The sequence below is a fragment of the Pseudomonas baetica genome (assembly GCF_002813455.1).
In the GTDB taxonomy this organism is placed as follows: Bacteria; Pseudomonadota; Gammaproteobacteria; order Pseudomonadales; family Pseudomonadaceae; genus Aquipseudomonas; species Aquipseudomonas baetica.
Map to the genome: position 1 here is coordinate 2,526,188 of NZ_PHHE01000001.1, position 743,813 is coordinate 3,270,000.

606 protein-coding genes, 7 tRNA genes, 6 rRNA genes, 13 pseudogenes and 1 riboswitch (2 of these 633 running past the window's edge) are annotated in these 743,813 nt (G+C 59.8%); of the genes and pseudogenes, 293 read left to right on the plus strand and 339 right to left on the minus strand.

Translation table 11 applies throughout. The annotated features are described in order from the left end of the window. The 3 genes in view from ATI02_RS11540 to ATI02_RS11550 are tightly spaced (at most 8 nt apart) and all read right to left on the minus strand, a layout consistent with a single transcriptional unit that may run on beyond the window. Positions 1-976, minus strand: the 5' portion of a protein-coding gene (locus ATI02_RS11540) for a beta-ketoacyl-[acyl-carrier-protein] synthase family protein (protein WP_100846324.1). It extends 83 nt beyond the left edge of the window; the window shows 976 of its 1,059 coding nt (coding positions 1-976); it begins with the start codon at positions 974-976; its stop codon lies beyond the left edge, outside the window. A 1-nt stretch (position 977) separates the two neighbouring features. After that, positions 978-2,252, minus strand: coding sequence for a beta-ketoacyl-[acyl-carrier-protein] synthase family protein (locus tag ATI02_RS11545; protein WP_100846325.1), 1,275 nt, complete (start codon positions 2,250-2,252; stop codon positions 978-980). An 8-nt stretch (positions 2,253-2,260) separates the two neighbouring features. Next, positions 2,261-2,830: an acyl carrier protein gene (locus ATI02_RS11550; RefSeq protein ID WP_100846326.1), complete on the minus strand. Its 570-nt coding sequence runs from the start codon at positions 2,828-2,830 to the stop codon at positions 2,261-2,263. A 513-nt stretch (positions 2,831-3,343) separates the two neighbouring features. Between ATI02_RS11550 and ATI02_RS11555 the strand changes: the two genes are divergently transcribed. Beyond that, positions 3,344-3,688, plus strand: a complete 345-nt coding sequence (locus ATI02_RS11555; RefSeq protein WP_003177747.1) for a cupin domain-containing protein — start codon at positions 3,344-3,346, stop codon at positions 3,686-3,688. 163 nt (positions 3,689-3,851) lie between these two features. On the opposite strand, the gene mmsB is transcribed toward ATI02_RS11555, so the two are convergent. Next, entirely contained in the window at positions 3,852-4,754 is a 903-nt protein-coding gene (gene mmsB, locus ATI02_RS11560) for a 3-hydroxyisobutyrate dehydrogenase (protein ID WP_100846327.1), read from the minus strand. Between the two features lie 9 nt (positions 4,755-4,763). Continuing rightward, positions 4,764-6,290: a CoA-acylating methylmalonate-semialdehyde dehydrogenase gene (locus ATI02_RS11565; protein ID WP_100846328.1), complete on the minus strand. Its 1,527-nt coding sequence runs from the start codon at positions 6,288-6,290 to the stop codon at positions 4,764-4,766. A gap of 149 nt (positions 6,291-6,439) precedes the next feature. Between ATI02_RS11565 and ATI02_RS11570 the strand changes: the two genes are divergently transcribed. From ATI02_RS11570 to ATI02_RS11590, 5 genes are all read left to right on the plus strand, one after another. Next, positions 6,440-7,387 carry a LysR family transcriptional regulator gene (locus ATI02_RS11570; RefSeq protein ID WP_100846329.1) on the plus strand — a complete coding sequence of 316 codons (948 nt, stop codon included), beginning with the start codon at positions 6,440-6,442 and terminating at the stop codon, positions 7,385-7,387. 372 nt (positions 7,388-7,759) lie between these two features. Next, positions 7,760-8,878: a colicin E3/pyocin S6 family cytotoxin gene (locus ATI02_RS11575; RefSeq protein ID WP_100846330.1), complete on the plus strand. Its 1,119-nt coding sequence runs from the start codon at positions 7,760-7,762 to the stop codon at positions 8,876-8,878. 14 nt (positions 8,879-8,892) lie between these two features. Beyond that, positions 8,893-9,132, plus strand: coding sequence for a pyocin S6 family toxin immunity protein (locus tag ATI02_RS11580; RefSeq protein ID WP_100846331.1), 240 nt, complete (start codon positions 8,893-8,895; stop codon positions 9,130-9,132). A gap of 191 nt (positions 9,133-9,323) precedes the next feature. Continuing rightward, positions 9,324-9,701, plus strand: coding sequence for a DUF6572 domain-containing protein (locus tag ATI02_RS11585; RefSeq protein WP_100846332.1), 378 nt, complete (start codon positions 9,324-9,326; stop codon positions 9,699-9,701). 22 nt (positions 9,702-9,723) lie between these two features. Next, entirely contained in the window at positions 9,724-10,200 is a 477-nt protein-coding gene (locus ATI02_RS11590) for a bacteriocin immunity protein (protein ID WP_100846333.1), read from the plus strand. A gap of 129 nt (positions 10,201-10,329) precedes the next feature. Here the strand turns inward: ATI02_RS11590 and yfiB are convergent, their stop codons facing one another. The 13 genes and pseudogenes from yfiB to aptA form a co-directional block, all read right to left on the minus strand. Then, complete coding sequence (gene yfiB / locus ATI02_RS11595; RefSeq protein ID WP_100846334.1) at positions 10,330-10,824, minus strand: outer membrane lipoprotein YfiB; 495 nt, start codon at positions 10,822-10,824, stop codon at positions 10,330-10,332. A 5-nt stretch (positions 10,825-10,829) separates the two neighbouring features. Continuing rightward, positions 10,830-12,097: pseudogene (gene dgcN, locus ATI02_RS11600) on the minus strand (diguanylate cyclase DgcN/YfiN). Next, positions 12,094-12,669, minus strand: a complete 576-nt coding sequence (yfiR, locus tag ATI02_RS11605; protein WP_100846335.1) for a regulatory sequestration protein YfiR — start codon at positions 12,667-12,669, stop codon at positions 12,094-12,096. The pseudogene dgcN and the gene yfiR overlap by 4 nt, the downstream one beginning before the upstream one ends. A gap of 122 nt (positions 12,670-12,791) precedes the next feature. Continuing rightward, positions 12,792-14,897 (minus strand): exodeoxyribonuclease V subunit alpha, encoded by a 2,106-nt coding sequence (gene recD, locus ATI02_RS11610; protein WP_100846336.1) that lies wholly within the window; start codon positions 14,895-14,897, stop codon positions 12,792-12,794. Further along, a complete protein-coding gene (gene recB, locus ATI02_RS11615) occupies positions 14,894-18,583 on the minus strand; it encodes an exodeoxyribonuclease V subunit beta (RefSeq protein WP_100846337.1) in 3,690 nt (1,229 codons plus the stop codon). The genes recD and recB overlap by 4 nt, the downstream gene beginning before the upstream one ends. Further along, positions 18,583-22,032, minus strand: a complete 3,450-nt coding sequence (recC, locus tag ATI02_RS11620; protein WP_100846338.1) for an exodeoxyribonuclease V subunit gamma — start codon at positions 22,030-22,032, stop codon at positions 18,583-18,585. The genes recB and recC overlap by 1 nt, the downstream gene beginning before the upstream one ends. Positions 22,033-22,187: 155 nt before the next feature. Continuing rightward, positions 22,188-22,303 (minus strand): 5S ribosomal RNA (rrf, locus tag ATI02_RS11625). A 157-nt stretch (positions 22,304-22,460) separates the two neighbouring features. Next, positions 22,461-25,354 (minus strand): 23S ribosomal RNA (locus ATI02_RS11630). A 246-nt stretch (positions 25,355-25,600) separates the two neighbouring features. After that, a tRNA-Ala gene (locus ATI02_RS11635) sits at positions 25,601-25,676 on the minus strand. 30 nt (positions 25,677-25,706) lie between these two features. Then, positions 25,707-25,783, minus strand: a tRNA-Ile gene (locus ATI02_RS11640). 162 nt (positions 25,784-25,945) lie between these two features. Beyond that, positions 25,946-27,482: ribosomal RNA gene (locus ATI02_RS11645) — 16S ribosomal RNA — on the minus strand. Together the 16S, 23S and 5S rRNA genes with 2 tRNA genes alongside form the textbook arrangement of a ribosomal RNA operon. A 629-nt stretch (positions 27,483-28,111) precedes the next feature. Beyond that, on the minus strand, positions 28,112-29,605 hold the full coding sequence (locus tag ATI02_RS11655; protein WP_095188123.1) for a CoA-acylating methylmalonate-semialdehyde dehydrogenase: 1,494 nt from the start codon (positions 29,603-29,605) through the stop codon (positions 28,112-28,114). A gap of 75 nt (positions 29,606-29,680) precedes the next feature. After that, positions 29,681-31,030 (minus strand): omega-aminotransferase AptA, encoded by a 1,350-nt coding sequence (gene aptA, locus ATI02_RS11660; RefSeq protein WP_100846339.1) that lies wholly within the window; start codon positions 31,028-31,030, stop codon positions 29,681-29,683. Positions 31,031-31,168: 138 nt separating this feature from the next. On the opposite strand from aptA, the gene ATI02_RS11665 reads away from it, so the two are divergent. The 7 genes from ATI02_RS11665 (at position 31,169) to ATI02_RS11695 (ending at position 39,182) form a co-directional block, all read left to right on the plus strand. After that, positions 31,169-32,089, plus strand: a complete 921-nt coding sequence (locus ATI02_RS11665; protein ID WP_095188127.1) for a LysR family transcriptional regulator — start codon at positions 31,169-31,171, stop codon at positions 32,087-32,089. A 164-nt stretch (positions 32,090-32,253) separates the two neighbouring features. Next, positions 32,254-33,642 carry a uracil-xanthine permease family protein gene (locus ATI02_RS11670; protein ID WP_100846340.1) on the plus strand — a complete coding sequence of 463 codons (1,389 nt, stop codon included), beginning with the start codon at positions 32,254-32,256 and terminating at the stop codon, positions 33,640-33,642. An 88-nt stretch (positions 33,643-33,730) separates the two neighbouring features. Beyond that, the gene (locus ATI02_RS11675) at positions 33,731-34,381 is read left to right on the plus strand and encodes a TetR/AcrR family transcriptional regulator (protein ID WP_095188131.1); all 651 of its coding nucleotides are present in this window, start codon (positions 33,731-33,733) and stop codon (positions 34,379-34,381) included. 7 nt (positions 34,382-34,388) lie between these two features. Beyond that, positions 34,389-34,970, plus strand: a complete 582-nt coding sequence (locus ATI02_RS11680) for an IMPACT family protein (protein WP_100846341.1) — start codon at positions 34,389-34,391, stop codon at positions 34,968-34,970. Between the two features lie 618 nt (positions 34,971-35,588). Then, complete coding sequence (locus tag ATI02_RS11685) at positions 35,589-37,136, plus strand: ABC transporter ATP-binding protein (protein ID WP_100846342.1); 1,548 nt, start codon at positions 35,589-35,591, stop codon at positions 37,134-37,136. Between the two features lie 13 nt (positions 37,137-37,149). Continuing rightward, positions 37,150-38,256 (plus strand): ABC transporter permease, encoded by a 1,107-nt coding sequence (locus ATI02_RS11690; RefSeq protein ID WP_095188137.1) that lies wholly within the window; start codon positions 37,150-37,152, stop codon positions 38,254-38,256. Continuing rightward, entirely contained in the window at positions 38,256-39,182 is a 927-nt protein-coding gene (locus tag ATI02_RS11695; RefSeq protein WP_003221385.1) for an ABC transporter permease, read from the plus strand. The genes ATI02_RS11690 and ATI02_RS11695 overlap by 1 nt, the downstream gene beginning before the upstream one ends. Here the strand turns inward: ATI02_RS11695 and ATI02_RS11700 are convergent. Then, complete coding sequence (locus tag ATI02_RS11700) at positions 39,179-39,649, minus strand: hypothetical protein (protein WP_095188139.1); 471 nt, start codon at positions 39,647-39,649, stop codon at positions 39,179-39,181. The genes ATI02_RS11695 and ATI02_RS11700 overlap by 4 nt on opposite strands. Positions 39,650-39,732: 83 nt before the next feature. Here ATI02_RS11700 and ATI02_RS11705 point away from each other — a divergent pair, with 83 nt between their 5' ends. The 3 genes from ATI02_RS11705 (at position 39,733) to ATI02_RS11720 (ending at position 42,410) form a co-directional block, all read left to right on the plus strand. Beyond that, positions 39,733-40,089, plus strand: a complete 357-nt coding sequence (locus ATI02_RS11705; protein ID WP_095188141.1) for a MerR family transcriptional regulator — start codon at positions 39,733-39,735, stop codon at positions 40,087-40,089. A gap of 18 nt (positions 40,090-40,107) precedes the next feature. Then, a complete protein-coding gene (locus ATI02_RS11710; RefSeq protein ID WP_100846343.1) occupies positions 40,108-40,794 on the plus strand; it encodes an SDR family oxidoreductase in 687 nt (228 codons plus the stop codon). A 257-nt stretch (positions 40,795-41,051) separates the two neighbouring features. Next, positions 41,052-42,410, plus strand: coding sequence for an 8-oxoguanine deaminase (locus ATI02_RS11720; RefSeq protein WP_100846345.1), 1,359 nt, complete (start codon positions 41,052-41,054; stop codon positions 42,408-42,410). A gap of 135 nt (positions 42,411-42,545) precedes the next feature. Here the strand turns inward: ATI02_RS11720 and ATI02_RS11725 are convergent, their stop codons facing one another. Continuing rightward, positions 42,546-43,637 (minus strand): calcium:cation antiporter, encoded by a 1,092-nt coding sequence (locus ATI02_RS11725; RefSeq protein WP_100846346.1) that lies wholly within the window; start codon positions 43,635-43,637, stop codon positions 42,546-42,548. Between the two features lie 273 nt (positions 43,638-43,910). Between ATI02_RS11725 and ATI02_RS11730 the strand changes: the two genes are divergently transcribed. From ATI02_RS11730 to ATI02_RS11740, 3 genes are all read left to right on the plus strand, one after another. Continuing rightward, complete coding sequence (locus tag ATI02_RS11730; RefSeq protein ID WP_095188148.1) at positions 43,911-44,984, plus strand: BMP family ABC transporter substrate-binding protein; 1,074 nt, start codon at positions 43,911-43,913, stop codon at positions 44,982-44,984. A 146-nt stretch (positions 44,985-45,130) separates the two neighbouring features. Further along, on the plus strand, positions 45,131-46,096 hold the full coding sequence (locus ATI02_RS11735; RefSeq protein ID WP_100846347.1) for a 2-oxoglutarate and iron-dependent oxygenase domain-containing protein: 966 nt from the start codon (positions 45,131-45,133) through the stop codon (positions 46,094-46,096). A gap of 80 nt (positions 46,097-46,176) precedes the next feature. Next, complete coding sequence (locus tag ATI02_RS11740; RefSeq protein WP_100846348.1) at positions 46,177-47,130, plus strand: adenosine deaminase; 954 nt, start codon at positions 46,177-46,179, stop codon at positions 47,128-47,130. A 120-nt stretch (positions 47,131-47,250) separates the two neighbouring features. Here ATI02_RS11740 and ATI02_RS11745 read toward each other — a convergent pair whose 3' ends face one another. From ATI02_RS11745 to ATI02_RS11755, 3 genes are all read right to left on the minus strand, one after another. Further along, entirely contained in the window at positions 47,251-48,633 is a 1,383-nt protein-coding gene (locus ATI02_RS11745) for an MFS transporter (RefSeq protein WP_095188154.1), read from the minus strand. A gap of 127 nt (positions 48,634-48,760) precedes the next feature. Continuing rightward, positions 48,761-49,495 (minus strand): ArsR/SmtB family transcription factor, encoded by a 735-nt coding sequence (locus ATI02_RS11750; protein ID WP_095188156.1) that lies wholly within the window; start codon positions 49,493-49,495, stop codon positions 48,761-48,763. 317 nt (positions 49,496-49,812) lie between these two features. Beyond that, positions 49,813-50,742 (minus strand): transcription regulator VimR, encoded by a 930-nt coding sequence (locus ATI02_RS11755; protein ID WP_100846349.1) that lies wholly within the window; start codon positions 50,740-50,742, stop codon positions 49,813-49,815. A 131-nt stretch (positions 50,743-50,873) separates the two neighbouring features. On the opposite strand from ATI02_RS11755, the gene ATI02_RS11760 reads away from it, so the two are divergent. Together ATI02_RS11760 and ATI02_RS32280 are read left to right on the plus strand one after the other, a co-directional pair. Then, positions 50,874-51,887: a zinc-binding alcohol dehydrogenase family protein gene (locus ATI02_RS11760; protein ID WP_095188170.1), complete on the plus strand. Its 1,014-nt coding sequence runs from the start codon at positions 50,874-50,876 to the stop codon at positions 51,885-51,887. 162 nt (positions 51,888-52,049) lie between these two features. Continuing rightward, on the plus strand, positions 52,050-52,223 hold the full coding sequence (locus ATI02_RS32280) for a hypothetical protein (RefSeq protein WP_167394872.1): 174 nt from the start codon (positions 52,050-52,052) through the stop codon (positions 52,221-52,223). An 18-nt stretch (positions 52,224-52,241) separates the two neighbouring features. Here the strand turns inward: ATI02_RS32280 and ATI02_RS11765 are convergent, their stop codons facing one another. After that, complete coding sequence (locus ATI02_RS11765) at positions 52,242-53,438, minus strand: multidrug effflux MFS transporter (protein WP_095188172.1); 1,197 nt, start codon at positions 53,436-53,438, stop codon at positions 52,242-52,244. Positions 53,439-53,528: 90 nt separating this feature from the next. After that, on the minus strand, positions 53,529-53,726 hold the full coding sequence (locus ATI02_RS11770) for a heavy-metal-associated domain-containing protein (protein ID WP_100846350.1): 198 nt from the start codon (positions 53,724-53,726) through the stop codon (positions 53,529-53,531). A gap of 148 nt (positions 53,727-53,874) precedes the next feature. Between ATI02_RS11770 and ATI02_RS11775 the strand changes: the two genes are divergently transcribed. The 3 genes from ATI02_RS11775 (at position 53,875) to cueR (ending at position 57,253) form a co-directional block, all read left to right on the plus strand. Further along, a complete protein-coding gene (locus tag ATI02_RS11775) occupies positions 53,875-54,258 on the plus strand; it encodes a hypothetical protein (RefSeq protein ID WP_100846351.1) in 384 nt (127 codons plus the stop codon). A gap of 191 nt (positions 54,259-54,449) precedes the next feature. Beyond that, the gene (gene cueA, locus ATI02_RS11780) at positions 54,450-56,843 is read left to right on the plus strand and encodes a copper resistance metal-translocating P1-type ATPase CueA (RefSeq protein ID WP_100846352.1); all 2,394 of its coding nucleotides are present in this window, start codon (positions 54,450-54,452) and stop codon (positions 56,841-56,843) included. Continuing rightward, the gene (gene cueR / locus ATI02_RS11785) at positions 56,840-57,253 is read left to right on the plus strand and encodes a Cu(I)-responsive transcriptional regulator (protein ID WP_095188180.1); all 414 of its coding nucleotides are present in this window, start codon (positions 56,840-56,842) and stop codon (positions 57,251-57,253) included. Before cueA ends, cueR begins: the two co-directional genes overlap by 4 nt. Here cueR and ATI02_RS11790 read toward each other — a convergent pair. The 3 genes from ATI02_RS11790 to ATI02_RS11805 all read right to left on the minus strand — a co-directional run bounded on the left by ATI02_RS11790 (position 57,207) and on the right by ATI02_RS11805 (position 61,147). Beyond that, positions 57,207-58,454, minus strand: a complete 1,248-nt coding sequence (locus ATI02_RS11790; RefSeq protein ID WP_272948223.1) for an MFS transporter — start codon at positions 58,452-58,454, stop codon at positions 57,207-57,209. The genes cueR and ATI02_RS11790 overlap by 47 nt on opposite strands. Before the next feature lie 176 nt (positions 58,455-58,630). Then, on the minus strand, positions 58,631-59,527 hold the full coding sequence (locus ATI02_RS11795; RefSeq protein ID WP_095188184.1) for a PA4780 family RIO1-like protein kinase: 897 nt from the start codon (positions 59,525-59,527) through the stop codon (positions 58,631-58,633). Between the two features lie 342 nt (positions 59,528-59,869). Beyond that, positions 59,870-61,147 carry an acetyl-CoA C-acetyltransferase gene (locus tag ATI02_RS11805; protein WP_100846354.1) on the minus strand — a complete coding sequence of 426 codons (1,278 nt, stop codon included), beginning with the start codon at positions 61,145-61,147 and terminating at the stop codon, positions 59,870-59,872. A 256-nt stretch (positions 61,148-61,403) separates the two neighbouring features. Here ATI02_RS11805 and ATI02_RS11810 point away from each other — a divergent pair, with 256 nt between their 5' ends. From ATI02_RS11810 to ATI02_RS11825, 4 genes are all read left to right on the plus strand, one after another. Further along, positions 61,404-62,756 carry a 3-oxoacyl-ACP reductase gene (locus ATI02_RS11810; protein ID WP_100846355.1) on the plus strand — a complete coding sequence of 451 codons (1,353 nt, stop codon included), beginning with the start codon at positions 61,404-61,406 and terminating at the stop codon, positions 62,754-62,756. A 2-nt stretch (positions 62,757-62,758) separates the two neighbouring features. Next, positions 62,759-63,613 carry a MaoC family dehydratase gene (locus tag ATI02_RS11815; RefSeq protein ID WP_100846356.1) on the plus strand — a complete coding sequence of 285 codons (855 nt, stop codon included), beginning with the start codon at positions 62,759-62,761 and terminating at the stop codon, positions 63,611-63,613. Positions 63,614-63,914: 301 nt separating this feature from the next. After that, a complete protein-coding gene (locus tag ATI02_RS11820; RefSeq protein WP_100846357.1) occupies positions 63,915-65,462 on the plus strand; it encodes a collagen-like triple helix repeat-containing protein in 1,548 nt (515 codons plus the stop codon). 134 nt (positions 65,463-65,596) lie between these two features. Continuing rightward, positions 65,597-67,267, plus strand: a complete 1,671-nt coding sequence (locus tag ATI02_RS11825; RefSeq protein ID WP_095188193.1) for a ShlB/FhaC/HecB family hemolysin secretion/activation protein — start codon at positions 65,597-65,599, stop codon at positions 67,265-67,267. A gap of 118 nt (positions 67,268-67,385) precedes the next feature. Here ATI02_RS11825 and ATI02_RS11830 read toward each other — a convergent pair whose 3' ends face one another. From ATI02_RS11830 to cpaB, 10 genes are all read right to left on the minus strand, one after another. Continuing rightward, positions 67,386-69,767 carry an autotransporter family protein gene (locus tag ATI02_RS11830; protein WP_100846358.1) on the minus strand — a complete coding sequence of 794 codons (2,382 nt, stop codon included), beginning with the start codon at positions 69,765-69,767 and terminating at the stop codon, positions 67,386-67,388. A 289-nt stretch (positions 69,768-70,056) separates the two neighbouring features. Further along, complete coding sequence (locus tag ATI02_RS11835; protein ID WP_100846359.1) at positions 70,057-70,419, minus strand: DUF6124 family protein; 363 nt, start codon at positions 70,417-70,419, stop codon at positions 70,057-70,059. Positions 70,420-71,030: 611 nt separating this feature from the next. Beyond that, a complete protein-coding gene (locus ATI02_RS11840) occupies positions 71,031-71,309 on the minus strand; it encodes a DUF3613 domain-containing protein (RefSeq protein ID WP_095188199.1) in 279 nt (92 codons plus the stop codon). Between the two features lie 11 nt (positions 71,310-71,320). After that, positions 71,321-72,010, minus strand: coding sequence for a tetratricopeptide repeat protein (locus ATI02_RS11845; RefSeq protein ID WP_100846360.1), 690 nt, complete (start codon positions 72,008-72,010; stop codon positions 71,321-71,323). Between the two features lie 10 nt (positions 72,011-72,020). Continuing rightward, positions 72,021-72,911, minus strand: coding sequence for a type II secretion system F family protein (locus ATI02_RS11850; RefSeq protein WP_095188202.1), 891 nt, complete (start codon positions 72,909-72,911; stop codon positions 72,021-72,023). Further along, entirely contained in the window at positions 72,908-73,792 is an 885-nt protein-coding gene (locus tag ATI02_RS11855) for a type II secretion system F family protein (protein WP_100846361.1), read from the minus strand. The genes ATI02_RS11850 and ATI02_RS11855 overlap by 4 nt, the downstream gene beginning before the upstream one ends. Positions 73,793-73,803: 11 nt before the next feature. Then, positions 73,804-75,075 carry a TadA family conjugal transfer-associated ATPase gene (locus tag ATI02_RS11860; RefSeq protein ID WP_095188206.1) on the minus strand — a complete coding sequence of 424 codons (1,272 nt, stop codon included), beginning with the start codon at positions 75,073-75,075 and terminating at the stop codon, positions 73,804-73,806. Further along, positions 75,072-76,262 (minus strand): CpaE/TadZ family protein, encoded by a 1,191-nt coding sequence (locus ATI02_RS11865; RefSeq protein WP_095188208.1) that lies wholly within the window; start codon positions 76,260-76,262, stop codon positions 75,072-75,074. The genes ATI02_RS11860 and ATI02_RS11865 overlap by 4 nt, the downstream gene beginning before the upstream one ends. Beyond that, positions 76,259-77,509 (minus strand): type II and III secretion system protein family protein, encoded by a 1,251-nt coding sequence (locus tag ATI02_RS11870; protein WP_100846362.1) that lies wholly within the window; start codon positions 77,507-77,509, stop codon positions 76,259-76,261. The genes ATI02_RS11865 and ATI02_RS11870 overlap by 4 nt, the downstream gene beginning before the upstream one ends. Positions 77,510-77,530: 21 nt before the next feature. Next, positions 77,531-78,481 (minus strand): Flp pilus assembly protein CpaB, encoded by a 951-nt coding sequence (gene cpaB / locus ATI02_RS11875; protein WP_100846363.1) that lies wholly within the window; start codon positions 78,479-78,481, stop codon positions 77,531-77,533. A gap of 336 nt (positions 78,482-78,817) precedes the next feature. Between cpaB and ATI02_RS11880 the strand changes: the two genes are divergently transcribed. Together ATI02_RS11880 and ATI02_RS11885 are read left to right on the plus strand one after the other, a co-directional pair. Then, the gene (locus ATI02_RS11880) at positions 78,818-79,018 is read left to right on the plus strand and encodes a Flp family type IVb pilin (RefSeq protein WP_100846364.1); all 201 of its coding nucleotides are present in this window, start codon (positions 78,818-78,820) and stop codon (positions 79,016-79,018) included. Between the two features lie 71 nt (positions 79,019-79,089). After that, entirely contained in the window at positions 79,090-79,497 is a 408-nt protein-coding gene (locus ATI02_RS11885) for a response regulator (RefSeq protein ID WP_095188215.1), read from the plus strand. 38 nt (positions 79,498-79,535) lie between these two features. Here the strand turns inward: ATI02_RS11885 and ATI02_RS11890 are convergent, their stop codons facing one another. Next, positions 79,536-80,315, minus strand: coding sequence for a response regulator transcription factor (locus tag ATI02_RS11890; protein WP_095188313.1), 780 nt, complete (start codon positions 80,313-80,315; stop codon positions 79,536-79,538). Between the two features lie 124 nt (positions 80,316-80,439). Then, entirely contained in the window at positions 80,440-80,910 is a 471-nt protein-coding gene (locus ATI02_RS11895; protein ID WP_100846365.1) for a prepilin peptidase, read from the minus strand. A 75-nt stretch (positions 80,911-80,985) separates the two neighbouring features. Between ATI02_RS11895 and ATI02_RS11900 the strand changes: the two genes are divergently transcribed. Further along, on the plus strand, positions 80,986-81,426 hold the full coding sequence (locus ATI02_RS11900; RefSeq protein ID WP_100846366.1) for a TadE/TadG family type IV pilus assembly protein: 441 nt from the start codon (positions 80,986-80,988) through the stop codon (positions 81,424-81,426). After that, positions 81,423-84,158 (plus strand): PAS domain-containing sensor histidine kinase, encoded by a 2,736-nt coding sequence (locus ATI02_RS11905; RefSeq protein WP_100846367.1) that lies wholly within the window; start codon positions 81,423-81,425, stop codon positions 84,156-84,158. Before ATI02_RS11900 ends, ATI02_RS11905 begins: the two co-directional genes overlap by 4 nt. On the opposite strand, the gene ATI02_RS11910 is transcribed toward ATI02_RS11905, so the two are convergent. The 5 genes from ATI02_RS11910 to ATI02_RS11930 form a co-directional block, all read right to left on the minus strand. Further along, positions 84,155-86,143 carry a TadG family pilus assembly protein gene (locus ATI02_RS11910; protein ID WP_100846368.1) on the minus strand — a complete coding sequence of 663 codons (1,989 nt, stop codon included), beginning with the start codon at positions 86,141-86,143 and terminating at the stop codon, positions 84,155-84,157. The genes ATI02_RS11905 and ATI02_RS11910 overlap by 4 nt on opposite strands. Before the next feature lie 236 nt (positions 86,144-86,379). Beyond that, entirely contained in the window at positions 86,380-86,937 is a 558-nt protein-coding gene (locus tag ATI02_RS11915; RefSeq protein ID WP_100846369.1) for a DUF4136 domain-containing protein, read from the minus strand. Positions 86,938-86,990: 53 nt separating this feature from the next. Continuing rightward, positions 86,991-87,599 (minus strand): DUF4136 domain-containing protein, encoded by a 609-nt coding sequence (locus tag ATI02_RS11920; RefSeq protein WP_100846370.1) that lies wholly within the window; start codon positions 87,597-87,599, stop codon positions 86,991-86,993. Between the two features lie 12 nt (positions 87,600-87,611). Next, positions 87,612-88,361, minus strand: a complete 750-nt coding sequence (locus ATI02_RS11925; protein WP_100846371.1) for a methyltransferase — start codon at positions 88,359-88,361, stop codon at positions 87,612-87,614. Next, complete coding sequence (locus ATI02_RS11930) at positions 88,361-88,663, minus strand: MazG-like family protein (protein WP_007951009.1); 303 nt, start codon at positions 88,661-88,663, stop codon at positions 88,361-88,363. The genes ATI02_RS11925 and ATI02_RS11930 overlap by 1 nt, the downstream gene beginning before the upstream one ends. A 242-nt stretch (positions 88,664-88,905) precedes the next feature. Between ATI02_RS11930 and ATI02_RS11935 the strand changes: the two genes are divergently transcribed. Both ATI02_RS11935 and ATI02_RS11940 read left to right on the plus strand, forming a co-directional pair. Continuing rightward, on the plus strand, positions 88,906-89,199 hold the full coding sequence (locus ATI02_RS11935; protein WP_007914623.1) for a hypothetical protein: 294 nt from the start codon (positions 88,906-88,908) through the stop codon (positions 89,197-89,199). A 162-nt stretch (positions 89,200-89,361) separates the two neighbouring features. After that, complete coding sequence (locus ATI02_RS11940) at positions 89,362-90,711, plus strand: MATE family efflux transporter (protein WP_100846372.1); 1,350 nt, start codon at positions 89,362-89,364, stop codon at positions 90,709-90,711. Here ATI02_RS11940 and ATI02_RS11945 read toward each other — a convergent pair. From ATI02_RS11945 to ATI02_RS11975, 7 genes are all read right to left on the minus strand, one after another. After that, positions 90,705-91,580 carry an alpha/beta hydrolase gene (locus ATI02_RS11945; RefSeq protein ID WP_100846373.1) on the minus strand — a complete coding sequence of 292 codons (876 nt, stop codon included), beginning with the start codon at positions 91,578-91,580 and terminating at the stop codon, positions 90,705-90,707. The genes ATI02_RS11940 and ATI02_RS11945 overlap by 7 nt on opposite strands. Positions 91,581-91,592: 12 nt before the next feature. After that, positions 91,593-92,387 carry a DUF4123 domain-containing protein gene (locus ATI02_RS11950; protein WP_100846374.1) on the minus strand — a complete coding sequence of 265 codons (795 nt, stop codon included), beginning with the start codon at positions 92,385-92,387 and terminating at the stop codon, positions 91,593-91,595. After that, positions 92,384-93,721: a type VI secretion system Vgr family protein gene (locus tag ATI02_RS11955; RefSeq protein WP_100846375.1), complete on the minus strand. Its 1,338-nt coding sequence runs from the start codon at positions 93,719-93,721 to the stop codon at positions 92,384-92,386. Before ATI02_RS11955 ends, ATI02_RS11950 begins: the two co-directional genes overlap by 4 nt. A 233-nt stretch (positions 93,722-93,954) precedes the next feature. After that, complete coding sequence (gene speA / locus ATI02_RS11960; RefSeq protein WP_095188239.1) at positions 93,955-95,868, minus strand: arginine decarboxylase; 1,914 nt, start codon at positions 95,866-95,868, stop codon at positions 93,955-93,957. Positions 95,869-96,088: 220 nt separating this feature from the next. Then, positions 96,089-96,460 (minus strand): translation initiation factor Sui1, encoded by a 372-nt coding sequence (locus ATI02_RS11965; protein WP_007914613.1) that lies wholly within the window; start codon positions 96,458-96,460, stop codon positions 96,089-96,091. Between the two features lie 187 nt (positions 96,461-96,647). Further along, the gene (locus ATI02_RS11970; protein ID WP_095188241.1) at positions 96,648-97,205 is read right to left on the minus strand and encodes an NUDIX hydrolase; all 558 of its coding nucleotides are present in this window, start codon (positions 97,203-97,205) and stop codon (positions 96,648-96,650) included. A 3-nt stretch (positions 97,206-97,208) separates the two neighbouring features. Further along, the gene (locus ATI02_RS11975) at positions 97,209-98,276 is read right to left on the minus strand and encodes a DUF2333 family protein (protein ID WP_095188243.1); all 1,068 of its coding nucleotides are present in this window, start codon (positions 98,274-98,276) and stop codon (positions 97,209-97,211) included. A 434-nt stretch (positions 98,277-98,710) separates the two neighbouring features. On the opposite strand from ATI02_RS11975, the gene gcbA reads away from it, so the two are divergent. The 13 genes from gcbA (at position 98,711) to ATI02_RS12040 (ending at position 115,576) form a co-directional block, all read left to right on the plus strand. After that, the gene (gene gcbA / locus ATI02_RS11980) at positions 98,711-100,381 is read left to right on the plus strand and encodes a diguanylate cyclase GcbA (protein ID WP_100846376.1); all 1,671 of its coding nucleotides are present in this window, start codon (positions 98,711-98,713) and stop codon (positions 100,379-100,381) included. A gap of 954 nt (positions 100,382-101,335) precedes the next feature. After that, complete coding sequence (locus ATI02_RS33275) at positions 101,336-102,379, plus strand: methyl-accepting chemotaxis protein (protein ID WP_425273627.1); 1,044 nt, start codon at positions 101,336-101,338, stop codon at positions 102,377-102,379. A 240-nt stretch (positions 102,380-102,619) separates the two neighbouring features. Beyond that, positions 102,620-103,075 (plus strand): type II 3-dehydroquinate dehydratase, encoded by a 456-nt coding sequence (gene aroQ / locus ATI02_RS11990; protein ID WP_100846378.1) that lies wholly within the window; start codon positions 102,620-102,622, stop codon positions 103,073-103,075. Between the two features lie 24 nt (positions 103,076-103,099). Next, the gene (gene accB / locus ATI02_RS11995; protein WP_007914603.1) at positions 103,100-103,561 is read left to right on the plus strand and encodes an acetyl-CoA carboxylase biotin carboxyl carrier protein; all 462 of its coding nucleotides are present in this window, start codon (positions 103,100-103,102) and stop codon (positions 103,559-103,561) included. A 17-nt stretch (positions 103,562-103,578) separates the two neighbouring features. Next, a complete protein-coding gene (gene accC / locus ATI02_RS12000; protein WP_100846379.1) occupies positions 103,579-104,937 on the plus strand; it encodes an acetyl-CoA carboxylase biotin carboxylase subunit in 1,359 nt (452 codons plus the stop codon). Between the two features lie 282 nt (positions 104,938-105,219). After that, a complete protein-coding gene (gene prmA / locus ATI02_RS12005; protein ID WP_100846380.1) occupies positions 105,220-106,098 on the plus strand; it encodes a 50S ribosomal protein L11 methyltransferase in 879 nt (292 codons plus the stop codon). 30 nt (positions 106,099-106,128) lie between these two features. Further along, positions 106,129-107,391 carry a DUF3426 domain-containing protein gene (locus ATI02_RS12010; RefSeq protein WP_100846381.1) on the plus strand — a complete coding sequence of 421 codons (1,263 nt, stop codon included), beginning with the start codon at positions 106,129-106,131 and terminating at the stop codon, positions 107,389-107,391. Between the two features lie 185 nt (positions 107,392-107,576). Then, positions 107,577-108,587, plus strand: coding sequence for a tRNA dihydrouridine synthase DusB (dusB, locus tag ATI02_RS12015; RefSeq protein ID WP_095188253.1), 1,011 nt, complete (start codon positions 107,577-107,579; stop codon positions 108,585-108,587). After that, complete coding sequence (gene fis / locus ATI02_RS12020; RefSeq protein WP_003221275.1) at positions 108,584-108,904, plus strand: DNA-binding transcriptional regulator Fis; 321 nt, start codon at positions 108,584-108,586, stop codon at positions 108,902-108,904. The genes dusB and fis overlap by 4 nt, the downstream gene beginning before the upstream one ends. An 82-nt stretch (positions 108,905-108,986) precedes the next feature. Beyond that, positions 108,987-110,594, plus strand: a complete 1,608-nt coding sequence (purH, locus tag ATI02_RS12025) for a bifunctional phosphoribosylaminoimidazolecarboxamide formyltransferase/IMP cyclohydrolase (protein WP_095188254.1) — start codon at positions 108,987-108,989, stop codon at positions 110,592-110,594. Between the two features lie 149 nt (positions 110,595-110,743). Then, the gene (purD, locus tag ATI02_RS12030; RefSeq protein WP_100846382.1) at positions 110,744-112,039 is read left to right on the plus strand and encodes a phosphoribosylamine--glycine ligase; all 1,296 of its coding nucleotides are present in this window, start codon (positions 110,744-110,746) and stop codon (positions 112,037-112,039) included. Positions 112,040-112,138: 99 nt separating this feature from the next. Next, on the plus strand, positions 112,139-114,916 hold the full coding sequence (locus tag ATI02_RS12035) for a hybrid sensor histidine kinase/response regulator (RefSeq protein ID WP_100846383.1): 2,778 nt from the start codon (positions 112,139-112,141) through the stop codon (positions 114,914-114,916). 63 nt (positions 114,917-114,979) lie between these two features. Next, positions 114,980-115,576, plus strand: coding sequence for a type III secretion system genes modulator TspR (locus ATI02_RS12040; protein WP_064593220.1), 597 nt, complete (start codon positions 114,980-114,982; stop codon positions 115,574-115,576). Between the two features lie 66 nt (positions 115,577-115,642). On the opposite strand, the gene ATI02_RS12045 is transcribed toward ATI02_RS12040, so the two are convergent. The 9 genes from ATI02_RS12045 to ATI02_RS12080 form a co-directional block, all read right to left on the minus strand. Next, positions 115,643-122,473 carry a TcdA/TcdB pore-forming domain-containing protein gene (locus ATI02_RS12045; RefSeq protein WP_167394873.1) on the minus strand — a complete coding sequence of 2,277 codons (6,831 nt, stop codon included), beginning with the start codon at positions 122,471-122,473 and terminating at the stop codon, positions 115,643-115,645. A 123-nt stretch (positions 122,474-122,596) separates the two neighbouring features. Next, positions 122,597-122,731 carry a hypothetical protein gene (locus ATI02_RS33080; protein WP_272948222.1) on the minus strand — a complete coding sequence of 45 codons (135 nt, stop codon included), beginning with the start codon at positions 122,729-122,731 and terminating at the stop codon, positions 122,597-122,599. Positions 122,732-123,255: 524 nt separating this feature from the next. Next, the gene (cobJ, locus tag ATI02_RS12050; protein WP_100846385.1) at positions 123,256-124,944 is read right to left on the minus strand and encodes a precorrin-3B C(17)-methyltransferase; all 1,689 of its coding nucleotides are present in this window, start codon (positions 124,942-124,944) and stop codon (positions 123,256-123,258) included. Next, positions 124,944-125,678, minus strand: a complete 735-nt coding sequence (locus ATI02_RS12055) for a precorrin-2 C(20)-methyltransferase (protein ID WP_371857616.1) — start codon at positions 125,676-125,678, stop codon at positions 124,944-124,946. The genes cobJ and ATI02_RS12055 overlap by 1 nt, the downstream gene beginning before the upstream one ends. Continuing rightward, positions 125,675-126,301, minus strand: coding sequence for a precorrin-8X methylmutase (locus ATI02_RS12060; protein ID WP_100846386.1), 627 nt, complete (start codon positions 126,299-126,301; stop codon positions 125,675-125,677). Before ATI02_RS12060 ends, ATI02_RS12055 begins: the two co-directional genes overlap by 4 nt. After that, positions 126,294-127,592, minus strand: coding sequence for a precorrin-3B synthase (gene cobG / locus ATI02_RS12065; protein WP_100846387.1), 1,299 nt, complete (start codon positions 127,590-127,592; stop codon positions 126,294-126,296). The genes ATI02_RS12060 and cobG overlap by 8 nt, the downstream gene beginning before the upstream one ends. A gap of 150 nt (positions 127,593-127,742) precedes the next feature. After that, positions 127,743-128,405, minus strand: a complete 663-nt coding sequence (locus tag ATI02_RS12070; RefSeq protein WP_100846388.1) for a hypothetical protein — start codon at positions 128,403-128,405, stop codon at positions 127,743-127,745. A gap of 49 nt (positions 128,406-128,454) precedes the next feature. Next, the gene (locus ATI02_RS12075; protein WP_095188261.1) at positions 128,455-129,270 is read right to left on the minus strand and encodes a hypothetical protein; all 816 of its coding nucleotides are present in this window, start codon (positions 129,268-129,270) and stop codon (positions 128,455-128,457) included. A gap of 142 nt (positions 129,271-129,412) precedes the next feature. Continuing rightward, positions 129,413-130,084 (minus strand): hypothetical protein, encoded by a 672-nt coding sequence (locus ATI02_RS12080; protein ID WP_141233086.1) that lies wholly within the window; start codon positions 130,082-130,084, stop codon positions 129,413-129,415. Between the two features lie 243 nt (positions 130,085-130,327). On the opposite strand from ATI02_RS12080, the gene cbiE reads away from it, so the two are divergent. The 25 genes from cbiE (at position 130,328) to ureC (ending at position 155,109) form a co-directional block, all read left to right on the plus strand. Then, entirely contained in the window at positions 130,328-131,539 is a 1,212-nt protein-coding gene (cbiE, locus tag ATI02_RS12085; protein ID WP_095188263.1) for a precorrin-6y C5,15-methyltransferase (decarboxylating) subunit CbiE, read from the plus strand. After that, complete coding sequence (locus ATI02_RS12090) at positions 131,532-132,629, plus strand: cobalt-precorrin-5B (C(1))-methyltransferase (protein ID WP_100846389.1); 1,098 nt, start codon at positions 131,532-131,534, stop codon at positions 132,627-132,629. The genes cbiE and ATI02_RS12090 overlap by 8 nt, the downstream gene beginning before the upstream one ends. Then, positions 132,626-133,354 (plus strand): cobalt-precorrin-6A reductase, encoded by a 729-nt coding sequence (locus ATI02_RS12095; RefSeq protein ID WP_100846390.1) that lies wholly within the window; start codon positions 132,626-132,628, stop codon positions 133,352-133,354. The genes ATI02_RS12090 and ATI02_RS12095 overlap by 4 nt, the downstream gene beginning before the upstream one ends. 186 nt (positions 133,355-133,540) lie before the next feature. Next, positions 133,541-133,843: a type II toxin-antitoxin system RelE/ParE family toxin gene (locus tag ATI02_RS12100; protein ID WP_095188266.1), complete on the plus strand. Its 303-nt coding sequence runs from the start codon at positions 133,541-133,543 to the stop codon at positions 133,841-133,843. A 3-nt stretch (positions 133,844-133,846) separates the two neighbouring features. Further along, entirely contained in the window at positions 133,847-134,137 is a 291-nt protein-coding gene (locus ATI02_RS12105; protein ID WP_095188267.1) for an addiction module antidote protein, read from the plus strand. A 97-nt stretch (positions 134,138-134,234) separates the two neighbouring features. Beyond that, entirely contained in the window at positions 134,235-134,633 is a 399-nt protein-coding gene (locus ATI02_RS12110) for a DUF2946 domain-containing protein (RefSeq protein ID WP_100846391.1), read from the plus strand. A 49-nt stretch (positions 134,634-134,682) separates the two neighbouring features. After that, on the plus strand, positions 134,683-135,162 hold the full coding sequence (locus ATI02_RS12115) for a copper chaperone PCu(A)C (protein ID WP_100846392.1): 480 nt from the start codon (positions 134,683-134,685) through the stop codon (positions 135,160-135,162). A gap of 21 nt (positions 135,163-135,183) precedes the next feature. Next, positions 135,184-135,630: a DUF2946 domain-containing protein gene (locus ATI02_RS12120; RefSeq protein WP_100846393.1), complete on the plus strand. Its 447-nt coding sequence runs from the start codon at positions 135,184-135,186 to the stop codon at positions 135,628-135,630. Positions 135,631-135,714: 84 nt separating this feature from the next. Beyond that, on the plus strand, positions 135,715-137,835 hold the full coding sequence (locus tag ATI02_RS12125; protein ID WP_100846394.1) for a TonB-dependent copper receptor: 2,121 nt from the start codon (positions 135,715-135,717) through the stop codon (positions 137,833-137,835). A 163-nt stretch (positions 137,836-137,998) separates the two neighbouring features. Further along, the gene (locus tag ATI02_RS12130) at positions 137,999-139,378 is read left to right on the plus strand and encodes a PepSY-associated TM helix domain-containing protein (RefSeq protein WP_100846395.1); all 1,380 of its coding nucleotides are present in this window, start codon (positions 137,999-138,001) and stop codon (positions 139,376-139,378) included. Between the two features lie 150 nt (positions 139,379-139,528). Continuing rightward, a complete protein-coding gene (locus tag ATI02_RS12135; protein ID WP_100846396.1) occupies positions 139,529-141,652 on the plus strand; it encodes a TonB-dependent receptor in 2,124 nt (707 codons plus the stop codon). A 113-nt stretch (positions 141,653-141,765) separates the two neighbouring features. After that, on the plus strand, positions 141,766-142,554 hold the full coding sequence (locus ATI02_RS12140; protein WP_100846397.1) for an ABC transporter ATP-binding protein: 789 nt from the start codon (positions 141,766-141,768) through the stop codon (positions 142,552-142,554). Continuing rightward, positions 142,551-143,498 (plus strand): ABC transporter substrate-binding protein, encoded by a 948-nt coding sequence (locus ATI02_RS12145; RefSeq protein ID WP_100846398.1) that lies wholly within the window; start codon positions 142,551-142,553, stop codon positions 143,496-143,498. The genes ATI02_RS12140 and ATI02_RS12145 overlap by 4 nt, the downstream gene beginning before the upstream one ends. Further along, positions 143,495-144,505: a FecCD family ABC transporter permease gene (locus tag ATI02_RS12150; protein ID WP_095188276.1), complete on the plus strand. Its 1,011-nt coding sequence runs from the start codon at positions 143,495-143,497 to the stop codon at positions 144,503-144,505. The genes ATI02_RS12145 and ATI02_RS12150 overlap by 4 nt, the downstream gene beginning before the upstream one ends. 327 nt (positions 144,506-144,832) lie before the next feature. Continuing rightward, complete coding sequence (gene urtA, locus ATI02_RS12160) at positions 144,833-146,098, plus strand: urea ABC transporter substrate-binding protein (RefSeq protein WP_095188277.1); 1,266 nt, start codon at positions 144,833-144,835, stop codon at positions 146,096-146,098. A gap of 164 nt (positions 146,099-146,262) precedes the next feature. Next, positions 146,263-147,765 (plus strand): urea ABC transporter permease subunit UrtB, encoded by a 1,503-nt coding sequence (gene urtB / locus ATI02_RS12170; RefSeq protein ID WP_100846399.1) that lies wholly within the window; start codon positions 146,263-146,265, stop codon positions 147,763-147,765. Continuing rightward, positions 147,765-148,844, plus strand: coding sequence for an urea ABC transporter permease subunit UrtC (gene urtC / locus ATI02_RS12175; RefSeq protein ID WP_095188279.1), 1,080 nt, complete (start codon positions 147,765-147,767; stop codon positions 148,842-148,844). The genes urtB and urtC overlap by 1 nt, the downstream gene beginning before the upstream one ends. Continuing rightward, positions 148,841-149,710 carry an urea ABC transporter ATP-binding protein UrtD gene (gene urtD, locus ATI02_RS12180; RefSeq protein ID WP_008078129.1) on the plus strand — a complete coding sequence of 290 codons (870 nt, stop codon included), beginning with the start codon at positions 148,841-148,843 and terminating at the stop codon, positions 149,708-149,710. Before urtC ends, urtD begins: the two co-directional genes overlap by 4 nt. A 132-nt stretch (positions 149,711-149,842) precedes the next feature. After that, on the plus strand, positions 149,843-150,541 hold the full coding sequence (urtE, locus tag ATI02_RS12190) for an urea ABC transporter ATP-binding subunit UrtE (RefSeq protein WP_008031204.1): 699 nt from the start codon (positions 149,843-149,845) through the stop codon (positions 150,539-150,541). A gap of 30 nt (positions 150,542-150,571) precedes the next feature. Continuing rightward, the gene (locus tag ATI02_RS12195; protein ID WP_100846400.1) at positions 150,572-151,411 is read left to right on the plus strand and encodes an urease accessory protein UreD; all 840 of its coding nucleotides are present in this window, start codon (positions 150,572-150,574) and stop codon (positions 151,409-151,411) included. Positions 151,412-151,558: 147 nt separating this feature from the next. Then, entirely contained in the window at positions 151,559-151,861 is a 303-nt protein-coding gene (gene ureA, locus ATI02_RS12200; protein ID WP_100846401.1) for an urease subunit gamma, read from the plus strand. Between the two features lie 9 nt (positions 151,862-151,870). Next, positions 151,871-152,404, plus strand: a complete 534-nt coding sequence (locus tag ATI02_RS12205; protein WP_095188282.1) for a GNAT family N-acetyltransferase — start codon at positions 151,871-151,873, stop codon at positions 152,402-152,404. 5 nt (positions 152,405-152,409) lie between these two features. Next, positions 152,410-152,943, plus strand: coding sequence for a GNAT family N-acetyltransferase (locus ATI02_RS12210; RefSeq protein ID WP_095188283.1), 534 nt, complete (start codon positions 152,410-152,412; stop codon positions 152,941-152,943). Continuing rightward, positions 152,943-153,248, plus strand: a complete 306-nt coding sequence (locus ATI02_RS12215; RefSeq protein ID WP_007915947.1) for an urease subunit beta — start codon at positions 152,943-152,945, stop codon at positions 153,246-153,248. The genes ATI02_RS12210 and ATI02_RS12215 overlap by 1 nt, the downstream gene beginning before the upstream one ends. A gap of 160 nt (positions 153,249-153,408) precedes the next feature. After that, positions 153,409-155,109 (plus strand): urease subunit alpha, encoded by a 1,701-nt coding sequence (gene ureC / locus ATI02_RS12220; protein WP_100846402.1) that lies wholly within the window; start codon positions 153,409-153,411, stop codon positions 155,107-155,109. Positions 155,110-155,200: 91 nt separating this feature from the next. Here the strand turns inward: ureC and ATI02_RS12225 are convergent, their stop codons facing one another. Both ATI02_RS12225 and ATI02_RS12230 read right to left on the minus strand, forming a co-directional pair. Further along, on the minus strand, positions 155,201-161,218 hold the full coding sequence (locus tag ATI02_RS12225; RefSeq protein ID WP_100846403.1) for an NEL-type E3 ubiquitin ligase domain-containing protein: 6,018 nt from the start codon (positions 161,216-161,218) through the stop codon (positions 155,201-155,203). A gap of 51 nt (positions 161,219-161,269) precedes the next feature. Beyond that, entirely contained in the window at positions 161,270-166,162 is a 4,893-nt protein-coding gene (locus tag ATI02_RS12230; RefSeq protein WP_238156173.1) for an NEL-type E3 ubiquitin ligase domain-containing protein, read from the minus strand. 459 nt (positions 166,163-166,621) lie between these two features. Here ATI02_RS12230 and ATI02_RS12235 point away from each other — a divergent pair, with 459 nt between their 5' ends. Beyond that, positions 166,622-167,746, plus strand: a complete 1,125-nt coding sequence (locus tag ATI02_RS12235) for a sensor histidine kinase (RefSeq protein ID WP_100846405.1) — start codon at positions 166,622-166,624, stop codon at positions 167,744-167,746. A 348-nt stretch (positions 167,747-168,094) separates the two neighbouring features. On the opposite strand, the gene ATI02_RS12240 is transcribed toward ATI02_RS12235, so the two are convergent. The 3 genes from ATI02_RS12240 to ATI02_RS12250 form a co-directional block, all read right to left on the minus strand. Beyond that, positions 168,095-169,135 carry an IS110 family RNA-guided transposase gene (locus tag ATI02_RS12240; RefSeq protein ID WP_100848419.1) on the minus strand — a complete coding sequence of 347 codons (1,041 nt, stop codon included), beginning with the start codon at positions 169,133-169,135 and terminating at the stop codon, positions 168,095-168,097. A 218-nt stretch (positions 169,136-169,353) separates the two neighbouring features. Continuing rightward, entirely contained in the window at positions 169,354-169,659 is a 306-nt protein-coding gene (locus ATI02_RS12245) for a chaperone modulator CbpM (RefSeq protein WP_095188288.1), read from the minus strand. A 23-nt stretch (positions 169,660-169,682) separates the two neighbouring features. Continuing rightward, positions 169,683-170,633, minus strand: coding sequence for a DnaJ C-terminal domain-containing protein (locus tag ATI02_RS12250; protein WP_100846406.1), 951 nt, complete (start codon positions 170,631-170,633; stop codon positions 169,683-169,685). 292 nt (positions 170,634-170,925) lie between these two features. On the opposite strand from ATI02_RS12250, the gene ATI02_RS12255 reads away from it, so the two are divergent. Continuing rightward, the gene (locus ATI02_RS12255; protein WP_095188289.1) at positions 170,926-172,200 is read left to right on the plus strand and encodes an Hsp70 family protein; all 1,275 of its coding nucleotides are present in this window, start codon (positions 170,926-170,928) and stop codon (positions 172,198-172,200) included. Positions 172,201-172,334: 134 nt separating this feature from the next. Here the strand turns inward: ATI02_RS12255 and ATI02_RS12260 are convergent, their stop codons facing one another. The 4 genes from ATI02_RS12260 to ATI02_RS12275 all read right to left on the minus strand — a co-directional run bounded on the left by ATI02_RS12260 (position 172,335) and on the right by ATI02_RS12275 (position 176,710). After that, the gene (locus ATI02_RS12260) at positions 172,335-173,348 is read right to left on the minus strand and encodes an AI-2E family transporter (protein WP_100846407.1); all 1,014 of its coding nucleotides are present in this window, start codon (positions 173,346-173,348) and stop codon (positions 172,335-172,337) included. A gap of 204 nt (positions 173,349-173,552) precedes the next feature. Continuing rightward, on the minus strand, positions 173,553-173,858 hold the full coding sequence (locus ATI02_RS12265; protein WP_095188291.1) for a PsiF family protein: 306 nt from the start codon (positions 173,856-173,858) through the stop codon (positions 173,553-173,555). 123 nt (positions 173,859-173,981) lie between these two features. Beyond that, positions 173,982-175,571 carry a hypothetical protein gene (locus tag ATI02_RS12270; protein WP_146166064.1) on the minus strand — a complete coding sequence of 530 codons (1,590 nt, stop codon included), beginning with the start codon at positions 175,569-175,571 and terminating at the stop codon, positions 173,982-173,984. Positions 175,572-175,927: 356 nt separating this feature from the next. After that, the gene (locus ATI02_RS12275) at positions 175,928-176,710 is read right to left on the minus strand and encodes an AraC family transcriptional regulator (protein WP_100848457.1); all 783 of its coding nucleotides are present in this window, start codon (positions 176,708-176,710) and stop codon (positions 175,928-175,930) included. A 96-nt stretch (positions 176,711-176,806) separates the two neighbouring features. Here ATI02_RS12275 and ATI02_RS12280 point away from each other — a divergent pair, with 96 nt between their 5' ends. Then, a complete protein-coding gene (locus ATI02_RS12280) occupies positions 176,807-177,694 on the plus strand; it encodes a DMT family transporter (RefSeq protein ID WP_100846409.1) in 888 nt (295 codons plus the stop codon). 120 nt (positions 177,695-177,814) lie between these two features. On the opposite strand, the gene ATI02_RS12285 is transcribed toward ATI02_RS12280, so the two are convergent. Continuing rightward, positions 177,815-178,693 (minus strand): esterase/lipase family protein, encoded by an 879-nt coding sequence (locus ATI02_RS12285; RefSeq protein WP_100846410.1) that lies wholly within the window; start codon positions 178,691-178,693, stop codon positions 177,815-177,817. A gap of 235 nt (positions 178,694-178,928) precedes the next feature. Between ATI02_RS12285 and ATI02_RS12290 the strand changes: the two genes are divergently transcribed. Continuing rightward, a complete protein-coding gene (locus ATI02_RS12290) occupies positions 178,929-179,459 on the plus strand; it encodes a ferritin-like domain-containing protein (protein WP_100846411.1) in 531 nt (176 codons plus the stop codon). Positions 179,460-179,601: 142 nt separating this feature from the next. Here ATI02_RS12290 and ATI02_RS12295 read toward each other — a convergent pair whose 3' ends face one another. After that, on the minus strand, positions 179,602-181,677 hold the full coding sequence (locus tag ATI02_RS12295) for an AsmA family protein (RefSeq protein WP_100846412.1): 2,076 nt from the start codon (positions 181,675-181,677) through the stop codon (positions 179,602-179,604). Between the two features lie 385 nt (positions 181,678-182,062). Here ATI02_RS12295 and ATI02_RS12300 point away from each other — a divergent pair, with 385 nt between their 5' ends. The 7 genes from ATI02_RS12300 to ATI02_RS12330 all read left to right on the plus strand — a co-directional run bounded on the left by ATI02_RS12300 (position 182,063) and on the right by ATI02_RS12330 (position 187,496). Then, on the plus strand, positions 182,063-182,479 hold the full coding sequence (locus ATI02_RS12300; RefSeq protein WP_100846413.1) for a hypothetical protein: 417 nt from the start codon (positions 182,063-182,065) through the stop codon (positions 182,477-182,479). Positions 182,480-182,649: 170 nt separating this feature from the next. Next, on the plus strand, positions 182,650-183,282 hold the full coding sequence (locus ATI02_RS12305) for a TetR family transcriptional regulator (protein ID WP_095188299.1): 633 nt from the start codon (positions 182,650-182,652) through the stop codon (positions 183,280-183,282). A 300-nt stretch (positions 183,283-183,582) separates the two neighbouring features. Then, on the plus strand, positions 183,583-184,083 hold the full coding sequence (ureE, locus tag ATI02_RS12310) for an urease accessory protein UreE (RefSeq protein WP_095188300.1): 501 nt from the start codon (positions 183,583-183,585) through the stop codon (positions 184,081-184,083). Beyond that, on the plus strand, positions 184,080-184,754 hold the full coding sequence (locus ATI02_RS12315) for an urease accessory protein UreF (protein WP_095188301.1): 675 nt from the start codon (positions 184,080-184,082) through the stop codon (positions 184,752-184,754). Before ureE ends, ATI02_RS12315 begins: the two co-directional genes overlap by 4 nt. A 23-nt stretch (positions 184,755-184,777) precedes the next feature. After that, complete coding sequence (gene ureG / locus ATI02_RS12320; protein ID WP_100846414.1) at positions 184,778-185,392, plus strand: urease accessory protein UreG; 615 nt, start codon at positions 184,778-184,780, stop codon at positions 185,390-185,392. A gap of 27 nt (positions 185,393-185,419) precedes the next feature. Continuing rightward, complete coding sequence (locus tag ATI02_RS12325) at positions 185,420-185,992, plus strand: HupE/UreJ family protein (protein WP_095188303.1); 573 nt, start codon at positions 185,420-185,422, stop codon at positions 185,990-185,992. Between the two features lie 370 nt (positions 185,993-186,362). Beyond that, positions 186,363-187,496 carry an AGE family epimerase/isomerase gene (locus ATI02_RS12330; RefSeq protein WP_100846415.1) on the plus strand — a complete coding sequence of 378 codons (1,134 nt, stop codon included), beginning with the start codon at positions 186,363-186,365 and terminating at the stop codon, positions 187,494-187,496. Positions 187,497-187,591: 95 nt separating this feature from the next. Here ATI02_RS12330 and ATI02_RS12335 read toward each other — a convergent pair whose 3' ends face one another. The 9 genes from ATI02_RS12335 to amaB form a co-directional block, all read right to left on the minus strand. Continuing rightward, entirely contained in the window at positions 187,592-188,497 is a 906-nt protein-coding gene (locus ATI02_RS12335; protein ID WP_095188305.1) for a cation diffusion facilitator family transporter, read from the minus strand. Between the two features lie 174 nt (positions 188,498-188,671). Continuing rightward, entirely contained in the window at positions 188,672-189,436 is a 765-nt protein-coding gene (locus ATI02_RS12340) for an SDR family oxidoreductase (protein ID WP_100846416.1), read from the minus strand. Positions 189,437-190,275: 839 nt separating this feature from the next. Beyond that, positions 190,276-190,992 carry an ABC transporter ATP-binding protein gene (locus ATI02_RS12355; protein WP_095188307.1) on the minus strand — a complete coding sequence of 239 codons (717 nt, stop codon included), beginning with the start codon at positions 190,990-190,992 and terminating at the stop codon, positions 190,276-190,278. Continuing rightward, on the minus strand, positions 190,989-191,861 hold the full coding sequence (locus tag ATI02_RS12360; RefSeq protein ID WP_100846417.1) for an ABC transporter ATP-binding protein: 873 nt from the start codon (positions 191,859-191,861) through the stop codon (positions 190,989-190,991). The genes ATI02_RS12355 and ATI02_RS12360 overlap by 4 nt, the downstream gene beginning before the upstream one ends. Then, positions 191,858-193,159: a high-affinity branched-chain amino acid ABC transporter permease LivM gene (gene livM, locus ATI02_RS12365; RefSeq protein ID WP_095188309.1), complete on the minus strand. Its 1,302-nt coding sequence runs from the start codon at positions 193,157-193,159 to the stop codon at positions 191,858-191,860. Before livM ends, ATI02_RS12360 begins: the two co-directional genes overlap by 4 nt. A 3-nt stretch (positions 193,160-193,162) precedes the next feature. Then, positions 193,163-194,077, minus strand: coding sequence for an ABC transporter permease subunit (locus ATI02_RS12370; RefSeq protein ID WP_016771918.1), 915 nt, complete (start codon positions 194,075-194,077; stop codon positions 193,163-193,165). Positions 194,078-194,318: 241 nt separating this feature from the next. Beyond that, positions 194,319-195,452: an ABC transporter substrate-binding protein gene (locus tag ATI02_RS12375; protein WP_007915892.1), complete on the minus strand. Its 1,134-nt coding sequence runs from the start codon at positions 195,450-195,452 to the stop codon at positions 194,319-194,321. Between the two features lie 368 nt (positions 195,453-195,820). Next, positions 195,821-197,104 (minus strand): L-pipecolate oxidase, encoded by a 1,284-nt coding sequence (gene amaA, locus ATI02_RS12380; protein ID WP_100846418.1) that lies wholly within the window; start codon positions 197,102-197,104, stop codon positions 195,821-195,823. 156 nt (positions 197,105-197,260) lie between these two features. After that, a complete protein-coding gene (amaB, locus tag ATI02_RS12385; protein WP_100846419.1) occupies positions 197,261-198,751 on the minus strand; it encodes an L-piperidine-6-carboxylate dehydrogenase in 1,491 nt (496 codons plus the stop codon). A 163-nt stretch (positions 198,752-198,914) separates the two neighbouring features. On the opposite strand from amaB, the gene ATI02_RS12390 reads away from it, so the two are divergent. The 3 genes from ATI02_RS12390 to nadE all read left to right on the plus strand — a co-directional run bounded on the left by ATI02_RS12390 (position 198,915) and on the right by nadE (position 202,085). Beyond that, positions 198,915-199,817 (plus strand): LysR family transcriptional regulator, encoded by a 903-nt coding sequence (locus tag ATI02_RS12390; RefSeq protein ID WP_100846420.1) that lies wholly within the window; start codon positions 198,915-198,917, stop codon positions 199,815-199,817. Positions 199,818-200,029: 212 nt separating this feature from the next. Next, a complete protein-coding gene (gene pncB / locus ATI02_RS12395; RefSeq protein ID WP_095187315.1) occupies positions 200,030-201,253 on the plus strand; it encodes a nicotinate phosphoribosyltransferase in 1,224 nt (407 codons plus the stop codon). A gap of 4 nt (positions 201,254-201,257) precedes the next feature. Further along, positions 201,258-202,085: an NAD(+) synthase gene (gene nadE / locus ATI02_RS12400; RefSeq protein ID WP_100846421.1), complete on the plus strand. Its 828-nt coding sequence runs from the start codon at positions 201,258-201,260 to the stop codon at positions 202,083-202,085. A gap of 198 nt (positions 202,086-202,283) precedes the next feature. Here nadE and azu read toward each other — a convergent pair whose 3' ends face one another. Next, positions 202,284-202,727 carry an azurin gene (gene azu, locus ATI02_RS12405; protein ID WP_095187317.1) on the minus strand — a complete coding sequence of 148 codons (444 nt, stop codon included), beginning with the start codon at positions 202,725-202,727 and terminating at the stop codon, positions 202,284-202,286. 341 nt (positions 202,728-203,068) lie between these two features. On the opposite strand from azu, the gene ATI02_RS12410 reads away from it, so the two are divergent. Both ATI02_RS12410 and ATI02_RS12415 read left to right on the plus strand, forming a co-directional pair. Next, positions 203,069-203,656 (plus strand): cytokinin riboside 5'-monophosphate phosphoribohydrolase, encoded by a 588-nt coding sequence (locus ATI02_RS12410; RefSeq protein WP_100846422.1) that lies wholly within the window; start codon positions 203,069-203,071, stop codon positions 203,654-203,656. A gap of 68 nt (positions 203,657-203,724) precedes the next feature. Continuing rightward, positions 203,725-203,922, plus strand: coding sequence for a hypothetical protein (locus ATI02_RS12415; RefSeq protein WP_095187319.1), 198 nt, complete (start codon positions 203,725-203,727; stop codon positions 203,920-203,922). A gap of 210 nt (positions 203,923-204,132) precedes the next feature. Here ATI02_RS12415 and ATI02_RS12420 read toward each other — a convergent pair whose 3' ends face one another. The 11 genes from ATI02_RS12420 to rnr all read right to left on the minus strand — a co-directional run bounded on the left by ATI02_RS12420 (position 204,133) and on the right by rnr (position 221,047). Next, entirely contained in the window at positions 204,133-205,026 is an 894-nt protein-coding gene (locus tag ATI02_RS12420) for a transglutaminase family protein (RefSeq protein ID WP_095187320.1), read from the minus strand. Further along, complete coding sequence (locus ATI02_RS12425; protein ID WP_100846423.1) at positions 205,026-207,512, minus strand: circularly permuted type 2 ATP-grasp protein; 2,487 nt, start codon at positions 207,510-207,512, stop codon at positions 205,026-205,028. Before ATI02_RS12425 ends, ATI02_RS12420 begins: the two co-directional genes overlap by 1 nt. Positions 207,513-207,600: 88 nt before the next feature. Beyond that, a complete protein-coding gene (locus ATI02_RS12430; RefSeq protein ID WP_100846424.1) occupies positions 207,601-210,876 on the minus strand; it encodes a transglutaminase family protein in 3,276 nt (1,091 codons plus the stop codon). Between the two features lie 368 nt (positions 210,877-211,244). Then, a complete protein-coding gene (locus ATI02_RS12435; RefSeq protein ID WP_095187323.1) occupies positions 211,245-213,557 on the minus strand; it encodes a YgiQ family radical SAM protein in 2,313 nt (770 codons plus the stop codon). A gap of 191 nt (positions 213,558-213,748) precedes the next feature. Continuing rightward, the gene (dnaB, locus tag ATI02_RS12440; protein WP_016983781.1) at positions 213,749-215,146 is read right to left on the minus strand and encodes a replicative DNA helicase; all 1,398 of its coding nucleotides are present in this window, start codon (positions 215,144-215,146) and stop codon (positions 213,749-213,751) included. A gap of 121 nt (positions 215,147-215,267) precedes the next feature. Continuing rightward, entirely contained in the window at positions 215,268-215,714 is a 447-nt protein-coding gene (gene rplI / locus ATI02_RS12445) for a 50S ribosomal protein L9 (RefSeq protein ID WP_003186385.1), read from the minus strand. Positions 215,715-215,733: 19 nt separating this feature from the next. Then, complete coding sequence (locus ATI02_RS12450) at positions 215,734-216,627, minus strand: hypothetical protein (RefSeq protein ID WP_095187324.1); 894 nt, start codon at positions 216,625-216,627, stop codon at positions 215,734-215,736. Between the two features lie 36 nt (positions 216,628-216,663). After that, complete coding sequence (rpsR, locus tag ATI02_RS12455; protein WP_002551829.1) at positions 216,664-216,894, minus strand: 30S ribosomal protein S18; 231 nt, start codon at positions 216,892-216,894, stop codon at positions 216,664-216,666. A gap of 28 nt (positions 216,895-216,922) precedes the next feature. Then, on the minus strand, positions 216,923-217,345 hold the full coding sequence (rpsF, locus tag ATI02_RS12460) for a 30S ribosomal protein S6 (protein ID WP_095187325.1): 423 nt from the start codon (positions 217,343-217,345) through the stop codon (positions 216,923-216,925). 307 nt (positions 217,346-217,652) lie between these two features. Further along, positions 217,653-218,420, minus strand: coding sequence for a 23S rRNA (guanosine(2251)-2'-O)-methyltransferase RlmB (gene rlmB, locus ATI02_RS12465; protein WP_095187326.1), 768 nt, complete (start codon positions 218,418-218,420; stop codon positions 217,653-217,655). Then, positions 218,417-221,047 carry a ribonuclease R gene (gene rnr, locus ATI02_RS12470; protein WP_100846425.1) on the minus strand — a complete coding sequence of 877 codons (2,631 nt, stop codon included), beginning with the start codon at positions 221,045-221,047 and terminating at the stop codon, positions 218,417-218,419. The genes rlmB and rnr overlap by 4 nt, the downstream gene beginning before the upstream one ends. Before the next feature lie 225 nt (positions 221,048-221,272). On the opposite strand from rnr, the gene ATI02_RS12475 reads away from it, so the two are divergent. The 4 genes from ATI02_RS12475 (at position 221,273) to ATI02_RS12490 (ending at position 224,389) form a co-directional block, all read left to right on the plus strand. Further along, positions 221,273-221,359 (plus strand) — tRNA-Leu (locus ATI02_RS12475). A gap of 180 nt (positions 221,360-221,539) precedes the next feature. Continuing rightward, positions 221,540-221,626 (plus strand) — tRNA-Leu (locus tag ATI02_RS12480). 187 nt (positions 221,627-221,813) lie between these two features. Beyond that, a complete protein-coding gene (locus ATI02_RS12485) occupies positions 221,814-222,824 on the plus strand; it encodes an iron ABC transporter substrate-binding protein (RefSeq protein WP_095187328.1) in 1,011 nt (336 codons plus the stop codon). Next, positions 222,824-224,389, plus strand: coding sequence for an ABC transporter permease (locus ATI02_RS12490; protein WP_100846426.1), 1,566 nt, complete (start codon positions 222,824-222,826; stop codon positions 224,387-224,389). The genes ATI02_RS12485 and ATI02_RS12490 overlap by 1 nt, the downstream gene beginning before the upstream one ends. A 90-nt stretch (positions 224,390-224,479) precedes the next feature. Here the strand turns inward: ATI02_RS12490 and ATI02_RS12495 are convergent, their stop codons facing one another. The 12 genes from ATI02_RS12495 to ATI02_RS12550 form a co-directional block, all read right to left on the minus strand. After that, positions 224,480-226,414, minus strand: coding sequence for a methyl-accepting chemotaxis protein (locus ATI02_RS12495; protein ID WP_100848458.1), 1,935 nt, complete (start codon positions 226,412-226,414; stop codon positions 224,480-224,482). Between the two features lie 139 nt (positions 226,415-226,553). Then, on the minus strand, positions 226,554-227,843 hold the full coding sequence (locus ATI02_RS12500) for an adenylosuccinate synthase (RefSeq protein ID WP_027921980.1): 1,290 nt from the start codon (positions 227,841-227,843) through the stop codon (positions 226,554-226,556). Between the two features lie 54 nt (positions 227,844-227,897). Beyond that, a complete protein-coding gene (locus tag ATI02_RS12505) occupies positions 227,898-229,085 on the minus strand; it encodes an ATP phosphoribosyltransferase regulatory subunit (protein WP_095187330.1) in 1,188 nt (395 codons plus the stop codon). 313 nt (positions 229,086-229,398) lie between these two features. Next, positions 229,399-230,268 (minus strand): protease modulator HflC, encoded by an 870-nt coding sequence (hflC, locus tag ATI02_RS12510; protein WP_042557389.1) that lies wholly within the window; start codon positions 230,266-230,268, stop codon positions 229,399-229,401. Next, a complete protein-coding gene (gene hflK, locus ATI02_RS12515; protein WP_095187331.1) occupies positions 230,268-231,440 on the minus strand; it encodes an FtsH protease activity modulator HflK in 1,173 nt (390 codons plus the stop codon). The genes hflC and hflK overlap by 1 nt, the downstream gene beginning before the upstream one ends. A gap of 96 nt (positions 231,441-231,536) precedes the next feature. Continuing rightward, positions 231,537-232,838, minus strand: coding sequence for a ribosome rescue GTPase HflX (gene hflX, locus ATI02_RS12520; protein ID WP_100846427.1), 1,302 nt, complete (start codon positions 232,836-232,838; stop codon positions 231,537-231,539). 12 nt (positions 232,839-232,850) lie between these two features. Beyond that, a complete protein-coding gene (hfq, locus tag ATI02_RS12525) occupies positions 232,851-233,111 on the minus strand; it encodes an RNA chaperone Hfq (protein WP_007902656.1) in 261 nt (86 codons plus the stop codon). Positions 233,112-233,206: 95 nt separating this feature from the next. Then, positions 233,207-234,178: a tRNA (adenosine(37)-N6)-dimethylallyltransferase MiaA gene (gene miaA, locus ATI02_RS12530; RefSeq protein ID WP_100846428.1), complete on the minus strand. Its 972-nt coding sequence runs from the start codon at positions 234,176-234,178 to the stop codon at positions 233,207-233,209. After that, positions 234,178-236,079 (minus strand): DNA mismatch repair endonuclease MutL, encoded by a 1,902-nt coding sequence (gene mutL, locus ATI02_RS12535; protein ID WP_192886505.1) that lies wholly within the window; start codon positions 236,077-236,079, stop codon positions 234,178-234,180. The genes miaA and mutL overlap by 1 nt, the downstream gene beginning before the upstream one ends. A gap of 5 nt (positions 236,080-236,084) precedes the next feature. Next, positions 236,085-237,470: an N-acetylmuramoyl-L-alanine amidase gene (locus ATI02_RS12540; RefSeq protein WP_420875210.1), complete on the minus strand. Its 1,386-nt coding sequence runs from the start codon at positions 237,468-237,470 to the stop codon at positions 236,085-236,087. A 51-nt stretch (positions 237,471-237,521) separates the two neighbouring features. Then, a complete protein-coding gene (gene tsaE, locus ATI02_RS12545; protein WP_098966932.1) occupies positions 237,522-237,992 on the minus strand; it encodes a tRNA (adenosine(37)-N6)-threonylcarbamoyltransferase complex ATPase subunit type 1 TsaE in 471 nt (156 codons plus the stop codon). Continuing rightward, complete coding sequence (locus tag ATI02_RS12550) at positions 237,980-239,479, minus strand: NAD(P)H-hydrate dehydratase (RefSeq protein ID WP_100846431.1); 1,500 nt, start codon at positions 239,477-239,479, stop codon at positions 237,980-237,982. The genes tsaE and ATI02_RS12550 overlap by 13 nt, the downstream gene beginning before the upstream one ends. A gap of 63 nt (positions 239,480-239,542) precedes the next feature. On the opposite strand from ATI02_RS12550, the gene queG reads away from it, so the two are divergent. Continuing rightward, on the plus strand, positions 239,543-240,622 hold the full coding sequence (queG, locus tag ATI02_RS12555) for a tRNA epoxyqueuosine(34) reductase QueG (protein WP_095187338.1): 1,080 nt from the start codon (positions 239,543-239,545) through the stop codon (positions 240,620-240,622). On the opposite strand, the gene ATI02_RS12560 is transcribed toward queG, so the two are convergent. Both ATI02_RS12560 and orn read right to left on the minus strand, forming a co-directional pair. Then, positions 240,604-241,215: a trimeric intracellular cation channel family protein gene (locus ATI02_RS12560; RefSeq protein WP_003221099.1), complete on the minus strand. Its 612-nt coding sequence runs from the start codon at positions 241,213-241,215 to the stop codon at positions 240,604-240,606. The two genes, queG and ATI02_RS12560, sit on opposite strands and share 19 nt — an antisense overlap. 204 nt (positions 241,216-241,419) lie before the next feature. Continuing rightward, positions 241,420-241,962 (minus strand): oligoribonuclease, encoded by a 543-nt coding sequence (orn, locus tag ATI02_RS12565; RefSeq protein ID WP_100846432.1) that lies wholly within the window; start codon positions 241,960-241,962, stop codon positions 241,420-241,422. Between the two features lie 107 nt (positions 241,963-242,069). On the opposite strand from orn, the gene rsgA reads away from it, so the two are divergent. The 3 genes and pseudogenes from rsgA to ATI02_RS12575 all read left to right on the plus strand — a co-directional run. Next, entirely contained in the window at positions 242,070-243,101 is a 1,032-nt protein-coding gene (gene rsgA, locus ATI02_RS12570) for a small ribosomal subunit biogenesis GTPase RsgA (protein WP_095187340.1), read from the plus strand. A gap of 212 nt (positions 243,102-243,313) precedes the next feature. Continuing rightward, positions 243,314-243,457 carry a hypothetical protein gene (locus ATI02_RS32285; protein WP_167394874.1) on the plus strand — a complete coding sequence of 48 codons (144 nt, stop codon included), beginning with the start codon at positions 243,314-243,316 and terminating at the stop codon, positions 243,455-243,457. Positions 243,458-243,459: 2 nt separating this feature from the next. Continuing rightward, a pseudogene (locus tag ATI02_RS12575) lies at positions 243,460-244,272 on the plus strand (caspase family protein); the annotation flags it as partial. Here the strand turns inward: ATI02_RS12575 and ATI02_RS12580 are convergent. Continuing rightward, the gene (locus ATI02_RS12580; RefSeq protein ID WP_100848404.1) at positions 244,262-245,563 is read right to left on the minus strand and encodes an IS4 family transposase; all 1,302 of its coding nucleotides are present in this window, start codon (positions 245,561-245,563) and stop codon (positions 244,262-244,264) included. The pseudogene ATI02_RS12575 and the gene ATI02_RS12580 overlap by 11 nt on opposite strands. Positions 245,564-245,676: 113 nt before the next feature. Between ATI02_RS12580 and ATI02_RS12585 the strand changes: the two are divergent. Together ATI02_RS12585 and ATI02_RS12590 are read left to right on the plus strand one after the other, a co-directional pair. After that, positions 245,677-245,850, plus strand: a pseudogene (locus ATI02_RS12585) (caspase family protein); the annotation flags it as partial. Next, on the plus strand, positions 245,850-246,335 hold the full coding sequence (locus ATI02_RS12590) for a toll/interleukin-1 receptor domain-containing protein (protein ID WP_095187342.1): 486 nt from the start codon (positions 245,850-245,852) through the stop codon (positions 246,333-246,335). The pseudogene ATI02_RS12585 and the gene ATI02_RS12590, both read left to right, overlap by 1 nt. A gap of 55 nt (positions 246,336-246,390) precedes the next feature. On the opposite strand, the gene motB is transcribed toward ATI02_RS12590, so the two are convergent. Next, positions 246,391-247,464 (minus strand): flagellar motor protein MotB, encoded by a 1,074-nt coding sequence (gene motB / locus ATI02_RS12595; protein WP_100846433.1) that lies wholly within the window; start codon positions 247,462-247,464, stop codon positions 246,391-246,393. Between the two features lie 3 nt (positions 247,465-247,467). Further along, positions 247,468-248,319, minus strand: coding sequence for a flagellar motor stator protein MotA (gene motA, locus ATI02_RS12600; protein ID WP_095187344.1), 852 nt, complete (start codon positions 248,317-248,319; stop codon positions 247,468-247,470). Between the two features lie 166 nt (positions 248,320-248,485). Between motA and ATI02_RS12605 the strand changes: the two genes are divergently transcribed. The 3 genes from ATI02_RS12605 to asd are packed head-to-tail and all read left to right on the plus strand — an operon-like array spanning position 248,486 to position 251,761. Continuing rightward, a complete protein-coding gene (locus ATI02_RS12605; protein ID WP_100846434.1) occupies positions 248,486-250,024 on the plus strand; it encodes an HDOD domain-containing protein in 1,539 nt (512 codons plus the stop codon). A 42-nt stretch (positions 250,025-250,066) separates the two neighbouring features. Next, complete coding sequence (rhdA, locus tag ATI02_RS12610; protein WP_100846435.1) at positions 250,067-250,882, plus strand: thiosulfate sulfurtransferase; 816 nt, start codon at positions 250,067-250,069, stop codon at positions 250,880-250,882. An 18-nt stretch (positions 250,883-250,900) separates the two neighbouring features. Beyond that, positions 250,901-251,761: an archaetidylserine decarboxylase gene (gene asd / locus ATI02_RS12615; RefSeq protein WP_095187347.1), complete on the plus strand. Its 861-nt coding sequence runs from the start codon at positions 250,901-250,903 to the stop codon at positions 251,759-251,761. Between the two features lie 60 nt (positions 251,762-251,821). Here the strand turns inward: asd and ATI02_RS12620 are convergent, their stop codons facing one another. Further along, positions 251,822-252,223: a lectin OAA family protein gene (locus tag ATI02_RS12620; RefSeq protein ID WP_100846436.1), complete on the minus strand. Its 402-nt coding sequence runs from the start codon at positions 252,221-252,223 to the stop codon at positions 251,822-251,824. A gap of 220 nt (positions 252,224-252,443) precedes the next feature. Here ATI02_RS12620 and ATI02_RS12625 point away from each other — a divergent pair, with 220 nt between their 5' ends. Further along, the gene (locus tag ATI02_RS12625) at positions 252,444-254,198 is read left to right on the plus strand and encodes a cyclic-di-GMP receptor FimW-related protein (RefSeq protein WP_100846437.1); all 1,755 of its coding nucleotides are present in this window, start codon (positions 252,444-252,446) and stop codon (positions 254,196-254,198) included. A gap of 103 nt (positions 254,199-254,301) precedes the next feature. Here the strand turns inward: ATI02_RS12625 and serB are convergent, their stop codons facing one another. After that, on the minus strand, positions 254,302-255,516 hold the full coding sequence (gene serB / locus ATI02_RS12630) for a phosphoserine phosphatase SerB (protein WP_095187350.1): 1,215 nt from the start codon (positions 255,514-255,516) through the stop codon (positions 254,302-254,304). A gap of 133 nt (positions 255,517-255,649) precedes the next feature. Here serB and ATI02_RS12635 point away from each other — a divergent pair, with 133 nt between their 5' ends. Further along, on the plus strand, positions 255,650-257,155 hold the full coding sequence (locus tag ATI02_RS12635) for an AhpA/YtjB family protein (RefSeq protein WP_095187351.1): 1,506 nt from the start codon (positions 255,650-255,652) through the stop codon (positions 257,153-257,155). A 319-nt stretch (positions 257,156-257,474) separates the two neighbouring features. Here the strand turns inward: ATI02_RS12635 and ATI02_RS12640 are convergent, their stop codons facing one another. From ATI02_RS12640 to ATI02_RS12680, 9 genes are all read right to left on the minus strand, one after another. Beyond that, positions 257,475-258,185: a PqiC family protein gene (locus tag ATI02_RS12640; protein WP_100846438.1), complete on the minus strand. Its 711-nt coding sequence runs from the start codon at positions 258,183-258,185 to the stop codon at positions 257,475-257,477. A gap of 176 nt (positions 258,186-258,361) precedes the next feature. Continuing rightward, positions 258,362-260,626 (minus strand): DNA topoisomerase IV subunit A, encoded by a 2,265-nt coding sequence (parC, locus tag ATI02_RS12645; RefSeq protein WP_095187353.1) that lies wholly within the window; start codon positions 260,624-260,626, stop codon positions 258,362-258,364. Positions 260,627-260,633: 7 nt separating this feature from the next. Further along, a complete protein-coding gene (locus ATI02_RS12650; protein ID WP_095187354.1) occupies positions 260,634-261,158 on the minus strand; it encodes a retropepsin-like aspartic protease family protein in 525 nt (174 codons plus the stop codon). Beyond that, positions 261,155-262,144, minus strand: coding sequence for an esterase-like activity of phytase family protein (locus tag ATI02_RS12655; protein WP_095187355.1), 990 nt, complete (start codon positions 262,142-262,144; stop codon positions 261,155-261,157). The genes ATI02_RS12650 and ATI02_RS12655 overlap by 4 nt, the downstream gene beginning before the upstream one ends. After that, entirely contained in the window at positions 262,144-264,051 is a 1,908-nt protein-coding gene (parE, locus tag ATI02_RS12660) for a DNA topoisomerase IV subunit B (protein ID WP_095047278.1), read from the minus strand. The genes ATI02_RS12655 and parE overlap by 1 nt, the downstream gene beginning before the upstream one ends. 41 nt (positions 264,052-264,092) lie before the next feature. Next, positions 264,093-264,701 carry a YqiA/YcfP family alpha/beta fold hydrolase gene (locus ATI02_RS12665; protein ID WP_095187356.1) on the minus strand — a complete coding sequence of 203 codons (609 nt, stop codon included), beginning with the start codon at positions 264,699-264,701 and terminating at the stop codon, positions 264,093-264,095. A gap of 157 nt (positions 264,702-264,858) precedes the next feature. Further along, positions 264,859-265,674, minus strand: a complete 816-nt coding sequence (cpdA, locus tag ATI02_RS12670) for a 3',5'-cyclic-AMP phosphodiesterase (protein ID WP_100848459.1) — start codon at positions 265,672-265,674, stop codon at positions 264,859-264,861. Positions 265,675-265,773: 99 nt separating this feature from the next. Beyond that, positions 265,774-266,226, minus strand: coding sequence for a DUF1249 domain-containing protein (locus ATI02_RS12675; protein ID WP_095187357.1), 453 nt, complete (start codon positions 266,224-266,226; stop codon positions 265,774-265,776). Beyond that, entirely contained in the window at positions 266,217-266,834 is a 618-nt protein-coding gene (locus ATI02_RS12680) for an NUDIX domain-containing protein (protein ID WP_095187479.1), read from the minus strand. Before ATI02_RS12680 ends, ATI02_RS12675 begins: the two co-directional genes overlap by 10 nt. Before the next feature lie 228 nt (positions 266,835-267,062). On the opposite strand from ATI02_RS12680, the gene ATI02_RS12685 reads away from it, so the two are divergent. Then, positions 267,063-267,809, plus strand: a complete 747-nt coding sequence (locus tag ATI02_RS12685) for an RsiV family protein (RefSeq protein ID WP_100846439.1) — start codon at positions 267,063-267,065, stop codon at positions 267,807-267,809. Here ATI02_RS12685 and cytX read toward each other — a convergent pair. Beyond that, on the minus strand, positions 267,778-269,070 hold the full coding sequence (gene cytX, locus ATI02_RS12690) for a putative hydroxymethylpyrimidine transporter CytX (RefSeq protein WP_100846440.1): 1,293 nt from the start codon (positions 269,068-269,070) through the stop codon (positions 267,778-267,780). The two genes, ATI02_RS12685 and cytX, sit on opposite strands and share 32 nt — an antisense overlap. A gap of 178 nt (positions 269,071-269,248) precedes the next feature. Next, entirely contained in the window at positions 269,249-271,141 is a 1,893-nt protein-coding gene (gene thiC / locus ATI02_RS12695) for a phosphomethylpyrimidine synthase ThiC (RefSeq protein WP_100846441.1), read from the minus strand. Between the two features lie 146 nt (positions 271,142-271,287). Next, a riboswitch (TPP riboswitch) is annotated at positions 271,288-271,393 on the minus strand. A gap of 204 nt (positions 271,394-271,597) precedes the next feature. Here thiC and ATI02_RS12700 point away from each other — a divergent pair. Next, positions 271,598-273,031 carry a TolC family outer membrane protein gene (locus ATI02_RS12700; protein ID WP_100846442.1) on the plus strand — a complete coding sequence of 478 codons (1,434 nt, stop codon included), beginning with the start codon at positions 271,598-271,600 and terminating at the stop codon, positions 273,029-273,031. Between the two features lie 84 nt (positions 273,032-273,115). Here ATI02_RS12700 and waaA read toward each other — a convergent pair whose 3' ends face one another. Continuing rightward, positions 273,116-274,390 carry a lipid IV(A) 3-deoxy-D-manno-octulosonic acid transferase gene (gene waaA / locus ATI02_RS12705; protein WP_100846443.1) on the minus strand — a complete coding sequence of 425 codons (1,275 nt, stop codon included), beginning with the start codon at positions 274,388-274,390 and terminating at the stop codon, positions 273,116-273,118. A gap of 11 nt (positions 274,391-274,401) precedes the next feature. Next, on the minus strand, positions 274,402-275,298 hold the full coding sequence (locus tag ATI02_RS12710; protein WP_100846444.1) for a LysR family transcriptional regulator: 897 nt from the start codon (positions 275,296-275,298) through the stop codon (positions 274,402-274,404). 109 nt (positions 275,299-275,407) lie between these two features. On the opposite strand from ATI02_RS12710, the gene ATI02_RS12715 reads away from it, so the two are divergent. The 4 genes from ATI02_RS12715 to ATI02_RS12730 all read left to right on the plus strand — a co-directional run bounded on the left by ATI02_RS12715 (position 275,408) and on the right by ATI02_RS12730 (position 278,925). After that, positions 275,408-275,740: a DMT family transporter gene (locus ATI02_RS12715; protein WP_100846445.1), complete on the plus strand. Its 333-nt coding sequence runs from the start codon at positions 275,408-275,410 to the stop codon at positions 275,738-275,740. Between the two features lie 200 nt (positions 275,741-275,940). After that, entirely contained in the window at positions 275,941-277,116 is a 1,176-nt protein-coding gene (locus ATI02_RS12720; protein ID WP_095187364.1) for an NAD(P)/FAD-dependent oxidoreductase, read from the plus strand. Continuing rightward, positions 277,113-277,925: an aldo/keto reductase gene (locus tag ATI02_RS12725; protein ID WP_100846446.1), complete on the plus strand. Its 813-nt coding sequence runs from the start codon at positions 277,113-277,115 to the stop codon at positions 277,923-277,925. The genes ATI02_RS12720 and ATI02_RS12725 overlap by 4 nt, the downstream gene beginning before the upstream one ends. Positions 277,926-277,956: 31 nt before the next feature. Then, positions 277,957-278,925 (plus strand): metal ABC transporter ATPase, encoded by a 969-nt coding sequence (locus ATI02_RS12730; RefSeq protein WP_095187366.1) that lies wholly within the window; start codon positions 277,957-277,959, stop codon positions 278,923-278,925. An 85-nt stretch (positions 278,926-279,010) separates the two neighbouring features. Here ATI02_RS12730 and hldE read toward each other — a convergent pair whose 3' ends face one another. Both hldE and msbA read right to left on the minus strand, forming a co-directional pair. After that, a complete protein-coding gene (gene hldE / locus ATI02_RS12735) occupies positions 279,011-280,432 on the minus strand; it encodes a bifunctional D-glycero-beta-D-manno-heptose-7-phosphate kinase/D-glycero-beta-D-manno-heptose 1-phosphate adenylyltransferase HldE (RefSeq protein ID WP_095187367.1) in 1,422 nt (473 codons plus the stop codon). 289 nt (positions 280,433-280,721) lie between these two features. Beyond that, complete coding sequence (msbA, locus tag ATI02_RS12740) at positions 280,722-282,524, minus strand: lipid A export permease/ATP-binding protein MsbA (protein ID WP_095187368.1); 1,803 nt, start codon at positions 282,522-282,524, stop codon at positions 280,722-280,724. A 153-nt stretch (positions 282,525-282,677) separates the two neighbouring features. Between msbA and ATI02_RS12745 the strand changes: the two genes are divergently transcribed. Together ATI02_RS12745 and ATI02_RS12750 are read left to right on the plus strand one after the other, a co-directional pair. Then, entirely contained in the window at positions 282,678-284,540 is a 1,863-nt protein-coding gene (locus tag ATI02_RS12745; protein ID WP_100846447.1) for a bifunctional O-antigen ligase/aminoglycoside phosphotransferase family protein, read from the plus strand. Continuing rightward, the gene (locus ATI02_RS12750; RefSeq protein WP_095187370.1) at positions 284,540-285,757 is read left to right on the plus strand and encodes an acyltransferase family protein; all 1,218 of its coding nucleotides are present in this window, start codon (positions 284,540-284,542) and stop codon (positions 285,755-285,757) included. Before ATI02_RS12745 ends, ATI02_RS12750 begins: the two co-directional genes overlap by 1 nt. An 18-nt stretch (positions 285,758-285,775) precedes the next feature. Here the strand turns inward: ATI02_RS12750 and ATI02_RS12755 are convergent, their stop codons facing one another. The 16 genes from ATI02_RS12755 to glnE all read right to left on the minus strand — a co-directional run bounded on the left by ATI02_RS12755 (position 285,776) and on the right by glnE (position 304,736). Further along, positions 285,776-286,660, minus strand: coding sequence for a glycosyltransferase (locus tag ATI02_RS12755; protein WP_095187480.1), 885 nt, complete (start codon positions 286,658-286,660; stop codon positions 285,776-285,778). A 14-nt stretch (positions 286,661-286,674) separates the two neighbouring features. Further along, positions 286,675-287,829, minus strand: coding sequence for a glycosyltransferase family 4 protein (locus ATI02_RS12760; protein WP_095187371.1), 1,155 nt, complete (start codon positions 287,827-287,829; stop codon positions 286,675-286,677). Next, the gene (locus tag ATI02_RS12765; protein ID WP_100846448.1) at positions 287,826-289,262 is read right to left on the minus strand and encodes a PIG-L deacetylase family protein; all 1,437 of its coding nucleotides are present in this window, start codon (positions 289,260-289,262) and stop codon (positions 287,826-287,828) included. Before ATI02_RS12765 ends, ATI02_RS12760 begins: the two co-directional genes overlap by 4 nt. 8 nt (positions 289,263-289,270) lie before the next feature. Further along, a complete protein-coding gene (locus ATI02_RS12770; RefSeq protein WP_100846449.1) occupies positions 289,271-290,167 on the minus strand; it encodes an antimicrobial resistance protein Mig-14 in 897 nt (298 codons plus the stop codon). Beyond that, a complete protein-coding gene (locus tag ATI02_RS12775; protein ID WP_095187373.1) occupies positions 290,167-291,297 on the minus strand; it encodes a glycosyltransferase in 1,131 nt (376 codons plus the stop codon). The genes ATI02_RS12770 and ATI02_RS12775 overlap by 1 nt, the downstream gene beginning before the upstream one ends. Beyond that, the gene (locus ATI02_RS12780; protein ID WP_007967355.1) at positions 291,281-293,038 is read right to left on the minus strand and encodes a carbamoyltransferase family protein; all 1,758 of its coding nucleotides are present in this window, start codon (positions 293,036-293,038) and stop codon (positions 291,281-291,283) included. The genes ATI02_RS12775 and ATI02_RS12780 overlap by 17 nt, the downstream gene beginning before the upstream one ends. 209 nt (positions 293,039-293,247) lie before the next feature. Beyond that, complete coding sequence (locus tag ATI02_RS12785) at positions 293,248-293,970, minus strand: DUF3800 domain-containing protein (protein WP_420875206.1); 723 nt, start codon at positions 293,968-293,970, stop codon at positions 293,248-293,250. Between the two features lie 5 nt (positions 293,971-293,975). Further along, on the minus strand, positions 293,976-294,311 hold the full coding sequence (locus tag ATI02_RS12790) for a YceK/YidQ family lipoprotein (RefSeq protein WP_100846450.1): 336 nt from the start codon (positions 294,309-294,311) through the stop codon (positions 293,976-293,978). A 215-nt stretch (positions 294,312-294,526) separates the two neighbouring features. After that, positions 294,527-295,978, minus strand: a complete 1,452-nt coding sequence (locus ATI02_RS12795; protein WP_100846451.1) for a lipopolysaccharide kinase InaA family protein — start codon at positions 295,976-295,978, stop codon at positions 294,527-294,529. Beyond that, positions 295,978-296,730, minus strand: a complete 753-nt coding sequence (locus ATI02_RS12800; RefSeq protein WP_100846452.1) for a lipopolysaccharide kinase InaA family protein — start codon at positions 296,728-296,730, stop codon at positions 295,978-295,980. Before ATI02_RS12800 ends, ATI02_RS12795 begins: the two co-directional genes overlap by 1 nt. Next, entirely contained in the window at positions 296,727-297,461 is a 735-nt protein-coding gene (locus ATI02_RS12805; protein WP_100846453.1) for a lipopolysaccharide kinase InaA family protein, read from the minus strand. The genes ATI02_RS12800 and ATI02_RS12805 overlap by 4 nt, the downstream gene beginning before the upstream one ends. After that, complete coding sequence (gene rfaP / locus ATI02_RS12810) at positions 297,461-298,267, minus strand: lipopolysaccharide core heptose(I) kinase RfaP (RefSeq protein ID WP_100846454.1); 807 nt, start codon at positions 298,265-298,267, stop codon at positions 297,461-297,463. The genes ATI02_RS12805 and rfaP overlap by 1 nt, the downstream gene beginning before the upstream one ends. Continuing rightward, a complete protein-coding gene (locus tag ATI02_RS12815) occupies positions 298,268-299,389 on the minus strand; it encodes a glycosyltransferase family 4 protein (protein WP_100846455.1) in 1,122 nt (373 codons plus the stop codon). Then, positions 299,389-300,450 carry a lipopolysaccharide heptosyltransferase I gene (waaC, locus tag ATI02_RS12820; protein WP_100846456.1) on the minus strand — a complete coding sequence of 354 codons (1,062 nt, stop codon included), beginning with the start codon at positions 300,448-300,450 and terminating at the stop codon, positions 299,389-299,391. The genes ATI02_RS12815 and waaC overlap by 1 nt, the downstream gene beginning before the upstream one ends. A 1-nt stretch (position 300,451) precedes the next feature. Then, the gene (gene waaF / locus ATI02_RS12825) at positions 300,452-301,486 is read right to left on the minus strand and encodes a lipopolysaccharide heptosyltransferase II (RefSeq protein WP_100846457.1); all 1,035 of its coding nucleotides are present in this window, start codon (positions 301,484-301,486) and stop codon (positions 300,452-300,454) included. A 310-nt stretch (positions 301,487-301,796) separates the two neighbouring features. Further along, entirely contained in the window at positions 301,797-304,736 is a 2,940-nt protein-coding gene (gene glnE, locus ATI02_RS12830; RefSeq protein WP_100846458.1) for a bifunctional [glutamate--ammonia ligase]-adenylyl-L-tyrosine phosphorylase/[glutamate--ammonia-ligase] adenylyltransferase, read from the minus strand. Positions 304,737-305,120: 384 nt separating this feature from the next. On the opposite strand from glnE, the gene aceE reads away from it, so the two are divergent. From aceE to msrA, 5 genes are all read left to right on the plus strand, one after another. Beyond that, complete coding sequence (aceE, locus tag ATI02_RS12835; RefSeq protein ID WP_095187383.1) at positions 305,121-307,766, plus strand: pyruvate dehydrogenase (acetyl-transferring), homodimeric type; 2,646 nt, start codon at positions 305,121-305,123, stop codon at positions 307,764-307,766. A gap of 11 nt (positions 307,767-307,777) precedes the next feature. Then, positions 307,778-309,736 (plus strand): dihydrolipoyllysine-residue acetyltransferase, encoded by a 1,959-nt coding sequence (gene aceF / locus ATI02_RS12840; RefSeq protein ID WP_100846459.1) that lies wholly within the window; start codon positions 307,778-307,780, stop codon positions 309,734-309,736. 281 nt (positions 309,737-310,017) lie between these two features. After that, positions 310,018-311,415 (plus strand): alkaline phosphatase D family protein, encoded by a 1,398-nt coding sequence (locus tag ATI02_RS12845; RefSeq protein WP_095187385.1) that lies wholly within the window; start codon positions 310,018-310,020, stop codon positions 311,413-311,415. A 253-nt stretch (positions 311,416-311,668) separates the two neighbouring features. Beyond that, positions 311,669-314,365: a putative bifunctional diguanylate cyclase/phosphodiesterase gene (locus ATI02_RS12850; protein ID WP_095187386.1), complete on the plus strand. Its 2,697-nt coding sequence runs from the start codon at positions 311,669-311,671 to the stop codon at positions 314,363-314,365. A 209-nt stretch (positions 314,366-314,574) separates the two neighbouring features. Next, positions 314,575-315,240 (plus strand): peptide-methionine (S)-S-oxide reductase MsrA, encoded by a 666-nt coding sequence (gene msrA / locus ATI02_RS12855; protein ID WP_095187387.1) that lies wholly within the window; start codon positions 314,575-314,577, stop codon positions 315,238-315,240. Positions 315,241-315,349: 109 nt separating this feature from the next. On the opposite strand, the gene ATI02_RS12860 is transcribed toward msrA, so the two are convergent. Next, positions 315,350-316,189, minus strand: a complete 840-nt coding sequence (locus ATI02_RS12860) for a 23S rRNA (adenine(2030)-N(6))-methyltransferase RlmJ (protein ID WP_095187388.1) — start codon at positions 316,187-316,189, stop codon at positions 315,350-315,352. Between the two features lie 150 nt (positions 316,190-316,339). Beyond that, positions 316,340-317,587 carry an IS256 family transposase gene (locus tag ATI02_RS12865; RefSeq protein WP_095191982.1) on the minus strand — a complete coding sequence of 416 codons (1,248 nt, stop codon included), beginning with the start codon at positions 317,585-317,587 and terminating at the stop codon, positions 316,340-316,342. Between the two features lie 272 nt (positions 317,588-317,859). On the opposite strand from ATI02_RS12865, the gene ATI02_RS12870 reads away from it, so the two are divergent. The 9 genes from ATI02_RS12870 (at position 317,860) to ATI02_RS12910 (ending at position 328,098) form a co-directional block, all read left to right on the plus strand. Beyond that, a complete protein-coding gene (locus tag ATI02_RS12870; protein WP_095189523.1) occupies positions 317,860-319,542 on the plus strand; it encodes a flavin monoamine oxidase family protein in 1,683 nt (560 codons plus the stop codon). 12 nt (positions 319,543-319,554) lie between these two features. Next, positions 319,555-320,349, plus strand: a complete 795-nt coding sequence (locus ATI02_RS12875) for a carbon-nitrogen hydrolase family protein (protein ID WP_100846460.1) — start codon at positions 319,555-319,557, stop codon at positions 320,347-320,349. A gap of 38 nt (positions 320,350-320,387) precedes the next feature. Then, entirely contained in the window at positions 320,388-322,799 is a 2,412-nt protein-coding gene (gene pqqF, locus ATI02_RS12880) for a pyrroloquinoline quinone biosynthesis protein PqqF (protein ID WP_100846461.1), read from the plus strand. A 156-nt stretch (positions 322,800-322,955) separates the two neighbouring features. Then, positions 322,956-323,030, plus strand: a complete 75-nt coding sequence (pqqA, locus tag ATI02_RS12885) for a pyrroloquinoline quinone precursor peptide PqqA (protein ID WP_003422658.1) — start codon at positions 322,956-322,958, stop codon at positions 323,028-323,030. Between the two features lie 81 nt (positions 323,031-323,111). After that, positions 323,112-324,023, plus strand: coding sequence for a pyrroloquinoline quinone biosynthesis protein PqqB (gene pqqB / locus ATI02_RS12890; protein ID WP_100846462.1), 912 nt, complete (start codon positions 323,112-323,114; stop codon positions 324,021-324,023). 132 nt (positions 324,024-324,155) lie between these two features. Beyond that, positions 324,156-324,908 (plus strand): pyrroloquinoline-quinone synthase PqqC, encoded by a 753-nt coding sequence (gene pqqC / locus ATI02_RS12895; RefSeq protein ID WP_100846463.1) that lies wholly within the window; start codon positions 324,156-324,158, stop codon positions 324,906-324,908. Continuing rightward, entirely contained in the window at positions 324,905-325,180 is a 276-nt protein-coding gene (gene pqqD / locus ATI02_RS12900) for a pyrroloquinoline quinone biosynthesis peptide chaperone PqqD (RefSeq protein ID WP_100846464.1), read from the plus strand. Before pqqC ends, pqqD begins: the two co-directional genes overlap by 4 nt. Before the next feature lie 7 nt (positions 325,181-325,187). Further along, the gene (pqqE, locus tag ATI02_RS12905; protein WP_420875209.1) at positions 325,188-326,324 is read left to right on the plus strand and encodes a pyrroloquinoline quinone biosynthesis protein PqqE; all 1,137 of its coding nucleotides are present in this window, start codon (positions 325,188-325,190) and stop codon (positions 326,322-326,324) included. Continuing rightward, positions 326,290-328,098: a S9 family peptidase gene (locus tag ATI02_RS12910; protein ID WP_100846466.1), complete on the plus strand. Its 1,809-nt coding sequence runs from the start codon at positions 326,290-326,292 to the stop codon at positions 328,096-328,098. Before pqqE ends, ATI02_RS12910 begins: the two co-directional genes overlap by 35 nt. 110 nt (positions 328,099-328,208) lie before the next feature. Here the strand turns inward: ATI02_RS12910 and ATI02_RS12915 are convergent, their stop codons facing one another. Continuing rightward, entirely contained in the window at positions 328,209-328,367 is a 159-nt protein-coding gene (locus ATI02_RS12915) for a YqaE/Pmp3 family membrane protein (RefSeq protein ID WP_003228885.1), read from the minus strand. Between the two features lie 197 nt (positions 328,368-328,564). Further along, entirely contained in the window at positions 328,565-329,848 is a 1,284-nt protein-coding gene (locus ATI02_RS12920) for an aspartate aminotransferase family protein (RefSeq protein ID WP_100846467.1), read from the minus strand. A gap of 169 nt (positions 329,849-330,017) precedes the next feature. Here ATI02_RS12920 and ATI02_RS12925 point away from each other — a divergent pair, with 169 nt between their 5' ends. Further along, positions 330,018-330,947 carry a LysR family transcriptional regulator gene (locus tag ATI02_RS12925; RefSeq protein WP_095189532.1) on the plus strand — a complete coding sequence of 310 codons (930 nt, stop codon included), beginning with the start codon at positions 330,018-330,020 and terminating at the stop codon, positions 330,945-330,947. A gap of 227 nt (positions 330,948-331,174) precedes the next feature. Here the strand turns inward: ATI02_RS12925 and ATI02_RS12930 are convergent, their stop codons facing one another. The 10 genes from ATI02_RS12930 to bioB all read right to left on the minus strand — a co-directional run bounded on the left by ATI02_RS12930 (position 331,175) and on the right by bioB (position 343,650). Beyond that, positions 331,175-332,953, minus strand: a complete 1,779-nt coding sequence (locus ATI02_RS12930) for an acyl-CoA dehydrogenase C-terminal domain-containing protein (RefSeq protein WP_095189533.1) — start codon at positions 332,951-332,953, stop codon at positions 331,175-331,177. 225 nt (positions 332,954-333,178) lie between these two features. After that, positions 333,179-334,975, minus strand: coding sequence for an acyl-CoA dehydrogenase C-terminal domain-containing protein (locus ATI02_RS12935; protein ID WP_100846468.1), 1,797 nt, complete (start codon positions 334,973-334,975; stop codon positions 333,179-333,181). Positions 334,976-335,065: 90 nt separating this feature from the next. Further along, a complete protein-coding gene (locus ATI02_RS12940; protein ID WP_095189563.1) occupies positions 335,066-336,355 on the minus strand; it encodes a GGDEF domain-containing protein in 1,290 nt (429 codons plus the stop codon). A 223-nt stretch (positions 336,356-336,578) separates the two neighbouring features. Beyond that, positions 336,579-338,384: a phenylacyl-CoA dehydrogenase gene (locus tag ATI02_RS12945; RefSeq protein ID WP_095189535.1), complete on the minus strand. Its 1,806-nt coding sequence runs from the start codon at positions 338,382-338,384 to the stop codon at positions 336,579-336,581. A 275-nt stretch (positions 338,385-338,659) separates the two neighbouring features. Next, a complete protein-coding gene (locus ATI02_RS12950) occupies positions 338,660-338,956 on the minus strand; it encodes a pyrroloquinoline quinone biosynthesis protein PqqE (protein WP_095189536.1) in 297 nt (98 codons plus the stop codon). Between the two features lie 108 nt (positions 338,957-339,064). Continuing rightward, a complete protein-coding gene (gene bioD / locus ATI02_RS12955; protein WP_100846469.1) occupies positions 339,065-339,745 on the minus strand; it encodes a dethiobiotin synthase in 681 nt (226 codons plus the stop codon). Continuing rightward, positions 339,742-340,551: a malonyl-ACP O-methyltransferase BioC gene (gene bioC, locus ATI02_RS12960; RefSeq protein WP_100846470.1), complete on the minus strand. Its 810-nt coding sequence runs from the start codon at positions 340,549-340,551 to the stop codon at positions 339,742-339,744. Before bioC ends, bioD begins: the two co-directional genes overlap by 4 nt. Next, a complete protein-coding gene (locus ATI02_RS12965) occupies positions 340,544-341,275 on the minus strand; it encodes an alpha/beta fold hydrolase (protein WP_100846471.1) in 732 nt (243 codons plus the stop codon). The genes bioC and ATI02_RS12965 overlap by 8 nt, the downstream gene beginning before the upstream one ends. After that, the gene (gene bioF / locus ATI02_RS12970) at positions 341,268-342,446 is read right to left on the minus strand and encodes an 8-amino-7-oxononanoate synthase (RefSeq protein ID WP_100848460.1); all 1,179 of its coding nucleotides are present in this window, start codon (positions 342,444-342,446) and stop codon (positions 341,268-341,270) included. The genes ATI02_RS12965 and bioF overlap by 8 nt, the downstream gene beginning before the upstream one ends. Before the next feature lie 148 nt (positions 342,447-342,594). Then, on the minus strand, positions 342,595-343,650 hold the full coding sequence (bioB, locus tag ATI02_RS12975; RefSeq protein ID WP_064388191.1) for a biotin synthase BioB: 1,056 nt from the start codon (positions 343,648-343,650) through the stop codon (positions 342,595-342,597). Positions 343,651-343,740: 90 nt separating this feature from the next. Between bioB and ATI02_RS12980 the strand changes: the two genes are divergently transcribed. The 5 genes from ATI02_RS12980 (at position 343,741) to rarD (ending at position 349,678) form a co-directional block, all read left to right on the plus strand. Next, a complete protein-coding gene (locus ATI02_RS12980; RefSeq protein ID WP_095189540.1) occupies positions 343,741-344,481 on the plus strand; it encodes a ComFC family protein in 741 nt (246 codons plus the stop codon). Between the two features lie 192 nt (positions 344,482-344,673). Next, on the plus strand, positions 344,674-345,438 hold the full coding sequence (locus tag ATI02_RS12985) for a molybdenum-dependent transcriptional regulator ModE (RefSeq protein ID WP_100846472.1): 765 nt from the start codon (positions 344,674-344,676) through the stop codon (positions 345,436-345,438). A gap of 70 nt (positions 345,439-345,508) precedes the next feature. Further along, complete coding sequence (locus ATI02_RS12990) at positions 345,509-347,410, plus strand: PhoX family protein (RefSeq protein WP_100846473.1); 1,902 nt, start codon at positions 345,509-345,511, stop codon at positions 347,408-347,410. 209 nt (positions 347,411-347,619) lie between these two features. Beyond that, positions 347,620-348,594: an SrkA family protein kinase gene (locus ATI02_RS12995; RefSeq protein ID WP_100846474.1), complete on the plus strand. Its 975-nt coding sequence runs from the start codon at positions 347,620-347,622 to the stop codon at positions 348,592-348,594. Positions 348,595-348,790: 196 nt separating this feature from the next. Then, complete coding sequence (rarD, locus tag ATI02_RS13005; protein WP_095189544.1) at positions 348,791-349,678, plus strand: EamA family transporter RarD; 888 nt, start codon at positions 348,791-348,793, stop codon at positions 349,676-349,678. A gap of 222 nt (positions 349,679-349,900) precedes the next feature. Here the strand turns inward: rarD and ATI02_RS13010 are convergent, their stop codons facing one another. Continuing rightward, positions 349,901-350,419, minus strand: a complete 519-nt coding sequence (locus ATI02_RS13010; RefSeq protein WP_095189545.1) for a glycine cleavage system transcriptional repressor — start codon at positions 350,417-350,419, stop codon at positions 349,901-349,903. A gap of 453 nt (positions 350,420-350,872) precedes the next feature. Here ATI02_RS13010 and ATI02_RS13015 point away from each other — a divergent pair, with 453 nt between their 5' ends. Next, a complete protein-coding gene (locus tag ATI02_RS13015) occupies positions 350,873-353,050 on the plus strand; it encodes a malate synthase G (RefSeq protein WP_100846475.1) in 2,178 nt (725 codons plus the stop codon). Positions 353,051-353,202: 152 nt separating this feature from the next. Here the strand turns inward: ATI02_RS13015 and ATI02_RS13020 are convergent, their stop codons facing one another. From ATI02_RS13020 to putP, 4 genes are all read right to left on the minus strand, one after another. Continuing rightward, the gene (locus tag ATI02_RS13020) at positions 353,203-354,450 is read right to left on the minus strand and encodes an IS256 family transposase (protein WP_095191982.1); all 1,248 of its coding nucleotides are present in this window, start codon (positions 354,448-354,450) and stop codon (positions 353,203-353,205) included. A gap of 310 nt (positions 354,451-354,760) precedes the next feature. After that, positions 354,761-355,465: a DUF4123 domain-containing protein gene (locus ATI02_RS13025; protein WP_100848461.1), complete on the minus strand. Its 705-nt coding sequence runs from the start codon at positions 355,463-355,465 to the stop codon at positions 354,761-354,763. Continuing rightward, complete coding sequence (locus ATI02_RS13030) at positions 355,455-357,470, minus strand: type VI secretion system Vgr family protein (protein ID WP_100846476.1); 2,016 nt, start codon at positions 357,468-357,470, stop codon at positions 355,455-355,457. The genes ATI02_RS13025 and ATI02_RS13030 overlap by 11 nt, the downstream gene beginning before the upstream one ends. A gap of 358 nt (positions 357,471-357,828) precedes the next feature. Continuing rightward, positions 357,829-359,313 (minus strand): sodium/proline symporter PutP, encoded by a 1,485-nt coding sequence (gene putP / locus ATI02_RS13035; protein WP_095187393.1) that lies wholly within the window; start codon positions 359,311-359,313, stop codon positions 357,829-357,831. 456 nt (positions 359,314-359,769) lie between these two features. On the opposite strand from putP, the gene putA reads away from it, so the two are divergent. Beyond that, the gene (putA, locus tag ATI02_RS13040) at positions 359,770-363,723 is read left to right on the plus strand and encodes a trifunctional transcriptional regulator/proline dehydrogenase/L-glutamate gamma-semialdehyde dehydrogenase (protein WP_100846477.1); all 3,954 of its coding nucleotides are present in this window, start codon (positions 359,770-359,772) and stop codon (positions 363,721-363,723) included. 260 nt (positions 363,724-363,983) lie between these two features. After that, entirely contained in the window at positions 363,984-365,786 is a 1,803-nt protein-coding gene (locus ATI02_RS13050; RefSeq protein WP_100846479.1) for an acyl-CoA dehydrogenase, read from the plus strand. Positions 365,787-365,933: 147 nt separating this feature from the next. Here the strand turns inward: ATI02_RS13050 and ATI02_RS33280 are convergent, their stop codons facing one another. Further along, complete coding sequence (locus ATI02_RS33280) at positions 365,934-366,779, minus strand: methyl-accepting chemotaxis protein (RefSeq protein ID WP_371857605.1); 846 nt, start codon at positions 366,777-366,779, stop codon at positions 365,934-365,936. A gap of 21 nt (positions 366,780-366,800) precedes the next feature. Beyond that, positions 366,801-367,886, minus strand: a pseudogene (locus ATI02_RS33285) (HAMP domain-containing protein); the annotation flags it as partial. Between the two features lie 210 nt (positions 367,887-368,096). On the opposite strand from ATI02_RS33285, the gene ATI02_RS13060 reads away from it, so the two are divergent. Continuing rightward, positions 368,097-368,453, plus strand: a complete 357-nt coding sequence (locus ATI02_RS13060) for a hypothetical protein (protein ID WP_100846480.1) — start codon at positions 368,097-368,099, stop codon at positions 368,451-368,453. Between the two features lie 104 nt (positions 368,454-368,557). On the opposite strand, the gene ATI02_RS13065 is transcribed toward ATI02_RS13060, so the two are convergent. Both ATI02_RS13065 and ATI02_RS13070 read right to left on the minus strand, forming a co-directional pair. After that, positions 368,558-368,860, minus strand: a complete 303-nt coding sequence (locus tag ATI02_RS13065; RefSeq protein ID WP_095187398.1) for a cell division protein ZapA — start codon at positions 368,858-368,860, stop codon at positions 368,558-368,560. Further along, the gene (locus ATI02_RS13070) at positions 368,857-369,087 is read right to left on the minus strand and encodes a hypothetical protein (protein WP_095187399.1); all 231 of its coding nucleotides are present in this window, start codon (positions 369,085-369,087) and stop codon (positions 368,857-368,859) included. Before ATI02_RS13070 ends, ATI02_RS13065 begins: the two co-directional genes overlap by 4 nt. Before the next feature lie 280 nt (positions 369,088-369,367). On the opposite strand from ATI02_RS13070, the gene ATI02_RS13075 reads away from it, so the two are divergent. The 5 genes from ATI02_RS13075 (at position 369,368) to trxC (ending at position 378,391) form a co-directional block, all read left to right on the plus strand. Then, entirely contained in the window at positions 369,368-370,993 is a 1,626-nt protein-coding gene (locus ATI02_RS13075; RefSeq protein WP_095187400.1) for a methyl-accepting chemotaxis protein, read from the plus strand. Positions 370,994-371,233: 240 nt separating this feature from the next. Further along, positions 371,234-372,976 (plus strand): potassium/proton antiporter, encoded by a 1,743-nt coding sequence (locus ATI02_RS13080; RefSeq protein ID WP_095187401.1) that lies wholly within the window; start codon positions 371,234-371,236, stop codon positions 372,974-372,976. A 34-nt stretch (positions 372,977-373,010) separates the two neighbouring features. Beyond that, complete coding sequence (mscK, locus tag ATI02_RS13085) at positions 373,011-376,364, plus strand: mechanosensitive channel MscK (protein ID WP_100846481.1); 3,354 nt, start codon at positions 373,011-373,013, stop codon at positions 376,362-376,364. A gap of 48 nt (positions 376,365-376,412) precedes the next feature. Continuing rightward, a complete protein-coding gene (selO, locus tag ATI02_RS13090; RefSeq protein ID WP_100846482.1) occupies positions 376,413-377,876 on the plus strand; it encodes a protein adenylyltransferase SelO in 1,464 nt (487 codons plus the stop codon). A gap of 80 nt (positions 377,877-377,956) precedes the next feature. Then, entirely contained in the window at positions 377,957-378,391 is a 435-nt protein-coding gene (trxC, locus tag ATI02_RS13095; protein WP_095187404.1) for a thioredoxin TrxC, read from the plus strand. A 132-nt stretch (positions 378,392-378,523) separates the two neighbouring features. Here the strand turns inward: trxC and ATI02_RS13105 are convergent, their stop codons facing one another. Beyond that, a complete protein-coding gene (locus tag ATI02_RS13105; RefSeq protein WP_095187405.1) occupies positions 378,524-379,294 on the minus strand; it encodes a ParA family protein in 771 nt (256 codons plus the stop codon). A gap of 355 nt (positions 379,295-379,649) precedes the next feature. Here ATI02_RS13105 and ATI02_RS13110 point away from each other — a divergent pair, with 355 nt between their 5' ends. From ATI02_RS13110 to ATI02_RS13215, 22 genes are all read left to right on the plus strand, one after another. Continuing rightward, positions 379,650-380,375: a beta-ketoacyl synthase chain length factor gene (locus ATI02_RS13110; protein ID WP_095187406.1), complete on the plus strand. Its 726-nt coding sequence runs from the start codon at positions 379,650-379,652 to the stop codon at positions 380,373-380,375. Beyond that, on the plus strand, positions 380,351-381,160 hold the full coding sequence (locus ATI02_RS13115) for a lysophospholipid acyltransferase family protein (protein WP_100846484.1): 810 nt from the start codon (positions 380,351-380,353) through the stop codon (positions 381,158-381,160). Before ATI02_RS13110 ends, ATI02_RS13115 begins: the two co-directional genes overlap by 25 nt. Further along, a complete protein-coding gene (locus ATI02_RS13120) occupies positions 381,141-381,401 on the plus strand; it encodes a phosphopantetheine-binding protein (protein WP_100846485.1) in 261 nt (86 codons plus the stop codon). Before ATI02_RS13115 ends, ATI02_RS13120 begins: the two co-directional genes overlap by 20 nt. Positions 381,402-381,410: 9 nt before the next feature. Beyond that, positions 381,411-381,665 carry an acyl carrier protein gene (locus tag ATI02_RS13125; RefSeq protein WP_095187409.1) on the plus strand — a complete coding sequence of 85 codons (255 nt, stop codon included), beginning with the start codon at positions 381,411-381,413 and terminating at the stop codon, positions 381,663-381,665. Next, complete coding sequence (locus ATI02_RS13130; RefSeq protein ID WP_100846486.1) at positions 381,662-382,207, plus strand: COG4648 family protein; 546 nt, start codon at positions 381,662-381,664, stop codon at positions 382,205-382,207. Before ATI02_RS13125 ends, ATI02_RS13130 begins: the two co-directional genes overlap by 4 nt. Next, positions 382,204-383,883 (plus strand): acyl-CoA synthetase family protein, encoded by a 1,680-nt coding sequence (locus tag ATI02_RS13135; protein WP_095187411.1) that lies wholly within the window; start codon positions 382,204-382,206, stop codon positions 383,881-383,883. Before ATI02_RS13130 ends, ATI02_RS13135 begins: the two co-directional genes overlap by 4 nt. Then, entirely contained in the window at positions 383,876-384,610 is a 735-nt protein-coding gene (locus ATI02_RS13140) for a glycosyltransferase family 2 protein (RefSeq protein ID WP_095187412.1), read from the plus strand. The genes ATI02_RS13135 and ATI02_RS13140 overlap by 8 nt, the downstream gene beginning before the upstream one ends. Next, entirely contained in the window at positions 384,607-385,554 is a 948-nt protein-coding gene (locus ATI02_RS13145) for a lysophospholipid acyltransferase family protein (protein WP_095187413.1), read from the plus strand. Before ATI02_RS13140 ends, ATI02_RS13145 begins: the two co-directional genes overlap by 4 nt. Next, the gene (locus tag ATI02_RS13150; RefSeq protein ID WP_100846487.1) at positions 385,535-387,079 is read left to right on the plus strand and encodes an HAL/PAL/TAL family ammonia-lyase; all 1,545 of its coding nucleotides are present in this window, start codon (positions 385,535-385,537) and stop codon (positions 387,077-387,079) included. Before ATI02_RS13145 ends, ATI02_RS13150 begins: the two co-directional genes overlap by 20 nt. Continuing rightward, the gene (locus ATI02_RS13155; RefSeq protein WP_100846488.1) at positions 387,072-387,497 is read left to right on the plus strand and encodes an acyl-CoA thioesterase; all 426 of its coding nucleotides are present in this window, start codon (positions 387,072-387,074) and stop codon (positions 387,495-387,497) included. The genes ATI02_RS13150 and ATI02_RS13155 overlap by 8 nt, the downstream gene beginning before the upstream one ends. Further along, complete coding sequence (locus ATI02_RS13160) at positions 387,494-388,096, plus strand: outer membrane lipoprotein carrier protein LolA (RefSeq protein ID WP_100846489.1); 603 nt, start codon at positions 387,494-387,496, stop codon at positions 388,094-388,096. Before ATI02_RS13155 ends, ATI02_RS13160 begins: the two co-directional genes overlap by 4 nt. Continuing rightward, complete coding sequence (locus ATI02_RS13165) at positions 388,080-390,419, plus strand: MMPL family transporter (protein WP_100846490.1); 2,340 nt, start codon at positions 388,080-388,082, stop codon at positions 390,417-390,419. Before ATI02_RS13160 ends, ATI02_RS13165 begins: the two co-directional genes overlap by 17 nt. Continuing rightward, positions 390,416-391,579, plus strand: a complete 1,164-nt coding sequence (locus ATI02_RS13170) for a cation:proton antiporter (RefSeq protein WP_095187418.1) — start codon at positions 390,416-390,418, stop codon at positions 391,577-391,579. The genes ATI02_RS13165 and ATI02_RS13170 overlap by 4 nt, the downstream gene beginning before the upstream one ends. After that, entirely contained in the window at positions 391,566-392,813 is a 1,248-nt protein-coding gene (locus ATI02_RS13175) for an NAD(P)/FAD-dependent oxidoreductase (RefSeq protein WP_100846491.1), read from the plus strand. The genes ATI02_RS13170 and ATI02_RS13175 overlap by 14 nt, the downstream gene beginning before the upstream one ends. Beyond that, positions 392,810-393,535 carry a class I SAM-dependent methyltransferase gene (locus ATI02_RS13180; RefSeq protein ID WP_100846492.1) on the plus strand — a complete coding sequence of 242 codons (726 nt, stop codon included), beginning with the start codon at positions 392,810-392,812 and terminating at the stop codon, positions 393,533-393,535. The genes ATI02_RS13175 and ATI02_RS13180 overlap by 4 nt, the downstream gene beginning before the upstream one ends. A gap of 140 nt (positions 393,536-393,675) precedes the next feature. After that, positions 393,676-394,143 carry a hypothetical protein gene (locus tag ATI02_RS13185; protein WP_095187421.1) on the plus strand — a complete coding sequence of 156 codons (468 nt, stop codon included), beginning with the start codon at positions 393,676-393,678 and terminating at the stop codon, positions 394,141-394,143. After that, on the plus strand, positions 394,140-395,336 hold the full coding sequence (locus ATI02_RS13190; protein ID WP_100846493.1) for a beta-ketoacyl-[acyl-carrier-protein] synthase family protein: 1,197 nt from the start codon (positions 394,140-394,142) through the stop codon (positions 395,334-395,336). The genes ATI02_RS13185 and ATI02_RS13190 overlap by 4 nt, the downstream gene beginning before the upstream one ends. Beyond that, the gene (locus ATI02_RS13195; RefSeq protein WP_095187423.1) at positions 395,333-395,797 is read left to right on the plus strand and encodes a hotdog family protein; all 465 of its coding nucleotides are present in this window, start codon (positions 395,333-395,335) and stop codon (positions 395,795-395,797) included. The genes ATI02_RS13190 and ATI02_RS13195 overlap by 4 nt, the downstream gene beginning before the upstream one ends. Next, on the plus strand, positions 395,790-396,518 hold the full coding sequence (gene fabG, locus ATI02_RS13200; RefSeq protein ID WP_095187424.1) for a 3-oxoacyl-ACP reductase FabG: 729 nt from the start codon (positions 395,790-395,792) through the stop codon (positions 396,516-396,518). The genes ATI02_RS13195 and fabG overlap by 8 nt, the downstream gene beginning before the upstream one ends. Then, positions 396,518-397,753 (plus strand): beta-ketoacyl-ACP synthase, encoded by a 1,236-nt coding sequence (locus tag ATI02_RS13205; RefSeq protein ID WP_095187425.1) that lies wholly within the window; start codon positions 396,518-396,520, stop codon positions 397,751-397,753. Before fabG ends, ATI02_RS13205 begins: the two co-directional genes overlap by 1 nt. Positions 397,754-397,773: 20 nt before the next feature. Beyond that, entirely contained in the window at positions 397,774-398,217 is a 444-nt protein-coding gene (locus ATI02_RS13210) for an excinuclease (RefSeq protein WP_100846494.1), read from the plus strand. Between the two features lie 148 nt (positions 398,218-398,365). After that, positions 398,366-398,803: an excinuclease gene (locus ATI02_RS13215; RefSeq protein WP_095187427.1), complete on the plus strand. Its 438-nt coding sequence runs from the start codon at positions 398,366-398,368 to the stop codon at positions 398,801-398,803. 142 nt (positions 398,804-398,945) lie between these two features. Here ATI02_RS13215 and ATI02_RS13220 read toward each other — a convergent pair whose 3' ends face one another. Beyond that, positions 398,946-399,848: a LysR family transcriptional regulator gene (locus tag ATI02_RS13220; RefSeq protein WP_095187428.1), complete on the minus strand. Its 903-nt coding sequence runs from the start codon at positions 399,846-399,848 to the stop codon at positions 398,946-398,948. A gap of 120 nt (positions 399,849-399,968) precedes the next feature. Between ATI02_RS13220 and ATI02_RS13225 the strand changes: the two genes are divergently transcribed. Next, positions 399,969-401,243, plus strand: coding sequence for an MFS transporter (locus tag ATI02_RS13225; protein WP_100846495.1), 1,275 nt, complete (start codon positions 399,969-399,971; stop codon positions 401,241-401,243). Between the two features lie 3 nt (positions 401,244-401,246). On the opposite strand, the gene gspM is transcribed toward ATI02_RS13225, so the two are convergent. The 23 genes and pseudogenes from gspM to ATI02_RS13350 all read right to left on the minus strand — a co-directional run bounded on the left by gspM (position 401,247) and on the right by ATI02_RS13350 (position 429,406). Further along, positions 401,247-401,717 carry a type II secretion system protein M gene (gspM, locus tag ATI02_RS13230; RefSeq protein WP_095187430.1) on the minus strand — a complete coding sequence of 157 codons (471 nt, stop codon included), beginning with the start codon at positions 401,715-401,717 and terminating at the stop codon, positions 401,247-401,249. Next, entirely contained in the window at positions 401,718-402,827 is a 1,110-nt protein-coding gene (gspL, locus tag ATI02_RS13235; protein WP_100846496.1) for a type II secretion system protein GspL, read from the minus strand. It lies immediately after the preceding gene. Continuing rightward, positions 402,824-403,693, minus strand: a complete 870-nt coding sequence (locus ATI02_RS13240; RefSeq protein ID WP_095187432.1) for a type II secretion system minor pseudopilin — start codon at positions 403,691-403,693, stop codon at positions 402,824-402,826. Before ATI02_RS13240 ends, gspL begins: the two co-directional genes overlap by 4 nt. Continuing rightward, positions 403,690-404,250, minus strand: a complete 561-nt coding sequence (gene gspJ, locus ATI02_RS13245; protein ID WP_095187433.1) for a type II secretion system minor pseudopilin GspJ — start codon at positions 404,248-404,250, stop codon at positions 403,690-403,692. The genes ATI02_RS13240 and gspJ overlap by 4 nt, the downstream gene beginning before the upstream one ends. Continuing rightward, on the minus strand, positions 404,243-404,608 hold the full coding sequence (gspI, locus tag ATI02_RS13250) for a type II secretion system minor pseudopilin GspI (protein ID WP_100846497.1): 366 nt from the start codon (positions 404,606-404,608) through the stop codon (positions 404,243-404,245). The genes gspJ and gspI overlap by 8 nt, the downstream gene beginning before the upstream one ends. Continuing rightward, entirely contained in the window at positions 404,598-405,068 is a 471-nt protein-coding gene (gene gspH / locus ATI02_RS13255) for a type II secretion system minor pseudopilin GspH (RefSeq protein WP_095187435.1), read from the minus strand. Before gspH ends, gspI begins: the two co-directional genes overlap by 11 nt. A gap of 2 nt (positions 405,069-405,070) precedes the next feature. Next, positions 405,071-405,520, minus strand: coding sequence for a type II secretion system major pseudopilin GspG (gene gspG / locus ATI02_RS13260; protein ID WP_100846498.1), 450 nt, complete (start codon positions 405,518-405,520; stop codon positions 405,071-405,073). Between the two features lie 3 nt (positions 405,521-405,523). After that, positions 405,524-406,735 carry a type II secretion system inner membrane protein GspF gene (gene gspF / locus ATI02_RS13265; protein ID WP_095187437.1) on the minus strand — a complete coding sequence of 404 codons (1,212 nt, stop codon included), beginning with the start codon at positions 406,733-406,735 and terminating at the stop codon, positions 405,524-405,526. A 2-nt stretch (positions 406,736-406,737) separates the two neighbouring features. Next, positions 406,738-408,219 carry a type II secretion system ATPase GspE gene (gene gspE / locus ATI02_RS13270; protein WP_100846499.1) on the minus strand — a complete coding sequence of 494 codons (1,482 nt, stop codon included), beginning with the start codon at positions 408,217-408,219 and terminating at the stop codon, positions 406,738-406,740. Continuing rightward, positions 408,216-410,141: a type II secretion system secretin GspD gene (gene gspD, locus ATI02_RS13275; protein WP_420875205.1), complete on the minus strand. Its 1,926-nt coding sequence runs from the start codon at positions 410,139-410,141 to the stop codon at positions 408,216-408,218. The genes gspE and gspD overlap by 4 nt, the downstream gene beginning before the upstream one ends. Positions 410,142-410,145: 4 nt before the next feature. Beyond that, complete coding sequence (locus tag ATI02_RS13280; protein WP_100846501.1) at positions 410,146-410,676, minus strand: type II secretion system protein N; 531 nt, start codon at positions 410,674-410,676, stop codon at positions 410,146-410,148. A 202-nt stretch (positions 410,677-410,878) separates the two neighbouring features. Next, positions 410,879-412,405 carry an N-acetylglucosamine-binding protein GbpA gene (gene gbpA / locus ATI02_RS13285; protein WP_420875204.1) on the minus strand — a complete coding sequence of 509 codons (1,527 nt, stop codon included), beginning with the start codon at positions 412,403-412,405 and terminating at the stop codon, positions 410,879-410,881. A gap of 916 nt (positions 412,406-413,321) precedes the next feature. Beyond that, positions 413,322-414,389, minus strand: coding sequence for a uroporphyrinogen decarboxylase (gene hemE, locus ATI02_RS13290; RefSeq protein ID WP_100846503.1), 1,068 nt, complete (start codon positions 414,387-414,389; stop codon positions 413,322-413,324). Positions 414,390-414,641: 252 nt separating this feature from the next. Continuing rightward, a complete protein-coding gene (locus tag ATI02_RS13295; protein WP_100846504.1) occupies positions 414,642-416,060 on the minus strand; it encodes a glutamate synthase small subunit GltD family protein in 1,419 nt (472 codons plus the stop codon). Between the two features lie 33 nt (positions 416,061-416,093). Then, positions 416,094-420,539, minus strand: coding sequence for a glutamate synthase large subunit (gene gltB / locus ATI02_RS13300; RefSeq protein ID WP_100846505.1), 4,446 nt, complete (start codon positions 420,537-420,539; stop codon positions 416,094-416,096). Between the two features lie 614 nt (positions 420,540-421,153). Then, complete coding sequence (locus ATI02_RS13315) at positions 421,154-422,746, minus strand: AAA family ATPase (protein ID WP_100846507.1); 1,593 nt, start codon at positions 422,744-422,746, stop codon at positions 421,154-421,156. 10 nt (positions 422,747-422,756) lie between these two features. Next, positions 422,757-423,857 (minus strand): 3-dehydroquinate synthase, encoded by a 1,101-nt coding sequence (gene aroB, locus ATI02_RS13320; protein ID WP_100846508.1) that lies wholly within the window; start codon positions 423,855-423,857, stop codon positions 422,757-422,759. 151 nt (positions 423,858-424,008) lie between these two features. Beyond that, positions 424,009-424,527, minus strand: a complete 519-nt coding sequence (gene aroK, locus ATI02_RS13325; protein ID WP_095187447.1) for a shikimate kinase AroK — start codon at positions 424,525-424,527, stop codon at positions 424,009-424,011. Between the two features lie 4 nt (positions 424,528-424,531). Further along, positions 424,532-426,618, minus strand: a pseudogene (locus ATI02_RS13330) (type IV pilus secretin PilQ). 13 nt (positions 426,619-426,631) lie between these two features. After that, positions 426,632-427,159 (minus strand): pilus assembly protein PilP, encoded by a 528-nt coding sequence (locus ATI02_RS13335; RefSeq protein WP_095187449.1) that lies wholly within the window; start codon positions 427,157-427,159, stop codon positions 426,632-426,634. After that, positions 427,156-427,779 (minus strand): type 4a pilus biogenesis protein PilO, encoded by a 624-nt coding sequence (gene pilO, locus ATI02_RS13340; protein ID WP_095187450.1) that lies wholly within the window; start codon positions 427,777-427,779, stop codon positions 427,156-427,158. The genes ATI02_RS13335 and pilO overlap by 4 nt, the downstream gene beginning before the upstream one ends. Beyond that, positions 427,776-428,342, minus strand: a complete 567-nt coding sequence (locus tag ATI02_RS13345; protein ID WP_095187451.1) for a PilN domain-containing protein — start codon at positions 428,340-428,342, stop codon at positions 427,776-427,778. The genes pilO and ATI02_RS13345 overlap by 4 nt, the downstream gene beginning before the upstream one ends. Beyond that, positions 428,342-429,406 (minus strand): pilus assembly protein PilM, encoded by a 1,065-nt coding sequence (locus ATI02_RS13350; RefSeq protein WP_100846509.1) that lies wholly within the window; start codon positions 429,404-429,406, stop codon positions 428,342-428,344. Before ATI02_RS13350 ends, ATI02_RS13345 begins: the two co-directional genes overlap by 1 nt. A gap of 218 nt (positions 429,407-429,624) precedes the next feature. Between ATI02_RS13350 and ATI02_RS13355 the strand changes: the two genes are divergently transcribed. Next, complete coding sequence (locus tag ATI02_RS13355; protein WP_420875208.1) at positions 429,625-432,069, plus strand: penicillin-binding protein 1A; 2,445 nt, start codon at positions 429,625-429,627, stop codon at positions 432,067-432,069. Positions 432,070-432,128: 59 nt separating this feature from the next. On the opposite strand, the gene ATI02_RS13360 is transcribed toward ATI02_RS13355, so the two are convergent. Next, positions 432,129-433,280 carry an ISL3 family transposase gene (locus ATI02_RS13360; RefSeq protein ID WP_244196560.1) on the minus strand — a complete coding sequence of 384 codons (1,152 nt, stop codon included), beginning with the start codon at positions 433,278-433,280 and terminating at the stop codon, positions 432,129-432,131. Here ATI02_RS13360 and ATI02_RS32670 point away from each other — a divergent pair. Then, positions 433,203-433,424 carry a hypothetical protein gene (locus ATI02_RS32670; protein WP_238156161.1) on the plus strand — a complete coding sequence of 74 codons (222 nt, stop codon included), beginning with the start codon at positions 433,203-433,205 and terminating at the stop codon, positions 433,422-433,424. The genes ATI02_RS13360 and ATI02_RS32670 overlap by 78 nt on opposite strands. Positions 433,425-433,624: 200 nt before the next feature. On the opposite strand, the gene ATI02_RS13365 is transcribed toward ATI02_RS32670, so the two are convergent. The 3 genes from ATI02_RS13365 to rpmE form a co-directional block, all read right to left on the minus strand. Next, positions 433,625-434,893 (minus strand): malic enzyme-like NAD(P)-binding protein, encoded by a 1,269-nt coding sequence (locus ATI02_RS13365; protein WP_095187454.1) that lies wholly within the window; start codon positions 434,891-434,893, stop codon positions 433,625-433,627. 183 nt (positions 434,894-435,076) lie between these two features. Beyond that, positions 435,077-435,877, minus strand: a complete 801-nt coding sequence (locus tag ATI02_RS13370) for a thermonuclease family protein (RefSeq protein WP_095187482.1) — start codon at positions 435,875-435,877, stop codon at positions 435,077-435,079. Between the two features lie 14 nt (positions 435,878-435,891). Next, positions 435,892-436,119, minus strand: a complete 228-nt coding sequence (rpmE, locus tag ATI02_RS13375; protein ID WP_016984589.1) for a 50S ribosomal protein L31 — start codon at positions 436,117-436,119, stop codon at positions 435,892-435,894. A 282-nt stretch (positions 436,120-436,401) separates the two neighbouring features. Between rpmE and ATI02_RS13385 the strand changes: the two genes are divergently transcribed. The 10 genes from ATI02_RS13385 to ATI02_RS13435 all read left to right on the plus strand — a co-directional run bounded on the left by ATI02_RS13385 (position 436,402) and on the right by ATI02_RS13435 (position 449,391). After that, positions 436,402-438,621 carry a primosomal protein N' gene (locus tag ATI02_RS13385; protein WP_100846512.1) on the plus strand — a complete coding sequence of 740 codons (2,220 nt, stop codon included), beginning with the start codon at positions 436,402-436,404 and terminating at the stop codon, positions 438,619-438,621. Positions 438,622-438,860: 239 nt separating this feature from the next. Continuing rightward, positions 438,861-440,597, plus strand: a complete 1,737-nt coding sequence (gene argS, locus ATI02_RS13390) for an arginine--tRNA ligase (protein WP_100846513.1) — start codon at positions 438,861-438,863, stop codon at positions 440,595-440,597. Position 440,598: 1 nt separating this feature from the next. Continuing rightward, complete coding sequence (locus tag ATI02_RS13395; protein ID WP_095187458.1) at positions 440,599-441,300, plus strand: SPOR domain-containing protein; 702 nt, start codon at positions 440,599-440,601, stop codon at positions 441,298-441,300. Between the two features lie 234 nt (positions 441,301-441,534). Beyond that, positions 441,535-442,071 carry an ATP-dependent protease subunit HslV gene (hslV, locus tag ATI02_RS13400; protein WP_100846514.1) on the plus strand — a complete coding sequence of 179 codons (537 nt, stop codon included), beginning with the start codon at positions 441,535-441,537 and terminating at the stop codon, positions 442,069-442,071. Positions 442,072-442,119: 48 nt separating this feature from the next. Next, entirely contained in the window at positions 442,120-443,457 is a 1,338-nt protein-coding gene (hslU, locus tag ATI02_RS13405; protein ID WP_095187459.1) for an ATP-dependent protease ATPase subunit HslU, read from the plus strand. 140 nt (positions 443,458-443,597) lie between these two features. Continuing rightward, positions 443,598-443,972, plus strand: coding sequence for a gamma-butyrobetaine hydroxylase family protein (locus tag ATI02_RS13410; protein ID WP_167394910.1), 375 nt, complete (start codon positions 443,598-443,600; stop codon positions 443,970-443,972). A gap of 258 nt (positions 443,973-444,230) precedes the next feature. After that, a complete protein-coding gene (gene phaC / locus ATI02_RS13415) occupies positions 444,231-445,910 on the plus strand; it encodes a class II poly(R)-hydroxyalkanoic acid synthase (RefSeq protein WP_095187460.1) in 1,680 nt (559 codons plus the stop codon). Positions 445,911-446,064: 154 nt separating this feature from the next. Then, positions 446,065-446,919 (plus strand): poly(3-hydroxyalkanoate) depolymerase, encoded by an 855-nt coding sequence (gene phaZ, locus ATI02_RS13425; RefSeq protein ID WP_100846515.1) that lies wholly within the window; start codon positions 446,065-446,067, stop codon positions 446,917-446,919. Positions 446,920-447,057: 138 nt separating this feature from the next. After that, on the plus strand, positions 447,058-448,740 hold the full coding sequence (phaC, locus tag ATI02_RS13430; RefSeq protein ID WP_100846516.1) for a class II poly(R)-hydroxyalkanoic acid synthase: 1,683 nt from the start codon (positions 447,058-447,060) through the stop codon (positions 448,738-448,740). A 30-nt stretch (positions 448,741-448,770) separates the two neighbouring features. Next, entirely contained in the window at positions 448,771-449,391 is a 621-nt protein-coding gene (locus tag ATI02_RS13435) for a TetR/AcrR family transcriptional regulator (protein ID WP_095187463.1), read from the plus strand. Between the two features lie 119 nt (positions 449,392-449,510). Here ATI02_RS13435 and ATI02_RS13440 read toward each other — a convergent pair whose 3' ends face one another. From ATI02_RS13440 to ATI02_RS13450, 3 genes are all read right to left on the minus strand, one after another. Next, positions 449,511-450,344 carry a phasin family protein gene (locus tag ATI02_RS13440; RefSeq protein WP_100846517.1) on the minus strand — a complete coding sequence of 278 codons (834 nt, stop codon included), beginning with the start codon at positions 450,342-450,344 and terminating at the stop codon, positions 449,511-449,513. A gap of 10 nt (positions 450,345-450,354) precedes the next feature. Further along, positions 450,355-450,777, minus strand: coding sequence for a phasin family protein (locus ATI02_RS13445; RefSeq protein WP_095187465.1), 423 nt, complete (start codon positions 450,775-450,777; stop codon positions 450,355-450,357). Between the two features lie 258 nt (positions 450,778-451,035). After that, positions 451,036-451,311 (minus strand): polyhydroxyalkanoic acid system family protein, encoded by a 276-nt coding sequence (locus ATI02_RS13450; protein ID WP_095187466.1) that lies wholly within the window; start codon positions 451,309-451,311, stop codon positions 451,036-451,038. 154 nt (positions 451,312-451,465) lie between these two features. On the opposite strand from ATI02_RS13450, the gene ubiE reads away from it, so the two are divergent. The 11 genes and pseudogenes from ubiE to ATI02_RS33295 all read left to right on the plus strand — a co-directional run bounded on the left by ubiE (position 451,466) and on the right by ATI02_RS33295 (position 459,535). Continuing rightward, on the plus strand, positions 451,466-452,236 hold the full coding sequence (ubiE, locus tag ATI02_RS13455) for a bifunctional demethylmenaquinone methyltransferase/2-methoxy-6-polyprenyl-1,4-benzoquinol methylase UbiE (RefSeq protein ID WP_008080626.1): 771 nt from the start codon (positions 451,466-451,468) through the stop codon (positions 452,234-452,236). Beyond that, the gene (locus ATI02_RS13460) at positions 452,236-452,859 is read left to right on the plus strand and encodes a ubiquinone biosynthesis accessory factor UbiJ (protein WP_100846518.1); all 624 of its coding nucleotides are present in this window, start codon (positions 452,236-452,238) and stop codon (positions 452,857-452,859) included. The genes ubiE and ATI02_RS13460 overlap by 1 nt, the downstream gene beginning before the upstream one ends. After that, on the plus strand, positions 452,856-454,460 hold the full coding sequence (gene ubiB, locus ATI02_RS13465) for a ubiquinone biosynthesis regulatory protein kinase UbiB (RefSeq protein ID WP_100846519.1): 1,605 nt from the start codon (positions 452,856-452,858) through the stop codon (positions 454,458-454,460). Before ATI02_RS13460 ends, ubiB begins: the two co-directional genes overlap by 4 nt. An 81-nt stretch (positions 454,461-454,541) precedes the next feature. Beyond that, a complete protein-coding gene (gene hisI / locus ATI02_RS13470) occupies positions 454,542-454,943 on the plus strand; it encodes a phosphoribosyl-AMP cyclohydrolase (RefSeq protein ID WP_100846520.1) in 402 nt (133 codons plus the stop codon). Then, positions 454,936-455,268 carry a phosphoribosyl-ATP diphosphatase gene (locus ATI02_RS13475; protein WP_003220849.1) on the plus strand — a complete coding sequence of 111 codons (333 nt, stop codon included), beginning with the start codon at positions 454,936-454,938 and terminating at the stop codon, positions 455,266-455,268. The genes hisI and ATI02_RS13475 overlap by 8 nt, the downstream gene beginning before the upstream one ends. Positions 455,269-455,293: 25 nt before the next feature. Further along, positions 455,294-455,575 carry a twin-arginine translocase TatA/TatE family subunit gene (locus tag ATI02_RS13480; protein ID WP_095187470.1) on the plus strand — a complete coding sequence of 94 codons (282 nt, stop codon included), beginning with the start codon at positions 455,294-455,296 and terminating at the stop codon, positions 455,573-455,575. Positions 455,576-455,585: 10 nt separating this feature from the next. Next, positions 455,586-456,044, plus strand: a complete 459-nt coding sequence (gene tatB / locus ATI02_RS13485; protein ID WP_100846521.1) for a Sec-independent protein translocase protein TatB — start codon at positions 455,586-455,588, stop codon at positions 456,042-456,044. Continuing rightward, entirely contained in the window at positions 456,041-456,832 is a 792-nt protein-coding gene (tatC, locus tag ATI02_RS13490; protein WP_100846522.1) for a twin-arginine translocase subunit TatC, read from the plus strand. Before tatB ends, tatC begins: the two co-directional genes overlap by 4 nt. Then, the gene (locus tag ATI02_RS13495) at positions 456,829-457,536 is read left to right on the plus strand and encodes a 16S rRNA (uracil(1498)-N(3))-methyltransferase (protein WP_100846523.1); all 708 of its coding nucleotides are present in this window, start codon (positions 456,829-456,831) and stop codon (positions 457,534-457,536) included. The genes tatC and ATI02_RS13495 overlap by 4 nt, the downstream gene beginning before the upstream one ends. 199 nt (positions 457,537-457,735) lie before the next feature. Next, a pseudogene (locus ATI02_RS33290) lies at positions 457,736-458,680 on the plus strand (methyl-accepting chemotaxis protein); the annotation flags it as partial. Positions 458,681-458,821: 141 nt separating this feature from the next. Continuing rightward, entirely contained in the window at positions 458,822-459,535 is a 714-nt protein-coding gene (locus ATI02_RS33295) for a methyl-accepting chemotaxis protein (RefSeq protein ID WP_371857607.1), read from the plus strand. Positions 459,536-459,682: 147 nt separating this feature from the next. On the opposite strand, the pseudogene ATI02_RS13505 reads toward ATI02_RS33295, so the two are convergent. From ATI02_RS13505 to hutC, 18 genes and pseudogenes are all read right to left on the minus strand, one after another. Next, positions 459,683-460,416, minus strand: a pseudogene (locus tag ATI02_RS13505) (amino acid ABC transporter ATP-binding protein). After that, a complete protein-coding gene (locus ATI02_RS13510; protein ID WP_100846525.1) occupies positions 460,409-461,368 on the minus strand; it encodes an amino acid ABC transporter permease in 960 nt (319 codons plus the stop codon). Before ATI02_RS13510 ends, ATI02_RS13505 begins: the two are co-directional and overlap by 8 nt. Before the next feature lie 130 nt (positions 461,369-461,498). Continuing rightward, on the minus strand, positions 461,499-462,296 hold the full coding sequence (locus tag ATI02_RS13515; protein WP_100848463.1) for a transporter substrate-binding domain-containing protein: 798 nt from the start codon (positions 462,294-462,296) through the stop codon (positions 461,499-461,501). Between the two features lie 189 nt (positions 462,297-462,485). Further along, positions 462,486-465,056: a glucans biosynthesis glucosyltransferase MdoH gene (mdoH, locus tag ATI02_RS13520; RefSeq protein WP_095191808.1), complete on the minus strand. Its 2,571-nt coding sequence runs from the start codon at positions 465,054-465,056 to the stop codon at positions 462,486-462,488. Next, positions 465,049-466,833 carry a glucan biosynthesis protein G gene (locus ATI02_RS13525; RefSeq protein WP_420875203.1) on the minus strand — a complete coding sequence of 595 codons (1,785 nt, stop codon included), beginning with the start codon at positions 466,831-466,833 and terminating at the stop codon, positions 465,049-465,051. Before ATI02_RS13525 ends, mdoH begins: the two co-directional genes overlap by 8 nt. Before the next feature lie 462 nt (positions 466,834-467,295). Continuing rightward, on the minus strand, positions 467,296-467,733 hold the full coding sequence (dtd, locus tag ATI02_RS13530; protein ID WP_100846526.1) for a D-aminoacyl-tRNA deacylase: 438 nt from the start codon (positions 467,731-467,733) through the stop codon (positions 467,296-467,298). Beyond that, positions 467,730-468,701, minus strand: coding sequence for a prolyl aminopeptidase (gene pip, locus ATI02_RS13535; RefSeq protein WP_095191806.1), 972 nt, complete (start codon positions 468,699-468,701; stop codon positions 467,730-467,732). Before pip ends, dtd begins: the two co-directional genes overlap by 4 nt. Before the next feature lie 227 nt (positions 468,702-468,928). Then, a complete protein-coding gene (gene hutG, locus ATI02_RS13545) occupies positions 468,929-469,732 on the minus strand; it encodes an N-formylglutamate deformylase (RefSeq protein WP_100846527.1) in 804 nt (267 codons plus the stop codon). Positions 469,733-469,742: 10 nt separating this feature from the next. Further along, positions 469,743-470,948 carry an imidazolonepropionase gene (gene hutI, locus ATI02_RS13550; RefSeq protein ID WP_100846528.1) on the minus strand — a complete coding sequence of 402 codons (1,206 nt, stop codon included), beginning with the start codon at positions 470,946-470,948 and terminating at the stop codon, positions 469,743-469,745. Positions 470,949-471,048: 100 nt separating this feature from the next. After that, positions 471,049-472,581, minus strand: coding sequence for a histidine ammonia-lyase (gene hutH / locus ATI02_RS13555; RefSeq protein WP_100846529.1), 1,533 nt, complete (start codon positions 472,579-472,581; stop codon positions 471,049-471,051). A gap of 118 nt (positions 472,582-472,699) precedes the next feature. After that, positions 472,700-474,223, minus strand: coding sequence for an HAL/PAL/TAL family ammonia-lyase (locus tag ATI02_RS13560; protein WP_100846530.1), 1,524 nt, complete (start codon positions 474,221-474,223; stop codon positions 472,700-472,702). 136 nt (positions 474,224-474,359) lie between these two features. Next, positions 474,360-475,190, minus strand: a complete 831-nt coding sequence (locus ATI02_RS13565; protein WP_095191801.1) for a quaternary amine ABC transporter ATP-binding protein — start codon at positions 475,188-475,190, stop codon at positions 474,360-474,362. Further along, the gene (locus tag ATI02_RS13570; protein WP_007949591.1) at positions 475,187-476,038 is read right to left on the minus strand and encodes an ABC transporter permease; all 852 of its coding nucleotides are present in this window, start codon (positions 476,036-476,038) and stop codon (positions 475,187-475,189) included. Before ATI02_RS13570 ends, ATI02_RS13565 begins: the two co-directional genes overlap by 4 nt. 70 nt (positions 476,039-476,108) lie before the next feature. After that, a complete protein-coding gene (locus tag ATI02_RS13575; RefSeq protein WP_100846531.1) occupies positions 476,109-477,077 on the minus strand; it encodes an ABC transporter substrate-binding protein in 969 nt (322 codons plus the stop codon). A gap of 69 nt (positions 477,078-477,146) precedes the next feature. Next, positions 477,147-478,619, minus strand: coding sequence for a purine-cytosine permease family protein (locus ATI02_RS13580; RefSeq protein WP_100846532.1), 1,473 nt, complete (start codon positions 478,617-478,619; stop codon positions 477,147-477,149). A 174-nt stretch (positions 478,620-478,793) separates the two neighbouring features. After that, entirely contained in the window at positions 478,794-480,479 is a 1,686-nt protein-coding gene (hutU, locus tag ATI02_RS13585) for a urocanate hydratase (protein WP_095191809.1), read from the minus strand. 497 nt (positions 480,480-480,976) lie between these two features. Beyond that, a complete protein-coding gene (locus ATI02_RS13595) occupies positions 480,977-481,546 on the minus strand; it encodes a HutD/Ves family protein (protein ID WP_100846534.1) in 570 nt (189 codons plus the stop codon). A 9-nt stretch (positions 481,547-481,555) separates the two neighbouring features. Further along, complete coding sequence (gene hutC, locus ATI02_RS13600) at positions 481,556-482,266, minus strand: histidine utilization transcriptional repressor HutC (RefSeq protein WP_192886501.1); 711 nt, start codon at positions 482,264-482,266, stop codon at positions 481,556-481,558. Positions 482,267-482,411: 145 nt separating this feature from the next. Here hutC and ATI02_RS13605 point away from each other — a divergent pair, with 145 nt between their 5' ends. Continuing rightward, positions 482,412-483,776 carry a formimidoylglutamate deiminase gene (locus ATI02_RS13605; RefSeq protein ID WP_100846536.1) on the plus strand — a complete coding sequence of 455 codons (1,365 nt, stop codon included), beginning with the start codon at positions 482,412-482,414 and terminating at the stop codon, positions 483,774-483,776. A 119-nt stretch (positions 483,777-483,895) separates the two neighbouring features. Here the strand turns inward: ATI02_RS13605 and ATI02_RS13610 are convergent, their stop codons facing one another. Beyond that, positions 483,896-484,465 carry a lipocalin family protein gene (locus ATI02_RS13610; protein ID WP_100846537.1) on the minus strand — a complete coding sequence of 190 codons (570 nt, stop codon included), beginning with the start codon at positions 484,463-484,465 and terminating at the stop codon, positions 483,896-483,898. Positions 484,466-484,495: 30 nt separating this feature from the next. Further along, positions 484,496-484,750: a hypothetical protein gene (locus tag ATI02_RS13615; protein ID WP_003220802.1), complete on the minus strand. Its 255-nt coding sequence runs from the start codon at positions 484,748-484,750 to the stop codon at positions 484,496-484,498. 293 nt (positions 484,751-485,043) lie between these two features. Between ATI02_RS13615 and ATI02_RS33300 the strand changes: the two are divergent. The 4 genes and pseudogenes from ATI02_RS33300 to ATI02_RS13630 form a co-directional block, all read left to right on the plus strand. After that, positions 485,044-486,066 (plus strand): annotated as a pseudogene (locus ATI02_RS33300) (HAMP domain-containing protein); the annotation flags it as partial. 93 nt (positions 486,067-486,159) lie between these two features. Beyond that, positions 486,160-486,924: a methyl-accepting chemotaxis protein gene (locus ATI02_RS33305; protein ID WP_371857639.1), complete on the plus strand. Its 765-nt coding sequence runs from the start codon at positions 486,160-486,162 to the stop codon at positions 486,922-486,924. Positions 486,925-487,147: 223 nt separating this feature from the next. Further along, positions 487,148-487,420, plus strand: coding sequence for a type II toxin-antitoxin system Phd/YefM family antitoxin (locus tag ATI02_RS13625; RefSeq protein ID WP_095190102.1), 273 nt, complete (start codon positions 487,148-487,150; stop codon positions 487,418-487,420). Beyond that, entirely contained in the window at positions 487,417-487,749 is a 333-nt protein-coding gene (locus ATI02_RS13630) for a type II toxin-antitoxin system RelE/ParE family toxin (protein ID WP_095190101.1), read from the plus strand. Before ATI02_RS13625 ends, ATI02_RS13630 begins: the two co-directional genes overlap by 4 nt. A gap of 1 nt (position 487,750) precedes the next feature. Here the strand turns inward: ATI02_RS13630 and ATI02_RS13635 are convergent, their stop codons facing one another. The 5 genes from ATI02_RS13635 to ATI02_RS13665 all read right to left on the minus strand — a co-directional run bounded on the left by ATI02_RS13635 (position 487,751) and on the right by ATI02_RS13665 (position 497,349). Continuing rightward, positions 487,751-488,353 (minus strand): DUF924 family protein, encoded by a 603-nt coding sequence (locus ATI02_RS13635; protein WP_100846539.1) that lies wholly within the window; start codon positions 488,351-488,353, stop codon positions 487,751-487,753. 3 nt (positions 488,354-488,356) lie between these two features. Next, on the minus strand, positions 488,357-489,367 hold the full coding sequence (locus tag ATI02_RS13640) for a class 1 fructose-bisphosphatase (protein ID WP_095190099.1): 1,011 nt from the start codon (positions 489,365-489,367) through the stop codon (positions 488,357-488,359). A 322-nt stretch (positions 489,368-489,689) separates the two neighbouring features. Further along, positions 489,690-491,054 (minus strand): DUF3999 domain-containing protein, encoded by a 1,365-nt coding sequence (locus tag ATI02_RS13650; RefSeq protein WP_100846541.1) that lies wholly within the window; start codon positions 491,052-491,054, stop codon positions 489,690-489,692. After that, positions 491,051-494,641: a DUF2339 domain-containing protein gene (locus ATI02_RS13655; protein ID WP_100846542.1), complete on the minus strand. Its 3,591-nt coding sequence runs from the start codon at positions 494,639-494,641 to the stop codon at positions 491,051-491,053. The genes ATI02_RS13650 and ATI02_RS13655 overlap by 4 nt, the downstream gene beginning before the upstream one ends. 257 nt (positions 494,642-494,898) lie before the next feature. After that, complete coding sequence (locus ATI02_RS13665) at positions 494,899-497,349, minus strand: glycogen/starch/alpha-glucan phosphorylase (protein WP_100846543.1); 2,451 nt, start codon at positions 497,347-497,349, stop codon at positions 494,899-494,901. Between the two features lie 260 nt (positions 497,350-497,609). Here ATI02_RS13665 and ATI02_RS13670 point away from each other — a divergent pair, with 260 nt between their 5' ends. Continuing rightward, positions 497,610-498,047, plus strand: a complete 438-nt coding sequence (locus ATI02_RS13670) for a YkgJ family cysteine cluster protein (protein ID WP_065615414.1) — start codon at positions 497,610-497,612, stop codon at positions 498,045-498,047. Positions 498,048-498,281: 234 nt separating this feature from the next. Here the strand turns inward: ATI02_RS13670 and typA are convergent, their stop codons facing one another. Both typA and thiI read right to left on the minus strand, forming a co-directional pair. Further along, positions 498,282-500,102, minus strand: coding sequence for a translational GTPase TypA (gene typA / locus ATI02_RS13675; protein WP_064117050.1), 1,821 nt, complete (start codon positions 500,100-500,102; stop codon positions 498,282-498,284). A gap of 139 nt (positions 500,103-500,241) precedes the next feature. Continuing rightward, positions 500,242-501,696 carry a tRNA uracil 4-sulfurtransferase ThiI gene (gene thiI / locus ATI02_RS13680; RefSeq protein WP_095190094.1) on the minus strand — a complete coding sequence of 485 codons (1,455 nt, stop codon included), beginning with the start codon at positions 501,694-501,696 and terminating at the stop codon, positions 500,242-500,244. Between the two features lie 328 nt (positions 501,697-502,024). Between thiI and glnA the strand changes: the two genes are divergently transcribed. The 6 genes from glnA to ntrC all read left to right on the plus strand — a co-directional run bounded on the left by glnA (position 502,025) and on the right by ntrC (position 509,035). Then, a complete protein-coding gene (glnA, locus tag ATI02_RS13690) occupies positions 502,025-503,431 on the plus strand; it encodes a glutamate--ammonia ligase (protein ID WP_064117048.1) in 1,407 nt (468 codons plus the stop codon). A gap of 134 nt (positions 503,432-503,565) precedes the next feature. Continuing rightward, positions 503,566-504,897: an IS4 family transposase gene (locus tag ATI02_RS13695; RefSeq protein WP_100845361.1), complete on the plus strand. Its 1,332-nt coding sequence runs from the start codon at positions 503,566-503,568 to the stop codon at positions 504,895-504,897. A gap of 256 nt (positions 504,898-505,153) precedes the next feature. Next, positions 505,154-505,666: a DUF4124 domain-containing protein gene (locus tag ATI02_RS13700; protein WP_100848465.1), complete on the plus strand. Its 513-nt coding sequence runs from the start codon at positions 505,154-505,156 to the stop codon at positions 505,664-505,666. Further along, positions 505,663-506,286 (plus strand): DUF4124 domain-containing protein, encoded by a 624-nt coding sequence (locus tag ATI02_RS13705; RefSeq protein ID WP_095190091.1) that lies wholly within the window; start codon positions 505,663-505,665, stop codon positions 506,284-506,286. The genes ATI02_RS13700 and ATI02_RS13705 overlap by 4 nt, the downstream gene beginning before the upstream one ends. A gap of 230 nt (positions 506,287-506,516) precedes the next feature. After that, positions 506,517-507,602, plus strand: a complete 1,086-nt coding sequence (gene glnL / locus ATI02_RS13710; RefSeq protein ID WP_095190090.1) for a nitrogen regulation protein NR(II) — start codon at positions 506,517-506,519, stop codon at positions 507,600-507,602. Continuing rightward, on the plus strand, positions 507,599-509,035 hold the full coding sequence (gene ntrC / locus ATI02_RS13715) for a nitrogen regulation protein NR(I) (RefSeq protein WP_100846544.1): 1,437 nt from the start codon (positions 507,599-507,601) through the stop codon (positions 509,033-509,035). The genes glnL and ntrC overlap by 4 nt, the downstream gene beginning before the upstream one ends. 455 nt (positions 509,036-509,490) lie before the next feature. On the opposite strand, the gene ATI02_RS13720 is transcribed toward ntrC, so the two are convergent. Further along, positions 509,491-509,931, minus strand: a complete 441-nt coding sequence (locus tag ATI02_RS13720; RefSeq protein ID WP_100846545.1) for a hypothetical protein — start codon at positions 509,929-509,931, stop codon at positions 509,491-509,493. Here ATI02_RS13720 and trmL point away from each other — a divergent pair. Then, a complete protein-coding gene (gene trmL / locus ATI02_RS13725; RefSeq protein ID WP_100846546.1) occupies positions 509,930-510,385 on the plus strand; it encodes a tRNA (uridine(34)/cytosine(34)/5-carboxymethylaminomethyluridine(34)-2'-O)-methyltransferase TrmL in 456 nt (151 codons plus the stop codon). The genes ATI02_RS13720 and trmL overlap by 2 nt on opposite strands. Before the next feature lie 123 nt (positions 510,386-510,508). Here the strand turns inward: trmL and secB are convergent, their stop codons facing one another. From secB to ATI02_RS13740, 3 genes are read right to left on the minus strand one after another with little or no spacing between them, the layout of a single operon-like run. Further along, complete coding sequence (secB, locus tag ATI02_RS13730; RefSeq protein ID WP_095190086.1) at positions 510,509-510,994, minus strand: protein-export chaperone SecB; 486 nt, start codon at positions 510,992-510,994, stop codon at positions 510,509-510,511. A gap of 56 nt (positions 510,995-511,050) precedes the next feature. Then, entirely contained in the window at positions 511,051-511,305 is a 255-nt protein-coding gene (grxC, locus tag ATI02_RS13735; RefSeq protein WP_038359971.1) for a glutaredoxin 3, read from the minus strand. Position 511,306: 1 nt separating this feature from the next. Continuing rightward, the gene (locus ATI02_RS13740) at positions 511,307-511,720 is read right to left on the minus strand and encodes a rhodanese-like domain-containing protein (protein ID WP_095190085.1); all 414 of its coding nucleotides are present in this window, start codon (positions 511,718-511,720) and stop codon (positions 511,307-511,309) included. Positions 511,721-511,873: 153 nt separating this feature from the next. On the opposite strand from ATI02_RS13740, the gene gpmI reads away from it, so the two are divergent. The 4 genes from gpmI (at position 511,874) to ATI02_RS13760 (ending at position 517,072) form a co-directional block, all read left to right on the plus strand. Further along, positions 511,874-513,403: a 2,3-bisphosphoglycerate-independent phosphoglycerate mutase gene (gene gpmI / locus ATI02_RS13745; RefSeq protein ID WP_100846547.1), complete on the plus strand. Its 1,530-nt coding sequence runs from the start codon at positions 511,874-511,876 to the stop codon at positions 513,401-513,403. A gap of 252 nt (positions 513,404-513,655) precedes the next feature. Further along, positions 513,656-514,942 carry a murein hydrolase activator EnvC family protein gene (locus ATI02_RS13750; protein ID WP_100846548.1) on the plus strand — a complete coding sequence of 429 codons (1,287 nt, stop codon included), beginning with the start codon at positions 513,656-513,658 and terminating at the stop codon, positions 514,940-514,942. A 31-nt stretch (positions 514,943-514,973) separates the two neighbouring features. Then, a complete protein-coding gene (locus tag ATI02_RS13755; RefSeq protein ID WP_095190082.1) occupies positions 514,974-516,293 on the plus strand; it encodes a S41 family peptidase in 1,320 nt (439 codons plus the stop codon). Positions 516,294-516,295: 2 nt separating this feature from the next. Next, positions 516,296-517,072 (plus strand): divergent polysaccharide deacetylase family protein, encoded by a 777-nt coding sequence (locus ATI02_RS13760; protein WP_100846549.1) that lies wholly within the window; start codon positions 516,296-516,298, stop codon positions 517,070-517,072. A 134-nt stretch (positions 517,073-517,206) separates the two neighbouring features. Here ATI02_RS13760 and ATI02_RS13765 read toward each other — a convergent pair whose 3' ends face one another. The 7 genes from ATI02_RS13765 to ATI02_RS13795 form a co-directional block, all read right to left on the minus strand. After that, positions 517,207-517,962, minus strand: a complete 756-nt coding sequence (locus ATI02_RS13765) for a substrate-binding periplasmic protein (RefSeq protein WP_100846550.1) — start codon at positions 517,960-517,962, stop codon at positions 517,207-517,209. A gap of 73 nt (positions 517,963-518,035) precedes the next feature. Next, positions 518,036-518,806 carry an imidazole glycerol phosphate synthase subunit HisF gene (gene hisF / locus ATI02_RS13770; RefSeq protein ID WP_095190079.1) on the minus strand — a complete coding sequence of 257 codons (771 nt, stop codon included), beginning with the start codon at positions 518,804-518,806 and terminating at the stop codon, positions 518,036-518,038. Positions 518,807-518,815: 9 nt separating this feature from the next. After that, positions 518,816-519,553, minus strand: a complete 738-nt coding sequence (gene hisA, locus ATI02_RS13775; RefSeq protein WP_003220753.1) for a 1-(5-phosphoribosyl)-5-[(5-phosphoribosylamino)methylideneamino]imidazole-4-carboxamide isomerase — start codon at positions 519,551-519,553, stop codon at positions 518,816-518,818. Between the two features lie 42 nt (positions 519,554-519,595). Next, a complete protein-coding gene (locus tag ATI02_RS13780) occupies positions 519,596-519,856 on the minus strand; it encodes a DUF2164 domain-containing protein (protein ID WP_095190078.1) in 261 nt (86 codons plus the stop codon). Continuing rightward, complete coding sequence (gene hisH, locus ATI02_RS13785) at positions 519,857-520,495, minus strand: imidazole glycerol phosphate synthase subunit HisH (protein WP_025110934.1); 639 nt, start codon at positions 520,493-520,495, stop codon at positions 519,857-519,859. Continuing rightward, positions 520,495-521,088, minus strand: a complete 594-nt coding sequence (gene hisB / locus ATI02_RS13790; protein ID WP_007909204.1) for an imidazoleglycerol-phosphate dehydratase HisB — start codon at positions 521,086-521,088, stop codon at positions 520,495-520,497. The genes hisH and hisB overlap by 1 nt, the downstream gene beginning before the upstream one ends. A gap of 270 nt (positions 521,089-521,358) precedes the next feature. After that, a complete protein-coding gene (locus ATI02_RS13795; protein WP_100846551.1) occupies positions 521,359-523,023 on the minus strand; it encodes an OFA family MFS transporter in 1,665 nt (554 codons plus the stop codon). Positions 523,024-523,330: 307 nt separating this feature from the next. Here ATI02_RS13795 and ATI02_RS13800 point away from each other — a divergent pair. From ATI02_RS13800 to ATI02_RS13840, 8 genes and pseudogenes are all read left to right on the plus strand, one after another. Beyond that, positions 523,331-523,725, plus strand: a pseudogene (locus tag ATI02_RS13800) (acetyl-CoA sensor PanZ family protein). A 78-nt stretch (positions 523,726-523,803) separates the two neighbouring features. Next, positions 523,804-526,029, plus strand: a complete 2,226-nt coding sequence (locus ATI02_RS13805; protein ID WP_100846552.1) for an AsmA family protein — start codon at positions 523,804-523,806, stop codon at positions 526,027-526,029. Next, complete coding sequence (gene mutY, locus ATI02_RS13810; RefSeq protein ID WP_100846553.1) at positions 526,026-527,093, plus strand: A/G-specific adenine glycosylase; 1,068 nt, start codon at positions 526,026-526,028, stop codon at positions 527,091-527,093. The genes ATI02_RS13805 and mutY overlap by 4 nt, the downstream gene beginning before the upstream one ends. After that, positions 527,090-527,362 (plus strand): oxidative damage protection protein, encoded by a 273-nt coding sequence (locus ATI02_RS13815; RefSeq protein ID WP_100846554.1) that lies wholly within the window; start codon positions 527,090-527,092, stop codon positions 527,360-527,362. Before mutY ends, ATI02_RS13815 begins: the two co-directional genes overlap by 4 nt. Positions 527,363-527,464: 102 nt before the next feature. Further along, positions 527,465-527,540 (plus strand) — tRNA-Phe (locus ATI02_RS13820). A 269-nt stretch (positions 527,541-527,809) separates the two neighbouring features. Further along, positions 527,810-529,234 (plus strand): L-lactate permease, encoded by a 1,425-nt coding sequence (locus tag ATI02_RS13830; RefSeq protein WP_100846556.1) that lies wholly within the window; start codon positions 527,810-527,812, stop codon positions 529,232-529,234. Positions 529,235-529,261: 27 nt separating this feature from the next. Beyond that, positions 529,262-530,740 carry an aminotransferase-like domain-containing protein gene (locus ATI02_RS13835; RefSeq protein WP_100846557.1) on the plus strand — a complete coding sequence of 493 codons (1,479 nt, stop codon included), beginning with the start codon at positions 529,262-529,264 and terminating at the stop codon, positions 530,738-530,740. A gap of 30 nt (positions 530,741-530,770) precedes the next feature. After that, positions 530,771-531,118 (plus strand): hypothetical protein, encoded by a 348-nt coding sequence (locus ATI02_RS13840; protein ID WP_095190068.1) that lies wholly within the window; start codon positions 530,771-530,773, stop codon positions 531,116-531,118. 13 nt (positions 531,119-531,131) lie between these two features. Here the strand turns inward: ATI02_RS13840 and ATI02_RS13845 are convergent, their stop codons facing one another. Next, entirely contained in the window at positions 531,132-531,347 is a 216-nt protein-coding gene (locus ATI02_RS13845) for a YceK/YidQ family lipoprotein (RefSeq protein ID WP_238156160.1), read from the minus strand. A gap of 309 nt (positions 531,348-531,656) precedes the next feature. Here ATI02_RS13845 and ATI02_RS13850 point away from each other — a divergent pair, with 309 nt between their 5' ends. The 5 genes from ATI02_RS13850 to vapC all read left to right on the plus strand — a co-directional run bounded on the left by ATI02_RS13850 (position 531,657) and on the right by vapC (position 534,300). Further along, positions 531,657-532,607 (plus strand): alpha/beta hydrolase family protein, encoded by a 951-nt coding sequence (locus ATI02_RS13850; protein ID WP_100846559.1) that lies wholly within the window; start codon positions 531,657-531,659, stop codon positions 532,605-532,607. A 28-nt stretch (positions 532,608-532,635) separates the two neighbouring features. Continuing rightward, entirely contained in the window at positions 532,636-533,049 is a 414-nt protein-coding gene (locus ATI02_RS13855; protein WP_100846560.1) for a hypothetical protein, read from the plus strand. Positions 533,050-533,055: 6 nt separating this feature from the next. Continuing rightward, positions 533,056-533,499 (plus strand): hypothetical protein, encoded by a 444-nt coding sequence (locus ATI02_RS13860; RefSeq protein ID WP_095190064.1) that lies wholly within the window; start codon positions 533,056-533,058, stop codon positions 533,497-533,499. Between the two features lie 163 nt (positions 533,500-533,662). Further along, a complete protein-coding gene (gene vapB / locus ATI02_RS13865) occupies positions 533,663-533,893 on the plus strand; it encodes a type II toxin-antitoxin system VapB family antitoxin (RefSeq protein WP_095190063.1) in 231 nt (76 codons plus the stop codon). Next, positions 533,893-534,300: a type II toxin-antitoxin system tRNA(fMet)-specific endonuclease VapC gene (vapC, locus tag ATI02_RS13870; protein WP_095190062.1), complete on the plus strand. Its 408-nt coding sequence runs from the start codon at positions 533,893-533,895 to the stop codon at positions 534,298-534,300. The genes vapB and vapC overlap by 1 nt, the downstream gene beginning before the upstream one ends. Before the next feature lie 77 nt (positions 534,301-534,377). On the opposite strand, the gene gabP is transcribed toward vapC, so the two are convergent. Continuing rightward, complete coding sequence (gene gabP / locus ATI02_RS13875) at positions 534,378-535,769, minus strand: GABA permease (RefSeq protein WP_095190061.1); 1,392 nt, start codon at positions 535,767-535,769, stop codon at positions 534,378-534,380. A gap of 553 nt (positions 535,770-536,322) precedes the next feature. Here gabP and ATI02_RS13880 point away from each other — a divergent pair. The 7 genes from ATI02_RS13880 to ATI02_RS13910 all read left to right on the plus strand — a co-directional run bounded on the left by ATI02_RS13880 (position 536,323) and on the right by ATI02_RS13910 (position 542,435). Continuing rightward, entirely contained in the window at positions 536,323-537,096 is a 774-nt protein-coding gene (locus ATI02_RS13880) for an ABC transporter ATP-binding protein (RefSeq protein WP_007909167.1), read from the plus strand. Positions 537,097-537,109: 13 nt separating this feature from the next. After that, positions 537,110-537,859 (plus strand): ABC transporter substrate-binding protein, encoded by a 750-nt coding sequence (locus tag ATI02_RS13885; RefSeq protein WP_008080539.1) that lies wholly within the window; start codon positions 537,110-537,112, stop codon positions 537,857-537,859. Positions 537,860-537,937: 78 nt separating this feature from the next. Continuing rightward, entirely contained in the window at positions 537,938-538,630 is a 693-nt protein-coding gene (locus ATI02_RS13890; protein ID WP_007909165.1) for an ABC transporter permease, read from the plus strand. Then, positions 538,630-539,319, plus strand: a complete 690-nt coding sequence (locus ATI02_RS13895; protein ID WP_007909164.1) for an ABC transporter permease — start codon at positions 538,630-538,632, stop codon at positions 539,317-539,319. The genes ATI02_RS13890 and ATI02_RS13895 overlap by 1 nt, the downstream gene beginning before the upstream one ends. Continuing rightward, on the plus strand, positions 539,300-540,535 hold the full coding sequence (locus ATI02_RS13900) for a methyltransferase (protein ID WP_100846561.1): 1,236 nt from the start codon (positions 539,300-539,302) through the stop codon (positions 540,533-540,535). The genes ATI02_RS13895 and ATI02_RS13900 overlap by 20 nt, the downstream gene beginning before the upstream one ends. 429 nt (positions 540,536-540,964) lie before the next feature. Beyond that, positions 540,965-541,040, plus strand: a tRNA-Thr gene (locus ATI02_RS13905). A 237-nt stretch (positions 541,041-541,277) separates the two neighbouring features. Then, positions 541,278-542,435 carry an AAA family ATPase gene (locus ATI02_RS13910; RefSeq protein ID WP_100846562.1) on the plus strand — a complete coding sequence of 386 codons (1,158 nt, stop codon included), beginning with the start codon at positions 541,278-541,280 and terminating at the stop codon, positions 542,433-542,435. 861 nt (positions 542,436-543,296) lie between these two features. On the opposite strand, the gene ATI02_RS13925 is transcribed toward ATI02_RS13910, so the two are convergent. Then, positions 543,297-544,516 (minus strand): IS3 family transposase gene (locus tag ATI02_RS13925; protein WP_425273613.1). Its coding sequence is split into 2 segments (ribosomal slippage): positions 543,297-544,171 and positions 544,171-544,516, totalling 1,221 coding nucleotides; the frame shifts between segments, so codons are not numbered across the junction. A gap of 317 nt (positions 544,517-544,833) precedes the next feature. Here ATI02_RS13925 and ATI02_RS32005 point away from each other — a divergent pair. The 4 genes from ATI02_RS32005 to ATI02_RS13945 are packed head-to-tail and all read left to right on the plus strand — an operon-like array spanning position 544,834 to position 548,185. Then, positions 544,834-545,181 carry a hypothetical protein gene (locus ATI02_RS32005; protein WP_107647000.1) on the plus strand — a complete coding sequence of 116 codons (348 nt, stop codon included), beginning with the start codon at positions 544,834-544,836 and terminating at the stop codon, positions 545,179-545,181. Beyond that, positions 545,165-545,785, plus strand: coding sequence for an ABC-three component system protein (locus tag ATI02_RS13935; protein WP_202864005.1), 621 nt, complete (start codon positions 545,165-545,167; stop codon positions 545,783-545,785). Before ATI02_RS32005 ends, ATI02_RS13935 begins: the two co-directional genes overlap by 17 nt. Beyond that, positions 545,785-546,276 carry an ABC-three component system middle component 5 gene (locus ATI02_RS13940; RefSeq protein ID WP_100846566.1) on the plus strand — a complete coding sequence of 164 codons (492 nt, stop codon included), beginning with the start codon at positions 545,785-545,787 and terminating at the stop codon, positions 546,274-546,276. The genes ATI02_RS13935 and ATI02_RS13940 overlap by 1 nt, the downstream gene beginning before the upstream one ends. Beyond that, positions 546,269-548,185, plus strand: a complete 1,917-nt coding sequence (locus ATI02_RS13945; protein ID WP_100846567.1) for a P-loop NTPase family protein — start codon at positions 546,269-546,271, stop codon at positions 548,183-548,185. Before ATI02_RS13940 ends, ATI02_RS13945 begins: the two co-directional genes overlap by 8 nt. A gap of 265 nt (positions 548,186-548,450) precedes the next feature. On the opposite strand, the gene ATI02_RS13950 is transcribed toward ATI02_RS13945, so the two are convergent. Next, positions 548,451-548,876 carry a type II toxin-antitoxin system HicB family antitoxin gene (locus ATI02_RS13950; protein WP_100846568.1) on the minus strand — a complete coding sequence of 142 codons (426 nt, stop codon included), beginning with the start codon at positions 548,874-548,876 and terminating at the stop codon, positions 548,451-548,453. Positions 548,877-548,907: 31 nt separating this feature from the next. Then, on the minus strand, positions 548,908-549,090 hold the full coding sequence (locus ATI02_RS13955) for a type II toxin-antitoxin system HicA family toxin (RefSeq protein ID WP_095190108.1): 183 nt from the start codon (positions 549,088-549,090) through the stop codon (positions 548,908-548,910). Between the two features lie 454 nt (positions 549,091-549,544). Between ATI02_RS13955 and ATI02_RS13960 the strand changes: the two genes are divergently transcribed. Then, complete coding sequence (locus ATI02_RS13960) at positions 549,545-549,826, plus strand: DUF3077 domain-containing protein (RefSeq protein ID WP_100846569.1); 282 nt, start codon at positions 549,545-549,547, stop codon at positions 549,824-549,826. Between the two features lie 42 nt (positions 549,827-549,868). Here ATI02_RS13960 and ATI02_RS13965 read toward each other — a convergent pair. The 4 genes and pseudogenes from ATI02_RS13965 to ATI02_RS13980 all read right to left on the minus strand — a co-directional run bounded on the left by ATI02_RS13965 (position 549,869) and on the right by ATI02_RS13980 (position 551,660). Continuing rightward, a pseudogene (locus tag ATI02_RS13965) lies at positions 549,869-550,534 on the minus strand (RES family NAD+ phosphorylase). Positions 550,535-550,545: 11 nt separating this feature from the next. Next, complete coding sequence (locus tag ATI02_RS13970; protein ID WP_100846570.1) at positions 550,546-550,953, minus strand: MbcA/ParS/Xre antitoxin family protein; 408 nt, start codon at positions 550,951-550,953, stop codon at positions 550,546-550,548. 136 nt (positions 550,954-551,089) lie between these two features. After that, complete coding sequence (locus ATI02_RS13975; protein WP_100846571.1) at positions 551,090-551,404, minus strand: type II toxin-antitoxin system YafQ family toxin; 315 nt, start codon at positions 551,402-551,404, stop codon at positions 551,090-551,092. Continuing rightward, complete coding sequence (locus tag ATI02_RS13980) at positions 551,370-551,660, minus strand: type II toxin-antitoxin system RelB/DinJ family antitoxin (RefSeq protein ID WP_100846572.1); 291 nt, start codon at positions 551,658-551,660, stop codon at positions 551,370-551,372. Before ATI02_RS13980 ends, ATI02_RS13975 begins: the two co-directional genes overlap by 35 nt. Before the next feature lie 469 nt (positions 551,661-552,129). Here ATI02_RS13980 and ATI02_RS13985 point away from each other — a divergent pair, with 469 nt between their 5' ends. Further along, positions 552,130-553,056, plus strand: a complete 927-nt coding sequence (locus ATI02_RS13985) for a LysR family transcriptional regulator (RefSeq protein ID WP_100846573.1) — start codon at positions 552,130-552,132, stop codon at positions 553,054-553,056. Here the strand turns inward: ATI02_RS13985 and ATI02_RS13990 are convergent. From ATI02_RS13990 to ATI02_RS14015, 6 genes are all read right to left on the minus strand, one after another. Continuing rightward, positions 552,973-553,290 carry a branched-chain amino acid transport AzlD family protein gene (locus ATI02_RS13990; protein ID WP_007909127.1) on the minus strand — a complete coding sequence of 106 codons (318 nt, stop codon included), beginning with the start codon at positions 553,288-553,290 and terminating at the stop codon, positions 552,973-552,975. The two genes, ATI02_RS13985 and ATI02_RS13990, sit on opposite strands and share 84 nt — an antisense overlap. Next, the gene (locus ATI02_RS13995; protein WP_100846574.1) at positions 553,269-553,985 is read right to left on the minus strand and encodes an AzlC family ABC transporter permease; all 717 of its coding nucleotides are present in this window, start codon (positions 553,983-553,985) and stop codon (positions 553,269-553,271) included. The genes ATI02_RS13990 and ATI02_RS13995 overlap by 22 nt, the downstream gene beginning before the upstream one ends. Next, positions 553,982-554,359 carry a GNAT family N-acetyltransferase gene (locus ATI02_RS14000; protein ID WP_008080517.1) on the minus strand — a complete coding sequence of 126 codons (378 nt, stop codon included), beginning with the start codon at positions 554,357-554,359 and terminating at the stop codon, positions 553,982-553,984. Before ATI02_RS14000 ends, ATI02_RS13995 begins: the two co-directional genes overlap by 4 nt. A gap of 79 nt (positions 554,360-554,438) precedes the next feature. After that, complete coding sequence (locus tag ATI02_RS14005; protein WP_100846575.1) at positions 554,439-555,185, minus strand: 2OG-Fe dioxygenase family protein; 747 nt, start codon at positions 555,183-555,185, stop codon at positions 554,439-554,441. Positions 555,186-555,416: 231 nt separating this feature from the next. Beyond that, positions 555,417-556,703: an OprD family porin gene (locus tag ATI02_RS14010; RefSeq protein WP_095190042.1), complete on the minus strand. Its 1,287-nt coding sequence runs from the start codon at positions 556,701-556,703 to the stop codon at positions 555,417-555,419. A gap of 296 nt (positions 556,704-556,999) precedes the next feature. After that, on the minus strand, positions 557,000-557,668 hold the full coding sequence (locus ATI02_RS14015) for a DsbA family protein (RefSeq protein WP_100846576.1): 669 nt from the start codon (positions 557,666-557,668) through the stop codon (positions 557,000-557,002). 256 nt (positions 557,669-557,924) lie between these two features. Between ATI02_RS14015 and ATI02_RS14020 the strand changes: the two genes are divergently transcribed. Further along, positions 557,925-560,018, plus strand: coding sequence for a TonB-dependent receptor (locus tag ATI02_RS14020; protein ID WP_100846577.1), 2,094 nt, complete (start codon positions 557,925-557,927; stop codon positions 560,016-560,018). 189 nt (positions 560,019-560,207) lie between these two features. Here ATI02_RS14020 and ATI02_RS14025 read toward each other — a convergent pair whose 3' ends face one another. From ATI02_RS14025 to ATI02_RS14035, 3 genes are all read right to left on the minus strand, one after another. Next, positions 560,208-560,420, minus strand: a complete 213-nt coding sequence (locus tag ATI02_RS14025) for a hypothetical protein (protein ID WP_100846578.1) — start codon at positions 560,418-560,420, stop codon at positions 560,208-560,210. A 245-nt stretch (positions 560,421-560,665) separates the two neighbouring features. Then, positions 560,666-561,772, minus strand: coding sequence for an agmatine deiminase (aguA, locus tag ATI02_RS14030; protein WP_095190038.1), 1,107 nt, complete (start codon positions 561,770-561,772; stop codon positions 560,666-560,668). A gap of 163 nt (positions 561,773-561,935) precedes the next feature. Beyond that, on the minus strand, positions 561,936-564,848 hold the full coding sequence (locus tag ATI02_RS14035; protein WP_100846579.1) for an aminotransferase: 2,913 nt from the start codon (positions 564,846-564,848) through the stop codon (positions 561,936-561,938). Positions 564,849-564,995: 147 nt separating this feature from the next. Here ATI02_RS14035 and rfbC point away from each other — a divergent pair, with 147 nt between their 5' ends. The 4 genes from rfbC to ATI02_RS14055 are packed head-to-tail and all read left to right on the plus strand — an operon-like array spanning position 564,996 to position 569,223. Next, the gene (gene rfbC / locus ATI02_RS14040) at positions 564,996-565,541 is read left to right on the plus strand and encodes a dTDP-4-dehydrorhamnose 3,5-epimerase (RefSeq protein WP_095190036.1); all 546 of its coding nucleotides are present in this window, start codon (positions 564,996-564,998) and stop codon (positions 565,539-565,541) included. Between the two features lie 42 nt (positions 565,542-565,583). Further along, the gene (locus tag ATI02_RS14045) at positions 565,584-567,392 is read left to right on the plus strand and encodes a sensor histidine kinase (protein ID WP_100846580.1); all 1,809 of its coding nucleotides are present in this window, start codon (positions 565,584-565,586) and stop codon (positions 567,390-567,392) included. Next, a complete protein-coding gene (locus tag ATI02_RS14050) occupies positions 567,389-568,771 on the plus strand; it encodes a sigma-54-dependent transcriptional regulator (RefSeq protein WP_095190034.1) in 1,383 nt (460 codons plus the stop codon). The genes ATI02_RS14045 and ATI02_RS14050 overlap by 4 nt, the downstream gene beginning before the upstream one ends. Then, positions 568,768-569,223: a YiiD C-terminal domain-containing protein gene (locus ATI02_RS14055; protein WP_095190033.1), complete on the plus strand. Its 456-nt coding sequence runs from the start codon at positions 568,768-568,770 to the stop codon at positions 569,221-569,223. The genes ATI02_RS14050 and ATI02_RS14055 overlap by 4 nt, the downstream gene beginning before the upstream one ends. 76 nt (positions 569,224-569,299) lie before the next feature. Here the strand turns inward: ATI02_RS14055 and cysQ are convergent, their stop codons facing one another. Beyond that, positions 569,300-570,127: a 3'(2'),5'-bisphosphate nucleotidase CysQ gene (gene cysQ / locus ATI02_RS14060; protein WP_100846581.1), complete on the minus strand. Its 828-nt coding sequence runs from the start codon at positions 570,125-570,127 to the stop codon at positions 569,300-569,302. A 7-nt stretch (positions 570,128-570,134) separates the two neighbouring features. Next, on the minus strand, positions 570,135-570,704 hold the full coding sequence (gene nudE, locus ATI02_RS14065; RefSeq protein WP_095190590.1) for an ADP compounds hydrolase NudE: 570 nt from the start codon (positions 570,702-570,704) through the stop codon (positions 570,135-570,137). An 88-nt stretch (positions 570,705-570,792) separates the two neighbouring features. Here nudE and yrfG point away from each other — a divergent pair, with 88 nt between their 5' ends. Continuing rightward, on the plus strand, positions 570,793-571,455 hold the full coding sequence (gene yrfG, locus ATI02_RS14070; protein WP_095190589.1) for a GMP/IMP nucleotidase: 663 nt from the start codon (positions 570,793-570,795) through the stop codon (positions 571,453-571,455). Between the two features lie 107 nt (positions 571,456-571,562). Here yrfG and lysM read toward each other — a convergent pair whose 3' ends face one another. Then, positions 571,563-572,003 carry a peptidoglycan-binding protein LysM gene (gene lysM / locus ATI02_RS14075; RefSeq protein WP_095190588.1) on the minus strand — a complete coding sequence of 147 codons (441 nt, stop codon included), beginning with the start codon at positions 572,001-572,003 and terminating at the stop codon, positions 571,563-571,565. 139 nt (positions 572,004-572,142) lie between these two features. On the opposite strand from lysM, the gene ATI02_RS14080 reads away from it, so the two are divergent. The 3 genes from ATI02_RS14080 to ATI02_RS14090 all read left to right on the plus strand — a co-directional run bounded on the left by ATI02_RS14080 (position 572,143) and on the right by ATI02_RS14090 (position 576,307). Next, positions 572,143-573,030 (plus strand): LysR family transcriptional regulator, encoded by an 888-nt coding sequence (locus tag ATI02_RS14080; protein WP_095190587.1) that lies wholly within the window; start codon positions 572,143-572,145, stop codon positions 573,028-573,030. Between the two features lie 92 nt (positions 573,031-573,122). Then, the gene (fdhD, locus tag ATI02_RS14085) at positions 573,123-573,962 is read left to right on the plus strand and encodes a formate dehydrogenase accessory sulfurtransferase FdhD (RefSeq protein ID WP_100846582.1); all 840 of its coding nucleotides are present in this window, start codon (positions 573,123-573,125) and stop codon (positions 573,960-573,962) included. After that, on the plus strand, positions 573,959-576,307 hold the full coding sequence (locus tag ATI02_RS14090) for an FdhF/YdeP family oxidoreductase (protein ID WP_095190585.1): 2,349 nt from the start codon (positions 573,959-573,961) through the stop codon (positions 576,305-576,307). Before fdhD ends, ATI02_RS14090 begins: the two co-directional genes overlap by 4 nt. Before the next feature lie 111 nt (positions 576,308-576,418). Here ATI02_RS14090 and ATI02_RS14095 read toward each other — a convergent pair whose 3' ends face one another. Next, on the minus strand, positions 576,419-577,360 hold the full coding sequence (locus ATI02_RS14095; RefSeq protein WP_100846149.1) for an IS110 family transposase: 942 nt from the start codon (positions 577,358-577,360) through the stop codon (positions 576,419-576,421). 468 nt (positions 577,361-577,828) lie between these two features. Between ATI02_RS14095 and ATI02_RS14100 the strand changes: the two genes are divergently transcribed. Further along, positions 577,829-578,305: a glycine zipper domain-containing protein gene (locus ATI02_RS14100; RefSeq protein WP_095190584.1), complete on the plus strand. Its 477-nt coding sequence runs from the start codon at positions 577,829-577,831 to the stop codon at positions 578,303-578,305. Between the two features lie 69 nt (positions 578,306-578,374). Here ATI02_RS14100 and ATI02_RS14105 read toward each other — a convergent pair whose 3' ends face one another. The 4 genes from ATI02_RS14105 to ATI02_RS14120 all read right to left on the minus strand — a co-directional run bounded on the left by ATI02_RS14105 (position 578,375) and on the right by ATI02_RS14120 (position 582,993). Continuing rightward, on the minus strand, positions 578,375-578,806 hold the full coding sequence (locus ATI02_RS14105; protein ID WP_095190583.1) for an acyl-CoA thioesterase: 432 nt from the start codon (positions 578,804-578,806) through the stop codon (positions 578,375-578,377). Positions 578,807-578,951: 145 nt separating this feature from the next. Next, positions 578,952-580,175, minus strand: coding sequence for a 3-hydroxyacyl-CoA dehydrogenase (locus ATI02_RS14110; protein WP_095190582.1), 1,224 nt, complete (start codon positions 580,173-580,175; stop codon positions 578,952-578,954). A 204-nt stretch (positions 580,176-580,379) separates the two neighbouring features. Further along, entirely contained in the window at positions 580,380-582,308 is a 1,929-nt protein-coding gene (locus ATI02_RS14115) for a RecQ family ATP-dependent DNA helicase (RefSeq protein WP_100846583.1), read from the minus strand. Between the two features lie 181 nt (positions 582,309-582,489). Beyond that, positions 582,490-582,993 carry a polysaccharide deacetylase gene (locus ATI02_RS14120; protein WP_095190580.1) on the minus strand — a complete coding sequence of 168 codons (504 nt, stop codon included), beginning with the start codon at positions 582,991-582,993 and terminating at the stop codon, positions 582,490-582,492. Positions 582,994-583,284: 291 nt separating this feature from the next. Between ATI02_RS14120 and ATI02_RS14125 the strand changes: the two genes are divergently transcribed. The 8 genes from ATI02_RS14125 (at position 583,285) to ATI02_RS14155 (ending at position 590,662) form a co-directional block, all read left to right on the plus strand. Then, positions 583,285-583,572 carry a hypothetical protein gene (locus ATI02_RS14125; RefSeq protein ID WP_095190579.1) on the plus strand — a complete coding sequence of 96 codons (288 nt, stop codon included), beginning with the start codon at positions 583,285-583,287 and terminating at the stop codon, positions 583,570-583,572. Between the two features lie 97 nt (positions 583,573-583,669). Continuing rightward, positions 583,670-584,812, plus strand: a complete 1,143-nt coding sequence (locus ATI02_RS14130) for a hypothetical protein (protein ID WP_100846584.1) — start codon at positions 583,670-583,672, stop codon at positions 584,810-584,812. Positions 584,813-585,174: 362 nt separating this feature from the next. Next, on the plus strand, positions 585,175-585,474 hold the full coding sequence (locus tag ATI02_RS14135; RefSeq protein ID WP_095190577.1) for a hypothetical protein: 300 nt from the start codon (positions 585,175-585,177) through the stop codon (positions 585,472-585,474). A 177-nt stretch (positions 585,475-585,651) separates the two neighbouring features. Continuing rightward, positions 585,652-585,813 (plus strand): YhfG family protein, encoded by a 162-nt coding sequence (locus tag ATI02_RS14140; RefSeq protein WP_225919987.1) that lies wholly within the window; start codon positions 585,652-585,654, stop codon positions 585,811-585,813. 171 nt (positions 585,814-585,984) lie between these two features. Continuing rightward, the gene (locus tag ATI02_RS14145; protein ID WP_100846585.1) at positions 585,985-586,479 is read left to right on the plus strand and encodes a helix-turn-helix domain-containing protein; all 495 of its coding nucleotides are present in this window, start codon (positions 585,985-585,987) and stop codon (positions 586,477-586,479) included. Then, a complete protein-coding gene (locus tag ATI02_RS14150; RefSeq protein WP_100846586.1) occupies positions 586,476-587,735 on the plus strand; it encodes a type II toxin-antitoxin system HipA family toxin in 1,260 nt (419 codons plus the stop codon). The genes ATI02_RS14145 and ATI02_RS14150 overlap by 4 nt, the downstream gene beginning before the upstream one ends. A 323-nt stretch (positions 587,736-588,058) precedes the next feature. After that, complete coding sequence (locus tag ATI02_RS32010) at positions 588,059-588,613, plus strand: AAA family ATPase (RefSeq protein ID WP_107646999.1); 555 nt, start codon at positions 588,059-588,061, stop codon at positions 588,611-588,613. Positions 588,614-588,691: 78 nt separating this feature from the next. After that, entirely contained in the window at positions 588,692-590,662 is a 1,971-nt protein-coding gene (locus ATI02_RS14155) for an AAA family ATPase (protein ID WP_100846587.1), read from the plus strand. Between the two features lie 70 nt (positions 590,663-590,732). Here ATI02_RS14155 and ATI02_RS14160 read toward each other — a convergent pair whose 3' ends face one another. Next, complete coding sequence (locus tag ATI02_RS14160; RefSeq protein ID WP_100846588.1) at positions 590,733-592,274, minus strand: phosphoenolpyruvate carboxykinase; 1,542 nt, start codon at positions 592,272-592,274, stop codon at positions 590,733-590,735. Between the two features lie 181 nt (positions 592,275-592,455). Next, a complete protein-coding gene (gene hslO / locus ATI02_RS14165; protein ID WP_095190573.1) occupies positions 592,456-593,358 on the minus strand; it encodes an Hsp33 family molecular chaperone HslO in 903 nt (300 codons plus the stop codon). A 105-nt stretch (positions 593,359-593,463) separates the two neighbouring features. On the opposite strand from hslO, the gene ATI02_RS14170 reads away from it, so the two are divergent. Further along, a complete protein-coding gene (locus tag ATI02_RS14170; protein WP_100846589.1) occupies positions 593,464-594,264 on the plus strand; it encodes a phosphatase PAP2 family protein in 801 nt (266 codons plus the stop codon). Between the two features lie 147 nt (positions 594,265-594,411). On the opposite strand, the gene ATI02_RS14175 is transcribed toward ATI02_RS14170, so the two are convergent. Then, on the minus strand, positions 594,412-594,819 hold the full coding sequence (locus tag ATI02_RS14175; protein ID WP_095190571.1) for an Hsp15 family ribosome-associated heat shock protein: 408 nt from the start codon (positions 594,817-594,819) through the stop codon (positions 594,412-594,414). A 216-nt stretch (positions 594,820-595,035) separates the two neighbouring features. Between ATI02_RS14175 and rimB the strand changes: the two genes are divergently transcribed. Together rimB and rimK are read left to right on the plus strand one after the other, a co-directional pair. Continuing rightward, entirely contained in the window at positions 595,036-595,515 is a 480-nt protein-coding gene (gene rimB / locus ATI02_RS14180) for a retropepsin-like aspartic endopeptidase RimB (RefSeq protein ID WP_095190570.1), read from the plus strand. Then, positions 595,512-596,417 (plus strand): 30S ribosomal protein S6--L-glutamate ligase, encoded by a 906-nt coding sequence (rimK, locus tag ATI02_RS14185; RefSeq protein ID WP_007952690.1) that lies wholly within the window; start codon positions 595,512-595,514, stop codon positions 596,415-596,417. The genes rimB and rimK overlap by 4 nt, the downstream gene beginning before the upstream one ends. A 137-nt stretch (positions 596,418-596,554) precedes the next feature. On the opposite strand, the gene ATI02_RS14190 is transcribed toward rimK, so the two are convergent. Both ATI02_RS14190 and ompR read right to left on the minus strand, forming a co-directional pair. Next, complete coding sequence (locus ATI02_RS14190) at positions 596,555-597,868, minus strand: ATP-binding protein (protein ID WP_095190569.1); 1,314 nt, start codon at positions 597,866-597,868, stop codon at positions 596,555-596,557. 114 nt (positions 597,869-597,982) lie between these two features. Continuing rightward, positions 597,983-598,723 (minus strand): osmolarity response regulator transcription factor OmpR, encoded by a 741-nt coding sequence (gene ompR, locus ATI02_RS14195; protein ID WP_095190568.1) that lies wholly within the window; start codon positions 598,721-598,723, stop codon positions 597,983-597,985. Positions 598,724-599,081: 358 nt separating this feature from the next. Here ompR and ATI02_RS14200 point away from each other — a divergent pair, with 358 nt between their 5' ends. The 7 genes from ATI02_RS14200 (at position 599,082) to tauD (ending at position 607,508) form a co-directional block, all read left to right on the plus strand. Continuing rightward, entirely contained in the window at positions 599,082-601,406 is a 2,325-nt protein-coding gene (locus ATI02_RS14200; protein ID WP_100846590.1) for a Tex family protein, read from the plus strand. Continuing rightward, positions 601,406-601,789: a PaaI family thioesterase gene (locus ATI02_RS14205; protein ID WP_095190566.1), complete on the plus strand. Its 384-nt coding sequence runs from the start codon at positions 601,406-601,408 to the stop codon at positions 601,787-601,789. Before ATI02_RS14200 ends, ATI02_RS14205 begins: the two co-directional genes overlap by 1 nt. Before the next feature lie 317 nt (positions 601,790-602,106). Further along, entirely contained in the window at positions 602,107-603,690 is a 1,584-nt protein-coding gene (gene gshA / locus ATI02_RS14210; RefSeq protein ID WP_100846591.1) for a glutamate--cysteine ligase, read from the plus strand. Between the two features lie 213 nt (positions 603,691-603,903). Then, positions 603,904-604,881, plus strand: coding sequence for a taurine ABC transporter substrate-binding protein (gene tauA / locus ATI02_RS14215; RefSeq protein WP_095190564.1), 978 nt, complete (start codon positions 603,904-603,906; stop codon positions 604,879-604,881). Positions 604,882-604,897: 16 nt separating this feature from the next. Continuing rightward, positions 604,898-605,692, plus strand: a complete 795-nt coding sequence (gene tauB, locus ATI02_RS14220; protein ID WP_100846592.1) for a taurine ABC transporter ATP-binding subunit — start codon at positions 604,898-604,900, stop codon at positions 605,690-605,692. Then, entirely contained in the window at positions 605,689-606,522 is an 834-nt protein-coding gene (gene tauC / locus ATI02_RS14225; protein ID WP_095190562.1) for a taurine ABC transporter permease TauC, read from the plus strand. Before tauB ends, tauC begins: the two co-directional genes overlap by 4 nt. 143 nt (positions 606,523-606,665) lie before the next feature. Then, positions 606,666-607,508: a taurine dioxygenase gene (gene tauD / locus ATI02_RS14235; protein WP_100846593.1), complete on the plus strand. Its 843-nt coding sequence runs from the start codon at positions 606,666-606,668 to the stop codon at positions 607,506-607,508. Positions 607,509-607,623: 115 nt separating this feature from the next. Here the strand turns inward: tauD and mgrA are convergent, their stop codons facing one another. Together mgrA and ATI02_RS14245 are read right to left on the minus strand one after the other, a co-directional pair. Further along, the gene (mgrA, locus tag ATI02_RS14240; RefSeq protein ID WP_100846594.1) at positions 607,624-608,661 is read right to left on the minus strand and encodes an L-glyceraldehyde 3-phosphate reductase; all 1,038 of its coding nucleotides are present in this window, start codon (positions 608,659-608,661) and stop codon (positions 607,624-607,626) included. Positions 608,662-608,714: 53 nt separating this feature from the next. Beyond that, a pseudogene (locus ATI02_RS14245) lies at positions 608,715-609,302 on the minus strand (LLM class flavin-dependent oxidoreductase); the annotation flags it as partial. Positions 609,303-609,546: 244 nt separating this feature from the next. On the opposite strand from ATI02_RS14245, the gene ATI02_RS14250 reads away from it, so the two are divergent. Beyond that, the gene (locus tag ATI02_RS14250; protein WP_095190559.1) at positions 609,547-609,807 is read left to right on the plus strand and encodes a hypothetical protein; all 261 of its coding nucleotides are present in this window, start codon (positions 609,547-609,549) and stop codon (positions 609,805-609,807) included. Positions 609,808-609,831: 24 nt separating this feature from the next. Here the strand turns inward: ATI02_RS14250 and betT are convergent, their stop codons facing one another. Then, a complete protein-coding gene (gene betT / locus ATI02_RS14255; RefSeq protein WP_167394911.1) occupies positions 609,832-611,793 on the minus strand; it encodes a choline transporter BetT in 1,962 nt (653 codons plus the stop codon). Between the two features lie 399 nt (positions 611,794-612,192). Beyond that, on the minus strand, positions 612,193-613,119 hold the full coding sequence (gene epsC, locus ATI02_RS14260) for a serine O-acetyltransferase EpsC (RefSeq protein ID WP_016983653.1): 927 nt from the start codon (positions 613,117-613,119) through the stop codon (positions 612,193-612,195). A gap of 190 nt (positions 613,120-613,309) precedes the next feature. Here epsC and ATI02_RS14265 point away from each other — a divergent pair, with 190 nt between their 5' ends. The 12 genes from ATI02_RS14265 to ATI02_RS14320 all read left to right on the plus strand — a co-directional run bounded on the left by ATI02_RS14265 (position 613,310) and on the right by ATI02_RS14320 (position 625,613). Next, positions 613,310-614,302, plus strand: a complete 993-nt coding sequence (locus ATI02_RS14265; protein ID WP_100846595.1) for a D-cysteine desulfhydrase — start codon at positions 613,310-613,312, stop codon at positions 614,300-614,302. 283 nt (positions 614,303-614,585) lie between these two features. Then, complete coding sequence (tcyJ, locus tag ATI02_RS14270; protein ID WP_095190556.1) at positions 614,586-615,386, plus strand: cystine ABC transporter substrate-binding protein; 801 nt, start codon at positions 614,586-614,588, stop codon at positions 615,384-615,386. Further along, positions 615,386-616,051, plus strand: a complete 666-nt coding sequence (tcyL, locus tag ATI02_RS14275; protein WP_095190555.1) for a cystine ABC transporter permease — start codon at positions 615,386-615,388, stop codon at positions 616,049-616,051. The genes tcyJ and tcyL overlap by 1 nt, the downstream gene beginning before the upstream one ends. Positions 616,052-616,055: 4 nt before the next feature. After that, positions 616,056-616,805, plus strand: a complete 750-nt coding sequence (gene tcyN / locus ATI02_RS14280; protein WP_095190554.1) for an L-cystine ABC transporter ATP-binding protein TcyN — start codon at positions 616,056-616,058, stop codon at positions 616,803-616,805. A 462-nt stretch (positions 616,806-617,267) separates the two neighbouring features. After that, positions 617,268-618,032, plus strand: coding sequence for a hypothetical protein (locus ATI02_RS14285; RefSeq protein ID WP_100846596.1), 765 nt, complete (start codon positions 617,268-617,270; stop codon positions 618,030-618,032). 265 nt (positions 618,033-618,297) lie between these two features. Next, complete coding sequence (locus tag ATI02_RS14290) at positions 618,298-619,539, plus strand: SfnB family sulfur acquisition oxidoreductase (protein WP_100846597.1); 1,242 nt, start codon at positions 618,298-618,300, stop codon at positions 619,537-619,539. A 36-nt stretch (positions 619,540-619,575) separates the two neighbouring features. Further along, entirely contained in the window at positions 619,576-620,769 is a 1,194-nt protein-coding gene (locus ATI02_RS14295) for an SfnB family sulfur acquisition oxidoreductase (RefSeq protein ID WP_100846598.1), read from the plus strand. Continuing rightward, positions 620,769-622,127, plus strand: coding sequence for an LLM class flavin-dependent oxidoreductase (locus tag ATI02_RS14300; protein WP_100846599.1), 1,359 nt, complete (start codon positions 620,769-620,771; stop codon positions 622,125-622,127). The genes ATI02_RS14295 and ATI02_RS14300 overlap by 1 nt, the downstream gene beginning before the upstream one ends. 118 nt (positions 622,128-622,245) lie before the next feature. Then, a complete protein-coding gene (locus ATI02_RS14305; protein WP_100846600.1) occupies positions 622,246-623,055 on the plus strand; it encodes a MetQ/NlpA family ABC transporter substrate-binding protein in 810 nt (269 codons plus the stop codon). Next, a complete protein-coding gene (locus ATI02_RS14310; RefSeq protein WP_100846601.1) occupies positions 623,056-624,177 on the plus strand; it encodes a methionine ABC transporter ATP-binding protein in 1,122 nt (373 codons plus the stop codon). Then, positions 624,167-624,811: a methionine ABC transporter permease gene (locus tag ATI02_RS14315; RefSeq protein WP_095190547.1), complete on the plus strand. Its 645-nt coding sequence runs from the start codon at positions 624,167-624,169 to the stop codon at positions 624,809-624,811. Before ATI02_RS14310 ends, ATI02_RS14315 begins: the two co-directional genes overlap by 11 nt. 172 nt (positions 624,812-624,983) lie before the next feature. Then, positions 624,984-625,613, plus strand: a complete 630-nt coding sequence (locus ATI02_RS14320; protein ID WP_095190546.1) for a class I SAM-dependent methyltransferase — start codon at positions 624,984-624,986, stop codon at positions 625,611-625,613. A gap of 123 nt (positions 625,614-625,736) precedes the next feature. Here ATI02_RS14320 and ATI02_RS14325 read toward each other — a convergent pair whose 3' ends face one another. The 3 genes from ATI02_RS14325 to ATI02_RS14335 are packed head-to-tail and all read right to left on the minus strand — an operon-like array spanning position 625,737 to position 630,951. Further along, a complete protein-coding gene (locus ATI02_RS14325) occupies positions 625,737-628,790 on the minus strand; it encodes an efflux RND transporter permease subunit (RefSeq protein ID WP_100846602.1) in 3,054 nt (1,017 codons plus the stop codon). Then, complete coding sequence (locus tag ATI02_RS14330; protein WP_100846603.1) at positions 628,787-629,851, minus strand: efflux RND transporter periplasmic adaptor subunit; 1,065 nt, start codon at positions 629,849-629,851, stop codon at positions 628,787-628,789. Before ATI02_RS14330 ends, ATI02_RS14325 begins: the two co-directional genes overlap by 4 nt. Then, positions 629,848-630,951, minus strand: a complete 1,104-nt coding sequence (locus ATI02_RS14335) for an efflux RND transporter periplasmic adaptor subunit (protein WP_095190543.1) — start codon at positions 630,949-630,951, stop codon at positions 629,848-629,850. Before ATI02_RS14335 ends, ATI02_RS14330 begins: the two co-directional genes overlap by 4 nt. A 225-nt stretch (positions 630,952-631,176) precedes the next feature. On the opposite strand from ATI02_RS14335, the gene ATI02_RS14340 reads away from it, so the two are divergent. Further along, the gene (locus ATI02_RS14340; RefSeq protein ID WP_095190542.1) at positions 631,177-632,337 is read left to right on the plus strand and encodes an AAA family ATPase; all 1,161 of its coding nucleotides are present in this window, start codon (positions 631,177-631,179) and stop codon (positions 632,335-632,337) included. A 116-nt stretch (positions 632,338-632,453) separates the two neighbouring features. Here ATI02_RS14340 and ATI02_RS14345 read toward each other — a convergent pair whose 3' ends face one another. From ATI02_RS14345 to ATI02_RS14395, 11 genes are all read right to left on the minus strand, one after another. Then, the gene (locus ATI02_RS14345) at positions 632,454-633,326 is read right to left on the minus strand and encodes a transporter substrate-binding domain-containing protein (RefSeq protein WP_100846604.1); all 873 of its coding nucleotides are present in this window, start codon (positions 633,324-633,326) and stop codon (positions 632,454-632,456) included. Continuing rightward, the gene (locus ATI02_RS14350; protein WP_100846605.1) at positions 633,323-634,105 is read right to left on the minus strand and encodes an amino acid ABC transporter ATP-binding protein; all 783 of its coding nucleotides are present in this window, start codon (positions 634,103-634,105) and stop codon (positions 633,323-633,325) included. Before ATI02_RS14350 ends, ATI02_RS14345 begins: the two co-directional genes overlap by 4 nt. Continuing rightward, entirely contained in the window at positions 634,102-634,761 is a 660-nt protein-coding gene (locus tag ATI02_RS14355) for an amino acid ABC transporter permease (RefSeq protein WP_095190539.1), read from the minus strand. Before ATI02_RS14355 ends, ATI02_RS14350 begins: the two co-directional genes overlap by 4 nt. Next, positions 634,742-635,407 (minus strand): amino acid ABC transporter permease, encoded by a 666-nt coding sequence (locus tag ATI02_RS14360; RefSeq protein ID WP_100846606.1) that lies wholly within the window; start codon positions 635,405-635,407, stop codon positions 634,742-634,744. The genes ATI02_RS14355 and ATI02_RS14360 overlap by 20 nt, the downstream gene beginning before the upstream one ends. Positions 635,408-635,984: 577 nt before the next feature. Continuing rightward, positions 635,985-636,782 carry a MetQ/NlpA family ABC transporter substrate-binding protein gene (locus tag ATI02_RS14365; RefSeq protein ID WP_095191797.1) on the minus strand — a complete coding sequence of 266 codons (798 nt, stop codon included), beginning with the start codon at positions 636,780-636,782 and terminating at the stop codon, positions 635,985-635,987. Positions 636,783-636,949: 167 nt separating this feature from the next. Beyond that, a complete protein-coding gene (locus ATI02_RS14370; protein ID WP_100846607.1) occupies positions 636,950-637,882 on the minus strand; it encodes a sigma 54-interacting transcriptional regulator in 933 nt (310 codons plus the stop codon). Positions 637,883-637,937: 55 nt separating this feature from the next. Then, positions 637,938-638,519 carry an alpha/beta hydrolase gene (locus tag ATI02_RS14375; RefSeq protein ID WP_100846608.1) on the minus strand — a complete coding sequence of 194 codons (582 nt, stop codon included), beginning with the start codon at positions 638,517-638,519 and terminating at the stop codon, positions 637,938-637,940. 288 nt (positions 638,520-638,807) lie between these two features. After that, positions 638,808-639,209 carry an ExbD/TolR family protein gene (locus tag ATI02_RS14380; protein WP_003220570.1) on the minus strand — a complete coding sequence of 134 codons (402 nt, stop codon included), beginning with the start codon at positions 639,207-639,209 and terminating at the stop codon, positions 638,808-638,810. Between the two features lies 1 nt (position 639,210). After that, positions 639,211-639,936, minus strand: coding sequence for a MotA/TolQ/ExbB proton channel family protein (locus ATI02_RS14385; protein WP_100846609.1), 726 nt, complete (start codon positions 639,934-639,936; stop codon positions 639,211-639,213). A gap of 45 nt (positions 639,937-639,981) precedes the next feature. Beyond that, positions 639,982-640,794 carry an energy transducer TonB gene (locus ATI02_RS14390; RefSeq protein ID WP_100846610.1) on the minus strand — a complete coding sequence of 271 codons (813 nt, stop codon included), beginning with the start codon at positions 640,792-640,794 and terminating at the stop codon, positions 639,982-639,984. A 304-nt stretch (positions 640,795-641,098) separates the two neighbouring features. Further along, the gene (locus tag ATI02_RS14395) at positions 641,099-643,459 is read right to left on the minus strand and encodes a TonB-dependent receptor (RefSeq protein WP_100846611.1); all 2,361 of its coding nucleotides are present in this window, start codon (positions 643,457-643,459) and stop codon (positions 641,099-641,101) included. A gap of 165 nt (positions 643,460-643,624) precedes the next feature. Here ATI02_RS14395 and ATI02_RS14400 point away from each other — a divergent pair, with 165 nt between their 5' ends. Together ATI02_RS14400 and ATI02_RS14405 are read left to right on the plus strand one after the other, a co-directional pair. Further along, positions 643,625-644,569 (plus strand): LysR family transcriptional regulator, encoded by a 945-nt coding sequence (locus ATI02_RS14400; protein WP_100846612.1) that lies wholly within the window; start codon positions 643,625-643,627, stop codon positions 644,567-644,569. A gap of 190 nt (positions 644,570-644,759) precedes the next feature. Then, positions 644,760-646,376 carry an alkaline phosphatase family protein gene (locus ATI02_RS14405; protein ID WP_095191790.1) on the plus strand — a complete coding sequence of 539 codons (1,617 nt, stop codon included), beginning with the start codon at positions 644,760-644,762 and terminating at the stop codon, positions 646,374-646,376. Positions 646,377-646,459: 83 nt separating this feature from the next. On the opposite strand, the gene ATI02_RS14410 is transcribed toward ATI02_RS14405, so the two are convergent. Then, a complete protein-coding gene (locus ATI02_RS14410; protein WP_095191789.1) occupies positions 646,460-647,380 on the minus strand; it encodes a TauD/TfdA dioxygenase family protein in 921 nt (306 codons plus the stop codon). Positions 647,381-647,561: 181 nt separating this feature from the next. On the opposite strand from ATI02_RS14410, the gene ATI02_RS14415 reads away from it, so the two are divergent. Continuing rightward, on the plus strand, positions 647,562-648,482 hold the full coding sequence (locus ATI02_RS14415; protein WP_100846613.1) for a LysR family transcriptional regulator: 921 nt from the start codon (positions 647,562-647,564) through the stop codon (positions 648,480-648,482). A 122-nt stretch (positions 648,483-648,604) separates the two neighbouring features. Here ATI02_RS14415 and ATI02_RS14420 read toward each other — a convergent pair whose 3' ends face one another. Next, positions 648,605-649,618, minus strand: coding sequence for an ABC transporter substrate-binding protein (locus ATI02_RS14420; RefSeq protein ID WP_095191787.1), 1,014 nt, complete (start codon positions 649,616-649,618; stop codon positions 648,605-648,607). 408 nt (positions 649,619-650,026) lie between these two features. Here ATI02_RS14420 and ATI02_RS14425 point away from each other — a divergent pair, with 408 nt between their 5' ends. From ATI02_RS14425 to ATI02_RS14435, 3 genes are read left to right on the plus strand one after another with little or no spacing between them, the layout of a single operon-like run. After that, positions 650,027-651,625, plus strand: a complete 1,599-nt coding sequence (locus ATI02_RS14425) for an ABC transporter permease (protein ID WP_100846614.1) — start codon at positions 650,027-650,029, stop codon at positions 651,623-651,625. Continuing rightward, positions 651,622-652,437 (plus strand): ABC transporter ATP-binding protein, encoded by an 816-nt coding sequence (locus ATI02_RS14430; protein ID WP_100846615.1) that lies wholly within the window; start codon positions 651,622-651,624, stop codon positions 652,435-652,437. Before ATI02_RS14425 ends, ATI02_RS14430 begins: the two co-directional genes overlap by 4 nt. A 13-nt stretch (positions 652,438-652,450) precedes the next feature. Beyond that, positions 652,451-654,061, plus strand: a complete 1,611-nt coding sequence (locus tag ATI02_RS14435) for an arylsulfatase (RefSeq protein ID WP_100846616.1) — start codon at positions 652,451-652,453, stop codon at positions 654,059-654,061. A gap of 113 nt (positions 654,062-654,174) precedes the next feature. On the opposite strand, the gene ATI02_RS14440 is transcribed toward ATI02_RS14435, so the two are convergent. Beyond that, positions 654,175-655,248 carry a fatty acid desaturase gene (locus ATI02_RS14440; protein WP_100846617.1) on the minus strand — a complete coding sequence of 358 codons (1,074 nt, stop codon included), beginning with the start codon at positions 655,246-655,248 and terminating at the stop codon, positions 654,175-654,177. A gap of 100 nt (positions 655,249-655,348) precedes the next feature. Here ATI02_RS14440 and ATI02_RS14445 point away from each other — a divergent pair, with 100 nt between their 5' ends. Then, positions 655,349-656,353, plus strand: a complete 1,005-nt coding sequence (locus tag ATI02_RS14445; protein ID WP_100846618.1) for an AraC family transcriptional regulator — start codon at positions 655,349-655,351, stop codon at positions 656,351-656,353. 99 nt (positions 656,354-656,452) lie between these two features. Here the strand turns inward: ATI02_RS14445 and ATI02_RS14450 are convergent, their stop codons facing one another. The 3 genes from ATI02_RS14450 to ATI02_RS14460 all read right to left on the minus strand — a co-directional run bounded on the left by ATI02_RS14450 (position 656,453) and on the right by ATI02_RS14460 (position 659,032). Then, a complete protein-coding gene (locus tag ATI02_RS14450) occupies positions 656,453-656,800 on the minus strand; it encodes a hypothetical protein (RefSeq protein ID WP_100846619.1) in 348 nt (115 codons plus the stop codon). 176 nt (positions 656,801-656,976) lie between these two features. Further along, positions 656,977-658,362 carry a heavy metal sensor histidine kinase gene (locus tag ATI02_RS14455; RefSeq protein ID WP_100846620.1) on the minus strand — a complete coding sequence of 462 codons (1,386 nt, stop codon included), beginning with the start codon at positions 658,360-658,362 and terminating at the stop codon, positions 656,977-656,979. Further along, positions 658,352-659,032, minus strand: a complete 681-nt coding sequence (locus ATI02_RS14460; protein WP_095191643.1) for a heavy metal response regulator transcription factor — start codon at positions 659,030-659,032, stop codon at positions 658,352-658,354. Before ATI02_RS14460 ends, ATI02_RS14455 begins: the two co-directional genes overlap by 11 nt. A gap of 137 nt (positions 659,033-659,169) precedes the next feature. Here ATI02_RS14460 and ATI02_RS14465 point away from each other — a divergent pair, with 137 nt between their 5' ends. Further along, the gene (locus tag ATI02_RS14465) at positions 659,170-659,655 is read left to right on the plus strand and encodes a GlcG/HbpS family heme-binding protein (RefSeq protein ID WP_100846621.1); all 486 of its coding nucleotides are present in this window, start codon (positions 659,170-659,172) and stop codon (positions 659,653-659,655) included. Between the two features lie 11 nt (positions 659,656-659,666). Further along, a complete protein-coding gene (uraH, locus tag ATI02_RS14470) occupies positions 659,667-660,077 on the plus strand; it encodes a hydroxyisourate hydrolase (RefSeq protein WP_100846622.1) in 411 nt (136 codons plus the stop codon). A 126-nt stretch (positions 660,078-660,203) separates the two neighbouring features. Here the strand turns inward: uraH and ATI02_RS14480 are convergent, their stop codons facing one another. Next, on the minus strand, positions 660,204-660,881 hold the full coding sequence (locus ATI02_RS14480) for a Crp/Fnr family transcriptional regulator (protein ID WP_100846623.1): 678 nt from the start codon (positions 660,879-660,881) through the stop codon (positions 660,204-660,206). Positions 660,882-660,963: 82 nt separating this feature from the next. Between ATI02_RS14480 and ATI02_RS14485 the strand changes: the two genes are divergently transcribed. Further along, entirely contained in the window at positions 660,964-661,488 is a 525-nt protein-coding gene (locus ATI02_RS14485; protein WP_095191639.1) for an Mpo1 family 2-hydroxy fatty acid dioxygenase, read from the plus strand. A gap of 91 nt (positions 661,489-661,579) precedes the next feature. Here ATI02_RS14485 and ATI02_RS14490 read toward each other — a convergent pair whose 3' ends face one another. The 6 genes from ATI02_RS14490 to dibA all read right to left on the minus strand — a co-directional run bounded on the left by ATI02_RS14490 (position 661,580) and on the right by dibA (position 667,944). Further along, positions 661,580-662,569, minus strand: coding sequence for a sulfate/molybdate ABC transporter ATP-binding protein (locus tag ATI02_RS14490; RefSeq protein ID WP_095191638.1), 990 nt, complete (start codon positions 662,567-662,569; stop codon positions 661,580-661,582). A 3-nt stretch (positions 662,570-662,572) separates the two neighbouring features. Continuing rightward, positions 662,573-663,445: a sulfate ABC transporter permease subunit CysW gene (gene cysW, locus ATI02_RS14495; RefSeq protein WP_095191637.1), complete on the minus strand. Its 873-nt coding sequence runs from the start codon at positions 663,443-663,445 to the stop codon at positions 662,573-662,575. A 12-nt stretch (positions 663,446-663,457) separates the two neighbouring features. Further along, positions 663,458-664,276: a sulfate ABC transporter permease subunit CysT gene (cysT, locus tag ATI02_RS14500; RefSeq protein WP_100846624.1), complete on the minus strand. Its 819-nt coding sequence runs from the start codon at positions 664,274-664,276 to the stop codon at positions 663,458-663,460. A 155-nt stretch (positions 664,277-664,431) separates the two neighbouring features. Next, positions 664,432-665,445: a sulfate ABC transporter substrate-binding protein gene (locus tag ATI02_RS14505; RefSeq protein ID WP_034151823.1), complete on the minus strand. Its 1,014-nt coding sequence runs from the start codon at positions 665,443-665,445 to the stop codon at positions 664,432-664,434. A gap of 145 nt (positions 665,446-665,590) precedes the next feature. Further along, positions 665,591-665,773 (minus strand): sulfur starvation response protein OscA, encoded by a 183-nt coding sequence (gene oscA / locus ATI02_RS14510; protein WP_003220508.1) that lies wholly within the window; start codon positions 665,771-665,773, stop codon positions 665,591-665,593. 251 nt (positions 665,774-666,024) lie between these two features. After that, complete coding sequence (dibA, locus tag ATI02_RS14515; RefSeq protein ID WP_100846625.1) at positions 666,025-667,944, minus strand: phosphodiesterase DibA; 1,920 nt, start codon at positions 667,942-667,944, stop codon at positions 666,025-666,027. A gap of 146 nt (positions 667,945-668,090) precedes the next feature. On the opposite strand from dibA, the gene desA reads away from it, so the two are divergent. Further along, complete coding sequence (gene desA / locus ATI02_RS14520) at positions 668,091-669,275, plus strand: delta-9 fatty acid desaturase DesA (protein ID WP_095191634.1); 1,185 nt, start codon at positions 668,091-668,093, stop codon at positions 669,273-669,275. 144 nt (positions 669,276-669,419) lie between these two features. Then, on the plus strand, positions 669,420-670,409 hold the full coding sequence (locus ATI02_RS14525) for a GGDEF domain-containing protein (protein WP_095191633.1): 990 nt from the start codon (positions 669,420-669,422) through the stop codon (positions 670,407-670,409). A 138-nt stretch (positions 670,410-670,547) separates the two neighbouring features. Here ATI02_RS14525 and ATI02_RS14530 read toward each other — a convergent pair whose 3' ends face one another. From ATI02_RS14530 to gabD, 3 genes are all read right to left on the minus strand, one after another. Further along, positions 670,548-671,759: a response regulator gene (locus ATI02_RS14530; RefSeq protein ID WP_100846626.1), complete on the minus strand. Its 1,212-nt coding sequence runs from the start codon at positions 671,757-671,759 to the stop codon at positions 670,548-670,550. 141 nt (positions 671,760-671,900) lie between these two features. Beyond that, entirely contained in the window at positions 671,901-673,178 is a 1,278-nt protein-coding gene (gene gabT, locus ATI02_RS14535; protein ID WP_100846627.1) for a 4-aminobutyrate--2-oxoglutarate transaminase, read from the minus strand. 185 nt (positions 673,179-673,363) lie between these two features. Then, the gene (gene gabD / locus ATI02_RS14540) at positions 673,364-674,806 is read right to left on the minus strand and encodes an NADP-dependent succinate-semialdehyde dehydrogenase (RefSeq protein WP_095191630.1); all 1,443 of its coding nucleotides are present in this window, start codon (positions 674,804-674,806) and stop codon (positions 673,364-673,366) included. A gap of 444 nt (positions 674,807-675,250) precedes the next feature. On the opposite strand from gabD, the gene ATI02_RS14545 reads away from it, so the two are divergent. Beyond that, positions 675,251-675,327, plus strand: a tRNA-Arg gene (locus ATI02_RS14545). 287 nt (positions 675,328-675,614) lie between these two features. Continuing rightward, entirely contained in the window at positions 675,615-676,616 is a 1,002-nt protein-coding gene (locus tag ATI02_RS14550) for a restriction endonuclease (RefSeq protein ID WP_095190397.1), read from the plus strand. A 251-nt stretch (positions 676,617-676,867) separates the two neighbouring features. On the opposite strand, the gene ATI02_RS14555 is transcribed toward ATI02_RS14550, so the two are convergent. From ATI02_RS14555 to ATI02_RS14710, 31 genes are all read right to left on the minus strand, one after another. Beyond that, complete coding sequence (locus ATI02_RS14555) at positions 676,868-677,146, minus strand: hypothetical protein (protein WP_192886495.1); 279 nt, start codon at positions 677,144-677,146, stop codon at positions 676,868-676,870. A 20-nt stretch (positions 677,147-677,166) separates the two neighbouring features. Further along, on the minus strand, positions 677,167-677,757 hold the full coding sequence (locus tag ATI02_RS14560) for a hypothetical protein (RefSeq protein ID WP_095190395.1): 591 nt from the start codon (positions 677,755-677,757) through the stop codon (positions 677,167-677,169). Beyond that, positions 677,754-678,335, minus strand: a complete 582-nt coding sequence (locus ATI02_RS14565) for an RNA polymerase sigma factor (RefSeq protein ID WP_238156163.1) — start codon at positions 678,333-678,335, stop codon at positions 677,754-677,756. Before ATI02_RS14565 ends, ATI02_RS14560 begins: the two co-directional genes overlap by 4 nt. Before the next feature lie 29 nt (positions 678,336-678,364). After that, positions 678,365-680,044 carry a vWA domain-containing protein gene (locus tag ATI02_RS14570; RefSeq protein ID WP_100846629.1) on the minus strand — a complete coding sequence of 560 codons (1,680 nt, stop codon included), beginning with the start codon at positions 680,042-680,044 and terminating at the stop codon, positions 678,365-678,367. A gap of 86 nt (positions 680,045-680,130) precedes the next feature. Next, positions 680,131-680,691: a YbhB/YbcL family Raf kinase inhibitor-like protein gene (locus ATI02_RS14575; RefSeq protein ID WP_100846630.1), complete on the minus strand. Its 561-nt coding sequence runs from the start codon at positions 680,689-680,691 to the stop codon at positions 680,131-680,133. Positions 680,692-681,095: 404 nt separating this feature from the next. Next, entirely contained in the window at positions 681,096-681,623 is a 528-nt protein-coding gene (gene pgaD, locus ATI02_RS14580) for a poly-beta-1,6-N-acetyl-D-glucosamine biosynthesis protein PgaD (protein WP_100846631.1), read from the minus strand. Next, positions 681,620-682,975: a poly-beta-1,6-N-acetyl-D-glucosamine synthase gene (gene pgaC, locus ATI02_RS14585; RefSeq protein ID WP_095190390.1), complete on the minus strand. Its 1,356-nt coding sequence runs from the start codon at positions 682,973-682,975 to the stop codon at positions 681,620-681,622. The genes pgaD and pgaC overlap by 4 nt, the downstream gene beginning before the upstream one ends. A gap of 1 nt (position 682,976) precedes the next feature. Then, positions 682,977-684,974, minus strand: coding sequence for a poly-beta-1,6-N-acetyl-D-glucosamine N-deacetylase PgaB (gene pgaB / locus ATI02_RS14590; protein WP_100846632.1), 1,998 nt, complete (start codon positions 684,972-684,974; stop codon positions 682,977-682,979). A gap of 12 nt (positions 684,975-684,986) precedes the next feature. Beyond that, positions 684,987-687,467, minus strand: a complete 2,481-nt coding sequence (gene pgaA, locus ATI02_RS14595) for a poly-beta-1,6 N-acetyl-D-glucosamine export porin PgaA (RefSeq protein ID WP_100846633.1) — start codon at positions 687,465-687,467, stop codon at positions 684,987-684,989. 254 nt (positions 687,468-687,721) lie between these two features. Further along, positions 687,722-689,227 carry a YdgA family protein gene (locus tag ATI02_RS14600; protein WP_100846634.1) on the minus strand — a complete coding sequence of 502 codons (1,506 nt, stop codon included), beginning with the start codon at positions 689,225-689,227 and terminating at the stop codon, positions 687,722-687,724. Positions 689,228-689,519: 292 nt separating this feature from the next. Further along, entirely contained in the window at positions 689,520-690,155 is a 636-nt protein-coding gene (locus tag ATI02_RS14605; RefSeq protein WP_095190386.1) for an NADH:ubiquinone oxidoreductase subunit N, read from the minus strand. A 93-nt stretch (positions 690,156-690,248) separates the two neighbouring features. Beyond that, a complete protein-coding gene (locus ATI02_RS14610) occupies positions 690,249-691,691 on the minus strand; it encodes an efflux transporter outer membrane subunit (protein WP_100846635.1) in 1,443 nt (480 codons plus the stop codon). Next, complete coding sequence (locus ATI02_RS14615) at positions 691,688-692,575, minus strand: efflux RND transporter periplasmic adaptor subunit (RefSeq protein ID WP_095190384.1); 888 nt, start codon at positions 692,573-692,575, stop codon at positions 691,688-691,690. Before ATI02_RS14615 ends, ATI02_RS14610 begins: the two co-directional genes overlap by 4 nt. After that, complete coding sequence (locus ATI02_RS14620) at positions 692,572-692,781, minus strand: DUF1656 domain-containing protein (protein ID WP_027611129.1); 210 nt, start codon at positions 692,779-692,781, stop codon at positions 692,572-692,574. The genes ATI02_RS14615 and ATI02_RS14620 overlap by 4 nt, the downstream gene beginning before the upstream one ends. Beyond that, positions 692,778-694,841 carry an FUSC family protein gene (locus tag ATI02_RS14625; RefSeq protein ID WP_100846636.1) on the minus strand — a complete coding sequence of 688 codons (2,064 nt, stop codon included), beginning with the start codon at positions 694,839-694,841 and terminating at the stop codon, positions 692,778-692,780. Before ATI02_RS14625 ends, ATI02_RS14620 begins: the two co-directional genes overlap by 4 nt. Further along, positions 694,838-695,266 (minus strand): MarR family winged helix-turn-helix transcriptional regulator, encoded by a 429-nt coding sequence (locus ATI02_RS14630; protein WP_095190382.1) that lies wholly within the window; start codon positions 695,264-695,266, stop codon positions 694,838-694,840. The genes ATI02_RS14625 and ATI02_RS14630 overlap by 4 nt, the downstream gene beginning before the upstream one ends. Before the next feature lie 143 nt (positions 695,267-695,409). After that, the gene (locus ATI02_RS14635; RefSeq protein WP_095190381.1) at positions 695,410-695,691 is read right to left on the minus strand and encodes a type II toxin-antitoxin system RelE family toxin; all 282 of its coding nucleotides are present in this window, start codon (positions 695,689-695,691) and stop codon (positions 695,410-695,412) included. Beyond that, positions 695,681-695,926, minus strand: a complete 246-nt coding sequence (locus ATI02_RS14640) for a type II toxin-antitoxin system Phd/YefM family antitoxin (protein ID WP_100846637.1) — start codon at positions 695,924-695,926, stop codon at positions 695,681-695,683. The genes ATI02_RS14635 and ATI02_RS14640 overlap by 11 nt, the downstream gene beginning before the upstream one ends. A gap of 90 nt (positions 695,927-696,016) precedes the next feature. After that, complete coding sequence (locus ATI02_RS14645; protein ID WP_100846638.1) at positions 696,017-696,262, minus strand: DUF2789 domain-containing protein; 246 nt, start codon at positions 696,260-696,262, stop codon at positions 696,017-696,019. A 126-nt stretch (positions 696,263-696,388) separates the two neighbouring features. Beyond that, complete coding sequence (locus ATI02_RS14650; RefSeq protein WP_100846639.1) at positions 696,389-696,850, minus strand: aminoacyl-tRNA deacylase; 462 nt, start codon at positions 696,848-696,850, stop codon at positions 696,389-696,391. A gap of 160 nt (positions 696,851-697,010) precedes the next feature. Further along, a complete protein-coding gene (locus ATI02_RS14655) occupies positions 697,011-698,564 on the minus strand; it encodes an efflux transporter outer membrane subunit (protein ID WP_192886493.1) in 1,554 nt (517 codons plus the stop codon). Continuing rightward, complete coding sequence (locus tag ATI02_RS14660; protein ID WP_100846641.1) at positions 698,561-699,631, minus strand: HlyD family secretion protein; 1,071 nt, start codon at positions 699,629-699,631, stop codon at positions 698,561-698,563. The genes ATI02_RS14655 and ATI02_RS14660 overlap by 4 nt, the downstream gene beginning before the upstream one ends. A gap of 27 nt (positions 699,632-699,658) precedes the next feature. Next, entirely contained in the window at positions 699,659-701,197 is a 1,539-nt protein-coding gene (locus tag ATI02_RS14665) for an MFS transporter (protein ID WP_100846642.1), read from the minus strand. Positions 701,198-701,416: 219 nt separating this feature from the next. After that, the gene (locus tag ATI02_RS14670) at positions 701,417-702,334 is read right to left on the minus strand and encodes a LysR family transcriptional regulator (RefSeq protein WP_095190375.1); all 918 of its coding nucleotides are present in this window, start codon (positions 702,332-702,334) and stop codon (positions 701,417-701,419) included. A 173-nt stretch (positions 702,335-702,507) separates the two neighbouring features. After that, positions 702,508-703,374, minus strand: coding sequence for an ABC transporter permease (locus tag ATI02_RS14675; protein WP_100846643.1), 867 nt, complete (start codon positions 703,372-703,374; stop codon positions 702,508-702,510). A 20-nt stretch (positions 703,375-703,394) separates the two neighbouring features. Beyond that, positions 703,395-704,255, minus strand: coding sequence for an ABC transporter ATP-binding protein (locus ATI02_RS14680; RefSeq protein WP_100846644.1), 861 nt, complete (start codon positions 704,253-704,255; stop codon positions 703,395-703,397). Between the two features lie 5 nt (positions 704,256-704,260). Continuing rightward, on the minus strand, positions 704,261-705,286 hold the full coding sequence (locus ATI02_RS14685; protein WP_095190372.1) for an ABC transporter substrate-binding protein: 1,026 nt from the start codon (positions 705,284-705,286) through the stop codon (positions 704,261-704,263). 18 nt (positions 705,287-705,304) lie between these two features. After that, positions 705,305-706,201: a TauD/TfdA dioxygenase family protein gene (locus tag ATI02_RS14690; protein WP_100846645.1), complete on the minus strand. Its 897-nt coding sequence runs from the start codon at positions 706,199-706,201 to the stop codon at positions 705,305-705,307. A gap of 373 nt (positions 706,202-706,574) precedes the next feature. Then, positions 706,575-707,942 (minus strand): HlyD family type I secretion periplasmic adaptor subunit, encoded by a 1,368-nt coding sequence (locus tag ATI02_RS14700; protein ID WP_095190370.1) that lies wholly within the window; start codon positions 707,940-707,942, stop codon positions 706,575-706,577. Beyond that, positions 707,932-710,088, minus strand: a complete 2,157-nt coding sequence (locus ATI02_RS14705; RefSeq protein ID WP_095190369.1) for a type I secretion system permease/ATPase — start codon at positions 710,086-710,088, stop codon at positions 707,932-707,934. Before ATI02_RS14705 ends, ATI02_RS14700 begins: the two co-directional genes overlap by 11 nt. Before the next feature lie 34 nt (positions 710,089-710,122). Beyond that, entirely contained in the window at positions 710,123-711,475 is a 1,353-nt protein-coding gene (locus ATI02_RS14710; protein ID WP_095190368.1) for a TolC family outer membrane protein, read from the minus strand. 358 nt (positions 711,476-711,833) lie between these two features. On the opposite strand from ATI02_RS14710, the gene ATI02_RS14715 reads away from it, so the two are divergent. Continuing rightward, positions 711,834-727,169 carry a LapA family giant adhesin gene (locus tag ATI02_RS14715; RefSeq protein WP_100846647.1) on the plus strand — a complete coding sequence of 5,112 codons (15,336 nt, stop codon included), beginning with the start codon at positions 711,834-711,836 and terminating at the stop codon, positions 727,167-727,169. Positions 727,170-727,313: 144 nt separating this feature from the next. Then, positions 727,314-727,652, plus strand: coding sequence for a hypothetical protein (locus ATI02_RS14720; protein WP_038369138.1), 339 nt, complete (start codon positions 727,314-727,316; stop codon positions 727,650-727,652). 127 nt (positions 727,653-727,779) lie between these two features. On the opposite strand, the gene lapD is transcribed toward ATI02_RS14720, so the two are convergent. Both lapD and lapG read right to left on the minus strand, forming a co-directional pair. Next, positions 727,780-729,726, minus strand: a complete 1,947-nt coding sequence (gene lapD, locus ATI02_RS14725; protein WP_100846648.1) for a cyclic di-GMP receptor LapD — start codon at positions 729,724-729,726, stop codon at positions 727,780-727,782. 14 nt (positions 729,727-729,740) lie between these two features. Continuing rightward, positions 729,741-730,433 (minus strand): cysteine protease LapG, encoded by a 693-nt coding sequence (gene lapG, locus ATI02_RS14730; RefSeq protein ID WP_095190366.1) that lies wholly within the window; start codon positions 730,431-730,433, stop codon positions 729,741-729,743. A gap of 196 nt (positions 730,434-730,629) precedes the next feature. Here lapG and ATI02_RS14735 point away from each other — a divergent pair, with 196 nt between their 5' ends. The 5 genes from ATI02_RS14735 to ATI02_RS14755 all read left to right on the plus strand — a co-directional run bounded on the left by ATI02_RS14735 (position 730,630) and on the right by ATI02_RS14755 (position 737,704). Beyond that, positions 730,630-731,340, plus strand: a complete 711-nt coding sequence (locus tag ATI02_RS14735; RefSeq protein ID WP_100846649.1) for a GntR family transcriptional regulator — start codon at positions 730,630-730,632, stop codon at positions 731,338-731,340. 765 nt (positions 731,341-732,105) lie between these two features. After that, positions 732,106-732,882, plus strand: coding sequence for a DUF3050 domain-containing protein (locus ATI02_RS14740; RefSeq protein ID WP_100846650.1), 777 nt, complete (start codon positions 732,106-732,108; stop codon positions 732,880-732,882). Beyond that, a complete protein-coding gene (locus tag ATI02_RS14745; protein ID WP_100846651.1) occupies positions 732,879-733,808 on the plus strand; it encodes a diiron oxygenase in 930 nt (309 codons plus the stop codon). Before ATI02_RS14740 ends, ATI02_RS14745 begins: the two co-directional genes overlap by 4 nt. A 10-nt stretch (positions 733,809-733,818) precedes the next feature. After that, on the plus strand, positions 733,819-737,214 hold the full coding sequence (locus ATI02_RS14750; protein WP_100846652.1) for an amino acid adenylation domain-containing protein: 3,396 nt from the start codon (positions 733,819-733,821) through the stop codon (positions 737,212-737,214). Between the two features lie 22 nt (positions 737,215-737,236). Beyond that, the gene (locus tag ATI02_RS14755; RefSeq protein WP_095190361.1) at positions 737,237-737,704 is read left to right on the plus strand and encodes an SRPBCC family protein; all 468 of its coding nucleotides are present in this window, start codon (positions 737,237-737,239) and stop codon (positions 737,702-737,704) included. Positions 737,705-737,839: 135 nt separating this feature from the next. Here ATI02_RS14755 and ATI02_RS33310 read toward each other — a convergent pair whose 3' ends face one another. After that, a complete protein-coding gene (locus tag ATI02_RS33310) occupies positions 737,840-738,625 on the minus strand; it encodes a methyl-accepting chemotaxis protein (protein WP_371857642.1) in 786 nt (261 codons plus the stop codon). A 69-nt stretch (positions 738,626-738,694) separates the two neighbouring features. Then, positions 738,695-739,774: pseudogene (locus ATI02_RS33315) on the minus strand (HAMP domain-containing protein); the annotation flags it as partial. A gap of 350 nt (positions 739,775-740,124) precedes the next feature. Between ATI02_RS33315 and ATI02_RS32685 the strand changes: the two are divergent. Continuing rightward, positions 740,125-740,595: pseudogene (locus tag ATI02_RS32685) on the plus strand (TonB-dependent receptor domain-containing protein); the annotation flags it as partial. Between the two features lie 263 nt (positions 740,596-740,858). Here the strand turns inward: ATI02_RS32685 and rrf (ATI02_RS14775) are convergent. The 3 genes from rrf (ATI02_RS14775) to ATI02_RS14785 form a co-directional block, all read right to left on the minus strand. Beyond that, positions 740,859-740,974: ribosomal RNA gene (gene rrf, locus ATI02_RS14775) — 5S ribosomal RNA — on the minus strand. A gap of 106 nt (positions 740,975-741,080) precedes the next feature. Continuing rightward, positions 741,081-741,196, minus strand: a 5S ribosomal RNA gene (gene rrf / locus ATI02_RS14780). Between the two features lie 152 nt (positions 741,197-741,348). Beyond that, a 23S ribosomal RNA gene (locus ATI02_RS14785) occupies positions 741,349-743,813 on the minus strand; it runs 429 nt beyond the window's last position.

A 743,813-nucleotide genomic window follows, 5' to 3' on the forward strand; every position in this document is an offset into this window, starting at 1 on the left:
AGCCCGGCGTCGCCGCGACTTCACGGCTGAGGTGCAAGGTCAGTGCGACCTCTGTCAGCAAGGCGCTGGCGCCCAGTTCACCGGTCATGGCGCGAGTGCTGCGAATCTCGCGCGGGAAAGCTTCGAGCAACTTCATCACTTGCCCGTCAGCGCAATTGCCGACGATATGCTCGACGTCGCCGACCCGCAGTTTCTCGACACTCAGGACCTGGTCGATCACGCGCCGACCCACCGCCACAGACCGCTGTGGATCGGTGCTGTAACCACGGGCAAACCCGGCAATGCGCACGGCGTGTGCCGCACCCGGCGGGGGTGTCGACGCCAGCAGCAGCGCGGCGGCGCCCTCACCGAAAATCGGTTCTCTCGCCTGATCGGGCTCGCGCAGGTACAGGGCAGGGGTCAGGTTCGGACTGCTGCTGACCACCAACGCGGCGTCGGCATGCCGCTCGCCGATCTGCTGGCAGGCCTCGATCAGCGCATCCAGCCCGGCATTGTCCTGGGAACAAAATCCGCCCATTGGCCCATGGCATTCGAGCGCTTCAGCCACATACGCCATCACGCTGCTGTTGAGCAGGGTCAGCGCATGCAGGGGCGGCGTGTTGGCCAACAATTGGCTGAGTTGTTTGTGGGGCTGTTCGATGATCGCCTGCACCGCATCCCAGCAAGGACTCGGCGCATCGACTTCGGGAATGGCCGCTGTCAGGGCAATGCGTGACGCAGGCAATTGCAGCGCCGCCAGTGCCGGCGCCAGCCGTGCGGCGCAATGCAACAGGCGCAAGCCCTGCGGTTCGACGCTGCGCTGGATCTTGCGATCAAACAGGTCACTGGCCAGTCGCGGCGTCGGCAATGCAAATGCCTGACGCTGTGCGTCAAAGGCCAGCGGTTGCGCCGCGCAGGGCGTGCCGAGCAAGTCAGCGCAATCACTGCCCGCCACATTCAGCACCGCAGCGGCATTCAGGTAGATGGCTCGGTTCATGTCATGCCCTCCCCAAAACCAGCGAGCTGTTGATGCCGCCGAAGCCGAACGAGTTGGACATCACCACGCTGATCGGCTGTCGCACCGGCTCGCTCAAGAACTTCAGCGAAGGGTATTCGGCACGCTCGGGGTCGTAATTCAGGGTCGGCAACAGCACACCGTCACGCAGGCTCATCAGCGACAGCACTGCTTCGATCGCGCCACTGCCCGCCAGCGAATGGCCGATGGCGGACTTGTTGGCGGTGAAGGTCATGAAATCCTGGCAGCCGTCGAACAGACGCTGCAGCGCCAACGCTTCACAACTGTCATTGGCCTGCGTGGAGGTACCGTGGGTGTTGACGTGTTGCACGGCGCTGCGCAACAGCCCGGCATCTTCGATTGCTGCTTCCATGCATTCCTCGTATTTACTGCCATCGCGGCTGCTGGAGGTCATTTTCTGCGCCTCGCAGACATTCGCGTAACCCAACACCCGGCCCAGTAGCGCAGCCTTGCGCCGTTGTGCGTGTTCAGCGGATTCGAGAATGACCATCGCCGAGCCTTCGCTGAGGACAAAACCGCTACGGTCCGGCATGAACGGGCGGCTTTGTTCGCTCGCCGGCAAGTCGGCCTGACAGAGCGCGCCAAGGCTGTTGAACATGTAATAAGGCAGTTCGTTGGCCATCAGTTCGACGGCGCCGCAGATAGCCAGATCGATCTCTCCGCGCTCGATCGCCCGGTAAGCGCTGCCGATGGCCATGGTGCCGGCGGCACAGGCATCGGAATGGGTCGAGATGTGATCGCGGATGCCGAGCCAATCGGCCAGGTGTTGTGTCTGTTGATCGACCCGCCGGGTGAAAGTCGCGCTGGACGGTGCCGGACTGTCCAGCAGACGATCGAGGTCGACGCGTCCGGCCTCATCCATGCAACGGCTGATCCGCTGCAGATCGTGGCTGTCGGCACAGTACTTGTTGGCGCCCAGAAACAGACCGCTGCGACTGTGAGCAAAGTCTGCCGGCGTCAAGCCGGCGTGCTCCAGCGCCTGCCGGGCAACGTACTCGGCCAGCACACTTTGCCGTGGGTGCAGCGCCGCGTTGCCGCCGAAACCGGCCTCGATCCGCTGCCACTGCGTATCGTCGATAAATCCGGCTGCGCTGTTGTTGAATCCCAGCGCCTTGAATCGAGGATGTTCGCGGACACAGGATTGCTTCCGGCAAATCCGCTCGAACAACGTGGCAGCGTCCAGCGCCATGGGCGCCACCAGACCGAACCCGCTCACATAGACTTCTCGTGCCCGCATGAGAACTCCTACACCGCTTCTTTGGCGTGAGTGGTAACAAACTGCTCAACCAATTGACGGGACACTTCATCGCCATCCGCCGGCACCAGGCGCGCACTGCACGCGCCACAGACCACTTGTTGGCGCTCGTTCAGCACCGCCTGGTGAGCATTGCAATCCGGGCAGGTCGCCGGCAGGTAGTTGAAGAGATCGCGGCACTGGTTGGCCCAGTTACGCACGGTGGTCGCGGCGAACACCTGAGCCGGTTGCATGCCCGCCTTCAGTTGATCCGGGGTGTAGGCGCTCAGGCTTTGCTCAAGCAGGCGCTTGCCGCTTTCGGTAATACGACCGTTGGCGAGAAACTCGCTGGCATCACCGCAAACCGTCAACGCATGATCAAGCACGCTGGTTTTCGGCAGTGTGCAGCCATATTGGCGGCCCAGCTGGAAGCTCAGGTCAACGATGTCCAGCGAGTCGGCACCGAGGTCTTCGACAATGCTGCTGTTTTCTTCGATGTCATTCGCATCCATCACCAACAGCTGTGCGAGGATTTCGCGAGTGCTGGCAACGACATGTTCCAAGTCCAATGGATTGTTCATTTCTATCTCCCTATATGTCGTGACTACTTCATGAATTCGACTTATGAAAAGTAACTTTTCCCACAGCAACTTCTCACGCGGCGGGAATCTAAACTCTGCCCTTAAGGGGAGAGTCAACGAACTATTCAAGGTTTTTTTACAACTCGAAAAAAGTCTGCAAAACCCCACAGACACCGCACCTCCTTGGTGCGGCGAACGACTTATTTACTTAACAAAGACGGGGTATGGTGGGGCGCCCGCGCTATCGGCAAGGCTGACTATCGAAAGCAACTAAGGACGCAACGGAACCGACGTACTAAAAGCAAAAACCAGACAAGTAAAATAGTTATAACTTCATAACCTTTGTTGTAGATCAGTACTGCCGTTAATTGATTTTGCTGGAAGGTTTACGCCTCCATCCGAAAAACGCTGGCAGCGTTTATGGATATCTAAATGTCGAGCACAGACATCTGGGCCAAGGCTCGGCGCTATAGGGTGCAGCTTCCGTTTGATCGCCTTGTCTGGAGCCGACACATGACTGCCCCTATCACCGTTCTGCGCGACACCCATCCGCTGCCGGTACTCGATGCCTGCAAATGGGAAAAACTCGAAGGCGACCCGCACACCGTCAACCTCAACGCCTACACCAGCGAAGACGGCAGCAAGATCATGGGCACGTGGATCTGCACACCGGGCAAGTGGCGCGTCGATTATGTGAAGTGGGAGTACTGCCATTTCCAGGAAGGCTACTGCGTGATCACCCCGGACGGCATGGCGCCGATTCACCTGCGCGCCGGTGACATTTTCGTGGTTGAACCGGGGATGAAAGGCACGTGGGAAGTGGTCGAGACCGTGCGCAAATATTTCGTGTTTGCCTGATGCAAAAAAGCCGGGAAATCACCCGACGTGATTTCCCGGCAAACAATATCAGATACACGCAATGCCCTTGTGGGAGCGAGCCTGCTCGCGAAAGCGGACGGTCAGTCACTTCCTTGTTGAAGCGACCGCCGTCATCGCGAGCAGGCTCGCTCCCACAGTTTGTTCAGCGCTGCCCTTCAATTGCAGGCTTGCGATAGCTGTTGATGATCGCCGAGAAGTCTTTCCCGCCGTCCCCGCGCAGGCTCATCGCCTGATACAACTGTTGCGCCACCGCGCCGAGCACCACCGGTTGGTGCGCCTGCCGCGCCGCTTCCGTGGCCAGCCCCAGATCCTTGAGCATCAACTCCGCCCCGAAACCACCGGTATAACCACGCGAGGCCGGCGCCGTTTCGACGATGCCCGGCCACGGGTTATACATCTCCGAACTCCAGCAGCGACCGGTCGAGCTGTTGATGATGCCGGCCAGCACCGAGGTATCAATCCCCAGTGCATCGCCCAGCGCCATCGCTTCACTGACGCCAACCATCGAAATCGCCAGCAGCAAGTTGTTGCAGATCTTGGCGATCTGCCCGGTGCCGACTTCGCCGCAATGCACGATGTTACGGCCCATCTGCGCCAGCACCGGTTGCAGGGTGGCGAACAGTTGCGGGGTGGCGCCGACCATAAAGGTCAGCGTGCCAGCGGTCGCACCACCAGTGCCACCGGACACTGGTGCATCGGCCATGGCCACGCCTTGTTTGGCCGCAGCGGCCGCTACGTCACGGGCAGTCTGCGGATCAATGGTGCTGCAATCCACCGCTGGCACACCTTGGCGAATGCCAGCCAGAACACCGTCCTCACCGAGCCAGACGCTGCGCACATGCACGGCGGCCGGCAGCATGGTGATCACCAGTTCAGCATCCTCGGCCGCCTCACGCGCCGAAGCGCGAATAGTGCCGCCCAGTTGTTCCAGTTCCGCCAGCACGGTTTTGTTCAGGTCGACCAGGTTCAGCGAATGGCCGGCCTTGATCAGGTTGCGCGCCATCGGCGCGCCCATGTTACCCAGACCGATAAATGCGATTTTCATGGCAGTTCCTCAGCGCAGGTTGATAGTGGTGTTCACGCCGTCGTTGACGCTGTCGTCATCGAACCAGCGCGCCGTGACCGTTTTGGTCTGCGTGTAGAACTGCACCACTTGCTTGCCGTACGGGCCGAGGTCGCCGAGTTTCGAACCGCGCGAACCGGTGAAGCTGAAGAACGGCACCGGCACTGGAATCGGGATGTTGATACCGACCTGACCGACGTCGATTTCCGTCTGGAATTTACGCGCAGCCGCGCCGCTCTGGGTGAACAGGCCGGTGCCGTTGCCGAACGGGTTGGCGTTGACCAGGGCGATGGCTTGATCAAGGGTGTCGACTTCCAGCACCACCAGCACCGGGCCAAAGATTTCCTGGGTGTAGATCTGCATGTCGGTGGTCACCCCGGAGAACAGGGTCGGGCCGACGAAGTTGCCTTGCTCGTAACCCGGCACGCTGATGTCGCGACCGTCCAGCTCAAGCTTGGCGCCTTCCTTGATGCCGCTTTCGATCAGATCGAGAATCCGTGCCTTGGCTTTCTTCGAGATCACCGGGCCGACATCGGTGCCCGGCTCGCTGCCGGCGTTGACCTTGAGTTTCTGCGCCAGCGCTTTCAGGTCAGGCAGCCATTGTTTCGCCGCGCCCACCAGCACCACCACCGAAGTGGCCATGCAACGTTGCCCGGCCGCACCAAAACCGGCGCCAACCAGCGCATTCAGCGCTTGCTCGCGATTGGCGTCCGCCAGCACCACGGCGTGGTTCTTCGCACCCATCATCGATTGCACGCGTTTGCCATGCTTGCCGGCCAAGTCATAAACGTGGGTGCCGACAGCGGTCGAACCGACGAACGAAATCGCCTTGATGTCCTCGTGCGTGCACAGGCCATCAACCACATCTTTACCGCCATGCACCACGTTGAGCACGCCTGCCGGAACGCCCGCCTCGATGGCCAGTTCCACCAGAAGCAGGGTCGACAGCGGATCCTGTTCGGAAGGCTTCAATACAAAAGTGTTGCCGCAGGCGATGGCCATCGGGAACATCCACAGCGGAATCATCGCCGGGAAGTTGAACGGGGTGATGCCGGCGCACACACCGATCGGCTGGCGCAGGGTATAGGTGTCAACGCCGCCGGCGACATTCTCGGCGAACTCGCCCATTTGCAGGCTGCCGATGGAGCAGGCGTGCTCGACCACTTCCAGGCCACGGAAAATGTCGCCCTCGGCGTCGGCAATGGTTTTGCCCTGCTCAGCGCTCAGCACCACGGCGATGCGTTTGGAATGCTCGCGGATCAGCGCTTGCAGCTTGAGCATGATGCGCATGCGCGCGCCGATCGGGGTCAGTTTCCAGGTCTGAAAGGCGCGCTGCGCGGCGCTGACGGCGGCATCGACTTCAGCGGCGGTGGCGAATGGGACTTTGGCCAGCACTTGCTGGGTCGCCGGATTGACGATGTCGTGCCACTCGGTGGTCTGCGACTCGACCCACTCGCCGTTGATCAGCAGCTTGACCTTCTGGACCGTGGTTTCGTTGGGCGTAAGCGATGCGTTCATGCTGGTCTCCGAAATTTGTTTTTATCGTAGGAGCCAAGGCGAAAGGTTCGCCTTGAGATGAGGCGTGTGTCACGAATTGGTTGTCGGACTGTTTTTGGAGTATAGATGTGCAAACTTCTAATAAGAACGCACATATAAGCCCGTCCATCATGCAAAAAAACATCACCTCTCTCGGTTCGCTGAACTGGGACGACCTCAAGTTTTTCCTTGAAGTCGCCCGCACCCGCAAGGCCAGCACCGCCGCCAAACGGCTCGCGGTCGACTACACCACGGTGTCGCGGCGCATCAGTTCGCTGGAAGCGGCGCTGGGCACATTGCTGTTCGAGAAGTCACGCACCAGCGGCTTCGTCTTGACCACCGAAGGCCAGCGCTTGCTGGGTTATGCCGAGTCGATTGAAAGCACGTTGCACATGGCGTGCGAACAGGTGTCAGGCTCCGGCGTGGCGTTATCGGGCCATGTGCGCATGGGCTGCACCGAAGGGTTCGGCAGCTTTTTCATCACGCCGCAATTGAGCCATTTCGTCGACGCCTACCCGGCAATCTCGGTGGACATCCTGCCGCTGCCGCACTTCATCAGCCTGTCCAAGCGCGAGGCCGATATCGTCATCGCTCTGGAGCGCCCGGAGCACGGGCCATACGTGTGCTGCAAACTCTGCGACTACCGCTTGCAGCTGTACGCAACCCAGGACTACCTCGACAAACACCCACCGATCCGCCGCCCGGCGGATTTGAGCAAGCATCAATTCATCAGCTATGTGGATGACCTGGCGTTCAGCTCGGAGCTGCTGTACCTGGCGAACGTGCTGCCTGGCGCCAACGCGCATTTGCGCAGCACCAGCGTCATCGCGCAATTCGTCGCGGCGCAGCAAGGGCGCTCACTGGCGATTCTGCCGTGCTTCCTCGCCGCACAAGACCCGCGCCTGCTGCCGGTGTTGCCGGAGGACATCGACATCACCCGGCAGTTCTGGATGTACTGCCGGGAGGATCTGCGCAAGTTGAAGCGGATTACCCTGTTGTGGGATTACATCCGCGAGGTGACCGAGCGCAATCAGGGTCTGTTGATGGGGCAGACCCGTGAGATGCAGTTTGCTGACTGATGATCTTCAAGGAATCAGGTGGCCGGATCGTAGCGAGGTCAGCACGCCCTTTTCAACCGTTTTGTAACAGGGATTGGTACACGACTTGTAACTTTGAAAGCGCATCGAAGCCAATATCTTGATTGTTCGAATTTAACGCTGTCATGGCGGCTGCATTGTCGAAGATTGCGATGAAAGCGCTACGACAAACTGCCACCATTCAAAGTCCGTCCCCAACCATTTATCCTCCGCACCTCCAGCAATTGACATGGAACACAGGGAACTTTCAGTACGGCTTTTGGGATTTGTCCTACAGCCATTGCATGAGCTTCCCGCTAACGTCGATGCTGCCCAGCTACAGGTTGGAACTCCCCAAGGACGAAAGGAAGCGGCATGTCTGGCTATGTACCCAACCCGCCAAAGGGCTACCGCTACAGCGGTGTTGAGCCTGTCGATATCCATGCCCAGCGTTGGGCAGAATACAAAGACCTATCACCAAAACCAGAAGACAAGCCCGACACAATGGGCTGTGTGTTTGCCAAGAGCTGCAACCTCCCTGATGGTGTGATCGACCACAAGAACCAATCCGGGTTTGTGCCTGTTGAGAAACTGGCCGACTACGGACTGTGGGCTGTGCTTGGAACCGGGGCAGCGATTACCGCCCAAGGCACCCCACTCCAACTGGTGGGCGGGTCTGCTACTGGCAGTGCAATTGCTAAACGTCTTGGCGGGTCGCTATCACTGGGCCAGCTGAAAGGATCAGGCGTTGTTGCTGCTGGTTTTGTAACAGGTACTGTTGGGATGCTGATCCCGAACACCAGCATTTCACCTGATAGCGCCTTCTACAAGAACGATCAATACGCAACGCTTGAAACTGGCCGCACCCGTGTACGCGTCAACGTGAAGACTTTGCCGGATGGCTCCGTTAACGCCTACGGCTTCTACACGGGCGGTAAAACGGATTGGGAGAATGTCCCTGTCATCAAGGGCGATAAAGTCGGTGAGACATATGTTGCTGACATCGGCAACGGGATTGGGCTCACTTGGACGCCAGCGGCAAACCCTGATGGCGTACTGGGCATTCCTGCACTGGAAGGTGCTCCGCAATTGCCACCAGTGTGGGTTTATCCGCCGACCGAACAGGCCAATAAGATATTGGTCAATCCGGTGCATCCACCAGACTACCAAGATGCAATCATCACATTTCCTAACGCCGATATTCAGCCGATTTACATTTCGCTGAGCGTATCAGGTGATCATAGCTATCACCCGGCGCCTAAAGGACTGACGGCATTTCCTGATGCTGCGAGGGATAAATCAAAAAGCAGCGTTCAAGGTGGTGGTAAAAAACGTACCCGCTGGAAAGACTCTAAAGGGCGGATTTACGAGTGGGACAGTCAACACGGGGCTGTTGAAATGTATGATAAACAAGGCAAGCATTTGGGGGAGTACAACCCAGAGACAGGCGAGCAAACCAAGCCCGCAAAACCGGGAAGAACCACTCCTAAATAGATTGAGAGATAGTTATGTACTTATGCATCACAGGATTTTTGCCTGACAGCTTTGAAGATAGCTCGTTGAAGTACGAACTGGACGTGGCGCCAGAGTTTGAACAAAGAGTAATGGATATTCTTGGTTGGAAGAGCCTTGAAGCTGAGGCCGATGGGGAGTTACCACTAACCCGTGAACAGGTTAGCCAGATCGCCGATGTCGTCGAGGAATCTCTGCCCGACAACCTTGATATGTTTATTGGAGTTGTTGCGTAGCGACAGAGCACATCACAGCCAGCAATCAGAATACAGATGAAGCTCGCCCACACCAAAGGACTGTCATCCTGCATGGAGATAAAACTGAAGGTGTGAGCGAGCGGCGGGAATTGTACCAGTAACCCGGTATTACCGTGGATTTGCCAGAGTCGTAATTCCTCGACCTGATTCACCTTTCTGAGGGAGCAGACATGTCCATCGTAGAAACGAAAGTCGTCGATATTATTGCGGTGCCCGAGTGGGAGCCTGAAAACGTAATTTTGGTAATCACTGACCACCTTGAGTGGGGTGATAAAGCGCAACAAAGCGAACACCTGCTACTGCTTCAAGAAAAGGTCAACAGCTACGTTGCTTTCATTGAGAGCGGAGAGCTGCTGGAAAGCTACCCGCCAGCGAAAGACAAGCTACCAATCATCCGAGTTAACGGTTTGTATGAGCTGCCAGCACAAGGCGAAACCTTTGTAGACCGAGTCACTGACCTGCTGAAAGGTGCAGGTATCGGCTTTGAGTTCGTGCTGAAAGAAAGCGAGAAAATTCGCAATATGTTACTACCCGTGTCCAAAGGCTAGCGGATTGCTCAAGGAGAAAACTATGAAGCTTCGCCCTGACTTAATGCCACCGATGCTGGATGAACCCTTGGTTGCTCGATTGACGATGCTTGCAGAAGAAATTGATTGCGGGCACGAAGAACAAACCCAGAGTCAGGTGGCAGCATTCAACCGGGAAGCAATGACCGCACTTGAGTTCATCGACTTTCAGGGAATCTATGGTGGGCAATCTCACGACACATGGGTTCGAAAAGTCTTAGCAACACCCTATGAGCGGCGCCTGACGGATGTAACCAAGCAAGAGTTGGTTGAGTTGGCTCGAAGGGTCATGGAGGGTGTTGGCGCTGACCATGAAGTCGAGTTCTGGTTGAGCATGTTGGCAATCAACATACCCAATGAACGCATATCCGATCTGATCTTCTGGCCAGACGAATACTTCGATGAAGCAGATTATCCACAGCAACTATCCCCAGAGCAGGTGATAGAAATCGCGTTGAAAGACAAAGATGTAGTGCTGTAATCAAGACCCGCCCACACCAAAGGACTGTCATCCTGCACGCGGTAATAATCTCAAATTGTGTGTCCGCGAGGTAATCGAGCGCAATCAGGGTCTGTTGATGGGGCAGACCCGTGAAATGCAGTTCGCCGATTAGTCGGCGCTGACCACAATCGACACCCGGCGGTTTTCCGTTCGGCCCGCAGCGGTGTCGTTGGACGCCACAGGTTCGCTGCTGCCCAAGCCTCGCAGCTGAATGTTCTCTTGGTTCATGCCAACCGTGCCCAGCACTTTGGCGACACTCTCGGCGCGGCGCAGCGAGAGTTGCTGGTTGTAACTTTCCTTGCCTGAGGCATCGGTGTGGCCATCGACGCGCACGCGCTCGATGCCGACACCCAGCAACGCCTTACCGATACGCTCGACGATCTCGGTGCTTTGGTTGTTCAGGCTCTCGACATCGCTGCCAAACAGTACTTTGCCAGACAGGCCAAATTCCCAGCCTTCGTCGGTCGGCTCAAAGCCTTGCTGTTTGAGCACGGCGACTTGCGCCGGGGTCAGACCTTTTTGCGGGGCGGTCTGGCAACCGGCAAGGGTCAGCGTGACCATCAACAGCACGACGGAAAAAAATCGAATGGGCAGTGTGAACACGGGAATCAGCTCCTGGTTTGAACGGGTTCGACCGGGTGCTCCGACCCAGCCGTGAATTGGGCGCCACGCGACAGGCGCTTGGCTTGATACATCGCCGCATCGGCGGCATCGAGCAAGGCTCCCGGTGTAGCGCCATGATCGGGGTAAACCGCGATGCCGATACTGAGCGAGGTCACAACGCTGGTGTCACCCGGCAGCGCGATGGGCATGTCCATGCTGGCGAGGATCTTGTCGGCAATGCGTTCGGCGTCTTCGATCTTGTGCAGGGGCGTGAGCAGTACGGCGAATTCGTCGCCGCCCAGCCGCGCGACCAGATCCTCTTCGCGCAACTGTGCGCGTATGCGATTGGCAACGGCCACCAGCACCGCGTCACCGGCCGCATGCCCAAAGCGATCGTTGATGCCTTTGAAGCGGTCGCTGTCGAGAAACAACACCGCTACGCGCTCATGGAGTTTGCTGGCGTTGCGCAGGGCACGGATCAGTCGACCCTCGAAAAAAGCGCGGTTCGGCAGACCGGTCAGACTGTCGTGACTGGCTTGGTGGGCCAGCGTTTCGTTTTCGTTTTGCAGATGGGTTTGCCAAGACTCCAACTCGTCGAGCAAGGCATTGAAGTCGTTGCCGAGGTTGTCGAGTTCGGCGATCTGCGCGGGTGGCACGCGTCGATCCAGCGCGCGTTCGCTGCGAGCGGCGTGGGCCACGGCAGCGAGACTGCGCAGCGGGCCGGTAATGCCGCGCAACTGTCGACGCGCCAGATAGAGTGCAACCCAGGCACTGATCGCGTACAGAGAATAATTCCCACCAGACCGCTGAGCAGAAAACGCATCAGGCTGCCGCCGTGGCCGGTGAGCAGGACGCGGCCGACTTCGCGATCTTGATGCAAGATCGGCAGGCTGATCGGTTTCTCCAGAAGGGCGCGGGTAATCTGCATTTCCAGCTCGGAGAACAAGCCGTTCTCCGACCGCTGCCAACGTGCAAGCAACTGGCCCTGCGCATCGAGCACCTGAGCCTGCGCCACCTCCTCGGTGGAAGCAATCAGCGCCAAGGCTTCAGTGGCAGCAGGCTTGTCGTTAAACACCACCGCCGCTTCCACGGTGTAGCTGATCGAGCGGGCAATCAGTTGCAGGTTGTGATCGGCGTAAACCCGCAGCGCCAGAACGCCCAGCAAGGTCAACGAGACACTGGCCATCGCCACGGCCACCAGCGCCACAATCAAATGCCCGCGACCGATGACCGAGCCCAGCGTGGGGCGAATTTTGGAATTGAACAAACTCATGGCACCGCCGCTTTGCGACGCGATAACTGCAGCACGCTTGGATGAATGCGCACGCCACTGCGGGCGACGGAGTCAAGATTGACTTCGAAGGACACCTGCTCGTCACCCACTCGCAGGCAGAACAGACTGCCGACGGTGCATTGATCGCCACCTTCGCTGATGCTCAGCACCGGGTGACCGGTCAATGAGGCGAACAGCCGACTGCGTTCATCAGCCGTGAGTTTGCCGATGTACACCGCATCGCACTCGCTGATGATGGCCGGGTTATCGGCCAGCAGTCGGCGCACGGCCACTGGCCGGCCGGTCGCTTGAGTGGTGCCTTTGACCAGGTCATCGGTGTATTCGGTCGGGCCGACGATACACAGGCGCAGTTGCGCAGGTTCCACCGGCCAGCGTGCGTAACTGAGGATGCCAAGAACGACTTGGGTAACAGATTTTGCCCGTTGCTCGGCCATGCCCACCGGCGCTTGGGATTGCGCGACGGCTACGCCTGTCAACAACCAGAGCAGAGCGACAAGCACTGCGTGCTTGCAGCGAAACACGCGCTCCGTCGCCCAGACAGTCACCTTCATGCAGGGATTCTCTTGGATCTTAACGAAATGATGCCGCAACGATAGCACAGCGCTGAATCACCAGCGATACAGCGAGTCCTGACTGGTTAGTCAGGACTCGCCGCGAACTGCAGCGTTCATCATCACTGAACCTCAGCGCCCTCTTCCAGTTCCAGCATGAGTCCGCTAAGACGTTTTACCTTGCGCTGCACCGCCTCTTCAAAGACCCCCGCGCGGGGCTCGATCAGAGTAAACCAGTGCTTGGCTCGGGTAATGCCAGTGTAGATCAGCTCCTTGGTCAATACAGGGTTCAAGGCATCAGGCAGGATCAACGCGGTGTGGGCAAACTCAGACCCCTGGGATTTGTGCACGGTCATGGCGTACACGGTTTCGACGTCGTTAAGCCGACTCGGCAAAACGAAGCGCACGCCGCCCTGACCATCATTGCGCGGAAAGGCTACACGCAACACCGGTTTGCCGGCGTCGGGGCCTTCTCGCTCGGGGAGTTTCAAGGCAATGCCGATATCGCCGTTCATCAAACCCAGTCCGTAGTCATTACGGGTCATCAACACCGGACGACCTTCGTACCATTGCTGGTCATTTTCGATCAGACGGGCCTTGAGCAATGCAGCCGTGATGCGCTGGTTCAAACCCTCAACGCCCCATGGCCCTTTGCGCACCGCACACAACAACTGGAAGCTGTCGAACGCCTGCAAGACTTCACGGGCCCAGTCGATCCAGTCCGGATGTTCGAGCGGCCTGCCGAGCGCCGGGCGCTGATTGCGCAGCACGCTCAGATAATGCCGGTAACCTTGCGGGCCATCGCCATGGCCCTCTAGCAACAGTCGCTCCAGTTTGTGATCGTGCTCGCCTTTTAGCGGCAGCGAATACACATCGTCGTAGTGCCCCGCCGCCAGCAACTGCCGCGCTTCATCCGGAAGTTGCTGATTGACCCGCCGCGCGAGTTGGCCGATGCCGCTGCCTTCGCCGAATCGCCGTGAGTGGCGCAACATCACTACCTGTTGCGCCAGCGGATGGGAACCGTCGACGTCTTCGTGCAAACCACTGTCCTGCAAGGATTCACCGCTAACCGACTCAAGCCACTGCCGGGTCTGCGGGCTGTACCAACCGCTTTCGGCATCGCGACACAGGTCCCCCAACACCGCTCCCGCCTCTACGGACGCCAATTGATCCTTGTCGCCCAGCAACACCAGTCGCGCGTGGGCCGGCAAAGCGTCGAGCAGGTTGGCCATCATTTCCAGGTCGATCATCGACGCTTCATCGACCACCAGCACGTCCAGTGGCAAGCGGTTGCCCGCGTGGTGACGAAAGTGACGAGTGCCGGGACGGCTGCCAAGCAAACGGTGCACCGTGGTTACGTCGCAGGGGATTTTGGCCCGCACGTCTTCCGCGACTTTCAGTGATTGCACTTGCTGACTGATGGACTCGGTCAACCGCGCCGCCGCTTTGCCAGTCGGCGCCGCCAGACGAATTCTCAATGGGTGGCCCGCCTCCACCGCTGGCGCCTGGAGCAATGCCAGCAAACGCACTACCGTGGTGGTTTTACCCGTGCCAGGACCACCCGTGACGATGCTAAAGGCTCCACGTGTGGCAATGGCGCAGGCGAGTTTCTGCCAGTCGATCACATCGTCGGTTTTGACCGCCCCGAACAATTCATTCAGCCGCTGCGGCAGATCATCCGGCGTCGCCTCGCCCTGGGCCAGACGTTGGCGCAAAGCCGTATCGATGCGGCGCTCATAGGCCCAATAACGCCTGAGATAGAGGCGCTTCCCGGACAACACCAGTGGACGTTGCTGCGCCGAACCACTGCCATCGGCCGACAGCGCCACAAGAGGACTGTCTGCCAGCACCTTGCACCAGTGAGCACCGTCGAGTGCCTCCAGCAATTGCGACGGCAGCAACAGCACCCCGCCTTGTACATCGCCTTCGGGCGGAAGCGACAGGGCGAAATCCGGCGCTTTGAGAGTTTCGAACAGGTCAAGGCACACATGGCCATGACCGAGTTGATGGCTGGTCAGTGCGGCAGCGAGCAATACCAGTGGATCAGTATCCGGCTCAAGCTCGTGCAGAAATGCGACGAATGCTTTGTCCAGCGCACGCAGCCAGCCTCGCTCGACCCAACGGGTAAGCAGCAACAGCAAATCATCGGCGCTGGTCAGAGGCGAGAGTGAAGACAGGCTGTCCGCTGTCAGCGGCGTCGGCAACAGATCGTCGAAGGTGCGGCTCATAGCAAGACTCCCTGTTCCCATGCGGGTTCGGCCTTGGGTTCGGGTTTGCCCTGGAACATTCGATCAAGACGCTCGATGAGCTCACGGGGGGGACGCGCAAAGTAAACACCGCGACTGTCCGCCCGAGTACCGCGCAGAAACAGGTACAGCGCGCCACCAACATGCCGGTCGTAATCGTAGTCGGGCAATCGTGCCTTGAGCTGGCGATGCAACGCCAGCAGGTACAACACGTATTGCAGGTCGTAGCGGTTGTCGAGGATCGACTGTTCCATGGCCTGCTCGGTGTAGGCCAGGTCATCGACACCCAGCCAGTTGGACTTGTAGTCGGCCACGTAATAGCGACCATCGAGCTCGAAGGTCAGGTCAATGAAGCCTTTGAACATGCCATTGAGCTGCACCGGTTCCGCCGCGACCCGCGCCACGCCTTTATGGGTGTACTGGCGCACCAGTTCGTCGAGTTTGAGCACGTCGACTTTATGGCTGGCGAACCAGAACTCCATTTCCACCCGGTACTGCTTGAGTTGCTCAAGAATGACCGGAGGTTGTCCGCCAGCAATCGGCAGCGGAGATTTGAGCAGGTGCTGCAGCCAGTCACTCAGCGTGATGATCCAGCCCTCCCAGCCGCGCAGATTACAGCGCCGGGCAATTGCATCCTCCAACGCCCCACGGGTCACGGCGAAACCATCGTCACCCGCCCATTCCAGCAAACCATGGAGAAACGTTCCCGGATTGGGCCCCCGGGGGAAGCGATGGATATCGGCGCCACCGGCGATGATTTCCCGTGGTGCATCGGGATCGAGGCGTTCGTCATCAAACAGCTTCTGTGCTTGCGGGCTGTCCGGTGCCTCATCGCTGCCGACACTCAATACGTCACTGATGCGCAATGCGCTGTAGGACGCAATCCACCAGTTCTCGCTGGCCTTGCGCTTGGGTAGCAGGGTGGCACTAAGGACGGCCTCATTGCGCGGTGGCTGGTAATGCTCGTCGGTGGATTGCGGCATTTCACCAATGCTGATGGCCGCACAGTCTTGTTGCAGATCTTGCAGCCATCGGTCCAGTCCCGTGGACTCCTTCAATGATTCGCCACCGCCAAGCAAGTAGCCCAAAGCAGAAAGATTCAGGACCGAGCTATTGTTATTACCCCGTTTGAGATCTGTCACGCCCAGCCAGCAGGCATGTTGCGCGCGAGTCAGGGCGACATAAAGCAGGCGCAAGTCTTCGGCCAGACGCTCATCGTCCGCTTGCGCAATCAGCTCGGGGGTTGGCTTCAAGCTCACTTGAGCCTTGCCCGAAGCGTCGTGGTAATGCAGCGGCAAACGGCTGCCGTCTACCGGTTTCGCCGAACAGATGAAGGGCAAAAACACCAACGGATATTCGAGGCCTTTGGACTTGTGGATGGTCACGACCTTGACCAGTTGCTCATCACTTTCCAGACGCAGAATCTGTTCTTCACCGGCTTGCCCGGACAATGCCAGAAGCTCCGCCAGATGACGGATCAGCGCTTGTTCACCGTCCAGTTCGGCGGCGGCTTGCTGCATCAGCTCCGACAGGTGCAACAGGTTAGTCAGCACTCGCTCGCCATCGCTGCGGGCGATCAGGGTTTGCGGCAAGTGGAAGTCGTGCAACAGGCGCCGCAACATCGGCAGCACACCTTGCTTGCGCCAGAGCTCTCGATAACCGCGGAACTGCATGACGCGGGTTTCCCAGACCAGTTCGTCCTGATTCAGCCGCTCCAGTTCAGCCAATGGCAGATTCAAGGTGACGCAAGCCAGCGCGGCTTTCAGGGAGCGCTCGACATCCGGCTCGGCGCAGGCCTTGAGCCAGGAAAGCAGATCGTGGGCTTCCTGCGCGGCGAAAACCGAATCCTTGTCCGACAGATAAACACTGCGCACGCCGCGGGTCGCGAGTTCACCACGTACCGCCTGGGCCTCTTTGCCGTCACGGACGAGAATCGCAATATCGGACGGTTGCAAGCCTTTGAAGTCCTTGCCGTCCTGAGTAAATCCGGCGCTACCGGTTTGCCCGCCGTTGAGCAGTGCCGTGATTTCGCTGGCGCATGCTGCCGCCAACTGCTGCCGATAGACCACGCCTGACAGCGGCTGATCAGTAGACAAGTTCCAGACATTCAGTGCCGCGACGTCTTGTCCGGCAATCTGCAGTTTCTCTTTACGGCCCTGCGATTCGACGGGGTGAAACGGTACCGGGTTGTCACCATTTTTCTCCCGGAACAAAAACGCGCCGCGTCCCTGCTCTCTGGACTCGGCGCGTTCGAACACGTGATTGACCGCTTTGACCATGCCATGGCTGGAACGGAAGTTGGTACCTAACGTATGCAGTCGGCCAGTGGTGGCTTGGCGAGCGCGCAAATAGGTGTAGATATCTGCGCCTCGGAAGGCGTAAATCGCCTGTTTGGGATCACCGATCAAAAACAGGCCGGTATCCGGATTGTTGTCTTCGATGCGGTAGATGCTTTCGAAGATTCGGTATTGCACCGGATCGGTGTCCTGAAACTCGTCGATCAGGGCTACCGGAAATTGTTCGCGGATCAGCGTCGCCAGACGTTCGCCGCCCTCCGATTGCAGCGCGGCATCCAGGCGCAACAGCATGTCGTCGAAGCCCATTTCGGCGCGGCGACGTTTCTCTTCTTCGAAGCGCGCACCGACCCATTTGGCGGCGTGCTGCAACACCGCGGCATCTGGGGTCGGCAAAGAATCCAGACTCGACTTGAGTCCGGGCATGGCATCGAGTCCCGGATGGCTCGGAGCTTGACCTTTCCAGGCTTCGGCCATTCCGTCAGGCGTCAGTCGGGTGAAACCTGTGCCAATGTCGAGTTGTTCAAGGGACTCGTCTTCGGCCCAGGTTTTGAGCTTGTCGAACCACGGTTCGAAGTACCGTGCCTGCATCTTTCGACCGTCGACGGTTTTGCTTTCAACGCCCTGATGACAAATAGCGAGCAACTCATCGGCCCATTGCCGCCAAGGCATCTTCAGTTCGATCAACGCTGCGCGGCGCTCTTGCAAGCACTCTTCGATCAGCTGCGCAGGGCTCTTGCCTTCGTCGCTGCCCTGCTCACTGGCAAACAAGCCACGCACACGAGGTAACAGCGCTGCGGGCCCACCCCAGTTACTGCGAACCCAGTTCAAGGCGTCACCCTGCATCGGGTAACAGAAAAGACGCCAGTAATCGCGCAGCACTTCGCCAAGTAGATCGCTGTGATCGGTTTCCAGCGATTGGGTAAACAAACTGCCGCTGTCGAAGGCATGCTCACGCAGCATGCGCTGGCACCAACTGTGGATGGTGGAAACAGCGGCTTCGTCCATCCATTGCGCGGCGATATCGAGGCGATTGGCGCAACCGGGCCATTGCTGAGGGTCGAATTGATCGCGCAGTTCTGCGATCAGGGCATCTGGCGCTGGTGTTTCGTCACGGAAGAATCGCGCGGCCTCGGCTAGCCGTGTGCGAATCCGCTCACGCAGTTCTTTGGTCGCAGCATCGGTAAATGTCACCACGAGAATCTGGGGGGGCAGCAATTCGCGAGAGAAACCGTGCGACTCGCCGCCATGGCCAAGGATGAGCCGCAAATAAAGCGCTGAAATGGTGAAGGTTTTGCCGGTACCGGCACTGGCTTCGATCAACTGGCTGCCACGCAGGGGAAACGCCAGAGCCAGTGGTGTCTTCGAACTCATCAGCGCGCCCCTTCACTGGACAACGAACGCCATGGCGCTTCATACAGAGGGCGGTACAAGGCGTCGCACCAACCGGAGAATGTCTCGTCGGCGAGTAATGCGTCGAAACGGGCAAATTGTCGGGACAGCGCAGGACTTTCGCGGCGCTCGCCTTCACTGGTCTGGCCATCACCTTCGTAGGCTTTGCGGGCAGCGGCTTCGGCTTTGAGCGGATCGGTCTGGGACAGCCAGGCAAAAGCAGTCTTCACCGCAATCGGTAAAGGCTGGCGCATGCCGGCCTGCCAGGCAAGCAGAAGATCCCCAAGGAAACGCATGGCTCTGTCCTGCGCCATCGGTTCAAGCAGCAACGTGTCGTCGCTGGCCACCAATGCCGTGGTCAATGAAAGACCGCTGGCGCAGGCGACGAGATGATTGACCCATGGCTTGGTCAACCGATGCCATTTGCGGCTTTTGATCGAGCCGATGCTGTTAGGAATAGTCGTGACCGACAGCACGCCAGCGTCTGCACGCTGATGCAAACCCGAGAGCCAACCTTCAAGCCGCAAACCCTGTAAATCGAGACTGATCGGGATCGCACTGGTCACCGGCGTCGGCCAAAGCGTCAGAAGTTGCCGATAGCGTTGCAGCAGGTCCGGTAGCGGTTCGATCAACTCCCGCTGCAGGCACTCGCCGAACCCGGCCATTGGCAGTAATCCACTGTTTTGCAGACGTCGAGCGTGAGTCTCGAGCGCCTGCTCGACGTTGTCCGGTTGCCCGAGTGCGGCTTCGAGCAGGCTATCGCTGAGCGTATACCGCTGCAGAGCGTCGAGTACGAATGGCTCTTCGTCGGCCAGCGGTGCTTCGGCTGCCTCGAAGTACACTTTGAGCCTCTGGGTGAAAAAGTGTCTGACCGGGTTGCGCAAAAAGTCCTGCAACAGCGCCAGACTCAGCGGTTCGTCTTGAACATGGGGCGCGAGCAACTCGGCCTCGTTTTGCGCCTCGTGGCTTTGATGCAGAACCTGCCACTCGCTGGCATAGCTGAACAACTGATCACCTTCATGGAAATAGCGCGCGCTGAAGGGTTGCAATGGATGTTCTTGCGTCACGGCGCTTAACAGATCCTGACCCTCGTCAATCAATCGCCAGCCGCTGGCAAGGTGGTCACGCAACTGGCCAATAAGTACAGAGGCAGGCCGCTCGCTGTTGTCACGAATGCTGCGTCCGACCCAACTGATGTAGAGCTGATTGCGGGCAGAGAGGAGCGCCTCAAGCAAAAGATAGCGATCATCCTCGCGCCTGGAACGATCGCCCGGCCGGTAGTCGCTACCCATCAGATCGAAGTCGAGCGGTGGTTGTGCGCGGGGGTAATCGCCATCGTTCATCCCCAGCAAACACACCAGTTTGAAAGGAATGGCACGCATGGGCATAAGCGTGCAAAAGTTCACCGCGCCGGCAAGAAAACGCTGAGACAGACGCCCTTGATCCAGCCCGGCAAGCCAGGCTTCTCGAACCACGGTCAGTGGCAGCTCGTCCTCAAGACCCACTGCCTCGCAGGTCTCCAGCCAGGTTTCACGCAGCTCTTCAAGCTGGGTCAACAAATAATCGTCATGCTCATTGCTGGCTTTGAAGAACAGTTGCATCAGCGCTTGCAGCCGATGCCCCCACTCTTTGGGTTGAGCCGGTTGCGTGAGTTCCTGATGGGCAAGTTCCAGTGCATCGAGCAATGCCACCAACGGCCCGATCAAAGCAGCATCCAGTCCACCGATTTCATCGTAGGGCTCGATACCCGCGCAGCCAGTGGAACTGCCCACTGCGTAACCCAGAAGCATGCGGCGCAGGCCGAAATGCCAGCTGTTCTGCTCCAGTTCGTCTGGCAAGCCTAACCCGGCCCGCTGCTCGGCATTCATTCCCCAGCGCACGCCTGCGCCTTCGATCCAGCGGTGCAGCGTCGGTAAGTCGCGCTCCTCGACGCCGAAACGAGCGCGCAATGCGGGAACGTCAAGCAGGTCGAGGATTTCGCTGACGGGGAAACGACTGTCCGGAAGCTTGAGCAAGTGCTCGACCGCAATCAGCAAGGGATCACGACCGCGCTGGCCCTGATCCGCCAAAGTGAACGGAATGAAGCGCAGGTCATAGCGATCAAGCTGACCAAACACAGCGCGGATATGCGGAGCATAGCTGTCGATATCCGGCACCATCACGATCACGTCGCGAGGGCGCAGATCCGGATTGGCGCTGAAGCGTGCCAGTAGTTGGTCATGGAGAATTTCAACTTCGCGTTGAGCACTGTGGGCAACGTGAAAACGGATCGACTTGTCGTGTGCCAGATCCACTGCAGGCCAATGCTCGCGTGTCTCATCGAGTGGACGCAGTTCCAGGATATCGTCCTGAAGTTGATTGAGCAGATTATGTGGCTGACTTTCGCTGAACAGGTCGATGCGTCCGTCGCGAAAGGCTGCGCGATAACTGTTGGGGTCGTCGTAGCTATCGAGCAGGTTAATGTAATCGCGACCTTGTTTGCCCCACGCTGCCAGCAGAGGATGGGCGTGTTGATGCATTGTCTCGGGATCAAGTACGACAGGCATGCCGCTCTTGCGCGATTGCCGTTTGTACTGATGACGCAGCAAATCCTTGTCGGCGACGATATCGGCCCAGTGGTGACGACATGGGTTGTGTACGCACAGTAAAACCTGACTGAAACGCGCGAGCCCGGCCAACGCTTCAAGCACTTGGGCTGGCAGTGAAGAAATGCCGAAAACGATGACTCGTGAAGGCAGGCCAGCAGGCGCTTCTGCAAGATGACTTATGCGCTCGATAAAGCGCTGATGAACACCGGCACGGCTTTGAGCCATACCTTGAGCACCCACATCGTCCAACAGCGCACGCCAGAGTTCAGCCTGCCAGCAACTTGTCGGCGCTAGTGGCTTTACTTCGCCTCTGACATTACGCAATTGATGCCGACCTTCGGCCCAATCCTCAAGCCAGTCAGCCCGGTACACCTGGTATTGATCGAAGAGATCCGCCAGACGCTCGGATAATTGGTAGCGCTTGCGCAGGTCGGTGTCGTGGGTAAGGAAGCGTTGCAACGGTTCGAAATACGGACGGTCGATGACCTGAGGTAGCAGGCGCATGAGACGCCAGGTCAGTGGGGCCTTATCGAGCAGGGATTTGGCTGGAATTTCATCTCGCCCCAATACCATGCGATAGAGCTGCCACATGAAACTGCCCGGCAATTGCACATCAATTGCCGCGGCAATACCACAACCGCCGAGATCGCCTTCTTCTGGGTCCTCCGCCAGAGCCAATTTAAGCCACTGGGCGATGCCATTGCTCTGCACCAAGGCAATTTCGTTCTCCAGGGGAGCCAGCGGATAGCGCCGCATAATGCTGACCACCAGGCTGCGCAGTTCGTCCAGGCTATTACTCTGAACCACCATGAATGCAGCGTTGAGGGACTGGGCGTCCGGCATAAGACTTCCTTGGAGAAAAGTACAAAAGCTAGGCCAGAACCTTAGCATTGTCGGCAGGTGATAACAGCCGGACGGCGTCTGTGAGTGCTGTACGAACTTTCCTTCGGGCAAAACAAAACCCCAACTGCTTTCGCAATTGGGGTTTCGGAATTTAATCTTGACGATGACCTACTCTCACATGGGGAAACCCCACACTACCATCGGCGATGCATCGTTTCACTGCTGAGTTCGGGATGGGATCAGGTGGTTCCAACGCTCTATGGTCGTCAAGAAATTCGGGTACTGAGTCGCGACCTGATGGCCTCGCTTCAGCAAATTGGGTATGTGACAGCTGTCGGTGTTTTGTGAACATCGAACTTTCGGTTCGTTTCGTCTTCACACACCGCAATCTGATGCTCTCTCGAGTAGTCAAATTGCTTGGGTGTTATATGGTCAAGCCTCACGGGCAATTAGTATTGGTTAGCTCAACGCCTCACAGCGCTTACACACCCAACCTATCAACGTCGTAGTCTTCGACGGCCCTTCAGGGAACTCAAGGTTCCAGTGAGATCTCATCTTGAGGCAAGTTTCCCGATTAGATGCTTTCAGCGGTTATCTTTCCCGAACATAGCTACCCGGCAATGCCACTGGCGTGACAACCGGAACACCAGAGGTTCGTCCACTCCGGTCCTCTCGTACTAGGAGCAGCCCCTCTCAAATCTCAAACGTCCACGGCAGATAGGGACCGAACTGTCTCACGACGTTCTAAACCCAGCTCGCGTACCACTTTAAATGGCGAACAGCCATACCCTTGGGACCGGCTTCAGCCCCAGGATGTGATGAGCCGACATCGAGGTGCCAAACACCGCCGTCGATATGAACTCTTGGGCGGTATCAGCCTGTTATCCCCGGAGTACCTTTTATCCGTTGAGCGATGGCCCTTCCATACAGAACCACCGGATCACTAAGACCTACTTTCGTACCTGCTCGACGTGTCTGTCTCGCAGTCAAGCGCGCTTTTGCCTTTATACTCTACGACCGATTTCCGACCGGTCTGAGCGCACCTTCGTACTCCTCCGTTACTCTTTAGGAGGAGACCGCCCCAGTCAAACTACCCACCATACACTGTCCTCGATCCGGATAACGGACCTGAGTTAGAACCTCAAAGTTGCCAGGGTGGTATTTCAAGGATGGCTCCACGCGAACTGGCGTCCACGCTTCAAAGCCTCCCACCTATCCTACACAAGCAAATTCAAAGTCCAGTGCAAAGCTATAGTAAAGGTTCACGGGGTCTTTCCGTCTAGCCGCGGATACACTGCATCTTCACAGCGATTTCAATTTCACTGAGTCTCGGGTGGAGACAGCGCCGCCATCGTTACGCCATTCGTGCAGGTCGGAACTTACCCGACAAGGAATTTCGCTACCTTAGGACCGTTATAGTTACGGCCGCCGTTTACCGGGGCTTCGATCAAGAGCTTCGCGTTAGCTAACCCCATCAATTAACCTTCCGGCACCGGGCAGGCGTCACACCCTATACGTCCACTTTCGTGTTTGCAGAGTGCTGTGTTTTTAATAAACAGTCGCAGCGGCCTGGTATCTTCGACCGGCATGAGCTTACGGAGCAAGTCCTTCACCCTCACCGGCGCACCTTCTCCCGAAGTTACGGTGCCATTTTGCCTAGTTCCTTCACCCGAGTTCTCTCAAGCGCCTTGGTATTCTCTACCCAACCACCTGTGTCGGTTTGGGGTACGGTTCCTGGTTACCTGAAGCTTAGAAGCTTTTCTTGGAAGCATGGCATCAACCACTTCGTGTTCTAAAAGAACACTCGTCATCAGCTCTCGGCCTTAAGATCCCGGATTTACCTAAGATCTCAGCCTACCACCTTAAACTTGGACAACCAACGCCAAGCTGGCCTAGCCTTCTCCGTCCCTCCATCGCAATAACCAGAAGTACAGGAATATTAACCTGTTTTCCATCGACTACGCTTTTCAGCCTCGCCTTAGGGACCGACTAACCCTGCGTCGATTAACGTTGCGCAGGAAACCTTGGTCTTTCGGCGTGGGTGTTTTTCACACCCATTGTCGTTACTCATGTCAGCATTCGCACTTCTGATACCTCCAGCAAGCTTCTCAACTCACCTTCACAGGCTTACAGAACGCTCCTCTACCGCATCATCCGAAGATGATACCCGTAGCTTCGGTGTATGGTTTGAGCCCCGTTACATCTTCCGCGCAGGCCGACTCGACTAGTGAGCTATTACGCTTTCTTTAAAGGGTGGCTGCTTCTAAGCCAACCTCCTAGCTGTCTAAGCCTTCCCACATCGTTTCCCACTTAACCATAACTTTGGGACCTTAGCTGACGGTCTGGGTTGTTTCCCTTTTCACGACGGACGTTAGCACCCGCCGTGTGTCTCCCATGCTCGGCACTTGTAGGTATTCGGAGTTTGCATCGGTTTGGTAAGTCGGGATGACCCCCTAGCCGAAACAGTGCTCTACCCCCTACAGTGATACATGAGGCGCTACCTAAATAGCTTTCGAGGAGAACCAGCTATCTCCGAGCTTGATTAGCCTTTCACTCCGATCCACAGGTCATCCGCTAACTTTTCAACGGTAGTCGGTTCGGTCCTCCAGTTAGTGTTACCCAACCTTCAACCTGCCCATGGATAGATCGCCCGGTTTCGGGTCTATTCCCAGCGACTAGACGCCCTATTAAGACTCGCTTTCGCTACGCCTCCCCTATTCGGTTAAGCTCGCCACTGAAAATAAGTCGCTGACCCATTATACAAAAGGTACGCAGTCACCCAACAAAGTGGGCTCCCACTGCTTGTACGCATACGGTTTCAGGATCTATTTCACTCCCCTCTCCGGGGTTCTTTTCGCCTTTCCCTCACGGTACTAGTTCACTATCGGTCAGTCAGTAGTATTTAGCCTTGGAGGATGGTCCCCCCATATTCAGACAAAGTTTCTCGTGCTCCGTCCTACTCGATTTCATGACTAAGAGATTTTCGCGTACAGGGCTATCACCCACTATGGCCGCACTTTCCAGAGCGTTCCGCTAATCTCAAAGCCACTTAAGGGCTAGTCCCCGTTCGCTCGCCACTACTAAGGGAATCTCGGTTGATTTCTTTTCCTCAGGGTACTTAGATGTTTCAGTTCCCCTGGTTCGCCTCTTGCACCTATGTATTCAGTACAAGATAACCATCTTATGATGGCTGGGTTCCCCCATTCAGACATCTCCGGATCAAAGTCTGTTTGCCGACTCCCCGAAGCTTTTCGCAGGCTACCACGTCTTTCATCGCCTCTGACTGCCAAGGCATCCACCGTATGCGCTTCTTCACTTGACCATATAACCCCAAGCAATCTGGTTATACTGTGAAGACGACATTCGCCGAAAATTCGAATTTCTCAATTAAGAGAACTCACAAATTTTACCTTAGCCTGATCCGTTACCAGTGAAAGTAACGTTCAGTCTATCTTTCTATCACATACCCAAATTTTTAAAGAACGAACTAGTCAAAGACTAGAAATCAACATTCACCATCGAATCGATGGAATGCTCATTTCTAAGCTTTATACTTCAGAAGCAGTAGTGGTGGAGCCAAGCGGGATCGAACCGCTGACCTCCTGCGTGCAAGGCAGGCGCTCTCCCAGCTGAGCTATGGCCCCGCATTTCTACAGGCGTTTCCCACACAAAATTGGTGGGTCTGGGCAGATTCGAACTGCCGACCTCACCCTTATCAGGGGTGCGCTCTAACCAACTGAGCTACAGACCCAATTTCGAGCTACTAAGGCCGACCTTACCCTGCTCTCAACCACAAAGCATGGGGTACGCTCTAACCAACTCAGCTACAAACCGATACAGGCTGCTTCTTTCGTCTTCTTCAATGAATCAAGCAATTCGTGTGGGAGCTCATGCAGCAGCTGATGTCATCGATTAAGGAGGTGATCCAGCCGCAGGTTCCCCTACGGCTACCTTGTTACGACTTCACCCCAGTCATGAATCACACCGTGGTAACCGTCCTCCCGAAGGTTAGACTAGCTACTTCTGGTGCAACCCACTCCCATGGTGTGACGGGCGGTGTGTACAAGGCCCGGGAACGTATTCACCGCGACATTCTGATTCGCGATTACTAGCGATTCCGACTTCACGCAGTCGAGTTGCAGACTGCGATCCGGACTACGATCGGTTTTATGGGATTAGCTCCACCTCGCGGCTTGGCAACCCTTTGTACCGACCATTGTAGCACGTGTGTAGCCCAGGCCGTAAGGGCCATGATGACTTGACGTCATCCCCACCTTCCTCCGGTTTGTCACCGGCAGTCTCCTTAGAGTGCCCACCATAACGTGCTGGTAACTAAGGACAAGGGTTGCGCTCGTTACGGGACTTAACCCAACATCTCACGACACGAGCTGACGACAGCCATGCAGCACCTGTCTCAATGTTCCCGAAGGCACCAATCCATCTCTGGAAAGTTCATTGGATGTCAAGGCCTGGTAAGGTTCTTCGCGTTGCTTCGAATTAAACCACATGCTCCACCGCTTGTGCGGGCCCCCGTCAATTCATTTGAGTTTTAACCTTGCGGCCGTACTCCCCAGGCGGTCAACTTAATGCGTTAGCTGCGCCACTAAGAGCTCAAGGCTCCCAACGGCTAGTTGACATCGTTTACGGCGTGGACTACCAGGGTATCTAATCCTGTTTGCTCCCCACGCTTTCGCACCTCAGTGTCAGTATCAGTCCAGGTGGTCGCCTTCGCCACTGGTGTTCCTTCCTATATCTACGCATTTCACCGCTACACAGGAAATTCCACCACCCTCTACCATACTCTAGCTTGTCAGTTTTGAATGCAGTTCCCAGGTTGAGCCCGGGGATTTCACATCCAACTTAACAAACCACCTACGCGCGCTTTACGCCCAGTAATTCCGATTAACGCTTGCACCCTCTGTATTACCGCGGCTGCTGGCACAGAGTTAGCCGGTGCTTATTCTGTCGGTAACGTCAAAACAGCAAAGTATTAATTTACTGCCCTTCCTCCCAACTTAAAGTGCTTTACAATCCGAAGACCTTCTTCACACACGCGGCATGGCTGGATCAGGCTTTCGCCCATTGTCCAATATTCCCCACTGCTGCCTCCCGTAGGAGTCTGGACCGTGTCTCAGTTCCAGTGTGACTGATCATCCTCTCAGACCAGTTACGGATCGTCGCCTTGGTGAGCCATTACCTCACCAACTAGCTAATCCGACCTAGGCTCATCTGATAGCGCAAGGCCCGAAGGTCCCCTGCTTTCTCCCGTAGGACGTATGCGGTATTAGCGCTCCTTTCGAAACGTTGTCCCCCACTACCAGGCAGATTCCTAGGCATTACTCACCCGTCCGCCGCTGAATCCAGGAGCAAGCTCCTTTCATCCGCTCGACTTGCATGTGTTAGGCCTGCCGCCAGCGTTCAATCTGAGCCATGATCAAACTCTTCAGTTCAAACATCTTTGGGTTTTTAAGAAACCCTAAACTTGGCTCAGCAATCGTTGGTTACATCTTTGATTTCTCGCGGAGTAACTTGTGATGCTGATAATCTTGTTGACTATCAGTCTGACTCCACAAGCACCCACACGAATTGCTTGATTCAGTTGTTAAAGAGCGGTTGGTTAAGATCTTTCGTCTCAACCGAGGCGCGCATTCTACAGCAGCCTCATTTGCTGTCAAGTGATTATTTTCAGAAGTTTTCGAAGAATTCTTCAACAACTTCAACCACTTGCGCTTCCGATCTCTCGTTAGCGGGAGGCGAATTCTACAGCGTTACACGCTGCTGTCAACACCTCTTTTTCTCCGCTTTCGACCGAGAAGATCGAACCGTTAAAAGAGCCAAACATCACCGCTCTTTCAACTCCTTCCAGGCTTCGATGAACTGAAGCAACCCGCTATCGAAAACCGTATAACTCATTGAATCTCAAGGAGTTTTCCGTTTCGACTGCGCCGGAATTGGGGCGAATTATAGACGTCTGGAATTCGCCGTCAACCACTATTTTCATAATTCTGTCATATCGGTCAAAAAAACCCGAAAACACGAAGGCCGACCTCTAGAGGTCGGCCTTCTTCATCCCTTCTACTTACAAGCTAGGGAACGCGAATTGCGACGCCTCATGGCTTGCACGCTGCGGCCAGCGCTGAGTGATCGCCTTGCGACGGGTGTAGAAGCGCACACCATCCGGACCATAGGCATGCAGATCGCCGAACAGCGAACGCTTCCAGCCGCCGAAGCTGTGATAAGCCACAGGTACCGGCAGCGGCACGTTGACGCCAACCATGCCGACTTCGATCTCGTCACAGAACAGACGCGCCGCTTCACCGTCGCGGGTAAAGATGCAGGTGCCGTTGCCGTATTCGTGATCGTTGATGAGCTTCATCGCCTCTTCCAGGCTGTTGACGCGAACAACACACAGCACCGGCCCGAAGATCTCTTCTTTATAGATGCGCATCTCGTGGGTGACATTGTCGAACAGGCAGCCGCCGAGGAAGAAGCCTTCTTCATGCCCCGCCACGCTCAAGCCGCGACCATCGACCACCAGAGTCGCGCCCGCCGCTACGCCGTCATCAACATAACCGCTGACCTTGTCGCGCGCCTGACCGGTCACCAGCGGCCCCATATCCAGGCCGCACGAAGTGCCAGCACCGATTTTCAGCGCTTTGATCTGTGGAACCAGTTTGGCCACCAACGCATCAGCCACCTGGTCACCCACGCACACGGCAACCGAGATCGCCATGCAACGCTCGCCGCAGGAACCGTAAGCCGCGCCCATCAGTGCGCTGACCGCGTTATCCAGATCCGCGTCCGGCATCAGCACCGCGTGGTTCTTCGCGCCGCCCAGTGCCTGAACGCGTTTACCGCGCTTGGTGCCTTCGGCGTAGATGTATTCGGCAATCGGTGTCGAACCGACGAAGCTCAGTGCTTTGACTTCCGGTGCTTCGATCAGCGCGTCGACTGCAGTCTTGTCGCCATGCACCACGTTCATCACGCCTTTCGGCAGTCCGGCCTCCAGCAACAGTTGAGCAATCAGCAGCGTCGAACTCGGATCACGCTCGGAAGGCTTGAGGATGAAGCAGTTGCCGCAGACGATCGCCAGTGGGTACATCCACAGCGGCACCATGGCCGGGAAGTTGAATGGAGTGATACCAGCCACCACGCCCAGCGGCTGGAAGTCCGACCATGCATCGATGTTCGGGCCGACGTTACGGCTGTACTCGCCCTTGAGGATTTCTGGAGCTGCGCAGGCGAACTCGACGTTCTCAATACCGCGCTTCAGTTCACCGGCGGCGTCTTCCAGAGTCTTGCCGTGTTCTTCGCTGATCAATTGCGAGATGCGTGCCTCGTTCTGCTCCAGCAGTTGCTTGAAGCGGAACATCACTTGGGCACGTTTGGCCGGTGGTGTGTTGCGCCACGCCGGGAATGCGGCCTTGGCGGCATCGATGGCTTTTTGAATGGTCGCCTGGCTGGCCAGTGGCAGCTTGTGGATCGCCTGACCGGTAGACGGGTTGAACACATCGACCGCACGACCGTTCTCGGTCACCAGTTCGCCATTGATCAAATGCGGGATAACGCTCATCGAAAACTCCTGAATTCTTGTCCACGGATGCCCACGAGGGGCACCCGTAGTTTGTAGGTATATATAGAAGGAAAATCAGTCGAGCTTGTTCAGCACTTCGCCGACCGCGTCGAACAGACGATCAAGGTCTTGCGGCTTGCTGTTGAAGGTTGGGCCGAACTGCAGGGTGTCGCCGCCGAAGCGCACGTAGAACCCGGCTTTCCACAGCGCCATACCCGCTTCGAACGGACGCACGATGGCGTCGCCGTCACGATGGGCAATCTGGATCGCACCGGCCAGGCCGTAGTTACGGATGTCGATGACGTTCTTCGAACCTTTCAGGCCATGCAGCGCATTTTCGAAATGCGGTGCGACTTCGGCCACGCTCTGCACCAGGTTTTCCTTTTGCAGCAGGTCGAGTGCGGCCAAGCCAGCGGCGCAAGCCACCGGGTGCGCCGAATAGGTGTAACCGTGGGGGAATTCCACAGCGTATTCCGGCGTCGGCTGGTTCATGAAGGTCTGGTAGATCTCGGAGCTGGCAATGACTGCGCCCATCGGGATCGCGCCGTTGGTGATTTGCTTGGCGATGCACATCAGATCCGGGGTGACGCCAAAGCTGTCGGCGCCGAACATCGAGCCGGTGCGACCGAAACCGGTGATCACTTCGTCGAACACCAGCAGGATGTTGTGCTGATCGCAGATTTCACGCAGACGCTTCAGGTAACCCTGCGGCGGCACCAACACGCCAGCGGAACCGGCCATGGGTTCAACGAACACGGCGGCGATATTCGACGCATCGTGCAATTCGATCAGCTTCAGCAGCTCATCGGCCAGGGCAATACCGCCCTGCTCCGGCATGCCACGGGAGAACGCATTGCTCGCCAGCAACGTGTGCGGCAGGTGATCGACGTCCATCATCGCCTGACCGAACATTTTGCGGTTGCCGTTGACGCCACCGAGGCTGGTGCCGGCGATGTTCACGCCGTGGTAGCCACGGGCACGGCCGATCATTTTGGTTTTGGTCGCCTGACCCTTCAGGCGCCAGTAGGCACGAACCATTTTCACCGCGGTATCGGCGCACTCGGAGCCAGAGTCGGTGAAGAACACGTGGTTCAGATTGCCCGGGGTCAGGTCGGTGATTTTCTCGGCCAACTGGAACGACAGCGGATGGCCGTACTGGAAGGCCGGCGAATAATCGAGGGTGCCCAACTGTTTGGAGACGGCTTCCTGGATTTCCTTGCGGGTATGCCCGGCGCCACAGGTCCACAGACCGGACAGCGAATCGTAGATCTTGCGGCCCTTGTCATCGAACAGCCAGCTGCCTTCGGCCCCGACGATCAGACGCGGATCGCGCTGGAAGTTGCGGTTGGCGGTGTACGGCATCCAGTGCGCGTCCAGCTTCAGTTGGCTGGCCAGTGGCGACGGCGCGTGTTCAGGCATGTTCATCGGGCAAAACCTCGCAGGGCATAAGCGTCAGGGAGATAGAAAGCGTTGTTGCAGCTAAATTGCCACGGCGATAAAGTCGGTGAAATCCAACTCTTCTAACCTTCAGTTAGATCATTACTAAACTTTGAGCATTCACACATGAGCAGCCGCCGCCCCGATCCGCTGGCCCAGGTCAGTGACTTTGATATTCGCCTGCTGCGAATCTTCCGCAGCGTGGTCGAAAGTGGCGGCTTTTCGGCGGCGGAGACCGTGCTCGGTATCGGGCGCTCGGCGATCAGCCAGCAAATGAGCGATCTGGAACAACGCCTCGGCTTGCGTTTATGCCAACGCGGGCGCGCCGGATTCTCGCTGACTGAAGAAGGTCGCGAGGTCTATCAATCCGCCCTGCAACTGTTAAGCGCGCTGGAAAGTTTCCGCACCGAGGTCAACGGCCTGCACCAGCACCTGCGCGGTGAACTGATCATTGGCCTGACTGATAACCTCGTTACCCTGCCCCACATGCGCATCACCCACGCCCTCGCCCAGTTGAAGGAACGCGGGCCGGACGTGCAGATCCAGATCCGCATGATCGCGCCCAATGAAGTCGAACAAGGCGTGCTCGACGGTCGGCTGCATGTCGGCGTGGTGCCGCAGGCCAGTGCGCTTTCCGGCCTGGAATACCAGCCGCTGTACAGCGAGCGCTCGCTGCTCTATTGCGCGGTTGGGCATCCGCTGTTTTATGTCGATGACAAGCAACTGGACGACGAGCGTCTGAACAGTCAGGACGCGATTGCGCCGACGTTCCGTTTGCCGGCGGAGATCCAGGCGCATTACCAGGCCCTCAATTGCACCGCCAGTGCCTCCGACCGCGAAGGCATGGCGTTTCTGATTCTGACCGGGCGCTATATCGGTTATCTGCCGGATCACTACGCCAGCCTTTGGGTACAACAGGGCCGCTTGCGCGCACTCAAGGCGCAGATGCGTTTTTACGACCTGAGCCTCGCATCGGTCACGCGCAAGGGCCGGCGCCCTCATTTGGTGCTGGAAAGCTTTCTTGAGAGTCTGGCGGCGACGCGTTGAAAAATAATTTGAGCGGCTGCGGACAGGAGGGCAACCCCCGAAGATCAAAGGGTCGCAGCCTGCGGCAGCTCCTACCTTCGAGCTGATGCGCGACCTTAAAGCTGAGCAAGTGGACAGGTTTTTGCAGAGAGGGATTAACTTGATCCTTAACAGAAGCCAAATCCATGCAGCCAGATTCTGAATCGTCCAGCGACCTGATCTACGGCCTCGACGACCGCCCCAAACCGCCCGCCGCGATCCTCGCCGCCCTGCAACACGTGCTCGCCAGTTTCGTCGGCATCATTACCCCGCCGCTGGTGATCGGTTCGGCGCTCGGCTTGACCGCGCATTTGCCGTACCTGATCAGCATGGCGCTGATGGTGTCCGGTGTCGGCACGTTTATTCAGGCGCGGCGGCCGTTCGGCATTGGTGCCGGGATGATTTGTTTGCAAGGCACCAGTTTCGCCTTTCTCGGCGCGGTGCTGTCGGCGGGGTTTCTGGTCAAGCAGCGTGGCGGCAGCCCGGAAGACATTCTGGCGATGATCTTCGGTGTGTGCTTTTTCGGCGCGATCGTGCAGATCGTCCTCAGCCGCTTCATTGGTCAATTACGCCGAGTCGTTACACCACTGGTAACCGGGATCGTCATCACGCTGATCGGCATCAGCCTGATCAAGGTCGGCATCACTGATCTGGGCGGCGGCTTCAACGCGCCGGACTTCGGTGCGCCGGGCAATCTGGCGTTGGGCGTGTTCGTGCTGCTGACGATCATCCTGCTCAACCGCTCGAACACGCCGTGGGTGCGGCTGTCGGCGATCATCATCGGCCTGCTGCTCGGCAGTCTGGCAGCGTGGTTCAGTGGGAAACTGCTGCCACAGCCATTGCCTGACCTGCCGCTGGTGAGCCTTCCTACACCGTTCAAGTTCGGTTTCAGCTTCGACTGGACGGCTTTCCTGCCGGTCGCGCTGATTTATCTGATCAGCACCATCGAAACCGTCGGCGACCTCACCGCCAATTGCATGCTCGCCCGTCAACCGATCAGTGGCCCTTCTTATATAAGCCGCCTGCGCGGTGGCGTACTCGGTGACGGCGTGAGCTGCATGATCGCCGCCACCTTCAGCGCCTTCCCCAACACCACGTTCGCGCAGAACAACGGCGTGATCCAGTTGACCGGCGTGGCCAGCCGCTATGTAGGGTTGTACATCGGCGCGATTCTTTTTTGTCTCGGTCTGTTTCCAATGATCGGCGCGGTGCTGCAGCAGATTCCGAAACCGGTACTGGGCGGCGCGACCCTGGTGATGTTCGGTGCCGTCGCGGCGGCCGGTGTGCGCATCCTCGCGCAGTCGCCGCTGGATCGGCGCAGCATGTTGATCATCGCCACTTCGTTCGGCGTCGGCCTGGGCATTGCTGCGCAACCGAACCTGCTGCACTTGTTGCCGAAACTTGTGCAGAACCTGTTCGACTCGGCAATTACCAGCGGCGGGCTCACGGCGATCATCCTTTGCCTGCTTTTGCCGGAAGCAAAAACAGAAAAAACCGAGGCGCATGCAACGCTGAACAAGATCGAACAGGCATAACGATTTATCGTTTCGGGACTTGTCGGATGTCTGCGGGTGCGCTATCAACGCAACTGGTTGCACCCACAGACAAAACCCGGAAGTGCCTATGACCTTTGAAGTCCCCGCTCACGGCGGCAAGCCCGCCAGCCGCATTCGTCAAAAGAACGAAGAGACCATTCTCAAAGCCGCCGAAGACGAGTTCGCCCGTCACGGGTACAAAGGCACCAGCATGAACACCATCGCCCTGAATGCCGGGTTGCCCAAGGCGAACCTGCATTACTACTTCACCAACAAGCTTGGGTTGTACGTGGCGGTGCTGAGCAACATCATCGAGTTGTGGGACAGCACCTTCAACACCCTCACGGCCGAGGACGATCCGGCCGAAGCGCTGACCCGTTATATCCGCGCCAAGATGGAATTCTCCCGACGCCAGCCACAAGCCTCGCGCATCTTCGCGATGGAAGTGATCAGCGGTGGCGAATGCCTGACCGAGTATTTCAACCAGGATTACCGCGCCTGGTTCACCGGTCGGGCGGCGGTGTTCCAGGCGTGGATCGATGCGGGCAAAATGGACCCTGTCGATCCGGTGCACTTGATCTTCCTGCTATGGGGCAGCACCCAGCATTACGCCGACTTCGCCACGCAGATCTGCCGAGTCAGTGGTCGGACCAAGTTGACCAAACAAGACATGGAAGACGCCGGCAACAACCTGATCCGCATCATTCTCAAAGGCTGCGGCCTCACTCCTTCTATATAAGACGTCTATGCCTTTCACCCTCAGCGGTCTTTGCGAGTACCGCGAAGAGATTCGCAAAAGCCGCTTCATCACCTTCGCCGCGCCGATCGGCAGCCCCGCCGAGGCGCAGGCGTTCTTCGAACAGCACAGCGACTTGAACGCCTCGCACAACTGCTGGGCGTGGAAACTCGGCGATCAATACCGCAGCAATGACGACGGCGAGCCGGGCGGCACGGCCGGGCGACCGATTCTGGCGGCGATTGAAGCGCAGGATTGCGATCAGGTCGCGGTGTTGGTGATCCGTTGGTACGGCGGCATTCAACTCGGCACTGGCGGTTTGGCCCGGGCTTATGGCGGTGGCACGAACAAGTGCCTGCAAACAGCGGCGAAGGTCGAGTTGATCAGCCGCGTGCCGCTCCGCTGCGCCTGTGGCTTTGCCGAGTTGGCGCTGGTGAAGTTGCGGGTTGCGGACTTGGGTGGATTGGTTGTCGAAGAAAACTTCACGGCAAACGGCGTTGAGTTGAAGTTGGCTGTCGGGGAAGCGCAGATCGAGGTCTTGCAAACGCAGCTAGCCGATTTGAGTCGTGGGCGGATTTTGCTTCAACGATAAAAGATCAAAAGATCGTCCGATCGCGGCCCGAGCGTTCCGCAGCTCCTACACTTGAAATGCGTTCCCCTGTAGGAGCTGCCGAAGGCTGCGATCTTTTAGGGCATCACCCTTTTCCGTTATTCCCCGCACTTGCCCACATCTGCTGTGCACCCGACTGTGGATAACCTGAGTACATTCTGCTGTAACCCTTCTGTCACGTGGCTTTGCGAGTTTTGCTCACTTTTCGTTCAATCCCCCCGACGAACTGTAATTTTCAAAGAGAAACAATCAGTTAGCGCGGTTTAGCACTATTAGAAGAAAGCATCCTGGTGCTTATGCCCGGGTTTACAGCTTGCGCACAATAACTGTGGAACAACCTGTGGATAACCCGTTCATGGCTGGCGCAGTCGCAGATTCTGCATAGGCCCCACGCGTTTGCTCGTTTTTTGATCAGTTGCCCAAGGGCAAAACTGGAGCCTGATCAACGGCCTTGCTCTCAATTGGTGCCGGTCAACAACACGATTGGGGTCGGGATGCTCTGTAACCGGTGCGCTGGCACAGCCGTTGCGAGAGTTCCTGACTCAATGGCCAGGAAATTGCTTTATCCACAGGCACAACTCCAAGCCAGTCGAGCCTGTCATGCCCATCGCTCCGCCAACCCCGCGCCTGCACCTGCGCCAAATCAGCAAACGCTATCCCGGTTGCCTGGCCAACGACGCCATCGACCTGAACATCGCGCCGGGGGAAATCCACGCGCTGCTCGGTGAAAACGGCGCGGGCAAAAGTACGTTGATGAAGATCATCTACGGCGTCACCCAAGCCGATTCGGGCGAGATGCTCTGGCAAGGGCAGCGAGTGAATATCCGCAACCCGGCGCAGGCACGGCAGTTGGGGATCGGCATGGTGTTCCAGCATTTCTCGCTGTTCGAAACCCTCAGCGTGGCGCAGAACATTGCCCTGGCCATGGGGGCCAAGGCAGGCACGCCGAAACAGCTTGAACCGAAGATTCGCGAAGTCTCGCGTCGTTACGGCATGGCGCTGCAACCGGAACGACTTGTCCACAGCCTGTCGATTGGCGAACGGCAACGGGTGGAGATCATTCGCTGCCTGATGCAGGACATTCGCCTGTTGATCCTTGACGAACCGACCTCGGTGCTGACGCCGCAAGAGGCCGACGAACTGTTCATCACTTTGCGTCGGCTCGCCGCCGAGGGCTGCAGCATTCTGTTTATTAGCCACAAACTCGGTGAAGTGCGCGCGTTGTGCCACAGCGCCACGGTTTTGCGCGGTGGGCGTGTGGCCGGGCATTGTGTGCCGGCCGAATGCTCGGATCAACAACTGGCGCAATTGATGGTCGGCGAAGCGGCGGCGTTGATCGGTGACTATCCAAAGGTCAGCGGCGGCGCGGCGTTTTTGCAGGTCCGTGGTTTGAGCTGGCATAACCCCGATCCATTCGGCTGCTCACTGAGCGACATCGATTTGCAGGTGCGTAGCGGTGAAATCGTCGGCATCGCCGGGGTCGCGGGCAATGGTCAGGATGAGTTGCTCGCCCTGCTCAGCGGCGAACAAACCCTGCCGCGCGCCGAGGCGGCGACGATTCGCTTCGGTGAACAATCTGTCGCTGATTTGCGCCCTGATGCAAGGCGCAAACTCGGTCTGGCATTCGTCCCCGCTGAACGCCTCGGCCATGGCGCGGTGCCGGAGTTGAGTCTGGCGGACAACGCCCTGCTCACGGCCTTCCAACAAGGATTGGTCAGTAACGGGCTGATCCAGCGCGGCAAGGTCGAAGCCCTCGCGCAACAAATCATTCAACGCTTCGGCGTGAAAACCCCGGACACGCAAACCGCCGCGCGCAGTCTGTCCGGCGGCAATTTGCAGAAATTCATCCTCGGCCGGGAAATCCTCCAGCAACCGAAACTACTGATCGCCGCGCATCCGACCTGGGGCGTGGACGTCGGTGCTGCCGCCACCATCCACCGCGCGTTGATCGCGTTACGCGATGCCGGCGCGGCGATTCTGGTGATATCCGAAGACCTCGACGAACTGTTCCAGATCAGCGATCGCCTCGGCGCGTTGTGCGGCGGGAAGCTGTCCGCTTTGCACAACACGGCGGACACCCTGCTGAGCGATGTCGGCGGCTGGATGGCCGGCCAGTTCGATGCCCCTCAACAACACGCCACGGTTTAACGGAGTTTTCAACATGCTGCTTTCCCTCGAACCCCGTGGCCAGCAATCGCGCCTGATGCTCTGGTGCTCGCCGTTACTGGCGGCGGCGCTGACCCTCGGTTGCGGCTCACTACTGTTTATCGCCCTCGGCCATGATCCGCTGCAAACCTTGCACACCTTGCTGATCGCGCCGGTCAGTGACTTGTATGGCGTGTCTGAGTTACTGGTCAAAGCCCTGCCGATTCTGCTCTGCGCGCTGGGGCTGGCAGTGGCGTATCAGGCGCGGATCTGGAACATCGGCGCCGAAGGTCAATTGCTGCTCGGCGCATTGGCCGGCAGTGCCTTGGCGGTGAATATCATCGACATGCAAAGCCGTTGGGCACTGGTGCTGATTCTGCTCACCGGTACCCTGGCCGGCGCCGCGTGGGCCGGGTTGACGGCGTGGTTGCGCACGCGCTTCAACGCCAACGAAATCCTCACCAGCATCATGCTCAATTACATCGCGCTGAACCTGCTGTTGTTCTGCGTGCACGGACCGTTGAAGGACCCGGCGGGGTTCAACTTTCCCGAGTCGGCGATGTTTGGCGACGCCAGCCGTTTGCCGCTGTTACTGGAGGATGGCCGCGTGCATGCCGGGGTGTATTTCGCCCTGCTCGCACTGGTTGCGGTGTGGGTGTTGCTGCACAAAAGCTTTGTCGGGTTCCAGATCAAAGTGCTCGGGCTGGACAAGCGTGCGGCGGGGTTTGTCGGCTTTCGCGAGAAGCGTTTAATCTGGCTGGCGCTGTTGATCAGCGGTGGTTTGGCGGGGCTCGCCGGAGTCTGCGAAGTCACCGGGCCGATCGGTCAATTGGTGCCACAGGTTTCGCCGGGGTATGGCTATGCGGCAATTACCGTGGCGTTTCTCGGGCGGCTCAATCCGATCGGGATTCTGTTCTCCAGTCTGTTGATGGCACTGCTGTACATCGGTGGCGAGAGCGCGCAAATGAGCCTGAATCTGCCGCAAGCGATTACCCAACTGTTCCAGGGAATGATGCTGTTTTTCCTGCTGGCCTGTGACGTGCTGATTCTCTATCGGCCACGGCTGAAACTGCGCTGGACACGGCGCGCCTCGACCACCGTCGTAACCGCCGGAGCGCTGTGATGGATATCGATCTGCTGAGCAATATTTTTTACGCCATGGTGCGGTGCGGTACGCCGCTGTTGTTGGTGGCGCTGGGTGAACTGATCTGCGAGAAGAGCGGCGTGCTCAACCTCGGGCAGGAAGGGATGATGCTGTTCGGCGCGGTGATCGGTTTTATCGTCGCACTGAACAGCGGCAACCTGTGGCTCGGCGTGCTGCTGGCAATGCTCGCGGGGATGCTGTTGTCGTCGCTGTTTGCCTTGGTGGCGCTGGTGTTCAACGCCAATCAGGTGGCGACCGGTCTGGCGCTGACGATTTTTGGCGTGGGGTTGTCGACGTTTGTTGGCGCCGCGTGGGTGGGTAAACCACTGGCGGGTTTTGAGCCATTGGCGATTCCGTATTTGAGTGAAATCCCGCTGATCGGGCGGATGCTGTTTGCCCAGGATCTGCTGGTTTATCTGTCGTTCGCGCTGTTTGCGCTGGTGGCGTGGGTGATCATCAAAAGCCGTGTTGGGTTGATCATTCAGGCGGTCGGTGAAAACCCCGATGCGGCCAGTGCGATGGGTTTGCCGGTGTTGACCGTGCGCACGCTGGCGGTGCTGTTTGGCGGGGCGATGGCGGGATTGGCCGGGGCTTATCTGTCGTTGGCGTACACGCCGATGTGGGCCGAGAACATGACCGCCGGGCGCGGCTGGATTGCGCTGGCGCTGGTGGTGTTTGCCAGTTGGCGCGTGTGGCGGTTGTTGCTTGGGGCGTATCTGTTCGGGCTCGCCAGCATCCTGCATCTGGTGGCGCAGGGATTGGGGCTGGCGATTCCGTCGAGTTTGCTGGCGATGCTGCCGTATGTGGCGACGATTGTGGTGCTGGTGTTGTTGTCGCGCGATGCGGTGAGGACACGGTTGTATGCACCGGTGTCGCTGGGGCAGCCGTGGCAGGCAGGGCATTAATTGTTTTCTGAGCGGGCCTCTTCGCGAGCAGGCTCGCTCCCACAGTAAACCGCATTCCCCTGTGGGAGCGAGCCTGCTCGCGAAAGCGTCCTGACAGGCAGCACCTGAGCAATGCCCCACGCCAGTTCGAAGACCAGAAAAACAATCAAAATCGAACTGGCGCCCTGCAGCAAGGCATAGCCCTGCCAAACCGCAAACAGAAACCGCGCCACCGCGTCATACCGTCCATAAACCCGCTGCGGATCACGAATCCGCAGCACCGCCCACACACAAACCACCGAACCCAACAGATTCGCCATCAACATATGCACAGGTTGGAATGCCGGCAGTTCGCCGGGAACATCCAGCGCGGTTAACAGCCCATGTACAACAGCAAAACTCCACGGCGTGGCAAACGCCGCCGTGACGATCAAGTCATACCAGGCACTGCCGCGCACCACGTTGCGATATTGCGTTGAAGTCCACATCGACCTTGCTCCAGAAATTTGAGGAGCAACCACGGTAAAGCCTGGAGTATGCTCCAGGGTCAAGCCCTATTGAGAGCAGCACCATGCGCATCGGTGAATTAGCCGTGGCCAGCGCCGTCAGCCGTGACACGTTGCGGTTCTACGAGCAGCGCGGATTGATCGCGGCGCAACGCAGTGCCAATGGTTATCGCGACTATCCGCCGGAGATGGTGCAACTGGTGCTCTATATCAAGACTGCGCAACGGCTGGGCTTTACCCTCGGCGAAATCGGCAACAGCGTGGCCGCGTTGTGGAACGCGCCTGATCCGGAAAACGCCGTGGCGCAACTGTTGCGCGACAAACTGCAACTGATTGAAACCCGCATGAGTGAACTGGATGCACTAAGGCATGAGTTGCAACTCCGGCTCGGCCAGGCGTGTCCATTGAATCCTGAACGTTAACTTTTCAAGGAACCCATCATGTCCCAGGCAAAAAACGCACTGATCATCGGTGCCTCCCGTGGCTTGGGCCTCGGGCTGGTGAAAACCCTGCTGGCCGATGGCTGGCAAGTGACGGCCACCGTGCGCAATCCGCAAAAAGCCGAGGCGCTGCAAGCGCTGGGCACGGTGCGCATCGAGAAGCTCGACATGGACGATCAGCAAGCGGTGATCGCCCTGAGTCAGCAACTCAAGGGTGAAACCTTCGATTTGCTGTTCGTCAACGCCGGGGTCAAAGGCCCGGATGTGCAAACCCCGGGTGGCGCGACGCTGGCCGAAGTCGGCCAATTGTTTTTTACCAATGCCGTGGCACCGATCAACCTGGCCCAGCGTTTTGTCGGGCAGATCCGCGATGGCAGCGGTGTGCTGGCGTTCATGAGTTCGGTGCTCGGTAGCGTGACCATGCCGGATGCACCAGAACTGGCGCTCTATAAAGCGAGCAAGGCTGCGCTGAACTCGATGACCAACAGCTTCGTGACGCAATTGGGCGAGCAGAAACTCACGGTGCTGTCGCTGCATCCGGGTTGGGTGAAGACCGACATGGGCGGCGATGGTGCCGACATCGATGTCGATACCAGCACCCGCGGGTTGGTTGATCAGGTGAATGCATATACCGGCAAGGGCGGGCATCATTTTGTGAATTACAAGGGTGAAACCATTCCCTGGTAAACCCTGAAGATCCCAATGTGGGAGCGAGCCTGCTCGCGAATACCGTGTGTCAGGCAACTCAAGTATCGACTGATATGACGCCTTCGCGAGCAGGCTCGCTCCCACAGGGGATGCTGGTGTCCGGTCGGGTGGGGGTTGCCCATAAAGCGGTTTTGTTTGAAACTCCGCACCTCGTCCTTCGCGGCGACCCTGGATCAGCAGACAGGGCAACACTGAGCTGGCAACCCTGAACCCCATTTTCAGAGGAGCCGGCCACAATGCCTGCCATCCGTACCTGGTTAAAAAACCCCCTCGCCATTTTTACGGCCAACGCGCTCGATGCCCGTGGCGGTCTGGTGCTGCAAGACGGTGTGATCGTCGAAGTCCTCGCTGCCGGTCAGCAACCGTCGGCGCCGTGCAATGAAGTGTTCGATGCCCGCGAGCATGTGATCCTGCCAGGCCTGATCAACACCCATCACCACTTTTACCAAACCCTGACTCGCGCCTGGGCGCCAGTGGTCAATCAGCCGTTGTTCCCGTGGCTGAAAACCCTGTACCCGGTGTGGGCGCGCCTGACCCCGGAAAAACTCGCCCTCGCGACCAAAGTGGCTTTGGCTGAATTGCTGCTGTCGGGTTGCACCACCGCCGCCGACCACCACTACCTGTTCCCGGACGGTCTGGAAAACGCCATCGACGTGCAAGTCGACACCGTGCGTGAACTGGGCATGCGCGCCATGCTCACCCGTGGTTCGATGAGCCTCGGCGAGAAGGACGGCGGCCTGCCGCCGCAACAGACCGTGCAGGAAGGTCAGGTGATTCTCGACGACAGTCAGCGCCTGATTCACGAGTACCACGAGCGTGGCGACGGCGCGCAGATCCAGATCGCTCTGGCGCCGTGCTCACCGTTCTCGGTGACCCCGGAAATCATGTCGGCCAGCGCCGAACTGGCGAACAAGCTCGACGTGCGCCTGCACACGCACTTGGCTGAAACCCTCGATGAAGAAGACTTCTGCCTGCAACGTTTCGGCCTGCGCACCGTCGACTATCTGGACAGCGTCGGCTGGCTTGGCCCGCGCACCTGGCTGGCCCACGGCATCCACTTCAACCCGGACGAAATCGCCCGCCTCGGCCAGGCCGGCACCGGTATCTGCCACTGCCCGAGTTCGAACATGCGTCTGGCCTCCGGCATTTGCCCGAGTATCGATCTGACCGACGCTGGCGCGCTGTTTGGTCTGGGCGTCGACGGTTCGGCGTCCAACGATGCGTCGAACATGATTCTGGAAGCGCGTCAGGCGTTGTACATCCAGCGCCTGCGCTATGGCGCCGAGAAGATCACCCCGGAGCGTGTTTTGGGCTGGGCCACCAAGGGTTCGGCGAGCCTGTTGGGTCGCACTGACATCGGCGAACTGGCGGTGGGCAAGCAGGCGGACCTGGCGTTGTTCAAGCTTGATGAACTGCGCTTCTCCGGCAGCCATGATCCGATTTCGGCGTTGCTGTTGTGTGGTGCGGATCGGGCGGATCGGGTGATGATTGGCGGCAAGTGGCGTGTGGTGGATGGTCAGGTCGAAGGGCTGGATCTCAAAGGCCTGATTGCCGATCACAGCCAGGCGGCGCGTCAGTTGATCGCTGGTACCTGATACAACACCGTTAAAAACTGCCTGATCGTTCCCACGCTCTGCGTGGGAATGCATCTCGGGACGCTCCGCGTCCCAGCAGCGGACGCAGAGCGTCCATGGCGGCATTCCCACGCGGAGCGTGGGAACGATCAATCATCAAAGGCCGAGCAGGGACAGCATGATAAACGTCGCAAACAACACAAAGTGCGTCATGCCCTCGATGGCATTGGTCTCGCCGTCATTGAGGTTGATCGCGCTGACGATCAGTGTCAGGAAAATCATCACCGTCTGCACCGGCGTCATCGCCATCTGAAACGGCTGGCCGGTATACAGCGCCATCGCCTCCATCACCGGTACGGTCAGGATCACCGTCGACAGTGACGCGCCCATCGCGATGTTGACCACCGACTGCATGCGATTGGCCAGTGCCGCGCGCAAGGCTGTGAGAATCTCCGGCGCCGCCGAAATGGCCGCCACCAGAATCGCCGTGATCACCGGCGGTGCGCCCGTACCTTCCAGGCCCAGATCGAGGGTCTTGGACATCACCTCGGCCAGTGCGCCGATCACCACCACACCTGCGACCAGAATACCGATCGACAGCGCCAGGCTGACCGGTTTCGGTTCCTGTTCCGCCGGCTCTTTCTTGCGGCGTTTGTCCGGGTAGCTGTAACTGAAAAAGTAGCTGTGCGGGCCGACCTGCATGCGCAGGAACAAGGCATACAGCACCACCATCGCGCCGATGGTGAACGCCGAGTAAATCTTCCAGTTGGCCTCGGGAATGAACTCCGGCACCACCATCGACACGCCCATGGCGGTGAGGATCATCACGCTGTAACTGCGCGCCGAATCGTCGTTGTAGGACTGCTCGCCATGCTTGATGCCGCCCATCAGCGCGGCGAGGCCGAGGATGCCGTTGATGTCGAGCATCACCGCCGAATAGATCGTGTCGCGCACCAAAGTGGCCGAGGCTTCGTTGCTCATCATGATCGCCAGAATCACCACTTCCACCAACACGGCGGCCAGAGTGAGGATCATCGTGCCGTAGGGGTCGCCAACTTTTTCCGCGAGCAGTTCGGCCTGATGGGCGACGCGCATTGAGGCGGCGACGATGAAGGCGATCAGCACCAGGCCGCAGATCAGCGCGACGATCTGGCCGCTGTGCAGCATCCAGTGTTCCAGTGGATAGGCGACAAGTGCGGCGAGCAGGGCCAGCACCAGAAAGCTTTCTTGCTTGAGGATTGAGAGCATGGCGGGCCTTTTTGCCAAGAGAGTCGAATGAGCTACTGACTGCGGGGCGGCGCTAACGTTTCGTTACACATTAGCGCACCAGCCGATGGCAGCTGGTTTCATCCATGCACTTTTATCGTTCCTGCCGGCCTCTTCGCGAGCAAGCCCGCTCCCACATTGAGATGCATTCCCCTGCTCGCGAAGGCCGTTATGCGGTTTCGAGACGTTTGTTGTCCTGTTGGTCAGCAATTTGCATTGGCCCTGACCACACACAACAAAATGGAGCTCCAATTCATGCAAATACGTCCGCTGCACAAACTGCTGTGCGCCGCCATCGGTCTGGGGATCAGCCTGAGCGCCAGCGCTGCCGATCCGCTGAAGGTCGGTTTCGTCTACATCGGCCCGATCGGCGACCACGGCTGGACGTATCAGCATGAACAGGGGCGCAAGGCGCTGGCGGAGAAGCTCGGCTCACAGATCACCACCAACTACGTGGAAAACGTCGCCGAAGGCGCCGATGCCGAGCGGGTGATCCGCAACATGGCCAAGGACAAGTACGACCTGATCTTCACCACGTCCTTCGGCTACATGAACCCGACGCTGAAAGTTGCCAAGCAATTTCCCAAAGTGACCTTCGAACACGCCACCGGTTACAAGCAGGACAAGAACCTCGGCACCTATCTGGCGCGCACTTACGAGGGCCGCTACGTCGGTGGTTTCCTCGCGGCGAAGATGACCAAGACCAAGAAGATCGGCTATGTCGCCTCGTTCCCGATTCCGGAAGTGATCCGCGACATCAACGCCATCCAACTGGCCCTGAACAAGTACAACCCCGGCACCGAGATCAAAGTGGTGTGGGTCAACTCGTGGTTCGACCCGGGCAAGGAAGCCGATGCGGCCAACGCGCTGATCGATCAGGGCGTCGACGTGGTGTTCCAGCACACCGACAGCCCGGCGCCGATTCAAGCGGCCGAACGCCGTGGCGTGTATGCGGTGGGGTATGCCTCGGACATGGCGCACTTCGGCCCGAAAGCGGTGCTGACTTCGATCGTCAATGATTGGGCCCCGCACTATATTCAGGCGACGCAAAGCGTCATCGACCACACCTGGAAGTCGCAGGATTACTGGGGCGGGCTGAAGGAAGGCACGGTTGAACTGCCGATCAGCGATCTGGTGCCGGCGCCGGTGAAAGCCGAGGCCGAACAGATCATTGCCGACATCAAGAGTGGCGCGTTGCAGCCGTTTACCGGGCCGATCAAGGATCAGGCCGGCGTGGAGAAAATCCCGGCAGGTGTGAGTGCAACGAATGCAGAACTGGCGTCGATGAACTATTACGTGGAAGGCATGAAGGCCGAGATGCCGAAGTAAATATTTACTAATCACACAAAACCCCTGTGGGAGCGGGCTTGCTCGCGAAAGCGGTGTATCAGGCAACTCATGTTTCAACTGATACGAAGCCTTCGCGAGCAAGCCCGCTCCCACAGTTGGATCTTCAGCGTAGTCAAGGATTGTCTATGGATCAGCTTCCCATCATCGACATCAGCCCGCTCTACACCGACAACGAAAACGCCTGGCCCGCCGTCGCCGCGCAAATCGACCACGCCTGCCGCGAGTGGGGTTTCTTCTACATCAAGGGTCATCCGATTTCGCCGCAGCGCATCGCGGCTTTGCTGGATCACGCACAACGTTTTTTCGCCCTGCCCGCCGCCGAAAAACTCCAGATCGACATCACCCAGACCCGTCACCATCGCGGCTACGGCGCCATCGCCACCGAACAACTCGACCCGAGTAAACCCAGCGACCTCAAGGAAACCTTCGACATGGGCCTGCACCTGCCGGCCAACCATGCCGAGGTGCTGGCGGAAAAACCCTTGCGCGGACCGAACCGCCATCCCGCGCAACCGGGTTGGGAAGCGCTGATGGAACAGCACTACCTCGATATGCAGGCCCTCGCGCAGACGTTGCTGCGCGCCATGACGATTGCCTTGAACATTGAGCGCGACTTCTTCGACAGCCGCTTCGTTGATCCCGTCTCCGTGCTGCGCATGATCCACTACCCGCCACGCCACACCGCCAGCTCCGCCGAACAGCAAGGCGCCGGCGCGCATACCGATTACGGCTGTATCACCCTGCTCTATCAGGACAGCGCCGGCGGCTTGCAAGTGAAAAACGTCAACGGTGAATGGATCGACGCACCGCCGATTGACGGCACCTTTGTGGTCAACCTCGGCGACATGATGGCGCGCTGGAGTAACGACCGTTATCGCTCGACACCGCACCGGGTGATCAGCCCGCTTGGCGTGGATCGCTACTCGATGCCGTTCTTCGCCGAACCGCATCCGGACACTCGCATCGAATGCCTGCCCGGCTGTCAGGACGCACAGCACCCGGCGAAATATCCGACCACCACTTGCGCCGAATTCCTCCTGTCGCGCTTCGCCGATACCTACGCCTATCGTCGCGAGCAAGAAGCGGTTTGATCGATCGCTTGGTCAGGTTTTGCCAATTGTTTCGGCGTGCATCTGTAGAATGCCGCCATTGCACCTGATGAGAAAAGAATATGTACGATTGGCTCAACGCCCTGCCCAAGGCTGAACTGCACCTGCATCTGGAAGGCTCGCTGGAGCCCGAGCTGCTGTTCGCCCTGGCCGAACGCAACAAGATCGCCCTGCCGTGGAATGACGTCGAAACCCTGCGCAAGGCTTACGCCTTCAACAATTTGCAGGAATTCCTCGACCTGTATTACCAGGGCGCCGACGTGCTGCGCACTTCCCAGGATTTCTACGACCTGACCTGGGCTTACCTGCTGCGCTGCAAACAACAGAACGTGATTCACACCGAACCGTTCTTCGACCCGCAGACTCACACCGACCGTGGCATCCCGTTCGAAGTGGTGCTCAACGGCATCGCTGCGGCATTGAAAGATGGCGAGCAGCAACTGGGCATCACCAGCGGTTTGATCCTCAGCTTCCTGCGCCATCTGAGCGAAGACGAAGCGCAGAAAACCCTCGACCAGGCGCTGCCGTTCCGTGACGCGTTTGTCGCTGTCGGTCTGGACAGTTCCGAGATGGGCCATCCGCCGAGCAAGTTCCAGCGCGTGTTCGACCGTGCCCGTCACGAAGGCTTCCTGACCGTCGCCCACGCCGGTGAAGAAGGTCCGCCGGAATACATCTGGGAAGCCATCGACCTGCTGAAAATCCAGCGCATCGACCATGGCGTGCGCGCCATCGAAGACGAGCGCCTGATGCAGCGGATCATCGACGAGCAAATCCCGCTGACCGTGTGCCCACTGTCCAACACCAAGCTCTGCGTGTTCGATCACATGTCCCAGCACAACATCCTCGACATGCTCGAACGTGGCGTGAAGGTGACGGTGAACTCCGATGACCCGGCGTACTTCGGCGGTTACGTGACCGAGAACTTCCATGCACTGCACGAGCACTTGGGCATGACCCAGGATCAGGCCAAGCGCCTGGCGCAGAACAGCCTGGATGCACGCCTGGTGAAACCTTAACAACACAGGTGATCAACGGTGGGAGCGGGCTTGCTCGCGAAGGCGTCGTGTCAGTCGACATAAATGTTTGATGACACACCGCTTTCGCGAGCAAGCCCGCTCCCACATTTGGGTCTGTGTTCAGCCAGCAATCTCTGCTTCAGTCAGCTCCTCAAGGGTCTTGCCCCGCGTCTCCATCCCGAACAGCCACACCACCCCCGCCGCAATCGCAAAGCACAGCGCGCCCAGCGCAAACACCCCGCCCTGCCCGGTAATCGGGAACACCAGCCCGGTCACCAATGGCCCGAGCAGCGAACCCACCCGTCCAATCGCCGAAGCAAACCCCGAGCCTGTCGCACGGGCCGAGGTTGGATACAGCTCCGGCGTGTAGGTGTAGAGCACCGCCCACATGCCGAACAGAAAGAACTGCATCAGCAGCCCCGTGCTGATCAACAACGCGACGTTGCCGCCAAACACCGCGCTCTGGCCGTAGAGAAACGCCATCACCCCGCCGCCGAGCAACGTGACGATGCACACCGGTTTGCGTCCCCAGCGCTCCACTAGCCATGCGGCCATCAGAAACCCGGGAATTCCGCCGAGGGAAATCAGCACGGTGTAGTAAACCGACTGGGTCACGGCGAAGCCCGACTGTTGCAGCAATGCACTGAGCCACGAGGTCAGCCCGTAAAAACCCAGCAGCGCGAAGAACCACAGGCTCCAGATCATTGTGGTGCGCTGACGGTATTGCGGCGACCAGATCTGCTTGAGCGCCGAGAAAAACGTGCCCGGTGGCGTCACCGTTCGCGGCAGGCGCAGCGGTTCCGGCAAAGCAGCACCACCCAGCGAGGCGCGCACCCGGTTTTCAATGCCGTTCAGGACTTTATCCGCTGCTTCATGCCGCCCGGCCTGTTCCAGCCAGCGCGGTGACTCGGGAATGAAAAAGCGGATCGCCAGCACAAACACCGCTGGCACCGCCAACACCAGAAAGATGTCGCGCCAGCCAATCAGCGGCAGCAGGAAATACGAAAGTACCCCGGCCGCGACGAAACCCAATGGCCAGAAACCATCCATCAACGCGATGTAGCGGCCGCGCCGTTGCGCCGGAATCAGCTCCGAGAGCATCGACTGTGCAATGGGAAACTCCATACCCATGCCGATCCCCAGCAGGATGCGGAACAGCGTCAGCGCTTCGACCGTTTGCGCCGTCGAGCACAGATAGCTGGCCACGCCCCACAGGACGATGCTCCATTGAAACACCGGTTTGCGCCCGAACCGATCGGCGAGCATGCCGGACAGCGACGCCCCCAGCACCATGCCGAAGAAGCTCGAACTGGCGAGCAGCCCGGCCTCGGCGCTGCTCAGGCCGAACTCGGCTTTGATCGAGCCGAGCAGGAACGTCATCATCGCCAGATCCATGGAGTCGAAGAAAAACGCCAGGGCAATGATGATGAAAATGATTCGGTGATAACCGCTCAGTGGCAAGCGTTCCAGTCGTTCTGCCGCGCTGTAGCGCTGAGTTTCCATGTCGCATTCCCCCGTCCGAAAATTCACCGGATCGAGTGTGCGCGATGGTGATTCAGAGGTCGTACTGGATGCGACGTGCTCACAGTCGTAGACGACGCCGCCGGTCCCGGCGGCGACCACGAACGCTCTAAAGCGCCATTTCCAGCTCGGTTTCCTTGGCAAAGCGATGGATTTCCCGTTGCCCCGTGGCTGTCAGTTGCAGCGCCCGGGAATCGTTGGGCAAGGTCAGCCAGCCGGACTGCATGAACAACTGCAGCAACGCCGCCCCGAGCGAACCGCCCATGTGCGGGCGCCGCTCGCTCCAGTCCGGACAGGCGCAGGCCACCTGCACATTGCGATGGGCCAGCGCCTGGATGAACACTCCGCGCTTGGCCAACTGCGTGGCGCCCTTGTGAGTGACCACCACCCGCTGCTCGAACTGTTCGATCCAGCCGGCATCAAGCAGTCGCTGGTACAAATCAGCGGCGAGCGTACCGCCGAGGTGGTCATCGCAGAAGCGTGCACGCAACAGCGACGATGGAGCAGCCTGAGGTCTGGCAATCGGTGTCGTGCGTTTGAACGCTGTCGGGATTTCCCGGGGGGCGCTGGCAATGGTGGCACTGGCCAGTGCCTCGATGGCGGCACCGACTTCCGGCGCGGAAAGGCGAAAAAAGCGTTTGCGACCACGGACTTCGACTTTCAACAGACCGCCAGCGGACAGTCGCCCAAGGTGTGCACTGGCCGACGACGGCGACAGCCCTGCCAGCAACGCCAGCTCTTCGGTTTGCCTGGCCGAGCCATCCATCAGCGCCCACATCATCGCGCTGCGCTTGGGGTCGGCCAGTAGCGTGGCGATCTGGCTGATGCAAGGTGCATGTTCCATGTATTCACTCCCTGTTGAATCGTATCGTCTACTGCTCGCAGACATCTTGACCAGTATTGAGTCGTCGGCCAAGACGCGGAAAACGCCGTGAACCGGGGCAAGGCAGGCCACCGACGCGGCCTGCTCCGCCGTGCAATCGGCAGCCATTGTGCGCCCGGTACTTAAACCCGACCGCCCTGCACTGCGGGTGTCCGCACCTGGGTGTCGGCGCAGGCATGAGGCGGGCGCTAGTATAAGCGGGTTACACGCCGCGTCCCGCGCCACTCCCTGTCCGGGTGGTGATTGTTGCTGACAGAAATTTCTCTATTTCACTGCGACTAATGATCATCTTTCGGGAAAGCGGGAAATTGACTACTCACTTCAGCGCAACGGCTGGCAAGCATCTCCCTCAACAGGTTCACCGGCTTACTCAATTGTGCGCGATGAGCGCACAGCAAATTCAGCGGAGCGCGCTCACACATCAGCTCCGGCAACAGCACTTTCAGACGCCCGGCGAGGACATCGGCGGCCACATCGAGCCAGGATTTATAGGCGATTCCCGCCCCTGCCACCGCCCACAGGCGCACGACATCGGCATCGTCGCTGAAGCGGTCACCGCTGACGGTCAGACTGACCTCACGCTTGCCGTCATGAAAACTCCAATGGTCATGTACCCGACTGCCGAGCATGTACAGCAGGCAATTGTGCTGGGCCAGTTGTTCGAGCTGACGTGGCTCGCCATGTCGGGCCAGATAGGCCGGCGACGCGCAGAGGACCCGGCGGTTGTGCGAGGCAATGGGCAAGGCCACCAGGCTGGAGTCTTCCGGCTCGCCATAGCGCAAGGCGACGTCCACCGGCTGCCGGAACAGGTCGGCGATTCGGTCACCGAGCAGCAGGCGCACGGTCAATTTCGGGTGCTGACGCTGAAACTCGTCAAGCCATGGCAGCAACAGGTTGCGACCAAAATCCGAGGGCGCCGACAACTGCAGGATCCCGCTGACCTGATCCTGCCCGCTGGTCAGCAGACGCCGCCCCTCATCGAGATGGCTCAACGCCGCCCGAGCGTATTCGAGAAACCCTTCACCTTCAGCGGTCAGACGCAGACTGCGGGTCGAACGTGCCAGCAAGCGGGCGCCGAGTTGCTGCTCGATACGTTTGAGCGCGGCACTGGCGACGGCAGCCGACATGTCCATCACTCGCGCTGCCGCCGACAGACTGCCCAGATCCGCGGCCCGCACAAATAACTGCAAATCGTCGAAACGCAACATCCTCGGCCTCTATTATCAAAAAAAAGTTGAAAGAGACTGCTCTTTTAGCCGGTTTTATCTCGCAGAGAAATAGCCAATCATCTGGCCCATCGAATTCATCCCAGCGCTTCATATTTATGCCGGAGTCCTCCATGAAAGCCATTGCCTATTACGCCTCCCTGCCGATCAGCGATGCACACTCGCTGCAAGACATCGAACTGCCGGAGCCGGTTGCCGGCCCGCGAGACTTGTTGGTGGAAGTCAAAGCCATCTCGGTCAATCCGGTCGACACCAAGGTGCGGCAGAACGTGGCACCCGAAGGCGGCGCGGCGAAAGTGCTGGGTTGGGACGTGGCCGGCGTGGTCAAGGCTGTCGGCAGCGACGTCACGCTGTTCAAGGCTGGCGACAAAGTGTTCTACGCCGGCTCCATTGCTCGCGCGGGCGGCAACAGCGAGTTGCACGTGGTCGATGAGCGGATTGTCGGGCATATGCCCAAATCCCTTGGGTTTGCCGAAGCTGCCGCCCTGCCTCTGACCGCAATCACCGCGTGGGAGCTGCTGTTTGAGCGTTTGCAGATCCGCGAAGGCAAAGCCGATGAAGGTCAGAGCCTGTTGATTGTCGGGGCTGCCGGCGGCGTTGGCTCAATCCTCACGCAATTGGCCAGTCAGTTGACCGGGCTGCTGGTGATCGGCACCGCTTCGCGCACTCAGACCCGCGACTGGGTCAGCAACCTGGGCGCGGATCTGGTGATCAACCATAACAAGCCACTGGCCGAAGAACTGAAACAAGCCGGGGTCAAAAATGTATCCCACGTCGCCAGCCTGACCCAGACCGATGAACATCTGGACCAACTCATCGAGGCCCTGGCGCCGCAAGGCAAACTGGCACTGATCGACGATCCGAAGTCGCTGGACGTAACCAAGCTCAAGCGCAAGAGCCTGTCGCTGCACTGGGAGTTCATGTACACCCGTTCGCTGTTCGAAACTGCAGACATGATCGAACAGCACAAACTGCTCAATCGGGTGGCCGAGCTGATTGACGCCGGAACGTTGAAGACCACCGTCGGCGAGCACTTCGGCACAATCAATGCCGCCAATCTGCGCCGGGCGCATGAGTTGCTCGAAAGCGGCAAGGCCAAGGGAAAAATTGTTTTAGAAGGTTTCTAAAAGTAAAAAAACGCAGCCTTCGGCAGCTTCTATAAAAGGCTGGCGCGGGCTGCGCGCTTTTTTGCCGTCAGTCAGATGCTTGACCACTGTCACAATTGCGATCGTATTCAGGTCTACAATCGAAACCTCTGCGATACATCTTTTACGTAAGGGAGGTCAGCAATGAAGATCCTGATAAAAGAAGTGGCGAAGTCTCAATGGCAGGTTCGACTCGACCAGCACGCCGTGACATTCCGCAGTGAAGCCGAAGCGTTGGCTTTCACCCGCACCCTCGAAGCGCGAATCTGCGCGCCCCACCCGTTTCCCGACCGCAGCCAGCAGCGCGCGGCTGGCTGACTGCCTTTATCTAGCGGCTCACGCCGCGGCTTGCGCCTCTGCCTGGGCATTCTGCAAACGCCGGGTGAGCATCGCGACGCTGACCACCAGCACACCGCACAGGCTGATGACCATGGCCATCGGCATGGCGCTGCCGTCGTGCAGGAATGCCACCAGCGAAGCAGCACCCGAAGCAACGCTGAACTGCAAGCAGCCCATCAGCGCGGACGCGCTGCCAGCCCGCGCACCCTGACCGTTCATCGCGCAGGCCGCGGCGTTGGGCAAGATGCAGCCAAGGCTGGCGATGCAGATGAATAACGGAATCAACAGCGGCCACAACGCTTGGGTGTGAAGCGCGCTGACCGCCAGCAACGCCACGCCCGCCAACAGGTACACCCACACGGCACGCGCCAGCAGAAAGGCCGGACCACGCTTGGCCAACAGCCGCGCATTGACCTGCGCCACCAGAATGAAACCTGCCGCGTTGGTGCCGAACAGCCAGCCGAAATGCTCGGCCGGCACACCATAGAGTTTGATGAAAACGAACGGCGAACCGGCGATGTAGGAAAACATCCCGGCGACGGCGATCCCCCCGGTCAAGGCGTGGCCAAGAAAGACCCGATCCTTGAACAACCGCCCATATTGGCGCAGCGCGCCGGACAACGGCTGGCGCGGCACATGGTCAGGCAGACTTTCCGGCAGGCCGAGGGCCACGGCCAGACCGGCCAGGGCGCTGAACCCGGTCAACACCAGAAAGATCGACTGCCAGCCCGTGGTGTTAACCAGCAGACCACCGAGCATCGGCGCCAGAATCGGCGCCAGGCCCATCACCAGCATCAGTTGTGAAAAGACTTTCGCTGAACCCACCGCATCGCATTTGTCGCTGACCACCGCCCGGGCAATCACCATACCCGCGCAACCACCCAATGCCTGTACGAAACGCGCACCGATCAGCCACTCCAGATTCGGCGCGTAGGCACAGGCCAGCGACGCGACGGTGAACAACCCGACACCGGTGAGCAGCGGAATGCGCCGGCCAAAACGGTCGGCGACCGGGCCGTATAACAGCTGACCGATGGACAGGCCGAGGAAATACGCCGCCAAGGTCAGCTGGACGTGTTGTTCATCGGTGCCAAACGCCAACGCCATGGACGGGAACGCGGGCAGATAAAAGTCGATGGCCAATGGGCCAAAGGCGCTCAAGGCACCGAGAATCAGAATGGTACGGAGGTTCATCAGGCGTCCAGATTGGAAAGTCAGCAGCCCGACAGTCTAGCCGTGCATGGACGCCTTGAACATTCCGATAGCTCGCTAACTATAAAAACATCAGGCCAGTTTTGCCGGGTAGCCTTCTTCGCTGATGATCTCGATGACCTGATCTGCGCTCAGCGCGCTTTCGACGCCGACTTCTTTGGCTGCCAGATCGACGCGCACACTGGCCGTCGGATCTTTGGCCTGCACGGCTTGCGTGACGGCTTTGACGCAGTGACCGCAGGACATGCCTTGAACATTGAATACTTGCATGCAATGACTCCTTTGAGTGAGGTTGCCGGCAGTCTTGAGCTTGCCACCATGGCAAGGTCAAGTTCTTCAATAAACTGCCGGGCTGGCAATCCGCGCCGTGCTCGGCCAAGCTGCGTGCATCTATGACATAAATTCAGGAGATTCAGCCATGCGCTGGTCAGCTTTCAGCCTGTTTGGCTTCCTCAGTCTCTTTGCCGCCATCCCTTCGGTACAAGCCGTCGGTGAGGATTACGCGGTGCTGATCATTTCTCGCGAGCGTCTGGAAGTGGCGACCTCCTGCGAGATCGGCGTGTATATCCAGGATCAGCTGTCGGCGCGGTTGTTCCAGGAACAAAGCACCTCGTTCAACCTGCCGCCGGGCAGCGTATCGCTGCGCCTCAAATTGCTGCCGGGGCAGGCGCCAGGTTGCAATCCCGGCTTGCTCGCACCGGGTTCGCAAGACATCAAACTTCAGGCCGGTGATGTGCAGAAGTACCGGATCGCGATGACGCAGGAAGGGATGTACCTCAAGCGCGCCGATCTCGGCTACTAAGCAAATCCCAATGTGGGAGCGGGCTTGCTCGCGAAAGCGGTGTGTCAGGCGATTCAATGATTGACTGACACGGCGCCTTCGCGAGCAAGCCCGCTCCCACATTTGATTTAGGGCGCCCCAAAGATTGGCGCTTGACCTTGCCCGCATGGCAAGGTTGATCCTGTAGGCATCTTCTACAGGGAGCGTGACCGATGTCCGAATCGATTACTTTCGATCTGCCGATTGCCGGCATGACCTGCGCCAGTTGCGCCGGACGTGTCGAGCGGGCCTTAAGCAAAGTCAGCGGCGCCAGTGCCGTGAGCGTTAACCTCGCCACCGAACAGGCCCGGGTGCAGGCGCCCGGCGACAGCTTGCCGGCGTTGATGGACGCGGTTGAGCGTGCCGGTTACAGCGTGCCGCAACAAACCATCGAGTTAAGCATCGACGGCATGACCTGCGCCTCCTGCGTCGGTCGCGTCGAGCGCGCTCTGAACAAAGTCCCCGGCGTTAAACGTGTCAGCGTCAATCTGGCTAACGAACGTGCGCACCTCGAATTGCTCGGTCAGCTCGATACGCAAACCCTGCTCGACGCCGTGAACAAGGCCGGTTACTCCGCCAGCGTCTGGCAAGCCGAACATCCGCAAACCGATAACCAGCAACAGCGCCTGAAGCATGAGCGCTTGGCGCTGATCTGTGCGATTGCCTTGGCCTTGCCGCTGGTGCTGCCGATGTTGCTGCAACCGTTTGGCATTCATTGGATGCTGCCGGCCTGGGCGCAATTCGCTCTAGCCACCCCGGTGCAATTCATCTTCGGCGCACGGTTTTACGTCGCCGCATGGAAAGCCGTGCGCGCCGGGGCCGGCAATATGGACTTGCTCGTGGCCTTGGGCACCAGCGCCGGTTATGGCTTGAGCCTGTACGAATGGGCGACCGCCGCCGGGCGCATGCCGCATCTGTATTTCGAGGCCTCGGCGGTGGTCATCGCCCTCGTATTGCTCGGCAAATACCTGGAAAGCCGTGCCAAGCGCCAGACCGCCAGCGCCATCCGCGCTCTGGAAGCCTTGCGCCCGGAACGGGCGATCCAGGTGATCGACGGCCGCGAACAGGACGTCGCCATCAGCGCCCTGCGCCTCAATGACCGGGTGTTGGTCAAACCCGGTGAGCGTTTCCCGGTCGACGGCGAAGTGCTGGAAGGCCAGAGCCACGCCGACGAAGCCTTGATCAGCGGCGAAAGCCTGCCGGTACCGAAACAGCCGGGGGATAAAGTCACCGGCGGCGCCATCAACGGTGAAGGCCGCTTGCTGGTGCGCACCACCGCCCTCGGCGCGGAAAGCGTATTGGCGCGGATCATTCGTCTGGTCGAAGACGCGCAAGCGGCCAAAGCACCGATTCAGAAACTGGTGGATAAAGTCAGTCAGGTGTTTGTGCCGACCGTGCTGGTGCTGGCTCTGGCAACGCTGATCGGCTGGTGGCTGTACGGTGCGCCATTGGAAACGGCGCTGATCAACGCCGTTGCCGTGTTGGTGATCGCCTGCCCCTGCGCCCTCGGCCTCGCCACACCGACCGCGATCATGGCTGGCACTGGCGTTGCGGCGCGCCACGGCATTCTGATCAAGGATGCCGAAGCCCTGGAGCGTGCCCATGAAGTCAGCAGCGTGGTCTTCGACAAAACCGGCACGCTGACCTCCGGCACGCCGCGCATCGCGCATTTGAGTGCGGTCGATGGCGACGAAAACACCCTGCTGAAACTGGCCGGTGCCCTGCAACGCGGCAGTGAACACCCGTTGGCCAAAGCCGTGCTGGATGCGGCGGCCGAACGTGATCTGGATGTACCCGACGTCAGCGACAGCCAATCGCTGACCGGCCGTGGCATCGCCGGCAGTCTTGATGGTCGGCGTCTGGCCCTGGGCAACCGGAGGATGCTGGAAGAAAGCGGTTTGAGCGCTGGCAACCTCAGCGAATCCGCCACGAGCTGGGAAGCCGAAGGCCGCACCCTTTCGTGGCTGATCGAACAAAGCCCCGAACCGCGCGTGCTCGGGCTGTTCGCTTTCGGCGACACCTTGAAGCCCGGGGCACTGCAAGCCGTGCAACAACTGGCCGCGCGCGGTATCCACAGCCATTTGCTCACCGGCGACAACCGCGGCAGCGCGCGGGTGGTGGCCCAAGCACTGGGCATTAAAGACGTTCACGCCGAAGTACTGCCGGCCGACAAAGCCGCCACCGTCGCCGAACTGAAGAAAACCGGCGTCGTCGCCATGGTTGGTGACGGCATCAACGACGCCCCGGCACTCGCGGCGGCGGACATCGGCATCGCCATGGGCGGCGGCACCGACGTGGCCATGCATGCGGCCGGTATCACCCTGATGCGCGGTGATCCACGGCTGGTGCCGGCGGCGCTGGAGATCAGCCGCAAGACCTACGCGAAGATCCGCCAGAACCTGTTCTGGGCCTTTGTCTACAACCTGATCGGCATTCCGTTGGCCGCGTTCGGCTTCCTCAACCCGGTGTTGGCTGGCGCCGCGATGGCGCTGTCGAGCGTCAGCGTGGTGAGCAATGCGCTACTGTTGAAAACCTGGAAACCCAAGGATCTGGAGGAGCACCGATGAACATCGGCCAAGCAGCTAAACAAAGCGGCCTGAGCGCGAAGATGATCCGTTATTACGAGTCGATCGGTCTGCTCAAAGCGGCCCACCGAACTGAAAGCGGTTATCGGGTCTACGGCGATGATGACCTGCACACGTTGGCGTTCATCAAGCGTTCGCGGGACCTGGGGTTCTCGCTGGAAGAGGTCGGCAAGCTGCTGACGCTCTGGCAGGATCGCCAGCGCGCCAGCGCCGATGTGAAGGCGTTGGCCCGTCAACACATCGACGAGTTGAACCAGAAGATCCGCGAACTGGGCGAGCTGCGCGACACCCTGCAAGACCTGGTCGAGCACTGTCAGGGCGACCATCGTCCCGACTGCCCGATCCTCAAGGAACTGGCGTCGGGCTGCTGCGCAAAACCCGCCCGCGCCTGAGCGTAAACACTTTCACCGTCAGCAAGGTGCCGAGGGGAATGCCGTGGAACAGCATGACCACGGCACCCGGCGTCCACCATTCGTAGAATGGCGCGGCGATCAACATGCCGACGCCGAACCCGGTCATTTGCAGCAGCGTCAGGAAACTGAAGATCGGCAGACGCAAATGCTCGGGCTCGCGTTGCAGACGCGACATCAGCCCGACTTCGGAAAAACCGTCGCCCAACCCCGCCGGCAATGAAAACAGCAGCAATCCGTAGAGGCTGTGCTGCTGGAACATCAGGATAAAGCCGCAAGACATCAGCGCCACACCGAAGAAAAACCGCCGCTCCAGATGGACATTGTCCGAGCCTTTCATTCGGCTGGCGATCCGTGCGCCGAGCAGCTTGCCGCAGGCCCACACCGCCAGCATCAGGCCCAGCGTGGTACTCGCTGACTCCGGTGACAGCAACTTTGAAATGATCGGAAAACCGACGTTGTGCGCGGCGCTGCCCAAAGTATCGGCCATTGTGACCGCGAGCATCGCGGCAATCACCGGCGCACTGCGCAGGCCTTGCTTGAGGGCCGACCATTCGCCGCGTTCGGGGCGTTCATGGAGCGTCGGTGCGTCGAAACGCAGCGGCATGATCAGTACCGCCGCCAGCAGATAGGTCAGCGCGTTCAACGCGAACACCGTTTCGAAACCGAACCCCGCCACCAGCAACCCCGAGACCAGACTGCCGCCGACCATCGCCGCCGACGAAGCCGAGGTGATCCAGGCGTTGGTCTTGAGTAACTGCGCTGCGGGGATCAAACGCGGCAACTGACTGTTGAGGCCGATGGCGAACATCGAATTGCCCAGGCCCAGGCCGAACGCGATAAACGGCAACAACAGCGCTTGTTGAGAGACCGGCACGATCAGCAGCAAACCGAGTACGCCAGCACGCAGCAGGTCGAATGCGATCAGCGGCAGACGGCCGCTGAAGCGTCGGTAAAACCGCGTACCGATCAGACTGGCGAAAACTCCGCCGCCGACGCGGCTGGCGAGGAAGATCCCCACGCTGATTGCGCTGTTGCTGAGCAGGTAAACGTAAGTGGCCAGCGCGACCATGTTGAGAAAGGCGCCGAAATCGGAAATCAGCCGGGCAGTGATGATCAGGCGGGCGTTCACATTCAATCCTTGAGTGTGCGGAGGCGGACAAGAGTCCCACACAACTTTCATTAACACCATCTCACCCTGTGGGAGCTGGCTTGCCAGCGATAGCGGTGGTTCAGCATTAAGAGGTGTATTGGATGTACAGGCCCTTTCGCTGGCAAGCCAGCTCCCACAATGATTTGTGGTGCTGTCGAAATCCGGGCACAAAAAACCCGGCCGAAGCCGGGTTTCTGTTCAAGCGATCATTGCATCCACGGTGGCGGTGGTGGCTCCTCTGACTTGCCTTTCGGCTCGTCATCCGCCGCACGAATCGCTTGTTTGCGTTCTTCGTCCAGACGGGCGGCTTCGATTTCGCGCAGCACCCCGCCGACATCGGCCAGATCTTCCGGTTCGTCGAATTCGCCGGTCAGCACGCTGGCCGGGTGCAAGGTACCGGCTTCGTACAGCGCCCACATTTCCTTGGCGTACTTGGTCTTCTTCAACTCCGGTGCAAAGCGACCGAAGTACGAAGCCATGTTACCAACGTCACGCTCGAGCATGCTGAACGCGTGGTTATTGCCCGCCGCGTCGACCGCTTGCGGCAGGTCGATGATCACCGGCCCGGTCGGTGTCAGCAGCACGTTGAACTCGGAGAGGTCACCGTGCACCAGACCGGTACACAACATCAGCACGATCTGCGAAATCAGGAACGCGTGATACTCGCGCGCCTGATCCGGCTCCAGCACCACGTCGTTCAGGCGCGGCGCGGCATCGCCGAATTCGTCGGCCACCAGTTCCATCAACAGCACGCCGTCGAGGAAGTCATAAGGTTTTGGCACCCGAACACCGGCACCGGCCAGACGGAACAGCGCCGCCACTTCGGCGTTCTGCCAGGCGTCCTCGGTCTCTTTGCGACCGAACTTGGAGCCCTTGGCCATTGCGCGAGCCTGTCGGCTGTTGCGCACCTTGCGGCCTTCCTGATACTCGGCCGCCTGGCGGAAACTGCGTTTGTTCGCCTCCTTGTAGACCTTTGCGCAACGTAACTGATTGCCGCAGCGCACCACATATACAGCTGCTTCTTTACCACTCATCAGTGGGCGCAGCACTTCGTCGACCAGACCGTCTTCGATCAGGGGTTCAATGCGTTTTGGAGTCTTCATCAGCTTTTATTGTGGGTCCTTTATTACCAAACACGCGAATGTCACTCGTTATACGGCAATCCTCGCTTTACGGGGAGGGGGTACCGACCTGTGAACCTTGTGAATGCACACACTGTGCCGAAAAAATTGACCGCTGCGAATCATAGCCGAGGCGGTCGTGAATGTTGGCAAATGGTGTTGAGGGCATTTGCGACAGAATCTGACATTGGCCTGTAAGCGTCCTTGAACATGCCCGCATAAACCTGTGGGAGCTGGCTTGCCAGCGATGGCGATATCCCAGTCAATAAAAATATTGAATCTGATGGCCTCATCGCGGGCAAGCCCGCTCCCACAGGATCCGATTTATCTTTCAATGATCGCGGTGACGCCTTGGCCGCCGGCGGCGCAGATCGAGATCAGCCCGCGCCCCTTGCCCGCCGCATCCAGCAGTTTGGCCAGGTTCGCGACAATCCGCCCACCCGTCGCGGCAAACGGATGCCCCGCCGCCAGCGAACTGCCTTTGACATTAAGCCGGCTGCGGTCGATCGAACCCAGTGGCGCCTCCAGCCCCAGTCGGGTTTTGCAGTAATCCGGATCTTCCCAGGCCTTGAGCGTGCATAAAACCTGCGCCGCGAACGCCTCGTGAATTTCGTAATAGTCGAAATCCTGCAAGGTCAGGCCGTTGCGCGCCAACAATCTCGGTACCGCATACACCGGCGCCATCAGCAGGCCTTCGGCGCCGTTGACGAAATCCACCGCCGCCGCTTCGCCATCGCGCAGGTAGGCGAGGATCGGCAAGCCACGCTCTTTCGCCCATTCCTCACTGCCGAGCAGCACCACGGAGGCACCGTCGGTCAGGGGCGTGGAGTTGCCCGCGGTCAGCGTGCCTTTGGCGCTTTTTTCGAATGCCGGTTTCAGCGAGACGAGTTTTTCCAGCGTCAGATCCGGGCGCAGGTTGTTGTCGCGGGTCAGCCCAAGGAACGGCGTCATCAGATCGCTGTGCCAGCCTTCGCTATAGGACGCAGCGAGTTTGTGATGGCTTTCCAGGGCCAATTGATCCTGATCTTCGCGAGGAATATTCCAGGTCTGCGCCATCAACTCGCAGTGCTGGCCCATCGACAGGCCCGTGCGCGCTTCGCCGTTGCGCGGAAAATCCGGGATCAGGTGTTGCGGGCGCAGTTGCAGAAAAGTCTTGAGCTTTTCACCGGTGGTCTTGGCGCGGTTGGCTTGCAGGAGGATTTTGCGCAGGCCTTCGCTGACGCCGATCGGCGCGTCGGAGGTGGTGTCGACGCCGCCAGCGATGCCGCAATCGATCTGGCCAAGGGCGATTTTGTTGGCCACCAGCAACGCGGCTTCCAGCCCGGTGCCACAGGCTTGCTGGATGTCATAGGCCGGGGTGGCCGGTGACAGGCGTGAGCCGAGCACGCATTCGCGGGCCAGGTTCATATCCCGTGACAATTTAAGCACCGCGCCCGCCACCACTTCGCCAATGCGCTGGCCGTGCAGGTTGTAGCGTTCGATCAGGCCTTCGAGGGCTGCGGTGAGCATCGCCTGATTGCTGGCCGCGGCGTAAGGGCCATTGGAACGGGCGAAAGGGATACGGTTACCGCCGATGATCGCGACGCGGCGCAGCTGACTCATGAAAAACTCCTTGTGAAATGTCTGACCTGAAACCTTTCCCTGTGGGAGCGGGCTTGCTCGCGAATTCGGTGTGTCAGTCGCCGGATTTGTTGGCTGGCATACCGCATTCGCGAGCAAGCCCGCTCCCACAAGGTCCGCATTTATCTGCAAGACCTGCTAAACCTCAGTGTTCTAGCGTAGGCCTTATTGCGTGGATCGAACGATTGTTTGCCGTTGGCAGTCCACACTTTGAACCCCAACTTTTGGAGAGCGTTCCATGTCTGACCGCTATATCGACTTCGCCAATTCGTCCATCGGCCATCGTCTGGTCGGGGCACTGGGCCTGCCGTCGCCGGTGCGACTGGAGCGCTGGCAGGCCGGGCGCCTGCGGCCGGTGGAAGGTGCGCTGCTGATCGGTGGGGGGCCGCTGGCCGAACGCGTCAGTGTTTTCGCCAACCGTTTGACCGACGGCATTTACCGCTACGGCGAGCAACCGGCGACGGCCACCGAATGGATTCCCGGCCTCGGCCCGAAACTCAAAGCGGTGGTATTCGACGCCAGTGACTTGCAGCACACCGACCAGCTCAAACAACTGCGCGAGTTCTTCCAGCCGTTGATGAAGAATCTTGAGCACAGTGCCCACTTGGTGATTCTCGGCCGTGCGCCGGAAACCCTGCGCGATCCCTTCGCGGCGAGTGCACAACGGGCGCTGGAAGGTTTCTCCCGGTCGCTGGCCAAGGAATTGCGCAGCGGCGGCACACTGCAACTGATCTATGTCGGCGAAGGCGCCGAAGATCAACTCGAAGGCCCGCTGCGGTTTTTCCTCTCGCCGAAAAGTGCCTTCGTGTCCGGGCAAGTGATTCGCCTCACTGCGTGTGCGACACCCGTGACCGACTGGACCCGACCACTGGCCGGACGCAAGGCGCTGGTCACCGGCGCGGCGCGTGGTATCGGCGCATCAATTGCCGAAACGCTGGCGCGCGATGGCGCCGAGGTGATTCTGCTCGACGTGCCACCGGCCAAGACCGATCTCGAAGCCCTCGCTGCACGTCTTGGCGGGCGCAGCATCACCCTCGATATCTGCGCCGAAGACGCCGCCGCGCAACTGATCGAGCAGCTGCCGGACGGCCTCGACATTCTCGTGCACAACGCCGGGATCACCCGCGACAAGACCCTGGCCAACATGACTCCGGAATTCTGGGACGCGGTGCTGGCGGTCAACCTCAATGCCCCGCAAGTGCTGACCAAAGCGCTACTCGATAGCGGCACCTTGCACGACAACGCGCGGGTAATTCTGCTGGCGTCGATCAGCGGCATCGCCGGTAACCGCGGGCAAACCAACTACGCCGCGAGCAAGGCCGGGTTGATCGGCCTGGCCCAAGCCTGGGCGCTGACGCTGCTGGACCGCGGCATCAGCATCAACGCCGTGGCACCGGGGTTCATCGAAACCCAGATGACCGCGCACATTCCGTTTGGCCTGCGTGAAGCCGGGCGGCGCATGAGTTCACTGGGCCAGGGTGGCTTGCCGCAAGACGTCGCCGAAGCCGTCGCGTGGCTGGCGCAACCGGGCACTGGCGCATTCACCGGGCAGGCGCTGCGGGTCTGTGGACAAAGTGTTCTGGGGGCTTAGGCATGAGTATCGAATGGCACATACTGGATCGCCAACCGAGCCTGCCCGGGTTGTATGCGCGGGCGGCCACTCGACGCAAGATCACCGGCACGCAACTGCCCGACAGCGGCTTACGCTGCTGGGTAGATGTCGACGGTAAACGCCTGGCGGAGTATCGCAAGGTCTGCGGTTTTGCCGACGACGGGCTGTTGCCACCGACTTATCCACACATCCTCGCGTTTGCCTTGCAGATGCAATTGCTCACGGCGAAGGATTTTCCGTTCCCGCTGCTGGGGCTGATTCATCTGAGCAACCGCATTCGCGTGCTGCGGCCGATGGGCGGGATCAGCCGGGCGCAAGTCAGCGTGCGCGTGCAAAACCTGCAAGCGCACCCCAAGGGCGCGACGTTCGATCTGCTGACCACCCTCGATGATCAGCTCGGGCCCCTTTGGGAAACCGAAAGTCAGATGCTCTGTCGCGGGGTGAAACTTGACGGCGAGCCAGTCGAGAAAGACTGGCAGCCGAACCAGGCCCTGGTGGAGTTGACCCAGTGGAAAGCCCCGGCAGACATCGGCCGGCAATACGCCAAGGTGTCTGGCGACTACAACCCGATCCACTTGAGTGCGGCCAGCGCCAAGTTGTTCGGCCTTTCCACGGCCATCGCTCACGGTTTATGGAACAAGGCGCGCACGCTCGCGGCGCTGGCGGATCATTTGCCCAAGGCCAATCTGGAGATCACCGTGCACTTTCGCAAGCCGGTGCGGTTGCCAAGCGAGGTGACGTTGTTGGCAAGTGCGGCGGGCTCCAGTGGAGAGTTGCGGCTGGTGGGTGCGGGGGATCTGGAACATATGGTGGGTCGCTGGCAGCCGATCGCCTGACCTCACGGGCCCGGGAAAACTCGTAAATTGTGTATATAACTTAAGCTTTCCCGCCGCCCGCCCCTCTCCTGCACAAAACACCCGGCCTTGATTCTCAAGGCTTTTTTTTGCCCTTCTATACCTTGGGTATTAGTCCTTAGGCACAGCGCAACGCCTTATATAAAGGCGTTAATACCAACTTGAGAATGGCGTGAATGCGCCCCCGGATCGAGATTGACACCACGGACGAGGCATCACCGACAACAGATCGGCGAGCCATCGAAAACGACGAATGTTGTGACAGGTGCAAGGAATCTCGATCATGAAAACTCAAGACGTGTGGTGCAAATCGGCAATCGCTCTGGCATTGATTCTCTCCCTCGGCCTCACCGGTTGCAGCAGCGGCGGTGGCGGTCACAAAAGCAGTTCCGGCAGTTCTTCGCCAACCAGCAGCGCTGGCACCGACGGCACTGGCGGCACTGGCGGAACCGCAGGCACCGGTGGCACTGCAGGTACAGGTGGTACAGGCGGTACCGGCGGCACCGATCCGACCAATCCAACCAATCCGACTGACCCTACAGATCCGACCAACCCAACCAACCCAACCACCCCGGCACTGGTGACTACCACCCTTGTCCAGGATGTCGGTAACACCGTCAGCGGCGTCGGCGATGGCGTTGGTCAGATTGGCGATTCCCTGAGCACCGTGCCTGTGGTCGGTGGCGTGGTGCAGAGCGTGGCCAATACTACCGGCAACGTGGTGACCACTCTGGGCGATGGTGTCGCCGATGGCATCGGCAAGCTGGCAACCGACCCGAAAGGCCTGACCACCACCGTGGCCTCCGTCGGTAGCGTCGTAACGGACGTCGGCGATGGCGTGTCGGACCTCAGCGGCAAACTTTCGACCGCTACCAGCAGCGTTCCAGTGGTCGGCGGCGTAGTCACCAAAGTGGCTCCGGTGCTTGATGGTGTCGGGGAAAAAGTCACCATGCTTGGCGATACCCTCAACACCACCCTCAGCAATGGTCCAACCAGCCAACTGACCAACAAAGTCGGCAGCAGTCTGGTGCCGGTGATCGCCATGGTTGAAAGCACCACCGACAAAATCGGCGATGCCACCGGTCTGGGCGACCCACTCAAAGGCGTGATCCAGAAAGTCGGCAGCACCGTCGACGGTGTCGGCGACAAAGTGACTGACGCCGGTAACGGCAATGCGCTGACCAACACCCTCGGTGGCGCACTGAGCAATACCGGTACGGCGGTCGGCAAGGCGGGTGGGCTGGTGTCCAACGGTACGGGGTCAGGCACTGGCGGTATCGGCGGCGGCCTCGGTGGGGGCTTGGGCGGTACGGGTCTGCTGCAAACCGTCGGCGGCGCAGTGGTCAACGTTGGTTCGGGCTTGAACGCCGGTAACACCAATGGTGTGGTCAGTGCCGGTGGCGTCACTGCAGGTGGGCTTGGCAATACCATCGCGTCACTGAATACCGTTCTGGGTGGTTCGGGCACTCCGATCACCTCCAGCACCACGCCGTTGGCCGCACTCGGCAACAACGTCGGCGGCGCACTGAACCCGGTCACCAGCGCGGTCACCAGCCTGACGCAACAAGTCGGTGCCGCAACGGGCCTGGGCAGTCCTGTGGCCAGCCTCTCCGGCCAGGCCGGTAGCGCGGTGAGCAACCTCGGTGGCGCGATTGCTGCCACCAACAACCCGGTCACTACCGCTGTCGGTGGCCTGGTCACTAACGTCGGCGGCACCGTCGCAGCGGTCGGCGGTCTGGCGAACGGTGGCACCGCAACTGGCGGCGCCACTGGCGGTCTGGGCGGCGTGCTCGGTGGCCTGACCGGCGCCTTGGGAGGCACTCAACGCTAAATTGCACCTGGCCGATTCGACGGCCTTACATACAGCGCCTACGCTTGGTTGAGGGCGGAAGATTCCCACGAGTCTTCCGCTTTTTTCTTAGGAAAAATTCAGCCCTGCGCTTTGATCTGACCATGGAGTGTCCTATGCGCGTTATGGCATCCCTGCTGTGCCTCAGTCTCAGTTCCGCCGCCCTCGCCGACACCCTGCCCAGCTTTCTCAACAGCAACGAAACCATCCGCAACCTGCCCGTGCCCAACCTGCCGGCCGACGCCTATCGCCCGGCTGCGACGCCGCTGCAAGTTCCGGATCCTGGTGCGGCTGCCGCGCAGCCGTTGCTGATGGAGACCAAAGTCAATCTGAAGACCGTGCAGATCGAAGGCGGCACGATCTATCCGCTCAACGAACTGGCCGAAGTCTACAAGCCGTTGATCGGTCGCCAGACCAGCCTCGCCGATCTGATCGAAGCCACGCGCAACATCACCCGTCGCTATCAACAGGACGGCTACCTGCTGTCGTACGCCTTCCTGCCGCAACAGACATTCGATGACGGGGTGGCGCGGGTCGTGCTGGTGGAAGGTTACGTTCGCGACATTCAGATGCAAGGCGACGTCGGCCGGGTCAAAGGCCTGCTCGACAAACTCGCGGCGAAAATCCAGGCCGAGCGACCGCTGACCCGCAAGACGTTCGAGCGCTACACCACGCTGATGACACGCATTCCCGGCGTGACCATCCAGGCGCAGGTACCGCCGCCCGGCACCACCGACGGCGCCACGACATTGGTCGCGCAAGCCAGTCGCAAACCGTTCACCAGCACGCTGAGCACCACCGAAGACAACCGCAACGGCACGCAAGCTTTACTCGGTGTGAGCAGCAACTCGCAGACGTCCATGGGCGAGCAATTGACCCTCAGCGGGCTGTTTCCGCCGGGTGACGACAAAGAACATTACTACCGCCTCGACTACAGCCAGTTCCTCGATAGCGAAGGTACGCAACTGGCCCTGTCCGCCTCCCGCTACCGCGCCGACCCCGGCACCAATGTGTTGCTCGACAATGGCCTGCAACTCAAGCCGCACCGAGAGAACGACCGCTATTCGATCGGCTTCAGCCTGCCGCTGATTGCCGCGTCCAACGAACTGCTGACGGCCGGTTCACGGCTCTACGCGGTCAATGACAAAACGCGCTACAGCGTTATCGGCTACCCATTGAGCGTCGAGGAACGCACCGACATCCGCGCCCTCGCTTTCGAAAGTGACTGGCGCAAGGCCGACGCCCGGCAACTGCGCATCCTCAGCGGCGGCGTGTACCAAGGGCTGGACAGCATGGGGGCGAAGACCAACAACAGCGCCATCGACCTGGACTTCTTCCGTGTGCGGCTGTCCGGCGTGCAAAGCGACAAGTTCTTCGACAACTGGCAAGGCGTACTGTCGGCAGCCTTGTACTGGAGCGACGACACCTTGCCAGAGAGCGAGCGTGCGGTGTTCGGCGGGCAGAATTTCGGTCGCGGTTACCCCGACGATCAGGCGTCCGGCGACAAGGGCTGGGGGGTGGCTTACGAGGTCAACTACAGCTTCAACCGCGACGGCAATTGGGTGCGCATCCTGCAACCGTACGTGGTGCTTGATCGCTCGCGCAGTTGGTTCAATGAATTGCCGGTGCAGGCCAACAATCTGTCTTCGGCCGCGATCGGCCTGCGCTTTGGTGACGCCAAGTACTACAACATTGCGCTGGAGGCGGCGAAGGCGATGTCGGATGAAGCGCTGGACACGTTCAATCGGCGGACGCGGTACAGCATCAGTTTCAGTTATCAGCTCTAGGGATGTCGCAGCCTTACAGACCGCCTTCGCGAGCAGGCTCGCTCCCACATTTGAAATGCACTTCATATGTGGGAGCGAGCCTGCTCGCGAAGAACGATAACGCGGTATCGAGGCAGGATCAGAACGCGTAACGTACCTTCGCCGAGAAGCCATCGGCGTCAAACCCGCTGGCCGTCACGTAGTTGTAGGAGCCGCCCACACTCCAGGCGCCCATGCGGTAGTTGGCGCCCAGGCCCAATTCATAGCTGTCACGCACCGGCGTGGTCCCGCGACTGGTGAACGAATCGCCGCCCAGTACAAACGCAGATTGGGTGGCTACTTTATCGCCGATCACGTCGTGCCAGGCCATCAGCTTCGCCTCGGGCTCAAGACTGCCCACGCCGACTGCAAACGCAGCAGCCAGGCGCGCGCCCATGCCCAACTCACCGACTTCGTAACGCTGGCTGCCGACATTCAACGCCGCCGAACTGCCCTTCTCGCGGTACGATTCCATCCCCACATTGGCGTAGCGCGCGCCGACCTGCGGCTCAAGTACCACATCCGGCATCAAGCGCAGGCTGTAACCGGCCAAGGCACTCACGCCAAACACATCACTGTCGTAATCAGCCTTGGCCCGGGTGCCGGCGATGTAACGCTTGGACTCGCTGTCGTTCCAGCCGTACATCAACGAGGTGTCGACGAACCAGTTGTCATGCGCCCAGTTGCCGTACACGGTCAGCGCGTGGCCAGTCACTTTGGTCTTGCTGCCCAGGTCCGATTTCACATCGGTGTCGAGGTAGCTGTAGGCCAGGCCCACTGCGGTATCGGCGTTCAACTGACCATCGGCACCCACAGCAATCCCGTGGCTGTCGGCGTCATAACCGGCCACCCCACGGCGCTCGTCCTGATTGGCGTCGTTGCTCAAGGCTTGCAGCCACACGCCTTTTTCGGTCGAGCCAGTAGCATTGCGCGCGCGGCTGGAGCGCTCGTTGATCACGCCGGAGACCAGCGTCTGGCTGTTGGTGGCGGCATGCAGCACGCCCCGGCTGACATCCGGACTGAGGGACTCGGACAGACGCGCCAGTTGCGCATCGGTGCTGGCGTTGGCGAAAGCCTGGAACACCGGGTCCTGCTCGTCGATTCGCGACATGACACTGGAGAAGCGCCCAATGGCTGTTGCCGCGTTGTGACTACCGCCGACCGCCAGAGTGTTATTGGCCAGCACCTCACTCGACTTGGCCGTCACCACTGTCGTGATGTCGTTACCCGTGACACCGAAACTCTTCACATCCAGCAGCGCCGAAGAGGACGTCACGGTCAGGTTGTTGCCGCCGATCAAATTACCCGAACTGATCAACGTGTAACGCGTGCCGCCCGGGGTCACGCGAAAATCACTGGAGCGTGCGAGTAACCGCAGTTGCGCGCCCGGTGCAATATCGCTAGTACCGGTGACCTTCAACACTGGCAGCGCCGGGTTGGTGTCGTTGCCCAGGTACATCTCCAGCACCGAGTTGGCTTCCTCCATGTCGAAGTCGCCGATGATCGTGGTGTGAGGCTTCACCAGGGTCAGCGTGCCCTCTTCGATCGTGACGTAACCGGACTTGATGATTGATCCGTCAAACACCGCATCGCCGTCGATTTTCACCCCGGTCAGCCCCAGCAGATCACCCTTCACAGTGCCGCCGAAGAAATCGAAATAGCTTTCGCCGTCATCGATCTGAATGGCTGCTTTCCCCCCCTCGATCAAACCGTTCAGTTGGTAAATGCTCAAAGGACTGCCACCGGCCGCTTGGCCGCTGACGTGCACGCCGATGGACTCGCCGGAAATCGTGCCGCTGTTGCTCAACAACAATTGCCCGGAGCCTGATGGGCTGACACCCTCTAGCACCAGCGCCTCAGCGTTGGTCCCGGTGGCGCGGACAGTGCCGGAGTTGTTTATCCCGCTATTGAGCGTGGCACCGTCGAGAAACAAACCCAGTGCATCGGTGCCACTGGCGCTGATCATGCCACTGTTGCTGACTCCGGAAAGACTGGTTTGCACCAGCATCACACCGGTGGACGTCGCCCCGCTAATGTCGATGCTGCCGGTATTGCTCAGGGAGTTACCCAATTCACTGTTAATCACGGAGATACCCGTTGAGGTTCCCACCCCGGTCAATCCGTGCACAGCAATCGAGCCATCGTTGATCAGCGCGAACTGAATTTTGCTTTTCACAGCCCCCGAGTCACCGAGACTGATACCGACACCGTGGGTGGCGCCATCAATGCGGATGCTGTCGTTGTTACGCAACTGCCGTGCGCTCAACCCATTGAACTGAGCGCCAAACGTCAGCCCCGGCGCCGCCACGGGCGAGGCATTGAGATTGCCGTGCAAATCGACCAGGCCGGTGGTGTTGAGCAGGTTGCTGTCCAATGGTGTGCTGCTGATGTCGTAATCAATATCGGCGACAGCGGTGCCGGTGTGCAAAGCGGCGGCAATGGAAAGCGCCAGCAAGGAGTGGCGCAAGCGAGTGGTATTCAACGTGATTCCCTTCCAAAACATGAAAAACAGTTTCAGCAGGGTTCACATCGTTACTCAGGCATCCCTACCGGCCCACCAGACCATCTGGTTCGGGCGCGGCGAAATCTACACGAGCCATCATTTCGACACCATCAAAAAGTCAATGATATGGCGTCAATTTTCAGGTACCCATGCATGCAGTCTGTGCGAGAAGAGGCGACTGGGCGGGCCTCTTCGCGAGCAGGCTCGCTCCCACATTTGGAATGCAACCTCCTGCTCGCGAAGAACGATGACGCGGTGATCCTGTGAATCAGGTCTGTGGGTCAACCTGATCCAGCGCGCGGTTCACCGCCAGTTCGGCGAGCATGACCATCTGCTGGATCCCCAGCACGGTGCTGCGTTGCGAGCCGCTCAGCTCATTGGCGAAGTTGCTCGCCGCCGTGCCGGCACTGGCCAGGGATTCGCTGGCATGGGCGAGCAGGCTTTCGGTGTCGACACTCGGGTTGACCAGGAACATGGTGCTCGGCTGGCGCGGTTTGACGGGATTGGGACAGAGGTAGAAATCGAGCGCGCGCTTTATGGCTTCGCGATTTTTTGTCTGCTCATCGACGCGAATGGCGTCGGCAAGTGGGGTGGGGGTTTCGAGGGGTGGATCGGGAATCAGCTTGTCCATTAAAACAATTCTCCACAGTTGTCTGCGCCACCCTTTGCCATTCTCACGGGGCTTGGGGTGGCAGCTATATGCGGGGTGAGAATACCGGTTATGGACACCCGGCCAGACCGAGGTCTGCCCGCACACAGCCGCCATGACGCATACCGACAGCGGATAGGCTGGCGGCGATTATGCGTGCACAGATACTGAATGACCATAAGTTGCCGGGTTCTCACACCCCATCGCTGAGATGTCAGCGACCGCCCAAGACTAGTGAGCGCACGTCCGACGGACAACCTGAAAACCTTGTGGGACGGTTCCGGCAATTCCACACACACTTAAACATCTCGAATTGAAATACCCCCCATGCAAGAGCCATGCAGTCCACATAAAACGGGTTGGCTGAGCGGGCCCCTTCGGGAGCAAGCCCCCTCCCACACTGGAATGCATTTCAGTCTGTGTGAGGGACCTTGCTGCCTGGTTGGAGTGCAATCCAGTGGGATTGACTTGGACCTCTGGATGAAATGCATTCCAGTGTGAGATTGAATTGGACCTCTGGATGAAATGCATTCCAGTGTGGGAGGGGGCTTGCTCCCGAAGAACGATGACGCGGTGTGTCTGCTGAAAAATTGTCAGCCCCCGCCCCCCGACCCACTGTCGACCTTGCCGCCCTGATCCTGATCGAAAAACTGCGGGATCTCATGCTGGTAACTTTTCAGCCAGCGCTGCATGGCCAGTTCACGTTCCGTCGGGGTGGCTGTCTGTACTGTCGGCGAGGCAACTTTGTTGCGGCTCTGCAGCAACAGCCAGCCTTCGGTTTCCTGTTGCTGGGCCGAAGCCGGGCCGGCGTCGATGGCGTGGCTGGTCAACGGCAAAGCCAGCAAGCCAAAACAAAAAATGGCAGTTTTCATCGCAGCTCTCCTTACTTGAGCATCGCCGTGACGGCGACGCTGGCGCGGCTCGGCGCCTTGAGTTTTTCCGCGCGGCCCTGCGCTTCGCTAAATTGCGCCGGGCTCAGGCCCAGGCGGCTGACCAGTTCAGCGGCACGGTTCCAGTCGTCCTGATAGAGCAACAGCGTCACCAGATTCAGCGCCGCCAGTTGATCGCTTTGCTTGAGCTCCATGGCGGTGAGGAATTCGAAGCGTGCGTCTTCGATGCGCAGTTGGTTGAGGTAAACCACCCCGAGATCGTTGCGGATTTTTTCGTCGGTCGGTGCCAACCGCGCCGCGCGTTGCAGGTGCGACTGCGCCTGACCGTAATCGGACTTGGCCGCCGCGAGTTGGCCCAGACCATGTTCGGCCTCGGCGGCCAGGCAGCTGCCGAGCAAGCTGCGATACAACGGCTCGGCTTCGCTGCGACCCAGCAAGCGGTAAACCTTGGCCTTGCGCAAACGCACATCGGCGAGGTTGTCCGGCAGGCTTTGCAGGTTGGCCAGGCTGGCGTGGAGCTTGCCGTCTTTGGCCATGTCGTCGGCAAGGTTCAACGACAGTTGTTGATCGGAACTGAGCTTGCCGCAACTGGCGCTGTTGGTCAGCGCCTCCCAAGGGTTCTGCCCGGTGCTGGCACAGCCACCGAGCAACAACAAACATGCACCGGCAATCATTGCTTTCATCACCACTCCTTCAAGCTCCCAACGCCTTGGCCAGGGCGGTGAAGCCCGGGCCGGCAAGGACAATCAATAACGCCGGGAAGAGAAACAACATCATCACGACGGACATTTTCGCGGACATTTTCGAGACGTATTCCTGCAGGCGCGTCAGGCGCCGGTCATCGAGCAGTTGCTTGAGCGACAGCAGCGATTTCATCGCCCCGCCGCCCTGGTGCAGCAACTGCTGAAGGATCACGCAGGTGTCGGTGAACTCATCAACCGCCAGCAACAGCGTGGCTTTGTTGAGTTCTTCGCCCAGTTCAAGGCCAGAGTCGACCCGGCTCAACACCAGCCGCAGCTCCTGGGTCAGCACCGGCAGCAAGGCCTGGCCTTCGTGGCTCAGCACGCGCAATGCCTGCTCCACGGCCATGCCGGATTCGAAGAGGATGCGCAGCAGCGGGATGAACGTGCTGATCTCGTTGGCCAGTTGTTTCTGCCGCCGCGCGACGGCGATCACCAGCAGCCGCTTGGGCAACAGGTAGCCGACGCCAAGGGCGAACAACGGCGCGATCCACTGTTTTTCCACGGTGGGGAAAAACACCGATTGCAGCAGTAACGTCAGGGCCAACAGCAACAACGGCGAACCGATCTGGCAGGCGGCGAACAACGAACGCTGGCGCGCGCTGCGCCAGCCCAGACGGTTAAGCAGGGCCTGGGTTTCGTTGTCGAGCTTGACGCTGTGTTGGCCGACTTTGCTGTCGCCGAGCACTTGCAGCAGATTGCCGAAGCGACCCTGGCGTAGCAGGTCACCTTCCAGTCGACGGCTGATCTGCCGGGTTCGGCGGCGCTGGTCCGCCAGGCTGGCCAGCAGCAACAGCGCGGCGCCCAGCAACAGCAAGGCGCTGATCATCAGGGGGGTCGTCATAGGCTGCGCAACATCCGCCAGAGTAAAAGACTGCCGACCACCTGCATGCCGAACGCCGTGGCCAGCATTCGCTGCCCGGACGGGTCGTGCCACATGGCGACCAGATAAATCGGATTGGCCACCAGGAAATACCCGGCCATGATGATCGGCAGCAAGCCGAGCACCCACGCGGTGAGGCGGGTTTCGCCGGTCATGGCACTCAACTGGCGGGAGGCCTGATCACGCTCGCGGATCATCTTGATCAGGTTTTCCAGCAGCTCACTGGCGTTACCGCCGTAACGATGATTGACCTTGAGGCCGAGGGCGAACAGGCGAAACTCGTCGCGCTCATAAAGCTCGGCCAGATCCGCCACGGCGTCCGGCAGGCTCACGCCCAACTGCACGTTGCGCTGCACCCGGCCCATGGCATCTTTGAGCGGATACTCGCTGGCCTCGATGCCACCGAGCACCGCATCGGCGAGGGTGCGCCCGGACTTCAGGCTGCGCACGGTGTGGTCGAGCAGTTGCGGCAGTTGCTCGATCATCCGTCGCAAACGCCTTTGGTAGCGCCAACTGACGTACAACCGCACGGCCACTGGCGGCAACACGAGCATCACCAGTACACCGATCCATCCGGCGAGCGCCAGACTCAGCACGACGGCGAACAGCCAGAGCAGGATCCATGCGCCAAGACGCTCGGTCGGACGCCCCAGGCCTGCGCGCAAGAAAGCACGTTCAAGGCCCGCCCAGACGGGTTTTGGCGAGACGTCCTGCGGCTGTCCCTGATTCAATCGTTCCATCACTCGGGTGACACCGCTCATACGCCATGCCTTATAGAACAAACGCATGGATTGCCCGAACAAAGCCAGACTGAGCAAGTACAGCAGCAGCGCTTTCAGCATGCCGTTGGCCCTCAGTGCGCGAGCGTTGGTTCGCGGCGCAACTTGTCGCCGGCCGGGTTGATCGCCTCGCGCAGAAAGCCGAAGCCACTGCGCCGATCAAGGCGAAACAGGGTGTTGGTGACATAGACGTCATCGCGCACGCCGACCACTTCCACCACTTCGCTGACGCAGCGGCGCCCGTCGGGCATGCGCGTCAGTTGAATCACCACATCCAGCGCTGCGCAGATCATCTGGCGCAGGGTACGTTCGGCGATGGTGCGGCCAGTCAGGCCGACCAGCGTCTCCAGACGCAGCAAGGCGTCCTGCGCGTTGTTGGCGTGCACGGTGCTCATCGAGCCGTCGTGACCGGTGTTCATGGCGGTGAGTACGTCGACCACTTCAACACCGCGAATCTCACCGAGGATGATCCGGTCCGGGCGCATCCGCAGGGCGTTGCGGATCAAGTCGCTGGCTTTCACCTCGCCGTGGCCCTCGGCATTCGGCGGGCGGGTTTCCAGGCGCACGACGTGGGGATGGCCGAGCTGCAATTCGGCGACGTCTTCGATGGTCACCAGCCGTTCGTGGGGGTTGATCAACTGGCTAAGGATGTTCAGCAACGTGGTTTTGCCGGTGCCGGTGCCGCCACTGATAAGGATGTTGCAGCGCTTGCCCACCGCCTCTTCGATGAAGTCGTAGATCGCCTGGTCGATGGTTTGCATCGCCATCAGGTCGGTGCTCTTGAGCATGTCCTTGCGAAATTTACGGATCGACAGGCAGGGCCCGTCGAGGGCAATCGGCGGGATGATCGCGTTGACCCGGCTGCCATCGGGCAGGCGCGCATCGACCATCGGCGAAGACTCATCGAGTCGCCGCCCCAACGGCGCGAGAATCCGTTGCATGACCCGTTCGACGTGATGCGCATCGATAAAACGCAGGTCGCTCAAGTGCAGCACGCCATCGCGCTCAACGAATACGCGATGCGGGCCGTTGACCAGAATTTCGGTCACGGCGCTGTCGCGCAGCAGCACTTCCAGCGGGCCGAAACCGGTCAGCTCATCGACGATTTCTTCCGCCAGCCGCTCCATTTCATAACGGGAAATCGCCAGGTGCAGGCGCGCGATGTATTCAGCGACCTTGTCGATGACGAATTGCGACAGCACCTGCCGCGAACCTTCCAGCAGGTTTTTCCCGGACTCTTCGATGGCGTCGATGATGTAGCGGTGCAGCACCAGTTTCAGGCCGTCGTGATCGGTGTTGCCGGACGCATGGCGCTGCGGCCCGCCGAACAGTTGCTCGCCGTTCATGAGGTGCCTCGCAAGCGGTCGAACCAGCTGGCTTTGGGTTTGGCCAGGCCTTCGGAGCGTTTTGCCAGGCGTTCGCCGAGGGTGCGCAGGCTTTGGCTGATGGCCTCTCGCGGGGCCAGTTCGAACAGGCTGACACCCTGGTTTTTCGCGTTGAGACGGATCTCCGGGCTGTAGGCGAGCACCGCGATCACTTCCAGGCCGAAGGTCTTGCCGAGGGTGTCGGAGTCCGGTGCAACGTTGCGCAAGTAGCGATCCACCAGCAGCCGGCCATGGTCGAGTTTCATGCCTTTTTCGCGCCACAGATTGAGCACGGCGAGGTTGCGCCGACAGTCGAGCACATTCTGGTCGGTGTACCAGATCAGCTTGTCGCAATGGCTGACGAAGGTGCGCAGCGCTTCACTGTCGGGCTGGCCGGTGAGGTTGACGACGATGTGCTGGAAGTGTTGGCGCAGGGCGCTGAGCAACATGTACAACTCGGCGGCGCTGGTGCGCTCCAGCGGCTCATCGCCCTGGGCGTAAGCAAGAATGCGCAGGCCGGCTTCGGCACTGGTGAAGGCGCTGTCGATCAGCGTCGCGTCGAGCCGGCGCAAGTGGCGCAGCGCATCGCCAAAATGGAACGAGCTCTCGAGCCCGAGCAAGGCCAGACTGTCGCCGCGCGGCAGGCCCAGATCGAGCAACAGGGTTTGCTGGCCGCTCTTCTGCACCACCAGCGCCATGTGGTTGGCGAGCAGCGCACCGTCGGCGTTGCTTTGCACGCCATAGAGCACGGTCAAACCGCCGAGCTGGGCGTTCGGCGTCACGGCCGGCAGACGTTTGCTCAGACGCCGCACCAGCCCGGCGACTTCGCTGGAGCGCGAGCCGTAGGCGACAAAGTCCCGCGCGCCGGCCCGCATGGCGTTGAGTACCAACTGATTGTCCATGCCGTCACCGAGGGCGACGATGGCGAGCATCGGCTTGGCTTCCAGCACCCCCTCGATCAGGGCGCTCTGGGCCACCAGATGATCACGATCCAGGCCAACGAACACCAGGCTGGCGAAGGTCACGTCGACCAGTGCCAGCAATTCGTCGAGGCTGCCGCCCCCGGCACTGACCACCTGCCCGAGTGGCGCCAGCGCGCCTTGCAGCCACTCAAGGTCGGTGTCGTTGCGGGTGATGGCGAGGAAGGTCTGGCTGAGGCTCTGGCTCATTGCGATAACCCGCTGCGTTTATCGAAGTTGCCGTTTTCGAGGAAGTACAGGCGATACCAGTTCGGATCGTAGTTGCGCAGTTTCTCGCCGGGCAACGAAGGCAGCGGCGCGTTGGCGGCCAGTGGCTGCACCAGGTGCGGGGTGACGATCATCAGCAACTCGCGCTCTTCGCGATTGATCGACGAGTTGCGGAAAAATGCGCCGAGGACCGGGATGTCGCCAAGGCCGGGAAACTTGCTCACCTGCGAGGCGTTTTGCGTACTGATCAAACCGCTGATCACGAAGCTCTCGCCATCGGCCAGCGAGATGCTGGTGTCGGTGCGGCGAATGGTGAAGGCCGGCACTTTGGTACCGCCGATGTCCACGCCATTGTTGTAGTCGAGTTCGCTGACTTCCGGCGCCACTTTCAGGGCGATGCGGTCGCGGCTGACCACCGTCGGCGTCAGCGTCAGGCGGATACCGAATTCCTTGTATTCGATGGAGTAGCTGTTGCTGTTGGCGCTCGGTACCGGGATCGGAATTTCACCGCCGGCGAGAAAACTTGCGCTTTGCCCGCTCAACGCCACCAGGCTCGGCCGCGCCAGGGTGTAGGCAAACCCACTGCCCTCCAGCGCATTGACGATACCGAGGAATTTACTGCTGCCGCCGCCCCAGACGATGTTGAACATGTCGTTGGCCAGCGGAATGCTCGGCGCTACGCTCGGCACCACACCGGGCCTGACCCCGCTGCCTGGCACCGTGCCCGGAGCGCCGAACAGAAAGTTGTTCGAACCCTTGCCATAAATCGACGTGCCCGCCTCTTTCAGTTTGGTTCGGCTGACTTCGACGAAACGGATATCGGTCTGCACTTGCGAGGGCAGGTTCGGGTCTTCAGAGGCCGGCAACGCGACCGTGGTCATCGCCGCACTGGCCTTGCCCTGAACGAATATCATGCTCTGGCGCGGCGCGCTGGCGCAGGCACTCCAGATCATCAGCGTGGTGGCGCCGGGGGCGACACCGGTGAGCAGAATGCCCTGATCGCCGGTCACACGCACGTCGGCGATTTTCGGGTCGCCCACTGCCACCCGAGTAATCGCCACGGGTGATTGCAGCGCCTGTTGCAGGCCTTCGCCGACTTCCAGTGTCGCCGGCAACGGACCGAGCGCGGCGCAGTTGCTGGCGGCGGCGACGGCAGTACCGATCGAGGCGACGCTCAGCAGCGAGGCTCGGAGCAAGCCGTTGAACAGGGGCGTAAAGCGTGTGCGCATGTAAAGGCGTCCTTGCTCGAATCAGGGAGTAGGTTGTGCGGTTTCGGCACCGCGGATGACTTCCACGGTGGCCTTGCGTGGGGCGGATTGACCGGCCACGGTCATGGGTTTGGGTGGAGCGCTCAGGGACAGTTGACTGAACTCAATCAAATCGCGGTGAGGCGTATCGAGCCGGCTGGCGACATCGCTTTCGCCGGACCAGTACTTCGCCAGTTGCTGCTCATCGGCACTGCGCACCGCAAGGCGCAGCACACCGGCGCCGGAGGCCAGCATCAAACGGCTGAGCAACGGCTCAGGCACGGCCAGTACCACGCTGCGTGCGGCCATGCGTTGTTGTTCTTGCTTGAGGCGTTCGTCGTCACTGCGGGCGGGGCTGCCTGGCTGGCCGTCGTTGGTCAAACCGATCTGGTTGCCGACCACAAGTACCCGTACTGCCGGCACCACCAATTGCGCCGAGGCCTGTGGGGTGTTTTCGTCCTTGCGCAGAAACAGCAGCACGTCGACGTAATCGCCGGGCGCCAGTTGCCCGCCGGCATTGATCACTTCATCCACCGCCACCGCCAGCGCCCGTTCACCGGGACGGATCATGCGCGCCAGTGCGCTGCCGGATTCAAAGCTCTCCTCACTCAACCAGCTGCCGGCACTCAAGGGCCGCCACGGTGTACGGCCGATCACTTGATCGACGTTGCCCAGGCTGCCGGCGGGCGCGGTGCGCAGTTTTTCCACCGCCACATCGGCGGCAGTGATTTTCACGAAAGGTGCGATATCCCGCAGCAGCACTACAACCGGTTGGCGGGTGGGGTCTTCGACAGGGACCGCGGGCGCAGCGGTCGGGGGTACGACCGCAACAGCAACGGGGGCAGCGGCAGGTTCGGCAGCCGGCTGGCGGCTCAACGTCAGCCCCCAATACCCGGCAATGATGGCGCCCACCAGGAACAACCCGGCCAGACCCAAAGTGACGCGACTGTTCATGACGGCTCTCCCTTTCCCGCTGCGTTGTGTCTTGTGCAATGACCCGTGACTTCCATCGAGACAAATTCGCAATCAGGCAGCTATGAACAAGTAACTATTTCGCTATTTGACGGTAGCGCAGGCCGAACAAAACGCCATTACGAACGCAGAAATATCCAACAAAAGTAGAGGCCTAAAGCGCCAAACGTCGTTTTCTGCCGTTAAACGACGCGCTACTACTAAAGGTTTAATACGTTCTTACAGTTGTAGGCTCGGGATTTGCCGACAATGCTGATGCTGGCACAGGGAAATCATGTTGCGAACGCGCAACACCTGGTGTGCTCAAGGAGAATCCTCATGTCGTATTCCCAAGTCGCTCGGAAAATCAAATCGCAGATTGCTTTCTTCAAAGGCCTGGCCAAAGACACCGAAGGCGCCTCGGCCATCGAATATGCGCTGGTGGTCGGTCTGGTGGCGCTGGTGATTGCTGCGTTCGGTAACGGCATCGGCATACAGGTCACCAGGATCCTGACCGCTATCCAGACCGCCCTCACCTGATCGGACCGATTACTTGTCAATGCGGCCATTGGGTTCTACCGTCAGCACTCAGTCCATTGCAGGTGTTGCCCATGAACTCTTCACAGACTCCGCGCCAGCAGTTGCTCCTCGTCGACGATGAGGAGGACGCACTGCTGGAGCTTGCGGAGTTGCTGGAGGGCGAAGGCTTCACCTGCCATACCGCGACGTCGGTGAAACTCGCGCTTCATCACCTGACCCGCCATCCCGATATCGCTCTGGTGATCACTGATCTGCGCATGCCGGAAGAAAGCGGCATGTCGCTGATCAAGCGTCTGCGTGAACACACCTCGCGCCAGCATCTGCCGGTGATCGTCACGTCGGGGCATGCCGATATGGAGGATGTCAGCGATATGCTGCGCCTGCAGGTGCTGGACCTGTTTCGTAAGCCGATCTATCACGTGCGCTTGCTGGAAACCCTGGACAACCTGTTTCCCAAGGCCAAGGCCAATCTCGGTTGAGGTGTTTGAGCCCGCTAAATGAGCGGGGTCAACAGCGGTCAATGCGCGGTCACCCGTTGACGCAAACCCGAATTGCTCGGCGATAACGCCAGGGCCAATTGCGTGCGGTTGTGCATGTGCGTCAAGCGCAAGACTTGCGAGACATACAGTTTGACCGTGTTCTCGGTGATCCCCAGTTCACAGGCAATCTGATAGTTGGTCTGGCCCTTGCCCACGAGCCGGGCAACGTCCAGTTGACGCGGCGACAACTGATTGAAAATCGCCGGTATTTCCTCCCCCCCTACGGCATCACCTGACGCCTCATCACTCACAGGTGCAGGACCACGGCGGACTTTGTCGAGGTCCTGATAAAGGTCGTCGATCGACTCGGAGAGGTATTGCAGCTTCTGATTCAGATGGCCCAGATGCAGGGTTTTCTGTCGTTCCTGCAAGGCCGCTTCCTGGCGCTGCAAACCTTCGAGCAGTTCGTCCAGATCAATCGGCTTTTGATAGTAGTCGGCAATCCCTGCACGCAAGGCCTTGATCACGTCCTGCTTGTCGGCGCGACCGGTGAGCATGATGGCTTCGAACGCTCGATGCTTGCCCGCCAACCGCTGCAGTTCCTGCACCAGTTCAATGCCGTCCATGTCCGGCATGTGCAGGTCGCAGAGCACCAGGCCGATGGCCGGGTCTTCGATGAATTGCTCGATCGCCTGCTTGCTCGATTCGCAAGGCACGCAACGGTAGCCGCTGCTTTCGATGAATTCGCAGAGTTCCTCGACAATCAGCGGCTGATCGTCGACCACCAGAACCTTCACTGCTGACGTAAGCTTGTTCACTTGCCACTCCATGCCCAGGCCAAAGGCTGACCGTTCCTGTACTTACAGCGCGAAGCTGTACAGCGTTGAATTGAAAGTAGACCTACTTTCCGACTATGTACATAGAACTAGTGGCGTGGGGCGACTAGTGGATCCAACACAAAGTGAGGATTGTGCCAATCAGCACGAACGGCGCAAATGGCAGCTTTTTTGACTTGTCGGGCTGGAGATATCGAAGACGTTCTCTAAGCCCTTGACGCATATGCAGCCAGAGTTTTGGCGCCAGCAGGAGCCAGAGTGCGCTGGAGAGTGCGGCGCCGATAAACGCACCGAGCACAACAGTGCCGTTCGTCGCAAGGGCCAAAGCTGTCATTAATTTCACATCGCCTGCGCCGAATCGTTTCAAGATATAACCGGGAAGGCAGAGCGCCAGCGCCAGCAGCACCGCCCAGCCGGCCTGTGCGGCTTCGGCGCCGAGCCAGGTGTTACCGGTGACCAGCAAATACACCGCTGCCAACCCACCGGCACCCAAGGTCAGGCCATTGCCAATGTGCCGCTGCCGGGCGTCCTGCGCCGCGCATAGCGTCAGCCAGATCAGTAGAACAACGCTGTGCATACGGTAAAAAACATCCGTTTTGGCCGATTGATTCTATGCTGATATTACGTAGTGATTGTCAGGGTAGACGCGCTCATGAAATCCGGCCTCCCCCGCAAGCAAAAAGGCGCTGTCGCCATCGAATTCGCCTTGGTGTTCATTGTGTTTTTCGCCGTGTTTTACGGCTTGGTCAGCTATAGCCTGCCGTTGTTGCTGATGCAGTCGTTCAATCAGTCCACCGCCGAGGCCGTACGCCGCAGCGTGGCGCTGGACCCGGCCTCCGCCAATTATTCAACCGCCCTCACCGCCACTGCCCGAACCGAGCTGACCCGGCAATTGGCCTGGCTGCCCGGCGCGTTGAATTTCGATGCGGCCACCGACAGCACCGTCACCTACGTCGGCGGCGTGCTGACGGTGACCATCAATTACCCCACCTCCAAGCTAAACCAGGCGTTGCCGTTTCTGGTGTTGCCGGGAATCGGTTCGGTACCGCGCCTGCCAGCAACACTGCGCGCCTCGTCGAGCCTGCAATTTTGAGTTCCGGTGACAAGCTGTTCGACCGCCTGCTCAAACGACACCCCGAGACGGTCCAGCCGCTGGACAGTCCTGTGGTGCCCAGCGTCGGGCTGCAGCTGTATCTGGATGGCGATGGCCACGTCAATCATTTGAGCGGGCCGTTGCGTCATGTGCTGGCGCAGCAGAGGCCCAGCCCTCATCCCGCGCTTCTGTTTGAGTATCTGTTCCCCCACAGCGGCCTCACGATCGAGGGCCGTCCCGCCGACTGGCAAGGCCAATTGCTCGACCTGGATTTTTACAGCCTCGCCGGCCCGCCGCTGCACCTGCGTGGCTGGGTACAGGCCCAAGGTGACGGCTGGTTGCTGCAGTTGCTGGACATCGGTGATTTGCTCAGTGATCGGCGCCAGGCGCGCAGCCGCGAGCAATGCCAGTGGCTGGCCACGCAGATTCGCGATCAATTGCGTCTGGTCAGCCTTGCGCGTCTGCCCGAGGTGCTGGGCGAGCAGTTGCAGCGTTTGAGCCAGCATTTGCATGTTCCGTGTCTGGCGATTGCGTTACTTGATGAGCAAGGTCAGGGTTGGCAAATTCATCAGCATTACGCGGCGCTGAATGCGCCGAAGCTGTGGCGCGATCAGCAGCCGCTGGGCACCAGCCTCGACAGCCTCAACGGTGCACTGCCGCAACGTTTGCTGGCGAGCGAACAACCGCGCCTGAGCGCGCTGTTCGGCCCCTATGAAGGCTTCGCCGTGCCCTACTGCGATGCCCAGGGCGTGGCGGCGTGGCTGCTATGCGCCGGCTATAACGCAGCACAACAGGCGCCGGACTTGAGCGATCACGACTGGCTGTTGATCGCCGCTGCAGTGGCCGCGCCCTTGCTGGAGCGCCTGCGCGAGCATCGCCATCATCAGCAACTGGAACGCCTGGAGAGTCTGCAAGCGCTGCTCGGTACCGGTTGGTGGGAAGTCAGCAGCGACAGTGCCGACATGCAACTGGCCCCGTCGCTGGCTCAGAGTCTCGGCTTGCAGACCGAGCGGATTGCGATTGCGCACTGGTTCAGCCACGTGCACCCCGCCGACCGCGATGAACTGCGCAGTGGCCTGCAAGCCTTGCAGGATGACGGCACGCCACTGGCATTGTGCGTGCGCCTGCAACGCAGCGATCAATCGCTGCCCCTTTGGTACCGCCTGCAAGGCCGGTCACTGGGCATCGGCGCCCAACGCCGGCTGGTGGGGTTCATGCTCGACATCAGCGACATCAAAAATCAGCAGCAACAAGCCGCCGCCGCCCACGCCCGACTGGACAATCTGATTGCCAGTTCCCCCGCGGTGATCTACGTGCAGCGCTACGTCGAAGGGGCGTTGCAACCGACATTTTTCAGCGCCAGCCTGCAAGCCTTGCTCGGCTGGAGTCTCGCCGACTGCGACGATGGTCGACTGGTCGAGCACATCCATCCCGAAGACCGCCCACGCTACTTCGAACGCACGCGGCAGCTATTACGCGAAGGCTTAGTGAGCACGCGGTATCGGGTGCTTGATCGCCAGGGCAATACCCACTGGCTGCTCGATGAAGCCAAGTTGCTGCGCGACGACCTCGGTCTGCCAGTGGAAGCCGTGGGGCTGTGGCTGGACGTCACCGAAGCGACCCTGGCCGCCGAGCAGGTCAAGGCCAGCGAGGAGCGTTACCGGATCCTGGTGGAAGACTCGCCAGCGATGATTTGCCGCTACCGCCCCGACCTGACGCTGATCTTCGGCAACCGGCCACTGGCGACTTATCTGGAATGCGCGCCGGAACAATTGCCCGGGGTGAATCTGGGCAGCTGGATGTCCGGCGAACAGCGCCAGGCGTTCGTTGAGCGCCTGGCGCAACTGACCCCGGAGTTGCCGGTGAGCACCGCCGAAATCAATTTGCGCCTGCCCGGTCGCGAACATGCGTGGTGGGTCTGGTCGGATCGCGGGGTGTTTGATGAGCATGGGCAACTGGTCGAGGTACAAGCGGTGGGCCGTGACAACACCGAGGTACGGCGCTCCCAACAGCAACTGACGCAAAGCGCGAAAATGGCCACCCTCGGCGAAATGGCCACGGGCCTCGCCCACGAGATCAATCAGCCGCTGAACGTGATGCGCATGGCCATCGTCAATGTGCTCAAACGCCTGGGCAATGGCGATGTGCAGATCGACTACCTGACCGACAAGCTCAATCGCATCGACGCACAAGTACAACGGGCGGCGCGGGTGGTCGATCACATGCGCGTGTTCGGGCGGCGCTCGGAAATCGAACAGCATCCATTCAACCCCCTTGATGCAATCGAAGGCACGCTGTCGCTGCTGTCTGAAGGCCTGCGCGGCAAAGGCGTCGAGTTACGCATCAAAGAGGCAGGCTTTACGGTTCAGGTGCGCGGTTACGTCGATCAGCTTGAGCAAGTGCTGATCAATCTGATGGTCAACGCCCGCGATGCCTTGCTCGGCAAGCGCGAGGCCGATCGCGATTTCCAGCCGTGGATCGCCGTGTACGCCGAGTGCGACGAGCATGTGGTACGACTGTGGGTCGAGGACAACGGCGGCGGCATTGATCCGCGCCTGCTGGAGCGTATTTTCGAACCGTTCTTCACCACCAAACCGGTCGGCGTCGGTACCGGTCTGGGCCTGTCGGTGAGCTACGGCATCATCGACAACATGGGCGGACGCCTGAGCGTGCGCAATGGCGACGAGGGCGCGCGGTTCTGCATCGAGCTACCGATTGCGCTGAACGACTAGATCACCAGCGACGGTTGGCCGGGCGGTCGACAACTGAGGTTGGCACCGACTTCGACCTTGTTCAGGGTGATGCCGAGGTTGGCGAGCAACCCGTCAAGAATCGGGTCGAGCACCGGGCTGAGCAAGTTACCGATGACCACACCCAGGGTGTTGTTGACGCCGGCCAGCACGTCGGCCGTGGTGGTGAGCAAGCCACCCAGCAGGCTTGAACCGGTAGGTTTGTAGGCCTGCACCTGAACCCCGCTCAAGGTGCCTTTGAGGCTATTGACCACCCCTTGCGTGCCGAAGCTGTAGGGCTGCGGCGTTTGCTTGATTTCCGGCGGCTGATTGTAGGTATGGATGCTCTGCATGCTGGCCACCGAGGTATCAACCCTCACACCGAGGCCACCGCCGTAGAACGGTTTGCGCGAGTTGGGATCGCAGGTTGGCTGGCCCAGGCCCAGCAGTGGAATGGTGCAGGTGATAACGCCGACATCAATCAACGCCAGCGGCTGCACGGTGACATCCGCCACGGATGAAAAAGCGTTGGCGGGGTCGATCTTGCCGACCTTGAGTTTGACCACCGATGAGTTGGTCTGGGTGGTCAGGGTCTTGGTCGCGTCGCTGGTGCAGGTGTAATCGGTGACATGGCTGTCGGCAGCGGCGGCCTCCAGCAGGATGTCGATGGTTGATGTGGGCAGAATCTTCAGGTCGGTGCGCTGGCAGGTGCCACCCAATGCGCAGAACACCGAGTTCAATGCACCAGCAATGTTCAGGTGCAGCACATTGTTCAAGGTATCCGTCAATCCGCCCACCAGCGGTGTACTGACAATGGCACTGGCAAGGCCGGCCACGCCGGACAGCACCGGCAGATTCAGCGAGATCAACGTGCGCACCTGCGCGGTTTTCACATAAATGCGGTTGGCACCCATGGGGTCGGCCTTGGCTAGCGCCGGGTTGCCCACCGCTGATAATTGCGGCGGCTGGATGACTTTGGTTTTGACGGAGCCGTTGACCAGCCCCGGAATGCTCAGCGGCACGGTCGCTACCAGTGCGTTCTGACTGTTGGCCACTTGCACGACGGCTTCGAGCAGCTGGAACACTTGCAGATTGGCATCGAGCGCCGCGGACGTGGCACCGGTCTGCAACTGCAGCAGTTGCCCGAGCGCCACCGAAGTGCTGCCGACCGCCCCCTTCAGTCCGAGCAGGCCGCTGACCGCCACGCTGGTGGTGGTGCCGCCCTTCGTCAGCACGGTGATGGCGGTATCGATCAGTTGGGTGATTTGAATATTCTTGCTCAGCAATTGGGTGTAATTGCCCGCGTCCACATTAACGTCGACCGCCAGTTGATTGAGGTAACTGAGCAGATTCAGCTGGGTCTCGACCAGCCCCTGCCAGCCAGCGACGCTGAGGTTGAGGCTGCCGCCGAGCATTTGCCCGAACAACGTATTCAGAGCGGCCGACTGGCTGGCATCGATGGTCAGCGCCGTGGTACCGATGGTCAATTGGGCCTGCGGCGGCAGGATCGCGGAGGCACCCACCGCCGTGGCCGAGAGTCGCGTGGTCGGGGACACGCTGCCCGGCGAGAACAATGCGTAGAGCCCGGCAGCCACACTGGTGGGTACGACCCGGGTGGCGACCACGCTAATGGCTTCCTTCTTGGTGGCATCCGCCGCGAAGGCGCGCAGGCTATTCGCACCGGTTTGCACAGTCCCGCAGGTTACGGTCAGCGTTGTGCCCTGGCCGACGGAAAAACTGTTACGCGCCGCACTGGCGGTGGCGTACCCGTTTGCACTGGCGCCTGTCAGGCAATCGCCACCGCGCGAGATCGCCTCCAGCGCAGCCACATCGACCACCCGCTGCAAGCTGCGCTGTTCCATGTACAAACGACCGCTGTCGACCACCAGCACCATGCACACCAAGGCGAGGCCGAGGGTCAGCGCCGCCATCAGACCGATCGCCCCGCGCTGGCGGGCCGGGCCATTGAATTGCGAACGAGGTGACATCGCGCACTCCTTTGCCGGCGCACTGCCGAGCGCTGCCTCCGTGGGTGAATTTGAGTGTAGACGGGGATTTCGAACTGATGACCATCCCTGTGGGAGCGGGCTTGCTCGCGAAGGCGTCGTGTCAGTCACTTTAAATGCTGGATGACACAGCGCTTTCGCGAGCAAGCCCGCTCCCACAGGGGATTTGTGTGGGGCAAAAAAAGGCGAGCTCAGTGGCTCCCGTTTTTTATGCACAATCAGCGCGGTGGATAGTTGGCGAGAATGCGCGCCACCGTCTCGCGAATGGCATTGCTGCGATCCGCCGGGTTCGGCGTGCCACTGAGCATCTGCTCATCGCTGCCGCGCCACACCAGTTTGCCGTCCTTGCCGTCGAGCAGATCGATCTGAATCGTCGCGACCTTGTAAGTGATGTTGCGGGTTTCGTTGTACATCGGCGCGCCCCAATAGCCGTTCCACGGGCCACCCCAACCGCCGCCGTAGTTGGTGGTCACTTGTTGCTGACGATCCTCGACGATCAGGTAGCTCTGCACACTCAGGTCACCCTTGGCGCCAGCAGCGGCGGGACGCAATCCGCGCTGATCGAGTTGATCGGTCACGGCCGCACGGATGCGTTGTTCGGTCAGGTCGCTTTTGATCCGTGGATCATCGGGACGATATTGCAGAGCGGGGTCTTTCCAGCTCCAGTTGCGATAGGCGGCAAAGTCGCGGCTGGCGTCGAAGTCGTGATTGACACGGTTGGCGGCACAAGCGCTGAGCAGCATGGCCATGGCCAGTAAAGCGAGACGGCGGAACATGGTTTTTCTCCGGTTGAAGACATGAACCTGCTAGAGCTTTCGATTATCTGCGGCTAACTCGGAGGATACGCCGACATGGCCTTTTCCACAGCCTCGCGAATCGCATCGGTGCGATCGATCTGACTGCCCTTGTCAGCGGTCTCAGCGCTGGCACTCCACACCGGTTGCCCCGTGCCGGCGTCGAACAGATCGACCCGCACCACCACAACCTGCTCCTGATAGGTGCGAACGATCGGCACCGTGTTGTACATGCCGTAACCGCGCCCATAACGATCATAGCCACCGTAACCGCCGTAGCCGTAATCGTCCTGCACCTGACGCAAACGGGTTTCCAGACGCAGGTTGGCCGTGACGAACAGGTCAGCCGGGCGGTTGTCGTGCAGCGGACGCAAGCCGCGTTGATCCAGCGCGTTGCTCACCGCCTCGGCCACCTGCGCCGAATCCGCCCACGCGGTGCCCGGCGGCAGCTGGCCGTTGAGCCAGGCCCAACTGCGGTAGCGCCCGTAATCGCGCGGTGGCGCCGGGTAAGCGCTGCGGTCAAAGGTGTTGGCCGCTTGCGCTGGCGCCGGCGGCAAGGGCCGTGACTGCGCCACGTAGGGGTTGCTGCCCTGGCAGGCGACCAACCCCAGACAGATCAGCAATAACCCCGCTTGTGCTTTCATTTCGCGCTCCGATCAGATCGGCCGGCAGATCCAGTGCAAATAACGCCCAAGCCCGGCGAAGCTTGGGTGGCGACGGTGGGCGAGCTCCATCTCCAGCAAATCCGCCAGTTCGGCGCGGGCCTGGAACTCCACTGGCATGTAGTCGTGGAAAACCCGCACCCCGCTCTGGCTTTCGACCTGCCACAAGCCTTCGAGTTGCGTTGCCAACTCTCGGGGGTCGAGGGGCTGCTGCGGGGTCAGGCTCTGCTTTTCGCCGGCCATGACGTTCTTGCGCATTTTCTTGAAATGGCCCTTGAGCAGATTGCGGTAGATCAGCGCATCGCGATTGTAAAACGCCAGCGACAGCCAGCCACCGGGCTTGGTCAGTTGATGCAGCACCGGCAGGATCGCGTGGGGTTCGCCCAGCCACTCCAGCACCGCGTGGCAGATCACCAGATCGTAAGGCTCGGTAAGTTGCCCGAGCAACTCCTGCCACGGCGCCTGAATGAACGTCGCGGTTTGCCCCGCGTCAGTGAAACGCTGGCGCGCGCCTTCAAGCATTGGCTCGGCGGGTTCGGTAAAGGTCACCTCGTGGCCGCGGTCGGCCAGCCACAGCGACATGTGACCCAGGCCGCCGCCAATGTCCAGAACGCGCAACGGGCGATCCGGCAGCGCTTCGGCCAGGTCAGCCTGCAACACCGCAAGGCGAATCGCGCCTTTGGCACCGCCGTAGATTTTTTCGGCGAAACGGGTCGCCAACTGATCGAAATGACGGTCGCTCATCAGCTGAACCGCCGTTCGCTGTCGGCGAGCTTGCTGCGCACCACTTCATTCATGTCCAGCCCCAACTCGCTGCACAGCAGCAACAGATACAGGACGATATCGCCGACTTCCTGCCCGGCATGGGCGAGTTTGTCCGCCGGCAACTGACGCGACTGGTCTTCGGTCAGCCACTGGAAGATCTCCACCAGTTCGGACATCTCGACGCTGGCGGCCATGGCGAGGTTTTTCGGGCTGTGAAATTGCCGCCAGTCATTGCGGTCGCGGATGGCGTGCAGGCGTTCGGTCAGTTCAACAAGGTTCATCGGGCTCTCCTGAAGGCGTATAGCTTCGGGGGGAAGGCGACTGAACGCAAGCGAACATGCGGTGCTTTTGTGGGAGCGAGCCTGCTCGCGAAAGCGTTAGGTCATCCAACTTTGATTTACCTGACACGACGCCTTCGCGAGCAGGCTTGCTCCCACAGGATCCGTGTAAACATCTATAGTTGCAGGGAACTCGGCCGCCCTCGTCGTGGCCCAAGGCTCAGCTCTTTCATCGGGATGCACACATGCAGGTAGAAAGCTTTTTCGAATGGCTCGGCCAGGCACTCGGCTCGGTCATCCGCTTTATCGTCGATGGCCTCAGCGGTTTGTTCAACATTCTGAGCAACGCTGGCGGCAACTTTGTCGACGGACTGGCCAAGACGCTGGGCATGGACACTTCGATCATCAGCATCATTGCGCTGATTGTCGGGTTGATGCTGCTGTGGTCAGCGATACGCGCATTCATGAATGCGTCGATCATTGCCGGGATTATCTGGTTGTTGCTGGGGTTGTGGCTGTTGAGCTGGATTATTCACTGACACCGTGGCCTCCCGGTGGGAGCGAGCCTGCTCGCGAAAGCGGTGTGTCATTCAGCACAGCTTTGACAGACTTGACGCTTTCGCGAGCAGGCTCGCTCCCACAACGGATCCTGCTCAGGACCGGATGAGTCGCTACAATGCCCGCTCCCCCAAGGAGCCCGCATGTCCAACCTGATTGCCGACTGGCGCGACCGCCCGACTCACCGCAAGGTCTGGGCGCTCGCCGCGCCGATGATCCTCTCCAATATTTCCGTGCCGCTGGTGGCGCTGGTCGACAGCACTGTCATCGGCCACTTGCCCCACGCCCATCAACTGGGCGCGGTAGCGGTCGGCGCCAGCCTGTATACCGTTCTCGCTTGGGCCATGGGTTTTCTGCGCATGGGCACCACCGGGTTTGCTGCGCAGGCTGCCGGGCGCAGCGATGGCGCGGCGTTGCGGCAGATTCTGCTTCAGGGCTTGCTGCTGGCGATGGGGCTGGCGCTGGTGCTCGGCACCCTGGGTGTACCGCTGAGCGGCGTCGCGTTGCACTTCATGCAACCGTCAGCGGAGCTTGATCAGCTGACTCGCGACTTCTTCCACACCCGACTGTTCGGCCTGCCTGCCGCGCTGGCCAGTTATGCGCTGGTCGGCTGGTTCCTCGGCACCCAGAACGCGCGGGCGCCGCTGGCGATTTTGCTGACCACCAACCTGATCAACATCGCCCTCAATTTGTGGTTCGTCATCGGTCTGGACTGGGGCGTGGTCGGCTCGGCCAGGGCCTCGGTGATTGCCGAATGGAGCGGTGCCCTGCTCGGCTTGCTGCTGACCCGCAAGGCGCTGCGGGCCTATCCGGGACACATCGTTTGGGCGGCGCTAAAAGTGTGGCAGAGCTGGCACCCGCTGCTGGCGGTCAACCGCGACATTTTCATCCGCAGCCTGGCGCTGCAATCGGTATTTTTCCTGATCACGGTGCAAGGTGCGCGACTGGGTGATGCGACGGTCGCCGCCAATGCGCTGCTGCTCAACGGCTTGCTGCTGACAGCCCATGCCCTCGACGGTCTGGCCCATGCCGTCGAGGCCTTGTGCGGGCATGCCATCGGCGCCCGTGATCGCCTGGCCTTGCGCCGCTCATTGGTCGTTGCCGGTGGCTGGTCACTGATCGCCAGCCTTGGCTTTGCCCTGTTGTTTCTGCTGGCCGGGCATTTGTTCATCGAGATGCAGACCAACATCCAGAGCGTGCGCGACACCGCGTTCGTCTATCTGCCTTACCTCGCCGTGCTGCCGTTGATTGCGGTCTGGAGCTATCTGCTCGACGGCCTGTTCATTGGCGCCACCCGGGCGCGGGAAATGCGCAATGGCATGCTGCTCACCGTGGTTATGCTGGTGCCGTTCGCCTGGGCACTGCAAAATTTGGGCAATCACGGTCTGTGGATAACGTTCCTGCTGTTCATGGTGCTGCGCAGCCTGACCCTCGGTGCGCAAGCCTGGTGGCTCAAGCGCAACGACGGCTGGTTCGACGGCGATGCTCACTGAATCGGCGTGTGTTCAATGAAGCCGACCACTTGATCGAGCACTGGCGCCAGTCGCCGCAGTGGCCGCGATAACGTCGCGACCAAGGTGATGTGACTGGGCCGCGAATAGTAGAGATCCTGCACCGGCACCCCGACGGCGCGCAGTTTGCGTGCGAGGCCGCCGGTGTTGCGTGTCGGGTTGACCAGATCATCCTTGTTCGCCGCAATCAGCAACGCTGGTGGCGCCCCGCGACTGACATGGTTGATCGGCTGCGATTGCGGCGGCGAGTCCGGCCAGAAAAACACCGGACGCACTTCAGGGTTCTTGATCGGCAGAAAATCATAAGGCCCTGCCAGACCGATCCAGCCGCCAAGATCTTTGCGCGACATGCCCTGCTCGCCCAGCCACTGCGGGTCAAGCGCCAGCATCGCGGCGTTGTACGCGCCAGAACTATGGCCCATCAGATACAGCCGTTTCGGGTTGCCGCCAAACTCGCGGATGTGCGCCCTGGTCCACGCCACGGCTTGCGCGCCGTCTTGCAAAAACAGTGGATAACGCACCTGCGGATACAGCCGATAATCCGCCACCACCGCAACAATGCCGCGCGACGCCAGTGCCTCGCCAACAAACAGGTAATCCTGCCGCGCGCCGCTGTTCCAGCTGCCACCATAGAAAAACACTACGACAGGCGCATCGGGCAACGGCTGATTGGGTATATACACGTCGAGCTGCTGCCGGGGATCGGCGCCATAAGCGATGCCCGCCTTGCGCTCGAACGTGTCGCCAGGTGTCAGGGCATTGAGCACCTTCACCGGCGAACAGGCGCTGAGTAACAGCAGCACCAGCCCGCCAATCACTGTACCGAACCGTTGCCGCAAAGAACCTGCCATAGCTGCTGAACCTCAGGGTTGGTCGTTCTGCCAGCGCTGCCGCAAATACTCGATGCCCTCCTGCTGAGTCAGCCCCGCCGGCAGCGGCAGCAGAACCTCGTGCGGATGCTGCAAGCGTAGCCACAACCAGCTGTCGAGCATCGTCCGATCGCTGAAACCCAGCGCCAGACCTTGTTGGGCATGGGACCACATCAAGGGGTAAGTGACTCCCATCGATTGGCACCAGCGCCAGATGTGCTGTTCCAGCAGACAGGTTTGCAGACGCTCACGCTGACGGCGGCTTAGGGTTTCTTCGACCCCCAGCGGCTGGACCGCCAAGCGCGGATTGCGCAACTGTTGCCAGCCCTCACACCCGATCGCCCGGTCTGCCCAGGTTCCGCCGAACCAACGCAGTTGCTGAATTGGCCCGAGCCAGCGGCTCAGTTCCCGAACATCGCAGGCATCAAAGAAATAGCTGGCCGTCTGCCGATTATAGAAGCCCAGCAACGCGCGCTGGCTCAGGCCGAAAGATACGGTGAGCATGCGTCGCAAATGGCCAAGCAAGGCATCGGCGGGCGCGGCGCTTTCAAGCATCAGGCCACGCCAGGTCTGTGGATCGCGATGGCACAACGCGGACAACGCGGGGCAATTTTCAAGCTCGATCAACACCGGCCCCTGTTCACGCACCGAGGCAAACTCGGTGTCGTCAAACAGCCAGTAACAGCGCACGGTCGCGAAGCCCTGACGCAGCGTCTGCAACGCTTGTGGGGCATCCACGCTATCGAGTAACAGCCACTGCACAATGGGTTCGAGCGCCAGGTCGCTCATCTTGCCCCGCTCCGTTCAAGGGCGGTAATCAGCCGGCAGGTGCATACCGACTGCGCACAATGGGTAAAACTGCCACCCCCCGGAATCAGGCACAACAACAGCAAGGGTTCGGCCGACCGCAACAAACGCTGCAAACCTTCGTCGACGAGTGCTTGCGGCAGCCCCGACGACTCATCCTGATCTTGCGCCGCCGGTACCTGCAACACACCACTGATCATTGGTTGATCCGGATCACCTTCAAAAAAACTCACCACGACTTCAACGCCTTCAGCCAGAGCCGCCAATGGTGCTTCGGCTAGCGTCGGCGCCAGGGGTAACCAGCAATGGCTGGGGGCCGCGCCTTCGCCCTGATACAACCAGTCGAACTGCACTGCCACGGGCCGCTGTCGATCAGGACGCGGCTCGTCGACCGCCACCACCCAGGCCCGTTGCAAGCCATTCATGCGCCGCCTCCGAGGGGCGACCGCCGTTGCTGCCGGTAACCCTTGTTCCAGCGCAAAGATCCGGTTGCTGTAGGCAGGTTCCTGCAGTGCGTCGGCATGATGCTCGACGCGGGCCAGCAACCACTGGCGATTGCACTCGGCAAACGGATGGCCGGTCAACGCGAGCCACTGCCCGCTGCCCAGTTGCGGCAGATCGGTATGGCCTTCGGCCGTGCGCATCGGTTGCGAGTGGCTGGCAAAGGCTGGTTGCGTGTCTTGTATCTGCCATTGGCGAACACCCGGCACATCGTCACCGTCACGGGCAAACGCCGCTGTGCCGATTCTTGGCAACTGCGCCGGATCATCGCCGAACACCAGGCAATGTCCGTCACGCCGGTGCTCGAAGTAATAGTGGACCTGCGCCTTCGCGCACAAACGCTGGAGCAGTTGCAGATCCGATTCGTGATACTGCGTGCAAAACGTCTGGGGCGGATGCTCCCTGCTCCATTCGAAACGCCGCTGGGCAGCGACGATTCCGTGTTCCTTGAGCACCTGATCGAGAATCTGCGGCACCGAACGGCCACTGAAAATTCGTTGGTTGAAACGCAGCGCCAGACGACTCAATTTTGGCTCGAGCCGCACCCGGCATAACCGCGAGCCATTGCCGTGCTCATGCTGGACCAGGCTCTGCAACTGCCCGTGCACACCTTCTTGCGTCGCGCCGAAACAGAGGAGCGCCGAACGGTGCAGTAAACCGCCAAGGTCCAGTTGCGCATCGTCGATCAGCACATCGATCTCGAATGCAAAGGGCTCGCTGAGCGCCTCGTTACCGGTAAAAGCGAGGACTTCGAAGGGGTCGGACAGGCCCGCTACATCGAGACGAAACGACGGCTCGTTGGCTGGATCGAACATGGGCGGATCTCTACAGGAGGGGCGGCCGGGGATTCTCGCCGAGAGCCATGGCCGAGTAGAGTGCCGAAGTACAACTTAGGAAATGACCTACGCGAAAAGCAGACCGGATGACTTTTCTGGCTTGGATAGACGATCTATTCGCGGAAAGTTTAGGAGATGCCCTACCGGGTCATCCGAATTTCCCACAGCTTGTGGAAAAAATTCAGACAACCCGGCGGGATCGTTACCGGGTCTCAGGAAGACAGGTAGGAGGAGCGGGTCAAGCCCAGGCGCAAGGCATCGAGGAACTGCGTGCGCTCGCTGGCACTGATGCGGGCACTGGCGCACTTGTCGCGGTAGTGAGTCATCAGTTCTTCCGGCGACAAGTGCACGTAACGCAGCATGTCTTCGATGGTGTCGTGGGTTTCGATGCCGGCGTGATACACGCTGCCATCGGCGTTCTGATAGATGTTCACCGAGTCGGTGTCACCGAACAGGTTGTGCATGTCGCCGAGAATTTCCTGATAGGCGCCGACCAGGAACACGCCCAGCAGGTAGTCTTCACCTTCGTTCAGACCATGTACCGGCAGGCTGGTCTCGATGCTCTGCTCGTCGACGTACTGGTTGATCTTGCCGTCGGAGTCGCAGGTCAGGTCTTGCAGTACCGCGCGGCGCAGCGGCTCTTCGTCGAGACGGTGCAGCGGGATGATCGGCAGCACCTGATCGATCGCCCAGGTGTCCGGCAGGCTCTGGAATACCGAGAAATTACAGATGTACTTGTCGGCCAGCTTGTCGTTGAGTTCGTCGAGCACCTGACGGTGCGAACGCTGGCGCGCCTTAAGCGAGTTGTGCAGGCGACGGCAGACAGCGAAGTAGCACTGCTCGGCCAGGGCTTTTTCCGCCAGAGTGAGTTTGCCGTCGGCGTACTGTGCGGCCACGTCGCTCATGTAGTGGGTGGCGCGCCAGTAGGTTTCGGTGACCATTTCAATGTCGGTCGGGCCGAGCAGGTCAACCAGCCACTGCACGGTTTCCGGCAGGTTTTCCTTGTTTTCGATCAGCGGGATTTCGTCGTTGTGTTTCTCGACGTCGGTCACCTGCACCACCAGCATGGCGTGGTGCGCGGTCAGCGAGCGGCCGCTCTCGGAGAAGATGTGCGGGTGCGGCAGGCTCTGCGCGTCGCAGAATTCCTTGAGCATGCCGACCACGACACCGGCGTAATCGTCCATGTCGTAGTTGATCGAACTGGCGTTGCGCGAGTGGGTGCCATCGTAGTCGACGCCCAAACCACCGCCAACGTCAATGTGATCGACCGGCAGACCGAGGTTGCGCAACTCGCCGTAGTAACGGATCGCTTCCTTGAAGCCGTGCTGATAGTCGGCAAGGTTGGCGATCTGCGAACCCATGTGGAAGTGCAGCAGGCGAATGCCCTGATCCAGACCGGCGGCGCGGAAGCGCTCGACCACCGACAGCAGTTGCGCCGCCGACAGACCGAACTTGGACTTTTCACCACCGGTGTCCGCCCACTTCGACGACGCCAGCGACGACAGACGTACGCGCAGGCCGACTTGTGGCTTGACCTTCAGCGAGGCGGCTTCTTCGATCACCAGACCGACTTCGGATTCTTTCTCGATCACGATGAACACGTTGTGGCCGAGCTTCTGGCCCATCAGCGCCAGACGGATGAACTCGCGGTCCTTGTAACCGTTGCAGACGATGGTGCCGCCCTTCGGCGCCAGCGCCAGCACCGCCAGCAGCTCAGGCTTGGAGCCGGCTTCCAGACCGATGGAGACGTCCTGGGTGGCGATGATGTTCTCGATCACCGCTTCTTGCTGGTTAACCTTGATCGGGTACAGCGCGGTGTACTTGCTCTGGTATTCCAGACGCTCGATGTTCGAATCGAAAGCGCCGGTCAACTGGCGAACACGGTCTTGCAGGATGTCGGGGAAGCGAACCAGCAACGGCAAGGACAAACCGCTTTTGCGCAGTTGGTCGACTTGCTCGAACAGGTCGATAGGCGAGCTGCTCGGGCCGTTCGGACGAACTTCGACGCGACCGGCTTCATTGATCGCGAAATACCCGGCCCCCCAATGGCGAATCCCGTAAACACTGCGGCTGTCCGCAACTGTCCATTGGCTGCCATCGTCTTTACGTGTGCGTCGTACGGACATCGAAGTCCCCTATAAAGAAGTCATAGTGCGTTACCTGAAATGCAGGCTGGCGCAGTCTAAAGAATGAAAATGACGGTTCGTCAGCGCGGCGGTAGACCGCGCTGACCGCGTGGAGTTTAGAAACCGGTCATGAACAGGCTCTGTGAAAACCATGGAGACGACGCCGGACCCGAAGACATTCAGAACCGGATCAAGCCGCAGGTGGTTTTCACAGAGGCTGCTAGCCGCCGGACTTCTTCGCTTTGAAACCGTGCTTGATCAGTTCAGCCAAGAGTAGCTCGACATGATCGCCCTGGATTTCGATGATCCCGTCTTTCAACGCCCCGCCGGTGCCGCAACGTTTCTTCAACGTCGTCGCCAGCTCCTTGAGTGCGTCTTCGGCCAGCGGCACGCCGGTGATGGTCGTCACCGTCTTGCCGCCACGGCCCTTGCTTTCGCGACGCACGCGGGCAATGCCGTCCCCGGCCGGGATCACGGTTTGTTTGCAGATACAGGCGTCCACCGGCTTACTGCATTCCGGGCAATGACGACCTGCGTCGGTGGAAAATACCAGACCGCCCAGGGCGGCGAAGGATGCGGCTTTTTTGGCCACCGGCAATCCTCTTGGGAGGACAAAGACTGATCGCGACCTTGGGCAAGGTCATCGACCGCGAAGCCCCACTCAGGCAGGGGCAGCGCTACTGCACCGACGCTTCAACAAAAGCAGGCCAGTGCAGCTTGAAAAGGTCGCGCAGTGTAACGGCAAAAAACCCAATTGCTAAGTGCCAATCGGCGCCAATTTATGTGTTCTTTGCGACGTCGCTTTGCTGAGCCTTGAGATAGCGCTTCAATGCCGCCAGAGAGTCCGGGCAATAAGGCTTTCGCTCGATTTCCCGCATGACCTGCTCGACCGGGATAAAGCGCGCTTCGAGCACTTCTTCCGGCTGCAGTTTCAGCGGGCCATCCCACACCGCAGAAAACGCTGAGCACCACAGGCGATTGCCGGTGTCCTCAAAATAGAAATGGTCGTGAGCGGTGAGCTCAACGCCGCTGACGCCCAATTCCTCCTCCAGCTCACGGGCTGCCGACTCGGCATAGGTTTCGTCGGCCTGCACCATACCGCCCGCCGCCACGTCCCAGTAACCCGGGTAGATCGCCTTGCTCAAGGTGCGCCGATGCACGCAAAGCTCACCGGCGGAGTTGAACAGCATGATGTAAGTGCCGCGACCAATCAGCCCGCGTTCGCGCAAATCAGCGCGCACCAGAGCACCGAGCAGGTTGTCCTGCTCGTCGACCCAGGCGATCTGTTCGGCATCCGAGGCGGCGCGATGCGCTGCCTCTTTGGCGTTGTGGCTCATTAATCAGCCCTGATTGAGCAATTGACGCAAGTCGATGACGGCGGCGTTGGCCCGGGAAATATAGTTGGCCATCACCAGCGAGTGGTTGGCGAGCACACCGAAACCGCTGCCGTTGAGAATCATCGGGCTCCAGACCGGCTCTTGCGAAGCTTCCAGCTCACGAATGATCTGACGCACGCTGACGGTGGCGTTCTTCTTCGCCAACACGTCAGCGAAGTCAACTTCGATGGCGCGCAGCAAGTGCGACAGTGCCCATGCCTGGCCGCGTGCTTCGTAGAACACGTTGTCGATTTGCATCCACGGGGTTTCGACGACTTCTTCGTCAACCTGCGGCACTTCGCCCACCGCTGGAACTTCGGTTTTCAGCGCGGTGTTGAGCTTGACGCGGCCGACGCTGGCCGACAGCCGTTGCGACAACGAACCCAGACGGGTGCCGACATCGCCCAGCCAGTTGTTCAGATTGTCGGCGCGGGCGTAGAACAGCGCGTTTTTCTGCGCTGGATCAGACAGGCGCGCCTGGTAGCGGCTCAGGGAATTGATGCCTTCCTGATATTCCGACTCGCTGGACGGCAGGATCCAGCTCTTGTTGTCGAAGTTGAAACGCGGCTCGGCCTTGGCCAGATCGGCGTCTTCCGCCGACTGCGATTGCGAGCGGGCGAAGTCTTTGCGCAAGGCACGGGTCAGGTCGCGAACCTGCACCAGCACGCCGTATTCCCAGCTCGGCGTGTTGTCCATCCACAAGCCCGGCGGGAAACGGTCGTTGGAAATATAGCCGCCCGGCTTGTCGAGCAGGGTGCCGGCGACGGTTTTCAGGGTTTCGACCGTGGTGTAACCGAGCACCATTTGTTTACCTTCTTTTTCGGCGGCCGCCTGGGCGTTTTGCGCCACCGGAAACAGCGCCGGTTCCTGGCTCCAGTACCAGCCCAGGCCGATGGTCACCAGCAGATAAATACCTATGAGCGTGGCCAGCGCCCGGCTGAACAGCAGCCCGCCGACGTAGCTGCGGGTGGCCGACTTGGGCTCGGCGGCACGTTCAGGCGCGCTGCCCGCGCGGTTTTTCCAGTCCAGCATGGCGATATCCTTTCAATCACTTGGGTTCAACGGTTCGACCACAACCATACAACAACGTGCCGAGGCCGGGCACCCGCGAGTATAGATAAGCCGCAAATCGCGCGGGCAGATGTCGCATCTGTCAGAACTAAGGGAATCCCCGATACCACCTTCCCTGAACTGCAGGCTCAGGATGTGGAAAGCCATCGCAAAGCGGATTCACTACGCTTGAGCGCACGACGCAAAAAACTCACCAAAACTCACTCAGCCTCCCGATAAAGCCCCTGCACACAGGCACTTGACCGACGAACAGGCCATAAACAAAACCATTCGGTCAGAAACTGAATGGTGACGCATTGCAGATTATTGACGCGCGACACTCGTCTAAGGGAAAAGAGGTGCTAGCATAGAGCCACCAGTCGATCTCAGCATGCAGCCTAACTAGTAGTCAGGATATGACCGAGCCAGAAGACCCCAGCCGTGAGCGTCTCAAGCACCACTTTGCCCAGCGGGTAATTCATCAGGCACGTCAGATTCTTGAGATATGGCAGCGCCTGCAACGCAGTGAATGGTCCACCGTCGACCTCGCCGAATTAAGCGAGGCCAACCTGCGCCTGCTGCGTTTTGCCGAGCGTTTCGAACAGCCCGAACACACGTATCTCGCACGCCATATCAGTCAGTCACTGGAAGCCGTGGACGCCAATCGCGGACGCCTCAGTAGCGGTCTGATCACCGACCTCAACCGCTTGATGCAGCGCTTGTCGCGCACCGGCCTGCGCCATGGCGACCAACTCGACCAGACCTTCCTGCCGCCACTGCGCAAACCGATCTACGTGATGTTGCAGGACCACGACCGCGCCGAGCGCCTGGCCAAGCAACTGGAATTCTTCGGCCTGAGTGCCCAGGCGCTGGACAGCGTGGCGGCGTTTCGCTCGTCGATGGTCGAGCGCCTGCCCGCCGCCATCGTCATGGACGTGGATTTCAGCGGTGCCGGCGTCGGCCTGAAACTCGCCGCCGAAGCTCAGGTCGGTCTGGAAGAGCCGCTGCCGCTGCTGTTTTTCAGCCTGCACGAAACCGACACGCCGACGCGTCTCGCCGCGGTGCGCGCCGGTAGCCAGGAATTCCTCACCGGCACCCTCGAAGCGTCGAGCCTGCTGGAGAAGATCGAAGTCCTGACCTGCGTCGCCCAGTACGAACCGTATAAAGTGCTGATCATCGATGATTCCCGCGCCCAGGCCTTGCACACTGAACGCCTGCTCAACAGCGCCGGAATCGTCACCCGCACCCTGATCGAACCAATTCAGGCGATGGCCGAGCTGGCGGACTTCCAGCCGGATCTGATCATCCTCGACATGTACATGCCAGCCTGCACCGGCACCGAACTGGCCAAGGTGATCCGCCACAACGACCGCTATGTCAGCGTGCCGATCATTTACCTGTCGGCCGAGGACGATCTGGATAAACAGCTCGACGCCATGAGCGAGGGCGGCGATGACTTCCTGACCAAGCCGATCAAGCCACGGCATCTGATTACAACGGTGCGCAACCGCGCCGCCCGTGCGCGTAACCTGAAGGCACGCATGGTGCGCGACAGCCTCACCGGTTTGTACAACCACACGCACATCCTGCAATTGCTCGAAGACTGCTCATTCCGTGCCCGCCGCGAGAACAAGCCGCTGAGCTTTGCCATGCTCGACATCGACCACTTCAAACGGGTCAACGACAGCCACGGCCACCCGATGGGCGACCGCGTGATCAAGAGCCTCGCGCTGTTTCTCAAGCAGCGTTTGCGCAAGACCGATTTCATTGGTCGATATGGCGGCGAAGAGTTCGCCATCGTCATGCCGGATACCGATATAGAAGCCGCGCATAAAGTACTCGACGAGATCCGCCAGCGCTTCGCCGAAATCCATTACCCGGCGCAGCCGCAGGATTTATGGTGCACCTTCAGCGCCGGTGTGGTGGAGATGCACGACGACTGCGACAGCCTGATGATGGCCAGCCAGGCCGACGAGGCGCTGTACCGCGCCAAGGGTGCCGGACGCAATCGGGTGCAGACCGCACGGGACTCAAAGCAAAGTGCCACTTTTTCATCAGAATCCACCGATTCGGTCATAACCCTGTAACAGAACCGCAATAAATTCAGGCGCTTACCATTTCTGCCGTTGGTAGCCGTCATGCGCCTGAAGTTGCTCACCAATCTCAATACTTTGCTGCTGGTCGCCGTGTGCGTGGCCCTGGGTGCCACGCTGTGGTGGTCGCAAAAAGCCCTCGAACGCCCGTATCTGCTGATGGAGCGTTATCTGGGGCTGTCGCAGCAATTTCAGAACGAGGTGGCGCGTAACGTCGAGGACTACCTCGCCAGTGGCGATGCCCTGCGCCTGAGCAGTGCCAGTCAGGCCATCGCCGGTTTGCAGAACGAACTCGGCGAACTGCCGCCCGCGCTGGCCGAGACCTTGCGCCCGAGCCTTTCAGGGCTTGAAGAATTCAGCAAAACCGACTTGCTCGCCGCCGGCAAGCTGGCCGGTGATCCGCAGGCGTTGCTGTTGCAGGCTGAGCGCGAACTCAGCGCCAGCCTGGAGCAACTCAGCACCTACGCCAATGGCAACGCAACATGGCTCGCGCCACTGCTCACTGCCTCGCAGCACCTGGGCAAACTGTCGCTGGCACGCGACAAACTGGTCAGCAGCGGCCGCAGCGAACTGGCCGCCGACGTCGAGCGCGAAGTCGACAACATCCGCGCTCAGGCGCAGCTGATCGATGCCCTGCCCCTTCTCGGAGTGGTCGCCAGCAATGCATCAAGCAACGATGATTTCGCCGCAATGATGGGCATCGAGAGCACTGAAAAAGCCGTCGCCGAAGATGCCGGTGTCGGCCTCAAGCGCGAACTCAACAGCTTGCTCGGCCGTTATCCGGCGGAACTGCAACGCACCCGCGAGCAAATCCAGAAGCGCACCGATCTGAGCACCGCCACTCACCTGAAAATCGCCGCCGTGCAGCAAGCCATCGCAGGCCTGGAACCGGTGGTGCGCGCGCAGCACGGGCAGATCCAGAGCGAAGTGCGGCTGATGCAAGGCGTGATGATTGGCCTGATTCTGCTGATCGCGCTACTGATCGATACCTTGCAGCGCCGTCTGGCCCGCACCCTGACCAATCTTGCTCCGGCGTTGTCGACCTGGGCCGAAGGCGATTTCAGCCGTGACATTCAACTGGGCAAGACCAACCGCGAATTGCATGACATCGAGGCTTCGCTCAATCGCTTGCGCGCTTATCTGGTGGACTTGGTCGGCACCATTCGCGGTAATGCCGAGCAAGTAGCCGGCAGTAGCCGTACCCTGGCCGAATTGAGCAACGACTTGCACAGCGGCGCCGAGCATCAGGCGGGTGATACCGCTTTGATTCGCGATTCCCTCGGCGAACTGGAGGCAACTATTCAGCAAGTTGCCGGCGATGCGCGACAGGCTGCCGATGCCAGCCGTCATGCCGGGCTGGCCGTCGAACACGGTCAGAGCGTCATTGGCCAGAGCCTTACCGGCCTGCACGCCTTGGTCGGCGAAGTGCAGGGCAACGCGCAAATGATCGAACATCTGGCCGAAGAGTCGGCGACCATCGGCGGCGTGCTGACGGTGATTCGCTCGATTGCCGACCAGACCAACCTGCTGGCATTGAACGCGGCGATTGAAGCCGCGCGCGCGGGGGAAATGGGTCGTGGTTTTGCCGTGGTGGCCGAGGAAGTTCGCTCGCTGGCGCAGCGTACCGCCGGGGCAACCGCCGAGATTCAAACCTTGATTGCCGGCCTGCAAACGGCGGCGCGGCAATCGGTCGAGGGCATGCGCGCGCAGGTCGAACACGCCGAAGCCACGGCCAATCAGGCACAAGCGGCGGACGGTGCGCTGGACAAAATCGTCGGCGCGATCCAGACCATTTCCGAGACAGCGATCCGCATCGCCGATATCACCGCACAGCAGAGCGGCGCGGTCAGTGAGATTCGCGATCACAGTGAGCGGATTCACCAATTGGGTGGGGATAACCTGGTCCGCATCGGTCGTGGGCGCGAACAGGGCGAGAACTTGCTGGTATTGGGCGGACAACTGCATACCGCTGTTCAGACATTTCGCGTCTGATAGACCGCCTTCGCGAGCAGGCTCGCTCCCACAGGGGTACATATTTCAATGTGGGAGCGAGCCTGCTCGCGAAGAGGCCCGCCCCGTCACCGTAAATGACCGGATCTAACCACCCGGTCACAAATTTCGCGCAAACATCGGCCATCGTGCTGGCTATTGCATAGAACTGGACAGTCACAAAGTCTTTGCGGCATAGTCGCCGGGTTCTGACGACTGCTTATTCATAACAAGGACACGCAGATGGCAACCCTACTGGTGCTGCACGGCCCCAACCTGAACCTGCTTGGCACCCGCGAACCGGGCACCTATGGGTCGACGACCCTGGCACAGATCAATCAGGACCTGGAGCGCCGCGCCCGTGAAGCCGGCCATCATCTGCGGCATCTGCAAAGCAATGCCGAGTACGAATTGATCGATCGCATCCACGCCGCTCGCGGCGAAGGTGTGGATTTCATCCTGATCAATCCAGCAGCTTTTACACACACAAGTGTCGCATTACGTGACGCGCTGCTGGGAGTGAGCATCCCATTCATCGAAGTGCATTTGTCCAACGTGCACAAACGCGAACCTTTCCGCCATCACTCTTACTTCTCCGACGTAGCGGTAGGAGTGATCTGCGGCCTTGGCGCCAGCGGTTACCGACTGGCCCTGGAGGCTGCACTAGAGCAGCTTGAACACCAAGCTATACGCCCCTGACCGACCCTTGGGAGTTGATGATTCATGGATATCCGTAAAGTTAAGAAACTGATCGAATTGCTGGAAGAGTCCGGCATCGACGAGCTCGAGATCAAGGAAGGCGAAGAGTCCGTACGTATCAGCCGCCACAGCAAGACCCCGGCTCAGCAGTATTACGCACCTGCGCCGATGCAAGCGCCGGCTGCTGCACCTGTTGCCGCCGCTCCTGTTGCTGCTGCCGCCCCGGCTGCCGCTGCTGCTCCAGCGCTGAACGGCACTGTTGCCCGCTCGCCGATGGTCGGTACTTTCTACCGCAAGTCTTCGCCAACCTCGCCGTCCTTCGTTGAAGTCGGCCAGACCGTGAAGAAAGGCGACACGCTGTGCATCGTTGAAGCCATGAAGATGATGAACCACATCGAAGCTGAAACCAGCGGTGTGATCGAGTCCATCCTCGTTGAAGACGGCCAGCCGGTTGAGTACGACCAACCGCTGTTCACCATCGTTTGAACTGCGGAGAGCCTTTGATGACTGCGAAGTTGGAAAAAGTTCTGATCGCTAACCGCGGTGAGATCGCCCTGCGGATTCTGCGTGCCTGCAAAGAGATGGGCATCAAGACCGTCGCCGTTTACTCCAAGGCCGACAAAGAGCTGATGCACCTGGGTCTGGCAGACGAATCCGTCTGCATCGGCCCGGCGTCTGCCGCTCAGTCTTACCTGCACATCCCGGCCATCATCGCTGCCGCCGAAGTGACTGGCGCTACCGCCATTCACCCGGGTTACGGTTTCCTCGCGGAAAACGCTGACTTCGCCGAGCAGGTCGAGAACTCCGGCTTCGCCTTCATCGGCCCGAAAGCCGACACCATTCGCCTGATGGGCGACAAGGTATCGGCCAAGCACGCGATGATCGAAGCCGGTGTGCCCACTGTTCCAGGCTCCGACGGCCCACTGCCGGAAGACGAAGAAACGGCACTGCGCATCGGTCGTGAAGTCGGCTACCCGGTGATCATCAAAGCCGCTGGCGGCGGTGGTGGTCGCGGCATGCGCGTGGTGCACAAGGAAGAAGACCTGATCGCCTCGGCGAAACTGACCCGCTCCGAAGCAGGCGCGGCGTTCGGCAACCCGATGGTGTATCTGGAAAAATTCCTGACCAACCCGCGTCACGTCGAAGTGCAGGTGCTGTCCGACGGCCAGGGTCACGCCATCCATCTGGGCGACCGCGATTGCTCGCTGCAACGCCGTCACCAGAAGGTTCTCGAAGAAGCGCCGGCACCGGGCATCGACGAGCAGGCGCGCCAGGAAGTTCTGGCTCGCTGCGTCAAGGCGTGCATCGACATCGGTTACCGTGGCGCGGGTACTTTCGAGTTCCTGTACGAGAACGGTCGTTTCTACTTCATCGAAATGAACACCCGTGTTCAGGTGGAGCATCCGGTTTCGGAAATGGTCACCGGTATCGACATCGTCAAGGAGATGCTCAGCATCGCCGCTGGCAACAAGCTGTCGTTCACGCAGGATGACGTGGTTATCCGCGGTCACTCGCTGGAATGCCGGATCAACGCTGAAGACCCGAAAACCTTCATGCCGAGCCCGGGCACGGTCAAGCATTTCCACGCCCCAGGCGGCAACGGCGTTCGCGTCGATTCGCACCTGTACAGCGGTTATGCGGTTCCGCCGAACTACGACTCGCTGATCGGCAAGCTGATCACTTACGGCGCCACCCGCGACGAAGCCATGGCACGCATGCGCAATGCCCTGGACGAAATCGTGGTTGACGGGATCAAGACCAACATCCCGCTGCACCGTGATCTGGTTCGTGACGAAGGCTTCTGCAAAGGGGGCGTGAACATTCACTACCTCGAGCACAAGCTGGCTGGCGAGAAGCACTAAGCTTCAGCCCGCACCAGACAAAGCCGCCTTCGGGCGGCTTTGTTGTTTCTGCAAACTACACAAACCCCTTGTGGGAGCGAGCCTGCTCGCGAAAGCGGTGTATCAGATCCATATGCATCTACTGACACTCCACTTTCGCGAGCAGGCTCGCTCCCACAGATCCCCACCGGTACAACATCTGCGCTACAAATGCCGCTCCCACAAACCCTGCGCGCTCGCGTAAACTTGCGCGCTTCTCGCAGGCCGCTAGGCTGCAATCATATTTTTTCAAAGGTGCCCGCCATGCCTTGGCTGCAAGTACGACTCGCCATCAGCCCGGAACAAGCCGAAACCTACGAAGACGCGTTCCTTGAAGTGGGCGCCGTGTCGGTGACCTTCATGGACGCCGAAGATCAACCGATCTTCGAACCGGAACTCAACACCACCCCGCTGTGGACGCACACGCACCTGCTGGCCTTGTTCGAGGGCGGCACCGAAGCTGCGCCGGTGCTGGCGCATCTGGAGCTGCTGACCGGCAGCCCGCTGCCTGAGCATCACAGCGAAGTCATCGAAGACCAGGATTGGGAGCGCAGCTGGATGGACGGTTTCCAGCCGATGCGTTTCGGCCAGCGCCTGTGGATCGTGCCGAGCTGGCACGCGGCTCCAGAGCCTGACGCGGTGAATCTGCTGCTCGATCCGGGCCTGGCGTTCGGCACCGGCACCCACCCGACCACCGCGTTGTGCCTGGAATGGCTCGACGGCCAGGATCTGAAAGACTGCAATGTGCTCGACTTCGGCTGCGGCTCGGGGATTCTGGCCATCGCCGCCCTGTTGCTCGGTGCCAAGGAAGCAGTCGGTACCGACATCGATGTGCAGGCGCTGGAAGCCTCGCGTGACAACGCCGGGCGCAACAACATTGCCCAAGAGCTGTTCCCGCTGTATCTGCCGCAAGATCTGCCACAGGTCAAAGCCGACGTGCTGGTCGCCAACATTCTGGCCGGCCCGCTGGTTTCGCTGGCCCCGCAACTGTCCAGCCTGGTCAAGTCCGGCGGGCGTCTGGCGCTGTCGGGCATCCTTGCCGAACAAGGTGATGAAGTCGCTGCTGCCTACGCTCAGGACTTCGACCTCGACCCGATCGCCAATCGCGATGGCTGGGTGCGCATCACCGGGCGTCGGCGCTAGAATGGCCGCCTGCATAATCCGGATCGCCGCATGACCGACAGCTTCGTCACCCAGTGCCCGCATTGCCAAACCAGTTTCCGTGTCAGCCATGCTCAATTGAGCGTGGCCCGCGGGGTGGTTCGCTGCGGCTCCTGCCTGCAAGTGTTCAACGCGGCCAAACAGCTGCTTGAGCAACACGCCGGCAAGGACGCGGTGACACCGGTCGCGCCGCCGATCGAAACGCTGCCCAGCGAAGAGCTGCCGGTTGTCGAGCCGCCGGCCAGCGTCGAGCCGCCCGCGCCACGCGCCATCAGCCAAAAGCAGTGGAGCGCCTCGGAGCTGGATCTCGACAGCCTCGATCTGGACGAAGAACTCGCTCGCCTCGAACAACGGGAAATCCAGCCGACCACCGAATTCGGTCGTCCGCGCGAAGACTCCCTGAGCGCCCGCCGTGACAGCCCCGAAGCCGATGAAACGCAGTGGCGCGATAGCCTGTTCAGCGCCCGTAAAGATGAGCACCTGCCCGAAGCCGAACCCGAGATCGTCGAACCCGAACCGGTAAAAACTGCGCGCACCGAACCTTCGCTGTCGCTGGAACCGGTGGATCTGGATGACGAACCGGCGATCCCGCAACTGCGCCTGCACGATCCGATCGATCCGAATGCCCGTCGCGAACGCCTGTCCACCAGTAACGAAGCCGATGACGACGATCTGCCTGCAATCGAGCCGCCGCGCAAAAAACGCGAACGCGCAGAGCCTGGCGTCCGCGCCGAAGTGCTGCAGGACCTGACCGACGACCCGCTGCAACTGGACTGGCAGAAACGCCGCTCGCCGTGGGGCCGACGCCTGCTATGGCTGACGCTGGTGCTGCTGGCCGCCGGTGGCTTGGCCTTCCAGTACATCGCTTATCATTTTGATGAACTGGCACGCCAGGATCAGTACCGCCCATGGTTCCAGCAAGCCTGCCCGCAGATCGGTTGCACCGTGCCGTCGAAGGTCGACATCGCCAGAATCAAGAGCAGCAATCTGGTGGTGCGCAGCCATCCGGAGTTCAGCGGCGCGCTGGTGGTCGACGCGATCATCTATAACCGCGCGACGTTCTCCCAACCGTTCCCACTGCTGGAACTGCGTTTTGCCGACCTCAACGGCCATCTGATCGCCAGTCGTCGCTTCAAACCCGGCGAATACCTCAGTGGCGACCTCGAAGGTCTGGCGGAGATGCCGCCACAAACGCCGATCCACATCGCGCTGGATATTCTCGATCCAGGCCCCAAAGCGGTGAATTACAGCCTGAGTTTTCACTCGCCCGAGTGAATCGCTTCACCGCTTCTTGATTGACGGCAATTTTCTGACTTCGCATTGCGCAACCAAACCGCTGGCGATAACGGAATAACTGTTCAGATTTTGTTCAATTCAGCCTTTATCCAGTCATCGAGAGCGGGTATCATGCCCACCCTTTTTCGAACTCTCATGATCCGGCCCCACTTCAGGGAAGTCCTATGTCGGCGGTACGCATCGGCCCATATACATTGCAGAACGGCTTGATTCTCGCCCCGATGGCGGGCGTCACCGACCAGCCCTTTCGTCAGTTGTGCAAACGCCTGGGCGCGGGGCTTGTAGTCTCGGAAATGGTCACCAGTGACATGAGCCTGTGGAACACCCGCAAGTCGCGCATGCGCATGATCCACGAAGGCGATCCCGAGCCGCGCTCGGTACAGATTGCCGGTGGCGACGCGCAGATGCTGGCGGATGCGGCACGGGCCAACGTCGAACTGGGTGCACAGATTATTGATATCAACATGGGTTGCCCGGCAAAAAAGGTCTGCAACAAGGCCGCCGGCTCCGCGTTGCTGAAGGATGAAGCACTGGTCACCGAGATCCTGCAGGCCGTCGTGGCTGCGGTTGATGTGCCGGTCACCTTGAAGATCCGCACCGGATGGGATCGCGACAACAAGAACGGCCTGACCGTGGCGAAGATCGCCGAGCAGGCCGGGATCACCGCGCTGGCAGTGCATGGCCGCACTCGCGCCGATCTGTATACCGGTGAAGCCGAGTACGACACGATTGCCGCGATCAAGCAGGCGGTGTCGATTCCGGTGTTTGCCAATGGCGATATCGATTCGCCGGAAAAGGCCCGCTACGTGCTCGACGCGACCGGTGCCGATGGCCTGTTGGTAGGCCGTGCCGCCCAAGGGCGGCCATGGATTTTTCGCGAGATCGATCATTACCTGCGTACCGGCGAGAAATTGCCGGCACCGCAACTGATCGAAGTGGAACACATACTGCTAGAGCATCTGGCCGCACTTCACGCTTTCTATGGGGACGTGATGGGCGTGCGCATTGCTCGAAAGCATGTGGGCTGGTATCTCGCAACCTTGCCGGGCGCCAGGGAGTTTCGCGCCCACTTCAATCGTTTGGATGGTACGGAAACACAATGCGCCAACGTTCGGGAGTTCTTCGCCGAGCGTTACAAGAGCCTGACAGGGGACGAAGAAGGGGTGGCCGCATGACGATGATGACCGAGACTTTAGTGAGTGGAACAGCACCCGTGAGCGACAACGTGAATTTGAAACAGCACCTCAATACCCCGAGCGAAGAAGGTCAGACCCTTCGCGGGAGTGTCGAGAAGGCGCTGCACAATTATTTCGCCCACCTTGAGGGCGCGTCCGTCACGGATGTGTACAACCTGGTGCTCTCCGAAGTCGAGGCTCCCCTGCTCGAAAGCGTGATGAACTACGTCAAGGGCAACCAGACCAAGGCCAGTGAACTGCTGGGACTCAACCGCGGCACGCTGCGCAAGAAACTCAAGCAGTACGATCTGCTGTAAGCATTCAATCAAACCAGAAAGGCGCCCGCGTAAAACCGGTCGCCTTTTTTGCTGACTTCCTTTGCTTTTGATGGAAATTGAGATGACCGACCAGACTACCCGCCTGCCGATCCGCCGCGCCTTGATCAGCGTTTCCGACAAGACCGGGATCCTCGAATTCGCCAAGGAGCTTGAAGCGCTGGGCGTCGAGATCCTCTCCACCGGCGGAACGTTCAAGCTGCTGCGCGACAACGGCGTTGCCGCAGTGGAAGTCGCGGATTACACCGGTTTCGCTGAAATGATGGACGGTCGGGTGAAAACCCTGCACCCGAAAATCCACGGCGGCATCCTCGGTCGTCGCGGTACCGACGACGCGATCATGAACGAGCACGGCATCAAGCCGATCGATCTGGTCGCGGTCAACCTGTACCCGTTCGAAGCCACCATCAACAAGCCAGGCTGCGACCTGCCGACCGCGATCGAGAACATCGACATCGGCGGCCCGACCATGGTGCGTTCGGCAGCGAAAAACCATAAAGATGTCGCGATCGTGGTGAATGCCAGCGATTACGCCAACGTCCTCGAAAGCCTCAAGGCCGGCGGCCTGACCTACGCTCAGCGTTTCGACCTGATGCTCAAGGCGTTCGAACACACCGCCGCCTACGACGGCATGATCGCCAACTACATGGGCACCGTGAACCAGGCCGCTGATACCCTCAGCACAGAAGGTCGCAGCGAATTCCCACGCACCTTCAACAGCCAGTTCATCAAGGCTCAGGAAATGCGCTACGGCGAGAACCCGCACCAGAGCGCGGCGTTCTACGTTGAAGCCAAGCCGGCCGAAGTCGGCATCGCCACCGCAACCCAACTGCAAGGCAAAGAGCTGTCGTACAACAACGTGGCCGACACCGACGCCGCGCTGGAGTGCGTAAAAAGCTTCGTCAAGCCAGCCTGTGTGATCGTCAAGCACGCCAACCCGTGCGGCGTGGCGGTGAGCCCGGACGCCGAAGGCGGCATCCGTCAGGCCTACGAACTGGCCTACGCCACCGACACCGAATCGGCGTTCGGCGGCATCATCGCCTTTAACCGCGAACTGGATGCCGAGACCGCCAAGGCGATCGTCGAGCGTCAGTTCGTCGAAGTGATCATTGCCCCAAGCGTGAGCGAAGAAGCCCGTGCCATCGTTGCAGCCAAAGCTAACGTGCGCCTGCTGGCCTGTGGCGAGTGGTCGGCTGACCGCGCTGCGGCCTGGGACTACAAGCGCGTCAACGGTGGTCTGCTGGTACAGAGCCGTGACATCGGCATGATCGGCAGCGAAGACCTGAAAGTCGTGACCAAGCGTGCCCCGACCGAACAGGAAATCAACGACCTGATCTTCGCCTGGAAAGTCGCCAAGTACGTTAAATCCAACGCTATCGTTTACGCGAAAAACCGTCAGACCATCGGTGTCGGCGCCGGCCAGATGAGCCGCGTGAACTCGGCGCGTATCGCCGCGATCAAGGCTGAACACGCCGGCCTGCAAGTCGCCGGTTCGGTGATGGCATCGGACGCGTTCTTCCCGTTCCGCGACGGTCTGGACAACGCAGCCAAGGTGGGGATCACTGCGGTGATCCAGCCAGGCGGCTCGATGCGTGATGCTGAAGTGATTGCTGCGGCTGATGAAGCCGGCATCGCCATGGTCTTTACGGGCATGCGCCACTTCCGTCACTGATTCAACTCGATCCAAATGTGGGAGCGGGCTTGCTCGCGAATGCAATCTGTCAGCGACAACTGTTTTGCCTGACACACCGCTTTCGCGAGCAAGCCCGCTCCCACATAAAGCGCTCCAGCAGCGACTGACAGATTTTTGAGGTTTTTGAAATGAATGTTTTGATCATTGGCAGCGGTGGCCGTGAACACGCCCTGGCCTGGAAAGTGGCTCAGGATCCGCGCGTGCAGAAAGTTTTCGTCGCGCCGGGCAATGCCGGTACCGCGATTGAAGCCAAGTGCGAGAACGTCGCCATTGACGTGCTGGCCCTTGAGCAACTCGCCGACTTCGCCGAGAAAAACGTTTCCCTGACCATCGTCGGCCCGGAAGTGCCGCTGGTGGCTGGTGTCGTCGACCTGTTCCGCTCCCGTGGTCTGGACTGCTTCGGTCCGACCGCCGGTGCCGCGCAACTGGAAGGTTCGAAAGCCTTCACCAAGGACTTCCTCGCGCGCCACAAGATCCCGACCGCCGACTACCAGAACTTCACCGAGATCGAGCCAGCGCTGGCTTATCTGCGTGAAAAAGGCGCACCGATCGTGATCAAGGCCGACGGCCTCGCGGCCGGCAAAGGCGTGATCGTTGCCATGACCCTGGCCGAAGCCGAAGACGCCGTGCGCGACATGCTCGCCGGCAATGCTTTCGGTGACGCCGGTTCGCGCGTGGTCATCGAAGAGTTCCTCGACGGCGAAGAAGCCAGCTTCATCGTCATGGTCGACGGCAAGAACGTCCTGCCGATGGCCACCAGCCAGGACCACAAACGCGTCGGTGACGGCGACAGCGGCCCGAACACTGGCGGCATGGGTGCTTACTCCCCGGCCCCGGTGGTCACTGCCGACGTGCATCAGCGCGTGATGGATCTGGTGATCTGGCCGACCGTGCGCGGTATGGCCGAAGAGGGTAATGTCTACACTGGCTTCCTGTATGCCGGTCTGATGATCGACAAGGCCGGCAACCCGAAAGTCATCGAGTTCAACTGCCGTTTCGGTGATCCGGAAACCCAACCGGTGATGCTGCGTCTGCAGTCGAGCCTGGTGCTGCTGGTTGAAGCCGCACTGGCGCAAGCGCTGGACAAGGTTGAAGCACAGTGGGACCCACGTCCGAGCGTCGGCATCGTGCTGGCGGCTGGCGGCTACCCTGGCGATTACGCCAAAGGCGCGGCGATCAACGGTCTGGACGCGGCGGCAAGCCTGGAAGGCAAAGTCTTCCACGCCGGCACCGCACTGAAAGATGGCCAGGTCGTGACCGCCGGTGGTCGCGTGCTGTGCGCCACCGCAATGGGCGCCAGCGTCAGTGCCGCGCAACAGCAAGCGTACAAGCTGGCTGCGGCGATCGACTGGGAAGGCTGCTTCTATCGCAAGGACATTGGCTACCGCGCCATTGCCCGTGAACGTGGCGAAACCCAGGAATAAGCTGTCGATCAGACCCGGCGCGGGATGCAGTCCCTCGCCAGGCTGTTCCGCCGCCGCGCATCGTTATATTCTGGCATCAACCTATGAAGGGATTTCGCCGTGCGCTGGCTCAGGATTGCCATAAGCTTCACCGTCACGTTGCTGACCTTGCTCTGCATGCTTGCGGCTCAGGCCGCGCAAGGCAGTGGCTGGTCGGTATTGCTTGACGATCAGGGCGATCTGCAACTGAGCGATATCCGCTCCGCTCGCTACACGAATCAATTCAGCCCCATCGACCTTGATCGCCTCACCGCGGCGGCGCCAGAGGGTGCCTTGTGGCTGCGCTTCAAACTGGCGCCGGGCAAGCACGAACAAGTGCTGCGCGTCTTCGCCCCCGATCTGTCCCACCTTGATCTGTACGTGCTGGACGGCGACAAGCTGATCGAGCAACGCAATACTGGCACCAACCAGCCCCAGGCCGAAAGGCCATTGCCGAGCAGCGACTTCATGCTGCCACTGCCACAAAGCGAAAAGACCCTGGACGTCTATCTGCGGATGGTTTCCGACCATCAGTTGCGTCCGTACATCACCCTGCAATCGGCGGTGATGAGCGCGGCCAATCAAAACCAGACCCTGGTCTTCGGCCTGCTGTTCGGTTGCCTTGGCATGCTGTTGCTGCACAACCTTGTGCGCTACGCCTATTCACGCTCGCGCAGCAGTCTGTGGCTGGCGGTCTGCGAAGGTCTGCTGGGGCTCAGCCTGTTGCTGCTGCTTAACCTCGCAGGTCCTTGGTTGCCGAACTGGCACGCGATCCAGACGCCAGGCGCTTACCTGGCCTTGCTCCTGACCGCCCCTGCCGGTTTGATGTTTGCCCTGCGCTTTTTCTCGCCGCTTGGGCCTCATCCCCTGAACAAACTGTTGCTGGGCGACATTCTGTTCATCGTGATCTGCAGCCTGTTGCTGTTGTTCGTCAACACATTGCCCCTGAACATCATCACCTACGCGCTGGTAGCCCTGGCAGGCCTGAGCATGTTGCTGGTCGGCTTCTATCACTGGCAGAAAGGGTATCGCCCGGCGCGCCTGTTCGTGGCGGCGATGGTGGTGTTCAACATCGGTACGCTGATCATTCTTCCGGCGCTGCTGGGCCTGACACTCGTCGCGCCGCAAGGCCTGATCATGACGTTGATGGCGTTCATCTGCATCAGCGGACTGTTGATGAGCATCGCGCTGGGCGAGCGTCAGCGCAGCATCACTGAAAGCCGCTTCAGCATCAGCCGCGACCTCGCCGCCAGCAATGCCGAGATCAACGCCAAGGCCGAATTCCTCGCCAAGATCAGCCACGAGATCCGCACGCCGATGAACGGTGTGCTGGGCATGACCGAACTGCTGCTGGGCACGCCGTTATCGGTCAAGCAGCGCGACTATGTGCAAACCATCCACAGCGCCGGCAACGAACTGCTGACGTTGATCAACGAGATCCTCGACATCTCCAAGCTCGAATCGGGGCAGATCGAACTGGACGACGTGCAGTTCGATCTCAATGCGCTGATCGACGATTGCCTGAGCATCTACCGCGCCAAGGCTGAGCAGCAGAACGTCGAACTGATCAGTTTCATTCAGCCGCAAGTACCGCGCGTGATCAGCGGTGACCCGACCCGCCTGCGACAGACCCTGTTGAGCCTTTTGGAAAACGCCCTGAAGAAAACCGACGAGGGCGAAGTGCTGATCGTTGTCGCCCTTGATGAGCGCAGTAGCAAACCGCGCCTGCGCATCGCCGTGCAGGACAGCGGCGCGCCGATGGAGCAGGAAGAACGCGATGCGTTGATGCACGCTGAACTGCACAGCAAGCATTTCCTCTCGGCCAATCGTCTGGGCGGCAATCTGGGGCTGGTAATCGCCCGCCAGTTGATCCTTTTGATGCAAGGTGAATTCGGTATCAAGAGCGGCGCCAACCAGGGCAGCACCTTGTGGCTGACCCTGCCGCTGGACCCAGATCGGCTCGAACACCCGACCTCTGATCTGGACAGCCCATTGCAAGGCGCGCGGGTGCTGGTGGTCGATGACAACGACACCTGCCGCAAAGTGCTGGTGCAGCAGTGCAGCGCCTGGGGTCTGAACGTCAGCGCCGTGCCATCAGGCAAGGAAGCCCTGGCCCTGCTGCGCACCAAGGCGCACCTGCGTGACTACTTCGATGTGGTGTTGCTCGACCAGAACATGCCCGGCATGACCGGCATGCAACTGGCAGCGAAGATCAAGGAAGACCCGAGCCTGAATCACGACATCCTGCTGATCATGCTCACCGGCATCAGCAACGCGCCGAGCAAGATCATTGCGCGCAACTCGGGGATCAAACGCATCCTCGCCAAACCAGTGGCCGGTTACACGCTCAAGACTACCCTGGCGGATGAGCTCAACCAGCGCAACAAAGGCCAGGTGGTGTTCCAGCCACAAGTGGTCACCGCGGCCACGGCGGCCAAAGTGCCGAGCGACTTCCGCATCCTCGTCGCCGAAGACAATACGATTTCGACCAAAGTGATTCGCGGCATGCTCGGCAAGCTCAACCTGCAACCGGACACAGCCAGCAACGGCGAAGAAGCGCTGCAGGCGATGAAGGCCCAGCGCTACGACCTGGTGTTGATGGACTGCGAAATGCCGATCCTCGACGGTTTCTCCGCGACTCAGCAATTGCGCGCCTGGGAAGTCAGCAATCAACGCATCCGCACACCGATTGTCGCGCTGACCGCGCACATCCTCGCCGAACACAAGGAGCGGGCACGCCAGGCCGGAATGGACGGGCACATGTCCAAACCCGTCGAGTTGTCGCAGTTGCGCGAGTTAATCGAGCATTGGGTCGCTCAGCGTGACCAACAGAACCGGGCTACAACACAACCGTCGTAAGCCGACAGACCTTGTAGTGCCTGATAGACTCCCCACGACTTTCCTTGCCAGTGAGCTTGCACCATGCTCCACGTGTTATTCAGCGTTTACCTGAAGATGCTGGTGCTCTACAGCCCGTTCTTCGTGTTGTCCTGCTTCATCAGCCTGACCCGTGGTTATTCGCGCAAGGAACAGCGGCGCCTGGCCTGGAAAGTGGCGATCGCCACGCTGGTTTCCAGTGTTCTTCTGTATTTGTTCGGACGCGTGATTTTCGATGTGTTCGGCATCACCGTGGATGCCTTCCGGATTGGCGCCGGCAGCGTGCTGTTCATCTCGGCGCTGGGCATGGCGCAAGGCAAGTCTGTGGTGCAAACCGACAACGTGCAGCAGGACGTGACCATCGTGCCGCTGACCATTCCGTTGACCGTCGGCCCCGGCACCATCGGTGCCTTGTTGGTAATGGGCGTCAGCCAGCCGCATTGGGACGACAAGCTCACGGCGATCATGAGCATTGCACTGGCCAGTTTCACCGTGGGGGTGGTGCTTTATCTGTCGAACCGCATCGAGCGGATTCTCGGCGATCAGGGCCTGCAGATTGTCAGTCGCTTGATGGGGCTGTTTGTTTGCGCACTGGCGGCGCAGATCATTTTCACCGGGGTCAAAGGCTACCTTGTACCCTGACCCAAAAGCCCAGACCTACAACTGAGGTGCGACGGAGCCGGACACTATTGCCCGGCCCCGCCCTGTTCACGCGGCTATCTGCGGACTCTGCGCCTGCTCGAGAAACGCTCCCAGACTCTGTCCACCCTCATCACTTTGCCTTGCCGCTAACCTGTCGACCAGATTGTTCACGGCGAACGAGGTCAGGCCTTTCAGGCCAAGAAAAACCTGCGCGCGCAGTTCACTGTCGATGGCGTTGATGCCACGAAAAATCAGACTGTGGCCACTGTCCGGATCAATCAGAATCAAATGCTCACCAAACAGGCTGGGCAACAGCTTTTGCGGTGATTCGAGATCCCAGATCAATTTGCCCGGCACCCATTGCGCCGACTGCGACGACCGTCGGCAGTCAACGATAACGGTATCGAGCCTCTCCCAGGCAGCCTTCGAGAGGTGGCAGGTTATCGCCCCTTGCCCCATGCCCAGAACCAGCGTGGAGACACCGTCAGGCAGCAGTTTCAGTACATCGTCGATGCGTCCTTGTGCGCTGACGCTCAATACGTCCTCATGACGCTGCACGAACATCAACGGCATGCTGGTACTCCCCGCCGGGAAGGTGTGTACGCGTCCATCGTGGCCATCCACCAACAGAACATTGTTTTGCTGGTGCGTACCGAGCAGGTCAAACGGTTCCATCACCTGTTTTCTGGCAACGCTGATCAGTCGATCAGCCTCCGTGACGTACCACTGGAAACTGTCCACCTCGGCCACCGACAGAAATGCCGACGCGTGGTGAGCGCTGACCAATGCTCTGAGGTTTTGCTGCAGATCATCCTTGTGGTGGTTGACCCAATCGGCTTCGACGCCAACGACCATCGCTGGCTGGTTTTCGTGCAACGCCAGGACAACCCCGTCAATCGTGGTCGCCCGCAACCCGGCAACCTCGGCGCGAACCTCCCTGAATGGCCAGTCCGACCAGAAACGCTGCGCCTGGGGCACGGCATCTCGCTGCAACACCTGGTGGCCCTGGGCAAAAATCTCGCGCAAGCGTTCCGGCGCGACAAAGGGTTGCCGATAGACGCCGCCCGCCGTCGGGTCGAATACCCAGGCCGCCTGTTTGTCGTCGGTGACACTCAGCAGACGATACGCCTGGCCATGGCCGGCTTGCGTCAGCAACAGTTGCCCGTCCAGTTGCCACGCGCCGAGCCGGTTATCGCCGGCAAAGTTGCGCACCCCCAAAATCGCAAAATTGGCGACGGCGTACTGCTTGGCCAGCGCCGGCAACTCCAGCCACCAGTCATGGCGCTCCTTGAGCCAGGCATCGGTGACCCCGGCAAGTTGCAGAGTGCCATCGGTTGTCAGGTGCAAAGACAGACCTTCGCTGGTGACCGCCATGAAACCTTGCTCGGTGGCCACCACCTGCGAGACCTCGCGGGGCTCGATGGCCGTCGCCGAAAATTCTCCCGGCCTTGCGATGGCCGGCGCCGTGGCCTCGGTCTGCCGAAACAGACAGCGGGTGCTGTGATCGTAAAAAACAAAAACCGACTGCTCCGTGCCTTCGGCCAGAATCAGACTGAGATGGCGGGACTGTATCCCACCGTTGGGTATATGACCGCTTGGAATCGGCGCGATATCCGGCCGGATAATCAGACCGTCATCGTTACGCACCCACGCGTACTGACTCACAACCCCAGGCGCACGCCAACAGATTGAAACCAGACTGGCAGGTTTGCAATCGACGGTGTTTTTCAAGCTTGAGCGGTACGGTAACGGCGCATAGGGTGCGAGAACGTCGTTCCAGTCTTTCAGGACACTGGCCGCATTGAGTGCGATGTTTACCTGTGGATCGAGGTCACCGGTGATGGAGGTCAGCAAACACTGATCTTCGTGAATCATGTAGGTCAGTTCATCGACCTGGCCGTTGCGATTGAAGATCTGACTCACCTGCACGGCACCGTTCTCCATGACCAGACACCCGGTGATTCTGGAGTTGTCGGCCAGCAGCAGACGATAGCGTCGAACCGGCAGACTGGTTACGGTATCGACTTGCCAGACCATGTAAGCGTCCGAATGATAGAAAAATGCCTGATCGCCGTTTACAGCACCCAGCACCGCTTCATCCACCAAGGGCTCATCAATATCCCTCACGTACATGAAACGCTCGCGCACTGCATCGTAGTAGGCGTTGGTGTAAACCGGCCGATCAATTGGCTCAAACGGGATCTGATAGTTACGCACCAGGGTGTAGGGATGAATCAAGCGATGCTCACGGGACAACGCCGCAAAATGCTCCTTGAGACTGTCAGTACCCGGCACCTCCAGCGCATCCGCTTCTTCGACAAGCAGCAACTGTTGCCGCCAGTCGACACGTAACACCTGATCGTCCTTGAGCCGCAGAAGCACGTCGTGGTGACCACCGGTGAACTGCATACTCACCGTGCCGATGCTCAGTTGGCCATGCGCCTGCATCTTCACCTCTGACTCTCCTGCCCAGGGTGCAACAAGCTCCCAATGCATGCTGCCATTGCCGGCAGCCTCGCACACCAGCGAAACGCCTGGGTTGAGCACTACCGCGCAGCGTCCATGTTCGGCACTGATCTGATAGGTGATCAAACCGTGCCAGAGCTCTGGCACCTGCGGCACGATCAGCGTGCGCTCGACAGCATCAAGTCGCACCGCAATCGTCGTGGCGCGGTAGACCGGATTCATTTTGTAGAGGATGTATTCGCCGGGGAACGACCAGAACGTGAACATGAACTGCCAATTGCCCGCAGCGTTTCTCTGCTCCAGTTTGCGCACAAGGTCGAAGCCCAGATCGTGGCGATTGGTGGCGCCGAACAGGGCTTTGTACTCGTAACCGAAATAGGTGGCCGGCGTGCACGGCAACACCAGTCTGTCGGCAGGCTCAAACGTGAGTGTTGCGTTCGATGGCAAGCCAAGACCGCGGCGGATATCAATGGCGGCGCCGTAGTCAGGTTCAAAATCCGGCACACCGAAATGGTCCCTCAGCGGAAACAGCGCAGGGCTGCCGTAATCGATTTGTCCCGCTTTAAAATCAATTCGTTTGAACACGATCAGCGGTTTTGGCGTCAGCACGCCATCGAGCGCACCGCGTTGATAGCCACCCTCGCGATAAGTTTTTTCGAGCGCGTGAAAATACAGGCCAACGAGCTTGGCTTGCTCGGCGATATCGGAAAAGCCCCTGGCCAGTGCTGCAACACCCACCCCCAGCCCGGCAACGATCACGCCAGCACCGCTCAGAATGGCGCCAGCAGAACTGCCGACCGCCCACCCGGCAACCATCATGGCGCCACCGGTGGCATCAAAAAACAGTTGGGTGCCCACCTGGGCGCGTTCAACATCGCTTTTGGCGTACGCCAGTTGATAGATGTCGAACCCGACATTGATCAGGGCAAGCGCTGCGCCGACACCTTCGGTCGCCACTCGCGCGACGGCTGCACGTGTTGCAGAGACAGCCGTCGCGGCGATCAGGCGCTCCTCGGCCATCCCCTGCTGAACCAGTCTGAGCAGGCCAACGCCATCAAGCACCGTGCCATGGGCCATCTGCGCGTAATTGACATAGCCATGCAGCCGCACCGACATTGCCAGTGGCGCTTCGTTGCCCGCCGATGCGCCCTCTTCATGCCAGTGCAACGCATTGATCAAAGCCTGCAAGGTAAAGCCGGCATTGAGGGTATGCACCGCCGACACATGCTCCACGCCCAGCTCACCCGGGGTTGTTGCTTCGGTGTTCTTGCCGGCCAGACTCCTGAACATTTTCGTCAGGAAGGCCTTGATCCGCGCCAGCCAGCGATTGCTGGTGGTGACACGTTTGATGGTCTGCCGGTCCTTGATGTCAATCAGGCTGATGCTGTAATCGCCTGTCGAATGCTGTTCAAGGGTTTCATAGATCGGCACGTAATCGGCACTCAGGCCATTGCTTTGCTGAAGCTGTCGCGAGACGTCCCTGATTTGCTCCGCCCACCAGTTGCCGTCTAGTTCGAGCAGGCTTTTGCCCAGGCGCGGACTCTCCGACAGTGAGCGCCCCCGGGTACGCCCCAGACGCTCCATCAGTTTGATCAACGGCTCGCCCGGTAACGGCTCCGCCCCCAATAACGTTGAAACATTCATCTCAGGAGACAACGGCCACTGGCTGACCCGTTTTGCGTCGATATCGATCAGATCAAACGCCAGCTGATTATCCTCTGTGAAGGCCGCGTAGAAGTCGGCCATTTTTTCCCCGGTAAAAAATCCTTCGAGCATTTCCTTGAGCTCGGCCGGTTCCTGATAGGTCGAAATGGCAAAGTTCGGGTCGTAAAAGTGGTAGGCATTGCGCCCGTTTTGCCGGGTTCTGGCCAACAACATGGAGTGGTTGTCGGTGTTGAGCATCAGCGTGCGCCAAGGGCTTTCAGACTCCAGTGCCCGTATCGCAGCGTCCAGCGTGACACGGCCCAAGGACTTGCCGACCGCATGCAAAGGAACGTCCTGCAACGCCTCCAGTGATTGCACAAAAGCGCGGGTTTCGATCGAGTCGGGGCTTGCAGCCGCTTCAAAAAAGCGTGTCCAGAGATTGTTGCTGCTGTCTCCTTTGTTGTGCAGTGCTGCAGCCAGCACCAGTACCAGCGGCACACAGCGCCCACCGATGCGCTCGCCATAGCCATTGAGCAATAAGTCCTGCGGGGCGAGCTTGACGCTGCCTCCGAAGTGCCCGAGCACATCGCTCTGCCGGGTCAGTAGCTGATCCCGATATTCGGCGAGTGCCACCTTGCGCAGCCTCGCCACCCGGGCGCCCCATTCACGCAATGTCGCCGCCTGTTGCAGGCTGGCTTTTTTCATCAAAAGTGAACGGTCGGAATACGCCGGGGCGTAAGCGGATTCACTTGCCAGCCCTTCGGCAAACGCAGCCGCATTGTTCTTCAGGAGCAGCCGCTCGATGGCGGCGTAACGATTGGCGACCGACAGATCGGCCATGGCGGCACACTGGACTTTGATGACCGGCCAGTGATCACCGAAACTTTGACTGTCCAGCGAATCACTGCCAAACACGCCGCCCAGAAACATTCGCTGTGCGGGATTGAGTTGCTCCAGGCTGACCTGGTTGTTACCGATGTTGTCCAACAGCTGATCGAACGTCAGCGCCTGTATACGTTTGTCCTCCTGCCATGGCGTCGGCACAAGACTGCTCGGCGCGGCAAGAATCTGCTGGCGCCGATCGAAACTCAATGACAGGTCTTTCCTGAAGGTCACAGCGCCAGTGAGCCCCTGTGCCATCGCTTGGCTAAAGGGTTCGCCCAGGCTGTCTCTCAACTGCTGGAGAATCTCGGTGGACAACACTTGCCGGCCCTCGATCAGTGGCCAGCCGTTTTCGAAGTTGAGGGTGCGAGGATTGAGCAGCTCATTGACGTTGCCGTTGTAGCGGATGGTGTATTGGCCCTCTGCCCAGGATTGCATTTCACGCGCGTACCATTCGGCAACGTCGGTCAACTGTTCCTTCCAACTATGATCCTGTTCCTCTTCAGTGACCGTGTTTACACCCTTTGGATAGGCGACCAAGTCACGCCACGCGCTAGCCCCTTGCGGTGTGAACTGCGCCCCTTCGTAGGCATCCATTCCGGCCCGCATGACGTTAGGCCCGGTCATGAAAATGGCCGCATCTGATTCGGGTTTTATACCGTCGAAGAAATATTCAACTATCGCTTTGGCGTAATGTAAATCCAGCACCCGCTCATTTTCCGATAACGGCAAGCTTTCCAGAACTTGCTCAACGAGCTCCCCGGCCAGGTCAAAGAAATGGTCCGCCTCGGCTTTTCCGATGGCCACTCGCTTACCTGCAAACTGCTGCACTGCAGTGTCCATCATGGCGTACTGCAACCCGATTCGATCAATGATCGCTTTCACGACCGCAGACCGCGGATGAGCCATCAGAAACGCGTTGCTCAGGCTACCCCTCAGAATCGACGTACGAACACCATCGAGCGGGACTCCCAGATTCCCCGGCGCGACAAAGACTTCGTTCAGCGCCGGTTTGCCTGCAGCGTATTGTTCCAGTGCGGCGCGATACTGCGGCGGGACCTGATCGGAGTAATCCCTGTAATGTTCAACGTTTTGCGCCCGCCCGGGCATCCACTGCGGATTGTGTTCCAGCAGCAACTGCAAAACACCCAGTCGGGCATCCGAGCCCAGCGCGTTAACCGCCACCCCTGCAATGTCATCCGCAAAGGGCGGCAGATGATCGACATCGCAGTAAATGCCGCCTTCCAGATACTCCACCGGATAACGCACGGCGTCGGATGCGGCCGCCATGTTCATGCGCAGTGATATTTCACGCTCGTAAATATCCGCCAGCGGTAACGTCTGCTCCTGACTGCTCAGGTCGCGTAAATCCAGCTGTTCGTCCGCCAGTCTGCGAATACTTCGCTCATTGTTTTTCTTCAGTGTCCGCAGTTCATCAAGGTCCTGGCCATACGCTTTGACCAGCAGATCGATTCTCGCCTCATCGGCAGTCTTGCCCGCCGCTCGCCAAGCGGTGATGTGATCGAACATTTGCTGTTTGAGGACGAGCGCCCGACTGACATACAGGTCAGCGAGTTCCTCACCATCAGTGATCGGTGTAGTCATTGACGAAAGTACATCCGCCTTCGCCGCGGCGACGATGATCTGGTTGGTCTTGTACGCCAGCAAGGCGTCCTGATCGAACCACAGGTTGAGGGTGAATCCCTGCGCGGACATGACCGTTTTCCAGACATTGATATAGTCGCGCTGAATATCCCCAAGCCCACCGCCAACCCAGACGAAGTGCATTTTTTTCGGGATCGGCTCTGCCTCCAGAGTCGCGATGGCATCGCTCCTGAGCTTGCGCAAGGCGTATTCGTCCAGCTGACGCCCCATGCTCTCCAAAGCCCCCCGAACCTCGCCCATGCGCGCGCCTTGCCCATCGGTTGAGCGTTGCGAACGTGTCTGCGGCAGCATGCTGCTCAACTGTTCCCGCAGCAGACCGAGGGGCTCCAGTTCGCTGCCAGTGGCAACAGCGCCAAGGCAACCCTAGTAGTAACGCATGGCTGCCGCATATTGCGCAGTGCCCTTGTAAGATTGCAGTGCTGTTTCGAACTCGGCCGGGGTAAACAACTCGGTAAATTTCTTGAAACTGTCTTTGCCAACGGGATGTACTTCTTTCACAACATCACTTCCTTATGTTAATGACGCGACCATGGATTGCACGCAACCCGACCCAAAAGTTCCTGATCCTTATTTGTTTGATCAGTAAAGTTTTGTTCAGGCGACACGAAGCCATGCCCACTGCCGGAACACTCAATACGTCACAATTCGGGTCATACTTTGAAACGCTGCCGTCAACTTCCCGAAGTGACAGGCAGGCAACTGCAGATTAGGCGGTGCAACAGGCTACAAACCGTTGCCAGCGAAGGTTTGATGACAGTGCAACGTGTTCGACAAAACTAGGGCAGCAGCCCGCGTTATTCAAACCCAAGAAAATTCAAACAGTGTCTGAATACATAACCCATAACATTCAAACCGGTGCCTTGAATAATTCAGCGACGCATTAATATCCAGACCGTCAGTCACACAGACGCACAAGGCCGTAAACCCTAAGGTTCACGGCCTTGTCTTCAATTGATTTAAAACATCTCCCTCAGCAAACTTTTGCCACGTTGTTCACGCCAACTAACGTTTGCACATCCCTGTCAGGAAACGGGCTTTTCTCCATACCAGCGAGGCGTGTAGACCCAATCGCCGCCCGCTGCACGGGGAAAGGTGCAGGTGGTGGACGAACCGATCAGCACCATGGTGCGCATGTCCACCTGATCCACCGTCAGCGCCCCGAGCGTCGTGGTCCGCAGGGTCTGTCCCGGTCGACCGATATCCCGTCCCAACACCACCGGGGTTGCAGGCGTGCGGTGCTGCGCGACGATTTCCAGCGCCCGCCCCAGTTGCCACGGCCGGGCGCGGGAGATCGGGTTGTAAAACGCCAGGGCCAGATCCGCTTCGGCGGCCAGGTCCAGACGTTTCTCGATGATCGACCAGGGTTTGAGGTTGTCCGACAGCGACATCACGCAGAAGTCATGACCCAGCGGTGCACCGGCCTGCGCAGCGGTAGCGAGCGAGGCGGACACGCCCGGGAGGATTTCCAGATCGACGCTGTGCCACGCCGGGTCATCGGACTCGTGCAACGCTTCGAGCACCGCCGCTGCCATGGCGAACACGCCCGGATCACCGGACGACACTACGATCACCGAACGGCCCTCGGCCGCCAGCCTGAAGGCGTGACGCGCGCGCTGCATTTCTTCGCGGTTGTCGGTGCAATGCTGCACCTGATCGTCGCGGAACGGGCCGGCCATGCGTACGTAGGTTTCGTAGCCGAGCACGTCGGTGGCGCGGGCCAGTTCAGCTTTTACCGCCGGCACCATCAGTTCGGCAGCGCCGGGGCCGAGGCCGATCACTGCGAGGCGACCGCGTGGGCGACCTATTTGCGCCACGTCCAGCGGCTGTTCGGCGACAGCCAAAGTGATGCCGTGTGCCGATTCAATCATCGACACGCCCGGCAGCGTATCGAGGTCGCCCGTTGCGCCGATAAACCGCAGCGGCACACACAGTTCCAGCGCCGCTTCACGCAGGTTCGCCGAAGCCATTTGAGTGTCGATCGCCACCAGACAGGCCAGTGATTGCACCGCCACGTCCGCCTGATGCAACGCCGCACGCAGAGAATTCGGCAGATCGCTGATGTCGGCGCTGACCATCGCCGCGACACTGCGCGGGTAAATCAGCAACTCATTAGCGTTCGCTTCGCGTTCGGCACTGCCGATATAGATCGAACGCTGCGCCTGTGGATCTTCCGGCAATTGCGCCTGATCCAGCCACGGCGCCGCACCTTCGATGCGCACGCTGTGCCCAGCCAGCAGATCGGAGACAAAACGCTTGCCCAGTTCCAGATCCGCGAGCGCATAACCGCTAGGGGGATTGAGCAGGCAGGTGCCAAAACGCAATTCGCCGCTGGTGGTAATGGCCGCCGCCACTTGCAGCCCGGCCGCGATTTCCCGGGCCATGACATTCACTCCGCCGAGGCCGCCGAGCAGTGGCACCACAGCGCTGCCATCTTCGGCGACGGCGAGCACCGCAGGTTCGGCGCCCTTCTCCAGCAACAGCGGCGCCAGCGTGCGAATGACAATGCCGGCCGCGCACAGGGCAATGATTGGCGTGTCCTGCTGATACAACTGGCGCAGGGTCGCGCCGAATTCCTGATAGCTGCAATCGGCGCCTTCGACCCGACCGGCGAGGCCGTGGATCCGCGCCGCCGGGTACACCTGCTGAATGCGCCGCGCGGTGGCCAGGCTGCCCTGACCGAGAATGACAATGGCGGGAGTCGATTGAGTCATCAGCCTTGCCACCGTTCGCCGGGCACGATGATCAGCGAGAAGTACGGCGACGACATCGGCTCAACCTGATCCATCGGCACAATCTTCTGATTGGCCATGGTCGCGCGTTCGACATACAGCGCCCGCTCGGCGAGGCCGAGTTCTTCGAGCACTTGACGCACTTTGGGGAAGTTGCGCCCCAGCTTCATGATCACCGCCGCGTCGGCATCGGCCAGACGGCGCTTCAGATCTTCATGGGGCAGAACGCCGGAAAGCACCGACAGACTCTGGTTGCGATACACCAACGGCGCACCCAATACCGATGCGCCGCCCAGCATCGAGCACACACCCGGCACCACTTGCGCTTCATAGCGGGTGGCGAGGCGATCATGCAGATACATGTAGGAACCGTAGAAGAACGGATCGCCCTCACAGATCACCGCAACGTCGCGGCCGGCATCCAGATGCGCGGCCACCGTCTCGGCGGCCTCATCGTAGAAATCGCTGATGACTTGCTCATAGGAAAGCGGGGCCGGCAGCGCTTCGGTGGTCACCGGGTACACCAGCGGCAGCAGATTCTGCGCTTCTTGAAGGTGCGCTTCGATGATGCCGAAGGCGTTGCCCTTTTTGCCCTTGGCGACGAAGTACGCCACCACTGGCGATTCGCGCAGCAGGCGCAGAGCCTTGACAGTAATCAGCTCCGGATCACCAGGGCCGACGCCCAGGCCAATCAAACGACCTTTTGCCTGCATCATTCGATCTCCGTGGCGAGGGCATTGACCGCTGCGGCGGCCATGGCGCTGCCGCCGAGCCGACCTTGCATGATCACGAACGGTACGCCACGGCTGTCGGCCGCCAGCGCCGCTTTCGATTCGGCGGCGCCGACGAAGCCCACCGGGAAACCGAGGATCAGCGCCGGTTTTGGTGCGCCGGCGTCGAGCATTTCCAGTAGATAGAACAGCGCGGTCGGCGCGTTGCCGATCACCACCACACTGCCTTCCAGATGCGGCCGCCACAGTTCCAGCGCGGCGGCAGAACGGGTGTTGCCCAGTTCACGGGCCAGCTCCGGCACGCTGTCGTCGCGCAAGGTGCAGATCACTTCGTTGTTGGCCGGCAGGCGCGCGCGGGTCACGCCTTCGGAGACCATCCGCGCATCACACAGAATCGGCGCACCGGCAGCCAGCGCATCGCGCCCGGCCTTGCCCGCACCTTCGGAGAATTGCAGACCGTCGACAGACTCGACCATGCCGCAGGCGTGGATCACCCGCACCGCGAGTTTTTCCAGGTCGGCCGGGATGCGCGCCAGATTGGCTTCGCTGCGAATGATCGCGAAGGAGTTGCGATAGATCTCCTGACCGTCGCGGATGTAATCAAGCATCAAGGGGGCTCCGAGAGCGGACGGCGAGCAAGGTCGCGGCCGCTTCAATAGTAAGGTTGCGTGCGTGCAACGCGCCGAAACCCGGCTGCGCGGCATCGCGAAAATAGAGGTCGTAATGCCCGGCACTGACGGCCAGCAACGTCGCCGGGGCACAGTGGGCGGCGGCGCACGAACGCGTGCAGCCGGACAGATGCACGCTCTGGGCCTGGGGTAACAGGCTCGCCAGAGTACGAGCATCGTGCTTGGTGTCGGCCAGGCCTTTGCCGCAACCAGCGGAGCCGGTGCAGGCGATGAGTGTCGACAGGGGGTCAGCGGCCTCGGTGAGCAGACTCAGTTGCTGGAGACTTCCGAGCACTTGTGCGGCATCGCTCGCGCTCACGTTTGGCAGCAGCAGACTTTGCCACGGCGTGAAGCGCAGGCTGCCATCGCCGAACCGACGAGCCAGTTGCGCGGCACCGCGCAGCATGTCCGGGTCGAGACGGCCAAGTGGCGGCGCCGCGCCGATGTAAACCAGATTGTCGATATCTTGCGGGTGAGCGCCGATGCGCAGATCGTCCGCTGCCGGGGCACGTTGCCAGGCGCTGATCACCTTGATCGGCAGGCGTGTCCTGAGCTGTTCGAGAAACGCCAGCATCGGCAATTCGTCGAGCAGGTGGCGCATCCGCGTTTGCTCTGGCCGCGCCCGCTCAAGGAATAATTCCAGCACCGCCACCACCAGCGCGTGGCCGTTTTCCAGCGCCACGGCGCCGATGGCGCGATCCGTCGGGCAACCCGCCAGACCGAATGCCAGCAGCGTTTCACCGTCACGCTCGAATGCCGACAGCCACAGGTCATGCGGATGTTCGAGCATCGCCAGCGCTTCGCCGCCATCCAGTTGCACGGCGAACTTGGCGCTCAACACGTGGAAGCGTGGATGGCTTTGCAGGGTGTCGAGGATCTGTTCGGCGAGCGCCCGGGTGTCGACGCGCATTTGCCGGTCGATCCCGGCGGTCGGGCTGAGCATCAGGTTGCGCACATCGTCGCCCGCTGCCGTGCGTGGCCCCAGACCTGCGGCGAGCAGACTGTCGATCAGTGCAGCGGATTGCTGACCGATGCCACGTATTTGCAGGTTGGCGCGGTTGGTCGCCTCGATCACACCGCCGGCGAACTGTTCGGCGGCATTGGCCACCGCGTCAGCCTGATCGGCGCTGATCGAGCCACCATTGAGCTTGATCCGACAGATACCGCCGTCCAATGCCTGGACGATACGCAGCAACCCCGGGCAGGCCGAGGGGCGTATGGCGGTGGACATCGGGCGTTCGTTCAAGGGACTGACCGGTTGCGTGGGAAAGGCGCGGTATTATGCCTGCTTTGTCCGGCCGCATGATAAGTCTGCCCGTCGCCTCGTCAGGTCGAGCAGACAATAGAAGCGTCGCGGACACTTGGACGTCGGGGCACACGCTCAGTCCAGAGCGATGATTTGCTTATGACGCCGTTCACCCAACAACGAAATGATCGTGGCACGGGAAAGGTCATAGTCTTCCGGATCGGCCAGCGCCTTGTAACCATCGACATAGAGGTTACCCAGAACCTTTTCAGAATTGAAACGGTGTCGAAGAACGTTATCGACTATGGGTTCATCGAACTCGAAAGCTATCAACACAACCGTGATGGTCAGATCAGGGCAAACGACGCCGAACATGAACCGTACCCATTTATCCTGATGTACCACATGCTGTTGCAGCTCTTCAATTGCGGGCGCTGCGAGTGCCTGCTCAAGCCGTAGCTGCACGTTTGAGTCCATTACCGAAGCAACCGTTTCAGGTATCCATTCCCCCAGCACCTGTCGCGCCAGTCCCAATAAACTGAAACGGCCAGGCATTGACACAGGAAAGTTTGCATCGGGATTGTCCAGCAGCATTGCACCGGTCACCCTCATCGCCATCTTGTTGGCGCGGGTCCAAGTCTCTACCTGTGTTAAATCGGTAATCTTGTTGGTGGCCGCCGCTTGTGAATAAAGCAAGGCATCCAGACTGTCTTGCGTGTCTGATTCCGACAACTCATCCGCCACCAGAATCACAGCACCTGCGCATATGAACGCTTTGAATCCAAGGGTCTTGTGCATCGTCCACTCCTTAAAAGCCAGAGGTCTGCACCCCTGGCTCCCGTTAAATTCAGGCTTTGCCGAATTCAATGCTGAGTGCTTTTTGGCGCTGCTCGGCCAGTGCCTTGACGATCAGCGGTTCGGCGACACCGTAGTCGTCTTCCGAGATAGTCATGGTGGATGCACCGTTGTAGATTTCAACGCTGGAGCTTGTCCATTCAACAAACAGTACTTTGGTCGGCTGAGCCTTGGCGGTGTACTGCACGGCAGCCACGGCCATCGTAATGTCACCGTCAGCGTCTTCAAAAGAACTCGACATGCAGAAGTTACCGCCGTCGGCCTTTTTCGAGTTGTTTTCGAAAAGCTTCAACGCTTCCGGCTCATTCTTCAGCGCCTCCAGGGTGGCATCCGCTACCGTCGACAGCACTTTCAATGCTGCTTGACCTTTACTGACGGCCGCGCCCACCGCGGTGTGAATGATCGACAGTGCAAGGTTGTCCATGGTCAGCTTTTGCGAAGTTGCCTGGTAGCGGTGATAGGGCTCGCCAAAGACAAACCATCCCGCCAGTTTCATCAGACGCATGAATTCGTTATAACGCTGCTCTTTTTGGTTTGCCGCCGGAAACTTGAGCAGCGCACACAGATCGGCATACATATAAGTATTTTTAACAATTCGCTTGCTGCGCTTGGACATACTTGCGTCGAAGCCGGCAATACCCGAACCCATAATGGCCGCGTTCAATTCATCCTTATCGACAGGCAACGTAGCGCCTCCAGCCATCCTCGGCATAATCACCGGGGGTTGCGCTGCGATAAGTGCATTGGTTTCCTGAATCATCGCAACACGTTGCGCTGCGCTCATTACCTGATTGTTTACTTCATTCATAAAATAATCCCTTCTAATTAATTAAAACGCCGCCTTGGCGTAGAGGCAAAGTAACCGCCATAGAAAAACCAGGCAAGTTCCATTCAATTCAATTGATTTCTAAAAAAACAATAACTAAAGATGCTCCGACCTTTCGCACAGATCAGGACTTCAATGAGAGTTCTATTTCCTTGACCCTCATTTCGCGAACGGTCGCAGTCAACAAGTCCCGATACTTATCCATCTCTTTCGGCGTGGTCACGAAACGCCTGGACTGTAGATCAAGTTGAGCGCTGCTGTGCGTTATGTTCCAGAACAGATAAGTGGAAACCCATTCGTTATTAAGTAACCGCACATTACTGATCACGATCTCCAGTTCCTTATGCACGTTGTACTGTGCAGGGGCAAACCGGAAATCGCCCCACTTGCGCGTGCTGTCGGTGAACACTTCGACTCCGGCAGCGTCGTATTCAAGTAACTGGAAGGTTTCCTTCATCCGCTTGATCTTTTCCCTGCTCAACTGTGTCGACAGTGACTTCGCCCACACGTCTAGCACCGCACCGGAAAAATCATTGTCCGCGATAATCACAGGAGCATGTTCCAGCCCCCAACCGACAGACCAGAGCACCCCTGAATAAAACTCAAACCACTGTGCGGGTTCCCGTTTTCGGTTAAAGAGCTTATCAGCCCGGTATTCTGCCAGACGCATACTGTCTTTGATGAACTGCCGATCCTGCCGGGTCACTCCCGAAAGAAAGGACAACACATTACTGCCCATGACGACTGAACTACTTTCCCCAGAGAGTGATTCAATCTGTTGTTGCGTATCGCTCATAATAAACTTCTCCATTTTTCATTTTGCCCTCAGGCACTCATTCATTGATATCACGCGCACTTTTCTCTCAAAAACCAAGCGACGCACCATCCAATAGCAACTTACCAACAAACAAATCACTTCCTTGAGAAACAACATAAACATTTGATGTCTGATTCCACGCTGAAAATAGACAGCAGTCAGTTACCCGCCACCGCGTTATCATGTCGCCCATTAACGGCAAGTACGCGATTGAGGAACGGCATGACCCCTTGGCTCACGGTTGTAGGTATCGCTGAAGACGGCTTTAACGGTCTTGGTAAAAACGCCCGGCGTGCCCTGATGAATGCTTCGCGGATCGTCGGCGGACAGCGCCAGCTGGACCTGTTGCCGGTGTGCATCCGTGGCGTGCGCCAGTTATGGCCAAGTCCTTTCTCGCTGGCACCGGTACTGGACCGACGTGGCGAATCAGTTTGTGTGCTGGCCAGTGGTGACCCGATGTTCTACGGCGTCGGCGCCAGCCTCGCGCGTCAGGTGCCAAGCGACGAGATGCTGATCCTGCCTGCGCCGTCGTCCTGCTCGTTGGCTGCCGCCCGTCTCGGCTGGCCATTACAGGAAGTGGTGACACTGTCGCTGGTGGCCCGACCGCTGGCAGCCCTCAATGCCCAACTGTTCAGCGGCGTGCGCCTGTTGTTGCTGAGCAATGACGGACAGAGTCCGGGGGCGGTCGCGCAATTGCTCCGTGAGCGCGGTTTCGGCCCGAGTCGCATCAGCGTTCTGGAGCATTTGGGCGGCGCTGCCGAACGGCGTATCGACGCCACGGCCAATGCCTGGAACGAATCGCCGATTGCCGACCTCAACGTGATCGCCGTCGAATGCCTGGCCGACGCCCATGCTCCACGCCTTTCGCGCCTCGCCGGCCTCCCCGATTCGGCATTCGAGCATGACGGCCAACTGACCAAACGCGACGTGCGCGCCATCACCCTCGCCCGCCTCGCCCCGACGCCCGGTGAATTGCTGTGGGACGTCGGCGCCGGCAGCGGCTCGATCGGCATTGAATGGATGCGCGCGCACCCCAGTTGCCGGGCGCTGGCCATCGAAGCCGATGACGGCCGCCAGCAATTGATCGAACACAATCGCGATGCTTTGGGCGTGCCCGGCCTGCAATTGATCCGTGGCCGCGCACCGCAGGCGCTCGCAGGGCTGGAACGCCCGGACGCGATCTTCATCGGCGGCGGCGTGACCCGTGAAGGTGTCTTCGAGACTTGCTGGGAACAACTCAAACCCGGTGGCCGGCTGGTCGCCAACGCGGTGACACTGCAAAGTGAGATCAGCCTGATGAACTGGCGCGAACGCCATGGCGGCGAGCTGACGCGCATCCATGTCGCCCAGGCGCAACCGCTTGGCGAGTTCGACACCTGGCGTCAGGCGCTGCCAATTACCCTGCTCGATCTGGTCAAACCCCTCGATGCGTGACGAAACCGCCGAACAACCCGCGCCCCTGCGCAGTGGCCTGACCACCGGCAGCTGCGCCACGGCCACCAGCCTCGCTGCTGCCCGCCTGTTACTCGGTGGCATTGGCGCCGATGCGGTGCAGATTGTCTTGCCCAAAGGCAAGCAAGTGCAGATGCGTCTGGAGTTCTGCCGGTTGACCGACGACGGTGCCGAGGCCGGGACTATCAAAGACGCCGGCGACGACCCGGACGTGACCCACGGCGCCCTGCTCTATTCGCGGGTGCGCTTGATGGCCGAGCCGGGAATTCGTTTCAATGCCGGCGTGGGCGTAGGCACCGTGACCCGACCCGGACTGGTGCTGGGCGTCGGCGAACCGGCGATCAACCCGGTGCCGCGCAAGATGATCAGCGATCACCTGAGTCTGCTCGCCGCCGAGACCGGCTATGCCGGCGGCTTCGACGTCACGGTCAACGTCGAGGGCGGCGAGGCACTGGCGCTGAAAACCATGAACCCGCGCCTGGGCATTCTCGGCGGCTTGTCGATCCTCGGCACTAGCGGCATCGTCCGGCCATTTTCCTGCGCGGCATACATCGCGTCGATCCATCAAGGCATCGACGTCGCCAAAACCAACGGCTACCTGCACATCGCCGCCTGCACCGGCAACGCCAGCGAAGACACCATGCGCCGGGTCTACGACCTGCCGGAAATCGCCCTGATCGAAATGGGCGATTTCGTCGGCGCGGTGCTCAAGCATCTGCGCAAAGTGCCTGTGGATAAACTCAGCCTGTGCGGCGGCTTCGGCAAGATCAGCAAACTGGCGGCCGGGCACATGGATCTGCATTCACGGCATTCGAGTATCGACCTGCCGCAATTGGCGCAATGGGCAGCGGCGATTGGTGCCGATGAGGTTTTGCAGCAGAGCATTCGCGAGGCCAACACCAGTCAGCAGGCCTTGGCCATGGCCAGTGCGGCGGGTGTCGCGCTGGGTGATGAAGTGTGTCGCCATGCGCTGAATTTCGCCCGCAGCGTGGTGCCGGCGCAGGTCCAGGTCGAAGTGTTTGCGATTGATCGTCAGGGCGCGATTGTCGGGCATGCCGGAGGTTTTGCATGAAACGGATTTTGCTGCTGGGCGGTGTGACTGAAGCGCTGGCCATCGCGCGGACATTGGGGCCTTCGCACATTTACAGCCTGGCCGGTGTGGGCCGTGTGCCGACTGACTTGACCTGCCAGGTACGCGTCGGCGGCTACGGCGGCGCCGAAGGTCTGGCGCAGTTCATTCGCGACGAAGGCATCGATCTGCTGTTCGACGCCACGCATCCCTATGCTGCACAGATCAGCCACAACGCCGCCACCGCCGCGCAGTTGGCCGCAATCCCCTGCTGGGCCCTGCGCCGCCCGGCGTGGCAACCGCAGCCCGGTGATGACTGGCGCGAAGTCAGCGACTGGGCTGAGTTGATGACAGCCCTCAAACCGTTTCGCCGACCGCTGTTCACCCTCGGCCGCGAACCACTGCAACACCTCGATGAAATCCCAGCAGACCAGTTCTGGACCCTGCGCGCCCTCGACGTTTACCCCGGCAACGCACGCTGCGAAGTGATCGGCGCGCGCGGGCCGTTTCTGCTGGAGGATGAACGTGCGTTGTTCGAGCGGCGGCAGATCGATGTGCTGATCAGCAAAAACAGCGGCAGCACCGCGACCGAGCCGAAGCTGGAAGTGGCGCGTGAGCGTGGAGTGCCGGTGATTGTGTTGAAGCGGCCGGGGTTGCCGGGGGTTGATCGGGAGTTTGGGTCGACGTCTGAAGTCCTCGCAGCTCTATCCGTGTCAGATAAATCCTGATTTCGAATTTACTCGCGAATTGGCCGGCAATTTTTTAAGACGCGGCCGACTGTACTCTGCTACAGCTTCCCCCCCAATATTTCGATTCCTTTTATCCAAATAGCCGACACGTCAGCAAACTCCCATCAATGTCCTAACGGGAGTTTGTCGCTTGCCATGCTGTATCCCAAGGAATACGATCCAGACATGATCGACTTTGAACGATCCCGCACATTCGCCGATTGGCTCGACTGTTTGAAAGACACCATCGGCAAAGCTCGAATCATCGCCAGACTGCGAGCGGCGGAGCACGGAAACTTTGGTGATTGCGAGTTCGTAGGCGACACCGTTTATGAAATGCGTGTACATGTCGGCCCTGGTTACAGGATGTACTTCACACGCCGAGGCGAGGTGGTTTATTTGCTACTGATCGGGGGCGACAAGTCGACACAAAAACGAGATATCAAACGCGCCATACAGATGGCGCAAAGCATCGGAAATGAGGAGTAAGTCATGACCGAAAAATTCAGCCGTTTCGACGCTGCAGAATTTCTTAAAACACCCGAAGAAATGGCCGCATACCTCGACGCGTGTTTTGACGAAGATGCGGGTGATGGAGTGCTGATACGGGCAGCACTCAATGATATTGCCAGAGCTCAGGGCATGACCCAAGTGGCACGCGATGCTGGCTTGGGCCGGGAAAGTCTTTATAAAGCGCTGAGCAGCACTGGCAATCCCGAATTCGCAACTATCATGAAAGTCATGAAAGCCTTGGGTTTGAGATTGCACGCTGTCGCTCAGTGAGCACTCTGCGACACCAAACCGCACGACGCTTTTTTACTTATCGGCCCTGATCAGGCTAAATAGCCGCGCCTGATCGCCCACCCAACGGATCTGTCCCATGAACCGACACCGGCTAGCCATTGCCTGGATCGCCTGCTTTGCAGTGCTGTTCAATATGCTTGCCATGCCGATGACGGGAGCGATGGCGCAGGTGGCCAATTCACCGGCCGAGCAATTGCTCTGGAGCAGTTTCTGCACCGGCAGCGGGACGAAGATGGTGGCGATCAATATCGGCACCACGGATCAGCAAGCCCCGTCCGACGACAACCATTCCAACATGCAGCATTGCTGGTGTTGCTCGGGGTCAGCGCCGCTGGTGGCGCTGCCGGGGCATTCGCCGCAGCTGTATTTCGCCCGTTTCGAAAGCAATCGCAGCGTGGCGCCCGCCTCTCTGCAAACACCAACACCGCGCCAGCAATGGCCGAGTCTTAATCCCCGCGCTTCCCCTCTGGTTTGATTTGTTCCCGCATTTGACCTGCGTTTTCAAATCGTTCTGGAGAACTGCCATGTTGAACAAATTCATCGTCATCGCTGCGCTGTTGCTGCCGGCGTGCTTCGCCCATGCCCACGAATACAAGGCTGGCGAGCTGGAAATCGCGCACCCGTGGTCGCAGGAACTGCCGCCCAATGCGCCGACTGTCGCCGCTTACTTCGTGATCAACAATCCCGGCAAGACCGACGACCGCTTGCTCAGCGTCGACTCACCGATCTCGGGCAAAGCCGAGCTGCACGAGCACGTCATGCAGGGCGATCTGATGAAGATGCAACAGGTGCCGAACGTGTCGGTGCCCGCCGGCGGCCAAGTGACCTTCGCACCGATGGCCTATCACGTGATGCTGCTGGAGCTCAAAGACCGCAGCCTGCTCAGCGACGGCAAACGCTTCCCGCTGACGATGCACTTCGAGAAGGCCGGTAACGTGACGGTCGAAGTCGCCGTGCAGAAGAAACCACCGCAAACCACGCAGGCCCACGCGCACGCTCAATAACCGCTCCGGTTGACGACGCCCATGCGCCCGTCGCGCGCCAGGCCATCCTTGCAACGCCGTCAGGCTGAACACCTGACTCGCGGCAGCTGGATCGCCCTGTTCGCCATGTTGATGATCTTTATCGGCCCACTGATTTCTCAGTCGATGCCGATGGATCAACACGCCTCGACCTCCATGCCGATGAGCATGGACATGTCGATGGACATGCCCGGCATGGAGCACTCGGGGCACGACGCCAAGCCTTCCGCCGAACACTGCCCGCCGCAATCCTCGCACCATGCCATGTGGGAAAAGTGCGGTTATTGCAGCCTGCTGTTCAATTGCCCGGCGCTGACCGGCGGTGGTTCATTCGCCGCATTCAGCATCGCCCACGCCAACACCATCACCCCGCCCTCCCCACGCTTGGGCCATGCCCGGCAAACCTTCTTCCCCGGCGCCCGCACCCGCGCCCCGCCCGTCGCAGCCTAATCACCCACCGCTGATTACACACGGTTGAGAAGACAGCTTCAGGCTGCCGGCCGTGTCGTTTACGACTGTTTGATGGAAATTGTCATGTCCAGGTTTTCTGCTGTTCCACGTCTGAGCTGCGCTCAGGCGAACTTCGCTTTGAACGAATCGCGCATTCGTTTCAGGCACGCGAGCGCCGTCCTTTGCGGTGTCCTGCTGTCCCCATTGGTGCTGGCCGATGATCACACCGCACACGCGGATGAACTGAGCCCGACGGTGATCACCGCCATTGCGCCCAGTTCGCCACTGACCATCGTCACCAACCCCAAAGACCCACGCCAACCGGTGCCGGCCAGTGATGGCGGCGATTATCTGAAAACCATTCCGGGCTTCGCCCTGGTGCGCAATGGCGGCACCAACGGTGATCCGGTGCTGCGCGGCATGTTCGGTTCGCGCCTCAATATCCTCACCAACGGCAGCATGATGCTCGGCGCCTGCCCCGGCCGCATGGACGCGCCGACCTCGTACATTTCGCCGGAAACCTACGACAAACTCACCGTGATCAAAGGCCCGCAAACCGTGCTGTATGGCCCGGGTGCCTCGGCCGGCACGATTCTGTTCGACCGCGAGCCGGAGAGCTTTGGCGAGCTCGGCACGCGGGTGAACGCGAGCATTCTGGCTGGCTCCCACGGGCGCTTCGACAAGGTCATCGATGCCGCTGCCGGCGGGCCGCTGGGTTACGTGCGGGTAATCGGCAACACCGCGCATTCCGACGATTATCGCGACGGCAACAACGACATCGTCGCCTCGCGCTATGACAAGTGGAACGGCGACGTGGCGCTCGGTTGGACCCCGGACGCCGATACCCTGATCGAGCTGACTGCCGGCAAGGGCGACGGCGAGGCTCGCTACGCCGGGCGCGGCATGGACGGTTCACAGTTCCTGCGCGAGAGCCTCGGCCTGCGCATGGAGAAATCCAACATCACCGACGTACTGGAGACGCTGGAGGCGCATATCTACTACAACTACGCCGACCACGTGATGGACAACTACACCCTGCGCACGCCGTCCGGCACCGGGATGATGGCAGGTCCCATGGCGTCCAACGTCGACCGCCGCACACTCGGCGCGCGTATCAAGGCGACCTGGCGCTGGGCTGACATTCAACTGATCACCGGGCTCGACGCGCAGACCAATGAACACCGCCAGCGCAGCGCAATGGGCATCGACACCTACAAGGACGTACCGCGCAACAAGGACGCCGATTTCCACAACTACGGCGTGTTCAGCGAGATGACCTGGTACGCCGCCGACCGCGACCGGCTGATCACCGGCGCTCGAATCGACCGTGCTTCAGCCAAGGACTACCGGCAAACCAGCGGTTCGCGAATGATGGCTCGCCCAAACCCGACCGCCGACAACACCCGTGCCGACACATTGCCCAGCGGCTTCGTGCGTTACGAGCATGACCTGGCCGACAGCCCGACCACGCTCTACGCCGGCCTCGGCCACGCACAGCGCTTCCCGGATTACTGGGAGCTGTTTTCGCCCAAGTCCGGCCCTGCCGGTTCGGTCAATGCGTTCGACTCGATCAAACCGGAAAAAACCACCCAGCTGGATTTCGGCGTGAACTACAAGAGTGCCGATCTTGAGGCCTGGGCCTCTGGGTACATCGGTGTGGTGCGTGACTACATCCTCTTTGACTACACCCCGACGATGATGGGCATGAGCACTTCGCGCGCCGAGAACATCGACGCGCGAATCATGGGCGGTGAACTCGGTGCGGCTTACAACCTCACCGATAACTGGAAAGCCGATGCGACCCTGGCTTACGCCTGGGGCAAGAACAGCAGCGACGGCTCGGCCCTGCCACAAATGCCGCCGCTCGATGCACGGTTCGGCCTGACCTACAGCGAAAACAACTGGAGCGCCGGCGCACTCTGGAGGGTGGTGGCCAAGCAAAACCGTATCGATCAGAACAAGGGCAACGTGGTCGGCAAGGATTACGACAAGAGTTCGGGCTTCGGCGTGTTCTCGCTCAACGGTGCCTACCGGATCAACAAGAACTGGAAGGTCAGCAGCGGCGTCGACAACCTGTTCGGCAAGGCTTACGCCGAACACCTGAACCTGGCGGGCAACGCCGGTTTCGGCTACCCGGCCAATGACCCGCAAGCCATCAATGAGCCGGGGCGCACGCTCTGGACCAAGGTGGACATGAGTTTCTAACACCCACCCATGTGGGAGCGAGCCTGCTCGCGAAGGCGTCGTGCCAGACGACATCGATGTTGGATGTGACGTCCCCTTCGCGAGCAGGCTCGCTCCCACAGGGAATGCGGTGTAGCAACCTGAATAAACAACTAAAAGATCCAAGCCAAGCGGAGCAAACGTGATGCAAAAGCCCAAACCCAATTTCTACAATCTGGCCTGGCGCTGGCATTTCTATGCCGGTTTATTCGTCGCGCCCTTCATGGTGATGTTGGCCCTGACCGGCATCATTTACCTGTTCAAACCCCAGCTCGATTCGCTGATGTACAGCAGCCTGCTCAACGTTCCGGCCGGCCATCACACGGTTCCGGCCGATGACTTGCTGCAACGGGTGAAAAGCGCTTACCCACGAGGTCAGGTCACGCAGTACCTGCCGCCGCTTAACGCCGAGCGCAGTGCGCAATTCGTGGTGAAAGATGCCGGCCACGAACTCAACGTCTTCGTCGATCCATACCACGGCGACATCCTCGGCGAGCAGGATGCCAAGCAGAATCTGCAAGCCATCGCCCGCGCCATTCACGGCGAATTGATGATCGGCACTGTCGGTGACCGACTCATCGAAATGGCCGCCGGTTGGGGCGTGGTGCTGGTGGTGTCGGGGCTGTTCCTGTGGTGGCCGCGCGGTCAGGCGGCGGGAATTCTGTGGCCACGTCTGAACAGTCGCGGCCGCGTGTTGTGGCGTGACCTGCACGCGGTCACCGGGTTCTGGGGCGCGACCCTGTTGCTGGTGATGCTGCTCAGTGGCATGACCTGGACCGGCTTCTGGGGCAAGCAATACGCCCAGGTGTGGAACGTGTTCCCGGCGGCCATGTGGGACAACGTGCCGACCTCTGACGTCGAGGCGCGCAGCCTCAACAGTGCCACCCGCCAAACCGTGCCATGGGCGATGGAAAACACACCGATGCCGATGTCCGGCGACCACGCCGAACACATGGCCCACGGCAGCGCAAATGCAGGCCCCGCCGCGCCAACCATCAGCCTGCAAGCCGTGCAGGACATCGCCACTCAACGCCAGGTCGAACCCGGCTACAGCATCACCCTGCCGACCACCGCTACCGGTGTATTCACTATCGCCGTATTCGCTGACGACCCGCGCAACGACGCGACCCTGCACGTCGATCAGTACACCGGAAAAGTCCTCGCCGATGTGCGTTTCGAGCAGTACGGCACAGTGGCCCGCGCCACGGAAATCGGCGTGATGCTGCACGAAGGCAAGATGTTCGGCACCTTCAACCAGATTGTCGTGCTGCTGATCTGCCTGATGATCCTGCTCAGCGCCGTCAGTGGTGTGGTGATCTGGTGGAAGCGCCGGCCACAGGGCAAATTCGGCGTTCCGCCGCTGCGTCATGACTTGCCGAAATGGAAAACCGGGGTGGTGATCATGCTGGCGCTGGCGGTGATTTTCCCGTTGGTGGGGGCTTCGCTGGTGGTGGTGTGGTTGCTTGATCGCCTGCTGTTGTCGCGACTTGGTCGGCAAGCTGAATCTGCCTCACCTTCATCATGAATCAGGCGAGATGCGCGTTTTAGGCAGCTCTATAGAATGCCGGGGCTTATAATCCGGTAATTCTTAGTGTTACTGTATAACGCGAATTTGCCATTCTGCCCGCAGCCAAAAGCTGCGGGCTTTCTTTTGAAGAAGTGATTCTCCACCCCGATGAACAAGTACCTCTTGTCCAGCCTCTGTCTGTTCGCCATGAACAGCGCGCATGCCGATAGCCCAGTACTGACCCTGCCTACTGGCAGCATCACTGCGCCGGCAGTTGACGACGAAAGCGTCAGCCTCACCACTGCGACCACAGCCGGCTCGCGCCTGAACCTCAGCGCCATGCAGACCCCGGCCAGTGTCGAGAGCCTGAGCGGCGAGCAGGTCCGCGTCCGGGGTGATCGCAGCGTGCAGGACGCCGTGTCGCGCAGCACCGGCATCAGCCGCACCGGCACGCCGGGCGATGGCGGCACATCGTTACAGGCGCGGGGTTTTGCCGGGCAGAGTTCGGTGATGCAGCTGTATGACGGCAATCGGATGTACAGCGGCATGGGCACGGTGACCTTTCCGGTCGACACCTGGTCGGTGGACCGCGTCGATGTGCTGCGCGGCCCCGCTTCGGTGCTGTACGGCGAAGGCGCGACCGGCGCGGTGGTCAACGTGATCCCGAAAAAGCCGTTCGCAGGCGAAATCGAAAACCATGTGCGCCTCGGCTATGGCTCCTACGACAGCCAGCAACAGGCCTTCGACAGCGGTGGTTCGCTGAGCGATACCCTGAGCTATCGCCTCAATCTCAATCGCCTGCGCAGCAACGGCTGGATCGATCGCGGCGACTCGTCCAGCGACTTCATCAGCGCCGCCCTGCGCTGGCAGGCCACTGATGATCTGACCTTCACCCTCGCCCACGACTACGGCGACCAGCGTCCGCAAAACTACTTCGGCACCCCGCTGATCAACGGCCACTTCAAGGACAGCCTGCGCAACAAGAACTACAACGTGCGCGACGACAAACAGCACTACAACGATCAGTGGACGCGGTTGACCAGCGACTGGCAGATCAATGATGCCGTCAGCGCCAGCAACGAGCTTTACTACCTCAAGGCCCAGCGCCGCTGGCAGAACGCCGAGAACTACAACTTCGACGCGGGCAGCCAACAACTGAGCCGCAGCGGTTACTTCGGCATCGGCCACCAGCAGGAGCAAGTCGGCGATCGTCAGACGTTCACCTTCAAGCATTCGCTGTTCGGCCTCGACAGCCAGACCGTGACCGGCGTCGACTACAACCGCATCCGCTTCCAGCTCGACAGCAACTCGCCGTTCAACGATGTCTTGCCCAATGGCCAACCGCTGGATCTGCATCATCCGCAACCAGGCTATTTCGAGAGCAGCAATCCATACCGCGACCAGTTCGACAGCACCACCAAACAGATGTCGGTGTTCGCCGAAAACCGCACGCAATTGAGTGAGCGCTGGTCGCTGGTGACCGGCGTGCGTCGCGACTATGTACACGTGGATCGCAACAATCTGGTCGACGATAGCCAAAGCGACAAGACCCTGACCGGCAACAACTGGAAGGCCGGGCTGGTGTTTGCGCTGACGCCCGAGACTTCGTTCTATGGCCAGGTCGCGACCAGTACCGATGGCATCGGCGGGCTTGTTTCACTGAGCCCGAGCCAGCAGCAATACGATCTGTCGACGGCCCGGCAGACGGAAATCGGCCTGAAGCAATTGTTCTGGGATCAGCGCGGCGAGTTCACGTTGGCGGCGTATCGCATCGTCAAGAAGAAGCTGCTGACCGATGACCCGGGCAATCCGACGCTCAAGCAGCAGGTCGGCCAGCAATCGTCCAACGGTCTGGAAGCCAGCCTTGATCTGCAATTGCCGCACGCCTGGCAACTGCTGGCCAACGCGGCGATTGTGAAGGCGAAGTACGACGATTTTTCCGAAGTGGTGAACGGGCAGACCCTGTCGTACAACGGCAATCGCCCGGTGGACGTGCCACGACGCACTGCGAATCTGTGGCTGAACAAAGCACTTACCGATGACCTGAAGGCCGGTGCGGGCGTGCGCTATGTCGATGCACGTTACGCTGATATGGCTAATCGCAATGAGCTGCCGAGCTACACCGTGGTGGATGCGACAATGTCGTGGCAGGCCTTGCGTAACACGACCCTGGGGTTGCAGGTGAACAATCTGTTTGACCGCCGGTATGCGCAAAGCCAATACAATGGCGGGCAGCAGTGGATCCTCGGCGAGCCGAGGTCGTTTTTTATCACTGCTGATTACACCTTTTGATTCACCGGCCCCTTCGCGAGCAAGCCCGCTCCCACATTGAAATGCGTTCCACTGTGGGAGCGGGCTTGCTCGCGAAGGCGTCATCAGCAGCACCCGATGTTTCAGAGTAGAAGATGACCTCACTGACAATCGCCAACCTCGCCTGGACACCCCTGGGCCACGGCCACTGCCATCACCAGTTCCAGCTGCGTGACGCCTCGTTGCGCGTGGCCGCCGGTGAGTTTGTAGGTCTGATCGGCCCCAACGGCAGCGGCAAGACCAGTCTGCTGCGGTGCGCCTACCGTTTCAGTCAGCCGGAACACGGTGAGGTAAACCTCGGTCACCACAACGTGTGGAAACAATCCTCACGCTGGTGCGCACAACGCATCGCCGTGGTTTTGCAGGAGTTCCCCGACGCCTTCGGCCTGACCGTCGAAGAAGTGGTCGCCATGGGCCGCACGCCGCACAAAGGCCTGTTCGACGGCGAAACCCTTGAGGATCAAAACCTCGCAACACAGGCGCTCAAATCAGTCGGCCTCGAAGGCTTCGAGGACCACGCCTTCGCCACGCTGTCGGGCGGTGAAAAACAGCGCGTAATCCTCGCCCGCGCCCTGACCCAGCAACCGCAACTGCTGATCCTCGACGAGCCAACCAACCACCTCGACCCGCGCTATCAGCTGGAACTGCTGCAACTGGTCAAACGCTTGCAGATCGGCACCCTCGCCAGCATCCACGATTTGAATCTGGCCGCCGCGTTCTGCGACCGACTGTACGTGATCAATCACGGTCGCATCGTCGCCAGCGGCACACCGCAAGAAGTGCTCACCACTGAACTGCTGCGCGACGTCTTCGGCGTCGACGCCTTGATCGACTCCCACCCCCTTCACGGCTACCCGCGAATCACCTGGATAACCCGACCATGACTGTGCGTTCCCTGCTTTGCGTCGCTCTTTTGTTGTGCAGTGCCCAAGCGCTGGCCGAGGCCACGAAATACCCGCTGACGGTGCAAAGCTGCAACCGTGAAGTCACCTTCACGCAAGCGCCGAAACACGCGGTCAGCCACGACATCAACATGACCCAGATGATGCTCGCCCTCGGCCTGAAATCGCGGATGGCCGGTTACAGCGGCGTCAGTGGCTGGAAGTCGGTCACCCCTGAGATGCAGTCGCTGCTCGACGGCCTGCCGGAGTTGGCCGCGAAGTATCCGTCGGTGGAAACCCTGCTCAACGCCAACGTCGATTTCTTCTTCGCCGGCTGGGATTACGGCATGCGCGTGGGCGGTGATCTCACGCCGCAGACCCTGCAACCGCTGGGCATCAACGTGTATGAGCTGACCGAGTCCTGCGCTTTCGTGATGAAACGCCCGGCCGCCTCGCTTGAAGACACCTACAACGACCTGCGCAACCTCGGCAAAATCTTCGACGTGCAGGATCGCGCCAATGCGCTGATTGCCCGGATGCAGGCGCAAGTCGCCGAAGTGCGCAAAAACCTGCCGGCCGAAAAGCCGCGGGTGTTCCTCTACGACAGCGGTGAAGACCGTGCCATGACCTCCGGCCGCCTCGGCATGCCGCAAGCGCTGATCGACGCGGCCGGTGGGCGCAACATTCTCGATGACGTCGACGCGAGCTGGACGCGGGTCAACTGGGAGACCGTGGTCGAGCACAATCCGCAGGTGATCGTGATCGTCGACTACAGCGAAATCACCGCCGATCAAAAGATTGAATTCCTGCTGAAGAACAAAGCCCTGCAATCGGTGGATGCAATCAAAAACCAACGCTTCATTGTCATCCCTTATGTGCAAGCCACACCGGGCATCGACAATGTGCTGGCCGTTGAAACCCTGGCCAAAGGTTTCCACGGCGAATGATCAACCGTCGCTACGCCCTGTTGCTGATCGCCCTCGGCGCCGTGTTGTTGCTGTCGTGCGTGGTCTCGCTGGGCTTCGGGCCCGCGCGGGTGCCGGTGGATGTGGTGTGGCGGATCCTGCTGCACAAGGCGTTCGGTTTCGGCGAAGTGAGCTGGAGCGCCGGGCAGGAACACATCGTCTGGCTGATCCGCGTGCCGCGCATGTTGCTCGGTGCGCTGGTCGGTGCTGGCCTCGCACTGATCGGCGCGGTGCTGCAAGCGGTGACGCGCAATCCGTTGGCCGATCCGCACCTGCTTGGCGTCACCTCCGGGGCAACGCTGGGCGCGGTGATCGTGGTGCTGCATGTCGGTGAAATCATCGGCCTGCTGACCTTGCCGATTGCGGCGTTTATCGGCGCCTTGCTAAGCATGCTGGTGGTGTTGGCGATCGCCAGTCGCCATGGCCGGCTCGACAGCGACCGCTTGTTGCTCTGCGGTGTGGCGGTGTCGTTCGTGATGATGGCGATCGCCAATCTGCTGCTGTTCATGGGCGACCACCGCGCCAGCTCGGCCGTGATGTTCTGGATGCTCGGCGGCCTCGGTCTGGCGCGCTGGGAGTTGCTTGCAGTGCCAGCGGCCAGTGTGTTGCTCGGGTTGATCTTGCTGCTGGGCATGGCCCGCCCGTTGAACGCGTTGATGGCCGGCGAACAGACCGCCGTCACCCTCGGCCTGAACGCGCGGTCGGTACGTTTGCGGGTGTTTGTCATTGCCTCGCTGATGACCGGGGTGCTGGTGTCGATCAGTGGCTCGATCGGTTTTGTCGGACTGATGGTGCCGCACATTGCCCGGCGTCTGGTCGGTGCCGAACATCGGCGATTGCTACCGGTGTGCGTGCTGCTTGGCAGTGTGTTTCTGATCTGGGTCGACGTCGCCGCCCGCACAATGATCGCTCCCGAAGACTTGCCCATCGGCGTCGCCACGGCCGCAATCGGCGGGCTGTTCTTCATCGGTCTGATGCGCCGTCGCTGACGCTCCACCTTTCAAAACTGTGGGAGCGGGCTTGCTCGCGAAAGCGGTGTGGCAGTCAATGGATAAGGTGACTGACACGACGCCTTCGCGAGCAAGCCCGCTCCCACATTTGATTTTTGTTTACCACCAGATCGCGCCCCAATCTGGCGCGGCCGCCTGCACCAACGCTCCACGAGCGTTCCTTCATGGTGCACCCAACCCACGCGCAAGCGCTCTAAACCGACATTTTCCTGCCCATCCCCGACCGGGCACAGCCCTTGCAAAACACCCTTCAGTCGTCCGCATCTGCCAACCATAAAAAACTTTAACGTTCATGGAGATCGCACAATGAAGCGTCGCAGTTTGATCAAGGCTTTCACACTCACGGCATCCATTGCCGCGATGGGCATGACCTGGACCGTCCAGGCCGCCGAGACCATCAAGGTCGGGATTCTGCATTCGTTGTCCGGCACCATGGCGATCTCCGAAACGTCGCTCAAAGACATGGCGCTGATGACCATCGACGAGATCAACGCCAAGGGCGGCGTGAACGGCAAGATGCTGGAACCGGTGGTGGTCGACCCGGCCTCGAACTGGCCGCTGTTCGCGGAAAAGGGTCGGCAGTTGCTGACCCAGGACAAGGTTGCCGTGGTGTTCGGCTGCTGGACGTCGGTATCGCGTAAATCGGTGCTGCCGGTGTTCGAAGAACTCAATGGCCTGCTGTTCTACCCGGTGCAATACGAAGGCGAAGAGATGTCGCCGAACGTCTTCTACACCGGCGCAGCGCCGAACCAGCAGGCGATCCCGGCGGTTGAATACCTGATGAGCGAAGAAGGCGGCAGCGCCAAGCGCTACTTCCTGCTCGGCACCGACTACGTCTACCCGCGCACCACCAACAAGATCCTGCGTTCGTTCCTGCACTCCAAAGGTGTGGCCGACAAAGACATCGAAGAGGTCTACACCCCGTTCGGTCACAGCGACTATCAAACCATCGTCGCCAACATCAAAAAATTCTCGGCCGGTGGCAAGACTGCCGTTATCTCCACGGTCAACGGCGACTCCAACGTGCCGTTCTATAAAGAACTGGCCAACCAAGGGTTGAAGGCGACTGACGTACCGGTCGTGGCGTTCTCGGTCGGCGAAGAAGAACTGCGCGGCATCGACACCAAACCGCTGGTGGGCAACCTCGCGGCGTGGAACTACTTCGAGTCGGTGGAGAACCCGCAGAACCAGAAATTCGTCGCTGACTGGAAAGCCTACGCGAAGAAACACAACCTGCCCGGCGCTGACAAAGCGGTGACCAACGACCCGATGGAAGCCACTTACGTCGGCATCCACATGTGGGCGCAAGCGGTTGAAAAAGCCAAGTCCACCGACGTCGACAAGGTTCGCGAAGCGCTGGCCGGCCAGACCTTTGCTGCACCGTCGGGCTACACCCTGACCATGGACAAGACCAACCACCACCTGCACAAACCGGTGATGATCGGCGAGATCCAGGCGGACGGTCAGTTCAACGTGGTGTGGCAGACCGAAGGGCCGATCCGCGCCCAGCCGTGGAGCCCGTTCATTCAGGGCAACGACAAGAAGCCGGATTATGCGGTGAAGAGCAACTGAGCCATTGGGTGTCAGCCTTGCGCTTGGCGTGAGGCCGACACAATCCACCTGTGGGAGCGGGCTTGCTCGCGAAAGCGGACTCACATTCAACATGTCAGTCGACTGACCAACCGCTTTCGCGAGCAAGCCCGCTCCCACCATTAGTCCGCGCAAGGCGATTCTTTATGCCGACTACCCTTTACCGCTTCATCCTCGCCATCGCACTGCTGTTGCCGATGGCTGCCTTTGCCGGCGACGCCGAAGACTTCGTCGCGGCCAATCCCGTGCAGCAGGCCAAACTGCTCGAAACCTGGGCCGCGCAGCCCGATCCGACCCGTATCGAACTGATCAACGCCCTGCAAAAAGGCGAACTGACCATCGACGGCCAAGCCAAAACCCTGCGCCTGAACAACCGCCTGCGGGGTCTGATCGACACCGCCATGGCCAGCCACCAATTGCTCGCCGCCGACGCCAAAATCCGTCTGAGCGCCGCGCAGCAATTGCAGAAAAGCGCGAAACCCGCGCAGCTGAAATTCCTCGACCAGCAACTGGCGGGTGAAAAAGATGAAAGCGTCCACGCCGCCCTGAGCCTGGCGTTGGCCAATCTGCAATTGGTCGATACCGATCCGGCGGTGCGTCTGGCGGCCGTGCGCCTGCTTGGCGAAACCGGTGATCCACTGGCGCGCACGCGCCTAGAAGGCTTGCTCGAACCCGGCGTCGAAGCGGATGCCAATGTGCGTACCGCCGCCGAAACCAGCCTCGCTCAGGTCAAACGCAAACTGCTGATCGGCGAAATGCTCGGTCAGGCGTTCAGCGGCATGTCCCTCGGCTCGATTCTGCTGCTGGCTGCACTCGGTCTGGCGATCACCTTCGGCTTGCTCGGGGTGATCAACATGGCCCACGGCGAGATGCTGATGCTCGGCGCCTACTCGACGTATGTGGTGCAGTTGATGTTCCAGCGTTATGCACCGCAGGCCATTGAGTTCTATCCACTGATCGCATTGCCGGTCGCATTTTTCGTCACCGCCGCCATCGGCATGGCGCTGGAGCGCACGGTGATTCGTCACCTCTACGGCCGACCACTGGAAACCCTCCTCGCGACGTGGGGCATCAGCCTGATGCTGATTCAACTGGTGCGCCTGCTGTTCGGCGCACAGAACGTCGAAGTGGCAAACCCGGCGTGGCTGTCCGGCGGCATTCAAGTGCTGCCGAATCTGGTGCTGCCGTACAACCGCATCGTCATCATCGCCTTCGCGCTGTTTGTGGTTGTCCTCACCTGGCTGCTGCTGAACAAGACCCGGTTAGGCCTCAACGTTCGCGCAGTTACCCAGAACCGCAACATGGCCGCCTGCTGCGGTGTGCCGACCGGGCGCGTCGACATGCTCGCCTTCGGCCTCGGTTCGGGCATCGCCGGCCTCGGCGGTGTAGCGCTGAGCCAGATCGGCAATGTCGGCCCGGATCTCGGCCAGAGCTACATCATCGATTCGTTCCTGGTCGTGGTGCTTGGCGGTGTTGGCCAGTTGGCCGGCAGCGTGCTCGCGGCGTTCGGCCTCGGTATCGCCAACAAGATTCTTGAACCGCAGATCGGTGCGGTGCTCGGCAAGATCCTGATCCTCGCGCTGATCATTCTGTTTATCCAGAAACGTCCGCAAGGCCTCTTCGCACTGAAAGGACGGGTGATCGACTGATGAACCAGCCTCTATTAGTCACGGCCACGCAAAAGGCCGGCCCCAAAGTCACGATTGCAGTTGGCGTAGTCATCCTCGCCTTGCTGATCGCATTGCCGCTGCTGTCGCTGTTGTCACCGGACAGCGCGCTGCACGTCTCCGCGTACACCCTGACGTTGGTCGGCAAGATTCTTTGCTACGCCATTGTCGCCCTGGCGCTGGATCTGGTCTGGGGTTACGCCGGTCTGTTGTCCCTCGGCCACGGCTTGTTCTTCGCCCTCGGCGGTTATGCGATGGGCATGTACCTGATGCGTCAGGCCGCCGGTGATGGCTTGCCGGCGTTCATGACCTTCCTGTCGTGGAGCGAATTGCCGTGGTACTGGACCGGCACCAGCAGTTTTGTCTGGGCCATGTGCCTGGTGGTGCTGGCGCCGGGTTTGCTGGCGCTGGTGTTCGGTTTCTTCGCCTTCCGTTCGCGGATCAAGGGCGTGTATTTCTCGATCATGACCCAGGCCTTGACCTTCGCTGGCATGCTCCTGTTTTTCCGCAACGAGACCGGGTTCGGCGGCAACAACGGCTTCACCAATTTCCGCACGATTCTGGGTTTCGGCATCACTGAGCCCGGCACTCGCGCGGTGCTGTTTCTGGCCACGGTGTTGCTGCTGGTGGCGAGTCTGTTCATTGGCTGGCGCCTGGCGCAGAGCAAGTTCGGTCGAGTACTGACAGCATTGCGCGATGCGGAAAACCGTCTGATGTTCTGCGGCTACGATCCGCGTGGTTTCAAGCTGTTCGTCTGGGTGTTGAGTGCGGTGTTGTGCGGTTTGGCCGGGGCGTTGTACGTGCCGCAAGTCGGGATCATCAACCCGAGCGAAATGTCGCCGACCAACTCGATTGAAGCGGCGGTCTGGGTCGCCCTCGGCGGTCGCGGCACCTTGATCGGCCCGTTGCTCGGCGCCGGTGTGGTCAACGGCATGAAGAGCTGGTTCACCGTGGCGTTCCCGGAATACTGGCTGTTTTTCCTCGGCGCGCTGTTCATCGTCGTGACCCTGTACCTGCCTAAAGGCGTGATCGGTCTGCTGAAGAAACGAGGTGAATCATGAGAGTCACGGCGAGCGCTGAATTCATGCTGGAGCCAGCCTTTTTCCCCGTCGAGCCGAACAAGGACGCCGGCACCAGCCGCGATTCCATCGGCCTCGGCCAACGCGTCGGCCCGGGGCTCGATACCCGCCACGGCACGATCCTGACACTTGAAGACATCAGCGTCAGCTTCGACGGCTTCCGCGCATTGAACAATCTCAACCTGTACATCGGCGTCGGCGAGCTGCGCTGCATCATCGGCCCCAACGGCGCCGGTAAAACCACGCTGATGGACGTGATCACCGGCAAGACCCGCCCCAGCCATGGCAAGGCGTGGTTCGGCGAAACCCTCGACCTGACGCAGATGAGCGAAGTGCAGATCGCCCAGGCCGGCATCGGTCGCAAGTTCCAAAAGCCGACGGTGTTTGAAGCGCTGAGTGTGTTTGAAAACCTCGAACTGGCGCAGAAGACCGACAAGTCGGTGTGGGCCAGTTTGCGCGCACGGTTGAGTGGTGAGCAGAAAGACCGCATCAGCGAAGTGCTGGAGACGATTCGCCTGACCACTTCGGTCAATCGCCCGGCGGGGTTGTTGTCTCACGGGCAGAAGCAGTTTCTCGAGATCGGCATGTTGCTGATGCAAGACCCGCAACTGTTGCTGCTCGATGAGCCGGTGGCGGGGATGACCGATGCCGAAACCGAGTTCACCGCCGAGTTGTTCAAGAGTCTGGCCGGCAAGCATTCGCTGATGGTGGTGGAACATGACATGGGCTTTGTCGGCTCGATTGCCGACCATGTGACCGTGTTGCACCAGGGCAGCGTACTGGCCGAAGGATCGCTTGAGCAGGTGCAGGAAAACGAGCGAGTGATCGAGGTTTACCTCGGCCGCTGAAACTGCAAACACCTTTCCAATGTGGGAGCGGGCTTGCTCGCGAATGCGGTGTGTCATTCAACGTTGATGGCGACTGATCCACCGCATTCGCGAGCAAGCCCGCTCCCACAGGGGATTTGAGGAGATCTGGACATGCTGCAAGTCGACAAGCTGCACCAGTACTACGGCGGTAGCCACATCCTGCGCGGCCTCACGTTTGACGTGAAGGTCGGCGAAGTCACCTGCCTGCTGGGCCGTAACGGCGTGGGCAAGACCACCCTGCTCAAATGCCTGATGGGTCTGTTGCCGGCCAAGGAAGGTGCGGTGAATTGGGAAGGCAAGCCAATCACCACGTTCAAGCCGCACCAACGGGTACACGCCGGCATCGCGTACGTGCCTCAGGGCCGGGAGATTTTCGGGCGGCTGACGGTGGAAGAAAACCTGCTGATGGGCCTGTCGCGTTTTCCCGGCTCCGAGGCCAAGGAAGTCCCGGCGTTCATCTACGAGTTGTTCCCGGTGCTGTTGCAAATGAAGCAGCGGCGCGGCGGTGACTTGTCTGGAGGCCAGCAACAACAACTCGCCATTGGTCGCGCACTGGCCAGCCGTCCGCGTTTGCTGATCCTCGACGAACCCACCGAAGGCATCCAGCCGTCGGTGATCAAGGAGATCGGCGCGGTGATCAAAAAACTCGCGGCTCGCGGCGACATGGCGATTCTGCTGGTCGAGCAGTTCTACGATTTCGCCGCCGAACTGGCCGATCAATACCTGGTGATGTCCCGGGGCGAGATCGTCCAGCAGGGCCGTGGAGAAAATATGGAGGCCGAGGGTGTGCGTGGGCTGGTAACCATCTAACCTGTAGCTTCCTAACGATAATTAGAAAATATGAACTCGACTGTCTCACCTGCCCTGTTTACCCCGAGCTGGCACGCCGAGCTGGAACTGGCCTACGCCCGTTTCGGCGACTGCACGCGCCCGGTCATGCGCCGCCACCTCGGCCCGCTGCGGGTGCAAAAGCATCTGTACGCCGAGGGCCCTGAAGTCTGTCAGCACATCATCGTCCATCCACCAGGTGGCATTGCCGGCGGTGATCGGCTCAATATCAGCGCCCGTATCGAACAGGACGCCTGGGCACAGATCACCAGCCCCGGCGCAGCCAAGTGGTATCGCGCGGCGGGGCCCGCTTATCAGAAGCTCGACTTGCAGGTGGCTTGCGGGGCGACGCTGGAATGGTTGCCGCAAGAGACCATCGTTTACAGCGCCGCCCAGGCAGAGCTCACCACGTCGATTGATCTGGAGGGCGACGCCCGACTGTTCTACTGGGACGTGGTGGCGCCGGGTCGACCGGCCAGTGGCGAGCGTTTCGATCTCGGGCACTTTCAATCGCACCTGGATATTCGTCGCGATGGCCGGTTGCTCTGGCATGAACGCCAGCGCATTGTCGGTGGTGACGGTTTGCTTGATTCGCCGATCGGGCTGGACGGGCAACCGGTGTTTGCGACGTTGCTGGTGACTGGCGAAATTGATGCTGAACTGCTTGAGCGTTGTCGTTCGCTGGGGCATGAAGTGCGCGGGGATCTGACGCAGTTGCCGGGGTTGTTGGTGGCTCGTTGTCTGGCCAGTGAGGCATTACTCGCTCGCGCCTGGCTTATTGATCTTTGGCGTTTGCTACGCCCGGTGCTGCTCGGCCGCGAAGCTATGCCGCCCCGAATCTGGAACACCTGAAATGCATTCCAACTGTGGGAGCGGGCTTGCTCGCGAAGGCGGCGTGTCATTCACACAGATGCTGGCTGACCTACCGCTTTCGCGAGCAAGCCCGCTCCCACAGGGGATTTGTGCACATTTTTCAATCTGCTCTGATGGAACCCCACAATGGACCTGACCCCACGCGAAAAAGACAAGCTGCTGATCTTCACCGCCGGCCTCGTCGCCGAGCGCCGACTGGCACGCGGTGTGAAGCTCAACTACCCGGAAGCCATGGCCTACATCTCCGCCGCGCTACTCGAAGGTGCGCGTGACGGCCAGACCGTGGCCGAGCTGATGCACTTCGGCACGACGCTGCTTTCGCGCGAGCAAGTGATGGAAGGCATCCCGGAAATGATCCCGGAGATCCAGGTCGAAGCGACGTTCCCCGATGGCACCAAACTGGTCACCGTCCACCAACCGATCATCTGAGGCCGCGCCATGACTTACAGCATTCGCGATGCCGTCCACGCCGACCTGCCGGCGATTCGCGACATCTACAACGACGCGGTGCTCAACACCACGGCGATCTGGAACGAGTCGGCGGTCGATCTGGGTAACCGTCAGGCGTGGTTCAGCGCGCGTCAGGCCCAGGCCTATCCGATTCTGGTGATCGTCGACGCCGACAACAGCGTGCTCGGCTACGCTTCGTTCGGTGACTGGCGGCCCTTCGACGGTTTCCGCCACACCGTCGAGCATTCGGTTTACGTGCGCAGCGACCAACGCGGCAACGGTCTCGGCCCGCAACTGATGACGGCGTTGATCGCCCGGGCAAAAACCGCCGGCAAGCATGTGATGGTGGCCGCCATCGAAAGTGGCAACGCCGCCTCCATTCGTCTGCATGAGCGTGCCGGTTTCAGCATCACCGGGCAGATGCCGCAAGTGGGCACCAAGTTCGGCCGCTGGCTCGACCTGACCTTCATGCAACTGACCCTCAATCCTGGCGCGGAGCCGCCTGACGCCAACAAGGAGTGACACCGATGAACGCCGCCCAACTGCGCCGCGTCAACGCTGAAAGTTTTGCGCACTATCGTCAGGGTCTGATTGATCTGCTGCTCGATGCGGTGGGTTATGGCGCCAGTGTCGGCTTCATGGCCAACCTCGATGCCGCCCAGGCCCGCGCCTATTTCGATGATGTCCAGGACAACGTCAACAAGGGCAGCGTATTGCTCTGGGTGGTGGTCAAGGACGAGCAGGTGCTGGCCAGCGTGCAGTTGGGTCTGTGCCAGAAGGCCAACGGTCTCAATCGCGCCGAAGTGCAGAAACTGCTGGTACGCGAACACGCCCGTCGGCGCGGGCTCGGCCAGCAATTGATGCAGGCGCTGGAACTGGAAGCGCCCAAGCACAAGCGCGGCATGCTTTTCCTCGACACCGAGGCCGGCTCGCCCGCCGAGGATTTCTACAAGGCTTTGGGTTACACCCGCGCCGGCGAAATCCCCGACTATGCCTGCGACCCGAACGGCACATATCGCCCGACCGCCCTCTACTACAAGATCCTGCAAGGAGCCCACTGATGATTCCCGGTGAATACCAGATCCAGCCCGGCGACATCGAACTCAACGTCGGCCGCCGCACGGTCAGCCTGAAAGTCGCCAACAGCGGCGACCGGCCGATCCAGGTGGGTTCGCACTATCACTTTTTCGAAACCAACGATGCGCTGACGTTTGATCGAGCGGCCAGCCGTGGCATGCGCCTGAACATACCGGCCGGCACGGCAGTGCGCTTCGAGCCGGGGCAGAGCCGCGAGGTGGAACTGGTCGATTACGCCGGGCATCGGCGGGTGTTCGGCTTTGCCGGGCGGGTCATGGGTGATCTTTAACGGATGTGGAGTCCGCTGCGGCCCCTTCGCGAGCAAGCCCGCTCCCACAGTTGATCGCATTTCAACTGAAGGAACGCGAGCGAATGTGGGAGCGGGCTTGCTCGCGAATCTGTGAGCGCAGCGAACAGTCTCAAAACCAATTGAATCTCAAGGCATGCCCATGAAAATCTCCAGACAAGCCTACGCCGACATGTTCGGCCCCACCGTCGGCGACAAGGTGCGCCTGGCCGATACCGAGCTGTGGATCGAGGTCGAGAAAGACTTCACCACCTACGGCGAAGAAGTGAAATTCGGCGGTGGCAAGGTCATCCGCGACGGTCAGGGCCAAAGCCAGTTGCTCGCCGCCGAAGTGGTCGACACCCTGATCACCAACGCGCTGATCATCGATCACTGGGGCATCGTCAAAGCCGACGTCGGCCTCAAGGACGGACGCATCGCCGCGATCGGCAAGGCCGGCAATCCGGATGTGCAGCCGAACGTGAACATCGCCATCGGCGCCAGCACCGAAGTGATCGCCGGCGAAGGCATGATCCTCACCGCTGGCGGCATCGACACGCACATCCACTTCATCTGCCCGCAGCAGATCGAAGAAGCGCTGATGAGCGGCGTCACCACCATGATCGGCGGCGGCACGGGCCCGGCCACCGGCACCAATGCGACCACTTGCACCTCGGGCCCTTGGCACCTGGCACGCATGCTTCAGGCCGCCGATGCCTTCCCGATGAACATCGGCCTGACCGGCAAGGGCAACGCCAGTCTGCCGGAGCCGTTGATCGAACAGGTCAAGGCCGGCGCCATCGGCCTCAAGCTGCACGAAGACTGGGGCACCACCCCGGCGAGCATCGACAACTGCCTGACTGTCGCCGACCAGTTCGACGTGCAGGTGGCGATCCACACCGACACCCTCAACGAATCCGGTTTCGTCGAAACCACCCTCGGCGCATTCAAGGGTCGCACCATCCACACCTATCACACCGAAGGTGCCGGCGGCGGCCACGCGCCGGACATCATCAAGGCCTGCGGCTTCCCCAACGTGCTGCCAAGTTCGACCAACCCGACCCGGCCGTTCACCCGCAACACCATCGACGAACACCTCGACATGCTGATGGTCTGCCACCACCTCGACCCGAGCATTGCCGAAGACGTGGCTTTCGCCGAGAGCCGCATCCGCCGCGAGACGATTGCCGCCGAAGACATCCTCCACGACCTCGGCGCGTTCTCGATGATCAGCTCCGACAGTCAGGCCATGGGCCGCGTCGGCGAAGTCATCACGCGCACCTGGCAGACCGCCGACAAAATGAAAAAACAGCGCGGTCCGCTGCCACAGGACGGCGCAGGCAACGACAACTTCCGCGCCAAACGTTACATCGCCAAGTACACGATCAACCCGGCGATCACCCATGGCATCAGCCATGAAGTCGGCTCGATCGAGGTGGGCAAATGGGCGGATCTGGTGCTCTGGCGTCCGGCGTTTTTTGGCGTCAAACCGACGCTGATTCTCAAGGGCGGCGCCATTGCGGCGAGCCTGATGGGTGATGTAAATGCATCGATCCCGACACCGCAACCGGTGCACTACCGCCCGATGTTCGCCAGCTACGGCGGTTCGCTGCACGCCACCAGCCTGACCTTCATCAGTCAGGCCGCGCAGGAAGCCGGATTGCCCGAAGCCTTGGGCCTGAAGAAAAAAATCGCGGTGGTCAAAGGCTGCCGCGACGTGCAGAAAACCGACCTGATCCACAACGATTACCTGCCGAACATCGACGTCGACCCACAGACCTATCAGGTCAAGGCCGACGGCGTGTTGTTGTGGTGCGAACCTGCAGACGTGCTGCCAATGGCCCAGCGTTACTTTTTGTTTTGAACCGCTGAGCCATGAAAAAGCCCGAAGATCTGATGACCTCCGGGCTTTTTTGCATCACCTCACAGGAGGTGAAACCGGTTTTACAGCGAGCTTAGAACGGATGCCTGAGCAGTTCCTCACGGGTCAACGTCTCAATCAGCACAGCCTCCTCGATCTGCAACTGCACATCCAGGTCCTGGGTCTGTGCCTCGAAATCCGCTTTTGACATGGCCCCCGCTTGATAGCTTTCACGCAGGACGCTCATCTGCTCCTGATAGGGTTCGCGCTGGCGTTCGAATTGCGGTCGGTTGGCATCGGTGTTCACCACATAATCCTTCCAGAAATCTTTCGCCAGCAACGACTGAAGTTCTTCAGCCGAATTATCCAGCGCCACCACCCGGTTGTACGCTTGATCAAGCATCGCCGGCGTAACCCGAGCCAGCCCGGTAAACCGCACTTGCTGCGGCTGTCCCGGCAGGCCGAGACGATCCTTGAGGCCGAAGCGGTAGGCGAGCCTGATTTCGACCTCTTCGAGCAGGGCAATTCGTTCTGCCTTTTGTTCGGACGACAAGCCCGGCGTGTCGTTGATCGCCGTCGTACGTTGGTCGATGTCCGCCAGCGCGATCTTTTCGACCTCTTCCAGTCGAAACAACCCCCTGGACAACTTCAGCAAAGCCGGCGCGTTTTCCCCTTGCACCGCCAGTGCTCTGGCCCGATACACCAGGGTCATGACCTCCATATTGCTGAACGACAACGCTGCACGATCAATACAGGCCGGGCGCCCCGCCCACTCGAACATTTCCTTGCGCAGTGCCTGCGAGGCCGGGGTTGGTTCGGTGATGCTGTCGATCACAGTCCACACGCGCTGCTGCAGGTCAGGGTAAGCCGCCCCTCCCACCTGAAGGTCATTGAGCACTCGAAGGAAGCCGTCAGCGTCAGGTTGACCGGTCAACATCTGCCATTGACGCTGTCTGCCGGCCAACTGATCCGCCGGCAGGTTTGTGCTCCAGCGCTGCAGACCGGTCAAGGGCTCAGGCCCGACTACCCGCCCTGGAGCCTGATAGACGAAAGCCCCCGGCACCCTGCGCTGCCAAAGATCCGGCCGCTCGCGCTCAAGCCGATCCCAATAGGCTTGAACCTGTTGCTGGGCGACTTCAGTTAACGGGTTACCGGTCAGGGTGGTCATGTTGTTCAACCGCGCCACGTGCTCCAGGCGCTCCGCGGTGGGCGCGACGAGTGCCTGCGGAAGGCTGCTGATCTGGTTGTTGCGCAAATGGATGCTGTCGAGCAGCGGTTGTTCGTCCAGCCCGACCGGCCAGGTATCGACCCCTGCCGAGTTGAGGAAAACCGAGCGCATGTCGGTGATCCGGCTGAAATCCGGCAACCGGCCCAGCGGGTTATCCGACAGGTTCAAAGCCCTGAGGGTTGTGCGTTCCGCCAACAAGCTGGCCGTTTCAACGCTCAGTTGAATGCGGTTCTGTTGCAGAAACAAGCGGGTCAGGCCATGCATTTGGGCCAAGGCAGGCGGTATCTCGGTCAGCTGATTGCTCGACATGTCCAGCCAGCGCACCCCTCTGAAACGCGCCAGAAATCCTTCTGGGGAAACACTCAGCCCCATGTTGTTCAGTTTCAGCGAACCGACGTGGCTGAAGTCGGCTTCAAGATCCGGCACGCTGTCGAGCGTCTGCCCGCTCAGGTCCAGCTCATGACCGATCGGGGTACCGTCAACGGCATTGCGCTTGGGCGATTGCCGCCTCCAGCAATTGCGAATACGGTCGGCCGCTTCGTAACGGCTGGCCAGGCCAGTGAAATCCTGACGCTGCCCGGCGCGGACGTAGCGTTGCCGAGCACCACCGCCCGAAAACGCCCAGGCCGACAGCTGCTGGTTCAGCGTCTGGTATTCACTTTCCAGGCGCAGCAGTTGTGCATCGACTTCACTGTCGCCGCCAAGGGTCAGCAGAAACGCCGCGGTCTCTTGCGCGCTGAAGCCGGGATACAACTGCCGGACCCGCGCCGGTAGCGGGTCTTCAAGCATGAACGCGTCGTCCGGCCAGCCCGCCAGCAACGACGGGTGGGCCTGTGCCAGAGCGTTTCGATAATCGATGAGCTGTTGCCGTACCTGGCGTGGGAACGGGTTGGCGTCCAGCAGCGTGCCACGGTTGATGCGGGCAACCACCTCGGCATGATCCGGCTGGGGGGAAAGGTGTTCAAGAGGCACTTCGGTCAGTTGATTGCCGCGCAAATCGAGGTGCTGCAGCCCGGCCAGAGACGCGGTGCCCTTGGGCCACTGCCGGATGCCCGTCGAATACAGATTGATCTTCTTGAGCTGGGGCATCGCACTGAAGTCCGGAGATATCCCCAACGGATTGAGCTGCAGGTCAAGCTCTTCAAGCTGACTCATGGCACCGAGCAGGGCAACGCTGCGCGGATCCAGACGCAGGTCTGATTGGTGAAAACTGAAGTGGGTAAGCCCTTTCATTTCACCGAGGGCCTCAGGTAGAGGACGCAGACCTTGGGTTTGATACAACGTCAGTTTCTTCACCCCGGTAAAACTTCTGAGGAACCCATCGACGTTGTCGACCGCCGACAACTCAAGGGTTTCGACATGCCTGAAGTCTGCGCTCAGTGTCGGCAGTTTTATCTGCGCACTGATGCGCAAGAACGCGCTGCTCTGCCGCCGCCAACACCGTTTGAGCAGACTGGCGGTTTCGTCATAACGCAGCCTCGCGAGCGTGCCATCCAGCGAGGCACGGTCGGTTGCCGAGCGCTGTGTTTGAACCCACGTATCCAGCTCACTTTTGAGTGTCCTGTACTCGACTTCGTAACGCTCCAGGCCGCCACGAACATTCTCCCCCAACGACTGCAAGAAGGTCTCGACCTGCGCCTCGTTGAAGTCGGGGTACAGTTTGAGCACCCGCGCTCGGGGGCTGCGCAAAAAGTTAAGCAAGTGCGGCCCGGTCGGTAGCGGGCCACCGCCCAACAGCTTGACCCCCGGCTCGACCGTTGGCTTGAACACTCGATGAGCCTGCAGCGTTTTTCGAAACAGGTCGCGCGGCAACGGGTTTTGCTGCACCGCCCGGCGCAGCTTGTCGGCATCCTCCAGATTGAACCCGAGAGCCTGCCGCTCAGCCGGCGACAACGCCTGCAGGACCGAAGCATAGAGATTGCGCGAAGACGCCCCGGTGAAGGCGGATTGCTCATCCACCACCAGCGTGGCCCGCAACGGACTCTCAGGGTTGCCAAGGGTGTCGAGCAGACGTCCCGTTACGCCATACTCGCGTAACGCCAGATGCATCTCCTGCGGCCAGCCCGGCAAAGCTTGCAGGCTGTGCAAGGCCAGGCGTTCGCTGTCAGGGCCGGATGACGGGTCGAGGTAGAGGCCTTCGTAGGCGCGTGACAGGCGCTGTTCCTGGAGCGCTTGCTCGGCTTGCTGGTAAAGGCGCCGCGGCAAGGGGCCGGGCTTTTTCAGCAGGGCCAGCTCCTCCTCGGTCGCAGTGGCGAGTAGGCGTTCGACCATAATGGTCGCCAGTTTGGGAAAGACCGCTTTTGCCCGCAATACCGCCGGGGCGGTGCTGGCATCCTGTTCGCCGTACAGCAACTCGAACAGCGACTGTTTACGGCTTCGCACCCTGCGGGCGATCTCCTTGCGCAACTCGACCGCGCGTTGCGCAAGCGTCATCGCGGGCGTACCCGGAACCTCGGCGAGGTCGACATTGTTCACCTTCAGCATCTCCAGTAATGACGGGAGCATGCTGCCCTGCTTCGCCGCTTGATCACTCACGGAAAAAACCAGCCTGCGCGACGTCTCGGACGCTGCGAGCGTGTCCTCCCAGATCAGCGTGCCCCGGCTGTCCACCACCCGCAGGGCTTGCTCGGGCAACAAGGCCTGGGCGCGCATGACTCGAAATTGCAGGGCAATATCGGCTTGTGCGTAAACCCGCAGCTCGTCGCTGCCCATCTGGCGCCCGAAGGTTTCCAGCTCATCGCTGAGGCGGAACCGTGTGAGGGTGTCGGACAGTTGCGCCGTGGGGGGCAACTGGTCGACATGCAGGTGCCGTAACTGATCATGTTCAAGACCGCTGCTGATGCGCACCTGCTCCAGTTGCGTGTCAGTGAATGCCTCAGCCCGATAGCCCAGACGCCGCATCAGTGTTGTGCCTGCCCAGGTCAGCGGCTCTTCGGCCTCATGACGCCAGGCACCGGCACTGTTGTGCCGCAGACGCGGTTGATAGGCATCCGGCCGGCTGGGGTGCTGAATCCGGTACTGGCCGCTGTCGGCCTCCTGCCGGACGACATAGTGGCCGTCGTCCAGCGCCAGAATGTCCTGATGATCGAGGCGATGCAGGCCCAGTTCATTGGGTGTCGAGCCCGCCGGCAAGCGGATACCGGTCCGGTAGGGTTGCAGATCCGGTTTCCACAGGCGCTGTTTACCGTTAGGTAACGTGACCGGCTCCAGGCTGTCGACAACGGGCGGCGGTTTGAGCGCCTTGATTCGCGCGGCACCTTTGCCCACGCCGTGCATCACCGCAATGAGCGCCAGATTCCCGGCAACGTCCGTCAGATGAGCCAGTGCTGCGCGGCGATCCCCCTCGCTCCATTCGATCGAGCCTTCAAACGTTTCATACAGCAGTTGCCCGGCCATCACGCCGATCATCACTTCGCCCAGCACCGGAACGAACATCGATACGCCGTTGAGCACCAGCATGCCGATTTCCAGCAGCCTGGCGATTTTTTCGGCGCGCACCCGGGCATCGACGTCAGCCGTCGGCACCGCGTGATGCCGCGCGTCATCGATGATCTTGTCACGACTCAACTGATACAGATCCAGCCACAGGTCGGGGTTGTCCCCCCAAGGCGCGTTCGGCCCGCCACTGGTGGTTTTCAGGTAGGGATTGTCTTCGGGCTCCAGCCTGGAAGGCGACGCGGGGGGTAAATCGTTTGGCTTGAACAGGGCGCCGAGCGGGGTGACCGGTACCGCAATCTGCGCCAGCGGCGAGCGAATGCCGGCCAGTGGGTCGCCAGGCGAATCGGCCGCCGCACGGGTGAACTGGCTGAAATAGTAGGCGCGGTCCTTGTAGGCAACGAACTGGCTGAAGAAGCGCTGGAACGGCGTCGGTGTGCCGTCTCGCGGCAGCGCCGGATCGCGGGCGGTGAACTGGCGTTTGAGTTCTGCATCCATTTCATCGTAGGTGTAGCGCTTTAACGGATGCTCCGGATCATGCGGGATGTAGAGGATCAGCTCATTGGAATAACGATATTTTTCACTGATGGAAAACAAGACGCAGCCGGTCATTCGCTTTTTCATCAGCCCGAAACGACGGAACCAGACCGGCACCCCGTCCACGGTCGGGTTCAGTTCGCCACCGATCACCGACAGGATCATCGTGTAGTCCTTGGGCTCGATGTCTTTCTTCAACAGGGCGAGTTCGGCCGCGGCACGCAGGGCATCTTTCTGACTGTTGACGAAGCGATGACGCAGCACCGCCTCGGCCACGGGATTGTCCAGCAGGAAACCCTTGAGGTAAGCCTGGTATTGGCCACCGATGTCGAGATCGCGGCACAGGGAAGTGAACTGCGCGACACTCAATGTCGTGTGCAGCTTGCGGTACTGGCCAGGCGAGACGTCTTCGAAAAGAAATCCGGATGATCGATGAAAGGCATTCGGCGTGCATTCTGCGGCTTCGAAGTTGTGCAGCGCCGCTTGCAGCAATGGCAGTTTCAAGGCTTCGAAGTGGCTGACTTCGACGCTGAACACACCCAACTCCACCGGCTTGTTCAGTTGAATGAAGGTTTTGTTCACGTCCAGCTCAACGGCAAACCGATCCTTCAGCGCCTTGCTCAGTAACGGCGCAGCGAAGGCATCAATGGGCTGCAGGTTGGCCATGCGTTGATCAAGCAGATTTTGCGAGGCGACACTGGCCGCAAAACACTGGTTCAGCGTCTGGCGTTGTTGCGCTGAAGCCGCCATATACCAATCAGGAAAAAACCCACCGGCGTTTTCCAGCGCGTCTCGCCGTTGGTCAGTGGCGTTCACCCACCAGTCGGGGATCGACTCGGCAATGAATTGCGCGTGCTCACTCTGTTCGGCCATTGCCGGCGCAACGGCTTTGTCTGTGTTCTGGTTTTGCACGGTACATATCCTTATGTACAAATGATTGAAAGTTGCTGACAACCGGCCCACTCACGTCCCGACGGTAAGGGGCAGCTCCACCCGTTGCAGCCTTGCGCGGTCGATGGCTTGTCGGGTCAAGCTCAACTTGCATTCCTGTATGGCATTAAACCGGGCGTTCTCGTCCTCTATGGGAATTGCGCTTTGCGCCGCCTCGAGTTCCTCGGCGTAGGTATGCTCGAGGAAGTTGTCCCAGAGCGGCTGTTCCATGATCAAAGGCGCGAGCAACTCACCCTCCTCCTGGACCAGCACCAGCTCGCAGGCGTCTTCAATCATCTTCGTTGTCACACCGGCGATTTTGCGGAACAACATCCCGCGTGACTGCCACGGCAGGTCCAGGCGCTCCGCCAGATCGGTCATATAGGCCAGATGAACCTCCACCTCATCGATGGTGCCCGTGACCACGCCTCCCACCTGCCGACGGAACGTTTCTTTCGCCTTTAGACGCTCAGCCACGCGCCGCCGGGCGATCCTTCCCAGTTCATCCAGACGTGATTTGCCTCGAGCGAGCGACACCAGTTCGGCTTCGACCAGATCGGTGCTGGCCAGGGCATACGCTTCGTGTACCAGCACTTCCACGCCCATCGCATTGAAGAACTGGGCACCGGCATCAGCACACTCTGTGGCCCACATCGCCTGAGCAAAGATCTTCTCGCGCAACGCGGTGTTCTCCCTCATGGCAGAGAGCATGCGCCAGACCTTCGCCGTGAGATCCGCTTTATACCGACCGCCATCAAGCTTGAAATCGGCGGAGTCGGTCAGTTTTCGCAGCTCTTTGAAAAATGGTTCGGAGCCGAACTCGTCCTCCACTTCATCCCAGATCGGCTGACGAGCGTTCCATTCGTCCTGGGTCAGCCCTTCATCCCACAATGATGAATCAATGGTGCCCCGTGGCGGGTAGGGACGCTCCGGATCCAGGCCGACCGACTCGATATACAGTCTGAGTTGCTCCAGGTTTGCCTGTGACAACCAGACACGTTCACGACTGATGACGGTCCGGGCTATCACCTCCGCACTCATTGAACCGGGCGCTACCGTCGGCAGTTCACGGATGATGTTGTAGCGCAGGTCGAGGAATATATTGCGCGGGCGCGGGATCGCGAATAGCCCGATCGGCAAGCGCTCGATCCCGGTATTGTCCAGCGTCAATATCAGCAGGTCGCGCATCTGGCTGATGTCTGGAACCCGCCCGAGTGGATTGCCATCGAGCTTCAGCGCTCTTAGCCGAGTCATGGTTCGCAGCCTCGCGACGCTTTCTTCGGTCAACACGAGCTCGTTATCGGTGAGCAGCAGATTGCGCAAGAAACGCATGTCAGTGATCACCTTGGGTAGAAAGCTCAACTGGTTCGAGACCAGATCCAGGCTGCGTAACCCGGTAAAAGAGGCGAGCAAGTGTTGTTGAGCGCTGCGCATCTGTGCCCCGCGCAGGTTCAACTCCGTTACATGATCAAAATTGGCGGTCAGCAAGGGCATGCCGTCAAGGTGCTGATCCATGTCCAACCCCTCCAGCACCAACGCCTGTGGCTGGATAATCCCCGGCACCGCACTGCCCTGAGGCCCGGTCCGCTGCCAGCATTGCCGGATGGCCTTGTAGACCTTGTTTCTGGAAGTCCACTCGGCGACACCGGCCGGGCTGAAACGCATCGCTTTGGTCGGTGAATTCATCCACAGGCGGAACGAACGGTTCAACTGATCGAACTCTCTCTCGAGCATCTTGATGCGTAGAACGGCATTGCCGTGATCCAGCCCCTCAAGCAATGCCTGGGCCTGCGCCTCGCCGAACGAGGGGTACAGCGCACTGACACGCTGCTTCAAAGCATTCCACAGTGAAGGATGCATCGGATAACCCTGCATGCCTCCGCGCAAACGCGTGTTTTGCGGGTCATAGGCAGGCTTGCGCACTGGATGCTCCAGCAGCACGGTTTCCAGTTGCTCGTGGCTCAGGGGTGCCCCTTGTATCGCGGCCTTGAGCTTTGCGCCTTCGAAGATCTCGTACCCGAGGGCTTTGCGCTCCGCGTCCGGCAGTGCGTGCAGCAGTGAACTGTAGAAATCGTCAGCCCCGTGCAGATGCTGATCACGTTCGTCGCGGGTGTTATAGCGGCCCTCCTCGTCAAGGATCAGGACTTTGCGAATGGGCGCGTCCTCGGCGCCGACGCTGGCTTGCAACTGGCCGGAGAACGAGAACTCCCGGATCTCGATACGAACGTTCGGCGACCAGCCGGGCAGGGTCTGCAGCGTGCCCAGTTCCAGTCGGCGGGTATCGGCATTGGTCAGCTTTTCGAGGTAAAGACCTTCATACGCACGGGCCACGCGCACCGTATTGCGTGCCGCACGAATCTGCTCGCGTAGCTTCAGGGGTATACGGTTGTTTTCTTTCAGAAAGCGCAGGTCTTCGGCATCGGCATCGGCCAACAGCTGTTCGGCGATTGCCCGTGGCAGGTCGGCGTATTCGCCTTGCAGCAGGCCGACGCGGGCATCGGCAGCGTATTGCTTACCCTTGTAAATCGACTCGAAAATCTTCGCGGTGCGTTTATTCGCCTGCCTGGCCAGTTGCTCGCGCAGCGCTTCAATGCGTACTTGCTTGTCGGAGGAAATGGCTTTGCCCAGCAAGGCTTCAATGTCCGGTATATCGAGGAACTGCAGGACCCGACGTTCCAGCGCGCCCGCCTTGAGTTCGGACAAGGTCAGCGTCAGCGTGTCTGCGGGCTTCGCGCTGGCATTGCCATAGGTCACCGGGTCACCGCTACCAAGCGGTAACGGGTCACTCAGGCTGATGGCTTTGGACTCGGGCCAGCGCGGCAATTCGCTCATCAGTTCGGGCAGATATCCCGCCAATGACTCCTCAATGCTGCCGGCTAGAATCTGTTGAGCGAGCCTGCCGGCGTCGCCATAGGCCTTGAAACGTTCGAGGGTGTCGCTCAATAAAACCGGCGGCAGTTCGTGCTCGACATGCATTCGACGCAGCAGGTTTTCGTCGACACCGCTGACCCGTTGTATTTGCTCCAGGGCCGTATCGCTGAAGGTGTTGGCCAACGGGTTGAGGCGACGCAAAATGCGCGCCTTGTCCCATTCGCGGGGGCGGTCGAGTTCGGTTTTCCAGGCACCGGCAGCGTTGTGCTCGACCTCGGGCGCGTAGGCCGTGGGCCGGGTTGGATGCTGGAGGCGATGCTGAGCGGTTTGGGGATCTTTCTTGACCACATAGTGCTTGTCTTCAAGACGCAGCACGTCATTGCCATTGTGTGGGTGCAAACCCAATGCATCGGGGCGGGAGTGTTCGGGCAGTGCAATCTTCTGCTCGTAAGGCGTGAGGTCGGGATTCCACAGGCGAGTGGAACCGTCGGGCATCGACACCGGTTGCAGTTTATCGATGAACGTTGAGGGTTTGATCGCTGCGGCACCGGAAGGCAACACATGGCCCGCACTCATCAGCGCCAGTTGGGCAAAGTTGATGATCACGCTGTTGATGTGGGCAGAGGCTTGATCCTTGTCGCCCTGACTCCAGTCCTCAACGCCCTCGGCGAGTTCCGCCAGCAATTGAGCAACCATGACCCCGAGCACGACTTCGCCCATTCCGGGCACCAGCATCACCGCGAAGTTGAAGATGTTCCAGCCGATATCCAGATAGCTGACCAGTCGATTCCAACGGGTTTTGGCATCTTCGTCTCCCGTGGGCACGGCAATCAGCCGTGCATCGGCGATCGCCTTGTCGCGCTTTTCGCGATACAGATACTCCCAGAGGTTCTCCAGGATCGGCACGGTGATGGGTTCGACATGGGGGTTTTCGATCGCGGTCTCCCGCCACCACGGCCCCATGTTCAGCGGTGCACGCTGTTGCCAGGTGATTTCGGACAGCCGTTCGCTGACCCGCTTGAAAAATTTCGGCTTGTCTTTCTGGGCGATAAATCGACTGAAGAATTGCTGATACTGCGGTTCGCGCAGTTGCGTGATCAACTCTCTCAGAAACGCCGTCAGCGACGGATATTCCTTCAAGGGATGTAAGGGATCATCAGGCACATAGGCAATAAGCGGCCCGACCAAACGACTTTGATCATAAAAGTCCGAGCGCCGCGTATATTCTTCCGTGACTGCATCGGGGCCATTGGCAAACACATCACTGAGCAGTTTGTACTTTTCATAAGCACTGTCATTCAGGCCCGGCACGCGCTTGGACCACTCGTATAAAAACAAGGCTTCTTGCGGAAGCAGATTGAACAGGGTTGTTTCGATATCACGCTTTTGCGCAACAGCACTGAACAGCACCACACCGGACAACTTCAAACCCATTATCCTCAGCCGATGGGATAAAAGATTTTGGCCATGGTATTTCAAAGACTGCTTGCCGTTGACCAGATCCTTGATGGCTTCCAGACCCTGCAGGCTGATATCCGAGGCCATCAAGGCCGTCTTCGCCGCCACTTTCATTGCCGACAGTTCAACGGCGACCGCTTGCTTGTGTAACGTTTTTCGTTGCTCGGTGGAAGCCGGCGTGAGGAGTGACTGGAGGTGTTTCTGGTACTGCGCACCAATGTCCAGCGAACGGCAGAGCGCCGTAAATTGCTCAGTGGTAATGGCGTGCAGCTTCGGCGCTCCGGTCTCATCAAGGGTGTAGACGCCTGAGCCGCTGCGATAGAAACCGGATTCGGTTTCTATCGCCTCGAAGTTATGCAGCGCGGCGTCAAGCAATGAGGAGTGCCTGGAACGCGTGGCGCCACGATCGATGCCAAATATGATTTTGTCGGGTACATACAGTTTCAGGGTGGTTGTTTCAACATCCAGATCGACGCTGAATGTTTCTCTGATGCCTTTCTCCAACAACGGCCTGGCAAACGCCTGAATATTTTGCTGGAGGGATTTCAATGTCGAATCCACGTCAGCCTGCAACGTCCAATACTGCAGCAAAAGCACTTTCAACTCCTGTCGCTCGTCCGGCGGCAACAATAGATAACTTTCCGCAACAGCGACACTTTGTTTCAATGACGCCAACCTGTGCGCCGGTGCTTGTTTTATCGCTGCTGGAATAAGTGCTTCAATTCTTTCCTGATGCACGCCTTTGGTATTTTCAACAGCTGCATGGCCTGAGCCCGAAGCCAATACTGAAACAGACATATCCGTACTACCTGATTTTTATAAACAGACCCTCAGGTTACTGATCAGGTTTGAAAACAAAAAATCAAATAGCCGTTAATAAACACGGAAAAAACAGCATAACCATTCCACTATTAAAGAGTTAAAAACATATATATACCGCACCTGCTCACGCCCCCCGTGTGTAGCGCTTTTTCCGCCCGGCGCATTGCGTCTGTGCAAAGGGCTCGGGATGCACCACACTTGCTGACTATCATCACCTCGCCAAGGCATGCATCCATGCGTTTAGCTGAATTTATCGTGCAGCATGTGGATACCATCGTTGATCACTGGGAAGTCTTTGCCAAAGATATCAGCGCCGACCAGGCTCTGGATCGCACGACACTGCGCGATCACGCGAAATCGATCCTGCTGGCCGCAGCAAGCGACATGGGCAAGGCGCAAAGTGCCAGCGAGCAAGCAGCCAAGGCCAAGGGTGAAGGCCCGGAGAAGACCCCGAGTCTGGACGAGGCTGCCGCCAGCCATGGTGAACTGCGCCATACCGTGGGTTTCGATCTGGTGCAAATGACCTCCGAGTTCCGTCACTTGCGCGCCTGTGTGATCGGTCTGTGGGTCGAGAGTCTGCAGTCACCGGACATGCACTACTTTCAGGATCTGATCCGCTTCAATGAAGCCATCGACGAGGCGCTCGCCGAATCGACCGCGGCATATGCCGAACAGGTCGATCGTTCGCGGGACATTTTTCTCGCCATCCTCGGCCACGACCTGCGCGCGCCTCTGCAGGCGGTGAGTCTGTCCAGCGAAATGCTGCTGCGTAAAAGCAAACTCGAAGGCGATGCACTGACCTGTGCCGTGAACATCAAGCAGAGCACGCGGCACATGGCCGCGATGGTGGGTGACTTGTTGGAGCTGGTGCGCAGTCGCCTCGGCAAAAGCCTGCCGATCGAGCCGGCGCCGATGGATCTGGCCGACGCGGCACGCGCAGCGATTGCCGAAGCGTGCGCGGGCAATCCGGAATGCGACCCGACCTTGAAGATCGAAGGCGATACTCGCGGTACCTGGGACGCCGGTCGGCTCGATCAATTGCTGCAGAACCTCATCGGCAATGCCTTGCAGCATGGCAGCGACCTGCGTGAGTTGATCGTTACCCTGCGCGGGGACGCCGACACCGTGCAGCTCAGCGTGCATAACTACGGCACGCCGATTCCCGTTGAAGCGATCGGCACAATTTTCGATCCACTGGTACGCAGCGCCAATGAAACACTCGGGCAACCGTCAACCAGCCTCGGCTTGGGCTTGTTTATCGTCAAGGAAGTGGTGAACGCCCACGGCGGGACGATTAACGTCAGCTCGAGCGAGGCTGACGGCACGCTGTTCAGTGTGGTGCTGCCCAGAAACCTGTAGGAGCTGCCGCAGGCTGCGATCTTTTGACTTGGCTTTTAAAAGATAAGATCAAAAGATCGCAGCCTGCGGCAGCTCCTATGTATGGACTCGCCCCCACTGTCTACCCGTTTTTTGAAAACTGTCGCCCCGTTGCATCTATGTATTAGGCCTATTCGTGGAAGCCGTCTTCGGCCTCTGGCCAAAATTGGAAGAGCTCGTGGCATGCCGATTACAGTCAGGCCTCGAAGGCCAGTAGGAGCTTAGGCATCAATCCACGCCGGTCTTACCTGGGGTCAATTTTTTTCAGCAAAGGGTCGGACAGTCAGTACCTCGGTGGCAGAACTCGGTCGCTCAGTGGCTTATCGTCGCTTACTGACCATTACCAGCATGACGACGATAAGACTGGTCATTCTGTAGAAGCACCCAGACGATTCGTAGGTTGCGGTTGGCTAACCTGATCGCAGCCTCCTTACGGCCCAGTCGGCTCATCCACCGCAACAAGCGGCGGTCATCGGGTTGCAGGGAATCAGGTCGCAGTTGTTGCAGGACCGAATGGGCTCCCTGGATCATCAAGCTGCGTAAATAAACATCACCTCGCTTGGTCATGTCGCCCAGCCGGACCGTCTGCCCGCTGCTGTGCTGGTCAGGCACCATGCCAAAGTACGCGGCAAACTTGCGGGCATTGGGAAACCGCTCAGGGTTGGTTTCCTTGGCCACCAGTGCCGTGGCAATGACTGGGCCAATGCCGCGCACGGTCATCAGTCGCCTCGCTGTCATGTCGGCGTTAGCGGCCACTTCCAGGCGGCCCGTCAACACGCCGATGCGCTCGCCCAAATGGCGCCACTCAGCCAACAGTTCGTCGATCAATTCACGCAGCAGGCCAGGCAGTGGCTGGGTCGCATCTTCCAGTACCCGCGGAATCTTCTGACTGATCGCAACATCGCCCTGCGCCAAGGCCACGCCGTGCTCGAGCAGCAGGCCGCGCATCTGATTGCTGACCGCCGTGCGTCGACGCACATAGCCCTGACGGGCGCGATGCAGCGCTTGCATTGCCAGCGCAGCAACGCTTTTGACCGGTACCGCGCAGATTTTTTCATCGCGACCAGCGCGCAGAATCGCCAGCGCATCGTTGCGATCATTTTTAGGCCCACTGCGGTGTGTGGTCACCAAACCGGCTGGAAGAATCCGCGCCAGATTACCTTTGTCTTGCAACTGCCGGGCCCAGGCTTGAGCTCCCGGACCGGTCTCCATCAAAACCACGACATGAGGCGGCAGCTGTTGGAGAAACTCATAAAACGCCTCACGCGACTTGATCCGCTGTTCATAGCGCACCTGGCCGAGGACATCTTCACCAGCGACCTGAAAGACCTGTTTGGCCAGATCTACCGCCAAAGTTGTGCAGGCCGACAAATCGGAAGAAGACAGGGATTGATCATTCGAACTATGATTTTTCATGGACTCGCCCTCGCTGTCGATGGCTGTTTAGACTGCCACCGTGGCGCATTGACGCCTCGGCTTGGGCGAGTCCATCCAATTACACGTATCGCGTCGAATGCAAAGTTTATGAACGACGCAGAACCCTGTGGGAGCGAGTCTGCTCGCGAAGAGGCTGGATCAGACAAGCAAAACTATTCGACCACCAACCGCCCCAATCGCTGGCGCAGCATGCGGTTCTCCGCGCGCAGTGCCTGCACTTCTTCCAGCAGATTCAACGCCAGCGCGACGCCTTCCCACTCCAGGTCCAGATCGCGCCGCAGCTTGGCGGCGCGTTTGGCCAAGGCCAGTTCGTAATCGGTGAAGCGCCATTCCCGGGGCTGCGCGCCCTGAGGTTCGAGGATGCCGTGTTCGACGATTTCGATCACGTAGACGTCCGACAAATCGGCCGCCTCACAGAATTCTGCCATGTCCAGTTGAACGATCAGGGGGCTGCTCATGATGGGCTACTCCGTCGTCGGGTTCAGAAGTTCTCTCGCGGATTGAAGGCGGCTTTCTTCGCCAGTTCCTGCCACAACGCCTTGACGTCATCGTCTGCGGCCTTCGGCATCACGGCCTTGAGCTGTACGAACAGATAACCGCGCTCGCCGGCCTTGTTTTTCAGACCATGGCCCTTGGCGCGCATGCGCTGACCGTTCTGGCTGCCGGCCGGAACCTTGAGGTTGATCTTGCCGGTCAGGGTCGGCACGGCCACTTCAGCACCCAGCGCCAGTTCCCACGGCGCCAGCGGCAGCGTGATGATCAGGTTTTCGCCTTCGACATCGAATTTCGGATGCGGCGCGAAACGAATCGTCAGGTACAGATCGCCATTGGCACCGCCACCCACGCCCGGAGCGCCCTGGCCTTTGAGGCGGATACGCTCGCCGTCGGTCACGCCCGCCGGGATCTTCACGTTCAGGCTCTTGCTGGTGTTGCTGACGTGCTGGCCGTTGGCGTTGTATTGCGGCACCTGAAAGGTGACCTTCTTCGATTCGTTCGAGAGCGTTTCCTCGAGGAAGATCGGCAGTTCCATTTCCACGTCTTGCCCTCGGCGCCCTGCACTGCGTTGTTGCCGACCTTCGCCGCCACCGAAACCGGGGCCACGATTGCCGAAGATCGAACTGAAGAAGTCCGAGAAGTCGCCGGTGTCGCCACCGCCGCCGCCAAAACCGCCACGGCTCTGCCAGCCCGGTGGCCCCTGGAACGGCTGACCGTGCTGGCCATAGCGGCGCAGCTCGTCGTATTCGGCGCGTTTGTCGGCGCTTTTCAGCGCTTCATAGGCTTCCGAGGCGTCCTTGAACTTGGCCTCGGCGTCTTTTTCCTTGCTGACATCGGGGTGGTATTTGCGCGCCAGCTTGCGATAGGCCGCCTTGATGGCCTTGTCGTCTGCCGTCGGCTCCACACCGAGTATCTTGTAATAGTCTTTGAAGTCCATTGAAGGAATCACCATCCGTTATCGATTTCGCGCCGCTGCCAGCATGCGCCGATTCGCGCGTGCCGGGTTGACCGATCTCAAGTTTGTGACCGGGTGGCGCAGCAGAAGTTTATCGGCAGTGGGCGACGGTTCTTGCGACCGCCGGTATGTCTGCCGGCCCATGCCAGCAAGTTTGGGGCGAAGCGGCGACTTTCAACCCACTCTAGTCGCGAAATAGCTGATGACCGGCCTTCGAATCTGCCGCGCACTGACATACACTGCGCGGCCGTTTTTTGACCGGAACCCGAAAGACATGAATAACGCCTCTCCAGCCCGTGCCTGCGGCATCGACTTCGGCACGTCCAACTCCACCGTCGGCTGGCTGCGCCCCGGCATGGACACGATGATCGCGCTGGAAGACGACAAGATCACCCTGCCGTCGGTGGTCTTCTTCAACATCGAGGAACGCCGCCCGGTCTACGGTCGCCTGGCGCTGCACGAATACCTGGAAGGCTACGAAGGCCGCCTGATGCGCTCGCTCAAGAGCCTGCTCGGTTCCAAGCTGATCAAGCACGACACAAGCGTGCTCGGCACGGCGATGCCGTTCAAGGACTTGCTTGGCCTGTTCATCGGCCAGCTCAAGAGCCGCGCCGAAACGGCTGCCGGTCGGGAGTTCGAGCAAGTGGTGCTGGGCCGTCCGGTGTTCTTCGTCGATGACGATCCGCTGGCCGACCAGGAAGCTGAAGACACGTTGGTGGAAGTGGCACGCAAGATCGGCTTCAAGGACGTGTCGTTCCAGTACGAACCGATTGCCGCGGCATTCGACTACGAGTCGACCATCGAAAAGGAAGAGCTGGTACTGATCGTCGACATCGGCGGTGGTACCTCCGACTTCTCGCTGGTGCGCCTGTCGCCCGAGCGTCGCGGTGTGGATAACCGCCACGACGACATCCTCGCCACCGGCGGCGTGCACATCGGCGGTACCGACTTCGACAAACAACTGAGCCTGCAAGGCCTGATGCCGCTGTTCGGCTACGGCAGTCGCATGAAGAGCGGCGCCTACATGCCGACCAGCCACCACATGAACCTGGCAACCTGGCACACGATCAACTCGGTGTATTCGCAGAAATCCAGCCTGGCGCTGGGCAGCATGCGCTACGACATCGAAGACACCGGCGGCATCGATCGCCTGTTCAAGCTGATCGAACAGCGCGCCGGGCACTGGCTGGCGATGGAAGTGGAAGAAACCAAGATCCAGCTGACCCACGCCGACAGCCGCCACGTGCCGCTGGACCGGATCGAGCCGGGGTTGAGTGTGGAACTCACGCGGGCGTTGTTTGAGTCGGCAATCGATGCGCTGCTGGAACGGGTGCGCGGCAGTGTCACGCAGTTGCTGAACGACGCGAATGTATCGGTGGCGCAGGTGGATACGGTGTTCTTCACCGGCGGTTCCAGCGGCATACCGGCGCTGCGCAACAGCGTTTCGGCGATGTTGCCGAATGCACGACATGTTGAAGGGAATATCTTTGGCAGCATTGGTAGCGGCTTGGCGATTGAAGCCATGAAGCGTTACGGTTCGATGGCCTGATCCAGAATCGGCGGCGCGCCCTTCGCGAGCAGGCTCGCTCCCACACTTTGAGCGCATTCCTTCAGTTGAAATGCGATCCACTGTGGGAGCGAGCCTGCTCGCGAAGAGGCCGCTCAAACACTACAAAATCTGAATCAAACCATCCCGCCCAGCTTCAACTCACTCTTCAGGTACGCATAATAAATCGGCCCCGCCACCACCCCCGGCAGGCCGAATGCGGCCTCGAACACCAGCATCGCCAACAGCAACTCCCACGACTTGGCACTGATCTGCCCGCCGACAATGCGCGCGTTGAGGAAGTATTCGAGCTTGTGGATAAAAATCAGGTAACCCAGCGCCGCCAGCGCCACCCAGATCGACAGCGACAGGCCGACGATCGTGATCAGCGTGTTCGATATCAGGTTGCCGATCACCGGCAACAGGCCGAGCAGGAAGGTCAGCACGATCAGGGTCTTGGTCAGCGGCAGATGAATGCCGAACATCGGCAGGATCACCGCAAGAAAGATCCCGGTGAAGAAGGTGTTGAGCAGGGAAATCTTGATCTGCGCGAAGACAATGTTGCGAAACGCCTGCACCAGCAGGTGCAAACGGTCGAACAGCGCGGCGGCCAGTGGTTTGCGCTTGGTGACATCAGGTATGCGCTGCAAGGCGATGATCGCGCCGAGCACCATGCCGATCAGCAGCGTCACGAACATGTGCGCCGCGTCCTTGCCCACCAGTTGCAGGTCGGCCAGGTGTTTGCTCGCCCACTCGCCAATCGCTACGCGAAACTCCGCAGCGCTGGCCGGCAGGTAGGCATCGACAAACGGCGGCAACTGACCGCGGGCACGGTCGACCACGCCCATGAATTTGTCGAGTGACGCGCCGGGGTTTTCCGCCTCGTGCAAGAGGAAACTGATCGCCCCGGCGAAGATCAGCGCCAGCACACTGACCACCAGCGTGCCCAGCAGCGCCACCGCCAGCCAACGCGCGCGCCGCCCTTCGATCAGCCGTTGCAGTTGCGGGGTGAGCATGTTGACCAGCTCGAACACCAGCAAGCCGGCAAGCAGGCTGGGCAGTAAGCGCAGCGGCAGTACCAGCAGCAAACCGCCGAAAATGATGATGCAGCTGACCCAGAACACAACATGACGCTCAGAAAACGTTGGCATACAGCCTCAAAACGAACGGCGTAAAAGGATGGGCAGTCTGCCAGCGATCCGGGGGGAGCACTAGGAATATGCAGGGGCGGAGAGTGTTGTCGCGCTCAATGGCCCCTTCGCGAGCAGGCTCGCACCCACAAGGGGTACGCCTTTCAATGTGGGAGCGAGCCTGCTCGCGAAGAGGCCGGCCCGTTCACCACAAATACTTACTGATTACTTTTTCTTCAGGCATTCACTCATGAAGGTCTTGCGCGCATCGCCGGCCAGCGCCTTGGTTTTCGCATCGGCGTTGCAGGTTTTCATCTTTTCCTGCTGTGGCGTAAGGGCCTTGGCATCGTTGGCTGCCGGCGCTGCCTTGAGGCAGGTGCTCATGAACGTTTTGCGCTCATCGCCTTTCAGACTCTTGGCGGTTGCATCGGCATTGCACGTCGTCATTTTGTTCTGTTGCGCCGTGGCGGCGAAACCTTGGGAACACAGGAGCAGACCAATCATCAACAAAGGGGCACGCAACATCTTCATGGAGTTTTCTCCTGGTCGCCGCACCGATGGATGCGGCCTCGCTGTGAAGTGTAGACAAAGGCTGTTACACATCACCAGTGGGCCACATCTCAAGAACGCCTCAGGCGTTTCTCCCAGCGAGGATCATGGCGTAGCGTTGTCATCCGGCAGGAAGATTGCCTTGAAACGCTCATATGCAGCGCTTCGCCGCTCGATCACCGACAGTGGCACCTTCTCAAAGGAAACGGGCACCTCGCCCGGCATATGATAAGTGGAGCCCAGCGTACCCAGGGAGATCCACTCGGCGTAGCCGTTTTTGTGCATTTTGCTGACCTTTAGTTCCCGGATCGTACTGTCTTCAACGACGGCTGGAAGCCTGGCAGACCCCGGCGCGGTATCGTTGATGAAGCTGTACTCTGCGACAGCAGGGCCTGGTTCCAGGGTCTCGAGAGGGGGCAACTTGAAATTGAACTTACCGTTGTCAACCGTGTGGGCTGCCGGGAACTCAACCCAGGAATCGGCGACGACCAGGTCGGAGGGTTTTCCGTGAAGATCACCGATCAGCACATACTGGTGGTCAACTTGTGAACCTGCGATTCCAGGCCCTGTCGCCTGGACGATGTGAATCGGGGAGGTTCTCGGTTGACTGGCAAGAATCGAAAACACCACTTTGGAGTTTTCCGAACAGTTGCCACTTTTAATCTCAATGGCTTTTTGCGCATGTTCGGCAATGGTCATATCGGCAGTGAATTCCTGGGTCACCGCATTGAATTTTCGAAGGTTCTTGACCTTCGCAATGCCCGCCCCGCCTTTCTCAAAAATGCTGGGCAACTGATTACCCGACATCGGCAGCAGCTCCCTGGCGCGATAGATAGCACGCTGTGCCTGTTGCAGGCTGGACATCACTTGCGCTGTCACCTCGGTTGGCGCTTGCCGCTGCGGTGGCGCATCGGTGCCGTGCCCCCGAAACGTTTCACGCAGCTCCTGTAATTCTTCCGGAATCGCCCGTGCCTCTCGGGTGGCGAGTTGCAATGAATCGTAGTCGTCGAACCGCCCGGTCTGCTGCAGATTGCGCGCATAAGCGCCCAGGTTCCTTTCGAACTCGGTCAGCGGCACCAGTCGTTCTGCGGTGAACATGCGTTCAGTCAGTGCATCGAACTGCTCGGGCGTCATCAATCTCTGCAGATCCGGCAACGCTTCCACGCTCTTTATCGTCTGTTGGCTGGCGTCCCAGTCTGCGGCCAGGTTGGCCTGCGCCAGGGCATTCCAGAGAAAGTTGTCTTTCGGGTATTCCTCAAGCCATTGCAAACCGCGCAAAAAATCGAATCGTTCAAAATCCGCAGTGTTCGAATCAAATGCCATGTCGACAACATCCTTGTAACGAACGCCGATTTCTTTCAGTTGCGTCGCCTCCCCCACATACGGATACCAAAGCCTGCTATCCGGATCCTGTAAGAGAATCGGGCCGGAGGCGACTGTTTCCCTCAACAACTTGGCACGGTATTGCCCCAGAGCCGGGTCCATGACGACATGAACAATTCCGAGATTTTCGACGTCGACGTACTGTCGGCCATTGAGCGTTCGTAAACCGTCGACATCAGCTGTCGGTAACTTCGCAACCTTGGGAATCTTGTAATCGCTCATAGGACGCGACACGGATGCCGCTGCCGGTTGCCCGCTGCCGAGGTTCAAATCGCCGATCGTCACCGATGATTCAACTGTGGGCACATTCACATCAATGCCCCCGGGAGTGTGGCTCGTCCCCGGCGTCGGTGGCCGGCTCGATCCCGGAAAAACATCGACCGTGATACGGGGCGTTGAGTCGGGTCGTGGTACCGGACTTACAGGGCGCGAACCTGGCGCATGGGCATCGACTCTAACGGTGCCATTGGAGGGGGGTCTGCGAATCATCGGGTTTCATCCTTGTCGTACTGCTGCGGCTACATGCCGGGTGATTTCTCGACGGTTTTACAGCGCCCTCTCAGAAAATTCCCAAACAATGTTATGCAGCACTTTTCGCCGTGCAGACTTCGCACTCGCTGCAACGGCGCAAGTGAAAAAAACCGCTGACTTTTCAAGAAACCAACCAATCAAAACATATTGTTTCGGCGGTAGTGCTCAGGTGTGCACCCGGCCTGACGGGCAAACATCGCGATGAAGGCCGAGCCGCTGCTGTAGCCAAGATCAAAGGCGATCTCCTGCACGCTGCGCGATGTTTCCAGCGCTTCGATCGCGGCGAGATAACGCAGGCGCTGACGCCACTCACCGAAACTCATGCCCAATTCACGCACGAACTGCCGCGCCAACGTGCGCTCGCTCACATGCACCTGCGCCGCCCAGTGCGCCAGCGGCTGGTTATTGCCCGGTTCGGCCTGGAGGGTTTCAAGAATCGCCAGCAATCCCGGGCTGCTCGCATACGGCAGATAACACTCATGCACCGGCGCCTGGCGCAGTTGATCAACCAACACCTGCGCCAGTCTCTGATCGGCGTCGAGTGCAGGAATCTTCACATCGCGCGCGGCGAAGTCTCTGAGAATCGCTTTGAGAATATCGCTGATCGCCAACGTGCAGGCGCGCCCGGGCAACTCGGCGCAGACCTTGGGGTCGAGACACACCGCGCGATAGTTGACCGGTTGATGACTGTAGAAACTGTGCTCGACCTGCGGCGGCACCCACACCGCGTATCGCGGCGGCGACATGAAACGGCTGCCGTCGACGTCCATGTGCAGCACGCCGTGAGCGGCGTACTCCAGCGTGCCCCACGGATGGCGGTGTGGCGCAGCGAATTCGTGGGCGTTGAAGTCGGCGTAGCGAAAGTACACCGCCGACGGCAGTTCGCTGAAATCCAGCAGATCGATGTGTTTACTGTTCATGCTGTCCGGTTTCAAAGGCAGGTTGTCCGGTTCGAAGTATAGGGCTGCATCCAGACAGGGGATAATCACGTTTCATCAACGTACTGGTTTCAACGCATGCAATACGCTTTTCCTCTGCTGGCGATTTTTATCTGGGCCGGCAATACCGTGATCAACAAACTCGCGGTCGGTGCGATCTTCCCGGCCGAGATCGGTTTCTACCGCTGGCTGCTCGCGGGTCTGCTGTTCACGCCGTTCATGCTTAAGCAAGTGATCGCGTACTGGCCGCAGATTCGCCCCAACCTGGGCAAGATTTTTGTCCTCGGCGTGCTCGGCATGGCGGTGTATCAGAGCCTGGCCTACTTCGCCGCGACCCTGACCACGGCGACCAACATGGGCATCATCCTGTCGCTGATGCCATTGATGTCGCTGGCCATGGCGATCATCAGCCTCGGCCAGCGCCTGACGGCCGGTGCGCTGGTTGGCGCGGTATTGTCGTTCGCCGGAGTGTTGGTGGTGGTGTCGTCCGGGAGTCTCGGCGCGCTGCTGCAACACGGGGTGAACCTGGGTGACGCGATGATGCTGATCGCCACTCTGGCCTATGCGATTTACAGCACCCTGCTGAAAAAATGGCAGCTGCGCCTGCCGCCGCTGGTGCTGCTGTACTTGCAGGTGCTGGTGGCGATTGTGGTGCTGTTCCCGCTGTACGCCGCTTCACCGAAAACCGGGCTGACGCTGCAGAACATTCCGCTGGTGCTGTATGCGTGCCTGCTGGCTTCGATGCTCGCGCCCTTGGCGTGGATGCAGGCGGTGCAGCGTTTGGGGCCGAGCCGGACAACGCTGTTCTTTAATTTGCTGCCGTTGATTACCGCGCTGATTGCGGCGGTGGTGCTTAAAGAACAACTGGCGATGTATCACCTGATCGGCGGTTTGCTGACTTTGGGTGGGGTGATTTTGTCTGAGCGCTGGACCACCGTGCTGGGCCGCCGGGCCAGCATTGCCTGATCAGGCCTCATCGCTGGCAAGCCAGCTCCCACAAGGATTGGGTTGTTCGCAAAATCTGTGTTCAACACAAAACCTGTGGGAGCTGGCTTGCCAGCGATGAACGATAACCTGATGGAACTGTTAGACCCCCGCAGCTTTTAGCCGCGCCGCATGCTCGACAAACAGCCGCACCGGATCGGCGCCCTTGCCGACCAGCCCCAGCGACTGGTTGACGATGTCGAAGTGATCCAGCGGATAGTCATCGCCAATCACCGTCCCCAGATGTGAGCTGTAACGCCCGACCATCCCGTCACACTGCCCCGGCTCACGCACGAAAGTCTTGGCAAACAACCGACAACTGCGATTGGTCCCGTCAAACAGATTACCGCCGCGATCAGTCTTGCCCGGCTGCAACGTTCCCGACCACGAGTAGTAGCGCACACCGTTGACCTCCTCCGGCCCGTGCCCGCCCCAAGTCTCGGGCAAGCCCTGTGGATAACGCTGATTGAACAGCGCCACCCCCTCAGTCGTCAGCGATTGGTGCGAAGCGTGGATATCCACCGGCAGTTTCGGTCCGTGGTAACCGGTTTCCAATACCGCCATCAGCCAGCCGATCAGGCGCAGCAGCGCTTCAAGGATTCGGCCCTTGGCGCTGTCGGCCGGGTAGTGTTTTTGCAGATAGTCGGCCAGTTCGGAACCGTGATTGGGCCCCGCCACCGACGTTACCGAGGCCACCAGATCCGGGCGTTTTGCCGCCGCATAACGCGCCGTCAGCGAGCCCTGACTATGGCCAAACAGGTTGACCTTGGCGGCACCGGTCTCGCGCAGGATCTCCTCGATCCGCGCCAGCAATTGCTCGCCCCGCACCTCGCTGGAGTTGAGCGGCGAAACCTGCACCGCAATCACCGTCGCACCACCACGGCGCAAAGCCTTGATAATCCCGTACCAATACGGATAAAGCACAAGCCGGATAAACCCCAGCATTCCCGGCACCAGCACCAGCGGATAACGCGTCGACATGGGCAAACATCCTAGTGGTCGGTGAATGGATGCAAGGCGTGCAAAACGCCCGCCAAGCATCCGCTGCAATGATGACAACTCGACGAGCAGTCTGCCGACAGCCGCTTGACGGGCCGGCGACAGGATGGCGGGAAAATCCCATAAAACTTTTTGCATCGCAAAGGACTCACAACCTGGGTAGGTGATCACGACTGTAGAGCGTGGCGCCAATCGGATTAGCCTCCAGGAGATTGAAATGAGCGACCTGCATTTGTCTGATGTTCAAACCCTGCGTGAACGCGCACGGCAACACGTGGAAAACGGCGCGGTGACCGAAGGTTACAGCGCTAACCGTGAAGAAGTGCTGCGCTTGCTCAACGAATCGCTGGCCACCGAACTGGTCTGCGCATTGCGCTACAAACGTCACTACTTCATGGCCAACGGCGTGAAGGCCCACGTCGCCGCTGAAGAGTTTCTCGAGCACGCGAATCAGGAAGCCGAGCACGCCGACCGTCTGGCCGAGCGTATCGTGCAACTGGGCGGCGAGCCGGAATTCAACCCCGACATGCTGTCGAAAATGTCCCACGCGCAGTACGTGGCCGGCAACACCTTGAAGGAAATGGTCTACGAAGACCTCGTCGCCGAGCGGATCGCCATCGATAGCTACCGCGAGATCATTCAGTACATCGGTGAGAAAGACCCGACTACCCGGCGCATCTTCGAAGACATCCTCGCGCAGGAAGAAGAGCATGCCGATGACATGGCCGACATCCTGAACGACCTCTGATACCTGATGACTGATCGTTCCCACGCTCTGCGTGGGAACGCAGCCCGGCACGCTCTGCGTGCCTTTTTAATGCCGAACGCGGAGCGTCCGTTGAGGCGTTCCCACGCAGAGCGTGGGAACGATCGGGAGGGATGCTAAATGGTTACTTGCTTGGCTTGACGGTCACAGGTGCCTTGCCGGCCTTCATCTGCTCCAGCAGCGGCGCACACTGATTCGGCTCGCCACCGCTTGGCGCCACCAGCGCCAACAAGCCTGCCGCCGGCGCGGCAATCACCCCCAGCGCAACCATCCCCGCCCCGCGCAACAACAACGGCACGGCTTTGACCCCCGCATCCGGCTTGATGAACTTGCCGCGCACATACAGCGGCGAACGCAGCGAGATCAAGCGCCAGCCCTTGGATTCCGGCGTCACCGTCAGGTCCAGTTGCTCGGTGGCCATGTTCGCCGTGCCATCGATGTAGATGATCGCGTTCTCGGTGTCGAAGACAAACAGCCGCGTAGTCGCCAGGCCAGTCTTGATATCGAAATCCGCCGCCGCGCAGTTGATCTTCACTTCCTTGTCGCCAAAGATCTTGCCGACCACGTAGTTGCCGACGTTGAGCCCCGCCAGTTCCATCAATTCACGGCTGATCGCGCCATCGTTGATCAGCATCTTCAGATTGCCATTCGCACCGCCCAGCAGCTTGGCCACCGAGTTACCGCGACCGGTGATATCAGCATCACCATTAAGCTCGCCGAAACTGGTTTTCATCGGCTCGAAGGTCGGGAACAGCTCCTTGAGCTTGAACCTGCGCGCCGTCAACTTCGCCCGGCCTTCCAGCGGTTCGGTGCGACCGTTGAGGCGGATCTGCGCGTCCAGATTGCCGCCAGCCACGCCAAAACGCAGCGGCTCCAGGCTGAGTTCGCCATCGTTGAGTTTCAGATGGGTATAAAGGTCAGTGAACGGCAACTTCTCGCTGTGGACGATGCGTTTGCCGGTGAACTCGACATCGGCGTCCATCGCACGCCAACGGTCAGTCTTGAACTCTTCCACCGGCAGCACTTTGTCCGCCGGTTGCTTGCTCTCGCCGCCGCGGGCCTTTTGCTTGTCGTTGGAGTCGGCGCCGATCAATGGGGCGAGGTCGGCGAACAGCAGTTGATTGGACAGCAGCGCGCCGCTGAGTTTTGGCCGTGGCTGGCTGGCGACGTAGGTCAGGTCACCATGGATGTCGCTGCCGCCGATCTTGCCGTTGAATTTCTCATAGGTGAATTTCGCCCCGGCCTCATCATGCAGCTTGGCGATCAAGTGGCCATCGGTGGAATACGGCGGCGTGTCCGGCAGGGTCACACCGGTCAGCGGGTAAAGGTTGCCGAGGCTGGCGCCGGCCAGTTTCAAACGCAGGTCGAGGGCGCCAAGGTTGAGTGGATCGGTCAAGGTGCCGGCCAGCTCGATGCTGGTGTCGCCGATTTTCGCCTGGGCCTGCAGCGGGAACGGTTTACTCGCGTCCTGCAACGCCAACAGTCCACCGATCTTGCCTTGGCCGGTGAGATTCTGGCCGTGGTACTGACCTTTGACCTTCAAGGCAAAAGCATAGTCCTGCGGTGCGCCACCCTTGTCCTGCGCGGTTTTCGCCGCTTTGTCACCGACGATTTCGCTGAACGGAATCGGCTTGCCCAGCGGATCGATCAGCACATCAAGATTGGTTTTAAGCGTCTGGTCATCAAGGGTGACGTGGCCCTTGTCGAACTTGATGGCGCCGATATCGACCACCCAGCTCGACGGCTCGGCATTCGGATCCTTGGGATCGAACTTGAACGTCCAGTTGGCGCGACCGTCGGCCAGGCGCTGCAACTCGGCGTTGGGTTCGGTCAGGTCGATGCGCGGAATCACTACTCGTTGCGCCAGCAAGGCCAGCGGTGAAATACGCAGTTCAACGCGTTTGAGCGTGACCATCTGCGGTTTCTTCGACCAGTCAGGATTGCCCAGGCGCAAATCCTCGGCGACCACATGCGGCCACGGCACCCAGGCACGCCAGCCGCCCTCATCCGGCTCGCGCTGCCAGATCACTGCGAGGTTGCCGTTGATGGCAAACGGTCGGTGCAGTTCTTGCGAAACTTTGGCATTGAGCGGCGGTTTGATTCGGTTCCAGTCGAAGAACACGATGATCAACACCAGTACCGCCAAGAGCAGTACGAGGATGGCGAAGGTCCAGCTGAAGATTTTCCCGGTGCGCGTCATGCACAAAACTCCTGATCACCACTGCACGCCGAAAACCCGGCGCACAGCTGAAACGGCGGGCCAAAGCGGCCCCTATGAAATCTGTGACTGGCAAAAGGCCCGCAGGTTTAGTCGAAAGGCAGATTCCGCCGCAAAAAATCACGCTAATTCTGACTGATCGGTCGAACAGCGTTACCGCCCCCCGCACTTTTGCGAGGCACGAGTGGGTCGAAAATACCCACTGCGGTGCAAAAGCACATGGCTGAAAGGCCCGGTCTAGAGCCTCCCGCCAGAACAATCAATTCTGTTGATTATTACCATTACGTTTATGAACTTTCATATCGACTTATCGAGAGTAGCATTGCCCTCGTACCCACTTTATCGCCCTCCCAAGGAGCAACCCATCATGAAACGCCAATTACTGCTCAGCCTTACCCTGTCGATGCTAGCCAGCACTGCTTTCGCCCTGCCCGCTGCCGACCAGGCTACTCCGCAAGTAAAAGACAGCCACTCGGTGTTCAGTCAAACCCTCGCCGAAGACGGTTATGACAAAACTCCACAAGGTCAGACCCTGGCTGAAGATGGCTACGACAAGACTCCACAAGGTCAACTTGCCGAAAACGGTCGCAACCGCCTCGAAGAAAAAGGACTGGTTGAAGACGGTTACGACAAGACCCCACTGGGCCAAGCTGTCGCCGAAGGTGGCCGTGATCGCCTCGAAGAAAAAGGTCTGGTCGAAGACGGCTACGACAAAACCCCACAGGGTCAACTCGCCGAAGGTGGTGGTGACCGTGTAATCGAACGCAACAGTGCCTTGAGCTAAGCCCATGGCGGCCCGGAAAAAAGCCCAATCAGCGGATTGGGCTTTTGACTTTTCAGCTGTTGCTATTAATAAGTCGTTATTTCCCCGCTGCATCCCCCGCTGCCGTTCGACGCCGATAAAGCCGATTTGCTAGAGTGCGGCGCTTGTCTTGTCGAAGAACACACCTTGCGATGCTGCCCCGCGCCGAACAGAAGCAACAGACCCGCAACGCCCTGATGGACGCTGCCCGCCACCTGATGGAAAGCGGCCGAGGATTCGGCAGCCTGAGCCTGCGCGAAGTGACGAAAACCGCCGGCATCGTGCCCACCGGTTTCTACCGGCATTTTGCCGATATGGACGAGCTCGGTCTGGTGCTGGTCAGTGAAGTCGGCCAGACCTTCCGCGAAACCATCCGCCTGGTGCGCCATAACGAGTTCGTCATGGGCGGCATCATCGATGCGTCGGTGCGGATCTTTCTCGATGTGGTCAGCGCCAACCGCTCGCAGTTTCTGTTTCTCGCTCGCGAGCAGTACGGCGGTTCGCTGCCGGTTCGCCAGGCGATCGGTCGTTTGCGCGAGAACATCAGCTCCGATCTGGCCGCCGACCTGACGATGATGCCCAAGCTGCAGCATCTGGACGCGGAGGGTCTGAGCGTAGTGGCGGATCTGATCGTCAAATCGGTGTTCGCCACCCTGCCGGACATCATCGACCCGCCGGCCGAAGCCTTGCCGGAACATCTGACGCCACAGGCGAAGATCACCCAGCAACTGCGCTTCATCTTTATCGGGCTCAAGCACTGGCAAGGGCTCGGCAGTACCGAGTAACCCTCCTCCCTCCAAATAGTCATACATCTCCTGTGGGAGGGGGCTTGCTCCCGAATGCAGTGTGCCCGTCGAAACATGCCTGCCTGAGACACCTCTTTCGGGAGCAAGCCCCCTCCCACAATTGGATCAGCGTCACGGCCTCCATTTGGTGCATGTAAAAATCTTCATGCACCAAAACCTCTCAAATCTCCGCAACATTTCGAAACATACACTACGATCCGACAGGGATTTCCTACATCTCGTCCGATTGGCAAGCCCCTTGCTCTAGCCTGAGTATTGTCCACTGCTGGAAGCTTTCCGATGCTGGTGATTCATCGCAGAATCGACCCTCAACCCGTCTGGGCCGCCGAGTTGCACCTGACCTTCGAAGCACGAAGCAAAAGCCGTTTGCGCTGTTTCAGTGCCGAGAACGAAGACGTCGGGTTGTTTTTGGAGCGCGGTCAGCCACCGTTGTATGACGGCGAATACCTACAGGCTGAAGACGGCCGGATCGTCCGCGTCTGCGCCCGCCCCGAGCAACTGCTGCACGTCACCTGTGCCAATGCTTTCGAACTGACCCGCGCCGCCTATCACCTGGGCAATCGCCACGTCGCCCTGCAAGTCGGTGACGGCTGGCTGCGCCTGCTCGACGACTACGTGCTCAAAGCCATGCTCGAACAGCTTGGCGCACAGGTCGAAGCGATTGAAGCCCCGTTTCAGCCGGAACACGGTGCCTACGGCGGCGGCCATCACCATTCGCGGCACGGCGACGAAGACTTCAACTACGCGCCCAAACTCCACCAGTTCGGCGTACGCCTGTGAATCCGGCCTGGGCGCTGCTGCGCCTGGCCAGTCCGCAATTGCCGATTGGCGGCTACAGCTATTCGCAGGGTCTGGAAATGGCGGTGGATAACGGCCGCGTGAACAACCCGGACAGCGCCAGGCGCTGGATCAGCGATCAACTGCTGCTCAACCTCGCCCGCTTCGAGGCGCCGTTGCTGCTTGCCCATTGCCTGGCCGCTGCCGAGGAAAACTGGGGCGAACTGCTGCAGATCTGCGAAACCCACCGCGCCAGCCGCGAGACCCGCGAGCTGCATCTGGAGAGCCGGCAGATGGGTTATTCGTTGCAGCAACTGCTCAACGGCTTGCCTGAACTCGACGCACCGGCACGCCACTTCCTCGATCAATGCGCCGAGCCGCACCTGGCCCTCGGCTGGGCTCTGGCGGCCCGCGCCTGGGGCATCAGCCCGCAGGACGCCCTCGCCGCGTGGCTGTGGAGCTGGCTGGAAAACCAGCTCGCCGTGTTGATGAAAACCCTGCCGCTGGGCCAGCAAGCCGCCCAGCGCCTGACCAGCGAATTGCTGCCGCTGCTGCAACAAGCCCAGCAGGACGCCACCCGAATCAACCCCGAACACATCGGCAGCGCTGCGTTCGGTCTGTCCCTGGCGTGCATGGCCCATGAGCGCCAGTACAGCCGACTGTTCCGTTCCTAGGGCCTGTTATTTTGGAGAAGCATATGAACACACAACCTCTGCGCGTCGGCATCGGCGGCCCGGTCGGTTCCGGCAAAACCGCGTTGACCCTGGCCCTGTGTCTGGCGCTGCGCGAGCGCTACAACCTCGCCGTAGTGACCAACGATATCTACACCCGCGAAGACGCCGATTTTCTGGTGCGCAACGAAGCGCTGGCGCCGGAACGGATCATCGGCGTGGAAACCGGCGGCTGCCCGCACACGGCAATCCGCGAAGACGCCTCGATCAACCTCGAAGCGGTGGATCAACTGAACCGGCGCTTCCCGGGGCTGGATCTGATTCTGGTGGAGTCCGGTGGCGACAACCTCTCGGCAACCTTCAGCCCGGAACTGTCCGACCTGACCATCTACGTGATTGACGTCTCGGCCGGCGACAAGCTGCCGCGCAAGGGCGGGCCCGGTATCTGCAAGTCCGACCTGCTGGTGATCAACAAGATTGACCTCGCGCCGCTGGTAGGCGCCTCGCTGGAAATGATGGACAGCGACACCAAACGCATGCGTAACGGCAAGCCGTTTGTGTTCAGCAACCAGAAAACCGGTCAGGGCCTGGACGACATCATCGCCTTCATCGAACGCCAGGGCCTGCTGAGCGCAGCCTGATTCACTTATCAACAAGGAAGCTTATCCATGACACTCAAACGCATTCTTGGCGCCGTGGCGCTGCTGCTGACCCCGGCGCTGGCCTTTGCTCACCCGGGCCATGGCGACAGCGGTTTGATCGCCGGTATCAGCCACCCGATTGGCGGACTCGACCATTTGCTGGCGATGATTGCCGTCGGTTTGTGGGCGGCTCAGCAACAAGGCGCGGCGCGTTGGGCGCTGCCATGTACGTTTGTCGGCACCATGCTGATAGGCGGCATGCTCGGTTTTGAAGGATTGGAATTGCCGGCACTGGAAAGCGGGATTGCTGCGTCGGTGTTGGCGTTGGGCCTGGCCGTAGCGCTGGCAGCGCGTCCGCCGCTGGTGATGGCGGTGGCGGCGACGGCATTGTTTGCGTTGTTCCATGGGGTGGCGCATGGGCTGGAGTTGCCGGACATGTCCAGTCCTTGGGCGTATGCCGCAGGCTTTGTGGCGGCGACTGCTGCGCTGCATGCTGCCGGTTATGCGGTGGTTCGCTTTCTGCCTCAGGCTGCGGCGCCATTGGTGCGTCTTGCAGGCGCGGCGTCGGCGATGACTGGGGCCTGGTTGCTGGCCGGCTGATTTTTTAGCGCCTGTGCTGGCCTCTTCGCGAGCAAGCCCGCTCCCACATTGGATTTGTGCCGTATACAAAACCTGTGGGAGCAGGCTTGCTCGCGAAGGCGGCCTGACAGACACCGTCTCTCTCTGGCCGTGCTCTCCCACACTGGATTTGTGCCGTATACAAAACCTGTGGGAGCGGGCTTGCTCGCGAAGGCGGCCTGACAGACACCGGGTCTCTCTGGCCGTGCTCTCCCACATTGGATTTGTGCTGTATACAAAACCTGTGGGAGCGGGCTTGCTCGCGAAGGCGGCCTGACAGACACCGGGTCTCTAAAGCCCGCTGCTCTGCTACCATGTCGCGCAATCGCCCCTGCCGTGACGACGTCCGCCAATGCCCCATGCTTCCCGCTCCAACTCCCTGCCTGAATTGACCGCCCTGTTCAGCGACGTGCAGCAGCACTTCGTCAACGTGATCGTGCCCCTCTGGCAAGGCCCGGGCTGGAACGCCGACATGGCGTTGCCTTATGAAGCGCTGGACGCCGCGCATCAACCATTGCCACCGCAACGCTATCGGGCGATGGCCTGCGCGCGGCAGCTGTACCTGTTTTCCAGCCTGATCGGGGTTGTGGATAACGCCGAAGTGCGCGCGGCGGCGCTGTTCCGTTCCCTGCAACGGCATTTCCACGACGCCGAGCACGGCGGCTGGTTCTACAGCATCGATCCACAGGGCAAACCGCTGGATCAGCGCAAGGATCTCTACACCCACGCGTTCATCCTGTTTGCCTGCGCACATTACTGGGAAAAGTCCCGTGAGCCGCTGGTGGAGTCGACGCTGAACGCCGCGCTGGAAGTCATCGGCCGACGCTTTGCCACCGGTGATGGCTTGTATGAGGCTTGCCTTGACCGCGACTGGATCACCCTGGAAACCGGCCCGCTGCAAAATCCGTTGATGCATCTGGCCGAAGCCTTCCTCGCCACCCTCGCCGTGCGTGAAGACGCGGCGACGCAACAGGCTTTGCTCGAGTTATGCACAGCCATGCACAAGCGCTTCGTCGACCCGCAACAGGGCGTGTTGATGGAGAAACCGCTGGGCGCTGTGGATAACTGGTACGAGCCGGGGCATCAGTTCGAGTGGTATTTCCTGCTCGAGTCTTCGCCGTTGTTGCGCGGCTCGAAACTGCATACGGCGCTGGATCGGGCGTTTGCGTTTACTGAACATCACGGGGTGGAACAACCGTCAGGCGCGGTGCGGGCGATGCTCGATCTGCGGCAGGATGGGCAGCCGAAGGATTCGACTCAACGAATCTGGGCGCAGGCGGAATATTTGCGTGCGCTGACCTTGCGTCAGGGCAGCGAGGCGGTGGTATTGCGTCAGTTGCAGGCATTGCAGCAGCGTTTTCTGCATGCCGGTGGCTGGCATGAATGCCGGGATGAGTTGGGTGAGGTGAGTCGCAAGGACATGCCTTCTACTACGCCGTATCACCTTGCGACTTGCTATAGCGGCCTGGCTGAATATTTGCGCTGACCGTTACACCGCTTTCGCGAGCAAGCCCGCTCCCACAGGAGAATGCATTCCAAATGTGGGAGCGGGCTTGCTCGCGAATGGCCGTTACACGATCTCTAGGCAATCCACTTTTTGTCGCCGGTAAAACTGATCGTCAACCAGCGCGCTGCGTCCGGTTTGCCCAGCTTCATCGAAATCTCCTCACGCAACGCGTCCAACTGACCGACGCTGCTCAGCGAATAGTCCGCCGGCAACACCACATGAATCTCGATAAACCGTGCCCGTCCGTGTTTCTGCACATACGACACGTAATCATCGAAACCATGCTCGACCTTCGCCGCCTCCATCACCTGACGTACCTGCTCATCCAGCGTATCCGGGGCGATACCCAAAACATCACGCAACGCCGGACCAAGAATCTTGAACGCCGGTGGCAGCATGGTCAGGGCCAATACGATCAGGATCAGCGGATCGACAAACTTCGCCCACTCGCCATAGCCCTGGGACTTGAGCAGCAGCGCCGCGAGGAAACTGATCAACAGGCCAACCGAGAGCATCGCATCCACCAGCCAACTGATGTTGTCGAACTGGATCAGACTGGATTTGAGCTTGCGATTGCGCCGGCGCACATAGAAGAAGTAGCCGAACTCGACCACGGTAAACACTGCCGCGTAGATGATCACCAGGCCCAGTTCGATCTCGCGGCCACCGTTGATGATGCCGAACACACCGTTGAGAAACGCGTAGATGGCGATCAACAGCAGGAAACTGCCTTCGATCAGCAGCACCATCGGCTCCAGATGCCAGAAGCCGAACTGGAAGCGGTGATTACTTTCCTTGGCGATCAACCTGGCAGTGATCAGCATCAGGACTTTGATGAATGTGGCGATCAGCGAAAAAAAGCCATCGAACAGGATGGATTGGGAGCCGGAAACAAAACCGGTGACGATCCCGGCGATCGCCACGGCGAACATCAGGATGGTCGATTGTTTGAGCAGCGACTGCTCACCTCGGTTACTCACTTTAACTCCTCAAAAAACCTTGAAAACCGCAGGGTGCGGTGGGGTTGTTACGAGAGGAGTTTACCTTATCGCCATGTTTTGACCGTTTTGGCCTCTTCGCGAGCAGGCTCGCTCCCACGTTGAAACGCATTCCAATGTGGGAGCGAGCCTGCTCGCGAATGCCTCAACCCGGTCTTAAGCCTTGTTACGCTCGATGGCAAAACCCGCCCAGGTCTGGCTCACCGGCATCAACTCCAGGCTGTTGATGTTGATGTGCGCTGGCGTATTCATCACCCAGAAAATCGTTTCGGCGATGTCCTGCGGCTGGATCGGCTCGGCACCGGCGTAGGTCGCGTTGTAGCGCTCCTGGTCACCGGCAAAGCGCACCAGCGAGAACTCGCTCTCGCACAGCCCAGGCTCGATGTTGCTGACCCGCACGCCCGTGCCCTGCAAATCGCAGCGCAGGTTCAGCGAGAACTGTTTAACGAACGCCTTGGTCGCGCCATACACGTGGCTGCCCGGGTACGGATAGTTACCGGCGATGGAGCCGAGGTTGATGATGCCGGCGCCACGGCCATGGGCGATCAGGCGCGGCAACAGCAGACGGGTGGCATACATCAGGCCTTTGACATTGGTGTCGACCATGGTGTCCCAGTCATCCAGATCGCATTTCGGCGCAGGATCCACACCCAGCGCCAGCCCGGCGTTGTTGATCAGGCCGCGCAGCTTGGCGAACGATGGCGGCAGGTTGGCAATCGCCTCTTCCATCGCCTTGCGGTCACGCACATCGAGCACCAGGCCATGCACTTCAGTCTGCTTCGACAGTTCGGCGCACAGCGCGTTGAGGCGTTCTTCACGACGGCCGGTCAGCACCAGTTTCCAGCCAGCCTCGGCAAAACGACGGGCACAGGCTTCGCCAAAACCGGACGTCGCGCCGGTGATAAACAGGGTGTTGGACATCGTGTTCTCCTTGCTTCGGCCACCGGAGCAGCCCTTGGAATAGAAAATCAGCGGCCAGCATGCCCGGCCCCGCAATCACCGGCAACTCTTCTAACCTGTATAAAAAACAACCAATCGCGGCAACGCTATGTCTGGCGTGGCCTGTAGCCATGTGCACGCACGTTATCCACAGTCCCTTCCACAGTTTCCGGGGGCAAGTGGAAACGCGCAAAGCCGCGCCACACAAGGCTTTGCGGCGCAAATGGAAAGTTTTTTGCTTGACCCTGAAGTGGCAGATGTGCGGGACATGGCATTTTGCACGACCCGGCAATCCCCTCAGTGATTGCGCGAGGCCAGTAATTACGGCCCTTAGCGCGGTCTTTCCAGAGTTTAATCACAGACTTATCCACAGGCTTGCCTCCCTGCAATTACCTGTTCCGGGGTGACTATAAAAAGGTTGACAACGGTGCGTATCGCTATCGTAAAAACGCTTGATCAAAAAACACCCACCACGCTATAAGCCACGGTTTAAAAGGCCTTCAGCCAGCTACTCCCACGTTATTCACAGCCAGCTCCACAGCAAACGGGGACAAGTCAAAACTGTGGAAAAACAGCCATTTGCAGCGTCTATATGTCGCGCTTTGGCAGGTAGCGGAATTTGTTTTCCACAATTTCAAAATCCGCTTGATGTCATGGCTGGATTCCATGTAAGAGCTGCCGCAGGCTGCGATCTTTTGATCTTGCTTTCAAAGATCAAAAGATCGCAGCCTGCGGCAGTTCCTACAGGGTTTTGCAGGATTTTGGAGATGTAAAAAGCCCCGGGACTTGCGTCGCCGGGGCTGTGTGTATCTGGGGATCAGTCAGTGCCCGCCCAGATAGGCGTTACGCACCTCCTCGTTCACCAGCAACTCCTTGCCGGTGCCGGTCAGGCGAATCTCGCCGTTGACCATCACATAGGCCCGATCCGACAGCTTCAACGCATGGTTGGCGTTCTGCTCGACGAGGAAAATGGTCATACCGGTTTTCGCCAGTTCACGTAGCGTCGCGAAGATCTGCTTCACCACGATCGGCGCCAGGCCCAGGCTCGGCTCATCGAGCAGCAACAACTTCGGCCGACTCATCAATGCGCGGGCGATGGCGAGCATTTGCTGCTCGCCGCCGGACATGGTCATCGCTCGTTGGTTACGCCGCTCTTCCAGCCGCGGGAACAGCTCGAACATCCGTTGCATATCCTCTTTGGCGTACTTGTCGCCAATCGGAATGGTGCCCATCAGCAGGTTTTCCTCGACGGTCATGTCGGGGAACACCCGCCGGCCTTCCGGCGACTGGGCGATACCGTTGGAGGCGATGTAGTGCGAGGACTTGTGGGTAATGTCGACGCCTTGATAAAGGATCTGCCCACTCGCCGCCCGTGGCTGGCCAAAGATCGACATCAGCAACGTCGACTTGCCCGCACCGTTGGAGCCGATCAGGCTGACGGTTTCGCCTTCGTTGATCTGCAGCGAAACGCCCTTGAGGGCCTGGATCGGGCCGTAGAACACGTCCAGGTTTTTCAGTTCGAGGATCGGTTGGCTCATACCAGTTCCTCTTCGTCTGCGCCCAGGTAGGCCGCGATCACTTTCGGATCGTTACGGATGGCTTCAGGCCCGCCTTCGGCGATAACGACGCCGTGGTCCAGCACCACGATGTGGTCGGAAATGCTCATGACCATGCCCATGTCGTGTTCGATCAGCACCACGGTCAGATCATGCTCGTCGCGCAGCAGCCGGATCATCGCGCTCAGCGCTTCGGTTTCCTGAGGGTTGAGGCCGGCGGCCGGTTCGTCGAGGCAGATGATCTGCGGCCGCGTGCACATGGCCCGGGCAATCTCCAGACGGCGTTGCTGGCCGTAAGAGAGTTCACCGGCCAGACGGTTGGCGCAGTCCACCAGATCGACCACTTCCAGCCAGTAGAACGCGCAATCGAGTGCGTCGCTTTCGACCTTGCGATAGCCCTTGGTGTTGAGGATGCCGGCGAGCATGTTGCGGTTGACCCACATGTGTTGGGCCACCAGCAGGTTTTCCAGCACCGACATTTCCTTGAACAGGCGAATGTTCTGGAAAGTCCGCGCCAGGCCTGCACGGTTAACCAGGTGAGTCCCACCGAACATCTTGTAGTACATACGACTGAGGAAGGATTTCGGCGAAACAAAATCGGTCGGCTTGAACGACTCGCCCAACAACTGGATGACGTTGGTCTGCTGGCCACGCACGTTGAGTTCGATCTTGCCGCCAGAGGCCTTGTAGAACCCGGTCAGGCAGTTGAACACCGTGGTCTTGCCGGCGCCGTTGGGGCCGATCAGGGCGAAGATCGAATTGCGTTTGACCTTCAGGCTGACATCGCTCAAGGCCTTGATGCCGCCGAAATGCATCATCAGTTTTTCAACAGAGAGTACGACTTCACTCATGGCGCAGTCCTCTCATAGTGAATGGCACCTTTGCGTGGAGTGACCCCGGTACGGCTGATGCGAATCAGCCCGCGTGGTCGCCAGATCATCATCAACACCATCAGGATGCCGAACAGCAGCACGCGATACTCGGCGAAGCTGCGCAGCAGTTCCGGGGCGACGGTCAACACGAAGGCTGCGATCACCACGCCGATGGTCGAACCCATGCCGCCGAGCACGACGATGGCGAGGATCAGCGCCGATTCGAAGAAGGTGAACGAGGTCGGGTTGACGAAGCCTTGATACGTGGCAAAAAACACCCCGGCCAGACCGGCAGTCGAGGCACCGATGGTGAACGCCGAAAGCTTGACCAGTACGTGGTTAAGGCCCATCGAACGGCAGGCAATCTCGTCTTCACGCAGTGCTTCCCAGGCACGCCCCACAGGCATTTTCACCAGACGATGCTTGATGTACAGCACGGCCAGTACCACCAGGAACAACACCGCGTAGATGAAATAATACTTCACGTCCGGGTTGTAGGCGATGCCGAAGAACTCGTGAAACGGCACCCCGCCATCCTTGGCCCGCTTGCCGAATTCCAGACCGAAGAACGTCGGCAGTGGCGCCGGCATACCGTTCGGGCCACCGGTCAGGGACAGCCAGTTGTTGAGGACCAGGCGAATGATTTCACCGAAGCCCAGGGTCACGATCGCCAGATAGTCGCCGTGCAGGCGCAGTACCGGGAAACCGAGGATGCAGCCGGCCAGCCCCGCCGTGATCGCCGCCAGCGGCAGCACCGTCCAGAAGCCCAGGCCGAGGTACTGGTAACCAAGCGCCAGACCGTAAGCACCGATGGCGTAGAACGCCACGTAACCGAGGTCGAGCAGACCGGCAAGACCGACCACGATATTCAGCCCCAACCCGAGCAGCACGTAGATCAAGCCAAGGATGACCACGCCCAGCAGATAGGAGTTGGAAACGAACGGCACCGCCACAGCAATCACAATCAGCAGCGGGATGATCCAGCGCAGGCTTGATTTGTGATCGGCCGGCAGCACATGCACACCGGAACCGGTGCTCTCGAATCCGTCGAGAATCTTCAGGCCCTTGGGCGTTTGCAAAAACAGGCTGAGGGCAAACCGGCCGACCATGACGATGCCGATAATCCACGCCACGCGGGTCGTCTCGAGGTTGAAGCTGTAACCGTCGAGCACCACGCCGACAATCGGGCCGAATACGATCAGGGCAATCAGGCCGGCCAGAATCGCCTCAACCAGGCTTTTTTTGATATCGATGTTTTTTTGAGTGGTTGAAGACATCGCTTACACCTTCGACACAAGAGGACGGCCCAACAGGCCCTGCGGCCGGAAGACCAGAACAAGTACGAGCAGCGAGAAGCTGAACACGTCTTTGTAGTCGGAGTTGACCAGACCGGAGAACAGCGACTCGGAGATCCCGAGGATGATCCCGCCGAGCATGGCCCCGGGCAGCGAACCGATCCCGCCGAGCACCGCCGCGGTGAACGCCTTGATGCCGATAATGAAGCCGGCATAGAAGTCGAAAGTGCCGTAGTTCATGGTGATCAGCACGCCGGCCAATGCCGCCATGGCCGCACCGATGATGAACACGTAGGAAATCACCCGGTCGGTGTTGATCCCCAGGATCGAGGCCATCTTGCGGTCTTGCTGAGTGGCGCGGCACATGCGGCCGAGCTTGGTGTACTTGATCACGTAGGTCAGCAGGCCCATGCCCACAAACGCCGCGATCAGAATGAACACCTTGGTGTAGGTCAGTTGCACGAAGCCCGTGCCGACTTCGACTCGCCACGCACCGGTCAGCAGGGTTGGCACGCCCTGTTGTTTGGCGCCTTGGGCAATCTGTGCATAGTTTTGCAGGATCAGGGAGATACCGATGGCGCTGATCAGCGGTGCCAGTCGGGTGGAGTTGCGCAGGGGTTTGTAGGCAACACGCTCGATGACCCAGCCATACACCGCCGTGACGACGATGGTGAAGATCAGCGTGCCGAGCATCAGCAGCGGGAAGGATTCGATACCGAAGTACGCCAGCAGCGCCAGACTGATTGCCGCCAGGTAAGCGGAAATCATATAAACCTCGCCATGGGCGAAGTTGATCATGCCGATGATGCCGTAGACCATTGTGTAGCCGATGGCGATCAGGCCATAGACCGACCCGAGGGTCAGGCCGTTGACCAGTTGCTGCAGGAAAATACCATCCATAACGCAATCTCACGCAGTGAGAACCTGCACACCCTGAGGTGTGCGGCTCTTCTAGGAAAAATACAGATTTACGTCGGAGTAATGTCAGCCACGATCCGCCCGTCCCACACCGTTCCTGTGGGAGCGAGCCTGCTCGCGAATGCGGTCGATCATTCAACACATGTGTTGGCAGTCATTCCGTCTTCGCGAGCAGGCTCGCTCCCACATTGGATTGGTGGGGTTCAAACGATCACGTCAGCCCTTACTTCTGTTTTTCCAGCTGGTGATATTTGCCGTCCTTGTCCCACTGGTAAACCACGTAGTCGGAGACTTTCAGGTCGCCCTTGGAGTCCCAGGTCTTCTCGCCCATGACGGTCTTGACCGGGTTTTTCTTCAGCCATGCAGCGGCTTCTTCGCCCTTGTTGGACTTGGCGCCGTTGAAGGCGGCAGCCAGGGTCTGGACCGAGGCGTAGGCGTACAGGGTGTAGCCTTCTGGTTCGGTGCCGGCCTTGCGGAACGCGTCTACCACGGTCTTGCTGTCTGGCAGCAGGCGTGGGTCGGCGCCGAAGGTCATCAGTACGCCATCGACGAATTGTGGGCCGCCAGCGGTGGTGACCAGTTCGTCAGTGACGATGCCGTCATCGGACATGAACTTGACGTCTTTCAGGCCCTGCTCACGCAGTTGGCGCACCAGCGGGCCGGCTTCCGGGTGCAGACCACCGAAGTAGACGACATCGGCGCCAGCGCCACGGATTTTGGTAACGATGGTGCTGAAGTCTTTTTCACCACGGGTCAGGCCTTCATACAGGACCGGAGTGACGCCGCGCTTGACCAGTTGTGCCTTGGTGGCATCCGCCAGACCCTGGCCATAAGTGTCTTTGTCGTGCAGCACGACAACCTTTTTGCCCTTGAGCACGTCGACGATGTAGTCACCGGCGACGATGCCTTGCTGGTCATCACGCCCGCACATACGGAACATGGCGCTCAGGCCACGCTCGGTCACCTGTGGGTTGGTGGAACCCGGGGTGATCGCGATGATGCCGGCTTCGTCGTAGATTTCCGACGCTGGAATGGTCGAAGAGGAGCAGAAGTGGCCGACCACACCGGCAACTTTCTGGTTGGTGAGGTCCTTGGCGACCGTTACGGCCTGCTTCGGTTCGCAGGCGTCATCGCCCTTGACCAGTACGATTTTCTCCCCGTTGACGCCGCCCGCCGCGTTGACTGCGTCCGCCGCTGCCTGTGCACCCTTCATGTACTGCTCGCCAAATGCCGCGTTGGCGCCCGTCATTGGACCCGCTACACCGATTTTCACATCAGCTTGAGCAAACGCAGAAACACCCAACGCAGTAGCCACTGCGAGGGCCAGAAAGCCTTTCTTGTAAAACGTCTGGGACATGAGGTGGTGCTCCAAGGTTTTTTTTAATTGGCACTGCGACTTCACTTCTCTTGATGCTCAGAGCAAGGGCCGTGCCATCGGTTTTTTATTCTTCAAAAAGTCGCTGCTTTCTTGTTATTTCGACTGTTTCGTTCCCATTTTCATTGGGCGTGCAACCGTCTAAACCGCGGAAGGTGAAACCATTTATTTTTTCAGGCGCAACCCGCACGCGCCATCATTGCAACCGCGGCGCCAAACGACGTGCAACCAGCCTGTAACAGCCCGCGTCACCGAACTGCACACTGCTGGTGCGGGACTGCTACAACCCGCACCATTACAGGCTAGTCGCTGCATCGAAAAGCGCTGCTTCCAGCAACATATTTCAACACTCAAATGACGATGCGCAGGCACTGGCCTGCGTGATACAGCGAGAACCCGGCCTCGTACAGACAACTGCGCAAGCCCACACCGCTCAAGGGCTGCATCGGTGCAAAGGGAATCGGCAGGGCCTGCAGATTTGTGTCACACAGGTAGTCGGCGAACGCCTTGCCGACCACGGTGCCGGTGGTCACGCCACGGCCGTTGTAGCCGGTAACCGCCACCAGACCGGGTGCCGGTTCGAACAGCCGCATCAAGTGATCGGGCGTGAACGCAATGCGCCCGGTCCAGGTGCACTCCCACTCGACGGGTTTCAAATTGGGGAAGTAATGCTGCTGCACCCGGTCGGCCCAGGCCTTGAGGAACCAGGTGGGTTTCTGATTGCCGTTGCCGAGGCTGCCAAGCAACAAGCGCCCTTCCTTGTCACGGCGGATGCTGCTCAATACCTGACGGGTGTCCCACGAGCCCTGCCCGCCCGGAAGAATTTCCTGCGCGGCGTCTTCGGTCAGCGGCACCGAGGCGACCTGATAGTAGTAACCGGGGAAGAAGTTGCGCTTGAGCTCGGTCCAGTCGCCTTCGGTGTAGGCGTTGGAGGCGATGACCACCTGCTCGGCCAGTACCGAGCCGTGCTCGGTCTGCACCGACCATTTCTGCCCTACGCGTTCGAGACGGATGACCGGGGAATGATCGAACATCTGCCCGCCCAGTCCGATCACCGCGTTGGCCAGCCCGGTGACATAAGCCATCGGATTGAGCGTCCCGGCACGACGGTCAAGCAGAGCGGCGGCAATCTTTTGCGTGCCGGTGGCTTGCTCGCAGGCCTTGCCAGTCAATAATTCGACCGTTGCGCCGCGGCGCTTCCATTGTTGCTCGCGACTGCGCAGATCCGCTTCGCCCTTGGCGTTGTGTGCCATGTGCAGGGTGCCTTCGCGGCGCAACTGGCAATCAATGTTGTACTTATCCACAAGGCTGAACACCAGCGCCGGTGCCGCACCGAGCATGCGGTTGAGCTGGCTGCCGACCTCCAGGCCGAACCCGGCTTCGATCTCGTCCGGCGGGATCCACATCCCGGCGTTGACCAGCCCGACGTTGCGTCCGGAACCGCCGTGACCGGCGCGATGGGCTTCCAGCACGCAGACCGTCTTGCCCTTTTCCAACAGATGCAGCGCCGCCGACAACCCGGTGAACCCGGCGCCGATCACGCAGACATCGACTTTGACTTCACCCTTGAGCGCCGTGTTATCGGGCCTTTGCGGCGTAAGTTGTTCCCACAGACATTCTTCGCGTAACGGCATTGCCAGACTCCAACAGAAACCTAACAAACACTGCATACCCTGTGGGAGCGAGCCTGCTCGCGAAAGCGGTATATCAGTCAACATCTATGTCGACTGACCCACTGCATTCGCGAGCAGGCTCGCTCCCACAAGGGGATCTCCACCTGACCGAAGGACTCAATCGAAGGTAATGCCCTGCGCCAGTGGCAGCTCCAGCGAATAGTTCACGGTATTGGTCTGGCGGCGCATGTACGCGCGCCATGCATCCGAACCCGACTCACGACCGCCACCGGTCTCTTTCTCGCCACCAAACGCGCCGCCGATTTCCGCGCCGCTCGGGCCGATGTTGACGTTGGCAATGCCGCAGTCGCTGCCGATCGCCGACATGAACTGCTCGGCCTCGCGCACATCGGTGGTGAAGATGCACGACGACAGGCCTTGCGGTACCGCGTTGTTCAGGCGCAGCGCTTCCTGGAAGTCGTTGTAGCCGACCACATACAGAATCGGCGCGAAGGTTTCGCTGCAGACCACATCGCTCTGCTCCGGCATTTCCACAATCGCCGGCGAGACGTAGTACGCGTGCGGGAACTGCTCCTCCAGTTGACGCTTGCCGCCAAACACCCGGCCGCCCTCGCTCAACGCCTGCTCCAGGGCATCCTGCATGTTTTCGAAGCTGTGTTTGTCGATCAGCGGACCGACCAGATTGCCTTCCAGCGGATGGCCGATACGCACTTTGGCGTACGCGGCTTTGAGGCGGCTGACGATTTCTTCTTTCACCGATTCATGGGCGATCAGGCGACGCAGCGTGGTGCAGCGCTGACCGGCGGTGCCGACCGCGCTGAACAGGATGGCGCGCACGGCCATGTCCAGATCGGCGCTCGGGCCGAGGATCATCGCGTTGTTGCCGCCCAATTCAAGGATGCTGCGGGCAAAACGCGCGGCGACTTTCGGCGCGACTTCGCGGCCCATGCGGGTGCTGCCGGTGGCGCTGATCAACGCGACACGCGGGTCATCGACCAGCGCTTCACCAGCGTCACGGCCACCGATGATCACTTGGCACAGGTTTGCCGGGGCATCAGTGAAATTCTTCACCACGCGGTCGAACAGCGCCTGACAGGCTAGCGCCGTCAGCGGGGTTTTCTCCGACGGTTTCCATACCACCGGGTTGCCGCAGACCAGCGCCAGCGTGGTGTTCCACGCCCACACCGCGACCGGGAAGTTGAACGCACTGATCACGCCAACCACGCCCAGCGGATGCCAGGTCTCCCGCATGTGGTGGCCCGGGCGCTCGGAGGCAATGGTCAAACCGTACAACTGGCGCGACAGACCGACGGCGAAGTCACAGATGTCGATCATCTCCTGCACTTCACCCAAACCTTCCTGAGTGATCTTACCGGCCTCCCACGACACCAGCTCGCCAAGATCCGCCTTGTACTCGCGCAGCACTTCACCGAATTGACGCACCAGTTCACCGCGACGCGGGGCCGGCACCTTGCGCCATGCCTCGAACGCATGATCTGCGCGACTGATGTGCTGCTCGACTTCGGCCGGGCCTTCCCAGTTCACGGCGGCGATGCGGCTGCCGTCGATCGGCGAATGCACCGGCACTTTGCCGTTCTGATAAAGGGCCGGGTTCACACCAAGACGATCAAGCAATGCGGCAACCATGGGTCACTCCTCAAGCAAAAAACTGAATGTGTGCGGTCGCCATTTCACGACCGGGCAGGCCTTTAGTTGTAGCGTCAGTACGGCGAGGCAACAAACGACCTTTACGCGAGATATCATTCCGTTTATTCATGCTGCGCATAGAAAGACAAGAAAAGGATCCGCCATGCTGAACAAACGCCACTTGCCATCGATCACCGCGCTGCAGTGCTTCGAGGCCGTGACCCGGCACCTGAGTTTTACCCGGGCTGCCGAGGAACTGAACCTGACCCAGAGCGCAGTCAGTAAACAGGTCGCGCAGCTTGAGGAATTGTTGCAGCACTTGTTGTTCCGTCGGGTACGCCGCCGCTTGCAGATGACCCCGGCCGGGGATTTGTACTTGGTGGAGGTCAGAAAAATCCTTACCCAGGTTGAGATGTCGACGCATTACCTGCGTTCCTACGGCGGTGAGACCGAAGTCCTGCGGGTTTCCACACCCTCGACCTTCGGCGCCCGCTGGCTGGTGCCACGCTTGAAAGGCTGGCGCTTGCGCCATCCGTCAATCCATCTGGATTTGTGCAACGAGCAGGAGGCGGACGATTTGCTCCAAGGGCGCAGCGATCTGGCGTTCTACTACGGCCAGGGTTCGCGCCCCGGCACCGAATGCCTGAAGCTGTTCGGCGAAGAGCTGGTGCCGGTCTGCGCGCCGGGCAGTCTGCCTGATACGCCGTTCACTGATCCGACGCAACTCACCGATCTGGTGCTGCTGCAAAATGCGTCGCGCCCGCAAGCGTGGCACGACTGGTTCGACAGTCAGGGCTACCAGACCGAGCACAGCTACCACGGGCCGCGTTTCGAAACCTTCTATATGTGCATTCGCGCGGCGCAAGTCGGCTGCGGCGTGGCGTTGCTGCCACGGTTTCTGGTGGAAGAGGAATTGGCCGACGGCAAACTGGTCATTCCCTGGCAGCATGCAATGCCCAGCACCGACGCCTATTACCTGGCGTACCCAGAACACGCGGCGGAAGTGCCCAAAGTGCGCGACTTCGTAAAGTGGATGCTGGAGCAGATCGACAATCCGAATGACTGACCCGATTGAAAACTGTGGGAGCGAGCCTGCTCGCGAAGAGGCCGGCACATTCAGTATCAATGTTGACTGAAATGACGCCTTCGCGAGCAGGCTCGCTCCCACAAGGTTCTGCAGTGATCTAAAAAATTACTGGCAATCTTCGTCGCTGATATGCGCCACTAGCGCCATTGATTGAGACCGCGCAACGGCGCGGCGCACCTGGAGACCCCGTTATGAGCGAGAGCGTGTTTGCCGATCGCATCGTGCAGAACCTGCTCGACACCGACTTCTACAAGCTGACGATGATGCAGGCGGTGCTGCACAACTACCCCAACGTCGAAGTCGAATGGGAGTTTCGTTGCCGTAACAGCGAGGATCTGCGCCCGTATCTGGCCGAGATCCGCTATCAGATCGAGCGTCTGGCCGAGTTGAGCCTGAGTGCCGATCAGTTGAGTTTTCTTGAGCGCATCAGCTTCCTCAAACCGGACTTCCTGCGTTTCCTCGGCCTGTTCCGCTTCAACCTGCGCTACCTGCATACGGGCATCGAGAACGGCGAGTTATTCATCCGCCTGCGTGGGCCATGGTTGCACGTGATCCTCTACGAAGTGCCGCTGCTGGCGATCGTCAGCGAGGTGCGCAACCGCTATCGCTACCGCGAAACCGTGCTTGAGCAGGCACGTGAGCAACTCTATCGCAAGTTCGACTGGCTGACCGCTAACGCCTCGGCCGATGAGTTATCGCAATTGCAGGTCGCCGATTTCGGCACCCGCCGCAGGTTTTCCTACCGCGTGCAGGAAGAAGTGGTCAACGTGCTCAAGCACGATTTCCCTGGGCGCTTCGTCGGCACCAGCAACGTGCACTTGTCCCGCGAGCTGGACATGAAACCGCTGGGCACCATGGCCCACGAGTGGATCATGGCGCATCAGCAACTTGGCCCACGGCTGATCGACAGCCAGATCGCCGCACTTGACTGCTGGGTGCGCGAGTACCGGGGTTTGCTGGGCATCGCCCTGACCGACTGCATCACCACCGATGCCTTCCTCGGTGATTTCGACCTGTTCTTCGCCAAGCTTTTCGATGGCTTGCGCCACGATTCCGGTGACCCTGTGGCCTGGGGTGAAAAATGCATCGCCCACTATCACAAGCTCGGCATCGATCCGATGAGCAAGACCCTGGTGTTCTCCGACAGCCTGACCCTGCCCAAGTCGCTGGAAATATTCCGCGCGCTGCACGGTCGGATCAACGTGAGCTTCGGCATCGGCACCAACCTCACTTGTGATATTCCGGGTGTCGAACCGATGAGCATCGTGCTTAAAATGACCGCCTGCAACGGCCAAGCGGTGGCGAAGATCTCCGACGAGCCAGGCAAGACCCACTGCAAAGACCCGAATTTTGTTGCCTATTTGCGACACGTTTTCCAGGTTCCTGCCGATTCCAGTCTATCTAGCAAGGAGTGAATTCATGCAAGCCGTACAGCGTGAGATTGCTGAACAGCTCAAGGTGCAACCGCCGTTTGCCGACTACAAGGCACTCGAAGCGGAAGTCGCCCGACGTATCCGCTTTATTCAGGATTGCCTGGTCAATTCCGGGCTCAAGACGCTGGTGCTCGGTATCAGCGGCGGCGTCGACTCGCTGACCGCAGGCCTGTTGGCCCAGCGCGCGATGCGCGAACTGCGTGATCAAACGGGCGACCAAAGCTACAAGTTCATCGCCGTGCGCCTGCCGTACGAAACCCAGTTTGACGAACACGACGCCCAAGCCTCGGTGGACTTCATCGCCCCGGACGAACGCCACACGGTCAATATCGGCCCGGCGGTGAAATCGCTGGCCGCAGAAGTGGCGGCGTTTGAAGGCAAGCATGCAGTGTCGGTGGATTTCGTGCTCGGCAACACCAAGGCGCGGATGCGTATGGTGGCCCAGTACACCATCGCTGGCGCTGCCCACGGTCTGGTAATTGGTACTGACCATGCGGCAGAAGCGGTGATGGGGTTCTTCACCAAATTCGGTGACGGCGCTTGCGACCTGGCCCCGCTCAGCGGTCTGGTGAAAAACCAGGTTCGCGCAATTGCCCGCAGCTTCGGCGCGCCCGAGTCGCTGGTGGAAAAAGTCCCGACTGCCGACCTTGAGGACCTTTCCCCGGGCAAGCCCGACGAAGCCTCCCACGGCGTGACCTATGCCGAGATTGATGCCTTCCTGCACGGCGAGCCGGTGCGTCAGGAAGCGTTCGACATCATCGTGAACACCTACAACAAAACCCATCACAAGCGCGTCATGCCGTTCGCGCCTTGATTGGCGATGGAATGAAAAAGCCCGCTGAGGAGTGATCCTCAGCGGGCTTTTCTTTGGCCATTGCATTGATTGATGCTGATGGCCCCTTCGCGAGCAGGCTCGCTCCCACAGGTTTTGTGTCGGTCACACATTTTGTGGGCAACCGGGACACGATGGGAGCGAGCCTGCTCGCGAAGAACGATGACGCGGTGAACCTGCTTACTTGACCGTAATGGTGCCTTTCATCATCGAGATGTGGCCCGGGAACGAGCAGAAGAAACCGTAGCCGCCGTCCGCTACCTTGGACACGTCGAAGGTCACCGAGTCGGTTTCCTTGGCGCCGATGATTTTGGTGTGGGCGATGACACGTGCGTCACCTTCCTTCAGGTAGTTCTTGTCGATACCGGCAGCCAGGCCATCGGTGGCGATCGGCTGCATGTCAGCTTCTTTGCTGATCACCAGGTTATGGCCCATGACGTTCTTCGGCAGGCTGCCGGAGTGGGTCAGTTCGACGGTGAAAGTCTTGCAGCTCTTGTCGATCACGATTTCCTTGGTGTTGAAGGACATCTGATCGGTGGAGTCAACGGTGGTTTTGCACTCGGCAGCCATCAATTGGCTGCTGGCCAGCGCCAGCAGGGATACCGCAACAACTTTGGAAAACATGGTGAATCTCCAAGGCAGGGTTAACAAAATCACGAATGGTGGAAAGACTGCCTGAATTCTTCGCAAGTTCCTATGACTTGAGTCAAAAATTGTATACAACTTTCAGGCTATGACACTCATCGACACAATCTAACGGTCAGATCACGCGGCTGAACCTATGATCGAGCCATCCCATTGAGACGGAGTGCCTGTCATGTTCTTTAACGGTCTGTTGTGCAGTTTGCTCGCCGCCTACGCCTGTGGCGCCAGCGGAACCTTTGAATCGCCAGAACGCGAAGTCTAGACCTTGGATCGAGGCCTGCCAGCCGTTACCCTGTGACGGATTGACCCAGGAGGAAGGCATGTCTCTGAAATCCGTTTGTGTATTTTGCGGTGCCAACGCCGGCACTGATCCGGCTTATACCGAAGCCGCCAAAGCCCTTGGCCGGGCCCTGGCCGAGCGCAAGTTGACGCTCGTTTACGGCGGTGGCGCCGTGGGTTTGATGGGCATCGTTGCCGATGCCGCACTGACCGCTGGCGGGGAAGTGATCGGCATCATCCCGCAAAGCCTGATGGACAAGGAAATCGGCCATAAGAGCCTGACGCGCCTGGAAGTGGTCGACGGCATGCACGCCCGCAAGGCGCGGATGGCCGAACTCAGCGATGCGTTTATCGCGTTGCCCGGCGGCCTTGGCACGCTGGAAGAGTTGTTCGAAGTCTGGACCTGGGGCCAGCTCGGCTACCACGGCAAGCCGCTGGGCCTGCTGGAAGTGAACGACTTTTACAGCAAACTCACAGCTTTTCTTGACCATATCGTCGGCGAAGGCTTCGTTCGCGCGCCACACCGTGACATGCTGCAAGTGAGCGAATCACCGCAAACCCTGCTCGAGTCCCTCGATAACTGGAAGCCGACCGTCACGCCAAAGTGGGTCGACCAAAAACCCGGCTAACCGCCGGGCACAGATACAGGGCAGAATACGCGCCGCTCAACCTCACCTTCGACCCAAGAGGATCGCCCATGGCCAAACCCAATTACTCCTTCGCCAAACGTCAACGAGACCTGGAAAAGGAAAAGAAGAAAGAGGAAAAGCTTCAGCGCAAGAAACAAGTAGCTGAAGAAGCGGCACTGAACCCTGACGGTGAAGTGGCGACGCAAGATGATGTTGATGCAACCGATGCGACTGAAACACCGAAAGATCAGGCGCCCGACGCCTGAACCCCACCGGGTTTGATGATCGAATCAGACCCTGCGGATTTGTGACGGGGCTGGCAGTTTCACTGCCGGCCCTCACAGACCTTCCCCCTTCCCAAGCACACCCAAATTCCCATGTGGGAGCGAGCCTGCTCGCGAAGGCGGTGTATTTAGCCACACATGATTTGACTGACCTGACGCTTTCGCGAGCAGGCTCGCTCCCACATTTGATCTCTATTCGTCCAGTGGCATCACCGTGACCCGCACTTCGGGATCATGGCTGCCGCCGCCAAGAATCACCCCGCGCAACGGCGACACATCGGAAAAATCCCGCCCCCACGCCAACGTAATGTGCTCCAGCCCCGGCTGCACATTGTTGGTCGGATCGAAATCCACCCAGCCCAGTACCGGACAAAACACCGACACCCAGGCATGTGACGCATCAGCGCCGATCAGCCGTGGCTGCCCCGGTGGTGGCTGGGTCAGCAGATAACCGCTGACATAACGCGCCGCCAACCCTCGGGAACGCACGCAGGCGAGCATCAAATGCGCGAAGTCCTGACACACTCCACGCCGCCGCTCCAGCACTTCTACCAACGGTGTCGCCACTTGGGTCGCCTCGGCATCGAAGGTGAATTCGCTGAAGATCTTCTGCATCAACGCCTGCACACCCAGCAGTAACGGCCGGCCGGGTGGGAAACAGCTTTGCGAGAACTCGACGAAGCTACGCTTCAAATGCACGTAGGGTGACTGGAATCGATAGCGGCAAGCCTCAAGCAATTCAGCGCCGAGCGGCTGACTGCTGTAGGTCAGCGCATTGCGCGTCAGTTCCCACGCGGGGGACTGGTTGAAATCCAGCTGCGGTCGCGCCAGCACTTCAACAGTGAGTCGGGCGTTGACCTGCAACTCATCATGCGGACGCTCGAACGCAAGTCGGGTCAGCGGATTGCCGAACACATCCAGTTCATCGCGACGCGCCGTTGGCTCCGGGCTGATCAGCAACTGCTGCTCGGTGCAGCGCTGCCAACTGCATTCACGCGGCCACAGATGCGCCAATTGCTGCGCCAGGGAAACCGGGCTGTCGTAGTGGTAACAGGTGTCGTGGAGGATCTGGTAATGCGCGTTCATCAGACGGACACCGTGCGCTGGCTGACATCATCGACGTGGGCGAAATGGCGCAGGGCCAGGCGATCGGACACCTGGCCGCTGGCCTCGGCGATCTCTTGCAGCAGGTCCGCCAGACCATCAAGGGCCGCACGCACGCTGGATTCGCCGAACAACGGGTTCTCCAGACACCCCAGATCGAACCGCGCCAGACGCTCGACCAGATGCGCCAGTCCGGCCTCACGAGGCACGCCGAAATCATCGTTCAAGCGTTTCAACGTGCGCGTGACCAGTTTCAACTGGAACAACACCGCATGCGGGTTCTGCTCATCAAGCAGTAACAGGTCGAGTACCGGAATCAATTGCGCCACCGCCAGATAGCGCGAGCGGTAGGTAATGCTGCTGTTACCCAGTTCCAGCAGCCATTCCAGGCCAGCCTGGTCGAACGCGCCCGCGCCGCGCAGAAACGCCGCAAGACTGCTGCTGAGAAATTGCAGACGCTCGATACGGCGACCGATCATCAGAAAGCGCCAGCCTTCGTCGCGGGTCATGTCGTCCAGGGCAAACCCGGACAGCGCCGCCAGCGACATCACCAGACGGTTGAGAAAATCCAGCAACTCGCCGAAATCCGGCTCATCGGTATCCAGTTCCGTGGCTTCGCGTTGCAACTCCACCAGGGCCTGCCAGTTCTCCCGGGAGAGTTTGCCGCGCACCTGCGAGGCTGCCCACTGCAAGCGTTGCAGGTTGGAGCGCAGGCTGAACGACCAGTCTTCGCCGAGCAGCGCCGCCAGCAGGCGCTCCGGTAGCTCACCCTCGTCCGGCAACAGCGCCAGCCGCTCGCCAAGATCGACAGCCGCCAACAGCGCTTGCGGATCATCACCATCGACATAGCGCGTGAGCATGATCCGCAGCAGCCGCGCGCTGTCGTCGCAACGTTCGCAATAACGACCGAACCAGAACAGGTTTTCCACCACCCGCGAAGGCAGGTAAGGGTCGCGCCGCACCAGATCGTGTACACCGACGTTGCGCTGAGCCTTCCATTGTTCGCCGCTTGGCGGCCGATCGCCCAATACCCAGGTGTCTTTGCTCGCCCCGCCGCGCTGCATCGAGACCACCTCGGCATCGGCTTCGGCGGCCACCCGGGTCAGCCCGCCGGGCAGCACCCGATAGCCGTCACGGCTGGCCACCGCGTACATACGCATACCGATGGCCCGGGGTTGCAGTTGACCGTCCTCGGCCTGCCAGATCGGCGCCTGGGACAGCTGGGCCAATTCTTGCGCGACATACGCATACGGTCGCGCCTGCATGCGCTCGGCAAGCGATTGACGCTGGTTTTCACTCAGATCACGGCCGAATACCGGTGCGAAGCTTTGCGAGGGGAAAGCAGGCTTGATCAACAGTTCAGGCAGTTTTTCCAGTGCTTGTGCCAACACAGGCGCCTCCCCACACCACCAGGTCGCAATGGACGGCAGGATCAGCTCTTCGCCAAACAGAAACTGGTTGATCTTCGGTAAAAAGCCCAGCAAACCGGGTGATTCGAGCACGCCACTGCCGAGTGCGTTGGCCACCAGCACCCGGCCCTGCCGCACCGCCTCGAGCAACCCGGGTACACCGAGTGCGGAATCGGTGCGCAGCTCCAGTGGATCGCAGAAGTCGTCGTCGAGCCGGCGCATGATCGCGTGCACCCGGCGCAGGCCACTGAGGGTTTTCAGATAGACCGTGGCATCGCGCACCGTGAGGTCGCCACCCTCCACCAGCGGATAACCGAGCTGACGGGCGAGATAAAGATGTTCGAAATAGCTTTCGTTGAAGCGCCCCGGCGTCAGCAACACCACCAGCGGCGCGTCGCCATCGCTGGGTGCCTGCCGGGCGAGGGTTTCCTGCAACGTGCGGAAGAAGCCGGCCAGATGCTGCACCTTCAGATCACGGTACAACTCCGGGAAGGCGCGGGACACGATGGTGCGGTTTTCCAGCGCATAACCGGCGCCCGAAGGGGCTTGCGTGCGATCGGCCGTCACCCACCAGCGGCCGTCCGGCGTGCGCGCAAGATCCACCGCGTACAGATGCAGAAACGCCTCTTCCGGCGGAGCGATGCCCTGACAGGGCCAGAGGAAGTTGTTGTGGCCGAAGACTAGTTCTGCCGGCAGCAGGCCTTCTCTGATCAAACGTTGCGGCCCGTACAGATCCGCCAGCACGGCATTGAGCAGGCGCGCACGCTGAGCAATCCCCGCCGACAATTGCTGCCACTCATCTGCTGCAATCACATGCGGCAGCAAGTCCAGCTCCCATGGTCGATCGGCGCCCTTGGGGTCGGCATAGACGTTGTAAGTAACGCCGTTTTCCTGAATCTGCCGGGCCAGCAACGCCTGACGCTGCAGCAGTTGCGCCGGGGTGCTGCGCTGCAGTTGATCGAACAGCCGCCGCCAGTGCGCACGCACTTCGCCGCTGTCGTTGAGCAGTTCGTGATAAGTGCCCGCCGTCAGCGGGTAGCGGTCTAGCAGGTCAGGCATGGAAAGCTCGGCAGACAGCAGTGAACGGTCAGACTAACGCAGGCACATGACGCGCGGATATACGAAAAATCCGCGCGTCGCGCAGGACTTAGAAACGTCGTAAATCGAGTGTCATCGGTAGCTCGTCGGAGATTGTCAGATCGGGTATGGGAAGTTTCCCCGGTGTGTGTCCGATCCGGAAGAAGCGCGCCATGCGCCGGCTCTCCGCTTCGTTAGCGTTGACCGGCAACGTTTGGTAATTACGCCCGCCCGGATGGGCGACGTGGTACTGGCAGCCACCCAGCGAACGCGCCATCCAGGTATCGAGCAGGTCGAATACCAGCGGCGCGTGTACCGGGATGGTCGGTTGCAGACAGTTGGCCGGTTGCCAGGCGCGGTAACGCACACCGGCGACAAACTCGCCGACCCGCCCGGTCGGATGCAACGGCACGGGGATGCCGTTGCAGGTCAGCAGATAACGCTGCGGTGGCAAGCCCTTGAGCTTGACCTGCAAACGCTCCAGCGATGAATCGACGTAACGCACCGCGCCGCCCGCCGCGCCCTCCTCGCCCAGCACATGCCACGGCTCGAGCGCCTGACGCAGCTCCAGTTCGATGCCGTTGACCGCGTAGTCGCCGACCTTGGGGAAACGAAACTCCAGATGCGCCGCAAACCACTCTGCGCGCAACGGATAGCCGGCGTTGTTGAGTTCGACGATGACGTCGGCGAAATCCTGCTCGATAAAGTGCGGCAACAGAAAACGGTCGTGCAGTTCGGTGCCCCAGCGCGCCAGTTTCGGCGGCGCATAAGGCTCGCGCCAAAAACGTGCGACCAGCGCCCGCAGCAACAATTGCTGGGCCAGGCTCATGCGTGCGTGCGGCGGCATTTCAAAGGCGCGCAGTTCCAGCAACCCGAGGCGCCCGGTGGCGCCGTCCGGCGAATACAGTTTGTCGATGCAGAATTCGGCGCGATGGGTGTTGCCGGTGACGTCGATCAGCAAGTTGCGCAGCAGACGATCCACCAGCCACGGTGCGCACTCCTCGCCCGGTTCAGGCATTTGCGCGAAGGCAATTTCCAGCTCATACAAGGCGTCGTTACGCGCCTCGTCGACTCGTGGTGCCTGGGAGGTCGGGCCGATGAACAACCCGGAAAACAGGTACGACAGCGATGGGTGGTTGTGCCAGTAACTGATCAGGCTGCGCAGCAAATCCGGGCGACGCAGGAACGGTGAGTCGGCAGGTGTAGCGCCACCAAGGACGAAATGGTTTCCGCCGCCAGTGCCGGTGTGACGGCCATCGATCATGAATTTCTCGGTGGTCAGGCGAGTCTGGCGTGCCTCTTCATAGAGAAACTCGGTGCGCTCGACCAACTCGTCCCACGTCGCCGAAGGCTGCACGTTGACCTCGATCACGCCGGGGTCCGGGGTAATACGGAAATTGCTCAGGCGCGGATCGCTCGGCGGCTCATAGCCTTCCAGCAACACCGGGCAATGCAATTCTTCGGCAGTGGCCTCAATGGCCGCCACCAGTTCCAGGTAATCCTCGACCCGCTCCAGCGGCGGCATGAACAGATACAAGCGCCCTTCGCGGGCCTCGGCGCAAAACGCGGTGCGGGTCAGCCAGTCGGCGGATTCGTCGATTTTCGGCAGACGCTCGTCAGCCTTGGCCGGCTCGCCGTGACTGTTCAGTTGCGCGGTGTCCGGCAGCGCCGGGAAATCCTGATTCGGGTCCTGCGGATGGATGAACGGATATTCGGCGGCGTTCACCCACGGCTGCGAACCAAGCGGCAAGCGATAGCCCAGCGGCGAGTCACCCGGCACCAGTCGGCAATGCTCGTCGCGCAGATACCAGCGCCCGCTCTGCCATTGATCACCCTTGGCGGTGCGCGCCAGCGGCAGCACCTGACCGATGACTTTATCGAGGCCTTGGCTAAAGACCTTGCGCAGTCGCGCACGCTCCAGCGGTTCCTCTAGACGCGAGTCTTGCGCGCTGACGTTGCTCGGCAACGAACCTTCGCGCCAGAGGTAATAGAAATTGTCCTCGTAGGCTGCAAACACAAAGCGCGCAGGCAGTTTCAGGCGTTCGGCGACGCTGGCCAGGAAACGTCCGGCCAGCTCGCCATTGGCGCCGTAATCCTGCTGCTCGCCGGCGATCAGCGCGTCGTTTTGCCAGATCGGCACGCCATCGCGGCGCCAGTAACAGTTGAGCGACCAGCGCGGCAGTTGCTCGCCCGGATACCACTTGCCCTGACCAAAATGCACCAGCCCTTTTGGCGCGTAATGTTTGCGCATGCGCTGAAACAGTTCGGCGGAGAGCCGGCGCTTGTCTTCGCCAAGGGCCGCGGTGTTCCACTCGGCACCATCCGGGTCATCGATGGAGACGAAGGTCGGCTCGCCGCCCATGGTCAGGCGTACATCGCCCTCCAGCAGGTCGGCATCGATCTGCCGGCCCAATGCCTGAATCGCCAGCCACTGCTCATCGGTGTACGGCTTGGTGACCCGTGGCGCTTCCCAGATTCGCTCAACCGACATTTCGTGGCTGAACTGTGTTTCGCACGGTTCGACCATGCCGCTGATCGGCGCTGCCGAAGAGGGATCAGGACTACACGCCAACGGAATATGCCCTTCACCGGCAAACAGCCCGGAAGTGGCATCGAGACCGATCCAGCCGGCGCCCGGCAGGTACACTTCGCACCAGGCGTGCAGGTCAGTGAAATCAACATCTGTGCCCGAGGGACCGTCGAGGCTTTTCACATCGGCGGTCAGTTGAATCAGGTAACCGGAGACGAACCGCGCTGCCAGCCCAAGGTTGCGCAGCAGTTGCACCAGCAACCACGCCGAGTCACGGCACGAGCCGGAGGCATGTTCAAGGGTGTGCTCAGGGGTTTGTACGCCCGGCTCCATGCGGATCAGGTAACCAATGTCTTCGCTCAGGCGCTGATTGAGCGCCACGAGAAAGTCCACGGCCGGCAGCGGCGTGCGGTCGATGCCGTCCAGGTAGGCCTGAAACTTCGGCGTCAGCGGCAGCGTTTCGAGGTACGGCGCCAGCTCTTTGCGCTCATCGGCGGCGTAGGCGAAGGGGATTTTCTCGGCGTAGGGTTCGAGGAAGAAATCGAACGGATTGAATACAGCCATTTCCGCCAGCAGATCGACTTCGATGCGTAACTCGTCGGTCTTCTCGGGAAAAACCAGCCGCGCCAGGTAATTGCCCTGCGGGTCTTGCTGCCAGTTGATGAAATGCTGCTCGGGCGAGACCTTCAGCGAATACGAGAGAATTCGCGTGCGGCTGTGGGCAGCCGGGCGCAGGCGAACGATCTGCGGGCCGAGTTCGACAGCGCGGTCGTAGCGGTAATGCGTGACGTGATGCAATGCGACATGAATCGACACGGCGTGCCTCCTGCGAGCCCTAAGCGTATTGGAAAGCGCGCAAGACTTATGCCATGCACAGGCTGGGGCGCTTTCCCGGAATGCTCAGGGCAGTACAGCACCAAAATCGGGCGATGCGGGGAAATGGTTGAGCGAAGTTGCGCCTAAATGTGGCGGGCAGTTGTAGGTGGAGTGTCTGAACTGGCCTCTTCGCGAGCAAGCCCGCTCCCACAGGGGGTTCGAGCTAGACACCAATAGGCGAATCACCGCCGATCAAATGTGGGAGCGGGCTTGCTCGCGAAGGCGTCAGTAGCCTCACCACATTTCCTTGAGCCCTGAAATGCAGAACGCCAACCCGAAGGTTGGCGTTCTGTTGAGCTGAAAACGGCTTAGCGTGGCACCACCGGTTTGCGCGCCGGCTTCGGCCCTTTGCCCTTGGCCGCGTCTTTGCGCTCCTTGGCGGCCTGCTGGTTGCGGGCGAACGCTGCTGCCTTGGCCTGCTCACGCTTGTCCCACGGATTACCGCCATCACTGGCACGCGGCGGCAGACCGGTGTGCTGGGTGAGGATCTTGGTGGTCTTCTCTTTGCCTTCTTTCGCCACTTTATGGCTGCCAGCCGGCGTCGAGTTCTTGCGACGGGCGCTCTGGTAGCTGTCGGTGGACGGCTGATGCAGCGGAATCAGTTGATCCTTGCCCGGCCCGATCAGGTCGCCACGGCCCATGCGGATCAACGCTTCACGCAGCATCGGCCAGCCTTTCGGGTCGTGGTAACGCAGGAACGCCTTGTGCAGACGACGCTGCTCCTCGCTCTTGACGATGGTCACGCCGTCACTCTTGTAAGTGACCTTGCGCAGCGGGTTCTTGCCCGAGTGGTACATCGCGGTGGCGGTGGCCATCGGCGACGGGTAGAACGCCTGCACCTGGTCGGCGCGGAAGCCATTGCCCTTGAGCCACAGGGCCAGGTTCATCATGTCTTCGTCGGTGGTGCCCGGGTGCGCGGCGATGAAGTACGGAATCAGGTACTGCTCTTTGCCCGCTTCCTTGGTGTACTTCTCGAACATGCGCTTGAACTTGTCATAGCTGCCAATGCCCGGTTTCATCATCTGGTTGAGCGGACCTTCCTCGGTGTGTTCCGGGGCGATCTTCAGGTAACCGCCAACGTGGTGGGTCACCAGCTCTTTGACGTACTCCGGCGACTCGACCGCGAGGTCGTAACGCAGGCCGGAGGCAATCAGGATTTTCTTCACACCCGGCAATGCACGGGCGCTGCGGTACAGCTGAATCAGCGACGAGTGGTCGGTGTTCAGGTTCGGGCAGATGCCCGGGAATACGCAGGACGGCTTGCGGCACGCGGATTCGATTTCCGGCGTTTTGCAGGCGATGCGGTACATGTTCGCGGTCGGGCCGCCGAGGTCGGAAATGACCCCGGTAAAGCCTGGGACCTTGTCGCGGATCTCTTCGATTTCGCGAATGATCGACTCTTCGGAACGGTTCTGGATGATCCGGCCTTCGTGCTCGGTGATCGAGCAGAAGGTGCAGCCACCGAAGCAGCCACGCATGATGTTCACCGAGAAACGGATCATGTCGTAGGCCGGGATCTTTTCCTTGCCGTACGCAGGATGCGGAACACGTGCGTAAGGCATCCCGAACACGTAGTCCATTTCTTCAGTGGTCATCGGAATCGGCGGCGGGTTGAACCAGACGTCGACTTCGCCATGCTTCTGCACCAGCGCACGGGCGTTGCCCGGGTTGGTTTCCAGGTGCAGCACGCGGTTGGCGTGGGCATACAGAACGGCGTCGCCACGGACCTTTTCAACCGACGGCAGACGAATCACGGTCTTGTCGCGGGTCATGCGCGGGCTGGCCAGGATCTGCACGACCTTGGCTTCCTGCGGATCTTCGACCGGACCCTTTTCCTGCTCGATGGCGCAGGCCTGGGTGTCCTGGGTATTCACGTACGGGTTGATGATCTTGTCGACCTTGCCCGGACGGTCGATACGCGTCGAGTCGACTTCATACCAGTCTTTCGGCGTATCGCGACGAATGAACGCTGTGCCGCGCACGTCGGTGATGTCTTCGATCTTGTGGCCGTAAGACAGACGCTGGGCCACCTCGACAATCGCTCGCTCGGCGTTGCCGTACAGCAGAATGTCAGCGCTGGCGTCGATCAGGATCGAGTTACGTACGCGATCCTGCCAGTAGTCGTAGTGCGCAATGCGGCGCAGGGAGGCTTCGATGCCGCCAAGCACGATCGGCACGTGCTTGTAGGCTTCCTTGCAACGCTGGCTGTAAACCAGGCTCGCGCGATCCGGACGCTTGCCGGCCATGCCGCCGGGCGTGTAGGCGTCGTCGGAACGGATTTTCTTGTCGGCGGTGTAGCGGTTGATCATCGAGTCCATGTTGCCGGCCGCGACGCCGAAAAACAGGTTCGGCTCGCCGAGCTTCATGAAGTCGTCTTTGGACTGCCAGTTTGGCTGGGCAATGATCCCGACGCGGAAGCCCTGGGACTCCAGCAGCCGGCCGATGATCGCCATACCGAACGACGGGTGATCGACGTAGGCATCACCGGTAACGATGATGATGTCGCAGGAATCCCAGCCGAGCTGATCCATCTCCTCCCTGCTCATCGGCAGGAATGGCGCTGGCCCGAAACATTCGGCCCAGTACTTTGGATAGTCAAATAACGGCTTGGCTGCTTGCATGTCGATAACCGGTGTTGGCTTTCATTGAATTTCGCGGGCGCGGAATATAGCACAAATTTTGACCAATTCCGACGGCTATGGTCGGAAATTGCGCCACGCCCATTCGCGAGCAGGCTCGCTCCCACAAAGGAACGCATTCCAGAGTGGGAGCGAGCCTGCTCGCGAAGGCGTCAGCTCAGACGATGAGAAAATTATTCATCGTCGTCGAAGTTGTAACTGCCCGGCGCAAGGTTTTCGAAACGGGTGTACTTGCCGATGAAGGCCAGGCGGATAAAGCCGATCGGGCCGTTCCGCTGCTTGCCGATGATGATTTCGGCGATGCCTTTGTGCTCGGTTTCCGGGTGATACACCTCGTCCCGGTACACGAACATGATGACGTCGGCGTCCTGCTCGATCGCTCCGGATTCGCGCAAGTCGGAGTTCACCGGGCGTTTGTTCGGGCGCTGCTCCAGGGAACGGTTGAGCTGCGACAGGGCAACCACCGGGCAGTTGAATTCCTTGGCCAGGGCTTTCAGGGATCGCGAAATCTCGGAAATTTCGTTAGTGCGGTTGTCACCGCTCGAACCCGGGATCTGCATCAGTTGCAGGTAGTCGATCATGATCAGGCCGACGTCGCCGTGCTCACGCACCAGACGTCGAGTCCGGGCACGCATTTCCGACGGGCTGATGCCCGCTGTATCGTCGATGAACAGCTTGCGGTCGTTGAGCAGGTTGACCGCCGACGTAAGGCGTGGCCAGTCGTCGTCTTCCAGCTGGCCAGAACGCACCTTGGTCTGGTCGATGCGACCCAGCGAGGACAGCATACGCATGATCAGCGATTCGCCTGGCATCTCGAGGGAGTACACCAGCACTGCCTTCTCGCTGCGCAACACAGCGTTCTCCACCAGGTTCATTGCGAAGGTGGTTTTACCCATCGACGGACGGCCGGCGACAATGATCAAGTCGGACGGTTGCAGGCCGCTGGTCTTCTCGTCGAGGTCGGTATAACCGGTGGACAGGCCGGTGATGGCGTTGTCGGTGTTGAACAAGGTATCGATGCGGTCGATGGCTTTGGTCAGCAAATCGTTGACGCCGACCGGGCCGCCGGTTTTAGGCCGGGCCTCGGCAATCTGGAAGATCTGACGTTCCGCTTCGTCGAGAATCTCGGCAGCAGTACGACCTTCCGGATTGAAGGCGCTGTCGGCGATTTCGGTACTAATGCCGATCAGTTGGCGCAGGGTTGCCCGCTCACGGACGATCTGCGCATAGGCCTTGATGTTAGCGACGGACGGCGTGTTTTTCGCCAGTTCGCCGAGATAACCGAGGCCGCCGACCTGGGACGTCTGACCTTCCTTGTCCAATTGCTCGGCAAGGGTCACGACGTCGATCGGCGAGTTCTGATCGGCCAGTTTGGCGATCGCACGGAAAATCAGACGGTGGTCATGTCGATAGAAATCGCCGTCGGAGACTTGATCGAGCACGCGTTCCCAGGCGTTGTTGTCCAGCATCAGACCACCGAGTACAGCCTGTTCGGCCTCGATGGAATGCGGCGGCACCTTCAGGGCGGCGGTTTGCAGATCGTATTGCTCGGGAGCGGAGATATCGTTCATGGCCACTTGTGTTGTTTAGTAAAAGCAGGGATTGCAGAAAGACAAAGGGCACGACCTGTAAACAGGATCGTGCCCGATGTTAACCGTCTGACGGACAAGCCGCCAGCCGATCTGGTGTTGCTTAAGCTGCTACCACGACAACGCGTACGGTGGCTTCAACTTCGGCGTGCAGGTGCACGGCTACGTCGAATTCGCCTACGTTGCGGATGGTGCCGTTCGGCAGACGAACTTCGCTCTTCGCCACTTCAACGCCGGAGGCGGTCAGTGCGTCAGCGATGTCGTGAGTACCGATCGAACCGAACAGCTTGCCTTCGTCGCCAGCGGTGGCAGTGATGGTCACTTCCAGCTCGGCCAGTTGGGCAGCACGGCTTTCAGCCGATGCTTTACGGTCTGCAGCGGCTTTTTCCAGCTCAGCACGACGCTCTTCGAACGCAGCCAGGTTGGCAGCGGTCGCAGCGGTAGCTTTGCCGAAAGGCAGCAGGTAGTTACGGCCGTAACCGGCCTTAACGTTTACTTTGTCGCCCAGGTTGCCCAGGTTGGCGATTTTTTCCAGAAGGATCAGTTGCATGTGGAAATCCTCTTAACTTTTAACCTTCACCGTTCGCGCTGTCGGTGTCTTTCGACACGTGACGACCGCGAAAATCAATCAGGCTGTCGACAATGGCCAGAACCACGAGCAACGGATAGATCAGCTGCATGAACAGCAACAGCGTTACGTACAACCCCACCAGCCAGAAACCGGCCAGTCGCTTCTGCCCGACCAGCCCATGAATCAGGGCCAGTCCGGCGAACACCAGCGGTACACTGCACAACGGCGTCAACATGGCCATCTGTGCACCGAGATTCGGGCCCAGAAGCATCAACGCCAGCAGTAACATCGCCGGCCCCAGCGGGATCCGGATGGCGCGAAACTCGCGACCAAAACCACCCGGGTTGTACAACAACGCCTGCCAATGACGCCCGACAATCAGGCTCAGCACGCTGACGATCTGCAACAAAGCCGCAATCAGTCCGGTCAGGACGGGTGCAATCAGGGACGCGAAACGCGCTTGCTCATCGACCGACAATTGCTTGTAGGTCTCACCGAGAAGCGCGGGCATGACCTTTATAAGGGCCTGCGCGAGCATCTCGATCTGGGCCGCAAACGCCGCCCCGAGCACCACTGAAAACACCACGCCTATTGCTACGCTGACCAGCAGCGTGCGGACCCAGGATTCACTTGCGCGCAAAACCAACGCAAGCCCCGAAGACCCCAGCAGCACCAGAAGTGCCCGTGGGTCATCGGCATACAGCCACCAGATCAATGCCGGCAGCAGCCCCAGGGACAGAACGCCAAGGGCGTCCGTCAATCCGCGCCGCAGAAGCACAAGGCTCCCGGCGGCAGCACCCAACCAATACAGCAACGGCAATGTTGCACATCCGGCCACCACGAGAGTGGCCTGCATACGGCCTCGCATGATGAACTCAGCTAAGGCACGCATGCATTCAATCCTTTGCTACTTGTCGACTGCCCGGTCTCAGCGGCCGTGGCTGTCGGTGTAGGCCAGCAGGGCCAGGAAGCGGGCGCGCTTGATAGCGGTGGCCAGCTGACGCTGATAACGAGCTTTGGTACCAGTGATACGGCTTGGAACGATTTTGCCGGTCTCGGATACGTAGGCTTTCAGAGTGTTGAGATCTTTGTAATCGATCTCTTTCACGTCTTCAGCGGTGAAGCGGCAGAATTTACGACGACGGAAGAAACGTGCCATTTGATAGGCTCCTTAAAAGGTCCGTGGATTACTCGTCAGCGTTATCGCTGTTGTCGCTGTCATCACTATCAGCGCCTTCAGCGCCTTCGTGCTCAGGACGGTCGCGACGCTCACGGCGCTCACTGCGGTTTTCTTCAGCCTTGAGCATCTCGGATTGGCCGGTAACGGCTTCTTCGCGACGGATGACCAGGTTACGGATCACTGCATCGTTGTAGCGGAAGTTGTCTTCCAGCTCGGCCAGGGCCTTGCCAGTGCACTCAACGTTCAGCATCACGTAGTGAGCCTTGTGAACATTGTTGATTGCGTAGGCCAGTTGACGACGGCCCCAATCTTCCAGACGGTGGATTTTGCCGCCGTCTTCTTCGATCAGCTTGGTGTAACGCTCAACCATGCCGCCGACTTGCTCGCTTTGATCCGGGTGGACCAAAAAGATGATTTCGTAATGACGCATGAATGCTCCTTACGGGTTGTAGCCTGCCGCTCAAAAACGGTCAGACAAGGAGTGAATGACACTTATGGACTTGCCGGCGCGGGGCACATGCGTGCCTGCCGTCACAGCAAGGGGCGCAATTGTAGAGAAGGGACTGAAGAGGCGCAAGGCAATTGGTGATTATTTGAACAATCACCAATCTTCGCCTTCCCACAAAACACTGTGGGAGCGGGCTTGCTCGCGAATGCGGTCTGTCAGGCAACATTTACGTCGACTGACACTCCCCTTTCGCGAGCAGGCTCGCTCCCACATTTGCACCGTGTTCGACTCAGGACTTCTTCGCGGCAGCCTTGGCTTTCGCACCGCGCTGACGCTGTGCTTCGAACAGGCACACGCCCGTCGCCACGGACACGTTAAGACTGCTGACACTACCGGCCATCGGCAGGTTCACCAGATAGTCGCAGTGCTCGCGGGTCAGGCGACGCATGCCTTTACCTTCGGCACCCATGATCAGGATGGTCGGGCCAGTCAGGTCCTGGTCATAAATGCTGACCTCGGCCTCACCCGCCGTACCGACAACCCACAGACCGCGCTGCTGAAGCTTTTCCAGGGTGCGCGCAAGGTTGGTCACGGCCACCAGCGGAATCACTTCAGCCGCGCCGCAGGCGACTTTACGTACCACAGGTGTCAGGGTCGCCGACTTGTCCTTCGGCACGATCACCGCCAGCGCACCGGCAGCATCCGCCGAACGCAGGCAGGCGCCGAGGTTATGCGGATCGGTCACGCCGTCGAGCACCAGCAACAGCGGCGCGCCTTCGGTGCGATCAAGCAGCTCGTCGAGCATCGCTTCGCCCCAGACCTGGCTCGGACTCACGTCCGCGACCACGCCCTGGTGCACGCCCTCAACCCAGGCGTCCATTTCACGGCGCTCGGCCTGACCGACCTGGACACGATTCTCGTTGGCCAGCTCGATCAGGGTCTGCACGCGCGGATCGTTGCGGCTTTCAGCCAGCCAGATCTGCTTGACGCGCTTGGGGTGGTGACGCAGCAACGCTTCTACCGCGTGAACGCCGTAGATTTTTTCCAACTGACTCATGACTTCGCCTTCGGTTTACGCGCCCCGCCACTTTTGGCTGGAGCAGAACCCGCTTTCGGCGGGCCTTTACGGTGTTTGCTCGGTTTGGCTGGCTTGCCGCCGGTCGCATTTTCAGGCGCCGACCGCCCGGTCTTTCCCCCGGACGCCGCTTTACCACCGTTTTTTGCGTCGGAAAGCAGCGCTTTCTTCATTTCACGGCTTTTGCGCAGCTCGGCGTTTTTCGCCACGGCATCGCTCGGGCGATAGGCTTCTGCAGCCTTCTCTTTGGCCGGACGACGGCTGGCGGTTTTTGCCGGAGCCTTTTCTTCCGAAGCCTTGGCCGGTGGAGCGGCGGTTTCGGTACCGCGTTTTTTGCGACCGATCGGCGCGCTGATGGTTTTTTCCGCCATCTCGAAGTCAATCTTGCGCTCGTCGAGGTCAACGCGCATGACGCGCACTTCAACGGTATCGCCGAGACGGAAGCTACGACCGGTGCGTTCGCCCGCCAAGCGGTGATGCACGGGATCGAAGTGGTAGTAGTCGCCCGGCAACGCAGTAACGTGCACCAGACCTTCGACGTAGATATCAGTCAGCTCGACGAACAGGCCGAAACCGGTCACGGCGGTGATCACGCCGGGGAACGACTCGCCCACGCGATCTTTCATGAACTCGCACTTGAGCCAGTTCACTACGTCGCGGGTCGCCTCGTCGGCACGACGCTCGCTCATCGAGCACTGCTCGCCGAGCTGCTCCAGGGCCGCTTCGTCGTACGGATAGATGCGCGCCTTCGGAATGGTCATCGCACCGGCACGGCGAACGTGCGGGGTGTCCTGTTTCGAATGGATCACGCTGCGGATAGCGCGGTGCGTGAGCAAGTCCGGGTAACGACGGATCGGCGAAGTGAAGTGGGTATAGGCTTCGTAATTCAGACCGAAGTGGCCATCGTTTTCAGCGCTGTACACCGCCTGGCTCAACGAACGCAGCATCACGGTCTGAATCAGGTGGAAATCCGGACGATCCTTGATGCTTGCCAGCAGGGCCTGATAGTCCTTCGGCGACGGGCCGTCCTTGCCTTTGTGCAGGGACAGGCCGAGCTCGCCAAGGAAGGCACGCAGTTTTTCCAGACGCTCCGGCGGCGGACCGGCGTGAACGCGGTACAGCGCAGGGATTTCGTGTTTTTTCAGGAATTCGGCAGTGGCCACGTTGGCCGCCAGCATGCATTCCTCGATCAGCTTGTGCGCATCGTTACGGATGGTCGGGCGGATTTCGGCAATCTTGCGCTCGGAACCGAAGATAATCCGGGTTTCCTGCGTTTCAAAATCGATCGCGCCACGCACGTGACGAGCGGCCAGCAGCACTTTGTACAGCGAATAAAGCTGCTTGAGATGCGGCACGACGTCGGTGTATTCGCCACGCAGTTTGCGTGCTTCGGCGACCTTCGGCGTCTCCAGCATCGCACTGACCTTGTTGTAGGTCAGACGGGCGTGGGAGTGGATAACCGCTTCATAGAAGCAGTAGTCGGTCATTTCGCCGGACTTGGAGATGGTCATCTCGCAAACCATGGCCAGACGATCAACGTGCGGGTTCAGCGAGCACAGGCCGTTGGACAGTTGCTCAGGCAGCATCGGCACGACGCGCTCAGGGAAGTACACCGAGTTGCCGCGCACTTGGGCTTCGTTGTCCAGCGCCGAACCAATCTTCACGTAGCTGGAAACGTCGGCAATCGCCACGTACAACTTCCAGCCGCCGGAGAACAGGCGCAGCTTGCCCGGCTTGGCTTCGCAATAAACCGCATCGTCGAAGTCGCGGGCATCTTCGCCGTCGATGGTGACGAACGGCAGATGGCGCAGATCGACGCGCTTTTCCTTGTCTTTCTCTTCGACTTCCGGCTTGAGCTTGGCAGCTTCTTTCAGCACGGCTTCAGGCCAGACGTGCGGAATGTCGTAAGTACGCAGCGCGACATCGATTTCCATGCCCGGCGCCATGTAGTTGCCGACCACTTCGACCACGTCGCCTTGCGGCTGGAAGCGCGGTGTCGGCCAGTGGGTGATTTTCACCTCGACGAACTGACCGATCTGGGCGTTGGCGTTGCGGCCCGGAGTGACCAGCACTTCTTGCTGAATCTTCGGGTTATCCGCAACGACGAAGCCGATACCGCCTTCTTCAAAGTAGCGACCGACGATGGTTTCGTGGGCACGGGACACCACTTCAACGATCACGCCTTCACGGCGACCACGACGGTCGAGACCGGAAACTCGGGCCAGCGCACGGTCACCGTCGAACACCAGACGCATTTGCGCCGGGCTCATGAACAGGTCATCGCTGCCGTCGTCCGGCACCAGGAAGCCGAAGCCGTCACGGTGACCGCTGATGCGGCCGAGGATCAGGTCGAGCTTATCCACCGGGGCATATGTACCACGACGGGTGTAGATCAGTTGAGCGTCGCGCTCCATGGCGCGCAGGCGGCGGCGCAGGGCTTCGATCTGGTCTTCAGTGGTCAGACCAAACTCTTCGACCAGTTGCTCACGGGCAGCAGGCGAACCCCGATCGGCGAGATGCGCCAGGATCAGTTCGCGGCTAGGAATAGGGTTTTCGTATTTTTCCGCTTCACGAGCGGCCTCGGGATCGAGGGACTGCCAATCGGCCATTAGAGAGTTTTCACCTTGTCTATATACGGTTAGTTTGGCATAGGCGCCATCAAACGGGAAATTTCAGACTATCAAGGCCCATCTAAAGCCTTGTATCGACGCTTTGCAGGGCTTTTGAACACCGCGGGTAAAAAAAACTCAAAAAAAATCGCAGCAGGGGTTTACAGTTAAAAAGGTGCTCCGTATAGTGCGCGCCATCGACGACGCACAAGCGCTGCCGATACTGCCCAGATGGTGAAATTGGTAGACACGCCAGCTTCAGGTGCTGGTGACCTTACGGTCGTGGAAGTTCGAGTCTTCTTCTGGGCACCAATTTCGAGTTTGAGACTAGATCAGTTTCAAGACTCACACAAAACCCGCGAAAGCGGGTTTTGTGCATTCTAAGGAACGCATTTGTTAAAACCGATTTATTAAAATTAAATCAGGGGTTTACAGATCAAAAAGCGCTCCGTATAGTGCGCCACATCAACAGCGGCAACGCTTGCGATGATTGCCCAGATGGTGAAATTGGTAGACACGCCAGCTTCAGGTGCTGGTGACCTTACGGTCGTGGAAGTTCGAGTCTTCTTCTGGGCACCAATTCAAATGCAAGGTCACGACCTTGTATTTCACAGAAACCCACGAAAGCGGGTTTTTGCGTTTCTGGCATCCGAAAAACATCGACCGCCGTACCAGACCCTGCCTCGCCCCGCAAGGCGCACTTGAGAAACAATATCGTTTATCATTGTTGCAAGTTTTTGCAATGCGACAGTGAGGAACCCTGCGAATGACGTTTCGAAATACCCTGCGCCGAAGCCTGACCTTCACCCTCCTCGGCCTGGCACTCGCCACCCCCCTCACCCAGGCTGCCGATGCGGTTTCCCTGACTCTCTACAACGGCCAACACAAGGAAGTCGGCGACGCGATCGCCAAAGCCTTCGAAGCCAAGACCGGTATTCACGTCAACGTTCGCAAAGGTAGCAGCAATCAGCTCGCCAGCCAGATCGTCGAAGAAGGCGACCGCTCCCCTGCCGACGTGATTTACACCGAAGAATCTCCGCCGCTGAATAAACTCGGCGAACAAGGCCTGCTGGCCAAGGCGGATGACGCCACCCTGGCGGTTCTGCCGAAAAAATACGTGGCAGGTAATGGCACCTGGATCGGCGTCACCGCGCGGGTTCGCGTGGTCGCTTACAACCCGAAACTGATCGATGAAAAAGACCTGCCGAAATCGGTGATGGAGTTCTCCGATCCGCAATGGCAAGGCAAGGTCGGCTTCGTGCCAACCAGCGGCGCGTTCCAGGAGCAGGCCGTGGCGATCATCAAGATGCACGGTCGCGACGCCGCCGAAGAATGGCTGACCGGCCTGCGCGCTTTCGGCAAAACCTACAGCAACAACATGGTTGCGCTCAAAGCCGTGGAAAACGGCGAAGTCGCGACCGTGCTGGTGAACAACTACTACTGGTTCGCCCTGCAGCGCGAAAAAGGCCAACTGGATTCGAAACTGCATTACTTCAGCGGCGGCGACGTCGGCGGCTTGATCACCGTGTCCAGCGCAGCCGTACTTAAATCCAGCAAACACCCTAAAGAAGCCCAGCAATTCCTCGCCTTTATGGCCAGCGAAGAAGGTCAGCGCGTAATCACCCAGACCACCGCCGAATACCCACTGCACAACGGCATGCAATCGGATCGTGGCCTCAAGCCGTTCAGCGAGCTGCAAGCGCCAAACGTCACCCCGGCCGATCTGGGCAATGCTGAAGAAGCGCTGGATCTGGAACGTGAAGTTGGCTTGAACTGATGGCCGCATCGTTAACCGCCCCCGCCGCGCGCGGGGGTTACGTGCCACGACGCAAGCGGCCGTCGATCTGGCTGGTGCTGCCGGTTTTAATGCTGGTGGTCATGAGCCTGTTGCCGCTGGCCTATGTCGGACTGAAGGCCTGGCAGGCCGGCTGGGCCGAGGCGCTGCACTTGCTGTGGCGCCCGTATGTGTTCGGGCTACTGCGTAACACCCTGGCATTGATGGTCGGCGTGACCATCACTTGCGGCGTGATCGGCCTGTCGCTGGCCTGGTTGCTGGAGCGCAGCAATTTGCCCGGCCGACGCCTGTGGGGCGTGATTTTGTGCCTGCCGTTCGCGGTGCCGGCGTTTGTCAGCAGCTTCACCTGGGTTTCATTGAGTGCGCAGTTCGAAGGCCTCGGCGGGGCGATTCTGGTGATGAGCCTGTCAAAATACCCGCTGATCTTTTTGCCGGTTGCGGCGACCCTGCGCAATCTCGACCCTTCCCTGGAAGAGTCTGCCCGTACGCTTGGGCAGAATCGTTGGGGCGTGTTCTTTCGCGTCACCCTGCCGCTGCTCTGGCCGTCACTGCTTGCCGGATCGCTATTGATTGCCCTGCACATGCTGGTCGAGTTCGGCGCACTGTCGATTATTGGCCTGCAAACCTTCACCACGGCGATCTATCAGCAGTTCGAACTGGAGTTTAGCAATGCCAATGCGGCGATGCTCTCTGCGGTGTTGCTGGCGCTATGTCTGGTGCTGTTGTGGCTGGAGCTGCGCGTGCGTGGCAAAGGCCGGCATGTGCGCACCGGGCAAGGTGCGGCGCGCCAGGCTGAACAGGTTCGTCTCGGGCCGTGGGCCACTGCAGGCCAACTGTATTGCCTGATGCTGGCGATTGTCGGCAACGGTATTCCACTGGGCATGCTGGCGTACTGGCTGGCGGTAGGATCGTCAGCGGCGTTCCCGGTTGCAGCGATTACCGAAGCCTTGTTGTCGTCGCTGGCGTTGTCGCTGGGTGGCGCGGCGTTGTGCCTGATACTGGCGGTGCCGGTCGGACTGTTGGTGGTGCGTTACAAAGGCCAACTGGCGATCTGGGCCGAGCGCCTGCCTTACCTGCTGCATGCGCTGCCGGGGCTGGTGATTGCGCTGACGCTGGTGTATTTCGCCCTGCATTACGTACCGGTGCTGTATCAGACGTCCGGGCTGCTGCTGATCGCCTATGCGCTGCTGTTTCTGCCGCTGGCGCAGGCACCGATTCGCACAGCGCTGAACAAGGCTGCGCCGCAGCTGGAAGAGGCTGCACGCACGCTGGGCGCATCGTCGTTCACGGCGTTTTGCCGGGTGACGCTGCCGATCATCTTTCCGGCACTGGGCGCAGCGTTTGCGCTGGTGTTTCTGGATGCGATGAAGGAGCTGACAGCGACGCTGCTGCTGAGTCCGACAGGGCTAAATACCTTGGCGACCGAGGTGTGGGCGCACACGGCGAATGTCGAGTTCGCGGCAGCGGCGCCTTATGCGGCGTTGTTGATTTTGGTATCCGGGCTACCGGTTTATTTGCTGACGACGCGGATGTATCTGAGCCGCTGAAATAGCTTTCGCGAGCAGGCTCGCTCCCACAGGGAAATGCATTCCAATGTGGGAGCGAGCCTGCTCGCGAAGGGGCCTGCTAAAACAACATCAAGCCCGGAACTGCCCCAGACTCGCCTTCAACTGCGCCGCCAAACCATCCAGCACCTTGCCGCTAGCCGTGGTTTCCACCACTGCCTGCGCCGCTTTCTCGGCCTGGGCATGAATCGTTTCAACCCGCCCACGCACCGCCTGCGCACCTTGCGCCTGATGCGCCGCCGCCTGCGTCGCCAGACCAATCGCCGCATGCACCTGCTCGACCGAAGCCTGCACTGACTGCTGCAACCGCGCGCTGTCACGCAGCACCAGCAAACCTTCGCTGGCCTGACGTCCGGCCTGACCGATCGCCTCCACCGCCTCACGCGCACCCTGTTGCAAGGCAACGATATGCGCCTGAATGTCGCCGGTAGAGCTTTGCGTTTTGCTCGCCAGCGCCCGGACCTCATCAGCTACCACTGCGAACCCACGCCCGGTTTCACCGGCCCGCGCCGCCTCGATGGCCGCATTGAGTGCCAGCAGGTTGGTCTGCTCGGCGATCCCGTGAATCACCGTCAACACCACTTCAATCTGCTCGCTTTGCTGCGCCAGCCGCTCGATGACTTTCGCCCCGGTATCGACCTGCCCGGCCAGCGCCTCAATCAAGCTGCCGACCTTGGCCGAGGTACGGGTGTTTTCGTCCGTCGCCTGGCGGATATCCACAACCTGTTTCAACGCCGCTTGCATGGCATGACTTTCTGATTGTGACTCGTCAGCCATTTGCGACAGCGCGCGCAGACTTTCCGCCACCTCATCCCGCTGCATCCCCGCCGCCGCATCGGCGCCAGCGTTGCGCAAGGTCATGGCGCCGATCTCCACGCCGGTACGCTGAGCCACATCACCTGCCTCGCGCACGATCGGCTGCAACTTATCCACAAAGCGATTGACTGCCGCAGCCATGTCGCCGATCTCGTCCTTGCTGTTGATCTGCACGCGCTTGGTCAGATCGCCCTCGCCCGCCGCCAGATCATCCATGGCAGCATTGAGCATCTTCAAACGATTGACCACGCGACGGCCGAGGACAACGGCGAGCAACAGCAGCACGCCGCAGCCGACCAGCGCCAGACCCATGCCGATCCGCCAGCGCAAGGTCGCGGCGGCGTCCTGCACAGTGCTGGCGGTGTTGGCTTTCATTTCGGTGGCGGTGGTTTGCGCCGATTGCAGGCGCGCGCGCATCGCCGTCGCACTGTCGGCTGCGGCGCCTTTGAGGCTGTCGCCGACCAGTTGATCACTGCTGGCGATCAGCGCCGAGAAGCGCTTGTCGAGGGCCGCCAGGTCAGTTTCTACCGAAGCCGTGGAAACGCCCATCAACACTTTGCCGATCTCCACGCCATTCGGGTTGATCGAGGCTTCGAGGTAGTAGACCGATGGATCGTTCTTCGCCGCATCCAGCACTTTATCCAGCGCACGCTCGCCCTGGCCCTTTTCCAGCAAGGCCTTGTTGATCGGATTTTCGCGATTGAGATAGCGCGTCAGGTGCTGGCCGGTGGCGTCGTCGTAGACCACAAACAACACATTGGGATTGCGCTGGGCGCGACGGGCAAATTCCGACAGGGTGGGCACATCGCTGTCCCACATGGCGCGGGGCGCAACGGAGGCGAGCAACTGGGCCATGTCGCTGGCCGAGTCCTTCAGATCCTTTTCCAGCGTCGCGCGCAGTTGCGCCTGCTCGTCCTTCAGTCGCGTGGACAAACCGGCCGTCAGACGCTGGCGGGTGCTGGCGGACAAGGCGTCGAGGCTCGACGTGACTTCACGCCCGGCCTGCTCCAGTTCGCCTGAGAGCTTCTGGCTGTCAGCCCCCAGGCGCACCGCCAAATCGGCTTCCAGCGCGGTGACCGTGCTCCGTGTCAGAGCAACCGCCACCAGCACCTGCACCAAAAGGGCGATACCAAGGGTAACGAACACGGGCCGCAACAAACGGCTTTGTAACAGTGAGAGAACGGCTGACACGATGAATCCCTCTACTTCTGACGCCATTAATTTGATGGCACTCTTGTAGACAGATTCACAGCAAAGGTCATGCCGTCCAACAGGCATAAACGACAAAGGCCCCGATTAAGGGGCCTTTGTTTTTTACATCAACGACTTATCAAGCGAACGGATGACGCAGAACGATAGTTTCGTTGCGATCCGGGCCCGTCGAAATAATGTCGATCGGTGCGCCGATCAACTCTTCAACGCGCTTGATGTAGGCACGAGCATTAGCTGGCAGCTCTTCCAGGGTTTTGGCACCCACGGTCGACTCGGTCCAGCCCGGCACTTCTTCGTACACAGGCTGGAGGCCCACGTAGCTGTCAGCGTCAGTCGGAGCAACGGCGTTGCCTTGCGCATCTTTGTAGCCGACGCAGATGTTGATGGTTTCCAGACCGTCGAGGACGTCCAGCTTGGTCAGGCAGATGCCCGAAATGCTGTTCACATCGATAGCGCGACGCAGGATAACGGCGTCGAACCAGCCGCAACGACGGGCACGGCCGGTGGTAGCGCCGAATTCGTGACCTTGCTTGGCCAGGTGCGCACCCACTTCGTCAAACAGCTCAGTCGGGAATGGACCCGAACCTACGCGAGTGGTGTAAGCCTTGGTGATGCCCAGGATGTAGTCCAGGAACATCGGGCCAACGCCCGAACCGGTCGCCACGCCACCGGCAGTGGTGTTGGAGCTGGTCACGTACGGGTAGGTACCGTGGTCGATGTCGAGCAACGAACCCTGGGCGCCTTCGAACATGATGTCTTTGCCAGCGCGGCGCAGATCATGCAGCTCGGCCGTCACGTCCAGCATCAGCGGCTTGAGCAGCTCAGCGTATTCCTTGCACTCGGCCAGGGTTTTTTCGAACTCGATGGCAGGCTCTTTGTAGTAACCCACCAGCATGAAGTTGTGGTAATCCACCAGTTCACGCAGCTTGTCTTCAAAGCGCGGCATGTTGAGCAGGTCGCCCACACGCAGGCCACGACGTGCAACCTTGTCTTCGTACGCCGGGCCGATGCCGCGACCGGTAGTACCGATCTTCAGCTCGCCACGGGCCTTTTCACGGGCCTGGTCCAGCGCCACGTGGAAGGACAGGATCAGCGGGCAGGACGGGCTGATACGCAGACGCTCGCGCACCGGTACGCCTTTCTCTTCCAGCTTGGTGATCTCACGCAGCAGGGCGTCAGGTGCAACCACCACGCCATTGCCGATCAGGCACTGCACGCCTTCGCGCAGCACGCCCGACGGGATCAGGTGCAAGACGGTTTTTTCGCCGTCGATCACCAGGGTGTGACCAGCGTTGTGGCCACCTTGGTAGCGCACTACGGCGGCAGCATGTTCGGTCAGCAGATCAACGATCTTGCCTTTGCCCTCATCACCCCATTGGGTGCCCAGGACTACGACATTCTTACCCATAACACTTGTCCTCATTCGCGCAAACTTGGTGCCGGCGATGGCCGGCAGGAAAACTCAAGAAGCCAGTGGCGATACTTGCCAAAGCCCGTTCTGCTGAATCAATTGCCGGTCGCAGTCCGCATCACGGGCGGCGGCCAAAGGTTGCCCAGGCAATGCCTGAACGACACGCTGACCCTCACTGCGCAACTGGCAAACCTGCTGCCAGAGTGCCGCATCCGTACTGTCAGGCATCCAGATACCGCCAGACGGTAGCTCGATCTCAGCACGCCCCAGGGTCACCAGGGTTTTCAAATCGGTAGAGAAGCCAGTCGCCGGACGCGCGCGACCGAAGTCGGCGCCGATGTCGTCGTAACGGCCGCCCTGAGCGATGGACTGGCCAACGCCCGGTACGAACACCGCGAACACCACACCGGTGTGGTAGTGGTAACCGCGCAGCTCGCCCAGATCAAAGTACAGCGGCAACTGCGGGAAGCGCGCCGACAGACGCTCGGCGATCGCCAGCAAGTCTTCCAGTGCCGCCAGTACCGGCGCCGGCGCATTGGCCAGACGCTCGCGGGCAGCCGCCAGCACTTCGCGACCGCCACACAGATCGACGAGCGCACGCAGCATGCCGGACAGATCCGCCGGCAAGCCTTCGGTCAAGGTAATGACCTCATCGATGGCCTTGCGTTGCAATGCATCGAACAACTGCTGCTCGACTTCACCGGACAGACCGGCGGCACGCGCCAGACCCCGGTAGATACCAACGTGACCAAGGTCCATGTGCACATCCGGCACATCGGCCAGTTGCAGCATGGCCAGCATCAGGCTGATCACTTCGACGTCGCTGCTCGGGCTGGCATCGCCGTACAACTCGGCACCCAGCTGGATCGGGCTGCGCGAGGACGACAGTGCACGCGGCTGGGCGTGCAGCACGCTGCCGGCGTAACACAGACGGCTCGGACCTTCGCGACGCAGGGTATGCGCATCAATGCGCGCCACTTGCGGCGTGATATCGGCACGGAAACCCATCTGCCGGCCCGACTGCGGGTCAATGACCTTGAAGGTACGCAGATCGAGGTCCGAGCCTGCACCGGTCAGCAGGGATTCCAGGTACTCGATATGGGGAGTCACGACAAACTCGTAACCCCAGCTCTGGAACAGATCCAACACCTGACGACGCGCGACTTCAATGCGCGCCGCTTCCGGTGGCAGTACTTCTTCGATGCCATCTGGCAGCAGCCAGCGGTCTACCGTTGCCATTACGCCATTCCCCTTTGATCCGGGCGGCCAGCACTAGGGCGAGCCTTGAGTGAAGCAGAAAATGACCGGTCCGTTCAAAACGCACGCGCATGAACGACGCAGCGAAAGGCCTGATACCGGCTTCGCCCATCACTTTCCTCGAAAAACTGTTCGAGCCATTGGCCCGATGTCCTGCAGCAAAAACAGCAATCAAACGTGCAGACGCAAAAAAGCCGGGAATTTCCCGGCTGCCGCATCATACACACGTTTTCCCAAAGGATCACCCCGCCCGAGGTTTTAGCCGCCGGGCGGAATGATTCAGGTCAACGTCGTATCAAGGCTTGGACTTTTCCAGATAACGGAAAAAGTCGCTGCTTGGGTCGAGGACCAGGACGTCGGATTTGTTCGCGAAGCTTTCACGGTAGGCGCGCAGGCTACGGTAGAAACCGTAGAACTCCTGATCCTGGCCGTAGGCCTTGGAGTAGATCGCAGCGGCCTGGGCATCACCATCACCACGAACCTCTTCGGATTCACGATAGGCTTCGGCCAGCAACACGCGGCGTTGACGATCGGCGTCGGCACGGATGCCTTCGGCCAGCTCGTTACCCTTGGCGCGGTGCTCGCGAGCTTCACGCTCACGCTCGGTGCTCATACGCTCGAACACACTGCGGTTCACTTCTTTGGGCAGATCGATGGCCTTGACCCGGACATCGACCACTTCGATACCCAGCTCTTTTTCCGCCATTTTGTTCAGCGACGCGGTGATGTCAGCCATCAACGCATCACGCTCACCCGACACGACTTCGTGCAGGGTGCGCTTACCGAACTGGTCACGCAGGCCGGATTCCAGTCGACGGGAAAGACGCTCGTCGGCGATTTGCTTGAGGCCGGAAGTCGCGGTGTAGAAGCGTTCGGCATCTTTCACGCGCCACTTGGCGTAGGCATCAACCATCACGGCTTTCTTTTCCAGGGTCAGGAAGCGCTGCGTCGGTGCATCCAGCGTCAGCAGGCGGGCGTCGAACTTGCGCACCTGGTTGACGTAAGGCACTTTCACATGCAGACCTGGCTGGACATCGGCTTGAACCACACGACCGAATTGCAGCAACACCGCACGCTCGGTCTGAGCCACGATGTAGAAGCAGTTCCAGCCAACCAGTACCACGACAACGCCAACGATCAGGGCGATCAGCGATTTATTGCTCATCAGCGGGTCTCCCTTGTGCGCGACTGCGGCACGTCAGTGACATGCGGCGTGACGTCCGTGTTGCTGCTGGCGGCGGCCGAACCGGTAACCGGTGCGCTGCCCGAACTGTTCTGGATCATTTTGTCCAACGGCAAGTAAAGCAGATTGCTCTGACCATCCTTGTTGCCGGTCACGAGCACCTTGCTGGTGTTGCTGAAGACTTCCTGCATGGTGTCCAGATACAGACGCTGGCGGGTGACTTCAGGCGCCTTGCGATACTCGGCGACCAGTTTGGTAAAGCGGTCAGCTTCACCCTTGGCGCGCGAGACCGTTTCATCGCGGTAACCGTTGGCATCCTCAAGGATGCGCTGCGCCTGACCACGGGCTTCCGGTACTACACCGTTGGCGTAGGTTTCCGCCTGGTTGCGCGAACGCTGCTCGTCTTCACGGGCGCGGATCACGTCGTCAAAGGCTTCCTGCACTTCACGCGGTGCAGCGGCGCTCTGTACGTTGACCTGAGTAACGGTGATACCGGTGCGATAGGTATCGAGGAACCGCTGCAGGCGCTCTTTGATTTCGCTGGCCATCAGTTCACGACCTTCGGTCAGCACCTGATCCATCGCGGTCGAACCTACGACGTGACGCAGCGCACTTTCAGTCGCATGTTGCAGGCTGATTTCCGGCTGATCGACGTTCAGCACGAAATCTTGCAGGTTGCTGATCTTGTACTGCACGGTCAGCGGCACTTCGACGATGTTCTCGTCCTCGGTCAGCATCTGGCCCTGCTTGGTGTAGGCACGCTCACGCGTGACGTTTTCCATGTACTTTTTATCGATCGGCGGGAAGTAGATGTTCAGGCCCGGGCCGACAGTCTCATAGTACTTGCCGAAGCGCAGCACCACGGCCTGCTCCTGCTCGTCGACCACGTAGACCGCGCTGTACAGCCAGACAGCCGCCAGCACAACGAGGCCGATGCCGAGCAGGCCGCCGAAGCCGCCACCACTCCTGCCCGAACCACCGCCGTCATCACCACCGCGTTTCTTACCACCACCGAACAACCCGTTCAGGCTTTCCTGCAGCTTTCGGAAGGCCTCGTCGAGATCCGGTGGCCCCTTGCGGTCGCCATTATTGCGGCGCTTGCCACCCCAAGGATCCTGATTGTTCGAGTTGCCACCCGGCTCATTCCAAGCCATAGCGCTCTCCATCTGATAAAGCAAAGACGCACCCACGGCGCGCCGACCAATGCTACAGAATGCCTGCCGTTGCGGCACAACCGCTTTGTCAGGCTTTTATTGCAAAGTGTGTTGCTCGATGAATTCCATCGGCTGCAATCCTTCGCGGCTTACCAGTCGATTCAACTCGACCCGGGGCAAACGAACGGCCAGCAAACTGATGCCTTCTTCGTCGTGTTCTTCTTTCTGCACCGCACCGAGTTCGAAAAACTGCGCACGCAGTCGAGCGAATCGTTGCGGCAAGCGCAAGGTCCCCACAAACAAATCACTGCCCAGCAACTCGGCGATGGCTTGCTCAAGCAATTCCAGACCGCTGCCATCACGCGCCGATAACCAGACCCGTTGCGGCTTGCCATCGGCATCACGCTGGATCTGTGGCTCGACGCCTTCGAGCAAATCGAGTTTGTTGTATACCTCAAGGATCGGCAAGTCCTGGGCCCCAATCTCGCCCAGCACCACCATCACCTGCTCGATCTGCAACATGCGATCCGGTTCAGCCGCATCGATCACGTGCAACAGCAGATCGGAGTTGCTCGACTCTTCGAGCGTAGACCGAAATGCTTCTACCAGCTTGTGGGGCAAGTGGCGGATGAAACCCACGGTGTCGGCCAGGACAATCGGTCCGAGGTCGTCCAGCTCCAGGCGGCGCAGGGTCGGGTCCAGCGTGGCGAACAACTGATCCGCCGCGTACACGTCGGATTTCGTCACGTTATTGAAGAGTGTGGATTTACCGGCGTTGGTATACCCCACTAGAGACACGGTAGGAATATCGGCACGGGAGCGGCCGCGCCGCGATTGCTCGCGCTGGCTGCGTACTTTTTCCAGTCGGCCCTTGATCTGGCGCAGGCGAACCCGCAGCAAACGACGGTCGGTTTCCAGCTGGGTTTCACCCGGACCGCGCATGCCGATGCCGCCACCCTGACGCTCAAGGTGAGTCCAGCCGCGAACCAGCCGGGTGCTCATGTGGTCAAGCTGAGCCAGTTCTACCTGGAGCTTGCCTTCATGGGTACGGGCGCGCTGGGCGAAAATATCGAGGATCAGGCCGGTACGGTCGATCACGCGACACTCGAAAACTCGTTCGAGGTTACGTTCCTGACTGGGCGTGAGGATGTGATTGAAAATCACCAGATCGGCCTTTTCGGCATGAACCAGGTCGTGCAGCTCCTCGACCTTGCCACTGCCAATCAGGAATTTGGCGGTTGGCCGATGACGCGGAACGTTAAAAAACGCAACGGTCTCGGCGCCCGCCGAATTAGCCAGTTCCTGAAACTCCTGCGGATCTTCGCGCGCCTCAGGGTCCTGTCCATCCAAGTGAACGAGGATGACTCGCTCACCACCACCGTGGCGCTCAAAGAACAAAGGAGACTCCTATCAGGCGTTACCTGGCTCAGCGTCACCAGCTTCGGATTCGGTTGCGCTAGGCAGACGAATTGGACGAACCGGCACCACTGTCGAGATAGCGTGTTTGTAAACCATCTGGCTCACGGTGTTTTTCAGCAGGATCACGAACTGGTCGAACGACTCGATCGTGCCTTGCAGTTTGATACCGTTGACCAGGTAGATGGAAACCCCAACTTTCTCTTTACGTAAAGTATTCAAGTAAGGGTCTTGTAGCGAATGCCCTTTTGACATGTGCCGCACTCCTTTAAGGATTCAATAATAAAAAATAGGTAATTCAGGTGGCTTTAGCCGCCACACCCCCAAGGATAGACGGCAATTGCAAGGACTCAGCTCAATATGGAGATGGTCCCAAGGTATTTCAAGGCGCGTGGCAGATTGTCGCAATCAAGACTGTCCAGCCAGTGTAAATCTTCCCAGCTGCGCAGCCAGGTGAACTGGCGCTTGGCCAATTGGCGCGTGGCGATGACACCGCGCTCCTGCATTTCGGCCAACGTCAGCTTGCCATCCAGGTAATCCCAGACTTGGCGGTAACCTACTGCACGTATAGACGGCAACCCTGAATGCAGGTCACTTCTTTTACGCAGGGCTACGACCTCGTCGATGAATCCCTGTTCCAACATATTTGTGAATCTTTGTTTAATGCGCTCGTGCAGTACCTGACGATTCCCCGGGGCAATGGCCAAGTTCGCGACAGTATAGGGCAATTGTTGCAGTCCCGAAGCGGCTGCTTCAGTACTTTGCGCAGATTGTTGCTGGCGCAGGGCAGTCATGCTCTGACCGCTGACGCGATAAACTTCCAGCGCACGACTCAGACGTTGCGGATCGTTCGGATGAATCCGCGCTGCCGACACCGGGTCGACGAGCGCCAGTTGATCGTGAAGGGCTTGCCAGCCAAGGCGTGCAGCCTCTTCTTCAATCTGCGCGCGCACCTCGGGATCGGCTGCCGGCATATCCGCCAGACCTTCAACCAAAGCCTTGTAATAGAGCATCGTCCCGCCGACCAGCAGCGGAATTTTTCCGCGCGCGGTGATTTCAGCCATGGCTTGCAGGGCATCGCGACGGAAATCCGCAGCCGAATAGGCTTCAGCCGGGTCAAGAATGTCGATCAAACGGTGCGGATATTCAGCCAGCAGCTCTTTGGAAGGCTTGGCAGTGCCGATGTCCATGCCGCGATAGACCAGCGCCGAATCGACACTGATCAGCTCACACGGCAGCACCTTGGTCAGCTCGATGGCCAGATCGGTCTTGCCCGCAGCGGTCGGGCCCATCAGAAAAATCGCTGGAGGGAGCTGGCTCATCAACGACCGCGCAGGAACAGTTTGTCCAGATCGTCCAGGCCCAGTTGGGTCCAGGTCGGTCGGCCATGGTTGCATTGACCGCTGCGCTCGGTGTTTTCCATGTCACGCAGAAGGCCGTTCATTTCCGGCAGGGCCAGGCGCCGATTGGCGCGGATCGCGCCGTGGCAGGCCATGGTGCCGAGCAGTTCGTTCAGGTGTGCCTGAATCCGGTCGCTGGTGCCGTATTCCATCAAGTCCGACAACACGTCGCCGACCAGCCGGTTGGCCTCAGCCTGTTTCAATAGTGCCGGAATTTGTCGGATCGCCAGCGTTTCAGGGCCAAGACGTTGAAGTTCGAAGCCCAGACGCTGGAACCACGCCGCATGTTCTTCCGCGCAATCGGCTTCACGCTGACTGACCGCCAGCGATTCCGGCACCAACAGCGGCTGACCGCTCAGACCTTCGCTAGCCATGGCGATCTTCAGGCGCTCATACATGATCCGCTCGTGGGCAGCATGCATGTCGACCAGCACCAGCCCTTGGGCATTCTCGGACAGAATGTAGATACCCTTAAGCTGCGCGAGCGCGTAGCCGAGCGGCGGAATGTCTTCCTGACCCGCCGGCAGCGCGTTGGCATTGGCCTCCGGCAGCGGCGCAAAAAACTCACGATACGCAGCCTGTGCCTCAGCCGCCGGCGGCATCGCCGATTGCGGACGCGGCGTGTATTGATACTGATAAGCACCGCCCGCGCTGGCACCCGACGACGTATTGAACGCCGGCTGTGCCTGTGGTTGCTCAAGCAACGCATTGGCCGCCAGACGCATTTCACCCTGCGGGCCGAACTCACCGGCATCAAGGCCGGTCGGGCGGACGATGGCGGTAGTGACCGAACCGGCAAGCTGGTCTTCCGGCCGCACATCACCTAAAGCGCGGTGCAGCGTGCCGTAAAGGAAGTCATGCACCATGCGCCCGTCACGGAAGCGTACTTCGTGTTTGGTCGGGTGAACGTTGACGTCTACGGCTGCCGGATCAACCTCGAAAAACAGCGCAAAGGTCGGGTGGCGGCCATTGAACAGCACGTCGCGATAGGCCTGGCGCACCGCATGAGCCACCAGTTTGTCGCGCACCGCACGGCCGTTCACAAAGAAATACTGCAAGTCCGCCTGGCTGCGGTTGAAGGTCGGCAAGCCGACCCAGCCCCACAGGTGCAAGCCGTTTCGCTCGATCTCGATCGGCAGCGCCTGCTCAAGGAATCCCGATCCACAGATGGCCGCCACACGCCGGGCACGAGCCGCGTCATCGTGGGCCTCGTGCAGGCTCAGGATGGTCTTGCCGTTGTGACGCAGATGGAAGGCGACATCGAAACGCGCCAATGCCAGACGCTTGATCACTTCTTGCAGGTGGTCGAATTCGGTTTTTTCAGTCTTGAGGAATTTGCGCCGCGCCGGGGTATTGAAGAACAGGTCGCGGACTTCCACCGAGGTGCCGACCGGATGCGCGGCCGGCTGAACCCGAGGCGCCATGTCGCGACCTTCGGTTTCAACCTGCCAGGCCTGATCGGCATCGCGAGTGCGCGAAGTCAGGGTCAAGCGCGCCACGGAGCTGATCGATGCCAGCGCTTCGCCGCGAAAGCCCAGGCTCATCACCTGTTCGAGGTCTTCCAGATTGCGAATCTTGCTGGTGGCGTGACGGGCCAGCGCCAGCGGCAGATCGTCAGCGGAAATGCCGCTACCGTCGTCGCGCACTCGCAGCAGTTTGACGCCGCCCTGCTCGACATCGACGTCGATGCGTTTGGCACCTGAGTCGAGGCTGTTTTCCAACAGCTCCTTGATCACCGAGGCCGGGCGTTCAACCACCTCACCGGCAGCAATCTGGTTCGCCAGCCGCGGGCTGAGCAGTTCGATGCGAGCAGCGTTCAGCACATCGTTCATTCTTTGGACGCCAGTTCGGTGCCAGGAATGGTCAAGTGTTGGCCGACTTTCAGCTCATCGCTTTTCAGGTTATTCGCGCTGCGCAACGTCGCCGGGGACACTTGATAGCGCACGCCGATCATCGCCAGCGTCTCACCCGGGCCGACGCGGTGATCGCGCGGGCCTTGGGCGATTTTGCCGGAATCACGCAGCCAGGCAATGTAGGTGCCCGGTGGCGGGTTCTGCTGGAAGAACTGGCGCACGCCACTGCTGATCGACCGCGCCAGCGCTTGCTGGTGGCTCGACGCCGAGAGTTTGTTGGCTTCGTTGGCGTTGGAGATGAAGCCGGTTTCGACCAGGATCGACGGGATGTCCGGCGACTTCAGCACCATGAAGCCGGCCTGTTCCACGCGCTGTTTGTGCAACGGCGTGACCCGGCCGATGTTGGTCAGGACTTTCTGGCCGACGTTGAGGCTGGAGGTCAGCGAGGCGGTCATCGACAGGTCGAGCAGTACGCCGGCGAGCATACGGTCCTTGTCATCGAGGCTGACGTTGCCGGCACCACCGATCAGGTCGGAACGGTTTTCGCTGTCGGCCAGCCAACGGGCGGTCTCCGACGTAGCGCCGCGATCAGACAGGGCGAACACCGAAGCCCCGAATGCCGCCGCAGACGGCGCGGCGTCGGCGTGGATCGAGACGAACAGGTCGGCGCCCTTCTTGCGGGCGATTTCGGTACGTCCGCGTAGCGGGATGAAGTAGTCGCCGGTGCGGGTCAACTCGGCGCGGAAGCCTTTCATGCCGTTGACCTGACGTTGCAGCTCACGAGCGATCTGCAATACCACGTCTTTCTCACGCTGGCCGCGCGAGCCGGACGCGCCCGGGTCCTCACCACCGTGGCCGGCGTCGATCACGACAATGATGTCGCGCTTGCCGGCCGGCGCTGGCGGCAGCTTGATCGCAGGTTCGGAAGGTGTGACCGGCACCGCGGGCATGGTCGCAACTTTCGGTGTCGGTGCAGGTGGCGGTGGCGGTGCGGCATCGGCCGGGTTGTCGAACAGGTCAACCACCAGACGATTGCCGTACTGTGCGTTCGGCGCCAGCGAGAAGCTTTTCGGGGTGACGGCTTTTTTCAGGTCGATGACCACACGCAGGTCGGTCGGCGTGCGCTGAGCCGAACGCATCGCCGTGATCGGCGTGTTCGCAGTCTGCACATTCAACGGCGCGCCCAAGGTGGCGCCATTGATGTCGATCACCAGCCGATCCGGCGCGGTCAGGGTGAAGACGCTGTGCTGCACCGGGCCGCTCAGGTCGAAGACCAGTCGCGTGTTGTCCGGTGCGCGCCACAGGCGCACGCTGTTGACCTTCGAATCGGCCACAGCGTTGACGGTTACTGCCATCAACATCAGTCCAGCGGCAGCCACCAACGCGCGAAAGCGCATACCTAACCCCATCATTTAATTGGATTCCAATGCCAAAGCGGCACACCAGGCCTCGCCGCGCGAGCCCTGGGATAAAATTTTCAGCGAACGCCCGCTGTCTTGCGGGCTAATGGTAATGGTCAGGTCAGGCTTTGGCAAAAAGCCTGCACCTTTATCGGGCCATTCGATCAGGCACAGGGCGTCGTCTTCGAAATAGTCGCGGATGCCGAGAAACTCCAGTTCTTCCGGATCGACCAGTCGGTACAGGTCAAAGTGGAAGGCGCGAACATCACCGATCTCGTAGGGCTCGACCAAGGTGAAGGTCGGACTTTTCACCGCGCCGACGTGGCCCAGACCACGAATGATCCCCCGGGAAAGCGTGGTTTTGCCCATGCCCAGGTTGCCTTCGAGAAAAATCAGGCCGTGGCCTTGGGTAATGCGGGCGATCCGTGCGCCAAAGTCGCTCATCGCCTGCTCATCGGCCAGGTACAGGGTTACTTCAGACACGGTGCATGCTCCTCCAACAACTTACGAATGGCTGGAATCAAATCACTGGCCGCCAGCCCACGGCCAAATTTGCCTAGTTGCGCCCCGGCATTGGCGTGCAGCCAGACCGCCAGGCACGCCGCATCGAATCCGTCCATACCTTGCGCCAACAGCGCGCCGGTCAAGCCAGCAAGCACATCGCCGAGCCCAGCGGTGGCCATGGCCGGATGGCCCTGATGACACAGCGCCAGACGTCCGTCGGGATGCGCGATCAGGCTGCCGGCCCCTTTGAGCACCACCACCGCTGTATATTTTTTGCTCAAAGCCAAAGCCGCCGCTGGACGATCGGCTTGAACTTCAGCAGTGCTGATACCCAGCAAACGCGCGGCTTCGCCCGGATGCGGGGTGATCACGCAATCCTTGGGCAAGCTGACAAAACCGCTGGCCAGCAGATTCAAGGCATCGGCGTCCCACACCTGCGGCAACGGCGCATTGGCCGCAGCCGACAACAGCGCCCGCCCCCAACTCGCCTGCCCCAGCCCCGGCCCGACGATCAGCACCGAGACTTTTTCCAGCAGCCCCATCAGTTGGTTGGCCGAGGAAGTGCCCAGCGCCATGACTTCCGGCACTCGGGTCAGCGCCGCCGACACGTGCTCCGGGCGCGTCGCCAGCGAAACCATTCCCGCGCCGCAGCGTATCGCGCTTTCGCTGCCGAGCAGAATCGCCCCGCCAAAACCGTGATCGCCGCCGATCAGCAGTACATGCCCCAAGCATCCCTTGTGGGACGTCGGGGCACGCGGGGCAGGCCGCGGCAGATTGGCCGCATTGAGGCGCCGAGCGCGGACGGAAATGTCGCGACCGGTTTCGGCAGTGACTTGCAACTCGTTGAATACCAGGTCGCCGACGTAATCCGCCGCGTCGCCAGTGAACAGGCCGACTTTCAGTGCAATAAAGGTCACGGTCAGATCGGCATGAACCGCAACTCCCAACACGCGCCCGGTGTCGGCGCACAGTCCGGAAGGGATATCCACCGCCGCCACCGGCAAGGCGCTGGCGTTGATCGCATCGATGGCAGCGGCATAGGGCTCGCGCACATCGCCGCTCAGGCCGGTGCCGAGCAAGGCGTCGAGGATCACACCGCGCAGCTCACTGGCGGCATTCCAGGTCAGGACGACAACTTTTTCCGCCAGCGCCTCGGCATGGGCCAGCGCCGCATCCCCCTGCAAACGCTGCGGATCGCCGACGGCCAAGACGCGCACGGTCCAACCCGCACGCTGCGCCAACGCCGCAACCAGATAACCGTCGCCCGCATTGTTGCCATGCCCGGCGAACACCGTCATTTCATTCGCCGCAGGCCATTGCCGCACCAACGCTCGCCACGTCGCGTGTGCGGCGCGCTGCATCAATTCGAAGCCCGGCGTACCGGCGGCAATCAGCCGCGCGTCGAGCTCACGCACCTGCGCGGCGCCGTACAGCGCGTCGGGTAATTCATCTTTCGTGTGCGGCATGCGTCTTCGGGCTCCGATGTCTGGCAGAATTATACGCACCTCAGCTCCGGTTTCTCTCGCCTCATGTCCGCCATTACCACAGACTTGCCCGCCCTCGCCCAATCGATCAAGGATTGGGGCCGCGAGCTGGGCTTTCAGCAAGTCGGCATCAGCGGCCTCGATCTGGCCGAGCATGAGCAGCACCTGGAGCGCTGGCTCGCCGCCGGCTACCACGGCGAAATGGATTACATGGGCGCCCATGGCAGCAAACGCTCGCATCCGGATGAACTGGTGCCGGGCACGTTGCGCGTGGTTTCCCTGCGCATGGACTACCTGCCGGGCGACACCGAAATGGCCAAACGTCTGGCCGAACCGGAAAAAGCATACGTGTCGCGTTATGCCTTGGGCCGCGATTACCACAAATTGATCCGTAAACGTGTTCAACAATTGGCCGACAGGATTCAAGCCGAGATCGGTCCGTTCGGTTTTCGCGCGTTCGTCGACAGCGCCCCGGTGCTGGAAAAAGCCATCGCCGAACAGGCCGGGCTGGGCTGGATCGGTAAAAACACCCTGGTGTTGAACCGCAAGGCCGGCAGCTACTTCTTCCTGAGTGAACTGTTTGTCGATCTGCCGCTGCCGGTGGACGAGCCGCACAGCACCGAACATTGCGGTCGCTGTACGGCATGCCTGGATATCTGCCCGACCAACGCCTTCGTCGGCCCCTATGTGCTGGACGCGCGGCGCTGCATCTCCTACCTGACCATCGAGCTGAAAAATGCGATTCCCGAAGACCTGCGTCCGCTGATCGGCAACCGAGTATTCGGCTGTGATGACTGCCAGATCGTCTGCCCATGGAACCGCTTCGCCCGGCCGACCGGGGAAAGCGACTTCAAGCCACGGCACAATCTGGACAACGCCGAACTGGCCGAACTGTTCCTGTGGGACGAGGACAAGTTTCTCAGCAGCACCGAAGGTTCCCCGCTGCGCCGCGCCGGTTATGAGCGCTGGTTGCGCAATCTGGCGGTAGGGCTGGGAAATGCGCCGTCGAGCATTCCGGTGCTGGAAGCCTTGAAGGCGCGCCGTGACTACCCTTCAGAGCTGGTACGTGAACATGTCGAGTGGGCGCTGAAACAACATGCCGAGCGTCAAGGCGCGTCGTTATAGACGAACTTGGGCATTTCCCAATGAAACCGGATCGCCAGCAGACGCAATAGAAAGCCGCCGAACAGAGTGATCAAAATCGCCTGCTCACTCGGCACATTGAGATACAGGCACAGCATGTAGCACCACGCCGCCGCGAACGACACGCTGGCGTAGAGCTCACGGCGGAAGATCAGCGGGATGTCGTTGCAGAAGATATCGCGCAGAATGCCGCCGAACACGCCGGTAATCACCCCGCTGACCGAAGCCACCAGCATGCCGTGGCCCATTTCCAGAGCCGTCATGCAGCCGATCAGGGTGAACGCCACCAGGCCGACGGCGTCGAGCACCAGAAACAATGAACGCAAATGCCGCATCCAGCGCGCGGTGAAGACGGTGAGCATTGCCGCCGCCGATGTCAGCACCAGGTATTCAGGGTGTTTGACCCAGGTCAGCGGGTAATGCCCGAGCAACACATCGCGCACCGACCCGCCGCCCAACGCCGTGACGCAGGCGATCAGCACCACGCCAAACCAGTCCATGCCTCGCCGTCCGGCAGACAGGGCGCCAGTCATGGCTTCAGCGGTAATGGCGATCAGATAGAGCATCAGCAGCATGGTGGCGATCCTGGCAGGAAGGCGCGCAGTCTAGCCATTTCAGCGCCGCACCAGAAGGGGGCGCGCTCCGGGATGCATTTCTGACTTGAATCTTACGCGACTCTGACGCCCTCTTCGCGAGCAAGCCCGCTCCCACAGGGGGAACGCATTCCAGATTGTGGGGGCGGGCATGCTCGCGAAGACGTCAGGGCAGACACCCCTCAATCAGAACTTGATGAAATGCTTGCGGTAGTGCTGCAGTTCGGCGATGGATTCGCGAATGTCGTCCAGCGCCAGGTGGGTGCTGCCCTTCTTGAAGCTGTCGCGCACGTCCGGTGCCCAGCGTGCGGCCAGCTCCTTGAGCGTGGAGACGTCAAGGTTGCGGTAGAGGAAGTAGCTTTCCAGCGCTTTCATGTGGGTATAAAGGAAGCGACGATCCTGGCAGATGCTGTTGCCGCAGATCGGCGACTTGCCCTTCGGCACCCACTTTTCCAGGAAGGCGATGGTTTCGGCTTCAGCTTCGGCCATGCTGACACGACTGTCGCGCACGCGCTGGGTCAGGCCGGAGTTGCCGTGGGTGCGGGTGTTCCACTCGTCCATGCGCGCGAGCACTTCGTCGCTGTGGTGGATGGCGATCACCGGGCCTTCGGCCAGAGTATTGAGGTCACTGTCGGTGACGATAGTGGCCATTTCGATGATGACGTCGTTATCCGGATCAAGACCGGTCATTTCCAGGTCGATCCAGATCAAGTTCTGCGGGTTTTGCATATTTGGGCTCCTAGGCAATGCTGCGCAGTTTAGCCTAGGCCGGTGCCGGGGCGTGCTAAACTCGCGGCCGTTTTACCTAATCGCTGCATTCTTCAGACGGAACACCCATGGCCAAACGCCAACTCAATCGTCGTCAAAACTGGCGCATCGAAAAGATTCAAGGCGAGCGCGCCGCACGCGCCGCCAAACGCGAGTCCTCGGCTGTCGAAGCCCTGGAGGGCGGCGACCTCGGCCCTGAGCAACACGGTCTGGTCATCGCTCACTTCGGTGTGCAGGTCGAGGTTGAAGCCAAGGACGGCGAACTCGCCGGCCAAGTGTTCCGCTGTCACTTGCGCGCCAACCTGCCAGCGCTGGTGACCGGTGATCAGGTTGTCTGGCGCGCCGGCAACCAGGGCATCGGTGTGATCGTCGCGCAATTGCCGCGCACCACCGAACTGTGCCGTCCGGACAGCCGCGGCCAGCTCAAGCCTGTGGCCGCCAACGTTGACATGATCGTCATCGTCTTCGCCCCGCTGCCCGAGCCGCATGCCAACCTGATCGACCGCTACCTTGTAGCCGCCGAACACGCCGGCATCCGTCCGCTGTTGCTGCTGAACAAATTCGACCTGATCGACGAGCAGAACGCCCCGGCGCTCAACGCCCTGCTGGCGGTCTACCGCACGCTCGGTTATCCGGTGCTGGAAGTGTCGGCGCACCACGGTGACGGCATGGAGCAACTGCAAAAGCAGCTCGACGGACGCATCAGCGTGTTCGTCGGCCAGTCCGGTGTTGGCAAATCGTCGCTGGTCAACAGCTTGCTGCCTGAGGTTGAAACCCGCGTCGGGCCGTTGTCCGAGCTGTCCGGCCAGGGCACGCACACGACGACGACCGCACGGCTGTTCCACTTCCCCGGCGGCGGTGAGCTGATCGACTCCCCGGGCATTCGCGAATTCGGCCTCGGCCACGTCAGCCGCGCCGACGTCGAAGCCGGTTTCATCGAATTCAACGACCTGCTCGGCACCTGCCGTTTCCGCGACTGCAAGCACGATCGCGAACCAGGTTGCGCACTGCTCAAGGCCCTGGAAGATGGCCGTGTGCAGCAGCAACGGATGAACAGCTACCGCTCGATCATCGCCAGTCTGCCTGAAAACGGCTATTAAACAGCCAAGCCGGCAGCGCCTGTCTCAGGTGCTGCCGGTTGTCGGATCGGCCCTTACAAATCCCCTGTTTTTTTAAACATCAGATTTTTCTGTAAGGCCTGCGCACGCCTGCTTGCAGGACATTTCTCTTTTGCCGCGCACATCTTGTAGGCATCGCGCAGATGCCTACATTCGGTTCCTCCTTCGCACGTTCGCGACCTCCGAGGAACCCCATGCAAACCTATCATTTGTTCATCAGCCATTCGTGGAACTACTCCCACGCCCACGACAATCTGGTGCGCAACGCCGCACATGCCGAGTGTGCGTGGAACACCAACAGCATCGTCAGCGCCATTCGCCTGCATACGGCGGTGTAATCATGCGCAAGGGACTGTTTATCGGGATCAACGACTACAAACACATCTCGCGCTTGAGCGGGTGCAGCAATGACGCCATGGCCATGGCGTCCGTACTGAAAACCGACGCCAATGGCGACCCCAACTTCAAGAACGTGGTGCTGACGTCCGCCGAGGATCACTTGAGCAGGGAGAAACTCGAAGACCAGATTCGCGAACTGTTTTCCGGCGACTGCAACGTCGCGCTGCTGTACTTCGCCGGGCATGGCGGCTTCGACACTGACAATGATGAAGGCATGCTGCTGCCTCAGGATTTCCGTAACCCCAAGGACGGCATCCGCATCAGCGACATCCTCAACTGGGCCGCCAAAGCGACCAAGATAAAGAACAAGGTGATCATCCTCGACTGCTGCCAAAGCGGCGCGGCCGGCGAGGTGCGCGCCTTGCGCAGTGAAAGCAGCGTGGTCGGCGAAGGCATGACAATCCTGACCGCGTGCAAAAAGGAAGAGCCGGCCATGGAGGGCGCGCAACACGGTGTATTCACCGGGCTGCTGTTGCAGGCGTTGCACGGTGGCGCAGCCAATATTCTCGGCAAGATTACCCCCGGCAGTCTTTATTCCTTCGTCGACAACGCACTCGACGCCTGGGAGCAGCGCCCTGTGTTCAAGACCAATGTTTCGCAGTTCATTTCCCTACGCGAAGTCTCGCCGCTGATCCCCAAGGAAATTCTGCGCAAACTGCCGGAATGGTTTGCCGAAGCCGAGTCAACATTCCCGCTCGATCCCAGCTACGAACCCACCGAATCCTCCTTTAACCCCATCCCTTTCAAGGTCTTTTAGTTTTGGCAGCCTTGATTACTCTGTCCGTTGAAACATGCGCATGCACCGCCGTGCCTTGGACCCATGTCTTGGGCTTAGGCACTTTGGGGCCACGGGGGCTTTTCGCAACTTGTTTGGGTTGGATGTTGCTGGCCAGCTCTAGTAAGCGCTGGGCCAGTTTTTCCAGAGGAATGACGGGAAGATATTCCGAAGGCAGCGCAATCTGCATTCCCTCATAACCACTCCTGACCTGAACCGCCAAGTGATAGATCGAGGCTTCCCAGCCGTCAGGCTGGGTATCCCGGTGAGCTTGCTCGACGCTTCGTTTGAGGACGGCCAGGACGTTGTAGGCCAACACCGCAGTGGCGAACCCGAGTAAGGCAGCCTTTGGGCTGCCAAGAGTTTCGATTTCACTTTCCAGGATCGCTTCCAGTCGCTGGAACATGCCTTCAATGCTCCAGCGACGGCGATAGAGTTGCGCGATCTGCTGTGCGCTGACGCTTTGGGGTAGATTGCTCCAGAACATCAAGCTGCTGTCACCCGAGTCTGTTGGCGAATGAAGCGTCAGTTCGACACGCCGACATTGGTAACCGCCTCTGACCTGGATGATCTGCTCACGCACAGTGCCTGTTTCCACAGGCACGGGTTCTTGCCACTCACCCTCTTGAATCAGGCGTGGATGTTTGGCTTGCTGACGAATGACAAAGGATGTCTGGACCTGCTCACAAGCCTCCATGACCGGGAGCGTGCAATAGAGTCGATCAGCCAGCCACACTTGGCCTGGCTCGGCATTGGCCAGTAGAGGCAGCACGCAAACACGCTCGCTTGCGTAGGCATCCTCACACGCCTGAAGGTCGATGACCTGATCGAGATCGGGGTCGTAAACAACCACCGAAAAGCCAGGACGAGCGGCGCCTCGCTCATGGCGTAGAGCGCCCAGACGTTTCTCAGTGGAAGCCAAATGATTGCCGTCCACCACTCGAAGCTGCCAGCCCGGCAACGTTTTGGTGCAGCCCAGCTCCTTGATGGTCGGAGTCAGACGTTGCGCACAACCTGTGACCAGAGCGCGTAACAGCGCAGGTTCAGTACGACTGATCTTGTCGTAGAGGGCAGCCAAACTGACAGGAAGATCTTCCAGTTGCCGCGCGGCGGCGTGCAGGGATGGCTTCAAGCCCAATGAAACAAGGGACATCAGCTTGATGATGGTCGAGAACAGTAGCTCACGAGAATACTGCCGTTGCCGATGCTCTTCGAAGACCTGATCAATCCACTCAGGCGCAATGGCCTGCTCCAGCGCCAATTTGGCCATGACACTGGCAGGTGCTTTTTTCTCGAAACGCGCTAGAACATCGGCCCACATCGTTCGGGTCCTCCTGGCTGAAGTATCAGGGGATTTTACCTAAGACCTTGAAAGGGATGTCCTTTAACCCGGAACACGGCGAAGTCTTCGCTCAACTGCAAAAGTGCAACCGCCACAGCCTGATCGAACCGGTGGACGCCGAACACATGTATTACGCAGCCATCAACTCCACCGGCTGCCGCCTCACCGCCCTCGGCGCCTACTACCGCGAACTCGCTATCAAAGGACACTTCTGATGCCAGTCTTTATCAGCTACCGCCACATGGATCGCGCCCACGCCATGGCCATCAACACCCGCCTGATGCAGGCCAACATCAAGACCTACCTCGACGTGCTGGACCCCGAATCGCAGACCACCGACGACATCACCGGCGTCATCACCCGCAACATCACCGAATGCACGCACCTGCTGGCGGTGGTCTCGGAGAAAACCGCGTTGTCGTGGTGGGTGCCGTTTGAAATCGGTGAGGCGACGATCAGCAATCGACGGATCTGTTCGTTCAAGACCGGGCCGGCGGAGTTGCCGTTGTATCTGGACAAGTGGCCGAAGTTGAGCACGGACAGTGATCTGAATTTCTTCATCGATGCGTATCGTGAGGAGGTGTCGAACAAACGCTCAATGGCGCTGGGTTCGAGTAATGAATCCTTTAGCGGCACTTACAAACGCAACGCCGAGATTTTCCATGAACAACTGAAAAACCGTATTCGGCGCGGGTTCTGAAACTTCGTCAGACATAAAAAAAGCCGCGATCATCTCGCGGCTTTTTTGTGGATCACTACTTCGGCGCGGGGGCCGGGGCAGTGGCCGGAGGAGCTGTCGGCGCCGGCGGCGCACTGCCCGGCGCGGCCGGTTTGGGCACCGCGTCATCGAACAGGTTCAGCCGTTCACGCAGCTCATGTGCCGGTACCGGTTGCTGATCCGCCGGCAGTGCGTTCGGGTCGACCGGCGTTGCCGGCGCAGCACCGTTCTGACTTTCATCGGCCGGCTTCGACGGATCGGCGCCTTGCGAACCTTCGATGGCGGCTTGAGCCTTCTTGGTCAGCACCACAATGTCGATGCGGCGGTTGACCGGGTTGAACGGGTTTTCCTTGTCGAACAGTGCCGACGAGGCGTAACCCACGACCCGCGCCACTTGCGCATCCGGATAGCTGCCGGCAATCAAGGCACGGCGGGCAGCGTTGGCACGGTTGGCCGAAAGCTCCCAGTTACCGTAATCACCGGTGCCGATATAGGGCTTGGCATCGGTGTGGCCGCTGATGCTGATCTTGTTCGGCACCGCTTTGATGGTGTCGGCCATGGCCAGCAGAATGTCTTCGAAGTACGGCTTCAGACGCGCAGAACCGGAGTCGAACATCGGCCGGTTCTCGGCGTCCATGATCTGGATGCGCAAGCCGTTCGGCGTGATTTCGAAGAGGATCTGGTCCTTGAATTTCTGCAGTTGCGGATTCTCGTCGACCTTGTTCTGCAATTCTTGCAGGAGCAGTTCCAGACGTTCCTTCTCGACCTGCTCGGCCATGCCTTCGACCTGTTCGGTGTCGACGGTAACCTTGTCCGGTTGTGGCTGGGATTTCACCTCAGGGTTGAGGGTATTTTCCGGCGCCAGGGTCGGCGTACCGCCCAAGTCGATAATGTACGGCGTGCCGCTTTCGGAGAAGCCGACCGGGTCTTTGAAATAGCCGGCGATGGCGATCTTCTGCTCAGGCGTTGCGGTGGACAGCAGCCACAGCACCAGGAAGAACGCCATCATCGCCGTGGCGAAGTCGGCGAAGGCGATTTTCCACGCCCCGCCGTGATGCCCGCCGGCTATGCGCTTGACGCGCTTGATGATAATCGGCTGATTATTTTCCATGACTTAGCGACCGCGAACGGCTTGTTCCAGCTCGGCAAAGCTTGGACGGTGAGCCGGGTACAGCACTTTGCGACCAAACTCCACCGCCAGCGATGGCGGCATACCGGAAGCCGAAGCCACCAGCGAGGCCTTGATGGCTTCGTAGACGTTCAGCTCTTCTTTGGCATCGTGGGCCAGGGAATGCGCCAATGGGCCGAAGAAACCGTAGGCTGCGAGAATACCAAAGAAGGTACCGACCAGTGCCGCACCGACGTGCAGACCGATGGACTTCTGATCGCCTTCACCCAAGGACGCCATGGTCACCACGATACCCAGTACCGCCGCGACGATACCGAAACCGGGCATGGCGTCGGCAATGCCGTTCACCGCATGGGATGGATGCTCGAGGTCTTCTTTCAGGCTGTACAGCTCCATGTCGAACAAGCCTTCCAGCTCGTGCGGCGCCATGTTGCCGGAGGACATGATGCGCAGGTAATCACAGATAAACGCGGTCATGCGTTCATCTTTAAGCACCGCCGGGTACTTGGCGAAGATCGGGCTCGCGGCGGCATCTTCGATGTCGCCCTCGATGGCCATCATGCCTTCGCGGCGGCTCTTGTTGAGGATCTCGTAGATCAGCCCCAGCACTTCCAGATAGAACGTGTGGCTGAAACGCGAACTGAACATGCTCAGGGATTTCTTGAGCACGTGCATCGTCATATAGCTGGGGTTGGCCTGGAGGAAAGCGCCCAGTGCCGCACCACCGATGATCAACACCTCGAAGGGCTGGATCAGGGCGGCAATCTTGCCGTGAGAGAGCACGTATCCGCCGAGCACGCTCGCGAATACGACGATGATGCCGATAATTTTAGCCATAGGTAGAAAGTACTTATTTAAGTCGGGTTCAAGGTCATATTCGGAAGTTAAAAAATCTCTTCTTCTACTTATCGGCAAAACTGCGCCAGACTATAGCCAGTTCAGGCGAAAAGCCAATTTAGCCCATGCCGGGCGCGTCTACAGTCAGTGAAGATCTCGTCCAGACATGGCTAATGAAACGAGCGTCCCACACGCACAACCGACCACACTCGAGGGCTGGATCAAGCTGCTCGACAGCGTCCGCCTGCCCGTGCCGCAAGAGGCTCACGACAAGGTTTGTCGGGCGATCCGTGACAACCGCAGTTCCCTGCGCGACATCGCCGACCTGATGCAGGACAGCCCGGCGCTGGCCTTGAGCATCATTCGTGAGGCAAATCGTCACACCCACGGCACCATGGCCACGCCGGCCGAGAATCTGGAAGTCGCGATCAACCGCCTGGGCCTGGCCCGCACCGAAGAGCTACTGGCGCGCCTGCCGGCCCAACCGCAGATGCAGATCCCCAAGGCCCTGCGCCAACTGCAAATGATCAGCCAGCACGCCACGCAACAGGCCAACGGTTTTTTCGCCAGTCGCCTGGCGCGGCTGTGGCAGGACATTCATTGGGGCAGTTTGCTGTTTCTTTCGCCGCTGTGGCCGTTGGCGCTGACTTACCCACAACTGCTTGAAGAGTGGGAACTGCGGGTTATCCACAAGGGCGAATCGGCGCGCACCGTCGAAAAGCAATTGTTCGGCGTGCGCCTGCTGAAAATCGCCGAGGCGCTGGTGCAAGTCTGGCACCTGCCGATCTGGGTGCAGCAAGGCTATAAATTGTTGCTCAGCGAGCAGCGTGAACTGGTGAAAGTGCTGCGCATCGCCCGCGACAGCGAACATCCATTGCGCCAGCAAAACCGCCTCGACGATGACCCGACCCTGCGCCGCTGGCTCAATCAGCCGGCCAATACCGTGTTGCTGGCCAATGGGCTGGCGCTGTCGGCGCAACAGGCGTGGGACAGTCCACACAGTGAACGCTGGCAGTACCTGACCAGCCTTTATCTGCAGATTTCCATGGACGAAGTGCAGCAACAGTTGCACCAGCAAGCCGCCAACAGTGCGCGCCAGCATGCGATGCCTGACTTGTGGCACCCGGCGGTTTCATTGCTGTGGCCGTGGGGCACCCATCGTTTACCGGCCGGAATGCTGCCGGCCGCGGCACCGAATGCAGAGGATTTGACCCAGTGGCGCCGGCAGTGCGCCGAACTGCTGGCCGAACCCAGTCGCTTCACCAATGCCATGAGCCTGACCGTTGCCGCCCGCGATGCGCTGGTCGCCAGCGGCCTGCGCCGGGGGATGATTCTGATGGCCGACCGCACGCAGTCCAATCTGCGTGTGCATCAAACTTTTGGTTTAGCGAAAGAAGCGGCGGCGCTGAACTTTGTCGTCAGTCAGAGCAAAGTCCTGCAACGGCTGCTCGCGCAGCAGGCGCAGGTGCGGATCACCCCGGAAAACAACGCGCAATTCTCCGCGCTGCTACCGCCGAGCCTGAGAACGTTGTTCCGTGGCGAGCATCTGTTCCTGCGCTCATTGGTCAACAATGGCCGGGTGATCATGATCGTCGTCGCCGATCAGGGCGGCGGCCCCTTCGCCGACATCACTGTGCAAGCCTTCGGCAAAACCGCGCAGTGCATCGAAAAAGCCCTGCACAGCTTTAGCAGCCGTGGCCGATGAGGCTGCGCTACAATCCCCCCCTTTGTGCTCTGGAGACCTCACATGTCTGACTTCTCTGGCTTGCCGCTCGTTATCGAACCGAGCGACCTGCTCCCTCGGCTCGAGTCCAGCGAACTGATTCTGGTGGACCTGACCAGTACCGCCCGCTATACCGAGGGTCATTTGCCCGGGGCGCGGTTTGTCGACCCCAAGCGCACCCAGCTCGGCCAGCCGCCGGCACCGGGGCTGCTGCCGGCGAAAGCCGATCTGGAAGCGTTGTTCGGGGAACTCGGCCATCGCAAAGACGCGGTCTACGTGGTCTATGACGATGAGGGCGGTGGCTGGGCCGGGCGCTTCATCTGGCTGCTCGACGTGATTGGTCACGACAAGTACCACTATGTCGACGGCGGTCTGCCGGCGTGGCTGGCCGATGGCATGCCGATGTCGATCCAGGTGCCGCCGGCAGTCGGTGGCCCGGTGCCGTTGACGCTGCACGATGAACCGACCGCCACCCGCGAATACCTGCAAAGCCGTCTCGGCGCCGCCGATCTGGCGATCTGGGATGCGCGCGGGCCGCTGGAGTATTGCGCCGAGAAAGTGCTGGCAGCCAAGGGCGGGCATATTCCCGGTGCGGTCAATTTCGAGTGGACGGCGGGCATGGACAAGGCGCGTAACCTGCGCATCCGCACGGACATGCCGCAGATCCTCGAAGACCTCGGGATCACCAAGGACAAAGAAATCATTACCCACTGCCAGACCCATCACCGGTCGGGCTTCACTTATCTGCTGGCCAAATCCCTCGGTTATCCGCGGGTCAAGGGCTACGCTGGTTCCTGGGGCGAGTGGGGCAATCACCCTGACACGCCTGTCGAGATTTAAGGTTTTTAAGGACAACTAATGAAAGAGCGTCTGTTTATCCTCAGCCAGTACCTGCTGCCTCACCACTTGCTGTCGCGCCTGGCCGGCTGCATCGCCGAGTGTCGTGTGCGCTGGTTCAAGAATGCCTTCACCCAGTGGTTCGCCAAGCGTTATCAGGTGGACATGTCGCAAGCGCTGGTTGAAGACCTGACCGCTTACGAGCACTTCAACGCCTTCTTCACCCGCGCCCTGAAAGACGGCGCACGTCCGCTGGACGAAACCCCGGGCGCGATCCTCAGCCCGGCCGACGGTGCGGTCAGCCAGCTCGGCCCGATCGAACACGGTCGCGTGTTCCAGGCCAAGGGGCACAGCTTCAGCGTGCTGGAACTGTTAGGTGGCGACGCGGCGAATGCTGCACCGTTCATGGGTGGCGACTTCGCGACTATTTACCTGTCGCCGAAGGATTACCACCGCGTGCACATGCCGCTGGCCGGTACCCTGCGCGAAATGGTCTACATCCCGGGCCGGATCTTCTCGGTCAACCAGACCACGGCTGAAAACGTTCCGGAACTGTTCGCCCGCAACGAGCGTGTGGCGTGCATTTTCGACACTGAACGCGGCCCGATGGCCGTGGTGCTGGTCGGCGCGATGATCGTCGCTTCGATCGAAACCGTGTGGGCCGGTCTGGTCACGCCGCCGAAGCGCGAACTGAAAACCTTCCGCTACGACGAAGCCGCCCGTGCGCCGATTCATCTGGAAAAAGGCGCGGAGCTGGGTCGCTTCAAGCTGGGTTCGACGGCGATCGTGCTGTTTGGCCCGGATCAAGTGAAGTGGGCGCAAGAACTGGTGGCGGGTTCGCCAGTGCAAATGGGTCAGGCCCTGGCCCTGCCGACTGCCTGAGTCGGCTGATCCGCCCTTTCACACGTCTGTGAAGGGGCGGACACGACCTGGGAGGCGCCGTTACTCTATCTGCCCACGGAAGCCGATCGGCCCTTCGTTGGCGTAGGTATTGGTGCCACTGAGGTTTTTCCCTCCGTCACTGGACGTGACGCTCAACGCGACAACGTTCTGATTGTCCCGACCACCGATCACCCACTTGCCGCCCGGATGCCATGGGGCATCATTGCCACCCCACTGGTTCTCGACGTTGTATTGATTCTGACCGGTGCGCTGCGCCTTGAAGCCAATAGGGCCTTCGCCGGCGTAAGTCATGGTGCCGGTGAAACTTTTGCCGTCATCGCCCGACTTGATCTCGATAGCGACGACATTCTGGTTGTCCCGCCCGCCCAGCACCCAGGTTCCGCCCGGATGCCACGGTGCCGAACTGCCACCCCATTGATTTGCCACTGCATATTTAGACATGAACCTCATCTCCTTGAAGTTTCGGGAGACCTGCCCGAGGTTGACGGCAGGCCGTGCAACCGTGCGTTTCCGATCGCACGAGTGAGAGACTAGCAGGGCTTGTTGAATGGCATCCAGCCAGCAGACCAGCGGTCAAAAAGTCTGACGCCACACGGCGAAACAGACCACAACTGCTAGAGTTCTGGGAGTTGTCTATTTCGCCGCTGGAGCCCGTCACGGCATGAGTGAGTCACGCCCCCAATCCTCCCTGCGTGCGCCGATCCCGACGCAGTCGCGGCTGTCGTTCTGCGAAGCCTCCCCGCGCGACCTCAAACGCTGGATCGCCGGCCTGCCCAAGGCCAACATCGGCGAAACCGCCCGCCAGTTGTACCAAGGCCTGGGCGAGCTCAACCAATTGCTCACCCCCAGCGACAATCGCCTGCAACTGCTGGAGCTGATGCGGCCCGAGGTTTATTTCGTCTGCCAGCATCTGGAGCGGCACTTTCTGCATCAGGCGATCATGCTCGATGAGCGTTCGCGCAAGATCAGTAACTTGTGTCAGGCACTGCAGAGCCATCTGGCCATCGGCTACAAGCAGATCGTCTTGCGGATTGCATCCAAGTACAGCAAGGATCGCGCGACGCTGGTCAGTCAGGCCCTGCAACGCGCGGCCCACGCGCTCAAAGGCCAATTGGTACGCGCCACGCAGTTGTACAGTTCGCCGCCGGAACAGCTGTGGTTCGAGTTGCATCAGCTGTATCGCATCGCTGGTCAATTGCAGCTGCAACAGCGGCGGGTGCGCGACGATCTCGCCAGCCTGACCAACGAGTTGAGCCTTGAACAGACTTACCTCGCAGCCCTGCTGCTGGGCAGTGCCCGCTGCAATCAACTGCGCCAGAACCAGATCGCCCGGCTCGCCGAAGTGCTGGATCCATGGAGCGGATTACTCAAACTCCATCCTGGCAGCACCGACGACGGCTTGTTTGCGATCAGCGCCGAACTCGATGCCGGGCCGCGCTACCGCAACATGTTTCGCAGCGAGCAAAAGGCCGGATTGCTTGGGTTCAATCCGCAGCCATTGGTGAATGTCATCGAAGCGCATTTGCTGCGCAAGGACACCTCCACACAGCTGCCAGTCCCGTCCGGAATGAGCTTCGATACCTTGCAACACTTGCACGCAACTTGGGGCCAAGCCGCCGAGCGCAGCTTTCAGCGCACTGTGGGTCAGGGCCACCTGACCGTGTGCGTGGGCATGAGCGCCCTGCACTTCTATCTCGGTGGCGAACGTAGCTTCAGCGAAATGCTCAAGCACCCCGGTGCGCGCGCGGCGAACTTCAGCAGTGTCGTGGCCAAGGCTGAGAAAGACAGTTGGAGCCAAGCGTTCGATGCCGCGCCGCAGAGCAAGGCCGATGAGTTTCTACCTTACGAAGAAATCCAGTACGACCAATTGATCGAGGACGAAAACAGCACGGACAACACCCCACACTATCCGACTTACGCGTTGCCGGTGATCAATCACAGCCCCGGTGGTTATTGCCTGGGCTGGCCCACAGAGGTGCCCGCCGAGTTGCAGGCCGGCGAAATGCTCGGGATTCAAGACAGTGCAAGTCAGGGCTGGAGCATTGCGGTGATTCGCTGGATTCGTCAGGTGCGTGGCGCCGGCACGCAGATGGGCATCGAACTGGTGGCGCCGCATGCGCAGCCGTGCGGCCTGCAACTGGTGCGTTCGCGAGACGATCACAGTCACTATTTACGCGGATTGCTGCTGCCTGAGATCAGCGCGATCGACTTGCCCGCGACTTTGCTGGCGCCGCGACTGCCGTTTCAGGAAGGCAATAAGGTGCTGATCAACACCCTCGGCGAGGAGCACCGCGCCGGGCTGGATCGGCGGGTGGCGAGTACACACAGTTTCAATCAGTTTGCCTATCGCTCGCTGGAGGCCGCGCAGAATGGCGGGAGCGAGGAGGATTTTGATTCGTTGTGGAAGTCGCTATAGACCGAGGCGCTACCTTCGCGAGCAGGCTCGCTCCCACATTGAAATGCATTTCAAATGTGGGAGCGAGCCTGCTCGCGAAGAGGCCAGTCAGGCGATAAAGATCTCAGAGCTGTCCATCACGATCACGGAAACCCAGCAGATACAGCACGCCATCCAGACCCAACGTGGAAATCGCCTGCTTCGCCGACTGTTTGACCAGCGGCTTGGCGCGGAACGCCACGCCCAGCCCGGCAATCGCCAGCATCGGCAAATCATTCGCACCGTCGCCCACCGCAATGGTCTGCTCCAGACGCAAACCTTCCTTGTGCGCCAGCTCTTTCAACAGATCAGCCTTGCGCTGCGCATCGACAATCGGCTCGATCGCAACGCCAGTGCACTTGCCGTCGACCACTTCCAGCTCGTTGGCGAACACGTAATCAATGCCTAGCCTGGCTTGCAACTGCTTGGCGAAATAAGTGAAGCCGCCGGACAGGATCGCGGTCTTGTAGCCCAGACGCTTGAGTTCAGCGAACAGGGTTTCAGCACCTTCGGTCAAACGCAGCGACGCGCCGATGGAATCAAGCACGCTGACGTCCAGGCCTTTAAGCAGCGCCAGACGTTCCTTGAAAGAGGCCCGGAAATCCAGTTCGCCAGCCATCGCCCGTTCGGTGATCGCCGAAACCTGCTCACCAACGCCGGCAGCCTTGGCCAGTTCATCGATGACTTCAGCCTCGATTAGCGTCGAGTCCATGTCGAACACCGCCAGACGACGGTTGCGCCGGAACAGCGAATCTTCCTGGAAGGCGATGTCGACATTCAGTTCTTGGGCAACGGCGAGGAATTCGGCACGCAGCGCTTGCGGATCAGCCGCTTCGCCACGCACGGAGAACTCGATGCAGCCCTTGCCCTTGTCCGCTGGCGTGTCCAACGGCATGCGACCCGACAGACGGTCGATATGGTCGATGTTCAGGCCGTATTTGGCGGTGATCGAACTGACCGACTGCAACTGGCCGGCCGTTACTTTGCGGGTCAGCAGGGTGACGATATGACGTTTTTTGCCCTGATTGCCCACCCACTGCTGGTAATCCTCTTCGGACACCGGGGTAAAGCGCACCTGCTGATCGAGCTCGTAGCCCTTGAACAGGATGTCCTTGAGCACGGACTTGCCTTGCTCGGAGTCGGGAATTTCCACCAGGATGCCGAACGACAGGGTGTCGTGGATCACCGCTTGCCCGATGTCGAGAATGTTCACACCACCTTGTGCCAGAACGCCGGTAATGGCTGCCGTCAGACCCGGACGGTCGACACCCGTGATGTTAATCAGGACGATTTCGCGCAACGCGCACCCCCGCAACTGGAAAAAAACGCATTCTACCCACTTTCAGTGACCATCGGGCACCGTGAGCGCTTTGCCGGTCTAGGGCCTGTCGCTATACTGCGCGTCAACTTCACGGACAAAAGAGCCGAGCTCAGTGAACCGGCCCACGCCAGTTAAAACCGATAACTTCTTCCTGCTGATCTTCCGTGCACTGCGCCACCGCCGTGTACCGATTGCATTGCGCATTGCCAGCCATAACGTGATCCTGGTCGCTCTGGCCCTGGTGATCTATGCCGGCGTGATGGGCTTGCAATTCAAGCAGGCCATGCACGAGCAGGCCGATGCGCTGGGCGAAAGCCTGACCACGCAGACCGCCACGTCCGCCACGGAACTGTTGGTGTCCAACGACATCCTCAGCCTCAACGTGCTGCTCAACAACCTGACCAAGAACAAACTGGTGGCCCACGCGGCGATCTATAGCGTGGATAACCGCATCCTCGCCGAATCCGGTCAGCGCCCCAAGCACAGCCTGTTGGGCGAGGCCGAGGGCATGTACGAGAGCAAGATCACATTCCAGGACGTGACTGCCGGACAACTGCGCATCAGTCTGGACATGGATCAGTTCCAGCAGCCGATGACCATCAGCCTGCAGAGCATGGGCATTTTGAGTGCGATTCTGTTGGCGCTGTCGCTGGCCTTGAGCCTGCGCATGGGCCGTTACCTGTCGACGCCGCTGCTGCAATTGCGTGTCTGGCTGCGCCGGATTGACGAGCACACACCGGGCATTGAGCGTCAGGATGAAATCGGCGATCTGGCCCGTCAGCTGCACGCCAATTACGCGCCTGAACCTGCGCCTGAACCGGAACCCGAGTTCGAAGACGAGGAAGACGAGCCCGAATTCGAAGTGCGCAACCTGCGTGATCCGAGCTTTGACGAAACCCGCCCAATGGCCGCGCAGAAGCCTGCACCACGCCACCTGGTCAGCACCGTCGAAGACGATGACGACGATGACGCGTTCGCCGATCTGCGCGACGAGTCGCTGAGTGAAACCGCGCAACCGGTGGTTCGCCGAGCCACACCAAGCGTGCCGCAACACACGGCCGTGCTAGCGGTACAGCTGGGTTCGCAGGAGCAACTGCGCCGTCTGCCACGTGCGCGTCTGGAGGAGTTGCAGGAACGCTATCGCGATTGCCTGGATCAGGCCGCTTCGCTGTATCAGGGCGAAATTGAAACCCTGAACGATGGCAGCACGCTGATGCTGTTCCACACCGAAGACTGCGGCGACGACTACCTGACCAACGCGATCTGCTGCGGCGAGCTGCTGCGGGCGCTGGGCCATCAGTTGCAGATTGAAGTCGCCGACAGCGGCATCACCCTGCAATTGCAGCTGGGCCTGACCCTTGGCGATGAGTTGTTCGGCCTGAGCCAGATTGATCTGCTGCTGACCGATTCGGCTCAGGATGCCTTGGCCTTGTCGCAGCACAGCCGCAATCTGCTGCTGGTCGAGCGCAAGATCAGCGATGACGCGCTGATCCGTCAGCGTGCGCGGATCAGGCCGATTGCCAGCCCTGAAGGCGCGTGCTGCGTGGAGCGGTTGATGGAGCCTTATCCATCGATGCTGGAGCGGCAACTGGCGCGGATGCATGAGCGTCGGGCGTAAGCGCTAGCCCAGATGCACAGAAGCCCGCAGACGAGCGATTGTCTGCGGGCTTTTTTGTGGCGTGCTGAAAAGATCGTTGCCTTCGGCAGCTACAGTGAATCGTCGTAACGCCCCTGTATCTTGTGGCGTCTGTTCTGGCCTCTTCGCGGGCAAGCCCGCTCCCACAGGGATTTGAGGTACTCACACGATTCGTGCAGCACTCCATGAACCTGTGGGAGCGGGCTTGCTCGCGAAGGCGCCAGCGCTGGCGACAAGGATCTCCAGCCCCAGACACAACAAAGCCCGCACAAGGCGGGCTTTGTCTTGACTCAAACCAGACTCAGAAGCGGAACACTTCCATATCCGTGCGAATCGGTGAGGCCATCGGGATCTTCGGCTGCTTCTCGGCTTCCACCGCCGGCGCTGCCGGCTTCGGTGCCGCTTTACGCGGCGCTTCGGCGACCGGAGGCTGATTGGCCAACGGCTTGAGCGCTACCGACAGCTGCTCGGCCAGACGCTGCAACAAAATCCCCTGTGCTTTAACCTGCGAAGCCGTACTACCGGCATGCAGCTCCTGCAGATGCACGATGCGGTTATCGCGCACCCGACCACGACGGTCGATCAAGCGCCATTGCGCATCAAGAATCGCCGGCTGTTTTTCGCCAGAGTCCAGACGCGTGATGGTCAGTAATACCTGCACATCCGGGGTAAACCCGCCTGTGGCTGGCGACAGCACGACACGTTGGCTGTCGAGATGACCGGCGACCTGACGCATCAGCAACTGATCGATATCCGACGAAAGGCTGCCCGCCCAACGACCATCGGTCGCCGCTTGCAGGCTACCGTCGGGTTGACGTTGCAGCAAGGTTTCACGTTGCAGGTAATCGGCCAACACAACCGGACCCAACAAAACCGCCATGCCCGCGCTTTGCGCAGGCTGAACCGGACTTCCGCTGTCCAGCTGATACAGCGACACCGGCTGGTGAACGCTGCAACCCGCCAGGCCCAAAACGCCGGCGAGCAGGAAAATAAGGGGGCGCAGAGCAGTCATCATCCCGTCCAAGTGGCCGCCACAAGGCTGACCACAGTGAAAATACTCAATAAATATGAAGAACGCTCGGCCACGCCGGCGCTTGAAAGGCCATATCATCCGTGAATATGCGTTCCGACTCCAGCGCCAAAGCGTCGATCTACGCGTTAAATCGTGGATCGACGCCTCTAGGACGCCTAATTGAGGTTTTCGACGAGCAGCGCATCCACTCTCTGGAAGCCCCTTGGAAGCTTGTTGCCGCGCCGCCCACGCTCACCTTTGTAGTGTTCGAGGTCGTCGGCCTTCAGCGACAAGGTACGTTTCCCGGCCTGCAACACCAGAGTGGCGCCTTCCGGAAGTACGGCGATGTCCGTGACATATTCTTCGCGACTGGCCACACGCTCACCGGAAATACCGATGATCTTGTTGCCTTTGCCCTTCCCTAATTGTGGCAGATCGCTGATTTTGAAGATCAGCAGGCGACCTTCGGTCGTGACCGAGGCCAGCCAGTTCTGCTCACGATCGGCCACTGGACGCGGGGCGATAACCTTGGCGTTGTTCGGCAGGCTCAACAGGGCCTTACCCGCCTTGTTCTTGGCTTGCAGGTCTTCGCCTTTGACCACGAAGCCGTAACCGGCGTCGGAAGCGATCACGTACAACGCGTCGTCTTCCGGCATCAGCACGCATTCGAACGATGCGCCCGGTGGCGGCGTCAGACGGCCGGTCAACGGTTCACCCTGGCCACGCGCCGAGGGCAGCGTATGCGCGGCGACCGAATAGCTGCGGCCGGTGGAGTCAATCACCACGGCAGACTGGTTGGAACGCCCCGCCGCCGAGGTTTTGAAGCCGTCGCCGGCCTTGTACGACAGGCCCGTGGCGTCGATATCGTGCCCTTTGGCGGAACGTATCCAGCCTTTTTCCGACAGTACGACAGTCACTTTTTCGTTCGGCAGCAGATCGTGTTCGGTCAGCGCCTTGGCTTCGGCGCGCTCGACGATTGGCGAGCGGCGGTCGTCGCCATAGGTTTCGGCGTCTTTGATCAGCTCGGTGCGCACCAGTTTCTTCAGCTTGGCTTCGCTACCCAGCAGGGCTTGCAGCTTGGCTTGTTCCTTGAGCAGTTCGTCCTGCTCGTCGCGCAGCTTCATCTCTTCCAGTCGCGCCAACTGACGCAGACGAGTATCGAGAATGTAGTCGGCCTGAATCTCGCTGAGGGCGAAACGCTCGATCAGCTTGGCTTTCGGGTGTTCCTCGGTGCGGATGATGTGGATCACTTCATCGAGGTTGAGGTAGGCGATCAGCAAACCGTCCAACAGGTGCAGGCGACGCTCGACTTTGTCGAGGCGGAATTGCAGGCGCCGACGCACAGTCAGCACGCGGAATTCCAGCCATTCAACGAGCAACGCGCGCAGGTTTTTCAGCTGTGGTTTGCCGTCCAGACCGATGATGTTGACGTTGACCCGGTAAGTCGACTCCAGCTCGGTACTGGCGAACAGGTGCTGCATCAGCGCTTCGTGATCGACGCGGCTGTTGACCGGGATGATCACGATGCGGCATGGGTTTTCGTGGTCGGATTCGTCACGCAGGTCGGCGATCTGCGGGGCTTTCGACGGCTTGGCCTGCATCAGTGCGGCGATCTGCTCCAGCACTTTGGCCCCGGAGACCTGGTGCGGCAGCGCGGTGACGATGATGTCGCCATCCTCGACGTGGTACACGGCGCGCATGCGCACCGAGCCCTTGCCGGTTTCGTACATTTTCAGCAGGTCGGCGCGCGGCGTGATGATTTCCGCTTCGGTCGGATAGTCCGGGCCCTGAATGTGCTCGCAGAGCTGTTCAACGGTGGCCTTCGGCTCATCGAGCAGGCGCACGCAAGCGGTGGCGACTTCGCGCAGGTTGTGCGGCGGTACGTCGGTGGCCATGCCCACGGCGATACCGGTGGTGCCGTTGAGCAGAATGTTCGGCAGGCGCGCCGGCAACACCAGCGGCTCCTGCAGGGTGCCGTCGAAGTTCGGACCCCAGTCGGCCGTGCCCTGGCCCAGTTCGCTGAGCAGCACTTCGGAATAACGCGACAGGCGTGCTTCGGTGTAACGCATGGCGGCGAAGGACTTGGGATCGTCCGGCGCACCCCAGTTACCCTGGCCATCGACCAGCGTGTAGCGATAGCTGAATGGCTGGGCCATCAGCACCATCGCTTCGTAACAGGCCGAATCGCCGTGCGGGTGGAACTTACCGAGCACGTCACCGACGGTACGCGCCGATTTCTTGTGCTTGGAATCAGCGTCCAGCCCTAGTTCGCTCATGGCGTAGACGATACGCCGCTGTACCGGTTTCAGGCCGTCGCCGATATGCGGCAGAGCACGGTCCATGATCACGTACATGGAGTAATTGAGGTAGGCACTTTCGGTGAAGTCAGCCAGCGAGCGGCGTTCTACACCGTCCAGGCTAAGATCAAGGGGGTTGCTCATGCAGGCCTCATCGGTTCGTTGTCTGGCGCAGCAGCATGGTGCCACCGCGCTGAGTAAATTCAAGTTTGTTCAGGGCGCTCATGCCAAGCAGCACCTGATCGCCATGCAACCCCGGCGCCACCAGTGCGCGGACATCCCGCAGCACGATGTCGCCCAGTTGCAGGCGGGCAATTTTTGTCCGGTAGCCCTGGCTCAGGCCATTGGCCGTGCTCAGAGTCACACCGAAACCTTCTTCGAGCTTCAAGCGTTTGGCCAGATCCGCCGGGATCGCCACATCGGTCGCGCCGGTGTCGAGCATGAACTCCACCGGCTCACCGTTGATCTGGCCGCTGGCGACAAAATGCCCCTGGGCATTGCTCGCCAGCTTCACTTCAATAAAGCCTTCGCCCTGTTCCGAACTGACGACGACGTTCGGATTCTGCTGGCGCTGTTCCCACTGGCCGAAAAACCGCGTGGCCAGAAACAGCGCCGCGCACCACGCCACAATCATCAGCACACGCCCGGCGCGTTTGCCCGGCGGGTGCTGGCTCATGGTTTGGCGCTCCATCCACCTTCAGGTGCGGCGAAACGCCAGACGATCGGGCGTTTTTCGCCGTCGGCACGGGCACCGTCGTTGTTGTCGAGGCCGATCCAGGCACCGTCGGCGTCCACCACCAGCGCTTCCGCCAGACCAAAGGCCTGCGAGTAACGTCGCAGCGGCTGCAAGGCTTCCTCGGCGAACGACCAGCAACGCTCGACCTTGGCCGTCACTGCATCGCGGCGGCAGAGTTGGTACGCGTTGCGCTCCAGCGTGAACAGTTTGCCGTTGAACAACGACAGGTCGGCGAAGTCGCGCGTCACCACCCGGGCTTTGGGAAACTGCGGCGGCTGCATCTCCACCCCGGCTTCGCTAAGCAGCACACAGCCGCCATCGCAATCCCAGACCGTTTGCTGGCGCTTGATTTTCAGCAGCCCACGCCGTTCGCGCTCGGCGGCCAGCCATATTTCATCGCCCGCCGGGTTGATCGTCAGGCCTTCGAACAAAGCGTTGAAGTTCAGCAGCATGCCGCTGGCCCGTGCTTCACGAACCAGCATCGGCGAAATTTTCAGCCACGACGCAGTGCCTTCCGGCGACACCTGTAACACGGCTGCATGGGCTTCGCTGACGATGTAGCGATTGCCGGCGTTGTCGCAGGTGATACCTTCGAAATCCAGATCGCCGCCACGAACGAACGATGCCGCCCAGGTGCGCATTCTCAACCCCCAAGGCAATCCGCTGTCTGGCAACGATGGCACGTCGACACGCACGGTTTCAGCCTGCCAGACCTGATCGGCGGTATTGAGACGGTAGATCTGGTCATCGTCCCGGTCAGAGACCGTCCACAAATCCTTACCGCACACCGCCAGCCCAGACAGGTTACCGCCGCGTAGGCCGTCAACCGGATGCTCGGCCAGTAACTTCAGCTCCGGTACAGGCTCCGCCGACACCGTCATCGCACTCAGTAGCAACGCACTCGCCAAGACCCAACCGAACCGCATCAAGCCAGCACCTCGGCGAGGTTGCCTTTGGATTCGAGCCAGGTCTTGCGGTCACCGGCGCGTTTCTTCGCCAGCAACATGTCCATCATTTCCGAGGTCTCGGCAAAATCTTCGCCCAGCGTCAGTTGCACCAGACGCCGGGTGTTCGGGTCCATGGTGGTTTCACGCAGCTGCGGCGGGTTCATTTCACCCAGACCTTTGAATCGGGTGACCTGCGGCTTGCCGCGTTTCTTCTCGGCCACCAGACGATCGAGAATGCCATCGCGCTCGGCTTCGTCGAGGGCGTAGTAAATCTCTTTGCCCAAGTCGATGCGGTACAGCGGCGGCATCGCGACGTAGACGTGACCGGCATCCACCAGCGGGCGGAAATGCTGGACGAACAAGGCGCAGAGCAATGTCGCGATGTGCAGCCCGTCGGAGTCGGCGTCGGCGAGGATGCAGATCTTGCCGTAGCGCAGTTGGCTCATGTCCGCCGCGCCCGGATCGACACCGATGGCCACGGCAATGTTGTGCACTTCCTGGCTGGCCAACACTTCGCTGCCGTCGACTTCCCAGGTGTTGAGGATCTTGCCGCGCAACGGCAGGATCGCCTGGAATTCCTTGTCCCGCGCTTGTTTGGCGGAACCGCCGGCGGAATCACCTTCGACCAGAAACAGTTCGGAACGCATCGGGTCCTGCCCGGCGCAGTCGGCCAGTTTGCCCGGCAGTGCCGGCCCCTGGGTGACGCGTTTGCGCTCGACTTTCTTGCTCGCCTTGAGGCGACGGCCGGCGTTATTGATCGCCAGCTCCGCCAGCGCCAGACCGGTTTCCGGGTTGGCATTGAGCCACAGGCTGAACGCATCCTTGACTACGCCGGAAACGAATGCCGCCGCTTCACGGGACGACAGACGCTCTTTGGTCTGGCCGGAGAATTGCGGCTCCTGCATTTTCATCGACAGGACGAAGGCGATACGTTCCCAGACGTCTTCCGGCGCCAGCTTCACGCCGCGTGGCAGCAGGCTGCGGAATTCGCAGAACTCGCGCATGGCGTCGAGCAAGCCCTGACGCAAGCCGTTGACGTGGGTACCGCCCTGGGCCGTCGGGATGAGGTTGACGTAGCTTTCCTGCACCGCGTCGCCACCTTCCGGCAGCCACAGCAGCGCCCAGTCGACCGCTTCTTTGTTACCGGCGAAAGCACCGCAAAACGGCTCGTCCGGCAGGCGCTCGAATTCGCTGACCGCGTCGACCAGATAAGAGCGCAGGCCGTCTTCGTAATGCCATTCGACTTTCTCGCCGGTGCCTTTGTCTTCGAAACTGACCAGCAGCCCCGGGCACAGCACAGCCTTGGCCTTGAGCACGTGCTTGAGGCGACTGATGGAGAATTTTGGCGAATCGAAATACTTCGGATCCGGCGCGAAATACACGCTGGTGCCGGTGTTGCGCTTGCCGACCGTGCCGACGATTTCCAGCTCAGAGGCTTTAAAGCCGTCGTTGAAGGTCATCTGGTATTCGTTGCCGTCACGCTTTACACGCACCCGGACTTCGGTCGACAAGGCGTTGACCACAGAAATACCCACCCCGTGCAGACCGCCGGAGAACTGGTAGTTCTTGTTGGAAAACTTGCCGCCCGCATGGAGCTTGGTGAGGATCAGCTCGACGCCTGAAACACCCTCTTCCGGGTGGATGTCGACCGGCATGCCACGGCCGTCATCGCTGACTTCCAGGGAATGGTCGGCGTGCAGGATGACCTGCACCGATTTGGCGTGGCCAGCCAAGGCTTCGTCGACACTGTTGTCGATGACTTCCTGGGCCAGGTGGTTCGGCCGACTGGTGTCGGTGTACATGCCGGGGCGTTTGCGCACCGGGTCGAGGCCCGAGAGGACTTCGATGGCGTCGGCGTTATAAGAGCTAGCGCTGGGAGTGGCCATAGGGTCTCGTCGTCAGTCATTCATGAAATAGGGGCAAGACTTCACAGTGCGGTGAAATCGATTGCCTGATACACATCGGCGCCAATGCCGGCAAAACTCAACAACGCCGGCAATTGCCCGGTAAAACCTTGAAAACTGTGGTCGCCGCCGGCCTGAATGCGCAAGGCACAGGCCCGGTAATACTGCTGGGCGAGGCGATAGTCCAGTGTTTCATCGCCGGTCTGCAACCAGACCTGATAACGCTGCGCGTCCTGGGGCGCCGGCACTTCCAGCTCGGCCAAGGCCGTTACGTGGTCGTGGGTCAATTCCCAGGTTTCATCGGTGTACAGGTTTTTCTGCGTGCCCAGATAACCGTCGAACATCCGATGCGGACTGACGGCCGGGTTGACCAGCAGGGCTTTCAGGCCATGGCGGTCGGCCAGGTGAGTCGCATAGTAGCCGCCGAGTGAGCTTCCCACCAGCAGCGGTCGGCCCAGCTCGGCAATCGCCTGCTCCAACTGACCGATGGCTTCACGCGGACGATGATGCAGGGCCGGGACACGCAATTGATCGCTCAAGCCCAGCCGCTCCATCACCGCGACCAGCTGACAGGCCTTTTTCGAGGCCGGGGCGCTGTTGAAACCGTGGATATAGAGGATCGAACCGGACATTTGAGCTCCCTGGGTGTCGGCGAAAGATAGCGGAGTTTACAGGGAGTCAGGGAGATCGTGGGTGTTTGTAAGGACGCCTTCGCGAGCAAGCCCGCTCCCACTTTGGAATGCGTCCCCCTGTGGGAGCGGGCTTGCTCGCGAAGAGGCCCGATGGGGCTCAGTAACCGTCAGAACCGTAATCAACGGTAAAAGCAAAACCGGTAACCCGCTCCACGCCAGTTTCCAACCGCCCATCCGGCAACAGCCGCAACCAGCGATACCCGGGCGCCTGTTCGCCGACCTTGAAGTCTTCACTGTCTGGCTCGAACTGAATGCAGGTCGACGGCGATGCCATCAACCGCACGCCATTGCGTTCGCGATCAATCTCCTGATGCACATGGCCCCACAACACCGCGCGAGCCTGTGGAAAACGATCCAGCACTTCGAAAAACGCTTCTGGATTGCGCAGGCCGATCGGCGCCATCCACCCGCACCCGATCGGCACCGGATGATGGTGAAAGCACACCAGATGATGACGCTCCGGTGCTTCGCTCAGCGAACGCGCCAGCAGTTGCAGTTGATCGTCCTGCAAATACCCCGGCACCGAACCCGGCACCGCCGAGTCGAGCAAGGTCACGCGCCAATTGCCGATATCGACCACTGACTCCAGCAGCGCACTCTGCACCGCCGCTTGCGCCATGATCTGCGGTTCGTCGTGATTGCCGGGAATCCAGCGCGCCGGTGCATCGATCTGCGCGGTCATTTGGCGAAACAGCTGATAAGACTCAAGAGTGCCGTCTTGGGAAATATCGCCGGTAGCCAGAATCAGATCGATCCTCGGTTGTTGCTCCTGCACCCGCTCGATGACTTTTTGCAGGCTCTGGCGGGTGTTCATGCCCAGCAGTGTGCCGTCCGCCTCGGCGAACAAATGGCTGTCGGACAACTGCACCAGCAATGCCGGATCGGCGGTGGTCAACGTGGATACGCTCGGCAAGGCGTTCTCCCAAGGCAAAAGCACGGAATCGTTCAAGTGCCGCAATTATGCTGGGGGATCACTGAAAGGGGAAACCTGCGAACCGGACGCAGTTCACAACTAGCGTACGACTTCGTACTCGTGCCCCAGCGCCAGACAATGACTCAGCCATTCCCCCAGGAACAGATTGAGCTGAGCTTTTTCATCGGGCTGATGCATCGCGGCGTTCGGGTAAGGATAGATGCCACGAAAGCGTCGTGCATGTTCGGCGCTGATCACCTCGGCCATGCGCGCGTCGTGATAGACCTGCACTTCCAGTTGCGGCACCGGCAGCCACGGCAGACTGTGTTCCTGACGCACTTGCAAGGTGGTGGTGTACGGGCAGGTTTGCAGCACTTCGAGGGCCAGCACGCCGAGCATCTGCTCGCCTTGGGTCACGGCGATGCGCCGCGCCTCAGGCTCGTTACGCATGTCCGGCAACAGTCGCATCAGGCGCGCGTAGTTGGCCTCGCAGGCAGCTTGCAGCCCCACGAGGTCGACTCGATAACGATCGCGCAGCTTGTTTACGACCATAGCCCCCTCACTTCGGCGCGGTTAAGCGCCAGCCACTGCAAAGCGATGATGCTTGCCGCATTGGCAATGCGTCCGTCACGGACGGCCTGCAAGGCATCTTCGAAGGCCCAGACCGTAACGCGGATATCTTCGGCCTCTTCTTCAAGGCCATGCAAACCGCCGACGCCATCAGTGCTGCAACGCCCCAGATACAAATGCACGAATTCGTTGCTGCCACCCGGCGACGGGAAATATTTGGTCATCGGCCACAGGGCCTTGATGTCCAGCCCAGCTTCCTCCTGCGCCTCGCGGTGAGCAACTTCTTCCGGCTGCTCATCCTTGTCGATCAGACCGGCGACCAGTTCCACCAGCCACGGGTTATCAGTCTTGCCCATGGCGCCGACGCGAAACTGCTCGATCAGCACCACTTCATCGCGCTGCGGATCGTAGGGCAGCATGCACACCGCGTCGTGGCGCACGAAGACTTCACGGTTGATTTCGCGACTCATGCCGCCGGCGAACAGCTCATGGCGCAGGTGCAGACGGTCGAGCTTGTAAAAGCCCTCGTAGCATCGTTCGCGTCGCACGATCTCGACGGTGGTTGGCGTGGCGTTGGCAAAGTCAGTCATGAGCATCCTCGTTTACTGCAAATCCATTACGAGGTTCCATTGTGTTACTTGCAACCTCGACTTCGCGCCATCCTAACGCGCCCGCACCGTCTGATGCAGCCCCTTTACCGTCAGCGGGATGGACGGTGAAGGCGAAACCCACTCTAATTAGCTTAGTGGCGAACTGACCGCTTCCGCGAGAGTCGAAGCGATATCTTTTTGCCTTCCCCTGTTTCAGAAAGGACGCCCATGTCGCTTTTCAAAATTGCCTCCGTGGCCGCCATCGCCCTGACCCTGGGCGCGTGCGCCAGCCTGTTTCAACCCAACTACCGCACCCCGCTGGAAACCACCCGCGATGCCTCGGAACAGCTGAAACCCGGCTGCTCCAACCCTGACTGCCCACTGGTGAACATCGACACCCTGCGCTTCCCGGCCGAACCTGCCCTGGACGGCATCATCGAAAAACGCCTGCTGCAAATGACCCGCACCGAGCCGAGCGCGCCAGTGGCGCCGACCCTGGCGGCCTATCGCGAGCAGTTTCTGGCGAATGCCGGCCCGCGCAACAGCAGCTATCTGCAAGCCAAAGTACGCGAGCAGCATGACGGCTTGGTGATCATCGAGTTGTCGAGCTACCTCGACACCGGCGGCGCCCATGGCACCCCGGGTCGCGGTTTCATCAATTATTCGCGCCAGCAGCACAAAGTGCTGAACCTGTCGGACATGCTGATGCCGGGTCAGGAAGACGCCTTCTGGAAGGCTGCGCAGGTTGCGCATAACAGCTGGCTGATCAGCACCAAGCTCGATCAGGAAGCGGAATTCGTGTCGAGTTGGCCGTTCAAGAAAACCCCGCACGTGGCACTGACTTACGGCGGCGTGATCCTCAAGTACGAGGTGAGCACCATCGCGCCTTACGCGCTGGGCCACGTCGAACTGAAGATCCCTTATCCGCGTCTGAACGGCATTCTCAAGCCCGAGCTGTTTCCCGGCCGTAACTGAAGGCCCGGCCGAGCACTAGCTGTAACAGCCCTGCCAGCACCAGCGCCGGCAGGGTTGCGCCGACATCCGGATACAGATTCGCCAGCAAGTGATAGGTGCTGATACCCCCCAGCCAGGCCAACAGCGCCGGCCAGCGCAAGGCGGCTGAAGCGACCTGAGCACTGCGCTTGCGCAGGATGAAGTGATCCACCAGCACCACGCCGAACAGCGGCGCAAACACCGAACCGATCAACAGCAGGAAATTCTGATACTGCGCCAATGGCGCCAACAGTGCGATCAGCGTGCAGATCACGCCGATGGCCAAGGCCAGATGCTCGACTTTCAGGCGCAACAGAATCCCGCTGGAGACCGCCGCCGAGTGAATGTCGGCAAAAGCGTTTTCCGACTCATCCAGCAGAATCAACAGCAGCGGAATGCCCAGACCGGCACCGGCCAGTGCCAGCAGCAGCGCATTGACTTCACCGCTCGGCGCGAACGCCAGGGTGTAGGCCACGCCAAGGCTCATGAGCCAGAAGTTGCCGATGAAAAAGCCGATGGCAGTGCCGCCGAAAACATTCTTCGCCCGTTTGCCGAAACGCGAGTAGTCGGCAATCAGCGGCAGCCACGACAGCGGCATCGCAATCGCAATGTCGAAGCCCACGGCGAACGGCATCGAACCGTCACCGGCACGCGACCAGAGATCGGCCAGATCGGCTTTGGCGAACAGGTTCCAGGTCAGCCAGAGGCACGCCGCCAGTAACAGCCAGATGCCCCACTTGCGCAGGATCTGCCGCACGAAGGTCAGCGGCCCACTCACGGCAAGCAAGGTTGCCAATGCGCCGAAAAACAGCGTCCATAAAACTGGATTCGACCACAGCGAACCTTCGCTGAACGCGCGGGTACCGAGCAGGCTGGCCGCATCGCGCATGACGATGATTTCGAACGAGCCCCAACCGATCAGTTGCAGCAAGTTGAGTAGCGCCGGCAGGCTTGCGCCTTTGCTGCCGAGGCTGAGTTTGAGCGCAGCCATCGACGACAGGCCGGTGTCGCTGCCAATCACGCCAACAGCGGCCAGCAGCAGAACGCCGACCAGCGTGCCGAGGAAAATCGCCAGCAGCGAGCCAGACAGGCCGAGACCCGGCGCAAGCAACGCGCCGGTCTGCAGCACCATCAGGCCAATGCCGAGGGAGAACCACAGGGAAAACAGATCGCGACCGCCGAACACACGCTTGTCGGCGGGTACGGCGAGGTCGGGGGAGTAGGTGCCGGGTTGAATGCTCAAGGGTGTTATCTCGGAGGAGTATTTTTGTCATTGAGATTTCTGGTGCCTGTTCTGAAGCCTTCGCGAGCAAGCCCGCTCCCACATTTTGAACCGGTTCCTTCAGGAGGAATGCGATCAAATGTGGGAGCGGGCTTGCTCGCGAAGAGGCCATCACAGGCACCATCAATTTCAGGTCAGATCAAACCTTCTTGTACAGCTGACTGCCTTCCTTCTTGAACCGCTCGGCCTGTTCCGCCAGGCCTTGGGCAACGTCCACGTCGACCGCTTCGATCCGCTGGTTGGCCGCGTATTCGCGGACTTCCTGAGTGATCTTCATCGAGCAGAATTTCGGCCCGCACATCGAACAGAAATGCGCGACCTTGGCCGAGTCCTTCGGCAGGGTTTCATCGTGATACGAACGGGCGGTGTCCGGGTCCAGACCGAGGTTGAACTGGTCTTCCCAGCGGAACTCGAACCGCGCCTTGCTCAAGGCGTTGTCGCGGATCTGTGCGCCCGGATGTCCTTTGGCCAAGTCCGCTGCGTGGGCGGCGATCTTGTAAGTGATGATCCCGGTCTTCACGTCATCCTTGTTCGGCAGGCCCAAGTGTTCCTTCGGCGTCACGTAGCAAAGCATCGCGCAACCGAACCAGCCGATCATCGCCGCACCGATGCCGGAGGTGATGTGGTCATAGCCCGGGGCGATGTCGGTGGTCAGTGGGCCGAGGGTGTAGAACGGCGCCTCGTCGCAGCACTCGAGCTGCTTATCCATGTTCTCTTTGATCAACTGCATCGGCACATGGCCCGGGCCTTCGATCATGCACTGCACATCGTGCTTCCAGGCGATCTTGGTCAGCTCGCCGAGGGTCTCCAGTTCGCCGAATTGCGCTTCGTCGTTGGCGTCGGCAATCGAGCCAGGACGCAGGCCGTCGCCCAGCGAGAAGCTGACGTCGTAGGCCTTCATGATTTCGCAGATTTCGTCGAAGTGGGTGTAGAGGAAGTTCTCTTTGTGGTGCGCCAGGCACCACTTGGCCATGATCGAACCGCCACGGGAAACGATACCGGTCACGCGTTTGGCGGTCAGCGGCACGTAGCGCAACAGCACGCCGGCGTGGATGGTGAAGTAGTCGACGCCCTGCTCCGCCTGCTCGATCAGCGTGTCGCGAAACAGCTCCCAGGTCAGGTCTTCGGCGACACCGTTAACTTTTTCCAGCGCCTGATAGATCGGCACGGTGCCGATCGGTACTGGCGAGTTACGAATGATCCATTCGCGGGTTTCGTGGATGTGTTTACCGGTGGACAAGTCCATCACGGTGTCCGAACCCCAGCGAATGCCCCAGGTCAGTTTCGCCACTTCTTCTTCGATGGACGAACCCAGGGCGCTGTTGCCGATGTTGCCGTTGATCTTCACCAGGAAGTTACGGCCGATGATCATCGGTTCCAGTTCGACGTGGTTGATGTTGGCCGGAATGATCGCGCGACCGCGGGCGATTTCTTCGCGGACGAATTCAGCGGTGATTTCTTTCGGGATGCTCGCGCCGAAGCTGTGGCCGGCGTGTTGCTGCGTCAACAGGCCAGCGGCGCGGGCCTCTTGCAGCTTCATGTTTTCGCGGATGGCGACGTATTCCATCTCGGCGGTGATGATGCCTTGGCGCGCGTAGTGCATCTGGCTGACGTTGGCCCCGGCCTTGGCGCGGCGCGGGTTGTTGACGTGGGCGAAACGCAGTTTGGTCAGCTCTGGATCAGCGAGGCGTTCCTGGCCGAAATTCGAACTCAGGCCCGGCAGGCGCTCGGTGTCGCCACGGTCATCAATCCACGCCGAACGCACATCCCCCAGGCCTTTACGTACGTCGATCACCACGTTCGGATCGGTGTACGGACCCGAGGTGTCGTAGACAGTGACCGGCGCGTTGATTTCGCCGCCGAAGTCGGTCGGGGTCACATCGAGGGTGATTTCGCGCATCGGCACGCGGATGTCCGGGCGCGAGCCCTGAACGTAGACTTTTTGCGAACGGGTGAACGGCTTGACCGATTGCTCATCGACCTTGGCCGAGTCACTCAGGTTGATCGCGTTTTTTGATTTTGTAGTCGTCATCACGGGCTCTCCAGACAGCATCCAGGCAGTGGATTGTCGGAGCAGAACCTGAAAGGCACGGACGCACCAGGACTGGTGCTGTGCATCGTCGTCGAGCGTTCGATTGTCGAACAATTTCCCGGACGAAGCACAAGAGGACTCGCCGGGTGACGAGAAATCTTGTTCCCTACGCAGGCGCTAACCTGATCAGGTTCAACGGGATCCGAAATTATTCGATCTCAGCCTCATAGCAAGGCACCCCGACAAGAACCCGGCCAGTCTAGACACAACCGGCAAAGAACGCCAACACCGCGGCAAACACCATGATGAATGGCGCAATTGGCAGGACTTGCAGGATTGTTGCCGCCCGATTGCCCAACTACACTCGCTACGCCATGCTGCGCCTTGACGCAGCATGGGCCGCGCCTTACCTTTGGCGCCCGGATTATTTCCATAATATTTGCTAGGGATCGCCTCATGCTGCGCAAACTTTCACTGGCTCTTGCCGTGTCTTGTGCGTCCAACGCAATGGCCTGGGCAGCAGAAGCGCCCTTGTCGAGCAAAACCGATCTGGTCAGCGTCTATCAGGAAGCGGTCGACAACAATGCCGATCTGGCCGCCGCCCGCGCGCAGTACGGTGCCCAGAAAGAAGTGGTGCCGCAGGCTCGCGCCGGATTGCTGCCGAACCTGTCTGGCGGCGCCGAAATCGCCGACGTGCGCACCTCGATCGACCAGCCTTCGGCCATCGCCAACCGTAGCGCCCATTCTTATCAAGCGACCCTGGCGCAGCCGTTGTTCCGCGCCGATCGCTGGTTCCAGTACCAGGCCGCCAAGGACGTCAACGAACAGGCAGCGCTGCAACTGTCCGCCACCGAGCAGAACCTGATCCTGCAATCGGCCGAAAGCTACTTCAACGTGCTGCGCAGCCAGGACACCCTGGCCTCGACCAAGGCTGAAGAAGCGGCGTTCAAGCGCCAGCTCGACCAGTCCAACGAGCGCTTTGATGTCGGCCTCTCGGACAAGACCGACGTGCTGCAATCGCAAGCCAGCTACGACACCGCGCGGGCCAACCGGATCGTCGCACAGCGTCAGGTCGATGATGCGTTCGAAGCGCTGATCACCCTGACCAACCGTCAGTACAACTCGATTCAGGGCATCGTCCACACGCTGCCAATCCTGCCGCCAGCGCCAAACGACGCCAAGGCCTGGGTCGACACCGCGGCGAAACAGAACCTCAATCTGCTGGCCAGCAACTACGCCGTCAGTTCGGCCGAACAGACGCTCAAGCAACGCAAGGCCGGCCACCTGCCGACCCTCGACGCCGTCGCGAAGTATGAGAAAGGTGACAACGACGCCCTCGGCTTCGCCAACCCGAACGCCTTCGGCACGCCCTACCGTGGCAACGTCGAACAGAGCACGCTGGGGCTGCAACTGAACATCCCGATCTACAGCGGCGGGCTGACCAGCTCGCAAGTGCGTCAGTCTTATGAGCAACTGAATCAGAGCGAACAGCAGCGCGAATCCCTGCGTCGGCAGATCGTCGAGAGCACCCGCAACCTGCACCGCGCGGTGAACACCGACGTCGAGCAGGTACAGGCGCGCCGTCAGTCGATCATCTCCAACCAGAGCGCGGTGGAAGCCACGGAAATCGGCTATCAGGTGGGCACACGCAACATCGTCGACGTGCTCGACGCACAGCGTCAGCTGTACACCTCGGTGCGCAACTACAACAACACCCGCTACGACTATATCCTCGACAACCTGCGCTTGAAGCAGGCGGCGGGCACGTTGAACCCGGGTGACTTGCAGGACCTGACGCGCTACCTGAAAGCCGACTACAACCCGGACAAGGACTTCTTGCCACCGGATCTGGCCAAGGCTGCCGAAGCGCAACTCAAGGCCCGCCCTTAAAAGCGAAAGATCGCAGCCTTCGGCAGCGCCTACATTGGAATGCATTTCCATGCAGGCGCTGCCGAAGACTGCGATCTTTTTGCTTTATTTGATCAGTCGGCCCAAGCCATCCAGCAAACGCTGCAACGCGCCCTGATTGCGGCGCATCACCGCCAGCCCGGCATCAGCCATACGCTGTGCATCCCGTGGCAATTCGAACAAACGCTGCACTTCCACTGCCAGCCCTTCGGCATCATCCACTTCGGCCAGCGCGCCGGCCTCGCGTAATTGCGCGGCGATGTCGAGGAAGTTGAACAGGTGCGGGCCGCTGATTACCGGTTTCGCCAAGGCTGCCGGCTCCAGCAGGTTGTGCCCGCCGTTCGGCACCAGGCTGCCGCCGACAAAGGCGCTGTCGGCCAGGGCATAAAGAAACAGCAACTCGCCCATGGTGTCGCCGAGCAGTACCGATGTTTCGCCCTCAACGTTAGCCCCGGTCGAACGGCGCACGGTGGCGAAACCTTCACGCTGGCACATTTCGAACACCGAGTTGAACCGCTCCGGGTGACGCGGCACCAGAATCAGCAGCGCGTTGGGATAGTTGGCCAGCAAACGCCGATGAGCGTTCAAGACCACTTCGTCCTCGCCTTCGTGAGTGCTGGCGGCGATCCACACCGGACGTTCCAGCGCTTGCCACTGGCCGCGCAATTGGGCGGCGCGTTGCAGCAGTTGCGGGTCGATGGTCAGGTCGAACTTGATCGAACCAGTGACTTCGACTGTTTCTGGTCGCGCGCCCAAATCGCGGAAACGCTGCGCTTCAGCTTCGGTCTGGACGGCAAAAAAACTCACCTCGGCGAGCATCGGCGCGGTCAGTTTGCTGAAGCGCCCGTAGCCCTTGGCTGAGCGCTCGGACAAACGCCCGTTGGCCAGCGCCACCGGGATTGCGCGCTTGGCGCATTGATGAATATGGTTGGGCCATAGCTCGGTTTCCATGATCACGGCCAATTTCGGTTGCACGCGATCAAGAAAACGCGCCGCTGCACACGGCAAGTCGTACGGCAGGTAGCAATGCTGGATGCGCGGTTCGTTGGCGAACAGTGCCTGAATCCGCTCCGAACCGGTCGGGGTCATGCAGGTCACGGTGATCGGAAGCGTTGGATAACGTTGCAACAAGGCACGAATCATCGGCGCCGCGGCAATGCTTTCGCCCACTGACACCGCGTGCACCCAGATGCCGCCGGGGTGCAACGTCGGCATGCCATAAGTGAAACGTTCGCCAATCCGTTTGGCATACGCCGGCGCCTTGCGCGAGCGCAGCCATAGCCGAATCGCCACCAATGGCAGCCCCAGGTAAAACAGCGCGGTGTAGAGAGTTCTATTCATGGCGGCGGAGTTTATCGACTTTTGCCGTCGATCGCCTGCAAGTGCACGGCAAAACGTTCGGCCAGCCAGCGGGCGGCCGGACCGAGCGGCTCGTCGCGGCGCCAGACCAGTTCCACCACCAGCGCCGGCGGCGTCCATTCGCTGTCCAGTTCGGCCATCAAGCCCTGATACGCCGAATACTGCACCACGTGCCGAGGCAACCACGCCCAGCCAAGATCTCGCACCAGCCATTCGGCCATCACGTAGAAACTGTCGGCGCGCCATACCTGCGGGCTTGCCGGTTCGTTGCCGGGATAAACGCTGGTTTGCGTCGACATCAGCAATTGCCGGTGTTGCGCCAGTTGCTGGCAGGTGACGTAAGACTGCGTCGCCAACGGATGATTGATCCCACAGACCGTAACCATTTCAACGCTGCCCAGCACCCGGCGCTCCAGCGCCTCGGGGATTTCGTCGTGATAGAACAGCAGCCCTAGATCGGCGCGGCGCTCGACCAGTTTGCGTGAAACTTCGCCTTGGGCGGCGCTGGTCAGTTGAACTTCCAGGCTGGGAAACTGCTCGGCCAGCGCGCCGAAACTTTCCACCAGCGCCTGATACGGCATCGCCTCGTCCTGCGCCACGCGCAGTTGTGCTTCCTGGCCGCGCATCATCGCCATCGCCCGTCCGTTCAGGCGCTCGCATTGGCGCAAGACTTCCCGCGCCTCTTCCAGCAGTGCCGCGCCCGCTTCAGTCAGGCTCGGCTGCCGCCCGCTGCTACGCTGGAACAGGCTGACGCCCAGATCGTCTTCGAGCATGGCGATGGCACTGCTGATTGCCGATTGTGCTTTGCGCTGCTGCCGGGCGACGGCGGAAAACGAGCGCTGTTCGGCAACGTCGACGAAGACCCGTAGCTGATCAAGATTCCACTGCATGCTGGCTCATCAACCCATCTTCAAAACAGATAGGTAATGACTTTACCCCATCTGGCGAATCTCTAAAATGCCGTCTCTGCAAGCAACGTTTTACATGAGGATTTGAACCATGAACGCCTACGTCTATCTGGCCATTGCCATTTGCGCCGAAGTGATAGCCACCGTTTCGATGAAAGCGGTCAAAGGCATCAGCACGCCCCTGCCGCTGATCCTGGTGATTGTCGGTTACGCGATTGCGTTCTGGATGCTGACGCTGGTGGTGCGCACGGTGCCGGTGGGTGTCGCCTACGCGGTGTGGGCCGGGATGGGTATCGTGATGGTCAGCGTCGCGGCGCTGTTCATTTACGGGCAGAAGCTGGATGTGCCGGCGATGCTCGGGATGGCCTTGATTGTGCTGGGCGTGGTCGTCATCCAGCTGTTCTCGAAAACCGCTGGCCATTAAAGCCAACCCCACTCCCTGTGGGAGCGAGCCTGCTCGCGAAGAGGGCGTGTCAGTCGACAACAATGTTGCCTGACACACCCTATTCGCGAGCAGGCTCGCTCCCCCATTGGGTTTTGTGTTTGCCCTGTTGATCATCGACAAATCCGCCTCTTTCCCGAGTCTGTATACTGCGCCCTCGTCTTGAACACTGAGGTCGCTGCATGCCATCCGTTATTTCCACCGACGTTCTGATTGTCGGCGCTGGTGTCGCCGGCCTCTGGCTGAATGCGCGTCTGCGCCGCCAGGGTTTTTCGACCGTGCTGGTGGAAAACGCCAGCCTCGGCGGCGGGCAGAGTGTGAAATCCCAAGGCATCATCCACGGCGGCGCCAAGTACGCGTTGCACGGCGCGCTGACCGGCGCCTCGGAAGCCATCGCCGACATGCCACGACGCTGGCGTGAAGCGCTGGCCGGTGATGGCGAGCTGGATCTGAGCGGCGTGCGCCTGCTGTCCGAAGCGCATTACCTGTGGTCGCCGGGCACCCTCGCCGGCAACCTCACCAGTTTCTTCGCCAGCAAAGCCGTACGTGGCCGCGTCGACCAGGTCAAGGGCGACCAATTGCCACCGGCCCTGCAAGACAAACGCTTCAAGGGCAAAGTCTATCGCCTCGCCGAACTGGTAGTAGATGTGCCGAGCCTGATCCAGCGCCTGGCCGACCTGGCGGGCGACGGCTTGCTTGCCGGGCAAACCATCGAGCCTCTGCTGGAGGCTGGCGTGCTGGTCGGCCTGAAGGTCGACGGCCGCGAGATCCGTGCCCAGCGCATCGTTCTCAGCGCCGGTGCCGGCACCGCCGACCTGCTCACCGCCCTCGGCCTGAGCCACCCGGCCATGCAACGCCGGCCACTGCACATGATCCTCGCCAAAGGCCCGGGCCTGAAACCGCTGTATGCCCACTGCCTGGGCGGCGGCACCAAACCGCGCATCACAGTGACAACTCATCCGGCAGCTGATGGCCAGTGGGTCTGGTACATGGGCGGCGACATCGCCGAAAGCGAAGGCGTGAACCGCGAGCCGGCCGAACAGATCGCCACCGCGCAAAAAGAAATCGCGCAGTTGCTGCCTTGGATCGACCTCAGCACCACGCAATGGGCGACGCTGCGCGTCGACCGTGCCGAGCCGCTGCAAACCGGTTTGACGCGCCCGGACAACGCCTTCCTCGCCGAAGAAGGGCGTTTGTTGGTCGGTTGGCCAACCAAACTGGCGCTGGCGCCAGACTTCGCTGATCGCGTGATTGCTTCGCTGCAACGCGACGGCATCCAGCCGCAAGCCAGCGAGCCTTTGCCGGCCCTGCCAAAACCGCCATTGGGCGTACCCGCCTGGGAGGAGCTGCTGCCATGACCATTGCGACCCTGCACGACTTGCACCGCCCATTGGGCAGTACCGGCCTGATGGTTTCGCCGCTAGGCCTGGGCACGGTCAAACTGGGCCGCGACCAGGGCGTGAAATACCCTAACGGCTTTCAGATTCCCGATGACGACGAAGCGCGCATGCTGCTCAGACAGGCGCGCGATCTGGGCATCAACCTGATCGACACCGCGCCGGCCTACGGTCGCAGCGAAGAGCGCCTCGGCCCGCTGCTGCGTGGTCAGCGCAATGACTGGGTGATCGTCAGCAAAGTCGGCGAAGAATTTGCCGACGGCCTGTCGCGCCACGATTTCAGCGCGGCGCACACGCGGATGTCGGTGGAACGCAGCCTGCAACGTCTGGAAACGGATTTCATCGATCTGGTGCTGGTGCACTCCGACGGCAACGACATGGCGATCCTTGAGCACGAAGCGGTCTATGCCACGCTCGCAGCGCTCAAGGCCGAAGGCAAGATTCGCGGCTTCGGCTTTTCCGGCAAAACCGTCGAAGGCGGGCTCAAGGCACTGGAGCAAGGTGACTGCGCGATGGTCACCTACAATCTGAACGAACAAAACGAGAAAGCGGTCATTGACTATGCTGCTGCCCACGGCAAAGCCATTCTGGTGAAAAAAGCCCTGGCCAGCGGTCATGTTTGCCTGAGCCCCGGCGTGGATCCGGTGCGCGCCAGCTTCGAGTTGCTGTTTGCCCAGCCTGGCGTGGCCAGTGCTATTGTCGGGACGATCAATCCGCTGCACCTCGCCCATAACGTCGCGACCGTTGCCCAGGTCCTTCGTGGTCACTGACGCCGCCCCGCGGCCTTAAGCAGGAGCCGATATGCCGCGCACGCTCATCAGAAAGAACCCGAGCAACTTCAAGACCCTGCCGCTGTTCGTCGAAGCTACGCCCGAAGGCCTGACCTATCAGAGCGTCGGCATGCCGCTGAACTTCGCGCAGACCTTGCAACGGCGTAAACCGGTCAGCGTGGCGGACGCCGAGCGCTTCTCGCTGGAACTGGCCAACCTCGGGGTCTCGGTGCGCCTGACCCTGCATTGGCAAAATCGCGATTACTGGGTGTTGGTGCGCCAGCGGCGGCAGGATCGCGGCGATGTCGTGCTCAAGCTGATTTCCGGTTACGTGCCGGCCCACGAACTGAACATCCCGCTGCACACGGCCATTCAGGAAATCGCCGAAGAGTGTTTGCTGGAAACTCCGGAAGGCTGGCTCGGCGGGCGTTTCAACGACACCTGGCTACCGGCGCCCTACGCGTCCGCGCTGCATTACCGTGAAGCCCTGCCGTTTCGCCTGACACCGCTGTCCGGCTCGGCGCGCCCGATTCGTTGCGCCAATCTGCAACTGGTTGAACGGCCGCGCGCCTACGTGCATTTGCCGACCGCCTCACTGCAATTGATCTACGACCTGCGCCTGGACGTGCCCAAGGAAGCCAAATCCTTGAGTCTGTTTCATGTCGATGAACGTCTTGAGGGCGATCAACTGGTCGCGAGACTCGACCGCAAACGTCCGGACCTTTACCTGATGCCGTTGCAGGACGGCGAGCCGCTGGCCGAGCTCTATACGCTGAAAAAAGGCCAGTTGTATCCGGCAGGCACCCGTGGCCTTTATCTGGCCGAGAGCTTCGCCAAACAGGATGGCTGGCTGGTGCGCGAGGAGCGGATTCGCTGGAAGGACTGGCTGCGCCAACAGGGTTTGACGCCGCCGGAAAAGGCCACAGGATTGGCGCGCTTGCGCGGCAAGGCCAGGCAATTGCTGAAGAAGATCGTACCGCGCAAGAAAGTCAGCTCCTGAAAAACAAAAAATCGCAGCCTGCGACAGCGCCTACAAGAATCACTATGCAGGCGCAGCCACAGGCTGCGATCTTTTTTTGCTTCAATCAGTTACCGCGGATTTTTTCCACAATCGCGGTCGTCGAGCTGTTTTCTACCAGCCCAAGCACTTTTACGGTGCCACCGTAGGCCTTGACGATGTCGGCGCCGACCACCTGGTCGATGCCGTAATCACCGCCTTTGACCAACACATCCGGTTTGACCTCGCGCAGCAGGTTCTCCGGGGTGCCCTCAGGGAAGCTGATCACCCAGTCCACCGCACCGAGACCGGCCAGTACGGCCATGCGCCGATCGACACTGTTGATCGGCCGACCCGGACCTTTCAAACGGCTGACGGAGGCATCATCGTTGATCGCCACAATCAGACGATCACCTTGGGCCCGCGCCTGCTCGAGATAGGTCACGTGTCCGGCGTGCAGGATGTCGAAGCAACCATTGGTGAAGACGATGCGCTCGTTATGCGCACGGGCATCGGCTACCGCCAGCACCAGTTGTTCGAGCCCCAGCACTCCACGCTCGGAACCTTCCTCACGCTGAATCGCGCGGCGCAGTTCCGGGGCACTGATAGCCGCCGTACCTAACTTGCCCACCACAATACCGGCAGCCAGGTTAGCCAGTGCCACTGCGTGCGGCAGTTCCTCACCGGCAGCAATCGCCGCTGCCAGGGTGGAAATCACCGTGTCGCCGGCACCGGTCACGTCGAACACTTCACGGGCACGGGCCGGCAGGTGCAGCGCCGGGTGATCCGGACGCAACAGGGTCATGCCGTGTTCGCCACGGGTTACCAGCAGCGCGCCGAGCTCGAGGTCGTGCATCAGGGTCGCGCCCTTGCTCACCAGCTCGTGCTCATCGGCGCAACCACCGACGATGGCTTCGAACTCACTGAGGTTCGGAGTGATCAGACTGGCGCCACGGTAAATCGAGAAATCCTTGCCCTTGGGATCGGCCAACACCGGAATGCCTTTGGCCCGCGCAGCCTGGATCAGCGCCTGATGATTTTTCAGCGCGCCTTTGCCGTAGTCGGACAACACCAGCACTTTGATGCCTTCAAGCAGATCGTCGACCTGCGAAGCGAGGGCCAGCGAATCGGTCGCGAACGGTTCTTCGAAGTCGATACGCAGCAGTTGCTGGTGCCGGCTCATGACCCGCAGCTTGACGATGGTCGGTTGATGCGCAATACGCTGAAACAGCGCTCGCACACCCGCGCCCTTGAGACTGTTGCTCAGGCTGTCGGCAGCTTCGTCATCACCGGTCACTCCGACCAGCGACGCCGGCGCACCCAGCGCGGCAATGTTCAAGGCAACGTTGGCGGCACCGCCGGGACGATCTTCGATTTGCTCGACCTTTACGACCGGGACCGGTGCCTCAGGGGAAATCCGTGAGGTTCCACCATGCCAGTAACGGTCGAGCATGACATCGCCGACCACCAATACTGGGGCTTGATCGAATCGCGGCATGGACAACTTCATGGAGCAACCCACATACAAAATGAACAGGGGCGCGATATTAACACAGGGTTGGCGAAGGCTTGCGCGCAGGCTGCAACAGGATGAAACAGGTGTGCTTTTTGCTCACTTCTTGAGCAGGCAGACGGCTGATCAACCGTTAGACGCAATGGCGCTCGACCCGTTTGGGCATGGCAAAAACAACGGTGGGAGCGAGTCCGCTGGCGATGGTGGTGCATTCGCCGACAGGGTTGTCGGGTCTGCAACTGCAATCGCGAGCAGTCTCGCTCCCACAGGAGGGTCAGCTATCGGTTCAGGCGATGTCTTCGGTCGGGGCATCCAGGCCCATGGCGTTGAGGCGTGCGTAGTAACCTTTCTGCGCCAGCAGCGCATCGTGAGTACCCCGCTCGACAATCCGCCCCTGATCCATGACCAGAATCAGATCGGCCTTCTCGATGGTCGACAGACGGTGCGCAATCACCAGTGTGGTGCGGCCCTTCATCACTTGATCCAGCGCCGCCTGAATGTGCCGCTCGGACTCCGTGTCGAGGGCCGAAGTGGCTTCGTCGAGAATCAGCAACGGCGCGTTCTTGAGCAGCGCCCGGGCAATCGCCAGACGCTGACGCTGACCACCGGAAAGCAATACGCCGTTTTCGCCGACCTGGGTGTCCAGGCCTTCGGGCAGCTGCGAAATGAAGTCCATGGCGTAGGCGTCACGTGCAGCTTTCTCGATGTCTTCACGCGGCGCGCCGGCCAGATCGCCATACGCGATGTTATTGGCGACCGTGTCGCTGAACAGCGTCACATGCTGGGTGACCTGAGCGATGTGGCGACGCAGGTTCAGCAGTTTGTACTGCTCGATTTCCACGCCATCGATGAGGATCTCGCCCTTGTCGTGGTGATAGAAGCGTGGAATCAGGTTGGCCAGCGTCGACTTGCCGCTGCCCGAACGCCCCACCAGGGCGACCATCTGCCCCGGTTCGACCGAGAAGCTGATGTTGTCGAGTACCTGACGCTCGGTGTCCGGATAGGTGAAGCTCAGGTTGCGCACGTCCAGACGACCGCTGACCGAATCGCGCTCGACCGTACCGGTATCGACTTCCGGCGTGACGTCCAGTTGTTCGAAGATGCTTTCAGCACCAGCGACACCTTTCTGGATGGTCGAGCTGACCTCGGACAACTGGCGGATCGGCTTGGGCAACAGACCCGCCAGGGTGATGTAGGCGACCATGTCACCGGCCGAGGCATCACCCCGCAGGTAAAGCACCAGGAACATCAACACCGCCATGGCGCTGTAGATCACCAGTTGCAGCATCGGCGTATAGATCGCACCGGTACGGGTCATGCGCAGTTGTTTGTCGGTGTTGCTCTGACTGGCCTTGAGGAAGCGTTTCTCTTCATAGACCTCGCCGCCGAAGCTGCGAACCACGCGATAACCCTGAATGGTTTCCGAAGCAACGTGGGTGACGTCGCCCATGGCCAGCTGGATCTTCTTGCTCTGTTTGCGGAATTTCTTGCTTGCAGTGCGTACCATCACGGCGATCAGCGGCAGAATCGCAACCATCACCAGCGTCAGCTTCCAGTTCATGTACAGCAGGGAGGCGAACAGGAAGATCACCGTCATGCCTTCACGGATAACGACCTTGATCGCATCGGTTGCCGCCCCCGTGACCATGGTCACGTTGAAGGTGATACGCGAAATCAGGTGACCGGAGTTATGCTTGTCGAAGTAACGGTTGGGCAAAACCAGCAGGTTGTTGAACAACTGCACACGCAGGTCATGAACCAGGCCGAGAGAAACCTTGGCCAGAAAATAGTTACCCAGATAAGATCCCAGTCCCTGCCACGCGGCGATCAGGATGATCAGCAACGGCACTGCCTGCAATAATTGCAGGTCACGCAGGTAGGGGACGGTTGGAAACAGCACTGCTTCGGGGTTCGAAAGGCCATCGACAAAGTACTTGAGGATGTAACCGAGCATCGGCTGGGTCGAAGCAAAAATCAGAAAACCGACGATGCTGATCAGGAACAGACTGATGTACGGCCGGACGTAGCCGAGCAGGCGGAAGTAGATTTTCAAGCTCGAAGGGCTTGCGGCGGGACTGGAATCGGTCATATCACGCGAAAGTCGATAAAAAGGACGCTGACTTTAGCACAGCTTCTTCAGGGTTCTGGCAATCGGCGAAAGGCTGTTATTGTTATGCAGGGTTTCAGCATCAAATAGCCATCATCCGAATGGTTGATCAACTTCAGGATTGAATCTCACAGCATGCAACTTCGCGGCTTCAACAGTACGTCCAATCGAGTTTTCGATTTCATCTGCCTGTGGATTCTTCCCGCAGGCTATCTCTTGCTCTTGTGTGCGCTGTTCTTTTTGCCGGGCCGAAGTCTGCACCACAAACTTTTTTACGGGCTGTTCAGCATTCCGACATTGATCGCCCTGTGTCTGCGGCCGCGCGAGCTCAAGGAGCTGCTGCGCGAGCCAATCTTTATCGCGCTTTTAATGTTCGTCGCCTGGGCACTGCTCAGCCTTTGCTGGAGCCCGGGCGATGAGCCGATCGGCGGGATGTTCAAGCCGCCACTGCATACCGTGCTCTTGTTTGCAGGCAGCTACCTGTTGGTGCGTTATCGCAACGATATCCTGCAACCCTTGCTATTTACCGCCGCGCTGGTCGCCCTGATTGCCACAACGTTCTTTTTGTTCAAGTTCGCCCAGGTTTACCAGCCAGGGATGCGCCTGATCGGCGGCGGTGCTTTTGACAACCCGCTTCTGAGTTCGCACCTGTTCGGTTTCTTCAGCGCGTACTGGCTAGCCGTGACCATGACCTGTAAACGCCGCCAGATGATGTGGCTGAGCGTGCCAGCCATGGCGATCATGTTCATGGCCGTGATCGGCACGGGATCCAGGACCCCCCTGGTGGCACTGACCATGGCCGCTGTCTGGCTCTGCTTCATTTGCTGGAACCGCCGTTCACTGGGGCTGTTGATTGCATTGGCCATCAGCGGTGCGACAGTCCTCAGCCTGTTTGCGCAAATGATCATCGAGCGTGGCGACTCCTACCGTCTGGAAATCTGGCAGCAGGTGCTGCAAAAGATTGCCGACCATCCGTGGGTCGGACATGGCTTCAGCGCCACGCTGTCGGTCGACCCCGGTGTGGGTTACAGCTTCCAGGAGCCCCACAGCTTCGCGCTGGGCGTTCTGTATTACGTCGGGATCTTCGGCCTGCTGCCGTGGCTGTTTTTCCTGCTCTGGGGCTTGTTGAGCAGTTGGCGCCAACGGGTCCAGCCGCTGTTGATCATCGCCTCGAGCTTGCTGGTGTTCGGCATTGGCGCGGGGCTGACCGAAGGTGGCGGGATCATTTCGCGGCCCAAGGAGCACTGGTTCCTGCTGTGGATTCCACTGGCACTGATCGCGGCCGTCAGCATCAATCAGCGCGCTCGCCGCTTGTTGACCCTGCCGGTGCAGAAGCTTTCGGCCACAGGCCTGGAGCAATTGAGCAGCGCGGCACAGATCATCGAAGAAGATGGCCTCGGCCCGAAAGTCCTGCGCCTGGCCGATGGCAGCTTCCTGAAGCTGTTCCGCCGTCGGCGCTGGTACACTTCCGGCAGCTTCAACCCCTACTCCGAGCGCTTCGCGGTCAACAGTGAACAACTGCGGCAGATGGACATTCCTACCCCGCAAGTGTTGCACCTGTATCGCCTCGATGATGGCAGCAGCGCCGTGCATTACGCTCCGCTACCCGGTCACACGCTGCGCCAGGTGCTGCAAAGCATCACCGCCCCGGCCGTGCGTCAGGCGCTGGTGGAGCGCTTCGGCAAATTCATGGCGCAATTGCATGAAAAAGGGGTGTACTTCCGTTCGCTGCACTTGGGCAACGTGCTGGTGCTGGAAGATGGTGAGTTCGGGCTGATTGATCTGGCGGATTTGCGCATCTACCCGAGCGCACTGAGTCATTCGCTGCGTCAGCGCAATTTGCGCCATATGCAACGTTACACCGTCGACAAGCGCTGGCTGTTCGAGGATCACCTCGATGCGCTGCTTCAGGGATACGCCATGACGGCGTCACCCTCCGCTGTGGATAATCTGCACAGGCAAGTGCTGGCCGGAAACCTGACGGCCCGAGTTCATTAATGACCGAAACCGATCCGTTCATCGCGCTGGCAGCTTATCTGCTGGCCATCGTATCCGCCGCCCTGTTAGTGCGCGCGGTTCCGAAAATCAGCCGACATCTGCAGCATTCCGGTGAAAGTCGCTATGCCAGCATCGATGGCCTGCGCGGTTATCTGGCGTTTGGTGTATTCGTACACCACGCGATCATTACCTGGATCTTTCTGCGCACCGGGGTCTTCGCGTTTCCACCGAGCAATTTTTACTCGATGCTCGGCCAGGGCTGCGTCGCACTGTTCTTCATGATCACCGGGTTTCTGTTCTGGAACCGCCTGCTGACCCAGGGCCGCCAGCACGACTGGCTGGCGTTCGGGATTTCGCGACTGTTTCGGCTGTACCCACTCTACCTGCCCCTGATGTTGATCGTGTTCGTGACCGTGTTCCATCTACAGCAGTGGGAACTGAAAGAGCCGGTCACAGAGCTGCTCAAACAGATCCTCGCCTGGCTGACGTTCGATCGGCCCGACATCAATCAATATCACCAGACCGGCATGTTGATTTCCAACGTCACCTGGACCCTGGCCTACGAAGTGTTCTTCTATCTGGCGCTGCCACTGGCGGCGCTGGTGTTCATTTACCGCGGCAGCTGGCTGCAAGTGGTGCTGTGCCTGATTGGCATTTACGCGCTGTATCAGTTGGTCGGCTGGGAACACTCGCTGAAGAAACATTTCCTCGCCAGCTTCCTCGGAGGGATCGCCGCCGCATACTGGATTAGGCGGCCCGCCCTGCTAGCGTGGAGCCAGTCACGTCTGGCCAGCTTCATCGCCCTGCTCGCCCTGGTGATCGCGTTCACCGCCTTCAATCGAGCCTTCAAGATGGCGCCGCTCATGCTGCTGTCGGTGTTCTTCGTGATCGTGGCTTCGGGCAACAACCTGTTCGGTGTTTTGAAACCACGCAGCATCCGCTGGCTGGGCGAGATCAGCTACAGCACTTACCTGCTGCATGGTTTCGTGCTGTGGCTGATGGTGCAGCGTCTGCCGCTGATTGTGCATGTGGATGCACGGGAAACCTGGGTGTATCTGCCGTTGCTGGCGATCTGCACCTGCTTGCTGATTCTGATCAGCAGCGCGACCTTCCTCTACATCGAATTGCCGGGCATGGCCGCCGGCAGGAAGCTTCTGAACTGGTTGCGCCAGCGCCAGAAGGGCGACAAGCGCCTGTCGGAGAAAGTCGCTCGCTGAAAGCGAGCGAGCGCTGCCTCAGTCCTTTTCCAGCGGCGAAAAAAGTAGCCGCCCCAGACCGCGCCAGGTCTTTTTGTTCCATGCCTTGAACGGGATCTGCGCCAGCAGTTCCCGAGCCAGCTTGCGATCACGGTTGGCGGTTTTGAGGAACATCGAATTCAGCGACTTGTAGCGCACTTCGTCGTACAGCGGATGGTCGCTGAACTGCGCGTAGGTGCGCAGGATGTTCTCGATCATGAAGCGATGATTCTTGTACGAGTTGGTGGCGTGCTTGCGGTAGCGCGCCATCACCACATTCAGGCCATCAATGAAGTAACCGGCACGGGTCACCTTCAGCTCGATATAAAGGTCTTCCAGCCGGATCGTCGGATCGAATCCGCCAACCTTGTCCAGTGCTTCACGACGGATCATCAGGGTTGGCGCCGGTGGATACGGCTTGCGCTCCAGAAACATGTCATCGAAATCCAGGCGACGGAACGGTACATCGCGGCGCTGACGCTTCTCCGGGTAGAGGCTGCCGTCGGCGTGCATCAACTCGATGTTGCCGGCGCAGATGCCGACCTCCGGCTTGCCATCCATGTAGGCGACCTGAGTAGCGATACGCTCCGGGCACATGATGTCGTCGGAGCCGAACGGCACAATCAGGCTGCCTTTCGAGCGGGCGATGGCACCGTTCAGCGTATTGGTCAGGCCCTGATTCTGCTGCACGCGAAAATCGAAACCGTGCTGAGCCTGTAACGCCTTGATGCGCTCGGCACTGTCATCCTGCGAACCGTCATCGACCACCAGCAACTCGATGTTTTTGTAGCTCTGGTTGAGGACGCTGAGGATACTTTCCTCAATGTACGGGCCATGGTTGTACGAGGCGATGATGACGGTGACGATGGGTTGCATCGCGCTCATGGCTTTTTCTTCGCTCACGGCTGCTCCTTGCGGGCCTGTTCCAGGCCGGAGTCGATCAGGTCCAGGTACTCCTGACGGAACACCTCGATATCATGTTGTTCCTGCAGATAGCGGTAGGCTTGCTCGCCCTTGGCCTTGAGCTCGTCGTCCGACAGCGCCAGATAGTTATCCAGTGCCGCTACCAGACTCGGCACGTCCTTGGGGGTGATTGCCAGACCGCCAGCCCCTTCGATCAGCGGCAGCATCGCCGGCACGTTCGAGGCGATTACCGGCAGGTGTCCGCTCATGCCTTCGAGCAAGGCCAGGCCGAGGCCTTCGGCCAGCGACGGCATGGTCCAGATATCAAAGGCACGCACGTACTGCAGAGCGTTTTCCTTGAAACCCAACAGGTGCGCACGACCGCTCAGGCCTGATTGCTCGATCTCGGCCGCCAGCGGCGCCTGCAAGCGACCGGCACCGATAATTGCCAGTTGAGTGTTCGGGTATTTGTCTTTCAGCGCGGCAAAGGCCTGGAGCAAATAGGTGTGGCCCTTGACCGAGACCAGTCGCCCCAGCGCGCCAATCAAACGCACATTCGGCTCAATGCCCAATAGCTCGCGGGCTTTTTCGCGGCTGTGCTGCAAGCCTTCGGCCTGCTCGATGTCGATCGCATTGGTGATGGCGTAGGTGTTCTGCTCGGTAAAGCCGCAATCACAGTCCAGCAGATACTGTTTGACCGCCGGCGACACGCCGACGAAACGCCAGTGCCGATCGATCAGGCGCTGGGTCTGACGGCGCCGGTAGAAACGATCGTACTCGCCAAAGCCGTGGGAGATGCCAATACACAGCGGCACCTTCAACCAGCGGTTGAGGGTAAGCATCATGTTCACCGGCTTGAAGCGGTTGCAGATCACCACGTCGAATTTTTCCCGACGGCAGAACTTGTACAACTGCCACATCGCTCGCAGGCGCATGCCCTTGAGCGACTTGTCGGAAAATTCGAAATACACCGAACGGTCGGCGCGACTCACCGGCTCGCCGGGTCCTGGCTTGCCCCGCAGAAACGCTGCGGTCACTTCATAGCGATCCGATGGCAGCGCCTTGACGATCTGCTCGGCCAGGTCGGCGAAATCATTGGCTTTGACGTTGTAGTCAGGTTGCAGCTGCAGAACCTTTGACCGTTGACTCATAACTCTCCCCGGTGGACGCCAGCCTCACCTTGCTTCAGTAACCAGAGCAATTCCTGGCGTCTGACCGCTTTTCGAAAAAACTCGTTTTCGCCATACATCGACGGTGCCCGATCGGCGAGCAGACGCTGGATCAGTCGACGCAAACGGCGCTTGAACGGTACAGGTGGCTGCAGGTCATGCATCATGCCCAGCGCCATGGCTTTGTCGCGTTGCAGCTCGATGGACAACGGCAGGCACAGCGGCTGCATCGGCACCGTCGCATCGAAGGCCGGAGGCAGCGCGATGCCTTGGCCGACGTTACCCATCGGCCAGCGATCGTTGTCATGCAAGTGATTGGCATAACCGAGCAACGTCGGCTGCCAGTCGAGCCCGCTCAAGGCCTGCAGTACAGCTTGCTGAGCGCAGATATGATCGGGATGCGGATCAAGTGTCGGGTGTGGCAACACGATCACGTCCGGACGGGCGCGCAGCAGCACTTCACGCAGATCGGCCAGCAGATTGTTCCAGGTCGGTGCGCCGTCGGCATCGCCCGGCAGAGTGAACGGATTCAACTGACGAAATAGTCGCGTGTCGTTCAGGTCAGCTTCCCGCGAACCCACCGCCTGATTCGGCGCAGCCTGCATAGCTGCCAGTTGCAGGCAGAAATAACCGAGCTGCACACAGTGTTCCTGCGGCACGCCGGCCCATCGCGGCACGGCAAGGCTGTCCCAGGCACGCAGACGGCCCTTGAGCCGCGCCGCCTCGACTTTGTTCATGCCCATCTGTTGATAGTGTTCGGCTTCGATTTCGCCAGCGGTCAGGGTGACAATCCAGGCGTTATCGGCCTGACTGTACAAGCCATAGGCGGCCAGTTCGGCATCGTCGGCGTGCGGTGCAATCACCATCACGCGCTGACGGCGATAGTCCGGTTGCTCCAGCGCCCACAGCACCGGCTCACCGGCCACCCGGCAGAACCGCCCGCGCAGACACAACTGGCCTTGCGACAAGGCTTGCGCCTGACCGCTGAGGTTCAGGTAACGCAGGCCATTGACGCCGCGCTCGAAGGTTTGCGCATCAGGATTTGTCCCACCGACCAGCTCGACGCGCGGATCGAAAAAGCGCCCCAGCCAAGTGCTTTTGACGCGCACCGCCAGTATCAGCGTGGCCTCGTCCAGCAGCATAACGCCCTCGTCCAGACGTAACTGTTCGCCACTGAGATGCACTTTCGGCTGCGGGGTGTACGGAGGGAAGCTGTATTGGTAATCGTCTTTTGGCGAGTAGAACAAGTGATCGGCAAACCACGCTTCGTGGGCGATCCAGCCGACCACGGCGAGTATCAGCGGCAACCACCACGCGACCAGCACGCCGAGCGCAATCAGCACAATCAGGGCGATCAGCAAGGTGATGCGTTTATTGCGACGATGACGCTTGAGCAGTTGCTGTTTGCGGCTCATGGGCTGACTCATACGGTGAACACCGGCACAGGATTGCACCAGCGATCCTTGTATTCACGGTCGGCACGACCAAAGGAGAAACGCAGCGGCTTGTCCAGCGCCCGCGCGTGTTCCCAGGCGCCCTGTGTATTGAGAAAGCTCAGTACGCTGCCGGGGCTGAATTCACGGGTTTCAGGGTCGACGCCGCCGTTGATGTACTCGACGCTGATCCACTCGGGGGCTTCGACGCGGTACACCAGTTGAATGGCAATGGGCGCATCGTTGAGGAAGATCACCGAACCGATCAGCAATTCCCGCAGCAGCTCGATCACCTCGGCCATGCGTGCCGCGCCGGTAGCCGGAAAACCCCAGCGGCGCTGGAACAGATCACAGTAGATCGCGGCCAGCTCAGCGCTGGAAAACTCGCCCACCGGCCGCACCATACCGCCCGCCTCTTCCAGCAGGCGCAGTTCGCGGCGCTGGTTGTAGCGAAACTTCTTCGACAGCTCTTCCGGGGTACGGGCCATGGCCAGTTGTTCGGTCTGCAACTTCATGCCGCTGAAGCGGCTTTCGTTGAGAGCCGACAAGTAGCGCCCGCGATGACGCAATGGCGCTTTAGCGTCCGCGGCGGCCGGCAGAACCAGCTCGGCGTTGCCGAGGTCGAACAGGCCTTTTTTGCCGTGGCGCTTGAGCACATCCTTGGACAGTGCCAGATCGCGGCCCCATGTCGGGATCGCGGCTTTGACTTCGCCGCCCTGCTCCCACGCCAGATAACGGACCGGGATGCCGGCTAGCGCGGCCAGACGTTCGACCACCAGTGGATGGGTCGCGACGCTGCCGCCAAAACGCTGCCAGGCGGTTGCATAGGTGGAGGCGTCGACGGGCGACCAGCCACGTTCGCGCCAGCCTTGAAATCGGTTGAGCATCAGCCCCTCGGTGCCAGATCGGTAACTTGCGGCAGACGCCAGAAGGTGTCGCGCACCGCACGGTCGGAGAAACGCTCACGCAGGCGATCAAGCATCAGCTCGGCACATTGCAGGCGCTGCTGATCATCCATACCCGCCAAATGTTGCAGGCCTTGCGCAAGGTGTTCGGCATCGCCCAGCGGAAACAGAATGCCCACGCCTTCGACCACTTCCTTGGCCCCGCCGCACGCGGTGGCCAGCAAAGGCACGCCAGCGGCCATGGCCTCCAGCAGCACCATGCCGAACGGTTCGTGATCAGAGCTCAGGGCAAACACATCGAAGGCGCGGAAGTAATTACGCGCGTCCGGCACCTGTCCGAGAAACAGCACCCGGTCACCGATACCCAGCTCGCGAGCCAGCTCCTTTAGATCCTGCTCCAGCCGGCCCTTGCCGAGGATCACTAGCTGGCTATTAGCGGGCAAACCCGGCAATGCCGCGGCAAAACCTTGCAGCAGAGTGGCCTGATCCTTGTCCGGGTGCAGCCGCCCGACGTTGCCGACAATCCACGCATCCGCCGCCAGACCGAGAGTCTCGCGGGCTTCACGGGCCGACACCTGATTGAATTGCAGCGCAGCCACGTCAATACGGTTGTAAAGGGTCTGGATGCGCGTGGTCGGCCACTTCGGCAGGCAACGACGCATGTCGTCGCGCACGGCATCAGAGACGCCAAGCAGACTAAGGCGCTTGCGGAAAATATGTGCGAACAGCTTGCGCGTGCCGCGTTTGTAATCGTCAAACGCGTGATGCACGCCAATCACCGGCAGCGAAGTGCCGAGCAAGGCGATATAGATCGGCTTGAAGCGATGGGCGATGCAGAAACTGAAATTACGTGAAGCGGCGATCTTGCGCAGATCGCCGATGGCGCCCAGCTTCAGGCCACGAATGGCCTTGGAGCTGTATTCCATGAACAACACTTCATCGGAAGCACACGCGGCGGCTACCTCGCTGTCGGCGGCCCCGGTCAAAAAGACCGTGGTCACCCGATAACCGGTACCCGCGAACAGGCTGGCGTATTGCCGTGCGCAGTCGAGGAACGGCCCGTCATAGCCGTGACAGAACTGCAACACATGGCGTTCAGCCGAGCGAGTCATAAGCGTTTGCGCCCTCTTTGACCACCAGAATGTCTTCCATGATCAGGTACTGCAGATCAGAGCCGAAGAACATGTTCAGGGCGTCGGTCGGCGAGCAGATCATCGGTTCACCGCGACGGTTCAGCGAGGTGTTCAGCGACACGCCGTTGCCGGTGAGGTTTTCCAGGGCCTTCATCATGTCGTAGTAGCGCGGGTTGTATTCGCGCTTGAGCACCTGGGCACGGGAAGTGCCATCTTCGTGGACGACTTCCGGCACGCGGGTCTTCCACTCTTCAGCCACTTCGAAGGTGAAGGTCATGAACGGCGCCGGGTGATCGATCTTGATCATCTGTGGCGCAACGGTGTCGAGCATCGACGGGCAGAAAGGCCTCCAGCGCTCGCGGAACTTGATCTGGTGGTTGATGCGGTCAGCTACACCGGCCACGCTTGGGCAACCAATGATCGAACGCCCGCCCAGTGCACGCGGACCGAACTCCATGCGCCCCTGGAACCAGGCCACCGGGTTGCCATCGACCATGATTTTGGCGATCTGCTCGGGCATGTTGTCGAGCTTGCGCCAGGTCGGTTTGTTCTCGTGACGGGCGCACGCGGCGATCACATCTTCGTTGCTGTAGGACGGGCCGAGGTAGACGTGTTCCATCTTCTCGACCGGCACGCCACGGGCGTGGGACACATAGGCTGCGGCGCCAACCGCGGTGCCGGCATCGCCGGAAGCAGGCTGTACGAACAGTTCCTTGATGTCATCGCGGGCGATGATTTTCTGGTTGAGCTTGACGTTCAACGCACAGCCACCGGCGAAAGCCAGCTTGCCGGTTTCCTTGAGCACATCGCCCAGGTAGTAGTCGATCATCTGCAACGCCAGTTTCTCGAACAGCGCCTGCATGCTCGCGGCGTAGTGGATGTACGGCTCGTCAGCGATGTCGCCTTCGCGCTTCGGACCCAGCCACTCGATCAGCTTCGGCGAGAAGTAGAAGCCTTTGCCCTTCTCTTTGTAGCGACGCAGGCCGATCACGTTGGCGTAGTCGGTATTGATCACCAGCTCGCCGTTCTCGAACGAGGCCAGACGCGAGAAATCGTATTTGCTGGCGTCGCCGTAAGGCGCCATGCCCATGACCTTGAACTCGCCGTCGAGCATCTCGAAACCAAGGAACTCGGTAATCGCGCCATACAGGCCGCCGAGAGAATCCGGATCGAAGAATTCCTTGATCTTGTGGATCTTGCCGTTCTCGCCATAACCAAAGAAGGTCGTGGCGTATTCGCCCTTGCCATCGATGCCGAGAATCGCGGTTTTCTCTTTGAAACCCGAGCAGTGGTAGGCGCTGGAGGCGTGAGCCAAGTGGTGTTCGACCGGCTCGATCTTGATCTTCTTCGGATCGAAACCCAGTTGCTCCAGGCACCAGACGATCTTGTTGCGATAGCGCTTGTAGCGACGGTTGCCCATCAGGATCGCATCGAGTGCGCGGTCCGGGGCGTACCAGTAGCGCTTGGCGTAGTGCCAGCGGGCCTTGCCGAACAGGCTGATCGGGGCGAACGGAATCGCCACCACGTCAACGTCGGACGGCTTGATGCCAGCCTGTTCGAGGCAGAACTTCGCCGATTCGTAGGGCATGCGGTTCTTTGCATGCTTATCGCGGACGAAGCGCTCTTCTTCAGCCGCCGCCACCAGCTTGCCGTCGATGTACAACGCGGCTGAAGGGTCATGGCTAAGGGCGCCGGACAGGCCAAGAATCGTCAATGCCACAGGGGTCTAGCCTCTTTAGTCTGCATGCAGGCGCGATGCGCCTTGAAAATTGATGTGCCCTCGCACCGGGCGAGAGACAGCTAAAGGGCGGGATTATAGCGTAAAAGCGCCGACAAGCCTCTAGCGGAACTGGCGGGCCTTCGCGTTGACACTCCCGAGCCTCCCAACATAGACTCCCGTGCAAATGGACTGGGGGATCCCGGTCGGCGCTAATGCCTCGGTGAGATCACCGGGGCTTTTCGCTTTCTGGGGGAGGGAAAACCTTCAACCCCCAATTCTCGAAACCTTCTCCAGCGTTGTTCCGCCGCCCACCGCTGCAGTAGAACTTGCGCTTGAGCACATCGAACGCGCGATTTTCCTGACCGGCCCTCAAAAATGGATCTCGCAACAAGATCAGCCAGCTGCAATCCGGTCGAGTTCACTTGTTTTGTCGCGAAGACGATGTCAAATGGCAGTCGAATTCCCAATCGATTTGCACCACCGCACACTCTGCGGAATTCCAGCTCAAGCTCGTTATCTTCGCGCTTGCCTCGCCGCTCGAAAATCACATGCGTTAATGCTTTTTGTTGATGCTTTTCCTGCAAAAACTCATGCAGCGTTTCCAGACAGAAGCCGAGAGCCAGGTGATAGGGGTTGTCAGCAGATGCCTGCTTTTCACGCAGCAAGGCCTTGTCGATGACGCAGCTGATCAGGACGAAATTGCTGGCCTCGATAATGCCGGTCAACTCGTCAGGAAAGGCCTGCTTGTGTGCTCTTGAAGTGAATAGACTGGAGAATGCTCCTTTTTCTTTTCGGATCTCGAGCTCATGCAGCCCGATCAGATCGTGCCCCATATGGTTGAACTTGAATTTCTGGACGGCCGGATACAAGAGCACCGCCGCTTCAACAATCGCTCGCGACTCGCTCTGACTTTCAAACAAAGAAAACTGCAAAACAATTACCCGCGATCCGATCGCCAATAGATACCGATATTGCCATCCACGAGCTGTTGATAAATCGTGTAGGGCAGCGCCACGGTGTCGAACATACCGGACAACGGCAGGTCCAGCAGCACGAACGGCACCAGAAACCCCGTTGGGTCGGGTGGCGCGTTCAGGACGCAGAAGTCGTAGGCCAAACCACTGTAGATCCGCGGAATGGATTGGCAGTAGGTTTTTTGTTTGCGCAGATCGCGGGCGGCGTCAGCGTCGTCCTGCAACAGGGTCAATACGCTGCCGCAACCTGATAAAACCCAGGAAAAAACGCCCAGCGTCACAGCCTTTTTAATCGTCAAGAGGTGCCCTCCGAAGTGGTCAGGGCAAACTAGCATCGGGGCTGGAGCGGGCACAGTTCATGGCTTCTGTAGAAGCTGTAGGAGAAGTCAGTGGAGTTTGTCCACCGTTTCTCCCGGAGGGATGTGCAGTGTTTGAGCGGGCCTCATTGCCAGCAGACTGGCTCCTACAGGGGAATGCATTTCCAATGTGGGAGTCAGCCTGCTGGCGAATGGATTCAGGCAGCGCTGGAAATGTCTTTGGGCAACCGCTGATCAATCACTCGATGCAACGCGCTGCTCTCGGGCCAGTTGCGCATGAACCGCGCTCGATCCCGAGCGTAGGCCGGTGCGAAACTTGCGACAGAACCATGCTGACACATCGAATCCAGATCGATCAGCGCCCAGCGATCCTCGTGCCAGAACAGGTTATGACCCTTGAAGTCGCCATGACTGATGCGCTCGGCAATCAATCGTGCGAACAATTGATCCAGCGCCTGCAACTCGGCTTCCGGCGCCGCGCCGCTTTCGACGTACGGAGCAAAGCGCTCGATGATGTCCGGCCCCGGTAGAAACTCAGTGACCAGGTAGGCACGGCTGCGCAGCCACAAAAAGCGCTCTTCCCGCACTGCCAGCGGTTTGGGTGTAGCAATGCCGAGGAACGCCAGACGATTGCCTTCGCGCCACGAATGCCACGCGCGGCTTGGGCGCCAGAAACGCTTGAGCCAGTGGGCGAAGCCTTTGATGTTGTAGCGTTTGATCACCAATTGCCGCCCGGCCACATCCACCTTGCCGACACTGGCCGCACCGCCAGTCTTGTACAGATGCCCCTGATCCAGCAGCGCATCCGCCTGCTCCAGCACCGGCAGCATCGCCGCTTCTTCCTCGCGGCGAATCGCCCGCAGACCAAACGCCCCGCGCTGTACGCTAAACAGCGTGCATTCACGACCAACCTTGATCAGGTAGTCCCTGAGGCGCCAGGCGCGCACCTTGTCGATCTGCTTCTGCAAGGCTTCCAGTGGCAACGCATGTTCGGCGTTGCTCAGCAGGTAATACACCAGCAATTCTTCGGTGAACGGCTCCAGTGACTTGGGTAACTGGGCAAAAAACACCCCGAGGTTCTCCAACACTTTTTGCCGCGACAACGGCTGACCGGCCGTTTCCACACAGATTCCGGCGCCGTCGATCAAGTACAGCTGACCGTCGTGACGCAGCAAGTTATCGAGATGCAGGTCTTCCTGCCACAGGCCTTTGCCGTGCAAATGGCCAATCGCGCCGAGCGCCTCGGCCAGCACCGTCGATTGTTCATCCGCCAGCACTGGCAGCGATTCCACTTGTTGCCAGGCATCACCCAGGCTTTGGGCATCTTCGAGCAATTCGAACAGCAGCCATCCGCCCTCGCCGTCCTGCAACCCATCGGCCAGTAGCAGCGGCGTGGTCAGGCCTTGGGCGGCGAGCAGTTTGACGCCGGCAAGCTCGCGCTGAAAATGTCGCGCGGCCTTGCTACCGACCAGCAATTTAGCCAGTACCGGCCGGCCACGCCAGACGCCGGCGCCGACGTAGCGCTGACCCGGCAACACCCGCAGCAGACTCAGTAATTGCAAGTCTGCGGGGCCCGCCGCATCCGCCAGAGCAACTGTCAGCGGCAGACTCGGTGTACGTCCGGCGTTTTTCAGGTCGGACAACTGCATCAGCGGGTCTCCTTGCGACTGCGCCGTACCGTCAGGCGCGTGACCCAACTGTCGACCAGCGAACTGTCTGTCGATTGATCGAGATACGCCGCCAGCAACTCACGCAGTTGCGCCTCGCTCCATTGCGGCGCACGGCGCAGCAACGGCTCCAGATCCTTGACCCGATCACGCAGGCCAAACAGCAAAGGCCGGGTCTTTTCCAGGTCGATCAACTGCGCCTGATAGCCGTCGCCATCAGCCTGCAGAAAAATGTGTTTGGGGTAGAAGCAGCCGTGCACCTGGCGCACACCGTGCAGGCGGCGCGCCAGGTGCCCGCAGGCTTTGAGAATCGCCGACTGCTGCCCGGCACTCAACTGGGACCAGCGCTGCAACAGCGAGTCGAGATCATCCCAACCATCGAGCGCGCGAGTCAGCAGAATCGCGTGGACCTCGCCCTTGACCTTGCGCTCACCGAAAAACGCCGCTTGCAGCGCTGGAATGCCGAGTTTGTTGTAGCGACTGATATTGCGGAATTCGCGGGCAAAACTCGGTTCGCCGAACGGCGCGTGCAGGGTGCGGGTCAGGTAGTTGCTCTGGCGCTTGAGGTAATAGCCGTGCCCCTCCAGCTCCAGGCGAAACACGCTACTCCAGCCGCCGCCGTCGGTGTTCGGTTCATCCACCGCTTCGAGCTGTTTGGCCCACAACGCGTCGAAGGTGCCGAGGCCGTGGCGTTCGAGCAGCGCACGGTCTACAGCGGCCAGAAAATCAGTCATTCGCGTCCCTCGAAAAATCTCACCACGTGGCGAATGCGTTTTTTGTCGGCAGCATTGAGCCGGTCACGCCCGCGGTATTGCAGGTAGAAGCGCAGACGCTGGGTGTTCGACAGGTGATATTTGGCAACCTTGTCGAGACACGCCAGATCCTTGGTGATCCGGTACTTGAGCCAAAAGCCGCGCCAGAAATCGCCGTTCGGGCAGTCGATCAGAAACAGCTGCGCCTGATCGTCGATCAGCAGGTTGCGCCACTTCAAATCGTTATGAGTGAAGCGATGATCGTGCATGGTCCGCGTATAGCCGGCCAGTTGGCGGCTGATACCGTCGACCCAGGCGCGATCCTTGAGTTTGGGATCATTGCGTTCGGCCAGTGCCGAGAGGTCTTCGGTGCGCGGCAGTTCACGCGTAATCATTGCGCCACGGGCATAGGCCGCTCCGCGTCGCTCCAACCCCCAGGCCACCACCTCGGCAGTGGGAATGCCCCACTTGGCGAAGCGCTTGAGGTTCTGCCACTCCATCTTCACCCGTGGCTTGCCGAGGTAACGGCGCAAGCCTTTACCGGCGCCGACATAGCGCTTGACGTAATAGTTGACGCCGTTGCGCTGCACGCGAATGACCTCGGACAGCGGGTCGCGGGTCAGGCGCTCGCCTTGCAGTGCAAATACCGCTTCCAGGCTGCCGAAGTCTTCGGCCAGATCGCTGTATTGCGGCTCAAGAGTCCAACCCGCCATCAGAGCGCATCCCCGTATCGCTGTTTACGCGCGTAGAGTTTGTTGGCCTTGCCTTCCAGCCAGTTCAGCAGTGGCGCTTCTTCAGCCAGGATCTGGCGCAGCGGTTGCTGGAAATAGCCTTTGAGAAAACGCAGTTTGTCGCGACGGGTCAGGCCGATGTCCAGCGCCGAAAAATACAGGGCCGCCAGATCCTTGTTGCGCCAGCGCCGGGTGATCTTTGCGCGGGTCTGAGCACGGTGCAGGTCGATCACCGAGAGTTTGAAATCACCCGCTGTCACCGGTTTGTCGGTGTGCAGCAGGAAGTGACAGATGTAGCAGTCGCGGTGGTTGACGCCGGCGCGATGCATCATGCCGGTCATCCGCGCCACTTCAGCGATCAACGCACGCTTGAGCTTTGGCTCGGGCGGCTGCTTGATCCAGTCAATGCTGAAGTCTTCGAGGCTGATCGTCGGCGCCAGCTCTTCAGTGACGATGAACGAGTGCTGATCGGCCGGGTTGCTACCCTTCTCGCCATACGCGACGGCAGTCATGGTCGGCACACCGACTTCCTGCAAACGCTGGATAGCCTGCCACTCCTGACCCGCACCGAGCACCGGCAGCTTGGCGGTGAGCAGGTTCTTGAAAATTTCGCCCCAGCCGATGCCACGGTGAATCTTGACGAAGAAACCGTTGCCGTCGACTTCCGTGCGCAATGTCCGGCGGGCTTCCAGCTCGCGGTAAACCTCGCCCTGCAAGCCCTCGACTTCGGCGAACGGGTCGCGTCCGGCCCAGAGGCTCTTGAACGGTTCAGCCAGCATCAACTTCATTTAAGCGTGCTCCGCCAGAATCACATCCGCCGCGTGCTGCGGCATGCTGTAGAGGTCGGCCGTCTCAGCGAAGGCCAGACCGTTGCGGCTCCAGGCCGCGCGTGCAGCGTCGTCGCTCAACATATCGGTCAGGTACTGCGTCAGTTGCGTCTGATCGAACGGCTCGTCCAGCACTCGCCCGGCATCCGCCTCGGCAATGTAATGGGCGTAGCCGCAGACCGCGCTGACCAGCACCGGCAAACCGGCGACCAGCGCTTCAAGCAGCACCGTGCCGGTGTTTTCGTTGTAGGCCGGGTGAATCAACAGATCGGCACCGAGCAGGAACCGCGGGATATCGCTACGACCCTTGAGGAACGTCACGTTGTCACCGAGCCCCAAAGTGGCGCTCTGCATCTGGAACAATTTGGGGTCATCCTGGCCGATTACAAACAGCCGGGTGCGTTTCTTCAGTTCGGCGGGCAACGCTGCCAAGGCTTTGAGGCTGCGATCGACGCCTTTGGTCTTGAACCCGGAGCCGATCTGTACCAGCAGCAGGTCGTCGTCCTTGAGGTTGAATTCGGCGCGGAAGCCGGCGCGAATCTCGTCGGCATCCGCCGGCCGGCGGCGATCCTGGGCAATGCCCGGCGGCAGCAGGTGGAAGCGCTCAAGCGGGGTGTCGTAATGCTTGATGAACAGCGGCTGCTGCACTTCGGAAATCATCAGCACTTCGGTTTTCGCGTCTTTGGCGAACACCGCGCGCTCGTATTCGGCGAAGTGGCGATAGCGGCCCCAGCGGCGGTACAGCGAATTGCGCAGGTTCTGCGCCTTGTCTTCGAAGCAGCCGTCGGCGGCGTAATAGACGTCCAGACCCGGCATCTTGTTGAAGCCGATCAGGCGGTCCACCGGGCGCCTGGCCAGATCCGCTTCCATCCACGCACTGAGTTTTTCGTTGCGACGGTGATTGAAGAATGCCTTGACCGGCGCCACTAACACTTCGAAACCGGGCGGCACGTCGCCTTCCCAGATCAACGTGTAGACGCGGATCTGGTGGCCGCGCTTCTGGCATTCGAGGGCGATGCGCATGAAGTCGCGCTGCAAACCACCAAACGGGAAATATTTGTACAGGACAAAAGCCAATTGCATCAGCGCAGCTCCTCAGCCATTAACAACGTGCTCAGTCGGCTGGCGACACGCTCGGGATTCAGACGCGTGAAGCACAGAGGCTGCTCGCGTTTCAGGTCAAACTGACGGGCATCCTGCGCGGTCGGTTGATAGGTACATTTCTTTTGCAGGCACGGCGCGCACGGGAAATCGCTGCCCAGGTGAATCTGCAGTTTGCCGTAGGCGCCGGTCAGGCCCGGATTGGTCGGACCGAACAACGAAATCGTCGGCACGTCCAGCGCTGCCGCAAGGTGGCCCAGACCGGTGTCCACCGCCACGCAGGCCTGAGCCCCGGCCAGCACCTTGCCGACACCGGCCAGATTCAGTTTCGGCAGCACTTCAGCGTGTTTGAAGCCGGCGGCGATGCGTTCGGCGCGGGCCTTCTCCAGCGGGTTGCCCCACGGCAGTTTCACGCCGACGCCGAGGTAACCAACCCGCTCGGTCAGCTCGCGCCAGTAGGCTTCGGGCCAGTGCTTGGTGTCCCACGTGGTGCCGTGGAGGAACACCACGAAAGCGTTTTTGCGCGGCAATTCGACCAGACGTTCGACGTTGAGGCCGTAGTCGCCCAGGCCTTTTGGCAAGTCGTAACCCAGAGCAATGGCGAACAACTGACGCACGCGTTCAACCGCGTGCTGGCCACGGGCCACGGCCAATTTACGATCGTAGAAACGCGAAGCCATCGGCTCACGGGCCGAGCCTTTATCGAGGCCGGCCACCGGCGCTTTGACGTAACGGGTCAGCCAGGCACTTTTCAGCAAGCCTTGGGCGTCGATCACCAAGTCGTATTTGTTGGCCCGCACGCTTTGTTTAAAGCGCTTCCACTCGCCGCTGGTGATGGTTTTCCAGAGGTTTTTGCGCCAGCGACGGATCGCCACCGGAATCACTTTGTCGACGGCCGGGTGCCAGGTTGGAATCTCGGCGAAGCCTTCTTCCACCACCCAGTCGAACTTGATCCCGGGGATCGCCCGGGCCACGTCGGTCAGCGCCGGCAACGCGTGAATCACGTCGCCCAGCGACGAAGTCTTGATCAGCAGTACCCGCAACTTAATGAACCTCGATCACGGAGCCCTGCAATTTCTGCAAGGCATCGTTGACCGCGTCCGGCATCAGCTGGCGCAGGCAGTTGTAATGGCCGAAACGGCAGGTACGGTCGAAGCAAGGACTGCATTCGAGGCCCAGACGGACGATTTCGACATGCTCGGCCAGTGGCGGGGTGAAGCCCGGCGAAGTCGAACCGTAGACCGCCACCAGCGGCCGGTTCAGCGCGGCGGCGACGTGCATCAGGCCGGAGTCGTTGGACACCACCGAGTCGGCGCAGGACAGCAGGTCGATGGCCTCAGCCAACGAGGTGTCGCCGCTGAGATTCACCGACTCTTCTCGCAGACCGGGAATCAGCCGCGCGCGGATGTCTTCGCCTACCGCGTGATCGTTTTTCGAGCCGAACAGCCACACCTGCCAGCCTTCACGAATGCGCGCCTCGGCGACTTTCGCGTAATGCTCGGACGGCCAACGCTTGGATTCGCCGAACTCGGCGCCGGGGCACAGGGCCAATACCGGGCGGTCGAGGGTCAGACCGAATTTCGCCAGCGCCGCTTCGCGGGTCACCGGGTCGATTTGCAGGCTTGGGCGCGGATAGGGTTTTGGCAACTCGACGTTCGGCTCGTAGGCCAGGGCCATGAAACGCTCGATCATCAGCGGATAGCGTTCTTTGTCGAGGGTGCGCACGTCGTTGAGCAGGCCGTAGCGGAATTCGCCGCGCCAGCCGGTGCGCTTCTTGATGCCAGCGAAAAACGGCACCAGCGCCGATTTCAGCGAGTTGGGCAGCAGGATCGCCTGGTCATACTGGCCAGCAAGGGATTTGCCGATGCGCCGACGGGTCGCCAGTTCCAGCGCGCCGTGGCCGAGCGGAAAGCTCAAGGCCTTGCGCACTTCGGGCATGCGCTCAAGGATCGGCCGGCTCCACTCGGGGGCCAGCACGTCGATTTCGCATTGCGGGTGGCGTTGTTTGAGACACTGAAACAGTGTCTGCGCCATCACCATGTCACCGACCCAACTGGGCCCAACGATCAGAATATTCATGTGGTTTCCAAAAACGAACCGGGGAGGCATTTACGCCTCCCCGCCTCGAGAATCACTGTGGGAATGTGGCGGCTTGCGATGGGTCATTACCTTCAACATTTCTGTCGACTGTCACTCCACTATCGCGAGCAGGCTCGCTCCTACATGGTAAGTTCGTCTTGCCGTAAATCTGCGATCACCGCAGATCCACTTTGGGAGCGAGCCTGCTCGCGAATAGGCCGGCACATCCAGCATCAATGTCGACTGACACTCCGTTTTCGCGAGCAGGCTCGCTCCCACACTTGAATCTCATTGCACTCACTGGCGCACTTCAGCTTAGCCCCAACTCACGCCAGATCCGCAATACCTGCCGACGCTCGTCGGCAAACTGGTCACCCGTTATCACTCCGGCATCCTTCTGCAAGGCCTGCCGGTGGGCGGCGGAGCGGTAGGCCTTATAGGCTTCGCGCAACAGACTGGCATCTTCGGCAGGCATCAGCCCTTCGTGTTCCAGCTCTTCCAGAATGCGGATGTTATCGGTCCAGCGCAGCAATGGCGGGTGGCTGTGCGACCACGCCAGGGCCGCGTATTGCACCATAAATTCAATATCGACGATACCTCCGGCGTCCTGCTTGAGGTCGAACGGCGCCGCGGCCTCGAAGGCATTTGCCGACGTACCGGCTGCAGTGCTCTTGCTACCGAGGTTGTCGCGCATCTTCGCGCGCATCTCGCTGACTTCCTGCTGCAACTTCGGCAGATCCCGTGTTTTACCCAATACTTGCGCGCGAACTTTCTCGAAAGCCTGGCCGACATCCTGGCTGCCGACCAACACCCGCGCCCGCACCAGCGCCTGATGCTCCCAGGTCCACGCTTCATTTTCCTGATAGCGGGCAAAGGCGCCGAGCGAACTCACCAGCAGTCCGGACGCACCGGACGGCCGCAGGCGCATATCCACTTCATAGAGCTGGCCGGAGTTGGTCTGCGCCGTTAGCAAGTGAATGATCCGCTGCCCCAGACGCGTAAAGAACTGCGCCCCATCAATCGGCTTAGGCCCATCGGTTTCCGCCTGCGGATCGCCGTCATGGATAAACACCAGATCCAGATCGGAACCATGCCCCAATTCAATGCCGCCGACTTTGCCGTACCCGACAATGATGAAGCCGGGATCGCACAGCGTGCCGTCAGTGCGCAGCGGCGTGCCGTATTTGGCCACGGTCTGGCGCCAGGCCAGAGCCAGCACTTGTTCAAGGATCGCCTCGGCCAGCCAGGTCAGATAGTCGCTGACTTTCATCAGCGGCAGGCTGCCGGCGATTTCAGAGGCGGCGACGCGCAAGCGGTGCGCCAGTTTGAAATGGCGCAAGGCTTCCATCTGTTGTTCGAGGTCGTCTTCAGGAATGCGCGTCAGACGCTCGCGCAACTCGGCGGCAAGTTCTGGCGCCAATGGCGGCTTGAACAGCCGGCCCTCGTTGAGCAACTCATCGAGCAGCAGCGGGAAACGGGTGATCTGCTCGGCAATCCACGGGCTCGCCGCGCACAACGTCAGCAACCGCCGCAAGGCGCCAGGGTTTTCCGTGAGCAAGACTAAATAAGCCGAACGTCGGGCGACCGCCTCAACCAGCGGCAGCACGCGTTCGAGGACCAGATCCGGATTGTCATGCTCCACAGCCTGCGCAATCAGGCGCGGAATAAAGGCATCAAGGCGCTCGCGGCCCAGACGCTGCATCGCCCGCAGTTGCGGACTGCCGCGCAAACCGGCCAATGCTTTCAAAGCCTTGGTCGCGTCGGCAAAACCGCCTTCTTCCAACTGGCGGCATGCGGCCTCTTCGTCCTGCGCCTCTTCCCACAACGGCAACCATTCGCCGCCTACCACCACTTCGCTTTCAGTGCCCTCGTCCTCATCGGGATCGGCGATCACTTGCGCGAAGTGCCAGGCCACGCGACCGCGCCAGAACATCAGTTTTTCGTGGAAGGCCTCCCAATCGGCGAAACCGAGCATGAAGGCAATGCGCGCCTGATCCTGCGCGCCGTCCGGCAGCATCTGGGTCTGGCGGTCGGCAATCGCCTGAATCGCGTGTTCGGTGTAACGCAGGAATTCGTAGCCTTCGCGCAACTCGCTGATCACCGCCGGCGGCAGATAGCCCTGCCCTTCCAGTGTGCTCAGCACCTTTAATAGAGGACGCTGTTGCAGACTCAGGTCGCGCCCGCCGTGGATCAACTGAAAGGCCTGGGCGATGAACTCGACTTCGCGGATACCGCCCGAACCCAGCTTGATGTTGTCAGCCATGCCCTTGCGCCGGACTTCCTGCTGGATCAGCTGCTTCATGGTGCGCAGCGCTTCGATCGCCGAGAAGTCCAGATAGCGCCGGTAAACGAACGGCCGCAGCATGTCGAGCAACTGCGCGCCGGCCACCTGATCCCCAGCCACCACCCGCGCCTTGATCATCGCGTAGCGTTCCCAGTCGCGGCCCTGATCCTGGTAATACTGCTCCAGCGCATTGAAGCTCAGCACCAGCGCGCCGGACGAACCGTACGGGCGCAGGCGCATGTCGACGCGGAACACAAAGCCGTCGACAGTCATCGGATCAAGCGCTTTGATCAGGCGCTGGCCGAGGCGGATGAAGAACTCCTGATTATCCAGCGCACGCTTCACGCCGACGGTTTCGCCGCCCTCGGGGTAGGCGAAGATCAGGTCGATGTCCGAAGACAGGTTCAGCTCGACCGCGCCGAGCTTGCCCATGCCGAGGACGACCATCTGCTGTGGCAAACCGCTGCGCCGCCCGGTCGGCGTGCCGAACTGCTGGCAATGGCGGCTGTACAACCATTGATAAGCCTGGTCGATACTGGCGTCGGCCATGTCCGAAAGATCGCGGCAGGTCTGCACCAGATCGGCCTGGCGGGTCAGGTCTCGCCAGATGATCCGCACCTGATGACGAGCGCGCTGGCGGCGCAGTACGCGACCGAGCTCATCCTCGGTCTGCGCGGCATTCGCGGCGGCGGCGATCTGTGCGCACAGTTCACCTGGCGCGAAGGCGCGGTCGAGCTCACCGGACTGCACCAGCGACAGCAACATCAAAGGGTCACGAACGCTCTGTTCAATGACAAACTCGCTGGCGGCGCTGACGCGGGCAAATTGCGCCCAGCGCTCCGGCGTCCAGTTAGAAAAGTCATAATCTTCTTCAAGCGAGGCGACGGCCGTACGGAACGACTGCTCCGATCGGCTGACCAACGGCAGGAGAATGGCAGGCAGTTCGGCAAGCACGGGCAGGGTCATGGTCTATCCTTGATCGGCGTGTAAATGGCCGCTTGTAGTGAATGGTGAAAACCCGCTACGCGAAGGACTGTCGAACAAAAGTTAGAAATAGCTGAAATTTCTTCTTCTTTGGCATTCAGCATCAAACTTTCACCTTTTTCGGATGGTAATCGACCAACCTTAACGATTATTCTCACAACGCAGTCGGAGGCCACAAGCCTTTCATCTGTAGTTTTACTACTCGTCTATACATTCGAAAGGCTGAAATGCCGGAAGATTTGTAGTAAAACTACACGCCGCCGGAACAACCTGTCGGCAATCCAAGAATTTTAAATCGTCTGCCCACAAGGCCAGTCGCAAACTCAGGCAACCGATTCTGGAAGCCTTTCCGCCCTGGAGCAAGCCATGCAAGACCTCGATCCCGTCGAAACCCAGGAATGGCTGGACGCCCTGGAATCGGTTCTCGACAAAGAAGGCGAAGACCGTGCTCACTATCTGATGACCCGTATGGGCGAACTCGCGACCCGCAGCGGCTCGCAGCTCCCTTACGCCATCACCACGCCTTACCGCAACACGATCCCCGTTACCCACGAAGCACGCATGCCTGGCGACCTGTTCATGGAACGCCGCATTCGCTCGCTGGTACGCTGGAACGCGATGGCCATGGTAATGCGTACGAACCTGAAAGATTCTGACCTGGGTGGTCACATCTCCAGCTTCGCTTCCAGTGCGACCCTGTATGACATCGGCTTCAACTACTTCTTCCAGGCCCCGACCGACGAACACGGCGGCGACCTGATCTACTTCCAGGGCCACACCTCGCCAGGCGTTTACGCCCGCGCGTTCATGGAAGGCCGCATCACCGAAGACCAGATGAACAACTTCCGCCAGGAAGTCGACGGTCAGGGCCTGTCGTCCTATCCGCACCCTTGGCTGATGCCTGACTTCTGGCAGTTCCCGACCGTATCGATGGGCCTGGGTCCGATCCAGGCGATCTACCAGGCTCGCTTCATGAAGTACCTGGAACACCGCGGTTTCATCCAGCCAGGCAAACAGAAAGTCTGGTGCTTCCTGGGCGACGGCGAGTGCGACGAGCCGGAATCCCTGGGCGCCATCTCCCTGGCCGGCCGCGAGAAGCTGGACAACCTGATCTTCGTCATCAACTGCAACCTGCAGCGCCTCGACGGCCCGGTTCGCGGCAACGGCAAGATCATCCAGGAACTCGAAGGCGTGTTCCGCGGTGCTCAGTGGAACGTGACCAAAGTCATCTGGGGCCGTTTCTGGGACCCACTGCTGGCCAAAGACGTCGACGGCATCCTGCAACGTCGCATGGACGAAGTCATCGACGGCGAGTACCAGAACTACAAAGCCAAAGACGGCGCGTTCGTTCGCGAACACTTCTTCAACACGCCTGAACTCAAGGCAATGGTTGCAGACCTGTCCGACGACGAGATCTGGAAACTCAACCGTGGCGGCCACGACCCGTACAAGGTCTACGCGGCGTACCACGAAGCGGTCAACCACAAAGAACAACCTACCGTCATCCTGGCCAAGACCATCAAGGGTTATGGCACCGGTGCCGGCGAAGCGAAAAACACCGCGCACAACACCAAGAAGGTTGATGTTGAAAGCCTGAAGCTGTTCCGCGATCGTTTCGACATTCCGGTAAAAGACGAAGAGCTGGAGAACCTGCCGTTCTTCAAGCCAGAGCCAAACAGCGCCGAAGCCCGCTACCTGAGCGAGCGCCGCACTGCACTGGGCGGCTTCGTACCACAGCGCCGCGCGCAGAGCTTCAGCGTACCGACGCCGGATCTGGACACCCTTAAAGCCATCCTCGATGGTTCGGGCGACCGTGAAATTTCCACCACCATGGCGTTCGTGCGGATCCTCGCGCAACTGGTCAAGGACAAGGAAATCGGCCCGCGCATCGTTCCGATCATCCCGGACGAAGCCCGTACCTTCGGTATGGAAGGCATGTTCCGTCAGTTGGGTATCTACTCGTCCGTCGGCCAACTCTACGAGCCAGTCGATAAAGACCAGGTGATGTTCTACAAGGAAGACCAGAAAGGTCAGATCCTTGAAGAAGGCATCAACGAAGCAGGCGCCATGAGCTCGTTCATCGCCGCCGGTACTTCGTACTCCAGCCACAACCAGCCGATGCTGCCGTTCTACATCTTCTACTCGATGTTCGGCTTCCAGCGTATTGGCGACCTGGCCTGGGCCGCTGGCGACAGCCGTACCCGTGGCTTCCTGATCGGCGGCACCGCCGGCCGGACCACCCTGAACGGTGAAGGCCTGCAGCACGAAGACGGTCACAGCCACCTGCTGGCCGCGACCATCCCGAACTGCCGCACCTACGATCCAACCTACGGCTACGAGCTGGCGGTGATCATTCAGGACGGCATGAAGAAGATGACCGAAGAGCAACAGGACATCTTCTACTACATCACCGTGATGAACGAATCGTACCAGCAGCCAGCCATGCCGGCCGGTGCCGAAGAAGGCATCAAGAAAGGCATGTACCTGCTCGAAGAAGACACCCGCGAAGCGGCACACCACGTACAGCTGATGGGCTCCGGCACCATCCTGCGTGAAGTGCGTGAAGCGGCGAAGATCCTGCGTGAAGAGTTCAACGTCGGCGCCGACGTGTGGAGCGTCACCAGCTTCAACGAACTGCGTCGCGACGGCCTGGCCGTAGAGCGCAGCAACCGTCTGAAGCCTGGCCAGAAGCCTAAGCAGAGCTACGTCGAAGAATGCCTGAGCGGTCGTAAAGGTCCGGTCATCGCATCCACCGACTACATGAAGCTGTTCGCCGAGCAGATCCGTCAGTGGGTACCGTCCAAGGAATTCAAAGTCCTGGGCACCGACGGTTTCGGCCGCAGCGACAGCCGCAAGAAACTGCGTCATTTCTTCGAAGTCGACCGTCATTTCGTGGTGTTGGCAGCCCTGGAAGCACTGGCTGACCGTGGTGATATCGAACCTAAGGTCGTGGCTGAAGCCATCACCAAGTTCGGCATCGACCCGGAAAAACGCAACCCACTGGACTGCTGAGGAGAAACTCTGTGAGCGAACTCATTCGCGTACCTGACATCGGCAGCGGTGAAGGTGAAGTAATTGAACTGTTTGTGAAGGTCGGCGACCGTATCGAAGCCGACCAGAGCATCCTGACCCTGGAATCGGACAAGGCCAGCATGGAAGTGCCAGCCCCGAAAGCCGGCGTCATCAAAAGCCTGAAAGTGAAGCTGGGCGACCGCCTGAAAGAAGGCGACGAACTGCTTGAGCTGGAAGTCGAGGGCGCCGCTGAAGCGGCCCCTGCTCCTGCCGCTGCGCCTGCTGCAAAAGCTGAAGCCAAACCGGCTGCTGCTCCTGCTGCCGCCGCACCAGCCGCTGCACCTGCTGCCGCTTCGGTTCAGCAAGTGCACGTGCCGGACATCGGCTCGTCGGGCAAGGCCCAGATCATCGAGATCCAGGTCAAGGTCGGCGACACCGTCGAGGCTGATCAATCGCTGATCACCCTGGAATCCGACAAGGCGAGCATGGAAATCCCGTCGCCTGCCGCGGGCGTGGTCAAGGCCATCAGCGTCAAGCTCAACGACGAAGTCGGCACCGGCGACCTGATTCTGGATCTGGAAGTGGCGGGCGCTGCGGCCCCGGCTGCGGCCGCTCCGGCTCAGGCTGCTGCTCCAGCCGCTGCCGCTGCACCGGCTCCTGCGGCAGCCCCGGCTGCACCGGTAGCCGACAGCGTTCAGGACATCCACGTGCCGGACATCGGTTCGGCCGGCAAGGCCAAGATCATCGAAGTGTTGGTCAAGGCTGGCGACACCGTCGAGGCTGACCAATCGCTGATCACTCTGGAATCCGACAAGGCCAGCATGGAAATTCCATCGCCTGCCGCTGGCGTGGTGGAAAGCGTTTCCATCAAGCTGGACGACGAAGTCGGCACCGGCGACCTGATCCTCAAGCTCAAAGTCAAAGGCGCGGCCCCTGCGGCTGCCCCGGCTCCAGCGGCCGCTGCGCCAAGTGCTCCAGCACCAGCCGCTGCTGCTCCGGCTGCCGCTGCACCTGCTGCCACTCCAGCCGCCGCACCGGCCAAGCCAGGCGCGAAAGTTCACGCCGGCCCTGCCGTGCGTCAACTGGCCCGTGAGTTCGGCGTCGAGCTGAACGCTGTTGGCGCCAGCGGTCCACACGGTCGCATTCTGAAAGAAGACGTGCAGGTTTACGTCAAAGCGATGATGCAGAAGGCCAAGGAAGCACCGGCCGCGGCTGCTGGCGCAACCGGTGGCGCGGGCATCCCGCCGATTCCGGTCGTCGACTTCAGCCGTTTCGGCGATATCGAAGAAGTGCCGATGACTCGCCTGATGCAGATCGGCGCGTCGAGCCTGCACCGCAGCTGGCTGAACATCCCGCACGTGACTCAGTTCGATTCGGCTGATATCACCGAGCTGGAAGCGTTCCGCGTGGCGCAGAAAGCCGTTGCAGAGAAGGCTGGCGTCAAGCTGACCATCCTGCCACTGCTGCTCAAATCCTGCGCACACATGCTCAAGGAGCTGCCGGACTTCAACAGTTCGCTGGCGCCAAGCGGCAAAGCGATCATTCGCAAGAAATACGTCAACATCGGCTTCGCCGTCGACACCCCGGATGGCCTGCTGGTACCGGTCATCAAGAACGTCGACCAGAAGAGCCTGTTGCAGCTTGCTGCTGAAGCTGCTGCGCTGGCTGCCAAAGCCCGCGACAAGAAGCTCACCGCTGACGACATGCAAGGCGCCTGCTTCACCATTTCCAGCCTCGGCCACATTGGCGGTACCGGCTTCACGCCGATCGTCAACGCGCCGGAAGTGGCGATCCTCGGTGTTTCCAAGGCCACCATCCAGCCAGTCTGGGACGGCAAAGCCTTCCAGCCGAAACTGATGCTGCCACTGTCGCTGTCCTACGATCACCGCGTGATCAACGGCGCCGCTGCCGCACGCTTCACCCAGCGTCTGGGCAGCCTGCTGGCGGACATCCGCACCATCCTGCTGTAATCCCAAGCGGCCCTCTGATAACGGAGGGCCGCTTGTGTTTCACGTTTTCGAGCGCCACACGCTCGTACCTCAACCCCGTCAATTGACGGGGTTTTTTTTTGCCTGAAAAAACCAGGCTTTGTTTTTTCCTACAGATTGCGCTGACATCAGCCACAACCCGAGTCGGCTTCACGCCGATCTTTTTTATTCCCGGTGCAACTAACCTTGGCGCGGAATAGTTACCCCCATTGCAACTTATAATCAACACATACCCTTTTAGTAATCATTCGAATGGATTCGACATGTTAAAACCCGTTATCGGCCCAATCATCGGCCACACCACAACTAACCACGCACGGATATTTATTCGTGGCGACAGACGAAACAACGCAAATGTATTTGCTGCAATTCGTTATCGCATCGCTGAAACACAACAATGGTCACCCCCCATTTTTGTCCAATTGAATGAACTTCGAGACATGTCGGAAGTTTTCGCGCTCAACAACTTGAGCGGCGATACCGAATATGAATATCAGGCGGGCTGGTTCAGCCCGATGAATCCGGTGCACACCCTGGACAGTGTGGCGGAGTTACCGCTGCAGTGGCCGAGGGAGATCTACCGGTTTCGCACCCGCTCCAGCAAAGCCTTGCAGGCAAGGGCTTACATCGTCGGTTCTTGCCGCTACTTGCGCATGACCGCCGGCATTGCATCGCTGCCGCTACTGGGTGACCGGATCTTTGCTTCAATCAATCAATTGATTGAAGGTGCACAACCGCCGATCAGCGCAACGTTAATGACCGGCGATCAAATCTATGTCGATGATATGAACTTGATCGCGCCGGATCGTGAATACCACGACATACTTGCAAAATACCGTGCAGCCTTCTCCCAACCGAATATTAAACGGCTGATGTCTGGCATATCGACTTACATGATTCTCGACGATCATGAAATCGAAGATAACTGGCCCGCCAATGCCGGCAAGTCCGATGGCGATTTATATCGCAATGCCATGGCCGCCTATGAGTTGTATCAAGCCAGTCACAGCCCGGTACATCCACTCACCACTGACGGGGTGATCAATCGCTCGATCCTTGAGCATTACTGGTATCAATTCAGCGACGGTGATATCGAATGGTTCGTGACCGACAGCCGCACGCGTCGCAACTTGTCGGCCGATGATCGACGCATCCTTGATGAGGCTCAGGAACAGGCATTACTCAAATGGCTGATCAACAGCCCGGCACGGATCAAGTTCGTGGTCACCAGCGTGATGTTCTACCCCGATCGCAAACTGCATGGCGATGACGCCTGGAAAGCCTTCCCGGAACAGCGCCTGCGCCTGTTGGAAACCATCCGCACGCGGCAGATCAAGAATGTCGTGTTCATCTCTGGCGACGTACATGGCTCGCTGACCGCGCGCCTGACCCACAGCGAAGACCCGGACTTCGAAGTCCACACCATCGTTTCCTCGCCGCTGTGCAACAGCAAACTCTTGCCGTACGCCAAGGCGTCCACGTTCATTCTCGATCAACCGCTGACGCGCACAGCAGCGGGCGATTATCGGCATGAGCTGACCAGCCAAGTGGTGAGTGAGGACAACTTTGCTCATGTGGTGGTTGAGGCTGATCAGATTCTGGTCAATTACCACGATCGGGATGGCAAACAGCTGCAATCGATCGTCATAAAACTGCGTTGATCCCTGAAAAATCGCAGCCTTCGGCAGCGCCTGCATGGGATCGCGGTGCCTGTAGGAGCTGTCGCAGACTGCGATCTTTTGCTGTTTTCCAAGAGGCGCTGGAGAAATGCCCGACGCAGCCGACACATTCTTATAGCACTTGGCCTTCATCACTCTTGTCAGTCAGTGCCGCAATGATGCAACCTTGCCGTAGGCAACAGTAAAAAGGGCGAGAGCCCGGCGCGTTCAGCATATTTCCAAGCGAGTTCCCTTCATGAAGAGCCAACCCGATGCCGCCAGCTGTATGGTGGCCGAGGTAGTGACGCAGTTGCCCGTGCCCTCGCGGCTCGGCATGCTGCGTTTCGAGCGCTTGAATGAAGCCAGCTGGGCGATGCTGTTTCTTGATCCCAACTGCGAACGCCAGTTCGGTCAACCAGCCGTTGAGCTGTGTGCTCTGGTCGGTTCACCCTACGCCAGCCTGATGGAACCGCAAGCACGCTATCAACAGCATGACGCGATCCAGCAGCAACTGCGTGACAGCCCGCATTATCTGGTGCGCTACACGTTGCACACCACCGCAGGCAAGCTGAACATCCTCGAGTTGGGCGAAGCCTACAAACAACACAATCGTCACCTGCTGCGCGGCTATCTGCTGGCGGTCGATGATGTGTTCTACGAAGTGCCGCAGGTGCCCTGCGTCGACCTCGAAACCCAGAATTCGCGCCTGCAAATCGCCCTTGAACTGAACCAGCGCGCCCAGCAGGAACAACTGCAGCACCTGGATCGCGTACGCGCCCAGCAAGACCTGATTCTACTGCTCGCGCGCCAGCGCTACAGCACGCACAACTCGCTGCAAGAAGCCGCCGAACTGATCACCCGCTGCGCCTGCGATATCTACGAAATCGATTGCGCCAGCCTGTGGAACCTCGAAGGCCAGCAACTGGTGCCGATCTCGGCTTACCACCGCGCGACCCAGGAATACATCCTCCCGGACGTGATCGACATCAGTAGCTTCCCCGACTACATGGAAGCGCTGCACAGCAGCCGCGCCATCGATGCGCACAATGCAATGCGCGACCCACGCACCCGTGAGATGGCCGAAGCCCTGCGCCCGCGCGACGTGAATGCCATGCTCGACGCCAGCATCCGCGTCGACGGCCATGTGGTCGGCGTGTTGTGTCTGGCACAGACCGGCGTCACCCGCGCCTGGCAGTCCGACGAGATTGCCTTCGCCGGTGAGCTCGCCGACCAGTTCGCGCAAGTGATCAACAACCATAACCGCCGCACTGCCACCAGCGCCCTGCACCTGTTCCAGCGGGCGGTCGAGCAAAGCGCCAACGCTTTTTTGCTGGTCAACTGCGACGGCGTGGTCGAGTACGTCAACCCGAGCTTCACCGCGATCACCCAGTACACCACCGAGGAAGTCCACGGCCAGCGCCTGTCGGAACTGCCGGCCCTGGAAAACCTCAGCGAACTGCTGTTCGACGCGCCCTCGGCGCTGGCCAAGAGCAACAGTTGGCAGGGCGAATTCAAAAGCCGCCGCAAGAACCTCGAACCTTACTGGGGCCAGTTGTCGATCTCCAAGGTGTATGGCGACAACCGCGAGCTGACCCACTACATCGGCATCTACGAAGACATCACCCAGACCAAACTGGCGCAGCAGCGCATCGAGCGTCTGGCCTACACCGACAACCTGACCAACCTCGGCAACCGCCCGGCGTTTATCCGCAACCTGGACGAACGCTTCGCCCGCGACAGCGATACGCCGATCAGCCTGTTGCTGGTGGACATCGATAATTTCAAGCGGATCAACGACAGCCTCGGCCACCAGACCGGCGACAAACTGTTGATCAGCCTCGCCCGGCGCCTGCGCAACAGCCTGAGCCCGAGCGGCAGCCTTGCGCGGTTCGCCAGTAACGAATTCGCTGTCCTGCTCGACAACACCGACCTTGAGACCGGCCAGCAGATCGCCAGCCAACTGCTGACAACCCTCGACAAGCCAATGTTCGTCGACAATCAGTTGATCAGCGTCACCGGCTCGGTGGGCCTCGCGTGCGCGCCGCTGCATGGCCGCGATCCGCAGACCCTGATGCGCAACGCAGGTTTGGCGCTGCACAAGGCCAAGGCCAACGGCAAACATCAGGTACAAGTCTTCACCGAAGCGCTGAACGCCGAGGCCAGCTACAAGCTGTTCGTCGAGAACAACCTGCGCCGCGCCCTGACCCAGAACGAGCTCGACGTGTTCTACCAGCCCAAGCTGTGCCTGCGCAGCGGTCGCCTGCTGGGCATGGAAGCGCTGCTGCGCTGGAACCACCCGGAGCGCGGGATGATCCGCCCGGATCAGTTCATCAGCGTCGCCGAAGAAACCGGCCTGATCATTCCGATCGGCAAGTGGATCGCCCGTCAGGCCTGCCGCATGAGCAAGGCCCTGACCGCCGCCGGCATGGGCAATCTGCAGGTGGCGATCAACCTGTCACCGAAACAGTTCTCCGACCCGGATCTGGTCGCCTCCATCGCCAAGATCCTCAAGGAAGAAGCGCTGCCGGCCAATCTGCTCGAACTGGAACTGACCGAAGGCCTGCTGCTGGAAGCCACCGAAGACACGCACTTGCAGCTCGATCAGCTCAAGCGTCTGGGCCTGACCCTTGCCATGGACGACTTCGGCACTGGTTATTCATCGCTCAGCTACCTGAAGAAATTCCCGATCGACATCATCAAGATCGATCGCAGCTTCATCCACGAAATCCCCGACAACCAGGACGACATGGAAATCACCTCCGCGGTGATCGCCATGGCCCACAACCTGAAACTCAAGGTTGTGGCAGAAGGCATCGAGACTGCCGAGCAACTGGCGTTCCTGCGTCGTCATCGCTGCGATGTCGGCCAAGGCTACCTGTTCGACCGGCCGATCCCGGGCGCAGAACTCATCCAAGCGTTGAAACGCTACCCGCGCGGGCCGCTCTGCCTCTAAATCCCATCTGTCGAAGCCCCCCTGTGGGAGCGAGCCTACTCGCGAAGGCGTTATAGCCGTCGACATCATCGTCGCCTGACACACCGCTTTCGCGAGCAGGTCGAATCGTCGCACCGTCGCCCCCACATTTGAATAGTGCGAAATCGGGCATCATTGGGCACACTGGCGGTCTGACTTTTTACATCCCATCCTGACTGAGAGGAACGATCATGGTTCTGCGCTCGGAAATTCTGGTGAACAAAAACGTGCTCCCGACGAAAGAACAAGCTCTGCCCGGCCGCGAAACCGCGATGACCCTGCCTGAAAAGCACTTCGTCTTCGAAGAAACCCCACTGCTTGGCCCGTTTTTCCAGGACGTCGACTTTGCGATTTTCGGTCTGGGCTGCTTCTGGGGCGCCGAACGTCGCTTCTGGCAGCGTGAAGGCGTGGTCAGCACCGTGGTCGGTTACGCCGGCGGTTTCACGCCGAACCCGACCTACGAAGAAGTCTGCTCGGGCCTGACCGGCCATGCTGAAGTCGTGCTGGTGGTGTATGACAAGGACAAAGTCAGCTACGAAGAACTGCTGGCGATGTTCTGGGAACTGCACAACCCGACGCAGGGCATGCGTCAGGGCAACGACATCGGCACGCAGTACCGCTCGGTGATCTACGCGACCAGTCCAGAACATCTGGACGCGGCGCTGAAGAGCAAGGCGACCTATCAGGCTGAACTGTCGAAGGCGGGTCTGGGCGAAATCAGCACCGAGATCGAACAGGCACCGACCGTGTACTTCGCCGAGGCGTATCACCAGCAGTATCTGGCGAAAAACCCGGAAGGCTACTGCGGGATTGGCGGCACTGGCGTGTGCATGCCACCGAGCCTGGCGGGTAACTGAAGCTTAGGAGCTTCGCGAGCAAGCCCGCTCCCACATTTGAAATGCATTCCAAAAGTGGGAGCGGGCTTGCTCGCGAAGGCGTCCGATCAGACACCATCAAAGCAACTGATCAACTCTCGGCAATCAACCAATCCATCTGCCAGCCGCCCTGGGTCTGGCCCAATTTCATCGACAACCACGGCAGCAACTCACGCAACTCCTCCTCCAGCCCCCACGGCGGATTGGCAATCGCCATCCCCGAGCCGTTCAGGCTGTTCGGCGTATCCAGCGGATGCACCAGCAACTCCACGCGCAACAACTTCGGCGCACCGGTGCCGGCCAGATCCTGATAGAAACGCCGCAGCGCACGCTGATCCTTCACCGGATACCAGATCGCCGCCACGGTTTGGCGCATCCGGCCGATCGCCTCTTTCATCGACGCCGCGCACCGCTGCATCTCATCGAGCTGTTCGAACGGCGGGTCAATCAACATCACCGCACGCTTCTCCTGCACCGGCAACATCGCCCGCGCCACATGCCAGCCCTCGCCCAGATGAACCTTCACCCGACGATCACCGGCCATGTTGTCTTTGAGCAGCACACCGTCTTCGGGGTGCTTCTCGTTGAGCATCACCCGATCCTGCGGACGGGTCAGGCGCCGCGCCAGCTCCGGTGAGCCCGGGTAATAGCGCAACTGGCCATCCGGGTTCATCTCGTGCAGCACCTTCATGTAGTCGGCGGTCAGCGCTGGCAAGTCAGGCTGATCCCACAAGCGCGCAATGCCTTCCAGGTACTCGCCGGTACGGTTGGCCTGATCGCCCTGCAAGTCATACAGACCAATGCCGGCGTGGCTGTCGAGATAGGCAAACGGCTGCTCCTTGCGCGACATCAGGGCGATGAGGCGGGTCAAGGTCAGGTGTTTGAACACATCGGCGTGATTGCCGGCATGGAAGGCGTGACGATAATTCATGGCTGCTCCTGCGAAGGGCGCAAAGTTTACCTTTTACCGGGCGGCAAGTCAGGGGTTGGCGGCCGAGCGGCCTCTTACATGTTAAGAATCGAGAGTGTCAGATTTTTTGTGTGCGGGCCGGTAATGGCCTGCCGTCAGGCAGGCCGGGTTTTACCAGGTCGGCCTGATAAATCGATCTCCGTACAGAATCGCAAATTGGTTCATCGCACTCTTCCAGTCATGAGCCGCCGAGCCCCAGTTTGCCGTGATGTTACGCAGCCCAAGCCAGATCAGCTTGGTCGCTGCGTCATCCGTCGGGAAGTGGCCCCGGGTCTTGATGATCTTGCGTAGCTGAGCGTTGATGCTTTCGATAGCGTTGGTCGTATAGATCACTTTTCGAATGGCAGGCGGGAAGACAAAAAATGGAATCACTCGATCCCAGGCTCGTCTCCAGGCCGCCACCACCGTTGGGTATTGCTTACCCCAAGGGCCATTTTCAAAGGCATCCAGTGCTTCCTCAGCCGCTTCTGCGTTGATGGCTTGATAGATCGGTTTTAGCGCCTTGGCCAGCTCACGGCGCTTGTCCCACGCCGCGTAATCGAGGCTGTTGCGGATCAAGTGGACGATGCATGTTTGCAGCGTTGTTGCCGGAAATACTGCGCTTAGCGCCTCTGGCATGCCTTTGAGACCGTCAGTCACGGCGATCAGCACGTCCTCTACGCCGCGGGTCTTGAGGTCGTTGAAGACCTTCATCCAGAACTTCGCACCCTCGGTGTTTTCGATCCAGATACCAAGAATATCGCGCGTTCCATCGGGTAAAACACCCAGCGCCAAGTAAATCGCCTTGTTGCGGACAAGGCCTTCTTCTCGGATCTTGACCCGCAGCGCATCGAAGAAAATGACTGGGTACATCGGCTCAAGCGGTCGCTGTTGCCACGCACCAATTTCCTCCATCACCTCGTGCGTGACTGAGCTGATGAAGTCATGGGAAACGTCCGTCCCGTATTGCTCAGAGAGGAAAGCGCGGATTTCTCGAACGGTCATGCCTCGGGCATACATGGCGATGATCTTGTCATCAAAACCGGTGTAACGCCGCTCATGCTTGGGGATCAGAATGGGGGCAAAACTGCCATCCCGATCACGGGGAATCTCCAGCCGCAGCGGGCCATCCCCCGTCAAAATCGTCTTGCCCGTTTTGCCATTGCGCTGGTTGGTTTCATCCTCTGGGCGCTGCGCGCCCGGCGGATACCCCAGGTGGTGACCGAGCTCGGCACTCAATGCTCGCTCAATCAAGGCCTTCTTGAAGGCCGCAGAAGCGTCTTCAATAGCCTCTGCGGTAATCAGCCCCTCACCGAACTCTTCGAGCAGCTCCTTGGGGATTTTTGGTAGGTCACGCAGGGGTTTCTTTTTGGTTGGCATACATGCACCTCTTACTCATGTTATGCCCGAACACAAAATTTCTGACACCCCCTTTGATCAGGCTTCTCGGGTGGATTTCAGGGCCTCTTCGCGAGCAGGCTCGCTCCCACTTTTTGGTCGGTGTGCAGTCGCTGCTCGTCATACTGATCGACAATCTGGCAAAACGACGACACTTTGCGTCTTTTTAACGTGTTCTACGCTCCTTAGAATGGCTGGCATCTTTTCCTATACTCAGACGCGCATCCAGCGTCGGGTCGCCAGCAAGGTCAGCCATGAACAAGAACAATCGCCATCCTGCAGACGGTAAAAAGCCAATCACCATTTTTGGCCCGGACTTTCCATTCGGCTTCGACGACTGGATCGAACACCCGGCCGGTCTCGGCAGCATTCCCGAGCACAACCATGGCGCTGAAGTGGCGATTGTCGGCGCGGGTATTGCCGGGCTGGTCGCGGCTTACGAACTGATGAAGCTTGGCCTGAAGCCGGTGGTTTATGAGGCGTCCAAACTCGGTGGTCGTCTGCGTTCGCAAGCGTTCAATGGCACCGACGGCATCGTTGCCGAACTGGGCGGCATGCGCTTTCCGGTGTCGTCCACCGCGTTCTATCACTACGTCGACAAGCTCGGCCTGGAAACCAAACCTTTCCCGAACCCGCTGACGCCGGCCTCCGGCAGCACCGTGATCGACCTGGAAGGCAAAACCCATTACGCGCAAAGCCTGAAGGATCTTCCTGCGCTGTTCCAGGAAGTGGCTGACGCCTGGGCGGATGCGCTGGAAGCCGGCTCGCAGTTCGCCGATATCCAGCAAGCGATCCGCGACCGCGACGTGCCACGCCTCAAAGAGCTGTGGAACACCTTGGTGCCGCTGTGGGATGACCGTACTTTCTACGATTTCGTCGCCACCTCCGAAGCCTTTGCCAAGCTGTCGTTCCATCACCGCGAAGTGTTCGGCCAGGTGGGTTTCGGCACCGGTGGCTGGGACTCGGACTTCCCCAACTCGATGCTGGAAATCTTCCGCGTGGTCATGACCAACTGCGACGATCATCAGCATCTGGTGGTCGGCGGTGTTGAGCAGGTTCCGCAAGGCATCTGGCGCCATGTGCCGGAGCGCTGTGTCCACTGGCCTGAGGGCACCAGCCTGAAATCCCTACACCGTGGCGCGCCGCGCTCCGGGGTGAAGAAAATCGCCCACGCGCCCGATGGCCGTTTCGCCGTCACTGACAACAACGGTGACACCCGCGAATACGCCGCGGTACTGACCACTTGCCAGAGCTGGCTGCTGACCACACAGATCGAATGCGACGAAAGCCTGTTCTCGCAAAAAATGTGGATGGCCCTCGACCGTACTCGCTACATGCAATCGTCGAAAACTTTCGTGATGGTCGACCGACCGTTCTGGAAGGACAAGGATCCGGAAACGGGCCGCGACCTGATGAGCATGACGCTCACCGATCGCCTGACCCGCGGCACCTATCTGTTCGATAACGGCGACGACAAGCCGGGCGTGATCTGCCTGTCGTACTCGTGGATGAGCGATGCGTTGAAGATGCTGCCGCACCCGGTGGAAAAACGCGTGGAACTGGCGTTGAACGCGTTGAAGAAGATCTACCCGAAGGTCGACATCGCAGCGCGCATCATTGGCGATCCGATCACCGTGTCGTGGGAAGCCGATCCGCACTTCCTCGGCGCGTTCAAGGGCGCCCTGCCCGGCCACTATCGCTACAACCAGCGCATGTATGCACACTTCATGCAGGACGAGATGCCGGCCGAGCAACGCGGGATTTTCATTGCCGGTGATGATGTGTCGTGGACGCCAGCCTGGGTTGAAGGCGCGGTGCAAACTTCGCTCAACGCGGTGTGGGGGATCATGAAACATTTCGGCGGTTCTACACATAAAGAGAACCCGGGCCCGGGTGATGTGTTCAAAGACATCGGCCCTATCGCCCTGCCCGAGTAAGAGGAAGCCCTGATGCGTGTAGCCCTTTACCAATGTCCGCCGCTGCCACTGGACCCCGCCGCCAACCTGCAACGCCTGCATCAACTGGCGATGGAGGCCAAGGGCGCCGACCTGCTGGTGCTGCCGGAAATGTTCATGACCGGCTACAACATCGGCGCCGAGGCGGTCAGCACTTTGGCCGAGGTTTACAACGGTGAATGGGCACAGCAGATCGGCCGGATCGCCAAGGCTGCCGGGCTGGCGATTGTCTACGGATACCCCGAGCGTACTGCTGACGGGCAGATCTACAACGCCGTGCAGTTGATCGATGCGCACGGTGAACGCTTGTGCAATTACCGCAAGACGCACCTGTTCGGCGATCTCGATCGGTCGATGTTCAGCCCCGGCGACGACGCGTTTCCCGTGATTGAACTCAACGGCTGGAAGATCGGTTTCCTGATCTGCTACGACCTGGAATTCCCGGAAAACGCCCGGCGCCTGGCCCTTGCAGGCGCGGAGCTGATTCTGGTGCCGACGGCTAATATGATCCCGTTCGATTTCGTCGCCGACGTTACCGTTCGCTCCCGCGCCTTCGAAAACCAATGCTATGTGGCCTACGCCAACTACTGCGGCCACGAAGGCGATATTCACTATTGCGGGCAGAGCAGCATCGCCGCGCCGGATGGCAGCCGTATTGCTCAGGCCGGTCTGGATGAAGCGTTGATCATCGGCGAGCTCGATCGGCAGTTGCTGGTCGACTCCCGCGCAGCCAATCGCTACCTCAGCGACCGTCGCCCCGAGCTTTACGGCGCGCTGAACCAGCGCTAATCCGCTAGCATTGGCACTTCACTGTTCTGGAAGTGCCCATGCCTGCGCCGACTCACCCCCGCCCCCACACTGAAACCCTGGCCAACGGCTTGCGCGTGACCCTGCGTCATGTGCCCGAGCTCAAGCGCAGCGCCGCCGCATTGCGGGTGGCCGCGGGCAGCCATGACGTGCCGTTGGCGTGGCCGGGGCTGGCGCATTTCCTTGAACATCTGCTGTTTCTCGGTACTGAGCGTTTTCCTGCCAGCGAAGGGCTGATGGCCTACGTGCAACGTCATGGCGGTCAGGTCAATGCCAGCACTCGGGAGCGCGCTACTGACTTTTTCTTTGAGTTGCCGACGCCGTCATTCGCTGCCGGGCTGGAACGCCTGTCAGACATGCTCGCCCAACCGCGTATGAATCCGGACGATCAGTTGCGGGAACGGGAAGTGTTGCAGGCGGAGTTTGTCGCTTGGTCGCAAGATCCGACGGCTAAGCAGCAGTTTGCGTTGTACGAAGGTTTGCCGGCGGATCACCCGTTGCGCGGCTTTCATGCGGGGAACCGCGACACGCTGCAAGTTGAGCAGCCGGCGTTTCAGCAGGCACTGAGAGATTTCCATCAGCAGTTCTACCGCACCGGGCAAATGACCCTGAGTCTGGTTGGGCCGCAGAGTCTGGAACAATTGCAGACTTTGGCTGAGCACTTCGCGGCGGTTTTGCCGGCTGGGGATAACGTTGCCCAAGACACCCTGCCGTTTGGGGTGAAAAGTTATCAACAGGTCGGCGAGCATCGGTGCAATCTGCTGGTTGCTTTTGACGCGCTACCCGACACGTCAGCTGAAGCGTTGGCGTTTCTTTGCCACTGGCTCAACAGTGCCAAACCCGGCGGCCTGCTCGCGCATTTGCAGCAGCAGGGCCTGACTGACGACTTGAAGGCCACGCCGCTGTATCACTTTGCCAGCCAAGCGTTGCTGCAGTTGGAGTTCACGGCCTCAGCGGATTCGCTCAGCGCCAACGGCGAACAGGTGCTGGATTGGCTGAGCTTCTTCGCGCAACAGGATTGGGCGCCGCTGCGCGAGGAATATGCGGCAATGCTTCAACGTCAGCATCAAGTCAGCAGTGCTTTAGAACTGGCGCGGCTCGACAGCAAGCAACTGGACAGTGGCCTGAGCGAATCCGGTGTTGCGGCCCTCAAGCACATCCTTCGTGAAATCGGCACTGTGGATAACTTCAGCAGTCACTGGCAACTGCCGGCCGCCAACCCTTTCTTGCGTTCCAGTGAACCACTGGCCAACGCCGGACTGATCCGCGGACAGACCAGCGCCCACCGTGGCCTGCGCACGTTCGCTCAGGATCGCTCGCGCGGCCGTCGCGAACGCTCGCCCATGCTATTCAGCCAGGCCTTGCCGGATAACGGTGCTGAAGGGGCGATTTATCTGCGCTGGCAGCTAGAGGCAGCGGCCAACGCGGATCTGCAAGCGCAACTGCAACGCAGCCTTCGGCAAACTCAGGAAGACGCCCGAGAGGCCGGGGTCCAGTTGTCGCTGAACACGACCGGCAATCAGTGGCTGCTGAAACTGACCGGTCTGCAAGAGCCGATGCCAACCGTGCTGGAGCACGCGCTGAAATCTCTGACGCAGGCTGACGCCGAATCTGCGCGCGTTGAACCGCAAACGCCGTTGATGCCTATCCGCCAATTACTCAAGGCGCTGGCGGAGCACTGTCCGGTAACAACGACAAAATCCGGCGACGCCACGCACCTGTGGACAACTTCTCACTGGGACGGCCTGGCGGTCGGGCTCAGTCCACAAACCCAATCGGCCATGGGTCTGGCCCTGAGCCGCATTCCCGGCATACCGGACAATCAAATCCCGGCACAACCGGCACGCCACGCTCAACATCTGTGGAGCCATATCGACACCGCATCCAACGAACACGCGTTACTGTTGTTTTGCCCGACTGCCGCTGGCGATATCGCCCAAGAAGCCGCGTGGCGCCTGCTCGCGCACCTGTGCCATACCCCGTTTTATCAACGCCTGCGGGTCGACTTGCAGTTAGGCTACGCCGTGTTCAGCGCCTTGCGGCAGATAAACGGCCAGAGCGGATGGCTGTTCGGCGTGCAATCGCCAACCGTCGCACCTGTGCAATTGCTCGAGCACATTCAACAGTTTCTGGCAGACGTCCCAGCGCTGATTGAACAATTCGATGAAGCCAGTTTCATTGAGCAACGCCAGATACTGGCGGCGCATCTGAACGCCAGCGCCCTGTCCGGCAAGGATGCCGCCGAACTGCTGTGGCAGGCCAAGCTTGCCGGCCACTCGTCGGATTATCTGCCCCAACTGGTCGCCGCGACCGGCCAACTGGATCGCCCGGCATTGCTGGCAGCCGCGCAACGCTTGAATCGCGCCGAAGGCGGCTGGCTCTGCCTCGCCAGCGAATCGATGCCGGGCGCACCCTGGCAAGCAGCAAAATGATCGTTACCAACGCTGCAAGGAGCTTTCTCGAATATTCACGGGCAATCCCGGTGAAATTTTGAGTAACATAGCCGCCTAACTATTTGGAACATCCCTGCGCTGCCGTGGACTATAACTATGGACAGCGCTATCCCACCCACCAGAAGGAGACACCTTATGTCCTGGACAAAACCGGCTTACACCGACCTGCGTATCGGCTTCGAAGTCACCATGTACTTCGCCAGCCGCTGAGTCCTGCTCACGCAGACTTGCAGTGCAACGCCTCGGCTCGCCGGGGCGTTTTATTTTCAGCGTTGAAAGATTGGAGCGTTCATGTTCGTCCAGATTCTGGGTTCGGCCGCCGGTGGCGGTTTTCCGCAGTGGAATTGCAACTGCGTCAATTGCGCCGGTTTTCGCGACGGCAGCCTGAATGCCAAGACCCGCACCCAATCGTCCATCGCCATTTCCGATGACGGCGTGAACTGGGTGCTGTGCAACGCCTCGCCGGACATCCGCGCGCAACTGCAGAGCTTCGCTCCGATGCAACCGGGCCGTGCCCTGCGTGATACCGGCATCAGCGCGATCATCCTGATGGACAGCCAGATCGACCACACCACCGGCCTGCTGAGCCTGCGCGAAGGCTGCCCGCATCAGGTCTGGTGCACAGACATGGTTCACGAAGATCTCAGCACGGGTTTCCCGCTGTTCACCATGCTCAAGCACTGGAACGGCGGGCTGGACTGGAACCGTATCGAACTCGACCAGAGCTTCACCGTTGCCGCGTGCCCGAACCTGCGCTTCACCCCGCTGCCGTTGCGCAGCGCCGCCCCACCGTACTCGCCGCACCGCTTCGATCCGCACCCGGGCGACAACATCGGCCTGATCGTCGAAGACCTGAGTACCGGCGGCAAGCTGTTCTATGCGCCGGGTCTGGGCAAGGTGGACGCGCCACTGCTGGAAATCATGGCCGGCAGCGATTGCGTGCTGGTGGACGGCACAATGTGGGACGACGATGAAATGCAGCGCCGCGGTGTCGGCACTCGCACCGGTCGCGAGATGGGCCATCTGGCGCAAAACGGTCCTGGCGGCATGCTCGAAGTGCTGGAACAGCTTCCCGAGCAACGCAAGGTGCTTATCCACATCAACAACACCAACCCGATCCTCGATGAGGATTCGCCGGAGCGCGCAGAACTGGCGCGGCGTGATGTTGAAGTGGCGTATGACGGCATGAGTATTGTGCTGTAAGCCTTTAAGACCCCCTTCGCGAGCAGGCTCGCTCCCACATTGGAATGCGATCAACCTGTGGGAGCGAGCCTGCTCGCGAAGAGGCCAGTGCAAACAAAAGAGATTTCTAGGGTTGTTCCCCGGAGAACCGCAATGACCGACCAACCGATGTCCCCCGCCGAATTCGAAGCGGCCCTGCGCGCCAAAGGCGCCTACTACCACATCCATCACCCGTATCACGTAGCAATGTACCAGGGCCGCGCCACCCGCGAGCAGATTCAGGGCTGGGTTGCCAACCGCTTCTACTATCAGGTGAACATCCCCCTGAAAGACGCGGCGATTCTCGCCAACTGCCCGGATCGCGAAATTCGTCGCGAGTGGATTCAGCGCCTGCTCGACCACGACGGCGCTCCCGGTGAAGACGGCGGTATCGAAGCCTGGCTGCGCCTCGGTCAAGCGGTCGGCCTCGACCCGGATCAACTGCGTTCCCAGGAGCTGGTTTTGCCCGGCGTGCGTTTTGCCGTCGATGCCTACGTCAACTTCGCCCGCCGTGCCAGTTGGCAGGAAGCCGCCAGCAGCTCGTTGACCGAACTGTTCGCGCCGCAGATCCACCAGTCGCGCCTCGACAGCTGGCCGCAGCATTACCCATGGATCGACCCGGCCGGTTACGAGTATTTCCGCACCCGTCTCGGTCAAGCGCGGCGCGACGTCGAGCATGGCTTGGCGATTACGCTGGAGCACTATAAGACGCGCGAAGGCCAGGAGCGCATGCTGGAAATTCTCCAGTTCAAACTGGACATACTTTGGAGCATGCTCGACGCCATGAGCATGGCCTACGAACTGAACCGCCCGCCGTATCACAGCGTCACTGAGCAACGCGTCTGGCACAAAGGAATCACCCTATGAGTTTCGACCGCAGCAAGACCCCGACCTGGCGTCCCGGCTACCGTTTCCAGTACGAACCGGCGCAAAAAGGCCACGTGCTGCTGTACCCCGAAGGCATGATCAAACTCAACGACAGCGCCGCGCTGATCGGCGGTTTGATCGACGGTGAGCGGAATGTCGCGGCGATCATTGCCGAACTCGACAAGCAATTCCCCGGCGTGCCTGAACTCGGTGACGACATCGAGCAATTCATGGAGGTTGCCCGTGCGCAGCACTGGATCGAACTTGCCTGAGTCTTCAGTGCAAGTGCCGCCACAACCGGAAATCGGCCTGCCGCTGTGGCTGCTCGCCGAGCTCACCTACCGCTGCCCGCTGCAATGCCCGTACTGCTCCAATCCGCTGGATTTCGCCGAGCAGGGCAAAGAGCTGAGCACCGAACAGTGGATCAAGGTCTTTCGTGAAGCGCGGGAGATGGGCGCGGCGCAACTGGGTTTCTCCGGGGGTGAGCCACTGGTGCGCCAGGATCTGGCCGAGTTGATTGCTGAAGCGCGAAAACTGGGCTTCTACACCAACCTGATCACCTCCGGCATCGGCCTCACCGAACAGAAAATCAGCGATTTCAAGAAGGCCGGGCTCGATCACATTCAGATCAGCTTCCAGGCCAGCGACGAGCAGGTGAACAACCTGCTCGCCGGCTCGAAAAAGGCTTTCGCGCAGAAGCTGGAAATGGCCCGTGCGGTGAAAGCCCACGGCTACCCGATGGTGCTGAACTTCGTTACCCATCGGCACAACATCGACAAGATCGACCGCATCATCGAGCTGTGCATCGCGCTCGAAGCGGACTTCGTCGAACTCGCCACCTGCCAGTTCTACGGCTGGGCACAGCTCAATCGTGTTGGCCTGCTGCCGACCAAGGAGCAACTGGTGCGCGCCGAACGCATCACCAACGAATACCGCGCCAAGCTGGAGGCCGAAGGGCATCCGTGCAAGCTGATATTCGTCACCCCGGACTACTACGAAGAGCGCCCGAAAGCCTGCATGAACGGCTGGGGCAGCATTTTTCTGACAGTCACCCCGGACGGCACTGCCCTGCCCTGTCATGGCGCTCGACAGTTGCCGGTGCAATTTCCCAACGTGCGCGACCACAGCATGCAGCACATCTGGTACGACTCGTTCGGCTTCAACCGCTTTCGTGGCTACGACTGGATGCCCGAGCCGTGCCGCTCGTGCGATGAGAAAGAAAAAGACTTCGGCGGCTGCCGCTGCCAAGCGTTCATGCTCACGGGTGATGCGAGCAATGCTGACCCGGTGTGCAGCAAGTCCGAACATCACGGCGTGATTCTCAAAGCCCGCGAAGAAGCCGAGACCGCCACTCAAACCATCGAACAACTGGCCTTCCGCAATGAACGAAACTCACGCCTCATCGCTAAAGGCTGAGCCTTTCAGCGCCGCTCAAGCCGTCGCCGCCGGGATGGACTTCGCCGAACTACAACTCGGCGCCAACGGTTTGTTCTGGAATGAATACCGCCCGGAAGATGCCGCGTGCCGGATCTGGCATTGGCGCGACGGCACGGCGAAATGTCTGACGCCGGCCGGTTTCAGCGTGCGTAGCCGGGTGTACGAATATGGCGGCGGAGCGTTTTGCCTGACACCTGACGGGGTGGTTTTCGTCGGCGAGGCGGATCAGCAGTTGTATCGGCAGGCGCTGGATGGCGAACCTGAGGCACTGACATCGGGCGAATGTCGTTATGGCGATCTGCATTTTGCCGATGGGCAGGTGTTGGCGGTTGAAGAGCAGCACGACACGCATCGGCTGGTGGCGATTGATCTGGCGGATGGCAAACGTCATCTGCTGGCCGAAGGCGCGGACTTTTACGCTGCGCCGACGGTAAGTCCGGATGGCGAGCGGCTGGCGTGGATCGAGTGGAGTCGCCCGCATCAGCCGTGGACGTCGACCCGCTTGATGGTGGCCGACGGTGATTTTTCGACGCCCCGTTGCGTAGCGGGCGAACAGCTTGAGGAATCCATTCAACAGCCGCGTTTCGATGCTGAAGGTCGTTTGTATTGCCTGACCGATCGCGGCGGATTCTGGCAGCCGTGGGCTGAAACCGCCGAGGGCCTGCAGCCTTTGCCCAGCGCTGAGGCCGACCATGCACCTGCGCCGTGGCAGTTGGGCGGTTGCACCTGGTTGCCCGTTGGCGAATCTTATCTGGCCAGTTGGAGCGAGGGCGGTTTCGGCCGCCTCGCGCTGAACGGCAAAGACTTCGCCGGCGACTACAGCCGCTTCCGACATCTGGCGCTGGATGAGCAATTCATCTATTGCATCGCCGCCTCGCCGATCCGTCCTTCGGCGGTGATTGCCATCGATCGGGGGTCCCGTGAAGTGAAAGTGCTGGCTGGCGGTGTTGCACCGTTGCCCGCTGAACGCATCAGCCGCCCGCAGACCCTGCGCTACCCAAGCGGTTCGGGCGAGGCTCACGGATTCTTTTATCCGGCCATGAGCGGTGAGGCGAAACCGCCGCTGGTGGTGTTCATCCACGGCGGCCCGACGTCGGCCTGTTACCCGATGCTCGACCCGCGCATCCAGTACTGGACGCAACGCGGCTTCGCCGTCGCTGACCTCAATTATCGCGGCAGCAGCGGTTATGGCCGGGAGTACCGGCAGGCGTTGTATCTGAGCTGGGGTGAGGTGGATGTCGAGGACGCCTGCGCAGTAGTGGCGTATCTGGCCGAACGCGAAATGATCGACGGTGATAACGCGTTCATTCGGGGCGGCAGCGCAGGCGGTTACACGACGTTGTGTGCCTTGGCGTTTCATCAAGTATTTCGTGCCGGCGCCAGCCTTTATGGCGTCAGCGATCCGCTGACCCTTACCCGGGCGACACACAAGTTCGAAGGCGACTATCTGGACTGGCTGATCGGCGATCCCGAGCAAGACGCCGAACGCTACGCCGCCCGCACGCCGTTACTGCATGCGAGCAATATCCGCGTGCCGGTGATTTTCTTTCAGGGTGAGCTGGATGCTGTTGTTGTGCCGCAACAGACGCGGGACATGGTTACGGCACTGGAGCAGAACAACATCCCGGTCGAGGCGCATTACTATGCCGATGAACGCCACGGCTTCCGCCGCGCGGTGAATCAGGCGCACGCGCTGGAACAGGAGTGGATGTTCTATCGACGGGTGATGGGGCTAACCTTGACGCAGAATTAGCGGTGTCCCGTTCGCGAGCAGGCTCGCTCCCACGGGGGATTTGTGAACGACACAGATCCAGTGTGGGAGCGAGCCTGCTCGCGAAGGCAATCTATCTGGCGCCGCAGAACTCAGCGCTTGGCGATGATGTACACCGCATGCACGATCCCCGGAATGTAGCCGCACAACGTCAGCAGAATGTTCAACCAGAACGCCCCGCCAAACCCGACTTGCAGAAACACACCCAGTGGGGGCAACAGAATGGCAATGATGATTCGAATGAAGTCCATGGGTCAGCTCCTGATTGGGGGTTGGCTCACTTGAGCCATACAAGCTAATCGACATTTGCCGTTCGTCAGGGTTCAGTGCTTTCGCCATTTGTTCGCCACTATCCAGCGCAAAAAAAACGCCCCACGCCAAAAGAATCAGGCGTGGGGCGTGCGTTATACCGCGAGACGGTTCTTCAAATACGGTGGGAAACTTCAGCTCAAACGGCAATCCCTTTGCGGCATTGCAACTGTGCAGTGCGCACACGGGAGAAGGCGCGAGCCAGACGCAGGAGCATTTCGTCGATGTTGGCTTTGCTGACCGTGAGTGCCGGGGTGAAACGCAGGCAGTTGGCTTGTGGGGCGTTGAGTAGCAGGCCCTCTTGCAGCGCGGCTTGGATGACGGCGTCGGCGCAATCCTCCGACAGAGTCAGTCCCCAGAACAGGCCCTGGCCGCGTATTTCACCGTGACCATAGCGATGGCTCAGGCGCGCCAGACCTTCGCGCAAGTGCTGGCCGTTGCCCCGAACCTGCTCGAGGAAGGCACGGTCCTGCACGCTGTCGAGTACCACCAGACCGGCTGCTGTCATCAGCGCGTTGCCATGATGGGTGCCACCCAATTCGCCGGTTTCGAAACAGCACGCCTTGCCCCGCGCCAGCAATGCCGCCAGTGGCACGCCACCGCCGAGACCTTTGCCGAGTACGACGATATCGGCGCGCACGCCATAGGACTCTTCCGCGAGCAAGGTGCCGCAGCGGCCGATGCCGGTCTGCACTTCGTCAAGGATCAGCAGGATGCCCAGATCACGACACAGACGCTCGACGCCTTTGAGATAGTGCTCGGAGGCTGGAATGACGCCGGCGTCGCTCTGAATCGGTTCAAGCATGATCGCGACGGTTTGCGCATCCACCGCCGCATGCAGGGCTGGCAAATCGTTGAACGGCACCAGATCGAAACCGGGCAACAACGGCGCGAATCGGTTGGGCAAATTGGAACTGTCCGACGCCGAGATCGTCGCCAGACTACGGCCGTGGCACCCCTGTTTCGCAACGATGATCCGCGAGGCGCCGCCACGGCGCAGTTGCCCCCACTTGCGCGCCAGTTTGATCGCCGCTTCACAGGCTTCGCTGCCGCTGTTGAGCAGATAGGCCTGATCGCTGGAAGTGCTGGCGCACAGGCGTTGGGCGAGGCTGAGCATGCCGCGATTGTGCAGATTGAAACCGGGATTGATCAGCGCCTGGGCTTGACTGGCGATGGCTTTGACCAGCGCTGAAGGGCTGTGGCCGAGGCTGTTGCCGCCGCCGGCCTGGGAGAAGTCGAGATAAGCGCGGTCGTTGCTGTCCCACAACCAGGAACCCTGGCCACGCACAAAGACCTGTTGCGGCCGCTCGACGCTGGGCATCAGCCGCTCGGCGTTCAGACGGTCACCAGCCGAAGGTTGAGCGGCCTCGAAAGCGAGGTCATCCAGACTCGGCGCCGGGCGGCGCAAACTGAACAGATTCATTCGGAAAAACCTCGTTTGAAGTTTTTTGAACTGCCTATGCAAACACTGTCGAAGCAAACGCTAGTCATCGCGCTCTCTGGCCCTGTAAGCCTTGTGATTGCGGTTAGACTAGGCGCACTGACGGCTCCGGGCCATTTCGATTTCCCAGCATTTTCGATAAGCATTACTTATGGATTTCAAACAACTGCGTTATTTCGTCGCGGTCTACGAAGAAGGTCATGTCGGACGGGCGGCTGAGCGCCTGTCGATCTCGCAACCGGCTCTCTCCCAACAGATTCGCCAGCTCGAACAAAACCTCGATGTCACCCTGTTCGAACGCAGCAGCAAGCGACTTCTGCCGACCCTCGCCGCCCACACCCTGTACAACCACGCGCTGCCATTGCTCGATGGGTTGCAGCGGGCGCGGGAGGCGTTGGGCAACTTCAAGGGCCAGGCACTGCGCACGTTGGCAATCGGTGTACTGCAAACGGTGCACACCAGCCTCGTACCGCAAATGCTTGAGCGGGTGCGCAAGGCCCAGCCGCATCTGGTTGTGCAGATCTATGAATTGACGGGACTGGAGATTGAGCGGCGCCTGCTCAATGGCTCTTTGGACATCGGCATCAGTTACTTGCCGCCACGCCAGCCCGGGCTGCACGGCGTGATGCTCTACGAAGATGAGCTGACGCTGGTCATCCCGGCGGATCATCCGCTGCGTGAGTTCAAGAAAGTCTCGATTCGTCAGGCCGCCGAATTGCCGATGTTGCTATTGGGAGAAGAATTTCAGATCCGTCAGATCTGGCAGGCGCAACTGACCAGCCTCGGACGTCGCCCACAGGTGCAGGCCGAACTGAACAACATGCTGGGGATTCTCGACAGCCTGCCGCACACCAAACTGGCGACGGTGCTGCCGGGGCGTTCGCAAAAGGAGTACGACGAGGACGATCTGCTTTGGAAACCGCTGAGCGAACCACGGGTGCCGCTGAAAGTGGGGCTGGTGTGCCGCGATGTGCAACGTCAACAGGCGTCCCTGGCCTTGCTGCGGACATTGCTGGAAGAAGTGATTGAGCGCGAGGACAAACCGTTGAAAACCACTCAACCATTGGATCCTCTGGCTTGAGCACTTTTCTGCAGGCAAAAGAAAACCCCGCCGAAGCGGGGCTTTGCAGACTGTTTCCCTGACATCCATTTCACTCCGCCACCCTGGCAGAATCCTACGTGTCCGTGTTGTTGCTTTGCGCTTCCTGCGCGACGTCCATGAAATATAGATTAGCCGTGGATCCAATCTCCGCATATGGGAGAACAGCAGCACGTCATGTAAGCGAATGCTTACATGACGTTACATCATCAGAATTGCGCCGCCTCTAGCAGGAACAGCGATTCGCTGCCGGCCTTCACCGACGCGCTCAACGAGTGAATACGCGGAAGCAGGCGGGCGAAATAGAAGCGCGCAGTGCCGAGCTTGCTGGCATAGAAATCTTCCTGCGATTCCTTGCCCAGCGCGGCTTTGGCCATCAGTGCCCACATGTAGGCATAGGCGGTGTAACCAAACGCTTGCAAATATTCGACCGAGGCGGCGCCGATTTCGTTCGGATTGTTTTTCGCCCGATCCAGCAGCCACGAGGTCAGTTCGTCGAGGGTGTCAACGGCGTCGTTCAGCGGTTTGGTGAATTCGCCCAGATCCGCACTGGCGGTGGCGGTGAAGTGACGGATCTCGTCGGCGAACAATTTGTAGAACGCGCCACCGCTGCCGACGATCTTGCGTCCCACCAGATCCAGCGCCTGAATGCCGTTGGTGCCTTCGTAGATCTGGGTGATGCGCACGTCACGCACCAACTGCTCCTGACCCCATTCGCGAATGTAGCCGTGGCCGCCGAAAATCTGCTGGCCGTGAACGGTAGTTTCCAGACCCAGGTCGGTGAGGAATGCCTTGGCCACCGGCGTCAGCAATGCCACCAGATCTTCAGCACGCTTTCGGGTGGTCGCGTCTTCGCTGAACTTGGCAGTGTCGAGTTGCATCGCCACGTAAGTGGAGAAGGCACGGCCACCTTCGTTCGAGGCTTTCATGGTCAGCAACATGCGACGCACGTCCGGGTGGACGATGATCGGGTCGGCGACTTTATCCTTGTTTTGCGCGCCGGTCGGCGAACGGCTTTGCAGACGGTCACGGGCATACTCGACAGCATTCTGATACGAGCGCTCGCCGGTAGCCAGACCTTGAATACCAACGCCCAGACGCTCGTAGTTCATCATGGTGAACATCGCGGCCAGGCCTTTGTTTGGCTCGCCGACCAGATAACCCACGGCTTCGTCGAAGTTCATCACGCAGGTAGCGGAGGCCTGGATACCCATCTTGTGTTCGATCGAACCGCAGTTGGCCGGGTTGCGCGCGCCCAGACTGCCGTCGGCGTTGACCATGAACTTCGGCACCAGGAACAGCGAAATGCCTTTCGGGCCTGCCGGTGCGTCCGGCAGTTTGGCCAGTACCAGGTGGATGATGTTTTCGGTGAGATCGTGCTCGCCACCGGTGATAAAGATCTTGGTGCCGCTGACCTTGTACGAACCGTCGGCCTGAGGGTCGGCCTTGGTGCGGATGATGCCCAGATCCGTGCCGGCGTGCGGCTCGGTCAGGCACATGGAACCGGCCCAGACGCCGGCGTACATGTTCGGCAGGTACGCGGCCTTCAGCTCTTCGCTGGCGTGGGCATTGATCGACAGGCAGGCGCCGGCGGTCAGCATCGGGTACAGACCGAAGGACAGGCTGGCGGAGTTGACCATTTCTTCGACCTGGGCCGACACGGCTTTGGGCATACCCATGCCGCCGTATTGCGGATCACCGCCCACGCCGACCCACCCACCTTCGGCATAAGTCTGATAAGCCTGTGGGAAACCGGCCGGCGTGGTGACGGCTCCATCCGCCCAATGGCAACCTTCTTCGTCAGCGGCACGGCTTAGCGGGGCAATGCTTTTGCTGGTGACCTTGCCAGCCTCTTCGAGAATCGCTTCAACGGTCTCGGCGTCGACGGTCTCGGCCAGTGCCGGCAGTTCGGCCCAGAGTTTGGCGACTTCGAACACTTCATTGAGGACGAAGCGCATATCGCGCAGCGGCGCTTTGTAGTCAGCCATGGCAAACCTCGCAAGATCTAAACAGGTATTCGTGGAAGGGTGTTTTCATTGGGGCCGAGTGTACCCCAACAACTTTTGCGACACATAGGGTCAACCGGTGACCGATTTGTTATTTTTAGTCACCAGAAAAAGATCGCAGCCTTCGTCAACACCTACAGGTAAACGCGATCCCGTGTAGGCGCTGCCGAAGGCTCGGGCCGCGATCGGACGATCTTTTGATCTACCTTAAAGCGCAAACATCTCCGCCGGCAGCTTCATCAAACAATCACTGCCCGCCTCGATCGCCGCACGATGCGCCGCCGTCCGCGGCAACAACCGCTTGAAGTAAAATTCGCACGTCGCCAGTTTGCCCCGACAGAAATCCCCATCACCCTCGCCCGCATCCAGTTGCCCCAGCGCCACCAGCGCCATGCGCAACCACAGATAGCCGAGGATGATGTAGCCGCTGTACATCAAGTAATCCACCGACGCAGCACCGACTTCGTCGGGATTCTTCATCGCCGCCATGCCGACCTTCATGGTCAGGTCGCCCCACTGCTGGTTGAGCTCGTTGAGCTGCGCAACAAAACTGCCCAGTTGCGCATGCCCGGCATTCGCCGCGCAGAACTTGTGGACGATTTTGGTAAAGCCACGCAGCAACTTGCCCTGACTGCCGAGCACTTTGCGCCCAAGCAAATCCAGCGCCTGAATGCCGTTGGTACCCTCATAGATCGGCGCAATCCGGCAGTCACGCACCAACTGCTCCATGCCCCACTCACGAATGAACCCATGGCCACCGAACACCTGCATGCCGTGGTTGGTCACTTCCAGCCCGGTGTCGGTCATGAAGGCCTTGCAGATCGGCGTGAGGAACGCCAACAGATCTTCGGCCTCCTGACGCGCTTCGGCTTCGCTGCTCAGGTGCGCAGCATCAAGCAGTTGCGCGGTGAAGTAAGTCAGCGCGCGATTGCCTTCGTTGAAGGCTTTCATGGTCAGCAGCATGCGCCGTACGTCGGGGTGAACGATGATCGGGTCGGCGGGTTTGTCCGGGGCTTTAGCACCGGTCAGAGAGCGCATCTGCAAGCGGTCGTTGGCGTATTTGATCGCGCCTTGGAAGCTTGCCTCGCCCAGACATAAACCCTGCATGCCGGTGCCGAGCCGAGCATGGTTCATCATGGTGAACATGCAGTTCAGGCCCTTGTTCGGCTCACCAATCAGAAAGCCTTTGGCAGCGTCGAAGTTCAGCACGCACGTGGCTGACGCCTTGATGCCCATTTTGTGTTCGATCGAACCGCAGGAAACGCCGTTGCGCTCACCCGCCTCTCCGCCTGCATCGGGGAGGAACTTAGGCACGATAAACAGCGAAATGCCCTTGGTTCCGGCAGGCGCGTCCGGCAGTTTGGCCAACACCAGATGAATGATGTTGTCGCTCATGTCGTGCTCGCCGGCGGAGATGAAAATCTTGCTGCCGGTGACCGCATAACTGCCGTCGGCCTGCGGCACGGCACGGGTCTTGATGATGCCCAGATCGGTACCGCAATGAGCTTCGGTCAGGCACATGGTGCCGGTCCACTGGCCGGCGGTGAGTTTGCTCAGATAAGTCTGTTTCTGATCTTCGGTGCCATGGGCGTGAATCGCCGACATTGCGCCGTGGGTCAGGCCCGGGTACATGCCCCAGGAGGTGTTGCTGGAGCCGACCATTTCGCTGATCACCAGCCCCAACGAACTCGGCAGGCCCTGGCCGCCATAGGCCGGATCCGCCGCCAGACCATGCCAGCCGCCCTCGACGTATTGTGCGAAGGCTTGCTTGAAGCCTGTAGGCGTTGTCACCACACCGTTGTCGAAATGGCAGCCCTCTTCGTCGCCGCTGCGATTGAGCGGTGCCAGAACGTTCTCACAGAACTTCGCGCCTTCTTCGAGGATCGCGTTGATCATGTCAGGGCTGGCATCGTGGGCGCCGAGGGCGGCGTAGTTGCTGTGAAAGTCGAAGACGTGGTCGATCAGAAAGCGCATGTCGCGCAGGGGAGCTTTGTAGTCGGGCATGGTGGCTTCTCCGTCAGCAGATGTCCCCAACCTACTGCTGGCCACCACGCCCCACAATCACTGTCCAGACGCTGAATGCGCCGTCATCACTCAACCTGCGGCGGTGTCCATGCGCACAGCGCCACGGCGATTTTGTCCGAACGCCACCACACAGTTACGCCCCGCGCCCTTGGCGCTGTAGAGCGCCTCGTCGGCGGACTTGAGGACTTGTTCGGGGTTGCGCTGCTCGACCCGCTCAGCGACACCGATACTCACCGTCACCGACACACTGGAGGCACCAGAGCCCGCGCGACGCTGGCGACCTTGCTGGTCGTCCTGAGGGCGGTTTTCCTGATTGCGCAACTGAATGCTGTAGGACGCAATCGACTCGCGGATTACTTCCAGGTGCGGCATGCATTCCTCAAGGGTTTTGCCTGCGAACACCAGGGCAAATTCCTCACCGCCATAGCGATACGCCCTACCGCCACCGCTGATTTTCGAGAGTTTGCTGGCGACTAATCGCAGCACTTGGTCACCAACATCATGGCCGTGGGTGTCGTTGAATTTCTTGAAGTGGTCGACGTCGCTCATCGCCAGCACGTAGTTGCGGCCCAGGCGTTGCATGCGTTCATTGAGTGCACGACGTCCCGGCAGACCGGTGAGCTCGTCGCGGAAGGCCATTTGATACGCCTCGTGTGCAACGGCGGCGGCAATCATCAACATCACCTGGCTGCACATGATGTTCAGGGTGAACGGCAGGATGAAAGTTTTCGGCAGCATCCAGAACACCCCGAGCAACCCGACCAGTTGCGCGGCGTGTAGCGGGCGCGGGTTGCGCCAGTATTGCCAGGCCAACAACAGAAACGCCGAGATGAATACCGGATAAGACAACTGGATCAGGCTCATCCACGCGCCGTGGAGCGCAGGCCAACGGATCTCCGAGAGCCACATCAGCAGAGCCTGCGGGTAACTTTGCTCAAGCCCGAGCGCCACGCTGCCGAACGCCAGCAGCACGGCAAACCGCGCGACCATGTCCTGAAACAGGTGGGTGCGCTCCTGCCACGCGGCGAACAGGCCGAACAATAACGGTAGCAACAGGCAGACCAGATGAAACACCACCGCAGCATCTTCGCGCACCTTGCCGTTGTCACGGTAATAGTCGGTCTGGGTGTCGAGCAAAAAGTAGGCGATGTACACCGTGAGCATCAGAAACAGTTCACGCTGACGTCGGTAAACCGCGCAATAAGCGCCGCCCAACAGCAGCACCAACGTTGGCAACACGTTGAACAGGGACGTGAAGAACACGTTGAGGTCTTTGACGTACGCAGCCGCCAACCCCGCGAGCAACAACAGCAGTGAAGGTAGGAAATGGCTGAAACATACAGCGGAAGAACGCGGCAAGGGGTAAAACTCCGACCCGGCAAAAGATGGCATTATGCCTGCATTTTGAACAGTTAAGCACATGCGGTGTGACGCGCGTCACATCGAAGCCTCTTTAACGGCAGGTAAACCGCTTTTCTTAGCGTTTTAGTGGGAAATTTTCACCGGTTAAACAATTTTTCATCAGGCATGAAAAAGCCGCTGCCCCCAAGGGGAACAGCGGCTGTGAAAACCGCCCTATGACTTAGTAGCCCAGCGCGAAGTCTTCTTCTTTCATGTCCATCAGGTTGTTGGCACCCGACAACATGGTGGCCACGTGCGTACGGGTACGCGGCAGGATGCGCTGGAAGTAGAAGCGCGCGGTTTGCAGCTTGGCGGTGTAGAACGCTGCGTCGCCGGTGCCTTCTGCCAGCTTCTCGGCTGCCAGACGCGCCATGTCAGCCCAGAAGTAGGCCAGGCAGGCATAACCGGAGTACATCAGGTAGTCCACGGAGGCCGCGCCGACTTCTTCGCGATCTTTCATGGCAGCCATACCGACCTTCATGGTCAGCTCGCCCCATTCCTTGTTCAGTGCAGCCAGCGGAGTAACGAATTCCTGGACGGCTTCGTTGCCTTCGTTGGTCTGGCAGAACTTGTGGACGATCTTGGTGAAGCCTTTCAGTGCCTCGCCTTGCGTCATCAGCACTTTACGGCCCAGCAGGTCGAGCGCCTGGATACCGGTGGTGCCTTCGTACAGCATCGAAATGCGGCTGTCGCGAACGTTCTGCTCCATGCCCCACTCGGCGATGAAGCCGTGGCCGCCGTAGATCTGCACGCCGTGGTTGGCGGCTTCGAAACCGACTTCGGTCATGAACGCCTTGGCGATCGGCGTCATGAAGGCCAGCAGTGCGTCGGCTTTCTTCTTCTCTTCTTCATCGACGCCGTATTTGACGATGTCGACCTGTTTGGCGGTGAAGTACACCATCGCACGGTTGCCTTCGGCGAACGCCTTCATGGTCAACAACATGCGGCGTACATCAGGATGCACGATGATCGGGTCAGCGGCTTTGTCCGGCGCTTTCGGGCCAGTCAGGGAGCGCATTTGCAGACGATCGCGAGCGTATTTCAGGCCGCCCTGGAAACCGATTTCGGCGTGGGCCAGACCTTGCAGCGCGGTACCCAGACGTGCGGTGTTCATAAAGGTGAACATGCAGTTCAGACCTTTGTTCGCCGGACCGATCAGGAAACCGGTCGCGCCGTCAAAGTTCATCACGCAAGTCGCGTTGCCGTGGATGCCCATCTTGTGTTCCAGCGAGCCGCAGGTCACAGCGTTGCGTGCACCAACGGTGCCGTCAGCATTCGGCATGAACTTTGGAACGATGAACAGCGAGATGCCTTTGGTGCCAGCCGGTGCGTCAGGCAGGCGGGCCAGTACGATGTGGACGATGTTGTCGGCCATGTCGTGTTCACCGGCCGAGATGAAGATCTTGGTGCCGGAGACTTTGTAGGAACCGTCGGCCTGAGGTTCGGCCTTGGTGCGCAGCATGCCCAGGTCGGTGCCGCAGTGCGGTTCGGTCAGGCACATGGTGCCGGTCCATTCGCCGGAAACCAGTTTGGTCAGGTAGGCGTCTTGCTGTTCAGGGGTGCCGTGCTCGGAGATGGTGTTCATCGCGCCGTGCGACAGGCCCGGGTACATGCCCCACGACCAGTTGGCTTCGCCAACCATTTCACTGACCGCCAGACCCAGCGACTCAGGCAGGCCCTGACCGCCGTGCTCGACGTCATGGGCCAGGCTTGGCCAGCCGCCTTCGACGAATTGCTTGTAAGCCTCTTTGAAGCCCGTCGGGGTTTTCACACCGGACTCGCTCCAGGTACAACCTTCGATGTCGCCCACGCGGTTCAGCGGCGCCAGTACCTGCTCACAAAACTTGGCGCCTTCTTCGAGAATGGCGTCAACCATGTCCGGAGTCGCGTCTGCGCAAGCCGGAAGGCTCTGATAGTGCGCTTCGTAGCCGAGCAGTTCGTCACGAACGAAGCGAATATCACGCAAGGGGGCCTTGTAGTCAGGCATAGCGATAAACCTCTGCTGATGTAACCGGGAATGAACGACCGTGTTGATTTGTTGTGACGGTCAAACAGTTGTTTGAAACATACGTTTACGCCGAAATCTTGTCAAGCGTCGATCTTTTGCCGTTCGTCATCGCATCTTTCAAACGCCGGACACAGCAAACCGCCATGTGCTCGAACGAGCCACGGGCGCTGAAAAAAGATTAGTTGAGGGAGAAGGACTTACAACGAAAAACGCCGCGACAGGTAGCGGCGTTCAGCGTGCAGACGACAGAAAAGTCAGGCGAACGTATCGATGATCGTACCGAGCACTTCATCGGAAGCCTTGGCGACCTTCACGCCCAGCTCCGCCTGGATCTTGCCCTGAGACATCTCGACCATATTGCTGGCCAGATCTGATTGCTGGGCACGATCAACACCACGCAGACGATCAATCTGCACTTCAGACGACTGGCTGGTCACCGAACGTTCGATAGTATTGTTGGCGATTTGGCTGGCAGCCTGATCGATGCGGTTCTGCCCGCTCTGAATCGAGCTCAGACCTGCGTAAAAAGCTGTGTTACCGGAGATTTCCATAACGGTTCTCATCCTTGGGAAGGATCAATGACTGCCATTGAAGCAGAGGCGCCAGAAAAACACCCGTCAAAAACACTAATGGCACAGTGCCTGCTCATAGGCAAAACCTTAGTCGAGCAAATCCAGTTGCAAATGCTCTGCCACCGCCTCAGCACTCAAAGCCTTCAGTTTCGGCACTCGCCCCAGGCACGGTGCGGGAATACGTTCGGCCAGTGTTGCCAGATTTTCCTCCAGCCGCGAAGTCTTCGGATCGATGATATTGGCCACCCAACCCGCCAATTGCAGGCCATCGCGCGCAATCGCCTCAGCCGTCAGCAACGCATGACTGATGCACCCCAATCGCACCCCCACCACCAGAATCACCGGTAGCTTCAGCGCGATAGCCAAATCCGACAGATTGTCCTGATCCGCCAACGGCACCCGCCAGCCCCCCGCGCCTTCGATCAAAGTGAAATCGGCATTCATCGCCAAAATTTCGCGCATCGGCGCCAGCAACGATTGCACCGTCAGCGCGACACCGGCCTCGCGAGCCGCCAGATGCGGGGCAATCGCCGGTTCGAAAGCCAGCGGATTGACCTGTTGATAACTCAGCGGCAACGAACACTCGGCCAGCAGCGCCAGCGCATCGGCATTGCGCAAACCCTTGGCCGTCACCTCGCACCCGGAAGCGACCGGTTTACCCGCCGCCGTGCTCAGCCCCGCCGAACGCGCTGCGTACAGCAGTCCTGCGGCAACGGTGGTCTTGCCGACGTCGGTGTCCGTTCCAGTGATGAAATAGGCTGCGCTCATACGGGTTTCTCCAACACGGCGTAAACCACTTGATAAGTCGCCGGCAGTCCCTGTGCCTGACGGAATTGCTCATAAGCCTCGACCAGCCCCAGAATCCGCGCCCGTCCGGTCAACCCACCCGGCCGCCCGGGGTTCAGATTGTGCGCACCCAACGCCTTCAATTCATGGGTCAGACTGCGCACATCCGGGTAATGCAGCACATGCGCCTGCCTCTCAAGCTTCACGGCGCGCAAACCACTGGCCGCGCACAACTGCTCATATCGGCCGAACTCGCGGAAGCGGTTGACGTGCACCAGGCCATCGACCTGGCGCCAGCTATCACGCAACTCGTACAACGTCCCGACACAAAGACTAGCAAACGCGAAAACTCCACCCGGTTTCAGCACGCGAAAGGCTTCACTGAGCACCGCATCAAAATTCGCACACCACTGCACCGCGAGGCTGGAGAAGATCAGATCGCAGGTCGAATCCTGCAGCGGCAGACGCTCCGCATCACCGGCGATGAAGTGTTCGGCGCCGCCCAACGGACGCGCGTGATCGAGCACGCCCTCGGCGATATCCAGCGCCAGCCCCTGCCCCTGGGCAAATTGCGAAGCCAACACGCGGGTGAAATAGCCGGTGCCACACCCCAGATCCAGCCAGCGCGACGGCACAAAATCCGTCGGCATGCGCTGCAGCAACTGTGTACCGACATCACGTTGCAACTCGGCGACACTGTCGTAGCTGGCCGCCGCGCGAGAAAAAGACGCCGCGACCTGACGCTTGTCAGGCAAGCCGCCAGGCAGCACTAGAGACAAATCAGTCATCACCGCACTCATGTAAAAAAGCCTGGATCGCACCCGCCAGTCCGTGGGGATCTTCCAGCAGAAACGCATGACTGGCCTGTTCGATCAGACCAATTTCGATATCCGGCAAGAGGGCAAACAATTCGCCGGCCGCCTCGGCGGGCACCAATCCATCCTGGCCGGCGAACAGATGCAACTGCGGGCCGCGAAACGCCTGCAAGGCTTCGCGCGTGTCCAGTTGCGCGAGCAATTCCAGCCCGGCCATCAACGTTGCCGGCGCAGCACTGGGAGCAGCGCCAAGCAACAGCCGTGACAATCCGCGCGGGTCTTGCGCGCCTTGGGCACACAGCAAAGAAAATCGCTTGAGGGTCAGTCGCGGATCGGCATGGCAACCGGCAAGAAACGCATCGAAAGTCTCGCCGGGCATCGCGCTCGGCCACTGCTCATGGGCTACGAAAGAAGGATTACTCGCCAGCGTCAGCAAACCGCAGCAGCGCTCCCCCCGGCGCGCCGCCAGTTCCGAGGCGAGCATGCCGCCCAGCGACCAGCCGCCCAGCCACACGTCTTGAGCAATGCGCTCGTCGAGCTCATCGAGCCAGTCTTGCAGATCGCTGGAATCGAGTTCCGGCAATGGCTCGATCTCGACATGCAGATGCTCATCAAGTCCTTGCAATGCAGCGGCCAAGGGTTCCATCGGCGAAACACCGAGGCCCCAACCGGGCAGCAGAATCAGGCGATCACGCATGGCTAGGCTCCGACGACAGTTGCGCAAAGCAATCGGCCAGTCCCTCTAACAATAGCTGCACCTGCGCTTCGCTGTGGGCGGCGGTCAGGGTTACGCGCAGGCGGGCGCTGCCGGCGGGCACGGTCGGCGGACGGATCGCGGTGACCATCAGCCCACGCTCACGCAACATTTGCGAGAGACGCACCGCGCGACCGGCATCGCCGATCATGATCGGCTGGATCGGCGTGAAGCTGTCCATCAGCTCCAGGCCGATCTGTTCGACGCCGTGGCGGAACTGGCGGATCAACGTCTGCAAATGCTCGCGACGCCAATGTTCGCTGCGCAGCAACTCAAGACTTTTCAGCGTTGCGCAGGCCAGCGCTGGCGGCTGGCTGGTGGTGTAGATGTACGGACGGGCGAACTGGATCAGGCTTTCGATCAGCTCTTCACTGCCGGCGACAAACGCGCCGGCCGTGCCGAAGGCTTTGCCGAGTGTGCCGACCAGCACCGGCACATCGTCCTGACTCAGCCCGAAATGTTCGACGATGCCCGCGCCATTTGCACCCAGCGGTCCGAAACCGTGCGCATCGTCGACCATCAGCCACGCACCTTTGGCTCTGGCTTCCCGGGCCAGCGCGGGCAGATCGGCGAGGTCGCCGTCCATGCTGAACACGCCGTCGGTGACCACCAGCGTATTGCCGGTGGCTTTCTCCAGACGTTTGGCCAGACTGACGGCGTCGTTGTGCAGATAACGATTGAAACGCGCGCCGGACAACAAGCCTGCATCCAGCAACGAGGCGTGATTGAGCCGGTCTTCCAGCACCGTATCGCCCTGCCCGACCAGCGCCGTGACGGCGCCGAGGTTGGCCATGTAGCCGGTGGTGAACAACAGCGCACGCGGCCGGCCGGTAAGATCGGCCAGCGCTTCTTCCAAGGCGTGATGCGGGCCGCTGTGGCCGATCACCAGATGCGAGGCACCACCGCCCACGCCCCAGCGCTCGGCACCGGCACGCCAGGCTTCGATGACTTGCGGATGATTGGCCAGGCCCAGGTAATCGTTATTGCAGAACGCCAGCAACGGCTGACCGTCGACCACCACTTCGGGCCCTTGCGGGGATTGGAGCAGCGGTCGCTGGCGGTAGAGATTTTCGGCACGGCGGGCAGCAAGGCGTGCGGCGAGATCGAAAGACATGCAGGCCTCGACTTTCAAGTGACACAGATTCCCTGTGGGAGCGGGCTTGCTCGCGAAGGCGGTCTGACATTCAACGGTGATGTTGACTGGACTGACGCTTTCGCGAGCAAGCCCGCTCCCACAGGGGTTTTGCATTCCTTCAGAGGTTTTAGACGGCAGCGTTGTAGAACTGCTCGCTGCTCTTCTGTTCCACCAGCGCCTGCTCAATGGCCGCCTGGTGAACCTCGTCGGCATGCTCCTCACGCGCTTCCGGCTGGATGCCCAGACGCGCGAACAACTGCATGTCCTTGTCCGCCTGCGGGTTGGCGGTGGTCAGCAACTTGTCGCCGTAGAAAATCGAGTTGGCGCCGGCGAAGAACGCCAGGGCCTGCATCTGCTCGTTCATCGCTTCGCGGCCGGCGGACAGGCGCACATGGGATTGCGGCATCAGAATGCGCGCCACGGCGAGCATGCGGATGAAGTCGAACGGGTCGATGTCTTCGGCGTTTTCCAGCGGCGTGCCAGCGACTTTCACCAGCATGTTGATCGGCACCGACTCCGGATGCTCCGGCAGGTTGGCCAGTTGAATCAGCAGATTGGCGCGGTCATCCAGCGACTCGCCCATGCCCAGGATGCCGCCGGAGCAGATCTTCATCCCCGATTCACGTACGTAGGCCAGGGTTTGCAGACGCTCGCTGTAAGTGCGGGTGGTGATGATGCTGCCGTAGAACTCAGGCGAGGTGTCGAGGTTGTGGTTGTAGTAATCGAGGCCGGCCTTGGCCAACGCTTCGGTCTGGTCCTGATCGAGACGACCGAGGGTCATGCAGGTTTCCAGGCCCATGGCTTTCACACCTTCGACCATCTTCAGCACGTACGGCATGTCTTTGGCCGACGGATGCTTCCACGCCGCCCCCATGCAGAAACGCGTCGAGCCGATGGCTTTGGCGCGGGCAGCCTCTTCGAGGACTTTCTGCACTTCCATCAGCTTTTCTTTTTCCAGGCCGGTGTTGTAGTGACCGGACTGCGGGCAGTACTTGCAGTCTTCCGGGCAGGCGCCGGTCTTGATCGACAGCAGTGTGGAAACCTGAACGCGGTTGGCGTTGAAATGTGCGCGATGCACCGTTTGCGCCTGGAACAGCAAGTCGTTGAATGGCTGTACGAAGAGTGCTTTGACTTCGGCCAATGACCAGTCGTGACGCAGGGTGGCGGTGGTGCTCGCGCTCATGGGTAGTTCCTTGGTTATGCTTGGCTGGCGCCGGGGAAACGGAATATCCACAGGCGCCACACGGATGTTCGGCATATTTAAGGAAGAGTCATGCGCTGTCAACCACGATACGAATGGCAGGTTTACATCTGTTTAAAAAACGTACAGACCTGTTTGCTGTGCGATGAGCCGGCAGACGCAGAACTGCCAATCTGTGTCCCCTGCGAAACCGAACTGCCCTGGCTTGGCGAACACTGTCAGACCTGCGCCCTGCCACTTGCCGCAGCGGGACTGACTTGTAGCGAGTGCCTGCTAGAGCCGCCAGCGTTCGAACAGGTCGCCGCACCTTGGCTCTACGGCTTCCCGGTGGACAGCCTGATTACACGCTTTAAACACAACGCGAAATGGCCGTTTGGCCACCTGCTCGCCGACGTTCTCGGACAATACCTGCTACATCGCTTCGACGAAGACTTGCCGCGACCGGATGCGTTGTTGCCGGTGCCGCTCGCCAGCAGACGTCTGCGTCAACGCGGCTTCAATCAGGCGGCGATGCTCGCGCGCTGGTTGAGCAGGCAACTGGATCTGCCGTGCGAGGAAAACGTATTGCAACGAATCAAAGACACCAACGCCCAGCAGGAACTCGATGCCAAGGCGCGTAAGAAAAATCTGCGCAGTGCCTTCGACCTGTCGCCCGACGCAGACGTAAAAGGTCGGCACTTGGCGTTGGTTGATGATGTGCTGACCACTGGAGCGACCGCCCAGGCTCTCGCACGAATTCTGATGGATGCGGGCGCGGCAAGGGTCGACGTGTATTGCCTGGCACGCACTCCAAAACCGGGTGATGCCTCCTGACTTAAGAACACTGCAACACCCTGTGGGAGCGAGCCTGCTCGCGAAGAGGTCAGCACATTCACCATTGATGTTGACTGACACTCCGTTTTCGCGAGCAGGCTTGCTCCCACAGGGGGACGGCGTATGGCTTGACTCCGGCGCCGCAAGCGACCAATTTCACTGTCCACCGCCACAGCAAAAAAGCGCCCATTCATGTCCCTGCCCACCCTTTTGTCCCAGCACATCGTCCGTCGTCCGCAGCGCATTGCCCTGCTGCAACACATCGCCGAACAGGGCTCGATCACCCGCGCCGCGAAAAGCGCAGGGCTGAGCTACAAAGCGGCGTGGGACGCTATCGATGAGTTGAACAACCTGGCGCAGAAACCGCTGGTCGAACGTGCGGTCGGCGGCAAGGGCGGCGGTGGCGCCAGACTGTCCAGCGAAGGCGAACGGGTGTTGCGCCTCTATCAAAAGCTGCAGGCCTTGCAGGCCCAAGTACTGGAAGCGGCTGAAGATGCCAGTGACCTCGATCTGCTCGGCCGTTTGATGCTGCGCACCAGCGCGCGCAACCAGTTGCACGGCAAAGTCGTGGCGATCGAAAGCCAGGGCCGTAATGATCTGATCCGTCTGGAGCTGGCCGAAGGTCTGTGCCTCGACGCGCAGATCACCCACGACAGCACCGTGCATCTGGAACTGCAAACCGGCACCGACGTGGTGGCGCTGATCAAGGCCGGCTGGCTCGAATTGCTCGCCAGCGATCAACCGGCAACGTGCGGACACAATCTTCTCAAAGGCACCATCGAAGCGATTCTCGACGCCGAAGACGGCCCCAGCGAAGTGCGTATTTCCCTGGCCAACGGCCACACCCTCTGCGCGCTGGCCGAAGCGTTGGATCTGCGCACTCGCGGGCTGACCGTTGAACAACCGGTTCAGGTGCAGTTTTCGCCGTCCAACGTGCTGCTCGGCACACCGCTTTAATCAAGGCCTGCAACGAAAGCGTCATCGACGAACATTAAGGTAGCTGCCAAAACCTAGCAGGGAGCCTGATGTGAGCCTATTAGAAGAAAACCAATCCACTGATCTGGAAAAAATCGTCGGCCTCAGCCGTCGCGGTTTCATCAGCGCCGGCGCGCTGTGCGGCGCGGCGATGTTTCTCGGTGGCAACCTGCTGACCCGCAGCGCACTGGCTGCCGGTGTCAGCGCCGGCAACAGCCGTTTGCTCGGCTTCGAGAGCATTGCGGCGGCGACCACCGACGTCATCAGCCTGCCCAAGGGCTACAAATCCTCGGTGCTGATCAGTTGGGGCCAGCCGCTGCAAAAGAACGGCCCGGCCTTCGATCCAAGCGGCAATGGCACCGCTGCCGCACAGGAAGTGCAGTTCGGTGACAACAACGACGGCATGAGCCTGTTTGAATTCCCCGATGACAGAAACCGCGCGTTGATGGCCATCAACAACGAATACACCAACTACCGCTACCTCTACCCGCACGGCGGCATGCCGCAATCGGCCGAAGACGTGCGCAAGGCGTTGGCCTGCGAAGGCGTATCGGTGATTGAAGTGCAGCGCAGAAACGGTCAATGGCAGTTCGTCCAGGGCTCGCGCTACAACCGCCGCATCCACGGCAACTCGCCGCTGCGCATCGGTGGCCCGGCCGCTGGCCATGACTTGATGAAAACCAGCGCCGACAAACACGGCAAGAAAGTCCTCGGCACCTTCCAGAACTGCGCCAACGGCAAAACCCCGTGGGGCACCTATCTGACCTGTGAAGAGAACTTCACCGACTGCTTCGGCAGCAGCAACGCCCAGCAGCAGTTCGACCCGGCGCAGAAACGCTACGGCGTCTCGGCCGCCAGCCGCGAGATCAACTGGCACCCGTTTGACCCGCGCTTCGACATGGCGAAGAACCCCAACGAACTCAACCGTCACGGCTGGGTGGTCGAGATCGACCCGTTCGATCCGCAATCGACCCCGGTCAAACGCACCGCGCTGGGCCGCTTCAAACATGAAAACGCCGCCCTGGCCGAAACCGACGATGGCCGCGCCGTGGTGTACATGGGCGACGATGAGCGTGGCGAGTTCATCTACAAATTCGTCAGCCGCGACCGCATCAACCACCGCAATGCCAAAGCCAACCGCGACATCCTCGATCACGGCACGCTGTACGTGGCGAAGTTCGATAACGGCGACAGCAACCCCGATCACCCGAAAGGCCAGGGCCAGTGGATCGAACTGACCCACGGCAAAAACGGCATTGACGCCAGCAGCGGCTTTGCCGATCAGGCCGAAGTGCTGATCCACGCGCGCCTCGCCGCCAGTGTGGTGGGCGCCACGCGCATGGACCGCCCGGAGTGGATCGTGGTCAGCCCGAAGGACGGCCAGGTTTATTGCACCCTGACCAACAACGCCAAACGTGGCGAGGACGGCCAACCGGTGGGCGGGCCGAACCCGCGCGCGAAGAACGTCTACGGGCAAATTCTGCGCTGGCGCACTGACCGCGACGATCATGCGTCGAAGACCTTCTCATGGGACTTGTTCGTGGTCGCCGGCAACCCCGGCGTGCATGCCGGCACGCCGAAAGCTGGTTCGTCGAATATCACCCCGCAGAACATGTTCAACAGCCCCGATGGCCTGGGTTTCGACAAGGCCGGTCGCCTGTGGATTCTCACTGACGGCGATTCAAGCAATGCCGGGGATTTTGCCGGGATGGGTAACAACCAGATGCTTTGCGCCGATCCAAAGACCGGGGAGATTCGCCGGTTCATGGTCGGGCCGATTGGTTGTGAAGTGACCGGGATCAGCTTCTCGCCGGATCAGAAGACCTTGTTTGTCGGGATTCAGCATCCGGGTGAGAACGGCGGTTCGACCTTCCCCGAGCATCTGCCGAATGGCAAGCCGCGCTCTTCGGTGATGGCGATTACCCGTGAGGATGGCGGAATAGTCGGCGCCTGATAAATCGCTTTCGCGAGCAAGCCCGCTCCCACATTGGATCTGTGCCGCATTGAAGATTGCAGGTACACAGAAAATCCACTGTGGGAGGGGGCTTGCTCCCGAAGGGGCCCTTACAGGCAGCCCACCACTCAAGGCAAAACCCTCAACCCCCACAGTCTGCGCTACCATGCTGGGCCGGACGCGGCAGCCTGCTGCGCGCAGGAGTCAGCATGGCCCACCCGTTTGAAACCCTCACACCCGACCTCGTTCTTGATGCCGTTGAAAGCATCGGGTTTCTCAGCGATGCGCGCATTCTGGCGCTCAACAGCTACGAAAACCGCGTCTATCAGGTCGGTATCGAAGACTCCGAACCGCTGATCGCCAAGTTCTACCGTCCGCAGCGCTGGACCAACGAAGCCATCCTCGAAGAACACAAGTTCACCTTCGAACTGGCCGACGTCGAGATCCCGGTAGTGGCGCCGCTGATCCACAACGGCGAAACCCTGCACGAACACGCCGGTTTCCGCTTCACCCTGTTTCCCCGTCGTGGCGGCCGCGCGCCGGAGCCGGGCAATCTTGATCAGCTCTATCGACTCGGCCAGTTGCTGGGGCGCATTCATGCGGTCGGCGCGACCAAGCCTTTCGAACACCGCGAAGCGCTGGGCGTGCAGAACTTCGGCCATGCCTCGCTGGCCACCCTGCTCGAAGGCAATTTCATTCCGAAAAGCCTGCTTCCCGCCTACGAGTCCGTTGCCCGCGATCTGCTCAAGCGCGTGGAAGACGTTTACGCCGCCACGCCGCACCAGAACATCCGTATGCACGGCGACTGCCACCCCGGCAATATGATGTGCCGCGACGAGATGTTCCACATCGTCGACCTCGACGACTGCCGCATGGGCCCGGCGGTGCAGGACATCTGGATGATGCTCGCCGGTGACCGGCAGGAATGCATGGGGCAGTTGTCGGAACTGATGGACGGCTACAACGAGTTCCACGATTTTGATCCGCGCGAACTGGCGCTGATCGAACCCCTGCGCGCCCTGCGGCTGATGCACTACAGCGCCTGGCTGGCACGGCGCTGGGATGATCCGGCGTTCCCGCACAGCTTTCCGTGGTTCGGCACGGAGCGCTATTGGGGCGATCAGGTGCTGGCGTTGCGTGAGCAGCTTTCGGCACTCAATGAAGAACCGCTGAAACTCTTCTGATTCACCACAAACACTGTGGGAGGGGGCTTGCTCCCGAAGACGGTCTGACATTCAACATTAATGTTTGCTGACACACCGCCTTCGGGAGCAAGCCCCCTCCCACAATTTGTTCTGTGCTCACAATTTCAGAACTCATTGACCGACAAATCTCCTTACAATCCCTTCCTTTGATTAGCTGCCTAAGCAAGGATTCTGCATGCAAGCCGCCAACCCGCGTCGCGGGTACATTCTGGGCCTGAGTGCCTACATCATCTGGGGCCTGTTCCCGATCTACTTCAAAGCCATCGCCGAAGTGCCGGCGGTCGAGATCATCATCCATCGGGTGCTGTGGTCGGCGCTGTTCGGCGCCCTGCTGCTGATGGTGTGGAAACACCCGGGCTGGTTACGCGAATTGCTGGATAACCCCAAGCGCCTGGCGATTCTGGCGTTGAGCGGCACGCTGATCGCGGCCAACTGGCTGACTTACGTCTGGTCGGTGAACAACGGGCGCATGCTCGAAGCCAGCCTCGGTTACTACATCAACCCGCTGGTGAACGTGCTGCTGGGGATGCTGATTCTTGGCGAGCGCCTGCGTCGTATGCAGTGGCTTGCGGTGGGTCTGGCGGCAGTTGGTGTGGCGCAGCAGGTGTGGCAGGTCGGCAGTTTGCCGTGGGTGTCGCTGGTGCTGGCGCTGACCTTCGGTTTCTATGGCTTGATCCGCAAGCAGGCGCCGGTCAAGGCGTTGCCGGGGCTGGTGGTGGAAACCTGGATGCTGGTACCCATCGCCATCGCCTGGCTGCTGTTCAATCAGACCGCAACCAGCGCGCAACCCGAGTTCTGGACAACGTCGCAAGCCTGGTGGCTGGTGGCGGCTGGTCCGGTGACGTTGATCCCATTGGTGTGCTTCAACGCCGCCACCCGGCACCTGCCCTACACCACCATTGGCTTCCTGCAATACATCGCGCCGACATTGGTGTTGTTGCAAGCGGTGCTGCTGTTCGGCGAGCACTTGTCGTCGAGCACGCTGATGGCGTTCATGTTTATCTGGGCCGGTCTGGCCGTTTACAGCGTCGATGCTTGGATAAGTTTGCGTCGCCGCACCTGATCAAAAAACGCACAACCCCTCGCAGGCCACGGTGCTCGTGGCCTGCATCGTTCCTTCCCAAGGTTATCCACAACGTGATCCCCGCCGTTTGTGCGCAACGTGTTGAATACTGTCGATTTTTTGATCAGTTCCGGCAAAGCCACGGCGGACGTGGCGTTGCAGGCAGTCTCTACAGGTTATCCACAGGCAGGTGCACGTTTAAACTGGATAACCCGATCAATCCTAAACGTCTGTGCGTAACACCAGTTCCACCATCAAATCATCGGCCAGCGTTTCCAAACGCGATTGCAGCACATCCAGCGACAGGGTCAGCGGCACCGCGAGAATCGCTTCGGCGTGGAACAACGGCTCGCTGCTCATCGGCGCCGGGCGCACGTCGGTCACCAGCCGTTCAAGGTTGACGCCCTGCTCGCTCAGCAGCCGAGTAATGTCACGAACGATACCCGGACGATCATTGCCCACCAGTTCCATGGCGATCGGTTTCCAGGTGCACGATTGCTCGATGCCGCTCTCGGCGATCAACACGCGAATACCATGAGCCGATAGCGCTTGTAGGGAATCGACTAATTCGTCGTAAGCCTCCGCCGGTACCCCCACTCGAAGAATCCCGGCGAATTGCCCGGCCATCCGCGACATGCGGCTTTCCAGCCAGTTACCGCCATGCTCGGCGATGCATTGGGCGATGCGCTCGACCTGTCCGGGCTTGTCCGCAGCGAAAACGGTGAGTACGAGATGGTCCATGGCGCAGCCCTCTTGTCATGACTTTTGTTATAGAAGAGCAAGTATAGGCAAGGGATAGCCAGTCGCCGCAGGCGCTGAAAACAACAAATCGTGTACAAGTTTTTATATTTAACTGGAACAATCCAATGGTTTTTTGAGAACATCCCGTTCCGCGCTGTGACCGCAATGCGTCATGTGGTCGCAGAACGACGTAATTAGTCTGATTTTCACAAGCGCAACTCATCATGTAGTATGCCCCGGCACGCACTACATAACGCTGGATCGATGTCTGCCCAAGGCATGTTCGCAACCCTGAAAGCCCCGTCATCAAGGCCTCAAGCCGTTGATTGGTCCCAGCCCAGCCGCCAGCAATGGCATGTACTGGTCGGAAGGTTTGTGGTTTAAATGGCCAGAGGCTTCATTGTCAAATTGAAGAGCTGAAAAGCGAAATAGCTGAGCAGAGTGAGGCAAGCAATGACTGAACACGTTCAAGTCGGTGGCCTGCAGGTCGCCAAAGTCCTGTTCGACTTCGTGAACAACGAAGCCATTCCCGGTACCGGCCTCACCGCCGACAAATTCTGGGAAGGTGCCGACAAGGTCATTCACGACCTGGCACCGAAGAACAAAGCCCTACTCGCCAAACGCGATGACTTCCAGGCCCATGTCGACGGCTGGCACCAATCCCGTGCCGGTCAGCCACACGACGCCGCGGCCTACAAAGCCTTCCTGCAAGAGATCGGTTATCTGCTGCCAGAAGCGGCTGATTTCCAGGCAACGACGCAAAACGTCGATGACGAAATCGCCCGTACTGCCGGCCCGCAACTGGTTGTGCCGGTGATGAATGCTCGCTTTGCCCTCAACGCCTCGAACGCCCGCTGGGGTTCGCTGTACGACGCCCTCTACGGCACCGACGCGATCAGCGAAGAAGGTGGCGCGGAAAAAGGCAAAGGCTACAACAAGGTGCGCGGCGACAAAGTCATCGCCTTCGCCCGGGCTTTCCTCGACGAAGCTGCGCCACTGGCTGCCGGCTCCCACGTCGACTCCACCGGCTACAAAATCGCTGACGGCAAACTGTTGGTCAACCTCAAGGGCGGCAGCAACAGCGGTCTGCGTGACGACGCTCAACTGATCGGTTTCCAAGGCGATGCCAACGCGCCGATCGCGATCTTGCTGAAACACAACGGTCTGCATTTCGAAATCCAGATCGACGCCAGCACCCCGGTCGGCCAGACCGACGCCGCCGGCGTCAAAGACGTGCTGATGGAAGCGGCGCTGACCACCATCATGGACTGCGAAGACTCCGTGGCCGCCGTCGATGCCGACGACAAAGTGGTGATCTACCGCAACTGGCTCGGCCTGATGAAGGGCGATCTGTCGGAAGAAGTCGCCAAGGGCGGCCAGACCTTCACCCGCACCATGAACCCGGATCGCAGCTACACCACGGTCGATGGCGGCGAAGTGACCTTGCATGGTCGTTCGCTGTTGTTCGTGCGCAACGTCGGTCACCTGATGACCATCGACGCGATCCTCGACAAAGACGGCAACGAAGTGCCGGAAGGCATCCTCGACGGTCTGGTGACGTGCCTGGCTGCAATGCACAACCTCAACGGCAACACCTCGCGCAAGAACACCCGCACCGGCTCGGTCTACATCGTTAAGCCGAAGATGCACGGCCCGGAAGAAGCGGCGTTCACCAACGAGCTGTTCGGCCGCATCGAAGACGTGCTCGGTCTGAAACGCAACACGCTGAAAGTCGGAATCATGGACGAGGAGCGCCGCACCACGGTCAACCTCAAGGCTTGCATCAAGGCTGCCAGCGAGCGCGTGGTGTTCATCAACACCGGTTTCCTCGACCGCACCGGCGATGAAATCCACACATCCATGGAAGCCGGCCCGGTTGTACGCAAGGCTGACATGAAGGCCGAGAAGTGGATCGGCGCCTACGAAAACTGGAACGTCGATATCGGTCTGAGCACCGGCCTGCAAGGTCGTGCGCAAATCGGTAAAGGCATGTGGGCGATGCCCGACCTGATGGCGGCGATGCTCGAACAGAAAATCGCTCACCCACTGGCCGGTGCCAACACCGCCTGGGTGCCATCGCCGACCGCCGCTGCGTTGCACGCGCTGCACTACCACAAGGTCGACGTGTTCGCGCGTCAGGCCGAACTGGCCAAACGTGCCCGCGCCTCGGTGGACGACATTCTGACCATCCCGCTGGCGGTCAACCCGAACTGGACGCCGGAGCAGATCAAGAACGAACTGGACAACAACGCCCAGGGCATTCTCGGTTACGTGGTGCGCTGGATCGACCAAGGCGTGGGTTGCTCGAAAGTGCCGGACATCAACGACGTCGGCCTGATGGAAGACCGTGCGACGCTGCGTATCTCCAGCCAGCACATCGCCAACTGGCTGCGCCACGGTGTGGTCACCGAAGCGCAAGTGATGGAAAGCCTCAAGCGCATGGCGCCGGTGGTTGATCGTCAGAACGCCAATGACGCGCTGTACCGTCCGCTGGCTCCAAACTTCGACAGCAACATCGCCTTCCAGGCGGCGGTCGAACTGGTGATCGAAGGCACCAAACAGCCGAACGGTTACACCGAGCCGGTGCTGCACCGTCGTCGTCGTGAGTTCAAGAAGGCCAACGGCCTGTAATTCTGCGTAGACGCTGGATATGAAAAAGCCCTGATCTTTGGATCAGGGCTTTTTTTGTGAAAGCAGAATCAAAAGATCGCAGCCTTCGGCAGGAGAGTGTCAGATTTTTTGTGTGCGGGCCGGTAATGGCCTGCCGTCAGGCAGGCCGGGTTTTACCAGGTCGGCCTGATAAATCGATCTCCGTACAGAATCGCAAATTGGTTCATCGCACTCTTCCAGTCATGAGCCGCCGAGCCCCAGTTTGCCGTGATGTTACGCAGCCCAAGCCAGATCAGCTTGGTCGCTGCGTCATCCGTCGGGAAGTGGCCCCGGGTCTTGATGATCTTGCGTAGCTGAGCGTTGATGCTTTCGATAGCGTTGGTCGTATAGATCACTTTTCGAATGGCAGGCGGGAAGACAAAAAATGGAATCACTCGATCCCAGGCTCGTCTCCAGGCCGCCACCACCGTTGGGTATTGCTTACCCCAAGGGCCATTTTCAAAGGCATCCAGTGCTTCCTCAGCCGCTTCTGCGTTGATGGCTTGATAGATCGGTTTTAGCGCCTTGGCCAGCTCACGGCGCTTGTCCCACGCCGCGTAATCGAGGCTGTTGCGGATCAAGTGGACGATGCATGTTTGCAGCGTTGTTGCCGGAAATACTGCGCTTAGCGCCTCTGGCATGCCTTTGAGACCGTCAGTCACGGCGATCAGCACGTCCTCTACGCCGCGGGTCTTGAGGTCGTTGAAGACCTTCATCCAGAACTTCGCACCCTCGGTGTTTTCGATCCAGATACCAAGAATATCGCGCGTTCCATCGGGTAAAACACCCAGCGCCAAGTAAATCGCCTTGTTGCGGACAAGGCCTTCTTCTCGGATCTTGACCCGCAGCGCATCGAAGAAAATGACTGGGTACATCGGCTCAAGCGGTCGCTGTTGCCACGCACCAATTTCCTCCATCACCTCGTGCGTGACTGAGCTGATGAAGTCATGGGAAACGTCCGTCCCGTATTGCTCAGAGAGGAAAGCGCGGATTTCTCGAACGGTCATGCCTCGGGCATACATGGCGATGATCTTGTCATCAAAACCGGTGTAACGCCGCTCATGCTTGGGGATCAGAATGGGGGCAAAACTGCCATCCCGATCACGGGGAATCTCCAGCCGCAGCGGGCCATCCCCCGTCAAAATCGTCTTGCCCGTTTTGCCATTGCGCTGGTTGGTTTCATCCTCTGGGCGCTGCGCGCCCGGCGGATACCCCAGGTGGTGACCGAGCTCGGCACTCAATGCTCGCTCAATCAAGGCCTTCTTGAAGGCCGCAGAAGCGTCTTCAATAGCCTCTGCGGTAATCAGCCCCTCACCGAACTCTTCGAGCAGCTCCTTGGGGATTTTTGGTAGGTCACGCAGGGGTTTCTTTTTGGTTGGCATACATGCACCTCTTACTCATGTTATGCCCGAACACAAAATTTCTGACACCCCCGGTAGGAGTACCGAGACCAGAGAACTCGGTCACGCCGAAGCGTGCCCGCGCATAACCGCCGCAAATGATCTTACGGACGCACGTAGACTGCCGCAAATCGGGCAACGACGTTTATGCACTCTTCTAGTCTCAAGGCTCCTACACCCCGTCGCCGCATCTGCGGCGACAATTCAAGACTACCCCTGCAACCCACCGCCCACCAGTTCATGAAAGCCGCCGCGACTCGAAGGAAACGTCCGAGGCCTTCGCCCGGAAATCTCACGCCGACTCTGCCAGCAAATACGCCAATAACGCCGATTGCGACGATTCTTCCGACGCTGCAACCCGAAAAAACTGCCCGACCTTGCAGCGCAAAACCACCTCGGGAAATGCCTCGAACAACACCGGATGCTCCTCGCTCAGCCACTGCACAGTATTGCTGACTTGAACGTCATCACCGCTCGCAGCCAATACCGAAGCCGGCACCTTCCACCAAGGAAACACCTGCCCCGAAACCTGCGCTCTGCCCCCGATATCAACAGCCTGACCATTGATGAGTCCGCGCGCGATCATCGGCAACAACTGCGCCGATTGCACTTCTTCAGACTGCAGGATCGGCAACAGAAACCGCCCATCCCAAAACCGGAAAAACACAGCTTTCCCGTCCGGCATCAACACTTGCGTCAGGCTGCGAAGATGCTCAACCACCACTTCAAGGCTCGCCGAAGACACCGCCAACCAACCCCAGTCGCGAGACTCGGTGGTCGCCACCCAATTCAAAAACTCACTGTCCGCCGTGACAATTCCCACAAAGGGCATCACCGCATCCCACTCGGCGTAAATCGTGGTCGCCCAGATCGGACTCGACGCCACCTGGGGTGGTTTGGCATCACTGGCGTTACTGAACACCGCGAACAATTGCTCGGAAGCACTCAACGGCTCACGCGCCAGCCAATCGGCAGGTAAAAGGAAATCAGGCTGCACAAACACCATCCTTGCAACGCTCACATTCCTCACAGAATGGCGCTTCACCTTTAAAACTCATGATTTGCGCGGCCGTCAGCATTGCTGCCGGGGCCGCCGTCAATTTATCCGGCAACCCCGGCACACTCGGCGCCGCATTCATCGCCGCCATTGGCGCCCCACCCACAACAATCGGCACGCTGCTGAAAATGCCGCCGGGGCCGATGTTGATCCATTGCCCGCCGGCCTGAATCGTCGCGCTGGCGCCGCCGTCAATCACCACTTGCTGACCGGCGCTGACATGGAATTGCGCACTGGCGCTGGTCGCCTGATTACTCACGCGGATATGCCGATCGCCCACCACCGTCAGATGATCGTTCTGTTTCACTTCGGTCTGGCGCTGGCCGTGGGTGATGCGTTGCTCGTCGGCCTTCAACTCATGCCTGGCGATGCCGGTGACGACGATGCTGCGCTGGTTGTCGACCTGCACCTGTTGGTCGTTCAACACATGCTGGGTCCAGTTGCGCTGGGCGCGCAGGTAGATTTCCTCGGCGCCTTTTTTGTCCTCGATGCGCAGTTCGTTGTAGCCCCCGCCACCTGGGGTGCTCTGGCTGCGAAAGATACTGCGGGTTTTGTCGGCGGGAAGATCCAGCGGTACCGGGGTGGCGGCGTTGGGCAGGCAGCCCATTACCAACGGTTTATCGGCATCGGCGTCGATGAAACCAACCAGCACCTCCATACCTACCCGTGGGATCAACACGCTTCCGTAACGATCGTGAGCCCAACCGCTGGCAACTCGCAGCCAGCAACTGGAATGCTCGTTCATCTCGCCGTCGCGGTCCCAGGCCAGTTGCACCTTGACTCGCCCGTGCTCGTCGCAGTGGATTTCGCTGTCCTGCGGCCCGGTGACAACAGCCGGTTGATAGCCGAGCATGCGCGGCTTTTCAGGCCCTAGCGCTGGGCGGAAGAACACGTCCCATGGGGTGGCGAGAAAGGTATTTCGGTAACCCTGGAATCCTTCGCCATCGCTGGTCACCGATTCCTCCAGCACTTGCGGCTGTCGGCCACGGTGTTCGATGGCCGTCAGCAACCACAGATCATTCCAGTCATTGCGCGGATGGTCGCTCAGTTGCAGGAAATGTCCGCAAACCAGCGCAGATTCGTCGCTGATGCCCTCGGCCTGACGGTAGTCGGCGACATGCCTTTCAAGCGCCCGCTGGGCGAGGTGCTTGCCGGTTTCACGATCATTGAACTGGCCAGGGAAGTGATAATCCTCAAGCACCGGGCGCTGTTCGCCGTCGATGCGGCTTTCCAGTTGCAGGCGCGGCTTTACGAAGCTGTAGTCGCGCCGAGTGACCACGCTGGTACGGGTTTCCACGCGAACGTTGAACCGTTTGATCGCCGGCGCGCCACCGGCCATGCCGCTGCCCGGCAGATACAGCGTCGGCTCGGCCAGCCGGGGAAACACAGTCTGGTCATCACCGAACACCACTAGGTGACCTTCCGGACGGTGCTGAAAGTGGTAATGAATGCCGACCTCGGCACACAACCGCTGAATGAACGCCAGATCACTCTCGGCGTACTGCACGCAGTATTCGCGCGGCGGGTACTCACTGCCGAGGCGGAATTCAAAAGCATCGCGCAGAATCGAGTGATCCTTGAGCACCTGCGCGACGATTTGCGGCACCGTCAGATGCTGGAAGATCCGCTGATTGACTCGGTGCCCGAGGTACGTCAGACGTGGGACAAGGCTGAGGTGATAGCGCGTCAGACGTTTCCCGGAGTCGCCCTGCCCGACCTGATAAATCTGACCGTGTACACCGGAACCGCCCGCATCAAAACTCAGAAACGCCTGACAGTGCAGCAGGCTTTCGAGATCCAGATCCGGCCGCTCACTGACCAGTTCCAGCTCGAATCGAAAGGGTTGGCTGATCGCCTCCTTGCCCGTGAACTCAAGGACTTTGAGGTCATGTAGGACGCCCTCGAGGGTCAACGTGAAACGCGGTTGATTGGCAGGCGCGAACATCCGATGTCTCTCTGCAGAATGAAGGGCGGGCGATTCTGCCTGAGGGGCAAGGGGTGTTGAGAGGGTGACGGGGAAATCAGATTTGCCCTACTTTTACTGTCGAATAATCCTCCTGAAATCGGAGCATTCGACTACAGACAACCCTCTCAAACCCACCACCGAACGACTGTGGGAGCGGGCTTGCTCGCGAAGGCGGCGTGTCAGTCGCCAAATTTATTGAATGATCAATTGCATTCGCGAGCAGGCTCGCTCCCACAGGGGGGATCTGCGGTGAGTCAGACAAATATCACAGGCAATAAAAAACGGCCCGCCTCCTGTCGGAGACGGGCCGTTTTTCTGTGAGCCTGTGCTCAATGCATCACTTGTTCAGGTGGAAGTCTTTTTCCGCCGCTTCGAAGCGCTGCACCATGCCTTTGGTTGGCTCGCCCCGCAGGCTGACGATGTAGATCGCCAGGCTGGCGAAGATGAAGCCCGGGATGATTTCGTACAACCCCATCACTTCCCATTGCTTCCACGCCACCACGGTGATCGCGCCGACCAGGATACCGGCCAGTGCGCCGTCGCGGGTCATGCCTTTCCAGACGACCGAGATCAGCACAACCGGACCGAATGCCGCACCGAAGCCGGCCCAGGCGTAGGACACCAGGCCCAGTACCTGGTTTTTCGGGTTGGCTGCCAAAGCAATGGCGACCAATGCAACCAGCAGCACCATGGCACGACCGACCCATACCAGCTCTTTCTGGGAAGCCGCTTTGCGGATGAATGCTTTGTAGAAGTCTTCGGTCAGGGCGCTCGAGCACACCAGCAACTGGCAGCTCAGGGTACTCATGACCGCAGCCAGAATGGCCGACAGCAGAACACCGGCAATCCATGGATTGAACAGCAGTTTGGCCAGTTCGATGAATACGCGCTCGTGGTTCTCGGTCACGGGACCGGCCACTTCCGGGTGTGCCGAGAAATACGCGATACCGAAGAAGCCCACCGCCACGGTGCCGCCCAGGCACAGGATCATCCAGGTCATGGAGATGCGACGGGCGTTGGCAATCGACTTCACCGAGTCCGCAGCCATGAAACGCGCGAGGATGTGCGGCTGGCCGAAGTAGCCCAGGCCCCAGCCCAGCAGCGAGATGATGCCGATGAAGGTGGTGCCCTTGAGCATGTCGAAGTTGCTTGGATCTTGTGCTTCGATCGCCAGGAACGTGGTGTCGACGCCACCCGTGGCCAGCAGGACGATGATCGGCGTCAGGATCAGCGCGAAGATCATCAGCGTGGCTTGTACGGTGTCGGTCCAGCTCACCGCGAGGAAACCGCCCACGAACGTGTAGGCAATGGTCGCGGCAGCACCGGCCCACAGCGCCGTCTCGTAAGTCATGCCGAAGGTGCTTTCGAACAAGCGAGCGCCAGCCACGATGCCGGAAGCGCAATAAATGGTGAAGAACACCAGAATCACGATCGCCGAGATGATCCGCAGCAGGCCGCTTTTGTCTTCAAAACGGCTGGCGAAATAGTCTGGCAGGGTCAAGGCATCGCCGTTGTGTTCGGTCTGCACACGCAGACGGCCGGCGACAAACAGCCAGTTCAGGTAGGCGCCGACGATCAGGCCGATGGCGATCCAGCTTTCGGACAGACCGGACATGTAAATCGCGCCCGGCAGGCCCATCAACAACCAGCCGCTCATGTCGGAAGCACCGGCAGACAAAGCCGTGACGACGCTGCCCAAGCTGCGGCCGCCCAGAATATAGTCAGAAAGGTTGTTGGTGGAGCGATAGGCCATCAAGCCGATCAGCACCATTGCTGCGATGTAGATCACGAACGTGATCAGTGTTGGATTGCTTACGCTCATTGAGTTACGCCCTGGCTTTGTTTTTATGTAGCAGCGGTGATGAACCGCGCGCAAACGATGGTGTTTGGCAGACGATTCCGGATCCCGCGCATTTAGGACTGATGTTTCCCCAGGAAAGCCACCAGCTGGTGCACCGGATATTCCGGTTGCACCTTGGGCGCGAATGCTATGCAACAAATCAAATAAGGTGCAACCAGTTTCGAGCGAATAAGTTGCACCTAGTCGGATTTCCCACTAAATGCACCGTTCTTGCTCCCTTTTAGCGCAGTCCGGAGTCTTTTTCAGAAGCAAAAGCACCAAGCAAGAGCAGTACTTTCGTACCCGAAAATAATTCCTGACGAGCTGCTTATTATTCCGACAAAAAAAGGGTTGCACCCGGTTGCACCTCTTTCAGCGCACGGCTAATCTTGCGGCCAGCTGATGCCACGCAACTGTGGCAACCATGAGGATAAAAATATGGCTACCACCACCCTTGGGGTCAAACTCGATGACCCGACCCGCGAGCGCCTGAAGGCTGCCGCGACCTCGATTGATCGCACACCGCACTGGCTGATCAAGCAGGCAATTTTCAATTACCTGGAAAAACTCGAGGGTGGTGCAACCCTGACCGAGCTGAACGGTTTGACCGCCAAGGACGCCGACGACGCGGGCGAAGTCCACACCGATCACGCTCACCAATGCTTCCTGGAATTTGCCGAAAGCATCTTGCCGCAATCGGTACTGCGCGCATCGATCACCGCCGCTTACCGTCGCCCAGAGCCGGAAGTGGTGCCGATGCTGATCGAGCAGGCTCGCCTGCCAGCACCGATGGCCGAAGCCACCAACAAGCTCGCAGCAAACATCGCGGAAAAACTGCGTAACCAGAAAAGTGCTGGCGGTCGTGCAGGCATTGTTCAGGGTCTGCTGCAGGAGTTTTCCCTGTCGTCCCAGGAAGGCGTAGCCCTGATGTGCCTGGCCGAAGCGCTGCTGCGTATCCCGGACAAAGGCACTCGCGACGCACTGATCCGCGACAAGATCAGCACCGGCAACTGGCACCCGCATTTGGGCAACAGCCCTTCGCTGTTCGTCAACGCCGCCACTTGGGGCCTGCTGCTGACCGGCAAACTGGTGTCGACCCACAACGAAGCCGGCCTGACGTCGTCGCTGAGCCGCATCATCGGCAAGAGCGGCGAGCCGATGATCCGCAAGGGCGTCGACATGGCCATGCGCCTGATGGGCGAGCAGTTCGTGACCGGCGAAACCATCGCCGAAGCACTGGCCAACGCGAGCAAGTTCGAAGCCAAGGGCTTCCGCTACTCCTACGACATGCTCGGCGAAGCGGCACTGACCGAACACGACGCACAGAAGTACCTGGCTTCGTACGAACAAGCGATCCACTCGATCGGCAAAGCCTCCCACGGTCGTGGGATTTATGAAGGCCCGGGCATTTCCATCAAGCTCTCGGCACTGCACCCGCGTTACAGCCGTGCGCAGTACGAACGTGTGATGGATGAGCTGTACCCGCGCCTGTTGTCGCTGACCCTGCTGGCCAAGCAATACGACATCGGCCTGAATATCGACGCCGAAGAAGCCGACCGTCTCGAGCTGTCGCTGGATCTGCTGGAGCGCCTGTGCTTCGAGCCGCAACTGACCGGCTGGAACGGCATCGGTTTCGTCATCCAGGCTTACCAGAAGCGCTGCCCGTACGTGATCGACTACGTGATTGATCTGGCACGTCGCAGCCGTCATCGCCTGATGATCCGCCTGGTAAAAGGCGCCTACTGGGACAGCGAAATCAAGCGCGCCCAGGTCGAAGGCCTGGAAGGCTATCCGGTCTACACCCGCAAGGTGTACACCGACGTTTCCTACATCGCTTGCGCACGCAAACTGCTGTCGGTACCGGAAGTCATCTACCCGCAGTTCGCCACGCATAACGCCCACACCCTGTCGGCCATTTATCACATTGCCGGTCAGAACTATTACCCGGGCCAGTACGAATTCCAGTGCCTGCACGGCATGGGCGAACCGCTCTACGAGCAGGTTGTAGGCAAAGTTTCCGAAGGTAAGCTGAACCGTCCGTGCCGCGTGTACGCCCCGGTCGGTACTCACGAAACCCTGCTGGCTTATCTGGTTCGTCGCCTGCTGGAAAACGGCGCCAACACTTCGTTCGTCAACCGCATTGCCGACCAGTCGATTTCGATTCAGGAACTGGTGGCCGATCCGGTTGCCCAGATCGAGCAGATGGCGACCGTGGAAGGTGGTTTCGGCCTGCCGCACCCGCGCATTCCGCTGCCGCGTGATCTGTACGGCTCTGAGCGCGCCAACTCGAGCGGCATCGACATGGCCAACGAACATCGTCTGGCCTCGCTGTCCTGCGCGCTGCTCGCTACCGCGCACAACAACTGGAAAGCCGCGCCGATGCTCGGTTGCGCTTCCAGCACTGAAGCTGCGGCGCCTGTCCTGAACCCGGCAGATCACCGTGATGTGGTCGGCCACGTTCAAGAAGCCACCGTCGAAGACGTCGACAACGCCATTCAATGCGCGCTGAACGCTGCACCGATCTGGCAGGCCACCCCGCCGGCCGAACGCGCCGCGATTCTGGAGCGTGCCGCTGACTTGATGGAAGGCGAGATCCAGCCGCTGATGGGCCTGCTGGCTCGTGAAGCCGGCAAGACCTTCGCCAACGCCATCGCTGAAGTGCGCGAAGCCGTCGACTTCCTGCGGTATTACGCAGTGCAGGCGCGCAACGATTTCAGCAATGACGCCCACCGCCCACTGGGCCCGGTGGTGTGCATCAGCCCGTGGAACTTCCCGCTGGCGATCTTCAGCGGTCAGGTTGCCGCCGCTCTGGCTGCCGGTAACCCGGTACTGGCCAAACCGGCCGAACAAACGCCGCTGGTCGCTGCTCAAGCCGTGCGTTTGCTGCTCGAAGCCGGGATTCCGGAAGGCGTGCTGCAACTGCTGCCGGGTCGCGGTGAAACCGTCGGCGCCGGCCTGGTCGGTGATGAGCGCGTCAAAGGCGTGATGTTCACCGGCTCCACCGAAGTGGCGCGTCTGCTGCAACGCAACATCGCCGGGCGTCTGGACAACCAGGGCCGTCCGATTCCGCTGATCGCCGAAACCGGCGGCCAGAACGCGATGATCGTCGACTCGTCGGCCCTCACCGAACAAGTGGTGATCGACGTGGTGTCCTCGGCCTTCGACAGCGCCGGTCAGCGCTGCTCGGCACTGCGCGTGCTGTGCTTGCAGGAAGATTCCGCCGATCGCGTCATCGAAATGCTCAAAGGTGCGATGGCTGAAAGCCGTCTCGGCAACCCTGAGCGTCTGTCCGTGGACATTGGCCCGGTGATCGACGCCGAAGCCAAGGCTGGCATCGACAAGCACATCCAGGGCATGCGCGATAAAGGTCGCAACGTGTACCAGGTGGCGATCGCCGATACCGAAGAAGTCAAACGCGGCACCTTCGTCATGCCGACCCTGATCGAGCTGGAAAGCTTCGACGAGCTGCAACGCGAGATCTTCGGCCCGGTGCTGCACGTGGTTCGCTACAAGCGCAAAGAGATCGACCAGTTGATCGGCCAGATCAACGCTTCCGGTTATGGCCTGACACTCGGCGTGCACACGCGCATCGACGAGACCATCGCCAAGGTGATCGACAACGTCAATGCCGGTAACGTCTACGTCAACCGCAACATCGTCGGTGCCGTGGTCGGCGTGCAGCCGTTCGGCGGCGAAGGCTTGTCGGGTACTGGCCCGAAAGCCGGTGGCCCGCTGTATCTGTACCGTTTGCTGTCGACCCGTCCTACGGACGCCATCGAACAATCCTTCGCTCGCGGTGATGCTGCCGTCGCGCCGGACGTTCGTTTGCGCGACGCCATGAGCAAGCCGCTGAACACCCTGAAAGCCTGGGCTGAAAGCAACAAGTACGCAGAACTGAGCACGCTGTGCGCGCAGTACGCCGCACAATCGCAGAGCGGCATTACCCGCGTGCTGGCTGGCCCGACCGGTGAGAAGAACAGCTATGCGATCCTGCCGCGCGAGCACGTGCTGTGCCTGGCGGACGTCGAAGGCGATCTGCTGACGCAACTGGCCGCTGTACTGGCCGTAGGTGGTTCGGCGGTATGGCCGGAGTCCGACATCAGCAAGGCATTGTTCGCGCGCCTGCCGAAAGAAATTCAGGCGCGGATCAAGCTGACTTCCAACTGGAACAAGGACGAAGTGGTGTTTGATGCGGTTCTGCATCACGGCCATTCCGACCAGTTGCGCGGGGTTTGCCAGCAGATCGCCAAGCGTGCTGGCGCGATTGTTGGCGTTCAGGGCTTGTCCCAGGGCGAGACCAACATTGCGCTGGAGCGTCTGGTGATTGAACGGGCATTGAGTGTTAACACCGCTGCGGCAGGTGGTAATGCCAGCCTGATGACCATCGGTTAAACCGCTGTAACTCCAGGCGACCGCAATGGTCGCCTGGCAAGTAATTCCCCTGTGGGAGCGGGCTTGCTCGCGAGTGCGGTAAATCAGTCGACATCAATGTTGCCTGCCCCACCGCTTTCGCGAGCAAGCCCGCTCCCACAGTTGTTATGGGGTGTTGGTTAAGTCGGCGCTCTGGCCCGACATCACGCCCATCAATCATCCTGTTCAGCCTTTATCCGCACGCCTAGACTCGGTCCAACCCCCATTTCAGGTAGGCCGCCATGTCCGAGACGCTGCTCAGTTCCCGCAATCTGGCTTTCGAGCTGTACGAAGTCCTCGATGCCGAGGGCCTGACCCGGCGTGAGCGCTTTGCCGAACACAACCGCGAGACCTTCGACGCTGCCATCGGCACCGCGCGCAGCATCGCCGAGAAGTACTTCGCGCCGCACAACCGCAAAGGCGACGAGCACGAGCCGCGCTATGAGGACGGGCAGGCGATTCTGATTCCCGAGGTGAAACCAGCGGTGGATGCCTTCCTCGAAGCCGGATTCCTCAATGCCGCGCGAAGTTTCGACGCCGGCGGCATGCAACTGCCTACCCTGCTGTCACAAGCCTGCTTCGCGCATTTCCAGTCGGCCAACGCGGCTTCGACGTCGTATCCGTTCCTGACCATGGGCGCGGCCAATCTGATCGAAAGCTTCGGCACCGAAGAGCAGAAACAGCGCTTCCTGCAACCGATGATCGACGGCCGTTTCTTCGGCACCATGGCCCTGACCGAGCCCCACGCCGGTTCGTCCCTGTCGGATATTCGCACCCGCGCAGAACCCGCGTCCGACGGCACGTATCGCCTCAAGGGCAACAAGATCTTCATTTCCGGCGGCGATCACCCGCTGTCGGAAAACATCGTGCACATGGTCCTGGCCAAACTGCCGGACGCCCCGCCGGGGGTGAAAGGCATTTCGCTGTTCATCGTGCCGAAATTCCTGGTCAACGATGACGGCAGCCTCGGCCAACGCAACGACGTGCTGCTGGCCGGGTTGTTCCACAAGATGGGCTGGCGCGGGACAACATCGACCGCACTGAACTTCGGCGATAACGGTGAGTGTGTCGGCTATCTGGTAGGCAAGCCGCATCACGGTTTGAGCTACATGTTTCAGATGATGAACGAGGCGCGGATCGGCGTTGGCATGGGCGCGGTGATGCTCGGTTACGCCGGTTACCTGTATTCGCTGGAATACGCTCGCGAACGTCCGCAAGGCCGGGTACCGGACAGCAAGGACCCGAGCACCGCGCCCGTGGCGATCATTCAGCACGCCGACGTCAGACGCATGCTGCTGACACAAAAGTCCTACGTCGAAGGTGCCTTTGACCTCGGGCTGTACGCCGCACGTTTGTTCGATGACACCACCACGCTTGAAACCGAAGCCGAACGCAAGCAAGCACACGAACTGCTGGACCTGCTCACGCCGATCGTCAAATCCTGGCCGTCGGAGTTTTGCCTGAAAGCCAACGAACTGGCGATCCAGATCCTCGGTGGCCACGGTTACACCCGTGAGTATCCGGTGGAGCAGTATTACCGCGACAACCGTTTGAACCCGATCCACGAAGGCACCCACGGCATTCAGTCGCTGGACCTGCTCGGGCGCAAACTGGCGCAGAACGGTGGCGCCGGATTGAAGCAACTGGTTCGCCTGATCGCCGACACGGCCGAGCGCGCTAGCGCGTACGAATCGTTAACTGCGCTGCGTGAGCCGTTGGAGAAACTGGTCGCACGTCTGCAAGTGGTGACCCTCGGTTTGCTGACCGATCTGGCCCAAGGCAAGGTCAACAGCAGCCTGGCGAACTCGGCGCTGTACCTGAAGGTGTTCGGGCACACGGTGATTGGCTGGCGCTGGCTGGAGCAGGCGATTCGGGCTGAGGAAGGTTTGTTCAAAGGCAATGTGGCGGATGTCGACTTCTATAAGGGCAAGTTGCAGGCGGCGCGGTATTTCCTGACGTGGGAAGTGCCGGGCTGTCACCATGAGCTGGCGTTGCTGGAAGCGCGGGATGAGACGTGTCTGAACATGCAAGATTCGTGGTTCTGATCCAAATGCTGTGTAGCGGCTGATGCCGTCTTCGCGGGCAAGCCCGCTCCCACAGGGTTTTGTGTTGTTCACAGGGTTTGTGGATACACCGGACCCAATGTGGGAGCGAGCCTGCTCACGAAGGCGTCAGTTCAAACAACATACCTTTCAGGACAGCTTGAACCCACCCATCTGCCGCGCCAGATCATCCGCCAACCGCTGCAACATCTGACAATCCTCACGACACGCCCGAACCTCCCCCGCAGTGGCCCTAGCCAGATCGGAAATCCCCTGCACGTTGCGATTGATCTCTTCAGTCACCGCCGATTGCTCTTCCGTCGCCGTCGCCACCTGATGGTTCATGTCACTGATGCGCTCGACCTGCCCGGTAATCGCCGTCAACGACGCCCCGGTGCGCTGGCTCGACTCTACCCCTGTGCCGGTCGCTGCCTGTCCGGTGCGCATCGACGACACAGCGTTTTCGGCGCCTTGCTTGAGGCTGCCGATCATCTGCTGGATCTCGTCGGTGGACGCTTGAGTCCGTCGCGCCAAGGTACGCACTTCGTCCGCCACCACCGCAAATCCTCGGCCCATGTCGCCGGCACGTGCCGCTTCGATGGCAGCGTTCAGCGCCAACAGATTGGTCTGTTCAGAGACACCACGAATCACCGCCAGCACCGAATCGATCGACGCCACCTGATCCGCCAACTCACCCACAGCGCCGGCCGCCAGACCGATCTCATCGGACATGCTTTCTATATGTCGAATCGAACCGCCGACCACTTCCCGCGCCTGCATCGCTTCATCCCGAGCGATTTGCGAAGCGAGCGCCGCGTTGCCGGCGTTCTGGGCGATTTCCTGCACGGTCAGGCCCATTTCGTGGACAGCCGTGGCGACCATGTCAGTCATTTCCTGCTGACGGCCGGAACGTTCGGCGGTGTTTTCAACGACTTTTGCTACCTGGCCAACAGCCGTGCGCAAGCGCTCGCTGGTGGTCAGCACTTCACCGATCATCCCGCGCTGACTGTCGAGGAAGCGGTTGAAGCCACGGGCAAGGTCGCCCAGTTCATCGGCGCGACTGGAATCTAACCGATGGGTCAAATCTCCCCCACCGCTACCGATTGCTACCAGTGCGGCTGTTACCTGACGAATCGGCCGCACCAGACCTTGGGCCAGCCACACGATCAGCGCCAGACACACCAACGCCACCGCCAGACCGATGCCGCCGCTCATCCACATTGCGTTGCGGGCTTCGGCATAGATCTGCGCCTGCGGCACTTCGGCCACCAGTGTCCAGCCTAAATCGCGCAGCGGCAGGCTGAAGGCGAGGAAGTCTTCGCCGTCGCGCTTAAAGCTGCTGGTCACGGCAACTGCCTTTGAGGTGGAGAGCTGCCCCATGACCGACTGCGCCGCATCGGCACCGATCTGCTCGCTCAAGGTGCGTTTGCCGCTCAATTGCGCTTCAGGATGCACCTGAATCAAACCGTCGGAACGCACGAGATAGACCTTGCCGCGCTCGCCAAAGCTGAAGTTGTGGATCAACTCCGAAAGCTCTTTCATGCTCAGACCCAACCCGGCAACACCCACCACTTTGCCGGCCTGCTCGACCTTCAAATCGATGAACAGCGCCAGCTCCCCGGTAGCTCCATCGTTGTCGATATTGAGGGTGCGCGGCTGGTTGCTGTCGAGGAAGGAATAGAACCAGGCATCGGCCGGCTTGGCGCGACTGAGGGTGCGATCCAGGCCTTTTTCGGTGATGTAGTGATTGGATTCGGTGCCGATGATCAAAGCGGTAAATGCCTTGTGTTCGGCGCGGATGCCTTCCAGATACTGCGCGAAGGCCGCCGTTTTGCTGCTGTCTTCACCCGCTGCCAACCAGTCGCGCACCATGGAATTGCTGGCGATGTCTTTAGCGGCGGTGAGGGGTTGGACGAGGATGCGCTCAATGTCGTTGCGCGTCGCTTCAATGCTCGACGGCAGTGCTTGTTCGACCAGATAGCTCTGGGCGAGGCGGTTGACCACCAGGGTATAAATGCCAACCACGATCAGGATACTGACCAGCAGGGCCGTGCCCATGCTGAGAATCAGCTGCCATTGAATACTGCGTCGCCACAACTGCATGGAGCACCCCCAAAGAATAAGTGGCTGAAACAATGCAACAGCCGTGCCGATCGCATACAAAAATCAAAATAATTGTATACAATCAAACAAATACGCGCAGCTGAATCGATACACTGTTATTTCTAACAGTTGTTAGATTTCATGAGAAAGAAAACACTGCCGGTGGATATTCAATGAGTGACCACTCGATAAGTGCACAGGGGAAAACCCATGAAACTGAATGAAGGCGCAAATAAACAACCTGTTACTGAAGCCGAAATGTCCAAGTATCTCAAGCCGGGAGACGAAGTCTCATTTGGAGACGGGAGGGGCAACGCGAGAGTCATCTCAAAAACGCTGATCAGCGAGGGTGATGATTGGAAACTGCAGTTAATACTAATGGATTTAGCTGACGGCAAGCCCCGTCCGGTAGAGACGGCTCCATCAAGCCTGAGCGAAATCGCGAAATATTTAACAAAGGGCGACTTAGTGATCCATCCCTCCGGGACCGGGCGTGTTGCCTTCCTACTGTTCCAAGCGAACGACGAAGGTAAGTTTGATACGATAATTATGCTTGATGAGCAATAAAAGAACTGGGGCAGGATCGCTGATTTTCTGGGGGGAGAAACCCTCCCCCTGATTTCCATTGCGCGTTCGCGCCTCTGCCAGATCAGTTTGTTATCAACGCTTTTTCAACCCTGACCCATTGTTTTGGCAATGACATCTACCGTGGCGCTGACTTGCTCTTGGTAACGGTCGAGTTCTTCCTGATGCTGCTTCTTCATTTCGATCTGCTGCGAGCACAGATTCATTGCCGCCAGCACAAGCAGGCGGTCACCGATCAGCGTCGGGTATTTCCTTTTGGTGTCCGCCAACGCGGCCTTGAGCATCAAAGCGGCGTCCAGCAGGGTCTGTTCTTCCCCGGCCGGTGCCTTGATCGAATAGTCCTCCCCAAGAATGGAGACAACTTTTACCCCTGCTGTGTGGTGGTTCATGCGCTGACAGGACCTGCGTTGACGCGATCAACCAGGGCTTGAATGCGTGCTGCAGTGGCGCCGTGCTTCTCTTCCTGCTCCATCAGGCTCAGTTGCAGGCTTTCGTTTTCATCCTTGGCCTGGGCCAGTTCCGTGGACAGAGTCTGGTTGGTTTGCGCAAGGCTCTGGTTCTGTTGCACCAGATCGCTGACGAGCTGTTCCAATTGGCTGAGGGATGCTTCCAACATTTTTGATCTTCCAAGCGTTTTTCAAAGGGCGCGTACGATAAAGAAAAGTCACCACGGATGCCAGGGTTAAACCGGCGCAAGGCCTTGATTTTCCTGGTGGGCGAACGTTCTCACGAGTTTAAAAGACTGTCATCTGCCGATCTGGTTCCTGCACTTCGTCGCCCCGGGGGCGCTGCGACAAAGACGCACACGCGCTCAAGAGTTAAGCCGTATGACCGATAAGTCATCCATACAGTAGTCTCAGCCCGCATGGATGCGGCCCTTTCTTGGTATCCGCACCATGTCCCTTCGCAATATGAACATCGCCCCCCGGGCGTTTACCGGCTTCGCCCTGATCGGCGGCCTGATGCTGATTCTCGGCGTATTCGCCTTGAACCAGATGAGCAAAATTCGCGGCGCCGCAGAGCTCATCACCACCAGCAGCGTGCCAAGCATCAAGAGCCTTGATGAATTCACTCAGCTGACGTTACGTCTGCGCGTGTTGTCGTATCGTTTGCTGGTCAACCGCGAACCGGACTTGCAACAGAAGACCATCGAGTTGCTGGACATGCGTAATCAGCAGATCAGCGCAGCCCAGAGAGAATACGAGCCGGTGATTGCCAGCCCGCAGGAACGCGCGGAATACGATCAATATGTGCAGTTGCTGGGCCAGTACCGCCAGATCGAAGACCGGATGAAAACCCTGTCGCGCAACAATCAGGTGGATGGACTGCGCAACCTGATCAACACCGAGTTGCTGGACAACTCCGAAGCGATGAATACCGTACTCAATAGCTTGATGCAGCTCAACGGGCGTCAGATCAGCGAAACCAATCAAAAAGCCGCTGAACAGTACTCATCGGCGTTCGACCTGGTGGTCACTCTGCTAGTGATCGCCACCGGCCTGACCTTTCTGTTCGCCTGGCTGCTGACCACCAGCATCACACGGCCGATTGCCAAGGCACTGGATGCCGCTGAAACCATTGCCGAGGGCAACCTGACACAGTCGATCCACGTCGACGGCTCCGACGAAGCCGGGCGCCTGCTGGCGGCCATGGCCAAGATGCAATCGAAGCTGCGCGATACCTTGCAGCGGATCTCCGGTTCGGCCACGCAGCTTGCATCGGCTGCGGAAGAACTCAACAGCGTCACCGACGAAAGCGCCCGTGGCCTGACTCAGCAAAACAACGAAATCGAACAGGCTGCTACCGCCGTCAACGAAATGACCAGCGCGGTGGAAGAAGTGGCGCGCAACGCGGTGAGCACTTCGGAAGCTTCGAAGAACGCCACCACCTCTGCCGGCGACGGCCGTGACCTCGTGCAGGAAACCGTCAGCGCCATTGAACGCATGAGTGCCGATGTGCAGAGCACAGCAAGCCTGATCGGCGATCTGGCCAACGAATCCCGCGACATCGGCAAGGTGCTGGACGTGATCCGTGGTCTGGCTGACCAGACCAACCTGCTGGCCCTGAACGCTGCAATCGAAGCTGCGCGTGCCGGTGAAGCGGGTCGTGGTTTTGCGGTGGTGGCTGACGAAGTTCGTGCCCTAGCGCACCGTACCCAGCAGTCGACCAGCGAAATCGAACGGATGATCGGCAGCATTCAGAGCGGCACTGAACACGCTGTGGATTCGATGCGTAACAGCACCGAGCGCGCCGAATCGACTTTGAACATTGCCCGTGGCGCCGGCATGTCGCTGGACACCATCAACACCGCCATCGTCGAGATCAACGAGCGCAACCTAGTGATCGCCAGCGCCGCCGAAGAACAAGCGCAAGTGGCGCGGGAAGTGGATCGCAATCTGGTGAACATCCGCGATCTGTCGGTGCAGTCGGCGACCGGGGCGAATCAGACCAGTGCGGCGAGCAACGAACTGTCGCGATTGGCGCTGGATCTGAACAATATGGTTGGGCGGTTCAGCCTCTAAACCTGCCTGCTCTGCTGTCGATCGTTCCCATGCTCTGCGTGGGAATGCAGCCGGGGACGCTCCGCGTCCCAAGCGGACGCAGAGCGTCCATTGAGGCATTCCCACGCAGAGCGTGGGAACGATCAACGGCCCCAGCGCAAAAAGCTTTTTGACAGCATCACATTTCAACAGGTTAGAATCGCTGGCACGCAGACTGCATGGTCAGTTTGTGCCCGTCTTTACGCTTCTGGAGTACTGCCTTTGAATGCGACGACCATCAACAGCCTGTTCTTGATCGGCGCGTTGCTGGTAGGCGCAAGCATTCTTGTCAGCTCTCTGTCTTCCCGTCTCGGCATCCCGATTCTGGTCATCATTCTCGCGGTCGGCATGGCGGCCGGGGTCGATGGCGGCGGGATTATTTTCGATAATTACCCGACGGCCTATCTGGTCGGCAACCTCGCCCTGGCGGTGATTCTGCTCGACGGCGGCTTGCGCACGCGGGTTTCCAGTTTCCGCGTGGCGTTGTGGCCGGCGTTGTCGCTGGCCACGGTCGGGGTGTTGATCACCACCGGGCTGACCGGCATGGCGGCGGCGTGGCTGTTCGATCTGAACTTGATTCAAGGTCTGCTGATCGGCGCCATCGTCGGTTCGACCGACGCCGCAGCGGTGTTTTCGCTGCTCGGCGGCAAGGGCCTGAACGAACGGGTGACCGCCACCCTGGAAATCGAATCCGGCAGCAACGATCCGATGGCGGTGTTTCTCACCGTCACCCTGATCGACATGCTCGCCAGCGGCCAGACCGGCCTGCACTGGAGCCTGCTGACCCACTTGATCCGCGAGTTCGGTATCGGTGGCGTCATTGGTCTGGGCGGTGGCTGGCTGATGCTGCAGCTGGTCAACCGGATCAACCTCGCCGCCGGCCTGTATCCGATTCTGGTGATCGCCGGTGGTCTGGTGGTGTTCGCCCTGACCAACGCCTTGCACGGCAGCGGCTTCCTCGCGGTGTACCTTTGCGGTCTGGTGATCGGCAACCGCCCGGTGCGCAGCCGCCACGGCATTCTGCACATGCTCGATGGCATGGCGTGGCTGGCGCAGATCGGCATGTTCCTGGTACTGGGGCTGCTGGTCACGCCGCACGATCTGTTGCCAATCGCCCTGCCAGCCCTCGGCCTTGCGCTGTGGATGATTCTGTTCGCGCGGCCGCTGTCAGTGGTCGTTGGCCTGCTGCCGTTCAAGGCCTTCCATGGTCGCGAGAAAGCCTTTATTTCCTGGGTTGGCCTGCGTGGCGCGGTACCGATCATTCTCGCGGTGTTCCCGTTGATGGCGGGGCTGCCGAATGCGCAGCTGTACTTCAACCTCGCGTTCTTTATCGTGCTGGTGTCTCTGCTGGTGCAGGGCACGAGCCTGCCGTGGGTGGCCAAACTGCTGAAGGTGACGGTACCGCCGGAGCCCGCGCCGATTTCCCGATCCGCACTGGAAGTGCACATCACCAGCGAGTGGGAGCTGTTCGTTTACAAGCTCGGCGCCGAGAAATGGTGCATCGGTTCGCCCCTGCGCGAGCTGAAAATGCCCGAAGGTACACGGATCGCCGCGCTGTTTCGTGGCCAGCAACTGCTCCATCCGTCGGGTAGTACGGTGCTGGAGGTCGATGATTTGCTGTGTGTCATCGGCCATGAACACAACTTGCCGGCTCTCGGGAAACTGTTCAGCCAGGCGCCGCAACGCGGCCTCGATCTGCGTTTCTTCGGCGACTTCGTGCTCGAAGGAGACGCCCAGCTTAAAGCGGTGGCAGCGCTTTATGGCTTGCCGGCCGAAGGCATCGACCCAGACATGACCCTCGGCACCTTCATTGCCCATAAAGTCGGCGGTGCGCCGATCGTCGGTGACCAGGTGGAGTGGAACAACACCCACTGGACAGTTGCAGTCATGGACGGGAACAAGATCGGCAAAGTGGGCGTCAGATTCCCCGAAGGAAGTCGCCCGGGCCCCGGGCTCTTCCTCTAAACTGCGTCCACTATCACTTGCTCGACCGGTCTCTATGCCTACCCTGCGCTCCTTTTTCGCCGCGGCCCTGTTGGGCCTTAGTCTTACTGTCGGCCCGCTTTATGCCGCCGAACCACCGTCCAGCGAAGCCGTGCAGGCCAGTCTGGACAAGCTCGCCGACAGTAAGCTGCCGGACGCTGACAAAAAGACCCTGCAAACCATCCTGCAGAGCACGCTGACTCAACTCAATAATCAGCGTGATTACGAACAGAAGTTGATCGATCTCAAGCAGCAACTGGCCACCGCGCCGAAGCAGACCATCGAAAACACCCGCGAACTGACGCGCCTGAAGGCGACTGCAGTGGTGCCAGTGGCGCAGCGCTTTCCGAAGGAGTCGATCCAGCAACTGGAGCAGATTCTGACGGATCGCTCGACCCAGCAAAGTGATCTGCAAAAGGCCCTGGCCGACGCCAACAGCCTGATCATTACCGCCCAGACCCGGCCCGAGCGCGCCCAGGCGGAAATCTCCACGAGCCAGACGCGCATCCAGCAGATCAACAACATCCTCAAGTCCGGCAAGGACGCGGGAAAAACCATCACCGCCGAGCAACGCGACCAGTTGAACGCGGAACTGTCGGCACTGAATGCGTTGATCCCATTGCGCCGTCAGGAACTGGCCGGCAACAGCCAGTTGCAAGACTTGGGCAACGCCCAGCATGACCTGCTCTCGGAGAAATCCGAGCGCCTCGATCGCGAAATTCAGGAACTGCAAACGCTGATCAACCAGAAGCGTCTGGCACAATCGCAGGAAACCGTCACCCAGCAGTCAATCGAAGCGCAGAAGGCCGGCAGCAGCAGCTTGCTTGCTATCGAAAGCACGGCCAACCTCAAGCTGTCGGACTATCTGCTCAAAAGCACCGACCGCCTCAACGAAGTCACCCAGCAGAATCTGCAAACCAAACAGCAACTCGACACCCTGACCCAAAGCGACTCGGCTCTGGACGAGCAGATCAGCGTGCTCAAGGGCAGCCTGCTGCTGTCGAAGATTCTCTATAAACAGAAACAGGCCCTGCCACGGCTCAAGGTCGACCGCGACCTGGCGGATCAGATCGCCGACATTCGTCTGTGGCAATTTGACGTCAGCCAGCAGCGTGAACAACTGAGCAATCCGGCGGCCTACGTCGACAACCTGCTGTCCGCTCAGCCACCGGAACAAGTCACCCCGCAACTGCGCAAAAGCCTGCTGGATCTGGCCAACACCCGCGCCGACTTGCTGGAGCGTCTGAATCGCGAGTTGAGCGCGATGCTCAACGAATCGATCACCCTGCAACTCAATCAAAAGCAACTGTTGAGCACCGCGCAAAGCCTGCGCGCGACCCTCGATGAGCAGATGTTCTGGATCCCGAGCAACAAGCCGCTGGATCTGGAATGGATGCGCGGCGTGCCGGAGCGTCTCAAACGTCAGGTCGACACCCTGCCATGGGCTTCGAGCCTGAGCGAACTGACCGACGGTTTGACCCAGCGACCGCTGCTGTTCCTGCCGCTGGCACTGCTGATCGGCGCACTGCTGTGGCGGCGTAAAAGTCTCTACGGTCGCCTGAACAAGGTTCACCAGGACATCGGCCATTTCAAACGCGACAGTCAGTGGCACACCCCGCAGGCGATTCTGATCAACATTCTGCTGGCGATGCCGGTGGCGCTCGGTCTGGGCCTGTGTGGTCTGGCCTTGCAGATCGACGCCCGCGGCCAGAACGCCAACATGGGCGCGGCGCTCCTGCAAATGGGGCAGGCGTGGCTGGTGTTCTACACCGCCTACCGGATTCTCGCGCCGGGTGGCGTCGCCGAACTGCATTTCCGCTGGGAAAAACCCCAGGTCGAATTCCTTCAAGGCTGGGTACGCCGACTCGGGCTGGTGGTCATGGCACTGGTCGCCGTAGTGGCGGTCGCCGAACTGCAACCGGCGGCACTCGCCGACGATGTGCTCGGTATGCCGGTGGTGCTGACCTGCTACGCGTTAATGGCGTGGTTGCTCAGTCGCTTGCTGATCAGCAGCCCGGCCCACGAAAACGCTTCACTGTTTCGCAAGGCTGTCGGGGTAATGTTCACCCTGCTGCCCATCGCCCTGTTCGTCGCGGTGTGCTTCGGCTACTACTACACCGCACTGAAACTCAGCGACCGCTTGATCAACACCCTCTACCTGCTGATGTTCTGGCTGGTGATCGAAGCCACCTTCGTGCGTGGCCTGAGCGTGGCGGCGCGGCGTCTGGCCTATCAGCGCGCCCTGGCCAAACGCCAGGCAGCGAAAGAGGCCGGCGACGGCGAAGCGGTGATCGAAGAACCGACCCTGGACATCGAAAAGGTCAACGAACAGTCTCTGCGCCTGATTCGCCTGGCGCTGCTCGGCGGCTTTATCGCGGCGCTGTACTGGGTCTGGTCGGACCTGATTTCGGTGTTTTCGTACCTGGACAACATCACCCTCTACGAATACACCAGCGGCACCGGCGCCAACATGAGCATGGTGCCGATCAGCATCGGCGACATGCTCGGCGCGCTGATCATCATCGGCATCACCTTCGCCCTCGCGCGCAACTTGCCCGGTTTGCTCGAAGTGTTTGTGCTGTCCAAGCTCAATCTCGCTCAGGGCAGTGCTTACGCCACCACGACGCTGCTGTCGTACGTGATCGCCGGCGTCGGCTTCGTCTCGACCCTGTCGACGCTTGGTGTGAGCTGGGACAAGTTGCAGTGGCTGGTGGCAGCGCTGTCGGTTGGTCTCGGTTTCGGCATGCAGGAGATCTTTGCCAACTTCATCTCCGGCATCATGATCCTGTTCGAACGCCCGGTGCGGATCGGTGACACCATCACCATCGGCAACCTGTCCGGCACGGTGAGCAAGATCCGCATCCGCGCCACGACCATCACCGACTTCGACCGCAAGGACATCATTGTCCCGAACAAGACGTTCATCACCGGGCAACTGATCAACTGGTCGCTGACAGATACCATCACCCGAGTCACGCTCAAGCTGGGTGTCGATTACGGCTCCGATCTGGATCTGGTGAAAGAACTGCTGCTCAAGGCTGCCCGGGAAAACCCGCGCGTGCTCAAGGAACCCGAGCCGCACGTGTACTTCCTCAACTTCGGCGAAAGCACCCTCGACCACGAACTGCGTATGCATGTGCGTGACCTCGGTGACCGCAACCCGGTGCTCGACGAGGTCAACCGCTTCATCAACCGCGAGTTCAAGAAGCAGCACATCAACATCTCGTTCCGGCAGATGGAGGTTTATCTGAAGAACCTGCACGGCCAGGAATACAAGATGGTGCCGATCGAGCCGGAAACCAAAACCATCGTCGCGGTGCCCGACGATCAGAAACCGCTGCAAGAGCCGCCGCCGGCCAAACTCGACTAACCGGTCTAATCCCAGCAGAATGCTCGGACATTCTGCTGGAGCAGGCCCTTGAAAGCCCTCGACGAACTGACCTTCGACAATCGCTTCGCCCGCCTGGGCGACGCGTTCTGCGCCCACGTGCTACCCGAGCCGATCGACAATCCGCGTCTGGTCGTCGCCAGTCCGGCGGCCCTGGCCTTGCTGGACCTCGACCTGGCGACCGCTCAAACCGAGGAATTTGCCGAACTGTTTGGCGGCCACAAGCTGTGGGCCGATGCCGAGCCGCGGGCGATGGTCTATTCCGGGCATCAGTTCGGTGGCTACACCCCGCAATTGGGCGATGGCCGGGGCTTGTTGCTGGGCGAGGTTTACAACGAAGCCGGCGAACACTGGGACTTGCACCTCAAGGGCGCCGGACAGACGCCGTTTTCGCGCATGGGCGACGGCCGTGCGGTGCTGCGTTCGTCGATCCGCGAGTTCCTTGCCTCCGAAGCGCTGCATGCGCTGAACATCCCGTCTTCGCGCGCGGCCTGCGTGATCGGTTCCGACACCCCGGTCTGGCGCGAAAAACAGGAACGCGCGGCGATGGTGCTGCGTCTGGCACCGAGCCATATCCGCTTCGGCCACTTCGAATATTTCTACTACACCAAACGGCCCGAGCAGCAGAAGCAGCTCGGCGAACATGTGCTGGCGATGCACTACCCCGAATGCCTGGAACAGCCGGAACCGTATCTGGCGATGTTCCGCGAGATCGTCGAGCGCAATGCCGAACTGATCGCCAAATGGCAGGCCTACGGCTTCTGCCACGGCGTGATGAATACCGACAACATGTCGATCCTCGGCATCACCTTCGACTTCGGCCCGTTCGCCTTTCTTGATGACTTCGACGCCAATTTCATCTGCAACCACTCGGACGATCAGGGCCGCTACTCGTTCAGCAATCAGGTGCCCATCGGCCAATGGAACCTCAGCGCCCTCGCTCAGGCGCTGACGCCATTCATCAGCGTCGAAGCCCTGCGCGAAACGCTGGGTCTGTATTTGCCGCTGTTTCAGGCGCACTACCTCGACCTGATGCGCCGCCGCTTCGGCTTCACCACCGCTGAAGATGACGATCAATTGCTGCTGGAGAACCTGCTGCAACTGATGCAGAGCAGCGGCGTTGATTACACGCTGTTCTTCCGTCGACTCGGTGAACAATCTGCGGAACTGGCCGTTGCGCAATTGCGTGACGACTTCGTCGACATCAAAGGCTTCGATGCCTGGGGCGAACGTTACGTGGCGCGGGTTGCCCGCGATGGTGATGCGGATCAGGCACAGCGCCGAGCCCGGATGCATGCGGTCAATCCGCTGTACATCCTGCGTAATTATCTGGCGCAGAAAGCGATCGATGCCGCCGAGCAAGGCGACTACTCGGAGGTTCGTCGCTTGCATGCTGTGCTTAGCAAGCCGTTCGAGGAACAGCCGGGGATGGAGAGTTATGCAGAGCGGCCGCCGGAGTGGGGCAAGCATTTGGAGATTAGTTGTTCTTCTTAAAGGGCTGAACTCCATCTTGATAAGCGATTCGTGCGTCTCCAGATAAGGCGTACGCATCGTAAAACTTCTCCGAGCCGAACATGACCAACCCACTCCTCATCCCCTGCCCATCCTGCAACGGCCTTAACCGCATTCCAGCCGAGCGCCTCGCCGACCAGCCGAAGTGCGGGCGCTGCAAATCTGCAGTGCTGTTAAGCAAACCGTTCGAACTCAAGCAAGGCGACTACGCCAGCCAGATCAAGGGCGATCTGCCGTTATTGGTGGACGTGTGGGCGGACTGGTGCGGGCCATGCAAGTCGTTTGCGCCGGTGTTCGAGCAGGCGGCTGCGCAATTGGCCGGCAAGTGCCGCTTGGCCAAGCTTGATAGCGAAGCCAATCAGCAGTTGTCAGCGCAGTTGGGGATTCGCTCGATTCCGAGTTTGATTCTGTTCAAGAACGGCCGGGAAGTGGCGCGCCAGAGTGGCGCGTTTCCGTTGCCGCAGTTGATGGCGTGGCTGCGTAGCCAGGGGATCTGACCCAACGCAACTCCAATTGTGGGAGCGAGCCTGCTCGCGAAGGCGTTCGGTAAGTCAACTCAGATGTTGAATCTACCGACCGCTTCGCGAGCAGGCTCGCTCCCACAGGTAGGTTGGGTGCAATCCGGCAAATCAGTGATCTTCAAGCAGGTTGTGCAGCTCAACAAACTGCTGAGTCAGCTTGTGTCGCGGATCGAGGTGGATCAACGGCGTATTGGCTTGGTGCGACTCACGCATCCGTACCGAACTGGTCAGGTACACCGGCAACACCGGCAAACCTTCGGCGATCAACTCATCCAGTATTTGCTGCGGCAGACTCGCCCGGGCCTGGAACTGGTTGACCACGATGCCTTCGACTTCCAGCCCTTCGTTGTGGTCTTCCTTCAATTCTTCGATTTCCGCCAGCAAGCCATACAAGGCCTGGCGCGAAAAGCTGTCGCAATCGAAAGGGATCAGCACGCGATCCGCGGCAATCAGCGCCGATACAGCGTAGAAATTCAGCGCGGGAGGCGTATCGAGGTAGATCCGGTCGTAATCTTCCGATAGCTCATCGAGCAACTTACGCAGCTTGTTGATCTTGTGCTTGGCCTCAAGCTTGGGCTGCAGATCGGCCAGCTCGGCGGTCGCGGTGATGATGTGCAGGTTGTCGAACGGCGTTTCGTAGATGTCCGCCTGATTCTTCTTGGAGAACGGCCCGGAAGACAGTGTCTGCTTGAAGAAGTCGGCAATACCCATCGGGATGTCGTTGCCGGTGAGCCCGGTCAGATACTGAGTGGAGTTGGCCTGGGCATCGAGGTCCACCAACAGCGTGCGATAACCCTCGCTGGCGCTCACCGCTGCGAGATTGCAGGCAATGCTGGACTTGCCTACGCCACCTTTCTGATTGAATACCACGCGCCGCATGACAAAACCTCCGTGTATCAAAGAATGACCGAGTGTAGATGCGCGAGACCTCGCTTCGCTACCTTCACGGAAGCGGACTACAAGGTCTGATGCAAATATCCGAATACCGACAGAGCAGAAAACGTCATTAATCGTCGAGATGCCTGACAGACAAATCCCAATCAATCTGGATAATGGCCAAGTGACAGTTTTTCTGCGAACCACTCGGTACATTTCATTGCGCAAAATGTAACCAGCATTTGCTACAGACTCGTCGCACCGGGATAATGCGCGCCACCCGGCGCCATGCGCCACGTCAAGTCTGCTGCGGCTCTGGCGATTCAACGCGTCAACAAAACCCGCAGGGGCGGGATGAATGTCCGTGATCAACTTCAACATCGCCCAATGGCGCGCGTGGGCCCCTGGGCTCGACAGCGTGGACGCCTGGCAGGCCTGGAGCCGACAGCCGGTCGTGCTCCAGAGCAACGATGCCGCGCCCGATGTGTCGTTTTTACCGGCCATGCAACGCCGCCGCCTCAGCCGTCTGGCCCGAATGGCCTTCAGTGTCGGCTGGCCACTGGCCGATGGTCGGGAAAACCTGCCGTTGGTGTTTGTCTCGCGACACGGCGAAACCCCGCGCACCTACGACATTCTCAGCGACCTTGCCAAAGATGAACCGCTGTCGCCGACTCAGTTCAGCCTGTCGGTGCACAACGCGATCATCGGTCTGTGGTCGATCATGCGCGGCGAAACCAGCGAAATGACCGCCCTCGCCGCCGCGGGCGACGGTCTGGAACACGGCATGCTCGAAGCGGCGGCGCTGCTCAATGAAGGCGCTCCGGCGGTGTTGCTGGTGATCACTGAAGAACAACCGCCCGCCGCCTATTCGCAGTGGATCGACGATGTACCGTTTCCTTACGCGCTGGGACTGCTGCTCACCCCCGGTACCGACTGGCGGCTGACCCTGAACAGCAGCACCGAAGCACTGTCCAAAGCGCATTGGCCCCATGCGCTCAACCTGCTGCGCACCCTGCTTGGCCAGCAATCCCTTTGCCAACATGCCTGGAAAAATCGTGTATGGACCTGGCAACGCAACCCGTGACCGAGAAAAACCGCGACGCCTACTACTGGCGCTTGCTGGCGACCGCAGCAAGCTTTGCTCTGTTCGGGCTCGGCGGGCTGTGCCTGCGTTTGGTGGTTTTTCCACTGCTCGCCTGCCTGCCAGGCGATGCTGTCAGACACCGCCAGCGTGCGCGGCAAACGGTGAGTCGGCTGTTCTGGTTCTTCGTGCAGTTCATGGCCCGCACCGGCGTGTTGACCTATGACATTCAGGGCGCCGAGCGCTTGGGCCGTCCGGGGCAAATGATCATCGCCAACCACCCGTCGCTGATCGATGTGGTTTTCCTCATAGGACTGGTGCGCCATGCCAATTGCGTGGTGAAAAAAAGCCTGTGGGAAAACCCCTTTACCCGTGGCCCGCTACGCCGTACCGAATACATCAGCAACGACGGCAGCATGGACATGCTCGATGCCGCCGCCGAGTCCCTGCAAAACGGCCAGACGCTGATTATTTTTCCCGAAGGCACCCGTACTCAACCGGGCCAGGCACCGGCCTTTCATCGGGGAGCAGCGGCGATTGCCCTGCGTGGTGCGAAGATTCTTACCCCGGTGATCATCAAGGTCAGCCCGACCACTTTGACCAAGGCCGAACCCTGGTATCGGATCCCGCGCCGTCGCGTGCACTTCAGTTTTCGTGTCGGGGCCGATATAGACCCACAGACCTTTGCCGCGATGGGCCCTGCCCCGCAGGCCTCGCGCAAGCTCAACGATTATTTGCACTCTTACTTTATTAAGGAGCTCGCCGAAGATGAGCGATCTGAATCGTGACATCAAACTGCTGATCATCGACGCTCTCGGCCTCGAAGACATCAGCGTCGACGACATTGGCGACGACCAGACGCTATTTGGCGAAGGCCTGGGCCTGGACTCGGTCGACGCGCTGGAACTGGGTCTGGCGATCCAGAAAAAATACGGCATCAAGATCGACGCCGACGCCAAAGACACCCGTAACCACTTCACCAATGTGGCGAGCCTCGCGGCCTTCGTCATGGCAAAACAGGCAGCTTGAGACCGGACCATGCAAACTCGTGACGATATTTTCAACACCCTGCGCGATGCCTTGGTCGAGCTGTTCGAACTGGAGCCTGCGCGCATCAGTCTGGAATCAAACCTGTATCAGGATCTGGAAATCGACAGCATCGACGCGGTCGATCTGATCGATCACATCAAGCGTCAGACCGGCAAGAAAATCGCCGCCGAAGAATTCAAATCGGTGCGCACCGTCGGTGACGTGGTCGAGGCGGTTTTCCGTCTGGTTCAACCGGCCGCATGAGCCGATTGATCGGCCTGGGCCTGCTGCTGGCCGGTCTGCTGTACCCCTTTGCGGTGTATTTCGGCATGGAGCACTTTGCCCCGTGGCAGTTTGGTTTGCTGCTGGGCAGCCTGTGGCTGGCGCGCGCGCTGACCGGCGAACGCAAACCCGGCAGCCTGTGGATGGCCTGCGTGGCCATTGTCTTCTGCCTGCTGCTGGCGATGTTCGACAGCCCGCTGTTGCTGCGCTGGTATCCGGTGCTGATCAGCGGCTTCATGCTGGTGCTGTTCAGCCTGAGTCTGAAATTCGGCCCGCCGATGGTCGAGCGCCTGGCGCGGCTTCGCGAACCGCAGCTGCCAGCCAACGCGATTGCCTACACCCGAAAGGTCACTGTGGCCTGGAGCGTGTTTTTCTTCTGCAACGGTTTGTGCGCCGCCCTCCTCACCCTGTGGGCGCCGCTGCATTGGTGGATGTTGTACACCGGCCTGATCTCCTACGGATTGATCGGCTTGATGTTTGCCATTGAATGGCTGATACGACAACGGGTAAGAGGCCGTACATGAACTGGATAAAACTTGAGCAGTTGTTGCTCAAGACCCTGCCGGCACGGGCCATCAGCCACGCACCGGCACTCGATCACGCGCAACTGTGCGAACAGGCGCTGTGCGTCGCCGCCGGCCTGCAAGCCCAAGGTGTGCAGCGCTTGGCCGTGCATCTGGAAGACGCCGCCGAACTGGCCATCGCCCTGCTCGGCGCCTGGCGTGCAGGCGTCAGCGTGTTGCTGCCCGCGGATCTGCAAGCGCAGACCCGCCAGCGCTGGTCGGGCGAAGTCGATCTGTGGCTGACCGATCAAACCGGTGACAGCTGCCTGGCTGACTTGCATGAGCCTGCAATGCCAGGCGCTGAGCTGAACCTCGATGAGTGCCGCTTGAGCCTGTGCACTTCCGGCTCCAGCGGTGAACCGAAGCGTATCGACAAGACCCTGCGTCAAATGGCCAATGAGGTCCAAGCGCTGGAACAGCTGTGGGGCTCAGACCTCGGTGAAGCCTGCATCATCGGCAGCGTCGCGACCCAACACATTTACGGCTTGCTGTTTCGCGTGCTGTGGCCGCTGTGCGCCGGGCGAACCTTCTTGCGCAAGCAACTGCCCTTCCCCGAGGATTTGCAGCGCGCCAGTCGCGAGCATCCGGCCTTCGCCTGGGTCGCCAGTCCGGCGCTGCTCAAGCGCATGGGCGACAACCTCGACTGGCCGGCCCTGAGCGCCGTGCGCCGGGTGTTTTCCTCCGGCGGCGCGTTGCCGGCCGAAGCCGCGCAGAGCCTGCATCAACGCCTGCAACAGTGGCCGACGGAAATCCTCGGCAGCTCGGAAACCGGCGGCATTGCCTGGCGTCAGGGCGAAACCCTGTGGCAGCCGTTCGCCGCTGTCGAACTGAGTCAGGACGCCGACGGCGCCCTGCTCATCGCCTCGCCTTACCTGCCCGCCGGCCATGTCGAACACACCGCCGACGCTGCGCGCATCGCTGCCGATGGTCGCTTCGAACTGCTGGGGCGGCTGGACCGTATCGTCAAACTTGAAGAAAAACGCATTTCCCTGCCGATGCTCGAGCAAGCGCTGGTCGCCCACGATTGGGTCGCCGAAGCGCGTCTGGGTGTGGTGCAGGAAAATCGTGCCGTCCTCGGCGCATTACTGGTGCTCAGTGCAGACGGCCTGTTTGCGTTACGCGAACACGGCCGCCGCAGCCTGACCGAAACCCTGCGCAAGCACCTGAGCCAGCATTGCGAGGCCCTGGCCCTGCCGCGGCGCTGGCGTCTGGTGCGGCAACTGCCGTTGAACAGCCAAGGCAAGCTGCCGCAGGCCGACATCGAAGCGCTGCTCATCGCTGATCGCCCGAAAGCCCCCGAAGTGCTGGAGCAAGTCGAAACCGACGGCGAATGGAGCCTGCAACTCAGCGTGCCACCGGATCTGGCCTACTTCAGCGGCCACTTCCCCAAGGCCCCGGTATTGCCCGGCGTGGTGCAGGTCGAATGGGCGCTGAACCTCGGTCGCCAGTTGCTGAACCTGAACGCAGCGTTCACCGGCATGGAAGTGCTGAAGTTCCAGCAACTGGTGCGCCCCGGCGATGAAATCCAGTTGCATCTGCGCTTCGACCCCGAGCGCCGCAAGCTTTATTTCGCTTACCGCAATGACACGGCGACCTGCTCCAGCGGGCGGATTTTGCTGGGGGCGGATCATGCATAACCCCTGCGCCGTGATTCCGGTTTACAACCACGAAACCGCCATCGGCACCGTGGTCGACGCTTTGCTCGCGCAAAATCTACCGTGCATCCTGGTCGATGACGCCAGTACGCCATCCTGCGCGCGCGTGCTCGATGGCCTGGCCGAGCGCGATAACGTCTATCTGGTGCGGCTCACCGTCAATCAGGGCAAGGGCGGCGCGGTGATGACCGGTCTGCGTGAAGCCTCACGCCTGGGCTTCAGTCATGCCTTACAGGTTGACGCCGATGGCCAGCACGACCTGCTCGACGTCGCTCGTTTCGTCGAAGAATCCCGCGCCCATCCTGAAGCGATGATCTGCGGTTATCCGCTGTTCGACGAGAGCGTGCCAAAGGGCCGGTTGTACGCGCGTTACCTGACTCACGTGATGGTCTGGATCAACACGCTGTCGTTGCAGATTCGCGATTCGATGTGCGGCTTTCGTGTCTATCCACTGGCGCCGACCCTCGCGCTGATCGATTCGGCAAAAGTCGGCAAGCGCATGGACTTCGACTCGGACATTCTGGTGCGCCTGTCATGGCGCAATCAGCCGATGCGCTGGCTGCAAACCAGCGTGCATTACCCGCTCGATGGCGTGTCGCACTTCCGGCTGCTCCACGACAACGCGCTGATTTCCAGCATGCATACGCGGCTGTTCTTTGGCATGTTGCTGCGCTTGCCGGTCATCCTCTGGCGGCGGTGGCGCACATGAGCCTCGAGACCGACAAAAAGCACTGGGCCGACCGCGAAGAACGCGGCAGTTTCCTGCTGATGAAATTCACCGCACTCGCCGCCAAAGTCCTTGGCCGGCGTCTGCTGAGCCCGTTGCTGTACGGCATCGTTTTGTACTTTTTCCTGTTTGGCCGCACCGCCCGGCGCAGTGCCTGGCAGTACCAGCAGCGTTTGGCTGACTGGAACAAACGCGAAGACTTGCGTCCGAGTCATTGGCGCGTGTTTGGCCAGTTCATGGCGTTCGCCGATTCGATGCTCGACAAGCTCGACGTGTGGAACGGCAAGCTGCGCATCGAGCAGATCGAAATCATCGATCCGGCGCTGCTGCGCAATCAACTGCGCGGCAGTCGCGGGCAACTGCTGGTCGGCGCGCACCTGGGCAATCTCGAAGTGTGCCGGGCGCTGGCGGAGATCGGCGAAAAGGTCACGATGAACGTCCTCGTACACACCAAGCACGCCGAGCAATTCAACCGGTTGCTCGGCGAGGCCGGGGCGACCAATCTGCGCCTGATTCAGGTCAGCGAACTTGACCCGGTGATCATGCTGCAACTGCACGAACGCCTGGAACGCGGCGAGTGGCTGGCGATTGCCGGCGACCGCGTGCCGCTGCATGGCGGGCGCAGCGTTACTGTCGACTTCCTCGGTCATCCCGCGCCCTTCCCGCAAGGCCCGTGGCTGCTGGCCGGTTTGCTCAAGTGCCCGGTCAATCTGCTGATGTGCCTCAAACAACCGGACGGCCACTATCGCCTGACCCTCGAACCCTTCGCTGACGCCGTGGTGTGGAAGCGCAGTGAGCGCGAGCAGGTCATTCATCAGTGGGCCACCCGCTATGCGCAGCGCCTGAGTCACTATTGCCTCGAAGCGCCGCAACAATGGTTCAACTTTTACCCTTTCTGGAAGACCGATGACGACGCCAACCCATGAGCCGGTAACCTTCGGCGAACGCCCTCTGCGCATCGAAGACGTGCTGGCCCTGGCCAACCGTCAGGCGCCCGTGCAGTTGCAGAGCGACGCGGCTTACCGCGAACGCATCGCCAAGGGCGCGCGGCTCCTCGATTCGCTGCTGGACAAGGAAGGCGTGATCTACGGCGTGACCACCGGTTACGGCGATTCCTGCGTGGTTGCGGTGCCGCTGCATCACGTTGAAGCGTTGCCGCGTCACCTCTACACCTTCCACGGCTGCGGCCTCGGCAAACTGCTCGACGCACAGGCCACCCGCGCGGTGCTGGCGGCACGTTTGCAGTCGCTGTGCCACGGCGTATCCGGGGTACGCGTGGAACTGCTGGAGCGTCTGCACGCCTTTCTTGAACACGACATCCTGCCACTGATTCCGGAAGAAGGTTCGGTCGGCGCCAGCGGCGATCTGACGCCGCTGTCGTATGTCGCCGCGACGCTGTCCGGCGAGCGTGAAGTAATGTTCCGCGGCGAGCGTCGTCAGGCAGCCGATGTGCACCGCGAATTGGGCTGGACGCCGTTGGTGCTGCGCCCCAAAGAAGCGTTGGCCTTGATGAACGGCACCGCCGTGATGACTGGCCTCGCCTGCCTCGCCTACGCCCGCGCCGATTACCTGCTGCAACTGGCCACGCGCATCACCGCACTCAATGTGGTGGCGCTGCAAGGCAACCCGGAACACTTCGACGAACGCCTGTTCGCCGCCAAACCGCACCCTGGGCAAATGCAAGTCGCCGCGTGGCTGCGCAAGGATCTGGCGATCGACGCGCCGACTGCGCCGCTACATCGCTTGCAGGATCGCTACTCGCTGCGTTGCGCCCCGCATGTGCTCGGCGTGCTGGCCGACAGCCTGAACTGGCTGCGCGCGTTCATCGAGACCGAGCTCAACAGTGCCAACGACAACCCGATCATCGACGCCGAAGCCGAACGTGTTTTGCACGGTGGGCACTTCTACGGCGGGCACATCGCGTTCGCCATGGACAGCCTGAAAAACCTGGTGGCCAACGTCGCCGACCTGCTTGACCGTCAACTGGCGTTGCTGGTGGACGAGCGTTACAACCACGGTTTGCCGAGCAACCTGTCCGGCGCCAGTGCCGATCGAGCGATGCTCAATCACGGCTTCAAGGCTGTGCAGATCGGCACCAGCGCCTGGACCGCCGAAGCGTTGAAAAACACCATGCCGGCCAGCGTGTTCTCGCGCTCCACCGAGTGCCACAACCAGGACAAGGTGAGCATGGGCACCATCGCCGCCCGCGACGCGATCCGCGTACTGGAGCTGACCGAACAGGTCGCCGCCGCCACGCTGCTCGCCGCCAACCAGGGCGTGTGGCTGCGAGGTCAGGCTGAAGACGCGCGACCGTTGCCACCGTCTCTCGCGGCGATGCACGAAGAACTGGCCAAGGACTTCCCGCCGGTCATCGAAGACCGTGCGCTGGAAGGCGAGCTGCGCCTGTGCCTGCAACGCATCGCCGCGCAACACTGGAGGCTGCATGCGTAGTGCCGGAGTGCTTCACGCCGATACGGAAATCCTCGTGCCGTTTTTTGACGTCGACACCATGCACGTGGTCTGGCACGGCCATTACGTCAAATACCTGGAAGTAGCGCGTTGTGCGCTGCTCGACAAGATCGGCCACAACTACACGTACATGGTCGAGTCCGGTTACGCCTGGCCGATCATCGACCTGCAACTGCGCTACGTGCGTGGCGCGGTGTTCGGCCAGAAGCTCAACGTACGCGCCAGTCTGGTGGAGTGGGAAAACCGCCTGAAGATCAACTACCTGATCACCGACCTGCAAAGCGGCGAGCGCCTGACCCGCGCAAGCTCCGTGCAAGTGGCGGTCGAAGTGAGCAGCCGCGAGATGCAACTGGCCTCACCAAAAGTCTTCACCGATGCCGTGGAAAGGATGCTGCGATGAATGTTTTTGTTAAAGGCTTGAGCGTACTGGCGCTGCTGGCGATGTCGTCTCTGGCTAACGCCTTCGATCTGCAACAGCTCAGTGAACAACTGGCGAAACCGGACGTGATCCACGGCCAGTTCATCCAGGAAAAACACCTGCGCGCCCTGCCCCAGCCGCTGATCAGCAAGGGCAGCTTCGTTCTCGCGAAAAATCACGGCCTGCTCTGGCTGCTGAAATCACCACTGCAACAGGACTACCGCATCAACGCCAAAGGCATTGCCCGGCGTGACGGCAACGGCTGGCAGCTGCTGCCGAACAAGAGCGCTGGCGCCGAGCAGAACCGCTTGTTCCTCGCCGTGCTGCAAGGCGACAGCAGTGGTCTGCAACGGGATTTCGAACTGGCCCTGAGCGGCGATGCGCAGCAGTGGAAACTGACGCTGACGCCGCGTTCATTGCTACTCAAACAAGTCTTCAAGCAGATCAACATCGACGGCGGCGAACTGGTGCAAACCATCGAACTGCTGGAAACCCAAGGCGACAGCACCGTGCTGCGCATGCAGGACAGCAGCGCCGGCCAACCGTTGAGCGACGCGGAGCAACATGACTTTGCTGAGTGAACGCAGACTGCCGTGGCTGTTCCTGATTCTGCTGCTGGCCGTCATCGCGCTGGCCGGTTGGCAGTGGCGCAACGGTGCGCCGCTGTCGGCGAACCTGATGGAACTGGTGCCGGGCACGAACCCCGACGCCCTCGAACTGCGTGCCGAACAGCGCATGCAGGAACCGCTGAATCGCGAAATGCTGGTGCTGGTCGGTCACGCTGATCGCCAGCAAGCGCTGGCCATGGCGCAGACGCTGGGCGAGCAATGGCAGGCCAGCGGACTGTTCGACAAAGTGCAGTGGAACCTGCAAGCCGATCTGCCGGCCCTGCGCACGCAACTGCTGCAAGGGCGGCTGGCGATGCTCTCGGCAGATGATCGGCAACTGCTGATCGAGCACCCCGACGCGTTCATTCAGCAACGGGTGCAGGCGCTGTTTGACCCGTTTACCGGTTTCAGTCTGGTGGCGAGTCAGGATGACTGGCTGGGCCTGACCGGACGCATCCAGAACAGCCAGCCGAAACACGGCGCGGTACAACTGGACATCGGCAGCGGCGCGCTGGTCGCCGACGCTGACGGCAAGAGCTGGGTGCTGCTGCGCGCGCGCACCACCGGTAATGCCTTCGACATGAACCTGCCGCTGCAAGTGGCGGATCTGCTTCAGCACAGTCGTGACCAAGCGGCACAGTCCGACGTGCAATTACTGGCCGCCAGCGGTTTGCTTTACGCCGCCAATGGCCAGCAACAAGCCACACGCGAAATGACCTGGGTCGGCGGTGGCGCCACGCTGGGCATTCTGTTGTTGCTGCTGTTGGCGTTCCGCCGCTGGCGGGTGCTACTGGCTTTAGTGCCAGTGTTGGTCGGCATGCTGTTCGGTGCGGTGGCGTGTGTGGCGCTGTTCGGGCATATGCATGTGATGACACTGGTGCTCGGTTCCAGCCTGATCGGCGTGGCGGTGGATTATCCGCTGCACTATCTATCCAAGAGCTGGAGCCTCAAGCCGTGGCGCAGTTGGCCGGCCTTGCGCCTGACCCTGTCCGGGCTGACGTTGAGCCTGATCACCAGCGCCATCGGTTATCTGGCGCTGGCGTGGACGCCGTTCCCGGCGCTGACGCAAATCGCAGTGTTCTCCGCTGCCGGGTTGCTCGGCGCCTATCTGTCGGCGGTGTGTCTGCTGCCGGCGCTGCTGAAGAATGTCGAACTGCGTCCGGCGCAATGGCCGCTGCATCTGGCCGAGCGGTTAGTCGGTCTGCGGGAAAAACTACTTGAACGCGTGCGCACCCCGGTGTTGCTCGCACTGCTGATCGCGTTTTGCGTAGGCGGTCTGCTGCAACTGCAAAGCAAAAACGACATCCGCCAGTGGGTCGGCGCACCGCAACGCCTGACTGATGAAGCGCAGACCATCGCACGCATCACCGGCTATCAGCCGACCAGCCAGTTCTTTCTGGTGCGCGCCGCCAACCAGCAGGAATTGCTCGAACGTCAGGCGGCGCTGAGCGAGCGTCTGCAGCAACTGGTCAACCTCGACAAGCTGCAAGGCTATCTGGCCCTCGATCAACTGCTCAGCCCGCCGGGTCAGCAACAGCAAGTGCGCGAAGCACTGAACAAACTGCCGCAATTCTGGCAGCCGTTGATCGATCTCGGCGTGCCCGTCGCCGCGCTGCAAACCGAGCTGCAACAGTTGCAGTCGCTGCCCCTTGAGGACATCGACGTTGCACTGGCCGGGCCGCTCGGCGAGCCGTACCGCACGCTGTGGCTCGGTCCGACCGAAGATGGCGTGGCGGCGATGACCAGCCTGCAAGGCCTGAACAATCCGTCGCTGCTGCGCGTGCAGGCGCTGGATCTGCCGGGCGTGGTGCTGGTGGATCGCCTCGGTGATCTGAACAACGTTTTTGCCGCGACGCAGATCAGCGCCGCCGAGTTGAAACTCGCCTCCTGCGTGTTGATCGTCTTGGTGTTGATCCTGCCCTTCGGCTTCGGCGGGGCTTTGCGCATCGTTGCTCTGCCGTTGCTGGCAGCGCTGTGCAGTCTGGCCAGCCTCGGCTGGCTCGGTCAGCCGCTGACCCTGTTCAGCTTGTTCGGCTTGCTGCTGGTGACGGCGATCAGCGTTGACTACGCGATTCTCATGCGTGAGCAGATCGGCGGCGCGGCGGTGAGTCTGCTCGGCACCTTGCTGGCGGCCGTGACCACATGGCTGTCGTTTGGCTTGTTGGCGGTTTCCAGCACACCAGCGGTGAGCAATTTCGGTTTGTCGGTGAGTCTAGGTCTGGCGTTCAGTTTCATGCTCGCGCCTTGGGCCGGGCGTCATGAACACACCGCTAGCGTTTCGGAGCGTGCAGCATGATGGTCATCGGTTTCTGGCTGCTGGCCCTGGCGTTGTTCGTCTTAGCTACTCGCATCGGCCGCCACTTCGGCCTGATCCCGATTGTCAGCCAGTTGCTGCTGGCGAGTTTCGGTTTGCCGCTGCTGATGTATTTCTGGATCGAACCGGGCTGGCAGCTCAGCGGTGCCGAACTGATCGCACCGGTGTGGCTGAAAAACCTCTACAGCCTGAGTTTTGCGCTGTTGCTCGGGCATATCCTCAGCGATGTGATCGATCTGCGCCTGGATCGCCAGAGCGTGAAAATCGCCGTGCCGAGTTTCGCCGTGCCGTTTGCCTGTGGTCTGGCGGCTGCGTACTGGCTGCTGCCCGCGCAACCGTGGCTCAACTCACTGGCCATCGGTCTGGTGTTCGCGATTACCGCGATCCCGGTGCTGTACTTGTATCTGCGCCACATCGATTACCCGCCCTCTGCCACCCGGCGCCTGGTGCAGACAGCGATCCTGATCGATCTGACATGCTGGACGCTGTTCGGCCTCGCTCAGGGCAGTTTGCACCTGAGCGGTCTGTTGCTGCCGCTGGGCCTCGCGTGCGTGCCGTTAGTGCTGTATCTGTCCGGTGTGCGCCGACCACTGACTTACAGTCTCGGTTTCTTCGCGCTGCTGGTCATGGCCGAGCACTACAAACTCAACGCACTGATTTTCGGCATCGGTTATCTGCTGTGCATGGCCGCGCTGAAAGTACCGCTGGTGCTGCCGCTACCGGCGCGCTGGATGAGCCGTTTGCAGACGTGGATCGCGATCCCGCTGATCCTCACCTTCGGCATCGTCCAGATCGATGTGCACGCGGCTCTCGCCAGCCTCGGCGCCGGGCAATGGGCGGCGCTGCTGCTGTTGCCGATTGCCAGTAAACTGCTCGGCAACTGGCTCGGCCTCGGCTGGGCCGGTGCTTCGTTTGCAGGCGCCAGCCGCTGGCGTGAAAGCGTGCTGCTGAACATTCGTGGCCTCAGCGAAATCGTCTTTCTCAACCTGCTGTTGCAACAACACCTCATCACCCCGGCGCTGTACTTCGCGCTGATGCTGATGGGCCTGATCGCCACACTGTTGCCGGCCCTGATTGGCCTGCACCGTGCGCCACTGAATTTGCCTACCTCATTACCCCGGAGCTCACGTGCCAATCGTTGAAATGGAATCCCGTCAGGTCGTGATCATCGGCGCCGGCCCGTCCGGCGCCATCGCCGCCGCACTGCTCAAGCGCAAGGGCCACGACGTGCTGGTCATCGAGCGTCAGCACTTCCCAAGGTTTTCCATCGGCGAAAGCCTGCTCAGTCATTGCCTGGACTTCGTCGAAGAAGCCGGCATGCTCGACGCCGTCAACGCCGCCGGATTCCAGCGCAAGACCGGCGCCGCGTTTGCCTGGGGCGAGCGCTACAGCGCGTTTGATTTTGGCGACACCTTCACCCACGGCAAGCCGACCACGTTCCAGGTGCAGCGCGCCGATTTCGACAAATTGCTGGCCGATCAAGCGGCGCTGCAAGGTGCCGAGATCCGCTATGGCGATGCCATCGTCAGCGTTGATTTCGACCGGACAAAACCACAACTTGATGTGCGTCGTGAAGACGGCAGCGAATACCGCGTCGAGGCCGATTTCGTCCTCGATGCCAGCGGTTACGGTCGCGTGCTCTCGCGCTTGCTGGATCTGGAAGCGCCATCGAACTTCCCGGTGCGCCAAGCCGTGTTCACCCACGTCGAAGATCACATCGACAACCCGGCGTTCGACCGCGAAAAAATCCTCGTCACCACCCACCCGCAGCATCGCGATATCTGGTTCTGGACGATCCCGTTCAGCAACGGTCGTTGCTCGGTGGGCGTGGTTGCCGCAGCGGAGCACTTCGCTGGCCGCGATGACGATCTTGATGCCTGTCTGCGTGGTTTCATCACCGAGACGCCAAGCCTGGCCGGCGTCCTGAACAATGCCGTGTGGGACACGCCAGCGCGCACGCTCGGCGGGTATGCGGCCAACGTCAAAACCCTGCACGGGCCAGGCTTCGCGCTACTGGGCAACGCAGCAGAATTTCTCGACCCGGTGTTCTCCTCCGGCGTGACCATCGCCATGCGTTCGGCGAGCATGGCAGCGGCGGTGCTGCACCGTCAGTTGCAGGGCGAAACCGTCGACTGGCAAAGCGAATTTGCCGAACCGCTGAAACGCGGCGTCGACACTTTCCGCTGCTACGTCGAGGGCTGGTACGCCGGCACCTTTCAAGACGTGATTTTTTATGAAGACAGCCAGGCGGAGATTCGCCGGATGATCTGCTCGATCCTCGCCGGTTACGCCTGGGACGAACGCAACCCGTTCGTCAGCGAGGCGCGCCGCCGGTTGAAGATGATTTCCGAACTTTGCGCAAAGGACGCCCCATGACTTACCTGAGCGACAGCTACGTCGAGGAAACCCGCTTCGGTTTCTGGTTCCTGCGCAGCCACACCTGGCAGCACCATGTGTTGCGCGTGGCGATCAACGATCTGCGCAGGTTGTTCAGCGAGTCGTTGCCGGCAAACCCGGTGTTGCTGGATGCCGGTTGCGGTCAGGGCAAGTCGTTCCGTCACCTGCGCCAGACTTTCGCGCCACAGCGTTTGATCGGCATCGACGCCGATCCGCACAGCCTTGAGTTGAGCGGCGAAGAAGCGGTGCGCCAAGGCCTGGATGTCGAGTTGATCGGCAGCGATTGCGCAACGCTGAACGTGCCGGACGCCAGTGTCGACCTGCTGTTCTGTCATCAGACCTTTCATCATCTGGTCGAGCAGGAAAAGGCCCTCGCCGAGTTTTATCGAGTGCTCAAGCCCGGCGGTTATCTGCTGTTCGCCGAATCCACCGAGGCTTACATCGATACGTGGGTGATCCGCTGGCTGTTCCGCCATCCGATGCATGTGCAAAAGAGCGCTGCGCAGTATCTGCAGATGATTCGCGAGCAGGGTTTCGAGTTTGGCGAGCGCAACGTCTCGTACCCGTATTTGTGGTGGAGCCGCTCGAAGGATTTTGGTTTGCTGGAGCGGTTCGGGGTGCGCAAGCCGAAGCCGTTTGGCGAGCGTGAGGAAACGCTGGTGAACGTCGTCGCGCGCAAGCCATTGGCAGGTGATATCTGATGCAACACTTTCGACCTGTACACCCCAAACCCTGTGGGAGCTGGCTTGCCAGCGATAGCGGTGTATCAGTCAGCCCCAATGTTGAAAGTGCCGACGCCTTCGCGAGCAAGCCCGCTCCCACAGGGTTTGTGGTGTGGCTGATGCTGGCGATGTTTGCCCTGCTAAGCGGTTGCGCCAGCCAGGCGCCGCTGCCAACCGGCAACCCGACGTTGCCGCTGCCCTTGCAACTGCACATCGAACGCCAACAAGCCGAACAACGCCAGGACTGGCTGCTCGTCATTCAGCGCGAAGGCCCAGGCATCCGTTGGTCGATGATGGACCCGCTGGGCATTCCTCAGGCCCGTCAGCAACTGATCGACGGCCACTGGCAGGCCGACGGTCTGCTGCCGCCCAATCCGGAAGCCCGGGAGCTGTTCGCCGCGCTGCTGTTCGCCCTGACGCCGTCTGGCGAACTGATGCGCAATTACCCCTCCGCGCAGCAACAGGGTGGTCAACGTTCATTGTCCGCGCGCTGGAACATTCGTTATGTACAACCGTTGAGCTTTGAATTAGACCTGCCCCAAGGCCCGCACTATCGCGTTTCTCCACTCGGTGAACCGACGCCATGACCGCCTACCTGAATGCCCTCGGCGTCATCTGCGCCCTTGGCCGCGACAAGCAAGAAATCGCGCGCAATCTGTTCGCCGGCGACTGCTCGGGCATGCGCCCCGAGTCGGGCTGGGTGGCGGAGCGTGAGTTGCCGGTGGCCGCCGTACACGGTGAATTGGCGCCGATCCCGCCAGAACTGGCCGGCCAGAGCAGTCGCAATAATCAGTTGTTGCTGGAAGCCGCGCTGCAGATTCGCGCCGACATCGATCACGCGATCCAGACTTACGGCCGCGACCGCATCGGCGTCGTGCTCGGCACCAGCACCTCAGGCATCGATGAAGCCAGCCGAGGCCTGGCGCATTTCCTCCGTGAGCAGCATTTCCCGGCGCAATACGACTACGGACAACAGGAACTCGGCGCTCCGGCAAATTTCCTCGCCGACTGGCTGCAACTGAGCGGCCCGGCCTACGTGATTTCCACGGCCTGCACGTCCAGCGCCCGCGCACTGATGAGCGCGCAACGCCTGCTCGATCTCGGTTTATGCGACGCGGTGCTGTGCGGTGGCGTCGACAGTCTGTGCAAGCTGACCCTCAACGGTTTCTCTTCACTGGAAGCGGTGTCCGACGAGCGCTGCAATCCGTTTTCAGCCAACCGCAACGGCATCAACATCGGCGAAGCGGCAGTGCTGTTCGTGATGACCAAGCGACGTGGCGATGGCCCAGCCATCGCCCTGCTCGGTGCCGGCGCCAGCTCAGATGCGCACCACATCTCAGCGCCAGAGCCGAGCGGACGCGGCGCCCTGCAAGCGATGCAGAAAGCCTTGCGCCGCGCTGATCTGCAAGCGGCGCAAATCAACTATCTGAACCTGCACGGCACCGCGACCCAGCACAACGACGCCATGGAAAGCCTGGCCGTCGCCACACTGTTTCCCGACGGGGTCGCCTGCTCCTCGACCAAACCGATGACCGGCCACACCCTGGGCGCAGCCGGCGCACTGGAAGCCGCGTTCTGCTGGTTGAGCCTGAGCGATGACAACCCGACACACGCCTTGCCGCCGCACGTCTGGGATGGTCAGGCCGATCCAGCCCTGCCGCCGCTCAACTGGGTGACCGCAAGCGAACGCCTGTCGTCCATTGCACCCCGCTACCTGATGAGCAACTCGTTTGCCTTCGGCGGCAATAACGTCAGCCTGATTATCGGAGACGCCCCATGACCGACTGGCCGCTCGCCGAACTGCTGCCCCACGCGGGCGACATGATTCTGATCGAGCAGATTCTCAGCTTCGACGAAGAGCAGATTTACACCCGCCTCACGGTCAAGCCTGACGGCCTGTTCAGCCTGCCCGACGGCAGTTTGCCAGCGTGGGTCGGCATCGAGCTGATGGCGCAGAGCGTCGCCGCGTTCGCCGGCTGCCACGCGCGACGCAAAGGCAATCCGGTGGAGCTGGGCTTTTTGCTTGGCACACGCAAGTTCGAGTGCAACGTCGACGCGTTTCCTGCGGGCTGCGAGTTGACCATCCATGGCATCCGCTCGCTGGAAGACGACAACGGCATGGGCGTTTTCGAGTGTCACATCAACGGCGCAGGCATCGCCGCCAGCGCACGCTTGAACGTGTTCCGCCCGCCACAGCCAACCCAATATCTGCAACAAGCAAAGGAGTCGAACGATGACTGAATCCGTACTGGTCACCGGCTCCAGCCGTGGCATCGGCCGCGCCATTGCCTTGCGTCTGGCGCAAGCCGGACATGACATCGTCCTGCATTGCCGCAGCGGCATTGCCGAGGCACAAGCTGTGCAAGCCGAAGTCCAAGCGCTGGGCCGCAGCGCGCGCATCCTGCAATTCGACGTTGCCGACCGTGAAGCCTGCAAAAGCATTCTTGAAGCCGACGTCGAAACCCACGGCGCCTATTACGGCGTGGTGCTCAACGCCGGTCTGACCCGCGACGGCGCGTTCCCGGCGCTGAGCGATGACGATTGGGACGTGGTGCTGCGCACCAATCTCGACGGTTTCTACAACGTCCTGCACCCGGTGATGATGCCGATGATCCGCCGCCGTGCCGCCGGTCGCATTGTTTGCATCACGTCTGTATCGGGGCTGATCGGCAACCGTGGCCAGGTCAACTACAGCGCCTCCAAGGCCGGCGTTATCGGCGCAGCGAAAGCGTTGGCGATTGAGCTGGGCAAGCGCAAAATCACCGTTAACTGCGTCGCGCCGGGCCTGATCGACACGGCGATGCTCGACGAAAACGTGCCGGTGGAAGAACTGATGAAAATGATCCCCGCGCAACGCATGGGCACCCCCGAAGAGGTGGCCGCTGCAGTAAATTTCCTGATGTCGGCGGAAGCCTCGTACATCACCCGTCAGGTACTGGCGGTCAACGGAGGCCTGTGCTGATGAAGCGCGTCGTCGTCACCGGCATGGCCGGCATCACCTCGCTGGGCAGCGACTGGGACACCATTGCTGGCAACTTCGCAGCCAACCGCAGCGGCATCCGCCGGATGGACGAGTGGGATCGCTTCAGCGAACTCAACACACGCCTGGCCGGGCCCATCGATGATTTCGTGGTGCCCGCGCACTGGACCCGTAAGCAACTGCGCAGCATGGGCCGGGTGTCGCGCCTGGCAGTCGGTGCGGCGGAACAAGCGCTGGCCGACGCCGGTTTGCTCGGCGACGCCTCGATCAAGGACGGGCGCATGGGCGTGGCTTGTGGCTCGTCCACCGGCAGCACCGACGAGATCAAAGCCTTCGGCAACATGCTGCTCAACTCGGTGGCCGAAGGCCTGAACGCCAACTCCTACGTGCGGATGATGCCGCACACCACCGCCGCCAATATCAGCATCTTCTTCGGCCTTACCGGGCGCCTGATCCCGACGTCCAGCGCCTGCACCAGCGGCAGCCAGGGCATCGGCTACGCGTATGAGGCGATCAAGTTCGGTCGCTTGCCGTTGATGCTCGCCGGCGGCGCCGAAGAACTCTGCCCGACCGAAGCCATGGTCTTCGACGCGCTCTACGCCACCAGCCTGAAAAACGATGCGCCGCAAACCAGCCCACGCCCGTATGACAAGGGTCGCGACGGTCTGGTGATCGGCGAAGGTGGCGGCATGCTGGTGCTTGAGGAGCTGGAACACGCGCTCGCTCGCGGCGCACACATCCACGCCGAAATCGTCGGTTTCGGCAGCAACGCCGACGGCCAGCACACCACACGCCCGGAACAAACCACCATGCGCCGTGCGATGGAGCTGGCGCTGGAAGACGCCGGCCTGACGCCGGATGCCATCGGTTATGTCAATGGTCACGGCACGGCTACAGAACAGGGCGACATTGCCGAAACACTGGCGACCAGCAGTTTGTTTGGCGAACGCATGCCGATCAGCTCGCAGAAGAGTTTCCTCGGCCACACCCTCGGGGCCTGCGGCGCGCTGGAGTCCTGGTTCAGCATCGAGATGATGAACCGCGACCTGTACGTGCACACGTTCAACCTCGACGAGGTCGATCCGCACTGCGGCAAGCTCGATTACCTACGCGGCGAATTCCGCCAGATGCACCACGACTACGTGATGAACAACAATTTCGCTTTTGGTGGCGTCAACACCTCGTTGATTTTCCGCCGCTGGCCGCAACCGAATTAATCCAGGTCAAGGAGACCTCCATGCACTTCAAGAAACTCGCTGCCTTCACTCTGCTGCTCTGCGCCTTGCCGGCCGTCAGCCAGGCTCGTGACACAGCGGTTTACCTGCCGTTCGACAAAGCCGTCGCCGAAGCGACCCGTTCGGGCAAAATCGATGGCAGCGTGAAGTTCTATCTGGCCGGCAACACCCCGGCCGGCAAAGTCACCGTGCTCAGCCCAGGTGCCGTGACCAACAAGAAAACCAACGCCTTCAACAAGTCCGACACAGAGGCCTGCGAGTGGGTCGTGCAATCGGCCATCATCAGCCTGCACCAGGCCGCGAAAAGCGCCGGCGCCAACGCAGTGACCAACATCGTCAGCTTCTACAAGAGCAACGAGCGCAAGGATGCGCAGACCTACGAATGCCACGCCGGCGCGATCATGGCGGGGATTGCGTTGAAGGGTGATCTGGCGAAGGTGCAGTAAACGCCAGAAACCACAAAGGGCGCCATTCGGCGCCCTGCTCATTTCAGCATCTACACTCATCCTGACAGGCCATCGCACCGCCTGCCGGAGCGGCGAGCCCAATCCCCCCCTGCACTCGCGCTTCTCTTTCACCGTCAAGGAGATGACCATGCAAGTGAAAGCCCTGATCGCCGCCACGCTCTTCAGCCTGCTGCCCAGCGCCAGCCACGCCACCAATCTGATGTACATGCCCTTCGAAACCGTGCTGTCGGATGCGATTCGCGCCGGGCGGCTGGATGGCAGCGTGAAGTTCTATTTGGTCGGCAATGGCCCGCAGGGCACACAGCAGTTATTACGCCGCGATGTGATCAGTGATCTGAAGACCAACGGTTTCAACAAGAGCGACCACAATTCCTGCGAGTGGGTGTTGCAGTCGAATCTGATCAAGTTGCAGGCCGAGGCCAAGCGGGTAGGGGCGAATGCGGTGGTCAATATCGTCAGCTATTACGACCGGCATGTGCGCAAGGATTTGAATACCTATGAGTGCCGGGCGGGGATTTTTGTCACGCGGGTGGCATTGAAGGGGGATTTGGTGCGGTTGCCTTAGGCATTCTGGAATTTTTTGGCGTAGCGGCCGGCCTCTTCGCAAGCAAGCCCGCTCCCACAATTGATCTTCAGTGAACACATACTGTACGCATGACACAAATCCCCTGTGGGAGCGGGCTTGCTCGCGAAGAGACCAGCAGCCATTACACAATCAAAGGGTCGACCTTGCGCGTGAGCAGTTCGACGAACGCCTTGGCCATCGGTGATTTCTGATCCTTGCGCTGCACCAGCCACACCGCCGAAATCGCTTCAGGATCCAGCAGCGGCCGATACACCACGCCGTCGATGCGCATCCGCTGATAAGAGGCTGGCAAGACAGAGACGCCCAACCCCGCTGCCACCAGACCAATGATGGTCATCGCCTCCCCCGCCTCTTGGGCAAAGTGCGGACTGAAGCCTGCGTCACGCGCCAGGCTGAGCAGTTGTGCGTAAAGACCGCTGCCATAGCTGCGCGGAAAGAACACGAACGGCTCCAGCGCCAGCGCCGAAAGAAACAGGCCCTCCTCGCTGCCCTGGGCCAACGGATGCTTGGCGCTGAGCACAGCCACCAAAGGCTCGCGCATCAATTCCACCACGCTCAAGGAATCGGGCAGGCCCAGCGGACGCATGATGCCGACTTCGATCGACTCGTCCACCAGCGCCTCCGCGACCTGTGTACTGCTCATTTCCCGCAGGTTCAGGTGCACCGCCGGGAAACGCTGACGAAAGGAAAAGATCGCCTGCGGAATCGTCGAGTTGAACGGCGCAGAAGAGGTGAAGCCGATCTTCAGTTCCCCGAGTTCGCCGAGTTGCGCACGACGGGCGACATCCGCCGCTTTGTCGACCTGCGCCAGTACCAAGCGCGCCTCCTCGAGAAACAATCTGCCGGCCTCGCTCAGCTCGACCCGACGATTGGTGCGCTCGAACAGCCGTGCGCCGACCTCTTGCTCCAGCGACTGAATCTGCTGGCTCAATGGCGGCTGAGAAATCCCCAGCACCTGTGCGGCCCGGCCGAAATGCAGTTCTTCGGCAACGGCGATGAAGTAGCGCAGGTGACGCAATTCCATGAAAACTCCATTAGGTCGTTAAAGCTATCAAACAGGTCGAACAATATATTGGATAGAAACATTAGCCAGCTATATGCTTTTTTCCATTGCCTGCCTGGCCGTGCTCTCCCGAGGTCTGATGTGAAAACCGCCGCCGCCCCTCTTGCCCATGAAGTACCACCTGCTGCGGCCGACGATGTCGTCGCCGAGCTGCAAGAGCTCTACATCGAAAAAGGCACACCGATGTTCATGCGCACGGTGCTGGCGCTGTTCAGCGGTGGGTTTGCGACGTTTGCCCTGCTGTATTGCGTGCAACCGATGATGCCGCTGCTGTCCCACGAGTACGGGATCAACGCGGCGCAGAGCAGCCTGATTCTGTCAGTGGCCACCGGCATGCTCGCCATCGGCCTGCTCATTACCGGGCCGATTTCCGATCGGGTCGGGCGTAAACCGGTGATGGTCACCGCGTTGTTCGCAGCGGCGCTGTGCACCATCGCCAGTTCGATGATGCCGAGCTGGGAAGGTGTATTGATCATGCGCGCGCTCATCGGTTTGTCGCTGAGCGGTCTGGCGGCGGTGGCGATGACTTACTTGAGCGAAGAGATTCACCCGCAACACATCGGTCTGGCGATGGGTCTGTACATCGGTGGTAACGCGATTGGCGGGATGAGCGGACGGTTGATCACCGGGGTGCTGATCGACTTCGTCAGCTGGCACACGGCAATGCTGGTGATCGGCGGTCTGGCGATGATTGCGGCGGCGGTGTTCTGGAAGATTCTGCCGGAATCACGCAACTTCCGCTCGCGCTCACTGCACCCGCGTAGCCTGCTCGACGGTTTCACCATGCACTTTCGCGATGCCGGTTTGCCGCTGCTGTTTCTTGAAGCGTTCGTGCTGATGGGCGCGTTCGTGACGCTGTTCAACTACATCGGCTATCGCTTGCTGGCCGCACCGTACAACCTTGATCAGCTGTTCGTCGGTTTGCTCTCGGTGGTGTACCTGTCGGGCATCTACAGCTCGGCGAAGATCGGTTCACTGGCGGACAAACTGGGGCGACGCAAAGTGTTGTGGGCGACGATTGCGCTGATGTTCGTCGGCCTCGCGCTGACGATGCTCACACCATTGCCGCTGGTGATCGTCGGCATGCTGATCTTCACCTTCGGCTTCTTTGGCGCGCACTCGGTGGCGAGTAGCTGGATCGGACGACGGGCGTTGAAGGCCAAGGGGCAGGCGTCGTCGTTGTATCTGTTCAGTTATTACGCAGGGTCGAGCATTGCCGGCACGGCGGGTGGGGTGTTCTGGCACTTGGGGGGATGGAACGGTATTGGCCTGTTTATCGGCGCGCTGTTGCTGATTGCGCTGTTGGTGGCGTTGAAGCTGGCGAAATTGCCAACACTGGGTAGCGCGCCACCCTGACCGTCAGGATGGCTCGGCACGAACCACCAGTTGCGCTTCCAGTAACTGATCTTTTTTATCCAGGCTCAGGGATTCGAATTGAGCACCGTCGCGTTCGACGCCCTCCAGCCATTTCAGTAATGTCTGCGCATTGCCCCGCAAGGTGATGCGCAGGACATTGTCATCGGCCTCGAACTGTTCCAGGTCCAGCCCCTGCGCCAATGCGCTGTCACTGAGCCGGGTGGAGAGCGGCGCGGACACCAGCGGGCGCTGCTGCGACGGCAGTGCGCGCTGCACTTGCAGCGCCAGCGCCAACCGTTGTTGATAAAGTCGTTCAGCGGCAGCCAGACGCTGTTGTGCCGGTTGCCAGAGCCCACTGAACATCAGCACGGCGATCAGGAAAATGCCCAGCCAGACCAGCATTTTCTGATCCCTGCGCGGCAGTTGCTGCCATTTTTCCTGCAAGACTGGCGGTAACTTCAGGTAAGACTTCATTCAGGACGACTCCTCCAGCGTCAATATTGCCCGCACGCGGTTCTGGTCTTTGCTGGCACTGCCGAGCTTGATTGGCATGCCGCTCTGTCTGCCGCGCTCGCGCAACTGCTCAAGTTCGGCAAAACTGTTGGCTGTGAGTTGCACTTTCCAACCCTCGCCGGCGCGATACTCGATGCGTTGTACCTCGACGCTGCTGCCACCGATTACCTGTTCGGCAAGGCTGTGCAAACGCGCCAGGCGGGTTTGCTGATTCGTATCACCCTGCGATTGCAAGGCACGCAATTGCGCAGCCAGGTCAACAATGCGGGTTTCCTGGGGATAGATGGCTCTGAACCGCTCTACGCTGTCGGCGTAAAGAAGCCCGGCTTGTTGTTCAAGAAAATGGCTACGTGCCTGAGTGAACCCCCACAGCATCAGGAACGTCAGACCCACCGCCACCCCCACAAGCGACCAGGGCAAGCGTCGCTGCGACTGAGCATATTCGCCCTGACGCAGGTCTATGGCGTGCCGGGATTGTCTGGCCAGCACAGTGCTGAGCGCTGTCAGCGCAGAGCCCGGTGTGTTCAGCCAATGCACGGGGGATGCCGGGTTTTCCTTCAAGGTTTCACGTCCTTGATCGGTCAGCGCCAGCCTCGCTTGCTGGGTCCCTCCGACGATCCAGCGCCCGAACCACCAGGCGCCACAAGGCTGATCGTCGGGCAGCAGATCGGCATCGACGTAACAGCTTGCCGGCTCGATACCCAAGGACTTCAGCAGGACCAACAACGTTTCCAGCCACTGCCGGTCGATTACCAACAGCGGATAACGTCGCGTAGCGTCTGAGCGCCCGACCGCCACATGAACGCTGTCCAGTTCCTGCGCCAATTGGTCCTCAATCGCATACGTCAGCGCCTGTACGGAAGGCCGTCGTCGGTTAGGCCACGCGTCGGTGAGCCACCAACTACAAACCTCCATTGGCAGTATCAGCATGACGCTGGCACCGGCCAACACGGTCGCGGCGTTGGCCAACGGCATGAGATTCGGCGCCTCGTCGTCACGCCAGAAACAGCATGGCCAATCGGGTGAGGCCTTAGGCAAGCCTTCGGCGGTCAGGTAAAGCCAGGTTTTCATTGGGCAGTTTCACTTTCAGTCGAGGCCACGAAACTTCGTTGTTGCAGTCGTAGCCGGCCATTACTCAAATCACGTTCAAATTGGCTGATCAGGCGCAGACGGCGCTGGCCCAACTCAGCATCCACCGTGACGCGAAACCAGCGGCTGTTCAGGCCCAACCCATGGCTGAGCACACCCAAGCCCTCAATGGCAGGCGCCTGAGTGAAGCTCTGCACACTGGAGTAACCTTCATCAGGACGTTGCGCCACTAACGCTTGGGCGCTGTCGATGGTCATTCCTTCAAGGGTCGCGAGGACCGTTGCCGAGGCGGTGTTGACGTTTAGCGTGGCCTCCTTCGGGAGCACGGCAATCCACGGTTTGATGCGCGCCAGCCAATGCGCATCGACGCCGGGCAGCAACCGTAATCCGGAAACATCGGACAGCAGCCCCGGGCCATCGGGCGGGCGCAAAGCGCTCAAATCCGGGGCATTCAGGTTCAGCGCCTGCAACAGCCGCGACCAGCGCCCGAGCGTGATCTGGTCGACCTGACCGGCCTTGAGCAACTGATTGATATTGAAACGCCCGGCGAGGTCTTCGATGTGGATGTGCACCCGCCCGCCGTCGATGTCGAATGCGCTACGGCGCTGGCCCCACTCTTGCCCCAGCTGAATCGTTTTTGACGCTCGCCATTGTGGGTTCTGCAGATATTGCCGAGCCAGGGTTTCACCGCTCAGCCCCAACTGACGCAACTGCAATTGATGAAGTTGCTGCGCACTGCTTTGCACGGCGAGGCGATGGCTGCGCAGTAAACTCCCGACCAGCAACAGCGCCAGGCTCATCACCAGCAGCACCGTGATCAATGCAACGCCCTGCTGACGGCTCTTCATCGCACAGCCTGCGGCAAAATGAACACGCGGCGGATCTGGCCGAAGCGCGGCGAGGAAAACTGCAGTTCCACAGCCTGGGGCGGCGCCATCGGCATTTTTGCGTCAACGGGCCACTCACTGCGCCAGGCGCTTTTTTCATCAAACAACCGCCAACGCACCTGCGTCACGCCTTCGAGCAACTTCTGCCGTTGCGCCTCGGCCTGGCCAACAGCGCGACTGTAACGCCACAGCGTTTCACCTTCGAAGGTGTAACTGACTTCCTGTAACTCACTGCGCAGCTGATCCAGCGGGTTGCGCCAGTTACCCCGTTGAAAATTCAGCAAACCGCCATCAAGCAGCATCGTGCGCCCCGGGTGCGACTCCACCACCTGCAGCACATCGCGCTCAATCACCGCTACGGCGCGCATCAAGCTGCGCAGAGCCAGTTGATGGTCGACACTGCTGCGCTCGGCGCTGGCAACACCGTCGAACAATCGCCAGCACGCCATCCCCAACACAACGAAAATGGCCATGGCGATCAGCAACTCGATCAAGGTGAAACCCGACTGTCTATTCATCTCGCGCCTGCAACCAGCGCTGGCTGTGGTTCACGATGTCGTCACTGTCGCCACGGCGCACGCTGATTTCGACCGCAAGCAGACGCGAGTCTTCTGCCGCTCGAATGACTTGGCTGAGCACCCACTCTCGCTGGGCGAAGGCGACAACGAATCGTCGACTGCCCAATGGCAGATTGCGTTGCAGGCTCAGTTCGTTCAACTGGTTATCCGCCAGCCATGAGGCAAACAATCGCTCCTCCAGACCGGCACCCTGCTGCAATACATACTGACTGGCCGACAGGGCGGCGGCGGCCAGGGTTGCGAAGATCGCAAGGGCGATCATCACCTCCAGCAAGGTAAATCCGCGCTCAGTTTTCATCGATGACCGGCTCACTCAAACCATCACTGGAAAGACTCAACCAACGTTGACTCTTGCTGGAAAAACTCAAGACAAAGGGGCTGAGTTCGTCACTGCTGAGCAGCAAAATCTGTGGTTGCGCCGACGAGTCGCTCAAGGTCAGCGGTCGACCTTCCTGCTCAAGCGTCATGAACAATCCCGCAGGCAAATGACTTGGCGCGCCGACGGGCTGCCAGGTCGAACGCTCGAAACGCAACAACTGATAACTCTCACGCTCCAGACGCACGCCGTATTCACGCTCTTCCAGCACCGCGCTTTCCCGTGAGGTGTTCAGTAACTGGGCAACGGCCAGGGCTTGCTGCCGCGCCTGACGTGCCGGGCTCTCGCCGGCCACCAGGGTGATCATTCCGATCACCACGCTGATCACCACAATCACCACGAGCATCTCCAGCAACGTGAAACCACGGGCGTTGCGCTTCATCCTCAGTTGTCCCAATTGCCGATTTCAGCCGCGTGCCCTTCCCCACCTTCGACGCCATCCGAACCGAAGGAATAGAGGTCATAACCCGGCCCTTTAACGCCCTGCCCCAGGTACTGATAAGGCGTACCCCACGGGTCGACCGGGAGTTTCTTCAGGTAACCCTGCGGGTTCCAGTTTTTCGCCGTCGGTGTACCTGTCGGGCGTTTGCTGAGCGCTTCGAGTCCTTGTTGAGTCGAGGGATAGTTGTGATTGTCGAGGCGATACATTTCCAGCGCCGTGGCGATCGCCTGAATATCGGTTCTGGCAGCAGTGACCTTGGCCTGATCAGGTCGGCTCATGAACTGCGGGACGACGATCGCGCCGAGAATGCCGATGATCACCACGACCACCATGATTTCGATCAGGGTAAAGCCGCGTTGGGTACGTGCGCCGCTATGTACAAAGGATTTCATGGTTCAGCTCACCAGTTGATTAAGACTCAGAATCGGCATCAGGATGGCCAGGACGATCAGCAACACCACGCCGCCCATCACCACCAGCATGAAAGGTTCAAACAGGCTCACCGCCAGTGCGATGCGCGCTGCCAGGGTTTTTTCCTGTTGCTCGGCGGCTCGCGCCAACATGCTGTCCAGTTCACCGGCGCGCTCGCCACTGGCGATCATGTGCAGCATCATCGGCGGGATATCACCGCTGCGTTCCAGGGCACGAGCCAGCGTGCCGCCCTCACGCACAGAGCGGGCGACATCGCTCATGCGGGCGCGGACGGTCTGGTTGGCAATCACCGCGGCGGCTATTTCCAGAGCATCCACCAGCGGCACGGCGCTCTTGCCGAGAATCGCCAAGGTACTGGCGAACCGTGCCGCTTCAGTCGCGCGCAACACCCCGCCAAGCAGCGGCATGCGCAGCAGCAATGCATGCCAGCGCAAGCGCATGGCGGGCTGACGTAACGCCGCTCGTACACCCGCGACCAAAGTGAAGATCAGCAAAAACAGCCACAGGCCATAACCGCGCAAGCCATCGCTGAGAGCGATGAGTCCGCGAGTCAGCATTGGTAATGGCTGGCCACTGTCGATAAAAATCTTCACCACGTCGGGCACCACGTAGGCCAGCAACAAACCGACAATGGCCAACGATGCGCACATCAGAATCAGTGGATAAACCAGCGCCAGCTGAATGCGCTGGCGCGAAAGCTGACGGGCCTCGGTGTAGTCGGCCAACTGCTCCAGTACCTGCTCCAGATGACCGGAGCGCTCACCCGCAGCGACCGTGGCGCGATACAGTTCGGGGAACACTTTGGGAAATCCGCCCAGTGCCGACGCCAGTGTGTAACCTTCAAGGACACGACTGCGCACCGATAGCAGCAGGCTGCTGACACGTCGTTTTTCACTCTGCGAGGCTACCGCTTGCAAGGCTTCTTCCAGTGGTAACGAGGCCTGAATCAGCGTCGATAGCTGACGTGTGACCAGGGCCAGTTCGCTGGCACTCAAGCGCGCGTTACTGGTGAACCGACCGGCCGGATTTTTTACCCGTCGGGCCTCCCTCAAGTGGGTGGTCATCAGGCCGCGATCACGCAATAACTGACGCGCCTGCCTGGGACTTTCCGCCTCTTGCGAGCCTCTGATCCTGCGACCGTTGCGATCCTGCGCCTGATAATCGAATGCCGGCATGCTCAGTCCTCCTGGGTCACGCGCAACAGTTCATCGAGGCTGGTCGAGCCATCAAGTACCCGCCGCAGCCCATCCTGAAACAGGCTCGGGGAGCTGTTGCGTGCTTCACGCTGAAGCTCCGGCTCGCTGGCCCCGCGATGAATCAATGCCGAGAACGCCGGATTGACGCTGATCAGTTCATAAATGCCGATCCGTCCGCGATACCCCTGCTGGCAATGCTCACAACCCACGGCCCGATAAAGGCGCGGCGCCGCATCGACCGCCAAGCCGAGCCGCAGGCTCTGGGCCGCATCCGCCACATAGGGTGATTTGCATTCGGAGCACAGCGTACGCAATAGACGCTGGGCCAGCACACCGACCAGCGAAGACGCCAACAAGTACGCGTCGACTTCCATGTCCAGCAACCGGGTCACTGCGCCCACCGCGCTGTTGGTGTGCAAGGTCGACAGCACCAGGTGACCGGTCAAGGAAGCCTGCACAGCAATTTCCGCGGTTTCGCGGTCACGAATTTCGCCCACCATCACCACGTCCGGATCCTGACGCAGGATCGCCCGCAAACCCCGGGCGAACGTCATATCGACCTTGGGGTTGACCGGGGTCTGGCCAATGCCCGGCAGGTGATATTCGATCGGATCCTCGACGGTCAGGATATTGCGTGTCTGATCATTTAGATGGGTCAGCGCGGCATACAGGCTAGTGGTCTTGCCCGAGCCCGTCGGACCTGTGACCAGAAAGATCCCGTGGGGTTTGCCAAGCATTTGTTGAAACCGCACCAGCGTCTCGGCCGGCATGCCCAGACGCTGCAGGTCGAGGCGACCGGCCTGCTTGTCGAGCAAACGCAAAACCACTCGCTCGCCATGGGCCGAAGGCAGGGTCGACACCCGCACGTCAACCTCGTGGCCAGCCAGACGCAAGGCGATACGACCGTCCTGAGGAATACGCTTCTCGGCGATATCCAGCCTGGCCATGACCTTGATTCGTGACACCAGAAGATTCGCCAGCTCACGCTTGGGCCGTAGCACTTCACGCAATTGACCGTCGACCCGCATGCGCACCGACAGGTACTGTTCGAACGTTTCCAGGTGCACGTCAGAGGCCTTTTCGCGGACGGCTTCGCTGAGCAACGCGTTGATCAGACGAATGATCGGTGCATCGCCCTCCTGCTCCAGCAAGTCGGCAGTCTGCGGTACCTGATCCGCCAGACTGACCAGATCCAGTTCATCGTCCAGCCCCTGTGCGACTTGCTCGGCGGCGCTTTTTCCGGCGCGATAACACTGCGCCAGACGCAGGGCGAACGTCTGTTCGTCGAGCCGCTGCCAGGGCAGATCCCGGGGACTCAAACGGCGCACTTCGGCCAGCGCAGTCAACGGGGTGTCATCGCGAAACAGTACGCGCAAATCGTCCCCCTCGCCTTCGAGCAACACCCCGAAACGACGGGCAAAGCCGAATGGCAATCTAGCAGGGGACTTCGGCACCGCACTCATGGTGCTCGCACCTTGTCTTTGCGCAGATCAATCAGTTGATTGTCGTTGGAGCCTTCGAACAATTGTTGTGGGTCTCGTGGCAACAACAATGAGTTGTTCTGCCGCGCGCCCGGTTTGCTCAAGTGACGCAGGTCGTTGTAACGATCCACGGTGATCTCGGTGAGGTTCTCTCTGCTGCGGACGATGGTCGGACGCAGGAACACCATGAGATTGGTCTTGGTCACGGTGTCTTTGCTTGAGCGGAACAGCCCGCCGATCAGCGGAATGCGGCCGAGGAACGGCACACTGCTTTCCACCGTCCGCACGCTGTCCTTGATCAAGCCGCCAATCACGATGATCTCGCCGTCATCAGCCAGAATGGTGCTCTTGAGCGAGCGCTTGTTGGTGATCAGGTCTTCGCTGGTGAGGCCGCTGACCGCAGGCGCGATTTCGGAGTTTTCCTGCTCGACTTCCAGCCTGAGTGTCGAGCCCTCGTTGATGTGTGGCTTGATCTTCAGGCTGATGCCGACGTCCTTGCGCTCGACCGTGGTAAAGGGATTATCCGAGCCGCTGCTGGAGGTGGTGTAGGAGCCCGTCTTGAACGGCACGTTCTGCCCCACCAGAATTTCTGCCTGCTGGTTGTCCAGCGTCAGCAGGCTCGGCGTCGACAGCAAATTGTTACGGGCATTGCTAGCCAACGCGGTCACCAGAACGCCGAAACGATCACCGCCGATTTTCAGTGCAGCGCCTTCCGGCAACTTGACGTTGGCTCCCGAACCCAAGAGCCCGGCAATCGTGTTTCCAGCGCCCGGAAAGGTAATGCCGCCCTTGACGTCACCGCCATTCACGCCCCATTGCACGCCGAGCGCTTCATTGATGTCGCCGGAGATTTCGACGATCGCGGCATGAATCAGCACCTGAGCGCGTGGCTGGTCGAGTTGACGGACAATATTCTCGATGGTGCGCACCTGCGCCGGCTCGGCAATGACTACCAGCGCGTTCTGGCTCTCATCGGCCTTGACCACCACAGGGGAGGCCGGCGAATTATCTTTGCCAATGCCCGAACCACCGGCCGCTTTCATTCCCTGACTCATGGAATCAAGCACCTCGGCCAACTGCTTGGCGTCACTGTGACGCAGACGTATGACCCTGGAGTTGTCAGCGCGGGCGTTGGCGGGTGTATCGAGCGCCCGTGCCATATCGATCAACCGCTGCCGGGCGACCTGTGTGCCCAGAATCACCAGACGATTGCTGCGGCCATCAGCGATAACCTGGCTGCCGGACTCCAGGTTCTGTTTGCCGATCGACTGCTCCATGACTTTGGCAATCTCAACGGCCAGGCCATAGCGCAACTCAACAACGGCGTGTGCATTTTTGGCACCGGAATCCAGTTGCCGCACTATCTCGCTGATGCGGCGAACGTTGCCGGCGCTGTCGGTAACGATCAATGCATTGGCCGAAGCGGAGGGTCCGATATAGCCATTGGTGGACACCAACGGACGAATCAACCCGGCGAGATCGGCGGCAACACTGGCGTTCAACTCGATGACTTGAGTGACGAACTCGGTGCTCGACGCCGTGTGGCCGTTTTCGCTTCCAGCGCGCGCCTTGGCTTCGCCCGCCGGAATGATCAGCAAGCGATCACCCTGATCAACAGCGGCGAAACCGTGGGCATCGAGCACGGAGAAGAACAGACGCCGAACACCCTCACGGTCCAGCGGCTGTTTGGAAAGCACTGTGATTCGGCCCTGAACACGCGGATCAAGAATCACCGTGGAGCCGAGTATCGAAGACATCTCCTGCACGACATCGCGCAACTCCGCATCCTTCATGGACAACTGCCATTGCGGCGCTTCCGCCATTACAACGCCTTGAACCAACAACGGTGCGAACGCCAGAAACCGCAAGACGCGGCGTGCAGAAAACCGGAAGAGCATAGTCATGCGATCAATCACTTTGGCCACTGTAGGGCGTGGGTTGGAGATAAAGGTTGGCGCTTGCGCCAGCAACGCCGGGTGAACTGCCTTCGATGGGCAGCAACCAGCGTTTGGCCGACATTTCGATGGGCAAGACTTCTTCGCGGCCATTGCGCCAGAACACCACCTGGCCGACCTCGATGCGGCGCAGCACACTGCCGCCCGGCAAGGTGTCGCCGAGCCGGTAGGTCCGTTCACCTTCAGTGCCGGCCAACAGCGCTCGGGAGTCACCGGTACTGGAAACAAAACTGGCCTTGAGCACTAACGCCTCACTGCTTCGGGCCAGTGACTCTTGCGCTACCAGCCCCAGCAACGAAGCAATCGCCCCCGGATTGAACGGCGCCTGTGCGTCAACTGAGGGAGACGGTTTGATCGCAAGGTTCGCCAGAACGGGAAGCGTGTCGCGCCAGGCGCGCTCCTTCCACAGCAATACACCGCCACACACCAGCGGCAGCAGCAACGTCGAGCCGAGAAACACCGAGATCTTTCTGGAGGGCGCCATCGATAAAAACGTCAAGGGCGGCTCAACTCAAACGATCGAAGTCTGTCGGTGAGCAACTCCTGCGCAGACACGGGTTGCCTTGAGAAAACGGGTTTTCTGTTCATGTCTTCACGTTCCGATCCACACATCCAGGGTATGCCTCGCATCCCCACTGACGACGCCGAACAGCCATGACGGCTGTCCGGCGTCGAACGGCTAGGGATTACCTGGCAATCCAGGCGTCCTGCCAGTTGGAACCAATACCTGGCTCATACTGATTGGCGGAGGGGCTGTAAGACTTGCACCAGCCTTCGAACGGGAACGGCTTGCACTCATAGACCTTGCCGTTTTTTGGCTGCAGCACTTGGGTACCGGCCTTGTAACTGCCAATCCCGGCAGGGAACTCAAAGGCGTGATCGCCACCGCCGGCTGTACCGGTCATTTCAAAACGCTTGGCGTCTTGAAGATTGATCCGGCCATCCTTGCTGCTGCCAACCAGCAATACCTGGTGTGCACCGGGCGAACTGGTTACCTGAACGCTGATCGGCGCAGTGGTGGCATTGACCAGTTGTTTCGCATAGCCCACTTGCTTGTTGTTGGCATCCACCACGGTGGCCTCAACGGTCAGCTCGCGGTTGGTCATGACCGTGAGGTCGACTTTGGCCTTACCTTTGTCCAGCACAAACTCGCTCGCCATGTTGTGGACGTGCATGTAAGCGTCGATATCGCTGACTATTACCGTTTGCAGCTGATAGCTGGTAACACCACTTTCAACCTTGGCGTACAAGCCATTCGTGCCCTTGACCGGGGCAATATTGCCTTCGGCGTCACGTACACCGGCACGTATCAGTTTCTGGGTCGAGTTGACCTTTTCGGCCAGTTTGTAGGACCAGTTCTGCGGCAGGCCTTCTTCTGTTGAATCGATCGTGATCCCGACACTGTATTCAGCGCTTTCAGCTCCGCCTAAGAATGCGCGGGCGTTAACCTTGTCGCCGATGCCCAGGGTTCTGTTCGGGGCGATGTTGCCGACATCATTCCAACTGTCCACAGGACCTGGTCCTGGTCCTGGTCCCGGTCCCGGTCCCGGTCCCGTATTGCCATCGGCAGTGATGTTCACATCAATGACTTTATGGAAAGCCGACTTTGTGTCATCGACAGTCCAGATACCGAGAATGACGTGATGCCCACTGCGATCGGCCGGGATCGTGCATTTGTGCTTTTCTTTTCCTGGGCCAGCGCCGCCCGAAGGCCCGGCAATCGGCGAGCTGCCGTTGGCCTCCACCACGCAAAACGGTGTGGTATCGAACGACGCACGCTTGAGCGGTTCATTCGGGTTCCAGCCGGTTTTGGTGATGAAGTATTCCCAACGAGTGGTTCGATGGGCGGCGGTGTAGTTCCAGGCAAACTCGACATTGCGGTTCTTGATTTCATTCAAATGCCAGCGGGTAGCCGTTTGAATATCCATCTCGGAAAACGAACCGTTTTCGGCACTTGGAATCTTGCCATCGACCGGCCCCGCAGACGGGAAACCTTTAGGCCCCTCACCCACACTGTGTGGCTCATATTGAGCACCACCGCAATTTGTATTGACGCCCAATCGGCAAGAGTAAGCTCGCTCAGGCGGCTCGGTAATATAGCCATGCGCCGCCACTTGCTGAGAAGCCAACAGTGAAGCCAGCAGGGTCAACGAGGATGCACACCCGGCGAGGATCCCCGCTGATGAAATGTTTTTCGTCATCTTGCTCTCCAATTAACACACTTACGACGTTGGTTTTTTGCCGCACGAGTTCCTTCTCCAGAACAAGCCGCTGCCGCGACATGGCTGGTCCTCTGATATTCCATAATCAAACTAACGATCGAGACTTCGCTGACGGCATCAACTGTTATCTCGGCATGCACAGTCACTCTGCGAGAGATATCCAGGCGTGATGCCGTCATCGATGTCGGTGCGATTTTGCTTTGACGAAAATCTTACTCGAGAAACCTGCACGCCTGAAATAGAGGGGTTTCTGGCACTTTTTACGAAATAGCCAACTGCTTTGTGCAAAGAAAAAATTTTTAACTTTATCGCAATCACAGCGCACAGAGGCGAAAAAAAACCGCTCTAAAACAGTGCGCTCAATAGTGGCCCAATGATATCTAGCGAGACAAAACGTAGCGAAAAACCGTCGATATGTTGGATAAAAATATCGATCAGGCAAGAACTTCGCAACCAATACACAGCAAGACCATAACGCTACGAAATATTTTGTTAAATATTTCAAGTGCTAAAAATAACCGACCGAATCAATAGGATTTTTATAAACCTGATAACTGTTACTTCACTACCCACCTGAAAACTGCAAACTTCCTTATTCAAACAAACATTCCAGATAGTGCCGACCAACAACTAAAAACTTACGACTAATAATATTAATGGCCATTAATGTTTTGAGAGATTCATCACACGACGCAAGCACTTTGTTCGCGTCAATGGCGTGCTTTTATTCAGCAGATGAGGAGAAAACCGGCAGACGTCAGACGTCCCGGACGCATACGCACCCGATCAATACTGAGAGAGAGGGAGAGAGAGGGAGAGAGAGGGAAGCGAGGAGGACAACGAAGGAACATTGAATCAATTGCCCTGCCCGATTCCGGGGCAGGGCAAACAACAACCACTGTGTCAGTTACTCGTGATACTGCGCCGACAGCTCATGCACCGCACGCAAGAACGCTCCAGCGTGCTCCGGATCGACTTCAGGCGTGATGCCGTGGCCGAGGTTGAACACGTGGCCGCTGCCCTTGCCGTAGCTGGCCAGAATGCGCCCGACTTCGGTGCGGATCGCTTCCGGTTTGGCGTAGAGCACGGTCGGGTCCATGTTGCCCTGCAGGGCAACCTTGTCACCAACGCGAGCGCGGGCGTTGCCGATGTCGCAGGTCCAGTCCAGGCCCAGTGCGTCGGCGCCAGCCTCGGCGATGCTTTCCAGCCACAGACCGCCGTTCTTGGTGAAGAGGATCACCGGCACTTTGCGACCGTCGTGCTCGCGGATCAGGCCGCTGACGATTTTCTTCATGTAGGCCAGGGAGAACTCCTGGTACGCCGCCGCCGACAGGTTGCCGCCCCAGGTGTCGAAGATCTGCACAGCTTGCGCGCCGGCCATGATCTGGCCGTTGAGGTACGAAGTCACCGACTGCGCGAGTTTATCCAGCAGCAGGTGCATGGCTTGCGGGTTGTCGTAGAGCATCGCCTTGGTCTTGCGGAAGTCTTTCGACGAGCCACCTTCGACCATGTAAGTGGCCAGCGTCCACGGGCTGCCGGAGAAACCGATCAGCGGCACACGACCGTTGAGTTCACGGCGGATGGTGCTGACCGCGTCCATCACGTAGCCAAGGTCTTTGTGCGGATCAGGGATCGGCAGGGCTTCGATGTCGGCCAGGGTGCTGACGACTTTCTTGAAGCGCGGACCTTCACCGGTCTCGAAGTACAGGCCCTGGCCCATGGCATCGGGGATGGTGAGGATGTCGGAAAACAGGATCGCCGCGTCCAGTTGTGGATAACGGTCGAGCGGTTGCATCGTGACTTCGCAAGCGAATTCCGGATTCATGCACAGGCTCATGAAGTCACCGGCGTGGGCACGGCTGGCGCGGTATTCCGGCAGGTAGCGGCCGGCCTGACGCATCATCCACACGGGGGTGACGTCTACGGGTTGCTTGAGCAGGGCGCGGAGGAAACGGTCGTTCTTCAGGGCAGTCATGTCGGCATCCGGAAAAAAAGTGCGGGCATTTTCTCAGAGCGCGACACAAAAGGCACGGATGCAGGTCAGCCTTTTGTCTATCGGGTCAATTTATTGCGTTGGAATGCAGATTTTTGCAGCACGCAAAACAACTGTGGGAGCGAGCCTGCTCGCGAAGAGGCCGGCACATCCAACATTTAAGTTGGCTGACAGACCGCTTTCGCGAGCAGGCTCGCTCCCACAAGTTTATTGCGCTTGGCTCAGGAGCCGGGTTTAGACGCCCAGGTAATCCAGAATCCCTTCAGCCGCATTACGGCCTTCGAAGATCGCCGTCACCACCAGGTCCGAACCGCGCACCATGTCGCCACCAGCAAAGATTTTCGGGTTGCTGGTCTGGTGCTTGTACTGACCTTGCTCAGGCGCAACGACGCGGCCCTGGCTGTCGGTCTGGATCTCGAACTGCTCGAACCACGGCGCCGGGCTCGGGCGGAAACCGAAAGCGATGACCACGGCGTCGGCCGGGATGATCTCTTCGGAACCCGGGATCGGCTCGGGGCTGCGACGGCCACGGGCGTCCGGTTCGCCGAGACGGGTCTCGACGACTTTCACGCCTTCGACCTTGTCTTCACCAACGATGGCGATCGGCTGGCGGTTGTAGAGGAATTTCACGCCTTCTTCCTTGGCGTTCTTCACCTCTTTGCGCGAGCCGGGCATGTTCGCTTCGTCACGACGATAGGCGCAGGTCACCGACTTGGCACCCTGACGGATCGAGGTGCGGTTGCAGTCCATCGCCGTGTCGCCGCCACCGAGAACCACGACCTTCTTGGCTTTCATGTCGACGAAATCTTCCGGCGACTTTTCAAAGCCCAGGTTGCGATTGACGTTGGCGATCAGGAAGTCCAGCGCGTCGTAAACGCCCGGCAGATCCTCACCGGCAAAACCGCCCTTCATGTAGGTGTAGGTGCCCATGCCCATGAACACCGCATCATATTCGGCGAGCAGTTGCTCCATGGTCACGTCTTTACCGACCTCGGTGTTGAGGCGGAACTCGATGCCCATGCCGGTGAAGACTTCGCGGCGATTGCTCAGCACGGTCTTTTCCAGTTTGAACTCGGGGATACCGAAGGTCAGCAGACCACCGATTTCCGGGTTCTTGTCGAACACCACCGGGGTCACGCCGCCGCGCACCAGCACGTCGGCACAACCCAGACCCGCCGGGCCTGCACCGATGATCGCGACACGTTTGCCGGTCGGTTTGACCTTGGACATGTCCGGGCGCCAGCCCATGGCGAACGCGGTGTCGGTGATGTACTTCTCGACCGACCCGATGGTCACCGCGCCGAAGCCGTCGTTAAGGGTGCAGGCACCCTCGCACAGACGATCCTGCGGACACACCCGGCCGCAGACTTCCGGCAGGGTGTTGGTCTGGTGCGACAGCTCGGCGGCCTGGAGGATGTTGCCCTCGGCCACCAGCTTCAACCAGTTGGGAATGAAGTTGTGCACCGGGCACTTCCATTCGCAATACGGGTTGCCGCAACCCAGGCAGCGGTGGGCCTGGTCGGCCGACTGCTGGGGTTTGAACGGTTCGTAGATCTCGACGAACTCTTTCTTGCGTTGACGCAACAGTTTCTTCTTCGGATCTTTGCGCCCGACATCGATGAACTGGAAGTCGTTATTCAGACGTTCAGCCATTGTTAAAACCTCATCAAACTCTTCAGGCGCATATCACTGCGGGTTGGCACGAGTGCTGGAAAGCAACGATTTCAGGTTGGCAGCCTTCGGCTTGACCAGCCAGAAACGGCGCAAGTAGTCATCGAGGTTCTCGGCGAGTTCACGACCCCACTCGCTGTCGGTTTCGGCGACGTACTCGTTCAGCACGTTTTGCAGGTGGCTGCGATAAGCCTCCATCGCTTCGCCGCTGATCCGCTGGATTTCCACCAGTTCGTGGTTGACCCGGTCAACGAAGGTGTTGTCCTGGTCGAGCACGTAGGCGAAACCACCGGTCATGCCAGAGCCGAAGTTGTAACCGGTCTTGCCCAAAACAGCGACAAAACCACCGGTCATGTACTCGCAGCAGTGATCGCCAGTGCCTTCCACAACGGTGTGGGCACCGGAGTTACGCACGGCGAAACGCTCGCCTGCGGTGCCGGCGGCGAACAGCTTGCCACCCGTAGCGCCGTACAGGCAGGTATTGCCGATGATGGCGCTTTCCTGAGTCTTATAAACGCTGCCCTTGGGCGGCACGATGGTCAGCTTGCCACCGGTCATGCCTTTGCCGACGTAGTCGTTGGCATCGCCTTCCAGGTACATGTTCAGACCGCCGGCGTTCCACACGCCGAAGCTCTGCCCGGCAGTGCCCTTGAAGCGGAAGGTGATCGGCGCCTTGGCCATGCCCTGGTTGCCGTGCTTGCGCGCGATTTCGCCGGAGATCCGTGCGCCGATCGAACGGTCGCAGTTGCAGATGTCCAGGTCGAATTCGGCACCGCTCATGTCGTTGATCGCCGACGTCGCCAGATCGACCATTTTCTCGGCCAGCAGGCCCTGGTCGAACGGCGGGTTGCGCTCAACGCCGCAGAACTGAGGTTTGTCCGCCGGGATGTGATCGCTGCCCAACAGCGGCGTCAGATCCAGGTGGTTTTGCTTGGCGGTCTGGCCCTCAAGGATTTCCAGCAGATCGGTACGACCGATCAGCTCTTCGAGGGAACGCACGCCGAGCTTGGCCAGCCACTCACGGGTTTCTTCGGCGACGTAGGTGAAGAAGTTCACCACCATGTCGACGGTGCCGATGTAGTGATCCTTGCGCAGCTTCTCGTTCTGAGTCGCGACGCCAGTGGCGCAGTTGTTCAGGTGGCAGATGCGCAGGTATTTGCAACCCAGCGCGATCATTGGCGCGGTGCCGAAGCCGAAGCTTTCGGCGCCGAGGATCGCTGCCTTGATTACGTCGAGGCCGGTTTTCAGGCCACCGTCGGTCTGCACCCGGACTTTGCCGCGCAGGTCGTTGCCACGCAGGGTCTGGTGGGTTTCGGCGAGGCCGAGCTCCCACGGTGCGCCGGCGTATTTGATCGAGGTCAGCGGCGAAGCGCCGGTGCCACCGTCGTAGCCGGAGATGGTGATCAAGTCCGCGTAGGCCTTGGCCACACCGGCAGCGATGGTGCCGACGCCTGCTTCTGCTACCAGCTTCACCGAAACCAGTGCCTTCGGGTTGACTTGTTTCAGGTCGAAAATCAGCTGCGACAAGTCTTCGATCGAATAGATGTCGTGGTGCGGCGGTGGCGAAATCAGGGTTACGCCCGGCACTGCATAACGCAGCTTGGCGATCAGCCCGTTGACTTTACCGCCCGGCAGTTGCCCACCCTCGCCTGGCTTGGCGCCTTGGGCGACCTTGATCTGCAGCACTTCGGCGTTGACCAGGTATTCCGGCGTCACGCCGAAACGGCCCGTCGCGACCTGCTTGATTTTCGAGCTCTTGAGGGTGCCGTAACGCGCCGGGTCTTCGCCGCCTTCGCCGGAGTTGGAGCGCGCGCCGAGGCGGTTCATGGCTTCGGCCAGGGCTTCGTGAGCTTCCGGCGACAGGGCGCCCAGCGAGATGCCGGCGGAGTCGAAGCGCTTGAGCACCGATTCCAGCGGTTCGATTTCACTGATGTCCAGCGGCGTGTCGAGGGTCTTGACCTTGAACAGGTCGCGGATCATCGACACCGGGCGGTTGTCCACCAGCGAGGTGTATTCCTTGAACTTGGCGTAGTCGCCCTGCTGCACGGCGGCTTGCAGGGTGTTTACCACGTCCGGGTTGTAGGCGTGATATTCGCCACCGTGGACGAATTTCAGCAGACCGCCCTGCTGGATCGGCTTGCGCGGGCTCCAGGCTTCGGTAGCCAGTGCTTTCTGCTCGGCTTCGATGTCGACGAAACGCGCGCCTTTGATGCGGCTCGGCACGCCACGGAAGCTCAGCTCGCAGACTTCTTCGGACAGGCCGATGGCTTCGAACAACTGCGCACCACGATACGAGGCGATGGTCGAGATGCCCATCTTCGACAGGATCTTCAGCAGACCTTTGGTGATGCCCTTACGGTAGTTCTTGAACACCTCGTAGAGGTCGCCCAGCACTTCACCGGTACGGATCAAGTCGCCCAGCACTTCGTAGGCCAGGAACGGATAGACCGCCGAGGCACCGAAACCGATCAACACCGCGAAGTGATGCGGATCGCGCGCGGTAGCGGTTTCAACGAGGATGTTGGAGTCGCAGCGCAGGCCTTTTTCGGTCAGGCGGTGGTGTACCGCACCGGTGGCCAGCGAAGCGTGGATCGGCAGTTTGCCCGGGGCGATATGACGGTCGCTCAGAACGATCTGGGTACGCCCGGCGCGCACGGCTTCTTCAGCCTGATCGGCGACGTTGCGGATGGCCGCTTCGAGGCCGACGCTTTCGTCGTAGTTGAGGTCGATGATCTGCCGCTCGAAACCCGGGCGGTCGAGGTTCATCAGCGAGCGCCACTTGGCCGGGGAAATGACCGGCGAGCTGAGGATCACGCGCGAGGCGTGTTCCGGCGACTCCTGGAAGATGTTGCGCTCGGCACCGAGGCAGATTTCCAGCGACATCACGATCGCTTCACGCAGCGGGTCGATCGGCGGGTTGGTGACCTGCGCGAACTGCTGACGGAAATAGTCGTACGGCGTGCGCACGCGCTGGGACAGCACAGCCATCGGCGTGTCGTCGCCCATCGAACCCACGGCTTCATAGCCTTGTTCGCCCAGCGGACGCAGTACCTGATCACGCTCTTCGAACGTGACCTGATACATCTTCATGTATTGCTTGAGCTGATCGACGTCGTAGAAAGCCGAACCGTGATCGTTGTCTTCCATGGTCGCCTGAATGCGCAGGGCATTCTTGCGCAGCCATTGCTTGTACGGATGACGGGATTTCAGACGGTTGTCGATCGCGTCGGTGTCGAGGACCTGCCCGGTTTCGGTGTCCACGGCAAGGATCTGCCCCGGACCGACACGGCCCTTGGCGATGACGTCTTGCGGCTGGTAGTTCCAGACGCCGATTTCCGACGCAACGGTGATGAAACCGTTGGTGGTGGTGACCCAGCGCGCCGGGCGCAGACCGTTACGGTCGAGCAGGCACACCGCGTAACGACCATCGGTCATGACCACGCCGGCCGGGCCGTCCCACGGCTCCATGTGCATCGAGTTGTACTCGTAGAACGCACGCAGATCCGGGTCCATGGTTTCGACGTTCTGCCACGCAGGCGGAATGATCATCCGCACGCCACGGAACAGGTCGATGCCGCCGGTGACCATCAGCTCCAGCATGTTGTCCATGCTCGAGGAGTCGGAACCGACACGGTTGACCAGCGGGCCGAGCTCTTCAAGATCCATCAGATCGTTGGTGAACTTGGTCCGACGGGCCTGCGCCCAGTTACGGTTACCGGTAATGGTATTGATCTCGCCGTTGTGGGCGAGGAAGCGGAATGGCTGGGCCAGCGGCCATTTCGGCAGGGTGTTGGTGGAGAAGCGCTGGTGGAACACGCAGATCGCGGTTTGCAGGCGCTCGTCACTCAGGTCCGGATAGAACGCGGCCAGGTCGGCCGGCATCATCAGGCCTTTATAGATGATGGTCTTGTGCGAAAAGCTGCAGATGTAGTGGTCGGAGTCGACGGCGTTAGACACCGACGAACGACGACGCGCACTGAACAGCTTGACCGCCATGTCCTGATCGCTCAGGCCTTCGCCGCCGATGTACACCTGTTCGATCTGCGGCAGACGCTCAAGGGCCAGGCGGCCGAGGACGCTGGTGTCGATGGGCACTTTGCGCCAGCCGATCAGTTGCAGGCCTTCAGCGAGGATCTCGCGGTTCATGTTCTCGCGAGCGGCTTCGGCCTTGGCCGGATCCTGGTTGAAGAAGACCATGCCCACAGCGTATTGGTTAGGCAGCTCGACGCTGAAGGCTTCCTGGGCAATCGCACGCAGGAACGCGTCAGGCTTTTGAATCAGCAGACCGCAACCGTCACCGGTCTTGCCGTCGGCGTTAATCCCACCGCGGTGGGTCATGCAGGTCAGGGCCTCAATGGCCGTTTGCAATAGGGTATGACTGGGTTCGCCCTGCATATGGGCTATCAGGCCGAAACCGCAGTTATCCTTGAATTCATCTGGTTGGTACAGACCTGCTTTCATAGACACTTTCTCACCAGGCTGCCTCTTTTCGAGGCAAATTTCTTTTCAATTCAACCACTTGCGATCCGCGCCGAACGTACGCCGGCTTAGCGGGGGCAAAAGGGTGGTCATTGTACACAGCGACACAGACGCTCACAAATTTGACGACGAACTGTCGCAAATCTATGTCGCATTTGTGAAAGGTTTAAAGCGATCTGCTGTGCTAGTCAAAACTTTTTTAATTTTGACCGCAACGACTCAAAGACTACTGTGACGCAGACACCACAAGGCACGCGGCCGCAGGGACGGTTGGCGCTTGCTGGCGAACCGCGTTGCACGCCAACGTGTGCGAGGCAAGGCGCGGGATGCTGCCAATGGTTGTTCCCTTGGCAAATCCCGCAACGCAGCCTCGCACACGTTGGCGCGCAACCCGAAGGGACGCGCCCCATTTTTCGTTGGGCAGCGTTGCTCGGAACTTATTTGGAAAAACCAAACTGCGTTCCTCGCGCCTTGCCCAGCAAAAAATGGGGCGGCGTCGCGGTCGTCAGCAAGCGCCAACCGTCCCTGGAGGCGGCGCGCACTCGTAGAAATTTTGAGGTGCTTGGAGAGGCGGCCTGGGTAAGGCCGCCGAATCTTCAGCGAGTTGTTGCCAGTTCCTGTTGGACGCTAGCGACAGTACGAGGCCAAGGTTTACCAGCCTGAACCTTCGCTGGCAAGGCCTTGATGGCAGAAACAGCCGCATCACGATTGGCGAAGTTGCCGTAGGTGATCACGTAGAGAGGCTTGCCGTTGAGGACTTTCTTGAAATAACGGTACTCGCCGCCCTGCTCCTTGACAAAGCTTTGCGCGGCCGCTTCGGAGCTGGTGCCGAGGATCTGCACCACGTAATTGCTCGTCGGCTGACCGGCGTACCAGCTGCCACCGGCGGCTTTGGCCACGGTAACCGGCTTCTCGGCCGGTTTGGCGGCGGCGACTGGTTTGGCCGGCGCTGGAGCCGGTTTCGCCGCTGGCGCTGCCGGAGCAGGCTTGGCGGTGGCGATTTGCGTCGGCGCAGGCACAGGCTTGGCAGCCGGGACTGGAACCGGCGTCGGTGCAGGACCGGCCGGAACGCCTGCCGGTGGCGCGGAAGTGGTCACGGTTGGCGGCGTATCGCTGGAGCCTTCCAGTGGCACGCCGTCGTCGCCTTCGGTGATTCCGCCAGCGGCTTCAGCCAACGGGCCGCGCATGACCGGTTGCGAATTGCCGACCAGCGGCAACGGCATCGGCTGCGTGTTGCCGGCGAACTCGACGTTCGGCGCGCCGCCATTCGCAGCGCCCTGGCCCAATGGCAGTTGTGCCTGTTCGTTGGCCGGTGCGCCAGTGGTTGGTGCCTTGTTGCGACCCGGCATCAGCCAGGCGGCGGCGACCGCGACCACAACGACGGCGGAAATCGCCAATACGTGTTTCTTCGGCATGTTGAACCCCATACTTGGACGCTTCACCGCAGAGCGGCTGGCAATCATGACTTCGATCAGAGCATCGCGAGCGACCTGGTTGATATTACCGGGCCAACCCTCGGAGCTTTCGTGAATATCAGAGATCTGATCCGCGGTGAAAAGTTCGACACCCCGGCCCGCGCTTTCAAGCCGCTGGTCGAGATACTCGCGGGTCTCTTCTTCAGTGTACGGCTGCAGTTCGATGACGTGGAAACGCTCTTCCTCAAGGTGCAAAGCCTCAAGCTGAGCGATCAGCGACGACTCACCGAACAGGAACACATGGGGGCGACCTTCCGGCGCGCCGGCACCCAGCGCCATCAGCGCCTCGAGGGCGGACTCGTCGAGCTGCTCGGCGTCGTCCACCAGCAGATAGACTTCCTGACCGGTCAGCGCCAACTGCACCACCTGGTCCAGAATCGCGCCAACGTCAGCCTGCGCCACGTTCAGCGCCTGAGCCACCTGACGCAGCACGCCCGCCGCATCGCCGGCACCGCGCGCGGAAACCACCACGCTCTGCACCGATTGCTTGTTGGTGCTGGCCACCAGTGCCTGACGCAGCAAAGTCTTGCCACTGCCCTGTGGGCCGGTCACCACCAGCAACAACTGGCTGTAACGCGCCAGATGATGCAGCTGGCCCAGCACTGGCTTGCGCTGGGCCGGGAAGAATTTGAAGCCCGGCACCCGCGGCGCGAAGGGGTCGTGACTTAACTGGAAATGGCCGAGAAACGCCTCGTCGGCATGCAAACTAGTCATCGGAATCTTATTAACCTTTAAGCTGAGCCAGGGCGCGGTAATCCGCTCCCAGCGTGGCCTGTAGAACCTCTTTCGGATAATCGTCGGTCACTACCGCTTCGCCCATCCGGCGCAGCAGCACCAGGCGCAGACGACCGTCGATCACTTTTTTATCAATAGCCATGTGTTCGAGAAAATCAGCTTCACTCATCTCTGCAGGCGGGATCACCGGCAAACCGGCGCGCTGAAACAGACGAATGCCGCGATCGCGCTCCTGCTCGCTGATCCAGCCCAGACGCGCGGACATTTCCAACGCCATCACGGTGCCAGCGGCGACCGCCTCTCCATGTAGCCAGACACCATAGCCCATGTGGGTCTCGATGGCGTGGCCGAAGGTGTGGCCGAGATTGAGCGTGGCGCGCACGCCGGCTTCCTTCTCATCGGCGCCGACCACCGCTGCCTTGGCTGCGCAGGAACGCTCGATGGCGTACGTCAGGGCTTTTTGATCCAGCGCACGCAGGGCGTCGACATTGTCTTCGAGCCAGGTCATGAACGGCTCGTCGCAGATCAGACCGTACTTGATGACTTCCGCCAGACCCGCCGACAGCTCGCGCTCAGGCAGGGTTTTCAGGGACGCGGTATCGATCAGCACCACGTTCGGCTGGTAGAACGCGCCAACCATGTTCTTGCCCAGCGGGTGGTTGATCCCGGTCTTGCCGCCCACCGACGAATCGACCTGGGACAGCAATGTGGTAGGAATCTGGATGAAATCGACGCCACGCTGATAGCAGGCAGCGGCGAAACCGGCCATGTCGCCGATCACACCGCCGCCCAAGGCGATCACGGTGGTGCGGCGGTCATGACGGGCGGTCAGCAGACCGTCGAAGATCAGTTGCAGGGTTTCCCAGTTCTTGAAGGCTTCGCCGTCCGGCAGCACCACCGAGATCACCGAGAACTGCGCAAGGCTGCGAGTCAGACGTTCGAGATAGAGTGGCGCAACGGTCTCGTTGGAGATGATTGCCACTTGCCGCCCATGGATATGCGGAGCCAGCAGCTCGGGCTGATCCAACAAACCTTCGCCAATATGAATCGGGTAGCTGCGCTCGCCTAGATCGACCTTGAGTGTCTGCATGTGTCCCCACAGTGAAGATGAAGCAGGCGTCCTGCCCTGAATTATTGGTTGTCTGCGGCCTGTAGCGGGTATGACGCCGCTCGCACGCCATCCGCCACAACCTCGACCGGCTGTGACAGGACGCCGAGGATAGCGCATTTCGGGCGATGCTTTAACGGGGTGGAAGCTGCGCCAGGCGGTCGAGAATGTCGAGCACCACCATACGTGGCGGCCGCTCGTCGGTTTCCACCACCAGATCGGCGATTTCCCGATAGAGCGGATCCCGGATGGCGAGCAGGTCGCGCAGGGTTTTCTCGGGATTGGCGGTGCGCAGCAGCGGCCGATTGCGATCGCGAGCCGTGCGGCCGACCTGCTGCTCGACGGAGGCGTGCAAATACACCACGCGCCCGCCCTCATGCAGGGCCTTGCGATTGGCCTCACGCATTACCGCACCACCGCCGGTCGCCAGCACCACGCCGTCGAACGTGCACAGCTCGGCGATCATCGCCTGCTCACGATCACGAAAGCCGGGCTCGCCTTCCTTGTCGAAGATCCACGGGATATTGGCGCCCGTGCGCAGTTCAATTTCCTTGTCGGAATCTTTGAACGGCAGGCGCAGCTCTTTGGCCAGTAATCGGCCGATGGTGCTTTTTCCAGCGCCCATCGGTCCTACAAGAATCAAATTTCGCACAGAATCAACGACTCACAGCAATCGCCTGGTTATTCATGATACGCGGAGTGAGAAATACCAGCAGCTCGGATTTTTTCTCCGAAACCACATCACGCCGGAAAAGGCGGCCAAGATACGGCACATCGCCAAGAAATGGCACCTTATCTACGACCTTGCTTTGAGTATTTGAGAAAACGCCCCCAATCACGATGGTTTCGCCGTCGTTAACCAGCACCTTGGCGTTGACCTCGTTCTTTTTGATCGGCGGTACATCCTGCACTTTGTTCAAGTAGTCGGGTTCGTCCTTGGTGACCTTGACCTCCATGATGATGCGGTTGTCGGGGGTGATCTGCGGCGTCACTTCCAGTGACAGCGACGCCTCCTTGAACGACACCGACGTGGCGCCACTGGAGCTGGCTTCCTGATAGGGAATCTCGGTGCCTTTGAGGATCTTCGCGGTTTCCTTGTCGGAGGTGACCACCTTCGGTTGCGAGACGATTTCGCCGTTGCCGGTCTTCTCCATGGCGGTCAGCTCAAGATCGAGCAAAACGTTATCGGTGATGAAGGCAATGCCGATCCCCGAGGTGTTATTGACGGTGCCCATATCGACGAACGGCGAGTTGGTGCTGGTGCTGCCCGGCGTGCCGATGGTGGTCGATGAGCCATTGCTGACCCCGGAAGTGTTCCAGTTACCCTTGTTCTGCACCGAACCGCCCCAGCGCACACCCAGACTCTTGTCGTAATCGACGTTGGCTTCAACGATCCGTGCCTCGATCATCACCTGACGCACTGGAATATCCAGTTGCGCCACGATCCGCCGCAGCTCGTCGAGACGATCCTGGGTCTGGTAGGCAATGATGTTGTTGGTCCGCTCATCGACGGTGATCGAACCGCGCTCGTCGATTTTTGCCTCGGCACTGGTCACCGACTGGAACAGCTTGGCGATGTCCGCTGCCTTGGCGTAATTCACTTGCAACAGTTCTCGGCGCAATGGCGCCAGCTCGGCGATCTGCTTTTGCGACTCCAGTTCCTGGCGCTCGCGGGCGGCGATTTCATCGGCCGGCGCCACCAGCAGCACATTGCCGATCTTGCGTTTATCCAGCCCTTTGGTTTTCAGCACCAGATCCAGCGCCTGATCCCACGGCACGTTTTGCAGACGCAAAGTGATGCCACCCTGCACCGTGTCGCTCGCCACCAGATTGAGATTGGTGAAGTCGGCGATCAGTTGCAGCACCGAGCGCACGTCGATGTCCTGAAAGTTCAGCGACAGCTTGTCGCCAACATAGGCCTGACGGTCGGCGTTGCGTTTTTGCAGGTCGTCCGCCGTGATCGGCCGGATGCTGACGGTCAGTTTGTTGTCGGTCTGGAAAGTCGAGTAATCGAACGTGCCGCTGGGCTCAACGGTGATGATCGCGCGGTCGCCAGTGGTGGCGGCGTTGACGAACTGCACCGGCGTGGCGAAATCCTTGACGTCGAGGCGTACGCGCAGCTTGTCGGGCAGTTGTGTGCGGGCGAAGCTGAGGATGATCTTGCCGTCATGCTCCTGAATGTCCGGGGCGATGGTCGGGTCGGACAGGTCGATGACCACGTTGCCCTCACCCGCCGTGCCGCGTTGAAAGTCTACGCCGCGAATGGCTTTGGTCTTTGGCACAAACGCCTTGGCGGGCGTCGCTGCCGTGGCCGCGCGAGGCGCCGTAACGGCAGCGGGGCGCGGCGCGGCGCGGCGGCTGGCGCACCCTGCCCCACCACCACGAACAGATTATTGCCTTCAACCCGCGTGTCATAAGGCGCCAACTGCGTGAGGCTGACGATCAGCCGCGTCCGGTCCTTGGCTTCAACAACGGTGGCCGTGCGCGCATTGCCGCTGCCCAGATCGTGATTCTTGTTGGCCAACTGGCTGGCCACACCGGGCAAATCCAGCGCGATCCGTGCCGGCGAATCGGTGGTGTAGCCCTTGGGCTGCGGCGGCGGGCCGTCGAACGACAGCTTCAGTTCGACGCGGTCACCCGGCAACGCCGCCACGCTCAGCGTTTTCAGGTTGGCCGCGAGTACCATCGGCGACAACAGCGCTATCCATAGCGAAAAACCGAGGGTGGAGAAAATCCTGTTCATTATTCGACTTCCACTATGAGTGCTCTTTCAAAGGAATGGTGCGCGGACGCTCCAGCCAGGCGCCATCGCCATCAGGCACGATTTCGACCACATCAACCTGGGTGGCGCTGATGGCAACAATGCGCCCGTCATTACGCCCCAGGTAATCGCCAACCTTCAGGCGATGCACTCCACCCGCTCCACGCAACAGCGCGAAAGAACCGGAGGTGTTGCCAATGGTGCCGACCATCTCGAACTGCTCGATGTTGAAACCCTCGAGGTATTGCTTGACCCGGTTGGGGTCGGGCTTGACGTTGCGCGAGCCCTGTTTCTGCCCGGCCAGATCAACGCGCACCTGGCGCGAGAACGGACTGCGCAGGTTGGCGGCGCTGTAAGTGAATGTCGGGTAAGACCGAAATGTCGGGGTTGGTTCAATTTTCCCTGCCGGACGCAGGCGCACTTCATTCATGTAGGCATCGAGGTCGCTGACGTCATCGCTGCCACCGCAACCGTTTAATGCCAGCAGCGCCAACGACAGGACGAAATAACGAATCGGGGTCATTTTTGCAGCCCCTTGTCGTTATAGCGGTAAGTCTTGGCGAGGATGCTCATTCGCAGTTTCGGCCCGCCCTCCTTACTGGCGGGGGCCAGTTCAAAGTCATGCAGGGTGACGATGCGCGGCAACCCGGCCACACCGCTGACGAAAGTGGCGAGGTCGTGATAGGCACCGGTGACGGTGATCTGGATCGGCAGTTCGATGTAGAACTGCTGAGCAACCTCCGGCAGCAGTTTGATCTCTTCGAACTCCAGACCACTGCCCAGACCGGTACGCGTGATGTCTTCCAGCAAGCCTGGCACTTCGGTGTCGCTGGGCAATTGCCGCAGCAAAACGCCGAACGTGTTCTCCATCTCCTTCATCTGCTGGGTGTACAGCTCCAGATTTGCCGACAGCCGCGCCTTGCTGGCGAACTGCTCCCTGAGTGTGGCCTCCTCCTCGCGTTTGGCGTCGAGCTGGTTTTCCATGTCGCTGATGAAAAAGTTGTAGCCAAGCGCCAACACCAACACCATCAACAACGCTCCGGCGATGGTTTTCACGGCCGCCGGCCAGGAACCGATGTTGCTGGTGTCCAGGTCGTTGAAGTCGATGTTGCGCAGACTATCCAGCCATTCGGACGGCTTCATGGCTCGTCCTCCAGGGCCTTGGGCTGGGTCTGACGAACGGTCAGTTGAAATACGTTGGCTTGCTCCAGTTGATCGGCCGAGGTCGCTTTTACTTCGTTCAGGCTCGGCGCATCGAACCAGTCGGACGCGTCCAGATTGCGCATCAACTCGGAGACACGATTGTTCGATTCCGCCGCCCCGCTGATCGACAGGGTTTTGCCGGTCATTTTCACGTCAGTGAAATACACGCCACCGGGCAACGTACGCGCCAGTTGATCGAAGATCCGCCCGCTGACCTGCCGGTTACCCTGCAAGTCCTGGATGATGCGCATGCGTTCGACCAGTTGCTGACGGTGGGCCTTGAGCTCGCTGATCTGCTTGATCCGCTCGTCGACCACGGCGATCTGCTTGCTGATGTAATCGTTGCGCGCCACTTGCCGGGCGATGGCGTTGCTGATGATCTGATCGGCAATGAATACGGCGCCGACCGACCCGACCACCACCCCGATCAAGGTCAGCAGGAAGCGTTTGCGCCGCTCTTCGCGGCGCTCCTCACGCCAGGGTAAAAGGTTGATCCGCGCCATCAGTCGAAACTCCTGAGCGCGAGCCCGCAAGCAATCATCAGGGCCGGCGCGTCACTGGCCAGAGCCCCGGCGTTGACCTTGCTGCTCAAGGCCATGTCGGAAAACGGATTGGCCACTTGGGTCGGGGTATTCAGGCGTTGCTCGATCAGCCGGTCCAGCCCCGGCACCGACGCCGTGCCGCCGGCCAGCAGAATGTGATCCACCGCGTTGTACTGCCCGGAGGCGAAGAAGAACTGCAACGAACGCGAGACCTGCTGTACCAGCGCCTCGCGAAATGGCTGCAGCACCTCACTGACGTAGTCGTCGGGCAGGCCGCCCTGCTTTTTCGCCAGCCCCGCCTGCTCGATGGTCAAGCCGTAGCGGCGCTGGATTTCCTCGGTGAGTTGCCGGCCGCCAAAGAGTTGCTCGCGGGTGTAGATGATCTTGCCGTTGTGCAGGACGCTGAGGGTGGTCATGGTCGCGCCGATGTCGACCACCGCTACGGTCAGACGCTCTTGGGAAGCGGCCAACTGCATCGCGAGCAAACCGAACGAGCGCTCCAGCGCATACGCCTCGACGTCGACCACGCGAGCGGTGAGCCCGGCCAGTGCGAGCGCGGCTTCGCGGACTTCGACGTTTTCCTTGCGGCAGGCGGCGAGCAGAACATTGACCCGCTCGGGGTTGCGCGGTGAGACGCCCTGGACTTCGAAGTCGATGGCGACCTCGTCCAGCGGATAGGGAATGTATTGGTCGGCTTCAATCTTGAGCTGGTTTTCCAGCTCGTCGTCGGTCAGGCCCGCATCCATTTCGATGAACTTGGTGATAACCGCCGAACCGGCCACCGCCACCGCCACGTTCTTGTTGCCGGTGCGCGCCTTGACCAGCAGCCGGCTGAGGGCCTGACCCACCCCTTCAAGCTCGGCGATATTTTTTTCGACCACGGCGTTCGCTGGCAACGGCTCCACCGCGTATGCCTCAACCCGGTAGCGGTCGCCTTGACGGCTCAATTCCAGCAGCTTCACCGACGTGGAGCTGATGTCGATTCCCAGTAACGTATTGGCTTTTTTGTTGAAGAGTCCTAGCACTACCAATTCCCTATGACTTTCCGTGAGTTACGGACTCTGTAATACGCATTGCGTTCCTTCACCCCGTCTTGACAGAAGCGCCAATGACGCCTCCAGCAGAAAAGTGCTTATAATGCCCAGCGTTTTTTTCCGCTTTTTACTGCCAGCGCGGGCCGTTCTGTGTGTAGCCGCAACCCCGTCGCCAAATTCATTCTTGCCCTGGATGTCCAAACGCCTTGATTCGTTTGCTGAAATTTTTCGGTTGGTCCATCGTCGCCGTTTTCTGCGGACTGCTTTTAGGTCTCAGCGGCGCGTATCTTTACCTTAGTCCGGGTTTGCCATCCGTGGAGGCGCTGAGAAGCATTCAGTTGCAGATTCCACTCCGGGTCTACAGCAGCGATAACAAATTGATCGCAGAGTTTGGCGAAATGCGCCGGACTCCGATCCGTTTCGCCGACATTCCCCCCAATTTCATTAATGCGTTACTAAGTGCTGAAGACGACAACTTCGCCAATCACTATGGCGTCGATCCGAGCAGCCTGATGCGCGCCGCGACCCAACTGGTCAAGAGCGGGCACATTCAATCCGGCGGCAGCACCATCACCATGCAGGTGGCGAAGAACTTCTTCCTGACCAGCGAACGCAGCTTCTCGCGCAAAACCACCGAAATTCTTCTGGCCCTGCAGATCGAGCGACAGCTGACCAAGGACGAGATCCTTGAGCTGTACGTCAACAAGATCTATCTGGGCAACCGCGCCTATGGCATCGAGGCGGCGGCGCAGGTGTATTACGGCAAGTCGATCCGTGACGTCAGCCTGGCGCAGATGGCGATGATCGCCGGCCTGCCGAAAGCGCCGTCGCGCTTCAACCCGCTGGCCAACCCGGCGCGCAGCAAAGAACGTCGCGACTGGATCCTTGGACGCATGTACAAACTCGGCAAGATCAGCGAGGCGGACTACACCGCCGCGATCAACGAGCCGCTGAACGCCAGCTATCACGTGCCGACCCCGGAAGTGAACGCGCCGTACATCGCCGAAATGGCCCGTGCCGAAATGGTTGGTCGCTATGGCAGCGACGCCTACACCGAAGGTTTCCGCGTCACCACCACGGTGCCGAGCAACCTGCAGGAAATGGCCAACACCGCGCTGCATGAAGGCTTGATGACCTACGACCAGCGTCACGGCTACCGTGGCCCAGAGTCACGCCTGCCAGGCAAGACCCGCGAGGCGTGGGCAACCGAACTGACCAAACAGCGCACCATCAGCAGCCTGGAACCGGCGATCGTCACGCAAGTCGACAAGAACGGCCTGCAAGTGCTGACCCGTACCGGTGAAGAACATGTGGCCTGGGATACCATGAAATGGGCGCGGCCGTTCCTCAATACCAACAGCATGGGTGCCAACCCGCGCCAGCCGTCGGATGTGGCACAGGTCGGTGATCTGGTTCGCGTGCAGCGCCAGAAAGACAACTCGCTGAAGTTCAGCCAGATTCCGCAGGCGCAAGGTGCACTGGTATCGCTGGATCCGCAGAACGGCGCGATTCGCTCGCTGGTCGGTGGTTTCGCTTTCGAGCAGAGCAACTACAACCGCGCCATGCAGGCCAAGCGCCAGCCGGGTTCGAGCTTCAAGCCGTTCGTCTATAGCGCCGCGCTGGATAGTGGCTATACCGCCGCCACGCTGGTCAACGACGCACCGATCGTGTTCGTCGACGAGTACCTGGACAAGGTCTGGCGTCCGAAGAACGACACCAACACCTTCCTCGGCCCGATCCGTATGCGAGAGGCGCTGTACAAGTCGCGCAACCTGGTGTCGATCCGCTTGCTGCAGGCGATGGGTGTGGGCAAGACCATCGACTACATCACCCGCTTCGGCTTCAACAAGCAGGACCTGCCGCCGAACCTGTCGCTGGCACTGGGCACCGCGACCCTGACGCCGATGGAGATCGCTACCGGTTGGAGCACGTTCGCCAACGGCGGCTACAAGATCACCCCGCACATCATCGACAAGATCGAAAGCCGTAACGGCGACTCGCTGTTCGTCGCCAACCCGCCGACCGTACCGCAGGGTGGCTCGGCCACCGACGGTATCGCCGCGCCGGCCGAGCAGTCGTTCACCGTCAACGCCGCACCGGTTCCGGGTGAAGCCCCAGGCGCTGCAGCGACGCCACAAGCGCCGGCCGTGGCCGAGCGGATCGTCGATGGGCGCACTACGTACATTCTCAACAGTATGTTGCAGGACGTGATCAAGCTCGGCACCGGCCGCCGCGCGCTGGCTCTTGGCCGTAGTGACATCGCCGGTAAAACCGGTACTACCAACGAATCGAAAGATGCCTGGTTCTCCGGTTACAACGCCGATTACGTGACCACGGTGTGGACTGGCTTCGACCAGCCGGAAAGCCTCGGCCGCCGCGAGTTCGGCGGTACAGTCGCGCTGCCGATCTGGATCAACTACATGGGCGCTGCGCTGAAGGACAAGCCGCCTCACGTCCAGCCTGAGCCGGAAGGGTTGCTGAGCCTGCGCGTGGATCCGGTCAGCGGCCGCGCGGCGACGCCGAGCACGCCTGGGGCGTATTTCGAGCTGTTCAAGGCTGAAGACACGCCGCCTTCGGTGAATGAGCTGGGTAATGGCTCGGCACCGGGCAGCCCGTTGCCGGCGGATGAGCAGGCGCCGATCGATCTGTTTTGATTCTGAAGCAGCAAAAAAGCCCCGCCTTCGTGAGAAGTGCGGGGCTTTTTATTGGTTCTTCACGGATTACCGGGAAAGACGCTCTTGATTTTCATGAAAAAGAATTCGCTATCCCGGTAACCGTACGCCATCCGTTTGATAACCTTTATTCGATTGTTTATGCCTTCCAACTGCCCCGTGTGCATCGGCCAGCGAACCCGGCTGACGATTCCCCGCCAATAACCCTTTAGCCGTTTGGCGAACAGGATCAGAGCCGGTATCGCGCTTTCATCAGCGTGGCGCAGCCATTGCTTCCAGGCTGATCTCCAGCCCCAGGCGGTACTTGGCGTCCAGAGCGTTTTGAGTTCAGCTTTCATCAAGTAGACCGTCATCAACGCTTGGTTGGCCGCCAGCAAATCCTCCAAGCGGACCTGTTGCTCCGGTGTTTTCAGGTTCTGCGGGTTGCGCAGGAGCAGCCAACGCGCTTGCTTGATGATCTTTCGGGCCGGCTTGTCGTGACGCAGTCGATTGGCTTCGTCGACGCGAACCCGATCAATCACCTCTCGGCCATATTTGGCCACCACATGGAAAAGATCGTAGACCACTCGCGCTTTTGGGCAGTGCTGACGAACCTCCAGATCAAAAGCGGTGTTCATGTCCATTGCCACCGCTTCGATTCGGGCGCACCCCTCTGGCCCCAGCTCTTCGAAAAATGGCCTGACCGCCGCCCGGCTGCGGCCTTCGCCGATCCACAGCACCCGTCGCGTATCCGCATCCAGAACAACGCTGGCATAACGATGACCTTTGAACAATGCGAACTCGTCCATCACCAAACGTCGCGGTTGCGCCTTTGGCAAAACGCTCAATGCTGCTTGCAAGGCTCGACGCTCCAGCACCCGAACGGTCTCCCAATGCAGCCCAAACATCTGCGCTACGTGCAACGTGGGAAGGCGTTCACAGGCTTGAATGACCGCCTCTGCCAGACGCCGTGTCATACGGGCATAGCGATCCAGCCAACTGACGGCCTCCATGCGTTTGCCACAGTCGCGGCAACCAACGCGTCGGAGCAAAACGCTCAGGCGTACTGCGCGACCGAGAATGGGTAAATCACGAATGACTCGCTGGCAATACTCATGCGTGGTTGAACAGGGTTTTTGGCACCCACCACAGGAAGGGAATCGGGTGGCGTGGGGTGTAAGATCGATCTGGAGGGCATCACCATCAGGCTTGATCGTGACGACAGAAAAGCCCTCCCAAAAAGGAAGGAAAGTATTAATATCGCGCATAAGAACGCCGGTTTGTTAGATGTGTTTGCTCGCACGAACATCATCAAGCAAATCGGCGTTCTTGTTTCTGTGTTTCCCGGGATTCCGTGAAGAACCTTTTTATTGCCTGCCATCTGAGATATTGGCTGTGCTGACGCCTTCGCGAGCAGGCTCGCTCCCACAGGGGAATGCATTTCAAGGTGGGAGCGAGCCTGCTCGCGAAGAGGCAGTGAGCCACATCACAAAACCGCCAGACATAAAAAAGCCCCGACTCTCACGAGCCGGGGCTTCGGTTGAAGCGCTACAACGACTTAGCCGTTGAACACGTCATCCACGCTTTTCAGCGGGTAGTTCTTCGGATACGGCAGGGTGGCCACGCCGGTCTCGATGGCGGCCTTGGCCACAGCGTCGGAGATCAGGGTGATCAGGCGCTTGTCCATTGGCTTCGGAATGATGTACTCACGACCGAATTCCAGTGGGGCACCGCCGTAGGCGTCGCACACATCCTGTGGTACCGGCAGCTTGGCCAGTTCACGCAGGGCGTTGGCGGCTGCCACTTTCATTTCTTCGTTGATGCGCTTGGCGCGAACGTCCAGGGCACCACGGAAGATGAACGGGAAGCCCAGTACGTTGTTGACCTGGTTCGGGTAGTCCGAACGGCCAGTGGCCATGATCACGTCGTTACGGGTGGCGTGCGCCAGTTCCGGGGAGATTTCCGGGTCCGGGTTCGAGCAGGCGAACACGATCGGGTTGGCAGCCATCGACAGCAGGCCTTCAGCGCTCAGCAGGTTCGGGCCGGACAGACCAACGAACACGTCAGCGCCTTTCAGAGCGTCAGCCAGGCTGCGCTTGTCGGTGGCGTGAGCGAACACGGCTTTGTACTGGTTCAGGTCGTCACGGCCGGAGTGGATCACACCGGTACGGTCAACCATGAAGATGTTTTCAATGCGTGCGCCCATGCTCACCAGCAGTTTCATGCAGGAGATGGCGGCAGCGCCAGCGCCCAGGCAGACGATCTTCGCTTCCGGCAGGGTTTTGCCAGCGATTTCCAGGGCGTTGATCATGCCGGCAGCGGTCACGATAGCGGTGCCGTGCTGGTCATCGTGGAATACCGGAATGTCGCACTGCTCGATCAGAGCGCGTTCGATCTCAAAGCACTCAGGTGCCTTGATGTCTTCCAGGTTGATGCCACCGAAGGTGATAGAGATGCGTTTTACGGTGTCGATGAAGGCTTGCGGGCTTTCGGAGTCGACTTCGATGTCGAAAACATCGATGCCGGCGAAGCGCTTGAACAGCACGCCTTTACCTTCCATGACCGGCTTGGAAGCCAGTGGGCCGAGGTTACCCAGCCCCAGAATCGCGGTGCCATCGGAAATGACTGCAACCAGGTTGCCCTTGCCGGTGTATTTGTAGGCCAGTTCAGGATCGCGAGCGATCTCACGCACTGGTTCAGCTACGCCGGGGCTGTAGGCCAGCGACAGGTCGCGGGCGGTAGCAGTGGCCTTGGTGAGCTCGACACTCAGCTTCCCTGGACGAGGATTGGCATGATATTCGAGAGCGGCAGTTTTCAGATCAGACATTTTGGCATTCCGCTTTTTACTGTTGGACAGACTGGTCAGCGAGGATACGCGCCTCGCAAAGTCCCCACAAGACTGAGCGGTCACCGCTGTCAAGCGCCCTGCCCTACGACTTTGGGCCAAGAGCCACGGCGCACAAGGGCTTGACTGTTCACAATCGATATAAAAAATGTCTACAATTTTTCTTCAGCGCACGGTCTGCAGCATCGAAGGATCGGTCAGTGGCAGTAACCAACGTGACTGACCTGATTGCAAACCGCCGCGCCGCGACCGATCGACCACCCAGCCGCGGGCCTCGATCTGCTTGCCCTTCAGCGCTTGCAAGCGGGCATTGTCGAATTGTCCGACCAGATTGGGAGCAACGCGCAATACAAGCGAGTCCTGCAATTCGATCCAGATTCCGCCACGATTGCGTTGCACCTTGCTCACACGACCACTGACCACAGCAAAACCCGAGCGCTGGATCTGCTCCGCTTTCAGTACAGGTGATTGCCGCCAGAGGCCTCGTCCGGCCTGTCGCGCGCTACGCTCGGCAGCTTGCTGACAGGTAACCAGATCGACATTCGGTGCCACGGCGACCTGAAAACCGAGGCCGTCGGCGAGCATCTGCGCTTCGAGATTGGCGCCGCTGACGCTGTAGAGGTGGGCAAGCGTACGTCCGTAATGGTCTTTCGCTTGCTTGCCGGGGAGCACACCGACGCGTCCGCCGCTGTCAGCCACCAAGGCTTCCAGGCGTTTGCGTGCCATCAGGGCGAACGGCTCGTCGCTGCGGCCCTGCTTGCCGAGTTCAGGCGTATTGAGGCCGATCATGCGCACGCTGCGACCGTCGCTCAGGCGCACAGTGTCGCCATCGACCACGCGCTGTACGGCGACGATTGCAAGCCCCGAAGGCGCCGGGCAGAAAGCTTGAGCGGCTGACAGCCAAATCGCGGACACAAAAAAGGCGCCCGCGAGGGACGCCTTTTTCAGCAGTGAGGAAAAGCCCACCGGGCCTTTCAACCTTACTCTGCAGCAGCAGGTTTCTTGCCGAAAGCACCGAAACGGTCTGCGAAGCGCTGAACGCGGCCGCCAGTGTCCAGAGTCTTTTGCTTACCGGTGTAGAACGGGTGGCATTCGTTGCACACGTCGATTGGCAGAGCTTTGCCGAAAGTCGAACGGGTTTCAAACTTGTTGCCACAGCTGCAGGTAACAGCGATGACTGGGTAATTCGGGTGGATATCAGCTTTCATGGTGTCTTCCTCAGCTAGCGTGCCGCCACCCAACACTATTGTTGAATACCGCACGTAATTAGGCCGCGGATTCTACCAGACAATGTCAATCGCGCAAGCTGTCCCTTAGACCGACCGTCTGCTAGGCTCCCGCCCCTGAACAAACTCCCCTGTGGGAGCGGGCTTACTCGCGAAGAGGGAGTGTCAGTCACCATTTATGTCGTCTGATACACCGCTTTCGCGAGCAAGCCCGCTCCCCCAGGTCGTGCATGACCTTTCTTTCCAGTGTATCGAGACCCCCGCGTGCCCGACGCCATTTTGCGCCTCGCCCTGCCTTCGCCCTTGCGCCGCCTGTTCGACTATCGAGCCCCGGCCGGTGTGCTGCGCGCCCAGCTGCAGCCGGGCATGCGCCTGCGGGTGCCGTTCGGTCGGCGGGAGATGATCGGGATTCTGGTCGAAGTGACCGATACCAGCGAAGTACCGGTGGAAAAACTCAAACCGGCGCTGGCCTTGCTCGATGCCACGCCGCCGCTGCCCCCGGCGCTGTTCAAACTGTGCCTGTGGACGTCGCAGTATTACCAGCACAGCCTCGGCGACACCTTGAGTTGGGCGCTGCCGGTGTTGTTGCGTCAGGGCGAACTGGCCGAGGCCCGCCAGGAACGCTTTTGGTCCGCCGCTCCCGGCGCCAGCCTGGATGATCCGCGCATCGCACGCGCACCACGGCAACGTGAGGCATTGGCGACGCTCGCCCAACACCCGCACGGCGTCGCCCATCAGTTGCTGAGCAAACTGATGTTAAGCAAGGACAGCCTCGACCTGTTGCTGGCGAAGAATCTGGTCCAGGTTGAAATCCGTCGCCACGCACCCGGCGCGCGCCATGAACACTGGCTCGCACAGCCGGAACTGCCGCTTAACGACGAACAGCGCGCCGCGTATGAAGCGATTCGCGCCGGCTTCGACAGTTATCACGCGTTCCTGCTGGCTGGCGTTACCGGCAGCGGCAAGACTGAAGTCTATTTACAGCTGATCCGCGAAACCCTCGAGGCCGGCAAGCAGGCGCTGGTGTTGATTCCGGAGATCAACCTCGGCCCGCAAACCCTGGCGCGGTTCGAGCAGCGCTTCAATGCACGCATCGCCCTGATCCACTCGGCAGTCAACGATCGCGAGCGTCTCGAAGCCTGGCTCGCCGCCCGCGATGGCGAAGCCGACATTATTATCGGCACCCGCTCGGCGCTGTTCACCCCGATGAAAAACCCCGGGCTGATCATCATCGACGAAGAGCACGACGGTTCTTATAAACAGCAGGAAGGTTTGCGTTACCACGCCCGCGATCTGGCCTTGGTGCGCGCGCGGCAGGAAAACATCCCGATCGTCCTCGGCTCCGCCACGCCTTCGCTGGAAAGCCTGCACAACGCTTACACCGGCCGTTATGGCCTGCTGCGCCTCAACGAGCGGGCCGGTGGCGCCAAACAACCACGTTTCCTGCGCCTGGACGTGAAAAGCCGTCCACTGGACAGCGGCATCTCCGGGCCTATGCAGCAAGCGATCGGCCAGACGCTGGCGAACGGCCAACAGGTGTTGGTGTTCCTCAACCGTCGCGGCTTTGCCCCGACGCTGCTGTGTCACGATTGCGGCTGGATGTCCGAGTGCTCGCGTTGCGATGCGCGGATGACCGTACACCAGCGCTACGGCGAGTTGCGCTGCCACCACTGCGGCTACGTCGAACGTACACCGCGCCAGTGTCCGAAGTGCAACAAGGTCGACTTGCGGCCCGTCGGCGCCGGCACAGAGCGTGCTGAAGAACGGCTGGCGATTCTGTTTCCGGACTATCCGGTGCTACGCGTCGACCGAGACAGCACTTCGCGCAAGGACGCAATGAATCAGTTGTTCGCAACGATTCAGAAGGGCCAGCCGTGCATTCTGGTCGGCACGCAGATGTTGGCCAAAGGGCACCACTTTCCACGCGTGACGCTGGTGTCGATACTCGATGCCGACGGCGGACTGTTCTCCGGCGATTTCCGCGCCAGCGAGCGCATGGCGCAGTTGATCGTGCAAGTCGCCGGTCGCGCCGGGCGGGCCGAGGAGCCGGGCAAGGTGATCATCCAGACCCACCTCGCCGACCACCCTTTATTGGTGCAACTGACCGAACAAGGTTACTTCGCCTTTGCCGAGCAGGCCTTGAGCGAGCGCCGCGCTGCCGGGCTGCCGCCGTTCGCACATCTGGCGCTGCTGCGGGCCGAAGCGCACAAGCCGGGGCAGGCCGAAGGCTTTCTCGATGAGGCGTGCAGCGAGGCTGAGCGCTTGCTGACCGAGCAGAGTCTGAGCGGAATCGAATTGCTCGGCCCGGTGCCGGCGCCGATGGAGCGTCGTGCCGGGCGTTATCGCGCGCAGCTTTTGCTTCAGGCGACGGCGCGGGCGCCGTTGCATCGGCTGCTGGCCAGTTGGTTGCTGGTGCTGGAGCAGATGCCGAGTGGGCGGGCGGTGCGCTGGTCTTTAGATGTCGATCCGGTCGATTTGTATTGATCTGAAGATCGCCTTCGCGAGCAGGCTCGCTCCTGCAAGGGATTGATGCCAGACACATAATGTATAAACGCCGCAGATCCAATGTGGGAGCGAGCCTGCTCGCGAAAGCGGTCTATTTGTCACCACATATCCATAAGCTGCCTGCTAAGGTTGGCAAGCCCGTCTTCGCAACGGATAATGCCCAGTTTTTCCACCCGCGCATCGATGCGCCGCCGCGCTTGCGGTCGAAAGAGAAGACCATGAAAGACACCATTCGCCAGCTGATCCAACAAGCCCTCACCCAACTCGTCAACGAAGGTGTGTTGCCTGAAGGCCTGTCGCCGGCGATTCAGGTGGAGAACGCCCGTGACAAGACTCACGGCGACTTCGCCAGCAACATCGCGATGATGCTGGCCAAGCCTGCGGGCATGAAGCCACGCGATCTGGCGGAAAAAATCATCGCCGCGCTGCCGGCCGACGAGAACGTCACCAAGGCCGAAATCGCCGGCCCGGGCTTCATCAACTTTTTCCAGAATACCCAGGCCCTGGCCAACCGCCTCGACGCCTCGCTGGCTGACGCTCACGTTGGCGTGCGCAAGGCCGGCCCGGCGCAGCGCACCGTGGTTGACCTGTCCGCACCCAACCTGGCCAAAGAGATGCACGTCGGCCACTTGCGTTCGACCATCATTGGCGACGGCGTGGCGCGCGTTCTCGAATTCCTTGGCGACGAAGTGATCCGCCAGAACCACGTGGGCGACTGGGGCACGCAGTTCGGCATGCTGATGGCGTATCTGCAAGAAAACCCGATCACCAGCGACGAGCTGTCCGATCTGGAAAACTTTTACCGCGCCGCCAAGCAGCGTTTCGACGAATCCGCGGAGTTCGCCGACCGCGCCCGTGGCCTGGTGGTCAAGTTGCAGGCCGGCGATGCCGAGTGCCTGGCACTGTGGACCAAGTTCAAGGACATCTCGCTGTCGCACTGCCAGAAGATCTACGAACTGCTCAACGTCAAACTGACCATGGCCGACGTGATGGGCGAAAGTGCCTACAACGACGACCTGATCAACGTGGTCAACGACCTCAAGGCTGCAGGCATGCTGGTCGAGAGCAACGGCGCCCAGTGCGTGTTCCTCGACGAGTTCAAGAACGCCGACGGCGATCCGCTGCCGGTGATCATCGTCAAGGCTGACGGCGGTTACCTGTACGCCACCACTGACCTGGCGGCCGTGCGCTACCGCAGCGGCAAACTGAAAGCCGATCGCGCGCTGTACTTCGTCGACCAGCGTCAGGCCCTGCACTTCCAGCAAGTGTTCGCGGTGGCGCGCAAGGCCGGTTTCGTGACCCATCCGATGGAGATGGAACACATGGGCTTCGGCACCATGAACGGTGCCGACGGCCGTCCGTTCAAGACCCGTGATGGCGGCACCGTGAAGCTGATCGACCTGCTGACCGAAGCGCAGGAACGCGCCTACAACCTGGTCAAAGAAAAGAACCCGACACTGGCCGAAGACGAGTTGCGCAACATCGCCAAGGTCGTCGGCATCGGTGCAGTGAAATACGCCGACCTGTCCAAGCACCGCACCAGCGACTACAGCTTCAACTTCGACCTGATGCTGAATTTCGAAGGCAACACCGCACCGTATCTGCTGTATGCCTACACCCGCGTGGCCGGCGTGTTCCGCAAACTGGGCAAGGATTTCAGCGAAGTCGACGGCCCGATCGTCCTCGAAGCGGCGCATGAACAAGAGCTGGCAGCAAAGCTGGCACAGTTCGGCGAAGTGCTGAACAACGTGTCCGACAAAGGCACCCCGCACATCCTCTGCACTTACCTGTACGACGTTGCGGGCCTGTTCTCCAGCTTCTACGAGAACTGCCCGATCCTCGCTGCCGAAACGCCGGCACAGATGCAGAGCCGTCTGCGTCTGGCCGCACTGACCGGTCGCACCCTCAAGCAAGGCCTGGAGCTGTTGGGTCTGGAAACTCTGGAGCGTATGTAAGTTGGCCGCCAAGAAAAAACCTGCACCCAAGCGTGGCGCCAGCCGTTACCAAGCTCCTGCGAAGCAACCGATCCCGGGTTGGCTGTGGATGGCCATCGGCCTGACGGTCGGTGCGTTCATCGTGTTCCTGATGAAGCTGGAACCGGGCAAGGGCAGTGACACGGTCAAGCGTGAGAAGGTCGAACAACAGCAGAAAGCGTCGAAGATCGCCGAGGCCAACAAGACCCCGCCGAGCCCGACGCAGCCGGTGAAGCCGAAGTACGACTTCTACACCCTGCTGCCGGAATCGGAAGTGATCGTGCCGCCGGATGCCGTGCCGGAGAAAACCCTGCCGACGCCGCAAGTGCCGACAACTCCGGTCACTCCGGCGGAAGCAGCAAAAATCGATACCGCGCGGGCCCAGGCGGCACTGGCAGGCATCACGCCGCCGCCAGCGCCACCGGTAGCCAAAGCGGCGCCAGTAACCAAGTTCTTCCTCCAGGCCGGTTCGTTCCGCAAAGAGGCGGATGCGGACAAGGTGCGTGCGCAGATCATTCTGCTTGGCCAGGCGGTTTCGGTTGAGTCGGGCACAGTGAAGGACGAAACCTGGTACCGCGTACTGGTCGGCCCGTTCAGCAACCGCGAACAACTGACCACGGCGCAGAAACAACTGGCGGGCAGCGGTTTTAGCAATCTGTTGTTACAACAACGCCAAAGCCGCTGATTTAGTCAGAACCACCGCGTCATCGTTTTTTCGCGAGCAAGCCCGCTCCCACAGGATATACGCTGCCCCTGTGGGAGCGGGCTTGCTCGCGAAGGCGTCGTGCCTCACGCCGGCGCCCTCTGATCAATCGCCCGCCGTTCGTCCCTCTGCGCCGCCCCCGGTTGAAATCCTCTCCACCACCCCCATATGAATGGGCATAAGGCATTTTCGCCCTGCAGTGTGGAGACTCTTCCCTTGACCACCATCGTTTCAGTCCGCCGCCACGGCAAAGTCGTCATGGGCGGCGACGGCCAGGTTTCTCTCGGCAACACCGTGATGAAAGGCAACGCGAAGAAAGTTCGTCGCCTGTACCACGGTCAGGTCATTGCCGGTTTCGCCGGTGCCACCGCCGACGCCTTTACCCTGTTCGAACGTTTCGAAGGCCAGCTTGAGAAACACCAGGGCCACCTGATCCGCGCCGCTGTCGAACTCGCCAAAGAATGGCGCACCGACCGCTCCCTCAGCCGCCTCGAAGCCATGCTCGCGGTCGCCAACAAGGACGCATCCTTGATCATCACCGGCAACGGTGACGTGGTCGAACCTGAAAATGGCCTGATCGCCATGGGCTCCGGTGGCGGTTACGCCCAGTCTGCGGCCAGCGCACTGCTGAAAAAGACCGACCTGTCGGCCCGTGAAATCGTCGAAACCGCCCTCGGTATCGCCGCTGACATCTGTGTATTCACCAACCACACCCAGACCATTGAGGAGCAGGATCTCGCTGAAGAAGCCTGATAAGGCCCTGTGCCACGGCTTGTTTCTGCTTGAGGACCGCCAACTACTATGTCCATGACTCCCCGCGAAATCGTCCACGAACTCAACCGCCATATCATCGGCCAGGACGATGCCAAGCGCGCCGTCGCGATTGCCCTGCGCAACCGCTGGCGCCGGATGCAGCTGCCTGAAGAGCTGCGCGTTGAAGTGACCCCGAAGAACATTCTGATGATCGGCCCGACCGGTGTCGGTAAAACCGAGATCGCCCGTCGCCTGGCGAAACTGGCCAACGCGCCGTTCATCAAGGTCGAAGCGACCAAGTTCACCGAAGTAGGCTACGTCGGCCGTGACGTCGAGTCGATCATCCGTGATCTGGCCGACGCTGCGATCAAGATGCTGCGCGAGCAGGAGATGACCAAGGTTCGCCACCGCGCCGAAGACGCCGCCGAAGATCGCATCCTCGACGCACTGCTGCCGCCGGCCCGCATGGGCTTCAGCAATGAAGAAGCGCCAAGCTCGGATTCCAACACCCGTCAGCTGTTCCGCAAGCGCCTGCGTGAAGGTCAGCTGGATGATAAGGAAATCGAGATCGAAGTGGCCGAAGTGGCCGGCATCGAGATCGCCACGCCGCCGGGCATGGAAGAAATGACCAACCAGCTGCAGAGCCTGTTTGCCAACATGGGCAAGGGCAAGAAGAAGGCGCGCAAGCTCAAGGTCAAAGAAGCCCTGAAGATGGTGCGCGACGAAGAAGCCGGGCGCCTGGTCAACGAAGAAGAGTTGAAGGCCAAGGCGCTGGAAGCGGTCGAGCAGCACGGCATCGTGTTCATCGACGAAATCGACAAGGTCGCCAAGCGTGGCAACGTCGGCGGCGCTGACGTGTCCCGTGAAGGCGTACAGCGTGACCTGCTGCCGCTGATCGAAGGCTGCACCGTCAACACCAAACTGGGCATGGTCAAGACTGACCACATTCTGTTCATCGCTTCCGGTGCGTTCCACCTGAGCAAGCCGAGCGATCTGGTGCCGGAGCTGCAAGGCCGTCTGCCGATCCGCGTCGAACTCAAGGCCCTGAGCCCGGAAGACTTCGAACGCATCCTCAGCGAACCGCACGCCTCGCTCACCGAGCAGTACTGCGCGCTGCTGAAAACCGAAGGCCTGAACATCCAGTTCCAGCCTGAAGGCATCAAGCGTCTGGCGGAGATCGCCTGGCAGGTCAACGAGAAGACCGAGAACATCGGTGCCCGTCGTCTGCACACGCTGCTTGAGCGTCTGCTCGAAGAGGTGTCGTTCAGTGCCGGCGACCTGGCCAGCGCCCACGATGACAAGCCGATCCTGATCGACGCCGAATACGTCAACAGCCACCTCGGCGAATTGGCGCAGAACGAAGACCTGTCCCGTTATATCCTGTAAGCAACTCTTACAGATGTAATGGAACTGTGGGAGCGAGCCTGCTCGCGAAGACGGCAGTACATTCAACCCTTGTGTTGACTGAACCACCGCTTTCGCGAGCAGGCTCGCTCCCACAAGGTTCCGCACTAGACGGATACCTGATCATGATCCCCACCGACATCAAACTGCACAAAGCCTCGAAAACCCTGACGCTCACCTACGCGTCCGGCGAGGAGTTCACCCTGCCCGCAGAGTTTCTGCGCGTGCATTCCCCCTCCGCCGAGGTCCAGGGCCACGGCAAACCGATTCTGCAATTCGGCAAGCTCAATGTGGGCTTGAGCAAGCTGGAACCGGCCGGTCACTACGCACTGAAACTGACCTTCGATGACGGCCACGACAGCGGCCTGTTCACTTGGGACTATCTCTACGAACTCGGACGACGTCATGACGCACTCTGGGCCGATTATCTGGCTGAACTCAAAGCAGCTGGAAAAACCCGCGATCCGGATCAGTCGATTGTCAAGCTGATGTTCTAATCCGAGCGTCTTGCTCTTTAGAGGGCATTTTCTAAATTCATCTGTTTGAATGCTCCGCTGTATGGCCGAGGATCGGCCTGCTTGCGAAAAAAATTAAACTCGGGTAACCAATGGAGCTGGCAAGTTCCCTGCAGTGCTCTACGACTGTAAAGCAGCTATGCAGAATTAACGGTCACCCGAGCAGTAGTACCTGGCATTGGCTGTGGAACTGCACAGCGCAAAACCGGGTACTCGTCTCAAGACAATGGAGCGTCGTAGATGAGTAACAAGAATAACGATGACCTGAAGTACCAAGCCTCGGAAAACACCCTGGGGCTTAATCCCGTCGTTGGGCTACGCGGAAAGGATCTGCTGGCCTCTGCTCGTATGGTGCTGAAACAGGCCATCCAACAACCGATCCATAGCGTCAAGCACGTCACCCATTTCGGCCTCGAACTGAAGAACGTGCTGTTCGGCAAATCCGAACTGCAACCCGCCGGCGATGACCGTCGCTTCGCCGATCCGGCGTGGAGCCAGAACCCGCTCTACAAACGTTATCTGCAAACTTACCTGGCGTGGCGCAAGGAACTCCACGCCTGGATCGACGACAGCAGCCTGTCACCCAAGGACATTGCCCGCGGCCATTTCGTGATCAACCTGATGACCGAAGCCATGGCCCCGACCAACACGGCGGCCAACCCGGCGGCGGTCAAACGCTTCTTCGAGACCGGCGGCAAAAGCCTGCTCGATGGCCTCTCGCACCTGGCCAAGGATCTGGTACACAACGGTGGCATGCCGAGCCAGGTCAACATGGGTGCGTTCGAGGTTGGCAAGAGCCTGGGCGTGACCGAAGGCTCAGTGGTGTTTCGCAACGATGTGCTGGAGCTGATCCAGTACAAGCCCATCACCGAGCAAGTCCACGAACGGCCACTGCTGGTGGTGCCGCCACAGATCAACAAGTTCTACGTATTCGACCTGAGCCCGGACAAGAGTCTGGTGCGCTTCTGCCTGCGTAATAACGTGCAGACGTTCATCGTCAGCTGGCGCAACCCGACCAAGGCGCAGCGCGAGTGGGGCCTGTCGACTTACATCGATGCGCTGAAAGAAGCGGTCGATGTGGTCACCGCGATCACCGGCAGCAAAGACATCAACATGCTCGGCGCCTGCTCCGGCGGCATCACCTGCACCGCCCTGCTCGGCCACTACGCGGCGCTTGGCCAGAACAAGGTCAACGCCTTGACCCTGCTGGTCAGCGTGCTCGACACCACGCTGGACAGCGACGTCGCGCTATTCATCGATGAGCAGACCCTTGAGACCGCCAAGCGTCACTCCTATCAGGCCGGCGTGCTCGAAGGCAAAGACATGGCCAAGGTCTTCGCATGGATGCGCCCCAACGACCTGATCTGGAACTACTGGGTCAACAACTACCTGCTCGGCAACGAGCCGCCGGTGTTCGACATCCTGTTCTGGAACAACGACACCACGCGGTTGCCGGCCGCGTTCCACGGCGACCTGATCGAGATGTTCAAAAACAACCCGTTGATCCGCCCCAATGCACTGGAAGTGTGCGGCACGCCGATCGACCTGAAACAGGTGACGGCCGACATCTTCTCGCTGGCCGGCACCAACGACCACATCACGCCGTGGAAGTCCTGCTACAAGTCGGCCCAGTTGTTCGGCGGCAAGGTCGAATTCGTGCTGTCGAGCAGCGGTCATATCCAGAGCATTCTCAACCCGCCGGGCAACCCGAAGTCTCGATATATGACCGGTGAGGAAATGGCGGCCAATGCCGATGACTGGCAAGAGAATTCGACCAAGCACACCGATTCCTGGTGGCTGCACTGGCAGGCATGGCAGGCCGAGCGTTCGGGCAACCTGAAAAAGGCCCCGACCAAACTCGGCAACAAGGCGTATGCGCCAGGTGAAGCCTCGCCGGGCACTTACGTACACGAGCGATAACTGACACACCTCATTCCCCCTGTGGGAGCGGGCTTGCTCGCGAAAGCGGTTGATCAGCCAACATCAATGGCGACTGACACGACGCCTTCGCGAGCAAGCCCGCTCCCACAAGGGATTCGGGGTGATATTGAGATCGACCCACAGGGCCTGAAGCATGCAGCAACCGTTCATCTTTCGTACCGTCGACCTGGATGGCCAGACCCTCCGCACGGCGGTACGCCCCGGCAAGCCTCACTTGACGCCCTTGCTGATTTTCAACGGCATCGGCGCCAACCTTGAGCTGGTATTTCCGTTTGTCGCGGCGCTGGACCCGGATCTGGAAGTGATCGCCTTCGACGTGCCCGGTGTTGGCGGTTCTTCGACGCCGAACCGGCCGTATCGCTTTCCCGGCCTCGCCAAGCTGACTGCGCGCATGCTCGATTACCTCGACTACGGTCAGGTCAATGTGATCGGCGTGTCGTGGGGTGGCGCACTGGCGCAGCAATTCGCCTACGACTACCCCGAGCGCTGCAAGAAACTGGTGCTGGCGGCCACCGCTGCCGGTGCGGTGATGGTGCCGGGCAAACCGAAAGTGCTGTGGATGATGGCCAGCCCCCGGCGCTACATCCAGCCGTCCCATGTGATCCGCATCGCGCCGTTGATCTACGGCGGCTCGTTCCGCCGCGATCCGACCCTGGCGGCCAGCCATGCAGCGAAAGTGCGTTCGGCGGGCAAGCTCGGTTATTACTGGCAACTGTTCGCCGGCCTCGGCTGGACCAGCATTCACTGGCTGCACAAGATCCATCAGCCGACGCTGGTGCTGGCCGGCGATGACGACCCGCTGATTCCGTTGATCAACATGCGCATGCTCGCCTGGCGAATTCCCAACGCCCAATTGCACATCATTGATGACGGGCATCTGTTCCTGATTACCCGCGCCGAAGCGGTGGCGCCGATCATCATGAAATTTCTCCAGGAGGAACGTCAGCGTGCAGTGATGCACCCGCACCCGACACCGCTGGGCGGTTAATCGCTGCGGCAGGCTTTATGCAAGGTTTTATACACAGTGCGCGGCAGGACGCCGCGCAGGCAGCAACCCGCAACAGCGTCTATGGTGTTCTGGTTCGGTGAGTTTGTTTTTGGCCTGAAGACGAAGGAGTGTTGAGTCATGCGCGACAAACCAGCGACGGGCGTAGTGCCCAGCCCCGCCGTGTTCATCAATGCACAAAGTGCAATGACCGGCCTGCGTGGCCGGGATTTGCTCTCGACGTTGCGCAGCGTCGCCGCTCATGGGCTGCGCAATCCGATCCACAGTGCAAAACACGCCTTGAAACTCGGCGGCCAACTCGGTCGCGTGTTGCTCGGTGAAACCCTGTACCCGACCAACCCGCAGGATGCACGGTTCGCCGATCCGGCCTGGAGCCTCAATCCATTCTACCGGCGCAGCCTGCAGGGCTATCTGGCCTGGCAAAAACAGGTCAAGAGCTGGATCGATGACAGCAGCATGAGCGACGACGACCGCGCCCGTGCGCACTTCGCCTTCACCCTGCTCAACGATGCCGTGGCGCCCTCCAACACATTGCTCAACCCGTTGGCGCTCAAAGAACTGTTCAACTCTGGCGGCCACAGCCTGGTGCGCGGACTCAGCCATCTGTTCGATGACCTGCTGCACAACGACGGCTTGCCACGCCAGGTCACCAAACAGGCTTTCGAGGTCGGCAAGACCGTCGCCACCACCACCGGCTCGGTGGTTTTTCGCAACGAGATGCTCGAGCTGATCCAGTACAAGCCGATGAGCGAAAAGCAATACGCCAAGCCGCTGCTGGTGGTGCCGCCGCAAATCAACAAGTACTACATTTTCGACCTCAGCCCGCAGAACAGTTTCGTTCAGTACGCGCTGAAAAATGGCTTGCAGACCTTCATGATCAGTTGGCGCAACCCGGACGTGCGCCATCGCGAATGGGGCCTCTCGACCTATGTCGAGGCGGTGGAAGAGGCGATGAACATTTGCCGGGCAATCACCGGCGCCCGCGAAGTCAACCTGATGGGTGCCTGCGCCGGGGGACTGACCATCGCAGCACTACAGGGGCACCTGCAGGCCAAACGGCAATTGCGGCGCATCTCCAGCGCGACCTATCTGGTCAGCTTGCTCGACAGTCAGATCGAGACTCCGACCACCCTGTTCGCCGACGAACAAACCATCGAAGCGGCCAAGCGCCGCTCCTATCAGAAAGGCGTGCTGGACGGCCGAGACATGGCCAAAGTATTCGCCTGGATGCGCCCCAACGATTTGATCTGGAGCTACTTCGTCAACAACTACCTGTTGGGCAAAGAGCCGCCAGCCTTCGACATCCTTTACTGGAACAACGACAACACCCGCCTGCCCGCCACGTTTCACGGCGACTTGCTGGACTTCTTCAAGCACAACCCGCTGACCCACCCCGGCGGTCTGGAAGTCTGCGGCACGCCGATCGACCTGCAGAAAGTCACCGTCGACAGCTTCAGCGTCGCCGGCATGAACGACCACATCACGCCATGGGATGCGGTGTATCGCTCGACCCTGCTGCTGGGGGGGGACAAGCGCTTCGTGCTGTCCAATAGCGGCCACGTGCAAAGCATCCTCAACCCGCCGAGCAACCCGAAAGCCGCTTACGTCGATAACGGCAAAATGAGCAGCGACCCGCGCGCCTGGTACTACGACGGCAAACACGTCGACGGCAGTTGGTGGCCGCAGTGGCTGGAATGGATTCAGCAACGCTCGGGCGCCCAGCACGAAACCCAGATGACCCTCGGCAACCCTAACTATCCACCGATGGAGGCAGCACCCGGTACTTACGTGCGTGTGCGCTGACGCTTAACCGAACTTTTCTAAGAAGACTGGATGAAAACCCGCGACCGGATTCTCGAATGTGCGCTGCAACTGTTCAACGAAAAGGGCGAGCCAAACGTCTCCACCATGGAAGTTGCCAATGAAATGGGGATCAGCCCCGGCAACCTCTACTACCACTTCCACGGCAAGGAGCCGTTGATACTCGGGTTGTTCGAACGCTTCCAGAATGAACTCGCGCCGCTGCTCGATCCGCCTTCGGATGTCGAATTGGCGCCGGAAGATTACTGGCTGTTTTTGCACCTGATCGTCGAGCGGTTAGCGCAGTACCGGTTCCTGTTTCAGGATCTGTCGAACCTGGCCGGACGCTTGCCGAAACTGGCGAAGGGGATTCGGCATTTGCTCAATGCCTTGAAGCGCACACTGGCGTCATTGCTGGCGCGACTGAAGGCGTCAGGGCAACTGGTCAGCGATACCCAGGCGCTGGGGCAACTGGTTGAACAGATCACCATGACGTTGCTGTTTTCGCTGGATTATCAGCGGATTCTGGATCGGGAGGGTGAGGTTCGGTTGGTGGTTTATCAGATCATGATGCTGGTGGCGCCGCATTTGTTGCCGCCGGTGAAAGTGGCGACTGAGCGGATGGCCCTGCAATACCTCGAAGACCACGACTGACGTTGCGACACATTGTTCACCTGTGGGAGCGGGCTTGCTCGTGGTGTTCCGGAGATTATCTGCACAAACAAAAACGCCCGACCTTCACAGGCCGGGCGTTTTGTTTTGCCCTGAAAGAATCAGGACTGACTGGTTGGCGTCGACGGGGTCGATGCAGCAGTCGGAGTTGCCGCCGGAGTCGGTGCAGCGGCGGAGTTCGACGCGCTCACCGGGGCTGCCGGAGTGGCAGGCTTGGCCGCTGGAGATGCCGGTTTCGGCGCAGCGGCTTTCGGTGCGGCCGGTTTTTTCACTGCCGGTTTCTTCGCCGCAGCAGGTTTCGCTGCAGGCTTGGCAGCAGGCTTGGCGGCAGGTTTGGCAACGGTTTTGGCGGCAACCGGTTTGGCGGCTGCTTTGACGGCGGGCTTAGCTGCTGCGGTTTTGGCCGCAGGTTTTGCAGCCGCTTTAGCCAGTGGCTTGGCAGCAGCTTTGGCTGCAGGTTTTGCCGCTGCAGTTTTAGCTGCCGGTTTTGCCGCAGCGGTTTTCGCCGCAACCGGACGGGCCTTCTCGCCAGTGAGTTTTTCGATCTGCTTGGTCAAGGTCTCGACCTTGCTGTGCAGCGCTTTAACTTCGTTGCGACTCGGCACACCCAGACGCGAAATCGCACTGTTCAGGCGCTTGTCAAAAGCCCCTTCCAGTTCGTCCCACTTGCCCAGTGCGCGATCTTTCACGCCGCTGATGCGCGACTTGGCCGAAGAAGCGGAATCCTTGGCGGCATCGACTTTCTTGCCGACTGCCGACTTGGTGAGCTTCTCGGCTTTCTCGCCGTCTTTGACCAATGTATCGAAGAGCTTGCTGCCGTCAGTGTCGATCTTCGAGTACACGCCTAAACCAGCCAGCCAGATTTTGCGGGAGTAGTCTTCGACTTTCCCAATCCACGAGCTGCCTTCTTTATCGGTGTTCTTTTTACCAGCCATCCCGTTCTCCTTAAGATTTACGCGCGACGCGTTCGAGCAATGCCGTCAGCTCATCGAGCTTAGCAGAGAGTGTCTCAACGTCATGTTTAGACGGAATGCCGATACGATTCAAGGCGCTTGCCACGCGGGTGTCGAACGCCTTCTCGACCTTGTCGAGCTGAACTTCGACACGGCCTTTGAAAGAACTGACTTCGTCACGGGCTTCATCGATCTCGGCGTTGGCCGCTTCGAGTTTTTCGGTGACGACTTTTTTGCCTTTCTTTTCAACAGTTTGACCAGCCTTGATCAACTCTTGAAAGTAGTCGCTGCCCTCTTGGCCGACCTTGGCGTAGGCACCCAGGCCTGCCAGCCAGATCTTGCGGGCATAGGATTTGACGTCGCTCAGAGCGGTTGTCGAAGCGTCGATTTTTTTCTTCAAAATGACTTTGGCCATGGTGCACCTCACGCGCAGAAGGTTTGAGGAACTGCCCGCAGGTTTGTCGGGCTCAGGCACAAAGTAGGCAGAAAAATTAGAAACGGCACCCTAACAACTGACATAAACCTCTGGCTTCACACGAAACGAATGTGGGAGCGAGCCTGCTCGCGAAAGCGTTTTATCAGTCGGATTTTCTGTGACTGACACACCGCATTCGCGAGCAAGTCGAATCGTCGCACCGCCGCTCCCACAGGAGGATTTCATTTCAGGCAGAAATCAGACCAGGGCTTTATCCAGCGCCTTCTCGATCTCGGCTTTGATCATCCCGCTCATGGCCGACATCATCAGGCCCAGTTCCACGTCGACCTTGATCGAATCGTCAGCCACATGCACCGCGCCTTTCACGCCCGAGCGCTTGAGGTTAAGGGTATCGCCCGACCATTGCGGCTCCAGGCCATATTGATCGGAGAGTTTCTGCGCCAGCTTGTCGGCCTTCTCGCGGGCGGCTTCCTTGCCCAGACTGTGGGCACGCTCAACACTGATTTTGGCCATTGGATGACTCCTGATTTATGAAGAAGTGTCGGTAAATCTTGACCGCGTCTGCGGCAAATCGTCCCGAAGGTTGCCCATCTTACCTTTAGCCATTCCAAGACAAAGCATGGCTTGGGGATTAGAATGTCGCGCATTCTCTTTTGGTGACAGCGATATGACTGATCAGCGCAAAGGCAGCGATGCCGAACCCACCACTCACTTCGGCTTCAAAAACGTTCCGGAAAGCCAGAAAGCGGAAAAAGTCGCTGAAGTTTTCCACTCCGTAGCCGCCAAGTACGACCTGATGAACGACCTTCTGTCGGGCGGCATGCACCGTCTGTGGAAGCGTTTCGCGATCGAACTGTCGGGCGTGCGCAGCGGTAACCGCGTTCTGGACATCGCCGGTGGCACCGGCGATTTGACCAAAAAGTTCTCGCACCTCGTTGGCCCTACCGGCCAGGTAGTGTTGGCCGACATCAACGAATCCATGCTCAAGGTCGGTCGTGATCGCCTGCTGGATCTGGGTGTGGCCGGCAACGTCGAATTCGTTCAGGCGGACGCGGAAAAACTGCCGTTCCCGGACAACCATTTCGACTGCGTGACCATCGCCTTCGGCCTGCGCAACGTGACGCATAAAGAAGACGCTCTGCGTTCGATGCTGCGCGTGCTCAAGCCCGGCGGTCGCCTGCTGGTGCTGGAATTCTCCAAGCCGACCAACGCGCTGATGTCCAAAGCCTACGACGCCTACTCGTTCGCCTTCATGCCGCTGATGGGCAAGCTGATCACCAACGACTCGGAAAGCTATCGCTACCTGGCCGAATCGATCCGCATGCACCCGAATCAGGAAACCCTGAAGTCGATGATGGTCGACGCCGGTTTCGACCGCGTGACCTATCACAACATGACCGCAGGCATCGTCGCCCTGCACCGCGGCATCAAGCCCTGATGCTGCTCACCGGGCTGCTCGCCAGCGTCGAACTCGGTCTGAACCGGGTGCTGCGTCTCGACAGCACGGCGCTGCCGCGACTGGCGCATCTGACCGGCAAGGTGATTGCCGTCGATTGCCGCAGCCCGGCGCTGCAACTGTTCATTCTGCCCAGCGATGAAGGCTTGATGCTGGCTTCCCATTGGGAAACCGATGTCGACTGCACCCTGCGCGCGCCAGCCTCGAGCCTGGTGAAACTGGCCCTGAGCAAAGACAAGACCGCGGTGCTGCACGCCCCGCAAGTCGAGCTCGATGGCGACAGCGGTGTGCTGCTGGAGCTGGCCGGTGTGCTGCAGGATCTGGAGCTGGACTGGGAGTACGAACTCTCGCGCTGGCTCGGCCCGGTCGCCACGCAACTGGTGGGCGGTCACCTGCGCAGCCGCGCACGCTGGTATCAACAAGGATTTGCCAGCCTCAACCAGAACCTCGCCGAATACCTCGCCGAAGAATCGCGCACCCTCGTCGGGCAGCGCGAAGCCGAAGCACGGTTCAGCGAACTGGACCGGATCAAACTTGATCTGGAACGTCTCGAGGCGCGTTTCGAGCGCCTTTCCCGATCCCTCGACCCAAGCGATAACGCATGAAGCTGCTTGCCGTCCGCCGTCTGTTGCGCATCCAGCGCGTCGTGATCCGCTACCGCCTCGATGATCTGCTGTTCGATCTGCCGCTGCCCTGGTTCCTCCTGGCGTTGCGCTATGCGCTGCCATGGCGCTGGTTTCCGCGCAAGCCGCTGGAGCTGAGCCGGGGCGCGCGCCTGCGTCTGGCGCTGCAGGATCTGGGGCCGATTTTCATCAAGTTCGGGCAGATTCTCTCGACCCGCCGCGACCTGCTGCCGGAAGACATCGCCGATGAGCTGATGCTGTTGCAGGATCGCGTGCCGCCGTTCGATTCGCAGCTGTCGATCAAGCTGATCGAAGAACAGCTGGGCAAGAAAATCAGCGAAGTGTTCAGCCGATTCGATGTTCAACCGCTGGCCTCGGCCTCGGTGGCGCAGGTGCATGCCGCGCAATTGAAAACCGGCGAAGAAGTGGTGGTGAAGGTGATCCGCCCGGGCCTGAAACCGATCATCGCGCAGGATCTGGCGTGGCTGTTCATCCTCGCCCGCGCTGCTGAAAAAGTCTCCGCCGACGCCCGCTTGCTGCACCCGGTAGACGTGGTGCAGGACTACGAAAAAACCATTTACGACGAGCTCGACCTGCTGCGCGAAGCCGCTAACGCCAGCCAGCTGAAGCGCAATTTCGAAGGTTCGCCGCTGCTTTATGTGCCGCAAGTCTATTGGGACTGGTGCCGGCCGAAAGTGCTGGTGATGGAGCGCATCTACGGGATTCAGGTGACGGATCTGGCGACCCTTGCCGATCAGCGCACCGACATGAAAATGCTCGCCGAACGTGGCGTGGAGATCTTCTTTACCCAGGTGTTCCGCGACAGTTTCTTCCACGCCGACATGCACCCGGGCAACATCTTCGTCAGCACCGTCAACCCGTGGAGCCCGCAGTACATCGCGATCGACTGCGGCATCGTCGGCAGCCTGACCCCGGAAGACCAGGATTATCTGGCGCGCAACCTGTTCGCCTTCTTCAAGCGTGACTACCGTCGCGTGGCGCAATTGCACATCGATTCGGGCTGGGTGCCGGCAGAAACCAAGCTCAACGAATTCGAAGCGGCGATCCGCACCGTGTGCGAGCCGATCTTCGAAAAACCGTTAAAAGATATTTCATTTGGCCAGGTGCTGATGCGCCTGTTCCAGACTGCACGCCGCTTCAATATGGAAGTTCAGCCGCAACTTGTGTTGCTGCAAAAGACCCTGCTGAACATCGAAGGCCTCGGTCGTCAGCTTTATCCGGATCTGGATCTGTGGAATACCGCGCAACCGTTCCTTGAGCGCTGGATGCGCGAGCGCGTCAGCCCGAAAGCCTTGCTCGGCAACGTGCAGAGCCAGTTCGAACAGATTCCGCACCTGGCCAACATGGCCCGCGATCTGCTCGAACGCATGTCCCAGCCCCACGCCAACGACCCACCGCCGCCCTGGCATAAACGCAAGGACGACTGGTTCCTGCGCCTGCTCGGCAGTGCCCATCTGGCGGGCGGTACGATCCTCGCCGCCGGTGGCCCACTGAACGAACTGGGGCATTGGCCGGCGGGAATCATGGTGGCCGTCGGCTTGTATCTGGTCGTTCGCCGATAGCCAGTTCCGTGATCGGCTGGCACACTGTTTCAACGCCTGAACCCGACTATTTGAAGTGTGGGTTCGCTGTCGGAGTCGAAGATGAAAAACTGGCTGGACGAGATCAAGTGGGACGCTGATGGCCTGGTGCCGGCGATTGCCCAGGATCACAAGACCGGACGCGTACTGATGATGGCCTGGATGAACCGCGAAGCGCTGGAACTGAGCGCTGCGGAAAACCGTGCAATCTACTGGTCACGTTCCCGTGGCAAGCTGTGGCGCAAGGGCGAAGAGTCCGGCCACGTACAGACCCTGCATGAAATGCGTCTGGACTGTGACGCCGACGTGATCATCCTGATGGTTGAACAGATCGGCGACATCGCTTGCCATACCGGCCGTCAAAGCTGCTTTTACCGCGTCTTCGAAAACGGCGACTGGAAAACGGTCGACCCGGTGCTGAAAGACCCGCATGCCATCTATTGCGCAGGACACAAACATGAGTGACACCCTGACCCGCCTCGCTCAGGTACTTGAAGAGCGCAAGGGCGCAGCGGCCGACAGTTCCTATGTCGCCAGCCTGTATCACAAGGGTCTGAACAAGATTCTGGAGAAAGTCGGCGAAGAGTCGGTCGAAACCATTATTGCCGCCAAGGACGCCGCCATCAGCGGTGACTGCAGCGACGTGATCTACGAGACCGCCGACCTGTGGTTCCACAGCATGGTCATGCTCGCCCAACTGGGGCAGCATCCGCAGGCCGTGCTCGATGAACTGGATCGTCGCTTCGGCCTGTCCGGACACGTCGAGAAAGCCTCGCGTCCGTCCGCCTGAACAACTATTAGAGAGGAACAGCAACATGGGCATTTTTGACTGGAAACACTGGGTCGTCATTCTGGTAGTCGTGGTGCTGGTGTTTGGCACCAAGAAACTGAAAAACCTCGGCACCGACGTTGGCGAATCGATCAAGGGCTTCCGCAAAGCCATGAACGACGACGAGAAGCCGGCAGCCGATCCGACCGTGACGCCTGCGCAGCCGGTGCCACCGGTGCAGCCGCAAGCCACCGCGCAGGCCAACCCGCCGCACACCATCGACGTGCAGGCGCAAAAAGTCGAAGAGCCGATCCGCAAAGACGTGTGAGCACTGACTAATGTTTGGTATCAGCTTCTCTGAACTGCTGCTCGTCGGCCTCGTCGCCCTGCTGGTGCTGGGCCCCGAGCGTCTGCCGGGTGCTGCACGCACCGCCGGCCTGTGGGTCGGACGGCTGAAGCGCAGCTTCAACGCGATCAAACAGGAAGTTGAACGTGAAATCGGTGCCGACGAGATCCGTCGGCAACTGCACAACGAGCACATTCTGTCGCTGGAGCAGGAGGCGCGGAAGATTTTCAATCCGGTTCAGCAAGAGCCGACGCCGGTTGAACATGTGGGTGAGCAGACGATTCATGCGCCTGCCGCAGTTGCCCCGGTGACACCGGCAACCGCAACCGCTGTAGCACCGACAACGCCTGCGCCCGCTGTTGCAGAAAATTCGGTTGAACACATTGCTCCAAGCGCCGCGCCAACCGCGCCGGCCCCTCACGACCCTACATTGCCGCCGCGAGCCCCATGAGCGATCTCCCCGAAAACGACCAGCACATGCCGCTGGTTTCGCACCTCACCGAGTTGCGCACCCGTCTGCTGCGTTGCGTGGCGGCGATTTTCATCATCTTCGCCGGGCTGTTCGCCTTCACCCAGCAGATCTACACCTTCGTCTCGACGCCGCTGCGCCAGTACCTGCCGGTGGGCGCGACGATGATCGCCACCGACGTGTCGTCGCCGTTCCTGACGCCGCTGAAGCTGACGATGATGGTTTCGCTGTTCCTCGCGATCCCGGTGATCCTGCATCAGATCTGGGGCTTCATCGCGCCGGGCCTGTACAAGCATGAGAAGCGCATTGCCGTGCCGCTGCTGGTCTCCAGCATCCTGCTGTTCTATACCGGCATGGCCTTCGCCTATTACTTCGTATTCCCGCTGATCTTCAAGTTCTTCGCTGCCGCCACCCCGGCCGGCGTGGAAATGATGACCGACATCGCCAGCTACCTCGATTTCGTCATGACGCTGTTCTTCGCCTTCGGCGTGGCGTTTGAAATCCCGGTGGCCGTGGTGCTGCTGGTGTGGATCGGCGTGGTCGACGTCAAATACCTGAAAAAGATCCGTCCGTACGTGATCATCGGCTGCTTCGTGGTCGGCATGATCCTCACGCCGCCGGACATCTTCTCGCAGACCCTGTTGGCCGTGCCGATGTGGATGCTGTTTGAAATCGGCATCATCTTCGGTGGCTTGATCAGCAAACGCGAACGCCCGGAAGAAGAACCGGCTGACGACCATAACGACCAGCCGCCAGCGACCCAGCCATGAACCTGCTGCTGCTCGAAGAAGCCGATTTCATTGCGGCCGACCGCGTCGTGCTGCGTGATCGCCGTTTGACGCACATGCAGGAAGTGCATCGCTCGGAAGTCGGCGACAGCCTGCGCGTAGGGCGCATCGATGGGCTGATGGGCTCGGCCGAGCTTTTGCGGCTGGAGGCCGGTGAAGCGGAACTGCGTGTCACCCTCGATCAGCCGCCACCGGCCAAGCTGCCGCTGACATTGGTGCTGGCCCTGCCGCGGCCGAAGATGCTGCGTCGGGTGTTCCAGACCGTAGCGACTATGGGCGTGTCAAAGGTGATTCTGGTCAACAGCTACCGTGTCGAGAAGAGTTTCTGGCAGACGCCGTTTCTGGAGCCGGAAGCGATTCGCGAGAATCTGATCCTTGGCCTCGAACAGGCGCGGGATACGGTGCTGCCGGAAATCGTCATCGAGAAACGCTTCAAGCCGTTTGTCGAAGATCGGCTGCCAGCGATTACCGAAGGCACCCTCGGTCTGGTTGGCCATCCCGGCAACTACCCGCCCTGCCCGCGCGCATTGAGCGAACCGGTGACCCTGGCCATCGGCCCCGAAGGTGGCTGGATTCCCTACGAGATTGATCTGCTGGCCAAATCCGGCCTGCAACCGGTGCAACTCGGCGAGCGCATCCTGCGTGTCGAAACCGCCGTCACCGCCCTGCTCGCGCGCCTGTTCTAGCCCGGACAAATGGCGTTACAGATTGCCATCACTGAGCCGATACAGTCCCCATAAGTCCAATTAGTGGTCGGGGAGTCGTCGCATGTACCGTTGGTTAGCCGAGAGTCTTGGAAACGTCAGCGTCAAACGCAAGCTGGGAATCGGTTTCGGCCTGGTGCTGTTGCTGACGCTGTTGATCACCTTCACCGGTTGGACCGGCATGAGTGGCATCATCAGCCAGGGCGATAAGCTGGGGTTCATCTCCAGCCTCAACGAGCTGACCAAAGACCTGCGCCTGGCGCGTCTGGACTATGAAGCACGCCGTGGCGAGCAAGGTCCGGGCGCGGTCAATGAGCTGCTGAGCAAGCTCGACAGCGGTCTGCAAACCGCCCGCAGCCTGATCGAGCAGCCGTCCGACGCGGCCATGGTCGATCAACAACTGGCCGCCGTCGCCGAATACAAACGCGCCTTCGCCGACATGACTCAGGCCACCGTGCAGCGTGAAGATGCCCACAGCAAACTCGGCGCCAACGCCGACAACGCCGTGGCTAAAGTTTCCGAAGTCGAGAAATCCATGCAGCAGGGCGACAGCGTCGCGCAATTCAACAGCGTGATCGAGCTGAGCAAACTGCTGCAACAGGCGCGCTATCAGGTGCGCGGCTACACCTACAGCGGCAAGACCGAGGCTGAGCAGTCAGCGCTGGACGCCATCGACAATGCCCTGAAAAACCTCGAAAGCCTGCCAGCGAAATTGCCGGAACAGCACATCGCCAACCTGCAACAGGCCACCGATTCGATCAAAGCCTACCGCGCAGCGGTTGCGCAGTTCCGCGACTCGCAGGTCAACAATGCCAAGGCCGCCGCGCGCATGTCGACTCAGGGCGACATCTTGCTCGACGTCAGCAAGAAACTCACCGAGTCCCAGACCATCGTCCGCGACACCGATGCCACGCATGCCAAGAACATGCTGATCATCGCGACCCTTCTGGCCGTGGCCTTCGGCCTGCTGGCCGCCTGGGCGATCACCCGGCAGATCATCATTCCGCTCAACCAGACCCTGAAAGTCGCCGAGCGCGTCGCTGCCGGCGACCTGACCCAAAACCTGGTCTCGTTGCGCCGCGACGAACTCGGTCAGTTGCAGCGTTCGATGCAGAGCATGACCCAAGGCCTGCGCGAGTTGATCGGCGGGATCAGCGACGGCGTCACCCAGATCGCCAGCGCCGCCGAAGAACTGTCGGCCGTAACCGAGCAAACCAGCGCCGGGGTCAACAATCAGAAGATCGAAACTGATCAGGTCGCCACCGCCATGAACGAAATGGCCGCCACCGTGCAGGAAGTTGCGCGCAACGCCGAAGAGGCTTCCGAAGCCGCCGTCGCCGCCGATCAGCAGGCCCGTGAAGGCGACAAGGTGGTGGGCGAAGCGATCGCACAGATCGAGCGTCTGGCGGTTGAAGTCGGCCACTCCACCGAGGCCATGGGCGAGCTCAAGCGCGAAAGCGACAAGATCGGCAGCGTCCTCGACGTGATCAAATCCGTGGCCCAGCAAACCAACCTGCTGGCGCTCAACGCGGCCATCGAAGCGGCGCGTGCCGGTGAAGCCGGGCGTGGTTTCGCCGTGGTCGCCGACGAAGTACGCAGCCTCGCCCAGCGCACGCAGAAGTCCACCGAAGAGATCGAAGAGCTGATCGTCGGCCTGCAAAACGGCACCCAGCAAGTGGCGACGATCATGGACAACAGCCGCACCCTGACCGACAGCAGTGTGGAGCTGACCCGTCGCGCCGGTGGCTCGCTGGAAAGCATCACCCGCACTGTGTCGGCGATTCAGGCGATGAACCAGCAGATTGCTGCGGCGGCTGAACAGCAGAGTGCGGTGGCCGAAGAGATCAACCGTAGCGTGCTGAATGTGCGCGATGTGTCGGATCAGACATCGGCGGCGAGTGAAGAGACGGCGGCATCCAGCGTTGAGCTGGCGCGGCTGGGGACGCATCTGCAGACGCTGGTGGGGCGATTCAAGGTTTGAGGTGACTGATGTGCCTCGGTTCGCTGTGGACCGAGGTGATGCATCTCGCGAGCAAGCCCGCTCCCACAGTTGACCGAGTTGTCCAAGCGGACGCGGTCTAATGTGGGAGCGGGCTTGCTCGCGAAAGCGGTAGGTCAGACGCTGAAATTACAAGACCTGACGCAGAAAGGCCTGAGCACGCGGATCCTTCGGCGCATCAAAGAACTCCGCCGGCGACGCATCTTCCAGCAATTTGCCGTGATCGAAGAACAGCACCCGGTCCGCCACTTCCCGGGCAAAACCCATTTCGTGGGTAACGCAGACCATGGTCATGCCTTCCACGGCCAGGTTCTTCATCACCTCCAGCACTTCGCCGACCATTTCCGGGTCAAGGGCCGAAGTCGGCTCATCGAACAACATCACCTTCGGTTCCATCGCCAGCGCCCGGGCAATCGCTACGCGCTGCTGCTGACCGCCGGAGAGGCGTGACGGAAACTCGTTGGCCTTCTGCGCGATACCAACCTTTTTAACAACTCCATCGCCTTGGCTTCGCGCTCTTTCTTGCCGCGCTTGCGCACGACTTTCTGCGCCAGACAGAGGTTTTCCAGCACGGTCATGTGCGGGAACAGGTTGAAATGCTGGAACACCATGCCGACTTCGCGGCGGTAGGCGTTGACGTCGGTTTTCGGGTCGGCCAGTTGCAGGCCATCAATGCTCACCGAGCCCGAATCGAATTCTTCCAGGCCATTGAGGCAGCGCAGGAAGGTCGACTTGCCGGAACCGGAAGGACCGATCACCACCAGCACTTCGCCCTTGGCGACATTGGTGCTGACGTTATCCACCGCGCGCACCACTTGGCCGCGGGTGTCGAAGACTTTTACCAGATCGCGGACTTCAATCACTTTGCGCGAGCCTCCGCTCTAGACGGCTGGCGATTTTCGACAGCGGCAGGTTGATCAACAGGTACAGGCCGGCAACGCAGAACAGAATCTCGAATGGCGAAAACGAGGTGGTGATGACTTCACGGCCGCTTTTGAGCAGTTCGGTGATGGCGATCACCGACACCAGCGAGGTGTCCTTGACCAGACTGATGAACTGCCCGGCCAGCGGCGGCAACACGCGCTTGAACGCTTGCGGCAGCACCACGTGACGCATCGACTGGCCGGCGCTCAGACCGAGCGAGCGCGCGGCTTCGTTCTGCCCACGGGCAATCGACTGCACGCCGGAACGGATGATCTCGGCCACATAGGCGCCGGTGAACAGCGACAGCGCGGCGATCCCGGCGAACTCCCGGGACAGGTTCATCACCGTGCCGATGAAGAAGTAGAAAATGAAGATCTGTACCAACAGCGGCGTGCCGCGCACCAGTTCGACGTAGATGCTCGACAGGTCGCGCAGGGTCGGGTTACTCGACAAGCGGCACAGCCCGGTGACCAGACCGATCAGCAAACCGAGAACGCCGGAGACCACCGACAGCCAAAGCGTCGTCCACAGCCCCCACAACAGCGGCCCTGCCGCCCAATGCCGAGTGACGCCCACGACATCGCCTTCGGCCACATCGTCGCCCTGAGCGAATTGCAGGCTGTTCTCGTCGACGGTCAGGTGCTGCTCGTCACCGGCATCATTGCGCAGAGTGACTTGCGCGCTGCTGCCCTTGTGCACCAGTTCGGTCACGGTGGAGATGTCGGTGGCGCGCTGGGTTTCTTCGGCCTGATAGGCGAAGTACTGCGGCACGCGATTCCAGCGCCATTCGTAGGACATCAGCGACGTGGCGTAATACAACGCACCGGCTAGGCCGATCAGCACCAGCACGGTCAGAACGTGCCAGGGCCATTGGGCTTTTTTATGTTTCATTGCAGGTTCCGGAATTGGTGTTGCTTACTAGGCCCTCTTCGCGAGCAGGCTCGCTCCCACATTGGAATGCATTTCAAATGTGGGAGCGAGCCTGCTCGCGAAAGGGGCGACGCGGTCTGGCAGACCGGCGTTATTCCATGTCCTTGAGCCACTCGGTGCTCTTGAACCACTTGTCATGGATGCGATCGTAGGTGCCGTCTTCGTGGATCTGGTGCAGGAAGTTGTTGATGAAGTTGAGACTGTCGTAATCACCCTTCTTCAGGCCGAAGGCCAGCGGCTCGTAGGTGAACGGCTTGTCGAGGAACACCAGTTTGCCAGCGCCGACCTTGGTCACCGCTACAACGTTGTACGGGGCGTCGTAGATGAACGCGTCAGCCTTGCCGTTGACCACGTCGAGCACGGCTTCCTGCTCGTTGTCGTAGCCGTGGTACTTGGCTTTGGAGATCAGCTTCTTGGCGACCATTTCACCGGTGGTGCCGAGCTTGGAGGTGATGCGGTAGTCGGCGGTGTTCAGGTCTTTATACGACTTGATGGTGCCTTCCAGCTCCTTGCGGATCAGCAAGGTCTGGCCGACCACAATGAACGGATCGCTGAAGTTCAGGCGCAGGTTGCGCTCTTGAGTCAGGGTCATGCCGCTGCCGATCATGTCGAACTTGTCGGTCATCAGCGCCGGGATGATGCCGTCGTAACCGGTGGAGACCAGCTCCAGCTTGACGCCCATGGCCTTGGACATGGCTTTGAGGATGTCGACTTCGAAACCGATGATCTCGCCACGCTTGTTGGTCATCTCGAACGGCATGTAGGTCGGATCCATGCCGACTTTCAAGGTACCGCGCTTGACCGCGTCATCGATCGCGCCGGCGTGCGCCGCATTGACTGCAACCAGTGCCGTGACGCCGACCAGCAGCATCGACAGATACTTCTTCATCTTCAAGTCCCCAAAACCATTGCGTTTGCGGCGCGAAAACCAACAGCGACGGGCAAAAATGCCCAGGTGCGCCAATTCGGGGACGGATGCTAACGCACTCGTTCGTTTGCACAAGGTTTTTTGATCGATTGCAGATTAGCGCCCGCTGTCGGCAGGGCAAAAAAAACCCCGCTTTCGCGGGGCTTCTTATCAGGCCGGCTGAGCCTGCATGCTCAGCGGTCGCAACGGCAACAGCGGCGCATGCGGATCGGCTTTCACCGAAGCCCGCCATGCATCCAGCCACTCGGCGTGGCCTTCGGCCCACACTTGCTCGTGCAGGCGCGCCAAGGCAACAGGGTCGCTCAGCAGTTGCAGACGATCATGGTTATTCAACCCGGCAGGGCCGACCTTGATCGCATGACGCACACGTTCCTGACGCAGCCATTCAATCGGCTCGGCTTGACCGTGACGCGAGGTCGCCAGCGAGCACGCCAAGGCGTTCTGCTGCGGATCGACCACTGCACGGACAAAGCCGTCATTCAGTGCATGCCAACGGTTCTCGTGGGTGTACTGGTCAGTCGCCAGCAGCGCCTGTGGCGGATTGTATTCCTCAGGGATGAGGAACAGGCTCTCGTCACGGGATTTGAGGCCCAGACCGACACGGCTGGAAATCACCGACACCGGGATCGACAGCATCAGCGAACCGACAATCGGCACCAGCCACCACAGGAAGCTCGGGTTCAGCCAGATCACCAGCAGCGCCCAGCAGAAGCCCAGCAGGGTCTGCGGGCCGTGGCGCTTGACCGCTTCGCTCCATGGTGTGGAGTCGTCGTCACGTTGCGGCGAATTCCAGGTCGCGGCCCAGCCGAGGAACGCGGCCAGTACGAAACGGGTGTGGAAAATCATCCGCACCGGCGCCAGCAGCATGGAGAACAGCATCTCCAGCAGCATCGACAGGGTCACTTTGAACTTGCCGCCGAACTCTTTCGCGCCCTTGGCCCAGATCAGGATGATGCTCAACAGTTTCGGCAGGAACAGCAGCACGATGGTCGTCGAGAACAGCGCGATAGCCTTGTCCGGGTGCCATTGTGGCCACAGCGGATAGAGCTGACGCGGTTCAAGGAAGTACTGCGGCTCCATCAGCGTGTTCACTGCCAGCAGCGCGGTCGACAGCACCAGGAAGAAGAACCACAACGGCGCCGACAAGTAGGACATCACACCAGTCAGGAACACCGCCCGGTGTACCGGGTGCATGCCTTTGACCAGGAACAGGCGGAAGTTCATCAGGTTGCCGTGGCACCAGCGACGGTCACGCTTGAGTTCGTCAAGCAGGTTCGGCGGCAGTTCTTCGTAGCTGCCTGGCAGGTCGTAGGCAATCCACACGCCCCAACCGGCACGACGCATCAGCGCGGCTTCAACGAAGTCGTGAGACAGGATCGCCCCGGAGAATGCACCCTTGCCCGGCAACGGCGCCAAGGCGCAGTGGTCGATGAACGGCTTCATGCGGATGATCGCGTTGTGCCCCCAGTAATGGGATTCACCCAACTGCCAGAAGTGCAGACCGGCGGTAAACAGCGGCCCGTAAACGCGGGTGGCGAACTGCTGCATGCGCGCATACAGAGTGTCCATGCCCGACGCACGCGGCGCGGTCTGGATGATCCCGGCGTCCGGCGTGGCTTCCATCAGGCGCACCAGACTGGTCAGGCACTCACCGCTCATGACCGAGTCAGCGTCGAGGACGACCATGTACTTGTAGTCACCGCCCCAACGACGGCAGAAGTCGTCGAGGTTGCCGCTCTTGCGTTTTACGCGACGACGACGGCGGCGATAGAAGATCTTGCCGAAGCCCTTGGCTTCGCGGCAGACGTCCAGCCAGGCCTGTTGCTCGGCCACGCAGATGTCGGTGTCGTTGCTGTCGCTGAGGACGAAGAAGTCGAAACGATCCAGATCACCGGTGGCGGCAACCGATTCGAAGGTGGCGCGCAGACCGGCAAATACCCGGGGTACGTCTTCGTTGCAGATCGGCATCACCAGCGCGGTACGGGCGTCTTTGGCAATCGGCTCGTTGCCGGCGCTTTTGCCGGAAATACGGTATTTGTCGTGACCGGTGAGCAACTCGAGGAAGCCCATCAGCGCCGTCCAGAAACCGGCCGACACCCAGCAGAACAGAATCCCGAAGAGAATCAGGATGCTGGTTTGCAGCGCATACGGCAGCACTTGCGTGGCGGTTTGCAGCAGCGGCTGGTGCAGGACTTCGTCCAGATCGACGAACGACCAGCCCTGGTACGGCATGATGCCTTTCATGTACCAGCCGGCAACGATGGTCTGGCCGAGCATCAGCACCAACAAAATGTAGCGGCGGATCGAACCGACAGTGCGCCAGCGCGCGGCCGGCAGGACGTTCTCGTCCTTCGGCGGTTGCGGCGGGTTTGTGCGACCAGTCAGACGCCGCCAGCCACGCACCAGAATGTTGGTGCGCCATGGCTCCGGCACGACTTTGGTTCGACGGATCGGCGGTGTCGCTTTGAGACTGACCCGACCGCTGGCGTCGAGCACCAGCATTTCCGCTTCCTCAAGCTCTTCGGCAGTGCTCAGGGTCAGGCGCTTGCCCACCGAAGCCTGGGCGGCTTCGGCAGGGGCGTCGAACGTCGAGGACGACAGGCGTTGATGCAGCTCGCTGAACGACTGACAGCCCGCGAGTTCCGCGCGCTGCTCGTCGGTCATCGGCAGATGCGCCAGATACTCGGACAGAGTCTCTGGCTGTACTTGAGAGTTACTCATCGGCAGGCAACTGATAGCTCCAGGTCTCGGTCAGGACTTCTTCAGTCGGTGCCGATTCCGGTGTGGCTGGGGCCGCGTCCGCAGCAACTGGCTGCTTGGCGTCTTTGTTGGCCTTGTCCTTGGCATCTGCAGCTGGCTTGGCGTCGGCCTGCTTGGCCTCGGCTGCCTTGGCTTCCTTGTCGAGCTTCTCTTGTTGCTTGGCGGCAACCTTGTCGGCCTTGGCGACGGACGAGTTGGACGCCGGCACCGAAGACTTGGCCAGATCAGCGGTCACGACTGGCTGCACCAGTGCGGCACGCATCTCGGTCGACTTGCTCGCATCCTTGATCTTCATGCGCAGAGTCAAGCGCCAGCCCTTGGTGTCCGGGTTGTAACGCACGCTGTTCTCGACCAGTTCGGCGTTGTCGCCGACGCTGACCTGACTGCGAACGTCGGCATCCGGCGCCAGAGCGGCCAGCGATGGGCCCTCGAAGTCGACCAGGTAGGCAACGCTGCCGTCCGGCTGACGGATCAGGTTCGATTGCTTGACGTCACCGGTCGAACGCAGAGTCTGCGCAACCCAGGCGCTGTCCGGCGCGTGAATCGCCGCTTCGTCCATGGTCCAGTGCATGCGGTAGGCGAAGTCCAGCGGCTGGCCTGGCTCCGGCATTTTTTCCGGGCTCCAGAACGCAACGATGTTGTCGTTGGTTTCGTCAGCGGTCGGAATTTCGACCAGATCGACGGTGCCTTTGCCCCAGTCGCCCTTCGGCTCGATCCAGGCGCTTGGGCGCTTGTCGTAGCGGTCGTCGAGGTCTTCGTAGTGGCTGAAGTCACGGCCACGTTGCAGCAGACCGAAACCACGCAGGTTTTCGACGCTGAAGTTGCTCACGGCCAGGTGTTTCGGGTTGTTCAGTGGGCGCCAGATCCACTCGCCGTTGCCGGCATGGATCGACAGACCGCTGGAGTCGTGCAGTTCACGACGATAGTTGAGGACTTTCGACGGCTGGTTGGCGCCGAACAGGAACATGCTGGTCAGTGGCGCGATGCCCAGTTTGCCGACCTTGTCGCGCAGGAACATCTGCGCTTTGACGTCGACAATGGTGTCGCTGCCCGGACGCAGGATCAGACGGTAGGCACCGGTGGCACGCGGCGAATCCAGCAGGGCGAAGATCACCAAATGCTTGTCGCCCGGCTTCGGCTGTTGAATCCAGAACTCACGGAAACGTGGGAATTCTTCACCCGACGGCAGCGCGGTATCGACCGCCAGACCACGGGCCGACAGACCGTAGGTGTGGCCCTTGCCGACGACGCGGAAGTAGCTCGCGCCGAGCATGGTCATGATTTCGTCTTGCTTGTCGGCCTTGTTGATCGGGTACAGCACACGGAAACCGGCATAACCCAGTTGTTCGGTGGCTTTCGGATCGAATTTCAGGTCACCGAAATCGAAGCGCGAAGGATCGTACTTGATCTCTTCGACGGTGTTGGCCGTGATTTCGTTGATTTTCACCGGTGTATCGAAGTGCATACCCTGGTGATAGAAGGACAGTTTGAACGGCGTCTTCTGATCAGCCCACTCAGCCTTTTCGGTGAGGAAGCGGATTTTCTGATAATCCGCGAACTTCATGTCGCGGAATTCGTTCGGCAGGTTGCTGCGCGGGGCTTCGAACTTCTGCCCGGCCAGCTCTTTAGCCTTGGCGGATACATCGTCAAGATTGAACGCCCAAAGCTGACCGGCGCTGAGCAGGCACAGGAGCGCCGAACCCGCTACCAGGGCACTTCGCATGCGTTTGGCAGACATTTTTGCTGCATTACAGGGACTAACGATCACGAGCAACCCTCGCCGAAAACAGATCAAAAAACCAACGGCCAGCAAGCCGTCTGTGTGGCCATTTTTGTCAGCTTATTTCGGTTCCAGGAAGCCAGATACTGCGTTGCTGCTCCTCCCCATAGCAGGCTATGAGTCGTCGCAGCGCCTTGTCTCTGACTCCCTGGCCCTCGAAATAATGCTGGCAAAAATGGCCGTACAGACCGCTCATACCAGGTTGGCGAGCATTGTTCCGACTCCGCTGGGGCAAAATGATTCCCCAATCGGATCCAGACAAGTCTCTACCTAAGTCAAAAATGGACCAACGAACGCTGATCCCCATAGCGCGCGATTATCTAGTAGCCCGCGTGACAACGCATCAGGGGTAACCAAGTATTTATCGCGAAAACACCCTAAAAACAGTCGAAATTTCCTAAAAAGGTGTTTCAGGTGCTTTCAGGTCTGTAACAAAAAGGTAACAGGGCCATCGTTGACCAAATGCACCTGCATATCGGCGCCGAATCTACCTGATGCCACAGTGCCATGCACCTGTTTCGCTTTGCCTAATAGATAGTCGAACAATTCCTCACCCAGCGCCGGAGGGGCGGCGGTCGAGAAGCTCGGGCGCAACCCGCTTTTGGTGTCAGCGGCCAGGGTGAACTGAGAGACCAGCAGCAACCCGCCGCCCACATCTGCCAAGGACAAGTTCATCTTGCCCTCAGCGTCACTGAATACCCGATAGTTAAGCAGCTTCTGCAGAAGTTTGTCGGCACTGGCGCGCGTGTCGTCGGGTTCGACCGCCACCAGCACCAGCAAACCCTGATCTACCGCGCCAACCACCTCTCCCGCCACTTCGACTCGCGCGCCACGCACGCGCTGTAAAAGCCCCTTCATGCTTCTTCGGGCGGCAGGTCGAGCAGACGCCGAGCCATTTGACCGGCGGCACGCACCAACGCATCGGTGATACCCGGTTCGGACGCGGCGTGCCCGGCATCGCGAATGACCTGCAGCTCACTGTTCGGCCAGGCCTGATGCAGTTCCCAGGCGTTATCCAACGGGCAGATCACGTCGTAACGGCCGTGGATGATCACGCCCGGCAAGTGAGCAATCTTGCCCATGTCGCGGATCAGCTGATTCGGTTCAAGGAAGGCGTTATTGGTGAAGTAGTGGCATTCGATCCGCGCAATCGACAAGGCGCGTTGCGGCTCGGAGAAACGATCGACTACCAGCGGGTTTGGTCGCAGGGTCGCGGTGCGCCCTTCCCAGGTCGACCAGGCTTTGGCAGCGTGCATCTGGGCGATCTGATCGTTGCCGGTGAGGCGTTTGTGGAACGCGTTGAGCAGATCGTCGCGCTCGTCCAGTGGGATCGGGGCAATGTAGTCCTGCCAGTAATCGGGGAACAGACGGCTGGCGCCAGCCTGATAGAACCACTCGATTTCCTGCGGACGGCAGAGAAAGATCCCACGCAGGATCAGGCCATGTACGCGCTCCGGATGGGTTTGCGCATAGGCCAGCGCCAGGGTCGAACCCCACGAGCCGCCGAACAACACCCATTTGTCGATACCCAGGTGCTTGCGGATACGCTCGAGGTCGGCGACCAGATCCCAGGTGGTGTTGTTTTCCAGGCTGGCGTGCGGGGTGGAGCGTCCGCAGCCGCGCTGGTCGAAGGTGACAATGCGATACAGGTTCGGATCGAAATAGCGACGGCTTTGCGCATCGCAACCGGCGCCGGGGCCGCCGTGGATGAACACGACCGGCAAGCCTTCCGGTGAGCCGCTTTCGTCGACGTACAGCGTATGCGTGTCATCGACAGCCAGATCGTGCCGGGCGTGGGGTTTGATCTGCGGAAACAAAGTCTGCATTGCGCGCTCCGTAAGGGGTCGAGGTCATCCCTGGGGGGACTTCTATTATTCTGCCGTTGGGCATCATAAACCCGATTTACGTCAATGAGCATGCCTGTGCGCTGTCGCAATTTTTCTGTTGCATACAAAACCTGTGAGAGCGGGCTTGCTCGCGAAAGCGGTGTGTCATTCAACCCATAGGTTGACTGGTGCGACGCCTTCGCGAGCAAGCCCGCTCCCACAGTGGGTTATGCGGTGTAGCGAGATTTGCCCCAGGCCAGATAGCCTTGCAGCAACTCCTTGAGCACCACCCGCGTTGGCTCGGCCAGATCGCTGCGGTAGCGGAACGGTTCGAACTCTTCCATGTAGGTGCTCTGGCACAGTTCCAGTTGCACGGCATGGATGTTCTCGGCCGGGTTGCCGTAATGACGGGTGATGTGACCGCCCTTGAAGCGACCGTTGAGCACATGGCTGTACTCGCCATGACGCGCGCAGATGGCTTCCAGTTGCGTGGCCAGTTGCGGATCGCAGCTCGCGCCGTTGAAGGTGCCGAGGTTGAAGTCCGGCAGTTTGCCGTCGAACAGGTGCGGGATGATCGAGCGGATCGAGTGCGCGTCGAACAGCAACGCGTAACCGAACTCGGCCTTCAGCCGCGCCAGCTCTTCCTGCAAGGTGCGATGGTACGGCGTCCAGATCTGCTCCAGATAAGTCGCGCGCTCATCTTTCGAAGGCTCCAGACCTTCCTTGAACAACGGGATGCCATCGAACAAAGTCGCGGGATATAGCCCGGTGGTGGCGCCGGCGTACAGCGGCTTGTCGTCGGACGGCCGGTTCAGGTCGATGACGAAACGCGAGTACTCGGCAGCCAGAGTGCTGGCACCGAGCTCTTCGGCGAAATCGTAGAGCTGCGGAATATGCCAATCAGTATCCGGCAGGCTTTTCGCATCCGGGATCAGCCCAGCCTCGACCGCAGGCGTCAGGCGCAGACCTGCATGGGGCATGCTGATCAACAGCGGCACGCGCCCTTGTTTGAAGTTCAGAACCTTATCCACAACCGCTCTCCTACAGACTTGATTCAACGCCGTGACGCACGACGCGTTTGTCCAGATCACCGCCGAGCCAATAGGCCAGATCCGCAGGACGATCGATATGCCAAGCGACAAAGTCCGCGACCTTGCCGACTTCCAGCGAACCGTGGGTGTCAGCCATGCCCAGCGCCTGCGCGGCATGAATGGTCGCGCCGGCCAGCGCCTCTTCCGGGGTCATGCGGAAACAGGTGCAGGCCATGTTCAACATCAGCCGCAACGACAAGGCCGGCGAGGTGCCGGGGTTGAGGTCGCTGGCGATGGCGATCTTCACCTTGTGCTTGCGCAGGGCGTCCATGGGCGGCAATTGGGTTTCACGCAGGAAGTAGAACGCCCCCGGCAGCAGCACCGCGACGGTGTCGGATGCGGCCATGGCGATGGCGTCGGATTCGTCCATGAATTCCAGGTGATCGGCGGACAACGCGTGATACCGCGCAGCCAGGCTGGAGCCGTGCAGCGAGGACAATTGCTCGGCATGCAGCTTCACCGGCAGACCTAATTCTTTAGCGGTGATGAACACGCGCTCGACCTGCTCCGGCGAGAATGCCAGGTATTCGCAGAACGCATCCACGGCATCGACCAGACCCTCGGCGGCCAGGGCCGGGAGCATTTCGGCGCAGATGTGATCGATGTAAGCGTCGGCGCGATCCTTGTATTCCGGCGGCAACGCGTGAGCGGCGAGACAGGTGCTGCGCACGCTGATCGGCAGCTCTTTGGCCAGGCGACGGATGACCCGAAGGATTTTGCGTTCGTTGGCCAGATCGAGACCATAGCCGGATTTCATTTCCACCGTGGTCACGCCATCGCGCATCAGGCTTTTCAGACGTTTGGCGGCGCTGGCGAACAGTTCGTCTTCGCTGGCTTCGCGAGTTGCGCGCACGGTGCTGGCGATGCCGCCGCCCTGCGCCGCGATCTCGGCATAGCTGACGCCTTGCAGACGCTTTTCGAATTCGCCGCTGCGGTTGCCGCCGAACACCGTGTGGGTGTGGCAGTCGATCAGGCCCGGGGTGACCCACGCGCCTTGCAGGTCATTGACCGCCGGGTATTCGCCGGACGGCAGTTGATTACGCGGGCCGATCCACTCGACCAGCGCCCCGGACGTCACGATGGCCGCGTCCTCGATGATCGAGTAGACGCCTTGCGCCATGGTTGCGACGTGGCAGTGTTGCCAGAGGGTTTTCATCCCAAGTCCTCGTCTTGTTCAAAATCGATTCGCGAGCAAGCCCGCTCCCACAGGGGGACGCATTCCAACTGTGGGAGCGGGCTTGCTCGCGAAGAGTCCATCACAGGCTAGGCAGCAGGTTCGCCGGAACCAGCTCGGTCAGGCAGCGCGAAGCTAACAACTCGGTCGCTGCATTGATGTCCGGCGCAAAGAACCGGTCCTTCTCATAGAACGGCACTTCCTGACGCAGAATCGCCCGGGCCTTTTCCAGCTTCGCCGAGGTTTTCAGGCCGTTACGCAGATCCAGCCCCTGCACCGCCGCCAGCCACTCCACCGCGAGAATCCCGCGCGTGTTCTCGGCCATTTCCCACAGGCGCTTGCCGGCCGCCGGGGCCATCGACACATGATCTTCCTGGTTGGCCGAAGTCGGCAGGCTGTCCACCGAATGCGGATGGGACAGTGCCTTGTTTTCGCTGGCCAGTGCCGCCGCAGTCACTTGGGCGATCATGAAGCCGGAGTTGACCCCGCCATTAGCCACCAGGAACGGCGGCAGTTGCGACATGTGCTTGTCCATCATCAGCGAGATGCGGCGCTCGCTCAGCGAACCGATTTCGGCGATGGCCAGGGCCATGTTGTCAGCAGCCATGGCCACCGGTTCGGCGTGGAAGTTGCCGCCGGAAATCACATCGCCTTCAGCGGCAAACACCAGCGGATTGTCGGAAACGGCGTTGGCTTCAACCGCCAGCACTTCAGCAGCCTGACGAAACTGCGTCAGGCACGCGCCCATGACTTGCGGCTGGCAACGCAGCGAGTACGGGTCTTGAACCTTCTCGCAGTTCTGGTGCGAATCGGAGACTTCGCTGCGCTCACCAAGCAGGTCACGGTAAGCGGCAGCCGCGTCGATCTGGCCTTTCTGGCCGCGAGCGGCGTGAATACGCGCGTCGAACGGCGAGCGCGAGCCCAATACCGCTTCAACCGTCAGACCACCCAGTGCAATGGCGCCTGCGAACAGATCTTCGCCTTCGAACAGGCCACGCAGCGCGAACGCAGTAGAAACCTGAGTGCCGTTGAGCAGCGCCAGACCTTCTTTGGCCGCGAGCGTCAGCGGCGTCAGACCGGCGACTTTCAGTGCCTCGGTGGCTTCCATCCACTCGCCCTTGTAGCGCGCCTTGCCCTCGCCCAGCAGCACCAACGACATGTGCGCCAGCGGCGCGAGGTCGCCAGAAGCACCCACCGAACCTTTCAGCGGAATGTGCGGGTAGACCTCGGCATTGATCAGCGCGATCAGCGCGTCGATTACCACACGGCGGATGCCGGAGAAACCACGGCTGAGGCTGTTGACCTTAAGCACCATGATCAGCCGCACCAAGTCATCGCTGATCGGCACGCCGACGCCGGCGGCGTGGGACAGCACCAGCGAGCGCTGCAGATTTTCCAGGTCTTCGCTGGCGATGCGGGTCGAGGCCAGCAGGCCGAAACCGGTGTTGATGCCGTAGGCGGTGCGGTTCTCGGCGAGGATCTGCTCGACGCAGGCGACGCTGGCTTCGATCTGCTGCGATGCGCTGTTGTCGAGCGTCAGCTTGACCGGGTTCTGGTAGACGTCACGCAGTTGGGCCAGGCTCAGTTGGCCGGGAATCAGGTTCAGCGCAGTCATTAAAAATGCTCCTTTTGAGAGTTTGTTATTAACTACCAGTCGCTCCGGAGCATTCCGTTATCCGTCGCCTCTCGCCTTCTGAGCGATCCGCGCCTTGGCACGCTGGTATGGGTATTGGTCAGTGCAGATTCGGTAAAACGTTGTACAGCGAATTCGGGTCTTGCAACACGCTCGCGGCGGCGGCGATATCCGGCGCCAGCCAGCGATCCTGGCCGTAGGCCGGGACCTTTTCGCGCAGCAGTCGCCACGACCGGTCAGTGCCCGCGCCAAAGCGCTGTTCCTTGAGGAACTCAAAGGCCTGCGCCGCCAACAGATATTCGATGGCAAGGATCTGCGTGCAGTTTTCCAGCGCGCGATGCAGCTTCAGCGCAGCGCTGGTGCCCATGCTCAGATGGTCTTCCTGCAACCCGGAAGTGACGTAGTTGTCGAGCACCGCCGGTTGCGCCAATTGGCGGTTTTCCGCACACAGCGACGCGGCGACGTATTGCACGATCATCATCCCGGAGTTCACCCCCGGATTGGCCACCAGAAACGCCGGCAGACCGCTGACATGCGGGTTGACCAGACGATCGAGACGACGCTCGGCAATCGAGCCGATTTCCGCCATGGCAATCGCCAACAAATCCGCCGCCATCGCCACCGACTGACCGTGCGGGTTGGCCTGCGACATGACCCGGAAATTATCCGGCGTGCCCAACAGTAGCGGGTTATCGGTGCAGCCATTGAGTTCGGCTTCGACTTGTTTGATTGCATGCTCCAGTTGATCGCGCGCAGCGCCATGCACCTGCGGGATCGAGCGAATGCTCAGCGCATCCTGAGTGCGGATGCCCTTGCTCGAAGCAATCACTTCACTGCCATCGAGCAACGCACGCAGATTGACCCCAACTTGCTGCATGCCCGGATGCGGTTTCAACGCGATGATCTCGGCGTCGAACGCATCGATCTGACCGCGCTGGGCTTCAAAACTCATGGCGCCAATGACATCGGCCCATTGCAGCAGACGTGTGGCATCAGCGATGGCCAGACAGCTGAGGCCGGTCATGCACGGCGTGCCGTTGACCAGGCACAAACCATCCTTCGCGCCGAGTTGCACCGCTTGCAGGCCCTCTTCAGCCAAGGCCTGTTGCGCAGAAACGATCTGCCCGCGATAGCTGACATTACCCACGCCGAGCAGCGCGATGCCGATGTGCGCCATGTGCGTCAGGTAGCCCACCGAGCCTTGCGACGGCACTTGTGGAGTGATGCCGCGATTGAGCAACGCCAGCAGCCCTTCGACAACCCGACGATGGAGGCCGGACTTGCCATGGCTGTAGTTGTGGATCGCGGCGCAGATGATCGCGCGGGTCTGTTCGTCGGGCAGTGCCGGACCGACGCCGCAGGCGTGGCTGAGCAAGGTGTTGCGCGAGAGCTGGCTGAGTTGTTCATCTTTAAGCGAAACGTTGGACAACCCGCCCAGACCGGTATTGACGCCATAGGCGCGCTCGCCGCTGACGACAATGCGCTGGACAATGGCCTGGGCGTTTTCGATGCGCGCCCAGGTGTCGCTCGACAGCTCCAGTTGCGCGCCGTGACGGGCAACGGCGACCACGTACTGCCAACGCAGAGGGCTGCCGGTGATAACGATTTTTTCAGCCTGGGACATCTAAAACCTCAACCGTAATATTGATGCAGCTTCACCGGCGCCTTCGCGAGCAAGCCCGCTCCCACATTTGGAATGCGTACCCCCTGTGGGAGCGAGCCTGCTCGCGAAGGCGCCGGCCCAGCCAACACAAAACTGCCTAAACCACCGCCGCCCGCCGCTGCACGAACCGGTCGACATACTCATCCGCCGGCGAATGCAGGATCTCTCTTGGCGTGCCGACCTGGATCAGGCGGCCGTCCTTGAGAATCGCAATGCGATTGCCGATACGCACGGCCTCGTCGAGGTCGTGGGTGATGAAGACGATGGTCTTGTGCAGGGTCTTTTGCAGCTCCAGCAACTGGTCCTGCATCTCGGCGCGGATCAACGGGTCGAGGGCGCTGAACGCTTCGTCCATGAGGATGATGTCGGTGTCCGCCGCCAATGCACGGGCCAGGCCGACACGCTGACGCATGCCGCCGGACAGCTGATGCGGGTATTTGTTTTCGTAGCCCTTGAGGCCCACGGTGTTGATCCAGTGCAGCGCGCGTTCGTTGCACATCTGCTTGCTCTCGCCGCGCACTTTCAAGCCGTAGGCGACGTTGTCGAGGACGGTCTTGTGCGGCAGCAGGCCGAAGCTCTGGAACACCATACTGATCTTGTGCCGGCGAAATTCGCGCAGGGCGTCCATGTCGTATTGCAGGATGTCCACGCCGTCGACCAGGATCGCGCCGCTGGTCGGGTCGATCAGGCGATTGAAGTGGCGTACCAGCGTCGACTTGCCAGAGCCAGACAGGCCCATGATCACGAAGATCTCGCCGGTGCCGATGCTCAGCGACAAGTCGTTGACCCCGACCACACAACCGGTTTCGTTCAGCACCTGATCCTTGGTCTTGCCCTGGCCAACCATGGCCAAGGCATCCTTGGCGCGGTTGCCGAAAATCTTGAAGACGTTTTTGACTTCGATCTTGCTCACGGTTGCGTTGTTCATTTGCTCACCTCATGCCGTGGCCGACCGTACGCCTGAGTGATGCGGTCGATGACCACTGCGAGAATCACGATCGCCAGACCGGCCTCAAGACCCCGTCCGACGTTGAGGGTCTGAATCCCCACCAGTACGTCTTCACCCAGGCCACGGGCGCCGATCATCGAGGCGATCACCACCATCGACAGGGCCATCATGGTCGTCTGGTTGATCCCGGCCATGATGCTCGGCAGGGCCAGCGGCAGTTGCACGCCGAACAGCTGCTGCCAGCGGTTGGCACCGAAGGCGTTGATCGCTTCCATCACTTCGCCGTCGACCTGGCGAATACCCAGATCTGTCAGGCGGATCAGCGGTGGCGCGGCGTAGATAACCGTGGCGAAAATCGCCGGCACCTTGCCCAGGCCGAACAGCATCAGCACCGGGATCAGGTACACGAAACTCGGCATGGTCTGCATGATGTCGAGCAGCGGCATCAGCACCGAACGCAGGCGATTGCTGCGCGCCGAGAGAATCCCCAGCGGGATGCCGATCAGCACCGAAATGATCGTCGCGACCATCATCAGCGCCAGGGTTTGCATGAGTTTGTCCCACAAGCCAACGGCGCCGACGAGGAACAGCAGACCGACGATGACTGCCGTGGTCACGACTTTGCGCGTGGCGTGCCAGGCAACCACACCAACGATGGCCAGCATCAACCACCACGGCGCCGCACGCAGCAGGCCTTCGAGGTTGACGATGGCCCAGAGCAGGGTGTCGGAAATGTGGCGGAACACATCACCGTAGTTGGTGACCAGCGAATCGACCCAACCGTTGACCCAGTCGGCGATGGAAAAGGTAAAGCTTTCGGGAAACATAAGAGACTCTCAATCAAGGGGTTGCGATCAAGCGTCCGGCTGCCGTGGCCGGCAGCCGGAGAAACTCGACCTACAAGGCCGCGTCGATCTTTTTGGCTGCGTCTTCGCTCACCCATGCGTGCCAGACTTCAGGATGTTCCTTGAGGAAGATTTTCGCCAGTTTTGGCGACTCGATACGTTCCTTGGCCATGCGCCCCAGATTCTGGTTCAGCAGGTCGATCGGCAGGTTGACCTTTTCCAGTACGGCGACCAGCTCCGGGGCCTGCTCGTGGAAGGTCTTGGACAGGCCGACCTTGATCGTCACGGTCTTGTCGACGCCCGGTTTTTCTTCGAGTTTGACCAGATCGACCTGGCCCATCAGCGGGGTTGGCGACCAGTAGTAGAACAGGATCGGCTCGCCACGCTTGTAGCTCGACAATACCGCCGCATCCAGCGCCGGGCCGGTGCCCGGACGGAAGTTGGTGTAGCTGCTTTCCAGGCCGTAGCTTTTGAGCATTTCGCTGTTGTCCAGCTCGCAGGTCCAGCCGGCCGGGCAATTGTAGAAACGACCCTTGGAGGGCTCTTCGGCGTCCTTGAACACGGCAGAGTACTTGGCCAGATCAGCGATGTTTTTCAGATCCGGGGCTTTCGGTTCAAGCTTGCGCTTGGCGTCGCCTTCGATCACGTAACGCGGCACGTACCAGCCTTCAACCGCGCCGACGACCGGAGCGCCGACACCGACGACCTTGCCGGCCTTCTCGGCCTTGTTCCAGACCTCGCTGCGGCCAACCCACTCTTCGGCGAACACTTGAATGTCGTTGCTGCTCAGGGCGTTTTCCATGGTGATGGAGTTGCCCGGCAGGCTGTCGGTCTTGCAGTCATAACCTTTTTCCAGCACCACTTGCAGCACGTCGGTCAGCAACATGCCGCTTTCCCAGTTCAGACCGGCGAATTTCACCGGTTTGCCCGATTCGCACCAGCCGGCGGCTTGAGTTGCGCCAGCGCTGGCCAACAGGCCCATGGACAGCAATGTAGTCAGCAGGGTCTTGTTCGATTTCATTGTTGCGACGCTCCTAATCATGAATTGGCTTACGGCAGTCAAGAGGCATCCAGCCCTGTCCACGTCCAATCAGGCCTGCGCCGCAGCGCGAGTGGCCCCACTTGTTTTAGGTTGTACAACGCTGTCCTGCCCGACCGGCAGAATCAGTTGATCGGGCACTGGGCTGTGCCATTTTTTGGCGCACACGTAATACACGGCGGCGGGCAGCACCAGACCGATGATCCAGGAGATATCCACATCACCGAGGGCCGCTACCAGGGAACCGGTGTAGAACTTGGTGGAGATGAACGGCAACTGCACCAGCACCCCGAAGACATAGACGCTGATACCGAGCATGTTCCAGCGGCCATAGCGACCGTTCGGATTGGCTAGCGCCGGCACGTCATAGCGCTCGCGGGTGATGCAGTAGTAGTCAACCAGATTGATCGCGCTCCACGGTGTGAAGAAGGCGAGCAGGAACAGGATGAAAGACTTGAACGCACCGAGGAACGAGTGCTGGCCGAGCAGCGCGATCAGCGTCGCCGCGCCGACGATCACCAGCACGAAGACCAGACGCTGCATGCGCGAGACCTGCAGATGACCTTTGAAACCGCTGATGATGGTGGCGATGCACATGAAGCTGCCGTAGGAGTTCAGCGTCGAGATGGTCACCTTGCCGAATGCGATGCTGAAGTACAGCAGCGCAGCGGTGGCACCGGTTCCGCCCAGACCGACGATGTAGGCCACTTCGTGGCCGGCGAACTGGCCGTTGGCTGAAGCGGCAGCAAACACACCGAGGATCATCGCCACTTGGGCGCCAATCACCGATCCGGCGCCCGCGGCGAAAAAGGTTTTCAGCGCCGACGTCTTGCTCGGCAGGTAGCGCGAGTAGTCAGCCACGTAAGGGCCGAAAGCGATCTGCCAAGAGGCCGCAAGCGATACCGCCAGCAGGAAGCTGCTCCAGCTGAAATGGCGGATTTGCAGGAGTGCGCCGACGTCGGTCTGGCTCATCAGACGCCAAAACAGGAAAACGAAGGCAATCACGCCAATGACGCTGGCGACGCGGCCAATCCAGTGGATGACCCGATAACCCATCACGGTGACCAGCACGATGACACTGGCGAAAATCAGAATCCCGATGCTGTCGCTGACGCCAAACAACTGGCCCAGCGCCTGGCCGGAAAGCACCGTGCCCGTTGCGGTGAAGCCCAGGTACATCAGGCACACCAACACGATCGGGATGGCTGCGCCATAAACGCCGAACTGCACGCGGCTGGAAATCATCTGCGGCAGACCCAGTTTCGGCCCTTGCGCCGCATGCAGCGCCATCACGCCGCCGCCCAGCAGTTGACCGATCAACAGACCGATCAACGACCAGAACACATCACCGCCCAGCACCACGGCCAATGCCCCGGTGACAATCGCGGTGATTTGCAGGTTGGCACCCATCCACAAGGTGAATTGGCTGAACAGACGACCGTGTCTTTCCGCTTCCGGGATGTAGTCGATCGAACGCCTTTCGATCAACGGTTTGTTGCCTGCACGATCGGGACTGACAGCCATGGTTCAACCTCTGTGGATTGTTATTCGAGTTCACTGAGCGTCTTGCGTGGGTTGCTTTTGGTGGGAGCGGGCTTGCTCGCGAAGTGGTCGGCACATTCGAAACATGTGCTGATTGATCCAGCGCGTTCGTGAGCAAGCCCACTCCCACCCAAAGCATTTCCCACAGAGTTGCGTTTATTTGCCGGTAATCATCGGCAGGTTCAGACCCTGCTCCTTGGCGCAATCGATGGCGATCTGGTAACCGGCATCGGCGTGACGCATGACCCCAGTGGCCGGGTCGTTGTGCAGGACACGGGCGATTCGCTCGGCCGCTTCGTCGGTACCGTCGCACACGATCACCATGCCCGAGTGCTGGGAGAAGCCCATGCCGACGCCGCCGCCGTGGTGCAGGGACACCCAGGTCGCGCCGCTCGCGGTATTGAGCAGAGCGTTGAGCAGTGGCCAGTCGGACACAGCGTCGGACCCGTCCTGCATCGATTCGGTTTCGCGGTTCGGGCTGGCGACCGAGCCGGAGTCGAGGTGGTCACGACCGATCACGATCGGCGCCGACAGCTCGCCGCTGCGGACCATTTCGTTGAATGCCAGACCGAGCTTGGCGCGCAGGCCCAGACCGACCCAGCAGATACGCGCCGGCAGACCCTGGAAGCTGATGCGCTCGCGGGCCATGTCCAGCCAGTTGTGCAGGTGCGCGTCGTCCGGGATCAGTTCTTTGACCTTGGCGTCGGTTTTGTAGATGTCTTGTGGATCACCCGACAGCGCCGCCCAACGGAACGGGCCGATGCCACGGCAGAACAGCGGACGGATATAGGCCGGTACGAAGCCTGGGAAGTCGAATGCGTTTTCGACGCCTTCTTCCTGCGCCATCTGACGGATGTTGTTGCCGTAGTCGAAAGTCGGGATACCTTGCTTCTGGAATTCCAGCATCGCTTTGACGTGCACGGCCATCGACTGCTTGGCAGCCTTGATCACAGCGGCCGGTTCGGTCTTGGCGCGGGCGCGGTATTCGTCCCAGGTCCAGCCGGCCGGCAGGTAGCCGTTGAGTGGGTCGTGGGCGCTGGTCTGGTCGGTGACCATGTCCGGGCGTACGCCGCGCTTGACCAGTTCCGGCAGGATTTCCGCAGCGTTGCCCAGCAACGCGATGGAGATCGCTTTGCCTTCTTTGGTGTACTTGGCGATACGCGCCAGGGCGTCGTCGAGGTCGGTGGCTTGCTCATCGACGTAACGGCTTTTCAGGCGGAAATCGATGCTGACCTGCTGGCATTCGATGTTCAGCGAGCAAGCACCGGCCAGGGTCGCGGCCAGAGGCTGAGCGCCACCCATGCCGCCCAGACCGGCGGTCAGGACCCACTTGCCGGTGAGGTTGTCGTTGTAGTGCTGACGGCCGGCCTCAACGAAGGTTTCGTAGGTGCCCTGGACGATGCCCTGGCTGCCGATGTAGATCCAGCTGCCGGCGGTCATTTGGCCGTACATGGCCAAGCCTTTGGCGTCGAGTTCGTTGAAGTGTTCCCAGCTCGCCCAATGCGGCACCAGATTGGAGTTGGCGATCAGTACGCGCGGGGCGTTGCTGTGGGTCTTGAACACGCCGACCGGCTTGCCGGATTGCACCAGCAGGGTCTCGTCGTCATTCAGGTTGGTCAGGCTCTCGACGATTTTGTCGTAGCACTCCCAGTTACGCGCGGCACGCCCAATACCGCCGTAGACCACCAGCTCTTTCGGGTTCTCGGCGACTTCCGGATCAAGGTTGTTCATCAGCATGCGCAGCGGCGCTTCGGTCAGCCAGCTCTTGGCGGTCAGCTTGTTGCCGCGTGCGGCACGGATTTCGACGTCGCGATGCTTTGTAAATGTAGTAGCAGTGGTCATCTTGTTGTCAGTCACGAAAAAGACTCCTCAGCGATCAATTCAAACCAACCCTGGCAGTGGGCAAGCAGCCTGCGTGCATCAATGCGCGACAAGCGAATCAGTGGACGCTGCGGAGAGTCTCGAGCGACTCATACGCATACGTCTTTACTTGTACATACAAGCATATGCAATCAAGCGGCCAACTTGCAGGAGGGGTGCTCAAGAAAAATCGGATGCAGGGCTGGAGGGCTCCTGAATCAAGGGCTCTGGCGTGGATGAAATTTTTCGCGGAGAGATTTTGTGCGGTCGGGGGCTTGGTTGGGTGAGCGCGGTTTTGCGTCACGCTGGGGCGTTCGGTAACAAGTTGGTGCGAGGATGGAAACAGGACCTGATCGTTCCCACGCTCTGCGTGGTAACGCCGCCATGGACGCTCCGCGTCCGCTTCGATGGAGGTGACGCAGAGCGTCACGGGATGCATTCCTACGCAGAGCGTGGGAACGATCAGTGGGGAGGATTGACTAGCGCGCAGTCAGTTCGATCACGCAGCAAGCGGCATTGATGGAGACTTCGACCAGTCCGTTGTTACCGTCCAGCTGCAGACAATCATGTCGCCCCAACTGCGCAACACTGTCACCCACCTGCACTTGCAGCAGCTCACTGACACTGAACACCAGCACCGTCCCCGCCGAGCTGAAGAATCGCTGTTCACCGTCCAGCCACTGCAAGCGCGCGCTGTAACGCTGCGGCGCGTAGATCAGATTGAAGTCGCGAATCGCACCGCCGAGCAGCGTGCAGGAAACCTGGCTCTCCCCGCTGAAGGCGAAAGGGTCGAGCGGTAACAGCGGCCGCGTGTCGTCGCCATCGACGCACAGGGTCATGCCGTCACCCTGCAACACGGTGATCACCCGCTGGTAACCGGCGAAAGTCGAAAATCCGCCCGACTCAGCGATGTCGGCAATCGACAGGCGCCAGCCGAAACCATCCAGCCCTGCACCGGCATCACGAGTGATTTCCTCAGTGCTGCCACCGCCGTTTTTCCACGGCATGCGCGGGTAACCTTCAGCGCGTAAAACCTTCACTTCACTCATTTATGCTCTCTATTTATGGAACCGACCTTCCAGACGATGACGGGAACCGGGGTGAATCAGGCGCGCAGCGGTCACCGGCTGACGGCCCGACCACGTGCGACGGCGGATCAGCAGGCATGGCTCGCCCTTTTCGATCTGCAGCAACTTGCACTCGGACGCTTCAGCGAGGATCGCTTCGACCACATGCTCGCCCTCAGTCAGCGGCGCCACCTGGTTGAGGTAGGCGTAAGGCGTTTGCAGGGTGAAGTCCTGCTTGAGGTATTCCGGGGCCACCAGCGCGTTGACGAAACGGTCTTCGATTTGCACCGCAATGTCGTTTTCGTAATGCACGATCAGCGAGTGAAAAACCTTTTGCCCTTCGCGCATGTCCAGCGCCAACGCGCGTTCGGAGCCGGCGGCCTCTTCTTCGAGGGTAATGACCTGGCAGGTGTGGCGATGACCGCGCGAGGCGATTTCGTCGGCGATGTTGTGCACCTCGAACAACGCAGACTGGCTCTTCGGCTCGGCGACGAACGTGCCGACGCCTTGCATGCGCACCAGCAGACCGTCGGCAGTCATCTCGCGCAGGGCGCGGTTGATGGTCATGCGGCTGAAACCGAGCTGATTGACCAGTTCACTTTCCGACGGCACGCGGTAGTGCGGCGGCCAGTTACCACTGTCGATCTGCTGGGTGATCATCTGTTTGACGCGGGCGTACAAGGGCGCCGGACTGTCGCCCATGTTCGCGGCCAACGGGGAAACTGGAGGCGGAGTCGGCACGGTGGATCCTTGTTCGTCGGTAGAGGTTGCTAGCTTGCCGGAGTTTACCGGGCAGGCAAACGTCTGTATATGTATATACAAATAACACACGATGGGGTGCTGAACCATGTCCGCCTTCTTTGCCGAACGCGCGCTGCTGCCTAACGGATGGGCCAATAATGTACGTCTTGAGGTCAGCGCCGATGGCCTGCTGACCCAGATCCAGGCCGATTCCACCGCAGATGGCGCCGAACGGCTGAGCGGTCCGTTGCTGCCGGGGATGCCCAATCTGCACTCCCACGCCTTCCAGCGCGCGATGGCCGGGCTGGCCGAAGTGGCTGGCAATCCGAACGACAGTTTCTGGACGTGGCGCGATCTGATGTATCGGCTCGTCGGAAAAATCAGCCCGGATCAACTTGGCGTCATCGCCCGACAGCTGTACATCGAGATGCTCAAGGCTGGTTATACCTCGGTTGCCGAATTCCACTATGTGCATCACGACACTAACGGTCAGCCTTATGCCGATCCGGCTGAACTGGCGTTGCGCATCAGTCAGGCTGCCAGCGAAAGCGGCATCGGTTTGACCCTGCTGCCGGTGCTCTACAGCCACTCTGGTTTCGGCGGGCAGACGCCCAATGATGGCCAGCGCCGTTTTATCAACAGCACCGAAAACTACCTCAATCTGCAATCACGCTTGCAGCCGCTGCTGGCGCAGCAGAAGGCGCAATCGCTGGGCCTGTGTTTCCACTCGTTGCGCGCGGTCACCCCGCAGCAAATCAGCGAAGTACTGGCCGCCAGCGACAAACAATGCCCAGTGCACATTCACATCGCCGAACAGCAGAAGGAAGTCGATGACTGCCTGACCTGGAGCGGTCGTCGGCCGCTGCAATGGCTGTACGAAAACACCGAAGTCGATCAGCGCTGGTGCCTCGTTCACGCCACCCACGCCAACCCGGAAGAAGTCACGCTGATGGCAAAGAGTGGCGCCATCGCCGGCCTGTGCCTGACCACCGAGGCGAACCTCGGCGACGGGATTTTCCCGGCGGTGGATTTCCTCGCTCAGGGCGGACGCATGGGCATCGGTTCCGACAGCCATGTGTCACTCAGTGTGGTGGAAGAATTGCGCTGGCTGGAATACGGCCAGCGCCTGCGCGATCAGCGACGCAACCGTTTGTATGGCGCCGATCAGCCGATGGTCGGGCGCACGCTGTATGACGCGGCGCTGGACGGCGGCGCGCAGGCGTTGGGGCAGCCGATCGGGGCGCTGGAAGTCGGCAAGCGTGCGGACTGGATTGTGCTTGATGGCAACGATCCGTATCTGGCAACGGCCAGCGGCGACGGGATTTTGAATCGCTGGTTGTTTGCCGGCGGCGATCGTCAGGTTCGCGATGTGCTGGTCAATGGCCAGTGGGTGGTGCGTGATGGCCGGCATGCCGGCGAAGAACAAAGCAATCGCGCCTTCACCCAAGTCCTGCGTGAACTTCTGGGCTGACGCATAACCAATGTGGGAGCGGGCTTGCTCGCGAAAGCGGTGTATCAGTCAACACTTCAGTCGACTGACACACCCTCTTCGCGAGCAAGCCCGCTCCCACTTTGGTTTTGCAGTGTTCTTTAATTCGAAGTCTTGGCCATCTGCCGATCCGACGCGCGCCAGATCAACCGCGTGGTGTCGTAACCCTGCTGACGCGCCTTGCTCAGCAGCTCTTCGCGCACCACACCGTTGACAGTCGGTGTACGCGACAGCAGCCACATGTACTTGCGACTCGGGTCGCCGACGATGGCGGTCTTGTAGTCATCGCTGACGTACAACACCCAGTATTCGCCTTTCACCACACCCGGAATCAGCCGTGAGAACCAGGTATCGAACTCGACCCACAGCTTGTCGGTCTTGCCCGGCACCTGTGGATAAGCGGTGCCCTTGGCCTCTTCCCACTCCCAGTCTGTCGTCAGGCAGCGGTTGAACACCGCCATGTTGCCGTCGGGCTGAAGGGTGTAGCGAGCTTCGGATTGCGCGCAATTGCGCTGGAAGTACATCGGCAAGCGCGCCAGTTCATACCAAGTGCCCTGGTAACGCTTGAGATTGACGCTGTTGACGGTTTTCGGCGCCAACGGATCCACGCCGGAACTGGCGCAGCCGGCCAGTACCAGGCCGGCAAAAAGGATTAGCAATAACCGCTTCATTTTTCTTCTCCGTGGGCGCGAAGCCCCGGTTTACTTCAGGCCTTGGCCGGAAAACATCAGCACTTTGTCACCGGCGTATTGCACGCTGATAAAGCTGTTCTTGTCGCCCCAGGTGCAACTGGACATGCCGAGCGCGCCCGAGCAATCGGTGGGCTTGCCGAGCAGAGTCTCGACTTCGGCCTTGGCCATACCAGCCGAGAGCTTCGAATAGTTTTCCTGATTGACCTTGCTGCATGCGGCCAACAGCACGCAAAACGTCAGAAGGGCGATAGATCGCAGCGACATGGTGTAACTCCTGGAACGAGGGGGGATGGCATGGTGCCAACCAGAAGCTTAGAAGAGAAAACCCTCATCTGGTTCCCTGGGCGGATGGCTATTTATTAGCCCGCCCGTCTGGCTTTTGCCTTTAAATCAGACACTTTGTAGGGCTATTGAGCATTTCGTCGCATTTCATCCGACACGCCTAATCTTTGGCGCACGGCGGTCGAAATAAGAGCAGCGCAAAGCCCCACGGTGTGGCAAATTGCCGCCCTTTCTTGACCAGCCCCTTCGCGGTAGTTCATTCGATGACCAGAAACATGAAATTCAGCCACAAAATCTTGTTGGCTGCCGCCCTCGTGGTGGCTGTTGCATTCGCCTGTTTCATTTTTTTCAACGACTATCGACAACGCGAAGCCCTGAGCAGTAGTACCGAAGCCTCGATGCAGGAGCTGGGCAGCCTGACCACCAGCAACATCCAGACCTGGCTGGAAAGCCGCATTCAATTGCTGCAATCGCTGTCCCAGCAGGTAGCCATTGACGGTAACGCCCCGGCCAGCCTGAAACGCATCATCGACCTGCCGGCCTACACCGGTAACTTCCAGCTCAGCTACTTCGGCGGTACGGATGGCGTGATGTTCTCCGTGCCTGCCGGCAATCGCGCGCCGGATTACGACCCGCGGGCCCGCGGCTGGTATAAAGCGGCCAACGGCGCGCAGCAGACCATCGTCACCGAACCGTACATCGCCGCCTCGTCGGGCAAACTGGTCATCACCGTTGCCACCCCGGTACAGCGTCAGGGCCAGATGCTCGGCGTGGCCGGTGCGGACATCGACCTGACCAGCGTCAGCGCGATCATCAACTCGCTGAACTTCGGCGGCCACGGCCACGCGTTCATCGTCAGTGCCGAGGGCAAAATCCTGATCCACCCGGACAGCAAACTGGTACTCAAGACCCTCGCCGAGGCCTATCCGAACGGTGCGCCGAAGGTCAGCCCGGGCCTGAAAGAGGTCGAGTTCGACGGCAAGCCGCAACTGATCTCCTTCACCCACGTCAACGGTGTGCCGTCGGCCGACTGGTACGTGGCGCTGGTGCTGGACAAAGACACCGCGTTCGCCATGCTCAGCGAATTCCGCACCTCGGCGCTGATCGCGATGGTGATTGCCGTGATGATCATCATCACTCTGCTCGGCATGCTCATTAGTGTGCTGATGCAACCGCTGCTGACCATGGGCCGCGCGATGCACGACATCGCCGAAGGCGAAGGTGACCTGACCAAGCGTCTGGTGATACACGGCAACGATGAGTTCGGCGCGTTGGGGACCTCGTTCAACCGTTTCGTCGAACGGATCCACACCTCGATCCGCGAAGTGGCTTCGGCCACCGGTCAGGTCAACGAAGTCGCCCTGCGCGTGGTCGCCGCGTCGAACTCGTCGATGTATAACTCGGATCAACAATCCAGCCGTACCAACAGCGTCGCTGCGGCGATCAACCAACTGGGCGCCGCCGCGCAGGAAATAGCCCAGAACGCCGCCCTCGCCTCGCAGCACTCCAGCGAGGCGCGCAGCCTGGCGGTCGACGGTCAGCAGGTTGTGGATAAAACCATCCACGCGATGCAACAGCTGTCGGCGAAGATCAGCGACTCCTGCGGCAACATCGAAACCCTGAACAGCAACACGGTGAACATCGGCCAGATTCTGGAAGTGATCACCAGCATCTCCCAGCAAACCAACCTGCTCGCGCTCAACGCCGCGATCGAAGCAGCCCGTGCCGGTGAGGCTGGCCGGGGTTTCGCCGTGGTTGCAGATGAGGTGCGCAACCTCGCGCACCGCACCCAGGATTCGGCGCAGCAAGTGCAGAAGATGATCGAAGAACTGCAAGTCGGCGCACGCCAGGCGGTCAGCATCATGACCGAGAGCCAGCGCGAGAGCGAAAGCAGCGTCGGCATCGCCAACCAGGCCGGCGAACGCCTGGGCAGCGTGACCCAGCGCATCGGCGAGATCGACGGGATGAATCAGTCGGTAGCGACCGCGACTGAAGAACAGACCGCTGTGGTCGAGTCGATCAACGTGGATATCAACGAGATCAACACGCTGAATCAGGAAGGTGTGGAGAACTTGCAGGCGACCTTGCGGGCGTGTTCGGATCTGGAGCAGCAGGCGGCGCGGTTGAAGCAGTTGGTGGGTAGTTTCAGAATTTAAGGCGCTGCCACGGGCCTCTTCGCGAGCAAGCCCGCTCCCACAGGGTTTTGTGGTGTAACGCACATTGTGTGAACACCGAAGATCCCTGTGGGAGCGGGCTTGCTCGCGAAAGCGGCATTAGCGACGAAAGAATGTTGAATTGAAACACGCTGGTCAGCTCACACTGACGGTGTGACTGAATTAAGACTAAACTCAGTCCTGTTCAATTTGGCGGGATTCAATCATGAAGCTTTCATCGCAAATAAAACCGATCAGTTACCTGAAAAGCCATACGGCCGAAATCGTCAAATCAATCACAGAAAGCCGCGAGCCGCTGGTAATCACGCAAAACGGTGAAGCCAAGCTAGTGGTTATGGATGTGAAAAGTTTTGAAGAGCAAGAAGGCACGATGGCCTTGCTGAAGCTCTTGGCGATGGGTAATCGGGAGATTGAGGAAGGCAAGTTCAGTGACGCTGAAGACGTCTTTACCGAACTGGACAAGGCCGATCATCAATGAGCTTAAAGGTCGTTATTCTTCAGTCAGCGCAAGCAGATCTCAAAGAACTTCGCACCTACCTCGTCAGACAGTTCTCATCCCAAATTTGGCAAAGCACTTATGCCGATCTCAAGACTGCGATTCTGGGTCTCGCAGATCTGCCTTATTCAGGATCGATGCCCGAAGAAATCGAGAAGCTCAATCTCGGTCAATACCGCCAGATTGTCTTGGGAATGAACCGGATTATTTATGAGGTGCGAGAAAAAACCATTTTCATCCATATCATTGTCGATACGCGAAAAAGTCTGCCAGCACTGTTGATGAAACGGCTTCTACGAGGCAATCCTTGATTTAGAACCGTGACCCAGGCTGACTGAGAAACACCAACTCCTCAGCTGTAGACTCCCGCCCCAACACCGCATTGCGATGCGGAAACCGTCCAAACTGCGCGATCACTTTCTGATGCCGTTCGGCATAATCCAGGTTGTCGGCAAACACCGCGCGCTGCGCTTCCGGCTGCTCAGCCACCAGATCGATAAACCGCGAAACCGCTTCATTCTGCACCGCGAGGTTTTCGCAGTGTTCGAACACCAGATAGATGAACACCCGCTGGATCGGCTTCAACTGCCGATCGAAATCCGCAGCAATGCCTTGCGCGACAAGCTTCTGCGCGCGTAGATCACCGGAAAAGGCTTTGGGAGTATCGCGATAGATCATTCGCGGCAGTTGATCGAGTAACAGCACCACCGCCAGCCAACCTTCGGGACGTTGCGTCCACTCGGTCAATTCGCCGGCCAGGGCCTGATCGACAAAGACCCCGAAACGCGTCTGCGCTTCGAGGTCTTGGCTGTCTCGCTTGCCGAACCACAACTTGCCCTTGTCAGCCGCTATCTCGTCGGGGGATTCGGCATGTCCGAACCACCAATCGAGCAACGGCTGCCAGGGTGCGTTCATGGTTTATTCCTTGTGGTAGGCCGTAGCGCGTGCGACTTCTTCTTTCGAACCGAGGAACACTGCAACACGCTGATGCAGGCCTTCAGGCTGAATGTCGAGGATGCGCTGGTGGCCGTCGGTGGACGCGCCGCCCGCCTGTTCCACCAGGAACGACATCGGGTTGGCTTCGTACATCAGACGCAGTTTGCCAGGCTTGGACGGCTCGCGGCTGTCGCGTGGGTACATGAACAGGCCACCACGGGTCAGGATGCGGTGCACGTCGGCAACCATCGCCGCGACCCAACGCATGTTGTAGTTCTTCTTCAACGGACCTTCTTCACCGGCCAGCAGCTCGCCAACGTAACGTTGTACCGGAGCTTCCCAGTGACGCTGGTTGGACATGTTGATGGCGAATTCCTGGGTCGATTCAGGAATAGTGATGTCTTCGTGGGTCAGCACGAAACTGCCCATCTCGCGGTCCAGGGTGAAGCCTTTGACGCCGTGACCCAAGGTCAGCACCAGCATGGTCTGCGGGCCATAGATCGCGTAGCCGGCAGCAACCTGCTGAGTGCCTGGCTGCAGGAAAGCTTTTTCGTTCAGCGGCTCGTTCTGGGTCAGGTATTCGTTCGGGCAACGCAGTACCGAGAAGATCGTGCCGACCGGGGCATTGATGTCGATGTTAGACGAGCCGTCCAACGGGTCGAATACCAGCAGGTACGCACCTTTCGGGTATTTGCCCGGGATCTGGTAGGCATTGTCCATTTCTTCGGACGCCATGCCGGCCAGGTGACCGCCCCATTCGTTGGCTTCGAGCAGGATCTCGTTGGAGATCACGTCGAGCTTCTTCTGCACTTCGCCTTGTACGTTTTCAGTGCCCATGCTGCCCAGAACACCACCCAGGGCGCCTTTGGACACGGCGTGGCTGATTTCCTTACAGGCACGCGCCACCACTTCGATCAGGAAGCGCAGATCGGCAGGAGTGTTGTTGCTGCGGGTCTGCTCAATCAAATAGCGACTCAAGGTAACGCGGGACATGGACGGCTCCGGTGGAATGGGGGGCTAAAACCCGCGCAGTTTACAGGGAGTCTGAAAACGTAGCGAGCGAAGACGCCCGGTAACGTGCGTTGGGGTGTAATTGCCTGCATGAGACGTGATTCGGCCTGGAGAGTTCAGGTACCGGGTTTAGCGTAGTTGGAAACGGAATGGATGGTAGCTCCGGATTTTTGTCGACCGATCGGCCGCCTTCGCGAGCAGGCTCGCTCCCACAGGGAATTGTGGTGACCACAAAATTGGCGTCCACTGAAGATCCAGTGTGGGAGCGGGCTTGCTCGCGAATGGCGCGCAGCGCCAGCCATTCTCAGGAATTGGTTGGAGGCTTGCGCAACAAGCTAAACGCCATCGCCCCCAAAAACACCACACTCAGCAACAACACCGCCCACAAACCAATCTTCTTCCAGTTGGTCTCCGTTACCGCCGCAGTGGTTGCCGTCGAAGTCTGCGTAGCCATCGCCTCCCCCTGAACCACCGCCTTGCCCAACGTCGCCAGCTTCTGCGGTTTGAAATCCGGAATCAGCGTCGCCAACGGCAGATTCGCCGTTTTCACATTCGGATTACCCAGCGCGAGACTGTAAGGGCCGGCGCCGCGCGCGAGGAAAATCACCTGCGTCGCCCGCACCGCGTACTTCACACTCGGTGCCTGCTCGCCCAGACCACCGCCGCGCTCATCCACCGTCAGCTTCAACTGCTGCACGGTTTGCCCGTAGAGCTGCAATTCGTTCTGCACGACGTCCTGGCCATTTTGCGTCAGGCGATACAGCAAACCACTGCTCAGGGTCTGCCACGGCAAACTGCTCTCGCGTCGGCCTGCCAGCGTCACCGGCGCCAGACTGTTCGGCTGCTTCAACTCAACCTGCACCCGCTCGACATTGAGCCCCATCGGCAACTGCCAGGTGTATTCCCCGGCCTTGGTGCTGCTGCCCGCCAATGACTGCGACCAGACCAATGGCAGGGGCAGGTTGCGTGGGTCGCTGCTTTTCAGTTGCGCCGAGGTCAGGATCGGTGCCGAACTCGGTGAATCCCACAGCAAGCGCACATAGCGCGCCGACTGCCCCGGCAAGTTCACCTCGTGTTGCTCGATGCGCTCATCGGCGAAGGTCAGCCGCGCCACTTGCCCTTCGCCCCACGGCTGCCAGTGCTGCAAGTCGTCACTGGCTTCGATGCTGAAACGCTGGAAGCCGTCGCGCTCGCTGGTCCAGTCGAGGATCAACTGTTGCAACGGCGCCTTGATCGAACTGGCGTCGAGCAGCCAGCCGCGCAGCACTTCTTCACCGGCCTCCAACTGACTGGACGGTTGCACTTCCACCAGCGTGCCCGTGGTGGTCGATTGCACGCGCACGTTCGGCGCACGCTCTGTGGCGTCGGCGGCGTTGTACAGCGGGAACCACTTCACCTCGTGCAATTGACCATCGTCGCGGGTTTGCGCCGATTCGCGGGCCAAGGCGTAAGCCTGAGGTTCGCCGGCAGCGTTGAATACGCGCAAGTCGCTGAGGTCGGTCTGGCGCGCCTGCAATTGCACATTCAGCGGTAGTTCGAGGCGATACCACGGGCCCTCGCCCGTCACCGACAGCGGCACCTGCGTGGCGAAGTCCGCCGGTTTTTCCTGAGCGCCGGCGACCATCACCACACCCAACGCCAACCACCCCAGATTCAGCATGCGACTCACGATGCAACTCCTTCGGTTTCCGGGGCTGGTTTTCCTGCCTCCGGGTCAGCTTCGACGCGTTTGGGTGGCAGCGGCGCGAGGTAGCCCACCACCAACAGCAACACGCCGACGCCGATAAACGAGACGATCCGGGCGAGGCCGCCACGGTTGCTCAATTCGACAAAAATCAGTTTGGCCACCACCAGCGCAATCAGCGCCGCACCGATCAGCCAGACTTCGCGACGATGACGCAGGTGTCCGCCGATCATCAGCCCCAGCGCCATCAGCGTCCAGGCGATGGACAATCCGGCCTGCACCAGCATAGAGGCGAGCAGTTGATCGAGCTCGAACGGAATGCCGGCCCAATGGTGCGCGGCGCGGGTCACCAACGCGGTGCAGAAAGCGAACAGCGAAACCCCGGCGACCAGTTGCGTAGCGTAATCGGCGTAGTCCTGACGGATCGACAGTTGCGACACCGCGCTGCGCGACCACACATAAACGCCGAACAAGGCGAACAGCAGGCCCAACTCCAACGGGTTGAGCAGTGGTACATACGGCAACGGTTCGGCGTTGCCATCGCTGACGCCATTGGCCAGCCAGAACCAGCCGAGCATCAACACCGCCAACGGTGCGGCCGCGTACAAGCGGTACTCGCGCGGGAATGCCAACACCGGCCACGGCCAGTGGCGCGGTGCGGCTGCCAGCAACAGATACAGGCTCGGCAGAATCGCCCAGCCCAGCCAACGCCAGGCGTTGTATTGCTCCGACAACAGCAACAAGCCGTAGCGCAATTCCAGCGCCAGCACACCGATCAGCAGCCAGCAGCCGAGCACATGCGCAGTGCGCAAAGCCCGTGTCGGCAGCATCGGCGCCAGACGCCGCAGGCTGAAGAAATGCACCGCAAACACCACCGCCCATGCCAGCCAGCCGAAATTGGCAGCCGGGTGAAAACGCGAATGCCACGAGACCAGCAACACCAGCCCAGCCACCGGAATCAGCAAGGTGCAGAGCAGAGCGAGCGACGGCCATTTCAGGCGCAATGCCAATACCGTCCACAACGCGACCATGAGCGCGGCGACCAGCAGCAATAGCGTATTTTCCAGATTCATCGGCGCAAAACGCATCACTTCGCTGAACCACGCCAACGCCCACCAGGCGGCGCCCCAGATCAACAACACTTCGGACAGACGTTGCAAGCTCAGCACATCAAACGCCGACGCGTGATTACCCAGTTGCAAACGCCAGGCCCCGATCATCGCCGCCAGACCCAGCACCAGTGGCGTCCAGAATCCACCATGGGCCAGCGGTCGCAGCCCTTCGCTGGACAGCGGCCCGAGCCACTCGGGGCCGGCCAGCAAAAACGCCGCGCCGCCAATCAATTGCAACAGCAGACCGAAAACAAAACTCACCCGCTGCTTGAGGTACAGGCTCAGCCAGATGATCAGCAAACCACTGGCGGCCCACACCGCACTCGCGGTCTGCCATGGCAGCACGAACAACACCGCCAGATTGATCAGCACCAGCCCGGCGAGCAGCACCACCGACAAACCGCGCAGCAGACGCACATCGCCGCGCACCATCTCGTCGCGCGCCGCGAGTAGCATGCCGGCGATCAGCGCCAGACCGATCAGAGACGCACTGAGCAAACCGCTCCAGCCGGCGCTGAACACCGCCGCCGAATCCTCGCCCGCGCCTTGCAGACGCAGCAGGAACAACGCGCCGCCGAGCAGTTGCACAGCGAATGCAGTGAACAGGAAGGTGCGCGATTGCAGGCGCAGACCAACGAACAACGTCGCCAGACCGGCCAGCGCCCAACTGATCGCCGTACCTTGGACAAAGAAGAACAACGGCGCCAGCGAATAGAGGAACGTCAGGCCCAGACACGCCAACACCGGCAGGCCTTGGCGCTCCCACGGCGAGGTCTGCTCCGGCGAGGCCTTGCGCAATTGATAGAAACTGAACAGCAACGCCGCACCGAGCATCAGCGCGCCAAGCGGAGCACCGTCGAGCAGGCTGCTTTCGCCGACATTCAATTGACTGATGAACGCCAGCGCCGCCCCCAGTTGCAGTAGCAAGGCGAAGGCCCGGGCGAACGGTCGATACTGACGCAGGCCCAGCCAGAAAATCCCCGCGCCCTCCACGGCCCATGCGGCCGAGGTCCAACGCGCATCCAGGCCCAGCGGAATCGCCAGACTGGCGAAAATCACCCCCAATGCCAGGCAGGTTTCGCCCAGCAGTACCGCGCGACCGCCCATCAGCACTTTGGCCAGGCCCATGTAAATCATGCCCAGCGCGAGGGCACTGAACGCGGCGGCAAATTCCAGATGCTGGACCAGCGCGAACTGCAGACCGAAGCCGACAATCGGCGGGCCGAACAGCATCGTGCCATCAACGTAATCGCCCTTGCGCGCCGACCATTTCAGCAGCGCTTCACGATCACCATCCGCCGGAGCGTCCGGCATATCCAGCAGTTTTCGCCGGGCAAACAGCAGGCCGATGGCGAGATACATGAGGAAGAACAGAATCAGGAACGGCTCGGTGCTCCACAGCAGTTCCGGCGTGTACGAACGCAGGCCCCAGGCGAAACCGATACCGAAGGTGCCGACGAAGCCGATCAGGTTGAGCAGGCGCCAGGCTTTGAACCAGGCAATGGCGAGAATGCCGGCGTTGAGCAGGGCGAAATAGCTGAACAGCGCGACGTGATTGCCGGCGCCGGTGGACGTCAGGATTGGCGCCGCGAACCCGCCCAGCGCCGCGACACACGCCAGCGCCAGAGAGTCCTGAGTAATCGCCAGGATCGCCGAGAACACCGTCACTGCCACCAGCAAGCCCAGGGCGGCGGACGGATCCAGCAACGGGTGCAGGCGCATCGCCGCAAACACCGTCAGGTACAACACCGCGATGCCGGTGCCTTGCAGCATCAACGCATAGCTGCTGTTGCGGTGCCGCAGCCACCAGCCCAGCGCCAGCAAGCCCAGCGCCGCAGCCGCGACCCCGGCATAACGCAATTCGATAGGCACCACCATGCCTTCGGTGGCGTAGCGCAGCAGAAAGGCCAGACCGAAGAACAACAACACCACGCCGACCCGCAATACGGTGTTGCCGCCGAACAGCCAGTTGCGTGCCGCGCTAATTGCGCGCTCGATGAGGTTCGGGCCACGGGGTTCGGCGGGGCGCTTGGGTTCAGGTTCGGGCGTGACGGCGTCCAGACGCCAGACATCGTCCGGCAACGGTTGGCTGGTTTCGCGAGCGACGGCGGACAGTGGTTCCAGATCGGCCGACAGTTCCCAGACCAGTTCGGGGGCCGGGGCCTTTTCGACGACGTTGACAGGTTCGGCCAATGGCTCGCTAACCGGTGCCGCACTCGGTGGCGGAGCAGCATGAACCGGCGCACCTTCGAGCAGAAACAGGCGCTGTTCAATGCCCTGCAAGGCAACCTTCGCCTGTTCAAGTTGATGCTGCTGTTGCGCAGCCTGCGCGCCCAGCCGCGCGATCCGCAGCGCTTGCCCGATCGCCAACCCCAGCAACGCGCCCAGCAGCGCATCACTGAACGACTCGTCGAGCAGCCAGCCGAGCACCAGCCCGATCAACATGAACATCCATTGCATGGTCGATATCCCTAAGCGGCCCCATGATGGGGCAATCCCGGCAGTTGCTTCAGTCTAGGCACAATCTACTGTGGGAGCGGGCTTGCTCGCGAAGGCGTTGTGTCAGTCGATATTAAAATTGACTGACACACCACCTTCGCGAGCAAGCCCGCTCCCACAAGGGGTCTCGTGACGACTGATACGGCCCGGTAACCGGCGCTCAGTATATCGATCCGGCCCAACAAACGTTGGGCCTTGCGCACATTTGTGGCGAAAAGTTACTCCAGCGCTTTCCAGATATCCGTGGCGTACTCGCGAATCGTCCGGTCGGAGGAGAACCAGCCCATTCGCGAGGTGTTGAGCACTGCCGAACGCCACCAGTTATTGCTGTCGTGCCAATGCGCTTCGACGCGTTTCTGCGCTTCCCAGTACGAATCGAAGTCGGCGCAGACCAGGAAGCGGTCATAGTCCACCAGCGAATCGATCAGCCCGGTGTAGCGCGACGTATCATCCGGCGAGAACACGCCACTGCGGATCGCTTGCAACACATCGTTGAGGCGATGGGACGCAGCGATGTCCGGCGCAGCGCTGAACTCGTGGTTCTGTTTGCGCGCTTCAACCTGCTGGGCGCTGAGGCCGAAGATGAACATATGCTCAGCGCCGATGCGCTCGCACATTTCCACGTTGGCGCCATCCAGCGTGCCGATGGTCAGCGCACCGTTGAGGCCGAACTTCATGTTGCTGGTGCCCGAGGCTTCGAACCCGGCAGTGGAAATCTGCTCGGACAAATCCGCTGCCGGGATGATGCTTTCCGCCAGGCTGACGTTGTAGTTGGGCAGGAACACCACTTTCAGCAGGCCACGCACGGTCGGGTCGTTGTTGACCACCCGGGCGATGTCGTTGGTCAGTTTGATGATCAGTTTGGCTTGGTGATAACTCGCGGCAGCCTTACCGGCAAAGATCTTCACCCGCGGCACCCAGTCGACTTCCGGCTCGGCGCGAATCGCCTGATACAGCGCCACGGTGTGCATCAGGTTGAGCAACTGGCGTTTGTATTCGTGGATGCGTTTGACCTGCACGTCGAACATCGCCGCCGGGTTGACCGCGATTCCCAGCCGTTCGTGAATCAGATAGGCCAGGGCCTTTTTGCTGTGCAGGCGCTGTTCGGCGAAGGCCTTGCGGAACGCGGTTTTCTCGGCGAACGGTTCGAGATCAAGCAGGCGCTCTTCAGGGTTGTCGAGCAAGTCCGGGCCCAGTGCGTCGACCAGCATAGAGGTCAGCTCAGAGTTGGCCTGATACAGCCAGCGGCGGAAGGTGATGCCGTTGGTTTTGTTGTTGATCCGATCCGGATACAACTTGTGCAGCTCGGAAAACACCGTGCTGCGCATCAACTGCGTGTGCAATCCGGACACGCCGTTAACGCTGTGCGAACCGAGGAAGGCGAGGTTACCCATGCGTACGCGGCGGCCGTTGTCTTCCTCGATCAGCGACACGGCACGCAGCACGTCGAAATCGTGGATGCCTTTGGCCCGCAGCGAATCAATGTGCTGGGCGTTGATCAGGTAAATGATCTGCATGTGCCGCGGCAGCATGCGTTCCATCAAGCCCACCGGCCAGGTTTCCAACGCTTCCGGCAGTAGCGTGTGGTTGGTGTAAGACAGCGTGTCGACGGTGACTTGCCACGCCGCATCCCAGGCTACGTCATAGACGTCGACCAGTTGGCGCATCAGTTCGGCGACGGCAATCGAGGGGTGAGTATCGTTGAGTTGGATGGCGGCGTGATCGCCGAGGGTCAGCACCGAGGTGTGCATATTACGGTGACGACGCAGCAGATCCTGCAGCGAGGCGGCGACGAAGAAATATTCCTGACGCAGACGCAGTTCTTGCCCGGCTTCGGTGCTGTCTGCCGGGTAGAGCACGCGGGAGATACTTTCGGCGCGGGCCACTTCGGCGACCGCGCCCAAGTGGTCGCCAGCGTTGAAGCGCTCCAGATGCAAATCTTCCATGGCCCGGGCGCGCCACAGCCGCAAGGTGTTGACGCTCGCCCCGCGCCAGCCGACCACCGGCGTGTCGTAGGCAATCGCCCGCACGATTTCCGCCGGCGACCAGACTTGTCTGGTTTTGCCGCTGGCATCGGTGACGGTTTCAACACTGCCGCCGAAGCCGATGGAGTAAACGACTTCCGGCCGTTCGAACTCCCACGGGTTGCCGAAATCCAGCCAGTGTTCGGTCTGCTCCTGCTGCCAGCCATCGACGATGGCCTGCCGGAACAGGCCGTGCTCGTAGCGGATGCCGTAGCCGTGGCCGGCGATGCCGAGGGTCGACATGCTTTCCATGAAACATGCCGCCAGGCGACCGAGGCCACCGTTGCCGAGCGCCGCGTCGGGCTCCAGTAAACGGATGCGTTCCAGATCGACACCGAGTTCGGTCAAGGCTTCACGGGCAACGTCGAGCAGGCCGAGGTTGCTCAGGCTATCGTAGAGCAGGCGCCCGATGAGGAACTCCAGCGAGAGGTAATAGACGCGTTTCTGGCCTTTGCGGTAGATCTGCCGGGTGTGGTCCATCCAGTGTTCGACCATGTGATCGCGCGCCGCCAGGGCAATGGCTTCGAACCAGTCATGGTCGAAGGCGTGATCAGGGTCTTTGCCCACCGCGTAGGTGAGTTTGGTCAGGACGGCGTCGCGAAATGCGGCCACCTCTGCTTCGCGAACTAGTGGTTCTTGAGTCATCGATAGGACCTCGGGCGAGCGGGGAATTGTCTGAGCCTAGACGGTCTGACCGACGGTAGCGGCGCAGGTTCGGCAGTTTTTCCTGAGACGCTGAGATCGTCCGGCAATCGCTTGGCGAATGCGCTAATGAATGCAGGGGCCGTGCCGAATTCTCCCCCTGATATTGGCCGCCAGGAAAAAATCTGGCGAAAGGTTGTTCAAAAATCCACCAGTCCCGGTATGATCGCGCGCCCTGATGCACACACGCCTGGTAACTCCCGATGATGAAGCCCAACCTGATTGCCGCCGCCGAGATCGATCGTCTCGATACGTGGGCCAAATATTCGGCCCCGATGTGTGGCTCTTGCATGTCCAGCTGCTGCACGCTGCCGGTCGAGGTCAAGATCAAGGATCTGGTGCGCATCGGTGTGGTCGACGAGTTCGAGCTGGGCGACCCGCCGAAGAACATCGCCAAGCGTCTGCAAAAGGAAGGGCTGGTCGAGCGCTTCAATCAGAAGTCGGGCATCTTCACCCTCCAGCGCATGAGCAACAACGATTGCTACTACCTGGATCGTAAGAGCCGCCTGTGCACCATTTATGACAAGCGCCCGGACACTTGCCGTAATCACCCGAAAATCGGCCCGCGTCCGGGGTATTGCGCGTACAAGCCCAAGGAAGTGGTGCGCGAGCAGAATTTCCGCGCGATCGAGAAGTTTTGATCTGACCTGAGATTTTCGGCGGCTTATCGGCCGCCTTCGCGAGCAAGCCCGATCCCACACTAGATCTTTTCAGTGAACACACATTTTGTGTACACCAGAGATCCACTGTGGGAGCGGGCTTGCTCGCGAAGAGGCCAGCAAAAACACCGCACCCGTCTCGGTTAAATCCCGGACAAACAAAAACGCCCCCGGTCTCGCGACCGGGGGCGTTTTCATTCAGCCTGAACTAATGACTCAGTTCTTGGCTTTCTTGGCAGCGCGGGTACGCTCGCTTTCGTCCAGGATCTTCTTGCGAAGACGGATGGACTTAGGCGTCACTTCGCACAGCTCATCTTCCTGGATGTATTCCAGAGCTTGTTCCAGAGTGAACTTCACTGGTGGAACCAGAGCGATGGTTTCGTCTTTACCCGAAGCACGCATGTTGTCGAGCTTCTTGCCTTTGGTCGGGTTCACGCCCAGGTCGTTGTCGCGGCTGTTCTGACCAACGATTTGACCGTTGTAGATCTCTTGGCCGTGTTCTACGAACAGCTTGCCACGAGCCTGCAGGGTTTCCAGCGAGTAGGTCAGTGCCTTGCCGGTTTCAACCGAAACCAGAACGCCGTTCTGACGGCCGGACATGTGGCCGGACTTCACGGTGTCGTAGCGATCGAAGATCGAGGTCAGGATGCCAGCACCGTTGGTCAGGGTCAGGAACTGGTTACGGAAACCGATCAGACCGCGAGCAGGGATGTTGTATTCCAGACGAACACGGCCCTTGCCATCCGGCACCATGTTGCTCAGGTCGCCCTTACGCAGACCCATCTCTTCCATGACCTTGCCCTGAGCTTCTTCAGGGATGTCGATGGTCACGTTTTCGAACGGCTCTTGCTTGACGCCGTCTACTTCACGAATGATCACTTCCGGACGGCCCAGGGCCAGTTCGAAGCCTTCGCGACGCATGGTTTCGATCAGTACCGAGAGGTGCAGCTCACCACGGCCGGAAACCTTGAACTTGTCAGCGGTGTCGCCTTCTTCAACGCGCAGAGCAACGTTGTACAGCAGCTCTTTGTCCAGACGATCCTTGATGTTACGGGACGTCACGAACTTGCCTTCTTTACCGCAGAATGGCGAGTCGTTTACCTGGAAGGTCATGGAAACGGTTGGCTCGTCAACGGTCAGCGGCTTCATCGCCTCGACAGTGTCCGGGTGGCACAGGGTGTCGGAGATGAACAGCGAATCCATACCGCTGATGCAAACGATGTCGCCTGCTGCAGCTTCTTCAACGTCGACGCGGTGCAGACCGTGGTGACCCATCAGCTTCAGGATACGGCCGTTGCGACGCTTGCCGTCAGCACCGATAGCCACAACCGGGGTGTTCGGCTTGACGCGACCACGAGCGATACGGCCAACGCCGATAACACCCAGGAAGCTGTTGTAGTCCAGAGCGGAAATCTGCATCTGGAACGCGCCGTCACGGTCAACAGCCGGAGGCGGAACGTGGTCGACGACCGCTTGGTACAGCGGGGTCATGTCTTCAGCCATGGCGGTGTGATCCAGACCGGCGATGCCGTTCAGGGCCGAGGCGTAAACAACCTGGAAGTCCAGTTGTTCTTCGGTAGCACCGAGGTTGTCGAACAGGTCGAAGATCTGGTCCAGAACCCAGTCCGGACGCGCGCCTGGACGGTCAACCTTGTTGATCACCACGATTGGACGCAGGCCGGCTTCGAAAGCCTTCTTGGTCACGAAACGGGTTTGCGGCATAGGGCCGTCTTGAGCGTCAACCAGCAGCAGAACGGAGTCAACCATCGACATTACGCGTTCAACTTCGCCGCCGAAGTCGGCGTGGCCCGGGGTGTCCACGATGTTGATGTGGTAGCCGTTCCAGTTGATGGCGGTGTTTTTCGCCAGAATGGTAATACCGCGCTCTTTTTCCTGGTCGTTGGAGTCCATCACGCGCTCGTCGTTGAGCTCGTTGCGCTCCAGGGTGCCGGATTGACGCAGGAGTTTGTCTACCAGGGTGGTTTTACCATGGTCAACGTGGGCAATGATGGCGATGTTGCGTAGATTTTCGATCACTTGTGTATCTCGATCAGAGGATTCGGTTTGCTGACAAGTCTTGGCAGCGATTAGCAGTAGTGTCCGGCATGGCCGTTACAGCTTGACGGCGGTGTCGGGGGGCCGGTGACGCAGGCCACAGGCAAACAGCCCCGGGCACTTAGCTCGGTCGATAAACGCGCACATTGGCATGCCCCTCACTGAGCAAATGGTGGGCATGCAGGCGACTCATCACGCCTTTGTCGCAATACAGCAGGTACTGGCGAGTAGGGTCCAGTTCCTTGAAACGTGCGTTCACTGCATAGAACGGCATCGTCTGTACCTCTATGCCGGCAAGCTCCAGCGGTTCGTCTTCAGCGGCATCCGGGTGACGGATGTCGATGACGATCTGACCGGCCAGTGCTTCGCCGACTTCTTCAATTTGCAAATCCTGGCCCAATTCGTCGATGACTCGATCGATCGCCACCAGTTTGGCGTTGGCGAGCGCACGCTCGAGCACCGCCATGTCGAATTCTTTCTCTTCGTGCTCAACGCGGCCACGCTTGGCGGCAGTCTTCGGATTGACCGAGATGACCCCGCAGTATTCCGGCATGTGCCGGGCAAAATCGGCGGTGCCGATCTCGTTGGCCGTGTCGATGATGTCCTGCTTGTGGGCGACGATCAGCGGGCGCAGGACCAGTTTGTCGGTTACGCAATCGATCACCGACAGATTCGGCAGCGTCTGGCTCGACACCTGGGAGATCGCTTCACCGGTGACCAGCGCATCGATATGCAGGCGGTCAGCGATGGCGGAGGACGCGCGCAACATCATACGCTTCAATACGACGCCCATATGACTGTTATCGACTTTGCCGAGAATTTCGCCCAGCACTTCTTCAAATGGAACACTGACAAATAGCACGCGTTGCGAGCTGCCGTACTTCTTCCAGATGAAATGCGCGACTTCCATCACGCCCAATTCGTGGGCCCGCCCGCCGAGATTGAAGAAGCAGAAGTGCGCCATCAGGCCGCGGCGCATGATCTGGTAGGCCGCAACGGTCGAGTCAAAGCCGCCGGACATCAATACCAGCGTCTGCTCCAACGCACCAAGCGGGTAACCGCCGATGCCGTTGTGCTGGCTGTGGATGACAAACAACCGTTTGTCGCGAACTTCGATACGAACTTCGATTTGCGGCGCTTTTAGGTCAATCCCGGCGGCACCGCACTCACGGCGCAGCTTGCTGCCGACGTATTTTTCTACGTCCATCGAGCTGAACGTGTGCTTGCCTGCACGCTTGCAGCGCACCGAGAAAATCTTCCCGGCCAGCGCATCGCCGTAGTGCTGTTTGCACTTTTCGGTGATGTCGTCAAAGTCACCTAACGGGTACTCGTCGATCTGCAAAAAGTGCGCGATGCCCGGCATGCAGGTCAGACGCTCACCCATCTCTTTCAAGGCTTTGGGGTCGGTAACGCGGGTTTCCAGCTCGAGGTTGTCCCACACACCGTTCACCACCACAGCCGGGTCCAGATCGCGGAGCACGGCACGGATGTTCTTGGCCAGCTGGCGGATGAATTTCGTCCGGACAGGTCGGCTTTTGATGGTGATCTCGGGGAAGACTTTTACGATTAGTTTCATGAAAACAGCGCGCGCAGGGCCAGCCGAAAAAGGGGGGCGCGGATTATAGCGGAAATTGCTCAAGGTTTAACCAGTTAATGTGCAGAACGTTTTGCGCGCACCAAAACGGGTCATTTTTCAATTCGCACGCTACATTAGGGGGCGATATTTTCGCCTTCACGGCGCTTTGCACCTTTAGAAGCGTGAATTTGGGGCAAAAAACCCATGCTGGGGCACTGGCATGCAATTTGCTCCCTTGTGAGGCAGGTTGCCTTGGCAGAGTATCTGCGCCGGCATCACCCATATTAAGGGCATCCACTACCAAGCCCTAAGCCACCCGGAGGACACTATGTCGAAGTCGGTTCAACTCATCAAAGATCATGACGTCAAGTGGATTGATCTGCGCTTCACGGACACCAAAGGCACTCAGCACCACGTGACCATGCCGGCTCGCGATGCGCTGGAAGACGACTTCTTCGAAGTCGGCAAGATGTTCGACGGTTCCTCCATCGCGGGCTGGAAAGGCATCGAAGCCTCCGACATGATCCTGCTGCCGGACGACGAAACGGCCGTGCTCGACCCGTTCACCGAAGACGCGACCCTGATTCTGGTCTGCGACATCATCGAACCGTCGACCATGCAAGGTTACGATCGTGACCCGCGCGCCATCGCTCACCGCGCCGAGGAATACCTGAAGACCACCGGTATCGGTGACACTGTGTTCGCCGGTCCAGAACCAGAATTCTTCATCTTCGACGAAGTGAAGTTCAAGTCGGACATCTCCGGCTCGATGTTCAAAATCTACTCCGAACAAGGCTCGTGGATGTCCGACCAGGACATCGAAGGCGGCAACAAAGGTCACCGTCCAGGCGTCAAAGGTGGCTACTTCCCGGTTCCGCCGTTCGACCACGACCACGAAATCCGTACTGCCATGTGCAACGCACTGGAAGAAATGGGCCAGACCGTTGAAGTTCACCACCACGAAGTGGCAACTGCCGGTCAGAACGAGATCGGTGTCAAGTTCAACACCCTGGTGAAGAAAGCTGACGAAGTTCAGACGCTGAAATACGTTGTACACAACGTTGCCGACGCCTACGGCCGCACCGCTACCTTCATGCCGAAGCCGCTGTACGGCGACAACGGTTCGGGTATGCACGTACACATGTCCATCGCCAAAGATGGCAAGAACACCTTCGCTGGCGAAGGCTATGCGGGCCTGTCCGAAACCGCTCTGTACTTCATCGGCGGCATCATCAAGCACGGTAAGGCCCTGAACGGCTTCACCAACCCGGCTACCAACTCCTACAAGCGTCTGGTGCCAGGCTTCGAAGCTCCGGTCATGCTGGCCTACTCGGCCCGCAACCGTTCCGCCTCGATCCGTATTCCTTACGTCAACAGCCCACGCGGCCGTCGTATCGAAGCACGTTTCCCGGATCCGGCTGCCAACCCGTACCTGGCTTTCGCAGCTCTGCTGATGGCCGGCCTGGACGGTATCCAGAACAAGATCCACCCAGGCGATGCCGCTGACAAAAACCTGTACGACCTGCCGCCTGAAGAGGCGAAAGAGATCCCACAAGTTTGCGGCAGCCTGAAAGAAGCCCTGGAAGAGCTGGACAAGGGCCGTGCGTTCCTGACCAAGGGCGGCGTGTTCTCCGACGACTTCATCGACGCTTACATCGCGCTGAAATCCGAAGAAGAAATCAAGGTCCGCACCTTCGTACACCCACTGGAATATGAGCTGTACTACAGCTGCTGATCCGGTAGCGCTGCGCTACGCGGCGTGACAAAAAGAGGCCTCCTTCGGGTAATGCCGATCAGTTAAGCCCTTTTGCTTGACCTTTGGCCGCAAGAAATCAAAATCCGATGCCTGAATAGGCATCGGATTTTTTTATGCGTCTGGCTCGGGCACTGGAACTCACCCACAACTTCGTCTCGACTCCCAACTCCCTCGAAGGGTTGGACTCGTTGCTTGATCCATCTCTGGTCGAACAGGCATTGGAGCAGGCCGGTGTAGCCACTTTGCGCAGGCGACGCTTACCTTTGGAAATGATGCTTTGGTGCGTCATCTCCATGGCGTTTTTTCGACGCATGTCGGCGTGGGATGTGGTCAGTCGCATGAACATCATGCTGCCTGGGCAACGTCCGCTGGTCGCGCCCAGCGCCGTAGTCCAAGCCCGTCAGCGGCTGGGCAGCGAGGCCGTACGACAAGTCTTCGATCTGACTCAGAAAAGCTGGCATGAAGCGGCCAGTCATCCGACCTGGGCCGGGTTGCGCTTGCTGGGTGTCGACGGCGTCGTCTGGCGTACGCCCGATACACCGGAAAACCGTGCGCGTTACGACTCCGCCAGCAACCAGCATGGCGATACTGGTTTTCCTCAGGTGCGCATGGTTTGCCAAATGGAATTGACCAGTCACTTACTGATTGGCAGCGCGTTTGACGGCTATCGCAGCAACGAGATGAAACTGGCGGAGCAACTGATCGAAACCACCCCCGATCACTCGCTGACGCTGTTCGATCGCGGCTTTTATTCCTTGGGGTTGCTGCATCAATGGCAGCAAGCAGGCATCGAGCGACATTGGTTGATGCCGCTGAAAAAAGGCTCGCAGTACGAAGTGCTTCAGCGTTTGGGGCGCCACGATGCTGTGGTCTCGTTGAGTACTTCGCCGCAGGCCCGCAAGCAATGGCCTGGATTGCCGGAGCGCCTGACTGCGCGGCTTCTGAGCAAAACCGTCAAGGGCAAGGTTTGTCAGATACTGACGTCGATGGCCGACTCATTACGCTTCCCGTCCGACGAAATCGTCGATCTCTACAGCCAGCGATGGGAGATCGAGTTAGGGTTTAGAGAAATGAAGCAGACCCTGCTGAACAGCAGCTATACGCTGCGCAGCAAGACGCCCGAAATGATTGAGCAGGAACTGTGGGGCGTGTTGTTGGGCTACAACCTGTTGCGTTATCAGATGGTGGAGATGAGCCGCCATTGTCCAGGCATCCATCCATGCGAACTGAGCTTCACCGCGTGCACTTGGGCGATCTTGGGGTTTATCAACGGCGTTTCTGCGGATCGTTCGGGGAACATCCCCAAATATCTCGCAGAGTTGCATGCCTCAGCCCCGCATTATGTCCTGCCACATCGACGCGAGGAGCGCATTTATCCTCGGGCAATCAGGCTCAAATCGCCGAAGTATCCGATCAAAAACAAAAATGCCAGTCAGCTTAACTGACTGGCATTAGCCTCCTTCGGGAGGCCTTTTTTATTGCCGCAATTTATGAAGTGACGCAAATCCACTGTGGGAGCGAGCCTGCTCGCGAATGCGCTGGGTCATTGACAGAGATGGCGACTGACACGACGTCTTCGCGAGCAGGCTCGCTCCCACAGGGGATTTTGGCGCCTGAATGATCTCTGGATGTGTGCCAGGTTAGGCCAACTGACGCGTCTGTCCTATGCTGCACCCATCGTTTTCAATCCCGGTCGATTTCATGGGTCGCACCTTTCTCTACATTCTGCTGCTGATCGCCCTGCCCGCCGCCGCACAGATCTACAAGTACACCGATGCCAACGGCAACACGGTGTACAGCGATCATTCGCCGGACGGCGTCAAGGCGCAGGCGGTGGAGCTGCCGCCGCTAAACAGCGTCGAATCTCAGCCGCCGAGTGCACCAGTGGCGCCCAGCACCGATAACCGCGAACCACCGCGCAGCGCCTACGCCATTCTCGAACTCGCCGGCCTGCCCACCGAAGAAGCCCTGCGCGCCAACAACGGCACGTTCACGGTCAATGTGCTGATCAAGCCGCGCCTGCAACCGGCGCACCTTTTGCGACTGGTGCTGGACGACCAACCCTACGGCCAGCCGAGCAATGTGCCGATCCTGCAACTGGTTAACGTTGATCGCGGCGATCATCGCCTCGCAGTGCAGGTGATCGACGGCCAATCGATCATCCAGCAGAGCCCGGTGGTGGTGTTTACCGTGCAACGGGTGCACAAGCCATGAGCCGCGCGTGGCTGATCGCTGTGCTGGCCCTGACCGCGCTGCAAGCCTCGGCGGAGGTGTTCACCTACATCGACGCTCAAGGCAATCGCGTCTACACCGACCAGCCACGGGGCAATGCCAAGCGCGTGCCGCTGGCGACCAGCAATCGCATGCCGGCCAACCCCACCGCGGCCGCGCCGATCACAACGGCGAAAAAATCCCCGGAGCAACCGTTGTTCCACTACGACATGCTCCGTGTTCTGGTGCCCGAGCCGGACGCGACCATTCGCAGCAGCGCTGGCGAAGTGATCGTCAGCGTCACCAGCGAGCCGGGTCTGCAAGCAGGTCATCGCTATCGCCTGTTGCTGGACGGCAAGGCCACCGGCGAGCCAGGCCTGAGCCCGGTATTTCCACTGAACAACATAGACCGTGGCAGCCACAGCCTTTCTGTCGAGATTCTCGATGCGCAGGGCCGCACCGTAGAACGCACCGCTAATCAGCCCTTCCACATGCTGCGCATTTCGTTGGCGCAAAAGCGCCAGGTCAAACCCTGCGTCGCCAAAGATTACGGCATACGTGCGGAATGCCCGCTGAAAGATAAACCCGAAGAACCGAAAAATCCTTTCCTGCGTTTCTTCTAACGCCGCTCAGCTTTGCGCACTATATTGGTGCAGCAAGCTCCACGCTTCCCACATACCAACCCATTTTGGTTCGAAAGTACCCGCGAAGGCTGGCGGACTGCCACGCAAACGAGCGTCAAACGCCCGTTTCAGGGGTTGAACGCTTCTTTTCGGAGCCTTGGTTTGGTTTTTGCATTTTCCGTTTCACGACGCTTGCTTCTTGCGCACGCTCCGCCCCAAAAGAGGCCCTGATGACTATAAGTGACGCAATTCATCGTTTACTGCTCGACAACCTGACCACCGCCACCATCCTGCTCGACGCCGAATTGCGCCTCGAGTACATGAACCCGGCGGCGGAAATGCTGCTGGCCATCAGCGGCCAGCGTAGCCATGGGCAGTTCATCAGCGAGTTATTTACCGAGTCCACCGAGGCGCTCAACTCCCTGCGCCAGGCGGTTGAACAGGCGCATCCGTTCACCAAGCGCGAAGCGATGCTCACCGCCCTCACCGGCCAGACCCTGACGGTGGATTACGCGGTGACGCCGATCCTCAGCAACGGCGCGACCCTGCTCCTGCTGGAAGTCCACCCGCGAGATCGCCTGCTGCGGATTACCAAGGAAGAGGCGCAGCTGTCGAAACAGGAAACCAGCAAGATGCTGGTGCGCGGCCTCGCCCATGAAATCAAGAATCCCCTCGGCGGCATCCGTGGCGCGGCGCAACTGCTGGCCCGCGAACTGCCGGAAGACAGCCTGCGCGACTACACCAACGTGATCATTGAAGAGGCCGACCGCCTGCGCAATCTGGTCGACCGCATGCTCGGTTCGAACAAGTTGCCGTCGTTGGCCATGTGCAACGTTCACGAGGTGCTCGAGCGTGTGTGCCAATTGGTCGAAGCCGAAAGCCAGGGTTGCATCACCTTGGTGCGCGATTACGACCCAAGCATTCCCGACGTGTTGATCGACCGCGAGCAAATGATTCAGGCCGTGCTGAATATCGTGCGCAACGCGATGCAGGCGATCAGCAGCCAGAACGAGCTGCGTCTGGGCCGCATCAGCCTGCGTACCCGAACCATGCGTCAATTCACCATTGGCCACGTCCGCCATCGTCTGGTGACCAAGATCGAGATCATCGACAACGGCCCGGGCATCCCGGCGGAACTTCAGGAAACCATCTTCTTTCCCATGGTCAGCGGCCGTCCGGACGGTACCGGGCTGGGCCTGGCCATTACCCAGAACATCATCAGCCAGCACCAGGGCCTGATCGAGTGTGACAGCCACCCAGGCCACACCACGTTCTCGATCTTTCTGCCACTGGAACAAGGAGCCACATCGACATGAGCCGTAGTGAAACCGTGTGGATCGTCGATGACGACCGTTCTATCCGTTGGGTTCTGGAAAAAGCCTTGCAGCAGGAAGGCATGACCACCCAAAGTTTCGACAGCGCCGATGGCGTGATGAGTCGGCTGGCTCGGCAGCAGCCGGATGTGATCATTTCCGACATCCGCATGCCGGGCGCCAGCGGTCTGGACCTGTTGGCGCGGATCCGCGAGCAGCACCCACGCCTGCCGGTCATTATCATGACCGCTCATTCCGATCTGGACAGCGCTGTCGCCTCCTATCAGGGCGGCGCGTTCGAGTACCTGCCAAAGCCTTTTGACGTTGATGAGGCAGTATCGCTGGTCAAGCGCGCCAACCAGCACGCCCAAGAGCAGCAAGGCCTGGAAGTGGTGCCAGCGCTGACCCGCACGCCAGAAATCATCGGCGAAGCGCCGGCGATGCAGGAAGTGTTTCGCGCTATCGGCCGCTTGAGCCACTCCAACATCACCGTGCTGATCAACGGTGAATCCGGTACTGGTAAAGAACTGGTCGCCCACGCCCTGCACCGCCACAGCCCGCGCGCAGCCTCACCGTTCATCGCGCTGAACATGGCGGCGATCCCCAAGGATCTGATGGAATCCGAACTGTTCGGCCATGAGAAAGGCGCGTTCACCGGCGCCGCCAACCTGCGTCGCGGTCGCTTTGAACAGGCAGACGGCGGCACGCTGTTCCTCGATGAAATCGGTGACATGCCGGCTGACACCCAGACGCGTCTGTTGCGCGTATTGGCTGACGGCGAGTTCTATCGTGTTGGCGGTCATGTGCCGGTCAAGGTCGACGTGCGGATCATCGCCGCGACCCACCAGAATCTGGAAACCCTGGTGCATGCCGGGAAATTCCGTGAAGACTTGTTCCACCGTCTCAACGTGATCCGCATCCACATTCCGCGCCTGTCGGATCGTCGTGAAGACATTCCGACCCTGGCCAAGCACTTCCTCAGCCGCGCCGCGCAGGAACTGGCAGTGGAGCCGAAGCTGCTGAAAAGCGAGACCGAGGAATACCTGAAAAACCTGCCGTGGGGCGGCAACGTACGTCAGTTGGAGAACACCTGCCGCTGGATCACCGTGATGGCGTCCGGGCGCGAAGTGCATATCAGCGACTTGCCGCCAGAACTGCTCAACCTGCCGCAGGACTCGGCGCCGGTGACCAATTGGGAGCAGGCGTTGCGCCAGTGGGCGGATCAGGCATTGGCGCGTGGCCAGTCGAGTTTGCTCGATAGCGCGGTGCCGGCGTTTGAGCGGATCATGATCGAGACCGCTTTGAAACATACCGCTGGGCGTCGTCGCGATGCAGCGGTATTGCTCGGTTGGGGGCGCAATACCCTGACGCGCAAGATCAAGGAACTGGGGATGAAGGTTGATGGTGGGGATGATGACGAGGGGGATGAGGCTTAACGCATAATAGGCGAGCACCCGACATCCCCTGTGGGAGCGGGCTTGCTCGCGAATGCGGTGGGTCATTGAAATATAGGGTGACTGACACGACGCCTTCGCGAGCAAGCCCGCTCCCACATTGGGTTCTCCGTGCACCGCATGAATGCACGATGACCTGTGATCGGGCACTGCCAGTCTTTCGAAAGACCACCTCAGAACATTAAAGGCTCACCCTTCAACAATAACGAAAGCCCCGAATCCCGGGGCTTTCGCGTTTCCGTTCAACTTTTTTGTTTCAACAGATTAAAACCTGGCACGCACCCTGCAATACCTCTCACAGGTGATTCGTTTCACCACCCGTTTCGGGGACCTTGGTACAGGCAGGCCGGGGGTTCCCTCTTTACACCGGACTGACGCTGCTAGCGAAGTCCAGCCTTTTGGGAGCCCTGATACAGGCAGGTCAGGGATTCCCGCTTTTATTGCTCCCGGAGATGGATCTCCAGCCGCCAGCGGTCATCGACTTCGCTCCCGGCCCAGTCTCCTTGCAGCGGCCGCGCCGCCAGCACCGTCAGCAACAACCCACCGTCACTTGCTCGCGTACGCCAGTTCACGTCCTTGCCGTTGAGCTTGAGCTGGCCTTTCTGCGCCCGGCCTTCAGCCTGAAAAAGTAGCGCCACAGTGCCATCGATTATTTCACCGTGCAGCTTCGGTTCGTTGTTGAACCACACCACCAGACCGCCATCCGTCACCTCGACCTGCTGCAGCACGCTGGGGTCAGGCGTAGTGAGGCGGCCGATCATTAAACCAATCATCACGCCGACAATCGCTAGCGAGCCGATCACTCGCGGCAATAGTTTCGAACGGTTGTCCACAGGCGGCGTAGAATGCCGCTCATCTTTACCTTCGGAGCCGTGCATGTTTCACGTCATCCTTTTTCAACCAGAAATTCCGCCGAATACCGGCAACGTTATCAGGCTGTGCGCCAACAGCGGCTGCCACCTGCATTTGATCGAACCGCTGGGCTTCGAGATGGACGACAAGCGCTTGCGCCGGGCCGGTCTCGACTACCACGAATATGCCACGCTGCAACGTCATGCCGATCTGGCCAGTTGTCTGGAGAGCCTGGGTAACCCACGCTTGTTCGCGTTCACCACCAAGGGTTCGCGGCCATTCCATGATGCCGCGTTCGTTGCGGGCGATGCGTTCATCTTCGGCCCGGAAAGCCGTGGCCTGCCCCCAGAGGTACTGGACGCCCTGCCCGCCGAGCAGCGCCTGCGCCTGCCGATGCGTGAAGGCTGCCGCAGCCTGAACCTGTCCAACACCGTCGCGGTGGCCGTGTACGAAGCCTGGCGCCAGAACGGCTTCAAGTAACACCACAAAACAAATGTGGGAGCGAGCCTGCTCGCTAAAGCGGTGTATCAGTCGACAAAAACGTCATCTGACACGCCCTCTTCGCGAGCAGGCTCGCTCCCACATGGGTGTTGCTAAACCGTCTTACTGAACGGTTGGCGTCTCGCCGCTTTCCTGCATGCGCTGCAGCTCTTGCGCGTACAGGGCGTCGAAGTTCACCGGAGCCAGCATCAGTGCCGGGAACGAACCACGGGTCACCAGGCTGTCGAGGGTCTCACGTGCGTAAGGGAACAGGATGTTCGGGCAGAACGCACCCAGAGTGTGGCTCATCGAAGCCGGGTCGAGGTTCTTGATCAGGAAGATACCGGCCTGTTGCACTTCAGCGATGAAAGCCACTTCGTCACCGTTTTTCACGGTCACGGACAGGGTCAGTACGACTTCGAAGAAATCGCCTTCCAGTTCTTTCTGGCGCGTGTTCAGATCCAGACCGACGCTCGGATCCCACTGCTGGCGGAAGATCGCCGGGCTTTTCGGGGCTTCGAAGGACAGGTCGCGTACGTAGATGCGCTGCAAGGAGAATTGCGGTGCGGTTTCTTCTTCGCTGGCTGCAGTGTTCTGTTGGTCAGTCATCTCAGATCCTTTCTGATCTTGGGTCTTTAGGGATTGCTGTACGTGGGTGCAGCCGTTCAGGCCTTGAGCAGCGCGTCGAGCTTGCCGGCGCGCTCCAGGGCATACAAATCGTCACAACCGCCGATGTGCTTGCTGCCGATCCAGATCTGCGGCACGGACGTGCGGCCGGCCTTCTGGGTCATTTCGGCGCGCACCTGCGGCTTGCCATCGACCTTGATCTCTTTGAAGGCCACGCCTTTGTTCTCGAGCAGGTATTTGGCTCGCGAGCAGTAAGGGCAGTAATCGCTGGAGTAGACGATGACTTCGCTCATATCACTTCACCAACGGCAGGTTGTCGCCTTTCCAGCTAGAAATCCCGCCGGACAGCTTGGCGGCGGTGAAGCCGGATTTCATCAACTCGCGGGCGTGGGTGCCGGCGGTCTGGCCCAGAGCGTCGACCAGAATGATGGTCTTGGCCTTGTGTTTTTCCAGCTCACCGGTGCGCGCGGCCAGCTTGTCTTGAGGAATGTTGATCGCGCCAACGATGTGGCCGGCAGCGAAATCCTTGGCCGGACGGATGTCCACCACCACGCCAGCATCTTTGTTGACCAGTGCGGTCAGCTCACCGGTGCTCAGGCTTTTACCGCCGCCCTGCATCGTGTGCGCCAGCAGCAGAGCCAGCAGTACGACGAAGATACCGACAAGAATGTAGTGGTTAGTGGCAAATTCAATCAGGTGAGCAACCATCGAAGGAGGTTCCAGGGCGTTAAAATGTCGGCCAGTATACACAGCCACTATGGTGGGCCAAACCCCGTCCGGCGGTGACGTGGATTGAACTTGGCTTTAAACTCCAACTCCCTTTTCCATCGCCCTCTTCTTTATTAGCCACGAGTGGATTCCATGACTACCACGCCTAAACCTTTGGTCCTGATCATTCTCGACGGCTTCGGTCACAGCGACAGCCCCGAATCCAATGCCGTTTTTGCGGCGAAGAAGCCCGTGCTCGATCGCCTGTGGGCCACCGTGCCGAACGGCTTGATCTCGGGCAGCGGCATGGACGTCGGCCTACCGGACGGCCAGATGGGCAACTCCGAAGTCGGCCACATGAACCTCGGCGCCGGTCGCGTGGTGTATCAGGACTTCACTCGTGTGACCAAAGCGATCCGTGACGGCGAGTTCTTCGAGAACCCGACCATCTGCGCCGCTGTGGATAAAGCCGTGGCCGCCGGCAAAGCCGTGCACTTCATGGGCCTGCTCTCGGATGGCGGCGTACACAGCCACCAGGATCACCTGATCGCCATGGCCGAACTGGCCTTCAAGCGCGGCGCCGAAAAAATCTACCTGCACGCCTTCCTTGATGGCCGTGACACCCCACCGAAAAGCGCCGCTTCGTCGATCGAACTGCTCGACGCGACCTTCCAGGCGCTCGGCAAGGGCCGCATCGCCAGCATCGTCGGCCGCTACTTCGCCATGGACCGTGACAACCGCTGGGATCGCGTGGCTCAGGCCTACAACCTGATCGTCGACGGCAACAGCGAATACAACGCTGCCACCGCTCAGGAAGGCCTGGAAGCCGCTTACGCTCGCGGCGAGAGCGACGAATTCGTCAAAGCCACCACCATCGGTGAGCCGGTGAGAGTCGAAGATGGCGACGCCGTGGTGTTCATGAACTTTCGCGCCGACCGTGCCCGCGAGCTGACACGCGTGTTCGTCGAGGACGACTTCAAGGACTTCGAACGCGCGCGCCAGCCAAAACTGGCGGGGTTCGTCATGCTGACCCAATACGCGGCGAGCATTCCGGCACCTTCGGCTTTCGCCGCCGGCAGCCTGGAAAACGTCCTTGGCGACTATCTGGCGAAAAACGGCAAAACCCAGCTGCGCATCGCTGAAACCGAGAAATATGCCCACGTGACCTTCTTCTTCTCCGGCGGTCGTGAAGAACCGTTCCCGGGCGAAGAGCGCATCCTGATCCCGTCGCCGAAAGTCGCCACTTACGACTTGCAGCCGGAAATGAGCGCGCCCGAGGTGACCGACCGCATCGTCGACGCCATCGAAAACCAGCGTTACGACGTGATCGTGGTCAACTACGCCAACGGCGACATGGTCGGCCACAGCGGCGTGTTCGACGCGGCAGTGAAGGCGGTTGAATGCCTCGACGCCTGCGTTGGACGCATCGTCGAAGCGCTGGAGCAGGTTGGCGGCGAAGCACTGATCACCGCTGACCACGGCAACGTCGAGCAAATGGCAGACGAGTCCACCGGGCAAGCACACACCGCACACACCACCGAGCCGGTGCCGTTCATTTACGTCGGCAAGCGTGACCTCAAGGTTCGTGAAGGCGGCGTATTGGCGGACGTGGCGCCGACCATGCTGAAGCTGCTGGGCCTGGAAAAACCGGCGGAAATGACTGGCACGTCTATCCTGGTGTAATCCGCTCGATCACGCACCACAAAACCCTGTGGGAGCTGGCTTGCCAGCGATAGCAATCTGACAGCCAACATCTATGTTGAATGTGCAGACGCCATCGCTGACAAGCCAGCTCCCACAGTGGTTTATGGAGTTTTCGAAATGGAATTCGCTGTATTGCTTGCTCCAGTTATCACACAGCCCCAATTGGGCGTTTTTTTTGCAGCCTCGGGCGGGCATACTAGGCCGTCCCTTACCCTGGTGCCGCCCGCCCCTATGCTTCGCGTCCTGATTGCCCTCGCTCTGACCTGCCTGCTCCAACCGGCCTTCGCTGACGAGCGCGCACAAACCCAACAGCAGTTGGACGCCACGCGTCAGGACATTGCCGAGCTGAAAAAGCTGCTGGGCAAGCTCCAGGAAGAAAAATCCGGCGTGCAGAAAGAGCTCAAGGGCACCGAAACCGAGATGGGCAAGCTGCAGAAGCAGGTCGATGCCCTGCAGAAAGAACTGCAGAAAAGTGAATCCGAGCTGCAACGGCTCGATGCGGAGAAAAAAAAACTCCAGAGCGCGCGCGCTGAACAACAGCGACTGATCGCCATCCAGGCCCGCGCGGCCTACCAGAACGGTCGGCAGGAATACCTCAAGCTGCTGCTCAACCAGCAGAATCCCGAGAAATTCGCCCGCACCCTCACCTATTACGACTACCTGAGCCAGGCCCGCCTGGAGCAGTTGAAGAACTTCAACGAAACCCTGCGCCAACTCGCCAATGTCGAGAAAGACATCGGCTTGCAACAAGCGCAATTGCTCGTCCAGAAAAGCAGCCTCGACACGCAGCGCGAAGAGCTCGACAAGGTTCGCAAGGAACGCCAGCAAGTCCTTGCCAAGCTCAACGACGACGTCAAGGCCCGCGATCAGAAACTCGCCTCTCGCGAGCAGGATCAGGCAGACCTGTCTAAAGTCCTTAAAACCATTGAAGAAACTCTGGCCCGCCAGGCCCGTGAGGCAGAAGAAGCGCGGCAGAAAGCGCTGATCGCCCAGCAGGAAGCGGAAAAAAAGCGCTTGCGTGAGGCGCAGGCTGAAAACAGCGACGCCCCACGAAAACCAGCCAGATCAACACCCGGCGCACTGGTCTCCAGCAGCGGCGAGACCTTCGGTGGCCCTTTTGCTGCAACCCGGGGAAAACTTCCGTGGCCGGTTGATGGTCGACTGTTGGCACGCTTCGGTGAAAGCCGTGGCGATGACGCCCGGACCAAGTGGGATGGCGTGATGATCAGCGCTTCCGCCGGCAGCCAGGTGCATGCCGTACACGGTGGGCGCGTGGTGTTTGCCGATTGGCTGCGGGGCGCCGGGCTGCTGGTGATCCTCGATCACGGCAACGGTTTTCTGAGTCTTTACGGTCACAACCAGACGCTGCTCAAGTCGGCCGGTGACGTGGTAAAAGCCGGTGAGTCCATCTCCACTGTCGGTAACAGTGGCGGTCAGGACACACCAGCACTGTATTTCGCAATTCGTCAGCAGGGTCACCCGAGTGATCCGGCGCAATGGTGCCGCGCGCAAGGATAAGCGCGCCGCCTAATTCAGGAGTTCGTTCGACATGCTGCATTTGTCCCGCCTTACCTCGCTGGCTCTGACGATCGCTCTGGTGATCGGCGCGCCTCTGGCGTTCGCCGCACAACCAGCCCCGGCCGTCGCTCCGGCAGGCACTGCCGCGACCTCCAAGGCGCCGCTGCCGCTGGAAGAGTTGCGCACCTTTGCCGAGGTCATGGACCGGATCAAAGCCGCTTATGTCGAGCCGGTGGACGACAAGACCCTGCTGGAAAACGCGATCAAGGGCATGCTCAGCAACCTTGATCCGCACTCCGCTTACCTGGGCCCGGAAGATTTCACCGAGTTGCAGGAAAGCACCAGCGGCGAATTCGGTGGTCTGGGTATCGAAGTCGGTGCCGAAGACGGCTTCATCAAAGTCGTCTCGCCAATCGATGACACGCCAGCGTCGAAGGCCGGCATTCAGGCCGGTGACTTCATCGTCAAGATCAACGGCGCGCCGACTCGCGGCCAGACCATGACCGAGGCCGTCGACAAGATGCGCGGCAAGATCGGTCAGAAAATCACCCTGACCCTGGTCCGCGACGGCGGCACGCCATTCGACGTGACTTTGGCGCGCGCCGTGATTCAAGTGAAGAGCGTCAAGTCGCAACTGCTTGAGTCGGGCTACGGCTATATCCGTATCACTCAGTTCCAGGTCAAGACCGGCGATGAGGTCTCCAAGGCCTTGGCGAAGATGCGCAAGGACAACGGCAAGAAACTCAACGGCATCATTCTCGACCTGCGCAACAACCCGGGTGGCGTTTTGCAGGCCGCGGTGGAAGTGGTTGACCACTTCATTACCAAAGGTCTGATCGTCTACACCAAAGGCCGCATCGCCAACTCCGAGCTGCGTTTCTCTGCTACCGGAAAAGACGAAAGCGAAGCCGTGCCGATGGTCGTGCTGATCAATGGTGGCAGCGCCTCGGCGTCGGAAATTGTCGCCGGTGCTCTGCAGGACCAGAAACGCGCTGTGGTCATGGGCACCACCAGTTTCGGCAAAGGTTCGGTACAAACCGTGCTGCCGCTGAACAACGACCGCGCGCTGAAGATCACCACCGCGCTGTACTTCACACCCAATGGCCGTTCGATTCAGGCCCAGGGCATCGTCCCGGACATCGAAGTGCGCAAAGCCAAGATCACCAGCGAGGCGGACGGCGAATACTTCAAGGAAGCCGATCTGCAAGGCCATTTGGGCAACGGCAACGGCGGCGCCGACAAACCAAGCGGTTCGGCAGGCAAGGCCAAGGCCATGCCGCAGGATGACGATTACCAACTGGCCCAGGCCCTGAGCCTGCTCAAAGGGCTGAGCATCACATCCGGCCGTTGAGGATGAGTTTGCGTTTCGTCTTCGTTCTGTTGTGCTGTCTGGCGGGTGCTGTTCACGCAGAACCCGTCAGCCCAAAGCCACACAAAGCCTACCTGACACTGATCATCGACGACTTGGGGCAGAACCTGCCCCGGGATCGCCGTGTGCTGGCCCTGCCCGGCCCGGTAACCGCGGCGATCATGCCCGACACCCCGCACGCCACCGAATTCGCCCGCGAAGCCCATCGCGCCGGCAAGATCGTCATCCTGCACATGCCGATGGATCCGGCCACCGGGCCGTTCGCCTGGCACCCCGAACTGCCCATCGAAGAACTCGAAAAACGCCTGAACGCTGCGTTCAAAAGGGTGCCGTTCACGGCCGGTATCAATAACCACATGGGCAGCCGCATGACCGCGCAACCGGTAGCGATGGCCTGGTTGATGGGCGAGTTGCAACGCCGCCACAAGTTCTTCGTCGACAGCCGCACCAGCGCGCAGACAGTGGCCGCACAGCAGGCGCAGAAGATCGATCTGGCCAGCGTTTCACGGGATGTGTTTCTCGACGACGAACGCACCGAGGCGGCGATCTCCACACAGTTGCAGACGGCGATCAGCCTGGCGCGCAAGCAGGGTTCGGCGGTGATGATCGGCCATCCGTATCCGCAGACCCTGGCGGTACTGGAGCGCGAATTGCCGAAGCTGAAGGCTCAGGGGATTGAGTGGATCGATATCCGGCAGATGATCAGTGTGCGCAGTAACAAGGCCACGGCTGCTCATGGCAAGGATGGCGTTTATCGCTGAATCCGCAACGCCCTAAAACAAAATGTGGGGGCGGGCTTGCTCGCGAATGCAATGCTTCAGCCAATATCTGAGTTGCCTGACACGACGCCTTCGCGAGCAAGCCCACACACAATTGAATCGCGGTGACGCTGGGGTTAGAGATACCGCCCCATGATGTCGTCCACCACGCCATCCTTGCGCATCTGATCCAGCGCTGTCTGGAGCTTTTTCACTGTCTCGTCCGGCACATCTTTATTCAGCGCCAGATAGAGTTCAGCGCTGTTGAAGCGCAGCACCGTCTTGAGCCCGGTCACACCATCCTGCCGCGCCAGATAGTGCCCGGCCGGATCGCCAGTGGCCCACAGATCGATCTGACCGTTAACCAGTTTCTTGGCATTGTCCTGATCGCGCAGCACCACCACCGGCTTCAAGCCCTGCTTGGTCAGCGTTTCGGCAATCGCATCGCCCTTGTAGGCACCGATCTTGTATTTGCGCGCATCATTGAGGGTTTCGAGGGTGATCTTGCTGTCGGCCTTGGCCAACAGGATCCAGTCGTCGGGGCCGATCGGGCCCACCCATTTGAAGAGTTTCTCGCGATCCGGCAGCCGCGCCATGACGAAGGCACCGTAACCGGGATTTTCCAGCGCCAGTTTGTACACCCGCTCCCAAGGGAAGCGCAGGGTCAGGCTGTAAGTGAGGCCGGCACGCTGGAACATCTCGCGCACGATATCGGTGGCGATGCCGTTGATGTTCTCGCCCTGGGCGAAGTTCTTGCCATTCTTCGCCATGTTGTACGGCGGGAAGTTTTCGGTGAGGAGCACCAGATCGGTGTCGGGACTGTCCTCGGCACGGGCCGTGTTGACCAGCAACACAGCAGCACTGGCGAGAACGAGAAGCAGGCGTTTGATCATGTCGGGCTACCGGAATCCATGGCGTGCCCAAGAGTGCCTTGGGTACGCCATGCTGTCCACTGGCCTGTACGGTTTAGCGCATCACGATGCCGCGTTTGGCCATATACGCTTTCGCTTCCTGCACCGTGTATTCGCCGAAGTGGAAAATACTCGCCGCCAGCACTGCGCTGGCGTGACCTTCGAGGATGCCGTCGGCCAGATGCTGCAGGTTGCCAACGCCGCCGGAAGCGATCACCGGAATACCCAGCGCATCGCTGATGGCGCGGGTAACACCAAGGTCGAAACCGTTTTTCATACCGTCCTGATCCATGCTGGTCAGCAGGATCTCGCCGGCACCGAGGCCTTCCATTTTCTTCGCCCACTCGACGGCGTCGAGGCCGGTCGGCTTGCGCCCGCCGTGGGTGAAGATTTCCCAGCGCGGGGTTTCGCCCGGCAGCGAGACCTTCTTGGCGTCGATCGCGACGACGATGCACTGCGAGCCGAAATGCTGCGCCGCTTCGCCGACAAATTCCGGGTTGAACACCGCAGCCGTGTTGATCGAGACCTTGTCCGCGCCGGCATTGAGCAGATTGCGGATGTCCTGCACGGTGCGTACGCCACCGCCGACGGTCAGCGGAATGAACACCTGGCTGGCCATGCGCTCGACGGTATGCAGCGTGGTGTCACGGCCATCGACGCTGGCGGTAATGTCGAGAAAGGTAATCTCGTCGGCACCCTGCTCGTCATAGCGACGGGCGATTTCCACCGGGTCGCCGGCATCGCGGATGTTCTCGAACTTCACACCTTTGACGACCCGACCGTTATCCACGTCCAGGCAAGGGATGATGCGTTTGGCCAGCGCCATGGTCAGTCCTCAGCCTTGGTACGAATCGCAGAAAGCTTGCGCTTCAGCGACGTCGAGGGTGCCTTCGTAGATCGCCCGGCCGGTGATTGCGCCGATGATGCCCGGCGCCTTGGCGTCGAGCAGCGACTTGATGTCACCCAGATTGTGGATGCCGCCGGAAGCGATCACCGGGATCTTGGTGGCAGCGGCCAGCGCGGCGGTGAACGGCACGTTGCAGCCCTGCATCATGCCGTCTTTGGCGATGTCGGTATAAACGATCGACGACACGCCGTCGGCTTCGAACTGCTTGGCCAGATCGATGACTTGCACGGTGCTGATTTCAGCCCAGCCGTCGGTAGCGACGAAACCGTCCTTGGCGTCGAGGCCAACGATGATTTTGCCCGGGAACGCGCGGCACGCTTCAGCGACGAACGCCGGATCTTTCACCGCTTTGGTGCCGATGATCACGTAGCTCACGCCCGCCTTGACGTAGTGCTCGATGGTTTCCAGCGAGCGAATGCCGCCGCCGATCTGGATCGGCAGGGTCGGGTAACGCTTGGCGATGGCGGTGACCACTTCGCCGTTGACCGGTTGGCCTTCGAATGCGCCGTTCAGATCGACCAGATGCAGACGACGGCAACCGCCCTCCACCCACTTGGCAGCCATGCTCACCGGGTCATCGGAGAACACTGTGGAATCTTCCATGCGGCCTTGGCGCAGACGTACGCAGGCACCGTCTTTAAGATCGATAGCGGGAATAATCAGCATCTGGCAAACCTTCAAATTCGAATGTTCAGCTTGGCTCGAAAATCAGTTTTTCTCGAGCGCCCACAGGTCGCTTTCGATGCTTTCAAACCGCTCTTTGAGGTGGGTCTGCACATCGAAAATCGCCCTGTTGTAATAGTGCGGAGCAATTTCGCGGGTAAACAACTCAAGAATCTCGGCCGCTTCGAATGACCCCAGGTCAAGTTCGAAGCGATCCTCCATGAAGCGTTTGATCTTGTGATTGGCCTCGCTCTCCTGTTCGGGAGTGAGGGTCAGGATCGGCGGCTTGGATTTCTTGGCGGCCATTTACCAGCGACCGTCCCACGCGGCGAAGTTCTGCAGCAATTGCAGGCCATGGGTATGACTCTTCTCCGGGTGAAACTGCACGGCGAAGCGCGAGCCATCGGCCAGTGCTGCAGCAAAATCGACACCGTAGTGACCGCCGCCCACCACCTGCCGCGCGTTGGCAGCGGCGATGTAGTAGCTGTGCACAAAGTAGAAACGCGCCATGTCCGGAATGTCGTGCCACAGCGGGTGGCTGACTTTCTGCTTCACTTCGTTCCAGCCCATGTGCGGCACTTTCAGGTGTTCGCCGTCTTCGTGCAGATCTTTGCCGAAGAACTTCACCGCGCCCGGGAACAGGCCGATGCAGTCGACGCCGTCGTTTTCTTCACTGGTATCGAGCAAGGCTTGCATGCCGACACAGATGCCGAGGAACGGACGGTCCTGGCTGACTTCACGCACCAGCGAGTCGAAACCGAGGCGACGGATCTCTGCCATGCAATCGCGAATCGCACCGACGCCGGGGAAGACCACGCGGTCAGCTTCGCGGATCACGTCCGCATCGCTGGTGATCAGCACTTTGCCGGCACCCACGTGCTCGAGGGCCTTGGCCACCGAGTGCAGGTTGCCCATGCCGTAATCGATAACTGCAACCGTCTGCATTACAGAACGCCTTTGGTCGATGGCATTTGCCCGGCCATGCGCTCGTCCAGCTCAACAGCCATGCGCAATGCGCGGCCGAAAGCCTTGAACACGGTTTCGATCTGGTGGTGAGTATTGGTGCCGCGCAGATTGTCGATGTGCAGGCTGACCAGCGCGTGGTTGACGAAGCCCTGGAAGAACTCCTGGAACAGATCAACGTCGAAGCCGCCAACGGTGGCGCGGGTGTACGGCACGTGCATCTGCAAGCCTGGACGGCCGGAGAAGTCGATCACCACACGCGACAGCGCTTCATCGAGCGGCACGTAGGCGTGACCGTAGCGACGGATGCCTTTTTTGTCGCCGATGGCTTTGGCAAACGCCTGGCCGAGGGTGATACCGACGTCTTCCACCGTATGGTGGTCGTCGATATGCAGATCGCCCTTGCATTCAATATCCAGGTCGATCAACCCGTGACGGGCGATCTGATCCAGCATGTGCTCAAGAAAAGGAACACCGATATCGAATCGGGCCTTTCCGGTGCCATCAAGGTTGATCGAGGCTTTGATCTGGGTTTCCAGAGTGTCGCGCTCGACAGACGCCTTACGTTCGGCCATCACCAGCTCCGCAAAATCATTGGGCGAAAAAGGCAGCCATTATAGGGGCGCGGGGCCGAAACAGAAACACGAGACGTGATATGGCAGACGGATAGAACCCCCGGCTGTCGCGGGTAGACATGTCCATACAACTCGTTTCGGACACCCTAAAAACAAATGTGGGAGCGAGCCTGCTCGCGAAAGCGGTATATCAGCCAACACTGATGTCGACTGACACTCCGTCTTCGCGAGCAGGCTCGCTCCCACAGGGGTACTGCGTTTACCGTTTACTTAGTGAAACAATACCGCCGTCTTCTGCAGGGTCACCCACACACCCCACGCCAACGGAATACCCACCGCCAGCCACGCAGCGATCGCCAATGGCTTGCTGCCCGGTGCAGCTTTCCACTCCAGAACGGTGTTCGCATCAGCACCTTTGTCGTGACCCAGCGCCTGTTCAGCGGCCAGTTCAGCATCGGTCATGAAGTACTTGTCGGCCACCGGACGCACCAGCAGGTTGCACAGGAAGCCCAACACCAGCAAACCGGCAAGGATGTACAGGGTGATGTCGTACGCGGCAGCGCGTTCAACACCGATGCTCAACTGATACTCACGCAGGTAGTTCACCAGCACCGGACCGAGCACGCCGGCCGCAGCCCAGGCAGTCAGCAGACGACCGTGGATCGCGCCAACCATCTGCGTGCCGAACAGGTCGGCCAGATACGCCGGAACGGTGGCAAAACCGCCGCCGTACATCGACAGAATGATGCAGAACGCCGCCACGAACAGCGCAACGTTACCCAAGTGCCCCATGTTCGGAATCAGCGCGTACAGGGCAAAACCCAGCGCAAAGAACACGAAGTAGGTGTTTTTACGCCCCAAGTAGTCAGAGAACGACGCCCAGAAGAACCGCCCGCCAATGTTGAACAGGCTCAGCAGACCGGTGAAACCGGCAGCAATCGCGGCAATCGAAGCCAGTTGCCCGGCATCCAGTTGACCGAACGGCACATCAACACCGAGCAATTTGCCGCCGAACACTTCCTGCAGCAGTGGCGAAGCCATGCCGAGGATGCCGATACCTGCCGATACGTTCAGGCACAGCACCAGCCACACCAGACGGAATTGCGGGGTTTTCCACGCCACATTCACGTGTACGTGACGGTGGGTGATCATCGAGTTCGAGGCTTTTTTCGCCGGCGCAGTCCAGCCTTCAGGCTTCCAGCCGGTTGGCGGCACGCGGTAGGCCAAGGCGCCACCGATCATGAACACAAAGTAAATCGCAGCCATGGCCACGAAGCTTTGCCACACACCAACACCTTCAGGCGAGGCGAAGTGGCTCATCAGCGCGGTCGCTAGAGGCGCACCGACCATCGCGCCGCCACCAAAGCCCATGATCGCCATGCCGGTGGCCATGCCGCGCTTGTCCGGGAACCACTTGATCAGCGTCGACACCGGCGAGATGTAACCCAGGCCCAGACCGATACCACCGATCACGCCGGAGCCGATCCACATCAGCCAGATCTGGTGGGTATAGATACCCAGCGCCGAGATCAGCAGACCGCCGCACCAGCACAATGCCGACACAACGCCAGCCTTGCGTGGCCCTGCGTGCTCAAGCCAGCCGCCCCAGATGGCCGCCGAGCAGCCAAGGAAGATGAAAAACAGGGTGTAGATCCAGCCGAGCATCGAGATCGGCCAGTCGCATTGCGAAGAGAAAACCTGTGCGATGAAGCTCATGTCCGGTGCGCAAGCCACCGGAGCGGTGACGCCCAACGCCTTGGACAGCGGCAACCAGAACACCGAGAAACCGTAGGCCATGCCAATGCACAAGTGGATGGCCAGAGCGGCCGGTGGCACCAGCCAGCGGTTGAAACCGGGCTTGGCGATGATGCGTTCCTTGGACAGGAACGCGGGCTGGTCGGCGCGAAGGCCGTCCGCCGTGATGCTCGTGCTCATTGTGTATCCCCCAATTATTAGTATGGTTCGCCAGCCACTGTTCACCCCCGGCCTTATGCACGCAGGCATGACCTTTTTTGGGGTGAAGCTCCTTGAAGGCGCGACGTTAAGTCGCAGAAGGACGGACGAACCGGCGAAGGTTACCATTTGCACGTGACAGAAAAACCAAACTGATATCACCTTTTTTGCATCATCTGATCTCCTCCCCTGTAGGAGCTGCGGAACGCTGCGATCTTTTGATCCTGATTTTGAAAAAGATCGCAGCCTTCGGCAGCTCCTACACAGGGCCTCGCACACGGGAAAATCCATGCCAGTTATCGTTCAGATGCTTGAAGACGCCAGCTATCAGGATCAGCAGGATCTGCAAAAGATCTACCTCGATGCGCCGCAATGGTTGTACGCGCCGTTTTCCGGAGGGGCCGACCTGATTGAAAGTGCCTTGGCCGATAGTGCATTGATCGCCGGACGCTTCAACGACCGCTTGCTCGGTGCCGGCCGTCTGCAAAGGCACGACGACGTTTGGTATTTGTCCCATTTATGCGTGCGAAAAGTTACCCGGCGCCGTGGGGTCGCGGAGCGATTGGTGAACCAAGCGCAGAAAATGGCGTCGCAAGCGGGGGCCAAACTGCGCCTGCCGGGCACCTTGCAGCCCGGGCAATCGCCGCGAAGTTGCACGTGCCGCTGGAGGCACTGGCAACATGACTTCACCCCGAACCGGGCCGTTGCAGCGCTATACTCCCCGGCTAAATTACGAATTCGACTAACTACAAGGACTCGCCCATGAAAGCGTTCGGCAAAATCCTGGGTCTGGTACTTCTCGGGCTGTTGCTGATCATTGTGGCGGCAGGCTTTGCCCTGACCCACCTCTTCGATCCCAACGATTACAAAGACGAGATCCGCCAGATAGCCCGCGACAAGGCCCACATCGAGCTGACGCTCAATGGCGACATCGGCTGGAGCCTGTTCCCCTGGCTCGGCCTGGAGTTGCACGAGGCCAGCGTCGCGACCCTGATCAAACCCGCCGAACCGTTCGCCGACTTGCAGATGCTCGGCCTTTCCGTGCGCGTACTGCCACTGCTGCGCCGCGAAGTACAGATGAGCGACGTGCGCGTCGAAGGCCTGAACCTGCGCCTGACCCGCGACAAGAACGGCCATGGCAACTGGGAAGACATCGGCAAATTGCCGACGCCTGCCACCCCTGCCGGCAGCCCGCCGCCTGCCAGCGAACCCGCTGCCGAGGCCACCGCCCAGGCGGAAAAACCGCCGCAGCCGATCCGCCTCGACATCGACAGCCTGACCGTCAACAACGCCCGCGTGCAGTACAACGACGAGCAGACCGGCAAGCAATTGAGCGCTGAAAGCATCCAGTTGAGCACCGGCGCGGTACACGATTCGACCAATATCCCGCTGAAAGCCACCGCATTTCTCAGCACCAATCAGCCTGTGCTGCGGGTACGCACCGAGCTCAATGGCGAGTTACGCATCGAACGCGCCCTGCAACGCTACAAGTTCGAAGACCTGAAGCTGTCCGGCGAATTGACCGGCGACCCGCTGCAAGGCAAGTCCATGACCTTCTCCGCCCAAGGGCAGATGCTACTGGATAAAGCGGCGAACGTCGCCGAATGGACCGGGATAAAGATTTCCGCCAACCAGTTGCGCGCCCTCGGCGAACTGAAAGCCAACGATCTGGATAAGACCCCGCAAATCAGCGGCGGCATCTCGATCGCCCAGTTCGATCTGGCGAAATTCATCGACAGCATCGGCCAAAAGTTACCGGCCATGGCCGAAGGCAGCCTGAGCAAAGTCGAGTTGGTCAGCCGCGTTGCCGCGACGCCGACCAGCGTCGCCTTCGACAACATCAACCTGAAACTCGACGACAGCAGCTTCAGCGGCCGCATCGCCGTCGAAGACTTCGCCAAACAATCGCTGCGGGCAATTCTCAAGGCCGATACGTTCAACGCTGACCGCTACCTGCCGCCGAAATCGGCACAAGCCAACAGCGCCACGCAAGTGCGTCAGGCCGAAGTCGCCAGCACCGAAGCCGATGCCATGGCCGGTGCCGGCTCCACGCCGCTGCCGGACAAACCGAGCAAAACCGCCTGGAGCACCGAGCGCCTGCTACCGGTTGAGCGTCTGGCCAAACTCGACGTCGACGCCGACCTGACTTTTGGCCAACTGACCATCGACAAGTTGCCGATCCAGAACGCCGCACTGAAAGCCACCGGCCAAAGCGGCTTGCTGACCCTGACCAACCTGAGCGGCGAGCTGTACAACGGCGGTTTCGCCGCCAATGGCACCCTAGATGTACGCCCGAGCGCGCCAGTGCTGAACCTGCAGACCAAGCTCAATCGCGTGCCTGTAGAAAAAATCATCGAAAGCCAAGGCAAGAACCCGCCCGTCAAAGGTCTGGTGACCCTCACCAGCAATATCACCGGCAGCGGCAACAGCCAGCAGGCGCTGATCGATACGCTTAACGGCAACGCCAGTTTCGTGATCAACAACGGCGTGCTGCTCAACGCCAACCTTGAACAGCAACTGTGCAAAGGCATCGCCACGCTCAACCGCAAAACCCTCAGCGGCGAGCCACGAGGCAAGGACACGCCATTCCAGGAACTCAAGGGCAACCTGACCTTGCGCAACGGCATCGCCAGCAACCCGGATCTGAAAGTGCGCATTCCGGGCATGACCGTCAACGGTGACGGCGATATCGATCTGCGCGTGCTGGGCATGGATTACCGCGTCGGCATCATCGTCGAAGGCGACACCAGCGCCATGCCGGATCCGGCCTGTCAGGTCGGCGACAAGTTCGTCGGCATTGAGTGGCCGCTGCGCTGCCGTGGGCCGCTGGAACTGGGCGCCAAGGCCTGCCGCGTGGACAACGACCGCCTCGGCCAGGTCGCGACCAAACTGGCGGGCGACAAGCTCAGCGAGAAGATCAACGAGAAACTCGGCGACAAGGTCAGCCCGGAATTGAAGAACGCATTGAAGGGGCTGTTCAAGCGATGAGAGCGGAGCAGTTTTCAGAGGCGGTGCTCGATTGGTTCGACCGCCACGGCCGCCACGATTTGCCATGGCAGCAAGGCATCAACCCGTATCGGGTTTGGGTGTCGGAGATCATGTTGCAGCAGACTCAGGTCAGCACCGTGCTCAATTACTTCGATCGGTTCATGGCTGCGCTGCCGACCGTCGAAGCACTGGCCGAAGCGCCGGAGGACGAAGTGCTGCACCTGTGGACGGGCCTGGGTTACTACACCCGCGCGCGCAATTTGCAGAAGACCGCGAAAATCGTCGTCAGCCAGTACGGCGGCGAGTTTCCGCGCGACGTCGAAAAGCTCACGGACCTGCCGGGCATCGGCCTGTCCACCGCTGGCGCCATCGCCAGTATCAGCATGGGCCTGCGCGCGCCGATCCTCGACGGCAACGTCAAACGCGTGCTGGCGCGCTTTACCGCGCAAGAGGGCTACCCAGGCGAACCAAAGGTCGCCAAACAGCTCTGGGCCAACGCTGAGCGCTTTACGCCGCACGATCGGGTCAACGCCTACACCCAGGCGATGATGGATCTCGGCGCGACGCTGTGCACGCGCAGCAAGCCGAGTTGCCTGCTGTGTCCGCTGGAACGTGGCTGCGAGGCGCACATGCTTGGCCTGGAAACGCGCTACCCGATCCCCAAGCCACGCAAAGCCATTCCGCAGAAGCGCACGCTGATGCCGATGCTCGCCAATGGCGACGGCGCGATTCTGCTTTATCGCCGCCCGTCCAGCGGCCTGTGGGGCGGCTTGTGGAGCTTGCCGGAACTCGACGACCTCGATGACCTGCAACATCTCGCCGCACAGCACTCGCTGGAACTGGGCGAGCAACAGGCACTACCGAGCCTCGTGCACACGTTCAGCCATTTCCAGCTGTCCATCGAACCCTGGCTGGTTCAGGTACAGGAGGCCAGCCATCACGTGGCCGAGGCCGACTGGCTCTGGTATAACCTCGCCACCCCGCCGCGCCTGGGCCTCGCCGCCCCGGTCAAAACCTTGCTCGAACGCGCGGCCGCCGTCTTGAATGCAGGAGAGTCGACATGACCCGCACCGTAATGTGCCGCAAGTACCACGAAGAACTGCCCGCCCTTGAGCGCGCTCCTTTCCCGGGCGCAAAGGGTCAGGATATTTTTGACCACGTCTCGGCCAAGGCCTGGGCCGACTGGCAAAAACACCAGACCTTGCTGATCAACGAAAAACGCCTGAACATGATGAACGCCGAAGATCGCAAATTTCTGCAGGGCGAAATGGACAAGTACTTCTCGGGCGAGGAATACGCTCAGGCCGAAGGCTACGTTCCGCCTGCGGAGTAACCCGTAAAATCGGGGGTCGGATCGTAAGCGACGGAATTAATTTAAGAAATTTTAAAAAAGTCGTTGACGAGAATCCGAAAAACCCTTTTAATGCGCCCCGTTGCCCAGATAGCTCAGTCGGTAGAGCAGGGGATTGAAAATCCCCGTGTCGGCGGTTCGATTCCGTCTCTGGGCACCAAATACCGAAAACCCTGAATCGCAAGATTCAGGGTTTTTTTATGCCTGCGATTTGATCCCCTCCTCCTCGCCCTGCTTCTCTCGGTATTCATCCCTCCCCCCGGGTGTATTGGAAAAAACCCGAAATCTGTATCTCTCCCCGCACAGAAAAACTCGCCAGTATTTCTCCAAGCCTTGGCGATCCCGTGCCTGGCCATACCTCGCGCCCCGCAAACACTCTGGACCGTTCAAGTCGTCAGAGCGCATTACCTGTTTTCTGGAAACCTGTGCATGAGCGCTCTCTTGTTGCAAATGTCCCCCATCGTTCTGGTCATCGCATTAATTCTGGTCGCCCGCCGCCCACCGGTACAAGCCGCGCTGGCGGGCGTGGCACTGGTGCTCGTACTGTGGCTGTCAGGCGCTGCAGGGGCCGTATCCGTCGCGATCACTTCTGCAATCTTTCAGGACACCACGATTCTGTTCCTCAGCACCGCTTGCGTGATCGTACCGGGGCTGGCCTTTGTCATTCTGGTCGAGCGCGGTGGTGCGCCTCAGGCTATCGGCGCCTGGGTCAAAGAGCTCGGCTGGACACCGCCGGCGCAGATCATCTTCATCGTACTGGGGCTGGCGCCGTTGCTTGAAGCGATGACGGGTTTCGGCGTCTCGCTGATCGCCACGGTGCCGCTGTTGATGGGCCTGTTCACGCGACAGTCGGGGATGAAAATCGCGCTCGCCGGGATGGTCATCATGCCGTGGGGCACGCTGGGGCTGGCGACGGTGATCGGCGCGCTGCTAGCGCACTTGCCGGCGGCAACCCTCGGCAGTCATTCGGCGCTGATCAGTGCGCCGGTGTTCCTCTGCCTGGCCGCGATTGCCATGTGGCAGGGCGGCATCCGCAGCGTATCGCCGTGGCTGGGGCTGATCGGGGTGACGACGCTGTTTGTCGCGGTGCTGTTTTCGATCAATCTGTGGATCGGGCCGGAAGTCTCCGGTGTGCTGGCCGGTCTGGCCGTGGCCTGCGTTGGCTTGGGCATCTCGTTCGCGCAACGCAGAAAACGGGTGCACTGGCCGAACGCGGCGTGGCCCTATCTGGCCTTGCTGGGGGTGATCGTTGCGTCGCGAGGATTGTTTGTTCTATCGGGTTGGGATGCGCTGTGGATCGTCAAAGGCGAACACGTTTCATGGAAGCCATTGGCGTCCCCTGGGCTGGCATTGATGATCGTCGCCTTGTGGATGGCGATTCGGCAAAGCGCTGCGGCGGGCTTCCCGTGGCGCGCGCTGTTCAACCGGGCGAAATTTCCGGTCTCGACGATTTTCCTGTTTTTGTTGCTCTCACAGGTGATGGTCAATGCCGGCTTCCTGGTCGAGGCGCAACGCACGCTGCAATCGTTGTCAGGGATTTCCCTGGCGCCGACCATCGCGTTGCTGGCAGGGATTGCCGGTTATGTCACTGGCTCCAACGTCGGCGGCAACACCCTCGTCATGCCGTCCATCGCCGCTCTGACCAGTGAGCACGGCGCGTGGCTGGCCGCGATGGTCAACAGTGCCGCCGGGCATGGCGCGCTGGGGTCGCTGTCAATTCTGTCGCTGATCACCGGGCTGGCCGGCGCCAACCGGCATGAAGAGCACAATCTGATCCGATTCGCCTTCGGCCTGGTTGCGCTCAACATCGTCATAGTTGCTGCAACGGGGGGCGTTTTACTCTACTTTCTCTGAATTGTTTCGAGACACAACAGAGAACTTATGGACAGGTTTGATTTGCCGGACAAGCGCTGGCAGATAGTCAAGGACTGGATTATTCGTCAGATCGACAGCGGTGAGTGGGCAGCCGAAGCAAAGCTGCCCTCGATCCGCACCCTGGCGCGAATGTTTGAAACCAGCATCACCACCGTTCAGCGCGCGTTGGCTGATCTGGAAGCCGATGCCTATATTTCGACCAAACCGCGCGTCGGCTACTTCGTTTCAGCCTCAGGGCAGGCAAAACCTGCCAGTGGGTTTGATTTCTCCAGTGTCACGGTCAACGTCAATCATGCAGTGGTCGCGATGCTCTCCCAAGCCGCCTCGCGCACGACTGCTTCGTTGAATTCAGCGGTGCTGCACAGCGACCTCACACCCGATGTGCTCCTCAACAAGTGCCTTTCGGCGCCGGCCGGCAAAGCTGACAACTCGCTGACCGGACTGGTCGCGCCACCCGGTCTGCCAGCGCTGCGACGACGCATCGCCGGGCTGATGCTGACCCGCGGTGTGGTCTGCGGGCCGGACGATATTCTGGTGACGTCGGGCGACACCAGTGCCCTGGAACTGGCCCTCGAAGCCGTCGCCTCGAAAGGCGCTACGGTCGCCATCGAAACCCCGACCTATTACGGCATTCTGCAGACCATCGAACGCCTGGGCATGCGCGCCTTGCCCATCCGCACGCACGGCAAACTCGGCCTTGACGTCGATCATCTCGAAGAAGCGTTGAAGCTGAAAAAGGTCTCGGTGATCTTTCTCAATCCAACCCTGCAGAATCCTCGTGGTTTCATCATGCCCGATGAAACCCGCGCACGACTTTCGCAGATCGCCCGCGAAGCAGACGTGCCGATCATCGAGGACGACATCTTCTTCGACCTGGTACCGGAAGGCGAACGCCCGCGCGCGATCAAGAGCTACGACAGCAGCGGGCAGACGATTTACTGCTCGTCATTCTCCAAGACCATCGCGCCCGGCTATCGCGTTGGCTGGTGTCTGGCTGGCAAGTACCGCAATGCCATTCTGGCGCAGATATTTTCGCGCAACCTGGCGGTGTCCAGCCTTGCACAAAATGTTCTCAACGAATTTATCGGGCGCGGATACATGGAAGAGCACTGCGCCAGGCTCAGGTCGCAACTGTCTTCGCATGCGAGCTTTGTCGAAGCGCTGGTACGCACGAATTTCCCTGCGGGGACCGTGTATGTGCCACCTCGCGGGGGGTTCATTCACTGGATCGAGTTGCCAGCACACACGGACATGTTGGCGCTGGATCGGTTGGCCAGCGAGCGCGGTTGTTACGTGGCCGGGAGCGGGATTTTTTTTGCCGACGGGCATGCAACCACGGGCGTGCGCATCTGTCTTGGCACAGCGCTGACATCGGATGTGATCGCAATTCTGAAGGTGATTGCCGAGTGCGCGCACCTCGCCGGGCGATCATCAGACGCGTGGCAGATGCTGACTGAACAACATCAAGAAACAGCGGTTTCCTGACCGCGAAGAGGACTTTCGCAGAGCCATCTGATGAACCAGAAAAGAACCCGCATCCCCCTGCCCCATCCGCCGCCGTATCGCCAAAGCCGGGCGACCTTCTGGCTGACCGTACTCGTTGGCGTTCTGATTACCTTCGCTATCGGCGCATCCATCTGGATGCTGTTCGACAGCTGGACCAGCGGTTCCATCACCACAACCAATCGCGGCCCGAAAGACACCTATACCCTGGCCCTGCAACCCCGGCGGTTCTGGATCGAGTTCGTGTCGCAAAGCTTAGGCACCGCGCTCCTGCTGTTTATCGGGGTGTTCGGATTGTGGATTTATCGCAAAGTGCAGGAGCCTGTGAAGAAGCCGAAAGGCAAGCGCACTCGGCGATAAGCGAGGATCGCCCTCAGAGGGTGTTGACGTAGTCGACTGGCAGCAAGACCGTGTCCAGCGCAGCATCTACCGGAAGGGACACAACAGTGATCAACGGACACACGATCATGATGTAACAGATCACAGCCTCTGCCATACCGTCTCCTCCTCTCACGCCGAGCAAGTGCAGGTTGCCATCGACGCCTTTGTAGTAAGGCTCTTCAGAGGCGCCGTTCAAGCGACCAATCATGGTCCCACAACCGGCCATCATCAAAAACAGGCATATTACCGAGCCGAAACGCAAAATCCCTTTCAAAGCCGTACTTCCTTTGCCATCCCAATATGAGGCGCGCGATTGTACTCGCGTCGATCCTTCGCCACTAATCGCTATGGTCGCGAAGTGGGTTGCGCCTTAACGAGGCGATCGATTCGTGACGCACCGCGTCACAGATTCCCGAGATGCAATTAATCTAAACCTGGACCGCAGTGCGCCCCATTCATTGCACTATCACCACGTTGAAGTTCATTCTCGGTTGGATTCCGCCAAGGCCCGGTTCTCATGAGCTCATGCAGCACAGCGTGTTCGCGCGATACAGCAACGGTCAGTCAATCCTTCAAGGAAACAGCCGCCGACGGTTTTGTACTCGGAGGTTTCACCTGGCGTCAGGCCCTGCCCGACAACCAGCGCCCGGTGGTGATCATCAATGCCGCCACTTCGGTGCGCTGCCGTCACTACTCGCGTTTCGCAGCCTATCTGTTCGCCAATGGCTTCGACGTCATCACCTACGATTACCGTGGCATCAGTGAGTCGCGCCCCGGCTCAATCAAAGGCCTCAACGCCTCATGGACCGATTGGGGCGCGCTGGACTTCGAGGCGATGCTCCGGCGCGCGCAGCGGGAATTTCCCGGACAGCCCATCGATGTGGTCGGGCATAGTTTTGGTGGCTGCGCGGCAGGCCTCGGTGAATCCGGACAGATCATCCGACGGCTGGTCACCGTCGGCGCGCAGTTCGCCTACTGGCGCGATTACGCCCCTGAACAGCGCTGGCGCATGTTCGGCAAATGGCATGTACTGATGCCGTTGCTGACGCGGGTCTTCGGCTACTTCCCCGGTAAACGCCTCGGCTGGCTGGAAGACACGCCGGCGGGTGTCGTGCGCGACTGGAGCACGCCTGCCCCGCGCTATGAACGACGTCCAAGCGGCCGGGCGATGCTGGCGAAAACGGGCCGCCTGCCCTTCGCCAACGTCCGCGCAAAAACCCTGGCCATCAGCATCAGCGACGACCCTTACGGCACCATCCCGGCCATCGAACGCCTGCTCGGTTACTTCGAAAACGCTGCAAAAACTCACCTGCGCATCGAGCCGCAGGACATCGGCGAACAACAAGTCGGACATTTCGCCTTTTTTCGCAGCGCATACCAAGCCACACTATGGCCTATCGCTCTGACCTGGCTGCAAACCGGCGCACTGGCCCCCGATACACCCGGGTGGCCAGTGCCACGCAGCTGAACCCTTTCAACGCACGACGGAACACACCATGGCCTCCGCCAACAAGCAGCAAAAACGCGCCGCCCGGGCTAAAACCAAGGCCAAGCAGAACCGCAGCAAACGCGCCGAGGCGCCGGTCGAGCTGGACCCGAACGACGACCGTATCGACTTCGAGTCGGTGGACCTGACTGAACTGTTCAAGAAAATGATCGACGCCGAGAAGGTCAGCCAGCAAGCGATGTGCACCGCATTCCTCGAAGACCCGCTGCTGGAACTGGTCTACGAGCAGGAAGGCGAAGAAGGCGCAATGGATTTCATCCTCGCTGCGCTGATCGAGTATCGCCAGTGGTCGCAGGAAACCGACGAGGCCGGCGCGCTGGCGTGGATCGAATCCCCGGCCTTCCAGGCTGACTATGTGGCAGCGTCCGACGCGATCGCTGCACAAACCCAACAGAAGAACTGAGTTCCCATGGCATCCCTGAACAAACAACAGAAACGCGCCAAACGCGCCAAGGCCAAAGCCAAGCAAATCCGTATGGTCGGCCGTAAGCCGCTGGACCAGGACGAAGACCTCGGCCACCTCGCCGAGCCGATCCCGGAATACACCTTGGCGATGTTCAGCAAAATGCGCGACGCCGAAGCTGTCAGCCGCAACGAGATGCTGCTGACCCTGCTGCGTGAACTGGCGTTCATCATCGTTGACCATCCTGAGTTGCTGGACATGGAAAACGCCGAAAACGAAGGCATGGCCGCCACCCACCTGGCCGCCGACATGCTGATCGACTACCGCATGTGGGCCGACGGCATGGACATCGAAACCGCCCAGGCCTGGCTGAGCGAACCGCAGTTCATCACCGATTTCGGGATTGCGCTGGATACTTACGGCAAGTCGCAGGAAGAGAAGAGCGAGTAACCATCGCTCTCAAACAAAAACGGCCGCTCGTCATCACTGACAGCGGCCGTTTTGTATGGAGATTGGATAACCCTTCGTCTGAGGGTTAGGTATATCCCATTGACATATCCCAGTCTCAACCTATCCTTTGGTCCAGCACAGGCGTAGCCCCTGGAGGACGCATATGGAACAAACCACAATTTTCATGAGCAATAGAAGCCAGGCTGTTCGACTTCCCAAGGCAGTCGCGATGCCCGGCGATGTCAAACGCGTAGAAGTAATCGCCATTGGTAGAACTCGCGTCATCACGCCCGCGGGCGAAAGCTGGGACAGCTGGTTCGATGGCGACAACGTTACATCTGATTTCATGGCTGACCGTGGTCAACCCGCTGATCAGGAGCGCGAGTCGTTCTGATGATCAAATACATGCTGGATACCAACATCTGCATCTTCACCATTAAAAACAAACCACAAATTGTCCGGGAAGCTTTCAATCGACATTCCGGGCAATTGTGCATCAGCGCTATCACGCTCATGGAGCTTATTTACGGTGCTGAAAAGTCCGCGGCCCCAGAAAAGAATCTAGCGGTTGTCGAAGGATTCGTTGCGCGATTGGAAATCTTGCCTTTCGATAATGACGCAGCAGCACAGACCGGGATGATTCGATCTGAACTTGCGAAAGCGGGAACACCCATTGGGCCGTACGACCAAATGATCGCAGGCCACGCGCGGTCACTTGGACTTATCGTGGTCACGAACAATGTGCGGGAATTTGAACGTGTTTCCGGATTACGCATTGAGGACTGGGTTCATCCCGACTGAACAAAGCTCTCAAACAAAAACGGCCGCTCGTCATCACTGACAGCGGCCGTTTTGCGTTACGCGTTACGCGTTACGGATCAGTTCAACACCACCGCGCCGCGTTTTTCCAGCTTGCGACGGCGTGCCACCAGCAGGCCGGCAGCGACTACCAGCAGGCTCAACAGGCCGGTCGCGAGGATTTCCACGCGGTGCGCTTCCTGGAACAGCATGATGGTCAGGGCCGCGACGATGAAGATGATCACCGCGTAGGTCAGGCCCGGAAACAGCCACATGCTGAAGGCGATTTTCTCGCCGCGCGCCATGCGCTGTTTGCGCATACGCAGTTGCGAGAACGCGATCACCAGGTACACCAGCAGCGCGATGGCGCCGGAGCTGGCCAGCAGGAATTCGAACACTGCAGCCGGAGCCACGTAGTTGGCGAATGTGCAGAGGAAAGCGGCGCCGGTGGACAGCATCACCGCCCAGTAAGGCGTACCGCTTTTGTTGACCCGAGTCGACATGGCCGGTGCATCACCGCGTTTGCCCAAGGAGAACAGCATGCGCGAGGAAGTGTAGAGAGCCGAGTTCAGGCAACTGGTTACCGCAACCAGCACCACGATGTCGACGATCATCTTGGCGTTCGGGATGCCCATGCGCTCAAGCACGGTCTGGTAGGAACCGAGGTTGGCCAGGGTCGGATCGTTCCATGGCACCAAGGCCACAACGATGAAGATCGATACGAGGTAAAACAGGCCGATCCGCCAGATCACCGAGTTGGTGGCCTTGGAAATCTGTTTGCCCGGGTCCTTCGATTCCGCGGCCGCAATGGTCACGATTTCAGTACCCATGAACGAGAACATGGTGGTCAGGATCGCACCCAACACCGCACCCATGCCGTTAGGCAGGAAGCCACCGCTGTCGAACAGGTGCGAAACGCCGCTGACCTGGCTGTTTGGCAGGTAGCCGAAGATGGCCGCCAGACCGAGGATGATGAAGCCGATGATCGCCAGCACTTTGATCAGCGCGAACCAGAATTCGAACTCGCCGTAATTCTTCACGCTGAACAGGTTGGTCACGGTCAGCAGCAGGGTGATGACCAGTGCAAACGCCCAGATGCCTACGTCGGGGAACCAGGCGTGCAGAATGGTTGCGGCGGCGTTGGCTTCCAGCGGAATCACCAATACCCAGAACCACCAGTACAACCAGCCGATGGTGAAACCGGCCCAGTGCCCGATGGCACGGTCGGCGTAAGTCGAGAACGAGCCGGTGTCGGGCGAAGCAACCGCCATTTCGCCGAGCATCCGCATCACCAGCACCACCAGGGTACCGGCGGCGGCGTAGGCCAACAGCACGGCGGGGCCTGCGGCAGCGATGGCGTGACCGGAGCCAACGAACAGACCGGCGCCGATAACACCGGCGATCGACAACATGGTCACATGACGCGGTTTGAGCCCCTGTTCGAGGCCATTGGAGCTTGGGGTACTGCTCATCGGAACTACCTTTGCAAGGAAAGCGATTGCGTCCGGCCCGTCTGGTTTTCCCTTCTCGTAAAAAGAATCCAACGGGGCGTTCCTTATTCTGCACGCAAGTTTTGCGCCAAAATGTTTCAAAGTCTTCTGTGCCGCGGCTTTGCGCGGGACCCGACAGTCATCGCAAGTCATTGGATTTAATGGCAATCCGCCAGAGCGTTACCCTGCGACTCACTTTTCAAACGAATCAGCGCACCAGAAACACACTGAAAAAGTGTGGGATGCACAATAAAAGGGCGAATCGGGAACGTTCGGCCGGATAGCGCTTCCAACACCCCGCCAAAGCTGGCAACATCGCGCCTTTTTTTACGCGACACCCTCGGGTTTGCACGATCAAACACCCGTTCGGTTGTTGATGGGGCGACAGTCTGCTGCGCCGATGCGACAACCTGTCACATGCCATCCGTTTACCGCTCCCGGCGCTGTTGGCTGCCATTGAAACGCTATGCTAGCTTGGCCGCCTCACCAGGAAGGCCAACCAACAGCAGGAGTGCAACATATATGAGGAACGCACATGGCTGAGGCCACGCCCGCGCTTGAAATCCGCAACTTGCACAAACGCTACGGACAGCTTGAGGTACTCAAAGGCATCTCGCTGACCGCCCGCGACGGCGATGTGATCTCGATCCTCGGTTCCTCCGGTTCCGGCAAGTCCACGTTCCTGCGCTGCATCAACCTGTTGGAAAACCCGCACCAGGGCCAGATCCTGGTGGCCGGTGAAGAACTCAAGCTCAAGGCCGCCAAAAATGGCGAACTGGTTGCCGCCGATGGCAAGCAGATCAATCGCCTGCGCTCCGAGATTGGTTTTGTATTTCAAAACTTTAATCTGTGGCCGCACATGAGCATCCTCGACAACATCATTGAGGCACCGCGTCGCGTGCTCGGCCAAAGCAAGGCCGAGGCCATCGAAGTCGCCGAAGCGCTGCTGGCCAAGGTCGGCATCGCCGACAAGCGCCATGCTTACCCGGCGCAACTGTCCGGCGGTCAGCAACAGCGTGCGGCGATTGCCCGCACGCTGGCGATGCAGCCGAAGGTGATCCTGTTCGACGAGCCCACCTCGGCACTTGACCCGGAAATGGTTCAGGAAGTACTTAGTGTCATCCGCGCATTGGCCGAAGAAGGCCGCACCATGCTGCTCGTGACCCACGAAATGGGCTTCGCCCGTCAGGTCTCCAGCGAAGTGGTGTTCCTTCATCAAGGCCTTATAGAAGAGCAAGGATCGCCACAGCAGGTGTTCGAAAACCCGCTTTCGGCGCGCTGCAAACAATTCATGTCCAGCAACCGCTAACGGAGCAACATGCATGCAGAATTTTAAAAAGGTCTTCCTGGCCGCCGCCGTCACCCTGGCGTTCAGCGCCGGTGCCATGGCCGAAACCCTGAAGATGGGCATCGAAGCGGCTTACCCGCCGTTCAACAATAAAGACGCCAGTGGCAACGTAGTCGGCTTCGACAAAGACATCGGCGACGCCCTGTGCGCGAAGATGAAAGTCGAATGCACCGTGGTCACGTCCGACTGGGACGGCATCATCCCGGCCCTGAACGCGAAGAAGTTCGACTTCCTGATCTCCTCGCTGTCGATCACCGACGAGCGCAAAGGCGCGGTCGACTTCACCGACCCGTACTACTCGAACAAGCTGCAGTTCATCGCCCCGAAAAACGTCGACTTCAAAACCGACAAGGACTCGCTGAAAGGCAAGACCATCGGTACTCAGCGTGCAACCCTGGCCGGTACCTGGCTGGAAGACACCTACGCCGATGACATCAAAGTCAGCCTCTACGACACCCAGGAAAACGCCTACCTCGACCTGACTTCCGGTCGTGTCGACGCAATTCTCGCCGACAAGTACGCCAACTATGACTGGCTGAAAAGCGACGCTGGCAAGAACTACGAGTTCAAGGGCGACCCGGTTGTAGAAAGCGACAAGATCGGCATCGCTGTGCGCAAGGGTGACCCACTGCGCGAGAAGCTGAACGCCGCGCTGAAGGAAATCGTCGCCGACGGCACTTACAAGAAGATCAACGACAAGTACTTCCCGTTCAGCATCTATTGATCCTGACCTGTGGGACTGGCGCCGTGATTCGACGGCGCCAGCTCCCGACTTTGCCTGCCGCAATTTGAACAGAAACCCATGATTATCGACCTCTACGGATTCGGCCCGGCCCTCGCTGCCGGCGCGCTGATGACCGTCCAACTGGCTCTCACCGCCCTGTGCCTGGGACTGGTGCTCGGCCTGCTCGGCGCCTTGGCCAAGACTTCCCCGTACAAGCCGCTGCAATGGCTTGGCGGCACCTATTCGACCCTGGTGCGCGGCGTCCCGGAATTGCTCTGGGTGCTGTTGATCTACTTCGGTACGGTCAACCTGATGCGCGCCCTCGGTGAGTTCTTCGGCAACCCCGACCTGCAACTCAACGCCTTCGCCGCCGGCGTGATCGCCCTCGGCCTGTGCTTCGGCGCCTACGCCACGGAAGTGTTCCGCGGCGCGATTCTTGCCATTCCCAAAGGCCACCGTGAGGCCGGCCAGGCCCTGGGCCTGTCGAAATGGCGGATCTTCACCCGGTTGATCATGCCGCAGATGTGGCGCATCGCCCTGCCCGGTCTGGGCAATCTGTTCATGATCCTGATGAAAGACACCGCGCTGGTCTCGGTGATCGGTCTGGAAGAAATCATGCGTCACGCGCAAATCGGCGTAACCGTGTCGAAACAACCGTTCACCTTCTATATGGTCGCCGCGATCATGTACCTGGGCCTGACCGTGCTGGCCATGACCGGCATGCACTTCCTGGAAAAACGCGCCGCTCGCGGCTTTGCGAGGAGCGCTTAATGAATTGGGAAGTGATCATCAAGTGGCTGCCGAAACTGGCGCAGGGCGCGACCCTGACCCTGGAACTGGTGGCCATCGCCGTGATTGCCGGTCTGCTGCTGGCAATTCCGCTGGGCATCGCCCGCTCTTCGAAGCTGTGGTACGTGCGCTCGCTGCCTTACGCCTACATCTTCTTTTTCCGTGGCACGCCGTTGCTGGTTCAACTGTTCCTGGTTTATTACGGACTGGCGCAGTTCGACGCGGTGCGTGAAAGCGCGTTGTGGCCGTACCTGCGCGATCCGTTCTGGTGTGCCACGGTGACCATGACACTGCACACGGCGGCGTACATCGCCGAGATCCTGCGCGGGGCGATTCAGGCAATTCCGCCGGGCGAAATCGAAGCGGCGCGGGCCTTGGGCATGTCCAAGCCGAAAGCGATGTTCTACATCATCCTCCCGCGTGCCGCGCGCATCGGCCTGCCGGCCTACAGCAACGAAGTGATCCTGATGCTCAAGGCCAGTGCGCTGGCCAGCACCGTGACTCTGCTGGAACTGACCGGCATGGCACGCACGATCATCGCTCGCACCTATCTGCCGGTGGAGATCTTCTTCGCGGCGGGCGTGTTCTATCTGCTGATGGCTTACGTGCTGGTCCGCGGCTTCAAGCTGCTGGAGCGCTGGCTGCGCGTCGATGCCTGCCAAGGGCGCTGATACTTCCCACGTGCTGGCGGGCGAGGACTTACTCGCCCGTTTCACGGCGCTGGATGCTTTTTTGATTGAGCATCAGGCGCTGTGGAAACCTCGACCGTTCACTCACCTTTCGCTTGCTTGGGAAGCGTCCCACCCGGAACTGGCCTTGTGGCTGCGCGGACGGTCGCTGGAAGACGCGGAAAACGCTCACAACCAACCTGCCGAACTTGTCGATGCGCCGGAGCCATTCGCTTCATTGGCGGCGTTGTCGGCTGAGTTGAGTGCGATTGGCGAGTTGCCGGGACATGCGCTGGGAGCTGCGGGGCATCGGTTGAATGTCGATGTGCCGGGGCGCAAGTGGCAGCAGATCGAAGCGTTTGCCAGTTGTTTGGCTTTTGCCTCGCAGCCGACGCATTGGCTGGATTGGTGTTCGGGCAAGGGGCATTTGGGGCGGCGCTTGCTGGGCTCTGGGCAACAACTGACTTGCGTTGAATACGACCCTCTGTTGGTCGCCAGCGGTCAGGCATTGAGTCAGCGTCATCACTTGCACGCTTTGCATGTGGAACAGGATGTCCTGGCGGCGAATTCCTCTGCCGTGCTGAGCGCGACTCACACACCCGTCGCCCTCCACGCGTGTGGCGATCTACATGTTCGGCTGATGCAACTGGCCAGTGCTGCCGGCTGCCAGCAAATGGCGATCGCGCCCTGCTGCTACAACCGCATCAGTCGTAGCGAATATCATGCATTGTCTTCGGCCGGTTCGAGATCGCTCCTACAGCTCTCGCTGGAAGATCTGGCACTGCCGATGAGCGAAACCGTCACCGCCGGTGCACGCGTCCGACGTCAGCGTGACACCTCGATGGCCCGTCGTCTGGCCTTTGACCTGCTGCAACGGCAAGTGCGCGGCGTCGACGAGTACCTGCCGACGCCCTCGCTGCCCAGCGCCTGGCTGGAAAAACCGTTCGCTGATTACTGTCGAGATCTGGCTGCGCTCAAAGAGTTATCCACAATCGGTGCGCCAGATTGGCCCGCACTCGAAGCAGCTGGTTGGCAGCGGTTGACCGAAGTTCGCAACCTCGAATTGCTTCGCGGATTGTTCCGACGGCCGCTGGAGCTTTGGCTGAATCTGGATCGGGCGCTTTTCCTTGAAGAACAGGGCTACACCGTCCGCCTCGGCACCTTCTGCGACACCCCGCCGACTCCGCGTAATTTGCTGCTACTGGCCGAACGCGTTTAAAACATCACAGCCTGTGGATAACTCTGTTGATGGTTTTCCCATGGATCCAATATCTGCGCCTGTTTCGCTGCGTTAACAGCACTGGTCATTTTTTGTTCACATGAATAAAAAACCTGTAAACCAGGGATTTGCGAACAAAATGAGAATGGCTTCACAAAACCTTATCCAAGCTCACTTTCGCGCCTCTCAGTTGTGCATAAGCTGCCAATCAAAACGACATAACCGCCGAATAATGGGCTCGCCGAGCGAATAATTTTGCCCTCGCGAAAGCCGAAACTCCACTGCCTGTCGTGCAAAACAGCCCTATCGTGCGTAAGGCACGAATGCTGCGCTACGCATTGCGCAGTGCTTAATTTGCCGCGATGCAAAAATAGTCTGAATTCAGGGGTTTACAGGATCTTCCCAATCGCTATAATCGTCGCCCACAACGCCGGTATAGCTCAGTTGGTAGAGCAACTGACTTGTAATCAGTAGGTCCCGGGTTCGACTCCTGGTGCCGGCACCATACAAAACGAAGCCCCTGCAGAAATGCAGGGGCTTTGTTGTTTCTGGGATGTTTATATTCCTGGCAGTTTTACCCTCGGTGAAAATAGCTTCTCCCCTCGCACTTCGCGCGATTAGCCACACTTCCTCTTACACACTTCGAAAGCGCGGACTTTGAACCAACGGTTCACATTTCCATCTTTATGCTAAATTATGAAATAGCAATAATTATGGTGTACACATAAAAAGGTGTAATCGTATGAGCAGCATTTTTCAGCGCCCAGAACTGGCCGAGTCAATGGCTAACCAGCTTCTCAATCCAGGTGTGCTCGACGAAGGTCTGCGCTCAGGTTTATTTCTATCTGGCCTGCGCCGCACAGGCAAAACGACGTTTCTGAGGAACGACCTTATCCCGGCCTTGGAAGAAGCAGGTGCTTTGGTCATCTACGTCGACTTATGGAGCGACACTCTGGCCAACCCGGCAACGCTTGTGCACAACGCCATCCGGGAAACCCTGAAAGATCTGCAAACGCCGGGCTCCTCTGCCTTGGAAACATTCAAGCGAGTCAGCAATGTTGAAATCGGCGCCGCTGGATTCAAGTTCGGCTTCAAACTCGACAGCATTGGCAACGTCGACGGCCCAACACTGGCGCAAGCACTCACCGAAGTCGTAGATCAAGCCAAGACTGATCTGGTGTTGATCATTGACGAGGTGCAGCACGCCATTTCCTCAGACGACGGCAATCAGCTGCTCCTGGCACTCAAAGCCGCTCGCGATGCAATCAACCCTCGTCCGAAAACGCCGGGATACTTTCTATTTATCGGAACAGGTTCGCACAGAGCACAAGTCAGCGAACTGACCGCCAAACGCAACCACGCTTTTTCCGGCGCTACGTCAGCAGCCTATCCATTGCTGAAAGCCGATTACGTTGAATTCCTGCTCAACCGACTCGCAATGACAGTGAAGAAGGACAAGTTGCCGTCCCTCGAAGCCGCTGTCGAAGCGTTCAACACTTTGGGAAATCGCCCTGAAGAAATGCTGAAGGCCCTACGCCAACTCTTACAGCAAGAGGGCGAGCCAGACGTGTTCCTACCGGTAATCGCCAGCACATTGCGCTCGGCAGCGGCGAGCATCGAGCTGGAAAAAGTCGAGCAACTGGGTAGCCTGGCTCAAGCCGTTTTCAACAAGATCGCCTCTACAGAAGGCGATGCTCGCGGAATTTTCTCCACTGACGCAGCGGCTGAGTATTCAAAGTCAGTCGGGCGAGAGGTGCGGGTCGAAGAGATTCAACCGGTGGTGATTGCGCTGGTTGCCGAGAACATCATCATGCGACGCGGGCACGGGATTTACGCGATTACGGATCAGTTTGTTCAAGAGATCTGGCTGGAAGAGCGGGCTTTGATTGAGGGGAGTTAGGCTGCGGGCTGATTTTTATTCAGTGACGGCATTTCTGCCGTGCAGTTAACGCAATCATGTAAGTGAGCCAGTTCGGGGCGAACGTCACTCCTCCATCAAGATGACGAACTATCCACAGACGCAGAAAAGATCGGGCAAAGCGCTGTCGCCGACAGCAACCCAGGTAGCCAGAACCTTTAAGGGTACGCCACACCGTGGTGGTTCTCCCAAAGTGCGATTAGCGTGCGGCGGATCGCACGGTCACAGCGATGTGATGGATGCCACTTTTACCAGTGTGCCCACTGCGTCAACTCATCCCCTTTCATAGCTGCCCTGCAGCCAACCTATCCGCTTGGCCATTCCCGTGCGCCAACCTGCGCCCGTCTCTTTCTCCCGGAAAGAGACGGGCGCTCCTACCACTGCTGCAGCCCACCTCGTACAAGGCTTTGCGGCATTTCCCCTCGCGACAATCGGCGTGACAAACACCGAAGTCACCAGCAACAGCGATGCAGATGATGGTGCCGCAGCCCATGGAATGGACTGCACCTGACTGACAGTCAGGCACGCCCCGGTCATTGCTTCACTGCCTTCACCCGACTCAGGATCTCGCGGCATTGGTCTCGTCAGCCAGTGCAGCCTCCACCCGCCCAATTCTTTGGAAGTGTTCAGGAGGCCAGATCATGAGATGCCCAAGCTCCCGGTCGTAAAGAGCCGCCAGTCCCGCGTTAGTGGACAACCCTCACAGGTCGCAGGGGCCTTGATCCCTGATAACACTCAACATTCGTGGCGGGATGACGTGGGGACAGCTTGATCAGGAGATTATGCAAGGATATGTCGGCTCCCAGTGGACTTGCCCCTACAAAACCGGACACCAACTCCCCGTTAAATTGATGCCACTGCCAAGCGCCTGAACTCCCTCGGTGAGCGATAGTTCAAGGCGCTGTGCGGATGCTGCTCGTTGTAGTGTTCGAAGGCAATTGCCAGGTTACGCAACGCCGTTTCTCGATCCGGCTTGGGCATGTGCGCCACGTAGTCACGCTTGATCGTCTTCACGAAGCTCTCGGCCATGCCATTACTCTGCGGGCTACGCACTGGTGTGGTCACCGGCTGCAAGCCGATCTGCCGAGCAAACAGGCGCGTCTGTTCGGCGGTGTAGGCCGAACCGTTATCGCTGAGCCACTGCACCGGCGTTGCAGGCAGTTGATCACCGAAGCGCTTCTCCACACTTTCCAGCATCAAGTCGCGGATATCATCGCCGCTGTACCCGGTCGGGCTCGCGACCCAGCCGATGGCTTCGCGATCACAGCAGTCCAGGGCGAAGGTCACGCTCAGTTTAGCGCCGTCCTCACAACGGAACTCAAAGCCGTCCGAGCACCAACGCGTATCGCTGGTTTGCACCGCAATACGGCCTTCGTGCCGACGCGGCACGCCGGGTTGTTTGATCCGGCGCTCAAGCAGCAGGTTGTGATCACGCATCACCCGGTAAACTCGCTTCACGTTGATCGCAGGTAGCAGCTGGGTTACACGGGCGCGACGCAGCAATCCCCAGACTCGATGGTAGCCATAGCTGGGCAGCTCGCTGACCTGTTGCTGGATTTCGGCCACCAACTCAGCGTCGTTCACAGGCCTGCTTCGCCGTGTCATGGGCGATACCGATTGCTTGATTCGAACCGTTAATTGCGAGCGCGCCACACCGAGACATTCGCTGACCAGTTTCACTGGTCGTCCCCCGGCAACAAGGGTGAGTGCGCAATCCATTTTCGCGACCGGGCGATCTCCACGGCCTCTTTGAGGATTTCCGCTTCCATCGTTTTCTTGCCCAACATCCGTTGCAGTTCACGGATCTGCTTGAGCGCATCGCTCAGCTCTGAGGCCGGTACCACGGCTTCGCCAGCACTGACCGCCGATAGACTGCCGTCCTGGTACAGCTTGCGCCACAGGAACAACTGGTTGGCATTGATGCCGTTGCGCCGAGCCACGACCGAAACGCTTTGTCCTGGTTCAAGGCTCTCTCGAACCATGGCCAGCTTTTGCTCTGGGCTCCAGCGACGACGCCGCTCCTGGCCCAAAAGCTCACCACTCTTATCGTTGCTATTAGTCATAAACATAACCGTTTGCCTATCCCTTATCGTAAGGGGGAAACGGTGTCCTGTCTTTCATGGGGCTCGTTCACCCAGGCAAAACGCATTCTAACGGTTTGAGAGATGGAAATAGCCCTACATATTGCAACCCAAGGTGGAGACCTCTATTTACTAAAATCATGGCAACCGCTAAATTGTCATAGTGGCAATATGCCAAGCGGGCCGTTTTATGCAAAACGAATCATCCAAACGGATGCAGCCAGCCATTGAAAACGCTGTTATGGGCACGAAAAAGCAAAAAGCTTAACAGCATGATTTTATAAAAGAGAGCAATCATTTTGAACTGGGAAAATTCAATTAAAGTAGGTGGGCCGTCAGTTATAGCTACGTTTGTTTTCCAGCACCTAATTACCACCTATTTAGACAAGTCAGAAATATTTAAAAATAGCCTGACATTAAACTTAGTTCTAATCGCTACAATATTTGCATTCTGCATAGCAATGGGCTGGATTTGGGTAAAATCCGACCAGAAAAAAAGCACCAACAGCAAGTCAATTGCCAAAAACACGATAGAAGAAAACAAAGTAGATGGCAACTTCAAAATCGGAAACTCATCGGACATTACAGATAACAAAATCAATAAAAATAAAGTTAAAGGCGACTTCAGTATTGGCGGCAAAGATTAACAACGCCGTGCGCGAGCAAGGGAGTCGTGAAATGGTGTCAGTTTCTGGAAATGAGATCCATAGCAATGAGATCCAAGGCGATCTTAATATTGGGTCAACCGTAATAAAGATTCCCTCTTTTGACGTTACGGTAGGTGCAGAAGCCTTAAAAAAGCTTATAGCTCAGCACGAATTACTTAAAGAAAGCGACCCTATCTATCAGATGGTATTAGAGGAGCTAGAGAGCAAAATCAAAAGTTCTCCTTCGAGGACTGTCATTGGATTAGAAGCGAAATTAGAGATTGCAGGGCGAGAGGTATATCTCAACCAAGCGCTCATATCTAGCCAGAAAGCTGCGAAGATGATATCTAAGCTTCAACATGTAAAGTCTTATCAGATTATATTTAACCATCTTTTGGGACTCATACTAACAAGATTTAACGCCCACATCCTACCAATGCTTAAAAACGGCCAAGGCGACATCACGATTCGCTCTGCAATTAACGCCACCATCATAGAACCACTCTATCATGAAGTTACGTTGGCTGGCGGCTTTGTAACCAGCGATCTTGTCGAAGGAATGCTTTATTTCTTAACCGAAAAATGTCACGTGGAGTGGACGTGATGGTAATTTATCACCCAGGTTATGATGTAAACCACTGTGTTTATCGAATATTGAATATCTTAAATTCAATAGATAATCATGAAACTCAAAAAGACGTATTACGCCTTATAGATTTTTATTATCTGTATCCTCATCTTTTAAAGTCAGTCAACCTGCCTCGACCGCTCAATCGATACAAAGATATCATTTTTAGCACGCCCGACCCATTTGAAGTAACACCAAACCCCAGAAGCTTATTCTATGAGCTTTCTCGCATTCAAGATTCGGCGATGCTCGCCCTACAACAAAAATCAATCATAAAGCTAACAGCGAGCACCATTACATTACTTTCTAACTCTCTACCCGACGACTTAATAAAGACTTTCAACAACGATTCCTTTTCAAAAAGCGAATTATTTAAAGGCCTGATTTCCGCATTACCGAAAGTCAAGCTCGAAGGAAAAACAGGCTTTAAATTCAAAAGCGGATTAATGGAATATCGCTATGATTAAATCGACACTTTCTATTGAGCGCTTCATAGTAAAAAAATCCGGATTTAGCGTTTATGATGAAAAATTCCACACAGGAATAAATGTTATTCGCGGCGATCACTCTGTCGGAAAAACCACTATTCTTGAATTGATCTTTTATATCTTAGGGGGAGAGATCAAGGATAATCAATGGTTATATCCAGCAGACAAATGTGACTATGTGTGCTGCCAAGTCAATATAAATGGAAATTCTTTTACTATAAAAAGAAATATTGAGAAAGGAAAGATACCTCCAATCTCAATACGCTCTGGCAGTTATGATGAAGAAACTAGTGATGTAGAGGCTTGGGGCAATTACGGCCCACGTCGAAGTGACGAAAAAATGTCCTTCTCTCAGAAATTTTTTGAGCTTCTTGGATGGGGAGGTCACAAGACAGAAGATTACGCCAATCTTACAATGCATCAGATTCTAAGATTTTTGTATGTTGACCAAGAAACTGCTTCTACAAAAATTTTTAGAGCAGAGGACAACCCACGTGCAGACAGCGAAGGTACTCGCTTGGCAATTGCTGAGTTCCTCTTAGGGCTCGACAACTTAGATACACATCAACTACGCCAAGAGCTTTTGATAGCTGAAAGAGAGTACGAACGCGTCGCTTCAGATCTTGCCGCAATGTATAAAATATTGGGGGAGGACTCTGCTGTCACGCTGCAGACACTGCAACTCAATATCGCATCAAATATTGCTGAAATAATTAAATTAAGAAGCACTCCACCAGAAAAGATTGTCAGCTCAAATGTTGATCAAACCAGAATTTTAGAATTTCAACGTATAAAATCTTACATAGACACCTACATTAGACAGCTGCAAAGCTTTCAATCAGATCTATTTTTGGTAAATGGTGAAATTGTAGATTGTCAGCTATTCGAGAAATCGCTCCAATTTAGAAAAAAATCTTTACTAGAGTCCAAGGCAGCATATGACACAGTTGGACTCCTTAAATACTCACAATGCCCATGCTGCCTAAATGAAGTCGTGACATCAGACCTCTCCGAAACCTCTGCAAATTGCCATCTTTGCAAGTCCCTGATTGAAGGAGACAAGCACAACTCTAATTATATGGAACTTCTTAACGAGCTAGACTTCCAACTGCTCAGCAACAAGAAAGTTTTACAGGACCATATCGAACATAAAATTGGCTTGGAATCCTCCATTGAAATTTGTAAATTGAATTTGGCGAATGCACAAAGCAAAATTTCTGAATTCACTGGATTGTTCGACCCTGCGTCTCATGCCGCACTGGAGCGAGCACAAAAAATTGGATTCTTAGAGTCTGAAAATATAAACCATGAGAAAAAAGTTAGAATCATCACTGACTTGGATGCACACAAACTAAAAAAGCTAGACTTAATCGCCGACATATCAAAAATTAAAGAACTTATTCAAAGCGCATCTGCTGCAAATAAAAAAAGGCGCGAAACTGTATACCATGGAATTGCAGAAAACGTCGTAAGCATTCTACAACCTGAGCGCCGGGTCAATGGTGAACCTTATGAGGAGGAATTCGCTGAATCCAGCACTGGAGAGGTGGAGATCGACTTCGCAAAGGACCGAATGCTCATAAATGGAAGGGTGAAATTCTCTGGCAGTTCCAATTACATCAAAAAAAACTCGCTCCACATTTCAGCGCTTTTAGAGTCACTGGACGATCCAAATTATCGACTACCGCGCTTTTTGCTGGTTGATGCAATTGAAAATGGAGGTATGAAAGAATATCGCAGTCACAACTTTCAGCGAGCCCTAATAAACTGCTTCAAGGATCGTTCTGATTTTCAGCTTATTTTTTGCACCTCTATGGTTCTAGATGAACTTAATAATGAAAAATTTGGGGTTGGGCCATTCTATTCCGGAAACGTTCTTAATATATAAACACACTAAAGTCCTGAGATCTGTCTGATCGACATCTAGAAGGTTAGCGAAATGCCCCTAAAAGGATACTTTTAGGGGTAGTCTAAAAATTTCGTATTAGTTCTTGATCTCCACCAGTAGGTTAGCTGTGATTTCGACTCCTGGTGCCGCACCATACAAAACGAAGCTCCTGCAGAAATGCAGGGGCTTTGTTGTTTCTGGTTTTTTTTTCCATCCCAAATGAAAAACCCCCGACAGCAATCGCTGTCGGGGGCTTTCTACAATCCTACGCAGCCTCAACCGAAAGCAAAATCCGACGCCCTAGCTGCTGCAAAGCACGCTCGACATTCTCGATCTTGGAGTGATGCAGGAAATCGACTAACCGATCTACCTGAGGCCGTTGTACACCCAAGCGTCGTGCCAGTTCAGCTTTGCTGACCCCAGACTCCAGAAGCGTATTCCACAACGCAACCTTTGCCGCAGTCAGTGCAGGCAGCCGCAACACCGCGTCACTTTCCTGCTCCCCCGCATCACCTGTCGGAATCAATCGGCGATCATCGACGTATATCGACAGGGCGGTCTCGATGGCATCGATAGCACTGTCGAGCGCCTGTTCAAGGGTGTCGCCAACGGCGTGCATCTCTGGAATTTCTGCGCAGGACAACCAGACACTGCCCGGCTCTTCGTGAACTTCCAACGCATATTCGAACATCACGATTCCTCTCATGGGGTACAGCTGGGCCTCAATCCTTGAGGCCCAGCTGTTTGATTATCGATTTTCTCAACCCTTCGCCCATTTCCTTGGCTCCGTGGTCGGGAAACACAGTTGATTTGCCGTTCAAGGAAACCTTGAAGTGGCTACCCTTGCCGTTTTGGAACTCTACGCCTTGAGCTTTCAACCATCGCCGAAACTCGCTGTACTTCATGTGCATCACTCGCCGTTTCGGTAAAGCGAATGTGCAACATATTTGCTGCATATGCAACATAAGTGTTGCACTGCAAAGAAACACCAGCAGCCACCACCTGGCCACGATTGCGCATCCGTCCTCCGCAAGCTACCGTCAAACCCGTCGCTGCCAATTCAGCGACCGGGCCTGAGAACCCGGGTAAGATGCAGGCGCACCAGCGCCCCAAACCACGATTGCCGACGCTGTTTTAGTGTCCGCATTCACGTGCAATGGCGGCTGTGCGTGGGAGACCTTCGGGTCTGCCGGGCTCCTGTATCTCCGGTTTCTCAGCCTGCGCATAGCTGCCACCTTTTCGCCTGAGAACGAAATGGCAGCTCTCATTTGATACAGGGAGTTCACAAATGAAAAGCATTGATCCGTCAGCACACCGGTCACTTCACGCCCGTCCATCTCGAACGGAAGGTGAAGCGAAATGACCCATTCTCAAGATCTGAAAACCCTCGGCCTCACCCACTTTTCCTTTCAATCCAATCAAGCGATGTTCCGCACCAATCGTGGTGTGCCGGTAATCGCCGCCCTTTCCCACGCCTCACACTTGCTTCACATCTCTCGACTACTCACTGCGGACACTTCAGTCTCGCGCGATCCTGATCTTCACGCTTATGCCTCGCAGTATCTGCAGGAGTTGAGCAAGGCGTTGATCGATGATGTCGTGAAAGTGATGGATGCGCCGTCGGACAAGCCGTTGATGTAAACGCCGGTGTCAGGCCCTCGCCGATGCGAGGGCTTTTGCGGTTCAGACCTGACTGATCTCAAGCACAAACGAAATCTTCTGCTGACTCGCACTCCACACATACCGCAAATGCTTGCCCTACTTGGGGATTGATACGGCTGGCGGGCGAAACGCGGCGACGCATTCATGGCCCGGTAAGCGAACGCTGTTGTAGAGCAGTCCCCACGACTCGGTTTCGCGCAGTTGACGGGCGAATAGCTGAGACGGCCCGTAAGCCTCAGGATCCGGATTGTGCAGCTCGGGGTGATCGTGACGAATGTCGTGTAACGGTTTAACCACCCGATTGACGTAAGTGCGCATGGTCAACTCAAGATCTGCTTCCTGAGTCGCCGCAAGAAATCGTTCCTGGTGATAACAGGTTTCGGAGATGGCCGCAGCCTGACTGCTGGCGGCGTAGTAAACGCCGAAGGTGCCATCGCAGAAACGACTGCGTTTGCCGACGTGGGTAAACGCAGCCATCACCGGAGTCGAACCGGGGCCAGAGAGTCGATCTTCGGGTCTCACGCGGGCGAGAACCCCGGCCTGCTCGATCAGACGATCATTGGTCAGCGCTTCAATTGCGTAGGCAACTTCCAGATCTTCGGGATCGAGCACGTCTTCGAACAGCGCAATCGGCGGGAAGCTGCTGTTGACGATCCGGTAGGCTCGCGGCCATTGCACATCCACCAAATCGGGCACTTTCAACCGCGCACCCCGTCGAGGTAGCGGCGTACATCGGCGATATCGACCACCCTTCCGGCCAGCATGTAATCCAATGCCGTTCGGCCATTGAATGGCGCTGCCGTGTTCGGACTACTAACCCAAGTGTAGGCGCGGTCGCGGCTGTTGCTGAAGATGATGCTCAGCGCCTTGTGAATGCCCATCAGGTAGGAGATGCGCTCAAGGGTGTCGTTAGGCAGACGTATGTTCGGCAGGTGTTTGTATTTATAGAACGTGGTGTTGCCAACGCCGCCGAGTAGTGTGCGTTGCTGCTCGGCGCTGCAGCCCCAGCGCTCCATGAGGTTGAAGAAAAACTTCAGCGCGACGCGGCCGGCTTCGGGGGCGTCTAGTTGTTCGCGTGGGGTGAGGGCTGGAGATGAGGTAGGCATAGACGCCTCCTGATTTTTTGTCTTAGCTGAAGACTAGTACATAACTGTAATTTTTTAGAGTTTTGATACACAAACGAACAATCGTAATGATCAAACGCACAGAAGCCGGAGTCGAGCCGGCTTATGTCTTTCTGCGCTATTTAAACAATTCTGAATGGCTCCCTAAATCCACAAACGTGATCAGGTCTGGGCGTGTGTTCTCGTAAATCATCAGAAAATCGCCACCGATATGACACTCGCGGAATCCAGACCAATCTCCAGTCAGCGCATGATCCAGATATTCTGCCGGTAATTGCTGCCCCAAGAACAACATCGCCATCACATTCCGGACGTCGTTCATGTCTCGCCTTCCGGCACGGTTAAAACGATCCCAAGACTTCTTGAATTCAGAAGTCTGTGCACACTGTTTAGGCCGATCAGCGCGTTTTTGCGTTTTCTCCGGTTTCGCCATCAGCAGTCCTCAGCATGTCGTCTATCGAGTCGAAACGCTGACGGATTTCTCGTGCTTCCATCATCGCGCGGGCCGTTTTCTCTGATGGAATTCGCACCTCGAAGGGAAGCCCTTGAGTGGCAACAACCTGTCGCAGAAAAAGTCGCATGGCGTCGCTAATGCTCAGCCCGCAAGCGTTTAAGACTTCAGTGGCACGCGCTTTCAAATCCTCATCAATGCGGCAGCGCACATCGGTAGTTTTCAGTAGTGCAGCCATTTCAATTACCTCATCGTGATTTTGTAGCTACATCAGCGCTACCTCTGCATTGTGGTCGGAGGGATCTTCGTCGGTCAACGCGAAGTTGATAGGTGGTTGTCTACCGCCATGGCTTGCATGCCAGACATCCATTTCAACTCCTTTGACAGGTAGGTGCTATCAGCTAAATCGGAACTTTGCCTGAGACGTATCTGCGCATGACGCAGGCATAAACCTCGGAAGATGTAAGCTGTTTCTCTTCGAAAAAAATCTCCCCACGCACCAAAACCACGCACTTTTTTTGACCCCCATCACCCCCACGTCACCAAAAACCCCGATCCTGTGTCAGCTTCCAGCCATCGGCGGGGACATCAATTCGCTACTAAACCCGCGACAACTATGCTCAGGTACAGGAATATAGCCGGCATATGGCGCCGGATCGGCAGTCTCGTAAACAACAATACCCAGCCCACTTCAGAGGGCATTACCCATGGATAGCAGAACCTTACGCAACCTCATGCGCATCGTGCAGACCGGCTCGTTGTCGGCCGCAGCCGAGCATTCGTGCCTGACCGTGCAGGCCTTGGCCGCGCAGTTGAACAAGGTCGAAGAACAGTTCGGTTTCCGCTTGTTTCGTCGTTCCAACAAAGGGCTGACGCTGACGCCGCAAGGCACTGAGCTGACGCCGTATATGGACAAAGTGCTGATTGCCACACGACAGCTGGAAGAAAAAGTCGAGGCATTGAAAGTGCCGGGGCAGCGCACGTTGAAAGTGGCGTTGAACAACACGTTGTCGCCCGATTTCAATCGTCGAATGATCGGACGCCTGATCGAGGTGTTTCCCGATTACCAGATGGAATTCAGCTACGCCGAGTCGATGGAAAACCTCAGCAAGCTGAAGAATGAAGACTTTGACCTGGCGGTGCTGATCGGCCCACAGCGTCCGGGTTTGCCGAGTATCGTCCTGCCGGATGTACAGGTGCAGGTGGTCGGTGCCCATTGCGGGCAGGAAAACGATCCACTGACGTTGCTGGGCAACAAGTTTCAGGTACGTCCTGCGGAAGATTGTCCGTATTCCCACAGCTTTTTGCGTTTTCTCGACGCCGGGCTGGGCAATCACGAGAACGGCCAGCGCATGGTCTACTCGTGCAGCGAAACCCTGACCCTGTCGCTGATTACACAGATGGATGCGGTGGGCATGGTCTCGCGCGAGGCCGCGCAGAAGAACGGCCTGACGATTTTCCCCGGGTTCGAGGATTTCCTCGAAGTGCGCCTGGCGGTGAACAACCCGGAGTTGTCGAACCAGGCGTTGAGCGATGTCGTCGATCTGCCGCTACATGAACGAGCCGAGCGCAATGTACGCAGCCGTCCCAACCGCCACACTGAGAAAGAGGTTTTTGCTGAAATACGCACATAACAACGTCGGAATCGCGGCATAGAATTCCGGGCGATCGAGCTGTATGTGCTGATCCTTGATCAATAAGGGTGTCAGGCTGATCGCAGCGACGATCGCCACCGGCAAGTACTCCAGCGCGCGTGCGATAAACGGCGGCCAGTGCTCGGTGTTCACTTGCAGTGGCAAGGCGCGTGGCAAGAAAGTCACTGCCATCATCAGCGCGACCACCAGAATCAGGAACGTTTGGTCAGGCATACACCCACTCCGCAGCCCACAAACGTGGCAATAAACACATTAAACGGCGAGTTGCCGACCAGACTCAGTACGCCCATGCAAATCACCGCGGCCGCTGCTGCAATGAGTTTGTTGCGAGTGTTACACAGCGACACCAGCACGTAGAGCATCATCGCGGTCAGCGCGTAGTCGAGCTGATATTTGATCAGGTGCGCTGCGTACTGCGCGCACACCGCGCCCAGCAGACCGCCGAGCACCCACGCGGTGTGGCAGAACAGGTTGAAGCCGATCAGATAACGCACGTTGACCGGCGCGCCAGTACCGAGTTTCACGCTGTGGAAGGCAAAGGATTCGTCGGTCAGGCCACCGGCGTAACACCAGCGCTCCATACGGCTGAGTCCCAATGCACGCAGGGCCTTGGCCATGTACACCGACATCAGCATGTGCCGCGCGTTGATCAGGAAAGTGGTCAGCACAATGGTGGTCAGCGACGCGCCGCTGGAGATCAACGCCAGCGCGGCGAATTGTGACGCGCCGGCATACACGAATAAACACATCGCGACCGGCAGCCACAATGGCAGCCCGGCGTTGACGGCCATCAAGCCGAACACAAACGCCACCGTGAAGTATCCGGCCACCACCGGGCTGGCTTCGGCAAACGTGCGTGACGGCTGATGGTTGACCATCAGCGGCGCACTGCCGGACGTTTCATTCATAGATCCCTCTCAAATGTCCGCTCGCCATGGGGTTCGCAAAAACCCTGGGCCGTCCAGAATCGCTTGCCCGCGAGATTAGCATCGTCAACGAACAGAAACATCCGCAACACACCGACACGCTTCATGTCGGAAGACGCTGCTTCAACCAGACGTTGACCGACACCCTGGCTGCGATAGCGCGGGCTGACCGCCAAATGATTGATCGTGCCACGACTGCCGAGCATGCCGCCCAACACCGCGCCGACGATTTCGCCGGCAACGTCGAAGGCCAGATAGGCCGTGGTGGTTTTCTGGATCAGCACGCCACGCAGGCATTTGGCGTCCTGCCATTCGCAGAAGGACACTTCGTCGAACTGGCGGAAGAAGCGCTCCATGCGTTGCGCATCCTTGGCCGTGGCGCGACGCAGCACCACTGGCGTCGAGCACTCGACGCCGTCGATTGGGGTGATCTGATTAGCGAACAATGTCGAAAGCGGTCCCGGGCCGCGAGAAGGAGATCGCCAGAATCTGCCGGTACGCCATCGCATGGGTGTGCGTGTTGCGCGCCGGGGTCACGTAGTGGCGCATGTCGCGGTCGAGGAAGTAGGTGGTGTCGAGAATTTCCTGGTAGGTGGTCGACGCCAGTTGATGCTCGTGGATGTCATACAAACGACTCTCCGCACCCTCGACATTGTTGCGCCCCCAGAAGTGCACACCACTGAACGGATAACCGTCGCAGTGAATGCCTTCAGGGGTGATTTCCAGCTGCTTGCCGGGTTTGATTTCGATGCGGATCTGATGGATCTGGCATTGCCAGATCTCATCGTGCAGCTCTTCCGGCAGCACGCTTTTGTACACCTCAAAGTCGGTGTCGATCAGGCTGCGCATCACCGGCGACGAAATCACCTCATCGGAAAAGTCCTGGAAGTGCCGCACCAAGCCGCCGACATAGGCGTTGTTTTCCTTGGACTGCACGTACGCGCGATGTTCGAGCTGCTTCAGTTCGCGCGTCTTGGGGTTGTACTCAAAATCGCTGTAACGACGGAAACGCATGCCGGCTTCGGCCTGACCGTAGTAACTGTCAGGTTCCATGTTTTCCCAACTTTTGGTCAGTCTGACGAAGTCGGCGAAATGACCGTAGAGATTGAAGTCACCACCCTGGACGTTGACGTATTTGTCGCGCCGTAGCGATTCGCCCACTTCTCTGTTCAAAACGATCATTACCAAATTCTCCGCTGCATTGAGCGGCCTAATCTATTAGGTGGAGAATTTGCGTCCATGAGAAAGAATTTCAGGCATTTAAAGCGTCGTTTGAAACGGGGTTTGAAGCGACTGAAAAACAACTTTTACATGACAAAAACACGGGTTTTTTCCGGTTTTCACTAAAAAACCGTCGAAAAAAAACCCCGAACCAGTCGGGGCTTTCTCAGTTTCGTTACACCTGATCGGGCATCAGAAGATGTTGATCGGGTAATCCACGAATACACGCAACTCGTTACCGCTGCTGTTGTAGTCGGCGGATTTCTGCGAAACGCGCAGGATCGAGCTGCGCAGTTTCACGCTCAGGTCTTTGGCCGGACCGCTTTGCACGACGTATTTGACCTGGTTGAAGATCTCGCGCTCGGTACCGCCGCTGCTGGTGTCGGTGGTGATGTTATCGCCACGCACGTAAGCAAAGTTGTAGCTCAGACCCGGTACGCCGAATGCGCCGAAGTCCAGGCCGTAGCCCAGCTGCCAGCTGCGCTCGTCTTCAGCGTTGAAGTCCGACCAGTACGAGTTGGCCAGGTAGATGGTGTTGCCACCGTCACCCTGACGGCGACCGTCATTCTGATAACCGCCGTATGGATAACCCAGGTTGCTGTCACCGGTGCTGCGCTGGTGTGCCACGGTGAACGAATGTGGGCCTGTGGCAAACGTGGCTGCCAGGCTCCAGATTTTGTTGTCCTGACCGCCCGTGTTCTTGATGTCCGCATAGGACTTGTCAAGTTTGGTGCGATAGCCGTTGAAGTCCAGAGTCAGCGACTGATCCTTGTCGATCGGGAACACATAGTTGGCGTTCACGTACTGTTTCTTCATCACGTCTTCGACGTCGGAAGCGTACAGCGCTGCCTTGAACTGTTCGGTGAACTGGTAGCTACCACCCAACACATTGATCGACTTCAAGCCACCGCTGTCACGGCCTTCAGCGCTCTTGCGCGATTCGGCGGTGAAACGACCGGCGTTCAGCTCCAGGCCTTTGATCTCTTTGGAAGTGATCAACGTACCGGTGTAGCTTTCTGGCAGCAGGCGCGAGTTGTCGTAGTTCAGCACCGGCAGCGCCGGCATCTGGTCACCGTAGGTCAGAACGGTATTGGAGACGCGGAATTTGACCGCTGCACCGAATTTGGACAGATCGTCAGCCGCGTTGCCGCTGTCGCCCTGCTTGAAGAAGTCGATGCCGCCAGCGCCGCTGCGCCCCTTGCCACCGTCCAGACGCAGGGCGTACAGACCAAAGGCATCCACACCGACACCGACGGTGCCTTGGGTGAAGCCGGACGAGAACGTACCGATGGCCGCTTGGCCCCACTCGGCTCTGTCCGGGCTACCGTCCTTGTAATCACGATTGATGTAGGCATTGCGCAGCAGCACTTTGAGGCTGCTGTCTTCTTGAAAACCCTTGGACTCGGCCTGGTCGTTAGCCATGGCCGAAGTGGCGCTCAACATCCCCAATGCGATCAGACTGATCCGCTTGTTCAACATTTTGTTTTCCTTATTACGGGTTGAAACGCGCTGTGTCGAACGGCTGAAACGGCGCTAAAGCACTCTTTTTTCACCCCGAAACAAAAAGGCCCGCCCACGACAAAGTCGTGGCGGGCCTTCTTATTATTTTGAGTCATGGCGGTTGGCCACAGGCGTTGGGGCGAATCCTAGCCGTGCCCTGAACATTGTGTCAATTTCAAGAATCGTCTTTAAATAGGCGAAAATCGTCTAAGAAACGTAAATTTTTCGCTGACTCCTTGCACGGAAATGCGCGTAAACAGTGAATCCAGTGCGCTTCAAGCGCAACCGTCGAGACCACAAAACGCAGAGGATTCGCCGGTTGTATTGACTTCAACGGCCTCAGCCAACCAATCGGCGAAGTCTTGCGGCTTGCCCAGCCAGGGACTGATGTCGAGCAGCGTGAATTGACCGTCATGTTCCAGCGCAAACGTGGGAAATCCCTGCCCGCCGAGTTGAGCCAACAGCCCGCGAGTGGCTTTTATATGTGGCTCTGCATCAACGGATTTAAACGCAGCCTGAAAGGTTTCCACGACGTAGTCCATTTGTGTAGCAAACTCCAGAAGGACCGACTCATCGGCAATTCGCCGCCCTCCTACGTAATGCGCCGTCTGCAAACGCCCGAGCATTTCGAGTCCTCGGCCGTCGACTGCCTCAGCTGCCATGACGGCGGTGATCGGCGGTATTGAATCGAAAACGGCGGTGTCATCGCGCAACAAGCCTTCGAAATACGCCTCGCCAAAGGGCTGTCCGGTGTATTCGGCAATACGCCGATCATGGGGCATGACGTAATTGCGCAACTGTGGCGAAACGCGCTGACGGTTGGCGCCGCTCATCATGCCTCCCGCATGAGCGATCACCGGCAGTACTTGCTGTGCCGCCTGCACCAACGGTTTTGCGCCGTAACACCAGCCGCACAGAGGGTCGTAAATGTAGTGAAGGATCATCAGAAAACTCCGGCAGGAATGTGGGAAAAATCGATGCCGGCAGCCTAAGCCTGAAGCCGTTGCGGAAAAACGCCGTAACGGCTTTCAGTCTGTTTCGTGAACCGGGCGAATTGTCCGAACGGTCAGGTTGTGTCCATTTCGACACAAATTGAAACAATCAGACCGGGGAACTTTTCACGAATAATTAAAGGAAGTAAATGCAAAGCATTACCATTCGCATCCTAGAATTCTTCCACCTTTTCGGATGCGCTTTTCAATGCCTGCCCCGTTCCGTCTCACGCCCGTCACCCTTGGGCTTTCTGCCTTTCTGTCGAGTGGTTTTGCTTACTCTGCAACCGAGTTACCCGCGACCGCCATCAGCGCCCAGGCGCAAGAAGAGGCCGATGACCCGCGCGTCAAAGTCAGCAACACCGCGACCCGCACTTCGACCCCGGTGCGCTATGTGCCGCAGGCCATTGATTCGATCAAGACCTCGAACGTTGCCAATTACGGCACCAACGACATCGGCGATGCCTTGAGTGGCATGCCCAACGTCAGCAGCAGCGCCGACACCCGCTTCGACAGCTTGCGCATCCGCGGCTTCGACGCCAGCAATGACTTCTATCTGGACGGCATTCGCGACGACAGCCAGTACAAGCGCGACCTGCACAACATCGAACGCGTCGAAGTGCTCAAAGGTCCGGCCGCCGTGCTGTACGGCCGTGGCAGTCAGGGCGGGATCGTTAACCGCGTGAGCAAAATACCCGAGGCCGGACGTCGCTCGACCATCGAAGCCCAAGGCGGCAGCGAAGATCTGCGCAGCCTGTACGCCGACCTCAGCACCGACCCGAGCGAGAACATCAGCCTGCGCCTGAACATGGGCAACATGGATGAAAACAGCTTCCGCGATGGCGTCAGCGGTAACCGCCAACTGTTCGCGCCGTCAATGAGCTGGCAACTGACACCCGACCTGAACTGGTTGGTGCAGTACGAATACAGCCGCTACAACCGCACGCCGGATCGCGGTATTCCAGGCGTCAACGGTCGCCCGGCGGACGTGGGCCGCGACACGACTTACGGCAACGACCACGATTTTATCGACGACAAGACGCAGTCCCTGCGCTCCAGACTCACCTATGAGCTCAATGACAACTGGCAACTGCGCCAGACCCTCGGCGTGTTCAAGCTCGACAGCGATTTCGACAACACCTATCTGACCGGTTACACCCCGGCGACCAATAAGGTCACGCGCCAGCACTGGCAACAGGATCTGAGCACCCGCAACGTCTACAACAACCTCGAGCTGGAAGGCGGTTTCGATACCTTTGGCCTTGAGCATCGCCTGCTCACCGGTATCGAAACCGGCAGTCAGCGCCGTGACCCGAAGCTGTACAACGCCGCCACCGGCCGAGGTTCCCAGCCGGTGCCGGCATTGGACCTGTTCAACCCCAACCGCGAACTGCGCCATACCGGACGCATGCAGTTGTCCAGCAACAGCCACACCGAAGTCGAAAGCCGCGCGGTCTACGTGCAAGATCAACTGCGGCTGAACGATCAATGGCAATTGTTGGCGGGTCTGCGCTACGACACCTTCGACATCGAGTCGACCAACAAGCTGAGGAACATTACCGAAGATCGTGACAGCCACAGCACCAGCCCGCGCGTGGGTCTGGTCTGGACGCCGCTGCAAAATCACTCGTTCTACGCCTCGTGGTCCAAGACCTTCTCGCCCGTAGGCGGTGGTCTGATCGGCATCACTCCGGGCGCGGCCGGCAACAGCAACGACCTGAGCCCCGAGCTGACCAAGCAGAAAGAAATCGGCGTTAAAAGCGACTGGCTGGATGATCGCCTGAGTACCACGCTGGCGGTCTATGACCTGGAGCTCTACAACCGCCGCACCGTTGATCCCAATGACCCGACCCTGACCGTCATGACCGGTCTGCAACGTTCACGGGGCATTGAACTGACCGCAACCGGCAAACTCGTCGGCAACTGGTACATGCGCGGTGGCGTCGGCGTGCAGGATGCGACCATCGAGAAGGACAACAACGGTCTGGAAGGCAAACGCATCAACAACGTCGCCAAGCACAACGGCAGTCTGTTCCTGACCTGGAAGCCGGAAATGGGCTGGTACGGCGAAACCGGCCTGACCCTGGTCGGCCAACGTTATGCCGATAACGCCAACACCACGGAGCTGCCGGGCTATGGCCGTTGGGATGCGCTGGTCGGGTACCGCTTCAAGGACTGGGATTTGCGTGGGGCGTTGAACAACATCACCGACCGCGAGTACTACGCGTCGGCGACCAGCGCCGCGCAGATCATGCCGGGTGCACCGCGTAGCGTGGTGATGACGGGTACCTACAGCTTCTAAATCAGCGCAAAAACCTGTGGGAGGGGGCTTGCTTCCGAATGCGGTGGGTCAGGAACCATGATGTCTACTGACCCGACGCCTTCGCGAGCAAGCCCCCTCCCACAGGTTCAGTGTTCACATCGGTTTTGTATCGTGCATAAAAAAGCGCCGCCATCCCGGCAGCGCTTTTACCCATCCCTGTTGTACTTCTTATCCTTCCATCACAGCCCACAACGCTTCCAGTTCGGCCTCGCTGAACAGGCCAGCGGGGTAGCGCTCGATCATCATCCGGCGCGGATCAGCTTCCCTGATCTGACGCGTTCCATTGGACTTCAAAAAGTGCGCGACAATCTGGAGCAATTCGCCGTTTACGGCCATGGGATGCAAAGTCCGCTCGCTGACTACGTTCACTTCGGCGTTCATTTCAGCGCTCTCTCCCCGGTCATGAGCGGCTAAGTTATCCAAGGTTTATGACAGAACTGTTGAAGTTCTCCTCCCTCCCTAGTGCGCTTTGTCCGATACAAGAGCTATGCCAAGGTCTGCGGTTTGTCGACAAGCGGATACAAAGAAGCCCGCAGTCCAATCGGGCTGCGGGCTTCTTCAGGTACAGGGCGCGTGAATCGTCGCCCGGCTGATTTATGAATCAACTCGGGCTGTTACGACTCAACTCACTCTTTGCGCGGCGCTGGCTGCTGTTGGGTAAGGCAGTGGATATTGCCGCCGCCCAGTAACAGTTCGCGGCCCGGCACCATCACCACTTCGTGCTGCGGGAACAGGTTTTGCAGAATTTCCCGGGCCGGAACATCCATCGGATCGTCGAAGCTCGGGGCGATGATGCCGCCGTTGACTATCAGGAAGTTCACGTAAGAACCGGCCAGACGCACGCTCGGATTACGCTCCTGCGTACCGTCCACCGGGTCGACCCCGGCGCACTCTTCTTCGGTGGCGAACAGCGGCCCCGGAATCGGCATCTTGTGCACCGTGAATGGGCGCCCTTTGGCGTCGGTGCTGTTTTCCAGCACTTTCATGGCCGCCTGGCAGCGCGGGTAGTTCGGATCCTGCGGATCGTCAGTCCAGGCCAGCAGTACTTCACCGGGACGCACGTAGCAGCAGAAGTTATCCACATGGCCGTCGGTTTCGTCGTTGAACAGACCGTCCGGCAGCCAGATGATTTTATCCACAGCCAGATTGGCGCTCAGCACCGCTTCGATTTCTTCGCGACCCAGATGCGGGTTGCGATTGCGGTTGAGCAGGCATTCTTCGGTGGTGATCAGCGTGCCTTCGCCATCGACGTGGATCGAGCCGCCCTCCAGCACAAAACCTTCGGTGCGATAACGCGGGCTGCGCTCGATTTCAAGGATCTTGCCGCCGACCTGCGAGTCACGGTTCCATGGCGAGTACAGGCCGCCATCGAAACCACCCCAGGCATTGAAATCCCAGTTCACACCACGCACTTCGCCGCTGTTGTTGATGACGAAAGTCGGGCCGCTGTCGCGCACCCAGGCGTCATCGCTGGACATCTCGACCACGCGAATATTCGGTACATCGAGACGCGCACGGGCGTTTTCGTACTGGCCGGCGGAGACCGCAACAGTCACTGGTTCGAAACGGGCGATGGCCTTGGCCACTGCCGCGTGAGCGGCTTGCGCCGGTTTGCCGCCCAGACGCCAGTTATCCGGACGCTCGGGCCAGATCATCCAGGTCTGAGTCTGCGGCGCCCACTCGGCCGGCATGTGGAAACCATCGGCGCGCGGGGTACTTTTCAAAGTGGTCATCGGATCAGGACTCCTGGAAACCATCGAGGGTTAGCAAAGCAATGGCGACTTTATAACCGATAAATATCGGCTTTAAAAGCTTACAAATCACCTTCGATCTGCAAGGCAACATAAATAATCGATATAAATCTGAATTCCGACAGCGCCTCCAAAGGATCGTGGGTCACAGGCCTTCTTCGAGGACCCGGTCCAGCATGTCGACAAAGAAATCCACGCTGCGCCGCGAGGTGACCATCGGCGGTTTGATCTTGAGGATGTTCAGATCATCGCCGGTCGGTTGCATGAAAATGCCCAGCTCGCGCAAGCGGTCGCACAGCAGCGTAGTTTCTTCGGTCGCAGGCTCCAGAGTCTCGCGATTGCGGATCAGTTCCACGCCCAGATAGAACCCGGAACCATGCACCGCCCCTACCAGCGGATGTTTATCGATCAATGCTTCGAGCCGTGCCTTGAAGTGGCCACCGACCACCTGGGCGTTCTCCCAGAGTTTTTCTTCTTCCATGACATCCAGCACGGCCATGCCGATCTGGCAGCTCACCGGACTGCCGCCGGCCGACGAGAAAAAGTAACCCTCGGCCTCCAGCGCCTCGGCGATTTCCCGGCGAGTGATCACCGCGCCGAGTGGCTGGCCGTTGCCCATGCCTTTGGCCATGACGATGATGTCCGGCACCACGCCCTGCTCTTCAAAACCCCAGAAGAAATGGCCCATGCGCCCGTAACCGACCTGCACTTCATCGGCGATGCATACACCGCCCTGCGCACGCACCAACTCATACACCTGCTTCAGATAGCCTGGCGGCAGCGAGATGCCGCCGGCATTGCCGTACACCGGTTCACAGATAAACCCGGCCAGTTGGCGTTTGTGCTCGGCGATTTTCGCCAAGTGATGTTCGACGCTGCGCACGTAATCCGGTGCCGAATCGAGGCCGCGGAATTCGCCGCGATAAATGTTCGGCGCGGTCACCGGATGCACCCAGTCCGGGCGACTTTCGAGGGCTTTCGGGTTATCGGCAATCGAAGTCGATACCGCGTCGGCGCCGATCGTCCAGCCGTGATACGCCTCAAGCACGCTGATCATGTCGCGCCCGCCGCTGTAGGCCCACGCCAGACGAATCGCCAGGTCATTGGCCTCGCTGCCGCTGTTGACCAGAAACACTCGATCCATGCCTTGCGGCGCCAGCTTGAGCAATCGCTCGGAGAACTCGGCCACCGCCGCGTAGTTGAAGCGTGAGTTGGTGTTGAGCAGCGACCACTGGCGGGCAGCGACCGCCGCCATGCGCGGGTGACCGTGCCCGAGCACCGCGACGTTGTTGAGCATGTCGAGATAGGAACGGCCCTGCATGTCAATCAGGTGATTGCGCCAGCCACGTTCGATGCGTGGCGGGTCAACGTAATAGTGCTTTTGCGTGCGGGCGAAACTGGCGTCACGGCGGTCCAGCAGGGTTTTCGCGTCCAGCTCCGGCACGGCATCGCAGGCCAGGCCCAATAAGGCTGCCGGCGACGGACATAATGCCTGCCACGCCGCCGCACGGGATGGCGTGCAGAACAGCGGCGCATTCAGTTGCGCACCGCGACTCAGTTGCACGATCAACGGCTTGCTCACCGAGCCCAGCACTTGGCCTTTGACCAGCGCCGCGCCGCTGTGCAGCGAAGGCGTCACGCCCCACAACCGCACGCTGAGCTGCGGGCCATCGAGTTGCAGCGCACCGTCTGCCGCTTGATGCAGCACGCCGGCAAACGGCGCTTCCACGGTAGTACCGTTCGGCACGCGCAACTCGACATGCAGCGGCAAGGTATCCGGCTCGACGGCACTGTCCGGTTGAGTACGCGACAAACGGTATTGGCCGTAACGACTCGCCGCCAAACCATGGACGGCCGCCGCTTCGGTCAGCAGGCGCTGATCAATACCTTCCTGCTCCCAGTTGCCGGCCTCGAAATGCGGGCTGAGAACGCCGAGATCGATCAATGCGAATTCGCGCCCGACCAAGCCAGGCAACAACGGCGCAAAACCTTCGCCATTGATTTCCGGCAAGGCTTGCCCGACGGCGGTGAGGATCGCTGCCTCCATCAGCGCCAGTGGCACCGAGGTGGCGACGCGGAAGATTTCCCACTCGTGGGTGAGGTTGTCGCGGCTGTAAGCGTTGCCCGGATCGATGCTGACCTGCTGCTCGCCACTGAGCACCAGCACCGCCGCCCGCGCGACGATCAGGGGCCACAGCGCTTGCAGCTCCTCGGGTTGCAGCGGATTGACCGCATGATAAGCCTGCACCGCCGGCAGAATCACAAACGGGTCGCCGCCGGCGTGGTGCAGCAACGCAGCGCAAGTCACCGACAGATCGGTGATGCGCCAGGTGCGGATCAGGTCGCCGAAATCGATCACGCCCTGCAACTGCCAATGGCGCTGGGCGTCGCGCTGCCAGACGGCATTGTCGTCGGTGATGTCCATGTGGATCGCCTGCACCGGCAGTTTGTCCGCCAGCGGCTGCAAGCGGCGCTCAGCCTGTTCGGCGACGCCGGCGATCAATGCGCGTTGTTGGTCGTCCTTGATCACTGGCAGCAAATGGCTGATCAGTGCGCTGGCATGGCGCGCGTCCCACTGCAAAGTGCGCTCAAGGCCCGGATGGTCGAACCCGGCCAGTGCCAGATCCATCTCACCGCAGAGCCGGCCAAACCCGGTCACCACCTCATGGCCCAAGTGATCGAGATGGGTCAGCGACTGGCCTTCGATGTAATCCAGCAGCCGCACATGCACCGGCTCGCCATCGACTTGCAGCGTCAGCAGGTCCTGACCGTTACTGGCGGCAATCACCCGTGGCACGGTCACAGCACAATGTTCGGCCAGATACTTGAGCCCGGCATGCTGGGCCTGCAACTCGACAAGGGCGTAATCGCCCCGGCAGATTTTCAGCACAAACCGCCCGCGTGCGCTGTCGACGCGATAGTTGAGATCCTGCTGGCTGCCAAGGGCCTGCAACGTGCCGCTGAGCCCGTAATGTTCGGTCAGCCATTGCAGGGCCTGTGCCTGTGAAACCTGCGGGCTGGGCAAACTGGCGCGGTGAATCAACATGGCGAGCGGCATGGAACGACCCCTGGAATTTTATCAGGCGCCTATATCGCCATTGCTTCAGAGGATGCGCAACCCCTGAGCGTGGTTATTCGCGCGCTCGCATCCGCCGGCACTTTGCGCAAGAATGTCGGCCATTCACACCTGCCTATGGAAATCCTCATGAATGTCATCACCACTGATTTGCCCGGTGTTCTGATCATCGAACCGAAGGTGTTTGGTGACGAGCGCGGTTTCTTCTACGAAAGTTTTAACGCCAAGGCCTTCCAGCAAGCCACTGGTCTGGACACTCAGTTCGTTCAAGACAACCATTCGCGCTCGCAAAAAGGTGTGCTGCGCGGCCTGCATTACCAACTGGAAAACACCCAAGGCAAACTGGTGCGCGTCACTGTCGGTGAAGTGCTAGATGTGGCCGTGGACATACGCCGCAGCTCGCCGCACTTCGGCAAGTCGGTAGCAGTGCGCCTGTCGGCTGAAAACCATCGTCAACTGTGGGTGCCGGAAGGTTTCGCCCATGGCTTCGTAGTACTGAGTGAGTTCGCCGAATTCCTCTACAAGACCACCAACTACTACGACCCTTCGTCCGAGCGCAGCATTCGCTGGGACGACCCTGCTCTGGGTATCGACTGGCAGCTGGACGAAGCGCCGAAGCTGTCGGCCAAGGATCAGGCTGCCGCGCTGCTCAAGGACGCTGACGTCTTCGCCTGAGCCTAGGCATAATGCGCCTGTCACTACAGGCGCATCCGGCTCATGAAACCATCTATCCCACGCAGACCTCGCTGGCGCAGCCTCGCCCTGCTGGCACTTTGTCTGGCCCCTTTACTGTGGCCGCTGGAGCATCTGGCCGAGCGCTATTACCGCAGCGAACTGGCCGGCCAGAATCGCCAGACCCTCGACCTCTACGTCGCCAACCTGCTGGGCACCCTGCACCGCTATGAAGTGTTGCCGCAGATACTCGGCGACTTGCCGGCGCTACGCGCTGTACTCGGGGCGCCGGACGATGGTGTCACCCAAGGCAATGCCAACCGTCTGCTGAAAAATATCAGTGCGCAGACTGGCGCCGAAGTCATGTACCTGATGGACACCACCGGGAAAACGCTGGCGGCGTCGAACTGGGACAAACACGACAGCTTCGTCGGCCGCAATTTCGCCTTTCGCCCGTATTTCAGCGAAGCCATGGCCGGGCGTCTCGGGCGTTTTTTCGGTCTCGGCACCACGTCGGCCAAGCGCGGTTACTTCTTCGCTGCTGCCGTGCGTAACGGTGAAAAGATCACTGGCGTGCTGGTGATCAAAGTCGATCTCGACCACACCGAAAGCCTATGGGGTAAAACGCCGGAACAACTGCTGGTGACCGACCATAACGGCGTGGTCATCCTCACCTCGCGTCCTGAATGGCGCTTCCGCTCGACCCGCGTCTTGAGCGATACCGAGCGCGCAGCTATCACCGCAATCCAGCCCTACCCGACCCGCGAACCGCGTCCGCTGAATCTCAGCCCCGACGCCTGGCTGACGCAAACCCACGACATCGCCGAAACCGGCTGGAGCGTCAGCATCCTCGCCCCGCGCACGCTGATCGACCGGCCGGTGCGCACGGTGGTGGCGATCGGCGGCGCCACACTGTTGGTGGTGATGCTATTGGTAGGCCTGATGATGCAGCGCCGTCGCCACTATCTGGAACGCATCGCGTTCGAGGCCAAGGCCCGTCGTGAGCTGGAAGGCCGCGTCGCCGAACGCACAAGTGATCTGGAAGGCCTCAACCGCCGTTTGAAGCAGGAAGTACTGGAACGCGAGCAGGCGCAACAGGAACTGGTGCGCGCCCAGGATGATCTGGTGCAGGCCGGCAAACTGTCAGCGCTGGGGACTATGTCAGCGAGCATCAGCCACGAACTCAACCAACCGTTGGCGGCGATCCGCAGTTACGCGGAAAACGCCGAAGTACTGCTCGATCACCAACGTACCGACGAGGCCCGCGGCAACCTCAAACTGATCAGCGAACTGACCGGACGCATGGCCTCGATCATCGCCCACCTGCGCGCTTTCGCCCGCCGCGACCGCCACGCCCCGGAAAGCGTTGCCCTGCAACCGGCGCTGGACGATGCACTGGCGCTGCTGGCCAAACGTCGGCGCAGCATGGAAGTTGAGTTGATCCGCGACCTGCCCGCCGCCACCTTGTGGGTCGAGGCCGGGGAAACGCGCCTGCGCCAAGTGCTCGGCAACCTGCTGGCCAACGCCCTCGACGCCCTCACCGAAAAAGGCCCGCCGCGCAAATTGTGGCTGAGTGCCGAATCCACCGCCGAAGGCGTCAATCTGTACATTCGCGACAACGGCCCGGGGTTCTGCATGGAAGCCCTCGGTCGCGCCAGCGAGCCCTTCTACACCACCAAGACCCGCACTCAAGGCCTTGGCTTGGGGCTGGCCATTTGTGAAACGCTGATGCGCGCCTTTGGCGGTGAACTGTCGTTCGCCAACCACAAGCAAGGTGGCGCCTTGATTACCCTGCGGCTGCGCGCCGGTGCGCCCGGGGTCAGCCTGCAACCGTCCGAGGATCGAAGTGCATGACCATCGACAATCGCATTCAGGTGGTGTTGATCGACGACGATCCGCACCTGCGTCAGGCCCTCGGCCAGACACTGGATCTGGCTGGCTTGAAAATTCTGCCGCTGTCCGAAGCCCAAGGGTTGGCCGGGCAACTGGAACGCGACTGGCCAGGTGTGGTGGTCAGCGACATCCGCATGCCGGGCATGGACGGTCTGGAGTTGCTGAGCGAGTTGCACGCTCAAGACCCTGAGTTACCGGTGCTATTGATCACCGGCCATGGTGACGTGCCGCTGGCCGTGCAGGCCATGCGCGCCGGCGCCTATGATTTCCTCGAAAAACCCTTCGCCAGCGATGCTTTGCTCGACAGCGTACGTCGTGCCTTGGCCCTGCGTCGCCTGGTGCTCGACAACCGCAGCCTGCGTCTGGCCCTGAGCGATCGCAATGAACTAAGCGCGCGTCTGGTCGGCCACTCAACGCCGATGCTGCGCCTGCGCGAGCAGATCGGCGCGCTGGCGGCGACCAAGGCTGACGTGTTGATCCTCGGCGAAACCGGGGCCGGCAAAGAAGTCGTCGCTCGGGCGCTGCATGATCTTTCGAGCCGGCGCAACGGCCCGTTTGTCGCGATCAACGCCGGAGCGCTGGCCGAATCGGTGGTGGAAAGCGAGTTGTTCGGCCATGAACCGGGCGCGTTCACCGGCGCGCAGAAACGCCGCATCGGCAAGTTCGAATTCGCCAATGGCGGCACGCTGTTTCTCGATGAAATCGAAAGCATGAGCATGGACGTGCAGGTGAAGTTGCTGCGCATGCTGCAGGAGCGCGTGGTCGAGCGGCTGGGCGGCAATCAGCTCATCCCGTTGGACATCCGCGTGATCGCCGCAACCAAGGAAGACCTGCGCCAGGCGGCTGATCAGGGCCGCTTCCGTGCCGACTTGTATTACCGCCTCAACGTCGCGCCGCTGCGTATTCCGCCACTGCGCGAGCGTGGCGAAGATGCGTTGGTGCTGTTCCAGCATTACGCCGATGAAGCCAGCGCCCGCCACGGTTTGCCGCCGCATGAACTGCAACCGGCGCAACGCGCCTTGCTGCTGCGCCACACCTGGCCGGGCAACGTGCGCGAATTGCAGAACGCCGCCGAGCGCTTCGCCCTCGGCCTGGAACTGGCGCTGGACAACAGCGGCACCGAAGGCGGCGGCACGGCTGTTGAAGTCAACGCCGGAGGCCTCAGCGAGCAAGTGGAAAACTTCGAGAAATCATTGATTGCCGCCGAACTGGCGCGCTCCCACAGCTCGGTGCGCAGCCTCGCCGAAGCGCTGGGCCTTCCGCGCAAGACCCTGCACGACAAGCTGCGCAAACACGGCCTCAACTTCGGCGACAGCAGCCATGGGGAGGAAAACGAATGAACCCGGACACTCACTATCTGCAATCGGTGCTGCATCACGACATCCCTCTGACCCGGGAAATGGGCCTCAAGGTACTCGACTGGCAGGCACAGCAGTTGAGTCTGCATTTGCCTTTAGAGCCCAACGTCAATCACAAGAGCACCATGTTCGGCGGCAGCCTCTATTGCGGCGCAGTGCTGGCCGGTTGGGGCTGGTTGCACCTGCGCTTGAAGGAAGAGGGGATTGCGGACGGGCACATCGTGATTCAGGAGGGGCAGATCAGTTATCCACTGCCGGTGACGGGGGATGCCACGGCGATTTGCCCGGCGCCGGAGGCGGCGGTGTGGAAGAAGTTTCTGGCGATGTATCAGCGTTATGGGCGGGCGCGGTTGACGTTGAATACGCGGATCGTCAATGCCGGGAGTGATGAGGATGCGGTGACGTTTAGCGGGCAGTACGTTTTGCATCGTTAAAGCAAAGATCGCAGCCTGCGGCCCCTCCTACATGGATAAACCTGTAGGAGCTGCCGCAGGCCGCGATCTTTTGATCTTAACCGCGGGCCAACTCCAACAACCTCGCTCGCCACGCTGCCTTCGCCGGCAGCGCCAAAAAGAACTCGTTCAGCAACGATTCCCGCGCCGGATAACAGAACGCCTCACCGCGCAAATCCAGCACCTCACCGCCCGCGCCTTCCAGCACACCCTGCGCCGCCGCCGTGTCCCACTGCGAAGTCGGCGCCAGTCGCGGATAGCAATCCGCCGCGCCTTCAGCCAGCAGGCAGAACTTCAACGAACTGCCGATATTCGCCAATTGCAGCTCACCAAGGCTCGCACTCAGCCCGGCCAGCAAGCGTTCCTGCTCAGGGCTGGAATGCCGACGGCTGGCCACCACCGTGAACGCCTCACCGGGCGCCGGCACATCACGCACCTGGATCGCAACTGGCGTACCGCCCGTATCACCACGCCAAGCGCCCAGCCCGGCACCGCCAACGTAATAACGACCGTTGGTCGGCATCGACACCACACCAAACACCACCCGGCCGTTTTCGATCAGCGCGATGTTGACGGTGAACTCCTCACTGCCGCTGATGAACTCTTTGGTGCCATCCAGCGGATCCACCAACCACCAGCGCTGCCAGCCGGCGCGCACGCTTTGCGGGATGTCGGCGTCCTCTTCCGACAGCACCGGAATACTCGGATCCAGCGCCGTCAGTCCGGCAACAATCAAATGGTGCGCAGCCAGATCCGCAGCGGTCACCGGTGAATCATCAGACTTGGCCGTGACTTCGACGCCGGAGCGCCAGAACGGCAAAATCACCTCGCCAGCCTGCAATGCCAGCTCAATCACTGGCGCCATCAACGGGTGGGAGAAATTCATCAGGTGCTCACTCATAGCTGAAAACACCGCGCTGGCTCAGCAGGTCACGGGTCAAATAAAGCGCCGCCAATGCGCGCCCTTCGGAAAACTGCGGATTCAGCGCCAACGCCGACAATTCACGCAGGTTGACCTTGTCGACCCGCATCGGCTCGGGCTCGTCGCCCTCCAGACGTTCCTCGTAGAGATCAGTGGCCAGCACCACCTGAATCTTCTGGCTCATGTAACCGGGCGACAGCGACAGCTCGGTCAGATGTTCCAGTTGCCGCGCGCCAAAACCGGCCTCTTCCTTGAGCTCACGCTCAGCGGCCGCCAATACATCTTCACCCGGCTCGATCAAACCTTTAGGCAAGGACAACTCGTATTCGTCTGTGCCACCGCAGTATTCCTCGACCAGCACCGCGTGTTCGGCATCGAGCATCGCCACGATCATCACCGCGCCGTAGCCCGCGCCCTTGCCGACCAGACGCTCATAAGTGCGTTCCACGCCATTGGAAAAACGCAGCTTCAGTTCTTCGACGCAAAACAGACGACTGGTGGCGACGATCTCGCGGGCAAGTACGGTGGGTTTCTGGCGCATGCAAAGCTCCTTGGCGTGAACGCGCTACTATAACGCGGCTTTCCCGATTGTTTACGTCGGATATCTTTCTACCGTTCGAGACGTTGCCATGCCTTCATTACCGTGGTCCGACATCGATACCGTTCTGCTCGACATGGACGGCACGTTGCTGGATCTGCACTTCGACAACCACTTCTGGCTGGAACATCTGCCCCAGCGCTACGCCGAACTGCACGGGATCAGCCGGGCCATGGCCGAGATGGAATTGCAGCCGTTGTTCGAACGCCACGCCGGACAGTTGCAGTGGTATTGCCTGGATTTCTGGAGCGCGGAGCTGAAGTTGTCTGTGCGCGAACTGAAACAGGAAACCGCGCACCTGATCGCCCTGCGCCCGGACGCCGATACCTTTCTTGCGGCGATAAAACGGGCCGGTAAACGGGTGATCATGATCACCAATGCGCACCGTGATTCGCTGTCACTGAAACTGGAACGGATCGAACTGGCGCCCTATTTCGAGCGGCTGATCAGCTCGCACGATTACGGATTTCCGAAGGAAAACCCGCAATTCTGGGATGCCTTGCAGGCGGATATCGGTTTTGATCCGGCGCGCAGTCTGTTTATCGACGACACTTTGCCGATTCTGCGCAGTGCGCGGGATTTCGGTGTGGCGCACTTGTTGGCGGTCAAAGAACCCGACAGCCGAAAAGGTCCGAAGGACACCGCCGAGTTTGCAGCGGTCGAGGATTACCGGGATTTGATCACAGGCCTCTGATACCGAGTCGCCCTATTCGCGAGCAGGCTCGCTCCCACGTTGAAACGCAATCCAATGCGGGAGCGAGCCTGCTCCGGGCGGCGTTCCGACGAAAGCGTTATCCGCAATTACTCAGGAATACGCAGTGTCTGCCCTGGGTAGATTTTGTTCACATCCTTGAGCATCGGTTTGTTGGCCTCAAAGATCTTGTTGTAGTGGTTGGCGTTGCCATAGACAGCCAGAGAAATTGCGCTGAGGGTGTCGCCTTTTTTCACCACGACAAACCGTGCCGCGGCCACCACCGGCCCGGTCACCGTGATCTGATCATCAACGCTGCCCACACCTTCAATGTTGCCCACCGCCAGCAGAATTTTCTCTTTCTCCTCCTGGCTCGCCACCTCACCGGTAACCGTGACCTTGTCGCCGTCCACGGTCGCCTGAACGTTCGGATTGCCCAAGCCAACCTTGCTGATGTGTTCCTTCAACTGCTCGCTGGCATTGGCGTTGCCCGGGGTCAGCAGATCGATCAGTTTTTCACCGGCTTCTTTCACAAAGCTCAAAAGACTCATAGCGCACACTCCTTGATTTGGGTTCCAGACGTCAAAGCCTAGACCACGCCAGACAAACCCGGTTCCAAGCCGACCAATGACCCTGTCACCCCACAAGCGTTAGAATCGCCCACCCCCGCCAACACCCTTCGGAGCGAAGATGGACATCAAGCAGCTGAAATTCCTCATCGCCCTCGACGAAACCCGCCACTTCGGCCAGGCCGCCGCGCGTTGCCACATCACCCAACCGACCCTGTCGATGCGCCTGCGCAGCCTTGAAGAAGAGCTCGACCTGCCGCTGGTCAACCGTGGCCAGCGTTTCGAAGGCTTCACCGCGCCGGGCGAACGGGTGCTGGCGTGGGCGCGCACGGTGCTGGCGGCTTATGACGGTTTGCAGGCGGAAGCGGCGGCGTGTCGCGGCAACCTGATCGGTACGCTGCGCCTGGGCGTGGTACCGCTGTCGAGCTTCGATCCATTGCCGCTGATGCAACGCCTGCACGCCGCGCACCCGGACCTGCGTTTCGAACTGTCGGCGCTGAGTTCCGAGCAAATCCTTGAGCATTTGGCGAACAACCGCATCGATATCGGCGTGTCCTACCTTGATCGGCTGGACAGCGAGCGCTTCGAATCCCTGGCCTTCAGTGAAACCCGCATGGGATTGCTGTATGACCAGCGTTTTTTCTCCTTCGGCGAAGCGCCGTTGAGCTGGGAAGCGCTGATCGAACTGCCACTGGGCATGCTCACCAGCGGCATGCACTTTCGCCAGTCGATCGACCATAATTTCCACAGCCGTGGCCTGACGCCACAAACACTGCTGCAAACCGATGCCGTGCATCAATTATTACAAGCTGTGCATGGCGGGTTCTGTTGCGCTGTGATGCCGCTGGACGGTGGACTGGAAAACCTCACCGATCACCTGCGCCTGCAACCGATTGAAAGCGCCCAAACCCTCGCCCGGTTGGGGTTCATCATGCGCCGGGGCGCACCGCGTTCAGCGCTGGCCGAGGCCTGTTTTGCGCTGTATCAAAAATCGCCAGGCGATACTTGATCGACAGCATCTATCGGTAGATCAACATTTGCGATTAGACGCGACAACTTGCCGCGCCTAGTCTTAACGTTGATCAAACCGTTGGTGATGCCATGAACGCCAAGCGCCCAGCCTGCGCGGCGCCTGCACTTGAAACGCCCGCGCCCGCCGCCAGCCACACCTACAGCTACAGCGATCTACCCCTTGAGGAATCGGCCAGCACCGCGCTGGCCGAGGAAGTCGCGTTGGCGATTGCCTACAACGGCATCAGTCAGGCGGTGATGCTGGTGACGCCGACCGACCTTGAAGACTTCATCGTTGGCTTCAGCCTCGGCAGCGGCATCATCGAAGACGCTACCGACATCTATGACCTGCAACTGACTGGCGCAGGCTCGGCGCAATACGCGCAAGTGACCATCGCCAACCGCGCGTTCTGGAATCTCAAGACCCAGCGTCGGCAACTGGCCGGCACCAGTGGTTGTGGCTTGTGCGGCGTCGAGGCGGTGGAACAGGCGTTGCCCGACCTCAAGGTATTGCCCGGCGCGCCCTTGCCGCCGATTGAGTGGCTCGACGGCCTGCGCCAGCGCATCGGCGCGTTCCAGCCGCTTGGCCAACACTGCGGTGCGGTGCATGCGGCGGTGTTCATGAACGCCAGCGGCGAACTGCTGCTGGGCCGCGAAGACATCGGCCGGCACAACGCCCTCGACAAACTGATCGGCGGGCTGATCCGCCAGAAGATATCCACAGAAGGCGGACTGGCGATTGTCACCAGCCGTTGCAGCCTCGAATTGATCCAGAAAGTGTTGCGCGCCGGCATCCAGACCCTGGTCAGCCTGTCCGCACCCACAGGCCTTGCCGTGCAATGGGCCCGTCGACATAACCTCAATCTCATCCACCTGCCGCAGAAAAGTGCGCCGCGGGTGTATAGCCCCGCGATGGAGAATCAAGCGTGAGCCAACATCATCAAGCCGACCAGAAACCTGTCCCGCGCTACAAGCCTTACAAAGGTGCCGCCGGCGGCTGGGGTGCCCTGATCAGTGTGGCCCAGGCCTGGTTGACCAGCGACAACGCGCTGAAAAACCTGCGCATGATGCTCAAGACCAACCAGAACGGCGGTTTCGACTGCCCGGGTTGCGCGTGGGGCGATTCGCCGGAAAGCGGCATGGTCAAGTTCTGCGAGAACGGCGCCAAAGCGGTGAACTGGGAAGCGACCAAGCGTCGTGTAGACGCCAAGTTTTTCGCCAAGCACAGCGTCACTTCGTTGCTGGAGCAGAGCGATTACTGGCTTGAGTATCAGGGCCGCCTGACCGAGCCGATGGTCTACGACGCCCAGACCGATCGTTACAAACCGATTGCCTGGGACGACGCCTACGCGCTGATCGGCAAACATCTGCAAGGCCTGTCGAGCCCGGATCAGGCCGAGTTCTATACCTCGGGTCGTGCCAGCAACGAAGCGGCGTATCTGTATCAGCTGTTCGTACGCGCTTACGGCACCAACAACTTCCCCGACTGCTCGAACATGTGCCACGAGGCCAGCGGTGTGGCGTTGGCGCAAAGCGTCGGCGTCGGCAAAGGCACCGTGACCTTCGACGATTTCGAACACGCCGATGCGATTTTCGTCTGGGGCCAGAACCCCGGCACCAACCATCCGCGGATGCTTGAACCGCTGCGCGAAGCAGTGAAACGTGGCGCTCAGGTGGTGTGCGTCAACCCACTGAAAGAGCGCGGCCTGGAACGTTTCCAACATCCGCAACACCCGATCGAAATGCTCACCAACGGCGACAAACCGACCAACACCGCGTACTTCCGTCCGGCATTGGGCGGCGACATGGCGCTGCTGCGCGGCATGGCCAAGTTCCTCCTGCATTGGGAACGCGATGCGCAGAAGGCCGGCACACCGGCCGTGTTCGACCATGACTTCCTCAATGCCCACAGTGCCAACGTGCTGGAGTACCTCGGTGTCGTCGATGACACGCCGTGGGAGCAGATCATTGAGCAGTCCGGCCTGACGCTGGTGGAAATCGAACAAGCGGCGCGCATGTACGCCAAAGGCAAGAACGTGATCATGTGCTGGGCGATGGGTATCACCCAGCATCGCCACTCGGTGCCGACCATCCAGGAAATCGCCAACCTGATGCTGCTGCGCGGCAACATCGGCAAGCCAGGCGCTGGTCTGTGCCCGGTGCGCGGCCACAGTAACGTGCAGGGCGACCGCACAATGGGCATCAACGAGCGTCCGCCGGTAGCCTTCCTCGACTCGCTTGAGCGTCGCTTCCAGTTCAAGGTGCCGCGTCACAATGGCCACAACGTGGTCGAGGCAATCCATGCGATGGCCGAAGGTCGCGCCAAAGTCTTTATCGGTCTGGGTGGCAACTTCGCCCAAGCCACGCCGGACAGCCCGCGCACCTTCGCGGCGCTGAGCAATTGCGACCTGACCGTGCAGATCAGCACCAAACTCAACCGCAGCCACCTGGCTCACGGTAAAGACGCGTTGATCCTGCCGTGCCTCGGCCGTACCGACATCGACATCCAGACCGAAGGCCCGCAAGCGGTCACCGTGGAAGACTCGTTCAGCATGGTTCACGCCTCCAACGGCCAGTTGCAGCCACTGTCGAACCAGATGCGCTCGGAACCGTCGATCATCGCCGGCATCGCCGCTGCGACCCTGGGCAGCAAACCGGTGGACTGGAACTGGCTGGTAGCTGATTACGGGCGTATCCGCGAGCTGATCGCCGACACCATTCCGAACTTCAAGGCGTTCAACGAGAAGATCAAAAACCCTGGCGGTTTCTACCTCGGCAACAGCGCCGGCGCACGCAAGTGGAATACCCCGTCGGGCCGCGCCAATTTCCGCGCGAACCTGCTGCCCAAGGATCTGGTACACGAACGCACCCGCGCTACCGGACAGTTGCCGGATCTGATCCTGCAATCGATGCGCTCGCACGATCAATACAACACCACGATTTATGGCCTCGACGACCGCTATCGCGGGGTGAAAGGCCAGCGCGATGTGTTGTTTGCCAACGAGGCTGACATCATTCGTCTGGGCTTCCGGCCAGGGCAGAAGGCTGACATCGTGTCGATCTGGGATGATGGTCGTGAGCGTCGGGTGAAGGGCTTTACGCTATTGGCGTTTGATATTCCTGCCGGTCAGGCTGCTGCGTATTATCCGGAAGTGAACCCGTTGGTGCCGCTGGAAAGTACCGGGGATGGCAGCCATACGCCGACGTCGAAGTTCATTGCAATTCGATTGGAAGCAGCGAGCGAGACTGGGCTGATCATGGCCAAGTCTGCTTAACCGGGCGCTTCAACTGGCCCCTTCGCGAGCAGGCTCGCTCCCACATTGGATCGCGATTCATTGGGATGAACGCGGTCAACTGTGGGAGATTCTATGGTTGAGGGGAAGCCCTCAACTGACTTTTGTCTGATATTCGCTTTGCCCTTTCAGCAAGGCGAATACCACCCGAGCAAGTTTGCGAGCCAGCATCACCAACGCCTGCGTGGTGCTGAAACCCCGTGCTCTCTGGGCTTCGTAAAACCCTTTCCAGGCTATCGTACGGCTAGCCGACATCGCTGCGTTGTGCAAAAGTCGGCGGGCCTCGGGGTCTCCGCGCTTGGTCAAGCTGCGGCGACCGTCCTTTTGCCCTGATTTCGATACCCGTAAATCCATGCCCAGGAAGGCGATAAACGCATCCGCGTTGCTAAATTCTCCCCGCTGAAACGCCGTGAGCAGGCGCGCTCCGGTCAGAAATCCAATGCCCTCAACTTTCAGGCAACGCTTCAATTGGCCGAGCAAACCGGCTTGTTTGAGCTGATCGTTGATCGTCTTTTCGATCATCGTTTCAAGCCGCTGCATGGATTTTATTTGTTCAGCAAAAGCTGCCTTCAACAGCGGCTCATTCGACCAGCTCTGCACCAGGCCGACCCTTGCCTGGACCAAAGCCGCGCGGCGGCGGAAAAGGCTCAGGAGCTGGCGGTACAGCGGTGATGGCGGGGTCCAGGGGTGCAACTCCTCGGCTTCGTTCTTCAGGTAACGGGCCAGCAGCTTGGCGTCCAAGGCGTCGGTTTTGGCGCGGATCTTCACGCCTTCGCGGTAGTGTTTGAGTTCATAGCCGCCCACCATGTAAATCGTGCAACCGGCCGCATAGGCCAAATCAGCGAATTCCAGGTGGTAGATGTTGGTTGCCTCAATGGCAATAGACACGGGGACGAGCAAGGCCTTCAGCCACTGCTTGATGGATGTTTTGGTATTGGGAATCGCTTCAAGCAGATCGCTATCGGCCTGATAAATCACCAGTTCATTTTTGGCGACATCCACGCCAACGATCGGATTTGATAGAGCGACTGGCATTGCCACAGGATTTCCTCCGGGATAAGGTTTGAGCACTTGAAGGGTTCACCCAGAGGCGCAGGCTTGTTCCTATCGTCGGTCTAGCCAGATGCATTCTTTATCGGCGCTTGGGTGAAAGGAGGAGGGGCGAAATCTCCCACGGTCTGTGCTGCGTCAACAGTCAGAATCGAGCCTTGTCCCTCCTCCTCCCTTCAAGTCCTACCATACAAGCGAGCCTGCTCGCGAAAGCGGTAGGGCATTCAATACATCTCTTCGCACTTGCACTTTTCAAACGGGCACAAAAAAGGCCGCTTTTTCACGAAAGCGGCCTGTCCGAAGTAGCTAAAGACCGGCGAAAAACGCGTAAGTTCCGCCCATAAAACAGTAACTTACGTTTTTGTATACAAGTCGTGTTATTCGTCGGATTTCGATTGTCACGCTTGTTACACAGCCTCAGGATCGGCGCCGTCATCCCTTTGAGGCTCCTCTATGAAGTTCTCCTCGATTCTCTTGTTGTCCCTTGGCCTGGTCAGTGGTTTTGCGTCTGCAGGCGGCACCACCGAAGCAGGTGTGGGCGGCGCATTGGGCGGGGTTCTTGGCTCGGTCGTCGGTCAGTCTTTAGGCGGCAATACAGGTTCCACCATCGGCGCAGCCTTGGGCGGCGCGGGTGGTAGTGCGGTCGGCGCAGACAAGCGCAGCCGTGGCGAAGCCGCCATCGGCGGTGCGTTGGGCGCGGCCGGCGGTAACGTCGTGGGCCGCAGCATGGGCGGCACCACCGGCAGCCTGATCGGCTCCGCAGCAGGTGGCGGCGCCGGTGGCGCGCTGGGTAACTACATGGGCAACAAAAGCGATGACGATGATCGTCGCTATGATCGCCGTCACGATGACCGTCGCTACTATCGCGACCGTCACCCGGGTCGCGGCCACGCTTATGGCCACCGCAAACATCACAAGTATCGCGACTGAGGCCTAAACACCTCGTTGGCCGGTAAAGCAAAAATCGCAGCCCTAGGGCTGCGATTTTTTTTACTTTTTTCACACCACCAATCTTTCCAGCGCCCCGCGTAACCCGGCAGGAATCGGCACTGGCTGATTGCTCGCCCGATCGACAAACACGTGCACGAAACGCCCGGCGGCACACGCTTCGCTTTCGCCGACCTTGAATACCGCCAGTTCATACTGCACCGAGCTGTTGCCCAACTTGCCGACCCGCAAACCGATCTCGATCAGATCAGGGAAAGCAATCGAGGCGAAGTAATCGCACGCAGAACTGACCACAAAACCCACCACCTCACCGTCATGGATATCCAGCCCGCCGACCTGAATCAGGTAGGTGTTCACGGCGGTGTCGAAGAAGCTGTAATAGGTGACGTTGTTGACGTGGCCGTAGGCGTCGTTGTCATGCCAGCGGGTGGTGATGGGCTGGAAGTGCGGGTAGTCGCTGCGTTGAGGCATTGGGCTGGACATAGATCAGCGATTCCTGAAGGTATTTTGGCGAGTCTAATTTAAACCGAGGCGTGGCCTTCGCGAGCAGGCTCGCTCCCACTTCGGAATGCGCTCCCCTGTGGGAGCGGGCTTGCCCGCGAAGGCGCCAGCACAGGCGCCACATCAATCAACGGTCAGCAAACCCCTTCCCCTGCGCCGCCAACTCACCAATCAACCGCGCCGGCTTCCACTGATCGCCCTGCCGCGTCTGCAGCGCCAACAAGCGCTGATGAATATCCGCCAGCCCCTGCTGATCTGCCCAGGCCATCGGCCCACCCTTGTCCGCCGGGAAGCCATAGCCGTTCAGATACACCAGATCAATGTCACGGGCCGACTCGGCGATGCCTTCCTGCAGAATCTTCGCACCTTCGTTGACCAGCGCCAGCAGGCAGCGCTCCAGAATTTCTTCCGGGCCAATCTCACGACGCTGAAAACCCAGCCCCTCGCTGACCTGCAACACAAGTGCATCGACCTCTGGATCATGCTCAGCCTGACGACTGCCCGGCTCGTAATGGTAGTAACCATTGCCGGACTTCTGGCCAAACCGGCCCATCTCGCACAAGCGGTTATCCACCTGAACCTGCGGCGCATCCTGACCTTTACCGGCCAGCTCACGCGCACGCCATTCCAGATCAATGCCGACCACGTCGTACATGCGGAACGGCCCCATCGCAAAACCGAAGCCCTGCAACGCTGCATCGACCTGCTGTGGATAAGCGCCTTCGAGCAGCATCTTGCGCGCCTCCAGCACATACGGATGGAGCATGCGGTTGCCGATAAAACCGTGGCAGTTGCCCGACACCACACTGACCTTGCCCATGCGCTTGCCCAACGCCAGCGCGGCTTGCAATGCTGCCGGGGACGTCTGCGCGCCACGGACGATTTCCAGCAGTTTCATGATGTGCGCCGGGCTGAAGAAATGCAGGCCCAGCACTTGCTCAGGTCGCTTGGTGGCCGCAGCAATCGCATCGATATCCAGCGCCGACGTGTTACTCGCCAAAAGTGCCTCAGGCTTGAGCAAGCCATCCAGTTCGCGAAAGATCTTCTGCTTGAGCTCAAGGTTTTCGTACACCGCCTCGATCACCAGATCGACATTGCGGATCGCCGCATAATCCGCCGCCGCGCTGACCCGGGCGAGGCGCGCATCAGCCTCGGCCTGATCGATCCGGCCCTGACGAACGTTGTGTGCATAAGTGTCGGCCACAGCAGCGAGCGCCTGTTCAAGCATCTGTGGATTGTTATCCACCCATTGCACCGTCACACCGGCATTGGCCAGGCACATGACAATGCCACGGCCCATGGTGCCCGCACCGATCACCGCCGCCGTCTTGATATCGTATGTCTGGCTCATGTTGTTCTCTTGTTGGCGATCCAAAGACAGGTCTCACCATAGTCAGCCATCGACGGTTTTTGAAGTTTATTACCGTGATGATCGACATTCAGCGGATGGATTTAACACGCCTTATCCCTGTAGGAGCTGCCGCAGGCTGCGATCTTTTGATCGTTAAAATCTACATCAAAAGATCGCAGCCTGCGGCAGCTCCTACACAGGGGGTCAGAGGTGTAGCTGGGCCCACTGGCGGACTTCGGCGTAGGGGTACTCTTCCAGCGCCGCATACCCGGAAAGCGTCCGCGCCTTGAGCTTGGTGAACAGCGGCACACTGATCCCGCACAGAAACCGCGTCAGCCGCTCCGCCGTCGGCACATTGCCCGTGTGCTGCTCATGCTTGTGGATAAAATCACCGCACAGCGCGGCAAAGTTTTTATCCACAAGCGCCGGCAACTGCGGCGGCGCCGGCAAGCGGGCGACATGCCCATGACACACCGAACAATGCCCGCAGCGCTCAGGCGCCTCGTGATCACCGAAGTATTCGGCCAGTCGATAACCCAGGCAGCGTTCAGTCGCAAAAACCTCAAGCATGGCGTGAATTCGCGCCACTTCAGTCTGCTCGTGCCGGGTGAAGTAGTCGTGCAACTCACCACTCAACACATCGCTGTCAAAATCACTGTGCAGCAAGCTATAGACCTCGGTCATCTGCTTGCTCTCAAGCTCGACCCAGCCCTTTTCCTGAAAGTAATCCAGCGCCTTCACCACACGATCACGCGCAGCCGAATATTGCGTGTATATCGCCTCGAAATTCACCGTGGCCCAGGTACGCGCGCGGGGCGACGTCTGGATGATCGCCGCGACAAAATCTCTGCGCTCACCGTCGAAACGCTCAAGCAGCGCTTCAGGCTCCAGCAAGTATTTGAAGCGATAGTCGGCGTAATACGCATAGCGCGGGGCGATCAAACCGCGCAGCTCCAATTGCACCAGCAAAGTCTTCAGCGGCAACGCGCGGATGTTGCTGTGATCCGCCAGCGGACCGAGCAGAAACTCCCACTGCCCTTGCGGCGCCGAGGCCTTCAGTTCATCGAGTACATAACGGATGCCGGCGCGCTCCGGCGTATCGCCGTAGACGAAGTTTTCCAGCACGTTGAGGCTGTCGCGATTGGCCAGCACCAGACAGTCCGACGGCTGCCCGTCACGCCCGGCACGGCCGATTTCCTGACTGTAGTTTTCGATGGATTTGGGCAGGTCGAAGTGCACCACATTGCGGATGTCACTCTTGTCGATGCCCATGCCGAAGGCGATGGTCGCGACAATGCAATTGGACTGCCCGGCCATGAAGCGTTTCTGGATGCCCTCGCGCTTATCATGGGGCAGCCCGGCGTGATAAGCCTCGGCTTGAATGCCGTTGCGTTCCAGATGTTCGGCGATATGTTCGGCGGTTTTCTGCAAGGTCACGTAGACGATGCCTGGCTGGCCTGGCCGCTCGGCCATCCATTCCACCAGGCGCCGGCGCTTGTCCTGGCCGCGCACCGGCTCCACCAGCAGATTGAGATTGGGCCGATAGAAACCGGTGGTCACCACGTCTGCGGCAGCGATGGCAAATTTGGCCTGCATGTCGGCGATGACTTTCGGCGTTGCGGTGGCCGTCAGCAACAGTGTTTGCGGGATGTTGAACTGCTCTTGATAGTCCGGCAGCTTGAGGTAATCAGGGCGGAAATTGTGCCCCCACTCCGAGATGCAGTGCGCCTCGTCCACCACCAGCAACGAGATCGGCACCTGCTGCAAAAAGTTGCGGAAGCGCTCGTTCTTCAAGCGCTCCACGGAGATCATCAGGATCTTCAATTCGCCCGAACGGGCGCGGGCCATCACGTCATTGGCGTCATCGCGGCTCTGCGCCGAATCGATGCTGCCCGCCGAAATACCGTGGCGCTGCAGAAACGCCAGTTGATCCTGCATCAACGCCAGCAACGGTGAGACCACCAGCGTCAGATGCGGCAGCATCAGCGCCGGCAATTGATAGCAAAGGGACTTGCCGGAACCTGTGGGAAATATCGCTGCTGCCGAGCGCCCGGCGAGGACCGCGCTGATCGCGGTTTCCTGTCCGGGACGAAACTGTGGATAACCAAAAACCTGTTCCAGGGTGTTGTGCATTCGCTGTCACTCCTTTGACCGCTGCCATGCCAACAGCCTAGCGGGCGATCGCAGCGAGTCGAGAAAAGGTCGGGGCCAAATCGATTCGCAATGATACAGCGATTTACTTCAACGCCACGGTCCCTGTGATGGCGAGCCGGCTCGCGAAAAGGCCCGCCAGCACAATACAAAATCCTGCAACTCAGGGCCGCAACACCGCCACCCGCAACTGCTCATTCAACATCTGCTCATGCACACCCAGGCTCTTGCTCGCCCACAATGCATGGGCCGGGCTGATGTCGCCAGTGAACGCCGCCGCCAACTGACGCAAGTCGGCGATACTGCGCGCCTGTGGGCAGAAAGGCTGGTCGGCACAGTCCTGACTGGCGTTGCGATAAGTGCTCAGCAAGTGATCCCACAAGCCCTCGCGCACTTGCCTGATGGACTTGAGCTGCACTTGCGGCACACCCAACCGCTGCTTGAGCCCCGACTCGTCCAGCGCCTCGCTGGCAAGCAAGGCTTTGCCGAACATCAGCACCTCGGCGCGCGAAGCGGTGTCGACATTCGTCTGGTTGGTGAGCGCATCCGGCCAACCGGTGCGATTCAGATGATCAAGCACCAGCGCGTTGCCAACGTCGGCGGCCATTGCCCAACGGCAACCACTGACCCAAAGCACCACAATCGAGGCCATTCGTAGCCACTGCATACCTAATTCCCTTTAAGCGTGTATCGGACGCCTGGAAACGTCCCACAGATTCTGGCGCGCACCATACAGCGGTTTGCTCAGAAGTGCCTGACAAACCCGTAGGAAATTTCCCGTCTAAGGGTTTTGCCCGAAAAGCCCCATGAAAATGCGTAGGGCAAATACCCGAACCCAGTAAAAACCCCTACGAACGCTGTCCATTCCGGCGGGCTTGTTCCTGCGCGCAGCGCCCTCCTATAGTGGCCGGCGCATCTGAATTGCGCCGTGCGACTTATCAAAGGACAGCCCTCTTCCATGAACTCACTGCACCCGCCCAGCCCCCGCTATCGCCGTTTGAAATCCAGCTACAGCGAAAAGCCGGTATTGGTCATCGACACGGACGCCAGCCATGAAGATCTGCTGGATGCCGCCCAACAACGTCTGTGCGCTGCCAACAATTTGCTGGAAACTCTTTACTGCATGTGTTTCCAACAGGCAGACATCAAAGACATCCCAAACATCATCACCGCACTTTATTTATTGACTCAAGACGGTTGCGAACTGCTGGAAGTTGCAAAATTCAAAGCCATACACAACAATTAAAACCAACAAACAACAAACCTGGAAACAACCAACGCATATACCATTTTAAAAAATCGCACTAGGTTAGTTGCTCTTCCATTAAACAAGAGCAACAAGCATGACTGTATTAACTATTTTCTTTTGCGGCACCGGCTCCAACAAGTTTGATGTCACCCATGAAAACTTCTGGAACGGCGAACTGATTTCCACACTCGCTGCAAACCATTCCGGTCGCGAGTTTGCCGAATGGATCGTCGTCGACGGCCCCGGCAGCGGTAACCTGCAAGCCGATGACCTGTTCACCAAAACCAAGGAATACGGGCTCAGCGGCACGTTGTTCGGCAAGGGTTGGGAAGAAAACGTCCAGCACGCACTGAATATCATCAAGGGCAAATGTGACTGGCAACGCGAGCAACTGACCGAAGTCGAATACAACCGCCTCAAAGCCGCTGGCATTCCCATTGACGATGTCAAAGTCGAAGGCTCGTGGATGTGGCGAAAGTACAACTACGGCGACCGTAGCATTACGCAACAGAAGTTACAGGAAGGGATTATCAAGACTTTCCGCAAAGATGGAATTATTCCCACCCACGTCAATCTGGTAGGTTGGAGCCGAGGCGGTATAAGTTGCCACATGCTGGCCAATGCGATGTTAAAGGACAGCCAACTGAAAAATATTCCAGTGAATATCTTTGCGCTGGACCCCGTACCGGGCATCGGTAACTTCCAGGAAGAGCGGGTCAAACTTGGCAGCAACGTCAAAGAGTACGTCGCCTTCTACGCTCGCGATGAACGCTCCAAAGGCTTCAGCTGCGTAATCCCGCAAACCGCCACCGGCACCAAAACCAGCGTCTACCCCATGGCCGGGCGCCACGCGACCATGGCGGGCAACGCCACCGCCGACGGTGGCGTGCCTGCCAGCGCAAGCGACCTGAAAACCTTGGTGGAACCTGGCCGTGTGGTCCGTCACTACGCCGAAACCTGCCTCAAGCGCTGGGGCGTACAACTGAACAAAACCCTCAACCTGACCCCGACCGACCTGCAAAACCTCACCAACGGCATCGTCCGCGATGAAGCCCGGTACAAACGGATGCACAACATCTCCTACACCTACTTCACCGAACTGGATAAAGGCGAACGCTACGTATCGCTGGGCAGCAAAGGCGTACCGTTCTCGGCGGTGAAAGGCCCGATCTACGCCCCGGCGACGGGGCTGACAACCAGCGTGCTGGATGTGGCGGCGTATCGGGTTATTGGTTGAAGATTCTGAGTGTGTGATTGGACGAAAAAACCTACAGCAATGGCCTATCGGGTATTCGTCCCGTTCCTACAAGCTCAGACTCCCTTGCCGCCTATCGCGGCTTGGTAAGTCAAATCTATAGTCGTGACTGTCGCTGCCAAATCAGCGACTCGGGCTTGGTCACCCGATTGGATCGTGTATACGCACGCGCTGTATGCTGCCGGCACCCACTTGCCTGCGGTTTATGGTGACTGTGTTTGGGACACCTTCGGGTGTGCCGGGTATGTGCGCGATCCTCACCGGTTGACCAACCCGAACACAGTCGCCTCCTGTCGCTTGGTCACGATGCGGTGGCTTCTTTCGAAGCAATTGAGGATTAAAAAATGACAACTTGGAATCAATTCACCTCCGATCGCTACCGCCCACTCGAATCCAACCTCACCGACACCAAGCCCCTGATCATCGACACAACGGCCAACCCACAAGACATCCTCGAATGCGCCGTCCAGCGCCTGCGCGCTTCAAGCGACCTGCTAAAAACCCTCTACTGCCTCAGCTTCAAACAAGCCGACGTCGAAGACATCCCCCACATCACCCACGCCCTCTATCTGCTGACGCAGGATGGCTGTGACCTGCTGCAAGTCGCACAGCAGCAGATGCTCAACTGGAAAGCACCAGCCTGAAATTGAATGATCGTATCGCTCTTATGCACTCTGTGAGAGCGATCAAAAAAACGGTAATCAAACATGGGAGCAACCATGAGCAAATTCTTTGATGAGCTGATGGAAAGCGTTATCGAGATGGACGAGATCTTACGCAAAAAGTATCGCGATTCAGACTCGAATGCTGATACGAGCGTTTTGACGTTTCAGCAAAAGCAGGCCCATTACGACAAGGTTCGCCGATCAAACTATTTGGCCAGCCTACGCATTGAAGGTTTTGAAACCACCCCTGCCGATGCTGAAAAGCCACTTTCCTCACGTATGCAGGTTCTCGAAAAGTACCGGCAAAAACCGGGCTGACTAGAGGAAGCGCTAACGTTCAAATGGCAGTATTCTAGCTATATGAACCAAAAACAGATGGAATAATGCCACTTAACTTCGTTTTTCACGGGTCTTACGGCAAACAGCATCCTTCATCTTAAGTGCTATTATTCTGGCAGTTAAGGTTAAAAAATGAAGGAATACTGCCACATGGCCAAGAAAACAGCGCCGCTCTTGCCCTCTACTGCTCGACTTTTGGTCGACCTTGGTGAACGACTGAAGCTGGCTCGCCTACGCCGCAAATTGACGGCCAAGCAGGTCGCCGAAAGATCAGGCATGTCGCTGACAACCTTGCGCCATCTGGAATCCGGAGGCTCAGGCGTAACCATCGGGGCCTACTTGTCGGTCATGCAAGTGCTGGGGCTGGAAAAGGACCTGAACAAACTGGCTGCAGCCGATGAAATGGGTCGCCAATTGCAGGATGCGCAGTTAATGCCTGCAACACGATCCGCAGCGAAAAAGCCCCAGCGAGTACGAGCAGTCAGTGCGGCAAAAAAGGGCGCATCCGAACACGTCGAGACTTCAAACGTTATCGATGCCGCCACTACCACGAAAATTCCGGCTGACTTCCCATTCAACACACACTCACTCTCCAGCCTTTTGAACAAGAAGAAAAAGGCCGGCCCCCCAACAGGTGAAGAATGACGCTGATTGCTGTTTATGCAGACTGGGAATCCTTGAAAGGCGCCAGACGCCTCGGATTTCTACACGCAAGGAAAACACGCAACACCAACGTGTTCGAATTTGAGTACGACCCTAAGGCGTTGGCCGATCCCGAGTTGAGTTCCATAACTCTAGACCCGCGCATCGGCCCCTTCGAAGGCCGCCAATTCCCCGGCGAACATCAGAGCCGCTTTGGCGTCTTTGCAGACTCAAGCCCCGATCGTTGGGGCCAACTGTTGATGAAACGCCGATTAGAAAGGGACATTCGCGACGGCTTGCTCCCCAGCAACAGCAAGTTGTTTGAATCCGATTACCTGCTTGGCGTCCACGACCTGTTCCGTGTCGGCGCCCTTCGCTACAAACTCAATGACGAAGGCAACTTCCTCGACGACCGCGACGGCGTTGCCGCCCCACCCTTTGTCGAGCTACGCGCGTTAGAGCAGGCAAGTCTCGCCCTGGAAAACGATAGGGACAACACAGCCACCGAGGGCCGCGAATGGCTAAGAATGCTCATCGCACCTGGCGGCTCGCTGGGCGGCGCCAGACCGAAAGCCAGCGTCGTCGACGAGTTCGGTCAACTGTGGATCGCCAAATTCCCAAGTACGAGGGATGACTACGATGTTGGTGGTTGGGAATTTGTAGTAAACGCTTTGGCGGTCAACTGTGGTCTACGTGTTGCGACCGGCACAGCCCGACGCTACGCAAGCGATCACCACTGCTTCCTGGTGAAGCGTTTCGACCGAACCGAACGCGGCGGCCGACATCACTTCGCATCAGCCATGACCATGACCAACCGCGTCGACGGCGACGACGCCTCAACCGGCGCCAGCTACCTTGAGTTAGCGGAAGTCATCATGGAACACGGCTCGGAACCCAATACCGACCTCCGTGAACTCTGGTCACGAATCGTCTTCAACATCCTGGTCTCAAACACCGACGACCACCTGCGAAACCACGGTTTTATTCTGGATCCTGGTCGGGGATGGCGCTTGTCGGCAGCGTATGACATGAATCCGGTGGCGAATGCGGATGGGTTGAAGCTGAACATCACTGATTCTGACAATGCGCTGGATTTGGAGTTGGCGAGGGAAGTGGCGGAGTATTTTAGGGTTAGCGGGAGCGAAGCCGAGCAACTCATTGAAAATTACCAAGAAATAGTCCGTCAATGGCCGACGGTCGCAGGGGCATTAGGGCTGTCGAAGCGTGAACAGGACAGCATGGCACCCGCGTTCTGGTAATTAATAAAATCTAAGGTTCACCTATCGCTCTCCGAATATTCTGCACCGACGGGTGTCCGAATTTTTTCTCCTGCCAAACTACCCCCTGCACAATTTAGACTCTACGAGATCTCCGACGAAGGTCGGAGGCCTTTTTGCTATCCAAATACTCGCAATATGACGCTTCTCCGCTAGTCTCGTAAAGAGTGGCAAATACGCGCTCGCCTTAATGAAAACAAAAATAACCGTATGAAAATTTAATTACCGCAAGACGCATTAGCAACGCCTTATACGCAACAAATAAGTCATGCACGACGATAAAAACAAAAAACAGGAGCAAAATAATGACTGCTATAGCAAAGATAGTGGAGTGGGCTAATAAAACTGGTCGACCGATTTGGTGGAAACACACAATTAGACTGCTTATAGAAAAACAAGAGCTTACAGGAGCAAATCAAGAATTAATCTATAAATTGGCTCGAAGAGAATCTGGCTTTCCAGAGTCAATCGAAGATTATGAAAATTATAATTCAAGCATCTCGGCAGAAGGTTTTGAAATAGAGGAAAAGCCAGTAACATTAAGCTCAATTGGACCTACAGAAAATATCTCAGCCTTGGAAAACACCCAAGTTTTAAAGTTCTCAAACATAGGGTTAACCGTTATCTATGGAGATAATGGTTCAGGCAAATCAAGCTACTCTAGGATCTTGAAAAATGCATGTTTGACTCGAGGTGAAAAACCAGCCGTCATAGGAAATGCTTTTACACCCTCAAAACTTAATTCAAATGCAAAAATTTCGTTTAACGAAGGGGGATTGGCTTTTAATGACATTAACTGGACATACAAAGGCGACGAAATAATAGCTCTAAAATCAATTCGCGTATTCGATTCAAAGTAAGCATTTCACTATATAGAAAAAGAAGGGGAGTTAGACTACCGACCTGCAGGCCTTCACATACTAGACGAACTAGTTGACATGTGTAACAAAATACGAACTACAGTCGACGAAAAAATAAAACCTCTTAAAACCCCTATAGTAGTTCCTGCAGCTGAACTCTCTACAAAAGCAGGTAAATTCATAAATTCGCTTTCTGCAAAAACTTCCTCAAGCGAACTTGCTTCATTTTGCATAACTGAGCAAGAACTGCTTGATTTAAACAACATTCAAACAGAGCTTAGAACTCTTAAATCACAATCCGCTGAAGAACTTAAAAAAAACCTAATAAAAATAGTCAACTCTGCCAAACCCCTACTAAATACTTTAAAAAAAGCAAACACATTAATCTCTGAGGAGAGTTTCGCAGGCTTCGCGAAGCTTATCGAAAACCAACGGGAAACCTACGACGCATCAGAAAAACTTAGAACTAGTACGTTCGCAAACCTTCCGATTCAGAAAATTGGAAATGAGGTGTGGAAGACCTTATGGACATCGGCTAAAGCCTTTGTGATGGATGTGTCACCTGTAGGAGGTTTTCCACCGAAGGCTGGTGAGAATTGCCCACTATGCTTACAGCCTATCGGTGATGAAGCAGGCAAAAGGCTGGATAAATTTGAAACCTATATTAAGGACGAAATACAAAAAACAGCAAATAGCGCGAAAACAGCAAAAGATCAGCGAAAAAAAGAATTAGAAACAACAGCTTTCGACCTATCAATATTTGAACAAATAGTTATAGACCTTGAAAACAGAATAGTAGGATTTCGAGAAAAGATATCGACCTACAGCTCAAGCTACTCATCAAGAATAAAAACACTACTAGACGAAGATATCGACATTATAAAGACTAAAGCTAGTGATCTTGATGAAAGCATCGTAGACACGCTTGAAAATCAACTAAACGAAATCAACAAAGAAGTAGCCAGCTTAGTAGATGAAAAAAATATGGCTCTGCTAATCACCTCTAAAGAAACCACAGAAAAAGAATTAATCGCCAAAAAACTCGTAACAGATAACAAAGCTACAATTGAACTCGAAATAAAACGCAGAAAGACACTTGAGATTTACGAGAAGATAAGAGAACAAACCACTACGAGAAAAATCACGACCCTAAGCTCAGAAATTAGTGAAGTCTACTTAACTGCTTCACTGAAGAGCCACTTTACGGATGAGCTACGCCTCCTTGGATTCAAACACTACTCTGTTGAAGCAAATACGAGAAACGCCACTGGATCCCAACTATTTAAAATAGTACTCCCGGAGTCTACAACAGCTAGCGTCCATCAAATTGCTAGTGAAGGAGAACAAAAATGCCTTGCTCTCGCTAGCATTTTTGCAGAGCTGCGGGCAGACAACAGGGCATCGGGCGTAATTTTCGACGACCCCGTAAATTCTTTAGATCATAAGTGGCGTTTAAAAATCGCCAATCGACTCATGAAAGAGTCTCTCGTGAGGCAAGTCATAATATTTACCCACGAGATCGTTTTCCTCAAATTTTTACTTGAGGCAGCAGAATCTGACCCTAGTTACACACTTCAAATTACCAGTCTAGACAGAAACATGACCTCGACTGGGATTGTTAGAAACTCCCCACCATGGGATGCGCTCACCACGGCAAAAAGAATCAAATATCTTAACGTGCTTTATGGTGAGCTAAAAAAATCAGAAGCTAATGATACAGAGTCTGAATACAACAAACTCGCCGGGCAATTCTACGGCTTCTTAAGAGAAGCCTGGGAAAGACTAGTAGAGGAAAAACTGCTAAACAAAGTGGTAGAGCGATTTGGCCGAGGAGTACAAACGCAACGCCTAAATAAACTGAAAGATATTTGCGACGAAGATTTGGACAAAGTAAGCAATGCGATGGCTAAGTGTAGCGGATTATTTAAGGGGCACGACTGCGCACCAGGTGTATATGAATCAATGCCAGCAGCAAATGAAATACTCGAAGACATCAATCTCATTAAAGATTTTGAGCAGGAGTTAACCAATATCAGAAAGAGAAATTAGTATAACTTTTTAAAACCCACAAAAAAGCCGCTCCTAAAGGGCGGCTTTTTCATTCACTACAAACCAACGCTTACAACTTAGGCCCAGCAGCCTTGATCGCGTCGCTCACTTCGAACTTCTTGAAGTTCTCGATGAACAGACCGGCCAATGCCTTGGCAGCCTCGTCGTAAGCAGCCTTGTCAGCCCAGGTGTTGCGCGGGTTGAGCAGGTTGGTTTCAACGCCCGGTACGGCCAGTGGCACGTCGAGGTTGATGGTGTCGAGGTGCTCGGTGGCGGCACCGATCAGCGCGCCGCTCTGGATCGCTGCGATTACCGCACGGGTGGTCGGGATGTTGAAGCGTTTGCCGACGCCGTAGCCACCGCCGGTCCAGCCGGTGTTGACCAGGTAGACCTTGGAGCCGAAGCCGCGGATACGCTTGATCAGCAGCTCTGCGTATTCGCCGGCCGGGCGCGGGAAGAACGGTGCGCCGAAGCAGGTGGAAAAAGTCGACTTGATGCCGCTGCCCGAACCCATTTCAGTCGAGCCCACCAGAGCGGTGTAACCAGACAGGAAGTGGTAGGCCGCTTGTTCTTCGTTGAGGATCGACACTGGCGGCAGGACGCCGGTCAGGTCGCAGGTCAGGAAGATCACAGCGTTCGGCTCGCCACCGAGGTTGTGCTCGGAACGCTTGGCAACGTGTTCCAGCGGGTACGCAGCGCGGCTGTTCTGGGTCAGGCTGACATCGGCATAGTCAGCATGCTTGGCATCGTCAATGACAACGTTTTCCAGCACAGCGCCGTGCTTGATGGCTTTCCAGATGACCGGCTCGTTCTTCTCGGACAAGTCGATGCACTTGGCGTAGCAACCGCCTTCGATGTTGAAGACAACGCCTTCGCCCCAGCCGTGTTCGTCGTCACCGATCAGGTAACGGCTTTCGTCGGCGGACAGGGTGGTCTTGCCGGTGCCGGACAGACCGAAGAACAGGGTCACGTCGCCTTCTTCGCCGATGTTGGCAGCGCAGTGCATTGGCAGCACGTCAGCGGCCGGCAGCAGGAAGTTCTGCACGGAGAACATGGCTTTCTTCATCTCGCCGGCGTAACGCATGCCAGCGATCAGCACTTTTTTCTGTGCGAAGTTAATGATCACGCAGCCGTCGGAGTTGGTGCCGTCACGCTCAGGCACGCACTCGAAATTGGCGACGTTGAGCACTTGCCACTCATCACGGCCAGCCGGGTTGTACTGGGCCGGGTTGATGAACAGGCAACGACCGAACAGATTCTGCCAGGCAGTCTGGGTGGTCATTTTCACGGCCAGGTAGTGATCTTCAGCCGCGCCTACATGCACGTGGGAAACGAAGTGCTCTTGCGCGTTGTTGAAGGCTTCTACGCGAGCCCACAAGGCATCGAACTTGTCGGCCGGGAACTTGCGGTTGATCGGGCCCCAGGCGATAGCGGCCTGGGTGGAAGGCTCTTCAACGATGAAACGGTCGACTGGCGAACGGCCGGTGCGATGACCGGTGCGGACAACCAGAGCGCCGGTATCGGCAAGCTCGCCTTCACCGCGGTTCAGGGCTTCTTTTACCAGATCATCAACACTCAGATCGGTGTACACGGCGTTATTGGCTTGCGTCATGAGGTTCCCCGTCGGCCAGTGGCCGAGTGTGCTCCAAACGTTTTGTAGTAGAAAGTCGTGCACTACTACCGCGAAAAAAGTGGGCCGGATTATGCCAGAAAAGCCCAAAAAGAGTAGGGTCCTCCCGTCGTAACGGCGAAATTCCGTCGTTACGCAGTGAATTTACCTGCGCTGAACCGTTTTAGTGCCGGGTATCTGACGGCGTGTCGACGCCCGCACCAGCGAACAATTGAGCGATATCGGCCGCATCGTAGACGTAACGCTCGTTGCAGAACTGGCAATCGATCTCGATTTTGCCGCCCTGTTCGGCCACCAGCGCCTGCGCATCTTCCAGACCCAGACTGACCAACGCAGTGCCCGAGCGTTCCCGCGAGCAACTGCAATGGAAGTGCAGACGCTGCACATCGAACAGGCGCACTTGCTCTTCATGGTAGAGGCGGTGCAGCACGGTTTCGTTGTCCAGGCTCAACAGCTCATCGGCGGTCAGGGTGCTGGCCAATGCGGTGATGTGCTGCCAACTGGCGGCGCGATCTTCTTCGTCTTTCAGGCGATCGGCCGGCAGTTGTTGCAGCAGCAGGCCACGGGCACGACGACCGTCAGCGAACAACTTGAAGCGGGTACCGACCTGTTGCGACATGACGAAGTAGTTGGTGAAGCAATCGGACAGGGTTTCGCCATCAAGATCGACGATGCCTTGATAGCGCTGGCCGACAGTCGGGTCGACGGTCAGGGCCAGAACCCCGTTGGGCATCAAGTCGCTGAGGGTCGCATCTGCCGCAATCTGATCGGCGTTGTAACGCGCCAGGCCACGGATTTCGCGCTCGCTGGAGCATTCGATCATCAACATCGGGATCGGGCCTTCGGAACGCGCCTGCAGAATCAGCAAGCCGTCGAACTTCAGCGTGCCCACCAGCAAGGAGGCGGCCGCCATCAACTCGCCCAGCAATTGCGCAACCGGCTCCGGGTACGGGTGTTTGGCGAGGACTTCAGCGTAGCTGCGCTCAAGCGCGACCAGTTCGCCGCGGGTGTCGCTGTCATCGAAGATGAAGCGTTGGGTGAAATCGGTATCCGTTAGGTCGGTCATAGGTCTGGGTATCTGAAAGTGATGACAAAATGGTTACAAAACATAAAAATTTGCGCTTCTTGGCACCCTTTTTGGTGCTTGCTGCTTAGCCATGGGAGGCATTTTATGAACAATCCGGGTTTGTTCCAATCAAGGTGGAACCTCGGCCGGCTGGTTCTGTGCAACGTAGTGCCATTAGCGCTACTGGCTTTCTGGTTATGGCCTACGGGCAACTCGCTGTGTGTGATTTTCGACGAGTGGCTGTTCCGCTCGCTCAATGCACCGCTGGCCAGCAACCCGATATGGCTCCACATCTGGGCAATTGCAAGTCTGCGCCCGTTCGACATCGTGGTCGGGCTGATTCTGCTGACGCTGCTGATCAAGGGCGACTGGGTATTCAAGGCCATTGATGTACGCCGGGCGTTTTTCGGTTTCCTGTCGATCCTGTTGTTGATGGTGGTGATCCGCGCGCTGTTTTCCAAGTTCGCCGATTACATGGACTGGCAGCACAGCAGCCCGTCGATGATGCTGCAAGGCGCCGTTCACATGAGCGATTACTTCCCGCATCTGGAAAAGACCTGGGAGCTGAAGGATCGCTCGAGCCAGAGCTTTCCCGGTGACCATGCTTCGGTGCTGTTGATCTGGGCGCTGTTCATGGGCATGCTCAGCCGCACGACCGGGCAGTTCCTGACGATCTGGGGGCTGACCTTGCTGTTCATGCTGCCGCGGCTGGTGGCCGGCGCGCATTGGGGTCAGGACGATTACATCGGTGGTGTATTGCTGGCGGTGTGGGCGTTAGGCTGGGGCTACTACACGCCGTTTGCGTATCACGCAGCAAATTTCTGGCTGAAGGTGACAGCGCCGATTTTCAATCTGCTCGGCAAACTGCCGGTTGTTTCGCGGATGAGTGTGGTGCGTAGCGCCTGATATCGAGTTGTTCAGGGCGAGTGCTGCGGACTCGATTCGCGAGCAAGCTCGCTCCTACAATGACCGCGTAGCGCTAAAGCAACTCGGTCAACTGTGAGAGCGAGCTTGCTCGCGAAAGGGACGGCACAGACACCATTGAACATCGCCCTACTCGGCATTGCTGTTCCCACGAAACTTGAACAAGTCCCGCCGCTGCTTCTTGCTCGGTTTGCCATCGGTGCTCACGCCCAGCGCCCCGGCCTTGCGCATCGCCGCAGCCGCCTCACGCTTTTCAACACTCACTTCGGTCTCGGCATACAACGTCTGTGCCTCAGGCGCGCCACGACGCACGATGGACAACGCCTCGACCCTCACCGTGCGCACTTCGAAACCGGTGCGAATCTCGAATTCATCGCCAATGCGTGGCTCTTTGCCAGGCTTGCAGCGCTCGCCTCGACAATGCACCTTGCCACTCTCGATCGCCGCTTTGGCCAAGGCACGGGTTTTATAAAAACGCGCTGCCCATAGCCACTTATCGAGACGGACCTTGTCGTCCTCTTCGCTTTTTTGTGCCATGGAATGTCCTCATTCTGAAATATGGGTGAACTGTACTACCGTTTCTGTCGTGCCATGAATTGCAGCATCCCGGATTACAATGCACCCATTCTGGTACCTGCTTCAGGGGCTGGTATTGCGGGCTGTAGAAATCTGTCGCCTTTTAACCCTTATTCTGCGTGAATACCGCGAATCCGGCCCCTGCGGGCTGAGCGGTTGTCACGGTTGAGCATTTTTTTGAAGACATTTGACCATTTGACCGTTGTCGGTCTGCGCGAGTGGGTGGCGCTCCCGGATTTGGGAGTCGCGGGCCTGCGGGCAAAAATTGACACCGGCGCCAGCACCTCCAGCTTGCATGCCACCGACATCGAACCGTTCGAACGCGACGGTAAGAAGTGGGTGCGCTTCACCGCGCATCTGGGCACGGTGGTGCAGTTGCGTCACCGGCGCTGTGAAGCGCCGCTGGTGACGCGTAAAACCATTAAAAGCTCCAACGGTCATACCCAGGAACGCTACGTGATCAGCACGACACTGGCCCTGGGTGATCGGGTCTGGCCGATCGAGTTCACCCTCGCCTGCCGCAAGTCCATGCGCTATCGCCTGTTGCTCGGCTCCAAAGCCTTGATCGACGGCCACCTGGTGGTCAATCCGGGCATCAAATATGTACAAGACAAGCCGGTGTTCCCGGTATCTACCTCCTCCACAGGTGTTGCATGAAGATCGCTGTGCTGTCGCGGAACCCGCGTCTGTATTCCACCCGTCGTCTGGTTGAAGCCGGCACCGAACGCGGGCATGAAATGGTCGTGATCGACACCTTGCGCGCCTACATGAACATCGCCAGCCACAAGCCGCAGATCCACTATCGCGGCAAACCGCTGGAAGGCTTCGACGCCGTGATTCCGCGGATCGGGGCGTCGGTGACGTTCTATGGCTGCGCGGTCTTGCGCCAGTTCGAAATGATGGGGGTGTTTCCGCTGAATGAATCGGTGGCCATCGCCCGCTCGCGCGACAAATTGCGTTCGTTGCAGTTGTTGTCGCGCCGCGGCATCGGTTTGCCGGTGACCGGATTTGCCCACTCGCCGGATGATATTCCCGACCTGATCGACATGGTCAACGGCGCGCCACTGGTGATCAAAGTGCTGGAAGGCACCCAGGGTATCGGTGTGGTGCTGTGTGAAACCGCGACCGCCGCCGAGTCGGTGATCGAAGCGTTCATGGGCCTGAAGCAGAACATCATGGTTCAGGAGTACATCAAGGAGGCTGGCGGTGCGGACATTCGCTGCTTCGTGGTCGGCGACAAGGTGATCGCGGCGATGAAGCGTCAGGCCAAACCGGGGGAGTTCCGCTCCAACCTGCATCGCGGCGGCAGCGCCAGCCTGATCAAGATCACCCCGGAAGAACGCATGACGGCGTTGCGTGCGGCGAAAGTCATGGGCCTGTCGGTCGCGGGCGTGGATATCCTGCGATCCAATCACGGGCCGTTGGTGATGGAGGTGAACTCGTCGCCGGGATTGGAGGGGATCGAGACCACCACCGGCAAGAACGTGGCGGGGATCATCATTGAGCATCTTGAGAAGAATGGCGGGCCGAACATGACCCGGACCAAAGGCAAGGGCTAATTCTGCGGCGGCAAGACGGCCGCCATCGCGAGCAGGCTCGCTCCCACAGTTGATCGCATTCCTTCAGGAAGAACACGGTCAATGTGGGAGCGAGCCTGCTCGCGAAGGTGCCATTAGCTTCAACGAAGATTCAGTGTTTAAACAGCATCCCGCGGCAACATCAACCCCAACGGCAACCTTACCCGCGCCTCCAGTCCACCACCGGACCGATTACGCAACTCAACATTGCCGCCATGCATCGAAGCAATCCGCTTCACGATCGCCAATCCCAATCCAGTACCCTTGCCGCCGCGCGCACGGTCGCCACGGGTGAACGGGTTGAAAATCGCCTCAAGCTCCGACGGATCAATCCCTGCGCCACGGTCCATCACACTCAGCACCACATAGGGGGCGCTGGTGTCACCGGACACATAAGCCGCGACTTCAACGCCACTGCCGGCATGATTCAAGGCGTTGCCGATCAGGTTATTCAACAAGCGCTTCATCGAAACCCGACGTAACGGAAACGGCTGGATCGGCTCCAGACGCAAGCGAACTTTCTCTTCGGTCTGGTTGTACGGTGCCGCGACTTCGCGCACCAGGTCGCTGAGATCGACCTCTTCCACCGACTCATCGCGACCATCGCGAATGAACGCGAGGAACTGGTCGAGAATCGCGTCCATGTCTTCGATGTCACGCACCATGTCGTCGGTCAGGTCGTTGCGGTCGCCCATCAATTCCAGTGACAGGCGCAAACGGGTCAAAGGTGTGCGTAAATCATGTGAAACCCCGGCGAGCATCAGTTCACGCTCGCGTCCGGCCTGTTCGACGTCTTCGGCCATCTGATTGAAGGCGCGATACACCTCGGTCATTTCGCTCGGCGTGTCGCTGATCGGCAGGCGCACGCTGCGGCCCTGACCGAGTTGCCGGGCGGCATAGACCAGCCGCTTCAAGGGCTGGTTGAGCTGGCTGACGAAAATCCACGCCGACGCCGTCGACAGCAAACCGATGGCCAGGAACCAACCGAGCACGTTCCAGATTTTCTGGCCGCGCAACGGGTGCGGGTACAGCGGGACTTTCAGCCAGCCATCACCCAGGCTCGGCGCGCGAACCCACAGCGCCGGCGGCGAGTGCATGCGTAAGCGCACTTCGGTGTCCGCGCCCAGCTCCGCCTGCATTTGCCGCTGGTAGATTTCGCTGTACGGCCAGTGCTGTTCGCCTTCCGGCACACCGGCGCCCACCACCCGGATCAGGGTTGCGGCGTCAGCGATCTTCGCGCGATTTTCTTCATCAGCGGCCCAATAGGCGCGCAGCGTCAGGGCGACGCCGTGGCTGTATTGGCGGTCCACTAGCACGTCCTCGTTCATCAACAGATAAACCAGGGTCAGCGCCTTGGAAAACAGCACGACAATGAGCACCAGCCAAAGGGTGCGAGAGAAAAAACTTTGGGGGAACCAGACGGGGGTTTTCATCAATAACCGCTACACACTTGCAGGAGCGAGCAATGCTCGCATATTGCGGATTGCGAGTCTGCGGGGATGGCCGTTCGACCAGCACCCGGCAGACTCGCTCCTACAAATCACCGATCACTTGGTGGCAGTGCCATCCGGAACAAACACGTAGCCCACGCCCCAGACAGTCTGGATGTAGCGCGGTTTCGACGGATCGGGTTCGATCATCCGGCGCAGACGGGAAATCTGCACGTCGATGGAACGCTCAAGAGCATCCCATTCGCGGCCACGGGCCAGGTTCATCAGTTTGTCGCGGGTCAGTGGCTGACGCGCGTTCATGACCAGGGCCTTGAGTACCGCAAACTCACCGGTGGTGAGCATGTGTACTTCGTCGCCGCGTTTCAGTTCACGGGTGGCCAGCGACAGCACGTAATCACCGAAGGTGACGTTTTCGTCTTCGCTGCCCGGCGCGCCCGGTACCGGTGCGGCCTGGCGACGCAGTACCGCTTTGACCCGGGCCATCAGCTCGTCCGGGTTGAACGGTTTGGCCAGGTAATCGTCGGCACCCAGTTCCAGGCCCTTGATGCGGCTCATCTCATCGCCCTTGGCGGTGAGCATGATGATCGGGATCTGGTTGTTCGCCGCCCGCAGACGACGGCAAGCGGTCAGACCGTCTTCGCCGGGCAGCATCAGGTCGAGGACGACCAGATTGAAGACCTCACGCGAGAGCAGACGATCCATTTGCTCGGTGTTCGGTACGGTACGGGCACGGTAGCCCTTGCTGACGAAAAACCGCTCCAGCAGGCTGCTCAGCCCCGGATCGTCGTCAACGATGAGAATTTTTTCGCCTTCAGCAGTTTGTGCAGTGCTGCTCATTAGATGCTCCTTTTAGCTCGGCGCGCATTATGGCGTAGCTGTCGTTATACGCACCGTGTGCATTGTTAGCAGATTTTTCCTTCACTGCCAGAAAACCGGGGTTTAAGCCTACAGACTGTGACACCCCCGAATGACAGAACGCTGGTTATAATGCGCGGCGTTTTGTGCCAGGCAACGTCTGAATCGTTACCGCAGGTGGCCGGGCTTTTTTCCTGGCGACCGCAGTAATTGTTCGATTTCACGGGTCAATGGACTGCCTTTTGACCCAGGCAGCGGCAATTTTCCAGCCGCTCAACCAGACTCCGGGCCTTTATTTCCGTGCCTGCGAGCCTGCTTTCACAATATGTCAGGTGGTTTTATGGACAGCATCAACAGCCGCATCGCCGAGGAACTCGGCGTACGCCCACAACAGGTCGAAGCGGCCGTCGCGCTACTCGATGAAGGCTCTACCGTTCCCTTCATCGCCCGTTACCGGAAAGAAGTCACCGGCAGCCTCGATGACACCCAGTTGCGTCATCTGGAAGAGCGTCTGCGCTACCTGCGAGAACTCGACGAACGGCGCATCAGCATCCTCGCCAGCATCGAAGAGCAAGGCAAACTCACCCCTGCCCTCGAGCGCGACATCAAACTCGCCGACACCAAGACCCGCCTCGAAGACTTGTACCTGCCGTACAAGCAGAAGCGCCGCACCAAGGGCCAGATCGCCCTGGAAGCCGGCCTCGGCGACCTGGCCGACAGCCTGTTCAACGACCCGAACCTGGCCCCGGAAGCCGAAGCCGCACGCTTCGTCGACGCCGAAAAAGGCGTGGCCGATGTGAAGGCAGCGCTCGAAGGCGCCAAATACATCCTGATGGAGCGTTTCGCCGAAGACGCCAGCCTGCTGGAAAAACTGCGTACCTACCTCAAGCAGGAAGCGACCCTCAGTGCCCGCGTGATCGCCGGCAAGGAAGAAGAAGGCGCCAAGTTCCGCGATTACTTCGAACACGACGAACCGCTGAAAAGCATGCCGTCGCACCGCGCCCTGGCGATCTTCCGTGGCCGCAACGAAGGCATTCTCAGCTCCGCGTTGAAAGTCGGCGACGAACTGCCGGGCACCATGCACCCGTGCGAAGGCATGATCGGCCAGCAATTCGGCATCCAGAACCAGAACCGTCCGGCCGACAAATGGCTCGGTGAGGTGGTGCGCTGGACGTGGAAGGTCAAGCTCTACACGCATCTCGAAACCGACCTGCTGGGCGAGTTGCGCGACGGCGCCGAAACCGAGGCGATCAACGTCTTCGCTCACAACCTGCACGACCTGCTGCTGGCTGCTCCGGCCGGTCCGCGCGCAACCCTGGGCCTTGACCCGGGCCTGCGTACCGGTTGCAAGGTGGCGGTGGTCGATTCGACCGGCAAACTGCTCGATCACGCCACGGTTTACCCGCACGTGCCGCACAACAAATGGGATCAGACCATCGCCATTCTGGCGGCCCTGTGCGCCAAGCACTCGGTTGACCTGATTGCCATCGGCAACGGCACCGCCAGCCGCGAAACCGACAAACTGGCGATCGAGCTGATCAAAAAATACCCAGCAATGAAGATGACCAAGGTCATGGTCTCCGAGGCGGGCGCATCGGTGTACTCGGCATCGGAACTGGCAGCCAAGGAATTCCCGGATCTGGACGTGTCGATCCGTGGCGCGGTATCGATTGCCCGTCGCTTGCAGGATCCGCTCGCTGAACTGGTGAAGATCGATCCGAAATCCATCGGTGTCGGCCAGTATCAGCACGACGTGTCGCAACTGAAACTGGCGCGCGGTCTGGACGCTGTGGTCGAGGACTGCGTGAACGCCGTCGGCGTCGACGTGAACACGGCTTCCGTGGCGCTACTGGCACGGATCTCCGGCCTAAACGCAACACTGGCGCAGAACATCGTGGCGCACCGCGACGAGCACGGCGCGTTCAAAACCCGCGCAGCGCTGAAGAAAGTCGCGCGTCTGGGCGAAAAAACCTTCGAACAGGCCGCCGGTTTCTTGCGCGTGATGAACGGCGACAACCCGCTGGATTCCTCGGCGGTTCACCCGGAAGCCTATCCGCTGGTGCAGCGCATTGCCGCTGAAACCGACCGCGACATCCGCTCGCTGATCGGCGATGCCGGGTTCCTCAAGCGTCTGGATCCGAAGAAGTTCACCGACGAGACCTTCGGTCTGCCGACCGTAACCGACATCCTCCAGGAACTGGAAAAACCGGGCCGCGACCCGCGTCCGGAGTTCAAGACTGCCGAGTTCCAGGAAGGCGTCGAAGACCTCAAGGACCTGCAACTGGGGATGATCCTCGAAGGCGTCGTGACCAACGTGACCGCGTTCGGCGCGTTCGTCGACATCGGCGTGCATCAGGACGGTCTGGTACACATCTCGGCGCTGTCGGAGAAGTTCATCAAGGATCCACGTGAAGCGGTGAAGGCCGGTGACGTGGTGAAAGTGAAGGTCATGGAAGTCGACATTCCGCGCAAACGCGTTGGCTTGTCGATGCGCATGGGTGACACCCCGGGCGAGAAGATCGATGGCGCCCGTGGCTCGCGCCCGGGCTCGGCGCAACGCCAGCCTTCGAACAACGCGCCACGCAAGGAAACCACCACCGCCGCGCCGGTGAACAATGCGATGGCTTCGCTGTTCGCCAACGCCAAGCAGTTGAAAAAACGCTGATGGAGATTCCGGCCGGGCTCGTCGAGAGCGCGTTTTTCAAGCTGTTGGGCTGCCGCCTGCACAGCCTGGAAACCGGGGTGGCGCAAGTCGCCCTGGGGCTGGAACCGGAACTGCGCAATCGCGGCGGCAAGTTGCACGGCGGCGCGCTGTTCAGTCTGGTCGACATCGCCATGGGGCTGGCCTGTTCCAGCGTTCATGGCTTCGATCAGCAGAGCGCGACCATCGAGTGCAAGATCAACTACATCCGCGCCGTTTCTGACGGTGAGGTGCTGTGCACGGCACGGGTCATCCACCCGGGCCGCCGCACGTTGGTGGTCGAAGCCGACGTGATGCAGGGCGACAAACTGGTCGCAAAAGCGCAAGGCACGTTCGCTGTCCTGTAGATGTTGTTCATCATTTTGAGTTAATTTCGGCGCTGTGATCGCAGCGTCGAGCTTTTCTGTGGGAGCGGGCTTGCTCGCGAAGGCGGTGTGTCAGGCGAATTGATGTTGACTGACACGCCCTCTTCGCGAGCAAGCCCGCTCCCACAGGGATCGCATAATCTTCGTGTGCATCAGCCAGATTCAGGGAATGAAGTTGGCGTTTCAACGGGGGCTTCCAGGCCCGAAAAACCAGGCGAAAACGCCAGTTTCAACTTCACCCTTGTAGACCGTCCTGCCCACCCCCATATTGGGGCGACTGACGCGTGAAGGAATCCAAATTGAGCGAACTTCTCAACCGCCGCCTGGCTCTGCTCGGTGAGCGCGCCAACCTCTCTCTGCTCGAACAGTGCCTTCACGGTATCGAACGTGAATGCCTGCGCGTGACCAGCGAAGGTCGTCTGGCGCAAACGCCGCACCCGGAAGCCTTGGGTTCCGCGCTGACCAATGAACAAATCACCACCGATTATTCCGAGTCGCTGCTGGAGTTCATCACGCCTGCCCTGCCCGATCCGGCCGACACGCTGGCGAGCCTGGACAAGATTCATCGTTTTGCCTACAGCAAACTCGGCAGCGAGTACCTGTGGAGTCCATCGATGCCGTGCCCGTTGCCGGCCGAGGAAGATATCCCGATCGCCTATTACGGCACCTCCAACATCGGTCAGCTCAAGTATGTCTACCGCAAGGGTCTGGCCCTGCGTTACGGCAAGACCATGCAGTGCATCGCCGGGATTCACTACAACTTCTCCCTGCCGGAAAAACTCTGGCCGCTGCTGAAGGAAGCCGAAGGTTTCGTCGGCACCGACCGCGATTTCCAGTCGTTTTCCTACATCGCGCTGATCCGCAACTTCCGTCGTTACAGCTGGCTGCTGATGTACCTGTTCGGTGCCTCGCCTGCACTGGATGCAGGTTTCCTGCGCGGTCGTTCGCATCAACTGGAACAACTGGACCCGGACACCCTGTATCTGCCGTACGCGACCAGCCTGCGCATGAGCGACCTCGGTTACCAGAGCAACGCCCAGGCTGGCCTGACGCCGTGCTACAACGATCTGGCCAGCTACACCGACAGCCTGCGCAAAGCCGTGGCCACGCCTTACGCGCCTTACGTTGAAGTCGGCACGCACAAGGATGGCGAGTGGGTTCAGTTGAACACCAACATCCTGCAAATCGAAAACGAGTACTACTCCAACATCCGCCCGAAACGTGTGACCTACACCGGCGAGCGGCCGATCCAGGCGCTGGTGGCCCGTGGCATTCAGTACGTCGAAGTGCGTTGCCTGGACATCAACCCGTTCCTGCCGATGGGCATCGATCTGACCGAGTCGCGCTTCCTCGATGCGTTCCTGCTGTATTGCGCACTGAATGACAGCCCGCTGCTGACCAACACCAGTTGCGGCAACGCGACCGCGAACTTCCTCAGCGTGGTCAAGGAAGGTCGCCGTCCGGGCCTGCAATTGCAGCGTGACGGGGAATCGGTCGAGATGAAAACGTGGGCAGCAGAACTGCTGGAGCAAATCGCGCCACTGGCAGCGCTGCTGGATCAAAGCCATGGCGGCGATGCACACAGCAAGGCGCTGGATGCACAACTGGCCAAGGTCAGCGATCCGTCGCTGACGCCTTCGGCGCAGGTGTTGGCGGCGATGGCTGAGCACAAGGAAAGCTTTGCGCAGTTCTCCCTGCGTCAGAGCCAGGCGCATGCCGAGTTTTTCCGTAGTGAGCCATTGGCGGCGGAAGAGCAGGCGAAGTTTGAAGAACTGGCGCGTACTTCGCTGGCGGCACAGGCTGAGCTGGAGCAGAACGAAGTGGGCGATTTCGATGTGTTTGTCGGGTCATATCAGGCGAGCATTTTGGCGATCAGTAACTAAGCGTTGCCTTGCATCGTTCCCACGCTCCGCGTCCAGGTGACGCGGAGCGTCATCGGCTGCATTCCCACGCAGAGCGTGGGAACGATCAATATCCCCCGCGCCTTAGATTTTTCCGCTCATAAGCTCATTCTAAAAAGTTATTTATTTTTAGATTCTTAGATCATTTAGTCTCCTTTCACGCCGACGCTCGGTCGCCTGATATGGAGCTGTTCAATGAAACTGAATTTCCCGCTTCGCCTGCTGGCCGTGGCCTCGTTGGCTGCCGCGAGCTTTCTGGCGCAGGCTGCCGACCTCACCGTCGCCTACCAAACCACCGTTGACCCGGCGAAAGTCGCTCAGGCCGACGGCGCTTATGAAAAAGCCACCAAGGCCGACATCAGCTGGCGCAAATTCGACAACGGCGCGGACATCATCGCGGCCATTGCCTCCGGTGACGTGCAGATCGGCTATCTGGGTTCGAGCCCGCTGACCGCGGCTATCACCCGCAAAGTCCCGGTCGAAACTTTCCTCATCGCCACCCAGATCGGCGCTGCCGAAGCGTTGGTCGCTCGCGACGGCTCCGGGATCAAGACGCCACAGGATCTGGTCGGCAAGAAAATCGCCGTGCCGTTCGTGTCCACCGGTCACTACAGCCTGCTCGCCGCGCTGAAGCACTGGAACATCGATCCTTCCAAAGTCACCGTGCTCAACCTCGCGCCGCCAGCGATCATCGCGGCGTGGAAACGCGGTGATATCGACGCCACTTACGTGTGGGATCCGGCCCTCGGCGTGGCCAAGGAAAACGGCAAAGTGCTGATCACTTCCGGTGAACTCGCCAAGTTCGGCGCGCCGACCTTCGATGCGTGGATCGTGCGCAAAGACTTCGCCGAGAAGCACCCGGAAATCGTCCGGGCATTCGCCAAAGTCACCCTCGACGCCTACGCCGATTACCGCAAAGACCCGAAAGCCTGGCTCGCCGATCAAGCCAACGTCGACAAACTGGTGAAGCTCTCCGGCGCCAAGGCCAGCGACATTCCGTTGCTGCTGCAGGGCAACGTCTACCCGCTGGCAGCGGATCAGGTCAGCGACCTCGGCGCACCGACCACCAAAGCCATCACCGACACCGCCGCGTTCCTCAAGGAGCAAGGCAAGGTCGAAGCGGTTCTGCCCGACTACGCGCCGTACGTCAGCGCCAAATACATCACCAACTGATCGGGAGGTAACCGCGATGGCCTTGCTACAGCTGGAGCGCATCAGCGCACAGTACCCGGGCAGCCCGACACCGGTGCTGGCGGATATTTCTCTGACCCTGGGGCCTCAGCAATTGCTGGTGGCCCTCGGCCCGTCCGGCAGTGGCAAGACTTCTCTGTTGAACCTGATTGCCGGTTTCGTCGAACCGAGCGCCGGGCGCATCACCCTCGATGGCGTGCCGGTCAAAGGCCCAAGCGCAGAGCGCGGCGTGGTGTTCCAGGACGACGCTCTGCTGCCTTGGCAGGACGTGTTGGCCAACGTGGCTTTCGGTCTGGAACTGGCCGGTGTGGCCAGGAACAAACGCGAACAGCGCGCTCGCGAGATGCTCGCGCTGGTCGATCTTGCCGGTTTCGAAAGCCGTCGTATCTGGCAACTGTCCGGCGGCCAGAAACAACGCGTCGGCCTCGCCCGCGCACTCGCTGCCGACCCGCGCGTGTTGCTGATGGACGAACCCTTCGGCGCGCTTGATGCCTTCACCCGCGAACAAATGCAGGAGCTGTTGCTGCAAGTCTGGCAGCGCACCGCCAAACCGGTGTTCCTGATTACCCACGACATTGAAGAAGCGGTGTTCCTCGCCACTGACCTGATTCTGCTCGCGCCGAATCCGGGGCAGATCGTCGAGCGTCTGCATCTGGATTTCGGTCAGCGCTACGCCGCTGGTGAGTCCGCCCGCGCGATCAAGTCCGACCCGCGGTTTATCGAAACCCGCGAGCACGTGCTGAGCAAAGTGTTCTCGCAACGCAGCGCCGTGCAACGGCAGGAGCGTGCATGAGCAGTTACGACGTTTCCGCCCCGGCAGTGAAAACCCCATCAGTGGCGGTTCCGCTGCGCCGCAGTCTCAGCACACGCTGGATCAGCCTGTTGACCTTGTTCGCCTTGCTGGCGGTCTGGTGGGCGGTGACCGCCACTGGATTGATCGAGCCGCTGTTCCTGCCGCCGCCGTCCGCCGTGTTGCAAAAAGGCTGGTTGCTGGCGACTACCGGTTACATGGACTCGACCCTTTGGCAGCATTTGGGCGCGAGCCTGAGCCGCATCGGACTGGGCCTTGGCTTTGCGATTCTGACCGCTGTGCCGGTGGGCATCGCCATTGGCGCCAACCGCATCGCTCGCGGCGTACTGGATCCGTTGATCGAGTTCTACCGCCCTATCCCACCGCTCGCCTACCTGCCGCTGATTGTGATCTGGTGCGGCATTGGCGAGTTGTCGAAAGTGCTGCTGATCTACCTGGCGATTTTCGCGCCGATCGCGATTGCCACTGCGACCGGCGTGCGCACCGTCGACCCGGCGAAATTGCGCGCCGCACAGTCACTGGGTGCGACCCGCGCACAACTGATTCGCCATGTGATTCTGCCGAGCGCGTTACCGGACATTCTCACTGGTGTGCGCATTGGTCTGGGGGTTGGCTGGTCGACACTGGTCGCCGCTGAACTGATTGCCGCCACCAGTGGTTTGGGCTTCATGGTGCAATCGGCCGCGCAATTTCTGGTCACCGACGTGGTGGTGCTGGGGATTCTGGTCATCGCACTGATCGCCTTCGCCATGGAAATGGGCCTGCGCGCTTTGCAACGCAAACTGGTGCCGTGGCACGGCCAGGCGCACTGAATAATTGCTATGTAAAGAACCCTGTGGGAGCGAGCCTGCTCGCGAATGCTGACTTTCTGTCGACATCTTTGCTGCCTGACACTCCGCTTTCGCGAGCAGGCTCGCTCCCACAAAAGCTAAATCCCGAATTCTAGAGAACCACCATGAGCAGCCTCAATATCACCCCGTTAAGCTCGGCCCTCGGCGCACAGATCAGCGGCGTCGACATCAGCCAGCCGTTGAGCCTGGAGTACCGCGACGCCATCGAGCAGGCGCTGCTCAAGTTCCAGGTGCTGTTCTTCCGCAATCAGCCGATCGAGCCTTCGCAACAGGCGCGCTTCGCTAATTACTTTGGCGACCTGCACATTCACCCGATCTACCCGAACGTGCCGGAACAGCCGGAAGTGCTGATTCTGGACACCGCCGTCACCGACGTGCGCGACAACGCGATCTGGCACACCGACGTGACCTTCCTGCCGACGCCGGCGATGGGCGCGGTGCTCAGCGCCAAGTTGTTGCCGGAGTTTGGCGGCGACACCTTGTGGGCCAGCGGGATTGCTGCGTATGAGGCGCTGTCGGCGCCGCTGAAGGCTTTGCTTGAAGGCCTGACCGCCACCCACGATTTCACTCGCTCGTTCCCATTGGAGCGTTACGGCAATACGCCCGAAGCGCTGGCGCAGTGGGAAGAGGCACGGCGCAAAAATCCGCCGTTGTCACACCCGGTGATTCGCACGCATCCGGTCAGCGGACGGCGTTCGTTGTTCGTCAACGAAGGCTTTACGTCGAAGATCAATGAGCTGTCGGAAACCGAAAGCGAGGCGATTCTGAAGTTCCTGTTCGCCCACGCGACGCGGCCAGAGTTCACCATTCGCTGGCGCTGGCAGAAGGACGATATTGCGTTCTGGGATAACCGCGTGACCCAGCATTACGCGGTGGACGATTACCGCCCGGCGCGGCGGGTGATGCAGCGGGCTACGGTGTTGGGGGATATGCCGTTTTTTCGGTAATTACCGACATCTTCATTACCTGAACCGGCTCCTTCGCGAGCAGGCTCGCTCCCACATTGGAACGCATTTCCCTGTGGGAGCGAGCCTGCTCGCGAAAGCTTTTTGAGCTTGAAACTTATTCCGCCGTCGAAGGCTTCTCCCAAAGATTGATCCCGCCCTCTTGGGCAAACCGGTCAATCTCCGCCAGTTCCTCAGCGCTAAAGCTCAAATTCTTCAACGCCCCGACGTTCTCGATAATCTGCTCCGGCCGGCTTGCGCCGATCAATGCCGAGGTCACTCGTGGGTCACGCAGCGTCCAGGCCAGTGCCAGTTGCGCCAGGCTCTGACCGCGACGTTTGGCGATCTCGTTCAACGCACGCACGTGGGCAATGTTGGCTTCGGACAAGTGCGAAGCCTGAAACGATCCACCGCCCGGACGATTGACCCGCGCATCCGCCGGCACGCCGTTGAGGTATTTGTCGGTCAGCAGACCTTGCGCCAACGGCGTGAAGGCGATGACGCCGGTGCCGAGTTCATCGGTGGTATCGAGCAGATCCTTTTCCACCCAGCGATTGAGCAGGTTGTACGCCGGTTGGTGAATCAGCAGCGGCACTTTCCATTCTTTGAGCAGCGCGGCGATCTCGCGGGTTTTCACCCCGGAATACGAGGAGATGCCGATGTACAACGCCTTGCCTTGTTGCACCGCAGTGGCGAGGGCGCTAGCAGTTTCTTCCAGCGGGGTGTCCGGGTCGAAGCGGTGCGAATAGAAGATATCCACATAGTCCAGACCGAGGCGTTGCAGGCTCTGGTCGAGGCTGGCCAGCACGTATTTGCGTGAGCCACCACCCTGGCCGTAAGGGCCGGGCCACATGTCCCAACCGGCCTTGCTGGAGATGATCAACTCGTCGCGGTACTGCTTGAAGTCTTCGCGCAGCAGGCGGCCGAAGTTGGTCTCGGCGCTGCCGTACGGCGGGCCGTAGTTGTTGGCCAGGTCGAAGTGGTTGATCCCCAGGTCGAACGCGGTACGCAGCAAGGCGCGCTGGGTGTCGATCGGCGTGCTGTCACCGAAGTTGTGCCACAGGCCCAGCGACAGCGCCGGCAGCACCAGACCGCTGCGCCCGACGCGGCGGTAAGGGATGGAGTCGTAGCGGTTTTCGGCAGCGGTGTAAGTCATCGAATCCTCTCTTGTCTGTCTTGAAATGGGTGTCGACCTGCTCGCGAAGGGTGTTACACAAATCTATTGCCGGGTCGGGCAAGCCCAACGTTCTGGCGCAACGTCCGACCTTCATACTCAGTTCTGAACAACCCGCGCCGTTGCAGTTCCGGGACCACGCCAGTGGCGAAGTCTTCGAGCCCGCCCGGCAAATGCGGCACCAGCACATTGAAACCGTCGGCCGCGCCCTGTTCGAACCATTCCTGCAAGCGATCAGCGATCTGCTCGGGGGTACCGACCAGGCTGTAATGCCCTCGCCCACCGGCAATCTTGCGACCGAGTTCGGCAAGGCTCAGGTTCTCCCGGCCCGCCAATTCTGTCAGCAGTTTCTGCCGGCTCTGCTGGCCGCTTTCCGTCAGCGGTAGCTCAGGCATCGGCCCGTCCAGCGGGTACTTCGACAAGTCGAAGTTGCCCAGCATACGCCCAAGCAAGGCGACGCCAACCTCGGGTTCGACCAATTGCTGAAACGTTTCAAATTTTTCCTGCGCCTGGGCCTCTGTTTGCCCGACCACGACGAAAACCCCGGGCATGATCTTCAGCGAATCGGCACTGCGCCCGTACTTGGGCAAACGTCCTTTGAGGGCGGCATAAAACGCTTGGGCGCCGGTCCCGTTGTCCTCCCAACTGTCCCAGAGCCCGTTATCGAACGCGAAAGCACCTGACGAATAGGGCGAGGACTGAATTGGCTATGCTCTAAAGGACACCGAGGCGGCCCATTCGCGGGCAAGCCCGCTCCCACAGGTTTCTGCGTTGAACACAAAATCTGTGAACGACGCCAATCCCTGTGGGAGCGGGCTTGCCCGCGAAGGCGGCGGATCAAGCACCACATATCCCGAAGGCAAGTCTATGCACACCGCCATCATCATTTTCTTCGGCCTGGTTCTGCTCGCCCTGATGCTCTACATCGGTGAGCGCATCGGCTTCAGCCGTCAGACCATGGCCTACGGCTTCGCCGCGCTGTGGCTGGCATTGACGGTGATTAATGGCGCGGTGGGGGTGGTGCATGCCGGCCAGTCCGTGGGATCGGAACTGGTGATCGGCAGTGCGGTATATGGCGTGCCGCTGGCGGCGATGGTGTTGTTCATGGTGCTGAGCGCCGAGTCGTAAAACGTCCCGACGCTCAGCTCATGATCAACGCACCAGGTGCAGGAACTGCATGTGGCGCTCGTACTGGTCGAGGATGTCGTTGATGATCTGCTCCTTGGTGTAGCCGACCAGATCGTAGTCCTGACTGCCCTCGCTCAGATGCACTTCGGCGCGGTAATAGCGGCGGTTGTTGAGCTGTTTGGAGCCCATACCGCCACGCGCAAATGATGGCGTGAAGTAGCCGCGCATCTGCACCTGATAAATGAACGGATGCTGCTCGCCGTGGCCGATTTCCAGGCTGACGTTGTCATGCGCCGGATCCGGCTGGGTGACCACGTTCAGGCCTTTCTCGACGAACACCGCGGTCACTTCTTCAATCGCCGGGCGCACGGTGGTGTCCATGAAGCGGTACACCTCATCACGCGACGGGAAGTGCACGGCCTGACTCAAGCGCTGGCGCCAGCCCCCCGTGCCACGTCGCGCACCCGACACCGGCGCCAGCGAATGCAGTTGCGCGATCTGCTTCTGCGATTCGAGATAGAACGCCTTGTGCAGGCCCCACATCATCAGCAGCAGAATCAGCGAGAACGGCAACGAGGTCAGCACTACCGCTGATTTCAGCGCATCGATACTGCCAGAGAACAGCAGCGCGCTGGTGATCAGCGCGGTCATCGCGCCCCAGAATACCCGCAGCCATTTCGGCCCGTCTTCATCCGGGTTGCCGCCCTTGGCCGACAGCGTCGAAAGCACCACGGTGCCGGAGTCGGCGGAGGTGACGAAGAACACGAAGCTGATGAACACCGTCACGGCGATGACGGTTTTGCTCCACGGGTAGGTTTCCAGCAACAGATAAATGCTCATCGACGGGTTGTCGATGGCCGACATGCCAAGTGCGCTCATGCCGTGGTTGAGCACTTGATCAAGGGCGCTGTTGCCGAAAATCGACATCCACGCCAGGGTGAAACCGAGCGGGATCAGCAGCACACCGAAGACGAACTCACGGATGGTGCGGCCACGGGAAATCCGGGCGATGAACAGGCCCACGAACGGCGACCATGCGATCCACCAGGCCCAGTAAAACACGGTCCAGCCACCGAGCCAGTCGCTCGGTTTGTCGTAGGCATAGAGGTCGAAACTCTTCATCGGCAAGGCACCGAGGTAGTCGCCGACGTTCTGGATCAGGGTGTTGAGCAGGTGCTGGGTGGGACCTGCGAACAACACGAACAGCAGCAGCGCACAGGCCAGCAGCATGTTGATGTCAGACATCACCCGCACGCCTTTATCCACACCGGAGACGGCAACGATGATCGCCGCGCCCATCATCAGCGTGATCAGGCCGACCTGAATCCACTGGGTATGAGCGATGCCAAACAGGTAGTCGAGGCCCGAGTTGAGGTGCAACACGCCGAAGCCCATGTCAGCGCCAAGACCAAACACCGTGGCGATGATGCCGAAGCCATCCACTGCATAACCGATGGGGCCGTTGATGCGTTTGCCGATCAGTGGATACAGCGCCGAACGCAGGGCCAGTGGCAGGTTATGCCGATACGCGAAGTACGCCAGCGCCATGCCGACAAAGGCAAAAACGCCCCAGCCGTGCAGGCCCCAGTGCAGAAACAGAACCTGCATCGCCTGACGCGCAGCCTCCGCTGTACCGGCCTCGCCTTGCGGCGGCTGGAGCATGTGGGTCAGCGGTTCGGACACGCAGAAGAAGAACAGCGTGATGCTGATCCCGGCGGCGAAGAGCATGCCGGCCCAGGACAGGTAACTGAATTCGGGCTCGTCGTGGTCGGCACCGAGTTTTATCTTGCCGTAGCCGGATAACGCGGTGACCACCACGAAGACCAGATACAGCGTCATCGCGAGCATGTAGTACCAGCCGACCGTGTTGGCCGCCCAGTTTTGCGCTTCCAGCAGCCAGGCACCGGCCTGTTCGGGCATGGCGATGACCACGAGACCAAACAGCAGAATGACCGTCGCGGCGAAGTAGAACACCGGCGGATTCATGCGCACCAGACCGCTGGCGGGGGTAGACGATGCACTCATGAAGCATGCACCTCGAGGGGTTGAAACGTGGCTGAAATGATCGGACTCAGCAAAGGCAAGCCTCCTGTTGTGAGCGGGCAGCGAACCACCGGTTTAACTTGAATGAACGTTCAAGTTAAACATGGATAGGGCGCTAAGGACTAATCGCACGGCTAAGCGGTAGCTTTCCTACGCTAGCTCAAGGAGGGGTATGACGTGGGTTTGGGGCGATTCGTTCACTGGAGAATTGGCGGAAGGCCATTATCTTGATACAACCTTAAAACATTCGCGAGCAGGCTCGCTCCCACTTTGGAATGCGTTCCACTGTGGGAGCGAGCCTGCTCGCGAAGAGGCCTGATGCAGCAACGCAGATTCAGAAACCTACTTCTGCGTCCCGTCATCATGCTGCAGATTGGCCTGAGTCAAATTGCACCCTGCCGGCACACTGCGGGTCAGCCACACGTTGCCACCAATGGTCGAGCCCTTGCCAATCGTGATCCGCCCAAGAATCGTCGCCCCGGCGTAAATGACCACATCATCCTCGACAATCGGATGGCGTGGATGGCCCTTCTGCAACTGCCCGTCTTCATCGGCCGGGAAGCGCTTGGCGCCCAATGTCACCGCCTGATAAATCCGCACGCGCTCACCAATGATCGCCGTCTCGCCGATCACCACACCCGTGCCGTGATCGATAAAGAAACTGCGGCCGATCTGCGCACCCGGGTGGATATCAATACCAGTGGCCGAGTGCGCAATCTCCGCGCTGATCCGCGCCAGCAACGGCAGCCCCGCGCGATACAAATGGTGGGCCAGACGATGGTGAATCACCGCCAGAATCCCCGGGTAGCACAGCAGCACTTCATCGACACTGCGCGCCGCCGGATCGCCGTGATAGGCCGCCAGCACATCGGTGTCGAGCAACGTGCGCAACCCCGGCAATGCCAGGGCGAAATCCTGAACGATCTGGATCGCCCGGGCTTCGACTTCGGTGTCCGCCTGAGCACTGTGCCGGGCGACATAACGCAATTCCAGGCGTGTCTGCGCCAGCAATGCATTCAACGCCACGTCGAGGGTGTGGCCGACGTAAAAATCTTCACTTTCTTCACGCAGATCGACCGGCCCCAAACGCATCGGGAACAGCGCGCCACACAACGCCTCGAGAATTTCCGCCATCGCCGCCCGCGACGGCAACTCGCGACCGCCCTGCTCGCCGGACGCCCGGCCGTTCTGTGCACGCCACTGATCCCGCGCGCTGCGCAGTTGGCTGACGATGGTCTGCAATTGCCAATGGCTGGAACGCTCGCTCACGGTAAAGACTCCTCTCGGGCGGCCGGACTGTCTGGCCGCGTCAACGGCGACCACTTTACGACATGCTCGCGAGGGCGAATTAAGAACCGATAGTGCTGGACTCAGTCCATTTGGCTATAAGCGATCCACGGTTGCCCATGCAAAATCGACTGCCTATAGTCCTTTCATCTTTCTCCGCCAGTACGGACTCATGATCAAACAACAGCTTGACCGCTTTAGCCGCCTCGACCTGCTCGGCCACCCTACCCCACTGGAAAAACTCGAGCGCCTGTCCACCTGGCTCGGCCGCGACGTGTACATCAAACGCGACGACCTGACGCCACTGGCCATGGGCGGCAACAAGCTGCGCAAACTCGAATACCTCGCCGCCGACGCGCTGGCGCAAGGTGCCGACACCCTGATCACTGCCGGTGCGCTGCAATCGAACCACGTGCGCCAGACCGCCGCACTGGCCGCCAAACTCGGTCTCGGCTGTGTGGCGCTGCTGGAAAATCCGCTGGGCACCGATGACAGCAATTACACCGGCAACGGTAATCGGCTACTGCTGGACCTGTTCGACACCAAAGTCGAGTTGGTCGAAAACCTCGACAACCCCGACGAACAACTGGCCGCACTCGCCGCGCGTTTGCGCAGCAACGGCAAGAAGCCGTATCTGGTGCCGATCGGTGGCTCCAACGCCCTCGGTGCTTTGGGTTATGTGCGCGCAGGCCTGGAACTGGCCGAGCAGATCAAGGACACCGGCCTGGAATTCGCCGCTGTCGTATTGGCCTCCGGCAGCGCCGGGACTCACAGTGGACTGGCGCTGGCCCTGGCCGAAGCCCTGCCGCAATTGCCGGTGATCGGCGTGACCGTGTCGCGCAGCGAAGAAGACCAGCGCCCGAAGGTGCAGGGTCTGGCGGAACGCACGGCGGACCTGCTCGGTATAGCGTTACCGGCAAGCTTCAAGGTCCAATTGTGGGACGAATACTTCGGCCCGCGTTACGGCGAACCGAATGCCGGGACATTGTCGGCGGTGAAATTGCTGGCGAGTCAGGACGCGGTGTTGCTCGATCCGGTTTATACCGGCAAGGCCATGGCCGGGCTGCTCGATGGCATCGGCCGGCAGCGCTTCAATGAAGGCCCGATCATCTTCCTGCATACCGGCGGGGCGCCAGCGTTGTTTGCCTACAAGGATTTCCTGTAACAGAAGATCAAAAGATCGCAGCCTTCCGCAGCTCCAAGAGATCACCATGTAGGAGCTGCGGAGGGCTGCGATCTTTTTCCACAGACAATGCATATTCTAATAAAGAATAACATTTCATATATTAAGTATTTTCAAGTCTAAAGCGGGCACCTTATAGTCTCGCCGCAGGCGAATTTGGCGGGAGACGCTTAAGCTGCTTTAAGGCAGGATAGCGCTGTCGTCCAACTCCCGTATTCGCCAACTTTCCTTAAGCGTCTTCCATAAGAAAACACAGGGGCTTGTCATGAATTTTTCCGCACTACGTCGCAATCTGCTGGTCGGTTCGCTGGGCCTGGCGCTGAGCGCCGGTCTGATTGGCCAGGCAGTGGCCGGTGAGCAGCTGCAACAGATCAAGGACAAAGGCGTTATCAACGTCGGCCTGGAAGGCACTTATCCACCGTTCAGCTTCGTCGATGCCGACGGCAAGCTGTCCGGTTTCGAAGTCGAATTCTCCGAAGCCCTGGCCAAAGAACTGGGCGTGAAGGTCAAGCTGCAGACGACCAAATGGGACGGCATCCTCGCGGCGCTGGAATCCAAGCGTCTGGACGCAGTGATCAACCAGGTGACCATTTCCGAAGAACGCAAGAAGAAGTATGACTTCTCCGAGCCGTACACCGTTTCCGGGATTCAGGCGCTGGTGCTGACCAAGAAAGCCGCCGACCTGAACATCAAATCCGCTGCCGATCTGGGAGGCAAGAAAGTCGGCGTGGGCCTGGGCACCAACTACGAGCAGTGGGTCAAAGCCAACGTGCCGACCGCTGACGTGCGCACCTATGAAGATGATCCGACCAAGTTCCAGGACCTGCGTGTAGGCCGCATCGATGCCATCCTGATCGACCGTCTGGCCGCGCTGGAATATGCCAGGAAAGCCAAGGACACCACAGCCGCCGGCGAAGCGTTCTCCCGTCAAGAGGCCGGCGTTACCTTGCGCAAAGGCGAGCCTGAACTGTTGGCTGCCGTAAACAAGGCCATCGACAAGCTGCGTGCCGACGGCACGCTGGCCAAGCTTTCGGAAAAATACTTCAGCGCTGACGTCACTAAATAATGGAAGCAACATTCCAAATTGTACGGGAGGCCATGCCCTTTTTGCTCAAGGGCATGTACTTCACCGTCATCCTCAGCCTGGGTGGCATGTTCTTCGGCTTCCTGCTCGGCTTCAGTCTGGCGTTGATGCGCCTGTCGCGCTTCAAGATGTTGAGCTTGATTGCCCGCATCTACGTGTCGTTCTTTCGCGGCACGCCGTTGCTGGTACAACTGTTCGTCATCTATTACGGCTTGCCTCAGGTGGGCCTTGAGCTCGATCCGATACCCGCAGCCCTGATCGGCCTTTCGCTGAACATGGCTGCTTATATCTGTGAAATCCTGCGCTCTTCGATCAGTTCGATTGAACGCGGTCAGTGGGAAGCCGCTGCGAGCATCGGCATGACCCGCGCGCAGACTCTGCGTCGGGCCATCCTGCCGCAAGCGATGCGCACAGCGTTGCCGGCGCTGGGCAACAGCTTCATTTCACTGGTCAAGGACACCGCACAGGCCGCCACCATCCAAGTACCCGAGTTGCTACGTCAGGCGCAGTTGATCAGCGCCCGCAACTTCGAAATTTTTACCATGTATCTGTCCGCCGCGCTGCTTTACTGGATTCTGGCCACGGTGCTTTCGCACTTCCAGAACAAGTTGGAAGAGCGGGTCAATCGGCACGACCAGGAGTCCTGACCCCATGATCGTCGTGGAAAAACTGACCAAGCAATTCAAGGGTCAGGTCGTGCTCAACGGCATCGACCTCGAGGTGAAGGAAGGCGAAGTTGTCGCAATCATCGGCCCCAGTGGCTCGGGGAAAACGACGTTCCTGCGCTGCCTGAACTTCCTTGAGGAGCCCACCAGCGGCCGGATCAAGGTCGGCGATATCGAAATCGATACCCGTCGCCCGCTGAACCAGCAGCAAAGCCTGGTGCGCAACCTGCGCCAGCACGTGGGTTTCGTGTTCCAGAACTTCAACCTGTTCCCCCATCGCACCGCCCTGGAAAACGTCATCGAAGGCCCCATCGTGGTCAAGAAGATGCCGCGCGAGCAAGCCATTGCCCTGGGCATGAAGCTGCTGGCCAAGGTCGGTCTCGCCGGTAAAGAGGACGCCTATCCGCGTCGACTGTCCGGTGGTCAGCAACAGCGCGTGGCGATTGCCCGGGCGCTGGCGATGGAGCCGGAAGTGATCCTGTTCGACGAGCCGACCTCGGCCCTCGATCCGGAACTGGTGGGCGAAGTGCTGGCGACCATCCGCGGTCTTGCCGAAGAGAAACGCACCATGGTCATCGTTACCCACGAAATGGGCTTTGCCCGCGACGTGGCCAACCGTGTGGTGTTTTTCGACAAGGGCGTGATCGTTGAGCAAGGCGAAGCCAAGGCGCTGTTTGCCAACCCGAAAGAAGAACGCACTAAACAGTTTCTCAACAAGTTCCTGAATCACGCCTGAGAAACTTCTCCGCACCAATCCAAACTTCCACGGATGGAAGTTACTCTGTTCCACCCCCTCCCAAATATATACAAATAAAACATAACCGATGCGCTACACATATATGTTCTGCAACAGATAAAAACAGCCTGAAACTCGCAGCAACTTAAAAAACCGACCCAAACAGCTTGCGTAGAAATCGATAAAATACCTTGAGCCCTGTGGCTTTATTCCCCTTACCACCTAGGCATAAGGCCTCGGCAGCGTAGGAAACTTCTGATTAACCCGTAATTCAATCATTAACTAACACCGACTATTGACACCCCTTCCTGCACACTCTTATCTAGTCGCCAACCGGCGTCACTTAGTTCAATCAATGCGCATTCAACTTGAACAAAAGTTCAAAGCTTTATTGCCAGTTGATGCACGCCTTTTGTTCTTCCAGAAACGGACTTCGCTGCAAGGCTTCAAGGAGAGAAATCGATGACCCGCACTTCGCATACCCCCGAACTGGCAGCGCCAACCCTGGCGCCAGCACAAAAAAACGGCATCAACCTGGCCGCAGCCGCCCACCTGATGGTCGACGTGCCGCCCTACCCCGCTATGGATTGCGGCGACCTGATCGAGCTGTTCTGGGACAAATGCTATGTCGCCTCAAAGGTGTTGACCGCCGAAGACGTCGGCGCGTCGGTGAGCCTGCGAGTGCCGGAGAGCTTCATGGCCAACGGCACCGCGCGCATCCACTATCGGGTGAGGCAGGTCGGCCAGGGCCCGGTGTTGTCGATATCGACCCGCGTGCAGGTCAAACTCGACTGCCCCGGCGGGCAACCCTCGGCCGTGTGCGGTGACGAGAACCAGCAACTGGTGCCCGTGACGATTCCTGACACCATTCGCCGCCAGGGCGTGAATCCCAATCAGATCAAACGCGGTGTACCACTGACCATCGAGCCCTACCCGAACATGGCCGAGGACGACGCTATCACCCTGCGTTGGGGTGATGTACGCATGGATCTGGCGCCGATCACGGCGGCGGATGTCGGGCTGCCGGTTCAAGTCTGGGTACCGCCAGCGGTCATCGTCGAAGCCGGTGAAGATCTACGCCTGGACGTGACCTATTGCATCCTTGACCGGGTCGGCAACAACTCGCGTTGGGCGCCACCGCGAACGCTGAAGATCGGTTGTGTGAACCCTTACCTGAAGGTGCCATTGAGGCAGGACGTCAAGGCCGCAGAACCGCGCAAAGAGTGAGCACCGCATCTGTGGCAGGAGGGCTTCTGTGGTGAGGGGATTCTTAACCAACCCGACCATCACCCCTTCTATGCATATTCCTAAAAGTTAGTTTATTTAATATTTATACACGCTTAGGGTATATGAACCGGACCACCGGACATTCTTTCGTTCGCCGCACTTTTGCGGCGTTTTTCATGAGATGTGAGGTAGGTAGTATGGTCCGGAACACAATCACCCCAGTGCAGATCGCCAGGGCATTGCGTGCAGCCAAGGAGCGGCACTGATGTCCAGTCTGGCCGATGCAAACGTCCAGTCGGATCTGGACATCGCCCCGTTGTTGTTGCCCGCGCAGGTCTTGCGCAACGACGCCCAAGCCATCAAGGCTGCCCATGAGCTGGCGCAAGTTGCTCGTGTTCAGGCCGCCAAACGCGACCGCCAGCGCAAGCTGCCATGGTCGGAAATCGAACAGTTCACCCGTAGCGGCCTGGGCAGCATTGCCATCCCGCGCGAGTACGGTGGCCCGCAGGTTTCATTCGTCACCCTGGCCGAGGTGTTCGCGATCATTTCCGCGGCCGATCCGGCGTTGGGGCAGATCCCGCAGAACCAGTTCGGCATCATCAATCTGGTGCTCGGCAGCGCCACGCAAGAACAGAAAAAACAACTGTTCCAGAGCGTGCTGGAAGGCTGGCGCATCGGCAATGCCGGCCCTGAGCGCGGCACCATAAACACCCTGGAACTGAAAGCGCGGATCACCGCCGACGGCGATGACTACGTGATCAACGGCCAGAAGTTCTACTCCACCGGTGCGCTCTTCGCGCATTGGGTCGCGGTCAAAGCGCTCAACGATGACGGCAAGCAAGTGCTGGCGTTCGTCCGTCGCGGCTCGCCGGGGCTGCGCATCGTTGATGACTGGTCAGGCTTTGGACAGCGCACTACCGCCAGCGGCACGATTTTGTTGAACAACGTGCGCGTCGAAGCGGGTCTGGTGGTCGATAACTGGAAGATCAACGAAACCCCAAATACCCAAGGTGCGGTGTCGCAACTGATCCAGGCTGCCATCGACGCCGGTATCGCCCGTGGCGCCATCGACGACGCCATCGAATTCGTCAAAACCCGCGCGCGGCCTTGGATCGACGCCAAGGTTGAACGCGCCAGCGATGACCTCTACGTGATCGCCGACATCGGCAAACTGAAAATCGAACTGCACGCCGCCGAAGCGCTGCTGCGCAAGGCCGGGCAAGTGCTCGATCAGGTGCACGCCGCGCCGCTCACCGCCGACTCTGCCGCCCGCGCTTCGATTGCCGTGGCCGAAGCCAAAGTGCTGACCACCGAGATCTCGCTGCTGGCCAGTGAAAAGCTTTTCGAACTGGCCGGCAGCCGCGCGACCCTCGCCGAATTCAACCTCGACCGCCACTGGCGCAACGCCCGGGTGCACACCCTGCACGACCCGGTGCGCTGGAAGTATCACGCGGTCGGCGCCTATCGCCTCAACGGCACTTTGCCGGCTCGCCATTCCTGGATCTGACGACCGCACACTTTCTCAAGAGCCTTGGAGAAACCTATGACTTTTTCCCATCCCGTCGCGGTCATCACCAGCGATGAGCAAGCCCTGATCGTCGCCAGCGACCTGGCCGAAGATTTCAAACGCGACAGCGCCCTGCGCGACCGTGAACGTCGCCTGCCGCTGCCAGAACTCGACGTGTTTTCCCGCTCGGGCCTGTGGGGCATCAGCGTACCCAAGGAGTACGGTGGCGCCGGCGTGTCCAACGTGACCCTGGCCAAAGTCATCGCCCTGATCGCTCAGGCCGACGGCTCTCTCGGGCAGATTCCGCAGAACCATTTCTATGCGCTGGAAGTGCTGCGGGTGAACGGCAGCCATGAGCAGAAACGACGGTTGTACGCCGAGGTTCTGGCCGGTCAGCGTTTCGGCAATGCGCTGGCGGAACTCGGCACCAAAACCGCCCACGACCGTGTCACCAGCCTCAAGCGTGAAGGCGATGGCTATCGCATCAATGGCCGCAAGTTTTATGCGACCGGCGCGATTTACGCGCAGCGCATTCCAACGTCAGTCGTCGATGAAAACGGCGTGCAGCAACTGGCCTTCGTCCCTCGCGACAGCAAAGGCTTGAGCGTGATCGACGACTGGAGCGGCTTTGGCCAGCGCACCACCGGCAGCGGTTCGGTGGTGTTCGAAGACGTGTACGTCGCCGCCGAAGACGTGATCCCGTTCCAGAGCGCCTTCGAACGCCCGACCACCGTCGGCCCGCTCGCGCAGATCCTTCACGCCGCCATCGACACCGGCATCGCTCGCGCCGCTTACGAAGATGCCTTGCACTTCGTCCGTAGCAAAACCCGGCCATGGATCGATTCCGGCAACGACAAAGCCACCGAAGATCCACTGACACTGAAAAGCTTCGGCCACCTGAGCATCCGCCTGCACGCCACCGAGGCGCTGCTCGAACGCTCCGGTGAGTTCCTCGACAAGGCTCAGGCCGAGACCAACGCCGAAACGGTCGCTGCCGCCTCGATTGCCGTCGCCGAAGCACGGGCGATCAGCACGGAAATCTCCCTTGCTGCTGGTAGCACCTTGTTCGAACTGGCCGGCAGCCAGGCCACCCTGATCGAGCACGGCCTCGACCGCCACTGGCGCAACGCTCGCGTGCACACCCTGCACGACCCGGTGCGCTGGAAATATCACGCGGTGGGCAATTACTACCTCAACGATGAAAACCCGCCACTGCGGGGGACCATCTGATGACGGCAGCGAAAAAGAAGATCCTGCTCAATGCGTTCAACATGAACTGCATCGGCCACATCAACCATGGTCTGTGGACGCATCCTCGCGATACCTCAACGCGCTACAACTCCATTGAATACTGGACCGAACTGGCGCAGTTGCTGGAGCGCGGGTTGTTCGACGGCTTGTTCATCGCCGACATCGTCGGTGTCTACGACGTCTACCAGAACTCGGTGGACGTCACCCTGAAAGAGTCGATCCAGTTGCCGGTCAACGATCCGCTGCTGCTGGTTTCAGCGATGGCTGCGGTCACCAAAAACCTCGGCTTTGGCCTGACCGCCAACCTCACTTACGAGCCGCCGTATCTGTTCGCCCGGCGCATGTCGACCCTCGATCATTTGAGCCGTGGTCGTGTCGGCTGGAACATCGTTACCGGTTATCTGGACAGCGCCGCCAAGGCCATGGGCCTCAGCGAACAAGTTGAACATGACCGTCGTTACGATCAGGCCGATGAATACCTGGAAGTGCTCTACAAACTCTGGGAAGGCAGTTGGGAAAACGGTGCAGTGCTCAATGACCGCGAGCAGCGGGTTTATGCCCAACCGGAAAAAGTCCACAAGGTTGAGCACAAGGGCGAGTTCTATCAGGTCGAGGGTTACCACCTCTGCGAGCCGTCGCCGCAGCGCACGCCTGTGCTGTTTCAGGCCGGCAGCTCTGATCGCGGCTTGCTGTTCGCCGGACGCCACGCCGAGTGCGTGTTCATCAGCGGCCAGAACAAACCGTCGACCAAGGTGCAAGTGGACAAGGTGCGCGCCAGCGCCGTCGAGGCCGGGCGCAATCCCGAGGACATCAAGCTGTTCATGGGCCTCAACGTGATCGTTGGCGCGACCGAGCAAGCGGCGTGGGCCAAGCATGCCGAGTACCTGAGCTACGCCAGCGCCGAGGCCGGCGTGGCGCATTTTTCCGCATCCACCGGCATCGACTTTTCTCAGTACGAGATCGACGAACCGATCCAGTACGTGAAGAGCAACGCCATTCAGTCTGCGACTAACAACCTGCAGAACAACGACTGGACCCGGCGCAAATTGCTCGACCAGCACGCCCTCGGTGGCCGCTACATCACCGTGGTCGGTTCGCCAGAGCAAGTAGCGGATGAACTGGAATCGTGGATCGCCGAAACCGGGCTGGACGGCTTCAACCTGACCCGCATCGTCACCCCGGAAAGCTATGTGGATTTCATTGAGCTGGTGATTCCGGAGTTGCAGCGGCGTGGGTCGTACAAGACCGCGTATGACAGCGGCAGCTTGCGCGAAAAGCTGTTTCACGGCGCGGCGCAGTTGCCCGAGCAACACACTGGATCTTCGTACCGCCGCTAAAAACTTCGCGAGCAGGCTCGCTCCCACATTTGGAATGCATTTCCCTGTGGGAGCGGGCTTGCTCGCGAAGAGGCCCGACCGGACACCACCTATTTATGCACTGACTGGAAAAACCACCATGACCAAGAAACGCCTGCCCCACCCAGTCAAAGCACTGGCCCTGGCCCTCGGCCTGTTCAGCTCGGCAGTCTTCGCCGCCGACGCCCCGTTGAAAATCGGCACCACTGCGGCCTTCGCCATTCCGCTGGAAGCGGCCGTGGAAGAAGCCTCCAAACAAGGCCTGCAAGTCGAACTGGTGGAGTTCACCGACTGGATCGCGCCCAACGTCAGCCTCGCTGCCGGCGACATCGACGTGAACTACTTCCAGCACATCCCGTTCCTGGAAAACGCCAAAGCCGCTGCCGGTTTTGATCTGGTGCCCTTCGCCCCGGGGATCATCAACAACGTCGGCCTCTACTCGAAGAAATACAAAAGCTTCGACGAGCTGCCTGAAGGCGCCAGCGTCGCCATCGCCAACGACCCGATCAACAGCGGTCGCGGTCTGCAACTGCTGGCCAAGGCCGGTCTGATCACGCTGAAACCGGGCGTCGGCTACAAAGCCACCGAAGACGATATCGTCGCCAACCCGAAGAAGATCAAGATCCTCCAGGTCGAAGCCGTGCAACTGGTGCGCGCCTATGATGATGCCGATCTGGTGCAGGGCTACCCGGCCTACATTCGACTGGCCAAGACCTTCGATGCCGGCTCAGCGTTGCTGTTCGACGGCCTCGACCACAAAGAATACGTAATCCAGTTCGTGATCCAGCCGAAGAGCAAAACCGATCCGCGCCTGATCAAGTTCGTCGACATCTACCAGCATTCGCCAGCCGTTCGCGCCGCTCTCGACAAGGCCCACGGCAAGCTGTACCAGGCCGGTTGGGAAAGCTGAATGAACGCTGCCATCCAGCGGCGACCGGAAACTGCGGAGCCACATAACGCTGAGCGTACAGAACTGCATCCCGAGCTGAACCGCGCCCACGTGCGCTTCATCGGCCTGGGTAAAACCTACGAAGGCCGACAAGGCCCGGTCGCTGCCCTGCAAGGCATCGATTTGGCGATCCAGCGCGGCGAAGTGTTCGGCATCATCGGCCGTAGCGGCGCCGGCAAGTCGTCGCTGATCCGCACGATCAATCGCCTGGAGCAACCCACGTCGGGGCGAGTGCTGATCGATCAAGTGGACATCGGCGAATTCGACGAAGACCGCTTGGTCGCCCTGCGCCGACGGATCGGCATGATCTTCCAGCACTTCAATCTGATGTCGGCGAAAACCGTCTGGCAAAACGTCGAACTGCCGCTGAAAGTGGCCGGTGTGCCAAAAGAACAACGCGAGAAAAAGGTGCGTGAACTGCTCGAACTGGTCGGCCTGCAAGCCAAGCACAAGGCCTATCCGGCGCAGCTTTCCGGCGGGCAGAAACAGCGTGTCGGCATCGCCCGGTCGCTGGTGCATGACCCGGACATTCTGCTGTGCGATGAGGCCACTTCGGCCCTCGACCCGGAGACCACCCAGTCGATCCTCGGCCTGCTGCGCGAGATCAACAAGCGCCTGGGCCTGACCATCGTCCTGATTACTCACGAGATGGCGGTGATCCGCGAAATCTGCGACCGCGTGGTGGTGCTGGAACACGGGCGCATCGTCGAGCAAGGCCCGGTGTGGGAAGTGTTCGGCAACCCTCAACACGAGGTCAGCCAGACGTTGCTCGCGCCGTTGCAACACGCCTTGCCGGAGGAACTGCAGCGCCGCCTGCACGCGCAACCGCCCTCCTCCGATGCCGCAGTGGTGCTGCGTTTGCAATTCACCGGCAATGCCCGTGATGAGCCGGATCTGGCGGCGTCGTTTGCAGCCCTCGGCGGGCGGGTGAAATTGCTCCAGGGCGGCGTCGAGCGAATTCAGGGGCATGCCCTCGGGCAACTGCTGTTGGCCGTGAGCGGTTCGTCGTTGGCGGCCGAGCAATTGCGTGAACGCGCCGGGCAGTGGGCGCAACGGGTGGAGGTATTGGGTTATGTGGTTTGATCGCTTGCTGCAAGGTTTCATCGACACGTTTTTGATGGTCGGCGTCTCGTCGCTGATCGCGTTGCTGGTGGGCATTCCCATGGCAGTGGTTCTGGTCACCAGCGACAGGGGCGGGATCTACCAGGCACCGGTGCTGAACCGGGCGCTGGGCGCCTTCGTGAACCTGTTTCGTTCGATCCCGTTTCTGATCCTGATGGTCGCGCTGATTCCGTTCACCCGGTTGATCGTCGGCACCACCTATGGCGTGTGGGCCGCGGTGGTGCCGTTGACCATCGCGGCGACGCCGTTCTTTGCGCGGATTGCCGAAGTGAGTCTGCGTGAAGTCGACCACGGCCTGATCGAAGCCGCGCAGGCCATGGGTTGCCGGCGCTGGCACATCGTCTGGCATGTGCTTCTGCCGGAGGCGCTGCCGGGGATAGTCGGCGGTTTCACCATTACGCTGGTGACGATGATCAACTCCTCGGCCATGGCCGGGGCGATTGGTGCCGGCGGGTTGGGCGACATTGCTTATCGCTACGGCTATCAGCGGTTCGATAGCCAGATCATGCTGACGGTGATTGTGTTGCTGGTGGCATTGGTGGCGGTGATTCAGTTGGGGGGGGATCGGTTGGCGCGGGGGTTGAACAAGCGTTGAGCTCATCTGGATTCATGCCACGCCTCTGAAACCGCTTTCGCGAGCAGGCTCGCTCCCACATTTGAAATGCGTTCCCCTGTGGGAGCGAGCTTGCTCGCGAATGGCTGCGCAGCAGCCCCGAACCCGATGGCGTATATTCGGCAAATCTCCTTTGCCCGTGCAGCCCTCGACCATGAAGCAAACCTCCGCCGACCTCGAACAGATCACCGCCACCACCCTCGGCCATTACAACTCAGTGGCCGAAGACTTCCGTGAAGGCACCCGCGATCACGATGTCAGCCAGAACATCGATGCGCTGTTGCGGCACATTCAGGGCACGGCGCCATTCACGATTCTGGATTTCGGCTGCGGCCCAGGACGCGATTTGCAGACATTCACGCGCATGGGGCATGTCGCGGTCGGCCTCGACGGCTCGGAAAAATTTGCGCAGATGGCCCGCGAAGACAGCGGCTGCGAGGTCTGGTGCGAGGACTTCCTGAAACTGGATTTACCGGCCGAACGCTTCGACGGGATCTTCGCCAATGCCGTGTTGTTTCATGTACCACGGCAGGAGTTGCCACGGGTTCTGCGGCAACTGCGCGACACCCTGAAGCCCGGTGGCGTGCTGTTCAGCTCAAATCCGCGCGGGGATAACCAGGAGGGTTGGAACGGGCCGCGTTATGGCTCATACCACGACCTGCAAGCGTGGCGCGATTTGCTGACCGCTGCCGGATTTGTCGAGCTGGAGCACTACTTCCGCCCGGCGGGGCTGCCGCGAGAGCAGCAGCCTTGGTTGGCGAGTGTCTGGCGTAAACCGGTGTAGTCAGACCAGACGCCTTCGCGGGCAAGCCCGCTCCCACAGGTGTTGCGGGTGTTCACAAAATCTGTGTCCACTGAAAACCCTGTGAGAGCGGACTTGCCCGCGATGAGTGCGCAGCACTCGCTTTTAAGCCGCGTCTTTTTTCGGCTCGCGAATCTTGTACCAGGCGACATACAACGCCGGTAAAAACAGCAGCGTCAGCAACGTCGCAATGACAATCCCGCCAATCATCGCGTAAGCCATCGGCCCCCAGAACACTTCCCGGGCAATCGGGATCATGCCCATGCTGGCTGCCGCCGCCGTCAGCAGAATCGGCCGGCGTCGATGCTCGGTCGCTTCCACCACCGCGTCCCACGGGGCCAGGCCCTTCTTCTCGAACTCATCGATCTGCGTCACCAGGATTACCGAGTTACGAATGATGATGCCGATCAGCGCCAGAATCCCGAGGATCGCCACGAAGCCCATTGGCGTACCGGTCGGCACCAGCGCCAGCACCACGCCGATCAGCCCCAGCGGCGCGACACTCGCCACCAGGAACATCTTCTGCACGCTGTGCAACTGGATCATCAGGAAGGTCGCCATCAAAAACAGCATCAACGGCAGAACCTTGGCAATCGGCCCCTGGGCCTTGCCGCTTTCTTCCACCGTACCGCCGGTGGCGACTTTGTAGCCCACCGGCAGTTTGTCGGCGAAGGCATCGATGGACGGTTTGAGCAGTTTCACCAGATCGGTCGGCTGGATCTCGTCGCGCACCGACGCCTTGATGGTGATGGTCGGCAAGCGGTCGCGACGCCACACCAGCGGCTGCTCCAGTTCATAACGCACGGTGGCGAACGCCAGCAGCGGAATCGACGTGCCCCCGGGCGTGACGATTTGCAGGTTTTGCAGGGTTTCCGGGGTGCCGCGCTCGGAATCCACGGCGCGACCGACGACGTTGATCAGGTAGATATCGTCATCGACCTGAGTCAACGGCGAGCCGCTGACGATGCTGTTCATCAGGTTTGCCACGTCTTCGGACGACAACCCTAGCTGACGCGCCTTGTCCTGGGCGATGTCGATGCGCAGGACTTTGCCCGGTTCGTTCCAGTCATAAATGATCTCGCCGATGTGCGAGTTCTTGTCCAGCTCGGTGGCCAGTTCGATCGCATGCTTGCGCACCTGATCGATGTCCTTGCCACTGATCCGGTACTGGATCGGCCGGCCCACCGGCGGGCCCATTTCCAGCGCCTGCACGTAACTGCCGATGCCGACGAAGTCTTTGCGCAGCCGCTCGCGCAGGCGTTCGCTCAAGGCTTCGCGCGCCTCAAAATCCTTGCTGACAATCACCAGTTGCGCGTAGTAGGGGTTTTGCAATTGCTGATCCAGCGGCAGGTAGAAACGGATCGCCCCCTGACCGATGTAGGTACTCCAGCGCACGATGTCCGGATCACCCTTGAGGGTTTCTTCCAGCTTGTCCACGGCTTTGCGGGTTTCGTTGATCGAAGCGTTTTGCGGCAGGTTCAGGTCGACCAGAATTTCCGGGCGATCCGAGGACGGGAAGAACTGGTTTTGCACGAAGCGCATGCAGAACACCGCCAGTACAAAGAGCAGAACCGTGATGCCGATGGCCCACCAGCGGTTGCGCATCGACCACAACAAGCCGTGGTTGAACGCACGCCCGACGCGACCGGGCTCGGCCGCATGGGGTTTCACGTTGGCGCTGAGGATGTGCACGCCGATCACCGGCGCAAAGAACACCGCCACCACCCACGACACCAGCATCGCCACGGCGATGACCGCAAACAGCGTGAACGTGTACTCACCCGCCGAGCTGGCGTTGAGGCCGATGGGCACAAAACCGGCCACCGTCACCAGCGTACCGGTGAGCATCGGGAACGCCGTCGAGGTGTAGGCGAAGGTCGCCGCCTGCTCCCGGGTCTCGCCCATTTCCAGGCGTGTGACCATCATCTCCACGGTGATCATCGCGTCGTCGACCAACAGGCCGAGAGCGATAATCAATGCGCCAAGGGAGATCCGCTGCATGGTGATGCCGCTGTATTCCATGAACACAAACACCATCGCCAGCACCAGCGGAATCGAGCACGCCACCACCAGCCCGGCGCGTACACCGAGGCTGATGAAGCTCACCACCAAGACGATGATCACCGCTTCGAACAAAGCGCTGGTAAAGCCGCCGACGGCTTCTTCCACCACCACGGCCTGATCGGACACGGTGTGCACACCGACGCCCACCGGCAGGTCGGCGGTGAGTTGATCGATGCGCGCGTGCAGGGCCTTACCGAACTCCTGAACGTTGCCGCCGTTCTGCATGGCAATCGCCAGACCGATTGCCGGTTTGCCGTCGAAGCGGAACTCCGGAGTCGCCGGGTCGACGTAACCACGGCTGATGTCGGCGATGTCGGCCAGACGATAGAAGCGATCATTGAGCTTGAGATTGACCTCGGCCAGATCCTTCTCCGAGGCGAACTGTCCGGAAGTGCGCACGGAAATGCGCTCCGGCCCGGCCTCGATCACCCCTGCCGGCGTCACCGCGTTCTGCGATTGCAGGCTCTGCACCACCTGGCGCTGATCGATGCCCAGCGCCGCCAGTTTGCGCGTGGAGAAGTTCAGGTAAATCACTTCGTCCTGCTGGCCGACCATCTCGATCTTGCCCAGCCCCGGCACATTGCGAATCTCGGCGCGGGCCTGTTCCACGTAGTCGCGCAACTGACGCATGCTCAGGCCATCGGCGGTAAATGCGTACACCGAGCCGTAGACGTCACCGAATTCATCATTGAACCCCGGCCCTTGAATGCCCTGGGGAAACTGCCCGCGGATGTCGTCGATCTTCTTGCGCACCTGGTACCAGATCTGCGGGATGTCCTTGGCGCTGGTGGTGTCGCGCAGGTACACATACACTGTCGATTCGCCGGGGCGCGTGTAGCTTTTCACGTAGTCGAGCGAATCCAGTTCTTCGAGTTTTTTCTCGATGCGGTCGGTAACCTGCTTGAGCGTCTCTTCTTGGGTCGCACCCGGCCATTTGGTCTGGATCACCATGGTTTTGATGGTGAACGACGGGTCTTCTTCGCGACCCAGATTGAAGTACGAAAACACCCCCATCAGCAGTGCAACGAACATCAGGTACCAGACGAACGACTGATGCTTGAGGGCCCATTCGGAGAGGTTGAAAGAGCCTTTCATTGACTGTCCTCGTCAAGTTTCACGGATTGTCCGGGTTTGAGGCTGTTGACGCCGGCACTGACCACCTGCTCACCATTCTTCACACCGCCGGCCAGCACCACGCTGTTGTCGGTGCGGCTGATCACGCTGACATCGCGCGGGTTGACAGTTTTGCTTTGGGTGTCGACCACCCAGATCCGCGTTTTGCCGTCGACCTCTTGCAGCGCTGTCGCGGGCAATTCGATGCGTGGCTTGATCGCCGAACTGAGGGTAACGCTGATCGCTGTGCCGAGACGAAATCCGGGCGGTGTATCCGCCAGCGTCAAACGAGCGCGACGGGTGCGCGTAGCGCTTTGCGCCTGCGGTTCGATTTCGCGGATGGTTGCCGTGGTGTTGATGCTTGGGTCGAGTTGCCCGGCCACCAGGAACACCACATCGCTCGGGATCTGATCAACCAGGGTGTCCGGCAGATCGATCACCGCTTCCTTGATGTCCGGTTGCGCCAGGGTCACCACTTGCTGGCCGGCGGTGACCACTTGCCCGGCTTCGGCGTTCCACGCGGTGACCACGGCTTTGTGGTCGGAGCGCAGTTCGGTGTAGCCGAGTTGATCCTTGCTCTGATTGACCGCCGCCTGCGCCTGCTCCAGCGAAGCCTGAGTGGTTTTCAAATCCGTAGTGGCGATGTCCAGTTGCGCTTGCGCACCGACCCCGCGATCAAACAGCGCTTGCTGACGCCGAGCATTGGCCTGAGCGTTGATCAGTTGCGCCCGGATCTTGGCCAGATCGCCTTGGGCTGAGCGCAACTGGTTCTGCTGGTCGGACGGATCGAGGGTGGCGAGCAGCGTGCCCTTGTCGACTTCGGCACCGACATCGACGTTGCGGCTGGCGATGCGCCCGCCGACACGAAAACCGGTGTTGCTCTCATAGCGCGCCTGAATGCTGCCGGCGAAACGCCCAAGGGTTTCCTCGTTCAGTGCCTGAACCTTGATCGACAGCACCGGCCGCACCGGCTCCGGCGGAGGCTCGCTTTTCGAGCAGGCAGCCAACAGCATTGCCATGGACAACAGCCCCAAGTGCTTCATGGCTGGGCTCCCGGTTGCAGATCTTTATAGGTGTTTTCGGCGATCTCGACTTTCATGCCCGGGTGCAATAACTGCCCGCCGGCGACGATGACTTTCTCACCGCCCTTGAGGCCTTCGCTGATGATGACCTTGCCGGTCAGATAACGACCGACCGTGACCGTGTGCAATTGCGCTTCACCTTTGTCGTCGACCATCCAGACTGCCGGATCGCTGACGTTTTTGGTCAGCGCCGACCACGGCAGCTCGACCGCCGATTTGCCGCTGCCTTTGGCCGTGGCGCTGACCACCGAACCGAGCTGCATGCCCGGCGGCAGTTTGTCGAGGGTGACTTTGACTTGCACGGTGCCGGACTGCGCGGACACCGCCGGGGTGATTTCGCGCACGGTGCCGGTGGTTTTGATGTTGGGGTTGTCGAGCAGGCTGACCACAATCGAGCGATCCGACGGCCGCTCGGCGAGCAGCGACTCGTAGACGTTGAACACCGCGTCGCGATCGCCGTCACGGGCCAGTTTGAACATCGGCGCCGTGGCCTGCACCACCTGGCCGACCTCGGCCTGACGCTCGGTGATGATTCCGGGGGCATCGGCAATCAGCGAGGTGTAACTGAGCTGATCCTTGGCGTTGGCCAGTTGCGCCTGCGCGGCGCTCAATGCGCTTTGGCTACTGCGCAACGCCGCCTGGGCGGAATCGTATTCGCTCTGGCTGGTGTAACCTTTGGGTAACAGTTTTTGTTGGCGCACGAATGCCGCAGCGGTCTGCTTGACCCGCGCCTGTTCGGCGACAACCTGGGCTTGAGCCGAGTCGACGTTGGTCTGCAAATCCTTGGGATCGAGTTTGGCCAACACTTGTCTGGCGGTCACGCGGTCACCGACATCGACCATGCGCTGGATGATCTTGCCGCCAACGCGAAACGACAATTCCGTCTCGACGCGCGCCTGCACATCACCGGTGAGGGTCACGGCAGCCGCGTAGTCCGCGGGTTTGACCTCTTGCACGAAGACCCGTGGCAGGTACTCCTGAGGGGCCTTTTTCTCGCCGCAGGCGCTCAGCAATGTGAACAGACTCAGCATGACCGCTGTTTTCAAACCGGGACTCGCCATGCAGACTCCTTCCTGTGTACGAACGTGCAAGTGACGATACGACTGTGAGCTTAGAACAGGGTTCAACGTTCGCTCGCGCGATGATGCATTTACCCCCGTAGGAGCTGCCGCAGGCAGCTATTTTTTGCTGGTAAAGACCACGATCAAATGATCGCAGCCTGCAGCAGCGCCTACAATGCGACCGCTCCCATGCCCCGCGTGGGAGCGAGCCGGAGAAGGATTTTCATGCTCAAGACCCTCGCGGTGGCCAATTACCGCTCGATCAATAAATTGGTGATCCCGCTGGGCCGACTGAACCTGATCACCGGCCCCAACGGCAGCGGCAAGTCCAACCTCTACCGCGCGTTGCGCCTGTTGGCGGAGACGGCGCAGGGCGGTGTGGTCAATGCGCTGGCCCGTGAGGGCGGACTGGACTCGACATTCTGGGCCGGGCCGGAAACCATCAGCCGGAGGATGCGCAATGGCGAGGTGGCGATTGAACCGACAGTGCGCCAAGGCGTGAAGCGCTTGCGTCTGGGCTTTGCCGGGGAAGATTTCAGTTATTCGATTTCTCTCGGGTTGCCGGAGCCGACGCTCTCGTACTTCTCGCTTGATCCGCAAATCAAAAAGGAATGCATCTGGGCCGGGCCGCTCTATCGTCCGGCGAGCCTGCTGGTGGATCGCGACGGGCCGATGATCCGTGCTCGCGCCGAGCGTCAATGGGACGTGCTGGCGCAGCACACGCCGAACTTCGACAGTCTGTTCGATCAGGTCGGCAGCCTGCGCAGCTCGCCGGAAGTGTTCCAGATGCGCGAGTTCATCCGCCGCTGGCGCTTCTACGATCACTTTCGCAGCGACGCCGACGCTCCCGTGCGCCAGCCACAACTCGGCACGCGCACGCCGGTTTTGCATCACGATGGGCGTGATCTGGCGGCGGCGTTGCAGACCATCATTGAAATCGGTGATCCCGAGGCGTTGCAGACCGCAATCAGCGATGCGTTTCCCGGCGCGCGACTAAACATCGAGCCGCTGCCCGGTGGACGCTTTGCCATCGAGTTTTATCAGGAAGGCTTGCTGCGACCGCTGTCGGCAGCGGAGTTGTCGGATGGCACGTTGCGCTATCTGCTGCTGATCGCCGCACTCCTGACGCCACGTCCGCCGTCGCTGATGGTGCTGAACGAACCGGAAACCAGTCTGCACCCGGATCTGTTGCCGGCCTTGGCACGGTTGATCATTCGCGCCTCAGAAGAATGTCAGGTGTGGGTGGTGTCCCATGCGCGGCGGTTGATTTCAGCGCTGCAGGAAGACCCTGAGTGCAATTGCATCGTGCTGGAGAAGACGCTGGGCCAGACCGGGATTGTCGGGCAGCGGGTGCTGGATGAGCCGGCGTGGAACTGGCCGGATTGAGCGGCGCCTGAACGAGCGCTTTCGCGAGCAGGCTCGCTCCCACAGTTGATCGCATTTCAATGTGGGAGCGAGCCTGCTCGCGAAGGCAGTATCAGAGTCGCATCTGAATCAAGGGATCACCCCTGCCACTTGCCGCCTTCAACAATCACGCTCTCAGGCTTGGTGTCATCGCTCAGCTCTTTACGCACATATTGGTCGTATAGCTTGAGCAGATACTTCTCTTCACCCAGCTTGGCCAATTCGCTATTCACCCAGTCACGCAACTCGATGTTGCCCTTCTTCACCGCCGGCGCAATCGGCGCTTCAGCCCCGAGCTTTTCATCCAGCACGCGATAGCCCGGGTTCTGCTTGGCCCAACTGAACAGCACCAGATTGTCCTGCGCATAGGCGTCGCCACGGCCATTGGCCAGGGCTTGCAGCGATTCGGAGTTCTTCTCGAACTTCAGCAGTTTCCAGTCCGGGTGGTTTTGGGTCAGCCAGATATCAGCGGTGGTGCCAGTGGTGACAATAGTGGTGCGAGTTGCGAGGTCATCAAGGCTTTTCACCGAGCTGCTCTGCGGTACCAATGCCTGCACCGCTACCTTGAGGTTCGGATTGGTGAATTCCACCGCTTCCTTGCGCTCCGGGGTCACGGTCATGTTGGCGAGGATCAGGTCGACCTTGTCGCTTTGCAGGAATGGAATGCGGCTCGCTGGCTCTACGGCCACGAACTCGACCTTGTTCTCGTCGCCGAGCAGATCCTTGGCGAATTGGCGGCCGATGTCGGTATCAAAACCGACGTAACGTCCGGCCTCATCGACGAAACCGAACGGTGGCTTATCGGTGAAGACGCCAACGATCAGTTTGTCGCGGGCCTTGATCTTGTCCAGATAACCGGCCGGCGCGGCACTTTCGCTGGCGACTTTCGGCTTTGGCGATTCTTCGGTTTTGCTGCAGCCGGCGAGCAAGGCGAGGCTGAGCAGGGGCAGTAGAAAAGCGGCAGTTTTCATAGCAGTTCCAGTTCCTTTGTCGGATTCGTTTTTGGCAGTGTTGCCACGAAGGAGAACTTCTCCAGGAACTGCTGCGCGCGTGCGGTTTGCGGGTTCGTAAAGAAAATCTCGGGCGGGGTCTGTTCGAGGATGCGTCCGGCATCCATGAACACGATGCGGTCGGCCACCGCGCGGGCGAAGGCCATTTCATGGGTAACGATCAACAGGGTCATGCCTTCGCGGGCCAGCCCCTGAATCACTTGCAGCACTTCCTTGACCATCTCCGGGTCGAGGGCGGCGGTGACCTCGTCAAAGAGCATCACTCGTGGGTTCATGCACAACGAACGGACGATGGCGATGCGTTGCTGCTGGCCGCCGGAAAGCTGCCTTGGATACGCATCGCGCTTGTCCGCCAGACCGACGCGTTCGAGCAAGGCTTCGGCTTGCTGCTGCGCTTCGCGGCGTTGGCGTTTCTGTACTTTGAGCGGGCCCAGCAACAAGTTGTCGAGCACGCTCATGTGCGGGAACAGGTGATAACTCTGGAACACCATGCCGATCTGCTGACGCACTTCGCGCCAGTCGGTGGCCTTGTCCAGCAGCTCGCGGCCGACAAATTTCAGGCTGCCGCTGTGGGCCTCTTCCAGACCATTGAGGCAACGCAGCAGGGTGCTTTTGCCGCAGCCGCTGGGGCCGAGGATGACGATCACTTCGCCGCTCTGCACCTGCAGATCGATGCCGTTGAGCACCTGCTGCTCGCCGTAGAATTTGTTGAAACCGTGAAACTCGATCAATGCGCTCATGCTTGCGTCCAGCGGCGCTCCAGCACACGCGAGGCGGCCGACAGCGGGTAGCAGATGAAAAAGAAAAACAGGAACAGCGCGCCGTAAATCAACACTGATTCGTAGGTGCGCTCGATGATCTGTTGGCCGACCTTGATCACGTCGACCACGCCGATCAGCACTGCCAGCGAACTGGTTTTGATGATTCGCGTGTAGACGTTGATGGTCGGCGGCGTCATGCGTTTCAGCGCTTGCGGCAGCAGCACGTAACCGAACAGCTGCGGGGCGTTCAAGCCAATCGACAGCCCCGCCTCACGCTGCCCGCGTGGCAACGAATGCAACGCGCCGCGCGCCACTTCACCGACTTCACTGGCGCCCCACAACGACAGCACCAGCACCGCACACCAGAAGCTCGGCAGGCTCACGCCAAAGAAAATCGGCAAGCCGAAAAACAGCAGGTACAGCCAGACCAGCACCGGGATCGCCCGGAACAGCTCCAGATAGACACGCAAAATCGCGTTCAGCCAGGTCACGTTGAGCGTGCGCAACACGCCGTAGAGCACGCCGCCGATGGTGCTGATGGCGATGCTCAGGAAGGAGATCGACAGGGTTTGCCCGGCGCCTTTGGCCAGTTGCGGCAACGACACCCAAAGCAGCTCAAGACCCGAACTGGCCATGCTGGAGCCTCCTTTCCAGACGGCTGAGCAGCAGCGACAGCGGCAGGAACAACAGCACGCAAATCAGCGTCAGCACGGCGAGCATTTCGTAGGTTTTGTAGTAGAGCGCGATGTAGCTTTTGGTCGTGTAGAGGATTTCCGGCACCGCCACCGCCGAGACCACGGTGGTTTCCTTGAGCAGGAAAATGAAATTGGCGAACAGCGACGGCAGGCTGAGGATGCCCGCTTGCGGCAGGATCACGTAGCGCAGCAACTGACCGTGGGACAGACCGATGGAGCGCCCCGATTCCAGCTGCGCCTGCGGCACCGCATCGACGCCTGCGCGCAGCACTTCAGTGAGGTAGGCGCCGCCGAGAAAGGTCATGGTGATGATCGCGGCGCTGAAGCCGGAGACTTTGATCCCCAGCGCCGGCAAGGCGAAATAAACGAAGAACAACTGGATCAGCAGCGGCGTGTTGCGTGCCAGCTCGACGTAGAGGCCGACGGCGCGCTGCAAGTAAGGTGTGCGAAACACCAGAATCGTCGCATTGAGCAGCGCCACCAGCAGTGAGGTGCCGATGGCGATCAAACCGACCTGCAGCGTCACGCCTACGGCTTTTAAAAATGCCGGCAGGGTGCTGAGGATAAACGCGTAATCGAATGTCATGAAGCTTCCTGGACGTCGCTCGGTAAGCGACGGTGATGCAGTCCATGGACAGCGGGTGACTGTCCGGCAGGAAGTGACTTTATAGGTATAAAAACAAGAATTTAAATACTGTTAAAGCATATTGATATCACTCAAAAAACTATCCTGTGGGTTTGCCGGGAAGGAATAAGAAGGCTATTTTCCCTTGCGCTGTAGGAAGGATCTTTTTTTCACGAAAGCCCTCCAAGGACGAACAGCTTTTGGCCAAACTCCGCCGGCCGAACCCTCACAAGGAAGAGAAACATGGACGTAAAAGTGCCGCAGCGACTGGATCCGCAGGACATTGTGAAATTGTTGGTGGCGTTGCGCCGCGCGTTGAAAGCGCAAACGGCCTGAGCCGTTACCCTGCTCATTCCCACGCTCTGCGTGGGAATGCAGCCTGGGACGCTCCGCGTCCCACCAAGAGCCGAACGCGGAGCGTCCGATGAGGCATTCCCACGCAGAGCGTGGGAACGATCATCGGGGACACAAAAACGCCGATGACTATCACTAGCCATCGGCGTTTTCACAACTTGAAGGGGTTCACTCAAGCGTCAGATCAGAACGCCGGCAGTACCGCGCCGTTGTACTTCTTCTCGATGAACGCTTTGACTTCCGGGCTGGTCAGGGCAGCGGCCAGTTTCTTGATGGCGTCGCTGTTCTTGTTGTCCTCACGGGCAACGAGGAAGTTCACGTAAGGCGAATCAGCGCCTTCGATCACCAGCGCATCCTTGGTCGGATTCAAACCGGCTTCCAGCGCGTAGTTGGTGTTGATCATGTCCAGATCAACTTCCTTCAGAACGCGTGGTAGCAGGGCCGATTCCAGTTCCTTGAACTTGAAGTTGTGCGGGTTCTTGGCGATGTCTTTCGGCGTGGCCAGGGCGTTCTTCGGGTCTTTCAGTTCGATCAGGCCAGCCTTCTGCAGCAGGATCAGAGCGCGGCCGCTGTTGCTGCCTTCGTTCGGGATGGCGATGGTTGCGCCGTCCGGCAGTTCAGCCAGGGTCTTGTATTTGCTCGAGTAGCCACCGAACGGTTCAACGTGCACGCCTTGCACGGTCACCAGATACTTGGACTTGTCGTCCTTGTATTTGCCCTGGTTGAAGCTGTTCAGGTACGGCAGGGTCTGGAAGTAGTTGGCATCCAGACGCTTCTCGCCAACCTGTACGTTCGGCTGCACGTAGTCAGTGAACACTTTGATTTCCAGATCCACGCCTTCTTTGGCGAGGGTCGGCTTGATCAGCTCAAGAATTTCAGCGTGCGGGACCGGGGTCGCCGCGACGACCAGTTTCTCGCCGGCCTGGGCCAGGGAAGCCGTCAGAGCAGCCGCCAATGCGGTAAACAACAGAACCTTTTTCATGCAGTGTCCTTATCGAAAATCACGGTCGCTGATGGCGACGGCATCTAATACGTGTGCCAGTGAAGTGATATCGCTGGCGTGAGGCGGACAATACCGGGATTTTTTATTCCCGGACAATAACGTTTATTCAGCTTCATATTCCATTTTGTTCATGTTGGACGAGACGGTTACAACCGCTCGCTCAAACTAATCAGCAAGTCTTTCAACGCCTTACGCTCATCGACACTGCCACCGATGTTGATTTGCGTCACCAGCCGCTCGATCTGAACCTGCGGGCCAGACGCGTCGGGCAGGTTCAGGTGCTCCGGCAGAATTTCGTCGCCGGTGCTCACCAGCAAGGCAAAGTGAATGACGTTTTCCAGCTCACGGGTGTTGCCCGGCCAGCTGTGTTGCTCCAACAGATGCTGCGCCGCCTCACTGATCAGCGGCACCGGCAGGTCCAGACGCTGGCTGTAGATGCCGAGGAAATACTCGGCCAGCGACAGGATGTCGCCGATTCGCGCGCGCAGCGCCGGCAACTCCAGTTGCCCTTCGCTGAGGTAATGGTAGAGCCGCTCGTGGAATTTCCCGGCGTCCACCGCTTGCGCCAGATCGATGCTGGTCGCTGCCACCAGCCGCACATCCACCGGGCTCGGCTGAGGCGCACCGACGCGGGTGACTTCGTGGTTTTCCAGCGCCGCGAGCAATTTGATCTGGATCGGCAGCGGCAGGTCGCCGATTTCATCAAGGTATAAGGTGCCGCCATTGGCCGAACCGAACCAGCCCGCACGACTGCTGGCCGAACCGCTGTAACTGCCAGCGGCATAACCGAACAGCTCGGCATCGGCGTAGGTCGGGCTGATCGCCCCGCAATTGACTGAAACAAACAGGCCGCTGCGGTCACTGGCGCGATGGATGTGGCGGGCGAGCAACTCCTTACCGGTGCCGGTCTCACCACGGATCAATACCGAGACCGATCGTGGCGCCAGCTGCTCAAGTTCCTCACGCAACTGACGCGAGCGCGGGTCGACGAACACCAGCGCTTTGGCGCGAATGCTCAGGGGGCTTTTTTCCGCGTCGGGAAAGGTCAGCAACGGCTGACCGAAAGTTTCGAAACTCATGGCAGACTCCCGCCCAGAACCGCCGGCAGACGGGGGCATTTAACAAAATAAAAAATCAGGCGCGACGTCGGGCGTGGTGTTCCATACGGTTTTGCAGGCGATAGAGATAAGCAAAACCTTGCTCCCAACGCTGATGCCCGGACTTCACATTGATGTGTCCGGCGCCCGCAAGAATCCCCGCTTCGGCCCCCCAGTTGCGCGCCAGCTCCAGTGCGCGCGGCGCACTGACGGCGGCGTCGTTGTCGGAGCTGACAACCTGGCTCGGAAACGGCAGCAGGTCGCTCGGAATCGGTGCGAAATTGCGCAGCGCCGGCGCGCAGGCCGGGCGCTCGACATCCGCCGGCGCAACCAGCAAGGCGCCGCGTACCTGACGCAGGTATTGCAGCGGCGCAGTTGCCGCCCAATGGGCGACCGTGATGCAGCCGAGGCTGTGCGCGATGAGGATGACTGGCGTGCTGTCGGCGGCGATGGCCTCGGCCAGCGCCGCGACCCAGTCTTCACGGCGCGGGGTCAGCCAGTCGGCCTGTTCCACCCGCGCGCTGTTTGGCAGGCTGTTCTGCCAGTGGGTTTGCCAATGATCTTCTGGCGATCCTTGCCAGCCCGGCACAATCAGGTAGCGAATTGATTCGTTGCGCATGGGGGAGCTCTCCTGCGTGTCTGTTCCTGAACGAGTATAGGGATGGGATTTATATTCGTTAAGGAATAAGAAGCTATTTATTAAGACCTTAAAAGAATATGACATGTGGAACCGTGGGAGCGAGCCTGCTCGCGAATGCGTCATCAGACTCACCATCCCTTTTGACTGATATACCGCTTTCGCGAGCAGGCTCGCTCCCACAGTGGTTTGAGGGTGAGGCTTGTTTCGCGGGATAAAAAAAGGGCCGCACCCTGCCAAGGAGACGGCCCCGGAAAATCGAAAATGTTGTTACCGCGCGGTGATCACCGACAACTTGGTAATCCCCGCCCGCTCAATCGAGGCCATGGCCCGCGCCACTTCGCCATAATTCACGCCGTCATCCGCCTGCAACTGCACACGCACTTCCGGGTCCTTGGCCTTCGCCGACTTGAGGTTGAATTCCAGCAAGTCCGGCTGAATCTCGTCCTTGTTGATAAACAGTTTGCCGGCACCGTCGATGCTCACCACCAACGGGTCTTTCTGCTCCACCGGCGCGACCGCTTCGGTCTTCGGCAGGTTGATCGGTATCGCGTTGGTCAGCAGTGGCGCGGTGACGATAAACACCACCAGCAGCACCAGCATCACGTCCACCAGTGGCGTCACGTTGATCTCGCTGAGTACCTCATCACTGTCTTGCGTGGAAAAGGCCATATCAGGACGCCTCCTTCACTTTTGCCGCGTTGCCCGGCGCGGCAACCTTGTGCGCGGTCGGGTGGATCAACACGCGGAATGCACTCTTCTGCGCCAGGCTGTAGAAGTCGTGGGCGAAGTCATCCAGATCGGCGGCGGTCAGTTTCAAACGACGCAAAAAGTAGTTGTAAACCAGCACCGCCGGTACCGCGACGGCGATCCCCACACCCGTGGCAACTAGCGCTGCACCGATCGGACCGGCGACCGTTTCCAGACTCGCCGAGCCAGCCGCGCTGATTCCCTTCAACGCTTCCATGATCCCCCACACCGTGCCGAACAAACCAATGAACGGCGACGTACTGCCAATACTCGCGACCACCGCCAGACCGGTCTCCAGCGAACGTCGCTCGCGGACGATCTGCTGACGCAGTGCGCGCTCCAGACGATCCTGATGGTTGATCGCATGGCTCAAATCATTGGCCTGCGGCGCCTCGCCCACCTGAATCGCCGCATAACCGGCCTGTGCCACCCGCGCGGCGGCGCCGGGCTGGGTTTCGCTCAACTCGGCGGCGGCATCCAGGCTCGACGCCGCCCAGAAGCGTTTATGAAATTGGCGGTCCTGCGCTTTCAGGCGACCGAACTGCACAGCCTTGAGCAGAGCCAGTCCCCAAGTGGCGACGGAAAAAACCACCAGCAGCCAGATCACCGCGCTTTCGATGGATTCCAGTGGAGATGCCAGTAACGTCATGATGTGCTCCCTCGTGTAAACGTTTTGCGCGAAATAGGTTTCGGTTTAATGAATCTTGAAATCGATGGGCACGCTGACCCAGCCGTCCTGGGCGACATCACCCTGCTTGGCCGGCACAAAACTCCAACGCTTGACGGCGCTTAACGCCGCATCGTCGAGTTGTTGCCGGCCACTGCTTTTCTGAATCTGGATCTCGCCCGGTTTGCCGCTGGCCAGCACATGCACCCGCAACAACACCGTGCCTTCCCAACCGCGGCGCTGGGCCAGCGACGGATATTCCGGCGCCGGGTTCTTCAGGTACGCGGCATTGGCCGAGGCTGGCGTCACCGGAACGGGCGCCGGTGGTGGTGCAGGAGGCGCGGGCGCGGCAACCGCGGCTGCCGGTTGCGGCGGCGCCGGGGGGTGCTCGACGGCTTTTGGTGCTGGTTTGGGTGGCTGTTTAACCACCGGTTTGGGTTTAGGAATCGGTTTCGGCGGCGGCGGCTTTACCGCCAGTTCGTCTTCCACCGGCGGTGCAGGCTCGACCACCGGTGCTGGCGGTGGCGGCACAACAACCGGCGGCGCGGGCGGTGCCGGGCGCGAGAATTCGATGGTCATCGGCGGAATTTCCGGCGGCACGATCGGCAGCACTGGCGTCGGTTTCTGGCTGATCCAGTAGATCACCGCGCCATGTGCCAGCAACGCCAGCACGCCAAGCAGAATCGCTTCGCGGCGGCTCAGAATACTTTTGGGCGCACGCTGCAGACGCAGTTGCCCCAACGGCACACGATGCGGTCGGCCGAGATCGACCAATTCGCCACTCGGCGTCTGACGCCAGAGCAATTCCCCTGCGCTGGCGGCGGTCTGGACATTGCCCATTGCTTCACTCCCTGCGGTCTTTTTTACGTTCTCTGCAAATACTGCCGACCCACCGCTTGTTGAATCCCCCACGGTGAATCACTGGGTGAATCATTGGACTAGACGCTTATCTCCGAAAGTAATCTTTGACGTTATGCATAGTCGTTTATGGAATATGAGATTTGATCAATTCCGCCGAAGCCACGCGTCACAAGGGCTGCAGCGATGGCCTGAAAAACACATGCTTTCCAGGCATTGAAAGTATTCACACAGCGCATTGATTTCGCCTGTCAGGGCAGCATCACGCAGCCCCTCGAAGGATCGATCAGAAGTCATAGCGACCGGTGACGCCGAGGGTGCGCGGCGTGCCGAGCAGGCCTTCGTAACCGCCGTTGCCGCCGGTCCACAGGGTCGTGTAGTAGGTTTTGTCGAAGGCGTTTTTCAGCCACAGCGAGACGTCCCACTGGCCCTGGTTGAAGTCGCCGCGCAGGCCGGTGGAGAAATTGACCACCGCGTAGCTCGGGATCTGGCCGTAGTCGGAATCCTCGACCGTGCCCACCGCTTTGGAGCGGAACGCATAGCTGGCGGTGACGTAGGGTTCGAAGCCGTTATCCAGATTCCATTTGTATTCGCCGTTGGCGTTGCCGATCCATTTCGAGGCGCCGACCACTTGATGGCCGCTGAGGTCGCAGGACGCCGGAGCCCCCGGCGCCTGGCTGACTTCCGGCGGGCACGGGGCATCTTTGTACGAGAGGTAACTGACGTCGTTGTAGGAGCCGTTGATGTTCAGGGTCAGGCCGCGCAGCGGGATCAGCGTGCTTTCGAATTCGACACCGCGCGAGCGCACGGAACCGGCGTTGGTCAGGTATTGCACGCGGTTGTCGGCGTCGTAGGCGTTGGTCTGATAGGCGTTGACCTGGGTCCAGAACACGTTGGCGTTGAGTTGCAGACGGTGATCCCACAGCGTGCTTTTGAAACCCAATTCGGCGTTATTGGCGCGTTCGGTGCCGATCAGCAGCGAGTCAGCCCCGGCGGCGGGTGCCGAGCCCACCGCAAGGTTGACCCCGCCAGATTTCTCGCCGTGGGACACCGTCGCATAGGTGAGTACGTCACCGGTGATGCGATAGCTGAGGTTGAGCAGCCCGGACGGACTGGAGCGGTACTGGTTCAAGTCGCCGGAATCGTAGGCGCCGGCTCGCCCGCGTCGCGCCGTAGCGGCAGCACCGGCGACGGTTGCGCCACCGAGCGGGGCATTACGTGTGACCCACGCGCTTTTTTCTTCATAGGTGCCGCGCACCCCGGCGGTGAAATCCAGGCGCTCGGTGAGGTGCCAGGTGCCTTGGGCGAACAGGGCAAAACTGTCGGTCTTGATGTGGCCGTTGCCGACACTGGTGACGTTGGCCAGCGCACCGGCCGGCGTGCCGTTCCAGATATCCGCTTGCGGGCCGTAATAGGCGAAGGATTTGTTGTCCAGATTGTTGCCGAAGTAGTACGCACCGACGACGTAATCGAAGAACTCGCCCTTGGGCGAGGCCAGACGAAATTCCTGCGAATACTGTTTGTCTTCCACCGACACCCCGGCGTTGTAGCTCGCCGGCACGTTGAGACCATCATCGTTTTTCGGGGTGAAATTCCAGAAGCGATAGGAACTGATCGAGGTCAGGGTGAAGTCGCTCGGCAGCGTCCAGTTGGCCTCCACCGAGGTGCCGCCCTGATGCACGGTGACATGCTGGTCGTTGTCCAGATTGACCTTGCGGTGCGAGCCGTTGATCAATGTTGCCCCGGCCGCGTTGGCGCGCGCCTGGTAAAGATTGACGCCGTTGATGGTCGGACCGGTGTTGTACAGCACGCGGGTGCCGGCGCTGGAATCCTCTTCGTTGTAGTCGCCGATCCAGCGCAGATTGAAGTCTTCGTTGGGCTTGAACAACAGTTGCGCACGGAAGCCATCACGTGAACCGCCGTTGAGGTCATGGCCGTCGTATTCGTTCTTGATGTCGCCATCGCTGCGAGTGCGATAGGCGGAAAAACGCCCGGCCAATTGATCGTTGAGCGCCCCGGAAATGGTGCCCTTGGTCTGGAAGTAGCCGTCCTCGCCAACCGAGGTTTCGATGCTCCGTTCAGGGGTGAAGGTCGGTGCTCGGGTGCTGATGTTGATCACCCCGGCGGTGGTGTTTTTGCCGAACAGCGTGCCTTGCGGCCCACGCAGAACTTCGAGCTGCTCGATGTCCATCAAGTCGAAGACCGCCATCCCCGGGCGGCCCAGATAGACGTTGTCGATGTACAGACCGACGCTGCCCTCCAGACCATCGCTGGCCGGGTTGTTGCCCAAACCACGGATCGACACGCTGGACTGGCGCGCATGCATGTAGGCGACGTTGACGCTGGGCACCAGTTGCTGCAAATCCTGAATCCGGTAGACCCGTTGCGCCTCCAGATTCTGCCCGCTGACCACGCTCATTGGCGTGGGCACGTCCTGCGAACTTTCTTCGCGACGGCGGGTGGTGACGGTCACCGTTCCCAGCTGCGAACTGTTGGCCGCCGGCTTGCCGGCAGGGGCTGGCGCCGGGGTTTCGGTTTCAGCGGCGTAGCTGTGAGTCCAACTGGCGCTTCCCGCCAGCAGCAGGGCCAGAGGCAGGCGCTTGAGCCGTCGTGGTGTGAGGGGTGACGCAAGGTTCAACGGACTCATGGCGCGGCTCCTGGTCAAAAAACACACAGACATCTTCAGCGCTGCATATTCTTTTAAGTTATTTATTTATATTTTTACAAAGATTTACTGCATAAGAGATTGCCTTTATAAGGAGTCGACCTAATGCATATCCAATGCATTTCCCGGATATTTTTTATGTGAAAAATGCATATCGACTTGCGCCAACTTCGTCACTTCATCGCCCTGGCTGAGCAACGCAGCTTTGTCGCCGGCGCGCAGGCGGTGAACCTGTCGCAGTCGGCGTTCAGCCGCAGCATTCAGGCGCTGGAACACAGCGTCGGCTGTCAGTTGGTCGATCGCGGGCGCAAGGAATTGCCACCAACCAAACAAGGCCAGGTCCTGCTCGAACATGCGCGGCGGCTGGTCAGCGGCGCGCAGCAGATGGCCAACGAGATCAGCCAGTTCAATGGCCTCGAGGCCGGGGAATTGCGCTTCGGTTGCGGCCCGGCCCCAGCCGCTGGCTTGATTCCGCGTGCGATCGGCAGCTTCATCGGGCGTTACCCGAAAGCGCGGGTGCAGTTTCAGGTCGATGACTGGCAGAGCTTGAGCAAGCGCCTGCTGAGTGAGGAGTTCGAATTCTTTGTCGCCGACACCCGCCACTTCGAGGCGGATCCGGATTACCTGACGCATCGGCTGCGCCCGCGCAAATGGCATTTCTGCTGTCGCGCCGGGCATCCGCTGGCTACTTTTGAACGGGTCACCGCCGAACAATTGATGAGCTATCCGCTGGCGGTTAGCATCCGCCCGCCGAACCTGCGCAAGGTCATCGTCGACCTCAGCGGCCGGCCGGATTTCACGCCGAATGTGGAGTGTGAAAACAGTTCGAGTTTGCTCAGCGTGGTGCTGCGTTCGGATGCGATCGGGATTGTCGGCGCGTATTCCGATGCGTTGCATCAGGCCAAGGGTGAGCTGGTGCGTTTGAAGATCGAAGGTCTGGCCGATGATCTGGAAGAGCTGTACACCCGCTATGGGATTGTCAGTCGGGCGGGATATCGGTTGTCGCCGTTGGCTGAGGCGATGATTGAGCAGATCAAGGCGATTGATGCGGTGGATGAGGAGGTGTGTTCACTGGAGAATTTTGCCGTTTGAGCCACCGCCTTCGCGAGCAAGCCCGCTCCCACATTTGGAACGCGTACTCCTGTGGGAGCGGGCTTGCTCGCGAAGGCGTCGCCACAGGCACCGATGCATCCGCTGCATAAAACCCATTCCCCAAATGCACTTGCCGAACACCCCCACCGAAAGCGAAAACCCTCGCCTGTCTCTCTGACCGGTGAACCCCATGTCCCAGCCTGAAAAACCCGTGCGCAACGTGCTCTACATCATGTGCGACCAACTGCGCCGCGATTACCTGTCCTGCTACGGCCACCCGCATTTGCACACGCCGAACATCGATCGCCTGGCCGAAGCCGGCGTGCGTTTCAGCCGCGCCTACACCCAGGGCACCATTTGCGGCCCGTCGCGGATGTCGGCCTACACCGGGCGCTACGTCAGCAGTCATCAAGTGGCGTGGAACGCCGTGCCGCTACCGCTGGAAGAACTGACCCTCGGCGATTACCTGCGCCCCCACGGCATTCGTACCGCACTGGTCGGCAAGACCCACGCCACGGCGAATGTCGACGCATTGCAGCGACTGGCGATCACTCCCGAAAGCGCACAAGCCGAAGTGCTCAACGAAGTCGGCTTCGAACCGTACTTTCGCCACGACGGCATCTTTCCCGATGACCCGTTGTTCGACAACAAACGTGAATCCGCGCCCTACACCCATTACCTGCGCGAACAGGGTTTCGACGGGCGCAATCCCTGGCACGACTGGGCCAACGCCGCCGAAGGCGAGAACGGCGAAATCCTCAGCGGCTGGAAAATGCGTCATGCACATTTGCCAGCACGAATTCCCGAGCAACACTCAGAGACTGTCTACACTACCAATCGAGCCATCGACTTCATCACCGAGCAAGGTGAGAAATCCTGGTGTTTACACCTCTCCTACATCAAACCGCACTGGCCCTATATCGTACCAGCTCCGTACCACGCCTTGTACAGTACGAAATCGATTCTAGAAGCGGTCCGTGCGACGCCCTCCGAAGCCAGCAAACACCCCGTATACACTGCCTTTCGCCAGCATGAGGAAAGCCTCAACTTCTCCCGCGATTCAGTACGATTGACTGTAATCCCCACCTACATGGGCCTGATCAAGCAAGTGGATGATCAACTCGGGCGGCTATTCGATTTTCTGCAGAGCAATGGCCGTTGGGATGACACGCTGATCGTGTTCACCAGCGATCACGGCGACTTTCTGGGCGATCACTGGCTGGGCGAAAAGGAGTTTTTGCTGGAACAAGCGGTGGGGGTGCCGCTGATCGTGCGTGATCCTCGGGCGGCGGCGGATGTCACGCGGGGCACGGTGGATGAGCATCTGGCGGAAACCATCGACGCGTTGCCGACGTTTCTTCAGGCGTTGGGATTGCCGCAAGCCGAACATCGGCTGGAGGGCCGCTCGCTGATACCGCTTTTACATGGAGAGAATCCGGATTGGCGCCGCTATGCAATCAGCGAATACGACTACGCCTTTCAAGCGCCCGCGCGGGAGCGACTGGGCCAGCCGATCGACCGTTGCCGGATGACCATGGTGCGCAGCGAACGCTGGAAATACCTGGCGTACGACGGCTTCAGGCCGCAGCTGTTTGATCTGCTGAATGATCCGCAAGAGTTGCGTGATTTGGGTGAAGACCCGGCTTACGCGGCGGTGCGCGAGGAGCATGCGGGGTATTTGTTCGAGTGGGTGCGCGGCTTGAAGCGGCGCACGACCATCAGTCATCAGGAGATTGATTTGCGCGGACAGCGGTTTCGCTACGGTGAGCCGGAAACCGAGAAACTGGTGCAGATTGGAGTTTGGTGAAGAAAAAGCTTCGCGAGCAGGCTCGCTCCCACATTTGGAATGCAGTCCCCTGTGGGAGCGAGCCTGCTCGCGAAGAGAGCCGATCAGACGCCGCCGATGTCAGGGCCCTTGATGGTCTGACTACGCTGCCCCGAAGCCCCCACCGGCACTTCACCCTTCAACGTCACCCGACGCACCACCCGATCCTGAGTCCCGTAATCATCAATCGCGTAATGCTGCGTCGAACGGTTATCCCAGATCGCCACATCACCCGCCTTCCAGCGCCAGCGCACGGTGTTTTCCTGACGAACCACATGGCTCTGCAACAGCCCGAACAGGTGCGCCGAATCCGCTTGCGAATAACCCTTGATGCGCTTGACGAAGTGCCCCAGCAGCAAGCTCTTCTCGCCGCTGATCGGGTGTACGCGCACCACCGGGTGCTCGGTCTCGTACACGGTCGACGTGAAGACTTTGCGGTAGCGCTCAAGCTTCTCCGCCGACACGTCAGGCTTGGCGCTGGCGTAGTCGTACTCGTTGCTGTGCACGGCGATCAGTTTATCCGCCAGCTCGCGCAGCTCGCTCGGCAGTCCGTTGTAGGCGGTGGCGGTGTTGGCCCACAGCGTGTCGCCACCGAACGCCGGCGCCACGACAGAGCGCAGGATCGAGGCTTTCGGGTAGGCGTCGACGAACGTCACGTCGGTGTGCCACGAGTTGGCGCGCTGGCCTTCGGCACCGTCCAGCTCCAGCAGATAGCGGGTGCCCTCACGCGACGGCACGGTCGGGTGCGCCACCGGCTCGCCGAGCAAATGGGCGAAGGCTTCCTGGCGCTGATCGTCGAGCTGGGTTTGTTCACGGAAGAACACGACCTTGTACTCAACCAGTGCCTGTTGAATGGCTTCGACCGTGGCGGCGTCCAGATCACCGGACAACTGCACGCCACGAATCTCGGCGCCAATACGACCGGCCACCGGATGAATTTCCAGCGCGTGGACAGCGGGTTTTACAGCGAGTGCGGCATTGCTCATGGGTAGACCCTCATCGACTGCTTACGGTTGGGTGGCAGCAAAACATCGCTCTATCTATATTCCATATACATCTAATAGATAGCTACATGCTTCGTTGACGGAATAAGAGCTTGCATTTAAAACCTCAAGCAACCCTCGTCGCAAATGCCTTCGAGCTATTTTTAGGATGCCGGAAAAGCATATGGATCTTCGCCAGTTGCGCTACTTCATCGCCCTCAACGAACACCGCAGTTTTGTCCGTGCGGCGGACGCGATGGGCATCACCCAACCGGCGTTCAGCCGCAGCATTCAAGGGCTGGAGCAAGAGTTCGGTTGCGTGCTGGTGGATCGCGGCAACAAGGATCTGCGCCCAACGCCCGAGGGCCAGGTGGTGCTGCAACACGCCCTGACGCTGGTGCAGGGCGCGGCATTGCTCAGTGCTGAAGTGACGCAAATGACCAAGCTCGATGCCGGCGAAGTGCACTTCGGCTGCGGCCCTGCGCCGGCAGTGAAACTGGTGCCGGACGCGGTCGCGCAATTCATCAACGCGCACCCGAAAGTGCGCACCTGTTTTCAGGTGGATAACTGGGAAAAACTCAGCCGCGCCCTGAACCGGGAAGAGATCGAATTCTTCATTGCCGACATCCGCCATTTCGAGGCCGACCCGAACTTCCAGACCCAGCCACTGACGCCCAAACGCGGGGTGTTTTTCTGCCGGCCGGGGCACCCGCTTTTGGCCAAGGAAAGCCTGTCGACCAACGACATGTTCGACTACCCACTGGCAACCACGCTGATCCCGCCGGGCATACGCAAACTGCTGGCGAACCTCAGCGGGCGCATCGATTTTTCACCGACCATCGAGACCGAGCATTTCCCGGCGCTGGTGAAAGTGGTGCTGCAATCCAATGCAATCGGCATCGGCACGGAAGAGGCGTTTTACGAGGACCTTGCCCAGGGTTCGCTGGCGTTGCTGCACTGGCGTAATTTGCCGCAAAACCTGGAGAGCATGAATGCGCGGTGCGGGATTGTCAGTCGCACCGGGTTTCGCTTGTCGCCGGCAGCAAGAGCAATGATCGAGACACTGGTGGCGGTGGATAAGCAGCAAATCAGCGTCGCTGTTTAGGGCCCTTTCGCGAGCAAGCCCGCTCCCACAGTGATTCGGTGGCGAATGCAGAATTTGTATTCACCCAAGATCCCTGTGGGAGCGAGCCTGCTCGCGAAGAGGCCTGACCGGACACCAGAGTTTTAGAGCTTGGCTGCAGCGAGTTCAGGCACCACCCAGTCATTCACCTTGAACGGCTTGCGAATCAGCCGCTGCTGCGCCGCCAGATCCACCTTGTCCTGCAAGCTGCCAAGGAACACCGGATCCAGTGTCGAGGGGAATATCTCGCTCAACTTCTGATCCTGCAGATCCTGGGTCAGGATCACCGGCGGATAACTTGCCAGGCCCGAGACCAACTGCACGTAGGCGTCCTTGTTGCTGTCCTGAGTCAGCCATTCCACTGCCTGCTGCTGAGCCTTGAGCAGTTTTGCCACCGCTTGCGGGTGTGCATCGACAAACTTGCCGGTACCGATCAATACCGACTGCACGCTACCCGCGCCACCGAGATCCTTGGTGTTCAGCGGCAATTCGGCCAGACCTTTGGCTTGCAGCGCGGCCAAGCCTGAGCTGCCCCACGACGCATCGATCTGCCTGGCCGCCAGCGCCGCCACCGCCGCGCTGAAATCAAGGTTGATGACCTTCAGATCCTTCTCGCTCAGGCCCTGGCTGGCCAGCGCCGCATCGAATGACAGCTGAGTCGCGGTACCGCGAAAGATTGCCACGCGTTTGCCTTTGAGGTCCTGCAAAGTCTTGATCCCCGAACCCGGTACCACGCCCAGATACTGCTTCACCCCACGGGCGCTGGCGCTGAGCAGCCGCGTGTCGAGGCCATTGGACTTGCCGATGATCGCCGCCAGATCGCCCAGATAGGCCAGATCGACCTGACCATTGGCGAAGGCCTCGTTGATCACCGGCCCCGCCCCTTTGAAGAAGCTCCACTGAATCTTGATGCCCTGCTCGGCGAAGGCCTTTTCGAATATCTGCTGATCGCGCAGCACGTCGACTATGCCGCCACCACTGTGCTGAGTGCCGGCACTCAGATCGGGCACGGCGATGCGGATTTCCTTGAGTTCATCGGCGTGGGCGGTAAACGCCAGAAAACCCGCCAGCGCCGGAGCGGCAAACAGGCTGATGACGCGTTTGAAGGGAAGGTTCATAGGTGCAGCTCCTTGATCACGACGGGCGTTGAGGAGCCGAAAGTAGGCCGAACCTGCACCTTGCTTTAAATACTATAAATTCACATTTTTATAGCTTTTAACGCTAAGCAAGCGGTTACGGGGCTTGCAGCGGCGTATGCATTAACAGCATCGAAAATATTCTTCGAATGCATTGGATGCGCGTCTGGCTGGAGGCCTTAAATGGTCTGGCTTATCTCTCAATAGAATTGATTTTAATTTTATTAGACCAATTTTGCATACGCCGCTAGCCCACTGAGGGAGCGGGCTTGTTCGCGAAAAGGCCGTGTCATCCCCCCTCAACGGCGACTGACACTCCGCCTTCGTGAGCAAGCCCACTCCCACACAAGCAAAACGGTTCGCCATGCAACCCGACAACGGAGGTCACCCATGGCCCGTGATTCCCTGCTCAGCCTGCCGCTGCCCGCGCGACCGCTCAAAACTCGCCGCACGGGGCCAAGCCTGACCCAACGTGTGCTGCCCTGGCTGCTGCCGCTCAGTCTGTTTGCCCTGTGGTGGCTGGCGGCGCGCAATCAGTGGATGAGCGAGCAGATCCTGCCGGCGCCATTGCTGGTGTGGCACAGCGCGGTCGAGCTTTCTCAAGGCGAGCTGTGGAGCCATTTGTGGATCAGCCTGCAACGGCTGCTCTGGGGCTTGCTGGCGGGGATCAGCGCAGGAGCAATGCTCGGCGCTGCACTGGGTTTCAGTCAGCGTCTGGAACGCCTGATCTTCCCGACCTTCGCCGGTCTCGCCCAAGTGCCGACACTGGCGTGGATCCCGCTGTTCATGGTGTTTTTCGGCATCGGCGAAGTGCTGAAACTGGTGGTACTGATCAAAGCCATCGTGGTTCCGGTCACCCTGCACACGCTGGTCGGCGTGCGCGATGCGCAACCGAAACTGCGAGAAGCCGCTGCTGTGTTGCGCTTGCCGTCGCATTTGCTGATCCGTCGTCTGGTGCTGCCTGCCGCCCTTCCCGCGTTCATGGCCGGCGTGCGGCTGGCATTGGCCGCCGGCTGGACCTCGCTGCTGGCCGTCGAGCTGCTGGCCTCCAGTGAAGGCATCGGTTATCTGATGGTCTGGGCGCGGCAACTGTTCATGCTCGACATCGTTTTCGTCTGCATCGTGGTCATCGGCTTGATCGGTGTAGCGATGGATCGCGGTATCGGCCTGCTGGACAAAAAACTGCTGCACTGGCCGCACCCGGCCACCGCCGAAATTCGTCGCGGCCCGCGCTATGAAGGCTGGCAGCGGCTGCAACCGTGGCTGCTGCCGCTGGGCTTGTTCGTGCTGTGGCAATTGGCGAGCGATCAGCAGTGGGTCGACGCGAATATTCTGGTGAGCCCGCTGGCCGTGCTGAGCACCACATGGGACGGCTTGCTCGATGGCACGCTGATCAGCGGCATGGCCCTTAGCTTGGGGCGCACCCTCGGTGGTTTGCTGCTGGGCGGTGGGCTCGGTTTTGCTTTGGGCCTGCTGTTGGGCCTGTCGCACCTCAGCGAACGCCTGCTCGGGCCGACGCTTGCGGCGCTCCGTCAGATCGCGATTTTCGCCTGGGTGCCGCTGCTCACCGCGTGGTTCGGTCTGGGCGAATTGGCCAAGTGGGTATTCATCGCCCTCGCTGCGTTTTTTCCGCTGTTTATCGCCACCCAACGCAGCGTCGCCAACCTTTCGCCGCAACTCAACGAAGCCGCACAAGTGCTGCGCCTGAGCCTCGGCCAGCGTCTGCGCCGGCTGGTGCTGCCGGGCGCCGCACCGGGGATTTTCGCCGGGCTCAGATTGAGTCTGATCTATGCCTGGCTCGGCACCATCGGTGCCGAATATTTCATGCCGTCCAACGGCGGCATCGGCAGCCAGATGATCGGCGCCCAACAACTGCTGCGCATGGATCTGATCATGGCCGGCATGCTCCTCGTCGGTCTGACCGGCGCCCTGCTCAACCTTATTGGCCAACGCCTGGAAATTCGCGCGACCCGCTGGAGACACGCATGAACGCACCGATTGTCAGCTTCAACCATGTAGGCAAATCCTTCGACGTCGACGGTTTCGAACTGGAAGCGATTCGTGAATTCAACCTGGACATCGCCGAGGGCGAATTCGTCGCCATCGTCGGTTCCAGCGGCTGTGGCAAATCGACTTTGCTGCGCTTGCTGGTAGGCCTCGATACGCAGTTTCGCGGGCGGATCAGCGTCGACGGCAAAGCGGTCAGCGGCATCGGTGGTGAGCGCGGCATTGTCTTTCAGGAACACCGTTTATTCCCGTGGCTGACCGTGGCCGACAACATCGGCCTGGGCCTGGTCAACGAGCCGCTGAGTGCCGCGCAAAAGCAGCAACGGATCAACGATTTCATCGACATGGTGGGCCTGCGCGACTTCACCCGCGCCTATCCGCACCAGCTCTCCGGCGGCATGGCCCAGCGTGTGGCGATTGCTCGCGGCCTGGTCGCCAGCCCTCGGACTCTGTTGCTCGATGAGCCGTTCGGCGCCCTCGATGCACTGACCCGCCAGCAGATGCAGGACGAACTGCTGGCGATCCGCGACCGGGCCAAAATCACCACGGTCCTCGTCACCCACGACGTCGAAGAAGCAATCTTTCTCGCCGACCGCGTGGTGGTGATGGAGCCGCGTCCGGGACGGATCAAGCAAGTGGTCGACATCGCCCTGCCCCATCCGCGCCAGCGCAGCAGTTTCGACTTCCATCAGTTGCGCGAAGAGCTGCTGCACGAGCTGACCAGCGACGACCATTACCAACCGAGCGTACCGGTGCAGATCCGCGATCTGCCGCTGTCGTTCATTGCTTGCTGAGAGGAGCTTTTCGATGCCGCAACGCCCCAACTTTCTGCTGATTCTGGCCGACGATCTCGGCTTCTCCGACCTCGGTGCATTCGGCGGCGAAATCGCCACGCCGCACCTCGATGCCCTGGCCAGCAACGGCCTGCGCCTGACCGACTTCCACACCGCGCCCACCTGCTCGCCGACCCGTTCGATGCTGCTGACCGGCACCGATCACCACATCGCCGGCATCGGCACCATGGCCGAAGCACTGACGCCGGAACTGATCGGCAAACCGGGTTATGAGGGTTACCTCAACGACCGCGTCGTCGCATTGCCCGAACTGTTGCGCGAGGCCGGTTACCAGACGCTGATGAGCGGCAAATGGCACCTGGGCCTGACCGCTGAACTGGCGCCCCACACACGAGGCTTCGAGCGTTCGTTCTCGCTGTTGCCGGGCGCGGCCAACCATTACGGTTTCGAGCCAACCTACGACGAGCACACGCCGGGGCTGCTGAAATCGACGCCGGCGCTGTACATCGAAGACGACCGGTTCATCGACGAATTGCCCAAGGATTTCTATTCCTCCGATGCCTTCGGCGACAAGCTGCTGCAATACCTCAAGGAGCGCGACCAGACCCGACCGTTCTTTGCGTACTTGCCGTTTTCCGCACCGCACTGGCCGTTGCAGGCGCCAGCCGACATCGTCGAGAAATACCGAGGCCGCTATGACGCCGGCCCGGAGGTCTTGCGTCTCGAACGACTGGAAAAGCTCAAGGCACTGGGGTTGATCGAACCAGACGTCGAGCCGCATCCGCTGATCCAGTTGACCGCGCAGTGGGACGCACTGAGCGACGAGCAAAAGCAGATTTCCGCGCGGGCCATGGAGGTCTACGCGGCGATGGTCGAGCGCATGGACTGGAACATCGGCCGGGTCGTCGATTACCTGCGCCAGCAAGGGCAACTCGACAACACCTTCATCCTGTTCATGTCCGACAACGGTGCCGAAGGCGCGCTGCTGGAAGCGTTTCCGAAATTCGGTCCGGAGTTGATGACTTATCTGAATCAGCATTACGACAATAGCCTGGACAACATCGGCCGGGCCAATTCCTACGTCTGGTACGGGCCGAACTGGGCGCAAGTCGCCACCGCGCCGTCGCGACTGTTCAAGGCGTTCACCACCGAAGGCGGGATTCGCGTGCCGGCGCTGCTGCACTATTCGCAATTGCCAATTAAAGGGCAGATCAGCCATGGCTTCGGCACGGTGATGGACATCACCCCGACCATTCTTGATCTGGCTGGCGTGCGTCACCCGGGCAAGCACTGGCGCGGCAAACCGGTCGCGCCGCTGCGCGGTAAATCGTGGCTGGGATTTCTGTCCGGCGAGACGGCGCAGGTGCATGACGAGCACACGGTGACGGGGTGGGAATTGTTCGGGCGCCGGGCGATTCGGCTGGGGTCGTGGAAAGCGGTGTGGATCCCGGGGCCGGTGGGGCCGGCGACGTGGCAGCTGTATGATCTGGCCAGTGATCCGGGGGAGATTCATGATCTGGCGGTGAGTCGGCCGGAGAAGCTCAACGCCTTGATCGGGCATTGGCAGCAGTATGTGGAGGAGACCGGGGTGATTCTCAGTGCTTCGCCGTTTCAGCCGGATTAGATGTTGCCTGACAGATTGCATTCGCGAGCAGGCTCGCTCCCACATGTGGATTTGTTAACCCGATCCAATGTGGGAGCGAGCCTGCTCGCGAAGAGGACGTTGAAAATCACCCATCAAGCCCGGACTGTACGTACCCCTTCATTCGTAACTTCATCCCGCCGCACAAACCGGTTCGCCCGCCCGAACGTGCCGAAATCATTAAACCGAACCCCCATCTCCCGCATCACCTTGTGCGCCACCGGCACGGTCATCTGGCGAATGTAAAACGGCTCCTTCACCACAAAATGATGAATCCCGTGGCTGCTGCCAAAGTTGAAGCAGAACGCCTGCAACGGCCATAGCCACCAAGGGTTCAGCACCTGACATTGCTGCAACACATTGCCCGGCTCGACATCGCCGTAGTAATGCATGTTCGAACTGATGAAGTGCAGGCAAAACGTACGCAACACATTCGGGCCGATGATCACCACGGCAGCAATATCGATTACCTGCATTACTGACAATGTGGTCGCCGACCATTCAATCGGCGAGCCCATCAGGTACGCGATGCCATTGGCTGCGTGGAAGCCTAAAAACACATACCACGCGCCCCAATGCAGCAGCGCCAGCGGCGCGTAGACCTTGAACACCCGCTTGAGAATGCTCCACTTGTGCGCCCAGGTTGGCGCCCGCAACAAGCGGATGAACGCCGACATCATGTTGTCGCCGACCATCAGCAGACGCGCAAAACCCCACGGTTCGCCGTTGGTGATTGCGCGCTCTTCCATGTCGGTTTCAGTGCCGGACACCTTGTGGTGATTGAGATGCAGATGCCGGCGAATCCACGGGTTGATCGTGCTTGGCCGCGCCAGCCACACCAGGCCCATCATCAGGTTGTGCGGCACGCGTTGCTTGCGGAAATACATGCTGTGGATCAGATCATGTTCGAGCTCATGGGTGAGCGAGGCAAAAAATGCATTGAGCAGCAGGCACACCCACCAGGCCATGTGGCCGCTGATGTACAGCGCTGCCGAACCGATCATCCCGGCCAGGGCAAACGCCAGAATCCCTGCACCCAGCGCATCCTGATGCTTGAGAATCGGGTAGCGCTCGCGCAATTCGACGCCTTTGGCCAGCACCACTTGGCGAATATGCGCTGATCGCTGGGCAGCATTGTGACGCGGGGGACTTGCAGAAGTACCGTCCATGCTTCCATCCTCTGGGTATTGATGTTCGCATCCTGCCTTGCAGGGGTGCGAAACGCGATAGCCGAGAACGCCAACCTGTTGACCGGAAGCGCCAATCAGCATGAAGGAACCGACCTCCCTCGCCAGCTGGACCCGTGCCTTGCGCAAGCAACTCGATGCGCTGGGGCTGGACAGCACTGACCTGTGCCAACAGGCCGGGCTTGATCCACTGCTGATGGACGATCCCAACGCGCGCTATCCGTTGTCCGGCACCACGCGGCTGTGGCAGATCGCCGTGCAGGTCAGCGGCGATCCGGCAATCGGTCTGCGGGTGTCGCGATTTGTCAGCCCGACCACGTTCCATGCACTCGGTTATGCGCTGGTGGCCAGCGGCAGTTTGCGCGAGGTGTTCGAGCGCATCGTGCGTTATCACCCGGTGGTCAGCGATGCGCTGGAACTGGACCTGAGCCGCAGCGATGACCGTTACCTGTTCCGTCTGAACATTCCGTCAGGCAACCCCGCCCCCGCCTTCGAAGCCATCGACGCCTTCGCCGCGATCTACGTGCGTACCTGCCGCAATCGCCTCGGCCGCGATTACGCGCCGCTGGCCGTTTACCTGCGCCGCCCGGAACCGGTCGATGCGCATCAGTGGCACAAAGTCTTCCGCGCGCCGGTGCATTTCGCCTCAGCCGAAGATCGCCTGGAGTTCGCCCTTGCCGACTTCGACAGCCATCTCGACGACGCCAACCCGGAACTGGCCGAACACAACGAAGCGGTGCTCAAACGCACCATGGCCCAGCTCCAGCCATTGACCTGGGAACGCAAGGTGCGCGACGCCATCGAAGAACAACTGCCCGAAGGTGAGCCCAGCGCCGAACGCATCGCCCAAGCCTTGCACCTGAGCCTGCGCAGCCTGCAACGGCATCTGGCGGATGAAGGTTGTCGCTTCGACACGCTGCTCAACGAAAGCCGCGAGAACCTCGCGCTGCTGCACCTGCGCGATCCGCAGTGTTCGTTGAGTGAGGTCAGTTATTTGCTGGGGTTTGCCGACACCAGCAGCTTCAGCCGCGCGTTCAAGCGCTGGACGGGGATGACGCCGGGGCAGTTTCGCGATCAGTTGCGTTGATTGATCCCGAATTGAATCTTGAACTTCATCGCAAGCGAACTGCTTGCTCCAGACGCCAGTGAAGTCTTGAGCCATGCCCCGGGCGCAACCTTGCCCGGTTTATTGCTTGGAACTCTCGGCTTCAATTTCAAAATAGTAAGTTGGTGATCGTGCAGACGTTTCAACGCCTTTTGTTTGCACTACGAAATAAGCATGCTCACCTACGCTGAAACTCATTCGATCGGTCATCCATTTATAATCATGCCCGGGGGGGACTTCCGCGATCAGATCCAAGGTCTCATGCGCATACATCTTGACCGTCCAATCCCGTCGACGAGATCCCATAAAGATTATGCTGTCGGATGTCGTATGGTGGTTCGGGGGATGAAGCACAAGTGGCGCCTCGACCTCAATTTCCCCCTGCTGGGAAGTCAGCTCATTGCCTGCATCTGTCGGGATCTTGCTCATGGTTTCCACTCCTGTGGATAGGGTTTCTTCCGTTCTAACCCGCAGTTCCAACAATCGTCTACTGTCAAACCTGACAGGGGGCCAATGGCCATCAATCTGGTCAAAAGTCCAATTCCCCTCCCCGCCGCAGGCTGTCTTACTCTTGGAAAACGGTATGTGAGTTCTGCTGAGGCCATTTAGATCACTTGAAAGCCCAACTCAAAAACAGTAACCGTCGCATCACTGCTCACCCGCACGTGTCCACCATGCAATTGCATGATCGACTGCACAATCGCCAGCCCCAACCCGCCGGAATCACCCGGCTCGGCGCGGGCCGGATCGACGCGGTAGAAACGGTCGAACAGTTTGCCCAGATGCCCGGCGGCAATGGTCGGGCCGTGGTTGTGTACCTGTAACCAGCAAACGCCCGATTCATCACGGCGGCGCAGGCTGATCACGGTGCCGGAATCGGCATGCCGCACCGCGTTGGCCAGCAAGTTGCCGAGGGCCCGTTGCAGCAGTTGCTGATCGGCGAACAGTTCGCCGTGCAACTGGTTTTCCAGACGCAAATCGCGGTCATCGGCCAGCGCCTCGAAGTAATCGCAGAGTTCGCCACCCACCTCAGGCAGATCCAGCGTCTGCAAGTTGAGCGCCCGCTCCGCCTGCTCCGCACGGGCAAGGAACATCAGGTTTTCCGCCATGCACTTGAGCCGCTCGAACTCTTCCATGTTCGACGCCAGCACTTCCTGGTATTCCGCCGTGCTGCGTGGGTGATTGAGTGCCTGGCCGTTGCTGGCGAGCAGCGTGTGCAGCGGTGTGCGGATCTCGTGGGCGAGGTCGGCGGAGAACTGTGACAGGCGCTGCACGCTCTCCTCCAGGCGCGCCAGCATGGCGTTGAGTGCGTGCACCGGTTCGAGCAATTCGGCGGGTGTGCCCGTGGCGGGCAAACGCTGATCGAGACTGCGCAGATCGATGCCACGCACCGCCTCACTCAACTGGCGCAACGGTTGCAGGCCACGACGCAGCAGCACCAGACCCAAGGCAAACGCCAGCACTGCGCCGAGCCCGATCGCCAGGTACAGGCGCATGCGATAACTGGCGAGCATCTGCTCGCGTTCGCTCAACACTTTGCCGGCGATGACAGTTAGCGATTCGCCGTTCGGCCCTCGGGCTTCGCCAGACACCAAGGCCAGCGCTGCACCGTCCGGCGCTTGCCAGGTCAGGACGTCACGCCGCTGCGGTGTCTGATCACGCGCAATGGCGGCCATTACCGGCAATTCTCGTTGTCGTGGATTGATGCCAATCACGCTGGAGCCGTCGGCGCGGCGCACCAACAACAAGCTATCGAGATTACCGAGCATGTTCTGATACAGCCGCGGCCGCGCCTGCAAGGCGTCGAGGCTGTCGCTGTCGGCGAGCAAGGCGCGTACCTGCTCCAGGCGGCCGAGCAACGCCAGATCGTCACGCCAGGCGATTTCCGAGGCGAGCGAGCGGTAGAGAAATATACCGATCGCGCTCAAGACCAAGGCGCAGACAATCGCGAATGCCAGCGCCAGGCGCCAGGCGATCGACCTAGAGCGCATCGTCAGGCGCTTCCAGCTGATAGCCGACGCCGCGCACGGTGTGGATCAGTTTCGGCATGTACGGATCATCGACCTTGGAGCGCAAACGACGCACTGCGACTTCGACCATGTTGGTGTCGCTGTCGAAATTCAGGTTCCACACCTGCGAGGCAATCAGCGTGCGCGACAGCACTTCGCCCTGCCGACTGGCGAGCAGATGCAGCAGGGCGAATTCCTTGTTGGTCAACGAAATGCGCTGACCGCCACGGCTGACGCGGCGGCGCAGCACGTCGATTTCCAGATCGGCGATGCTGTACGACTCGGCTTCGCGCATCGGCCCGCGTCGCAGCAGCGTGCGCACGCGCGCGAGCAATTCGGCGAAGGCGAAAGGCTTGAGCAAGTAATCGTCGGCACCCAGTTCAAGGCCGCGCACGCGGTCTTCGATGGCGTCCTTGGCGGTGAGAAACAGTACCGGCGTGGCGCCGCGCTGGCGGATCAGTTGCAGTAATTGCCAGCCGTTGAGGCCCGGCAGCATCACGTCGAGGATGATCAGGTCGTATTCCTGCTGCTCGATGAAATAGCGCCCGTCGAGGCCATTGAGCGCCACATCCACGGCAAATCCTGACTCGCCCAGGCCCTTGGCAAGGAAATTGGCGGTTTTGGCTTCATCTTCTACGACCAGCAAACGCATGGCACACCTCGATTGATCAGGCACACAGGCTAGGCGCCTTCGGCGACGTTGCCCATTACAAACTTGTAATCCGACTGACGAGGTTCTGACGAAGACCGGCGGCTAAGGTGGCAGCCTTCGCTTTCGGAGCTTGTTTCATGACCTTCAAGTACCTCGTTTCGAGCCTCGCCATCGGCCTGAGCGCCAGCGTTTTCGCCGCTCCTGAACTGCCGCGCCACGCCGACCTTGATCTGAAGACGGCACGCCTGCTGGCCGATACGGCAATGAGCAACTGCACCGGCACGGTGTCGGTGCTTGACCGTGGCGGCAACCTTTGGGTGACGATGCGTGGCGACGGCGTCGGCCCGCACAACACCGCTGCCAGCCAGCGCAAGGCCTACACCGCGCTGTCGACAAAAACCCCAACCCGCTTGTTCGCCGAGCGCGCTCGCAGCAACCCGGAAACCGCCAACCTCAACACCCTCGACGAATTGTTGCTGCTGGGCGGCGGTATTCCGCTGTTCGCCGGCAATGAACTGGTCGGCGCCATGGGCGTGGCCGGTTCCGGCGGCGGCGAGCAAGACGAAACCTGTGCAACCCGCGCCGCCGACAAGGCCGGCCTGTCCATCACCCGATCCCAATAAGGAGTTTCATCATGAATACCCTGCGCATGACGTTCGCCGCGCTCGGCCTGAGTGCTTTCTCAAGCCTGGCCCTGGCTGCCGGCAACCCGCTGAGCGTGCACGTACTCAATCTGGAAAACGGTTTGCCTTCGCCGGGCGTCAACGTGACGCTGGAAAAGCACGTCGGCCAGAACTGGCAGCCACTGGCCGAAGGCACCACCAATGAACAGGGGCGCATCGCCGAACTGTTCCCGGCCAAGCAGCCTTTTGAAGCGGGCGAATACCGGGTGGTGTTCAAGACCGGTGAATACTTCAAAAAGACCCAGCACGAAACGTTCTTCCCGGAAATTCCGGTGATTTTCGAAGTGAAGCAGACTGACCAGCACTACCACATCCCGTTGCTGCTGAGCCCGTACGGCTTCTCGACCTATCGCGGTTCCTGAAATCAACACAGATCAAAAATGTGGGAGCGGGCTTGCTCGCGAAGGCGCCGGATCAGTCGACAGCTTTGTTGAATGATTCACCGCTTTCGCGAGCAAGCCCGCTCCCACAGGGGTATCCGGTGTTTCTCAGATTGTGGCCAGCGCACGCAATCGCACCGCATCAAGAATTTCGATCTCACCGTAAGCCAAGCCAATAATCCCCTGCCCCTGCAAATCCTTGAGGATCTGATTAGTGGTCTGCCGCGACAGCGACAGCATCGCTGCCAACTGCTCCTGCGGCAGTTGCAGCACCCGACGGGGCGCATCAATCTCGCCGTAGCCCTCGGCGATCATCAGCAAGCGATGCGCCAGTCGCGCCGGGGCCGGTAGCAGGCTCAGCTGTTCGAGATTGATAAACGTCAGACGCAGTTTGTGACTCATCAGCAACGCCAGATGCCGCCAGAACACAGGATGTTCATCGAGCAGTTTCAGCAGGTTGTTCTGCGGAATATTCAGCAGTGTGCACGGCCCGACGGCATAGGCGTCATGAGTACGCGGCTGGCCGTCGAACAGGCAGATCTCGCCGAACCAGTGCGGCGCTTCCACCAGGCTCAGCAACGCTTCCTTGCCCTGTTCACTCACCGCGCCGATACGCACGGCGCCATCGAGCACCGCGTACAAACCGCACGGTGGATCGCCACGCTGGAACAAGCGCTGCCCCGCCGTCAGCCGCCGCTCCCGGGCCGCCGCCAGCAGACTATCCTGAAAGGACGCAGGCAAATGACTGAACCATTGCCCGGTCAGCAGCCGTGAACGCATATCCATGAAAACTCCTGATTGTCGGCTGCCTGACAGAACGAACGCTGAACCCGGGGCATGCTGCAATCACCCTACAGGAGGAACAACAATGAAAAGCCTCGTCGATCACTTGAGTCAATACGCCGCCTACCACCGTGACCCACGCAACATTGCCAGCCACTTTATCGGCATTCCGTTGATTGTGGTGGCAGTGGCAGTTTTGCTGTCGCGGCCGGAATGGTCGCTGGGCGGATTGTGGATTTCACCAGCGGTTTTGCTGGCACTGGCCTCGGCGTGGTTTTACCTGCGCCTGGAAGTGAAGCTCGGGGTGCTGATGACCCTGCTGATGGGGCTTTCGGTGTGGGCCGGGCATGTCTTGGCGCAGCAGAGCACGATGGTCTGGCTGAGCAGCGGTCTGGCGATGTTTGTGATTGGTTGGGTGATCCAGTTTGTCGGGCATCACTACGAAGGGCGCAAACCGGCGTTTGTCGATGATGTGAGCGGGCTGATTGTCGGGCCGTTGTTTGTCGTGGTCGAGTTGGCGTTCCTGCTCGGGATGCGCCAGGAATTGAAAGAGCAGATCGAGGCGCGGGCGGGGGGGGTGCGGGTCAATCCGAATCGGGCCGCTGTGTAGATCGCATTCGCGAGCAGGCTCGCTCCCACAGGGGATTTGTGGCGATCACAGATCCAGTGTGGGAGCCAGCCTGCTGGCGATGCTTTTTGATTTAGAGGTTGCCGACTTTCTGCCAGACCTTGGGCTTGAAGAACAGGGTTTCACCCTTGGCCAGGCCCGTCAGGCTGTCGTGGTCTTTCACCACTTCGGCCTCGATCAGATCCGTCTGCCCTTCCACCTTCAACGTCACCCGCGTGGTCGCACCCAGCGGCCGGATATCGCGGACTTCGGCGGCGTGATGATCCTCCAGTTCATGCCGCGACAGCGACACTTCATGCGGACGGAACAACACGTGTTTGTCACCGCCCAGGTGCAGACGGTTCGAATCACCAAGGAAGTGATAAACGAAATCACTGGCCGGGTTTTCGTAGACGTCACCCGGTGAGCCGATCTGCTCGATCACGCCCTTGTTCATCACCACGATACGGTCGGCCACTTCCATCGCTTCTTCCTGGTCGTGGGTCACGAAGACCGAGGTCAGGTTGATGTCTTCGTGCAGACGCGCGAGCCAGCGGCGCAGCTCTTTACGCACCTTGGCGTCGAGGGCGCCGAAGGGTTCGTCGAGCAACAGCACTTTCGGTTCCACCGCCAGGGCGCGTGCGAGGGCAATCCGCTGGCGCTGACCACCGGACAACTGCTCCGGGTAGCGATCCGACAGCCAGTCCAGTTGCACCATGTTCAGCAGTTCGTGAACCTTGGTCGCGATCTGGCTTTCAGTCGGGCGCTGGTTTTTCGGTTTCATGCGCAGGCCGAACGCGACGTTGTCGAACACCGTCATGTGCCGGAACAAGGCGTAGTGCTGGAACACGAAACCGACGTTGCGATCACGTACGTCGTGGCCGGAAACGTCTTCACCGTGAAAAACGATGTTGCCCTGATCCGGGGTTTCCAGACCGGCAATAATGCGCAGCAAGGTGGTTTTGCCGCAGCCGGACGGACCGAGCAACGCGACCAGTTCACCGCTGTGGATGTCCAGGCTGATGTTGTCCAGCGCCTTGAACGCATTGAAATTCTTGCTGACGTTACGCACTTCGATCGACATGAATTATTCCTCCGCGGCGCTGGCGCGCAGGCGGTTGATACGGTTTTCGCTCCACTGCTTGGCCAGCAGGATGAAGAGCGCCAGGATCAGCAACAGGCTCGCCACGGCGAACGCGGCCACGTGGTTGTATTCGTTGTAGAGGATCTCGACGTGCAGCGGCAAGGTGTTGGTCACCCCGCGAATGTGCCCGGAGACCACCGACACCGCACCGAACTCACCCATGGCCCGCGCGGTACACAGCACCACGCCATAGATCAGGCCCCATTTGATGTTGGGGACGGTGACGTGCCAGAACATCTGCCAGCCATTGGCGCCGAGCAGGCGCGCGGCTTCCTCTTCCTGAGTGCCTTGCTCCTGCATCAGCGGAATCAGCTCGCGGGCCACGAATGGCACGGTGACGAAAATCGTCGCCAGCACGATGCCCGGCAGGGCGAAGACGATCTGAATGTCGTGCTCCTGCAACCACGGCCCGAACAGGCCCTGGGCGCCGAACATCAGCACGTAGACCAGACCGGCGATCACCGGCGACACCGAGAACGGCAGGTCGATCAGCGTCACCAGCATGCTCTTGCCACGGAACGAGTATTTGCTCACGCACCACGCCGCGCTGACGCCGAACACCAGGTTCAGCGGCACGGAAATCAGTACGGCGAACACGGTGAGCTTCAGTGCCGACAGCGCATCCGGTTCGAAGATCGCGGTAAAGAAAGCGCCGAGACCGTTCTTCAAGCCCTGCGATACCACGATGAACAGCGGCAGCAGCAGAAACAGGAAAAAGATCAGCCAGCCGAGACCGATCAGAATGCGCCGCGATGTGGCACTGCCACGCCGCGCAGCGTTGGCCGAGGAAGCGGCCGCAATAGACGATTGGGACATGTTCGCGCCTCCTTATGGGGTTTCGATGCGCCGCTGCAGCAAGTTGATCAGCAGCAACAGGACGAATGAAACCACCAGCATCAGCACGCCGATGGCAGTGGCGCCGGTGTAATCATACTGGTCGAGTTTGACCATGATCAGCAGCGGCAGGATCTCGGTTTTCATCGGCATGTTGCCGGCGATGAAAATCACCGAACCGTACTCGCCAACACCACGGGCAAACGCCAGAGCAAAACCGGTCAGCCACGCAGGCAACAGCGCCGGCACCAGAATGTGGCGGAACACTTGCCACGGATTGGCACCGAGGCAGGCCGCGGCTTCTTCGACTTCACGAGGGATATCGGCCAGCACCGGTTGCACCGTGCGCACCACGAACGGCAGCGTGACGAAGGTCAGCGCCAAGGTGATACCCAGCGGGGTGTAGGCAATCTTGAAGCCCAGGTCGGCGGCAAACTGCCCGACCAGGCCGGCCGGCGCGTACAGCGCGGTCAAGGCGATACCGGCCACCGCCGTCGGCAGGGCGAACGGCAGATCGATCATTGCGTCGATGACCTTGCGCCCCGGGAAGGTGTAGCGCACCAGCACCCAGGCCAGCAGCGTGCCGATGATGCCGTTGATGATCGCGGCACACAGCGCGGTGCCGAAGCTCAGCTTCAGTGCGGCCAATACGCGCGGCGCGGAGATGATCGTCCAGAACTGATCCCAGGTGAGCTGCGAGGCGTGAATGAACATCGCCGCCAGCGGGATTAGCACAATCAGGCTGAGGTACACCAAGGTGTAACCCAGCGTCAGCCCGAAGCCGGGTATGACGGGGGAGATACGACGCGACATAAAAGTCCTTGGTTAAAAACGCATCAATGTGGGAGCGAGCCTGCTCGCGAAGAGGGAGTATCAGTCAACATCCCTGTCGCCTGAAATACCGCCTTCGCGAGCAGGCTCGCTCCCACATGTGGTGTGCCTAAACAGTAGGCTCGTTGTGGGTCAGATTACTGCGCCTGATAGATCTGGTCGAACACGCCACCGTCATTGAAGAATTTCGGCTGCGCGGTTTTCCAGCCGCCGAAGTCCTTGTCGATGGTCACCAGCTCCAGTTTCGGGAACTGCTGGGCATACTTGGCGGCCACGTCCTTGTCACGTGGACGATAGAAGTTTTTCGCGGCGATTTCCTGGCCGGCCGGGCTGTACAGATGCTTGAGATAGGCCTCGGCGATCTGCTCGTTGCCTTTCTTCTCGGCGTTCTTGTCGACCACGGCCACCGGTGGTTCGGCGAGGATCGACAGCGAAGGTACGACGATGTCGAACTTGTCCGCGCCGCCATCTTCTTTCAGCGCCAGGAACGCTTCGTTTTCCCAGGCCAGCAACACGTCACCCTGACCGTTGTTGACGAAGGTGATGGTCGAGCCACGAGCGCCGGTGTCGAGAATAGGCACATGCTTGAAGAGGGTCTGCACGTATTCCTTGGCTTTGGCTTCGTCACCGCCGTTGGCTTTCAGACCGTAGGCCCATGCGGCGAGGAAGTTCCAGCGCGCACCGCCGGAAGTTTTCGGGTTAGGCGTAATCACCGAGACGTCGTTCTTGACCAGATCACCCCAGTCCTTGATGCCTTTCGGGTTGCCCTTGCGCACCAGGAACACGATGGTCGAGGTGTACGGCGTGCTCGCTTCCGGCAGACGCTTCTGCCAGTCGGCCGGCAGGGTCTTGCCGAGTTTGGCAATTTCGTCGATGTCACCGGCCAGGGCCAGAGTCACCACGTCGGCACGCAGGCCGTCGATCACCGCACGACCCTGTTTGCCCGAACCACCATGGGATTGCTGGATTTTCACGGTGTCGCCAGCATGGTCCTTCTGCCAGAACTTGATGAATTCGGCGTTGTAGTCCTGATACAGCTCGCGTGTCGGGTCATACGAGACGTTGAGCAGTTCGTAATCCTTGGCAACCGCGGAACCGGCAAACACAGCACTGGCCAGCGCGGCCAAAGCGTAACGGCGAATCGACGACATGGTGAAAGCTCCTGGAATTCTGGGTGGTGGCTTTTTCTTATGTACTGCTGGAATCGGGTTCCGCTGAAAGATCGCCGCCTTCGCCAGCTCCTGCACACAGCCCCCTGTAGGAGCTGCCGAAGGCTGCGATCTTTTGATCTTCAATTCAGCTCGGCTTGTTGCCAGGCTGCTGCAAACGGAATTTCTCTTTGCGTTCGATCTGGACGACTTGAGCGTTGTGGACAGTGATCTCCACTGCGCCGAACCGCAGATCGCGCAGGGCGCTCTGGATTTCACGCAAGATCGTGGTTTCGTCCTGACCGTCAACGCTGCGAAGGGATGCGCTCATGGTGCTGCTCCTTTGAATGGAATATGCCTGGCAGTGGGCGGCACTGCGTTCGGCGTGGGAGCAATATAAGAGAGGCTTGGATATTCTTAAAAAGACTATTTAAGAATGTTTATATAACTAGAAAACTGATCGTTCCCACGCTTGGCGTGGGAATGCATCCTGCGACGCTCTGCGTTGCGGTTTTGGTGAAGACGCAGAGCGTCCCGGGCGGTATTCCCACGCCGAGCGTGGGAACAGGATTGGCCAGTGGTTTAGCCGATAACGGGCGCGTACGCCCAATCCAGATCCAGCGCCGGCAACGGCCGTCCAAACCAGTAGCCCTGCCCCAGATCGCATTCCTGCTCCAGCAGAAACCTTGCCTGCTCAGCCTGCTCAATCCCCTCGGCATGCACCTGCATGCCCATGCTTCGCGCCAGCGCGATGATCACCCGGACGATCGCCGCGTCATCCTCGTCCCACGGCAACCCGGCGACGAAACCCTGATCGATCTTGAGCTTCTGCACCGGCAAGCGCTTGAGCCGCAGCAACGACGAATAGCCGGTGCCGAAATCGTCGATGGCCAGGCGAATGCCCAACTCACGCAAGCGATGCATCTGTTCCAGCGCCACCTCCGGATCGTCCATCACCGCGCTTTCGGTGACTTCCAGCTCCAGATAGGCCGGATCCAGCCCGGTGTCGCGCAGCACCTGGGCCACTTGCTGATACAACTCGCGCCGGGCGAAAAGCCGCGACGACACATTCACCGCGACAAACGACAGCCCCCTTCCTGCCTGCTGCCACTGGCACATTTGCCGGCAGGCCTGCTGCATTACCCAGGCATCGATTTCGGCGATCAACCCGGTGCGCTCGGCGATTGGAATGAACTCGGCCGGCGACACCAGACCGCGCTGCGGATGCTGCCAGCGCACCAGGGCTTCGACGCCGATCAGGCGACCGGTTTGCAGCTCGTGGACCGGTTGGTAGAAAACCCGCAACTCCTGTTGCTCCAGCGCACGGCGCAATTCGAAAGCAATCTCGACCCGTTGCTGGGCATGCGCGGCAAGTTCTTCGGTGTACAGCGCGTAACCATTGCGCCCGCTGCTCTTGGCCTTGAACAGCGCCGCATCGGCATTGCGCAACAATTGATCGGCGCTCAGTGCATCGCTGGGAAACAGGCTGATGCCGATGCTGGCGTTGATAAACAGCTGATTACTGTCGAAACAGAACGGCTCCTTGAGCGCGTCGAAAATGCGCTGGGCCAGTGCCGCCGCCTGCCCGGGCTGTGGACAACTTTCCGCCAGCACCGCGAACTCGTCGCCGCCAAGCCGCGCCAGCGTGATACCGGCGCCGAACAGCGCCTGCAAGCGCGCCGCCACAGCTTTGAGCAAACGGTCGCCGACGTTATGCCCGAGGCTGTCGTTGATCATCTTGAAGTGATCCAGATCGAGCAGCAGCAGCGCGCAGCCGCGTTTGTGGGCCTGCGCCGAAGCCAGGGCCTGCTCGGCGCGGTCGCTGAACAGCAGGCGATTGGGCAGATCGGTCAGCGGATCGTGGTGGGCGAGGTGCTTGAGCTCGTGCTCGGAATGCTTGATCGCACTGATGTCGGAAAACACCGCCACGTAATGACTGACCTGGCCCTGATCATCGTGGATGACACGGATGGTTTGCCACTGTGGATAAATCTCGCCACTTTTGCGGCGGTTCCAGATCTCGCCGCTCCATTCGCCCTGACTTTCCAGCGTCGCGAACATCGCCTGATAGAAGCCCGGCGGATGATGGCCGGACTTGAACAGGCTGGGTCGCTGACCGAGAACCTCTTCACGCAAATAACCGGTGATCTCGATGAACGCGCGGTTCACATGCACGATCAGGCCCTGACGATCAGTGACCAGCACCCCTTCGCGGGTGCAATCGAACACGGCCGCGGCCTGGCGCAGTCGCTCACGGTCGGCGTGGCGCTCGCGCAGACGCGCACCGATGCCGAGAAACTCGCATAACCGCGCCCGCGCCAAAAAGATCAGTCCGGCGCTGACCGCCGCAATGACATAACCGTTGATCAGTTGCCATCGCGCCACATCGGCGGAGTTATCGAAGAAACTGTTTAATAAATAACCAGTACCTTGCAGCCAGACTGCCGCAAGCACGAGATAGAGCAGCGCTGCACGCAAGGCATCGCGATAAGTGGCAGACATTCGGCCGTCCATGTCCCTACAAAAAGGTTGGAATTATAGGGCAAGAAACATCCAGCGACTCTTATCTGAAAGGGCGACTGGTTTTATCTGTGTGCTTGGTGATAATGCAACGGCTGTTTTTATCTTTATCGAGGGCCCTATAGCCTATGTGGTACGAAGGTTTTCTTGGCTTGTCGGCCTGGTCACTGGTCGCAGTCACCCTGCTGATGACCCACGTGACAATTGTCGCCGTCACGGTCTATCTGCACCGTTACTCGGCCCATCGCTCGCTGGAGCTGCACGCCGGCCTGAAACACTTTTTTCGTTTCTGGCTGTGGCTGACCACGGCGCAGAACACCCGCGAGTGGACGGCCATCCACCGTAAACACCACGCCAAATGCGAAACCGAGGACGACCCGCACAGCCCGGTCATCAAGGGTTTGTCCACGGTCCTGCGCAAAGGCGCCGAACTGTATCGCGCCGAAGCCGAGAACCCGGAAACCCTGCGCATCTACGGCAAAAATTGCCCGGAAGACTGGATCGAGCGCAACCTCTACAGCCGCTACCCTCTGCTGGGCGTGGCGATCATGGGCGTTATCGACCTGCTGCTGTTCGGCACCATCGGCATCACCATCTGGGCGATCCAGATGATGTGGATCCCGGTATGGGCCGCCGGCGTGGTCAACGGCCTGGGGCATGCCGTCGGTTATCGCAACTTCGAATGCCGCGACGCAGCAACCAATCTGGTGCCGTGGGGCATTCTGATCGGTGGCGAAGAACTGCATAACAACCATCACACCTACCCTAACTCGGCCAAACTGTCGGTGAAGAAGTGGGAGTTCGACCTCGGTTGGGCCTGGATCAAAGTCTTCAGCTTCCTGCGTCTGGCCAAGGTGCAGCGTGTAGCGCCGATTGCCCACCGCGTCGAAGGCAAAGGCAATCTGGACATGGACACCGCTATGGCGATTCTCAACAATCGCTTCCAGATCATGGCCCAGTACCGCAAGTTGGTCATCGGCCCGCTGGTCAAGCAGGAGCTGGCCAAGGTCGATCACTCGGTGCGTCACCAGTTCCACCGGGCCAAACGTCTGCTGTCGCGGGAAACCAGCCTGCTGGAAGATCGTCATCACGCACGCATCCAGAGCATGCTCGAACACAGTCAGGCGCTGAAGGTCATTTACGAAAAACGCCTGGCCCTGCAGCAGATCTGGGTCAAGACCAGCTCAAATGGCCACGACATGCTCGCTGCCATCAAGGAATGGATTCACGAGGCTGAGGCCAGCGGCATCCAGTCCCTGCGCGAATTCGCCGACCAGTTGAAAACCTACTCGCTGCGTCCTGCGGCAGTCTGAGACCGTTGATCGGTGTGCCCGGAATGCCGGGCGCACCTTTCGGAACTAAGCACTAAATCCCCTATCTCAAAGACACTTCGCCATCCCGGCGGGCTGTACTGTGGCCGTGGTTGAAATGCGGCACGCCCTTTGAGAACTGTGCCGATGGTCAATAACAACCAAAAAGACTCATCCCTCCCGCAGTGGCCCGAGGCCGCGCAAACCCTGATGGCGCTGATGCACGCCCAAGGCGAAGTCGCACGCCTTAGCGAACGCGAGCAACTGTTCAGCTCGCTTTTGGTCAGCGTCAACGCTGTGCTCTGGGCCTTTAACTGGGAAACCCGTCAGGTGCTGTACGTCAGCCCGGCCTATGAAAGGATTTTCGGACGATCCGCAGGCCTTCTGCTGGCCGACCACAACCAGTGGCGCGACAGCATCTACCCGGACGATCTGGACTACGCCGAACGCAGCCTCGCCGAAGTGCTGCGCAAAGGTGCGGTGGAAGATCGCGAATACCGGATCATCGCCGCCGACGGCCAAGTGCGCTGGCTCAGCGACAAATGCTTCATCAATCGTCAGGACGAACCCGGCCAACCGGTAATCATCGTCGGCATCGCCGAGGACATCACCGACAAAAAGCAGATGGAAACCGAGCTGCAACGCCTGGCCACCACCGATGTGCTGACCCAGAGCAGCAACCGTCGACACTTTTTCGAATGCGCCCACCGCGAATTCGAAGAGGCGCGCCTGCAAGGCGCGCCATTGGCTTTCCTGCTGCTGGATATCGATGACTTCAAAGTGATCAACGACAGCTACGGTCATCCCCAGGGCGACAACGTGCTGCAACAGATCGCCGAGTGCGGCCGCAGCTCGTTACGTCGGGGCGATCTTTTCGGGCGTATTGGCGGCGAGGAATTTGCCGCAGTATTTCCAGGCTGCGCGCCGGACATGGCCATGCAAGTAGCCGAGCGCCTGCAACAACAGATTCAACGCTTGAGCTTCAGCCATGACGGTCAGACTTTCGGCATCACCGTGAGCCAGGGCCTGACCAGCCTCACGGCACAAGACGAAAGCCTCGACAGCCTGTTCGCCCGGGCGGATGCGGCGATGTATGAGGCCAAGCGGCAGGGCAAGAACCGGATTATCTCTGGCTGAATACGGATTTCAGACTCAACAAATGACCCTGTGGGAGCGAGCCTGCTCGCGAAAGCGTCCTGTCAGACAAAACAGTATTGAATGACACACCGCATTCGCGAGCAGGCTCGCTCCCACATTGGAAAATTGCCGACTCTGCTACTTACGCATCCGCATCAACTCCGGCAACCCGATCTTGAGCAGCCGTGCCGTGCGACTCTTCGCCAGTTCCTCAATACCCTCATGCTCGGTCAGGCGCGCCATTTGCGCCGCCATGTTCATCACCAGCGCCTCGCGGGAATACACCCCACCGCCGAGCTGGTAGACCGAGGCAATCAACTCGCGCAGCTCCAGCGGCAAACGCCAGCGAGTGCGCAGCGCCGAACCGTAGGCCGCACCGAATTCGGCTAGCGCGTCGCCGACCTCTTCCCATTCATCCAGCTCACCACCGGCCTGCTTCCACTCCTGCAAGCAACGCAGCAATGCCAGATCACCCAGCCGATGCAACATGCCTGCGCAATAACAGCGCTCCTGATCCAGATCGAGCAGACGCGCCAGGGTGCGCGCGTACTCAGCGGTATGCAGTGACAGCCCCCAATAACGCTCGGCGTAGTCCGCCAGACACGGGTCACTGAGTCTGGCGCTGCGCTTGAGCGCCAACCCCAGAATCAGATTCATGCTCTGCCCGGTACCGAGCCGATGCAGCGCCTGCGCGAGCGTCTGGACTGCCGTGCCATGGTGCTGCGCGGCACTATTGGCGGCGGCGATCAACACGGCGGTGATCTGTGGATCGGTTTTTATCTCATCTTCCAGCAACTTCAGATCCAGCCCGCCGGGATTGAGGCTGCGTTTGACCGCCACCTGCACATCGGTCATCAACGGCGCGCCGTCAGCCTGCTCGCGGCGCCGCTCAAGGAACACCGACAAGGTCATGCCCGGCGCCAGCGCAGGTACTTCACACAACACTTGTTCCCCGGCATTGAGCAGCAACCCCTGCAAGCGCTCGGTCAGGCTTTCCATGTTCAACGGTTTGGTCAGGTACGCCGTCGGCGCCAACGGCAGGGCTTCACGCACACTGGCGCTGTCGTTGCGAGTGCTCATCAGAATGAATGGCAGCGGCGGATTGCGTTTGCGCTGACGCACGCTGCGAAGTACGTTCAGCCCATCGGTGCCGGGCAATTCCCAGTCAACGATCGCCAGGTCATAAGGCACGTCGCGCAGCATGTCCAAGGCCTGCTGGCCATCGACACACAGATCCACACGCGCATCGCAACGCACGTTCAGCAACACTTGTTTGAGCAGGTCTCGAGACCATGGATCAGCCTCGGCAATCAGCACTCGGGGTACGGCGGGTAAATCAACGGCAGTCATGCGCGCTCTCCCTTGCAATGCCTGAACCTTAGCCAATGCTGGCCATTCGATACAGCACTAAACCCAAGGATGTGATTCAAGAGGCGAAAAAAAACCCGCCGAAGCGGGTTTTTTGTCTATCCGATCACACGGTGCCCGGCCTTACAGCTCCGAGAAGCACTCTTCGATGATCGCCAGACCTTTGTCCAGTTGCTCGTCCGGCGAGGTCAGCGGTACGAGTACGCGCAGAACGTTGCCGTAAGTGCCGCAGGACAGCAGGATCAGGCCCTTGTCGCGAGCCTTGGCGACAACGGACGCGACAGCGGCAGCGTTCGGCTTGTGGCTGTCGCCGTTTTCGAACAGCTCGACGGCGATCATTGCACCCAAGGCGCGGACTTCGCCGATGACCGGGTACTTGGCCTGGATGGCTTTGAGGCCAGTGACCAGACGCTCGCCGACAGCCTTGCAGCGATCCAGCAGTTTTTCTTCTTCGAACACTTCCATCACGGCCAGGGCCGCGGCGCAAGCGATCGGGCTACCGGCGTAGGTGCCGCCCAGGCCGCCTGGTGCGATGGCGTCCATGTATTCAGCCTTGCCACACACACCGGCCAGCGGGAAACCGCCCGCAATGGATTTGGCGAAGGTGGTCAGGTCGGCAGCAACGCCCATCTGTTCCATGGCGAAGAAGGTGCCGGTACGGCCAGCGCCGGTCTGCACTTCGTCAGCGATCAGCAGGATGCCGTGCTGGTCGCACAGGGCACGCAGACGCTTCATGAACTCCTTCGGCGCGACGTAGAAACCACCTTCACCCTGAACAGGCTCGATGATGATCGCGGCGATGTCTTTCGGCTCGGCGTCGTTCTTGAAGATGCGTTCGATCGAAGCGATCGAATCATCGATGCTCACACCGTGCAGTTCGTTCGGGTACAGCGCGCGGAAGATGCCGCCTGGCATCAGGCCCATACCGGCCGAATAAGGCACGACTTTACCGGTCAGACCCAAGGTCATCATGGTGCGACCGTGGTAAGCGCCGGTGAAGGCGATCACTCCAGCGCGGCCAGTGGCGGCACGGGCGATTTTCACGGCGTTTTCTACAGCTTCGGAACCGGTGGTGACCAGCAGGGTTTTTTTGTCGAAATTGCCTGGCACCTTGGCGTTGATTTTTTCGCACAGCTCGACGTAAGGCTCGTAAGCCAGCACCTGGAAGCAGGTGTGGGTCAGCTTGTTCAGCTGTTCGGTCACGGCAGCAATGATTTTCGGGTGCACGTGACCGGTGTTCAGCACAGCGATACCGCCGGCGAAGTCGATGAATTCACGACCTTCAACGTCAGTCACGGTCGCGTTCTTCGCGGACTCGGCGAAGATCGGGTGAATCTGGCCAACACCACGGGGTACAGCAGCGGTACGGCGGGCCATCAGTTCAGCGTTAGTCTTGCTCATTACAGTCCTCATTCGCCGCTCATCGGGCGGCGTGGTTCAAGGATTAAGCGGGAGGAAGCGACGGTGGCAGCATGCGATGATCGACTGCCACGGCGTTCCCGGCCGCAGAGAAAATTCCGGTTTGAAACGACGCAAAGGGACAGCGCTCTCGTGCCCTTTGCGTTTGCAGCGATCCCTTTCCCGGCTTAGATGCCCAGGCAGAGGTATTTGATTTCCAGGTAATCTTCGATGCCGTACTTGGAGCCTTCACGGCCCAGGCCCGACGCCTTGATGCCGCCGAACGGCGCGACTTCGTTGGAGATCAGCCCGGTGTTGACGCCAACCATGCCGTATTCCAGGGCTTCCGCCACACGGAACACACGGCCCAGGTCACGAGCGTAGAAGTACGAGGCCAGACCGAACTCGGTGTCGTTGGACATCGCGATCACTTCAGCTTCGTCTTTGAAACGGAACAGTGGGGCCAGCGGGCCAAAGGTTTCTTCCTTGGCCACGGCTGCGTTTTTCGGCACGTTGGTCAGGATGGTCGGCTCAAAGAAGTTACCTTCCATTGCCTTGCCGCCCGCCAGCACAGTGGCGCCTTTGGCCACGGCGTCAGCGATGTGTTCTTGTACCTTGGCCACGGCTTTTTCATCGATCAGCGGGCCCGTGGTGGTGCCGTCTTCCAGACCGTTGCCGATCTTCAACTTGGCCACTGCCACTTTCAGCTTCTCGGCGAATGCGTCATAGACCGAATCCTGAATGTACAGACGGTTGGCGCAGACGCAGGTCTGGCCATTGTTGCGGTACTTGGAAATGATCGCGCCTTCAACGGCCTTATCCAGATCCGCGTCGTCGAACACGATGAACGGCGCGTTGCCGCCCAGTTCCAGCGAGACTTTCTTGATGTCCTTGGCGCATTCGGCCATCAGCTGACGACCGATTTCGGTCGAACCGGTGAAGGACAGCTTGCGCACGATCGGGTTGCTGGTCAGCTCGCTGCCGATGTCGCCGGCGCTGCCGGAAACAACGCTGAACACACCGGCAGGAATGCCGGCACGCTGGGCCAGCTCAGCCAGTGCGAATGCGGAAAATGGCGTTTGCGAAGCAGGCTTGAGCACCATGGTGCAACCGGCAGCCAGCGCCGGGCCGGCCTTACGGGTGATCATCGCCGCCGGGAAGTTCCACGGGGTAATGGCCGCGGTCACACCGATTGGCTGCTTGATCACGATCAGACGCTTGTCCGGCTGGTGGCCCGGAATCACGTCACCGTAAATGCGCTTGGCTTCTTCGGCGAACCACTCGATGAACGAAGCGGCGTAAACGATTTCGCCCTTGGCTTCGGCCAGCGGCTTGCCCTGCTCGAGAGTCATCAGGCGCGCGAGGTCGTCCTGGTTCTCGATCATCAGTTCGAACCAGCGACGCAGCTTGCCGGCACGCTCTTTGGCGGTCAGTGCACGCCAGGCCGGCAGCGCTTTGTCAGCGGCTTCGATGGCACGGCGGGTTTCGGCCGCGCCCATCTTCGGCACGGTGCCGAGGATTTCGCCAGTGGCCGGGTTGTTGACCTTGATCGTCTGACCGTTGTCCGCATCGACCCAAGCGCCATCAATGAAGGCTTGCTGGCGGAACAACTGGGTGTCTTTAAGCTGCATGTCGGCTTTCCTTAACAGCACCGCGGCCTGCGCGGAGCAAATTATGATTGTAGAAAGGCGCCTCGCAAGGCTGCCGTCAGGGAAATCAGTGACCGGGTGAGGCGCATAAGACAGTGCACGACTCGAAACACCTGCGCTTCAACACCCCATCAACGAGCGTTTGAAATCTCAAACGGATCCTAGGAGCAAAGGGGTTAAAGGACAATAGGGCGTTCGAAAAAAAGAACAAAAACGGCGTGTTTGTGGAAATTTTCAGATCAACGAGCAAAAAGCCCCCGCCGCAGGAAAACCGTAGAACAGCCCCGCGAAAGCGCCAAGCGAGGGTTTTGCAGGACGTTACCGTTTTATGGAATGCAGCGGACTTATCCCGACACGCGCACTGACAATACGCCCCAAAACCCAGCATGGACGCCCCGAGCCGACCTAGGTATGATGTCGCCCGCTGCACCAGTAGCTCAGCTGGATAGAGTACTGCCCTCCGAAGGCAGGGGTCGTGGGTTCGAATCCCGCCTGGTGCACCACGAATAGAAATGAAAAAGCCCCGGACTGTGATGGTCCGGGGCTTTTTTGTGGGCGTTGGTTTTTTCTGGCAAATGATTACGCAAGGCTTGGACAGATGGGGCAGTTGTCAACTTAGAGTTGACAACTGCCCCAGTCGACGGATTAAACGTCATCTATGGAATCTTCGGCATTTGCCGCCCATGACTGAAGCTTCTACCTTACTCTGCGATTCTTGCGATTGCGCTACGAGATGCCGGTCGGGAAAAACTAGCAATCGCATACGAAACTCAAAAACCAAGTAGGTGATATGACCAAAATGTGGATGATCCGTGGCGAGTCTGGTCGCCTGTACGATGATTTCCGTGAGCGCGGCGTGGTCGCAATCGGATGGTCACAGCTCGCACCGCTGGCGAAGCCCGGCATGTCGCGCAAGGAAGTCACTCGCCTCTATCAAGACATTGAGCCCAACATCAAACCCGGCACAGCCATATCAGGTGCATCGCAGGTTTGGCGCTTTATCAATGAAATTCAGCCCGGCGATTGGGTCGTTACTTACTCTCCCGCCAACCGCACCTATCTCGTCGGCAAGATCACCGGTGATTTCAAACATAACCCTGATTTGGCCGACCTCGGCATGTCACTGACACGACCAGTGCAGTGGATCGATCAAGAAGTCGACCGCGACAGTCTCACCTCGGCGAGCAAAAACAGTCTCGGCTCAACACTTACGGTATTCGTCGTTCCAGACTTCGCACTGCAAGAACTAAAAGCGATGGCAGCTGGAAACAAGCCTCCTGCGCTACCGCCAGTTGAAGAAGAATATCCGGATAGCGATCCGCTGGCAGGTATGGAAAGTCTGGCGCTTGAACGTATCAAGGATTTGATCAGCGCCCTGCCGTGGGACGATATGCAGGACCTTGTCGCCGGGATTTTGCGAGCGATGGGTTACAAGACACAGGTTTCTCCAGCCGGCCCTGATCGCGGCAAAGACATCATCGCTTCGCCGGATGGTTTCGGATTCGAGAATCCACGAATCATCGTCGAAGTTAAGCACCGCAAAGAGCAGATGGGCAGTCAGCAGATCCGCAGCTTTCTTGGTGGACGGCATAAGGATGATCGGGGGCTCTATGTCAGTACTGGTGGTTTCAGCAAGGACGCTTACTACGAAGCTGAGCGAGCCAACGTGCCGCTGACGCTTTGGACGCTGGATAACCTGGTGCGCGCGTTGATTGAACATTACGGGCAGACGGATTCGGAGACCAAGCGGTTGATACCGCTAAAGATGACGTACCTGCCTGTTGCTGTCTGACACGCTGATGTTCTAACTCTCGAACGATACCCGACCAGAGTTTCCAAACTGGGCAACCATCAAGTAAATCTTGACGGTTCGAGCCTCGTACTTGAGTCGGGTCAGGTAGCTTCTTGGGTAGTTTCTGAGGTGGTTTCTTGGGTAGTTTCTTGGGTAGCCCCAAGAAACTCGACCGTTGTTTTTCTAGCATCACTGTCCGACCACCCCCAGCACTCAGTAGTTTGACGGTGGTGGAGCTCCACGGTTAACCGTCACTCCGTCGTCCAGTCAAACTCGTCATAATCCTCGTCTTCGTCTTCGTCTTCCTCTTCATCCCCAACCTCCTCAAAAACGTCGTCCTCATCTACAACGTCTTCTTCCTGCTGGCTCAGCAGAAACTCCTTACGCGCTTCAGTAATCGCGCGCCGCATGTCCTCACCCTTTTGCGGGCAATTGAGGAGTTGGGCGATGCGGTCGATTTTTGGTGCCACGGTGTTCTCCAGCGATTCAGCTATGGCCCGATAGTGCGCGTTTTTGCGGGGCAATGCCAAATGGCTGGGCGAACAGGCGGTCAGTTCTTCTGGATTTTTTCCAGTAGGGCATCAAGGTCGGCGTTCGGGTAGCGTTTGTGCAGGTTGTTGAACAGTGCATCGGCCGCTTGCGATTGGCCGGACTCGCGCAGACGCAGGACTTCGCGCAGTTGGGCGTCGAGGCCGTTGGCCGGGGCGGCAGCGCGTTGGCTGGATTGGGCTTCGTCGACGAGGATGGCTTTGCTCTGCATTGGCGCGGTCATGTCCACTATCGGCGCGGGGCCGGAAAAGGCGCCAGCAGGAGCAGCGAATGCTTCCGGTGCTTGTTCGCGCGCCATGGGTGCGGCGGGTTTCGCAGCCGGGGCATAGTCGAATTGCGGCTGCGGCTCGGGGGCGCGTTGCACCAGCGAGAGCATCAGTGCGACGCCGACGAGGCTGGCGAAGGCGACTTGCCAGCGCGGTTTGCGGCAGGTGTCGAGCCAGCGTTGCCACAGGCTTGATTTGCGCACATGCGCTTCGCGGTGAGCAGCGTTGAGGATGAACGCATCAAGGTGCGCCGGCGGTTCAGCATTGTGCTGTTCGCGCACATGTTTGATCACAGGATCTTCGGGTGTCTGGCGGGCGTCAGTCATGTCAGTACCTCCTCTGCCAGCAGCCGACGCAGTTTTTGCTGGGCGTAGCGCAAGCGGCTTTTGACGGTTTCCAGCGGCGTGTCGGTAAGGCTGGCGATTTGTGCCAGGTCGAGGTCGCCGTGGGCGCGCAGCAGGAACACTTCGCGCTGGTCGGCGGGCAGGGTTTGCAGGGCGGTTTCCAGGCGCTGACTGTTGCGGCTGAGGCTCAGCAACTGTTCGGGATCGGTCGCCTCGTCGCTGACAGCGTGCGCTTGTTCGTCGTAACTGTCGTGCAGCGGTTGATGGGCGCCGTGCTTGCGCCAGTGGTCGATCAGGCGGTTGCGGGCAATCTGGAACAGCCATGTACGAAAGGTCGCCCGGCCTTGTGGCTGACTGGCGCTGCGGATCAGGCTCAGCCAGGTTTCCTGGAAGACTTCGTCGGCCATTTCCGCTTTGCCGCTCAAACCGAGCAGAAATCGATAAAGGCCCTGACGATGACGGGCGTACAAGGTCTCGAACGCCGCGCCGTCGCCCTCGCGATAACGCGCCAGCAGCGATTCATCGCTGCTGGCGGCCGGGCTGTCGGGCGACGCAAACAGCTGACTGATGAAGCCTTTCAGACGACTCACTATTCAATCCGTCGCTCAGTGGCCAGTGCATTCGATGCGGTTGAGGTGCGCAGGCTCTGCGCCAGTTCGACCAGTTGCACAAACTCGTTACGCAGGCCAAAACGATCATCGCCCCGCGCGCCACGGGCCAGCGCTTCGGTGTCTTTCAAGCTGAAGTCGCCGGTATAGCGAGCGTCCTTGAGTTGCTGGGAAAACGCAGCGACGGCGGCGGCAAAGCGCAAATCCTCGCTGGCCGTTGCGACTTGATTGGCAATCGGCCGCTCGATCAGCAGACTTTTCCCACCTTCGGGCTGTTGATAACGCACACGCAGCATCGCCAATTCCCCGTTCTTTTCGGCAACAGCCGCACTCGATTTGCCGTAGCGCAGCGCTTCCAGCCAGCCCTTCTCGCCTGCCGGAACAATTTCATACAGTGCGGTCACCGTGTGTCCTGCGCCGATTTCGCCGGCATCGACTTTGTCATTGCTGAAGTCCTCACGCTTGAGCGCACGGTTTTCGTAGCCGAGCAGGCGATATTCGCTGACCTGCGCCGGGTTGAATTCCACCTGCAATTTGACGTTTTTCGCCACCACGGTGAGGGTCGAGCCGAGTTGATCGACCAAGACTTTGCGCGCCTCGCGCAGGTTGTCGATGTAGGCGTAATTGCCATCGCCGGCATCGGCCAGTTGTTCCATCAAGTGTTCATTGTAGTTATCCACACCAAAACCCAGGGTGGTCAGGGAAATACCGGTTTTACGTTTATCCACAGCCATTTGTTTAAGGCTGTCGAAGTCGCTGACGCCGACGTTGAAGTCGCCGTCGGTGGCCAGGAGGATACGGTTGATGCCTTTGGGGATAAACGCCTGTTGGGCCATTTGATAGGCCAGTTCGATGCCCGAGGCGCCAGCGGTCGAGCCGCCTGCGGTCAATTGCTCGATGGCGGTACGAATCCTGGCTTTTTCCCGTCCGGAAGTCGGCTCCAGCACCACGCGCGATTCGCCCGCATACGCCACCAGCGACACGCGATCCTGATCACGCAACTGATCAACCAACAACTTCAGTGTGCTTTTGACCATCGGCAGCCCTTCGCGGCGATCCATCGAGCCGGATACGTCCACCAGAAACACCAGATTGGCCGGAGGCAGTTCGGCCACAGCGCGGTCGGAAGCCTTGATGCCGATACGCAGCAGCCGCGTATGCGGGTTCCACGGTGAAACCGCCAGTTCGGTGGTCACGCCAAACGGCGAGCCGTCGCTGGGCAATGCGTAGTCATAGGGGAAGTAATTGACCATTTCCTCCAGCCGCACCGCACCTTCCGGCGGCAGGCGTCCCTGATTCAGCAGGCGGCGGACATTGGCGTAAGCGCCGGTGTCGACGTCGGCGCTGAAGGTCGAAACCGGCGTTTCGGCGACGCTGTGGATGGGGTTGTCGACCAGCGCTTGATATTGCTCGCGCTGCTCGTCGCGATAGCCTTGTGGATAACTTTCACCCGCGGGCATCGCTGCGTAACTGGCAAGCAGAGCCGGGCGAACACTGCGCTTGGCCATCGCACTGTCGGCCAGAACCGCCTCATGTTGAACCGTAGTCTGGGCCGGCGCGGGGACAGCCACGGATTCCGGATTGGACGAAACACCGCAACCGGCGATGGCCAACAGCACGCCGACCGCAGCAGGTCGCAGAAAAGGCAGGGAACGGCACATGGGGGCTGACCTCGGGATGAAATTGATCATTCATCCACTGAGACGGGCAGCCCTTTCAGATCGGGTTAAACGCGCTGAAAAAAATTTCAGCGGTGATAACGTCGCACCGCGCTGCTGTTGCGCAGCACATGGCCTTTGATTTTTTCCATCAGCTCGGCGCGGGTCAGACCGGCCGGCAATGCGTCCGGCGCCAGATCCAGTGCGTAGATCTGGATGATGTAGTGGTGCGCGCTGTCACCCACCGGTGGGCACGGCCCCATGTAATGGGTGTTGCCCTTGCTGTTGGTGCCGCCAATGCCTTCGAAGGCGGATTTGGCGCCGACACCGGCCGCAATCTGGTGAGTCGTGGCTTTGATGCCGTAGTGAATCCAGTGATCGACGCCCAGACCTTTCTGCCCATCCGGGTCGTGCATGACAATTGCGTAGCTCTGGGTACCGGTTGGGCCGGCGTTCCAGCTCAGGGCCGGCGACTGGTTCTTGCCGCCGCAACCGGCCGCATCGCTGGCCGCTGCCGAGGTGAACAGACGGTTATCGGACACGCCAGGAATGCTGAGGGTGAAACGCTCCTGGGCCTGCGCCGGAAACTGCACGCAAAGGGCAACGGCAGCGGCCGCCAGCCAAGGGTTGAGAGAGGTCAATCGGGTCATTCCGGGAGCACCTTGTGCAGTGAGGCCGTCGTCGGCTTGCAAACTATAGCTGTACCGTTCGTGCCTTGGCAGTGGCAATTGGCTGAACCTCGCACTGTTGCGCCAACATCGGTCTGTTTGGCAGAAACGGTGTGGTGGTCGCCGCCGTGGCCTGCGAAGAAGTGCGGGCCATGGCGATACTGGCCGAGCGAATGAAACAGCCGCTACCGATCACAGGGGCCTGACAGTTGATTCGCGAAGTCAGGTCATCCGGTTGACCGGCTCACGGTTACCTGATCGTTCCCACGCTCCTGCGCGGGAACGCAGCCCGTGACGCTTCGCGTCACTGGACGCAGAGCGTCCCTAGAGGCATTCCCACGCGGAGCGTGGGAACGATCGAAAAGCATGCGCGGGCTTCAATCCATTTACCGGGGCATAGGCTCGCGATTCTCATCATCCTCAGCATGCAAAAAGATCACTCGCGGGTGCTCCAGCGGTGCCAGGGGTGGCGGCAATTCACCCTGCTGCACCGGCCAGAAATGCGTCACCACATTACTGATGTCGCCTTCCTGATCGTTGTGAATGGTCATCACCCCCGGGGTGCGTAGCTTCTGCAAGCGGTCATCGCAGAGTTTGAAACTCTTGCTCAGGCCCTCATCATCGACCACCGGCGCCGGCAGTCGGCGCTGGGCGAAGCTGCGGCTTTTGCGGTGCTGGTAACGTGCCCAGGCGATGAGGATCAACGCATTGACCACCGCCACCCACAGATAAATCTGCAAGGTGCCAAGCACATCAAACGCTGCGCGATCGATCCGCGCCACACCCTCAAGGGGTTCGATCAGTGGCCACAAGCCTCGCACCAACAGATACAGCACACCAACCCAGGCGATAACGGTGAAGATCACATCGATCACGACCAGAAACGGCCGTTGGCGAGTCCGGATGATTCTCATTTGATGACCTCCTCTTCGTCGTCCCCGATCGGCTTGATGCCACGGTCAGGGCTGACCCAGCGCGCACGCTTCTGATGTTGGCCAAACAGCACCTTGGGAAAACTGACCAGCGTGGTCAGCAGGCTGACGAACCAGAACGCAATCGGATACCAGACCACCCAGAACATGGTCTTGCCCAACCCCGGCTCGTAGCGCCGGTCAATGATGATGCTGACGGCAAACTGCACCAGGCAGACAAACGCCAGCAACAACCCGGTAAACGCCGGCGGCATCAGGTGATCCACCGCGATGGCTTCCGGCATGACCACAAACTTGCCGACGCCCCAGAAGATCACCGACAACAGGAAAGTGAAGGCCCAACCGGTCGACAGGCAATACTCGAACAGCAGCGGCCACAGGTATCGATGGCGGTACTGCCAGATCCCGCGAATGTTTTTGAACAGCACCTCGGCGCCGCCCTGCGCCCAGCGCAGGCGCTGCTTCCACAGCCCACCGAGGGTTTCCGGCATGAGGATCCAGCACAGCGCGCGCGGCTCGTAGAAGATGCTCCAGTGATCGAGTTGCAGCTTCCAGCTGATGTCGATGTCTTCGGTGATCATGTCCGGGCTCCAATAGCCGACCCGGTGCAGTGCCGTGCGACGGAATGCGACGATCACGCCCGACACCGTGAAGATCCGCCCGAACACCCGTTGCGTGCGTTTGATCAGACCGATGATCGACGAGAACTCACCGACCTGCACCCGCCCGACCAGTGTCGAGCGCGTACGAATCCGTGGGTTGCCGGTCACCGCGCCCAATCGCGCATTGTCGAGCATCGGCGCGACCAGATAGGCCGCGGTGTTCGGCGCCAGCAGCGCATCACCGTCGATACACACCAGATACTCACTGCGTGCCGCGATGGCGCCCATGCGCAGGGCGACTGCCTTGCCCTGGTTTTCCGCCAGGTGCAGCACCCGCAGCCGTGGGTCTTCCTTGGCCAGCCTGTCGAGCACTTCGGCGGTGTTGTCCTTGGAGCCGTCGTTGATCGCGATGACTTCGATGTTCGGGTAATGCTGCGCCAGCGCCGCATGGATAGTGTCGGCAGCGTTGTCGCCCTCGTTGTAGCAAGGGATCAGGATCGAGATCAACGGCTCGCCCGCCAACGGCGGCGGCAGGGTGTCGTCCTTCCATGGCCAGTGGCGTTCCCAGTGCAGCCAGAAATACAGGCCACCGGCAATCCACAACCCGGACATGAACAACGGGTAGAAGAACACGAAGTCCATCAGGAACTGGCCGGTAACGAGGAAAATCAGTCCCAGCGGCACGCCGAGGACGAGCGCCAGAACAAGCAGGGCTAACAGTCTATCCAGCATGTCATGGGTTCCATTTATTGGAGAGCGCAGGCCGAACGGTTTTCAGGTCCGGCAAGTTGTCGAGAAAGTTGTCCGGGTAGTAACCAAAACTGGTCGCGCCCTGACGCTTGAGGCGACCCATCCAGTCGGCCAGATGCGCGCCATCGATGTCGGCCTGATCCTTTTTCGTCCAGTCACGGGCCTGCAATTCGAACACGGTGCGATTCAGGGCTCCGGGGCGTTTGCTGACGGTTTGCACCAGCGTTTCCAGCCATGGACCGGACTGTTCCTGCGTCTGTTTTTCCATCAGTGGCATGGCCATCGGCGCCGTCCAGTCATAGGTGGCGAGGAAGTCGTCGAGGTTCTGTGCGTACCATTCTTCGCTGTGTGGATTGAGCATCGGCTCGGCGAAGATGTTGCGCGCGGTCTGCACCTGCGGGCCACGAATGGCGCGGACTTTGGCAGTGAGCTCGTTGGTGAAATCGATCAGGTAGCGGCTCTTGAACCGCGTCCAGCGCTGCATCGCCGCCGGGTCATCACGCAGTGCCGCGATCGAAGCCGGCATGCCGTTGGCGGCGTATACCTTCAGGGCTTGCGGGCCGGCATCTTCGAAGTCCGAGAGCACTGCATCATCGTGGTAAAGGATGCCGTCGACCGAGGTCAGGCGCGCCACGTCTTCGTAGATTTCGCCGATGATCCGCCGGACTTCCGGATCGAACGGCGACAGCCGTTTGTACTGATCAGGAGCGACCGAGGTGATACCGGTTTCCGGGTCCCAGCGGGTGACGCGCGGCAGCTTCGAGTCGAGGCCGAAACTCAGCACCGGCATCCACGCAAAGACTTTCACATGAGCACGGGTGCGCAGTTGCCAGGCGACGCGGTCGAAAATATCCGCACGGACCGGTAAGTGACGGTTGGGGAAGTACAGCGAGTGCACCAGGCCGTCGCCCTTCGGATCGGCGAAGGCTTGCAGGAATACGGTGTTGGCGCCCATGTCAGCCATGCGCTGCACCAGTTTGCCGAGGTTGATGTCCTGCTGCGCCGGGTCCGGGTCGTAAACATTGTCCAGATCGACATGCACCACGCGCATGGCGAAATCCGCCTGCGCCGACACAATGCTGTTGGCGAAATGCGTGCCGTCAGGATCGGAGGCGACGAGGAAGCGCGGGCTGCTCATCAGGTTGTCGAGGGCATCGAGACCGTCGTCGAGGGTCAGGGCCATTTCGTAGCCCTCCTCGCCCACCACGGTCAGCGAAGTGCCGTCCGCCGCCCCGTACGGCCAGACCCAGACCCGCGGTTTGTAACCGGTGGCTTTGCGGATTTTTTCCGAGATGTTGTTTACGTCGGTGCGAATCCGCGCCTGGAAATCGGCCTCGGATTCATAGCGTTTGCTGACCGGATCGTAACGGCGGGTCGCGGCGGCGGGCTGCAGGTTGCCCTGCGGGTTGGCAAGAATGCCTTTGTGGTTGGCATCGGTGTGGGCGGCGATTTCCACCAGTCCAGACTTGGAGATCTCGCGCACCTGATCCCAGGTCAGGAAGTCGGAGCGCGCACGTGGCGCACCGGCAAAATCCACCGGCTGATTCAGCGGCGTATCGACCCAAGTGCCAACCGGCGCCAGCAGCGCGTGCCAGTTATAAGCGCGCAGCACCGGCAGCACACGGGTGTAGAAACTCGAATAGCCATCGTCGAAGCTGAGCAGAATCGCCTTCGCTGGCAGCTCCGGGCCACCCTTGCGCGCGGCCATGATCTGATCGACCGTCACCGGTTTGTAGCCGTTTTCCCGCAGCCAGGCGAGCTGCTCGATCATGCGCTCGGTGCGCACCGCCACCACGGCCTGATCGGGGTCGCGATCCTCGACATCGTGATAGGCGATGCCCAACACATGGTTTTTCGGCCACGGTTTTTCGCTGGCCGCCACCGGGCGCTCGGACGGAGGGGCGAAGGCTGGGGCTTGCTGGGCGCAGGCGCTGACCAGCAGCGCTCCCAGCAGAAGGATGAAACGCGAAATAAAGGGCATCTTCAAACTCTTCTAGAAGCGGAAAGTGAGGTCGACGAGCAAACGCAGATCGGTCTCCCGATCACCGTCGTAGGGCCGGTTGATCACACTGAGCAAACCGCCCACCTCGAATACGTCGTTCCAGGCATAACGCTGGCCGTAGCCGAGCAACGCCATGCCGCCGGTACCGTGATCACGCTGGCTGTACGTTCCCGCACCGGCCTGGAACTGCTGGCTCCAGGACGTTTCGTAGCGGTGGTAAAGGACGTGATTGACGTTGACCAGTGGCATCACGCTGAAGTCCGACTTCGGATTGAAGTACGGCACGTCATCGGATTTGGAGTTGTGGCTGGTGCCGACTTCCAGCCCCGCGTCGACCTGCACGTTCGGCGCGCTGTAAACGCCCTCGCGACCGGTGAGCAAGGCTTCGACGCGATTGTTGCCGTCACTGAAGTGCGACGGACTCACCGACAGCCGCCACTCGCGGCTTTCGTTGGCGCGCCAGCGGATGAACCCGCTGCCGCCGTTGGCCTTGATGTCGCTGTTGAGCGCACGCAACGGCGTCTCGGCCGACAGGTATTCGAGGCTGCCGCCGTACTGCCAGTGGTCGTTGATGTCGCGGGCGATCGCCAAACGTGCGCCCTGTTTGTCGCCGAAGCCGTAATTGTGATTGGACACTTCGGCTTCAAGCGTCATGTCACGAGTGCGACGCTCCAGACCGACACGCTGAAAACGGTGATGGCCGGTGCCTTCGGCGAAGTCGCCGGTGGCATATCCCGCGCCGGCGAACACGCGCCAGTCTTCATTGATCAGTGGACTGTACAGGGTGGTCTGGATACCGAAATCGCGGCTACCGCTAACCGCTCCGGCGTTACCACTGCCGCCGCCGTTGGCCTTGCCGCCGTAGGCTTCGACGCGCAATTCGGACATGTCATGGACTTCACGTTCGCGGGCCAGACGTTGCACCTGACGGTTGTCCGGATAGCGCGCCACCACGTCGTCGGTCAGCGCGTCCATCTGCCGCCATTCCTGCAGGTCCATGGCGGTGCGCGCCTGAGCGATTTCCAGACCCATGTCGCGCGGCGTCATGCTCTCGGTTTCCTTGAGCTGCATCTCGGCGCGACGCGGCCAGTTGCGAGCCAGGTACAGATCGGCCTGGGCCAGCCGCAAGCCGATGTTGCCCGGCGCCTGATCGACAAGCGTCTGCAAGCGCTCCTCGCCGTGGGGCAGGTCGGAACCGTAGGTGCCGGCCTGCGCCGCGAGTTGTTGCGCGTCCATCCATTCGTCATTGGGGTTGCCGATCGGCAAGCCCTTGAGTTCGATGCGTGGGCGCTGGGACTTGGCTGCGTCTTCGGCAACCTTGCGTGCCTCGTCGGCGCGGTCGCTTTCCAGCAGCGAGTAATACAGTGCAGTGGTGTCTTCGAGGCGATCACCGACATCGGCGTCCGGTGCCGCCAGCACCTGACGGTAGAGGTCAGTGGCGATTTCCGGCTGACGTTGATCGAGATAAGACGCCGCCACCCAACGCAAGGCGTAGGTCGGAATCTTCACGCCTTCGCCTTGCAGCTTCTGGTATTCGCTGATGACGTCGGCGGTGCGCGCGCGGGCCTTAAGCGCGCCCATGCGGTCGATGCGCCAGCGGATCACGTCGTCGTGAGCGCTGGCGTCGGGCGTCCAGGTCGCGAGCAATTTGTCGTAGTCGGCCAACGCGCGGTCGGCGATCACATAACGTTCTTTTTCGCTGCGGGTGGCGAGTTCGGCGAGGCGCACGCGCTCGGCGGCCAAGTCGCCTTCGAGGCGGCGCAAAGTGACCGGATCGATCAGGCCCGGACGCTGATTGGCCAAGCGCAGCGCCGGTTCCGGCAGACGCGCTTTTTGCAGGGCGACCACGTATTCGCGGGCGACTTCAGGTTTGCTCCCGGCGCGGATGAACGCCTGATCGTATTCGAACAGGGCGTCATATTGCTTGCCGGCACGGTTGAGCGCGTAGCCAAGTGCCAGACGACGGGAAGGATCATCGGGTTTGGCCGCCACCAGCGCTTTGGCCCGAGTGACTGCTTCGTCGGGCTTGCCGGCGTCAGCCTGAGTCAGGGCCAGGCCCAGTTGCAGGTCTGCGTTGTCCGGTTCCAGCGCCAAGGCCTTGTTGTAGACCTGGGTCGCCTGATCCCAACGCTTGAGGTTGCGGTACGCGCGAGCAGTGGCGGTCAGGGCCTGAATCGGCAGCACGCGGTCACGGCCCTGGGTTTCATAGACCTGCACCACTTCGGCGTCGAGCCCGGCCCAACTGGCGATTTGCAGGTGATCGCTGATCTGCCCGGTGGTGGCCTGAGCCGGCGGCACCTGGCGCAGCACAGTCAGCGCAGGCGTGGTTTGCCCGGCACGGGCATCCCGCACCATCTGATCGTAGGGTGTGTCGGCAAACGCCAAGGCTGGCCAAAGCAGTTGGCTGCACAGCGCGACTCGAAACAAAGGGCGTAAACCACGATGCAATACGGGAACATCAATACGCGGCATTCGTCAGCATCCTTACATGGCCAGCCGGGTCGCAATGCCCTCCTTGCCCATTCGTAACGGGGCCGAGCCAGGAACGCTCAGCCAAGCTTAGTCAGGCAGTCTTGCATGCAAGCGTGGGCCAGTATCGAGAACACAATAATTGTTCAGAATCGTGGTACCGGCTAAGCCGGGATGCCGAAAAGCCGAACGCCAGACAGCAAAACGCCCGGCGTCTGCGGGTGCAGAGGCCGGGCGTTTCTATTGAGAGCGCAGTATTACTGCACTTGCGTGACGCCCGCGAACTTGCTCATCAGGAAGCCGACGAACTGCTCGACGGTCATCTTCTGGCCGTTGAATTCCACCTGATTGGCGGCGTAATGCAGCTTGGTCACGACGTTGGTGCCTTCCACGGTCGCCAACTGCGAGCCGACAGCCATGCCGGAGAACATATCGGCCGCGCCGGTAGCCCCATCGACGATGGCTTTGGCATCGGTCTGACCATCGAGCTGCGCCTGCACGCTGAGCAGATCAATCAGCATCGGCTTGGACACGGTGATGTTGAGGTCGAGCAACGCGATCAGCTGTTTGCCCAGTTGATCCGGCGGCAGATCCATCGATTGCGGTTTGGTCAGGTCGACCACCAGATTGGCGCGGCTTTCACCGTTGGCGGTTTTCAGCGAGAGATTTTCCAGCGCCACTTGCGGGCCGGCGGCCAGCAGTTTTTGCAGATCGGCTTTGACCTGGGCCGATTCGGCTTCGGTGAGGTTCAGTTCCGGTGCCGGCAGGCCGGCGGCGGTGGCTTCGGCGGCGGCTTTTTCGTACGGCTGCAATTTGGTCTGGTAAATCTGCATCAGCGACATCGTCGACGGAATGTCAAGGTTCTTCAGGCTCATGGCCATGCTGGCCGAACCGATTTTCTTGTCGTTGAGGGTGACTTCACCCACCTGATAGTCAGCACGGCCGGACGCATTGCTGCCGTTCTCTTCGGTGAGGTTCTTCATTTCGAAGTTCTTCACGCCGAGCACCGATTGCTTGGTGCCGAAGGTGGTTTTGCTGTTGGTCAGTTCCAAGGTGTTGCTGCCGGTGTAGTAGCCGTAGCTGCTCTTGGCGAGGTTGCTGGCCACGGTCAGACCGTTGAGTTCGATCTGTACCGGCGCCTGATCTTCAGCCACGGTCACCAGTTTCAGGCTGTCCATGTAGCCGTCAGCCTTGACCTTTTGCGCCTGGGCGCTGGCGGAGATGTTCAGGGTCAGGCCGGAGAATTTCAGGCTCGACTGCTCATCCAGCGCGGTTTCCAGTGGCAGCAAGTCGACGGTGCTGGTGGTGGATTCGTCGTAACCGATGTTGGTCACGCCTTTGAGCGGCGCGGCACCCTTGGTGGCGGCGAACCATTTTTCGGTGGCCGGACTCTTTTCCAGCTCGTAGTTGCTGGTGGCCATGACCGGTAGCCATTTCAGCGACACCAGACGCGAGAAAGGCAGCGGGCCATGCTCGATATGGTCGACAAATAGCAGCTCGACCGGTGCATCGCCGAACATCTCGCCTTCACCTTTGAGGCGATAGTGCGCGGTGCTGGTGAAGGTGTGACGCTCCAGCGACACCAGCTCCAGCGACGCGGTGCCGTTGGAACCGGCCATCGCGGTTTGCAGCTCTTTATTGGCATTGCTGACGGCGTTGTTCAGTACGCCCTCGATCTTGGTCCCGGTGTACCAGGCCCCGCCTGCACTGATCGCGCCGATGGCAACAACAATTCCGAGAAGCACGCCTGCTGATTTATTCATGAATGACCTGATCGATTTCCGTGGCTGAATAGTTGGTCGTCTTCCCTGAACCCGTGACCGGGTTACGGCTCGACTCCGCTGAATTTAGCGGTGGAGATTAGCACCGGGCGCGGGAGACGGCCCAATGTTTAAAGGTGAAAGAGTGTCTATGGGGAGTGTGGACAGTCGACAGGCGGGAAGAGTTTCGGTGTTTTTCAGTCCGCCTTCGCGAGCAGGCTCGCTCCCACAAGGACAACACTGTACCTGTGGGAGCGAGCCTGCTCGCGAAGGGGCCAGATGATTCAGCCAAAAATCAGGAATACTGAACCTCGATCTCATCGAGTTGATGATCAAAGCTCTTCAGCCGCGCCGTCCAGGTATACACCAGCACTTCAAAGTCCCGATCGATCACCGCCCCGCCCGGCCCATCGGCGCGTGGATCGCAGAAATCCAGTTGATAGCGCTCACGGGCCATGGCCGTGGCGACATCGGACAATTCACGGGCATTGTTCAGCCATTGCCAGCTCTCGCTGTCGATTTGCTTGTCGAGTTCCAGGCATTGCTTCTTCAGCGCTTCGAGGCTTTTTTCCAGCGGCGTGCCGGTGAGTTCGCCCATGACTTCGGCGAAGGTGCGGCCGGGTTGCCAGTAGCTGCCCCAGAAATACCGGTCGAACACGGTTTCGACCTTGCGCAGGGCGACTTTGGTGTCCCAGATCAGCACCAGGGTTTTGCCTTGTTCGAGTTGTCGCTTCTTCACCCGCTGAACCTGCAGCGACGCCCAGGCCACCACCACGATTGCCATGACCGCGATCAGCGCGACGGCACTGTCGAGGAACACCATGGCCTTGTCGATCTGGTGGGCCAGCATGATGCCGTAGAAATAGGTGGCCGAGAGCAGCACCAGGGCTACGAGGGCGCACCAGAAGCCGAGAGCGTAAGGGTTTTTCATTATTGGTTTCCCCTAGACCAGCGCTAGCAATGTGCGCTGAAGGGGCGCTTTGCACGGGGCGCCCCTTCAACACTTCAAAGCATAGCTATGGCCTCAGGGTTTGCTCGGGCTTGAGGCTTGCGTTCGTCCGCTTTCCCAACCGCCGCCGAGGGCGAGGAACAAATCGATCTGGCTCATGGCGACTTGCGTGTTGGCGGCGGCCAGTTGCGCGGTGACATCGGTGTAAGTGCGGGTCGCTTGCAGGTCGGCGAGGAACGACTCGCGGCCGGCCTGGAAGAAGCGGTGCGTCTGGTCGGCGGCCAGTTTCGCCGACTGCTCGGCATCGGCCAGTGCATCACGGCGTTGCAGCAATGCGCTGTACTGGGCCAGCCCGGTCTGGGTTTCGCGGATGGCGTTGAGCACCACGCCGTCGAAATGCGCCAATGCGCCCTGGGTCGATGCTTCGGCTTCGCGGATGCGCGCGCGGGCGCCGTTGGTCGGCACTTTCCAGCTCAGCGACGGGCCGAAGCCCCAGCGGTTGGTCGATGGGTCACCCAAGTCATCGATGAGCCCGACGGTGCCGATGGTCGCGCCGATGCTGATGTCCGGGTACAACTCGCCAGTGGCAACGCCGATTCCGGCGGTCGAAGCAGCCAGTCGGCGCTCGGCCTGACGGATATCGGGACGGCGCTTGAGCAGCGCAGCGCCGTCACCGACCGGCACCAATTGGGCGATTTTCGGCAACTCGGCACAGGTCGCGGTGCCGGCCGGTAACTGATCGACCGGTTTGGCCAGCAACATCGACAAACGGAACAGCCCGGCCTGGCGCGCCGCTTCATAACGCGGCAGCTCGGCGCGCAGGGATTTGAATTGGGTTTGCGAGCGGGTGACCTGGGTTTCATCACCACGTCCGGCGTCGCGCAAACGCTGGATCAGCGTGGTGCTTTGCGATTGCAGATCGAGGGAGTGCTGGGTAATTTCCCGTTCTTCATTGGCCGCGCACACCTGGGTGTAGGCGCGAACCACGTCGGCCACCAAAGTGATGCGTGCGGTGTCAGCCGCCGCTTGAGTCGCATCGGCGTTAGCCTTCGCGCCTTCGATACCGCGTTGCAGAGTGCCCCACAAGTCGAACTGATAAGACGCGCTGATGCCAATGTCGCCGACGTTATCCACCGGCACTTTCTCGGGCAGCAAGAACGCCTGACCGGATTCCTGCAAACGCTGCGCGCCCATCTTCACGCCTGCGCTCCAGCCGCCCGCCGCTTCGGCTTCGTCGACTTGCGCGCGAGCGCGCGACAGGTTCGCGGCGGCTACACGCAGATCCGTGTTGGAGGCCATGGCCTGCTGCACCAGTTGATCCAGTCGCGGATCCTTGTACAACCGCCACCAGTCCGCCGGCACCGGCGCCGACACCACCGGTTTGCCGGCCACGGCCAGTTCGCCCTGAAAGTCCTTGCGCTGGATCGCCGCATCATCGGGCACCTGATAATCCGGCCCGACCATCTGACAGGCCGAGAGCAGTGCGCCCAGCCCGGCGATCACCAGGGCCTTGTTCATTGCGCAGGCTCCTGCTTTTGCTCATCAATGATCGACACCGTGGCGGTGCGGCCGGCAATCATGCGGAAGTCTGCCGGTACATCATCGAAAGCGATGCGCACCGGAATCCGCTGCGCCAGCCGTACCCAACTGAATGCCGGGTTGACGTTCGGCAGCAGATTGCTGCCGCTGCTGCGGTCGCGGTCTTCGATGCCGGCGACGATGCTTTCGACGTGCCCGCGCAACTTGGCGCGGTCGCCGATCACGCGGATATCCACCGACTGGCCGACATGAATGCCGTCGAGTTTGGTTTCTTCGAAATAACCATCGATGTGGAACGAGTTGCTGTCGACCACCGACAACACCGGGCGCCCGGCAGTGACGAATTCCTGAGGACGCGGCGCGCGGTCGTTGACGTAGCCGTCCACCGGGCTGCGGATGACCGAGCGGTCGAGGTTGAGTTGGGCGCTGTCCACCGTGACCATGGCTTCGGCCAGCGCCGATTGCGCACGGGCGACTTTCGATTGGCTTTCTTCCAACTGCTCAGCCGGCACCAGATTGCCCAGGCCACGGTTACGCTTGGCTTCGCGCTGCGCCTGGGCGAGGGTTTCTTCACGATCAGCGACGGCAGCCTTGGCTTGACGCAGGGCCAGTTTGAAACGGTCCTGGTCGATGCTGAACAGCACCTGACCACGCTTGATCAACTGGTTGTCCTTCACCTCGACCTGCTGGATCAGCCCGGACACGTCCGGGGCGATCTGGATGATGTCGGCACGAATGTGGCCGTCACGGGTCCACGGCGCGAACATGTAATACATCACCATGCGCCAGACGAGGACAACGGCAAAAGTCACGATCAGCAGGGTCAGTACCACGCGACCGATGGTCAAAAACGGTTTTTTCATGTCATCAGGTATCGACTGAGTGAGTCCACGCCGTACAGCAGCACGGCGTAGAGGGCCACGTTGAACAATGCCCGGTGCCAGACCAGACGGTAAAAGTGCAGACGTGTCAGCACGCCATGCACCAGCAAAAACAGCACATAAGTGATGCCCATCAACACCAGCAGGGTCGGCAGGAAAATGCCGCTGATGTCCAGATCACCGATCATAGGGGCGCTCCATCGGGCAGCGGTTCTTCGGGCTCGGCGCTGGAGACGAATTCGACGCCGGGCAGCAACGCCAGACGCAAGCCGCTCAAGGCGTGCAACAGGTGTAGACGGGTTTCTTCATCGCCATGGCCATTGAGCGCACGGCGGGTGCGGTCCATGGTCATCAACAAACCGCTCGGCGCCGGCAGGCGTTCACCGGCCTTGAGGCAAGCGCGGAAATATTCGCCGACTTCAACGACCACTTGCTGCAGCAGCGTCTTCGGCACGCCGGTCACGCGTGGGGTATAAGCCAGCAAATCGAGCAAGTTCAGGCCCACCCGCACTTCACGCATGGCGATGCCGGTGTCCTGGCCGGTCAGGGCCAATCGCGGCAAATGCTGCATCAGACGATCAAGCAACTGCACGCCCAGCTTGCGGTGTTCGGCGAGGTTGGCCGGTTCGGTCATGTCGACGATGTCCTTCCAACTGAACCGGGTCAGGCGCTTGGCCGCCAGTTCGGCACCGAACGGGCGCGCCACCAGCGTCCAGATGAACGCGAACAACAGCCCCATCGGCCCCGCCAGGTTGGAGTTCACGAAGGCGAAAAAGTCCGCGTCGTAGGCACCCTGAATGCTGATGAACGATGAGGTGTTGACCAGCGTCAGGAGCATGCCGAGGTAGAAGCGCGGCTGCACCGTCAGTGTGCCGACGCAGATAAACGGGATGGCAAACGCCAGAACCAGCATCGGGAAGTCGTGCAGGTTCGGCAGAATCAGAAACAGATAGAGGCTGGCGAACAGCACCGACATACCTGTCCAGAAAAAGAACCGGTAGATCTGCGGCGCCGGGTCGTCCATCGAGGCGAAGAAGCTGCACGCCACCGCCGCCAGAATCACCGCACTGCCGCCATCTGGCCAGCCGAGCAGAATCCACAGCACCGAGGCGACGATGATCGCCAGAATGGTTGAGGCCACCGAATACAGCATCAGCCCACGGTCGATAAACGGCGTCAGGCGACCGAGACGCCAGTGGCGGTAGACCGCGCGCCAGCTGTCCTGGCGTTCGCACAGAATCGCATCCTGCAGACTGCGGCAGTCTTGCCACAGATCGATGAACTCGCCGAGACGGTACAAGGCATTGGAGAACAGCAATTGCTTGCGATCCTCCAGCGCTTGCGCACTCGGTTGCAGGGCTTCGAGCTGATCTTTCAGGGCTTGCCAGCGGTCGAGATCGGCGTCTTTGTGGCCCAGCCATTCACGGGTCGCGGTCAGCAGCGGCGCGAATTTTTCCACCAGTTCCGGCGTGCGTCGTTCGAGGGCGTAGAGCGAATCCTCCAGCGCATCGATCACCGGCAGCAGGTGGATCATCCGTCCGCGCAGCTCCTTGGTATTGCGCACGGTTTGCGGCCGCGAGCCTTCGTGCGGCAACTGGCCAATCATCAATTCGAGGCTGTTGAAACTGGCGACCATGGCCATGCGCAGCGCGGTCACTTCTTCGGGCTGCACGTCGCGGCTGAGGAATTTCAGGCTGTAGCTCGAAGCGTCGGCGAACCATTTGCCCACGGCGTCGTTGAACACCGGCGCCAGGCGTCGCGGCCAGAACATCGCACCGACCACGGCGGCGACGGCGATGCCGAGGAAAATCTCTTCGGTGCGCGCTTCCGCGACGTCCCACACCGCCAGCGGGTTATCCACCACGGGCAAGGCAATCAGCGGCAGCGTGTAGCCGGCGAGCATCAACGCATAGCTGTTGGCGGTACGCAGGTGCAGGGACAGGAACAGCAAAATCCCCGTCCACAAGGCGATAACCACCACCAGCACATACGGGCTCTGGACAAACATCGGCACAAAAAACACCGCCGCCGCCGCACCGAGAAAGGTGCCAATGGCGCGGTACAAGGCTTTGGAGCTGGTCGGCCCGAGAAACGGGCTGGAGACGATGTACACCGTGGCCATCGCCCAATATGGACGCGGCATCTGCATGAGCATGGCGATGTACAGCGCGAGCATCGACGCGGCAAAAGTGCGGACCCCGTAGAACCAGTCCCGGGCCGGCGGAATGCCAGTGAAAAAACCGTTCAAGAATTGACCACCAACGGCGGATTGGCCGCCTCAAAAGCCCGGAGTACGCGAAGCGTAGCCTCCAGATCACTCTGATCTATCCCTTCGAGCACTTCGTGACGCAAGCGCACCAGTTCGATTTCCACCGCTTGCACCAGTTCCCGGCCGGTATCGGTCAGGCTCAGGCATTTGGCGCGACGATCCTGCGCATCTTCAGTGCGGCAGACGTAGCCCGAATGGCACAACTGATCGAGTAGCCGCACCAGCGACGGACTCTCCATCCCGGCCGCCTGCGCCACCTGCACCTGGCGCACGCCCTCGCCCAAGCGGCCGATCATCAACAGCGGCACGGCGCAGGCTTCGGAAATTCCGTAATTGACCAGTGTGGTCTGGCAGATCTTCCGCCAATGCCTGGCGGCCACCACCATGGCACTGCTGATGTTCATCTGGAGAGCGTCGAGGGAATCGGACACGGGAAAATGCACACTGTTAGTTTGCTAACTATCAATATCGCATTGGTGGGGAAATTCAGTCAAGTTTTGAAACAAATTGGCTGTTCGCCGAAAGGAAGGAACACGCCGGGGTGTACTCAGCGCTTTTTTGCATTCGCGTACACACTGCTGCGCTCGCGTTTTCCTACCGCGACTACAGAAACGACGACTCGCACATCGATTACTTGATAGACCAATCTGTAACCAGAGGCCTTGAGTTTGATTTTGTAACAGTCCGGCATGCCATGGAGTGCATCCGCTGACACTCTCGGTAGCGCCAATCTTTCCGCGAGCTTTTTCTTGAATTGATCCCGGAGCGTGTGACCCAGCTTGTTCCACTCTTTATGAGCAGATGGCAGAAATTCCAGCTTATAGGTCATCCAGGCTTACCGAAACGGGCGTTTCATGGCTGCGCGAACGAACAATTTCAGCCAGCTCCAAATCATCAAGCCGCTCCATCATCGCTTCGTAAACATCGGCAGGCACCATGTAGCCCATGACGCGATTATGGTTCAAAACAGCCACAGCTCCGCCATGTGCGCCGCTAAGCACTGCTGTAGGGTTTTTCTTTAACTCGGAAACACTGACGGCCATATCGGCCAGAACACTTTGCATAATAAAGACCTCAATTGAGGTCGCAATACTGGTCCATTTTTAGCGCATCGACAACCGTAAACAGTCAGGCGCCAAGCGGGTGCCTGTTGGCTACCCCGCCCGCCCTTTACGCAACAACACATCCAACTGATCCACAACCTCCGCCCAATCGGCATCATCGAGAATCTCATCGCGCAAAAAATCCGCTTGGCTCTTCGTCCAGAAAAACGCATCGGCCAGATGCAGTTCGGGTTTGAGCGGAGAGTGGGTGGCGATGAATTGGTCGATGCTGGTGGGGTCGCTGTCCAGGCCGAGTTGGTCGAACAGGGATGGCAGACTGTGGGTAGGATTTTCCATTGCGCGATTCCTTGGAAAGAGTGGTGTCTGGAAAATTATTCGCGAGCAGGCTCGCTCCCACAGATTGATGCGATCCCCTGTGGGAGCGAGCCTGCTCGCGATGGCCTCAGTGGCAGCGCCGCAAAATTAATGACTCAACTCACGCACCTCGGCGTGCGGCACCATTTTCAGAAACGCGAGCATGCTCATGTGCAGCAGGTAGCTATGGTTGCCAGCCTCCAGGTAGACATCTTTCTGCCGGGGCAGGAGCGGGTCGATGACCATGTCCAGGCCATAGCAATCCCCCAGCGGCGGCACGGCGCCGCGTTCGCAGTCGTCGAAGATGTGCGCCAGGTTACTTTCGCGGGTCAGTTGCCATTCGCCGCTGCTGCGCACTTTGCTCAAATCCAGGTGCCGACTGGCAGGTAGCACGGCCATCAGGTAATGCCCGTGGTGGTCGTCGAGGATCACCGATTTCGCCACCCGTTCGGCGGGAACCCCCGAAACCCGCGCGGTTTCAAGGCTGCTGGAAGAGTGTCGGTGAGCGACGATGTCATATTCGCAATGCGCCCGGGTCAGGCTGCTTTGCACTTTTTTGGCCATTCGCATGATGCACCTCGGTGTTGCGCTGAACGTTGTTGCCGTGTCTTTGATTCTAGTTCGGCACACCGCTGGCGCAGGGAAATCCGCCCGCTGGACACATCCGCACATTGATCAACATTCAGCCTTGCGTGAGACTCATATGAGTCCACGACAGCGGGGGCCGCAATCAAGCCGGATTATTGGTCACGACTTCTGCCGGATACACCGACTCCCATCCCCCGCCCAGCGCCCGGTACAACCCGACCATCGCCAGCGAAACGCCGGTGGAGCTTTCCACCCACTGTTCCTGCGTCGCCAGCAAGGCGCCTTGCACGGTGAGGACGTTGACGAAATCGACCACGCCTTCGACATATTGCTGTTGCGCGGTGCGCAGGGCGATCTGGTTCTGGCGCACGGCTTCGGCGAGGCTGCCTGCGCGACGTTGGCTGGCGTTGTAGGCCGTCAGTTGATCGTCAATTTCGTGCCAGGCGCGCAGCACCGTTTGCTGGTAGCTGATCGCGGCTTCCTGTTGCTGGGCTTCGCGCAGTTGCAACATGCCGCGCAAGCGTCCGCCGTCAAACAGCGGCAAGCTGAACTGCGGGCCGATACCAAAGGCGCGCGAGCCCCACGAGCCGAAATCACTCAATTGCATGGCTTGCGAACCGAGGTTGCCGGACAGGGTAATACGCGGATAGAAATCACCCTTGGCCACGCCGATGTTGGCGGTGGCGGCGTGCAGTCGCGCCTCGGCCTGACGGATGTCCGGACGGCGTTCGGCCAGTTGTGACGGCAGGCCGATGGCGACTTTGAGCGGCGACTGCGGCACCGCTGCGTCTGTGGATAACGCCTTGGCCAGGGCTTGCGGTGGCTCGCCCATCAACAGGCTGATCGCGTTGATCAGTTGCGATTGGCGTTGTTCCAGCGCCGGCAATCGCGATTCGATGGCCGCAACTTGCGCAGCGGCTTCGGCAACGTCCAGGTCGGTGGCCACACCATCGTTCAGCCGCAGTTGCGAGAGATTCAGGCTGTGGCGAGCGACGTCGAGGTTTTGCTCGGTAACGGCTCGGGTATTCTGCACGCCGCGCAACTGGATGTAGTTCTGTGCGGTGTCGGCGAGGACGGCCAGCAACACGCCGCGACGGTCGTTCTCGGCGACTTCGAGGTTGGCGTCAGCCGCTTCGGTTTCCCGGCGCACACGGCCCCAGAAATCCAGCTCCCACGCGGCAGAAAAACCGGCGTCCCACAGATTGAAAGCGGAGTCACCGTTGTTTCCGGAAGGATCGTTGAGGCCTTCGCCGCTGTTGCGTTTGCGTGCATAGCTGCCGGTAGCGGCGGTGTTCGGGTAACGATCAGCACTGATCACCTGACGCGCCGCGCGGCTTTGTTGCAGGCGGCGGCTGGCCAGTTGCAGGTCGAGGTTGCTCTTCATCGCACGCTGAGTGAGGGCCGAGAGCTGCGGATCGTTAAAGACCTCCCACCAGCGTTCGTTCAGCGGTTCGCTGACGGCTCGGCTGGGGGCGGATTTGGCGGGTTTTGCCCAATCGGCGTTGTGTGTGGTTTCGGGTTTCTGGAAGTCAGGCCCCACTGTGCAGGCGCTGAGACTTACCGCGAGCAGGGCAGCCAAAGCGAGTTGCTGCCAGCGGCCTCTTCGCGAGCAGGCTCGCTCCCACATTTGGGAATGCGTTTCTCCTGTGGGAGCGAGCCTGCTCGCGAAGGCGTCAGTTCGTTCAAAGAAGCTCATCGCTGAGTCACCTCACGCACCGACGTCGCCGAGCTACGCGTATCGATACTCGCCTCCACCGACATCCCCACCCGCAGTCGCTCGGCCAGCGGCTGCCCCGGTGCCAGCACAATCTTCACCGGAATCCGCTGCACCACCTTGGTGAAGTTACCGGTGGCGTTATCCGGTTTCACTGCCGCAAAGGTCACGCCAGTGGCCGGCGCGATGCTTTCGACGCTACCGTTCAGGGCTTCTCCACCGAGACTGTCGACACGCACTTGCACTTGCTGCCCGGGCTGCACATCGGTCAGTTGCGTCTCCTGAAAGTTGGCCACCACATAGGCCTGCTGCAACGGTACCACCGCCAGCAGCTTGCTGCCCGGTGTCACATAGGCGCCGACGCGCACGGCGCGCTCGCCGACCATGCCGTCCTGCGGCGCGGTGATACGCGTGTAGGAGAGTTCGAAACTGGCGATTTCCAGCGCCGCTTGTGCGTGCTTCAACGTGCCTTCGGCGGCATCACGCTGCGCGGTGAGGACTTCGACCTGCTTGCGCTCGGCGGCCAGTTTTGCGCTTGCGGTGTCCAGCCGCGCGGAGGCCTGATCGATACGGGTACGGGCCTGTTGCGCGTTCTGCACGGTGCCGGCGCCGACGCCAGCGAGGTGGTTGTAGCGATTCAATTCCTGCTGGGCGAAGGCCATTTCAGCCTTGGCCGATACCACCGACGCCTGTGCCTGAGCGATCACCGAGGTCTGGCGTTCCAGCGTGGCTTTGGCGTTCTGCAACTGCGCACGGGCGACGAGGGTTTGCGCATCAGCCGCTTCGGCGGCAGCACGCAAATCGCGATCATCGATCAGCGCCAGCAACTGCCCGGCCTTCACCCGCTGGTTGTCTTCCACCAGCACTTCCTTGATGAACCCGGCCACGCGCGGCACCACCAAGGTGAAATCGGCGGAGACGAACGCATCGTTGGTGTTCTGCTGAGTACGTTTGCCAAACAGGCCGGGCACTGCCAGATACAACAGCACGCCTACAGCCAACGCTGCAGCGATAGCCACCGCAAGTTTTTGCTTTGCTTGAGTCGTCATAAAAATTTTCATTGTTCAGTACCGCAATCAGGTCGGTGCGCGCGGCGGGAAAATCCGCGTCGGCAGCCAGAAAATCAGCAGGATCAGCGCTACCGCAACGCCAGCCATGCACACATAGAGATCAGAAGACGTCAGCACCACGGCCTGTTCGTGCAGACGATGGGCAAGGCCCGGATCGCTGCGGTCGGCCAACGGCGAATTGCCGAGGCTGTCGACCAGCATGGTCGAGTGAAAATGCAGACGCGCCGTGGTCAGCGCCTCGAGCATTCCGGTGGCGACCACCGCCGCCAGACCTTTCACAGTGTTGAACCAGGCCGAGGCAAACGGCCCGTCCATTGGCTGGATGCTGCCGGTGGAGAGCATCAGCAGCGGCAGCACCGACATCGGCTGACCAAAGATCTGCAGCCATTGCAGGACGTAGAAATTGTCGCGAATCCACTCCGAAGTCAGCAGCGAGCCACCGAGGCAGGACAGCACCAGCATGCTCAAGCCAATCCCGAGCACCCAGCGGCAATCGACCCAGCGCAGGTTGCACAGCGCCGCCACCAACGGCAGCGCAATCAACTGCGGCAACGCTGCGATGAGCATGATCGGCGCGGTCTGCACCGGGCGATAACCCTGCACTTGCGCCAGATAGCTCGACGGAATCAACACCACCGCTTGCAGCACCACCAACACGCCGGCCAGGGTCATCAGCGCGAACGCCAGGTTGCGGATACCGAGCATCTGTAACTTGAAGAACGGAATCGGCTGCGACCACTCGTTGATCAGAAACGCCACCAGCAGCAGCGATCCGGAGCCGAGCAGCGCGCAGATCAGATTCGACTCGAACCAGTCCAGCCGATTGCCCTGCAACAGGCCGATCACCAGCATGCAGATTGCCGGAAAACCCAGCAGCAGGCCTTTCCAGTTGAACGCCTTGAGGCGCTCAAGGCGCAGCGGATCCTGCGGGATGCCGTAAGCCACCATGAGCATGGCAATCAGGCACGGCCCGATGATTTGCCAGAACGTCCATTGCCAGCCGATGTATTCGGTCCACAAACCGGCCAGCGGCGTACCGAGGCCCGGGCCGAAGGTGGCTGTCAGCGCGTAACCGGCCAGGCCATAAAGCTTGAAATTCGGCGGCAGAAATCGCAGGGCGACGGTCATCAGCATCGGCGGCAACGCGCCGCCAGCCAGACCTTGCAGGGTACGCATCAGCAGCAGGCTTTCGTAGTTCGGGGCGAATGGACTAAGCACACCGAGCAAGGTGAACAGACTGATCGCGCAGAGGGTGAAGCGGCGCAGCGAGAAGGTTACCGAGCACCACGGCGCGAACGCCATGGCTGCGACCGAGGTGGCGGTGTAGCTGGCCACCAGCCAGGTGCCTTCGTCGTAACCGATGTTCAGCGCGCCGCGGATGTCGGCCAGGGCGACCTTGGTCACCATCTCGTTCAGGCCCGATACCAGCACCGCGATCAGCACGCCGACCAGACCGATGATGATCCGTGCCCCGAACGCCGGTGGCGTGGCCGCCGTCGCCGGGCTGGCCGCGACCGTTGGCGCCGGGACCGTCAGGGAGGTCATGAATGCAAACTCCGGAGGGAAAAATACCGGAGCATATTAGTCGGGCTTAGTGCTGACGAAAATTGACTTATTGGCAGGTTATAAGTGCGCCTGACGCAGCAATGAGGATCCCCTGTGGGAGCGGACTTGCTCGCGAAAGCGGTGGGTCATTCAACCTGTGCATTGCCTGACACGACGCCTTCGGGAGCAAGCCCCCTCCCACAAGGATTCGGTGTGGCTTCAGGGTTGCGCGGCAAGCCAGGTCTCATCACAGCAAGTCTTGAGGGTTTCACGCAGCCAGCGGTGCGCCGGATCCTTGTCGAAACGCGGATGCCAGGCCTGAGTCAGCATCAACGTCGGCAGCGGAATCGGCAGATCGAACGAACGCAGTTTCAAGCCCAGTCGCCGCACACTCAGCAGCGCTTCCTTGGGCACCGGCAGGATCAGGTCGGAATCCGGCAAGGCAAACATCGCCGCATGGAAACTCGGCGCAATCACCGCCACCCGCCGCTCCAGACCCAAGGCGTTCAACGCCGTGTCGATGGGCCCGCGGGCGATGCCACGGCGCGACATGCTGATATGGGAGAACCCGGCGTAGCGCTCAGCGGTGATTTCGCCGTCGAGCAGTGGATGATCCTCGCGCACCAGACCAACAAAATGCGTGGAAAACAGGTTCTGGACTTTGACTTCCGGGGTCACCGGGCGGGTGTTGCTGACGCTCAGGTCGATCCGCCCTTCGCGTAGCGCTTCATCGTCGCCATCGCCTTCCGGGACAAAGCGCAGCTCACAGTGCGGTGCCTGCTGGTCGAGCGTGTCGAACAGTTTGCCGCCGTACACACCGATGAAAAAATCGTTGGCGCGGATGCTGAAGCGGCGGCGCAAACTGCTCAACTCCACGGTGTCCGCCGAGCGGAACAAAAGCGCAGCCTGTTCGACCACGTCGCGCACCTGTTCGCGCAATTCCAATGCCTTGGGGGTCGGCACCAGGCCCCGACCGGCGCGCACCAGAATCGGATCACCGATGGCTTCGCGAATCCGCGTCAGGGTCCGACTCATGGCCGCAGGGCTGAGGTTCATCCGCCGCGCCGCGCCAACCACGCTGCCCTCGTCGAGCAAGGCGTCGAGGGCGACCAGAAGGTTCATGTCCGGGAGTTGCATGCTGAGCACTCTTGGTTGATCTGGATTGATCTGCGCGCAATGCTAGCAAACATTCAGCTAATGAGGCGGTGGCCGGACCGACGCTTTCGCGAGCAGGCTCGCTCCCACATGGGAATGCATTTCAAATGTGGGAGCGAGCCTGCTCGCGAAGGGGCCGGTCGGAGCGCCACAAATCAGCGCTGCATACCCCAACGCTTCACCGTCACCCGCTCCAGCGTGTCAAACACCAGATTCTCCACCAGCAAGCCAATCAGAATCACCACCGCCAATCCGGCAAACACCTTGTCGGTATACAGCTCATTGCGATTTTGAAAGATGTACCACCCCAAACCACCCTTGCCACTGGTCGCGCCGAACACCAACTCAGCCGCGATCAACGTGCGCCAGGCAAACGCCCAGCCAATCTTCAAACCGGCAAGAATCGACGGCAACGCCGCAGGAATCAGGATGAACAGCACAAAACGCATGCCCTTGAGCCCATAGTTGCGCCCGGCCATGCGCAGGGTTTCCGACACACCGAGAAAACCGGCATAGGTGTTCAGCGCCAGCGCCCACAGCACCGAATGCACCAGCACGAAAATCAGGCTGTTCTGCCCCAGCCCGAACCACAGCAAGGCCAGCGGCAACAGGGCGATTGCCGGCAGCGGGTTGAACATCGACGTCAGCGTGCTTAACAGATCGCGACCAAACTGGGTCGATACCGCCAGCGTAGTCAGGGCGAAAGCCAGGACGATGCCGATCAGGTAACCCTTGAGCAGCACCACCAGCGATATCCACACCTTGCCCAGCAACTCGCCACTGAGCAGCCCGTCGTACAGCGCATGACTGGTCTGGACAAAACTCGGTAGCAGCAGATCGTTGTTCTGCACCCGGGCAACGATTTCCCACAGCACCGCGAGCAAAATCAGGATCAGGCTTTTGCGCAGCCAGCCCTGTTGCCACAGCCGTTGGCCGAGGGGTAATTCGCGCTCGACCGGCACGCTGGTCAGCGGCTCCAGCACGGTTTCGAATTCTTGTCGTACAGATGATGAATGGCTCATCGGGCAATTCTCCAGGCCGCTCAATAAGCGATGCGAATGTCGTTGAAGTCGTGGTCGCGCTCGGTTTCCGGCGACTGACCTTCATCGAACAACAGCCGATGAATGCGCCGCGCCGATTCCTGAAACGCCACTCCGCCAAGGCTTTGCAGGTTGTATTGATGGCTGTGCACCTCCGCCCTCACCCGCCCCGGATGCGGCGACAGCAACAAGATGCGATTGCCGACCACCAGCGCCTCTTCAATCGAATGCGTAACGAACAACAGGGTGAAGCGCACCTCCTCCCAGAGCAGCAGCAATTCCTCCTGCATCTTGCGCCGGGTCAACGCGTCCAGCGCGGCGAACGGCTCGTCCATCAGGAGGATTTTCGGCTGCATCGCCAGCGCCCGGGCAATCGCCACCCGCGCCTTCATGCCGCCGGAAAGCGTGTGCGGATAGGCATCGGCAAACGCTGCCAGCCCGACCTTTTCCAGATAGTGCAGCGCACGTTCTTCAGCTTCCGTTTTCTTCAGCGTGCGCGAAGCGAGCAGTGGAAACATCACATTCTGTTTGACGGTTTTCCACGGCGGCAGTTGATCGAATTCCTGAAACACCACGATCCGGTCTGGCCCCGGCGCATCGACGCGCCGGCCTTGCAGGCGGATCTCGCCTTCGCAAGGTGCAATGAATCCGGCGACGGCTTTTAACAAGGTCGATTTACCGCAGCCGGACGGACCGAGTAGTACAAAGCGATCCTGCTGATCGACTTCGAAACTGACTTGGTGGGTGGCACGTACCACCCGTTGCGGCGTGCGGTATTCGAGGCTGACTTGATCCACCGCCAGCAGCGCTTGCGTGCTGGCGACCGGGTTGCTGGCCGCGTGGCCTTGCAAAGGGGCGTTCATCTCGATCAGCTCCCTTGCAACGGTTTGGCGTCCTGGAAGAAGTAGTCCTTCCACGATTCAGGCTTGTTCTTGATGGCGCCAACGCGGTAGAGGAATTCCGCCAGTGGGTAGGTATTTTTTGGCGTGACGCTGAATTCGAATTGCGGGTTGTCGATGATTTTCAGCAAGGCGGCGCGGTCGATCTTGGCTTTGGTCACGCGGATGTAAGTGTCGGCTGCCGCACCCTTATCGTTCTGGGCGAATTGCGCGGCTTCGGTCAGTGCTTCGACGAAGGCTTTGTAGGTCTTCGGGTTTTCGTTACGGAATTTCTCGGTGGCGAACAGCACGGTCGGCGAGTTCGGCCCGAGCAGGTCGTAGGTGTTAAGCACGACATGCACGTTCGGATTTTCCAGCGCCTGATCCTGGAACGGTGGATTGGAGAAATGCCCGGTCAACTCGGTGCCGCCAGCGATCAGCGCAGCGGTCGCGTCCGGGTGTGGAACGGCGATGGTGTACTTGTCGAGGCGATTGAACTCCTTGTCGCCCCATTGCTTGGCGGCCGCGTATTGCAGGAAACGCGACTGCACGGAAACACCCACCGCCGGCACCGCGATGCGATCCTTCTCGGTGAAGTCAGCAATGGTTTTGACCTTCGGATTGTTGCTCACCAAGTAGTAAGGAAAGTTGCCCAACGAGGCCACGGCTTTGACGTTCTGTTTGCCGTGGGTACGATCCCAGATGGTCAGCAACGGCCCGACGCCGGCTCCAGCAATGTCGATGGAGCCGGACAACAGCGCATCGTTGACCGCTGCGCCACCGGACAACTGCGTCCAGTCGACCTTGATGTCGAGGCCTTCCTGCTTGCCGTACTTCTCGATCAGGCCCTGATCGCGCACCACGTTGAGCAATAAATAGACAATGCCGAACTGTTCGGCAATGCGGATTTCACCTTCGGCGTGGGCCACGGCCGGCGCTACCAGACTGCCGGCGAGCAGGCTGAAACCCAGGCCAATAGCGGCGGCCAGCGGAGCAAAAGAAAGACGTTTGGACATGATCGAATCTCCGGCAAATCAGAAAGGCGCGTCGCCCTGAATGGTCGTGCGAAACAGCTTGCGGCGCAGGTGCGCGGGGCAACCGGCGGCGAGATGGATCAGCGAGCGGTTGTCCCAGAACACCATGTCGTGGGGCTGCCATTGGTGGCGGTAGATGTTTTGCGGCAAAACGCTGTGGGCGTAGAGCTCGGCGAGCAGCTGTTTGCTCTCGTCTTCGGGCAGGCCAACGATGCGCGTGGTGAAGCCTTCACTGACAAACAAGGCCTTGCGGCCGTTTTCCGGATGGGTGCGCACGATCGGATGGACCACTTCGGCGACCTGAGCCAGTTGCTCGGGGGTCAGGGTCGGGCGCCAGTTGCCTTCGAATTTGGTTTCGCTGTAACGCGCGGTGTAGGAATGCGCGGCGGAGCGACCTTCGACCGCTTTACGCAGCGCTTCAGGCAGGTTGTCCCAGGCCCTGTGCATGTCGGCGAACAGGGTGTCGCCGCCCTCGGACGGCAGTTCCTGCGCATGCAGCATCGAGCCGAGGCTCGGCAGCTCTTTATAGGAAAGGTCGGAGTGCCAGAATTTGCCGGCATCGCCCAGGCCGATGTTCTGGCCGTTTTCGACGATGTTGGAAACGATGAGGATTTCCGGGTGATTGGCCAGCAGGAACTGCTTGAGCACATGGATCTGCAACACGCCGAAGCGGCGGCTGAAATCGATCTGCTGTTGCGGGGTGATGCGCTGGTCGCGGAACACCACGACGTGGTGATCCAGATGCGCGCGGTGGATGCGCGCGAAGTCCTGGTCGTTGACCGGGCGGGTTAGGTCCAGACCAATGATCTCGGCGCCGACGGCACCGCTGAACGGGCGAATCTCGAAGGTTTGCGGCGCGGCGATCGCGGCGCTTGGGGTGGCAGTGGCTGCGGACATCTTTCAATCTCCCACGCACGGCGCGCTCAAGGGCGCGCGCGTCGATCAGAAACTCACGCTGGATTGCGTGTTGGTTCAGGTCGTGCGGCGCGCCGATTGGTCGGCAGGTACGCAGGAGATTGACTTTAAAGCTATAAGAACTGGAAATTAAATACCGTTAATGAATAACGATATGGCGGTTGGTGAGGAATGGACTGGTTGGTGAGTGACGATTTGTGTCACTTACTGACGGAGTTGCGGTTATTTTGCCGACGCCTTCGCGAGCAAGCCCGCTCCCACAGTGGATCCCTGTCGAACACGAAATTCGTGTCCAATGAAGATCAAATGTGGGAGCGGGCTTGCTCGCGAAGAGGCCATCAGCCGCGCTGAAGATCTAGCGCTCGTGCAACGCCTCGGCCCGCGCGCGAATGATCGGCTTGAGCAGATAACTCAACACCGACTTCTTGCCGGTGATGATGTCCACCGACGCGACCATCCCCGGAATGATCAGCAACGGCTTCTCATCGGTGCCCAGGTGGCTGCGCTCGGTGCGCACCTTGATGATGTAGTAGGTGGTTTTCTTGTCTTCGTCGGTGATGGTGTCGGCGCCGATCTGCTCAAGCTGAGCCTTCAGCCCGCCGTAGATGGTGTAGTCATACGCGGTGAATTTCACGATCGCTTCCTGCCCCGGATGCAGGAACGCGATGTCCTGCGGGCGGATCTTGGCTTCGACCAGCAAGGTGTCATCCAGCGGCACGATTTCGACCATGTCGCTGCCCGGCTGGATCACGCCACCGATGGTGTTGACCAGCAGTTTGTTGACGATACCGCGTACTGGCGAGGTGACCAGCGTGCGGCTGACCCGGTCTTCCAGGGCCTTGCCGGTGGCTTGGGCCTTGTTCAGGTCGGTGCGGGCTTCGTTGAGCTGGGTCAGGGCTTCGCTGCGGAATTTGCCGCGGGTCTCGTCGATCTTGCGCTGTACTTCCTTGATCGCCGATTCGGCGCGCGGGATCGCCAAGGTCGTCGCATCAAGCTGGCCGCGGGTTTCCACTTCGGCACGCTTGAGCCGCAAGACTTCCACCGGAGAGACTGCGCCCTGCGCGACCAGCGGCTCGGACATGTTGATTTCCTGGCGTTGCAGCCCGAGTTGCTGGCGGTATTGCGCCTGTTTCGAGGTGAATTCGCGCAACTCCTGCTGACGCTGGATCAACTGCTCCTGCAAGCCGCCGATCTCGTCGTGCAACTGCTGGCGGCGGCTGATGTACAAGGATTCTTCGCTCTTGGCCTGACCCGGTACCGCTTTGACCACGTCTTCCGGGAAATTCAGCGGACGGTCATCGACCTCGGCGCTCAGACGCTCGACCCGCAGCAGCATCGACTGCCGATCAGCTTCGGTTTCGCCGACGTTGGAGGCAAATCGCGTGTCGTCGAGACGAATCAGCGGTGCGCCGGCTTCGACGATCTGACCTTCCTTGACGAACAGTTCGGCGACGATGCCGCCCTCAAGGTTCTGGATTTTCTGGATCTTCGACGAGGGTATTGCCTTGCCATCGCCCTTGGTCACTTCGTCGATCACGGCGAAGTTGGCCCAGAGCATGAGGAAGACGAAGAAGCCGATGATCGCCCAGATCGTCAGGCGCACGACGCGCGGGGCGTCCTCGATCAGCGCCTTGTTGACCTCCGGCAGCGGCTGGCCCTGCAGTGAAGCAGAGCCTTTGAAGTAGCGACGGATCGAATCCTTGAAACCCGACTTAAGCAACACTGATCTGCCCCTTCTTCAACGCTTCCATCACGGCGGCTTTCGGGCCGTCGGCGAGAATCTGCCCGCGATCAATCACCAGCAGACGATCCACTAACGACAGCAGGGATGCCCGGTGCGTCACCAGCACCACGGTCTTGTTTTCAATCACCGCCGCGAGGCGTTGCTTGAGGCGTTCTTCACCGGTGTTGTCCATGGCGCTGGTCGGCTCATCCATCAACAGAATCGGCGGATTGAGCAACAGCGCCCGGGCCAGGGCGACGTTCTGGCGTTGGCCGCCCGACAGGTTTTGCCCGCGCTCGCCCACTTGCAGTTCGTAGCCTTGCGGGTGCAGGCGGGCGAATTCGTGGACACCGGCCAGTTCGGCGGCTTGCAGCACCAGCTCGTCTTCGACATAACGCGCGCCGGAAACCAGGTTGTCACGCAGGGTGCCGGCCAAGAGCTGGATGTCCTGCGGCACGTAGCCGATGTTGTGGCGCAACTCGCTGACGTCGATCTGGCGGATATCAACGCCGTCCACCAGCAACGCGCCGTCGTCCGGCTGATAGAGGCCAACCAGCAGTTTGGCGAGCGAGCTCTTGCCCGAGCCGCTGCGGCCAATGATGCCGATTTTCTCGCCGGGACGAATCACCAGGTTGATGTTCTTCAGCGCCGGGTTCTGTTGCTCCGGGTAGGTGAAATTCAGTTGACGGCATTCGATGGCGCCTTGCAGAACCTTGCGGCTCAGCGGACGCTCTTCGAAATTGCGCTCTTGCGGCAGCTCCATCATCTGGTCGACCGAGGTCATGGTCACCCGCGCCTGCTGATAACGGGTCAGCAGACCGGACAACGATGCCAACGGGCTGAGCGCGCGACCGCTGAGCATGTAGCAGGCAATCAGACCGCCCATGCTCAGGTGGCCATCGATGATCTGGTACACGCCGAAGACGATCATGATCACCCCGGCCAGTTGCTGGATCAGCAGGGTGATGTTCATCGCCAGACCGGAGAGCATTTTCACCCGCAGTTCGAGGCGGCTGAGGGTGCCGATGGTCTGTTCCCACTGGTATTGACGTTCGCTTTCGGCGTTGTTGACCTTGACCGCGTCGAGGCCGGCGAGGGTTTCGATCAGGCTCGACTGGCGCTCGGCGCCGAGGGCCATGGTCCGTTCCATGGTGGCCACCAGCGGCTTCTGCAGCGCGTAACCGATCAGCAGGGCAATCGGAAACGCCAGCACCGGAATCCACACCAGATGCCCGCCGAGAATGGCGATGACGATGAAGATCAGAATGGTGAACGGCAGGTCGATCAGGCTGGTCAGGGTCAGCGAGGCGAGGAAGTCGCGCAGGCTCTGAAACTCGTGGATGTTCTGCGCGAAACTGCCGACACGCGCCGGGCGGTATTTCATGGCCATGCCGACGATGCGCTCAAACAGCGTCGCGGAGATGATCAGGTCGGTTTTCTTCCCGGCCAGATCCAGGCACAGACTGCGCAGGCTCTTGAGGATCAGGTCGAAGATGTAGGCGCCGGTGATGCCCAAGGCGAGCACCCACAGGGTCGCTTCGGCCTGGTTCGGCACCACGCGGTCGTAGACGTTCATCACGAACAGCGGCGCGGCCATGGCGATGATGTTGATCAGGAAACTGGCGGCGATGGCATCGGCGTACAGCCAGCGCGAGCGCTTGAGGGTGTCGCGGAACCACGAACGCGCGCGCGGGATCAGCGTGCCGTGGTTGACGTCGAATTTGTGTTGGGGTTGGGCGAAAAAGACTTTGCCGGTGTAGTCGTCGGCCAGCAGCTCGCGGCCGACCACGGATTCGCCGCCGTCGCTTTCGCTGAGCAGCACCCGTGCTTCGTTTTCACCTTGCCAGCCAAGCAGGATGGCACTGCGGCCGTCCTTGAGCAGCAACAAAGCCGGCATGGCGATTGCCGGAATTTCTTCCAGCTTGCGCTGCAGCACCCGACCTTGCAGGCCGGCGCGAGCCGCCGCGCGGGGCAGCAACTCGACACTCAGACGTTGTTTGGGCAGCGGCAGGCCGGTGGTCAGCATCGCCGCGCTGGCGGGCTTCTGGTGCAGCATGCAAAGGGCGAGCAGACCGTCCAGCAACGGATCGTCGTGCAACGCGCGTGGATCATGACTGAGATGAACTCGACTGACTTCTGATTCCACGCTCGACACTCTTTGGCAATTGAAAAGGGATAACTCAATTCATCCCAGGCAACTGGACCTTGGGCTTCACGTCGTTCTGCACAACGGATGCCAACGGTGCAACCACTCCCTGGCTTCTGAGCAACTCGCCCATGGTCGCCTTGATTCGATACTGAGTAAATAACTGAATGTTTTTGATTTCAGCCAGACGCCGCGAAGCGGTGAACAACTCGTTTTCGCTGTCGAGCAAGTCGAGCAGGGTACGTTCGCCAAGGCTGAACTGACGCTGGTAAGCGGTGCGCACCGAGGTGCTGTGATCGACGTACTGCTGAGCAATCGGCACTTGCGCGTTAGCGTTGTTCAGGGCGTTCCAGGCCAGGCCCAGCTCTTCATTCAACTGACGCAGGGCGTTGTTGCGGATGTCCAGCGCCTGGTTCGACAGGTACGACTTGGATTCCAGATCCGCCTTGTTGCTGCCGCCCGAATACAGGTTGAAGCGCATGCGCAGCATGGCCTGCCATTCGTTGTTGTGACCATTCTGACCGTCGAGATCGTTGTCGGCAGTGCGGCCCAGTTCGGCATCAAAGCGTGGGTAAAAGGTCGACTTGGCGGTTTGGTACTGTTTCTCGGCGGCGGCGATGTCGGATTCGGCCGAACGCAGGATCGGGCTGTTTTCCAGCATTTGCTGACGCGCTTCATTAAGGTTGGCCGGCATCATCGCCATGAAAGGAGCCGGACGCTCCAGCTGATCGGGCATCTGGCCGACAGCGCTGAGGAAGTTGGTTTCGGAGTCAGCCAGATTGGTCTGCTCGGTGATCAGGTTGTTGCGGGCCTGGGCCATCCGCGCTTCGGCCTGATCGAGGTCGGCACCGCTGCCCACGCCGCGCTGGGTGCGCAGCTGGATCTGGTCGTAGATGCGCTGGTGGCTCTTGAGGTTTTCTTCAGCCAGACGCACGAATTCACGGCGGGTCAGCACATCCAGATAAACCTGGGCGACGGTCAGCGCGGTGCGCTCGGAAGTCCCCAGCAGCGAGTAGGCGCGGGAGTTGACGGTGGCTTGTTGACGCCCGACTTCGCTGGACGTCGCAAAACCGTCAAAGACCATTTGCGACAGACGTAAACTTGACTCGCTGCGGTTAAGGGTTTCCCAGTGATTGCCGCCGCCATTGGCCCGGGTGGTCACGCTGTCGGTGCCTTCACGACCATAACCGCCCAGCAGATCGACCTTGGGCAGGTATCCACCTTTAGCTGCCTTTAATTGATAATCCGCAGCCAGACGACTGTTGACCCCTGCCTGGATTTCCGGATGGACATCCAGTGCCTGTTGCATGGCTTCTGGTAAGGATTGTGCTTGGGCAAAAGAGGCGGCGAGTGCGAAGGGTAGAGCCTTGAACAAATGCGAACGCATGGTAACGATTTCCCAGAACTACTTGTCTTGAATCACAGCAAAGAGTGGTGCTGCGGCGGATGATGGCAACCGGAATGACCGTATGTCGGAAAGTTCAAAACAGGAACCGGATCACACGCTAAAGGACAGGTCGCCGCGGAAATATCAATGTGACATTAGTGGGGCGATTGTTTAGGATGGCACCCAGAAGGTCAATAGTTTGGCATAAAGTTAATCGCGAAAGCATCCAGCCAAATTATTGACGAAAAGACGCGTCAAACTTGTTTCGCAAATTTTTAAAGTACGTCCAGACTGAATTGGCATCCATGCCGTCAGGTTTATGGAAGTCAATTGAACGTGACACCCCGGAGAGTCTTCAATGAGCAGTGTTGTTGCCATCGTCAAAAGCATTGTCGGTCAGGTATTCGTGGTGTCCCCAGAGGGCGTACGCCGCGTACTCGTTGAGGGCGATCGCCTGTTTGTCGGCGACCAGATCGACACCGGTCTGTCCGGCGCCGTGTCGCTTGAACTGGCTGATGGCCGCACCCTGGACCTGGGCCGCGAAACCCAGTGGAGCGCCAACGCGCCCGACTCCAGCACTGACCTGGCCGAAGCCACCGCGCAGGCTGCGCCGTCGGTAGCAGAACTGCAGCAAGCCATCGCTGCGGGCGTCGACCCGACCACCGCACTTGAAGCCACCGCTGCCGGCGCAACCGCCGCAGGTACTGGCGGCGCGGCGGGCGGCGGTCACAGCTTCGTGATGCTCGATGCCACGGCTGGCCGCGTTGATCCGACCATTGGCTTCCCGACTGCCGGGATCAACTCCGGTGCGCAAGCCGCACAGAACATCACTGGTGGCCAGACCACCGATACGACCAGCAACGCCCTGCGTGAGTCGACCTTGAGCCTCAGCGCCACGCCGACCATCACCGAAGCAGGCGGCGTGCTGGTGTACACCGCGACCCTGACCCAGGCGCCACTGACTGACCTGACCATCACCCTGTCCAACGGCGCGGTGATCGTGATTCCGGCCGGTTCGACCACCGGCACCGTCAACGTGCCGATGGCCCCCAACGACACCGTTTACAACGACCCGACCCAGATTGACGTGACCGTCACCGGCACCACCGGCGGCAACGGCATCACCGTGACCCCGCCGACCACTCCGGCCACGACCCAGGTCACCGACACCATCGACACCACCACCGTCACTCTGACGGCGGGGCCGAGCGTGACCGAAGGCGGTCAGATCACTTACACCGCGACCCTGACCAGCCCGGCGCAAACGCCGGTCACCGTCACCCTGTCGAACGGCTCGACCATCACCATCGGCGCGGGCCAGACCACCGGCACCGTCAACGTGCCAACCCCGGCCAATGACGTCTATAACAACGGCAGCACCGTCACCACCACCATCACCGGTGCCACCGGCGGCAACTTCGAAAACCTGGTGCCGAACCCGACACCGGCGGTGACCACCATCACCGATTCGATCGATAACACCGGCCTGACCCTGACCGCCACCGGCAGCGTCGTCGAGGGTGAGCAGATCACCTACACCGCGACCCTGACCAACCCGGCGCAAACGCCAGTCACCGTCACCCTGTCGAACGGTTCGACCATCACCATTGAGGCCGGCCAGACCACCGGCACCGTCAACGTGCCGACCGCGCCAAACGACGTCTACAACAATGGCGGCACCGTCAGCACCACGATTACCGGCGCTACCGGTGGCAACTTCGAAAACCTGGTGCCGAACACCACGCCAGCGACCACTACCGTTACCGATTCGATCGACACCACCAGCGTGAGCCTCACCGCCACCGGCACTGTTGTCGAAGGCGGGCAGATCACTTACACCGCGACCCTGACCAACCCGGCGCAAACCCCGGTGACCGTCACCCTGTCGAACGGTTCGACCATCACTATTGAAGCCGGCCAGACCACTGGCACCGTCAACGTGCCGACGGCGGCTAACGACGTCTATAACAACGGCAGCACCGTCAGCACCACGATCACTGACGCTACCGGCGGTAATTTCGAAAACCTGGTGCCAAACCCGACGCCAGCGACCACTACCATTACCGACTCGATCGACACCACCAATTTGTCGCTGAGTGCCACCGGTTCGGTGGCCGAAGGTGGTTCGATCGTTTACACCGCGACCCTGACCAACGCCGCACAAACTCCGGTGACCGTGACCCTGAGCAACGGTTCGGTGATCACCATTGAAGCGGGCAAGACCACGGGCACCGTGACAGTTCCGGCGCCTGCCGATGACGTCTATAAAGACGCCGGCAAAGTCGAAGTCTCCATCACGGACGCCAGCGGCGGTAACTTCGAGAACCTCGTTCCGAGCACCACGCCAGCTGTGACCGAAGTGACCGACACCATCGACACTTCGACCGTGAAACTGAGCGCCGATACGTCGGTGGCTGAAGGTGGCACTGTCACTTACACCGCGACCGTTGGCGCGCCGGTCACCGGTTCGCCTGTCGTGGTAACGCTGGCCAATGGTCAAAACATCACCATCGAAGTGGGTAAAACCACCGGCAGCGTGACCTTCACCGCACCGAACGATGCTTTGACCGGTAACGCACCGCTGACCAACTCGATCACTGGCGTGACTGGCGGCAACTACGAAGATCTCGTGGCCGACAAGACCCCGGTTTCGACTACCGTCACCGATACCGTCGACACCACCAATCTGTCCCTGAGTGCCACGGGTTCCGTGGCTGAAGGCGGTTCGATCGTTTACACCGCGACGCTGACCAATGCTGCCGGTTCGCCGGTGACCGTGACCCTGAGCAACGGCTCGGTGATCACCATCGAAGCCGGCAAAACCACCGGCACCGTAACCGTTCCGGCGCCTGCCGATGACGTCTATAAAGACGCCGGCAAAGTCGAAGTGACCATCAAAGACGCTACCGGCGGCAATTTCGAGAACCTCGTTCCGAGCACCGTCCCAGCCGTTACCGATGTCACTGACACCATTGATACTTCGACCGTGAAACTGACGGCTGATACTTCGGTCGCTGAAGGCGGCACCGTCACCTACACTGCCACCGTTGGCGCGCCAGTGACTGGCTCGCCGGTTGTGGTGACACTGGCCAATGGTCAAAGCATCACCATCGAAGTGGGTAAAACCACCGGCACTGTGACCACCGCTGCGCCGAACGATGCGCTGGTTGGCCAGGCCCCGGTGACCAACTCGATCACCAACGTCAGCGGCGGCAACTACGAGAACCTCGTTGCCGACAAGACGCCCGTCAGCACCACCGTGACTGATACCCCCGACACCACCAACCTGTCGCTTAGCGCGACCGGCTCCGTGGCTGAAGGTGGCCAGATTACCTACACCGCGACGCTGACCAACGCAGCGGGCTCGCCGGTCACCGTGAACCTGAGCAACGGCTCGGTGATCACCATCGAAGCAGGCAAAACCACCGGCACCGTGACGGTTCCGGCACCTGCCGATGACGTCTACAAGGACGCCGGCAAAGTCGAAGTGACCATCAAGGACGCTACCGGCGGCAACTTCGAGAACCTCGTTCCGAGCACCGTCCCAGCAGTGACCGATGTCACTGACACCATCGACACCTCGACGGTGAAACTGACTGCCGACACGTCCGTGGCTGAAGGTGGCACCGTCACCTATACCGCCACTGTTGGCGCGCCAGTGACCGGTTCGCCTGTTGTGGTGACCTTGGCCAACGGCCAAAGCATCACCATCGAAGTGGGTAAAACCACGGGCACCGTGACCTTCACCGCACCGAACGATGCGCTGACCGGTCACGCGCCGTTGAGCAACTCGATCACCGACGTGAGCGGCGGCAATTACGAAAATCTGGTGGCGGACAAGACGCCTGTTTCGACTAACGTCACCGATACCGTCGACACCACCAATCTGTCGCTCAGCGCCACCGGTTCTGTGGCCGAGGGCGGTTCGATTGTTTACACCGCGACGTTGACCAACGCTGCCGGTTCGCCGGTGACCGTGACGCTGAGCAACGGCTCGGTCATCACTATCGAAGCGGGTAAAACCACTGGCACCGTGACTGTTCCGGCACCTGCCGATGACGTCTATAAAGACGCGGGCAAGGTCGAAGCGACCATTTCGACCGCCACGGGCGGCAACTTCGAAAACCTGGTGCCGAGCACGGTCCCGGCAGTGACTGAAGTCTCCGATACCATCGACACCTCGACCGTCAAACTGACCGCCGATACATCTGTAGCCGAAGGTGGCACCGTCACCTATACCGCGACCGTCGGCGCTCCAGTGACAGGTTCGCCTGTCGTGGTGACTCTGGCCAACGGCCAGAACATCACCATCGAAGTCGGTAAAACCACCGGCACCGTGACCTTCACCGCGCCAAACGATGCATTGGTCGGCCAGGCTCCGGTCACCAACTCGATCACCAACGTGACGGGTGGCAACTACGAAAATCTCGTAGCGGACAAAACCCCGGTCAGCACCACCGTGACCGACACCACCGACACCACCAACCTGTCGCTCAGCGCGACCGGCTCCGTGGCCGAGGGTGGCCAGATCACTTACACCGCGACCCTGACCAATGCCGCCGGTTCGCCAGTGACGGTGACCCTGAGCAACGGCTCGGTGATCACCATCGAAGCAGGCAAAACCACCGGCACCGTGACGGTTCCGGCGCCAGCCGATGACGTCTATAAAGACGCGGGCAAAGTCGAAGCAACCATTTCGACTGCCACGGGCGGCAATTTCGAGAACCTCGTTCCAAGCACCGTCCCAGCGGTGACCGATGTCACTGACACCATCGATACTTCCACCGTCAAACTGACGGCTGATACTTCCGTGGCAGAGGGTGGCACTGTCACCTACACCGCCACTGTTGGTGCGCCGGTCACCGGTTCGCCTGTCGTGGTGGCGTTGGCCAACGGTCAGCAGATCACCATCGAAGTGGGCAAAACCACGGGCACCGTGACTTTCACCGCACCGAACGATGCGTTGACCGGGCACGCGCCGTTGAGCAACTCGATCACCGACGTGAGCGGCGGCAATTACGAAAATCTGGTCGCGGACAAGACGCCGGTTTCGACCACCGTTACCGATACCGTCGACACCACCAATCTGTCGCTCAGCGCCACCGGCTCTGTGGCTGAGGGCGGTTCGATCGTTTACACCGCGACCCTGACCAATGCGGCAGGCTCGCCCGTCACCGTAACGCTGAGCAACGGCTCGGTCATCACCATCGAAACGGGTAAAACCACAGGCACCGTGACTGTTCCGGCACCTGCCGATGACGTCTATAAAGACGCGGGCAAGGTCGAAGCAACCATTTCGACTGCCACGGGCGGCAACTTCGAAAACCTGGTGCCGAGCACGGTCCCGGCAGTGACTGAAGTCACCGATACCATCGACACCTCGACCGTCAAACTGACCGCCGATACATCTGTAGCCGAAGGTGGCACTGTCACCTATACCGCCACTGTTGGCGCGCCAGTGACTGGCTCGCCGGTTGTGGTGACTCTGGCCAACGGCCAGAACATCACCATCGAAGTAGGCAAAACCACGGGCACCGTGACCACCACGGCGCCGAACGATGCATTGGTTGGCCAGGCCCCGGTCACCAACTCGATCACCAACGTGACGGGTGGCAACTACGAAAATCTCGTAGCGGACAAAACCCCGGTCAGCACCACTGTGACCGACACCACCGACACCACCAACCTGTCGCTTAGCGCGACTGGCTCCGTGGCCGAGGGTGGGCAGATCACTTACACCGCGACCCTGACCAATGCCGCCGGTTCGCCAGTGACGGTGACCCTGAGCAACGGCTCGGTGATCACCATCGAAGCAGGCAAAACCACCGGCACCGTGACGGTTCCGGCACCTGCCGATGACGTCTACAAGGACGCCGGCAAAGTCGAAGTGACCATCAAGGACGCTACCGGCGGCAACTTCGAGAACCTCGTTCCGAGCACCGTCCCAGCAGTGACCGATGTCACTGACACCATCGACACCTCGACGGTGAAACTGACTGCCGACACGTCCGTGGCTGAAGGTGGCACCGTCACCTATACCGCCACTGTTGGCGCGCCAGTGACCGGTTCGCCTGTTGTGGTGACCTTGGCCAACGGCCAAAGCATCACCATCGAAGTGGGTAAAACCACGGGCACCGTGACCTTCACCGCACCGAACGATGCGCTGACCGGTCACGCGCCGTTGAGCAACTCGATCACCGACGTGAGCGGCGGCAATTACGAAAATCTGGTGGCGGACAAGACGCCTGTTTCGACTAACGTCACCGATACCGTCGACACCACCAATCTGTCGCTCAGCGCCACCGGTTCTGTGGCCGAGGGCGGTTCGATTGTTTACACCGCGACGTTGACCAACGCTGCCGGTTCGCCGGTGACCGTGACGCTGAGCAACGGCTCGGTCATCACTATCGAAGCGGGTAAAACCACTGGCACCGTGACTGTTCCGGCACCTGCCGATGACGTCTATAAAGACGCGGGCAAGGTCGAAGCGACCATTTCGACCGCCACGGGCGGCAACTTCGAAAACCTGGTGCCGAGCACGGTCCCGGCAGTGACTGAAGTCTCCGATACCATCGACACCTCGACCGTCAAACTGACCGCCGATACATCTGTAGCCGAAGGTGGCACCGTCACCTATACCGCGACCGTCGGCGCTCCAGTGACAGGTTCGCCTGTCGTGGTGACTCTGGCCAACGGCCAGAACATCACCATCGAAGTCGGTAAAACCACCGGCACCGTGACCTTCACCGCGCCAAACGATGCATTGGTCGGCCAGGCTCCGGTCACCAACTCGATCACCAACGTGACGGGTGGCAACTACGAAAATCTCGTAGCGGACAAAACCCCGGTCAGCACCACCGTGACCGACACCACCGACACCACCAACCTGTCGCTCAGCGCGACCGGCTCCGTGGCCGAGGGTGGCCAGATCACTTACACCGCGACCCTGACCAATGCCGCCGGTTCGCCAGTGACGGTGACCCTGAGCAACGGCTCGGTGATCACCATCGAAGCAGGCAAAACCACCGGCACCGTGACGGTTCCGGCGCCAGCCGATGACGTCTATAAAGACGCGGGCAAAGTCGAAGCAACCATTTCGACTGCCACGGGCGGCAATTTCGAGAACCTCGTTCCAAGCACCGTCCCAGCGGTGACCGATGTCACTGACACCATCGATACTTCCACCGTCAAACTGACGGCTGATACTTCCGTGGCAGAGGGTGGCACTGTCACCTACACCGCCACTGTTGGTGCGCCGGTCACCGGTTCGCCTGTCGTGGTGGCGTTGGCCAACGGTCAGCAGATCACCATCGAAGTGGGCAAAACCACGGGCACCGTGACTTTCACCGCACCGAACGATGCGTTGACCGGGCACGCGCCGTTGAGCAACTCGATCACCGACGTGAGCGGCGGCAATTACGAAAATCTGGTCGCGGACAAGACGCCGGTTTCGACCACCGTTACCGATACCGTCGACACCACCAATCTGTCGCTCAGCGCCACCGGCTCTGTGGCTGAGGGCGGTTCGATCGTTTACACCGCGACCCTGACCAATGCGGCAGGCTCGCCCGTCACCGTAACGCTGAGCAACGGCTCGGTCATCACCATCGAAACGGGTAAAACCACAGGCACCGTGACTGTTCCGGCACCTGCCGATGACGTCTATAAAGACGCGGGCAAGGTCGAAGCAACCATTTCGACTGCCACGGGCGGCAACTTCGAAAACCTGGTGCCGAGCACGGTCCCGGCAGTGACTGAAGTCACCGATACCATCGACACCTCGACCGTCAAACTGACCGCCGATACATCTGTAGCCGAAGGTGGCACTGTCACCTATACCGCCACTGTTGGCGCGCCAGTGACTGGCTCGCCGGTTGTGGTGACTCTGGCCAACGGCCAGAACATCACCATCGAAGTAGGCAAAACCACGGGCACCGTGACCACCACGGCGCCGAACGATGCATTGGTTGGCCAGGCCCCGGTCACCAACTCGATCACCAACGTGACGGGTGGCAACTACGAAAATCTCGTAGCGGACAAAACCCCGGTCAGCACCACTGTGACCGACACCACCGACACCACCAACCTGTCGCTTAGCGCGACTGGCTCCGTGGCCGAGGGTGGGCAGATCACTTACACCGCGACCCTGACCAATGCCGCCGGTTCGCCAGTGACGGTGACCCTGAGCAACGGCTCGGTGATCACCATCGAAGCAGGCAAAACCACCGGCACCGTGACGGTTCCGGCACCTGCCGATGACGTCTATAAAGACGCGGGCAAAGTCGAAGCAACCATTTCGACTGCCACGGGCGGCAATTTCGAGAACCTCGTTCCAAGCACCGTCCCAGCGGTGACCGATGTCACTGACACCATCGATACTTCCACCGTCAAACTGACGGCTGATACTTCCGTGGCAGAGGGTGGCACTGTCACCTACACCGCCACTGTTGGCGCGCCGGTCACCGGTTCGCCTGTCGTGGTGGCGTTGGCCAACGGTCAGCAGATCACCATCGAAGTGGGCAAAACCACCGGCACCGTGACCACCACTGCACCGAATGATGCGTTGACCGGTCATGCACCGATTACCAACTCGATCACTGATGTCAGCGGCGGTAACTACGAAAACCTCGTGGCCGACAAAACTCCGGTCAGCACCACCGTGACCGATACCACCGACACCACCAACCTGTCGCTCAGCGCCACCGGTGCAGTGAACGAAGGTGGCCAGATCACCTACACCGCGACCCTGACCAACGCTGCCGGCTCGCCGGTGACCGTGACGTTGAGCAACGGCGCGACCATCACCATCGATGCAGGCAAAACCACCGGCACCGTGACAGTCGATGCACCGAAGGACGACGTCTACAAAGACGCCGGCACTGTTGAAGCGACCATCAAAGGCGCGACCGGTGGCAACTTCGAAAACCTCGTCACCAGCGACACCCCGGCGGTGACCACCGTCAACGACACCATCGACACTTCCACCGTGTCGCTGACCGCCACCGCGAACGTCGCCGAAGGCGAAACCGTGGTCTACACCGCGACCGTGACCGCACCGGTGACCGGCTCGCCAGTCGTGGTGACCCTGTCCAACGGCCAGACCATCACCATCGCCGTGGGCGAAACCACCGGCACCGTGAATTTCGTTGCACCGAACAGCCCATTGGCGGGCGGCAGCTCCCTGAGCGTGACCATCGACGGCGCCACCGGCGGCAACTACGAAAAACTGGCGGTCGACGGCAAGCCTGCTGACACCGCCGTGTCGGACACCATTGACACCACCAACCTGAACCTGACCGCGACCGACTCGGTGGCTGAAGGCGGTTCGATCGTTTACACCGCAACCCTGACCAACGCTGCTGGCTCGCCAGTGACCGTGACCCTGTCGAACGGTGCCGTGATCACCATCGATGCCGGTAAAACCTCGGGCACCGTGACCGTTCCAGCACCTGCCGATGACGTCTACAAAGACGCCGGTAAAGTCGAAGCGACCATTTCGACCGCCACGGGTGGCAACTTCGAGAACCTGGTGCCGAGCACCGTTCCGGCCGTGACCAATGTCACCGACACCATCGATACTTCGACGGTCAAACTGACTGCCGATACTTCCGTGGCTGAAGGCGGCACCGTGACTTATACCGCCACTGTTGGCGCGCCAGTCACTGGCTCACCTGTTGTGGTGACCTTAGCCAACGGCCAGAACATCACCATCGAAGTGGGCAAAACCACCGGCACCGTGACTTTCACTGCGCCAAACGATGCGCTGACCGGTCATGCACCACTGACCAACTCGATTACCGACGTGAGCGGCGGCAACTACGAGAACCTCGTGGCCGACAAGACGCCGGTCTCGACCAACGTCACCGACACCGTCGACACTACCAACCTGTCGCTCAGCGCCACCGATTCTGTAGCTGAAGGCGGTTCGATTGTTTACACGGCCACATTGACCAACGCTGCTGGTTCGCCGGTTACCGTGACCCTGTCCAACGGCGCCGTCATTACCATCGACGCTGGCAAAACTACCGGCACTGTGACCGTCCCGGCTCCGGCTGATGACGTTTACAAAGACGCCGGCAAAGTCGAAGCGACTATTTCGACCGCCACGGGTGGCAACTTCGAGAACCTCGTTCCGAGCACCACCCCGGCGGTAACCGAAGTCACCGACACCATCGATACTTCGACGGTCAAACTGACCGCCGATACTTCCGTGGCTGAAGGCGGCACCGTGACTTATACCGCCACTGTTGGCGCGCCAGTCACTGGCTCACCTGTTGTGGTGACCTTGGCCAACGGCCAGAACATCACCATCGAAGTGGGCAAAACCACCGGCACCGTGACCTTCACTGCGCCGAACGATGCGTTGACGGGTCAGGCGCCACTCAGCAACTCGATCACCGGTGTGACTGGCGGTAACTACGAAAACCTCGTGGCCGACAAGACCCCGGTCAGCACAACCGTGACCGACACCGTCGACACCACTAACCTGTCGCTCAGCGCTACCAACTCGGTTGCCGAGGGTGGCTCGATTGTTTACACCGCCACGCTGACCAACGCCGCTGGTTCGCCAGTGACGGTCACACTGTCGAACGGTGCTGTGATCATCATCGAGGCTGGTAAAACCACTGGCACCGTAACCGTCCCGGCCCCGGCTGATGACGTTTACAAAGACGCGGGCAAAGTCGAAGCGACCATTTCGACTGCCACTGGCGGCAACTTCGAAAACCTGGTGCCGAGCACTGTGCCGGCCGTGACCAATGTCACCGACACTATCGACACCACCACAGTCAAACTGACCGCGACTGAGTCAACGGCTGAGGGTGGCACCGTCACTTACACCGCGACTGTTGGCGCGCCAGTGACCGGCTCTCCGGTCACCGTGACCCTGGCCAATGGTCAGAACATCACCATCGAAGTGGGTAAAACCACCGGCACCGTGACCACCACCGCTCCGAACGATGCGCTGACGGGTCAGGCGCCACTCAGCAACTCGATCACCGGTGTGACTGGCGGTAACTACGAAAACCTCGTGGCCGACAAGACCCCGGTCAGCACCACCGTGACCGACACCGTCGACACCACCAATCTGTCGCTCAGCGCTACCCCATCGGTCGCTGAAGGTGGCTCGATTGTTTACACCGCCACGCTGACCAACGCCGCTGGTTCGCCAGTGACCGTGACCCTGAGCAACGGCTCGGTGATCACCATCGAAGCGGGCAAAACCACCGGCACCGTGACCGTTGCAGCGCCAGCCGATGACGTCTACAAAGACGCCGGCACCGTTCAGGCGACGATCAGCAACGCCACCGGTGGCAACTTCGAAAACCTGGTACCAAGCACGACTCCGGCCGTGACCAGCGTGACCGATACCATCGACACTACGACCGTGAAGCTGACCGCAACCGGTACAGCGGCCGAGGGTGGCACTGTCACCTACACCGCCACCGTTGGCGCGCCGGTTACCGGTTCGCCTGTCGTGGTGACCCTGGCCAACGGCCAGAACATCACCATCGAAGTCGGCAAAACCACCGGCACCGTGACTACCACCGCACCGAACGACGTATTGACCGGTCATGCGCCGATTACCAACTCGATCACCAACGTGTCGGGCGGCAACTACGAAAACCTCGTGGCCGACAAAACCCCGGTCAGCACCACCGTGACCGACACTGTCGACACCACCAACCTGTCGCTGTCGGCGACCGGCTCCGTGGCCGAGGGTGGCCAGATCACCTACACCGCGACGCTGACCAACGCCGCGGGCTCGCCGTTGACCGTGACCCTCAGCAACGGTTCGGTAATCACCATCGAAGCGGGCAAAACCACCGGCACCGTGACTGTTCCGGCACCGGCTGACGACGTCTACAAAGACGCCGGCAACGTGCAGGCAACCATCACTGGCACCAGCGGCGGCGGCTTCGAAAACCTGGTGACCAATACCACGCCAGCCGTGACCAGCGTCACGGACACCATCGACACCACCACCGTCAGCATTACCGGTAGCACTTCGGTGACCGAGGGTCAGACCGCCAGCTACACCGTCAGCCTGAACCACCCGGCGCAAACCGAAGTGACCCTGAAAATCGTCTACAGCGGCACCGCCGCCGACGGTTCGGACTTCACCGGCGTGTACACCGTGAAGATCCCGGCAGGCGCCAGCAGCGCGCAGTTCAACGTCGCCACCCTCGATGACAAGATCACCGAAGGCACCGAGAACTTCGTGGTCAAGATCGACTCGGCCACCGGCGGCAACTTCGAGAACCTCGCGGTCAGCAGCACCAATGGCAGCGTCAGTACTTCGATCATCGACAACGATGCGCCGCCGGTCATCGACCTGGATGCCAACAACTCCAGCGGTGCGACCGGTGCCGACTACAAGGTGACCTTCACCGAAAATACCCCGGGCGCGGGCGTGTCGATTGCCGACACCGATATCAAAATCACCGACCCGGACAGCACCATGCTCACCGGCGCCACCGTGGTACTGACCAACCGTCAGGACGGCGATGCGCTGAACCTGGGCAACAGCGTCAACGGCATCACCATCAATGCCAACAGCACCAACGGCACCGTGACTCTGACTCTGTCGGGCAACGCGACGCTGGCCGACTACATGCAGGCCATCAAGAACATCAGCTTCACCAACAGCAGTGAAGACCCGAGCACTGTGCCGCGGATCATCACCGTGACCGTGACCGATGGCGGCAACTACTCCAACACCGCGACCACCACGGTCAACGTGGTGGCAGTCAACGATGCGCCAGTCGCTGCACCGGTCAACGTCACCGGCACCGAAGACACTCCGCTGATCCTCGGCTGGTCGACCTTCGGTGTAACGGATGTCGACAGCCCGGCCAGCAGCCTCGGGGTGAAAATCACCCAACTGCCGGGCGAAGGCAAACTGCAGTACCTGGACGGCTCGACCTGGAAAGACGTCGCCAACAATCAGACCTTCAGCAAGGCTGATATCGACGCCGGCAAACTGCGCTTCATGCCGGATGCCAACGAGTCGGGCGTCAACGGTTACGGTGGCACCGGCCTGGGCAACAATCAGGCTGACTACGCGCAGATCAAGTTCCAGCCAACCGACGGCCAACTGCTGGGCAACACCGGCACCGTGAAGATCGACATCACCCCAGTGGCGGATGCCCCGACGGTGAGCGTGGCCGACAACAGCGTGAAGTCCACCGGGTTGATCAAGGAAGTCTGGACCGGTCTGTCGGGTCTGGGCACCAACGGCAACGGCGCGGATTCGACCACGCTGAAAAACGTCATCGACGGCGCCGGCACACCGAACTCCAGCGGGACCGTGAACAACGTGCAGTCGGACGGCAGCGTGACCGCCGGTACCGCCTCGAAAACGTCGGGCCTGATCTATCTGGAAGCCGGCAAGACCTACGCCTTCAGCGGCGTCGCCGATGACAGTCTGTTGATCACCATCGGCGGCAAGAGCGTGGCGTCGGGTACCTGGGGCGCGGGCGGCGCGATCAATGGATCGTTCACACCGACCACCAGCGGCTACTACACCCTGGACATCTACCACCACAACCAGAGCGGCCCGGGCAGCTACGACGTCAACCTGTCGGTCAACGGCAGCACGCCGATCGACCTGAGCAGCACCGGCGTGCCGATCTACACCGGCGTGACCGATCTGGTGAATGCCGGCGTGACCGTCTCCGATCTGCACGGCAGCAACGGCGAAGGCTATTACGACGGCTACAAGCTCAACACGGGCGCCGAAGGCACCACGGTGAAACTGTCGGCAGTCTCCACTGCACTGACCGACACCGACGGTTCGGAAACCCTGAGCGTGAAGATCAGCGGCGCGCCGGTCGGCTCGGTGCTGAGCGACGGCGCAGGCCACAGCTTCACCGTCACTGCGAGCAACGGCGAAGCCAACGTCACCGGCTGGAACCTCGGCAGCCTGACCGTGACCCCGCCGACCTACTACAACGGCCAGTTCAACCTGACCGTGACCTCGACTTCGACTGAAGCCGTGGGCGGTTCGGCGAGCAGCACCGCGACCATTCCGGTCACCGTAGTGCCAGCGGTCTATACCGCCTCCGTCGCCACCTCCGGTGATGACACCGTGATCGGCACCGATGGCAACGACATCATTGTTGCCGACATCGGCGGCCTGACCGTGGTGCCGGGCACCAACTACAACATCGCGTTCATGGTCGACAGCTCCGGCAGTATGAGCACCTCGTCGCTCAACGCGGCCAAGGACTCGCTGACCTCGGTGTTCAACACCCTCAAGCAGAGCCTGGGCGGCAGCAACTCGGGCACGGTGAACATCTTCCTGGTGGACTTCGATGCCCAGGTCAAACAGTCGGTGTCGGTGAACCTCAACGACCCGAACGCCCTGACCAAACTCAAAGCAGTGCTGGACTCGATGACGTCCGGCGGCGGCACCAACTATGAAGACGTGTTCAAGACCACGGCCAACTTCTTCCAGAGCGCGGAAGCCGTGGCCAACACCGGGGCGAAGAACCTGACGTACTTCATCACCGACGGCCAGCCGACCTACTACCAGACCGGCGAATCGACCAACCCGTACCTGTACGGCAACAAAACCCTCGATAGTCTGATCACCACCACCAACTATACGTTGGGGACAGCCGTCAGCCTGTATCCGGACAGCACGCACCAGATCGATATCAGCGCGAACGGCTCTGTGACGGTCTGGAGCAAATCGGGCGGCAACTGGTCGTACCTGAACTTCGGCACGCTGCACGCCCAGGGCGACGGCACCTACGAGCTCTCCAGCCTGGCGGGCTCCGGTAGCAGCACCGACTGGTACACCACTGCCAACTCCAGCAGCAGCTTCTCGTTGCTCAGCAACCTGTCGAACGTCGAAGCCATCGGCCTCAACAGCGGCGTCAGTCTCAACGACCTGAAACCGTACGATTCGGACAAGACGCCACAGACCAACATCGATCCGAAGGATCTGGCCAACTCCATCATCGGCCACACCGAAGCGACGATGCCGGGTAGCGACACCGTCAGCGGTGGTGATGGCAACGACATCCTGTTCGGCGATCTGGTGAGCTTCAACGGCATTGCCGGCGAGGGTTATCAGGCGATGCAGGCGTTCGTGGCCAAGGAAACCGGCGTCGACGTCAGCAAAGTCACCACCAGCAATGTGCACCAGTACGTCACCGAGCACTATCAGGCGTTCGATGTGTCCGGCACGCATGACGGCAACGACACGCTGTTGGGTGGCGCGGGCAATGACATCCTCTTCGGCTCGGGCGGCAATGACCTGCTCGATGGCGGTAAAGGCAATGACATCCTGCTCGGCGGCACCGGCAACGACACGCTGATCGGCGGTCAGGGCAACGACATCCTGATCGGTGGTTCCGGTGCCGACACCTTCGTCTGGAAATCGGGTGACACCGGCACTGACGTGATCAAGGACTTCAACGCCAGCCAGGGTGATCGTATCGACCTGCGTGATCTGTTGCAGGGCGAGACCGGCAGTACCATCGACAACTTCCTGAAGATCAGCACGGTCGACGGCGTGTCGTCGCTGCAAGTCAGCTCGGGCGGCAAGTTCAACTCGGGCGATGCTGCCGCCGCGACACCGGACGTGACGATCAAACTGGAAGGCAACAACTGGTCGAGCGCCAACATCCACAACCTGATTGCCGGCAGCGACCCGACCATCAAAGTCGACCACAACAACAGCTGATGCGTGAACAACGGCCGCCCTTATGGGCGGCCGTCACGTTTGCGCCCGGCGAAGCGGTGACGATTTCGTCGGCGCACCGCATACTTGCGCGCAGTTGGCTATGCTGCTGACAGCATGACGCTGGTTCTTTCTGAGGGATGCTCAATGTTTTACGTGCAACGCGATGCGCAAGGCCAGTTGATTCGCGTGGAAGCTGCAGCCTACGCCGAGGCCACGGAAACGCTGCCGGCCGACCACCATGAAATCCAGGCGTGGTACGCCAACGAAGCCGTGGAAAACAGCCTCAAACAGCTCAAGCAGAGCGACTTTGAAATGATTCGGGTACTCGACGACCTGATTCAGGTGCTGACCCAGAAAGGCGTGATCCGCGTCACCGACCTGCCGCCGGCGGCGCAGGCCAAGTTGATGGACCGGACCCAGGCGCGTGAGGCGCTGGGTGGGTTGAGTCAGCTCATTGATGAAGATGAAGGCGGCTTGATCTGACCCTGGACCCTTGGTGACTGCACTGACCCTTTCGCGAGCAGGCTCGCTCCCACACTGGTATGCATTTCAAATGTGGGAGCGAGCCTGCTCGCGAAGGCGGCATCACTGACGCCATCGCACTAAAAGACTACTGCCAGGGCTTGGGCTCACCGAACAACTGCCCCTGAACCCCATACAATCCCATCTCGCGAATCACCGACAACTCCCCTTCCGTTTCCACCCGCTCGGCAATCAGCGGCAGATCAATGCTGTGTGCCGCACGCTGAATCGCCTCGATGAACAGGCGCTTGTCGCTCTCCTGATCAATCGCCCGAATGTAGCTGCCATCAATCTTCAAGTACGCCAGACCCAGCCGTGCCAGGTTGCCGATCATGCTGAAGCGCCCACCAAAACGTTGCAGGCTGAGCGAGAAACCAAGCTCACGCAGACGTCGGGTCAACTGCTCCAGCACTGCTTGCTCTGGCAGTTGCTCTTCGCCGATCTCCAGGGTCAAGCGTTCGCCGAGGTTGGAATGCGCCCGCAGAATCTCGAACACTTTGTTCAACGCCTGGGAATCGGCCAGGGTCGCCGAAGACAGGTTCAGCGCCAGCGAATCCTCATGCTCTTTCATCTGCTCGAGTACGCGCTCGAGCATCAGCCGATCCAGCCGTGCGGTCCAGCCGAAACGCTCCAGCCACGGCAGGAAACGCCCGGCAGGAATAGTCTGGCCCTGTTCGTCGAGCAAGCGTGACAGCACCTTGTAATGCAGCACCAGTTGCGTGTCCTGAGCGGCCACCACCGGTTGGAAATAGAGCTCAAAACGCTGCTGACTCAAGGCCTGATCGAGCAAGCGATGCCAGGCGTGGTGATCGTCACCCACGTCCGCCGTCAGGCTTTGATCGATGCACGCCCAGTTCTGCTCGCCCTGCCCCTCGGCCTGCGCCAGCGCCTGATCGCCGAGCGTCAGCACCGCTTGCGGCGAGTCGCCGTGAGCGAATGGCGCCAGGCCGATGGAGGCCACGGCCGGCACATCGGTTGCGCCCGTGGCGTGCAAGCTGCTCAGGGCGGCGTCGAGGTTCTGCGCCAGTTGCAGCGCTTCCTCACGCACCAGCCCCGGCGCCAGCACGGCGAATTCGCCGCCGCGAATACGGGTAACAAGGTTCTGGGTTTCCGGGTATTTGGCGCATTCACGCGACAACTGCTGGCCGACCGCTTTCAACAATTCATCGGTGCGCTGACCGCCCAGACGTTGGTTGAGCCCGGCCAGATCCTTGATCCGCAACAGCAGCAGATAACCGGAACTGGCTTGCTCCGGATTGCTCACCCGATTGTGCAGCTGCATTTCGAAATAGCGCCGGTTGGCCAAACCGGTGAGGTTGTCCTGATAGGACTCGGTGCGCAGTTTTTCACTGCGCTCGGCCTGCTCCTGAAACAGCGCCTTGAGCTTCTCGACCATCTGGTTCATCGCCAGCACCACGCGGCGCAATTCAGGCGTGCGCGGCAGCTCCGGCAGGCTGAGGAATTCACGGCGGGCGATGGCGTGGGATTGCTTGACCATGTAATCCAGCGGCTTCAACTGCCGGCGCAGCAGCAGCGCGCCGAGCACGGCGCTCAGTGCGCCGCAGATCAGCAACCAGCCAAGGCTGCCCAACGCGCTCTGCCACAGCTTGGCCACGGCAAACATCGGATGGCTGACCACCTCGACCCGCGCCGCCTGCTCCCAGCCACGGCTGACCAACGCATCGCCACCGGCAGGCTCGAGGCCGATCAGGTTGACGAACCAGTCCGGCACATTGGTGACGGCCGGAATGCCGCTGCGCTCGACGATGGTCTGTTCAGTTTTCAGATCCACCACGCGGATGCTCGCGTAATAGCCGCTGTCGAAAATCGAGCTGACCAGCAACTCGACCATTGCCGGGTCGTCGATATTCGGCGTCAGCGACAACGCCAGCGCCGTGGCGGCGTCCTGGGCGTGGGAGCGCAACTGGTTGACGTACTGGGTACGCGAGCTCTCCAGACTGACCATGAAGCTGCCGGTAAAGGCGACCACCAGGAACAGACAGATAGCGAGCAACAGCTGTTTGAACAAAGACATCTGAGCGCATGCTCCTAGTTAGTCGTCTCGACCGGAAAACCTTCGGCCTGCATTTTTTTCAACACATCCTGCCAGCGCGACAGGCGTTTGGTGTCACCGACCTTTTTATTGCCCTTGGCCCCCGGCAAATACAGGCCTTCAGCATTGAAAGAGTAGACTGGCAGCAAATCGGTTCGCTGGGACGCAGGCTGAATCGGATCGATCAGGCTGTCGAGCACCAGCGGCATCGCATCAGGGGTGGAATAGTACGTCAGCACCATGTGTGCGCGGTTCTGGCGCAGGGCCTTGACGTAGGTGATGCGCAGCTTGTCACTGGAAACCCCGAGATGGCGCAGGCTGAAATACTTGGCGATCGCATAATCCTCGCAGTCGCCGGCGCCCTTCCACAGTGCTTCGATCGGTGTTTCCCAATAGTCGACCTCGCGCCACAGGTCGATATCCTCGACGTAGCGCACCTGTTTGTTGAAAAACAGGTTCACCACTTTGAGCTTTTCCATCTCGCTGACCTGTTTTTGCGTGGCCAGCAGATTTTGCCATGCGTCGATCCGTTGCTGCCCGGCGCCCAGCGGGCCGTAAAGTGCTGTAGCTTTGCGGCTGATCGCGGAAAAATCCCAATCGGCATGCAGACCGCCCAGCATGACGCCGGCCAGCAGCAGTGCGCAGCCTAGCCAGCGCAGAGTCCGGGGGATCGCGAAACGTACCGCCACAGCAGGTTTCCAGGAGGCAGGAAGGAAAGCGTTCGATGGTGAAGCTTAGCCCGTTAAAAAACAATGGCACCATGAGATCATCACGACCGCGCTAAACTGATAAAAGCCACTGAACCGTTACACGGTTTGACAAGCTGTACTGCAATCACTAGTGTCATTTGGATCCACATTCCGCCGACATACAGGGTGCGTAGTCGTGACACAGAAGCCCAAGCCGCTGCAAAGCATCAAAGTCGATGGGCCAATTCCCGCACACTTGGCTCGGTCAATCATTGAAGAAACCCTGCGCGCCGCTATCGTTGATGGTCGTTTGCCTTGCGGAACCGCCCTGCGCCAGCAGGATCTGGCCGATCTTTTCGGTGTCAGCCGCATGCCTGTGCGCGAAGCCTTGCGCCAACTCGAGGCGCAGGAACTGCTGACTGTGACCACGCACAAAGGCGCTGTGGTTGCGCCACTGATTCAAGGCGATGCCACGGAAACCTATGAGTTGCGGATCCTGCTCGAAGCCGAAGCCATGCGCCAGTCCATTCCGTTGCTGACCGCTGCCGATCATGCGCAGGCAGTCAGCTTCATCGAAGAGCTCGAGGCTCAACGCGACTACACGGAAATCGGCCGGCTCAACCGCCTGTTCCACATGGCGCTGTATGGCAAGGCGTCCAACCAGCGTCTGCTGCGTCTGGTCGAAGACGGTCTCAACGAAGAGGAACGCTTCCTGCGCTTCAACCTCGAAGCCATGGGCCTGGGCAAACTATCCCAGGACGACCACCGCGCCATGCTGCAAGCGGTGGTCGACCGTGATATCGAACTCGCGATCACGCTGCTCAAACAGCACCTCAACCGCGGTGTCGACGTCATCACCCGCTACCTCGAAAGCCCTGCCGGGCAAAACCGCAAAGCCGCACACTAATCCCTGCCCGCCGGGCTGGCCACCGCGCCCGCCCGGCGAATAACCCGCTTACAAATCCCCCATCCCTGCGCCACGAATCCGCTGGCATATCCACATCTTCGCTCTAACCTCCCTGCGCCGATCAGCCCGAAAGTTGCACCCTCGAAGTGACGAATCGGTAATAGCCGTCACGGCCATTTACCCTCACTCTTGAGCAGCCAACCCAATAAAGAACGGGCGACGCACCGCACCGCCGGCGCAGTCCCCGCAACAGGAACCTACGGAAGGAGCCTTGTCACGGGAAAAGGAAAGAATCGGCATCGTTCCGGGCCCACTTTCATCCCCTCAATAACTTTCAATCTCTTCATTAAAAAGTTGCTTCGAGTGAGGCATTCACTCTGTTTATTCGATTTTGGTCTTTATTGACTGAAAGGAGCAACTTCGCCCCAATAAAACTTAATCAAATAGTTTTATCGGCAACTCTCACACTTGAAAAACCGACAACCGAAAATAATAAAAAATATACTTGTTAAGTTGTTTGGCGATGCATTAGCTTTTCTCCGCCGAGCTTGAACATCCCATTCCAGAAGGGCACAAGCTGAACGCACGACTATAACCGTGGCGGTGCATTGCCCGATTACTGTGCTGTTCTACCTATACACCAGCGCAACTTCATTGATTGTCATGAGGCTGCCGCTCGCCTGGAAAAGAATAACAAGCCGCTGTTCCATTGATAACGAAGTTGAAAAAACACTCCCATTTCATATCAAGGATAAAGGCCCCATCATGTCTCAAACAAAGCACCAACTCGCCCTGAAAAAAGCTGAACTCAGCGCTCACCCGATCTTTGCCGAAATCGATTCAATGACCGTCTTGCGCCGTTTCATGGAGACCCACGTATTTGCCGTCTGGGATTTCATGTCGCTGACCAAACGCCTGCAACAGGAACTGACCTGCACTCGTCTACCCTGGCTGCCACCGCGCGATCCGCATGCCGCACGCCTGATCAACGAAATCGTCCTCGGTGAGGAATCCGACGACCGCTTGAGCAATGGTCATTACAGCCATTTCGAGCTGTATCTGGATGCGATGCGCGAAGTCGGTGCGAGCACCGCGGCCGTCGAACGCTTCGTTGCACTGCAACACGAAGGCGTGAGTTACGAAGTCGCACTGCAAAGCGTCGAGGTCGACCCAGCCGCCGCGCAGTTTGTCCGCGACACCCTGCGCACGGCGTTGCATGCACCGGCACACAGCGTGGCCGCCGCGTTCCTGCATGGTCGCGAGAGCGTGATCCCGACCATGTTCCAGCGCATTCTGGACGACTGGGGCATCGGCATCGAACAGGCACCGACCTTCCGCTACTACCTGGAGCGGCACATCGAAGTCGACTCCGAAGATCACGGCCCGGCGGCAGAGCAACTGCTTGAGCGCCTGGTCGATGGCGACACACAGCGTGAGGCCGAGGTCTACGCCAGTGCCATCGCCGCCGTCGAAAGCCGCATCGCCCTGTGGGACGGCCTGCGCATGAGCATGCGCGAACCCTTGGCGGAGGTGGCCCAATGAACGCCGCCGACTATCAATCGTTCGCCGATGCCTGGGAAAGCCGCGCGACTATCCGCACTCGCCCGCGCCGTGTGCTGGAAAACGACGAGCGCCTGATCTATCCGCTCAGCCGCCAACCCTTGGTGCTCAGCGAAACCTTCCTGCGCGAGTGCCCCGAGCAGCGTGATTTCGCCCTCGTGCAGACGCTGTACAAGTTCATCAACGACGTGGTGATTTTCGAGACCGAAATCGTCGACAAGACCGCACGCAGCATCGCCAAGAACCGCTTCGCCGTGACCTTCCCGTTCGCTTGCCGTTACGACGCGATGACCGTGGTAGTCGACGAGGACTACCACGCGCTGGTGGCGATGGATTTCATGCAGCAGACGGAGGCCATGACCGGCATAGCGCCGATCGAGTTGCCCGATGAAATCGAGTTAAGCCGGGCGATTCCCGTTGCCGTCGCACTGGCACCGGAGCACCTGCGCAGCGCGGTGGAGCTGATCTGCGTGGCCATCGCCGAAAACACCGTGACCGGCGACGTCGCGGCGTTCGCCCGGGACGATACGGTCAAGCCATCGATCAAGGGGCTGATGGCCGACCACCTGCTCGACGAGGGCCGCCACTCGAGTTTCTGGGCGCGAATGGTGCGCATCTATTGGCACACCGCAAACGATGCGGATCGCGAAACCATTGCGCAGATCCTCCCGGTGTTCATAGGCCATTACCTGACCAACGACATCCAGAAAACCTTCGACCTGCGCCTGATCGACGCCCTGCCGGTGAGTGAAGCGACGCGCCGTTCACTCCGTGACGAAGTCGCCGGACTGGCCTTCCCGATCAACCGCCACCATCCGCTGGTGGGCAACATCATCAAGTTTTTCCACAACAGTTCGCTGCTCGACACACCGTGCGTGCAGCACGCCCTGCGCAATTATCTGGTTTGAGGAGGCCGGCATGAGACGTCTCGACATTTTGCTGATTGGGGCCAGCCAGGCCATGACCGACCTGGCGCAGGAACTCGAACAACACGGTCATTCACTGGCGCGAAGCGGCGCTGCAACATCAACGATGAATTTGATCATCGACGATGGCTTCATTGCCGCTGGCGATTTCTGCCTCATCCCACACTTGCATCTGCGCCTGGGGGTCGGTGCGCAAAGCCTTGCAGGTTTGCCGACACTCGATTTGCTGTGCTTCCTCGGCTCGTCACTGATCAGCCGCGTGCCAATTGGCGATGAGCCGTCGGGCAACGGTCAGACACTGCGGCAGAGGGTGCTGGCGCACGTGGTGGACGAAGTATCGTTGCTGGTCAGCCGCTTCTCCCGCGACGCTGAATATTTTCAGCAGGTCGCTTCGGTGACCGCGCCGGATTTTGAACGGATGGAAAACCTGCTGTTTCTCGACAGCCTGGCTTACGTCCATCGCCTCAATGACACGACGAATGTGCCACTGCTGCAACAAGCGCAGATCCCGCTGATCGAGCGTCTGCAACAGAGCCTGATCCGTCATGCTGATCTTCCGGCGCTGCACCTCGCCGAGCAGTCGATCAGCTATCGCCAGTTGCATGCGTACAGTCGGGCGATTCAACAGCGCTTGCAGCCCCTGCTCGACCAGCATCCGCAACCCTGGGTCGTCGGCATTTGCCTGCCGAAAAGCCCCACGCTGTTCGCCTCGATTCTAGCGATCCTCGGCAGCGGCGCGGTGTACTTGCCGCTGGAGCCGAGCCATCCGTTGCAGCGCCAGCAATACATCCTGGAGAACGCCGGCGCCTTGCTGTTGTTGCATGACGGTGAGCATCCACTGAGCGAGATGATGCCGGGGCTGGATGTCAGCCGTATCGACAGCCTCGACGCCGACCTCTCGCAACCGCTGATGCGCCAACGTCCCGAACTCGACGCACCGTGCATGGCGCTCTACACCTCGGGCACCACCGGACACCCGAAGGGTGTGCTGCTCAGTCAGGCCAACCTTGCACACTTCACTGCGTGGTACGCCGACTACACGCAACTGGAGGCCGAGAGTCGGGTGTTGCAGTTCTCTTCGCTGAGTTTCGACTCGTCGCTGATAGACATCTTCCCGACCCTGCTCGAAGGCGCCGAACTGGTGGTGCCCGACGACACGCAACGGCGCGATCCGCTGCAACTGGTCGCACTGATCCGCCGCCGGCAACTGACCCACGCCTTCCTGCCGCCAGCACTGTTGAGCATCCTGCCGCTGGAGCAACTGCAAGGCGTGCAACACGTGATGACCGGCGGTGATGTCTGCGAGCCATTCGTCATCGAGCAACTCACGCGTCAGGGCAAACTGCACAACCTCTACGGCCCCACCGAAGCCACGGTGCTGATCACCGCCCGGCAGCTCAAACCCGGTGACAGTAATCGCAGCCTCGGCGCACCGATCGCCAACAGTCAGGTGCTGATTCTCGATGACGATCTGCAACCCGTAGAGGAGCAAACCGTCGGTGAATTGTTCATCGTTGGCCCCGGCGTCTGCCTCGGTTATCTGAACAATCCGCAGCAGACTGCCGAGCGCTATCTGACCCTGCAACTGCCGGACGGCACTACGTTGCGCGCCTACCGCAGTGGCGACATGGCCAAATGGGGTGAGCACGGCATCGAGCTGTGCGGACGGCGCGACAATCAGGTGAAGATCCGCGGTTTCCGGGTCGAGCCGGAAGAGATCGAACGCTGCCTGCGCGAGAGTCAGTTGTACCGGCAAATCGCCGTGGTGATCGACAGTCAGCGGCGAATTCTGGCGTTTCTCGCCCAGCCGCAATCGGATGATGCTCGAGATGCCTTGAAGGCCCACGCCCAGCAGTTTTTGCCGGACTACATGCAACCGGTGGCATGGACTGAACTGTCGGGCATGCCCTTCGCCAGCAACGGCAAAGTCGACCGTAAAGCCTTGCTGGCACTGCCAGTGAGCGTGCAGGACAGCGGCCCGAAATGCCTGCCGGAAAATGCCGATGAGGCGTTGCTGCTGGAGATCTGGGCGGAGTTGCTGGAGCTGCCAACCAGCGACATTTCCACCGACGAGAGCTTCTTCAATCTCGGTGGTCACTCGATTTTGCTGTCGCGCATGCTGTTGCGACTGCGTGAAGAGTTCGGTCGCAGCATCTCGATCAATCGCTTCATCGAACTGCCGACGATCATCAAACTCGCCACGCTGGTACGCGGCACCGACGACAGCACCGTGCTCAGCGCCCAGGCCATGGCCGATGCCAAGCGCGCGCTGGATATCGAGCCGCTGCCAATCAGCCGTATGGGCGATGTGCACAAAGTCATCGTCACCGGCGCCAACAGTTTTGTCGGTGTGCACATCGTCGAGGCGCTACTCGGTTGGGGTGCCAGCGAAGTGGCGTGTCTGGTGCGCGACGGTGGCGGGCAAACGGCGGCGCAGCGCTTTGCGCAGGCATTGCGCGAGAACCGCCTCGAACATCTGGATCTGAGTCGGGTGCGGGTTTACTCGGCGGATATTTCCCGGCCGCAATTGGGTTTGACCGACGCGGATTACCAGAGGCTTGATCACGAGTTCGGCGCACTCGTGCACAACGCCGCCAACGTCAATCACGTACTCGATTACGAGTCGCTGGCGGCGGACAACGTCGAACCGATTTTCGAGCTGTTGCGCTTGTGTGAAGGGCGCAGCAAAAAAGTCTTCAATTTCGTCTCGACACTGTCGGCTTCAAGCACCGTTGACGCTGAGGGCCGGGTGCTGGAATTACCCGCCGCGCCGACACCTCCGATCTACATCCGCAATGGCTACAACCTGTCGAAGTGGGTGGGCGAACGCATCCTCGAACGAGCTCGCACGCTCGGGGTGCGGGTCAATCTGTATCGGCCCGGCAACATCAGTTTCAACAGCCTGAGCGGCGTCTGCCAACCGCATAAAAACCGCTTGATGCTGATGCTCAAAGGCTCGATCCAGCTAGGACAGGTGCCGGCCTTCGCGCTGAATTTCGACCTGATGCCGGTGGATTTTCTCGCCCGCTTCATTGCCTTTCACGCCAGCCGTTATTCGGCGCAACGCGCGGTGTTCAACCTGCACAACCCCGAGCCACTGAGTTGGGATGCCTACGTCGCCTCGTTCCGCGAAACCGGTAGCGAATTCGCGCTGGTCAGCGTTACCGACTGGCAGCAACAACTGGGGCGAGTCGACGCCAACAACGCGCTGTTCGGCGTGCTCGGCTTCTACCTCAACGGCTTCGAGGAAGACATCGGCGACATATCCCTGATCGGCCACGCCAACGCCGAGGCCGGCGTGCAACAGATGGGTGCGCATTACCCGGAAAAATCCTCGGCGCTGCTACGTCGCGGCTGCGATTACCTGAAAGAAATCAACTTCATCTAGTTCATCACAAAGGAGCAACACCATGAGCACTCTGCAACCCGACACCCTGATCAAAAACCCGCACGGCTGCCACGTCGTGTCTTCGGTAGAAGTGCCAACGGACGCCGCGCAAGTCTGGGCGGTGGTCGGCAACTTTGGCGGTTTCGACCAATTCATTCCGGCACTGTCGCACATCGAAATGACCGGTGAGGGCGTGTCCTCGCTGCGCAAGAAATTCTTCAAGGACGGCAATGTGGTGGTTGAACAACTCAACTCCCGCGATGAACAGGCGCGGAGCATGACCTGGACAACGATCTACAACACGTTAGGTGTGGCCAATCTGTGGGCGGCGATGAATGTGGAGTCGCTGGGGGAAGGCAAGTCGCGGGCGACCTGGACGATCATTGCCGAGCCTGCCAGCGGGGGGGCCGAGGCGTTGCCTGGGTTCAAGGATTTTGTGCAGGGGTTTGCCGATGATGCGATGGGGAATGTTTTTAAGCTGTTTGTTTAAGGCCTGAGCTCAGCGTTGGCTGAGCTACCGCTTTCGCGAGCAAGCCCGCTCCCACAGGATCTTGGTCGTACACAACTATTGTGTGCGCCCAAAAACTTGTGGGAGCGAGCTTGCCCGCGAAGAACGATAACGCGGTCAGATTTTGAAACTGTCGACCAACTGCTTCAGGCGATTGGCCTGCTGCGACAACGCATCACAATCCTTCAACGTCTCGTTGAGGTTGGCGACGCTCTGCTGGTTCAACAGGTTGATCTGGTTAACGTCAACGTTGAGGGTTTCCACCACCGCCGTCTGCTCTTCAGTGGCAGCAGCCACCGATTGGTTCATACCGTCGATTTCGCCGATGCGCTGGGTCACGCTGACCAGACGCAAACCGGCCTGGTTCGCTACTTCAACACTCTGCTCGCTGGACGCCTGACTGGCGTTCATAGTGCTCACCGCTTCACGCGAACCAACCTGCAACGAAGTGATCATCTTGTGGATCTCTTCCGCCGATTCCTGGGTACGGTGGGCGAGGTTACGCACCTCGTCCGCCACCACCGCAAAACCACGCCCGGCTTCACCGGCACGCGCCGCCTCGATGGCCGCGTTGAGCGCCAACAGATTGGTCTGCTGCGAGATGCCTTTGATCACATCGAGGATGTGGCCGATGTTGTCGGTGCTGGCATTCAGGGTTTCGATCTGGGTGCACGACAGGCTGATCTTCTGCGACAACTCGGTCATCGCCAGAATGGTTTGCTCAACCACTTGGCGACCGTCATCGGCCTGCTCGCTCGCGCCGCTGGCGTGTTGCGAAGCATCGGCGGCGTTGCGGGCGATTTCCTGCGTGGCAGCGCCCAATTCGTTGATTGCAGCGGCCACGCTGTTGGTCCGTGCGCTTTGCTCATCGGAACCGACAATCGAGGCGTTCGAGGAAGCCATGACGCGTTGCGACAGGTCGTGTACGTGACGGGTCGCCGACGACACTTCGGAAATCGACGCGTGAATCCGTTCAACGAACTGGTTAAACGAACTGCCCAATTCACCGAACTCGTCCTTGCTCTCAACCACCAGGCGGCGGGTCAGATCGCCTTCGCCCTGAGCGATGTCCTGCATTGCACGGCCCATCGTGATCAGTGGACGCATCAGTACGGTGATCAACAGGCTAAGGAATACGGCAATGGCCCCCACCGCCACGAACATCGCGATCAACGCCGAGGTACGGAATTGGCTCAGTGCGGCGTAGGCTTTGTCGCGGTCAATCGACAGACCGATGTACCACTCGGCATTCGGCAGACCGGTGACCGGGGTGAACGACAGGATGCGTTCCTGACCATTGAGCACCACGTTCTGGTTGCCCTTCTCGATACGTACGCTGGAGTTCGGATAAATGTCCTTCAGGTTCTTCATCACCTGATCTTTGTCCGGGCTGACGATCACCTGACCGTCCCCGCTGACCAGGAACGCATGACCGAGGCCACCGAAGTCCACCGAGTTGATGATCTTCACCAGTGTTTCCAGGCTCAGGTCACCGCCAACGACGCCGAGCAGTTCGCCATTCTTCTTCACCGGCATCGCGATGGTCACCACCAGACCGCCGACGGCGGCCATGTAAGGCGGGGTTAGCATCGTCTTGTCGGCGGTGACTGCTTGCTTGTACCAAGGACGCTGACGCGGGTCATAACTGTCCGGCATCTTTGCGTCCGGGCGCTGGGTGAACACACCGTTGGCCTGGCCGACATAGGTGAACTGGAAGTTCGAGGTGAACGCCGGCTGATCAACCAGGCCCGGGAAATCGGCGTCTTTGCCCTGATGAGCAACGTTCTGCGCGAGGTTTTCCAGCACCAGAATCCGCCCGCTCATCCAGTTCTGCACGCTGCTGGCGGTCAGATCACCGGCCTGTTGCACGGAGGACTGAAGGTTCTGGCGAATGGTATTTCGCTGCAGATAGTCGTTGTAGAGGGTGAACAAAGCGAAAGCCAGGACCACGACGCCCGAGGCGGCCAACAGGATTTTATGGCTGAACTTGAGATTCATTTCATGGGACTTCTTATGCAAAAGTGGGGATGCGTTGGGGATGCAACATTCCATGTAGCTCCAAATATCCAATAGCTGGCAGGCAGCTTTCTGATGGCCGCTCTACTTTGGTGCACGCATGTCTCACTAGTCTGTCGGCACGAATCGGAGAAATCTTAGGGCTGTGTAGGAAATGGATGGTATTTACGCCAAATTCCCGCCGAACGGCGTGCCAGAGCGCTCGAAGCAACGTTTTATTGAACGCTATTCGAGTGGTCGTTGCAAAAACTCAAGCCCTTGATAAAAAAGCGGCTAATTTTCATTTGTGACGTTAGGGCCATCGCGTTCATGCCCTCACCTGAGCTCGCAACATAGGGCGCTCTAAATAGCCATCACGGCTGGCTGAATACCTCGCTGCGCGCGTCTGGAGCAGCGGAGGCCTTGGGCCGATCAACGTGTTCAACCCGGTGATGGCGATTCGGCGATCGACATATACGGCGAGACGAACTATCTGCGTCGCCCGGAGTAGACCGGGGTTTATCTGCAAGACGTGATCGAGATAGACAAATGGCGCTTATCGCTGGGCCCGCGCCAGGACTGGGTCGAGACCTCTGACGAAAACCGCATCGCTGAAGCCGCGCGTCCTGAAGGCACTGAAATCAACCACCGTCGTCGTACCAAACTCACTGGCCACGCCGATCTATTCAATAGCGGTTTGGCGCCTTACGTCAGCTACTCCGAGTCGCTCACCCGAACTGGTTGCAGACAGCCCGGGCAACCCGTTGGCGCCTACAGATGGCCATATGAGCTCGCTGTGGGCTGACTATAGGTTCGACAGCGCGGCGCTCGATGGCCTTCATTTAGGCGGTGGTGTGCACCGTTCAGGGGGATTGTGGCTCTGGTTGTTGTTGCTACCCGAGCGTCTATGAAGCTCGAGTGCGTAAACCCACTGAAGCGTTGGGGTGACGCATCTGAGTTATCAACAGGCATACGACTGGGCAGTGTTTTGATTGTTGGGTTATCGGGGGCTGGCGTCTACATCTGGAGGCGCAAGTGGCAGGCTCGCACAGCAGCAAAGCTCGCGGAGCCGTTTAATTCTGTGGGCCCTGAAACGAGAAAACCCCTGTCTGCGTTAGCAGACAGGGGTCTCGGAATTCAATCTTGACGATGACCTACTCTCACATGGGGAAACCCCACACTACCATCGGCGATGCATCGTTTCACTTCTGAGTTCGGGATGGGATCAGGTGGTTCCAACGCTCTATGGTCGTCAAGAAATTCTGTAGCTGACTCGTCAACACGGTAACGTGCCAGCAAAAATGGGAACTTCTACTAAAAACAAAACCCCAATTGCTTTCGCAATTGGGGTTTCGGAATTTAATCTTGACGATGACCTACTCTCACATGGGGAAACCCCACACTACCATCGGCGATGCATCGTTTCACTGCTGAGTTCGGGATGGGATCAGGTGGTTCCAACGCTCTATGGTCGTCAAGAAATTCGGGTACTGAGTCGCGACCTGATGGCCTCGCTTCAGCAAATTGGGTATGTGACAGCTGTCGGTGTTTTGTGAACATCGAACTTTCGGTTCGTTTCGTCTTCACACACCGCAATCTGGTCTCTTCGACGCAAATTGCTTGGGTGTTATATGGTCAAGCCTCACGGGCAATTAGTATTGGTTAGCTCAACGCCTCACAGCGCTTACACACCCAACCTATCAACGTCGTAGTCTTCGACGGCCCTTCAGGGAACTCAAGGTTCCAGTGAGATCTCATCTTGAGGCAAGTTTCCCGCTTAGATGCTTTCAGCGGTTATCTTTCCCGAACATAGCTACCCGGCAATGCCACTGGCGTGACAACCGGAACACCAGAGGTTCGTCCACTCCGGTCCTCTCGTACTAGGAGCAGCCCCTCTCAAATCTCAAACGTCCACGGCAGATAGGGACCGAACTGTCTCACGACGTTCTAAACCCAGCTCGCGTACCACTTTAAATGGCGAACAGCCATACCCTTGGGACCGGCTTCAGCCCCAGGATGTGATGAGCCGACATCGAGGTGCCAAACACCGCCGTCGATATGAACTCTTGGGCGGTATCAGCCTGTTATCCCCGGAGTACCTTTTATCCGTTGAGCGATGGCCCTTCCATACAGAACCACCGGATCACTAAGACCTACTTTCGTACCTGCTCGACGTGTCTGTCTCGCAGTCAAGCGCGCTTTTGCCTTTATACTCTACGACCGATTTCCGACCGGTCTGAGCGCACCTTCGTACTCCTCCGTTACTCTTTAGGAGGAGACCGCCCCAGTCAAACTACCCACCATACACTGTCCTCGATCCGGATAACGGACCTGAGTTAGAACCTCAAAGTTGCCAGGGTGGTATTTCAAGGATGGCTCCACGCGAACTGGCGTCCACGCTTCAAAGCCTCCCACCTATCCTACACAAGCAAATTCAAAGTCCAGTGCAAAGCTATAGTAAAGGTTCACGGGGTCTTTCCGTCTAGCCGCGGATACACTGCATCTTCACAGCGATTTCAATTTCACTGAGTCTCGGGTGGAGACAGCGCCGCCATCGTTACGCCATTCGTGCAGGTCGGAACTTACCCGACAAGGAATTTCGCTACCTTAGGACCGTTATAGTTACGGCCGCCGTTTACCGGGGCTTCGATCAAGAGCTTCGCGTTAGCTAACCCCATCAATTAACCTTCCGGCACCGGGCAGGCGTCACACCCTATACGTCCACTTTCGTGTTTGCAGAGTGCTGTGTTTTTAATAAACAGTCGCAGCGGCCTGGTATCTTCGACCGGCATGAGCTTACGGAGCAAGTCCTTCACCCTCACCGGCGCACCTTCTCCCGAAGTTACGGTGCCATTTTGCCTAGTTCCTTCACCCGAGTTCTCTCAAGCGCCTTGGTATTCTCTACCCAACCACCTGTGTCGGTTTGGGGTACGGTTCCTGGTTACCTGAAGCTTAGAAGCTTTTCTTGGAAGCATGGCATCAACCACTTCGTGTTCTAAAAGAACACTCGTCATCAGCTCTCGGCCTTAAGATCCCGGATTTACCTAAGATCTCAGCCTACCACCTTAAACTTGGACAACCAACGCCAAGCTGGCCTAGCCTTCTCCGTCCCTCCATCGCAATAACCAGAAGTACAGGAATATTAACCTGTTTTCCATCGACTACGCTTTTCAGCCTCGCCTTAGGGACCGACTAACCCTGCGTCGATTAACGTTGCGCAGGAAACCTTGGTCTTTCGGCGTGGGTGTTTTTCACACCCATTGTCGTTACTCATGTCAGCATTCGCACTTCTGATACCTCCAGCAAGCTTCTCAACTCACCTTCACAGGCTTACAGAACGCTCCTCTACCGCATCATCCGAAGATGATACCCGTAGCTTCGGTGTATGGTTTGAGCCCCGTTACATCTTCCGCGCAGGCCGACTCGACTAGTGAGCTATTACGCTTTCTTTAAAGGGTGGCTGCTTCTAAGCCAACCTCCTAGCTGTCTAAGCCTTCCCACATCGTTTCCCACTTAACCATAACTTTGGGACCTTAGCTGACGGTCTGGGTTGTTTCCCTTTTCACGACGGACGTTAGCACCCGCCGTGTGTCTCCCATGCTCGGCACTTGTAGGTATTCGGAGTTTGCATCGGTTTGGTAAGTCGGGATGACCCCCTAGCCGAAACAGTGCTCTACCCCCTACAGTGATACATGAGGCGCTACCTAAATAGCTTTCGAGGAGAACCAGCTATCTCCGAGCTTGATTAGCCTTTCACTCCGATCCACAGGTCATCCGCTAACTTTTCAACGGTAGTCGGTTCGGTCCTCCAGTTAGTGTTACCCAACCTTCAACCTGCCCATGGATAGATCGCCCGGTTTCGGGTCTATTCCCAGCGACTAGACGCCCTATTAAGACTCGCTTTCGCTACGCCTCCCCTATTCGGTTAAGCTCGCCACTGAAAATAAGTCGCTGACCCATTATACAAAAGGTACGCAGTCACCCAACAAAGTGGGCTCCCACTGCTTGTACGCATACGGTTTCAGGATCTATTTCACTCCCCTCTCCGGGGTTCTTTTCGCCTTTCCCTCACGGTACTAGTTCACTATCGGTCAGT

Bases quoted from the DNA above. Each gene is read 5' to 3' on its own strand.
- ATI02_RS11545 (WP_100846325.1), bottom strand. From the start codon at position 2,252: ATGCGGGCACGAGAAGTCTATGTGAGCGGGTTCGGTCTGGTGGCGCCC.
- ATI02_RS11550 (WP_100846326.1), bottom strand. From the start codon at position 2,830: ATGAACAATCCATTGGACTTGGAACATGTCGTTGCCAGCACTCGCGAA.
- ATI02_RS11555 (WP_003177747.1), top strand. From the start codon at position 3,344: ATGACTGCCCCTATCACCGTTCTGCGCGACACCCATCCGCTGCCGGTA.
- mmsB (WP_100846327.1), bottom strand. From the start codon at position 4,754: ATGAAAATCGCATTTATCGGTCTGGGTAACATGGGCGCGCCGATGGCG.
- ATI02_RS11565 (WP_100846328.1), bottom strand. From the start codon at position 6,290: ATGAACGCATCGCTTACGCCCAACGAAACCACGGTCCAGAAGGTCAAG.
- ATI02_RS11570 (WP_100846329.1), top strand. From the start codon at position 6,440: ATGCAAAAAAACATCACCTCTCTCGGTTCGCTGAACTGGGACGACCTC.
- ATI02_RS11575 (WP_100846330.1), top strand. From the start codon at position 7,760: ATGTCTGGCTATGTACCCAACCCGCCAAAGGGCTACCGCTACAGCGGT.
- ATI02_RS11580 (WP_100846331.1), top strand. From the start codon at position 8,893: ATGTACTTATGCATCACAGGATTTTTGCCTGACAGCTTTGAAGATAGC.
- ATI02_RS11585 (WP_100846332.1), top strand. From the start codon at position 9,324: ATGTCCATCGTAGAAACGAAAGTCGTCGATATTATTGCGGTGCCCGAG.
- ATI02_RS11590 (WP_100846333.1), top strand. From the start codon at position 9,724: ATGAAGCTTCGCCCTGACTTAATGCCACCGATGCTGGATGAACCCTTG.
- yfiR (WP_100846335.1), bottom strand. From the start codon at position 12,669: ATGAAGGTGACTGTCTGGGCGACGGAGCGCGTGTTTCGCTGCAAGCAC.
- recD (WP_100846336.1), bottom strand. From the start codon at position 14,897: ATGAGCCGCACCTTCGACGATCTGTTGCCGACGCCGCTGACAGCGGAC.
- recB (WP_100846337.1), bottom strand. From the start codon at position 18,583: ATGAGTTCGAAGACACCACTGGCTCTGGCGTTTCCCCTGCGTGGCAGC.
- recC (WP_100846338.1), bottom strand. From the start codon at position 22,032: ATGCCGGACGCCCAGTCCCTCAACGCTGCATTCATGGTGGTTCAGAGT.
- ATI02_RS11655 (WP_095188123.1), bottom strand. From the start codon at position 29,605: ATGAGCGTTATCCCGCATTTGATCAATGGCGAACTGGTGACCGAGAAC.
- aptA (WP_100846339.1), bottom strand. From the start codon at position 31,030: ATGAACATGCCTGAACACGCGCCGTCGCCACTGGCCAGCCAACTGAAG.
- ATI02_RS11665 (WP_095188127.1), top strand. From the start codon at position 31,169: ATGAGCAGCCGCCGCCCCGATCCGCTGGCCCAGGTCAGTGACTTTGAT.
- ATI02_RS11670 (WP_100846340.1), top strand. From the start codon at position 32,254: ATGCAGCCAGATTCTGAATCGTCCAGCGACCTGATCTACGGCCTCGAC.
- ATI02_RS11675 (WP_095188131.1), top strand. From the start codon at position 33,731: ATGACCTTTGAAGTCCCCGCTCACGGCGGCAAGCCCGCCAGCCGCATT.
- ATI02_RS11680 (WP_100846341.1), top strand. From the start codon at position 34,389: ATGCCTTTCACCCTCAGCGGTCTTTGCGAGTACCGCGAAGAGATTCGC.
- ATI02_RS11685 (WP_100846342.1), top strand. From the start codon at position 35,589: ATGCCCATCGCTCCGCCAACCCCGCGCCTGCACCTGCGCCAAATCAGC.
- ATI02_RS11690 (WP_095188137.1), top strand. From the start codon at position 37,150: ATGCTGCTTTCCCTCGAACCCCGTGGCCAGCAATCGCGCCTGATGCTC.
- ATI02_RS11695 (WP_003221385.1), top strand. From the start codon at position 38,256: ATGGATATCGATCTGCTGAGCAATATTTTTTACGCCATGGTGCGGTGC.
- ATI02_RS11700 (WP_095188139.1), bottom strand. From the start codon at position 39,649: ATGTGGACTTCAACGCAATATCGCAACGTGGTGCGCGGCAGTGCCTGG.
- ATI02_RS11705 (WP_095188141.1), top strand. From the start codon at position 39,733: ATGCGCATCGGTGAATTAGCCGTGGCCAGCGCCGTCAGCCGTGACACG.
- ATI02_RS11710 (WP_100846343.1), top strand. From the start codon at position 40,108: ATGTCCCAGGCAAAAAACGCACTGATCATCGGTGCCTCCCGTGGCTTG.
- ATI02_RS11720 (WP_100846345.1), top strand. From the start codon at position 41,052: ATGCCTGCCATCCGTACCTGGTTAAAAAACCCCCTCGCCATTTTTACG.
- ATI02_RS11725 (WP_100846346.1), bottom strand. From the start codon at position 43,637: ATGCTCTCAATCCTCAAGCAAGAAAGCTTTCTGGTGCTGGCCCTGCTC.
- ATI02_RS11730 (WP_095188148.1), top strand. From the start codon at position 43,911: ATGCAAATACGTCCGCTGCACAAACTGCTGTGCGCCGCCATCGGTCTG.
- ATI02_RS11735 (WP_100846347.1), top strand. From the start codon at position 45,131: ATGGATCAGCTTCCCATCATCGACATCAGCCCGCTCTACACCGACAAC.
- ATI02_RS11740 (WP_100846348.1), top strand. From the start codon at position 46,177: ATGTACGATTGGCTCAACGCCCTGCCCAAGGCTGAACTGCACCTGCAT.
- ATI02_RS11745 (WP_095188154.1), bottom strand. From the start codon at position 48,633: ATGGAAACTCAGCGCTACAGCGCGGCAGAACGACTGGAACGCTTGCCA.
- ATI02_RS11750 (WP_095188156.1), bottom strand. From the start codon at position 49,495: ATGGAACATGCACCTTGCATCAGCCAGATCGCCACGCTACTGGCCGAC.
- ATI02_RS11755 (WP_100846349.1), bottom strand. From the start codon at position 50,742: ATGTTGCGTTTCGACGATTTGCAGTTATTTGTGCGGGCCGCGGATCTG.
- ATI02_RS11760 (WP_095188170.1), top strand. From the start codon at position 50,874: ATGAAAGCCATTGCCTATTACGCCTCCCTGCCGATCAGCGATGCACAC.
- ATI02_RS32280 (WP_167394872.1), top strand. From the start codon at position 52,050: ATGAAGATCCTGATAAAAGAAGTGGCGAAGTCTCAATGGCAGGTTCGA.
- ATI02_RS11765 (WP_095188172.1), bottom strand. From the start codon at position 53,438: ATGAACCTCCGTACCATTCTGATTCTCGGTGCCTTGAGCGCCTTTGGC.
- ATI02_RS11770 (WP_100846350.1), bottom strand. From the start codon at position 53,726: ATGCAAGTATTCAATGTTCAAGGCATGTCCTGCGGTCACTGCGTCAAA.
- ATI02_RS11775 (WP_100846351.1), top strand. From the start codon at position 53,875: ATGCGCTGGTCAGCTTTCAGCCTGTTTGGCTTCCTCAGTCTCTTTGCC.
- cueA (WP_100846352.1), top strand. From the start codon at position 54,450: ATGTCCGAATCGATTACTTTCGATCTGCCGATTGCCGGCATGACCTGC.
- cueR (WP_095188180.1), top strand. From the start codon at position 56,840: ATGAACATCGGCCAAGCAGCTAAACAAAGCGGCCTGAGCGCGAAGATG.
- ATI02_RS11790 (WP_272948223.1), bottom strand. From the start codon at position 58,454: ATGAAAGTTGTGTGGGACTCTTGTCCGCCTCCGCACACTCAAGGATTG.
- ATI02_RS11795 (WP_095188184.1), bottom strand. From the start codon at position 59,527: ATGAAGACTCCAAAACGCATTGAACCCCTGATCGAAGACGGTCTGGTC.
- ATI02_RS11805 (WP_100846354.1), bottom strand. From the start codon at position 61,147: ATGAGTCAGCTGCGCCGCGTCGCGATCATCGGCGGTAACCGTATCCCT.
- ATI02_RS11810 (WP_100846355.1), top strand. From the start codon at position 61,404: ATGTCTGACCGCTATATCGACTTCGCCAATTCGTCCATCGGCCATCGT.
- ATI02_RS11815 (WP_100846356.1), top strand. From the start codon at position 62,759: ATGAGTATCGAATGGCACATACTGGATCGCCAACCGAGCCTGCCCGGG.
- ATI02_RS11820 (WP_100846357.1), top strand. From the start codon at position 63,915: ATGAAAACTCAAGACGTGTGGTGCAAATCGGCAATCGCTCTGGCATTG.
- ATI02_RS11825 (WP_095188193.1), top strand. From the start codon at position 65,597: ATGCGCGTTATGGCATCCCTGCTGTGCCTCAGTCTCAGTTCCGCCGCC.
- ATI02_RS11835 (WP_100846359.1), bottom strand. From the start codon at position 70,419: ATGGACAAGCTGATTCCCGATCCACCCCTCGAAACCCCCACCCCACTT.
- ATI02_RS11840 (WP_095188199.1), bottom strand. From the start codon at position 71,309: ATGAAAACTGCCATTTTTTGTTTTGGCTTGCTGGCTTTGCCGTTGACC.
- ATI02_RS11845 (WP_100846360.1), bottom strand. From the start codon at position 72,010: ATGAAAGCAATGATTGCCGGTGCATGTTTGTTGTTGCTCGGTGGCTGT.
- ATI02_RS11850 (WP_095188202.1), bottom strand. From the start codon at position 72,911: ATGACGACCCCCCTGATGATCAGCGCCTTGCTGTTGCTGGGCGCCGCG.
- ATI02_RS11855 (WP_100846361.1), bottom strand. From the start codon at position 73,792: ATGCTGAAAGCGCTGCTGCTGTACTTGCTCAGTCTGGCTTTGTTCGGG.
- ATI02_RS11860 (WP_095188206.1), bottom strand. From the start codon at position 75,075: ATGAACGGCGAGCAACTGTTCGGCGGGCCGCAGCGCCATGCGTCCGGC.
- ATI02_RS11865 (WP_095188208.1), bottom strand. From the start codon at position 76,262: ATGAGCCAGAGCCTCAGCCAGACCTTCCTCGCCATCACCCGCAACGAC.
- ATI02_RS11870 (WP_100846362.1), bottom strand. From the start codon at position 77,509: ATGCGCACACGCTTTACGCCCCTGTTCAACGGCTTGCTCCGAGCCTCG.
- cpaB (WP_100846363.1), bottom strand. From the start codon at position 78,481: ATGAACAGTCGCGTCACTTTGGGTCTGGCCGGGTTGTTCCTGGTGGGC.
- ATI02_RS11880 (WP_100846364.1), top strand. From the start codon at position 78,818: ATGTCGTATTCCCAAGTCGCTCGGAAAATCAAATCGCAGATTGCTTTC.
- ATI02_RS11885 (WP_095188215.1), top strand. From the start codon at position 79,090: ATGAACTCTTCACAGACTCCGCGCCAGCAGTTGCTCCTCGTCGACGAT.
- ATI02_RS11895 (WP_100846365.1), bottom strand. From the start codon at position 80,910: ATGCACAGCGTTGTTCTACTGATCTGGCTGACGCTATGCGCGGCGCAG.
- ATI02_RS11900 (WP_100846366.1), top strand. From the start codon at position 80,986: ATGAAATCCGGCCTCCCCCGCAAGCAAAAAGGCGCTGTCGCCATCGAA.
- ATI02_RS11910 (WP_100846368.1), bottom strand. From the start codon at position 86,143: ATGTCACCTCGTTCGCAATTCAATGGCCCGGCCCGCCAGCGCGGGGCG.
- ATI02_RS11915 (WP_100846369.1), bottom strand. From the start codon at position 86,937: ATGTTCCGCCGTCTCGCTTTACTGGCCATGGCCATGCTGCTCAGCGCT.
- ATI02_RS11920 (WP_100846370.1), bottom strand. From the start codon at position 87,599: ATGAAAGCACAAGCGGGGTTATTGCTGATCTGTCTGGGGTTGGTCGCC.
- ATI02_RS11925 (WP_100846371.1), bottom strand. From the start codon at position 88,361: ATGAGCGACCGTCATTTCGATCAGTTGGCGACCCGTTTCGCCGAAAAA.
- ATI02_RS11930 (WP_007951009.1), bottom strand. From the start codon at position 88,663: ATGAACCTTGTTGAACTGACCGAACGCCTGCACGCCATCCGCGACCGC.
- ATI02_RS11935 (WP_007914623.1), top strand. From the start codon at position 88,906: ATGCAGGTAGAAAGCTTTTTCGAATGGCTCGGCCAGGCACTCGGCTCG.
- ATI02_RS11940 (WP_100846372.1), top strand. From the start codon at position 89,362: ATGTCCAACCTGATTGCCGACTGGCGCGACCGCCCGACTCACCGCAAG.
- ATI02_RS11945 (WP_100846373.1), bottom strand. From the start codon at position 91,580: ATGGCAGGTTCTTTGCGGCAACGGTTCGGTACAGTGATTGGCGGGCTG.
- ATI02_RS11950 (WP_100846374.1), bottom strand. From the start codon at position 92,387: ATGAGCGACCTGGCGCTCGAACCCATTGTGCAGTGGCTGTTACTCGAT.
- ATI02_RS11955 (WP_100846375.1), bottom strand. From the start codon at position 93,721: ATGTTCGATCCAGCCAACGAGCCGTCGTTTCGTCTCGATGTAGCGGGC.
- speA (WP_095188239.1), bottom strand. From the start codon at position 95,868: ATGTCCGTACGACGCACACGTAAAGACGATGGCAGCCAATGGACAGTT.
- ATI02_RS11970 (WP_095188241.1), bottom strand. From the start codon at position 97,205: ATGAGCCACAACGCCAAAGAGGCAGCGCATCGCGCCGCCTCGGATGCC.
- ATI02_RS11975 (WP_095188243.1), bottom strand. From the start codon at position 98,276: ATGCTGGACTGGAAAAACCGCGCGGGCAGCGCGCCTGAACGTGCCGCC.
- gcbA (WP_100846376.1), top strand. From the start codon at position 98,711: ATGACCGAGCCAGAAGACCCCAGCCGTGAGCGTCTCAAGCACCACTTT.
- ATI02_RS33275 (WP_425273627.1), top strand. From the start codon at position 101,336: ATGATTGGCCTGATTCTGCTGATCGCGCTACTGATCGATACCTTGCAG.
- aroQ (WP_100846378.1), top strand. From the start codon at position 102,620: ATGGCAACCCTACTGGTGCTGCACGGCCCCAACCTGAACCTGCTTGGC.
- accB (WP_007914603.1), top strand. From the start codon at position 103,100: ATGGATATCCGTAAAGTTAAGAAACTGATCGAATTGCTGGAAGAGTCC.
- accC (WP_100846379.1), top strand. From the start codon at position 103,579: ATGACTGCGAAGTTGGAAAAAGTTCTGATCGCTAACCGCGGTGAGATC.
- prmA (WP_100846380.1), top strand. From the start codon at position 105,220: ATGCCTTGGCTGCAAGTACGACTCGCCATCAGCCCGGAACAAGCCGAA.
- ATI02_RS12010 (WP_100846381.1), top strand. From the start codon at position 106,129: ATGACCGACAGCTTCGTCACCCAGTGCCCGCATTGCCAAACCAGTTTC.
- dusB (WP_095188253.1), top strand. From the start codon at position 107,577: ATGTCGGCGGTACGCATCGGCCCATATACATTGCAGAACGGCTTGATT.
- fis (WP_003221275.1), top strand. From the start codon at position 108,584: ATGACGATGATGACCGAGACTTTAGTGAGTGGAACAGCACCCGTGAGC.
- purH (WP_095188254.1), top strand. From the start codon at position 108,987: ATGACCGACCAGACTACCCGCCTGCCGATCCGCCGCGCCTTGATCAGC.
- purD (WP_100846382.1), top strand. From the start codon at position 110,744: ATGAATGTTTTGATCATTGGCAGCGGTGGCCGTGAACACGCCCTGGCC.
- ATI02_RS12040 (WP_064593220.1), top strand. From the start codon at position 114,980: ATGCTCCACGTGTTATTCAGCGTTTACCTGAAGATGCTGGTGCTCTAC.
- ATI02_RS12045 (WP_167394873.1), bottom strand. From the start codon at position 122,473: ATGGGCGAGGTTCGGGGGGCTTTGGAGAGCATGGGGCGTCAGCTGGAC.
- cobJ (WP_100846385.1), bottom strand. From the start codon at position 124,944: ATGACTCAATCGACTCCCGCCATTGTCATTCTCGGTCAGGGCAGCCTG.
- ATI02_RS12055 (WP_371857616.1), bottom strand. From the start codon at position 125,678: ATGATGCAGGCAAAAGGTCGTTTGATTGGCCTGGGCGTCGGCCCTGGT.
- ATI02_RS12060 (WP_100846386.1), bottom strand. From the start codon at position 126,301: ATGCTTGATTACATCCGCGACGGTCAGGAGATCTATCGCAACTCCTTC.
- cobG (WP_100846387.1), bottom strand. From the start codon at position 127,592: ATGTCCACCGCCATACGCCCCTCGGCCTGCCCGGGGTTGCTGCGTATC.
- ATI02_RS12070 (WP_100846388.1), bottom strand. From the start codon at position 128,405: ATGCACAAGACCCTTGGATTCAAAGCGTTCATATGCGCAGGTGCTGTG.
- ATI02_RS12075 (WP_095188261.1), bottom strand. From the start codon at position 129,270: ATGAATGAAGTAAACAATCAGGTAATGAGCGCAGCGCAACGTGTTGCG.
- ATI02_RS12080 (WP_141233086.1), bottom strand. From the start codon at position 130,084: ATGAGCGATACGCAACAACAGATTGAATCACTCTCTGGGGAAAGTAGT.
- cbiE (WP_095188263.1), top strand. From the start codon at position 130,328: ATGACCCCTTGGCTCACGGTTGTAGGTATCGCTGAAGACGGCTTTAAC.
- ATI02_RS12090 (WP_100846389.1), top strand. From the start codon at position 131,532: ATGCGTGACGAAACCGCCGAACAACCCGCGCCCCTGCGCAGTGGCCTG.
- ATI02_RS12095 (WP_100846390.1), top strand. From the start codon at position 132,626: ATGAAACGGATTTTGCTGCTGGGCGGTGTGACTGAAGCGCTGGCCATC.
- ATI02_RS12100 (WP_095188266.1), top strand. From the start codon at position 133,541: ATGATCGACTTTGAACGATCCCGCACATTCGCCGATTGGCTCGACTGT.
- ATI02_RS12105 (WP_095188267.1), top strand. From the start codon at position 133,847: ATGACCGAAAAATTCAGCCGTTTCGACGCTGCAGAATTTCTTAAAACA.
- ATI02_RS12110 (WP_100846391.1), top strand. From the start codon at position 134,235: ATGAACCGACACCGGCTAGCCATTGCCTGGATCGCCTGCTTTGCAGTG.
- ATI02_RS12115 (WP_100846392.1), top strand. From the start codon at position 134,683: ATGTTGAACAAATTCATCGTCATCGCTGCGCTGTTGCTGCCGGCGTGC.
- ATI02_RS12120 (WP_100846393.1), top strand. From the start codon at position 135,184: ATGCGCCCGTCGCGCGCCAGGCCATCCTTGCAACGCCGTCAGGCTGAA.
- ATI02_RS12125 (WP_100846394.1), top strand. From the start codon at position 135,715: ATGTCCAGGTTTTCTGCTGTTCCACGTCTGAGCTGCGCTCAGGCGAAC.
- ATI02_RS12130 (WP_100846395.1), top strand. From the start codon at position 137,999: ATGCAAAAGCCCAAACCCAATTTCTACAATCTGGCCTGGCGCTGGCAT.
- ATI02_RS12135 (WP_100846396.1), top strand. From the start codon at position 139,529: ATGAACAAGTACCTCTTGTCCAGCCTCTGTCTGTTCGCCATGAACAGC.
- ATI02_RS12140 (WP_100846397.1), top strand. From the start codon at position 141,766: ATGACCTCACTGACAATCGCCAACCTCGCCTGGACACCCCTGGGCCAC.
- ATI02_RS12145 (WP_100846398.1), top strand. From the start codon at position 142,551: ATGACTGTGCGTTCCCTGCTTTGCGTCGCTCTTTTGTTGTGCAGTGCC.
- ATI02_RS12150 (WP_095188276.1), top strand. From the start codon at position 143,495: ATGATCAACCGTCGCTACGCCCTGTTGCTGATCGCCCTCGGCGCCGTG.
- urtA (WP_095188277.1), top strand. From the start codon at position 144,833: ATGAAGCGTCGCAGTTTGATCAAGGCTTTCACACTCACGGCATCCATT.
- urtB (WP_100846399.1), top strand. From the start codon at position 146,263: ATGCCGACTACCCTTTACCGCTTCATCCTCGCCATCGCACTGCTGTTG.
- urtC (WP_095188279.1), top strand. From the start codon at position 147,765: ATGAACCAGCCTCTATTAGTCACGGCCACGCAAAAGGCCGGCCCCAAA.
- urtD (WP_008078129.1), top strand. From the start codon at position 148,841: ATGAGAGTCACGGCGAGCGCTGAATTCATGCTGGAGCCAGCCTTTTTC.
- urtE (WP_008031204.1), top strand. From the start codon at position 149,843: ATGCTGCAAGTCGACAAGCTGCACCAGTACTACGGCGGTAGCCACATC.
- ATI02_RS12195 (WP_100846400.1), top strand. From the start codon at position 150,572: ATGAACTCGACTGTCTCACCTGCCCTGTTTACCCCGAGCTGGCACGCC.
- ureA (WP_100846401.1), top strand. From the start codon at position 151,559: ATGGACCTGACCCCACGCGAAAAAGACAAGCTGCTGATCTTCACCGCC.
- ATI02_RS12205 (WP_095188282.1), top strand. From the start codon at position 151,871: ATGACTTACAGCATTCGCGATGCCGTCCACGCCGACCTGCCGGCGATT.
- ATI02_RS12210 (WP_095188283.1), top strand. From the start codon at position 152,410: ATGAACGCCGCCCAACTGCGCCGCGTCAACGCTGAAAGTTTTGCGCAC.
- ATI02_RS12215 (WP_007915947.1), top strand. From the start codon at position 152,943: ATGATTCCCGGTGAATACCAGATCCAGCCCGGCGACATCGAACTCAAC.
- ureC (WP_100846402.1), top strand. From the start codon at position 153,409: ATGAAAATCTCCAGACAAGCCTACGCCGACATGTTCGGCCCCACCGTC.
- ATI02_RS12235 (WP_100846405.1), top strand. From the start codon at position 166,622: ATGCGTTTAGCTGAATTTATCGTGCAGCATGTGGATACCATCGTTGAT.
- ATI02_RS12245 (WP_095188288.1), bottom strand. From the start codon at position 169,659: ATGAGCAGCCCCCTGATCGTTCAACTGGACATGGCAGAATTCTGTGAG.
- ATI02_RS12250 (WP_100846406.1), bottom strand. From the start codon at position 170,633: ATGGACTTCAAAGACTATTACAAGATACTCGGTGTGGAGCCGACGGCA.
- ATI02_RS12255 (WP_095188289.1), top strand. From the start codon at position 170,926: ATGAATAACGCCTCTCCAGCCCGTGCCTGCGGCATCGACTTCGGCACG.
- ATI02_RS12260 (WP_100846407.1), bottom strand. From the start codon at position 173,348: ATGCCAACGTTTTCTGAGCGTCATGTTGTGTTCTGGGTCAGCTGCATC.
- ATI02_RS12265 (WP_095188291.1), bottom strand. From the start codon at position 173,858: ATGAAGATGTTGCGTGCCCCTTTGTTGATGATTGGTCTGCTCCTGTGT.
- ATI02_RS12275 (WP_100848457.1), bottom strand. From the start codon at position 176,710: ATGAACAGTAAACACATCGATCTGCTGGATTTCAGCGAACTGCCGTCG.
- ATI02_RS12280 (WP_100846409.1), top strand. From the start codon at position 176,807: ATGCAATACGCTTTTCCTCTGCTGGCGATTTTTATCTGGGCCGGCAAT.
- ATI02_RS12285 (WP_100846410.1), bottom strand. From the start codon at position 178,693: ATGTCGACGCGTTATCCGCTGGTGCTGGTGCCGGGAATGCTGGGGTTT.
- ATI02_RS12290 (WP_100846411.1), top strand. From the start codon at position 178,929: ATGAGCGACCTGCATTTGTCTGATGTTCAAACCCTGCGTGAACGCGCA.
- ATI02_RS12295 (WP_100846412.1), bottom strand. From the start codon at position 181,677: ATGACGCGCACCGGGAAAATCTTCAGCTGGACCTTCGCCATCCTCGTA.
- ATI02_RS12300 (WP_100846413.1), top strand. From the start codon at position 182,063: ATGAAACGCCAATTACTGCTCAGCCTTACCCTGTCGATGCTAGCCAGC.
- ATI02_RS12305 (WP_095188299.1), top strand. From the start codon at position 182,650: ATGCTGCCCCGCGCCGAACAGAAGCAACAGACCCGCAACGCCCTGATG.
- ureE (WP_095188300.1), top strand. From the start codon at position 183,583: ATGCTGGTGATTCATCGCAGAATCGACCCTCAACCCGTCTGGGCCGCC.
- ureG (WP_100846414.1), top strand. From the start codon at position 184,778: ATGAACACACAACCTCTGCGCGTCGGCATCGGCGGCCCGGTCGGTTCC.
- ATI02_RS12325 (WP_095188303.1), top strand. From the start codon at position 185,420: ATGACACTCAAACGCATTCTTGGCGCCGTGGCGCTGCTGCTGACCCCG.
- ATI02_RS12330 (WP_100846415.1), top strand. From the start codon at position 186,363: ATGCCCCATGCTTCCCGCTCCAACTCCCTGCCTGAATTGACCGCCCTG.
- ATI02_RS12340 (WP_100846416.1), bottom strand. From the start codon at position 189,436: ATGTCCAACACCCTGTTTATCACCGGCGCGACGTCCGGTTTTGGCGAA.
- ATI02_RS12355 (WP_095188307.1), bottom strand. From the start codon at position 190,992: ATGAGCCAACCGATCCTCGAACTGAAAAACCTGGACGTGTTCTACGGC.
- ATI02_RS12360 (WP_100846417.1), bottom strand. From the start codon at position 191,861: ATGAGTGAAGTCGTACTCTCTGTTGAAAAACTGATGATGCATTTCGGC.
- livM (WP_095188309.1), bottom strand. From the start codon at position 193,159: ATGTCTTCAACCACTCAAAAAAACATCGATATCAAAAAAAGCCTGGTT.
- ATI02_RS12370 (WP_016771918.1), bottom strand. From the start codon at position 194,077: ATGGATGGTATTTTCCTGCAGCAACTGGTCAACGGCCTGACCCTCGGG.
- ATI02_RS12375 (WP_007915892.1), bottom strand. From the start codon at position 195,452: ATGTCCCAGACGTTTTACAAGAAAGGCTTTCTGGCCCTCGCAGTGGCT.
- amaA (WP_100846418.1), bottom strand. From the start codon at position 197,104: ATGCCGTTACGCGAAGAATGTCTGTGGGAACAACTTACGCCGCAAAGG.
- amaB (WP_100846419.1), bottom strand. From the start codon at position 198,751: ATGGTTGCCGCATTGCTTGATCGTCTTGGTGTGAACCCGGCCCTTTAT.
- ATI02_RS12390 (WP_100846420.1), top strand. From the start codon at position 198,915: ATGCTGAACAAACGCCACTTGCCATCGATCACCGCGCTGCAGTGCTTC.
- pncB (WP_095187315.1), top strand. From the start codon at position 200,030: ATGAGCGAGAGCGTGTTTGCCGATCGCATCGTGCAGAACCTGCTCGAC.
- nadE (WP_100846421.1), top strand. From the start codon at position 201,258: ATGCAAGCCGTACAGCGTGAGATTGCTGAACAGCTCAAGGTGCAACCG.
- azu (WP_095187317.1), bottom strand. From the start codon at position 202,727: ATGTTTTCCAAAGTTGTTGCGGTATCCCTGCTGGCGCTGGCCAGCAGC.
- ATI02_RS12410 (WP_100846422.1), top strand. From the start codon at position 203,069: ATGTCTCTGAAATCCGTTTGTGTATTTTGCGGTGCCAACGCCGGCACT.
- ATI02_RS12415 (WP_095187319.1), top strand. From the start codon at position 203,725: ATGGCCAAACCCAATTACTCCTTCGCCAAACGTCAACGAGACCTGGAA.
- ATI02_RS12420 (WP_095187320.1), bottom strand. From the start codon at position 205,026: ATGAACGCGCATTACCAGATCCTCCACGACACCTGTTACCACTACGAC.
- ATI02_RS12425 (WP_100846423.1), bottom strand. From the start codon at position 207,512: ATGCCTGACCTGCTAGACCGCTACCCGCTGACGGCGGGCACTTATCAC.
- ATI02_RS12435 (WP_095187323.1), bottom strand. From the start codon at position 213,557: ATGCAAGCAGCCAAGCCGTTATTTGACTATCCAAAGTACTGGGCCGAA.
- dnaB (WP_016983781.1), bottom strand. From the start codon at position 215,146: ATGAACGATATCTCCGCTCCCGAGCAATACGATCTGCAAACCGCCGCC.
- rplI (WP_003186385.1), bottom strand. From the start codon at position 215,714: ATGCAACTGATCCTTCTGGAAAAAATCGCCAACCTGGGCAACCTGGGC.
- ATI02_RS12450 (WP_095187324.1), bottom strand. From the start codon at position 216,627: ATGCGTGCCTTAGCTGAGTTCATCATGCGAGGCCGTATGCAGGCCACT.
- rpsR (WP_002551829.1), bottom strand. From the start codon at position 216,894: ATGGCACGTTTCTTCCGTCGTCGTAAATTCTGCCGCTTCACCGCTGAA.
- rpsF (WP_095187325.1), bottom strand. From the start codon at position 217,345: ATGCGTCATTACGAAATCATCTTTTTGGTCCACCCGGATCAAAGCGAG.
- rlmB (WP_095187326.1), bottom strand. From the start codon at position 218,420: ATGAGTCAGTTGGAAAAAATCTACGGCGTTCACGCGGTAGAAGCGTTG.
- rnr (WP_100846425.1), bottom strand. From the start codon at position 221,047: ATGGCCGATTGGCAGTCCCTCGATCCCGAGGCCGCTCGTGAAGCGGAA.
- ATI02_RS12485 (WP_095187328.1), top strand. From the start codon at position 221,814: ATGACGTTTCGAAATACCCTGCGCCGAAGCCTGACCTTCACCCTCCTC.
- ATI02_RS12490 (WP_100846426.1), top strand. From the start codon at position 222,824: ATGGCCGCATCGTTAACCGCCCCCGCCGCGCGCGGGGGTTACGTGCCA.
- ATI02_RS12500 (WP_027921980.1), bottom strand. From the start codon at position 227,843: ATGGGTAAGAATGTCGTAGTCCTGGGCACCCAATGGGGTGATGAGGGC.
- ATI02_RS12505 (WP_095187330.1), bottom strand. From the start codon at position 229,085: ATGGCAACGGTAGACCGCTGGCTGCTGCCAGATGGCATCGAAGAAGTA.
- hflC (WP_042557389.1), bottom strand. From the start codon at position 230,268: ATGAGCAATAAATCGCTGATCGCCCTGATCGTTGGCGTTGTCGTGGTA.
- hflK (WP_095187331.1), bottom strand. From the start codon at position 231,440: ATGGCTTGGAATGAGCCGGGTGGCAACTCGAACAATCAGGATCCTTGG.
- hfq (WP_007902656.1), bottom strand. From the start codon at position 233,111: ATGTCAAAAGGGCATTCGCTACAAGACCCTTACTTGAATACTTTACGT.
- miaA (WP_100846428.1), bottom strand. From the start codon at position 234,178: ATGAGCCAGCTCCCTCCAGCGATTTTTCTGATGGGCCCGACCGCTGCG.
- ATI02_RS12540 (WP_420875210.1), bottom strand. From the start codon at position 237,470: ATGTTGATGGCAGTAACCGTCAACGCTGTGGCCGATTCGAAGGTCAAC.
- ATI02_RS12550 (WP_100846431.1), bottom strand. From the start codon at position 239,479: ATGCCGCACACGAAAGATGAATTACCCGACGCGCTGTACGGCGCCGCG.
- queG (WP_095187338.1), top strand. From the start codon at position 239,543: ATGTCCGCCATTACCACAGACTTGCCCGCCCTCGCCCAATCGATCAAG.
- ATI02_RS12560 (WP_003221099.1), bottom strand. From the start codon at position 241,215: ATGCTGCTGATGCTCTATCTGATCGCCATTACCGCTGAAGCCATGACT.
- orn (WP_100846432.1), bottom strand. From the start codon at position 241,962: ATGCAAAACCCGCAGAACTTGATCTGGATCGACCTGGAAATGACCGGT.
- rsgA (WP_095187340.1), top strand. From the start codon at position 242,070: ATGGCCAAACGCCAACTCAATCGTCGTCAAAACTGGCGCATCGAAAAG.
- ATI02_RS32285 (WP_167394874.1), top strand. From the start codon at position 243,314: ATGCAAACCTATCATTTGTTCATCAGCCATTCGTGGAACTACTCCCAC.
- ATI02_RS12580 (WP_100848404.1), bottom strand. From the start codon at position 245,563: ATGGCCAAATTGGCGCTGGAGCAGGCCATTGCGCCTGAGTGGATTGAT.
- ATI02_RS12590 (WP_095187342.1), top strand. From the start codon at position 245,850: ATGCCAGTCTTTATCAGCTACCGCCACATGGATCGCGCCCACGCCATG.
- motB (WP_100846433.1), bottom strand. From the start codon at position 247,464: ATGGAAAATAATCAGCCGATTATCATCAAGCGCGTCAAGCGCATAGCC.
- motA (WP_095187344.1), bottom strand. From the start codon at position 248,319: ATGGCTAAAATTATCGGCATCATCGTCGTATTCGCGAGCGTGCTCGGC.
- ATI02_RS12605 (WP_100846434.1), top strand. From the start codon at position 248,486: ATGGCTAATGAAACGAGCGTCCCACACGCACAACCGACCACACTCGAG.
- rhdA (WP_100846435.1), top strand. From the start codon at position 250,067: ATGTCTGACTTCTCTGGCTTGCCGCTCGTTATCGAACCGAGCGACCTG.
- asd (WP_095187347.1), top strand. From the start codon at position 250,901: ATGAAAGAGCGTCTGTTTATCCTCAGCCAGTACCTGCTGCCTCACCAC.
- ATI02_RS12620 (WP_100846436.1), bottom strand. From the start codon at position 252,223: ATGTCTAAATATGCAGTGGCAAATCAATGGGGTGGCAGTTCGGCACCG.
- ATI02_RS12625 (WP_100846437.1), top strand. From the start codon at position 252,444: ATGAGTGAGTCACGCCCCCAATCCTCCCTGCGTGCGCCGATCCCGACG.
- ATI02_RS12640 (WP_100846438.1), bottom strand. From the start codon at position 258,185: ATGACTGCTCTGCGCCCCCTTATTTTCCTGCTCGCCGGCGTTTTGGGC.
- parC (WP_095187353.1), bottom strand. From the start codon at position 260,626: ATGAGCAACCCCCTTGATCTTAGCCTGGACGGTGTAGAACGCCGCTCG.
- ATI02_RS12650 (WP_095187354.1), bottom strand. From the start codon at position 261,158: ATGAGCCAGCACCCGCCGGGCAAACGCGCCGGGCGTGTGCTGATGATT.
- ATI02_RS12655 (WP_095187355.1), bottom strand. From the start codon at position 262,144: ATGCGGTTCGGTTGGGTCTTGGCGAGTGCGTTGCTACTGAGTGCGATG.
- parE (WP_095047278.1), bottom strand. From the start codon at position 264,051: ATGGCCACTCCCAGCGCTAGCTCTTATAACGCCGACGCCATCGAAGTC.
- ATI02_RS12665 (WP_095187356.1), bottom strand. From the start codon at position 264,701: ATGTCCGGTTCGATCCTCTATATCCACGGTTTCAACAGCGCCCCGGCC.
- ATI02_RS12675 (WP_095187357.1), bottom strand. From the start codon at position 266,226: ATGGTCGTAAACAAGCTGCGCGATCGTTATCGAGTCGACCTCGTGGGG.
- ATI02_RS12680 (WP_095187479.1), bottom strand. From the start codon at position 266,834: ATGACTGACTTTGCCAACGCCACGCCAACCACCGTCGAGATCGTGCGA.
- ATI02_RS12685 (WP_100846439.1), top strand. From the start codon at position 267,063: ATGTCGCTTTTCAAAATTGCCTCCGTGGCCGCCATCGCCCTGACCCTG.
- thiC (WP_100846441.1), bottom strand. From the start codon at position 271,141: ATGACGACTACAAAATCAAAAAACGCGATCAACCTGAGTGACTCGGCC.
- ATI02_RS12700 (WP_100846442.1), top strand. From the start codon at position 271,598: ATGCTGCGCAAACTTTCACTGGCTCTTGCCGTGTCTTGTGCGTCCAAC.
- waaA (WP_100846443.1), bottom strand. From the start codon at position 274,390: ATGAATAGAACTCTCTACACCGCGCTGTTTTACCTGGGGCTGCCATTG.
- ATI02_RS12710 (WP_100846444.1), bottom strand. From the start codon at position 275,298: ATGCAGTGGAATCTTGATCAGCTACGGGTCTTCGTCGACGTTGCCGAA.
- ATI02_RS12715 (WP_100846445.1), top strand. From the start codon at position 275,408: ATGAACGCCTACGTCTATCTGGCCATTGCCATTTGCGCCGAAGTGATA.
- ATI02_RS12720 (WP_095187364.1), top strand. From the start codon at position 275,941: ATGCCATCCGTTATTTCCACCGACGTTCTGATTGTCGGCGCTGGTGTC.
- ATI02_RS12725 (WP_100846446.1), top strand. From the start codon at position 277,113: ATGACCATTGCGACCCTGCACGACTTGCACCGCCCATTGGGCAGTACC.
- ATI02_RS12730 (WP_095187366.1), top strand. From the start codon at position 277,957: ATGCCGCGCACGCTCATCAGAAAGAACCCGAGCAACTTCAAGACCCTG.
- hldE (WP_095187367.1), bottom strand. From the start codon at position 280,432: ATGAAGTTGTCCATGCCGCGATTCGATCAAGCCCCAGTATTGGTGGTC.
- msbA (WP_095187368.1), bottom strand. From the start codon at position 282,524: ATGACCGATTCCAGTCCCGCCGCAAGCCCTTCGAGCTTGAAAATCTAC.
- ATI02_RS12745 (WP_100846447.1), top strand. From the start codon at position 282,678: ATGCAACTTCGCGGCTTCAACAGTACGTCCAATCGAGTTTTCGATTTC.
- ATI02_RS12750 (WP_095187370.1), top strand. From the start codon at position 284,540: ATGACCGAAACCGATCCGTTCATCGCGCTGGCAGCTTATCTGCTGGCC.
- ATI02_RS12755 (WP_095187480.1), bottom strand. From the start codon at position 286,660: ATGAGCGCGATGCAACCCATCGTCACCGTCATCATCGCCTCGTACAAC.
- ATI02_RS12760 (WP_095187371.1), bottom strand. From the start codon at position 287,829: ATGAGTCAACGGTCAAAGGTTCTGCAGCTGCAACCTGACTACAACGTC.
- ATI02_RS12765 (WP_100846448.1), bottom strand. From the start codon at position 289,262: ATGAGCCGCAAACAGCAACTGCTCAAGCGTCATCGTCGCAATAAACGC.
- ATI02_RS12770 (WP_100846449.1), bottom strand. From the start codon at position 290,167: ATGCTCAACCGATTTCAAGGCTGGCGCGAACGTGGCTGGTCGCCCGTC.
- ATI02_RS12775 (WP_095187373.1), bottom strand. From the start codon at position 291,297: ATGACTCGCTCGGCTGAACGCCATGTGTTGCAGTTCTGTCACGGCTAT.
- ATI02_RS12795 (WP_100846451.1), bottom strand. From the start codon at position 295,978: ATGCAGTTGTCCGACCTGAAAAACGCCGGACGTACACCGAGTCTGCCG.
- ATI02_RS12800 (WP_100846452.1), bottom strand. From the start codon at position 296,730: ATGACTGATTTTCTGGCCGCTGTAGACCGTGCGCTGCTCGAACGCCAC.
- ATI02_RS12805 (WP_100846453.1), bottom strand. From the start codon at position 297,461: ATGGCGGGTTGGACTCTTGAGCCGCAATACAGCGATCTGGCCGAAGAC.
- rfaP (WP_100846454.1), bottom strand. From the start codon at position 298,267: ATGAAGTTGATGCTGGCTGAACCGTTCAAGAGCCTCTGGGCCGGACGC.
- ATI02_RS12815 (WP_100846455.1), bottom strand. From the start codon at position 299,389: ATGCAATTGGCTTTTGTCCTGTACAAATATTTCCCGTTTGGTGGTTTG.
- waaF (WP_100846457.1), bottom strand. From the start codon at position 301,486: ATGAATATTCTGATCGTTGGGCCCAGTTGGGTCGGTGACATGGTGATG.
- glnE (WP_100846458.1), bottom strand. From the start codon at position 304,736: ATGACCCTGCCCGTGCTTGCCGAACTGCCTGCCATTCTCCTGCCGTTG.
- aceE (WP_095187383.1), top strand. From the start codon at position 305,121: ATGCAAGACCTCGATCCCGTCGAAACCCAGGAATGGCTGGACGCCCTG.
- ATI02_RS12845 (WP_095187385.1), top strand. From the start codon at position 310,018: ATGTTAAAACCCGTTATCGGCCCAATCATCGGCCACACCACAACTAAC.
- ATI02_RS12850 (WP_095187386.1), top strand. From the start codon at position 311,669: ATGAAGAGCCAACCCGATGCCGCCAGCTGTATGGTGGCCGAGGTAGTG.
- msrA (WP_095187387.1), top strand. From the start codon at position 314,575: ATGGTTCTGCGCTCGGAAATTCTGGTGAACAAAAACGTGCTCCCGACG.
- ATI02_RS12860 (WP_095187388.1), bottom strand. From the start codon at position 316,189: ATGAATTATCGTCACGCCTTCCATGCCGGCAATCACGCCGATGTGTTC.
- ATI02_RS12865 (WP_095191982.1), bottom strand. From the start codon at position 317,587: ATGCCAACCAAAAAGAAACCCCTGCGTGACCTACCAAAAATCCCCAAG.
- ATI02_RS12870 (WP_095189523.1), top strand. From the start codon at position 317,860: ATGAACAAGAACAATCGCCATCCTGCAGACGGTAAAAAGCCAATCACC.
- ATI02_RS12875 (WP_100846460.1), top strand. From the start codon at position 319,555: ATGCGTGTAGCCCTTTACCAATGTCCGCCGCTGCCACTGGACCCCGCC.
- pqqF (WP_100846461.1), top strand. From the start codon at position 320,388: ATGCCTGCGCCGACTCACCCCCGCCCCCACACTGAAACCCTGGCCAAC.
- pqqB (WP_100846462.1), top strand. From the start codon at position 323,112: ATGTTCGTCCAGATTCTGGGTTCGGCCGCCGGTGGCGGTTTTCCGCAG.
- pqqC (WP_100846463.1), top strand. From the start codon at position 324,156: ATGACCGACCAACCGATGTCCCCCGCCGAATTCGAAGCGGCCCTGCGC.
- pqqD (WP_100846464.1), top strand. From the start codon at position 324,905: ATGAGTTTCGACCGCAGCAAGACCCCGACCTGGCGTCCCGGCTACCGT.
- ATI02_RS12910 (WP_100846466.1), top strand. From the start codon at position 326,290: ATGAACGAAACTCACGCCTCATCGCTAAAGGCTGAGCCTTTCAGCGCC.
- ATI02_RS12915 (WP_003228885.1), bottom strand. From the start codon at position 328,367: ATGGACTTCATTCGAATCATCATTGCCATTCTGTTGCCCCCACTGGGT.
- ATI02_RS12920 (WP_100846467.1), bottom strand. From the start codon at position 329,848: ATGAATCTGTTCAGTTTGCGCCGCCCGGCGCCGAGTCTGGATGACCTC.
- ATI02_RS12925 (WP_095189532.1), top strand. From the start codon at position 330,018: ATGGATTTCAAACAACTGCGTTATTTCGTCGCGGTCTACGAAGAAGGT.
- ATI02_RS12930 (WP_095189533.1), bottom strand. From the start codon at position 332,953: ATGGCTGACTACAAAGCGCCGCTGCGCGATATGCGCTTCGTCCTCAAT.
- ATI02_RS12935 (WP_100846468.1), bottom strand. From the start codon at position 334,975: ATGCCCGACTACAAAGCTCCCCTGCGCGACATGCGCTTTCTGATCGAC.
- ATI02_RS12945 (WP_095189535.1), bottom strand. From the start codon at position 338,384: ATGCCTGACTACAAGGCCCCCTTGCGTGATATTCGCTTCGTTCGTGAC.
- ATI02_RS12950 (WP_095189536.1), bottom strand. From the start codon at position 338,956: ATGGAAATCTCCGGTAACACAGCTTTTTACGCAGGTCTGAGCTCGATT.
- bioD (WP_100846469.1), bottom strand. From the start codon at position 339,745: ATGAGCGCAGCCTATTTCATCACTGGAACGGACACCGACGTCGGCAAG.
- bioC (WP_100846470.1), bottom strand. From the start codon at position 340,551: ATGACTGATTTGTCTCTAGTGCTGCCTGGCGGCTTGCCTGACAAGCGT.
- ATI02_RS12965 (WP_100846471.1), bottom strand. From the start codon at position 341,275: ATGCGTGATCGCCTGATTCTGCTGCCCGGTTGGGGCCTCGGTGTTTCG.
- bioF (WP_100848460.1), bottom strand. From the start codon at position 342,446: ATGTCTTTCGATCTCGCCGCACGCCTTGCTGCCCGCCGTGCCGAAAAT.
- bioB (WP_064388191.1), bottom strand. From the start codon at position 343,650: ATGAGCGCGAGCACCACCGCCACCCTGCGTCACGACTGGTCATTGGCC.
- ATI02_RS12980 (WP_095189540.1), top strand. From the start codon at position 343,741: ATGCGCTGTCAACCACGATACGAATGGCAGGTTTACATCTGTTTAAAA.
- ATI02_RS12985 (WP_100846472.1), top strand. From the start codon at position 344,674: ATGTCCCTGCCCACCCTTTTGTCCCAGCACATCGTCCGTCGTCCGCAG.
- ATI02_RS12995 (WP_100846474.1), top strand. From the start codon at position 347,620: ATGGCCCACCCGTTTGAAACCCTCACACCCGACCTCGTTCTTGATGCC.
- rarD (WP_095189544.1), top strand. From the start codon at position 348,791: ATGCAAGCCGCCAACCCGCGTCGCGGGTACATTCTGGGCCTGAGTGCC.
- ATI02_RS13010 (WP_095189545.1), bottom strand. From the start codon at position 350,419: ATGGACCATCTCGTACTCACCGTTTTCGCTGCGGACAAGCCCGGACAG.
- ATI02_RS13015 (WP_100846475.1), top strand. From the start codon at position 350,873: ATGACTGAACACGTTCAAGTCGGTGGCCTGCAGGTCGCCAAAGTCCTG.
- ATI02_RS13020 (WP_095191982.1), bottom strand. From the start codon at position 354,450: ATGCCAACCAAAAAGAAACCCCTGCGTGACCTACCAAAAATCCCCAAG.
- ATI02_RS13030 (WP_100846476.1), bottom strand. From the start codon at position 357,470: ATGTTCGCGCCTGCCAATCAACCGCGTTTCACGTTGACCCTCGAGGGC.
- putP (WP_095187393.1), bottom strand. From the start codon at position 359,313: ATGAGCGTAAGCAATCCAACACTGATCACGTTCGTGATCTACATCGCA.
- putA (WP_100846477.1), top strand. From the start codon at position 359,770: ATGGCTACCACCACCCTTGGGGTCAAACTCGATGACCCGACCCGCGAG.
- ATI02_RS13050 (WP_100846479.1), top strand. From the start codon at position 363,984: ATGTCCGAGACGCTGCTCAGTTCCCGCAATCTGGCTTTCGAGCTGTAC.
- ATI02_RS33280 (WP_371857605.1), bottom strand. From the start codon at position 366,779: ATGATCGGTGAAGTGCTGACCACCAGCGAGCGCTTGCGCACGGCTGTT.
- ATI02_RS13060 (WP_100846480.1), top strand. From the start codon at position 368,097: ATGAAACTGAATGAAGGCGCAAATAAACAACCTGTTACTGAAGCCGAA.
- ATI02_RS13065 (WP_095187398.1), bottom strand. From the start codon at position 368,860: ATGAACCACCACACAGCAGGGGTAAAAGTTGTCTCCATTCTTGGGGAG.
- ATI02_RS13070 (WP_095187399.1), bottom strand. From the start codon at position 369,087: ATGTTGGAAGCATCCCTCAGCCAATTGGAACAGCTCGTCAGCGATCTG.
- ATI02_RS13075 (WP_095187400.1), top strand. From the start codon at position 369,368: ATGTCCCTTCGCAATATGAACATCGCCCCCCGGGCGTTTACCGGCTTC.
- mscK (WP_100846481.1), top strand. From the start codon at position 373,011: ATGCCTACCCTGCGCTCCTTTTTCGCCGCGGCCCTGTTGGGCCTTAGT.
- trxC (WP_095187404.1), top strand. From the start codon at position 377,957: ATGACCAACCCACTCCTCATCCCCTGCCCATCCTGCAACGGCCTTAAC.
- ATI02_RS13105 (WP_095187405.1), bottom strand. From the start codon at position 379,294: ATGCGGCGCGTGGTATTCAATCAGAAAGGTGGCGTAGGCAAGTCCAGC.
- ATI02_RS13110 (WP_095187406.1), top strand. From the start codon at position 379,650: ATGTCCGTGATCAACTTCAACATCGCCCAATGGCGCGCGTGGGCCCCT.
- ATI02_RS13115 (WP_100846484.1), top strand. From the start codon at position 380,351: ATGGACCTGGCAACGCAACCCGTGACCGAGAAAAACCGCGACGCCTAC.
- ATI02_RS13120 (WP_100846485.1), top strand. From the start codon at position 381,141: ATGAGCGATCTGAATCGTGACATCAAACTGCTGATCATCGACGCTCTC.
- ATI02_RS13125 (WP_095187409.1), top strand. From the start codon at position 381,411: ATGCAAACTCGTGACGATATTTTCAACACCCTGCGCGATGCCTTGGTC.
- ATI02_RS13130 (WP_100846486.1), top strand. From the start codon at position 381,662: ATGAGCCGATTGATCGGCCTGGGCCTGCTGCTGGCCGGTCTGCTGTAC.
- ATI02_RS13135 (WP_095187411.1), top strand. From the start codon at position 382,204: ATGAACTGGATAAAACTTGAGCAGTTGTTGCTCAAGACCCTGCCGGCA.
- ATI02_RS13140 (WP_095187412.1), top strand. From the start codon at position 383,876: ATGCATAACCCCTGCGCCGTGATTCCGGTTTACAACCACGAAACCGCC.
- ATI02_RS13145 (WP_095187413.1), top strand. From the start codon at position 384,607: ATGAGCCTCGAGACCGACAAAAAGCACTGGGCCGACCGCGAAGAACGC.
- ATI02_RS13150 (WP_100846487.1), top strand. From the start codon at position 385,535: ATGACGACGCCAACCCATGAGCCGGTAACCTTCGGCGAACGCCCTCTG.
- ATI02_RS13155 (WP_100846488.1), top strand. From the start codon at position 387,072: ATGCGTAGTGCCGGAGTGCTTCACGCCGATACGGAAATCCTCGTGCCG.
- ATI02_RS13160 (WP_100846489.1), top strand. From the start codon at position 387,494: ATGAATGTTTTTGTTAAAGGCTTGAGCGTACTGGCGCTGCTGGCGATG.
- ATI02_RS13165 (WP_100846490.1), top strand. From the start codon at position 388,080: ATGACTTTGCTGAGTGAACGCAGACTGCCGTGGCTGTTCCTGATTCTG.
- ATI02_RS13170 (WP_095187418.1), top strand. From the start codon at position 390,416: ATGATGGTCATCGGTTTCTGGCTGCTGGCCCTGGCGTTGTTCGTCTTA.
- ATI02_RS13180 (WP_100846492.1), top strand. From the start codon at position 392,810: ATGACTTACCTGAGCGACAGCTACGTCGAGGAAACCCGCTTCGGTTTC.
- ATI02_RS13185 (WP_095187421.1), top strand. From the start codon at position 393,676: ATGCTGGCGATGTTTGCCCTGCTAAGCGGTTGCGCCAGCCAGGCGCCG.
- ATI02_RS13190 (WP_100846493.1), top strand. From the start codon at position 394,140: ATGACCGCCTACCTGAATGCCCTCGGCGTCATCTGCGCCCTTGGCCGC.
- ATI02_RS13195 (WP_095187423.1), top strand. From the start codon at position 395,333: ATGACCGACTGGCCGCTCGCCGAACTGCTGCCCCACGCGGGCGACATG.
- fabG (WP_095187424.1), top strand. From the start codon at position 395,790: ATGACTGAATCCGTACTGGTCACCGGCTCCAGCCGTGGCATCGGCCGC.
- ATI02_RS13205 (WP_095187425.1), top strand. From the start codon at position 396,518: ATGAAGCGCGTCGTCGTCACCGGCATGGCCGGCATCACCTCGCTGGGC.
- ATI02_RS13210 (WP_100846494.1), top strand. From the start codon at position 397,774: ATGCACTTCAAGAAACTCGCTGCCTTCACTCTGCTGCTCTGCGCCTTG.
- ATI02_RS13215 (WP_095187427.1), top strand. From the start codon at position 398,366: ATGCAAGTGAAAGCCCTGATCGCCGCCACGCTCTTCAGCCTGCTGCCC.
- ATI02_RS13220 (WP_095187428.1), bottom strand. From the start codon at position 399,848: ATGGAATTGCGTCACCTGCGCTACTTCATCGCCGTTGCCGAAGAACTG.
- gspM (WP_095187430.1), bottom strand. From the start codon at position 401,717: ATGAAGTCTTACCTGAAGTTACCGCCAGTCTTGCAGGAAAAATGGCAG.
- gspL (WP_100846496.1), bottom strand. From the start codon at position 402,827: ATGAAAACCTGGCTTTACCTGACCGCCGAAGGCTTGCCTAAGGCCTCA.
- ATI02_RS13240 (WP_095187432.1), bottom strand. From the start codon at position 403,693: ATGAAGAGCCGTCAGCAGGGCGTTGCATTGATCACGGTGCTGCTGGTG.
- gspJ (WP_095187433.1), bottom strand. From the start codon at position 404,250: ATGAATAGACAGTCGGGTTTCACCTTGATCGAGTTGCTGATCGCCATG.
- gspI (WP_100846497.1), bottom strand. From the start codon at position 404,608: ATGAAAACTGAGCGCGGATTTACCTTGCTGGAGGTGATGATCGCCCTT.
- gspH (WP_095187435.1), bottom strand. From the start codon at position 405,068: ATGAAGCGCAACGCCCGTGGTTTCACGTTGCTGGAGATGCTCGTGGTG.
- gspG (WP_100846498.1), bottom strand. From the start codon at position 405,520: ATGAAATCCTTTGTACATAGCGGCGCACGTACCCAACGCGGCTTTACC.
- gspF (WP_095187437.1), bottom strand. From the start codon at position 406,735: ATGCCGGCATTCGATTATCAGGCGCAGGATCGCAACGGTCGCAGGATC.
- gspE (WP_100846499.1), bottom strand. From the start codon at position 408,219: ATGAGTGCGGTGCCGAAGTCCCCTGCTAGATTGCCATTCGGCTTTGCC.
- gspD (WP_420875205.1), bottom strand. From the start codon at position 410,141: ATGACTATGCTCTTCCGGTTTTCTGCACGCCGCGTCTTGCGGTTTCTG.
- ATI02_RS13280 (WP_100846501.1), bottom strand. From the start codon at position 410,676: ATGGCGCCCTCCAGAAAGATCTCGGTGTTTCTCGGCTCGACGTTGCTG.
- hemE (WP_100846503.1), bottom strand. From the start codon at position 414,389: ATGACTGCCCTGAAGAACGACCGTTTCCTCCGCGCCCTGCTCAAGCAA.
- ATI02_RS13295 (WP_100846504.1), bottom strand. From the start codon at position 416,060: ATGGCTGAACGTCTGAATAACGACTTCCAGTTCATCGATGTCGGGCGC.
- gltB (WP_100846505.1), bottom strand. From the start codon at position 420,539: ATGAAAGCAGGTCTGTACCAACCAGATGAATTCAAGGATAACTGCGGT.
- ATI02_RS13315 (WP_100846507.1), bottom strand. From the start codon at position 422,746: ATGACTAGTTTGCATGCCGACGAGGCGTTTCTCGGCCATTTCCAGTTA.
- aroB (WP_100846508.1), bottom strand. From the start codon at position 423,857: ATGCAGACACTCAAGGTCGATCTAGGCGAGCGCAGCTACCCGATTCAT.
- ATI02_RS13335 (WP_095187449.1), bottom strand. From the start codon at position 427,159: ATGACCCCGATTCGTTATTTCGTCCTGTCGTTGGCGCTGCTGGCATTA.
- pilO (WP_095187450.1), bottom strand. From the start codon at position 427,779: ATGAAGCCGTCCGAATGGCTGGATAGTCTGCGCAACATCGACTTCAAC.
- ATI02_RS13345 (WP_095187451.1), bottom strand. From the start codon at position 428,342: ATGGCGCGGATCAACCTTTTACCCTGGCGTGAGGAGCGCCGCGAAGAG.
- ATI02_RS13365 (WP_095187454.1), bottom strand. From the start codon at position 434,893: ATGTCTGATCTGAAAACTGCCGCTCTCGAATATCATGCCAATCCTCGT.
- rpmE (WP_016984589.1), bottom strand. From the start codon at position 436,119: ATGAAAGCTGATATCCACCCGAATTACCCAGTCATCGCTGTTACCTGC.
- argS (WP_100846513.1), top strand. From the start codon at position 438,861: ATGAAAGACACCATTCGCCAGCTGATCCAACAAGCCCTCACCCAACTC.
- hslU (WP_095187459.1), top strand. From the start codon at position 442,120: ATGTCCATGACTCCCCGCGAAATCGTCCACGAACTCAACCGCCATATC.
- phaC (WP_095187460.1), top strand. From the start codon at position 444,231: ATGAGTAACAAGAATAACGATGACCTGAAGTACCAAGCCTCGGAAAAC.
- phaZ (WP_100846515.1), top strand. From the start codon at position 446,065: ATGCAGCAACCGTTCATCTTTCGTACCGTCGACCTGGATGGCCAGACC.
- phaC (WP_100846516.1), top strand. From the start codon at position 447,058: ATGCGCGACAAACCAGCGACGGGCGTAGTGCCCAGCCCCGCCGTGTTC.
- ATI02_RS13435 (WP_095187463.1), top strand. From the start codon at position 448,771: ATGAAAACCCGCGACCGGATTCTCGAATGTGCGCTGCAACTGTTCAAC.
- ATI02_RS13440 (WP_100846517.1), bottom strand. From the start codon at position 450,344: ATGGCTGGTAAAAAGAACACCGATAAAGAAGGCAGCTCGTGGATTGGG.
- ATI02_RS13445 (WP_095187465.1), bottom strand. From the start codon at position 450,777: ATGGCCAAAGTCATTTTGAAGAAAAAAATCGACGCTTCGACAACCGCT.
- ATI02_RS13450 (WP_095187466.1), bottom strand. From the start codon at position 451,311: ATGGCCAAAATCAGTGTTGAGCGTGCCCACAGTCTGGGCAAGGAAGCC.
- ubiE (WP_008080626.1), top strand. From the start codon at position 451,466: ATGACTGATCAGCGCAAAGGCAGCGATGCCGAACCCACCACTCACTTC.
- ATI02_RS13460 (WP_100846518.1), top strand. From the start codon at position 452,236: ATGCTGCTCACCGGGCTGCTCGCCAGCGTCGAACTCGGTCTGAACCGG.
- ubiB (WP_100846519.1), top strand. From the start codon at position 452,856: ATGAAGCTGCTTGCCGTCCGCCGTCTGTTGCGCATCCAGCGCGTCGTG.
- hisI (WP_100846520.1), top strand. From the start codon at position 454,542: ATGAAAAACTGGCTGGACGAGATCAAGTGGGACGCTGATGGCCTGGTG.
- ATI02_RS13475 (WP_003220849.1), top strand. From the start codon at position 454,936: ATGAGTGACACCCTGACCCGCCTCGCTCAGGTACTTGAAGAGCGCAAG.
- ATI02_RS13480 (WP_095187470.1), top strand. From the start codon at position 455,294: ATGGGCATTTTTGACTGGAAACACTGGGTCGTCATTCTGGTAGTCGTG.
- tatB (WP_100846521.1), top strand. From the start codon at position 455,586: ATGTTTGGTATCAGCTTCTCTGAACTGCTGCTCGTCGGCCTCGTCGCC.
- tatC (WP_100846522.1), top strand. From the start codon at position 456,041: ATGAGCGATCTCCCCGAAAACGACCAGCACATGCCGCTGGTTTCGCAC.
- ATI02_RS13495 (WP_100846523.1), top strand. From the start codon at position 456,829: ATGAACCTGCTGCTGCTCGAAGAAGCCGATTTCATTGCGGCCGACCGC.
- ATI02_RS33295 (WP_371857607.1), top strand. From the start codon at position 458,822: ATGAACGAAATGGCCGCCACCGTGCAGGAAGTTGCGCGCAACGCCGAA.
- ATI02_RS13510 (WP_100846525.1), bottom strand. From the start codon at position 461,368: ATGAAACATAAAAAAGCCCAATGGCCCTGGCACGTTCTGACCGTGCTG.
- ATI02_RS13515 (WP_100848463.1), bottom strand. From the start codon at position 462,296: ATGAAGAAGTATCTGTCGATGCTGCTGGTCGGCGTCACGGCACTGGTT.
- mdoH (WP_095191808.1), bottom strand. From the start codon at position 465,056: ATGAGTAACTCTCAAGTACAGCCAGAGACTCTGTCCGAGTATCTGGCG.
- ATI02_RS13525 (WP_420875203.1), bottom strand. From the start codon at position 466,833: ATGTCTGCCAAACGCATGCGAAGTGCCCTGGTAGCGGGTTCGGCGCTC.
- dtd (WP_100846526.1), bottom strand. From the start codon at position 467,733: ATGAAGGGGCTTTTACAGCGCGTGCGTGGCGCGCGAGTCGAAGTGGCG.
- pip (WP_095191806.1), bottom strand. From the start codon at position 468,701: ATGCAGACTTTGTTTCCGCAGATCAAACCCCACGCCCGGCACGATCTG.
- hutI (WP_100846528.1), bottom strand. From the start codon at position 470,948: ATGAAAACCCTCTGGCAACACTGCCACGTCGCAACCATGGCGCAAGGC.
- hutH (WP_100846529.1), bottom strand. From the start codon at position 472,581: ATGACTGCGCTGAACCTGATTCCCGGCCAACTGAGCCTGGCCCAACTG.
- ATI02_RS13560 (WP_100846530.1), bottom strand. From the start codon at position 474,223: ATGTCCCAGGCTGAAAAAATCGTTATCACCGGCAGCCCTCTGCGTTGG.
- ATI02_RS13565 (WP_095191801.1), bottom strand. From the start codon at position 475,190: ATGAACAACGCAACCGTGAGCAAGATCGAAGTCAAAAACGTCTTCAAG.
- ATI02_RS13570 (WP_007949591.1), bottom strand. From the start codon at position 476,038: ATGTTTCCCGAAAGCTTTACCTTTTCCATCGCCGACTGGGTCAACGGT.
- ATI02_RS13575 (WP_100846531.1), bottom strand. From the start codon at position 477,077: ATGAAATCGAACAAGACCCTGCTGACTACATTGCTGTCCATGGGCCTG.
- ATI02_RS13580 (WP_100846532.1), bottom strand. From the start codon at position 478,619: ATGGCTGTCAGTCCCGATCGTGCAGGCAACAAACCGTTGATCGAAAGG.
- hutU (WP_095191809.1), bottom strand. From the start codon at position 480,479: ATGACCACTGCTACTACATTTACAAAGCATCGCGACGTCGAAATCCGT.
- ATI02_RS13595 (WP_100846534.1), bottom strand. From the start codon at position 481,546: ATGAGTGAAGTGAAGGTTTTACGCGCTGAAGGTTACCCGCGCATGCCG.
- hutC (WP_192886501.1), bottom strand. From the start codon at position 482,266: ATGGGCGACAGTCCGGCGCCCTTGTACGCCCGCGTCAAACAGATGATC.
- ATI02_RS13605 (WP_100846536.1), top strand. From the start codon at position 482,412: ATGTCCGCCTTCTTTGCCGAACGCGCGCTGCTGCCTAACGGATGGGCC.
- ATI02_RS13610 (WP_100846537.1), bottom strand. From the start codon at position 484,465: ATGAAGCGGTTATTGCTAATCCTTTTTGCCGGCCTGGTACTGGCCGGC.
- ATI02_RS13615 (WP_003220802.1), bottom strand. From the start codon at position 484,750: ATGTCGCTGCGATCTATCGCCCTTCTGACGTTTTGCGTGCTGTTGGCC.
- ATI02_RS33305 (WP_371857639.1), top strand. From the start codon at position 486,160: ATGTATAACTCGGATCAACAATCCAGCCGTACCAACAGCGTCGCTGCG.
- ATI02_RS13625 (WP_095190102.1), top strand. From the start codon at position 487,148: ATGAAGCTTTCATCGCAAATAAAACCGATCAGTTACCTGAAAAGCCAT.
- ATI02_RS13630 (WP_095190101.1), top strand. From the start codon at position 487,417: ATGAGCTTAAAGGTCGTTATTCTTCAGTCAGCGCAAGCAGATCTCAAA.
- ATI02_RS13635 (WP_100846539.1), bottom strand. From the start codon at position 488,353: ATGAACGCACCCTGGCAGCCGTTGCTCGATTGGTGGTTCGGACATGCC.
- ATI02_RS13640 (WP_095190099.1), bottom strand. From the start codon at position 489,367: ATGTCCCGCGTTACCTTGAGTCGCTATTTGATTGAGCAGACCCGCAGC.
- ATI02_RS13655 (WP_100846542.1), bottom strand. From the start codon at position 494,641: ATGCAATGGATGTTCATGTTGATCGGGCTGGTGCTCGGCTGGCTGCTC.
- ATI02_RS13665 (WP_100846543.1), bottom strand. From the start codon at position 497,349: ATGACTCAAGAACCACTAGTTCGCGAAGCAGAGGTGGCCGCATTTCGC.
- ATI02_RS13670 (WP_065615414.1), top strand. From the start codon at position 497,610: ATGATGAAGCCCAACCTGATTGCCGCCGCCGAGATCGATCGTCTCGAT.
- thiI (WP_095190094.1), bottom strand. From the start codon at position 501,696: ATGAAACTAATCGTAAAAGTCTTCCCCGAGATCACCATCAAAAGCCGA.
- glnA (WP_064117048.1), top strand. From the start codon at position 502,025: ATGTCGAAGTCGGTTCAACTCATCAAAGATCATGACGTCAAGTGGATT.
- ATI02_RS13695 (WP_100845361.1), top strand. From the start codon at position 503,566: ATGCGTCTGGCTCGGGCACTGGAACTCACCCACAACTTCGTCTCGACT.
- ATI02_RS13700 (WP_100848465.1), top strand. From the start codon at position 505,154: ATGGGTCGCACCTTTCTCTACATTCTGCTGCTGATCGCCCTGCCCGCC.
- ATI02_RS13705 (WP_095190091.1), top strand. From the start codon at position 505,663: ATGAGCCGCGCGTGGCTGATCGCTGTGCTGGCCCTGACCGCGCTGCAA.
- glnL (WP_095190090.1), top strand. From the start codon at position 506,517: ATGACTATAAGTGACGCAATTCATCGTTTACTGCTCGACAACCTGACC.
- ntrC (WP_100846544.1), top strand. From the start codon at position 507,599: ATGAGCCGTAGTGAAACCGTGTGGATCGTCGATGACGACCGTTCTATC.
- trmL (WP_100846546.1), top strand. From the start codon at position 509,930: ATGTTTCACGTCATCCTTTTTCAACCAGAAATTCCGCCGAATACCGGC.
- ATI02_RS13720 (WP_100846545.1), bottom strand. From the start codon at position 509,931: ATGCACGGCTCCGAAGGTAAAGATGAGCGGCATTCTACGCCGCCTGTG.
- secB (WP_095190086.1), bottom strand. From the start codon at position 510,994: ATGACTGACCAACAGAACACTGCAGCCAGCGAAGAAGAAACCGCACCG.
- grxC (WP_038359971.1), bottom strand. From the start codon at position 511,305: ATGAGCGAAGTCATCGTCTACTCCAGCGATTACTGCCCTTACTGCTCG.
- ATI02_RS13740 (WP_095190085.1), bottom strand. From the start codon at position 511,720: ATGGTTGCTCACCTGATTGAATTTGCCACTAACCACTACATTCTTGTC.
- gpmI (WP_100846547.1), top strand. From the start codon at position 511,874: ATGACTACCACGCCTAAACCTTTGGTCCTGATCATTCTCGACGGCTTC.
- ATI02_RS13750 (WP_100846548.1), top strand. From the start codon at position 513,656: ATGCTTCGCGTCCTGATTGCCCTCGCTCTGACCTGCCTGCTCCAACCG.
- ATI02_RS13755 (WP_095190082.1), top strand. From the start codon at position 514,974: ATGCTGCATTTGTCCCGCCTTACCTCGCTGGCTCTGACGATCGCTCTG.
- ATI02_RS13760 (WP_100846549.1), top strand. From the start codon at position 516,296: ATGAGTTTGCGTTTCGTCTTCGTTCTGTTGTGCTGTCTGGCGGGTGCT.
- ATI02_RS13765 (WP_100846550.1), bottom strand. From the start codon at position 517,962: ATGATCAAACGCCTGCTTCTCGTTCTCGCCAGTGCTGCTGTGTTGCTG.
- hisF (WP_095190079.1), bottom strand. From the start codon at position 518,806: ATGGCGCTGGCCAAACGCATCATCCCTTGCCTGGACGTGGATAACGGT.
- hisA (WP_003220753.1), bottom strand. From the start codon at position 519,553: ATGCTGATTATTCCCGCTATCGATCTTAAAGACGGTGCCTGCGTACGT.
- ATI02_RS13780 (WP_095190078.1), bottom strand. From the start codon at position 519,856: ATGGCCGCCAAGAAATCCAAGCCGCCGATCCTGACCCTCACTCCCGAA.
- hisH (WP_025110934.1), bottom strand. From the start codon at position 520,495: ATGCAGACGGTTGCAGTTATCGATTACGGCATGGGCAACCTGCACTCG.
- hisB (WP_007909204.1), bottom strand. From the start codon at position 521,088: ATGGCCGAACGTAAGGCGTCTGTCGAGCGCGACACTCTGGAAACCCAG.
- ATI02_RS13795 (WP_100846551.1), bottom strand. From the start codon at position 523,023: ATGAGCACGAGCATCACGGCGGACGGCCTTCGCGCCGACCAGCCCGCG.
- ATI02_RS13805 (WP_100846552.1), top strand. From the start codon at position 523,804: ATGAAAGCGTTCGGCAAAATCCTGGGTCTGGTACTTCTCGGGCTGTTG.
- mutY (WP_100846553.1), top strand. From the start codon at position 526,026: ATGAGAGCGGAGCAGTTTTCAGAGGCGGTGCTCGATTGGTTCGACCGC.
- ATI02_RS13815 (WP_100846554.1), top strand. From the start codon at position 527,090: ATGACCCGCACCGTAATGTGCCGCAAGTACCACGAAGAACTGCCCGCC.
- ATI02_RS13830 (WP_100846556.1), top strand. From the start codon at position 527,810: ATGAGCGCTCTCTTGTTGCAAATGTCCCCCATCGTTCTGGTCATCGCA.
- ATI02_RS13835 (WP_100846557.1), top strand. From the start codon at position 529,262: ATGGACAGGTTTGATTTGCCGGACAAGCGCTGGCAGATAGTCAAGGAC.
- ATI02_RS13840 (WP_095190068.1), top strand. From the start codon at position 530,771: ATGAACCAGAAAAGAACCCGCATCCCCCTGCCCCATCCGCCGCCGTAT.
- ATI02_RS13845 (WP_238156160.1), bottom strand. From the start codon at position 531,347: ATGATTGGTCGCTTGAACGGCGCCTCTGAAGAGCCTTACTACAAAGGC.
- ATI02_RS13850 (WP_100846559.1), top strand. From the start codon at position 531,657: ATGAGCTCATGCAGCACAGCGTGTTCGCGCGATACAGCAACGGTCAGT.
- ATI02_RS13855 (WP_100846560.1), top strand. From the start codon at position 532,636: ATGGCCTCCGCCAACAAGCAGCAAAAACGCGCCGCCCGGGCTAAAACC.
- ATI02_RS13860 (WP_095190064.1), top strand. From the start codon at position 533,056: ATGGCATCCCTGAACAAACAACAGAAACGCGCCAAACGCGCCAAGGCC.
- vapB (WP_095190063.1), top strand. From the start codon at position 533,663: ATGGAACAAACCACAATTTTCATGAGCAATAGAAGCCAGGCTGTTCGA.
- vapC (WP_095190062.1), top strand. From the start codon at position 533,893: ATGATCAAATACATGCTGGATACCAACATCTGCATCTTCACCATTAAA.
- gabP (WP_095190061.1), bottom strand. From the start codon at position 535,769: ATGAGCAGTACCCCAAGCTCCAATGGCCTCGAACAGGGGCTCAAACCG.
- ATI02_RS13880 (WP_007909167.1), top strand. From the start codon at position 536,323: ATGGCTGAGGCCACGCCCGCGCTTGAAATCCGCAACTTGCACAAACGC.
- ATI02_RS13885 (WP_008080539.1), top strand. From the start codon at position 537,110: ATGCAGAATTTTAAAAAGGTCTTCCTGGCCGCCGCCGTCACCCTGGCG.
- ATI02_RS13890 (WP_007909165.1), top strand. From the start codon at position 537,938: ATGATTATCGACCTCTACGGATTCGGCCCGGCCCTCGCTGCCGGCGCG.
- ATI02_RS13895 (WP_007909164.1), top strand. From the start codon at position 538,630: ATGAATTGGGAAGTGATCATCAAGTGGCTGCCGAAACTGGCGCAGGGC.
- ATI02_RS13900 (WP_100846561.1), top strand. From the start codon at position 539,300: ATGCCTGCCAAGGGCGCTGATACTTCCCACGTGCTGGCGGGCGAGGAC.
- ATI02_RS13910 (WP_100846562.1), top strand. From the start codon at position 541,278: ATGAGCAGCATTTTTCAGCGCCCAGAACTGGCCGAGTCAATGGCTAAC.
- ATI02_RS13940 (WP_100846566.1), top strand. From the start codon at position 545,785: ATGGTAATTTATCACCCAGGTTATGATGTAAACCACTGTGTTTATCGA.
- ATI02_RS13945 (WP_100846567.1), top strand. From the start codon at position 546,269: ATGATTAAATCGACACTTTCTATTGAGCGCTTCATAGTAAAAAAATCC.
- ATI02_RS13950 (WP_100846568.1), bottom strand. From the start codon at position 548,876: ATGTTCGAATATGCGTTGGAAGTTCACGAAGAGCCGGGCAGTGTCTGG.
- ATI02_RS13955 (WP_095190108.1), bottom strand. From the start codon at position 549,090: ATGAAGTACAGCGAGTTTCGGCGATGGTTGAAAGCTCAAGGCGTAGAG.
- ATI02_RS13960 (WP_100846569.1), top strand. From the start codon at position 549,545: ATGACCCATTCTCAAGATCTGAAAACCCTCGGCCTCACCCACTTTTCC.
- ATI02_RS13970 (WP_100846570.1), bottom strand. From the start codon at position 550,953: ATGCCTACCTCATCTCCAGCCCTCACCCCACGCGAACAACTAGACGCC.
- ATI02_RS13975 (WP_100846571.1), bottom strand. From the start codon at position 551,404: ATGGCGAAACCGGAGAAAACGCAAAAACGCGCTGATCGGCCTAAACAG.
- ATI02_RS13980 (WP_100846572.1), bottom strand. From the start codon at position 551,660: ATGGCTGCACTACTGAAAACTACCGATGTGCGCTGCCGCATTGATGAG.
- ATI02_RS13985 (WP_100846573.1), top strand. From the start codon at position 552,130: ATGGATAGCAGAACCTTACGCAACCTCATGCGCATCGTGCAGACCGGC.
- ATI02_RS13990 (WP_007909127.1), bottom strand. From the start codon at position 553,290: ATGCCTGACCAAACGTTCCTGATTCTGGTGGTCGCGCTGATGATGGCA.
- ATI02_RS13995 (WP_100846574.1), bottom strand. From the start codon at position 553,985: ATGAATGAAACGTCCGGCAGTGCGCCGCTGATGGTCAACCATCAGCCG.
- ATI02_RS14000 (WP_008080517.1), bottom strand. From the start codon at position 554,359: ATGGAGCGCTTCTTCCGCCAGTTCGACGAAGTGTCCTTCTGCGAATGG.
- ATI02_RS14005 (WP_100846575.1), bottom strand. From the start codon at position 555,185: ATGATCGTTTTGAACAGAGAAGTGGGCGAATCGCTACGGCGCGACAAA.
- ATI02_RS14010 (WP_095190042.1), bottom strand. From the start codon at position 556,703: ATGTTGAACAAGCGGATCAGTCTGATCGCATTGGGGATGTTGAGCGCC.
- ATI02_RS14015 (WP_100846576.1), bottom strand. From the start codon at position 557,668: ATGATCCTTCACTACATTTACGACCCTCTGTGCGGCTGGTGTTACGGC.
- ATI02_RS14020 (WP_100846577.1), top strand. From the start codon at position 557,925: ATGCCTGCCCCGTTCCGTCTCACGCCCGTCACCCTTGGGCTTTCTGCC.
- ATI02_RS14025 (WP_100846578.1), bottom strand. From the start codon at position 560,420: ATGAACGCCGAAGTGAACGTAGTCAGCGAGCGGACTTTGCATCCCATG.
- aguA (WP_095190038.1), bottom strand. From the start codon at position 561,772: ATGACCACTTTGAAAAGTACCCCGCGCGCCGATGGTTTCCACATGCCG.
- ATI02_RS14035 (WP_100846579.1), bottom strand. From the start codon at position 564,848: ATGCCGCTCGCCATGTTGATTCACCGCGCCAGTTTGCCCAGCCCGCAG.
- rfbC (WP_095190036.1), top strand. From the start codon at position 564,996: ATGAATGTCATCACCACTGATTTGCCCGGTGTTCTGATCATCGAACCG.
- ATI02_RS14045 (WP_100846580.1), top strand. From the start codon at position 565,584: ATGAAACCATCTATCCCACGCAGACCTCGCTGGCGCAGCCTCGCCCTG.
- ATI02_RS14050 (WP_095190034.1), top strand. From the start codon at position 567,389: ATGACCATCGACAATCGCATTCAGGTGGTGTTGATCGACGACGATCCG.
- ATI02_RS14055 (WP_095190033.1), top strand. From the start codon at position 568,768: ATGAACCCGGACACTCACTATCTGCAATCGGTGCTGCATCACGACATC.
- cysQ (WP_100846581.1), bottom strand. From the start codon at position 570,127: ATGAATTTCTCCCACCCGTTGATGGCGCCAGTGATTGAGCTGGCATTG.
- nudE (WP_095190590.1), bottom strand. From the start codon at position 570,704: ATGCGCCAGAAACCCACCGTACTTGCCCGCGAGATCGTCGCCACCAGT.
- yrfG (WP_095190589.1), top strand. From the start codon at position 570,793: ATGCCTTCATTACCGTGGTCCGACATCGATACCGTTCTGCTCGACATG.
- lysM (WP_095190588.1), bottom strand. From the start codon at position 572,003: ATGAGTCTTTTGAGCTTTGTGAAAGAAGCCGGTGAAAAACTGATCGAT.
- ATI02_RS14080 (WP_095190587.1), top strand. From the start codon at position 572,143: ATGGACATCAAGCAGCTGAAATTCCTCATCGCCCTCGACGAAACCCGC.
- fdhD (WP_100846582.1), top strand. From the start codon at position 573,123: ATGAACGCCAAGCGCCCAGCCTGCGCGGCGCCTGCACTTGAAACGCCC.
- ATI02_RS14095 (WP_100846149.1), bottom strand. From the start codon at position 577,360: ATGCCAGTCGCTCTATCAAATCCGATCGTTGGCGTGGATGTCGCCAAA.
- ATI02_RS14100 (WP_095190584.1), top strand. From the start codon at position 577,829: ATGAAGTTCTCCTCGATTCTCTTGTTGTCCCTTGGCCTGGTCAGTGGT.
- ATI02_RS14105 (WP_095190583.1), bottom strand. From the start codon at position 578,806: ATGTCCAGCCCAATGCCTCAACGCAGCGACTACCCGCACTTCCAGCCC.
- ATI02_RS14110 (WP_095190582.1), bottom strand. From the start codon at position 580,175: ATGAGCCAGACATACGATATCAAGACGGCGGCGGTGATCGGTGCGGGC.
- ATI02_RS14115 (WP_100846583.1), bottom strand. From the start codon at position 582,308: ATGCACAACACCCTGGAACAGGTTTTTGGTTATCCACAGTTTCGTCCC.
- ATI02_RS14120 (WP_095190580.1), bottom strand. From the start codon at position 582,993: ATGCAGTGGCTACGAATGGCCTCGATTGTGGTGCTTTGGGTCAGTGGT.
- ATI02_RS14125 (WP_095190579.1), top strand. From the start codon at position 583,285: ATGAACTCACTGCACCCGCCCAGCCCCCGCTATCGCCGTTTGAAATCC.
- ATI02_RS14130 (WP_100846584.1), top strand. From the start codon at position 583,670: ATGACTGTATTAACTATTTTCTTTTGCGGCACCGGCTCCAACAAGTTT.
- ATI02_RS14135 (WP_095190577.1), top strand. From the start codon at position 585,175: ATGACAACTTGGAATCAATTCACCTCCGATCGCTACCGCCCACTCGAA.
- ATI02_RS14145 (WP_100846585.1), top strand. From the start codon at position 585,985: ATGGCCAAGAAAACAGCGCCGCTCTTGCCCTCTACTGCTCGACTTTTG.
- ATI02_RS14150 (WP_100846586.1), top strand. From the start codon at position 586,476: ATGACGCTGATTGCTGTTTATGCAGACTGGGAATCCTTGAAAGGCGCC.
- ATI02_RS32010 (WP_107646999.1), top strand. From the start codon at position 588,059: ATGACTGCTATAGCAAAGATAGTGGAGTGGGCTAATAAAACTGGTCGA.
- ATI02_RS14155 (WP_100846587.1), top strand. From the start codon at position 588,692: ATGTGTAACAAAATACGAACTACAGTCGACGAAAAAATAAAACCTCTT.
- ATI02_RS14160 (WP_100846588.1), bottom strand. From the start codon at position 592,274: ATGACGCAAGCCAATAACGCCGTGTACACCGATCTGAGTGTTGATGAT.
- hslO (WP_095190573.1), bottom strand. From the start codon at position 593,358: ATGACCGACCTAACGGATACCGATTTCACCCAACGCTTCATCTTCGAT.
- ATI02_RS14170 (WP_100846589.1), top strand. From the start codon at position 593,464: ATGAACAATCCGGGTTTGTTCCAATCAAGGTGGAACCTCGGCCGGCTG.
- ATI02_RS14175 (WP_095190571.1), bottom strand. From the start codon at position 594,819: ATGGCACAAAAAAGCGAAGAGGACGACAAGGTCCGTCTCGATAAGTGG.
- rimK (WP_007952690.1), top strand. From the start codon at position 595,512: ATGAAGATCGCTGTGCTGTCGCGGAACCCGCGTCTGTATTCCACCCGT.
- ATI02_RS14190 (WP_095190569.1), bottom strand. From the start codon at position 597,868: ATGAAAACCCCCGTCTGGTTCCCCCAAAGTTTTTTCTCTCGCACCCTT.
- ompR (WP_095190568.1), bottom strand. From the start codon at position 598,723: ATGAGCAGCACTGCACAAACTGCTGAAGGCGAAAAAATTCTCATCGTT.
- ATI02_RS14200 (WP_100846590.1), top strand. From the start codon at position 599,082: ATGGACAGCATCAACAGCCGCATCGCCGAGGAACTCGGCGTACGCCCA.
- ATI02_RS14205 (WP_095190566.1), top strand. From the start codon at position 601,406: ATGGAGATTCCGGCCGGGCTCGTCGAGAGCGCGTTTTTCAAGCTGTTG.
- tauA (WP_095190564.1), top strand. From the start codon at position 603,904: ATGAAACTGAATTTCCCGCTTCGCCTGCTGGCCGTGGCCTCGTTGGCT.
- tauB (WP_100846592.1), top strand. From the start codon at position 604,898: ATGGCCTTGCTACAGCTGGAGCGCATCAGCGCACAGTACCCGGGCAGC.
- tauC (WP_095190562.1), top strand. From the start codon at position 605,689: ATGAGCAGTTACGACGTTTCCGCCCCGGCAGTGAAAACCCCATCAGTG.
- tauD (WP_100846593.1), top strand. From the start codon at position 606,666: ATGAGCAGCCTCAATATCACCCCGTTAAGCTCGGCCCTCGGCGCACAG.
- mgrA (WP_100846594.1), bottom strand. From the start codon at position 608,661: ATGACTTACACCGCTGCCGAAAACCGCTACGACTCCATCCCTTACCGC.
- ATI02_RS14250 (WP_095190559.1), top strand. From the start codon at position 609,547: ATGCACACCGCCATCATCATTTTCTTCGGCCTGGTTCTGCTCGCCCTG.
- betT (WP_167394911.1), bottom strand. From the start codon at position 611,793: ATGAATCCGCCGGTGTTCTACTTCGCCGCGACGGTCATTCTGCTGTTT.
- ATI02_RS14265 (WP_100846595.1), top strand. From the start codon at position 613,310: ATGATCAAACAACAGCTTGACCGCTTTAGCCGCCTCGACCTGCTCGGC.
- tcyJ (WP_095190556.1), top strand. From the start codon at position 614,586: ATGAATTTTTCCGCACTACGTCGCAATCTGCTGGTCGGTTCGCTGGGC.
- tcyL (WP_095190555.1), top strand. From the start codon at position 615,386: ATGGAAGCAACATTCCAAATTGTACGGGAGGCCATGCCCTTTTTGCTC.
- tcyN (WP_095190554.1), top strand. From the start codon at position 616,056: ATGATCGTCGTGGAAAAACTGACCAAGCAATTCAAGGGTCAGGTCGTG.
- ATI02_RS14285 (WP_100846596.1), top strand. From the start codon at position 617,268: ATGACCCGCACTTCGCATACCCCCGAACTGGCAGCGCCAACCCTGGCG.
- ATI02_RS14290 (WP_100846597.1), top strand. From the start codon at position 618,298: ATGTCCAGTCTGGCCGATGCAAACGTCCAGTCGGATCTGGACATCGCC.
- ATI02_RS14295 (WP_100846598.1), top strand. From the start codon at position 619,576: ATGACTTTTTCCCATCCCGTCGCGGTCATCACCAGCGATGAGCAAGCC.
- ATI02_RS14300 (WP_100846599.1), top strand. From the start codon at position 620,769: ATGACGGCAGCGAAAAAGAAGATCCTGCTCAATGCGTTCAACATGAAC.
- ATI02_RS14305 (WP_100846600.1), top strand. From the start codon at position 622,246: ATGACCAAGAAACGCCTGCCCCACCCAGTCAAAGCACTGGCCCTGGCC.
- ATI02_RS14310 (WP_100846601.1), top strand. From the start codon at position 623,056: ATGAACGCTGCCATCCAGCGGCGACCGGAAACTGCGGAGCCACATAAC.
- ATI02_RS14315 (WP_095190547.1), top strand. From the start codon at position 624,167: ATGTGGTTTGATCGCTTGCTGCAAGGTTTCATCGACACGTTTTTGATG.
- ATI02_RS14320 (WP_095190546.1), top strand. From the start codon at position 624,984: ATGAAGCAAACCTCCGCCGACCTCGAACAGATCACCGCCACCACCCTC.
- ATI02_RS14325 (WP_100846602.1), bottom strand. From the start codon at position 628,790: ATGAAAGGCTCTTTCAACCTCTCCGAATGGGCCCTCAAGCATCAGTCG.
- ATI02_RS14330 (WP_100846603.1), bottom strand. From the start codon at position 629,851: ATGAAGCACTTGGGGCTGTTGTCCATGGCAATGCTGTTGGCTGCCTGC.
- ATI02_RS14335 (WP_095190543.1), bottom strand. From the start codon at position 630,951: ATGGCGAGTCCCGGTTTGAAAACAGCGGTCATGCTGAGTCTGTTCACA.
- ATI02_RS14340 (WP_095190542.1), top strand. From the start codon at position 631,177: ATGCTCAAGACCCTCGCGGTGGCCAATTACCGCTCGATCAATAAATTG.
- ATI02_RS14345 (WP_100846604.1), bottom strand. From the start codon at position 633,326: ATGAAAACTGCCGCTTTTCTACTGCCCCTGCTCAGCCTCGCCTTGCTC.
- ATI02_RS14350 (WP_100846605.1), bottom strand. From the start codon at position 634,105: ATGAGCGCATTGATCGAGTTTCACGGTTTCAACAAATTCTACGGCGAG.
- ATI02_RS14355 (WP_095190539.1), bottom strand. From the start codon at position 634,761: ATGGCCAGTTCGGGTCTTGAGCTGCTTTGGGTGTCGTTGCCGCAACTG.
- ATI02_RS14360 (WP_100846606.1), bottom strand. From the start codon at position 635,407: ATGACATTCGATTACGCGTTTATCCTCAGCACCCTGCCGGCATTTTTA.
- ATI02_RS14365 (WP_095191797.1), bottom strand. From the start codon at position 636,782: ATGAAAAAGGTTCTGTTGTTTACCGCATTGGCGGCTGCTCTGACGGCT.
- ATI02_RS14370 (WP_100846607.1), bottom strand. From the start codon at position 637,882: ATGAGTTTCGAAACTTTCGGTCAGCCGTTGCTGACCTTTCCCGACGCG.
- ATI02_RS14375 (WP_100846608.1), bottom strand. From the start codon at position 638,519: ATGCGCAACGAATCAATTCGCTACCTGATTGTGCCGGGCTGGCAAGGA.
- ATI02_RS14380 (WP_003220570.1), bottom strand. From the start codon at position 639,209: ATGGCCTTTTCCACGCAAGACAGTGATGAGGTACTCAGCGAGATCAAC.
- ATI02_RS14385 (WP_100846609.1), bottom strand. From the start codon at position 639,936: ATGACGTTACTGGCATCTCCACTGGAATCCATCGAAAGCGCGGTGATC.
- ATI02_RS14390 (WP_100846610.1), bottom strand. From the start codon at position 640,794: ATGGGCAATGTCCAGACCGCCGCCAGCGCAGGGGAATTGCTCTGGCGT.
- ATI02_RS14395 (WP_100846611.1), bottom strand. From the start codon at position 643,459: ATGAGTCCGTTGAACCTTGCGTCACCCCTCACACCACGACGGCTCAAG.
- ATI02_RS14400 (WP_100846612.1), top strand. From the start codon at position 643,625: ATGCATATCGACTTGCGCCAACTTCGTCACTTCATCGCCCTGGCTGAG.
- ATI02_RS14405 (WP_095191790.1), top strand. From the start codon at position 644,760: ATGTCCCAGCCTGAAAAACCCGTGCGCAACGTGCTCTACATCATGTGC.
- ATI02_RS14410 (WP_095191789.1), bottom strand. From the start codon at position 647,380: ATGAGCAATGCCGCACTCGCTGTAAAACCCGCTGTCCACGCGCTGGAA.
- ATI02_RS14415 (WP_100846613.1), top strand. From the start codon at position 647,562: ATGGATCTTCGCCAGTTGCGCTACTTCATCGCCCTCAACGAACACCGC.
- ATI02_RS14420 (WP_095191787.1), bottom strand. From the start codon at position 649,618: ATGAACCTTCCCTTCAAACGCGTCATCAGCCTGTTTGCCGCTCCGGCG.
- ATI02_RS14425 (WP_100846614.1), top strand. From the start codon at position 650,027: ATGGCCCGTGATTCCCTGCTCAGCCTGCCGCTGCCCGCGCGACCGCTC.
- ATI02_RS14430 (WP_100846615.1), top strand. From the start codon at position 651,622: ATGAACGCACCGATTGTCAGCTTCAACCATGTAGGCAAATCCTTCGAC.
- ATI02_RS14435 (WP_100846616.1), top strand. From the start codon at position 652,451: ATGCCGCAACGCCCCAACTTTCTGCTGATTCTGGCCGACGATCTCGGC.
- ATI02_RS14440 (WP_100846617.1), bottom strand. From the start codon at position 655,248: ATGGACGGTACTTCTGCAAGTCCCCCGCGTCACAATGCTGCCCAGCGA.
- ATI02_RS14445 (WP_100846618.1), top strand. From the start codon at position 655,349: ATGAAGGAACCGACCTCCCTCGCCAGCTGGACCCGTGCCTTGCGCAAG.
- ATI02_RS14450 (WP_100846619.1), bottom strand. From the start codon at position 656,800: ATGAGCAAGATCCCGACAGATGCAGGCAATGAGCTGACTTCCCAGCAG.
- ATI02_RS14455 (WP_100846620.1), bottom strand. From the start codon at position 658,362: ATGCGCTCTAGGTCGATCGCCTGGCGCCTGGCGCTGGCATTCGCGATT.
- ATI02_RS14460 (WP_095191643.1), bottom strand. From the start codon at position 659,032: ATGCGTTTGCTGGTCGTAGAAGATGAAGCCAAAACCGCCAATTTCCTT.
- ATI02_RS14465 (WP_100846621.1), top strand. From the start codon at position 659,170: ATGACCTTCAAGTACCTCGTTTCGAGCCTCGCCATCGGCCTGAGCGCC.
- uraH (WP_100846622.1), top strand. From the start codon at position 659,667: ATGAATACCCTGCGCATGACGTTCGCCGCGCTCGGCCTGAGTGCTTTC.
- ATI02_RS14480 (WP_100846623.1), bottom strand. From the start codon at position 660,881: ATGGATATGCGTTCACGGCTGCTGACCGGGCAATGGTTCAGTCATTTG.
- ATI02_RS14485 (WP_095191639.1), top strand. From the start codon at position 660,964: ATGAAAAGCCTCGTCGATCACTTGAGTCAATACGCCGCCTACCACCGT.
- ATI02_RS14490 (WP_095191638.1), bottom strand. From the start codon at position 662,569: ATGTCGATCGAAGTGCGTAACGTCAGCAAGAATTTCAATGCGTTCAAG.
- cysW (WP_095191637.1), bottom strand. From the start codon at position 663,445: ATGTCCCAATCGTCTATTGCGGCCGCTTCCTCGGCCAACGCTGCGCGG.
- cysT (WP_100846624.1), bottom strand. From the start codon at position 664,276: ATGTCGCGTCGTATCTCCCCCGTCATACCCGGCTTCGGGCTGACGCTG.
- ATI02_RS14505 (WP_034151823.1), bottom strand. From the start codon at position 665,445: ATGTCGTCGATTCGCCGTTACGCTTTGGCCGCGCTGGCCAGTGCTGTG.
- oscA (WP_003220508.1), bottom strand. From the start codon at position 665,773: ATGAGCGCATCCCTTCGCAGCGTTGACGGTCAGGACGAAACCACGATC.
- dibA (WP_100846625.1), bottom strand. From the start codon at position 667,944: ATGTCTGCCACTTATCGCGATGCCTTGCGTGCAGCGCTGCTCTATCTC.
- desA (WP_095191634.1), top strand. From the start codon at position 668,091: ATGTGGTACGAAGGTTTTCTTGGCTTGTCGGCCTGGTCACTGGTCGCA.
- ATI02_RS14525 (WP_095191633.1), top strand. From the start codon at position 669,420: ATGGTCAATAACAACCAAAAAGACTCATCCCTCCCGCAGTGGCCCGAG.
- ATI02_RS14530 (WP_100846626.1), bottom strand. From the start codon at position 671,759: ATGACTGCCGTTGATTTACCCGCCGTACCCCGAGTGCTGATTGCCGAG.
- gabT (WP_100846627.1), bottom strand. From the start codon at position 673,178: ATGAGCAAGACTAACGCTGAACTGATGGCCCGCCGTACCGCTGCTGTA.
- gabD (WP_095191630.1), bottom strand. From the start codon at position 674,806: ATGCAGCTTAAAGACACCCAGTTGTTCCGCCAGCAAGCCTTCATTGAT.
- ATI02_RS14550 (WP_095190397.1), top strand. From the start codon at position 675,615: ATGACCAAAATGTGGATGATCCGTGGCGAGTCTGGTCGCCTGTACGAT.
- ATI02_RS14560 (WP_095190395.1), bottom strand. From the start codon at position 677,757: ATGACTGACGCCCGCCAGACACCCGAAGATCCTGTGATCAAACATGTG.
- ATI02_RS14570 (WP_100846629.1), bottom strand. From the start codon at position 680,044: ATGTGCCGTTCCCTGCCTTTTCTGCGACCTGCTGCGGTCGGCGTGCTG.
- ATI02_RS14575 (WP_100846630.1), bottom strand. From the start codon at position 680,691: ATGACCCGATTGACCTCTCTCAACCCTTGGCTGGCGGCCGCTGCCGTT.
- pgaD (WP_100846631.1), bottom strand. From the start codon at position 681,623: ATGAGAATCATCCGGACTCGCCAACGGCCGTTTCTGGTCGTGATCGAT.
- pgaC (WP_095190390.1), bottom strand. From the start codon at position 682,975: ATGCTGGATAGACTGTTAGCCCTGCTTGTTCTGGCGCTCGTCCTCGGC.
- pgaB (WP_100846632.1), bottom strand. From the start codon at position 684,974: ATGCCCTTTATTTCGCGTTTCATCCTTCTGCTGGGAGCGCTGCTGGTC.
- pgaA (WP_100846633.1), bottom strand. From the start codon at position 687,467: ATGCCGCGTATTGATGTTCCCGTATTGCATCGTGGTTTACGCCCTTTG.
- ATI02_RS14600 (WP_100846634.1), bottom strand. From the start codon at position 689,227: ATGAATAAATCAGCAGGCGTGCTTCTCGGAATTGTTGTTGCCATCGGC.
- ATI02_RS14605 (WP_095190386.1), bottom strand. From the start codon at position 690,155: ATGAAAAACCCTTACGCTCTCGGCTTCTGGTGCGCCCTCGTAGCCCTG.
- ATI02_RS14610 (WP_100846635.1), bottom strand. From the start codon at position 691,691: ATGAACAAGGCCCTGGTGATCGCCGGGCTGGGCGCACTGCTCTCGGCC.
- ATI02_RS14615 (WP_095190384.1), bottom strand. From the start codon at position 692,575: ATGAAAAAACCGTTTTTGACCATCGGTCGCGTGGTACTGACCCTGCTG.
- ATI02_RS14620 (WP_027611129.1), bottom strand. From the start codon at position 692,781: ATGATCGGTGATCTGGACATCAGCGGCATTTTCCTGCCGACCCTGCTG.
- ATI02_RS14630 (WP_095190382.1), bottom strand. From the start codon at position 695,266: ATGAACATCAGCAGTGCCATGGTGGTGGCCGCCAGGCATTGGCGGAAG.
- ATI02_RS14635 (WP_095190381.1), bottom strand. From the start codon at position 695,691: ATGACCTATAAGCTGGAATTTCTGCCATCTGCTCATAAAGAGTGGAAC.
- ATI02_RS14640 (WP_100846637.1), bottom strand. From the start codon at position 695,926: ATGCAAAGTGTTCTGGCCGATATGGCCGTCAGTGTTTCCGAGTTAAAG.
- ATI02_RS14645 (WP_100846638.1), bottom strand. From the start codon at position 696,262: ATGGAAAATCCTACCCACAGTCTGCCATCCCTGTTCGACCAACTCGGC.
- ATI02_RS14650 (WP_100846639.1), bottom strand. From the start codon at position 696,850: ATGCGAATGGCCAAAAAAGTGCAAAGCAGCCTGACCCGGGCGCATTGC.
- ATI02_RS14655 (WP_192886493.1), bottom strand. From the start codon at position 698,564: ATGAGCTTCTTTGAACGAACTGACGCCTTCGCGAGCAGGCTCGCTCCC.
- ATI02_RS14660 (WP_100846641.1), bottom strand. From the start codon at position 699,631: ATGACGACTCAAGCAAAGCAAAAACTTGCGGTGGCTATCGCTGCAGCG.
- ATI02_RS14665 (WP_100846642.1), bottom strand. From the start codon at position 701,197: ATGACCTCCCTGACGGTCCCGGCGCCAACGGTCGCGGCCAGCCCGGCG.
- ATI02_RS14670 (WP_095190375.1), bottom strand. From the start codon at position 702,334: ATGCAACTCCCGGACATGAACCTTCTGGTCGCCCTCGACGCCTTGCTC.
- ATI02_RS14675 (WP_100846643.1), bottom strand. From the start codon at position 703,374: ATGAGCCATTCATCATCTGTACGACAAGAATTCGAAACCGTGCTGGAG.
- ATI02_RS14680 (WP_100846644.1), bottom strand. From the start codon at position 704,255: ATGAACGCCCCTTTGCAAGGCCACGCGGCCAGCAACCCGGTCGCCAGC.
- ATI02_RS14685 (WP_095190372.1), bottom strand. From the start codon at position 705,286: ATGTCCAAACGTCTTTCTTTTGCTCCGCTGGCCGCCGCTATTGGCCTG.
- ATI02_RS14690 (WP_100846645.1), bottom strand. From the start codon at position 706,201: ATGTCCGCAGCCACTGCCACCCCAAGCGCCGCGATCGCCGCGCCGCAA.
- ATI02_RS14710 (WP_095190368.1), bottom strand. From the start codon at position 711,475: ATGCGTTCGCATTTGTTCAAGGCTCTACCCTTCGCACTCGCCGCCTCT.
- ATI02_RS14715 (WP_100846647.1), top strand. From the start codon at position 711,834: ATGAGCAGTGTTGTTGCCATCGTCAAAAGCATTGTCGGTCAGGTATTC.
- ATI02_RS14720 (WP_038369138.1), top strand. From the start codon at position 727,314: ATGTTTTACGTGCAACGCGATGCGCAAGGCCAGTTGATTCGCGTGGAA.
- lapD (WP_100846648.1), bottom strand. From the start codon at position 729,726: ATGTCTTTGTTCAAACAGCTGTTGCTCGCTATCTGTCTGTTCCTGGTG.
- ATI02_RS14740 (WP_100846650.1), top strand. From the start codon at position 732,106: ATGTCTCAAACAAAGCACCAACTCGCCCTGAAAAAAGCTGAACTCAGC.
- ATI02_RS14745 (WP_100846651.1), top strand. From the start codon at position 732,879: ATGAACGCCGCCGACTATCAATCGTTCGCCGATGCCTGGGAAAGCCGC.
- ATI02_RS14750 (WP_100846652.1), top strand. From the start codon at position 733,819: ATGAGACGTCTCGACATTTTGCTGATTGGGGCCAGCCAGGCCATGACC.
- ATI02_RS14755 (WP_095190361.1), top strand. From the start codon at position 737,237: ATGAGCACTCTGCAACCCGACACCCTGATCAAAAACCCGCACGGCTGC.
- ATI02_RS33310 (WP_371857642.1), bottom strand. From the start codon at position 738,625: ATGGCTTCCTCGAACGCCTCGATTGTCGGTTCCGATGAGCAAAGCGCA.